The organism is Nostoc sp. UHCC 0302, assembly GCF_038096175.1.
Classification (GTDB): Bacteria; Cyanobacteriota; Cyanobacteriia; order Cyanobacteriales; family Nostocaceae; genus UHCC-0302.
Genome location: NZ_CP151099.1, coordinates 2,501 through 925,246, shown reverse-complemented (window position 1 = coordinate 925,246; position 922,746 = coordinate 2,501). Strand labels below are relative to the sequence as shown.

The 922,746-nt window shown below is 41.1% G+C and carries 714 protein-coding genes, 5 tRNA genes, 2 rRNA genes, 18 pseudogenes and 2 riboswitches (2 of these 741 only partly in view); of the genes and pseudogenes, 367 read left to right on the top strand and 372 right to left on the bottom strand.

All coding sequences use genetic code 11. The features are described 5' to 3' along the window. Positions 1-62, bottom strand: partial view of a sensor histidine kinase gene (locus tag WKK05_RS03700; RefSeq protein WP_341531014.1) — the beginning only. 226 nt of this gene lie to the left of the window's left edge; only the first 62 of its 288 coding nucleotides appear in the window; its start codon is at positions 60-62; its stop codon lies beyond the left edge, outside the window. Positions 63-66: 4 nt separating this feature from the next. On the opposite strand from WKK05_RS03700, the gene WKK05_RS03695 reads away from it, so the two are divergent. Then, positions 67-195, top strand: a complete 129-nt coding sequence (locus WKK05_RS03695) for a hypothetical protein (RefSeq protein ID WP_341528452.1) — start codon at positions 67-69, stop codon at positions 193-195. Between the two features lie 16 nt (positions 196-211). Here the strand turns inward: WKK05_RS03695 and WKK05_RS03690 are convergent, their stop codons facing one another. Beyond that, the gene (locus tag WKK05_RS03690; protein ID WP_341531013.1) at positions 212-1,354 is read right to left on the bottom strand and encodes an IS4 family transposase; all 1,143 of its coding nucleotides are present in this window, start codon (positions 1,352-1,354) and stop codon (positions 212-214) included. Between the two features lie 101 nt (positions 1,355-1,455). After that, positions 1,456-2,133, bottom strand: a complete 678-nt coding sequence (locus WKK05_RS03685; RefSeq protein ID WP_341528451.1) for a response regulator — start codon at positions 2,131-2,133, stop codon at positions 1,456-1,458. A 189-nt stretch (positions 2,134-2,322) separates the two neighbouring features. Here WKK05_RS03685 and WKK05_RS03680 point away from each other — a divergent pair, with 189 nt between their 5' ends. The 3 genes from WKK05_RS03680 (at position 2,323) to WKK05_RS03670 (ending at position 5,643) form a co-directional block, all read left to right on the top strand. Further along, the gene (locus WKK05_RS03680) at positions 2,323-3,594 is read left to right on the top strand and encodes an HhoA/HhoB/HtrA family serine endopeptidase (RefSeq protein ID WP_341528450.1); all 1,272 of its coding nucleotides are present in this window, start codon (positions 2,323-2,325) and stop codon (positions 3,592-3,594) included. A gap of 257 nt (positions 3,595-3,851) precedes the next feature. Continuing rightward, entirely contained in the window at positions 3,852-4,403 is a 552-nt protein-coding gene (locus WKK05_RS03675; RefSeq protein ID WP_341528449.1) for a hypothetical protein, read from the top strand. 241 nt (positions 4,404-4,644) lie between these two features. Then, positions 4,645-5,643: an RpoD/SigA family RNA polymerase sigma factor gene (locus WKK05_RS03670; RefSeq protein WP_341528448.1), complete on the top strand. Its 999-nt coding sequence runs from the start codon at positions 4,645-4,647 to the stop codon at positions 5,641-5,643. 39 nt (positions 5,644-5,682) lie between these two features. On the opposite strand, the pseudogene WKK05_RS03665 reads toward WKK05_RS03670, so the two are convergent. Next, a pseudogene (locus tag WKK05_RS03665) lies at positions 5,683-6,737 on the bottom strand (IS630 family transposase). Positions 6,738-6,858: 121 nt separating this feature from the next. Between WKK05_RS03665 and WKK05_RS03660 the strand changes: the two are divergent. The 5 genes from WKK05_RS03660 (at position 6,859) to WKK05_RS03640 (ending at position 15,492) form a co-directional block, all read left to right on the top strand. Then, positions 6,859-7,236, top strand: a complete 378-nt coding sequence (locus tag WKK05_RS03660; RefSeq protein ID WP_341528447.1) for a TSUP family transporter — start codon at positions 6,859-6,861, stop codon at positions 7,234-7,236. A 202-nt stretch (positions 7,237-7,438) separates the two neighbouring features. Then, positions 7,439-8,275 carry a sulfite exporter TauE/SafE family protein gene (locus WKK05_RS03655; RefSeq protein ID WP_341528446.1) on the top strand — a complete coding sequence of 279 codons (837 nt, stop codon included), beginning with the start codon at positions 7,439-7,441 and terminating at the stop codon, positions 8,273-8,275. 1 nt (position 8,276) lies between these two features. Beyond that, entirely contained in the window at positions 8,277-8,660 is a 384-nt protein-coding gene (locus WKK05_RS03650) for a DUF1634 domain-containing protein (protein ID WP_341528445.1), read from the top strand. An 89-nt stretch (positions 8,661-8,749) separates the two neighbouring features. Then, positions 8,750-12,394 carry an NB-ARC domain-containing protein gene (locus tag WKK05_RS03645; protein WP_341528444.1) on the top strand — a complete coding sequence of 1,215 codons (3,645 nt, stop codon included), beginning with the start codon at positions 8,750-8,752 and terminating at the stop codon, positions 12,392-12,394. Then, the gene (locus WKK05_RS03640) at positions 12,391-15,492 is read left to right on the top strand and encodes an ATP-binding protein (RefSeq protein WP_341528443.1); all 3,102 of its coding nucleotides are present in this window, start codon (positions 12,391-12,393) and stop codon (positions 15,490-15,492) included. Before WKK05_RS03645 ends, WKK05_RS03640 begins: the two co-directional genes overlap by 4 nt. A 1,452-nt stretch (positions 15,493-16,944) precedes the next feature. On the opposite strand, the gene WKK05_RS03635 is transcribed toward WKK05_RS03640, so the two are convergent. From WKK05_RS03635 to WKK05_RS03605, 7 genes are all read right to left on the bottom strand, one after another. After that, the gene (locus WKK05_RS03635; RefSeq protein WP_341528442.1) at positions 16,945-17,517 is read right to left on the bottom strand and encodes a hypothetical protein; all 573 of its coding nucleotides are present in this window, start codon (positions 17,515-17,517) and stop codon (positions 16,945-16,947) included. Positions 17,518-17,737: 220 nt separating this feature from the next. Beyond that, on the bottom strand, positions 17,738-18,724 hold the full coding sequence (locus WKK05_RS03630) for a hypothetical protein (protein ID WP_341528441.1): 987 nt from the start codon (positions 18,722-18,724) through the stop codon (positions 17,738-17,740). Between the two features lie 44 nt (positions 18,725-18,768). Next, on the bottom strand, positions 18,769-20,088 hold the full coding sequence (locus WKK05_RS03625; protein ID WP_341528245.1) for an IS4 family transposase: 1,320 nt from the start codon (positions 20,086-20,088) through the stop codon (positions 18,769-18,771). A 246-nt stretch (positions 20,089-20,334) separates the two neighbouring features. Next, complete coding sequence (locus tag WKK05_RS03620) at positions 20,335-20,595, bottom strand: PEP-CTERM sorting domain-containing protein (RefSeq protein ID WP_341528440.1); 261 nt, start codon at positions 20,593-20,595, stop codon at positions 20,335-20,337. 48 nt (positions 20,596-20,643) lie between these two features. Then, entirely contained in the window at positions 20,644-20,940 is a 297-nt protein-coding gene (locus WKK05_RS03615) for a hypothetical protein (RefSeq protein WP_341528439.1), read from the bottom strand. Positions 20,941-21,188: 248 nt separating this feature from the next. Next, positions 21,189-21,683: an ATP-binding protein gene (locus WKK05_RS03610; protein ID WP_341528438.1), complete on the bottom strand. Its 495-nt coding sequence runs from the start codon at positions 21,681-21,683 to the stop codon at positions 21,189-21,191. A gap of 99 nt (positions 21,684-21,782) precedes the next feature. Beyond that, positions 21,783-23,927, bottom strand: a complete 2,145-nt coding sequence (locus WKK05_RS03605) for a GAF domain-containing protein (protein WP_341528437.1) — start codon at positions 23,925-23,927, stop codon at positions 21,783-21,785. Between the two features lie 1,205 nt (positions 23,928-25,132). On the opposite strand from WKK05_RS03605, the gene WKK05_RS03600 reads away from it, so the two are divergent. Both WKK05_RS03600 and WKK05_RS03595 read left to right on the top strand, forming a co-directional pair. After that, complete coding sequence (locus WKK05_RS03600) at positions 25,133-25,873, top strand: class I SAM-dependent methyltransferase (RefSeq protein ID WP_341528436.1); 741 nt, start codon at positions 25,133-25,135, stop codon at positions 25,871-25,873. A 4-nt stretch (positions 25,874-25,877) separates the two neighbouring features. Beyond that, positions 25,878-26,006, top strand: coding sequence for a hypothetical protein (locus tag WKK05_RS03595; RefSeq protein WP_341528435.1), 129 nt, complete (start codon positions 25,878-25,880; stop codon positions 26,004-26,006). 16 nt (positions 26,007-26,022) lie between these two features. On the opposite strand, the gene WKK05_RS03590 is transcribed toward WKK05_RS03595, so the two are convergent. Continuing rightward, positions 26,023-26,502, bottom strand: coding sequence for a DUF6748 domain-containing protein (locus tag WKK05_RS03590; RefSeq protein ID WP_341531012.1), 480 nt, complete (start codon positions 26,500-26,502; stop codon positions 26,023-26,025). 17 nt (positions 26,503-26,519) lie between these two features. Between WKK05_RS03590 and WKK05_RS03585 the strand changes: the two are divergent. Further along, positions 26,520-27,239 (top strand): annotated as a pseudogene (locus WKK05_RS03585) (IS1 family transposase). Here WKK05_RS03585 and WKK05_RS03580 read toward each other — a convergent pair. The 4 genes from WKK05_RS03580 to WKK05_RS03565 form a co-directional block, all read right to left on the bottom strand. After that, entirely contained in the window at positions 27,179-27,574 is a 396-nt protein-coding gene (locus WKK05_RS03580; protein WP_341528434.1) for a DUF6748 domain-containing protein, read from the bottom strand. The pseudogene WKK05_RS03585 and the gene WKK05_RS03580 overlap by 61 nt on opposite strands. Before the next feature lie 128 nt (positions 27,575-27,702). Beyond that, positions 27,703-27,861, bottom strand: coding sequence for a hypothetical protein (locus WKK05_RS03575; protein WP_341528433.1), 159 nt, complete (start codon positions 27,859-27,861; stop codon positions 27,703-27,705). A 17-nt stretch (positions 27,862-27,878) separates the two neighbouring features. Further along, entirely contained in the window at positions 27,879-28,427 is a 549-nt protein-coding gene (locus WKK05_RS03570; protein ID WP_341528432.1) for a hypothetical protein, read from the bottom strand. 356 nt (positions 28,428-28,783) lie between these two features. Beyond that, entirely contained in the window at positions 28,784-29,185 is a 402-nt protein-coding gene (locus WKK05_RS03565; RefSeq protein WP_341528431.1) for an SAM-dependent methyltransferase, read from the bottom strand. 85 nt (positions 29,186-29,270) lie between these two features. On the opposite strand from WKK05_RS03565, the pseudogene WKK05_RS03560 reads away from it, so the two are divergent. Next, positions 29,271-29,765, top strand: a pseudogene (locus tag WKK05_RS03560) (transposase); the annotation flags it as partial. 70 nt (positions 29,766-29,835) lie between these two features. Here the strand turns inward: WKK05_RS03560 and WKK05_RS03555 are convergent. The 5 genes from WKK05_RS03555 to WKK05_RS03535 are packed head-to-tail and all read right to left on the bottom strand — an operon-like array spanning position 29,836 to position 38,915. Further along, positions 29,836-33,390 (bottom strand): trifunctional glycosyltransferase/class I SAM-dependent methyltransferase/polysaccharide deacetylase, encoded by a 3,555-nt coding sequence (locus tag WKK05_RS03555; RefSeq protein WP_341528430.1) that lies wholly within the window; start codon positions 33,388-33,390, stop codon positions 29,836-29,838. 5 nt (positions 33,391-33,395) lie between these two features. Next, positions 33,396-34,667 (bottom strand): glycosyltransferase, encoded by a 1,272-nt coding sequence (locus WKK05_RS03550; protein WP_341528429.1) that lies wholly within the window; start codon positions 34,665-34,667, stop codon positions 33,396-33,398. After that, entirely contained in the window at positions 34,664-35,893 is a 1,230-nt protein-coding gene (locus WKK05_RS03545) for a glycosyltransferase (protein WP_341528428.1), read from the bottom strand. The genes WKK05_RS03550 and WKK05_RS03545 overlap by 4 nt, the downstream gene beginning before the upstream one ends. 9 nt (positions 35,894-35,902) lie before the next feature. Then, positions 35,903-37,696: an ABC transporter ATP-binding protein gene (locus WKK05_RS03540; protein ID WP_341528427.1), complete on the bottom strand. Its 1,794-nt coding sequence runs from the start codon at positions 37,694-37,696 to the stop codon at positions 35,903-35,905. A gap of 13 nt (positions 37,697-37,709) precedes the next feature. Beyond that, on the bottom strand, positions 37,710-38,915 hold the full coding sequence (locus tag WKK05_RS03535) for a glycosyltransferase family 2 protein (protein WP_341528426.1): 1,206 nt from the start codon (positions 38,913-38,915) through the stop codon (positions 37,710-37,712). Positions 38,916-39,924: 1,009 nt separating this feature from the next. On the opposite strand from WKK05_RS03535, the pseudogene WKK05_RS03530 reads away from it, so the two are divergent. Further along, a pseudogene (locus WKK05_RS03530) lies at positions 39,925-40,565 on the top strand (transposase); the annotation flags it as partial. On the opposite strand, the gene WKK05_RS03525 reads toward WKK05_RS03530, so the two are convergent. After that, positions 40,543-41,058, bottom strand: coding sequence for a DUF1392 family protein (locus WKK05_RS03525; protein ID WP_341528425.1), 516 nt, complete (start codon positions 41,056-41,058; stop codon positions 40,543-40,545). The pseudogene WKK05_RS03530 and the gene WKK05_RS03525 overlap by 23 nt on opposite strands. A gap of 27 nt (positions 41,059-41,085) precedes the next feature. Between WKK05_RS03525 and WKK05_RS03520 the strand changes: the two genes are divergently transcribed. The 33 genes and pseudogenes from WKK05_RS03520 (at position 41,086) to WKK05_RS03360 (ending at position 75,689) form a co-directional block, all read left to right on the top strand. Next, on the top strand, positions 41,086-41,370 hold the full coding sequence (locus WKK05_RS03520; RefSeq protein ID WP_341528424.1) for a hypothetical protein: 285 nt from the start codon (positions 41,086-41,088) through the stop codon (positions 41,368-41,370). A gap of 117 nt (positions 41,371-41,487) precedes the next feature. Further along, positions 41,488-41,949 (top strand): hypothetical protein, encoded by a 462-nt coding sequence (locus WKK05_RS03515; protein WP_341528423.1) that lies wholly within the window; start codon positions 41,488-41,490, stop codon positions 41,947-41,949. Between the two features lie 60 nt (positions 41,950-42,009). Then, positions 42,010-42,360 carry a hypothetical protein gene (locus WKK05_RS03510; protein ID WP_341528422.1) on the top strand — a complete coding sequence of 117 codons (351 nt, stop codon included), beginning with the start codon at positions 42,010-42,012 and terminating at the stop codon, positions 42,358-42,360. Between the two features lie 184 nt (positions 42,361-42,544). Next, a pseudogene (locus tag WKK05_RS03505) lies at positions 42,545-43,741 on the top strand (IS4 family transposase). Between the two features lie 164 nt (positions 43,742-43,905). After that, on the top strand, positions 43,906-49,938 hold the full coding sequence (locus WKK05_RS03500; RefSeq protein WP_341528421.1) for an AAA family ATPase: 6,033 nt from the start codon (positions 43,906-43,908) through the stop codon (positions 49,936-49,938). A gap of 8 nt (positions 49,939-49,946) precedes the next feature. Further along, positions 49,947-50,576: a response regulator transcription factor gene (locus tag WKK05_RS03495; RefSeq protein ID WP_341528420.1), complete on the top strand. Its 630-nt coding sequence runs from the start codon at positions 49,947-49,949 to the stop codon at positions 50,574-50,576. Between the two features lie 387 nt (positions 50,577-50,963). Then, positions 50,964-51,521: a DsbA family protein gene (locus WKK05_RS03490; protein ID WP_341528419.1), complete on the top strand. Its 558-nt coding sequence runs from the start codon at positions 50,964-50,966 to the stop codon at positions 51,519-51,521. A gap of 114 nt (positions 51,522-51,635) precedes the next feature. Next, positions 51,636-52,448: an alpha/beta hydrolase gene (locus WKK05_RS03485; protein WP_341528418.1), complete on the top strand. Its 813-nt coding sequence runs from the start codon at positions 51,636-51,638 to the stop codon at positions 52,446-52,448. A gap of 77 nt (positions 52,449-52,525) precedes the next feature. Next, positions 52,526-53,140, top strand: a pseudogene (locus tag WKK05_RS03480) (DNA starvation/stationary phase protection protein). Further along, the gene (locus tag WKK05_RS03475; protein ID WP_341528417.1) at positions 53,079-53,615 is read left to right on the top strand and encodes a cupin domain-containing protein; all 537 of its coding nucleotides are present in this window, start codon (positions 53,079-53,081) and stop codon (positions 53,613-53,615) included. Before WKK05_RS03480 ends, WKK05_RS03475 begins: the two are co-directional and overlap by 62 nt. Positions 53,616-53,825: 210 nt before the next feature. Continuing rightward, positions 53,826-54,236, top strand: coding sequence for a nuclear transport factor 2 family protein (locus tag WKK05_RS03470; RefSeq protein ID WP_341528416.1), 411 nt, complete (start codon positions 53,826-53,828; stop codon positions 54,234-54,236). A 62-nt stretch (positions 54,237-54,298) separates the two neighbouring features. Then, positions 54,299-55,894: a GMC family oxidoreductase N-terminal domain-containing protein gene (locus WKK05_RS03465; protein ID WP_341528415.1), complete on the top strand. Its 1,596-nt coding sequence runs from the start codon at positions 54,299-54,301 to the stop codon at positions 55,892-55,894. 20 nt (positions 55,895-55,914) lie between these two features. Continuing rightward, entirely contained in the window at positions 55,915-56,349 is a 435-nt protein-coding gene (locus tag WKK05_RS03460) for an SDR family NAD(P)-dependent oxidoreductase (RefSeq protein WP_341528414.1), read from the top strand. A gap of 318 nt (positions 56,350-56,667) precedes the next feature. After that, positions 56,668-57,054: a hypothetical protein gene (locus tag WKK05_RS03455; protein WP_341528413.1), complete on the top strand. Its 387-nt coding sequence runs from the start codon at positions 56,668-56,670 to the stop codon at positions 57,052-57,054. A gap of 229 nt (positions 57,055-57,283) precedes the next feature. Further along, on the top strand, positions 57,284-57,799 hold the full coding sequence (locus tag WKK05_RS03450) for an SgcJ/EcaC family oxidoreductase (RefSeq protein WP_341528412.1): 516 nt from the start codon (positions 57,284-57,286) through the stop codon (positions 57,797-57,799). Between the two features lie 149 nt (positions 57,800-57,948). Further along, positions 57,949-58,698 (top strand): glucose 1-dehydrogenase, encoded by a 750-nt coding sequence (locus tag WKK05_RS03445; protein ID WP_341528411.1) that lies wholly within the window; start codon positions 57,949-57,951, stop codon positions 58,696-58,698. Positions 58,699-58,717: 19 nt separating this feature from the next. Beyond that, entirely contained in the window at positions 58,718-59,368 is a 651-nt protein-coding gene (locus WKK05_RS03440) for an MOSC domain-containing protein (RefSeq protein ID WP_341528410.1), read from the top strand. A 57-nt stretch (positions 59,369-59,425) separates the two neighbouring features. Continuing rightward, complete coding sequence (locus tag WKK05_RS03435) at positions 59,426-60,295, top strand: alpha/beta hydrolase (RefSeq protein WP_341528409.1); 870 nt, start codon at positions 59,426-59,428, stop codon at positions 60,293-60,295. 197 nt (positions 60,296-60,492) lie between these two features. Then, entirely contained in the window at positions 60,493-61,059 is a 567-nt protein-coding gene (locus tag WKK05_RS03430) for a ferric reductase-like transmembrane domain-containing protein (protein ID WP_341528408.1), read from the top strand. A gap of 77 nt (positions 61,060-61,136) precedes the next feature. After that, on the top strand, positions 61,137-62,162 hold the full coding sequence (locus tag WKK05_RS03425) for a WD40 repeat domain-containing protein (RefSeq protein WP_341528407.1): 1,026 nt from the start codon (positions 61,137-61,139) through the stop codon (positions 62,160-62,162). Positions 62,163-62,234: 72 nt separating this feature from the next. Next, positions 62,235-63,122, top strand: a complete 888-nt coding sequence (locus WKK05_RS03420) for an alpha/beta hydrolase (RefSeq protein ID WP_341528406.1) — start codon at positions 62,235-62,237, stop codon at positions 63,120-63,122. Between the two features lie 136 nt (positions 63,123-63,258). Continuing rightward, the gene (locus tag WKK05_RS03415; protein WP_341528405.1) at positions 63,259-64,254 is read left to right on the top strand and encodes an alpha/beta hydrolase; all 996 of its coding nucleotides are present in this window, start codon (positions 63,259-63,261) and stop codon (positions 64,252-64,254) included. Positions 64,255-64,530: 276 nt separating this feature from the next. Then, positions 64,531-64,992 (top strand): DUF6130 family protein, encoded by a 462-nt coding sequence (locus WKK05_RS03410; RefSeq protein ID WP_341528404.1) that lies wholly within the window; start codon positions 64,531-64,533, stop codon positions 64,990-64,992. A 170-nt stretch (positions 64,993-65,162) separates the two neighbouring features. Next, positions 65,163-65,507, top strand: coding sequence for a DUF302 domain-containing protein (locus WKK05_RS03405; RefSeq protein WP_341528403.1), 345 nt, complete (start codon positions 65,163-65,165; stop codon positions 65,505-65,507). A gap of 58 nt (positions 65,508-65,565) precedes the next feature. Further along, positions 65,566-66,207: an MOSC domain-containing protein gene (locus WKK05_RS03400; RefSeq protein ID WP_341528402.1), complete on the top strand. Its 642-nt coding sequence runs from the start codon at positions 65,566-65,568 to the stop codon at positions 66,205-66,207. 209 nt (positions 66,208-66,416) lie between these two features. Then, complete coding sequence (locus tag WKK05_RS03395; protein WP_341528401.1) at positions 66,417-67,133, top strand: dienelactone hydrolase family protein; 717 nt, start codon at positions 66,417-66,419, stop codon at positions 67,131-67,133. A gap of 145 nt (positions 67,134-67,278) precedes the next feature. After that, positions 67,279-67,926 (top strand): cysteine hydrolase, encoded by a 648-nt coding sequence (locus WKK05_RS03390; protein ID WP_341528400.1) that lies wholly within the window; start codon positions 67,279-67,281, stop codon positions 67,924-67,926. Positions 67,927-67,954: 28 nt separating this feature from the next. Beyond that, positions 67,955-68,320, top strand: a complete 366-nt coding sequence (locus tag WKK05_RS03385; protein ID WP_341528399.1) for a hypothetical protein — start codon at positions 67,955-67,957, stop codon at positions 68,318-68,320. 141 nt (positions 68,321-68,461) lie between these two features. Next, a complete protein-coding gene (locus WKK05_RS03380; RefSeq protein WP_341528398.1) occupies positions 68,462-69,856 on the top strand; it encodes a mercuric reductase in 1,395 nt (464 codons plus the stop codon). 75 nt (positions 69,857-69,931) lie between these two features. Continuing rightward, positions 69,932-70,867, top strand: coding sequence for an L-lactate dehydrogenase (locus WKK05_RS03375; RefSeq protein WP_341528397.1), 936 nt, complete (start codon positions 69,932-69,934; stop codon positions 70,865-70,867). A gap of 71 nt (positions 70,868-70,938) precedes the next feature. Continuing rightward, a protein-coding gene (locus WKK05_RS03370; RefSeq protein WP_341525019.1) for an IS630 family transposase occupies positions 70,939-71,993 on the top strand; the annotation gives its coding sequence in 2 pieces (ribosomal slippage) (positions 70,939-71,331 and positions 71,334-71,993; 1,053 coding nt in all). 340 nt (positions 71,994-72,333) lie between these two features. Then, positions 72,334-73,776 carry an alpha-L-fucosidase gene (locus WKK05_RS03365; protein ID WP_341528396.1) on the top strand — a complete coding sequence of 481 codons (1,443 nt, stop codon included), beginning with the start codon at positions 72,334-72,336 and terminating at the stop codon, positions 73,774-73,776. A 435-nt stretch (positions 73,777-74,211) separates the two neighbouring features. Continuing rightward, positions 74,212-75,689: pseudogene (locus tag WKK05_RS03360) on the top strand (IS66 family transposase). 538 nt (positions 75,690-76,227) lie between these two features. Here the strand turns inward: WKK05_RS03360 and WKK05_RS03355 are convergent. The 5 genes and pseudogenes from WKK05_RS03355 to WKK05_RS03335 all read right to left on the bottom strand — a co-directional run. Then, a complete protein-coding gene (locus WKK05_RS03355) occupies positions 76,228-76,602 on the bottom strand; it encodes a hypothetical protein (protein ID WP_341528395.1) in 375 nt (124 codons plus the stop codon). A gap of 502 nt (positions 76,603-77,104) precedes the next feature. Next, a complete protein-coding gene (locus WKK05_RS03350; RefSeq protein WP_341528394.1) occupies positions 77,105-77,488 on the bottom strand; it encodes a response regulator in 384 nt (127 codons plus the stop codon). After that, the gene (locus WKK05_RS03345) at positions 77,460-77,582 is read right to left on the bottom strand and encodes a hypothetical protein (protein ID WP_341528393.1); all 123 of its coding nucleotides are present in this window, start codon (positions 77,580-77,582) and stop codon (positions 77,460-77,462) included. The genes WKK05_RS03350 and WKK05_RS03345 overlap by 29 nt, the downstream gene beginning before the upstream one ends. Positions 77,583-77,600: 18 nt before the next feature. After that, positions 77,601-80,972, bottom strand: a complete 3,372-nt coding sequence (locus tag WKK05_RS03340) for a response regulator (protein ID WP_341528392.1) — start codon at positions 80,970-80,972, stop codon at positions 77,601-77,603. Between the two features lie 624 nt (positions 80,973-81,596). Next, a pseudogene (locus WKK05_RS03335) lies at positions 81,597-82,349 on the bottom strand (extracellular solute-binding protein); the annotation flags it as partial. A gap of 265 nt (positions 82,350-82,614) precedes the next feature. Here WKK05_RS03335 and WKK05_RS03330 point away from each other — a divergent pair. After that, positions 82,615-83,373 (top strand): YebC/PmpR family DNA-binding transcriptional regulator, encoded by a 759-nt coding sequence (locus WKK05_RS03330; protein ID WP_341528391.1) that lies wholly within the window; start codon positions 82,615-82,617, stop codon positions 83,371-83,373. A 137-nt stretch (positions 83,374-83,510) separates the two neighbouring features. Beyond that, on the top strand, positions 83,511-83,789 hold the full coding sequence (locus WKK05_RS03325; RefSeq protein WP_341528390.1) for a hypothetical protein: 279 nt from the start codon (positions 83,511-83,513) through the stop codon (positions 83,787-83,789). Between the two features lie 945 nt (positions 83,790-84,734). Here WKK05_RS03325 and WKK05_RS03320 read toward each other — a convergent pair. After that, positions 84,735-87,395, bottom strand: a complete 2,661-nt coding sequence (locus tag WKK05_RS03320) for a PAS domain S-box protein (protein WP_341528389.1) — start codon at positions 87,393-87,395, stop codon at positions 84,735-84,737. 33 nt (positions 87,396-87,428) lie between these two features. Then, a complete protein-coding gene (locus tag WKK05_RS03315; protein ID WP_341528388.1) occupies positions 87,429-87,806 on the bottom strand; it encodes a DOPA 4,5-dioxygenase family protein in 378 nt (125 codons plus the stop codon). 347 nt (positions 87,807-88,153) lie between these two features. Here WKK05_RS03315 and WKK05_RS03310 point away from each other — a divergent pair, with 347 nt between their 5' ends. Continuing rightward, positions 88,154-88,651 (top strand): GNAT family N-acetyltransferase, encoded by a 498-nt coding sequence (locus tag WKK05_RS03310; protein ID WP_341528387.1) that lies wholly within the window; start codon positions 88,154-88,156, stop codon positions 88,649-88,651. Positions 88,652-88,686: 35 nt separating this feature from the next. Here WKK05_RS03310 and WKK05_RS03305 read toward each other — a convergent pair whose 3' ends face one another. Beyond that, on the bottom strand, positions 88,687-89,196 hold the full coding sequence (locus tag WKK05_RS03305; RefSeq protein ID WP_341528386.1) for a GNAT family N-acetyltransferase: 510 nt from the start codon (positions 89,194-89,196) through the stop codon (positions 88,687-88,689). Positions 89,197-89,749: 553 nt separating this feature from the next. Here WKK05_RS03305 and WKK05_RS03300 point away from each other — a divergent pair. After that, positions 89,750-90,223 carry a sulfur transferase domain-containing protein gene (locus WKK05_RS03300; RefSeq protein ID WP_341528385.1) on the top strand — a complete coding sequence of 158 codons (474 nt, stop codon included), beginning with the start codon at positions 89,750-89,752 and terminating at the stop codon, positions 90,221-90,223. 343 nt (positions 90,224-90,566) lie between these two features. Here the strand turns inward: WKK05_RS03300 and WKK05_RS03295 are convergent, their stop codons facing one another. From WKK05_RS03295 to WKK05_RS03285, 3 genes are all read right to left on the bottom strand, one after another. Next, the gene (locus WKK05_RS03295) at positions 90,567-91,349 is read right to left on the bottom strand and encodes a PEP-CTERM sorting domain-containing protein (protein ID WP_341528384.1); all 783 of its coding nucleotides are present in this window, start codon (positions 91,347-91,349) and stop codon (positions 90,567-90,569) included. A gap of 551 nt (positions 91,350-91,900) precedes the next feature. Continuing rightward, on the bottom strand, positions 91,901-92,716 hold the full coding sequence (locus WKK05_RS03290; protein ID WP_341528383.1) for a class I SAM-dependent methyltransferase: 816 nt from the start codon (positions 92,714-92,716) through the stop codon (positions 91,901-91,903). Between the two features lie 30 nt (positions 92,717-92,746). After that, entirely contained in the window at positions 92,747-93,511 is a 765-nt protein-coding gene (locus WKK05_RS03285) for a methyltransferase domain-containing protein (protein ID WP_341528382.1), read from the bottom strand. Positions 93,512-93,796: 285 nt separating this feature from the next. Between WKK05_RS03285 and hisC the strand changes: the two genes are divergently transcribed. Continuing rightward, positions 93,797-94,858 (top strand): histidinol-phosphate transaminase, encoded by a 1,062-nt coding sequence (hisC, locus tag WKK05_RS03280; RefSeq protein WP_341528381.1) that lies wholly within the window; start codon positions 93,797-93,799, stop codon positions 94,856-94,858. A 97-nt stretch (positions 94,859-94,955) separates the two neighbouring features. On the opposite strand, the gene WKK05_RS03275 is transcribed toward hisC, so the two are convergent. The 14 genes from WKK05_RS03275 to WKK05_RS03210 form a co-directional block, all read right to left on the bottom strand. Then, on the bottom strand, positions 94,956-95,762 hold the full coding sequence (locus WKK05_RS03275; RefSeq protein WP_341528380.1) for a class I SAM-dependent methyltransferase: 807 nt from the start codon (positions 95,760-95,762) through the stop codon (positions 94,956-94,958). Positions 95,763-95,815: 53 nt separating this feature from the next. Beyond that, on the bottom strand, positions 95,816-96,376 hold the full coding sequence (locus tag WKK05_RS03270; RefSeq protein WP_341528379.1) for an NUDIX hydrolase: 561 nt from the start codon (positions 96,374-96,376) through the stop codon (positions 95,816-95,818). A gap of 50 nt (positions 96,377-96,426) precedes the next feature. Continuing rightward, a complete protein-coding gene (locus WKK05_RS03265; protein WP_341528378.1) occupies positions 96,427-97,008 on the bottom strand; it encodes a class I SAM-dependent methyltransferase in 582 nt (193 codons plus the stop codon). A 2-nt stretch (positions 97,009-97,010) separates the two neighbouring features. Continuing rightward, positions 97,011-97,736, bottom strand: a complete 726-nt coding sequence (locus tag WKK05_RS03260) for a hypothetical protein (protein WP_341528377.1) — start codon at positions 97,734-97,736, stop codon at positions 97,011-97,013. 11 nt (positions 97,737-97,747) lie between these two features. Then, positions 97,748-98,134 carry an oxalurate catabolism protein HpxZ gene (gene hpxZ / locus WKK05_RS03255; RefSeq protein ID WP_341528376.1) on the bottom strand — a complete coding sequence of 129 codons (387 nt, stop codon included), beginning with the start codon at positions 98,132-98,134 and terminating at the stop codon, positions 97,748-97,750. A 61-nt stretch (positions 98,135-98,195) separates the two neighbouring features. Beyond that, entirely contained in the window at positions 98,196-98,972 is a 777-nt protein-coding gene (locus WKK05_RS03250; RefSeq protein WP_341528375.1) for a sulfite exporter TauE/SafE family protein, read from the bottom strand. Positions 98,973-99,137: 165 nt separating this feature from the next. Beyond that, positions 99,138-99,659: an HAD hydrolase-like protein gene (locus tag WKK05_RS03245; protein ID WP_341528374.1), complete on the bottom strand. Its 522-nt coding sequence runs from the start codon at positions 99,657-99,659 to the stop codon at positions 99,138-99,140. 144 nt (positions 99,660-99,803) lie between these two features. Further along, a complete protein-coding gene (locus WKK05_RS03240; protein WP_341528373.1) occupies positions 99,804-100,727 on the bottom strand; it encodes a DMT family transporter in 924 nt (307 codons plus the stop codon). A gap of 207 nt (positions 100,728-100,934) precedes the next feature. Further along, positions 100,935-101,531, bottom strand: coding sequence for a glutathione S-transferase N-terminal domain-containing protein (locus WKK05_RS03235; RefSeq protein ID WP_341528372.1), 597 nt, complete (start codon positions 101,529-101,531; stop codon positions 100,935-100,937). A 63-nt stretch (positions 101,532-101,594) separates the two neighbouring features. Beyond that, entirely contained in the window at positions 101,595-102,971 is a 1,377-nt protein-coding gene (locus WKK05_RS03230) for an LLM class flavin-dependent oxidoreductase (protein ID WP_341528371.1), read from the bottom strand. Positions 102,972-103,190: 219 nt separating this feature from the next. After that, positions 103,191-104,105, bottom strand: a complete 915-nt coding sequence (locus tag WKK05_RS03225; RefSeq protein WP_341528370.1) for a TauD/TfdA family dioxygenase — start codon at positions 104,103-104,105, stop codon at positions 103,191-103,193. A gap of 95 nt (positions 104,106-104,200) precedes the next feature. Then, positions 104,201-105,001, bottom strand: coding sequence for an SDR family oxidoreductase (locus WKK05_RS03220; protein ID WP_341528369.1), 801 nt, complete (start codon positions 104,999-105,001; stop codon positions 104,201-104,203). 60 nt (positions 105,002-105,061) lie between these two features. Then, the gene (locus WKK05_RS03215; RefSeq protein WP_341528368.1) at positions 105,062-105,412 is read right to left on the bottom strand and encodes an inorganic diphosphatase; all 351 of its coding nucleotides are present in this window, start codon (positions 105,410-105,412) and stop codon (positions 105,062-105,064) included. Positions 105,413-105,427: 15 nt separating this feature from the next. After that, positions 105,428-106,375 carry a zinc-binding dehydrogenase gene (locus WKK05_RS03210; RefSeq protein WP_341528367.1) on the bottom strand — a complete coding sequence of 316 codons (948 nt, stop codon included), beginning with the start codon at positions 106,373-106,375 and terminating at the stop codon, positions 105,428-105,430. Between the two features lie 487 nt (positions 106,376-106,862). On the opposite strand from WKK05_RS03210, the gene budA reads away from it, so the two are divergent. The 5 genes from budA (at position 106,863) to WKK05_RS03185 (ending at position 110,995) form a co-directional block, all read left to right on the top strand. Further along, complete coding sequence (gene budA / locus WKK05_RS03205; RefSeq protein WP_341528366.1) at positions 106,863-107,654, top strand: acetolactate decarboxylase; 792 nt, start codon at positions 106,863-106,865, stop codon at positions 107,652-107,654. 53 nt (positions 107,655-107,707) lie between these two features. Then, on the top strand, positions 107,708-108,109 hold the full coding sequence (locus WKK05_RS03200) for a VOC family protein (RefSeq protein ID WP_341528365.1): 402 nt from the start codon (positions 107,708-107,710) through the stop codon (positions 108,107-108,109). Positions 108,110-108,413: 304 nt separating this feature from the next. Next, positions 108,414-109,805, top strand: coding sequence for an amidase (locus WKK05_RS03195; protein ID WP_341528364.1), 1,392 nt, complete (start codon positions 108,414-108,416; stop codon positions 109,803-109,805). 79 nt (positions 109,806-109,884) lie between these two features. Continuing rightward, a complete protein-coding gene (locus WKK05_RS03190) occupies positions 109,885-110,208 on the top strand; it encodes a hypothetical protein (RefSeq protein WP_341528363.1) in 324 nt (107 codons plus the stop codon). Between the two features lie 355 nt (positions 110,209-110,563). Further along, a complete protein-coding gene (locus WKK05_RS03185; RefSeq protein WP_341528362.1) occupies positions 110,564-110,995 on the top strand; it encodes a deaminase in 432 nt (143 codons plus the stop codon). Between the two features lie 29 nt (positions 110,996-111,024). On the opposite strand, the gene WKK05_RS03180 is transcribed toward WKK05_RS03185, so the two are convergent. From WKK05_RS03180 to WKK05_RS03145, 8 genes are all read right to left on the bottom strand, one after another. Further along, positions 111,025-112,242 carry a glutathione S-transferase family protein gene (locus WKK05_RS03180; protein ID WP_341528361.1) on the bottom strand — a complete coding sequence of 406 codons (1,218 nt, stop codon included), beginning with the start codon at positions 112,240-112,242 and terminating at the stop codon, positions 111,025-111,027. Positions 112,243-112,374: 132 nt separating this feature from the next. Next, on the bottom strand, positions 112,375-113,574 hold the full coding sequence (gene chrA / locus WKK05_RS03175; protein WP_341528360.1) for a chromate efflux transporter: 1,200 nt from the start codon (positions 113,572-113,574) through the stop codon (positions 112,375-112,377). Between the two features lie 65 nt (positions 113,575-113,639). Beyond that, on the bottom strand, positions 113,640-114,086 hold the full coding sequence (locus WKK05_RS03170) for a protein tyrosine phosphatase family protein (RefSeq protein ID WP_341528359.1): 447 nt from the start codon (positions 114,084-114,086) through the stop codon (positions 113,640-113,642). A 125-nt stretch (positions 114,087-114,211) separates the two neighbouring features. Then, positions 114,212-114,883 carry a glutathione S-transferase family protein gene (locus WKK05_RS03165; protein ID WP_341528358.1) on the bottom strand — a complete coding sequence of 224 codons (672 nt, stop codon included), beginning with the start codon at positions 114,881-114,883 and terminating at the stop codon, positions 114,212-114,214. A gap of 197 nt (positions 114,884-115,080) precedes the next feature. Further along, on the bottom strand, positions 115,081-116,208 hold the full coding sequence (locus WKK05_RS03160) for an aryl-sulfate sulfotransferase (RefSeq protein ID WP_341528357.1): 1,128 nt from the start codon (positions 116,206-116,208) through the stop codon (positions 115,081-115,083). A gap of 116 nt (positions 116,209-116,324) precedes the next feature. Then, positions 116,325-117,503, bottom strand: coding sequence for an aliphatic sulfonate ABC transporter substrate-binding protein (locus WKK05_RS03155; RefSeq protein ID WP_341528356.1), 1,179 nt, complete (start codon positions 117,501-117,503; stop codon positions 116,325-116,327). Between the two features lie 153 nt (positions 117,504-117,656). After that, the gene (locus WKK05_RS03150; protein ID WP_341528355.1) at positions 117,657-118,694 is read right to left on the bottom strand and encodes an NADP(H)-dependent aldo-keto reductase; all 1,038 of its coding nucleotides are present in this window, start codon (positions 118,692-118,694) and stop codon (positions 117,657-117,659) included. Beyond that, positions 118,684-119,361 (bottom strand): MFS transporter, encoded by a 678-nt coding sequence (locus WKK05_RS03145; RefSeq protein WP_341528354.1) that lies wholly within the window; start codon positions 119,359-119,361, stop codon positions 118,684-118,686. Before WKK05_RS03145 ends, WKK05_RS03150 begins: the two co-directional genes overlap by 11 nt. An 816-nt stretch (positions 119,362-120,177) precedes the next feature. On the opposite strand from WKK05_RS03145, the gene WKK05_RS03140 reads away from it, so the two are divergent. From WKK05_RS03140 to WKK05_RS03115, 6 genes are all read left to right on the top strand, one after another. Beyond that, complete coding sequence (locus tag WKK05_RS03140; RefSeq protein WP_341528353.1) at positions 120,178-121,353, top strand: acyl-CoA dehydrogenase family protein; 1,176 nt, start codon at positions 120,178-120,180, stop codon at positions 121,351-121,353. Between the two features lie 427 nt (positions 121,354-121,780). Next, positions 121,781-122,827: an aliphatic sulfonate ABC transporter substrate-binding protein gene (locus tag WKK05_RS03135; protein ID WP_341528352.1), complete on the top strand. Its 1,047-nt coding sequence runs from the start codon at positions 121,781-121,783 to the stop codon at positions 122,825-122,827. Positions 122,828-122,928: 101 nt separating this feature from the next. Beyond that, positions 122,929-124,050, top strand: a complete 1,122-nt coding sequence (locus WKK05_RS03130) for an LLM class flavin-dependent oxidoreductase (protein WP_341528351.1) — start codon at positions 122,929-122,931, stop codon at positions 124,048-124,050. Positions 124,051-124,286: 236 nt separating this feature from the next. Continuing rightward, entirely contained in the window at positions 124,287-124,559 is a 273-nt protein-coding gene (locus WKK05_RS03125; RefSeq protein WP_341528350.1) for an RRXRR domain-containing protein, read from the top strand. Continuing rightward, positions 124,556-125,230 (top strand): hypothetical protein, encoded by a 675-nt coding sequence (locus WKK05_RS03120; protein WP_341528349.1) that lies wholly within the window; start codon positions 124,556-124,558, stop codon positions 125,228-125,230. Before WKK05_RS03125 ends, WKK05_RS03120 begins: the two co-directional genes overlap by 4 nt. Beyond that, positions 125,214-125,975, top strand: coding sequence for a class II aldolase/adducin family protein (locus WKK05_RS03115; RefSeq protein ID WP_341528348.1), 762 nt, complete (start codon positions 125,214-125,216; stop codon positions 125,973-125,975). Before WKK05_RS03120 ends, WKK05_RS03115 begins: the two co-directional genes overlap by 17 nt. Positions 125,976-126,033: 58 nt before the next feature. On the opposite strand, the gene WKK05_RS03110 is transcribed toward WKK05_RS03115, so the two are convergent. Beyond that, a complete protein-coding gene (locus WKK05_RS03110) occupies positions 126,034-126,915 on the bottom strand; it encodes an aminoglycoside phosphotransferase family protein (RefSeq protein ID WP_341528347.1) in 882 nt (293 codons plus the stop codon). A 106-nt stretch (positions 126,916-127,021) separates the two neighbouring features. After that, on the bottom strand, positions 127,022-127,297 hold the full coding sequence (locus WKK05_RS03105) for a hypothetical protein (RefSeq protein ID WP_341531297.1): 276 nt from the start codon (positions 127,295-127,297) through the stop codon (positions 127,022-127,024). Between WKK05_RS03105 and WKK05_RS03100 the strand changes: the two genes are divergently transcribed. The 6 genes from WKK05_RS03100 to WKK05_RS03075 all read left to right on the top strand — a co-directional run bounded on the left by WKK05_RS03100 (position 127,227) and on the right by WKK05_RS03075 (position 137,468). After that, positions 127,227-128,198: a sulfonate ABC transporter substrate-binding protein gene (locus tag WKK05_RS03100; protein WP_341531011.1), complete on the top strand. Its 972-nt coding sequence runs from the start codon at positions 127,227-127,229 to the stop codon at positions 128,196-128,198. The two genes, WKK05_RS03105 and WKK05_RS03100, sit on opposite strands and share 71 nt — an antisense overlap. A gap of 65 nt (positions 128,199-128,263) precedes the next feature. After that, positions 128,264-129,085 (top strand): NADPH-dependent oxidoreductase, encoded by an 822-nt coding sequence (locus WKK05_RS03095; RefSeq protein ID WP_341528346.1) that lies wholly within the window; start codon positions 128,264-128,266, stop codon positions 129,083-129,085. Between the two features lie 18 nt (positions 129,086-129,103). Beyond that, positions 129,104-129,892 (top strand): SDR family oxidoreductase, encoded by a 789-nt coding sequence (locus WKK05_RS03090; protein WP_341528345.1) that lies wholly within the window; start codon positions 129,104-129,106, stop codon positions 129,890-129,892. Between the two features lie 410 nt (positions 129,893-130,302). Further along, complete coding sequence (locus WKK05_RS03085; protein ID WP_341528344.1) at positions 130,303-132,849, top strand: dynamin family protein; 2,547 nt, start codon at positions 130,303-130,305, stop codon at positions 132,847-132,849. Positions 132,850-133,183: 334 nt separating this feature from the next. Further along, positions 133,184-135,139: a dynamin family protein gene (locus WKK05_RS03080; protein ID WP_341528343.1), complete on the top strand. Its 1,956-nt coding sequence runs from the start codon at positions 133,184-133,186 to the stop codon at positions 135,137-135,139. A 283-nt stretch (positions 135,140-135,422) separates the two neighbouring features. Continuing rightward, the gene (locus WKK05_RS03075; RefSeq protein WP_341528342.1) at positions 135,423-137,468 is read left to right on the top strand and encodes a dynamin family protein; all 2,046 of its coding nucleotides are present in this window, start codon (positions 135,423-135,425) and stop codon (positions 137,466-137,468) included. A 265-nt stretch (positions 137,469-137,733) separates the two neighbouring features. Here WKK05_RS03075 and WKK05_RS03070 read toward each other — a convergent pair whose 3' ends face one another. Continuing rightward, complete coding sequence (locus WKK05_RS03070) at positions 137,734-138,744, bottom strand: glycerophosphodiester phosphodiesterase (protein WP_341528341.1); 1,011 nt, start codon at positions 138,742-138,744, stop codon at positions 137,734-137,736. Positions 138,745-139,057: 313 nt separating this feature from the next. Here WKK05_RS03070 and ligA point away from each other — a divergent pair, with 313 nt between their 5' ends. Continuing rightward, positions 139,058-141,094, top strand: coding sequence for an NAD-dependent DNA ligase LigA (ligA, locus tag WKK05_RS03065; protein WP_341528340.1), 2,037 nt, complete (start codon positions 139,058-139,060; stop codon positions 141,092-141,094). A gap of 396 nt (positions 141,095-141,490) precedes the next feature. Further along, positions 141,491-142,669 carry a GNAT family N-acetyltransferase gene (locus WKK05_RS03060; protein ID WP_341528339.1) on the top strand — a complete coding sequence of 393 codons (1,179 nt, stop codon included), beginning with the start codon at positions 141,491-141,493 and terminating at the stop codon, positions 142,667-142,669. A gap of 328 nt (positions 142,670-142,997) precedes the next feature. On the opposite strand, the gene WKK05_RS03055 is transcribed toward WKK05_RS03060, so the two are convergent. Continuing rightward, the gene (locus WKK05_RS03055; RefSeq protein ID WP_341528338.1) at positions 142,998-145,268 is read right to left on the bottom strand and encodes a cytochrome c peroxidase; all 2,271 of its coding nucleotides are present in this window, start codon (positions 145,266-145,268) and stop codon (positions 142,998-143,000) included. A 272-nt stretch (positions 145,269-145,540) separates the two neighbouring features. Between WKK05_RS03055 and WKK05_RS03050 the strand changes: the two genes are divergently transcribed. The 4 genes from WKK05_RS03050 (at position 145,541) to WKK05_RS03035 (ending at position 154,506) form a co-directional block, all read left to right on the top strand. Then, positions 145,541-146,464 carry a DMT family transporter gene (locus WKK05_RS03050; protein ID WP_341528337.1) on the top strand — a complete coding sequence of 308 codons (924 nt, stop codon included), beginning with the start codon at positions 145,541-145,543 and terminating at the stop codon, positions 146,462-146,464. 334 nt (positions 146,465-146,798) lie between these two features. After that, entirely contained in the window at positions 146,799-148,514 is a 1,716-nt protein-coding gene (locus WKK05_RS03045; protein WP_341528336.1) for an alpha/beta hydrolase, read from the top strand. 949 nt (positions 148,515-149,463) lie between these two features. Next, positions 149,464-151,248, top strand: a complete 1,785-nt coding sequence (locus tag WKK05_RS03040; protein WP_341528335.1) for a ShlB/FhaC/HecB family hemolysin secretion/activation protein — start codon at positions 149,464-149,466, stop codon at positions 151,246-151,248. A gap of 624 nt (positions 151,249-151,872) precedes the next feature. Continuing rightward, positions 151,873-154,506 (top strand): EAL domain-containing protein, encoded by a 2,634-nt coding sequence (locus WKK05_RS03035; protein ID WP_341528334.1) that lies wholly within the window; start codon positions 151,873-151,875, stop codon positions 154,504-154,506. Between the two features lie 7 nt (positions 154,507-154,513). On the opposite strand, the gene WKK05_RS03030 is transcribed toward WKK05_RS03035, so the two are convergent. Next, entirely contained in the window at positions 154,514-155,122 is a 609-nt protein-coding gene (locus tag WKK05_RS03030) for a TetR/AcrR family transcriptional regulator (protein ID WP_341528333.1), read from the bottom strand. 111 nt (positions 155,123-155,233) lie between these two features. On the opposite strand from WKK05_RS03030, the gene WKK05_RS03025 reads away from it, so the two are divergent. Both WKK05_RS03025 and WKK05_RS03020 read left to right on the top strand, forming a co-directional pair. Continuing rightward, positions 155,234-155,977, top strand: a complete 744-nt coding sequence (locus WKK05_RS03025) for a 3-oxoacyl-ACP reductase family protein (RefSeq protein ID WP_343224891.1) — start codon at positions 155,234-155,236, stop codon at positions 155,975-155,977. A 53-nt stretch (positions 155,978-156,030) separates the two neighbouring features. Further along, positions 156,031-156,783, top strand: a complete 753-nt coding sequence (locus WKK05_RS03020; protein WP_341528331.1) for an SDR family oxidoreductase — start codon at positions 156,031-156,033, stop codon at positions 156,781-156,783. A gap of 533 nt (positions 156,784-157,316) precedes the next feature. Here the strand turns inward: WKK05_RS03020 and WKK05_RS03015 are convergent. The 3 genes from WKK05_RS03015 to WKK05_RS03005 all read right to left on the bottom strand — a co-directional run bounded on the left by WKK05_RS03015 (position 157,317) and on the right by WKK05_RS03005 (position 165,754). Then, the gene (locus WKK05_RS03015) at positions 157,317-163,838 is read right to left on the bottom strand and encodes an EAL domain-containing protein (protein WP_341528330.1); all 6,522 of its coding nucleotides are present in this window, start codon (positions 163,836-163,838) and stop codon (positions 157,317-157,319) included. 9 nt (positions 163,839-163,847) lie between these two features. Next, positions 163,848-164,144 (bottom strand): EAL domain-containing protein, encoded by a 297-nt coding sequence (locus tag WKK05_RS03010; protein WP_341528329.1) that lies wholly within the window; start codon positions 164,142-164,144, stop codon positions 163,848-163,850. 1,481 nt (positions 164,145-165,625) lie between these two features. Further along, positions 165,626-165,754 carry a hypothetical protein gene (locus WKK05_RS03005; RefSeq protein ID WP_341528328.1) on the bottom strand — a complete coding sequence of 43 codons (129 nt, stop codon included), beginning with the start codon at positions 165,752-165,754 and terminating at the stop codon, positions 165,626-165,628. A gap of 453 nt (positions 165,755-166,207) precedes the next feature. On the opposite strand from WKK05_RS03005, the gene WKK05_RS03000 reads away from it, so the two are divergent. Then, a complete protein-coding gene (locus tag WKK05_RS03000; RefSeq protein ID WP_341528327.1) occupies positions 166,208-166,753 on the top strand; it encodes a hypothetical protein in 546 nt (181 codons plus the stop codon). Beyond that, positions 166,698-168,395 (top strand): bluetail domain-containing putative surface protein, encoded by a 1,698-nt coding sequence (locus tag WKK05_RS02995; RefSeq protein ID WP_341528326.1) that lies wholly within the window; start codon positions 166,698-166,700, stop codon positions 168,393-168,395. The genes WKK05_RS03000 and WKK05_RS02995 overlap by 56 nt, the downstream gene beginning before the upstream one ends. A gap of 82 nt (positions 168,396-168,477) precedes the next feature. Here WKK05_RS02995 and WKK05_RS02990 read toward each other — a convergent pair whose 3' ends face one another. After that, on the bottom strand, positions 168,478-169,497 hold the full coding sequence (locus WKK05_RS02990) for a tRNA-dihydrouridine synthase family protein (protein ID WP_341528325.1): 1,020 nt from the start codon (positions 169,495-169,497) through the stop codon (positions 168,478-168,480). Between the two features lie 103 nt (positions 169,498-169,600). After that, positions 169,601-173,167, bottom strand: a complete 3,567-nt coding sequence (locus WKK05_RS02985) for an AAA-like domain-containing protein (protein WP_341528324.1) — start codon at positions 173,165-173,167, stop codon at positions 169,601-169,603. Between the two features lie 1,431 nt (positions 173,168-174,598). On the opposite strand from WKK05_RS02985, the gene WKK05_RS02980 reads away from it, so the two are divergent. The 12 genes from WKK05_RS02980 to WKK05_RS02925 all read left to right on the top strand — a co-directional run bounded on the left by WKK05_RS02980 (position 174,599) and on the right by WKK05_RS02925 (position 208,432). Further along, the gene (locus tag WKK05_RS02980; protein ID WP_341528323.1) at positions 174,599-176,722 is read left to right on the top strand and encodes a patatin-like phospholipase family protein; all 2,124 of its coding nucleotides are present in this window, start codon (positions 174,599-174,601) and stop codon (positions 176,720-176,722) included. A 56-nt stretch (positions 176,723-176,778) separates the two neighbouring features. Continuing rightward, complete coding sequence (gene leuB, locus WKK05_RS02975; protein WP_341528322.1) at positions 176,779-177,861, top strand: 3-isopropylmalate dehydrogenase; 1,083 nt, start codon at positions 176,779-176,781, stop codon at positions 177,859-177,861. Then, the gene (locus WKK05_RS02970) at positions 177,858-179,567 is read left to right on the top strand and encodes an aconitase/3-isopropylmalate dehydratase large subunit family protein (RefSeq protein WP_341528321.1); all 1,710 of its coding nucleotides are present in this window, start codon (positions 177,858-177,860) and stop codon (positions 179,565-179,567) included. Before leuB ends, WKK05_RS02970 begins: the two co-directional genes overlap by 4 nt. Positions 179,568-179,818: 251 nt before the next feature. Then, positions 179,819-180,211, top strand: coding sequence for a hypothetical protein (locus tag WKK05_RS02965; RefSeq protein WP_341528320.1), 393 nt, complete (start codon positions 179,819-179,821; stop codon positions 180,209-180,211). Between the two features lie 470 nt (positions 180,212-180,681). Continuing rightward, on the top strand, positions 180,682-187,251 hold the full coding sequence (locus WKK05_RS02960; protein WP_341528319.1) for an amino acid adenylation domain-containing protein: 6,570 nt from the start codon (positions 180,682-180,684) through the stop codon (positions 187,249-187,251). A 176-nt stretch (positions 187,252-187,427) separates the two neighbouring features. Beyond that, positions 187,428-190,652, top strand: coding sequence for an amino acid adenylation domain-containing protein (locus WKK05_RS02955; RefSeq protein ID WP_341528318.1), 3,225 nt, complete (start codon positions 187,428-187,430; stop codon positions 190,650-190,652). 93 nt (positions 190,653-190,745) lie between these two features. Then, complete coding sequence (locus WKK05_RS02950) at positions 190,746-198,476, top strand: amino acid adenylation domain-containing protein (RefSeq protein WP_341528317.1); 7,731 nt, start codon at positions 190,746-190,748, stop codon at positions 198,474-198,476. Continuing rightward, on the top strand, positions 198,473-202,738 hold the full coding sequence (locus tag WKK05_RS02945; protein ID WP_341528316.1) for an amino acid adenylation domain-containing protein: 4,266 nt from the start codon (positions 198,473-198,475) through the stop codon (positions 202,736-202,738). The genes WKK05_RS02950 and WKK05_RS02945 overlap by 4 nt, the downstream gene beginning before the upstream one ends. 83 nt (positions 202,739-202,821) lie before the next feature. Then, positions 202,822-204,000, top strand: coding sequence for a 2-benzylmalate synthase HphA (gene hphA / locus WKK05_RS02940; protein WP_341528315.1), 1,179 nt, complete (start codon positions 202,822-202,824; stop codon positions 203,998-204,000). Positions 204,001-204,204: 204 nt separating this feature from the next. Continuing rightward, positions 204,205-206,232, top strand: a complete 2,028-nt coding sequence (locus WKK05_RS02935; RefSeq protein ID WP_341528314.1) for an ATP-binding cassette domain-containing protein — start codon at positions 204,205-204,207, stop codon at positions 206,230-206,232. Positions 206,233-206,262: 30 nt separating this feature from the next. After that, positions 206,263-207,981 (top strand): GUN4 domain-containing protein, encoded by a 1,719-nt coding sequence (locus WKK05_RS02930; RefSeq protein ID WP_341528313.1) that lies wholly within the window; start codon positions 206,263-206,265, stop codon positions 207,979-207,981. 25 nt (positions 207,982-208,006) lie between these two features. Further along, a complete protein-coding gene (locus tag WKK05_RS02925; protein ID WP_341528312.1) occupies positions 208,007-208,432 on the top strand; it encodes a hypothetical protein in 426 nt (141 codons plus the stop codon). A 157-nt stretch (positions 208,433-208,589) separates the two neighbouring features. On the opposite strand, the gene WKK05_RS02920 is transcribed toward WKK05_RS02925, so the two are convergent. Further along, a complete protein-coding gene (locus tag WKK05_RS02920; protein ID WP_341528311.1) occupies positions 208,590-209,435 on the bottom strand; it encodes a lysophospholipid acyltransferase family protein in 846 nt (281 codons plus the stop codon). A 288-nt stretch (positions 209,436-209,723) separates the two neighbouring features. Between WKK05_RS02920 and WKK05_RS02915 the strand changes: the two genes are divergently transcribed. Beyond that, the gene (locus WKK05_RS02915; protein ID WP_341528310.1) at positions 209,724-212,207 is read left to right on the top strand and encodes a response regulator; all 2,484 of its coding nucleotides are present in this window, start codon (positions 209,724-209,726) and stop codon (positions 212,205-212,207) included. A gap of 1,521 nt (positions 212,208-213,728) precedes the next feature. Beyond that, on the top strand, positions 213,729-215,834 hold the full coding sequence (locus WKK05_RS02910; RefSeq protein ID WP_341528309.1) for a glutamine synthetase III: 2,106 nt from the start codon (positions 213,729-213,731) through the stop codon (positions 215,832-215,834). Positions 215,835-215,991: 157 nt separating this feature from the next. Here WKK05_RS02910 and WKK05_RS02905 read toward each other — a convergent pair. Both WKK05_RS02905 and WKK05_RS02900 read right to left on the bottom strand, forming a co-directional pair. Next, a pseudogene (locus WKK05_RS02905) lies at positions 215,992-216,230 on the bottom strand (ATPase); the annotation flags it as partial. 1,861 nt (positions 216,231-218,091) lie between these two features. Beyond that, a complete protein-coding gene (locus WKK05_RS02900; RefSeq protein WP_341528308.1) occupies positions 218,092-218,331 on the bottom strand; it encodes a hypothetical protein in 240 nt (79 codons plus the stop codon). A gap of 772 nt (positions 218,332-219,103) precedes the next feature. Here WKK05_RS02900 and WKK05_RS02895 point away from each other — a divergent pair. Together WKK05_RS02895 and WKK05_RS02890 are read left to right on the top strand one after the other, a co-directional pair. Beyond that, on the top strand, positions 219,104-221,077 hold the full coding sequence (locus WKK05_RS02895; protein WP_341528307.1) for a galactose oxidase-like domain-containing protein: 1,974 nt from the start codon (positions 219,104-219,106) through the stop codon (positions 221,075-221,077). Positions 221,078-221,236: 159 nt separating this feature from the next. Beyond that, positions 221,237-222,175: a hypothetical protein gene (locus WKK05_RS02890; protein WP_341528306.1), complete on the top strand. Its 939-nt coding sequence runs from the start codon at positions 221,237-221,239 to the stop codon at positions 222,173-222,175. 181 nt (positions 222,176-222,356) lie between these two features. Here WKK05_RS02890 and WKK05_RS02885 read toward each other — a convergent pair whose 3' ends face one another. The 3 genes from WKK05_RS02885 to WKK05_RS02875 form a co-directional block, all read right to left on the bottom strand. After that, positions 222,357-222,686, bottom strand: a complete 330-nt coding sequence (locus WKK05_RS02885; protein WP_341528305.1) for a GNAT family N-acetyltransferase — start codon at positions 222,684-222,686, stop codon at positions 222,357-222,359. Between the two features lie 185 nt (positions 222,687-222,871). Next, positions 222,872-224,404, bottom strand: a complete 1,533-nt coding sequence (locus tag WKK05_RS02880; protein WP_341528304.1) for an MlaD family protein — start codon at positions 224,402-224,404, stop codon at positions 222,872-222,874. A gap of 91 nt (positions 224,405-224,495) precedes the next feature. Then, positions 224,496-225,278, bottom strand: coding sequence for an ABC transporter ATP-binding protein (locus WKK05_RS02875; RefSeq protein ID WP_341531010.1), 783 nt, complete (start codon positions 225,276-225,278; stop codon positions 224,496-224,498). A 48-nt stretch (positions 225,279-225,326) separates the two neighbouring features. Between WKK05_RS02875 and WKK05_RS02870 the strand changes: the two genes are divergently transcribed. From WKK05_RS02870 to WKK05_RS02860, 3 genes are all read left to right on the top strand, one after another. Continuing rightward, a complete protein-coding gene (locus tag WKK05_RS02870; protein ID WP_341528303.1) occupies positions 225,327-225,455 on the top strand; it encodes a hypothetical protein in 129 nt (42 codons plus the stop codon). Between the two features lie 35 nt (positions 225,456-225,490). Further along, positions 225,491-227,017, top strand: a complete 1,527-nt coding sequence (locus WKK05_RS02865; protein WP_341528302.1) for an NAD(P)/FAD-dependent oxidoreductase — start codon at positions 225,491-225,493, stop codon at positions 227,015-227,017. 285 nt (positions 227,018-227,302) lie between these two features. Then, positions 227,303-227,572 carry a DUF2171 domain-containing protein gene (locus WKK05_RS02860; protein WP_341528301.1) on the top strand — a complete coding sequence of 90 codons (270 nt, stop codon included), beginning with the start codon at positions 227,303-227,305 and terminating at the stop codon, positions 227,570-227,572. 454 nt (positions 227,573-228,026) lie between these two features. Here the strand turns inward: WKK05_RS02860 and WKK05_RS02855 are convergent, their stop codons facing one another. Next, positions 228,027-229,223, bottom strand: a complete 1,197-nt coding sequence (locus WKK05_RS02855; protein ID WP_341531009.1) for a family 10 glycosylhydrolase — start codon at positions 229,221-229,223, stop codon at positions 228,027-228,029. Between the two features lie 777 nt (positions 229,224-230,000). On the opposite strand from WKK05_RS02855, the gene WKK05_RS02850 reads away from it, so the two are divergent. Further along, entirely contained in the window at positions 230,001-230,960 is a 960-nt protein-coding gene (locus WKK05_RS02850; protein WP_341528300.1) for an orange carotenoid protein N-terminal domain-containing protein, read from the top strand. A 416-nt stretch (positions 230,961-231,376) separates the two neighbouring features. On the opposite strand, the gene infC is transcribed toward WKK05_RS02850, so the two are convergent. After that, a complete protein-coding gene (infC, locus tag WKK05_RS02845; RefSeq protein WP_341531008.1) occupies positions 231,377-231,844 on the bottom strand; it encodes a translation initiation factor IF-3 in 468 nt (155 codons plus the stop codon). Between the two features lie 346 nt (positions 231,845-232,190). Here infC and WKK05_RS02840 point away from each other — a divergent pair, with 346 nt between their 5' ends. Continuing rightward, entirely contained in the window at positions 232,191-232,379 is a 189-nt protein-coding gene (locus tag WKK05_RS02840) for a helix-turn-helix domain-containing protein (protein ID WP_341528299.1), read from the top strand. A 171-nt stretch (positions 232,380-232,550) separates the two neighbouring features. On the opposite strand, the gene WKK05_RS02835 is transcribed toward WKK05_RS02840, so the two are convergent. Together WKK05_RS02835 and WKK05_RS02830 are read right to left on the bottom strand one after the other, a co-directional pair. Beyond that, positions 232,551-232,730 (bottom strand): high light inducible protein, encoded by a 180-nt coding sequence (locus WKK05_RS02835; RefSeq protein WP_341528298.1) that lies wholly within the window; start codon positions 232,728-232,730, stop codon positions 232,551-232,553. A 223-nt stretch (positions 232,731-232,953) separates the two neighbouring features. Next, entirely contained in the window at positions 232,954-233,184 is a 231-nt protein-coding gene (locus tag WKK05_RS02830) for a hypothetical protein (RefSeq protein WP_341528297.1), read from the bottom strand. A gap of 429 nt (positions 233,185-233,613) precedes the next feature. Between WKK05_RS02830 and WKK05_RS02825 the strand changes: the two genes are divergently transcribed. Beyond that, positions 233,614-233,934 (top strand): RNA-binding protein, encoded by a 321-nt coding sequence (locus WKK05_RS02825; protein ID WP_341528296.1) that lies wholly within the window; start codon positions 233,614-233,616, stop codon positions 233,932-233,934. Between the two features lie 114 nt (positions 233,935-234,048). After that, positions 234,049-234,237: a 30S ribosomal protein S21 gene (gene rpsU, locus WKK05_RS02820; protein WP_341528295.1), complete on the top strand. Its 189-nt coding sequence runs from the start codon at positions 234,049-234,051 to the stop codon at positions 234,235-234,237. Between the two features lie 220 nt (positions 234,238-234,457). Here the strand turns inward: rpsU and WKK05_RS02815 are convergent. The 5 genes and pseudogenes from WKK05_RS02815 to WKK05_RS02795 all read right to left on the bottom strand — a co-directional run. Then, positions 234,458-234,757 (bottom strand): annotated as a pseudogene (locus tag WKK05_RS02815) (Uma2 family endonuclease); the annotation flags it as partial. Positions 234,758-235,126: 369 nt separating this feature from the next. Continuing rightward, a complete protein-coding gene (locus WKK05_RS02810) occupies positions 235,127-235,843 on the bottom strand; it encodes a hypothetical protein (protein WP_341528294.1) in 717 nt (238 codons plus the stop codon). Positions 235,844-235,888: 45 nt separating this feature from the next. Next, positions 235,889-236,917 (bottom strand): glucokinase, encoded by a 1,029-nt coding sequence (locus tag WKK05_RS02805; protein ID WP_341528293.1) that lies wholly within the window; start codon positions 236,915-236,917, stop codon positions 235,889-235,891. Positions 236,918-237,131: 214 nt separating this feature from the next. After that, positions 237,132-237,779 carry a histidine phosphatase family protein gene (locus WKK05_RS02800; RefSeq protein ID WP_341528292.1) on the bottom strand — a complete coding sequence of 216 codons (648 nt, stop codon included), beginning with the start codon at positions 237,777-237,779 and terminating at the stop codon, positions 237,132-237,134. A 382-nt stretch (positions 237,780-238,161) separates the two neighbouring features. Then, a complete protein-coding gene (locus WKK05_RS02795) occupies positions 238,162-239,058 on the bottom strand; it encodes a LysR substrate-binding domain-containing protein (protein ID WP_341528291.1) in 897 nt (298 codons plus the stop codon). 201 nt (positions 239,059-239,259) lie between these two features. Between WKK05_RS02795 and WKK05_RS02790 the strand changes: the two genes are divergently transcribed. Further along, positions 239,260-242,595, top strand: a complete 3,336-nt coding sequence (locus WKK05_RS02790) for an efflux RND transporter permease subunit (protein ID WP_341528290.1) — start codon at positions 239,260-239,262, stop codon at positions 242,593-242,595. Between the two features lie 131 nt (positions 242,596-242,726). Here the strand turns inward: WKK05_RS02790 and WKK05_RS02785 are convergent, their stop codons facing one another. Continuing rightward, complete coding sequence (locus WKK05_RS02785; protein ID WP_341528289.1) at positions 242,727-244,217, bottom strand: TonB family protein; 1,491 nt, start codon at positions 244,215-244,217, stop codon at positions 242,727-242,729. 338 nt (positions 244,218-244,555) lie between these two features. Here WKK05_RS02785 and WKK05_RS02780 point away from each other — a divergent pair, with 338 nt between their 5' ends. Together WKK05_RS02780 and WKK05_RS02775 are read left to right on the top strand one after the other, a co-directional pair. After that, on the top strand, positions 244,556-245,209 hold the full coding sequence (locus WKK05_RS02780) for a MotA/TolQ/ExbB proton channel family protein (protein WP_341528288.1): 654 nt from the start codon (positions 244,556-244,558) through the stop codon (positions 245,207-245,209). Continuing rightward, the gene (locus tag WKK05_RS02775; RefSeq protein WP_341528287.1) at positions 245,193-245,597 is read left to right on the top strand and encodes a biopolymer transporter ExbD; all 405 of its coding nucleotides are present in this window, start codon (positions 245,193-245,195) and stop codon (positions 245,595-245,597) included. The genes WKK05_RS02780 and WKK05_RS02775 overlap by 17 nt, the downstream gene beginning before the upstream one ends. A 99-nt stretch (positions 245,598-245,696) precedes the next feature. Here WKK05_RS02775 and WKK05_RS02770 read toward each other — a convergent pair whose 3' ends face one another. Then, positions 245,697-246,467, bottom strand: coding sequence for a thioesterase II family protein (locus tag WKK05_RS02770; RefSeq protein WP_341528286.1), 771 nt, complete (start codon positions 246,465-246,467; stop codon positions 245,697-245,699). 348 nt (positions 246,468-246,815) lie between these two features. On the opposite strand from WKK05_RS02770, the gene WKK05_RS02765 reads away from it, so the two are divergent. Continuing rightward, entirely contained in the window at positions 246,816-248,507 is a 1,692-nt protein-coding gene (locus tag WKK05_RS02765; protein WP_341528285.1) for an NACHT domain-containing protein, read from the top strand. On the opposite strand, the gene WKK05_RS02760 is transcribed toward WKK05_RS02765, so the two are convergent. Beyond that, positions 248,504-248,641, bottom strand: a complete 138-nt coding sequence (locus tag WKK05_RS02760) for a hypothetical protein (RefSeq protein WP_185592387.1) — start codon at positions 248,639-248,641, stop codon at positions 248,504-248,506. The genes WKK05_RS02765 and WKK05_RS02760 overlap by 4 nt on opposite strands. A 49-nt stretch (positions 248,642-248,690) precedes the next feature. Here WKK05_RS02760 and WKK05_RS02755 point away from each other — a divergent pair, with 49 nt between their 5' ends. The 4 genes from WKK05_RS02755 (at position 248,691) to WKK05_RS02740 (ending at position 251,451) form a co-directional block, all read left to right on the top strand. Further along, entirely contained in the window at positions 248,691-249,485 is a 795-nt protein-coding gene (locus WKK05_RS02755) for a hypothetical protein (protein WP_341527844.1), read from the top strand. A 5-nt stretch (positions 249,486-249,490) separates the two neighbouring features. Beyond that, a complete protein-coding gene (locus tag WKK05_RS02750; RefSeq protein ID WP_341527843.1) occupies positions 249,491-250,330 on the top strand; it encodes a hypothetical protein in 840 nt (279 codons plus the stop codon). A gap of 240 nt (positions 250,331-250,570) precedes the next feature. Beyond that, positions 250,571-250,855 carry a hypothetical protein gene (locus WKK05_RS02745; protein WP_341528284.1) on the top strand — a complete coding sequence of 95 codons (285 nt, stop codon included), beginning with the start codon at positions 250,571-250,573 and terminating at the stop codon, positions 250,853-250,855. Between the two features lie 329 nt (positions 250,856-251,184). After that, the gene (locus WKK05_RS02740) at positions 251,185-251,451 is read left to right on the top strand and encodes a hypothetical protein (RefSeq protein WP_341528283.1); all 267 of its coding nucleotides are present in this window, start codon (positions 251,185-251,187) and stop codon (positions 251,449-251,451) included. Between the two features lie 4 nt (positions 251,452-251,455). On the opposite strand, the gene WKK05_RS02735 is transcribed toward WKK05_RS02740, so the two are convergent. The 8 genes from WKK05_RS02735 to WKK05_RS02700 all read right to left on the bottom strand — a co-directional run bounded on the left by WKK05_RS02735 (position 251,456) and on the right by WKK05_RS02700 (position 257,550). Continuing rightward, complete coding sequence (locus WKK05_RS02735) at positions 251,456-251,932, bottom strand: hypothetical protein (protein WP_341528282.1); 477 nt, start codon at positions 251,930-251,932, stop codon at positions 251,456-251,458. Positions 251,933-252,022: 90 nt separating this feature from the next. After that, a complete protein-coding gene (locus tag WKK05_RS02730) occupies positions 252,023-252,316 on the bottom strand; it encodes a hypothetical protein (RefSeq protein ID WP_341528281.1) in 294 nt (97 codons plus the stop codon). Between the two features lie 9 nt (positions 252,317-252,325). Next, a complete protein-coding gene (locus WKK05_RS02725) occupies positions 252,326-252,580 on the bottom strand; it encodes a hypothetical protein (protein WP_341528280.1) in 255 nt (84 codons plus the stop codon). Between the two features lie 21 nt (positions 252,581-252,601). Beyond that, positions 252,602-252,820 carry a type II toxin-antitoxin system HicB family antitoxin gene (locus WKK05_RS02720; RefSeq protein ID WP_341528279.1) on the bottom strand — a complete coding sequence of 73 codons (219 nt, stop codon included), beginning with the start codon at positions 252,818-252,820 and terminating at the stop codon, positions 252,602-252,604. A 3-nt stretch (positions 252,821-252,823) separates the two neighbouring features. Next, positions 252,824-253,084 (bottom strand): type II toxin-antitoxin system RelE/ParE family toxin, encoded by a 261-nt coding sequence (locus WKK05_RS02715; RefSeq protein WP_341528278.1) that lies wholly within the window; start codon positions 253,082-253,084, stop codon positions 252,824-252,826. After that, the gene (locus tag WKK05_RS02710) at positions 253,077-253,307 is read right to left on the bottom strand and encodes a hypothetical protein (protein WP_341528277.1); all 231 of its coding nucleotides are present in this window, start codon (positions 253,305-253,307) and stop codon (positions 253,077-253,079) included. Before WKK05_RS02710 ends, WKK05_RS02715 begins: the two co-directional genes overlap by 8 nt. A 15-nt stretch (positions 253,308-253,322) precedes the next feature. Continuing rightward, entirely contained in the window at positions 253,323-256,724 is a 3,402-nt protein-coding gene (locus tag WKK05_RS02705; protein WP_341528276.1) for a HEAT repeat domain-containing protein, read from the bottom strand. 127 nt (positions 256,725-256,851) lie between these two features. Further along, positions 256,852-257,550, bottom strand: a complete 699-nt coding sequence (locus WKK05_RS02700) for a Uma2 family endonuclease (RefSeq protein WP_341528275.1) — start codon at positions 257,548-257,550, stop codon at positions 256,852-256,854. Between the two features lie 1,224 nt (positions 257,551-258,774). On the opposite strand from WKK05_RS02700, the gene serA reads away from it, so the two are divergent. Both serA and prmA read left to right on the top strand, forming a co-directional pair. After that, complete coding sequence (gene serA, locus WKK05_RS02695; protein ID WP_341528274.1) at positions 258,775-260,355, top strand: phosphoglycerate dehydrogenase; 1,581 nt, start codon at positions 258,775-258,777, stop codon at positions 260,353-260,355. Between the two features lie 160 nt (positions 260,356-260,515). Next, the gene (prmA, locus tag WKK05_RS02690; RefSeq protein ID WP_341528273.1) at positions 260,516-261,436 is read left to right on the top strand and encodes a 50S ribosomal protein L11 methyltransferase; all 921 of its coding nucleotides are present in this window, start codon (positions 260,516-260,518) and stop codon (positions 261,434-261,436) included. 36 nt (positions 261,437-261,472) lie between these two features. Here prmA and WKK05_RS02685 read toward each other — a convergent pair whose 3' ends face one another. From WKK05_RS02685 to trxA, 3 genes are all read right to left on the bottom strand, one after another. Beyond that, positions 261,473-261,649 carry a hypothetical protein gene (locus tag WKK05_RS02685; RefSeq protein WP_341528272.1) on the bottom strand — a complete coding sequence of 59 codons (177 nt, stop codon included), beginning with the start codon at positions 261,647-261,649 and terminating at the stop codon, positions 261,473-261,475. Positions 261,650-261,752: 103 nt separating this feature from the next. Continuing rightward, complete coding sequence (locus WKK05_RS02680) at positions 261,753-261,890, bottom strand: hypothetical protein (RefSeq protein WP_341528271.1); 138 nt, start codon at positions 261,888-261,890, stop codon at positions 261,753-261,755. Positions 261,891-261,930: 40 nt separating this feature from the next. Continuing rightward, positions 261,931-262,248, bottom strand: coding sequence for a thioredoxin (gene trxA / locus WKK05_RS02675; protein ID WP_341528270.1), 318 nt, complete (start codon positions 262,246-262,248; stop codon positions 261,931-261,933). A 399-nt stretch (positions 262,249-262,647) separates the two neighbouring features. On the opposite strand from trxA, the gene fabG reads away from it, so the two are divergent. The 4 genes from fabG (at position 262,648) to WKK05_RS02655 (ending at position 269,791) form a co-directional block, all read left to right on the top strand. After that, positions 262,648-263,415, top strand: a complete 768-nt coding sequence (gene fabG, locus WKK05_RS02670; RefSeq protein ID WP_341528269.1) for a 3-oxoacyl-[acyl-carrier-protein] reductase — start codon at positions 262,648-262,650, stop codon at positions 263,413-263,415. 748 nt (positions 263,416-264,163) lie between these two features. Then, on the top strand, positions 264,164-266,434 hold the full coding sequence (locus WKK05_RS02665) for a family 2 encapsulin nanocompartment cargo protein terpene cyclase (RefSeq protein WP_341528268.1): 2,271 nt from the start codon (positions 264,164-264,166) through the stop codon (positions 266,432-266,434). A 120-nt stretch (positions 266,435-266,554) separates the two neighbouring features. Next, on the top strand, positions 266,555-267,964 hold the full coding sequence (locus WKK05_RS02660; RefSeq protein WP_341528267.1) for a family 2B encapsulin nanocompartment shell protein: 1,410 nt from the start codon (positions 266,555-266,557) through the stop codon (positions 267,962-267,964). Positions 267,965-268,384: 420 nt separating this feature from the next. Then, complete coding sequence (locus WKK05_RS02655) at positions 268,385-269,791, top strand: family 2B encapsulin nanocompartment shell protein (RefSeq protein ID WP_341528266.1); 1,407 nt, start codon at positions 268,385-268,387, stop codon at positions 269,789-269,791. A gap of 85 nt (positions 269,792-269,876) precedes the next feature. Here the strand turns inward: WKK05_RS02655 and WKK05_RS02650 are convergent, their stop codons facing one another. Beyond that, positions 269,877-270,230 (bottom strand): hypothetical protein, encoded by a 354-nt coding sequence (locus WKK05_RS02650; protein WP_341528265.1) that lies wholly within the window; start codon positions 270,228-270,230, stop codon positions 269,877-269,879. A gap of 12 nt (positions 270,231-270,242) precedes the next feature. Between WKK05_RS02650 and WKK05_RS02645 the strand changes: the two genes are divergently transcribed. After that, complete coding sequence (locus WKK05_RS02645) at positions 270,243-270,431, top strand: hypothetical protein (RefSeq protein WP_341528264.1); 189 nt, start codon at positions 270,243-270,245, stop codon at positions 270,429-270,431. Here WKK05_RS02645 and WKK05_RS02640 read toward each other — a convergent pair. Then, positions 270,404-271,843 carry a deoxyribodipyrimidine photo-lyase, 8-HDF type gene (locus tag WKK05_RS02640; RefSeq protein WP_341528263.1) on the bottom strand — a complete coding sequence of 480 codons (1,440 nt, stop codon included), beginning with the start codon at positions 271,841-271,843 and terminating at the stop codon, positions 270,404-270,406. The two genes, WKK05_RS02645 and WKK05_RS02640, sit on opposite strands and share 28 nt — an antisense overlap. Before the next feature lie 233 nt (positions 271,844-272,076). Here WKK05_RS02640 and WKK05_RS02635 point away from each other — a divergent pair, with 233 nt between their 5' ends. Both WKK05_RS02635 and WKK05_RS02630 read left to right on the top strand, forming a co-directional pair. Then, positions 272,077-272,946, top strand: a complete 870-nt coding sequence (locus WKK05_RS02635; protein ID WP_341528262.1) for an exosortase-dependent surface protein XDP2 — start codon at positions 272,077-272,079, stop codon at positions 272,944-272,946. Between the two features lie 253 nt (positions 272,947-273,199). Next, the gene (locus WKK05_RS02630) at positions 273,200-273,754 is read left to right on the top strand and encodes an acireductone dioxygenase (RefSeq protein WP_341528261.1); all 555 of its coding nucleotides are present in this window, start codon (positions 273,200-273,202) and stop codon (positions 273,752-273,754) included. 185 nt (positions 273,755-273,939) lie between these two features. Here WKK05_RS02630 and WKK05_RS02625 read toward each other — a convergent pair whose 3' ends face one another. After that, positions 273,940-274,737 (bottom strand): hypothetical protein, encoded by a 798-nt coding sequence (locus tag WKK05_RS02625; protein WP_341528260.1) that lies wholly within the window; start codon positions 274,735-274,737, stop codon positions 273,940-273,942. A 353-nt stretch (positions 274,738-275,090) separates the two neighbouring features. Here WKK05_RS02625 and WKK05_RS02620 point away from each other — a divergent pair, with 353 nt between their 5' ends. Continuing rightward, on the top strand, positions 275,091-275,216 hold the full coding sequence (locus WKK05_RS02620; RefSeq protein WP_341528259.1) for a hypothetical protein: 126 nt from the start codon (positions 275,091-275,093) through the stop codon (positions 275,214-275,216). A 164-nt stretch (positions 275,217-275,380) separates the two neighbouring features. Here the strand turns inward: WKK05_RS02620 and WKK05_RS02615 are convergent, their stop codons facing one another. Next, positions 275,381-276,559, bottom strand: a complete 1,179-nt coding sequence (locus WKK05_RS02615) for a sulfate ABC transporter substrate-binding protein (protein WP_341528258.1) — start codon at positions 276,557-276,559, stop codon at positions 275,381-275,383. A gap of 911 nt (positions 276,560-277,470) precedes the next feature. On the opposite strand from WKK05_RS02615, the gene WKK05_RS02610 reads away from it, so the two are divergent. Continuing rightward, positions 277,471-278,238: a hypothetical protein gene (locus WKK05_RS02610; protein WP_341528257.1), complete on the top strand. Its 768-nt coding sequence runs from the start codon at positions 277,471-277,473 to the stop codon at positions 278,236-278,238. 325 nt (positions 278,239-278,563) lie between these two features. Here the strand turns inward: WKK05_RS02610 and WKK05_RS02605 are convergent, their stop codons facing one another. The 8 genes from WKK05_RS02605 to WKK05_RS02570 all read right to left on the bottom strand — a co-directional run bounded on the left by WKK05_RS02605 (position 278,564) and on the right by WKK05_RS02570 (position 288,748). After that, positions 278,564-278,959, bottom strand: a complete 396-nt coding sequence (locus tag WKK05_RS02605; RefSeq protein WP_341528256.1) for a hypothetical protein — start codon at positions 278,957-278,959, stop codon at positions 278,564-278,566. A 329-nt stretch (positions 278,960-279,288) separates the two neighbouring features. Then, a complete protein-coding gene (gene gntT / locus WKK05_RS02600) occupies positions 279,289-280,608 on the bottom strand; it encodes a guanitoxin biosynthesis MATE family efflux transporter GntT (RefSeq protein ID WP_341528255.1) in 1,320 nt (439 codons plus the stop codon). 189 nt (positions 280,609-280,797) lie between these two features. Further along, a complete protein-coding gene (locus tag WKK05_RS02595; RefSeq protein ID WP_341528254.1) occupies positions 280,798-281,031 on the bottom strand; it encodes a Nif11-like leader peptide family natural product precursor in 234 nt (77 codons plus the stop codon). A 200-nt stretch (positions 281,032-281,231) separates the two neighbouring features. Next, positions 281,232-281,636 carry a DUF4112 domain-containing protein gene (locus tag WKK05_RS02590; RefSeq protein WP_341531007.1) on the bottom strand — a complete coding sequence of 135 codons (405 nt, stop codon included), beginning with the start codon at positions 281,634-281,636 and terminating at the stop codon, positions 281,232-281,234. Between the two features lie 248 nt (positions 281,637-281,884). Beyond that, positions 281,885-284,281, bottom strand: a complete 2,397-nt coding sequence (locus WKK05_RS02585; RefSeq protein ID WP_341528253.1) for a filamentous hemagglutinin N-terminal domain-containing protein — start codon at positions 284,279-284,281, stop codon at positions 281,885-281,887. Between the two features lie 1,506 nt (positions 284,282-285,787). Further along, entirely contained in the window at positions 285,788-286,120 is a 333-nt protein-coding gene (locus WKK05_RS02580) for a thioredoxin domain-containing protein (protein WP_341528252.1), read from the bottom strand. 199 nt (positions 286,121-286,319) lie between these two features. Continuing rightward, positions 286,320-287,015, bottom strand: a complete 696-nt coding sequence (locus WKK05_RS02575) for a dienelactone hydrolase family protein (RefSeq protein WP_341528251.1) — start codon at positions 287,013-287,015, stop codon at positions 286,320-286,322. Between the two features lie 287 nt (positions 287,016-287,302). Further along, on the bottom strand, positions 287,303-288,748 hold the full coding sequence (locus WKK05_RS02570; protein ID WP_341528250.1) for an MFS transporter: 1,446 nt from the start codon (positions 288,746-288,748) through the stop codon (positions 287,303-287,305). Between the two features lie 77 nt (positions 288,749-288,825). On the opposite strand from WKK05_RS02570, the gene WKK05_RS02565 reads away from it, so the two are divergent. Both WKK05_RS02565 and WKK05_RS02560 read left to right on the top strand, forming a co-directional pair. Continuing rightward, positions 288,826-289,344: a phosphoribosyltransferase gene (locus WKK05_RS02565; protein WP_341528249.1), complete on the top strand. Its 519-nt coding sequence runs from the start codon at positions 288,826-288,828 to the stop codon at positions 289,342-289,344. A 132-nt stretch (positions 289,345-289,476) separates the two neighbouring features. Then, positions 289,477-289,716 (top strand): hypothetical protein, encoded by a 240-nt coding sequence (locus tag WKK05_RS02560; RefSeq protein WP_341528248.1) that lies wholly within the window; start codon positions 289,477-289,479, stop codon positions 289,714-289,716. A 28-nt stretch (positions 289,717-289,744) separates the two neighbouring features. Here the strand turns inward: WKK05_RS02560 and WKK05_RS02555 are convergent, their stop codons facing one another. Further along, positions 289,745-290,662 (bottom strand): AEC family transporter, encoded by a 918-nt coding sequence (locus WKK05_RS02555; RefSeq protein ID WP_341528247.1) that lies wholly within the window; start codon positions 290,660-290,662, stop codon positions 289,745-289,747. Between the two features lie 104 nt (positions 290,663-290,766). On the opposite strand from WKK05_RS02555, the gene WKK05_RS02550 reads away from it, so the two are divergent. Continuing rightward, positions 290,767-291,570, top strand: coding sequence for a M15 family metallopeptidase (locus WKK05_RS02550; protein ID WP_341528246.1), 804 nt, complete (start codon positions 290,767-290,769; stop codon positions 291,568-291,570). Positions 291,571-291,606: 36 nt separating this feature from the next. On the opposite strand, the gene WKK05_RS02545 is transcribed toward WKK05_RS02550, so the two are convergent. Beyond that, positions 291,607-292,926, bottom strand: a complete 1,320-nt coding sequence (locus tag WKK05_RS02545) for an IS4 family transposase (protein ID WP_341528245.1) — start codon at positions 292,924-292,926, stop codon at positions 291,607-291,609. Between the two features lie 130 nt (positions 292,927-293,056). Next, positions 293,057-294,901, bottom strand: a complete 1,845-nt coding sequence (gene mrdA, locus WKK05_RS02540; protein ID WP_341528244.1) for a penicillin-binding protein 2 — start codon at positions 294,899-294,901, stop codon at positions 293,057-293,059. Between the two features lie 208 nt (positions 294,902-295,109). On the opposite strand from mrdA, the gene WKK05_RS02535 reads away from it, so the two are divergent. Beyond that, positions 295,110-296,237 carry an ABC transporter ATP-binding protein gene (locus WKK05_RS02535; RefSeq protein WP_341528243.1) on the top strand — a complete coding sequence of 376 codons (1,128 nt, stop codon included), beginning with the start codon at positions 295,110-295,112 and terminating at the stop codon, positions 296,235-296,237. Here the strand turns inward: WKK05_RS02535 and WKK05_RS02530 are convergent. Then, positions 296,187-296,366 (bottom strand): annotated as a pseudogene (locus WKK05_RS02530) (ATP-binding protein); the annotation flags it as partial. The gene WKK05_RS02535 and the pseudogene WKK05_RS02530 overlap by 51 nt on opposite strands. 80 nt (positions 296,367-296,446) lie before the next feature. On the opposite strand from WKK05_RS02530, the gene WKK05_RS02525 reads away from it, so the two are divergent. Together WKK05_RS02525 and WKK05_RS02520 are read left to right on the top strand one after the other, a co-directional pair. After that, on the top strand, positions 296,447-297,532 hold the full coding sequence (locus WKK05_RS02525; RefSeq protein WP_341528242.1) for a spermidine/putrescine ABC transporter substrate-binding protein: 1,086 nt from the start codon (positions 296,447-296,449) through the stop codon (positions 297,530-297,532). 68 nt (positions 297,533-297,600) lie between these two features. Next, positions 297,601-298,518 carry an ABC transporter permease gene (locus WKK05_RS02520; protein WP_341528241.1) on the top strand — a complete coding sequence of 306 codons (918 nt, stop codon included), beginning with the start codon at positions 297,601-297,603 and terminating at the stop codon, positions 298,516-298,518. A gap of 294 nt (positions 298,519-298,812) precedes the next feature. On the opposite strand, the gene WKK05_RS02515 is transcribed toward WKK05_RS02520, so the two are convergent. The 8 genes from WKK05_RS02515 to WKK05_RS02480 all read right to left on the bottom strand — a co-directional run bounded on the left by WKK05_RS02515 (position 298,813) and on the right by WKK05_RS02480 (position 311,332). Next, the gene (locus WKK05_RS02515) at positions 298,813-302,457 is read right to left on the bottom strand and encodes a hybrid sensor histidine kinase/response regulator (RefSeq protein WP_341528240.1); all 3,645 of its coding nucleotides are present in this window, start codon (positions 302,455-302,457) and stop codon (positions 298,813-298,815) included. Between the two features lie 54 nt (positions 302,458-302,511). After that, positions 302,512-302,901 (bottom strand): four helix bundle protein, encoded by a 390-nt coding sequence (locus WKK05_RS02510; RefSeq protein WP_341528239.1) that lies wholly within the window; start codon positions 302,899-302,901, stop codon positions 302,512-302,514. 42 nt (positions 302,902-302,943) lie between these two features. Further along, positions 302,944-306,252, bottom strand: coding sequence for a GAF domain-containing protein (locus tag WKK05_RS02505; protein ID WP_341528238.1), 3,309 nt, complete (start codon positions 306,250-306,252; stop codon positions 302,944-302,946). Positions 306,253-306,333: 81 nt separating this feature from the next. Beyond that, the gene (locus tag WKK05_RS02500; RefSeq protein WP_341528237.1) at positions 306,334-306,825 is read right to left on the bottom strand and encodes a chemotaxis protein CheW; all 492 of its coding nucleotides are present in this window, start codon (positions 306,823-306,825) and stop codon (positions 306,334-306,336) included. Between the two features lie 219 nt (positions 306,826-307,044). Beyond that, positions 307,045-307,407: a response regulator gene (locus WKK05_RS02495; protein WP_341531006.1), complete on the bottom strand. Its 363-nt coding sequence runs from the start codon at positions 307,405-307,407 to the stop codon at positions 307,045-307,047. A gap of 49 nt (positions 307,408-307,456) precedes the next feature. Next, the gene (locus WKK05_RS02490) at positions 307,457-308,659 is read right to left on the bottom strand and encodes a response regulator (RefSeq protein WP_341528236.1); all 1,203 of its coding nucleotides are present in this window, start codon (positions 308,657-308,659) and stop codon (positions 307,457-307,459) included. Between the two features lie 1,088 nt (positions 308,660-309,747). After that, entirely contained in the window at positions 309,748-310,674 is a 927-nt protein-coding gene (gene murQ, locus WKK05_RS02485; protein ID WP_341531005.1) for an N-acetylmuramic acid 6-phosphate etherase, read from the bottom strand. 229 nt (positions 310,675-310,903) lie between these two features. After that, positions 310,904-311,332, bottom strand: a complete 429-nt coding sequence (locus tag WKK05_RS02480; RefSeq protein ID WP_341528235.1) for a DUF3110 domain-containing protein — start codon at positions 311,330-311,332, stop codon at positions 310,904-310,906. A gap of 262 nt (positions 311,333-311,594) precedes the next feature. Here WKK05_RS02480 and WKK05_RS02475 point away from each other — a divergent pair, with 262 nt between their 5' ends. Together WKK05_RS02475 and WKK05_RS02470 are read left to right on the top strand one after the other, a co-directional pair. Further along, a complete protein-coding gene (locus WKK05_RS02475; protein WP_341528234.1) occupies positions 311,595-317,396 on the top strand; it encodes a translocation/assembly module TamB domain-containing protein in 5,802 nt (1,933 codons plus the stop codon). Between the two features lie 732 nt (positions 317,397-318,128). Then, the gene (locus WKK05_RS02470) at positions 318,129-321,116 is read left to right on the top strand and encodes an EAL domain-containing protein (protein ID WP_341528233.1); all 2,988 of its coding nucleotides are present in this window, start codon (positions 318,129-318,131) and stop codon (positions 321,114-321,116) included. Between the two features lie 42 nt (positions 321,117-321,158). On the opposite strand, the gene WKK05_RS02465 is transcribed toward WKK05_RS02470, so the two are convergent. Further along, a complete protein-coding gene (locus WKK05_RS02465; RefSeq protein WP_341528232.1) occupies positions 321,159-322,088 on the bottom strand; it encodes a sugar ABC transporter permease in 930 nt (309 codons plus the stop codon). 335 nt (positions 322,089-322,423) lie between these two features. Between WKK05_RS02465 and WKK05_RS02460 the strand changes: the two genes are divergently transcribed. The 4 genes from WKK05_RS02460 (at position 322,424) to WKK05_RS02445 (ending at position 325,868) form a co-directional block, all read left to right on the top strand. After that, positions 322,424-323,083: a GIY-YIG nuclease family protein gene (locus WKK05_RS02460; protein WP_341528231.1), complete on the top strand. Its 660-nt coding sequence runs from the start codon at positions 322,424-322,426 to the stop codon at positions 323,081-323,083. Positions 323,084-323,400: 317 nt separating this feature from the next. Continuing rightward, entirely contained in the window at positions 323,401-324,081 is a 681-nt protein-coding gene (locus tag WKK05_RS02455; RefSeq protein WP_341528230.1) for a DUF1003 domain-containing protein, read from the top strand. A 292-nt stretch (positions 324,082-324,373) separates the two neighbouring features. Continuing rightward, the gene (locus WKK05_RS02450; protein ID WP_341528229.1) at positions 324,374-325,090 is read left to right on the top strand and encodes a cadmium resistance transporter; all 717 of its coding nucleotides are present in this window, start codon (positions 324,374-324,376) and stop codon (positions 325,088-325,090) included. A gap of 139 nt (positions 325,091-325,229) precedes the next feature. After that, positions 325,230-325,868 carry a hypothetical protein gene (locus WKK05_RS02445; protein ID WP_341528228.1) on the top strand — a complete coding sequence of 213 codons (639 nt, stop codon included), beginning with the start codon at positions 325,230-325,232 and terminating at the stop codon, positions 325,866-325,868. 270 nt (positions 325,869-326,138) lie between these two features. Here the strand turns inward: WKK05_RS02445 and WKK05_RS02440 are convergent, their stop codons facing one another. From WKK05_RS02440 to WKK05_RS02430, 3 genes are all read right to left on the bottom strand, one after another. Beyond that, positions 326,139-326,915 (bottom strand): ABC transporter ATP-binding protein, encoded by a 777-nt coding sequence (locus WKK05_RS02440; RefSeq protein WP_341528227.1) that lies wholly within the window; start codon positions 326,913-326,915, stop codon positions 326,139-326,141. Positions 326,916-327,079: 164 nt separating this feature from the next. Then, positions 327,080-328,117, bottom strand: coding sequence for an iron ABC transporter permease (locus WKK05_RS02435; RefSeq protein WP_341528226.1), 1,038 nt, complete (start codon positions 328,115-328,117; stop codon positions 327,080-327,082). Positions 328,118-328,224: 107 nt separating this feature from the next. Beyond that, positions 328,225-328,848, bottom strand: coding sequence for a 4Fe-4S single cluster domain-containing protein (locus WKK05_RS02430; RefSeq protein WP_341528225.1), 624 nt, complete (start codon positions 328,846-328,848; stop codon positions 328,225-328,227). Between the two features lie 472 nt (positions 328,849-329,320). Here WKK05_RS02430 and WKK05_RS02425 point away from each other — a divergent pair, with 472 nt between their 5' ends. Then, positions 329,321-335,704, top strand: coding sequence for a PAS domain S-box protein (locus WKK05_RS02425; RefSeq protein ID WP_341528224.1), 6,384 nt, complete (start codon positions 329,321-329,323; stop codon positions 335,702-335,704). Between the two features lie 113 nt (positions 335,705-335,817). Here WKK05_RS02425 and WKK05_RS02420 read toward each other — a convergent pair whose 3' ends face one another. Then, positions 335,818-335,946: a hypothetical protein gene (locus tag WKK05_RS02420; protein ID WP_341528223.1), complete on the bottom strand. Its 129-nt coding sequence runs from the start codon at positions 335,944-335,946 to the stop codon at positions 335,818-335,820. A gap of 570 nt (positions 335,947-336,516) precedes the next feature. Here WKK05_RS02420 and egtC point away from each other — a divergent pair. Together egtC and WKK05_RS02410 are read left to right on the top strand one after the other, a co-directional pair. Continuing rightward, positions 336,517-337,314, top strand: a complete 798-nt coding sequence (gene egtC, locus WKK05_RS02415; RefSeq protein WP_341528222.1) for an ergothioneine biosynthesis protein EgtC — start codon at positions 336,517-336,519, stop codon at positions 337,312-337,314. A 301-nt stretch (positions 337,315-337,615) separates the two neighbouring features. Next, positions 337,616-338,455: a TauD/TfdA family dioxygenase gene (locus WKK05_RS02410; protein WP_341528221.1), complete on the top strand. Its 840-nt coding sequence runs from the start codon at positions 337,616-337,618 to the stop codon at positions 338,453-338,455. A gap of 226 nt (positions 338,456-338,681) precedes the next feature. On the opposite strand, the gene WKK05_RS02405 is transcribed toward WKK05_RS02410, so the two are convergent. The 3 genes from WKK05_RS02405 to WKK05_RS02395 form a co-directional block, all read right to left on the bottom strand. Continuing rightward, positions 338,682-339,257 carry a hypothetical protein gene (locus WKK05_RS02405; protein WP_341528220.1) on the bottom strand — a complete coding sequence of 192 codons (576 nt, stop codon included), beginning with the start codon at positions 339,255-339,257 and terminating at the stop codon, positions 338,682-338,684. A 391-nt stretch (positions 339,258-339,648) separates the two neighbouring features. Continuing rightward, the gene (locus WKK05_RS02400; RefSeq protein ID WP_341528219.1) at positions 339,649-340,104 is read right to left on the bottom strand and encodes a cupin domain-containing protein; all 456 of its coding nucleotides are present in this window, start codon (positions 340,102-340,104) and stop codon (positions 339,649-339,651) included. After that, positions 340,105-340,899 carry an isochorismatase family cysteine hydrolase gene (locus WKK05_RS02395; RefSeq protein ID WP_341531004.1) on the bottom strand — a complete coding sequence of 265 codons (795 nt, stop codon included), beginning with the start codon at positions 340,897-340,899 and terminating at the stop codon, positions 340,105-340,107. A gap of 82 nt (positions 340,900-340,981) precedes the next feature. On the opposite strand from WKK05_RS02395, the gene WKK05_RS02390 reads away from it, so the two are divergent. Both WKK05_RS02390 and WKK05_RS02385 read left to right on the top strand, forming a co-directional pair. Continuing rightward, positions 340,982-342,403: an amidohydrolase gene (locus WKK05_RS02390; protein WP_341528218.1), complete on the top strand. Its 1,422-nt coding sequence runs from the start codon at positions 340,982-340,984 to the stop codon at positions 342,401-342,403. A gap of 92 nt (positions 342,404-342,495) precedes the next feature. Beyond that, a complete protein-coding gene (locus WKK05_RS02385; RefSeq protein ID WP_341528217.1) occupies positions 342,496-342,783 on the top strand; it encodes a hypothetical protein in 288 nt (95 codons plus the stop codon). Between the two features lie 654 nt (positions 342,784-343,437). Here the strand turns inward: WKK05_RS02385 and WKK05_RS02380 are convergent. Beyond that, the gene (locus WKK05_RS02380; protein WP_341528216.1) at positions 343,438-343,701 is read right to left on the bottom strand and encodes a peptidase; all 264 of its coding nucleotides are present in this window, start codon (positions 343,699-343,701) and stop codon (positions 343,438-343,440) included. Between the two features lie 310 nt (positions 343,702-344,011). Between WKK05_RS02380 and WKK05_RS02375 the strand changes: the two are divergent. The 5 genes and pseudogenes from WKK05_RS02375 to WKK05_RS02355 all read left to right on the top strand — a co-directional run bounded on the left by WKK05_RS02375 (position 344,012) and on the right by WKK05_RS02355 (position 352,373). Beyond that, positions 344,012-344,749 (top strand): annotated as a pseudogene (locus WKK05_RS02375) (hypothetical protein). Between the two features lie 198 nt (positions 344,750-344,947). Continuing rightward, on the top strand, positions 344,948-346,159 hold the full coding sequence (locus tag WKK05_RS02370; protein ID WP_341528215.1) for a NupC/NupG family nucleoside CNT transporter: 1,212 nt from the start codon (positions 344,948-344,950) through the stop codon (positions 346,157-346,159). 1,217 nt (positions 346,160-347,376) lie between these two features. Beyond that, the gene (locus WKK05_RS02365) at positions 347,377-347,622 is read left to right on the top strand and encodes a hypothetical protein (protein ID WP_341531003.1); all 246 of its coding nucleotides are present in this window, start codon (positions 347,377-347,379) and stop codon (positions 347,620-347,622) included. A 117-nt stretch (positions 347,623-347,739) separates the two neighbouring features. Beyond that, positions 347,740-349,629, top strand: coding sequence for a choice-of-anchor Q domain-containing protein (locus tag WKK05_RS02360; RefSeq protein ID WP_341528214.1), 1,890 nt, complete (start codon positions 347,740-347,742; stop codon positions 349,627-349,629). Between the two features lie 680 nt (positions 349,630-350,309). Then, positions 350,310-352,373 carry a family 10 glycosylhydrolase gene (locus WKK05_RS02355; protein ID WP_341528213.1) on the top strand — a complete coding sequence of 688 codons (2,064 nt, stop codon included), beginning with the start codon at positions 350,310-350,312 and terminating at the stop codon, positions 352,371-352,373. Between the two features lie 242 nt (positions 352,374-352,615). On the opposite strand, the gene WKK05_RS02350 is transcribed toward WKK05_RS02355, so the two are convergent. Beyond that, positions 352,616-354,037, bottom strand: coding sequence for a WGR domain-containing protein (locus WKK05_RS02350; RefSeq protein ID WP_341528212.1), 1,422 nt, complete (start codon positions 354,035-354,037; stop codon positions 352,616-352,618). Positions 354,038-354,135: 98 nt separating this feature from the next. Further along, the gene (locus WKK05_RS02345) at positions 354,136-354,978 is read right to left on the bottom strand and encodes a PhnD/SsuA/transferrin family substrate-binding protein (RefSeq protein WP_341528211.1); all 843 of its coding nucleotides are present in this window, start codon (positions 354,976-354,978) and stop codon (positions 354,136-354,138) included. A 302-nt stretch (positions 354,979-355,280) separates the two neighbouring features. Here WKK05_RS02345 and WKK05_RS02340 point away from each other — a divergent pair, with 302 nt between their 5' ends. Beyond that, a complete protein-coding gene (locus WKK05_RS02340; RefSeq protein ID WP_341528210.1) occupies positions 355,281-356,180 on the top strand; it encodes a DUF3365 domain-containing protein in 900 nt (299 codons plus the stop codon). Positions 356,181-356,227: 47 nt separating this feature from the next. On the opposite strand, the gene WKK05_RS02335 is transcribed toward WKK05_RS02340, so the two are convergent. After that, a complete protein-coding gene (locus tag WKK05_RS02335) occupies positions 356,228-357,625 on the bottom strand; it encodes a serine/threonine-protein kinase (RefSeq protein WP_341528209.1) in 1,398 nt (465 codons plus the stop codon). Positions 357,626-358,179: 554 nt separating this feature from the next. Here WKK05_RS02335 and WKK05_RS02330 point away from each other — a divergent pair. Continuing rightward, the gene (locus WKK05_RS02330) at positions 358,180-358,434 is read left to right on the top strand and encodes a hypothetical protein (protein WP_341528208.1); all 255 of its coding nucleotides are present in this window, start codon (positions 358,180-358,182) and stop codon (positions 358,432-358,434) included. 3 nt (positions 358,435-358,437) lie between these two features. Next, positions 358,438-359,691 (top strand): murein transglycosylase A, encoded by a 1,254-nt coding sequence (locus tag WKK05_RS02325; RefSeq protein WP_341531002.1) that lies wholly within the window; start codon positions 358,438-358,440, stop codon positions 359,689-359,691. 122 nt (positions 359,692-359,813) lie between these two features. On the opposite strand, the gene WKK05_RS02320 is transcribed toward WKK05_RS02325, so the two are convergent. Further along, entirely contained in the window at positions 359,814-360,683 is an 870-nt protein-coding gene (locus WKK05_RS02320; RefSeq protein WP_341528207.1) for a DUF5895 domain-containing protein, read from the bottom strand. A 317-nt stretch (positions 360,684-361,000) separates the two neighbouring features. On the opposite strand from WKK05_RS02320, the gene WKK05_RS02315 reads away from it, so the two are divergent. Both WKK05_RS02315 and WKK05_RS02310 read left to right on the top strand, forming a co-directional pair. Then, on the top strand, positions 361,001-361,909 hold the full coding sequence (locus WKK05_RS02315; RefSeq protein WP_341528206.1) for a DUF4351 domain-containing protein: 909 nt from the start codon (positions 361,001-361,003) through the stop codon (positions 361,907-361,909). A 167-nt stretch (positions 361,910-362,076) separates the two neighbouring features. Then, positions 362,077-362,721, top strand: coding sequence for a Uma2 family endonuclease (locus WKK05_RS02310; protein ID WP_341528205.1), 645 nt, complete (start codon positions 362,077-362,079; stop codon positions 362,719-362,721). A gap of 80 nt (positions 362,722-362,801) precedes the next feature. Here the strand turns inward: WKK05_RS02310 and WKK05_RS02305 are convergent, their stop codons facing one another. The 7 genes from WKK05_RS02305 to WKK05_RS02275 form a co-directional block, all read right to left on the bottom strand. Further along, positions 362,802-363,488 (bottom strand): PHP domain-containing protein, encoded by a 687-nt coding sequence (locus WKK05_RS02305; protein WP_341528204.1) that lies wholly within the window; start codon positions 363,486-363,488, stop codon positions 362,802-362,804. Positions 363,489-363,963: 475 nt separating this feature from the next. Continuing rightward, complete coding sequence (locus WKK05_RS02300; protein ID WP_341528203.1) at positions 363,964-365,100, bottom strand: AIR synthase related protein; 1,137 nt, start codon at positions 365,098-365,100, stop codon at positions 363,964-363,966. A 90-nt stretch (positions 365,101-365,190) separates the two neighbouring features. Next, the gene (locus WKK05_RS02295; protein WP_341528202.1) at positions 365,191-365,397 is read right to left on the bottom strand and encodes a hypothetical protein; all 207 of its coding nucleotides are present in this window, start codon (positions 365,395-365,397) and stop codon (positions 365,191-365,193) included. Positions 365,398-365,540: 143 nt separating this feature from the next. Next, positions 365,541-367,655 carry a cytochrome c peroxidase gene (locus WKK05_RS02290; protein ID WP_341528201.1) on the bottom strand — a complete coding sequence of 705 codons (2,115 nt, stop codon included), beginning with the start codon at positions 367,653-367,655 and terminating at the stop codon, positions 365,541-365,543. Between the two features lie 747 nt (positions 367,656-368,402). Next, a complete protein-coding gene (locus tag WKK05_RS02285) occupies positions 368,403-369,005 on the bottom strand; it encodes a superoxide dismutase (protein WP_341528200.1) in 603 nt (200 codons plus the stop codon). Between the two features lie 749 nt (positions 369,006-369,754). Next, on the bottom strand, positions 369,755-371,344 hold the full coding sequence (locus WKK05_RS02280; protein WP_341528199.1) for a bifunctional pantoate--beta-alanine ligase/(d)CMP kinase: 1,590 nt from the start codon (positions 371,342-371,344) through the stop codon (positions 369,755-369,757). A 206-nt stretch (positions 371,345-371,550) separates the two neighbouring features. Continuing rightward, complete coding sequence (locus WKK05_RS02275) at positions 371,551-372,660, bottom strand: septal ring lytic transglycosylase RlpA family protein (protein ID WP_341528198.1); 1,110 nt, start codon at positions 372,658-372,660, stop codon at positions 371,551-371,553. Between the two features lie 794 nt (positions 372,661-373,454). Between WKK05_RS02275 and glsA the strand changes: the two genes are divergently transcribed. Further along, complete coding sequence (gene glsA, locus WKK05_RS02270; protein ID WP_341528197.1) at positions 373,455-374,441, top strand: glutaminase A; 987 nt, start codon at positions 373,455-373,457, stop codon at positions 374,439-374,441. A gap of 84 nt (positions 374,442-374,525) precedes the next feature. Here the strand turns inward: glsA and WKK05_RS02265 are convergent, their stop codons facing one another. Further along, positions 374,526-375,908, bottom strand: a complete 1,383-nt coding sequence (locus WKK05_RS02265) for a hypothetical protein (RefSeq protein WP_341528196.1) — start codon at positions 375,906-375,908, stop codon at positions 374,526-374,528. A 137-nt stretch (positions 375,909-376,045) separates the two neighbouring features. Here WKK05_RS02265 and WKK05_RS02260 point away from each other — a divergent pair, with 137 nt between their 5' ends. The 4 genes from WKK05_RS02260 to WKK05_RS02245 all read left to right on the top strand — a co-directional run bounded on the left by WKK05_RS02260 (position 376,046) and on the right by WKK05_RS02245 (position 379,574). Beyond that, the gene (locus tag WKK05_RS02260; protein ID WP_341528195.1) at positions 376,046-376,228 is read left to right on the top strand and encodes a hypothetical protein; all 183 of its coding nucleotides are present in this window, start codon (positions 376,046-376,048) and stop codon (positions 376,226-376,228) included. Positions 376,229-376,732: 504 nt separating this feature from the next. Further along, complete coding sequence (locus tag WKK05_RS02255; RefSeq protein ID WP_341528194.1) at positions 376,733-377,455, top strand: cyclase family protein; 723 nt, start codon at positions 376,733-376,735, stop codon at positions 377,453-377,455. Positions 377,456-377,596: 141 nt separating this feature from the next. Continuing rightward, complete coding sequence (locus tag WKK05_RS02250; protein WP_341528193.1) at positions 377,597-379,093, top strand: aldehyde dehydrogenase family protein; 1,497 nt, start codon at positions 377,597-377,599, stop codon at positions 379,091-379,093. 115 nt (positions 379,094-379,208) lie between these two features. Beyond that, complete coding sequence (locus WKK05_RS02245; RefSeq protein ID WP_341528192.1) at positions 379,209-379,574, top strand: VOC family protein; 366 nt, start codon at positions 379,209-379,211, stop codon at positions 379,572-379,574. Between the two features lie 69 nt (positions 379,575-379,643). Here the strand turns inward: WKK05_RS02245 and WKK05_RS02240 are convergent, their stop codons facing one another. From WKK05_RS02240 to WKK05_RS02230, 3 genes are all read right to left on the bottom strand, one after another. Further along, positions 379,644-384,656 (bottom strand): AAA family ATPase, encoded by a 5,013-nt coding sequence (locus WKK05_RS02240; RefSeq protein WP_341531001.1) that lies wholly within the window; start codon positions 384,654-384,656, stop codon positions 379,644-379,646. Positions 384,657-384,677: 21 nt separating this feature from the next. Further along, positions 384,678-385,559, bottom strand: a complete 882-nt coding sequence (locus tag WKK05_RS02235) for a serine/threonine-protein kinase (RefSeq protein WP_341528191.1) — start codon at positions 385,557-385,559, stop codon at positions 384,678-384,680. Between the two features lie 239 nt (positions 385,560-385,798). Beyond that, positions 385,799-386,533, bottom strand: coding sequence for an MBL fold metallo-hydrolase (locus tag WKK05_RS02230; protein WP_341528190.1), 735 nt, complete (start codon positions 386,531-386,533; stop codon positions 385,799-385,801). A 193-nt stretch (positions 386,534-386,726) separates the two neighbouring features. Here WKK05_RS02230 and WKK05_RS02225 point away from each other — a divergent pair, with 193 nt between their 5' ends. From WKK05_RS02225 to modB, 3 genes are all read left to right on the top strand, one after another. Further along, entirely contained in the window at positions 386,727-388,205 is a 1,479-nt protein-coding gene (locus WKK05_RS02225; RefSeq protein WP_341531000.1) for a site-2 protease family protein, read from the top strand. Positions 388,206-388,668: 463 nt separating this feature from the next. Next, a complete protein-coding gene (gene modA / locus WKK05_RS02220) occupies positions 388,669-389,478 on the top strand; it encodes a molybdate ABC transporter substrate-binding protein (RefSeq protein ID WP_341528189.1) in 810 nt (269 codons plus the stop codon). 144 nt (positions 389,479-389,622) lie between these two features. After that, entirely contained in the window at positions 389,623-391,443 is a 1,821-nt protein-coding gene (gene modB / locus WKK05_RS02215) for a molybdate ABC transporter permease subunit (protein ID WP_341528188.1), read from the top strand. Between the two features lie 173 nt (positions 391,444-391,616). On the opposite strand, the gene rfbB is transcribed toward modB, so the two are convergent. The 3 genes from rfbB to WKK05_RS02200 all read right to left on the bottom strand — a co-directional run bounded on the left by rfbB (position 391,617) and on the right by WKK05_RS02200 (position 394,676). Next, positions 391,617-392,681, bottom strand: a complete 1,065-nt coding sequence (gene rfbB, locus WKK05_RS02210; RefSeq protein ID WP_341528187.1) for a dTDP-glucose 4,6-dehydratase — start codon at positions 392,679-392,681, stop codon at positions 391,617-391,619. A 675-nt stretch (positions 392,682-393,356) separates the two neighbouring features. Continuing rightward, a complete protein-coding gene (locus WKK05_RS02205) occupies positions 393,357-393,920 on the bottom strand; it encodes a phycobiliprotein lyase (protein ID WP_341528186.1) in 564 nt (187 codons plus the stop codon). Positions 393,921-393,995: 75 nt separating this feature from the next. Beyond that, positions 393,996-394,676 (bottom strand): HEAT repeat domain-containing protein, encoded by a 681-nt coding sequence (locus tag WKK05_RS02200; RefSeq protein ID WP_341528185.1) that lies wholly within the window; start codon positions 394,674-394,676, stop codon positions 393,996-393,998. Positions 394,677-394,973: 297 nt separating this feature from the next. Here WKK05_RS02200 and WKK05_RS02195 point away from each other — a divergent pair, with 297 nt between their 5' ends. Continuing rightward, positions 394,974-395,528 (top strand): DUF892 family protein, encoded by a 555-nt coding sequence (locus tag WKK05_RS02195; RefSeq protein ID WP_341528184.1) that lies wholly within the window; start codon positions 394,974-394,976, stop codon positions 395,526-395,528. A 100-nt stretch (positions 395,529-395,628) separates the two neighbouring features. Here WKK05_RS02195 and WKK05_RS02190 read toward each other — a convergent pair whose 3' ends face one another. Continuing rightward, complete coding sequence (locus WKK05_RS02190) at positions 395,629-396,453, bottom strand: class I SAM-dependent methyltransferase (protein ID WP_341528183.1); 825 nt, start codon at positions 396,451-396,453, stop codon at positions 395,629-395,631. Positions 396,454-396,714: 261 nt separating this feature from the next. Further along, positions 396,715-398,043 (bottom strand): erythromycin esterase family protein, encoded by a 1,329-nt coding sequence (locus tag WKK05_RS02185; protein WP_341528182.1) that lies wholly within the window; start codon positions 398,041-398,043, stop codon positions 396,715-396,717. Positions 398,044-398,587: 544 nt separating this feature from the next. Here WKK05_RS02185 and WKK05_RS02180 point away from each other — a divergent pair. Then, positions 398,588-399,859 carry a tetratricopeptide repeat protein gene (locus tag WKK05_RS02180; RefSeq protein WP_341528181.1) on the top strand — a complete coding sequence of 424 codons (1,272 nt, stop codon included), beginning with the start codon at positions 398,588-398,590 and terminating at the stop codon, positions 399,857-399,859. 40 nt (positions 399,860-399,899) lie between these two features. On the opposite strand, the gene WKK05_RS02175 is transcribed toward WKK05_RS02180, so the two are convergent. Beyond that, positions 399,900-400,718 carry a PhnD/SsuA/transferrin family substrate-binding protein gene (locus WKK05_RS02175; protein ID WP_341528180.1) on the bottom strand — a complete coding sequence of 273 codons (819 nt, stop codon included), beginning with the start codon at positions 400,716-400,718 and terminating at the stop codon, positions 399,900-399,902. Beyond that, on the bottom strand, positions 400,715-400,999 hold the full coding sequence (locus WKK05_RS02170; RefSeq protein WP_341528179.1) for a hypothetical protein: 285 nt from the start codon (positions 400,997-400,999) through the stop codon (positions 400,715-400,717). The genes WKK05_RS02175 and WKK05_RS02170 overlap by 4 nt, the downstream gene beginning before the upstream one ends. Positions 401,000-401,198: 199 nt before the next feature. Between WKK05_RS02170 and WKK05_RS02165 the strand changes: the two genes are divergently transcribed. The 3 genes from WKK05_RS02165 to WKK05_RS02155 all read left to right on the top strand — a co-directional run bounded on the left by WKK05_RS02165 (position 401,199) and on the right by WKK05_RS02155 (position 407,241). Continuing rightward, complete coding sequence (locus WKK05_RS02165) at positions 401,199-401,831, top strand: bifunctional 4-hydroxy-2-oxoglutarate aldolase/2-dehydro-3-deoxy-phosphogluconate aldolase (RefSeq protein ID WP_341528178.1); 633 nt, start codon at positions 401,199-401,201, stop codon at positions 401,829-401,831. Positions 401,832-401,938: 107 nt separating this feature from the next. Continuing rightward, entirely contained in the window at positions 401,939-402,451 is a 513-nt protein-coding gene (locus tag WKK05_RS02160) for a L,D-transpeptidase (protein WP_341528177.1), read from the top strand. A 551-nt stretch (positions 402,452-403,002) separates the two neighbouring features. Further along, positions 403,003-407,241: an ATP-binding protein gene (locus WKK05_RS02155; protein ID WP_341528176.1), complete on the top strand. Its 4,239-nt coding sequence runs from the start codon at positions 403,003-403,005 to the stop codon at positions 407,239-407,241. Between the two features lie 151 nt (positions 407,242-407,392). On the opposite strand, the gene WKK05_RS02150 is transcribed toward WKK05_RS02155, so the two are convergent. Next, positions 407,393-407,668, bottom strand: coding sequence for a hypothetical protein (locus tag WKK05_RS02150; RefSeq protein ID WP_341528175.1), 276 nt, complete (start codon positions 407,666-407,668; stop codon positions 407,393-407,395). Between the two features lie 210 nt (positions 407,669-407,878). Between WKK05_RS02150 and WKK05_RS02145 the strand changes: the two genes are divergently transcribed. From WKK05_RS02145 to WKK05_RS02125, 5 genes are all read left to right on the top strand, one after another. Then, a complete protein-coding gene (locus tag WKK05_RS02145) occupies positions 407,879-408,418 on the top strand; it encodes a L,D-transpeptidase (RefSeq protein ID WP_341528174.1) in 540 nt (179 codons plus the stop codon). Positions 408,419-408,538: 120 nt separating this feature from the next. Beyond that, positions 408,539-409,102, top strand: a complete 564-nt coding sequence (locus WKK05_RS02140; protein ID WP_341528173.1) for a Uma2 family endonuclease — start codon at positions 408,539-408,541, stop codon at positions 409,100-409,102. An 85-nt stretch (positions 409,103-409,187) separates the two neighbouring features. Beyond that, positions 409,188-409,778, top strand: a complete 591-nt coding sequence (locus WKK05_RS02135) for a Uma2 family endonuclease (RefSeq protein WP_341528172.1) — start codon at positions 409,188-409,190, stop codon at positions 409,776-409,778. A gap of 89 nt (positions 409,779-409,867) precedes the next feature. After that, on the top strand, positions 409,868-410,158 hold the full coding sequence (locus WKK05_RS02130; protein ID WP_341528171.1) for a type II toxin-antitoxin system prevent-host-death family antitoxin: 291 nt from the start codon (positions 409,868-409,870) through the stop codon (positions 410,156-410,158). After that, a complete protein-coding gene (locus WKK05_RS02125) occupies positions 410,133-410,537 on the top strand; it encodes a type II toxin-antitoxin system VapC family toxin (protein ID WP_341528170.1) in 405 nt (134 codons plus the stop codon). Before WKK05_RS02130 ends, WKK05_RS02125 begins: the two co-directional genes overlap by 26 nt. 20 nt (positions 410,538-410,557) lie before the next feature. Here WKK05_RS02125 and WKK05_RS02120 read toward each other — a convergent pair whose 3' ends face one another. Both WKK05_RS02120 and uvsE read right to left on the bottom strand, forming a co-directional pair. Further along, entirely contained in the window at positions 410,558-412,156 is a 1,599-nt protein-coding gene (locus WKK05_RS02120; protein ID WP_341528169.1) for an Hsp70 family protein, read from the bottom strand. Between the two features lie 50 nt (positions 412,157-412,206). Beyond that, a complete protein-coding gene (uvsE, locus tag WKK05_RS02115) occupies positions 412,207-413,154 on the bottom strand; it encodes a UV DNA damage repair endonuclease UvsE (RefSeq protein WP_341528168.1) in 948 nt (315 codons plus the stop codon). 463 nt (positions 413,155-413,617) lie between these two features. Between uvsE and WKK05_RS02110 the strand changes: the two genes are divergently transcribed. Further along, positions 413,618-413,836, top strand: a complete 219-nt coding sequence (locus tag WKK05_RS02110; RefSeq protein WP_341528167.1) for a hypothetical protein — start codon at positions 413,618-413,620, stop codon at positions 413,834-413,836. Between the two features lie 168 nt (positions 413,837-414,004). Here the strand turns inward: WKK05_RS02110 and WKK05_RS02105 are convergent, their stop codons facing one another. After that, the gene (locus WKK05_RS02105; protein WP_341528166.1) at positions 414,005-415,249 is read right to left on the bottom strand and encodes a hypothetical protein; all 1,245 of its coding nucleotides are present in this window, start codon (positions 415,247-415,249) and stop codon (positions 414,005-414,007) included. A gap of 61 nt (positions 415,250-415,310) precedes the next feature. Further along, entirely contained in the window at positions 415,311-415,460 is a 150-nt protein-coding gene (locus tag WKK05_RS02100; RefSeq protein WP_341528165.1) for a hypothetical protein, read from the bottom strand. Between the two features lie 845 nt (positions 415,461-416,305). Between WKK05_RS02100 and WKK05_RS02095 the strand changes: the two genes are divergently transcribed. The 6 genes from WKK05_RS02095 to WKK05_RS02070 all read left to right on the top strand — a co-directional run bounded on the left by WKK05_RS02095 (position 416,306) and on the right by WKK05_RS02070 (position 425,830). Further along, positions 416,306-418,570 (top strand): glycosyltransferase family 2 protein, encoded by a 2,265-nt coding sequence (locus WKK05_RS02095; protein ID WP_341528164.1) that lies wholly within the window; start codon positions 416,306-416,308, stop codon positions 418,568-418,570. A 41-nt stretch (positions 418,571-418,611) separates the two neighbouring features. After that, positions 418,612-419,418, top strand: a complete 807-nt coding sequence (locus WKK05_RS02090) for an ABC transporter permease (RefSeq protein ID WP_341528163.1) — start codon at positions 418,612-418,614, stop codon at positions 419,416-419,418. Further along, positions 419,419-420,180: an ABC transporter ATP-binding protein gene (locus WKK05_RS02085; protein WP_341528162.1), complete on the top strand. Its 762-nt coding sequence runs from the start codon at positions 419,419-419,421 to the stop codon at positions 420,178-420,180. Positions 420,181-420,218: 38 nt separating this feature from the next. Beyond that, positions 420,219-422,084 (top strand): glycosyltransferase, encoded by a 1,866-nt coding sequence (locus tag WKK05_RS02080; RefSeq protein ID WP_341528161.1) that lies wholly within the window; start codon positions 420,219-420,221, stop codon positions 422,082-422,084. 162 nt (positions 422,085-422,246) lie between these two features. Continuing rightward, positions 422,247-424,031, top strand: a complete 1,785-nt coding sequence (gene glf / locus WKK05_RS02075) for a UDP-galactopyranose mutase (protein WP_341528160.1) — start codon at positions 422,247-422,249, stop codon at positions 424,029-424,031. Positions 424,032-424,978: 947 nt separating this feature from the next. After that, the gene (locus WKK05_RS02070; protein WP_341528159.1) at positions 424,979-425,830 is read left to right on the top strand and encodes a DNA/RNA non-specific endonuclease; all 852 of its coding nucleotides are present in this window, start codon (positions 424,979-424,981) and stop codon (positions 425,828-425,830) included. A 98-nt stretch (positions 425,831-425,928) separates the two neighbouring features. On the opposite strand, the gene WKK05_RS02065 is transcribed toward WKK05_RS02070, so the two are convergent. The 4 genes from WKK05_RS02065 to WKK05_RS02050 all read right to left on the bottom strand — a co-directional run bounded on the left by WKK05_RS02065 (position 425,929) and on the right by WKK05_RS02050 (position 430,082). Next, the gene (locus tag WKK05_RS02065) at positions 425,929-426,339 is read right to left on the bottom strand and encodes a nuclease A inhibitor family protein (protein ID WP_341528158.1); all 411 of its coding nucleotides are present in this window, start codon (positions 426,337-426,339) and stop codon (positions 425,929-425,931) included. A 131-nt stretch (positions 426,340-426,470) separates the two neighbouring features. Further along, positions 426,471-428,312: an ATP-dependent zinc metalloprotease FtsH3 gene (gene ftsH3, locus WKK05_RS02060; RefSeq protein ID WP_341528157.1), complete on the bottom strand. Its 1,842-nt coding sequence runs from the start codon at positions 428,310-428,312 to the stop codon at positions 426,471-426,473. A gap of 111 nt (positions 428,313-428,423) precedes the next feature. Then, the gene (locus WKK05_RS02055; RefSeq protein ID WP_341530999.1) at positions 428,424-429,215 is read right to left on the bottom strand and encodes an aminotransferase class IV; all 792 of its coding nucleotides are present in this window, start codon (positions 429,213-429,215) and stop codon (positions 428,424-428,426) included. A 78-nt stretch (positions 429,216-429,293) separates the two neighbouring features. After that, the gene (locus tag WKK05_RS02050) at positions 429,294-430,082 is read right to left on the bottom strand and encodes a hypothetical protein (RefSeq protein WP_341528156.1); all 789 of its coding nucleotides are present in this window, start codon (positions 430,080-430,082) and stop codon (positions 429,294-429,296) included. Positions 430,083-430,518: 436 nt separating this feature from the next. Here WKK05_RS02050 and WKK05_RS02045 point away from each other — a divergent pair, with 436 nt between their 5' ends. The 3 genes from WKK05_RS02045 (at position 430,519) to WKK05_RS02035 (ending at position 432,876) form a co-directional block, all read left to right on the top strand. Then, positions 430,519-431,019 (top strand): hypothetical protein, encoded by a 501-nt coding sequence (locus WKK05_RS02045; protein WP_341528155.1) that lies wholly within the window; start codon positions 430,519-430,521, stop codon positions 431,017-431,019. Positions 431,020-431,111: 92 nt separating this feature from the next. Then, positions 431,112-431,954: a hypothetical protein gene (locus tag WKK05_RS02040; protein WP_341528154.1), complete on the top strand. Its 843-nt coding sequence runs from the start codon at positions 431,112-431,114 to the stop codon at positions 431,952-431,954. Next, the gene (locus WKK05_RS02035) at positions 431,941-432,876 is read left to right on the top strand and encodes a hypothetical protein (RefSeq protein WP_341528153.1); all 936 of its coding nucleotides are present in this window, start codon (positions 431,941-431,943) and stop codon (positions 432,874-432,876) included. The genes WKK05_RS02040 and WKK05_RS02035 overlap by 14 nt, the downstream gene beginning before the upstream one ends. Before the next feature lie 68 nt (positions 432,877-432,944). On the opposite strand, the gene WKK05_RS02030 is transcribed toward WKK05_RS02035, so the two are convergent. Further along, on the bottom strand, positions 432,945-434,171 hold the full coding sequence (locus tag WKK05_RS02030) for an acetate kinase (RefSeq protein ID WP_341528152.1): 1,227 nt from the start codon (positions 434,169-434,171) through the stop codon (positions 432,945-432,947). Positions 434,172-434,271: 100 nt separating this feature from the next. On the opposite strand from WKK05_RS02030, the gene WKK05_RS02025 reads away from it, so the two are divergent. Continuing rightward, positions 434,272-434,643, top strand: coding sequence for a hypothetical protein (locus tag WKK05_RS02025; RefSeq protein ID WP_341528151.1), 372 nt, complete (start codon positions 434,272-434,274; stop codon positions 434,641-434,643). 83 nt (positions 434,644-434,726) lie between these two features. Here the strand turns inward: WKK05_RS02025 and WKK05_RS02020 are convergent, their stop codons facing one another. Both WKK05_RS02020 and pyk read right to left on the bottom strand, forming a co-directional pair. Continuing rightward, the gene (locus tag WKK05_RS02020) at positions 434,727-435,728 is read right to left on the bottom strand and encodes a transaldolase (protein WP_341528150.1); all 1,002 of its coding nucleotides are present in this window, start codon (positions 435,726-435,728) and stop codon (positions 434,727-434,729) included. A gap of 158 nt (positions 435,729-435,886) precedes the next feature. Then, the gene (gene pyk / locus WKK05_RS02015; protein WP_341528149.1) at positions 435,887-437,317 is read right to left on the bottom strand and encodes a pyruvate kinase; all 1,431 of its coding nucleotides are present in this window, start codon (positions 437,315-437,317) and stop codon (positions 435,887-435,889) included. 51 nt (positions 437,318-437,368) lie between these two features. On the opposite strand from pyk, the gene WKK05_RS02010 reads away from it, so the two are divergent. Then, a complete protein-coding gene (locus WKK05_RS02010) occupies positions 437,369-437,650 on the top strand; it encodes a hypothetical protein (protein ID WP_341528148.1) in 282 nt (93 codons plus the stop codon). A 388-nt stretch (positions 437,651-438,038) separates the two neighbouring features. On the opposite strand, the gene gap is transcribed toward WKK05_RS02010, so the two are convergent. The 6 genes from gap to WKK05_RS01980 all read right to left on the bottom strand — a co-directional run bounded on the left by gap (position 438,039) and on the right by WKK05_RS01980 (position 446,562). Then, positions 438,039-439,082, bottom strand: coding sequence for a type I glyceraldehyde-3-phosphate dehydrogenase (gap, locus tag WKK05_RS02005; RefSeq protein ID WP_341528147.1), 1,044 nt, complete (start codon positions 439,080-439,082; stop codon positions 438,039-438,041). Between the two features lie 880 nt (positions 439,083-439,962). Continuing rightward, positions 439,963-440,715, bottom strand: a complete 753-nt coding sequence (locus WKK05_RS02000; protein ID WP_341528146.1) for an alpha/beta hydrolase — start codon at positions 440,713-440,715, stop codon at positions 439,963-439,965. 125 nt (positions 440,716-440,840) lie between these two features. Then, positions 440,841-441,353, bottom strand: a complete 513-nt coding sequence (fldA, locus tag WKK05_RS01995; protein WP_341528145.1) for a flavodoxin FldA — start codon at positions 441,351-441,353, stop codon at positions 440,841-440,843. Between the two features lie 718 nt (positions 441,354-442,071). After that, entirely contained in the window at positions 442,072-444,453 is a 2,382-nt protein-coding gene (locus WKK05_RS01990) for a phosphoketolase family protein (protein ID WP_341528144.1), read from the bottom strand. 181 nt (positions 444,454-444,634) lie between these two features. Further along, positions 444,635-445,222: a ribosome maturation factor RimM gene (gene rimM, locus WKK05_RS01985; RefSeq protein WP_341528143.1), complete on the bottom strand. Its 588-nt coding sequence runs from the start codon at positions 445,220-445,222 to the stop codon at positions 444,635-444,637. A 56-nt stretch (positions 445,223-445,278) separates the two neighbouring features. Further along, complete coding sequence (locus tag WKK05_RS01980; protein ID WP_341528142.1) at positions 445,279-446,562, bottom strand: valine--pyruvate transaminase; 1,284 nt, start codon at positions 446,560-446,562, stop codon at positions 445,279-445,281. Positions 446,563-447,000: 438 nt separating this feature from the next. Between WKK05_RS01980 and WKK05_RS01975 the strand changes: the two genes are divergently transcribed. From WKK05_RS01975 to fghA, 3 genes are all read left to right on the top strand, one after another. Next, positions 447,001-448,110 carry an S-(hydroxymethyl)glutathione dehydrogenase/class III alcohol dehydrogenase gene (locus WKK05_RS01975; RefSeq protein WP_341528141.1) on the top strand — a complete coding sequence of 370 codons (1,110 nt, stop codon included), beginning with the start codon at positions 447,001-447,003 and terminating at the stop codon, positions 448,108-448,110. 158 nt (positions 448,111-448,268) lie between these two features. Beyond that, positions 448,269-448,412 (top strand): hypothetical protein, encoded by a 144-nt coding sequence (locus WKK05_RS01970; protein ID WP_341528140.1) that lies wholly within the window; start codon positions 448,269-448,271, stop codon positions 448,410-448,412. Beyond that, on the top strand, positions 448,413-449,255 hold the full coding sequence (gene fghA / locus WKK05_RS01965) for an S-formylglutathione hydrolase (RefSeq protein ID WP_341528139.1): 843 nt from the start codon (positions 448,413-448,415) through the stop codon (positions 449,253-449,255). 73 nt (positions 449,256-449,328) lie between these two features. On the opposite strand, the gene WKK05_RS01960 is transcribed toward fghA, so the two are convergent. The 7 genes from WKK05_RS01960 to WKK05_RS01930 all read right to left on the bottom strand — a co-directional run bounded on the left by WKK05_RS01960 (position 449,329) and on the right by WKK05_RS01930 (position 458,252). Further along, positions 449,329-449,652: a hypothetical protein gene (locus WKK05_RS01960; RefSeq protein WP_341528138.1), complete on the bottom strand. Its 324-nt coding sequence runs from the start codon at positions 449,650-449,652 to the stop codon at positions 449,329-449,331. Then, positions 449,633-450,778 (bottom strand): hypothetical protein, encoded by a 1,146-nt coding sequence (locus tag WKK05_RS01955; protein WP_341528137.1) that lies wholly within the window; start codon positions 450,776-450,778, stop codon positions 449,633-449,635. The genes WKK05_RS01960 and WKK05_RS01955 overlap by 20 nt, the downstream gene beginning before the upstream one ends. Positions 450,779-451,420: 642 nt before the next feature. Continuing rightward, positions 451,421-453,178, bottom strand: coding sequence for an iron uptake porin (locus tag WKK05_RS01950; protein WP_341528136.1), 1,758 nt, complete (start codon positions 453,176-453,178; stop codon positions 451,421-451,423). A gap of 307 nt (positions 453,179-453,485) precedes the next feature. After that, complete coding sequence (locus WKK05_RS01945; RefSeq protein WP_341528135.1) at positions 453,486-454,742, bottom strand: lactate racemase domain-containing protein; 1,257 nt, start codon at positions 454,740-454,742, stop codon at positions 453,486-453,488. 2 nt (positions 454,743-454,744) lie between these two features. Then, the gene (locus WKK05_RS01940; RefSeq protein WP_341528134.1) at positions 454,745-455,593 is read right to left on the bottom strand and encodes an SDR family oxidoreductase; all 849 of its coding nucleotides are present in this window, start codon (positions 455,591-455,593) and stop codon (positions 454,745-454,747) included. A 113-nt stretch (positions 455,594-455,706) separates the two neighbouring features. Continuing rightward, a complete protein-coding gene (uxaC, locus tag WKK05_RS01935; RefSeq protein WP_341528133.1) occupies positions 455,707-457,128 on the bottom strand; it encodes a glucuronate isomerase in 1,422 nt (473 codons plus the stop codon). Positions 457,129-457,220: 92 nt separating this feature from the next. Next, complete coding sequence (locus WKK05_RS01930) at positions 457,221-458,252, bottom strand: LacI family DNA-binding transcriptional regulator (RefSeq protein ID WP_341528132.1); 1,032 nt, start codon at positions 458,250-458,252, stop codon at positions 457,221-457,223. 313 nt (positions 458,253-458,565) lie between these two features. Between WKK05_RS01930 and WKK05_RS01925 the strand changes: the two genes are divergently transcribed. From WKK05_RS01925 to WKK05_RS01900, 6 genes are all read left to right on the top strand, one after another. After that, a complete protein-coding gene (locus WKK05_RS01925; RefSeq protein ID WP_341528131.1) occupies positions 458,566-459,462 on the top strand; it encodes an inositol oxygenase family protein in 897 nt (298 codons plus the stop codon). Positions 459,463-460,088: 626 nt separating this feature from the next. Further along, the gene (locus WKK05_RS01920) at positions 460,089-461,132 is read left to right on the top strand and encodes an ABC transporter substrate-binding protein (protein WP_341528130.1); all 1,044 of its coding nucleotides are present in this window, start codon (positions 460,089-460,091) and stop codon (positions 461,130-461,132) included. Between the two features lie 56 nt (positions 461,133-461,188). Next, a complete protein-coding gene (locus WKK05_RS01915; RefSeq protein ID WP_341528129.1) occupies positions 461,189-462,214 on the top strand; it encodes an ABC transporter substrate-binding protein in 1,026 nt (341 codons plus the stop codon). 275 nt (positions 462,215-462,489) lie between these two features. Next, positions 462,490-464,043 (top strand): sugar ABC transporter ATP-binding protein, encoded by a 1,554-nt coding sequence (locus WKK05_RS01910; RefSeq protein WP_341528128.1) that lies wholly within the window; start codon positions 462,490-462,492, stop codon positions 464,041-464,043. Next, on the top strand, positions 464,040-465,038 hold the full coding sequence (locus WKK05_RS01905; protein WP_341528127.1) for a ribose ABC transporter permease: 999 nt from the start codon (positions 464,040-464,042) through the stop codon (positions 465,036-465,038). The genes WKK05_RS01910 and WKK05_RS01905 overlap by 4 nt, the downstream gene beginning before the upstream one ends. 102 nt (positions 465,039-465,140) lie before the next feature. Further along, positions 465,141-466,550: a sugar porter family MFS transporter gene (locus WKK05_RS01900; RefSeq protein ID WP_341530998.1), complete on the top strand. Its 1,410-nt coding sequence runs from the start codon at positions 465,141-465,143 to the stop codon at positions 466,548-466,550. 73 nt (positions 466,551-466,623) lie between these two features. On the opposite strand, the gene WKK05_RS01895 is transcribed toward WKK05_RS01900, so the two are convergent. From WKK05_RS01895 to WKK05_RS01885, 3 genes are all read right to left on the bottom strand, one after another. Further along, on the bottom strand, positions 466,624-472,686 hold the full coding sequence (locus WKK05_RS01895) for an amino acid adenylation domain-containing protein (RefSeq protein ID WP_341528126.1): 6,063 nt from the start codon (positions 472,684-472,686) through the stop codon (positions 466,624-466,626). 200 nt (positions 472,687-472,886) lie between these two features. Further along, positions 472,887-473,603: a DUF6875 domain-containing protein gene (locus WKK05_RS01890; RefSeq protein WP_341528125.1), complete on the bottom strand. Its 717-nt coding sequence runs from the start codon at positions 473,601-473,603 to the stop codon at positions 472,887-472,889. Positions 473,604-474,325: 722 nt separating this feature from the next. After that, the gene (locus WKK05_RS01885; protein ID WP_341528124.1) at positions 474,326-476,554 is read right to left on the bottom strand and encodes an FUSC family protein; all 2,229 of its coding nucleotides are present in this window, start codon (positions 476,552-476,554) and stop codon (positions 474,326-474,328) included. Positions 476,555-477,508: 954 nt separating this feature from the next. Between WKK05_RS01885 and glgP the strand changes: the two genes are divergently transcribed. The 3 genes from glgP to WKK05_RS01870 all read left to right on the top strand — a co-directional run bounded on the left by glgP (position 477,509) and on the right by WKK05_RS01870 (position 481,795). Beyond that, a complete protein-coding gene (gene glgP / locus WKK05_RS01880; protein WP_341528123.1) occupies positions 477,509-479,722 on the top strand; it encodes an alpha-glucan family phosphorylase in 2,214 nt (737 codons plus the stop codon). Between the two features lie 714 nt (positions 479,723-480,436). Beyond that, positions 480,437-480,880, top strand: a complete 444-nt coding sequence (locus WKK05_RS01875; protein WP_341528122.1) for a GNAT family acetyltransferase — start codon at positions 480,437-480,439, stop codon at positions 480,878-480,880. A 120-nt stretch (positions 480,881-481,000) separates the two neighbouring features. Next, positions 481,001-481,795: a Tab2/Atab2 family RNA-binding protein gene (locus tag WKK05_RS01870; RefSeq protein ID WP_341528121.1), complete on the top strand. Its 795-nt coding sequence runs from the start codon at positions 481,001-481,003 to the stop codon at positions 481,793-481,795. Between the two features lie 127 nt (positions 481,796-481,922). Here the strand turns inward: WKK05_RS01870 and WKK05_RS01865 are convergent, their stop codons facing one another. The 8 genes from WKK05_RS01865 to WKK05_RS01830 form a co-directional block, all read right to left on the bottom strand. Next, on the bottom strand, positions 481,923-482,486 hold the full coding sequence (locus tag WKK05_RS01865) for an NADPH-dependent FMN reductase (RefSeq protein ID WP_341528120.1): 564 nt from the start codon (positions 482,484-482,486) through the stop codon (positions 481,923-481,925). A 180-nt stretch (positions 482,487-482,666) separates the two neighbouring features. Then, the gene (gene trmFO / locus WKK05_RS01860; RefSeq protein ID WP_341528119.1) at positions 482,667-483,983 is read right to left on the bottom strand and encodes an FADH(2)-oxidizing methylenetetrahydrofolate--tRNA-(uracil(54)-C(5))-methyltransferase TrmFO; all 1,317 of its coding nucleotides are present in this window, start codon (positions 483,981-483,983) and stop codon (positions 482,667-482,669) included. 322 nt (positions 483,984-484,305) lie between these two features. Beyond that, positions 484,306-484,989 carry a glutathione S-transferase family protein gene (locus WKK05_RS01855; protein ID WP_341528118.1) on the bottom strand — a complete coding sequence of 228 codons (684 nt, stop codon included), beginning with the start codon at positions 484,987-484,989 and terminating at the stop codon, positions 484,306-484,308. 186 nt (positions 484,990-485,175) lie between these two features. Beyond that, a complete protein-coding gene (locus tag WKK05_RS01850) occupies positions 485,176-485,565 on the bottom strand; it encodes a tautomerase family protein (RefSeq protein ID WP_341528117.1) in 390 nt (129 codons plus the stop codon). A gap of 4 nt (positions 485,566-485,569) precedes the next feature. Next, a complete protein-coding gene (locus WKK05_RS01845; protein ID WP_341528116.1) occupies positions 485,570-486,157 on the bottom strand; it encodes a TetR/AcrR family transcriptional regulator in 588 nt (195 codons plus the stop codon). A 147-nt stretch (positions 486,158-486,304) separates the two neighbouring features. Next, the gene (locus WKK05_RS01840) at positions 486,305-487,462 is read right to left on the bottom strand and encodes an iron-containing alcohol dehydrogenase (protein WP_341528115.1); all 1,158 of its coding nucleotides are present in this window, start codon (positions 487,460-487,462) and stop codon (positions 486,305-486,307) included. Between the two features lie 335 nt (positions 487,463-487,797). Next, positions 487,798-488,052: a hypothetical protein gene (locus WKK05_RS01835; protein ID WP_341528114.1), complete on the bottom strand. Its 255-nt coding sequence runs from the start codon at positions 488,050-488,052 to the stop codon at positions 487,798-487,800. 43 nt (positions 488,053-488,095) lie between these two features. Continuing rightward, positions 488,096-488,350, bottom strand: coding sequence for a hypothetical protein (locus tag WKK05_RS01830; RefSeq protein WP_341528113.1), 255 nt, complete (start codon positions 488,348-488,350; stop codon positions 488,096-488,098). Between the two features lie 166 nt (positions 488,351-488,516). Between WKK05_RS01830 and tmk the strand changes: the two genes are divergently transcribed. The 4 genes from tmk (at position 488,517) to WKK05_RS01810 (ending at position 491,492) form a co-directional block, all read left to right on the top strand. After that, positions 488,517-489,176: a dTMP kinase gene (tmk, locus tag WKK05_RS01825; protein ID WP_341528112.1), complete on the top strand. Its 660-nt coding sequence runs from the start codon at positions 488,517-488,519 to the stop codon at positions 489,174-489,176. Between the two features lie 336 nt (positions 489,177-489,512). Continuing rightward, complete coding sequence (locus WKK05_RS01820) at positions 489,513-490,094, top strand: carbonic anhydrase (protein WP_341528111.1); 582 nt, start codon at positions 489,513-489,515, stop codon at positions 490,092-490,094. 63 nt (positions 490,095-490,157) lie between these two features. Further along, positions 490,158-490,517, top strand: a complete 360-nt coding sequence (locus WKK05_RS01815; RefSeq protein ID WP_341528110.1) for a Rieske (2Fe-2S) protein — start codon at positions 490,158-490,160, stop codon at positions 490,515-490,517. Between the two features lie 393 nt (positions 490,518-490,910). Continuing rightward, positions 490,911-491,492, top strand: a complete 582-nt coding sequence (locus WKK05_RS01810; RefSeq protein WP_341528109.1) for a hypothetical protein — start codon at positions 490,911-490,913, stop codon at positions 491,490-491,492. 4 nt (positions 491,493-491,496) lie between these two features. Here WKK05_RS01810 and WKK05_RS01805 read toward each other — a convergent pair whose 3' ends face one another. Then, positions 491,497-491,664, bottom strand: a complete 168-nt coding sequence (locus tag WKK05_RS01805) for a hypothetical protein (RefSeq protein WP_341528108.1) — start codon at positions 491,662-491,664, stop codon at positions 491,497-491,499. A 474-nt stretch (positions 491,665-492,138) separates the two neighbouring features. Next, positions 492,139-494,493: a penicillin-binding protein 1C gene (pbpC, locus tag WKK05_RS01800; RefSeq protein ID WP_341528107.1), complete on the bottom strand. Its 2,355-nt coding sequence runs from the start codon at positions 494,491-494,493 to the stop codon at positions 492,139-492,141. A 317-nt stretch (positions 494,494-494,810) separates the two neighbouring features. Here pbpC and WKK05_RS01795 point away from each other — a divergent pair. Further along, positions 494,811-500,530, top strand: a pseudogene (locus WKK05_RS01795) (alpha-2-macroglobulin). A 142-nt stretch (positions 500,531-500,672) separates the two neighbouring features. Here the strand turns inward: WKK05_RS01795 and WKK05_RS01790 are convergent. Together WKK05_RS01790 and WKK05_RS01785 are read right to left on the bottom strand one after the other, a co-directional pair. Beyond that, on the bottom strand, positions 500,673-501,758 hold the full coding sequence (locus WKK05_RS01790; RefSeq protein ID WP_341528106.1) for a hypothetical protein: 1,086 nt from the start codon (positions 501,756-501,758) through the stop codon (positions 500,673-500,675). 352 nt (positions 501,759-502,110) lie between these two features. Next, a complete protein-coding gene (locus WKK05_RS01785; RefSeq protein WP_341528105.1) occupies positions 502,111-504,246 on the bottom strand; it encodes a cache domain-containing protein in 2,136 nt (711 codons plus the stop codon). 292 nt (positions 504,247-504,538) lie between these two features. Here WKK05_RS01785 and WKK05_RS01780 point away from each other — a divergent pair, with 292 nt between their 5' ends. Continuing rightward, positions 504,539-505,594, top strand: coding sequence for a PstS family phosphate ABC transporter substrate-binding protein (locus tag WKK05_RS01780; RefSeq protein WP_341528104.1), 1,056 nt, complete (start codon positions 504,539-504,541; stop codon positions 505,592-505,594). A 109-nt stretch (positions 505,595-505,703) separates the two neighbouring features. On the opposite strand, the gene WKK05_RS01775 is transcribed toward WKK05_RS01780, so the two are convergent. Both WKK05_RS01775 and WKK05_RS01770 read right to left on the bottom strand, forming a co-directional pair. Next, positions 505,704-507,215, bottom strand: coding sequence for a Rieske 2Fe-2S domain-containing protein (locus WKK05_RS01775; protein ID WP_341528103.1), 1,512 nt, complete (start codon positions 507,213-507,215; stop codon positions 505,704-505,706). A gap of 137 nt (positions 507,216-507,352) precedes the next feature. Continuing rightward, positions 507,353-508,699: a glycoside hydrolase family 10 protein gene (locus tag WKK05_RS01770; protein ID WP_341530997.1), complete on the bottom strand. Its 1,347-nt coding sequence runs from the start codon at positions 508,697-508,699 to the stop codon at positions 507,353-507,355. A 383-nt stretch (positions 508,700-509,082) separates the two neighbouring features. Here WKK05_RS01770 and psbA point away from each other — a divergent pair, with 383 nt between their 5' ends. Continuing rightward, entirely contained in the window at positions 509,083-510,165 is a 1,083-nt protein-coding gene (gene psbA / locus WKK05_RS01765) for a photosystem II q(b) protein (RefSeq protein ID WP_341525488.1), read from the top strand. A gap of 102 nt (positions 510,166-510,267) precedes the next feature. On the opposite strand, the gene WKK05_RS01760 is transcribed toward psbA, so the two are convergent. After that, complete coding sequence (locus WKK05_RS01760; RefSeq protein ID WP_341528102.1) at positions 510,268-510,747, bottom strand: DUF29 domain-containing protein; 480 nt, start codon at positions 510,745-510,747, stop codon at positions 510,268-510,270. 346 nt (positions 510,748-511,093) lie between these two features. Between WKK05_RS01760 and recR the strand changes: the two genes are divergently transcribed. The 3 genes from recR (at position 511,094) to WKK05_RS01745 (ending at position 513,231) form a co-directional block, all read left to right on the top strand. After that, positions 511,094-511,651 carry a recombination mediator RecR gene (recR, locus tag WKK05_RS01755; RefSeq protein WP_341528101.1) on the top strand — a complete coding sequence of 186 codons (558 nt, stop codon included), beginning with the start codon at positions 511,094-511,096 and terminating at the stop codon, positions 511,649-511,651. Positions 511,652-512,321: 670 nt separating this feature from the next. Continuing rightward, entirely contained in the window at positions 512,322-512,537 is a 216-nt protein-coding gene (locus tag WKK05_RS01750) for a hypothetical protein (protein WP_341528100.1), read from the top strand. 208 nt (positions 512,538-512,745) lie between these two features. Continuing rightward, positions 512,746-513,231, top strand: coding sequence for a hypothetical protein (locus WKK05_RS01745; RefSeq protein WP_341528099.1), 486 nt, complete (start codon positions 512,746-512,748; stop codon positions 513,229-513,231). A 158-nt stretch (positions 513,232-513,389) separates the two neighbouring features. On the opposite strand, the gene shc is transcribed toward WKK05_RS01745, so the two are convergent. After that, complete coding sequence (shc, locus tag WKK05_RS01740; RefSeq protein ID WP_341528098.1) at positions 513,390-515,306, bottom strand: squalene--hopene cyclase; 1,917 nt, start codon at positions 515,304-515,306, stop codon at positions 513,390-513,392. 223 nt (positions 515,307-515,529) lie between these two features. On the opposite strand from shc, the gene WKK05_RS01735 reads away from it, so the two are divergent. The 9 genes from WKK05_RS01735 to WKK05_RS01695 all read left to right on the top strand — a co-directional run bounded on the left by WKK05_RS01735 (position 515,530) and on the right by WKK05_RS01695 (position 529,690). Continuing rightward, on the top strand, positions 515,530-516,807 hold the full coding sequence (locus WKK05_RS01735) for a glycosyltransferase (RefSeq protein WP_341528097.1): 1,278 nt from the start codon (positions 515,530-515,532) through the stop codon (positions 516,805-516,807). Between the two features lie 199 nt (positions 516,808-517,006). Next, positions 517,007-518,269: an HhoA/HhoB/HtrA family serine endopeptidase gene (locus tag WKK05_RS01730; RefSeq protein ID WP_341528096.1), complete on the top strand. Its 1,263-nt coding sequence runs from the start codon at positions 517,007-517,009 to the stop codon at positions 518,267-518,269. A 904-nt stretch (positions 518,270-519,173) separates the two neighbouring features. Then, on the top strand, positions 519,174-520,310 hold the full coding sequence (locus WKK05_RS01725) for a BMP family ABC transporter substrate-binding protein (RefSeq protein WP_341530996.1): 1,137 nt from the start codon (positions 519,174-519,176) through the stop codon (positions 520,308-520,310). A 138-nt stretch (positions 520,311-520,448) separates the two neighbouring features. Further along, positions 520,449-521,957 (top strand): ABC transporter ATP-binding protein, encoded by a 1,509-nt coding sequence (locus tag WKK05_RS01720; RefSeq protein ID WP_341528095.1) that lies wholly within the window; start codon positions 520,449-520,451, stop codon positions 521,955-521,957. Between the two features lie 259 nt (positions 521,958-522,216). Beyond that, on the top strand, positions 522,217-523,275 hold the full coding sequence (locus WKK05_RS01715; RefSeq protein ID WP_341528094.1) for an ABC transporter permease: 1,059 nt from the start codon (positions 522,217-522,219) through the stop codon (positions 523,273-523,275). 94 nt (positions 523,276-523,369) lie between these two features. Next, positions 523,370-524,293: a polysaccharide deacetylase family protein gene (locus WKK05_RS01710; RefSeq protein WP_341528093.1), complete on the top strand. Its 924-nt coding sequence runs from the start codon at positions 523,370-523,372 to the stop codon at positions 524,291-524,293. Next, positions 524,259-525,185 carry an ABC transporter permease gene (locus WKK05_RS01705; protein WP_343224890.1) on the top strand — a complete coding sequence of 309 codons (927 nt, stop codon included), beginning with the start codon at positions 524,259-524,261 and terminating at the stop codon, positions 525,183-525,185. Before WKK05_RS01710 ends, WKK05_RS01705 begins: the two co-directional genes overlap by 35 nt. Before the next feature lie 181 nt (positions 525,186-525,366). Beyond that, on the top strand, positions 525,367-526,224 hold the full coding sequence (locus WKK05_RS01700) for a polysaccharide deacetylase family protein (protein WP_341528091.1): 858 nt from the start codon (positions 525,367-525,369) through the stop codon (positions 526,222-526,224). Positions 526,225-526,729: 505 nt separating this feature from the next. After that, the gene (locus WKK05_RS01695) at positions 526,730-529,690 is read left to right on the top strand and encodes an ATP-binding protein (protein WP_341528090.1); all 2,961 of its coding nucleotides are present in this window, start codon (positions 526,730-526,732) and stop codon (positions 529,688-529,690) included. Between the two features lie 23 nt (positions 529,691-529,713). Here WKK05_RS01695 and WKK05_RS01690 read toward each other — a convergent pair. After that, a pseudogene (locus WKK05_RS01690) lies at positions 529,714-531,009 on the bottom strand (IS4 family transposase); the annotation flags it as partial. 292 nt (positions 531,010-531,301) lie between these two features. On the opposite strand from WKK05_RS01690, the gene WKK05_RS01685 reads away from it, so the two are divergent. The 8 genes from WKK05_RS01685 to WKK05_RS01650 all read left to right on the top strand — a co-directional run bounded on the left by WKK05_RS01685 (position 531,302) and on the right by WKK05_RS01650 (position 537,933). Then, on the top strand, positions 531,302-531,475 hold the full coding sequence (locus tag WKK05_RS01685) for a hypothetical protein (protein WP_341528089.1): 174 nt from the start codon (positions 531,302-531,304) through the stop codon (positions 531,473-531,475). A 3-nt stretch (positions 531,476-531,478) separates the two neighbouring features. Then, complete coding sequence (locus WKK05_RS01680; RefSeq protein WP_341528088.1) at positions 531,479-531,841, top strand: hypothetical protein; 363 nt, start codon at positions 531,479-531,481, stop codon at positions 531,839-531,841. Positions 531,842-531,857: 16 nt separating this feature from the next. Further along, the gene (locus WKK05_RS01675; RefSeq protein WP_341528087.1) at positions 531,858-532,436 is read left to right on the top strand and encodes an ureidoglycolate lyase; all 579 of its coding nucleotides are present in this window, start codon (positions 531,858-531,860) and stop codon (positions 532,434-532,436) included. 47 nt (positions 532,437-532,483) lie between these two features. Next, on the top strand, positions 532,484-533,266 hold the full coding sequence (locus WKK05_RS01670) for an FAD binding domain-containing protein (protein ID WP_341528086.1): 783 nt from the start codon (positions 532,484-532,486) through the stop codon (positions 533,264-533,266). A gap of 126 nt (positions 533,267-533,392) precedes the next feature. Beyond that, positions 533,393-536,047 (top strand): molybdopterin cofactor-binding domain-containing protein, encoded by a 2,655-nt coding sequence (locus WKK05_RS01665; protein ID WP_341528085.1) that lies wholly within the window; start codon positions 533,393-533,395, stop codon positions 536,045-536,047. Positions 536,048-536,087: 40 nt separating this feature from the next. Then, on the top strand, positions 536,088-537,059 hold the full coding sequence (locus WKK05_RS01660) for an XdhC/CoxI family protein (RefSeq protein ID WP_341528084.1): 972 nt from the start codon (positions 536,088-536,090) through the stop codon (positions 537,057-537,059). 4 nt (positions 537,060-537,063) lie between these two features. Further along, on the top strand, positions 537,064-537,651 hold the full coding sequence (locus WKK05_RS01655; RefSeq protein ID WP_341528083.1) for a nucleotidyltransferase family protein: 588 nt from the start codon (positions 537,064-537,066) through the stop codon (positions 537,649-537,651). A 123-nt stretch (positions 537,652-537,774) separates the two neighbouring features. Beyond that, a complete protein-coding gene (locus WKK05_RS01650) occupies positions 537,775-537,933 on the top strand; it encodes a hypothetical protein (RefSeq protein WP_341528082.1) in 159 nt (52 codons plus the stop codon). On the opposite strand, the gene WKK05_RS01645 is transcribed toward WKK05_RS01650, so the two are convergent. Continuing rightward, positions 537,920-538,195, bottom strand: a complete 276-nt coding sequence (locus tag WKK05_RS01645; RefSeq protein WP_341528081.1) for a hypothetical protein — start codon at positions 538,193-538,195, stop codon at positions 537,920-537,922. The genes WKK05_RS01650 and WKK05_RS01645 overlap by 14 nt on opposite strands. Positions 538,196-538,736: 541 nt before the next feature. On the opposite strand from WKK05_RS01645, the gene WKK05_RS01640 reads away from it, so the two are divergent. Then, positions 538,737-539,240 (top strand): helix-turn-helix domain-containing protein, encoded by a 504-nt coding sequence (locus tag WKK05_RS01640; protein ID WP_341528080.1) that lies wholly within the window; start codon positions 538,737-538,739, stop codon positions 539,238-539,240. Here WKK05_RS01640 and WKK05_RS01635 read toward each other — a convergent pair. The 5 genes from WKK05_RS01635 to WKK05_RS01615 form a co-directional block, all read right to left on the bottom strand. Next, the gene (locus WKK05_RS01635) at positions 539,206-539,700 is read right to left on the bottom strand and encodes an ureidoglycolate lyase (RefSeq protein WP_341528079.1); all 495 of its coding nucleotides are present in this window, start codon (positions 539,698-539,700) and stop codon (positions 539,206-539,208) included. The genes WKK05_RS01640 and WKK05_RS01635 overlap by 35 nt on opposite strands. 112 nt (positions 539,701-539,812) lie before the next feature. After that, complete coding sequence (locus tag WKK05_RS01630) at positions 539,813-540,832, bottom strand: RNA polymerase sigma factor, RpoD/SigA family (RefSeq protein ID WP_341528078.1); 1,020 nt, start codon at positions 540,830-540,832, stop codon at positions 539,813-539,815. An 858-nt stretch (positions 540,833-541,690) separates the two neighbouring features. Continuing rightward, positions 541,691-541,921, bottom strand: a complete 231-nt coding sequence (locus tag WKK05_RS01625) for a hypothetical protein (protein WP_341528077.1) — start codon at positions 541,919-541,921, stop codon at positions 541,691-541,693. Between the two features lie 216 nt (positions 541,922-542,137). Further along, a complete protein-coding gene (locus WKK05_RS01620; RefSeq protein ID WP_341528076.1) occupies positions 542,138-542,830 on the bottom strand; it encodes a methyltransferase domain-containing protein in 693 nt (230 codons plus the stop codon). A 430-nt stretch (positions 542,831-543,260) separates the two neighbouring features. Beyond that, positions 543,261-543,461, bottom strand: coding sequence for a hypothetical protein (locus tag WKK05_RS01615; RefSeq protein WP_341528075.1), 201 nt, complete (start codon positions 543,459-543,461; stop codon positions 543,261-543,263). Positions 543,462-543,710: 249 nt separating this feature from the next. On the opposite strand from WKK05_RS01615, the gene WKK05_RS01610 reads away from it, so the two are divergent. The 6 genes from WKK05_RS01610 (at position 543,711) to WKK05_RS01585 (ending at position 549,638) form a co-directional block, all read left to right on the top strand. After that, positions 543,711-544,160 carry a hypothetical protein gene (locus WKK05_RS01610; RefSeq protein ID WP_341528074.1) on the top strand — a complete coding sequence of 150 codons (450 nt, stop codon included), beginning with the start codon at positions 543,711-543,713 and terminating at the stop codon, positions 544,158-544,160. Further along, positions 544,157-545,371, top strand: coding sequence for a divalent metal cation transporter (locus tag WKK05_RS01605; protein ID WP_341528073.1), 1,215 nt, complete (start codon positions 544,157-544,159; stop codon positions 545,369-545,371). Before WKK05_RS01610 ends, WKK05_RS01605 begins: the two co-directional genes overlap by 4 nt. Before the next feature lie 327 nt (positions 545,372-545,698). Continuing rightward, a complete protein-coding gene (locus WKK05_RS01600) occupies positions 545,699-546,136 on the top strand; it encodes a response regulator (protein WP_341528072.1) in 438 nt (145 codons plus the stop codon). A gap of 181 nt (positions 546,137-546,317) precedes the next feature. Continuing rightward, complete coding sequence (locus WKK05_RS01595) at positions 546,318-546,674, top strand: hypothetical protein (RefSeq protein ID WP_341528071.1); 357 nt, start codon at positions 546,318-546,320, stop codon at positions 546,672-546,674. Between the two features lie 2 nt (positions 546,675-546,676). Continuing rightward, on the top strand, positions 546,677-547,003 hold the full coding sequence (locus WKK05_RS01590; protein ID WP_341528070.1) for a hypothetical protein: 327 nt from the start codon (positions 546,677-546,679) through the stop codon (positions 547,001-547,003). 256 nt (positions 547,004-547,259) lie between these two features. Continuing rightward, on the top strand, positions 547,260-549,638 hold the full coding sequence (locus tag WKK05_RS01585) for a glycoside hydrolase family 31 protein (protein WP_341528069.1): 2,379 nt from the start codon (positions 547,260-547,262) through the stop codon (positions 549,636-549,638). A gap of 209 nt (positions 549,639-549,847) precedes the next feature. Here the strand turns inward: WKK05_RS01585 and WKK05_RS01580 are convergent, their stop codons facing one another. After that, positions 549,848-550,552, bottom strand: coding sequence for a DUF305 domain-containing protein (locus tag WKK05_RS01580; protein ID WP_341528068.1), 705 nt, complete (start codon positions 550,550-550,552; stop codon positions 549,848-549,850). A gap of 583 nt (positions 550,553-551,135) precedes the next feature. Between WKK05_RS01580 and WKK05_RS01575 the strand changes: the two genes are divergently transcribed. The 3 genes from WKK05_RS01575 (at position 551,136) to WKK05_RS01565 (ending at position 556,796) form a co-directional block, all read left to right on the top strand. Then, a complete protein-coding gene (locus WKK05_RS01575; RefSeq protein WP_341528067.1) occupies positions 551,136-555,173 on the top strand; it encodes a PAS domain S-box protein in 4,038 nt (1,345 codons plus the stop codon). 34 nt (positions 555,174-555,207) lie between these two features. Further along, positions 555,208-555,579: a response regulator gene (locus tag WKK05_RS01570; RefSeq protein WP_341528066.1), complete on the top strand. Its 372-nt coding sequence runs from the start codon at positions 555,208-555,210 to the stop codon at positions 555,577-555,579. Between the two features lie 602 nt (positions 555,580-556,181). After that, positions 556,182-556,796, top strand: a complete 615-nt coding sequence (locus WKK05_RS01565; protein ID WP_341528065.1) for a LuxR C-terminal-related transcriptional regulator — start codon at positions 556,182-556,184, stop codon at positions 556,794-556,796. Between the two features lie 430 nt (positions 556,797-557,226). On the opposite strand, the gene WKK05_RS01560 is transcribed toward WKK05_RS01565, so the two are convergent. Together WKK05_RS01560 and holA are read right to left on the bottom strand one after the other, a co-directional pair. Next, positions 557,227-557,658, bottom strand: coding sequence for a DUF4168 domain-containing protein (locus WKK05_RS01560; protein WP_341530995.1), 432 nt, complete (start codon positions 557,656-557,658; stop codon positions 557,227-557,229). A 282-nt stretch (positions 557,659-557,940) separates the two neighbouring features. After that, a complete protein-coding gene (gene holA / locus WKK05_RS01555; RefSeq protein WP_341528064.1) occupies positions 557,941-558,930 on the bottom strand; it encodes a DNA polymerase III subunit delta in 990 nt (329 codons plus the stop codon). A 153-nt stretch (positions 558,931-559,083) separates the two neighbouring features. On the opposite strand from holA, the gene WKK05_RS01550 reads away from it, so the two are divergent. Together WKK05_RS01550 and WKK05_RS01545 are read left to right on the top strand one after the other, a co-directional pair. Then, on the top strand, positions 559,084-559,455 hold the full coding sequence (locus tag WKK05_RS01550; RefSeq protein WP_341528063.1) for a zinc ribbon domain-containing protein: 372 nt from the start codon (positions 559,084-559,086) through the stop codon (positions 559,453-559,455). Between the two features lie 833 nt (positions 559,456-560,288). Next, positions 560,289-561,956 (top strand): MBL fold metallo-hydrolase, encoded by a 1,668-nt coding sequence (locus tag WKK05_RS01545; protein ID WP_341528062.1) that lies wholly within the window; start codon positions 560,289-560,291, stop codon positions 561,954-561,956. Between the two features lie 68 nt (positions 561,957-562,024). Here WKK05_RS01545 and WKK05_RS01540 read toward each other — a convergent pair whose 3' ends face one another. The 7 genes from WKK05_RS01540 to WKK05_RS01510 all read right to left on the bottom strand — a co-directional run bounded on the left by WKK05_RS01540 (position 562,025) and on the right by WKK05_RS01510 (position 568,571). Then, on the bottom strand, positions 562,025-562,336 hold the full coding sequence (locus tag WKK05_RS01540) for a DUF6679 family protein (RefSeq protein WP_341528061.1): 312 nt from the start codon (positions 562,334-562,336) through the stop codon (positions 562,025-562,027). Positions 562,337-563,045: 709 nt separating this feature from the next. Further along, positions 563,046-563,264 (bottom strand): hypothetical protein, encoded by a 219-nt coding sequence (locus WKK05_RS01535; protein ID WP_341528060.1) that lies wholly within the window; start codon positions 563,262-563,264, stop codon positions 563,046-563,048. Positions 563,265-563,568: 304 nt separating this feature from the next. After that, complete coding sequence (locus tag WKK05_RS01530; protein ID WP_341528059.1) at positions 563,569-564,357, bottom strand: Nif3-like dinuclear metal center hexameric protein; 789 nt, start codon at positions 564,355-564,357, stop codon at positions 563,569-563,571. 84 nt (positions 564,358-564,441) lie between these two features. Then, complete coding sequence (locus WKK05_RS01525) at positions 564,442-565,191, bottom strand: hypothetical protein (protein ID WP_341528058.1); 750 nt, start codon at positions 565,189-565,191, stop codon at positions 564,442-564,444. A 318-nt stretch (positions 565,192-565,509) separates the two neighbouring features. After that, positions 565,510-565,923 (bottom strand): secondary thiamine-phosphate synthase enzyme YjbQ, encoded by a 414-nt coding sequence (locus tag WKK05_RS01520; protein WP_341528057.1) that lies wholly within the window; start codon positions 565,921-565,923, stop codon positions 565,510-565,512. 136 nt (positions 565,924-566,059) lie between these two features. Further along, positions 566,060-567,142 carry a glycosyl transferase gene (locus WKK05_RS01515; protein ID WP_341528056.1) on the bottom strand — a complete coding sequence of 361 codons (1,083 nt, stop codon included), beginning with the start codon at positions 567,140-567,142 and terminating at the stop codon, positions 566,060-566,062. 229 nt (positions 567,143-567,371) lie between these two features. Further along, a complete protein-coding gene (locus tag WKK05_RS01510; protein ID WP_341528055.1) occupies positions 567,372-568,571 on the bottom strand; it encodes an aminotransferase class V-fold PLP-dependent enzyme in 1,200 nt (399 codons plus the stop codon). Positions 568,572-568,709: 138 nt separating this feature from the next. On the opposite strand from WKK05_RS01510, the gene WKK05_RS01505 reads away from it, so the two are divergent. The 11 genes from WKK05_RS01505 (at position 568,710) to WKK05_RS01455 (ending at position 582,571) form a co-directional block, all read left to right on the top strand. Continuing rightward, positions 568,710-570,170 (top strand): TM0106 family RecB-like putative nuclease, encoded by a 1,461-nt coding sequence (locus WKK05_RS01505; RefSeq protein WP_341528054.1) that lies wholly within the window; start codon positions 568,710-568,712, stop codon positions 570,168-570,170. Between the two features lie 178 nt (positions 570,171-570,348). Then, positions 570,349-571,545, top strand: a complete 1,197-nt coding sequence (locus tag WKK05_RS01500; protein ID WP_341528053.1) for an esterase-like activity of phytase family protein — start codon at positions 570,349-570,351, stop codon at positions 571,543-571,545. Between the two features lie 366 nt (positions 571,546-571,911). Further along, complete coding sequence (locus WKK05_RS01495) at positions 571,912-573,531, top strand: serine/threonine-protein kinase (RefSeq protein ID WP_341528052.1); 1,620 nt, start codon at positions 571,912-571,914, stop codon at positions 573,529-573,531. 79 nt (positions 573,532-573,610) lie between these two features. Continuing rightward, a complete protein-coding gene (locus tag WKK05_RS01490) occupies positions 573,611-575,137 on the top strand; it encodes a serine/threonine-protein kinase (protein WP_341528051.1) in 1,527 nt (508 codons plus the stop codon). A 123-nt stretch (positions 575,138-575,260) separates the two neighbouring features. Beyond that, positions 575,261-575,334: transfer RNA gene (locus WKK05_RS01485), tRNA-Asp, on the top strand. 148 nt (positions 575,335-575,482) lie between these two features. Further along, complete coding sequence (gene gltX / locus WKK05_RS01480) at positions 575,483-576,928, top strand: glutamate--tRNA ligase (RefSeq protein ID WP_341528050.1); 1,446 nt, start codon at positions 575,483-575,485, stop codon at positions 576,926-576,928. Positions 576,929-577,111: 183 nt separating this feature from the next. Further along, complete coding sequence (locus tag WKK05_RS01475) at positions 577,112-577,600, top strand: hypothetical protein (protein WP_341528049.1); 489 nt, start codon at positions 577,112-577,114, stop codon at positions 577,598-577,600. A 480-nt stretch (positions 577,601-578,080) separates the two neighbouring features. Beyond that, entirely contained in the window at positions 578,081-579,967 is a 1,887-nt protein-coding gene (gene ftsH2 / locus WKK05_RS01470) for an ATP-dependent zinc metalloprotease FtsH2 (protein WP_341528048.1), read from the top strand. 363 nt (positions 579,968-580,330) lie between these two features. Next, positions 580,331-581,385, top strand: a protein-coding gene (locus tag WKK05_RS01465) for an IS630 family transposase (RefSeq protein WP_341525019.1) whose coding sequence is annotated in 2 segments (ribosomal slippage) — positions 580,331-580,723 and positions 580,726-581,385 — 1,053 coding nt in all. Because the reading frame shifts where the segments join, the coding sequence is not laid out codon by codon here. A 27-nt stretch (positions 581,386-581,412) separates the two neighbouring features. Continuing rightward, a complete protein-coding gene (locus WKK05_RS01460) occupies positions 581,413-581,862 on the top strand; it encodes a hypothetical protein (RefSeq protein WP_341528047.1) in 450 nt (149 codons plus the stop codon). A gap of 97 nt (positions 581,863-581,959) precedes the next feature. Continuing rightward, positions 581,960-582,571 (top strand): hypothetical protein, encoded by a 612-nt coding sequence (locus WKK05_RS01455; protein WP_341528046.1) that lies wholly within the window; start codon positions 581,960-581,962, stop codon positions 582,569-582,571. Positions 582,572-582,603: 32 nt separating this feature from the next. On the opposite strand, the gene WKK05_RS01450 is transcribed toward WKK05_RS01455, so the two are convergent. Beyond that, positions 582,604-583,914: an aminopeptidase P N-terminal domain-containing protein gene (locus WKK05_RS01450; protein WP_341528045.1), complete on the bottom strand. Its 1,311-nt coding sequence runs from the start codon at positions 583,912-583,914 to the stop codon at positions 582,604-582,606. Between the two features lie 178 nt (positions 583,915-584,092). On the opposite strand from WKK05_RS01450, the gene WKK05_RS01445 reads away from it, so the two are divergent. Together WKK05_RS01445 and WKK05_RS01440 are read left to right on the top strand one after the other, a co-directional pair. Next, a complete protein-coding gene (locus WKK05_RS01445) occupies positions 584,093-585,343 on the top strand; it encodes an acyltransferase (RefSeq protein WP_341528044.1) in 1,251 nt (416 codons plus the stop codon). A 1,008-nt stretch (positions 585,344-586,351) separates the two neighbouring features. After that, entirely contained in the window at positions 586,352-587,593 is a 1,242-nt protein-coding gene (locus WKK05_RS01440; RefSeq protein ID WP_341528043.1) for a VCBS repeat-containing protein, read from the top strand. 127 nt (positions 587,594-587,720) lie between these two features. Here WKK05_RS01440 and WKK05_RS01435 read toward each other — a convergent pair whose 3' ends face one another. The 8 genes from WKK05_RS01435 to WKK05_RS01400 all read right to left on the bottom strand — a co-directional run bounded on the left by WKK05_RS01435 (position 587,721) and on the right by WKK05_RS01400 (position 594,401). Further along, positions 587,721-588,488, bottom strand: a complete 768-nt coding sequence (locus tag WKK05_RS01435; RefSeq protein ID WP_341528042.1) for an MBL fold metallo-hydrolase — start codon at positions 588,486-588,488, stop codon at positions 587,721-587,723. A 4-nt stretch (positions 588,489-588,492) separates the two neighbouring features. Beyond that, positions 588,493-589,092 (bottom strand): aminodeoxychorismate/anthranilate synthase component II, encoded by a 600-nt coding sequence (locus WKK05_RS01430; RefSeq protein ID WP_341530994.1) that lies wholly within the window; start codon positions 589,090-589,092, stop codon positions 588,493-588,495. 452 nt (positions 589,093-589,544) lie between these two features. After that, a complete protein-coding gene (locus WKK05_RS01425) occupies positions 589,545-590,000 on the bottom strand; it encodes a diacylglycerol kinase family protein (protein ID WP_341528041.1) in 456 nt (151 codons plus the stop codon). 144 nt (positions 590,001-590,144) lie between these two features. Next, the gene (gene ybeY, locus WKK05_RS01420) at positions 590,145-590,678 is read right to left on the bottom strand and encodes an rRNA maturation RNase YbeY (RefSeq protein WP_341528040.1); all 534 of its coding nucleotides are present in this window, start codon (positions 590,676-590,678) and stop codon (positions 590,145-590,147) included. 34 nt (positions 590,679-590,712) lie between these two features. Next, entirely contained in the window at positions 590,713-590,868 is a 156-nt protein-coding gene (locus WKK05_RS01415) for a DUF3285 domain-containing protein (protein ID WP_341528039.1), read from the bottom strand. A gap of 301 nt (positions 590,869-591,169) precedes the next feature. Then, positions 591,170-592,292 (bottom strand): peptide chain release factor 2 gene (prfB, locus tag WKK05_RS01410; protein ID WP_341528038.1). Its coding sequence is split into 2 segments (ribosomal slippage): positions 591,170-592,219 and positions 592,221-592,292, totalling 1,122 coding nucleotides; the frame shifts between segments, so codons are not numbered across the junction. A 110-nt stretch (positions 592,293-592,402) separates the two neighbouring features. Continuing rightward, positions 592,403-593,537 (bottom strand): PCRF domain-containing protein gene (locus WKK05_RS01405; protein WP_341530993.1). Its coding sequence is split into 2 segments (ribosomal slippage): positions 592,403-593,464 and positions 593,466-593,537, totalling 1,134 coding nucleotides; the frame shifts between segments, so codons are not numbered across the junction. A gap of 135 nt (positions 593,538-593,672) precedes the next feature. Then, positions 593,673-594,401 carry a Bax inhibitor-1 family protein gene (locus tag WKK05_RS01400; protein ID WP_341528037.1) on the bottom strand — a complete coding sequence of 243 codons (729 nt, stop codon included), beginning with the start codon at positions 594,399-594,401 and terminating at the stop codon, positions 593,673-593,675. A gap of 663 nt (positions 594,402-595,064) precedes the next feature. On the opposite strand from WKK05_RS01400, the gene WKK05_RS01395 reads away from it, so the two are divergent. After that, positions 595,065-595,850, top strand: a complete 786-nt coding sequence (locus WKK05_RS01395; protein ID WP_341528036.1) for an RNA polymerase sigma factor SigF — start codon at positions 595,065-595,067, stop codon at positions 595,848-595,850. Positions 595,851-595,925: 75 nt separating this feature from the next. On the opposite strand, the gene bchD is transcribed toward WKK05_RS01395, so the two are convergent. Next, positions 595,926-597,962, bottom strand: coding sequence for a magnesium chelatase ATPase subunit D (bchD, locus tag WKK05_RS01390; RefSeq protein ID WP_341528035.1), 2,037 nt, complete (start codon positions 597,960-597,962; stop codon positions 595,926-595,928). Between the two features lie 107 nt (positions 597,963-598,069). On the opposite strand from bchD, the gene WKK05_RS01385 reads away from it, so the two are divergent. Together WKK05_RS01385 and rnc are read left to right on the top strand one after the other, a co-directional pair. Next, on the top strand, positions 598,070-598,228 hold the full coding sequence (locus WKK05_RS01385) for a hypothetical protein (protein ID WP_341528034.1): 159 nt from the start codon (positions 598,070-598,072) through the stop codon (positions 598,226-598,228). 208 nt (positions 598,229-598,436) lie between these two features. Then, entirely contained in the window at positions 598,437-599,120 is a 684-nt protein-coding gene (gene rnc / locus WKK05_RS01380; RefSeq protein ID WP_341528033.1) for a ribonuclease III, read from the top strand. 58 nt (positions 599,121-599,178) lie between these two features. On the opposite strand, the gene WKK05_RS01375 is transcribed toward rnc, so the two are convergent. After that, a complete protein-coding gene (locus WKK05_RS01375; RefSeq protein WP_341528032.1) occupies positions 599,179-600,477 on the bottom strand; it encodes a HAMP domain-containing sensor histidine kinase in 1,299 nt (432 codons plus the stop codon). Between the two features lie 404 nt (positions 600,478-600,881). After that, positions 600,882-601,076: riboswitch (cyclic di-AMP (ydaO/yuaA leader) on the top strand. 98 nt (positions 601,077-601,174) lie between these two features. Here WKK05_RS01375 and ntrB point away from each other — a divergent pair. The 4 genes from ntrB to WKK05_RS01355 all read left to right on the top strand — a co-directional run bounded on the left by ntrB (position 601,175) and on the right by WKK05_RS01355 (position 605,667). Continuing rightward, positions 601,175-602,026: a nitrate ABC transporter permease gene (gene ntrB, locus WKK05_RS01370; protein ID WP_341528031.1), complete on the top strand. Its 852-nt coding sequence runs from the start codon at positions 601,175-601,177 to the stop codon at positions 602,024-602,026. A gap of 181 nt (positions 602,027-602,207) precedes the next feature. Continuing rightward, positions 602,208-603,659, top strand: coding sequence for an ABC transporter substrate-binding protein (locus WKK05_RS01365; RefSeq protein ID WP_341530992.1), 1,452 nt, complete (start codon positions 602,208-602,210; stop codon positions 603,657-603,659). 51 nt (positions 603,660-603,710) lie between these two features. Beyond that, positions 603,711-604,580 carry an ABC transporter ATP-binding protein gene (locus WKK05_RS01360; RefSeq protein WP_341530991.1) on the top strand — a complete coding sequence of 290 codons (870 nt, stop codon included), beginning with the start codon at positions 603,711-603,713 and terminating at the stop codon, positions 604,578-604,580. Positions 604,581-604,596: 16 nt separating this feature from the next. Then, a riboswitch (cyclic di-AMP (ydaO/yuaA leader) is annotated at positions 604,597-604,808 on the top strand. A 238-nt stretch (positions 604,809-605,046) separates the two neighbouring features. Beyond that, positions 605,047-605,667 carry a universal stress protein gene (locus WKK05_RS01355; protein ID WP_341530990.1) on the top strand — a complete coding sequence of 207 codons (621 nt, stop codon included), beginning with the start codon at positions 605,047-605,049 and terminating at the stop codon, positions 605,665-605,667. A 307-nt stretch (positions 605,668-605,974) separates the two neighbouring features. Here WKK05_RS01355 and WKK05_RS01350 read toward each other — a convergent pair whose 3' ends face one another. The 3 genes from WKK05_RS01350 to WKK05_RS01340 form a co-directional block, all read right to left on the bottom strand. Then, complete coding sequence (locus tag WKK05_RS01350) at positions 605,975-606,178, bottom strand: chlorophyll a/b-binding protein (RefSeq protein ID WP_341528030.1); 204 nt, start codon at positions 606,176-606,178, stop codon at positions 605,975-605,977. 133 nt (positions 606,179-606,311) lie between these two features. Then, on the bottom strand, positions 606,312-606,524 hold the full coding sequence (locus WKK05_RS01345; protein ID WP_341528029.1) for a chlorophyll a/b-binding protein: 213 nt from the start codon (positions 606,522-606,524) through the stop codon (positions 606,312-606,314). 41 nt (positions 606,525-606,565) lie between these two features. Further along, positions 606,566-606,778, bottom strand: a complete 213-nt coding sequence (locus WKK05_RS01340; protein ID WP_341528028.1) for a chlorophyll a/b-binding protein — start codon at positions 606,776-606,778, stop codon at positions 606,566-606,568. Positions 606,779-607,296: 518 nt separating this feature from the next. On the opposite strand from WKK05_RS01340, the gene WKK05_RS01335 reads away from it, so the two are divergent. From WKK05_RS01335 to WKK05_RS01320, 4 genes are all read left to right on the top strand, one after another. Beyond that, on the top strand, positions 607,297-610,419 hold the full coding sequence (locus tag WKK05_RS01335) for an MFS transporter (protein WP_341528027.1): 3,123 nt from the start codon (positions 607,297-607,299) through the stop codon (positions 610,417-610,419). 1,000 nt (positions 610,420-611,419) lie between these two features. After that, complete coding sequence (locus tag WKK05_RS01330; protein WP_341528026.1) at positions 611,420-611,581, top strand: hypothetical protein; 162 nt, start codon at positions 611,420-611,422, stop codon at positions 611,579-611,581. A 169-nt stretch (positions 611,582-611,750) separates the two neighbouring features. Beyond that, entirely contained in the window at positions 611,751-611,897 is a 147-nt protein-coding gene (locus WKK05_RS01325; protein ID WP_341528025.1) for a hypothetical protein, read from the top strand. 342 nt (positions 611,898-612,239) lie between these two features. Continuing rightward, a complete protein-coding gene (locus WKK05_RS01320) occupies positions 612,240-612,545 on the top strand; it encodes a hypothetical protein (protein ID WP_341528024.1) in 306 nt (101 codons plus the stop codon). A 126-nt stretch (positions 612,546-612,671) separates the two neighbouring features. Here WKK05_RS01320 and WKK05_RS01315 read toward each other — a convergent pair whose 3' ends face one another. Next, positions 612,672-614,324, bottom strand: coding sequence for an alpha/beta hydrolase (locus tag WKK05_RS01315; RefSeq protein ID WP_341528023.1), 1,653 nt, complete (start codon positions 614,322-614,324; stop codon positions 612,672-612,674). A 256-nt stretch (positions 614,325-614,580) separates the two neighbouring features. Between WKK05_RS01315 and WKK05_RS01310 the strand changes: the two genes are divergently transcribed. Beyond that, positions 614,581-615,453, top strand: coding sequence for a GNAT family N-acetyltransferase (locus tag WKK05_RS01310; protein WP_341528022.1), 873 nt, complete (start codon positions 614,581-614,583; stop codon positions 615,451-615,453). 140 nt (positions 615,454-615,593) lie between these two features. Here the strand turns inward: WKK05_RS01310 and WKK05_RS01305 are convergent. From WKK05_RS01305 to WKK05_RS01275, 7 genes and pseudogenes are all read right to left on the bottom strand, one after another. Next, positions 615,594-615,740, bottom strand: a pseudogene (locus tag WKK05_RS01305) (WGxxGxxG family protein); the annotation flags it as partial. A gap of 2,478 nt (positions 615,741-618,218) precedes the next feature. Beyond that, the gene (locus tag WKK05_RS01300) at positions 618,219-619,112 is read right to left on the bottom strand and encodes a transposase family protein (RefSeq protein WP_341525207.1); all 894 of its coding nucleotides are present in this window, start codon (positions 619,110-619,112) and stop codon (positions 618,219-618,221) included. Between the two features lie 99 nt (positions 619,113-619,211). Beyond that, on the bottom strand, positions 619,212-619,844 hold the full coding sequence (locus WKK05_RS01295) for a response regulator transcription factor (RefSeq protein WP_341528021.1): 633 nt from the start codon (positions 619,842-619,844) through the stop codon (positions 619,212-619,214). Further along, positions 619,841-620,683, bottom strand: a complete 843-nt coding sequence (locus WKK05_RS01290) for a trypsin-like peptidase domain-containing protein (RefSeq protein WP_341528020.1) — start codon at positions 620,681-620,683, stop codon at positions 619,841-619,843. Before WKK05_RS01290 ends, WKK05_RS01295 begins: the two co-directional genes overlap by 4 nt. Positions 620,684-620,897: 214 nt before the next feature. Next, positions 620,898-621,116 (bottom strand): hypothetical protein, encoded by a 219-nt coding sequence (locus WKK05_RS01285; RefSeq protein ID WP_341528019.1) that lies wholly within the window; start codon positions 621,114-621,116, stop codon positions 620,898-620,900. Between the two features lie 86 nt (positions 621,117-621,202). After that, positions 621,203-622,114 carry a trypsin-like peptidase domain-containing protein gene (locus WKK05_RS01280; protein ID WP_341528018.1) on the bottom strand — a complete coding sequence of 304 codons (912 nt, stop codon included), beginning with the start codon at positions 622,112-622,114 and terminating at the stop codon, positions 621,203-621,205. Positions 622,115-622,352: 238 nt separating this feature from the next. Next, on the bottom strand, positions 622,353-623,060 hold the full coding sequence (locus WKK05_RS01275) for an HAD family phosphatase (protein WP_341528017.1): 708 nt from the start codon (positions 623,058-623,060) through the stop codon (positions 622,353-622,355). A 202-nt stretch (positions 623,061-623,262) separates the two neighbouring features. Here WKK05_RS01275 and WKK05_RS01270 point away from each other — a divergent pair, with 202 nt between their 5' ends. The 3 genes from WKK05_RS01270 (at position 623,263) to WKK05_RS01260 (ending at position 625,076) form a co-directional block, all read left to right on the top strand. Continuing rightward, positions 623,263-624,111 carry a uroporphyrinogen-III synthase gene (locus WKK05_RS01270; protein ID WP_341528016.1) on the top strand — a complete coding sequence of 283 codons (849 nt, stop codon included), beginning with the start codon at positions 623,263-623,265 and terminating at the stop codon, positions 624,109-624,111. Positions 624,112-624,269: 158 nt separating this feature from the next. Next, positions 624,270-624,587 (top strand): SemiSWEET transporter, encoded by a 318-nt coding sequence (locus WKK05_RS01265; RefSeq protein ID WP_341528015.1) that lies wholly within the window; start codon positions 624,270-624,272, stop codon positions 624,585-624,587. A gap of 189 nt (positions 624,588-624,776) precedes the next feature. After that, entirely contained in the window at positions 624,777-625,076 is a 300-nt protein-coding gene (locus WKK05_RS01260; RefSeq protein WP_341528014.1) for a ferredoxin, read from the top strand. Positions 625,077-625,178: 102 nt separating this feature from the next. Here the strand turns inward: WKK05_RS01260 and WKK05_RS01255 are convergent, their stop codons facing one another. The 6 genes from WKK05_RS01255 to WKK05_RS01230 all read right to left on the bottom strand — a co-directional run bounded on the left by WKK05_RS01255 (position 625,179) and on the right by WKK05_RS01230 (position 632,715). Continuing rightward, positions 625,179-625,628 carry an Hsp20/alpha crystallin family protein gene (locus tag WKK05_RS01255; protein ID WP_341528013.1) on the bottom strand — a complete coding sequence of 150 codons (450 nt, stop codon included), beginning with the start codon at positions 625,626-625,628 and terminating at the stop codon, positions 625,179-625,181. Positions 625,629-625,911: 283 nt separating this feature from the next. Continuing rightward, positions 625,912-626,361, bottom strand: a complete 450-nt coding sequence (locus WKK05_RS01250) for an Hsp20/alpha crystallin family protein (protein ID WP_341528012.1) — start codon at positions 626,359-626,361, stop codon at positions 625,912-625,914. A gap of 371 nt (positions 626,362-626,732) precedes the next feature. Continuing rightward, positions 626,733-628,853, bottom strand: coding sequence for an ATP-binding protein (locus WKK05_RS01245; protein WP_341528011.1), 2,121 nt, complete (start codon positions 628,851-628,853; stop codon positions 626,733-626,735). A 91-nt stretch (positions 628,854-628,944) separates the two neighbouring features. Continuing rightward, positions 628,945-630,243, bottom strand: coding sequence for an urea ABC transporter substrate-binding protein (gene urtA / locus WKK05_RS01240; RefSeq protein ID WP_341528010.1), 1,299 nt, complete (start codon positions 630,241-630,243; stop codon positions 628,945-628,947). A gap of 325 nt (positions 630,244-630,568) precedes the next feature. Then, positions 630,569-632,035, bottom strand: a complete 1,467-nt coding sequence (locus WKK05_RS01235; RefSeq protein ID WP_341528009.1) for an ATP-binding protein — start codon at positions 632,033-632,035, stop codon at positions 630,569-630,571. Next, the gene (locus WKK05_RS01230; protein WP_341528008.1) at positions 632,032-632,715 is read right to left on the bottom strand and encodes a response regulator transcription factor; all 684 of its coding nucleotides are present in this window, start codon (positions 632,713-632,715) and stop codon (positions 632,032-632,034) included. The genes WKK05_RS01235 and WKK05_RS01230 overlap by 4 nt, the downstream gene beginning before the upstream one ends. 148 nt (positions 632,716-632,863) lie before the next feature. Between WKK05_RS01230 and WKK05_RS01225 the strand changes: the two genes are divergently transcribed. From WKK05_RS01225 to WKK05_RS01200, 6 genes are all read left to right on the top strand, one after another. Further along, positions 632,864-633,136 (top strand): hypothetical protein, encoded by a 273-nt coding sequence (locus tag WKK05_RS01225; RefSeq protein ID WP_341528007.1) that lies wholly within the window; start codon positions 632,864-632,866, stop codon positions 633,134-633,136. Positions 633,137-633,258: 122 nt separating this feature from the next. Beyond that, positions 633,259-633,876: a hypothetical protein gene (locus tag WKK05_RS01220; protein WP_341528006.1), complete on the top strand. Its 618-nt coding sequence runs from the start codon at positions 633,259-633,261 to the stop codon at positions 633,874-633,876. A 183-nt stretch (positions 633,877-634,059) separates the two neighbouring features. Then, a complete protein-coding gene (locus WKK05_RS01215) occupies positions 634,060-634,839 on the top strand; it encodes an intradiol ring-cleavage dioxygenase (RefSeq protein ID WP_341528005.1) in 780 nt (259 codons plus the stop codon). Between the two features lie 589 nt (positions 634,840-635,428). Further along, positions 635,429-636,562: a substrate-binding domain-containing protein gene (locus tag WKK05_RS01210; RefSeq protein WP_341528004.1), complete on the top strand. Its 1,134-nt coding sequence runs from the start codon at positions 635,429-635,431 to the stop codon at positions 636,560-636,562. 488 nt (positions 636,563-637,050) lie between these two features. After that, positions 637,051-638,028: a nitrogenase iron protein gene (gene nifH, locus WKK05_RS01205; protein WP_341528003.1), complete on the top strand. Its 978-nt coding sequence runs from the start codon at positions 637,051-637,053 to the stop codon at positions 638,026-638,028. A 631-nt stretch (positions 638,029-638,659) separates the two neighbouring features. Then, positions 638,660-642,652: a DUF2157 domain-containing protein gene (locus tag WKK05_RS01200; RefSeq protein ID WP_341528002.1), complete on the top strand. Its 3,993-nt coding sequence runs from the start codon at positions 638,660-638,662 to the stop codon at positions 642,650-642,652. Positions 642,653-642,843: 191 nt separating this feature from the next. Here the strand turns inward: WKK05_RS01200 and WKK05_RS01195 are convergent, their stop codons facing one another. Beyond that, positions 642,844-643,308, bottom strand: coding sequence for a globin domain-containing protein (locus WKK05_RS01195; RefSeq protein WP_341528001.1), 465 nt, complete (start codon positions 643,306-643,308; stop codon positions 642,844-642,846). A 231-nt stretch (positions 643,309-643,539) separates the two neighbouring features. Here WKK05_RS01195 and WKK05_RS01190 point away from each other — a divergent pair, with 231 nt between their 5' ends. Beyond that, a complete protein-coding gene (locus WKK05_RS01190) occupies positions 643,540-644,976 on the top strand; it encodes a carotenoid oxygenase family protein (RefSeq protein WP_341528000.1) in 1,437 nt (478 codons plus the stop codon). Positions 644,977-645,058: 82 nt separating this feature from the next. Here WKK05_RS01190 and WKK05_RS01185 read toward each other — a convergent pair whose 3' ends face one another. After that, positions 645,059-645,670 carry a hypothetical protein gene (locus WKK05_RS01185; RefSeq protein ID WP_341527999.1) on the bottom strand — a complete coding sequence of 204 codons (612 nt, stop codon included), beginning with the start codon at positions 645,668-645,670 and terminating at the stop codon, positions 645,059-645,061. A 709-nt stretch (positions 645,671-646,379) separates the two neighbouring features. After that, a complete protein-coding gene (locus WKK05_RS01180) occupies positions 646,380-646,613 on the bottom strand; it encodes a hypothetical protein (protein WP_341527998.1) in 234 nt (77 codons plus the stop codon). A 95-nt stretch (positions 646,614-646,708) separates the two neighbouring features. Here WKK05_RS01180 and miaB point away from each other — a divergent pair, with 95 nt between their 5' ends. From miaB to WKK05_RS01155, 5 genes are all read left to right on the top strand, one after another. After that, positions 646,709-648,073: a tRNA (N6-isopentenyl adenosine(37)-C2)-methylthiotransferase MiaB gene (miaB, locus tag WKK05_RS01175; protein WP_341527997.1), complete on the top strand. Its 1,365-nt coding sequence runs from the start codon at positions 646,709-646,711 to the stop codon at positions 648,071-648,073. A gap of 99 nt (positions 648,074-648,172) precedes the next feature. Continuing rightward, positions 648,173-648,433 (top strand): hypothetical protein, encoded by a 261-nt coding sequence (locus WKK05_RS01170; protein WP_341527996.1) that lies wholly within the window; start codon positions 648,173-648,175, stop codon positions 648,431-648,433. Continuing rightward, positions 648,399-648,662, top strand: a complete 264-nt coding sequence (locus WKK05_RS01165) for a type II toxin-antitoxin system PemK/MazF family toxin (protein ID WP_341527995.1) — start codon at positions 648,399-648,401, stop codon at positions 648,660-648,662. The genes WKK05_RS01170 and WKK05_RS01165 overlap by 35 nt, the downstream gene beginning before the upstream one ends. A 182-nt stretch (positions 648,663-648,844) precedes the next feature. Then, positions 648,845-649,207, top strand: coding sequence for an S-adenosylmethionine decarboxylase (locus WKK05_RS01160; RefSeq protein ID WP_341527994.1), 363 nt, complete (start codon positions 648,845-648,847; stop codon positions 649,205-649,207). Positions 649,208-649,254: 47 nt separating this feature from the next. Further along, the gene (locus tag WKK05_RS01155) at positions 649,255-649,479 is read left to right on the top strand and encodes a DUF433 domain-containing protein (RefSeq protein WP_341527993.1); all 225 of its coding nucleotides are present in this window, start codon (positions 649,255-649,257) and stop codon (positions 649,477-649,479) included. Between the two features lie 112 nt (positions 649,480-649,591). On the opposite strand, the gene WKK05_RS01150 is transcribed toward WKK05_RS01155, so the two are convergent. Continuing rightward, the gene (locus WKK05_RS01150) at positions 649,592-650,440 is read right to left on the bottom strand and encodes a lysophospholipid acyltransferase family protein (RefSeq protein WP_341527992.1); all 849 of its coding nucleotides are present in this window, start codon (positions 650,438-650,440) and stop codon (positions 649,592-649,594) included. Between the two features lie 502 nt (positions 650,441-650,942). Between WKK05_RS01150 and WKK05_RS01145 the strand changes: the two genes are divergently transcribed. Further along, on the top strand, positions 650,943-651,965 hold the full coding sequence (locus tag WKK05_RS01145; RefSeq protein ID WP_341527991.1) for a tetratricopeptide repeat protein: 1,023 nt from the start codon (positions 650,943-650,945) through the stop codon (positions 651,963-651,965). Between the two features lie 110 nt (positions 651,966-652,075). Here the strand turns inward: WKK05_RS01145 and WKK05_RS01140 are convergent, their stop codons facing one another. Continuing rightward, on the bottom strand, positions 652,076-652,339 hold the full coding sequence (locus WKK05_RS01140; protein ID WP_341527990.1) for a hypothetical protein: 264 nt from the start codon (positions 652,337-652,339) through the stop codon (positions 652,076-652,078). Between the two features lie 1,873 nt (positions 652,340-654,212). Further along, positions 654,213-655,925, bottom strand: coding sequence for an iron uptake porin (locus tag WKK05_RS01135; protein ID WP_341530989.1), 1,713 nt, complete (start codon positions 655,923-655,925; stop codon positions 654,213-654,215). A gap of 272 nt (positions 655,926-656,197) precedes the next feature. On the opposite strand from WKK05_RS01135, the gene WKK05_RS01130 reads away from it, so the two are divergent. Beyond that, on the top strand, positions 656,198-658,570 hold the full coding sequence (locus WKK05_RS01130) for a hypothetical protein (RefSeq protein WP_341527989.1): 2,373 nt from the start codon (positions 656,198-656,200) through the stop codon (positions 658,568-658,570). A gap of 61 nt (positions 658,571-658,631) precedes the next feature. Here WKK05_RS01130 and WKK05_RS01125 read toward each other — a convergent pair whose 3' ends face one another. Continuing rightward, positions 658,632-658,823, bottom strand: a complete 192-nt coding sequence (locus tag WKK05_RS01125; protein ID WP_341527988.1) for a hypothetical protein — start codon at positions 658,821-658,823, stop codon at positions 658,632-658,634. A 337-nt stretch (positions 658,824-659,160) separates the two neighbouring features. Between WKK05_RS01125 and thrC the strand changes: the two genes are divergently transcribed. Next, complete coding sequence (gene thrC, locus WKK05_RS01120; RefSeq protein ID WP_341527987.1) at positions 659,161-660,252, top strand: threonine synthase; 1,092 nt, start codon at positions 659,161-659,163, stop codon at positions 660,250-660,252. 122 nt (positions 660,253-660,374) lie between these two features. On the opposite strand, the gene WKK05_RS01115 is transcribed toward thrC, so the two are convergent. Then, positions 660,375-660,842, bottom strand: coding sequence for a hypothetical protein (locus WKK05_RS01115; RefSeq protein ID WP_341527986.1), 468 nt, complete (start codon positions 660,840-660,842; stop codon positions 660,375-660,377). 262 nt (positions 660,843-661,104) lie between these two features. Here WKK05_RS01115 and WKK05_RS01110 point away from each other — a divergent pair, with 262 nt between their 5' ends. The 3 genes from WKK05_RS01110 (at position 661,105) to WKK05_RS01100 (ending at position 663,549) form a co-directional block, all read left to right on the top strand. Next, the gene (locus WKK05_RS01110) at positions 661,105-662,004 is read left to right on the top strand and encodes a YihY/virulence factor BrkB family protein (RefSeq protein WP_341527985.1); all 900 of its coding nucleotides are present in this window, start codon (positions 661,105-661,107) and stop codon (positions 662,002-662,004) included. Between the two features lie 92 nt (positions 662,005-662,096). Continuing rightward, positions 662,097-662,600, top strand: a complete 504-nt coding sequence (locus tag WKK05_RS01105) for a DUF4112 domain-containing protein (protein ID WP_341527984.1) — start codon at positions 662,097-662,099, stop codon at positions 662,598-662,600. Between the two features lie 19 nt (positions 662,601-662,619). Next, positions 662,620-663,549, top strand: coding sequence for an alpha/beta hydrolase (locus tag WKK05_RS01100; RefSeq protein ID WP_341527983.1), 930 nt, complete (start codon positions 662,620-662,622; stop codon positions 663,547-663,549). Between the two features lie 257 nt (positions 663,550-663,806). Here the strand turns inward: WKK05_RS01100 and WKK05_RS01095 are convergent, their stop codons facing one another. The 4 genes from WKK05_RS01095 to WKK05_RS01080 all read right to left on the bottom strand — a co-directional run bounded on the left by WKK05_RS01095 (position 663,807) and on the right by WKK05_RS01080 (position 669,699). Further along, positions 663,807-665,882, bottom strand: coding sequence for a cation:proton antiporter (locus WKK05_RS01095; RefSeq protein WP_341527982.1), 2,076 nt, complete (start codon positions 665,880-665,882; stop codon positions 663,807-663,809). A 947-nt stretch (positions 665,883-666,829) separates the two neighbouring features. Beyond that, a complete protein-coding gene (locus WKK05_RS01090; RefSeq protein WP_341527981.1) occupies positions 666,830-667,489 on the bottom strand; it encodes a hypothetical protein in 660 nt (219 codons plus the stop codon). 200 nt (positions 667,490-667,689) lie between these two features. Further along, a complete protein-coding gene (locus WKK05_RS01085; protein ID WP_341527980.1) occupies positions 667,690-668,790 on the bottom strand; it encodes a D-alanine--D-alanine ligase family protein in 1,101 nt (366 codons plus the stop codon). A 189-nt stretch (positions 668,791-668,979) separates the two neighbouring features. Further along, complete coding sequence (locus WKK05_RS01080; protein WP_341527979.1) at positions 668,980-669,699, bottom strand: response regulator transcription factor; 720 nt, start codon at positions 669,697-669,699, stop codon at positions 668,980-668,982. Positions 669,700-670,238: 539 nt separating this feature from the next. Here WKK05_RS01080 and WKK05_RS01075 point away from each other — a divergent pair. Beyond that, complete coding sequence (locus WKK05_RS01075) at positions 670,239-671,345, top strand: hybrid sensor histidine kinase/response regulator (protein WP_341527978.1); 1,107 nt, start codon at positions 670,239-670,241, stop codon at positions 671,343-671,345. A gap of 148 nt (positions 671,346-671,493) precedes the next feature. Here the strand turns inward: WKK05_RS01075 and WKK05_RS01070 are convergent, their stop codons facing one another. Further along, on the bottom strand, positions 671,494-671,676 hold the full coding sequence (locus WKK05_RS01070) for a CsbD family protein (protein ID WP_341527977.1): 183 nt from the start codon (positions 671,674-671,676) through the stop codon (positions 671,494-671,496). An 888-nt stretch (positions 671,677-672,564) separates the two neighbouring features. Here WKK05_RS01070 and WKK05_RS01065 point away from each other — a divergent pair. The 3 genes from WKK05_RS01065 to WKK05_RS01055 all read left to right on the top strand — a co-directional run bounded on the left by WKK05_RS01065 (position 672,565) and on the right by WKK05_RS01055 (position 674,381). Further along, positions 672,565-672,843 carry a GlsB/YeaQ/YmgE family stress response membrane protein gene (locus WKK05_RS01065; protein WP_341527976.1) on the top strand — a complete coding sequence of 93 codons (279 nt, stop codon included), beginning with the start codon at positions 672,565-672,567 and terminating at the stop codon, positions 672,841-672,843. A 62-nt stretch (positions 672,844-672,905) separates the two neighbouring features. After that, positions 672,906-673,853, top strand: coding sequence for a hypothetical protein (locus WKK05_RS01060; RefSeq protein WP_341527975.1), 948 nt, complete (start codon positions 672,906-672,908; stop codon positions 673,851-673,853). 54 nt (positions 673,854-673,907) lie between these two features. Further along, on the top strand, positions 673,908-674,381 hold the full coding sequence (locus WKK05_RS01055; RefSeq protein WP_341527974.1) for a BON domain-containing protein: 474 nt from the start codon (positions 673,908-673,910) through the stop codon (positions 674,379-674,381). Between the two features lie 520 nt (positions 674,382-674,901). Here WKK05_RS01055 and WKK05_RS01050 read toward each other — a convergent pair. Further along, positions 674,902-675,135: a hypothetical protein gene (locus WKK05_RS01050; protein ID WP_341527973.1), complete on the bottom strand. Its 234-nt coding sequence runs from the start codon at positions 675,133-675,135 to the stop codon at positions 674,902-674,904. A gap of 470 nt (positions 675,136-675,605) precedes the next feature. Here WKK05_RS01050 and WKK05_RS01045 point away from each other — a divergent pair, with 470 nt between their 5' ends. Next, positions 675,606-679,298 carry a response regulator gene (locus WKK05_RS01045; protein ID WP_341527972.1) on the top strand — a complete coding sequence of 1,231 codons (3,693 nt, stop codon included), beginning with the start codon at positions 675,606-675,608 and terminating at the stop codon, positions 679,296-679,298. 432 nt (positions 679,299-679,730) lie between these two features. On the opposite strand, the gene WKK05_RS01040 is transcribed toward WKK05_RS01045, so the two are convergent. From WKK05_RS01040 to WKK05_RS01025, 4 genes are all read right to left on the bottom strand, one after another. After that, the gene (locus WKK05_RS01040) at positions 679,731-681,956 is read right to left on the bottom strand and encodes a TolC family protein (RefSeq protein WP_341527971.1); all 2,226 of its coding nucleotides are present in this window, start codon (positions 681,954-681,956) and stop codon (positions 679,731-679,733) included. 106 nt (positions 681,957-682,062) lie between these two features. Continuing rightward, positions 682,063-683,625: a circadian clock protein KaiC gene (kaiC, locus tag WKK05_RS01035; RefSeq protein ID WP_341527970.1), complete on the bottom strand. Its 1,563-nt coding sequence runs from the start codon at positions 683,623-683,625 to the stop codon at positions 682,063-682,065. 78 nt (positions 683,626-683,703) lie between these two features. Continuing rightward, on the bottom strand, positions 683,704-684,015 hold the full coding sequence (gene kaiB, locus WKK05_RS01030; RefSeq protein WP_341527969.1) for a circadian clock protein KaiB: 312 nt from the start codon (positions 684,013-684,015) through the stop codon (positions 683,704-683,706). A gap of 235 nt (positions 684,016-684,250) precedes the next feature. Then, positions 684,251-684,832 carry a KaiA family protein gene (locus WKK05_RS01025; protein ID WP_341527968.1) on the bottom strand — a complete coding sequence of 194 codons (582 nt, stop codon included), beginning with the start codon at positions 684,830-684,832 and terminating at the stop codon, positions 684,251-684,253. Positions 684,833-685,488: 656 nt separating this feature from the next. Between WKK05_RS01025 and WKK05_RS01020 the strand changes: the two genes are divergently transcribed. Further along, positions 685,489-688,947 (top strand): ATP-binding protein, encoded by a 3,459-nt coding sequence (locus WKK05_RS01020; RefSeq protein WP_341527967.1) that lies wholly within the window; start codon positions 685,489-685,491, stop codon positions 688,945-688,947. Between the two features lie 219 nt (positions 688,948-689,166). Here the strand turns inward: WKK05_RS01020 and WKK05_RS01015 are convergent, their stop codons facing one another. Beyond that, positions 689,167-691,110 carry a glycosyltransferase family 39 protein gene (locus tag WKK05_RS01015; RefSeq protein ID WP_341527966.1) on the bottom strand — a complete coding sequence of 648 codons (1,944 nt, stop codon included), beginning with the start codon at positions 691,108-691,110 and terminating at the stop codon, positions 689,167-689,169. Between the two features lie 304 nt (positions 691,111-691,414). Next, positions 691,415-692,047: a hypothetical protein gene (locus tag WKK05_RS01010; protein WP_341527965.1), complete on the bottom strand. Its 633-nt coding sequence runs from the start codon at positions 692,045-692,047 to the stop codon at positions 691,415-691,417. Between the two features lie 568 nt (positions 692,048-692,615). Between WKK05_RS01010 and WKK05_RS01005 the strand changes: the two genes are divergently transcribed. Continuing rightward, positions 692,616-692,948, top strand: a complete 333-nt coding sequence (locus tag WKK05_RS01005) for a DUF565 domain-containing protein (protein ID WP_341527964.1) — start codon at positions 692,616-692,618, stop codon at positions 692,946-692,948. 48 nt (positions 692,949-692,996) lie between these two features. Continuing rightward, positions 692,997-694,037, top strand: a complete 1,041-nt coding sequence (locus WKK05_RS01000; protein ID WP_341530988.1) for a glycerate kinase — start codon at positions 692,997-692,999, stop codon at positions 694,035-694,037. A 59-nt stretch (positions 694,038-694,096) separates the two neighbouring features. On the opposite strand, the gene WKK05_RS00995 is transcribed toward WKK05_RS01000, so the two are convergent. Further along, on the bottom strand, positions 694,097-695,026 hold the full coding sequence (locus tag WKK05_RS00995; protein ID WP_341527963.1) for a pentapeptide repeat-containing protein: 930 nt from the start codon (positions 695,024-695,026) through the stop codon (positions 694,097-694,099). Between the two features lie 539 nt (positions 695,027-695,565). Between WKK05_RS00995 and WKK05_RS00990 the strand changes: the two genes are divergently transcribed. Continuing rightward, entirely contained in the window at positions 695,566-695,763 is a 198-nt protein-coding gene (locus WKK05_RS00990; RefSeq protein WP_341527962.1) for a hypothetical protein, read from the top strand. A 400-nt stretch (positions 695,764-696,163) separates the two neighbouring features. After that, the gene (locus WKK05_RS00985) at positions 696,164-696,808 is read left to right on the top strand and encodes a hypothetical protein (RefSeq protein WP_341527961.1); all 645 of its coding nucleotides are present in this window, start codon (positions 696,164-696,166) and stop codon (positions 696,806-696,808) included. 247 nt (positions 696,809-697,055) lie between these two features. On the opposite strand, the gene WKK05_RS00980 is transcribed toward WKK05_RS00985, so the two are convergent. After that, positions 697,056-698,936, bottom strand: a complete 1,881-nt coding sequence (locus tag WKK05_RS00980) for a ShlB/FhaC/HecB family hemolysin secretion/activation protein (RefSeq protein WP_341527960.1) — start codon at positions 698,934-698,936, stop codon at positions 697,056-697,058. 280 nt (positions 698,937-699,216) lie between these two features. Between WKK05_RS00980 and WKK05_RS00975 the strand changes: the two genes are divergently transcribed. Continuing rightward, entirely contained in the window at positions 699,217-704,457 is a 5,241-nt protein-coding gene (locus WKK05_RS00975) for a CHAT domain-containing protein (RefSeq protein ID WP_341527959.1), read from the top strand. 59 nt (positions 704,458-704,516) lie between these two features. Here the strand turns inward: WKK05_RS00975 and WKK05_RS00970 are convergent, their stop codons facing one another. The 4 genes from WKK05_RS00970 to WKK05_RS00955 all read right to left on the bottom strand — a co-directional run bounded on the left by WKK05_RS00970 (position 704,517) and on the right by WKK05_RS00955 (position 708,065). Continuing rightward, positions 704,517-704,783 (bottom strand): NIL domain-containing protein, encoded by a 267-nt coding sequence (locus WKK05_RS00970; protein ID WP_341527958.1) that lies wholly within the window; start codon positions 704,781-704,783, stop codon positions 704,517-704,519. 97 nt (positions 704,784-704,880) lie between these two features. Next, positions 704,881-705,762 carry a sulfate ABC transporter permease subunit CysW gene (gene cysW / locus WKK05_RS00965; RefSeq protein WP_341527957.1) on the bottom strand — a complete coding sequence of 294 codons (882 nt, stop codon included), beginning with the start codon at positions 705,760-705,762 and terminating at the stop codon, positions 704,881-704,883. Further along, a complete protein-coding gene (cysT, locus tag WKK05_RS00960; protein ID WP_341527956.1) occupies positions 705,749-706,618 on the bottom strand; it encodes a sulfate ABC transporter permease subunit CysT in 870 nt (289 codons plus the stop codon). Before cysT ends, cysW begins: the two co-directional genes overlap by 14 nt. 274 nt (positions 706,619-706,892) lie before the next feature. After that, the gene (locus tag WKK05_RS00955) at positions 706,893-708,065 is read right to left on the bottom strand and encodes a sulfate ABC transporter substrate-binding protein (RefSeq protein WP_341527955.1); all 1,173 of its coding nucleotides are present in this window, start codon (positions 708,063-708,065) and stop codon (positions 706,893-706,895) included. An 816-nt stretch (positions 708,066-708,881) separates the two neighbouring features. Here WKK05_RS00955 and WKK05_RS00950 point away from each other — a divergent pair. Next, positions 708,882-709,340, top strand: a complete 459-nt coding sequence (locus tag WKK05_RS00950) for a hypothetical protein (protein WP_341527954.1) — start codon at positions 708,882-708,884, stop codon at positions 709,338-709,340. Positions 709,341-709,512: 172 nt separating this feature from the next. Here the strand turns inward: WKK05_RS00950 and WKK05_RS00945 are convergent, their stop codons facing one another. From WKK05_RS00945 to WKK05_RS00935, 3 genes are all read right to left on the bottom strand, one after another. After that, positions 709,513-710,289, bottom strand: coding sequence for a class II glutamine amidotransferase (locus WKK05_RS00945; protein ID WP_341527953.1), 777 nt, complete (start codon positions 710,287-710,289; stop codon positions 709,513-709,515). Positions 710,290-710,860: 571 nt separating this feature from the next. Continuing rightward, positions 710,861-711,319 carry a response regulator gene (locus WKK05_RS00940; RefSeq protein ID WP_341527952.1) on the bottom strand — a complete coding sequence of 153 codons (459 nt, stop codon included), beginning with the start codon at positions 711,317-711,319 and terminating at the stop codon, positions 710,861-710,863. A gap of 281 nt (positions 711,320-711,600) precedes the next feature. Then, entirely contained in the window at positions 711,601-711,795 is a 195-nt protein-coding gene (locus tag WKK05_RS00935; RefSeq protein WP_341527951.1) for a hypothetical protein, read from the bottom strand. A gap of 761 nt (positions 711,796-712,556) precedes the next feature. On the opposite strand from WKK05_RS00935, the gene WKK05_RS00930 reads away from it, so the two are divergent. Both WKK05_RS00930 and WKK05_RS00925 read left to right on the top strand, forming a co-directional pair. Beyond that, positions 712,557-714,656, top strand: a complete 2,100-nt coding sequence (locus WKK05_RS00930) for a hydantoinase/oxoprolinase family protein (protein ID WP_341527950.1) — start codon at positions 712,557-712,559, stop codon at positions 714,654-714,656. A gap of 87 nt (positions 714,657-714,743) precedes the next feature. Then, the gene (locus WKK05_RS00925; RefSeq protein ID WP_341527949.1) at positions 714,744-716,327 is read left to right on the top strand and encodes a hydantoinase B/oxoprolinase family protein; all 1,584 of its coding nucleotides are present in this window, start codon (positions 714,744-714,746) and stop codon (positions 716,325-716,327) included. Here WKK05_RS00925 and WKK05_RS00920 read toward each other — a convergent pair. From WKK05_RS00920 to modA (WKK05_RS00895), 6 genes are all read right to left on the bottom strand, one after another. Next, on the bottom strand, positions 716,324-716,914 hold the full coding sequence (locus tag WKK05_RS00920) for a Crp/Fnr family transcriptional regulator (RefSeq protein ID WP_341527948.1): 591 nt from the start codon (positions 716,912-716,914) through the stop codon (positions 716,324-716,326). The two genes, WKK05_RS00925 and WKK05_RS00920, sit on opposite strands and share 4 nt — an antisense overlap. A gap of 215 nt (positions 716,915-717,129) precedes the next feature. After that, positions 717,130-717,714: a TIGR00730 family Rossman fold protein gene (locus WKK05_RS00915; RefSeq protein ID WP_341527947.1), complete on the bottom strand. Its 585-nt coding sequence runs from the start codon at positions 717,712-717,714 to the stop codon at positions 717,130-717,132. A 598-nt stretch (positions 717,715-718,312) separates the two neighbouring features. Continuing rightward, on the bottom strand, positions 718,313-720,220 hold the full coding sequence (locus tag WKK05_RS00910; RefSeq protein ID WP_341527946.1) for a choice-of-anchor Q domain-containing protein: 1,908 nt from the start codon (positions 720,218-720,220) through the stop codon (positions 718,313-718,315). A gap of 1,293 nt (positions 720,221-721,513) precedes the next feature. After that, the gene (locus WKK05_RS00905; protein WP_341527945.1) at positions 721,514-721,918 is read right to left on the bottom strand and encodes a VOC family protein; all 405 of its coding nucleotides are present in this window, start codon (positions 721,916-721,918) and stop codon (positions 721,514-721,516) included. 20 nt (positions 721,919-721,938) lie between these two features. Then, complete coding sequence (gene miaE, locus WKK05_RS00900; RefSeq protein ID WP_341527944.1) at positions 721,939-722,538, bottom strand: tRNA isopentenyl-2-thiomethyl-A-37 hydroxylase MiaE; 600 nt, start codon at positions 722,536-722,538, stop codon at positions 721,939-721,941. Between the two features lie 579 nt (positions 722,539-723,117). Further along, a complete protein-coding gene (modA, locus tag WKK05_RS00895; RefSeq protein ID WP_341527943.1) occupies positions 723,118-723,909 on the bottom strand; it encodes a molybdate ABC transporter substrate-binding protein in 792 nt (263 codons plus the stop codon). A gap of 96 nt (positions 723,910-724,005) precedes the next feature. Here modA (WKK05_RS00895) and WKK05_RS00890 point away from each other — a divergent pair, with 96 nt between their 5' ends. Further along, entirely contained in the window at positions 724,006-724,449 is a 444-nt protein-coding gene (locus tag WKK05_RS00890; RefSeq protein WP_341527942.1) for a molybdopterin-binding protein, read from the top strand. Between the two features lie 965 nt (positions 724,450-725,414). Continuing rightward, positions 725,415-725,744, top strand: a complete 330-nt coding sequence (locus WKK05_RS00885; RefSeq protein ID WP_341527941.1) for a hypothetical protein — start codon at positions 725,415-725,417, stop codon at positions 725,742-725,744. Positions 725,745-726,385: 641 nt separating this feature from the next. Here the strand turns inward: WKK05_RS00885 and WKK05_RS00880 are convergent. Further along, on the bottom strand, positions 726,386-727,438 hold the full coding sequence (locus WKK05_RS00880; RefSeq protein WP_341530987.1) for a transposase: 1,053 nt from the start codon (positions 727,436-727,438) through the stop codon (positions 726,386-726,388). 191 nt (positions 727,439-727,629) lie between these two features. Continuing rightward, on the bottom strand, positions 727,630-728,358 hold the full coding sequence (gene cysE, locus WKK05_RS00875) for a serine O-acetyltransferase (protein WP_341527940.1): 729 nt from the start codon (positions 728,356-728,358) through the stop codon (positions 727,630-727,632). A gap of 184 nt (positions 728,359-728,542) precedes the next feature. Here cysE and WKK05_RS00870 point away from each other — a divergent pair, with 184 nt between their 5' ends. Both WKK05_RS00870 and cysK read left to right on the top strand, forming a co-directional pair. Beyond that, the gene (locus WKK05_RS00870; protein WP_341527939.1) at positions 728,543-729,058 is read left to right on the top strand and encodes an Rrf2 family transcriptional regulator; all 516 of its coding nucleotides are present in this window, start codon (positions 728,543-728,545) and stop codon (positions 729,056-729,058) included. A 15-nt stretch (positions 729,059-729,073) separates the two neighbouring features. After that, positions 729,074-730,036, top strand: coding sequence for a cysteine synthase A (gene cysK / locus WKK05_RS00865; RefSeq protein ID WP_341527938.1), 963 nt, complete (start codon positions 729,074-729,076; stop codon positions 730,034-730,036). Positions 730,037-730,085: 49 nt separating this feature from the next. Here the strand turns inward: cysK and WKK05_RS00860 are convergent, their stop codons facing one another. Beyond that, entirely contained in the window at positions 730,086-730,796 is a 711-nt protein-coding gene (locus WKK05_RS00860; protein WP_341527937.1) for a cadmium resistance transporter, read from the bottom strand. Positions 730,797-731,098: 302 nt separating this feature from the next. On the opposite strand from WKK05_RS00860, the gene WKK05_RS00855 reads away from it, so the two are divergent. After that, positions 731,099-731,761, top strand: a complete 663-nt coding sequence (locus WKK05_RS00855) for a cadmium resistance transporter (RefSeq protein WP_341527936.1) — start codon at positions 731,099-731,101, stop codon at positions 731,759-731,761. 178 nt (positions 731,762-731,939) lie between these two features. Here the strand turns inward: WKK05_RS00855 and WKK05_RS00850 are convergent, their stop codons facing one another. Beyond that, entirely contained in the window at positions 731,940-732,737 is a 798-nt protein-coding gene (locus WKK05_RS00850) for a sulfite exporter TauE/SafE family protein (RefSeq protein WP_341527935.1), read from the bottom strand. A 1,062-nt stretch (positions 732,738-733,799) separates the two neighbouring features. Between WKK05_RS00850 and WKK05_RS00845 the strand changes: the two genes are divergently transcribed. Beyond that, positions 733,800-734,570 (top strand): phosphatase PAP2 family protein, encoded by a 771-nt coding sequence (locus WKK05_RS00845; protein ID WP_341527934.1) that lies wholly within the window; start codon positions 733,800-733,802, stop codon positions 734,568-734,570. Between the two features lie 140 nt (positions 734,571-734,710). On the opposite strand, the gene WKK05_RS00840 is transcribed toward WKK05_RS00845, so the two are convergent. The 3 genes from WKK05_RS00840 to WKK05_RS00830 form a co-directional block, all read right to left on the bottom strand. Next, on the bottom strand, positions 734,711-735,364 hold the full coding sequence (locus WKK05_RS00840; RefSeq protein ID WP_341527933.1) for a hypothetical protein: 654 nt from the start codon (positions 735,362-735,364) through the stop codon (positions 734,711-734,713). Between the two features lie 489 nt (positions 735,365-735,853). Further along, the gene (gene galE / locus WKK05_RS00835; RefSeq protein ID WP_341527932.1) at positions 735,854-736,852 is read right to left on the bottom strand and encodes a UDP-glucose 4-epimerase GalE; all 999 of its coding nucleotides are present in this window, start codon (positions 736,850-736,852) and stop codon (positions 735,854-735,856) included. A 560-nt stretch (positions 736,853-737,412) separates the two neighbouring features. Beyond that, positions 737,413-737,688, bottom strand: a complete 276-nt coding sequence (locus WKK05_RS00830; RefSeq protein WP_341527931.1) for a hypothetical protein — start codon at positions 737,686-737,688, stop codon at positions 737,413-737,415. 401 nt (positions 737,689-738,089) lie between these two features. Between WKK05_RS00830 and WKK05_RS00825 the strand changes: the two genes are divergently transcribed. After that, a complete protein-coding gene (locus tag WKK05_RS00825) occupies positions 738,090-738,551 on the top strand; it encodes a hypothetical protein (protein ID WP_341527930.1) in 462 nt (153 codons plus the stop codon). Positions 738,552-738,970: 419 nt separating this feature from the next. Here WKK05_RS00825 and WKK05_RS00820 read toward each other — a convergent pair whose 3' ends face one another. From WKK05_RS00820 to folK, 4 genes and pseudogenes are all read right to left on the bottom strand, one after another. Then, positions 738,971-739,783, bottom strand: a complete 813-nt coding sequence (locus tag WKK05_RS00820; RefSeq protein ID WP_341530986.1) for a prohibitin family protein — start codon at positions 739,781-739,783, stop codon at positions 738,971-738,973. A gap of 737 nt (positions 739,784-740,520) precedes the next feature. Further along, positions 740,521-741,366, bottom strand: a pseudogene (locus tag WKK05_RS00815) (ADP-ribosylglycohydrolase family protein). Positions 741,367-741,531: 165 nt separating this feature from the next. Beyond that, entirely contained in the window at positions 741,532-742,080 is a 549-nt protein-coding gene (locus tag WKK05_RS00810) for an NUDIX hydrolase (RefSeq protein ID WP_341527929.1), read from the bottom strand. An 86-nt stretch (positions 742,081-742,166) separates the two neighbouring features. Further along, entirely contained in the window at positions 742,167-742,703 is a 537-nt protein-coding gene (gene folK, locus WKK05_RS00805; protein WP_341530985.1) for a 2-amino-4-hydroxy-6-hydroxymethyldihydropteridine diphosphokinase, read from the bottom strand. 235 nt (positions 742,704-742,938) lie between these two features. On the opposite strand from folK, the gene WKK05_RS00800 reads away from it, so the two are divergent. Then, positions 742,939-745,392: a penicillin-binding protein 1A gene (locus WKK05_RS00800; RefSeq protein ID WP_341527928.1), complete on the top strand. Its 2,454-nt coding sequence runs from the start codon at positions 742,939-742,941 to the stop codon at positions 745,390-745,392. A 300-nt stretch (positions 745,393-745,692) separates the two neighbouring features. Then, a complete protein-coding gene (locus tag WKK05_RS00795; RefSeq protein ID WP_341527927.1) occupies positions 745,693-745,917 on the top strand; it encodes a hypothetical protein in 225 nt (74 codons plus the stop codon). A gap of 94 nt (positions 745,918-746,011) precedes the next feature. Here the strand turns inward: WKK05_RS00795 and WKK05_RS00790 are convergent, their stop codons facing one another. The 5 genes from WKK05_RS00790 to WKK05_RS00770 all read right to left on the bottom strand — a co-directional run bounded on the left by WKK05_RS00790 (position 746,012) and on the right by WKK05_RS00770 (position 751,370). Next, positions 746,012-746,434: a TerB family tellurite resistance protein gene (locus tag WKK05_RS00790; RefSeq protein ID WP_341527926.1), complete on the bottom strand. Its 423-nt coding sequence runs from the start codon at positions 746,432-746,434 to the stop codon at positions 746,012-746,014. 57 nt (positions 746,435-746,491) lie between these two features. Continuing rightward, a complete protein-coding gene (locus WKK05_RS00785; protein ID WP_341527925.1) occupies positions 746,492-747,847 on the bottom strand; it encodes a 16S rRNA (cytosine(967)-C(5))-methyltransferase in 1,356 nt (451 codons plus the stop codon). A gap of 262 nt (positions 747,848-748,109) precedes the next feature. Beyond that, positions 748,110-749,570, bottom strand: a complete 1,461-nt coding sequence (locus tag WKK05_RS00780) for a glycoside hydrolase 100 family protein (RefSeq protein ID WP_341527924.1) — start codon at positions 749,568-749,570, stop codon at positions 748,110-748,112. Positions 749,571-750,485: 915 nt separating this feature from the next. After that, on the bottom strand, positions 750,486-750,896 hold the full coding sequence (locus WKK05_RS00775) for a hypothetical protein (RefSeq protein WP_341527923.1): 411 nt from the start codon (positions 750,894-750,896) through the stop codon (positions 750,486-750,488). A 300-nt stretch (positions 750,897-751,196) separates the two neighbouring features. After that, the gene (locus WKK05_RS00770) at positions 751,197-751,370 is read right to left on the bottom strand and encodes a hypothetical protein (RefSeq protein WP_341527922.1); all 174 of its coding nucleotides are present in this window, start codon (positions 751,368-751,370) and stop codon (positions 751,197-751,199) included. Positions 751,371-751,696: 326 nt separating this feature from the next. Between WKK05_RS00770 and WKK05_RS00765 the strand changes: the two genes are divergently transcribed. After that, complete coding sequence (locus WKK05_RS00765) at positions 751,697-752,890, top strand: Coenzyme F420 hydrogenase/dehydrogenase, beta subunit C-terminal domain (protein WP_341527921.1); 1,194 nt, start codon at positions 751,697-751,699, stop codon at positions 752,888-752,890. 35 nt (positions 752,891-752,925) lie between these two features. Here WKK05_RS00765 and WKK05_RS00760 read toward each other — a convergent pair whose 3' ends face one another. Together WKK05_RS00760 and WKK05_RS00755 are read right to left on the bottom strand one after the other, a co-directional pair. Continuing rightward, positions 752,926-753,303, bottom strand: coding sequence for a GxxExxY protein (locus WKK05_RS00760; protein ID WP_341527920.1), 378 nt, complete (start codon positions 753,301-753,303; stop codon positions 752,926-752,928). Between the two features lie 60 nt (positions 753,304-753,363). Next, entirely contained in the window at positions 753,364-754,593 is a 1,230-nt protein-coding gene (locus WKK05_RS00755) for a methionine gamma-lyase family protein (protein WP_341527919.1), read from the bottom strand. An 85-nt stretch (positions 754,594-754,678) separates the two neighbouring features. On the opposite strand from WKK05_RS00755, the gene WKK05_RS00750 reads away from it, so the two are divergent. From WKK05_RS00750 to WKK05_RS00740, 3 genes are all read left to right on the top strand, one after another. Further along, positions 754,679-755,497, top strand: coding sequence for an acyl-CoA desaturase (locus tag WKK05_RS00750; protein WP_341527918.1), 819 nt, complete (start codon positions 754,679-754,681; stop codon positions 755,495-755,497). A 252-nt stretch (positions 755,498-755,749) separates the two neighbouring features. Further along, entirely contained in the window at positions 755,750-756,802 is a 1,053-nt protein-coding gene (locus tag WKK05_RS00745; RefSeq protein ID WP_341527917.1) for a fatty acid desaturase, read from the top strand. 413 nt (positions 756,803-757,215) lie between these two features. After that, positions 757,216-758,289, top strand: coding sequence for a fatty acid desaturase (locus WKK05_RS00740; RefSeq protein WP_341527916.1), 1,074 nt, complete (start codon positions 757,216-757,218; stop codon positions 758,287-758,289). Between the two features lie 66 nt (positions 758,290-758,355). On the opposite strand, the gene WKK05_RS00735 is transcribed toward WKK05_RS00740, so the two are convergent. The 6 genes from WKK05_RS00735 to psbZ form a co-directional block, all read right to left on the bottom strand. Next, positions 758,356-759,624 (bottom strand): glutamate-5-semialdehyde dehydrogenase, encoded by a 1,269-nt coding sequence (locus WKK05_RS00735; protein ID WP_341527915.1) that lies wholly within the window; start codon positions 759,622-759,624, stop codon positions 758,356-758,358. 4 nt (positions 759,625-759,628) lie between these two features. Further along, positions 759,629-760,036, bottom strand: a complete 408-nt coding sequence (locus WKK05_RS00730) for a hypothetical protein (protein WP_341527914.1) — start codon at positions 760,034-760,036, stop codon at positions 759,629-759,631. Positions 760,037-760,149: 113 nt separating this feature from the next. Next, complete coding sequence (locus WKK05_RS00725; protein WP_341527913.1) at positions 760,150-760,308, bottom strand: hypothetical protein; 159 nt, start codon at positions 760,306-760,308, stop codon at positions 760,150-760,152. A gap of 413 nt (positions 760,309-760,721) precedes the next feature. Beyond that, positions 760,722-760,793 (bottom strand) — tRNA-Gly (locus WKK05_RS00720). A 218-nt stretch (positions 760,794-761,011) separates the two neighbouring features. Then, entirely contained in the window at positions 761,012-761,590 is a 579-nt protein-coding gene (gene ribH / locus WKK05_RS00715; RefSeq protein ID WP_341527912.1) for a 6,7-dimethyl-8-ribityllumazine synthase, read from the bottom strand. Between the two features lie 163 nt (positions 761,591-761,753). After that, a complete protein-coding gene (psbZ, locus tag WKK05_RS00710) occupies positions 761,754-761,942 on the bottom strand; it encodes a photosystem II reaction center protein PsbZ (RefSeq protein WP_341527911.1) in 189 nt (62 codons plus the stop codon). A 194-nt stretch (positions 761,943-762,136) separates the two neighbouring features. On the opposite strand from psbZ, the gene WKK05_RS00705 reads away from it, so the two are divergent. Further along, a complete protein-coding gene (locus WKK05_RS00705) occupies positions 762,137-764,887 on the top strand; it encodes a CBS domain-containing protein (RefSeq protein ID WP_341527910.1) in 2,751 nt (916 codons plus the stop codon). A 723-nt stretch (positions 764,888-765,610) separates the two neighbouring features. After that, positions 765,611-766,186, top strand: coding sequence for a class I SAM-dependent methyltransferase (locus WKK05_RS00700; protein ID WP_341527909.1), 576 nt, complete (start codon positions 765,611-765,613; stop codon positions 766,184-766,186). Positions 766,187-766,824: 638 nt separating this feature from the next. Here the strand turns inward: WKK05_RS00700 and WKK05_RS00695 are convergent. After that, positions 766,825-767,247: a hypothetical protein gene (locus WKK05_RS00695; RefSeq protein ID WP_341527908.1), complete on the bottom strand. Its 423-nt coding sequence runs from the start codon at positions 767,245-767,247 to the stop codon at positions 766,825-766,827. A 120-nt stretch (positions 767,248-767,367) separates the two neighbouring features. Next, a complete protein-coding gene (locus WKK05_RS00690; protein WP_341527907.1) occupies positions 767,368-769,005 on the bottom strand; it encodes a CTP synthase in 1,638 nt (545 codons plus the stop codon). Between the two features lie 85 nt (positions 769,006-769,090). Between WKK05_RS00690 and WKK05_RS00685 the strand changes: the two genes are divergently transcribed. Both WKK05_RS00685 and WKK05_RS00680 read left to right on the top strand, forming a co-directional pair. After that, positions 769,091-770,926, top strand: a complete 1,836-nt coding sequence (locus tag WKK05_RS00685) for an N-acetylmuramoyl-L-alanine amidase (protein WP_341527906.1) — start codon at positions 769,091-769,093, stop codon at positions 770,924-770,926. A 365-nt stretch (positions 770,927-771,291) separates the two neighbouring features. Beyond that, positions 771,292-772,182, top strand: coding sequence for a pentapeptide repeat-containing protein (locus tag WKK05_RS00680; protein ID WP_341527905.1), 891 nt, complete (start codon positions 771,292-771,294; stop codon positions 772,180-772,182). 56 nt (positions 772,183-772,238) lie between these two features. Here the strand turns inward: WKK05_RS00680 and WKK05_RS00675 are convergent, their stop codons facing one another. Together WKK05_RS00675 and WKK05_RS00670 are read right to left on the bottom strand one after the other, a co-directional pair. Next, positions 772,239-772,751, bottom strand: a complete 513-nt coding sequence (locus WKK05_RS00675) for a DUF2085 domain-containing protein (RefSeq protein WP_341527904.1) — start codon at positions 772,749-772,751, stop codon at positions 772,239-772,241. A 40-nt stretch (positions 772,752-772,791) separates the two neighbouring features. Then, a complete protein-coding gene (locus tag WKK05_RS00670; RefSeq protein ID WP_341527903.1) occupies positions 772,792-774,903 on the bottom strand; it encodes a TIGR00300 family protein in 2,112 nt (703 codons plus the stop codon). A 635-nt stretch (positions 774,904-775,538) separates the two neighbouring features. On the opposite strand from WKK05_RS00670, the gene WKK05_RS00665 reads away from it, so the two are divergent. Genes WKK05_RS00665 through WKK05_RS00655 form a run of 3 tightly spaced genes read left to right on the top strand, consistent with a single transcriptional unit; the run spans position 775,539 to position 777,201 of the window. Next, positions 775,539-776,096 carry a Uma2 family endonuclease gene (locus WKK05_RS00665; RefSeq protein ID WP_341527902.1) on the top strand — a complete coding sequence of 186 codons (558 nt, stop codon included), beginning with the start codon at positions 775,539-775,541 and terminating at the stop codon, positions 776,094-776,096. 40 nt (positions 776,097-776,136) lie between these two features. Next, entirely contained in the window at positions 776,137-777,015 is an 879-nt protein-coding gene (truB, locus tag WKK05_RS00660) for a tRNA pseudouridine(55) synthase TruB (RefSeq protein ID WP_341527901.1), read from the top strand. 51 nt (positions 777,016-777,066) lie between these two features. Then, positions 777,067-777,201, top strand: a complete 135-nt coding sequence (locus WKK05_RS00655; protein ID WP_341527900.1) for a hypothetical protein — start codon at positions 777,067-777,069, stop codon at positions 777,199-777,201. 272 nt (positions 777,202-777,473) lie between these two features. On the opposite strand, the gene WKK05_RS00650 is transcribed toward WKK05_RS00655, so the two are convergent. Both WKK05_RS00650 and WKK05_RS00645 read right to left on the bottom strand, forming a co-directional pair. Further along, entirely contained in the window at positions 777,474-777,770 is a 297-nt protein-coding gene (locus WKK05_RS00650) for a hypothetical protein (RefSeq protein ID WP_341530984.1), read from the bottom strand. Positions 777,771-777,839: 69 nt separating this feature from the next. Then, positions 777,840-779,918: a TonB-dependent receptor gene (locus tag WKK05_RS00645; RefSeq protein ID WP_341527899.1), complete on the bottom strand. Its 2,079-nt coding sequence runs from the start codon at positions 779,916-779,918 to the stop codon at positions 777,840-777,842. Positions 779,919-780,219: 301 nt separating this feature from the next. On the opposite strand from WKK05_RS00645, the gene WKK05_RS00640 reads away from it, so the two are divergent. Then, complete coding sequence (locus tag WKK05_RS00640; RefSeq protein ID WP_341527898.1) at positions 780,220-780,846, top strand: Uma2 family endonuclease; 627 nt, start codon at positions 780,220-780,222, stop codon at positions 780,844-780,846. 54 nt (positions 780,847-780,900) lie between these two features. On the opposite strand, the gene WKK05_RS00635 is transcribed toward WKK05_RS00640, so the two are convergent. From WKK05_RS00635 to WKK05_RS00620, 4 genes are all read right to left on the bottom strand, one after another. Further along, on the bottom strand, positions 780,901-781,824 hold the full coding sequence (locus WKK05_RS00635) for a tetratricopeptide repeat protein (protein WP_341527897.1): 924 nt from the start codon (positions 781,822-781,824) through the stop codon (positions 780,901-780,903). A 359-nt stretch (positions 781,825-782,183) separates the two neighbouring features. Beyond that, positions 782,184-782,519: a c-type cytochrome gene (locus WKK05_RS00630; RefSeq protein WP_341530983.1), complete on the bottom strand. Its 336-nt coding sequence runs from the start codon at positions 782,517-782,519 to the stop codon at positions 782,184-782,186. A gap of 242 nt (positions 782,520-782,761) precedes the next feature. Continuing rightward, a complete protein-coding gene (locus WKK05_RS00625) occupies positions 782,762-783,268 on the bottom strand; it encodes a GNAT family N-acetyltransferase (RefSeq protein ID WP_341527896.1) in 507 nt (168 codons plus the stop codon). A 311-nt stretch (positions 783,269-783,579) separates the two neighbouring features. Further along, positions 783,580-784,731 carry an RpoD/SigA family RNA polymerase sigma factor gene (locus WKK05_RS00620; RefSeq protein ID WP_341527895.1) on the bottom strand — a complete coding sequence of 384 codons (1,152 nt, stop codon included), beginning with the start codon at positions 784,729-784,731 and terminating at the stop codon, positions 783,580-783,582. Between the two features lie 832 nt (positions 784,732-785,563). On the opposite strand from WKK05_RS00620, the gene priA reads away from it, so the two are divergent. Continuing rightward, positions 785,564-788,194: a primosomal protein N' gene (gene priA, locus WKK05_RS00615; RefSeq protein WP_341527894.1), complete on the top strand. Its 2,631-nt coding sequence runs from the start codon at positions 785,564-785,566 to the stop codon at positions 788,192-788,194. Between the two features lie 57 nt (positions 788,195-788,251). After that, positions 788,252-789,565 (top strand): NAD(P)/FAD-dependent oxidoreductase, encoded by a 1,314-nt coding sequence (locus WKK05_RS00610; protein WP_341527893.1) that lies wholly within the window; start codon positions 788,252-788,254, stop codon positions 789,563-789,565. Between the two features lie 341 nt (positions 789,566-789,906). Here the strand turns inward: WKK05_RS00610 and WKK05_RS00605 are convergent, their stop codons facing one another. The 3 genes from WKK05_RS00605 to WKK05_RS00595 all read right to left on the bottom strand — a co-directional run bounded on the left by WKK05_RS00605 (position 789,907) and on the right by WKK05_RS00595 (position 792,919). After that, complete coding sequence (locus WKK05_RS00605; protein ID WP_341527892.1) at positions 789,907-790,830, bottom strand: DUF4349 domain-containing protein; 924 nt, start codon at positions 790,828-790,830, stop codon at positions 789,907-789,909. 171 nt (positions 790,831-791,001) lie between these two features. Further along, the gene (locus tag WKK05_RS00600; RefSeq protein WP_341527891.1) at positions 791,002-791,712 is read right to left on the bottom strand and encodes a response regulator transcription factor; all 711 of its coding nucleotides are present in this window, start codon (positions 791,710-791,712) and stop codon (positions 791,002-791,004) included. Positions 791,713-791,827: 115 nt separating this feature from the next. Continuing rightward, complete coding sequence (locus WKK05_RS00595; RefSeq protein WP_341527890.1) at positions 791,828-792,919, bottom strand: HAMP domain-containing sensor histidine kinase; 1,092 nt, start codon at positions 792,917-792,919, stop codon at positions 791,828-791,830. 931 nt (positions 792,920-793,850) lie between these two features. Between WKK05_RS00595 and kdpA the strand changes: the two genes are divergently transcribed. The 6 genes from kdpA (at position 793,851) to WKK05_RS00565 (ending at position 800,404) form a co-directional block, all read left to right on the top strand. Then, positions 793,851-795,536: a potassium-transporting ATPase subunit KdpA gene (kdpA, locus tag WKK05_RS00590; protein ID WP_341527889.1), complete on the top strand. Its 1,686-nt coding sequence runs from the start codon at positions 793,851-793,853 to the stop codon at positions 795,534-795,536. Between the two features lie 122 nt (positions 795,537-795,658). Beyond that, positions 795,659-797,755, top strand: a complete 2,097-nt coding sequence (gene kdpB, locus WKK05_RS00585; protein WP_341527888.1) for a potassium-transporting ATPase subunit KdpB — start codon at positions 795,659-795,661, stop codon at positions 797,753-797,755. A gap of 188 nt (positions 797,756-797,943) precedes the next feature. Then, complete coding sequence (locus WKK05_RS00580) at positions 797,944-798,117, top strand: hypothetical protein (RefSeq protein ID WP_341527887.1); 174 nt, start codon at positions 797,944-797,946, stop codon at positions 798,115-798,117. 18 nt (positions 798,118-798,135) lie between these two features. After that, positions 798,136-798,216: a potassium-transporting ATPase subunit F gene (locus WKK05_RS00575; RefSeq protein ID WP_341530982.1), complete on the top strand. Its 81-nt coding sequence runs from the start codon at positions 798,136-798,138 to the stop codon at positions 798,214-798,216. 94 nt (positions 798,217-798,310) lie between these two features. Then, positions 798,311-798,913: a K(+)-transporting ATPase subunit C gene (kdpC, locus tag WKK05_RS00570; RefSeq protein WP_341527886.1), complete on the top strand. Its 603-nt coding sequence runs from the start codon at positions 798,311-798,313 to the stop codon at positions 798,911-798,913. A 321-nt stretch (positions 798,914-799,234) separates the two neighbouring features. Continuing rightward, positions 799,235-800,404 (top strand): universal stress protein, encoded by a 1,170-nt coding sequence (locus WKK05_RS00565; protein ID WP_341527885.1) that lies wholly within the window; start codon positions 799,235-799,237, stop codon positions 800,402-800,404. A gap of 177 nt (positions 800,405-800,581) precedes the next feature. Here the strand turns inward: WKK05_RS00565 and WKK05_RS00560 are convergent, their stop codons facing one another. Then, a complete protein-coding gene (locus WKK05_RS00560; RefSeq protein WP_341527884.1) occupies positions 800,582-801,340 on the bottom strand; it encodes a PEP-CTERM sorting domain-containing protein in 759 nt (252 codons plus the stop codon). Between the two features lie 418 nt (positions 801,341-801,758). Between WKK05_RS00560 and WKK05_RS00555 the strand changes: the two genes are divergently transcribed. From WKK05_RS00555 to WKK05_RS00545, 3 genes are all read left to right on the top strand, one after another. Beyond that, a complete protein-coding gene (locus tag WKK05_RS00555; protein ID WP_341527883.1) occupies positions 801,759-802,994 on the top strand; it encodes an anhydro-N-acetylmuramic acid kinase in 1,236 nt (411 codons plus the stop codon). Between the two features lie 231 nt (positions 802,995-803,225). After that, positions 803,226-803,666, top strand: coding sequence for a hypothetical protein (locus WKK05_RS00550; protein ID WP_341527882.1), 441 nt, complete (start codon positions 803,226-803,228; stop codon positions 803,664-803,666). 290 nt (positions 803,667-803,956) lie between these two features. Continuing rightward, complete coding sequence (locus WKK05_RS00545; protein WP_341527881.1) at positions 803,957-805,510, top strand: serine/threonine-protein kinase; 1,554 nt, start codon at positions 803,957-803,959, stop codon at positions 805,508-805,510. A gap of 459 nt (positions 805,511-805,969) precedes the next feature. Here the strand turns inward: WKK05_RS00545 and WKK05_RS00540 are convergent, their stop codons facing one another. The 6 genes from WKK05_RS00540 to WKK05_RS00515 form a co-directional block, all read right to left on the bottom strand. Continuing rightward, complete coding sequence (locus WKK05_RS00540) at positions 805,970-806,167, bottom strand: NblA/ycf18 family protein (protein ID WP_162398757.1); 198 nt, start codon at positions 806,165-806,167, stop codon at positions 805,970-805,972. A gap of 654 nt (positions 806,168-806,821) precedes the next feature. Continuing rightward, complete coding sequence (locus WKK05_RS00535) at positions 806,822-807,556, bottom strand: Stp1/IreP family PP2C-type Ser/Thr phosphatase (RefSeq protein ID WP_341527880.1); 735 nt, start codon at positions 807,554-807,556, stop codon at positions 806,822-806,824. A gap of 17 nt (positions 807,557-807,573) precedes the next feature. Then, complete coding sequence (locus WKK05_RS00530) at positions 807,574-809,259, bottom strand: AarF/ABC1/UbiB kinase family protein (protein WP_341527879.1); 1,686 nt, start codon at positions 809,257-809,259, stop codon at positions 807,574-807,576. Between the two features lie 157 nt (positions 809,260-809,416). Beyond that, positions 809,417-809,743 (bottom strand): DUF6825 family protein, encoded by a 327-nt coding sequence (locus tag WKK05_RS00525; protein ID WP_341527878.1) that lies wholly within the window; start codon positions 809,741-809,743, stop codon positions 809,417-809,419. A 216-nt stretch (positions 809,744-809,959) separates the two neighbouring features. Continuing rightward, positions 809,960-810,238 carry a hypothetical protein gene (locus WKK05_RS00520; RefSeq protein WP_341527877.1) on the bottom strand — a complete coding sequence of 93 codons (279 nt, stop codon included), beginning with the start codon at positions 810,236-810,238 and terminating at the stop codon, positions 809,960-809,962. Between the two features lie 54 nt (positions 810,239-810,292). Next, positions 810,293-810,619 (bottom strand): ATP-binding cassette domain-containing protein, encoded by a 327-nt coding sequence (locus WKK05_RS00515; protein ID WP_341527876.1) that lies wholly within the window; start codon positions 810,617-810,619, stop codon positions 810,293-810,295. A 40-nt stretch (positions 810,620-810,659) separates the two neighbouring features. On the opposite strand from WKK05_RS00515, the gene WKK05_RS00510 reads away from it, so the two are divergent. Next, positions 810,660-811,001: an IS630 transposase-related protein gene (locus tag WKK05_RS00510; protein ID WP_341530981.1), complete on the top strand. Its 342-nt coding sequence runs from the start codon at positions 810,660-810,662 to the stop codon at positions 810,999-811,001. A gap of 28 nt (positions 811,002-811,029) precedes the next feature. Beyond that, positions 811,030-811,590, top strand: a pseudogene (locus WKK05_RS00505) (IS630 family transposase); the annotation flags it as partial. On the opposite strand, the gene WKK05_RS00500 reads toward WKK05_RS00505, so the two are convergent. The 6 genes from WKK05_RS00500 to WKK05_RS00475 all read right to left on the bottom strand — a co-directional run bounded on the left by WKK05_RS00500 (position 811,585) and on the right by WKK05_RS00475 (position 815,097). Next, positions 811,585-811,833, bottom strand: a complete 249-nt coding sequence (locus WKK05_RS00500; RefSeq protein ID WP_341527875.1) for a hypothetical protein — start codon at positions 811,831-811,833, stop codon at positions 811,585-811,587. The pseudogene WKK05_RS00505 and the gene WKK05_RS00500 sit on opposite strands and share 6 nt — an antisense overlap. Positions 811,834-811,965: 132 nt before the next feature. Beyond that, entirely contained in the window at positions 811,966-812,424 is a 459-nt protein-coding gene (locus WKK05_RS00495) for a GNAT family N-acetyltransferase (RefSeq protein ID WP_341527874.1), read from the bottom strand. Between the two features lie 167 nt (positions 812,425-812,591). Continuing rightward, on the bottom strand, positions 812,592-812,780 hold the full coding sequence (locus tag WKK05_RS00490) for a hypothetical protein (protein WP_341527873.1): 189 nt from the start codon (positions 812,778-812,780) through the stop codon (positions 812,592-812,594). A gap of 3 nt (positions 812,781-812,783) precedes the next feature. Next, positions 812,784-813,680 (bottom strand): ROK family protein, encoded by an 897-nt coding sequence (locus WKK05_RS00485; RefSeq protein ID WP_341527872.1) that lies wholly within the window; start codon positions 813,678-813,680, stop codon positions 812,784-812,786. 225 nt (positions 813,681-813,905) lie between these two features. Continuing rightward, positions 813,906-814,127 (bottom strand): hypothetical protein, encoded by a 222-nt coding sequence (locus tag WKK05_RS00480; protein ID WP_341527871.1) that lies wholly within the window; start codon positions 814,125-814,127, stop codon positions 813,906-813,908. A gap of 73 nt (positions 814,128-814,200) precedes the next feature. Further along, positions 814,201-815,097: an ABC transporter permease gene (locus WKK05_RS00475; protein ID WP_341527870.1), complete on the bottom strand. Its 897-nt coding sequence runs from the start codon at positions 815,095-815,097 to the stop codon at positions 814,201-814,203. A gap of 144 nt (positions 815,098-815,241) precedes the next feature. On the opposite strand from WKK05_RS00475, the gene WKK05_RS00470 reads away from it, so the two are divergent. Together WKK05_RS00470 and WKK05_RS00465 are read left to right on the top strand one after the other, a co-directional pair. Continuing rightward, entirely contained in the window at positions 815,242-815,481 is a 240-nt protein-coding gene (locus WKK05_RS00470; RefSeq protein ID WP_341527869.1) for a hypothetical protein, read from the top strand. Further along, the gene (locus tag WKK05_RS00465; protein WP_341527868.1) at positions 815,478-815,891 is read left to right on the top strand and encodes a putative toxin-antitoxin system toxin component, PIN family; all 414 of its coding nucleotides are present in this window, start codon (positions 815,478-815,480) and stop codon (positions 815,889-815,891) included. Before WKK05_RS00470 ends, WKK05_RS00465 begins: the two co-directional genes overlap by 4 nt. A gap of 76 nt (positions 815,892-815,967) precedes the next feature. On the opposite strand, the gene trxB is transcribed toward WKK05_RS00465, so the two are convergent. The 3 genes from trxB to WKK05_RS00450 all read right to left on the bottom strand — a co-directional run bounded on the left by trxB (position 815,968) and on the right by WKK05_RS00450 (position 818,443). Further along, positions 815,968-817,341, bottom strand: a complete 1,374-nt coding sequence (trxB, locus tag WKK05_RS00460) for a thioredoxin-disulfide reductase (protein ID WP_341527867.1) — start codon at positions 817,339-817,341, stop codon at positions 815,968-815,970. 155 nt (positions 817,342-817,496) lie between these two features. Further along, positions 817,497-817,868 carry a DUF2887 domain-containing protein gene (locus WKK05_RS00455; protein ID WP_341530980.1) on the bottom strand — a complete coding sequence of 124 codons (372 nt, stop codon included), beginning with the start codon at positions 817,866-817,868 and terminating at the stop codon, positions 817,497-817,499. 410 nt (positions 817,869-818,278) lie between these two features. Further along, positions 818,279-818,443, bottom strand: coding sequence for a DUF2887 domain-containing protein (locus tag WKK05_RS00450; RefSeq protein WP_341527866.1), 165 nt, complete (start codon positions 818,441-818,443; stop codon positions 818,279-818,281). A gap of 92 nt (positions 818,444-818,535) precedes the next feature. Between WKK05_RS00450 and WKK05_RS00445 the strand changes: the two genes are divergently transcribed. The 5 genes from WKK05_RS00445 (at position 818,536) to WKK05_RS00425 (ending at position 823,602) form a co-directional block, all read left to right on the top strand. Continuing rightward, entirely contained in the window at positions 818,536-819,102 is a 567-nt protein-coding gene (locus WKK05_RS00445; RefSeq protein WP_341530979.1) for a Uma2 family endonuclease, read from the top strand. 206 nt (positions 819,103-819,308) lie between these two features. Beyond that, complete coding sequence (locus WKK05_RS00440) at positions 819,309-819,881, top strand: type IV pilin-like G/H family protein (protein WP_341527865.1); 573 nt, start codon at positions 819,309-819,311, stop codon at positions 819,879-819,881. Positions 819,882-820,198: 317 nt separating this feature from the next. Then, positions 820,199-822,415 (top strand): O-linked N-acetylglucosamine transferase, SPINDLY family protein, encoded by a 2,217-nt coding sequence (locus tag WKK05_RS00435; protein WP_341527864.1) that lies wholly within the window; start codon positions 820,199-820,201, stop codon positions 822,413-822,415. A gap of 444 nt (positions 822,416-822,859) precedes the next feature. Continuing rightward, on the top strand, positions 822,860-823,279 hold the full coding sequence (locus tag WKK05_RS00430; RefSeq protein ID WP_341527863.1) for a XisH family protein: 420 nt from the start codon (positions 822,860-822,862) through the stop codon (positions 823,277-823,279). Next, entirely contained in the window at positions 823,267-823,602 is a 336-nt protein-coding gene (locus WKK05_RS00425) for a XisI protein (protein ID WP_341527862.1), read from the top strand. The genes WKK05_RS00430 and WKK05_RS00425 overlap by 13 nt, the downstream gene beginning before the upstream one ends. A 98-nt stretch (positions 823,603-823,700) precedes the next feature. Here the strand turns inward: WKK05_RS00425 and WKK05_RS00420 are convergent, their stop codons facing one another. Then, complete coding sequence (locus tag WKK05_RS00420) at positions 823,701-825,308, bottom strand: FkbM family methyltransferase (protein ID WP_341527861.1); 1,608 nt, start codon at positions 825,306-825,308, stop codon at positions 823,701-823,703. Positions 825,309-826,289: 981 nt separating this feature from the next. Here WKK05_RS00420 and WKK05_RS00415 point away from each other — a divergent pair. Further along, positions 826,290-826,508 carry a DUF4327 family protein gene (locus WKK05_RS00415; protein ID WP_341527860.1) on the top strand — a complete coding sequence of 73 codons (219 nt, stop codon included), beginning with the start codon at positions 826,290-826,292 and terminating at the stop codon, positions 826,506-826,508. A 66-nt stretch (positions 826,509-826,574) separates the two neighbouring features. On the opposite strand, the gene WKK05_RS00410 is transcribed toward WKK05_RS00415, so the two are convergent. From WKK05_RS00410 to WKK05_RS00390, 5 genes are all read right to left on the bottom strand, one after another. After that, positions 826,575-827,855, bottom strand: coding sequence for an FHA domain-containing serine/threonine-protein kinase (locus WKK05_RS00410; RefSeq protein ID WP_341527859.1), 1,281 nt, complete (start codon positions 827,853-827,855; stop codon positions 826,575-826,577). Positions 827,856-828,106: 251 nt separating this feature from the next. Next, entirely contained in the window at positions 828,107-830,140 is a 2,034-nt protein-coding gene (locus tag WKK05_RS00405; RefSeq protein WP_341527858.1) for a serine/threonine phosphatase, read from the bottom strand. 336 nt (positions 830,141-830,476) lie between these two features. Next, positions 830,477-831,889: a PAS domain-containing sensor histidine kinase gene (locus tag WKK05_RS00400; RefSeq protein ID WP_341527857.1), complete on the bottom strand. Its 1,413-nt coding sequence runs from the start codon at positions 831,887-831,889 to the stop codon at positions 830,477-830,479. A gap of 102 nt (positions 831,890-831,991) precedes the next feature. After that, positions 831,992-832,582: an rRNA large subunit pseudouridine synthase E gene (locus WKK05_RS00395; protein ID WP_341527856.1), complete on the bottom strand. Its 591-nt coding sequence runs from the start codon at positions 832,580-832,582 to the stop codon at positions 831,992-831,994. 210 nt (positions 832,583-832,792) lie between these two features. After that, positions 832,793-834,790 carry a zinc metalloprotease HtpX gene (locus WKK05_RS00390; protein WP_341527855.1) on the bottom strand — a complete coding sequence of 666 codons (1,998 nt, stop codon included), beginning with the start codon at positions 834,788-834,790 and terminating at the stop codon, positions 832,793-832,795. 527 nt (positions 834,791-835,317) lie between these two features. Between WKK05_RS00390 and WKK05_RS00385 the strand changes: the two genes are divergently transcribed. The 5 genes from WKK05_RS00385 to WKK05_RS00365 all read left to right on the top strand — a co-directional run bounded on the left by WKK05_RS00385 (position 835,318) and on the right by WKK05_RS00365 (position 839,107). Next, a complete protein-coding gene (locus tag WKK05_RS00385) occupies positions 835,318-835,620 on the top strand; it encodes a hypothetical protein (protein ID WP_341527854.1) in 303 nt (100 codons plus the stop codon). A 46-nt stretch (positions 835,621-835,666) separates the two neighbouring features. Continuing rightward, entirely contained in the window at positions 835,667-836,167 is a 501-nt protein-coding gene (locus tag WKK05_RS00380; RefSeq protein WP_341524716.1) for a helix-turn-helix domain-containing protein, read from the top strand. A 2-nt stretch (positions 836,168-836,169) separates the two neighbouring features. Then, complete coding sequence (locus WKK05_RS00375; protein WP_341524715.1) at positions 836,170-836,736, top strand: IS630 family transposase; 567 nt, start codon at positions 836,170-836,172, stop codon at positions 836,734-836,736. 4 nt (positions 836,737-836,740) lie between these two features. After that, complete coding sequence (locus WKK05_RS00370; RefSeq protein WP_341527853.1) at positions 836,741-837,649, top strand: ATP-binding protein; 909 nt, start codon at positions 836,741-836,743, stop codon at positions 837,647-837,649. 150 nt (positions 837,650-837,799) lie between these two features. Continuing rightward, positions 837,800-839,107 (top strand): glutamate-5-semialdehyde dehydrogenase, encoded by a 1,308-nt coding sequence (locus tag WKK05_RS00365; protein WP_341527852.1) that lies wholly within the window; start codon positions 837,800-837,802, stop codon positions 839,105-839,107. A 119-nt stretch (positions 839,108-839,226) separates the two neighbouring features. Here WKK05_RS00365 and WKK05_RS00360 read toward each other — a convergent pair whose 3' ends face one another. From WKK05_RS00360 to WKK05_RS00350, 3 genes are all read right to left on the bottom strand, one after another. After that, positions 839,227-839,562, bottom strand: coding sequence for a XisI protein (locus tag WKK05_RS00360; RefSeq protein ID WP_341527851.1), 336 nt, complete (start codon positions 839,560-839,562; stop codon positions 839,227-839,229). A 101-nt stretch (positions 839,563-839,663) separates the two neighbouring features. After that, on the bottom strand, positions 839,664-839,966 hold the full coding sequence (locus WKK05_RS00355; RefSeq protein WP_341527850.1) for a XisH family protein: 303 nt from the start codon (positions 839,964-839,966) through the stop codon (positions 839,664-839,666). A gap of 20 nt (positions 839,967-839,986) precedes the next feature. Then, positions 839,987-841,402: an isochorismate synthase MenF gene (locus WKK05_RS00350; RefSeq protein WP_341527849.1), complete on the bottom strand. Its 1,416-nt coding sequence runs from the start codon at positions 841,400-841,402 to the stop codon at positions 839,987-839,989. A 309-nt stretch (positions 841,403-841,711) separates the two neighbouring features. Between WKK05_RS00350 and menA the strand changes: the two genes are divergently transcribed. The 3 genes from menA (at position 841,712) to WKK05_RS00335 (ending at position 845,174) form a co-directional block, all read left to right on the top strand. Continuing rightward, positions 841,712-842,608, top strand: a complete 897-nt coding sequence (menA, locus tag WKK05_RS00345; RefSeq protein ID WP_341527848.1) for a 2-carboxy-1,4-naphthoquinone phytyltransferase — start codon at positions 841,712-841,714, stop codon at positions 842,606-842,608. 74 nt (positions 842,609-842,682) lie between these two features. After that, the gene (locus tag WKK05_RS00340) at positions 842,683-843,798 is read left to right on the top strand and encodes an o-succinylbenzoate synthase (RefSeq protein ID WP_341527847.1); all 1,116 of its coding nucleotides are present in this window, start codon (positions 842,683-842,685) and stop codon (positions 843,796-843,798) included. Beyond that, positions 843,783-845,174: a 2-succinylbenzoate--CoA ligase gene (locus tag WKK05_RS00335; RefSeq protein ID WP_341527846.1), complete on the top strand. Its 1,392-nt coding sequence runs from the start codon at positions 843,783-843,785 to the stop codon at positions 845,172-845,174. Before WKK05_RS00340 ends, WKK05_RS00335 begins: the two co-directional genes overlap by 16 nt. Here the strand turns inward: WKK05_RS00335 and WKK05_RS00330 are convergent. Both WKK05_RS00330 and WKK05_RS00325 read right to left on the bottom strand, forming a co-directional pair. Beyond that, positions 845,157-845,603, bottom strand: coding sequence for a thioesterase family protein (locus tag WKK05_RS00330; protein ID WP_341527845.1), 447 nt, complete (start codon positions 845,601-845,603; stop codon positions 845,157-845,159). The genes WKK05_RS00335 and WKK05_RS00330 overlap by 18 nt on opposite strands. Before the next feature lie 106 nt (positions 845,604-845,709). Further along, a complete protein-coding gene (locus WKK05_RS00325; protein WP_185592387.1) occupies positions 845,710-845,847 on the bottom strand; it encodes a hypothetical protein in 138 nt (45 codons plus the stop codon). 49 nt (positions 845,848-845,896) lie between these two features. Here WKK05_RS00325 and WKK05_RS00320 point away from each other — a divergent pair, with 49 nt between their 5' ends. Both WKK05_RS00320 and WKK05_RS00315 read left to right on the top strand, forming a co-directional pair. Beyond that, the gene (locus tag WKK05_RS00320) at positions 845,897-846,691 is read left to right on the top strand and encodes a hypothetical protein (protein WP_341527844.1); all 795 of its coding nucleotides are present in this window, start codon (positions 845,897-845,899) and stop codon (positions 846,689-846,691) included. 5 nt (positions 846,692-846,696) lie between these two features. Then, positions 846,697-847,536 (top strand): hypothetical protein, encoded by an 840-nt coding sequence (locus WKK05_RS00315; RefSeq protein ID WP_341527843.1) that lies wholly within the window; start codon positions 846,697-846,699, stop codon positions 847,534-847,536. On the opposite strand, the gene WKK05_RS00310 is transcribed toward WKK05_RS00315, so the two are convergent. From WKK05_RS00310 to WKK05_RS00300, 3 genes are all read right to left on the bottom strand, one after another. Beyond that, complete coding sequence (locus WKK05_RS00310; RefSeq protein WP_341527842.1) at positions 847,525-848,616, bottom strand: T3SS effector HopA1 family protein; 1,092 nt, start codon at positions 848,614-848,616, stop codon at positions 847,525-847,527. The two genes, WKK05_RS00315 and WKK05_RS00310, sit on opposite strands and share 12 nt — an antisense overlap. A gap of 281 nt (positions 848,617-848,897) precedes the next feature. Continuing rightward, on the bottom strand, positions 848,898-850,136 hold the full coding sequence (locus tag WKK05_RS00305) for a phosphotransferase (protein ID WP_341527841.1): 1,239 nt from the start codon (positions 850,134-850,136) through the stop codon (positions 848,898-848,900). Positions 850,137-851,033: 897 nt separating this feature from the next. Then, positions 851,034-851,348: a TMEM14 family protein gene (locus WKK05_RS00300; RefSeq protein WP_341527840.1), complete on the bottom strand. Its 315-nt coding sequence runs from the start codon at positions 851,346-851,348 to the stop codon at positions 851,034-851,036. Positions 851,349-851,435: 87 nt separating this feature from the next. Here WKK05_RS00300 and WKK05_RS00295 point away from each other — a divergent pair, with 87 nt between their 5' ends. The 3 genes from WKK05_RS00295 (at position 851,436) to WKK05_RS00285 (ending at position 855,653) form a co-directional block, all read left to right on the top strand. Then, entirely contained in the window at positions 851,436-852,785 is a 1,350-nt protein-coding gene (locus WKK05_RS00295) for an ATP-binding protein (protein WP_341527839.1), read from the top strand. A gap of 162 nt (positions 852,786-852,947) precedes the next feature. Next, positions 852,948-854,234 carry a tellurite resistance TerB C-terminal domain-containing protein gene (locus WKK05_RS00290; RefSeq protein ID WP_341530978.1) on the top strand — a complete coding sequence of 429 codons (1,287 nt, stop codon included), beginning with the start codon at positions 852,948-852,950 and terminating at the stop codon, positions 854,232-854,234. A gap of 96 nt (positions 854,235-854,330) precedes the next feature. Then, positions 854,331-855,653 (top strand): ATP-binding protein, encoded by a 1,323-nt coding sequence (locus WKK05_RS00285; RefSeq protein ID WP_341527838.1) that lies wholly within the window; start codon positions 854,331-854,333, stop codon positions 855,651-855,653. A gap of 238 nt (positions 855,654-855,891) precedes the next feature. Here WKK05_RS00285 and WKK05_RS00280 read toward each other — a convergent pair whose 3' ends face one another. Beyond that, entirely contained in the window at positions 855,892-857,085 is a 1,194-nt protein-coding gene (locus WKK05_RS00280; RefSeq protein WP_341527837.1) for an NAD(P)/FAD-dependent oxidoreductase, read from the bottom strand. Between the two features lie 227 nt (positions 857,086-857,312). Between WKK05_RS00280 and WKK05_RS00275 the strand changes: the two genes are divergently transcribed. The 4 genes from WKK05_RS00275 to WKK05_RS00260 all read left to right on the top strand — a co-directional run bounded on the left by WKK05_RS00275 (position 857,313) and on the right by WKK05_RS00260 (position 862,608). Beyond that, the gene (locus tag WKK05_RS00275) at positions 857,313-857,861 is read left to right on the top strand and encodes a 2Fe-2S iron-sulfur cluster-binding protein (RefSeq protein WP_341527836.1); all 549 of its coding nucleotides are present in this window, start codon (positions 857,313-857,315) and stop codon (positions 857,859-857,861) included. Further along, positions 857,848-858,849: a xanthine dehydrogenase family protein subunit M gene (locus WKK05_RS00270; protein ID WP_341527835.1), complete on the top strand. Its 1,002-nt coding sequence runs from the start codon at positions 857,848-857,850 to the stop codon at positions 858,847-858,849. Before WKK05_RS00275 ends, WKK05_RS00270 begins: the two co-directional genes overlap by 14 nt. 66 nt (positions 858,850-858,915) lie before the next feature. Further along, the gene (locus tag WKK05_RS00265) at positions 858,916-861,126 is read left to right on the top strand and encodes a xanthine dehydrogenase family protein molybdopterin-binding subunit (RefSeq protein WP_341527834.1); all 2,211 of its coding nucleotides are present in this window, start codon (positions 858,916-858,918) and stop codon (positions 861,124-861,126) included. 309 nt (positions 861,127-861,435) lie between these two features. Further along, the gene (locus WKK05_RS00260) at positions 861,436-862,608 is read left to right on the top strand and encodes a sulfate ABC transporter substrate-binding protein (protein ID WP_341527833.1); all 1,173 of its coding nucleotides are present in this window, start codon (positions 861,436-861,438) and stop codon (positions 862,606-862,608) included. An 8-nt stretch (positions 862,609-862,616) separates the two neighbouring features. Here WKK05_RS00260 and WKK05_RS00255 read toward each other — a convergent pair whose 3' ends face one another. Beyond that, positions 862,617-864,026: a 1-acyl-sn-glycerol-3-phosphate acyltransferase gene (locus WKK05_RS00255; protein ID WP_341527832.1), complete on the bottom strand. Its 1,410-nt coding sequence runs from the start codon at positions 864,024-864,026 to the stop codon at positions 862,617-862,619. Between the two features lie 157 nt (positions 864,027-864,183). After that, positions 864,184-864,636 carry a DUF2127 domain-containing protein gene (locus WKK05_RS00250; RefSeq protein WP_341527831.1) on the bottom strand — a complete coding sequence of 151 codons (453 nt, stop codon included), beginning with the start codon at positions 864,634-864,636 and terminating at the stop codon, positions 864,184-864,186. Between the two features lie 421 nt (positions 864,637-865,057). Between WKK05_RS00250 and WKK05_RS00245 the strand changes: the two genes are divergently transcribed. Both WKK05_RS00245 and WKK05_RS00240 read left to right on the top strand, forming a co-directional pair. Next, positions 865,058-865,459 (top strand): hypothetical protein, encoded by a 402-nt coding sequence (locus WKK05_RS00245; protein WP_341527830.1) that lies wholly within the window; start codon positions 865,058-865,060, stop codon positions 865,457-865,459. A gap of 560 nt (positions 865,460-866,019) precedes the next feature. After that, entirely contained in the window at positions 866,020-866,472 is a 453-nt protein-coding gene (locus WKK05_RS00240; protein WP_341527829.1) for an orange carotenoid protein N-terminal domain-containing protein, read from the top strand. 130 nt (positions 866,473-866,602) lie between these two features. Here the strand turns inward: WKK05_RS00240 and bchB are convergent, their stop codons facing one another. The 4 genes from bchB to WKK05_RS00220 form a co-directional block, all read right to left on the bottom strand. Further along, positions 866,603-868,129: a ferredoxin:protochlorophyllide reductase (ATP-dependent) subunit B gene (bchB, locus tag WKK05_RS00235; protein ID WP_341527828.1), complete on the bottom strand. Its 1,527-nt coding sequence runs from the start codon at positions 868,127-868,129 to the stop codon at positions 866,603-866,605. A gap of 310 nt (positions 868,130-868,439) precedes the next feature. Beyond that, complete coding sequence (locus tag WKK05_RS00230) at positions 868,440-868,691, bottom strand: hypothetical protein (protein WP_341527827.1); 252 nt, start codon at positions 868,689-868,691, stop codon at positions 868,440-868,442. Then, positions 868,688-868,900, bottom strand: coding sequence for a hypothetical protein (locus WKK05_RS00225; protein ID WP_341527826.1), 213 nt, complete (start codon positions 868,898-868,900; stop codon positions 868,688-868,690). The genes WKK05_RS00230 and WKK05_RS00225 overlap by 4 nt, the downstream gene beginning before the upstream one ends. Positions 868,901-869,036: 136 nt before the next feature. Next, the gene (locus WKK05_RS00220; protein WP_341527825.1) at positions 869,037-871,031 is read right to left on the bottom strand and encodes a primary-amine oxidase; all 1,995 of its coding nucleotides are present in this window, start codon (positions 871,029-871,031) and stop codon (positions 869,037-869,039) included. A gap of 124 nt (positions 871,032-871,155) precedes the next feature. On the opposite strand from WKK05_RS00220, the gene WKK05_RS00215 reads away from it, so the two are divergent. Continuing rightward, positions 871,156-871,974, top strand: coding sequence for a hypothetical protein (locus WKK05_RS00215; protein WP_341527824.1), 819 nt, complete (start codon positions 871,156-871,158; stop codon positions 871,972-871,974). 60 nt (positions 871,975-872,034) lie between these two features. Here the strand turns inward: WKK05_RS00215 and WKK05_RS00210 are convergent, their stop codons facing one another. The 6 genes from WKK05_RS00210 to WKK05_RS00185 all read right to left on the bottom strand — a co-directional run bounded on the left by WKK05_RS00210 (position 872,035) and on the right by WKK05_RS00185 (position 877,270). Next, positions 872,035-872,559, bottom strand: a complete 525-nt coding sequence (locus WKK05_RS00210) for a tetratricopeptide repeat protein (protein WP_341527823.1) — start codon at positions 872,557-872,559, stop codon at positions 872,035-872,037. A gap of 122 nt (positions 872,560-872,681) precedes the next feature. After that, positions 872,682-873,497 (bottom strand): transporter substrate-binding domain-containing protein, encoded by an 816-nt coding sequence (locus tag WKK05_RS00205; protein ID WP_341527822.1) that lies wholly within the window; start codon positions 873,495-873,497, stop codon positions 872,682-872,684. A gap of 12 nt (positions 873,498-873,509) precedes the next feature. Continuing rightward, positions 873,510-873,866, bottom strand: a complete 357-nt coding sequence (rplT, locus tag WKK05_RS00200; RefSeq protein ID WP_341527821.1) for a 50S ribosomal protein L20 — start codon at positions 873,864-873,866, stop codon at positions 873,510-873,512. A gap of 22 nt (positions 873,867-873,888) precedes the next feature. Next, on the bottom strand, positions 873,889-874,086 hold the full coding sequence (gene rpmI / locus WKK05_RS00195) for a 50S ribosomal protein L35 (protein ID WP_341527820.1): 198 nt from the start codon (positions 874,084-874,086) through the stop codon (positions 873,889-873,891). A gap of 135 nt (positions 874,087-874,221) precedes the next feature. Continuing rightward, positions 874,222-874,671 (bottom strand): hypothetical protein, encoded by a 450-nt coding sequence (locus tag WKK05_RS00190; protein WP_341527819.1) that lies wholly within the window; start codon positions 874,669-874,671, stop codon positions 874,222-874,224. A gap of 88 nt (positions 874,672-874,759) precedes the next feature. Beyond that, positions 874,760-877,270 carry an ATP-dependent helicase gene (locus WKK05_RS00185; RefSeq protein ID WP_341527818.1) on the bottom strand — a complete coding sequence of 837 codons (2,511 nt, stop codon included), beginning with the start codon at positions 877,268-877,270 and terminating at the stop codon, positions 874,760-874,762. Positions 877,271-877,394: 124 nt separating this feature from the next. On the opposite strand from WKK05_RS00185, the gene WKK05_RS00180 reads away from it, so the two are divergent. Beyond that, complete coding sequence (locus WKK05_RS00180; RefSeq protein WP_341527817.1) at positions 877,395-879,188, top strand: hypothetical protein; 1,794 nt, start codon at positions 877,395-877,397, stop codon at positions 879,186-879,188. 183 nt (positions 879,189-879,371) lie between these two features. On the opposite strand, the gene WKK05_RS00175 is transcribed toward WKK05_RS00180, so the two are convergent. Further along, entirely contained in the window at positions 879,372-880,457 is a 1,086-nt protein-coding gene (locus WKK05_RS00175; RefSeq protein WP_341527816.1) for a RuBisCO accumulation factor 1, read from the bottom strand. Positions 880,458-881,086: 629 nt separating this feature from the next. On the opposite strand from WKK05_RS00175, the gene WKK05_RS00170 reads away from it, so the two are divergent. The 3 genes from WKK05_RS00170 (at position 881,087) to WKK05_RS00160 (ending at position 884,139) form a co-directional block, all read left to right on the top strand. Continuing rightward, positions 881,087-882,040 carry a response regulator gene (locus WKK05_RS00170; RefSeq protein ID WP_341527815.1) on the top strand — a complete coding sequence of 318 codons (954 nt, stop codon included), beginning with the start codon at positions 881,087-881,089 and terminating at the stop codon, positions 882,038-882,040. 69 nt (positions 882,041-882,109) lie between these two features. Further along, complete coding sequence (ubiE, locus tag WKK05_RS00165; RefSeq protein ID WP_341527814.1) at positions 882,110-882,805, top strand: bifunctional demethylmenaquinone methyltransferase/2-methoxy-6-polyprenyl-1,4-benzoquinol methylase UbiE; 696 nt, start codon at positions 882,110-882,112, stop codon at positions 882,803-882,805. 98 nt (positions 882,806-882,903) lie between these two features. Beyond that, positions 882,904-884,139, top strand: a complete 1,236-nt coding sequence (locus tag WKK05_RS00160) for a DUF445 domain-containing protein (RefSeq protein WP_341527813.1) — start codon at positions 882,904-882,906, stop codon at positions 884,137-884,139. A gap of 85 nt (positions 884,140-884,224) precedes the next feature. Here WKK05_RS00160 and WKK05_RS00155 read toward each other — a convergent pair whose 3' ends face one another. After that, entirely contained in the window at positions 884,225-884,800 is a 576-nt protein-coding gene (locus tag WKK05_RS00155) for a Uma2 family endonuclease (RefSeq protein ID WP_341527812.1), read from the bottom strand. 150 nt (positions 884,801-884,950) lie between these two features. After that, entirely contained in the window at positions 884,951-885,904 is a 954-nt protein-coding gene (locus WKK05_RS00150; protein WP_341527811.1) for a Rieske 2Fe-2S domain-containing protein, read from the bottom strand. A gap of 341 nt (positions 885,905-886,245) precedes the next feature. Between WKK05_RS00150 and WKK05_RS00145 the strand changes: the two genes are divergently transcribed. Then, positions 886,246-886,902: a TetR family transcriptional regulator gene (locus WKK05_RS00145; RefSeq protein ID WP_341527810.1), complete on the top strand. Its 657-nt coding sequence runs from the start codon at positions 886,246-886,248 to the stop codon at positions 886,900-886,902. A 226-nt stretch (positions 886,903-887,128) separates the two neighbouring features. Here WKK05_RS00145 and WKK05_RS00140 read toward each other — a convergent pair whose 3' ends face one another. The 5 genes from WKK05_RS00140 to topA all read right to left on the bottom strand — a co-directional run bounded on the left by WKK05_RS00140 (position 887,129) and on the right by topA (position 894,829). Further along, positions 887,129-889,822, bottom strand: a complete 2,694-nt coding sequence (locus WKK05_RS00140; protein ID WP_341530977.1) for an HD family phosphohydrolase — start codon at positions 889,820-889,822, stop codon at positions 887,129-887,131. Between the two features lie 256 nt (positions 889,823-890,078). After that, the gene (locus WKK05_RS00135; RefSeq protein ID WP_341527809.1) at positions 890,079-891,044 is read right to left on the bottom strand and encodes an ADP-ribosylglycohydrolase family protein; all 966 of its coding nucleotides are present in this window, start codon (positions 891,042-891,044) and stop codon (positions 890,079-890,081) included. A gap of 142 nt (positions 891,045-891,186) precedes the next feature. After that, on the bottom strand, positions 891,187-891,651 hold the full coding sequence (gene aroQ, locus WKK05_RS00130) for a type II 3-dehydroquinate dehydratase (protein ID WP_341527808.1): 465 nt from the start codon (positions 891,649-891,651) through the stop codon (positions 891,187-891,189). 10 nt (positions 891,652-891,661) lie between these two features. Continuing rightward, a complete protein-coding gene (locus WKK05_RS00125) occupies positions 891,662-891,799 on the bottom strand; it encodes a hypothetical protein (protein ID WP_341527807.1) in 138 nt (45 codons plus the stop codon). Between the two features lie 351 nt (positions 891,800-892,150). Beyond that, positions 892,151-894,829, bottom strand: coding sequence for a type I DNA topoisomerase (topA, locus tag WKK05_RS00120; RefSeq protein WP_341527806.1), 2,679 nt, complete (start codon positions 894,827-894,829; stop codon positions 892,151-892,153). Positions 894,830-895,428: 599 nt separating this feature from the next. On the opposite strand from topA, the gene WKK05_RS00115 reads away from it, so the two are divergent. The 4 genes and pseudogenes from WKK05_RS00115 to WKK05_RS00100 all read left to right on the top strand — a co-directional run bounded on the left by WKK05_RS00115 (position 895,429) and on the right by WKK05_RS00100 (position 899,039). Then, positions 895,429-895,722: a hypothetical protein gene (locus WKK05_RS00115; RefSeq protein ID WP_341527805.1), complete on the top strand. Its 294-nt coding sequence runs from the start codon at positions 895,429-895,431 to the stop codon at positions 895,720-895,722. A 208-nt stretch (positions 895,723-895,930) separates the two neighbouring features. Continuing rightward, positions 895,931-896,481: pseudogene (locus WKK05_RS00110) on the top strand (DUF6745 domain-containing protein); the annotation flags it as partial. Positions 896,482-896,708: 227 nt separating this feature from the next. Next, positions 896,709-897,023 carry an RNA-binding protein gene (locus tag WKK05_RS00105; protein ID WP_341527804.1) on the top strand — a complete coding sequence of 105 codons (315 nt, stop codon included), beginning with the start codon at positions 896,709-896,711 and terminating at the stop codon, positions 897,021-897,023. Between the two features lie 453 nt (positions 897,024-897,476). Beyond that, positions 897,477-899,039, top strand: a complete 1,563-nt coding sequence (locus WKK05_RS00100; RefSeq protein WP_341527803.1) for an NAD(P)H-quinone oxidoreductase subunit N — start codon at positions 897,477-897,479, stop codon at positions 899,037-899,039. Positions 899,040-899,310: 271 nt separating this feature from the next. On the opposite strand, the gene WKK05_RS00095 is transcribed toward WKK05_RS00100, so the two are convergent. From WKK05_RS00095 to WKK05_RS00085, 3 genes are all read right to left on the bottom strand, one after another. Next, positions 899,311-900,351 carry an ATP-binding protein gene (locus WKK05_RS00095; RefSeq protein WP_341527802.1) on the bottom strand — a complete coding sequence of 347 codons (1,041 nt, stop codon included), beginning with the start codon at positions 900,349-900,351 and terminating at the stop codon, positions 899,311-899,313. Positions 900,352-900,356: 5 nt separating this feature from the next. After that, positions 900,357-901,508 (bottom strand): FIST N-terminal domain-containing protein, encoded by a 1,152-nt coding sequence (locus tag WKK05_RS00090; RefSeq protein ID WP_341527801.1) that lies wholly within the window; start codon positions 901,506-901,508, stop codon positions 900,357-900,359. A gap of 211 nt (positions 901,509-901,719) precedes the next feature. Continuing rightward, positions 901,720-903,018, bottom strand: coding sequence for a response regulator (locus tag WKK05_RS00085; protein WP_341527800.1), 1,299 nt, complete (start codon positions 903,016-903,018; stop codon positions 901,720-901,722). Positions 903,019-904,701: 1,683 nt separating this feature from the next. Between WKK05_RS00085 and WKK05_RS00080 the strand changes: the two genes are divergently transcribed. After that, entirely contained in the window at positions 904,702-905,157 is a 456-nt protein-coding gene (locus WKK05_RS00080; protein WP_341527799.1) for a response regulator, read from the top strand. 120 nt (positions 905,158-905,277) lie between these two features. Here the strand turns inward: WKK05_RS00080 and WKK05_RS00075 are convergent, their stop codons facing one another. After that, positions 905,278-906,402 carry a HAMP domain-containing sensor histidine kinase gene (locus WKK05_RS00075; RefSeq protein ID WP_341527798.1) on the bottom strand — a complete coding sequence of 375 codons (1,125 nt, stop codon included), beginning with the start codon at positions 906,400-906,402 and terminating at the stop codon, positions 905,278-905,280. 36 nt (positions 906,403-906,438) lie between these two features. Then, the gene (locus tag WKK05_RS00070; protein WP_341527797.1) at positions 906,439-907,773 is read right to left on the bottom strand and encodes an ATP-binding protein; all 1,335 of its coding nucleotides are present in this window, start codon (positions 907,771-907,773) and stop codon (positions 906,439-906,441) included. 1,239 nt (positions 907,774-909,012) lie between these two features. Between WKK05_RS00070 and WKK05_RS00065 the strand changes: the two genes are divergently transcribed. After that, complete coding sequence (locus WKK05_RS00065; RefSeq protein ID WP_341527796.1) at positions 909,013-909,735, top strand: response regulator transcription factor; 723 nt, start codon at positions 909,013-909,015, stop codon at positions 909,733-909,735. A gap of 122 nt (positions 909,736-909,857) precedes the next feature. Here the strand turns inward: WKK05_RS00065 and WKK05_RS00060 are convergent, their stop codons facing one another. Beyond that, positions 909,858-911,213, bottom strand: a complete 1,356-nt coding sequence (locus tag WKK05_RS00060; RefSeq protein WP_341527795.1) for a lipid-A-disaccharide synthase-related protein — start codon at positions 911,211-911,213, stop codon at positions 909,858-909,860. Positions 911,214-911,749: 536 nt separating this feature from the next. Between WKK05_RS00060 and WKK05_RS00055 the strand changes: the two genes are divergently transcribed. After that, positions 911,750-913,351, top strand: coding sequence for a protein kinase (locus WKK05_RS00055; protein ID WP_341527794.1), 1,602 nt, complete (start codon positions 911,750-911,752; stop codon positions 913,349-913,351). Positions 913,352-913,371: 20 nt separating this feature from the next. On the opposite strand, the gene WKK05_RS00050 is transcribed toward WKK05_RS00055, so the two are convergent. The 5 genes from WKK05_RS00050 to glyQ all read right to left on the bottom strand — a co-directional run bounded on the left by WKK05_RS00050 (position 913,372) and on the right by glyQ (position 919,794). Continuing rightward, entirely contained in the window at positions 913,372-914,547 is a 1,176-nt protein-coding gene (locus WKK05_RS00050) for a CapA family protein (protein WP_341527793.1), read from the bottom strand. Between the two features lie 357 nt (positions 914,548-914,904). Then, a tRNA-Ser gene (locus WKK05_RS00045) sits at positions 914,905-914,989 on the bottom strand. 602 nt (positions 914,990-915,591) lie between these two features. Beyond that, positions 915,592-917,955: a ComEC/Rec2 family competence protein gene (locus WKK05_RS00040; RefSeq protein ID WP_341527792.1), complete on the bottom strand. Its 2,364-nt coding sequence runs from the start codon at positions 917,953-917,955 to the stop codon at positions 915,592-915,594. Between the two features lie 205 nt (positions 917,956-918,160). Next, positions 918,161-918,646, bottom strand: coding sequence for a DUF4079 domain-containing protein (locus WKK05_RS00035; protein WP_341527791.1), 486 nt, complete (start codon positions 918,644-918,646; stop codon positions 918,161-918,163). Positions 918,647-918,918: 272 nt separating this feature from the next. Next, positions 918,919-919,794: a glycine--tRNA ligase subunit alpha gene (glyQ, locus tag WKK05_RS00030; RefSeq protein ID WP_341527790.1), complete on the bottom strand. Its 876-nt coding sequence runs from the start codon at positions 919,792-919,794 to the stop codon at positions 918,919-918,921. A 316-nt stretch (positions 919,795-920,110) separates the two neighbouring features. Between glyQ and WKK05_RS00025 the strand changes: the two genes are divergently transcribed. The 4 genes from WKK05_RS00025 to WKK05_RS00010 form a co-directional block, all read left to right on the top strand. Then, a 16S ribosomal RNA gene (locus WKK05_RS00025) occupies positions 920,111-921,599 on the top strand. 123 nt (positions 921,600-921,722) lie between these two features. Then, positions 921,723-921,796, top strand: a tRNA-Ile gene (locus tag WKK05_RS00020). Positions 921,797-921,885: 89 nt separating this feature from the next. Further along, positions 921,886-921,958, top strand: a tRNA-Ala gene (locus WKK05_RS00015). Between the two features lie 196 nt (positions 921,959-922,154). Beyond that, positions 922,155-922,746, top strand: a 23S ribosomal RNA gene (locus WKK05_RS00010) (it continues 2,293 nt past the right edge of the window). The 16S and 23S rRNA genes sit together here with 2 tRNA genes alongside, the layout of an rRNA operon.

Genomic DNA, 922,746 nt, shown 5'->3' with positions numbered 1-922,746 from the left:
TCAATAGTATCTGGATAATCAATTTTTAGTGTAATTGTACTGTCTGGGGGAGATGACTGGATTGCATTGGCAATTAGATTATCAAGTAAACGATGGAATAACTCAGCATCAATGGTTAACCAGCGTCCTTGTTTTGGTAATTTACTAATAAGTTGGATTTGTTTAGAATTAGCGATCGCCTGGAAGTTTGCTTGAGGGGGGACAAAAAGGGCTAGAATGCAGATAAAATAAGCCTCATAGCCCTTTCTCCTTGTTGATAATACTTACGCTTATTAGGAGCTAGTGTCATTAACTCAGCCACCAATTCATAAGAATTTTCCATGAAATCGACCCAGTTAGACCCATATAATCCAATATAAAAACTGCTATGACGGCGAACTGTCCGCCCAGATTCTTTAATTCTGCCTACATATTTTTGAACACCCATGCGTTTAATTTTTTGACCAGATATAGTTGCAGCCGTGTATGCAAGTGAGATTAATAATATTAGGGAAATTAGCCTTTGACCTGATACATTAGTATCTTCTAAATTATAACCACCGCTTTTAAAATCTCTAAACATTTCCTCAATATCAAAACGTTGTTTATAAGCCTTAATAGCCGAATCTAAATCATCTAAATTAGTCAGAATAAACCAGCCCTCTTCCGGCGCAACTCCAAAACGTTTCCGTTTCCATTTAGTAGCGAGATTAAAGCTAACAAACCCTTGAGATTTCGTATATTTAATACCTTGGTAAAAGAAGGAAAGACCAGGTGCTAAACCCAAATCTCTTAATTGCAGCCAAATTTCTGGTTCTATTTCTATAAATGCGTCCTTTTTTAAGCGTAAGCAGAAATATACTTTCTGCTCTGTGAGCCAGTTAGCCAACTTTATTGAACAAAATTCTCGGTCTCCTAACACTACAATTTTATAATCCTTGAAAATCGGTAATGCTTTTTTAAATACTGCTTCTTGTTCATCAAAATTACTTGAGCCTAACTTGTCTAATAGCTCAAAATATATTGGGATAGACCTTTTGTCCCAAACCACGCTAATCATTAATAGATTAATGCATCCCCAATTAGTCCGATCTATAACTACATAAATAACTTCATTTAAAGGAAAATTTATTTCTAGCCAGCTTTTGATAATTGGAAACCAAATTTCTTCAACATTGATGTAATTTAAAGATAAAAATCGCTGAAGTTTTTTCCTTCTACTTTCAAATAGTATTGGTATTGGTAAAGCAGTCGCTAGCGCCTCAAGGCTAACAGTTTTAATAGATTGTAATAAACAGATAAGGAGTTTTAGTAATAAGTATTCAGTACGTCCAAGCTCTCGCTTGAGGTGTGTCTCGTAGAATTCTGGTAATATTATCATTAAATAGAGCTTATTGCGAATGAATGCTCTTTTTGTTTTACCACAAATTGCTACACTCGTTGCCCTATATCTATTTCAGGGTATTTCGTATCCCCTCAAGGGAAGTTTGCTACTACTACTTCTACCAATTCATTGAAGTCTACTTCTACCCGATTTAATACCAGTCTGCCAGATTCCATCTTTGCCAATCGCAGCAAACCGCTAATGATGCCATCAATTTCCAATCCGGCGGCGTGTACCATTTCGGCGCGTTCTTTGTCTTTTGGTTCCAAGTGACTTTGCAGTAGTAAGTGGCTCCCTAGTAACAATGTAGACATCGGTTGGCGTAAATCTTCCACCACAAGTTTAGATAAATCTCGTCGCAGGTTAACACTGGCTTGCAGTGCGTCGTATTGTTGCTTAATTCTCAGCATAGAACGAACACGGGCCCGTAACTCCACCCCATTTACGGGTTTGGTGAGAAAATCATCAGCGCCAGCAGCAAGCGATCGCGCTAAGTCTTCTTTGGAGTCCAGTGCTGTCACAATGATGATAGGAATTGGTTTCCAGTTGGAATTTGCCTTGATCCGGCGACAAGTTTCAATACCATCGATTTCTGGCATCATCACATCTAACAGGATGACATCGGGTAGACTCGATTCTAATTGGTTGAGGATTGCTTTACCACTGTTGAAGTAAGTTAGGTGATGACCTTCCCGACGTAGTAGCAACTCAATTACTTCAAAACCATTCGGTTCATCGTCTACCACCCACACAGACTGTTTGCGTTCCATAACAATAATTGTGCAGATTAATAAATAAATGCTGGTAGGGGCGCACAGCTAGCTGTACGTTCCTAATATGCAAATCTATTTCTTAAGTTTTCACTAACTTATCTATCTTCGCCCAAAAGCCTCTGTCAAAAACCGAAACTTGTAACCAAGAGAAACGAAAAACATCAATTCACAGAGGATTTATAGGTTATGAAGATAGTAAACCAGGATTTTGAACATGATCCACATCCATTAGCTGATGTAGATTCAAATTTACCAACATCGCAACTTGACCAATCACAGCAAAATACTTGGAAAAAACCTCTCACTTATTTGGGATTAATATTAGCAGGTGCAGGTATCACAGTTGCAAGCCTGCGATTGCAGCCGCATTTTCAAGTATTGCAACCTTCGCTACCAGCAACAGCAAGTCAACCATCTGTGAACTTAGCGACAGATAGCAATCCTAATTTTATTACCGCAGTAGTTAATCAAGTTGGTTCTGCCGTAGTACGAATTGATTCCACACGCACAATCAAAAATCCCAATGCCGCTATTTTTAACGATCCTTTAATTCAGCAGTTTTTTGGCTATAACTTGCCAAAAGTGCCATCTCAAGAAATCGAACGGGGTATTGGTTCTGGTTTCATCATTGATTCTAATGGAGAAATTCTCACAAATGCCCATGTGGTTAATGGCGCTGATACGGTGAGTGTCACCCTCAAAGATGGACGTAGTTTTAAAGGGAAAGTTATGGGTGCTGATCCAGTGACAGATGTTGCTGTGGTGAGAATCCAGGCCGATAATTTATCGGCAGTAAAGTTAGGTGATTCTAACAAGTTGCAACCAGGAGCATGGGCGATCGCGATCGGTAATCCCCTTGGTTTAGATAATACAGTAACTCATGGCATTATTAGCGCTACAGGCCGCTCTAGTACTCAGGTAGGAATGCCTAATGAACGTGTTGATTACATCCAAACTGATGCGCCAATTAATCCTGGTAACTCAGGTGGGCCATTACTTAATGCTTCTGGCCAAGTAATTGGCATCAACACAGCGATTATTCAGAATAGCCAAGGTTTGGGCTTTGCTATACCTATTAATACCGCCAAGAAAATTACTACACAATTAATCACCACAGGCAAAGTTACTCATCCTTATCTCGGTATTCAGATGTTAACACTAACACCAGAGGTAAAAGAGCAAATTAACAGTGATCCCAATTCACCCATTACTGTTGAAGAATCTCAAGGTGTACTAATAGTTAAAGTTGCACCCAAATCACCAGCGAATACAGGTGGAATCCGTGCAGGTGATGTGATTGTCAAAGCAAATAATCAAACGATTACTAATGCTGAAGAACTACAACAAGCTGTAGAAAATACTTCTGCTGGCAATAACCTGCAATTAAAAATTTTGCGAAATGGAGAAACTCTCAATCTAAATCTCCGTCCCAAAGTATTACCTGCAAACGCCAAATAAAAACAACTGCGTTAACAGTTGCTACCAATTGCCTACATCAGCAGGTATGAAAATATATTTTTTTCATCACTAATGACGCCGCTTGCAACAACTTTGGAAAGTTTGCAACGCCCTATTCCTCAATATCACATTTTCAAGCCAGCTATCAACAACTGTAAATTTATACATTCTTGATTCTGCTTGATTATCATCCTAGCATTGCCTAAATCTTATCTTGCTCAAATGTTCACACATTACTCCATTAAGAGAACAAAGCCATGAATCTTTCTGGAATAAATTACAATATTGCTTCTTTGATTTTTCCGATAGGTCTATTAATTATATTGATAGGAATTAGATATATAGCGACAACCCGTGTAATAGGAAGTCAAAAGGCTAATAAAGAGCTACTTAATACTCTCCCGTGGGTTTTATTTGGATTCATATTTGGATTTTTCATTGCTCGATTTGGAAAGTATAAATGGTTAACTTTTCTGATTTTATATGAAGTGTATTTTATCAGCTATCTGATATATCTATTAACCTGGCACTGGCGTAAAAAACAAGCTGGTTATTTAATAGCAAATCTTGGATGGTTTTTAAGCAATAAGCGCTTAGTCTGGTTGAATTTAGTTAGTGTACTGTTTGCCGCTATATACTCTGCTTTGTTTCTTCATCAAGATTTAACAAAAGGTTCGATTTATAGAATTTTTGATAGCTCTCATTTAGGCGGAATAATAGTTGTCTGGTCTGTAGTAATTATCTCTAGTTCCCGTGAATTAAGTAAATTAGGATACACAGATTATGCTCACAATAATTGTACTATTTGAATTTGTGTTTGTAATTGGATTAATGTTATTTAGTGGATTCATTTTGAGTTCATCAAAATAGAGTTTAGAAGCCAGAGTTTAGTATGAACCCTGTAGTAATATCGGATGTAGCTTGCTTCCCGTAGAAATATAAACGGCATTTTTCATCCTTACTAAATATACAGATTTGGTGTTCTATCCTTCGAGTTCTCCGTTCGCTTCCTTTACCAACCTACAAAAAAATTAAAGAGGACTGAATTTTATGAATATCTTAAAATTTCTCCCAACTGAAATTGACAATAATCAAAAAAAATCTCCAAAACTAAATGATAGCGTGCGTAATTATCTAGAAGAAATAGGGCGAGTAACTTTGTTAACCTATGAACAAGAAATTAATTTTGCTCAGCAAGTGCAGCAGATGATATATTTACTAGCGGCTAAAAAAGAACTAGCTGTGCAATTACAGCGTGAGCCGATATTACAAGAATGGGCTGAATATTTGAATATAGATGTCGTTCTACTGCAACAACAACTAAATTTAGGACAAAAAGCCAAGCAAAAAATGCTTCAAGCTAATCTGCGATTAGTAGTTTCAATAGCGAAGAAATATCAGCAACGGAACCTAGAGTTTTTAGATTTAATTCAAGAGGGAAATTTAGCTTTAGAACGAGGAATTGATAAATTTGATCCGAATCGTGGTTACAAGTTTTCTACTTACGCTTACTGGTGGATTCGTCAAGGAATTACACGAGCGATCGCTCAAAAAAGTCGCACTATTCGTTTACCAATTCACGTATTTGAAAAACTCAATAAAATTAAACGTGTACAGCGAGAATTATCACAAGGATTAGGCCGTATTCCTAATACTAGTGAAATTGCTACAGCTTTATCTTTAACACCTAGTGAAGTTAGAGAATGCTTACACATGACCCGTAAACCTATGTCTTTAGAAATGCGAATTGGATCACATCAAGATTCAGAATTACAAGACATTCTAGAAGATAGTGGACTCTCTCCCGAAGATTACGTTGTTGAAGAATCTCTACAACACGATTTAGAAAAATTGTTAGCAAAGTTATCTCCCCAACAACGTGAAGTATTAAGTTTGCGCTTTGGCTTAAAAGATGGACATGAACTTTCTTTAGCACAAATTGGTCAGCAAATGGGTATAAATCGAGAACGGGTACGGCAAATAGAACAACAGGCTCTCAAAATCCTGAGACAAAATAAAGGATTGGTAAGTATTTATCTTGCTAACTAAGTAAGTCGGGGAGAAAATTTATAAGTATGTAACAAAGAATTAAGCAGAGGAATCAGAGTTAAATCTTACACGTTGCGTACTGTAGTTTCCTTTTTCTCCTCTTGTTTGAATTCCATCGATGACATCATAAGCAAGGTCTAATTCATCCTCAAAAGTTTTCGAGGCTAGTTCATCTTTTTTGAGGTGTTGCCATTCCAATTCAATCGGGTTCATTTCCGAACAGTATTTAGGTAGAAAGAAGATGTACAAACCCATCTCTTCCCACTTTGTCCATAACTCCTGCACTGCTTTACAACGATGTATTGGGCCGTTATCCTGCACTATGACTCTTATGCGTCCCGTTTTTTGTGCTTCTAGTGCTTCAAGCTCCATCATTTAAATATAAGATTTGCATGAAACGCCTCCAATTACCAGACCATAAACGAAACTAATTAACGGTTGAAGAAAGCCAATAATACTTAACCTTCGACCTCGACGCTTGCTCTGCTCTAAACGTTTTTGTTTGCCTCGGAAGTAGTAGCTGTAACTCGGTTCACTCCAAGCACAAAACCCTGATTCATCTAGATACTTTAAATCGATTTCTCCGGCGGCCGCAGACAATTCCAACATTTCCAAATCTGCTTGTTTAACTTGCTGTACTACTGGATCTTGTTTTCCTTTATGGCTTTTCCTCGTTCGTTTCCAAATGATCCCCTTTTTTTTAGTACCTGCCTTAACCAGTCAGGACTCAACGTTATCGAGCGTTCTTGTTCTAATCTTTGGGCTAATTGAACGCTGTTATATGTACGAGGTTCTTTCTCTAAACATTCTTCTAAGAACACCATGTCATCTTCCGTCCACCTTGATTTTCCTCCTCGCCCTGGTTTCTCCCAAAGTCCCTCTAAACCAAGATGCTCCCATCTATGCAAAACTTCTCGCACTGTTTGTGCTGTCCAATTAAAGTGAGCCGCTATCTTCTCTACGTACCAACCATGTGCGCTCAATCTAATAACTTCTGCTCTGTCTTTAACTTTCTGGGGTACATCTGCCGTTCTCAGGTTGAACAAAGTTCTATCTTGCTCACGAGTTAGAAATACCCTTAAACGGCTGCCCATAACCCTGTTACCTTGGTAGATACATTTATGTATTTACTTATCTTTACACAGTTTGTTTTTTTCACATTGTTCTACTTAATTTTAATATTTGTTATGTAATCAATTAAGGAGGATGCTTGCTATGGCTAACATTTTAATTTGTCTCATTTTAGGATTGGTGGCAGGCATTATTAGTGGCATGACAGGAATCGGCGGCGGTATTATTATTTTGCCAGCTTTGATGTTTTTTTTAGGTTTTTCTCAACATTTAGCACAAGGAACTACACTAGCATTACTTGTTTTACCAATAGATTTATTAGCAGCATGGACATATTATAAACAGGGTGATGTAGATATCAAAGTAGCCGCAATATTGTGTTTGGGATTTATTTTTGGGGGATGGCTTGGTGCAAAAATTGGCTTAAGTTTACCTAATGAGATTTTGAACAAAGGTTTTGCATTTTTATTGCTTATCAGCGCAATGAGAATTCTATTGCTATCTCATTCAGAATCACTGTGATAGGCATAAGTATTCCTGGGTAGAAAAGGATTAGTAAGTTATCTCTTGTATAATACAAGCGTTGTCATCAAGCTTCTAAATAATTAAGACCCTTTCCAGAAATATTTGCAAGAGATAAATCATCTGTAGAGGTGTACAAAAGGACACCCCTACTATTTCGTCAAACGGTATAATTTGTCCTTAATAGCGAAGGTGGTATCGCTTGAATATTCTAGAATTTACCTTATTAGTTTGGTTTGGTTCTACCACTGCTGGATTTTTGGGAGCATTAACAGGTTTGGGGGGTGGGGTGGTACTAGTTCCCCTATTAACTTTGGTATTTAACGTTGATATTCGTTACGCAATTGGTGCATCTTTAGTATCTGTAATTGCCACATCTTCCGGCGCGGCTTCTGCTTATGTCAAAGAAGGCTACACGAATATACGCTTGGGGATGTTCTTGGAAGTCGCAACCACATTTGGCGCGATCGCAGGGGCAATCATCGCCGCTTATACTCCTACTAGAATACTAGCTGTGGTGTTTGGCGTTATCTTACTTTGCAGTGCCTACCTCTCACGTCTACCCCACTCAGAACACCAAGATAATAAACCTCTTGACCCTCTAGCAACTCGTTTGCGGTTAAACAGCACTTACCCCACTCCTGAAAGAGAACAAGCTTATAACGTCCATGCTGTAAGAGCGGGTTTTAGTCTCATGTTTGTTGCTGGCATCCTTTCTGGTTTATTGGGTATTGGTTCCGGCGCACTCAAAGTATTAGCAATGGATCAGTTTATGCGGATTCCATTTAAGGTTTCCACTACTACCAGCAATTTTATGATTGGGGTGACAGCTGCCGCTAGTGCAGGAGTTTATTTAAAACGAGGTTACATTGATCCGGGTTTAGCAATGCCTGTAATGTTGGGTGTACTTTTAGGAGCATTATTAGGGGCAAAGGTACTAGTCAGAGCCAAAGTCGGAATTTTAAGAACTATTTTTAGTCTGGTAATTTCACTTTTGGCAATTCAAATGATTTATAACGGTCTGACTGGGAGAATTTAATATGCTATCAAATAGACAAAATGTAAGTGAAAGACAATTTGAAATATTAATTAGCAACCTTTTAAAATATGGGGTAATTCTTGCTACTGCTGTAGTTTTTATTGGGGGAGTTTTGTACTTAATTCGTCATGGTAGCGAGACTCCTAATTATCAAATATTTCGTAGTGAACCTTCTTATTTCCGTAATCCTGAAGCAGTGGCAACAGCAGCTTTTTCAGGTCGCCGTCGTGGAATCATCCAACTTGGATTACTATTATTAATAATTACTCCTGTTGCTAGAGTAGCTTTTTCCTTAGTAGCTTTTATGCGACAGAGAGATAGTACCTATATTGTTGTGACGCTAATTGTTTTGGCAGGCTTACTCATCAGTCTCAGCGGGAATTAATAAATTAAATTAATTTAGAAGCGTACCTACTGTCTTTTGCTAAAAGGCTAGAAGTGGTATATTGCACTTGGATTGACCGAGTAAAAGCAATGGATTTGCCCGCAGGACAGCGAAGTAGAGGTGTAGTGCTTAGTCCTAGAGGACAGGCAAAACTGCAAAATCGGATGCTTCAGCTAGAAATTGAACGCTATGCTGTTCAGGAATTTGTGCGGCGATCGCAATTAGTTGAAGGTCAAGGTTTACATCCAGCAACAATTCGCAAGATTCTGCGATGTCAAGGCGTTGACAAAGATTCCATCGCTCTAGTGTTTAAAGCTGTAGATTTACAACTAGAGCTTGAAGATTATACAGGCGCACGGCGAGTTCTGGAAATAGGAGCAGAGGGGCAGGGGAGCAGGGGAGCAGAGGGGCAAGGGAGTAAAGGGGAATTCACTAGTAATAATCAAAGAGACTGGGGTGAAGCTGTTGATGTTAGTTTGTTTTGTGGGCGTTTAGCAGAAGTTGCTACATTAGAGCAATGGGTGCTTAATGATAAGTGTCGATTAGTAGCACTTTTAGGCAGTGGTGGAATTGGTAAGACGACTTTAGTAACAAAGCTGGCGGAGGAAATCCAAGACCAGTTTGAGTTTTTGGTGTGGCGAAGTTTACGCAATGCTCCTCCTTTAGCAGAGTTACTAGATGATTTACTTAAATTTTTATCTTCACAGCAGACTACTGAGTTACCAAGCATAACAGCAGGTAAGCTTTCCAAATTAATAGAATATCTGCGCCAACATCGCTGCTTGTTAGTGTTGGATAATCTTGAAACTTTGATGCAAGATGGCAGCTATGCAGGCAGTTTCCAGGCAGAGTATGAGGGGTATGGTGAACTGTTGCGACGTGTAGGGGAAGTTTCACACCGTAGTTGTCTGCTGATTACTAGCCGCGAAAAGCCAAATGAAATTGCTGCTTCAGCTGGAGAAACTTTACCTGTGCGATCGCTACAATTAACAGGACTAAATACAGAGGCTCAGGAAATCTTAATAATTAAGGGGCTGTCTGTATCTGAGCAAGAAAGTCAGAAATTAATAGAACTATACAGTGGTAATCCTCTAGCATTGAAAATTGCTGCCACTGCAATTAAAGATTTATTTGGTAGTGACGTTGCAGCATTTCTCGCAGCAGGTATCTCTAGCTTTAATAGCATTCGCACATTGCTAAACCAGCAATTTGAACGCCTGAGTGAAACGGAAAAAAGTGTAATGTACTGGCTAGCGATTAACCGCGAAGGCATATCGCTGTATGAACTAGAAGATGACATTTACCCCAAGCTGCTCAAGCATCAACTTTTAGAAGCGGTAGAATCCATACTTCGGCGTTCATTGATGGAACAAAACATCAGCGGGTTTACGCAACAACCCGTGATCATGGAGTATGTCATTGAGAAATTAGTAGAGCAGGTGTCTGCGGAAATTGTTGTAGGGACACACAGCGGTACTACCCTACTGATAACCCATGCCCTTCTAAAAGCAACGGCAAAAGATTATATTCGAGATTCACAAAATAGATTAATTGTCAAGCCTGTACTTGCTCAATTGCTGCGCCAATTGGGTAGCAAAAAAGCGATCGCCCAACAATTAATGCAAATCCTCTCTTTGAGGCGTGAGCAAGCATCTCTAGAATCAGGATATTTAGCTGGAAATATTCTCAACCTGCTGCATAATTTAGGAACTGATTTGAGTAGCTATGACTTTTCGTACTTCCCAATTTGGCAAGCTAACCTCCAAGGGGTAACGCTACATCACGTCAATTTTAGCCATGCAGATTTCTCCAAATCAATTTTTAGGCAAATATTTGGTAGCGTTTTATCAGCAGCATTTAGCCCAGACGAAGAAATTTTGGCGACAGGGGATGATAATGGCGAGGTGCATCTGTGGCGGATTGCAGGTGGTCAGTTGCACTTGACTTTGAGAGGTCACACACTTGCAGTAAAATCACTATGTTTCAGTCTTAATGGTGAAACCTTAATTACTCATAGTGCAGACCAGACAATCAAGTTTTGGAATGTGAAGACTGGGCAAGCTGTTAGAACTTTACAACGTTATACTAGCCAAGTACTAGCGATCGCTTCTACTGCCACAGGTAGCATTCTTGTAAGTCGTAGTAGAAATCAAAGTGTCAGCATCTGGGACATGACCACAGGGAAATCTCTAGCAACGCTACAAGAAGAAACCAATCAGATTCAGGTTGTAGCACTGAGTCCAGATGGCGGACTTTTAGGTACAGCAGGGGGTGATGACCCTATTAGGTTGTGGAATGCACAAACCGGCGAATGTCTGCAAACTTTATATGGACATCGTGAAAGTATCCAGTGCCTTGCTTTTACCCCAAGCACAGATGAAATCTTAGCCAGTGGTAGCGATGACCATACAGTAAAACTTTGGAATATCAAAACAGGTCAGTGCATTGGCACTTTAGTAGGGCATAGCAACCTAGTTTTATCAGTCAGTTTTAGTTCAGATGGATCAATTATTGCAAGTAGCAGTGCCGATCAAACTATCAGGTTGTGGGATGTTGCTACAGGAAAATGTTTGAGAGTTTTGTCAGGACACGAAAATTGGGTGCGGGCAGTAGTATTTAATGCTGATAGTGCAGTACTAGCTAGTGGTGGAGATGATCAAGTAATTCGGCTGTGGGATACTGCTACAGGTCGGTGTATCAGAACACTACAGGGATATACTAACCAAATATCATCTATTAGTTTTAGTATGACTCAAGTCCTTGCTAGTGGTAGCCATGACCATTTAGTGCGGCTGTGGGACACTACTACAGGACAATGTATTAAAACATTGGCAGGGCATACAAATCATATTTTAGCGATCGCATTTCATCCCCTCCCCCAGCCCCCCTTATTAAGTGGGACTGGGGGGATCTTAGTCAGTAGTAGTGCTGACCAAAATATTAAATTATGGAATATTGAAACTGGAGAATGCCTGAAAACTTTAACAGAACACCAAGCAACCGTTTGGTCAGTGGCTTTTAGTCCTAATGGACATATGCTAGCCAGTGGCGGTGCAGACCAGATTGTGAGAATTTGGGATGCAGAAACAGGAGAGTGTGTTGACGTTCTCCAAGGGCATACCAATGCGGTTTTATCCGTGGCTTTCAGTCCCATTGAGCAAATTCTTGCTACCGTTAGTGCTGACCAAACCGTTAGAATTTGGGACTTGAGAACTGGGCAATGTCTGCAAATTCTCCAAGGGCATACCAATGCGGTTTTATCCGTGGCTTTCAATCCTATTGGACAAATTCTGGCAACCGCTAGTGCAGATCAGACTGTTAGAATTTGGGATGTACAGACAGGAAAATGTCTTAAAATCCTACAAGAACATACTAATCAGGTTTTATCAGTGAGTTTCAGCCCTGACGGGGGGACTCTTGCCAGTAGCAGTGCCGACCAAACCATCAAACTCTGGGCTGTGAATACAGGTAAATGTCTCAAGACATGGCGCGGACATACCAGCCAAGTATTATCTATAGCTTTTAGTCCTGATGAGCAAACCCTTGCAAGTAGCAGTGCCGATGAAACGATTAGGCTGTGGAGTGTCAACACTGCGGAGTGTGTGCAAACATTAAGAGTGAAGCGACCCTACGAAGGGATGAATATTACGGGGACAGTTGGCTTAACAGAGGCGGAACGAGCTACGCTCAAAGCACTAGGAGCAGTCGAAAACAGGGGTGAAGCAAGCAGATGAGCCAAAATTCCTGGCAACGTAGAAGGTTTTCAACCTTAGTGAGAAGCGTACCACTTAGCAATGTTCTAGTAGTACCATTTCTGCTACAAATCTCTTTAGCTGTGGGATTGACAGGGTATTTGTCTTTCCGTAACGGGCAGAGGGCTGTAAATGAAGTAGCCAGCGAGTTACGACAAGGAATTGTCAACCGAGTATCACAAGATTTACAAGGTTTTCTATCTACCCCACATCAGGTACTGGATGGTAACCAAAATGCCTTACAGTTTGGGCTGTTAAATATGCAGGATATCACTGCTTGGGAACCATATTTAATGCAGCAATTGGAAATATTTCCGCCTGCTGTCGCTATTGCTATCAGTAATGAACAGCGAGAACACCTATCGGTAGAAAAATTGAATAATGACGAATTTTTGGTGAAAAAGTCGGGCAGGTTAAGTAATTACAATCTTTACAGCTACAAAATCGATAGAAAAGGTAAACACATTCAACTACCAGAGGTGATCAAAAATTTTGACCCGCGATCGCATCTTTTTTATCAAACGGCTGTCAAGCAACGCAAATTTAGTTTTAGTCAAATCTATTCACCGATCACAGAACAAACGCTACGCATTAGTGCATCTATACCCATCTATAATTCCCAAGGGAAACTTTTGGGTGTTAACAGTACTCTCACACAATTAACTCAAATTGGCAGATATCTGCAAAACGTCAAAGTGGGTAAGTCGGGACAGATTTTTATTATCGAGCGATCAGGACTATTGGTAGCAGCTTCTACAGGTGAACAACCTTTTTTGCTCAAAGCTGGTCAAACCATCAGACTCACCGCATTACAAAGCAGCAATTCCTTAACTCAAGCCACCTCAAAATACTTAGCCAGTGAATTCGGCAACTTAAATCAAATCCACAATTTACAGGAATTGGAATTTTCTTTTGCTGGTAAACGGCAGTTTTTAGAAGTCCAGCCGTTTGCAAGTGAACCAAATGTCAACTGGTTGATTGCGGTGGTTGTCCCGGAAGCAGACTTCATGGAGCAAATCAATCGCCACACACAAATTACAATCTTCCTCTGCTTAGGAGCTTTCGTACTCGCTGCGGCGCTGGGAATTTTCACAACTCGCTGGATTGCCAAACCTGTTCTACGCTTGAGTCGTGCGGCGAAAACTTTAGCACAAACAGCTACCACCGACAGTTTCCCTAATGAGGAAGAATCAACCGTCATCGTCCAAGGTATTACAGAACTGGAAGTGTTGGCACAATCTTTTAACCAGATGTCCCAACAGTTACGGGGAGCTTTTGAAGAATTAGAATTGCGAGTTGAACAGCGGACTCAAGAATTACAGCAGGAAATTCGAGAACGTATCCAAAATGAGCAGCAACTGCGCCAGCACAGTCGCGCATTAGCGGAACTGGCAAAGCATAGGGCGATTTCCGAAGGAGATTTGGAAACGGCATTTCACCTGATTACAGAAAAAGCCGCCAAAGCTTTAGAAGTAGAACGAGTTAGCATTTGGCTCTATAGTAGCGATCGCACCAAATTACAATGTGTAGACCTCTATGAAAATAGCCAAAACAGCCATTCAGCAGGTTTAGAACGTAACCGTGCAGAGTATCCAGTGTATTTTGAATCACTGGCAGTTACTCGTACTATTACTGTGAATGACACTCGCAACGATCCGCGAGTACAGGAATTTTGGCATGAACTTCTAGAACCGACAAACATCGTTTCTTTGATGGATACTCCGATTTGGGTTGGGGGTGAGGTAGCCGGTATGGTGTTTCATGAACAGGTAGGCACTACCCGCCAGTGGAAACTGAGTGAGCAAAATTTTGCTGGGTCGATTACTGACTTCGTAGCATTAACATTAGAAGTATGCGATCGCCAACGGGCAGAAGTTGCTTTACGCCAAGCCAAAGAAGCGGCGGAAGTTGCCAACTTAGCCAAAAGTACTTTCCTGGCAAATATGAGTCACGAATTGCGTACTCCTCTCAATGCTATTTTAGGGATTACAGAAGCACTACAAGATGAAGTATGTGGGCCGCTGACTGAAGAACAGAACAAATCTTTAAGTACTTTAGAACGTAGTGGCAAACATTTACTAGAACTAATCAACGACATCCTCGATCTTGCCAAAATTGAATCAGGCAAAATGGAACTAGAACTATCTCCTACCTCTGTTCGGGGATTGTGTGAATCTAGTCTCACCTTTGTTAAACAGCAGGCATTCAAAAAAAATATCAGACTCAACTCTCGCATCTTTGAAAATATTGGAAAAATTTTAGTTGATGAGCGCCGGATACGACAGTTGCTGATTAATCTGTTGAGTAATGCTGTGAAATTTACTCCAGACAATGGTGAAGTTTGGCTAGAAGTGCAAACCCAAACAGACACAACCAACAATAAAATTAAGACAATTCAATTTAGCGTCGTGGATACTGGCATTGGCATTACACCAGAAAATTTAGCCAATTTATTCCAACCCTTTGTCCAGATAGAAAGCTCTTATACTCGTCGTTATGCTGGTACTGGTTTAGGGCTATCTCTAGTACGACGGATTGCGGAAGTACATGGTGGAAGTGTAGCTGTTGAGAGTGAAGTCGGGGAAGGTAGCCGATTTACAGTAACACTTCCGTGCAAGGAAGTTAAAAGACAAATTCAGGAAGCTGTGGAAGAAGAGATTGAGATCCAAAGTGAAGGATTTGTAGAGGTGGCAAATATCCTTTCTTCTCAGCCATTGATTCTCCTGGCAGAAGATAATGAAGCAAATATCTTAACTATTAGCCAATATTTAGAAGCATACGGCTATCGGATTGTACTGGCAAATAATGGGGAAGAAGCAGTAGAAATTGCGAAATCGCAACGACCAAATTTAATTTTGATGGATGTACAAATGCCTGAAATGGATGGGTTAGAAGCAACTCGCCAAATTCGGGCAGATACAGATATTGCTCATATCCCGATCATTGCTCTGACTTCCTTTGCTATGCGAGCAGATCGAGAACAAATTCTAACTGTTGGCGTTGATAGCTACATGGCAAAACCTGTAAGTTTGAAGGAGCTAGTGGCAGAAATCGCTAAATATCTCTCAAATCCAAGATAGATTATTTAAATTTCAATTCTTAAAAATCTTTTTAATAAATAAATCCCTTTTAGGGACGCACAGCTAGCTATGCGTCTTTACTAAAGCAATAATTGATATTTCTCTTGAGCCAGATTGTAAAGGGGTCGCTAAATCAAGCGATTGGTCAATACTACTAGTAAAGACATGACCACAGTTGAAGCTAATAATAAAGGAAAATTGCCTGTTGCTGTGGCATGAGAAATCGTTGCTCCTAATCCAGAGGTACTAATTACTCGCCCTTTAAATATGACGTATTCACTAACGATACTGGCATTCCAAGCACTATCAACGGCGGTAATTGTGATTTGAAATAAAAAATGAGATTTTTATTCATGATATGCTTCAAAAATGAGTATCCAGTTTATAGTTCACTTTTAGTATTCGAGTTTTTTGCTAATAATGATTATCGTGTAGGGGATAAAAAGACTGATAAAAGCGACGTTTGTATCAATCCTTCGGCTTGATTATCATTATTAGTCAGCTACGAGTTGAGTAGGCGATCGCTCTGTTGTTGGGCGATACCTGCGGCACACTTCGTGAACGCTTGTTCAATGAAATATTTTATTTTTACTCAAATATCTATTAAAACAAAAGTTTTGAACCATAAAATGGGTATTTGAATCATATTTTGGATTGAAAGTTTAAGTTAGAACAATTTTGTCAGGGATTTTTTGTGCAAGTTTTGTTCAATTGTGTTTTTTCAACTCATTCTCTAGTTATGATTCATAATTTCAACTCTCACTCATGATTTGATTCAAAGTTTTAATTTGTGATTAGCGCGAAAGCCTGAATTTTCGTTAACTCTTTGTCACTTAAAGGATAAAGTGGCCGTTTTTAAACCATAAAGTGGCCGCAGAACAGAACCTATGATAAAAGCGGATTTGAGAGACTTGAGTGCGATCGCTTGTAAAGTATGGTGAAAGTGGGGCAACGCAAAAATAAGCATTCCAGGATTTAAAAGCGGCCACTTTATCCTTTAATTCCGGCCACATTATCCCTTAAGTGACACTCTTTTCTAATTTATGGATCAAAATTTTTCTCACATTATGATTCAAAGCATAGTAATAATTCCGGTAATTAAATAGGTAAAATTAGGGTTTGCCAGCGTTGCAATGGAGAAAGTTTATATACCCTAGCGCCTTCAATTGGCTCTTAGGGGATCGATTGCTCCCCAGCAATGACAGTTCTTAACATCATCAGAGTGATCGCTATGATTAATCCCTAACCACAGGCATTGATAATGAAATTATATTTGTGACAATGCTTTACAATCCCTCAATAGATGAGTTTTTTTACGTTTTCACACGTAAATATAAACTACAACAAGTATGTTAGTAGTTTCACATAACAAAAATGCATTTATCTAGAAAAATATTTATGAGCAAGTTACACGATCACTTGCTCTAATCTTCAATTTAAAGATGAAGAATGTCAATTACGGTTAGTTACACGTTGTCCTGTGAAGGTGAATCTAAAGGGTTCACCTTCACCCGCTGGCACATTATTATCCAAAGGATTTGCACTCAAGTTAAAGGTGCGAATTTCAAATGTCCCATCCACTGTCTGACTTACAGGATTAAATGTTGCACGATAATCGGCTCTACCAGTAGTCACAAAGCCTGTGCTTTGTGGAGCCGGGAAATTGAAGTTGAATGCTATTGCAATAATTTCTCCTGATTTATTGCACTTCCAAACACCTTGTCCATCAGTGAAACGATTGTTAGGGAAAGATTGAGCAGCCTTTGGCACGCCTTGAGTTCCACCTTGGTTTGAGTCGATAGAAAAAAAGTTGCCATCAAGGGTCAGCGTAATCACTCTTCGCCCCACAAATTCACCATTTAGGAAAGTAGATAGAATGTATGTCCCACCGACAAATCTGCGGCAAGATACTTGCTTAGAATCAGTCGAGTCTTTTATGGGTTGAGCCTTTACTAGACTTGGGGAAAAGCTGAGTGTTGATAAAGCACAAACCATTAGCATGGTGAAAGTTTTACGGATTACCATAGCTCATCCTTATTTGATGTGATCAGCATTGAGTCAATGGTGAAGTTTTTTGGAACTATACTTTTAATGAAAGCACTTTGATTAGATGCTCACTTATCAAATCAGACTTAGGATTTTACCAAGCAATGTTACAAGTACTAGCCAATTAAAAAAATATGGTTCTTCAATACTTATTACAAGTATTGTTAATAATTTGACATACTTCAAATTAGTTGATCTGCTACTCCTCCGGTTCAACCAACACCCCATCTACAACCGCAACACCCCACTGTGGAAATTTCGCCAACAATTTCTTGATTACAATCTGCAAAGCCGGATCATCCCAGCAGTCCTTCAAGAACTCAAAACCCGGATTCTGTCCCGAAGTGCTTGCCACCTTGAGTTGATGCATACGCTCCGGCCGCATATTTGACCGCGCAACAATTGCCTCATGTGACCATTTATCAGCATTTGGTACAGGTGCGGCGGAAATTTTACCTTCATTACCCGCTTTCACTTCTCCACCTAAAACTGAGTTTTTAGACATCACCTCTTCAGGTTGGTTTGATTCTACTTGACTGGGCGTTTTTTCATTCTCAGCAACGGGTGCGGCGGAATAATCCCTCTCAGAACAGTCTTTTGGTTCATCACCAGAATCCTGGTTTTCTCCTTTCAGTAAAGCAGATTCATCTTGTACAACATCCACAAGCATTAGCAACGTGCAGCCCGTTACCGCAGGTAACTCTTCTTGCCTCTCTGACACGCTCTCGACAATTGAAGGCAATGCGACCCCCAAGGGCGCATTCGCCGTCTCCTCCTCACACAAATTTTCCTTTTTCGTGTCAGAGACACATCTCACAAACTCTACTGAAGAGTTTGTGAGATGTTCTTGAGTAGTTCCTGAAGGTTTTTGAAACCCTTGCTCTGACTGGGTTTTATCTGAAATAGACACTTCGTATAAAGCACGCATTTCTTCAGAGCCAGGATTCATTTCTGAATTTTCAGCATTAGGTTCTTGTTTTTGAGAATTTACTTGTTCATTGCCAGCATCTACTGACTCCCAAAACTCCTTCATCCTGCTGCCATGCAAATTCCGCACCATCCAGCGCACAGTCTCTCGTCCATCCTCTATCGACTTGTCTGGCTTAAAGATGAACAGCCCACTTTCAGTTAGAATTTTCTTTGCAGAGATAAAAGTACTGTAGCTCAAGGCAGTAGTTAACGGCATCCACCGAGAACCGTAGGGGTCAGCCGTCCAACATTGGTGTCAACTTAAGGAGCATCAGCCCAGACTTGAGCCGACCGCGAGTGAATCTGACGATGACGTTTGCGCTCGGCTTTAAGCAAACCAAAAAGCTTGTAATGTGAAACTAAATAGTCAACAACATTATCAGTTTCACGACGCAAAACAGCCACAGCAAAGTAATACAAACTGCGAAAGACCATTTCCACAGAAATACGTTCAAGTGGCTGACCGAGTGCGAACGCGATTTGAGAAGATAAATTGTTGAGAACAGTGTAGAAAATCACAGTCGCAAAGATTTGAATCTGAACCCCGTTACGGTCGCCAACCCAAATATAAGCCAGACCCAGAAGTCGTTTAGTCAGCTTAAAGGCATCTTCAATCCGCCAACGACAACGGTAGAGTTCACACACTTGTTGTGCAGATAATAACTGTGGGTCAAGCACATTGGTCAAATAGTAGTACCAACTATTACCCCAGAGTACAGAAACTAAGCGAACTGGATACTGACAAGGATTGGATCGATATTGTCCCATATCGATGATTTCGTCACGATAGTAAACACCAGTTGATAAACAGCGCACCACAAAGTAAGAAGTTTTTTCGCGCAATCGCGTCACGAAAAACTTCTGCTGCTGTGTAAACTGGTCAAACCAGCCAAACTTGAAAAAACCCAAATCGAAAATCAATAGTCCGCCAGTTGGCAGTTGCTCTAATAGCTCCTGGGCAAAAATTTTGTCATTAGCTTTGCTATCTTCCGTGTACCAGATTTTGGTCGGTACATGAGTAAACGCTTCTACCACCATCATCATTTTTCCTGCCAACACTGTTGTTTGGTCTGATAATGCTTTTAACTTTTTGCGTAATTCTTCTAGTGTTGACCCATCCGCTATCCACACTGCACCAAAAGTCTGATGTAGTTGTTGCCACTGCTGTGGGATTCTATTTGCCTGTGGGGTGGCATGGATTTTTTCGATGACTTGCTCAAACACTTGTGCAAATAATTTTGCTGGTATTTTCTTTAACCTTTGTGAGAGTGCTTGTTTACTCACTAACATCGGTTCTACCCACATTAATCCTTCTGTGGCTAATAATCTGATTGCTTCGCTTAATCCGGCTATTTGTCGATACACCAGACTTACTACCACTGCCATCATCACTGGTAATGTTAATTTTCTTTCTCTTAAGTTTTTGTTGTCTAGTCCTGGTGAATCTCTTAGTGGTTTAAAGTTTGATGGTTCTAGTAGTGCGTATATCTGGGCTTCTATTTCTTCTATTGCTGGTGCTGGCAGTTGTGTTTGTCTTCTTAAGTCTGGATTGCCATCTTTTCTCATCCGGGGAGTAGCCATTTTGACAACTCCTTTTGTCTTTGTCTCTACTCCCCTACTCTACCTCTACTTGTTGACTTTTTCCTTAAGTTGACACTAATGGCCGTCCAACACTCCTGCCACAATTGCGTCACTAAGGGTTTTTGTTGCTCCCTGCCCCCCTTACCCTTAAAAGAGCCAAGTTTACGACAGCGAACTAGTAGTGTATTGTTGTGGTTTAGTAAACTAAGGAGTATTTAATATTCATAAGTTTTGGTTGATATAGTTTTAAGAAACTTTTTTGAACTTGTTGGCAGTGAATTTAAATGACGCATTACATTTAAGTGCTGAAGTTGCGCCGAGAGTGCCGAGGGCAAGCAAGCTAAGGATAGAATTGGGTTCAGGAACACTGACTAGAGTTGCAGAAAAACTAATGGGTAACTCACTATCTTCTGCTCCCAAATTTTCAAACCCTGGTGTCAATGGTGGTGCAGAAAAAACTTCTAAATAACCAGGTGTCGGCAAGAAATTAGCAAAAAAAGGACTCACAAAGTTCCCTCCTGATGTGGAATAACCAAAACCATCCCCTGTTAACTGCTAATTACCAAGACTAATTAAGTTATCAACATTAAAAGGTTCGTTTCCTGGAATTGGAGTCCCTGCGGGCTGTAAACCAGTAATTGTTTCACCATTGCGTATACCACTAATTCCTAAAATCTGGTAAAAACCAAAATCGTCAGCGGTGTCATTAGTGGTCAAAGTACCACTTGCCGCTATGCCAGTACCAGAATAATTCCAGTCCCAACTCAAAGCAGAGGCATCTTGCATTGTCCCAAAAAACAATCCAGATGTGGTAGCGAGGGCTGTAGCGGATAGCAAAGCTAGATTTTTCATGGAGGTTGTTAATGTAATTACATCTGTTGTAGGTTGAGTTGACCTACAGAACAGCACAAAACTGATGCTTGCTTCAAACAGAAGCAACACGACTTTAGAGAAATTTTATCCCTTAAACAAGAAGCTTTTATTTGCTTGCCTTATCTTCTCTAACTTATAAATAAAAAGCAAGGACAGATAAGACACTTAAGAAAAGCGAAAAATTTCTAAACACTAGCAAGATTGAAGAAAAATACATTCGTCAAAATTCAGGCATCATTCTGGCTATATACAGTTGTATATTTATAGCTGCAATCAATGTTATTTATGGTGCTTGGCAGGGTAAACCAGAAAGTACTTCCTTTTCCGGGAGAGCTTTTGACACCAATGGTTCCTCTATGAGCCTCAATAATTTGACGACACAAGTACAAACCAAGCCCACTCTTTCCACGCTGTCCTCGTCCTTGAATAAAGCGGTGAAATAGTTTTTGTTGATTTTGGGGCGCAATTCCTGAACCGTAATCACGCACAGAAACCTTCACTTGACCTTCTCTATAAGAGATTATTTCAAGTAGAATTTCTCCTTGAGGGTTACTTACCCGCACAGCGTTATCAAGTAAGTTTTGTAGAACCCGTTGAATTTCTAAGGAATCGCCGTAGACAGTTAGCAGGGGTTGAGAAATTTTGCAAACAAAGGCTAGTTCACGTGTAGATATTGCTTTGACCTGGTTAATTATTTTAATTAAAATCTTTTGCCAATTCAAGCGCTGGCAGCTTAAATGAGCGCTGCGTGTTTATAACGAGAGATATCTAAAAGGAGTTCCACAAGCTTAAGCAACTCCTCATTAACTCAACTGAAAAATTCATTGCATTGAATCTAATGGCTCCTTCAAAAGGTTTCTAATAACATCTAATAATTCCGAAAAAGTGTAAGGCTTTATTAAAAATACATTAATGCTGAGGTAATCACCATTAGTATTAAGCTGATGGTGATCCAACGTAATACCGCTAAGTCCTATAATCTTGACCTGTGAGTTCATTTGTTGCAGGATACTACTTGCAGTTAAACCATCCATCAACGGCATCATTATATCCATCAATACTAAGCTAATTTTCTCTTGATGCTGAGCATACAATGAGATAGCTTCAATACCATTAATAGCTGTCAGAGTTTTATAGTTGGAGTCTTCTAACAAGGTTTTAGTCATCTCCAAAATGGCAATTTCATCATCTACAATTAGAATCAATTCTCCGTTACCATGAGGCAATTCTACATTCTCTGCTACTCCCCTTATTCCTGGTTTGATAGCTGGGAAATATACCTGAAATTGAGTTCCTTTCCCAAGCTGACTATCTACAGTCACAAAACCACCGTAATTTTTGACAATACCAATTACAGTGGAAAGACCTAGCCCTGTACCTTTACCCAATTCTTTAGTTGTAAAAAAGGGTTCAAAAATACGCTCCCTAATCAATGGAGTCATACCAAAGCCTGTATCATTTATAGTGATAACTACATAGGAACCAACATTAGCATCCGGATTTATCCGAGCCAGGTTTTGCTCAATGGATAAATTTTCCGCACCAATAGATAGAGTGCCGCCTTTGGGCATGGCATCACGAGCATTAACACACAAGTTCATTAGTACTTGATGTATTTGAGTAGGTTTTGCCTTAATAGCCCACAAGGGTTCCTGGGGTAATTTTTTGGTAACTTGAATCGATTTCGGAAATGTGCTTTTGGCAATTTGCTCCATTTCCAACAAAAGGTGTTCTATTTGTAAAGTAATCCCCCTTTCGTCAGAACCGCGTGCAAATGTCAGGATTTGCTTAACTAAATCAGCTGCACGTTTAGAGTTATCTTCTATGATTTTTAGCATTTGCTTATACTGCCCATCAAGATTGGGAAGTTTAAGTGCTAATAGTTGAACTGAAGAGAGAATTGGCGTCAAAATGTTGTTGAGGTCGTGAGCAATTCCACTAGCCAGCGTACCGAGACTCTCTAGCCGCTGGCTACGGAGAAATTGGGCTTGAAGTTGTTTTTTCTCAGTGATGTCAGTATCGACGGTCAGGATAGATTTGCGTTGAAATGCTTCATCAAACATCAGTATCCAACGGCTTTCTACAAGAATTTTTTGACCAAATTTGGTGACTTTTTCTAATTCACCTTGCCACGAACTACACTCTATTACCTGTTTAAAAGCTATTTCCAGTTGAGGTAAATTTTCTTGGCATAAAAGCTTATCAGCATTATCTCCTAGAATCTCGTCAGCTTTCCAACCATATAAACTCTCTGCACCTTGATTCCAGAACGTAATTTGATTATTTAAATCTCGAACTAAAATTGCGTCAGTAGTGATATCTAGTAGAGCTGCTTGTTCTTTTATTTTTTGTTCCGCCTGCTTACGTTCAGCAAGTTCGGATTGTACCTGCTCATACAGTTGAGATTGCTGGATCGCAATGCCTATTTGTGTTGCTAATTGCTTGAGTAAATCAATTTCCCAACTTTGCCACTGCCGTGGTGCTGCACATTGACTGGCAACTAGCAATCCCCACAAATTTTCTCCTTGTAAAATTGGCACTACCAAGTTAGCTCTAACTTGAAACTGAGCGAGTAAATCACGGTGACATTCTGTAAGACCTGCTGTATATATATCTGCTACAGCTTGGATACGTCCTTGTTGATAATGCTCATTACCAGTAGACATGAACCAAGTATCTTGGACTTGGGCATTCAGCACTGATATCCAACCATCACCTACAGATTCCACCACTACAATCCCACTGTAATCTGCTTGAAACTGATAAATCAACACGCGATCACCTTGGAGGAATTGTCGTACTTCATTTACTGTTGTATTCAATACCTCCTCAAGATTCAAACTTTGGCGGATGCGTACTGCCATTGCCATTACCAGCTGCTGCTGCTCAATTTGCTGTTGTAGTTCTTTCTCTTTTTGCTGACAAATACTCAGCAGGCACATTTGATTAGATTTATCACTATTCATTTTTAATATCCCTAAATCTTTTTATTAAGCTATTAATATCTAGTGCTTGCTTCTAGGAGCTACGATTTGATGCTCATAACTCAAACTAGTTTCAAGCCTAGAATTTTTTCAGACTCTTTTAACTTAAATTTAACTTATATTATGAGGAAGTTGTAAGTATAGAATAGTTTTTTGTAAAAATAAGAGTTTCCAAATTAATACTTATTTTTGATTTAGAAATAAACATTATTAGCGTTAAATACATTTAATCAACCTACAGATAGAATTATCGTAAGAATTCAGCACTCAGTCCTTCTAAAGTCAGAATTTGAAAGCAATGAGCGTATAATTCATCTATTGATTGAGAAGAATTTGACTAAAATTTCTAACATCCTGACTCCTGGATTCTGGCTCCTGAATTCTTACGAATTATCAAGGATTGTAAGTAACAACTATTAATCTAACAACTGAGCAGGCTTAACTTCCTTCAATAGCCTGTCGCAACCATCTCTTAGACAATTGCTCCACTTGGGCTGCATCTCAAGACCGCTTTTTCAGGATTTGGCACAAACGCGGCGGAACTTTTACCTTTATTACCCCTACAATAATTGTATAAAAATATGCAGCCGCAGTTTCAACAATAGAAGTGACGTAAATTTATCCAGTAGAGAAGCGATCGCAGTTCCGTATGAGCGATCGCCATGATTAATCCCTAACCACAGGGATTAATAATGAAATTATATTTGTGACAATGCTTTAACGATTGCAGTGCTAGCCCCCTCATGCCAACACTCTAAATCCATAAAAAGTAGGTAATTGCTCTACTTAGTCACAAGTGAACAATCACCTCAATAAATGAGTGTTTTTACGTTTTTACTCGCAAATTCAAACTACAACGAGTATGTTAGCAGTTCCACGTGTCAGAAATGCATTTATGTCAAAAAAACTACTTATTAGCGAAATTATTACTCAATATCAACTTTTCAATAACTCGACTCTTATCTGATGATTAGCCGAAGCTAAAATCACTAAATATAGCTCCCTTGTCTGCCTCAAGAGCGGTACTATCTTCATTAATAACAATATTATCGGTGGAAGCAGATTAATAAATCAGCCTCCTTACCCATTCCAATCAACCAATACCCCATCCATGCAAACAATCTCCCACTGCGGAAATTTCTGCTAATTTACTTTGTAAGCTCAAAGCTGATCAGTGGAGTAAAAAAATGACATCTTATGACTTGATAGCTACTGAGTATAAAAAATCTAAACAGTTGCCGTTTCGCTTGCATATTGAGGTATATACATACTTTCATCTGCTCGGTAATCTAGTTGGAAAATCAATTCTCGATCTGGCTTGTGGAGAAGGATTTTACACTAGACAATTCAAACTCCAAGGTGCAGCACGAGTTGTAGGGGTCGAAATCTCTGAAAAAATGATTTCATTGGCAAGATTGGAACAAACCAGACAACCCCAAAACATTGAATATATTTTCGGTGATGTACTTGAACTTGGTAAAATTGGCAATTTTGATCTGGTGGCAGCTTCCTATCTACTTAATTACGCTTCCTCCAGAGAACAACTACTTAAAATGTGTCAGAACATATTTGCCAATCTCAAACCGGGCGGTCGTTTCGTCACCATCAATAATAATGACTCCCAATCCCCTATTTCCTATCTGACTACTTCTAAGTATGGATTTATTAAAAGCATAGATTCACCATTAGTGGAAGGCACACCGATAAAATACACATTCACAATCTCTGATAGTGATCAGAAATTTAGCTTCGATAACTATTACCTCAGCACAGCTACTTATGAATGGGCATTCCAAAGTGCGGGTTTTAAAGAGGTTAACTGGCACAAACCAATAGTCTCTCCCCAAGGTGTGGAAGAATTTGGTCAAGAGTTTTGGCAAGATTTCCTTAACTGTGTGCCGATCATTGGTATTGAGTGTCTTAAATAGGTAAATGGGTGCTTTTCTACTAGGACTTTTGCGATCGCCTACAGCGGGCGGGTACGCCATCGCCATCGGAAAGTGCGGGTACGCCATCGCTCCCAGCACCGCTTATCTATATTCGGGAATTATATTTATCTGAGCTCACCAAAATTCCTTTACTTTCGTTCCACTCTCAAATAAAATTTTGTAGCCACAAACTTAGTATCTCTCTTGGTTGGATCTGAATTGCCTACTACCTCAGTTTTACCTACAGCAATCAAACCTTGACCAAAAATTTCGCTGGTTGCTGCGTCAAGTTGTTTTTGTGTTGCATCGGTTTTACTCAAATCAATTGACGAAACTTGAGAAATCTTCGGCTTATTTAGAATCAGATTATCTGTGGAGAAGCAAGGAGTTGTGATGCAACGAATGCCATTGTCTTTTAGTGCCACAAAAGTACCTTTTGCTGGGGCATCTGTAGCGGCATAGAAAGCCTCTTTAACTCTCAAATTCCCAAACTCACCAAATGGGGAAAATTCAACTGGAACTATGCTACCTCTGAGAATCACACGGCTACCATAATCATTTTGAATTTTTACCAGTTGGGAAGGTGAGACTTTCAGGGAACTCCAATCGGCGTTGCAGAATAGAAATATGAATTAGGGCGATCGCTATGCAATGTCCAAGGTGTGCATCAACTCACATTCGTAAGAATGGTCAACAAAGAGGTAAACTCTCATTACATCTGTGTTCAATGCAAACGTCAGTTTATTGAGTTTTATGATCAGAAAGGATATACAGAGGATATTAAGCGTGAGTGCTTAGAGATGTACGTTAACGGTTTGGGATTTCGAGCTATAGAAAGAGTTAAAAAAGTACATCATACTACTGTGATAAATTGGGTGAAAGAAGTTGGGATGGCTTTAACAGATACGCCTGATAGAAGTGAAATACCAGAAGTTGCAGAAGTTGATGAACTAGAAACTTTCATCGGTAAAAAAAAACAAAATATGGCTGTGGACAGCCGTAAATCATAGTACTGCGGGAATTATATCTTGGGTTTTAGGCGATAGGAGTTCAGAAACTTTTAAAATATTGTGGCAGATTATAAGATGTTGGCAGTCTTATTTTTATGTTACTGATGGATATACTGTTTATCCTGTTTTTATCAGTAATGAAGACCATATTGTTAGTAAGACTTATATGACGAGAGTAGAGGGAGAAAACAGTCGTCTAAGACATTATCTGGCTCGCTTACATCGTAAAACATGAGTGTTACTCCAAATCAGAAAAAATGCTGAGGTATTCTATTCGATTAGTAATACATTATCTTCAGTACGGTGATGATGCGCTGCGGGCGCATAGCGCCCGCAAGCTTGAGGTGATCGCATAATTCATATTTTGATTCAGCAACGCCCTCCAATCAATTGCAGACACATAACATTCTGAGCGAAAAACACCATCTAAGCAAGGAGTAGCTTTCAAGTTGACAAGCTTTATAAAATATCCACCGCATATTGGAGAAGCACATCTGCGAAAATCTCTTCGTATCGTGTAATATGCCCATTGGGGGAACTCTTGATTTTCGACAGTAGCGGCAACAGAATTAGTAGTGTCTGGAGTAGAAATGCTTTGAGCAGATACTTTGGAGAAAAATCCGTTGCTAACTATTATTGCACCTAATAGGGGAATAATTGAGTATTTGTAGTTAAGTGATATTTTGTTCATGGGAGCTTTAATTTTTATTTAAGGGTTCAAGACTTTTGTTAAAATAAGAGTTGATCAAATTGCTGCCAAATTCAATTTCTGCTTTCTTGCAGGTCGCTCCTAAAGCCTTTCAACCTCGCCTTATGCGACTATTTATCAGCATCATTCACAGGCGCGGCGTCATAACTGCCTTGACAAGAGCCTTTCACCTCAATCCCATAAACTTGATTTTCTCTTGGCAATAGTTCGTGCAGTTTCTTCGCACAGAAACGGGTTGCTTTAATCCCACGAGCTTGTGAAGATAGCACAAGCTCCAATGTTTTAATTACAGAGGAAGAATAACGCTTTCTGCAACCCCCTTTAGTGGTAGGGTTAGATAATTTTGTTCTGCTCCAGCTCGGTTGATGACAAACCCTAAGCCTCTGGACTTAATCGCCACAGTATCAAAGCCTTGTTTTTGCCCATTTTGAAGGTTTACAGTTGGTAGCACCAACGTTAACTCCAACTGACCTTGATCAAAGTTTGGCTCTAAGGTCACAGTAATAAGTAAACCCAGAGGACTTTTTTGTTTCCTAATTTCCTTGCCTCGAAAAGTAAATTCACCTTCTGGGCCTTGATAGGTCAGTTGGGAAGCTCCTCGTGGCTCATCTGTGCGTACTGGCCCTGGCGCTTGTGGATAGAAGACAATCTGTGTAGTCCTAATTGGATCAGTGAAGGTATACTGGTTTGCTTGGTTAAGTTCAACTGCCTGTGCTAATTTTTGGGCTACTTTCAAATCAACTGCGAACGCTCTAACAGAACTTACTGCCCCAAGCGTCCCGAATACTAGAATTGATGTAGTAATTGCAACGAATTGAGAAATCTTACTTCTCATAGTGGTGTAATTGATTATATGGTATACGCAAACATCTTTTTTACTCTCGAAGTTCATGCTGAAAGTTTTCTGAACAAAAATTCATTAACTGACAGCAGAAAATATCTGCTTAGGTGTATTTTACACTACCAGGATTTATACGCAATACCTTTTCTGATTTATTAATCCTGGTGATTTAATCCATCTCCAAGTTCGGAGGGCTTTTTTCAAAGCCAGCGATCTCTGCGACAAGCCGAAGCAGCGCATCCACATACTAGGTACATTTTCTCAACAGCGTTTCACTTGATGTTGAATTTTTGAATTTAATTGAAACTGGTGGGTACAAGCAAGCTCTTAGGTGTAAGTGCAAACTATGATTATTTGTAAACAACGCAACCGTAACTAAAAACTGGTTGTTGAATTTCAAAACTATCGGTTGATACTTCTATTTGCCAATTTTCTACAGGTAAAATTCCATGTTTCGTTAATTGCCACCGTCCTAGCAAAGATAAAAAATTGGTAGGATTTCGCATGAATAAAGGCGCACCTATATCTTGAAGCAATTGTAGTAACTTCGGGTAATCAACTGCGGCCTCACCATCAAAGTCCAGTGCTAAAAAACTTCCTTTGGGAACCCAGTCGTATAAATTATCTAGTGTTTGAGCTAAAGTTTCGTCTGGGATAAAAGCACTAATACCCACTAAAACTATACCCAAAGGACTAGTTGGAGACAAAATTTTGCTGACTGCTGATTGATTCAGAGTCTTAAGATTCGTCACATCGCAAAATACCCCTCTTCTGTCACTTTCCGAGTATTCTTAATAAAAGGATTAAAATAAAAAACTCTGGAAGGTAAGCAGGGCAATGGATGTAGAATTACAAATCCTGAAACATTTGGCAAGAGACGCCCACCCAACAGTTGCGCTCGTAGATGAATATTGTGCAGAGTACAAAGACCTATTTCAAGAAGTAAGAAATTATGAATATTTCAAATATTTGCACTTAGGCATAATATCAACGATAAAAAGAAAATTATTACCAGAAATAGCAAAAGTTGTAAGTATAAATTCAGCGCAGTCGTTACACCATTTTCTAGCAAATTCAGATTGGTCAGTAAATAAATTAAAAAGCCGAAGATTAAATAAACTCAAGAAAGCATTAAATGGAAATGTAATTACAGTAGTAATAGATGAAACAGGAGATAGGAAAAAAGGTAAAAAGACTGATTATGTAGCTATACAATATTTAGGAAGTGTGGGAAAAATAGATAATGGAATAGTTTCAGTCAATGCTTATGGAGTTTATACTAATATAACTTTTCCATTAATTGTCAAAGTATTTAAACCAAAAGGAACATTAACTGTACAAAAAGATTATCGAGCGCGATTTATGTGCAGCAGCTATAAATTTTAATGTCATACATTCCAGCTTAAACATTCAGCTTGGCAATAAACTCAGGTAAACCATCAGTACCAACGATTTCGATGCGAGGTAACGCCAGTAGAGAATCATGGAAATGGCTCAAACCAGACTTGCAGGACAGACCAAATGTATAACCACAAGCACCAATTAAATGTTGCACTACACTATCTGTATCGCCGTAAGGATAGGCAAATGCAGTAGGGGTATGACCCAAGACTTGGTGTAGTAGAGAGCGTGAGCGCACTGCTTCTTGGACGATTTCTGCAACTGATAGAGAAGTAAGATGACGGTGTGTGACTGAATGAGCGCCAAATTGTACACCCTCATCTTGTAGTTGTCGAATTTCTTGCCAGTCAAGTAAAGGTACTTCTTCATCGTAATAGCTATCCCAATGATTAGTACCAGCGATCGCTCCAGCAACTAAAAAGACGTTAGCAGAAAAGCCATACTGCTTGAGTAACGGCCAGGCATAATCACTAAAATCTTGATAGCCATCATCAAAAGTGATTAATACAGCACGACCAGGAATAGGTATTCTAGTGGTCTTGGCTCTGCACCATTGTTCTAAAGTAATGCTGTGAAAACCAGCATCGCGCAAGTAACGCAGTTGTTCAGCAAAAGCCTCTGGTGTAACACGATAGGGCGAAGTAGCAGCACACCCTTTAGGATGAACACGGTGATACATCAAAATTGGTAATTGGTCGGTGACAACTTCCCAGTTGGTATAAATCTCTGGAGAACCACCATGCCAAAGGATATTAGCAGCAGCTAGAGGAGGCGGTGGTGTCGGCTGGGGAATTTCAATGATTTCTGGCTCTTGATTATAGTTACCAGCTTGGAAAAGTTGCACACGGTAGAGGGGGGTGCGTAGTTCTTTGATGAGTTGCAGTGGATGAGTTTTGGCAAACGTCTCTCCAATAACTTTCGCGCCAAAGGGATGACCCCAGTTGTAACCGGGTTTATCTGGCTGATCAACAACTAGATTAGCGTGGGCTGTAATAAAATATCCGTCAGTGTTAAGGGCATCTACAACCTTACGAGCAAAGGCTTGCAGTTGGGGAAAACCACCGACATAATATAAAACTTCGCTACAGATGATTAAATCAAAGCAGTCGGGGATTGGATCTTGAGTTAAGTCGAACAGTTGAAAGGTAACATTTTTGCAATCAGCGCACCGTTGAGCAGCCCTTTCCAGGGCTACTTGAGAAATGTCTACAGCAACTAGGTTATCAACGCGAGGGGCGAGTTGTGCTGTAAAATGCCCTTCCGCACAAGCAACTTCTAAGGCTTTATTGAATTGTTTGGATGGCAAGAGTGCTAGAGTTTGTTCGTATTTCTTCTGTTCGTAGGGGCTTGTATATTGCCAAGGGTCAGCTTGTTTGGTAAACAAAGTCTCGAAATATTCCCGGAGGTTAACAGTTGCTGGTTTAGGTACACGTTCAACTTTTGGTGAAAATTTGGGAACTATTTTGGTTGGAGAAGTAATGAATTCTGGTGCATAAATTAGGCGTTCTGGTAATTTACTATTCCCTGATCTTTTAATTACAGGTTCGCCGACAATTACCCCAGCTTCCATCAAATCATTAAGTACTCTTTTTGGGAACATTGCCCGCCGAGAAACACTAGTGCCGATCGCACTTGGATAACGCGATAAAATTACATCACTACCATATTGAGGATCAACTGACTTGTTGACTAAGCGATCGCGTAAAGTTCCTTCTGCTAACCCCCTACCGAGTAATCCTTCCCGCACGGCTGCAATCATCAATTCCAAACCACTTTCTTTGATGATGGCAGCACGCAACTGCTGAGAGCTAACTTTACCCCCTTCGACCTCTACAGATATGCTGCCTAGTGGTACACCGCCAACTGTGGGTATAACTATCAATTCTTCAGCACTGACCGAGAGATTGGGTAAGTTATCACTCACTTCAACCGTAAATGTATCTTTATCCACACGTTGCTGCAAAGCTACTAAAGTGCCAACTGCTGATTTCCAACTACCTTGAAATAAACTCATCTGGAGTTCTCGAAAGATAGTTTTTTTTCCCAAGCGTGAACTATAAAAATTAGTATCTAGCCAGTGTGGACGTTGCCAAAGTTCTTGTAAAAATACTGTCCAACCGATGTGATCATGTAATACAGCCCAAAGTAACTGCTGATCGCTGGGCAAATTATCTGCCAAACATAAGGAACCTCGCCACACAGACGAGTTTGCTGTACTAGATTTGATAGTGAGTTGGTGGTAAATTGTGCGCTGGAAGAAATGCCCTAAAATTTCCCAAGCGAATTTAGCTGCGATCGCATCTTGTAAAACATAGCTAGCAACAAACCCATCGCAGATAGGTAATATGAGACTACCGAGGCGCTTACCTTCAATGCTGATAGTACAATGTAAGCGTCCTGTAGTTGCTGGCGCAGTAATGTCTGAGATTGGTTCTGTCACTTCTACCGCCACTGCATAGGTAGAGCCGACAGTTACAGGGCGAGGATTTGTAGAGTGGTCTAAAATCAAGTTTTCCAGTCTGATGCAGACACGACGCGTCAAAGCTGGAGCCATTGATTGAGTTTCCAGCGCTGTTAAAAACTTATAAATGTCTGTTTCCAAACGTTGCCATAATTCATAGCTAGCAGATGTAGAGGTGTGACACTGAGGCTGGAACGCAGACGAGAAAATACACAATGCAATTGTATATGGGCAGAGTCCGGGGTCACGCTCCTCTGGTATTACATCTAACAAAGCGATCGCATCTTCACCGCAACTGAGCAAAAACCCTGCTGTCCAGCAGAGAAAGGCTAGTTTCACACCAGGAAGCTCTGCGGCTGACATACCCCTAACATAAGCTGGAGAGGGATTAGGAACTCTAGGATCAGGTGAATGTCCAGTAGTAATTACACGTAGCCCATCGGTAAAAATTTGAAGCCTATTAGTAGATGCAGAATTAGGACGGATGCGGTAACAAGCTGAAGCATCAGGAATCGCACCAAAAACTGAACCAGTTCGAGCAATTTTTTGCCAAAAATCCCAATCTTCACAAGTCAGCAATGTTGTATCAAAACCACCAACTTCTCTAACAATTGTCTTGCGGACAATGCAACAATGGATAGCAAGTACGCAATTTCGTGCTAAGGCAGCAAATAAAGTACTGGGTTGAAAAGAAAATTCCTCATCAACAATCGGCTGTTCATTGGACGCAACCTTTGTCCAACGACTATAAACAGCATCCAGGCTTGGGTTATCTTTTATCGCTTGTATCAACCGTTCTAAATGCTGCGGCAAAATCCAATCATCAGCGTCCAAAAATAATAACCACTCAAACTTAGCCTTATGAATACCTGCATTACGCGCAGCGCATACGCCTGAGTTGACCTGACTCAGCACCTGAATGCGAGAATCTTGTTGTGCAAATTGAGTTGCGATCACCAGCGTATCATCACTCGAACCATCATCAACAACAATCGCCTCCCACTCAGTATAAGTCTGAACCAGCAGAGAAGAGAGCGTTTTTCTAATAGTTTCTCCACAATCATAAGCAGGAATAATCACAGACACTTTCAACATAAAAATTACTTTTTACTAAATTTCTTATACTCTCTTCTCTGCGTGAAATAAAAAATTACCCCCGCCACACAACCAGAAATCTCTCTAAATAAAGTCTGATATCTTCCCCCGAACCCTCTAATTAAACCCCTAATAAATAACTGCAAATACCATTTCGGCAAACTTAACAACAACCGTCGTAAATTACCCCAATGATCGTATTTTTCATACTGAATCAGTAGTGCTGCAACGTGTCCCCGCATATAGCTGTGAACCTGCTGCTTCAAGTTGGTTATATCCTGACGATGGTAATGATATGCAACCGCTTTTGGTTCATAACGACATAGCAAACCTTCTGCTAATAAACGATAACAGAACTCTGAATCTTCACTACATCCAGCCGCCTTCTCTCCTGCGCCTAAGCGTTCATCAAAACCACCCAATAAATCAAAAACTCGACGGCGAACAGCCATGTTCCCGCTACCACCCATCAACCAAACCGGAACACCATAATTCTTATATTGTTGAAAAAATTCTCTATCGAAATCTACTTGATAAAAACCTCGAATAAAACTCCAGTTATCTTCAAAAATCTGCTGAGCTTCTGTTAATAATTCTCCAGGTAAAACTAAACCAGTCACAGCCATTACTTCAGGCTCTTCAAAGCTTTGTTGTATTTGCATTAACCAGTCAGGATGTACCGTCATATCATCATCAATGAATGCCACAATATCGCCTTTAGCATGAAATATACCAGTATTCCTAGCTTTGCTCGCACCTGCTTCTGGCTCTATAAAATATTGAATATTTGGGATTTTAGCTACTAATTCTTGTGTAGTATTAGAATTAGGCGCATTATCTATAACTATGATTTCAGCCGGACTGACAACTAAATTTTTAAGCGAATCTAAACATTTAGCTAACTGCTGTGTTCTGTTTCTTGTGGGAATCACAATAGAAATAGAATTTTTAAGATATACAGGAAAATCCGCACTAGGATTACTCAATTTTCTAGTTGATGTTACTACCGCAGTATTTCTCACACTTTTCTGCTTTAAGACATCTATGCCTTGTTTAGAAAAATAATGACTAACAGTAGGAGTAATTGTTTGAATAGCAACATTTAGTAATTGAGTGGCAGTCATCGGTAATTGCTCAGATGAAATTCGCTGATGCCCAAGAGGAATACTTTGCCACCAAAACACTACATATAAACCTTGATAACCAGGATAAATAGGTAGCGATGATAACCCTTCATCCATAGCTAGATGTAAAATTTTCCAAGGGCTATGGCTCATACAAATTGCCTCCGAATTTTCTCAATACGTTTGCAAGAGCGAGAATATCCGCCCAAAAGCCCAGTAATTCCGCCCAAAAATTCTGCAAAAAAAATGTCAGGTGGTAGAGAATGTTTACCCAATAAACTTTCTAATAATTGGCTAAGTTCATACTTCAACCACCACAGCACTAAGCGGACTAATTTTTTTCTTTGAGGTGGGTCGCTAAGATAACATTTGGTGACATAAGATGTAAAACCTAAACCCCAACTACGGCTGTATTGACGACGCAGTGAGAGATAATCTCGACGATGCTCATGAAATACTAAATATTTCGGCTCATATATGAGCGTGTAATCTGCACGAATGATGCGATAAAACATATCGTGGTCGCCACCACCTGGTAGAGAAGGGCCTGTATCTAAAGCTTCGTCAAACCCACCTAACTCAAGTACAATCTGGCGACGAAATGCCATATTACAGCCAACCCCAAACACTCCAGCACCGCAGGGGTATAAAGTATTTCCTGGCAGGATTTGACCAAAGCGAATTTTTTCAAAGCTTTTGCGAAAACCGCCTCTTTTTTCACACAAGATTTGAGCTTCTGTCTCTAACGCATAGGGCAAAACTTGTCCAGTAAAAGCAGCTGCGTCAGGATTTTCTGTCCAAGCTTCCATCAGCCCGTTGAACCATTGACGGTCTACCACTACGTCATCATCTACAAAAGCGATAATTTCTCCTATTGCTTCGTGTAGGGCGCGGTTACGAGCAAAATCCAATCCTGGTTTCGGTTCTTGAACGTAGCGCACACTTGGTAACACTGTAACGAGTTCTTGAGTGCGTTTATCTGTGGAAGCATTATCTATGACCAAAATTTCAAAGCGAGGGTTAGCTTCTAACTCAGGTTTTTGTAACTTTATTAAAGACTGCAAACATCTAGCTAGATTATCAGGACGGTCTTTAGTACAGACTGCAACTGTCAACGAGGGAAAATCAGCAAGATTAGCAGTAGGATGAGTCAATTGTTCCCGAATGCTTTCTTGAAGTAGTTTATTCCCAACTTCTTTAGCTATCCATTCAGCTATCTCTGCTGAGGTAAGTACTCTGTTAGGGGAGAGTGCTTGCATCAAAAAAGCGATCGCCTGATCTTTATGCCGTACAATTAAGGCGATACCTGCATCATTCTCTGACAGCTTAATAGTAGGTAAAGATTGAGTGACTTCGATTTCGATAATAGGGTAACGCATACAAGTAACTTAATGGTTGGTTTTGCGATGCTGTAAGTTGTAAAGCTGAGCAAATAACCCATCGATTTTGAGTAGATGTTGGAGATTACCTTGCTCCACAACCTTTCCCTCGTTCAGCACAATAATTTGATCGGCTTGTTCGATGGTGGATAGGCGATGGGCAATAATAATAACTGTGCGGTTATGGCTAAGAGTATTGAGAGCTTCTTGAATTAAGTTTTCGGCAATACTATCGAGGGCGTTTGTCGCCTCATCTAAAATCAGAATTTGTGGGTTACGAACAATAGCACGGGCTAAAGCAATTCGCTGTCTTTGCCCTCCAGAAAGCCGCAAACCGCGATCGCCTACCTTAGTATGATAACCTTGGGGTAACTCCTGAATAAACTCATGAGCATTGGCAAGTTTTGCTGCGGTAATAATTTCGTCTTTTGCTGCATCTAAACGACCATAGGCAATATTTTCTAAAATAGTGGCGCTAAACATATAAATATCCTGGCTAACAATAGCAATTTGGCTACGCCAGTCAGTTAGATTTACTTCTCGCAATGAATAATTATCTACATATATTTCTCCAGAATTCACTTCGTAAAAACGGCAGATTAAAGCAATTATGGTGGACTTACCAGCACCGGAAGGCCCTACTATCGCTGTAGTTTTTCTACTAGGAATACAAATTGAAACATCCTCAAGTGCTGGAGTTTCTTCGGGATAGTATTGAAAGCTAACGCTTTCAAAATAAATGCCTTTATTGATACTTTTATAAGGAGTATTACCTGAATGAATATAAGGTTTATCTGAGGGATCTAAAAATGACATCACATCTTCAACTGCTGTTACCAAAGTTATCAACCCAACACGTATCCCATTTAGCTGGATTACTAAAGGTTGTAGGCGGTGTAAAACAAATATAAAAGTGAGTATTTGTGGTAAAAGTCCCCGATTGTATACTAGAGCGCTTACTAAAATACACAGTAATACAAATAAAGATAAAATTTCTGAAACAGGCCCAACTGTGCCAGAGACAATCTCCAATTTTAAAAAAGTTTTGACTACTTGACTAGATGCAGTAGTCAGACGCTTCTGTTCATAATCTTCTCTCCCAAAAGCTCGGATTTCTCTCATCCCAGCTAAACCTTCCCACATACGTTTAGCTAAAACAGAATTTACTTCTACTGCTCTTTTTCCTAGCTTCTTAACCTGCCTAGTCATTATCTGATTTACAAAGGAAATCAGCACCATCAGAACAGTAACTAGTAGAGTTAAGCGCCAAGATATTAACAACAATATACTTACATAAACAGCAATATTACAAATAGTAGTAACTAAACTTAAACTAGTTGCTAAAGCTTCGCTAGTTTGCCAAGTTTCATTACATAATATATTAACTAAATCTCCCGAATCACTATTTTCTATAAAACTGTAGCTAACGCTCAATAGTTGCTGAAAAACTCCTGAACGTAGCTGATGCCCTACCTGTCCGTTAAACCATGCAAATAAAATGCCTTTACCATAAACTAAACAGTTTTTTAGAACAACACTACAAAAAATGCATAAGACGACAATTAGCAGACGTTGATTATTAGAATAGTTATTAAATATTTGATTAAAAAAATTTATAAAATAATTATCATCTATTCCTAAAGATTGAGGCTGAATGAAACTTTGAATTAGTGGAATAAACAAACTAATCCCTAAGCCTTCTAGTAAAGATGAGACAAAGCCTAAAGTAATAATTGCTGCGACTGCACTTGGATAAATTTTTAATATTGGTAGTAATCTGTGAATTACCTTCGCTTCTTGCATGGTTTCTTATTTTTCATTTTGCGAAGGTTGGACAAATAGCCATTGCACCTTTACTGTCTCTGGAAGATTTAAATTCTTGACAAAGTTGTAAAACTTGCAACCATCTTTGCTGATGAATTCTACTGTATCGTTTTTGCGGCTCTGGCTGGAGTTTACCAGCTTCTTTCTGGTATCCAGAAACATTAATCGCATGATTAACTGCTAAATTATTAGATGATTGAAATTTTTTCTTGAGATACTTATACCAATAGTCATGCTCCAACCCCATCAAAGACATTATTGGTTTAGCTGCAATTTTCAAAAGCAATTTAATCAAAAATTGATACTTAAATAAGGTAAGAATTTTGATAAAGTCTAATTTTATACCTTTATATATCAAGATTAAAGTGTTCTGGTAATCTCCACAAGACTGGCTGGCTGCCAATAAGTAAAAGCAAAAATTACTGGCAGACCAATCGTAGATGCAAGTAGGAATTTCTGGGTGTCTTTGTCGGAAATCTGTCATCACCAGATTGTAAGACCTTTCCATCGACTGATAGTTATGGGACATACTTCCCCTTACCTGACGGTAACCAATCAAAAATTCTTGTACTACCCGAAACTTATAATGTTCAGCAATACGCAAAGAAATTTCCCAATCCTCGCAACCTTGAGCATTATTTGATTTAAGTTTGCAGTTGTAACCACCAACTTTTTCAAAACAAGATCGGCGTATTAGGGGTACACTAGCATTGCCTATAAAGTTTGTGTACGCCAAAAGTGGGTAAACAGTTCCTTCTACGCTATTAAAATCCCTATGATATTCAGGATCAGGCGTTCCAAAAATTATATCGTCCTCATCAATGCTGAGTGACCAAGCATAAACTAATCCTACAGACAAATCTGCTTCTAGTATGCACTGCACTTGTTTTTCTATTTTTCGGGGATACCAAATATCATCAGCATCAATCGGTGCAATATATTCACCTCTAGATTTTTCTATTGCTAAATTGCGAGCAGCAGCTACTCCAGCATTAGTTTGTTTTAATAAAATAACTCGACTGTCTTGTTGAGCAAAAGACTTTACAACGGTATATGTTCTATCTTGAGAACCATCATCAACAACTATAACTTCAATATTTTTATATGTCTGAGATAAAATGGAATTTAGAGTTTTTTCAATAAATTTTTCTGCATTATAGGCAGGTACAATCACTGAAATTAAAGGAGCTTCTATCATGAGTCTATCCTGCTTTTTGCAGATGTTTACATGATCTCTGGTGAACCAATTAGCTTTCTGTAATTTTCAACTTATCTAGAAAAAGGAAAAATTTAGAAGTTTACTCAAGTAAATCTCAGTCAATTGCTAAGACCCGAACCTGTAATCAAATGCCCAGATCAATGGGAAAGCCGATTCTCTACGGCGGGAGACCCGCTTACTTTAAGAAGAGTCACCCTATCAATAATATTTTTTTGCTTGCACCAAGGTATTTAAGCAATGAAAACCCCTTTACCTACAGTCCTTCTCAAGAGAGGAGACGCACTCGCGCTCAGGCATCAAGAAGGCAGGCGCTAGCCTCTCACGAGTGGGAGAAGAGGAGACGCCCAAGGGACGCGGCTTTCATCGTTCGCGCTAGCGTTTCCTTTGGAGACGGCTAGGCGTTTTATTCCTTGCATCTCCTAATACAAATATGTCTTCTTCTATAAGAAGATTTAGGAATTTACCTGAGAGATAAAGCAAAGATATTGACAATAAACGTGTGATAACAAATTATTTGCAAACATTAAGTTTAAAATTTCCCTAATTGTGTGCTTGATTAAGTACCTATGTGACTGTAAAGAAAAATTAATATTGCCACAACTATCTTTAGATAGAAGCAGTTTTGTATACACCATCACTTAATTTATTTAAATTTCACCTAATAGATAGATATTAGCAGTTGGCTCTTGACAAAAAGGCAACAAATGTATGTATCAGCGCAGAAAATACAAGTGATTGCTAGTTGCTAAAGGTGCAAATACTAGATGATTTAATTTCCCCCGTATTTGTACAGTGACAAATTAAATGGCGTTGAGACAAATTCCTGTCATCAACAATACCTTAGCCAAAATAAGAGGGTGAAGAGAGAGGGCTGATGTAGTAGAGTTATTGTCTTCCCAAACGACAACTCAAAAGCCACAATCAACCCATGCCCGATATCCTATCACTGTTACAATGCCTGTTGCCGCAGATAAACGCTACGACGATATTGCGTCATGATTCAGTATTATATATTCCTTATGAAAATCCTGACTCTCATAAACGCTCTCGTCGGAAATACGGTGACAAGCTGGACTATGGTAATATACCTGACAAATATTTATCTAAAAGTAGCATTGAGGATGAAATTCAAAGTGATATTTATCAAGCCACTCTCCAACACATTGAATTTGCCCAGCCTCTAAATGTAGTGATTTTGGTCAAAACCAATCTTAAGACTAATATTCGTAGCCATGTAGTTCTATTCTCCAGCGACCTGAAATTATCATTTGAAAAAATTATTGATATTACAAACTCCGCTTTCAAATCGAGTTTAACTTCCGTGATGCAAAGCAGTTTTGGGGGTTGGAAGATTTTATGAATCTGAGGCAAACTGCGGTAACTAACGCTGCTAATTTAGCATTTTTTATGGTTAATTTATCTCATCGTCTTCTCGCTGATTTTCGCTTCCTTAATCCTGGCTCAGGCATTATTGATCTTAAGGCTCATTATCATGGCTTTCGATATATCCATGAAATCTTAAAAATGCTTCCAGAAATTCCTGAGCCTATTTTATTAAACCAGATTTTTGTGAAACTTACTTCTTTAGGACGCATTCATACCGTTTCTACGGGCGTTGAACACTCGTAATTTGGCAGAGGTATTGGGGTACAAAAGCTAGTCGATCATCCAGGCTGGTGACTTCTTTGAGTGCAGGGGGCATCCACTCGACGTAGTAAAACCAAGACCTGTTGAGCAATTGAATCCCCAGAATTAGCCGCTGCTTTGTCCGCTGGTCATCAGAAAGAAGCATGATGCGTTCGTCGAAGACGTTGGCGCAGCTATCGCCTAAAACAAAAGCAGGTTTTTCAAGTGCAGCGAGTTGCATTTCACCCGTGCCGATGATTTCGTGTTCAGTGGTGTAGATAATCTCACCAGCAGAAGCAATTGCATAAATCCATCGGTCTTGTTTCCACTGCACCCCGCAGCAGTAGCCGAATGTTCTCGAAGCTCCGATGTCGACTCGTTCGAGCGGATTGACTTCAACTGGTGGAATGCGATCACCGTCAGGTGTGCCGAAGGTATCGCCCCAAGGTGGGGAGATGTACCAGCACAAATAAAGTGAATTGATTTGGTCAATCATGATGCTCGTCTCCCTAACAAGTAGTTAATGACTAATAAAAGCGTGTTAGCAGTTTGGATGGAAGCATATATTGATATTTCGCAATGGTGGCCCAAAGCTGAAGATGGTAGCCCCTTGTCTGTGTATGCCGTTCATAGGCAGTTTGAGGGTAGCCCTAACGAAGTCACGAGACATACCTTGACTGTCGCCCGTGATGGCAGGCTAAAAAAAGCGGATATCGATAATTTAGTAAAGCTAGCAAGGATTTGCTCTGTACTATCTGGAGAGTTAGTAACTGTCAATGATATTGTGAAAATTCAAGAGGACTCGTGATGATGATAATGCTCAACCAAGGCTAATCCCAGGGCATTATTGCCAAAACTCACCAGCTCCAAATTTATTTGTCATTAGCCGTGAGCAAGTACTATTGAACAGAAGGGTGGAATGACGATGGCTAAACCATCCTCTAAGCGTAAAAAAGCTACTTCTGTTGCACAGATAAATTCAAAATCACCCAATAACTCTGCAAATGAAAATATCTCTATTGAGGAAAACCCAGCCTTAGCAACGATTACTGTTACTGCTGTTGAAGTTCCAGAATTAACCGAGGATGAACAACGCGATCGCTTGCATCTCGAACGCAAAGTGGAGAGAGCAGTTTTTGAGGCAGGGAAGGCGTTGATGGAATTACGCGATCGTAGGTTGTACCGTTCCACGCACAAGACTTTTGAAGAATATTGCCGCGAACGCTTTGGTTTTAGCAGTCGCCAACCTTATCTATTAATAGATGCGGCTGTTGTTTTTGATAATTTGATGGCAAAATGTGATCCATTGGATCACATTTTGCCGACTAGCGAACGTCAAGTTCGACCATTAACTAAACTTGAACCCCCACAACAGCAAGAAGTGTAGCTAAAGGCAGTACAACAAGCAGGTGGTAAAGTCCCAAGTGGTACGATTGTGAAGGATTTTGTGCAGCGCATTATTGAACGCACCAAAGTACCCAATACCTACCAGTTGGGGGAAGTATGCCAAATCTTAGCCAAAGATAATCCTGAACTCAGGGGGAAGGGCGGGTGTTGGGGTATAGTCAGCCAAGTAAACGATTTCAGATGCACCGTCAGAACCTGGGATGGCGAGTACACGGTTGGGCTGCAATACCTGAAATCTTATGATTACCTGCCTGCTGAATGTCAGCAGATGCAGTCTCTAAGCGATCGCATTAGTCTACTGTATTCCAATGCGTTGGAGGAGACAGTCAAGAATCTGTTGCAGTTGTTGGGGAAGCTGAATCGTCCTTATCTTACTGCTATTGCTATTTAATTGCAAAACTCCTCAATCATCTGAGCCTTCATTTCTTCTAAAGGAAAAGTTTCTGGATAGGTAGAAAACATCAGCGTGCTTGAGAGGGTACAAAATACCCTGAAATAGATATAGGGCAACGAGTGTAGCAATTTGTGGTAAAACAAAAAGAGCATTCATTCGCAATAAGCTCTGTTTAATGATAATATTACCTGAATTCTACGAGACACACCTCAAGCGAGAGCTTGGACGTACTGAATACTTATTACTAAAACTCCTCATTTATTTATTACAATCTATTAAAACTGTTAGCCTTGAGGCGCTAGCGACTGCTTTACCAATACCAATACTATTTGAAAGTAGAAGGAAAAGAATCCAGCGGTTTTGATCTTTAAACTACATCAATATTGAAGAGATTTGGTTTCCCATAGTTAGAAGTTGGCTAGAAATTAATTTTCCTTTAACTGAAGTTGTTTATGTAGTTATAGATCGGACTAATTGGGGATGCATTAATTTATTAATGATTAGCGTAGTTTGGGACAAGAGGTCGATTCCAATATATTTTGAGCTATTAAATAAGTTGGTTTCAAGCAATTTTGATGAACAAGAAGCAGTATTTAAGAAAGCATTACCGATTCTCAAGGATTATAAAACTGTAGTGTTAGGAGACCGTGAATTTTGTTCGATAAAGTTGGCTAACTGGCTCACAGAGCAGAAAACCTACTTCTGTTTACGCATAAAAAAAGATGCTTTTATAGAAATAGAACCAGAAATTTGGCTGCAATTAAAAAATTCAGGTTTATCCCCTGGAGCTTCATTCTTTTATCAAGGTGTTAAATATACAAAAACTACAGGATTTATTAGCTTTAATCTTGCGGGTAAATGGAAACGTAAACGTTTTGGAGTTGCGCCGGAGGAGGGCTGGTTTATCCTAACTAATTTAGATAGCTTAGATTCGGCTATTAAGGCTTATAAATAACGTTTTGATATTGAAGAGATGTTTAGAGATTTTAAGAGTGGTGGGTATAACTTAGAAGATACTAATGTATCAGGTCAACGCTTAATTTCTCTAATATTATTAATATCACTTGCATACACGGCTGCAACCATATCTGGTCAAAAAATTAAACGTATGGGTATTCAAAAATATGTTGGTCGAATAAAAGAATTCTTAAGGACAATTCGCCGTCATAGCAGCTTTTATATTGGATTATATGGTGAGACAGCGCTGCGGGAGGGTTTCCCTCCGCAGGCGACTGCGAACCCGAAGGGGTCTAACTGGGTCGATTTCATGGAAAATTCTTATGAATTGGTGGCTGAGTTAATGACACTAGCTCCTAATAAGCGGAAATATTATCAACAAGGAGAAAGGGCTATGAGGCTTATTTTATCTGTATCCTAGACCTTTTTGTCCCCCCGTAAGGTGTTGTGGAGTCTGGAACCATAGTTTAAATATTTTATTTTGTCAAATTTATTCTCGATTACCAAACAATAAGTAATTATTTTCGGAATGAGAATTACTGTATAGTTTGAGGTATTCCAGATCAAACTCTCAAGAGTTGCTCTATGATTGCTCTACCTGGTATTGCTATCCAAAGCAAAATATACGAAAGTTCTAATTCTTTGGTTTATCGGGGCATTAGAGACGATGGAGTAGCGATTGTAGTAAAAATACTAAAGCTTGATTATCCCTCTCCCCAAGAACTGACCCGCTACAGACAGGAATATAAAATTATCCGTTTCCTTAACCTGGAAGGAGTGGTCAAGGCATACAGCCAGCAGGACTATCAAAGGACTCTGGCGATTCTCTTAGAAGACTTTGGGGGAGAGTCCTTAGAGCAATGGATGCACAAGCGCCCAGATATCTTCTGCCCGATGCCTTTATCGACTTTTCTTGATCTTGCGATCGCTATTTGCGATATTCTAGGCAGAATCCATGCAGCCAATGTCATTCATAAAGATATCAACCCTGGAAATATTGTCCTCAATCTGGATACTGGGGTTGTCAAAATTATTGATTTTGGGATTGCCACCCAATTTAACTGCACGAATCCGACTTTCAAGAACCCTCATATTTTAGAAGGGACACTCGCCTACCTTCCTCCAGAGCAAACCGGGCGGATGAACCGTTTACTTGATTACCGCACCGATTTTTACTCGCTTGGTGTGACGTTCTACAAACTGTTAACCGGACATCTGCCGTTTCCAACAACGGACATTCTTGAGCTAGTCCATTGTCATATTGCCAAACAGCCACCTTTACCTCATGAAATAAATATAACGATTCCCAAGCCAGTTTCAGATATCATTCTTAAACTGATGGCAAAAAATGCTGAAAATCGCTATCAAAGTGCCTGGGGCATCAAAGCGGATTTAGAAATCTGTGCTAAACAATTAGAAGAAACCGGTCAAATCTCTAGTATTCAACTGGCGCTTCAAGACGTTTGCGATCGGTTTCAAATTCCCCAAAAACTGTATGGAAGGGACAAGGAAGTTGCAATGTTACTGGCGGCGTTTGTTCGCGTAGCGTGTCCAGAGTCAAATCCCGTTACTGCTTTACCAAACAATTCAGAAGCAACTTCACAAAGGGAACAAACGGGCAACCCAAAATTCCAAGTTGAAATGATGTTGGTATCTGGCTTTGCTGGCATTGGGAAATCTGCGTTAGTGCAGGAAATTTATAAACCAATCACCCAAAAGCGTGGCTATTTTATCTCTGGTAAATTCGATCAATTTCAGCGCAATATTCCTTACAGTGCGATCGCAGATGCCCTGCAAAAATTGGTACGGCAATTACTTAGTGAGCCAGACGAGTATGTGCAACATTGGCGATCGCACCTGTTCACGGCATTAGGCAGCAATGGACAACTCATCATTGATGTGATTCCCGAAGTAGAACTCATTATTGGCAAGCAGCCGCCTGTACCGTCCGTTGGAGCAACTGAAGCTCAAAATCGCTTTCATCGGATTTTTGGGCAATTTGTGCGGGTGTTTTGTTCAAAAAAACATCCCCTGGTGATATTCTTAGATGATTTGCAATGGATAGACTCAGCAACGCTGAATTTAATTGAGTTGATGCTGCTGGATGAGCAAGCACAATCACTATTTTTGATTGGAGCTTATCGAGATAATGAAGTGAAGCCAACGCATCCATTAGCATTAATGCTAGAGAGACTGCGAAAACAAGGGGTAGTACTTCAGGAAATTATTTTAGCACCCTTAACGCTTGAGCCGTTGAATCAGTTGATTGCCGAAACGCTGCATCGGAATGCAGACATCGTTCTTCCCTTAGCTGAGTTAGTTTTGCGTAAAACCCAGGGCAATCCGTTCTTTGTCAATGAATTTTTGAGAATGCTGTATAGCGAGAATCTGCTGACATTTGATGCACAACACTTATGCTGGCAATGGAACATTGCTCAGATTCAAGCCCAGGATATTACCGATAATGTGGTGGAGTTGCTACTGATCCAGTTAAATAAATTACCAGAAAACACACAGCAAATTCTCCAGTTAGCAGCTTGTATCGGTGCTGAATTTAATTTAAATACGTTAGCGATCGTTTGCGAACAATCTCCTAAAGCAATTTCTCTAGATTTACTAATAGCCATTCAAGCTGGATTGATTCAACCTATATCTGAATTAGATGAAAACCTATTAGTTCAAGAATATAAGTTTTTGCACGATCGCGTCCAGCAAGCTGCTTATGTCCTAATCGATGAATCGCACAAACAGGTGGTTCATCTTCAAATTGGTCGCAATTTGCTTAAAGAAGCGTTCGCAGATCGATTATCAAATCGACTGTTTAAAATTGTAGATCATCTCAATCATGGAATTGAACTGATTACTAATCAAGCAGAACGAGATGAAATTGCCAGATTGAACCTGATGGCAGGTCAGAAAGCAAAAGCCGCGATCGCTTATGGTACGGCACAAAACTATTTGGCGATGGGTAGAGCATGGCTGGCAGATTCTACCTGGCAAACTAACTATGACCTGGCTTTAGAGTTATATACCGAAACAACAGAAGTCGCATATTTGTGTGGTGAGTTTGAAAATGTAGAACACTGGGCAGAGGCTGTTTTGCAGGACGCTAAAACAGTTCTCGATAGCGTAAAAGTTTACGAAGTCAAAATTCAAACTGCCATTGCACAGGGTCAGCTATTAGATGCAATCGATACAGCATTACAAGTGTTGCAGCAACTAGGAATCAGGTTTCCCGAAACACCGAACCAATCAGATATAACGCTTGATCTCAATGCCGTTACATCTCGTTTTAATCAGAAACCGATTCATGAGCTATTTCACCTACCAGAAATGGTCGATCCACAGAAGCTTGCAGCAATGCGAATTTTATCAAAAATAACGCTTGTTGCTTATCATTTAACATCCGAGCTAGCCCTTCTACTCGTACTTAAGCAGGTCAACCTGTCGATTCAGTACGGCAATACGTTTGTGTCTCCCTTTGCCTATGCCAACTTGGGATTAATTTTTTGTGGAATGCTGGGAAGAATTGAGGCTGGCTACGAGTTCGGGCAGCTTGCATTAAGGCTATTATCCAATCTGGATATCCGTTCGCTGAAAGCGAGAACATTGTTTATCGTCACTAACTTCATCATCCATTGGCAGGAGCATATTAGAGAAACATCAAAGCCATTTCTGGAGGCATATCAGTGTGGCTTAGAAACTGGAGATTTAGAGTTCGCTGCCTATAGCGCTTTTACTTACTGCCTCCAATCTTTCTTTGTCGGGAAGGAACTATTGGAAGTTGAACGTGAGATGGCGACATATAGTGAAGCAATCCGCCAAATTAACCAGAGAACATCACTTACCTGGATTCAAATATTTCGGCAATCTGTTTTGAATTTAATGGGGCGATCAATCAACCCATTACGTCTGGTTGGGGAATCTTACAATGAGGAAAAAAGATCGGCAAACCACGAAACGGATGGAGTCATACTCTTTCTAGTGCATCTCAATAAACTTATCCTGTGCTACTTATTTTCTGAGTACACTCAAGCATCTGAGAATGCAATTGTAGCGGAACATTATGTAATCCGTGTTGCTGCGACACCCCACGTTCCGTTGTGCTATTTCTACAGCACGTTGGCAAGACTTGCAGTATATTCTGAAAGCGACACTCAAGTACAGCAAGAAATTCTCAAAGAAGTTGCGGTTAGCCAGGAGAAAATGCGGCTATGGGCACATCACGCGCCTATGAATTATTTGCATAAATACCATTTGGTACAAGCAGAGACTGCACGAGTTTTGGGTCAGTTGCTTGAGGCAGAAAAATTATACGAACAAGCGATTCAGGGAGCTAGAGAAAATGAATATATCCAGGAAGAGGCACTAGCATATGAATTAGCTGCCAAGCATTATCTGGCGCGAGGTTTGGAAAAATTTGCCCAGATATATATGAAGGAAGCTCACTACTGCTATGAACGGTGGGGCGCAACCGCAAAAGTCAGGAATTTGGAGGCTGATTATCCTCAGTTTTTTCCTCAATCAACAAGTGTGAGTTCCATGCCAATCCACACTGCTGCTGGAACTACCTCTAATACCTCACATGTTGCTCTTGATTTAGCAGCAATAATGAAAGCATCTCAAGCGATTTCCAGTGAGATTGAACTGGAACAACTGCTCCACGCCTTAATGCAGATCCTCATTGAGAATGCGGGAGCACAAACCGGATGTCTGCTTTTAGAAAACGCAGGAGAATGGACGATCGAAGCGACCTGTGAACTCATTGAGGGTGCACAGACCTGTGCAACCCAAGTGCTGCAATCGACTCCAATCGCAAATCGTTTGCCTGAATCGATCATTCATTATGTGATTCGGGTTCATAAGTCGGTCATTCTCAATGATGCTACTCGTGAAGGTAATTTTATCAATGATCCCTATATTCAACAGCACCAGACTCAATCAGTCTTTTGTTTACCCCTGCTCAATCAAAGCAAGCTCATCGGTGTGTTGTATCTAGAAAATCAGTTGGCAACTGGGGCATTTACACCGGAGCAATCGCAAATTCTCAGCCTACTTTCTACGCAGGCAGCGATCGCAATTGAAAATGCCAAACTCTACTCGAAACTACGCGCTAGCGAAAGTCAGATAAATCAATTTCTAGAGGCGGTTCCAGTGGGAGTTGGGGTTTTGGATGCGACTGGTCGCCCTTACTATGTCAATCAACGAGGCATTCAGCTATTAGGCAAAGGTGTCGACCCTTCCGCAACACTAGAGCATCTTGCAGAGGTTTATCAAGTTTACCTGGCTGGAACGGATCAAAACTGTTCATCTGAGAAGATGCCAATCGTCCGAGCGTTAAAAGGCGAACGCACAAGAACGGATGATTTAGAGATTCACCAAGGCGAGACTATTATTCCCATTGAGACATGGGGAACTCCAGTCTTTGACGAACAGGGCAATGTAGTTTATGCGATCGCAGCCTTTCAAGATATCACTGAGCGCAAACAAGCAGAGAAACTCTTAGCTGACTACAACCAAACGTTAGAACAGCAAATTACTGAGCGGACTTTGCTCCTTTTGCAGGAGATTGGAGAGCGCCAACGAGTGGAGAATGCCTTACGACAGAGTGAAGAGCAACGCAGGCTGACGATGGATTTCACGTACATCGGTAGTTGGAACTGGAATATCACCGAGAACACAGTAGATTGGAACGACAATCATGCTCGATTGCTGGGGTTAGTTCCCGGTGAGGTTGAGAGCAGCTATCAGGCATGGCGCGATCGCGTTTATCCAGAAGACATTCATCGGGTTGAGCAAGCTGTTACAACAGCTCTTGCAACTCATACTGATTTTGAAGCTGAATATCGAGTCATTTATCCAGATGGCAGTATTCATTGGTTGGTAGGTCGAGGTCGAGGCATTTATGACACACATGGACAGCCTGTGCGGATGCTAGGAATCATTCTTGACATTAGCGAACAGCGAAACGCTGCACTGCGCGAACGCGAACGCGCTGAACAAGCCTCCATTCTGGAAGAACGCAACCGGATGGCGCGAGAAATTCATGATACACTAGCTCAATCCTTCACAGGTATTCTGCTTCAGGTTAGAGCAGCAGAACAAGTGTTGGCGGATGACCCGGAAGCAACCGAAGTACATCTGGAAATGATTGAGGAACTAGCACGCGCTGGGCTAGCAGGGGCACGGCGATCCGTATCAGCACTCCGTCCACGGCTACTAGAAGAAGGTAATTTAGAGAGTGCCCTGCATCGTATTGTGGCTCAAATGCGCTCGACGACCGACACGGCTCTGATTTGCGAAACTCAGGGTATAGCCTATTCCTTACCAACCGAAGTGGAGAATAACTTACTCAGAATTGGGCAGGAAGCATTAACCAATGCGATTAAATACGCAAGTGCTGGCGAAATTCGGGTTAAGTTAGTGTACAACGAGACACAGTGTATCCTACAGATTAAAGACAATGGCAGGGGCTTTGGAGTGGGTAGTATTCCTTTGAGTGGTGGGTTTGGCTTATTAGGAATGAGCGAACGGGCAGAGCGCATTGGCGCACAACTAACGATTCAAAGCCAACCGGGTCAAGGAACAGAAATTATTGCCACTATCAATCGAGAGTGAGAATTACAATGAGCCAATCCACTACGATTCGGGTGCTGATTGTTGACGACCATGCCATAGTCAGAAAGGGTCTAGCAACCATCATTAACCGCGATCCAGAAATGACAGTGATTGCTCAAGCTGAAGATGGGCAGCAGGCGATCGCTCTGTTTCGAGAATACCAACCTGATGTCACACTAATGGATTTACGAATGCCCAAAATGGGAGGTGTTGAAGCCATTATGGCGATTTGTGCTGAATTTAAGCAGGCTCGGATCGCGGTACTCACAACCTATGATGGCGATGAAGATATCTATCGTGGTTTACAGGCGGGCGCTCAAGGCTATCTGCTTAAGGATTCTAAACTTGGCGAGCTTTTGAATGCGATTCGCGCCATTCATAATGGTCAGAAATACATTCCGCCAGAAGTGGGCGCAAAATTATTCCAGCGAATGAGCAATCCAGAACTCAGTGAACGAGAGTTGGAAGTGCTGCGTTTGATGGCACAAGGAATGGGTAATCAAGAAATTGGAACTGCTTTGATTATTGGTGAAAGTACCGTCAAATCCCATATAAATCGGATTTTAAGCAAACTGGGCGTGAGCGATCGCACACAAGCCGTGATTACCGCTGTTAAGCGTGGGATTGTTAGTTTGTAAGTGAGGAAAAAGGGAAAGGTGCAGGGGGCAAGGGGAATGTTCCTTCTCAAGAGCCGTGGAATTGCAGGTTGAACATGGGTATGAAGCCCCGCCCTCTTTAGGGCGCTCTTACTGGGGCGGAGTCTGAGCTTCCGTTTCAGTTTTCCCCCTTGCTCCCTGCTCCCCTTCCTCTTATGACCTTTTCCCCAATAGAATTGGCTTTAAACTCCAACTAAAGTTGGAGACAACCTTCCACTGCGAGATGGATAGGTTCATCCATCACTCGATTGTAAAAAAATGCCAACCCAGAGTGGACGACAAGAAAGGGTCAATTGTCTATATTGAATCCATAGCAATATAGATGCAGTTGGTTTGTGAGGCTTAAGTTTGCTTAATACAAACCGAAAGATGACTTACAACCGTGATAATCGTTCTCTATTCGTTCTGCCTTCAACCCAGGATCATATCCAAGGTGTACTGAACGCTGCTGTAGTATTCGTCATGTATGGAGATTATGAATGTTTTCAAAGTGCCAACGTCTATCGATTGATTAAAGTTGCTCAACAGCGATTGAAGGGTTCATTTGGAGAAAACAATTTAGGTTTTATCTTCCGGCATTTTCCTCAGATACAGATTCATCCACATGCTCAACGAGCAGCAGAAGCTGCTGAAGCCGCAGCGGCTCAAGGGCAGTTTTGGCAAATGCATGAAATATTGTTCATTCATCAACAAGAGTTAGAGAATGGCTATCTAGTAGAGTACGCCAATCGTTTAGGACTTGATATTTCTCGATTTTTGCAGGATTTGTCCAGGGGAACGTATGTTGAGCGGATCAATGCGGATATCGAAGGTGGACTGCGAAGTGGAGTGGAGGCTGCACCCGCTTTGTTTATTAATGGAATTCGCTATCTTAATTGCTGGACTGTTGAGCAGATAATGGCAGCCATTGTTGCTGCAAATGATTAAGCTTTTTGATTCTTATTCCAACAAGTATTTCAGCAGGGAGTATTTCATAATTTCTATACGAACGACAATAACCAGAGATTTCAGCAATTTAGCAAGAATACAGAGGTGATCGCAATGATGGTTTTTACGTGGAAAAAAATTCAAAAATTGTTGCTGTGGTTATTTGCATTAAGTGTTGTCGTTGGAATATCAATGCATCCAACACCAGCCTCTTCCAGAGAATTACCTCAAGCGTCCAACTCTAAACCTGCGATCGTTCTCGTTCATGGGGCTTTTGCTGACGGTACATCATGGCAACACGTCATTCCATTGTTAGAGCAGGATGGCTACAGAGTGACTGCTGTGCAGATTCCGCTCACTTCTCTTGCTGATGATGTAGCGACAACGAAGCGGGTGATTAATAATCAAAAAGGTTCCGTTGTTTTGGTCGGACATTCCTATGGTGGAAATGTAATCACGGGTGCGGGGGCTGGCAATCCACAGGTGAAAGCTCTGGTTTATGTTAATGCTTTTGCACCAGATGTCGGTGAAAAGACGAGTGATTTGAATAAAAGGTACGCAGCACCTCCGATTAGTAAGGCAATTGTATCTGATGCTGCAAACTTTCTCTATATTGATCGCGGGAAGTTTCACGAATTTTTTGCCCAAGACGTATCAAAGGCTGAGGCGCGAGTGATGGCAGCAACCCAAAAGCCGATCGCCAGCGCCGCGTTTGAGCAATCAGTGAATGAAATCGCCTGGAAAAAAATTCCTTCTTGGTTTCTGGTGACTCAAAGCGATCGAGCCATCAACCCTGAACTTCAACGATTTATGGCTAAACGGATTAATGCTAAGACAACCGAAGTTAACTCCAGTCATGTTCCTTTTATCTCTCATCCAAAAGAAGTTACCAAAGTGATTGAAGCAGCAAGCACTGCTGTGAAGTAATGGCAATTTTAAGAGAAACAGTTTCTCGGTACATACAAATAAAACAGACCTAATTATTGATTCTAGGAGACCCGATCGTGCCGACTCAAAATACAGGCATCACTGAAGTTGATCGCAGTCAACCCTTACTTCATCAACATGGATATGAAATTCAGCAGTATGGTACTCTTCGTGATTTGCCAATTGTTCTCAAACCCGATACCCGCAGCGAAAGCTGTGTTTTAGTCAATCAAATTTTGGCAGATACGATTATTCTCTATCACCTTTACAAGAAACATCACTGGTTGATGCGCGGACATACGTTTTATCAACTGCATCTGTTGCTCGACAAACACGCCAGCGAACAAATTGAGTTAATTGATGCACTAGGTGAACGGGTACAAACACTCGGAGGCGTGGCGTAGACGCTTTGCGGCTTGTCATCAGACATCGCTGACCCGCGTCATGTAGCAGAAGTCACTAAGATTGAGCGTCCGCCCAACGGTGTTGAGGAAGTACCCGTGATGTTGTCGCGGTTACTGGAAGCCCACGAGTTAATCATTGGGGAATTGAGAGTGGCGATCGATAAAACGGCAGCGAATCAAGATAGCGGCACGAATGATTTGTTGGTGAGTCAAGCATTACGAACGAATGAGATGCAGGTTTGGTTTCTTGCAGAACATTTGGTGGATACCCCGCTGGTACGCAGTTAGTTTCAATCAGTCAGGATTTTTTATTAACAGGAGCAAACTCATGACACAATCTTTCTGGCTTTTGGGCAGTCGTATCACCATCCATGCCGATCACACGACAACTGGTGGTCAGTACGACCTAATTGAGGGTTACAACTCTCCAGGTACACAAACACCCCTCCATCGCCATACACACTATTCCGAACAAATTTATGTGCTGGAAGGAGAGTTAACTGTCTGGGCGGGTAATGACAAGGTGGTGCTAACCCCTGGTGAAAGCTATCTGATTCCTCCTGGCACACCTCATGTGGCCGCCACACTCGGTGATAAACCATCGCGTTCATTAGTCGTTGCTGCACCCAGCGGTTTTGCTGGGCTGATCGAAGCAGTGGGGACGCAAGATGAGACAGAACCAACAGACCTGGCGCTATTTGAACGAATGGCTGCGGAAAACGGTGATGAATTGCTGGGTCCGCCCGGAACCCTACCCTCTTAGGTACATCCCAGAATGGCACTAAGATAACGGCAAACCCACTATATATCAGGCTTTTGGGTGTGGGGTGTCGGGTGTTGGGTGTAGTGAGGAAAAAATTTATTTCTATCCCCACTCATATTTACTTTTCTTGATCTTTCCCTACACCCAGCCCAGGCGAGCTTTCAGCTTTTCTTAGTGCCATTCGGTACATCCCATATGACCAGTAACACTATGATCGATATTCAGAAGAGTTGGACTCAAGCCTTTGCTGATCAGTCAGAAAGCTCATTCGCAGACGCTTTTGCTGATAACGTCGTACTTGAAGCCAGCGTGCTAGTTCGTCCAATCGAGGGGCGAGATTGTGTGAAAAGTATCATGGCTACTGCCAGCAAAGTTTACGAGGCGCTCACCTTCACTCACCAAGTTGAGAGCGATCAGCAAACATATCTGGAGTGGGACGCGAAAGCTTTCGGCGGACAGACTCTTTCTGGCGTAACAATCCTCACCAAGAACCCGGACGGTCTGATTGTCCATATTGCAATTCATCATCGCCCCCTCAGTGCCGTACTCCGTTTCTCTATCGAGCTACGTGACCGTCTGAAGAGCAAGATCAAGCTGGACTATTTCTACGCAGGAAAGTAGGGCTACTTCTGTTCATCCCTAATTCCATCAATCCGTTGCAGGCAGCAAAGGAGAGTTTCGTGATGCAATATGACTACATTGTAATTGGTGCAGGGTCAGCAGGCTGCGTGGTTGCTAACCGTCTGACAGAAAACGGTGACACAACCGTGTTATTACTCGAAGCTGGCAACCCAGATACTAAACCGGAGATTCACATCCCGTCGGAATGCCTCAGCTTACTAGGCTCTGAAGTTGACTGGGCATACTTCTCAGAGCCAGAACCCTACCTGAATAACCGCAAAATCTTTTGTCCCCGTGGCAAAGTCCTGGGCGGCAGCAGTTCGATTAATATCATGATTTATCTGCGAGGCAATTCTCACGATTATGACCACTGGCAGTCATTGGGCAATCCCGGTTGGTCGTACCTTGATGTCTTGCCCTACTTCAAGAAATCAGAACACTTCTCACGAGGCGCGTCTGAATTTCACGGGGTCGATGGAGAGTTGAGCGTCACCGATCTAATTGCACCTGCTGTGGTATCCCAACGTTTTGTAGACGCAGCAGTGGAACTAGGATATGACCACAATCCCGATCCCAATGGAATGCAGCAGTCAGGAGCAGGACTCTATCAGTTGACGATCAAGGATGGTAAGCGCCACAGCGCCGCCGCTGCCTTCCTGCTACCCATTTTCCAGCGTCCCAATTTGACTGTAACCACAGGAGCGTTGGTAACTCGCTTGTTGTTTGAGGGTACTCGCACTATTGGGGTAGAATACCTGCACGAGGACATGCTGCACCAGGTTAGGGTAAACTCCGAAGTGATTTTAAGCGCTGGCGCGTTCGATTCGCCCAAGCTACTGATGCTTTCCGGTATTGGTGATGCAGAACACCTGCAAGCGATGGGAATTCCGGTAGTGGCTGATTTGCCGGGTGTCGGTCAAAACCTCCAAGACCACCCTGTTGTGTCCGTGGCACACGAGGCAACTCAGGATTTACACACGGCAAGCAGCAGTAGTGTCGCTGAAGCTGGCTTGTTTTTGCATACTCCGGGTAATCTGGATGCCGCGCCAGATTTACAGTTTCTCTTCGGCCCGGTTGTGTTGGCACCGCCTGGTTATGCCCACTCTGGTTTAGGATTTACAAGTTTCGTCTGTTTAACTCATCCTCAAAACATTGGTAGTGTCAGTTTGCGTTCCCCCGACCCCAAAGACACACCGATGATTCAAATGAACTTTCTCCAAAGTGAAACTGATGTGCAAAAGTTCGTTGTCGGGATTAAATTACTCCGTAACTTGTTCGGTGCAAGTGCTTTGGATGAGTTTCGCGGTAAGGAAATCGCTCCGGGTGCTGACAAGCAGAGTGATGCAGCACTCGAAGCTTACATTCGGGACACTTGCAGCACTGTGTGGCATCCGGTTGGCACTTGCAAAATGGGCATTGACCCAATGGCAGTGGTCGATCCTGAGTTGCGGGTACATGGGGTTGAGGGATTGCGAGTTGTTGATGCTTCCATCATGCCAACAATCACCACGGGAAATACGAACGCACCGACCATCATGATTGGTGAAAAAGCAGCTGATTTAATTAAAACAAGTTGCACTCGACAAACTCTTCTCGTTAAGCACAAAGTACAAAATTCAGCCAACTCAACTTATCTAGAAGTCAGCGATCGCTCCTAACATCTATAAAGGAACACGCAATGACACGAATTACCACACCATTTGGACGGCACTCTACCGCCTCTGAGGTAGCACAGGGAATCGATCTCTCTGGCAAACAGGCGATCGTCACGGGAGCAGCATCGGGTATCGGTGTAGAAACGGCGCGGGCGTTGGCTCACGCTGGAGCCGAAGTTACGTTGGCTGTGCGTAACGTCGATGCTGGGGCAAAGACGGCGGCTGACATCACTGCTACCACTGGGAATCAAAATATTCACGTTGCCGAACTTGACCTGACCGACCGAGGAGCGATCGCTAAATTCATTGCCGCGTGGAATGAACCACTACATATCCTCGTCAACAACGCAGGGGTAATGGCATTGCCTGAACAGCATACACCCGAAGGCTGGGAGATGCAGTTTGCCACCAACCACCTCGGACACTTCACTCTAACACTCGGACTCGAATGTCACTAAGAAAACGTGAAATCTCGCTAGGGCAGGGTGTTGGGGGCAGGGTGTAGGGTGTGGTGTTTAAGACAATTAAACTTTAGTTGCGTCAAGGAGTTCAACATTTTCTTGATTTCCCACACCCTACACCCCACACCCCACACCCCACACCCAAAAGCCAGTTATATAAGGGGTTTACGCTTAACTTAGTGCCATTCCACTCGGACTCCACGATGCTCTGGCGGCGGACGGTGCTGCGCGCATCGTGTCTGTCAGTTCTAGCGCCCACATGCTCTCGCCGATTGTATTCGATGATATCCACTTCGCGTTCCGTCCCTACGATCCGTGGTTGGCATACGGGCAGTCCAAGACAGCGAACGTACTTTTCGCGGTCGCTGCTACTGGGCGCTGGTTCAGGGATGGCATTACTGCCAATGCTTTGATGCCTGGAGCGATCGCCACCAATCTCCAACGCCACGTTGGTGGTATCCAGACCCCACCGGATCTGCGGAAGACACCGGAACAGGGTGCTGCCACCTCTGTTCTCCTGGCAACCTCCCCCTTAGTGGAAGGCATTGGTGGTCGCTACTTCGAGGACTGCAACGAAGCCACGATCGTTACCCAGCGAACCAAAGACTACAGTGGTGTTGCCCCTTACGCCCTCGACACGAACAACGCCGATCGCCTTTGGGAGGAATCGTTGCGTCTGCTCGCTTGATCTGGTGTTTTTGAACAGGAAAATCGCGATCGCGACAATAAAGCCATTTTCTCAAGCAGGAGTCATTGCACAAGTAAACAATGATTATTGATGTGCTTGTAAACAACGCAGGTTATGCATTGCTGGGTGCTGTTGAGGAAGTGAGCGATCGGCAAATCCGCGACCAAGATGATTTTCAGAGTTCATAACACCCTCTATGCCGCTTGAAAACTGGTCTATTACTTAAAAGGAAAACTCAAAACTATGAATTCACAAACAGCTCAAACCACCACTACTGCTGACGAGTCGGCAATCCGTGCTTTCCCTCACCAGATGATTGATGCTTGGAATCGAGGTAGCGGCGAAGGCTTCGCTGCCCCATTCAGCGAAACTGCCGATTTCATCACGTTCGAGGGCACGCATCTCAAGGGTCGAAAAGAAATCGCTGCATTTCATCAGCAAGCGTTCGACACAGTTGTCAAAGGAACACGCCTGGAGGGTGAGGTGGATTTTGTCCGCTTCGTGAACTCGCAACTCGCGCTCATGCTTGTAGTTATCAGGATAATACTGCCCGGACAAACCGAAACTTCAGCGTCACGAGATTCGCTGCCACTATACGTCGTAACGAAAGGTGACGAAGGTTGGCAGATCGAAGGGTTACTCAATACCCGGAAGTTAACCCTAGAACGTCAATTCTTCTTAGACGACTTTGACTCACTGAGCGCAGAGGCTCAACGTCAAGTTACCGACCTCGTTGCAGGTCTCAAGCAGCGTCATTAAGCAGCTCAATCAAAGGAGATGTAAGAAATGGCACTAAGTTAAGATACAGCCCTTGCCCCAACTGGTTAAGAGCCTCCAGGCCGGGAACGAGTATACAATAAGTCTTTGGGCTTTACAAGCGTGCCATTCGGGGCAAACCAATTTAACCTATGAAAAAACTAGAAGGAAAAATCGCCCTTGTCACGGGTGGCAACAGTGGTATCGGTCTTGCCACAGCCAAACAGTTTGTTGCTGAAGGTGCCTATGTCTACATCACAGGTCGTCGCCAAGTCGAACTGGATGCTGCGGTGGAAGCCATTGGTAAAAATGTTACAGCTGTACAGAGCGATGTTTCTAATCTGGCAGACCTTGATCGTCTGTTTGCCACCATTAAGCAAGAGCAAGGACACCTCGATATCATCTTCGCTAATGCTGGCGGTGGACAAATTGCCCCACTTGGAGCAATCACTGAGGAACACTTTGACAAAACATTCAACATAAACGTCAAAGGTTTGCTGTTCACTGTACAAAAGGCGCTGCCACTGTTACCAGAGGGCGCTTCTATTATCCTGAATGCTTCGACTGCTTCTATAAAAGGTACGCCAGCTTTCAGTGTTTACAGCGCCACCAAAGCCGCCGTGAGATCATTTGCTCGGAATTGGATACTCGACCTCAGAGAACGCAAGATCCGAGTGAATGCCATTAGCCCTGGTGTGGTTCCGACTCCTGGTTACGATCATCTGGGACTGAATGACCAGCAGTTGCAAGAATTCGTGGACAGCCAAGCTAGCACCATCCCACTGGGACGAGTCGGCAGACCCGATGAGATTGCCAAAGCCGTTGTCTTTCTTGCTTCAGATGACAGTAGCTTCGTGAACGGCATTGAGTTGTTTGTCGATGGCGGTATGGCACAGATTTGAAGTCCAAGAAGGGTTAAAGATGAAGCTGATCTCTGTTAATGTCGGCCTGCCGCGTGAAGTGACCTGGAAAGGAAAACCCGTCCGCACTGGAATTTTCAAAGAGCCAATCAATTCGAGAGTGATGGTGCGTGAACTCAATTTAGATGGCGATCGCCAAGCTGATCTCACCGTTCATGGCGGAGTAGATAAAGCCGTCTATGTTTATCCTTTTGAGCATTACGACTACTGGCGAGATGAATTGCCTGACACAGAGTTAACGCCAGGAATCTTTGGTGAAAATTTCACAGTTACAGGATTTCAAGAAGAGGAAATTAACATTGGCGATCGCTTCAAAATTGGCAGTGCTGAATTAATGGTGACTCAACCGCGCTTACCCTGCTACAAACTAGGGATTCGCTTTGGGCGATCGGATATGGTGAAACGATTTCTCGCCAGTCGTCGCACCGGATTTTACTTTCGGGTTTTGCAAGAGGGCGAAGTTGGAGTCGGAGACACTTTAGAGTTGATGAGTCGAGATACCAACAACATTACTGTTGCTAATATCATTCAGCTTTATGTTCGTGAGCGAAACAATCCAGAGTTACTGCATCGTGCTGCTCAACTTGAAGCCTTACCTGAAAGCTGGCGGGACTACTTTCAAGAGCAAATCCGTCGTCAGGATGTGAGATAGATCAACCTGTCGTAAAACGCCATCATGTCACTTTTATCACTTACAAGGAGTAATCCCATGACGACATATCGCACAGTTTCAATCGATGGTTTAGATATCTTCTACCGTGAAGCTGGTTCTCGTAATAATCCGACGATTCTGTTATTGCACGGCTTTCCAACTTCCTCTCATATGTTCCGCAATCTCATACCTGCCCTCGCTGATAAATTCCATCTCATTGCTCCTGACTACCCTGGCTACGGCAACAGTTCGATGCCAACTGTAAATGAATTTGAATACACGTTTGATCGCTTGGCTGAGATTGTGGAAAAATTTATTGCTGCGATCGAGCTCAAAAAGTACAGCCTTTATGTGATGGATTATGGTGCACCGATTGGCTATCGGATTGCTGCTAAATATCCAGAGCGCGTGCAATCTCTGATTGTTCAAAATGGCAATGCTTACGAGGAAGGTCTACGCGAATTCTGGGAGCCGATTAAGGCATACTGGCAAGAGCGATCACCTGAAAATGCCCAAAAGCTCAAATACCTTTTCACTCTAGAAGCAACGAAGTGGCAATATACCAATGGTGTTCATAATTTAGAAGCAATTAGTCCCGATACCTGGACGGTGGATCAACATTTCCTCGACCGTCCCGGAAACGAAGAGATTCAACTGGCGCTGTTTTATAGCTATGGCAGCAATCCACCGCTCTATCCCCAATGGCAGGAGTATTTCCGCCAGTATCAACCTCCTACCCTGATTGTTTGGGGCAAGAACGACTACATCTTTCCTGCTGACGGTGCTTATCCCTACCAGCGTGACTTGAAAGACGTTGAGTTCCATCTATTCGATACCGGACATTTTGCCCTGGAAGAAGATGGGGATGCGATCGCAAACTATATCGATCAATTTCTCACATCACGACTGCAATCCGTTCTCACCTGATCGGTGGAAATGATGGATTATCCCAGTATGGCTCATGCTCAGGTATAAACCTTGGAATAACAATACCTTCGCCAAAAAAAGAGTATGAACAGAGACGATTGATGTAGTAAAGATCGGCTGGAATTGTCAAAAAATGACCAAATAAAAAATACCTACCTTTGTAAGGGCTTTTATTGAAAAATTAAGGAGGATTGGTCATGGCAGCAATCGATACAGCACCGTTAGAAAACAGCCTGGGATTTCTAGCTTTAGGAGCTTATATTCTCACCTTAATGCCCACGAATCTCAGAATCATTTTTCCTCAAACTAAACAAGCGAACCTTCCTAAATGGCTGTTAAAATATCGACGACTTATCGGTATTCTGGCTTTCTGCTTGGCTTTGCTTCACGGTTTCCTCTTAGTGAAAAAGAGAGACCTTGATTTTTTAGATCCCAATACCTATTGGATTTATATCCAAGGTGTATCTACCTTCATAATTTTTACCCTATTGGCAATTACCTCTAATGACTGGAGTGTCAAAAGGCTGAAAAAAAATTGGAAGCGATTACATACCCTGGCTTACTTAGCTATGTTCCTGCTCACTTGGCACGTTTGGGACAAAATGTTAGAGCATTGGAGCTATTTAACCCCGATTGGGCTAGTAGGGATTGTCACGACAACCCTTTTATTTCTGATGCGATGCTGGATTGAACATCGGAATAAACAACAAAAAGCGAAAGGAAAAGTGTTCTCATCTCAAATTCCAGAAAAAATTACTCTATAGTACCGCTAGTCTCCGACACCGTTACGCAGTGGGTGCAAGCCAGATTATTCTCCCACTCGCACAAGGAATGTCCTGTTATGAGATCGAAACAAATTACCTGGAAATCTTCAGCAGCATTAGCAATCAGCACCCTAACGATCTTGCTTGGTAGTAGCAGTTGTGCTAGCCTATTGTCTTCCTTCGGAAACGCTAGTGTTGCTACTATCTCTGTTGCAACCATTCAACCCTTACGTTCTGTCCAAGGAAATTCAACTTGGGTTTACGCGATCGCAATCAGCCCTGATGGACGCTTCCTCGCCAGTGGCAGTTACGATAAAAAAGTTAAAATTTGGGATCTGCCTAGTAACACCTTACTCTATACTTTAAAAGGACACGGCGATGCAGTGGTAAGCCTTGCCATCAGTCCAGATAGCAAGCTGCTCGCTAGTGGCAGTTGGGATAACCGGATTAAACTCTGGAATTTAGAGACGGGACAACTGCTTCGTACCCTAGATGGACATACAGATGATGTAGAAGCTGTTGCCATCAGCCCCAACGGAAAATGGTTAGCCAGTGGTAGTGCTGACACAACCATCCGCATCTGGAACGTGCAGACTGGCGTACAAGTTCATCAGTTATCGGATGGAAAATGGGTAAGAACTGTTGCTTTTAGTCCGGATGGGCAGACCTTAGCTAGTGGCAATGAGGGTGGTACAGTCAAAATTTGGCGGCTCACGGATGATGCTGTTGTAAAAACCTTGAATGCTCATTCACAAGCCGTGCGCTCAGTGACTTTTAGCCCTGATGGACGCACTTTAGCGAGTGGCAGTGCTGATAGGACAGTCAAACTCTGGCAAATGCCCACTGGTAAATTGTTGCACTCCCTAATTGGACATGATGGAGTTGTGTGGTCAGTGGCTTTCAGTCCCGATGGCAAGAGATTAGCTAGTGGTAGCAATGATAGCACTATCAAGTTATGGGGGTTGCCTGAAGGCAAACTCTTGGAGAATTTGATCGGGCATGAGCGAGGCGTGCGGTCAGTAGTTTTCAGTCCGCACGGAAACATAATAGCCAGCAGCAGTGCCGACAAAACTATCAAATTCTGGTCTCTTCCTAAAGAGTGACAAGAAACTTTAATAAACAAGATCAACTATTTCTGATTCTATTGAACGGTTTGAATTCAAAAGAGTAAACGCATGACCACTTATCGCACAGTATCGATCAATGGTTTAGATATCTTTTATCGTGAAGCTGGTTCTCGCGATCATCCGACGATTCTGCTACTGCACGGCTTTCCCACCTCGTCCCATATGTTCCGCAATCTAATCCCGGCATTGGCAGATCAATTCCATCTGATTGCACCTGATTATCCTGGTTTTGGCTATAGTTCCATGCCAACGGTGGATGACTTTGATTACACCTTTGATCGCCTTGCCGAAGTGATGGCAGGCTTTGTCGATGCGATCGGATTGAAACGCTATAGCCTTTATTTAATGGATTATGGCGCTCCGATTGGCTATCGATTGGCAGTACAGAATCCAGAGCAGATTGAGACGCTGATTGTGCAAAATGGCAATGCCTACGAGGAAGGACTTGGTGATTTCTGGAAGCCCATGCGCGCTTTTTGGCAGAATAAGACACCCGAAAATAGCGATCGCGTACGACAGGCTCTGGCAAGCAAGGGCGCAAAATGGTATTACATCACTGGAGCTAGGAATCTAGAAAACATCAGTCCCGATACCTGGACTCTGGATCAGGCACTCCTTGATCGCCCTGGCAATATAGATATTCAATTGGCATTAAAATACGACTACCAGTCCAATGTGCGGTTATATCCACAATGGCAAGCTTACTTGCGCCAATATCAACCACCAACGCTAATTGTATGGGGCAAAAATGACCAGGGCTTTTTAGTCGAGGGAGCTTATGCCTACAAACGCGACTTAAAAAACCTGGAGTTTCATTTGTTTGATACGGGACACTTTGCTCTGGAAGAAGATGGGGATGCGATCGCAGACCATATTCAACGGTTTCTGACCACTCACCTTGTAGAGAACACCAAGCTAACCAGTAATAACAAATAGTTTTGGCTCTTAAACGATGTCAATATAAAGTGATTGTCATTACTACAATTACTACTTATCAAGCAACAGTGTTAAATCAATTAACTTAACAGCGCCATCTCAACAGATTGTTTACAAGTTATTAAAGGAGAATGTCATGGTTGCTCAAGCAAACTCGCAAGCAGCAAAAATTCTGGAAGTTGCCGACGATCCACGTCTTTCCAAAGGAACGAAGGAATTTTTGAAAGTGCTAAATTCAGGGGGTGTGGCGCTGGAGAAACTCACTCCACTCGAAGCACGTCAAGTCCTTGTAGATGCACAGGCTTCTGTTCCAGTAGACCTTTCAGGCATTGAAGAGTCCCAAAAGACGATTACTGCTGAGGGTTATTCAATTACCCTTGATATTGTACGACCATTAGGGGTCAAAGGCACATTGCCTGTTTTCATCTTTATTCATGGTGGTGGTTGGGTGCTGGGTGATTACCCAACACACAAGCGCATGGTTCGCGATCTGGTTGTGCTTTCAGGGTTTGCAGGTGTTTTTGTCAACTACACTCGTACGCCAGATGCTCAATACCCACAGGCAATCAATGAGATTTATGCTGCAACCAAATGGGTTGCCGAGCATGGTGAGGAGATTGGGGTGGATGGCAAGAATTTGGCAGTCGTTGGCAACAGCGTCGGCGGTAACATGACAACTGTCACTGCTTTGAAGGCGAAAGAAAAAGGAGGGCCACACATCAAGCTGCAAATCCTGATGTGGCCCATTGTAGATGCGGATTTTGAAACGAATTCTTATCACGAATTTGGCGATCGGCGTTTTCTGACTATACCAACGATGAAGTGGATGTATGATATGTACATTGCTGACCCAGAAAAGCGCAAAGACATCTATGCTTCTCCCCTACAGGCGACGGTTGAGCAACTCAAAGGCTTGCCTCCGGCGTTAATTGTGGTTGCAGAGAGCGATATCTTGCATGACGAGGGCACAGCCTATGGACGTAAGCTTGATGAAGCTGGGGTCGAGGTAACAACTGTGCAGTACAACGGTATGATTCATGACTTCGGACTACTGAATGGTTTAGCAGAGTTGCCCGAAACCCGTTCTCTGTTTGTTCAAGCTGCTGCCCAATTGAAGAAATATCTGCAATAGGATGCGATCAATCTTTTTCGGGAAAGGAAAAAAGTTATACCAATTCACAATGGACTATGCCCCGCTACGCTGTTTTCATGCTCAAAGGGCTGTACGCAATTAAAAAACTCAGATGCAGCAAAGCTTTCAGGGTTTGCATTTGTATCAGATTTTTCGTGAAATGGTATTAGCGTAGGGGAAAAGAGTAAAGCAACTTGCCCCAGGAAGATCCTAAAGCATTCGCAACTGCGGTCTGGGAACTCGCATCAAAGAAACGTTAATGGCTTCTCTGGAGCGATGACTCTGCGCCGCTTCACCTTCAAATGGATCGTTATAAAAACTACTCTCAGGTACTTACCTGCTATGAACAGCCGCACACCGAGCGCTAGGGACATTATTGGCCCGTCACCGTTGATTGCGATTGAAAACGAAGCACCACCCAAGCTGATTGTCGATCCACCGCTTCCCGAACCACTAGCCCAGGGTCGCGTCTTTATCCAGTACCGGACGGAGAATTTGCGTGTGTTGCCAGTGTTTGGCAAAGGTGCCCTCAAAGTATCTCCGCGCATCGGTCATATCCACATCACCGTTGACGATGCACCGTGGCACTTTGTCGATGCCAGTGGGGAAACGATCATCCTGGTCGGACTGGAACCTGGCGCGCACAAAGTACTGATTGAACTAGCTGACCCTATGCACAAAGTAATCACTAGCGAAACTGTGGAGTTCACCCTGCCCGATCCGAAGAAATCATCATGAAAAAACTAGACGGAAAAATCGCAATTGTGACGGGGGCATCTAACTACTTTTTCCGACCTCAATCTTTGAGAAGCCGAAGCAACGACAATATTACCTAATTTTTATCCTGCAAGGAGTCCACTGCTATGAATGCAAACAACGGCATTATCAACCAGTCCAGCCAGTATTCAGTGCCCGCAACCATTGATCGCTTTGCAGCCATCCTTCAAGCAAAAGGTATCACCATTTTTGCCCGCATCGATCAACAGGCTGAAGCCGAAAAAGTCGGACTTAGCCTATCTCCGACACAATTATTGCTGTTTGGCAACCCGAAAGCCGGAACTCCCCTCATGGTTGCAGAACCAACGATCGCTCTGGATTTACCTCTAAAAGTGCTGGCATGGGAAGCGACTGACGGCAAGGTGTGGGTGAGTTACAACGATCCCAATTACTTAAAACAGCGCTTTTCTCTCTCCGATGAGTTGGTGAAGAACATCGCTATCATTGCACCTTTAATCCATCAAGTACTTCTTTAATTAACTTATTTTTTGATTCAATTTAAATACTTGACTATTGACCTAATTTAAATTTCTTATGAAACTCATCTCTGTAAACGTCGGACTGCCGCATGAAGTGGCCTGGAAAGGGAAAACAGTTAGCACTGGAATTTTTAAAGAACCAGTTAGCGATCGCGTCATGGTGCGATCGCTCAATTTAGATGGTGATAAACAAGCCGATCTCACCGTTCATGGAGGAGCAGACAAAGCAGTTTATGTCTATCCCTTCGAGCATTACGATTACTGGCGAGGTGAATTGCCTGACACAGAGCTACCGCTAGGCATCTTTGGTGAAAATTTTACCACCACTGGACTCAGAGAAGAGGAAGTGAACATTGGCGATCGCTTTTATATCGGCACTGTAAAACTGATGGTCACACAACCTCGCTTACCCTGTTACAAACTGGGGATTCGGTTTGGACGACCTGATATCATTAAACAATTTCTTGCAAGTCGTAGAACCGGATTTTACTTTCGTGTTTTGCAAGAGGGCGAAGTCGGAGCCGGAGACACTTTAGAGTTGGTGAGCCGGGATAGCAACAATATTACTGTTGCTAATATCACTCAGCTTTATACTCGTGAGCAGAACAATCCAGAGTTACTTCAGCAAGCTGCTCAACTTGAAGCCTTACCCGAAAGCTGGCGCGACTACTTTCAGGAGCGAATTGCACTAAGTTAAGATACAGCCTTTGCCGCAACTGGAACAAGCCTCCAGGCTGGGAAAGCATTCTCTGAGGCTCCGCCTCCACTTTTTTGACGAGAGGCAGCAGCCATTCAGAATACGCCCCCAGCCTCCATAAATCTTTGGGCTTTTCTTAATGCCATTCCATTCAGCAACATTGTTTAATTTGGTCAAAGTCTAAATAGCAAATCGTTAAAAAGGACACCATGACAACTCAAAATGTAACCATTCCAGCCTTGTCTGGGGGCAGTTTTAGCGCCTATCTAGCAACACCCAGTACTCAGCCTGATGCAGGGATTGTGCTGATTCAAGAAATTCTTGGGGTCAATACTAATATGCGTCAAATTGCCGATGATTATGCTAAGTCCGGCTATTTGGTGCTTGTACCAGATTTGTATTGGCGGCTGGAACCCGGTGTGCAACTTGATGCTGACGATAAGGATCAGTTGACTAAAGGTTTTGAGTTACTCCAAGCATTTGATGTAAATAGCGGCGTAGAAGACCTAAAAGCAAGCCTGTCTTTTCTGCGGCAGTATCCCAGCAGCACAGGCAAGGTCGGCAGCGTGGGCTTTTGTTTGGGCGGCAAACTGGCATATTTCATGGCAACACGTACTGATGCAGATGCCAATGTTAGTTACTACGGTGTCGACATTGACAAGAATTTAGCAGAGGCGACAAAAATTCAGAAACCTCTGATATTGCATCTGGGTGAAAATGACGAGTTTGTGTCACCAACTGCTCAAGCGTCCATTCAGCAAGGAATGAAAGACAACCCCCTGGTAACAATCTATCGCTATGAAGGAGTGAGTCATGGGTTTAATCGCGTGGGTAGTTCCGCTTATCGCCAAGAAGCCGCAGAATTAGCACGTGATCGCACATTGGCGTTTTTGAAACAGCATTTAGGCAGTGGTGTCAAAGTCTGAAATAGGGCTACTGACCGATAATTTGCCCACCTTGATCGCTCTAGCAACCAAAATATTCTGATTCTGAATCACTGGAAAAATGCTGCATATCGCAGATGGTTTTTAAGAAAGAGAACGGTGAAAATCAATAAGCAAGGAAAAAAGCATGAACATCAACAAGAATGACACCGCAGTAGTCGTCATCGATCCGCAAAACGATGTCTTGAGCGAAAAAGGGGTTTCCTGGGATTTGGTGGGTGAGAGTGTTAAGGATAACAATACAGTCGAGAACATCGAGCGAATCTTCAAAGCCGCAAAGCAGAATGAATTCGAGGTTTTTATCTCCCCTCACTATTACTACCCCACCGATCATAATTGGAAATTTGCCGGCAACCTAGAGCAAATGATGCTTGAGGTTAAGGAGTTTGATCGCCGTGGCGCGTTAAGCCTTGATGGATTCTTGGGATCGGGTGCTGACTGGCTTGATCGCTACAAGCCCTTCATTGAGGATGGTAAGACGATTGTGGCCAGTCCCCACAAAGTCTATGGGCCGCAAACTAACGACCTCGTTTTGCAACTGCGTAAACGCAAGATCAGCAAAGTTATTCTACTTGGAATGTTGGCAAATCTTTGTGTTGAAGCTCACCTACGCGAATTGCTCGAACAGGGATTCCAAGTCGTTGTCGTCAAGGATGCAACAGCTGCTCCTCGACATCCGCAACTGGGTGATGGCTATAAGGCAGCACTGATCAACTTTGGGTATATCGCCAATGCAGTCCTTTCTACAGATGAAGTTCTAGCAGCAATCAAGTAATGTCAAACTCATTAATTTTACAACACTCATGAAAACATCTGCGTTACTTCTTGCTCTGCCAATTAGTATCTTAGCTAATTTTTCCTTAAGAGCTTCTGCTGATTCTACTGCTGGCATCATCCTGAGTACAAAATGCCAGGGTCGGTACAACATCAATATTTGGCAGAATTATACGAACGGTGAACTACTCTATCGCGCGACCAGTCCCAACGGTAATTTAAGTTTGGGCAAAGGAACTAGCCAAGCGACAGAAGGTGTTCGAGTGTATAAGTTTCGGAGTGGAATTTATGAATATTGGGTGTGGGATGGCACGTTAGATAACCCGCAGTCTGGAACTTTAGAGGTGTATAAAAATAACCGTATTTTGATGAAGCAAGCTTGTAGAAAAAGTTGAATCTTCTTGCGGGTGTTAGCACTTTTGGGAAATCCAGCTAAGGCAAATACGTTATCGCTAAAACCCTCTTAGTCAGCCAGTTTTTTCTGAAATTTATAACACCTTCTAGAAATCGTATTCACCCGATCAAACCCAAAGGATATGGAAGTAGACACTCAACACTATGACGACATTATTATCGGCGGTGGCAAGGCGGGTAAAACACTTGCACCAGCGTTAGTCGCTGACGGACGTAAAACCGCTCTGGTTGAACGCAGCTTAAACATGATTGGTGGCGGGTGCATTAATATTGCCTGCATTCCTACTAAAACTATGGTGGCGAGTGCCAATGTGGCAAATACAGTGCGAAACAGTGCCGTTTATGGTGTTAAAGCTAATACACCCAGCGTTAATTTAGCAGAGGTGATCCAACGAAAACGATCGGTTGTGCAAGGGATGCGTGAAATGAACTTGCACAATTTAGAAACTGCTTTGGGTCACGAACTGATCATTGGTACAGCCCGCTTTGCTGCTCCCAAAACGATCGCAGTAACGACAACTGAGGGGAACAATCGCTTACTTACCGCCGAACGCTTATTTATTAATACAGGCACACGACCGTTAATTCCATCCATTCCCGGACTCACAGAAGTTGAGTTTTTAACGAGTGAGTCGATTATGGAGCTAGAATACCTGCCTGAACACCTGATCGTTCTCGGTAGTGGCTATATTGGTTTAGAGTTTGCCCAGATGTTCCGGCGCTTTGGCTCTGGTGTTACTGTCATTGGGCAAAGTGAGCAAATCCTGTCACAGCAAGATCCAGATATAGCGATCGCAGTCCAAACATTGCTGGAACGAGATGGTATTGAATTCTTGTTGAAGGCGAAGGTGTTGAGGGTTAATCGCACTGGTAATGAAACCATTCTTCAAATCCAAGTTGGCGATCGTGAAATCACCCTCCAGGGGTCGCATTTGCTCGTCGCCGTTGGTCGTGCGCCCAATACCGATAGCTTAAATTTAGCTGCTGCTGATGTGGTAACTGATACACGCGGATTTATTCAAGTTAACGATCGCTTAGAGACGAATATTCCGGGGATTTGGGCGTTAGGCGACATCAACGGCGGCCCACAATACACTCATATATCGCTCGATGATTATCGCATTATCAAAGCTAATTTAATTGATGGGGGCAACCGTAGTACACGGGATCGATTGGTTCCATCGTGTCTGTTCATCGATCCAGAATTGGCTCATGTGGGTTTGACTGAAACTGAAGCACAGCAACAAGGATATGCTATCCGCGTGGCGAAGGTGGATGCGTCAGCTGTTCCTAGAGCGAAAACACTCGGTAAAACTGATGGGCTTCTCAAGGCGATCGTGGATGCAGATACAGGTCGTATTCTAGGGTGTTCCCTGTTGTGTCATGAAGCAGGTGAAGTGATTTCAACGGTGCAGATGGTGATGCAAGCTCAGATGCCGTACACCGTTCTACGCGATGGTATTTTGACTCATCCCACGATGACCGAAGGATTAAATATATTGTTTTCCAAGTTGTAAGGAGGCAGCAATTGCAGACCCAAGGAATTAGCAAACAAACGACATTTCACTCTTGAAAAAAGTAGATATAGCATCATGAGTAAAACATCTAAAGTCGGTATTATTGGTGCAGGTAATGTAGGTGCAGACGTTGCAAATGCTTTAGTTCTACTCGGTAGATGTGTAAGGGTTGTCCTTTTTGACCGAACCTTATCAAAAGCTGAAGGGCAAGTATGGGATATCGAAGACAGCATTCCCCTACTTAAAGAGATGGAGATCATACCATCAAATCAGTATGAAGATTTAGCTGATTCAGATATCATTATTGTGACTGCTGGGGTGCAGCCGAAACTTGGACAGACCCGATTAGATACATTGAGCGACAATGCAGAGATTATACGTTCGACAATCAAAGAATTGGATCGAGTTGCACCGAATTCAATCGTAATTATCATTAGCAATCCAGTGGATGTACTCACGCGGATTGCGATCGCTACTTCCACCAGAGCAGAAAACCTAATTTTCGGTTCCGGAACTGTTCTTGATACTGCTAGACTGAGATATCAGCTTGGAAAGCGACTGAATGTTGCAAAACAAGACATTCATGCTTATGTGATTGGAGAGCATGGAGACAGTCAATTTGTCGTTTGGTCTAGTGCATTTATTGGGGGAATTCTGTTAACAGAATTTCCTATACCACAAGGAGCAACGCTAGAACAAATTCAGCAAGAGTACGCACAGTTAGCTCGTAAACGAGGCCATAACATTTTTGAACGCAAAGGAAATACAAGCTATGGTATATCAACAGTAATTTGTCAGTTAGTTGATACCATCCTGCGAGATGAAAAGCAGATATTTCCAGTATCGGCCAGAGCAGATTCTAACTATGGAGTTGGCAGTGAAGTTGTTCTTGGACTTCCATGTATCATTGGCTCAACAGGTATTGAGCGCCAACTGTTGTTATCAAGAAATACTCATGAACAACGCTTATTAGAAGAATCAGCCAACAAACTCAATGAAGCCCATAAGTAGGTAGGTGCCAAAAAAGTCAGCTATGTTAAGATATGTAAAGACTGATAATGCATCTACAAGGTAGTTGGTGTATGGGTGCGCGTTTAAGGGTATTTCTGACTCCTGAGCAAGACCAAACTTTACTAAATCTGAGAAAACAGGATGTACCACAGAAAGTCAAAGACAGGGCGGAAATAATCAGGCTAAATGCACATGGTTGGTATGTAGAGAAGATAGCAGATCACTTTGATTGTCACAAAAAAACAGTCACAAAAGTTTTGCATCAATGGCAAAAACTGGGCACAGAAGGGCTTTGGGAATCTCCTGGGCGAGGGGGGAAACCAAAGTGGCTTGAGGATGACATGATATTTTTAGAAGAATGCCTCAGAAACGAGCCACGCACATACAATAGTTCTCAGTTAGCTTTGAAGTTGAAAACAGAACGCAACGTTGAGATGAGTGCCGACAGATTAAGACGGGTACTCAAAAAAAGGGGGTCGATTGGAAACGGACAAGGAAAAGCCATAAAGGAAAACAAGACCCAGTAGCACGAGCAAACAAGCAAGCAGACCTAGACATGTTGGAATTAGCTGCTGCCACTGGTGAAATAGACCTGAAATACCTAGACGAGTCAGGGTTCTGTATGTGGAGCGAACCTAGTTATACATATTACTTTAGAGGTGAGCAAAAACGGTTAGAACAGACTAAACGCCGTGGTCGCAGATTAAGTATTATCGGGCTTCTCCAACCTTTAATCAGTTTTGTTTACGGTTTAGTTATCGGTGGTGTTGACCGTAAATCTTATATAGAAATGATGGAGAAAGAAGCCAAACAAGCCCAAGAAACTGGACGTATCAGCGTGATTGTGCAAGATAACGGGCCAATACATCGCTGCCAAGAAGTTCAACAATTGTGGAAAAAATGGGAAAGTCAGGGTTTGTACATCTTTTTTCTCCCGAAATATTGCTCAGAAATGAATCCAATTGAATTGGAATGGCAACATCTCAAGAAAGATGAGTTATCCGGGCAAGCATTTGATGATGAGCTAGATCTCGCTTACGCCGTCATCAATGGTGTTCAAGCTAGAGGAAAAAAAAACAATCACAACACACATCGTGTAAAATTTAGCTCTAGATTATCAACTTAAGATTTTGTTACATAGTAGAAAATTTCGGTGCCTACCTACTTAATTTTTTGCATAATTAAAATCAATTGGGTGCGGCTATGGTTGAAAATACAGTATCCTGAACAATGCTTTTGCCAAAATAAGAGCCTACAAAAATTCGGGCAAAAATGCAAAAATGAGCTATACATAAGCGTTTAAGTTGAATATCAGTAGAGATTACTCAGGAAATAAATAGCTTTAGTTTTACTATTTGATAGGCTTAAACTTAATATGCGGTGTTTCTTGATACAAATAGCAACTAATATTGCTAAGTATATTTTCGTTCTAAAGTTTGAGAACTTTGTCAATAAGGAACCTTGTAATGATTAAGTTTTTAGTACGTGCGCTGTTTGCTACATTATCGTTAACTGTATTTTTGAACTTGTTCACTTCTGTTGCTCTTGCACAAAGAACTTATGAGCCAACAACTGAATCACTATCGAAGCATGAAGTTCCAGACTGGTTCAAGGATGCGAAACTCGGAATTTTCATCCATTGGGGGGTATATTCTGTACCTGCCTATGCACCACTAACTGGGGAATTGAACAAGGTTGTTGCAGAGCGTGGTTGGGAGTATTGGTTTGAGAACAACCCTTACTCGGAATGGTATTACAACTCCATGAAACTTGAGGGCAGCCCTACCTATAACTACCATCGTACAACCTATGGTGAAGGCTTCACCTATGATGACTTTATTCCTAGATTCAATGCAGCCATAACAAATTGGAACCCCTCAAAATGGGCAAAATTATTTTCTAAAGTGGGTGCGCGATACGTTGTACTAACAACGAAGCATCATGATGGCTTTTTGTTGTGGCCTAGTAAAACTATAAACCAGCCAGGGCGAGTGGCAACACGCGATATTGTAGGCGAACTAACACAAGCTGTTCGCCAAGAAGGTATGCGTATGGGTGTGTATTACTCTGGTGGTCTTGATTGGTCTTTCAAAGATACAACAATCACAGACTTCAATACGCTAGTGGAAGCAATTATTCAGGAAAAAGCCTATGCAGATTATGCGAATGCTCATTGGCGCGAATTGATTGACCGCTATCAGCCATCTATATTATGGAATGATCTTGGCTACCCTATTGGGCAAGCAAATGAAATTATGGCCTACTTTTACAATCGTGTACCCGATGGTGTGGTGAATGACCGTTTTGATTTAGGTGGTCAGTTAGGGTTGCACTTTGACTTTTCCACACCTGAGTACAGCCAACTCACACAAATAGAACCTCTTAAATGGGAAAGTACAAGGGGTTTAGGTTATTCATTCGGCTATAACCAAAATGATACTGATTTGAACATGATTTCGGTAGATGAACTAGTTGACTTATTTGTAGATATTGTTAGTAAAAATGGGAATTTATTGCTGAACATTGGCCCAAAGGCTGATGGTTCAATATCCGAAGTACAGCTTGAAAGATTAGAAGGCTTGGGTAAATGGCTAGATGTGAATGGTAAAGCAATCTTTGGCTCACGCTATTGGATACGAGCAGAAGATTTAACTCCAGAACGTATTCGACTGCGTTACACCACTAATAAAGGAAAATTATATGCGATATTGCTTGATGAGCCAACGCTTGGGAAGGTTACTATTCCAGGAATAATTTTGCCGAAAAAAGCAAATATTACGATGCTAGGTGTTGGAGGTAAACTGGAGTGGCAGCAGTATGGACAAAATTTATCTATAGTCCTACCCCACAAGTCTTTAGTTAAAAAATCATCAGCTTACACATTAGAGATTAGCTCTATGCCTTTATAATCTGATTCAGAAGTTAAAAACATCTTTGATTAAAGAAGAAACAAGAGACTTGTCCAAAATATTAGCTTAGGAAAAGAAAAATGGTAAAACGTTTAATTGAGTATCTACTATTTTCCAACATTAGTTGTGGTTTTTGATTATATCTAAAAGTATCCACAACGGACAAAACAAATTTTAGGGATTAGTTACAAGCAGTTATAATCACTGTTAAATTGCGCTATAAATCGTTACAAAGAAATTAAAACTAAACAAGAAAGCCAAAAAATTAGAATCAATGCGTCTGGTGGCGGTCGTCCATAAAAGTTATTAATCCAAGAACAGGTATTGACATTGGTATTTTGAATTTTCACAGATAGAGTAATTATACGTTGGAATGTAAGGATTCAGGTAACAGAGTATTGACAAAGGGGACAGTTGAGGTGGAGTATCACAAATATGAACCAAAACCTGCCTCAAGAAGTAGAGAGAGAAAGTTTGGGCCAGTTATCGAAAGAAGAACTGGTAAACATGATCATTGAGCAGAGCAAGGTAATACGTGAATTACAGCAAGAAATAGAGCGTTTAAAAGTCAGTAGAGAAATAGAGCAGTTCTAATTCGTCCAAACCGCCATCAGGGGACATCCACAAGAAGAGTGAAAACAAAAAAGCACCCCCACAAGAGGAATCAAATCAGCCGAAGAAGAAACCGGGTGGGCAACCAGGACATCAAGGCAAAACCCGTAAGGGATTTGGCAGAGTAGCTCGTTATGAAATTTTACGCCCTGGCAACTGTGTCTGTTGTGGTCACAAAGCATTTGCTCCTCTTGCATTAAAAGTAGAAAAACAGTCAGTAGCGCAATTAGTGGAACATCCCATAGAAATAGTTAAGTACCAACGCCAAACCTGCGTGTGTGAGAGTTGTGGCAATGTACAAGCTGCCCAGTGGCCAGAAGATATCATTCCAGGACAAGATTTAGGGGTGAAATTACAGGCGTTTTTAGGATGGGCAAATAACTATGCACATATGCCCTATGAAAAACAGCAGGAAATGTTGTGGGAACTGGGGCAAATCGATATTGGGCTGGGGACGTTAGTTGCAACCAATGAACGAATAACTGGGGCAATTGAACCGAGCATCACTGAGTTAAGTAGTTGGTTAAAACAGACGCAGCCTAACATTCATGTGGATGAAACACCTTGGTCAGTCAAGGGAGTTAAAGAGTGGCTGTGGGTAGTTGCCAATTCTGAATTCTGCCTATTTACTGCGGCTGATACTCGTTCACGATCCGAGTTAGAAACAATTTTAGGCACTAAATATACAGGCGTACTCAGCAGCGATGATTTTAGCGTTTACAACGGCTATCAAGCTGTTGCTCAACAGAAATGTTTAGCACATCTACGCCGTCACTTCAAGAAATTAATTCAACTTCCAGGTCTTCACAACCAAGTTATTGGTAAAGCATTCGTTAATTTAATTGATGAAGCTTTTAGAAATTACGCTCTTCGGGTTTAAAATTCTTAATTCCAGCCTTTACAACGATTGGGTCAATGAATTCAAATTCAAGTTGCAATCCTCTATTGATCAATGGATTAACTTAGCCGGAGCAAAAGCCGGGCAGCTTTTACGTTCTTTGCGCGATAAAGCTCATCAATGGTGGTATTTCTTAGATAACCCTGAAGTGCCTCCTGATAACAATCAGGCTGAACGAGAGTCCTTCGGACACGCTTCGCGAACGCTGCGTTTAGCTGTCACCAAACGTAAAGTTAGTGGTGGTTCCCGTTCGATGGAGCGGTTTCAACATACTGCTAATTTGCTGACAGTGGTGCAGACTTGTCGCCGTCAAGGTAGGTCTGTCATTGATTTTTTTACACAAGCTCTAATTGCTGATTCTAGTAATTCTCTATCTCGCCCTTCTTTACTTCCTCAATATTAGACCTGAATCCTTACCTATTCATAGCCAGCAAAAAGATTGCAAGAGAAAAATTTTTAATTCAGAACTTACCCAAAATTATGGCGTTTAGATTGTGCAGTGGTATATTTAATCTACTTCAATTCTATCGAATAAGTGTAATTTAACTTTAGAACTTTCCTCAACGTCCGAGATTTGCACATGACCCTTACCCACCATCCTGGTTCACTCGTCGGTTGGAACCGCTTTGCAGCTCCGACAGACTTTCCCCTCAGCCCCGAATGGCACTAAGAAAAGCGTAAATCCTTGGTATTACTAGATGAGAGGGTGTGGGGTTGCAGGTTCGGGTGTAGGGAATTAAGAAGATGTTGAACTTTTTGACGCATTCGCATTCAATTGTCTGGAACACTACACCCAACGCCCTACCCCCAACACCCTGCCCTGACGACGTTTCACCTTTTCTTAGTGCCATTCGGCTGTGAGTGGAATTTCCAGGTACACTCTAGCCCAATCCTTTGACGCTGGTGTGAAAATTTCACAGGAGTAATTTCCCGTTTATTTCTCAGGTTGTCGGTGAGTCTCCTTCAGACAAATTTTCATCTATGCTGATTACCCAGGGTGTACCTTTGTCAACTGGAGGACTAATGCTGATTCTGGCTTTATTAGCAAACTGTTTTAACTTTTGAGTAAATTGGGGAAGAGTTTTCATGATATTGCGATAACTTTTCATATCAGGGCAAATCATGATTAAGCTTAGAATGCCACTCTCAATTCTGAAATACCAATGGCAACTCGATAACAAAATACGTGTCATGCGATCGCACGTTAAATAAAAGCTTTTTTTAGTTGCTTCTTCGAGTTGTCTGAGCAATATTTCACTTATCTGTATCATCCGCTTTGAAGGCAAATCATCTGAAGATAAATATGGCTGACTCATAAAATTAGGTACTGGGGAAGGTGGGGCCCCCTTTGGGGATTAGGGGCGAAGAGGTAATGGGGACTGGGTATTAGGAATAAGAACTAAATTCATTCACAGTTTATAGTACTCAAGTCAAGGTTTTTTGGAACACTGCTGGCTTCTACTATTGCTCTTTTTGGCAGTCCAGAACTCATTTAAAGTCTAAGCAGTAATTTTTAGTTGGGTCAAGATTCACTATTAGGCATAATTAGTTGGTATATTACCCAGGGCTGAGAATGCTTGTCTACCAATCATCAAAGCTGACATTTGTTGCCGAAACTGTATCAATTATATCTTTTTACCAAATAAGTTGGTATAATGGTGTGGCTAACAGGGGACTCAATAAACTTTTTACAAAAATCCGTAATAAGACCAAAAGCAAGAATAGATGCACAGAATTTTTCCTCTACACCCAGTCTCAACGAAAAATATTTTTACGTAAGTCCAAAAAAAATAGACATTTTACCGATTTTTGCTGCTATTATTCGAGATCCCAACCTAGCGCCGTAGCTACCTGACCAGCTAACTCTAACGGGTTAAAAGGTTTGGCGATCGCACTAATCATGCCCATTTGGGCATAGCGGCGACGGTCAGAAGCCTGTACTTTCGCAGTTAACAAAATTACTGGAATAGTTTTCGTAATTGAATTTGTTTGTAGCTGCTCAAAGGCTGCAATGCCATCCATATCTGGCATCATCACATCTAACAAAATCGCATCTGGTTGCCAAGCCTCGGCTTTATTAATGCCCTCTTGACCAGAACTTGCTGTCAGGACTTCCCAGCCTGCGACAGTTTCCAAGCAAATCTTGGTAACTTCTTGAATGTACTGCTCGTTATCAACCACTAGAATTCGCTTTGTTTTCATTAGCACGATCCTCTTGTTGGTTTTGAGTAATTCGCTGAAGTAGCTGCATCACTCGGTGTTCAAATTCTTGGGTTGTGACTCGTCCTTTAGTCAAAAATTCTGTATGTTCTAATTAGAGTCCTAGTATTGGCAGCGTAAAGTAAAAATTGCTACCTTTGCCCAAGAGACTTTCCACCCAGATGTGTCCGCCGTGCTGCTGCACAATGCTCTTGCAAATTGCCAAACCTAAACCCGTGCCATCATGGTTGCGCGAATCTGATGAATCAACCTGTTGAAATCGCTCAAAGATACTCTCAAGTTTATCAGTTGGGATGCCACGTCCAGTATCTTGGACTGTGAATAGAACTTGATCTGCTTGTTGTTGCGCCATCAGCCAAACCGTAGATCCAGCAGACGAAAATTTAATCGCGTTACTTAGCAGATTAGTCAGGGTTTGAACAATGCGATCTGGATCTACACATAATTGCATTGATAAGGTGGAAATGGATAGTGTTACTCCCGCTTTGTCGGCAAGGGGCTGCATCACATTGACTGCTTGAGCGATTAAGTCAGCAATATTGCAGATTTCAGGTTGCATCTTCGCCTTACCAGACTCAATCCGCTCAATGTCTAGAATGTCGTTGATTAAGCGTACTAGGCGCTCAGTGCTATCGGTGGCAATTTGTAGCAGCCGTTTTCCCTGCTCCGAGTCTGTCGGTAGCAAACCGCTTGTTAGCATTCCTAGAGAACCGTGAATTGAAGTTAAGGGTGTGCGGAGTTCATGACTAACAACAGAAACAAACTCATCTTTCATGCGTTCGATTAGCTTGCGGTCTGTAATATCTCGTAAGATTACAGTATAAAAAATTTCTTCATTAATCTCTAATTTAGAGATGGAAGCCTCTGCCGGAAATTCACTACCATCCTTACGGCGACCATATATTTCTTGACGTTCTCCCATTCTACGGGCAGGGCTGGGAGATTTGCTAAAGTCAACGACATGGTGACGATGTGCCTCGGCGAAGCGTAGCGGTAAAAGTAAGTCAAGACCTTTTCCAATAACTTCTGGGGCAGAGTAGCCAAAAATCTTCTCTGCGCCTTGGTTAAATAAGGTGATACGTTGCAATCCATCAATGGAAATAATCGCATCATCAGCAATATCTAAAATTCTGGCAAATCGAGCCTGAGAAAACCGTAGTTCTTCTTGTGTGCGCTGACGCTCATCAAGTTCTAACTGTAACTGTTGATTAACGGTAATTAGCTCGGCGGTGCGCTCTGCTACTCTAAGTTCTAGTTGACTATTGGCTCTGTGCAACGCTGCTTCTGTTTGCTTACGTTTAGTGATGTCACGGGCAACAACTTGTACTGCGGGGTTCCCGTGGTAATTGAAAGGAGCTGCAACAATTTCTAAATCAATCACAGTGCCATCTAGCCGCAGGAACTGTTGCTCATTTAAGGGAATTGCTTGATTGGTTTCTCTAATATATTGAAGGCGATCGCTAAATGCTGCTTGCGAGTTGGGATAAACTAAGTCAAGTACTTTTTTGCCTAATAATTGATTAGGGTGAGTTGCCCCCAATAGTTCCACTGCGGTACTGTTTAAAAAGACAAACTTGCCATCACTTGCAATAAAAATTACCTCTGGGCAAAGTTCTACCAGTTGTTGGTAGCTAGCTTTGCTCTCTTTAAGTGCGGTTTCAGCTAATTGGCGATCGCGTTGATTGCGGAATGCTACAATCCCATAAATCTCAAGCATCCGATTTAGCCGACAAATTTCGGCTTCTGCATCCAAAATGGTTCGGCAGTTAGAAGATGAGAGCGCTGAGGGAAAAACTTCTTCAATAATTCCCCCTTGTCCTCCTTGTCCCCCTTGCTCCCTGCCCCCTTGCCCACTGTCCCCCTGCTCTCCTCTCAACCTCTCGCGTGTTTGCGTTATCCGTTGCCGCAATTTTATCCGTTCTAAACGATTAAGGATTCTGGTTACCAGTTCTGGCCCTATGATGGGCTTGCTAACAAAATCATCAGCACCCACGCTAAACACTTGATTGACAATTTCGGCATCACTATGAACGGTGAGAAACAGGATAGGCAACTCACTCCAATGTGAATTGTTGCGTACTAACTTGCAAAGTTCTATACCGTTTGTGTAAGGCAATTCCACATCTAGAATCAGCAGGTCTGGCGTTACAGTCTCTAAGGTTTCCCAAAACTGGCGCGGGTCTTCAAGAGCGATCGCCTTAAATCCCCAAGGCTGGAGTAATATTTGCAACAATGCCTGGATTTTGGGATCATCGTCCACAATTAATATTTTGGCTTCTGCATAAGGGGCATTGGGCAATTCTTCAGCAGTTGGTTGTGCAGATATTGCCGCAACGTTGCTTTCTCCTTCAATTTCCTGACGTAATAGCTTTACCCAACTTTCAAAATTGACAAGATTAGATGGACTCAAAGTTTTATTAGAATTCAGCAGATGCTCGATTTTACGTGCCAATTTCGAAGCAAGCCCAAAGCCAAAAGTACCTAAAGACCCCGCTAATGTATGCGCCTCTTGGGTTGCTTGCAAACGTAATTCGGGATTTAAAGTCTTTTGATTTAAAGCTACAACGGCTTGCTCCAGAACGCTGACTTGATCCCCTACCCGCCCTTTAAATCGTTGCCAAATATCGCTAACTGCTGCTAGTGTTTGCTGCTGCTCTAATTTAAGATTTGGGACTGTAGATTTTAGATCATTTAATTCCTTGCCCCCCTGCCCCTCTGCTCTCCCGGTTGCTGAGCGCAGTCGTTGGCGCAGCCTCTCGTAGAGAAGTATGCTCCCCTGCTCCCCTTCCTCTTCTAATGGTTTTAAGCGATAGCCAATACCATAAACTGTTTCAATTAAATCACTAGAAATTCCGACAGCTTTTAGTTTTTGTCGTAACCCTTTAATATGAGTGCGAACGGCTTCTTCTCCGGGAGTATCATCATAAGACCAAAGATGTTCCAAAATTACGCCGCAGCTAAACACCCGGCGACTATTTCGTAAGAATAGTTCCAACAGTGCATATTCTTTTGGGGTAAGTGATAGCAGATTGCCTGCGTAGGTAACTTCACAGCTACTAGGGTCTAAGCGTAAACCAGCCCACTCCAGCACAGGTTGCGAGGTTACGCCTGGGCGACGCAATAGCGCCCGAACACGCGCAACTAATTCCTCTTCTTCAAAGGGTTTAACTACATAATCATCTGCACCTGCATCTAGCCCGATCGCTTTATCATGACTACTATCACGCCCTGTCAATAAAAGAATTGGTACTTGCAGACCATTAGACCTGATTTTTCGACAAAGACTTATGCCATCTAGCTTTGGCAGGATTACATCCAGGAGTATTAAATCATATGTATAGGTTTGGATTAAATCCCAAGCTGTATCACCATCAGCCGCTATTTCAACTGCATAGTTTTGGTTAGTTAGAACGGCGGTGAGTACATAGGCATTTAACTCGTCATCTTCTACAACTAAAATCTTCATATCAAAAGCTTTCCCAGGGTTAATATTTATAACAGATGTTTAACAAAAAATTTAAATTGCAAAACTAATTAATATTAATTCTCAATTGTAAAACATCTTCCAAAAGATATATTATTGCGGTTTGATTTTATTTAATTAATATCAATATTTATTAATTCAAAAATAGACATTAGCCAAATTAGAATGTTTATGCTTATTTACTACTCGTTCGTACAGATTAAAGGAAATCTTGTCGGTGCTAGCTTTATTTTCCACTTTACATTTTGTAACTGAATAATAAACTTAGAGGTAATAACTTTAACAAGAACTTTTGCTATCAAAAAGCTAAAATTTGCGGTGGTGTGTTAAGAAGGAGTTCGCTAAGAATAAATAAGTGTTTGTATCCTATATTATAACTTTATAGCAATTCTCGTTTGAATGAGATAAACAGGTAGGATAAAACATCTGTGCGTCCTGGATTCATCTGTAGTTAAGGATTTTTGGCGTTGCTGAATCAGAATATGAAATGCCAAAATTAGCTTTCTTTTTCTTTGTACCTTGACGCCTACCCTACGGGTTCCGTCTTAGCGGTCTTAGTACCATTCGGTAATGACTTAATTACGAGCGTTAATTATGCAAAAATAATCATTTAAAAATTACATCTAAACACTGCTGGGTTGATTTGAGTGCGTCTGCTGGCGTCCTTTTACTCAATAACATAGATTCAATAGCTCCACCTAAAGTTACTGAAACGCGATTATAACCTGGAAAGATAGGACGCGATCGCCCATATTTTGCCTGCTCTAAGAATACCTGGACTTGGGGAATTTCCTGAACAAATTCTTGATATTTTGCACTTTGTCGGGACTTCAGATTGACAGGTAAATAGCCAGTTCCCCGCGCTAATTCTGTCTGAAATTCTTGGCTTAAAGCATATTCAGCAAACTTAAATGCTGCTTGTTCCCGTTTCGGTGTGGTTTTAAAAAAGAAGACATTTTCACCACCAATACTAGTAGCAGGTTTTTGCCCAACGGGAATCGGAAAAACATCAAAATCAACACCAGTTGCGCGAAATTCCCCCAAAGTCCAAGGGCCATTTAATTGCATCGCCACTTTACCAGCGAATAAGTCGGCTGTTTCATAACCCCGTTCTGGCCCTGATAAAACAGCAGAACCATTATTAATTAAATCGCGCCAGAATTGTAAAGCTGCGATCGCTCCTTGATTATCTTTCAAATCCACCCCGGCTGAATCCTGTGAGTTTCTACTCACCAAGTCACCACCAGCGCTCTGCATGAACGGTAACCAAGTGAATCCTGTAAATTCTCCCTTCCCCGAAGGTAAAAACATCCCATGTTGATCAATCTGTCCATCGCCATTGGAGCGTAATACTTTTTTTCTTTTTCGCTTGGCGTGACGGGATGACGAAAAAAACTTGGGCATGACGTAAATTAAAATGATTAATAAATTCTCGGAATTTCACCACCACAACTTTGACACCTTGTGTCAGCATTGCACAATTATCTTTAGTCAAGTTTTTGAAGATTGGGAATTGTAGGATAAGGGAAAAGCCGCTCAGTAAGAGCGAAAATATAGGTAGGGATTCTTGCCCTAACCGATTTGACTGTTGACTTCACCAAGGGAATTTTGATAATTTCAGATTATGGCAGGACATAGTAAATGGGCAAATATTAAGCGCCAAAAGGCAGTAGTGGATGCAAAAAAGGGAAAAACCTTTACCCAGCTGTCGCGGGCAATTATTTTGGCAGCGAGAGGCGGTGTCCCAGATCCAGCGCTTAATTTTCAACTCCGCACCGCAGTTGATAAGGCCAAGGCTGCGGGTATTCCAAATGACAATATTGAACGAGCGATCGCTAAAGGTGCAGGTACTTCTGGCGGCGATAACTCTAGCCTAGAAGCTATTCGTTATGAAGGTTACGGCCCTGGTGGTGTCGCAATTTTGATTGAAGCCCTCACCGATAATCGCAATCGCACTGCTGCTGACTTACGTGTAGCTTTTAGTAAAAACGGTGGTAATCTCGGTGAAACAGGTTGCGTTAGCTGGATGTTTGACCAAAAAGGCGTTTGTGTAGTCCAGAATGTGGTTGATGAAGAACAGCTTTTAGAAGCATCCCTTGAGGGTGGTGCTGAGTCTTATGAAATGACTGAAGATGAGACTGCTGAGATATTTACCGAAATAGCAAATTTAGAAACCCTTAGTCAAACATTAAAAGACAAAGGCTTTGAGATAACTGATGCCGAATTACGCTGGATTTCCGGTAATAACGTGGAAGTCACCGATCCAGATCAAGCGCGATCGCTCCTCAAGTTAATTGACACCCTAGAAGGCTTAGATGATGTCCAAAATGTTACATCTAATTTTGAAATGGCAGAGCATCTAATGGCAACAAATATCGTCTAGCAAGGTATTTATCTAAAGTCAAATATTTCAGAATAGAAATTATTAAAAAAACACACGTAAGATTCACACAAATTACAAACCAGTGACATACGGCTATTAGATAGTTAAGCAGTTGCTTCCTTAATAAGGAGTTTTAAATGAATAAATTCGCTAAAGCCTTACTTTTGGCTATCATGTTCACTGTCCCTATAGCCGTTTTTGCGCCTAACGTTCAAGCCAAGACTACTTCTGCAACTCCCACAATGGCTAAAGTAGTTAAATCCAAAACTCTCAAACGGAAGCATCATTTTCGTAAGCACAGACATAGACTTACTAGCAATAAATCCGCAGCTACAAAGACAGCAGTTAAAAAACATATTGCTAGAAAATCTGTAGCTAAAACACCCGCAGCTACAACAATCACTCCACATAATTAGTTAATGTAACCTTTAGCTAGGTTATATCTTAAGCAAATATAATTTTTGCTCCTGTATTTGAAGAAAATTTAATTTCATTCAGCCTTACTATCATTAAATGTAAGGCTTTTTATTTTTAATCGGATAAAAAAAGCTTTATTAACTGATACCAAATTGAGGCAACCTACACCAGTTTTAATTTTTAGCCTTAGCTAAACTATATTACCTTATATAAGGTAACAAATAATACCAGCTCTTTTGTAGAAAAGCAACACATCGTTCTTATTAACGCTTAAACGCGATTCCTTGCTTGATTGAAGCTTCGGCTACCTCCCTACGGGACGCTACGCGAACGGCTGCGCTCAGCTTCAACACTGAGCGCAGCCGAAGTGTTGAATTTATCGTCATTAGTAAAAGTACATTTGTCTAGACTAGTTAGTACCAGTAAAAAAACTGTCATAGTTTGAATGAAGTAAGCAATCACTTAAGAAATATCTTGAAAAGAGCGATGTAATAATTTTTCAGAACAAAAGTATTAAATGCTACTCAAAAGCAAAGTCTGGTACGTTATCAGAAACACCAAAAATGAGAGATACAGCATAATTCAGTATGAATTGGAGTCCGAGTGGCAGATAAATATGCTCTTTTTAGTCCTCCACTAATTGATTCTGAATTCTGCATTCTAGATTCTGTATTCTTTTTTCAGACTTTGCCCTCTTAGTGAGTCACAGTTAATATTTTTAGATTTTATGCTCAAAATAGCAGTAATTTTCTTCGTAGTGTTCTCTATTTTTTATATTCTAGTTTTCAAGGATGCTGAAACATCTATTGTTTATATGCTAGGGGCAATAGTTTGTGCGCTATTATCAATAAATAATAAACTGCCACCTAAAAATTAACTTAGTTTTCATTTTATTTACTGCTTGTTTTGATTACTTGAAGTGGTCATAGTACAATGCTTGATCATCAAATGACAACTTTCCCCCTACACCCATCTAATGGTAAAGTAACTGCACAAGTTGTACCAATTCCTATATCAGAAAAGATATTGATATAACCTTGGTGTAAGTCTACACATTTTTTAACTACAACCAATCCCAATCCTGTACCAGGAATGCTTTTGACATTTTTGCCACGGTGGAACGGCTCGAAAAGCTGCTTTTGATCTGCTAGCGGAATTCCAATACCCTGATCTTGAACCTGGAGAACTACTGTATCTGATTTAAACTCCAGAGACAAATGAACAGTGCCTCCTTGAGGAGAATACTTAATAGCATTTAACAGTAAATTAGATAAAAGAGAACGCAATAATCTTTCATCCATGCAAGCAGGAACAGCTTTTCCCTGGCAAGCAAATGTAAGTGTATGCTTCTCATCTGTACTCAGGCGTATTTCTTCTACACAAGATGCACACAATACTTCTAAATTTAGCAATTTAGGATTAAATTCTAGTTTTCCAGTTTCAGCACGATTGATGGTTAAAATATCATCTAACATTTGAACTAGATTTTTTACAGACAGTTGAATTCGCTGCAAGTTTCTCAGCCGTTTAGAAGAGTTATCCCATTCATCTTGACAGTTTTCTAACAATTGGGCAGCTGCTAAAGCAGTACTAAGAGGAGTACGGAATTCGTGAGATGCCATTGAAAAAAAACGTGTTTTGAGAGCGCTGAGTTCTCTTTCACGCTCTAATGCCATGCGAATTTCATCTAGGCGTTTGCGTTCTGTGATATCGCGACAGTTAACCATAATTCTAGTATCTGCTGCATTATCTAAAAACCTTTGACTAATAGCTTCTAACATACGCCACGAGCCATCTTTATGGCGACAGCGGAACTCTATCGGAGCAGTAACTTCTGAACTTTGAATGGCATGAGTAAAGCTATAGTAAGTATTAGCAAAATCATCTGGATGAATGTAATCTAATAAGTTTTTGCCAATTAATTCTGTTGCAGGATAACCTAAAACTTTTTCTACGGAAGGACTTTCATAACGAATGCAACCATCCACATCTAAAATTTTGACAATATCTAATGCATTTTCAATTAAAGAGCGGAAGCGCTCCTCGCTTTGACGTAATGCCTGTTCAGCTTGCTTGCGCTCTGTAATATCACGTTGTATCGATATCCAGTGAGTATACCAGCCACTTTGATCAGAAACGGGTACAATACTAAATTCATTCCAGAATTCGGAGCCATCTTTGCGGTAATTAATTAGTTGAACAGTGACTGATTCCCAACGAGAAAGCGCAGCCCAGACTTTATTTAATTCAGCCCGACTTGTCTTCGCTCCTTGCAGGATACGAGGCGTTTTACCCAAAACTTCTTCTAAGCTATAACCCGTAATTCGGGTGAATGCCTCATTAACATAAATAATATGTGGGCCTGGCTCGCCAATCGGTTCTGCTTCAGTGATAACTACAGCATCGTTTGTATTTACAACCACAGATTGTAAAAGCCGAACTTGTTCTTCTTGCTTCTTTTGGTGTGTGATGTCAGCAATCACTGCTACCATGCCGTTGATATTATCGTCGCTATCATGCAATGGTGCAGCAGAGAATATGATGTCGATAAAACTGCAATTTTTCTTCCGACATCGTAATTCTATTGTGGTGTATGTTGTTCCTTGCAATATGCTCTGCTGAAGGGTGTTATATTCTTCTAGTTGGTCATCTAAAAAAATCGGATTCGGACGGTCAATTACCTCTGTTTCTAGCCAGCCAAACATCCTTTCAGCAGCAGGATTCCAGATTTTAATATTACCTTCTAAATCAAGTGTGAAAATGGCGCGGGGAGAGGCAGTAATTAGAGCTTGTAGGGCGGCTTGTGTGCGCTGACGTTCAGCAATTTCTGCTCGTAGAGAAACATTGGCTTTAGCTAATTCTTGAGTACGCTGTTGGACACGGATTTCTAATTCAGCGTTGAGTTTTTGTAGTTGTTTATAAAGTTCTGATTGTTGGATAGCGATCGCAACTTGAGTTGCGAGTTGTTTCATCAACTCAACTTCCCAAGATTCCCATTTGCGGGGGTAACTGCACTGATGGGCAATCAATAATCCCCAAAGATAAGGCTCGCAAGGAAGTGTTTCGCTATTTCGTTGCTGATCTGCTTCCCGGTTTTCTTGCAAAATTGGCACTACCAACTTTGCTTTGACACCAAACTGTTTAACGAAGTCTGCCAGACATAGTTCGACATCTGCTTGCTCAACGTTAGCGATCGCACGGGTTTTTCCCAATGAATATGCTTGATGATATTCTTTAGGAAACACTTCTGCTGGAAAAGTTTCTCCTAAAATTTTTGTATACTCAGGTAAAACTGTTTCTGTAATTGCACTACCTGTACCATCCTCCCAGAGGCGATAAATTAGCACCCTGTCTGCCTGGAGAAACTCTCGGACTTCTGCAACAGTGGTAGTCAGAACCTCATCTAAATCCAAAGACTCACGGATATGTTGAGCAATCTGGTTTACCAATCGCTCTCGTTCAGTTTGTTGCCGCAGCACCACTTCTGCCCGTTGCCGTTTAGTCACTTCCTGATGCAGAAGATAGTAAATTGCTACTAGGGTAATAATGCCAAAGCCGACACCGATAGGGACGAGATTGATAATGCTAAAATCTGGCGTGGGCATGGGGATAAGATATGAAAGAAATAAGAATCTGCGTTATGAAACTTCAGAACTTGTTCTAGCTTGCACGTATTTTTTCAAACGCTCAATATTTAAATCTAACTTTTCTCCTAACCACAGGGAATGATCTGTGTGGTCTACGACTTCATCCCCCGTTTCAGGATGAACTAAGACATCCAACCCCCCACGATTGAGCATTAACCATGAAACGACATTAGCAAATTGATTCGGTAAGAAGGCTAATTGATACATAGCTTTAGGGTGTGGGCCAACAGGGTTATCATGCCAACTCCCAAGCTGCACCTCAAATCTAGCGCCTAATTCTTCGCGGACATGGGCTGCCACACCACGACTAGCAGCATCATAGTAAATATGAGCATGAAAACCTTTAATCTCGATATTATTTTCTCTCATTGCACTCAAGTCCACTCGCTTTTAACTCTAATTTAGCTGCTTGCTTAATCCTATTTAATCACTCTCGTTGGAATAAAATAGGAAACGCTTGTCTAAATAGTATTTTACTCATCGACACTCGTTTTTTGTCTCCATCAGTAGCATCGGCTTGCGACGGTATACTACTTCCTAGCGGCTTGCCCCCACTAATAGCGAGTCCGCGTATCGCTAAAGCGAAAGCTCCGCGTTAGCGGAGCTTTTGCAATTTTTAATTTTACATTTTTAATTTTTAATTGATTTGACTCTGTTATTCTTTTAAAAGAAAAGTTCTTTCTTAGAAGTGTTTACCCTACTTAAGTCAAGACTGTATGTATCTCGATGATGTCGTGATTGAACGTGCTAGTCTCTCTGATGTTGACGGAATTCTGAAGTTAAGCGAAGCGAATGACGCTGAACATGGCGGTATGTTATTAGGTCGTCTTGAGCGTGAAGCAGTGGTGATGACTATCTCCGACTTGCCGAGCGTTGTTGCACGCAAAGATAGACAAGTAGTAGGATTCTTGCTGAGTTGGCAAAAGACGGCTGCAAAGCTACCAACTGTGAGGGCAATGTTACAAGTCTATCCAGGGACTAAAGATGCTTATTTATATGGGCCTATATGCGTAGACGAAACTATGCGAGGGCGAGGTATTGCTGGGGCAATGTTTGCAAAGTTGCGGAATCTTTTGCCTGAGCGTGAAGGAATACTATTTATCAAAGCGAACAACGAGCCATCACTTCAGGCCCATCGTAAGATGGGTATGTGCAAGGTAGCAGAGTTCACTGCTCAAGGCACTGACTTCTTGGTGTTTGCGTATAATGGATAAATTATGAATTTTATACGTTCCATATTCATTGAGTATTAAATTGGAATAGATTGGAAGTCTGTAGCTAATGTCTTACTCATTTTAGTAACTGGAACAATAATGCCACTTCTTAAATGATGAGGCGCTCTTTTAATGGCACTAAATCCTAATCGTAAATAAAAACCTTCAGCGTAAAGACTAGCGGTTGTAATCACCTTATCTATACCGCGATCGCTCGCTTCGTTGCAAAAATGTCTTACTAGAGCGCGTCCTATTCCTTTACCTTGATATTTAGGATGGACATATAGCCCAATAAGTTCATCAACAATGTAACTTGTAAATCCTGTGACTACATCACGCTCGACAGCAATCCAGAAACTTTCAAGTTTCATACTCTTCAAGATATTTGAACCATCAGGCTTTTCACGGTAATTACGCCAAGCTAGGAGTTCTTTTTCAGTGTAAAAGGTTGCAGGCAGGGCTTTTATAGCAGCAATATGAATTGCATTTATCACCAACGCATCTGTTGTTTCTGCCGGTCGAAGAGATATTTCGTTAGCGCTCATAGTTTCTGGGCTGGCATTCAAATGATATGCTCATTTGACTTTCTGGTATAAGAATATCAATTTTAGTGGACAGGGTAATAGTTGAATTAACTTGCATCACCGATAACCTCTTTAAAGAGGTTATAAGTAGTTTACAAACTTGATAATAAGCCTCTATCTGAACTATTTTACTTGATACTAGTGGTTTGCAATTGGGTAATTACTTGTTGGACAATCTGCCGCCTTGTTTCCTGAAGCTTTTGGCTAGCAGTTGTCACCCGAGCAAGAGATGTACGTCCTTATCAACAAATGATTATCTGAAATATAAACTACTGTAATCCTATCGAAAAAATGTATAATTTGTTTTAATCACCTAAAAGTCTATCGACAAACCGTATATTATTAGATAAGCAATAAAATAGTGAACCTCCAAAAAAGGCAATTTCAGGATAAATAAATTGAAATATTCTGATTTTTGTCGAATATTGCTTTGTTTATTTAAATAACTTGTCAAAGCTTGCTTACTAGAGCATTTATCAAGTTGGAAGAGATTAGAGAGCCAAAAGGAGTAAATGTGATCAACGCAATTAGGATTAATGAAAACTTGACAACAACAGGACAAGTCATACCACAACAGATTAAGCAAGCTATCCAAGAAGGTTTTAAGTCAGTTCTGAATCTGCGATCGCCAGATGAACTAGGGTTTTCTAAGGATGAGCAACAGGTGGTAGAAACCTTGGGGCTGTACTACGTCAATGCCCCGCTGAAACTAGAAGACTTGAGTGAGGAGTCGATCAGCAACATTCTTATGATACTTGAAGAGATACCTAAACCAGCTATTGTGCATTGTGCAGCAGGTATGCGCTCAACAGGAATTGCCTTGTTGAGTATAGCCATTCAAGAAGGATTAACACCAGAGCAAACCTTAGCAAAGGCTCGGAAACTAGGCTTTGGGTTCTTTGAACACACTGGCGTTAATCCCCGGCTGAGGCAATTATTTGTAGATTACGTTAACAAACACGCAAAGGTAGCTGTGCCTACTCATTGAAACAACTGTAGGCAGCTACTACTGATTTTTTGACTCGAATAACAGAGTGTGCTTTCGCTTTGGACACCATTAGTATCAACTTAAGCCTGGTGAATAAAATTATATTCGCCAGGGCTTGGTAGAAAATCTTATAGATCCTTCAGATGACTAGTACCGCTACGCGAAATTCGTAATTCGTAATTCGTAATTAAGTTTTCACAAAGGTTTCAGGTATTCTCAATGGATGGTTTATTTACGCCGTGCTGTACTAGTAGATAAAAAACGAGTTGGAATCACAATTGTAGTTCCAACCTCAACTTTGAACAAATCTCAGTGGCGGCTAAAAACCTTCGACAGTTCAAAACTATGCAGACTTGCTAGCCTGTTGACGACGTGACATTGCTATTGCTCCAGCTACTAAACCGATACCTACTAAAGTTGTTGGCTCTGGTACTGATGTTGGCCCTCCGTTGGAGATAGTACCCCCTAACAATTTGTCACTTGCACCAGAAAAACCAGGCCCACTCACCTGTTGAAAACGAGCTGCTGCCCGTAGCGTGCCAGACTGAAATCCATTTAGGAATGCGCTTTCAAGATTGGCAGCATTGAGGTTACTACCACTTAGAGTAAAGCTAACATTAGTAAATTGACCTGCTGTTACACCTGTCTGGGGATTACCACCAGTAAAGTTTCCTGTACCTGAAGAGCGAATACCAACGTCAAATGTACCAAAGGGTTCTAGTTTCGCTTCACCCTGTACAGTAGCAGATGTTAAAGATTGATCGCCGTAAAGCTGTGTAAAGGTACTTGATAGTGGACTGTAGGTGAATGAACTGATGTTATTTAGTAGATCAAATCCAAAGCCAACTAAAGTTGCTTGAGTTGCTCCTTTACCAAAAGAAGGAATTTGACCAGTAGTATTTACGAGATTCAGATTAAGCAAAACTTTATTCGGATCAATCTGAGAAAAACTGAAATCTACTTTAGCAGAGGCACCAGTGGCAGGGTTGTTAGAAGACAAACTAGTTGAATCAAAAGAGATACTGAAGGCTTGAGCCGAGCTTGATAACATCACAGAAGATGCAAATGCAACACTTGCAGCAGCTAATAAAGAGGACTTTTGTAAACTAAAAAAATTGTTTTGCATATCGTTAATAAGCTCTATAGATTAGTGAGTCTTTTAAGCAATGAATTCCAAGACTTTATTTCTCACATTTTCAATAATATTTCCCTAATCAGTTGATTAGGGAGTAAAACTCAGTATTTTTATGGAATCTTGTTCTTAAATTTGTAAAGTAGGAAAAACTACCGAACTTATAACTTATCAATATATTTTATTTCAGGATAACTTCATTTAAATACTTAGATTATGAAGTTATAACGAATGAAAAAACGTAGATATGTAAAACTTTAATAATTCCACCAAATTGAAGCGAAAGTACAGCGCAAAGTAAGTCGGCGAGAAAAATTAAATGTCTATAAATTTGATATAGATGTAGTTAAAAATTCTATGTGCGGCGCTTGGCGACAACGTACCCTACAAATGTATATTTTATTCTCTGGAAGTCCCTTACCCAAGTTTCGCTTCATATCCCATTTTTTCACTGTTGTAATCTCAATCAAATAGAGGTAGGTAAAAGCCAATGCATTTGCCTACCACTCAAATTAAGTAGTTAAAGCGTCCTCAACCCAACTGGTTCAAGCCCACTTACGTACTACAACAATCTTGAACTGGCGTTCTTGGGGCAAGATGTAGTCTAGTGAACCGTAGCGTTGCAAAGACCACTCCCGCAAGTCTTTCACAGCACGAGTAAAAATATCATCAGGGATAGCCCAAGCTGCACTTTGGATTTTGTTTTCTTGGTTTTCTAACAATTTGCCTACAGTGTCTTCAACTTGCCATTGGGCAGCAATTTGGATTTCAAAAGTCGCGCCTTGTGCTTGCAACTCTGTTAATACCTCTTCTTCACTCGCGCCGTAGCGTGGTAGAGGATGACCGTAACCATCCAAAATAGCTCTCCAATGCTCAATAAATTCCAACCTTTGTAAATTAAAATCTGAATCAGCACTAGTAGAGTTAGCCTGACCGTGAGTGTAGAGCAGAATACCACCAGGCTTGAGAACCCGCCGAATTTCAGCTAAAGCTTGCTTCCAAGCAGAAATCAAGTGAAACACATGAACTGTCAATGCCACATCGAAAGAATTATCATCAAACGGTAAAGAAGTAGCATCCGCTTTAATTGCTGTCAGCCGATGGGATACACCTTCTAGCTTGCGGTGTAACTCAGCTAGCATCTTTTCAGAAACATCTACACCAGTGTATGAATAGCCTCTTTTAGCAATTGGTACAGCTATTCTGCCAGTACCAATACCCGTTTCATAGAATTTAGTATCTGGTGTAGGTGAAACTAACTTAATGATAAAGTCAGTTACTTGTTCAGAGATACCGGGCGGTAATCCTCGCGTTGCATCGTAAATATCAGAAACTCGGTCAAATGAAATTGTTGTAGTCATAAATCTCTCCTTGAGAGTTAATTGGAAATTTTAAATACGCCCCCACATTAAGATGCGTTTGTAGGGAAAAAAGAACGGACGCTCATCTTCTAGCAAGTCAAACAATTTCTCTCGATACCGTTCTACAAATCGCTCATAGGTTTGGGCATCCAGTTGCGACTCATATGCTGTTAGCAGGGTTCCGCGATACCACTCCACTACGGCTTCTCGTGATGGCAGCACATGACCATAAATTTGCAGCTTTACTTCTTGCTTCACAAAGCCCAATTTATAAAGCAATCTAGCGTAGGCTTCTGGAGAAAGGACTTCTAAACGCCGCACATATCCCCTCAATTCCTGACTAAATTCCTTTGCAGTCTCAACTGCTATCTTATGGACTGGCTCATTGTCCATTGTTGGTACTTGTACAGCAAGCTGCCCTCCAGGTCGTAGTTTTGTCCGTAACTTCTCAAATAACACTTCATGTCCCGTTAACCACTGCAATGCGGCATTAGAAAACACTACATCAAACAGCCCTTCTCCCGGATTCTCCTCAATTTGTCTTTGCTCAAACTTTAGTCCATCACCCTCAAACTCACGAGCCTTTTGCAGCATTTTCTCGGAAGCATCTACTCCCAAGGTCTCTTGTGCTGCTAAGGTTTCATGCAGATACTTCGTTAACTTTCCCGTTCCACATCCTAAATCCAGAACTCTTAAGTTTTCTTGCCGATGTATCATGTTTACCAAGTCGTAGAACGGGCGACTTCTTTCGGCTTGAAATTGTTCATATAGTTCTGGATTCCATTTATCTGGCATTTTGACACCCTATTTTTGATATAGACGAAAAAACGATATCCTCAGAAATTGAAGGTTGGAATTACAGCAAAATTCAGAAGTCAGAATGGGCTGCGCCCCGCTACGCTAACAGAAGTCAGAATTCAGAAGAAAAACAGGCTTTATACCTGACTTTACTTCGACTACGCTCAGTAACCATGAGACTTGTATTGTGTACTTAATCACCTTTAAATCTGCTGTAATTGAAAATCCATTCTTTCCATGCCCTATGCCCCATACTTCGACAAAGCTCAGTACAAGTGCACTATGACCAACTACTTCCGCTCTAATATTGATGCAATGGCTAGCTATGTCCCTGGTGAGCAACCACAACGCGGGACAAAAATCATCAAACTCAACAGCAATGAGAACCCATATCCTCCTTCTCCTGACGCACTTGCTGTGCTGCGAAATATCGATGGAGAGTGGTTACGGCGATATCCCGAACCATTGGGTGGTGAGTTTCGGCAAGCTGTAAGTAAAGTTCTAGGAGTTCCTAGCGATTGGATCATTGTGGGAAATGGCAGTGACGAATTGTTGAGTGTGGTGATTCGAGCCTGTGCAGAACCTGGGCGAAAAGTAGTCTATCCGATGCCAACTTACGTGCTATATCGTACATTAGCTGAGATGCAGGCTGCGGAAATTATTGAGATTCCCTACAGCAATGACTACAGTTTGCCTCTAGAAGAACTAATTGTTACTGATGGATCTGTAACATTTATTGCCTCGCCCAATAGTCCGTCGGGTCATGTAGTACCAATCGATGACCTCCGAAAACTAGCGAGTCAATTATCAGGGGTTTTAGTAATTGATGAAGCATATGTAGATTTTGCCGAAGAAAATGCATTGGCTTTGGTTGAAGAATACGAAAATGTGATCATAATTCGTACACTTTCTAAAGGATATTCCTTAGCGGGATTGCGGTTGGGTTTTGGGGTGGCGAATCCCAAATTGTTGCATGGGTTGTTTAAGGTGAAGGATAGTTATAACATTGATGCGATCGCCTGTGCAGTTGGAACAGCTGCGATTACTGACCAAACCTATAAAAATGCTTGTGTAGCAAAGATTAAGGCATCACGGATTAAGCTAGCAAAAGACTTGAAACAATTAGGTTTTCATCTTTGGGATTCCCAAACTAACTTTTTGCTGGCACAGCCTCCACAAGGAAACGCCGAATATCTCTATCAGAAACTGAAGGAGCAAGGAATTTTAATCCGTTACTTCAAGCAACCAGGACTAGAGGATAAATTACGTATTACTGTTGGTACTGATGAACAAAATCAAACTTTGGTGAAGACGTTGAGTTATTTGCTAAGAACTGGGGAGTAGAGGTAAAGACGCGATTATACTCTTACGAGAAGCCGCTCTTCGAGCGTCTACGCGTCTGTGCAGGGAGTGGGAGATGAAGTTTAACCCATCCAATGCCCTATGCCCAATTACGAACTACAACAATCTTAAATTGAGTTTCACCTGATAAATCGTAATCCAGAGAACCATAGTGTTCTAAAGCCCACTTTTGTAAATCGTTAAATGCATTAGTGAAAACATCATCAGGAAGATGCCAGCTATGACGAGAAACCCTATTCTGATAATATTGCAGCAATTTGTTTACAGTTAGTTCAGATTTCCATTTAGCTGCAATAACTGTTTCTAAAGTTGCACCTTGGGCGCGTAGTTCTGTTAACACCTCTTCTTCTGTTGCACCGTAACGCGGTAAAGGATAACCATAGCCGGCGATGATTTCTTCCCAACGTCGTTGAAAATCAAGTCTACCCTGATTGCTATCTTTATTTGCCTGATTAGATTCAATAGTATAGAGATAACTACTGCTTGGTTTGAGGACGCGCCGAATTTCTGCTAAAGCTTGCTTCCAAGCAGAAACTAGATGAAGCACATGAACTGTTAATGCGACATCGAAAGAGTTATCTTCAAAAGGCAAAGAAGTAGCATCGCCCTTAATAGCTGTGAGTCGGTAAGACACACCCTCTAGCTTGCGGTGCAATTCAGCTAACATCTTTTCTGAGATATCTACACCAGTGTATGAATAGCCTCTTTTGGCAATTGGTATAGCAATTCTGCCTGTACCAATACCTATTTCAAAAAATTTAGTTTCGTCTTTTGGTGAAACAATATTGAGAATAGCGTCAGTTACTTGCTCAGAAATTCCAGGTGGTAGTCCCCGCGTTGCATCGTAAATATCAGAAACTCGGTCGAAGGAAATTGTTGAAGCCATAGTATTTTATCCTTTCTTAATGGTTATTGGTAAAGACAAATATAGTTAACTAACTAATAAAATTGCACTTTACCAAGTTTTTTTAAAGCAAAAAATAATGAGCTAATATGAAATGCCTGTAGAATAATTCCACTATCAATATTTTTAATTAGCTCTTCTAAGGGTAACAATAATACCTCAATTTCTTCTGTAATGTCTAACTTTAAATCAGCTACAAGTTCAACATCTGTTGCTAAAAAACAATGAATTAAATTATTGTGTGTTGCTGAATTAGGTGAGATTATACCTGTCTCAACAAAATTACTGCTAGTGTATCCTGATTCTTCTAATAACTCACGTTTTGCTGCTTCCAGTGGAGAGTTATCCTGTGAATCCATAGAACCACCTGGTAATTCTAAAACTGTTTTTTGTATACCGTGGCGATATTGTTTAACTAAAACAACTTCCTGGTTTTTAGTTATTGCGACGATATTTACCCATGTAGAATATTCCAGAACATAGAAAGGTTCAACTATTAATCCATTTGGCATTTGACAGGTATCAGCGCGTAGTGAAAGCCATCTATCTTGCACCAAATATTTAGAACTTAATAGAGTCCAATTAAATGAATTCACTATATTTCAACCTCTCTTTTCGGTTGCTTGTTGCAGTAATCATTTCTAACTCAATAAATACGCGTTGCTAGAATCACTGCATTTTTTGCTGTCACTCGAATTTCTGTAGCAGCAATACGAGAATCTTTAAGCCAAAATTCTCTTACTGGATCTGTGCGTCCTTGCCATTCTGGAGGCCAGTATTCTTCGGGTGTGAGGTCGTCGAGTACAATCAAGCCCCCAAGTTTGAGAGCATTGATCAATGTTTGAGGTTCTGCGACTTTTGCTTTGCCACCATCGGCAAATATCAAATCAAAGGGAGCATAAATAAGTAGATCGTGCCAGTCGCCTTGAAGTACGCGAACATTAGACTGGTAGCTAAAGAGCTGTTGGACAAGAGTAGCACGATCGCGATTGCTCTCTATAGTGATAAATGTAGTATCTGGATGTAATGCACTTGCAATCCAAGCCGCACCAACTCCGCAGCCAGTACCAATTTCAGCAATCTGACCTTGTATGATATGGCTGGTGAGGACAGATAACAAGCGACCAACTTCCGGGTGCGAGGATTCAGAAAACTCAAGTTGTGTAGCTAGGGTTTGCGCTTGTTGTATTAATGTGGGAATAGAAGCGATCGCTTGATAAATTGTCATATCTAATCCTTGACCAAAACTTCTCGTAGCACAACTGCTAAATCCTGCAATGCCCGTTCACCATCCCCGACAAAGGTTGAACCATGCATAGTAGCCAGTGTACGCGGCTGGAGTGCTGCCAATTCTTGGAGAATGCGATTGCTATGAGTTGTATAAGGTATGTAATTAGGAAAAGGGCTGGCTTCATAACCAACAATTGTTTTACGGAACCGTTCAATCACATCAGACTCAGTTATGGGTTCCACATCTCCAAATTGGTGAAAGAGGTCTGAGCATAAGAGTGTTTTATGGGTTGTTTCAAACAAAAGTCCTGCATCCCAACCGTGAGGAACTTGGGGTGTATGGTGAAAGCTAAAACTATATTTACCACTATTCAACACTTCCCCATGTTGCAGGCTTTTTGGCGGACGAATAGCAAAATCTTCTACACTCACAAAAGCTGCTACAGGACTACAGACTGTCTGAGCATCTGGTGCAATCGATAACCATTCATTTAGCGAACCACATTCATCTGCTTCAAAATGGCTAAAGCTAATCCAGCGAATTTGTGATGGGTCAATAATTTCTGCAACTGCATCACGTACCAGTGGAAAAATTCCCTTCAAACCCGTATGAAATAATAGTGGTTCTTCATCCTTTACTAGAAACTGGATAAATTGAAGGTCTATCTTTGAGTCATAAGTTGAGATGCGATAAATATCCGGAGCAATTTCAGTAATATTAGTCATCGTTTTAAAATTCAGACAGGTAACAATGAAACATGAGCAGAAACCACTTTCCATCCCTCGGCAAATTTGTACCAAGTCTGGCTTTGTCGCCCAAAACGTTCTACACCATTAATGATGCGGCGAAATTCTAAGGTCACAGTTGCAGTATCATTACCAAATGTGACAACTTTAAGATTCGAGATTTCTCGCTCTATTTTTGGGTTCGGTCGGGAGGCGCGAAAGTTACGAATTTCATCGCCGCCGTAGAGATTTTCTGTGATCCCAAAACGCACTACTTCTGGCGCATCCCAAAACAAATTATCCATCACCTCCAAATTGTTGTTACAAAGAGCTTCTTCATACTGGAGGTACAAATCAGTCACTTCAGCTACAACAGCAGGGTCATTTACTGTAGTCATTGTTGTTACCAGTTTTTAGTGATATGGCTGATTATGCATCCTCTGTCCCCCTTTTTTTGCCTTAACCGTGAATAAAAAAGTAGGCGGTCATGCTGAAGGCAACAACTATGACAAATTTACGAATTAATTGAGGTTCAAGTTTACGAGCATAGTGAGCGCTTAAATAACCACCCAAAGAAGCAGCGACTGCCATCAAAATTGCCTGATGCCAAGCAATCACACCCGCAAAAATAAACGGGACGATCGCAATTCCATTGATACAACTTCCCAGAAATGTTTTAAAGGCATTCATGGTGTGAATACTTTTGATGCCTAAAAACGATAAAGTCGCCAGCATTAAAATTCCTAGACCTGCCCCAAAGAAACCGCCATAGATAGCGATCGCAAATTGAGCCAATGCCAGATTAAATAAAGATATAGACTCAGGTGATGACTTTTGATTCTGAAGTTGCAACCAACCTCTAAGAGCATCGCCGAAGGTGAATATTAGTGTTGCCACCAGTAATAAATAGGGAATCAGTTTACTAAATACATCTGATGATGTATGTAATAAAGCTACAGAGCCAATAATTCCACCAACTAAACTGATACCACATAAGAGTACAAAAACCTGCCGCTGGATGCCCAAATCTTTACGGTAAGCTCCAGCACTTGCGAGAGCAGCCACCCAAATCGCAGTATTATTTGTAGCATTAGCTGCGATCGGCGGTACACCTGTGAAGATGAGTGCAGGAAAAGTAATAAAGCTTCCACCACCTGCTACAGCATTCAGTCCACCTGCGATGAAGGCGGTACTCAACAGAATTAAGCTATGGATAAAGGTTAAAGATGGTGGCATTATTTTGAGTTACAAATTATGAATTATTAATTTGGGAATATCATTTGGAGAATGGGCAATAAAATCAGCACCGTGAGCTTTTAATTCCTCTTCAGTTCCATAGCCGTAGGTAACGCCAATTGAAGCAATATGATGATGTTTGGCTCCAATGATGTCGTGTGAGCGTTAGCGAAGCTTAACGAAGTTATCGCCTACCATCACTACAGTAGAGGGTAAAAGTTTTTCTGTTAATAAAATATGCTGAATTAAGTCACCTTTTATGCTCCGTGTTCCGTCAAGTTCACTTCCATAAACACCATCAAAAAGCAAAGATAAACCAAAATATTCAATAATTTGCATAGCATAAATATATGGTTTTGAAGTTGCAACAAAAGTTTTATAACCAGCAAAACGAATGGCTTTTAGAACTGCTGTAATTTGGGGATAAATGGAGTTTTCAAATAATCCTATAGTGGCAAAGCGACGACGATATAGTAAAATTGCCTGTTCAATTACTGTGCCATCTAGGGTCTTTAGTAACTGCGAAAAGCTGTCTTTCAGTGGCGGGCCAATACACCAATGCAATTCATCAGCATCCGGTGGACTGTAGCCAAGTTCAAATAGAGCATACTGTATGCAGCGAGTGATACCAAGCTTAGGATCTGTCAAAGTCCCGTCTAAATCAAAAAGAACAGCAGATAAAGGCATATATTAATTCGTAATTCGTAATTCGTAATTCGTAATGGGCTAAGCTAACATAATTTGTAATTAAAAAAGTAAATTGTAATCTGGATAAGTTGCATTACATAAAGTCTTATAAAATTACGAAATACTCAATGCCAAAACCCAAATTTAACCCCTAATTTTGAGTGATTTAATCAAACTTTCTCCACTCAGTAACGCAATTCCAAATGTGACAATACCAATGCCTAAATTCTGAATCAAGTTTAAAGTTTCGCTAATGGTTACCCATGCAACTAGCGCTGTCATTGCTGGACTGCTAGAGCCGATTATAGAGGCGGTAGTTGCGCCAATCATGCGAATTCCCAGATTGTTCAGAGTGTGACCAATAAAGCTGACTAGACCAGAAAAGATGCTGCCAATCCATAGGGGCGTCCAATCAAGTTGGGCGCTCTTAGGTGAAAAGAACAGTAAGCTCACACCGGAGAGCAGCAAGGTAGAGGCAAAACTGATCCAAGTGAAAGGAACTGGATGGAAATTTTCTAAACATTTTTGGGCGATGACGTTATAAAAGGCGTAAACGATTCCAGCAATCAGGCTAGCGAAAATGCCAATAGCAATAGAATGACTACTGTAGCTGGCAGAAGATTGAGGAATGGTAAGAGCGCCGCCCACGAGAATAATGCCCATAACCAGCCAACGAAAGCGCGTAGGGCGATCGCCAAAAAACTTCCAAGCAAGCAGCGCCGTAAACACAGGATAAGTGAAGAAGAGGGTCAGGGCAATTCCAGTGGGAATCAAGCCAATAGCGATGTAGAGTGAGGCAACATAAACAAACATTAGTACCCCACAGCCTAACGCTTGCAATAGAACATAAGAGCGTTTTTGAGTAAACAATCCTTGGAATTCTTTAAGAGCAGATGGATAAAGCTTGAATGATAAAGCCGCCATGAGGGGAACTACTAGCAGCATTCGCATAAACATCAGCAAGAATGAATTCTCTAAATTCGGTTCAACATATCCACCGAGTAAAAATAAACCCAGCACGAGATGTTCTGAAAATAAGACTCGGACAGTAACGTTGTGAAACGTCAAAAAAAATGAGGATAGAAGAACCGTCAGGATGCCCAACACGCTAAAAAGGTTTCTTAAGACCTGATTGTATTGCCGAAACCACTAGACTGACACACTAAAGGAAGTTTGAGGGGATCAAATTCCTAGCGCCAAGCTGTGACTTTAATTAATAGACCCTTACCCTAAAATTCTAAACGAGTTGATATCAAACTAATTCCCAATCTTCTTTTAAGAGTCTGGTTTCGTCTCTTGCAGAGAGGGACGTGCAGAGAATTCATCATACCACTGTGCAACTTTAGGATAATTCTGCCGCCATTGCAATTCCGGCAAACGAATCTCCAGCCCCAGTGCAGACGCGAGGGTTATATGAGCAAGCTTAGGAGTTTGGTCGAGTTTATCTGAAATTTTCTCGAAGTAGTCCAAGATTCTTAAAGCCCGTGATCGCTCTAACTCGATTATTTTTGGTGATTGCTCGCTTTCTGCACGAAAGATACGCTCTCTTGCCCACGTACTGATACCATCTATAAATGCAGTTGTAAAACCTTCAAGCTGCTGTGAAAATCCGTCGGAATCGTCAGCGACAATTTTGATTTCGGGATTTAAGCGATTGAGATAACTGACGATGATCCGCGTTTCACTCAAGATGAATCCGTCATCAGTCGCTAGGGTGGGAACTTTACCTGTGGGATTGTAATTGAGTAATTCGCTATTGCGATCGCGTACTGTGACTTTTTGCAGTTCGACGCGCTCAGTTAAACTGAGTTCAATGATCGCAACCCGCGCTATGCGTGCATATTGGGATTTATCCGTGTAAAAGAGTTTCATAAAAAAGTGCGATCGCCCCTCTGATAAAGTCTAGCTAAACTACAGCATTCTATCTCAGTGTAATTATGTAGCAGCGCTAACTAGTTCAGGAGATTCTACAATTTTGCTGAATTGGTTTTCTGGACGGAGTAAACCAAGGTTTTCCCGCAGAGTTTGTCCTTCGTACTCCGTACGGAACAGTTCCCGCCGTTGCAATTCGGGAATTACTAAGTCCACGAATTCATCTAAACCTCCAGGTAACCAAGGCGGCATAATGTTGAATCCATCAGCCCCACCATTAACGAACCAGTCTTCTAGTTGATCAGCAATCTGTTGGGGTGTGCCAAGGATTGTTCGATGCCCGCGTGCGCCAGCAATCCACAAATACAGTTGCCTAATCGTTAAATTCTCTCTCCGAGCAAGGTCAGTAATGAGCTGCAAACGGCTTTTGCCAGCATTAGTATCTGGTAAATCCGGCAATGGCCCATCCAAGGGGTATTTCGATAAATCATGTCCGCCAACCAACCCGGAAAGCAGTCCTAATCCAACCGACGGATGAATCAGTTCCTGAAGTTGCTCGTACTTCTCTTTCGCTTCCTCTTCAGTTCTACCAATTACCGGAAATACACCCGGCATAATCTTGAGATGTTCAGGGGAACGTCCGTATTTGGCGAGTCTGCCCTTAACACTAGAATAAAAAGCCTGTGCTTCTGCAAGCGTCTGCTGGGCGGTGAAGATTGCTTCTGCTGTTTGTGCAGCTAGTTCTTGTCCAGCTTCAGAAGATCCAGCTTGAACAATCACTGGGTATCCCTGCGGTGGACGGGCGACATTCAGCGGGCCGCGCACAGAGAAATGTTTGCCCTTGTGATTAGGAATATGCAGTTTCTCTGGAGTAAAGTAAACACCTGATTCCTTATTGCGGATAAATGCATCATCCTCCCAACTGTCCCAAAGCTTGCTAGTAACCTCCAAGAATTCTCTTGCGCGATCGTAGCGCAGTGCGTGTTCCAAATGCTGTTCCCGGCTGAAGTTCTGAGCTGCGGCTTCGGCAGAAGAAGTCACAACGTTCCACCCAGCACGGCCACCGCTGAGATAGTCTAAGGATGCAAATTTGCGGGCGAGGTGAAAAGGTTCCTCATAAGTTGTCGATGCTGTCGCTACCAAGCCAATGCGTTCTGTCACTACAGACAAAGCCGATAACAAAGTTAGAGGCTCAAAATGAACGCTAAATTGTCCCGAACGGCTAAAAGCTTCAGTTCCTTGTCCTCTATCCCAGACGGCTAAACCATCTGCGAGGAAAACCATATCAAACTTGCCGCGTTCGGCAGTCTGTGCCAGCTGCTTATAATGCTGGAAATTTAAACCCCCATCTGCTTGGGCGTTAGGGTGTCGCCATGCTGCGACGTGATGACCACTACCGGGTAAAAATGCTCCGAGTTTAAGTTGTTTTTTCGTACTCATATTTTCTTCTCCAATGCCCCATTCCGAATGGCACTCAGTTAAGCGTAAACCCTTGATGTAACTGGATGATAGGGTGTGGGGTGTGGGGTTGCAGGTTTGGGAAATCAAGAAAATGTTGAACTCCTTGACGCAACTAAAGTTTAATTGTCTTAAACACTAGACCCTGCCAAGCGCGAGGTTTCACGTTTTCAAGCGTGACATTCGCCCCATTCCCAAGTACTACACAGTCACTGCCTCACGTCGGTTGTAGCTAGAAGCATCTCCCTTGATAGCCTCACTTTGTTTACCATTGATTCCAACTGGGAGGTCGCCGACAATTGTGACTCGCTGAACGCGGCGCGGCTGGTCACCGTAATCGGCGATCGCATAATGTTGAGTAGCCCGGTTATCCCAAAAGGCGACGTCACCAACTTGCCAACGCCAGCGGACTGTATTCTCAGGACGTGTTACATAAGCTTGCAACAGCCGAAGAATGTCATCTGATTCAGTTGTTGATAAGCCACGGAACTGGCGCACAAATCCGCCGATGAATAACCCGCGCTCCCCAGATTCGGGATGTATGCGTACAACTGGGTGCAGAGTCTCGTATACAGTTGAGGTGAAGACAGCCCGGTAAGCCTTGACATCTTCAGGTAGGTCAAATCCAGTTGCATAGTCGTAGGCATTGCTGTGTACTGCCCAAAGTTCGTCTGCAAGATTACGCAGATGTGTAGGTAAATCTTGGTACGCAGTCACGGAGTTTGCCCAGATTGTATCGCCTCCGCTTGGGGGAATTTCAAGCGCTCGTAAGATAGAACCGAGAGGAGGACGGTCTACGAATGTTACATCCGTATGCCAGCTATTGGCGCGGGAAGTGGTGCGGCCATAATTCAGGTCTAAGATTTCTGGGTTTTCTGGCAGCGAGGGTACGGTGGGGTGGGCTGTAGTGAGTTCACCGAAACGACGAGCAAAGGCGATCTGTCCATTAGCGTCGAGCTGTTGCTGATCGCGGAAAAAGATCACTTTGTATTTGACTAAAGTTTTGCGAATATCGCTAATGATGTCATCGCTGAGGTTAGAACTCAGATTAACACCAATAATTTCTGCACCAATACGTCCTGCAACTGGTTTGATATCAAAGTATTGAGAACCCATGTTTTTGATCTCCAAAAAGTTTATGTTTTTACAAAATGTAGAGACGCGATTCACCGCGTCTGATTCATCGCGTCTGATTAATAGCGTCTCTACTGCTAAACACCAGGGGTAGAACCGCCATCAACGATAATCTCTGTTCCTGTAATTGATGCAGCTAAATCAGACACCAAAAATAGCGCCAGCGCGGCAATTTCTTCTGGCTGGGCGATTCTTTTTAAAGGAATACTTTGGATATTTTGTGCCTTTACTTGCTCGACGGTGATTCCTTGCGCTTGGGCGTTCTGCCGAGCTAAAGTCTCAGCACGCTCAGTAGCTGTAGCACCAGGAGAGATAGCATTAATGCGAATCTTATACTCGGCTAACTCTTTAGAAATGCCCTTTGTGAAGTTGAGCAAAGCAGCATTGCTTGTACCACCAGCTAGAAAGTTAGGACGAGGTGTACGTCCTGCACCGCCAACTATATTGACAATCCGTCCATCACCGCGACTTTTTTGATGGGGAACGACGGCTCTAACTAGGCGGATATAGCCCAATAATTTTAAGTTCCAAGCATCCAAAAATAAATCATCAGTTGATTCTAGAAAAGACCCAGCACGGGCTGACCCGGCATTGTTAATTAAGATATCAATCTGACCAAACTGTGCCAGTGCTGTTGAAACAACTTTGTCAACATCCTCTGCTTTCGTGAGGTCGGCACTGATGGCAATTACTTTTGCCCCTGGTGTGGGTAGGGACTGGATGTCAGCTACTGCATTATCTAATCGTTCTTGATTACGAGCTGCGATCGCCACACTCACACCTTCACTATAGAGGGCTTTAGCGGTAGCTAATCCAATACCCGTACTTCCTCCTGTAACAATCGCTGTTTTACCTGATAGTTTTAAATCTAAGCTCATAAAAAGTCACGCTCAACTAGGTTTAACTGTGGCAATAACGAAAAGCTAAATATTGACCAACTATTCAGCACGAACCAATAAAATTGCTGATTGAGAGCCTTTGTTATGGATATCGAAGATGTTTCGATTTTCAGCAGATGTACAGCCTAAAAGTATCTTGATTTCTGTATCTCGCTTTTCCAAATCAACACTACAAATGACAGCGGTAACTGTTCTACTAAATAAGGTTCCTATCCAAACATCAATAGGACTACCATCTCCAGCTTGAGTGTCTTCCAAGTATCCATAGTCCAGGGGATAAACAAAGCTTGGATATCGTGGATGCGATGTTCCTTGTGGGCGCTCAATCTTGATATTACTAGTTGCTACAAGCTGATCCACTTTCAGCCAGAAATCGTTATTGTCTTTCATTCCAGATGCTAATGCTCAATTTGATACTTGCAATACAGCCTTGCCAGGAAAGCGCCTGTCGAGTAGTTGTTGCGCTACATCAGCTATTTGTGTCCAAGAAGCTTCTAAATCTATGTGCGGATGCAATTGGCCTGCTTCTACTAGGTTCAAAAGCCTTTTGAGACCAACTGCTGCTGATTCAAATCTCAATTCATCAAACAGACGTAAACCGTACAAGCTCACGCTACCAGTTCCAAAGAATTGGGCAGCGTTAAAGGTCACTTCTGCTCCCCCAGAGACTCCATACAGCACAGTTTTGCCATCTTGTGCCAATAAACCGAGGGCTACTCCCAGTGTTTTGCCGCCCACTGACTCCACAATCAGATGGTAGGGGCCATACTCACTTGCTGCGGAGAGGTCTTCACCAATTACTACCGTTTGCGCTCCTGCTTCTTTAACAAAATTCTCATAGGTAGCTTGGCGAATGTATGCTGTAACCTGCGCTCCTGATAGCCGCGCTAATTGGATAGCGAAGTAACCAACGCCCCCTGATGCACCTGTAATCAGAACAGAGCGACCTAATAGTGAACCGCCTTTAATCAACGCATGATAAGCAGTTAGTCCCGCTACAGGTAGCGTCGCAGCTTGGGCAAAGGATACAGATGCTGGCACTTCTGCTAAAGCATTGCTGGGAACAGCTACCTGTTCTGCCCAAGCACCAGCGCGGAGTAAACCCACTACACGCGCTCCTTGGGGAGGGCCTGAGCCATCGGCAGCTGGGGCTTCGACTACACCGGCTAAATCCCAACCTGATTGCCAACCTGCTTCAGCAGTCGTTGAACGTTTTACCTCTCCCCGATTGAGGGAAATTGCCGCTACTCTGACTAGTGCCTCATCTGGAGCAGGCTTTGGTGCAGCCACCTCACTCAGTGCCAAACGCCCTGGCACATTAGGATCAACAATCACAGCGCGGATTTTGCTCATAAGATTGCCCTGGAAACGAAATTTTTTCTAACTGGCGATGCTTTCTCGGCTGCAATAAACATAACAATAGCTAATTTAACTTCGGCCCCCTCACTAGGTGAATAACAACAGCTACAGTTGAATTTACGGTAAGTCGATAGAAATTAAGTATTTTAGAGCGTGTAGAAAGAAAATTATCACAAGATAACCTGAATAATCAAGCTTTAGATAAAAAGTTTTATTGCACCAATGCTTAGAGATGTAGTTGTGTTGTAAGCTATTCTCTGGTAACTCCTTATCCTTTTGACAGCATTATGCAGTAGGTTGGAGTTCACAATTATTTTAAATTTCAATTGGAGATAATTTTATGGCGCAGTTGGTGCTATAGAGGCTGATGCTAGCTATAGTTGCAAGATATCAGAAGTTCAATTGTTAGTATATCTAACTTTTGACAGTTTATGTAGGCGATCACAAAATTTTAATATAAAAGAGGAAGAACTATTAGCTTATGCAACTCAAGCATTATTTCTGGATTGCTGTTTTACCCATAACTGTATTGAGTGTAGTTCTTCCTGGAAAAACACAGCAAAATAAACCCGCAAATATCTTATTTCAAACATCTACGATTAGCGCTCTTGCAGCAGGTGTTTATGACGGCAAGATTACTTTTAAAGAATTAAAAAAACGTGGTGATTTTGGGATTGGAACAGTCAACACTTTGGATGGTGAAATGATTGGATTAAATGGCACATTTTACCAAATTAAATCTAATGGAGTTGCCTCCGTCATTCCAGATTCTATGACTAGCCCTTTTGCCACAGTTACATTTTTTAAACCTGAGAAATTAATCAATATCCAAGAAAAAATAAATTATCAGCAATTTCAGCAATCTTTAGATAAGGGCTTCCCAACGAAAAATTATATTTATGCTATTCGGATTCAAGGTAATTTTCCTTATCTCAAAGTTAGGAGTGTTCCCAAACAAACCCCGCCCTATCGTCCTTTAGTAGAGGCAGTGAAAGCACAATCAGTTTTTGAATTAAGAAATATTAATGGGACTATAATCGGTTTTCGGACACCATCCTATATGCAAGGAGTAAATGTTAATGGCTATCATCTGCATTTCATAACTACAGATCGTAAGACAGGAGGACATATTTTAGACGGAGAATTACAAAATGCTAAAGTAGAAGTTAGCGCCATATCAAATATCGAGATAAATTTGCCCAAAACGGCTGAATTTGGGCAAGCTGACTTAGGAGATGGTAGAGCTGCTGAAGTCGACAGAATTGAACGCTAAATTGGTAGAAAGTACTGGAAAACTAAGCCAGCGAATAAAGTGGAGTTGAAGATATGCCATTACCAGAAACTATTGCAAAAGAAACTGATATCCGTCCCCCTATAGCGATTGGTCATGTGAGATTAAATGTCAGTCATGTACCAGAAGCTAGCGAATTTTTCGTCAAGCTAGGGCTGCGGCAGATTGTTCAATCAGAACAATTAGCTGTTTTAGAATTACGGGGAGGTACGCACTTAGTTTTGAGAACGACATCTGAAGCGATCACTCCTGGAACAAACGCACCATTTGATTTGATGGTGGACGATGTTTTTGCCACTAGAGATACTTTTAAAGAATGGGGACTGACAGTTTCTGAGATTGAAATAGGCAAAATCCACAGTTCATTTACCTTAACTGGGCCAGATAGCTATCTACTCACTGTGACTTCCTCGCATACTGGGGGAAGAGCTGTTTAAAGGAATTTGGGATTAGGGAGAGACTCTTGTACAGACGCGATTAATCGCGTCTGTACTCTTGACTTTTGACTCAGCACTTTTTCTAGTCACTTGATTTCAACCGAAATTAGTCTCAGTTTGTTGAAAAATATCAGATTTTGCAAATCTGTTTCTTTTTAAGTTAATACGCTAAAAGTTTTATTTAGAAAAACTCAAGTCATTATTAGAAAAGTTAAAGCTGTTATAACAACAACTTAAACTTTTATTATGAATGCTAAAGCTGTTGTTACAAACACTCATTGTGTTGTTATGAATATTCAAGTTTATGTCAGATATCACTAATTTCTCTGCTAGTAACCTTGTATCCCTCTATCAAAATCATAAGCTGTCACCAGTTGAAGTAACTAAAACAGTTTTAGAGCGAATTGCTGCTTACAATAGCCAAGTCAACGCTTTTGTAATTGTTGGCGAAGAAAATGCACTTGCGGAGGCTCGTGCTTCTGAGGAACGTTGGCTCAAAGGTGAACCGCTTGGTTTAGTTGATGGTGTGCCAATAACTGTTAAAGATTTACTCTTAACTAAAGGTTTGCCAACTCTACGAGGGAGTAAGGCAATAACACCTAATCAACCTTGGGAAGAAGATGCGCCAGCGGTGGCGCGTTTGCGTGAACAAGGTGCAGTTTTGTTGGGCAAAACCACAACATCTGAATTTGGCTGGAAGGGTGTGACTGATTCTTCTTTGACGGGTATCACGCGCAATCCTTGGAATCTCGAACTTACACCCGGCGGTAGTAGTGGCGGTGCAGCTGTTGCAGCAGCATTGGGCTTAGGAACACTCCACCTTGGTACTGATGGCGGTGGCTCATCTAGAACTCCTGCTGCATTCACAGGTGTCTTTGGTTTCAAACCTACTTTTGGCCGTGTTGCTGGTTATCCAGCAGCACACACTGGTACTTTGTTTCATCCTGGTGTTTTGGTTCGCACAGTTGCAGATGCAGCATTGACACTAAATGCGATCGCTCGTCCTGATGTGCGCGATTGGTATGCTTTACCTGATGATGGACAAGATTATGTCAAAGAATTAAATCACGGTGTAGCAGGTTTGCGAATTGCTTACAGCTCCACGTTAGGTTATGCCGATGTTGAGCCGGAAGTAGCTGCATTAGTCAAAACCGCAGTTGATGTTTTGGCTAAACTAGGCGCTGTTGTTGAAGAAGTTGATCCGGGTTTTGAGAGTCCTTACAACATATTGCGAACCTTTTGGCGAGCTGGTGCTGCAAAATTGCTGCGCTCATTTACTCCTGAGCAACGAGCTGTAATTGAAGAAGGTTTGCAAGCAACTGCAAAAGAAGGCGATCGCATTAGTTTAGCAGATTACCAGAGTGCCAACGACGCGCGTGAAGCCCTTGGTCGGCATATGCAACGGTTTCACCAGACTTACGATTTGCTGATTACTCCTACTTTACCAATTACAGCTTTTGGGGTTGGTCAAACATCACCACAATCATCTATTTACCCTCAAGGACGCAACTGGAGTCCTTTTACTTATCCTTTCAATCTCACACAGCAACCTGCCGCATCAGTACCTTGTGGCTTTACTAAAGATGGCTTACCTGTAGGAATGCAAATTGTGGGTGCAAAATACAAAGATTTATTAGTTTTGCAAACAGCAAGAGCTTATGAAACCGTCGCGCCTTTTATCATGCCATCTAAGTAACTGCATAACTGCTTTTTTCCGGATAAGGCAAAATTTAAGTGAATAAATACTTTACACTAAATGTCTGAAACTTAAACCTATGGAAATGCCCCAACGCGTATCAATTCGCTACAAAGATGCGTCTTTTAACGTTAACGATATACGCTTGAAAACCTTCCGGCTAGGGTTGCAAATATGGGAAGAACAAACAAAACCCAGAAAAACAGAATTGTATGCATTTATATCATCTTGCTTGAAACAAGTTGAGCGCCAAGAGCGTTTTATGTTTTCTTTGCTGTTTATAGAATTAGCAGATGTTATACGCGATTCTACGCTTGATAGGGGAATGAAAGAGGTTTTGATTAAAACAGCTTTCAGAGAATTTGCGTGTGCATTATCAGACTTTGAAGATACTGCTAAATAATACCAATTAAAGTAATTATCGCAACAAATTCTTTAGTAAAGACGTTGCAATGCAGTGTCTTGAAAATGGGCTATTTGTCGAATTATTGTTTCAAACTGGTATACTAAGATTCCCTAATTATAAAATAATTAGGGAATTTGACGTTTAGACGCACAATTAAAACAGATCGGTAGACATAATTGAAAAATTTATACCAATTTGAAAAAAGAATGTGACAAATAAACCATGCTGTAGAGACGCGATGAATCGCGTCTTCACCCAAAGATGTGTTGCAATCATTAATTGAATTGGTATTAGAATCAATTATGTTCATTTACTTAGAAACAATTGTCCAACAAAAGAATTTAATGAAAAAATGGATGAAATATTTATGTTTGCGGCTTTAGCTCAAAGTAAAAAAGCTTTGCCGGAATGTTTGCCAAATCCACCAGTAGGCTGTGTAATTGTAAATGCCGAAGAGATAGTAGCACAAGGATACACACGCGCACCAGGAAAAAATCATGCTGAAGCTGATGCGCTGAATCAGATTCAAGGCAAAGCTTTCAACTTTTTGAAAATGTACGTCACTCTTGAACCTTGTTCTTTTCAGGGGCGCACACCCTCATGTGCAATAGCGATCGCCAAAGATCCTCGCATAGATGAGATATATGTATCCATACTTGATCCAGATCCCCGCAATAATGGTCGGGGATTAGACATTCTTAGAGATGCAGGCAAGATAGTTCATGTTGGATTATGCGCCAATGAAGTGAATGCCTTCCTCAACCAATATCTATTAAAGAATTAGGGGCATACAACTGTATGCCCTTACAGTACCTAATAAATAGATATCAACACTTTATCTGCTGCTGCCCGGAATGCAGTTGCAGCACCAGCGCTCATATCGCGTGGCGCACAGATGCGATTCCTGACATAAGCGAGTGTGATGGCTCCGACAGCAGAGGCGATCGGATCAGCATTGTCCTTACCACCTACGCGTCCCCACGGTAATGCTGCACCATTGCCATTGATGAGATAGTCAGCTAGCAAGCGGAGATGAAAATCAACTGCTTCTTTCACAGTTGAAATATCACCATCTACCGCTAATGCTTGCACACCAGAGTTTTTCAGAATATCTCCTATAGCAACTTCCCGGTTATCAGTTAGTCTCTCAGCAGCCTCTGCCCGAAATTGGATTTCTTGGCTAAGTGCTGGGTCGGGGGGTAAGGGATTGCCAATCGGTGTTACACCCCATCGGCGACGTAAGAGCAAATTATTGGTTACATCATCAGATTTAACACGGTGATAGGCGGGACGCTGGTTGAGTGCTTCAAACCACGCATTGATGCGAGGATACTTTGGATTTCCTTTGATGTGATAGCCACGATAAACGGGTAAGTTAGCCGCTAATCGGTCTAGATGGGGACTATGCGTAATGTCTACAAGGCTAAAGGTTGATAAAAAGTAAGGCCCAGGATACTTCCCTAAAGTTTGCTCTAATTCGTCTAATTTACCTTCAAAAGCTGCCTGTAAGTTTGCTAATTCATTAGCATCTTCAGGGGGTTGCCGGAGAAATTTGTAGGCAATATCCCTAAAACCATTAGTTTCAGCATCTTCAAGCCACTGCTTCGCTACAGCTTTTTCCTCTAGCTCTTCAGGAAGCAAACTTGCCCCAAATCTTTCTTCTAAAGCTAAGAGAATGTCTTTAGATTCATAAACTAACTCTCCCTCAATTTTCGCAGCGGGGACAAGAGTTGTAGGCACTAAATCGGTATACCATTTAGGTTTGTTACTCAAATCAATAAACTCCGTCGCAAACGGAATTTCCTTTTCTTCGAGGGCAAACCAAACTCTTTCGCAAAAAGGACACCAAGAGTTTGTATCACGATAGAGCAATACTGGCGGTTCTGTATCTGGAGATAGTTTATGCAGACTACTGGGAATAGGAGCAGTTGAAGGAGACTGTCCTGGTCTACGCACCCGTCGAGCAGGGGTATTTTTTTGAGCAATCTCGTAGAGTTCTTCCCAACTAGATACTATGTTTTGAATTGGCATTTTACACCTTGCTATTTTGAAGTAGTAGAAATGAGAAAAACTGAAATATTAATATTTGGGGATGGGGCATTGGAAAGAATATTTTTTATTACCTTGTCAATAGGTTAATTAATATTTTTTAATCTAATTTTATTAGATGTAACCTACTATAGAAGCACTCCATCCAATTAAAGCGCCACCTAAAACTAGCCATGCTGCATTAGCGCGAAAGCTAATTGCTAGAACCGCTGAAGTAATTGCGATCGCAACTGCCAGAAAATCAATATACGGCGCTTTTTGTACTATTAAAGTGGCATATCCCAGTTGCAGGGTAGTAACTACCATTAGCGCTACTGCACTTACATTTACAGCATCGAGAAATGCTTTTGTCCAAGAAGAAGAACGTAAGCGTGGAATCAAGGGATTCAAAGCAGCAACGAATAAAAAAGAAGGTAGGAAAATTCCAATTGTAGAAACAATTGCACCAGGAACTCCAGCAATTATATAGCCAATAAAAGTAGCGGTGGAAAGTACTGGCCCAGGGGTAAATTGACCAATTGCGATCGCATCTAACAATTGTTGTTGTGTAAGCCACCCGTATTCTTGAACTAATTCCCCTTGGAGAAACGCTATTAGCAGATATCCCCCACCAAACAAGACACTACCGACTTTGAGGAAAAACCCGCCCAACTGCCACAAAGGAACAGTAGATGTAGTAGTCACTACTGCACTAGCCGCTGTAGCCTTGAAAGTTGCACTGGTAGTTAAGCTGGCTAGCGCCAAGTTGACTTTTGATTTGTCATCTTTATCACCAGAATGTAACCAAATCATCCCCAATAATCCCCCGATTAAAAGGGCAATTACTTCCTGCTGTTTCCAAAGAAATGCCAATAATGCAACACCTAGAGCAATTACCAACAACTGGCGAGTCTTCACCGCTTTTTTTGCCAACCCCCAGAGGGAATTAAGGATGATAGCTAAAACAGCTGGTTTAATGCCATAAAGTAAGGGAGCGACTTGCGGTAGAGTGCCATAAGTAACATAAACCCAGGCAAACCCACCCGTAATCAAAACCGCAGGTAAAATAAAACAAACACCCGATACAATTAGGCCTAACCATCCCGCATAGACATATCCCACATGAATAGCCATTTCTGTGGAATTCGGGCCAGGAATCAAGTTAGTTGCACCTAGCAGATCCAGAAAATGCTCCCGTGTTAGCCATTGGCGGCGTTTGACTACCTCATCTTCTATCATGGCGATATGTGCAACAGGGCCTCCGAAGCCGATAACGCCTAGTTTAAAGAAGAGTTTGGCAAGTTCTCCCAAACGACTTGGTGCTGAGTTATTCATGAGTTCTAAGCCAGATTATTTCAAGCAACCACGGGAATGACAACTTCCAGACTACTCCTAATAGGTTAAGACTTGGCTGTGGAACTAATATATTTCTCAAGTAAGAATTGCTTGAGGTGCGGTTGTTCTAAGTTCAGACCTAGCTCTTGCGCTTTCTCGGTAATTTGTTCATAAGTTAGACCTTCGCTAATAGCATTAGCAATCAAGGCAATCCCACTAGCCCTTGCGCCAGCAGCACAGTGAATTAAAACTGGCTTGGGTAAATTTGCAATCTCCTGAATTGCCTGCTCTGTTAGCAGTTGATTCGCTTCTGTAGGTTTTAATGGAACGTTTGCGTATTCCAGCCCAGCCGCTTGGGCTTGTTGCTGCTCATCACTCAAGAAACCCGCCTCATCAGGGGAACGCAGATTCAGCACCGACTTAAATCCCTCTTGTGCCGCCTGTTGTAACTCTTCAGGGGTGACTTGCCCTGCGGAGCTTAGATCATCACTAACTTTTTTAATATTGCCCATACAAAATACACTAGTTCGATAGGCTTAACGTAGTATAGTAGCAATTTCGGTGAAAAATCTAGTGCCTTTCTATTGTAGAGACGTTGCAATACAACGTCTCTATCAAAGGTTTGGTTTTTCTCTAGTTAAACTGCAACAGGAGTAGGCGCAGCAAATCTAGCATATCGCTCAATGTAGAATTCCTTAGAATTAGCGATCGCCTTCACCGAGTCACGCTCTTTCAAAGCCCGTTTCCATTGGCGTAGACGGGTAAAATCTTCTGGTATCCCAAAGCCACGATAATGCTTGAGTGCAGCCCAGCGCTCAAACCAGGGGAAGAAGGTAAAATCAACCAAACTGATAGATTCACCAAACCAGTAGGGGCCATTCTGAGAAAGCTTTCCGAGAGCTTCGTTTTCGATGAACTCCAGATGCTTGTATAGTTCTTTTTTAGCTTCTTCTTGTTTTTGCGCGTCTGGGCTTCGCAGCAGGTTAGAAAAAGCTGGAACTAATCTAGTGTTGGCAAAATCAATCCAAATCCGCGCCTGTGCCTTCTCAATGGGATTACTAGGCAATAGTGGTGGATTGGGAAATACCTCATCTAGATACTCGTTGATAACTGCCGACTCCCAAACTCGGTTGTCGCCATGAGTAATTGCAGGTACTTTTCCATAAGGAGAAACCTTAGTAAATCCTTCTGGCTTGTTCTGTAAATCAATTTCAATCAAATCGAAGTCAATGCCCTTCTCTTGCAGTACCAAACGGGTACGGTGAGCATAAGGACAACTAACTGAACTGTAGACTTTGATTTCAGCCATGTTTAAGTTCCTTTATAAATAGGACTTGTGAAACGGCATTGGGAATTGATTTAATTCAAAATCCCAAATCTTAAGTTATTAGTGTCAAGAAATAGGCGTGTAGGAGAGAGAGACACTAACCAAGCTTTTAAAGTGGACTGTATGTAGTAAGCACTAAAGTGCTTAAGAAAGGACTAAAGCTTTCACTTCAAGCCTTATTACAGCCAGGGAATTTCTTCAGGCGCATAACGAAAGGCGCGGAAAACTGAATTTTGCTCCCCACGAGTTACTAACGCCTTCTCACCAGGAACATTGCGGGCTGCAAAGTGGGGATTAACATATTCCCAAACAATTTCCCCTTCAACTGTCACCTCGAATATCCGCCCGTAAGCACCTTCTGTAATCAAGGTATTGCCATTCGCTAGACGCTGCGCTCCTGATATATATGAACTAAAGAAATTTTGAGGTGGGGTATCGGTGTATTGCCAGACTATTTCTTTAGTTTCGCGATTTACCTCAATCACGCGGGAGTAATTGAGTGCAGTGTCACGGCGATGTGCGCCGTTGTCAAAAATCAGGATGTTACCGTTGGGTAATTCGTTAGGAAAGTGCTGCTGTGCCAGTACATCATCTCCGAGTGTCCAAATGATCTCTCCTGTTTGGCGGTCAATAATCGCGACTGTGGAGATGTTGCGAAAGCTTACAATAATGTTGCCACCAGCGAGTTCATCTACAGTATTGCCATGAGTCCATTCTTGCCGATGATCCTGGGGTGTAATCGTAAAAATATTTGGATCGAGATGTTCGTAAGCGTGCCAAGTCCAAACAATCTCTCCACCAGGCGTCACTTCATAAAGTACATCAGCATAAATTTCGCCGTCTGCTTCCGTACCCGGTACGCCGCCTTTGATCTGAGGAACTAAAGACTGGGGTATTTTTTCAATGGCTAGTAGAATCGTGTTGCCATTACGTAGTCGGCGTCCATCGTGATGGTGGTCTGGATGCTTATATTCCCAGATAATATTTCCCTTGGGATCTGCTTCTAAAACAACGCCACTTTTAAATGCAGGCCATAACGGAAAACGTAGTGAATCATCTGGTGGAGTTTTACCGTTATAAAAGAGGTTGCCATTAGGTAAAAGATAACCATATAACCCTGGTGGATATGGCAGATTCCACTGATGTACTACTTCTCCTTCGAGGTTTAAGAGGTAGACTTCACCTTTACCTGTAAGTGGTGCAAAAAGTGTATATCCTTTAAATGCTTTGTCAGGATTGTAAGCTTTTAAACCAGTACCCCGACGACGAATCGTATTTTGGTCAACAGATGTTATTGCAACAGTCATAATCCTACCTAATTAAATATCTAGTTTTGACCGATATTGAGTATTGGTCATTTGTCATTTGTTATTGAGCATGGGACATTGATTATTTTTCTTTGTCCTCTTGTCCTCTTGTCCCCTCATCCCTCAGAACTCGGACAGAGTGCATCACTTACCTCTACTCGTTTCTGTACGATTCCCTGCTGATATATCCAATCAGCAGCACTCTGCAAATCACCTATCACTTTTGGTTCTAACGGAAGCACTCCATCAACAGGACGACGTTCAAATGTACGCTTCACAACCTCGGATGGTAATCCTGATACTTTTTGATATAGTTTTTGGTTCTCTTGGGGATGTTGATTCAACCATTGGGCTTCTTTTGCCAGAATTGCAATCACTTCCTTAATTGCTGGGGATTTTTCTTTGAGTGCATCTCTATGCACCATATAAAGGGAGTAGTGCGGAACAGGTGCAGGTAGAGGAATTTGGCGGGCATTGTATTTGAGTTCGGCACTAGCAACCCAAGGATCCCAAACAGCCCAAGCATCTACATGATGCGAAGCCCAAGCAGCTAAAGCTTCATCAGGCTTCATGTAAACACGGCTGACTTTATCTTTGGGAATATTTTCTTTTTCTAAAAGTTTTAACAGTAGATGCTCGCTAATTCCTCCACGATTAACGATAACTTTTTTACCAATCAAATCATCAAACTTGCGAATAGGTGAATCTGCATGAACCACAATTCCCTCTGAGTTGCGGTTAGCTGGTCGGTAAGCAATGATGCAAGCATTAATCCCACCAGACAAAGCAGATAAACCAGCAATATCACCACCTGCTCCTAAATCGGAACTTTTAGCATTGATTGTTTCTAATACAGGTGCAAAAGATGGAAATGTCCCAACCCACTCAATCTTGATATTTTTAGGGCTTAGTTCACGCTCTAAAGTACCGCGTTCTTTAACTATTGCAGAGAGGCTTCCTTTAATATAACCAATGCGAACTACTGTCTGTTTTTGAGAAGCAGAATTTTGTGCTGTTGTGGTAGTTTGGCTCTGTTCGCTTACAGGTTTAACAGTGGAATTAGCAGAGTTAGTGAGAGTACATCCAGAAACTATTAAACTCAAGTAGAAGATGTCTCGCCATCGCCATAAAATAGGAAGTTTTAAAGTTTCTACTTTATGAAAGCAGGCTAAGGAGAATTTAACCTGCTTTTTTTTAGTGGATAAGTCCTCAACTGCTTTAGCTGAACTCTGTTGACCAATTTGCAGTAACTTTCTTAAAGTACATATTAGAGCAGAATCTGGTAATTTCACCATCTATATTTAGATTTACTCTTAAGTTAATTGATGATTTGATGAACGTGGAGCAAATAAAGTGAAATTCTGTTGCTTTATAGGGTGCATTGCGTGATGCGATCGCCAAAGCACCCTATATTATGAATCAATCCGATTGACTGCTACTTAACACTCTTATGGGGCCGGATTCGGAGATTGAGCATGAACTGCATCTAACTCTGCCAAAATCTCTTTATCAAGAACTACATTTACACTTTCTATATTCTCTTTTAGTTGTTCTAATGTAGTAGCACCGATAATTGTGCTAGCGACGAACCAACGACTCCGCACGAATGCCAAAGCTAGTTGCGCTGGACTCAATTGATGGCGCTTGGCAACTTCCACATAAGCTGTTACAACTTCAGTAACTTTTGGTTTGAAATAACGTTGACCAAAGTTTTCAAACAAACTGACTCTTGTATTCTCTTTTTTGCCGTTGAGGTGTTTACCAGTCAAAAAGCCAAATGCCAAAGGACTATAAGCCAGTAGCCCAATATTTTCGTGATAAACTGCTTCTGCTAAAGCGCCATCAAATACTCGATTAAGCAAGTTATAAGCATTTTGAATGGAAACAACTTTGGGCAATCCTAACTGTTTAGCTACGTTACTAAATTGGGTAACTCCCCAAGGGGTTTCATTACTCAAACCGATGTAACGAATCTTTCCCGATTGAATTATATCGGCAAAAGCTTCTAGTTGTTCAACTATCGGAACTGATGGTTTTATTTGAGTGGGATCGAAAACTGTCTGTCCAAAACGTGGCACGTAGCGATCAGGCCAGTGAATTTGGTATAGGTCGATATAGTCTGTTTGTAGTCGCTTTAGACTCTCATCTACAGCTTGCTTAATATTATCACGCTCAATTGCTTCTGCTCCACCACGTAACCATTTAAAGCCGCGTCCAGGGCCTGCAATTTTAGTAGCAACAATGAGTTTATCTCTTTGTTGATGCTTTAACCATTCTCCAATATAACTTTCGGTTAATCCATAAGTTTCAGCGCTAGGTGGCACTGGATACATTTCAGCTGCATCAATGAAGTTGATTCCTTGAGCAACAGAATAATCTAGTTGCTGGTGCGCTTCTTCAATGGTATTTTGTCGCCCATAGGTCATTGTACCGAGGCAAATTTCAGAAACTTTTAGGTCACTTTCGCCAAGTTGATTATACTGCATCTTCTTGTGTTGTTATTTGGTTAATAAAGTAAAATTTTACTTTGATAAAAGTTGCTAGCTTGTTAACCTTAATTGCTAACAAAGCTGAAATGATAGCAATATAACTAATACCATCAATTAAAAAGCAGTGTCTGGGAGAAAGATTAGCAATTATAATACCTGCGTAGCTTGCCGCCGTAGGCATCGCAGGAGCTATAATCCGTGAACCACTAAGTAAAGAAGAATCGATAGCCGTTGCATTGGTAATATCTTCTTTTTTTTCAATTATGTCCATTATGAAAGCATAACGAGCAGGTGTCTCAACACTACTGAGAAAACCTTGTAATATACTTGCACAAATTATTTGCCATATACTAATTATCCCTTTTAAAGCAATAATTGCTAGAGTTAACGAGATAATCATCATAAAAAATTGCACGGCAATTAAAATATTACGTCGATTAAACTGCTCTATCCGAACACCAGCTAAAGGACTAACTATTAAATTAGGAACTTGGTACAGAAAACCAACTAAACCCAGCAAAGCTACTGACTTTGTTAGATAATAAACTAGCCATGCACAGGTAGTTTCTATCATAAAACTACCAATCATAGATAAACTTTGTCCACTAAAAAATAGACGGTAGTTTCTAGAATTGAAAGACTGCAAAATTTGCGTCACACTCATGTTGAGTAGATGCCCCTGATGTTAGTACTGATTTAAAAATCAGATTTGTATATCTTTGTTATAAGATATTTCTATGTTTGCTCAATATTTTACATTTGATTTCTTACGATTTTAATTACACACTAAAAGGCTTTTGAAAGCATTACTCTATCTGGACAAAAGCCATAAAAGCTTTTCAGCAAAATTTAAATTCGCTATTACTACGGTAAGTCGGTAGAAAAAACGTACTTAATTGTTTTAACTGCTTATTATTACATAGATTAATCAGATAAAGAACTCAATTCGAGTAACTTATATCTTGCATCTAACCCCAACGAATGGAATTCGTGGCTATACAAACAAAGTCCGCCTTGCGGACTGACGGAAAACCAAGGGTTTGGAACCCTCAAAGGCGGGTTTTGCCTGTGTAGCCGCGACTGAAGTCGCTTGGTGCAATTAATTTTTTGTGAAATGCTCCTTTCTGTATAGCTACAAAATACTGTAAATCAATCGATTTACCGTAGTTATAGTAGAATATCCTGAGAATCTTCAGGCTTAAGACTTAAGAAATGTTCACAAAAAGAATGTTTCTCAAATCACATCTTGCATTAGGCAATTAGAAACTGCGATTCATCTTGCACACAAACAAAACTCTGAAATCCTAGCGAGCGTTGCACCTCCAAGGAAGACTCGGAGGAAGCTTTGGGTAAGAAATTCAAAGCAGATTTCGTTTGTGTAGCCCAGAATTTTATTCTGAGGTGTAGATGCAAGGTTTAAGTCAGCTGATGTGCATTTACAAAAGTTTTCAGTTAGTGAGGCTACGTTAAGAGACCCATCATGCTATTAGCTATCAAAGAATCTCAGGATTATATTAAGCTAGCTACTTCTTTATTACCAGTATTTGCCAAGACTGCCTTAGAAAGGGACAAAGAAGGCGGTACTGCAAAGTATGAACGCGATCGCTTACGGCAAAGTGGGTTGCTAAAATTAGTAATTCCCGAAAGATATGGCGGACTGGGAGAAACCTGGATCACAACACTAAAAATTGTGCGTGAGTTCGCCCAAGTAGATAGTTCGATTGCTCATCTCTTTGGTTATCACCATTTGCAGGTAATTACACCTCACTTATATGGCAGCTTAGAACAAAAACAGAATTATTACTCATGGACAGCTAGAAATAACTGGTTTTGGGGAAATGCGCTTAACCCACTCGATCAACGGCTGATTCTCACTCCTGATGGTCAAAACTTTCGGCTTAACGGCATTAAGAGCTTTTGTTCTGGTGCTAAAGATTCTGATATGCTGACAGTCTCAGCACGACCAGCAGGGGAATCTAAACCAGTAGTAGTTGCCATCCCGACTTTCAGTCATGGAATCACAATCCATGATGACTGGGACAATATCGGGCAACGGCAAACAGATAGTGGTAGTGTAAGTTTTTCTAACGTATTAGTTAAAAAATTTGAGATTCTCGCATCTCCAGAGATATTGGGTAGTCCTTTTGCCGCTCTGCGAATTCATATTTCTCATTTAGTCAGGGCGAATATTTTGCTAGGAATTGCTCTAGGTGCATTCGAGCAAGCTAAGAAATACACCACTAGCGAAACCAAACCTTGGCTAACATCAGGTGTTGAAAGTGCAACTGCTGATCCCTATGTTTTGCAGACTTATGGCAACCTCTGGGTTAACCTCAGTGCAGCCAGCGTTTTAACAGATCAAGCTGCCGAGAAGTTCCAAATAGCATGGGAAAGGGACGCTAAACTTACAGCTGATGAGTTTGGTGAAAGTGCGATCGCTATTACCACTGCGACTGCTTTTGTCACACGCATAGGGCTAGAAGTCAGTAGCCAGATATTTGAGGTAATGGGAGCAAGAGCCACAGCAAAAGAATATGGCTTTGACCGTTACTGGCGGAATCTTCGCACACTGACTCTTCATGATCCCCTGGCTTATAAAGTGCGAGAAGTAGGCAAATGGGCGCTGAATCAAGAATTTCCACTTCCGCGTATTTGAAAACTATGGGTGTAGGCAGAATCGAGAGTTAATTCTTTCTCTACACCCCATACGTCAATACCGTTTAGTTAAAGATATTGCCAAAATCCAGAAGACAGCCGACTGGATGCTAGAGCAAAAGATTCTGCCACATAAGGTGGATGTTGCTGCTGCTGTTTGTCCAACGGGTAAGTAGGAATGGGAGAAATGAGGGGGATGAGAAGAATTAAGCAATACCCAATCCCCAGTCCCCAATCCCTAATCCCCACACCCCTTGCTTTTTGTATTTGTCTGTGATAATTTTTGCTTGTATTCTAAAACTACGGTTACTCGACCGAGTTATCGTTGTTTTAGAAGAACTGATGTCACAGCTAAAAAGCGGCCACGACGAGAGTCCTGGAGTTTACCTCTAGACTCTCATCCTTATAGTTTAAGGAGTTATACAAAGTTGTTGAATCAGTTTCAACAGTTCTTATTCTCTTTGTTACAACATTCAGGTCAAAGACTGAGTGCTTTAGTACTTGTTAGTTCCTGGCTAAGCTTGGGAATTTCGGGCTGTACTTCTACTAACTCTGCAAATAGTAATGTCACAAATGTCAGTAACCAGACTCAAGAAAAAAGCAGCGTGATTCGTTTGGGATATCAAAAAGGGGGTCTGGCTCCAATCGCACGTCAACGAGGGGAGTTAGATCGGGAATTGAGTACTCAGAACATCAAAGTTGAATGGACTGGGCCATTTGACCGCTGTGCTTCTTTACTCCAAGCTATCAATGCTAATAAATCTGATATTGGTGGGTGCGGAGATATTCCGGGGATATCAGCGATCGCAGCTGGACAGTCTATCTGTATCGGAGCAGTACAACCACCCAGAACCGATTCATTAGCGAATGCGATTCTAGTGCGTGGTGATTCTTCTATTCGTAAACCTGCTGACCTTGTAGGTAAAAAAGTTGCTGTTAATCAAGGTGGTGCAGGTGAGCAACTTTTATTAAAAGTCTTAGAAAAAGAGAAAATCCCTAAAGAAAAAGTTCAACGTGTTTATTTAGGCCCTATTGATGCTGCACCAGCCCTTTACCAAGGAACTGTAGATGCTTGGGCAGTCTGGGAACCGTATATTTCAATTGCACAACTGGAACATGGTGCGAGGAGAATTACCACAACCCATCCTGCCCCAGGTTACAGCCTCATGCTCGTGCGTAATGAAGCGGCAACGCAAAATCCCGTTGCTGTGAAAGCTGCTCTTAGCGCTCTCAACCAAGAAGCTCAATGGTTGAATGGACATACTGCCGAAGCAGCAGGCTTCCTGTCCAAGGATCTGAAAATTGCTCCTGCTGTAGCCAAGCAAGTAACTCTCAATCAGGGGCCACTGCAAATTGTTATTCCTAGTGCTACCGATATTGTCAATATCCAAAAGTCTGCTGACTGGATGCTAGAGCAAAAAATTATTACCAAAAAAGTAGATATTGCCGCCGCTGTTTGCCCTACAGCTAAGTAGAGGGAGAGGGCAGGGGGAATGGTTGTTAACTGAAATTTAGGGAATTGGTATTAATTGAGTTTTTTTCACTTTGGCAGGTTGTAATTTTTTAGGAGAGTCCTATGCCAGTTGAATTTATTGGGATGATTGGCACACGACAATTATCTGAGTTGGATGGGCCGACAGTCTCTATTACAGGCGGTTCGATAGATTCTGCTTATGTACGCAAGTTTGCTAAAGCCCATGAAGATGGCGGCTTTGACCGGGTACTGGTTGGTTATGGCTCAACTGGCCCAGATGGCTTAACTGTAGCTGCGTTTGCGGCAGCTGCCACAGAGCGGTTGAAGTTTTTAATCGCACATCGCCCTGGTTTTGTGGCTCCGACACTCTTCGCACGCAAAGCAGCAACCTTGGATCATTTTACCAATGGTCGCATTGCTGTACATATTATTACAGGTGGTAGTGATGCTGAACAGCAACGCGACGGTGATTGGCTTGACCACGATACCCGTTATCGCCGCACAGATGAGTACCTCGACATCCTGCGTCGAGTGTGGACTAGTAATATTCCCTTCGACTATGAAGGCGAATTCTACCGTGTGAAAAATGCTTTTTCAGATGTGAAGCCTGTACAACAGCCTCACATACCACTCTACTTTGGCGGAGCTTCTGGTGCAGCAGTACCTGTGGGCGCAAAACATAGCGATGTCTACGCCATGTGGGGAGAACCGATCGCAGCCGTGAAAGAACGGATACGTGAAGTCAAAGCAGCAACACCGCCAGGACGCTTCCCTCGGTTCAGCGTCTCGCTACGACCGATTCTCGGTGATACTGAAGCAAAGGCGTGGGAACGGGCGCACTCAATCCTCTCACGGGTCAAGGAAATTAGAGCTAGCAATACGGGAAATTTACCACCAGGAAGCCCATATTTGAACTCAGCACGACCGCAAGCAGAGGGTTCTCAGCGTTTGCTAGAGTTTGCCAGAGAAAGCGAAATCTACGATAAACGCTTGTGGACACCAATTGCCGCTGCAACTGGTGCTTACGGTAATACTACCGCCTTAGTAGGTACTCCGGAACAAGTAGCAGAATCTTTAGTGGATTATTACGAAGCGGGAGTGACAACTCTATTAATTAGAGGATTTGATCCGCTGCAAGATGCGATCGCTTACGGTCGTGATGTGATTCCGCTAGTTCGTGCAGAAGTACAACGGCGGGAGCGACAAGCAACCGTTGTTGCTTAGTAACTGAATTAGAAGCTGAGTGCTGAGCAATGAGTGAATGCAAATCGGGAAACCCAGATTAGACCTCTTGCATAAATCAAAAATAAAGAACCCCACCCCGCATTTGCTGACGCAAACGCTCCCCTCCCCTTGGTAAGGGGAGGGGTTGGGGTCTTAGGGACTTTTGCAATAGGTCTATTCTGGCTTCTGAGTTCTTTTGATTAAATCTAACTTTCTGAATTAAGAATTATATCATTATGACTAAAGTTCTCATTCTAGATGCTAATCGACAACCTTTATACCCAGTAAGGATCAGTCGTGCTAGGCTGTTGTTGTCACAAGGTAAAGCAAGTGTATTTCAGCGATATCCTTTCACCATCATCCTGAAAGAAGACCTTTCCCACCCAAACCTTGAGGAACTTGGCTTTAAAATTAACCCTAGTGTCAACACAACTAGTAATATTGTCAGCAAAGGCAAAAAAATTGGTATAGATGTCAACCGCTTCCCAAGCGGAGGTGTATATAGATGACAAACCAGACTATCCTGGAACCGCTACCAGAAGACCAATGGTTTATTGAAAGTCAGGAACTGCGCTCTTTTGTAGCTACAGTGCGAGAAATTAGCGTTAGGACTGCTGATGACCGCTCACAAACTCTAGCTAGACTGGAACCATTTTTTCAAGAGTTGCTTGCTCAACAAGAATGGTTACCAGAACAGTTCGCTCAAGTTAATCCAGAAAGCAGAATGGGTGGTGGTATTGGTCAATGGCTGCTTTATCGGGCTAAAGACAGGTCTTTGTCTATCTTCAGCTTGGTGATTCCTCCTGGCTCAACAACACCTGTTCACGACCATCTCGCTTGGGGATTGATTGGCTTATACAGAGGTAATCAAAAGGAAACAGTCTATCGCCGTGTAGATAACGGTTCGTTAGCAGGACACGCACAATTACAAATAACCGAAGTGCGATCGCTGCAACCTGGCGATATTTACAGCCTGTTACCCCCTGATGGTGATATTCACGCCGTCACAACTACATCCCAGAGTGCATCTGTCTCTATCCATCTTTTGGGCAATGATACTGGCTGCGTCTGGCGTCACCAGTTTATCCCAGAAGTTGACAGCGTAAAGTCGTTTCGCTCTGGATATTCTAACGCCCCCTGCAAAGAGGAAGAGGAAAAAGAAAATGCCCAAATTCGATAGACCGCAACCTCCCGTATTCGAGCGAGTTGAGGAAGAACGCCTGCACCGCAAACAACGTCTAGCCGCAGCCTTTCGCCTGTTTGGTCGATTTGGCTTCAATGAAGGAATCGCTGGTCATATTACAGCTCGTGACCCGGAATTCACAGACCATTTTTGGGTGAATCCATTAGGAACTTACTTCGGTCACATCCGAGTTTCTGACCTGATTTTAGTGAATAAAGAAGGCGAAGTGGTAAAAGGGGATGCTCTGGTGAATCGAGCTGCCTTTGCGATCCATTCCCAGATTCATGAAGCTAGACCTGATGTAGTAGCAGCTGCACACGCTCACTCTATTTATGGTAAAGCTTGGTCTAGCTTGGGTCTCCCGCTTGACCCACTCACTCAAGATTCTTGTGCTTTTTACGAAGACCATGCGTTGTTTGATGATTACACAGGTGTCGTTTTAGATACCTCTGAAGGTCAGCGACTGGCTGAAACTTTAGGCCCAAAGAAAGCACTCATTTTGCGTAACCACGGCATTTTGACTGTAGGACATACGGTTGATGAAGCTGCCTTTTGGTACATTACCTTAGAGCGATCGTGTCAAGCGCAACTTTTAGCAGAAGCTGCGGGTAGACCCAAATCAATCCAACACGAAACCGCGCGGTTAACACAAACTCAAGTGGGTTCGCCTATAAGTGGGTGGTTTAGCTTCCAGCCACTTTACGATCGCATTGTCCGCGAAGAACCCGATTTACTTGATTAAGAAAAATAACTTTATACAATCTAACTTTTTTAATTACGAATTACGTTAGCGTAGCCCATTACGAATTACGAATTATGCGATCGCCAAACCAGCTAAGACGTGTTTGAATGCCTTCATCTCTTTCAGGGAGTGGTTGCTGTTGGTTGATAATGATTGCCCAGACTAAAACACAAAAAGCACGAGCCTCAATGCACAAATCTAAATGCTCATCTTTAATAGATGGGTTATAGCCGTTAAATGCTGCTGTGGCTTTATCGATATCTGTCCCAAATATGCGCGAGGACGCAAGGAGGCAAGCTAAGTCCCAACCGATAGGCCCCATAAAAGTATCTTCCCAATCACCCCACAGCAATCCGCGCTTGGTATTGAGTACGTTGCGTAAATGCGCGTCGCCGTGCAATGGTTGCATGGGTAACTGAGATAGTTCGCGTTGCGATCGCTGGCTGACTTGATACAGCATATCAATGTCACTAGTGGGAAGTGCCGCCTCAGCACTTAAACGGGAAAGAATCTGCTCAGCTTCTTCAATACCACCAAGTCTCGGCAAATCTCCCTGAAAATTTTCCAATGCCTCATGGCAAATCCGCAACGCCCGACCTGCTGCATACGGGTCTATCGGTTCGTCCAATTCTTCAACAAATTCCCAGAAGCTCAACACCAGACCAAGGTGCTGATGAGGGCCAGGCTCAATCTCTGGGCTGGGAGCGATCGCTGGTGCGCCGACATCTACCAAATGACGCGCCACTGCGACTTCACGGGCTAGCCATGCCTCACCTTGACGAACAGCACTCGTTGTCGTCGCCACACGTGCAACCACAGAAGTTGGATATAAATGCACAATTGTATTGCTCCGGTGGCGCAAAGCGATCGCCCGATCAAACGAAAGTCTCTGCTCTTCTGCAACCTCGCTAGCAGCACGGATGGCAAGTTGCAAGAGCATATCGTTGCTTATCTCCATATATTAAATCAGTGAACAGTCAATAGGTATCAGATTTGTTGATATTTCACACTCATAGTATGTCAAGACTCTCTGAAAATTTTATATTCTACTGTAAACCCGTAGGTTTATAGTATTTTATAGAGCGCAAAGGCATGATACCGATGATTAGTTTGATTTTTCGCCATCTAATTCCCAAATGGATATCGTTTGTAAAATCTCGGAGTCTTGTATTTAGTAACAAAAAAAAATCTTTATCCTCTTTCTTTTCTATCCCGATAATAGGGGCTTTTTTAACAGGTCTTGGTCTCAGCTTGCTATTTGCTGCCTGTTCATCACCATCAACTGTTAATTCTCCTAATACCAGTGCTACATCTGTTAGCAATTCCGCTCCTAGCAAAGCAAATGTATTACGATTTGGCTATCAAAAATCGAATATTTTATTGAAAACCAAAGGTATATTAGAAAAGCGGTTATCGCCAGAAGGTGTATCTGTGCAATGGATTGAATTCCCCGCAGGGCCTCAACTACTAGAAGCGATGAACGTGGGTAGTATTGATGTTGGACACGTAGGAGAATCACCACCAATATTTGCCCAAGCAGCAGGAGCATCGTTAACTTACATTGCTGGTATTGCGTCTAGTCCTGCTGGTTCGGCGATTCTCGTTCCTCAGAATTCGCAAATTCAAAAACTGGCTGACCTCAAAGGGAAAAAAATTGCTTTTCAAAAAGGTTCTAGCGCTCATTTATTATTAGTTCAAGCTCTAGAAAAAGGGGGAGTCAAATACAGTGAGATTCAACCTATATATTTACCACCTGCTGATGCCCGTGCGGCATTTGTTAAAGGTAGTATAGATGCTTGGGTAATTTGGGATCCTTTCTATGCAGCAGCCCAAGAGGCAACTAAAGCGAGAGTTCTCATCGATGGTACTGGCATTAATAAACAGGGCGGGTATTACTTGGCAACCCGTAAGTTTGCCACTGAAAATCCCCAAACTGTCAAAGCAATGTTAGAAGAAATTCAAAAACTCGAAGAATGGTCTAAACAGCATCGAGAAGAGGTAGCCCAAACTCTATCACCTGTGTTAGGAATTGACATAGAGACAATGAGAAAGGCAACTAATAGACGTACTTTTGGTATTGTGCCAATTGACGAGAATCTGATAGGATTACAACAACAAGTTGCCGATACATACTATCAATTGAAGTTGATACCCAAACAAGTTAATGTGAGGGATGCAGTATTAACCAAAGAACAATACGCAGCATTTTCACCAAAAATTTAAATAATGTAGAGACGCGCTATGGCGCGTCTAGAAAATTTTGAAATTGTAAATATTGGCAACCAATCATGACAAATTCTACAGAATTACTGCGATCGCGCTACGGTGAAATCCCATTCAATCCGGAAATTGCATGGAACGACTCCCTGGAAACACTACTATCTCACCGTTCAGTCCGGTCTTATCTATCCGATCCTCTACCACCAGGAACTCTGGAATTGCTAGTTGCAGCAGCTCAATCAGCATCTACCTCATCTAACCTGCAAACATGGAGTGTGGTAGCAGTTGAAAATCAAGAGCGTAAAGACGAGTTATCAAAGCTGGCGGGTAATCAAGCGCACATTAGACAGGCTCCTTTATTCCTACTTTGGTTAGCAGATTTGGCTCGCATAGCTCATGTAGCTGATAGTCGTGGTATATCTAACGATGCGCTGGAATACTTAGAAATGTTTGTTATGGCGACAATTGATGCTACCTTGGCGGCACAAAATGCAACCGTAGCTGCTGAATCCCTGGGATTGGGAACAGTATATATAGGTGGGATTCGCAACAAGCCGGAAGAAGTAGCAAGAGTCATCAACTTGCCATCCTCTGTGTATGCGGTATTTGGGTTATGTGTGGGTTATCCCAATCCGGAAGTACCGGCTGCGATTAAGCCACGGTTACCTCAGACAGCCATATTGCACCGGGAAACTTATAAATTGGCAGAGCAAGAAGAAGCGATCGCTCACTACAACGAAATCATCAAAGAGTTTTATACTGAACAACAGATGAATATCCCTGGTGATTGGTCAGAACACTCAGCCGGGCGGATTGCAACTGTAGAATCTTTAAGAGGACGCGATCGCTTACGGGAAGCCCTCAACAACCTCGGCTTCCAGTTACGTTAAACAAGCAGACGAAAAATTATGGATTTGCAACTCAAGGGTAAAGTAGCCTTAGTGACAGCTGCTAGCAAAGGTCTGGGCAAAGCTACAGCACGGCAATTTGCCCGTGAGGGTGCAAAAGTTGCCATTTGCGCCCGTAGTGAATTAATTGAGAAAGCTGCGGCGGAGATTGAAACCGAAACAGGTGCAGAAGTCTTAGCTTTGCGTGCAGATGTGACTCGCCAAGAAGACATTGAGCGGATAATTAATGCCACAGTAGAGAAATTCGGCGGCTTGGATATCTTAGTAACCAATGCTGGGGGGCCGCCTGCTGGCACTTTTAATGATACCGATTTGGCAACTTGGGAAACATCATTTAATTTAACTTTGCTAAGTGCGGTTCGCTTGATTAAGTACGCCCAGCCTCATTTACAAAAATCTTCAGCAGCAGCAATTCTAACTATCACCTCAACCACAACCAAACAACCAGCCCAGAATATGGTTTTGTCTAATTCCATTCGCCTAGCGGTAATTGGTTTAACTAAAACTCTCAGTCAAGAACTGGGTAGCGAGCAAATTCGTGTCAACAGTATCTTACCCGGCTGGACATACACAGAACGGGTGGATGAAATAATCACCGCCCGGATTGCTAAAACTGGTAACACCAAAGAAGCCGAAATCGCTAGCGTGAATGCCGCTGTTCCTTTAGGTCGAATGGGTACACCAGAAGAGTTTGCCAATGTCGCGGTCTTTCTCTGTTCACCTGCTGCATCATTTGTAAATGGAGTCATGCTGCAAGTGGATGGAGGAATTACCCAAGGAACATTTTGACCTTTAACTAGAAAGAATTCAGGAGTAGAGACGCGATTATACTCTTACGAGAAGCCGCTCTTCGAGCGTCTACGAGTCTGTACAGGAGTTAGAAAATAGTAATTATTTTCTTAATCTCCCCCTGTCGCCCTTGTCCCCTTGTCTATTTCTTCAATTCTCTCTCATCGTATTTATATTGACGAGTTTATGAAAGCTTTACTGGGTAGGATACACAGAGTTTAGATGCATTTGCTCTAACTAAAGTTCCGCAAAAATATGCAATTCTTGCTAATAATTCCGAAATTGCCTTGATTCTTGATGTAGTTACTTATAGGATTAGCGCCGCTAATGGTTAAGTAATCCGCAAGTATAGTTGTACCAAAAGATACTACCTGATTATCTACATCGCTTGAATCATGGGAGAAATTAGTATGGTTGATAATATTTTTTCAAATTCCTTTGATGAATGGTTTATTGGTGATTCAGAATTAGTTCAAAATGAAAGTGAATTTAACATAGATTTAGCCGCAGAAGAATTTGATTGTTTAGAAAGTGAGTCAGATTTAATCGCGGTTTGGGAATGTGAAGAAACCTCAGATTTGATTAATACAGGCTCCGAAGTTTATAATGAGTTTGATATTGAAACTATAAATGAATCAAAATCAATATTTGAGCAAGAATTGACATATACTCATAGTGAATATTTCTCAGAAAATATTGACGAAAATCTAGTAATAGATGAACAAAAATTAGTAGAAGAATTAGAAATATTTTCCGATTTATATGCTTTACAATCAAGAGACTACGAACCTGTAGAAAAGAATATTGAGAATAAACCAATACAAAAATCTAGTAAAAAAGCAGACCAGCAGATTAATTCCTTAGTGTCAAACACTATTAATACAAATATTGAAAAAGTCATAAATGCTATTGGAGATGGCATTGCTCAGTCTGTAGAAACTGCTGTTTCCAGGTCTATAGATACTGCTAGTAGTAATTTATTCAGCCCTAGAGACCCAAAAGATAATTATAAATCTAGTGAAAAAGTTCCTTCTCCAAAAGTTAAAGAATTGGTTAAAGAGCCAAGGGAAGATAAAACTTCTATTCCTTTGATGCTTCATCAAAACCAAGCTCTTGATGTCTGCAAATATCCTAATGTCTCTGAATCTGTAGAAGCGATAAATGCAACCAAACCGAAATCACCATCAACTCTACTTCTAGAAAATTCTCACGACTTAACTGAGTGGATTAACCCTTGGCTGCATCAAAGTCTGAAACTAGCAGAATTATCTCAATTGGGGAGTATAGTTGATGAACTCCAATCCCTAAAAAATCGTTGGCTCTTACCTGGTTTTCAATTGGCTGTAGTGGGCGAAATTAATCGTGGCAAAAGCACTTTAATTAATCGGTTATTAAAACGATTTGTAGTTAATGTGGATGAACTTTCATCTACAGCCACCTTCACCTCAGTTACTGCTGGTTCGGTCAACCGCATGGAAGTGCGTTTTTCTCCAAAGCGTAGAGAAGCGCGATCCGTGGAAGAGTCTTCATGGAAGGATTTACTAACAGTAGATTCAACAGGTAATGACAGAGAAGTTTTTGCAGATGTACAGATAAGTCTGGACGATGCTTGGTTGCGATCGCTTGATATTAAATTGATTGACACTCCTGGTACGGGCGATCTCAATGGGCATCGTGCATCTCTGATTTGTGATTTACTCAATCGCAGTGATGCGGTGGTAATGGTTGTTAGTGCCATTGCACCTTTGAGCATGACAGAAGCTACTTTTCTTAAAGAATTGGTAATGGGACGGCACATCGACTGCATACTTGTAGTTGTTTCCCATCTTGATGAAATTGCCAAGGAGCAGAGAACTAGGCTACTCGATCATATCCAAGGGCGAGTGGCGGAAGTTTCCGAAACTATCCCTGTTTTACCACTGCACCCAGTTAATGACGAGACAGAAGCTTTTGTTATGGATGCAGTAAAAAATCAAATTGCCACAATGGTATCCAAAGGCGATCGCCGTGCATGGCGCAGTCAACAAGTGGCAAGACAATTAGCGGATCATCTCTGCAATTTGATCAAAATTGGTGAAAATGCGATCGCATCTGCCCGCATAGACCCAGTTGCACGTGAGCAAGCTTTACAAAAAGCACAAGCAGAAGCACAACAAGCAGAAGTTCATTGGCAAAAAATTCGGCATGAACTAGATAATCGCAGCCAGCAATGTTATCTGCAATTGCAGGAGAAAATTCTCAATGCTAAAGACGATTTAATCAAAGTGCTTTGTTCTGAACTCAACCTAACACCCAATCCCAAATTATGGTGGGAGCGGAAATTGCCTTCGCGTGTGCGCCTGGAATTTCCAATACTGAGCCGGAAATCAGAGAACTTTTTATTAAAAGCGATCGCCCGTGATTTCGAGTGGCTACAGTCGGAAGTATCACGTGCTTTTGATATACAAATAAATTGGAAATATGCTCAGCCTTTAGATTCAGTTAGTGAATCTTTAAATATTGACCATGAGCCAGAAGAATTAGAAATTATTGACCTCCAACGCTATCACCTGCTTGCAAGAATTGGTAGCAGTGCTGCGATGATTGGTGGTTATGTTTTTGGCCCTCCTGTTGGTATCATTACTAATCTGGGGGTTGGACTTCTAAGTGAAACTTTTGTCAACAAAACTTTGGACGAACAACGACGAACTATAGAAGAAAAATTGACTGTTATTGTTGACGAAGCATTTGATAAACATTGTCAGCATATATCAGAGTCTCTGCATAATTTATATCGTCAATTAATTGAAGATACAAAACGCCACCAATCTATTTGGGAGTCTGTAAAAAATACAGCAATTCAAGAAAATGCCATTGTGGGAGCTAATGAAACACTATGGCAACAAATGATTGAGTCTGCGTCAATTTTAAAAGCAGACATTATTACAGTAATCCAACAACACTATAAATCAGCTTAAACTCATTTAAATTACACATTAATACAGGGGTATTACCCAAGCTTTTAGCTAAAAAACCTTGTAATAGACTTATCTACTTGTTATTAATTATAGCTGCAAATAACAAGGTAAAGTTTATCAGAATATCAAGTCAGAGTAATTACTTGTAAATGAAATATAAGTTTGTAGTTGCGCTTGAACGCAATAGATAGTAAGAGTGCTAAAGCACAACTACGAGCCTATTTATAAGTGTTTTTCTAAACACGATATAAAAAGCAATTTTGTCAAAAATCAGATGAAATATAAAAATGTCATTTGATAAGCAGATTCAAGGTGCTAACTACAGAGATATTCCATGAAATTACCATCTAATTCATCCTATATCAATTATAGACAAGTAATATTTAACCTGACAACTACTCTCAAAAGATTACAATATTTATCTCAAAAACTAAATTTTACAGATTTAGTTGAATTGAGTAGTGATGTACTAAACCGCATTGAAAGTAATTCTTTCTCAATTGCTGTTGTGGGAGCGTTTAATCGCGGTAAAAGTACCTTTATTAACGCTTTGCTTGGGCAAGAAATATTGCCTTCTGATATTTTGGCTACCACAGCCACTCTCAGCCACATCACTTATAGGGCAACACCAGGAGCTAAAATTTGTTTTAAAGACGGTCGTGAGCAACAAATTGAACTTGATCAATTGAGTGACTATATCACTAAGCTGACTTCAATATCAGAAGATACAGCTAAACAAATTAAAGAAGCTGTGGTTTATTACCCAGTACCTTATTGTCAGAATAATGTCAAAATTATTGACACACCTGGCTTAGATGATCATGCAGATATGACTGCTATCACTTATGAAGTGATCAGTAAATGCGATCTAGTCATTATGGTAATTTCTGCTATCTCACCTTTTAGCATTACTGAAGGAGATTTTTTGATAAATGAATTACTCTCAAAAGGTGTTAGCCGTGTTCTCTTGGTAGTCAACCAAATTGATGCTTTAAGTAACCTGGAAGAAGTAAATCAAATAATCAACTTAATTAAGAATCGTGTTGAAAGCTCCATTCTAGAATGGGCTAAATTACAGCTTGATCCACAAGAATCTCTGAGAAAGATTGGCAAAATTCAAATTTTGGGAATTTCTGCATTACAAGCTTTACAAGCTAAATCAACTAAAAATATTCCATTACTAGCTCAAAGTTGTTTTGTTAATTTTGAATATGCTCTTAAAACACTGCTCAATCAAGAGCGGGGATTAATTCAGCTACCAATATTTACTAATCGAGTAATTAACTGTGCTACGGAAATTCTCAAATCTATTGCCAATCAAGAAACTGAACTAGAACAGTCACAAGTAAAGTTGAAGCAACTTAGCCAAAAGATCAATGAACAAATTTATACACTACGTTATAAAAAAAATGAAAATATTACATCAGTTAGTCACACTTTTTTAACTCTTAAACAGCAAAAAAATACGTTATGTTACCAAATAAAAAATAAAATTAAGCAAGCAGCCATAAACGAGATTGAATCAAATAATATAAATGCTTCCGAGCAGAGCAATTTTGCTAGTCAAATCTTTAAAGTTATACAAAATATAATCAACGATTTTGCAAGAGAAATCCAGACAAAAACGCGGCAAGCATTGAGTATAGCATTAGTGAATATCAGGGATTTTGCTAAATTATTTTACCAAGGTATCCTGCAAATCAAGAAAGAAGTTGTTGATTTAGGAATGGATACAACAATTTTTAATAAAATAATGAATATTGTACCTTCAATTTATCAAAATTGTGAGCAAGTGAGCCAAGAAAACGTTGGTGCTTTGCCTCCATTATTTCCTAGTAGTTCAGATATATTTGTATTTGAAGAAAAAACAAGTGGTGTTATTGGAACTGGCGCTGGTGCTGCACTTGGTTTTTTTGTAGGAGGCCCTTTAGGTGCTGCTATAGGTGCAGCTGTAGGTGCAGGAGTGAGTAATAGTGTGAATACCAATAAGTTCAAAGAAAAATATCAGTCACAAGTGATAGCAGTAATTGAAAATCAACTTCATTCAACGAAGATTGATCAAATTGTTGATGACTATATTTATCATGCTTGTTCTCAAATAGAAAAACTCCAGGCTTCATTCTCTAGAGAAATTAATTTATTGTTAGACGAATCTCAAAATTTGTTAGCAGAATTTTACGGAAATCAAGAATTTAAGCTTGTAGTTAAATATCAAGAAATTAGACAAATGCAGGTAGAAATTCAACAAATTATTAGCTATGCACAAAACATTTCTGAACAACTTAACTAAGTAGTTACATAAAAGCTGGTCTTTTTAGAATTATGAAAAACAAGAATCCATTTTTACATTTTGATTAGTAACTTTTGATTCTGGGGAATTCTGTCGGTAAGTATCTTTACGCAGGCAAATTAATTCTAAATTCCCAATCCAATAGTTCTGCGATCGCTACAGAGCAAACACATATAGAAAAAGCTGACGTTTTTATCAATAAGTAAATTTAAATAGTGCTTATTAATAAGATACGTTTGCTTTGTTATCAATACATACTCACATTTCAAAGGAGAATTGAGCAATGACATTTACAGAAACTAAAACTATCTCTCTTGATTCTGTTATCGAATACAATAAAGTCGAGCGCACACTGGTAGATGACTTAAATAAATTGCGTGATTTTTCTAAAAAGCTCAAGCTCATCAAATCAGTTGAATTAATTGATGAAGTCCTTAAACGAATTGGAGAAAGAGCTTTTTCAATCGCTATTGTTGGTGAGTTCAAACGCGGTAAAAGTACTTTTATCAACGCTTTACTAGGTAAAGAAATTCTGCCTTCTGATATTTTACCTTGTTCTGCTACACTCAACCGCGTCACTTATGGAGTAACTCCCTCTGTAAAAATTGTGTTTAAAAATGGAGAAGAGACACAAGTTCCTATTGATAAGCTAAGTGATTATGTGACAAAACTAACTCCAGAGTCTGAAACAACTGCTGAATCTATTAAAGAAGCTGTTGTCTCTTATCCAATACCTTATTGTCAAAATAATATCGAAGTAATCGATACGCCAGGGCTGAATGATGATCAAAATATGACTGAAGTTACCTTGTCAGTTTTACCCCAGGTTGATGCAGCTATTATGGTTATTTTAGCTCAATCACCGTTTTCTGAATTCGAGCGAGATTTACTAGAAAACAAATTGCTGACAAATGACTTAGGACGCGTTATCTTTGTTGTGAATATTTGGGATAACTATACACCTGAACAGGCAGATCGTGTACTTCAGAGTATTAGATCTCGTATTCAAAAGTATGTATTTGCTCGTGCTGAAGAACAATATGGTATCGATTCTGAGCAATATAAACTTTACAGACAAAAGATTGGTGAACCTAAAGTATTTGGTCTTTATATCAAACAAGCTTTAGAAGCCAAGCAAAAAGGTGATGATGCTACATTAACTAAAAGTGGCTTTCGAGAATTTGAGACGGCATTAGAGAAATTTCTCACACAAGAGCGAGGGGTAATTCTCTTGCAAGTGCCTGCTAATAGAGTAATAGCTTCTGCTAAAGAAATTCTTTCTACTATCAGCATCCAAGAAAGTGCTTTGTTAATGAAGCATGAAGAGTTCCAAGTAGCTTATCAAAAAAGTGTGGATGAGATTGCTGCTATCCGAGAGAGACAAACAAAAGAACTCAAACTTATTGATGGCGCTGCTGCCAATGTCAAGATATTAGTTCGACCTTTAATTTATGAGCTTCCTACTAAATTAATAAAAGCAGTGGAAGAAGCAATTGACTCAACAAAAATTGAGCCAAAAGAACTGGGTAACAAAAAATCTCTAGCTAAAAAGCTAGGCGCTCAAGTCTCTAAGGCTCTACAACGTACCTCAGATAAATTATCTGACGAGATCCAAAGCAAAATTCAAGAAGGAATTGATCAAGAGGTTGAGCGTTTAAAAGATTTTGCTCAATCAGTTGATCAGGCTCTTACAAACATTCAAATGGAATTCGACGGGATTGAAGGCAGTCCAGATCGCAAAAGAAATGGTGCTGGAGAGGCAATATCTGCTGCTCTGTCAACGTTTACAGGATTTGGTGGGATTTGGGCAGGATACCGTGTAGCAGGATTCAAAGGCGCTCTCGTTGGTGCTGGTGCTAGTGTTGGCACGTTTTTCTTGGCTGGAATAATTGCTGGAGCTGTAGGATTAACAGCAGCTGCACTTTGGCCTGTTGTCATCGCTACTGGACTTTTGTCTATTCTCACAGGCGGCGAACTAGCAAAACTGGTATTTAGTGGCGATCGCGTGGCAAACTTCCGCAAGGATTACAAGGAGAAGGTTATACAAGGAATTAAAGACCGAATCAATAATGAAAACTTGGCACAAAAGATAGATCAACAAATCGCAGATCCTTTTGAAATGCTAAAACATACACTGCGTCAAGAGGTAGAGGCATTTCTTGACAATACCCAAAAGACTTTATATGAACTCAACGACAAGCGGGGAAGAAACGAAGCTATGAACGAAGCTGAACACCAAGAACTCAACCATATCCGTACTGAAAGCGAAAAGATTCTTGGTAATGCTCAGCGACTATCTGATCAGCTTGTGCAGATTATGAGCGTCTAATTATTGCAGACATCAACGAAGCTAGTAATTAGTTGTCAAAAAATCCAACTAACTACTAACAATCGCTGCTTCTTCCCTAGTTTATAATCTAGATTAAAGCCTCGACTCCGCTCGGCTTTAACATCGAGCGAAGTCGAGATGTTAAAATTCTATCCTTTCATGAGTGGATAATTCTGTATTATAACCCCTGTTTATTTGTCATTAAGTTGACTTACTTAAATAAAACTCCAAATTATAAAAAAATGTATAAATTAAAATTGTATTCTTAATTTATGCCTTCACGAATTAGCCTATCGCGTACAGCTAGAATAGTATCTGGATAATCGCTAAATACACCATCAATATTTAAATTTAAAAATAATTCATACTCCCCTTGAGGATTGCTTTGAAAGTCCAACGGCAAAAAGAAGTCTTCATTGCGGAAAGTCCAAACGTGAACTAATAAGCCAACTGCATGAGCATCAGTTACTAAAGATGTCGGTGAAAGTAATTTGTTGGTGCTATCTTTGGGAAGCAGCAGATTTTTATGAATTCCTACCGCCTGAGCATATTTAGCAATCTCTTCTAACCCTGATGCTGTTATTAAATCTGTATATGTGCGTTCATCGCCACTAATAAAAAAATCATAGGGTTTACCGCTAGCGTTGAGTAATTGCACCAAAGTTAAATCAGTTTTCGTAGACAAATATTGTAAATTACTCACTTCAAAAGACTGAATAAAAATAGGTGCGTTAGCTCCTTGATAACCGTTTGCTGCCAAAGTTGCTAGTAAGGGTTCTTCTAGAGATAACCCAATAGACTTAAAGTAAGTTGGACATTTAGTCTCTGGATAAATACCAATAATCCGACCGATTTCGGCACTTTTCATCTGGGCTAAATCAATGATTTCTTGCAGTGTAGGAATTGTAAATTTTCCATCATAAATAGTATTTTGTGGACGCAGTTGCGGAATTCGCTCTTTAGCTTTTAATGTTTTTATCTCTGCCAGTGTAAAGTCTTCAGTAAACCAGCCAATTTTAGATTCTCCATCAATTATTTTATTAGTTCGACGGTTAGTAAATTCTGCATGACTAGCAACATCAGTGGTTTCGGAAATTTCGTTTTCATGACGAGCAATTAAAATACCGTCTTTAGTGGAAACTAAATCTGGTTCAATATAGTCAGCCCCTAATGCGATCGCTAATTCATAAGCTGCCAAAGTATGTTCTGGCCGGTAGCCGCTAGCGCCTCGATGTCCAATCACAATTGGGGATGAACCTGTGAAAGTTTTAGCCATGACTTGATGCAATTTTCGATTTTATTTGAAATAAATGCTACACGAAAAATGTTAGGTCTATCGATGGATGCAAAAACTCGTGTTGAACCAAGTAACCTAGAAAAGTATCTCGTATTTGTTGAGAATACTTCTGTTAATCGAAACGGTTGGCAAAACTAGATTTTTATATGAAGTCGAAGACTGCGATCGCTAAACAGTACCTATCTTACACTTTGCTTCGACTTATAGTCGTCGAGGTAACTTAAACAAAGCCTGCTGACGCAGGCTTCATCGTCTGTTAAATTTATTTGCTAGATATTTTATAATAGGTATAATGACACAGATTAAACCAGAATTAAAGCGCATAGAAGAACTGCGCCAGTTGTTACAACAGGCAAGCTATGCATATTATGTCTTAGATGCACCAATTATGGAGGATGCAGTCTACGACCAGCTTTATCGGGAATTGCAACAATTAGAAACTCAGTATCCAGAATTGGTGACAGCTGATAGTCCTACTCAGCGCGTGGGTGAGAGACCGGCAACACAATTTACCTCAGTGCGGCATAATATACCCCTATACAGTTTAGAGAATGCGTTTAACATCGACGAGTTGCAAACCTGGGAACAGCGTTGGCGGCGACAAACACCGAAAACCGAGGCGGTGGAATATGTCTCGGAACTGAAAATTGATGGTTCTGCCTTGGCTCTGACTTACCAAAATGGCATTTTAATTAGGGGTGCAACTAGGGGTGATGGGGTGATGGGTGAAGACATTACCCAAAATGTGCGGACAATTCGCTCAATTCCCTTACGCTTGAATTTTGAAGGCTTAGAAATTCTCGAAAGGGTGGAAGTGCGTGGCGAGGCTTTTTTACCGTTGGAAGTGTTTAAACAAATCAACGAGGAAAGGCAAAAAGCAGGTGAACAATTATTTGCCAATCCCCGCAATGCCGCAGCTGGTACACTCAGGCAACTAGATTCCCGGATTGTCGCTAAGCGGCGGTTAGATTTTTTTGCCTATACACTGCACATTCCTGGTAGAGATGACGCCAGTATTGCCAATACTCAATGGGAAGCATTGGAATTATTGGAAAAGATGGGTTTTCGAGTTAACCCCAACCACAAGCTGTGTAGTTCTCTGGGAGAAGTGGCAGAATATTACAAATACTGGGATACAGAAAGACTGAATTTACCCTATATGACTGATGGGGTAGTAGTAAAGCTGAATTCTTTTAAACTTCAGGAACAGCTAGGATTTACACAGAAATTCCCTCGCTGGGCAGTAGCGTTGAAGTACCCAGCCGAAGAAGCACCTACCCGTGTTGAAAATATTGCGGTGAATGTTGGTAGGACAGGGGCGTTAACGCCGTTAGCAGAGATGCGTCCTGTGCAACTTGCAGGGACAACAGTTTCTCGTGCTACTTTACACAATAGCGATCGCATTGTCCAATTAGACATCCGCATCGGTGATACTGTAATTGTCCGCAAAGCTGGGGAAATCATCCCCGAAGTGGTGCGGGTACTCACAGAACTCCGTCCCGCTGATACTCAACCCTTTGTGATGCCCAGCCATTGCCCAGTCTGCGGACAGCTAGTGGTGCGGGAAACTGGTGAAGCTGTGACTAGGTGCGTCAATGCTTCCTGTGCTGCGATTCTCAAAGGGGCGATTGAACATTGGGTAAGTCGTGATGCCTTGGATATTAAAGGCATGGGCGAAAAACTAGTACATCAACTCGTAGATAAAGGTTTGGTGCATTCCGTTGCCGATTTATATGACTTGACAGAAGAGAAATTATTTGCATTAGAAAGGATGGGGAAAAAGTCAGCAGAGAAATTAGTAGATGCGATCGCCCAATCCAAAAACCAACCTTGGTCAAGGGTATTATATGGTTTAGGCATCCGTCATGTTGGCAGTGTCAATGCTCAATTAATCACTGAGAAGTATTCCACTGTGGAACAGTTGGCACAAGCAAAGCAATCAGATATTGAAGGCATTTACGGTATCGGTGCAGAAATTGCTCAATCTGTATATCAGTGGTTCCGTATTGATGCAAATCAAACTTTGATTTCTCGCTTAGAAGCAGCAGGCTTACAATTAGCTTCCACAGAAGAAAGCAAAACAGTTGGTGATAAGAATCAAAAGTTTGCAGGTAAAACTTTTGTGGTTACAGGGACTTTACCAACATTAAAACGCGATGAAGCAAAAACTTTAATTCAAAAATCTGGCGGGAAAGTAACAGATTCTGTAAGTAAAAAAACAGACTATTTGGTGGTAGGAGAAGATGCCGGTTCTAAGTTAGAAAAAGCCCAGACGTTGGGAATTACACAATTGAGTGAAGACCAGTTATTAGAGATGCTAGAAAATTAACGAACCGTAGTGGATGCAAATAGCTAAGGTACAGCAGTACAGACGCGACGCCAGTCGCTACAACGGGGAGCCACTGCGTTGGACGGGTTACCCGGCTTGTTCGCGCAGCGTCTCCGACAGGAGAAGCAAGTGGCGTGGGAACCCCCCTGACGCTCCTTTGTCGCTAACGCTGCGCTAACGGGTTCACAGTTGCCTGCGGAGGGAAACCCTCCCGCAGCGCTGATTCACCGCAACGCGCTGGCTCATTAATCGCGTCTCTACAAGTACATTTAATCGCGTCTGTACAGGAGTTATTAATTATTTATCCTCCTTGTTCCCTACTCCCCCTGCCTCCTACTGTATTTTCCCCACACTTTGTAATACGATTGTGTTCTAGTGCTAACAATGGCAAGAGCGATGACACCTCAATTTAAATACAGCACTATCAGCCATCCACAGGATATTCAGCAGCTTGCGCGTATCCTGGAACAGTGTTTTATCATGTCATCTGGTGACAGCGAAGTATACATTAAGCGCATTGGTACAGAAAACTTTCGGGTTATCCGTCAAGCTGAGCAAGTCATTGGGGGACTGGCAATTCTGACATTAGGTCAGTGGTGGGGTGGTGAGAGTGTACCAATGTCAGGAATTGCCGCAGTAGGTATTGCTCCAGAGTATCGTGGAACCGGAGCTGCGATCGCTCTCATCCAGAACCTCATCAAGGAACTTTACACTCAAGAAGTTCCTATTTCTGTTCTCTATCCAGCGACTCAACGCTTGTACCGCAAAGCAGGCTATGAGCAAGGCGGTAGCTTTTGTGTTTGGGAAATCCCCACTGACAGCATCCAGGTGCGAAATCAGCCGCTACCATTCCAACCTGTAGATGCGAGTAATTATCAAGTCTTTTATGAAGTCTATCAGCAGCAGGCAAAACTCACTCATGGATATTTAGACCGAAATCCCGGAATCTGGGAAGGATTAATCAAACCAGATAATCAGGAAACTGTCTACGGCTATTTGATTGGTACAAAAGATCAACCCCAAGGTTACATCATCTTCAACCAACTTTCAGCAGAAGAGGACTCAATTTTGCGAGTTAGAGACTGGGTAATCCTTACAGAAGATGCAGCACAGTCCTTTTGGTCTTTTGTAGCCAATCATCGCTCACAAATCAAAAAGGTGCGATGGAAGAGTTCTGTGATTGATTCGCTGACATTGTTATTACCAGAGCAAACTGCCAAAATATTGGTTTGCGATCGCTGGATGCTGCGGATAATAGATTTAGTGAAAGCGTTGGAAATGCGGGGTTATCCAGCAGGAATCGAAGCGGAACTGCACTTAGAAGTTAAAGATGACTTATTAACTGACAATAATGGTAAATTCATCCTCTTCGTTGCCAATGGACGTGGTGAAGTTACAAAAGGCGGCAAAGGTGAGTTAGAGATAGACATTAGAGGATTAGCACCTCTGTATACGAGTTTGTTTACACCCTACCATTTGCAGCTAACGGGAAAACTCCAAGCTACAAAAACAGCGCTTTTAGCTGCTACGCAAATATTTACAGGTGACTCTCCTTGGATGTCTAATTTCTTTTAAGGGACTTCCAAAAAATAAATTATCCAAAATTATTTGTACATTTGTAGGCCTTGCGCCCCTACGATAGGATGTTTTTTCAACTGGAAGTCCCTAACATCACACATTGTAGAGATGTTGCAATGCAAGGTCTCTACTCCAAAAAACAACCCCTGCATTCCTACAGGGGTCGTCCTAGTTTCTTGCCGAAATCATTACTAATTACCGAGTAGGGAACACATCAAGTTATACCAATTTCAAAAAAGAATGTGACAAATAGACCATCTGTAGAGACGCGATGAATCGCGTCTTCATCCAAGGATTCTGTTGCAATCATTAATTGAATTGGTATTTAGTAGTTAGTTGAAGTTGCTAAGAAATTTGGAGTGCCTTTACCACCATCTTTCCCAACAGCAGGGATTTCCAGTAAGCTATCTTTAGCTTTGCCACTACCGTCGTCCTCAACGTAGGTAGAGTCAACCGGATGTCCATTGGGAACGAAAAGTTGTGGATGGTCAAAGGGCGCTTTCTCATAGCGGACTCGCTCATCAGTGAGTGCTTTCAAGAAAGCAACCAGCGCTTGTTTTTGTTTTGATGTCAGGTTCAGCACCGGGAGACCGCCAAAGTCCCCACCCCGACTGTAAAAATCAATCACTTGCTCTAAAGTCGCCTGACCTCCATTGTGGAAGTAGGGAGCTGTAAGTTCAACATTGCGAAGTCCAGGTGCTTTGAAAGCTCCGTCTGCAATCACAGGATCACTAGGACTCAGCGCTGGGTCGAGGGTAGGGGGCTTCTCGCCTAGCAAAGCCTCAAATTTACCCTGCTGGGCTAGCCGTGCCTCCGAGAGCGGATTACCTTGGCCATTACCATCCAAACCGTCATTACCACCCAAACCAGGGTCGTCCGTGGAAGGTCTGACACCGATGTTGAAGAAGCCAGTATCTTCGAGAGGCTTCACTGTTGGAGGGAATGGCGCACGCGCGATTCGTCCTCTTTGAGCTACGCTGCTTACTGAAGCCAACGTCAATTCCGAGCCTCCATGACAAGCAATGCACGCTGCCTTCCTCGTATCCTTGAAAAGCTCCCATCCATCATTTTGCAGGTCAGTCAAGGGGTACAACGTTGGGTTACCTAAGAACTTGTCAAAAGGTGTATCAGCAGACACTAATGTTGACTCATACGCTTGAATTGCTAGTCCAAAGAAGAGCGAGAAGTTGTACTCACTCAGGGTGTATTCGTTGGTCTTCAAGGAGCGCTTTGGCTTGCGGATAAAGGTTCGCTCCCCTGTATCTTGATTGATTCTGACGATGATATTGGATTGCCACCACTCCGGCTTAAAGGCATCTTTGATTAAAGCCTCATAGGACTTCTTCAAACCTTTTTTAGGAGATTTGGCAGACGATCTACTCAAAGGCCCTAACACACTGTCATCATAAGCCACAATCTGTTTAGCAAGAGGCTGTAGCGCAAGTAGCTTCTTACCAAGCTTCCTACCAAACCTTTTCACCGGCTTGATATTTGTGATTATAGGAGCTTTTTTTCCTGGGCTTTTTTGTTTCTCTAGGGTAGGCTGGGTGTCAACTACGCGACCTTGGCGATCAGACACGGTAACCTTATCCTCTGTTTCGGATAGTTCAGCCTTCAATGGTGCGATGATAACGGTGTTTTCAGCCGCTGTCTCGAAAGCATTGGCTGGTGGCCCCAGTGCCTGTGAAGCCAGAGAGGAATTATTTAGCTTGACTTGCACATCTTCCAACTGCCTTGGTTTAGTTGCTTTCAAAACGTAAGCATTAGAGTCTCTCAACCCCAAGGGATTCACCCCGTTGAAGCTGTTCTGAGCCAGTCCATTCCAGAAGTTGCGGTAGTTAAAGACTGCGTTAATTACCGACGGGGAATTGCGAGGTGTTACCCGACGTACATTTGTGCCGTTTACATTGAAGACATCATCTTTCTCAAATGTCACATTCTCTTTGTCACTACCAGGAATAACGTCAATGTATTTTGCTTTGAAGACCCCCTGTGAGCCAGTAACGTCATTAGTGTCAAAGACAACAGTCGATGAGCTGTTATTCGGATCTGCTAACTTATGGAATGGGTAATCCAATGCTGTCAGTTGGTTGTTCGGGCCGCCTCCGTTGGTCAAGGTGGTGAAATTCGTGTCTACCAGACCTGGGCTGATTTGGTTTTTGGATCTGCTGTCTGCTCCGGCATGGAAGTGACAACTAGCACATGACTGAATGCCATCGTAGCCAAGCTGCATATCCCAGAAAAGAGACTTTCCTAATGCGATCGCAGCCTTCTCATCCTTGACAAATTCCGCTAAATTCGTCGGTTTTGGCACATTTATTTGCGAAAGCGGAACCAAACTGCTATTTACCTGCGCTGATACTGTATTTCCAGCAATTACTGCTGCTACAACCACAACAGCAATTGCTGTAGCTCTTGACAATTTCGCTACCAGTCGGTTATTGTTGCTGAAGTTAAATCTCCATCCTGTCCGTTTTGTGTCAGCGGAAGATTTGGACGGAGAAGCTGCTTTATGACTAAACTTTTGATGGTCAAAAAGTGGTGAATTAAGTTCATGAGCTAAGCGCCGGAGCGCCTGCTGAACTCGTACCACCATCGATTTGAGCAAAAATCGACCTCTTGAGGTCAGTAGTAAGCAGATTGGTAAGCTAGCAGAAAGCATTACCAGGCTTACTATGGGTATAATTCCCATGATGTTTGCTTGACAAAAAACGCCTCACTGATTCTACCGCTGTAGAAAAATTTGTAATTTATACAGACACAAAAATTTGTAAATTCTTTAGCGAATAAAAAAAGCTATACCAATACCACTAAAGCTAAATTCAGTAGGATGAGCATCACCAGCCCTGCTTTAGCTACGATATATGAATGTCACTACATCACAGTTCTGGTCGCTGGCGGTTAGGGTTAGCGTTATCGCTGTTAACGGTCTTCTTGTGGGGAATTTTACCTATTGCCTTAACAGTGGCGTTGCAAGCGCTTGATGTCTACACCGTCATTTGGTTTCGCTTTTTTATGTCATTTGCATTGCTTGCTGTGTACTTGGGGATACGCGGTCAATTACCGAAGCTAGAAGAATTGCGTTCTGCTTCTTGGAAGCTGTTAGCGATCGCGACCATCTTCTTAGCAAGTAACTACTTCCTTTTTATGCAAGGTTTAGCACTAACATCGCCTGCTAACGCTGAAGTTCTCATTCAGCTATCCACCCTTTTATTAGGGTTCGGAGGTTTAGTAATTTTTAAAGAACGCTATCGGCTGTATCAATGGATTGGCGTAAGTGTACTGACTTGCGGTTACCTTTTATTTTTTCGCGAACAACTTACAAATTTAATTACAGCGCGTAGCACATATCTTTTGGGTAGTCTTTTGATTGTACTAGCAGCGACAGTATGGGCCATTTATGCTTTGGCACAAAAGCAGTTATTGCAATCTTTATCTTCTGCTAGCATCATGCTGATTATTTACGGAGGATGTGCTTTATTATTCACTCCTCTTGCAAACTTAGAATCAATTTTTATACTTGATAATTTGCATTTAGGTATGTTGCTTTTTTGTGGCTTGAATACTCTAATTGCTTACGGTGCTTTTGCCGAATCATTAGAACATTGGGAAGCTTCGCGGGTAAGTGCAGTAATAGCCTTAGCTCCCATTGTGACTTTAATATCAATTAGTTTTGTATCACTGGTTACACCTGATTTAATTCCTCCGGAACGATTGACATTAATAGGAATATTAGGAGCAGTTTTAGTTGTAGTAGGTTCAGTGGCGATCGCTTTGGGAAAAAATGATTAACCGGAAGATTTTTCAGAAATTCTACTGCTTTTTTTTGCCAACAAATCCATCCTGAATGCAAAGCTACATTATAAATACTGAGGCAGGGTATTTTTTTATTTGTTATGATTTCAACGTGAATAAAAGCTATTGAGTCAATCTGTTCCCAGACGGTTAATTTACTGATATGTGTGACCCTAGTGGAACTAAATTTTGACCTTGTAGCGAAGAGGAAAAAACCTCAAATTAAAATTCATAAGAATGAGGCAAATCATATTAAGTAAACTTACCAGGGTGTTCAAATAACTACCAAAAGCGACGCCTCGCAAAACAACATTACAGAAATAGTTGAGCGATGAATAGTTTGTTTGGTAATTGGGCCAGCACCCTGAGAAAAAATTCCTTATTGCTGGCTCTTTCAATGTTGCTGCCAACATTTGGGATGAGTAGTTCTGTGATGGCAGCAGAACGGATTTATGCATCTTATTCAGCCTTAGAGATTTCCATTTCAGTCAACACATTAGAAAACTACGCCAAAACAGGTTTAATTGACGACGAATTGACAGCGTATCAGCAGTACTTGCCACTACCACAGTTTCAAGAATTGCGGCGGATTTTACTCAGTCGTGTGAAAGTTAGTCCAGTAGTGGTTTCACAATTTCTCTATACACCCCAAGGAGAATTATTACTGCGTCGGTTGGCGCAAGCAATTAAAACCAAATCTCGTCAACCAGAACCAAGATTTAATGCTTTACGTTCGGCGCTAATTCAAGCCTCTGGCGAATCAGGAGGCTTGACGCTTTTGAATCTATTACGTAAATATCCCACTGCCAGTATTCACCTTGATTTAGTACAAAGCCTGGGAATAGCTACGGAACTAGAGAAACTTGTCGCTGAAACTAACCAAGCGATCGCAGCAGTTACTCAAAAGTCAAACATAGAAGCTGAAAAGATTCAACAACCAAATTTATCGCAGTTACCAGATTTACGATTTAAGGGAAAGTTTAAATCGCAAAAATACACGCAAAAGTTTTTCGATATCAGGCGCAATCGGCTGTTATTAACTGATATTTATATTCCCAAGATCAAGAATTCTGCACCCGTAATTGTTATTTCTCATGGTTTGGGTTTAGATAGCAGCAACTTTCAATATTTAGCTGAACACCTAGCTACCTACGGATTTGCTGTTGTTGTTCCCAATCATCCGGGTAGTGACACCAAACAATTACGTTCGCTGCTAAGTGGACGCGCCAATGAAGTCGCAGAAGCTGACGAATTTAAAGACCGACCTTTAGATGTGAAATATATATTGAATGAACTGGAAAAGGTTAACCAGTCTGATTCACGATTTCAAGGCCGATTAAATCTCCAACAAGTTGGAGTCTTTGGTCAATCTCTTGGTGGCTACACAGCCTTAGCTTTGGCAGGCGCTAAAATAAACTTTCAGCAGCTAGAGCAAGACTGCCAACCAGAGGCACTTCAAGATACCTGGAATATGTCTTTACTGCTCCAGTGCCGCGCTTTGGCATTGAGGATTAGCAAGTCCGGCAAGGAGTATAATTTGCGGGATAGCAGAGTTAAAGCTGCGATCGCAGTTAATCCAATTACTAGCTCTATTTTCGGCAAAGCTGGCTTAAGCCAAATTAAAATTCCTGTGATGATCGTTGGCTGTAGTGACGACACCGTAGCACCAGCTTTATACGAACAAATTCTACCTTTCTCCTGGTTCGCTACTCCCCAAAAGTATCTCGTAATGCTTCTAGGTGGCACTCATTTTTCCACCATTGGCAATGGCAATCCGGCAAATCAGCAAGTTGCATTAACTGCTGATATGATTGGTGATGCTTCTCAAGCACAGCTTTACATGAATGTTTTGAGTTTGCCTTTCTTCCAAACTTATGTTGCAGGAAAGCCACAGTACATCTCCTACCTCAATGCTACCTACGCTCAAAGCATTTCTAGTAAGTCTCTTGGTTTGAGTCTCGTCCAATCCATCAATACAACTGAATTAGCTAAACTACTCCATCTCAAAGGAGGTAAACCCCTAAAAAAAAAGTCCCCAACACCATAGTCAGCTTCGGATTTTGGATATTGGATATTGGCGTTGCATTGCTGCACGTAATGATTTTTATTTAACCTTGCAAGAGACGGGATTAATCACGTCTCTTGCAAGGTTAAAGCAGTTTTTATTTCTATGAATCCACAATCCGGGTACAAGCGCATATATATGCGCTTGTACAATGTGGTTTACTCCGTTGCATAAGTAAGATATGCAACATACAGCAAGTCGCATATAAAAATGTTGCATAACTTTCACTATTTGGTATTGTTATTTTGATACACCAAAAACCTAAATTCTCATAGGTTGATAGCAAAGTTAGTTGTTCTCAAGCTCAATGGTGATTTAAAACACTAAAGAGTTTAAGTAAAGTTAAAAATTTGCTTGGATTTGTCCTGCTCATAAACCAGTAAATCAGTGACTTGCTGCATTAAGTTGACTAGTTAAATACTTAAATCAATTGCTGGGTAAGTATCAGATTTTAACAATGGCTAACCGCAACGAATTCAAAAAAATTATTGAAAATGGCTCTTTTATCAAACCAATTTCAGATATTTACCAAAGATTCAACCTTTTAAGCGATCGCCCACAAACTTAGCTAGATTTACAGGAGTTTACCGATAAAAAAATACAAGTTTATGGTATAAACACTGAATGGTCAAAAAAGTTTTTCATATCTACAAAGTACAAGTTTAGAGGTATTTGTAGGACTTACGCAAAATTCTCAACCCTCTTTCTTACCTTGCGGGAACGCCTGCCGTAAGATGCCCGTATCCCTGCGGGGAAGCAAGCTACGCCTTGGTCTCATTTAAGAGAAGTGCTGTAGAGACAACATGGTTTATTTTTCCGTTATGGCTGCATAAGTCATAAGTTATTAACTGATAATAGCGAAGTAATTTTACTACTGAGTTATTTCTCGTACATATAGTTGTTGGCAACACATTGCTCAATGCTCAATATCATGATCGATAAATACCCTAAAAAGCTAGCAATATCATGGTTGCAGCTGAGTATATTTGTGTTGCTTAGCGGCATGATAGACAAACCAATCAACGCACAGGTTGTTGATACTACACAACTACCAAATAACAATTCCAACCCATCACCACAACTCCCACCCCCCCAGGATATCCAACCACCTGCGCCTTCCCCACTCCCCTCACCGCAACTGCCAGAGCCACTCCCTCCACCAGCAGAACTGTTTCCCCCCTCTACGCCAACTCCCACCCCAGAGGAATCTCTCCCTAGCAAAGTTCCTCAAACTATTACTGTTCAAAAGTTTGAAGTTGTTGGTAGCACAGTTTTTAGTGCCGAAGAGTTAGCCAAAGCCACCGCTGAATTCACAAATCGACCTATCTCACTAACTGAAATATTTCAGGCTCGGTCTAAAATTACCGAACTATACGTCAAAAATGGTTACATAACTTCTGGTGCTTATATTCCCCCGCAAACAATTAAGTCCGGTGTCATCAAAATTCAGGTAGTCGAAGGTAAATTAGAAGAAATTCAGGTAACGGGTACTCGGCGGTTAAACTCCAATTATGTACGCAGTCGCCTAGCAATAGCCACATCACCACCGCTGAACCGGCAGCGTCTGTTAGAGGCACTGCAACTTTTGCAACTCAATCCTTTGATTCAAAACCTCTCTGCTGAACTTTCAGCAGGGCCGCGTCTTGGTACAAGTGTGCTGCAAGTCGAGATTAAGGAAGCACAAACCTTCACCGCTCAAATAGGTCTTGATAATGGGCGATCGCCCAGTGTTGGCAGTTTCCGACGCCGAGTCCAAGTCAATGAAGCCAACTTACTGGGGCTAGGGGATGGTTTGGGTTTAGCATACACTAACACCGATGGTAGCAACTCCATAGATGCTAGCTACTCATTACCTCTCAATGCTAGAAACGGCACGCTTACCTTCAACTATGGCACGACATCAAGTGATGTGATTGAACGTCCTTTCAACATCCTAGATATCGAATCTGCTTCTCGTTACTATGAATTAACATACCGCCAGCCAGTATTTCAAACTCCCACACAAGAATTTGTTCTTGGTTTAACAGCCTCCCGACGAGAAAGTGAAGCTTCTTATATTAGTGGCGAGCGAATACCTTTCCCCTCCTTGGGAGCCGATGAAGAGGGACGTACCAGGGTATCTGCGTTGCGATTTTTTCAAGAATGGACTTCTCGTAATAGTCGCGAAGTCATCGCGTTGCGTTCTCAATTCAATTTAGGTATCGGTGCGTTTGATGCCACAATCAACGCAACCGCTCCCGATAGCCGTTTTTTCTCTTGGCAAGGACAAGCGCAGTGGGTGCGCCTTTTGGCTCCTGAAACCTTACTGTTACTTCGTTTAAATACCCAACTGGCATTCACATCGCTTGTGCCTTTAGAGCAGTTTGGTTTAGGCGGTCAAGAAAGCGTTCGCGGCTACCGTCAAGATTTCTTACTAGCTGATAATGGTACTTTTGTTTCAGGAGAAGTGCAAATACCGATACTCCGTTTACCTCAGATAGATAGTAGGTTACAGGTTGTCCCATTTGCTGATTTTGGTGTTGTTTGGAATAGTTCCGGTGCAAATAATCTCGACCCTAATACCTTAGCTTCTGTTGGTCTGGGGTTGCGTTGGACACAGGGCGATCGCTTCACTGCTCGTCTTGACTGGGGCATTCCTTTAATATCTGTAGACTCGACAGGAAGAACTTGGCAAGAAAATGGGTTGTATTTTTCTTTACAGTACAATCCTTTTTGAAATATTAGTACTCCACACACTCAATAAGCAATTGAATATCAACTAAGTTATGAGCCTCATTCGGAGATTCATAACTACAATTGTCCGATTGCAAAATAGTATTTTTAAAGAAGTTTAAAAATTTCTCGACATCACGTACCGCCAAAAATCTTTGGATAGTACAATACTTTCAGTTAACACTTTCTAGTCAACTTAATTGTTATTATATCCCTGACAAAACACTTTAAAATAAGATTGTTAGCATTAAGATCAAATTACGAATATATTTTATATTTTTTGCTTTCACTTACTATTTATAACAGTAATCTTTTATTAAAAATATTATTTTTTTGAGCTAAGGAATTACGCTAAAAACTTCTCAACTTGTTTTAATAATTAATTTAATAGCTTTATATATTTGACATTCTCGTGATTTTCTCCCATTTCAAAACAAAAATCCGCAAATATACTATGTTTGTATTAGATATTTGAATTTATTCTGGGAGTCTAACAAAGGAATAAGATCAAGGACGGTAACCGCAGGGTCAAAGTTTAAAATCTGATTCATGAGTTGAGAAAGCAGCTTTAATGAGAGCAATGTTTTTTGGATGAAGACCCAAAGATATGAGGATTTGAGGAAGGGGTATGTCAGGAAAAGAGCGGGAAAAAATACGCCACCTGTTGGTCGTCCAAGACCTGCAAGGGGAGCGAACTATACCCCTGCAAGAAACTACTTATTCTCTTGGACGACATAGTGGAAACTCTATTGTCCTCCGTTCCCGGTCAGTATCCAAGCAACACGCCATTTTATTGCGGGTAACTCTTCCACAGACCGACCAATATGGCTTTCGGATTATTGATGGCAACTTCAAGGGGAAAGGGAGTACTAATGGCTTATTCGTTAATGGCTGTCAATGCTTCTCTCATGAACTCAGACATGGAGATGTCATATTATTTGGCGATAATCAAGCTCAGGCTAAATATTATGCTATTTCTAACCTTTCTGAAAAAGCATTTTCTGAATCTTGCCAAGTTGAAGACCTGTCTGGCTTCTTATCAGAGCAAGCTAATCCTGCCAATCCTTTTCAAACCGCAATTATCGATCCGAGTTTTGAAGGAGTTAGTGAGACTGCTTTAGCTCGCTTAGCATCCTTCCCTGAACTAATTCCCAATTCAATTATCGAAACGGATTTAGAAGGGACAGTGACTTATCTTAATCCAGCTGCGTTTCTCAAGTTTCCCAAACTTAGAGAAGCTGGGAAGCAACACCCGTTACTAGCAGGTCTTCTAAGTGCTGTTAAGAATCTTAAGACAAATCCTTTTGTTCGAGAGGTAAAAGTTGGCACAGAAGTTTTTGAACAATCCGTTCACTATCTTCCTGAAAGTGATTTAATTAGAACTTTTATTGTCAGAGATATTACAGAACAAAAACAAGCTATAGCCGAACTGCGTCAGCGCGATCGCTTACTACAGGCAGTTGCAGAAGCCGCCAATTACTTACTGGCGGAAATGAACTACGAGACAGCTATTGACAGAGTGCTGGCGGTGCTGGGCGAAGCTGCCGAAGTGGATCGGGTTTACCTCTTCCAGAACCATCTTCATCCCACTACAGGAGAAATAGCGGTAAGCCTGCGGTTTGAATGGACGCGCACCTCTGAACCATCGCGCGACCATTGGCAAAATCAGCCTTATGAAGCTTCTGCCCTCATCCGTTGGTATACTACTCTCTCTAGCGGACAGTCCATTAGTGGACTTACCCAAGAATTTCCTGCCGCTGAACAGCAGCTACTCAGCCGAGATGGCATTCAATCCCTCCTTTTAGTGCCTCTCAGGCTAGAGACAGAGTTTTGGGGTTACCTTGGCTTAGCAGACTGTACTTCAGAACGGCATTGGTCACGGCATGAAGAATCTACACTCCTGACAATGGCTGCCAGTATCATTGGTGCTAGGCAGCGCCAGCAGGTAGAGGAAAAGATTCGCTATCAGGCCCTACACGATTTGCTAACTGGGTTGCCTAATCGCCTCCAATTTAATGCATCACTTGAAATCAGCCTAGCCAACGCGGCGCGGCATGGCGAAAATTTAGCCGTAATGTTCCTCGACCTAGATCGGTTCAAAATCATCAATGACACTCTAGGACACACGCTAGGAGACGAACTATTACAAGGCGTTGCTCAAAGATTGAAAGACTCCCTCACAAGCAAAGACACCCTAGCTCGCTGGGGGGGTGATGAATTCACTATCTTACTTCCTCAAGTGAATCAGCAAGAAGAGTTAGCTCAGCTAGCTCAGAGAATTTTACAAGCCTTAGAAAATCCTTTCTATCTTCAAGAACACGAACTTTACATCAGTGCCAGCCTTGGGATAGCGTTGCTTGATCAACGCAGTCCTGATGCTGAAACCCTAATCCAGCACGCCGATGCTGCTTTGTATCACGCCAAAGATAAAGGAAAGAATAACTACCAATTTTACAGCGTTTCCCTAGATGCTAAGAATCCCGAACTCTTGACTTTAGAGAAAAATCTGCGTTATGCCTTAGAACAAAAAGAATTAACGCTGTACTATCAACCGCGAGTGAACATCGTCACAGGAAAAATTACTGGCATGGAGGCTTTGTTACGCTGGCAGCATCCTGAGATGGGATTGGTTGCGCCTAATGTCTTCATTCCCCTCGCCGAAGAAAGTGGATTAATTGTTCCCATTGGCGAATGGGTATTGCAAACAGCTTGTAGGCAGAATAAAGCTTGGCAAGACGCTGGCTTGCCACCCCTAACTATCGCCGTCAATCTTTCTCTTAAGCAGTTCCGACAGCCCAAATTAGTGGAGACTGTAGCCAGAATTTTAAAACAGACAGGGCTAGAGCCACACTTTTTGGAGTTAGAAATTACAGAATCGACAGCCATAGAGGATCTCAACTTCACCAGAACCTTACTAGAAGCCCTAGAGAGCATGGGCGTTCTTCTCTCTATCGATGACTTTGGTACAGGTCATTCTTCCCTCTCTCGTCTACAGCTGTTGCCACTCCACAATCTGAAAATCGACAGGTCTTTCATCCGAGATTTGACGACAGATGTTAAAGTGGCTCATATTGTCAAGGCTATAGTTAGCTTAGGCCGGAGTCTAGGGTTAAGGCTTACCGCCGAAGGGGTAGAGAACCAAGAGGAATTGGACTTTTTGAAATCTATTCACTGTGAAGATGTACAAGGCTTCCTATTTTATCGACCGCTACCTGCTCAGAAAGCGACAGAAGTTCTCCAAAGTGAACGGAGAAAGTTTTAGCATTTCTTTATAGAGAACAGGCTCGCAACGCCATCTGAACAACCTGTAGAAGTTCAGCGCGGCTGGCTCCACTCGCTGCTTGGACAGATATCCCAAAGTTGACCGTTACGACAAAGCGAGCAAGGGCAGCAGCATCAGTATCAGACGGTAAGTCACCTTCTGATAAGGCACGCTCGAAGCGATGGTGTATTGCGACTTCACCTGATACTCGACGTTCTGCCAGTTCTTGATAGAGCGGATCGTCCGGATCTGCACATGAAAGCATACTCTGGGCAAACAGACATCCTGACGGATTGCATGGATTAGTCACCAAGTCAACAATGCCATGCATCATCCGCTCAATGACTCTACGTGCGGTTGGCTCCTGAAGTGCTTCACGAAGGTAGGCTGTTTGCCTCTCATTATAGCGATCAAGCACCTTGCGGAATAAAGTTTCCTTATTGCCAAAGGTAGCATAGAGGCTCGGACGATTAATACCCATCGCCTCTGTTAGATCCGTAAGGGATGTTCCTAGATAGCCCTTGCGCCAAAACATTTGCAAAGCTTGCTCTAAAGCTTCCTCTATATCGAAAGCACGAGGGCGTCCTTGCGCTCTATGAGACTTTCTTGTTTCCATACCTTTAAGTATAAAACTTTCTTGACACCAAGATTGAATCAAGGGATACTTTTTGTATCGATTGGTAAAAAAACATTAGTTAGCAACTATTATTGCCCAGCGGAGCAAATTATGGCAAAAACACTTGCAGGTAAAGTTGCATTGGTTACGGGCGGTTCACGCGGTCTAGGGGCGGCGATCGCCCTTCGTCTCGCCCAGGATGGTGCAGCAGTTGCTCTCACCTATACCAGTTCACCCCAAAAAGCTGACGAGGTTGTACGCGTCATTGAAGCGGCAGGTGGAAGCTCCTTGGCAATCCGCGCTGACAGTGCCGATGTTGAAGCGATAAAACACGCTGTTACTGAGACAGTAAAAACCTTTAGTCGTCTCGACATCCTCGTCAATAATGCGGGGGTTGCCACTTTAGCTCCAATCGAGCAGTTCTCAATGGATGAGTTTGACCGACTCATTGCGGTGAACGTCAAGGGCGTTTTCGTAGCAACTCAGGAGGCGATTCGCCATATGGGTGAGGGTGGACGGATTATCATGATCGGCAGCGTTAATAGTGATTCTACCCCTTTTGCTGGTCTCTCGGTTTATGCGTTGACGAAAGGGGCAATCGCCAGCTTTACACGCGGTCTTGCCCGCGATCTTGGCCCTCGCGGCATCACAGTCAACAACATTCAACCCGGCCCGATTGACACTGATCTGAACCCAGCAGATGGGCCATTTGCTGATGGATTGAAAAAGATAATTGCCCTCGGTCGCTACGGACAGAGCGATGAAGTTGCTGGCATGGTTTCCTATCTCGCTAGTCCGGAAGCCGCCTTTATCACTGGCGCCAGCCTGAAGATTGATGGTGGCTTTACAGCTTGAACGATATGTAATTAAAACTTGCAATCGCTAAACCTTACTCCAAAAACATCACCATGTCACAGAAGCTTTCAGAAAAAGTCACGCTGATTACAGGTGGCACTAGCGGCATCGGTCTTGCTACTGCAAAGCGATTCGTCGCCGAAGGTGCATATGTCTTCATCACCGGTCGCCGTCAGCATGAACTTGATGCTGCCGTCAAAGAGATCGGCAAAAACGTCACTGGCGTTCAGAGTGATGCCTCGAATCTTACAGACCTTGATAGCCTTTTCGCTACGATTGAGCAAGAAAAAGGTCGCCTTGATGTTATCTTCGCCAATGCTGGAGGTGGGGGAATTGCCCCGCTTGGATCAATCACTGAGGAACACTTTGACAAAACATTCAACACTAATGTTAAAGGTCTGCTTTTCACAGTACAGAAGGCATTGCCTTTGTTGCCAGAAGGGGCTTCGATTGTCCTAAATGCTTCGACTACTTCTATCAAGGGTACTCCAGCATTCAGCGTTTACAGCGCCACCAAAGCTGCCGTGCGCTCGTTTGCACGTAACTGGACACTCGACCTCAAAGAGCGCAAGATTCGTGTCAACGCTATCAGCCCTGGCGTGGTTCCTACTCCTGGCTACAACCTGATGGGACTGAGTGAGGAGCAGGTACAGGGATTTGTGGCAATGCAGGCTAACACCATCCCGCTCGGACGAGTGGGTACGCCAGACGAGATTGCTAAAGCTGTCGTCTTTCTTGCATCTGATGACAGCAGCTTTGTCAACGGCATCGAACTCTTCGTTGATGGGGGCATGGCGCAGATTTAACAACAAAGAAGTCAGGAGTCAGGAGTCAGAATTCAGAATGAATTATGTATGACACTTCGACTGGCGGTAATTGAGCGCACTTGTACTGAGCGTAGCCGAAGTAGTCGAAACTCAGTGCATCGCTGGCGGATGTAGCTTGCTTCTCTGTAGGGGTATAGCCGAGTTTAAGTCCTCCACCAAATTAAAAATTTGGTGGTCTACAATTATTGGCAGGTCTAAATTCCCCACTAATTGATTCTGAATTCTGCATTCTTCTTGAAAGCATCCAGTAACCTTCCAAATAGACTTGATAATTCATGACCGTCGCGGTTATGGCAGGTCAAGCCAGCCCTGGAGCGGCAATGAAATGGATACTTACGCTGAACTTGCTTGTTTCCACTTATAAAATATCGCTGCCCCACTTTAATATTGGTGAATTTATGCCCTAACAAAAAGATAAATTTGGATGCGGTGGTTTGGGCTATTGGCTACGGGATTGCGGTGGTTTGGGCTATTGGCTACGGGATTAGGGATTGAATATTTAGTGGTCAAAGTCACAGCAAGGGACAAGGCTTTGCGATGCTGTACCCTTGAGCGTAATTCACTCCAAGAACTTTAATTTTTTCTAAGATTGCATCATTTTCAACAAACTCTGCAATAGTTTGAATCCCCATAATATGCCCAACATGATTAATAGCTTCAACCATAGCTAAATCAATAGGATTGTCCAAAATCTGCTTAATAAAGCTGCCATCAATTTTGAGAAAATCTACAGGCAGGTTTTTGAGATAAGTGAAAGATGACATTCCACTACCGAAGTCATCTAGCGCAAAGCGACAGCCGAGGCTTCTTAATTCACTGATAAATAAAACAGCTTTACTTAAGTTACTAATGGCAACAGTTTCAGTAATCTCAAAACAGATCATTTGGGGTGGAATTTGATGCAAAGCAAATTGCTCATGTAAAAATTCAATAAATTGCTCATCATTGATACTTGCACCTGAAAGATTAATCGCATAAATACAATTACATTCGTGATTCTTTAATTGGCATTCATTCCAGACATTACGATAGTGTTGCCCTTGAGTAGCAAAAAGGGTACGAATTACCCAGCGATCAATTAAATGCATGAGGTTATAACGTTCTGCGGCAGGAATAAATGCCATAGGTAATACCAAAGAGCCAGTTTCGTCTTGCAAGCGCAAAAGGACTTCATAATGTTGTTCTGTGATCTCAGTTGGCACAACAGGGATAATCGTTTGGTAGTAAAGACAAAATCGATTTTCTTCCAGAGCATGAGCAATACGTGTTACCCATTCCATTTCGCCCTGTTGTTGTAATAGATCAACATCGTCTACTTGATAAACGTGTACCCGATTGCGCCCCCGATTTTTAGCTGCATAACAAGCAGCATCTGCAAGACTTAATACATGAGCAACACTTTCACTATTAGTATGAATCATCACTAATCCAATACTGACGCCAATGGCAAAAAGTTTTTCTTGCCAGACAAATCGAAATTCCTGAACTTTCTGACGTATGGAATTGGAAACCCGTTGTGCCTGTTCTAGTGGGCATTGATTAAGGAGTAAGCCAAATTCATCGCCACCTATGCGAGCTAAAGTGTCCGTCTTACGCACCTGACTTTGAAATAATGCTGTCACCTGACGCAAGAGTTCGTCGCCAGCAAGATGACCACAGGTATCATTGACGATTTTAAATTGGTCTAAATCTAGATAGCAAAGGGCGTGTTGCTCATTGTGCATCTTAGCATCTTTAATAGCCTGCTCTAGGTGATGTTCAAACTCGCGTCGATTTACTAGTCCAGTTAAGGCATCATGACTAGCGTGCCAGGAAAGTTGCCGAGATAGGCTGCGGGTATGGGACACATCATGAAATACCATGACTGCCCCGATGATCTGACCGTTGCTAGCACGAATCGGAGCGGCGGAATCATCAATGGCAAACTCATCCCCATTGCGTGCAATCAAGATTGTATGGTTTGCAAGACCGACAGTATGACCTTCGCGTAGAGCTTTTTCGAGGGGATTTGCCACTGGTTCACGAGTTGTTTCGTTGACAATTTGAAAGACTTCAGACAGCGATAACCCTTGTGCTTCTGATTGGCTCCAGCCTGTCAGTTTTTCGGCGATGGGATTCAGATACTGTACTAGGCCCTGAGCATCCGTAGTGATAACTGCATCTCCAATTGATTGCAATGTCACTTGGGCTAGCTCTTTTTCTTGAAACAGGGCTTCTTGAGCTTGCTTGCGCTCAACTTCTCGGCGCTGGCGATCGCTAATTTCAGCCGCTAGTGATATATTGATTTGACTCAACTGGGCATTTTTGCTCTCTAACTTTTGCGAGTATGTTTGCAATTCTTGGTAAAATCCGGCGTTTTCTAGAGAAATTGCTGCCTGGGAAGCTATTAAACTCAATACTTCTACATGGTTTTGGGTAAACGCACCTTTAGTTAAGTTGTTTTCTAAGTAAAGAATACATTTAAGTTGACTCTGATAAATAATCGGCAAACAAAGCACAGATTTAGGTCGATTTTTTAGAATATAAAGATCATTGGTAAACAATTTTTCTTCAGTTGCGTCATCTAATACCAAAGTAGATTGACTTCTAGCAACATAGTTAATTAATGCTACAGGCAAAATTGGCTTTGTTTCTATTGGCCTAGCTGGCAGTACAATAGCATTGTCTTTGTCTACAAATCCCTCCACTACCAGAACCCATTGATCTTGCTCTTGTAAGAGAAGCATCCCGGCTCTTGCCCCCGCATTTTCAATCATGCTGTTCATTAATTTTTCAAGCAATTTACTCTGAATAATTTCATCAGAAAGTACTTGAGAAGCTTTAATGACAGTAGCTAAATCTAAAGCTGCTAAGCTGATTTTGGTTGTATAGTTGGGTGCAATCCCTATTAGCGTTTGCTCTTTGAGGAAGACTTGGGGATAGCGTTCTCTTAAATCTTGAACTTTTGCCATTGCGCCCCAGCGCAAATAACCGTAGAAAGCATCTGTTAAATAGTCTTTGGTAATCCGTTCTCTACCGCGTATAAAGTAAAATTCTGCCGCTAGTTCCGCAGCTAGCGCTTCTTCTTGGAAATAACCATATTCTCGTGCGTTTTGAATTGCCCGATCATAATACTCCATTGCTCGATCATACTGCCCCAAAACTTTTGCTCTTTCTGCTTCAACTAATTCATACTTATGCAGAAAGTTCATCGGCGCGGTCTTCGCCAATTTTTCCATCTGCTGTTGGCGTAACTCCACTATTTGCAAGTACTCATATTGTTCTTTAATAGTTGCATAGGGATACTGCCCCAGCAAAGCCAGCATATAATAAAAACTATGTTCGGAGACATTTATTGTCCCCATAACACTACCGATATAACGTTCTGCGATCGCTGCATTTTGGATCGCTTGAGCGTACTCTCTATATAAATAGAGTAGATGCGTTTTGGCTAGGTAAAGAGCAGAGAGAGCTGTTTGATTATCAGCTGCAATTAACGTATTTAAAATTTCTGTTTCGTTAAAGCGATCACTAACCAGTTCAAACTTGTGTGTTGAGTCGCCTACCAAATTTGCTACCATCTGTCGCCAAATTTTGGCATAATCAATGCAGACTTGAGTTTTCAAACTGTTTAGTAATTCTAATCGTTGGTCGAGCTTTTTAGCAACGCTTTCTAAGTTCTCACCCGTATAAAACAAAGCAGCGGAATAAAAAGCAGCAATATACGAAGCATATTGGACTTTGCCAACTTCTAAACCACTTTGAATGCCCTCTAACATTGGTTCTAATACAGCAGTAAGAGGGTCTTTAAAATGTCGAACGTGGCCATTAAAAATTTCACAAATTTCGGCTTTAAGGTCTTTAGCATTATATTGATCGAGAAGTCTCAAAGCCAAGAGGCAAGATTGATAAGCAGCATCAATTTCTCCTAGCTGACCTGCCAGAATTGAACCATAGCAGGCATAGCCATACGCTGCCATCGCCGAATTGCCATACTGAATGCAGAGACCCACCATCGTGAAGATAATTGAGGTGAACAACTGAGCATCTGCAAAGTAAGTTGGAGGCCCTGCTGCCACCAGAATTCGCATTGCTGCCAGTTTAAAATCATCAGTCATCGGTGGCAAGCTACTTAAACTTTCAATCGTCAATGAATTTTCATACTGTTGAGTTAAGGCATGAGGAAGCTCTTGACTTAGAGAAATTCCTAGCATTTCTATTACTTGTAAAATAATAGCGATCGCTTCCTTCAATTTGTTCTGAGAAACGCAATATTGAATTTTAATCTCATATACCTTAACTTGATCTAGAATATTTTTTGCATTACTTAAAACAATATCTGCCAGTATTGCGGTTCGCTCAAAATTATTATTTAGAAACTCGGCTGAGGTTACTTCTACAAATAGTGCCAATGTCAAATCATAATTTGTCTGCCAACTCGTTTCTGAAAGTAGTTCCAATCCTACCTTTAAATACTTAAGCGCAGGTTCATAAGCCGTAGCTTTTATCGCTTTCTGTCCGGCCAATAAATTTAGTGCTACTAGTCTATCTTTATCCTGCTGTTGAGTCAGCAACTGACTGCCGATATTTAATTGATTAACAATCTCAAAAATGTTTTCTTCAAGTTCTGCTTCTGGCGTGTGCTCAAGTAACAACTCTCCAATTCTCAAGTGCGTTTGGCTGCGTTCAGCTTGGGGTATAAGCGAATATGCAGCTTGTTGTACGCGGTCATGCAAAAATTTATAGAGGATTACTGGAGAGTGAGAAGAAGCAAAAAGTGAAGTATCTTCGTCATCATATCTCTTCTTAAATTCCTCTAGGTCAATGACTAAGGGAATTTTATAATATTGATTTAATGGCAAAATTAGCCCAAATTGTAGCGCTGGCCATAAATCCAATGCCGTCTCTGATAACGGCTTTTCATTGACAATACTAAGCACTTCTAAAGTAAATTTGTTACCAATGCAAGCGCCTAACTGGAGAACGTTCTGAGTGACTGGCAATAACTTTTGAATTTGGCTGACCATTAGTTCAACGACATTATCAGTGATGTCGATATCTAGCAGCCTTTCAATGTCCCACTGCCAACAAGCTTGATTAAAGTTGAAAAACAGTAAGTTATCTTGATAAAGCGATTTGAGTAGTTGCGATAAAAAGAAGGGATTACCTTGAGTTTTATTAAAGACTAATTCTGCAAGAGAGTGCGTAGACGCGCACTGGCGAAGGGGCCGCAGTCTTCTAGTGCGTCCGCTATGCATAGGCGATTCCTGTCCCAGGCGCAACGCCTTCCCGTAGGGTAGCAAGTCTTGTCTGCGACACGCTACGCGTAGCCTGCTTCCCCGTAGGGGTACGAGCGTCACCCCCGAAGCCGTACTTCTTTGGAGAACCCGCAGGGTAGAGCTTGTCGCCAGGCATTGCTCTTGATTACTTTGAAATGTATCGGCAATTAACTGGCTAACATGAACCAGATGTAACGGTTCAAGGACAATGTTGTTCATAACTGCCTTTGCTTGCTGAAGTTCAGAAAGCGTCAACATTAGTGAATGGGTCGCACTCACCTCATTATCTCGGTATGCACCTATCAGCAATAAATATTTACTATTTGGATCATTTATCAACAATTGAATTAATTTCAATGATGCTGAATCTGCCCATTGCAAATCGTCGAGAAATAATACTAAAGGATGTTCTACTTTGCAAAATACATAAATGAACTGTATAAAAACGCGGTTAAATCGGTTTTGCGATTCTGATGCACCCAGTTGTGGCACTGCGGGTTGGGATTCAATAATGCGCTCGACTTCTGGAATCACATCAATGATTACCTGACCATTATAACCCAACGCTTTTAACAGTTTTGCCCGCCAAAGAATAATCCGCTCGCTACTTTCAGTGAGCAACTGCCGCATCAATTCTTGAAACGCTTGAATCACAGCAGCATAAGGAATATTACGTTTAAACTGGTCAAACTTGCCGAAAATAAAATACCCGCGCTGTCGCACAATTGGCTTATGAACTTCATAGACTAGAGATGACTTACCAACCCCAGAGTAGCCACTTACTAGCATCATTTCTGTTGTGCCTTGACTGATGCGCTTAAAGGCAGCCATCAAAATTTCTACCTCGACTTCACGACCATAAAGTTTTTGCGGAATCGAGAATTGGCTGTACAAATCTAATTGCCCCACTTGGAAGGGTGCAATTTTTCCTGTAGTTTGTAGCAGCTTTAAACACGTTTCCAAATCTGCTTTCAGTCCCAACGCATTTTGATAACGTTCTTCTGCTGTCTTTGCCAAAAGTTTCATTACAATATCAGAAACTGCCTGGGGAATTTCTCTTAAGCCCAGATTTTTGGCAGTTATACAAGGAGAAATTGGGGTTCTAGCAATATGGCAATGAACGAGTTCTAGCGGTTCAGTACTTTGAAAAGGCAATTGTCCTGTCAACATTTCATAGAAAACAATGCCTAAGGAATAAAAGTCGGTGCGGTAATCAACTAAGCGGTTCATCCGCCCGGTTTGCTCAGGCGATATATAAGCGAGGGCATCTTCAAAAAGATTCTGATTACTAATTCTTTGCTTTTCTCCATACAAATAAGTAGCAAGGCTAAAATCATAAATTTTAACTTGTCTGGTTTGCGGATTGAACAGCACATTAACAGTTTTTAAATTCTTGTGAGTAACTTTGTATTCATGCAGTTTCCCCAGTGTTTCAGCAAGCTGAATTCCAATATCTAAAAACTCACTTAAATTGAGTGATCTTTGACTGAGGTATTTTGAAAGAGGCTCTCCTCCAAAATCTTCTAAAATCAGCGTCGAGAACGGATGTCTATCTTCTAATACATAGCATTTAATAACTCCGGCAATATCTAGCGATTGGAGAATTTTATACTCATATTTTAACCCAGCAATATCTTCGAGAGTAGGGTACTCTGTTTTAATGGATTTTATTAGTACAGGTGTTCGATCTAGTTTTTTGATTCCGCGATAAACAACCGTACTATTATCTTCTCGAAGTACTTCTCTATATTGATAAGTTTCCAGTTGTCTAATCATTATTTCTATTCAAAAATTAAATAGAATTTTCCTATAACTAAAGTAAAATTCTGTCCTTTTACTACTAGTAACTATCTGATTGATAAAGGAGCGGTTAATTTTTAATACATTAAGTGGAAAATTATGCAGGTAACTTAAAGACGAGTAGCCAGTACCAAAATTATCTATATGAAATTGCACTTTTATTTCTTTGAGTTGCCAAAGGTTTTCTAATACCTGCGTGTTCTGTTCTGCGGATTCAAAGAAGGGTAAGAAAAAAATAAATTTTTCCTTGGTTTCTGCCTTTATTTGTTCGCTTGTTCGCATAACGTTTCACTTGTTAAATGCCAAACTTGCATTTATGCATCGTTACAATTAGTTAATAAGCTGCTTGTAACACTTTACTAAGTAGTTATTATAATGTTATCACTAAATTTAACACAATCTTATAATTTTACAGTTATTTTTTACACTATTCTTTGTAAGTAGTATTGACTATTAAAGTATGATGTTTTGGTAAAATATCAAAGAAATTATGTAATTATAATCGAGTATATAAATTTTGTTACTTGTACTTATTAAGTAGATTCTTCTACATGATTAAGCGTAGTTGTTTTATGACCTATACCGTACGGGGATTAGTGTAGCCCGGTGTGGGCATTATACGCACTTGTAAGCGTTAAGGGAGCAATGCCACCTATTTACATCTTTCACCTTCTGAGGTTCCATTTGGCGTTGTTTATTTCTAGCCAGTTGCTTTCGTAGTAACTAAATGCTGTATCAGCTACAGTAGATTTCAAGTTGCTGAAGTATACAATATAAGTCTCATGGTTACTGAGCGGCTTGCCTTGAGCGTACCTTTACGGGGAAGCAAGCTACGCCTCCGGTCTGGCAGAGAAGCCGAAAGGAGTCGAAGTAAAGTCGGGTATAAAGTCTGTTTTCCTTCTCAATTATGACGAATGTATTCTGAGTTCTGCTGTATGTAGAGATTTACTACAGCACTCACTGAACAACTGGCATAGCTGAATTATTCACTGCGCTGACTAAGCCCCAGTACCCACCCTTGCCCCTGAGTTCAGGGTTGTGCTTATTGATGGAGAATCTTGGAAATGTAGCTCACCCATACGGGTTGCAGGGATAAAAAAATCCATATCTCAATAGTCATTGTCAGCAACACAAATCCCTTTACATTTAATACCGTTCGTAGCGGTACGCTGACAATGAGAACATAGAACTTTTTCGTTTTCTGTTTCTTGATTTATCTTTATAATAGTAGTTGCCGTAAGAAAGTCTTTTTCGATCTGGTGTTTTACAGTCATAATAATGGAGAAATTTTTTGCGATAATGGAGAAATTTTTTGCGGTTTACATTTTATACAGCAGAATTCAGAATTCAGGAGCGGAGCCAGAGACGTTCGCGGCTTGGCGTCAGAATTCAGAAAGGAAAAAGGCTTTATACCTGACTTTACTTCGACTCCTTTCGGCTTCTCTACGAGACGCTACGCGAACGCTCAAGGCAAGCCGCTCAGCAACCATGAGACCTATATTGTGTACTTTATCAACTTGAAATCTGCTGTAAGTGATAAAAATAAGATTATCGGTAAGGCATGATTTCATAATTCCATTACACACTGAACGTTTTTAGTCTCTTCGTTATATTTATATATTAAGCAATATTGCGATATCTTAGGAAATATAGGAAATTATCGCGGGAATAAATTGGCTCCAATGAGATGGAGTAGATGTTGCAAAAATGATCTTAATTATGGCGTATGCGATCGCCAATGAGATTAGCATATGTTTTAATCCCTAATAACGATGAATACCATCGCCCAGGGTATGACTGTAGGAAAAAATCTCAACACGTCCGATAACTACCACTAATGCCTGCCCAACAAGGGATTCAAGGGCATCGTGACTCGGCCGCTCATCGCTCACATGGACATGATAATCTGGTCAAGAAAGCGTATTATTATCACTTTTATTTGTGGTAGTAGGCATTGCAACAGTGATGAGGGTGTGGGGTGTGGGGTGTGGGGTGTGGGGTGTGGGGTGTAGTGATCAAGAAGTTTATTAATGCTTGCACTTCCATTCTATTTTTCTTATTTTCTGACTACACCCCACACCCTACCCCCAACAAAGAGCCTGATTCATGGATTTTAGCTTTTCAAGCGTGCCATTCACATCAGCCCTCTTTCTTCATTCTCTTGTTTTTGCAAATTATTGATTTTATTACACTTTTAGTTTTGTTTTAATTCAGTTAGTTGCGTAATTATATTACACTTAATTACAATCATCATTTAATTCATTGCAATAGATTAATTGCTACACAAAGTAATTAGCACTCGCTAAAATCAATAATTACATCGGCTACATTAGCTTATTAAAGTCATGGGTTCAAGTACAACTTATACTTACAACGCTTTCGGCGATCTGATCACGGAGAGTATTGACAACAATAGTAATGGCGTAGCAGACTCGGTTATTACTTATGATATCTTGTCCTTCTACTTGGACTTTAATTACATTTATACATACGATGCTAAAGGTAACCTGTTATCGGATAGTGTATTTTACACTGCTACTTACGATAACAAAGGCAACTTGACATCTGTCTATGATGACCTGAATAATGACGGGTCACCATATGATTTTGCTATTTATACTTACGATACTGAAGGCAACCTTGTATCCGAAAAGATTGACTACGAGGACGACGGTAATTTTGTTTCTGTCTCTATATATACTTACGACTTCTTCGGTAACCGGACATCCAAATCCAAAACTATTGACTACGGCAACTATGGCGGTATAGTTAACTTTAATACTATCTATACTTACGATGCCAAGAGCAACTTGATATCCGAAAGTATTGACAACAATGGCGATCGCAAAGCTGACTCTATCACTACCTATACCTATAAATGCCAAGGGTAACTTGACATCCAAAGGAATTGACAGCAATGGCGATGGTAAACCTGACTCTATCACCACCTATACCTACGATATTAGGGGTAACCGCACATCCGAAAGTATTGACGAAAATGGCGATGGTAAGATCGATCAACCAACCATTTACACTTATGATGCTCAAGGCAACTTAATAACCGTAAGCAAAGACTACGATGATGACGGCAAAGTTGAACCCGTAAATAGTTTTACCTACGATGCCAATGCCAACGTTACATCCGCAAACTCTACTTATTATACTTACGATGCCAACAGCAACATCACATCCACAAGCATCGATGTATACTCTACATTTTATACCTACGATGCCAGCGGTAATCAGATTTCTTCGGCATCTTACGTAGATAATCAAGTTGTAGATAGCCACCTCTTTACCTACGATGCTTATGGCAACGAGACATCCCAAAGCATGGACTATGATGGCGATGGGAAAGGGTATCAACTCTTGACTACTTATACTTATGACCCCTACGGCCGTATAACCTCCGCAACTTATGAGGCTCTGGAGGAAAAATTTACTATCACTTACGCCTATGATAGCTACGGTAACCTAGTATTTTATAGTGGTGGCTTGTATGAGCCTTCCTTCAGTGCCACATACGGACGCACAAGCGTAACTAATAACAACAACGACGACACTCAGGCTGATGCAGTCTCCACTGATAGCTATGATGTTGAAGGCAAGTTAATATCAGAAGAGACTGACAATAATAATGATGGCATTATTGATACGCTGACTACTTACAAATACGATAGCTTTGGCAAGCTGATATCAGAAGAGACTGACAATAACAATGATGGCGTTGCTGATAGTATTGTTAGCTATATGTACGATACAGCTCTAGTCAGGACTGTTATTGACCGCTACTCCGTCGTTTATGTTAACACCAGTCAACTCGTAGCAAAAATTGTTAATGATGACAATCCAGTGCCAGATTTACTTCTCAATGGTGGCAGTGGTAATGATGAACTTATTGGTAATGCTGGCAATGACAAAATTTATGGCGGTGACAGTAACGATGAGCTGTTGGGATTAGCTGGTGCTGACTCACTTTATGGTGGGAACGGTAGTGATGATTTAGTAGGTTTTGATGGTAATGACCTACTTTACGGTGGCAATGGTGATGATCAACTCTCAGGATTTGACGGCAATGATAAACTCTCAGGTGAAAGTGGTAATGATACAATCATCGGCGGTGCTGGCGGTGATATTTTAGTTGGCGGTAAGGGTCGTGATACATTTGTTTTTGAGTCATTGAGTGATTCGTTACTGTCTAATTTTGATGTGATTCAAGACTTTAAGATTAGCGTAGATACTATCGATGCACCATTAGCTGTAAGCGCCAGCAATGTAATCCAATTTGGCACGATTAACATCTTAAATGAGGCTAAAATCCAAAGTTTATTGAATACTACTAATTTTGCTGCTAACCAAGCGGCGACATTTACCGTCGGTACAGGTGATAATCAGCAGACGTTCTTGGCTATTAATGATAATGTTAGTGGATTTCTTGCCACCACTGACGCCATTATTGAGATTACTGGTTGGAGTAATAATGCAGATACATTTTATTCACTTAGTAATATAGCAAGCTTATCGATTATTTAACGTGAGTTAAGTGATTAGTACAGGCGGAATTTGGCGAAAGAGGAATGGATTGCTGATGAGCTGAACTAAATATTTGCCATAGTTACACGCCTGAGTAGGGTGCTAGGGCTAAAGTTTTCGTCAAATCAGCAAGAAGAACGCGATCGCACAGGTTAAGCAGTTCTACCTCGGTCTGGGTCTGTCGCATCAGCCGCAGGAAATGACCTTCAGCGTCAACACTCAGAGCAATGTAGTTGAGGAACATTTTGAGGTAGCCTACACGCGATCGCACTGGCATAGTTGCCGCTGTGGGGGTTTGACATAAACGATCAATATAGTTGCGTACCTCTACTAAAGGAACGGGCGTGATCGGCTCTCTTTGCAAAGCCTGCCGAATTTGTTTAAAAAGCCAAGGATTTCCGATTGCCCAACGTCCCACCATCACACCCGCTGCACCTGTTTGAGAAAGCACCGATAGGGCAGCTGTCGCAGAGTGGATATTGCCATTGGCAAGCACTGGACAATGGACTCGTCTGACCGCTTCAGCGATCAAATCATATTTAACTGCCCCGTGGTACATATCTTTCACCGTGCGACCATGCAAACTCAGCAAATCAATGCTGTGGCGATTAATTATATCTAGAATTTCGTAAAATGTATCTGTATTTTCAAAGCCTACGCGCATCTTAACAGTCAAAGGTCGATCATTCACTGCCTGCCGCAGTTCTGCCAAGATCCGATCCACTTTATGTGGTGAGAGCAGCAATCCACCTCCAACATTTTTGCGATAGATTCTAGGTGCTGGACAACCCATATTCAAGTCAACTCCAGCGATATTATAGCCGCAGAGTTCCTGGGCTGTTCTTACTAAGTCTGGAATGCTTTCGCCAATCATTTGAGCAAAAACGGGGCGACCGGTGTCGTTTTCGGTGATTGCTGCCAGAATCTTAGGATTGAGCCGTGAGGTATCATTCACGCGGAAATACTCGGTGAAGAAGTAGTCAGGACTGCCGTACTGGGCAATGACCTTCATAAACCAGAGGTTTGTCACATCCTGCATGGGTGCAAGAGCGGTTAGGGGTAGGTCTTTCTGAAGCGATTGCGGGAGCGATACCTGGGACATAGAGATTCCAGCGATCGACAAAGCATCACTGTATCAAAAAATGGTTACTGAAGTTCCACTTTCCAGGTGCAAGATGTGAGGTAACAATAAGGGGAAACGCATCTTATTTACTAATAAAGGCGTTGTGAAAGTGATTGCAGATATGGTATTCGCCTTTTTTTACAGCTGAATTAGTTTGTAAATAATTCCCTACCCAATCGCAGCCAGATTTCAGGAGATTTAGATTCAGAATCTGCTGCAAATTCCAGAGAATCACAACTTGGTCATCCCCAGCAGAAGCAAGGGTTTTGCCATCGGGGCTAAAAGCAACCGTTTGGACACTTGAGGTATGTCCGCTGAGGGTCGTTAGCAGAGTACCATCAGTTTTCCAAAGTTTGACACTACCATCAGCGCTGGCTGCTGCCAAGATTTTACCATCAGGACTGAAAGTAACTCGTGTTAATCCAGTTGTCTGGCCTTGAATGACACGGACTAATGTCCCATCACTTCGCCAAATACGGAGAGTGTCATCCCGTCCTGTAGAGGCAATTAATTGGCTATCAGGGCTGATGGCAACACCCCAGACATCATTGGCGTGTCCAATTAGTGTTTTATCTGCCTCCAAATTTATATGCCTATTATCAGGTGACCATCTCCAGACTTTGACAGTACCATCAGAACTGGCGGTGGTAATGAAGCGTCCATCTGGGCTATAGTCTACATCCCAGATGCGAGAAGTATGGGCTGGAATACTTTGATAAAGTTGAAATTGCTTTTGCGGGTTCAATTGCCAGAGTTTTAATGTGAAATCATCCCCGACTGTAACTAATTTTTGTCCATCCCGACTGTAACTCACATCCCAAATACCAATATTCTGGCTTTTAAGAGCGTTTCTCTTGTTACCATTTATCTGCCATAATCTAACAATGCCATCCGCTCCTGCGATCGCCAGGGTATCACCATTCGGACTAAAGGTAAGGCTGAGCAATCGTGAATCCTCTATAGTCAAGGTTTTAGCTAAGGAGCCGGAGCGCCGCCAAAGTTTAAGCTCTTGTCCCGCAACAGAAGCAAGTGTTTGACCATCCGGGCTAAAAGCAACTCGCCAAATAAGGGCGTGGTGACCATTGAGGCGTGTGGCTAAGGATGAGTTAATTCGCCAGAGTCTTGTAGTATTATCGTCACTGGCAGAAGCGAGAGTTTGCCCGTCTGGGCTAAATGCAACACCTCGAATTGTCGCGCTGTGTCCCTCAAAGGTTCGGAGCAAAGTACCATCTACTCGCCAAAGTTTAATCGTTTTATCTGCACTAGCGGAGGCAATGGTTTGACCATCCGGACTAAACGCAACGCTAATAACCTCTGCTTTATGACCATCTAAAGTTTTCAACAGCTTGCCAGAAAGATTCCACAAACGTATTTTATTATCAGCACTGCCAGAAACAAGAGTTCGCCCATCACGGCTAAAAGCAATGCTCCAAACGGCTGCCCTTGTGTCCCTAAATTCAGTAATAACCGTTCCATTTAGTCGCCAAAGCAAATGATTACCATCCACAGTACTAGAGGCAATCGTTTGGCCATCTGGGCTAAATGCAACTCCCCATACAGCAATTTTATGCTTAAGCGTTCTGATTAAACTTCCATCCCTACGCCAAAGTTTGACGGTGCGATCGCCACTGGCAGAGGCAACCATTTGACCATCTGGGCTAAATACTACTCGCCAGACTGCTGCTGTATGCCCTTTGATAGTCCTTAGCAGTTTACCGTCTACTGCCCAAAGATAGATATTCCCATCAAGCCCAGCCGCGGCTAAGGAAAGACTATTCGGGCTGAACCGAACACTATGTATTGTTGTAGTCTGCGGCAGTGTTCTAAGTAGAGTACCATCTGGCTGCCAAATTTTGATTGTCCGATCAGTGCCGGAAGTTGCAACCCATTGACCATTAGGACTAAACGCCACACTCACGACGATACCCCGATGCCCCCATAGGCGATTGGCTTCATCAGCCCCATAGACTGCTTGTTCCAATAGCTGGCGGGTTTGTAGTTCCAAAGCATTTTTGTCTGTTGGACTAAGAAGATTCAACCTTTGGAATTTGACTCGTGCTTGTATTGCTTGCACCAGAGCATCTAAATGTTGATGGGAATTAAAGCTGCCAGAGGAGGCGCTAGCTATTGCTCGAATCTCGTTGATTGCTGCTTCTCGGTAGGCATTAAAGGCATAAATTCCTAAAGCGATCGCACTAACTAATGCTAAGCTAACGGCAATTAACAATCGTCTTTGACGAAGAGCGCTCTGGCGTTGGAGAGCTAATCTGGCTTCGACTGCTTTTAACCTTTCGGCTTCTAGTTTTTGTTCGACTTGCTGACGTTCTAGTTGTTGAGATGCTGCCAAAAACTTATAGTCTAAATCACTTAAGCTTTTGCCGACATTCCAGTCTAAGACTTCTTGCAATGCTTTTCCACGCAGTAAACGTGACTCATCTTGAAAAGCTGATGCTACCCAAGCATTAAATGTCTGCGAGTAAGGGCGAAGATTGTCTAACTGTCTGATCACCCATTGGACATTAAAAACACGTCGGTAAATGGGATTTTTAATTCTGAGATAGCCTTTGTACCTCTCAACTAATCCTGTTAATAGTAGTTCTGTCTGTTCTCGACTATCATCAGAGGGTACGGCAAATGCTTCGCTATCAGCTAACTCCTCTGCTTCCAACACCTGCTGATAAAGTCCTAATAGCCTCCCTGCCCGTTGTTGATCGAAAAGTAAGCGATCTCTGATGGTGCGGAGATGTTCCGGTTCATCTTTCGATTCCCAATGTTGGATAATGTGTGTTTGCACCAATTGTTCTAACCAAAATGCTGCGGTTTCTGGAGGTAAATCAATTCTTGATTTTGATGTCTCTAAAGCAGTGTGAACAATTAGCTGACAGAGTTTTTGGGTAAGAAACGGTTGTCCCCCACCCCAGTAAATAATTTCTCGTAGCACTGATTCGGGTTGATTAACTACTTGCTCTAAGCCTTTGAGCAACGGTTTAGCTTCATGCAATTTAAAGCCCTCTAACTCAATCGCTCTACCAATATTGAAGGGAGTGCGACGTTTATCAGCAATCAAGTCTGTTGGACTAGTTACTCCAAATAGTGCAAATCCCAAGCGTTGAAAATTCGCGTCATGCGATCGCTGATTGTAGCAATAACGAATCCAGGCAAAAAAGTCGCTGACAGGAAAACTCAAACTTAGCAGACTATCGATCTCATCAATGAAGATAATTATATGCTGTGCTTCGCCATCTTCTAGAAAGTCACTCTTGACATTTGGCAGCAACACTTGTTCAACAAACTGATGCAGCCGTTGCACTAAGGAAATGCCTGATTGCTTATTCCACCATTCCTTAAAGTTAACCTTTTCTGCCAGCTTGAAGCTGTAAAACAAACTGAGAATAATCCCTTTGTACCATTGTTCTGGTGTAGTATCTTCGCTACCTAATCTAGTCACATCCAAGTATGCACAACTATAGTTTTGTGCCACTAGACGATAACTTGTGCGTTGTAATAAAGATGTTTTACCCATCTGACGAGAATTGAAGACATAACAAAAATCGCCAGCTTTCAAACTGGCATAAAGTTGTTCGTCTGCTTGACGAATAACATAGTTAGGATCATCGCCGCGGAGGCTTCCACCAACTTGATATCTCATATAGCAGGTGATTATAAAACTATTAGATCAACCAATATCGATTCCAAATAAATTTCCTACATTCATTAATATGATACCAAGAATTAGTTTATCTACGTTTGACACTATTAAGAATGCTCAAATTTTATAAGATAAAAGATTCAATTTTGCAAGCACCATTCAAGACTCCTCTTGAGCTAACTTTGGATTGTATCACTTTCTTGAATAAAGATTTTACTTATTATTTACTTAACTGTCTTAACTGTCTTAACTGTCTTTTTCTGCTAACAAAATATTATTTATTTACTTAATTCTTTTATCTGCCTTTGTGCTTTTACTGAATTCTAAAAAGGCACAAGCAAAAAATTACAAATAATAGCAATCTTTAATTATATTTTTACAACGAGATAAAAAAGAGAAGCTTAAGTACAGACAGTATTTCTCAAGATTGTCATAGAATAACTCAACCCAATTCAATTTAAAACCTCTCCTCTTATCTGTTCTTCGGGCAAAGCAGAGGGCAGCTATGCGGAAGGGACAACAATTGCCCCTTTGTCTTGCCCAATTGAGTTTAAGCCACACTCTACGGGTTTCCCACCATAGATGATGCAGAACAAGGGTTACAGGGTTTCATGCCCTTGAGTATTGGGTAGATGGGTCAGGCGATCGCCCACTTTACACAGATCGTCAATTGTACGACTCTCTAAATACAAAAAAGTTACAGTTAGTAATTATTCTTTATTAACTGTTTTAAATATTTTAATTATCTGTTTAACTGTCTTAACTGTCTTAACTGTCTGCTTAACTGTCTTAACTGTCTGTTTAACTGTCTTAACTGTCTGCTTAACTGTCTTAAGTATCCACTTAACTGTTTTAACTGCTATTGCATTTTATTGATAAAGCTGAGATTATTTTAAAGTCTAGGCTCAGCACTTAGTTAAAAAAGCTAGTTTATTTAATCACAAAATCACCTTTAGTTCTCACAAATACATTATAGTTTGCTAAAAATTGCCTATAAAAGTCCTATACTTCCTATTTTATTTCTGAAAAGCATTTGCTATAAAACCTAGGATAAAAATATTGTTCAGTCTGACTATGCTTTTAATAACTAAATCGAAATCCTATATAATAAATTGAATTACATAATACGAAATGCTTACTTAGAAAACAATTAAGTATTAAGCAAAAAAACTGAAGCGAAAATTCTTATTAATCTGAATATAATATATTTATAATTTACAATATATAGACTAAACTAACTTATTTAGAAATGATAATTTATATTTAGGCTTCGTTTGTTAATAAATAATATTTTTTAAAAAATACGTTTAGTAGAGGTAACTAAATATCTTTACCAACAGGGTATAGCTCCTAATCTAATATTTATAAACAATTTATCTATAGTAGTACATTTATTAATTATCACTTATCTTATTTGGAGTTTAAAATATCGTGACAAACCAGGTATATAGCCAATCAGTTCTGACGTTTAATGGTAAAGATGATTACATAGATTTTGGCAAAAACGATTTTGGTGGTGTTTTTGCTCAGGGAAGTTCAGCCTTTACGATTTCCGGATGGGTGAACCCTCGTCAGTTAACAAATCAAGCCACTACATACGGGACGCGCAATGTTTTTTTTGCCCGTTCTTCAGATCGATATAGTGATAATTTTGAGTTCGGCATCAGTGAATCAGGGAACCTGGATGTATACATTGATGAGAATAATGAGAAGGTTATCAAAACTTTTGGCAATGGAGAATTAACTGCCGGACAATGGCACTTCTTTGCCATTGTTTTCAATAAAGGTCAACTAAGCATATATCTAGATGAGCATGAGTATTTTGGCTATTTTACAGGTGACTCTTTAAACAAAGCAACTAGTCCTGTAACTCTGGGCGCGACTTTACACAACAACATCTACTTCACAGGTCAATTAGCTAACATTAGCGTCTGGAATTACCCCTGTCCTCCAGTGGAAATCCAGAGCCATCGCTATCAGCCTCTAGTCGGTAATAAACAAGGATTAGTTGCTTACTGGACATTAAATGAAGGACAAGGGGTAAGCGTAAAAGACCAGACTGGAAATGGTCATGATGGCAAATTGCGTGGCAATCCCAACTGGGACATAGCACAACTTCCATTTGGAATTACACAATCATCAAACGAGGGTGAGGGACAAGATCAGACAGTCAGTAGTTCCGAGGCAGAAAAACCTGTAGAAACTGTGGTGCAAGAGTCAGAAAGCCAGTTAGCTTCAGAGGTTGTCTCCGTTGAAGTAATTGCGCTCCAGCAGGAGTCAGTTGAAGTTCCCCTAATTGTGGAAACTGACATCCCGGCTGAGGCGACAAACGAGCGTCAGCCAAAGGGAAGAAAAGGGACAAAAAGACAGAGCGAAAAATCTGCGAGCATTCCAACTCCCCAACCACAAGAGGGGAAAGCCGAAACAGTTCCAGTCAATATCCAACAGCAACAAGCAGAAACATTCACTCAGGAGCGATCGCCAACAACTATGAATACAAAAGCCAATCCCAAATATAAAATCCTTGCTATTGATGGCGGCGGTATTCGCGGCATTATCCCAGCACTGGTACTAGCAGAAATTGAAAAGCGGACACAAAAGCCAATTTTTAGTTTGTTCGATTTAATTTCTGGCACATCCAGCGGCGGAATTCTGGCACTCGGATTAACTAAACCCCGATTAGATTTAGAGGCAATTGATAGCTCACCCACGGCCCAATATAGCGCTGAGGATCTGCTGCAAATATATATTGAGTATGGGGCCGAGATATTTTACGAACCATTCTGGGAACAAGTACTCGGTCAGTTAGAGGACATATTCGCCCAACCAAAATATTCTTCTGAAGGCAGAGAAGAAATTATTAGGCAATATTTTGGTGATACTCCTCTAGAAAATAATCTCAAAGAAGTTTTTGTAACTAGCTACGACATCGAGCAGCGAATTCCAATATTCTTTACTAACAAACTAGAAAAACAACAGACAGAATCGAAAAAGTTCCGCAAGTTATGCGGAGGTTTTACGCTGACAGATGCAGCATTAGCAACTAGTGCAACACCGACTTATTTCGCTCCCCATCGTGTTGCCAGTTCTCATAATACCAATGGCTTCTATACTTTAGTCGATGGTGGAATAGTCGCTAATAACCCAGCTAATTTAGCTATTTTAGAAGCGCAAATTAGTAGACAAGAAAACAAACAAGTCTTGAATACAGAAGATATCTTATTAGTATCTTTGGGTACTGGTTCCCTAACGAGTATTTACCCTTACGACGAAGTTAAAAAATGGGGACTATTACAATGGGCAAAACCACTGTTAAATATGGTGCTTGACGGTGGGAGCGAAGTAGTAGCTGGAGAATTAGAACGTTTGTTTGAGGCTAACAATAAAGGGAATAAAAACTCTTATTATCGATTCCAAACATTTTTAAAAAGTGAACTAGAGGAAATAGATAATACCAAGCCAGAAAATGTGCGGCAGTTAGAAGTTTTAGGTAATGTACTGATTCAAGAAAAAAGTCAACAAATTGATGAGTTGTGTAGTATTTTGACAAACTAAATCCGAGGTTTTCTGAATAAGTATGTAAAATAACCAGGTCTTGGAGTTCTAGCAAAATGGGGTTTTTAAGTAAGCCATCTTATCGAATCGTCGCTATTCCTGGGGAAGGAATTGGGCCAGAAGTTGTAGAAGCTTCCTTAAAAATTCTGCAACACGTCGCTAAAATTGAAGGATTTACCTTGCAGGTAGACTATGGCTGGCTTGGTGCAACTGCCTTTGAGGAATTTGGTAGTTACTTCCCTCAAGCCACTGCCGAACTGTGCGATGGAGCCGATGGTATTGTATTTGGTGCGGTTAGCCAAGGTGGACTATTAGAACTCCGAAAGCACTTCGACTTTTTTTGCAATCTTCGCCCGATCAGTAGCGTTAAAAGCCTCCTGCATAAATCTAGCCTTCGGTCAGAGAAAATTCAAGGAGTCGACATTCTTGTCGTTCGAGAACTGGTCAGTGGCATCTATTTTGGCCCGTCTGGACGTTCCTCAGATGAACAAGGAAATTACGGCTACCATACGATGCGCTATTACGATGAAGAAATTCGTCGGATAGCTCGTAAGGCCTTAGAGCAAGCCCAATACCGCCGAGGACTACTCACCGTAGCCCACAAAGAAAACGCCTTACCTCATTTGCCTTGGACTCGTCTAGTTCAAGAAGAAGCTACACAGTTTCCAGGGGTTACCGTTGAGCCAATGCTGGTAGATAACTTAGCCATGCAAATGGTTCTGAATCCCCAAAGGTTTGATGTAATTTTGGCGGGTAATCTGTTTGGAGATATTCTCAGCGATATTGGCGGTGCATTAGTTGGCTCAATTGGCTTATTAGGATCGGCGAGTCTTAACGCTAATGGATTTGGTCTGTACGAAGCAATTCACGGTACAGCCCCAGACATTGCTGGCAAGGGAATTGCTAATCCTCTCGGAACCCTTGCAGCCTGTATTTTAATGCTTCAGCAATGGGGAGAAGTGCAGGCTGCTCAACGGATTATTGCAGCGCAGGACAGAATTTTAGCTAAGGGATACCGAACAGCTGATTTGTTTACCCAAGGAGAAGAAATTTTAGTTAACACTGCAACCTTAATTAACCTTTTGCTTGAAGAACTTTCAGTAGTACAACATTCTCAATTAGGAGTGCTTCATGCATGAGTAAGGCAAATAACGTTTTGCACCTTGGAGATGATATCAATACCGATGATATTATTCCTGCCAATCGAGCGACCAATGATCACCCCGATCGCTTAAAACACTATGCTTTAGAACATATTATTGGTGAAGGTGAACTGCTGAAATACGACGTGATTGAAGCAGGAGAAAATTTTGGGTGTGGTTCGAGTCGAGAAGTTGCCCCCATTGCCCTCCAAGCTGCGGGAATTAAAAAGATTCGGGCGCGATCGTTCGCCGAAATTTTTTATCGTAATAGCATCAATATTGGACTATCTCTAGAAATTCTGGGGGAGAAACAGGAAAATCCTGTAGTTGATGCGATCGCAGCAGTCGGTGGTTTAATGTCTTTTAATCAGCTGCGTCGTCAGGGAAAGATTACCACTCCTCGCAGCTTAACCCCGACCCGACCCATGACTTTAGTAGAAAAACTCCTGGCCAAAGCCTCTGGAAATTCCTATGTCCAGCCTGGAGAAGTGGTTTTTGCCCAAGTCGATTTAGCCTTATCTCATGATGCTGTGGCTGGGCCTGTGGCCAAGACATTTTATAAACAGTATGGAGAAGGGGCAAAGTTGTGGGACTCCCAAAAGGTGGTTTTGGTAGCCGATCACTTTATCCAAGTCAACGATATCCGTGCTGATAACGGAGCCAATCTGATGTATGAACAGATGATTGAGTTTGCGAAAGTCCAAGGATGCCACCTATTTGATGTGGTTTCCCCAGGCGAAGCAGCAGGCATCTGTCACGTTTTACTTCCGGAAAAAGGGTTTGTCCGGCCAGGAATGGTGATTGCTGGCACAGATTCTCATACCTGCACATACGGGGCATTGGGAGCCTTTTCCACAGGGGTAGGAACCACGGATATGGCTAATATTTATGCCACAGGAGATATGTGGATTCGTGTTCCTCCAACTCTTGTATTTGAGTTGTCTGGAACCTTGCCTCCTAAAATCAGTGCCAAAGATATTATCCTGTTTATCCTGGGAAAAATCGGCTGTGCTGGTGCTACTAGTAAAGTCATGGAATTTAGAGGGTCAATCCTGGCACAACTGCCCTTTGATGAACGGTTAACTCTAGCCAATATGGCTGTAGAGTGTGGTGCAATATGTGGTTTGATTGTTCCTGATGAGGTGACCCGTGAGTATGTAAAAAACCGTAGCTTACAAGAATTTGAAGAGATTATCGGTGATGCTGATGCTGAGTACGAAAGGGTTTATCAATTTGATCTCAGTAATTTGGAACCACAAGTTGCACGTCCTCCGAAACCAGATCAAGTAGTTGCCATTAGTCAGTTAGAAGACATTGCAATTACCAAAGCTTTTATTGGCTCTTGTACCGGGGGTAAACTCTACGATTTAGCTCAAGCAGCCGAAGTTTTGAAAGGTCGCCAACTGGCAGACGGTGTAAATTTGTTTATTGTACCTGCAACCATTGAAATTAGAGAACAAGCCCAAGAGTTGGGTTATCTCGACATTTTTGAACAAGCAGGGGCGCAGATTCTCAAGACAGGTTGTGGGGCTTGTATCAATTCTGGACTTGGGGTTTTGGTAAAAGAAGAAACAGGGATTTATGCAACCAATCGCAATTTTAAAGGACGTAGTGGCGATCCAACGGGCAAAAATTATTTAGCCTCACCAAGAACAGTAGCTATCTCTGCTGTAAATGGAAAAATTAGCGATCGCTTTGATTGAATTGGGGACTGGGGATTAGGGACTAGGAACTGAGTACTGGGAAGAATTGAACGGCGATTGGAACCCCAACCAAATCGAACTATCAAATGGTGGTGAATTAGAGGTAAAACTCAAAATATTAACCCAATCTGAATGTGAATGGCTCTTATTTAGCTTAGTCTAGTTTTTGAGAGAGGTTTCTTTATTTACAAAGACTCTGTTCTCATACCCTTAGTAATGTTTTAACCAAGAAAGGATTTTAGGTAATTACAATGGACGAAATCGTTAAAAAGCTTGCTGGTCTGGGTCTTCCCGGCATAATTCTCGTGATTTTAACAGTCACATCAGCAGGTAGTAATGCTGCTATTGTTGCTGCCCTCACAGCCTTGGGAGGGCCATTTGGCATTGTTGGAGGTATAGGGTTGCTTGGTCTGATAACGGTTGTAGGGGATACTGTAGCGGGATATGGAATTGAAGCTGTTCTCAAGGCTATCTATAATGAACGTAGTAAAACCGAATCCGTAAGATTCCTCCTCAAAGAAATTAAAGATTTGCCCATTTCAGAAGAGCTAAAACTCAAGCTAAAAAATGAACTTAGCCCAGAGGTTATTATTGATACGGAAGAAGTTCAGGCTCCAAAAACAATTGAAATCGTCGAGGAATAATTTCACTATTACATTCGTTGAAATTCCAGGCAGAATGCTACTAAATTAAGCGTGGTCACGCTTAATTTTTTAACAAATAGAATGGCCTCTGAGTTCTGATCGCACCGGATTAAAACCTCAAAGGCCATTATTAAAGTTAATCAATTATAATGCTCTATAATTAGAAGTAAATATAAAATTTTGCAACAGATTTCAAACCTAAAAACTCAAATTTTATGTGAGTTTTTATAATTACAAAGTGGCTTAAAGCTTTGTCAACATATGAATTTGATAGACTTATGAAAATTGTAAATATGCATTCAGCAAATACTTAGCTTATATTTGAAAAATGTATTCATCAGTTATTCAAAGACTAAGTTGCGCGAACTCTGAAGATAGTAGCTGTGGAATATAGCCAAAATCAACAAAAGTAAAACAAAATAATATTAGGTTGCTTACTATTGAACTATCACAATTTGTATACTAAGTTTATGAGAAAAATTGTAATTAACTCTACTCAATCTATTGATGATTCTTCTGCTTTAACTGAGCAGGAATTACATAAAATATTATTTGAATGGAATGATACAAAGGTAGATTATCCCAAGCATCTATGTATACATCAGCTATTTGAAGCACAAGTAGAAAAAACTCCACACAGTATCGCTGTTGTGTTCAAGGAGGAACAACTAACTTATCAAGAGTTGAACCACCGAGCCAATAAAATAGCACATTATCTACAAAGTTTGGGTGTAAAACCAGAGGTGCTGGTAGGAATTTGCGTTGAGCGATCGCTAGAAATAATTATAGGAATGTTGGGCATCCTCAAGGCGGGTGGAGCTTATGTGCCGCTAGATCCAACCTATCCTAAAGAGCGTCTATCGTTCATGCTCTCAGATTCACAAGTCCAGGTGGTGTTAACCCAAGAAAAATTCGTTGAAGAGTTGACTGCAAGCGGGGCAAAGTTGGTTTGTCTGAATGATAAGGAATCTTTTCACAGAGAGGGCAACGAGAATCTTAGTAGTGGGGTTGCACTAGAAAATCTGGCTTATGTAATTTATACATCAGGGTCAACAGGAACACCCAAAGGCGTGCTGATTCAGCATCAAGGCGTGTGTAATCTAATCCAGGCACAAATAAAACTGTTTGATGTACAGCAAAACAGCCGTGTTCTCCAGTTTGCTTCTTTCAGCTTTGATGCTTCAGTTTGGGAAATTTTCATGGCTCTGTGTTCAGGAGCTAGCCTTTACCTGGGAACTCAAGATTCCTTGCGCCCAGGAACAGATTTAATGCAATTTTTGCGCGAGCAATCAATAACTCAGGTAACACTACCACCCACAGCGCTAGCAGCGTTACCAAAAGAGGAATTGCCCAACTTGCAAAACATTATCGTCGCCGGAGAAGCTTGTAATCCGAAGCTGATAGCTGAATGGGCAAAAGGGCGGCGCTTCTTTAATGCTTACGGCCCAACGGAATCGACAGTCTGTGCCACAGTAGCAGAATATACTGGCGGCACTCAACTGACGATTGGTCGAGCGATCGCCAACACTCAGGTATATATTCTCGATCAAGATCAGCAACTAGTTCCGATTGGTACTGCTGGCGAATTGTATATTGGTGGCGATGGCTTGGCTAGAGGCTACTTGAACCGCCCAGAATTAACCAAAGAAAAATTTATTCCGCATCCCTTTGAGAAAGCAGAAGGGAGTAGATTATACAAAACTGGCGATTTAGCCCGCTTCTTACCAGATGGCAACATTGAATTTTTGGGGCGAATCGATCATCAGGTGAAGATTCGCGGCTTCCGTATTGAACTGGGAGAAGTTGAAGCGCTTTTGAGTCAATACCCTGATGTAGAGCAAGCAGTGGTAATCGCCCGTGAAGACATCCCTGGTGATAAGCGCCTCGTAGCCTATATTGTCCCTAACCAAATTGATGTGAGCGTCACTACCCTCAAACGCTTTCTTCAAGAAAAACTGCCTAACTATATGGTTCCGGCAGTCTTTATAATCCTAGACTCCTTGCCCCTTACTCCTAATGGTAAAGTTGATCGTCAAAATCTTCCAGCGTGCGATCGCTCACGCCCTGAGCTTGAAGAAACCTTTATCGCACCTCGTAACTTTACTGAAGAAACACTCTTCAGCATCTGGGCTGAGTTATTGGGACTTGAGCAGATAGGAATCTATGACAACTTTTTCAATTTGGGCGGTCATTCCTTAATAGCAGTTCAGATGCTTTCCCGCATCCGCGAAGGTTTCCAAGTCGAGTTATTCTTTCACCACATTTTTGCCAATCCTACCATAGCGGGTCTAGCTGGGCTGATTGAACAGCACAGCCACCTCAAACAACAGTTGCAACGTCCTGCTATGCAACCAATTTCACGCACAGGATACTTGCCTGCTTCCTTTGCTCAAGAGCGAGTATATTTCATTCAAGAAGTAGCTCCTGAAAGTACTGCCTATCAAGCTCAAGTAACTCTGCGATTTACCGGAAAACTGAATGTAGCAGCATTAGAGCAGTGCCTGAGCGAGATTGTCCGACGGCATGAAATCTTCCGCACGACTTTTCCGGCAGTAGATGGACGGTTATTTCAGGTAATCCATCCAGCCGAAGCAATCAGCTTAGCAGTGGTAGACCTCCAGACATTTCCTGAGTCTGAGCAAGAAGCAGAAAGTCAGCGCCTATTTGACGCAGAGGTGCAAAAGCCCTTCTACTTAGATAAACTGCCGTTAGTCAGGTGGTTATTGTTGAAGTTGAGCGACCAAGACCATCTTTTGATCCACATCGAACATCACATGGTTCATGATGGCTGGTCTTTCAACAATGTGTTCTTGAATGAGTTCCTGGAACTTTATCAAGCCTTCTGTTTGGGTAATCATTCACCACTACCGGAATTAACATTCCAGTTTGCAGATTATGCCCATTGGCAGCGAGAGTGGGTTAAAAGCCAGGAAGCCAAAGCTCAATTAGCTTATTGGCAGCAACAGTTATCTGGTAGTCCGCCTCTGCTGGAATTACCCTATGACCGCCCGCGCCCAGCAGAACAAACTTACAACGGCGCTCAAGTCAGGGTAGAGTTGCCCATTAGCTTATGCGAATCTTTGAGAGTCCTCAGCCGTCAAGAGGGAATCACCTTATTCATGACGACGCTGGCAACTTTTTTAGTAATGTTGCGCCGCTACACCGGACAGGACGATCTCTGTGTGGGGACAGCTGTTGCCAATCGGCGGATGCGCGAGACAGAAAAATTAATTGGCATGATTGTTAATAATTTGGTTTTACGCACCGATTTGTCTGGGAATCCCACATTTCGCGAGTTACTAGATCGAGTCCGCCAAGTCAGTCTGGAAGCCTTTGCTAACGAGGATTTACCCTTCGATAAGGTCGTAGAGGTTCTCAAGCCAGTACGGAACCTGAGTTATAATCCCCTGTTTCAAGTGATGTTCAGTTTCCATGATTCTCCCCGTCCAGACTTAACTCTCCCAGAGTTGAACATCAAAACAAATGTAGCCCTCAGCAACAAATCAACAAAGTTTGATCTTGATGTAGTTCTGATCCCGCAACATGGTGGGGAAAAAGGAATTAGTGTTATTTGGGAATACAACACCGATTTATTCGACGCTGCTACAATCCAACAGATGGCAGAGCAGTATCAAACTTTACTAGAGGGGATTGTAGCTAACCCAGAGCAACGAGTTTCAGAATTATCACTGCTAACGCAGACTCAGCAGCAATTACTGGTCGAGTGGAATCAGACTCACAGGGAATATCCGTCTCAGGAATGTGTCCATGAGTTATTTGCGGCTCAGGTGGAGTTAACTCCCAATGCTGTAGCTATTCAGCAAGAAGGTCAACAGTTAACTTACCGCGAATTGAGCGATCGCGCCAATCAAGTAGCCCACTATCTGCAAAGTTTGGGAGTCAAATCAGAAACCTTAGTCGGTATCTGCGTTGAGCGTTCTTTGGAGATGATTGTTGGTTTACTCGGAATTCTCAAAGCGGGGGGTGCTTACGTTCCCCTCGATCCAGCTTATCCTCAAGAGCGACTGGCTGATATTCTCGAAGATACGCAACTGAGCATTCTGCTAACTCAAGAAAGATTTGAGGACAAACTACCAGATTATGCTGGAAAAACAATCTGTTTAGATACGGATTGGGAAATAATTGCTCAACACAGTACAGCCAATCCTACTAGTAACGTTCAGCCCCATAACCTCGCCTACATTATTTACACCTCTGGTTCCACAGGTAAACCCAAGGGGGTGATGATTGAACATCAGTCATTGATGAATTTTGTCATCACTGCTATGCATGAATATGGAATTAATGCAAGCGATAAAATTCTGCAATTTGCATCTATCTGTTTTGATACATCTATTGAAGAAATCTTACCTTGTCTTTCGGTCGGCGCAACATTAGTACTGCGAACCGGAGAAATGCTGCACTCCAGCGATGAATTTTGGCGGTGTTGCCGAGAATGGCAGTTAACTGTTTTGGATCTTCCCACAGCTTACTGGCATCAGTTAGTAGCAGAACTTACCTCTGAAGATTCCCGAATTCCCGAAAGTCTCAGAATGGTGATTATTGGCGGAGAAGAAGCTCAACTCGAAAAAGTGAAGCGCTGGCACAGTAGTATTGCTCACTTCTCCCATCCACCCCAATTACTTAATAGTTACGGGCCAACGGAAGCAACGGTTATAACTACCTTAAATCCCTTAACCCCAGCAGCCACCTCTGTTAGCATTGGACGACCCATCAGTAATGTTCAAGTTTATATTCTGGATCAATATCTGCAACCTGTACCTATAGGAGTTCCCGGAGAACTGCACATTGGCGGAGCCGGATTAGCTAGAGGATATTGGCAACGTCCTGAACTTACGGCGGAAAAATTTATCGAGAATTCCGAATCTGATCGCCTTTATAAAACAGGGGATTTAGCACGATTTCGCGCAGATGGCAACCTAGAATATCTTGGTCGAGTTGACAATCAGGTGAAGATTCGTGGCTTCCGCATTGAGTTGGGAGAAATTGAGGCAGTGCTACGTCAACACCCACAAGTGTTGCAAGCTGTGGTTATTGCCCGTGAAGATATCCCCGGACAAAAGCGACTCGTGGCTTATGTTGTTCCACAGCAGATGGAATCGACTGTAGGGACGCAAGGCCTTGCACCTCTACTACGCGATTTCCTCAAACATAAACTACCGAACTACATGATTCCGGCGGCGTTTGTGCTACTGGAAACGCTACCAATGACACCTAACCGCAAGGTAGATTATCGCGCTCTCCCAGCCCCCGACCTCTCCCAAAGCGCAGAAGATAACTTTGTTGCGCCCCAAACCCTTACAGAAGAGAGATTAGCGGCAATTTGGTCGGAAATTTTAAGACTAAAACAAGTCGGCATCCACGATAACTTCTTTGAACTGGGCGGCGACTCTATCCTCAGCATTCAGGTAATTTCCCGTGCCAATCAAGCGGGTATCCAAATTGCCCCTAAACAGCTATTTAAGTACCAAACCATTGCTGAGTTAGCTGCCGTGGCAGGTATCACTCGCCAAGTAAAAGCTGAACAAGGGTTAGTAACTGGCTCTGTGGCGCTGACACCCATCCAACAGTGGTTTTTCGAGCAGAATTTGCCCGAACCTGATTACTTTAACCAATCAGCCCTGCTAGAAGTGCCGCCAGACTTGCAACCAGAGCTATTGCAGCAAGTCGTGCAACAATTGTTAGTGCATCACGATGCTTTGCGTCTGCGGTTTGTTCAAGAAGGCGAAAACTGGCAGCAGTTTAATTACGAATTACGAATTACGTTAGCGAAGCGGGGCGTAGCCCATTACGAATTATTTAGCGTCATCAATTTGTCGCACCTGTCGGTAGAAGAACAACAAACAGCGATGAAAGCGGCCGATGTGGAACTCCAAGCTAGTTTGAATTTATCTACCGGAGCGATCGCACGAGTGGTGTTGTTTAGGTTGGGCAATGATCAACCTGGACGCTTACTGTTCATCATCCATCACTTAGCAGTAGATGGAATCTCCTGGCGGATTTTGCTCGAAGACTTGGCTACGGCTTACCAGCAAATCAGCCGTGGCGAAGCGATTAAACTACCACCTAAGACAACTTCCTTTCAATATTGGAGCGATCGCCTCACAGAATACGCAAAATCAAAGGCGATTAAAGATGAACTAGATTACTGGCTAAGTGAGTCTAGCTTGAAAGTGACCGCCTTGCCAGTAGATTATCACTTCGACTCCGCTCAGTACAAGCCTTCAGGTGAAGAGGACAACACCATAGCCTCAACTGCTTCTGTGTCACTTTCTTTAACTGAAGAACAGACCCGCGCCCTTTTGCAGGATGTACCCTCTGCCTACAACACTCAAATTAATGATGTGCTGTTGACTGCCCTAGCGCAAAGCTTTGCTCAATGGACGGGAGAACGTTCCCTGCTTGTTGATTTAGAGGGACATGGACGGGAAGACTTGTTTGAAGATGTGGATTTGTCGCGGACTGTAGGCTGGTTTACTACTTTATTCCCCGTTCATTTACAGCTAGAAGAAGTTGACCATCCAGGAGAAGTTTTAAAGTTAGTTAAAGAACAACTGCGGCGCATCCCCAACCGGGGTATAGGCTATGGTGTGTTGCGATATTTGCACCCGGATGACACAATCCGCACGAAATTACAGGATTTACCCCAAGCACAAGTAAGTTTTAACTACCTTGGTCAATTCGATCAGGTGCTGAAGGCATCTGCTGTATTGGGTTTGGCTCAAGAATTCAAAGCCCAACAGAGTTTACTTAATCAGCGCAGCCACCTGTTAGGAGTAAGCGGATTCATTCGTGCAGGAAGGCTGGAAATGACCTGGGCTTACAGCGAGAAAATTCATAAACGAGAAACCATTGAGCATTTGGCCTTTAGGTTTATGGAGGCATTGCGATCGCTCATTACCCACTGTCAATCTCCTGATGCGATCGGTCATACACCTTCAGACTTCTCAGCAGCCAGACTCAGCCAAAAACAGCTTGACAAATTCCTGACCAAAATCAAAAAAAATAAAACGAAGTAGTCATTTGTCATTGGTCACTTGTACTGAGCGACCCGTGCTGAGCGGAGCCGAGGTAAGTCGAAGTATTGGTCATTAGTCAAGAATCATTTTTTATTCTCCCCAGTCCCCAGTCCCCATTACCCCTTATCCCCAGAGGGGGCCCCACCTTCCCCAATCCCCAATCCAGAGGTAGTTTCATGAACAATATCGAAGACCTTTATGAACTTTCGCCCATGCAGCAGGGGATGCTGTTTCATACCCTTTATGCACCAGAATCAGAAGTTTATTTTGAGCAGTTGCTTTGCATCCTCTCTGGGAAATTGAATTTTACTGCTTTCCAGAAAGCTTGGGAACAGGTTGTTGCACGACACCCAATTTTACGCAGTTCCTTCTATTGGGAAGAGATAGAAAAGCCCTTGCAAATGGTTAGTAAGCAAGTGAATCTACCGTGGGAAGAACTGGACTGGCGGCATTTTACGCCCGATGAACAACAACAGCATCTAGAGAATTTTTTGTCAGGCGATCGCCAAAAAGGATTTGAACTGGATGTTGCTCCTCTGATGCGCTTCACCATCATCCAACTAGAGGACTATACTTACCAATTTATTTGGAGTCATCATCATATCCTCTTTGATGGTTGGTCGATGCAGATTATCCTCAAAGAAGTTTTAGCTTTCTATGAAGCACATCAGCGAGGCGAACATTTACGCCTCCAACACGTTCGCCCCTATCGAGAGTATATTCAGTGGTTACAGCAACAGGATATTGATCGAGCAAAGAAATTTTGGCAAGAAACTCTCCAGGGATTTGAAGTTCCTACTTCATTGGGAGGGAGCAGGGGACAGGGAACAGGGGACAGGGAACAGGGAACATATAATGAGCAACGTTTTCAATTATCCCAAACGGTAACTGAAAAATTGCAATATGCGGCGCGACAGCACCATTTAACTTTGAATAATTTGGTGCAGGGAGCATGGGCGTTACTAATTTCCCGTTACAGTGGGGAAAGCGATATAGTCTTTGGTGCGACTGTATCCGGCCGTCCACCAACGCTTGAGCAAGTAGACTCAATGGTAGGACTATTTATCAACACTCTCCCCATACGGACAAAAGTCAGTGGAAAAACACAATTATTATCCTGGCTTAAGCAATTACAAATCCAAGCATTAGAACAAGAACAGTATGCTTATTGTTCACTAGCAGAAATTCAACAACTGAGTGATATTCCGACAGGATTGCCACTGTTTGAAAGTATTTTAGTATTTGAAAACTATCCGCTAGATTCTGCTAAACAAGAAACCAAAAAAACTTTAGAAATTAGTCATATTAGTTGTTTTGAACGCACGAATTATCCTCTTACGGTAGTTATTAATCCTGATTCACAATTATCTGGCAGGATTGTTTATGATACTAGCTGCTTCGAGGAGCAGACAATTGCCCGCATGATTGGACATTTCCAAACATTGCTAGCAGGAATTGCAACTAATTTACAACAATATATTTCTCAATTATCTATACTGAGTGCAGATGAAGAAAAACAGTTAATTTTGCTAGAAAATCACCAGCAGATAGACTCTATCAATTACAAATGTATTCATATTTTATTTGAAGAACAGGTAGAAAAAAGTCCCGATGCCATAGCAGTTGTGTATGAAACGCAAGATTTAACTTATCGGGAATTAAATAACCGCGCCAATCAGTTAGCCCATTACTTGAAATCACTGGGAGTTAAACCCGAAGTCCGGGTGGGAATTTGTGTAGAGCGATCGCTAGAAATGGTAATCGGAATACTCGCTATTCTCAAAGCGGGTGGGGCTTACGTTCCACTAGATCCCGCTTATCCTTCCGAAAGACTGGCGTTCATGCTAGAAGATGTACAAACGCCCATCTTGATAACACAAACTCATTTACAAAATAGACTTCCACTCAATAATCAAACTGTAGTTAATCTTGACTCAGATTGGGAAATAATTGCTCAACACAAAGAAGACAATTTGCTCAGTGAAGTTAATCTAGAAAACTTAGCTTATATCATTTATACCTCTGGCTCAACGGGAACACCAAAGGGAACAGAAGTTGCTCATCGTAGCATTATTGGTTTTATGTTTGGGGTTGATTATATTCACCTTGATGCAGAACAGATTTGGCTACAACATTCATCGATTTCCTGGGATGCACTAACCCTAGAACTTTGGCCGCCCTTGCTTTACGGTGGGCATTGTGTGCTTTACCCAGACAAAATTCCTACGCCAGAGGGCTTAAGCCGCATCATCCAAGAACAAGGGATTAACATTCTGTTTCTGACTACCGCTCTATTCAATCTCATGATTGATACAATGCCACAAGGTTTGTCAGGGATAAAACAACTGCTGTTTGGGGGAGAATCCGTTTCTGTATCTCATGTTCGTTGTGCCTTAGAACTATTGCCGGGAACCCAAATTATTCATGCTTATGGCCCTTCGGAATGTACAGTATTTACTTCTTGTTACCCGGTTCCTAAACAACTTGCTGAAAATGTGCATTCAATTCCTATTGGTAAACCCATCGGTGATAGGACAGTTTACATACTAGATGAGAATTTACATAGAGTTCCAATTGGTATTACTGGTGAACTATATGTAGGTGGAGCAAGTGTTGCTAAAGGTTACTTAAATCAAACGAAATTAACCCGCGAAAGATTTATTTCTAATCCTTTTATTGAGGGAGATACCCTTTACAAAACCGGAGATTTAGTCCGCCGTCTCCCTGATGAGAATCTGGAATTTCTCGGTCGAATTGATACACAAGTAAAAATTCGCGGTTTTCGCATTGAATTAGTAGAAATTGAAGCGATTTTAACTCAACATCCTGACATCAAGCAAGTTGTAGTTATTGCGCGGGAAGATGAATCAGGGAAGAAATTCCTAGTAGCTTATATTGTTGCGAAGGATAGTTCACCAAGCAGCTTACGAAATTTCCTCAATAAAAAGCTACCAGATTACATGATTCCTGCTGCTTTCGTATTTCTGGAAGCGTTTCCCCTAACTCCTAACGGTAAAATCAATCGCCGTGCTTTGCCGGCCCCAGATACTTCCCAAAGAAATCTAGAGGTTGATTTTGTTGCTCCTCGCACATCTACCGAACAAGAATTAGCCACGATTTGGGTTGAAGTTCTCAAAGTAAAACAGGTTGGAATTCACGATAACTTTTTTGAGTTAGGGGGACATTCTTTACTAGCTACACAAGTGATTTCTCGATTAAGAGAAGCTTTTTCTCTAGATTTTCCTCTCCGTTATCTGTTTGAAAATCCGACCATTGCTGAACTCGCCCAAAAAGTGAGCGAGCAACAAATTGAGCAAGCAGAAAATGATGCCCTAGCACAGATTTTAAAGGAAGTTAATCAGTTATCAGACCAAGAAGTTACGCAAGAATTGCTTTTGTAAGTATTAATTCAATTACTCGATATTTTTGTGATATCTCTGTGTTCTCTGCGTCTCTGTGGTTCGATAAAAAATTAATTTTAAACAATAAATATTATGAGCGATATACTAAAAAGTCTAGAAGCACTTTCGCCAGAAAAACGAGGATTAGTCCTACAAAAACTGAAGAAGCAACAGCAATCTCCGCAAAATAATCACAGGCTAACTCCACCTCTAACACCCGTATCAAGAGAGCAACACCTTCCCCTTTCCTTTGCTCAACAAAGACTATGGTTTATTGACCAACTAGAAGGTGAAAATTGTGTCTACAATGTCCCGTTTTTCTGGCAAATTAGGGGATGTCTGAAGATCAGTGCTTTAGAAAAAGCGATCGCAGAAATTGTCCAACGTCATGAGGTCTTACGTACTAGTTTTTCTGTTGTTGATGAGTCGCCGATACAGGTGATTCACGCTCATCCTCAATTGAAGATGCAAGTGCTGGACTGGCGAAAATTGACAGAAGCAGACCAGTTAAGCAAGGCACAACAGTTAGCAGCAGAAGAATTACAACAGTCATTTGACTTATCAAATCCTCTTTTACTGCGGGTAAAGTTGTTGCAACTAGCCGATCAATCCCATCTGCTGTTGCTGGTTATCCATCATATTGTTTGTGATGGCTGGTCAATGGACATCTTCCGCCGGGAATTATTCAGCCTTTATACTGCTTTCTGCGCTGGAGAACCTTCTCCTTTAACCGAATTATCTATACAATATGCCGATTTCGCCCACTGGCAAAGACAATGGTTACAGGGAGAGGTACTGCAAACCCAACTTAATTACTGGCAAAAACAATTAGCCGCAGTCCCACCTCTATTAGAATTACCCACAGATCAACCACGCCCATCAGTGCAAAGCTTTAAGGGGCGGAGTGAGTTTTTAGAACTCAATCAAGATTTAACGCAGAAGTTGAAGCGTTTAAGTCAGGAATCAGGAACTACCCTGTTTATGACAATGCTTGCAACATTTACGCTGTTACTGTCGCGCTACAGTAGACAGGAGGATATTGTTGTTGGTTCTGCGATCGCTAATCGCAATCGTCGTGAAACAGAACCATTAATTGGCTTTTTTGTCAATACCCTAGCTTTACGTACCAATCTGCAAGGAAATCCAAGTTTCTTAGAATTACTTGAACGAGTCAAGCAAGTAACTCTGGATGCTTATGACCATCAAGATTTACCCTTTGAGAAACTGGTTGATGAATTGGGATTAGAGCGATCGCTTTCTCATCATCCCCTATTTCAAGTGGCGTTTGGTTTGCAAAGTGGAACTCAAGAGAAACTAGAAATTCCTGGATTAACTCTGACCCGTTTTGAGTGGGAAAACACAACGACGCTGTTTGATTTGTCGCTGATGTTCCGCGAAACTCCTCAAGGTTTGACAGGAGAATGGGAGTACGCAACCGATTTGTTTGAGGCTAAAACAATCCAACGGATGGTGGAACATTTTGAAGTTTTACTTAAGGGAATTATTGATAATCCTCAACAACCCATCAATACCCTACCGTTGATTACAGAAGCTGAACATCAGCAACTCCAAAACTGGAATCAAACTCAAACAGAATATCCCCTCAATCAAACCTTGGTTGATTTGTTTGAAGTTCAATCTGCCAAAAACCCTAATAATCTCGCTTTAGTATTTGAATCCCAAAGCTTAACCTATCAACAGCTTAATCAAAAAGCAAATCAACTAGCTCATTATTTAATTCAAAATTATCAAATTAAGCCAGACACTTTAATTGGTATTTGCGTTGAACGTTCCTTAGAAATGATTATTGGTGTACTCGGTATCCTCAAAGCAGGTGGAGCATATGTACCGATTGACCCCAATTATCCCAAAGAACGGATTGAGTTCATGTTAGAAGATTCTGGGACATCGGTATTGCTGACCCAAAGTCACCTTAAAGAACAATTACCTTTAGCTAAACTCAAACACCAGGTCATTTGTTTGGATGAGAAAACTTTTGCCCAAGAATTAATAGATAATCCCAATTCTCAAAGTACCCCTGATAATTTAGCTTATATAATTTATACCTCTGGTTCAACGGGACAACCTAAAGGGGTGATGATTGAGCATCGCGCAATTGTCAACCTAAGTTTAGCCTGGGCTGAAACTTTTCAAATTAAACACTACAGCCGTTGGCTTCAGTTTGGCTCTTTTAGTTTCGATTTATCTATTGGTGAAATTGCCACTGCTTTATCCGCAGGTGCTTGTTTGTATTTAGCCAAGAAAGAAACTTTGTTACCTAGTCAAACTTTAGTTGACTTGTTGCGCGATCGCAAAATTTCCCATTTAACGCTATCTCCTTCCGCTTTATCTGTATTACCTCAAGACTTATTACCTGATTTGCAAGCCGTAATCGTTGGTGGTGAAGCTTGTGCAGCAGAGTTGGTAACACAGTGGGGAACAAAACGACGTTTCTTTAACTGCTATGGGCCGACGGAATCAACGGTTATCGCCAGTATATCTAGTTGTGAACCGAACGGGAAAAAACCCTCTATCGGTCAACCGTTGTCTAATATCCGCATTTACATTTTAGATGCTCACAATCAACCTTTACCCCCTGGCATTCCTGGAGAATTGTCTATCGCTGGAGTCGGTTTAGCACGAGGCTATCTCAACCGTCCCGATTTAACCACCGAAAAATTTGTTGAAGTTGAATTATTTGGCAAAACTGAGCGAATTTACAAAACTGGCGACTTAGCAAGATGGAGAGATGATGGAAACCTTGAATATCTCGGTCGCATTGATGAGCAAGTTAAACTGCGGGGCTTTAGGATTGAACTCGGTGAAATTGAATCGCTATTATTGCAGCACTCTTTAGTTAAAGAAGCTGTTGTTATTTTATATGAAACTGATAATAATCCCAGATTAGTGGCTTATGTCACGGCAAATAAAAAATCCAACAATTTAGGCAGTCAACTCAAAGACTACCTGAAAAATCGCCTGCCGAATTATATGATTCCTAGCCAGATTATGGTGTTGGATCAGTTGCCCCTTACCCCTAACGGTAAGCTAGATCGTAAAGCATTACCTGCACCAGATGCAGATACTTCCACTAACTTTGAAGCCCTTGTTACCCCGACTGAAGAACTGCTGGCTAGTTTATGGCAAAGTCTTCTGAAAACTAAATCTGTTGGTCGTCGAGACAACTTCTTTGAACTGGGGGGACATTCCCTGTTAGCAACCCAATTGGTTGCCCGAATTCGTGACAGTTTTGGGGTAGAAGTGCCTGTCCGCAAGGTATTTGAGCAGAGTGTTTTGTCTGAGTTGGCATGGGAAATTGACGTTAGGGGCGCAACGCCTTGCGCCCCTACTTCCGCCTTACCAACTATTACACCACAGCCTGAAAATGCTCCCAAAACTCTGTCCTTTTCCCAATCAAGACTCTGGTTTTTAGCCCAACTTGAAGGCACAGGAACCTCGGCGACTTACAATATGTCAACGGCGCTGCAACTTGACGGGAACTTGAATATAGAAGCTTTGCGTGCAAGTTTTGATTATCTCCTCGATCGCCATGCCATTCTACGCACCTATTTTCCTGCACTTGAGGGAGAGGCGCAAGTAGTCGTCAAAAATCCAGAGGATATAGAAGTACTAGCAATCACAGATTTACGGGAACTCGCTCCCCAAACTCAAGCAGAAACCGTACAACGGTTGTCAGATACTCATGCTCAAGAACCCTTTGACTTAAATACCGGCCCCTTATTCAAAGCGAAACTGCTACAACTGGGCGAACAGAAAAATGTGCTGCTCATTAATATGCACCACATTATCAGTGATGGCTGGTCAATGGGTGTATTTAAGCGCGAATGGGAACAGGCTTATTCGGCTTTTGCTGCGGGTGAGACTCCAAATTTGTCACCGTTGCCGATTCAGTATAGTGATTACGCAGCTTGGCAGCGCAATTGGTTACAAGGGGAGATTTTAGAAAGCCAGGAAAATTACTGGAAACAACAACTAGGCGATGCTCCTCGATTGCTAGATTTGCCTACTGACCATCCCCGTCCAGCGCAACAAAGTTACCAGGGTGGGCGTGAAGAATATAGTTTGAGCAATGAACTGACTCAGAAACTCAAAATCATAAGTCAAAAACACGGGGTTAGTTTGTTTATGACCCTGTTAACGGCTTTTAATATTTTACTATCGCGTTATAGCCGTCAAGAGGATTTATGTGTTGGTTCTGCGATCGCTAACCGCACCCATAGCAATACAGAATGGTTAATCGGCTTTTTTGTCAATACCTTAGTATTGCGGAGCAAAGTTAAGCCAGAGCTAGAATTTAGCAAATTACTCCAACAAACCTGCCAAACTTGCCTAGATGCCTATGCTCATCAAGATATTCCCTTTGAGTATTTGGTAGAACAACTGCAACCAGAACGCAGTCTGAGCCATAATCCCTTATTCCAAGTGATGATGGTGTTGCAAAATACTCAAGAAGCAGGGAAAAATATTAATTTACCAGGGCTTGAGATTCAATGGTTAGAGCAAAGTTTCCCATTTGCCAAGTTTGACCTGATATTGGATCTTTGCGAAAGGGAAGACGAATTGCATTGTATGTGGGAATATGCCACAGATTTATTTGAGGCTGAAACGATTCAACGCATGGCGGGACACTTTGAAGTTTTGCTGGAAGCAATTACCCAAAATCCCCAACAGCCGATTCATCAGCTACCCATAATCACCTCAGCAGAAATTCAACAACTGCAAGTTTGGAATCAAACCAACACAGATTACCTCAAAAACCAGACGTTGATAACTCTGTTTGAACAACAGGTAGCAAAAACGCCGGATAACATTGCGGTGGTGTTTGAAGAGCAAAGTCTGAGTTATCAAGAACTCAACCGACAAGCTAATAAGCTAGCGCATTATTTGTTGGAACTCAAAAGGGAGCAACAATTACCTGATAATCCATTGATAGCGATTTGTGTGGATCGTTCTCTGGAAATGCTCATCGGTATATTTGCTATCCTCAAAGCAGGTGGGGCTTATGTGCCGATTGATCCAAATTATCCCCAAGAACGCATTTATTTAATGCTCGAAGATAGTAATGCTTCTGTATTACTAACAACTAAATCTCTTAAAAAGCAACTTCCCTTAGAAAAGCTCATAAATACTGCTCAACTAGTATTTATAGATGAACAAACATGGACTGATCAGCCAACAGATAATCCCAATCTGCAAAGTAGCCCTGATGATTTAGCTTATATAATTTATACTTCGGGTTCCACAGGGCGACCTAAAGGTGTTGCGATCGCACACTCTAGCCCAGTAACTCTAGTAAAATGGGCGCATTCAGTCTACACCGCAGAACAGCTTGCAGGTGTCTTAGCATCAACCTCAATCTGTTTCGATCTATCCATTTTTGAAATTTTTGTTCCACTGACTCAAGGTGGTAGTGTCATTGTGGTGGAAAATGCACTCTACATTGAGCAAGCACATAAGAGTCCTGTACCGATAACTTTGATTAATACTGTACCAAGTGCTGCTGCGGAACTGCTGAATATGAATGCTATTCCGGCAAGTGTGCAAGTTATCAATTTAGCTGGCGAACCATTAAAAAATAGTCTGGTACAGGCTTTATATCAAACCACATCAGTGAAGGAGGTTTATAACCTCTATGGCCCTTCTGAGGACACAACTTACTCTACATTTACGAAAGTTGCTAGAAATGCCCAGCATGAACCAACTATTGGTAAAGCGATCGCTAACACCCACATTTACATTTTAGATAGCTACAACCAACCCCTTCCCCCTGGTATTCCTGGGGAACTCTGCATTGCAGGTGCAGGTTTAGCACAGAGTTATTTGCATCGTCCCGATTTAACCGCCGAAAAATTTCTCAAAGTCGAATTATTCGGTAAAACTGAGCGAATTTATAAAACTGGCGATTTAGCCCGTTGGCTGCCTGATAGTAATTTACAATACTTAGGACGGATTGATCGCCAAGTCAAAATTCGTGGTTTCCGCATTGAATTAGGTGAGATTGAAGCATCTTTACTCAAACACTCAAAAATTCAAGAAGCGGTTGTCCTGGTTCGGGAAGACACTGATTTCGATCAACATCTGGTGGCTTATATTGTCCCAACAGGCAAAGAAGATGAATATCTTCAAGGTGAACAGGTGGAATTATGGCAACAAGTTTTCAATGATGCTTACCATCAGTCACAAGATATAGAAGATGATCCAACCCTCAATTTAGCTAGTTGGAATGATAGCTATACGGGTAAACCTTATGCCAAAGCTGTGATGCAAGAATGGCGGGATAAAACTATTGACCAAATTCTGGAACTTGCACCCAAACGAATCTGGGAAATCGGTTGTGGGACAGGGATGTTATTGTTGAAAATTGCTCCCCATTGTCAAAAGTACCTGGGTACAGATATTGCAGCAGCAGGGTTGCATTATATTGAACAACATCTTCAACAGCAATCTTTCAAAGAAAAAGTTACTTTAAAACAAAGTTCAGCTAACCAGTTTGACGGCATTGAAACAAATAATTATGACCTGGTAATGCTCAATTCTGTTATCCAGTATTTTCCTTCTTTGGATTACTTGTTGTCAGTAATCGAAGGCGCTATTAATACTGTAATAACTCAAGGAAAAATCTTTATCGGGGATGTGCGAAATCTCCGTTTACTAGAAGCTTTCCACACAGCAGTCGAATTTTATCGCGCCTCTGATGAATTATCAATAAAGGACTTGCGTCAACAGATTCAAAAAAGCATCCGCACCGAAGGCGAATTACTGATTGACCCTGATTTCTTTATCGCTTTAAAACAACGATTTCCTCGGATTAGTCATGTACAAATCCAAATGAAACGAGGTTATGGTCAGACGGAAATGAACCGTTTTCGTTATGACGTTGTTTTACATTTGGATCAAACAGATACTCCATTTGCAGAACCTGAATGGTTAGATTGGCAAACTGAGCAACTGAATTTAGAAACAATCGAGAGAATTTTAACAACTCAGCAACCCGATTTTATAGGTATTAAGAATATTCCGAATGCGCGTCTAACTTCAGAAATGGCATTGTTAGAAAAAATTAGTCAATTAAATGGTAATGTTTCAGACTTAAAAGCGGCAGTTGCCCAAGTCAAATCAGGGATAGAACCCGAAGCGTTCCGAACTTTAGTACGAGATTTGCCCTATACGCCTTTTATCCAATATAGCCCCACAAACTTTTCCGATTACGATGTTGTTTTTCAACGGAATATTCCTGGACAGGTGACAATCCCACGATTTAATCAAAGGGAAAATTTACGGCTGAAACCTTGGCAATATTATGCAAATCAACCGTTGCAATATCGCACTAATCAAGTTGATCCAGCCTTATTAGAAGAATGGCGAGATTTTCTGGAAAAAACTCTTCCAGATTATATGATTCCTAGCCATTTTATTGTCTTAGAAAAACTACCATTGACACCAAATGGCAAAGTAGACCGCAAAGCTTTACCTGCACCAAATGCAACTGTTTTATCAACAGACATTGAATTGCCTGTAACCTCGACAGAAAAATCGCTGGCTGAATTGTGGGCGAAGCTGCTTAAATATAATGCAATTTCCCGCCATGATAACTTCTTTAACTTGGGGGGACATTCCCTATTAGCCACCCAACTGTGCTATCGCATCCGCGACACATTTAAAGTAGAACTGCCACTGCGGCAAGTATTTGAGTCTCCTATCCTCAGCGAATTGGCAAATTATATAGATACCTGCATTTGGGTTAATTCCTCTAGCGCAGATATGCAACCTTTAAACTCAGACGAAGAGGAAATTGAACTATGACTATGACACAAAATCAGCAAGTAGTTTCTTTAATGCTTCGTTTGCAGAACATGGGCTGCAAAATTTGGGCTGAAGATGATAAGTTACGGCTTCGTAGTAGTAAAAACGCCTTAACTTCTGAACTAAAGCAAGAAATTCAAGCCAACAAAGCAGATATATTAGCGTTCTTAAATTCTGCCAAAGCCAAAGCTGTCATGGCAGAGGAAATTCCGGCCTTAGCAGATGATGCCCCAAAGCCCCTTTCCTTTGCTCAACAACGCCTCTGGCTGTTAGCGCAACTCCAAGGGTCATCAGCTAGTTATAATATGCCGATCGCTTTACAACTAAAGGGCAATCTCAATATTGATGCTCTGCATTCTAGTTTGGCTTATCTGCTCAATCGGCACGAGAGTCTAAGGATGTATTTTCCTACAGTGGCGGGACAACCCCAAGTTGCGATCGCAAATTTAGAGGACATCGAAGTTTTAACGTACCAGGTACTGGGGACTGGGGACACTTCGACAAGCTCAGTGCATCGCTGGGGATTAGGGACTTGGAATCAAGAAACAAACGTTCAGCGTTTTATCGACGCTCATGTTCAAGAACCGTTTGACTTAAACACTGGCCCTTTGTTTAAAGCAAAACTGCTGCAATTGAAGGTTTATCCTGAGCGAAGCCGAAGGGAGCAGAAATATGTGTTGCTCATCAATATGCATCACATTATCAGTGATGGCTGGTCAATGGGGGTATTTGTGCGTGAGTTACGGCAAGCCTATACCGCCTTTGCCCAAGGTCATACTCCAAACCTTGCACCATTACCTATTCAATACAGTGACTATGCAACTTGGCAACGAAACTGGTTACAAGGGCAAGTATTAGAAACCCAGATTAATTACTGGAAAAATCAACTGGGTGATGCTCCCCCATTACTGGAGTTACCTACAGATTACCCCCGTCCAGCATTGCAAAGCTACCGAGGCGATCGCTATACTTACTCCCTAACGTCAGAATTGACCAATGCTGTTAAAACTTTCAGTCAACAGCAAGGTGCAAGTCTATATATGACCTTGTTGGCGGCTTTGAGTATTCTGCTGGCTCGTTACAGTCGCCAAAACGATCTGTGTATTGGTTCTCCCATTGCTAACCGCACCCATAGCCAAACTGATTCATTAATTGGCTTTTTTGTCAATACCCTGGTGCTGCGTAACCAAATGCAATCTGAGCAAAGTTTTACCGAGTTTCTGCAACAAACTCGCCAAACTTGTTTAGATGCATACTCTCATCAAGACATTCCTTTTGAGGTTCTGGTAGAAAAGCTACAACCAGAACGCAGCATGAGTTATAACCCATTATTTCAGGTGATGTTCGCACTGGAAAATAATGAAAGTCCCGACCTGAGTTTACCAGGATTAGAGATTCAATGGCTGGGAGTGAAGGGTGCGATCGCTAAGTTTGACTTAACACTTATGGTGATGGAATATGACAACCAGTTAAATTGCTCTTGGGAATATGCTACCGACCTTTTTGAAAAGGTTGCTATCCAAGGGATGGCAGAACAGTTTGAAGTTCTGCTGAAGAGAATTATTGATAATCCTCAACAACCTATCAATACTTTGCCTTTGATAACAGCAGCCGAACTGCTACAACTACAACGCTGGAATCAAACTCAAACTGACTATCCCCACGATAAAACTTTAGTTGAACTGTTTGAAGCCCAAGTTGCCAAAAATCCTGATAATCTTGCTTTAGTTTTTGAATCCCAAAGCCTAACTTACCAACAACTGAATCAAAAAGCGAACCAACTCGCTCATTATCTAATTCAAAATCACCAAATTCAGCCAGACGATTTAATTGGTATCTGCGTTGAACGTTCTTTGGAAATGATTATTGGTGTACTCGGTATCCTGAAAGCAGGCGGAGCTTATGTACCGATTGATCCCAATTATCCCCAAGAGCGGATTAAATTCATGTTAGAAGATTCTGGAACATCGGTGTTACTAACTCAAAGTTTCCTCAAGCACCAATTACCCCTGGCTGAGCTGAAACACATTTGTCAAGCCATTTGTTTAGATGAGGAAACTTTTACAGCAGAATTAAGCGATAATCCTAGTTCCCAAAGTACACCTGATAGTTTAGCTTATGTTATCTATACCTCTGGTTCAACAGGACAACCAAAAGGAGCGATGATTGAGCATCGCGCAATTGTCAATTTAAGTTTGGCTTGGGCGAAAACTTTTCAAGTTAAACAAAACAGCCGTTTGCTTCAGTTTGGTTCTTTTAGTTTTGATCTATCTGTTGCTGAAATTGCGACTACCTTCGTCACTGGTGCTTGCTTGTATCTTGCTAAAAAAGAAACCTTGTTACCCAGTCAAACCTTAGTTGATTTCTTAACTCATCACAAAATTTCTCACGGCTTTTTATCTCCTTCAGCCTTATCTATCTTACCTCAAGCAACCTTACCCGATTTGCAATGTCTAACCGTTGGTGGTGAAGCTTGTTCAGCAGAATTGGTGTCACAGTGGGGAACGGGACGGCGTTTATTTAATTGCTACGGGCCTACAGAATCTACAGTTAATGCTGCGATTTCTCTTTGTCATCCTAATGGCAAAAAACCGCCCATTGGTCAACCATTATCTAATATTCGCATTTACATTTTAGATGCTCAAAATCAACCATTACCCCTTGGCATACCTGGAGAATTGTGCATCGCTGGTGTGGGTTTAGCACGAGGGTATCTCAATCGTCCTGATTTAACCGCCGAAAAATTTATTGAAGTGGAATTATTCGGTAAAATTGAGCGAATTTACAAAACTGGCGACTTAGCAAGATGGGGGTTTGATGGAAACCTTGAATATCTCGGTCGCATTGACGATCAGATTAAATTACGGGGTTTTCGGATTGAACTCGGTGAAATTGAATCGATTTTGTTGCAACATTCATCAGTTAAAGAAGCAATTGTCACCTTATATAAAACTGAGAGTAACCAGAGTTTAATTGCTTATGTAACGGGAATTACCAATGATTTGTCTACACAATTAAAAAATCATCTTAAATCCCGTCTACCCGATTACATGATACCTACTCAGATCATTGTATTGGATGAGTTGCCTTTAACTCCCAATGGCAAAATCGACCGGAAAGCTTTACCTGCTCCAAATGGTGTAATTGAGGGCTTGTATGAATCCCCGCGCAACGAAGTTGAACAACAACTAATGCAAGTGTGGTGTGCTGTACTCGAACGTCAAGAGATTGGGATTCATGATAACTTTTTTGACTTGGGCGGTCATTCTTTATTAGCAATCAAACTGCTCAACAATATTCAACAGGTGTTTGAGCAACAGTTTTCTTTAAGTACTTTATTTCAGAATCCTACCATTTCTCAACTTGCAAAACAACTTTGTCATACTGAGGTTCAACAGTTAAATCCTGATTTACTTTCACTCCAACCTCAAGGAGATAAAACCCCTCTATTTTTTCTTCCTGGCGCAAACGGACACGGGTTCTATTTTCGAGATTTAGCAATTAATTTAGGAACTGAACGTCCAGTCTATGGACTGGAAACTCCAGGAAGAGACGAACTTAGCGCACTCCCTGAATCAGTAGCAGCTCATGCGAGTCAACTGATTGAGGCATTACATCAACAGCAAGATAAAGGCCCATACATACTAGCAGGATACTCTTCAGGTTGTGCCGTTGCTTTTGAAATAGCTTCTCAGCTAGAACAGCAAGGTGAAACGGTGAGTTTACTCGCTATTTTGGACGCTGGACTAGTTTCTAAACCAGAGTATTTTACTGATAGAGCAGAACTTGATTGGATCTGGCAATTGATTCGACGAATTGAAGTCTTAAAAGGAGTTTCTTTAGAACTGCAATACAACGATTTAGCCGCTCAACCCAATGACCAAACTAGGTGGGAACTGGCGGCAGAGTATTTGTACCGAAATAATGTTTTACCGGAACACTCCACCCTTTCTTTACTCAAAACCAATATGAAAGTAATGAAAGTGCTAACGCTAAATTACGCGAATTATCAGCCTAATCATCCAATTTCTGCCCCCATTTGTTTATTCCGCGCTCAAGAAAATCATGAAATTGTTTTACAAGAACTCCAAGCTTTTTCTGATTACGATTTACCAGATTGGGGATGGCAGACCCATACTAAAAATCCTGTCAAGGTGATTTCTGTACCTGGAAACCACGGACGAATGCTTTATGAACCCAATGTCAAACTATTAGCCACACAATTACAGAGGGTGATCCTAGAGGAAGCAGAGCAGAAATGAGCAAAAAAGCGTCGCTTACAATCAGTGATTCTTTTAAATTAGTTTGACTTTCTTAATTTTAAATTTTGAATTGGTCTAAAACAATGGAAACCCTTCCTATCATAATTTCTGATGAAACTCTCCGGGATGGAGAACAACAAGCAGGCATTTTCTTCTCTTATTCAACTAAACAAAAACTCGCCCATCTAATTGCCCAAACTGGAATAGATAGACTAGCCATTATGCCCCGTGTTCATGAGCAAGAAGAAGAGCTAGTCAAATCATTAGTATCGGAGGGATTGGATAGTCTGATTGCTGCTGCTACCATGACGGGAAAGCAGTACATTGATCAAGCCAAAATGTACGGAGTTAAGCGCATCATCCTTTTTTACGGTCTTTCCGATCGCCTGCTATTTCTGCGAGATCCTCAGATCCGTTTGTTGAACGAGTTTAAAGGAAAAACCATTGATGATGATATCCCAAAAAAAGTAATCGATAGAATTCGCCAAAACGCCATTGATTTAATTGTCGAAAATTTACACTATGCCACTACAGTTGCTGGACTGACTGTAGACTTTGCCGCCGAGGATGCCTCAAGAGCCGATTTTGACTTTTTAGTGCAATGTATCCGTTCTTTTAGCCCTTATCTCGACCATTTTATGCTCTGTGATACAGTCGGAGTCCTCACTCCAGAAAAGAGCTATATCTGGATTAACTACCTGCTACAACGTACAACTGGGGTTGCTTTCGGGGTACACTACCACAATGACATGGGCTTGGCTCTGGAAAATACTCTCCAGTCTGTCATAGCTGGAGCAACTTTAGTATCGGGTACGTTTTGCGGAATTGGTGAACGAGCCGGAAATGTTGCGAACGAACAAGTATTAAATGGGTTGCGAGTCCGCTTCGGAATTGAAGTCAAAGGGATTAATTATGATGCGATCGCCGCCGTGACTGATTACATTGAGCAATTGGGAATTCGTCCAGCTGCACCTTACTCTCAAACTGCTCAACGCCACGAATCAGGCATCCATGTCAATTCTTTGTTTAGCGACCCTCAAAGCTATGCTGCTTTGCCTTACAACACCATAGAAGTTCTCTTCGGTAAATGGAGTGGAGTCAGTAATTTTCAATATCTATTTGAAAAGCAACTACAAAATCCTCAACCAAGGAAGCAATATGAAAAAATGCGCTCAGTGATTAAATCTCTTGCTGTTGAGCAAGAACGCTATTTTACAGCCAAGGAGGTATTAGAGTTATGGAAAAATGGAGTCTTTAAATAATCCGTTTTCTCGTATAGTAGCGAGCTAGTGTCATGGGATGGGAAAAAATATTCGCGAGCTACATCCTACCGCTAAAATATATAGACTTTGTTTGCAAGTTACTGTAAAAACCTTAAAAGCATTGCAAAACAAAGAATGTAGTCAATATAGTAAAATACCAAAATTATTCAGTCAGCCTCAAGAGCCTCAACTGATTTTTAGAATATGCAAGCCAAAACCGTTCACAATCAACCTATAACAAATACTACTTCAGCTTTTACTCAATTTTGGGAAGATGTCAAAGCGATCGCAGGCCCTTACTGGTATCCTACAGAGGCATGGGGAAGAGCATTTCCAGACGTAATTCGTACATGGGGAATGCTCATTATCCTAATATTATTAATAATAATGCTCGTCGGTGTCACTGCCTTTAATAGCTTTGTTAGCCGATATTTGCTAGATATCATTACTGAAGAAAAAGATTTTAATAAATTTCTTGAGACGTTATTAGTTTATGGTGCTGCCCTTGTCGGCGTAACGCTCTTAGTAGGCTTTTCTAAATTTATTAGAAAACAAATCGCTCTTGATTGGTATCAATGGCTAAATAATCATATTTTAGAAAAATATTTGAGCAATCGTGCCTATTATAAAATCAATTTTAAATCCGATATTGATAATCCAGATCAACGAATATCCCAAGAAATCGAACCGCTGATTAGAAATGCTCTCACTTTTTCGGCTACTTTCCTAGAAAAAGTGCTGGAAATGGCAACTTTTTTAGTAATTCTCTGGTCTCTTTCCCAATTTATTGCAGTTGTATTGGTTGTTTATACGATAATAGGCAATTTAATTGCTGTTTATTTGGCTCAAGAATTAAATAAGATTAAACAAGAGGAACTAGAATTTGATGCAGACTATACTTATGGACTGACTCATGTTCGTAATCATGCTGAATCAATAGCTTTCTTTCAGGGAGAAAAAAAAGAATTAAATATAATCCAGCGAAGATTTAATAATATTATTAAAAGTGCTAAACGCAAGATTAATTGGGAGTTAACTCAGGATATTTTTAACAGAGGATATCAGGCGGCTATCCAAATATTTCCATTTATAGTATTCGGGCCTTTACAGATTAGAGGTGAAATTGAATTTGGAGAAATTGCCCAAGCCAGTTTAGCTTGTAATTTGTTTGCTACTGCTATGGCAGAATTAATTAGAGAATTTGCAACTTCGGGACGATTTTCGAGTTACGTTCAGCGTTTGGGTGAGTTTTCAGATGCGATAGAATTTGTTAACAAAGAGCCAGAGAAAGTAAGTACGATTAAAACAATCGAAGAAAACCATCTTGCTTTTGAGAATGTGACTTTACAAACGCCCAACTATGAGCAGGTGATTGTTGAAGATTTGTCATTGTCTGTTCAGCCAGGAGAAGGTTTATTGATTGTTGGGCCTAGTGGTCGAGGTAAAAGCTCTCTGCTGAGAGCGATCGCTGGTTTGTGGAACGCAGGGACTGGTCGTCTCGTGCGACCTCCCCTAGAAGAAGTGTTGTTTCTACCCCAACGTCCTTATATAATTTTGGGGACTTTACGCGAACAGTTAATATATCCTAATACCAATCGTCAAATGAGCAACGCAGAACTCGAAGAAGTTTTGCAACAAGTTAATCTGCAAAACTTGTTAAGTCGAATCGATGGCTTTGATACCGAAGCTCCTTGGGAAAATATATTATCGCTGGGAGAACAACAACGCCTTGCCTTTGCACGATTGCTAGTTACTCATCCTAGATTCACTATATTAGATGAAGCAACGAGTGCTTTAGATTTGAATAATGAAGAAAATTTATATCAACAGTTACAAGAGACAAAAACAACATTTATCAGTGTTGGACATAGAGAAAGTTTGTTTAATTATCATCAATGGGTTTTGGAACTATCACAAGATTCCAGTTGGGAACTTGTAACAGTCCAGGATTATCGACTTAAAAAAGCAAAAGAAATTGAAGCAAATCTTCCCGAAAAATCTAAACCTACAATAGATGTTTTAGCCAATAATAAACCCCAAATTCAGCCTGAAATATCGATGGGCATAGACACACTTGTAGGGCTTTCTCATAAGGAAATGCAAGCATTAACAGACTCCACCATTAACACTATCAGAAGCAAAGCTAGCCTTGGGAAGTTAATTACTACTAAGGATGGTTTCACCTACCGCTATGACAAAAACCCACAGGTATTGAAATGGGTAAGAGTTTAGCGACTATTCACACTTTTAAAAATCAAGGCTATGCTAACCAAACATCAAAGACAACTAATTACTTACGAAAATATTTCAATTTACGAACGAAGTTATCAATTACCCGTTCTTAAAAGTAGCGGTGTAAAAGCAGTTCAGAAAAAAATTAGAGAACGTCAAAAATTAATTAAAGAAGGTATTCGATATCATCATCAATTTGGCGGAATAATTAAGCGAAAAGAACAAGTTAGCCAGGGAGAAATTTTTGACGAAATCCAATTATTTATTAAGGACTATAGTCATATTATTGATTTTTTAGAAAGATATAAGGATAGTTATCATGCTTTTTTACTAAATCTTACAGACGATTTGAAAAGTTTATTCAAACAAAAATATTTGGAAATAAAAAATTTAGAAGATGAAAGAAGTAAATTAGAACTAAAAAATCATAAAAATCCCAAAATACTTGATGAACTAAGATGGGAAAAACAAGAAAACTTTAAAGCAGTTTTACTTTTGAGCAATGCTTATTTTTTAATGTTAGAAAAAATTAGCTTGCTTGGTGAAGGAATTAAAAACCTTGCAGAAGATACCAAAATTCAAAAAGAAATTGTTCAACAAATAGTTAAAGATTTAGAAATACATCAAGAGATTTACGAATATCAAAGAAAAGCCTATAAGATTCGTCAAGAAATAGCAAAAATTGCCCATACTGCAATCAATTTTGAAAATTCTTTACAAGATTATTTTACTCCCTTTCAATCTTTAATAGATGAAGTCGTAAAAGTAGATGAATATTTTTACGCAACTGTTGGAGATATTAAAAATCTAGGGGATAATATTTTAAAGGATCAGTCAAACTTATTTAATCTTGAAGAAACCGAGGCAATATCTGAAACTTTTCTCGATTTCATGGTGACGAGTTATGAGAAAAAAGCCAGATTAAAAGATGCTTTTACTCAATCTCAATTATTAAATTGGCAAATCAATAATTTTGATCTGAGCGAAAATGGCGTCTTTTTAGACAAGGGGATTGATTTAATATCTGACTATATATCCAAGCAACTCACTGATCAAAGAAAAGTGCTAGACATAACAGAAGTAAGTTATGTCTCTACAGTGCCTCTATCTGCTGTTAAAAAAACAGGATTGATTGGATTGACTAACAACAGTGTTACATTAATAAAAGACTTTCCCAGCAATAAAGATATTGATTATACTCAATTGCAGTACCTCCTCGCGCAGCATAAGTGGAAAGAAGCTGACATTGAAACCACTAAATTAATGCTAAAAGTCATGAAAAAAAGTTATTGGAATGAAGTTTATAAGGAAGATATTGAGAACTTTTCTTGTCAAGAACTCTACACTATTGATCGACTTTGGGAACAACATAGTTATGGTTATTTCGGCTTTAGGATTCAGCAAACTATCTGGAGCCAAATGGGTGGTCAAGTAGATTATGAAACAGAAAAGAGACTTGGCGATCGCCTTGGGTGGCGAAAAGAGGGAAACTGGTTAGACTATGAGCAACTAACTTTTAAATTGTCCCCTATGACACCAATGGGACACTTACCAGCCAAATGGTTACACTATGACGAACAAAACTTTGACTTATCCGCAAAATCATCTACAGAACACCTTTCAATGGGATCTTGGCGGGTCAGGTCTTGGTTAGTTTGGCAGATGCACTTATTCTTTTCTCGTGTAAAAAGTTGTAACGAAAATTTACTATGTGTTAATCGCACATTTGTTAACAATAGGAAAAATTAGAGTTAAAGCTGAGTTAAGGATAAATATGACTAATAGTAAGCATTCTGATGTAGAAATAGAAATTTTACTTTTAGGAAAATGGCGTTTTGATACGTCTTCCGAAAAAATCACTATTGAATTTAAAGATGATATGACTTATGAGCAAACCAAGATTCAAACATTGCTTTTTTCTAAACCTAAAGAACTTCTAACAGGTAATAAATTTACTGGGGTATGGTATGTAAGTCAAAAAAAATTGTATTTAAATGTTAGAACTATGCCAAAATCATTTTTTAATTTAAGAGTACCACTAGCGTTTAAGATTTCTATTGCAGATATGGTAGCTACTTTAGGTTCAGTGTTGAGTGCAGAAAATTATGAAGTTATTAGAATTAATAGTTCTAAATTTCTGATAAAGGATAAAGAAAAGTCAATTATTGGGACAAAAATAAGTATTACTGGGAAGTATTAGAGCTTATAAAATCGCTCTGCTATCACTGCATAGCTTTGACCAGCTTTAATTAAAGATTAAAAACTGGTAGAAATAATAACTTTTAATTAATTTTGGGTACAAACTCCACAGAAATTAAAAATTTAATAAAATCACCTCACTTTTTAATTTTACATTTTTAATTTTTAATTTGATTGACATCCCTGACTAAATTATCTAGTTCTTGCTGCATTTGCCTATGAACTAATTCATAACAAGCATTTACATAATTGCGATCGCTAGCTGCAAGTTTACCATACCTTTCAAAAACAATCGGAGTACAAACACGAGTGTGAATTTGTGCAGGTAGAGGAAAATTTGGTAGAGGGCCAATAGACAAACCCCAAGGCAAACCTAAATATATCGGGAATACCCCTGGATCTACTTGATATAACCACGGTAATCCCCATTCATTTAGTTGTTTTACCAATGGATAGAAATCACCTAAAACAATCAAAGTATCATGAGCGCCTACAGATATTAAAGGAATAATTGGCACTTCTTGTTTTAAAGCCAGCTTGATAAAGCCTTTACGACCAGCAAAACAAATTTGATAGCGTTGGCTGTGAGGACGAAACATATCTTGTTGCCCTCCAGGATAAACTAGAACACTTGCACCGATATCAAAAGCTGCACTGGCGATTTTGGGATGTGCCATAATCGCTCCCATTTTCTCGCCTATTCTAGCTAATTCTGGACTCACCTTCCAAGCATAAGGGTGCATTAAACCATATACTAAACGTTTAGTTCCAAATCGGCGGAACCAATCGTACATCATCATTATGAGGTCAGGCGAAGCCATACCGCCATTATGTGAGCCTACCAGCAATGCCTTACCTATTGGGGGAATGTGATGCCAACCATCGGTGGTTACTCGGAAGTAGTAACGGTAAAACCATTCCAATATAGGCATTAACGACTCTATGAACTGGGGATCTCGCTCTGTTAATGACCAACCTGGCCTAGCCTTCGCTTGATTACTCATACAAACATTTTTCTGTAGTCGCTGTTCATAATAGCGCTTTATGCTTATTCAAGCGTGCAAACCATTTTGCCCACCCGCTGTGCAAGACAGAAACTTTTCAATAATTCCTTTAAGGGCTGAAATGTGTGTATTATCTGCTATAGTACTGCTGCTTAGATTTTACCTTGGTCAAACTTACTAATTATTTGCACTAGTCATCAGTAAGAAGTGCTTAAGCATTTCTGTTAATACCGATCCAGACAATTTTCTTTCCATTTATGATATTAATGCAAGCGGACTTTTAGCCAAATGGTACGCATTCTCCTGATTGATGATAATCCGAATGATCGGCTCCTAGCAATTCGGCAACTGGAGCGGGAGTTTGTTGATCTCCAAGTACAACAGGTTGCCATAGCAGAAGAGCTAGCTCAAGCTTTAGAAAAGGAACAGTTTGACCTAGTAGTCACTGATTATCAATTACGCTGGAGTAATGGTATTGAAGTGCTACGAGCAATTAAAGCTCGTTATCCTAACTGTCCAGTGATTATGTTCACTAACAGCGGTACTCAAGAGATTGCGGTAGAGGCAATGAAGTCTGGATTAGATGACTATGTTGTGAAGTCCCCGCAGCACCAAGTACGCTTAACAGCCGCAGTTCGCTCTGCTTTAGAACGAGCGCAAACTCGCCAGAAAGCAGCAAATTTAGAAGCTCGTTTCCAAACACTGCTCAACCGCTTAAATGTAGGAATTTATCGGGCAACTGTGGAAGGTTCTTTATTAGAGTGTAACCCAGCATTCCTTCGTCTCATTGGGCTGGGAACCTTGCCAGAAGAACAAGCAGGGCGGTTTATTGAACTTTATTTTCAGCCAGAAGACTATACCGAGTTGCTCAGACAACTGCGACAAAATGGTGAAGTGAGCGATCGCGAAGTACAATTGCGACGAGCAGATGGTAGTTTGATTTGGGTACGTGTTAACAAGACTTTTACAAAAATAGATGGTAACACCATCATCGATGGTTTAATCGAGGATATCAGCGATCGCAAACGAGGTGAGTTAGAACGAGAGCAATTACTGCTTCGGGAAAAAGCTGCTCGCATGGAAGCTGAGGCTGAAAAGCAAAACTACAGTTTACTGTCTGAAGCCAGCCGACTGCTAGTTTCTTCCCTCGACTATCGCACGACGCTGACAAACTTAGCGAACTTAGTCATTCCTACTTTAGCTGATTGCTGTTTTATTGATGTTGTCGAAGAAACCAATCCTAAAGTATTTGAAGAACCAGTCATTGCTGCTGCTACTCCAGAAATAGAAGCGCTAGCGATTGTGCTGAGACGGCTTTATTCCACCTCAATTGACGCTGATTTTGGCATACAAAAAGTTCTCCAGACTCTAGAGCCAGAGTTAGTTACTGATGCGCCAAACGCATTTTTACAAGCAACGAAGCAAGATACGGAATCTCTGCGGCTGATGCGTCAACTAAATGTTCAATCTTATATGATAGCGCCGCTAGTTGCTCGTGACCGCAAGCTAGGCGCAATTGCTTTTTTCACCACCGAACCAAACCGACGCTACAGTAAAACAAATTTGGCTATGGCAGAAGCCCTAGCTCACCGAGTAGCTACTGCAATTGATAACGCTCGGCTTTACAAGCAAGCAATAGATGCTAATCGAATTAAAGATGAGTTTCTGGCTGTTCTATCTCACGAAATTAGGACACCACTCAACCCCATTTTGGGTTGGGCAAAACTCCTACGTAGCAACAAACTTGATCCACAAAAAACTGCTTTTGCCCTAGAAACCATTGAACGTAATGCTCAGTTACAAACGAAACTCATTGAAGATTTGCTGGATATTTCCCGCATTTTGCAAGGTAAGCTAAGTCTCAACGTTTGCCCAGTTGATTTAGCAAACAGCATTAGAAATGCTTTGGAAACGGTGCGGCTGTCGGCTGAAGCAAAAGCAATTCAAATTCGTTCTGAACTTGAACCTAGTGTAGGTCAAGTTTTTGGTGATGCAGGACGCTTGCAGCAAGTTGTATGGAATTTGCTCTCCAACGCTATTAAGTTCACTCCAGACGGAGGGCAAGTTGAAGTTTATTTGCAACAAGTTGGTTCTCTAGCTCAAATTTTGGTGCGGGATACAGGAAAAGGAATCAGCCGAGATTTTCTTCCTTATGTATTTGACACCTTCCGTCAAGCTGATAGTTCAATGACAAGAAAATTTGGCGGGCTGGGGTTGGGGCTGGCAATTGTTCGTTATTTAGTAGAAATGCATGGTGGTACTGTCTTAGCAGAAAGTTTAGGAGAGGGAAAGGGGGCAACTTTCATTGTCAAGTTACCTGTGATACTGAGCGAAACACAGGTGAGTAGTGAAGAAACGTATGCTACAACTTCCTGGACTTCAGCTTTTAATGGTATTCAAATCTTAGTTGTCGATGACGATCCTGATTCTCTAGATTTAGTTACCTTCGTGCTAGAAGATTGTGGAGCAAAAGTTAGCGCAGTATCATCAGCAACAGAGGCACTAACAACCCTCGTACAGTTAAAACCAGATTTGCTAGTGAGTGATATTGGAATGCCAGAAATGGATGGTTATATGCTACTGAGGCAAATCAGGTTACTCTCTCTAGAGGAAGGAGGACAAATTCCGGCGATCGCTCTGACGGCTTATGCTGGAGAAGGCAACGAACAGCAAGCTATAAAAGCAGGTTTTCAAGCGCATATTGCCAAGCCGATAGATCCAACTCAGTTAATTGCCACGATTGTTAACTTAATACAAAAAGGACGGCAGTAACTTCGGGGTAGGGAGTAGGGAGTAGAAATGTATCGGCTGACATTAATCTGTAAAATTAATGTACAGCAGTTTTAAATTTGGTGAAGTACACAAACTAGCCATTAGACGTCTTGTATAAATCAAAAATAAAGAACCCCACCCCGCATTTGCTGACGCAAACGCTCCCCTCCCCTTACCAAGGGGAGGCGTTGGGGGTGAGGTGTTAGGAACTTTTGCAAGAGGTCTATTAAAGCTAACCAAACAACCTGTTTTAGGGACTTCCAATTAAAAAAATATCCAACCAATGAGCGTAGGGTGCGTTATGGCGTTAAGCCTAATACCAATTTGAAAAAAGAATGTGACAAATAAACCATGCTGTAGAGACGTGATTCATCGCGTCTTCACCCAAGGATTTGTTGCAATCATTAATTGAATTGGTATAACGCACCGCCTAAGAGATTATAGGTGCTTTACGCTGTCGCGTTAACACACCCTACAACATTGATGAGATTTATTAACATCATAGGAAATATTAGCGTCGACTTACTTATTTGCAGTTACAAATGTCTTCCAAACTTCTTACGAAGAGTATTGATTTTACATAACAAACAAGAGTACGAGTATCAAAAAAAAGTTATTATTGAGTAGATTTAACTGTTATCAAAATAGTTGATATAGCGATTGTCATTTGAATTACGCATACGGCAATCCCCGTGTCCATACGAGTATCTGTGTCCATCTATAGTTAATTATTCTTTTTGTAGATTACCTATGTGCAACTTGCTATAAATAGCTATTAAATTTTAGTTATAAATCTGGTAAATAGACAGCAGAAAGATTAGCTACATATTTAACAAAGCAAATAAGAATTGAATTACAATATCTCAATTTGATAAAGTACACAACATAGGTCTTAAGGTCAGGTATAAAACCTATTTCCCTTCTGAATTATGACTCCTGAATTCTACTATAAGTATTTCTCACTGCTCACACCAAGGTTTTTGCTCACTTGTGAGAAATTCTGATTACGGCTAGCCGCTGTAAGCCATTGAAATTGCGTGGAAGATAGTTATCTGGCTTGGCAATATTTAAAGATTACTAAGCAAAAATACCAAAGTTTTTATAATACCGCAAAAAAGTTTTGCAAGAGTTTTCTTGATTCTAAATTTTTAGAATAATTATTTAATTCTTAGGGAATATTGAGAAAATGTACATTTTTTTAACCTATGACAGATGCTTAGGATATCTTTTAATTATTCGCTCATAAGATGCTGACAGTCTACAAATTTCAGTGTAAGCATTATGAGCTGAGTGGCACGCTTGTAAAGCTATTTATGCTGGGTGAGCAAACAGTAATTGACTGTAACTGTTACTACCTTAATCACCTTAAATACATTTATTTTTTGTCTCCCCCAGCACCCCTGCTTCTCCTACTCAAGAACAACTTGCCCCAAAAAATAACTAAACAAGCGTGCCGTTCCCTTATGAGCTTTCTTACAACAGCCCCCGATTATTAAAACATCATCTAAAGGAAAGGCAACTATGAGGCGCCCCCCACAAGAACTATGGGAAACTGACGTACTTACTTTTCGTAAGATGCGGAACCTTCTGCCCAAATATGTGTTTAAGTCGCTCGAGAACACCATTAAGCAGCGTACAAAGCTAGATGTGTCTTTAGCACCAATCATTGCCACAGCCATGAAAGACTGGGCTATTTCTAAGGGCGCATCGTTTTATGCTCACATTTTTTATCCGTTGACTAACATCACTGCCGAGAAGCATGATGGGTTTCTCTCAGTGGAAAGTGACGGCTCAGCGATCACTGAATTTACTGGCAAAGCGCTGGTGCAAGGGGAGCCAGATGCTTCATCCTTTGCCAATGGTGGTATTCGCTCTACATTTGAAGCACGTGGCTACACTGCATGGGATGTTACCAGCCCTGCTTATGTACTGGAAACGGATAATGGGGTTACTTTGTACATTCCCACAGTGTTCATTTCTTGGACAGGGGAAGCCCTAGACAAGAAAATGCCATTGCTTCGCTCCAATGCGGCGATGAGCAAAGCAGCAACCCGCCTGCTCAAACTGTTGGGGCATTCGGAAGTAGCGACCGTTAACTCTAGCTGTGGCGCAGAGCAAGAATACTTCTTAGTGGATGAGCATCTTGCCCAAATGCGTCCGGATATCTTGCAGACGGGCAGAACTTTGTTTGGACGGCCTGCTGCCAAAGGGCAACAATTTGATGATCACTATTTTGGAGCAATTCCAGAGCGCGTCCAAATCCTCACGCAAGATATAGAAGAACGTATGTATCGGCTGGGGATTTTGCTAAAAACCCGACATAACGAAGTTGCCCCCGGTCAGTTTGAGATTGCCCCTTTTCATGAAGAGGCAAACGTAGCTAGCGACCACCAGCAGATGATAATGACCATTCTCAAGAGTACTGCCAAGAAACATGGCTTCATGTGTCTGCTGCACGAAAAGCCTTTTTCAGGCATTAACGGGTCTGGAAAGCACGTGAACTGGTCAGTGAGCAATGCTACCCAAGGCAACCTGCTTGATCCAGGTGATAATCCTCATCAAAATTTACAGTTTTTACTGTTTTGCGGAGCTGTAATTCGAGGAGTTCACAAATATGGACGATTGCTGCGAGCTGTAGTCGCAACTGCGGGTAACGACCATAGACTCGGTGCTAATGAAGCACCTCCCGCCATCATTTCAGTCTATCTGGGCAAACAGCTAGAAGATGTGTTTAACCAAATTAAGCAGGGAGAGGTCACAAGTTCAGCTCCCGCTGGCGTGATGAGTTGGGATGTACCCACCTTGCCAGAGTTTCCCAAAGATCCAGGCGATCGCAACCGCACTTCGCCCTTTGCCTTTACGGGCAACCGCTTTGAATTCCGGGCAGTCGGGTCTAACCAATCAGTCTCTGGCCCGCTAGTAGCCCTGAACACGATTTTGACCGATTCACTCACATGGGTGGCAGACAAGTTAGAAGCTGATTTGGCAAAAGGCATAGAGCTGGATACTGCTGTATATGCCGTTCTAAGACAAATCATGGATCTTCATGGCAACGTTATTTTTGGCGGCGATGGTTATTCTGAGGAATGGCAGACAATAGCGGTTAAGGAACGAGGGCTGTTGAATCTGACCACCACCGCTGATGCCTTGCCAATCTTGAAAGAGCAGGATATTCAGGAGCTGTTTGAAACAACGGGAGTACTAACTGCCTCAGAACTTAAAAGCCGCTTTCATGCGTATGCAGAGCAGTATATTGAGGTGATTAAGATGGAAGCTGATCTCGTGATCAGTATGGCAAAAACGATGATTTCTCCTGCGGCATCCCGTCATTTGTCAGAGGTTTCTGCAACTATCATGAACCTGAAACAAATCGGGATTGAGTTAGAGCAGGAAAATGCAGAAAGGGTCGCTTCTTTGACAAACCAGATGATGGATACAGTCAAAAATTTAGGCAATGCCCTGAATGAGCATAATTTCACGACGATAGAAGAACATATGCAGTACTGCGCCAAAACGCTCCGCCCGATGATGGATCAAGTTCGCAAATATGCGGATGACATCGAAGGTGAAGTCGCCCATGATCTGTGGCCATTACCCAAGTACCAGGAGATGCTGTTTATCAAATAGCAAATTGCTGCATTAATTTTGTGATTAAGTTGAAACGCAGTTAATTTTTAAGCTAAAAATCTCACAGCAAGGCTTTCAGGCTCCAAATGGATACCCCAAATTGCGATCGCTTCGAAAAGTCATCGCCCCCGTAAATAGGGAGCAACCGCGATTAGCATCAGTTGTTTCTGAACTTGGTAGTACGTAATGACTGATTTTTCGCCGCTTGCACTGGACTTCCTTCGTCAAACGCCAGTAGTACAACTTCAGCGGTGAGGCTTTTCAATTCTGCGCCGGAGAATTTCACGGTGTTTGCTGCGTCGCTTCGAGGTATTCTGACTCTACAGTGATAGCGAATCGCTCCAAATGAATCCTTAGAATTTCTACGCGCTCCGGTTCAGTGGGTAAGCTAACAAAGCTAAACTAAGTCGTTTTGTTACCAAAGCGACTTAGTTTAAAAAAACCGAGTGGTTTTCCATGACCATTTTTTCCAGTGTGGTCTTTACCCACTGGATATTGACGCTATTTCTTCTTGCGCTTTCCCATCATTCATCAATAACAGTATCAAAACGCGCTTTCTCATTTCAAAGCCATCGCTTTATTTTAAAAACTTTTGTAGATGCTGTTTTTGTTCTAAACTTAAAAAAACTTTAACAGGCATAGCAACCTGTGTATTAAGTCTTCTCTCTATTAAACTAATATATTTTTAATCTTTAGCCCAAAATATATTTTTTCTTGGGCTTTTTTTATTGGGTTTTTCTTAACATTTAACATTTCTAGCTTTTTACATAATTACAAGGAACATTTTGTTTATTATTATCGTCTAAGAACTCTTCGCTAATTAGCATCTACTATCCAACACAAAAGAATACCATTGTCAATTCTGAAATGCCAGTATCCTTCCAGCTTTGCATAAAATCAATATGACCGCAGCATAAGTGTTTTAGCTTCCATTGCTTTATGTTTTGTCCAAATAATATTTATTCTTAGATAAGCCATGTTTACTTTTTTTCATAACTTGTTTTCTCCTTCATATTTACATTCAAAAAATCCCATTTCTTAGTCAAAACTTCTTACAGCTAAAACCTCGATACTGATAAATTTAAAACAATCTAATTTGTGTTTCATTTGGCGATTGCTTGATGTCAAGCAATCGCTTTTACTGGTTTGGGAATAACTAGCCATCATAGATAGTCAGCAGATGATTGTATAATACATAAATCGTATTGTTGTCTTAAAGTAAAAATTTATTAAGTTCAGATTGAGCCTGATTCCTTTGATGCAGTTATGCTATGAACTTCGAGGGGATTGCTCCAGTAGCAGTAAGCATCAATGACTTTCTTTACTTAATTAAGTCCTAGCTTTTCAACTTACTCAAGAAAGTCTAATTGCAACCATCAATCAGAAAGTTATATTCATGGTCTTTCTTCGAGAAACCTAATCCTCTTGTAGGTTGAGATGAACATTCGTGCAGATTTTCTTAAGCTTAGGAGCGATCGCGTTGCGGCAGTCAATCCGCCTATTGTGGTCTACCTAGAAATAGGAACTTGAATCACAAGCCGCATCCGCTTGTCGGTGGTGTTGGTGACGTGCTTTGAAAGATTTGTTGTGGTCTTCCTATACTGAACTTCTAATTCAACAAAGTCATACAGTAAGTAGTAAGTGTATATTCTTTGCAAAGATTAATTTGAGACTAAGCTTGTAAGCTAAACAGAATAATCATAAAATCTCCATATGCTTATTCGATTCTTGTTACGGGTATCGCTTATTAAACCGACACCCGTTCTTTTTTACTAGCGAAAGCCCCCGCCTGTCTGAGGGAAAAGCTAGGATGAGGATGCCCAAAGAATTATTCAATCGCTTTGGTCAGACCATCTACAATAATTAGGTTATGACACGCGTACATATAAACGTGCTGTTGAACGCCGTTAATCAATCGTGTTTCTTGACGATTACTCGCTACTCAAATGTTTTCCCATACACCAGTTTAGGTAGTCTGCAAAGCGATCGGTGAACCCTATGCTTTACCGAAAGAGGTCGAAACGAATCTGCTTCGCATTGGGCAAGAAGCGTTAACCAATGTATTGAAGTATTGCCAATGCCAGCGAAATCTGCGTTGAGTTTTGGATGCTGAGGGAAGAAGTGATGTTCTACAGAAAGTCTATTAAGATGTCATTGCTCACCCAACGTTCTTGTTTTAATTCTAAACCTTAGAGCAATGCGGCTGTTAATATCTTCAAAAGTTACTTCAAGGAGACGAGAAGCAGCAATAAAACACCTATCTTGTCTTAATACTGCGATCGCCTGGATCTGCTTCTGCAAAATTTAGCACTTCCCCGCCATAACAGCAATAGAATAATTTGTTGTTTGACTTCACTTTCTTGCAGCAGTCGCCAGCTGTGATCGCTAGCTTTACAATCACCCCTGGCTCTCGCGTGGTGATTACATTTATGGAGTTTTCTTGCTTAACCCTTCTGCCTACCTTTTGCCCTCTACCTTTTGACTGAAAATAGCCCATTTATTGATTCCCAAAAGGTAACAAGACCGCAAATATTATGTTAATAGACAAAAATGGATAAATTCGAGCTGAGTATAAAACGCAAGTACTTTATCAAAAATTTATAAACTATTTGAAGCTGAAAATTGTGTGTAAGCGTTACATAATAGTAATCTTGGGAATTTTAAAATCTCGTAGTAGTCAAACAACTATTGTATTCTTTTTGTTAAAATACTTACATAAGTATATTTTTTAATGGTAGTTTATTACCGTTAGTGTAAATAAACTAAAAAATTTATAAGCAGAATTAATTCCTGATTTAGTACAGTCAAACCCAGACTGAGTACAAAATTTCACAAGTTAGTTACACTATTAAGCTGATCTAAGACTTGGCAGTAACTAACTCAATGGGTCACTAATTTATGAAATGCTGTACTTAGCTTATCGTAGGGTTGTAGTTAAGTATACATCGTTGCTGGAAGGGGCTTCGGATTTTTAGTCAAGCGATCGCAATCATAAAAAGCGCACTGAATGACGCTACTTACTAGTTTTTGGGCTTTCTAACTATGAACTATTTCTCAGGAACTCCTTCCTAATTTGGGAGTTAGCCCTATTAATCGGGCGACCCAGACTCGCTTCTGCCTCAAAGGTTGATTGAAGTGAGTGATTCGTTTGCCGTGGAACTATTGGAATTGAAATCCGAAACCAATAGACTTCACAGTATTTTCTGTAATGCCGAATTCTCGCCTATGAGCAACTAATTTCTTGTACCTAAAGGAGTAACTCAAATCAAATGACTTGGCAATTAGCTTCACAAAACAGTCCAATATTACCTCTACACGCTGCTTTGTTGCGTACAGGAAAAATATTATTTCTTGCTGGTTCAGGCAACGATCCCACGAATCAAAATACCCCGAATGGTAGTGCAGTGTGGGACTATGAAAATGATACGTTTGTTCAACCTACGACTCCCATTAATCCAGAAGGGAGGCCAGTAGACATATTCTGTGCTGGTCATTCCTTCCTATCAGACGGTCGCCTGTTTGTTGCAGGTGGAACATTACAGTATGACCCATTTCACGGTTTGCCAGATGCTCTGATTTTTGACCCCAACACTGAGCAGTGGAACTATAACGTAGAGTGGATGAATTACGGTCGCTGGTACCCGACTCTAATCACACTCGGTGACGGTCGGATCTTTGCTGTATCAGGATTGGATGTCAATGGTAACCTGGCGGTAGTGCCAGAAATATATGACCCGTCCAAGGACACTTGGACAAAATATAAAGCCACTAGCCGTCTTGCGCTCTATGCCCACCTGTTTCTTTTGAGTAGTGGGAAGTTGTTCTATTCAGGTGCTTGCTTTGGGGGTAACAACGGAGTTAGTCCACGCATCCTGACCTTGCCAACAGATATTACCCAAACCATTATAGAAACGCCAGTCAGTGGGTTGCAAGATATAAATTATAGCAACCAATCTGCCAGCGTGCTGCTACCACCAGCCCAAGACCAGAAAGTACTCATCCTTGGCGGTGGGTATAACAAGATAGCCACAAAGCGAGTCAATATTGTTGATTTAAACGCTACTACACCAACTTATACAGCTGCGCCACCACTCAACTTTGCACGGATGCACCACAATGCTGTCATCCTGCCAGATCGCACCGTATTTGTATGTAATGGCTCTGGGGCAGAAGAAAACGGAACTCAAGCAGCACGAACAGCAGAAATTTACAATCCCGCCACAAACACTTGGACAGTTGCACAAACGGCAGAAGTAGTTCGGTTATATCATTCGGTAGCTTTGCTGCTGCCCGATGGGCGAGTGGCTACAGGTGGGGGTAACCCACTACGGGTGAATGAATCAGGCGGATATAATGAACTGCGCTTGGAAATCTACAGTCCAGCTTACACATCACAAACCCGACCAGTGATTCAAAATGCGCCCACAGTTTTGAACTATGGCGGCACATTTACAATTGAGACACCGCAAGCTGAAAACATTAAATGGGTCAGTCTGATCAAACCAATGGCAACTACTCATGGTCTGGATACAGACCAGAGATTAGTGGATGTACCGATTAATTCTCGGACTGCCACTTCCTTGACTGTGCAGCTAACGACTAACCCCAATCTAGCACCACCGTCTTGGTATATGTTGTTTATTACTGATAATGCAGGAATTCCATCAATAGCAACATGGCTGCAAGTTGGTGTTCCCAATCCTCAACCACAAGTAACTGTTTACTTAAATCAAAATTTTGGTGGAATTTCCCAAAGTTTCCCCATCGGGATCTTTAGAGCTAACCGAGGCGACTTAAATATTATCGGTAACGACACTATTAGCTCGATTAAAGTGCCTGCGGGCTTAGTCGCACGCTTTTGTAAAAATGAAACTGGTGGTGATTGCGTTCAGTATGGGGCTGGGAACTACCCAAATATAGGAACGGCTCTCAACGACAAAATATCCTTTATCGAAGTGCGTTCAACGAGCGATCGCCTGCAAGTAACTGCCGCCTCAGACCGGAATTTAACAGGAAATACCCAAAGCTTCCCCATAGGTACATACAGAGCTAATCAAGGTGGCTTAAATATTGTGGGTAACGATAAAATTAGTTCTTTACGCGTACCTGTAGGCTTAATTGCCCGCGTCTGTACCAACGCTGATGGAACTGGGATATGCCGGGAGTTCACGGCTGGTACATACGTTTATGTGGGAGATGACCTCAATGACAAAATATCATTTATTGAGGTTCGGGCAAATTAATTCCGATAAACCCTAGTAGTTGGCAAGGTCAAGCGTTATTGAGGTTGTGAAGTTGCTGAGCGCTTAATTTTATTTACAGCATTCAATCTATTTAGTGTTGCAGATACCTTGCTTCTACTCCTACCTGTCAAAAATACTCAGCTATTCTCGGAGTAAAAAATGAATCGATTATTAACACGTCGCCGTTTTGGTCAAGTTGCGATCGCTGGCACTACATTAGCTGGGCTGGCATACCTGGGTGCAGACAAGACTTTGGCTAAGTCTCCCACTAAAAATCTGTTTGGTGTACTAGCTGATGTCGAAACTGGTACTATCAAAATCCAGTCTGTGAATATACCCGATCTCAAGTCTTTAAATCTACTTGATCTCAGCTCTAAAAATGTACTCAATCTTCAAGTCTTGGATGAAACTAAAAATTTCATTAAGACCATACTCCAGCTAGATAATGATCTTGAGGAATTTACTGGTTTATCTTCATTTAATGGCGAACTCAACCTAAGTAGTAGTTCCATCGGCAAAGAAACTGGAACAGATAAGAAGGGAAGAAAGAAGCAAAAACAAAATAAGCTCAAAACAATTGGCAAGAGCAATTCAAACACACTGACAATCACAGGATTAGGTCAGGATGAAAAAATTAGGAGCGTGGAAGCTCTTGACAAGGACTCACTCGTTGCTATAGTTGCTAAAAGTAGTGTTTTTGGCTCCAGCAGGATAGTCAAGATTAGTCGCTCTAAAGGCAATCTGATTTCCACTGGCTTCCCACTACCACAAACTCATAATTTCTCTACTCTGACTCAATGCCCAGATGGGACTATCTACGCTAGCTCTAACGATCCAACAGGCTACACTAACCTTGTGCAGATAGACTTGGCTGCTCAAAAAGTAACCAAGCTAGTACAATTAAATTTCCAAAATGAAGTTTGGAAGAATGGCTTAGCAGGTCTTGCCTGCTCTCCTACGGGCGAACTTATTGCTCTTGCTGCTCCTAGATATGTAGCAATTAATAATCTCTATAAGGTAGATATCAAAACTGGAGCTTTAACTTTGCTGTTTGAGGGATTTAATGCTAATAAAATAGCGTTTCTGAGTGTGAAGTAGGGGTATTACAGATTGTGTGCCAAGAGCAGTGGCGATCGCTTCATGCATAGCTTAGAGTATCTAGTTATATAGAATGCTTTTAGGCTAGCAGTTGCTCACAGAACAAACCACGCCACTTGCTCCGGGGAGACTCCAAGTGGCTCCCCAAGACCACGCTAACTCACTACGGCACTGGTTCAGGCTAACTTTCAAAGTAAAGAAGTGGGCGTCCCTTAACTACAGAACGCCTCGTTTGCTTCATATCTATTTTTTCAAGCACTTTTACGGATGCAGCGTTTGGTTCATCTACATCTGCTATAACTTTAGGAAATGCAAGCTGTTCTAAAGCGTAGCGCAATACAGCGCCAGCTGCTTCTGTTGCGTAACCGTTCCCCCAAACATCCGGATGAATCCCATAAATCAAACTGGGAACTGCTGACTCTGACGGTAGGAAACCAGCAAAGCCAGCAAGATAGCTAACATCAGCAAAAACTAACCAGAGTCCGTAGCTGTGTTGTTCAAAGTTCGACAAGCTATCCTCGATAAACGAGCGTGCTTCTTCTAAAGAGATTACTCGGTATCGAAGAGGAAATAGCGAACACGCTGATTAGTCCACAATGCGTGAACAGACGGAAGATCCTGTATTTGACAAGGACTTAACTTTAGTCTGGGCGTTTTGAGTAAAATGCTCATCATCCTAATATTAAGCGAATCTTCTTATTTCCCCGTATCCTGCTCCCGTTGCTTTCCGTACTCCCGCAGTTGCTTTAAGAGGTCTTCTTGGGATGAGTTAGCTGTAGATGGAGTGACTATTGGTTGTTCTTTTGTGCCAGCACTATTAAAAGTAGTAGATGCTGGATTTGTTGTGAACGTCTGTTGAGTTGGAGTTACGGTAGGAATTACAGCATTTGATTTGTTCACAGGAGCTTTTACCGAATCTAAAGTAGTAGCAACCTGCACTTGCTGCTGTATAATTGCTCGTTGATTTGGTGTTGGTCTGGTAATTATAGTATTGGGTTTGCTCACAGCAACTTTTACCGAGTCTAAAGTAGTAGCAACTTGCGTTTGCTGCTGCATTTCCTGCGTAGAAGACACCAAAGTACTTAAACCATTCACGAGTTGTCGAAGATTTTGTCGGAAAGCTGGGTCACCAGTCAACTCATCCAAATCCGATGTGAGTTTTTGGGTGTTTTCAAATGTTACCCGTGCTGAGTCCAAGGTTTGTTGCAGTAGCACAATGTTTTTTGGATCATTTAAAGTTTTAGAAGCATCGCGTAAATTAGCTGATGCTTGCGCTGCATTTGTCGAAAGGGTTTCTAAGTTTTGCAGTAGTTGTCCTTGGTTCAATCGATTGACAGTGGGAGATAGACTGTTGACTGTAACGCGGAGTTGATTACTAGTTTCGGTGATATTATTCAAAGCGCCCACCAGCGAAGAACGATTTGTTGTTAACAGGTTATCTATGTTGCCCAATAAACGTCTTGCTTGATTTGCAGTTAAACTAAATTCTTTTGCTGTGACACCAAATTGTTCGACAGTTTGAGCCGAAGATGCACTGAGTTTATTTGTTGATCGTTGTACTGTATTGGCAGTAGCTGAAAACGTGTTTAGTTGTTGGCGTAAGCTTTTGGTCAAACCTTGGATATCTTGACTTAACTCAGTAAAACTAGATGCCGCCCCTGTAGTGGTTTCTAGAACTCTGTTGACATTGTTATAAAATTTTGGGTTAGTGTATGTGGTGGCTAAGTCAGTTGAGCTGCGAATCAGGTCATCAACGCTGATGCCAATTTGACCTTTTAACCGTGACCCATTACAAACAATGAGATTAGAGTCGCAATTTCTCTCTAGCGGTTTAGCAACAGTAACCCCTGGAGGTATCGTCCCTTTTGGTGTGATGTCGATAATGCTTTCGCTAATCAATCCGCTTTGATTAGCCTCCACCACCACATTACGGGGGATAATTAGGTCAGCTTGGGCAATTTCAATTTGCACTTCCACGGCGTTTGGCCCTGGTTCAACCTTGGAAATACTGCCGACTTTAACGCCACGATAACGAACTGGCGCTCCCCTTTGCATTCCGCCAGCGTTGGCAAATTCTACAATAGCTTTATATGAACTACGACCAGTAGTGTATCTATTAAGCCATAGAAAGATTAATCCAAATACTCCAAGTCCTAGAAGGAGTAGCAACCCCACAGACCCTTCTCTAAATGTTCGCGCAGATGCGAAGCGGCTTGTAATTTCTCGCATTTTTGTTCCTTCACCAACAATTAGTCCTGAGTCCTGAGTCTTGATTCCTGAGTATAAATCTTTTTACTCAGCACTCGACACTCAAAACTGATTAGCCAACTACCTGAATTGGGCCGTGTACACTCCCACTAACAAATTGTCTGATCAACGGATGCTCTGTGCTATCCATCTCACTAACTGTACCCTGCCACTGCACTTTACCTTCATAGAGAAAGATAAGCCTGTCTGATGTACGCCGTATCGTACTTTCTTGGTGGGTAACGATCACATAAGTACCACAAACTCCTTGTGTGCATTGCAAATAGCGGATTAAATCTTCTATCACAGTTGAGGCAATTGGATCAAGTCCAGCTGTTGGTTCATCGTATAGTAAAATTTCCGGGGTGTCTTTGGGATTATCAGGATTAGACATAATCGCACGAGCAAAACTTACCCGTTTTCGCATTCCTCCAGAAAGTTCCGCTGGGTAGAGATTGTCTGTTCCTGGCAAACCTACCATATCCAGTTTTTCTTTTACCAAATCTCGAATGCGCGATCGCATTAGTTTAGAGTTTTGATAAAGTAAAAACCCTACATTCTCCTCCACTGTTAACGAATCAAATAATGCCGCTTGTTGAAATACCATACCAATGCCAATCGGGTCGCTACCATCCTCAATCAAACCGTTGCGCCGTACTCCTTGCACATAAATTTCTCCTTCATCGGGAGCCATTAACCCCGCGATTAACCGTAAAATAGTCGATTTCCCAGTCCCTGAAGGCCCAATAATCCCTAGCGCTTCTCCTCGGTAAATTGTCAAATCAACATTATCTAAAACTTTATGGCTACCAAAGGACTTAGAAACACCTTTCAGTTCAATTAATGGTTCAGTCATTGATCGTAAGTCATTAGTCATTAGTCGGTGGTCAGTGGTCATTGGTCATTGGTTATTGGTTATTGGTTATTGGTCATTGGTCATTGGTCACTTGTACTGAGCGTTCGCGTAGCGTCTCGTAGAGAAGTCGAAGTATTAGTCATTGGTCATTGGTTATTAGTAGACAATCAAGAATAAATATTAGTTGAAGCTATACAAAGGACAAAGGACAAATGACAAATGACAAAAAAGATATTGATGTCATAGTTATTGGGAGTGGTATCGGCGGACTATGTACAGCTGGGTTACTTGCTCGTTATGGAAAGCGAGTTATTGTGTATGAAAGTCACACAATTCCTGGAGGTGCTGCCCATAGTTTTAGACGGCGAGGATTTGAATTTGATTCTGGCCCCTCCTTTTATTGTGGACTGAGTGATCCCCAGAGTTTGAATCCTCTAAAACAAATTCTGGATATTTTGGGCGAATCCATTCAAGTTATACCTTATGATCCGTTAGGACACTACCACTTTCCTGAAGGTACTTTTGCAGTTTATAGCAATGCTGAGCGTTATCATCATGAGGTGCATAAAATTACGCCCAAAGGTGCTAGAGAACTCCAGCAGTTTGAAGAACGCTTGTTAGGGTTATACGAGGTAATGAGAGACATTCCTACCCTAGCACTGAGGGCAGATTGGCAAGTGATTTTGATTTTGTTAAGACGTTATCTACCCACTTTAGCAAAAATACTACCTTACTTGCCGCTTGTCCAGGCTTCTGTTGGTAATGTAATGGATGCAACAGTGCAAGACCCTTGGGTACGAAGGCTCATCGATTTGGAATGCTTTCTACTTTCTGGTTTAAAGGCACATGGCACGATCGCTCCAGAGGTTGCTTTTATGTTAGGCGAACGCTCTCGCGCTGGAGTCGAATATCCTTTAGGAGGCAGTGCGGCAATAGTTAAGGCTTTAGTACGAGGATTAGAACGCTGGGGTGGTCAGTTACGATTAGGATGTCATGTCGAGCAAATTCTGGTGGAATCGGGTAAAGCTGTTGGTGTGAAATTGCAAAAGGGTGAAGTTGTCCAAGCGCCTGTAGTGATTTCTAATGCGACAATTTGGGACACTTACAATCACTTATTACGTGCAGAAGATTTACCTGCATTTGACCGTCAAGTTGCCTTAGAGACACCAGCAGTTGAAAGCTTTATGCATTTACACTTAGGTATTCGGGCAGATGATTTGGAAAATTTGACGGGACATCATGTGGTAATTCATGATTCTAGTCAAGATATCACTGCACCAGGTAATACTTGCATGATATCGATTCCCAGTGTGTGGGATGCGACTTTAGCGCCAGAGGGTAATCATGTAGTTCATGCTTACACACTCGAACCTTATACTGGCTGGGGACGGAATGATCGATATGAAGAGAAGAAACAGCAAAAGGCAAAATCTTTATATCGGGCTTTAGAAAAGATTATCCCTAATATTCGCGATCGCGTCGTTTTAGAACTTATCGGTACACCGCTAACTCATGCCCATTATCTGCGGCGTTATCAAGGAACTTATGGCCCTGCAATCGCAGCGGGAAAGGGTATGTTTCCTAGCACACACACACCAATTAAGGGTTTGTATCGCGTCGGTGACAGCACCATGCCAGGAATTGGTGTGCCTGCCGTAGCGGCATCTGGCATTTTGTGTGCTAATACTTTAGTACATCCACAGCAGACAGCAAAATTGTTGGAAAATTTCAGGTATTAATTCCATCCTTTCCTTTGCTTATAGCTGATAAACCACTCTAGTTTTCGGGGTTGGTATCATCTCAGATCAAGTTCAACCATTCAACATTCCCTTAAGCATTAATCCCTAAGAGGTTTTTATAAAGTACTGATTTCGGTACAATACCATCTGTCTGTAGAATGAAGCACATGATCAAGAATGCAGCGTATTCTCTAGTGTAATTGAATAAAATCTACCTGCTTACAAACAAAACGACTTTGTAGGACTTAGGTCAGACTTTTTACCAATTCAATCAAGAGGTACAAAATGGACGTATCACAGATTAAAGAACATTTGCCAGTCTATGCAGAAGGCCCAGGTGGTTTAGAAGGGGCATCTGACACACATATTGGGAATATTGACTCCGTGGAGGGAGGCAAGTACGTCAAGTTGACGAAGAATAATGCTCCTGATGGTCAACACCACTGGTTTCCTGTTGACTGGGTAAGGGCAGTAGATGAACGAGCCGTTTACCTCACAAAAACGGTGGACGAGGTGGCAGAAGAATTGCTTAATGAACAACCTGCTGGTGTTTAAGTTTATCATTTTTTGAACAGATACTGCTGTATCTTCTCATATATCCCGACCTGACTTTTCCAGCGCATATACGACATCCTTCTACATCGCAATCACAATTATCTGCTCACTAACGCAGTCAAACCAAGCGCTCAAAAGCATCAACACATTGGCTTTTTCCCTGTTATTTGTTGCGTTAGCAGTTATCTTGCTTCAGTCATCGACCTGTGCCTTACCTGGTAAATATCGTGCAATTTTGCATGAGCATTGCGAAGAATCTGATATATTACCACATATCTGCTCAAAGCCGCAGATATGCGGTAACTCGCAAAAATAAAAAATGTAGTTGCTAGTGATGAAGTTTGGAGTGCGATCGCTCAGGGGTCAGTGCTAAAAGCGATCGCATAAATTATACGTGTTTTTATTATGCTTTCTTGATTATTCTTTGTCTCCCAACCAAATTATTTGCAGAGCATCACATCGAGTTTTTTAAGTTAGAAACTGTTTTTTCTGGGTTTCCTGAAAACGGAAAAACTAAGATACTTTTGATTTTTGGGTTCTCAACTAATTCTTTTAAACGACCCAATTGCCGATCTGTAATTGCAACTCCAGCATATTGTTGAGCGTAATTTAATTCCTCAACAAAATTACCATCATTATAAGCTTGAATAAATACGCGATCCACACCCCATCTCTCCCAGTCAGCCGCAAAATATTTTTTAGCCCAATAGGGGTTATGATGACAAATATCAAAACTTACCGAAGAATTAGCTTTTTTCATAGAGGTTGACATTTGTCGCACAAAATTAGTTAAATTTGCGGTGCGGTCAACTTTCCCAGGTAATTCAGCATAATAACCTAGATAATCATCCCATTGAACTGCGTCAATATTAGGATATTTTTTGACAAACTCTACTAAGACATTTTTAAAAAAATTAGCAACTTCAGGTATCTCTACATCAAGTACATAATGATCGATTCCAGCGTAGGTTTTATCCACTCCTGGGACAATCCATTTTCGGGCGATCGCCAAATCAAAAATCGGACTATTTTTATCTATTTTAATACCCTTCTCAAAATAAGCGTGAACTTGCATCCCTTGTTTATGCGCTTCATCAATCAACCAATCTAACCATCGCTCTTGAAACTGGTTTGGGCAACTTTTATACCCTAGCGTTTGCTGCATAACATCGCTATTGTACATCGTACATCCGTTCCCCCAAACTCCATGAATAATTGTATTAATTCCTTGAGAGTGATAATAACGAACTCTTTCACGAATCGTTTTTTCATCAGCATTATTGGTTACTTGGTAGCGGCTTAAATAAATTCCTCTAATTACTTTCTTCTCCCAAGGAGTTTGAGCTAATGGTGCTTTTTGAGGTGTTATTGTTTTAATTAAAGCTTGCTTATTATAGGGAGCAGAATTTGGAGTACTTGATAAAGAGGGAGTAGGAGTTAAAGAAGTAGTCTGAGTTGGGGTTGAAGAAGTAGTTGGAGTTGGATTTAAAATCGGAATGCTTATTTGTTGATTCTTCGGTAAAAGCTTGCTGATATCTAGATTTCCTTTATGACTAAACCACCAATAACCACCTCCTAATATCAGTATGATTAGAGAAAACGGAATATTAGAGCATCCACATCCATTTGGCTTTTTATTTTGGCGTGACATAATAATGTGATGATTATTTGGCAATTTAGAGCAATATATAGATTAATACAATTCCATATCTATATTTTCCTAATACAATCTATAGAAAACAGCACTGCTAAATAAACGCACCTATTATCTGTTAGGCGTGCGTTACGCTAAACACACAACGAAAACCAGTCGCTTGGCTGTTGGTAAATCTGCTCACAGCGCTGGTTTATTAATAAATCTGATGGAGAAACTTCTGCTTTAAATTGAAATTTTCTATTTTAATAGACTTTTAAAACTAAAGGTTATTTTCTCTATTAAGAGTATGAAATTCTCCTTTACCAGAAGATTAACCAATGATTTCAACTAGGTTAAACAACTGGAGAGAAAACGGGTGCAACAAATATGGCAGTTGGAAAAAAGAAATTTAGCAATTGCTAAATTTCTTTTTTATTGCTTAATAAAGCCCCAGACTTAGATATATCTATATACGCAGATAGATGCCATAGAGCTATTTATCTCCTAGAGGAAGGTAAATTATTAAAAATTACTTTTGTTAGAATATGAAATTTAAAACTAAATAGTTAATATACATTTTATTCAATGATATCCATCAGATAAATATTATAAATCTTAGTCTTTTATTAATGTTTACCAACTATGATACGAGAGTAGTGAATAGCAATGATTCGAGCTTGAATATCTAGGGATGGTTGTGTCATCCCGGAAAAATTCTCTAGATTTATTCCTCAAGCTACAAAATGTAGCTAAAAACGACGGCTTAGTAGGTAAATACTTAAGGTAAGAAACATGAATTATACTATTGAGTCCGCACGCAATATTTTCTCTAACACTCAAGTGGCAGATGCTGTTCCAGCCACCACAGCAATGTTTGCTGAACTCAACATTGACGATCAACTAGCATTTCTCTGGTATGCCTATACTGAACTAGGTCGTACAATTACTCCAGCTGCTCCTGGCAAAGCAAACCTCCAATTGATGGAAGGAATATTCAACGAAATTAAGCAGATGTCTCATGAAGAGCAAACGCAATTAATGAGGGATCTAGCGAGTAATGCTGACACTCCCATCAGCCGTTCCTATGCATATTTTGGTGTCAACGCGAAGCTAGGATTCTGGTGGCAGTTAGGAGAGTGGATGAAACAGGGTATCGTCGCTCCTATGCCAGTTGGCTATCAAATGTCAACTCAAGTTAAAGCAGTGCTAGAAGCAGTTCAAAAAATCGATCAGAGTCAGCAAATTACTGTACTACGGAATACTGTAGTAAATATGGGTTTTGATCCGGCTCTGGCTGACAACAAACAGGCACAAGTCATAAACTTTAAGTTTCCACGTACATCTTTAAGCCCCCAATTCACCATTGAGGGAGTCACAGAACCGACAGTGTTGAAATACATTGAAGCGATGAATGCAGATAATGTTGAAGCTGCTGTTGCTTTATTTGCTAACAACGGTGCGCTGCAACCGCCCTTCCAGAAACCGATTGTCGGACGAGAAGCGATCGCTGCATATCTACGGGATGAAGGGCAGGGATTAGTGATGAAGCCAACCAAAGGCGTCTCAGAAAGTATAGAAGACGGTTATACACAGCATAAAATTACTGGTACGGTCGAAACTCCTTGGTTTGGAGGTAATGTTGGGATGAACATTGCTTGGCGATTTTTACTTGATCCTCAAGGTCAAATTTACTTCGTGGCTATTGACTTACTAGCCTCCCCCAAAGAACTGCTTAACCTAACTCGCAGGTAAAACTTGTTTGCTTTGGATTTGGAGTACTTCCTCTTAATACAAAGGAAATCGCGCTTGTCTAAGCGCGATTTTTAGTATCACATCGGCTCTCAATCAATACTCGGTTCACTTAGAAGTGAGTTGAGCTAAATGTAGGCAAAGCACCGTAAATCAAATGTAATTTAAATACTTAATCTAGCTGGTAGCAGCTGCATTGAGTTGCTACTTCCATCGAATCTGCAACACGAAAATATAGGTTACCAAAACACCGAAATCTGGAATTTATTTTGTGCTTGAGCGCTGACACTAAGAGAAATCAGCAGTGGTGATTTCTGCTTCCTGTTACAGCACTCAGCAATATCTGAAGTAGTGACTGCATTTTCGCGCACTTATTCTCGCTACTTCAGGTTACTAACGATATCCCTAACAATATTAATTTAGGCAGGAACAACTTGAACAATCAGTGAGCGTTTATCCAAGGATTGGACTTTCCCTGCTTGACTAAGAGCAGCTACAATGCGGTCTAACATTTCTCCAGCTTGCTCGCGATATTGATTTTCTCGACCTCGCAAACGAATAGCAAACTTCACTGAATCGCCTTGACTCAACCACTGAATCGCTTGCTCAATCCGTAAGTTGTAATCAGCCACACCCACGTTTGGACGAAATCGAACTTCTTTTACAGTCGGTCTAGCACTTTGTCCCTGACGTTTTTTCTTTTGATACTGAAGCTTGCCATAGTTAAGAATCTTGGCTATTGGAGCGTCTTTACCTTCAGAGACTACAACTAGATCAAGTTCTAGACTTTCGGCTAACTGTAGAGCTTCATCAGTATCCATTAGACCACGATTATTATTTTCATGGTCAATCAAGAAGACTTGATGGGACTTAATTTGCGAGTTAATTAGTTGCTTTTGGATTGCGATAATGATTTCCTCTCAATTTTTTAGAACTTTGTATCACTGACATTCCCAAGGTAACACAATGCTATATATCTCTCTTTTCTCAAAAAGAGACGAAATATTGGCTTTTTGAAATGATGCGCTCTACCCAGCAACCAGTACTGAAGCAGTGTTTGACCACAATTACTTTTAACTGAAGGAGGCAATAGACAAAAGCTAAAGCTAATAAAGAATACTTATTATATGCATTAGTACTACTAATATTACATTTGTTAATATTTTTTAATACTCTGTTAGGATTTACTTAGATAGCAATCTAAATTAAGATTGCAAGGAAAGTAACTCCCATATGCAAAAGCAAGGTATTTCACTGGCAGAGGCAGCAAAGCGTCTAGGTATGAGTCAGAGCGATTTGTATGTGGCTGTGCAAAAAGGACAAATCCCTACTTTTAGAAGAGATAGAAGAACTGTCGTTCCTCCAGGAGCTTTAAAAGATTATCAAATTAGGCTGCGTTTTAACTCTGATTACAGACTCTAAAATTTCAAGTCAATACAGCCTTAGCAATAGTAGCGTCAGAGAAACAGCAGTTTCCATTTTCTCAACTGCGCTTTGGTTGGAAAGCTGTGTAAATATGCACTCAGTATGAGCAATGCTCGGTTCCCACGAACCGAGCATAATTAATTGTGAAGTACAAAAGCCTAAATCAATTTAAAGCAGTCCCCAGAAATGAAGAAAGCCTTGACCAGAAAAAGCTTCAATCAACACGACAGATAAAAAACCAATCATGGCAAGGCGACCGTTCCAATTTTCACTTTGAGGAGTGAATCCAGGACGGGCAGCATTCCGATCATCTAAAACAGGAGGTTTAGGATTGTTGAAACCTGTCATGAGTGAAACTCCAATGTATTGTGTTGTAACACTTATTAGTGTCTGTAACAGAATGTAACAGATATTTACGATAATGTAACATTAACTAAAGACACAAATTTAACGTAAATGCTGGGTCAGAGTCTACTGTAGGTAGTAATCGCCGTCTTTAACATCCACAGTTTAATACTCATGCCTTGCCTTTCTTCACAGCAGTATGCCAAGCAGCCAACCAACGCATAGCTTAGGGTGTTTGAGGTGGCTTAGGAGGAAGGCAACTACCAATTGCACCCTCCTTGCCCTCTTTACATCCCCCACCCAATTGAAAAAAAGCGTGCAAAGCAACTAGTGTTGGCTCTAAATCCCCCACACTTAAGATTGCTAAATTCTGGATTCTGACTTTTTTCAGATGTGCCAGTAAATTAATGTTTTCGATAACACAACTATTTTCTCCCTTTTGCGCTCTAATACTCACTTTTGAAGGATAAAATTTTTAGTATATTTGCTTGTTAAAATTGTATTAAATTATACTTAAAATAATATAAAGCTTTTTATCAAACTATTTTCAGAAGGAAATAACGGACGAAACGGCAATTGCCTTCGGCACTGCACCGAAGTGTAATTGTTCTTTTGTTCTGATGGAAGAGAGAAAATAAGATAATTATTACCTCCAGGGCTGTACTGGAGTGCAATCGCACTTAGTCTTACATAATTAGTTAAGTATCTACTGGATGCAGACAATTGACAACTGGATGCAGAGAATTGACAATTATGTCATCCTAGAAAAAGAGATTTAATTCGGTGATAGTCTTTGTTTCAGTACTGACAGGTTTTTTCCTTTTGGTATTGAAAAGTTCTCTCCAGAATTTAAATCTTTACACAGTGATGATGAGCGAGAAAATTAATGTCAATTTATGTAGGTAACCTTTCTTACCAAGTTACAGAAGAGGATATCAAGGGTGTTTTTGGTGAATACGGTACTGTAAAGCGGGTTCAAGTACCTACAGACCGTGAAACAGGTCGTCCACGAGGCTTTGCTTTTGTGGAAATGGGAACAGACGCTGAAGAAACAGCTGCTATTGAAGCTCTTGATGGTGCTGAGTGGATGGGTCGTGACCTGAAAGTAAATAAGGCGAAGCCCAAGGAAGATAGAGGAGACAGAGGTTCGTTTGGCGGTAACCGAGGAGGAGGATACGGTGGGGGCGGTGGACGTAACCGCTACTAAGCTGTAAAACAAACATTTTACAAGCTAGTCTTAAGGTCAGACAAGGAGTCTGTCTTTTTTTTGTACTGTTACCCCAAAACTGCCATTGTTTAAGTCAATTTAGTAGGAGAGATAATGACCCAAGTAATAGTAGGCGACAATGAACACATTGAGTCTGCCTTACGTCGATTTAAGCGAGAAGTTTCCAAAGCTGGAATTTTTCAAGATATGAGGAAGCACCGTCACTTTGAAACGCCTATTGAAAAACGCAAACGCAAAGAAATTGCCTTGCATAAGCAGAGTAAAAGGCGTTTCCGCACTTAAGCCGTGATGGCGTAGTACCCCTCGGTTTGAGTACGCGAAAGGGTTAAGCGATCGCTAGCAAACTTTAGTCTGCTAACACAACTCCGTGGGAAACTTTTGTTGGGGAGGGTAAGGGCGATATTGCTTTGAGAGCTAGTTTCCAATTATCCACCCTGTACCCGAACCATTAACCCTTGGAGCAAGATCAATTGCAGGGTTGCGAGGAACGTGGTTTAAGAGAAAGCAAGTAGTTGCTATCTGCTTCTCCTCCTTTTTCTAAGTCATCTCGTGTTAAGGTTAATGAGCCTGTACTTTTAACTTCTAAGCCAAATTCCTCACAAAGCACGAGAATATAGCCCTCAACGAGGTGATTAGAATTCTCATTCAGCATTAGTGAGGTCATAATTTCTACTATTCCCTTGTCATAGGCAAATCGAGAGTTGCGCTCGACTCCCATCTCAGCCAACATAGTTTTGAACGTCTGCTAACTGATGTTCTTAAGCAAAGTTCTTGTTTCTGTAAGTGGGGAAGTTGCGACCATTTTCAATTCCTGCTAGGTAATTGTGAGGTATTTCACGTTATCGTCCCGCCTCAACCATTTTGGCAATTGCCTCTTAATGTATCAATCATGTCGCACCCTTATCTTATTTAATTCGCGTTCAGCCACATAGCCTTTGATAAAACTAAGCAAAACATCTTTCATGTTATTTACTTCTCTAGCTACGACTGACTTGAACTGATTTATTTTTATTAGCTTATTAAGTATTTTTACTCAAATAGCAACAAGTTTGCTTTCATCCATATAGCAATTCTAAGCCTGTAGTCTCTATATTTTTCTACTTCAGGCTTTAATACTGCTATTAGATAAAGTGAGTTGATCCTGGATTTTAGTCCAAGGCGCGTAGTTATTTCACTTTTTCAAAACTACATTGAAAGAATTTAAATAGCCTGTAATAGTTTTAGCTAAAGTACTCCGTTGTTTTTTACTAGTTATTACCATTACTTGATATAAGCGTCCCTCAGCAACATACATCCTACTTCTAGTAATTTTACCCCCAGCATTGACATACTCAATTTCTTTGCCAGGATGATTATTTGAGCTACGAATGTTTCTTTGACTAATTAAATTACTTTTAGTAGTTTTTAAGGCCATATCCCGTGCATCATTAAGTATTGCTTGGGGGTCAGCCATTTGACCATAACTATAAGGAAAGTCGTTGTAAGTAACTATATATGCTACTTCTTGCTTAGGTGGTTCAGCTACAAATATTTCTAAGTTAATTTCCCCCATGTAAGTTTTTTGATATTGGGTATTTCTGTTAGGTCTTCCTGGCATCAAAATAGAAAAACGCCCATCTGGAGCCGTGAATAACTTCCATTGTGGCTGGACTGGTTTAACAACTGTTGGTTTAGGTTTAGGTTTCTGTTGCGATACAGTTGGTTTGGTAACAGTAACAGATTGTGGCTGGACTGGTTTAACAGCTGTTGGTTTAGGTTTGGGTTTCTGTTGCGATAGGGTTGGTTTGGGAACAGAAACAGGACGTTTGGGTTGACGTGCCTCAACTAAGATAGATCCACTCCAGACAAAAGTGGCGGCGATTAATGGCAACAAACCTTTGATTGTCATAGATTTTGCTTTTCAAGCTGCTGATATTACTGATGATGCTAGATGTTATAACCTAGCAGCACACAAAGCAGCACCTATTAGTCCAACTTGTTGATTGAGGACAATATATACAGGTATTTCTTCGAGGAGCGATCGCATCCGACCTTTTTGAGTGAAATTCAATAGGAAACTGCTGTTTTGGATTATAGGGAGAATTTTGGGTGCAATCCCGCCTGCAACGTATAATCCACCATAAGGTAAAAGTTTGATGGCAAGATTTCCGGCTTCTGCACCGTAAGCTTCTACAAATAATTGCATAGTCTGTTCACAAAGGCGATCGCTTTTTTGCAGTGCAGCTTTACCAATAGCCGCACCAGGATCGACGCTTTTTTCTTGCTGTCCGGCTTCTTCTTCCCAGGTTCTGATTATTTTGGCAATGTCTGGTGATTCCGGGGCGATTTTGCGATCGCGTAAAAATTGGTAAATTGAAACAATTCCCTGACCAGAAACCACACGTTCTACAGAAACGCGCTGGATATCATGTTTATCTAGCAGATATTTCAATAGCTGAAATTCTAACTCGTGACGCGGGGCAAAGTCGGCGTGTCCACCTTCAGAAGGAAAGACTTGATAGTACTTTCCTTGCTTAATTAAAAATCCTTGCCCTAAACCAGTACCAGCACCAATAATTGCAATCGGGGCTTCGGGTTGCAGTTTACCAGCTTGCAAAGTCAGTAAGTCTTGTTTTTGTAAACCTAAAATGCCATAGCCAACAGCAGCAAAGTCGTTGATTAGAGAAATGTGCGGGATGCCTAATTCTTTTTCTAATCGTTCGGTTTCTAGGAACCACGCTAAATTGGTCAGTTTGGCAGTATTTTTTACTATTGGCCCTGCGATCGCAAAACAAGCTTTTTCTGGCGTTGGTGACTCAGCTTTGAGCAAAAACCCCTGTACCATCGGTACTAAATCGGGAAAGTCTCCACTCTGGTAACTTTCCTGATAAATAGTATGTAACTCCGACTGTGACTCTGATAGTTCAACCAGTTGCAAAATAGTTTTTGTACCGCCAATATCTCCGGCTAATAGTAATGTCATAAAATTTATCAGTAAGGTAGTTATTGTTTTTGTATAGTAGACTTCCTACAAAAATCAATTTTTCTTGAAAATAGAAGTCAGAAGACAGAATATTCTATTTCTTACCTTCTGCCTTCTGCCTCCTGTCTTATTTTAAAGATAAGTTTAGTATCTCTAGGTAGGGTAAATAAGAATTTAAAATCACTATCAGGAATTGAAATGAAAAGAGACGAAATTAAGCAAATCGAATCACTTCCTCTACTTGAGTTAAATGGGAGGTATCTCCCTTTAGTTCTAAAAACCATTCTGGATATTGACGCACGACTTTTACTAGGGAACATAACGAAGCTTTAACTTCTGTTTTGGCAATTTCCCCTACTAGTCCTATTGTCCCCCCGACAACAGATATACCGTGACCTACCAAAAGGATATTTTCAGGGAAAAATTCACTTGATAAGCATCTGGCTGTTTGTCCAGAACGTTCCCATACTTTTTCACGAGTTTCGGGGTAGTTAGCAGCAATGCATGGTGTATAACTGATGTCGATTCTAGGAAATAACTCTGCTAATGCTGAAATTGAGAGTCTTTCTGGATCTTCTGTCATCCAAGCAGGATTTAGCCATTCGCTCAAGCCTGTTTCTAACTTGATAGGTAAATCCAGGATTTCTGCCACTGCATTTGCTGTTTGTACGGTTCGCAGAAAGGGAGAAGCAAAAATGTGGGCGATTTTTTCTCTTTTCAAGCGGTTGGCTAACTGCTGTGCCTGCACCATACCATCATCAGATAAGGGTGGATCATAGCGTCGTTCTGCGGTGAGAAACCAATCAGGGTTTACGAAATCAAGGCGGTTAGCGTGTCTTGCAATCCAGACTATCTGACTCATGGTTTAAAATATTCAGGCAAAAAGAATTTCGCATTTACATAAACAAGCCCACCTGCGCGAGCTTTCAATTTAATATACACTGATGATGCAGGGCGATATTGCAATGCATAAATAATAATCACATACAACCGTAAATGACGTAGTGATTTTTGTCATTACCATTACTAACACTTCTTTTACCGCCACATCCGCTGATGGAAAGCCCAGCTTAACCATATACTTCTCCAGCACCAGCAATTATGCAGTATTTTCAATTAGTGATCCAGTTGTACAAGTAATACCAATTTGAAAAAAGAATGTGACAAATAGGCCATCTGTAGAGACGTGATTCATCGCGTCTTCATCGAAAGATGTGTTGCAATCATTAATTGAATTGGTATAATTAGCCCTCAGATTTGCTCACCTCAAGGCAAGCTTGCACGAAGTCTTGAACTATGATGTTAGAAGAATCTCTGCGCCATGCCACAGCCAGCACACTGGGGCTAACATCCTTAACTGGGCGAAAAGTCTGTCCTGACCGGGTATAAACTTTTGTCGTACTTTCCGAAACTAGAGCTACCCCTTGACCATTAATCACGGCTTCCAAAGCTTCACTAGTATTGTTGACTTCTGTACCAATAACGACTGGATGCCCACCCCGCTCATCTATCGCTAGCCAATGGTCTCGCCATATCCCAGATTCAGCAGGTACTGTAATAAAAGGTTCATTAACCAAATCTGACATCTGCAAAACTTCGCGCTGCGCCAAAGGATGGTCAGAAGATAAAGCCACCCATCTCGGTTCAACCAGCAAGATTTCTGTAGATAGTTTATCTTGCTTAGGTACTGGCAAACGCAATAAAGCAACGTCAGTATTCCCAGAGAGTAGTCCGGCGGTTGGGTCTGACAACTCAAAGAAACGTATCGTCACCTTCCAACCCGGTCTTAGGGCTTGAAAACGTGCCAGAATAGATTTCGTAAATTCGCTGCCAATGCTGGCAATGAAACCAACGCGCAATGTCTGCATTTCGCTTGCTGCGACTTCCCGCACTGCCAATAAGGTAAATTGCCAGTCTTGTAGAAGCTGTTGAGCTAGAGGTAAGAGAGCTGCACCAGCGGCGGTGAGTTTGACATCGCGGCTACTGCGCTTTAATAATTCAATGCCTAATTCACGTTCTAACTGGCGAATCTGCTTAGACAACGCTGGTTGGGAAATATACAACCGTTCGGCAGCACGAGTGAAGTTTAAGTCTTCAGCCACGGCAACAAAGTATCGGAGCAAGCGCAAATCAGCATCCATGCTGTTTAATTCTTTTTATTTATTCTATTTGGTTATAGCAGTAGGTCTTGGACTTTTTGGTTACTCTACGATACAAACTGAAAATGAGCAATAAAGGGTACTGGGGATTGGGGACTGGATATTGGGTCTTGGGCATTAAATTATTCTTCTCCATCTCCTCCGCTCCCTGTTCCCCAGTCCCTAGTTCCCAATCCCTAACTTATGTTTGTCAATACCTTCATCAAGCGGCCAGTTCTGACGACCGTCTGTACATTCATCATTTTGCTGCTGGGAAGCATCTGTATTCCGATTCTTCCCATTTCTCAGCTACCAGACCTCGCCCCGGTGCAAATTAACGTTACTTCCAATAATGTTGGTGCAGATGCCCAAACAACAGAAAGCACTGTAACTAACATTATTGAAAGACAAATTAACGGAGTTAAAGGTGTATCTTATATATCTTCTAACACGGGCAATGATGGAGCCAGCAATATAACTGTTTCTTTTCCAACGAGTACCAACGCAGATATTGCTCAAGTCAACGTCCAAAATAAAGAAACCCTGGCTGAACCGCAATTGCCAGACATTATTCAACGAACGGGTGTGACTGTTGAAACAGCATCAAGCAGTCTGCTTCTCGCTTTTGGGTTCTATGCAGATAATAGTGAGTATGACAACACTTTTATCAGTAACTATGTTGATTTGTATATTCTCGATCAAATAAAACGGATTCCTGGTGTAGGAAGTGTCAGGATTTTTGGGGAACGCAAATATGCGATGCGTCTCTGGCTCGATCCCAATAAGCTTGCTCAACAAAAACTGACTCCGCAAGATGTGGCAACTGCCCTGCAAGAACAGAATATTCAAGTGGGTGCAGGGTCAATTGGTAAGGAACCAGCACCAGATGGGCAGAGCTTTGAATTTGCTTTAAGAGCAAGTAGTCGGTTTAAAGAAGCGGCTGAATTTGAAGATATGGTGCTGAAGGTTAGCCCAAGTGATGGTAGCAGTACCACTACTAGCACCAATGCCACCAGTAGCACCCTAGTTAAAGTCAGAGATGTCGGTCGGGTTGAACTAGGAGCAGAGAGCTATCTCTCTGATGCTAAATTTGCCCTATCAGGCAGCAATCCCAAGCCAGCCGTGGGTTTGGGAATATATCAACTTCCGGGTAGTAATGCTCTACAAGTTGCCCATGCTATTGAAGAGAAGATAAAAGAGCTAGAGAAGAGTTTTCCACCTGGATTAAAAGCGCAAATCGCATTTGACACTACTCCATTTGTGGAAATTTCCTTAGAAGAGGTATTACACACCCTGGCTGAGGCCATTGTCCTAGTTGTCTTGGTCATTTTTGTCTTCTTGCAAGACTGGCGCACCACCATCATTCCCACTGTTGCTATCCCCGTTTCGCTAATTGGGACTTGTGCAGCTTTGTTAGTTTTAGGTTTTCAGATCAACACACTGACCTTGTTTGGATTTGTGTTAGCGATCGGGATTGTCGTTGATGATGCCATCATTGTAGTGGAGGCAGTTACAGTCAAGCTAGAGCAGGGTATGAGACCCTATGAAGCAGCTGTTGAGGCAATGAAAGAGTTAACTGGGGCAATCATTGCTACGTCACTTGTACTCATGGCAGTATTCATTCCCGTCGCATTCGTTCCTGGTACTACTGGTATTGTCTACAAACAATTTGCTTTAACCGTTGCTGTCTCTATTGCCATCTCAACTTTCAACGCCTTAACCTTTTCTCCGAGTATGGCAGCTATTCTTATGCGGCCATCTCAAATAGGAAGAGGCCCTTTAGGCTGGTTCTTTAACCTGTTTAATCGCGGATTTACTTGGTTCACGCGTCGGTATGTCGGGCTTGTTAGCTTCCTCACCCATGTTAAGCCAATGGTGGTTGGGGTCTTCATTGCTGGTTTAGTAGCAACGGTTTTAATGTACAGAGCAGTACCTACTGGGTTTATACCAGAGGAAGATCAGGGTTACTTCTTCGTGATTGCCCAAGCACCTGACGGGGTTTCTTTGAAGTATACCGAATCAGTTTTGGAACGGGTTGCTAAGGAAGCCATAGCCATGCCAGAAGTGAGAGCTGCTTTTGCAATCAGTGGTTTTGGTTTCGATGGAAATGCTTCTAATTTGGGGCTGGCATTTGTTAACCTGAAATCTTGGAAAGAGAGGCCTGAAGAATCTCAGTCTGTTTATGGAATACTTCAAAGGTTAAACAAAAAACTTTCCACGATTACAGAAGCGAGAGTGATTGCTGCCAATGCTCCACCAGTGCGAGGGTTGAGTACTACAGGTGGTTTTGAATTTATCATTCAAGACCGAACTGGCAATGCTCCGATTGAAAGCCTAGTTGGGACAGCAGAAAAATTTATTGCAGCGGCGAATAAAAAGCCTGTTCTCCAACGAGTATTCACTCAATTCACTGCCAATACTCCCCAATTTCAAATCCAGGTAAACCGCAACCAAGCCAAAGCTCTCAACGTAGAGATTAACCAAATATTTCAAGCGTTGCAGACTTACTTGGGATCGCAATATGTCAATGACTTTGTTCAAGGACAGCGACAGTATCGAGTATATGTCCAAGCAGATGGGGTGTTTCGGTCTAATCCTGATGATATTGGCAAGCTCTACGTTCGCTCTAATAGTGGGGCAATGATTCCGTTGAGTAATCTGGTGCAAATTACTCCGTTTGTCGGGCCGAAAATTATCTCGCATTACAACTTGTACAGGTCAATCAAAATCCAAGGGTCTCCTGCGCCAGGCGCTAGTTCTGGACAAGCGATTAAAGCAATGGAGGAAGTAGCAGCAGAGATATTGCCCCAAGGGTTTGGTTATGAGTGGACAGGGACTTATCTTCAAGAAAAGACTTCTGGAGGAGCTACAGGCTTAATTTTTGGTTTAGCTATTGTTATGGTCTTTCTGGTATTGGCGGCGCAGTATGAAAGCTACGTTGACCCAATTATTATTTTGCTGACAGTTCCCTTGGCAATCCTGGGAGCGATGACAGCGCTTTGGCTACGCTCAAATGTTTTTATGGTGGGTAGCTTGTTTCCGAAAGTGGTGGATGATATCTATTGCCAAGTGGGACTGGTGACTTTGATTGGTCTGGCGGCAAAGAACGCGATTTTAGTCGTGGAATTTGCCAATCAGTTGCATGAGCAAGGTATGAGCTACACGCGGGCGGCAGTGAAAGCAGGAGAAGAACGTCTGCGACCGATTCTGATGACTGCTTTTGCGGCGTTATTAGGATTTTTACCCTTGGTTATATCTGAGGGTGCTGGAGCTAGCAGCCGTTGGTCTCTGGGAACAGCACTTTTTGGAGGACTGCTGCTGGCAACCTTCTTGAGTCTATTCTTAGTACCAATTCTGTACATTTTGGTGAAGAGCCTAGCTCAAGCTCTATTGTTTCGTAAGGGTGGTGGAGGCTCAAATCCTCCAGATTCGCCAAATTCTGCCAATGGAACTTCAGGCTCTGGACGTGGAGCTTTGCCAGCAGGCTCAAGTCAGCCAGAGGCACAACTCAGGTCACAGCAAGATGGCAGAACTGCTTGATAAAAGTTAGGGTATGAGGTATGGAGCATGGGGCATTGGTTATTTGTCATTGAGGATTGAGAAGTGCTGAGTCAGGAGTTAGAAGTTATTCTTTCTTTGCTCCCCTGCTCCCTGCTCCCTGCTCTCCTGCCTCACTCCTGGCTAGCAGGTGCTGATGGTGCAGCAGGCTGGGATTGAGGTTGTTGGCGCAATTGGCGTAGAGATTGCCGCAACTGGCTTTGGCTAGCATTTTCTCTTCGCCGCCGCCGATTTGTAGTTGTTGCTGGCTTTGGTGATGAGTCGTTAGACACTTGCTGACGCTGGATGCGAGGTTGAGAATCTCTTGTACTTCCCTGGTTACGAGATGATCTGGCAGCAGTGCTTTCGACTTGCTGACGCCTTGCTGTAGATTCATTCGAGGATGGTGTAGACTCTCGTCTTTGCCTGTTTCTATTTACGGTAGTAGTTTCCGCAGGAACATCCACAATAGTAGATGTCCTCAGTCGCCTACGTCTTGGTGTTTCATCTGTGGAGTTGGAGTTTGATGCTGCTGTCTGCTGCTGGTTTGTCTGTTCTGCTTGTCGGCGTTTTTTCTCTTCTTGAACTTGGCGATATCGCCGTGAACCCCTTAAGGCATATTCGGTGGCAATAGACACTCCTTGTCTGCCACCTGCTGCCGATTTTAATTTCCACTCACGCGCTTGTCTCAAGGTTTCTTCATCTAAGTAACGGTTTCCACTGGAGCGAGCAACACGCACATTCGTGACATTACCTTTCTCATCGGTATCAACAGCTACCTCTACTCTGCCTTCGATGCCTCGTCGTCTGGCTGCCTCTGGATACTTCGCCCCACACTCTTGACAAGCTGCTCGACCATTTCCTGAATTATTAGTTCTTCTCGGTGTTGATGTTGTTGCTACTGTAGAAATGTTTCCTGGTTTTGTGCCTGTGCCTGTACCTGTGCCTGTGCCTGTACCTGTACCTGTGCCTGTACCCGTGCCTGTGCCTGTGCCTGTACCTGTACCTGTACCTGTACCTGTACCGCCAATTATACCTGTGCCTGTGCCTATAGGGATACCTGAGCCTGTACCTAAAGCAACACCGGAGCCAGAGCCACCTGGATTATTTGAAGGTACTGTACTATCGCCTCCACCACCGCCTGGACTTGTTCTAGAACTTCTAAGTTCACTCAACTGCTGCTTTAAACTTTCGCTATTTTGAGTTGCTGGCTGTGAATTAGAAGGAGATTTCACAGGGATTTCTGGCTTACTGGCAATTTCCCTTGGTGGGGTATTGGTTAACTGTGACGTTTGAGTAGGTTGTTCTGGTTGTTGTACTATGGCCTGCTTTTGTACAATTTCTGGTTCTTTTATTATGGATTGCTTTTGTACTTCTGGTTCTTTTAGTGTTTGTTTAGGAGTTTCTTCAATTAGTTTTTCTGGTTCCGCAGTCGGAGAATCAACGATCGCTACTTCTATGGGTTGGTCTTCTTCTTCAGGTACTCTTGTTAAAAAATTACCTAATCCGGAGGATAGTGCGCCGATATGCAACGCTAGCGAACCAATCAGACTGTAAGCCAGAAAAGACTTAAGAGCCTCAACTTCTTTAGAACGTTGCTCGACATTGATACCAGAAAAGCTCATAGCCTATTGCTACCTATTCTCACTAACTTAGCCATCTTAGGATGCAAAGGTACAAATATCAAGTAAAGAATTAAAATTTTTTGGCTGCTGTTAGATAGCTATGATATGAGTCAAAATGTCTTGTTAGACTATAAATTTCAGGATTTTTAGATAAAATTAACTTTTGTATTGTTTAAATTAAACTATTTTATCTGAAGTCAACAGACAAGTAATTAAAAGTAATGATTGTAGTATTTGAAAAATTTATTATTTTACTTTAAACTTTATTGAGAAAAAGTTTCAGCTTTACTCCAGATTCTGGTAGTCTGACTGTGTATTCTTGAGAACGTTTAGAGAACATGGGAATTCAAAAACTGTTTGAAGCAGGCGGCGTAGTCATGTGGCCTCTGCTAGCGTTTTCGGTGTTGGGTGTGGCATTAATAATTGAGCGTATTAGGTTTTGGGTAAGAATTAACAACCGTCAAAGTCGCGTGGTACGAGATGTATTAAATCTCTATCGCCTTGATAATGTTGTCGGTGCAATGGACAAACTTCAGAAAAATGCAGATTTGCCACTGGCTCGGATTTTTCTTGCCGCTTTAGAGTTGGACGAGCCAAACCCAGAAGAATTTCGTTTGGCATTAGAAAGCGAAGCACAAGCTGAGATACCTGTACTCAAACGCTTTCAAAATATTTTTGAGACAATCATCAGTCTTGCTCCACTATTGGGTCTTCTCGGCACAGTCTTAGGATTAATAGCTTCCTTTGCCTCTTTAAATCTCGGTGATGTGGGAGGTAGCAAAACAACAAATGTGACCGCCGGGATCAGTGAAGCTTTGGTATCGACAGCATCAGGATTGATAGTTGCTATATTTATACTTCTATTTGCTAACACCTTCCGGGGATTGTACCAGCGCCAGATAGCACAGATTCAAGAGTATGGGGGGCAGTTGGAGTTACTTTACCGCCATCGCTATGAACGAGGAGAGAAAACTTATGCGTCTACAAGATGAACCGGAACTCCCAATACAGATCAACATCGTACCGATGATTGATGTGATATTTGCAATTTTGACGTTTTTTATCATGTCAACTCTGTTTTTAACACGCTCAGAAGGATTGCCAGTCAATTTACCAAAAGCAGCAACGGCAAAACAACAGCAAGTTCCGACGAGGATTACGATCACAGTAGATGACAAAAAGCAGATAAGCTTGAATCGCAAACCTGTGGCAATTAATGATTTAACACAGCAAGTAAAGGCTTTAGTTGGCTCTGACTCAGAAGCTTTAGTGGTTATTAATGCTGATGAAAAAGTTGGTTATGGTGATGTAGTGGCAGTAATGGATCGAGTCCGTCAGGTTGAAGGGGCAAAGTTAGCGATCGCCACCCAAAAACCATAAGTAAAATTAGCGTAATACAACAGATAATTTTTGGGCGATATTGAATGCGTTTGGCTTTACCAGTACCGCAGGCGATCGCCCATATTTTTTAGATGTTGCTTACACTAGTGAAGCTAATCCCATTTGCAATTCTTGAGCTATATTTTCCAATAATACTGCTTGCTCTGAGTTGATAAAAAAGTGTCCACCATTAAGCATCTGTAATGAGAAAGAAGCGGTAGTTTGCTCTAGCCATGCTTGCAAATCATTGTGAGTAGCTTCCTGGTCTTGCAAACCACCAAAAACGCTAATAGGACAATCAAGCGGTGGCTCGTGATTATAAACATAAGTGTCTACAACTGCAAAGTCTGCCCGCAGAATAGGAAGGAACAACTGTAACAGTTCTGGATCTTCTAAAACTGCGTTGGGAGTCCCATCAAAACGGCGTAGTTTCGCTAGTAACTCATGTTCTGGTAGGGCGTAGATGGGTGGTTTAGTTGACGGGAGCTGCGGGGCGCGGCGACCAGATATAAAGAGGTGAAATGGAGCTAAACCGTACTCAGAGCGGAGTAGACGAGTCAATTCAAAGCTAATTAGTCCACCCATACTGTGACCGAAGAAGGCGAATGGTTTGTCTAAGTATGGTATGAGAATGGAAGCGATCGCACTTACCAGCGGTTTTAACTGCGTGAACAGAACTGACTTGATTTGTCTTCCCCGTCCTGGTAGTTCCACAGGACAGACTTCAACAGTGTCAGGTAAGCTATTAGACCAAGTGCGAAAAGCTGAAGCCCCACCACCAGCATAAGGAAAGCAGAATAAACGTACCTTTGCTTGAGGATTAGGCTTGGGACAAGTAACCCAGGAATTAAAAGTTGGTGTAGTTGTCATGATAAAACTTGGAGTTGAATAACAATTATTAAATACATAAAAGACATGATTTACCCTTCCCTTTTATGGGTTTAAGCTGTTTACAACTTTTTTAGATTTTAAATTTAATATCTGCAATAACCTTGCAAATTATTGCAAATAATTCTTACTGTGTAAAGTCTGATTAAATTGAGTTCAAGTTTTTGCAGCTTTGATTATACTGTCGGCAATACTTTCAACTTTAGCTTAAATGCTTTTGCCATCTGCTTTTTCGCAGCGTGCGTCATCGCGAAAACTCACGTACAAATTTCATTAACTTTAACGTTATATTTATAAGAACAGATTTTAGAAAAAATCCTTGTTACTCCTATGACAGGAATTGACGCTTGGGCGATATCAGTCGTTAGCGGTGTCGCAACTCCCATTTTTCAGTCCCTTTTGACAAGTGGCGGAAAGGTTCTAGGAAATGTTGGCAGAAGTTTAGATGAAACAACTAAAAAGATAATTTTTACTGCTTCCAAACAATATGAAAAGAAGTATGAAGAGCGTCATGGCATTCTCAAAGTGTTGGGAATGCGTGAACCTGTTAAGTTGGAATCTGTCTACACAGCAGTACAGTTTTTAGATGATGATGCTATCCGGAGCTTTGAATCTATCGAAAATTTAGAAAATTTCTATCGCCAAGCCAAAAATCGCAGATTTCAATCTCAAAATAGTCGCAAACAAGCAGGAATTAAAGTTGCTAATGATAAGCAATATCTGATGGTACTTGGTGGCCCGGGTGCGGGTAAGTCTACATTTCTCAGGAAAATGGGACAAGAAGCGCTCAAAGGGAAAAAAGGACAATTTATAAACTCCTGTATTCCAGTTTTTATCGAATTGAAAAAGTTTACATCGAGTGATATCAATATTGAAAAAATTATTGCTGAGGAGTTTGAACTTTGTGGTTTTCCAGACCCTGATAAATTTACAGCTAAAGCCTTAGAAGATGGTAAATTACTGATACTGCTAGATGGATTAGATGAAGTACCAACAAAGAAATTGACAGAGGCTATTAGCGAAATTCAAAACTTTGTTGACAAGTACGATAATAATCGTTTCATTACTTCCTGTCGTACAGCGGCTTATCGCACTGGGTTTCGCCGCTTTAGTGATGTGGTAATGGCAGATTTTGATGATGAACAAATTCAACAATTTATATATAACTGGTTTAATTCAGAAGCAGATAAACAGGTAAAAACAGGTGATAAATGCTGGGAATTACTACAAAAAGCAGAAAATGTTGCTGCTAAAGAGCTAGCCCATACTCCTTTGTTACTGACATTTCTTTGTTTGGTTTATGACCGTTCCCAAAGCTTTCCAGGTAATCGCAGTGTTCTTTACCGGAAAGCACTGCGGATACTTTTAGAAGAATGGGCGTCAGAAAAGCGAATTCTCCAAGATGAAATTTATCAAGGACTGCATACAGAATTAGAAGAGATATTACTATCCGAAATTGCTTATACAGGTTTCAAGTCTGATAGGTTTTTCTTTCCTGGACGCGATATTGTTCAGCAAATCAAAACATTCTTAGCAAGTAATCTTAATGCACCTCAACATTTAGATGGTGAAGCAGTTCTAAATGCTATTACTGTGCAACAAGGAATTTTGGTAGAACGAGCAGAAGATGTGTTTTCTTTCTCTCATCTGACGCTACAGGAATATTTAACAGCACAGTATATTGATGACTATCGCAAAGTTGACCAATTAGTTACTGAACACCTAATAGATAAACGCTGGAAAGAGGTGTTTTTGCTAGTAGCTGGGTTAATGCGGGGCGGTGCAGATGAGTTGTTATTGTCGATGGAAAAAGAAGCGCAAAAGTATATTAATACATCGAAACTGCAAGCATTATTAACTTGGGCAGAACAGGTAACAGCTGGAGCTGAAGGTGATTTTAAACCTGTGGGTAAACGTGCAGTTGCGATCGCGATCGCTATTGCCAACACTAACGTCATCACCATGACTTACGCTATTTGCCATACCAATGCTATTGTTAAGGCCAAAGCCCTAGCTATCTAATTGGTATACAAAGCAGGTAAACTGAGGAAAGCACCTAGCAGCAGTAAAAAATTAGTGATAGTAAAGTTGCCTCGCCATCGCCCAGAACGAAAATTCAGTAATATCAAACGAATAGTATTAGAATGTTCACTCATTGAGTGCGTGCATTGTGGGGCAGAATTAGCGCTACGCAGACCAAGACACATGCGTAAAACCATTCAAACAATGGATGGTGCAGTATTTGTGGCAGGCAAGAGTAAAGAATGTACCAATCATAGTTGCACACATTTTGGTAAACATTACTACGCGACTGGCGTGTTAAAATACAGTCTGCCTTACAGTACTTATGGGCTAGACGTGCTGGCATTTATTGGTTGGCAACATGAAAATGAGCATCAACAGTTGGCAGAAATTCGGCGCTTATTAAACCAGCGTGGTGTTGAAATTAACGAAAGCAATGTAGGTAAGCTATACCGTCAATTTCTGGCACTATTGGGTGGAACGATTGCACATACACAGGAGAAATTAGCTGCCACAGCAGTCCATCATGGTGGCTTGATTTGGGCAATAGATGCCTTACAGCCCGAAGGCCACGGAACCTTACTGTATGTATTGTACGAGGTATTAAGCGGTACACCAGTAAGTGGAATTCAGTTACCACAGGCACAGGCACAAAGGTTAATTGAGTGGCTGCAACCATATAAAGAGTTACCGTATAAAGTGCTAGCAACATTGTCAGATGGGGAAAAATCAATCATTGCGGCAATGAATTCAAGTTGGCCAGATGCACCCCATCAACGTTGTCAAGCCCACTTTCTCAGTAATTTAAGTGAAGTGGTGCTGCCATTAGACACAAAGCTCAGACAGCAATTAAAAGCAGATTTAGATGATCTGCCAAAAGTCCCTGAGTACTCAGAAAGAGCCCAACACCCAGGCTCCGAACAGCAGCAAGACAGTCTCCCTTTTTTTCAGGAATCCCCTATTTGTCACGAGACATAGAGTTAATGGCAATCGAATCCCAGATTCGGGCTGCGGTTCGGGATTGTGTCAATCGCACCAGTCGCAAACCTTTTCGCTGGGGCGGTTTAAGCGGCTACCAGCAATTAGAAACTATTGGACAGATACTACGTAGTTTACCATGTCGAGAACTTGATACAGATTATTTGTCTCTCTTGTCAGTATGGATTGACCAAGCCTTAAGTAGCAATCGTTCATTAGCCTCCGACTTAGAAGAAACACACAATTGGTTGCAACGAATTGCAGAATGTTTGCACTATCCTGAACAAACCAGTCCACGCATTGATTGCGCGACCGATGTTACACAAACTGTAAAATTACCTTTAACAAGTTTTCAAGTTCGGCGCGAAATGGAAGAGTTATTACAGCAATTTCAGCCCGACCCTCAACAAAATCCCGCACAGTTTGCCTTGAAGAAAAAGCTACAAAAACTATGGCATAAATACGGTACTGATTTATTGCACTGCTATGACATTCCTGGCTTACCGCCAGATAACTTGAAAATGGAAGCTATGTTTAGCCTTTTGCGTCGCAATCAACGGCGAATTAGTGGGCGCAAATCAACTGCCGAATTACGTGATTTTGGGCAATATCAAGTTCTTTTCTTCGCCGAAAGTGAACAAATGTTGCTGACACAAATTCGGGAAGTGCCTGTAGCGGAATACAACACTCAACGTCGCAGATTAGCAATGGATGAAGCACCCCGTCAACAAAAACATCGCCTTCATCGTCATCCAGTTACCACAATACAAGCTTTAGTCGATCAACATACGGAACTTCTGACTGTGCTTGAGTCTCAAGCCCTGAAATACCAATTAGATAGCTAGGGGGCCAAAGCCAATGTTATCACTATTGACAAAGCCATTGCTAGCGCCATTGCCATCACCAACGCCAGTGCAGACGCCCTAACTATCGCTATCACTATTGCCATTGCCTACACCAAAACCTACGCAAATGCCTACGCTATCGCTAACGCCTACGCCAACGCTAGTGCCAACGCCATCGTAATCGCTATCGATTACACTTATGAACTTGAAAAATTAAAAATCTTCAATAACGTCAACTTGATGGCGCTAATTGCCCAACTTCAAGCACTAAAAGCTCAAGTTCCTACTGATAAACAGCCGCGGGAAGTGCTTCAGGCATTTACTCAGCGCCTCCAACAAACGTTACTCAATGCTTTCTATCTCACTCAAGAAATGCTAAATCTATCTGAGGCAGAAGCAAAGGCACTGAACAATTATATTTATGCCAATGAGCTGATTATCCAGTGCAAACAAGCAGCAGTGCGAGTGTCGCCGCAAACCTGGGAAGCAATTGAGGGGCGAATGTTATTGGTTCCATATAGTTGATTAACAATAGGTAAGTAATACCAATTTGAAAAAAGAATGTGACAAATAGACCATTTGTAGAGACGCGATGAATCGCGTCTTCACCCAAAGATGTGTTGCAATCATTAATTGAATTGGTCTAAGTCGGCGCTAATATTTCCAATTATGTTGAGAAATCTCAATGTTGTAGCGACTGTCTTAAAAGTCAAGCCATCGTTACCCAAAAAAAATCACCAGGGAAAAATACAGCAGCAAAAAGTAAGCCAACTATGTAATGGCAACACAGAAAGAATAAAAAGCATAACAAAGGACTAGCAACTTTATCGAACTAACTCCTAAACTCATCTCTTGTGAACAGAGTTCTGAAAGAGATGAACGGAGTTCTGAAGGAGATGAACGGAGTTCCAAGAGAGATGAACGGAGTTCTGAAGGAGATGAACGGAGTTCCGAGAGAGATGAACGGAGTTCCAAGAGAGATGAACGGAGTTCCAAGAGAGATGAACGGAGTTCCAAGAGAGATGAACGGAGTTCCAAGAGAGATGAACGGAGTTCCGAGACTCGCCGACGAGTATTTGAAGGGGATGAACGGAGTTCTAAAACTCGCCGACGAGTATTAACTTATTAAGAGCCAGAAGTTTTTGCAGATTTGGCTTTGCTAATAGCTTTAAAGCGTTCACCCAACTGTTCGGCAATAGTTTTTAAGCCTGGAGTCTTTTTTGCAGCAGTCTTGACATAATCATAAACTGTCAAACTGCTAGTCATAGCTTCACTACCGACAGCCAGTAAGGTATCATCAACTTGTTCGGTGAGTTGCCGCATTGAAATTAAAAGTTCGGTAAGCGTAGTGGCTAACTGATAATCTCTGACAAATTCGTCAACGTCAAAGCTGGCTGGAAGAATCTCACGGTTAGACTGAGCAGCAGTGACGCTATTATTTACAAAGGCTAGGCTTTTATCGCCCATTTTGACTAACTTGCGCCGTTCTTCTGTGCTTAAAGTAACTAAAAAGGGTAGCTTTTTTTGCACTATCTGTAAGGCTGCTTTAATTTCTTGGATATCTGCTGGCGTAATGGAGCCTGTAATATTTTGATAAGGCATCGTATTTACCTTGGGGTATTCTAAGGGTGAAGTAGCAGTGTTTGCTGAGTATAGAATTCCCATTGACAAATGCGATCGCACACAATTACTCTATTTATTTATTCGTTTTAGTGCTGATGCTGATGGATATTGGCCAGATGCTATCAAAGCTTGGCGTTCTATAGTTCTTTCATCACCATTAAAATCTAAAATGCGTGCTGTTAGGGACTTGCGTGAAAATAAAGTACCAGTAAACCGAGTTTCGACTGCGCTCAACTCTCGACGGCTGAGGGTTGAGCGCAGCCGAAACCCGTCTGCTTCTGGAATTAAGCAATACTCACATAGATAATCAGAGCGTGATGCAACTAACCGCCGCAGTTCTACATTAATGTAAGGACTAGACACTTTAAAGACTTACTCCGCGCGGATGTACTGGTAAGCTTTTGCTTTTGCTAATCTCATAATATGTTCCAGCGTGAGAAAATGATCTAACTCCTTTTTCTCCTCTGGTGTTAGCTCCCCTGTTTTATGTTGGTAAACCAGATACTCTAAGCGTTCTTTTGCTGTATCTGAGAGTTGAAACTTGACAACGCTTTGGGGAGTGGTTCCAGCAGCAATAAACTCGATAATTTCGTCGTAAACTTTGGTTGTATTTACAGATATAGTCATAAGTTTACCTCTTTAATTTAATTATGCTACTTTCAATGACTGTCCTAGCGTTTGAGGCTCTGGGAGAGGTTGACCATCTTCTAAAGATGACTCAATCAGCATTTCTAAAACTTCTTGAGCATTTTTGAGAACTTCTTCATAGGTGTAGCCGTGAGTGTGACAAAACTCTCCCCATTCAGGAAGACTGACAACAAAACATTCATCTTCGTCAGACCATTGAATAATTATTGTGTATTTCATAATTTACTCATACACCTCTCGTCGATGAGCAATAGTGTTTACAACAACTTGACTTATGTCATCATCAATTTGGTAAATCACGCGATAGTCACCTATGCGATAACGGTAGTAGCCTGCTAAGTCACCTTTGAGAGGTTTAATATTGGGGTGGAAACGAGGAGTTTGTTCGAGTTGCTCAAAGCATCTAGCAATTTTTTTGGCTAAAGCTTGGTCTGCTGAACTATAAATCTTTTCTGCTTCAGCAGATAAAACAACGCTATACATCAGACCGTATTGTTCTCCAACTTTTTACGCGACCCTCTGCAATATCTTTTTTACTCCTCTCAAAGGATTCAATAAATCCAGGAATATCAAGTAATTCTTGGGTAGCATCTTCACTCTCTTTATCAGCCAGATAAGCTAAAAAATCAGCAACCAGTTGTAAGCGTTCTGAAGATAATACATCTAAATATTGGTTGATTTGCTGACGAACTTCTGTGTTGTTCATGTTTTTGCAACTCTTTTACTTCTCTAATTGTGCCAACTTCTTCTGAGCAAATTCTCGCACTTGCTCATCTGGGTCATTCTCTGCTCTGTCGTGCAACAGTGGTAAAGTCTGGGGATGCTGAGGAAATTGCTTGATAATTATCTCCAATGCAATGTACCGAGGATTGGGATTAAACAGGAGCTCATGGGTATCCTTAAAGGGGTCATTGACAGCGCAGTTGTAGTATATTTCAAACAACTCAGCCTGATATTTAAAGTGTTTAGCTAATTCTTGGACTGCTGCACTTCGCACACTCGCACTATTATCCTGGGTAGCGCATTCTTTGAGCCAGGTTTTAGTGTCCGAGTCATCTTTAAAGTTATTAGCTAATTCTCGGACTGCTGCACCTCGCACACTCGCACTATTATCCTGGGTAGCGCGTTCTTTAAGGATTATTTTGGTGTCGAGGTTATCTTTGAAGTTCCTGGCTAATTCTCGGACTGCTGTACCTCGCACATCCCAGTAATTATCATGGGTAGCACGTTCTTTGAGGATGATTTTGGTGTCAGGGTCATCTTTGAAGTTCTTGGCTAATTCTTGGACTGCTGCACCTCGCACATAGTAGTTATCATCCTGAGTAGCGCGTTCTTTAAGCCAGGTTCTAGTGTCGGGGTCATCTTTGAAGTTCTTGGCTAATTCTTGGACTGCTGCACCTCGCACATCGTAGTCATCATCCTGGGTAGCGCATTCTTTGAGAATAAATTTAGTGTCGGGATCATCTTTGAAGTTCTTGGCTAATTCTCGGACTGCCGCACCTCGCACATCGTAGTTATCATCCTGGGTAGCACGTTCTCTAAGCCAGGTTTTAGTGTCGGGGTCATCTTTGAAGTTCTGGGCTAATTCTCGGACTGCTACAAGTCTCACATCGCCGTCATCATCCTGGGCAGCGCATTGTTTGAGGATGGATTTGGTATCGGGGTCATCTTTAAAGTTCTGGGCTAATTCTCGGACTGCTACAAGTCTCAAATCACCATCATAATCCTCAGTAGCGCATTGTTTGAGGATGGATTTGGTATCGGGGTCATCTTTAAAGTTGTGAACTAATTCTCGGACTGCTACAAGTCTCAAATCACCATCATAATCCTCAGTAGCGCATTGTTTGAGGATGGATTTGGTGTCGGGGTCATCTTTGAAGTTCTGGGCTAATTCTTGGACTGCTGCAACTCGCACATCACCATCATAATCATCATAATACTCAGTAGCGCATTCTTTGAGCCGGTTAAGTAATTCGGTAGCTGTTGACGCAATTACTGAGCGATTTCTCACCTCTACAAGACACTTGGCCGCTAAAAAGAGATTAACAAACTTTTCCTCTTCGCCATCTTGCGCCATTAAATAATCAAGAATCTCCCCAACAAATCTTGGCTCAATCATTCCCGCAATTAGTAGCAAGACTTCATGCCAACTTTCATCTTGCCAGTGTTTGCCAAAAACTTCATTCTTAAGTTCCTCAATAGTCAGCGTTTGCGTTTCTTTAAACTGCCAGACAAACTCCCAAGCACAGAAATATTCTAAAAATGTCCGATGCACAAAAGCATAATAATCTGCACCCAGGAAACATAACATAAAGTTGCGAGTCCGCAGCTGATTAATCATCACCCGCGCCACTTCTCTGGGTTTATCAAATTCTATGGTTTTGAGATAATTAGTCAGAACTTTGACTAAATCATTTTCATTAATCAAATTACCTGCCAAACCTTTATCACCAGTTTGCATAAGATAAGCAACCTGACGCAGCATCGCTTGCTTATCTTTATAATCAATCGTTTTGGGATCTAACCTCTTATCTTCTGTCAAAGCGCGTTCCACATCCCATTGATGCAGCAACACCCGTGATGCTTGATTATAAAGCTCCGCCCTATCTCTTGGTAGCTCTTGATTTCGATTTAGAATTGCCATCATCGTCAACAGCAGAGGATTTCCCGCCAATTCTGCAATAGATTTGGAAGCTGCAATTCCTCTTTTTAGCCGTTCCCGTTTTCTTACTTTATCTACTGCATCGGTAAAAGTTAACTCATGCCAACGGTTGATAAAACCCTGAATTTGTTCTGAGTCTAAATCTTGTAATATAAAGTGGCGAAACTCAGCATTAAGCAATCGTTGCGGTTTATAGCCAATAATCCGAGAAGTGACAATTACCTGCACTTCAGGATAGTCATTAGTAAAGCGATGAATATCAGTAATTACATCCTCGCGCTTACCAGGGTCAAATACTTCATCCAAACCATCAAACATCACCAAGGCATTACCAGCTTTTAATTGTTTATCTACTTCAAGCTGATTGAGATGATGAATTGCACCACTACATTGATGAAAGAATTCGAGAAAATTATTGCACTCTTTATCTTCCCGTCGCCGCATATAAGTGCGTAATTCAATTAGCAAGGGAATTGGTAAAGATATAACATTATCCAGTGGAGACTCAGCCCAATTCAAAGCCAGAAATTGCAACAATGTAGACTTACCTGAACCAGGATCGCCCAAAATCACAAGATATTTATAATCTTGCTTTTTATTGACAATATCTAAAACTGAACGGATCGGCTGTTCAAAATAAACCCGTTTGTGGCGTTCTAATTCTTCTAATTCCACTTCTGCTTCTACTTGGTCGCTTTCTCGCAGCCGTCTAAGATGTTCTTTAGGCAGTTCGTGAACTTGTGGCAAAACTTGATGAGTTTCCCGGACATTTTGAGCAGTAAAAATCCGCCATAATTTAAGTTCGTTATAGGCATAGCCGCTAGTATCTAAGCTATCTAATTTGAGATTGCCATAGCACTCACGGATTCCTTCTTGATAGCGTTTCAAATCAAATGCAGGAATAATCCCGGCTATCTCTGTTGTGTTTTCCCTAATTTTTTCTAGATTCCAGGAATCAAGAATCTCTCGCAGTTCAGGAACTTCTCTAATAATCTCTTTAACCTTTTGCAGATATTTCTTGCCAACTCGTTTCCAGTTAAAATCTTCCAGTAACGAGCATGAGGGATTAAGTTGATACCAAATTTCTTCTAATCTTTTGGTGTTTATCACCTGACAGTCATGTTTAAAAGCAGTTCCCAAAATTTCTTTTACTTCTTGATGCTTCAGAAATTGCTTTATTGGCTGCGTGGACTCTTTGATTTCATCTTCAGAACGATCGCCGTCTTTTAAATCCTGCTGCATCAGTTGCAAAAATTCTGTTACAGCCATGACAACAGCTTTATCGAGCGGTTCTCGCTTAAAGGACGCGGTTACAGCATTATTAAAGATACTTTTGAAAAAATCTTTAGCGTAGTCCTTGACTAAATCCTTAACAAACTCTTCGCTGATAATAGTCTTGACAAGAAATCCAAATGCTTTTCCCGCTACCCAGGTAGTGAACCACTCAAATACCAATATCATACACACGCCTGCTAAGTGCTTGACTACGAGTATATACAGCAGTTTCAGCAAGCGTTTCAGAATTTGCGATAATTTAAAGTCAGGGAAATACGAGATAATGCGTAGACATAATGCCCAGTCTCAGACTCTAGCCCAGATTATCAGGATCTATGCCCAGCGCTCTTAATCGTTCTGCCAATTGTTGAGCGCGTTGTTCTGCAAGTTGCGCCCGTTGTGTTTCTTGTTTAATTTGTTCTGCTGGCGTGAGATAGCGTTGTCCTTGCTCATCGTACCAATACATCCATTCCCGCGTTACCCCAGAATAGTTACCTCTTTCGCAACCAATTCCTAAACCAATTTCTGGCAACCAAACGGGGTTTCCCTCTTGCAATTGATACCTACCATTAACTAACTTATGTACTTCTAAACGCGGTTTGCGACGACGACGCGAAGAATAAATTACATAGTAAAGTACACCCAAGCTCGCATATTCTTCTAACTTAGTACTGTATTCCTTGCGATAATTTTGCGAAACTACTTCTAATACCAAAATTGGTAAAATGTTTTCTTCCCACAGTACATAACTTGGGCGCAGTTCCTCATCATAAAATCGCTCTACCCCTAAGCTCAAAAACCCATCTGGTACTATCGGCGGTTTGTCGGGATCATAATAAATCCCCATATCTACCCCAAAGAACCAGTCCATACGTTCTGCCCAAAGTATCAGCAGTATCGTCTTCAGCAAACCTGGTATTAATTCTTGCAGTTCGTTATCCACAGGCGTTTCATCTGAGTCGGGCAGTTCTTCGGCTGAGGGCAAGTACTTTGGTAAGTTGTACTCTAACATGACTGGTTTCCCCAAAACTCAAAGGATACTTAACTTTTGCCAATGCCTGTATACTCATGAGAATTATAGCGATTTTCTAAATGTCCTTGACTGCGGTTAGGGATTCTTGCTGTCAAGCGTAGACACTTCGTGTCTTGCGGCAAGACACGAAGTGTCTATACTAAATATTGAGTTGATACCGTTACTTTGTGAAGTTGCATATATTTTTACCCCACCCTAACCCTCACGCCAGTCGCTCATGGGGGAAACCCCCAAGACCGCGCTGGCTCCCCTTTCCAAGGGGAGGGAATTAGATTTATTGTCTCCCCCCTTTATAAGCTACGGTGTACACACAAGTCTTCTAAAGTTGTGTCACAGGCTTTTGATCCCCCTAAATCCTCCTTTTTAAGGGGGCTAGGGGGGATCAAGGTTTCAGGCTTCAGTGCGTAAGTCTTATTAATATCATTCGTTACTTCGGCGTTCGCATTTGTTACTTCGGCGTGTCCATAACGCACGCTACGAAACTACTAAAAGAGTTGAAACCTATGCTGGTCATACTTGTGTGTACACTGTAGCCCTTTATAAGGGGGGTAATTCGACTTGCCGAGGGAAGACTACAGTAGGGTCTTTTTATATTGCATCTTCATACATAATTGGTATGAGCATCATACTGACACTAAATAACAGCTTTTAACTACTCAGCAATTTTAAATCTGCGTTCATCTTATGTAAAAAAGTTTATCTACTACTTAAATTCTCACTGTTACAATCTCTATCATCCTAACGATGTACAGTTCTGTCTAGACTCAATAATCCTACTTGTGGTCATGATAAACAGTTCAGATTTAGCAGATATAAAAGTTACTTTCTTGTTTACTGGTTATGTAGAGCAATGCCGTAGCTCAAGTAGCCGCTCAGTAAAGAATACAGACAGTTACGTTCAATAAAAGAAGCTGTTTAACTATACCAAATCTTGGTAACTCTTAACTATTAATAAATATGAGGTGTTTGCTGCTATTCATGCTTTATATTTAGCGACAGGGCGGCGCAAACAGCCAATCTTCTTCAGACACTAGGAGGCAGCACCATACTATCCCTTGAACTCATACTCTGATACCATCACCATAAGGAGTGAGCAGAGGTTAAGTGGATATTAAAACGAATAATCTTTACTAAATTGCAACTAATAAAGACTAAACTAAAAATTCTTGTGCAGCCAAACCTGTAGCTTAAAATGAAGTAATCATGTCTAAGGTTCTTGTCTCCGATTCTATTGACCAAGCTGGAATTGACATTCTTTCTCAAGTCGCCACTGTAGATGTCAAAATAGGTCTAAAACCAGACCAACTGGTGGCAATTATTGGTGATTACGACGCGTTGATGATTCGTTCAGGAACGCGCGTCACCCAAGAAATTATTGATGCTGGTACGCAGCTAAAAATTATTGGGCGTGCTGGTGTGGGTGTTGATAATGTGGATGTTCCCGCAGCTACACGCCGAGGAATTGTAGTAGTAAATTCTCCAGAAGGAAACACGATCGCCGCCGCCGAACACGCGCTGGCAATGATTTTGGCTTTGTCTCGTCACATCCCCGATGCTAACGCTTCGGTAAAACGTGGTGCATGGGATCGCAATAGCTTTATCGGCGCGGAAGTTTACAAAAAAACTCTCGGTATTGTCGGCTTGGGTAAAATTGGTTCTCATGTTGCCGCTGTAGCTAAGGCAATGGGAATGAAACTGCTAGCTTATGATCCTTTTATCTCCACAGAGCGAGCCGAGCAAATTGGCTGTCAGTTGGTAGAACTAGATTTGCTATTCCAGCAAGCAGATTATATTACACTACACATACCCAAAACCCCCGAAACCACACACTTAATCAACGCCGTCACTCTGGGGAAGATGAAACCCAATGCTCGGATTGTGAACTGCGCTCGTGGTGGGATAATTGAGGAAAAAGCTTTAGCAGAAGCTCTCAAAGCAGGTAAAATTGCAGGTGCAGCTTTGGATGTGTTCGAGTCAGAACCGCTGGGTGAGTCTGAGTTGCGATCGCTAGGCAAAGAAGTTATCCTCACGCCCCATTTGGGAGCCTCCACCACAGAAGCCCAAGTAAACGTAGCAATTGACGTTGCTGAACAAATCCGTGATGTCCTTTTAGGACTCCCAGCGCGTTCAGCAGTGAATATTCCCGGACTCGGTCCCGATGTCTTGGAAGAACTCAAACCCTATATGCAGCTAGCAGAAACTCTCGGTAATCTCGTCGGACAACTAGCTGGCGGACGGGTGGAAACGCTGAATGTCCGAATGCAAGGCGAACTCGCAACTAACAAAAGTCAGCCTTTGGTTGTAGCATCCCTCAAAGGACTACTTTACCAAGCTCTCCGGGAACGGGTAAATTACGTTAATGCCAGCATAGAAGCTAAAGAAAGGGGAATTCGCGTAATTGAAACCCGCGATGCCTCAGTTAGAGACTATGCAGGCTCGCTGCATCTAGAAGCCACAGGTACATTAGGTACACATTCTGTCACAGGTGCTTTGTTGGGTGAACGAGAAATCCATCTCACCGACGTTGATGGTTTCCCAATTAACGTTCCTCCCAGCAAATATATGCTGTTTACCCTACACCGCGATATGCCAGGCATTATCGGCAAACTCGGTTCGCTACTCGGCAGTTTTAATGTCAATATAGCCAGTATGCAGGTAGGGCGCAAAATCGTCCGTGGTGACGCGGTGATGGCTCTTAGCATTGATGATCCCTTACCCGATGGCATTTTGGCTGAGATTATCAAAGTACCGGGAATCCGGGATGCGTACACAGTAACTCTATGAGTGCTGAGTGCTGAGTAGTGAGTGCTGAGTGAAGAAAAGTTAAGAGTGAGTAGTGAGGAGTTAGAAGTTAAACATGAAAACTCTTAACTCTTAACTCTTAACTCTTTTAAACTCAGCACTCAGCACTCAGCACTCAGCACTCAGCACTCAGCACTGAAAGATGACAAACACTTGGTGGGAACTCAAGATTTTATGTGAGCCAGACCTAGAAGATTCTATCTTTTGGCGACTGGAAAATTTTGGCTGTCGTGGCACAGCTAGCGAAAGCAAAGGAAATTCTGCTCAGGTGAAGGCTTACCTGCCACAATTTCAAGCGCAGTTATTAGATTTAGCAGCGCTATCTCTGTGGTTGCGACAAGATGCTCTGTGTGTAGGACTCTCAGCCCCTACACTGCACTGGGATTTGATTGATGAAGAAGATTGGGCGACTAGCTGGAAGCAATATTGGCATCCCCAGGAAATAGGCGATCGCTTTTTGATCAACCCCGCGTGGTTACCGTTACCAGAAGCATCAGATCGGTTAGTCATCCGTCTCGACCCTGGTGTAGCTTTTGGTACTGGAACTCATGCCACCACTCAGCTATGTTTAGAATCCTTGGAAATGCGCTTGAATGGACTACCCCCACTTTTTGGGGATAAGAGCGAGAAACAAGAACGTCTAGTAATCGCGGATATTGGCTGTGGCTCTGGTATTCTTTCGATTGGTGCGGTGCTACTAGGAGCCGAGAAAGTCTATGCAGTGGATAATGATCCTTTGGCAGTGCAATCAACTATCAGCAATCGCACACTCAACGACATTAGCGCCGAACGTTTAGAACCAGCCCTGGGAAGTGTAGATGTTTTGACAAAACTTCTTGAGAACCCAGTAGACGGCATCGTTTGCAATATTTTAGCTCATGTGATTATTGAATTGATTCCAGAAATCACTGCGATCGCCAAACCAACTACTTGGGCTATATTTAGCGGAATTTTACTTGATCAATCCAAAGCTGTGGCTGATGCTTTAGAAAAACATGATTGGGTCGTTGCTACTCTGTGGAAAAGAAAAGAATGGTGTTGTTTAAATGTCAGGCGTTCTTGAACAAAAAAAATGAGGAGCGATCGCCCCACAAGTAGCTTAATTTTTTCTTTTATCTGAGCTACCAGATTCATTGGGAACCTTGTACTTTTTTATAACCCTCTCAATCTGGCTAGTCACTTCATTTATTCTATTTTTAACTTTATTAAAGTCAATCTGTGTCCAAATGACATCTCTGTCAGGCGTTTTCTGCTTTTTTTGCATAGCTTGCCCCACTAGTCAAGATAATTTATGATATCTATACAATGCCACTATTATCAATTTATAAGCTACTTTCTTAAGACGTATAAATATATATACTTAAGATTAGTTTAATATTTTATTTGCCAACACTTGTACCTAAGTGAACTTGTGAGAGCCGGATATAGCTACGCTTCTCGTAGAGGAAGAAAGCCGAAGTTGGAGTAGTTTCTACCTCTCCAACTTCTGTTTGTAGCACTAAACTCAAATTTCGCATCTCTTGGAAGCAAAATCCAAGTTCTATATGTAGATGTAGGTTAAATTTTCGTTTGTAGATATTCCACCAACTGCGCTGCTTGCCTCACACCCTCAATTTTATCCACAGGTTTACCCTGCTTAAACAGCATCAACGTTGGCAAGGCATTAATTTGATATTGAGTTGCCAATGTCCCGTACTTTTCAGTATCAATTTTAACTATACGGAGACGATCTTTAAGTTGGGCATTGACTTGCTCTAAAATTGGCACCATCATTTGACAAGGGCCACACCAGTCAGCGTAAAAATCTACTAATACAGGTACATCAGAAGCAGATAGCATCTCTTCAAAGCTGTCAAATTGCTTTTTAGTTGCCATATAACACACACCGATTTTCTATTGTTTGATTTCAATAGTAATGCTTGCTATCTAGAATCGGTGTAACATCATTTTATTTTTATTGTTTGTCATTCTTGCCTCCAATCCAAAAGTTATAGATGGCTTATTTAGAGTTCTATGATTATTGCTGAGGATTTAAATTAAAAAAACGAGTTTCTTTAACAGTAGGGGTATATTACAACTTCTGCCGAGCCTGTTTCAGAGGAGCTATGCGGGAAGCGTAGCTATGCAAGGGAGGACTTGACGTTAACAAAACTTCAGTGAACCAAGACTTCCAACTCAGCACTACTGAAAACTTTCTGCAAAATCCTATAAGTTGTAGATCCGAATCACCATAAGATAATTAGCGCGGTGATTCAAAATGTTGAGGAATATTTCATGGAAGTCTTGAGTGAAAATTTGCAACGCTTGCAGGGAAAAGTAGCAATTGTCACGGGTGCTTCGCGAGGAATTGGGAGAGCGATCGCACTTGAATTAGCTACACAAGGAGCCAATGTAATTGTCAATTATGCTAGTTCTAGTGCCGCAGCAGAGACGTTAGTTTCAGAAATTACAGCAGGAGGAGGTCAAGCGATCGCCTTACAAGCAGACGTTTCTAAAATCGATCAAGTAGACTCACTCATTAACACAGTCATAGACAAGTTCAAACGCATCGATATTTTGGTAAACAACGCAGGTATTACCCGCGACACACTGTTATTGCGGATGAAACCAGAAGAGTGGCAAGCTGTAATTGACCTCAATCTCACTGGCGTTTTCTTGTGTACACGTGGGGCTAGTAAAATCATGCTCAAGCAGCGTTCGGGGCGAATTATCAATATTGCCTCCGTCGCTGGGCAAATGGGCAATCCAGGTCAGGCAAACTACAGTGCCGCCAAAGCAGGTGTAATTGGTTTTACTAAATCTGTAGCAAAAGAACTTGCTTCTCGTGGAATTACCGTAAACGCCGTCGCCCCTGGTTTCATCGCCACTGACATGACAAGCGACCTCAACAACACCGAAGATATTTTGAAATACATCCCTTTAAATCGCTTTGGTCAGCCAGAAGAAGTCGCTGGTATGGTAAGATTTCTTGCCGCAGATCCTGCCGCCGCCTACATCACCGGACAGGTCTTTAATGTTGATGGCGGTATGGTAATGGCCTAAGCAATACTAAGCGTACACAGCAAAACCCCGAAGTTCTGAGCAGAGGAAACCTCTGCTCAGACTTCTCTCCACCTCCAAAGCTTCTCTCTGCTTGCATTTCATCCTCGACTAGCGTGCGGTCAAATACCATAGCACCCAACGCCATTACTTAGGGTATAGAAAAATACTCGTATCTATCTGAATGATCTCGTATTTATGCAATGCGTAACTTATTAACGACAACAAGTTTCCTTTTAATCGATATTAGTTGCAAAAAATAATAATTAGTAATTAATGTTTAATAACCATCTTAAATCTTTTAACTATTTGTTTAACTGTCTTAACTGTCTTAACTGTCTTCAATTTTTGATTTAACTCTCTGCTTAACTGTCTTAAATGTCTTAATTGTCTACTAATTACTTAATTAGTTATTCGATTGTTTGCTTATCTGCTTTAGTCTATGGATTGCTTTTTTTCTATAACTATGAAAAGTTAGGAGAACACGATAGTAAATCCATAAAAATTCATCTGCCAATAGTTAGAAATTAAGTCCTGACTTATCTTTCAGTATAAGGAACTTCAAATAAAACATACATAGCTGTTATTTGGATTAGAAGCATCTTCTATTATCGTCTTGACACCAGCCACCACGAGCAAACCAGATGTAGGTAACTAGCAAGGGTGGCAAGGATCTCATGAACTGGAATGGTGCTTAGCTCAGCTATGAAATAAAGACAGCAAAAAGCACAGAGGAGGTTACGCGCAGCTCATGCAACCCTTTGAACTGCCGGAATTTTATATGCCTTGGCCAGCACGGCTGAACCCCAATCTAGAAACGGCGCGATCGCATTCCAAAGCATGGGCTTATCAGATGGGGATACTTGGCTCAGAAGAGGAAGCGGAAAGCTCGATTATCTGGGACGAACGCACATTCGATGCCCACGATTACGCTTTGCTTTGTTCGTATACCCATCCAGATGCACCAGGGACGGAGCTTGACCTAGTGACTGACTGGTATGTTTGGGTGTTCTTCTTCGACGATCACTTCCTTGAAATCTATAAGCGCACCCAAGACATGGCTGGGGCAAAGGAGTACCTCAACCGACTGCCGGCATTCATGCCAATCCACCCCGCTAGCACTCCCCTTGTACCGACCAATCCAGTAGAGCGCGGCTTGGCTGATTTGTGGTCTCGCACTGCGTTCACCAAGTCTGCGGACTGGCGGCTTCGGTTCTTCGAGAGTACCAAGAACCTCCTGGAAGAATCTCTTTGGGAACTCGCCAATATTAACCAAAATCGGATCGCTAACCCCATTGAGTATATCGAGATGCGCCGTAAGGTTGGTGGCGCACCGTGGTCAGCCAATCTCGTCGAACATGCCGCGTTTGTTGAGATCCCAGCTGAAATCGCCGCCACTCGGCCAATGCGTGTACTCAAAGACACATTTTCTGACGGAGTACATCTTCGTAACGACTTGTTCTCCTACCAGAGAGAAGTGGAGGATGAAGGCGAGAATGCCAACTGTGTGTTGGTCTTTGAGCGATTCCTAAATGTGAGTACCCAGGAGGCAGCCAACCTCACCAACGAACTGCTGACTTCGCGGCTACAGCAGTTTGACAACACCGCCATCACCGAACTGCCCCCACTTTTTGAAGAGCATGGGCTAGACCCAGTGGCTCGCATAAACGTTCTGTTATACATCAAAGGACTTCAAGACTGGCAGTCAGGCGGTCATGAGTGGCACATGAGGTCGAGCCGCTACATGAACAAAGGAGGAGATAATTCTTCAACACCAACGCAACTTCTGGGCGGCCCCACTGGGTTGGGTACATCGGCTGCACGTATTGGATCGTTATACGCCGCCTTCGGTTTGGGAAGGTTTAAAAGTTTCACCCACGTTCCATACAAGCCTGTGGGGGCAGTGACACTGCCGAAGTTCTATATGCCGTTCACTACAAGCTTGAATCCCCATCTAAATACGGCGCGGCAGCATTCCAAGGAATGGGCGCGTCAGATGGGGATGCTAGACTCACTACCTGGCATTCCTGATGCCGTCATCTGGGATGACCACAAGTTTGATGTTGCTGACGTGGCTTTATGTGGTGCGTTGATCCATCCGAATGCGTCCAGTTCGGAGCTAAATATAACGGCGTGCTGGCTTGTCTGGGGAACCTATGCCGACGATTACTTCCCAGCGCTCTACGGACACAGCCGCAACATGGCGGGTGCGAAAGTGTTCAACGCCCGACTGTTGGCGTTCATGCCTCTTGATTCCAGCCCCATCCCAGACCCGACCAACCCAGTGGAACGCGGCTTGGCTGATCTGTGGTCTCGCACAGCTGGCCCCATGTCTGCAAACGCGCGGCGTCAGTTCCGCGGTGCGATCGCGGATATGACCGAAAGCTGGTTATGGGAACTCGCCAACCAGATCCAAAATCGGATTCCAGACCCAATAGATTATGTTGAGATGCGCCGTAAGACATTTGGTTCGGATTTGACGATGAGCCTGTCTCGACTAGCTCAGGGCGACGAGATCCCACAGGATATCTACCGCACCCGATCAATGCGCCAACTGGACAATTCAGCCGCCGACTTCGCCTGTTTAACTAACGACATCTTCTCTTACCAGAAAGAAATAGAATTCGAGGGCGAACTTAATAACGGTGTGCTGGTCGTTCAGCAATTCCTCAACTGCGATTTGCCGCAGGCTGTTGAGGTTGTCAACAATTTGATGACCTGTCGGGCGCTTCAGTTTCAACACATCGTGGCCACCGAACTGCCAGCCCTTTTCGATGATTTTGACCTGGATGCAAGTACTCGCGACAAATTGTACGGATACGTCGAAAAACTACAGCAGTGGATGTGCGGTGTCCTCAAGTGGCATATAGCGGTGGATCGCTATAAGGAATTTGAATTGCGTAATAGTTCGGCAGAAGGGCGGCTGCTGAGGGGCCCCACAGGACTAGGCACATCAGCTGCACGTATTAGATCGTTGGTCAGTACATCGGGTCTAAGTTCGGTACTCGATCAAAAGTACTGAGTCACGACTGACGCCAATATCGCTGTTTTGATAAATTTTGCGGCTTTGAGTTCCTTGCTGAGGAGTCATCAGGTAAGGTTTGATTTTTTTTCTAGTAACTAAAAAGTGGAGGATTAAGTTGTGACGTATTCTAACGACCCCAATTTGAATGTTGAAGATCGGCAGCCACAACTAAGTTTGAGTACAGCAGCGGCGCGTAATTTGGCGACAACGGCCAAATCTGCACCGCAGACGCAGGAAATTACGTCCCGATGGTTGTTGAAGCTGTTGCCGTGGGTGCAGACAAAGGGTGGCGCCTTTCGAGTCAACCGTCGGTTAAGTTATACCGTGGGTGATGGGCGGGTGACTTTCACCAACACCGGAGCGACGGTGCAGGTAATTCCCCAAGAACTTACTGAATTGCCATTGCTGCGGGGGTTTGAGGACGTTGGCGTGTTGACCGACTTGGCAAACCAGTTTGAGCAGCAGGAGTACGCCCCAGACGATGTGATTGTTGAGATTGGTCAGCCAGCTGATCGCGTGATTCTAATTGCTCGTGGGAAGGTGAACAAGATTGGTCTTGGCAAGTATGGCGAGCAGATCGTCTACGATGTACTAGCCGACGGCGACCATTTCGGCGATGAAACTGTGGTGCGATCCGAGGACACCTGGCAGTACACCCTGAAGGCGATTACCAGAACCATAGTTTTGTCGCTCCCTCAACAGGCGTTTGAGAGGCGGATCGCTCAGTCCGACGCATTGCAAGCTCATGTCGATCGGTTCCGCGATCGCCTCAACCGACCAAAGAATGCCGAGGGTGAAGCCGCCATTGAGCTAACAGCCGATCATCCCCAAGAAACGACCTTAGCGGGAACCTTCGCCGATTACGAACTTAGACCCCGTGAATATGAGTTGAGCATCGCCCAAACGGTATTGCGAGTAAGTACCCGTGTCGCCGACCTATACAATGAACCGTACAACCAGACAGAAGAACAACTGCGGCTGACTATCGAGTCATTACGGGAACGTCAAGAACACGAATTACTCAACAACCGCGAATTCGGCTTACTGCACAATGCTGATCTCAAACAGCGCATCTATAGCCGCACTGGCGCACCCACACCTGACGACCTCGACGAGTTGTTGGCTACAGTATGGAAGGAGCCAACATTCTTCCTAGCCCACCCCCGGACGATCGCTGCTTTCGGTCGGGAGGCCAACCGCCTAGGTGTCTATCCAAATAGTATAGATATAAACGGCGTTCAGGTTACAGCTTGGCGCGGCGTACCCATCTTTCCTTCCAGCAAAATCCCCATCACCAATAACCGCACCAGTTCTATCCTTTTGCTCCGTACAGGTCTGGAAAAACAAGGGGTGATCGGCTTACATCAAACCGGTATCCCCGATGAATACCAACCCAGTCTATCTGTCCGCTTTATGGGCATCGACGAAAAGGCGATCATCTCTTACCTCGTTACCGCCTACTATTCCACAGCCGTCCTCGTCCCTGATGCACTCGGCATCCTCGAAGATGTCGAAATCGGGCGCTAAATATTTGTGACAGAACTTACGCAACTGGCATCTAAGACTGATAAATCAGAGCTTACAAGCAAGCAACTTTCAGTTAATTGAACCACAGATATTGGTAAGGGTACAGCAATGAATGTCACGCTTGAAAACGTGAAACCTCGCGCTTGGCAGGGTGTTGGGGGTAGGGGGTAGGGTGTAGTGTTTAAGACAATTAAACTTTAGTTGCGTCAAGGAGTTCAACATTTTCTTCATTTCCCAAACCTGCAACCCCACACCCTCTCATCCAGTTATATAAAGGGTTTACGCTTAACTTAGTGCCATTCGGTACAGCAATGCTGTACCCCTACTGCGTGGTCTATTTACCTGCAAAAGGCTGTCAGTTGCAATTGAAGTATATGTGCCAGTTGACACATTTTTACTTAGTAACTAGAGGATGAGGTGATGACGGATTTTATTGAATCGAACTTAAATGTTGAGGGTGGGCAACCTCAACTGAGTTTGAGTAAAGATGCTGCGCGTAATTTGTCCAAAACAACTAAATCTGCACCGCAGACGCAGGAAATTACCTCGCGGTGGTTGTTGAAGATGTTGCCGTGGGTGCAGACAAAGGGTGGCACCTATAGAGTCAACCGTCGGTTGACCTATACCGTGGGTGATGGGCGGTTGAGTTTCTCTAACGTTGGAGCTGAGGTGCAGGTAATTCCCCAGGAACTTGGTGAGTTGCCATTGTTGCGAGGCTTTGACGACACCGAGGTATTGACTGCGTTAGCGGGTAGGTTTGTTCAGCAGGAGTTCGCACCTGGTGAAATTATAGTGCAGTCAGGTCAGCCAGCCAATCAGCTTTTTTTAATCGCACATGGCAAGGTAAACAAGATTGGTGTTGGCAAGTATGACGAGCAGCCTCTGTTGGATATGCTGGCTGACGGTGATTATTTTGGCGAGCAGGTGTTGGTGCAGTCAGAAAGTACTTGGAAGTTCACAATCCAAGCTGTGACCCAATGCACAGTATTGGCGCTACCACAACAGGCATTTGGGGAACTCCTCAATCAGTCGCAGGCGTTACAGTCGCAGGTTGAGCAGTTTCGGAATCGCGCAGAACTTCCACAAAATAAGTATGGAGAAGCTGCGATCGCCCTGTCAGTCGGTCATAGCACAGAGACAGTGTTACCGGGAACATTTGTTGACTACGAACTCTCACCCCGCGAATATCAATTAAGCATTGCTCAGACTGTGTTGCGTGTAAATAATCGCGTTGCGGATCTATACAATGAACCGTTCGACCAGACACAAGAACAACTGCGGCTGACTATCGAGGCGTTGCGGGAACGTCAAGAGTACGAGTTGATCAACAATCGCGAATTTGGCTTGCTACACAACGCCGATCTCAAACAGCGCATCTACACCCGTAGCGGCCCCCCTACTCCTGATGACCTTGATGAACTGGTCACCCGTCGGCGGAAGTCGAAGTTTTTCCTGGCTCACCCCCGTACTATTGCAGCCTTTGGTCGGGAGTGCAACCGTCGGGGCATCTATCCATCAACTATTGATATGGATGGGAGTAAGATAATCACATGGCGCAATGTACCAATTTTTCCTTGTAACAAGATCCCAATTACCAAGAACCAGACTAGTTCTATCTTGATACTCCGCACTGGTGAGGAAGACCAAGGCGTGATCGGTCTACATCAAACGGGTATCCCCGATGAATACCAACCGAGTCTGTCCGTTCGCTTCATGGGTATCAGCGAAAAGGCAATCATGTCTTACCTTGTCACCGCCTACTACTCCGCAGCCGTTCTCATCCCCGACGCACTCGGCATCCTCGAAGATGTCGAAATCGGGCGCTAATACCATTTCACTTTAAAGTTACGTGAGTTCGACGATTAGAAAACGGCAGGAAGTAATGCAGGCAAATCTTTTGGGTAAATATCAATCAGTCGTTTATTGAATTCGGGCAGTCGTTTATTGAATTTAGGCAGTCGTTTATTGAATTCGGGCAGTCGTTTATTGAATTCGGGCAGTCATTTATTGAATTCGGGCAGTCGTTTATTGAATTCGGGCAGTTGTTTATTGAATTCGGGCAGTCGTTTATTGAATTCGGGCAGTCGTTTATTGAATTCGGGCAGTCGTTTATTGAATTCGGGCAGTCGTTTATTGAATTCGGGCAGTTGTTTAACATGAATTCGACAAGGCTAAAAAATGGCAGGAGGTAGTACAGGTAAAACTTTTGGGAAATATCAATTGAAAGTTTTTTAGGCAAATAAGTATAAGCACGATTACCAGCCATCAAATTAATTTTGTGACTTTTTTACCGATTCTCACTCAATCAAGTGCGATCGCCTTTGTGATGCCCAGTTGTGCCAATCCCTACATAGCAAGCTTTTTACCTTTTTCTAACCGTCAAACTCACGTTAAAGTTAATGCAAATAAGCGGCAGTGGGCAAGGGAAGACCACCTCTTTTATGCCATTGCCCCTTTTTGCTGTTGATAACGCAATTTAAACTGCTGTTGCTGTACTTTATGATCCACAATTGGGTCAGGATAGCCAACAGCGTGGCGTTCTAAAGGTGAAATTTTACCAGTAACTAAATATTCTGTATCCATAGACCGCAATTCTGATACCCATTGCCGAATATATTCCCCATCTGGATCAAACTTTTGCGCTTGACTGGCTGGGTTGAAAATTCGTACAGGTTTGGGATCCATGCCGCTAGAAGCACTCCATTGCCAGCCGCCATTATTGGCAGATAAATCGCCATCAATCAGCTTCTGCATAAAGTATTTTTCTCCCAATTGGGGATTAATCAGCAAATCTTTAGTCAGGAAACTGGCGACAATCATTCGGCAGCGATTATGCATCCAGCCGATTTCATTCATTTGCCGCATTGCAGCATCTACGATGGGATAGCCAGTTCTACCTTCACACCAAGCTTGGAAATGTTCTTCGTTGGTTTGCCAAGGGAAGCTTTTGAATATCTCGCGGTAAGCACCATCAGCTAATTCGGGAAAATTATACATGGCGTGTTGATAAAATTCTCGCCAAGCCAGTTCTTGCTGCCATGTGCGAATATTAGTTTTGACTTCTTCACTGCGGCTGTTTTCTAATGCTTCTATTGTGGCTTGCCAAGCAGTGCGAATCCCAATTACACCAAATTTAAAAGCTGCACTCAGTTGCGATGTTCCGTCAACAGCTGGGAAATTACGCTGTTCTTGGTATTCGGTGATTGCTCTACTAGTAAATTCCTCTAGCCTTGCTTGCGCCGCCGCTTCTCCTGGTGGAATAACCAGTCCACCATCCCAAATAAATCCTAAATCTTTAGCTGATGGTAGTGTCTTTGCGCCTGCTTGCTTGGCAATTTCCTGTTCAGTTTCTGTTAATCCTTCAGCATTTTGCAGAGTTTCTACTGGACTAGCCTTTGGTTTACTACTCCAATTTTTCCAGAAGGGCGTGTAAACAGTGTAGGGCTGATTTGAACCTGTGCGGATTTCCTCTGGTGAGTGAAGAATTTGATCCCAATTTTGGGGAAGAAATTGAATGCCTTTTTCTTTGAGAGAATTGATAATATTGCGATCGCGTTCTTGCGAATACGGTTCTACATCCCAGTTCCAAAAAACAGCTTTGGCTTTCAAAGCCTCTGCTAAAGCTGGTATCGCTTGCACAGGATTAGCGTGGAGTATTAACAGTTGGCTACCAGCTTGGGCATATCGCTCTTGTAGTTTCTGCAAACAGCCAATCATGTAAGTCACTCTCACTGGCGCAATATCATCCCGTTCAAGTAGATTTGGATCAAGGCAAAACACACCCACGACTCTGGGACTCTGCCGTCTTGCCGCAGCCAGCCCTGTATTGTCAGAAACACGTAAATCACGACGATGCCAAAACAGAATTAAGTCAGACATTCTCTGCTGAAGTTAGTTCACCCGTACTAGCTTAAACGCTAGCGGTACTATTGAGCATCATTCTGCCGACAAATTTCTCTTACTGAATTCAGAATTCAGAAGTCAGAATTCAGAATTCTTTTTCAATGAATATGTGCCAGTTTAAAGAGCGGAATGTGGGGTATTAGATTTACTCCAAGTATGTGGGATATTTACTGTGTATTTGATTATCAGGTGCTTTTTAGGTAAAAATTATGAGATTACAACTTGCATCTTGTATTGTCTTTACATTTTTTGCTATTGGCACAAATTTATCTATCTCACCATCTGCCAAAGCCGCGAATTTCAAGACAAATTTTACTCAAGATGAAGATACGTCAAAAGGGGATATTTGGTTAGATTCTATTACTCAGAATCAAGTCACATTTGATAATTTCTCTTTGGTGAACTCAGCCGAGATATTATCCAATACACCGATTATCGGTGTTAAACCTGGAAATACCAGCACTCCTGGCCCACGTAATAATAATACTGGAGCTGGCAGTACAGATAAAGGAGATAATGCCACAGCTCCTGTGCCTGTTTCTGGGCTAAATAATCCAACTAATAGCCAAATTACTGCTTTATTAGGTAACCGTAATTTAAATAATCTTATCGATACAGAAGATGATGGTGCTTCTAAAATTAACCTATTTTTCGATAGCGATATTCAAAAAGATGATACTGGGTTAGACAACTTGTTCTTTTGGGAACGCGGCAAGAATAGTGACTTAGGTGTTCAAGCGATTGATAGCAGTGGAAAATTAGTTGGCAAATTCTTAAAACTGTCCAGATTTCAACAAATTGATGCAGGCTACTCAATTGACACCACAGAAATTTCTAGTTCTCAAGATGTTGGCTCTTGGGGAGTTAACCTTAGTCAATTGGGTGTTGATTCTCTCAGTGGGATTCAAATTATAGCCAAGAGCCAAGCTAACAAAGACTCAGAAAATTACGATGGCCCTGATTATAAGGTAGTGGCTAGAAAGAAAGTCAGAGTACCAGAGCCTGGAACTATTTTAGGTTTAGGAATGATTGCAGGAATCAGCGCCCTACTACGTCGTCGTGTGATTAAACTCCAATAAATAAACCTCACTAGAAAATGGGTATAGGGTAAATAGTCCTTTCCAGGTGAGTCAAAAATCTGCTTTTATCCCTGTCATTGGTAAATGATTCTACTTAGTGTCTTAGTGTCTTAGTGGTAACACAAATTAATTCATTAACCACAAGAGATCAAAGACACTAAATAAACAGAATCACCAGTTTGTCTATCGGATAAAGTGGCTTATTAAGGTAAAGTTAAGTATACTCTTCTTAAGAGTTAATTAGTCTTTTGTCATGGCGACCCTACTACTTGACGACGGTACAATCGAGAGTGATTTAGACGAGATAGTTCGTGAACTTGCCCTTCTAGGCATACAACTCAGACACTACGATCCAGGAACATCCCTCCTTTTCCCAAACTTGATAGACCAAGACGTTGTAACATCCTCTGAGAAGCTCTATATTTTAGAACTTCATAACAGCGTCTTCGAATTTATCCTGCAAGAAAATGGCTCTCTCTGGTGTGATTTGCTGAATGTGCATCCAGGTTCGCCTAATCTCCAGGCATTGATAGCAACCTATAGCCGTTACCATACTCACACTACCGCTGAACCTATTTACGTCTTGGCCGGAGAGATGATTTATGGTTTTGTGCGAGCTGATGGCAGCCAGATACAGCTTTTAGTTCACGCACAAGACTATCTCTACATCCCCGCTGGAGTAGAGCATTGGTGTAGCCCTTCCGTATCGTTGCACTTCAAAGCAGTACGTTATTTCGCTACTGTAGAAGGTTGGGTTCCCAATTATACAGGAACTCAGTTAAGCGATGCGCTTCAAAAGCCGCGTTAATAGCTAAATTATATTGACGTAGATTGTAACTTTTACTCTATTAAAAGAATTGAGCCAGGGACTACTAAAATTTATCTACAAGTGTAGACTTGACAGAACTATCAATAGTTGCAGTAGTTACATTTGAACTTTGAGAGAAGTCTGAGCAGTTCGCTTTGGTCTTTGCAAGAGAAGGGGTGATCATTTTACTCAACATCCTCGCAGCGAATTAAAAGCGTCTCCATTGCTTCTGCTAGAGAAATCAACTCTGTCCAAGAGGAACCACTAACTAAATTTTGGGCGTGAGCTAATCGGTTTCGTAACTGTTCAGCAGATTTGAGGAAGCGCTCGCCAAACCGCTTCGACTTTAGTCCCAGTTGCTGAAGGAGTTCTGGTTGATTTAAAACTAACTCTCGTTTATCGCAGAATTGCAGATAATCTAACAAATCCGTGGCTTCGTTTCTTTCCTGGCTTTCTCGCCATAGCCTTTGAGCGACTACTAAACGCTCTCTTTTGAGGACTTGCTGCCAGGAATCTTGGGGATAGTAAAGCCGCACTAGTCGCAACAGATTCATTTCTAGCAGCGTCACCAAGCCAAACAGTAACATTCGGGCAGGTGCTTTCTGCAAATCTCCACAAGTAACAATCCCAGTTACTTGATTGCAGTCTAGGACAAATAATCGGGGAGTTTGTTGCAAAATCGGGAGTAATTTTATTAATGGGGTGGAAATGGCAATCAGTTCTTTAGGATGAAACGCCCGTTGATAGTCGCTACATTTGCCAGATTTTGCTTGCATCAAACTGGAGCGTTCTACGTAACCACTAATGGAATCTCCCGCCTCAATGCCAATAACATCAAAATCCTGTGCCACCATCCAATCTAGCACCTCTGTTACCTGTGCTTCATCTGGCACAGCTTTTAGGGGTTCTGCCACATATTCAATTGTGATGTTGTTCTCAAACAAACTCCGTAGGTCTTGGGAACGGGATTTTAGGTGTTTCATCGGCTCTTAGCCATAAGACATTAGCAAGTTTCACTATTTCATTAAACTTGGTTTTTTCCAAGCTGTGAGAGGTATGTAAATAATTGAACATCTAAAAAAAGTGAAGTGCCAAGAGTTCAAAAACTTGCTACAGCAGTACAACAAAATACAGAAAATCGAGCGATCGCTTTTAGTTATCTGTCAAATTAGACCGAGTAAACTACAAAGATGTAGCCAACTTTAATTTGTTACTTTTTCTCTTCAGGTAACAGGCAATACTTCAACTAGCTAATTAGCAACCTAAAAAATACACGTTGTAACTAAATTTAAAAAATGCAGATTTACTGAAGTATCCATATTTTTATAGATAAACGATGCTAGTTTTGAGAAAAACGCCAATATCCCTTAATGCAAGATTAATAGTAGAGCGATCGCTAGAAATTCATAGCTCCCCGACTTATCACAAAATTCGAGGAGCTAGTTTATTACAAAGGATTTAGGATTGCTATAGATACCTTTTACCTTGCTGGCTATAATATCGGCAATGACTACTTTGTGTTTACTGTCTACTATAGTTGCACCACCAAAGCCGATAATGAGTTTTGTTGTATAGAATCAAAAATTACATCTTACTTTAATATTCATTGGGTTGTGCAACTATACTTTAAGACTTAGTAGCTCGAATTTTATCGAAGATAGCACCTTCATCAAAAAACTTCTTCTGAATCTCGTTCCATCCTCCTAAATCTTGAGCATTGAAAAGAGTTTTAATTTTAGGGAAATTGCTTTTTAGTTCTTCTGCGATCGCCTTGTCAACAGGACGAAATCCTAATTTGGCAAACTCTCTTTGTGACTCTGGGGTGTAAAGAAATTTGATAAATTCTTCTGCAATAGGACGAGTACCATGTTTATCAACATTTTTGTCTACAACAGCAACAGGATTGTCGATGGAGATATTTACATCAGGTACAATATATGGAACTTTTTTTCCATTTTGTTGTGCCAATGAAATCATCTCGTTTTCATAGTTAAGCAGAACATCACCTTGATTGTCTTTGAAAAATAATTCGCTAGCATTTCGAGCAGTTTTAGGCAACAATGGTACATTTTTATAGACTTTGGAGATAAAATCTATTGCTTGATTATCATTACCGCCAGTTTTTGTCACAGAACCCCAAAGACTGAGAAAATTCCAGCGCGCACCACCAGATGTTCTCGGATCAGCAGTTACTACTTTTATGCCATCTCGTGCCAAGTCTGCCCAAGTTTTGATGTTTTTGGGATTACCCTCACGTACAGCGATCGCATCTATAGATGTGGTAACAATTGCATCATTAGGCGCTTCTTTTTCCCAACCCGGTTGAATAAAACCTGTCTCAACAAGTTTATCAATATCAAGGGCAAGCGACAGGTGTACTACATCAGCTTCTTTACCTTCAATCACGGCTAATGTCTGAGAACCAGAACCGTCATAACTCTGATTGAATGTAATGTTTTGGTTATGTTCTTTCTTCCACTTCTCTATAAATTTCGGAATGATCTGCTCGTATGCTGCGTTAGTAACCGAGTAGGAAACAAACGTCAGGGTTACATCACTTTTAGAAGTTGCACTAGTATTACGAGTGTTATCAGTATTAGGTGAAGAACAGGCAGCCAGTACCACACTCAAGCTAACTCCAACCAAAAATAGGGACACAAAGCCCCATAAATAATACCTATCTAACCAACTTCGTATTGCTTGTAAACACCACTGTCTTATAGGCTGCGAAGCTTTAATAATGTAACTCTCAACTAACTCAGTTAAATATCTCCTTGATTTAGGAGTACGTTGCCACTTGGTCATCAAATTTCTCCCACTAATCTGCGGTATCTTGGGCAAGATACTGTAGTCAATGGGAATTATAAAGCAGTAATGAAGAATACATAATCTTTTATTAACCTAAATTTACACCGTTTTTAACTTAATTGAACCAGACTCCTACCGCAGCTTTAGTTTGTTACCTGGTAGCTTATCTAGGGCAAGAATTCCTAAATAGTTTGTGCTAGTCTCATTTCCATGCATTATGATTATTGTCTAATCTTTTAAAGACTAGGAATAAGATTAAGTATCTAATTGAGATTATCTTAGTAATACTAGAGAGTTACTACATATAAAAAAGTCCGCATCTGCGGACTTAAGTAAGTGAGATATAAATTCTATAGCTTATATGGACAATAACTTGGTAATTGCATAATACGTTTATTTTTAAGGATTTTCTTTGAAAAATCAAGCTTTTTTATTAAAATATCTGACAAAATTAATTGAATTATATCTTTGATTTTGTCTTATGTAAAAACACCTAATTGTAAAACTTACGCTTTAAATATTATGTTAAAATAAGCAAATTTTATTATTTTATATAATAAAACAAAACTAGCATTTATATAACTTTTTCTGTTCAAGGTAGCTAGCTTCTATCGTCCGAATCTTCTCTTCTAGTCTATTCGTAGACAACAGCAAATCTAACTAGCTACTTTTAGTAAAATTATTGTCTAAGCCTTGCTAATATCTCAAACACACTTGGATCTAATCATATACTTAAGCTTTTTTATCCATTATTACTAACAAGTAGCTTTAAAAGCCAAAGCAGCCTCTATCAAAGGAGTTATCTATTCACTAATTTAATATTAGCTCTTGAGAATGAGGGAACTACAGTATTAGCTTTATAAACTGATACTTGTACTTTTACAAAGTTACCGTAACAAAATTACACTATGGCTAGCCAACCAAAAACCAAGGGTCAGCAAAGTTCTACCCATGAAGAAGATACAAGTAAGAAAGCATCTGATAACAATGGTGATAATGGCGAATTGAGCCAGAAGCTAGAGTCATTGAAGTCTGCGCTAGAGGGTGATTTGACGGTAGTACCAAGTGATGCTGCTTTGAGCTTAGTTGAAGAATGGTACGAATTGCTGCATAAGGCTAAAGAGCCGGAACTAAAAGAAGTTGCTACTCACCTTAGACAACTCAAGCAACTTATCAAAAGCAATAAAGCTACAGGTCATGAAATTAGCGAAGTGCTAACAGAAATTGGGGAGCAAACAGCTAACTTTGCTGCTGATGCTAATAAGGAGATTAAAACTCCAATTCGGCAATTGGGTAAGCAGTTAACTAAAGCTGGTAATTCTTTAGGCAAAGCTGAAGACCAAGAACAAATTGAAGAAATTGATTCTTTAATAGAAATTCTTGAAGAAGACTTAACACAGGTTGATAACGAGACAACACTGGGTGGTGTTGATAAATGGTACAATTTGCTGCACAAATCCGAAGATGAAAATCTACAGCAAATTGCTAATGGGATTAAAGAACTCAAGCAGCTTTTAAAGCGCAGTAACCCTAAACCTGCTGACATTAGTAATGTATTAGGAAGACTGGGTGAACAAACTACGGCTGTAGGTCAAGAAGCAAAAAGAGGCTTCAAAGGCCCAATTCAAAGATTAGGAAAGCTGCTAACGAAAACTGCCAAATCTTTAGAAGAATAAAATCTTCTAGACAATATATGGATGTATGATGTATAGGGATAATGTTAGGTTAGAGGTTACCAATTTGCAACTCTTAAAGTGGTAAATTGCTTAGTAATCCTAGCTCTAATAATATCCCTATTTATATTATTATGAATAAACTAAAATAGGGTGGCATTGTAATGCCCACCCTACTTTAAGCTTCGCGCAGCGGCTAAAGTTTGTATTTCACCTAGTTTTATACCCAACACTGAGATTAAGGTATTTATGCAAGTACTAATAAATGTATATGCAAATGCAAATGACAAATATCAGTACTTTCTCTCAATGCAGTATGACAAAGCGTTTAGCGTCCAACTTGTCTAGAGATATCTTTACCTGCTTCTGCTGCACTTTCCCCTACGTCACTAGCTGTGTTTTTAGCACCTTCTACGTATCCGGAACCAAATTCTTTGAAGGCTTCTGCTGACTGTTGTCCAATTTTCTTAACTCGTTCACCAGGAGCGTCATTGGTTTGGCGAGCATCTTTATACCATTGTCCTACTGTTTTTGGTCTTTGGGCATCATTTTGCTCTATGTCTTCTCTAACTTTTTCCTTCAAGCCTTTGTTATTGTCCGCAGAAGCAACATTCGTTGTCAGCATTATCAAACCAACTAGGACAACACTCAATAAACTTTTTACTTGAAATTCCTTAAGTAAGGAATTGACGGAAGCGATCGCCCTAGAAATCAAATTTGTCATGCCATTACTCCATTGTCAGTGCTTTTCACAGTTTCGAGACATAATTGGCTTACTCCAAATCTAGCTATTTTTATAGAAACTAAATTTAGTTTCTATGTGTAATTAACTCAGCGAATGGAGTTATAGTTTCGTGAGCATATCTGATAAAATCTCACCTAACTTTCAAGCCAATTAGCTCTTTTGATTATAAATAAACACTAACTATAAAAAGGGAATTATCCTTCTAACAAAAGACATATCTCAGTTAGGAAAAAGATAGATTTTTTAAACCCTGCGGCAGAATTGTCTTAATGAAGGGCCAGTTTTGAGAAGAGTTAGCCTATTTTGGTTTATTTCCTCAATGTTTTTGGGAGCTGCAATGCTAAAGTCATTGTTCTCGCTGCCATAAACAAAGACATTGATAACCAAAGTAGATGGCTATTATGAAAATACCAAGCTGCGATCGCTAACGGCATAAAGCCGATCAAAGTAGATTTTAGCATCGACTCGCGAAGTGTATGACCTTGAGTCAGCCCCAGGAAGTAACCATCTAACGCATAAGCAACAGAACCAAACCCTAAAACTGGTAGTAACCAAGGGACATAAAGACGTAAATGCTCAATAATCTCAGTATGATTCGTTAATAATTGAAAAAGCGGTTCTGGACTGAGAATAAAGGCGGTAGCAAACATAAGTCCTACACCCAAGCTGCTTACCGTAGAAACTTGTAGCAGCGGTATTAGAGCATCAGTATTTTCTCTGCCTCGAAAAATTCCTGCCAAACTCTCTGTAGCGAATGCCAACCCATCAATGAAGTATGCAGCTAAGGCTACAACTTGCATTAGTACTGTATTCGTTGTCAAAACCACAGTCCCCAACATGGAACTTAGGTTAGTAAATATTGCAAACGTGGAGATTAACGCAAAGGTGCGAATTATAATCTCGCCATTGAGCATAAAAGCAACTTTTAAAGTAGAAAAGTCAAATAATTCTCTACTTAACGCTTGCACCTGCTTAAACGCAATTTCTCGCCAAAATAATAAAATACCTACCAATAACATTAGATACTGACTAATCGCTGTTGCTATTCCAGCACCTTTACTTTCCCATCCCCAAAGAACAATAAACAGGTAATCAAGCAGTACATTTACACCACTATTTACTATTGATAGTATCAATACTCTGTTACTCTGTTCTCGCCCTAAAAACCAACCAATTAATACGAAGTTGATGAGAGTTGCTGGCGCACCCCAAACTAAAGCATTGTAGAAAGCAACTCCAGAGGATTTAATTTCTGGTGTTGCACTCAAGAGGGCAAAACCTAATATTTGTATGGGTTGTTGTAACACCAGAATTGCTAGCCCTAGTAATAGTGCTAAAACTCCATGCTGTAACCCAATTAGTAGTACTGATCTGTGATCTTCACGCCCCATTGCTTGGGCAACCATTCCAGTTGTACCCATGCGAAGAAAACCAAATGTCCAGTAAATATAGTTAAATAAAATTGTTGCTACTGCCACACCTGCTAAATGGCGTATTTCTGTTAAGTGTCCCAAAAACGCCATATCCATTAATCCTGCGATGGGAACCATCAGGTTTGAAAGGATGTTAACGGATGCTAATTTGAAGAAATGGCGTAAGAAGGCTAGTCGTTGAGAAATTAAGAACAAAGTGAGAAAATTCCATCAAGGCTGTTTAAAGATTATAAATTAGGTTATTCACTCAGCCCTGTCAAAATTAGTGTAATTATTAAATACAGTAAGAGTTTAAAACTCTATGTTTACCTTCTTTTAAAGTAATACGTTAGATCACCTCGCTACGAGACGTTGCACTGCAACGCCTCTACTTGCAAACAGTAATTATCTGGGATTAATATGGCGTCTAGGCCCCCACCCTGGATTTACAATAGCTGCCAAATCTTCTTCAGATAATTTGTCTAGTTCAGCTTCCAATTCGTCAACTGTAAAGTCGTACCCACGTTCTTTAGCAATTGTGATAAAGGTTTCTGGATCAGATGTTGCTCTCAGCCTTTCTTTTAATGCTTGATCTTGTTTTATAGCTTTCAAAAGTTCGGCAGCAGTTTGCTGTGACATGATAGTACATCTCCTGTTTTAAATATCAGATTTGAATGTTGTAAGCTGTTAGGTATTTAATTTGCATACCTATTCGTGAAAGTTGTCATTTGCATTTAAAAATGACTAATGACAATCTTCACCTAAAAATGCAATATGTAAGGGCATTAATTTAGCTTGACTCCTGTAGTTCTGCCCGTAGAATCTTGAAGTTCTAAATCTTAAACTCGGCTAACTTCACTTTTGTAAATTTCATTAAATACTTCTTCGATTTTTGGTTCAACTACCGACAGATGTTGCTCTAAAATTGCCAAATTGCGAATGTTGGATTTATAGACAGCATCAAACAAATCACCTACTAAAGGCACAGTGCCAACAATCGCTTCCAAGCCGACGTTGAAAATCATTTTGGCTAAGTCTTGGCGTGGTATACCAAAGCGCGTAGCTAAAAATATGATGTAAGCTGAAAACCCTGTACTGATCAAATCACCAGCACCTGGAACTAGACCGATGATTGGATCTAGTCCAATATGAAAACCTATCAGAGGGATACGTATAGATGTATCCATCAGACGGCTGAGTTTGCGGATGTGATTAAGAGTAGCAAGGCGTTTAGCAGCGTCCATAATTTGCGATGTTTGCACTACTCTTAACTTGCACTAAATTATATTTATTCGTCTTGTACCGGAAGAAGGAACAAGTATGAGGAAAAATTCTGCTAAAAATCCTAATTACTACCCCTTTTTGAGCCAGAGTGTAAACTACACTGACTAATTAAGTGATCGCTACAAGCCACATTGGGCTATTTCCAATCAACTCTAACTCTACAGCAAGAATTACTAACCGCAGATACTTGACAATTAAATATTTAATATTAATTAAATACAAAGTCATCATTCCTACGCACTTCCTGAACCACAGCGCAAGATGTGAAATTGAGTGCTTGCCGATGGGGGGTCACAGTCGGTGCTTGAGCAACCAAAACTACATTACCATTGGCATCCATAACCCACCCTTGAGCTTCTACAATTTGAGTTGCTTTGTTGACAGCATTAACTTTCTGTGACGCTACTTGTGTATTCGACTCTTGAATAATCACTCTGTTTTGGCTACTGTTAGCACGATTCTCATCCTCTGGCTCTAGCGTTATCCAATCTGCTAGCACCGTATCAGCCGTCAAAAGTTCTACAGGATTAGATGCAATTCCACCACGGCCAGTAATAATAAATGAAGCCCTAGTCATTTTTCCCTCAGCATTACAAGCAGTAACTATTTGCTGCGAAGCATCTACCACATTTACAGGCAGTTCCACTAATCCTTTACTGGGGTCAACATCTGGTGAGTTGATTTGAATTGTGCCACTTAACGAAGGGTTTTGCTGCGAAAACGCCGTGATATCACTTGTAAGTAAATTACTTGGATTAAGGTTTTTTGGGTCTTGAGTTTGTAACACCCTCACTAAGTCTGTACGTGTACGCGGTACAAATCCAAAGATACTTTTAGCATTGATTGTGATTTTTCCCCCAGAACCAGAGAATGCATTGGCGGTGATATCGCTATTTTCTAAGGGAGCTGCAACGATGAAGCCATTAGCAGCATTGATGAAAATATTACCTCCACTACCAGCAAGCCCATTCGTGACTGCATTGGTGGATATTTGGCTTTGGTGGCGCATTAGTAATAAATCCTGCACATTTAGCGTAATGTTTCCACCTCGTCCTGAATCACTATCAGATTTCAGTTTTCCTTGGTTGTCCAGAAGTATAAAACGAGCGCTGACATTTAGATCCCCTGCTTTTCCTAGATTGCTTGTATCCTCTGTATAAGTAAAACCCGGGATAAATTTACTACTGACACTCACCCCAGCATGATCTTGAACAAGTAACTCTTTTGTATCGATTATTACTTTGCCTGCATCTCCAGAACCATTAGTAGCAGCAAATAAGCCGCTAGCAGAACCTGTTACTGATGTTCCAATTAATTCTACAGATTCAGAAGCTTTCACAGTCAAATCCCCTCCTGCACCTGTAGCCGGTATTAACTTTGAATTAATTTCCGTGCCATTAGACTCTGTTGTAATCCTTGCTCCATCTTCAACACGCAACCTTCCAGTGTTGATAGTCAGGTCACCTGCCTTTCCACTTAAGCCAGTTGTACTAAATAATGCACTTCTTTGAAAAAAATTACTATTTGGTATAGGAACACCACCAACAACCTCAACGGACTCAGAGGCATTCACAGTCAAATTTCCTCCATTACCTTTCCCTAGAGTAGAAGTAAATACTTGCGCGCCATCTCGAACAATTAATTTCTTAGCGTTAATTGTTAAGTCTCCGCCTTTTCCCTCACCTCTAGTCTGAGTTGTTAAAGACACAAGATAGCCAATTAGTTCCACTGTCCTACCTTGAACCTGAATGTTACCACCACTTTCACCACTGGCATCTACAATAGAGGGGATATTAGAACCATTTACCATTCGTTCTATGAGTTGGATATTCTGAAAATTTTGTACCCGTTCATATCCTGTTGTCCAACCTTGGTTCGTTGAGTTCAAAGTGACTAAACTATTAGCACCAACACTACCTAGCTCGATTCGTCCCCCACTTGCTGTGATATTTCCGCCTTGTAGTGTTATGTCACCACCAATAAGTGCTAAAGTTTTGCCTGGCAGTACCTGTAGACCAACAGATTGACCAAAACTATTAGTCGCGCCATTGACTTTTGTTTGGGATTGATTGCGGATGGGAGCCGCACTCGCTCCGAATTGTAAACCTATAGGAACACTTACTTTCAGCGAAGGTATGGTTTGGGGATTTGTAGCACTAAACTTGATACCATCGGCAAAATTTACACTACTAGCTGTACTCGCCACAAATGAACCGCGGATATCTAAAAAAGCATTGTGGCCAAAAATTATCCCATTAGGATTAATTAAAAAGAGGTTTGCTGTGCCATTAACTTTAAGGATACCGTCAATATTAGAAATAGACTTACCTGTTACGCGGTTAATAATGTTGTCAATATTGCCAACATATTGAAATTCAGTTGTACTTCCATTATGTACAGAAAACTCTTTAAAACTGTGGAATAGATTGTTTCCAGATTCGGTTCCATCTTTAATAATTGTGATATTGCCTTGTTTTGTTACTAAAGAATTAACAGGTAAAGTACCATCTTGAGTAATTTGGGCAATAGCAGAGTTTGTAGAAAAAGTTATAGCACTACCTATTGTAACTCCCAAGCTTTTAAACAAGACCCAAAAATTAATCATTTATGATTTTGCATCCTTTTCAAGAAATACAATTTGCTGATTTACGGTAATACAGCGCTTAAATTCAAGTAGATTACATCGAAACCCTTTGCCTATATTTACCTCTCTGTTTACCAAATTTAGTCGTTTTTTTACTTTGTAAACAAACAATACATAAAAGGGGTGCAACAATGTTGCACCCCTAGAAAACCTATATTCGATTCAATTCTATAAATCTGTAGTTAGGGATGGTATTGTTAATTTAACTTCTCTCCATTCCTAATATCTTTATTCTCAATTAACTAGGGATGAAGACAAAGTTAAAATACCATTAAAACTTACCAACATTTCAAACCTAGTGGGGTTGTAATACAACCCACTCTCTCAATATTATTAGGTGGAGCTACTTCTATAATATATTTAGAAAATTCTTTAAAAGAGTACAATGGATTATGTCCAGATTGAAATTCACCTTTACTAACTGTGATATTATCTTCTGTGATGTTCAGAAAATTAGTCAGTAGAGTACCATTATGAAAGACTTGAGTAACAGCAGAGTTTGCAGACAAAATTATAGCACTACTTACTATGAAACTTAAGGTTTTAAAGCAGACCAAAAAATTACTCATTTTTGAATATTGCATCCTTCTATAAATTACTAATTACTGAATAACTGTAAGCGTGATTTTTACGAGAAGTCTATTTTTGATTACAATGTTGACTTCAGAGTTATTTGTACTTTCACTCAATTTGTTTTCAATACCATTTGTTCACTACTGTAATGTTTTAACAGCAGTAGTTTTGCGTTACTTAAAGATTAGCAGATGTATGATTTTATGCTGTAATACACTAACCTAAAGTGAATTCGATTAGTACAATCTGGTAGCGAAATAATAAAGAATACAGGGTAAGTAGGAGTACTAAAGTATTAGGTTGTTTAAGCTTTATCAACTCCCATATTTAATATTCAGTTTGACTGATGAAAATTATGTAGCTGTAATATTACTTAATATTTTTCTGCGGACTTACTTAACTATTCATTGCCGTAACAATACTGAGTAATTTCTATTGCAATGCAGATATCCAACTACCTTTATTTGTTGTCAGCGCTACCTAATAAACTTAGCTTTCTTTCTACACCTATTTTTAAGACAGCTTTATTGGTTAACAAGGTTAAATAAAAATCATGTATTGCAAAACACATATTTTTGTAATATTTTTTATACCTTTTGGTAGTCGTGCAGGTGTAACACTAACTATTAACTTCGTGAAGGGTGTTAAGCTGAACTTGCGAGGATTCTCAGGCATTTTAAGGGATAGTTCTTTTACTTGTACTATCTGAGTCTGTGAATTCTCACGGGTTTCCTTCAATCATCTGAGATTTATAGTGGTGATAGTTACGCTCACGCTAGGTGTAAGCATCATAGAACTAATTAATATTTTGTGAAAACATTGCGAATGCGAGTATGCAAATACTGACTCATAATATACGCGATCGCTCAGATTTGCTACTACTAAATTCTACTACTAAATTAAGGATTGCAAGCGTTGGATGAGGCGTTCTACTGGAATTAAATTCTCGGCTCGTTCTTCTTCAATTCGCTCTACAAGTTGTCTATTTTTGAATAATAACAATGTTGGTAAGGGATGAACTTGATATTGATTAGCTAAATCAGGATAGGCTTCACTATCAACTTTCACAACCCTTAGCTCTTGTTTCATCTGTTTAGTTACTTCTGGAAGAACTGAGTTGATCAAATGAGAAGGCCCGCATACATGAGAGTAAAAAACTACCAACAGCGGTAACTCTGAGCTTGATAGTAGCTCTTTAAAGTTTTGAAATTGATGTTTAACTATCATATCTGCTACTGTTATTACTCGAAATTGGTACTAATTTTTCTGAGAAATTAAGCAGTTTTTTCATAAAATTTTGCGCTTTTCATACAATTTTAAATTAGTTAAAGCAAACTAAGTTGAGAAATGGGATCAGACTAAATCTGTTCATTATATTTACAGTTTATTAAGCGCTAAAACGCTACTAAAAACATTTTATCTTGTACTAATTTAGCATTGCCACATCAGTAGAAGGATTTAGCTGTTGAACAATCCAATTCCGAACTAATTGGTAAACTTCGTCAGCCACCTCATCTAATCCATGAGTAGCATCTGGATACAGAATTATCTGCTTAGGTTCCAAGGCCTGCTGATAAACGTGTTGCGAACACAAAGGTGGCAATACTTCGTCAGCCATACCATGTATTAGCAGCAGTGAGCATTGTGTTGCAAGTTCGTGAACCGGATCTGTACCGTAAGCTTGAGTAGCAAGAGTAACAACAGTGCTGACATCTGGATCTTGGACAGCAGCTTGAATTGCTACTGCACCTCCAAAAGAGTGACCAACCAGAGCAAAATATTTGATACCTTCATCTCGCAAATAAAGAAGGCCAGCGAGAACATCTAGGACAGATTCCTCCAACTCTGTTGGGTAACGGTAACGTACTCTTAAAGAAGCGATCGCCTCTTTTCTGAGATCCTCGCACAGCAAAGGATAAAGCTTACGAGCAGGTGTATCCCAGTCACCACCAACACCTCCCACCCAAATTACTGCTTTTTCAGCATCCTTTACCGGATAGTAGCGACAATAAATTAAACCTCGGCTCGTTATCAGTTTGACTGGATAATATTCTTCCTGCTGGGGTTTAACTTCAACGTCCTGAACCATCATTTCAAATGATTCATCATAGATAGGCTGCACAAGATCCTCCAAAAAGTTATTAAGTTAGAGGAGAAAAACTAACAAGCTCTAGATGTGCAAAACCGTAGTATTTAATTAAAAACTGTTAGGTTATTATCCTTGAACCTGTTAACTTAGCTTCAGTTTCTACCTAGTTTCAATCAGTAACCTCTATCCAAGGATTGGTCATTTGGATTAGAAGTCAAGAGCCAGTGATACGCGATTAATTGCGTCCGTATAAGAGTCAGTGGAGACGCGATTAATCGCGTCTGTAGAAGAATCAGGAGTTATTATTTTTCCTTGTCTTGTTATCTCTCTTTCCGTTCTTTGAGTTTCAGAAGTATTTCTGCGTGCATCTCGCGGGTAATAGGGTAAAAATACGTTAAAACTAAGCCACAAATTAAAAAGACTGTAGGTACAGGGCCTACAGCAATGCGGATAGCTAGTAGTGCCTGCTCAGGTTGTATGGGTAGTGTAGCTTGTCCTGCTACAGACTCTTTAAAGCCTGATGCTTGCAAAGCATTTCCTACCACAAATAACCCAAAAGCTAAACCAAATTTTTGCAGCAAAACCATGAAGCCATAAAAAATCCCTTCCCGACGTTGGCCGGTTTGGAGTTCATCTAATTCAATTACATCTGGGATCATTGACCAGGGAATTAGATAAGCTGTAGAAATACCAACACCTGCCATCACAGCCATTACATACATTAAACCTATTTGACCAGGCTGCAAGAAAAACATTCCCGCTGCTGCTATTATCCATAAACTCATTCCCAGGCAATAAACAAGTTTTTTGCCAATTTTTTTACTCAAAGCACTCCAGACAGACAGCATAATCAGAGCAGTTACTTGCACTGCAATTAGGACTGAGGGTATATCTGACTCTTCGAGACCCATGTAGTTGACCACAAAGTAGGGAATAATACTCGCTGTGACTTGCACGCCTAACCAGGAAAACAGATATATACCGATTACAAATAGAAAAGGTCGATTACTAAAAACAATCTTTAACTGTTCACCAAAAGGTATAGATGGGGCTTCCTCAGCTTGGATGCGTTTTGCTTCAAAAGCCATAACGCGATCGCGCACTCCAAAAACACACCAATATAATGTTAAGACCGAAATTACTGTACAGACTGCTGCTAAAACTAAATATCGTTGTTGGCGATCGGCGATTTGAGAAAAAATAATTTTTGATAAAATCAACGACAGAATGCTACCAGAAATAGAAAATGTAAAGCGAATGCTGTTAAGACTAGTGCGTTCGTCGTAATCCTGAGTTAGTTCTGGAGTCATCGCCGTATAAGGCAAATTCACAACGGTGTAAAACGCTTGAGATATTATCCCAATCGCAACGTAGTACCAGAATAACGGCCAAATATTATTGCTCTGCTGTGTACTAAATGGCGGTACAATCCACTGCAAGAAAAAGAAAATTCCAAAGGGAACTGCCCCATAAAACAACCAAGGAAGACGACGCCCCCAACGACGAGATTTTGTTTTATCAGTCAGTAATCCAATAATCGGATCATTTATTCCATCCCAGATTTTACCAATCATCAAAATGCTGCCAGCTAAACCCGCCGGAATACCAGCGACATTGGTAAAAAAAAGTAGCAGGTAAAAAATGGAGATATTTGCAGTAATCGCTGGGCCCAAATCTCCTGCACCGTAAGCCAGCTTTGTTTTTAAATCCAGTTTTGTATTTGCAGGATCTCGTTGAGCATCGCTATTAGCAGCAGAATCATTCATAATATCTTGCGCTCATACTAAAATAAAAAGTTTGTGTTTGCCTACAGTACTAGCTATCTACCACTTCCTTTAGTGTTATGCCAGACCTTTATGTTTCTTGGTCAGATTATCACCATAAAATTGAACAACTGGCTATTGAGATTTATCAATCGGGTTGGAAGTTCAACCAAATTATTTGTCTTGCCAGAGGTGGACTGCGAGTTGGAGACATTCTCTCTCGTATATACCAGCAGCCGCTAGCTATATTAGCAACATCATCTTACAGTGGCCCTGGTAAACAAGAAAGAAGTAATCTAGTTTTCTCGCGCCACCTGACAATGACTGCCGAAAACTTGGGTTCGCGTATTCTCTTGGTCGATGACTTAGTAGACTCTGGGGTTACACTGCAACAAACTATACCTTGGCTTAAGCAAAATAATGATTTCCCCATTGAAGAAATTCGCACTGCTGTACTGTGGTACAAAGCTTGTTCAGTTATAGCACCCGATTATTATGTCGATTACCTACCTGACAACCCTTGGATTCACCAACCTTTTGAACATTACGAGCAGATGAACCCCGGAGAACTGGCGGCTAAAGCGACGAGCAACAGATAGATTCTTGTAAAGACGCGTTGTTTAAAACGTCTCTAACTTATTTGCGTTGTTGTGCCATTTGAATGCAATTTCCTGCGTTGTCATACCAATTCAATTAATGATTGCAACAAATTTTTTGGTAGAAACGTTGCATTGCAACGTTTCTACAATGGTTTATCTGTCGCATTCCATCGGTCTGCCAAAACATCAATCGGTTATGTCAAAACATCAGTTGGTTATGCCAAAACATCAGTTGGTTATGCCAAAACATCAGTTGGTTATGCCAAAACATCAGTTGGTTATGCCAAAACATCAGTTGGTTATGCCAAAACATCGACCTGTATTGTTAATGCATCGGGTTGCAAAAATTCAAGCGCCCTTTGTTTAATCTAGCTTTCCTTGTGTCCTTTGCACTCTTAGCTCAAAACAACCACAGCCAAAGTGGAAGAGTAATCAACAAGACTATAGCCCCAGCTGCCAAGGTAGTAACAGCTAAATTGCGATCAAGATTGAATGTTTCGGCTATTACCAATGTGCCAAAAGCTGGAGGCATCGCCATTTGTAGGACAATTACTTGTGCTGTCGGGCCAGTTAAACCAAATAGTGGCAGGATGCTACTTAAAATTAAGGGAACTATCAGCATTTTGATGACTAAGCTTATTCCTGCTTTTGGTAAGCTGTGCCAAGAATTCAGTTTCCCTAATCGCATCCCAATTAACACCAAAGACAAAGTAATCACACTCCAAGCAAATTTTTCTAAAGAGAATTCTACTAGTGTGGGTATTTTCACTTCTCGAAAGAGTAAGCCAAATCCAAAACTCCAAAGTGCAGGATTAATCAAGATTGCCTTAAGAAACTGCTGATAATTCTGCTTATCGCTACTAAAACGAGCTGCAAGCAACACACCTAAGCCATAAGTACCAGGGAACGACCCCAGCAAATCATAAAATAGCGCCCAAGCAAAGTATTCCTTGCCTACCATTGCTAGGATGATGGGAAATCCAAGATAACCTGTGTTGCCCAACATAGCCGCCAAGATAAAACTACCCTGAGTTTGCTGTTGGGGGACTGTATTTTTAAAATAGGCTTGTCCTTTAATCCATAGCCAAGCCAAAAACGCTCCTAGTAAAATTGCTAGGTAAGCGATGGCAGGTGCAACCCAAATCTGCCTCGACAAGTTAGCTTGTCGCAAAAAAGATACGATACTTATAGGTACTCCCACCCAGAATATAAACTGACCTAAACGGATGGGAACTGTGGCAGGTAGTTTGCGTCCCAAAATAAGTCCTACTAGGACTAATCCACCTAGCTTGACGTATAGTTCTAGAAGGTTTGTCAAAATCTACGCCTAGAAACCACAGATGTAAAATGTTACCTGTAACGTCTATATTTGTCCAGTCTAAAATCTGTTATGGCTATTCAACATTAAGCAGGAGTTGACCCTTGAATAAGGCTGGCTTTTCTGGAAAACCGCAAAACCCATCGAATGACCCTGGTGATGATATTCCAGTGGCTCTACGCGTCACTCCTGATGTAGCACCCAAAATCAATTTGCGACTCCAAGTATTGCTGATTGGGGGAGTCGTGGGATTTATTCTGCTGGCTTTGATTAGCGGCTTTTTGTTTTTTGTCACTGCACCTAAAAAAACTGCTGATTCTCAACCTTCAACTAGCACAGAATCTGGTAGCTCTGTCAACAGCCAAAGTAACAATAACGATGCTGTGTTGGGGCATTTGGTATATCCAGAAGCACCTCAGTCAGAATTAGTACCGATTACTGCTGACAGGCGGATCAGAATGCGAAAAACTGCTGCTGAAAAGTTTCGAGCGATGACACAAGCAGCGCGGAGTGCAGGTGTAATTTTAGTGCCAATTTCTGGTTTTCGCTCGGTGAAAGAGCAAGAGCAGTTGTTTTTTAACGTGGGCGCTCAACGAAATCAGACACCAGCAGAACGAGCAGCTTTGAGCGCTCCCCCTGGGCATAGCGAACATCACACTGGTTACGCTGTGGATGTTGGAGACGGGGCAGTACCAGTAACTAATCTCCAAGCGAATTTTGACAATACCAAAGCTTATAAGTGGCTGCAAGCAAATGCAGCACGTTTTGGCTTTGAAATGTCCTTTCCCAAAAATAATATTCAAGGCGTAAGTTATGAACCTTGGCACTGGCGTTTTGTAGGCGATCGCGACAGCTTAGAAATGTTCTACAAAGCCAGAAACTTAAAACCCGCTAGAAGTGGCCAGTAAAAGAAGAGGGGGGGCAGGGGGAGCATTGGTGTCAACTTAAGGAGCATCAGCCCAGACTTGAGCCGACCGCGAGTGAATCTGACGATGACGTTTGCGCTCGGCTTTAAGCAAACCAAAAAGCTTGTAATGTGAAACTAAATAGTCAACAACATTATCAGTTTCACGACGCAAAACAGCCACAGCAAAGTAATACAAACTGCGAAAGACCATTTCCACAGAAATACGTTCAAGTGGCTGACCGAGTGCGAACGCGATTTGAGAAGATAAATTGTTGAGAACAGTGTAGAAAATCACAGTCGCAAAGATTTGAATCTGAACCCCGTTACGGTCGCCAACCCAAATATAAGCCAGACCCAGAAGTCGTTTAGTCAGCTTAAAGGCATCTTCAATCCGCCAACGACAACGGTAGAGTTCACACACTTGTTGTGCAGATAATAACTGTGGGTCAAGCACATTGGTCAAATAGTAGTACCAACTATTACCCCAGAGTACAGAAACTAAGCGAACTGGATACTGACAAGGATTGGATCGATATTGTCCCATATCGATGATTTCGTCACGATAGTAAACACCAGTTGATAAACAGCGCACCACAAAGTAAGAAGTTTTTTCGCGCAATCGCGTCACGAAAAACTTCTGCTGCTGTGTAAACTGGTCAAACCAGCCAAACTTGAAAAAACCCAAATCGAAAATCAATAGTCCGCCAGTTGGCAGTTGCTCTAATAGCTCCTGGGCAAAAATTTTGTCATTAGCTTTGCTATCTTCCGTGTACCAGATTTTGGTCGGTACATGAGTAAACGCTTCTACCACCATCATCATTTTTCCTGCCAACACTGTTGTTTGGTCTGATAATGCTTTTAACTTTTTGCGTAATTCTTCTAGTGTTGACCCATCCGCTATCCACACTGCACCAAAAGTCTGATGTAGTTGTTGCCACTGCTGTGGGATTCTATTTGCCTGTGGGGTGGCATGGATTTTTTCGATGACTTGCTCAAACACTTGTGCAAATAATTTTGCTGGTATTTTCTTTAACCTTTGTGAGAGTGCTTGTTTACTCACTAACATCGGTTCTACCCACATTAATCCTTCTGTGGCTAATAATCTGATTGCTTCGCTTAATCCGGCTATTTGTCGATACACCAGACTTACTACCACTGCCATCATCACTGGTAATGTTAATTTTCTTTCTCTTAAGTTTTTGTTGTCTAGTCCTGGTGAATCTCTTAGTGGTTTAAAGTTTGATGGTTCTAGTAGTGCGTATATCTGGGCTTCTATTTCTTCTATTGCTGGTGCTGGCAGTTGTGTTTGTCTTCTTAAGTCTGGATTGCCATCTTTTCTCATCCGGGGAGTAGCCATTTTGACAACTCCTTTTGTCTTTGTCTCTACTCCCCTACTCTACCTCTACTTGTTGACTTTTTCCTTAAGTTGACACTAATGCAGGGGGAGAAATAAAATAACTAATACCCCAATCCCCAATCCCTAATCCCTAATCCCCAGCCACACGTCCTGAGTTTTGAGGCTTAGCTTCTGTTTGAGGTTTTTCATATTTGCCGGGATACTTATGTTGAAAATAAGCTTCTAACACTTGTAAAACCATCGGGCCACAAACAGTACCGCCATGATCACCAGAGTTTTCGCCAAATGCCACAACGACAATTTCTGGCTGAACGCTAGGGGCATAAGCACCAAACCAAGTATGATTCGGACGACCAACACCAGCTTCAGCCGTACCACTCTTTCCTGATGCTGGGGCAATTGTTCGCACATCCAAACGCTTACCTGTACCCTCACTTATTACTTTCCGCAATCCATCGCGCAGAACTTTAATAGTTGACGGTTTCATATTTAACGATTCTCGCCAGCTTTTTGCCTCTTCATGGTCTTTAAGCAGATGTGGCTTAACTCGATAGCCACCATTAGCAGGCACAGAAAACATAATTGCCGATTGCAAGGGTGTTACTTGTAGAGCGCCTTGACCAATTGACATATTAATAGTGTCGCCTACAGTCCAAGGTATCTTAAAAACTTTTTGTTTCCATGTTTCATCGGGAACCAAGCCTTTTGATTCTTCATTGGGAAACTCGATGCCAGTTTTTTTACCAAAGCCATATTTGCGACTCCATTCGATTAAAGTTGGGCCACCGACTTTTCTACCAACTTGATAAAAGAAGGTATCACTACTCATAGCGATCGCTCTGGGAAATCCCAACGGCCCAAATCCGGCGTGGTTCCATTCACCAAAAGTTACTCCGCCAACGGTGAGTGAGCCAAATGTCTGTAATACTGTGTCAGGAGAAAATTCACCTGATTCCAGTCCAGCTGTCGTGGTGACAATTTTAAAAGTACTAGCGGGTGGAAAGGCACTCAAGGCGCGATTGACCAACGGATGGTCTTTACCTTGCACACTTTCCCAGTCTTTCTGAGAGAGTTTTTGTTTGGAGAAGATATTCGGGTCAAAAGTAGGGTAAGACACCATTGCTAAAATAGCACCGTTTTTTGGATCAAGTGCCACGATCGCACCATTGCGATTTCCCAAAGCTTTTTCTGCTGCTTTCTGCACATCCAAATCTATGGTTAAGTGTAAGTCGTTACCAGCTTTTGCCTGTTTCTCTCCCAAAACGCGGATTGGCCGACCAGCACCATCTACTTCTACCCGCTGACCACCCCATTCACCGCGCAGTAATTGCTCATAAGCTTTTTCTATCCCCATCTGACCAATCACATCTCCCAGGCGGTAACCTTCGTTCTTCTTGTCTTTTAACTGTTCAGGGGTCAATTCGCGCGTGTAACCTAGTATATGTGCTAATTCTTTGCCGTGGGGATAATAGCGCACAGCATCTGTATTAATCTCTACCTCTGGGAGTTCATTTTGATACTCCTTCAATGCTGTGACTTGTGCTTCGTTCAAATCGCGTGCCACCCTAATCAGTGAAGAAGAATTAGCACCTGCCTGTTCTAATTTCTTTTCCATCTCTTCTTGCGAGATATTCAGAATTTCTGCTAGACGTGGGCCGACCACTGACCATGAAGGTTTAGTATGTGCCATCGGCCACAAATATACAGAACGCGGATAGCGAGTACTGGCTAAAAGTTTACCATTACGGTCAAAAATGTTCCCCCGTTCCGGTTGTTTAGAAATCATCCGAATTCGGTTGGCTTCTGCTCTTTGTCGAAGTTTTGGCCCTTCAACAATTTGCAAATATGCCAAACGCGCTCCAATACCAGCCGTCATTAATAGCGTAAATACGATTAAAAATATTGATTGGAAACCACGTCCAACTGTACGTGTATATTTTTTGTTCCCAAATGGCGATGAGCGTAATGAACCCATAATACTAAGAGTGATTGTGAGAATGAAATTATTTGTATGCAATTACTCTAAAGTTATACCCGGTACTGAGCGCAAAATAATCGGGCGTATCTTTCGTAGGGAGCAAGGAAGAGGTTGAATAACTAATGACAAATGACAAATGACAAATGACAATAGACTACATAAATATGACAAAATCTCGTAATATTACGGCATTCTACTAAGGATTATGGCTCAAACTGTCATGCACAATCAGAGGGGGATAATAAATTTTCAACCACTAGATGTTGAACTGCGAAATGTATTTAAGTTTTTTAACCAAGAACCAGCAGTACATGGAGTAGACTTGGATGTCAGACAGGGGGAATTTTTTAGTATTTTAGGCCCCTCTGGTTGTGGCAAGACAACGACATTGCGCTTAATTGCTGGGTTTGAAAGGGCTGATGCTGGTAAGGTATTGATTCAAGGTCAGCCTATGACTGATGTCCCTGCTTATCGCCGCCCAGTCAATACTGTATTTCAAAGTTACGCGTTATTTAGCCACCTGAATGTGTGGAATAACATCGCCTTTGGACTGCGGCTAAAAAAATTACGCAAATCGGAAATTGAAATTAGAGTCCAAGAAGCTTTAAAGCTGGTGAAAATGGAAAGTTTGCGATCGCGTTTTCCCAGTCAACTTTCTGGTGGTCAACAGCAACGGGTTGCTTTGGCAAGGGCTTTAGTCAATCGTCCCGCTGTTGTACTACTAGATGAACCTTTAGGGGCGCTAGATTTAAAACTGCGTAAGGAAATGCAGGTTGAGTTATCAAATTTACACAAAGACTTAGGTTTGACCTTTGTGATGGTGACACATGACCAAGAAGAGGCGCTTTCGTTGAGCGATCGCATTGCGGTGATGAATCAAGGCAAAATTGAACAAGTTGGTACTCCCAGCCAAATTTACGAACGTCCCCAGACATCCTTTGTTGCTGATTTTATTGGCGACACTAATTTATTTAGCGGTGAAATCGTTGCAGTAGACGCTTCTAACGTGCAAATTTTGACGAAAACGGGACTTTCAATTGTCATTAGCCGCGCTGAAGATACACCAACTGAAATATCACAAACGGTAATAGTAAGTGTACGTCCAGAAAAAATACAGCTTTCGCTTTATCAACCCAATCTGCCAACTAATTGTTTTGAAGGACAGCTTGTGAATGTGATGTATTTGGGTACTCACGTTAATTATGTTGTGGAATTAACAAATGGTATTAGGCTCAATGTTTTACAACCTAATACTTTAGGCAATTTGCCAGACCGCGACACATCAATATACGCTTGGTGGGCAGAAACTGATTGTATCGCTATTATTCAATAGATAATACTTATTAAAATCTGCCTTAATAGGTAAAAGGATAACAAATTCAGTTCCCTCACCAGGTGTGGATTTCATTTGAATCGAACCACCATGCTTATCAACTACAATTTGTTGAGCGATCGCTAGTCCTAATCCTGTTCCCTACTGCTTGTTGATCAGCTTGGCGAATTGCTCGATACACAATTGTTAAAGTATTAAACATTAACTTAATGACTCACAGACGCCAATTCTTAAAAGGGATGGCAGCACTTTCTAGCTTTTCCTTGGCTGGTTGTGGCTGGAGACTAGCTGAAGTGCGTGCTAATTCTACTACTTCTGAGCAACGTGATCAACTCTATATTTACACCTGGACGCAATATACCGATAGACAATTACTGCAAACTTTTAGCGCTCAAACTGGCATGAAAGTGCTTGCGGATTTATATGATTCTAACGATGTGATGCTGGCTAAGTTGCAAGCTGGGGGCGGTAGTAGTTATAGCATTATCTACCCATCCGATTATATGGTAAAGAAGATGGTCGACAAAGATTTATTAACAGAAATAGATCACGATCGCCTCATCGGTTTAGAGAATTTATTCCCCCGCTTTGTTAATCCTAGTTATGACCCCAATAACCGTTACAGTATCCCTTTTAATTGGGGAACGACAGGGTTGCTTTATAATTCTGAGAAACTCCAAGATGCACCAGAAGATTGGGAATATCTTTGGCGAAACCAAGATAAGCTTAATAAACGGATGACGTTACTTAATGATGTCCGTGAGGTGATGGGTGCAACGTTGCGAATGTTGGGTTACTCTTACAACTCACAAAACGAACAAGAAATCCAACAAGCTTATGATAAGTTGAAGGTGCTAAAATCTGCGATCGCCGCTTTTGATACTGATGCTTGGCAAAATCAAATTTTGGCAGGAGATTTACTACTAGCAATGTGTTATTCAGCCGATGCGGTGAGAATTTCTAAAGAAAATCCTAAACTAAAATATGTCATTCCTCGCAGTGGTTCCTCACTATGGACTGACACTATTGTAGTTCCTAAAACAGCCCCGAACTTAGCTGGAGCCTACGCTTGGATTAATATGATTTTGCAACCAGAAGTAGCCGCTCAAATCAGTCAACGCCTGAACGTTTCTACACCTAATAGCGCTGGATTTGAACAATTACCAAAAAGAATACAAAACAATACCAATTTGTTTCCCTCAGAGGAACTTTTAAAAAATTGTGAACGTATTACTCCTTTAGGAAAATTTGAAGAAATTTACGAACGCTATTGGACTCAATTAACTAGTAGTTAAAAATCTAGAGAGACGCGATTAATCGCATCTATACAAGAGTCAAAATTCAAAAATTATAAATTAGGATTGTGTCTAATCAAATTCATCATTCACAAATAGATTCTGCGGGCAATATTGCTGAAGTGCAAAAATCGCATCGCCCACAAATAAATTGGCTCCAGCCATTAGTATTGCTTGCACCATCTGGGATTTGGTTACTACTTTTGTTGGTGTTGCCAACGTTGATAATTTTTCAGTTAAGCTTAGTAGCAGATATCCGACCAGGGGATTTAGTTAACCCTAATGGATTCAAAAACTACATCCGCATACTTGACCCTCTTTACTTGCAAGTAATTGGGCGATCGCTTTTTTTAGCCTTTGGTACTACTATTATTTGCTTAATCTTGGGTTTTCCCGTCGCTTATTGGATTGCTCAAATGGCTCCGCAGCGTTGGCGCAATTTGCTACTACTAGCTTTTGTCTTACCTTTGTGGACTTCTTCCTTACTTCGCTCTTACGCTTGGATTACAATTCTTCGTCCGACTGGTTTATTGAATACTTTACTTACTACTTTCGGCTTGCCAACTTTGGAATTACTTAACCGAATTCCAGCTGTATTAATTGGCATGAGTTACAGCTTACTGCCTTATATGGTTTTGATTTTATATGCCTCTTTGGAGAAACTAGATAAGCGGTTACTAGAAGCAGCTGCTGATTTAGGCGCAAATCCTGTACAAACTTTTTGGCAAGTGACAGTACCGCAAATTTTACCGGGAATTGCTGCTAGTTCCATGCTTGTTTTCATCACAGGCTTAGGCGATTTTGTTGACCCAGAGTTACTTGGTGGTGCTTCTAGTATGACGGCGGCACGGTTAGTTTATAATCAGTTTCTGGGAGCAACTCAAAATTGGGGATTTGGTTCAGCTTTGAGTATGTCGTTAATTTTAATGGTCAGTATTGCGATCGCACTTTTAATTAAATTTGGCGAGGCTCCACCCAAAGTATAGAAATTTTTAGATAAAATCCAACTAATTTCAGCAAAGCTATCTACTGGCTACACAATTTATATACTGCTATTTTAAAGTACAGATGTAGTAGCATGACCGAGCTAATTTAGTGCATAAAACATCAAGACAATTTTCTTTTCTGTCTCTGTGTCGCGCCAGTTGCTACAACGGGGGGAACCCCCGCAACGCACTGGCTTCTCTGTGCCTCTGCGGTTTATTAATGCACTATTTTAATCCGGTCACGCCACTATATTTAAATTTATTAATTGCTGAATTTTTTGTTATTAAATATAGTTAACTTTCATGATTTGCAACTATGGTCAAATTGCTTATTTCATCTATAGTGCTATTAATTAAACTTTTAATTATAGATAAAAACTCATGTTCTAAATAAGGTTTGCTTAAATAAGCTTTTGCACCTAATTCTTGAGCAAGTTGACGATGTTTTTCAGCGCTGCGAGAAGTGAGAATCACTACAGGTATTTTTGCTAAAATTGGATATTGACGAAGATGGTTCAAAAACTCAAAACCATTCATCCGTGGCATTTCTAAATCGGAGACGATAACTTTAATTTCAGGATGTAAGTGTAACTTTTCTAAAGCTTCGACACCATTTTGTGCTTGTATAACTTGATAGCCAGATTTTTGTAGAGTCAGAGTGAGGGTTTGCCTAAGACTGATTGCGTCATCTACCACTAATACTGTTTTTGGGGTTTGATGATTTACTAAAAACTGACTTGGCTGAGTTTCTACAAAAGTTTTAGCAGTAGATGCAGCAAGTAACGGTGTAGATATAAAAGTATCTTCCGACATCGGTAATGCTTTTTTCTTTGAGGAATAAGCCGCTGGTAATGTCATAATATCAAGTGTTGCTTGCATCTCAGTAGGCTCACTTAGTAAAGCAGCATCAATTACTAAGATGAGATTACCATTGGCTAAACTACTACAACCATAAATATATTTTGGGGGAGCGATCGCATTTCCTAAAGGTCTAATTACCAACTCTTGTTCACCAATTATTTGGTCAACTTCTAAAGCAAAAATTCCTTGATTTCGCCGTAGCAAAAGCACTGGGTTCTTTGTTGCCTCTGTGTCACGAGTATTTGATATATTATTTAAATTCGTATTATTAATAAATAAACTGTTATAATCCATCAACTCTGAAAGTTGACGGAGGCTGACTATAGTTTCATCTCTACCTGTGTTGTAATGTAAAACTTTTTTACCTTCAAATTCCTTGGTTTGCTGCTCCGAAGGAATCAATATTTTTTCGATAGTGTCCAAAAGCAAGCCATAAACAACACCTCCCGCTTGAATTAGCATTAATTTATCTGTAGTCATAGAAAAAGGAATTTTAAGTATGAATGTTGTTCCTTGGTTGGGTAATGATTTAACTGAGATCGAGCCGTTGAGTACTTGCAACTGAGAACGTACAATATCTAAACCCATACCACGTCCAGAAATTTCACTGACTTTACTAGCAGTGGAAAAGCCAGGTAAAAATATCATATCTAAAAGTTCAGATTCAAGCGGTTGATAATAATAGCCTCTAGCTTCATCATCAGCCGATATGAGTTTAAGTTCAATAGCTTTTCTACGAACCATTTCTAGATTCAAACCTTGGCCATCATCCCGAACTTCAATAATAGTTTGACCACCCTGATGATAAGCGCAGATTTCAATTAAACCTTGTTCTGATTTGCCAAGCTGCTGGCGAACCTGTGGAGGTTCAATACCGTGGTCAAAAGCATTACGTACTAAGTGCAATAAGGGATCGTAGAGCTTTTCAGCGATCGCTTTATCTACCAGCACTTCTGTACCTGTAAGTTTCAACTCTACAAGCTTGGCATAAACGTTCCCCAACTTTTTCACCATCTGAGGAAAGCGATTCAGGATATTTTCTAAAGGTAACATCCGCGCTTCTACTAAATTATCAATGATGTTAAGTGTTAGGTTCTGTTTTTTATCACTAATTTGAGTAGCCTGTGTAAACAGTAAATCAAGGGATTCTGTGGTTTCTTGTAGTTGAAATGTTTCTTCTATTGCTTCGTGCAGCGTTAGATTAAATTCTGAATATACATCCATTTCCAAAGAGTCAAATTTCACACTCGTAAAATTTTGCGTGTTTTGTGATGTGAAATTTTGCATCTGTAGTGGCAAATCACGTAATTGATTTAAAGTTGCTTGGTGTCTACTAAGTTGTTGCAATAATTGTTCAAATATTTCTTGAAACTGTTCATCATACAAATTCCGCCGCTTTTGATAAATTAGTAACTCTCCTGCTAGGTAATTCAGACGTTGTAGTCCTTCTGTATCTACTCTAACAAATGAATGTTGGCGGCTGTTTTGAGTTTGAAAAGTCTGCGAGTTATCTTCTAATTTTTTATTGATTTGTATAACTGAATTAGGAACGGCTTGAATAACTGTTTCTGAAATATCTAAAGCGTCTTGCTCATCTTTCGATAACGATATTGCTGAAGAAACATCACTTGTAATTTGTTTATCAGACTGAATTATTGAAGCTTCCTCAGTAATATTTGCGCTAACATCTCCTCCCCAAATAGTATCTAGCAGACTATCAACAGTTAAAAGAGATTCAGTATTAGATATTTCTTTAATAACTAGTAGTGGTTGTAAATTTTGACTGTTAAACCAATTTTTTTCTTGAGCAGTAACAGGAGGATAGTTTTTATATTCTTTTGCTAATGTACGAATTTGCGTCTGTAATGTTTGGATTACTAAGATATAGCTATTATTTTTATTAATTGAGTACTGAAATTTAGCAACTGCAACCAAAATAATTAAAATAATACCTTGGCGATAAAGACGAAGGCTTTGGCTATCTTTTTCGTTTTGAATAAAATCAGTAAATTTTTTCAGCCAATCTTCAATATAATTAAGTATAATATTTTCTTCTAATATAGGAATTAGTAAATCTAAGCTAAGTTTCTCCTTAGATGTTCCCATTTGATGGTTAAACCAACCAAAAATATAGTTAAGTATTTTCAAATAAAACTTAGCATTGGTTGGTTTTACAGGCTCATTGTTAGCATCGCCAGATGTGGTTAAAAAGTAGTAAAATTTTTCTTTATTGCTACTAAATGTAGCAGCTAATGAATTATTTTGTATTTCTTCAGATAAACCATTACTTGACAAGTTAGCGAGTTTTTTTAAAGCAGGAGAAACTTCTCCACCACAAGTGCGATCGCCTGCTAGCACTCTTTTTTGCGCTTGCTTTAAATTAGCAAAAGCAATTTCTGCAATCTGTTGCACTTCAGTAGAGTTGACTTGCAATGCTGCTATAATTGCTTGGGCAATTTCTCCCAATCCAGGTAAATTTAAAGACTCTGCTAAACCCAAAAATACCTCAGCCTGATCCCTTAAAAAATTAACAAACTCAGTATTATCTATGATATTATTAATAGCTTCGACGAGATTTTCTAAGCGTTGCTGGACTCCCATTTCAAAGATAGACTGCACAATATCAAACCCCAATTCCGCAGAAGAGGGAATGTGAGTTTCATTTCCAAAAGCATCACCCAGTTTTTCTTGTAATTGTGCAAAAACTGAAGTTGCTCGCTGGAGAAGTTCTTCATGATTAACAGTACTTCCAATCAATTCGGTGTTTAGCGCTAGGCTAAGACACTCATAAGCTTGTAGTAAAATTGTTTGCAATTCACTATCAATTACGACATCTGGATTATATAAAGCCTTGAACGCATCTTCTAGTGAATGAGCTATCTTTTTAATTATCTCTAGCCCAACGTTAGCTGCTGAACCTTTAATTGTATGGGTAGCCCGCATTAAGTTATGCACTTTATTAATGCTATAACCTTCCAACAAACTAAACAGTTCTTGTTCAATAGTTTGCATTAGTTCTGGTACTTCCGCCAGAAAATAAATGTAGCCTTGCTCGCGAATTGTAGTATCTGTGATCATAATTAATAAGTGAGTGGGGATTGGGGAGTAGGGAGTGGGGAATATTGAAATTATTTATTCTCTACTCGCCTTATTCTGTAGAGAAAGAATCAGACCACGAAGTAGTCTTCGGACAGATTCACATTGCCTCAAAATTGGATTGACTGCTAGAGTGTCTGTAAGTCCAACTTTGCTTCTAGCTGATAGTAACAAGTGAGTTTCTAGCTCTTTGAGAGAGCCTTGTAAGATTAGAAGAAATTTTATATATTCTCCACGATACTCTCGTCCATAACCCTCCGCAATATTTGCTGGAATTGATACAGCTGCGCGACGAATCGGTGAAGTCATTCCGTAAAGTTCTTCTTTTGGGAATGCAATCGTTAACTGATAACAAGATTCGGCTAAATTCATACTTTCTTGCCAAACTTTTAAATCTTGATAAGAACGAATCTCACAATTTGTCATTCCCTACTCCCTATTCCCTACTTCCCACTCCCTATTTTTTACCTAATTGACTTTGAATTTACTCGCAGTTGTTAATAGCTCCTGCGCCATCCCTGATAATTCTTGGAAGACAATGGAAATTTCTTGAGATTCAGCAAAAGTTTTGTCAGCAATTTCTGCTACACCTTCCATTGAATTAGTTACTGTTACTGATTGGATCATTTGTTTTTGAGTTGCTTCAGTAATTCGCTCGATTAGCTGACTAATTTCAGCCGTTGCAGAAACGATCGCATTCAAGTTTTGACGGGTTTCACTAACAAGATTTGTCCCTTCTACCACCTGCTGAATGCCAGTTTCCATCGCCACTGCAACTTCTCCAGTTTCTGCTTGAATCTCTTGGACTAATTTTTCAATTTCGATGGTTGCGGCGGCTGACTGACGTGATAAAGAACGAACTTCGTCAGCTACAACTGCAAAGCCTTTACCATATTCACCTGCACGGGTAGCTTCAATAGCTGCATTCAGTGCCAGCACATTTGTCTGTGTGGCAAAGTTGCTGATCAAATTCACTACTTTAGAAATTTTTTGCGAGGATTCGCTGAGGCGTTTAATCTTTTTGCTGGTTTGAGCGACGGTTTCGCGAATCGCTTGAATTGCCTTAACAGTCAAGTTCATCGCGGTATTGCCAGATTCTACAGTTTGGTTCGCTTGTTGTACTGCTACTCGCACCAACTCGGCGTTAGCTACTACAGCTTGAGTAGAGTCCACCATCTGTTGAATATCGCCCAAGGCTGCGGTAATTTCATCAGACTGCTGTTTTGCCAGATTGGTTAATCCCGCCAGTGAAGCGTCACTATTACTAGAGGTTTGAGCAACTTGTTGAGCAGCTGTTTGTACTTGGATAACAATTTGCCGCAGCGCTTGCAGGGTATTGTTATAAGCGTCAGCGATCGTGCCTAGCTCGTCTTCTGTAATTGGTGCGCGTACTGTCAAGTTACCGTTGAGTGCAGGTCTGAGTGCTGTTAAAAGTTCAATAGACCGTTGTTGTAGTAATTCCTTGGCTGCTTTTTCTCGTGTTGCTGCTTCTGCTAATTTGGCTGACTGCGACTGGAGTTGCTGTAAATATTCTGTCTGTTGTAATGCTATTCCTAACTGGCTGCCAATACGTGTTAACAAGCTGACTTGCGATTCTTGCCAATCACGGGAGCTGGAATTTTGATAAGCTGCCAGTAAGCCCCACAATTTTTCTCCAGAGAATACAGGAACGATCGCATAAGCTTTGGCTTCAAACTGCTCTAACATCTCGATGTAACAGGGGGAATGGCCCACCTGATAGATGTCATTAGCTACAAAGCTTTCACCTTTGGCATATCGACCGCCCTCAGTTTCTTGTAAGTGGGTATCTTCGCAGACAGTTTTAAGATCAGAATTTACCAATCTTACCCAGCTATGTCCCACTGATTCAGCTACAAATTCACCACTCCAGTTAGGTCGGAAACGAAAGATAGCGACCCGATCGCATTGCAGTAATTGCCGGACTTCTTGAGTAGTTGTTTTGAAGATATCTTGTGCATCTAAGGATTGTCGGATACGGTTAACTATCTTGGTTACAGCTTTTTCTTGTTCCGCTAACTGAACTAGTTGCTGAGATTTCACCCGTACTTGTTCAACATATTCTGCCTGTGATATTGCTACGCCAAATTGCAAGCCAATCTGAGTCAAAAAGTTTGCTTCCCAAGGTTGCCAATCACGAGAGCCGGAATTTTGATAAGCTGCCAGCAAGCCCCACAATTTGTCCCCAGAAAATACAGGTACAATTACATAGGCTCTAACTTCAAACTGCTCTAACATCTCAATATGGCAGGGAGAATGGCCTACTTTATAGATGTCATTAGTGATAAAGCTTTCACCTTTGGCATAACGTCCTCCCTCATTTTCTTGCATATAGGTATCTGCCCAGACAGTTTTAATATCAGGGCCTACCAGTTTTACCCAACCATTACCCACTGACTCTGCAACAAATTCACCACTCCAGTCGGAGTTGAAGCGAAAGACTACCATGCGATCGCATCGTAATAATTGCCGGACTTCTTGAGTGGTTGTTTTGAAGACGCTTTCTATATCTAAAGATTGGCGGATGCGGTTAACTACCTTGGTTACAGCTTTTTCTTGTTCAACTATCTGAGTTAATTGCTCAGATTTGGTATGCACTTGTTCGAGATATTCCCTTTGTGAGATAGCCACACCAAATTGCAAGCCAATCTGAGTCAAAAAAATTTCTTCCCAAGGTTGCCAATCACGAGGCCCAGAATTTTGGTAAGCTGCCAGCAAGCCCCATAATTTCTCACCAGTAAATATCGGGGCAATGATGTAAGCCTTCATCTCATACTGCTCTAAAACATCAATGTGGCATTGAGCATGACCAGCTTGATAAATGTCTTTGACGACAAAACTTTCGCCCTTGGCATAACGTCCCCCTTGAGTTTCTTGGAGGTGACTATCTTCCCAGACCATGTAAAAATCTGGCCCGACCATTTTTATCCAACCATTACCTACTGACTCAGCCACAAATTCGCCACTCCAGTCAGGTTTGAAGCGATATACTCCTACGCGATCACATCGTAGTAAATGGCGTACTTCTTGAGTCGTCGTTTGGAAAATCTTATCAAGATTTGATACGTGCAGAATTTTATCAATAACTTTAGCAACTGATTTTTTTGCTTGTGTCCGCTTTTGTAGTTCTTTTTGATATTCAAAACTCTGCAATTTGTAAATCAGTTCAGTTGTAATTTGAGATAGTAAGCTGATTTCTACTTCTCGCCATTGCCGCGCTGAAGCACAATTATTTACTACTAATAAACCCCATACTTTGCCTTCTACTACAATTGGTAAACTCAAACTGGCTTTAATTTGAAATTTCTCTAGTAGCTGCTTTTGATAAGGTGTAAGTTGGATCTGATTAATATCGTCAATAGCTACTGGTTCTAAATAATCTTGATTAGTATATAAACCAAAAATAATTCCGGGAATATTTTCACCGATAGCAGGTGTCCAAGCTAGGGTTCTAGATTCTGCTAAAACACTACCAGAGTCAAGGCTAGTAAACTGATAAATCAAGGCGCGATCGCAAGTAAGTTTCTCTCTAATTTGCGCTACAGTAACTTTGAATAGCGTATCCATATCTGAGGTTTGACGGATATGAGTTGCAATGTCTTGCAATTGTTGCCGCCTAATTTTAAATTCCTGTGCAATCGCATTTAATAAAGTTATTTCATCGCTAGCAATATTTGCTATGTTATCGTTACCATTTTGATTTTCTATTTTTGTCAGCAGATGCTCATTTTCCTGGTTGTTATGATATACAGATGTCATTTTAAAAACCTCAAAAATTATGAATTTAATATGTAAGCAATGATGAAAAATGCTGGTAAAAAATCACTAATTGTAAAGATATCAGCCATGACTAAACTGTTTATTGTGAGTTTCCCATACGGGCGATCGCATAATTGTTAACGCATCCAAGCTTAAAATCATCTCATCAGAATTATTAATAAAGTATCCTTGCAAAAAAGGTGATATTGATTGGTAAAATAATTCAGCAGATGGAGCTTTCATGTGCTGAGTATCCAGCCACTCAATATCTATAAGCTGTCGCACTAATAATCCTAAATATTTACCCTCACTTTCCAGCACAATCGCCATCATTTTAGAAAGTAAATTTGCACCTTGCAAAAGTGGAGGATAACCTAGCATAGCCTCTAAATCAACTAACCAAAGCATCTCACCACGCCAGTTGTATATACCCAAAATGCAATTAGGCATTTGAGGAACACCACATATTTCCGCTAATGGTACTTGCAAAACTTCTGTAATATGTTGTAGCGAAATTACGGCTATATCCCCTACTCCCAAATTAAAACTTAGAAATTTTTGCTTAGTTTCCAAAGTTGTTTATCCTTTGCAGTTATTTAGTTTTAGCCACTTTTTAAATTAGTATCTAAAAATTTGTAGAGATTGAGAAATTAAAAATAGTGATGCAATAATTCGTAGCTATTACTTAATTTTTTATTTATACTTTTCAAAATTTTCGTTCTCCCAAATTTATATTTTAGGTAATAATTACGAATTGTTTAAACTACTTTTTGTAATTTATCCGCTAGATTTCTACTTGAGTAATCGCTTCAGCGTTACTATCAATTCTTCTTTATCAATTGGTTTTGATAGATAAGCTTCTGCACCGAGCATATTACCCCAAATTTTATCTACATCACTATTTTTTGTAGAACAGAAAACCACAGGTATTTGGCTAGTATTAGGGTTATTTTTTAATTCTCGGCAAATTTCAAAGCCGCTTTTACCTGGTAAAATCACATCGAGAAATATCAGATCGGGCTTAGTACTATCTATTTTGTCTTGAGCCTCTTCACTACTTGTAGCGCTAATCACGGAGTAGCCAGCCTGTTGCAAGTAACGACTAATAATTTTCATATCAGTTAAGCCATCTTCAACAACTAAAATAGTATTCATCATAATTACCTGTTAAATTGTTATGAAAAGTGAAAAAATGAACTAAGTTTTAATTACAAACTTCTACATTAGACGCACTTTTCACAGGAGATGAAGTCTGTCGAGCTAGATACTTTCGTACTATGCCCATCACCCTATCAGCTACTACAGGTTTGGCGAGAAAATCTGTAGAACCCGCCACCTTAGCGCGAACTCTATCTAAAAGACCATCATTACCTGTTAAAATGATCACTGGCGTGTTGGCAAAAGCTGAAATTCGTCGCAACTGAGTGCAGATTTCGTAACCACTAGCGACTGGCATGATCAAATCTAAGAAAATTAGGTCTGGTTTATGCTCAATAAGAGTTGGTAAAGCTTGCACAGCATCTTGAATTTTGATAAATCTCAGTCCATTAGAAGTAATAATTTCCTCCAACATTTTGCAGACTTGAGGGCTATCGTCCACGCAGGCTATTAGTGGAGCAATTGACTTTTTTGGTTGTGTGGGGTTTAAGTTGTTGTTAGCTTCAGTAATTAGTAAAGGTAAATCAGCTACTTCCATTAACTCAATGATTCCTTTTAAAATATAGGGAAGCAAAGAACGGGAAAGTGGTAACACACTCTGCTTCATTTTTGTTGCTAAGTCTCGTAGGGTGTGTTTACCGTTGATTAAATTCACAAAGTTTTTGTAGACAGATGGATTTACCAGTTGCTGAAGTTGTTCTGGTCTTCGTAAAACTGGTGCTAAGTCAGGAGAAAAATTTGCTAACCCAGCTTCTGACCAAATTTTCCATAAGTCTTGTGTGTGCTTCATAGACATATCTGCGCTAGTGAAGCTCATTGGCGTTTCTAAAATAACTTCTTGGCTGCGATTACAACTTAAAGAAGTAAAATTTCCCTGCTGAGATATATCAAACAACAGTTCTGATATCGTATTTTCTGCAATAGTCTGAATTTGTTCCCGCTGGATCTTTTGTTTTTTATATAAAATTTCTAGAAGCCGATAGTCCCAGTAATCGATTGATATATCTTGCATCCGTAACTGCAATTTATCGACATCAATTTGAGGACAATTTTGAGCAAGATGTCTACGCCAGCGCCGGAAGGGATGAGTTCCTCCGGTAGCCCAAACTATGCGTCCGAGGCGATAGTAGAACGTCCATTGGTGTCCTTTCAAACTTTTAATGTTTAACTTCCCATTGTATTGTAGTTCAGTGCAAGTTTTAAATTCATTAAATAAGTTATTTGAGACTGTAAGTTCTGAGTGGGCCATAATTTATTCCTCTTATTAACGCTTTTAAAAAACCCACACTAGCCATATTGCAGTCAGCTATGACTTTGATTTGTATTACATCTAAATCTAGATTGATAATATCAATGGAGATGGGGGAACAACAAAAATATTTAAAATTCATGAGTTATTAGCATAGAATTTTGCCTTAGCAGACTCTATGCTTGCGCCTATATTTTGCCTTTAAAGTGGCATTGCTATAGTTCAATATTAAAACGTATTTAATATTGCTATTTGATATTAAAGATTTTGAGACTAAATTATATCCGTGTAAATCCTGATTTTTTTATTAAAAAGATTAGTGGCTTCAAAATACCTGAGATTCAGAATATTGAGGTCAGCCTTGGCTGTAGACTATCGATACAAAAATTTTTATTTCTTAATTTATCAAGACAGAATCAAGATGTCAGCCGTCAGAATTCAGTGTGAATACTGTCAGATTGGCGAATGAATCAAGGGTTTTAAAAACCTACTATAGGACTCATATTTTATTTTTGAAATATACCTAGGGGAGGCACTGCGTTGCGGTGAATCAGCGCTGCAAAAGGGTTTACCTCCGCAGGCGACTGTGTTAGCGCAGCGTAAAGCCTTCTCTACGAGAGGCTGCGCCAACGGCATAGCTTCTCTACGAGACCGAAGGCGAACGCTTAGAGCGACGCAGGAGCGTCACCCGAAGGGAGGTTCCCTCCGTTGTAGCAACTGTCATTGCTTTATGCCTCTGCCTAACACATTGCCCAAAGTATTTAGTGCTGTACTCTTGGCGATAATACACACTTGTAGCTTAGATTTTTCCACAAATTAAATCAGATTGCTATAGTTGATTCTGGATTCTTCTTTAAAAGATTTATGGGTGAGATTTTCTATTTAGATTTTCCTTCTATTCAAAGGAAAATTCATTGATTTTTTGGTATTTTGGAAAATTAAATTATATGGTTGATTCATCTTTAATTTTTTCAATATCCAGCGACATTAAATATATACAGAGCAGCTTTCCATCTGCTAAAAGCATTAATTATTGAATGCTAGCTTAGCCTGCATAAGCAGGCTAAATACATGAATTCGAGAATTTTTCAGGGTTGCTTGTCGTTTTTGTAGCTGACAACAGCCGCCCGGAGATTGCCTTGGTGTTCTGACAACAGCCGATCGCCTTCTGCTTTTTCCAAACCAGTCCAATGCATCAATAGGGCTAACTTAACCCACTTGCCACTACGTTCTAGTAAGAAACCAGCAGCTTCTCGACTTAAACCTGTGAGGTCTTGCAAAATTCGCAAAGCGCGATCGCGTAACTTTTGATTTGTAACGGCTACATCCACCATACGATTGCCGTAAACCTTGCCTAACTTGACCATCACCCCTGTAGAAAGGATATTTAAAGCTAGCTTTGTGACTGTACCAGCTTTCAGGCGAGTCGAACCAGCTAGTATTTCTGGGCCTGTCAACAGGCGAATGTCAATATCGGCGTCAAAGCTAACTTGTTCAGCAGGAACACAGGCGATAAAAATCGTAATCGCTCCCCGTTGACGAGCAGCATTGATAGCACCGTGGACAAATGGCGTTGTACCGCCTGCGGTAATGCCGACTACAACATCTAATTGTGTAATGTGCCGTTGAGCGATCGCAGCTTCACCATCTTCAGCACGGTCTTCTAAATCTTCAGAACTGCGTACCAACGCCCCAGCACCACCAGCAATAATTCCCTGTACCAGCTCTGGGGATGTACAAAAAGTGGGTGGACACTCAGCAGCATCTAAAACTCCTAGCCTGCCACTTGTCCCCGCACCCACATAAAATAGGTGTCCACCATGACGTAAACGTTCTGCGGTGCGATCAATCGCTTCTGCCAACTGAACTTTCGCTGCTGCAACTGCTGCGATCGCCTTTTGGTCTTCGCTATTAAATAGCTCAACTAATTCCAGAGAACTAAGCTGATCTAAGTTAAGACTATTAGGATTTACCTGCTCGGTTAAAAGATGCCCACGTTCCTGGAAATTTGTCATTTGTTCTTTGTCATTTGTCATTTGTTCTTTGTCAGCCAGTGCGCTGAGATTATACGTATGGTCTTAGGCTCTCCCACGTAGAATAACTGGCGTAAAATCCTCTCTTATATAGCTGCGCTTACTATCTTGGTACGCTTTGCACTCATTTAATAGGGTCATTTGTCAGTTACCAATGACCAAGGACTAATGACCAATGACCAATGACTAATGACTAATGACCAATGACTCATTACAACAATCCTTCCAAGTTACGACGAATTTTGTCTAATTCTGAATCAGACAATTCTGGTTCTTCCAGGGCTTCTTGGTTGGGACGGAAGTTGTCGTCACTAGTATCCTCCTTCTCGGCGTCTAGTTGCCAGTCAGTTTCTTCCACATTCAGCTCTGGGGGAGTGACAACTAAATTGCTGTCTTTTGGGATGATTTCCCAATCATACCCAGCACTTTCGCAAAATTCCTTGATTTCCTCAGCCTCGATCACTTCTGCTGTAGGCGTGGGAAAATCTTGAGCTTCTAGCATCAGCGCAAAGCGCGTGGCGTCGTCTTCTGACTCAAACATCAGAATTTTATTGCGATCGCCCACCCGAATCGTATGAATTCCCTCATTTTCCGTTCGAGCATTAAAAATTAACACAAAAACCCGCATAGGAGTAATCATTTGTCCTTTTTAAAGTCTATTCATATTAAAGTTCTAGGTTGTGCATTAAGGAAAGCTCTAACAACAATTTTCACTTTATTCAGATTTCCCTGAGAGCGCCAATACTATCAAGCACAAATATCGAGTCAGGCAAATGCCATAACTCAACCAGTGGGGTCTTGGGTTCAGTTGGCGTATCCTGGAAATGGCATATTGAATCAATGTGCTAGTTAATGCTTATAGTGTGCCAGCTAACATCCGGCAATTAATACAGTAAACGCAAATGAGCAAATCTCCCAATCAAGATAATCACTTCCTCTCTCCCGCCCGCAAACGTTCGTGGTTGCTAGTGTTGAGTTGTGGTGGCATTGCCTTGGGCGGAATTTTGCTCATTGGAATTGTCGGTGGTGTTTGGCGGTTGCGGACTTTCGTCCAAAAAGAGTTAACCCCGCTGGCAGAAAAAAGTCTCACGACTATACTCAACCGTCCGTTAAAGCTGGGAAAAGTCACAGAATTTTCTTTGATGGGAGTGGAGTTTGGGGCTTCAACCATTCCAGCAACAGCTACAGATCCAGATCGGGCGACAGTCGAAGCTGTAGAGGTTGGTTTTGACTTGTGGCAATTAATTTTTAACCGCAAATTAAAGCTAGATGTCACCTTAGTCAACGCGAATGTTTACCTGGAACAAGATAACCAAGGACGTTGGATTTCCACGAAAATAACGTCGCCAGGTAAAGGCGGAGCCATTAAAACCGAATTGGACAAACTACGGTTTCGCAATGGCAAGCTGATGTTATTACCGCAGAAGAGAGGAGCAGGGGAGCAGGGGAGCAGGGGAGCAGGGGAGCAGAGAGCAGTAACATTTTCCTCATCCCCCTCGTCTATCTTATACTCTTCTCCTGTAGGATTTTCCCAAGTAAACGGCACTGCTCAACTCTTGGCAAACTACAAATTGATTGGGTTTGATTTGGTAGGGCAAGCAGACAGCGGTGGAAGTGTTTCCCTTCAAGGGGAGACGCGTTCTAGGGTACTAGCAGGCAAATTCCAAGTGCAAGGACAAGGCTTGCTGGCAGCAGACGTTACTCGCCTAGTCAAGTTACCCTTCAACTTACAAGCGGGTCGAGTCAATGGTGACTTGCAGATTCAACTATCACCGCCACAGCGTCCTTTATTGTTTGGCAGCGCTACTGCACAAGGGGTAACACTTCAAATACCCCGTGTACCACAACTTTTGACTAATTCCCAAGGAAACCTGCGTTTTCAGGGAACGGAAGTGCAGTTAGACAATGTTACTTCTAACTACGGCAAAATTCCCGTAGTAGCTTCAGGTATTATTGATACTAAAACAGGCTTTAAGTTGGCTGGGCGTGTGAATGCGGTGAGTTTGCCCAATGCCCAAGAAACTCTCAAGGTGAAACTGCCTTTCCCTATAGCTGGAGAAGTAAAAGCAGACTTGCAGATTGTTGGTTCAACAACTCTACCAATTCTCTCAGGCACAGTTACTACAATCAAAACTGCCAAGATTGACAAAGTTGATTTTAAGAGCATTACTAGCAATTTTGAGTTTTCTACTAGTTCCTCACGCGTTACCCTCAAAGATATTCAAGGCAAAGTAACAGCTGGTGGTGAAATAACGGGTGCTGGGACAATCCAACTAGGACAAACTCCGCAAGTAAATTTAAATTTCGCAGCGAAGAATACTCCAGGGGATGCGATCGCTAAAATTTACGAGATCACACCAAACTTCCAAATCGGCACTCTCTCAGGTACAGCCCAAGTAACTGGCACTCCTACCAATGTGCAGACTGTGGTACAATTCCAAGCTCCTGGTGGAACTTACCCAGGAACTGGTGAAGTTGTCGTTGCCTCTGATCGCACTGTCTCCTTCCGCAATGTGGCGCTGAATGTTGGTGGTGGTATGGTGCGAACAACTGGCACTTACGCCAATCAACGCTGGCAAGCTGTTGCCCAAGCCTCTGGCGTGCAGTTAGAACCCTTTGTAGACAAAAATCAACTGCAAAATGTCTCATTGGCAGGGGCGCAATTCAACGGTCGTCTGATCCTTTCAGGAACCACAGCACCATTTCAACTTGCAACGATTCGCGCTGAAGATGCAGGAGTTCAAATTGCTGGTGGTACAGTTGCAGTTTCTAACGTCAAGCTGCAAGGCCGAAGCTTTTCTGCTCAATTGGTAGCCAATAATCTGCGGTTGGCACGTATATTAAAAAATTCTCTCCCAGCTTTAGCTAACCCGTTGGCGGGTACATTCCAAATAGTAGGCAATAGAGATAATTTCAGCCTTAAAAGTTTGCGCGGTACTGGTGAAGCCCGCCTCGCTGTTGGTGATGGTACAGTTACAGCTAAAAATATTCAACTTGCGGATGGTATCTATCAAACGCAACTGCTGGCTAATAATGTTGCTGTGCAGGAATTGGCACGCACACCAGAGCAATTTAAAGGCAGGTTAACTGGTGAGTTTAACGTAGCGGGGTCTGTGGACTCCTTCCAACCGAAAAATATTCAAGCTAGTGGTCAAGCACGAGTAAATGTTGCAGGTGGCACTATTACAGCCAAGAATATTCAACTAGCTAATGGTGTATATAAAGCGCAAATTCAAGCTAAGAATGTACCTGTACAGCAGTTGGCAGCACTACCGCCGCAGTTTCAGGGTGGATTAACAGGCCAGTTAAACGTCGCTGGTTCTGCGGAGTCTTTCCAACCGCAGAATATCCAAGCCAGCGGTCAAGCACAAGTGAATCTAGCAGGTGGAACAATTACAGCCTCTAATATTCAATTGGCGAATGGTCGCTATCAAGCTGTAGTCGATGCTGCTGGTGTGCAATTAAATCACTTGAATCAGCAATTACGGGGTCAGTTTAGTGGCAAAGTGCAAGTGGGTGGTGCATTAGGATCGGCTAAATTAGCTGATGTGCGTGCCACTGGTCAGGTGCAACTGTCCCAAGTTATTCCTGGTATGCAAGAACCCTTTAGAGCAGCGATCGCCTGGAATGGTGAAAAGCTTAACATTGAACGAGGAACAGCTCCAGGTTTAAATGTCAGTGGTGACATACTAGCCAATGGGCAGCAAGCAGGCATACCCGAAATTACTGCCTTAAATCTCAACGTCCAAGCTCAGAATTTCAATCTCAAACAGTTACCGATTAATCTTCCTAATCAGGTGGCTGTGGCGGGAAGCACAGATTTTAACGGAAAAATCACTGGCAAGTTGCCGTTACCAAATATCATCGGGCAAATCAGATTACGCAACTTGGTAGTACAAAATATTGCTTTTGAGCCGATATTATCTGGAAATATCCAGTCAGCACAAGGGCGTGGGTTGAATTTAGACTTGAGAGGTAATAGCGATCGCCTCGCGGTAAATTTAGATAAGAATAATCGCCCCAACTCCTTCTTAGTACAGTGGCAGCAAGCATTTGCATCAGGTCAAGCTCAAGGAGATAATTTAGCTGTTAAAGTCGAAAACTTTCCCTTACAAATATTGAATTTGACTGCACCACCAAGCCTGCGTTTGGGTGCTGCTAAGGTTGCTGGCTTGTTAACTGGAGATATATTCCTGAATCAGCGAACATTGCTAATAAATCCGCAGACATTGGCAGCAACAGGGAATTTAGCAATTACTCAACCGCAAATTGGAGTTATTAAAGGCGATCGCTTAGCTGCTCAGTTCCGTTACAGTAACGGTAAAGGTGCGATTACTAATAGCGAATTTATTAAAGGTAATAGTCGTTATGCTTTTGCAGGAAATTTTTCTCAAAGCCCGAAGCCGCAGTTACAAGGTAAACTGAACGTCAACCAAGGTGAGATTCAAGATGTTTTGGCAATAGCGCAGCTATTTGACTTACAAAATTTACAAGGCGGTTCGGCAGCAACAACCTACGGTAAAGCCGCAGATTTGACCACCAATCCCCAAGGGTTACCAAATCAGCCCTTGATAACCCAACTAGAGCGTTTTTCGGAAATTGATACTCTGCTAGCAGAACAGGAACAACAGCGGCTTGATGCCACTCCCGTACCAGATTTAGCAGATTTAAAGGGGACTTTCGATGCAGAAATTGCCGTAGATACTGCTACAGCCAATGGATTTTCAGCACAATTTAATTTGAATGGTCAAAACTTTGCTTGGGGTAAAAAGGAAGAACCAACTCGTTTTTACAGTGCCGACAAAGTAATTGCCCAAGGTAATTTTGACAACGGCGTTTTGCGGCTACAACCTTTACGGATTGAGTCTGAAAATAGGCTGATTGCTTTCACAGGTGACATTGGCGGTAATGAACAGTCAGGCCAGTTGCGGGTAAATAATTTTCCATTAAGATTACTGAATAATTTTGCCAAACTTCCAGTTCCGATCACAGGCAATCTTAACGGTACAGCAGCTTTAGCAGGCAGCATTGCTAATCCTAAAGCTATAGGCGAATTACAAGTAACAGAAGCAACACTTAATCAACAACCAATAAAGTCAGCGACGGCGAGTTTTAGTTATGCTGATGGACGTTTGAACTTTGGCAGCCAAGTATCAGTAGAACCTGAGAAAGTTAATAACAGCAGTAACGTATCAGTTGCTGAGACAGAACCTGAAAATGTAACTGATATTACTGGCAGCATACCCTATCAGTTACCTTTTGCTTCCGTGGCTCCAGACAATGAGCAAATCAGTCTGGCTCTGAAAGTAAAAAATGAAGGATTAGCATTATTAAACCGATTGAATAGCCAAGTAGCTTTTGAGAAAGGTGAAGGAGAAGTAAACCTTACAGTGTCTGGAACGCTACAACAGCCGAAGCTAGAAGGAATAGCTACTGTAAATAATGCTACTTTTATCGCTCAAGCTTTACCAGGCAAACTCAGACATGTCACAGGCAGATTACAGTTTAATTTAGACCGCATTTTAGTAGAAAATCTTCAGGGTAGGTTTAGCCGAGGTAAGGTAGAAGCCGCTGGAGAAATTCCGATCTTCAATGAGAAAGTAACTATCAACAATCCTCTCACCGTTAATCTCGAACAGTTAACTTTGAATCTCAAAGGATTGTATCAAGGAGGCGCAAGCGGTAATTTGCAGATTACTGGCTCCGCTCTTAGCCCGATGGTTGGCGGTAGAGTAGATTTATTTAATGGGCGGGTGTTGCTGGCAGCATCCACTAACACCACACAAGCTGGAAATAATAGCCTTGGTTTGCCAGTCACTAAAGCCAGTAAGCAAAGCCAACCTGAGAATGAAAATGCGATCGCTTCCAGTAGCGCTGCGATCGCAAAATTTAATAATCTAGAACTTGAACTAGGTAAAAACGTCGAAGTTACCCGTCCACCTATTCTCAGCTTTCAGGCAACTGGTAACCTCATAGTTAACGGCACATTTAGTCAGCCAATTCCCGATGGGACTATCCGTCTCAAGCAAGGTGGGGTAAACTTATTTACCACCCAATTTAATCTCGCTCGTGGCTATGAGCATACGGCAACTTTTAGCCCCAATCAACCCCGTGACCCCGATTTAGATATTCAGCTATATGCTAAAGTATTGGACTTAGTTCAGAGTAGTGACTTCAGTCGGTCAAATACTACAGGATTAGCAGCTTTAGAAAGTGTTCGAGTTGAAGCCAGTATCAAAGGCCCTGCCAGTAAACTGAACGAAAATCTCGAACTAACAAGCAGTCCATCACGCAGCCAAACAGAAATTGTCGCCCTATTAGGCGGTGGTTTTGAAGATAGTGAGGGACGTGGCGATAGTACTTTAGGTTTAATTAATATAGCTGGCTCGGCTGTGTTCAATAATTTTCAGGCAGCTTTTAGCCAAGTTGGTAATGCTTTGGGCTTAAGTGAACTTAGAATATTTCCTACTATTGTCTCTGATAATCCTGAAGCGGGAAGAAGCAATTCAACTTTAGAATTGGCGGCAGAGGCTGGTGTTGATATTTCTTCCCAATTCTCCGTTTCTACCATCAAGATTTTGACCACAAATGACCCATTTCAATGGGGTATCAATTACCGAATTAATGATGAATTTCGTGTGCGTGCTTCTACTAATTTAGATGATGACAGTCGTGCAGTAATTGAGTATCAAAGGCGATTTTAAATAAAATTGCTCAGGCGATGGGCAATGTTAATCCTAATATCAAGTCTAAATGAGTCTCCAATTTTAATTTTGGCTGGCAATATATTATACTAAGATTATAGAATCTGGCAACAGATTCAAAGTCTGAAATCCCCACGAAATCTGACTTTCTTAACGGGACTTAAACCCCATATAGGGTGAGGGTAATATACCAAAAGGTAAAAATAGCTCAAACTCAGATATGTCAACAAACTAAGTGGAACAATATTCAAGTCTTTCTGTGTATAGATTTGAGGCTCTTTTTGGTGTGCTTTTTGTCTAAGTAATATTCATGACTAATTACGAATTAGTATAAATTAGGCTAAAAAAGTTAACCCAAATCTAGCGAAGTATTGGTTGCTTAAACTAGTTCCTTTGGTCAGTACATAGAATAATTCTTAACAAATAGTATTGTGGTTTCAGGAATTATACTGAGTAGAGAAAAATTTTAAGCTGGTAAAGTATATAAATTGTTCCTTCAGGGAATTCAAAATTACCGAAGTTATCACCAGCGGTTTCTGCCGTTTCAAGTTTTCAAAGTTCAAAATTCTCAATTTCCACGGATGAAACTGGAAACTTGGATTTGCACCGCTATTTATTAGTTTTTAATAAGCGATTGTTTTTACTTTTTATATATATTTATATATTAGATCTATTTAGTTATAAACTTTTAAATTTGGTTGATTATGTTTTTGGAGGTTAAAACAGAAAAAAATGGTAGCACAGCAAAGATTGGCAAAGTTAGATAATGATGAAAATAATGTTCTTTTGAATGAGACGTTAAATGCATTATCTGCTGCTTTCACTTATATTGATAAACTTATTACTTCGATAAAAGACGCTTTGTTAGTCACAACAGAGACTGGAAGTATCATAACAATAAATCAGGCAGCACTTGAGTTGTTTGAGTATAGCCACGAAGATTTAATTTTACAACCAATTTCAACTATTATTACTGACAAACAATTTTTACAATCTCAAAATGATTGTTTGAAGGATTGCGAAGTTATTTGTCAAACCAAAACTGGAAGAAAGCTTGTTCTTACCTTTACCGTTGTTCTAACTGAAATAGAGAATTTACAACAATTTGTTTACATCGGTCGAGACATTACTCAGCGCAAGCGAAATGAACAGCTTCAAAATCTAGAACATACTATAACTAGCATCCTGGCATCTTCAGATACGCTTTCTCAAGCCACAACGAAAATATTATCTACTATCTGCTCTAATTTGGAATGGGAATGGAGTGAATTTTGGAGCTTAGATCGAGAAGTTAACGTATTGCAACTAAGTTTAACTTGGCACAAAGCGAGTGTAAATTCCCCAAAGCTTGAGTTAATTTACCAACAGAATACCTTTGCTGCAACTGTTGAACTACGCGATCGCATCTGGGCTAACGGTGAATCAGTTTGGATTAATAATGTTATTGAAGATATCACCTTTCTGGACAAAGCCAGTGCAACCTCAGCAAATCTGCATACAGCTTTTGGTTTTCCGATCAAGTGTGGCAGTGAAATCATAGGCGTTATGACCTTCTTTAGCAGCAAGATTCATCAGGAACAGCCGGATTTGCTAACGATGATGGCTGCGGTTGGTAGCCAGATTGGACAATTTATTTTGCGCTGCCAAGCAGAGACGGCTCTACGCGAAAGTGAAGAGCGCTTTCAGACCTTCATGAACAATAGTCCTGTTGTAGCTTTTATGAAGGACTCTAATGGTTGTTATGTTTATGTAAATAAGACCTGCGAGCGTGTATTCAACATTAAACAAAGTGATTTAACGTGTAAGACAGATTTTGATTGGTTGCCAGAACAAACCGCAAAACAGGTGCGTGAAAATGACATCTTAGTCCTCTCCACAGGTGAAGCAGCACAGATTCTCGAAACTATTCCCACACCAGATGGATGTCTTCGTTACTGGATAGTTTTAAAGTTTCCCTTTGAAGATAGTCAACAACGACAGTTTGTTGGTGGCGTGGCGCTTGATATCACCCAGCGGAAACTCCTGGAACAAGAACTTCATGAAGAAAAAGAACTAGCTCAGGTGACTTTGCAATCCATCGGGGATGCAGTAATTACCACCAATGCTTTTGGACAGATAAAATATCTCAATCCTGTTGCTGAACAAATAACTGGCTGGAGTCTTGTAGATGCAGAGGGAAAGTTGCTACCAGACGTATTTCAGGTTGTCAATGAAACCACTAGAGAAACCGTAGAAAATCCCTTAGAAAAAGCCTTACATTCTGGCTGTATTGTCAATCTTGCTAAAGATAGTGTCCTAATTGCCCGCAATGGTAATGATGTTGCTATTGAAGATTCTGCCGCACCTATTCGCAATAAAGATGGGCAAATTGTTGGTGCGGTAATGGTATTTCAAAACGTTACCCAAAAGCGTAGCATGGCACGTCAGTTATCCTGGCAGGCTACCCACGATGCCTTAACCGGACTATTCAACCGCTGCGAATTTGAGTACCGTTTGGAACTGGCTCTAGACGACGCCAAGATTCAAAATCAACAACACGCGCTGTGTTATTTAGATTTAGACCGCTTCAAGATTGTTAACGATACCTGTGGTCATGCTGCTGGTGATGAACTGTTGCGTCAAGTTAGCACTCTGTTACAAGGTTTAGTCCGCTTCTCTGATACTCTAGCTCGTTTGGGCGGAGATGAATTTGCCATATTGTTGGAATATTGTCCTCTAGAGCCAGCATTGCGGATTGCCAATGCGATTGTCCAACGTATCCAAGAGTTTCGTTTTGTGTGGCAGGACAAAACTTTCAATATTGGAGCCAGCATTGGGTTGCTTGTGATCAATCCAGACAGTCAAAGTCTCAATAGTGTATTAAGTGCTGCTGATGCTGCTTGTTACGTAGCTAAAAACAATGGACGCAATCGTGTGCATATCTATCAAGCCGACGATCGCGAATTGACTCAAGCTACAAACCAAATACAGTGGGTGATGCGAATTACTCAAGCTCTTGAGGAAAATCGTTTCTGCCTTTATTATCAAACAATTGTCCCTATCAATTCAGCAAAGCTTGGTGGTGAGCATTACGAAATTCTCCTACGCTTAATTGATGAACAAGGTAACGTTGTGTTGCCAATGGCATTTATACCTGCGGCTGAACGCTACAATCTCATGCAAGCGATCGACCGTTGGGTAATCCGGACGCTGTTTGCTAGTCTTAGACAACATAAAACAGAAAAATCTACACAATCCACCACGCAGGACTGTACATATACCATCAACCTTTCTGGTATTAGTATCAACGATGACCAATTCATCAACTTTGTGCGTGAACAGTTGGCAATATACCAAATTCCACCACAGACAATCTGCTTTGAAATTACCGAAACTGTTGCCATTTCCAACTTGGCAAAAGCTGCAAGCTTCATGCGATCGCTTAAAGAACTTGGTTGTCGCTTCGCCTTAGACGATTTTGGCAGCGGTATGTCTTCCTTTAGTTATCTGAAAAACTTACCAGTGGATTATCTCAAAATAGATGGAAGTTTTGTCAAACATATTGTGGAGGAGCCGATTGATTTGGCAATGGTAGAAGCCATTAATCAAATCGGTCACGTCATGGGTATTCAAACCATTGCCGAATTTGTCGAAAATAAACACATCCTAGAAAAAATTCAGGCGATCGGGGTGGATTATGCACAGGGTTATGGTATCGCTGAACCACGCCCTTTTTACTAGAGTGCATAATCTGTATCTTTATAAAGATGAGCTATGATCACATCAGATTGTGATACCATCGCTTCCCTGTTGGTTAATAACTAATCGCAAAACCGATAAGCCCAAAATTATCAAAAATAGCACTAACCCAATTGTGCAAGCATAGCTAATTTCTAAATTGTTAAAAGCTTGCTCATATAAATAGTAAACAATTGTTTTCGAGCTACTAAGTGGGCCTCCTTGGGTCATAATATATACTTCTTCAAATACTTTGGTGGCAGAAATAGCCGAAATTACTGCTACTAACGCTAAATACGGCTTCATCAACGGTATAGTGATATCCCAGTGTTTGCGGATTCCATCAGAGCCATCAATTGCTGCGGCTTCATACACATCAGCAGGAATTGATTGTAATCCCGCTAAATAAATCACCATGTAATAGCCAAGCCCTTTCCATATAGTAACAGCCATCACGCTGGCAAGAGAAATCGGTACAATGCCTAAAAGCTTTGCTGGGCTGGTTAGCCAGGGAATTCCTTCTGGAAAAATACCCAACGTTTTGAGTAACTGATTGAGTAAGCCGTTTTCTGCATACAACCATTTCCAAGCTATGCCCGCCACAACCATTGAAATTACTACAGGAGTGTAGTATGCAGCTCTAAACCAATTCATTCCTCGCAGTTTTTGATTGACTAAAATTGCCAATCCCAAGGGAGCAATCACCAAAATTGGTACTACACCCACAAGATATAGAAAAGTATTTTCTAGTGCTTTCCAAAAAACGGCATCTTTCCAAAGCTGGAAAAAGTTAGCAAAACCTATCCATTGTGGCGGTTGGGCAATATCTTCGTAACTGGTAAAACTTAGGTAAAAAGCTTGTAATGCAGGCCAAAAGACAGTTAAACCTAAAAGAACCAAGGCAGGCAGTAAAAATAAATAAGGAGTCAGCCGCTGTTTGATAAACAGCCAATCTTTGGGCGTAAGTTTATTCATCAGAGCGTTTTTTGGTGGTATTAGCAAATAAATTTTTTGTCCACAATTAATTTAACTGAAAAAGTTAATTAATATTACAAAATAGATGTAAGATATCAAAGCCTAGCTATTAAGTCAAGTTTGAAGAACTCAATAAAGCCATAGCTAAGAATATCAATAAATCTGTTTCCTTTAGTTTTTGACTGTGAAAATGTTATTTATTAACACCCTTTTGGCTATTTACTCCATAAAAATTGTTAAAAACAAGCAAATTGGAGATATAGCTAAATTTAAGCTTCAATGTTTGAAAGGCATATATTTACATTTGCTAATTAGTAGCTCGGAGATTAACTGCAATGGAAACTCAAAACAGTTCCCCAATTGAACATCAGAATGTACCCATAAATCATCGTGGACTGCATGAATTCTTATATAGTTCCGATGACGAACACACCGCCGAGGTGAGTGTAACTCCTGAATTAGCAAATAAGGAAACTGAAATCATGCCCCTGGCGGCTTGGTGTGCAGCTGCTGAGAATGTAAAAGTTGCAGGTGTTTACGCGGTGTTGGATACAAATCGCCACACGCAATACATCGGCTATTCTCGGAATGTATTGCTGTCTCTGAATGGTCATGTTGCCCAAAATGGGGAGCAAAAGTGTGCTTTCGTGCGCGTGCAGGCATTCAAGTTTCCAAAGCGCCAAGAAATGGAAGATTTACGCGAGGCGTGGATAGCAGAACTTGAAATTACACCACTTGGTAATACTTCCGAAAGCGGAATGTGGGCTAGCACGGTTGGCGAAGTTGCCAAGGCAGTGATGTCAGAGGCGGAACGTTTAGCCTACGAAGAAAAAAAGCTGAAATTGCGAAAAGCAATGGCTGACACAACCCTCTCTAAAGAATCAGAAACAACAGATGCGAGTGAAGCCGAACGTCAACGCCAACTTGAAGCTGCTGTAGAAAATGATGACTGGAGTGCAATTATCAACGCACAGACACAGCAAGTCAAGCCTTAGCTTGTGTGTTCAACCTTCTTGTGATTTTTCGTGTTTTGATAGCAGGGCTATTTCATTCGTGGTTTTAAAGAAGGGGAGGCAATGAAAAATTCTTCATTGCCTCCCCTTCTCTTATTCGTTGAGTATGCGGGAAATAATCTAAATGAATCTTGTTAGTAAATCGTTGACTTTGAAATCTGTTTGGGGCTAGCTTTTTATTATTCATCATTTTTATTTATCGTTTTAAAAAGAAACAATATTTGCTTCTATCGGTTATGGAGCGTACATTAAGACACATAAGGATAAACACATACCGAAACGACGCAAAGAGGTGCGACATGAATTCTGTAAAAAAAGTATTATCAAACACTGTTGATGCAAAAGTAGTTCAAAAACCGAATCTTATAGAAACACAGCAATCAGTAGCCGCAAACACCTCTACCGATAAATTGACTCGTGGGCAGTACCTTGCCGATAAACTAGCAAATCAAGTGGGTTCTTGGAAATTTCTCATTTGCCAAAGTACCGTTTTGGCAGGGTGGGTTGGTATGAACTTAATGCCTGGAGTTCCCCACTGGGATGAGTCACCCTTCATAATGCTTAACTTAGTGTTTTCATTTGCTTCAGCTTATACAGCTCCCATCGTCTTAATGAGCCAGAATCGCCAGTCTGATACTGACCGGAGAAACGCTGAAATTGACCACCAAGTAAATCTCAGGGCTGGACAAAATATTGAACTGCTCCATGCCAAATTGGATGAATTACACGCTCAACAATTAAACGAGTTAACTCAAATAGTTAAAGAGCAGCAACGAGTTATTAATGAGATTAGAGTAACTTTAGTACCTGAATCCAAAGGGATTAAAGAGATTAAAGAGGTTAAAATAAGTCGGTTACCAGGACTTCATGTCCAAACTAACACTAAATTTACTAAGGAAGCTTCCAGTAATAAACCTTTTACTATTGACCAAGCAATTGGAGACAATAACAAAGTTTTGGATAAGTTAACGAGTAAGTAAAAGTGAGCTACCAACACTTTTTCTTGATCATGACGGTGAAAGAGACTAAATTTTACTTCTATACATTTCTAATTGAAACTTTTAACTCTTTCGCTCTTAATTGGAACCGTCATTCAGCATTTTATTAAAAAAGAATATTTGTTTTGTTTCAGCGATTCTAATGCACAGCCTACCAGTTCAATTTGGAATGCTACATCTCCACAGTTGATTAAGTAGCAGTTTCTAAAGTATTTGCAGACATAAACCAATCATTAGCTTAGACAGCATCAACGAGAAGATTGAGGAGATAGAAATGAACGAACTAATCACGGCAATTCCTACCGGAATCACAGCTTTTACAGCTACAAATCTAGATGATTTGGTTATCTTAACGCTGTTATTTTCACAGGCGAATGCAAGTTTCCGGCGTCGGCACATCGTGATTGGTCAGTACTTGGGCTTTTGTACTCTGGTCGTCGCTAGTCTGGCTGGTTTTCTTGGGGGCTTGATATTGCCATCTCATTGGATTGGTCTTTTGGGTTTAGTACCCATCACCATTGGACTAAATCGTCTATTTAACCCAGAAAACGATTCGTCGGCGGATACAGAGTCAGAACCTCAGTTTTCTCATGCCTCTACCTTCGCTAGTTTTTTGTCTCCCCAAGCTTATAGTGTGGCAGCTATTACCATCGCCAATGGTAGTGATAATATAGGTATTTATATGCCATTGTTCGCCAACACTAACTTCTCCAGTTTGTTAGTGATTATCGCAGTCTTCCTTGTACTGGTAGGGGTTTGGTGCTACGCAACATACAAGCTGACCTGTCAGCCTGCAATCTCTAATTTGCTAACCCGCTATGGTAACAGTTTTGTTCCCTTTGTGTTGATTGGCTTAGGCGTGTTTATTATCCTAGACAGTGCTTCACTAACCCCAATTGCCTTGGTGGCTACCTGCTTGTGTTTAATAGGATTAGTTAAACTATATAGCATGGGACAAACAACATCCTCAGACGTTGACTTTCCAGGGTAATTATAACTGAAGGCTTATGAGACGTTTGTCAAAAACTTTATAAAACCCATCAATACAAACTGTCTCAGATATATAAAGTAGAAAATTTCTAAACTTTTTAAATTAAAAAGATTTAGTCATACTCAAAAGGAGAAAGATCATGAAACTCTTCAAAATTGCTCTCGTTGCTTTAGTTCTTCTGGTGAATTTGGTAGTTGCTCAACCTTCTTGGGCAGGTAGGCCAAATCTGACTCAAGGTTCTGACTACACAGAGGTAAATCAAGCAATCAATAAGCTCTTAAATATTAAAGATGAACCTGGTGATTCACAATACACACCAGACGAAATTGAACAACAACTGGGTGATTTGAAACTGCAAAAGTACATTTTAGAAACAGCACAAGATTGGGCGCAGTGCCGCAATGAGACGGGTAAGACTTTAGCTGTGTATGCTCATAAACCCAAAAAAGCATTGCAAGGTAATACCCTTTACTTCTTAGGTACTGGTCAGATTACAGATGATGACTGGGATTGTGATGGCGTTTACCTACCAAGTGGTACTAAAGTTGCTGGTTTAACTCCTGGGGATACCCAAGGTCAAGAACTGGTGGAACCCTTGGCGATAAAGATTGTGGATGGAACTCAATTAGTAGCTAAAACTAATCCAGAGACGGGTGCTGTAGAATTCAATGTTGCCCCCGCCAAAGTGTTAAAAGCTGGCGACGTGAACTGGTCAGTTCCTAATTTATCGCAAGCCGAAATTGATGCAGCAAAACCCAATGCACCGATTAATGATTAACATTAAGTTTGTTTGAAATCCGGTAATATAGGCACTCTTTTCTACTATAGGGAAGGGTGCTTTTATTATGGTTATTTTAATTTTTAGTATAAAGTCTAATCTTTATACACTATTAATACCGTTTCATGATTAAAGATTCAATCAGGCAAGTAATTGCGCTTAAGCGCTACTATAAACGATGTATTGCTTTCCTAGAAGATAATTGGTATAAAATACCAATACACAAAGAAGAAGAATAGACAATTTTACAGTAGAGAGAGAGTAGTGAATTTACACAGCAGAAATGGCACAAACTTGTAAGCCCACGGGTGTATGAATAATCACAGATTCTACACCAAATACTTGCTCTATAGTGTTTGGTGTAAGAACTTCTTCTGGTGTGCCAACTTCCCAAAGATGACCTTGTTTTAATAAAGCAATGCGGGAACTGTACCGCGCTGCTAAATTTAGTTCATGTAAAACTGTGACAATAGTTAGTTCTTGCTGCTGATTTAGATTCTTTAGTAGTTCTAAGAGTTGCAGTTGATAGTTTATATCTAAATAAGTTGTAGGTTCATCTAATAGTAATACTTTTGGTTCTTGTGCTAATGCCAAAGCTAAAAAAGCCCGTTGCCTTTCACCACCTGAGAGATGTTCTACTAGGCGATCGCTCAATTTTTCTAGTTGCGTCTTTTGAATTGCTGCTTCAACTTTTTGCCAATCTTGAGCATTTAATTCCCATTGCCACCAAGGTTGATGTGGTGTGCGTCCTAAACTTACTAATTGTCGCACTGTTAAACCCACAGGAACCGTTTGCTGTTGTGGTAACAACGCTAGTTTCTGGGCAACTAAATTTGGCGGTTCAGAGTGAATTGCCTTGCCATCAAGTAGCACTGTTCCCTGTTGCGGTGAAAGAATACGACTCAGCAATTTGAGTAATGTAGATTTTCCGGAACCATTTGCACCGACTAAACTCAACCATTCTCCTGTTTGCAGAGTTAGATTAATGTCTTGGACAATTGGCGCTGCGGTATAACCGCCTGTGAGATTTTGCAGTTCGAGTGGCATTTTTAACGGGGATTGGGAACTGGGGATTGGGAACTGGGGATTGGGGGCTGGGGACTGGGGACTGGGGATTGGGGGATTGGGGATTGGGATATTAGTTATTTATTTATCTCCCTGCACCCCTGCCCCCTGCTCTCCCGCTCCTCTGCCCCTCTACTTCCATCTAACTAGAATTTACTAAATCCAGTAGAACGACGATAAAGTAACCAGATAAACAAAGGCGAACCCAGCAAGGCGGTGACGGAACCTACTGGTAGTTCTACTGCTCCTAATCTAGAAAGTAAATCTGCAAAGGTGAGCAACCACGCACCTGCAAGCGCGGAAAGTGGTAAAACAAAGCGGTGATCTGTACCGACGACGAGGCGGACACCATGAGGAATGACAAGACCGACAAAGCCAATTAAGCCGCTGATGCTAACTGCACCTGCTGCTAATAAAGTGGCTACACCACCAATTAAAAGACGCGATCGCGTTAAGGATACTCCCAAACCCACAGCCAAATCATCTCCCAAAGCCAGCACGTTTACTGATCGCGCCAGTAAACATCCAGCCAGCAGTGCCACGATGATGTAAGGCCCAGCAGTGGAAATTTCTTGCCAACCCCGTCCGTTAAGGCTACCAACTAGCCAACTCAGCGCAGTTTGAATTTGACCGTCTTCAGTTAGCAAAAGCAATGTACTTTGCACAGCGCCAAATAAAGAACTCACTGCCACTCCACCTAAAATCAACCGCTCAACCGAAATTCCTGACCCAGCTCGACCCAACAAAATTACAATTAGAGAAGTTAAAATTGCTCCCAACCATGCTGCTAAAGGAATCGCCATTGGAAATATTTGTAACACTATCATTACAATGACAATTAGTCCTGCACCGGCTGAAATGCCGAGAATAAATGGATCAGCAAGACTGTTACGTAACATTCCTTGCAGTAGCGCTCCTGACATTCCCAATGCTGCGCCGACGATGAGAGCAGCAATGATGCGTGGAAGCCGCAAATCCCAGAGAATGGTCTGTTTAATGGGATCGCCTTTGTGGAGAATTGCTTGCCAAAATTCTGGCAAACTCAAAGGTACTGCTCCTTGAGAAAGAGACAACGCTAATGTTACTACCAGTGCGGCACTGAGAAGTAAAACAGCCCAGAGTACGCGGTGTTTTGTCAAAATTGTCTGCAAAGGTCTAGTTAAATTCCGATTCAAGATTTTCATTAACTGTAATCTTTTCCAAACAAAGTTAACTTGGTGAAATACCATTAGGGGCGTACAGCTGTACGCCCTTAATGATTCATTTATTGCCAAGATTTTTGAAAGTGGTATTACATAAGTTCCAATCCACCTTGGTAACCAGTAACAATGCGGCTACCATCCTTGAGGATGTGGACTTCTATCTGGTCACTTGCCCAAGTAATTTGGTCTGCAAAAGCGGGGTTAAGTACATTAACTCGCTGGTTGCTAGAAGAAACTGGGGAGTTAGGAGAATTAATTGCTAATGATTCTACAAAAGGCCCATCAATCAGAATATCAAGTTGTTCTAACAATGCTTGGGAATTTGGCGGGGCAGATTCAGACTGTAGTTGCTTAAGGGTGAAACCTGTAAACGACATCACATTTAACCCAGCAGCTTTTACCTTCTGAGCTAAAGATGCCAATGCAGATGCTTGCCAAAATGGTTCTCCCCCAGAGAACGTTACACCTGTGTTTTGGGGGTTGCGGAGAATATTTTCAGCAAGGGTATCAACTGCAATTAGTTGGTTAATCTCAAATGGCCAAGAGTCAGGATTGAAGCAGCCAGGACACTCACGGGGGCAACCTTGCACCCAAACAACAGCACGACAACCAGGGCCGTTGACTTCTGACTGATCGATGTAACCCATGATGTTAAGATGCCCAGGAGGAATATCTTTGAGTGCTAGTGATGGGTTGGTTGGCTTAATTTCCATCTCTTTAACTCCTTTTAAGCGTTGCCTGTTAACCGTTAATATAGCGAAGCCATTAGGGTGCAGCGCACTGGAATTTAAATGGCAGCATGAATTGTGTCAGCTAGATACCTCTGATTTTCCTGTCAGGATAACTTGTATATTAATTGTTGCTAGAGGTTGGTTAACTCGCCGTAGTTGATTTGACGAAATGGCATCTATACTTTGACAGCTTGTCAAAGTTCTGGGTACTATACGCTAGGCGATCGCCTAGCAATAGACTATTGAACGAAACTTTAAATATTTTGTAAGTTTTTTAACACCAGCCTAGCTTTCAAGGCTAAATTAAATATAAGTTTAGAAGTTAAAATAACTTAATAAATGTATTACTACACAGGATTTTCTAAGCAGAAACCTTAAACTTCATATAGCAAACTAATTAATAATTTTTATTAAAAACTTTGTGTTTGAATTTAAAAAAAAAACAAATTATTTTATGTTAACAATTAATTCAAAAGAAAAAATTTTATTGTTTAATAATCAGAAAGATGTAAATTTTTTGTCAGATATCTTACATCACCGAGGCTATTATATTCAAACAGCAATCCCTGGAAAGTTAGGAATTAATAGACTACTTAATTTTCATCCTGATTTGATTATAGTAGATATTGCCATGCTAAATAGGGAAGAATATGAAGCTTATAAATATTTAATTTCTAATAGTAGTAAAGATATTTCAATAATTTTTTTGGGAGATTTCCAAGAAATAAATCAAAGCTTGAAAGGATTAAATATTAATAAATATGACTATATCAATAAACCATTACAAGCTCAAGAAGTTTTATTGCGTGTAGAAAATCAACTTACTATTCAAAGACTACAAAAACAACTTAATAGCAGTAATTTACTGAAAGAAATTACTGCCTTGAGAGCGAGTCAAAGTAGATATCGTCAACTAGTTGAGTTATCCCAAGACTTAATCTGGTCAGTGGATGCTGATGGACTGATTACCTTTGTGAACCAAGCCGTTAAACAGAGTTCTGGTTACGAACCTCAAGAGTTAATTGGACGTGCTTTTACTGATTTCATATCGCCCACACAAATTTCTCAAATTAGGGCTGTATTCCGGCGCGTTCTCCAAGGAGAACCGATTTTTCAGTACGAAATAACCTGTATCAGTAAAGATGGTATCCCTATATATCTGATATTTAATGCGATCGCTTTACGAAATGAGGACGATTTGATTGTAGGAGTGATAGGCACAGCTAGCAATATTACACAGCGTCAACAGGTAGAGAAAGTACTAGAAGAAAGCGCTATCAAGCTTCGCAATCATAATTTAGTGCTTGTACAACTAGCACAAAATCAAGCACTTTATCAAGGGGACTTGAAACTAGCTTTAAAGGAAATCACGCAAGCAGGTGCTAAAAATATTGGAGTGGAACGAGCCAGCGTCTGGCTGTATGACGAAACAGGCATGGATATCCACTGCCTTGACCTATTTGAGCAGAGCCGAAATCAACATAGTGAAGGATTTTTCTTATCATCGGCTGACTATCCAGTTTATTTTCAAGCATTGCAGCAAGACCAAATAATCGCCGCAGACGATGCCCATACTGATCCTAGAACTAAGGAATTTTTGGAGTCTTACTTGACCCCATTAGGCATTACTTCGCTGCTCGATACACCCATTAGATTAGAGGGAAAGACTGTTGGAGTTGTATGTCTGGAAGCAGTAGGAATTGCTCATAATTGGACACTGGAAGACCAGAATTTCGCTCGTTCCTTGGGGAATTTAGTATCTTTAATGCTGGAAGCACGTTTTCGCCAACGTGCAGAAGCAGCACGACTCGTTTCGGAAGAAAAGTTAGCATCTGCTTTTAGGTCATCTCCTGACCCAATCGCTTTAATTACCGTACCAGAAACACGCTATATCGAAGTTAACGATAGCTTTTGTCAGTTTTTTGGTTATTCTCGTTCTCAGGTGATAGATCGTACCAATCAAGAATTGAATATTTGGGTGAATCCAGCAGAATATAATTTACTTGCCCAGGTTCTGCAACAGACAAAAGCGATACGCAACCATGAAGTAGATTTCCGTACCTCAACTGGGGAAGTCAAGACGACGCTGTTTAGTGCAGAAATGATCAAGATTGATGGGCAACAATACATACTAGGCACAGCCAAAGACATTACTGAGCGTAAGCAGGCTGAAAATGAAATCCGTTTATTGCTATTAACAACCCAAGCCATCACTCGTGCCGTTGACGTAAATATTGCTTTAGCACTCGTCTTGCGGTTGATTTGCCATACCATTGGTTGGGATTTTGGCGAAGCATGGACACCGAGTGAAGATGGCAGTGTTTTAGAACATAGTCTGGGTTGGCATGGCAACCAAAACTGTTTAGAAGAATTCTGCCGTAAAAGCCAAACTCTGCAATTTGCGCCAGGGATGGGGCTTCCTGGACGAGTTTGGCAGAGCAAAGGGCCAGAATGGATAGAAGATGTTTCTAAAGTTAGAAAACCACTGTTTATGCGATCGCCACAAGCAGCAAAAGTGGGATTAAAAGCTGGTTTTGGCGTCCCGATACTAGCTGGTAACCAAGTTCTGGCTGTTTTGGTGTTTTTTAAACGTAGCTCAGTGCCAGTAGATAAACGTTTACTCTTACTAGTAGGTGCTGTTGCTGGTCAGTTAGGTGGATTGATTGAGCGCAAACAGGTAGAAGCCGCTCACAGAAAGAGCGAAGAACGATTACAGCTGGCTCTAGAAGCTAGTGATTTGGGGTTGTGGGATTGGAATATTAGCAGCGATAAAATCTATCGCGATTGGCGGTGGCTGAAGATGCTGGGTTATACAGAAGACGAAATTGGCGAAAGGATGGAAGCCTTTGAGCAACTAGTGCATCCAGAAGATTGGCCCACAGTCATTACAGCCCTAAATTCCCATCTCCAAGGTGCAACTCCCGTTTATGAAGTCGAATTTCGGATGTGCTGCTCCTCTGGTGAGTGGAAGTGGATTCAGTCCCGCGGTCAGATTTTTGAGCGCGATGAACGTGGTAAACCTTTACGGATGACAGGTACACACAAAGACATTACTGAGCGCAAAACCCTAGAACGAGAACTTGCACTTAGAGAAGCTCGCCTCAATGCCTTTTTCAGCAGTGCGCCTGTGGGCATGAATATTTTAGATAACCAACTACGGTTTGTCCAAGTCAACGAACTGTTGGCAGAGATGCATGGAATCTCCCAAGAAAAACATATTGGTAAGACAATTCAAGAAGTCTTACCTCACATCGCCTCCTTGGTGGAACCAATTTATCAACAGGTTCTCTTGACTGGTAAATCTATTATCAACCAGGAATTAACCAGCGCATCACCCCAGCAACCAGATATTATCCGCCACTTCCTAGTTTCTTACTTTCCGATTCCTGGTGAGGACAACCGCCCCTCTGGTGTAGGCACAGTTCTGGTAGAAATTAGTGATCGTAAACGTGCCGAACAAGAACTGCGCCTAGCCAACGAACGTCTACAATATTTGCTTACCTCTAGTCCTGTCGTTATTTATAGCAGCAAAACATCAGGCGAACTTGGCCCTACTTTTATCAGTGAGAACGTTAAGGCAATGGCTGGTTATGAAGCACAGGAATTTCTGGAAAATTCTCATTTATGGCTAGACCATATTCACCCAGAAGATGTCAACCTTGTATTGGGAAAATTTTTGCAGATTTTCGAGCAAGAGTACACTGCCTACGAATATCGTTGGTTGCACGCTGACGGGACTTATCACTGGTTCTACGACAAGGTGAGATTAATCCGCAACGAAGCAGGTAATGCTATGGAGTGTATTGGTTATTGGGCAGATATTAGCGATCGCAAATCCACAGAACTAGCTTTGCAAGAAGGTAGGCAACGATATCAACTTTTAGCAGAAACCTCACCAGCTTGTATCTTTCATGCCGATGTCGAAGGCAAAGTCTTATATTTTAATCAGCGTTGGACGGAAATAACGGGACGCAGTGTAGAAGAGTCTCTGGGATTTGCTTGGCTCGATGCTGTACATCCAGATGACCGCGCCCAGTTATTAGTAGCATGGGAGAAAGCCACAGCTACTAAGCAACTATATAAGTATGAACATCGTTTTCTGCGTCAAGATGACACGATAATCTGGGTAATTTGTCAGGCTATGCCCGAAATCGGGGATAATGGAGAAATAAAAGGCTATATCGGAACTGTAACAGACATTACCGAAAGGAAATTGGCTGAAGTTGCCTTGTCTGAGAGTGCAGAAAGAGAAAGAGCGATCGCGCAAGTGATTCAAAGAATGCGCCAGTCACTTGATTTAGAAACGATATTTGCTGCTACCACCCAAGAATTACGACAAGTGCTTAACTGCGATCGTGTCGTTGTTTATCGTTTCAATCCCCAATGGAGTGGCGAATTTGTCTCTGAGTCGGTGGCTGATGGTTGGATTTCTCTGATTGAAGAACACAACAATGACCCTCATCTTACAGAAGGTATTCTAGAAAATGGGCATTGCCTAGCGAAAATTTTGGAGAATCAGCATAAACAAGTGCCAGAAACTTATCTAGAAGCAACTCAAGGCAGTGTGTATAAAGACGCAAGTTTTCGCTGTATCCCAGACATCTACAAAGCTGGGTTTCATCCTCGTTATCTCAAACTTCTGGAGCGCTTTCAGGTAAAAGCCTATATTATTGTCCCTATTTTATGTGGTACTGAGCTTTGGGGGTTACTAGCGAGTTATCAAAATTCCGATTCCCGCCAATGGAAACCTGGAGAAATTAACATTGTAGTTCAAATTGGCAATCAGTTGGGAGTTGCTTTGCAGCAGGCACAATTACTCGCACAAACCCAAAGACAGTCACAAGCATTGCAAGAAGCTTTGATCACTGCTGATGCTGCCAATCGGGCTAAGAGCGAATTCCTCGCCAACATGAGCCATGAACTGCGTACTCCACTCAACGCCATTCTTGGTTTTACCCAATTGATGAGTCATGATCATTCTCTATCCACCGAACATCAGCAAAACCTAACAATCATTAATCGTGCTGGCGAACATCTCCTCAACTTAATCAATGACATTTTAGAAATGTCTAAAATCGAAGCTGGCAGAACAACAATAAATATCAACAGTTTCGACCTAATTCGCCTCTTAGAAAACCTCGAAGAAATGTTGCGCTTCCGCGCCACCTCTAAAGGATTACAATTGGCATTTGAATATACATCTCACCTTCCCCAGTACATCCAAGCTGACGAAAGTAAACTGCGCCAAGTCTTGCTCAACCTAGTGGGAAATGCTATCAAATTTACTACTACTGGGAGGGTGACGCTGCGCGTGGGGTTGGGGACACTTCCCTGTGGGACGCTTTGCGTAGCTTGCTTCCCCGGAGGGGTACGACAAGCTCAGTGTATCGCTGGTGATTGGGGACACTTAAGAGCGGGACGCTTTGCGAACGACAAGCTCAGTACATCGCTGGAGATTGGGAAAGATTCTTCCCAATCATGCCAGTCCGCTCAACAGGAGGAACCCTCAGAAGTTCTAATGCCTGCGGCAATCCCTGTGGGGAACGGAGGAAGCCTCCGCTCAGACTTCTCTTTGCACGCGGCTGGCTGCCCAATCCCTAATCCTCAATCCCTAACCTTCGAGGTTATAGACACTGGCCCCGGTATTGCCTCTGAAGAAATTAACTTGTTATTTGAAGCTTTTAGACAAACTGAAACCGGAAGGAAATCGCAACAAGGAACGGGATTAGGTTTAGCAATTAGCCGTAAATACGTGCAATTAATGGGTGGTGAAATTAGCGTTACCAGCACTGTTGGTGAAGGAAGTAAATTTACGTTTGATATTCAGATCGGTCTCACAGCGGCCAGCGAAATTCAAAGCAACCTAACTAAAAGCCAAGTTATTGGTTTAGCACCCACTCAAACCGAATACCGGATTTTGGTAGTTGATGACGTTAGAGAAAGCCGTTTAGTGCTGGAGAAAATTCTGACATCTATAGGCTTTGCAGTACAGGAAGCTGCAAATGGTCAAGAAGCGATCGCCCTTTGGCAAGAATGGCAACCACACCTAATTTTAATGGATATGCGGATGCCTGTTATGGACGGTTATGAAGCCACTAGAGTGATTAAAGAAAGGGAGCAGAGGCACATCAGGACAGAGGAGTATCAGGGCAAAAACAAAACCTCAATCCCAAGTCACACCAATTACTATAAGTCGAGAAACCTGTCCAAGGCAATTCAAAATTCTGTTAGCAAAAAGCCGTTCTCTCAAGAGAGACCCTGCACTTACCGCGTTCGCGTAACGTGCGCTTTGCGCTCAGGATCTTTGTCAGCAGAAGCTCCTCTTTTGGATGCTCGCCCCAAGCCACTGTGCCCTGCCAAAAGCCGCAGAAGCATCTACCTTTCCGCAAAACCACAAAATTGGAAAACCATTATTATTGCCTTGACAGCCAATGCTTTTGAAGAACAACGTGAGGCAATGATCAAAGCCGGTTGTGATGATTTTATTAACAAGCCCTTCCGTGAAGAACAATTACTAGAAAAATTGAGCGAACATTTAGGAGTTGGATATCTTTATCAAGAAGAAAAAATTCAATTAGCAAATGATCAGCAACATGGAACAGAACTCGTTTGCCAGCCTAGTGAATTAGTTAGTCTTTTATCTCAAATGTCGTCTGAATGGGTAACACTACTATACAATGCCGCAGCTCAATGTAGCGACGACCTAATTTTACAATTAATTGAGCAAATATCCTTAGAAAAAGCTAAACTCCGAAATTGTTTAATAGATTTAGCTCAGAATTTTCAGTTTGAGAAAATTATGGAGTTGGCAAGTAAAATTATTCAAAACTCACATTAGATGCTGCATAAATAAGCAGCAAATATACTTGTAGACTTGGTTAATATACAACTAATTGACCTATCTATAGGATCTGCGATCGCCAACTGAAAACTCAGCTCGACAACCATTTTTTACCCAAATCCGATTTCTTCTATAGCCCCAATTTCCTCTACAACTGGCGCTAGATAATTGCCTGACAAACCTGACTTTGCCTCTACGCGGTATTGAACAAGTGTTCCTGTGATTATTCTGGCTTTCACAAGTTATTACCTCGCGAGCTGAAGCTGGTGTAGCAACGCCCAAAAGAGTACCCACACTTAGGCTAGTAACTATCAGGGTGGTAACGATTAGTGGAAAGCGAATTACCATATAAAATATTTCACCTCTTCAAAATTCAGAAACAGAAAACTCTAGTAATTGTACCCAACTGCTTTAAAAGCTAATTTATAAATACAAATAAACATGATAAATAAAACAATAATTTATCTGTATACACTAGTTCATAATATTAAACTTTATATTTACCTTGATTAAAAACAAAATTTGTCATTATTGTAATATTTTTTGTAATTAACGAGATATAAAAAATAATGTCTATTCTTTGTGGGCTTATATATTATCTAAAATTATTAAACCTCTTTACCTCAAGAAATTACTCTAACAAAAGTAATGAATACATCCATGACTTTAGTCACGATTCAAAAATACACAAAATTAATAAATTATTGTTAAGTTAGTAATACTTTCTAGTAGTTACAAAGTAAAAAGGTGCGAATACCTGAATAACTTGTAGCTGAATTCCATTACTCTTTGGCAACGCCGCTTTTTTTATGTGTAGATTAATTAGCTACCTTGGTAATCCTATTCGATTAGATGAGTTGCTCTATAAACAAAAGCATTCGCTTTATAACCAAAGTTACAATCCTCTAGAATTAAAGTCAGGAGTAGTTTGTGCAGACGGCGTTGGTGTAGGCTGGTACGACGAAGCAGGTAAATCATTTATTTACCGAAACACCATCCCTCTATGGAATGATCCGAACCTGGAAGAGTTGAGCAACTACATACAATCTACTTGTGCTGTCGGTTATGCCCGACTAGCAGGGACGGGCGAATCGCTTGACATCAGTAACTGTCAGCCATTCCGTAGTGGCAAGCTGTTGTTTGTGCATAATGGCGAGATTGCCAACTTTCAACAGACACTCTATAGACCGATACGTGAGAGCCTTTCTGATTCTACATACAACCTGATTAAGGGCATGACCGACTCTGAACACATCTTCGCCCTGCTGGTGGAAATGTGGTACTCGTCTCCAGACAGCACCTTGGTGTCAGCCTTACGGGCGACGCTACAAAAATTGACTGACTTGGCTAAAGAACAAGACACTAGCTTTAGTGCCAATTTAATAGTCAGTGATGGCCAGGCACTCGCAGCAATTCGCTACGCCTACGGCACACAAGCTCCTACTCTTTATTGGTCTTGTGATGATGTGAATCACCCAACCCAAGTTATCGTTGCTTCCGAGCCTTTGTCTGAGCAAAATTGGACAGCCTTTCCTGAGCAAAGTACATTGTTTGTTCAAGCTCAGTCATTAAAGCCAACAATTAGCTTATTGGAGAGATTGGCCTAATTGCTATAGTAAAAGCTAATGTACTTTTAACTTGTAAAATTAGGGTGGGCAAGATGCCTATCTACAAAATTTTTATCTAAAAACAATATGCAAATTATTGTAGAGACACGCCGTAGCGCGTCTCTGCATCTATTTAAACCTATATTTAAGATAATCTCTAATGTGCAATGCTGTACCAAGAGCGATCGCCTTCGGTTAAACCTTCTTGGGTTAGGTTTTATGGACAAGAACTGCAATTATAATTACTACAGTTAGCTAGCAACAGCAACACCAAAAACTTTATAAAAAATATCATAGATAAATGCAGTATCAGTCAAGGCTGGGAGTTGAAGTACTGCAAGGGTGCAGTCTCACTAACCTCAAAGACGAGCAAAGGCACGAATTTAAACAATCTCTTTGGGAACACGGGGTTGTTGTAGTCAGACAGCAAAGCATTACTGCGTCACAGTTAGAAGAATTTGCCAGACTAACATTTGGTGAATTAATGTTTGGCGGTTCCAGGTCATTAGATCCCGATATCAGCCCAGAACTACAAAGCCGATTTGTCAATATTTTGGGTAATCCAAAGGGAGAAACCGAACCTTCAGAAAAGTTTGCTTGGAAATGGCATCAGGATAAAGATGGACTTCCACGGACTGAAGGGCTGGATATGAATGCGCTGTATGTGGTAATGCTTTATGGAGTGGAAGTACCACCTTTAGATATAGATAGACAGCCCCATAGTACTCAGTTTCTTGATCTGATTGAAGCCTACAACAATTTAGATGATCAACAAAAACAGCAACTAGAAAGTTTGTCACTTTATCATAAAGCCCCCATTTTTTCAAAAGAAGCCATTGATATTCCGACAAAAGTACATCCTATTGTATCGACTCATAAAGTTACGGGTAAAAAAGGATTATATCTAGGCATAGACACGGCAGTTCCTGTTGGGATGGAAGATAAATCAGAAGAAGCGAAAATTTTCACTAAATCTCTGTTTGAATCTGTTTTAAAAAGCACACCAATCTACTACCATATTTGGCAAAAAGGAGATGTTGTCTTTTGGGACAACTCACAAGTAATGCATAGAGGTATCCCTTATGATGCAACTAAGTATAAGCGTATCGCTCTGCGTTTAGGAGTGGTAAATACCTACTAGCTATGAGATTTATGATCATGGGTTTCTTACCTTAACCAATCTTAGAGAAAGATTGGTTAAGGTAAGAAAACGATTATTTTGAGTATCCTCCCCATTTAAAGTTCCAAATACTTCCTATCTTTTCAATAAAATTTACCTGTTTTTTGCCACCTCTTAAGAAAATTTACTTTCTTATGCTAAAGCTGAGATCCGAGTAGTGAAACTATTTAGAAGATATTCAATTTAGTCATTTGCTAACTAGTTGAATATCGATAAACGGAGTTAGTACCTCTCCAGCCCAAATATTCTGTAATATTGTTGGTATCATGGACTCTGAATAGACCTTTATACTTTCAGAAAGTTCTTTATACTTGATCCGAAATTTATATTTACCTGGATACAGTGGGCAAAAACTGTAAACATCTTGAGATGGAAAAGGGATATTCAAAGCCAAGTTTCGGTCACGCTTTTTCTTGGGATTTTGGCTCCAAAACAGAAAAGCATCATGAGAAAACGTTACTCTTTCTCCTGGTATTACCAACACATAGTCAGATTCATTTGGTAGGCTGAGTCTTTCACAATAGATACCTGTTCGCATAATTTGACCATCTGGTGCTACCAGTTCTGGAAATAAGGAGTAGAAATAGCAGGAAAAGTGATAAAAGCTTTGCGTATTATTAGTAATACTAATACCAAGCTGTATAGAAATATATACACTGCGCTTGGCTTCAGGAATAATCAATAGCTTTTCCGACACCACAGTTTCAAAACAAACACCATTTACTTCAATAGCATTGATATTATTTGGTTCTAAATATTTCATTAGTAGGATGCGTTAAGGCTTTAGCTTAATTTAGCTCTACATAAGCTAGTGCATTAGTAACTTTGATGCTTTTTGTGACAAACTATATGGAAATATATGCCTAACATACCCGACAGTAATTTGATTTTTACTTTATAAATAACCTCTAATATTGCGTTGATAAATAGCATCTAAGGCTGATACCAAGTATTAAGTCCAATTAATTACTTATAAATAAAATGTATGTTTGTAGTTGCGCTTTAGCGCCATACCATATATGATTATTGCGCTCAAGCGCAACTACGAGCCTAATTATAAGTGTTTTACCGGACACAATATAATTTCAAAAATGTTTGCAACTAATGAATCAGTAGGGGAAACAGCTATACACCTCTACTGATTTCAAATATTTCTAACAGGGCATCAAAGCATCTAATCTTCCCAGTACTGCCATATCTTCTGCATCTAACTCGACTGGAGTCCCACTGCGAATTAATTCTGAAAAGTCTTCATTGGGAACCATCACAGTCAACGTATACAAGCGAGTAGAACCTGTATTTTTAATTAAGTGTGTACCAGTAGGAGGCACTAATAAACTATCTCCGGCTTTGATCTGGACACTCTTGCCGTCACACATAGCCATCGCTTCACCTTTGAGGACAAAAAACATTTCCACCGCCCACTGATGACGATTTGGTGGTGTTTGTCCACCAACATCAAAAATTTCTATGCAGCAAGTTAAGGAAGTATTAGCATTTGTAGAATCAAAGATAATCGCTAACCGATTACTATCCTGGGGACTAATACGGTATGTTTGATACTCTTTGGGAGATTTAATAACAGGAATTACACAACGAGTAGCGTACATTTATTTATCTCCTCCTGTTTGTTCAGGATTTTTTAGCGCTGTTAAAATCGCTGGTGAATCAGTAACAAAACCAAAACATTGTTTAACGTTGTATAATGTAGCCAGCCAACAATATTCGGGAGAAGTTGTGGCGGTGCAGTCTTTAACTAATACGCAGTCATATCCTAAGAAGTTGGCATCACACAGCGTAGTCAGCACACATTGATCAGCGTTGACACCAGCAAAAAATAGTGTCGTCCTGCCGAGGTTTCGCAAGATACTATCTAATGGAGTATCCCAAAAGCCACTCATGCGGTATTTGTCTATCTGAATATCTTCTGGTGACTGTTCTAGTTCATCGACTACCGCAGCCGCCCAACTACCTGCCATGAGTACCTTAGCACCGTTGCTGGGTAGCGGATCGCCCAATCCTACGCCCTCACCTGTGGGGTTGTAAACGTGATGCGAACCAGCACTAATATTGAGTAAGTCGGGGCGATTTCCCCAATTTATCCAAATTACGGGAACACCTGCTGCACGGAGTTGAGGAAGTAAGTTGTTCAAAGGTTTGATAGGCTGACGCGCTGGAGTGACATCGACGCCAATATGCGCTAACCAGCCGTCAGGGTGACAGAAGTCGTTTTGCATATCGATGACGAGGATGGCAGTTTTTGCCAAATCTAGGCGCAGGGTTTTAGTTTCTGTTGATAAGATAACGGGTTGTGGGGTTGTTTGCGGACGAGTGATATCTGCGATCGCATGATTCACTGTCCAAGCATTTGGTGAAACTCCCAATGTCCGAAAAGGCAAATTCATAAATTGCAGCATCCAACACCATCTCCTAATTTGTAACTTGAAATCCTGCTTTGCGTTCAATTACTTAATCAAGGTTAAAATCGTGAATTTTACTATCCAGAATGTTTTGATTGCCACCGATGACGATTACGCTACCGTAGATGTACAGGTTGTAGAGGGTAAAATCGCTGCTATTGCCCCCAATCTAGATGCGATCGCCCTTGAGCCTGTCGCAGGTATCGCCTCAGTAATTGATGGTAAAAATAAGCTGTTGCTTCCTGGTTTCGTCAACGCGCACACCCATTCATCAGAAATGTGGCAGCGCGGGATTATGTCTGTCTTTCCTCTAGAATTATGGCTAGCGGAATTGTATGATTTTGCACCTCTCGACCCGGAAAAGGTTTATCTCAGCGCCTTGGGTACGGCGGTGGAAACTTTACTTTCCGGCGGCACGAGTGTAGTAGATCACTTGGTATTAATTCCTGGACAAGAATTAGAAACTATTGCCGTTGCAGTTCGCGCTTACAGAGAAGTTGGCATTCGCGCCTTTATCGCCCCGTTAATTCAAGATGAATCCATCACCGCAGGTCTTCCATCTGGGGAATCAGCACAGATTCATGAACCGTATTATCGCTCAACTGCGGCAACCCTAGAAATTATTGAAGAGGCGGTGAGACAGTTTCATCGCCCGGAAGAGGGTGTGAATATTTTAGTTGCACCAACGGGGATTCAGTTGTGTACTGATGCTTTATTTACGGGGTGTATTGAGTTAAGCTCACGCTACAATCTTTGTCGTCACGCCCATTTATTGGAAACCAAAGCGCAGGAAAAACTTGCTCAAGAAAAATATGGTTGTACTGCCGTTGAACATTTGAAAAGAATCGAATTTTTGAGCGATCGCACAACTCTAGCTCATTGTGTTTGGTTAAATGATGCTGATATTGCTATTTTGGCAGAAACTCAATCTACAGTTGTTCATAATCCTTTAAGTAATCTACGTTTAGGTAGTGGTATCGCTCCTATTTTAAAATATCGACAAGCTGGGGTCAACGTCACTTTTGGTTGCGATGGTGCTTCTAGTAATGACTCTCAAGATTTGCTAGAAGCGATTAAAATTGGTTCTATTTTGCACAACGTTACAGGCTCAGATTATCAACACTGGATTACACCTCGGCAAGCAGTAGAAATGGCATCTTTGGGCGGTGCAAAAGGATTGAACCTTGCAGATAAACTTGGTTCTCTTACTGTAGGTAAACAAGCCGATTTAGTACTTTATGACCTCACCAATTTATCATTACTTCCTCGGACAGATCCCATTGGTTTATTAGTTTTAGGGCGTCCTACAAATGTTGTTGATAGTGCTTGGGTGAATGGTAAACAAATTATTACTGATGGAAAAGTTACTACAATTAATGTTGATGAATTGCGGCAAGAATTATTTAATCGCAGTCAGTGGGAACCAAAGCGTAAATCTCAAACAGTGGCGCAAATCGAGGCTCATTATCGCACAGTCATGGGGTTGTAAAACATAAAACTAAAGTTAGCGTGAGATTCTTAGTGGCATTATACTTGAGACTGCTAGTCAGACAATCATATTAATAAGTGCTATAAAGCAATATGGGTGCAGAACCTTATTGGTATTACATAGATTATCAATCTGATATTAGTGCAGCTTTGAACACACTGCGACAACGTGAATTTGAGGCAGGACGATATAATCCTATAATTCCGTTTCTTGAATTTCCTATTACAGAAAATTCTCCTAAACCAGGAAAGCAGCATCAATCTATCAAAGCAATTATGGAAGATTTGATAGAAAGAGGTAATGTTGATGTACTCGCTCAATTCTCGATATTTGTTACGTCTCAGACACTCCATTTCCTCATAAAAATTGGGAATTACTAGTAGAAAATGCTCATTTAGAAAGCATAATGTACCATTTCACAACTTATCGTTATCTAGCAATGACTTATTTTCACGCTTTGGCACAGATCAGCCAACTTATAAACTAATAGAGTCAGTGCTATTAAGTGGTAATAAACGTTCGGACACTGCACAAAAGTTTTGGAGGGATATAGAACGAGGAACAAGTAGGCATATAATCGTCTATTGTGAAAACAAACCTATTGAAATTTTCTTTGCAGGATATTCGTTTGATTGAGCAAAACGTAGGTTGGATAAAGCGAAGCTTAACCCAACAAAGAACTTAATTTTAGGTTGCGTTGAGTGGTGAAACCCAACGCATACAAAATTTGAAAATCTTGAGTTTTTACCTATTTGCTGTTGAAAATTTCAAAAGAATCGGGTATTTGAACGATCGCCCAAGTAAAATTGGTAAAGCCGATCGCATTTACTTCTAGTATCTGATATTACTTAGCAACAACCCGTGTTTGAGCTTGTAAGCGAGATTTAGGCTTGTTTTCACTACAATTTCCACATCTTGTCAATCGCACTGCGTTGCTCAATTGCAGCAAGAATTATTTAACCACAGTCATTAAGTCGGGGAAACTGCAATGGCGCACTGTCTCGCTTTTGCGTGGTATTACTATTATTAGATGATTAGACTTTTTGACGAAATAAGCCTGTCATACTCACACCAGTAATTAATAAGCCGACTAATCCCAAACCATTTAAAAGAGGGTAAATTTTTTCTAAATGCAAAATTTCGAGCGTGTGCAGTCCGAGTAGAAATTCGCCTAACTCGTCTTGGTGAAGCCATTCATGTGCAATAGTAAAGCTCATGCCAGTTAGCACAGTCAGAAACAACGGCAGACATAAAGCGATCGCAATCTGACGATGGTAACGCCGAAACATCCGATTCATAAACAATTTCTCTTGGAGTGACTTTTAGGTTATCAGGTTTGCAGTGCGTTTAAATCAGAATTTGAATTGCAAACTCTCAACCTTCTCCTCTAGAGTATCACTATCTTTTTACATAAGAATTATACGGGCGATCGCTAATCCCTCCCCTACCCGTTTACCTACAGTTCTAGTTGTGAATAAATTTTCAAAAATACTTTGTTTAACTTTTAGCGAGATTCCCACACTATTATCTAAGGCATTATGTAAAAATAACTTGGACGAATTACTCAGAGGCTGAATAATGAGAAGATAACTGGTGTTGCAGGGTGATATGGCTGGGAACGAGGTGGTGAAAAGCATTCAAGACAAGTATGAGCGGTTGAGTCCTTACTTGAATGAGAAAACACGACGTATTTGGGCAGCGATTGAAGCTCAAAGCCTGGGTTGGGGAGGTATCAGTCAGGTCTCAATAGCAACAGGACTTTCCCGTACTACAATTAATTCCGGGATAGGTTTGTTGTCAGAAACGGATGGGTCAAAAACTACAGATGATAGTATCAGAATCCGTGAAGTGGGTGGTGGGCGTAAACTACTTGAAGAACAAGATCCAATGCTGCTAACAGATTTGGAATCGCTGGTTGAACCAATGACTTTAGGAGAAGAGTGAATCTCCTCTCAAATGGACTTCTAAAAGCGTAGTAAAACTGGCTGTTATCGTTCAAGACTATGGAAGTTAAAACTACAAGATTTTGTGGATGAAATTAATCAAACGATTCATGTATGCCATTTTCCTCCCGGCACAAGTAAATAGAATAAGATTGAGCATCGCTTGTTTTGTCACATTACTCAAAATTGGCGTGGTAGACCTTTAACTAGCTTGTAAGTTGTGATTAATTTAATTCGCAATACTACCACCCAACAAGGATTAGAAGTAGAAGCTAGGTTAGATGAAAATCGCTACGAAACAGGAATCAAAGTTACAGACCAAGAATTTAATGCTATTGCTATTGAGCGCAACTCTTTTCGTAGTGAATGGAACTATATAATTAAGCCCAGAATTCCTACTTAACTGTTCAACTTAATTTTTACATAATTCCTGAAATCCGAATCAAAATCTGATGTTTATTTACACTTAAGCTAGTTTAAGCCTCAACTTGATTAGGATTAGCATTAATATCATGAAAGTTCTGCCCAGTATTAGTTTATCCTAAAACATTAACGGCAAACTATGTTTGCATTTATTTTTAGGAATAAACTGAGAGTAAATATGGAACGCGCTATTTCTGCCTTGGGAATATTAGTTTTCATCGGCATATCGTATGCCTTTTCTATTCAGCGTAATGCAGTGCGTTGGCGAACAGTAGTGTGGGGCTTAGGATTGGAATTTGTCTTGGCACTGATTATCCTAAAAACTCCTTGGGGTTTGAATGTGTTTAAGTCTCTAGGAGATATTGTTAGCAACTTTTTGGCATTCTCTGATGTTGGTGCAAAATTTGTTTTTGGAGAAAATTTTAAAGATCATTTTTTTGCTTTCCAAGTGCTGCCCACAATTATCTTTTTCTCTGCTTTCATTAACGTCATGTACTACTATGGCATTTTACAGCGAGTGGTGAATGTTCTGGCATGGGTGATGATCAAGACAATGAAAACATCAGGTTCAGAGTCTTTATCTTGTGCAGGTAACATTTTTTTGGGGCCAACAGAGTCTGCACTGATAGTTAAACCTTATGTAGCAAAAATGACTTTATCAGAACTCCATGCCGTGATGACAGGAGGCTTTGCCACAATTGCCGGTGGAGTGTTAGGGGCGTATCTCTCCTTTGGTATCCCAGCAGAACATTTAATTGCTGCTTTCTTTATGACTGCTCCCACATCGTTGGTGGTATCAAAATTACTGTATCCAGAAACAGAAGTATCACAGACATCCGGCAAAGCAAGTATGGATGTAGAAACTAGCAATTATGTGAATGTGATTGATGCCGCAACTACAGGAGCAATTGATGGTGTCAAGCTAGCAGTTAACGTCGGGGTAATGATTATAGCCTTTTTGGGGTTGCTAGCTGCCCTAAACGCACTTCTGGGATGGTTGGGAGTGCGTGTTGGTTTAGCACAGCTATCATTGCAGTGGATATTGTCTTTTATCATGGCTCCTGTAGCGTGGCTGATGGGTGTGCCTTGGGCTGATTGTCGACAAGTAGGGGCATTACTGGGTACAAAAACAATTCTCAATGAGTTTATCGCTTTCTTAGATTTGAAGCAGCTAATCGAGAGCGGCAAAATTTCTCAACGTGCAGTAATTATTGCCACTTATGCATTATGCAATTTTGCAAACATAGGTTCAATTGGGATTACCATTGGTGGCATTGCAGGGATGGCCCCGCAACGCCAGCATGACTTAGCTCGCTTAGGTGTACGCTCAATGATTGGTGGATTGCTTGCAGGTTTTATCACTGCTTGTATTGCTGGGCTACTCATATAGCAAGCTTTAGTGAGTTGTGATCTGGTTGATGTCGCTGGTAGTTATCTACTGAACTGTGTTATACCCTTTGGGTATCTGTTTCTTTTGTTGGAGATCGGAGGCAAACGGCAGCATCTCAGAGGGCTTAGAAGATACTGAAAGGCTTCAGCTAATACCCCCTACACTTTATATTTTTTATGTTGAATTACTTACAGTTTCAGCGTTGACAAAATTCATAAATACTTTATAAGCCTTGGAGTATTGCTTCATCAATAAAGGGCTACTAATTATTACCTCAAAAGCAGTAATTACAAGCTTTATGTTGCTGTAAATTCTAAACATCATAATCAAATTTACATCATTTGTATGTCATGTAAGCTAAAAACTACTGCGGGTGCTTTCTCCTAAAAACCAGAAACTGCACAAAGCAATGCTGATAATCTCTTTGCTACGGGGATCACTAATCGCTAAACATCAATCTAAGCACTAATCCAATAAATATGCAACCCCTTACCGTTACTAAAAATACTCTCCATGTCTTGACAACAGGCTTGGCACAGAGTTAAAAAAAAAGATTGTTTCAATCATTATCCTGACTCTACAGCATCTTTCAACTCCATTCTTTTACAGTTATATAAAGAAGTATTTGTATTCACTCTGATGGCGTTAATGCAACAGAGCTTGAGAGTGATTTAGCCTTTGAACTAATGTAATTGAGACCTCAAAAACCTTGCTATTTCCAGCGTAGTCTGATTCTTATCGTTCTTATCCAGTCTGCTGAATCGGATGAAAAAACTTGAGTAGATAGCACGTTGAAATAGTGGCGTTAACTTATTTATGGCTAATATCCATTATTTATTTTGTCCGTTACGGAAACTTTTGGATGTAGTAATCCTGTTGTCAGTTGTGAATAAAGATTATATCCTGTATAGTGCTTAAAGCTCTGAACCTGTTTATGTCCTATTCAGAGACGGTCTTTAACCTGAAATAAAATTTATTTATATATAAGTGATGGACGGTTAATTTGACCTGATTAAGATTTTTTTTGACGAATTTATATCTTGGGCAGGTATTATAATGACGTAGATTTTTACTGTCCGAAATGAAGAGCAGCCCAATTAGTGTCATGAGGAAACACTTTGGTATAGACTGAACCTAAAGTTTTTTGCAGTTTTATTCATAGAACTGCATTGCTGTAAAATAAAAAGCCGTTAGCACAAGCTAACGTCGGCTTCGCCATTGTTATTTCTACAATTGATAGAGCAGCCAAGTTCGATCAGATTACAGAAAGCTGGAGAAGCAGACTAATGAATGGTAGAAAGGTAGTGATTCATTTAATTGGTAACACTACTACTTACAAAAGACTGACAATTAAAGCTCAAGAAGATGAAAACAAGTATCAGACGGGCAACAAAGTCACTAATAAAGAACTGTCAAACATCTACCGTAATAAGTCTGATTTTCACGGGGACTATAACTACTAGATTCTGCCTCGATATGGTTTGAATCTTGCTTCCCCTTTAGCACACAGATAGTTATTTCTGTGCGATGTCTTAGTAGCAAGAAACGATTAAGCAAGCACAAATTAGAGGAATTTTTCAATGTCTATTATTACCGTCAACAACACCAACGATAATGGTGCTGGTTCGTTGCGCGATGCTCTTGTAGAGGCTGAATCAGGTGACACGATCGCATTTGCATCGAAGCTAGCAGGTAAAAAGATTACTCTGACTTCTGGTGAATTAATTATCAAAAAAGATTTGACAATCGACGGAGCTGGGGCGCCAAACCTGACTCTCAGTGGTAACAACAGCAGCCGAGTATTCTCTACAGCAGTGTGGATTGATGTTACCCTAAAAAACTTGACGATTAGGGATGGCAAAAACGAAGGCAAAGGTGGTGGAGTTAGAATTGGTTCCAACAGTAATTTAACTGTGGATAATGTCAAGTTTTATGAGAATGAGGCAGGTCAAGGTGGAGGAATTCATGTAGGCTTTAAAAGTGATTTAACAGTCCTTAATAGCACCTTTGAGAAGAACGACGGTACTTTAACGGGTAATGGCTTTAGTGCAGGTGCGATCGCAACTGATAACGGTGGCTCGGTAGTTGTTAAGAATAGCAAATTCACCGAAAACAAAGGTGTTGCAGGTGGAGCAATGTACGTCTCGTTAAGTTCACTCATTGTTGAAAATTCAATTTTTCTCAACAACAAGGCAAAAGGTGGAGGCGGAGCGATTTTCACAGATGGTGCAAATATCTCCGGCCCTCGGGTTAACGACAGCACAGTGGGCGGCATAATTAGAATTAGTGATAGCTGGTTTGAAGGCAATTCTGGCTCTGGGGTAGGCGGAGGGCTTTATCTCTATATCTACAATCCAGATAAGGCAATTGTCGAAAACAGCACTATTATTGACAATACTGTCTACGCCGACCACAGAGGTATTGCTCAAGGAGGGGGATTAAGAGGCAATGGTAATCTGACAATCCGCAATGTGACGATCGCTAATAACGTCGCCGAGGGACAAGGTGGTGGTTTGTGGCTAGATGGTGACACAACCTCTAACAATGCGACGATCAATATCGAAAACACTACCTTATCTGGGAACAAAGCAACTACCGACAAAGGGCTTGGTGGAGCTATAGCCGTGAATCCTCCAGCAGATGCCGAAATCAACATTCGCAACTCTACTATTGCTGATAACTACGCCGAAAAAAGTGCTGGAGGCTTTTGGGCTGTGGGTAAGCAAAAACCAACACTTACTAATTCAATCATCGTTAACAATTCAGATCCGGCAAACACTGGACAGCAAGTTGCGTACCAGTTAAAGGATGGCGGCGGTAACATTGAGTATCCGGGGCCGTTAACCACAAAGGCTGTCAAAGTAACTGCTAACTCTCTAGTTGCCGATCCGAAACTAGGCAAGCTACAAAACATTGACGGTGTACTAGTGCGTCCACTATTAGCAGGTAGTCCTGCGATTAATGCTGGTGTTGGAGGGGCAACAAAAGTTGATGCGCGTAGTATTGCTCGTGACAGCGAACCTGATGTTGGAGCGTTTGAATATGCTGCCAAGAAGAGCAGTGTTGTCGCAATTAATGGCTCCGCAGAGGCTGATACCTTAACCGGCAGCTCCAAAAACGATCGCATCACCGGCTCCCAAGGTGCAGATAAACTCACAGGTGGTGCTGGTAGCGACTTATTTGTCTACACCAGCATTCGCGATGCGGGTGACACAATAACTGACTTCGATATTGGCCAAGACAAAATAGTCTTAACTCAGTTGCTCGATAACCTATTCGAGAAAGATTACACTGGTACGAATGCAATAGCCGATGGCTATGTAAAAGTTGTGCAAGGTGCTAGTGATAATAATTTTAAGGTACAAATTGATGCCGATGGCCCGAATGACGAAGGCAGCTTCAGAAATTTCATAACGGTAAATACAATAGGTACAGGCACCCTAAATAAAGCTGACAACTTCGTTTTTTAAAGCTTGATGCCCCTAAAAGTTATGCTGTTGAGCAAGTCATCTTAATTTTCAAATATTCCTCGGCTCCTACTATGCCAGTTCAGTGAACGGGGGTAATTGTCCAAAGTTCTGAGCGCCATCTTCTGGCGCTTAGACTTCTCTCTGCACACGGCTAACTCTTCTTTTGAAAAGTAGAGGGGATAAATTATTATTTGAATAGCAAAGAAGCGCGACTGCATATATCATTGCTGTAGCGATCGCTGGGATATTGTTGAGTTTCAGTAACAAAATTTGTGATTATTATTACTTTGCAAGGCGCTACCTCCTCGTAGCAGATATGATCATGATTGCCTTCGGCAATGCCCTAAAGCAGAATCGCTTTTTGCCTTGGCAAAGCCAATATTGACTATAATTAAAATCTAAAATATTACTAGCTGGATTGTAGAAGATACTCAGAATACAGCAGATTTCAAGTTGATGAAGTACACAATATAGGCTTCAAAGTCAGGTATAAAGCCTGTTTTCTTCGTGAATTCTGCTGTAATTTAGGCATTAACCACAATTAGAGGTTAACAGACCTACGCATAAAAGCAGCAAAGCTTCAATAGTGAAAGTTTAAAGAACATTGCAGCAGCAACTGCTCTGGTATTGCTAAATTAGCAGAGGAAATCAAAATCAAGGCCAGCTAGCTGCAATCAACAATGGTATCTATTTCTACTCCCTTCTCGGATATTCAAAACCATTGGGCAAGCTTATTTATTAACGCCTTAGCCCAACGTAGTATTGTCAGTGGGTTGCCTAATGGCACATATCGCCCTGATCACTCACTCACCCGTGCTGAGTTTGCTGCCATCATTGCCAAAGCATTTCCGAAAGTTCCCAAGAAGCGGCAGTATGTTGCCTTTGTTGATGTACCGACGAATTATTGGGCAGCAACAGCCATTCAAACAGCTTACGAAAGAGGATTTGTTAGCGGGTTTCCTGATAAAACCTTCCGTCCCGCTAATCGTATTACTAGGGTGGAAGTTTTAGTTTCCTTGGTAGCGGGTTTGGAAATTGATACGAAGATAAAACCTGACCTCCTGACAACATTGCCACAAATCTATCAAGATGCTACTCAGATTCCTGCGTATGGTAAAAATCAAGTAGCTATTGCTACTACTGCTGGATTAGTAGCTAGTTTCCCAAATATTAAATTACTCAATCCTAATCTCGCCGCTACCCGTGGCGATGTGGCAGTTTTTATCTATCAAGCTTTAGTGTATTTGGGTGAAGCACAAAAGATTAGTTCTGCTTACCTTGTAGTTCCGTCAATACCCACACCCACATCAACGCCAACGCCAACACCGATACCATTACCTTTACCCCTACCACAGGGTAGTGTGAGAGTAAATCATAGTCGTGAGTTTCGGGGGGCATGGGTAGCAGCTGTGTGGAATAGTGATTGGCCTTCTAAAGCGGGACTTTCCGTTACCCAACAAAAAGCTGAACTCACTCAGATTATCAATCAATTACAAAAGCTAAACTTCAATGCCCTAATCTTTCAGGTGCGACCAGAGGGTGATGCTTTATATGCCTCTCAACTAGAACCTTGGAGTGCTTGGCTGACGGGAACACAAGGTAAAGCACCAGAACCATTTTATGATCCATTAGAGTTTGCGATCGCTGAATGTCACAAGCACAATATTGAACTTCATGCTTGGTTTAACCCCTACCGCGCCAAGACCAGTATTAAAGGTTCGCCTAATGTCCGTCCTCACCTAGCTGTAACTAATCCCGAAGTTGTCTACCAATGGGGTAATCAACTATGGATGGAACCAGGGGCAAAAATTGTTCAGGATAGGGCTTACAACGTAATTATTGATGTTGTACGTCGTTATGACGTAGATGGTATTCATTTAGATGACTATTTTTATCCCTATCCTATTGAGGGTCAATCTTTTCCCGATGGCAAAACTTACGCAGCCTACAAAGAAACTGGGGGTAACCTCAGCTTGGGTGACTGGCGACGAGAAAACGTTAATCAAATGGTACTACGTCTATCTCAGGGAATTAAAGCCACAAAGCCCTACGTTAAATTTGGGATTAGTCCCTTTGGCATTTACCGCCCCGGACAACCACCGGGAATTACTGGCTTAGATGCTTATAGTGTGCTGTATGCTGATTCCAAAAAGTGGTTAGAACAAGGTTGGATTGATTATTTAGCCCCCCAACTGTACTGGCGTACTGACCAAGCACAACAAAGTTATTCTGCGTTGCTAAGGTGGTGGACACAAGTAAACACAAAGCAAAAACACATTTATGCTGGTAACAATCTCACAGAACCAAGTAATAAAAGTAGGGAGAGTGATGAGATTGAAAAACAGGTGAAAATTAGTCGTAGCCAAGCTGGACAGTTTTCACTGGGCAATATTTTCTTTAATCTAGGAGTTTTGACAGAAAATAGTCAGGGCATTGCTGATAAATTCCAGAGTCTGCTGTATAACAAACCTGCGTTACCTCCAACTTTGTCTTGGCTGAATGAAACACCACCACCTCCGCCCACTGGACTACAAGTCAACAACCGCAAACTAAGTTGGCAACCTGGAGATAATCAGCCAGTTCGTTCTTGGACTCTTTATCGGCAGAGTGGTAGTACTTGGACACTTCAGAGAATTTTATCGGCTGGCACAACTTTTGCTACTGTGGAACCAGGAACCTATGTTGTATGTGCAGTAAGTAGGTTAGCACATGAGAGTGCGGGTGTAGTAATTTCCGTGAGTTGAGCATTTAGTCTTCTTTGTGTCTTTGTAATTAATATTTATTTTTTAACCACAAAGGCACAAAGACGCTAAGTAAAATCACTAACAAATTTGTTCACGAATCAACTAGTGTTAATAATATTTTTAGCCAATAAGGTACTGCTTCTGCCATTTCCCTGCAAATTTAATTTGAGTATCTGATGTTCTGTCGATTTGAATCAGGACTTACGTAAAAATCGCCAAAGAGCTTTACTAATAGAACCGCGCTAAATCAATTTTTTGATTTCACCATAGGCGCGGTAGAAACCACCACTAGCTGACTCCCGCACCTCTTGCACAAGATAGCGCTGACCTTCTTGGCGGATATCCTTGGGAAACTGTACTTTCCATTTGGAGTCATATCCTGGTGAGACAACGCGAACTCGCAATTTACTGCCCTCGCGAAAGCACTCAATAATCACACCTTGGCTGATATCTGTGGTGGTTTCCAGAACTGTCGAGGGTGCTGCTCCTTCTCCTTTCGGTGCTTTAATAATAGTCGCGTCGGGAACTGTTCCCGCTTGAGCGGCAGTAATAGCAGCTTCACTAGCATCGATGCAGGCTAAAGAACCATCGGTAGTAACAATATAAACGCGATGATCGAAAAACTGCATGGATAAAGCTGAGCCGCATCCAGTACCAAGCTTCCAGAGGCGTTCTCCTGCCTGATTAAAGCAGTAAATTGAAGAACTATTGTCAGCAGCAAACACATATTTACCATCAAGTGCTGCTGCACAAGAGTAAACTGCATCATCGCACTTGTAGACTGAGGCAACCTCACCCTTTTTACTAAAACAGTAAACCTTATGGTCGCTTGTACCTGCGTAGACAGCAGATGCTTCCTGCCAACCAAATAGCACGCTACCGCCAGTCTTTTGATGCCAGAGCATCCGACCTTCTTTGCTATCATACATAGTCACGCCCTGGCTATGGCCGTGATAGACGCCAACCTCGTCACAACGTACCATCCAACCAGCTTGACCTTGGCTCAAACGAGTCCACTGCGATTCATCATCGTGGTCTATTGTGGTTACACCACCGTTGGCATCAGATACTCCCAGTAAGCCATCTTTGATATCTAGCCAGAAGATATCAACATTTTCATCAATCTTGTAAGTAATCCGTGGTAACTTGCCAGTTAAGTCATAAACGTTACCATCATCGCAGCCAGCGTAAATCCAAACATCATCGGCAACTAGACATTTGACACCATCAGGGAGTTTAAACTGATTGAGAACTTTACCCTGATGGTCAAGAGCAAAAACTTGACCAGTTTGGTTACCCACCCAGCAACGTTTTGCATCAATGAAAATCCCAAAGGCGGCTGATTTGGAGGTAAATTTCCAGAGAATTGGCGCTGGTTTTGCTGTCGAAACAGTGCTGGTGACTTGGCGTCGTGTAACAGCACGTTTCTGGCGTACACCTATAACGGCGTGTTCGTAACCTTTTTTCAGCTTTTCGTTAATCTTTTTAGTGGCGTCTGCTTTAGCTTTATCAGGGGAGGGATAAGTTTTAGTTTGAGTCTGCCCTGAGTCACCGATACGACCATAGCGAATGGTGACTTGGGTATCTTTTATGACAACTTCATAGAATTTGTGTGAGCCGCCATCAGCTTCTGAAAGTTCCAGATATGTCTTTTCTTCAGCCATGATATTTTGTTGTTAAAAGGAATCTAAATTCGTTTTTAACTATTTTTTTAGCAAAGTGTCGACGATTTACTTGGCGATCGCTTTTGGTACTGTGCTTCCTAAAATAAAGGCGCTGGCTTATTCTGTAACTTGCCAGCAAACAATTTCACTCGCTCAACCACAGTCATCATGTATTTGTAATCTGGGACTTGCCCATTAGGTACATACCCGATTTCTTCAGCTAAAACTGAGGGAAACTCACTCATGACTTGGCGAATATACTCTTGGCGATTGCGTTCGATAGTAGGGCCAATCAAAACCACCCCAGGCGGAACATAATGAGGATCTGTGTAGAGTATGCGTAAATCGGGTTGGGGTGTCTCATTAAATTCAGCTATGGAAACAGCACCAGCGGTTGCCTTGCCTTGAGTCACCAATTCTAGAACTGTTTTAGGTACGGGTGCAAACAATACTTCTTTTAATGTCAAACCATAAAGATTAAAAAGGGGCAAATAATATCCTGTTGCTGAACCTGGTTGACTTAAAGCAACTGTTTGACCCTGTAGCTGTTTTAAATCGGTAATTGGGTTGTCTTTACGAACAACCAAGATTGAGCGTAAATTACTTACACCTAATAGAGGAAAAATCGGAACATATTGGTAACGTGCGATCGCGATCGCAGCTAAACCTGGAGGAGCAAATACCAGTGACCAAGCACGAGCCTCAAGACGCTCAATCGCCCTAGTTTCATTAAAAACTGGCTCTAGCTGAATATATGCCTTAGTTTTTTCACCCAAGTAACGATTGAATTTAGCATATTGATTAATAATCTCTCCGCTTCCACCATAGTTGATTGCACCAATGGTTATCTCGCCCTCAAACTTCGGTGTTGATTGACATCCAGTAACTGTTAAACCTAGCAGTTGTAAAAGAAAAAATCGGCGTGAAAATCGCACAAACATCACTTATTATGGTTAAGAAAATAATTTTGCTATTACACCTAATCTAGATACAGTAGAATTCATGAGTCAAAAGTCAGAAATGGGAAGTCAAACAGTCTTTATACTTGGATTTGAGACCTAGTTTATGTACTTGACTAACTTGAAATCCTCTGTGTGCTTCACTGCTGCTTAAACTGGTCATATTTTCTTCAAAAATTAATATTTTTTATTTAATTGTTGATTTGCTGCTTTTGAACAGGTATAAACTATATTGAACAATCTCAGATACTAGCTTCATTTGTAAAGCTGTATTCTACAACAATATGTTAGAAAACTTAAAAATAGGTACTAAGTTCAACTTACTTTTAATACTAGTTTTCTTAATTAGTATTTTTGGCAGTGGCGCAGCCTTATCGAGGGTACTTCAACAGAGAGCGCAAAATGAAGTGACTTCTCAAGCCTTGATTCTGATGGAAATGGTAAATTCGGTAAGAAACTATACACAAGACCGGATTAATCCTTTACTATCACCTAGAGTAGAAACCGATTCAACGTTCATCCCTGAGACAATACCAAGTTTTTCTGCCATAGAGGTATTTAATAACTTCCGCAAAAAACCAGAGTATAAAAATTTTCGTTATAAAGATGCATTCCTTAATCCAACTAATTTGCGAGATAAAGCTGATAATTTTGAAGCCGAACTAGTACAAAACTTTCGTAAAGATTCTAAAACTAAAGAAATTTCTGATTTTCGCAACTTACCTGAAGGACAAGTATTTTACATTGCACGGCCACTTATAATTACACAACAAAGCTGTCTCAGATGCCATTCCACACCAGAGCAGGCTCCTAAGAGTCAGTTGGCAACTTATGGTTCACAAAATGGTTTTGGCTGGAAACTAAACGAACCTCTTGGCGCTCAAATAATATCTGTTCCTTCTGAAGAAGTATTTGCCAATGCCAAAAGCACTTGGTCTTTGATAATGGGGCTTTTAATTGCTATCTTTGCCATCGTAATTTTCTTAATCAACTTCTTAATTAAAAAAGCTGTAATTCAGCGAATTAAAAATATAGAAAAAATCGCCCAAAAAGTTAGCACTGGCGACATGAGCGCTGATTTTGATGAAACTTCTAATGACGAAATTGGTGGTTTGGCAGCGGCATTTAATCGGATGAAATCTAGCTTAAAAATAGCTATGGATATGCTTAATCAACAAGGTTAATAAAAATTTTGTGAATCCCGAATTAGTATTACACCCCATACCCTTTTTTAAGAAAGTAAACGCTGCTGGAATTGCAAAGATTTTTGACGTTCGGGAATTTGTTCTGCTAAAATTTTTACAAGTTCAACGCGAGAAATTTGTGGAGAAGATTTTATAGCTTTTCGCACTAAGAAAGTAGCAATTGGCCCAATTAAATTAACTAACTCTTGCTCACATTGATGCACAAAACTGTCACTAACTAGTTGAGTTTCTTGACTTAATAAATTATCTGAGTTTAGTTCATGTTTAACAGTCAGTTCCTGTAATAAAGTAGATTTTTCCATTAGGAAAATTGTTTTCTTTTTAAACTCAATTTGTTGATTTTCTGTTAGATGCAATGCCAACTTATTGATTAATTCTTCGCAGTTGGAAACTGATGCTACAACTTGTCGTAGTAGTCTCGGCGCTACTGGCCCGATAAATTCCAAAAGAATCTTTTCTAAGCGGTTGTAACTTTCTGGAGAAAGGATAAAAGCAGTTGCATCGCCAATTATGGTTTCTGGTGGCAAAGGCGATTGAGCCAAGCCCAGTACTGCTTGAGGTAGCTGTATAGAAGATGGTGGCTGAGTTAAATCTTCTTCTTGAGCATCAATCTGCCCAAGCGCCTGTAAAGCCTCTGCCGCAGACTGGAAGCGCTGTCTAAAGTGGTGTAGCACCATCCTAGATAGCACATACGCCAACTTAGGACTGACTATAGCTTGATGCTGCCAGGAAATTTCTCCTGTATCTGGGTCTTCCTCAAATTCATTAGGATGCACCCCTGTTAGCGCTTGGATAGCAATAATACCCAGAGAATAAATATCGCTATTGGGGCGGGGTCTACCTTGCCCCTGTTCTGTAGACATATATCCTGGTGTGCCAATGATGATAGTAGACTCTATCTGTCCTAAAACTGTCAGCAGTTGTGTTTGGACTAATTTGACCGCACCGAAGTCTATCAGCACTAACTTGCCGTCTTCTTGTCTTCTAATAATATTGTCTGGCTTGATATCTCTGTGGATAACTTTGTGGCTGTGAATAAAGTTCAGAATACTCAAAACTTGTTGCAAAAGTTGAATAACTTGGTCTTCTGTCCAACGTTGACCGCGTATTAGTTCTGCTTTGATAGTATGCCCTTCAATAAATTCTTGCACCAAAAAGAATTCTTCATCTTCTTCAAAGTAAGCTAGCAGCCGAGGAATCTGGTCGTGATTACCCAGTTTTTCTAGTGTTTCTGCCTCACTATTAAACAGCCGTCTAGCAGTTTCCAGAAATTCTGGGTTGTTAGTGGCTAGCTTGAGGTGCTTGACTACGCACTTTGGAAAGCCTGGTCTGCGGGTATCCTGAGCAATATAAGTTTGACCGAATCCGCCTCCACCTAAGATTTGGAGGACTTGGTAACGCCCGTCTAGTAACTTTCCTAACATATTATGACTTGCCTAAGTCCTCACCTTCATGTTGACATAACCGCCAGCTTTGATTGAATAATTCGTAATCCGTAACGATGCTCCGCCCCGCTACGCTAACCTAATTCGTAATTAATTCATTTAGTTCTCAGAGTAACCAAATTTATTTATGGAGAAAGAAAAAAATGCGTAGCACCTTCAGAGCAGGCAGATTCATTTGTGGGGTAATAATTATGAATTACAGCGAAGCTCCTTGACAGCAGAATTATAGTGGTTCTCAATCGTCTGCAATACACTCATACTTAGTTAATCAGGAGATAGTATATAGATAACTCTTGGTTCCTTTCTACTTTATGCGATGGAAATTTTTTCCTGAATGAATGGTTGGGAACTGTTTCTGGCTTGGTAACCGTCATAAGCGAAAGTAAAAGTTGAGAGTTAGGAGTTATGGGTTACTAATTTTAAACTCTCTCACTTATGGCGAAAAGGTTCTGTTGCTCCCGTATGCTTACTCTTTTCATTCTGCCGTTACGTGGTTAACAATGGGTTGAATGTGTTTCAAATGATTCAACCTTATGCCTAGAACTCCAAATGAATACGCCGTACACCTCTTATTAGATAGTGGCCACCGGGAAGAAGTCCGTTTTCCTACTATTCAAGATTTTCAAAAGTGGTATAGTGGCGAACTTGTGCCAAAATCTGCTTCTCATGACTTTATTAGCGTGCCGATCAAAAATATTCAAGGGGAGTATATGGTGGTACGCCCATCTCGGATTATAGCCATCCGAGTAGAACCCGTTTTTAGTTCTAGTGTTGAAAGATTCAACTAAATGATGAGAAAAACCCTTGCTTTGCTTTCCTTGAGTCTGGGAATTGCCGTTGTAAATCCTCTCTGGTCAGCTGTTGCTCAGGTTCCAAATTTACTGCCGTTACCAGTACTACCTGCGCCTGAGATACCGCTGCCAGTACCAACTATCCCCGAAGTAACGCCGCCCCTAACACCTGTTGAGATGGGAGCTTGTACGCCCCGCTCCACTTGTTTGGGTTGGGATGACCAAATTTGGGGTCGAAAGGGTAAAGGAGGCGATCGCAAAGCGTTGTTAGCTTCGATAGATAATAGTTTGCGTTACCTAGCCAAGGATGAAGCGATCGCAGCGTATCAAAATTATCCAGTCCAGGGTATTACACTTGATCGTGTCCGTCGCAGTTTGGCAAGATTCCGCCAACTCGTTGTCTATTCTAAGTCACCAGCACAATTACAAGCCGCTGTCCGCCGGGAGTTTGTCTTGTACAAGTCTGTGGGCAATGATGGCAAGGGTACTGTAAAATTTACTGCTTATTACGAGCCTGTTTATACCGCTAGCCGTGTAAAAACTTCAGTATATAAATATCCCCTTTATCGCTTACCACCAGACTTTCAACAATGGGCTAAACCGCACCCAAAACGAATTGATTTGGAAGGAAAGGATGGTTTACTAGGGGATAAAAGCCAATTGCACGGTTTAGAAATGCTTTGGTTCCGCGATCGCCTCGATGCGTACATGGTACACATCCAAGGTTCTGCCCAGATTAAGTTAACTAATGGCAAAACAACGTCCATTGGCTATGCAGGTGGCACGGATTACCCTTGGACAAGTATCGGCAAAGAACTAGCGAAAGATGGCAAACTTCCTTTAGCAGGAATGACCCTACCACGTATGGTCAGTTACTTCCGCCAACAACCGCAGGAGTTGAATAATTACTTACCACGTTGGGAGCGATTTATCTTTTTTCAAGAAACAGGGGGGAGAGCAGCCACGGGTAGTATTCATGTTCCAGTTACAGCAGAACGTTCCATAGCCACAGATAAAGCTGTCATGCCTCCTGGCGCACTGGCATTGGTTTATACTTCAATTCCTTATCCCGTCAGTGCTGGCAAGCTAGAGTATCGCACTGTTAGCCGCTTTGTACTCGATCAAGATACAGGAAGTGCCATTAAAGGGCCAGGAAGAGTGGATTACTTTATGGGTTCTGGTAAATTAGCAGGCGATCGCGCCGGCGTTACAGGCGGCAATGGTTCACTATATTATTTACTGTTGAAAAAATAGGATTGGGCATGGGGCATGGGGCATTGGGAATGCTGAGTTAGAAGTGCTGAGTGCTGAGTCAAGAGTAAGTTATTTCTCCCCTGCTCCCCAGTCCCCAGTACCCAGTCCTCAGCCCTCAGTCCCTAATACGGCGGATAACCAAAATCGTCTTCATCAGCATAAACATAAGAGTTAGAAACGCCCGCCATTGCCATTTTGGGTGTTTCTACTTTTACAGGTTCCTTACCAAAATCTTTGTATTCTTCAAAAGCCTTGCAGATAGTTGCTGACTCAAGAGAATCTGAAGCAATCATATATTGTGTTAATGTCCCAACTGTGGGATGTTTGTAATCCACAGTTGAGGCTACTAAAACTGTATTTGGTTCAATGCCTCTTTCTTCAGATTCAATTATGGGGCAAAAAATTCCGTGAGCATGGAATAAAGGGCCTTTTGGTGACAAGGGTTGCTTACGGTATGCAGCATAAGCCTTCTCTAGTTCAGCGACGAATCCACTAACTACTTTACCTTGTTGAAACTCACAGTATGTTTTGCTAAAACTCGCTCCAGCTGCACCATTGAGAGTTAATTGTAATGGCAATTGATGTAAAAACTTTTTGTTTTTTCCTACTAAAAAAATTAGATAGCGAGTAAAGGTTTTAAATTTAAGTTTGTCTGCTAAAAAAGCATCATAATTATCTTTAAGTGTACCCAGTTTCATACCACTTTCTCGGTCTTTTACAGACAACGGCCCCCGACGCACTATAACTATTTGTGGAGTTGTGGAGATGAAGACTGTTTCACTTCCAGAGCTAAATTCATGCTCCACCTGTTGCCAATTGTCATCTGGTGTGAAACCAACAGCTTGGGCATTATCCAACTTAATCGCCAATCCATAGGATTGAATACCATCTGTGCCATACCGAGGATTAATCATCTGACACCAGGGAATGACTTGAGAAGGCGGGGCATTAAATTTCTCGTCCTCAAAGTCGAAATTAGCAGATGCTTTCATCGTTTTAGGCTATCAAAGTGTTTTACTTAACAAGTTTAGCGGCAAGGCGCGATCGCTTCAGAACCAGCTACGTACAGGGATTTACCCCACTAAGCAAACTGGCGTACTAGTTTTTCCAGAGTAAAGCAGAATCAATCTATGTTGCAATCCCTGTTTTGTTTTTTAACAACAAATTCTCATCCCAGCATTGCCAGCAAATTAAGTGATGTTTTTTACTAAGCAAGTAACACTTAGAACTCAGCACTCCTAAATTATGGTCTCTCTATCCACCCTAATTTTCTTGCTGTTTTCTGGAGAGAATCCGATAAAATCACTCAATGATTGATCATGACCGCCTGTTCAAAGAACTCCTCAGCAACTTTTTCCCAGAGTTCATCGAACTCTTTTTCCCTGATGTCAGTGCCTATTGGAAACCTGACTCTGTGGAGTTTTTACCGCAAGAGATGTTCACGGATGTCACCGAAGGAGAGCGTAAAATTGTTGATTTAATCGTGCGAGCCTCATTTCAAAGCCAGGATGCTCTTTTTATCATCCACTTAGAACACCAATCTTATTCTCAAGCTGGCTTCAATAAGCGAATGTTCACTTATTTTGCACGTTTACATGAAAAATTTGCCCTGCCAGTTTATCCAGTGGTAATTTATTCTCATGATTCTCCTCAAACCCCAGAACCAAACACCTATCGCATCGAGTTTCCCGGTTGGACTGTACTAGAATTCAACTACCGAGTCATCCAGCTAAATCGTTTACATTGGCAAGATTTTGTAAATCAGCTAAATCCTGTAGCCAGCGCTTTGATGTCCAAAATGCGGATGCAGACTCAAGAACGTCCTACTGTAAAGCTGCTATCCCTACAATTGTTAGCTAGTTTGGGATTAAACTCCGCACAAGTGCAGTTAATTTCTGGTTTTATTGATACTTATCTTGATTTGAATTCTGAAGAAGAGGCAGTGTTTCAAGAACAGCTTGCTAGGATTGAACCAAGCCAGGAGGAAGAAGTTATGGAAATTGTCACTAGTTGGATGAGAGAAGGTATTCAAAGGGGACAGCAGCAGGAGGCTATAACGCTGATTATGCGTCAACTTACCCGTCGGTTCGGTTCCTTGACTCCTCAATTGCAGGAACAGATTCAGAGTTTACCTGTTGTAGAGTTAGAAAATTTGGGTGAAGCGCTGTTAGATTTTTCTACTATTGCTGATTTAGAGTCTTGGTTAGAGGCTAAGTAAACAATTGCTTTTTGAGTGGGAAACTAGAGAGCGATCGCTATCGTGCATCATAATTCAAGATTACCTCAATTCCATTTTGCATTTGTCTCAGTTCTAGATACTGCTGGTCAATCCAAGCTTTTTCAGCTTGACGCTGTTCTGGTGTTTCTTGTTAGTACTGTTTATCTATGAGTGAACTAAAAACAAAACTACCCGCTGATACTTGGATAACAGCTACTTGGGATGAATACATTCAAGTAGTTGAAAATCCCGCCTATGGAAAAGCCAAGGGGTATTACTACAACGGCAAAATGAGGATTGAAATGCTACCAGTAGGTAATGACCACGCTAGCGACCACACGATTGTTATCCTTGCTGCTAGTAATTACGCAGCTATCAAAGGCATTCCCATGAATGGGAAAGATAATTGTACTTATCGCAAAACTGGCTTTAATGAAGCTCAACCTGATGTGTCTTATTATATTGGCGAAAATGCTGATGTAATTCCTTGGGGAACTTCTATCATTAACCTCGATAACTATCCACCGCCAAATTTGGTTATTGAGGTTGCCAATACTTCTCTAGCAGATGATAAAGGTGAAAAACGTCTACTCTATGAAGAATTAGGAGTAAGTGAATATTGGATTATAGATGTACAAAATCTCCAAGTGATTGCTTTTGCTATTGAAAATGGTGGCAGTAGGAGAATTACTCAGTCTCAGGTATTACCAGGATTAAAATTTTCTCTTTTAGAAGAGGCTTTCAGACAGACTCGTCAAATGAATCAAAGCCGAGTTGTCGCTTGGTTATTATCGCAATTTCAACAGCTGTAAATAATCAGGTTTTTCCCATTCAAAATAAAATAAACCCCCTGGCTGCTTGAACCAGGAGTGTTCAAAAAATTTATTCATATTTACAAACGTTGTAGCAGGTTTAAACCGTGGGTATCAGTACCACAGGTATTAAAAAGACAGTATTCACTAGCCAATTTTTGTACTTGTTGTGATTCTAAAGCACTGGGTTGCCAGGGACTAGGATTGTTATAGGCGTAAAAAGTTTCAACGCCATCAATACCAAGTTCAGCAGCGGCTGGAATTAAATCAAAATGCGATCGCTTATAACGAGCAGGATGAGCAAGTACTGCTAATCCCCCAGCATCATGAATAGCAGCAATCACGTTTGCTATTTGATATTCTTGACCTGTATTTACCTTTCTTTGCAGATAGGGTTTTATACTAGAGTGTTCTGGTTCAAAGCTATAAGCCAAAATATGAACATCTGTATCTAAAAGATTGGCATTGATTTCTGCACCACTCCACAGATAAGGAGTGCTTGCACCAGGATTATTCCACTTCCAGTCTTCTAGCCAAGATTGTGCTTCTTGATACCCAGCAACACTATGGTGGTCAGTAATGGCAAATCCTTTTAAGTTAATAGCGATCGCCTGCTCCATCAATCCACTTGGTTGCAACCTCCCATCTGAGTAGACTGTGTGCATATGAAAGTTGAATAGTCTTGGACAACTATTTGCATCAATGCTCTGGAATATTTGTTTCAAAAGTTGTGTCGAAGCAGCAGTCTTAGTAAAATTGACAACCATAAACCTCCTGGAAATAAAAATTATCTATTCTTAACAGACCTACACCTACAGAGCAGAAATCACCAGCACAAAATTTAGTGTTAGTGGTTACTTTCTCAGATTACTCAGCAAATTTTTTCAATATATTAAGACTACCTTAGCAAATCTCAACTTTAGTGGTGATGAGTATTTTTGATTGCTTATATAAGAACTAGTAAAAAATATTGCATAAAATATCCTACGTAAGCATAGTGGGCGAAATACACCAATAACAAGTAAGCTTGCTAGAGAAAAGCACTCTAACAAGCCCTAAGCACATCGCAGTTGATATCTTTAAATTATTTTTGAAATTAGTATTTACACTTATATATTTGAACGCTTAATGAGTTAAGCGATCGCATAAGTGGAAATATCCTGTGATTACCCTGTGATTACAAAGTGGATAATTGCCTACTTTACCTACTAGGTAATAATAGCAATACGTAATCTAAGCTCACTATGCCCCTCGCGCAATGCCAAAAGACTCTCCCTTCAACGTGACACCCAGTGGCACTACTACTACCTCGCGGTTAGGAGACGCTTCAACCCTGCCAGCAATCACCGCTGTGAGCTCATGTTCTCTTGCCAACATGACAATCTTCTCTGCATCTTGCTCAGACTCTGTATAGAACGCAAATCCTGCCCCATAGTTGAACACAGAAAGCATCATTGCTGCCCCGCCCTCAAGATGATCCTCGGCAAAGGTAAATAGTTCAGGTACTGGCAGCATAGTCTCAACCACATACCGCAACGGCTTCGCCGACCGCATCAACTTCTGCCAACCATGCCCAGTAATATTTTCCATCGCAGTGGGACGAATTCCTTCGCGAAGTACCGCCTGTACAAGGGGTGTGTAAAGATTCGAGGCGGCGTTCATCGCCTCCCACAACTCCTGCCCGCTTGGAAGTTTTGTTCTGTAGCCATCAGGGAGCGATTCGGCGAGCTTTCGCAACGGGGTAAAACCGTTTTCATGGGGGCCTGTGCTTTCGACAAGAACGATTGTATTTCCAGCATCCAGACGTGAACCGTCGATAGGAGCAACACCCGGTGGCATGACGCCAAAGACTGAGCCAGCAATGTCAAGCCTGCCCGCAATCATCTTAGTTTTTAATTGAGGAGTTTCGCCTGAAAGGTAAACGCATCCGACTCGTTTGCACCCTTCAACTACTCCATCGAGAAACCCGTCAAGGAAGGCGGGGGTAAACACCGTTTCAGGAGTACTCGACGGCAGATAAAGACCAAGCAGCACCGTTTGCATACCAGAGGATGCAGCGTCGTTTGTCAGACATGAGATGATCTTGATACCGATGTTCCACCAGAACCGCCGCAACTCTGCTTCCGAAAGATCCTCTGGCCGGGTATCATCTGCTGTTCCGAGTCCTTCAGGAACAAGCGTCAAGGAAAGTTCTTGATTCCCTGCCTCAAGAAACGAAGCTAAGTTGAAACTGAAAGCGTTAGCGCTTCCTCCGAACCCAGAGACGGGAACTGTTCCATAAGCGCTTGCAAAACCAAGCGTACGTTTTGCAGCATCGATGAAGCGCCGCTTTGCGGCATCGAGAGTATCGTAATCGACTTGATCGAGAGCTTGAGCCATCAGATTGCGTTTGAAGTTAGTAGTTAGGAGTTAAAAGTTAGCAGTTAGGAAAACTCATAACTTATAACTCATAACCCATAACTCATAACTTTAAAATACCTCATCTTCAATACCACGCCACCATTCCCCTAAATTCATCAAGTCTTGGAAAATATCTTCTAATTCTTCAGCATAAGCATCATCTGAAAGTGCGGCTCGACGCTCTTGCAGTTTTTTAAGGCGCAGTTGTACCAATAACCAAGGTTTGGCAATACCATTCGTTGCCTCAATATATTGCGCTAGTTCTTTACTATCCATGTATTTTATATTTTGATTTTAATGTCACTACTTTTTAAGATACAAGAAGCAGTTCAAAGCGGCGAAAGGAGATGAGGAAAAGTAATCCTTAATTAAGAGGATGTTGTAAACATCCTCTTAAAGATAGAAGTCACTCTGACTGTTTAGGGAGTTTCAAGGAAGTTGAGAGGGGGGCTGCTGCGACCATTACGACCAACAACTGGGATTTCCGTCAGGGCATCGGTGGCTTTCTCTGTGCCGTCATCGGCAACAGAGGTGGCAACAGAGGTTTCGTCTCCTGGATGTCCATCAGGAACGAACAGTTGCGGATGGTCAAAGGGTGCTTTTTCGTAACGTACTCGCTCATCAGTCAGCGATTTTAAGAAAGCTATTAATGCCTGCTTGTTATCTTCACTCAGATTAAGTACAGGAAGGCGAGGTTTATTTGGATTGTCGTCCCCTGCGCCCCGACTGTAGAAATCTACTACTTGCCGCAGAGTCAACATTCCACCATTGTGCATATAGGGAGCAGTCAGCTCGACATTGCGGAGTCCAGGAGCCTTAAACGCTCCTTGATCTGCAACATCATTGGGGTCTGGGCCAGGTGTAATATTGGGTGCTTCACCAAAGACCTCTTGGAACTTTCCTTGTTGAGCTAGCCGCGCCTCTGAAAGCGATCGCGACTCAGGTTTTAAACCGTCATTACCGCCTACACCTGGATCGTCAAGCTCTGGTCTCACTCCAATTGTGAAAAAGCCAGTGTCTTCAATGGGGTTTCCAGGTGCTGGTGAGCGTGTTAGTCGCCCAGTCGTCTGCACGTTTCTTACTGAAGCAGCAGTTAATTCTGCTCCGCCGTGGCAAAAGATGCAACCACTGTTCTCAAAAATAGTGCGACCCGCCTTCGCTTGGGCAGTTAGGGCGCTAGTTGTTCCTTTCAAGAACTGGTCAATAGGCGCATCATCGGATACTAATGTAGATTCGTACATTTGAATTGCTAGCCCAAAGAACAGTGACCAGTTGTACTCCAATTGTGTGTATTCCTCGGTGGTGCTTGAGAGATCCGGCAGAAGGACTACTTTTCGACTATTACCGTCCGTTTTATCAATTTGGATTAACTGAGTAGATTGCCACCACTCTGGCTTGAAGGCGGCTTTAATCATCTGCTCATAACTTAGCGTTTTCAGACCTTTTTGAGGCGCTCTGCTGTATTCACCTAAAACACTGTCATCAGCAGCCACAATCTGTTTGCTAAGTGGTCTGAGTGGAAGTAACTTGTGGCCAAGCTCTCTAGGGAGCAGGAGCTTCTTATTCTTGACAAGATCGAATATGTCGAGCAACCCAAAACTAAATTTGTCACCAACCTCTTGGAATGTCCGACCGTCTGCGGACATCTCTATAGCACTGAGCGGTGGCGCAACTGCTTGGGAAGCTAGAGATGAATTTTTGAGTTTGACACTGACTTCTTTCAGCAGACTTAAGATAGTGTCTGCTTTGTAAAGTTTCGCATTGGGGTTTCTTGTCCCAAACGGATCTACGCCGTTGAAAACGTTCTCGGCTCGTCCGTCCCAAAAGTTACGGAAGTTGAACACGGCATTGATGACGCTTGGTGTATTGCGTGGCTCTACCCGTCGAACTTCCGTGCCTCCGACATTAAAGACTGGATCATCAAGTTGAGTCACTATATCCTGAGTGCTACCAGGATTATCATTAACGTATTTTGAATTGAAGACACCTTGAGAGGCGCTGACATCATTACTATCAGACTGAATTTCTGACAAACGGTTATTTGGATCTGCCAGTTTGTGGAATGGGTAATCTCCGGGTTTGAGTGTGTAGTTGGGCTTGCCTATGCTAAAAGTAGTATCTGGATTCGGACTACCATCAATATTGACGCGCAAAATTTCCGGATTGATCTGATTTTTAATTCTGTTGTCTGCTCCTGCATGAAAGTGGCAAGTAGCACACGACATAATGCCATCGCTGCCAACCTGCATATCCCAAAACAGGGCTTTTCCCAAGGCGATCGCTTTTTTCTTATCTTTAACGAAGGTGTAGAGATTATCAGGCTCTGGAATCGGCACACTGTCTAGCGGAGCTAAAGCGAAATTTGGCGGTATCGTTATTTGCGCTGATACAGTATGTCCGGCCAGTATGGCGATCGCAACTATCGCAGCAATTATCACACTACTTTTGATTCTCTTCGAGAATGTTGATGCTAGATTAGTCACCTTATCTAACACAGCAACCACAAACATGGCGCTAATTTTGATTTTTCTCATGTTCACATATCACATTTAATCGTTGAAGCATTACTACTACTCCAGACGATGCACGTAAAATTTTTATCTCATACCATATTTGACCTGAGCCAGTTATCAAGGGCATTATTCTACCTTTCGCGATGCATTAGTTCGCGAAAAGCTGTGTCTTTGATAATCTGAGCAAGTCAAATCTTTTGTAGAGCAGCGATGCTGATATTAATTGGCTTAGATAGGAGTTTTAAATTCTTTTTCTAAACCACTGTGTAATTATAAAGTTTTTTTAAGTCAGTAGATTCTTTTTTTACAAATTTTTTATCAAATTACTCAGTGTAACTTCGGTCAAACCCTTGCGGTAATTAAGAATTAAAAATTAAAATTAACATCCCCATAAATAAATTTAGGGGCTTGAAGCAAGGACACCGTATTTCTCTCGCCCCTTTGGTGACGCTTCTAACGTCGCTACCGCTGCGCTAACGCGAGTTCTCTACGGAGTGAAACCCTCCTTCTCCTGACGGTGACCGAGGCGAACAGGACTGGACTCACTGCGCGTCTTAAAATATATTTTTCCTTCTTTTCCATACAAGAATTCAGGGGCTTGTATTCTTTTTTGATTTTGAATTTTTCATTTTTAATTGGAGCGAAGCGACGGTTATACCCAACCGAGCAAAAACAGTCACAACATTAGTCGTGACTGCTGGCAATATTGATAAATTAACTGATTGTCTCTACTTTAGATAACTGGCAAAAGCCATTCTTTTAAAGCGATTAAGCTTTGGTCAAATTTTCGGTAGCGAAATCCCAGTTAACCAATTGGTCTAGGTAATTCTTGATGAACGCAGGACGGGCATTTCTGTAGTCAATGTAGTAGGCGTGTTCCCAAACATCCAATGTGAGGAGTGCCTTTTGTCCATAAGCTACAGGGTTCTCTGCATTTGGTGTTTTAATTACTTTCAACGTGCCACCATCATCAATCAGCCAAGCCCATCCACTGCCAAACTGAGTTGCAGCAGCATTAGAGAACTCTTCTTTGAATTTGTCGAAGCTGCCAAAATCTTTTTCGATTTTCGAGGCCAGTTCACCTGTTGGTGTACCGCCACCACCTGGTTTTTGGGAGTTCCAGAAGAAGGTGTGGTTCCAAACTTGGGCAGCATTGTTGAAAATTCCTACTTTAGAGGGATCTTTATAGGAAATCTTGATCACCTCTTCTAGCGGCTTATCAGCTAGTTCTGTACCGTCAGTTAGCTTATTTAGGTTGTCTACATAAGCTTTGTGATGCTTGCCATAGTGATACTCAAAAGTTTCGCCTGATATACCAAAAGGCTCTAAAGCATTAAAGTCGTAAGGTAGCGGAGACTGTGTAAATGCCATCTTGTGAAATCCTCTCTTTACCGTTTTCCAGTTTTAAGCTATTGCAGAAGCTTAGGAAATTGCAGTTTGTTTAGTGTTTAGTAGTTTTATATCCTTAAATGCTGGAACATAAAACTTAACATCGTCATTCTACTACCAAAGTGAAGATTAAGACAAAGTACTTTTTTAATAAGTCTAATGACTAGGGATTAAAGATTTTAAATAAAAACAACTAATACTTGATCAGCGGTAGAGGTAAAGTTTAATCAGTAATAAGTATTTACCTATTTAATGCATATCACTCTCAGACTTTGATGGCTTATATAAGCTAACATATATACCTCCCTGAAATCGCCCATTGTTAAGGAAGGGTTAAAGAGGCTAATTTGTGGAGTTAGACTTTGGTTTGTAGAGCCAAAGGAGGTTTCCCAGCTTAATAGACGCCCGGAGAATACTAACTATATCAAATACTATACAATTTGTAATTGACAAAAGATTCGGATGTAGCCATCCATTTTTCTAACTAATTCTCTAATTTTATAACTTCTATCTTAAGAAGTATTAAGTAGTTTAAATATATCTGCCTTTAGCCAGATGTATTTAGTCTCCAAAGATTTAAAACTTACACTACTGTGCTTGATTTAAATTAAAGATAGCTAATTAGAAAGTTATCTGAATTCTTGCTTGTAAGATAGTGTTTTGGAAATAGTGAGTGAATATTCACTCACTATTTAAATATATGGAAAACCACCAGTAAATTGTACTGATTACTAGTGAGAGAAACGTTGCTGATAGTAGTTAACAATTTGTGCGGTGACTTCAGACGCGTTCAAACCATCGGTTTGAATTTCCATAGCATCCGCTGCTTTCCTTAAGGGGGAAACGTTGCGAGTACTATCTTTCCAGTCACGTTCAGCAATGTCCTGTTCCAGCTGCTCTAAACTCACTTCGGGTTGACCTTGTTTGTTAAAGTCTTGCTGGCGACGACGTGCACGTTCACTAACAGAAGCAGTTAAAAAGACTTTTACCTCAGCATCGGGGAATACATGAGTACCAATGTCTCGTCCTTCAGCTACTAAACCGCCCCTTTTACCCCAGCTTTGCTGTTGTTTAACAAGTGCTTGACGCACAGCAGCTTGTGCAGCGATCGCTGATACCTTAGATGTTACTTCAATCGTGCGAATTGACTGAGTAACATCAGTACCGTTAATCCAAACCCGCACCGGAGATTGTAGCTCCTGACTGTGTGTCAGTTCAATTTTACACTGGCTAGCTAACTCGGCGATCGCACAATCATCGTCAATGGCAATACCTGTTTGTAATACCAACCAAGTGACAGCGCGGTACATAGCCCCTGTATCTAAATACACTAAACCCAGGTTTGCTGCCACTTGACGAGCCACTGTGGATTTCCCAGCGCCGGCTGGGCCATCAATGGCGATGATGGGTTGGCGATCGCGCAAGATGGTATTATCAATCAAACGTGTAGAACCAAGACGAGCAGCGATCGCAAGCATTCCTTCCTCCTCAACTTTTTCTAAAGACATCAACGTAGTCGGTTCAACCAATTCAATATATTCCACTAAGACATTACTGACCATTGCCACTTCTTGCTGTACCGCTGCTATCAGCTTGCTGCTATCGCGTTCCCCAGCGTGAAACGCACTTTCAGCTCGTTGTAAGCAGCGACATAATACAGATGCTTGTTCTTTCTCCGTTGCAGTCAAATATTGATTACGGGAACTCAAGGCAAGACCTGATGCTTCCCGTACAGTTGGACAAGCAACAATTTCTACTGGCAAATCCAAATCAGTCACCAGCCGTCTAATAACAGCCAGTTGCTGACCATCTTTTTGACCGAAGTAAGCTCGGTCAGGCTGTACCAAGTTGAAAAGCTTGGTCACAATCGTAGCCACACCTTGGAAGTGACCTAGCCGAGAACGACCACACAAGCCAGTTATCATAGCAGATGGAGGGATAACTTGTGTAACCATCGATTCTTGTATACTCTTCTGAGGAACCGCTATTTCTTCCGGAGTTGGCGCAAAAATTGCATCTACCCCAGCTTGTTCACAAAGTTGTCGGTCTTGCTCTAAAGTACGGGGGTAGCGTTGATAATCCTCATTTGGAGCAAATTGCAGGGGATTGACGAAAATACTGACAATCACCGTAGAATTTTCTTGCCTTGCCCGTCGAATCAAGCTTAAATGACCTTGATGTAACCCTCCCATCGTCGGCACTAGACCGACTGCTGTCTGGAACCAGCTGCTCGTCTCATCTGGAAGCGTAATTAGCTTGTTTTCTGAGCGGCGTTTAGTTAAATAGCAGCGTAAAGCTGCAACTGTTGTCAGCAGGCGCACAAAATACCCCTAGTTCTTCTTTAGCCTCTCCCCCGTTAGTTTATATCTGAAACAGGGCAAAGAGAGTAAGAACTAGGGGAATTGAGTGATAGGGAATCGCGGGGGGGATTTGGGATTAGTTACTGGGGATTGGGTACTGGGAATTAGGTAATAGGAAAACTGCTATCTTACCTAGTCCCCAGTCCCTAATCCCTAGTCCCTAATAATTATTTGCCCAAGACTTCAATATGCACTGGTGCTACACCACTACCCATCATTCCTATAATCCGCGCTGCACCGGCTGACAGGTCAATAATTCGACCCCGAATGTATGGTCCCCGGTCATTAATTCTCACCACTACAGAGCGGCCATTGCGGGTGTTAGTAACACGGACTTTAGTGCCAAGGGGCAAGCTGCGATGGGCAGCTGTCATTCCTTCTGGATTGAATCTCTCACCGCTGGCGGTTTGGCTGCCAGAACCATCATAGCCATAAAAGGAAGCTACACCTCTGAAAGAGAGCCGGACTCCACCAACAGCAATCTCTTTGGGGAACTTGACTATTGAGGCTGCTGAACGCACTGGTAAGTTAGTAATCGCAGTTAAGGGTGATGCATTGCCTAGAAGTCTTCGCATCCGATTGGTTGCTTGCAATGCGTCTTGTGCAAGGTTCTTGGTAGTATCTGGTAGTCGCGTATCTTCACTGATTTCTACCAATTCATCGCTATTGATTTTGATAGCATAGCGATCGCTTGGCTGTTGTTGGCTAGAGACAGTTTTATTTTGGGCTTGGTTTGGAGCTGTAGATTCGCCCCCAGCTTTCCAACTTACAGTGATCTTATCGGCGTTAACATTTTCTCGGATTAGCTCGTTGATCTTAGCTGCTATGACACTAGCTCTTTGAACTGGGTCATCGTCAACAGCACTAATCTGGTTACTCACACCTATTACATTCCCAGTCATCGCCAGCTTTGGTGAGCTGCTAGCAAGAAGGGCGTACGATTGTACGCCCTTACCATCTCCAACTTCACCAACTTTCTTAGTTTCCGTACTTGCTTCCGGTACGGAACTCAAAAAGGTGAGAACGGGAATATTCCGGATAAAAAGGGTTGCCGCCTTACGTCCTCCAACGTTGTGAGGATGAATTGCTGTAATCACAGCGTCAGAGGAAGGTGTGCCTGCTGTTGATTGGTACTCTCCCACCTTAACCACATCATTAGTAGGTGGTTTTTGGGATGCTTGCGCGGTTCCCTTGGTGGTTTGAGTGCAACCGATTGAGGGTATCCCCAATACAGTCATAAACAGGGCGACAATAGTCCACAAATGTCTTTGATTCATGCGTCAGATTTTAAAGCGACTGTAGAACTTAAGTTTTATAATTCTTGGGATTTCTCACCAGTGAGAGTGATTTCCCCCCGGAAAACTCGAACTCGTTCCGCTTTCACTTTTTATTTATAACTGCAACAGACTAGCATGAACCTTTTAGCTTGGGGATCAGGGTTTTAGCGTAAATCTTAGTAAACTTATCAAATTTAAATTGCGATCGCAAGGTCAAAACCTTTCTCAACTGCGGATTCTAGCTATGTAACGTTTTTTTCGGTAAGTCAAAAAAATCTTTACAAAAGTTCATATTTACGACAGCCCAAACTAACACAGCTTTAACCAGGACTATCTAGAAAGGTCACAGCTACATATGTATAAAAAAGTACATTAGTTTTTAGGCATCACTTTCCAAAGCTAATATCCATTTTCTGAAAAGGCATGAGAATAAATACCTAAAATCAATTATTTTACCAAATCTTCATATTGGCTAAGAATAAGTTATTGCAAAGCTTATATATGAGATAATCACGGGAATAATCTAAAATTCATTATCTTTTTTTAAAGTTTTAGCTAGCTATTTTAGGTATAACTTGCGTACAAAATACTTAGATTAAAACTAGTTGTATATGTAACTTGCTTTTTAAGTAGTACTGTGTATAAAAAATAGGTGTTGTACTTTTCTTACATGGGAAGAAAAGTATGATGAGAAAATCCGGAAAGTTTCCCAAACGGTTAGAGAAAACTTTTTGTTGTGATTTTATATACAACGGTATAAATTTACCGAAGTAACGATAGATAAAGTATGATTTTTGAGAGTAAGCTGTCAGCTTCATGTAAACCAAGGAGATTTAGAAATCGTTCTACCAGATATTCTTAAAGAGTTGCATTCCAAGTACAAGTCAATGCAAGAGGGAGCAGTAGCGAACTACATTCCCGAACTAGCAAAGGTAAACCCCGACTTGTTCAGCATTTGCATTGTGACAGTAGATGGTCAAGTTTACGAAGTTGGGGACTATGAGCAGCTTTTTACAATTCAGTCAATTTCCAAAGTATTTGCCTACGGACTCGCCTTAGAAGATCATGGGCTAGATTATGTGTTGACTAGAGTTGGCGTGGAACCCACAGGGGATGCATTTAACGCGATTGTCCTAGATGAGCAATCGAAGCGACCTTATAATCCAATGGTAAACGCTGGGGCGATCGCAACCACTAGCTTAATCAAGGGTTCTGGCCCAACGGAACGTCTTAATCGGATGTTGGATATGTTCCGGCGGTATATTGGTCGAGATCGGGATGTGTTTGTTGATATCTCAGCTTTTACCTCAGAACGGAGTACAGGACATCGCAACCGCGCAATGGCATACCTGATGCTCAACTTTGGCATGATTGACCGAAATATAGAAGAAGCTTTGGATCTCTATTTCCAACAGTGTGCTGTGATCGTCAATTGTCAAGACTTAGCATTGATGGCAGCTACCCTTGCTAACAGAGGTATTAACCCAATCACAAAAGAACAAGCGGTAGATAGCCGTTACATCAAAGATATTCTCAGCGTTATGTACACCTGTGGGATGTATAACTTTGCTGGTGAGTGGGCTTATAAAGTTGGTATTCCTGCTAAAAGCGGTGTTTGTGGTGGAATTCTAGCTGTTGTACCGCACAAGATGGGAATAGGAGTGTTTTCACCGCGGCTCGATGCACGTGGTAACAGTGTACGGGGAGTGAAGGTATGTGAAGAACTTTCCCAGCAGTTGGGTTTACATTTATTTGAATGTTCAGGACAAAGCCGCTTCTAAATGTATGGACAGAACTACCCAAACCTAGATATTTTGTCCATACCTCACTCCACGGTGTAAGTGCAAAACATTCTTTCTTAGTGCTTACGCTTCCTCGTTTTCGAGGTTGACCAAGAAACTCCAGTCAGGAAGAGTAAAATAGTCGTGTCTGCGATTTATCTTACTCGAACGTTTGATTCTTTTATTTAGTTGTGACCAATTGTGCCATACGTGCTTGTCTGAGTTCACCTCAAAATAGGCGGTTATGGCACAAGGTATTTTTTCTGATAGTCTCATCCCTCGTCTAGCTATTACTAACGCCGCAGCGCAGTCGCTAGATAATCCATACATTTTTATATATTTTACTAATCCAATAAGGCTGGAGTAGGCTGGGTTAGCCGTTATAAGTTCAACACCACGATTCGATAGAATTGAGTTTAATTGTTTATAAAATTCGCTATATGCCCAGTTAGAAAGCATTCTAGAATACTTTCTACCTTGCTCACCTAAACGTTCTTTCTTGTCTGAAAAGTCTAATTCTTCACAGACAACTGGACAAGCATAACGAATTGCAAGGTTAGCCAAAATCAAGCAAGCATCAACAATCTGAGCTTGCTGCTTACCAGACGGTAATCCCATTTCTAGCGGGATTTGACCATGAGATTTTAAATTACCTTCGGTATCAACATAACTCCAACCAATAGAGCCAGGATTCATGTCAATCCCAATTGCACCATAAGCACGATCCTTTGATTGGCGCTTTACATCAGAAGGTGTAAACTGTACCGCCGCATTCCACTTACAATCTTTTTTGAAAAAGTGCCAAGTCTTGGCTCCTGTTTCAGGCAATCGGTTGATGTTGCGTTCAAAATTCCCAATATTGGAAATGATATACTTTCCAAACCGAGCTTCTAGGCAAGCAGGAACGCGAAATTTAATTGTTTTTCCGTCCCACTGTGCAACTTGATTCCCAAAATTTTCATCTTTAGAACCAACAATAAAAACTTGTTCATGAAGGACGGATACCTTAATAGGCTTACATCCTAAAGATTTTATTTTAGATTTTATTAGATAAAGTTTGCGTTTTTTATTATGAATTTGAAACTTTAAATTATGCCAGTTAGTTTCTTTGTGTTTTACTGAACAGGATAGTGGGAAATTGCAACCTGTTTTTGAGTTCTGCCAATTCTTTTTAGCGTAAAATTTTTGAGCAAGTTTTAATTTGCGTTCTGCTTTTTTGATCCAGGATTCAATTGATTTTGTCTTCCCTTCTAACGTTTTAATATGCAAAGTACGATGCTCTTTTGCACCGTCTACCCTGCCTTTTGCATAAGCGATTACACTATTAGCATGACGCTTACTCATTTGGTAAGTCTTTTGCAAATAAGTGTTCCACATTGATTTATTAAACTCAGCACCCGACAGTAAATGATTAATGGTTTCAATTGCAGCACATCGAAAGATGGGTGCAAACGCTTCTAGGAACATCTCAAAATCAGTGAAGCCTAAAGCGTTTAGCTCATTTGCTGGTGTAGGCAGACCTTTAACGTAGGTGAGCGAAGGCATTGATTCGACCTCTCAATGTATGTTAAACATTAGTATATCAATATTTACGGGATTTGTGTATGCCGTTTCAGAAAAATCATAAATTAGGTTTTACCAGTGACACGCCACTGGACAAAGATCCAATTTGCTTCAAGGTAAAACCAGGGGTTAAAGACAAATTAAGATCCGTCCCTAACTGGCAAGAACTCCTTAGAGAGTATGTAGATCAGTTGATAATTGGACAAAAAGGCAGTGATGGGTAGTTCTGTCCAGAAATTAGCGAACAGTTGCTCACCCCTTCGGTGCAGGGTTTAAAGGGATTGGTGTGTAAGTCAAGAATTAATTTTTTATACCCTACACCCTTACCCCACCCTGAAAGTGCTTTTTCAACACAAGAATCAATTTTTACAAAATGAATTTATGTAAATGTTACGAAAGCATCTTACTGCAAGTATTTGGAGCTGTGAATTGTGGGTGTTTAGTGTAATAAATGATGCTATTAACATTAGTTATTAACCTAAACTTAATTTTTCATTAAACAAAAATTAACCTATTGGTTGTTAACTTAAGACTAATTCACTTTTTGCTGCAACATTTGAACCCCCCAAAAAACCTATAATTTATAGGTTTTTTGGGGGATTATTTATCTTAAATATCAAGTTCTACGGTAACTAACCGCTATTTTTTCTTGCCAAAGCTTTGGGATTACCTCTGTAGAAACTTGCTAGCTGTTTTTTGTTAACCCTGCTATTGAATACAAGGCTGGGATGATACAACCCCAAGCACAAAACAGGATCACTTACTCAAAGGTTATACACCTGAGCCATATAATTGATACGGCTATTCCCCAATGGCCTGGTGACCCTTCAGTAGAATTCACAACTTTCGCAGAAATATCACAGGATGGCTATTATCTGCGGCGTTTCTCTTTGGGTGAACATAGCGCTACCCACATCAATGCCCCTAACAGTTTTCACGATTCCGGTGTAGGAATTGATCAATACTCCGCCCAGTCGTTAATTGTACCTGCGGTAGTTATAGATATTCGCCAAGCTGCGGCAAGTAATCCTGACTATACCCTCCCGATTACCGATGTTCTGAGTTGGGAGGAACAATATGGTCAAATTCCTGTTGGCAGCTTAGTCATACTCAACACTGGTTGGGAAAAAAAGTGGTCAGATAAAAATGCCTTCTTCAACCAGGATGCCGAAGGAATTATGCATTTTCCAGGGTTTGGCAGCGATGCCACCCAGTTTTTACTTAATGAACGGCAAATTGCGGGGATAGGGATTGATACTCATGGTGTAGACCCTGGACAAGATAATAGTTTTGCCAGTAATTGCTTAGTTTTAGAACAACCCCGCATTGTGTTGGAAAACCTTACCAATTTAGATCAGCTGCCACCTCAAGGTACTACCCTGATTATTGGTGTCCTTAGACTAAGGGACGGTTCCGGTTCTCCTGCTGCTGTGTTGGCGCTAGTGCCTTGATTTTATTTATAGCGGTTATTATTTAGGTAAGATAAAACGCAACCTACTGGAACAGTGCATACTCTAAATCAATACCTATCAGGGTATTGCCTCATAAGATAGCAGTAGCTATGCACTCAATACTTAATTAGCGATTTAAATATGACAACTATATTATCTTGCCGCAATTATATCGACGGTCAATGGTTAACTGCTGTAGACGAAGCAACTTTAGAAAGTCGCAACCCTGCTGATAAGACCGAAGTCGTTGCCACTTTTCCCCGTTCTCAAATTAGTGATGTAGATATAGCTGTAGCCGCCGCCCGCAAAGCCTACCACAGTTGGCGAAAAGTCCCAGCCCCAGCTAGGGCAGAATACATCTTTCGCGTTGGTGAACTATTACTTGAACATAAAGAAGAACTTGCCCAGTTAATTAGTCGAGAAATGGGTAAACCCCTGACAGAGGCGAGAGGAGATGTCCAAGAAGGTGTAGACTGCGCTTTTTATAGTGCTGGCGAAGGACGGCGACTATTTGGTCAAACTACACCCTCGGAAATGCCCAACAAATTCGCCATGACAGTGCGAATGCCTATAGGAGTATGCGCCTTAATTACTCCCTGGAATTTTCCCGTGGCAATTCCTTGCTGGAAAGCTATGCCAGCCTTGGTGTGTGGCAATACAGTTATCCTTAAACCTGCTGAAGATACTCCCGCCTGTGCAACTAAGTTGATTGAGATTTTCGCAGCCGCAGGTTTACCACCAGGAGTAATTAACTTAGTGCATGGGGTAGGTGAAGAGGTAGGTAAGGCTTTAGTTGAACATCCTAATATTGATTTAGTATCGTTTACAGGTTCTTCAGAAACGGGTGCTTTTGTTGGCGCTACTTGTGGACGCACTCACAAACGTGTCTGTTTAGAAATGGGCGGTAAAAATGCCCAAGTGGTGATGGAAGATGCTGACTTAGAACTAGCACTAGATGGTGCGGTTTGGGGCGCTTTTGGCACAACCGGTCAACGGTGTACAGCTACTAGTCGCTTGATTTTACATCGCGACATCAAAGAAAAATTTACTGCGATGCTTTATGAGCGTACCAGCAAGTTACGCTTGGGTGCTGGCACTGACCCCGATACAGATATCGGGCCGATAATTAATGAAAGGCAACTCCAAAGGGTGAGTGAATATTTGAATATTGCCCGTGAGGAAGGAGCAAAGGTGCTAATTGGTGGGGAAATTGTTAACGAAGACCATCTCAAAAACGGTCATTTCTTTCAACCAACCATCCTAGATGGTGTAACTCCCAATATGCGCGTCGCCCGTGAAGAGATATTCGGGCCAGTGGTGGCATTGATTGAGGTTAACTCTTTTGAAGAAGCGATCGCAATTCTCAACGATAGCAATTACGGTCTTTCTTCATCAGTTTACACCCGCGATATCAACAGAGCTTTTACTGCCATGCGTGACATTGAAGCAGGTATTACCTATATTAACGGCCCCACTATCGGCGCAGAGGTACACTTACCCTTTGGTGGTGTCAAACAAACTGGCAACGGACACCGAGAGGCCGGGACTACCGCTTTAGATGTTTTTACAGAATGGAAGAGTGTTTATATAGACTTTTCTGGAAGTTTACAACGCGCCCAAATTGATAACCGGAGTTAAGCTCAAAAGATAAAATAGAAGAAAACTCACTAACGCTAATAAAAGAACGTTGTTTTCATCAATCTTAATAGTGACTTGATTTAATAACTGCCCAAATAAAGGGCGGAGGTCTCATATGACGATTACTCTAAATCACACGATAGTACCTGCACAAGATAAAGAAGCAGCAGCACGCTTCTTTGCAAAAGTCTTTGGGCTAAAAGTTGAGTCTCCCGTTGGTCACTTTGCTGCGGTGCGTGTCAATGACTCACTGACACTCGACTTTGATGACAGAGAAGAATTCGAGTCGCACCATTATGCATTCCATGTCACTGATGAGGAATTTGATGCTATTTTTGCACGGATAAGAGAGGCAAACTTGGAATATAGTAGCGACCCCATGCATCACAATAAAGGTCAGATAAATTATCGAAATGGAGGTCGTGGTTTCTATTTCTACGACATTGATGGTCATAATTTAGAATTGTTGACTCGTGCTTAGAACAGCAATTTAGTGTTCCTGCAAATACCTAACATTTCAACTCTTTGGCTTATAGGGTTGGGTATTTGCTTACTGAATCGATGCTTTAGCTAAACTTTCAATCTCTGCTTGAATAGGTAAAGTGATAATAAATTCCGTTCCTTGATTGGGGATGGAATTGACAATAATTGCTCCATTGTGCTTTTCTACTACAATTTGACGAGCGATCGCTAGCCCTAATCCTGTTCCTTTGCCAACCATTTTAGTGGTAAACAAATGTTCAAAAATCTTTTGCTTCACCTGTTCTGACATCCCAATCCCATTGTCTCGAATGTGAATCTCAACGCGTTTGCGCTCATTAATTAGTTGAGTTTCAATTGTGATCTGGTTGGGATGGGCTTGGATGTCTGCAAAATCACGTTGGTGATTGAACTCTTCTAAAGCATCAATTGCATTCGCCAAAATGTTCATGAACACCTGATTTAGTTGTCCAGGGAAACATTCAATTTGTGGAATATTACCAAACTTTTTAACTACCTCTATATCTGGGCGAGTTTCATTTGCTTTCAGGCGATGCTTAAGAATCAAAATAGTACTATCAATACCCTCATGGATATTGAACGGAACTTTATAATCTTTATCGGCTCTAGAGAAAGTTCTCAGGCTGGTGCTAATATCGCGAATGCGTTGAACTCCCAGTTTCATTGAATCAATTAATTTGGGCAAGTCTTCACGGATATAATCTAAGTCGATCGCTTCCATCTCATCTTGAATTATTGCACTAGGATTTGGATATTCTTGTTGAAACAAATCAATTAACCCAAAGGTATCTTTGACATAATCAAGAGCAGGTTGTAAATTCCCAGCAATAAAACCCACGGGGTTATTGATTTCATGAGCTACCCCTGCGACTAAATTGCCCAATGCGGACATCTTTTCACTTTGCACAATTTGTAATTGCGCGTTTTGCAAATCATTTAACGCCTGTTCTAATTCTTGTGATTTTTGTTGCAAGGCTTGCTCGGCTTGTTTGCGCTCAGTGATATCCAACAATACTCCATCCCAAATTACAGAACCATCAGCCTGTTGTTGAATTCGAGCTTCTCCGTGAATCCACTTCACGATTCCAGATATTGTCACAATTCGACCTTCCCATCGCCAGGGAGTCAGCGTTTGCATCGAGTCAACAATCGATTGCTGATTACTTGCAGCATCTTCGGGATGCACTCGGTCAACAATGGTTTGTACATTGGCGATCGCTTGCTCTGCCGTAACTTCGTACAAATTGTAACAGTCAGCACTGATGTAGGTCAGAGATATTGCTCCATCACTAGACGTTTGGTATTGGTAAACAACGCCAGGAACGTTGTCTACTAGATTATGGAAGCGAGACTGAGCGGCATTAAATTCGGCGTATGACTGTTCTAGTTGTTGGTTATACTCCAGCAATTGCTGATAGAGTCGGGCATTTTCTAGGGAAATTGCGGCTTGAGTGCAAACTAAGTTGAGTAATTCAACGCGATCGCTAGTAAATGCTCCAGTCACCAAGTTATTTTCTAGATACAAAATGCCGAGCAACTTACCTTGATGTAAAATCGGGCTGCACAGGACGCTCTTAGGCTGCTGTTGCTGAATATAGGGGTCACGGAGCAGTTGCGGATGCACGCTGGCATCAATAATTACTGCTGGTTTTAAGCTACGTCTGACAGTATTAATTAAACTGATTGGTACATCCTGCTGACTATCTTCGAGAGGTTGTGGCTTCAGCAGGATGGGGTAAAAATCGGCATAGGTAACAGCTTGAACCATCAAGTGATCCTGCTGAGATAGGAGCAATACACACTTATCCGCTCCCGCATTGACAATCACAACTTGCAGCAGAGTAGAAAAAAGTTTGTCTAATTCGATTTCGCTAGAAAGGGTTTGAGAGACTTTGAGAATAGTGGCTAAATCGAGTGCCTCTGATACGCTGCTGGTAGAAGAACTAACAGTACTCAATGCGAAAATGGTTTCGTTCGTTGACAAAGGAGAGTAACTTTGTTGGAGAATGGGGGCGAGGAGTTTGGGATAGCGAGTTTCCAAGTCGGCAAGTTTGGCTTTAGCTCCCCAACGGGCATAGCCGTAGTAAGCTTCAATTAAATACTCCTGAGCAATGCGCTCTTTGCTCCAGTTGAGGTAAAACTTGGCAGCAAGTTCGTTAGCAAGGCTCTCTTCTTGTAGGTATTCGTTGGCTTTGGCTGCGGCAATGGCGCGATCATAAAAGTTTGCTGCCTCCATACATTTACCAGAAATTTGTGCCATTTCCGCAGAGAGTAACAGATATCGATGCAGAAAGTTTTCTGGGCAATTATCCGCCCATTTTTCTACAATTTGCTGATGCTGTTCTAGAATATCCCAATACTGCTTTTTCTCTTCTGGTGTTGCAGTCGAATAGAGTGCTGCCAAACTGAGTGGATAATAGAAATGGTACTGAATAATAGGGAAGAATCCAGCGTTGGCAGCCAGCGTTTTTTCGGCTTCTACTGCTGCTGCAACGGCATCCACGTAGTGACCATAAAAGTACGAAAGTTGTAGTTTGAGAAAGCAGTACCAGTTAATTCCATGTTCAAAGTTCTTTTTTTGTCGCCAAACATCTATATATGGAATTTCCTGGTGATTCTCATCATTCAAAAAATCAGTGTTTTTAGAAATATCTTGTAGGCTCAGTAAGAACTGTCTTTGTAATTTAAACGCATACAGCATATTGACATCGTTCACCTGCTGCACATAACTCAGATATTTCTCTGTTTCTGCATAGACATCAGATAAGCGATCGCCTTTGATTAACATTGCCCAAATCAGAAACGAAACCGCCCAAACACCAAACACTACATCTCCAGCTTCTCGGCTGGTTTGAAACGATTGCCGAGACAGCGCTAAATTCGTTTTTAAATGCTGATTATAGGGATTAATAGTGTGTGCAAAAATATTATTGGTTTTATAAATAAATTTGGTGCTATTAAAATGGCGATCAAGTTTTATAGCTAATGTTCCAAACTCATAAGCTGTTTGATAATCTCCTTGGTTGGCCAGACTCATTCCATAAAGGCAGTAAGCAAAACCAGAGCCTTCGGCATTGCCATATTTTAACGAGGTATTAATCATTAATAGCGGACTCAAATATGAGAGGTACTGATCTCCTCCCATATATGTCACCGCCCACAGGTCAGCGAAAAGACTCATACAGACCTTTTTAATTGGGTCTGACATTTCAGGTAAATCAAATAAATCTGCTGGACGAGTTATTGCAAGTTGATTGTTTAATTCTTCCAGTTGAGCTTTGATAGCGGCTTGCTGTTCTGCAACCGTCAGTGGCAGATTCATCCCCATGACACTCAACCCTTTGAGCCCAGCTTCAAAACCAGCTTGGATATTCTCGCCTTGAGTCATTTTCAAATACATTTGCACAGCATAAATATCTGCCTGATCAAACTTATCTTGAGCATGATTCAATGCCAAATCAAACAGTTTCTCTGCCTGATGTAATTCGCCAGTTAAATATTCGCACTCTGCACGTTCTCGATATAATCCAAATGTCAGATGATAGTGGCTGTTCCAACTATTTTCTGGTAGAAATTCTATACCAAAGGCAAAGTATTTAACTGCTGCTTTATAAGCAGTAGAAGCTTTGGCTTTTCTCCCAGCTATCAGATTGAGTTGAGCTATTTTATATTTTTCTGATTGCTGAGTAATAATGTCAATTCCCTCGTTTAATTGATTGACAATATCAAAAATGCTAGTTTCAATCGCTTCAGGTGAAGTATTTTGCAGTAGCAATTGTCCAATTTTTAGGTGAGCCGCTTTTTTCTGAGATTCAGGGATGAGGGAATAGGCAGCTTGTTGAACGCGATCGTGTAGGAATCGGTAGCTGGACAATTGAGAAGTATCTGTAAGGGATGGGATAACCTCTGCTGGATTGCTGATTATAGAAATTTCATCAGTGTCCTGCTGATAAAACTTATAAACTTCATTGGTCGGAATGATAAATCCTTCTTGCAGTGCTTTCCACAAATCTGTTGCGGTTTCCGTTTGAGACTTTTGATAGACAATTCCCAGCGTTGCCAAATCAAACTGATTACCAATGCACGCCGCTAATTTCAAAACTTCCTGAGTTTTGGGCGGCAACTTTTGCAGTTGAATTGCCATAAATTCAACTACATCATCAGTGAGAGCAAGCGATCGCACTTGTGCAACATCACACTGCCAAAAGCCAGCATCAAAATCAAAGCTAATTAATCCATCCTCGTAAAGCGCCTTGACAAACTGAGTTGTAAAAAAGGGATTGCCCTGTGCTTTTTGATAAACTAACTCAGTCAACGGCAAAGTGCGTTCTAGGGGACAACTCAAGGTGTCAGCAATCAGATGATTCACATCCGCCGGACTTACCGGAGCCAGTGTTAGGGTGTTAACAGTTGCCTCTGTCTTGGCAATTTCCTCTAAAGTCAGCATTAACGGATGAGCAACAGAAACTTCGTTATCACGGTAAGCGCCAATCATTAGCAGATAGCCTGTCTCTTCACCCATCAACAGTTTCATCAAATTCAACGACGCTGAATCTGCCCACTGCAAATCATCTAGGAAAATCACCAGGGGATGTTCTCTGGTGGAGAATACCTGAATGAATTTCACAAACAGTAGATTGAAGCGATTCTGGGCTGCACTTCCTGATAGTTCCACGACTGCTGGCTGTTTGCCAATGATGCGTTCAAGTTCGGGAATTACCTCAATTAATACTTGCCCATTCTCTCCCACTGCTGCCAAAATGTTGATCTGCCATTGCTCCAGTTGAGTATCAGTTTCACAGAGTAATTGTGCTATCAAATCCTGCAATGCGTGTACAAAAGCACTCAAGGGAATATTCCGTTGAAACTGGTCGTATTTCCCTTTAATGAAGTAGCCCCGTTGACGGACAATCGGTTTATGCACTTCATTGACTACGGCAGTTTTGCCGATACCGGAGAAGCCTGCTACCAGCATCAATTCTGATGCACCATTGGCAACATGAGCAAATGCCTCCAGTAGCATTTCAACTTCCTGTTCTCGTCCATAAAGCTTTTCTGGGATGAGGAAGCGATCGCTAATATCTCATTGTCCCAGGTTGAAGCTGGCAATTTTCCCAAAAAACTGATGTTGCATCAGGCATTGCTCTAAGTCGTATTTGAGTCCAAGGGCGCTCTGATAGCGGTCTTCAGCGTTCTTTGCCATGAGTTTACTGACTACAGCAGATAAAACTGGTGGCACATCGGGATTAAGATGGTCAACAAATACAGGTTCCTTGGCAATATGGCAATGCACTAACTCTATAGGGTCTTGAGACTCAAAGGGGAGTTGTCCAGTCAGTAACTCAAAGAAACTGACTCCCAGCGAATAGAAATCACTACGGTAGTCAATACCTCGGTTCATCCGCCCGGTTTGCTCTGGAGAGAGGTATGCTAAGGTTCCCTCTAAGGTGTTAAGGCTTTGAATCTGTTGGATTTCTCTGGGTAAAAGTGTTGATATGGAAAAATCAATCAGCTTGATGTGGTTTGTGTCTGGATGAATCAGGATATTGGTGGGTTTAATGTCTTTATGAATGACTCGCTGTTGGTGTAATTGGTACAAAGTATCTGCAAGTTGAATCGCAATTGGCAGAAACTGGTCTAACTTCAGTGGCTGTCCTTGGGTAAATTGCCGTAGAGAAATACCTCCACAGTCTTCCATTACTAAGGTGTAGCCATTGCCGTAAGGTTCTAAACTGTGAGGTTTAATGATACCAGGAATCTCTAAGTTTTTGGCGATCGCATACTGGTTGCGGAATTGTACTAGTTCGCTAAAGGTGGGATATTGCCGTTTTAAGAGCTTGATGACAACTGGTTGGCGATCGGATTCTCTGACTGCTCGATACACTTCGGTGCGAGAACCTGAATAAAGTTGCTCTATTATTTCGTAGCCAACAAGGTCTACAGTGCCATCAACTTTTGCGCTCATAACTTTTTGCTCTAATTCCTCTAATAAGTTAGAATTCCCTGCATGGTATTTTAATTAACAAATATTGGGAATTTTTCACGGATATGAAAATAAAATTATGTAATATTTTGTAAAGCTTACAGGTCGCTTTATGAGATATGCACAGTAGTAGTGTGTCAAAGAAAAATTGAGGAGTATATATACGCTGTCTGTAGTTGGCGTTTTATGATTCAAGCGCCAACTACAAACCTGTCACAAGTCTAAAGTAGCGGCTGTATCCGCAGCAAAACTGATAAATCTAGAGATGCAAGGTGTTGGTAGGCTTGACCTATAAAACGTTTACCTCGAAGAAAACCTGTATTCGCACTGGGACAAATGTATTGGAGAGTTTCCGGTGTAAAACGTTCCAGCAGAGACTGGATGCTCTTGATTTGCCTTGGCCAGTGAAAGGTTTTTGCTGTTCGCAATGGTACTGGTTCACCTTGCTGATTGGGAAGTAAATGGCGTCCAGAAAACAACACACCTCCATGATGGCTGTAGTACAGACAAGATGAGCCGGGAGAATGACCTGGTGTCCAAATCACTTGTGCTGTTGAGTTGAGAGTGAATTCCTGAGTAAAGGTAGTCACCGTTAAACCTGGTAGTAAATAGGCTTCTTGCTCTTGAATCAAAACCTCGCAGTTAAAGCTTTGCTGAATTTCAGGTGTCTTGCCAATAGCACCTCGATGAGTGATAAATAGCCAACGTACACCGCCATGCGATCGCAAAAAATCTTGATTTGTTTGGTCTAAGGCAGGGCAATCTATCAGGATATTGCCTTCATTTCTTACAATGAAGTAAGAGGTTCCCCCCAATGTGTCCCGATTTGGTGGAAAAGCAAAAATACTGTTTGAGTCGAAGTTCTCATTGGAGGCTATCTCCTGTTGATCTTCGTAGGAGAAAACGGGTCGTGGTGGCTTAGTTATCTGGCTTGGCTGTTGCGGTGAAGGACACATAAAAAAACCGAAACTGAAGAGTTATGGATAATTAAGTTAAAGTGTGGAAATTCTTAAGAATTGAAACAACTTGAGATTTAACTAGTACTGTTAACCGTCAGAGAAAAAATTGGGGTTTAAAGTCCTTCTTGTAGTTAGTACCGTGGTACTCGTACTACAAGAAGGACATCCTGTCAAAAATAGTGAAGATAACATGGCATTTTGGTTTCTCCTCCTACTGGGGCTAGCTACGTATCTTATGGTGCAGCGTAGTGTTGCTAGCATCACCCGAACACCTGTGTGGCTGTTATGGTTGGTGTTGATGACACCTGCACTTATATTGAGTGGATGGACGTTAATGTACGGGGTGAAACAACCGCCGCCGCCAACATTAATTATTTGGCCGTCAGTTATTTGTCTGCTTTTATACTGGTTACTGTTTCAGTGGGGTCGTCAAACACCAACACAGACAGAGGCTAGACTTCAAGCTAAAGAATCATCGGCTACACGTCCTCCCGCAGAACCCGCACCAGTGCGCCCGATTGAACCAGCAGAAGAAACCCAACTGCGAAATTGTTTTCCTTGGGCTACATACTATGTGCAGAACATAGAGTATCGACCTCAAGCTGTAGTTTGTCGGGGTCAGTTGCGAACTGCACCTAGTCAAGCTTACCAGCAGATTAAAGCAAATATCGAATCACAATTTGGCGATCGCTTCTTGCTGATTTTTCAAGAAGGTTTTAATGGCAAACCCTTCTTTGTGCTGGTTCCTAACTCACAAGCAGTCAAGGAAGTCAATACACCACATAAGCAAGAAAAGTTAACTCGACCAGGATTAGCAATCTTATTGCTGGCTGCTACTTTGGTTACAACCACTTTAGTTGGGGCAAAAATTGCTGGTGTCAATCCGACAACACTAGAATCTAACCCCAGTGTGCTACTCAAGGGATTGCCCTATGCTTTGGGACTAATGACTATTTTGGGTATCCACGAACTTGGTCACTATTTAACAGCTAGGTTCTACAAAATTCGCTCAACGCTACCTTACTTTATTCCCATGCCTTTTTTCTTGGGAACTTTTGGCGCATTTATTCAGATGCGTAGTCCGATTCCCAACCGCAAAGCTTTATTTGATGTTAGTATTGCTGGCCCAATTGCAGGCTTTGTTGCCACTTTACCATTACTCATTTGGGGTTTGGCCCATTCAGAATTAGTGCCGATGACCGAAAAAACAGGTTTGTTGAACCCTGATGCTCTCAATCCCAAATATTCAATTTTACTAGCACTGCTTGCGAAGCTAACTTTAGGCAGCGAGTTAACATCAAAATTAGCTATTGACCTGCATCCAGTAGCAGTAGCTGGTTTTCTAGGATTAATTGTCACGGCATTGAATTTGATGCCGGTGGGACAATTAGATGGGGGACACATTGTTCATGCAATGTTTGGGCAACGAGTTGCAATGACAATTGGTCAAATTTCTCGCTTGTTGTTACTACTACTTTCTTTAATCCAAGATGAATTTTTGTTCTGGGCAATTATCTTATTATTTATTCCGTTGATTGATGAACCTGCGCTAAATGATGTTACTGAATTGGATAATGGGCGTGACATTTTAGGATTGTTAGCGATGGTTTTGTTAATTGTTATTGTGTTACCGTTACCGCAGGCGATCGCCAACTTATTACAAATTTAAATCATACAAATTTTCACGCATCAATTTCTGCATTTGATGTGTCTCTACGTCCCGACGTTGGGAAATAGCAAAAAATAAATTAGTAGTTCGCTTCATCAAACGGTGCGTTAGGCAAAAAGTTGTAATGCATCCTCATGGCTATTTTCAAAAATCTTTACAAAAAATGAATTAGGGGCGTACATCTGTACGTCCCTACCCATGTTGTATATGTTGCAGGAATTTTGTGAAATAATATGACTTCTGCAAAAAAATTATTGTAGTAATTGTTACTATTTACCAAACAACTTGGTAATATTTTGTCTGAGATTTAGACGCCAAGAAGCTTATCAAATCAAAGTTTTAGCCTCAAGTATTGGATTTGACATTTCCCTATTATTCAAGCATTTAGGATAATTTACCAACTTTTTGCTTTGTAAGTTGGTAAATTATGTATTGATAGATAAAAATGCTTGAAATACTACCAATGCATAATAAACGCATTCTTGCCTTTTTGAGTTGGGTATTTGTCTCTCTAATACTAGTTGTCGGCTGTAACCAAACGAAAACACCTAATCTGTCTTCTAGCCCTGCCAGCCAAACCACCAATTTGACTATATCAGCAGCGGCTAGCCTCAAAGATGCAATGGACGAAATTAAACCTCTTTACAGTAAAGAAAAGCCAAACGTTAACCTAACCTACAATTTTGGCTCATCGGGCACTTTACAACAACAGATTGAGCAAGGTGCTGGTATTGACATTTTTATCTCGGCTGCAACTAAACAAATTAAAGCTTTACAGCAAAAAGGTCTATTACTCGACGGAACAACTAAGGATTTGCTGACAAATCAAATGGTGTTAATCGCACCTCAAAATTCCACAGTTGTAACTGATTTCAAAGACTTAATTTCATCACGTGTTAAGAAAATTGCTTTAGGCGAACCTAAAAGTGTTCCGGCTGGACAATATGCTGAGCAAGTTCTCACTTCTCTAAAAATTGCTGACAAAATCAAGAGCAAAGTTGTTTACGCCAAAGATGTTAGACAAGCTCTCAATTACGTGGAATCGGGCAACGCCGATGCCGGAATTGTCTACCTTTCAGACGCTAAAAGTACTCAGAAAGTAAAGATTGTCACAACTGCACCGGAAAAAACTCATTCACCTGTGGTCTATCCGATCGCAATTCTCAAAAGTAGTAAGAATGTCGATGCTGCTAAGGGTTTTGTGCAATTTTTATCTGGCAATCAAGCCAAAAATATATTTGAAAAACAAGGTTTTACGCTAGCTGGAAGTTAATACAACAGAATTCAGAAAAAAGAATGTGACAAATAGACCATTTGTAGAGACGCGATGAATCGCGTCTTCTTTACCCAAGGATATGTTGTTGGAAAGCCTTCATCATCAATTTTTTGAATTTTCATTTTCTGTATTAAAAAAACTATGCCAGTAGATTTATCACCTCTTTGGATATCACTCAAAACTTCACTACTTGCCACATTTATCACCTTCTTCTTGGGCATTGCTGCTGCTTACTGGATGGTGGGATATCGTGGCAAAGGCAAATCACTGATTGAGTCGATATTCGTAGCGCCTCTGATTTTACCTCCCACAGTTGTCGGCTTCTTGTTGCTGCTCTTTTTTGGCAAAAATGGCCCATTGGGTAAACTGATGGAGCCTTTTAACTTCAGCATCGTTTTTACTTGGTATGGTGCAGCGATCGCAGCTACAGTAGTCTCTTTTCCTTTAATGTATAAAACTGCACTAGGAGCTTTCGAACAAATAGATGGCAATCTCCTCCGGGTAGCCAGAACCCTTGGTGCATCTGAATCAACAATATTTTGGCGGATCAGTTTACCCCTAGCAGTGCCGGGAATTTTAGCAGCAACGACTCTCGCTTTTGCTCGTGCTTTGGGCGAATTCGGCGCTACATTAATGCTGGCTGGTAATATTCCTGGACAAACGCAGACAATTCCAATGGCAATTTATTTTGCTGTGGAAGCGGGAGCAATGGAAGAAGCTTGGTTTTGGGCGATCGCAATCATGGCGATTTCTTTATCTGGAATCATTGCAGTCAATTTTTGGCAAGAAGTTAGGGATAAGAGGGGACAGGGGACAGGGGAGCAGAGGGGCGGAGGGGGAGAAAGAGAACTTTTCACTCAGCACTCGTTACTCAGCACTCATAACTCTTTGGCAGTTGGACTATTTGTGGACATTGAAAAACGACTGCGAAGTTTTCATTTAAAGGTGTCTTTTGATACTAATAAAGAACCCTTGGGATTACTGGGTGGTTCTGGAGCTGGTAAAAGCATAATTCTGCGTTGCCTTGCGGGGATAGAAACGCCAACAAAAGGACGCATAGTTTTAAATGGCAGAGTACTGTTTGATTCAGAACAAGGGATTAATGTGCCAAGCCGCGATCGCCGCATTGGTTTTTTAGTGCAGAATTACGCTCTTTTTCCGCATATGAGTGTGGCGCAAAATATCGCTTTTGGTTTACCCAAGGGACTATCTGCTGGGAGTATCCGAGTGCAAGTAGAAGACCAACTAATCGCGATGCAGTTACAGGGATTAGGCGATCGTTATCCGCACCAACTTTCAGGGGGTCAGCAACAGCGAGTAGCTTTGGCAAGAGCATTAGCAAGTCAACCAGAAGCATTGCTTTTGGATGAGCCTTTTTCTGCACTTGATACTCATTTGCGTAATCAATTAGAGCAGCAAATGACAGCAACTCTAACTGACTACCAAGGTGTGGCTCTATTTGTCACCCATAACATGGAAGAGGCTTATCGGATTTGTCCGAATCTGTTGGTCTTGGAGCATGGTAAAGCAATTCATTATGGTTCTAAATATGATATTTTTGAGCATCCTGCTACTGTAGGTGTTGCCCAATTAACAGGATGCAAAAACTTTTCCCGTGCTACTCTTGTGTCCTCACAACAGTTGGAAGCGATTGATTGGGGTTGTAGGCTGCAAGTTATTGAACCAAATACTGATAAATTATCCCACGTTGGCATTCGCGCCCATCAAATTGTATTTACCAACGACCCCAGCCAGATAAATACCTTTCCCTGCTGGCTAGTAAGCACAAGCGAAACGCCCCACCGGATGACATTATTTTTAAAATTACATTCTGCTGCGAATAATCTTCAAGATTATCATTTGCAAGCAGAAGTTTTTAAGGAAAAATGGGCAACCATAAAAGATAAATCTTTTCCTTGGTATGTGCGTTTAGATCCTCTGCGTTTGATTGTAATGGAGTGAACTTTTACTAAAGCAAAAAATGTTTACTACGACTGAGAAAAGATAGTATATGATTGATTTTTTATAAACATACATTAGTTATTTACTAATAACAGATGTTAAAATATAAAGACTGTAACAGAGCCATGTGTTAGAATTATGCACTTCATTTTAACATGCTCGTATCGCAGTAATTACCGCTTCTCATAGTTTTGTTTAATCCAGTTTTGGTAGCTACTTGTTTGTACAGACTCTACCCAAGCGGAGTTATTAAGATACCACTGAACTGTCTTCAGTAAACCGCTATCAAAGTTCTCCTTGGGTTGCCAGCCTAGATTATTGCTAATTTTACTAGAGTCAATCGCATATCTCCAGTCATGACCAGGACGATCTTTAACAAATGAAATCAAAGAAGAATGCCTAAAATCTGATTTAGGCACTAACTCATCAAGAATGGTACAAATTTTTTCAACAACTGATAAATTAGTTTGTTCGTTTAGTCCACCAATATTGTATGCTTCACCAATAATCCCTTCTTTTAAAACAAGATATATAGCATCGCAGTGTTCCTTTACATAAAGCCAATCTCGGACATTTTGACCATTACCGTATATAGGTAAAGGTTTACCATTTAAAGCATTAATAATAGTCAAAGGAATCAATTTTTCAGGAAATTGGAAAGGGCCATAGTTATTTGAACAATTAGTTGTTAAAGTAGGAAAACCATAGGTATGGTGGTAGGCACGCACTAGATGGTCAGAACTTGCTTTAGAGGCAGCATAGGGGCTATTGGGTAAGTAAGGATTATCTTCTTTAAAAGGTGGGTCATTGGGATTGAGGGAACCGTATACTTCATCCGTAGATATATGCAAAAAACGGAACTGCTCTTGTTTTGGTGATGTTAATTTTTGCCAATAAGCTTTACTGGCTTCTAGTAAGTGAAATGTTCCTACTATGTTAGTTTGTATAAAATTTTGAGGGCTAAGAATTGAACGGTCTACATGACTTTCAGCAGCAAAATTTATCACTGCATTTGGCTGATACTGATCTAAGAGATAACGTACTAGCTCTAAGTTACCAATATCTCCTTGAATAAAATAATAGTTAGGATCTTCTTGCAAGTCTACTAAACTTTGTAAGTTACTTGCGTAAGTTAATTTATCTAAGTTAACTATATTAGCCCATTGTGCTTTTCTGGCTTTTAAAATAAAATTTGCGCCAATAAAGCCTGCTCCACCAGTTACTAATATAGTTTGCATATATTCTCCTTTAAAATTTGGACTGAAATATAGAAATTGTATCCATAGCAATCCTATCTGAGTTTTGAAAATGAACAAACCGCCTTCTGGTGCGTTGGCGGAAGGCAACGCCTAGCATCTCGCAGATAAGCCGCCAATAGCGCCTTTCCTTCCCTACGGGACGCTGTGCGTTAGCGGAGCTTTCGCTTTAGCGATACGCGTAGCGTCTCGAAGAAAAGAAAAAGAACTTTCCACATTTGATCTAGGACTGTTATAACTTGACTTATTTACTAAAGTAATATTTCAAATAAACTATAGCAGTTCTAAATTATTCGTAAACAACAATAACCCCGGTTTCTTTAAGAGAAAGCGGGGTTATTAGACTTTCAATATTCACCAATGAAATAGCATTGCTATATAATAATTACGCAAAAATATAGGACTTATCCAAAATAATGGAAAAATGAACCAGAATGGCTCAAATAATTAAGAAACCCAGAGAGCTTTTGCGTAAGTTATTAGCTCGACTTTTTCCAAATCAAAGAAAGTACACCTTGTTATCTAGCGAAAGTTTCAGCTTTGTGGCAATAACTTTTCCATAGATGACTAATTTTAATTAAATTGAAAAATTCAAAGCCAATGCTAAATAAAGGTTTTGGGAGCAGTTATATTTCGGCAAAATGGATAAATCGAGTCTTAACTCGATGCTGCATTAGCCGTATTTGCAGCCTTTGCAGGCGGTGGAGAGCCACCCATGCGAATCTCAGAAGTAAAGGAAGCAATACTAAAGCCGTCGGGGTTCTTAATGATACTCACCCGCATTCGCAAATTGGGACTGGCAAACCACAGACGTTCCTCAGACGACATGGTTTCATATTCTGTAGTCAGGATCAACGCCTCATCACTACCTAATTTATAGCGTCCGGTAACTGCGGTTTTATCTCCGTAGCTTTGCCGCAGTAACTTGCCCTCAGCTGGATTATCTGCATCAGGTACTGAAACTAGCACAGTAGAAGTGCTGTGTTTTTCTTTATCCCGTTCTGTTGTGCTATTTCGGGTAACTCTAACGCTAGAAGAGACAGAATTAGGTGCAATTTTGTGCTGTTGGCACAGTTTAACCACTTCTGGATGATCTGCTGGTAGCGTCTCAATGATAATATCTGCTTTGCCTTCTTCAGATTTCTTAACAGGTAAATTTTGACTAGTACGATGGGAAAACCATTTACCAGCACTCAACTCAAAAAACTCTTCAATATTCATGAATGAAATCATCCTGCATCAAAATGCTAAAAATCCCACTTAATTATTATTAAAAGGTAGCAGGAAGTTTTTATATTAAGCTTGATTGTCTATTTCTTCAAGCCTTTTGAGACTAATCCTCGCTGCTTCAGAAACATTGGGATGGCTATCTTTTTCTAAGTATTTCAAAGCTGAGACACTCTTGGGAGTGGGAAGATTGCCCAAAGCTTCTGCAAGGCGTTGCCGCACTAACCAATCTTCTGATTGAGCAAAGCGTAGGATCTTATCTACCGACTCAATATCTTTGATTTCTCCCAAAGCAGAAATTGCAGCTTCTTGTAATACTAGTTCCTTGCTATCCAACGCTTTAATGAGAATATCATGGGCGCGGGGATCTTTAATATTACCCAAAGAAACGGCTGCACTAAAACGTACTAACCAATCAGTATCTTCATAAAATGCCCGTGATAGTACCTCAAAGGCTCTGACATCACCCAAATATCCTAAAGCACCAGCTGCATCAGCGCGAATCCCATAATCTGGGTCATTTTCCAGAATTCTCACTAAAATTGAGTAACATTCTGGTGTCGGCTTGACTCCCAAGGCAAATATTGCCATCGATCGCAGTTGTAAAGACTCGTCATCCAGTACCTTTTTAATCAAAGGTACAGCATCTTCAGCCGGAGCATGGCGCAGATGAGCAAGAGCCAACATGCGATCGCGCAAACTCGGACTTTCTAACTGAACAGAGATTTCCTGTAAGTTTAGAGTAGTCATTTAGTGCAAAACATTTTCTTTACTAATCTTAATCTACCTGATCTGCTCATTACCCTGTATCTATACCAAGGTAGCAGTTTGGCGACTTTACAAAATGGCTTGATTATGTATCAAGGGAGTCAGAAGTTGTTAGTCTCGCACTCCCTCATTCCCCTACTTCCCTTAACATTGTGTATTTGATTTAGCAGCCAAATTTAACATTTAGCTGTGTCTGAGGTGTGACGAGAGACTTGGTTACCAAGCGTAGGTTAAGGGTATGACTGTCAACTAGAGAGTCAAACACTTAGGAAAAGAACAATGGTTCAACTCAGCGAACGTCCAGGTACGAAAAAAATCACCAACTTGCAGGATAAGTTTCTTTACGAGCTTGGTGGTATTTTTGATGCTGAAAATCGTTTCTTGGAAGCACAGCAGTTGATGTGGCAATATAGCCAACATCCAGAGTTAAAGTCGTTAATTGAGGCTCATATTCGGGAAACTGAGCAGCAAATTAGGAATATTGAACAAGTATTCAGCACCTTAAAACAGCAACCACAGCGAGTCACCTGTGATGCTGCGGCTGGTCTTGTTAGTGATGGTCAAAAACTAGTACTACTGAGTAGCGATAATCCTAAAATTGTGGACTTGGTACTGGCAGGGGAACAGGCTAAGGTTGAACAATTAGAGATTATCACCTATCGTGGCTTGATTAAAGGTGCTGAGCAGTTGGGACAGAATGAAATTGTGCAACTGCTACAGCAAAACTTGCAGCAGGAAGAGCAGACAGCTCAAAAGATTGAGCAGCTAAAGCCACGGCTACTTGAGGAGGCAAGGTCGACTGGCGGGAAATCGGGTGCTAATAGGTCTCGCTAATCAACGACTAGGCGTTTAATGTTTTTTGATGGCTGTGAGGAACTCTATAAATCTATACTCTATCCCCTACATCTAGAGACGTTGTAATGCAACGTCTCTACTATTTTTTTTGGGCAATGTGAAAAGCTGAGATATATGAAAGCTGAAGACTACCTCCAAATTCCTCTTCTATTCGATGTTTTAATCCCGCAAATAAAGCCTCTTTGCTGTATGAATCTAACTTTAAGTACGGTGAGTAAGTATTCAAGAGCATTAAATACTCATCGCTAGTGTAGGTCACTTCAGATGTAACTTGTCCAGCTATTAAATTTTTAAACTGCCCTGAATCAATCGCTATATTTCCTAATTGTCTCAAGATATCTTCTTGAGTTTCTCTGTCTTCATATCGGTCAAGAGTGGGAGCATATAATTGATAGACTTCAGATAAGCGTTGATAAACTTCGTAAGCAGGTTGAAGCTCTTTGTTCCACAATAAAATCAAATTGCCATTCTCTTTTAAAGCATTTGCTGCTTTGGGATATCCTACTTCTGGTGATATCCAATGAAAAGAACTTGCTGCTAAAACAGCATCAAATTCAAGAGGTAGGAGTGTCCACTCTTCAAAAGATGTATTCTGAATCTCTACATTGGGATACGCTTGACAATTCTGTTGCGCTAACTTATAAAAATCTGGGTTCGGTTCTAAGCAGATTATAGAACAACCCAATTGAGCGATCGCTACTGTTGCAGTTGCCGGGCCACATCCTACCTCCAGAATTTTTGAATCAGTGGAGAGCTGAGCAACATTTATAACTTGCTCAATCAAATCTTGTGGATATTGGGGTCTTGCTTTGTTGTAAGCCTCTGCTGCTGGAGAGTACCAATTTTTTCGCTGTTCTAGGTCTCGGCTGGAGTAGCTGATTATTCTTTTTTTGAAATCTTCCATAATCTACTCTTGCTGTGCGCCTATTGAACAACAGCATACCAATTTTTAATTCGTAATTCGTAATTAAGACAGATTCAAAAAGACTTGATATAGCTATAGCAATCCTAAACCATTCGTGAAAATCTGAGGTTGTTACAACATCCCTGCAAAAAATGTGTATTTCACCCTATTGAGAACTGCTATAGTCTGTTGCTGTTGGTATACCTGATCTTTTATTCAAGAATCCAAAATTTAAAATTCACAACTCCCCGATCCCTTTTTTCAGACGGCAAAGGGGAAAGTCTCTGGTAGCTCATGCGTCTCTTCTTGGACAGTGCGATCTAAAGGCTGGACTCCTTTTGTATCATCTATATGAATCACTGCATCAAATTGGTCAGGAAGACAAGCATAAAAGTAGTGACTGATGCGCTCAGTTTCAGGTAAATAAATGACGCCGATCGCTCTTTCTAATCGTCGTTCTCTGAGTCCGGCAACTGCGGCATTCTGATTGCGTAATAATAGCAAAAACTGAGATAATCCAGTCTGGTGAAATAGCGCTTCATAACTTTCTGATAAAGCAGGACGAACTACCTTGAGTTCAGGAGTTCCTCCCCAATTTGAAGCAGCCGTGACTGTACCTGTATAAGTAGTAAAGCCTATCAGTACTGCATCATCACCATAGCGATCGCGTATTAATTGCCCAACATTCAGTTCACCTGCCGCCCCCATATCAGTTGCACGTGCATCTCCTAGATGTGAGTTGTGTTCCCAGACAACAATTTTGGCTGGTTTGTGCTGTTGCTCTAAATAGCCAACCAACCAATCTAAAGTTTCTGCCATGTAGCGATCGCGAATATTCCATGATGACACCCGCTGTTGAAACATCGAGCGATAGTAAGCTTCTGCATTCTTCACCAGTCGGGCGTTTTGCTTGGCATAGAAGAACTCTTCTGGCATTACTTCTCCATCTTTCCAGCGTTTCAATTCCCGTAGTTGATTTACTACTTCTTCCTCACAGGATTTAGTCAGTCCAAAGCTGGTAGCATATCCATATGTTTGGGCATCTTCACCAAAATGCTCAAAACACGAGTAGCGACTACGCGCACGCTGGGCAGCTTCCAGATCAACTTTATCAAGGTAGTCGAGAACTGCTTCTATAGAAGCGTACATACTGTAAAGGTCTACTCCGTAGAAGCCAACTTTGTTGACATTTTTGGGTAGCGCGTCATTATATTCGCGTAACCAGGTGATAAAATTTAATACATCTGTATTGCGCCACATCCAGGCAGGAAAGCGTTGAAAATTTGCGAGTGCTTCTGCTGGAGTTGGATCATCAATCATACCGCGCACGTAACGATTAACACGGTAGGCATCGGGCCAGTCTGCTTCTACTGCTACTGCTGTAAAGCCTTTTTCTTGAATCAGCCGTTTGGTAATTTCAGCCCGTTGTTCGTAAAACTCATGGGTTCCATGAGAGGCTTCGCCAATCAAGACAAAACGGGCATCGCCGATTAAATTCATTAATAGGTCGTAGTCTGCGGCTGTACCCGTTAGCCGAGAAGCAGATTTACGTACTGCATCAACTAGGTTAGTGATAATTGCATCCACCATAAAAACGAATTATTTTAAAACACTGTCAGGTTCTTAATTCGACGTTGCTGAATTTCAGTATGAAAGGTCAAAAATTCACTCCTCAAACTCTTATTCTCTGTGTCTCTGCGCGACGCCACTTGCTACAACGCGGGAAACCCGCGCAATGCAGTGGCTCCTCTGCGTGATACAAATTCATACTTTTACTCAGCAAAGCCCTTAATTCCATATCACCATGCGAATCATAGTCAATATGGTTTTGCACTAGTTTGATAAATTTGTAGCTTGTTAAACTCAGCTTAAAAATCTCACACATCTCTTCCATCTGGCTAATGACACATCAGTCCTGATGTATCAATCTCCCTATGGGAAGAATCAATACCCGTCCTTGAAATCCCTATTTGGTTGAGATTAGTCTTGCTATTTTGACATTGGCTGTGACATACTCAGAAAAGTAAATACGATATTCCGACCGAATTAGCGTAGTTTAAGAAAGAGACTCAAAAATTTGGCGGTTTGACAGGCATTTGACCTGAACTGCTAACCGTAAAGCCAGGAATTAACAATGCTAGAAGACGCTAAAGGACTTGAAATTACCACAGATTCACCAGAGGCGATCGCAGCCATTAACCGCTTCACAGATCAAGCCCTTAGTTACGGCAAAGATGCAGAAGCTGTAATTCTCGAAGCTGTTGCGGCAGATCCAACCTGTACAATGGTTAATGCCTATGCAGCTGCCCATTTCCTCACTCAAGAAAACGCTGTTGCTTGGAAGCAAGCCAAACCATATCTGCAAACAGCACAACAGCATTTAGCCCAGATATCAGAACGAGAGCAGTTGTATGTACAGGCGATCGCAGCTTGGGCAGAGGGAGCAATTGATCAGGCGATCGCACTACATGAAGAAATAGCCTTAAAATATCCCCGTGACTTGATTTCAGTACAGCAGGGACAGTATCACTACTTTTACTTGGGTGACAAAGAGAACTTACTTAAAATAGCTCAAAAGGTTTTGCCTGCTAATCAGGAAAATCATTATATATATGGCATGGTGGCCTTTGGTTTAGAACAGTGTCATCAATTTGAACAAGCAGAAGCAATGGGGCGAATGGCAACAACCATGAATCGTCATGATCCTTGGGTGCATCATGCGATCGCCCATGTCATGGAAACTCAGAGACGATTCGATGAGGGTATTGCTTGGATGGAAAGCTTCGCAGATACCTGGGAAAACTGCAATTCCATGCTGTACACACATAATTGGTGGCATATAGCACTCTATTATCTAGAGCAAGGTAACGCAGAGAAGGTTTTAGCGCTTTATGATAAACACGTCTGGGGCCGCGCTGATCAAGAATCTCCGAAAGATCAGGTAGGGGCGATCGCACTTTTGATCAGGTTGGAGTTGCGCGGATTTGATGTTGGCAACCGCTGGCAAGATTTAAGTACTTATCTTTTGCCGCGTCTGCATGAACACGCATTACCCTTTCAAGACTTGCATTACATCTATGCACTAGCGAGAGCTGAACGAAGTGACTGGTTGAACCAGATGCAACAGAGTATGCACAAACACGCTCTTTGTGTGAACTCCTTTCTCCGTCGAAATTGGCTTGAGGTAGCCATTCCAGCTGCTAGAGGTATGGTTTTTCATGCTAACGGTGAGTATTTAAGAGCGATCGCTCAACTCAAACCGATTTTGCCGCGAATGCATCAGATAGGTGGTAGTAATGCTCAGCGAGTTTTGTTTGAGGAGATTTACCTCAATGCTATGTGGCAAAGTGAAAAGCAAAGTCAGATTTATTTCCCAATTACTACAAAAGGAAAGTTGGCTTCATGATAGTTAAGAGACAGGAGTAATAAACATTCCCTGTTCTTAATTACGAATTACCAATTACTTCATATCCGGCTTCAACAGCAGTATTGTAGATTTGCGCGATCGCGTCATACTCAACTAACTCTACAGCCGCAAAACGCAAAACTCCTGCTTGTTTCATCGCGGTTTGCAATTCCACATCTGGTTGAAGTAACGCCAACTGAAGTTGCTGAATTAGAGATTTACCAAGATGCTGCGCTGCTACTAAGGGGGGCATAGGACACGGCCCGATCACCTCTACCACTCGCAGATGATCAGACAGTTCTGGGAAGTGCCGCAGTTCTTGTTCCAAAACAACACTATCAATTCCTGCACAGTCCACCAACCCATCAACCACCCAGCGAATCGAACGCTGGTGAGAGCCTGATTGTATAACTTTGCCAAAAAAGTCTTTGGGATGTCCCCCTTGATGCAAGCGATGCCGTAAGAGATTGTAACCGCTGTTAGATCCAGGATCGTTGTAGCACAGTTTTTTGCCCGCTAAATCCTCAAACTTTGACAAGCTACTGGCAGCATTGACAATCACATCTGTAAAGTAAACAGGGCGGTTTTGATAACGTGGTGCTTCGATAACTAGGGCAACTACAGGCATTAACTGATTCGGTATACTTTGGCAATACTTAATCAGTGGTAATCCGCAGATGAATGCTAGGTCTAGTTGATCTTGTAATAGTATGGGGTCTTCTAATGGATCAAATTCACCAGGATGAAGCTGGGTTTCAACTCCTAACACGCGACTTATATAAGTCGATACTGCTTCATAGAACCAGAACCAATTGGGAGCTAGGTAAGAGACAACCCGTAGCTTTCTTGGTTGCGTCACTTACTACCCCTGATATTCCATTGATTACTGCTCAAAACTCGATGTGTGAGAACTGGTAACAGTTTGCCCAAAGACCAATTAATTCCCAAGTAAGTCAAACTTGTCAAAGTCAGCAGTATTATACTCAGAATCGTTCCATACGCCTTACTATGCCACCAAAACCGCTGCAATTGTTCTGCACCTAGTTGCATAAGCTGCCTTAAGCCGCCTAAATTAAGGCTCTTGGGATTATCATTAGGAATTACTAAAGATGCTGCTGAGTTTTGCCGTGCAATCGTCATTTTAACTACTCCTTTAGAACCCAACTCTGAGTCATTTAATAACTTAAAATTTAATCTACGGCAATCCGATAGATTTACTGATATTAATATGTACTATCGCATAGCTTGATAGAAGTTTCAAGGGGGTTGGGCATAGGACATCGGGTATTAGTATTGAAAATTAGGTATTAGAAAAACTATTCCCCAGTCCCCAACCCCCATGCCAAATCAACTTTGGTTATCACAGTTGCAAAAACACCGAGCGATCGCAGTTATTCGCGCCCCAGACTTTGAACTGGGACAGCAAATGGCGAAGGCTGTAGCAGCTGAAGGAATGCAGCTAATTGAGATTACTTGGAATAGCGATCGCGCTGGGGAATTAATCAGTCAACTGCGTTGGGAATTACCCGACTGTATTATTGGCACTGGTACGCTGTTTAATGTACAGCAGCTGCATGAGGCGATCGCATTTGGAGCGCAATTTCTTTTTACACCCCATGTTGATCCAGCAATGATTAAAGCAGCAGTAGCAAAAGATATCCCCATTATCCCCGGAGCGCTGACTCCCACAGAAATTGTTACCGCTTGGAATCAGGGTGCTAGTTGTGTGAAAGTGTTTCCCGTGCAAGCTGTGGGAGGGGCTGACTATATCAAAAGTTTGCAAGGGCCGCTAGGGGAAATTCCTTTAATTCCAACTGGCGGCGTCACCTTAGAAAATGCCAAAGAATTTTTACAAGCAGGGGCGATCGCTGTTGGTTTGAGTGGTGAATTATTTCCCAAAAAGCTGGTCATAGACAGAAACTGGGGGGCGATCGCACAACAAGCAAAAAATCTGATACAACAGTTAGGCTAGTTTAGGATCTAATTAGTAAAAACGTACGTCTATTAAAGTAGCAGACATAGAAATAAAGCTGAAAATCAATAATTTTCTCAAGAGTATATTATGGGAATGTATTTACTATGAAAAAACTAAATTATCCTAACTGGGTACAGTGCTTAAAAGTACTTATTGCTGGCACTGCGCTGTCGTTAGCTGTAGTTAGTCCTGGGGCGAATGAAGTTTGGGCGAGTTCCCAAAATCAAGTGATAGCACAAACAATCCAGACACTACAAAATTCAGAACAGCGCTGGATTCAAATTGATCTTTCAAAACAACGATTAATCGCTTGGCAAGGTGACAGAGTTGTTTATGGAGCCAAAATTTCTTCTGGCAAAAAATCTACCCCTACACGTATTGGGACTTTTAAAATTCAATCCAAGTTTAAGTCTACGCGAATGCGCGGAGAAACCTACGATGTTCCCAACGTTCCTTATGCAATGTTTTACCAAGGTAACTACGGTATTCACGGTGCTTACTGGCATAAGAGCTTTGGCACTCCAGTCAGCCACGGCTGTGTAAACCTTGCACCTCAACACGCTAAATGGCTGTTCAATTGGGCAACAGTAGGGACACCAGTAGTAATTCAGAAATAGAGACGCGATTAATCGCGTCTCTACAGGAGTTTTGAATTATTATTTCTTGTCCCCCTTGCCCCCTGCTCCTCGGTCAATGAGCGGCTTGCCTTGAGCGTACCCCTACGGGGAAGCAAGCTATGCCTCCGGTCTAGTAGAGAAGCCGAAGTGCTATCCCCTGCCCATTTTTGTCAATGCTGAGATTTAGAGAAAAGGGCTAGTTCGTTCGGGAAAACAATCTTACCATAAATATATAATTATGATGCTGATTAATTAGCAATCAGAAAGATATGCGATGTCAAAATATAAAGCATCCATTAAAAAATCTCAAAATAGCTAACCTGTCCATAAAAGACAATTGCCCAAAGAGTAGTGGCAAAGCCAATCGCAATGCTTTTCAACTTGCGGCATAATCACCATTCCACACCTTATATTTCCTAGAATTATATTTCCTAGAAGATTCTCAAAAATGACTGTTTAGGCGGATAAGCGTATTATCTAGAAAGGATTTTGACGAAAGTTGACCACGGCTGTAGCTCTGTGACAGAAGCATGACCAATCGGGAGGAACGAATGAAGAATGAGCCTAAGTCAGCAAGCAACAGTGGCGTCAATTTCCTTGTGGGAGGGGGTGAAATGGGTGCTAGGATGCGAGAGATGGACTGGTCGAAAACGCCCCTTGGCCCAACACAGCAGTGGCCGCAGAGCTTAAAGACTGCCGTGCGAATTATGCTAACCTCTCGTCAACCGATGTTTGTCTGGTGGGGCGAGGAACTGATTAACCTCTACAATGACGCTTATAAGGCTATTGTTGGCGGTAAACATCCAGAAGTACTTGGGCAACCAGCTTCCTATGTGTGGCGGGAGATATGGGATCAGGTTGGGCCTAGGGCAGAATCAGCGATGCTCAACAATGAGGGTACTTATGACGAAGCGCTGTTGCTGATTATGGAGCGCTTTGGCTACCCAGAAGAAACTTATTACACATTTTCATATAGCCCAGTTCCTAACGACCAGGGCGACACCGGGGGGATTATCTGCGCCAACACAGATGACACTCAGCGCATTATCGGGGAGCGTCAGTTGACACTATTGCGGGAACTAGCAGCCAGAACAGCAGACGCGCGAACATTTGATGAAGCCTGCAATCTGAGTGTAAGTTGTCTAGAAACCAACCCTTATGATCTACCCTTCGCGATGATTTATCTGGTTGAACCAGATAAGCAGCAAGTTTTTTTGGCTGGAACGTGCGGCATTGAACGAAACCACTCAGCAGTTACAGAAAAAACCGCTCTCGATAATACAGTTTGGCCCTTTGCGGAAGTTATAAGAACGCATAAGCCCAGCTTGATTTCCGATTTAGCGGCATCTTTTAGCAGTTTACCTTGTGGTGTTTGGCAGCGATCGCCACATCAGGCAGTGGCTGTGCCAATTGCAGCATCCGGTCAAACAGGAAAAGCTGGGATATTAATTGCTGGCTTGAATCCGTTTAGAGTTTTTGACGATAATTATCGAGGATTTATTGAACTGGTTGCAGCCCAGATAGCAGCTAGCATTGCCAATGCCCAGGCTTACGAGGAAGAACGCAAACGCGCCGAAGCGTTGGCAGAAATTGATCGTGCTAAAACCGTCTTCTTCAGCAACGTCAGCCACGAGTTTCGGACACCACTAACCCTGATGTTAGGGCCACTAGAGGAAACTTTAACTAATTGTGCCTCCCTGCTGCCAGCTAACGAACGAGAGCAGTTAGAAATGGTGCAGCGCAACGGACTGCGCCTGCTAAAACTAGTTAACAGTTTGCTAGACTTTTCGCGTATTGAAGCCGGAAGGGTTCAAGCTTCATACGAACCCACCGACCTTGCTACTTTCACCGCAGAACTAGCTAGCGTATTTCGTTCAGCAGTAGAACGCGCAGGGATGCAGTTATCAGTCAATTGTCTTCCTCTCGTAGCACCAGTATATGTGGATCGGGAGATGTGGGAAAAGATTGTCCTGAATCTGCTCTCTAATTCCTTCAAGTTCACCTTTGACGGAGAAATTGCAGTCAGCTTGCAGTGGTTAGATGATCATGTTGAGTTGGCAGTAAAAGACACAGGAATTGGTATCCCAGCAGCAGAAATTCCTCACCTGTTTGAGCGATTTCATCGTGTAAAAGGAGTGCAAGGACGAACTTTTGAAGGGTCAGGAATTGGATTGTCACTAGTGCAAGAACTAGTGCTGATGCATGGCGGAACAGTCCAAGTAACTAGTGTTCTGGGAGAAGGCAGTTGTTTTACCGTGTCCATTCCCACAGGCTCGGCTCATTTGCCTCAAGACCGGATTAGTGCTACTCGCAGCTTATCTTCAACCGCATTAAGCGCCACCGCATACTTGGAAGAAGCCCAGCGTTGGCTACCGGAAGAGGATGGGGAGATAACAATTCAAAATTCAAAATTCTCCCACTCCCCCACTCCTCCACTCCTCCACTCTCCCATTCCCCCACTCCCCCGCATTCTCTTGGCTGATGACAATGCTGATATGCGTGATTATGTCAAGCGGTTATTAAATCAGCAGTATGAAGTGGAAGCAGTACCAGACGGTTTAACTGCTTTGTATTCTGCACGTCAGCATCTCCCAGACTTGGTACTGACTGATGTAATGATGCCTGGATTAGATGGCTTTGGACTGTTACAAGAATTACGAGCTGATCCGCAGACGAGAAAAGTGCCAATTATTCTGCTGTCGGCACGGGCAGGGGAAGAAGCACGGGTGGAAGGGTTAGAAGCGGGAGCTGATGATTACTTGATTAAACCGTTTTCTGCCCGTGAATTGTTAGCGCGGGTGGAGGCAGCTTTAAAAATGGCTCGTCTGCGCGAAGAGGCAATGGAACGGGAACAAGGGCTGCGGATTGAAGCTGAGGTCGCGAAAGCACACTTAGAGACTGTTTTAGCTGGTATCCAAGACCAGTTCTTTGTGTTAGATCAAGAGTGGCGTTATACCTTTGTTAATGACCGGGTAGCAGAAGTTGTTGGCTTTTCAAAGGAAGAGTTGCTAGGAAAGAGCGTTTGGGAAATGTTTCCAGATACGGTCAACAGTGAGTTTGATACTCAGGTGCATCGGGCGATCGCTCAACAGACGGCTGTGCGATTTGAGTATTATTATTCCACTTGGCAACGCTGGTTTGAGAATCGCGTCTACCCCTTTGCTGAAGGAGTAAGCGTCTTTGTTACAGACATCAGCGATCGCAAACAAGTAGAGAATGCACTGCGTGAAAACGAGGAGCGGTTCCGCAACATGGCTGACAATGCCCCCTTCATGGTCTGGGTTACTGATACTAATGGTCACTGTACCTTCCTCAGCAAAAGTTGGTATGAGTTTACAGGTCAGACTCAGGGAACAGGTTTAGAATTTGGGTGGTTGCATGTCGTACATCCAGAGGACTGCAATTACGCTACGAATACCTTCTTGGTAGCTAACGAACACTATGAGGCATTCCGTCTAGAGTACCGTTTGCGGTGCAAAGATGGCGAGTATCGCTCTTGCATTGATGCTGGTAGCCCCTGGTTTGGAGTGGATGGTCAGTTCAAAGGTTACATCGGTTCAGTGATTGACATTTCTGAACGCAAAGCAGCGGAAGCCGAACGCGATCGCCTTCTGGAACTTGAGCAAGCTGCTAGAGGCGAAGCTGAAAGAGCTAACCGGATTAAGGATGAGTTTTTGGCGGTGCTATCTCATGAATTGCGATCGCCTCTCAATCCCATTCTCGGTTGGGCAAGACTCCTGCAAACTCGTGAGTTCGACTCAGCCGGCATTCAAAAAGCTATTGCCACGATTGAGCGTAATGCTAAATTACAAGCTCAACTAATTGAAGATTTACTGGATGTTTCACGAATTTTACAAGGCAAGCTCAGCCTCAATATGACTCCTGTCAGTCTAATATTCGTGATTGAAGCATCAATGGAGACAGTGCGTTTAGCAGCAGAGGCCAAAGATATTCAAATTCACAAGATGCTAGATGCTTCTGTTGGGAAAGTTTTGGGCGATTCTGGTCGTTTACAACAAGTAATTTGGAATCTCTTGTCGAATGCCGTCAAGTTTACTCCTGAAGGCGGAAAAATTGATATTCAGCTAGAGTGCATCGACAATCAAGCTCAGATTACCGTCAGCGATACAGGCAAAGGGATCAGCCCTGAGTTTCTTCCTCATGTGTTTGAATATTTCCGTCAGGCAGATAGCACAACAACCCGCAGATTTGGTGGTTTGGGGTTAGGGTTAGCAATTGTCCGTCATCTGGTAGAACTACATGGTGGAACGATTTGGGCAGAAAGTTCAGGTGAAGGGCAAGGAGCTATTTTCATGCTCAGGCTACCGTTGGTAAAGAAAGAGTCACGCCCTACAAAAGATATAAACATTGCTGCCTTAAACGCTTCTGTTTCAACTTTAATCCTAGCAAACATCCGAATCCTACTCGTAGACGATGATGTAGATACTCGTGACTTCTACTCATTTGTCCTAGAGCAGTCTGGGGCTAGCGTGACTGCTGTGGAATCAGCAGCAGAAGTACTGCAAGCATTGGCAGAGTCAGAACCAGATATTTTGCTCAGTGATATTGGAATGCCACAGACAGACGGTTATATGCTGATGCGCCAAGTAAGAGCATTGCAGACACAAGGTAAAGATATTCCAGCGATCGCTTTAACTGCTTATGCAGGAGAAATCAATCAGCAACAAGCCTTAGAAGCTGGGTTTCAGAAGCATTTGTCCAAACCCGTTGAACCAGAAGAGTTAGTTAGGACAATTGCAACCCTGGTTGGCAGGAGTGAAAATGACTAAGCGATCAAACTTGAAGAAAACGAGGAGACGTAAAGAGTTTTTCATCATCAGTAATTACCCAAACTAGAGCTTGTTGGACAAAATTAAGAATTCCTTATAACTAGAAATCAAGACAATTGAGCGATTATCAGTGATATTTTCTGCTATCAATCTACGGAATCGCAATAACTGAATTTGGAATAAAATATAGAAGAGAGCATTCATCTGGTTGCTCTAAATAAATCAGCGTAAATCCTGACAATTCCTGGGTGAAATTACAAGTGCAAATATTAAGTTGGGGAAAGTTTGCATTTGCATAAAGGTTGTTTGGAAAGCCATAAAATTGAGTGCAAAAGTTTTCTCCTACAAAGAGGAGCCACTGCGTTGCAGCAAATGTTGTTAGCTCTGCCGACAGCCAAGCAAGTACCGTCGGTTTTTTCGCATTCAAGCAAGTGGTGTCAGAGATTTTGAATACCAATTCTTTACAAGAAAGTTACTGATTCAAATTTGGAAATTTAGATAAAATCTGACTTTCTTAATTATCAATTGGTATAGCAGCAGTTTATGAATCACCAGGAAACTGCAAGCCCCTTGGGAAATTTGTAGTATTTCAAAAAATTACTTGCTCATTTTTGTGTAGTTTAGAAGGTGATGCATAATGCCAACCTGGAATCGTGGTAATGGGATTCGTGGCTCAGGAGCTTTTTGTACAAGCATAGCGCTGACAGTAGCTACTTTTTTTTCCTGGTTGCCACCGTTGACGGGTGATCCCAACTCTGCCGTTGCTAGAGCCGCTTCAGTAGAAGAAAACAGCATCACTGCATATAACATCAGACAAACATCTCAATCTCGCTGGATTGAAATTGACCTGTCAGAGCAAAGGTTACGTGCATGGGAAGGTAAAAAACTTGTTTATTCATACCGCATTTCTGGAGGGAAGCGATCGACGCCCACACCCATAGGCAGATTTCGGATTAATTCTAAGTATCGCACTCACCGGATGCGAGGCAGGGGCTACAATATTCCTGATGTTCCTTACACAATGTATTTTTATAGGGGTTATGCCATCCACGGTGCTTACTGGCATAACCGCTTTGGAACTCCAGTCAGCCACGGTTGCGTGAATTTGCCAGTCAAGCAGGCTCGCAATCTTTACAGCTGGGCTTCAACGGGAACTTTAGTTGTGGTGCATAGATAATGTATTGATTATTGCTGCAATTTTTGCCTTTATATATGGACAGGTGCGTTGTACTCCGTCAACGCACCTGTCCATATATACTGCTAGACTTAAAACACATTCCATTAGGATTTAGGAGCTATGAGCGCCACAACTACTCAATCTCTAACCCTGGAGGAATTTCTGAAGCTCCCAGAAACAAAACCTGCAAATGAATATATCAACGGTGAGATTATTCCTAAACCAATGCCAAAAGGGAAGCATAGTCGTTTGCAGCTAAGACTCTGTAATAGCATTAACGAAGTAGCAGAAAGCCAAAAAATTGCTTATGCATTTCCCGAATTACGGTGTAGCTTTGGTATCCGCTCAATTGTACCTAATGTATCGGTCTTTAACTGGTCACGAATTCCATTTGATGCTGATGGGGAAGTTCCCAACGATTTTTTGTTGTGGCCAGATTGGACAATTGAAATCCTCTCTCCAGAACATAGTTCAAACCGAGTAATTGGCAACATCCTTTATTGCTTACAGCATGGTTGCCGGCTAGGATGGTTAATTGATCCAACGGATCGCTCAATTTTGGTTTTCCGTCCAGGCCAACAACCAGAGTTGTTGCAAAAGAGCGATCGCCTAGAAGTTTTAGAGGAAATTAAGCTAGAACTAACAGTAGAGCAGGTTTTTAGTTGGCTGAAGATGGAAATATAGTTAGCAAAAGAATTAGTTTTGTCTGCGGCTATGAAAGCGATCATTTTGCTAAAGTGAGAACACATTCCATTAGGATTTAGGAGTTATGAGCGCCACAACTACTCAACCTCTAACCCTGGAGGAATTTCTGAAGCTCCCAGAAACAAAGCCTGCGAATGAATATATCAACGGTGAGATTATTCCTAAACCAATGCCGAAAGGGAGACACAGCCGCTTGCAAGGCAAACTCGGTGCTGTTGTGAATGAAGTCACGGAAAATCAGAAAATTGCCTATGCATTTCCCGAATTACGGTGTAGTTTTGGCAATCGCTCAATTGTATCTGATGTAGCTGTATTTCAGTGGGGACGCATACCATTCACCATTGATAATGAAGTACCTGATAATTTTGACCTTCCACCAGACTGGGCGATTGAGATTCTTTCCCCAGAACAAAAACCCAACAAAGTAATTGGGAACATTCTCCACTGTCTAAAGTATGGTAGCCGCCTTGGATGGTTTCTTGACCCTGATGACCTCAGTATTTTGGTATTTCTACCAGAGCAACAGCCAGTACTATTCCAGGGAGAAGATTTTTTGCCTGTCTTACCAGAAATTGAACTTGCACTAACCGTCAATCAAGTTTTTGGATGGTTAAAGGTTAAAGATGGATGGTTAGAAATAACTCGCCTGAAATGAGAAGGAGCGTAGGCGGAGCATCATTGTAGACATCGCTCTCTGAGGAAAACCAAATTATAGACATGATTATCAATAAAAGAGGTAGGAGAATGAACTGGAGAATTGCAGAAGCGAAACAGAGGTTCTCCGAACTAATTCATGCTGTAACTAAAGAACCTCAACTCATCTACAACCGAAATCAACTGGTAGCTGTTGTTGTTGAAGCTGAGATATTTGAGGAATTCTTGACATGGCGCAAGCAGCGCGAAAAGATTTCTCTAGCTGATGCCTTTAAAGAACTACGTCAGATAGCTGCTGAGGAAGACTATATCCTCGAAGTACCCTCCCGCCAAGACCGTCCTAACCCTTTCGCTGATGCCATTGATGACTTTTCTCTGTGACACTAACATTATTAGCGAATTAGTAAGACTCCAACCTAACTCTGGTGTAATGAAATGGGCAGAAAGAGTTTCCTCAATAGTTCTGAGTGCGGTTACCGTTGAAGAAATATTTTATGGGCTGACATTCAAGCCCAACCCTAGAATTCAAATATGTTTTGAGAGCTTTTTGGAAAATAACTGTCAAGTATTGCCGATCACCATTGAAATTGCCAAACGCTGCGGTGAATTGCGAGGTCAACTAAGATCAAGTGGGAAAACACACATCCAAGCAGATATGATGATTGCTGCTACTGCTCAAATTCATCAATTGACCTTAGTAACGCGCAACATCTGTGATTTTGATGGCTGCGGTGTCCCACTTTTAAACCCTTTTACTTAAATAGTTAAACGCGCAGTAGTCTAACTCAACTGTGCCACAAGCTGATTCTCCAAAAGTGTGTCATTTGTCAGCAAGTCCTCAACAGTGATTCGCAAAAAACGCTGTTCATCTACTTGAAACAGAATTTTAATCCGATCGCTTCCTGGATATCCTGGTGGTGTTAGCTTGGCAATTGTTCTAGCACCTTCAGAATCGTTGAGGGGTTTGACGCTGGTTTCATTACCCTCAAAACGGCGAGTAATTAAGCGATCGCCATCAAAATATACTTCAGTACCACCTGTTTCCGCTCCCAATTCTCCCATAATTAATTCAATACTGGGTTGGCTCTCCATAGATGCACCCAAGACTAACTCTACCGCTTGGCTCATTGGGTATGCCTGTCCAGCTTTAATAATCGGATGCCATTTGTGGCGTTGATTGCGCCGATCCCAATAGCGGACACCGTAGCTATGGTAGAGGAAATCTTTGATTTCTACGCCTTGAGCTAGCTGCAATGCACCTTGAGCGATCGCTTCAAAAGGACGTTCGCAACGAATTTTTCCTGGCTCAAAATACTGTTTTACCCATGTCTGCACTGCTGGTAGCTGCACAGTTCCACCAACTAATAAAACTGCGTTAATATCTGTAAGTTCTATTCCTTGGCGTCTGGCTTGTTGTAAAAGTGTCGTCATCGACTCATCTAATAGTTGAAAAAATGAGTGTTCTTTGAGGATATCTTCTAAGGTGTCGCGGTTTAGTTCTAGTTCATAGCTTTCAAATGTCTCGTCATCAAAATAAACTTCACTGGCTTGGTTTTGGCTAGATAGTTGAATTTTTACCCTTTCTGCCAGTCGTGTTGTCAAAGGACTTACCGCTAACCCTTGAGTTTTACTAAAGTAATCTACTAACCAATTATCAATATCAGTACCACCCAAATTCTGCCCAGCTTTTGCTAATACGCGGGCAGTTTTTACTTTTTGCTTTGAATCTTCAGCAAGGGATTTATTACCCCACTTAAGAAGAAATCCCAAGGGTTTTGCCGTTGCTTGCACGCCTTGATCCAACCGCACGAGGGATAAATCCAAAGTACCGCCGCCAAAGTCAATCACTAAGAGAATTTCTTGGTCTGCTAAGCCATAACCCAAAGCGGCGGCTGTAGGTTCATCCAACATCCGCACTTGTTCCACGGGGAGTGCTTGACAAACTTTTCCCAACCAGTGACGATAAGCTTCAAAGCTGTCTACAGGTACTGTTAAAACTAGAGAATCTAATCCACCTTCTAGAGGTGCTAGTTGCTCAATCACTTGGGTGAGAAACCATTGTCCTACTTGCTCGAAGGTGACGAGTTGCCCATCGAGTTCTGGTAAAAATCCTTGAATATCTGCACCAATACCGCGTTTAAAACTGCGGAAAAATCGGGTATCGCCTTTAAGGTCAAGACCGCGATCGCGTACTTGTTGCCCTACTAAAACTTGACCCTGTGTTGCTTGTTCAACATAAACTAAGCTGGGAATTAGCGGCGGATTGAGACTTTGCTGAATTGATAAACCTGGAAGATTCAAGGTTTCTGGCTGCTGGGTTACCGGGTTCCAGCGAGCAATGACTGTGTTGCTTGTACCAAAATCGATTGCGATCGCCATACTCTTTTATTTATCTCACGCCAAGACACAAAGTGCTGTTTTATGTGAGATTATTGTCCCATAAGCCACCAAGACCGCAAATGCGCGATCGCTTGTTCTTTTTGTTTAGCTTCGACTTCGATCCACGGTGCTTGGTGGTAAACAGTAGGCATATCGGTAATCAAGTCACTGTGTTTTCTATCTTTGAAAGCTTGCTCACCGTTGGAAATATGTACTAATTGCCAATCTGGGTTTACCCAAGTCTCTCGCGCTGCGTAAAACATGGAAGCTACACTTGGTTGATCATAGCTATCTAAATTTTCGTGGCAAATATGGTGATGGGCATCGAATACCATTGGTACGCCAGCTTGTTGACATACTGCGAAAATTTCATCGGCGCTATAGGCGTATTCATCATTTTCTAGTGTCAAGCGGCTTTTGATGTTGTCTGGTAATTCGGAAATTACTTTTATCAGTTGTTCGGCACGTCCAGATTTGCCGCCATGAATATTCATTAATGACCAAGGCGACTTAGGTAACCCCAGTAAGTCAAGGGTGCGGGCGTGTCCTGCCAAATTGTTGATGCTTGCTTGTACCACTTCCGCCGAATCAGAACTCAACACTACATATTGATCTGGGTGTAGCACCATTCTGATGTTCAATGCGTTTGCCCGTTCACCGATTTTTGCTAAATCAGCGCTCATTTCCTCTAATATATTTGCGCCGATTTCGTCTTCTAAGTCACTTAAGGGAAATAAAGCAGAAGACATCCGATAAAGCTGAATTTTGTTCTGCTGGCAAAAGGAGAGGGCATCATGCAAGCGTCGTAAGTTATGCCGATACAGTTCACTTAAGGTGCTTTGGCGATCGCTCAAGGAGAGTTTTAAATATCGTGTGCGCGTCATTGTCCGAAAGCGCACTTGTTTGTCAGAAGTGATGCAAACTAGCCCTAAGTGGGGCAGTGTACTTTTTTGGCACTGCTGTGCATCAGGTAGATTTTGGAACTGGATTACGGTCATTAACTAATTTTACTAACTGTTGCCTGTTTTAAGCCATTCTTTTATTTAAACAATTTCTACCAGCGAGTTACGAGAACCTAAAGAATGAAGTCTGAAGTCTCAAGGGTGTAAGTGCTTGGTGCTTGGTATTTTTTACATCTTTAAATAGCCAGCAGATACATCCTTAATGGTATATATGTACTATAAATAGGATATACTTTAGATAAATGTTTATATAGTTTTTTAAAGATTTAGTAATAAAAGTACTTAAGCCGCAAGCTGAGAAGTTTGTAGCATCAAGGATTACATGGCGATCGCCGATAACCTAACCAAAAGAAGAATGTCAAGATTAGTAGATGTACCTTTGGGTAGGTAAGTCAATAGCCTGAAATATTTATTAATATAAAATAAATGTAGCGTTAGGAATCAGAAAAACTTCTTGGCTAATCAATCACCAGATTCTTCACCAACGGAGCAGAAGATCATGAACGACCAACAACCATCAGAATCTAAAGAATTTATCGGAAATCTCAAGAATGGAATTTGGCTGTTTGGCCTGTCTTCTTGGGTATTTGGCATTACCGATCGCAGTATCGCTTCATTTGCCGATGGCTATCTATCTGCTTTAGATTTGACGCAAATATTTACAGCGGCTACATTTTTTGTCGCATGGTTATTTTTGAAACCTGCATCTAGAGCTTAAGCAATTCAAGATTGAAGAGGGAAAACTGAGTTGCATTAAGCATTCTGGATAATAATTATGTAAACATTCGGTAAGCTATGTGAGGGAGAACACTTTGTATTGCAATGGCACGTATGCCAAAGAGTACATCTAGGGTGTTGATTTTGTGGGAGAAATGCTCAAAATTTTTCATGCAGTTTCTGTGTCGTCAGTTGCGGCAGAAAACAAAATTTTTCTTTTCGAGAGCATGGATTGGCCAAAAACTTGAGCTGCCCAATCTTCAACATCCAAAAAACGTACTGTCTCTAATGCTTCTTTCACAAGAGTAGTTGTCAAATTCATGGTAGATAAACAAATACTCAAAAATAATTGACTTATTTGTTTAAGAGGAGAGCGAGAAGAAATGTACTTGTATTTACCAAATAGTGATTCTAAAACGTCAGAAGTAGCTAATAATGTCTGACCTGATTGGCTTTGAGAAATTTCTTGTATGAGATAGCTGATAATTTTTTGTGCAAAAGTCTCTAGAGAACCCATTTTCAATGTTAAGTGTTGTTGAATAATGCTCTTAACCTCTTGATTTAATCCACAAATTTTAATCTGAGTCTCTACAAAACGGGTCATTTGAACCATTTGGTTCCAATTATTTAGCGAGTCTTGATAGTCAGCTAACCACCCTAACTTCTGTTTCAATTTATTCAGAAGAATTTCTGGTTCAATATTTGGTACTAAATCCGTTAAAACATCTAATGGTGAATTCAGCAGATATAAAGCCCAATTTATGAGTTTTTCTAAGTTAAAGTAACGGCATTGTGAGCGTTGAGAGGGCGGAGCTAGGAAAGATAGTTCAGTTTGTTGCAGTTGTTTTCGACATTGGCTACACTGCTGTATAAAAGATTGGTATTTGTCAGAACCATGTAATTCATGCTTGAGTAATAAAGCCATTGCATGAGTTACATCATACGTATAAATTACATCAGGATGATTTTGTTGATACAGTTTAATTCCTTTTTGGATATCACTTCCATGGTCAGCAATTATTTGCCGAGGACAACCATATTTGAGGCTAACTTCCGTTAATTTCTCTTGTATGAGTTCACCTCTGGTTGAACGCATAATTTCTAATGCCAGAATTTGAACATCCTGATGCTGTAATCCTCTTCTTAACGGCAAGATTTCTTCTTCTAGCTTTTGTTGTGAAACTCCTAAAACTACCAGTCCTTTTTCTGTTCCTAGTTCTACAGTTAAATCAACAATAAAAATCCAGTCATTTCTCGTTTCTTTCTCTCTGGTTAGTTCAAAAAAACCAATTCGCCCTAACCATTTCCTAATACTACTAAAGCTGGGAGTCTCCTGTGAAAACAATTCTTTGTACAAATCGAAAGTCTTCTCGGCTCCTCTATAACTATTGCCACACTCTATGACCTGCTGCACTGAAAGAAGGATAATTTCGGCTGAATAATGATGCCCCTTGGCGACTAATTCTTCTTTTGAGTCAATCTCTTTTTTTTTCCGCCTCTGTTTCTATATTCGCTTTGTGTAGTTTTTCTTCGGCAATTTTAGCTCGATTTTTCCAATAATCTCTTGATGCGGATAAATCTCTCACTTTTATTTCTAATGCTCTGAGTTTTTTTTGTTTTTCCAAGGCTCTCTGCTTCCAATTGTCTCGACCCTTGTGAAATAACCTTGCCAACCGACTGCTTGGACTTTTAAACTCTTGCATTTACATTCACACGCTACATACGAATTGCATGAGAAACTACCACCTCAAGCCCTCAAAGTCAACACCAAAGAGTACATCTGGATTTATTATTTCGTCGAAAAATTGGGGTAGTTCTAGAAATTTCTAGAACTACCCCAATTTTTAATTTGGGAATAATTAATGTAGATTATGCATCTCTTTTCATTTTCAAAAAATATTGATGCATAAAGGAAAAATAGTTTTCATCAGTCCTAATATACGCTGTTCATGGTAGTTACTGAAGAGTTGCAAGTTATTTTAAATACTACAATTTGGCTTTTTTGTTTAAGTAAATAATAAATAGCCAATACTTAATAATTTATATTTAATATCCAAACACTTTTTTCAATTTAATAACATTCTTTAGATATTTTCTACTCAGATGGTAGAAATCAAGCAGTTATACAACTGTACTTTTAACTACCAAAAATTTCAACTTTGTCACAGATACCTGGGTTAATTTTAACTCTATCTTTCAGCAGCTACTTAGATGTATTTTAAATTACCTCTATAAGGTTTATATCTAAAAATAATCACTCTAGAGGAAGACGAGTTCAAAAATCGAACAAGTTACATTTTTGAACTAGGTGCAAATTTATTTTCCGGATAGATAATTTATATTTAGAAAATAGGTAGAGAATAGATTTTTTACTCAATCAAGCTCATGTTTAGGTGTTTATCAAGCTGAGGAATTAATTTAATTAATGAATAGATATTAATTAGCAAATATACACAGCTATATCAATTATATGGTAAGCCTCAAAGTTGCTACTGTTATTGTTACTTGGAACAAATTACAGGATATTCGTTTGCTTATAAAAGACCTTTTAAAACTGATATTATCAAACATTGAAGTTGATATTTATGTTGTAGATAATGCTTCAACAGATGGTACTCAAGCTTACCTTGAAAAACAATATCCTGGCAAAGTACAGGTTTTACAGACAGGTAATAACTTAGGTGGTTCTGGAGGCTTTTCTTATGGTTTACAAACCGTTAGTGAGCTTGAATATGATTATATTTGGCTACTTGATAATGATGTTCGTCTAGATCCATTAGCTTTAACTTCACTCGTTCAAACTTTACAAAAATACGATGAAGTAGGTTTAGTAGGTTCTCAAATTCGTAAACTACAGCAACCTGACACAATTCAAGAAGCTGGGAGTTTTATTAACTATGAAAAAGCACATTTAAAAATTAATTTTGGCAACGAAAGTAATATATCTAATGAAGAACTCCTAAAGGGTAAACCTTATATTAGTGTAGATGTCTGTGCAGCAGCATCATTGCTATTACGGCGTGAAATTATTCAAAAAATTGGAGTGTTTGAAAATTACTTTTTGCATTTTGATGATGTGGAATGGTGCTTACGAGCTAAACAATCAGGTTGGATTATTGCTGTAAATCCAGCTTCAATTATTTGGCATAATTCACCTGATTTTAAATGTAGACCTTGGATTAATTATTATGATGAACGGAATCTCTGTTATTGTTGGCAAAAACATCACCCAAACCTTTTACTGAAAAGGGTTGTTGTAAGTCTACCACGGCTAGTTTATTACGCTGCTACAGGAAGGTACTTTTTAGCTGAAATTTCTATTGCAGGTTTTCAAGACTTTATCAAAGGTATTCAGGGAAAAATGCCAAGAGAACTAAATTACCCTGAATATACTTTAGAAGATGTTGTTAATAAAAAAGCTCAGGTTTGGGTGCAGTCTACTATCTATCAAAACGATTCACAAAACCAGGTATTAAGAAAGATAGAGTCTGAACAAGAAGTTAGTTTTTGGAATCCGGCTAATAAATTAACAAATCAAATTTATTTCTGGTTAATTGCCTTGATTTGGAAACCAATTGATATTGCTCTTGTGAGCTATCAAAATCCTGATCTTTACATTCTAAATCTGGCTAAACAGGTTTACTACTTTACAGGTAATGGTTATGTACCTGTTTCCATCAATCCTTTAGTTTTAACTAAAGCGGTTATTAAAACTATTAATCAGGTGTGGCAGATATACTGGCAAATTTACAAGCTCAAGTTATCACAAATGCCCAAAGTAAAACCTACTCCATTATTTCCTTTAGTTTCTATCATAATTTGTACAAGCGATCGCCCCAATGCACTAAAGAAATCTCTGCAATCACTTGAACTAATTCAGTACCAAAATTTTGAAGTAATTGTTATTGATGCTTCATCGACAACTGAGACTAGTGAAATCGTCTTTGAGGCATTTAGTAAGAATAGCTTTAAACTCAGTTTTCACCAAGTTGAGCCGAAAAACATTAGTTACTCTCGAAATGTTGGAATTAAGTTAGCAACAGGCTCAATTGTTGCTTTTGTTGATGATGATGCAGTTCCACCATCTGAATGGATAGAACAATTGTTACTCATTTATGCACAACATGGAGACAAATGTGCAGCCGTTGGTGGCGCAGTTCGAGACTTAACTCGTCCTGGTTACCCCTTACAGTTTCATCATGGTGTCACAAATCTTTTCAGCGAAACTATTGCAGTCCGTTCTGCTGATGCTGCTAGCTATAACAAAGCAAACGGTTTTTGGTTCAATGGATTAATGGGTACTAATTCATCTTTTCGTAAAGAATTACTAGAAAAAATTAACGGCTATGATGAATTTTTTGATTATTTTCTTGATGAAACAGATGTTTGCTTGCGCTTAATTAAAGCAGGTTATGAAGTTCATTATGCTGATGTATCTGTAGATCATTTTCCCCAACCTAGTCATAATCGGATTGACCAAAAACACCTAACTTGCTGGTACTCTTTAGCAAAAAATACAACTTATTTTGCAGTCAAGCATGGATTCAATAAAGTTTCACTTCCTATATTAATTGCTCGTTTAACATTTCTATTAACCTATCGCTGCTTATTAAGAATAATCCGTCTAAAATTCACTCATCATCTTCCAAATGCAATTTTGCTTAAGTATATTCAACAAGCTTTTTATGGTATTCAAGTTGGCTGGAGAAGTGGAGTTAATCTTCATAAAGCTTAGGAGAAAAAATTGTTGCATCTTTTAATTGTAGGTATTTCAAAATGAGCCTTGCATGGAAAATAGATTTGAAAAGTTCAAAAGTACAGCAATATTGGGAATTACTACAGGTTTTAGTAGCCCGTAATTTGAAAGTACGTTACCGAGGCTCATTTTTGGGTGTATATTGGTCGCTAATTAATCCGTTACTAATGACAGGAGTATATACTGCAATCTTTGGAACTGCTTTTGCATCTTATTATGGCAACTCTATTATCAATTATGTGCTAGCAGTATTTACAGGATTAGTAGTAATTAATTTTTTTTCTGCATCTACAACACAAGCATTATGGAGTGTAGTTAATAATGGAATACTATTAAATAAAATTAGCTTGCCAGTCAGTATTTTTCCTATCTCGCTGATAGCAGCAAATGTATTTCAGTTTGTAATTGGCGTGTTGCCATTATTGGCAATAATGACATTTATCAACTCTAAAAGTTTTGTGAACGTACTAGCTTTACTATTACCTTTACTAGCTTTGATTTTAGTTTGTGCTGGTATTAGCTTATTGGTGAGTACTTTGTTTGTATTTTTTAGGGATTTACCTTACTTTTATGAATTACTTGTCTTTATGCTTTGGTTGAGTAGTCCAGTTTTTTACCCAACTGCAATTGTTCCAGCATCAGTCAAGTCATTTCTAATATTGAATCCCTTATTACCAGTAATTGAAAGTATCCGCCAAATTTCTTTGTCAGGAACGCTGCCAAATTTTTATTTAATCACACAATCATTATTGAGTGGAGTGATTTTTTTAGGGCTAGGGCTTAGTTGCTTTTGCTGGTGGCGACGTTCATTCATGGATTTGTTATAAATGGAAGCTATTCGACTCAATCAAGTTTGTTTATGGAGACGAACACAGGAAGAGTTTTCTTATGATTTAAAGAAGACAATCTTGTCAATTTTAGAAGGTAAATATCGTCAACCTGCGAAAAAATTGGTACTGGATCATATTGATTTAGTGGTAAATGTAGGCGAAAAAATTGGTATTATTGGCGCGAATGGTGCAGGTAAATCCACACTATTGAAAGTAATTTGTGGAATTTTAGAGCCAACATCAGGAGTAGTACGGGTAGCGGGAAGAATTGCCCCGTTGATTGAATTAGGTGCAGGTTTTGAACCTGAAATTTCAGTAATTGATAACATCATATTTTATGGAGTGATGTTAGGTTTTTCGCGGCAAGAAATGATTGCTAGAGTTCCATCAGTTTTAGAATTTGCAGAACTACAAGATTATTCTGAAGCACCAGTGAAGGTTTTGTCGTCTGGGATGGCGGCACGATTGGGATTTGCGATCGCTACTGATATACAACCAGATATTTTAATCTTAGATGAAGTACTTTCAGTTGGGGATGAAAGTTTTAAAAATAAGTGTAAGCAACGAATTCAAAATTTTTGGGCTGCGGATGCAACAGTTTTAGTAGTTTCTCATGATTTGGAATTTATTAAACATTCATGCGAATGGGTAATTTGGTTAGAAAAAGGAAAAGTAAAGCTAATTGGAGATGCTAAGCAAGTTGTTCAAGAGTACCTAAAAAGTACATTGACTACTGAATCTGTTCGTACTCGTTTCTAAAAGTAGTACTCAAAATTTATAACAGGGGTAAAAGCCAAATGTCAGATGTTTTGATAAATCCAAATATTGATAATCAAGCTACTCAGACTTATACTAAACTACAAAATATTATTTTGCCCAACTTAGATATTTGTTCTGAAGAAGAGCTTTTCTTAAGAGTGAATTCTAAGTGTATGTTGAACTATCAACAAAATATTGTGGAACTTAGAAAAGGTGGAACTATCAAATTTGATACTTACTTTAATGCTTTGTCAGTTCAAAAATGGAAAAATTATACAGATGTAAAAAATATAAGTATAAATTTACATTTAAAAGGAGCATTTCAAGTTAAGCTCTGGAATATAAATTACTTTTCTGAATCTGCAACATTAGTTAGTCAAAATATTATTGATGCCGACGCTTTATCTGAAGCAAGCGCATTTAAAAATATTGATATACATCAATACAAAGGTTTGTTATATCTTGAAATTGAGGCTTTAGAAAATAATTCTTTTTTTAAAGATGGTTATATTCATACTGGTATAAATAATTTTCAAAAATCAGATTTAAAAATAGCAGTTGTTATGTGTACATACAAGAGAGAAACTTATGTACATAAAAATGTTAAACTTTTAGAAAACCATTTTATAAAGCAAAGAAATTTTATTAATAAATTTGAGTTTTTTATTATTGACAATGGGAGAACTTTAACAAGCTTCAATAATCCTAAAATACATTTAGTATCCAATAAAAATGCTGGTGGCAGTGGTGGATACACTAGAGGAATTTTAGAAGTTCTGAAAAGAAAAAATGAGTTCTCTCACATTATCTTTATGGATGATGATGTTGTTATAGCACCAGAAGTTTTTGAAAGAATTTATAACTTTCAAATGGTTGCTAATGATAATAGGTTATGCATTGGTGGAAGTATGCTAAAGCTAGATACCAAGCATATTCAGCACGAAAATGGCGCTATATGGGATGATGCCATTGTCAGATTAAAACCTGATCTTGATCTCAGAACTGTAAAAAATATTTTGTTTAACGAGATTGAAGAACATATCAGTTACAATGGCTGGTGGTTATTTTGCTTCCCTACAAAAAATATAAATGATTTTAGCTTACCATATCCATTTTTTATCAGAGGCGATGATATAGAATGGCCTATTAGATTAAAACTAAAAATTGTCACTCTCAATGGTATATGCGTGTGGCATGAATCATTTGAAAATAAGTTTTCTCCTATACCCAACTATTATTCCAAAAAGAACGAAATAATTTTAAGTTTACTGTATTCTGACAACTTCAGCAAAATAGATGTAATCAAGCAAATTCTGAGATTTAGTCTTAAAGAGGCATTTTGTTATAGATACAAAAATGCAGAACTTATTTTAAAAGCTTTTAATGATCTCTTACTGGGGCCTGAACATCTTAAATCTATAAATCCTGAAGAGAAAAACTTGGAAATTAGAAATATGGGAGAAAAACTAATGAAAGATTATGAATTACCTTTTTTGAATGATAAGTATGAAAAAAGTCTTACTCAGGTGGAAAATACAATTCATCGAGGGATAAGATTTATTACATTAAATGGGCATCTCTTACCTTCTTTCTTATTCCATAAAGATAATAAGCCAACTGACAACGGATACAAAGTAGTTTCTATGCAGACATACAGGCCTGTTAATGTTTTTAGAGCTAGAAAAGTTTTGTATTATAACCTCGTAAATCAGGAAGGGTTTGCTGTTAAGTTCTCTAGAATAGAATTTTTTAAAGTTTTTGTTAAAACAATACTACTATCTTTAAAGATGTTTTTTAAATTTTCTAATTTAAGAAAAAGCTATAGAGAGACGTTACCAGAACTAACTAATAGAACTTTCTGGGAGAATTATTTAGAAATTAATAAATACTCAGAATTGCAGTAAAAGTACTAAAAAAAGAAGTTCCCCGCATGGGTTTCCTCCGTTGAGCAAACTTATCCTATCGGAGACTAAGGTGTAGCTTGCTTCACCGTAGGGATACGGTAGGCGCAGGGGCAAAGACCAAGGAGAAAGAAAGTTTTATATAACAATTATTTTTAGAAAAAGATGGGACTTAATTGCAGTTTTACTACTTTCACTCCAGATATAGTTTGTTTTTCTAATTGGCGTTGGGATTCTGTTTATCAAAGACTGCAACCTCTTTTAGTCAGCTGTACTCAAGAAAGGCGGGTATTCTTTATCGAGGAACCAATTTTTACCCATGAACAGTTGGGACGGTTAGATGTCAGCGAAGATAAAAATGGAGTTGTGGTTGTTGTACCCTATCTACCACAAAATCTAATTGAGGAGGCTGTAAATGCAGATTTACAAATACTTATCGATGCTTTTTTTACAGAAAATAATATTTCTAAGTATATTTGTTGGTACTGTACACCAGTTGCAATACCTTTTACACGCAACTTGCAACCGCAAGCTATTGTATACGATCGCATGGATGAGTTACCTACTTTCAATAGTTACGAAGAAGAACTTTTCCGCATTGCAGACTTGATATTTATCGGTGAACAAAGCTTTTACAAAAATCATTTACAACAGCACCCGAATATCTATGCGTTTCCGAATAATGTCGATAGCGATCGCATTTGGGCTTCAATGATGAAGTTGATCAACTCTGCTATTGCTGCTCGCAATGATAGAGATAATATTAATTCAAAAGGTGCGATCGCTGCTCAACAAGCACCAAACATCATTATTAGAGATGTTGTATTTGATTACCTAATTGTTGGTGCAGGATTTTCTGGTAGTGTCATTGCTGAACGCTTGGCAAGTCAATCTGGCAAGAGAGTACTGGTAGTTGACAAGCGTAATCACATCGGCGGTAATGCTTACGACCATTATGACGATCATGGCATTCTTGTACATAAATATGGCCCCCACATCTTTCACACAAATTCCCGCGAAATCTTTGAATACCTCTCCCACTTCACTCAATGGCGGGCTTACGAACATCGCGTCCTTACCAGTGTAGATGGGCAACTTGTTCCGATTCCCATCAACCTTGACACCATCAACACACTCTATGGAATGAACCTGAATTCATTTGAGGTGGAAGAGTTTTTCAAATCGCTGGCTGAACCAAAAGAATATATCCGCACCTCAGAAGATGTAGTGGTGAGCAAAGTTGGCCGAAATTTGTATGAAAAGTTCTTCCAAGGTTACACCAAAAAGCAATGGGGACTTGACCCTTCGGAACTGGATAAATCAGTCATCGCTAGGGTTCCTACTCGTACCAACCGTGACAATCGATATTTTACTGATAGTTACCAAGCGATGCCACGGTACGGTTTTACGCGGATGTTCGAGAATATGTTAAATCACCCTAACATTAAGGTAATGCTCAACACTGATTACAGAGAAATTGAGCAGATGATACCTTGCCGCGAGATGGTTTACACCGGGCCGATTGATGAGTTTTTTGATTATCGCTATGGCAAGCTACCTTACCGTTCTATCAATTTCCAGCATGAGACGCACAATATTCCTGTGTTTCAACCAGCGCCAGTCATCAACTATCCCAATGAACATTTATACACCCGTGTCACAGAGTTTAAGTATTTAACTGGACAAGAACACGCCAAAACTAGCATTGTGTATGAGTTTCCCCAAGCAGAGGGCGACCCCTATTACCCTATACCACGTCCTGAAAATAACGAAATTTACCAGAAATACAAAGCGTTGACTGACGCCATGCTAGGAGTGTATTTTGTTGGACGGCTAGCGACTTATAAGTATTACAACATGGATCAATGTGTTGCTCAGGCGCTTTCTACATACCAAAAAATTGCGGTTGGCACTGGACGTAGCGCGATCGCATCTTCAGCATCCCATTGAGATTTATAATTTTGATATTAAAAAACTTCCGTATTGATTAGCCTGAGAGAACTACAGCTAATTTCTAATGGCTTTTGCCAAACAACGATAGTTGTTATGACTGCGTGAACTACTGAAATGAGTAAGCAAACCCCAGTTTAAGAAAGCAATATCTGTAATTGCTTGCTGAATCTACTGAAATAAGTAAGCAAACTCCAGTTTGAGAAAGCAATATCTGTAAATGCTTGCTGAATCTACTGAAATGAGTAAGCAATATCTGTAAATGCTTGCTGAATCTACTGAAATGAGTAAGCAATATCTGTAAATGCTTACTAAATCTTGTGAAATGAGAAAGCAAACCCCAGTTTGAGAAAGCAATATCTGTAATTGGTTATTAAATGAGAGTTTATTGAAATTCCTAATGAAGGAACTTAGTGAAAGTAAGTAAGTCTATGCTAATGTTTCTAGCTATATTAATAAATTTTATGTAGGGTGTGTTGAGACCAATACGGTTCCGATAAGACCAAAAAACTTGTAGAGACGGCGATTTATCGCGTCTTGAAAACCCAAAATTTTGTACGAGTAGCCCTTAACTGAACCGTATTGGTGTTGAGACCCAAAAGCCTTTGTCTGAGAGTTTTAGCTATAAATCCAGCACGCAGACTTTATCAGCGTGAGGGTTTTATTATTCAAGCGCAAACGGAGGAAAGAATCTACATGGAGCATAAAGGATAGAGTGAGAAAAAGTTTTTTGTTGACAGAGTATTAATAATGTTATCTATGATTTTTTATAGGACTTCTTAGATGAGCTATTAACACAAACTCTAGCTTTGACATAAGGTTAACACTTGATTAAAGGATATAAGCGCAGATTTTCCTCAGCAAATTTTCTTTTTGTATTCAGGAATACTTGATATTAATGTGATGAAAATTCAATACTAAGTGCGTAACAAAAACATAATTACGCCATGAAGAAAATCAAATTTTTCAATTTTCTTCTGCCTTTTGCAGCTGTCTTTTTGTTTATACTTCTGCTTGAACATTGGCAAAAACCAGCCCCTGCCCAATCATCTAGCGTTCATTTAACATTGGGGAACCCCAGTGGCGCAACACAAAACACCTCATACCCCAATAATTATTTGTTGAATAAATCTCAGTATGCAGTTTCATACAACAATAGTACTAGAATTCCCAATTGGGTATCCTGGCAATTAAATGGTTACTGGCTAGGAAGCGCACCACGCCAAGATGATTTTCGTCCTGATACCTCACTACCTGCTGCGTGGTATAGAGTAACTAGCTCGGACTATTCTGGTAGCGGATTTGACAGGGGACATATGACAGCTTCCGCTGACAGAACAAGGACAGTTACAGATAACTCTGCAACCTTCCTAATGACAAATATAATTCCACAAGCCCCTGATAATAATCAAGGGCCATGGGCGTCACTAGAAAACTACTGTAGAGACTTAGTAAGTCAAGGAAAAGAACTGTATATTATTTCTGGTGGATACGGCGTTGGTGGGAGCGGCTCGAACGGCTCAGCCAGTACAATTGCTAGTGGGAAAATTCAAGTACCAGCGAGAACTTGGAAAGTCATAGTGGTCTTAGATACACCAGGAACTGGAGTAAATGGTGTAAATACTAGTACACGAGTTATTGCAGTTAATATGCCTAATTCCCAAGGGATTAGAAACAATAGCTGGAGAACATACAGAGTTAGTGTTGATTCAATTGAAGCTAATACAGGTTACAACTTCTTATCTAATGTTTCTTTAAGTACTCAATCTGTAGTTGAGGCTAGAGTTGATAATCAATAAGATTATTTTGACCCCTCCCAACCTCCCCTTGCTAAGGGGAGGAGCCGTTGGCGGTGGGGTTGTTACTATGGATCTTTATACAGAATTGGTATTAATTCTTAGGTTTCAACTACTTTGGTTTCTAATCCAGCTAAGTTACCTTCTTCAGTTTTACCTACAATGTATACATCAATATTTATTGAGCCAATCCGATAAACTTTTATATCAGTGAGATGGCTTTTAATGGTCTCTACAAGTTCTCGATACTTTACCACATTTCGTTTCTGCTGTTCATCATGCCAGTCTTTCTCTTGAATGCAGTTACGAAATAGATAATCTAGTTCAATTGTTTCTATTTGCAAATCTTGAGGATGATTTGTTAATTCTAATATTTTTTTAAAATTTAAATCTTCCTGGGCTGGAATTGACCATATAAAAGGTATGAAGGGATGCTCTGACTCACTTAGCATGAATAAACCGTGAGCAGCTTTTTTGAAAATTATCAGAAGTTCTGAATCTGAATTACTCATTTTTTCAATCCTCCATTGCTTTAGTGATGCAACCATTGCTTAATAATAAGATGACCACGAAAAAAATTAGGGTAATTCTGACAAGTCTCAGAATTACCCTAAATCTAGATTTTAAATTTTAACCAAGTTGGTTAGGCAAACGCGGCGGTTGTTACATCGTTATTTGCCAGAATTTCTTGCAATTCTTCAGCATCTACTGTTTCTTTATCAACCAGCATTTGCGCTAGTTGATCTAGAATGTGGCGGTTTTTAACTAACACTTCTTTAGCGCGTGTATAGGCGATATCCACAAGTTTGCGGACTTCTTCATCAATGGCAGCGGCGGTTTCTTCAGAGAAGTCACGCTCTGACATGATATCGCGACCAAGGAACATATTCCCTTGCTGACGACCGAGGGCAACTGGCCCTAAGCGATCGCTCATGCCAAATCGGGTAATCATTTGTCGTGCCACCCGCGCTACCTGTTGTAGGTCGTTAGAAGCACCAGTAGTAACTTCTTCTTCACCAAAGATAATTTCTTCAGCAAGGCGACCACCCAAAGCTACTGCCATCTGATTTTCTAGATAAGCACGGCTGTACAAACCAGTATCCATCCGGTCTTCACTGGGGGTAAACCAAGTTAAACCACCTGCACGACCGCGAGGAATGATACTAATCTTCTGCACAGGGTCATAGTCGGGCATTAAAGCACCAACTAGGGCGTGACCAGCTTCATGATATGCAACCAAGGTTTTGCGCTTTTCGCTCATTACCCGGTCTTTCTTCTCTGGCCCAGCTAATACGCGATCGATGGCGTCGTTGATTTCATCCATCGAAATTTCGGTTAAATTTCGGCGTGCTGCCAAAATCGCGGCTTCATTTAGTAGGTTGGATAAATCTGCGCCAGTAAATCCAGGGGTACGACGAGCAATTTTATCCAAGTCCACATCTTTGGCTAAAGTCTTGCCACGGGCATGAACTTTCAGGATTTCGCTACGTCCAGCATAGTCGGGACGGTCTACGACAACTTGACGGTCAAAGCGACCAGGACGCAACAATGCTGCGTCTAAAACATCGGGACGGTTGGTAGCGGCAATAATGATGATGCCAGTGTTACCTTCAAAACCGTCCATTTCTGTGAGTAACTGGTTGAGGGTTTGTTCCCGTTCATCGTTACCACCGCCTAAACCTGCACCCCGTTGACGACCTACGGCGTCAATTTCATCGATGAAGACGATACAGGGAGCATTAGATTTAGCTTGCTCAAATAAATCGCGGACGCGGGATGCACCTACACCTACGAACATTTCTACAAATTCTGAGCCAGAGATGGAGAAGAACGGTACGCCTGCTTCACCGGCTACAGCACGTGCTAAGAGGGTTTTACCTGTACCAGGAGGGCCTACTAGCAATACACCTTTAGGAATTTTTGCACCAACAGCGGTAAAGCGATCGGCATTTTTCAAAAAGTCTACGACTTCATTTAATTCCAACTTGGCTTGGTCAATGCCAGCAACATCACCAAATGTCACCTGAGTTTGTGGTTCCATTTGTACCCTGGCTTTGGACTTACCAAAGTTCATGGCTTGGCTACCTGGGCCACTTTGCGCGCGGCGTAGCAAGAAAAATAAGCCAACCAAAAGTAATACAGGGAAAAATAAGCTGCTGAGTGCCTTAAACCAAAATCCTTCGTCGGTTTGAGGCAATACATTAATATCAATACCTTTGGCAGACAGAGTATTGATTAAATCTGGGTCGTTGACTAAGGTTACCAGCTTTTTATTAGGGTCATATTTAGGTGTGACCAGCGCTGTAGACCGATCTGCACTCAAACTGACTTTTTCAACTCTGTCTTTTTCAACTTCTTGAATAAACTGACTGTACCGCCATGTTTCTCTGCTTTGAGGTTGTTTATCAAAGAATGCTGTTCCAAGTGCAATGACAACAATAAACAGCAATGCGTACAGCCCCGCGTTTCTCCATCGTTTATTCACCGAGGTCTATCCTCCTGTATTTTTTTTCCGTTCTCGTAGCGTCTCTTATAGGAGAGGGCATTATTAGAATTATGTTAACTTATCTTAAGGTATAACAAAATGGCGTTCCTGTCATGCTAGAAATAGTTCCCTAAGTTGCTGAAAACTGGGATGGTAAGGATTATATTGTAACGACCCAGAGGGCTGGCAAACAGTATGAATGGGGATAATCTCTACCACACTATTAGTGTAGGCGATCGCTTCAAAGCCCTGAACTAACTCCGCAGTCCAAGGTTGCTCTCGTACCGCCTGCTGCTGGTGTTGTAGCCAATTTATAAGTTGGAATCGCAAAATTCCTGGCAAAATTCCCGCGCTCAAAGGTGGTGTCCACCAACTGCCATCACACCATCCCCAGAGGTTACCTGTACTAGTTTCCAGCCAATTACCTGCAATATCCACTAAAATCGCTTCTTGGGCATCTAAAGGTTGGATATTTGTTTTTGCCAACCAAGCGCTCAAGTAGTTTCCAGTTTTATGAGCGGGAAGAGAGCGGTAAAATTCTGGTTGGGCGATAGCGCAAGCTACACCATTTTTTTGTCTTTCTGTTAAATCCTGCGGTAAAAATCTGCCAGTTATCCATTCTCGCCCATCAGGAAAAAGAGTGATTCTGAGAACCGGGAAGTTTAGCAGGATGATTTCTGCACCTTGACGCACACGGTTCCAGTTTGGTTGCTGCCAGCCAAAAGTTTGTAGTGAAAAAAGTAGGCGATCGCAATGAACCTGCCAGTTAGTTAACCTACTATCGAGCGAGTTATCATAAACCCGCAGTGTTGTAAAAACAGTAGCTCCATAAAGTAACCCCGGATCGTTAATGTCTAACTCTAGGGTTTGAGACTCAACTAATGTGCCGTTATACCAATAAATAACACTAACCTCAATGGAAGTAGGGGGTAAAAAGGAGAATAACTCTTGACTCTTGACTTTTGACTTTTGACTAATTTCTCAATCTTTAGGCGGAAATATAATTTTTTGGTTACCTTCAGGAGTTGTAACTACCTTACCTCCCAAAGATTCGATTTTAGCAATTACCCTTTTCCGAGTTTTATCATCAATTGGATTATTTAATACTATTGACCAAGTAGCAATTTGAGCGTACTTACTCTGAGGATTCCGACTGAGAAATTCAACTGTTTTTTGAGAAGTGAAAGCTATATTCCTACTCTCTTCATCTGGAAAGATACTAGCCCAGTTTGCCGCCATTCCAAAAGATTGCTCAGCAGCTTGAGAATCGCCTAAAAATAATAACTCATCAACGCCTTTATAACGCCATGCATAATATGATTTTTCTGGGACTAAGGGAGATAGAAATTTTAACCCTTTGTTCATCATTGCAATAGACCTTTCTGGCATGGCAGCATATAACGAAGTACTTGTAGAAAGGCTCAGATAAGCCGCTAAAAATCGCGGGTCGCGTTCTAAAATAACTTCAAAATATTCTGGACTTAAACTATAACCTGTTTTGTCACGTACTTCATCATCACCGAAATATTGTAAAAAGCTAAGATATACCCAATCTCCGATTAAATTATCATAACCAAAGCTGGGTATTTTTTTCAAGAAATTAAGACGAATATTTTCTGATTTGATATCTTTTTCTAAAGTCTCTAAGGAAGCAGCTTGTTTGCTATTTAGCAGTTTTTGTAGTCGGGGAAATTGAATTAAGCCAACTCCTAAGATGCACACACAGACTACAAAAGGTGTAGCAATGGCTTTTCGAGATATCAACAACATATTTTTTTCGAGCTATCTAAGCAGAGCCAACTATTTGTATATATAGTGGCATAGAAAAAGCAAATTACTGAGGCTATCATCTATATTAAAAGCACTTATGTAGTTGACTGTCTAGAAGTGCTGTAAAGGGCGCACAGCAAGCTAAGCTACGCGATCGCAAACTTTCATCTAAGCATTATTAATTTTAAAAAGTAATAAAATATACAAAGAAAACAATGACTCAGGAAAAAGCAAAGTATTTCTTGGTTGCCAATGCCTTAATAGTGAGATAAGTTTAGCTTTTAGAAATCGTAATTTTATTTTTTCTACAAGGAAATTATCAAATGATTAAGTTCTTTTGACTTTAGTTACTTTTATTAAGTAAAAGCATTGAACCTTTCAAGATGATATAAAATTAGATTTTGTTTGGCTTTAAACCTGTCACAACCGCAAGATCATGGTAAATAATACTGTTAACGACAATACAGAAACTTATACTCAAGCCAGCGAAAACAATGGGCAAATTAGCAAGCCAAGTGTTGAGTTTAAAATAAAAGTCAAGAAGTTGAGTGCTAAAAAAGACGACTTTAGCATTGACGATATTATTGATACTATTCAAACAGCGATCGCTGAAGTTGTCGAGTTAGAAATTACTACTTGGGTTCCAGAGTCATCTACTCTGTTAGAAAACCCAGGACAAAGACAAATTGCTCAACCAGGAAATAGAATACATACCGTAATCAATCTGATCGATGGCGACATTATAAATGAAGTTGGTAATCAATTTGTTGGTAGTGGCCCTTATGCAGAACTGCGCGAATTTCATTTAACTCAAGTTAAAGACAGTCGCGAGATTATGCAAAAGAATATAGAAAGCTTACAGAAGTTGTATGCATTTTTTATAGAAATTCTTAAATCTCGTAAAACGTCACAACAATCGACTTCTCGGATACTTTAAGTATTTATAAATCGTCAAATTAAAAACACCTACAGCAACACCTCTAGACCTGTAGGTTAATTAACTTTAGATAAATTAAGGGAATTATTACTATGGCTAATAATATTCAACAGCAAGCCAGAGATTTGCTAGAGAAACTAGTCTCATCTGTAAATGGATTAGTTGATGATATTACAGCTTTAGAAGTGAACACGATGGTTGTTGAGCAAATTACTGGCGCAAAGTTTAATGCTTGGCAAGCATATCAAGAGATTTATTCAATAAATGACAAAGACTACTTTAATGCCAAAGGAATTCCAAATCCAGAGGATTTAACAGAACCAGAAAAAACTCAAGCTCAAGAATTACGCAAGCGTTATACAAGTTTATTTACACAGCTAGAAAGAGAATATTTTTACATTCTACTTGAGCAAAGTGCTGAAACTGGTGAGCCAGACCCCAGGGTAATACAATATCAAGAGCGTCTTAAATATGAAGCAGAACATAGAGCAAATATTGTTGAAACTGATGGTGTTTATATAAAGTTAGCTCGACCAATACTGCCTGCTCCTACTCCTGTTCCAGATGAAGAAGATAATAGCAATCTCAAAAACATGAGGGATAAATGGCGAGAAATTGATAATCTTTTGAATAATGATAAATTTATTCGTACTCTGCGAAAAATGTCTGAACTTAAAGCTGCGCTTGATGGTGGAAACATTAAAAGCGTAGATATTGATATTATTTATGCTCAAACTGTTTTGCAGTTAGATGGAGATATTATCAGTCGTTACCATAAAAATTTATTTCAATTATCTGAAGGCGATAGAGATTTAATCTTAAAAATACACAACGAAGGAATAGTTGCTGGAGAGAAACAGTGGCGCGGAACACTAGATTTTCTGATTGGTATTGTACAAAGTATCGCAAGATTATCCAAAAATGGAAGCTTATAAAACACAAACAGATAATCAATCTGAAGTTCAACTATCTTTGTTTCTGCAAATACCTCAAAACACTCCTGTTCAACTCGAATTTAAAGTTGAGCCTGCACAGTATAGTTTTTATCTAAATAAGGCACTTTTACAACAAATTGAGCAAGGGCGAGAAATAGACTGCTCTCTATACATTCCGCCAAAACTACTAGCTTACCTTTGGTACTACACTTGCTTCAGCGATAATACTGTACCATCGAAAAAATTGGTAATTTCTAAAAAAAGTTTTAATATATTTGACGATACTTTTATAGTAAATTTTATTAATTTATTGTGGAGTAAATTATTACAAAACAAATCAAAAAATAAATCGAGATTGCAGTATGGACTCACCTTTAATTTTTATTATAAAGAGAATGCATCACCTTTATATTTTTGGAAAGATCAAGATATTGTTTTACAAAGCAATATCTTATTTTATGGTGATATAATTCATAAAATTAGGAGTGATTTTATCCAAAATCCTGATTGTTTGAATATTGTTTCCGTACATTATTGGCTAGTTGAACAAATACTAAACTCTCTTCGGACTAAATTAAACCTATTAGCTTGGGAGCTAGCCTCACTATTGCCTGGTACTTTTTTAGCTTTGAAATTACATTTTACAATTTCATTATCAATAATTGCTGGGCTATTGATATCTTTTATATTTGCTACTATCCGCTATTTGCTTGTTAATCAAATTTCTAGATGGACTACTATAAGTTCTCAATATCGAAATTGGCTGGCGTGGGGAGTCACTTGTCTCACCTCTAGTATTTTTAGTCCCAGAAATTTATTAATTTTACTATTTTTGTCATTAGTTGGGCCACTATTGCAATGGTTTTTTAGGTTTGTACTAGGGCGAATTGGTAAAGCTTTTATACGTTGGTTACTGTCTTGATAAAAAATATAGACGTTGCAATGCAACGTCTATACAGTGTGAATTGTATGAGATTAAATCTGATATTCTTAATTCCTAATTGCTTTTAATAAATGCCAACATTGTTGAGCGATCGCCCAATCTTCTTGAGTATGTATAACTAACACTCGCACTGTTGACTCAGACGTGGCAATATCCTGATCAACAGGCTGCTGCTGATTTTTCTGGGGGTCAATTTTCAACCCCAAAAATCCAAAGTTATCACAGGCTGCTTGGCGAATCCCCGCAGAGTGTTCGCCTACGCCTGCGGTGAACACCAAAACATCTAATCCCCCTAGACTAGCAAGCATTGCACCAATCCCAGACCGCAAGCGATGTATGTACATATCCCAAGCGAGTTGAGCGCGGTAATTGCCTTGAGCGATCGCTTCGGTTACTTGGGGTAAATCGCTGGATATTCCCGAAATTCCTCGTAAGCCAGAAGCTTTATTTAGTACGTAATCTAATCTTTCGGCTGAGTAATTGGATTGCCGCAACAGGTAAATCAAAATTCCTGGATCAACTGAACCAGAACGACTACCCATCATCAATCCATCCAGGGGAGTAAATCCCATCGTGGTATCAATACTGCGACCGTTTTTAATTGCTGTCAAAGAGCAACCGTTACCCAAATGGCAGTTAATTATCCGCAGCGATGCTAAATCTCGATCTAGGATTTGGGCAGCACGTTGAGAACAATATTGGTGACTGATGCCATGAAATCCATAACGACGGATACCTTGCTCTACCCACTCATAAGGGCCAGGATAGATTGCCGCTGCATCGGGTAAAGTGGCATGAAATCCAGTATCAAATACTGCTACCTGTCTGACATCTCCCAAGCTTTTCTCAATCGCTTCTATGCCTTCTAATGCAGCTGGATTATGTGCTGGAGCTAAATTAGAAATACGAGCGATCGCCTTTTTTACATCCTCATTAATTACCACACTCTCTCGGTAATCTTGCCCACCATGTACTACACGATGCCCGACTACATCGATTTCTGACAATTGACCAATTACCTTCGTAGCACCGCGACTGAGAGTATAGAGCATATAGGCGACGTGTGCTTGTCGGGAATCGCCATAAATTTCTTCTTGCAGCGTTTCGCCTGTAGCTGTTTTTACTTGAATTTCTGCTACACCGCGGTCTTGAGTCCAGTTAACTTTCCCTTCCCAAAGAGGTTGAGGTGCTTGATTAGGAAAAGCCTCATCTTTTATCTCATATAAACAACTTTTTTGGCTGCTTGAGCCAGCATTTAATACGAGTATTTTCATGACTTTAGTCACTTTTAAATTTTTTCAATTTATGGGTTCTATCGTTATCTAAATGAAAAGTGTTTAATAAATTTAGCGAATATCCAGTGTAGGTAGAAAAATGAAAAGTTTCAAGAAACTATCCTCAATAGTGGTATTGCTATTTGCTTTCGCTTATCCGCCCTTGTTAGCTGAAGCAAAGGCTAGTTCTGTGAGTAGCACTCTCAATGAACAAAATGTTGCCACAGAAACAAACTTAGTTGAAGGTCAAACCGGAGAGCTATTGATTGCTCAAAGGCGTTATAGATCCCGTGGTTATTATGGACGCCCACGCTATAGATCACGTGGTTACTATGGACGCCCACGTTATAGATCACGTGGTTATTATGGACGCCCACGCTATAGATCACGTGGCTATTATGGACGCCCACGCTATAGACCGGATGGCTATTATAGACGACCATATAGATCAGGAATCTATATCCGACTGTAGTGAAAACCTCTAAAGCAACTTCAAGATATTTGCAACGAATAAATTGGCTGTAGGGGCATACATTTGTATACCCCTACCCAATCTTAATGACTAGCTACTACTCCTTCAAGGCGAGTCAGTCTCTCTGCAAGAAGTTTTTCTAAGTCTTCTAGCGCTTTGGTAAACCCTTTAATACCTTCATCTAGTTTGTCAAATGCCATGCGGTCAGCGGCGTGCAACTGAGCAAAGATATCTTTGTCAATAGATATCTTTTCAATTTCTAAATTTGCTACCTTAGCGGGGTCAAGTTTGCGTGGCAATTCCCCAACTGTTGCTTGTAATTCTCCCAAAAGCGAGGGAGAAATTGTCAACAAATCACTACCTGCAAGTTCGGTAATTTCGCCAAGGTTACGGAAACTAGCTCCCATAACTTCGGTTTTGTAGCCGAATTTTTTGTAGTAGTTGTAGATTTTGGTAACAGATACAACTCCTGGATCTTCATTTGCTGGGTAGCTATCGCGTCCGGTATCTTTCTTGTACCAGTCGAGAATCCGGCCGACGAAGGGAGAAATTAGGGTAACGCCAGCTTCAGCGCAGGCGATCGCTTGATGCAAACCAAACAATAAAGTCAGGTTACAGTGGATACCTTCTTTTTCGAGAATTTCCGCAGCGCGAATCCCTTCCCAAGTGGAGGCAATTTTGATTAGGACACGATTGCGATCAACTCCAGCCGCTTTATACTGGGCAATCAATTCTCTAGCTTTGGTAACAGTAGCTTCTGTATCGTAGGATAAGCGAGCATCAACTTCTGTAGATACGCGACCGGGGATGATTTGCAGAATCTTGAGTCCAAAGGCAACAGCCAGACGGTCAAAAGCCAAAGAAACTATCTGTGCTTGACTTGCTCCTGCTCCCGCATCTTTCTTGGCTTGGAGTAAAGTCTGATCGACAATTTCCTGATATTCTGGCATTTGCGCCGCGGCAGTAATCAGGGAGGGATTGGTGGTAGCGTCTTGGGGTTTGAACTTTTCAATCGCCTGGATATCCCCTGTATCCGCGACCACAACAGTCATTTTTCTCAGTTGTTCCAGTAAACTCTTAGGCATAAAATACTCCGTGATGGATGTTTGTTTAGGACTTACTTACTTAAATTCCCTTGTTCTTTACACTTTCTACTGTTCTTTCAATTCTGATTCTGGCAATTTTTCTTCATGATTGCCTAATTCTGTTTAATATCCATAGCCACAGACCTATTTTATGTGGCTTATGCCGAAATTGGCTGTCCAATGGAATGCACTTTGATTAAACTAGTTGTTCCTGATTTACCAATTGGAACACCAGAGGTAATCACTACCTTATCACCCTTACTCGCCAAACCCTTGTCTACAACTGTGTTCACTACATTTGTAAACATTTCTTCAGCATTATGAACTGGTGGAATCAGTAAAGGTTCCACACCCCAGGAAAGGGCTAGTTGACGGTAAGCAGTGGGGTCAGGGGTCAGTGCAATAATTGGGGTAGTGGGTCGATATTTAGACACCAGTTGTGCGGTACTGCCGGAGGACGTGTTACAAAGAATTGCCCGTGAGCCTGTTTCGTAGGCAATACGACATACTGCTTCTGCGACAGATTCTGTCACGCTCAACGAGCCTGCCTCATGACACCAAGAATGTCTACTACCCTCTTGCAACACCTGTTCTGTTCGGAGGGCGATATTGTGCATCATCTGCACTGCTGCGATCGGATATTGTCCCACAGCTGTCTCGCCAGAGAGCATCACCGCGTCTGTACCATCCAAGATGGAGTTAGCAACATCGGTAGCCTCAGCACGGGTGGGATCAGGAGCGCTAATCATCGATTCCAGCATTTGCGTAGCTGTAATCACTGGCTTACCAGCATGGTTGCAACGGCGAATAATGTCTTTTTGAATCAGAGGGACTTCGTGAATCGGTACTTCCACTCCCAAATCGCCACGGGCAATCATAATTCCATCAGCAACTTTCAGGATGGAATCAAGCTGTTCTAATGCTTCGGCTCTTTCGATTTTGGCAATCAAGCGAATTGAAGCCCCCGCAGATTCAATCATCCGCCGCGCAGGTTCTAAATCTTGTGCCGATCGCACAAAGGAAATAGCCACCCAATCGACGCCCAACTGAATCCCAAAGCGCAAATCTAGTAAATCTTTTTCGGTGATGGAACTCACGGGTAAAGGAGTTTCTGGAAGGTTTACCCCTTTGTGTGTCGAAATTAACCCGCCAATTTTTACGTGGGCGCGGATGTGATCGGCATCGCGATCGGTAACGATTAACTTGACGCGACCATCATTAATCAAAATCGGTTCGCCTGGACGCACCATTGCAAACAAAGTTGGCAATGGTAAAGGTAGTTCATCGAGACTATTGCCTTCTTCTTGTAAGACAAAGGTAACTTCACTCCCTGCTTCTGCATTTAGCCCTTCTGGTGGTAAAGTACCTAAGCGAATCTTCGGCCCACACAGGTCTTGCATAATTGCAATCGGCTTTTGTTGCTCAGTACTAATCTGTCTGAGATACTGAGCTGTTTGGGCATGGAATTCATAAGCCCCGTGGGAAAAGTTCAGTCGAGCTACATTCATACCAGCCTCTACTAAGGCTTGTAGCCTTGAGGGTGCAGATGTAGCAGGGCCAACAGTACAAATAATTTTAGTTCGACGCATAGGGATTAAGGGTTGAGGAATAGCCTGGGGTTTTAGCCAAGTTTTGTCAAAATGGTCATGGATAATCTTGCAAGTTGTATTCTTTTGAGCTTGGAACTCGGAGTTTTGAGCTTGGAACTCAGAACTTTGAGTTTGGAACTCGGAATTTCAAGTTTGGAACTCGGAACTTCGAGATTGGAACTCGGAACTTCGAGTTTAGAACTCGGAATTTCAAGTTTGGAACTCGGAACTTCGAGATTGGAACTCGGAACTTCAAGTTTGGAACTCGAAATTTCGAGATTGGAACTCGGAACTTCGAGTTTAGAACTTAAAATTTTTAAAATTCCTCTATAAAAGAAGAGTTAGATTTAACTCTTTCACTTAATACAACTTCGCTTTTATCGAGCTACAGATGCGTCGTAAGGACATAATGTAGTCAAATTTGAGAGAATTGGTATAACTCACTTTGACAAGACGAGTTTTAACCCCATTACCTGCGACTAAGACACCTAAAACGATTATGCAGGTGTCCAAATTCGCACGTGTTTAATATCACTCCTGCGCTGTCTAAAAGTACTTTTTATTAAGTCACATTGGGTACGTAATATTTACCCTAAATCCCAAAATTGCCTAGTCAAGAGTAGAGACGCGATTAATGAGCCAGCGCGTTGTGGGGGTTCCCCCCGTTGTAGCGACTGGCGTCGCGTCTGTACAGGAGTCAAAAGTCAATGACTAATTATCATCAAACCACAGCAGCTGGTGAAGCGAGTTGTTCCTTTTGTGCCATCGACAACATTAGGTCTATCACACGGTTAGAGTAGCCCCACTCGTTGTCATACCAAGCAACCACTTTGAAAAAGTTAGAATTCAACTCAATACCAGCACCTGCATCGAAGATACTGGAGTGAGTATCGCCCTGAAAATCTGTAGATACTACTTCTTCATCTGTGTAGCCCAGGATTCCTGCAAGTGAACCTTCAGCAGCTTCCTTCATCGCAGCACAAATTTCTTGATAACTGGTGGCTTTGGCTGTTTTGAAGGTTAAATCAACCACGGAGACATCAGGAGTTGGAACTCGGAATGCCATCCCAGTTAACTTGCCTTTCAATTCTGGTAAAACCAGCGCTACGGCTTTAGCTGCGCCTGTAGAGGAAGGAATAATATTTTGGGCCGCACCCCGACCGCCCCGCCAATCTTTCTTGCTAGGGCCATCTACAGTTGGTTGAGTAGCAGTCATAGCGTGAACTGTAGTCATTAACCCTTCGGTTAACCCAAAGTTATCATTAATAACTTTAGCTATGGGAGCTAGACAGTTTGTTGTACAGCTAGCATTAGAAACAATCGTATCTTTGCTAGGGTCAAATAAGTGATGATTGACACCAATCAGCAAAGTAGGAACTTTATCTGGATCTTTGGTAGGAGCGGAAATTACAACTCTCTTTGCACCAGCCTTGAGGTGATTTGTTGCCCCTTCCTGCCCTGTGAACAGTCCCGTAGATTCAACTACATAATCTACACCCAATTGTCCCCAAGGCAGTTCTGCCGGATTCCTTACTGATACGCAAGGAATGAAATGCCCATCAATAACGATACCGTCTTCCTTGGCTTCAACCTTGCTTTTCAATTGACCGTGGGTTGAATCATATTTAAATAAATAAGCAAGGTTATCTGGTGGTACTAGGTCATTAATACCCACGAATTCAATATTGGGGTTATCGATGCCAGCCCGTAATACAAGTCGCCCGATCCGACCGAAACCATTGATAGCAACTTTCAATTTAGCCAAGATTAAACCTCCTGTTGTGAGAAGTTGAACAAAAGGAGAAAGTCCCAAGTCAAAAGAAATCGCCTTTTACTCTTTACTTTCTGATCCTGACAGCCTCAGCTAGCTAAAGCATATTTACTTGGCATATTTTAAGGTTTGAGTCATAACTGATGGTTGACTCATTTTTCCAATGGTTCATCAAGGAAAGAAACCTGAATGTTTTGCTTCCTACGGCTTCGTAGATGTGACAGACTATGAGTATTCATGCTGTATAAGTTGCTTAACAGTTAGTAGTTTCTGGTTTTCAGCAAAATTGTATGACTACTGGCACTTCTATGATTAAGCTATACTGTTCAAGCCTTAAATTAAAGATTAGCAACAGATATATTACTAATTCTGTAGCCAAGTTATCAATTAGTAACAAATATAGCGATTATTATACCAATTAGAAAAAAGAATGCCGAGTAATACGCAGTAAGGAGATGTAGTTGTATATTGTATGGGTGGGTAATACCCGAATTGCAAATTGAGCTAAAAGCCTGCGAGTATAAATAATTTTACTATCACTAACCAAAATGCATAATGCATTGTGCTGTGTCTACAGCGCTTCCGGCTATTATGCAATATAGTTTTCTCCTTGCCCCTCTCCTATCATCGCTTTCAGCTTTTAGGATGTACCTCATAGCTGCCGGAAGTGCTGTAACTACAAAGTAAGAATAAAATTATTACAGGGTATATTAGGCATATATTTTGATATGATTTTTTACAAGAAATATGGCATGAGCGCCCAACCCCATTTTATCTAGCGGTGCGTTAGGCTAAAGCCGTAACACACCCTACTTAACTACTTGTCACGCTACTACTTAAGATTTACTTGATAAATACTATCAAAATACGATTACTAAACAATAGAAGTATTGGAAGAAAGCACAGATACTGTCTGCAACTGCGGATGTTGGCGTTGCCAAAAATTCAAAATTTGTTCACCCACATCTTGAGGGTAAAAATAGTGAAAAAAATGATATCCTTTTGCACATTCCCAAAGACTATCTTCTGGCTTAAACCAATTCAGCCAATCATTTAATGCACATTGGTCAACTATCGGATCATTCTTACTACCACATACCATCATTGGCATAGAAACCCCACCCTTGGGTAAATGAACCAACTTGAACAGAGAGTGTTGTGAGGGAGATTGTTCTAAATCTTTATCTAAGGCAGCTACTAACTTCTTAGCAGTGTGAGGTGGTTGATTTCCAAAGAGACTGCGAACGCTATTTGCTAAAACTTGTTCACGGCTGAGGCTAAAAAGTTGCCGTTGAAAGTAATAGTGAGCGTCCCAAGTATTTGCAGGTTGAGCTGCCACAGCCAGTAAAGTTAGCGATCGCACTTTTTGAGGATATTTACGGGCAAATGTTAGGGCGATCGTCCCACCCATGCCATGACCAGCTAAATGTACTGAGTCAGGATAAGTTTCTAAAAATTCATGCAGTAACTCCACAGCTTGATCTATACAGCTAGCTTCATCTTTGGTTTGGTAATATTCCCACTCAGCAACTCTTATCTGCCCAGATAAATATTCAAGTAATGGTTTATTAAAACGCTTTAAACTTGGGCTGGCATTTAACCAAAGAACATCAAATGATTCATTCATAAATAGTTATCATACCTCTAAATTTTGTTTATCAATTTTAGATTAAGAGTTATAAATTGAACAGGTTCTTGTCAATTCAATTTCACTTAATAAAGGCATGGTAGTATCATGCCCTGATAAACTCTTTACAAGCCAAATTCTTTCTTTAACTGAGTAACCCACGCTTTAATTCGCTTGTCTGTTAGATCAGATTGGCTACCTTCATCAAGTGCTAGACCGACAAACTTTCCATTTTTTAAAGCTCTAGATTGCTCAAATTCATAGCCATCTGTTGGCCAATACCCAACAGTTTTACCACCTCGTTGGGAAATTTTTTCTTCCAAAATTCCTATTGCATCCTGGAAGTTATCACTATAGCCATATTGATCACCATCACCAAAATAGGCTACTAGCTTACCGTTAAAATCTATTTCATCTAGATCGGGGTAAAAGTTTTCCCAATCGCTCTGAAGTTGACCAATGTCCCAAGTGGGAGACCCAACAATCAGTAATTCATACTCATCAAAATCGGTAGTTTCCGCTTCGTAAATGGGATGTAATGTCACAACATCACCACCAAATTCATCTCGAATTTTTTCAGCAATAGTTTCAGTTTTGCCAGTTTGAGTTCCATAGAATAAACCAATTTTTTTTGACATTTTGACACCTGGTAAATAGTTTGCGATTAGTAAAACTTATGCAAAAATGGCTATTTTTCTGGCGTTGCTGAATTTGAGTATGAAAGTCAAAAATTCAATCTCTCAAACTCTTATTCTCTGTGCCTCTGCGTGATATAAATTCATACCTTTACTCAGCAATGCCATTTTTCTGGATATAACCTTGGCGCAAGTACCCACAATTGAGAAAAGTTATATTGATATTTAAACAAATTAAGCAATGTTGTCGCAGATGTCTACGCAACAACTAAACTGCATGAGCAACGTGAATACGCAAAGTTAGCCTTTAAAGGTCAGTTAACTGGGTGTTTTTTGACCATTAAGCAAGTGATACCAGAGTCTAAACAGCCATGCTTGCATGATATTAACCGAGAATATTTTTGAAAAGCTTAAAGTATATTAGCAGCTTAATGAGGATTTATGTCAATAAGCTTTGAAAAATACTATCAGGATTATTAGAGCTTCTCAGGAATTTTCTCTGTGTTTTTGTGTGCTGGCTTATTTTAGTACAGTGTTTTTCGCATTCGTAGTGTTTTTAAACACAAAGGCGCAGAAAAAAGGGGCTGGGTATGGGGTATCGGGGAGATTTTGATTTTAGTAAGGAATTGAACCCGCCACTAAAATCCTAAATCCGGGAAAAGCTCACTATGCTTGCATATTCCCATTCCCCAATCCCCAGTCTCCAGTTCCTAGCCCTGCTTTAATACGGCCACTTCCAATCACGGATTTCTGGCATATCCTCGCCGTACTCCTCAATGTAGTGCTTGTGTTCAATCAGCTTATCTTGGAGGTGCTGCTTGACATAAGCTGCTCTATACCCTAATTTCGGTACACGATCAATTACGTCCATGACAAGGTGGAAACGATCCAGATCGTTGAGGACAACCATATCAAAGGGGGTGGTAGTGGTTCCTTCCTCTTTGTAACCGCGGACATGGAGGTTATCGTGGTTGGTGTGGCGATAAGTTAGACGATGAATTAGCCAGGGATAGCCATGAAAAGCGAAGATGATCGGTTTATCAGTAGTGAAAATCGTGTCGAAGTCTTTCGTGCTTAAACCGTGGGGATGCTCGCTTTTTGGCTGTAATGTCATCAAATCGACTACATTAACTACCCGCACCTTTAATTCTGGAAAGTTTTGGCGCAGAATGTCGACAGCAGCTAAGGTTTCTAAAGTTGGAACATCCCCAGCACAAGCCATTACCACATCTGGTTCGCTATCTTGGTCATTGCTTGCCCATTCCCAAATACCAACACCTTTGGTGCAATGCTTAATAGCAGCATCTATATCTAAGTATTGCAATGCTGGTTGCTTGCCTGCAACGATGACGTTGACATAGTTGCGACTTCTCAGGCAATGATCAGTCACCGATAGCAGAGTGTTGGCATCGGGAGGCAGATATACTCGAATAATCTCAGCTTTCTTGTTGATTACATGGTCGATAAAACCAGGGTCTTGGTGAGAGAAACCGTTATGGTCTTGTCGCCAAACGTGCGAAGTAAGCAAGTAATTAAGGGAAGCAATTGGTCTACGCCAGGGAATGTGTCGGGTAGTTTTCAACCATTTGGCGTGCTGGTTCAACATGGAGTCTATTATGTGGATGAAGGCTTCATAACATGAAAAGAAACCATGACGACCTGTGAGAAGATAGCCTTCCAACCATCCTTGGCAAGAAGTTTCGCTAAGGATTTCCATCACCCGACCATTGGGGGATAAGTGTTCGTCTTCTGGGAGAATCTCGGCAACCCAAGTCCGGTCTGTGACTTCAAAGATGGCATCCAAACGATTTGATTGGGTTTCGTCGGGGCCGAAGACGCGGAAGTTGCGGCTTTCTAGGTTCAGTTTCATCACATCCCGCAGAAATTTACCTGTCACCCTAGTAGCTTCGGCTTCAACTTTTCCAGGTTGGGATACGTCTACGGCATACTCTCTAAAGTCGGGTATTCTCAGGTCGCGCAACAAAATACCGCCGTTGGCGTGGGGATTGTCACCCATGCGTCGATATCCCTTGGGAGCGAGTTCTGCTAGTTCAGGAATCAGCTTACCGTTGGTATCGAAGAGTTCTTCTGGTTTGTAACTCTTCATCCACTCTTCTAAGAGTTTTATATGTTCTGGCTTTTTAGAGAGTTCGCCAAAAGGAACTTGATGCGATCGCCAATAACCTTCAGTTTTTTTCCCATCCACTTCTTTGGGGCCTGTCCAACCTTTGGGGGTTCTTAGGACAATCATTGGCCACTGGGGACGTTTACTGAAGCCATGCACACGAGCTTCTCTCTGGATATTTTGAATTTCGGAAATAATTGTGTCTAAAGTTGCCGCCATCTGCTGGTGGACATCTGTGGGTTCAGAGCCTTCAACAAAGTAAGGTTTGTAACCATAACCCACAAATAAGCTTTCTAATTCATCTTGGCTTAAGCGTGACAGTAATGTTGGATTGGCAATTTTATAACCATTGAGGTGCAAAATCGGAAGTACCGCACCATCACGTTCTGGGTTGAGAAACTTATTGGAGTGCCAACTGGCAGCTAAAGCGCCTGTTTCAGCTTCGCCATCACCGACAACAGCAGCCACAATCAAATCAGGGTTATCGAAAGCAGCACCGTAAGCATGGACGAGAGCATAACCCAGTTCACCACCTTCATGGATAGAACCGGGGGTTTCTGGTGCAGCGTGGCTGGGAATACCACCAGGGAAAGAGAACTGTTTGAAGAGTCTCTGAATTCCCTCTTCATCTTGGGAGATATTGGGGTAGTACTCGCTATATGTGCCTTCGAGATATGTGTTGGCTACTAATCCAGGGCCGCCATGACCAGGCCCGGCAATGTAGATGGTATTCAGGTCATACTTTTTGATCACCCGATTCAGGTGAACGTAGATAAAGTTCAAACCTGGTGTTGTTCCCCAGTGACCCAAGAGCCTGGGTTTGACGTGTTCCAGCTTTAGCGGTTCTTTTAGCAGTGGGTTGTCGAGGAGATATATTTGCCCAACTGAAAGATAATTAGCTGCACGCCAGTAGGCGTTGATCTTGTACAAATCCTCATCTGTTAAAGGCTTTATTTGTGGAGGACTGGCTAAAGTCATGTCAAACTCCGTTACAAAAGGATTTTGATGAGTTCATCAGTATGCCAGTTTACTATTTTGGGCCATGAGAGTCATCTTACTCTTGACAAGTTTTTGCAGTTCAAAATTCAAAATAAAAATCCCCAAAAATATTTTGAATTTTTCTTACACCTGCCGATTTTGAGCGACTGTTAACTAATCATTAAATTTCTAATAACCCAGGTGGCGGAGTAATTTCAATGCGACCAGATTGTAAGTCTACTACTGGCGCGATCGCTTTCACAAAAGGAATCAAAACAGTCTTTTTTGGCTTTTCCTTTGTCGTTTGTGTTTGTTCCTTGTCAGTAGCAAACAAGGGGTCAAACTCCACTTCTAATAAATCATTCCCTGCGGCGATGACATCTACCACCGTGCCAACTAGTTCGCCAGATGTTTGCATGAAAACTGATAAACCAACCAAATCGAGTACATGATATTCATCTTCGCCTAATTCGGGGCGATCGCTAGCTGGAACCATTAATTTACAACCGCGCAACGCCTCAGCTTGCTCGCGAGTTTCTACACCAGCTAATTTCAGGATATACAAGTTTTTCCCATCCATGTAACGTCCTGAAAGTAATTCTATTGGCTGCGGTTGTGTTTCACCAGCACGCAATAACCAGCGTTTTCCTGGAACCTCAAATCGTTCAGGGAAGTCCGAGTCAGGATAAACTCGCACCTCCCCAGATAAGCCTTGAGGGGAAACAATTTTACCAATTTCTAGCCATTCATCTAATTTGTCATTTGTCATTGGTCAGTAGTATATTCTCTTTCTGCTCCCCTGCTCCCTGCTCCCCTGCCCTCTAACTAGGCACTCACAGCCGCACGTTGATAAGCTTGTTCAGCTACTTTTGCTAAGCGCTGCATCCCTGTGGCAATTTCTTCATCGCTACCTGTGAGGCTGATGCGGAAGCATTGGTGTTTGTGTGGCCACTCTTCCTCTAAACCAGGAAAGAAAGTACTTCCAGGTACGATAATCACACCCACTTGCTTGAGTTCCTGATAAAATTCCCAGTCAGTGATGGGTAGATCCTCTAACCATAACCAAGCAAAAATAGCTCCTTCACCGCGATGGAGGAACCAAGGTAGATTCTTCGGCATTGCTTGTTCTAAGCTGGTTTCTAAAACAGTAAACTTATTTTGGTAGAAGGGACGGATGACTGTTTCAGAAATATCTACTAATCTACCAGAATTGATTGCATGGGCTGCGATCGCTTGTCCATAACGTGAAGAATGCAGACTCGCGTTTGCTTGGAAACACTCTAGTACTTCAATCCACTTTTCATCCCCAATCGCAATCCCAATCCTTTCTCCTGGTAATCCTGCTTTCGATAAACTCATGCAGTGCAGGATATTACTGCCAAACACTGGTGTCATTTCAGTAAAGTTCAATGCCGGGAAAGGAGGTGCGTAAGCTGAGTCAATTAATACTGGCACATCATAAGATGCAGCAAGGGCGGTAATTTTTTTGACTTCATCGTCGCTAAGGACGTTGCCTGTGGGGTTACAAGGGCGAGAAAAGATGACGCAACCAGTATTTTCGGAAATCGACAACTGACTGAAGTCAGGACGATATTTAAAGCGGTGGGCAGCTGCATCAATATCTAGAGTTGGTTTGTAGGCGATTAAAGCTTTTGGAACTAAGCAAATGCCACCGTAACCTGTGTAATCAGGACTTAGAGGTAAAACGATTTGTTTTAAATCGCCGTTGGGAGTGTAACCACCGAATGTATTGGCAGCGTAAAAGTAGAGAGTTTGACTGCCGGGGGTAATAAATATATTACGCTCAGTTAAATTTAACCCGTAGCGTTTGTTAAAGTCGTTAGCGATCGCTTCAATTAATGGCGCATAACCTTGACTTGAACCGTAGCGACAAACTACCTCTCCATATTCTGAGCTAGCCAAAAGTTGAGCAGTACAATCTCGCCACAACTGCTCGACTTCTGGCAAAATCAATGGGTTACCAGCACTCAAATTAATAAACTGCTGCCCCGTACCAGCTCGTAATGTTTCAATAATGTCCTTCATAATCGCTCTTACACCAGTCAGGTTGGACATTTGAGCGCCAATTTGAGTCAGGGCAGGGTTCATAGGCTGTAACAAATTGTATTAATAAAGAAATAGACAAACTATTTGGGGTTGCTGCTGGCAAATTGTTTACGTACTTGCCAAAAAGCTGTTGCCGCCTTTAATCAATCTAACTAGAGAATGTCATTTTAACAAAGCAAGACTATCGTTAGAGCGGTTCTTATACTGAGAAAATTTGTGAAGATGAAAGGAGGTAGGGGAGCAAGGGGCAGGGGAACGGAGTTCTGAGCTTGATTTACGAGGTTCAAAAGCTCATTAATGGAGTTCCGAGCTTGATTCACGAGGTTCAAAAGCTCAATAATGGAGTTCCGGGCTTGATTTACGAGGCTCAAACACCAATTGTTGCATTCCAAAATATATCTCCTCTGCTCCTTTGCCCCCTGCCCCCTATTCCCCATTTCATGCTATTTCTAAAGCAACTGTATTACAGGAGGGCTGACGTTGGAAGTTAAAGCAGCAGTAGCTTACGGCGCGGGTAAGCCGTTGACGATTGAAACTGTTCACCTATCGGAACCACAAGCCGGAGAAGTGTTGGTAGAAATTAAAGCTAGCGGCGTTTGCCATACCGATGCTTATACTCTTTCTGGTAACGATCCCGAAGGTTTGTTTCCGGCAATTTTGGGACATGAAGGCGCTGGTGTTGTGGTGGAGGTGGGCGCTGGTGTCACCAGTGTTAAACCAGGGGATCATGTAATTCCTCTATATACTCCAGAATGCCGCCAATGCGAATATTGTCTGAGCTTCAAAACTAATCTCTGTCAAGCCATTCGTCAGACTCAAGGACGCGGTGTTATGCCTGATGGCACTAGTCGCTTTAGTATTGATGGGCAGATGATTCATCACTATATGGGTACATCTACCTTTTCTAACTATACGGTGCTGCCAGAAATCGCCGTGGCCAAAATTCGGGAAGATGCCCCGTTTGATAAGGTTTGTTACATTGGCTGTGGCGTAACCACAGGTATTGGTGCAGTCATCCACACAGCTAAGGTGGAACCAGGAGCAAATGTTGTGGTTTTCGGCTTAGGCGGTATTGGCTTGAATGTCATCCAAGGAGCGCGGATGGTGGGAGCCAATATGATTGTGGGAGTGGATCTTAATCCCAGCAAACGTGCTTTGGCAGAAAAGTTTGGCATGACGCATTTTGTCAATCCCCAAGAAGTAGAGGGCGATTTAGTCTCTTATTTGGTTGATTTAACTAAAGGCGGTGCTGATTACAGTTTTGAATGTATTGGTAATGTCAAAGTTATGCGTCAAGCATTAGAATGCTGCCATAAAGGTTGGGGCGTCAGCGTGATTATTGGTGTTGCTGGTGCTGGGCAAGAAATCAGTACTCGTCCTTTTCAACTAGTGACTGGGCGCGTTTGGAAAGGTTCGGCTTTTGGTGGCGCTAGGGGGCGTACAGATGTGCCGAAAATAGTCGATTGGTATATGGAAGGTAAGATAAATATCGACGATTTGATTACTCATGTAATGCCGCTTGAGCAAATTAATGATGCTTTTGAATTGATGCACAAAGGCGAATCAATTCGGAGTGTGGTGACTTTTTAATTGTTAGATTCTAATTAGGGTGGGTAATACCCACCTTGATGAAAAATCAGCCCGCTGCAAAAGCCTTGTTAGGCTTTGTATATATTTTATTTCTAATCCAGTTAAATTTCTGCTTTGACCGCTTTATCTAAACGATTAGTTTCACCACAAGGCGGAGTTTGCAACATAACCGACTTTGGTCTTCGTCCCATGTACAAGCCCTTGTTAGACTTCACAGCAACAACGAATGTTTTACCCTAGAAGAAATTATGAGCGATCGCTTTTATCCAAGTGAAGCAGCAACAGATGATTTAATAGAATAAATGAATAATCCTAAACTAATTTCAGAATTTAAAAGCTTTGGTGGCAAACTCGGCTTTTACTCTCATCCCTCCTCAACTTGCAATGGAGAAATGCGCTTTGCTGTCTATCAACCTCCACAAGCTACTCAAAAACCTGTACCAGTGCTTTATTTTCTCTCCGGTTTAACTTGCACCGAAGAGAATTTTATGGCGAAAGCAGGAGCGCAACGCTATGCGGCTGAGTACGGTTTGATGTTAGTTGCACCAGATACTAGCCCGCGTCATACTGGGATTTCAGGTGAAGATGATGATTGGGATTTTGGCACAGGTGCGGGCTTTTATGTTGATGCAATAGAAGAACCGTGGCGTCAACACTACCAAATGTATAGTTATGTCGTCGATGAATTACCCACTTTAATGACTGCACACTTCCCAGCGCTAGCTGATAAACAAGGTATTTTTGGTCATTCAATGGGGGGACATGGGGCGCTAGTATGTGCAATGAAAAATCCCAACTTATATAAATCAGTTTCAGCTTTTGCACCTATCACTGCACCTATACGTTGTCCTTGGGGTGAAAAGGCTTTCAGCCGTTATCTTGGTAGCAACAAAGAAACTTGGCGTGCTTATGATGCTAGCGAATTGGTTAGGCAAGTAGGATATCACAGTCCAATTCTGATTGATCAAGGCACTGCTGATAAATTTTTAGCCGAACAATTGTTACCAGAAGTATTTGAGCAGGCTTGTGCAGCAGTGAACCAGCCCCTAAACTTGCGTTACCAAGAAGGCTATGACCACAGTTATTATTTTATCGCCAGTTTTATAGAAGACCACATTCGGCATCATGCGATCGCTCTAAGATGAACCAAAAAAGCAGCCATAAGTTAGAGGCGATTAAAGTACATCTGGTAGATAAGTAAATGCTTAGTTTTATCAGTCAAACAGCTAATCCAATAATGATATCTAGAATGGCTACCACATTGGTTATATCTTCAACAGTCTCAGAAAATTTATTGAGAGATTCTTGCTTATCTTGTAGTCGTTGATTAATCGATTTTAGTTTAGTATTTGCTTCAATAACTTTAGAGTCAGCGGCTTGAGAAATCTCCTTGCTAATCAGGTTCTTTAAGCATTCTCGTAGTTTGACTCCTTGATAAAGCCACTTATCACGCTGCTCAAGAGTAAATGTGGCATTATCACGAGAATGAGCAAAACATATCTCAACATTGTCTGCTAAGGATTTAATTTCCAGTTTTGTCATTTCCATTTCCTCTTTGAATTTGTGCTAATTGAATAACTGCTTCTTTAAGTTCTTCGGCATCATCTTGAAATTTTTCTAACCAAGCCCTTAGTTCTGACAAGTCTTTCAGAGATCCATCTGATTTAGCTAATTTAACAAGTGAAGCGTGTGCATTTTTAAGACCGTTGGGAATCTCAGACGGTTTATTAATAACAGCCAAATCATAAGCTTGTTTGGAATCGAAGATTTTTTCGAGAATATCTTCACGTTCATTTTGGCTAAACTCTAGCCGATTCCGATTGTAGTAATTTATGAGAATGGAGTAGCGTTCATTCGCTCCTGTTGTCACTATTGGCAAAGCATAGGCATCGAGATCCTCAGCAACTGCGGTTAAGACTGTCTCAACAGGCTTTTCAGCTTCTATGATTGACTTGCGAATTTCACTCCATTGAGCTTCTTGTATAGCTATTTTCCCTAGAACACCGATGATAGAACCAATTGGGCCAAGATATCTCTTTGAGATAGTTGAGTCTGGTATATTATCAGCTTTTCCTTGAAGTGCTACAAATTTCTTTTCCAGAGCAACAAGACGAAATTGAAGTGTTTTTATACTTCCTTGAAATCTTTCGGCAGGATTATCTCCAGCAAGAGCTGAGAGAGACTCACTGTAATCTGCCAGTTCTTTCAACAGACTAACTCTTGCTTGTATGCTTTCTGTAGGGATTGGGAGTTGTTTAAGAGGTGAAACAAAGAAATCTTTTCGATCGCCTGGAGGTTTAAAGTCAGGATCTAAACACTTATAGTTGATAAAGTCACCAACTTCGCAATTGGGATTCAGTTCAATAATCAGCGAGTAGAGTTGAAGTTCCTGCTCATTGAGGCTAGTGTAGTAAGCAGCGATCGCTTCTGTTCCTACTTGAACAGAATCATCAAATTCAGTAATTTCTTTCAACAAGGCTTCGCGGTTGCCACAACCTGTTGATAAAATTAGCAGTGTAAAAACTGCTCCACCCATTCTAATGATACTAGGCAATCGGATTCCTCGTTGCTTACGATTTATGCTTCGAGCAAAATCCTTTTCTTTGCAAGTTCTCAATGATTTAAGTGCTTGCAGTCCCAGCATTGTTTCTGATTCAGGTGTCTTCATTTTGCCTCTATTCACCAAAAGTTAATGTTGAACCCCAACACTGTTAACTGCGGCTGTGCAGTCAACAGTGTTGTCAGTTTCAACGAGTGTTATTATGGCTAGCAAATATTTTAGTTCTATCACTAGCCAGAACAACTATTTATTAGACAGAATTTTTTTGGCTATTCACTTTAGGAGTGAGGCTAAATCAGAGTTGTAAGCTTTGAGTTTTATAATAGACATAATTTTTTTAGATAATATCCATCTCTGGTTAATATACAGAGAAATTCTATATATTTATGCAAGACTTACGCAACTGGCACACATATCTTCTGGCATGAGAGTCAACAGTCAAGGTTTTTTGGACTAGCTCTTTCAAGGTGATACCATTTCACTTTAATAATGATAGAAATACGTTGGTAGGGACACGGTAATGCCGTGTCCCTACGAGAAATCTATATGTATCAGGATTTTTGTGAATTGGTATGACTCGTAAAATAAGATTGTTTTTTCTCAGCGCTCTCTGTGCCTCTGCGGTTTAAAAGTCATTTATTTAACCACAGAAGCGCAGAAAACACAGAGGCAAGAAATTAAAAGGGGATTTTTTGAGCCGTATTTTTACCCACCTTTAATTTCACTCCACTTTTGACAAAGTTGCACTAACTAAAATCTGAAGACACTTCTGACTACACCAGTAACAATGTCATCGTTGTTTTCATCATGATTTGGAGCAGTTAGCCAGATTACGCCAGGAGTAATCTGAATATTGTCTGTTAGCTGATATCTGTAGAAAGCCTCCAGATGCAGTGAGGTGTATTGATCTGCTCTACCACCATTCACACTACTAGAAATGTTCGTTACCTTGGGTTCCATTCCCACCAAGATGCCTCCTAAATTTCCTTCTTTACCCAAATCAGGAAAAGCTAGTGTAACTGCCCAGTTCCAAACATCAGCATCTCCCCTACTGATATAACGCTGATTAGCATATCCCACCCAGCCACCTATGGCAAAATTGGGGCTGAGTTGGAAGGTTCCTGATAAACCGTAAGCATTTATAGCAACTGGTCTGCCAAAGTTGGTATTTGACAGATTACTGCCGGAGCTAGTCCCAAAGGGTATGAAGTCAGGATTTAAAGCAGGGTCTAAACCTTCTCCACTGGTGAAGTAAGAAGGACTATAGCTATTGATGTAAGTTAGACCAATTTTGCTGTTATCAGTAGGACTAATAATTACTTGAGCCATAGCTGCATAAACACCATCAAATAAACCATTCTTAGAGCTAGGTTTACCCGCATTGCTACCAGGAGTCAAATAGCCCAAATTTAGTTCGAGTTTGTCACTAAATAAATGTCTCAATCCCACTCCTGAACCACCACTGTAGTTATAGATTGGGTTGCGTAAAGCGAATAGCGATACTGCTCCGCCATCAAAGTAAGGGTTTAATTGAGCCGAAGCATCCAAGTCAACAAAACCATTACCTGTTCCAGCAAGGTAAAAATTTGTGTTGGGGCCAACAGGAAAGCGATACCGCAGTAGTCCAATTCCCAAGTTGTTACCGCTATCGCCGTCATATTCTAGCCGACCTTCATTAGTCAGCGTTGAGCCACTGTTTGTACTACCAAGGGGTGTGACGTTGCTAGCTTGTAAGCGGGTTGTTAAGAGGTCTTTGCCAGTGAAACTAGTATCTAAATTCAGCCGTGCGCGGTAAGCCAAGGTAGGAATTCTGTCAAATGCCTGACTGTTGGCGTTTTCTCCAGCTAGGACACTTGCTAAACCAACTACTATCTCAGCATTAAGTTTGGTAGTGGTAGAAAATTGGTTGGCTTCTAGTTTAGCTGTATTAACTTCTAGGGTATCCACACGACTACGTAACATAGCAAGTTCTTGGGCAAACTGCGATCGCAATTTTTGCACTGTAGCCAAATCTTCTTTTCTGACTAAATCAACAGTACCCGCTGCAATCAATTCATTGAGCCGATCTAAAGCAGCATTCAAACCAGCCGCAAATTCATAGCGAGTCAGCGCCCGATTACCTCGAAAGGTACTATCAGGATAACCAGCTATAACTCCATAACGCTCTACTAAAGACTGCAATGCTTGGAATGCCCAATCAGTAGGTTGCACATCTGATAAATTAGAAACGGAATTAACTTGGCTCATTCCCTGATTATTGACTGTGTTCTCTGACGCATCAGGGAAATTAGAAGAATTATCAGTTTGTGCTAAAAGCTGTTTAGTTAAAAGCCTTTGAGTGTTTGCATCAATTGCAGATTTAGAATCAACTAGTTGGGATGATTTAACTAATTCTGCATTTGTTTCATTAGTTCCATCAGCTTCTTGAGCTAATAACGTGTTAATCCCAATTAAATTGAATGTCAAGGTTAGCGTAATTAATTGGATTGTTCTATTTAAGTTTTTCATTTTATTAACCTTCTTGTATAAATATTTTTTTACCTCACGCAGAGACGTAGCGGAAAGTCTGAGCGGAGGTTTCCTCCGAACAGAACTTTCCAAGACAGAGGCGCAGAGAGAAAGTCTAAAATTAAGGCTTTTGTAAGAGTTATAAAAAGTAGCTAACAGTAACGAAAGTATGTAGTTTTTGTAATAGTTTTAGACTGCTAGCAATTTATTAAGTTAAGTGCAACTATTAGCTAAAATTTGAAGCACCATTAACAATAAAGTTTATTTAATTTGTCAAGGGGATGAAATCTGAAAGTAAACTTTATAACTATTTGAGACGGTATAATATCTCGCCAGCTTTTGGTACAAGCAAGATACCTTCATCTTCGCGGTTCGCCCATTCTGTTGGTTGAATGGTAGCTGGATCGCGATAATTCAAGTTATGAGCCGCACAGAGATCGCGGGAAATACCAGTAGCTAAAGTGACACGAATTCGCGCTTTTTCCCCATTTAAAAAATCAAAAGTACCCATACCTTTCAAGTGAGTACTATGGGCTAGCACTCCAGCTGGATAAGTTTGAAATCTGTCCCACTGTTTGAGGAAGTAATCCCGCACATGATAGCCAATTTGGGCTAAGATTTCGCCATGTGTATAGCTAAACTCAGTAATGTGAGGAGCATAGATAATTACCTCACCTCCATCAGCTACTACTGGCTCTAGCTTATACATCCCTTTAGCCGCCGTCCAAATGTCATCATACATTTGGGGCATTATGGAAAGCACTTGTTTAAAAGGCTGATTTACATATTTAATATGCAGTTTTGCCGATAATTTTGCAGCAGATTCCCAAGCTGAATCTGGTTGATCTATGTAAAGTCCAGCTAACTGATTTGTTCCCGGTGCAACTACCATTGCTAGGCAAAGCTTCGGGGTAGTAATTAGGCTAGCGGCTCGGTTTATTAAGCGCCGAACTGATGTTATTCCTAGTGTACCAATAATTTCGTAACAGGTGATCAAAGCGCCTAACCAATGTGATAAATTAATTACTTCTTGACCACTAATGCCGGGAAAAAAATATTTATTTCCACCAGAAAAACCTACAACTTCGTGGGGAAAAACTGGGCCGCAAACAATTATCAAGTCATATTCCGTTACAAGTTTATTAACACGCACTTCAACAGCTTGACGCAGCATTCCACTGCTGATATCTGCTATTTCATCTGCCGAAATCACTCCACAATAAATAAAGGTATCTGGTACATTCCAAAGGTGGTTAAAAATCCGAACATTTTTAAAAATTGTCTCTCGTTCCTCTGGTTTTACATCTACCAAATGATTGATTTGTTCCTCACTCATGGGATTGTGTGTACCCAAAGCGATTAAAAAATCCAATGCGGCAACTCTTTTGCCTAACTCGTGATGGAGCAATCGAAACATTTGAGGTATGGGAGCAGTGCGGGTTCCATCTGGAATTAACACTAGGATGCTCTGTCCATCTAATTTAGAGTCTGCCAAAGCTTCATGAACTAGTTCAGAAACTTGTTCATCTAAGAGTGTGCCGTTAGTTACAGCTAGTGAATACATGATTAAACTCCGCTGTAGATACTAAACCCACCGTCTACTGGCACAACTACGCCGTTGACGAAACTAGAACCAGAACTGCATAGCCAAATTAAAGTGCTGAGTAATTCTTCGGGTTCTCCGAAACGTCCGGCGGGGGTATGCTCAATAATTTTCTGGCCGCGATCGCTTAAATTTCCATCTCCATTTAGGAGTAAATCTCGATTTTGCTCGCCAATAAAAAAACCCGGTGCGATCGCATTTACTCGTAACCCAGTTCCATACTTTTGAGCAAGTTCTACAGCTAGCCAGCGAGTAAAGTTATCTATCCCGGCTTTCGCAGCCGAATAACCAACCACTCGACTAATGACACGGATAGCAGACATAGAAGAAATATTCACAATACAACCATGAGGCGGAGTATCCATTCCGGCCCTTTCTACCATCGCTTGACCAAAAACTTGGCAAGGTAATAGAGTACCCACCAGGTTTAGATTCACCACTTGCTCAAATGCCTCGTGTGGCAGATCAAAAATAGTTGCATCAGTAGTAATTGTGGCAGATGCAACATTTCCACCAGCGGCATTCACTAAAATATCTATCTGACCCCAACACTTTAAAATAGTACTTCTGGCTATTTCTAATTGGGTGCGATCGCTGACATCTGCCAATACAGCTATACTTTCTCCACCATTAGCAGTAATAGCAGTTACTACAGCGATCGCCCGGGCCTCATTGCGACCAAGAACAGCTACTCGCGCTCCAGCAAGGCCTAAACCTCGCGCCATTACCCCACCAAGCACACCAGACCCGCCTGTGACTATTGCTACCTGCCCTTCTAGGCTAAAAAGTTTATTTAAAATTGAGTCTGGCATCAAAGATTCCTTTGCTTATAGGATTTACTCTTATTCCTCTGTGTTCTCTGAGCCTCTGCGGTTTTATTCTTCATCTATTGTGATGATTTTTCAAATTGGTCTGACTTTCTAAATTACGAATTAAGTTTATAAGCCCTCTTAGCCAAGTCGTAAGCTAAAGCGCGAGCCATGCCGTAGCCCTCCTCTTCCTCAACTAACCCACGTAGAACCAATCCAGCTAACCAGTTACAAGCTACACGCCGCCAGACAGCGTGACGGGCGGGAATGGAAATGAAAGCACGGGTATCATCATTAAAGCCAGCAGTGTTATAAAGTCCGGCAGTTTCCATTACCTGATTGAAGTAACGTTCCATACCATTAACGCTATCGTTAAACCACCAGGGCGGCCCAAGCAGCACAGCAGGATAATGACCAGCTAGTGGAGCCAGTTCCCGGCTGTAAGTGCTTTCATCTAATCCAAAAAGAATTAAGTGGAAGTGTTTATTATTACCGTAGGCTGATAGCAACGGACGCAGATTTTGAGTCCACTCGATTTGCAGGGGAATATCAGCACCTTTATCAGATCCAAATTGCTCAAACAAAGTTGAATTGTGGTTACGCATAATACCACAATGCATTTGCATAACCAAACCATCTTCCACGCTCATCCGAGCCATTTCCATAAACAGATGACCAGTAAATTGCTCTGCATCACCTGGATTTAGCTTGGCAACTAATGCCCTTGCAAAAATAGCTTCTGCTTCCTGGTCAGAAAGAAGCATAGTATAAGGTGTAGCTGCACTCTGGTCGGTAGCTGTCGCACCCATTTTTTTAAAGAAAGCTCGACGTTCTGCCAAAACTTGCACAAAAGTAGCGTAACTGCTGATTTCTTGACCTACAGTACTTTCTAACTTGGCAAGATTTTCGCGCCAACCAGGAGTATCCAAATTAATTACGGCATCTGGTCGAAAAGTAGGTTTTATTTGAGTAAAACCTTCTTGATGAAGCGATTTATGGTTCTCAAGGTTATCACTAGCCGCATCGGTAGTACAAAGAACTTCAATATTAAAGCGTTTGAATAAAGCGCGAGGTGAGAATTCAGGTAAAGCCAATTGCTCTTCTAGGTAATCATATATATATCCAGCATTCGCAGAATTTAAAGACTCATCTACCCCAAAGACATTACTTAGTTCATCTTTCAGCCACAACCCGGAGGGAGTACCGCGAAATAGATAAAAATGCTCGGCGAAAAGCTGCCAGATTTTGCGGTGGTCAGTTTCGACAGGCGAACCATTGTTGGTAGGTATGCCCAAGGTTTGCAGAGATATGCCCCGACTATAGAGCATCCGCAAAATGTAGTGGTCAGGGATAATAAATAATTCTGTCGGAGAACCAAAACGGGCTGCTGGATTAGCTAATAATCCTGGGTCTACGTGACCGTGTGGACAAATTAGCGGTAGTGCAGATATGCTTTCAAAAAATTCATGGGCTAGTTGTCTTTGAACTGGTTCTGGGGAAAAGCAGCGATAAGATAAACTCCTTTTTTTAGTCAACATATTTTTGTCCAGTTAAAAATAGCGAAAATAAAAATGCTTTTTATCTTTGTGGTTAAAAAACTTTAAACTACCAATGCACAAAGGCACTAAGTTTATACTTGAGTCTTTGATAGCGCACTACTACCACGCTTGACTAGAAAAGGAGATAAAACCCGGTTTTCTACAGTTTTTTCTTCTAATAAATCGAGTAACATTTGCATGGCAGAGCCGCCAATTTCTAACATTGGCTGAGAAACTGTTGTCAGTGGCGGTGTAATGTAACGGCTTAAAGCTATACCATCAAATCCAACAATGCTTAAATCTCGCGGTACTGAAATACCTTGTTCTTGACAGGCTAACAAAGCGCCAACAGCTACCATATCGTTATAACAAAAGATGCCAGTTACCCCAGCAGTTGCTAGTTTAGCTAGCAGCTTTTGTCCGGTAGTAACATCGCTGATTCTTACATAGTCATCACTAATTGCAACCCAATCATCAATCAGTGGTAAACCAGCTTCAGTAAGAGCTGTTTGATATCCTTCTAAACGCTGCTGATTTGATCTACTTTTATCGCCTACACCAAGGTATCCGATAGAAGTATGCCCTAAACTTACTAGATGCTCTACAGCTATTCTCCCACCTAAGCGATCGTCTATTGCGACTGAGTAAAATATTTCAGATGCATCTTCGGTCTGGCTATTAATTAGAACTGTTGGTACAGCAATTTGCGATAGTTGCTTTGTATGCTGTTTACTAATTCGTGAATCAGCTATCAAAATTCCATCTACCCTGCGGCGATGAAAATTATCAATTGCAGCTATTTCCTGCTCTATGTCTCGATGTGAAGTACTTAAGACAACGCTCAAGCCTGCTGGTTTAGCTACCTGTTCGATTCCCTCTACTACCTCAGCAAAAAAGGGATCTGCTATTGAAGTTACTACTACCCCAATAGTATTAGTACGTTGATTTTGCAAGCTTTGAGCAATAGCATTGGGTACATAGTTCATTTCTTGTGCTATTCGCTTAATTTCCTCTCGTACCTGGAGGCTGATGAGAGGATTATCTCGCAAAGCACGTGAAACTGTAGAATGAGAAACGCCTGCCCTTCGAGCAATATCTTCGATTGAAGTTCTTCGTCTACTCATTTGCGATCTAGACTTTTAATTGCACACGTGTGCATTATATCTATATTATTAGGAGTTATTAGCTATTTGTTAATAGATTTTAATAAAAGTGTTTGAAATCTACGGCTCGAATTTATGTGGAAATTGGTGCTGTCCAGATTCCTGGCTTTTTTAAGAAGTTGAGGTATGCGAAGTGTCTAAATAGAAAAGAAACTTAACACACGTTTTTGCACACGTGTGCAAAAATTAAAAATGAGCCTGAAATAGTTTCCGCACACCTGTGCATAAAATAAAAACTACCATTCAACAAATTCATATCGAGAACTAGAAAGATATGTCTCAAACTCTCAATAGTTCTACTGTTCAAGACCCGGAGAATCCTTTGAATTCGCTAGAAGAATGGGAAGAAGATTTGCTTCATCGCTATCCTAATCCAGACAGCATAGTTAAAGAAGGCAAAACAACCGAAGAGTATAGGAATTATGAAACACCTACTAGAGACACGGTGAAAGAGTTCTATCGTTTAAATCATAGTAATCAAACATATCAATTTGTAGTAGATAAAAAAGAAGACTTTCTGAAGTTAGATAAAAGAGAAATGTCTGTTTGGGACGCGTTTGAGTTTTTGAATCAGTTGGTCGATGATTCAGATCCAGATACAAGCTTAGATCAGTTTCAGCATCTATTGCAGACCTCAGAAGCCATTCGCGCCGATGGTCATCCTGATTGGATGGTACTTACTGGCTTGTTTCACGATATGGGGAAGGTGCTTTGTTTATTTGGTGAACCTCAATGGTCTACCGTAGGCGATACATATCCTGTGGGTTGTGCATTTTCAGATAAAATTGTTTTCTCTGAATTTTTTAGGAAAAATCCTGATTACAATAACCCGAAATATAACGGCAAATATGGTGTTTACGAGCCAAATTGCGGGTTGAGTAATGTGCAGATGTCGTGGGGACATGATGAATACATATATTACATCATGAAAAACTATTTGCCGGAACCAGCATTATATATTCTCCGCTATCACTCATTTTATCCTCAACACCGCGAAAATGCATACGAGCATTTAATGGATAAATGCGATCGCGAAATGTTTAAATGGGTGAATTTATTTAATCCCTACGATTTGTATTCCAAAAATCCTATTCCTCCTGATTGGCAAAAACTCAGACCATACTATGAGGATTTAGTGGCTAAATATTTGCCAGCAACGTTAAAATTTTAAATTTAAAATAGTTGGAAATACATGAATGTAAAGAACTCTATCTGCTTATGGACTGCTCAGAGACTTTTCAAACTTTCTCTAAGATGATTAAGAGGCATAATAAGTAAGTATATATGAAAGGCATATTTGAGCGAGTTTGAAAACTTACTTTAAGGATATTTTTATCTATCAATGTATAAAATTTAATTTTTTGAAATAAAGACTTTAAATATCCTTAAAATTTAATAGCTTTGGATGTTTTGTAAAGATAGTTAAACGGGGATCATTTTTGTAACAGTGCAAGATAAACTAAGAGAACGTCAAACTGAATACAAATTCGGATGTTTGATGAAAAATGCTCTAAAATCTTTAAAAAAATCTGTTTTCTACACTAATACTTCCACAAGTATTTTTACATAACTATTGTAGCTTTTGGAAGTAGAGTAGTACTCATGTTTTTGCTTTAATACCCAAAACATCTAATTCAGGAAACTAACAGCATAAACTCGCATCTCGTTACATTATAAAACGTTGAGAAGAGTTTTTGTTGCAATAACTAGGAGTATTACTAGGTTAGGTTTGAAAACTTCAGACCTAGTTGAGGTTGTGCTAATCTTTTTCAAATTCAAATACGTTTTAAGATATAGATGAATATGAAAAAAATTCCGATTACCTCTGGTGCGCTTCAGGCGATCGCAGCCAGCATATTAACCCTCCTCAGTACCACTTTTATTGGTTGCACAAATAATTCTCAAAATAGCAATACTGCGACTAATCCTGATACTAATACTGCTATTAACACTAGTTTAGAAAGTCAGAGTAGTACTGCAAAGGGAAAATTACAAACAATCGGCGTTGTGCTTAACGACTTGGGTAATCCCTTTTATGTTGCAGTGCAGAAGGGAGCTGAGACACAAGCAAAGCAAATCGGGGGTAATATCAGAGTTAATGCAGTTTCTAGTGCTTTTGATTTAAACCAACAAACCAACCAAATCGAAAATTTTACTGCTGCAAATACTGATTTAATCATTCTTAGTGCTGTTGACAAAAAAGGAATTAAACCAGCAATTGATCAAGCCAAGCTTGCAGGTAAAGTTGTCATTGCTATAGATTCAGCTGTTGATGCCGATGTGGATGCGATGATTAGCTCTAACAATACGCAAGCTGGAGAGATTGCTTGCCAATATATTGCCGATCGCCTCAAAGGAAAAGGTAGTGTAGTCATCCTTAACGGTACTCCGATGGACTCAATAATTCAGCGAGTTAGTGGCTGTAAGAATTCATTTTCTAAATACCCTGATATAAAAATAGTTTCCGACCAAAACGCCGAAGGGACTAGGGATGGAGGACTTAGAGTCATGAGCGATTTACTCACCACCTTTCCTAAAATTGATGCTGTTTTTGCCACTAATGACCAAAGCGGTGTTGGCGCAGATTTAGCAGCTACGCAAGCCAGACGCAAGGAATTTTTTATTGTTGGGGTTGACGGTTCGCCAGATGCAACCAAAGCAATGGAAGACAAAGATGGTTTATTTGCAGCAACTGCGGCTCAAAATCCAGCAGGGATGGCTCAAAAAGCAGTTCAGGTTGGTAATGATGTCATCCAGGGAAAAAAACCTGAGTCAACTGAAATTATGATTCCAGTCAAGTTGGTCACTCGTGAAAATCTTAGTAGTTACAAAGGCTGGTAGTACTAATTCGTAATTCGTAATTCGTAATTCGTAATTGAATAACTTTTTGGAGAGAGATGAATGTGAAAAGGATTGCGGTTGTAGCTAGCATTTTATGTATTGTTGGTGGTACTGTTGGAGGCTGTACAAATGCTGCTTCTGATAATAAGAGTGCTACTAAAACTGATACATATACTGCCACTAACACAGGTTCACAAAGTCAAGATAGTAATCAGAATGTAAAATTGCGATCGGTTGGCGTTACTGTTGGCGATTTAAGTAATCCATTCTTCGTAGTGATGGGAAAGGGAGCTGAGGCAGAAGCCAAGAAAATTGGCGGTAATAATGTCAAAGTTGCTATAGTTTCCAGTGGTTATGACCTAAACCAACAAACTAATCAAATTGAAAATTTCGTGGCTGCGGATACTGACCTAATTATACTGAATGCTTCTGATAGTAAAGGAATTAGACCAGCAATAGATAAAGCAAGGCAAGCAGGAAAGATTGTAATTGCAGTAGATACGGGCGTTGATGCAGAGGTAGATGCCACAGTTACTACCAATAATTTGCAAGCTGGAGAAGTGGCTTGCAAATATATTGCCGATCGCCTCAAAGCTAAAGGTAATGTCGTAATAGTTAACGGGCCTCCGGTGACCTCGGTAATTCAACGAGTCGAGGGCTGTCAGAAAGTCTTGGCTAAATATCCCAATATCAAAATACTCTCTAAAGACCAGAACGCTGAAGGCAGCCGTGATGGAGGATTGAGAGTAATGAGTGATTTGCTCACAACCTTTCCGAAAATAGATGCTGTCTTTGCCATCAATGATCCGAGTGGTGTGGGAGTAGACCTCGCAGCTAACCAAGCAAAACGCAAGGAATTTTTCATTGTTGGGGTTGATGGTGCGCCAGAAGCAATCCAAGCGATCGCATCTAACGATAGTCTATATGCTGCAACTGCTACTCAAAATCCCAGAGGGATGACTCAAAAAGCAGTTCAAGTTGGTAACGACATCCTGCATGGCAAAAAACCCGCTAACCCCACCATTCTGATTCCAGTCAAGCTGATCACCAAAGAAAACGTCAGCACCTCTGAAGGTTGGTAAGGGAAATGGTGACTAGTACCGCTACGCAGAATTCGTAATTCGTAATTCCTAATTCGTAATTCGTAATTCCTAATTCGTAATTACGTTGCTGCAAGGGTGACAGGCATTTTCAATAGGTGGTTTATTTCCGTCGTGCTGTACTAGGAAAGAGGTTTATAATACCAATTCTCTAAAATTCCCAAGAAATTTAAAACTGTAAATGCAGAAGAAATCTAACACCTCTTAATTACGAATTACGAACTACGAATTACGAATTACTTTTGTAGGAGTTGCTTATGACAACAAATATTGAAACTTCATTTCCTGATGCATCAACCATCATCCCTGTATTAGAAATGCAAGGGATTGTCAAACAATTTCATGGTGTACCTGCTCTCCAAAATGTCAATCTGACAATTTATCCAGGAGAGGTTCATGCTCTCATGGGTGAGAATGGAGCAGGTAAAAGTACATTGATGAAAATTCTTGCTGGGGCTTACATTGCCGATGAAGGCGAGATTCGCATCAATGGTAACCCTGTGAAAATTACCGATCCGGCTACAGCACGTAAGGCGGGTATTAATCTTATTTATCAAGAACTGAATGTTGCACCCAATTTAACCGTTACCGAAAATATTTTTATGGGTAGCGAGTTGCGGCGGGGTCAGTTTTTAGACCGTAAAGCAATGCAACATGAAGCAGAGCAAGTACTGTCAAGTCTGGGAGCTAACTTTACACCAAATACTGTAGTTGGTACGTTGTCTATCGCTGAACAGCAGCAGGTAGAAATTGCCAGGGCGCTGAAAGACAATAGCCGCGTTTTGGTAATGGATGAGCCAACAGCAGCATTGTCTGACCGCGAGACTGAGCGTTTGTTTGAGGTAATTCGCAAACTACGGAATGACGGCATTGCAATTATCTACATTAGTCACCGCATGGAAGAAATATATGCATTGGCTGATCGAATTAGTGTACTGCGCGATGGTCAATATATTGGCAGTCTCACACGAGAAGAAATTTCTCCACAGCGATTGGTGCAGATGATGGTTGGTCGCTCTATGCAAGACTTTTATGAACATCAACGGCAAACCAATCCTGGGCCAGTAGTGCTGGAAGTGAGAAACATCAGCGACGGACGCAAGATTTCGCCAGCTAGTTTTAAAATTCATGCTGGAGAAATTGTTGGTTTGGCGGGGTTGGTTGGTGCGGGACGCACAGAAGTATCCCGGCTGATTTTTGGTGCAGACCGCAAAGCGAGTGGCGAAGTATTCCTCAATGGCTCGAAGCTGAATATTAATTCGCCCAGTGATGCGATCGCTGCGGGTATTGGCTATGTCCCAGAAGACCGCAAAGACCAGGGTTTATTTCTGGAAATGAGTTCCCGCAAGAATATAGCGATTAACACACTTAAACAGGATGCAAAAGCTGGCATCGTTAATTGGGGTTCTGTCAATCTGTTGGCTACACAAGCAGTTGAAGACTTCAATATCCGGCTGGCGAATTTAGAAATCAGAGCCGTGGATCTTTCTGGTGGTAATCAGCAGAAACTACTACTAGCGCGTTGGTTAGCCATTAAGCCGAGAGTAATCATGCTAGATGAACCGACACGCGGCGTAGATATTGGCGCTAAAAGCGAAATTTACCGAATTATCAGCGAGTTAGCAGCCCAAGGCGTTGCTGTTCTCATGGTTTCCAGCGAACTACCGGAGATTGTGGGAATGAGCGATCGCGTCCTCGTGATGCGAGAAGGAAAGCTTGTAGGCGAACTAGACAGCAGTCCTGGTAAAGAAATTACCCAAGAAAAAATTATGCATTACGCCACTGGAGCATCGGAGGTATTAGCATCATGAGTCAGACAGTCAGACCAGTCAACAATAGAGCAGACAAAAATTTAACATCGGGCGGTCGTAAATCAATCAGCACTTTACTTGAAGTTGCCGGTATACTGCCAATCTTAGTACTTATTTGCATCTTATTTACATTCCTTTCTCCCAATTTCCTCACAGGTGGTAACGTCGTTAATATCTTGCGGCAAGCATCAATCAACATTGTGCTGGCAACAGGAATGACGTTTGTGATTCTGACTGGAGGTATAGACCTTTCAGTTGGATCGATATTGGCTGTTTCTGCCGTAGTTGCGCTTTTGGTATCGCTAATTCCGGTTTTAGGCTGGGCAGCTGTGCCTGCTGGGTTGCTGACAGGTTTGCTTTTAGGCTTAGTCAACGGCGCTCTGATTACATTTTTAGATGTGCCGCCGTTTATTGTCACCCTGGGTTCATTGACAGCCTTGCGGGGCGCTGCCTTTTTGGTTGCCAATGGTACAACAGTCATCAACCGCAATATCAATTTTGCCTGGATAGGTAATAGTTATATAGGCCCCATTCCTTGGCTAGTGATAATTGCCCTACTCGCTGTCGCAATTAGTTGGTTTGTTCTGCGACAGACGGTTTTAGGAGTGCAAATCTATGCAGTTGGTGGCAACGAGCGAGCAGCACGATTAACAGGTATCAAAGTAAACCGCGTCTTACTATTTGTCTATGGCGTCAGTGGATTACTTGCAGGTTTAGCAGGAATCATGAGTGCCAGCCGTCTTTATAGTGCTACTGGCATATTAGGACAGGGTTACGAATTAGATGCGATCGCAGCCGTCATCCTTGGTGGAACCAGCTTTACAGGTGGTATTGGTACTATCGGCGGAACTCTGCTTGGTGCATTAATCATTGCGATTCTCAACAATGGTTTGACCTTGTTGAATATGTCTTACTTCTGGCAACTAGTCGTCAAAGGATTAGTAATCATTGTCGCAGTAATGATTGATAGACTTCGCAGACGTTCTAGACGGTGAAAAATTAGCGTTGCTGAATCACAAAACTTTCTTCCTTTGCGACTTTGCGTGAGCAAAACTCATACTTCTACTCAGCAACGTCAGAAAACATGCTTACTAGATATACAACATATAACCATGACTACTACTATTCGGAAAGCCAACACATATTATGTCATCTTGATTGCTGGTGCTGCTGCCCTCGGCGGCTTTCTGTTCGGTTTTGACACAGCAGTGATTAATGGTGCGGTTGTAGCTTTATCAAAAGCCTTTAACACCAGTAGTTGGGTGACTGGTTTTGCAGTGTCCTTAGCATTACTAGGCTCGGCAATCGGAGCCTTCTTTGCCGGACAGATTGCAGACCGTTATGGTCGCGTCAAGGCAATGGTCGTCGCTTCGGCGTTGTTTACTCTGAGCGCCATTGGCTCCGGGATTGCCTTCACTATCTGGGATTTTATCTTTTGGCGATTATTGGGTGGGATTGCAGTCGGGGCTGCCAGTGTAATTGCCCCAGCTTACATTGCCGAGTGTTCTCCCTCCCAGTTGCGCGGAAGACTAGGTTCTCTACAACAACTAGCGATTGTAGTGGGAATTTTCATTGCCTTACTGAGCGATTACTTTATCGCTGTGTCAGCAGGCTCAGCAGAATCGCCGTTTTTGTTTGGAATAGCTGCTTGGCGCTGGATGTTTTGGACAGCAGTCCCTCCAGCTGTTTTTTACGGGATGGCTGCTTTAACGATTCCTGAATCCCCTCGTTATTTGGTAGCCCAAGGACGGGAACCAGAAGCTGCTAGCGTTCTGACCAAGATTTTGGGGGGGAATGTGCTGGCCAAAATCGAAGAAATTCGGCAAACAGTGATGCGAGAACGTGAGCCTAGATTCTCCGACCTCTTAAGCAGAAGTGGTGGACTATTGCCCATTGTTTGGATAGGAATCGGCTTATCTGTACTTCAGCAATTTGTTGGTATTAATGTAATTTTCTACTACAGCAGTGTTTTGTGGCGAGCAGTCGGATTTTCCGAAAAAGATTCCCTAACAATTACAGTGATCACAGGAGCTGTAAACATTATTACTACCCTGATTGCGATCGCCTTTGTAGACAGATTTGGTCGCAAGCCTTTGTTAATTCTAGGGTCAATCGGCATGATTGTGACCTTGGGAACGTTGGCTTCTCTTTTTGGAACTGCTCCAGTGGATGCTGCTGGCAACCCTACTCTCAACGGTTCCGCGGGTATTATGGCTCTTTTAGCAGCCAACCTCTATGTATTTTGCTTTGGTTTCTCCTGGGGGCCAGTCACCTGGGTGCTGTTAGGAGAAATGTTTAATAACAGAATTCGAGCAGCGGCACTTTCAGTTGCTGCTGCAATGCAATGGATTGCGAATTTCGCCGTTTCTACAACATTTCCTCCCATACTGCAATATTTCGGGTTAGGTGCTGCCTATGGACTTTATACAACGGCAGCGGCTATCTCATTGTTTTTCGTTCTCTTCTTTATTAAAGAAACCAAAGGAATCGAGTTAGAAGATATGTAAGTTGACTTTGTGTCTTAGTGTCTTCGTGATTAAAATAAATTTATTTAACCACGAAGACACAAAGAGAAGAATTTCACCCTTGAGAAGCAGCTTGGTTTAAGCAATTTCTTAATTTCTCAGCTAACACTTGTACATGAGGTTCATAGAGTAGGGAAATATGAGATCCGGGAATGTAATGGACATCTAATCCTCCAGTGACTACATCACCCCAGCCAAATTGCAAATCGTATTCCACGCCTACATCTGCGCCTCGATTCTGATCCTCAGTTCGTAAGAGCGTAACTCGACCAGGGTAAACTGGAAAAAGATATTTAGAAATAGCCTGGCCGTTAGCGTCAATAATCTCTAGATGCTTGTCAGTTTCAGGCAAACCAATTGCCATATCCAAATATTGTTTATATCTATCTTGGAGATGGGATTTATTTCGCTGACTCCAACCGACAGCTTTTTGCCAAAGGTAGGTAGGCCCTTTTTGAATAAAATTATTTAAATGCTGGGAAATTCGCTTGAGAAGTGGTGCTGGCCAGCTATACCCTGAACGACAACTGTCAAGGATAACTAGAATACCAACTTGCTCACCTTGCTCATGAAGTTGTCGAGCCATCTCAAAAGCTACTACACCACCAAAAGAGTACCCTCCAAGAAAATAAGGCCCATTGGGCTGAAGGGTCTTGATTTCTTGAATGTAATGTGATGCCATGTCTTCAAGTCGGGTATGAGGAGGCTGTTTTTTATCTAGTCCTTGTGGTTGCAGTCCATAAAATGGTTGCTCTGAACCCAGATACTTTGCTAATTCACGGAAGCAGAGAACTTCTCCACCTAGTCCGTGGACACAGAAGAAAGGAGGTTTAGAACCATTGGGTTGAATTTCTACGAGGCTTGACCAACTTGCTTTTAATTTGTCCTGTTGCTCAAAAGTATTTGCTAACGCGTTGTTTGTTGCTAATTCTTTCGCTAAGGCTTCTACAGTACCCGATTGAAAAAGAATGGCTAGCGGCAGATTTTTGTTGAATGTCTTCTCAATTTGCCAAAACAGTTTTATTGCCAGCAAGGAATGTCCTCCTAGCTCAAAAAAGTTATCTTTGACGCCAATGGATGGGACACCTAAAATTTGTTCCCAAATCTGTGTTAGCTGGCGTTCGACTTCATTCCGTGGAGCCACAAAGGTGGTTTCTGGTTGTTGCCTGGAGAAGTCGGGTGCAGGTAAAGCGCGACGATCTACTTTACCATTAGCTGTCAGGGGTAGGTTGTCCAGTAAGACAAAAGCTGAAGGCATCATATACTGCGGCAGCCTTGTGGAAAGGAATTGCCGAATGTCACTAATGGTAGATGCTGCCTCTTGTTTTGGGATAATGTAAGCTAGTAAGCGGCGATCGCTATCAGCATCTTCACGAGCAATCACTACATTCTGGTCTACATTTGGGTGTTGGGCTAACACCGTCTCAATTTCCCCTGGCTCAATACGTATGCCACGAATCTTGACTTGATGGTCAAGGCGACCGAGAATTTCTAAACAGCCATCTGGACGATAGCGTCCGCGATCGCCTGTGTAATAAAGTAAATCTTGTTCGTTATTTGTAAAGGGATTTTTGACAAATCGAGCCAGTTTTTCTACTGGGGCGTTGATGTAGCCTAAACTGCAAAATGGTGTCCGCAAAACAATCTCACCTGGTTCACCGATGCCACATAGTTGATGATTTGGTGTCAAAACTAATGCTTGAGTTTCAGGAAGCGGCAATCCTATTGGCTGTATTCCTGGTGTAGGTTCCGCAGGTATTTGGTAATAACATTTGGCTAAAGTCGTCTCTGTAGGGCCATAGAGATTGACAATTTCACCAGTTTCTGGAAAAGCATCCCGCCATCGACGTACAAGTCTATCTCTGAGAGGTTCTCCAGCCAAAAATAACCAGCGTAGGCAACGCAGAGTTACTCCTGGTGGCACATTAGCTAACCAAGATTGCGCCAGTGAAGGAACTGTATGTAGCACAGAAATCTGCTCACGTTCCAAGTAACGCAGAATTGTTGTCGGCTTTAAGTTATCTCCCTCTGGCGGCAGGCATAAGGTTGCACCACTAGTTAAAGGTAAGAAGATATCTCTGAGAACGACATCAAAAGAAAGTCCTGTTAATTGAGCAACACGGTCTTGTGGCGTAATACCAAAGGTCTGTCGCTGCCAATTTAAAAAATGCGAAATCCCTTTATGACACCCCAAAACTCCTTTAGGAACGCCAGTAGTCCCAGAAGTAAAGAAAATATAAGCGGCATCGTCACCAACGATTTCTGGTAAGTCTATTTTTTCACTACTCTTTTGGAGAGAATTTATTACTTCTCCTGTGTCTGAATCTACGCAGATGATTGGTAAAGAATCCCATGTTTCCTTATCTTCTGGGCGCGGAGTATCTACGTATAATATGTATTTAGCTTGAGCCTCTTTTAACATCAACTGCTGGCGCTGGCTGGGAAGTTTCGGATCAATAGTCAGTAGCACACCTCCACTGAAAAACACGCTAAGTATACTAGCAATAAGTCCAAAACTCCGGGTTCCAAATACAGCTATGACATCTCCCCGCTCGACTCCGTGGGCTAACAACACCCGTGCTAAACCTTGAGATATCTTACGTAATTCTTTGTAGTTCCAAATGCGATCGCCTTGATGAAGTGCTGACTTATCTGGTGTATTGTTTACCCAAGCGGTAAACATTTTTGTTACCAATTCATAATCTGGCTGTGGTAAAACTGTGCTTGCTTCTGGCAGTAAATACCGAGATTCTGGCGTTACCAGGGAATATAAACTAATTTGGCTCTCAGGAGCAATCACAATTTGATTCAGCAAATAATGGAACTGTTGCAACATTTCCACCATACGTTCTGAGGCAAACAAATCAGCGTTGTAAACCAATTCTAGTTGGATTCCCTGTGTTTGTTCTACTACATACAGGGTTAAGTCGAACTTAGAAGCAACTTCTGGGATGACAACAGGTTCTACAGTAAGTCCAGACAGTTCTAGTTGAAAATCTCCCAAGTTGAGCATATTAAACCACACTTGAAACAGTGGGTTACGGCTGGTATCTCGCTCTGGTTGCAGTTCTTCTATCAGTTTTTCAAAGGGCATATCTTGATGAGCATAAGCACCCAATGCCATTTGCCGAACTCGATTTAGTAGTGAACGAAAACTGGGGTTGTAAGACAAATCAGTGCGTAAAACGACAGTGTTGATAAAAAATCCAATCAACCCTTCAATCTCTGAGCGGTTGCGGCCTGCAATCGGAGAACCAATGAGAATGTCTTCTTGCCCAGTGTAGCGGTGCAGTATTGTTGCAAATGCTGCCAGCAACGTCATAAATAGGGTGACACCTTCTTGACGCGAAAGTGCTGTGAGTGATGCACTCAAAGTCTGGGGTAGCATCAATGATTGAGCCGCCCCCCGGTAGGTTTGCACTGGTGGACGCGGGTAATCAGTGGGCAATTCCAGTACAGTATTAGCACCTGCTAACTGAGTTTTCCAGTAGTCTCTTTGACTGGTAAGTACCTCACCAGATAGCCATTGGTGTTGCCAAATGGCAAAATCAGCATATTGAATAGGCAGTTTTGCTAAAGGGAAGGGATTCTCATTTAAAAAGCTTTCATAGACGGCGGCTAATTGCTGCCAGAGAATGCCCATCGACCAGCCATCAGAGGCGATATGATGCATCACCAACAACAATATATGCTCCTGTTCATCTATCTGGAGCAAAGTAGCACGCAACATCAAATCTGATTCTAGGTTGAAGGGGCGTTGTGTTTCGTGGTTTAAGAGGCTGGGCATCCCTTCGGCTTCGCTCAGGGCAAGTGGGCATTGGACATGAGGCATTGTTGTATCCTTTTCATCTCCCTTGTCCCCAGTCTCCAGCGATGCACTGAGCTTGTCGTTCGCAAAGCGTCCCGCAGGGAAGTGTCCCCAGTCTCCAGTCCCCAGTACCTTGAGTTCAACTGAGCGAGGTTCGCCAATTACCTGTATCGGGCTACCATCTGGTGATGAGATAAAATTTGTTCGTAGTGCTTCATGATGAGATGCGATCGCATCTAATGACTTTTGTAATACACTCACGTTTAGCTTACCTGTTAAGCGATGCGCTTTCGCAATGATGTAAGCTGGGTTGTTTGGTTCCAACTGCTGCAAAAACCAGACTCTTTGCTGAGCAAAAGATAAAGGGGCCCAATTGCGGTTTGCTTGTTGTAAAATAATCTGGTTCTGGGGATGATCTGCTTGATTCTGTTGGGAAATAGTTTGAGCTAAACTAGCGATCGTTGGATTCTCAAACAGAACTTGTAACGAAATTTCCACAGAGAAAGCTTGCCGTACCCGTGAGATAATTTGAGTAGCCAGTAACGAATGACCTCCCAATTCAAAAAAATTGTCGTGGATGCCTAGCTGTTCTAAGCGCAAAACTGTTGCCCAGATAGCAGCCAAAATTTCTTCATTAGAGTTCCGGGGCGAGACAAAGTTAGTTGACTGACTGAAACTGGAAATATCCGGTGCAGGCAAAGCACGGCGGTCTATTTTGCCGTTAGAATTTAATGGCAAAGTGTCCAAAAACACAAAAGCAGCAGGAACCATATACTCAGGCAACTTCTCCTGCAAAAAGCGGCGTAATTCGCTCTGTGTTGGAATTTGCTTGGCGTTAGCAACTACATAAGCCACGAGCCGCTTTTCTCCAGTAATATCTTCTCTGGCTATAACTATGTTCTGTTTCAGTGTGGGATATTGACTTAAGGTAGTTTCAATTTCTCCCAATTCAATACGGAAGCCACGAATTTTAACTTGGTGGTCGATGCGACCAAGGAATTCGATATTACCGTCTGGTAAATAACGTGCCAAGTCCCCAGTTTTGTAGACACGCGCCTCAACTTCAGAACTAAAAGGATGAGGAATAAACTTCTCTGCGGTCAATTCGGGACGGTTGAGATAGCCTCGTGCTAAACCAATACCGCCAATATGCAGTTCACCCGATTCACCAACAGGTACAGGCTGCAAATCTTCATCTAAGATATAAATTTGTGTATTGGTAATAGGGCAACCAATCGGAGCAACAGCATAATTAGTATCGCGCTGGCAAGTCCAAAAGGACGCATCAATAGATGCTTCTGTCGGGCCATAGCAATTATGCAGAACATTGTCTAAATTCAACTGGGTAAAAAAGCGCTCTATAAGTTCGACTGATAAAGCTTCACCACCACAGGTAAAGTGTCTCAGATACTTGCATTTCTCAATGCCATCCTCCTCTAAGAAAGCACGCAGCAACGAAGGTACTAAGCCGATAATAGTAATCTGCTGCTCAGCAATCACCTTGACAAGGTAAGCAGTATCCTGATGTCCGCCTGGACGAGCCATAATCAACTGTCCCCCAAAGCACAATGGCCAGAATATCTGCCATACTGAGGGGTCGAAGCTAAAAGGAATGGTTTGTAAAACTTTGTCTGTTTGAGTTAATCCAAAGGTTGTCTGCTTCCAGTAGAGTTGATTGCAGATACCGCGGTGGGGAATCATTACACCCTTGGGCTTTCCTGTGGAACCAGATGTGTAGATTACATAGATTAGGTTATTATTTGTTACTTTACAAACCGGATTTTCTTGATGATGTTGAGCAATTATTTCCCAATCTGAGTCCAGACAAACTACTTGTGCCTCATGATTAGGTAAGCTTTTTTGTAATCGCTCTGTGGTCAAAATCACAGGTGTCTGTGTATCTTCCAAAATAAAAGTTAGGCGTTCTGAGGGGTATGCCGGGTCTAAAGGCACGTAAGCGCCTCCAGCTTTGAGAATTCCCAGCATTCCCACTACCATCTCTAAAGAACGCTCTAGATAAATCCCAACAAGTACCTCAGTACCGACACCCAAGCTACGCAGGTGGTGTGCTAGCTGATTTGCCCGGTGGTTTAGCTGCCGATAGCTGAGTTGTGTATTTTCAAACACCAAAGCAATGGCTTCAGGCGATTTTTCTACCTGCTGCTCAAATATTTGATGTACGCACAGATGCCTAACATATTGTGTATCACTCTCAATCAATTCCGTTGGCATCTGACTTTTTTTGGTTTCATCTAAAAGATTTATCGAAAAATGTTGCGCCCCATATAAGCTATTATTTTCTGTCTGCATATTCTATTATTAATACAATTATTTTCTAACCCAATCAGATTACACAAACTTTTCTAAATCTGTGTAATCTGATTTACAACAGTTTGCAAGTCAATGAAGTACAGAAAATCGTAGCGTTTTAAAACACAGAACTTTTAAAGATAATTCGCTACGAATTAATGAAATGCTGTACTAAGTTCAATAGCTATACAAAGCCTCTTTTACTTTTGGGTACTAACTCCTAGTTCTTGAATACTGCTGTATATAGCAATTTCTGCTCTTGTTGATGCCAGCAATTCACTAGCTTGAATCAATTTGCTTTCATCTCTAATTTTCTGTTCAAACTCTTGGACATATGCAAATTTCATATGTTTTAAATAAGCTTCGAGATACTTAATGCGTAAATATGGGTTTTCATCTATCAGAAAAGTTAGATCAGCTTCAGTCATTGGACGGATAACTAGCATGGGTATAGGACTACGAAGCGGTCGAAAATTGGGATTATGTAGTCCAGGACTTTCAGTGCGGTTATGAAATTCTCCTAGCATTAGTCCTGACTCAACAAAGAAAGGCTTAAGTTGTTTCTGGACACTATCAATTAATCTAGGAGCATCATCAGGACTGATATTAGGAAAGATAAACAATATAGCTTTACTTAGAGCCGCATCTCCCTCTGTTGGTTCTAACTCTTGGAAAGTATTTAGGTAAGGTAGTACTATCTCTGCAATTTGTTGCTGAACCAAATTTTGATCACGAATAACTTTCAGCCGAATGTAGTTTAACTTTAATCCTCTTGGCACAAAAGGACAAACAGTGCCAGGCCGACCTACATCAGGATGAGGTCTAGCTACAAAACTTTTTAACCATTGCCGAATTTCAACCAAGTAAGGAAGCTCTTGCTGGAGTTGGTCAATTTCACTAGGCGTATAGAGTTTCATGATGTAGAGTTCAATGTGTAATTTTGGATTTTTTCTTCAGGATTAATCTCATAGAGATGTTGTTATGAAACTAATCATTCCCAATTACCCAAAATGCCTGAAATTCTAATGCTTTATTCTTGTAACACAGCAGAAATCACAAGGAAGCAACGCGGTGAGACTAGCTCTGCTAGAAGGTTTACCAGTCAGAATTCAGATGTATATATAGTAGTATTTACACCTGGCTTTGCGATTTGAGTTGTGTGCTTTACCAACTTGAAATACGTGATGTATATATCTACAAAACAAAAAGGCCTCTGCTATTTCCTTATGTTGAGCAGAGTACTAACAATAGATATATAAGTTTAAGATTTTACTTTTACCTAATCAATCTAGTTTAGTTTGTTTCCAAAAGTGTGAATATAGATATCACCATGTTTTCTTTAGCTGATTAAAACAGGGAAAGTTTTTAGCCATAATTTACTACTGCTTCATCTGACTGAAATCATAGTAAGTTAATTTTACGAATAAATTATGAAGATAATATTGAACTAATCATTTATATTATGAGCTTTTGATATAGAACTAATTTAAGTTTTAACTCATTGTATAAAATATTTTTTTTATTTAAGGTAAATCTAAATACATCAATTTAATTTTTTAGAAACTAAAAAATTAGTAGTATTTTAAATACGTAGGTCGAGTTTAGTAATTAAACCCTACTCCAAAAATCACTTCTGCTACTATGCGATCGCCTTAGTATTTAACATACTTAGTCGTACTATAGCTGAGTGCATAGCAGTTACTCGGCGAACAATCTCGTCAATTTCTATATCTAATATACTGTAATCAATTACCGCTTGACGTACAGGAGTATGTCCTTGATTTACAGTTAGCTCTTGGATGCGGGCTGTACGCAATGCTTCTAGTTGGGGTTGAATTTTTTGCAGCGTTTGATCTAAGTCTGGTAAGGGTGGTGGGGCAATTTCTTGCTGGACTGCATCAGCTAACTGCTCTAGTAGCAGCGCAATTTGGCGGACAAAGCTTTCTAATTCTGGTAGTGGCTGAGTTCCTTGAAAATGTTCGAGATGTACTGCTAATACTGTGACTGCATTGATAAAACGTCCCATGTACGCCAGCAGCGTCATCATAGGTTCTACTAATTCTATTTGTACTTGAGGTTCGCGTAACAACCCTTGAAATGTAGCTTGAGCATTACCAATTGCTAGCCCAGTTTGTCGCCGTTGGGCGATGATGGTATCACGCTCTTTTGTACCTTGGTAGACAGCCATCACGTCGATAAAGTAATTGCGGCATTGTTGTAAAGCAGTGGCAAGTTGATTGGGTAAGTGCTGACGTTCCCAGTTGGGCCACATCAAATAATGGCTTCCAAAAGCTAGTCCTGCGCCAATTAGTGTATTCAAGACTCGCAAGCCAGAAAATTGCCAACCAATTGGATGAGCAATATCAGTTATTAATAAAACAAATATTGACAAAAAAACCACCGCATACCCATAGTTGATGCTGATTAGGGAAATCCCAAAAAATACCGTCAGCACAATGATAATTTCTAATACAGATTTACTCGTGATAGTTGCAGCTAAAACAGCTGCTAACACTACTCCGAAGATAGTGCCGCCGACACGTTGAAAAAACCGTTGGAAAGTTGCACCAAAGTTTGGCTTGAGGACGAGCAAAATTGTTAGCGTCACCCAATACCCCATTGGTAATTTAGTAATGCTGTATATTGTTACGCCTAAAGCTAGAGTTACACCAATGCGTAATGCATGGCGAAAAATTGCTGAGTCTGAGGTGAGGTTATCTTGGAGTAAACTTAAAAGCGATCGCTGCTGTTCTACAACTACAAGAATTGGCTCTACATCTCGATTTCTGATTTTACTATCTGTTTCTAAAGATTTTGCTATCTCTGCTGTATGCTGCAACTGCTTCAACAGCTTTTCGAGCATTAACACGAGATTAGTTAAAGCAACTAGAGTTGTGTAGTCTGTTTCACTACCAGAAATGGCTTGTCGTTGCAGATTTTCTTGTTCTTTGAGTGCCTCATGGATGCGGTGAAGATTTCCGAAGTCGATGCTAGCAGCCTTGCCAGATATGACTTTTGCTATGGCTTGAAGACTGAGTGATAGTTGTGCGAGTGCATCGTCCACTAATCGTTGGACTGCGCGATATTGCTGATATTCTAAGTTAACTTCTAGTAACTCTATTAAAGCAATAACTGAACCGAGCAAGCAATCGCCATGCTCAATCAATACTAATAACTGCTCATCCATCCAACTGCGAGCTTGTTGCCCAAGGCGTGCTGTACCCAAAGCAGTCCGCGCTGTCTCTAGTGCCTCTCTAATTTTGAGAATATTCTCAGTTCCAGTCGTTTTAGCTGGAAATGCTTGAATGTAATTTGCAATCGCACTGAAGCATTCAGCCACAGCTGTCCGCAAGGGTTTATAAGGTGTAAAAGGCCACATTACTAAAGAAAGTAGCATTGCCCATCCACCTGCAATCAGGCAAAATAGCGATCGCATGAGTGCGAGATTCAAGTCTCCCGATTGCGCGATCGTGGAAATAAATGATATTCCGATTACCAAACCTACATTCGCACCACCATTAGCGTACAGGGAAGCAAAACCTGAACCAAGTCCCCAGAGAAATGTTAGCACCACAGCCAGTGCTGGGACTCCACCCACTAGAGTACCCACAAACGCTGAAACAGCTATGCCCAAGGTAGCAGCAGCCATTACCGTAGCTTTTATCCAGTAAGGGCCGCCGATATTTGTCATGTTTACAGAGAAAGCCATTAAAGCGATAAATAATCCGCTTTGCCTTTGCTCAGTAAATTGTCCAATCAGCATGGGAACTCCCAATGCTAAGGCGGCTCGCAAGCCATTGGCAATAGCTAGCTCCCCTGGCTCAGACTGGAGAAGAAACCGCAGGAAATGGGTTCGATGCGATCGCATGGTTTTGTTAATAAAACAAAATTTGTATTAGTAATTTCTTAATATTAAATTAACTCTAATTTACAAATGCAATATTAGAAATTTATCATAATAGCTGCTTTTAGCTAGTAATTGATTATTTTCTAGAAATTGGATGTTAGTATGCACATTTCGTTAATTTTGATTTTATCCTTAGTTATTCATTAACAAATATGATTTTTATCGTGATTAACAATTGCTACTATAAGCGTAGAAAAGGCATTATCTTTTTGCAACGGCAACTCTAGCTAGAACTGACTTATCAGTAGATAGACATAAATAAATTCAAGTTTGTAGTTTGCGCTTTAGCGAAGACAGCACAAACTACTAGCCATAAAGTATTAGGACTTACGCAAAATATCTCTCAAACTCTTATTCCTCTGTGTCGCGCCAGTCGCTTCTCCTGTCGGAGACGCTGTGCGTAGCTAGGGGTACAAGTCGGGGAACCCGCCCAACGCACTGGCTTCTCTGCGCCTCTGCGGTTTGATTCTTCCGTGACAGTTCGTAAGTCCTAAGTATCTTCAGTTTTGTTATGACAACTTATTTATTAAGTCACATGCGTCATATTGCATCTAGTTGTTAATTTGAAATAAAAATTAACAATAAAACAAGATATTTAAAAAAATGTGAATGAAGTTGATATAAAAAAAGATGAAATTGCTCCAAAAACATGGATAATTCTTAGAATACAAAAACGAAAAAAATCCATCACTAGGATAAGTTTGATGTCAATAAACTCCTCCAACTTCAGGGGAGAATTCAATCATGAAAACTCCGGTGTGATCAACCTGAAGGGATTAGGAACTGGGAATTAGTGATTGGGGATCATGAATTAGAGATTAGGAACTGGGAATGAGCTAATATCAAGCAAATTTTTCCTAGTCCCCAGTCCTCAACACGTAGAGAAAAAGTTAGGCGAGAGGACATAGATTTAGTATGGCTAACAGCACTGCAATCAGCCCAGCAAGACGTTTAAGCGAAAAGTTACCTTTTCCGCTCAAGCGGTTGGCAGATTTAGCTTATAACTATTGGTGGAGTTGGAGTGGCGATCGCATTTCGCTGTTTCAAAATATTGATCCCCAAGAGTGGGAACGCTGCGGACATAACCCAGTAGCAATTTTAGAGTCGACAAGTTACGAACGTCTCTCCCAATTAGCGGAAGATCCATTTTACCTAAAGCAGATTTCTGCCCTAGCGCGTGAGTTTGACCAATACATTGCACAGAAAGATACTTGGGTGAGTAAGGTTGCACCGCAAGTTTCCCAAGACCGCCCCATAGCTTATTTTTGCGCTGAATTTGGCATCCATGAATCCCTACCTGTTTACTCTGGCGGCTTAGGCATTCTGGCTGGGGATCACCTAAAATCATCATCAGATTTAGGCGTACCATTGGTTGGTGTTGGTTTACTGTATCGCCAAGGTTACTTTCGGCAGCGTTTGAACCGCCAAGGCTGGCAAGAAGATTACTACATTGATAATCCCTTCCAACGGATGCCCCTAGAGTTAATTAAAGATGACCAAGGGGAAGCAATTACCATCCAGCTACAAGTTCGCCAGCGAAATGTGAAAGTGCAAATTTGGCGAGTGCAAGTTGGGCGAGTAACTCTATATTTACTAGATAGCGATCGCCATGACAACGATCCCATCGACCGCTGGCTAACAGGACACCTGTACGGCGGTAACTTAGAAACTCGTATTGCCCAAGAAGTCGTCTTAGGAATTGGTGGCGTCCGAGCATTAAATGCTTTGGGAATTCAACCTTCTGTCTATCACCTCAACGAAGGACACGCCGCCTTCTGTACTCTAGAAATTGCCCGCTTACAAATTGAACAGACTGGCAAATCCTTCTACGATATCGAAGCTACGGTGCGGAACAGCTGTGTATTCACCACCCATACCCCCGTTCCCGCCGGTCATGATGTCTTTTCTCCTGATTTAATTGACTCTTTCTTTGCTAGCTACTGGCCACAATTGCGGCTTTCCCGTGAGCAATTTTTGGCATTAGGTGCAAGACGACTCGGTGACCCCTGGGAACCATTTGGTATGACCGTTCTCGCACTGCGAATGTGCCGTACTTGTAACGGCGTGAGTGAATTGCACGGTCAAGTTTCCCGCAAAATGTGGACAGTTCTCTTTCCCCAACAGTCAGAAGACAAAGTACCAATTGGTTACATTACCAATGGCGTTCATGCACCCACTTGGACAGCACCCTTGTTAGGTGACTTATACAATCAGTATTTGGGAGAAGACTGGAAAACTCGTGCCGTTGATCCCAAGATGTGGGCGAAAGTTGAAGAGATTCCCGATGAGGAACTGTGGTCGCGACATCTGATTCTCAAAGAACGGCTGATTGCCTACACCCGATATAAAATCAAAAAATCGCGGGAGTTGCGTGGCGAAAATTACGAATTAATTCAAGCTACTGATAACTTGCTTGATCCCAATGTACTAACTATTGGTTTTGCCAGACGATTCAGCCCTTACAAGCGCGGGGATCTGATTTTGCGCGATGCACAACGCGCCTTGAAAATTTTTGGCAATGCTCAACGTCCAGTACAAATTATCTTTGCAGGTAAAGCCCACCCAGCTGATGAAGAAGGCAAGCGGATCATTCAGCGTTTAATGGAGTGGTGTCAGAATTCAGGAATTCTCAACCGAGTCGCCTTTATTGAAGATTACGACATTTACACTGGTCAAAAACTGGTGCAAGGTGTCGATGTTTGGTTGAATAATCCCCGTCGTCCACTGGAAGCATCTGGTACAAGTGGACAAAAAGTCTGCTTCAACGGCGGCATTAATTGCAGCGTGCTAGATGGCTGGTGGTGCGAAGGCTACCAAGCTGGAAGCGATGGCAAAGGAATTAACGGCTGGGCAATTGGTGAAGATGCTAATACTAGCGATCAAGAATTGCAGGATCGGATTGATTCGCAGTCTCTGTATAAGCTCTTAGAAGAGGAAATCGTTCCTCTATACTATGACCAAGATGCTGAAGGTGTTCCTCATCGTTGGGTACAGATGATGAAAGCATCAATTAGGACAAATGCGCCACTGTTTAATACAGATAGAATGATTGCTGACTACGTGTCACAAGTATATGTCCCAGAGATTTCTAAGAGTGTAGAACCGATTTTGGCTAAAGTTCTGCTGTAGAACATTTTAGTTTCCTGGTCAATAGAGGGGTGGGTTTACCTACCCCTTTTTTTGTCATTTGTCATTGGTCACTTGTACTGAGCGTTCGCGTAGCGTCTCGTAGAGAAGTCGTTGGCGCAGCCTCTCGTAGAGAAGTATTGGTCATTTGTTATTACTCGTGTGGAATCGCGTAGATTCAGCTATCTGTAATTTAGCAAACACTGCTTATTGCACAGATACAGCGCTTTGCATTTAAATTTAAATAAACGTGAGTTCGATGAACCTCTCCCTCCCAACCTCCCTCTCCGAAGCGGAAAGGGAAGAGCAACGAAAAAATCATCGTTTTACTCCCCTCTCCTCGTAGGAGAGGGGCTGGGGGAGAGGTCAACATAGTACTTGTCGAACTCACGTTAAATAAGTACACTCCTCTCCAATCCTCCCCTTGGCAAGCTAAAGTGTCTTGAGCTAATGCATCGACTTGTTATGCCAATACATCGACTCGTTATGCCAATACATCAACTCGTTATGCCAATACATCAACTCGTTATGCTAATGCATCGACTTGTAAAAATTAACAAACCACTGCATTTCCTCTGACGAAAGAGTTGGGTTTACCACTTGGAATTGCTTTTTCATTTGCTTGGCTTTCTCATAAGCCTGCCAAAGGCTCTCATCAGTGTGCGTTACCAACCCTGCATCAGAGAAACCTAGAAAAAATGTAAAAAATAAAAATTTATGGAATGCAATTTCAAAGATATAGAAATTACAGAACTTAACGTAAGACTCTATAAGTTAGATGATCAACAGCAGGTTATCAAGTTGTGGAATCGCTGCAATTTGGTTGTACCTTGGAACGACCCAAAACGCGACATTGAGTTAAAGTTGCAATTTCAGCCAGATTTATTTTTAGTATCAGCCTTAAATAACTTAATTATTGGTTCAGTTATGGCTGGCTACGAAGGGCATCGCGGTTGGATAAATTACCTAGCAGTATTGCCAGAATATCAGCGCAAAGGTATCGGTCAACTGATAATGAAAGCTGCTGAAGCTGAATTAAAAAAGCTTGGCTGTCTAAAAGTGAATCTACAAGTGCGATCGCCCAATAAATCCGTTATAGCTTTCTACGAAAGACTTGGCTTTTCAGATAGTAATGTTATTGGTATGGGCAAGTGGTTGTAAAGTCTTTCACATTTACACCATACTTTTGCGTTCTTCTTTGCGACTTTGCGCGACGCCAGTTGCTTTAAGTCGGCAGAGCCGCCCAACGCACTGGCTCCTCTGCATGAGGCAAAAAAAAATATGAAAATTTGGCAAGCTGATTTTTATCGTAGTCCGCAGCGGAACGCCGCAGGGCAAATTTTATGGGATTTATTAATTTGTGACCCAACTCGTAGCTTTGAATACAAAGCCACTTGTCTACAATCAGAAGCAAATTCGAGTTGGGTTGCAACTCAACTCGAACTAGCCGCTGGTGGAAAACTACCGAATATAATTCAAGTGTTTCGTCCTCAGTCCTTAAGTTTAATTGAAGCGGCTGGACGGAACTTAGGCATTAACGTCGAACCCACCCGCCGCACTTTTGCATTGAAGCAGTGGTTGCAGGAACAGCAATATCCTTTAGCAATAGATAAACCACCTCCTGCACCATTGCCAGAAAACCTCTTGGGAGAACAATGGCGGTTCGCAAGTTTGGCTGCTAGTGAAGTGGAAACAAGTTTTAGCAATCGCCCCATTCCCATTTTGCATCTGCCAGAATTTCTTAAACCGATAAATCTGGGTTTAGCCTCAACAGTCGCAGTTCCCGGCGTCATTATCTATGGTGGACGGCAATCGATGCGTTTAGCACGATGGTTGCATCAAGCCCGTCCCGTAGCCTTGAATTATATTTCTGGTGAACCGGATGGCTTAATTTTAGAAGCTGGTTTAGTCGATAGGTGGATAGTTGCGACATTTGAAGATTCAGAAGTTGCCACAGCAGCCCAAGCCTACGAACAGCGTAAACAGGCAAGTCTGGGATTGCACTTTTTGTTAGTACAGCCAGATGATTCTGGGATGACTTACAGTGGCTTTTGGTTGTTACGGACAGAAGCTTGAGCAAGCGATCGCTACTCATACCAATTTAATTAATTGATTGCAACACATCCTTGGGTGAAGACGCGATGAATCGCGTCTCTACAAATGGGCTATTTGTTAAATTATTTTTTCAAATTGGTATTACATCTTAATATTTCACTTCGGCTTGTCGGCGCTCAATTTCGCTCACAAAGGCAACGATAGCTGCTTGTAGCGCCCTAGAAATCTCTGGATGAGAAGCTATTCCAACTGCATCAAGATTTTTACCGAGGAGTGGTACAGTGATTGATGCTTCAGGAACAATTCGCCCTGACATCACCGTGACGATTTCGATTAACGAGGCTTGTGCGTGCGTTGACCGCGGCGACGCATTAAGCAATGCAACAGGCTTGTCTACGAACTCTTCTCCACTCACCAACCAATCCAGCGCGTTCTTCAATACACCTGGTACGCCATGTGCATACTCTGGACTTGAGATCAGCAAACCGTCAGACCACCGTAGCTGCATCCGCAAATCTGTTACTGAAGGCGGTTCATTTGCTTCCAAATCAGGATTGAAGTGTGGCAAATTACCGAGTCCAGCATACAATTTAATCTCAACATTTTCTGGTGCTAAAGCGATCGCAGCTTGAAGCAGGGCAGTATTTGATGAAATCTTGCGGAGGCTTCCTGAAATAGCCAGAATTCGTATTGTTCGGGTTATGCTTTTCATGTTTGCTTGGCCGCGCAAACTTCGTACCACATATTTTTCGCATGAATTAGCTGCATGATTTGGTATATGTTGGCGGTAAAGCTGGCTACATCATAAGATGGGGCAGTTTATTTGGTATCCCACAAATTGAGACTAGGATTTACAGCAGGGGTTGGAAGTTAGGAGTAAAATTTGCTCTATTTAATTACTATTGACTTTCCAGGTTGTTAAGTCAGCTAAAGAGCGATCGCGATAACGTCCGTAACGTTCCTGTTTACTTTTGATTTTCGCACCAAGTTCTGGAAAAATCCCAAAGTTGGGCGGCATTGGTTGGAAATGCTTAGGCGAAGCAGAACTGATAAACTCAAACAACGCTCCCATCATTGTGCTTGTTGGTAGAGTCAATGCTTCTTTACCCAAAGCTAACCGCGCTGCATTAGTTCCCGCCAACCAACCGCCGGCAGATGCTGCCGTGTAGCCTTCAGTACCAATCAACTGCCCCGCTGCTAACAATGTGGGACGCTGCTTAAATTGCAAACTAGCAGACATTAATTGAGGAGCATTAATAAACGTGTTGCGGTGCATCACTCCCAAACGCACAAATTCAGCTTTTTCTAACCCTGGAATTAGCTGAAATACTCGCTTTTGCTCACCCCAACGCAGGTTAGTTTGAAATCCTACCATATTCCACAGTTGACCGGCTTTATCTTCTTGCCGCAACTGCACCACAGCATAAGGCCGCTCACCTGTGCGGGTATCCGATAACCCTACTGGCTTGAGGGGGCCGTAGCGCATTGTATCTTCGCCGCGTTGTGCTAGTTCTTCGATGGGTAGACAAGCTTCAAAAAATTTCGCCGTTTCCCGTTCAAAATCTTTGAGTTCCGTTTGTTCGGCTTTACATAATTCTTCGCGAAACCGCAAATACTGCTCTTTATTCATCGGGCAGTTAAGATAGGCGGCTTCACCTTTGTCATAGCGCGATGCCATAAAAGCAATATCGCGGTTAATCGATTCGCCGACAATAATCGGGCTAGCCGCATCGAAAAAGCTGAGGTATTCCATCCCTGTAAAGCGACGCAAGTCTTCCGCTAAGTCAGGGCTGGTTAAAGGGCCAGTTGCCAAAACCACAATTCCTTCAGGAATGGTTTGCACTTCCCCTCGACGAAATTCAATTAAAGGATGACTAGATAAAGTTTGAGTCAAGTCTTGCCCAAATTGTCCCCTATCTACAGCTAGCGCCCCACCAGCAGGGACGGCGTGTTCATCCGCTTTAGAAATCACTATGGAACCGAGTTGGCGTAACTCTTCGTGCAACAATCCGGCGGCGCGATCGCTTGCCATTGCCCCAAAGGAATTACTACACACCAACTCCGCCAAATGTTCTGTATGATGCGCTGGGCTAAAGCGTTTTGGGCGCATTTCATGTAAAATAACTGGCACTCCAGCTTGAGCTATTTGCCACGCTGCTTCTGTTCCAGCTAGCCCACCTCCAATTACTTGTATCGGTTGTTTATCCATAGTCAATTTTTTTATTTTTGATTTAGTTAAAGATAATTTGCTGAAGGTATAGATATATCATTAGTTATAATAGCAACTATTATCATACGAATAGTTTAACAGCAAATAATTTAGAAGACAGTCACCAGAATTATCCAATTGAATTCTGTACGACTGTGTGGATAAATAAGTGGGTTTAAGTCTCCCACTTTCTTATTCTGAATTCTGCATTCTTCTTCAAATAATTATTACTTTTCTTTTCCATTAAAAATTATAGCAATACACACCTTGAGCAAATACACCTTTAAAACTGCCTGATGCACAGATCATATCTAAAAACTTATTATTTGTTAACATTTGCTTTATTTCCTCTGACAATCTCACGCCTACGCAACTTCACTAAAACTCTGACTCGCCGCTTAAATGCTTCAAACTCTTCAGCGCTTAGTTGAGTTTTTTGCCATGCTGGGCGTTGCATTAAACGTTCAGACCATTCATTTAGCTTAGGGTAATCATTAAGATTGATACCCAAAGGAGGTAATGAAAGTACACCTATCCCAGCAACTATATCTGCTAGGGTTAACTGTTTGCTCCCAAAATAAGGAGAGTTACTTAATAAATCTGTGAAAAGTTTTAGTACTTTATCAATATGCTGCTTTGCTTGCAAAATTTTTGGTGAGTCTTCATTTTCAGAAATTAGTGAAATCACTTGCGAAAATAATTCATTAGCAGTTACCGTTTGCACCATCCGCACAGTTGCTAATGCTTGAGGTTCGGAAGGTAACATTACAGGCATTGGATATTTGGTTTCTAAGTAGTCCATAATTGCCAAAGATTCAACTACTCGAAAACCGTCATCTACCACAACCGGAATATGATGAAATGGGTTGATTTTTATAAATTCTGGTTGGAGTTGATCCCCATCCAATTTAATTAAGACTGGCTCAAAGGAAATCTCTTTTTCCAATAAGGTGAGCCATACACGACGAGCATTAGGCGAGAGGGGATTGTAGTAAAATTTCAGCATAAGGAATTGCATCTTAAGTTGCTAAAGGTCTCTCTAAGTTATTGGTTATTAGCATAAGTTCTACTAAAGATTGCTTTTAAGACCGTACGGTCTGTTTATCAAATAAACTTATCTAAATTCCTAGTTTTTTCAGCAGGATTAATTTTTAATTAACTGCTAAATTATTGCTTATTTTCACCAACAATTTTAAACTTCTACTTTGTAGTTTAGGGTTAATTCATCGCCTGGAAACCCTCTAATACCCCAGTTGGATTTAGGCGTTTCAAAAATTGTAATTTCAATATCATTAACAGAAATATTCAAGTTTTGATTTATATCTTTAATTAACTTATGTATTAGCTCTTTTTTTGTTTCTTTTGAACGTCCCTCGAATATACTAATCTCGATAATTAAGTAGTTTTCTGTTCTGTCATTGGGATAATAAAAGTCCGTTTTATCCAAAGGGAAAAAACGATGAAATCGTTTTTCAGGTGGAAGTTGTAACACCTCACTAACAGAAGTATGGATAATATGCGATAGGTCTACTTTGATAGGGTTAAGTTTTTCTGCTAGACCATATACTTTGATTTGTGCCATAAATTTAAAGATGACTTTCTAGGTATTGATTCAGGTGGTTAACTGCTCTTTGCATATAAATAGAATCTCCGTATAGCTTGCTCATCATAATCGCTCCTTCTAGAGTTGCAGTTATGATAGTGGCGATTTCATCAGCATTCACATCAGAGTTAATTTCACCCTTTTCAATTCCTGTTTCAATAATTCGGCGAATCAAATGTAACCACGAGTTCATCGCCTGTTGAGTCCGATCGCGCAACGCCGGATGAGCATCATCACTCTCAACAGCAGTATTTAGCAATGGACATCCTCCTTGAATTGGTGGGTTGTCTGTAAAACTGCTAAATACTGTAATAATTGCTTGCAAGCGTTCTATTGCATGACGTTTACTTCGCAATGCAGTTATAAAATACTGCCGAGTGCGGGCGATCGCAAAGTCAAAAGCCTGTAATGCTAGCTCATCTTTGTTTTGGAAGTGATTGTAAATTCCTCCTTTCTGCAATCCAGTCACACGCATAATGTCTGAAATAGACGAACCAGCATAACCCTGTTGGTTAAACAGTTCCGCCGCTTGTTCAAGAATTCTGCTTTTTGTTTCTTCGCCTTTGGTCATTTAATTAAAGAATTACCGACCAATTGGTCTGTTTGAGATTACCACGACAAGTCTTTGATAGTCAAGAATAGGGAATAGGGGATGGGGCATTGGGTATTATTGTGCATGGATTATTCTTCCAAGTCCCTAGTCCCCAGTCCCCAACCCTTATGCAGACAGAGTTAAAATCTGCTCAACAACTTGAGGGTTAACATCTTTATGTTCGCCTAAAGCGACAAAACCACGTTTTTCAAAGCGCTCAATAATTACGGGAATGGTGTCTTCTAGTCCGACACCATAGTCAGACAGGCGAGTGCGTACACCGACGGACTCGAAGAATTTGCGAGTTTTAGCGATCGCTTCCGTGACTCGTTCTTCCTCAGTTCCCTCAACAATGTTCCAAACTCGCTCAGCATACTGTAAGAGTTTCTGCCATTTGCGATCGCGTCTAATTGAGAGAGTACTGGGTAGGACAATCGCTAAAGTTTGAGCATGATCAAGACCATGTATTGCTGTGAGTTCGTGACCAATCATGTGGGTTGCCCAATCGTGGGGTACTCCTGCACCGATTAGCCCATTTAGTGCTAATGTCGCAGACCACATCACATTAGCCCGTGCATCGTAGTCTTGGAGATTAGCTAGAGTTTTTGGCCCTTCCTCAATTAGCGTTTTGAGGATTGACTCAGCAATCTGGTCTTGCAATGGCGCATTTACTGGATAAGTCAAATACTGTTCCATCACATGGGTATAAGCATCAACTATTCCATTGCTAATTTGCCGCACAGGTAACGAGAAAGTCGTTTCTGGATCGAGAACAGAGAAGCGCGGAAACACCAAGGGGCTACTAAAATGCAGTTTTTCCTGAGTTTCCCACTTTGTGACGACCGAGTTAGTATTCATTTCTGAGCCGGTTGCTGGAAGCGTCAACACAGCACCTAAAGGTACAGCAGCAGTTATAGGTGCGTTCTTTGCTAAGATATCCCAAGGGTCGCCGACAAAGGGAACCGCAGCTGCAATAAATTTAGTGCCATCGAGAACAGAACCGCCACCTACTGCTAGTAGAAAGTTGATGCCTTCATTCCGTACCAGTTCAACAGCTTTCAAGAGGGTTTCTAGGTGAGGATTTGGTTCGATACCGCCAAACTCAATCACATTATGTCCAGCTAACGCAGACTTTACCTGGTCGTATACACCATTGCTTTTAATACTGCCTCCGCCGTAAGTTATGAGAATTTTGGCATCAGCAGGAATTTCAGCAGTAATATTGGCTATTTGACCTTTGCCAAATAGGATTTTAACTGGGTTGTAAAAAATAAAGTTTTCCATGAGTGCTTAGAGTAGGGAATCGAACTTGAGCTTGACTATTTAGTTTAGGAAGTATAACGACATTTTAATAATCTCCTACATCGAGCGTGTGGGATTAGTCAAAGCAATTCGTAATTGCAATCATAAGAATCTGTTAGTCAAGACATTGACGAGTCAAAATACTCAGTTCAATCTCGGTAATATTCAACTAAATACGATGCTTAAGGGTATAGTTAAACTCTCATTGATCAGTAATGATATCTTCCAAATAGCACTGATTCATCCTGAGCAAATTTTGATGAAAATTTCAACTTTCAAAGATTAAAAATAATTCCTATAAATTACACATTATTTCGTCAAACGTCCCTTTTTATTGAACGGTGCAGCAGACGACAGGGCCAGAAGAATGCTCCACATATACTTACCGAGGCGATCGCAGCGAAAACTCGCCATCTGGAGTTAGGTGAAGTAGCAGATTTTTGCGCCTGGTCTTGTGTGCTGTTAGTTAGCTCAGGTAATGAATGAGATAACTGACTGGCTGCACTCACCCCTTCAATCGCCGCTCCAATTAGATAAGCTACCAGGGCTATGCCTAGCCAGTGATTCATCATATTGAACTGTTTTAACTCTCCTAAAATGCTTATTAGCAAAAAATCATACGTCTTGTTCTTGGTAAGAATTATCTTGCCCGAAGGTTAACCGCCCTTCAGCCGTGTCACGAATTAGCGGTAATTTAGATTTGATATAATTATTCAAATTGCTATCTGTCTGCTCGTCAATTCCCTGGTTGATTTTTAACTGCTGAAGCAGCAATTTTACTAAAGCCGCATCGTCAAACTGGAGCAGAGTGCTGACGTGTGTAGACTCGATTACAGCCCATAGGTGTTGCATCATTTTGGCAGTTATCATGAGTCTCTCACTTCTTAAGCTTTTCTTTATCTTTACACAATTTGGTGATTTCTGCCTAATCTTTGTCCCAAGCTTAATTTATCAACCATAGAGCTAGGTTTTACACTTCGCGCTATTCTTGATAAAACGTGAGTGAACGAGTCTATTGCAGCGAAGTTAAAAAAGCATGGGTGGCAAATTAATTGTATTTGAAGGGGTAGAAGGTTGCGGTAAAACCAGTCAAATGCTGCTTTGTGGGGAATGGCTGCAAAGTTTGGGTGTTTCTGTGGTTGCAACTCGTGAACCAGGGGGAACAGAGTTAGGTTTGCATCTTCGCCGCCTGTTGCTAGAGAAAGTAGAGAATAAACCCTTCGGCCCCGCTCAGGGCAAGCCAGTTGCTGAAGTTACAGAACTTTTGTTGTATGCTGCTGACCGATCGCAACACGTTGAACAAGAGCTGAAGCCAAATCTGGCAGCAGGTAAATATATTTTATGCGATCGCTACACCGACTCTACTATTGCCTACCAAGGCTATGGTCGGGGTTTAAATATGAGTTTAATCAATCAACTCAATAATATTGCTACTGGTGGACTAGAAAGTGACTTAACTATCTGGCTAGATGTTGATGTAGAGATAGGACTTACCCGCAAACGAGGAAGCGAACCAACATTAGACCGCATTGAACAAGAGACAATCGCTTTTCATCGGCGTGTGCAACAAGGATATACAGAGTTAGCTGCATCCTATCCAGAGCGAATTGTACGAGTAGATGGCAGCTTGAGTAAAGAGGCTGTGCAACAGGCGATTCAGGAAATTTTACGCGGACATCTCAAAGGTCTACCGTAGGTATCGCTCTAAGATGAGAAGCAATATATAAAATAACGTGAGTTCGACAAGTGCAATATTGACCTCTCCCCCAGCCCCTCTCCTACGAGGAGAGGGGAGTAAAACGATGATTTTTTCGTTGCTCCTCCCTCTCCGCTTCGGAGAGGGAGGTTGGGAGGGAGAGGTTCATCGAACTCACGTTAAAATAATACTTGCTTTTTAAATGAACTCGTGGGAGAGTACTTTTACAAAGTACTTTAACTCTATCAATTTATCGTAGTTTAAATCAGCAACATTAGGTTAATGCCTTTAAGTTGCTGGTTAAACTTTCGTCTGCAAAGACATAAAGTCAAAATTATGGGTCAAATATTAACAGAAGTCTTATCAGCTAACCAAGCTTACGTTGAAAATTTTGGTAATAAAGGCAACCTGACGATTCCTCCGGCTCGTAAATTTGCAATTCTGACTTGCATGGATGCGCGACTTGACCCAGCAAAGTTTGCTGGATTAGCTGAAGGGGACGCCCATGTGATTAGAAATGCAGGTGGACGTGCTAGTGACGATGCTATTCGCTCGTTAGTCATTTCTTACAAACTATTGGGTACTCGTGAATGGTTTGTGATTCACCACACGAATTGTGGTATGGAAACCTTCACAGACAAAGTTATGAGAAATCTACTGGCTAATAGTTTAAAAACTGCCAAGATAGACGCGACGGGTTGGCATGATGTTGGCTCTGGAGAAGGTTCGGGTGAAGCTGAATTCATTGATTGGTTAACTATTGGTGAGCAAGCAGAAAGTGTGTATGCTGATGTGAAACGGATTCGCAATCACCCATTAGTACCGCGGGAAATTCCGATTTATGGCTATCTCTACGATGTTCAAATTGGGAAATTAATTGAAATTCCTGAAGCTATAGAAATTGGTAAAGCTAGTTAAAGCGATCGCACGAGTCACAATTGCGGGAAACTGAAAGCAGGTCTATTAGGAGAGGAGAACCTAATGAGCTGGACTAAAGTTCTTGCAGTTGATGCACTTGCACCCGGTGGGCGACAGGTGGTAAAAGTTGGTAAGCAGAATATCCTGCTTTTGAATCATGAAAATGAGCTATATGCCGTAAACAACGCCTGTCCTCATTTAAAATTGCCTTTGAAAAATGGCAAAATTACTGAAGATGGAGCAATTGTTTGTCCTACACATCGCAGTGCTTTTGACCTGCGTACTGGTGAGGTAAAAGAGTGGTGTCCTTGGCCGCCCGGTATCAGCAAGGTATTTTCATTGATTTCCAAACAAAAATTACTGTCGGTGTTTCCGATTCGCGTCGATGAAGGGAGTATCTGGATTGATGTGCAAGAAGAATAGCAGATGATTCTGGGAGGCTGACAAATCCTTTGGTAGAGGCCTGCTAGAGAGCATCTCTACCAAAGGATTTGTTACATTCTTTTTTCAACAAGTTTATTATTGAGAGATAATAGAGATATAGCAAACCAAGGCTAGATAAAAAGTAGCCTCTCTTTACATGGTTTGCTCAACGGCTCAGATAACTCCACAAGATTTGCAAATGGAGGTGTAAAATGATTGACATTTTTCCCTTATCTGATATTACCACCTACTTATTCGTCAAAATCAGTCTGCTAATTTTATTACTGTTAATGTTGTTAGCAGTGTCTGCGGCTCCAGTTATTTAGAGATTAACTGATTCCAATCTCAAATCTCCTAAAAAAGCCAGCCTTGCCAAGAGTTGGAGGTGAGATTATGCAGATTAGAAGCAATTTCTTGTTGCTGAGTCTAGTCTTTACAGCACTGTTAACAGATTCGCTAATTTCTTACAGCCAAGTTAAAGACAAACAGAGTCTATCTCTACCACTCCAAAACCTTTGGGTTACAGCTCAAACAGTCAACATTGCAAGTTTAGCAAATGGTAATTACCAGTTGTGTAGTCAACCCGATCCTCAAGACTGGCGAGATGGAGCAGGAGTTTGTTTAAATTTTAGTAAAGTCGAAAATCGTGTTGATGGATATTATGGCTATCCTCACTCAGATCACTTTATCTGTATTCGAGGTATTGTCAACGGCAACCATATCATAGGTGAAGCTTTAGCGATATCATGGGGTGTAAATCTGTTGAAAAACACGCCTGAATCTGCATTTACGTGGGATTCTGAAGGGCGCTTGACAGTTAGTCAAGGACGTGTAGTTAGTACCACAAATGATAGCGAGGATGCTGCTAAGTGGATTCTATACCGCAATGCTTCACTGGATATTCAGGGATTTTATCAATATAGTTTCCCTCGGATGTCACCTACGTCTCAGCTATGTGATTGGGAATTAAAGTAGCAAATTAACTTGCGTGTTCCCAATCACTGAGTAACTCATGCTGTTGCTTGGGCTGGTTGCGTTTGCGGAGTGGTACTTTAGGAGTACCAATATCCATGCTAGGAAAAGACTGGTGTTTCTTCTTAGCGGATTTATGTTCTTTTGTCTTGGGAGCAGTCTGTGTAGTTGTCATTAGTAGATGAATCTATTATTCTAACTTGAGCATCAATAATGTATAACATCAACTTCCAAACGGCAAATTTCTCAAGGAAGAGATTAATTTTTCCGCGATCGCACGGATATACCAATGGTTTATTCTAAAAGAAATACGACAGATGCCTAGGTTGAGTTAACTTAGCAAATCCAAGTACAGCCACTGCCTAAGCGATCGCCCATTTACCATATTGGGTAATAATAAACTTGAGCTAAAGCAAGCTCACAAGTAGACATGATAATTAGCGGGTTAACATTTGTTACCACAACAGATGCTATTGCTAGGAAAATTAAAGCTGTTGTTAAAAATATTGATTGAGTTATAAGTAACGCTTAAGGTGTGGTTAGAAACGCTTAAAGTGTTCTTATGGATGCTCAAGTTGCTGTTAGAAACATTCATTAGGTTGTAACAGCAGCTTTTGCTGTCTTAATTACAAATTACAAATTGGTATGATTATGGGCGATCGCTTTTGAAGTCAGAATTACCCACAGAAAAACCTCGGCGTGTGGGTTTTATCCTGGCTAACTCGACTTGAAAACTTACCTTATCGCTCATTGCATCACTTTTAGCTTCTAAAGTCCAGTTACCAGGACGCAGATACCAAAATACAGAATTAGCTGACTGTGTATCTAGCTTTTCACCATTCAACCACCACTCTACAGATGCAGATTTGGTTCCTGCTAGCTTAAACTCCAGCTTTTGCTTATCCTCTTCACCGGGATACAACACAAATAAATCACCATCGTGAGGAGATACAATTCTCAAATTACCAGCAAAATTAGATTGCTGCTGTCTTGCCAGCCATTCATTATACTCTGGCGGCAAATTGAAATTGTTGTTGCGATCGTAAGCAATTTTGTCTTCAGGATAGAAATATTCCTGTACTACTGAGGTACAATCTGGTGTTGGACGTAACCCAGAAATTGCACAGACTGGTAATTGTACTAAACCTTCTGGAGGCGGAAAATCACTTGGTTCTTGATGTTCGTGCAAGTGTAACATAATCCGATTCCACAAAGGCGCTGCCCCTGTAACTCCTGAAACCTGTCGCATAGGTTCACCGTTGAAATTCCCTACCCAAGTAGCAACGGTGTAATCGGTAGTAAAGCCAACCGTCCAAGTATCGCGAAAATTAGATGATGTGCCAGTTTTAACAGCAGCAGGAAAGGGTAAATTTAACACAGAGTCTACACCGAAAGCTGTTGCACGAGCATGGCTGTCACTTAATATATTGGTGATGAGTTGCCATGTTGTGGGATTGGGTACTGGGTACTGGGTAGTGGGGACTGGGTACTGGGGAATTGTGGTTACTAAGGGAGTGGCTTGTCCTTGTTGTGCCAAAGTTAGGTAAGCGTGGGCTAATTCCCAGAGACTGACTTCACCACTACCGAGAGTCAAGCCTAAACCGTAATATTCAGCGGTTTGATTGAGGTGTGCAAATCCCAATTCATGTAAACGTTCTAAAAAAGTCTGCACACCTACTTTCTCTAATACTCTGACTGCTGGTACATTTAATGAATTCGCCAAAGCCACACGTACGCGCACAGGGCCGAGAAACTTTTCAGTGTAATCTGTTGGGCTATAAAGTTTCGCGCCGGGAATAGCGTAGTGAGCAGGTACGTCTGCCAAAATGGTGTTTGGGCGAATCGCAGCTTTTTCTAAAGCTAATTCATAAACAAAAGGTTTCAAGGTAGAACCCGGTTGACGCAGTGCTTGTACTCCATCATTGCGTCCTAGTTGTACTTCATTAAAGTAATCAGGTGAACCAACATAAGCCAAAACTTCACCAGTATGATTGTCAATTACCAAAGCAGCTGCATCATGGACATTGTTAGCAGCTAGGGTAGAAATTACTTGCTGCACCTGTGCTTCTACAAACTGTTGCAAGGGACGATTTATAGTGGTGCGGATAAGAAATTGATCCCCCCTAACCCCCCTTAAAAAGCAGGGAACGTAACCCTCTTTTTTTAGGGAGGTTGCGGGTATCTGACTAGCTAGCCAAAATAAAAAATGTGGGGCGGCAACAATTCCCGGCTGGCGGTACTGAAACACAACTTTTTCGGCGGATGTGCGTTCTGCAATCAGGGTAGTAATGTACCTTTCTTGTACCATCCGATTCAGGACGTATTTTTGCCGTTGCTTTAACCGTTCCCAATGTTCATAAGGATTAAAGTATGTGGGATTATTGGGAATTGCAGCCAAAAGACTAGCTTGGGCAAGATTTAAATCACTAGCTGGTATGGAAAAATAAGTACGGGCTGCTGCTTCTACACCATATATATTCCCGCCCATTGGCAGCCGATTAATATAAGCAGAGAGAATTTCATCTTTATTCATCCCAGCAGTTAACCGCCAAGATAACCAAATCTCATTCACTTTACCTGATAAAGTGCGGGGAACAGGATCTAACATCCGCGCCAACTGCATAGTAATTGTCGAAGCACCAGAAACAATTCTTTTCGCGTGAATAGCTTCTTTGATGGCGCGGGCCACTGCTTTCATATCCAATGCGCCATGATGATAAAAGCTAGCATCTTCAGCAGCTAAAATTGCATGGATAAACTGGGGAGAAACCTGATTTAATGGCACTACAGCTGTATGCTCTTGATCACGAGTGAGCAATGTTCCTAATGGTAGCCCATTGCGATCGCTAAACTGCATTGCCAGTTGATTTTGGGCGATGTCTGCGGTACGAATCGGCGCAAAATAAGGAAGTAAGCGTACTACCAAACATATTAGCAGTACAGCCAAGATAACTTTACTAGTTTTGCGATGCAACAAACGCCGAAGTTGGTGCTTAATTTTCATCAAGGAATCCCTTACCCAGGAAAACTTATCTTAATTTTGACGCGGTAATTATAGCTACATCAGTAAATTTGTTAAATACTTAACAATTTATATGAAGCTCAAGATACCCGACTTCTTTAATCAATTGGGGTTCCAAGCTTTTGGAGTTAAGAATTGTAGTGATTTTTCGGAACAAGCCTACTGGATTGGTTATCTATGTAAATAATGCTGCGTGCAGCCTAACTCTTGGTATAAATAACTAATAATTTTGGTATTGCCTTCTTAAGAGGGGACTACCAAATTTTGTTGGCTATAAATTTTTATTTAATTACTTAAAGATGATTATTAGACTTTGGAAAGAATTCTTACTTTTTATTGTAGTTTTATTGGCGATCGCAGGCTGTAATTTTTTTAATATTGCCCCAGGTAAAGAACAACTTCCAGAAGTTTCTGCACTTACACCGCCAACTTTACCAGACTGGATAGAACAAATTAGTCCTATTGGGGATACTAAACCTCTAAACCAAATTCGCATCCGGTTTAGAGAGGCTTTAATACCAGTTGAGAGTCTTGATAGCCCAGAACAGCAAAAACTCTTACAAAAATTTACTCTTTGGCCACCTTTACCCGGTCAATTTCGTTTTTTGACGCCACGTATGGTAGGGTTTCAAGGTGAAAAAGCTTTACCAATAGCAACAAGAGTTCAAGTCACTCTTAAAGCAGGATTAACAGATTTAAAAAATCATCGTTTAGATAAAGATTTAGCTTGGACTTTTAACACAGAACCTATCAAACTGACTAACTTACCTGGAGTGAATCTAATTGAAAAAGCTGACGCAGAACCAATAGATTTACAGCAGAAATTGGAGTTCACCTCAAATGTAGAACTAGATTTAGCTTCTGTGCAAGAACATTTACAGCTAACTCCAGAAGATAAAGATAAAGGTGTGGGATTTAAGGTTGAATTAGCTAAAGAAGAGAAACCATCAGAAAATGAAGATTCTTTAGAAAAATTTGACGCTTCAGCACGCAATTGGATTTATAATCTTATTCCTCTACAAACCCTCGAAAAAGCAACCCGTTACCGCTTAGCATTTGCTTCTGGAATACGTCCAGCTTACGGTAATCTATCTACAGCAAAAGAGTTTGCCAGTAAATTAACAACTTATTCACCTCTGACATTTCAAGGAATTAACTTTTATGGACAGCCAGATGCAGCGGGAACCTATGGCAGATTTATTAAAGGTAGTCCGCAGTTGGAATTTAATAATATCTTAGTAACAGATTCCGTAAAAGAAAATATTAAAATTAATCCAGCACCTAAAGATATTCCACGAATTCTGCAAGTAAATGAAGAAGATAGAATTGTTGCAATCAATCCTTATGCTTTAGAACCAGCTAAGACTTATACAATTACTATCGGCGGAAATCTTAAAGATAAATTTGGGCAAACTTTGAGTAAGCCAGTCACAGTTAAATATGACACTGGAGATTTAGCTGGTGATATCTGGACACCATCAAATTTGAATATCTTCCCAGCAGGTAAAGACTTACGGTTAAATATTAGTACAGTAAATTTGCCAGAAGCAAAATATCAAGCTGCTTATCAAGTAGTTCAACCGACAGATTTAGTTTATTCTAATAATAGTAATAACTTATTACCAAAACCTTCGGAATGGGAAAGCTTCAAGGTAGCAAGCAAAAACAATCAATCAGTTGAAGTTACTGTTCCTTTGCAAGAAAAAATTAAGTCTGCTACAGGAATGTTAGCTTATGGAGTACAAGCCCGTACTAATAAGTATCAAGAGAATGGTAAGGAATTGTGGCGAGAACCGATAACTTATGGCATGGTTGAATTGACGAATTTGGGTGTATTTACACAGTGGTTTCCTGAGTCAGGCTTAATTCGCGTCAATCATCTGAGTGATGGTTCAGCAGTTAAAGATGCTGCTATTGAAATTTATCAATCAAAATTAGATACGGAATCGCGTCCTGAACCAGTACCTTGTGCAACAGGGAAAACTGATATAAATGGAACTTTCAGAATTAATATTCAAGGTTTGCAGCAATGTTATCCTGATAAAAAAAGTTCTGTTAAATCACCACAATTGTTAGTTATTGCCCGTGAAAATCAAGATTGGGCATTTGCCAGAACTGAAGAATATAGTGGTGTTTATGGTTACGGTATTGATGCAGGCTGGCAAGAAGATAGTAAGCCAGAATCACGCGGGGTAATTTTCTCTGATAGACAGTTATACCAACCCGGAGAAAAGGCTTGGTTAACTGGTTTTGCAGATTACTTACAAAATGGCACAATTCAGCAAGATAAAAATGCTGTATATCAATTAACTCTGATAAATCCTGATGGACAAAAGACAAACTTAGGGACGCAAACTACAAATCAATTTGGGACGTTTTCTTTAGAATTGCCAATCAATACCAATCAGCGTTTGGGTTATTATACAATCCAAGCTAAGGGTAAAAACGGGCAAGAAATTTCTGGTGAATTTCGTGTCGCTGAGTTTAAACCGCCTAATTTTAAAGTCGAACTCAACTTAGATAAAGAATTTGCTCTCATTGATGAAAAGGTTGAGGCTAAAGCTACAAGTACTTATCTGTTTGGTGCGCCTGTAGAAGGTGGAGAAGCAAAATATTTTATTACTCGTCAGCAGACTAATTTTATCCCTAAAGGTTGGGAAGGATTTACTTTTGGTAAGCAATGGTTTTGGCCAGAAGAAGCCCCTACTATATCTAGTGATGTAGTGCAAACGAATACCAAGCTAGATGCTAGCGGTAAAAGTAGCCAAATTATAACTGTAGCGAAAGATTTGCCATACCCAATGACTTATCAAGTAGATGTACAGGTTGCTGATGTTTCTAATCTATCTGTAGCAAATTCTCAAACTTTTACAGCTTTACCAAGTAATCGCTTGATTGGGTTAAAAAGTAATTTTGTCGCTGATGCTGGTAAGGCTTTTCCTATTGAAGTAATTGTTAGTGAACCTACAGGAAAACCAATTACAGACCAACGGGTGCGTCTAGAATTGCAACAGATGAAATATAGTAGTGTCACCCAATTAGTGGAAGGTAGCCGAACACCAAAAAATCAAGTGGAATATCAGACAGTAGGACAAGTAGAAATTACATCTGCCAATAATCCGCAATCGGTAACACTAACACCAACTGAGTCAGGTTCATACCGTATTAGAGCTAATTTTAGCAATACTAGAGATGAATCAAGCGCCACAGATTTACAGATTTGGGCAACTGGAGAAAATCAAGTATTTTGGGGTTCTAGAGAACAAGATATCTTAGAGGTTAAACTAGATAAAACAGACTTTAAACCGGGAGAAACTGCTACTGCATTAATTCAATCTCCCTATCCAGATGCCGAATTATACTTTGCTGTTATTAAAGATAAACCCCTTTATCAGCAGATTACCAAAGTCAAGGGAAGCGCCCCACAAATTCAGTTTCAAGTCACGCCGGAAATGTTGCCAAATGCAGCTGTGGAAGCTGTGTTAGTGAGACAAGGTAAACCGCTTAATCAAGTAGAAGCTGGAAGTTTAGATAAATTGGTAAAAATTGGCTTTACACCTTTTAAAGTCAACTTAGAAGATAAGTATTTAAAACTGCAAGTTAAACCAGTGCAAGCATCCTTAGAACCTGGTGCAGAGGAGACAGTACAACTAGAACTTCAAGATAATCAAGGTAAGCCCACCCAAGGACAGTTTACAGTCATGGTGGTGAATGAAGCGGTGTTACAACTTTCTGGCTATCGCCCACCGAATTTAGTGGATACTGTTTATGCAGAACAGCCAATCTCTACCCGCTTTAGCGATAATCGCCCAGATGTGATAATTCAACCACAAGATATAGCTAAACCCAAAGGTTGGGGTTATGGCGGTGGTTTCTCAACTAGTGCAGCAAATACGCGTGTCCGCACCGATTTTCAACCCTTGGCTTACTACAACGGTTCTGTTCTCACCGATGTTAATGGTAATGCACAGATAAGCTTTAAACTGCCGGATAACTTAACAACATGGCGAGTGATGGCTGTCGCTACTGATGGAAATCTACGGTTCGGCAATGGTGATGCAACGTTTATCACTACAAAGCCACTGCTAACTAATGCCATCTTGCCACAATTTGCCCGTCCAGGCGATCGCATTCTCGCTGGCTTATCCGTCACTAACAATACTGGCAATACAGGAACACTAGCAATTAATAGTGAACTTAACGGTACAGTCAAGTTTGCTGAAAATAATCCCAAAGCCGCATCCCTGCAAACCAAAGCTGAATCTGCTACTCATGCTTATCGTTTTCCCATGCTTGCAGAAAGTGTAGGAGTCGGTAAAGTTCGCTTTACTACTCAGCTAAATAATTCAGCAGATGCGTTTGAAGTGCCTTTAGAAATTAAGCCACTGGAAATTACAGAACAAGTCGTTGAGACTGGTGTCACAGAAAAACAGATAAAGATTCCCCTGAATGTTGATAAAAATATCTTTCCTAATGCGGGAGGTTTAGATATTCAGTTAGCCAGTACATTAATACCAGAAATTAAAACACCAGCTAAACAAGTTTTAGAAGATGATGATTTACCATTCGCAGAACCAGCCGCGAGTCAGTTAATAATTGCTGCTAATCTGAAAACTCTTACACAAAAATGGGGAATAGAGAATCTGTCTTCTCCCACTCCCTACTCCCTACTCCTTACTTAGATAAATTACAAAAACTCCAACTCGCTGACGGTGGTTTTGCTGCTTTCCCTGGACAAGAAAAATCTGACCCTTGGGTTTCATCTTATACAGCAGAATCTTTAGCTAAAACAAGTCAAGCATTCCCCAGTTTAGTAGATGCTAAAATGGTGTCTCGCCTTAAGGTTTATTTGCAAAAAGTTTTAGCAAACCCCGGACAATATGACTTTTGCAAACAGCAATTATGTAAAAGTCAACTGCAACTCAATGCCTTAATCGCTTTAGCAGAACTAGGAGACAAACGTAATAGTTTCCTTACAGATATTTATCAACAGCGGAATAACTTTGATTTAGTAACTCAAATTAAACTAGCGCGATATTTATCTCAATTTCCCGAATGGCAAGATGAATCTCAACAAATGGTGAACAAACTCCAACAAAATATATATGAAACTGGACGCACAGCAGTTGTGAGTTTACCCCAAAGTTGGGAATGGATGAGTTCACCCACCACAGCGCAAGCGCAAGCTTTACGTCTGTTTATTGTTAAACAAAGTAAACCGGAAGTTATAGATAAGTTATTGCAAAGTCTTCTTGCATTGCGTCGCGATGGTACATGGCAAACTAACTATAATAATGCTCAAGCACTAACAGCTTTAGTAGAATATAGCCAACTGCAACCCACGCCACCTAATTTTATCGCTTCAGTGCAATTAGCTGGTAAAAAACTGGGAGAAAATCGCTTTAATGGCTACCAAAATCCTAGCTTACAGCTAAATGTACCGATGAATAATTTACCTCGTGGGCGTCACGATTTAACACTGCAAAAATCAGGTAATGGCACTCTGCACTATCTAGTTAACTATAGTTATCGTTTGCAGGGAAATCAATCAGGGAGGTTTAACGGTTTACGAGTAACTAGGGAAATTCGCAAAGTAAATGAAGAGAAAGTCTTGCAAAAGTTAGGTCTTTATGCATTCGATAAAGCATTGACTTTAGCACCTGGACAAGTGTTTGATATTGGTTTAGAAATCATCGCTGATCATCCCATAGATCATGTAGTCATTAAAGATCCCCTACCCGCAGGGTTTGAAGCTGTGGATGCGAGTTTTCAAACTACTACAGCTGCATTACAAGCTAAAGCAGATAGTTGGCAACTTGGTTTTAGAAATATATATCGCGATCGCATTATCGCCTACACTGACCACTTAGAACCAGGAGTTTATAGCCTGCATTACTTAGTCCGTTCTGTGACTCCTGGTACATATCTGTGGCCTGGTGCTGAAGTTCACTTGCAATATGCACCAGAAGAATTTGGGCGCGCTGCTGATTCTACATTAATACTGGAGGAAAGTAAGTAACAAATATTGAGTTATGCCAATCCTAACTTATTCGTCAACAACAATAACCTCCAATACGGTTCGGTTAAGAGAAGAGATGCGATAAATCGCCGTCTCTCCAAAGGACATTATTTTTAATTAAATTAGGATAAAAACTCCATATTTACTTTCTAGTTGCTAACGTAATTGACAATCTTTTATAGATGCGATCGTCTAATGTTAGCCAGCACATCAAGCCGATGGTAGCTAGGCTTAGTAAAATATTTACTGGATGAACAAAATTAATAGAAACAATATAGCCCACTATTGGAAACAATAAAAATTGTATCCATAAACATTTCATTGTCCTCTCACCTATTTTTTCTAAGAAAATTAGAACTGAAGAAAGTCGCTTCTGTATAAAACGTGATTTCATACTACTATCAACAATAAATAAAAAGAGAAGTGAAACGATAGTACTAATTAGCAAATAGCTTAATTCTCCACTTTTTTTCCAGATTCTACCGTTATACATTTGGTGCTGATATTGCCAATCAGCCGCAATAATAAGTATACAAAAGCTGAGCGTGATTAATACCAATATGTGTGGTTTAAATTCTGGCATTTTGGCTTTTTTCTGGAGAAACAGACCCAGACAAATACCTGTAATAAATATCGGTATACTTTGAAGACAGCGAAACCCTTGGCTGTAAAAATCCCGAAAAATTGAATTAGGAGCTATCTGAGCCAAAACATAGCCTGAAATATAAGAAAGGAAAGAAATTCCTAAAGCTGTAAACAGCATGAGGCGGTTGAAATCTCGAAAGAAAGATTGAACACCTAGAAAAACGGCAAAGGCTACAATGAAAGGTACAAGAAAATCAGCAAAAGGTAGTCTATGTTGTAATGTTACTGCATTAATTAGTTGGTCACGGGCAATAGTGAAAACCATACTCCAACTCTCTTCTTTATTCTTCAACAGATAACTAACTACTGCACTTGGTAATCCACCAATCAGATAGACAAGTAAGAGTTTGCCTAAGACTCCGGGTTTTTTGAAACGGCGTGACAAGCCATTTCCGATACCAAAACATAGTAGGAAAGTAGAAAATATATACGGGTCAAATAAATCTGATGGTATTTGTAATAAGTTCGTAGAAAAGAAAAAAGCGCAATGGCGAGTCGCCATAACAATCATCACGAATCCTTTTGTAACATCTAACGCTCTAAGGCGTAATTTGAACGGAATGTCCTCTTTAGCAGCTTTCATAATTGCTAACTTTTATACAAATGTATTCACTGAATATATCTGTAATAAGCTATTTCGAGGTCAATTGACCACTATAAGGATTTGTTAGGTACATTTATCTGGTCTGGTGCTGAAGTTCACCTGCAATATGCACCAGAAGAATTTTGGTATGCTGCTGATTCGACATTGGTGCTTGGCGATAAATTGTGATAATTGTACAGGAGAGGATGGATAATCAATATATAGCATTTGGCTTGCAATTCCTCGCTGGAGTTAAATAATTTATTGCTTTACATTATTTTTAATTCCTATCCTACCGAACATTGTTCTTATAATTTCAGCAAGAATAAATAGACTGCTCTAGCAAATCACTTTAGAAAAATATAAAAATTGTAATTAACAGTAATAGCTTCAGAAGAGAAGGCCAGTAAAAAATCTTAGCTATCAAGTTATCTTGATACTGTAATACCTTTAATTCTGGTTTAACGAGCATTAAAACAGCGTTAATAGTGATTACAAAAATGTATAAATAAATAACTAAGTAGAAAAACTCGAAATAAACAAGTCCTTTGGCAAGGACTTGTTCCCTAAGCGAAATTTGGTCAAGAATGACAATAAAAATAAAACCAGCACAAGCTGCCAAAACCTCCATAGCTTTATCTCTATCGGCAATTACTAACATCGCAAACAGCATGACAACGACTACAAACAGCGGCCCGATTCTGGAGATAAAAATACTGATAACTTGGCGCTTAGTAGTAATATTGAAATTCAGTTCAGGAACATTTGTTTTAAAAATAGTATTTGGTATCCCAAAATTGCTATCATATGTTGCATAAAGATATTCAAAAAAACTATCTTCAATCTGCCAGCCATCCAAAACTAGCCTCTTATCCAAACCAGGATGAGCGCTAGGATTAATAATTTTATAACTCTCAAAATCTGGCGTGAGAAACACTTGGCGGTTTAAATGACTTTGAGTATTAAAATCACTGTGCCATAGCCGAATTTGAATATCTTTGTAGTCAAAGGGATAGTGAGAGTAATCCAAATTTTGCAATATTGTAGCTTCCACATACCAGCCAATAACTTCTACATTTCCTTGGTTATAGTGGTAAGCTTCCTTGATTTCTACATCGTTGGCACTGACAGCATCCGGCATAATAAAACCGCGAGTCAACCCATCGTGAATACCTTTAGTATACTTCTGCCAAATGTAACCCGTCATAAAAACTTTCTTAGCACTTTCAAATTCTAAGGATTGAATAAAAATCCCAGTAGGCACATATAGCGGTGGCTTTCGGTTTAAGTTTTTATTTAACTTGACTTGGGGAGCCAATAATTTATCAACTTGTGCTTGATTAAGCAGGACGTTGTGATTGGTTATATAATTGCGATCGCCCAAAGCTAATTTCCAAATCATTCCGATATTTGCGGCAAACAAGATACTAGAGATTGACGACACTATCCAGACTCGGCTAGTACGAAACTCATAAGCTCGCAACATGAGAATTGATAAACAAATGAAAAACCAAACCAAAGCTAAACAACTCAAGATTAGTGTTTGCCGCTTAGTTTGGTCATCTAGTAAAACTTCTTGTTCGAGAAAGACTACTCCTACCACCCAGCCATTCAACTTCGTTGGTTGCAGGAAAAACCACGAATTTTGACCTGTAGTTTCATCGAACAACTCCGCTTCACTTTCCTTACCCTGAAGCGCCTTTTGCACTAATGCTTGAAGCTGTTTATTATTCTGCTTGGCAGCAATTTCAACCAAGTTATTTTGCTGTTTGACATTATCAGTAATTGTATGATATACAAAAGTTCCATCTTTAGAAAGAACAAAGGCATAGCCCGTTTTTCCTAGTTCCAGTTGTAAGGAATCAATCAGCTGTTGTATTTGACTTAAGGAATATTCACTAAAAAGAACTCCTTGCGGCAATTTTTCTTTGCCCTGTAAGCGATAGAACGGAGCATAAAATCCCACTATGGGTTCAGTCAAGAGAGACTGCTGTGACCTGCGGTAGGGTTCTCCCCAAGATGCTCCATCTTGCAACGTCTTGCGATACCAGGGATATTTTGTGTTGTCATCATTCTTCTCTTGTTGCCCCAATTGCACACTATTATTTACCCTTAGATAGACAGGCGGATCTAACTTTGAGGATTTGCTCCTACTAACACCAGCTTCATAGGCAACACCGAAGGTAGCAAGATAAGGGTTTTTTTCGATTTTTTGTTGGAGTTGCGCTGATAGTTGCTCATCGTTGATTTCACCCGTCGTGAGGGAGTTAGCAAGAGCAAGGGAGTTATCTTGAGTGTTACGCAGTTCGTTCTCGATTTCCAGAGTCGTTAGCACAGCTTCTCGCTGAGCTTGGTTTTTAGCTTTTTGAAGTCTCTGCTGTGCAGTGTGCCAATAGGTATAAAACCCAAATAGAGCTAATGCAAGGGTGATGCCACAAAAGCTTAATAAGGCAAAGAATACTATTTTTTGCTTTGTATGTTTTTTCATAAATGCCAGTTATCTGAAGCGTAATTGAAGAAAGGGACAAAAAAAGAAGCCTGAGCGCTGGAAACCAGCGAACAGAACTTCGGAGGACAAATCAGATAGGGAATTCAAATCCCACCTGATTTAAATCCACCAAAAAGTGATAGAAGTATTAAACCTTTGGGCGTTGTCGCCTTAAAAGGAAATGGGGAGACAATTCCCCTTGTCTCCTTCGATAAATTTTCTAGTAAAGTATTCTGACACTTTTCCATATAATCTACATATAAATTGGCTGTATCTATTTATAGTTAAAATAATGCATCATATTAAGTGTTTTTTAGCAACTATCTTATTGGTGAGCTTGAGTGCTTGTAACAGTGAGCAAAGGCAAGTTTATACTTCACCAGACAGCAGAGTAAATGGCAACAATGACTTAGGTACAAGTAAAAATGTGCTGATTGACGGTTCTGGTACGGTTTCTGTCATTAGCGAAGCAATGAAAGAACAATTTAGAAAAATAAACCCCAATGTAAGAATAGCTATTGGGAAGAGCGGTACTGGAGACGGCTTTACAAGGTTTTGCCTTGGCGTAACTGATATCTCAATGGCAGCCCGTCCGATTAAAAAGTCCGAGATTGAAGCCTGTCAAAAAAATAATATTGAATTCGTTGAATTACCTCTCGCCCTCGATGGCATCTCGCTTGTAGTCAATCGCACCAACACTTGGGCTACTTGCCTCAAACCTCAAGAACTGAGCAAAATATGGGAGTCTGCTGCGTCAGGCAAAATCGTTAACTGGAACCAAGTTCATAATGATTACCCAGATCAATATCCGCTGATACTGGCTGGCCCTGCTGTAGGCACTGGTACTGTAGACTATTTCACCGAGGTAATAATTGGCAAAAGCGGGAAAATCCGCAACGATTACAAAACTAGTGAAGAGGAAAGCGTAACTGTTCAGACAGTCGCATCTGAACCTGGTGGTCTTGGCTTTACAGCTTTTTCCCGCTACCTAAAAAATCAGAACATTCTCAAGGCTCTTGCTATTGAGAACAAAGAAGGTAAATGTGTACAGCCAAGCCCAGAAACGATCGCCAACAGCAGCTATAATCCCCTTTCCCGCCCCCTATTTATATACGTCAGCAAAACAGCTCTTAAAGAAAATCCTGCCGTGAAAGCTTTTGCAGATTACCACCTAAATCCTGCTAACCACTTCTTAATCTCAGAAAGTGGCTACGTTCCTTTGCCAGATAATTTGTTAGCAAAGGTGCGATCGCGTTTAGATCATGCGATCGCTGGCTCGATTTTTGAGGAAGGGTCGCCAGGCAATATCAAACTTGCAGATAAACTAGCAAGTTCCCAACAGAGGTAGAAAACACATACTAGGGTGACAAGTCTAATATGGTACTGGGTTTATTTAAACCAATCAATGATTCATATTTAACTGCTACGTAGCTATGTTTTGAATATTGAATCGCTAATCAATCATTGTGAGCGTGTTCAAACTCGTAAACATAGAAAAGTCGGCTTAATTTCTTCAGCAAATACCCCACCACTGCAAATATGATTGTTCCAGCAAGCGCCCACCAAAAGCCTGCTGGAGGAACAACAGTTAACAGGGAAGTGGTTGTTTGGCCTAACATCGCACCTTTCAAGGCCACAGCCCTGGCATCGACAATTAAACCCAAACAAAAACACACAGCAGCAGCTACATAAGCTAACACAGTCAGGCGATTAATCCTTTTCAGTGCTTTTTGGCAAACCATGCATTGCTGAGTATGTGTTGTCCACACATCCAGAAGTTTTTGCTTGTCTTTCTCTGCTGGGGGTAAGTCAGCGCCATGCCCTGAGTTCCAAGGTATACCACCACCCGCCCGCTTCTCCAGCCATTGGCGAAACGCAATTACCATCTTATCTTGAGGATTTGGCGTATATACTGCATCTAGCCATTTGCCTTTACTGCGTTGCGCTACAATTTTCTCTTCATAATGGAGAAACACCATATCTTGGTGCAGAAACAAAGAAGACAACACATGACCTAACCAAGTTGGTAACGGTAAGCCAAATATTCCCAAACCTTGCGGAAGCTTCCCTTCCTCATTCTTCACAAAAACTTGGCAACCGATATGACGACACCATCCAGGACGCGTAGGAATAGCATATAAAGCTAGGATTAGCTTACCGCCATCATGAGACTTTGAAACGATTCTCATGTGGCAGGGCGGTTGAAAGTCGTGAACTGCTTGCTCAATTGTCGCAGCCACAGGAGTGATTTCATAGGAGAATCCTTCTTGTGTAGAAATCTCCCGGACTGGAATCATATCGTAGTATTTAGCATCCTTATATCTATTGCCGACAATTCCGTGGTGGGAAACTGGCACATGAGCAGGATCTGCCACATTTTCCATGAAAAAGTCCCATCCATAAGGAAGGTCGCGGATATTCCAAAACCCCTGGACAACTCTTTGTGAGTCTTCCTCTAGTTCTGGAACAATGCGCGGTGTCTGCGATTGACTTTCAAGTTGAGCCTGAGAACCTGCCTCTGCCCATACCCACAATAAACCCTGGCGCTCCTGTGTCGGATAGGCGACAGCGCATGACTTAGGATTTGAGCAGTTCTTAGCTTCTGTCTGCTGATCTTTTGATTGAGGAATACTAATGCAGTTACCTTGATAATCAAAGCGCCAAGCATGATAAGCACATAACAACGTACCGTCAGGCTCAACACGCCCTTCCGAAAGAGGGGCTAGTCGATGGGGACAAAAATCTTCAAAGCAACGCCATTTACTGGAGCCATCCCGCCACAAGACGATATCCTTTCCCAGTAATTGCATGGCATGGGGACGAGAAGGATCGAGGAAATCTACAACGGCTACTGGATACCACTGCTTTGTCCATTGGAATGTTTCTTTGTCAGAAAATTGTTCTTGGGCGAAGTTGTCCCCAAGATTACCCTGGCGCATATTTCCTTGCAGACTGGTTTCAGTAGCCATAAGTGACTTGATTATTATTTTTTATTACATCAGCTTGCTTGATAAATTTTAATCTATTTGTTATTTCAAGTGATGATTGTTGGAAAGTAAATGCTTGAACAATATCTATATATGATATGTGAGGAGAAATTAATCAGCTATTCCAGCCTAGCGCGGAACATAGGATTAGGGAAAAGATTTTGAAATGCAGCTTGCCGCTCTGTCACAGATTCTGGAGCATTATTCCAAAGGCTTTCATAATAAAAGAAGGCTACACCCAAACCACGTTCTTTAGCTGCCTGTACTTGGGAATAAATTTGTTGTATTGGAACTGGGTTATTTCGTAAACCTGCCATAATTCCAACTCCAGTTGGTATAGTTTGTTGCGCTTCTTGAATTTCTGCGCGGGAAAGATTAGCGATAAAACTTTGCAGATTAGGACGATAAATTTGCACAATTAGCTCATCCAAAATATTCAGCCGCAGCCAAGTTAGCCAGTCTTGCAGTTGAAACTTGTAAGCATAGTCATAATAGTTGGGCGAAACAGAGAAAATTGCTCTGGGTTTTCTCGCTTTGACAGCTTGATTGAGTTGTACCATGAAAGCTGTGATCTTATCGGCTCGCCAACGCATCCATGCTTGATCTTGGGGATTAGCTGGGGGATTTTTCTTTGTTTCCTGAGCATACAAAGCAAGCGTGTATTTATCGTAGCCAAATTCGTAGGGTAAACTCATGTGATCGTCAAACTGAATACCATCAGCGTCATATTGAGTCATCACTTCAAGAACGAGATTGGTAATAAACTGCTGCACTTGAGGATGAAATGGATTGAGCCACATCACCTCACCAGCAGCACTGATTGAAGTTTGACTACCATCCCGCTTTTGTGTAAACCAATTTGGATAATTTAATACCAGTTCCGACGTTGGGGGAGCCATGAAACCAAACTCAAACCAGGGAATCACGAGTAAGCCTTGGCGATGGGCTTGGGTAATCAGGTCTTGGAGAATATCATGCCCATCTGAGCCTCGCAAAACAAAAGGTTGGATCTCTGCACGTCGTGCTACAGCGCTAGGATACATTACATAACCAGAATTCCACACCACAGGATAAATTGTATTAAAGTTCATCTCCCGCAATTGGCTTACGGCTTCTTTAACTTTGGGGCGATCCTTGAGAGTGTCGAAATCATTACTGGTCATCCAAACCCCGCGAATTTCCTGACGAGGCGGCTGCGCGATTGTAGGTGCCTGCTCGATCGCGGGTAACTGCTCGATTGAAGGTAACTGTGCGATCGCGCTGAAGTGCCCGTTTCCGATGATTGCTGGCGTGAAACTGTCCAGCAGCAACACCATAACAAACGATATCAAAACGAGGATTGGGAAAGTCGCTACACCTCTGTGCCACCAACCTTGAGGAATGAAACTTAATTGCATAGGCTTGAATGATCTGTTAGCCACCCACTTATGCAATCGCATACTTGTGTCATGGAATCTACTATTCATATGGTCTATAAACATTTCTTCTTGCTAAAGAATTTGTAAATTAGTGGTCATTTATTCCATGCGCTTTAAATTGCTGCACCAAAGAAACTGATGCAGGCTTAACACAATAGAATAGTTGACGCAGCTAGCAGCTTAGTAGTGCCAAGTTTCTCTTTTGCGGGAAGGGCGATCGCTTCGGTTCTATTGCCCAACCTTACGAAAGGAAATACTTAGCTAATATGGGAAATTGCTAACTCTGGTTCTTAAATAAGTAAAACTGATACTAGTCATCAGCTTTACAAAAGTTAAAAACTTGCTGAAAAAATGTAAAGTAATGTAAAGTAATCACATAGGCGAAAACAAACTGCCTAAATACATACATAACTAACCGCAATCATAAAGACATGACAGCAACCTTACAAAGACGCGAAAGCGCCAACGTATGGGAACGGTTCTGCAACTGGATAACCAGCACCAACAACCGCCTATACATCGGTTGGTTCGGCGTACTGATGATTCCCACCTTGCTAGCTGCAACCACCTGCTTCATCATCGCCTTCATCGCTGCACCTCCAGTAGACATCGACGGCATCCGCGAACCAGTAGCAGGTTCCTTAATATACGGCAACAACATCATCTCCGGTGCAGTTGTGCCTTCTTCTAACGCCATCGGCTTACACTTCTACCCAATTTGGGAAGCAGCATCCTTAGACGAATGGTTGTACAACGGTGGCCCTTACCAATTGGTAGTATTCCACTTCTTGATTGGTGTATTCTGCTACATGGGACGTGAGTGGGAACTATCCTACCGCTTAGGAATGCGTCCTTGGATTGCAATTGCATATTCTGCACCAGTTGCAGCAGCAACCGCAGTATTCCTCGTATACCCAATCGGACAAGGTTCCTTCTCAGACGGTATGCCCTTGGGTATCTCCGGAACCTTCAACTTCATGATTGTCTTCCAAGCGGAACACAACATCCTCATGCACCCCTTCCACCAGTTAGGTGTAGCAGGTGTATTCGGCGGAAGTTTATTCAGTGCAATGCACGGTTCTTTGGTAACCTCTTCCTTAGTTCGTGAAACAACCGAATCAGAATCACAGAACTACGGTTACAAGTTTGGACAAGAAGAAGAAACCTACAACATCGTTGCAGCCCACGGCTACTTCGGTCGTCTCATCTTCCAATACGCTTCATTCAACAACAGCCGTTCCTTGCACTTCTTCTTGGCAGCATGGCCAGTAATCGGCATCTGGTTCACCGCTTTGGGTGTCAGCACAATGGCTTTCAACCTCAACGGTTTCAACTTCAACCAGTCGATTATTGACTCACAAGGTCGTGTAATCAACACTTGGGCAGACATCATCAACCGCGCCAACCTGGGTATGGAAGTCATGCACGAGCGTAACGCTCACAACTTCCCTCTGGATTTGGCTTCTGCTGAAGCTGCTCCTGTAGCCCTAACTGCTCCTGCTATCAACGGTTAATTCTCAAGATTAACTAAATCAAAGACGCCTCCCAGAAATGGGGGGCGTTTTTGTTTTTGAAATTTATAGTTTCTCAAACTATCTGTTTGGTACAGTGCGATGTTAAGCTTCACTCTCATCCTGTGCTGGTAAGTAGTTAGAATTGAGAATTTCTTTAGGATTAAAGGGAGTTTCAATTGGAAAAGTATCAATTGTTAGTCCTGTTTCAGCAGCAGCTAATTCTTTTGCATCCTGGTAGCACTCATTAAAGATATCAGTAAAATAAGCTTGCAAGCTAGGGCTTTCGTGGAATGCTTTTTTTAGCCTTTGCCGATGCTCAACAATAGTCGCAACCCAACTATTTGAGCGTTTCTCTGGCTGATATTTATACTTGAGGAAATGCATCAATAGAATCTTCAGGTTGCTGTAAACTGCCCGTTTCTCGCTCCTGCCCATATCTTCAATTTCTTCTAGCAAATTAACGGCATCAAGCGCTGACAGTTTTCCTTCTCGCAAAAGTTTAGCAGTTATCTCCAACCAGAGGTAATAGTCTTGTTCATATAGAACAGAAAGATTGTTAGCAGTTGGTAGGGAAGATGTCATACGAGGGACTCTAACAGGGTTGTTCTACTTTTTGATATGCCGCAACTCAACAATTTCGCTTGCTAGCAACCGCTGCTTCAATCATGCCATGATAATTATCTACAGACAATTTGGCTAACGTCTTCATGGCAGGAGCGCTAACATTATCTTTGCAAGTCTGATTCAATTTTACAGTGTCTGATTGCTTCTCACAGTGTTTACGACATTTGGAATTTAATCTTGTTCTATATAAGCGCCATCCTAAAAAGATGGGATTACCAGAAAAATGTCATCATAGTGATGGTAAAGACATTAGGGAGACAAGACAACGGTTTACGCACGTCCTTTAGCACGGTTAATTGAGCAATTGCAACGCCTACCAGGAGTGGGCCCTAAATCTGCCCAGCGACTGGCTTTGCATATTTTGAAGCGACCAGAAGCAGAAGTGGAAGCTTTGGCACAAGCTCTAATTGAGGCAAAAAAACAGATCGGCTTGTGTTCTGTCTGCTTTCACCTATCTGCCGAGCCGGTTTGTGAAATCTGCCGCAGTTCTAACCGTGATAACAACACTATCTGCGTCGTCGCAGATTCCCGTGATGTGATTGCGCTAGAAAAAACCCGCGAGTATAGAGGTAAGTATCATGTATTAGGTGGAGTGATTTCCCCAATAGATGGCATTGGCCCAGAACAACTGACTATTCAAGCTTTAGTACGGCGGGTGAGTAAGCAACAACCTCAAGAAGTGATTTTGGCAATTAGTCCGAGTGTGGAAGGGGAGACAACAACACTATACCTTGGTCAACTACTAAAACCATTTACCAAAGTAACGCGGATTGCCTTTGGTTTACCTGTTGGTGGTGATTTGGAGTACGCCGACGAGGTAACGCTAGCTAGAGCCTTAGAAGGACGGCGGGAGTTGGATTAGCTTTAAGTCATTAGTTAGGAATCAATTTTTTGGTATTGCTAATTAATGGTATGAATTTTGTTTCACGCAAAAGCGATGGTAATTGTGTGAGACAAAAGATGCCGTTCATTTATCCAAAAATATTTGTAATATCTGAATTGCAAAACATACTTAATAATTGCAATCAATCCTTCGGTAGAGACGTTGTATTACAACGTCTCTACGATGGCCTATCTGTGACATTATTTATTCAAATTGGTATTAGCCTCAACTCGCGATCGCAGAAAATCAAAAATAACTGCATTGTGAGGTAGTGTATGGCTTAATTTCGTTGGGAACTATCTGTTTCTGTCCTGCAAATTCTCTCCCATAATAACCGTCATCGATATTCAATTTGCCTAATTTCTTCTACAGCTAATTTCATCATTCAATACTTATCAAACTGAGAAGATAACCCAAACTCAACCAAATTTGGCAACGAAGTGGGCTGTAGAATACAAGGAAGAGCGTCGGTACTTGGTTGCTAAGCGGCTAGTTGTGGATTAATACCATTTAGAATTTGGGATTGCGAAACTCTCACTAGTAACAAGTAGTCTAATCATTAGATTTAAGCCTTCTGGTAGTGTATTCCTCACAACAAACGAGTTTAGGTTAAAGGTATGTTCACCTTTCTACTGTTGAGGAAATAGCTATGCCCAGCGGTCATGCAAATCATAAAGGTACTTCTGATAAACCTAACGTCAATGCATCCGGTCAGATAAATGCGTCTGCTGCTGACAAATCAGTAGATTCTGAAGACGTTTTGCTGGAAGGCGCTACAACAAATACAACAAGAACCCAAGAATTCGTTGATCATCCTCCCGCCACTGAACGCCCTAGCGAAAAACCAAACACTGACAAAGAATAGTGAAGAGGTAGAGACGCGCCATGACGCGTCTCTAGCAAACGATTTGTTGTGATCATTAATTGAATTGGTATCAGATTTTTTGTCTGGCTGAGATTGCTCTCGAATATGCCTGATTGCTTGAGAACGGTGTCTTTGTGGAAAAAATTTTGCGGATTGACTCGTGAAGAGATAGTCTAACCTAGTTAGGGTAGCTGGCTGTAGAGGGTTGATGTTGCTGCAACCCATGCAAGTAAATTTTGCAGAAGCAATATTTACAGGAGACAAAACCGTGAGTAGTCTGGGCAAAAAAAGATTAGAAGTTGGTTTGGCGATCGCTACCTACGCTGTTGGTAGTGGTACTGCCTCAGCAGTGCCTACCTCTGGAATAGAAGTTCCCAAACAGATTGTGTTAACTGCGTCTGATATCGCTATGTACACCACTATTTGGAAAATCTATTTTCAGGAAGATTTATCCAGTAAGGGAATTGTAGATGTGTTAGTAGAGTTGGGTGTAGTAACCCTTGCTGCTACAGGCACAGCTTATCTTGTTACCAAAACCACTACTGCCCTTCTAAGTGAGATTACAGACTGGTTGGGGCCAGTGGGTTGGGGTATAACAGCTATGATCGCAGGTTCTTTAAGTGGTTTATTTGGAGTTACTTGGGCGCTTTATTGCGATCACCTTTATTCTCGAAGTGAACCTCAAACAGTTTAAGTTGGGGATTGGGGAATTGGGCATGGGGCATTGGGGATAGAGTTTAGCTCCCTGTTGCCCGGTTACTGAGCGCAGTCGTAAAGCCTGCGGCATAGCTGCGCTTAGGGCGCAGCCTCTCGTAGAGAAGTATGCTCCCCTGCTCCTCCTGCCTCCTGCCCTCATTTCCCCTTAATAACTGCTTGATAGCGACCTAAAGCTATTAAAGGAAAGTATTGTTGATAGAGGTGGTACTTGATATAAAAATGTCCTGGGAAGCCAGTACCTGTAAAGTCTGCCTCGTACCAAGTACCATCTGGCTGTTGTGTTGCAAAAAGGTAGCTAATTCCTCGCTCAATGGCATCAAGAGCTAATTTACCCGTCGCTTCACCAGCTGCCAAAAGCCCAATTAAAGCCCAAGCTGTTTGGGATGCAGTAGAGCTTCCTTGGCCTTTAAGACTGGGGTTGTTGTAACTGTGGCAAGTTTCACCCCAACCACCATCTGAGTTTTGACATCCAACTAACCAAGCTGTCCCCCGTTCTATAGCTGTTCGATGCTTTTGAGGAGTAATCAAAGCAAGGGCTGACAATACTCCACTAGTACCGTAAATATAATTTACTCCCCAACGACCAAACCAACAGCCTTCAGTTTCTTGCTCACGCAGAAGATAGGCGATCGCCCTATCCAAATTATGAGCATCAATTGACAGGTTACAAGCACCCAGCATTTCTACTACTCTCGCGGTAACATCTGCCGTATTTGGGTCGATCATGGCTTTTAAATCTCCATAGGGAATGGAGTTGAGCCAATCCTGATCGTTGTCTATATCAAAAGCTGCCCAACCGTCACCTTTACACTGCATAGATGCAATCCAATTTAGGGCGCGAGCGATCGCATTCTGCTTTAATTTTTCATTAGGCAGTTTTACCTGATGTAGAGCCATCACCACTACAGCAGAGTCATCCACATCTGGATAAAAGTTATTGTCAAACTCAAACGCCCAAGCTCCTGGTTTTCCCTGACGATTTTTTACAGCCCAATCTCCGTAGCTCAGAATTTGCTTTTGCAGTAACCACTCTCCAGCCTGCACGACAGCAGGATGATCTGGTGCAAAGCCAGAATCTACTAAGGCACGTATTACCCAAGCTGTATCCCAAATTGGTGAAATACAAGCCTGTACCCGGTAGGTATCTTCTGTTTCAATTGCAAAGTTATCAATCGCTTGCAAGCCTCGTTCCACAATTGGGTCGCTTGAGTCATAACCCAAACAGCGTAAAGCTAGCATTGAATTTAGCATGGCAGGAATAATGCCACCCCAGTCACCTGTAACTTCTTGCCGCTCTAAAATCCATTTTTCGGCGGCTTTGATACCTTCTTCACGAAAAGGTACTAAATTGAGGCTTTCTGCCAACTTGAACCCTTTGTCAAGGGTGAGGAATAAATCCGTCCAATCACCACTCTGGGGTAATTCCCACTGGACTCGATCAATACCTTCAACATATAGCTCATCTAAGTTTATAGTTTGAGCTGTGAGAAAGATCGGTTTACTGTCACAGACTATCAGCAGGGGTACAGTGCTGGAACGCGCCCAGCTAGACATCTCATAAATATTGAAGGGGAAAAATGTTGGCAAGAGCATTACCCAAGGTGGCAATGAGGGAATGCCGCGCCAATTGTAGCAGCCAATTAAGGCTAGGTGAAGCTTGGTAAAAATCCGAGTTTTACTGATTCCACCCTGCTTGAGAATAAAGGCTCGCGCTTGGAGCATCGTCGGATCGTTTGCCGATACACCCAGTAACCTCAGTGCCATGTAGGCTTCAACTGAGGTACTAAGGTCTCCGCCATCTCCATAAAACAGTTCCCAGCCCCCATGCTGCCGTTGCTGTTGACGTAAGTAGGCTTCAACTTTGTGCAAAGGTCTTGCTTGGTCTGTTCCCCAAATTTTATGCAGGAGAACAACCTCAGCAGTGATAGTGACATTGGATTCTAACTCTGCCCACCAGTAACCTGCTGGATTTTGAATTGAAAGAAGATAGTTCTGGCTAGCTGTGATCGCATCTGCGACTTGATTGACTGTTACCCTGTCTTGTGTTTGCATCAAATACTATTCAACCTCAACACTCAACATCTAGTTATGAACACGGCAGTATGGAGAAAAAATTTTTCCTCTATTAGTAGACATAGTATTCTGTCTGAGACACAGAGAATTTGCAAGAGGAGAATAAAAGGAGTGGGGGAGGGGGAGCAAGAGGGAAATAAAATAATTTTCACTTCCCAGTCCCCAATCCCTTTAAATTTTGAATTGGAGTGTAGTAACAGTCATGGTTGCAATTGTATTAGGATTGATGCTCTTATCCTTGACCATTTGGTTAGGATTACTGAGTTTTTGGGGGCAGTTTTGGCGGGCAGATCAACTATTAGAGGTAGAGGTTGCAGAAACTCAGCTAGAATCGTTACCTGTGGTTTGTGCAGTGGTTCCTGCTCGTAACGAAGCTGATGTGTTACCAACTACTTTGCGATCGCTCTTACTTCAAGATTATCCTGGTACTTTTAATGTGTTTTTGGTAGACGACCGCAGCACAGACGGCACAGCCAATTTTGCCGAAGGGGTTGCCCACGCTGTGAATAAAAGCCAGCAATTGCATATTATCTCTGGTGAATCATTACCTCCAGGTTGGTCAGGTAAACTCTGGGCTGTTGAGCAAGGTATTCAAAAATCTGTAGAGACGTTGTATGCAACGTCTCTACAAACACCTGATTATTTCTTCCTGACCGATGCAGATATTGAACATGACATTGGTAATCTCCGTCGCTTAGTCGCCAAAGCCATACAAGAAGATTTAGACTTGGTTTCTGTAATGGTACGACTCAGATGTAAAAGCTTTTGGGAAAAACTGTTAATTCCGGCTTTTGTCTTTTTCTTCCAAAAACTCTATCCCTTTCGTTGGGTAAATGATCCAAATAATCAAACTGCCGCAGCCGCTGGAGGCTGTATTTTAATACGCAAAGATGCCTTAGAACGAATTGGCGGCATTCAAGTGATTCGCCAAACTTTAATCGACGATTGCGCCCTGGCTGAGGCGGTTAAGAAGAGTGGGAGAGTGGGAGAGTGGGAGAGTGGGGGACAAAGTAATTCTTTTCCCACTGTCTCCTCGAAAGGACATATCTGGCTTGGTTTGAGTACTTTAACTCGTAGCTTGCGTCCTTATCCTTCCTTGGGAACGGTTTGGGATATGGTTGCTCGTACTGCCTATACGCAACTGAATTATTCTCCATTGCTGCTGTTAGGAACTCTGTTAGGAATGACTCTAATTTATTTGCTTCCACCTGTGGGTGTAATTTTGGGTGCGATTTTAGGGAATTGGGCGATCGCACTTACGGGTTTATTAACATGGTTGTTAATGTCGCTGGCTTACTATCCTACAATCCGCTTTTATCAAATTTCGCTCTGGTTTATCTTCAGCTTACCTGCGATCGCATTTCTCTATACCCTGATGACTCTAGACTCAGCAATACGTCACTGGCAAGGGCGTGGCGGTGCTTGGAAAGGACGAGTTTATCCTGGGAAAGCCAGAGGAGAAGGTGGTCGCCGAGCGTAGCCGAGGTGGGGCAGAGGGGACAATTGTACAGACGCGATTAATCGCGTCTCAGCACTCTCAATGCCGTATGCCCGTTAAAATTTACTCAAAGTGATGTACAATACTTAACTTTTCACACCAGCGCAATACCCCTGCAACAAAAGCGTCAAAAACAATATCTACAATTATTAGTAAGTCTAGATATCCATCCAAACAGCAAATGCAAAACCAATCTCGCGATGGAGAAAACCCATCAAATAGCATTTTACATAACGCTTCTAATGCCAAATACCAAAATCATGCACCCTGGAAAAAGGCAACTGCGTCTCTATCACTCGTACTGCTGGGATCGGGGATGACATTGGCAGGAGGCTATCTGGCTGGGCATTCTCGGCAAATTTCTGAGAGTGCTTCTAACTTGGCAGGGAGTCGAGTAAATGCTGCTCCTCCAATAGCAGCAGGTACAGATCCTAACTTTGTAATCGGGGTTGTACAAAGGGTTGGCCCTGCTGTAGTGCGAATTAACTCTTCTCGAACCGTAAAAGCTCAGATACCAGAGGAATTTAACGACCCGTTGTTACGCCGCTTCTTTGGTTCGCAATTGCCAGAATCTCAAGATAGGGTAGAACGGGGTACTGGATCAGGTTTTATCATTAGCGCTGATGGACGCATTCTGACTAATGCTCATGTAGTCGATGGTGCTGATACGGTAACAGTAACACTCAAGGATGGGCGCACCTTACAAGGTAAGGTGTTAGGGAAAGACGAATTAACAGATGTTGCTGTTGTAAAAATTCAGGCCAATAATCTGCCAACAGTGGCATTGGGTAACTCAGATCAACTGCAACCCGGAGAATGGGCGATTGCGATCGGCAACCCTCTTGGTTTAGATAATACTGTTACTACAGGAATTATTAGTGCTACTGGACGTACTAGCAATCAAATAGGCGCACCTGATAAGCGAGTCGAATTTATTCAAACAGATGCGGCGATTAATCCTGGTAACTCCGGCGGCCCCTTGCTAAATTCCCGTGGCGAGGTGATTGGGATGAATACAGCTATTATCCAAGGGGCGCAAGGAATCGGCTTCGCCATTCCTATCAACACCGCACAACGTATTTCTACTCAATTAATAGCTACAGGTAAGGTGCAACATCCATATCTGGGAATTCAGATGATAGGGTTAACACCTCAGTTAAAACAAAATATCAACTCAGATCCCAATAGCGGTTTGAGTGTAGAGGAAGATAAAGGCGTATTAGTTGTAAAAGTAGTGCCTAATTCCCCAGCAGCTAAAGCAGGAGTACGTGCTGGTGATGTTATCCAAAAGCTCAACGGTGAACTAGTCACAGATGCTAGCGGTGTGCAAAAAGCTGTGGAAAATAGTCAAGTAGGAGGAAATTTGCGCTTAGAATTGCGTCGCAATGGGCAAAGTCTTAACTTAGCTGTGCAACCTGGTGCTTTCCCCACTCAAGTGCAATAAGGCTTTGTGATCAACAAGACTTACGCATGAAAGCAAAAAACCTTTTTGCATAAGTCCTAATCAATTGAGTAAAAGTAGATTTTCTGGGACGAGTATCTTGCCCGTCCCTTTTTTCTAGGTAGTGAAGTTGTCCCTAAAGCCTTCTCCTGTAATAGGAATTTGTAACTCTGAATTAAGAGATTCGTAAATATATAGTGGACATAGTTTCAAGCAAATATCTATGCACTAGGCAAATCAACTAATGGAAATATTTTGATATGTCTGTTCATGAAAATGTTTGTATTGCTTGGCTTATTCCCTTATTCGCAGGCGGCAATTATCGGTATTTAGTTTTACGAGAGAGAGTTTCAGAACATACTTAAGCCAACTACTGTTTATACAAGCTCTGTAGCTGGGATTTATTCAGCCTTAGCGGATGGCTTAAAAATTGAGGTTTTAGGCGAAACCAAGTTTGTAAAAATTATAAATCAGTGGCAAAGCTTGCTCTAAACCCTAGTAGTCAAGCAAAGCATCTAAATCAGTCACAGTAAAGATAAAATTTATGGAAGTTGTGCGACGTTGCATAATAATCTGCATGGTAGATGTGGATAGTCTTGTGAGTAGTTGGTTATAGTTATTAAGCGATCGCACACACTCTAAACATCCTACAATTAATCAACTACCCATCGTTCATGCAGATAATCAATTCAGCAATGCTTTACTGCCAACCTCTATGAGGGCAATACTGTCATCGCCTCCAGAATGATTACTAATTTTGTATAATATTCAGCACTATCTTCTTTCTTTTCTCAGTTACTGAGCTACAAGAATAAAAAGCTAAAATCAAGCAACTACTTGATGTTAAACTGTGCCTGTCGCTACTAGCCAGCAGAAAAATCTTTAAGCCCGTAAAAAATCGATGAATATGGAGCGCCGGAATTTTCTCAAGTATGCCACTTTAGCAGGATATAGTTTTGCTTTAACTAGTTGTATTCAGGGTAGAAATTCTAATTCCTCTGGTACAGAATCGCCCTTAGCGTCCCCTTTAGTGATGACTGAACCTCTAAAAGTGGGATTTGTTTATGTTGGCCCTGTAGGCGATTTTGGCTGGACTTATTCTCATGATTTAGGTCGCAGAGAAATGGAAGCCAATCTTCAGGATAAGGTAAAAACTACCTTTGTCGAAAATGTCAACGAAGGTGCTGATGCAGAGAGGGTAATTCGCCAATTAACATTAGATGGCAACAAGTTGATTTTCACAACTTCCTTTGGTTACATGAACCCGACAATTAAAGTGGCTAAGGATTTTCCTAAAATTGTTTTTGAACACTGTACCGGATATAAACGTGCTATCAATGTCGGCACTTATCTAGGGCGGTTTGAAGAACCCCGCTATTTGACTGGTATGATTGCGGGCAAGATGACAAAATCGAATATAGTTGGTTTTATTGGTGCGTATCCCATTCCTGAAGTAATTCGGGGTATAAGTGCATTTACCCAAGGACTGCGGGCAACAAATCCCCAAGCAAAAGTTAGGGTGCTTTGGGTGCAAAGTTGGTATGATCCAGCTAAAGAAAGAGAAGCAGCTCAAGCCTTGGTAAATTTAGGCGTGGATGTCCTAACGCAGCATACTGACTCTACTGCTGTGGTGCAACTCGCTGAAGAAAAAGGCATTTACGCTTTTGGCTATAACAGTGATATGAGTAAGTTTGGTCAAAAAGCGCACTTGACATCAGCAATTAATAAGTGGGGCAAATTTTATACAGATACGACCTTGACTGTGATTAATGGTACATGGAAATCACAAGAGGTTTGGGATGGTATTGGTGCAGGCATGGTAGATATTTCTCCAATGAATCAGGCGATTCCGGCTGATGTGCAGCAATTAGTGAATGCAAAGCGCGATGAGTTTATTCAGGGTACAGCCCATCCTTTTGATGGCCCTGTGAAAGACCAAAAAGGGGTAGTCCGAGTACCAAAGGGTAAGAATTTAGATGATAAGGGACAACTAGCAATGGATTGGTATGTTGAAGGAATTGAAGGGTCAACAAAAGGGAATTAAAATTTTTTGCTGAGTAGAGACGCGATTCTACTCTTACGAGAAGCCGCACTCCCTGCGTCTACGCGTCTGTACAAGAGTGCTGATAAGAGAGGCGATTCATCGCATCTGTACAAAAAATATTCGTAATCCCTAGCCTAAATGAATGAGTTGCTTTCTCGGTTACAGGTAAAGAATATTAGCAAGTCGTATCCGGGTTGTGTGGCGAATAATCAGGTTAACTTGACGATTCAACCAGGAGAGATTCATGCACTGCTGGGGGAAAATGGGGCGGGTAAAAGTACCCTGATGAAGATTATTTATGGATTAGTGCGTCCTGATGCTGGAGATATTTTTTGGGAAGGGCGAGAAGTTAAGATTAACAGTCCCGCCCAAGCAATATCCTTGGGGATTGGGATGGTATTTCAGCACTTTAATTTATTTGAAACTCTAACTGTTACAGAAAATATAGCCCTAGCACTTCCTGCGAACGAAAAGTGGAATTTATCACGAATTGCTAAAAGAATTCTCACTTTATCGGCAGCATATGGTCTAAGTATAGATTGCGATCGCCCAGTCTACACTCTTTCAGTTGGTGAAAAACAGCGCTTAGAAATTATCCGCTGTCTATACAAACGTCCAAAGCTGCTAATTTTAGATGAACCGACAGCAGTTCTCACTCCCCAAGAAACAGAAAAACTTTTGGCTGCTTTGCGGCAAATTGCCTCTGATGGTTGCAGTATTTTATTCAGCACTCATAAGTTACCAGAAGTGCAATCTCTATGCAGTCATGCTACTGTAATGCGTCAAGGTGCAGTAGTTGCCCACTGTAACCCGCAAGTGGAAACGCCAGCTAGTATTGCAAGGTTGATGATTGGTTCTGATGTGCCAGCTAGCAAACCACGGCGAAATCAACCACCGGGGCCAGTCTGCTTGTTGGTAAATGATTTGTGTCTCAAACCCCAAAATTTTTACGGCACAACGTTGCAGCACATCAATTTGCAAGTTTGCACAGGCGAAATTATCGGTATTGCTGGAGTTGCTGGTAATGGACAAACAGAATTATTATCAGCTTTGAGTGGTGAAATAATCTGTTCTCCAGCAGAAATGATTATGTTGGGTGAAATGCCAATTGGTGATTGTGATGTTGCCAAGCGTCGCCGCTTAGGATTGGCATATGTCCCAGAAGAACGCCTAGAAAAGGGTGTAGTACCAAGTTTAAGTTTACTAGAAAATGCCTTATTGACAGCCCACGGGCAAGGGCTGGTGCGTCGGGGTGTGATTCGCTTTGGCAAATTAAAAGCTTGGACTGAGAGAATTTGTAATGCCTTCAATGTCAATCAAACAGTGGTAGATTCTGCTGCTAGTTTATCGGGAGGCAACTTGCAAAAGTTTATTATGGGGCGGGAAATATCCCAAAATCCAGCAGTATTAATTGCTGCCCATCCTACTTGGGGTGTAGATGTTAACGCCGCTGCAAGTATTCATCAAGCGCTGATTGAGATGCGGGATGCTGGTGCAGCAGTGCTGGTAATTTCGGAAGATTTAGATGAATTATTTGCATTGTGCGATCGCATTGGTGCAATCTATAAAGGACAACTTTCTGCCTTCAAGCCAGTTATAGATACTAGCCGTGATGAAATTGGCCGCTGGATGGGAGGTTTGATATGAAGAAGCATAAATTAAAAGAGAAGTCAGAATTCAGAATTCCGAATGCAAGTAGCGGGTGATAAATCAATTCAAAATTCAAAATTCACTTAGGGAGAATTCATTCTGACTCTTGTACAGACGCGTAGACGCAGGGAGTGCGGCTTCTCGTAAGAGTATAATCGCGTCTCTACTCTTAAATTCTTTGTTATTAAACAATAATCCTCCCTAATTTAGGTAAATGAGGGAAAATTGGCTTTGAAAGCGCTTTTTTAAACATCTTATGCTAATTTATCTCGAATCCCGCAGTATCCCCTCAAAAACATGGCAAGTGTTATCACCCCTAGCTGCACTGTTGGGAACGTTGATTTTAGGAGTTGTGCTATTTGGTTTATTGGGTAAACCTCCGATAGTTACTTTACAAACCTTATTTATTTCTCCTTTAAGTAGCTTTTATGGAGTAACAGAATTAGCTGTGAAAGCAGCACCTATCTTATTAATTGCTGTTGGTTTAGCTGTGTGTTTTCAAGCCAAAGTATGGAATATTGGTGCAGAAGGACAGTTTACCGTTGGGGCAATTTGTGGCGGTGCTGTAGCTTTAACATTTCCAAATATTAATAACTATATTTTACTGCCAATTAGTTTAATAACTGGTGTGTTGGGCGGTGTGGCTTGGGCAAGCATTACTGCTTTTTTGAAAATGCGATTTAATACAAATGAAATTCTTACGAGTTTGATGTTAAATTATGTAGCCGCTTCTCTCTTAAACTACTTGGTACATGAACCATTAAAAGACCCCAAAGGATTTAACTTTCCTGAATCTGCACCTTTTTCAGAATTTGCTAGCTTAGCGCCATTAATTGCTGGTACACGGTTGCATTTGGGTATAATTTTGGCGGTTTTGGTAGCGGTGTTAATTTGGGGAGTGCTGCGACAAACGTTTTTTGGCTTTAGTGTAAAAGTTGTGGGTTCTAGTTCCAAGGCAGCAGTATATGCTGGGATAAAGAGCGATCGCATAATTTGGCTAACTCTACTAATCAGCGGTGGATTAGCAGGTTTAGCTGGTGTGTGCGAAGTTCTAGGCCCTATTGGTCAACTACGTCCTAGCATTTCTCCTGGTTACGGTTATACTGCCATCATTGCCGCCTTTCTTGGTCGCCTAAATCCACTCGCTACTATTTTTTCTAGTCTGCTGATGGCACTTTTGTACGTAGGCGGCGAATTAGTCCAGATTAAATTGGGACTCTCCCTAGCCTTAGCTGGAATGTTCCAAGGTATTTTATTCTTTTTTCTTCTAGCGGCAGATATATTAATTTACAACCGAGTGCGAGTAAGGCTATGAGGGAGTGGGGGAGCGGAGAAAAGGGGGACAAGGGAGAATAATAACTGTTGACTGTTGACTCTTGTCCATTGACTAATATTTGAGGAGATTTAATGTGTCTACCCGTAAATTATTTATGGTTTTGAAATTAGTAACTATTACATTGATTACTGCTGCTATTACTACAGGTATCAGTCTGCTTTTCAGTAGTAGTGGATTTGAGCATCTATTAGGAATACCAAAGTTAAAAAACGAAAGCACTAAAGCAATTCATGACAAAGTGATGAGTTCATCCGCACAGGCGATGACTCTCGCAGACCAAACAAATCAAATACCAAAAGCATTTCAGGGAACAGTTGTTTATCAAGCAAAACTGAAAGCAAATGAGAAAGTAATCGCCCTATCTTTTGATGATGGCCCTGGCCCGAAAAACACGGCACAGATTTTAGAAATATTGAAGAAAAATAATATTAAAGCGACATTTTTTATGGTTGGGCAAATGGTGAAATATTTTCCCCAGGTTGCCAAGGAAGTAGCTGCTGATGGTCATGTAATTGGTAACCACACATGGCATCATTGGTATCGTCATATGGATGTAGCTACTGCGGCTAGTGAAATTGAGCGCACAGCAGACATCATCTACAAGATTACAGGAGAAAAAACTACTCTATTTCGTCCCCCTGGTGGATTCCTGAATAATGGATTAGCCCAATATGCCGAAAATCATAAGTATGCTGTCATGATGTGGTCAGAAGAGTCGGGTGATGCTCAACGTCGTTCCCCACAAGTGCCAATGCTAGTCAAAAATGTGCTGAAGTATGCAAAACCTGGTGCAATTGTGTTGATGCATGATGGAGGCGGCAACCGTAGCAAATCTGTTGAAGCTTTACCAGAAATTATCACTGGTCTAAAGGCTAAAGGCTATCGATTTGTGACAATTCCTCAACTGCTGGCAATGCAATCTGAAGAGCAATATGCGGCAGTTTCACCAACAGTTCCACAGGATGAACATCCAAACTATCAGCTTGGTCATCAGTGATATTTTACGGGCAGCTACACCTCTAATTTTGGCGGCACTAGGAGAATTAGTCACCGAAAAAGCAGGCGTGTTAAACCTGGGCGTTGAAGGAATGATGCTAGTTGGGGCTGTGGCTGGTTTTATCACCGCTTCAGTCACAGGTAATATTTACTTAGGGTTGTTGATAGCACTGTTATCAGGAATAGCGATCGCTTTGATTCATGCCCTGTTAGTAATTACTATAACTGCCAATCAAGTGGCAACAGGTTTAGCCCTTAGTATCTTTGGTTCAGGACTCAGTGCTTTTGTGGGTGCAGGTTATATTGGCAAGACAATTACCAGATTGCAACCTATTAATATTCCGGTTTTGAAATCAATTCCTGTGATCGGGGAAGCTGTATTTAAGCAAGATTTTGTGGTGTATATCTCAGTTGTCTTAGTAATACTAGTATGGTGGTTTTTGCGAAAGACACGGGCAGGTTTGGTATTGCAAAGTATCGGTGAATCACCAGAAGCTGCTGATGCTTTAGGTTTACCTGTTAGCAGAGTGCGTTATTTAGCAGTGATGTTTGGTGGGGCTATGGCAGGGTTAGCGGGGGGTTATTTATCTCTTGCGTATACGCCATTATGGGCGGAAAATATGACAGCAGGACGAGGATGGATTGCGATCGCACTTGTTGTTTTTGCAACTTGGAAACCTGAAAGAATTCTCCTTGGTGCATATTTATTTGGTGGCGTTAGTGCCTTACAGCTAATTCTTCAAGGACTAGGAGTGAATATTTCTCCCTATCTGTTGTCTTCCTTACCTTACTTGGCTACCATCCTAGTATTGGTGTTCATTTCACGGAATGGTAAACCCATGCAATTAGGCGCACCTGCATCATTAGGAGAACCCTTTCGTCCTACTCATTGACAATGCTGAGGGCTGAATACAGCAGAATTCAGAATTAAGGAGTCAGAATTGGGAATTAAAACAGGCTTTATACCTGACTTTGATATCTATCTATATATTGTGTACTTCATTCACTTGAAATCCGCTGTATTTAAACTAACATTCGATTACGAATTACGAATTACGAATTACGAATTAAATAATGTATCCTCCATCTTTTCAACCGATTACACAACGTCCGGTGTTCAAGCTGCCAAATGATGCCAGAGTCGCTGTATGGGTGGTAATGAATGTAGAACATTTCACATTTGGTAAACTAGGAACAGCTATTCAACCACATTTAAATAGTTATCCAGAAATTGCTAATTACAGTTGGCGAGATTACGGTAATCGTGTTGGAGTTTGGCGGCTATTTGAACTATTTGCAGAGTTAGAAATTCCAGTAACAGCAGCAGTTAACGGCGAAATTTGTACACTTTATCCCGAAATTATGACGGCCATACAGCAATATGGTTGGGAAGTAATGGCGCATGGAATTAATAATTCCACTGGTCATAGTGGGATGGATCAAGAAACAGAAATCAAAATAATTGCTCAAACTTTAAATTTACTACGGGAAGCCACTGGTAAAACACCTAAAGGCTGGCTCACGCCAGGGTTTTCAATTACAGAATCCACTTTTGAATTATTGCATTCAGCCGGGATTGTTTATACTGCTGATTGGGTAAATGATGACCAACCTTACTGGTATCCAGTATCCAATGGACGCTTGTTAGCGATTCCTTATACTATTGAAGCAAATGATATTAGCTTGTGCTTAAGTAACCGTTTTTCTGGTGCGGAATTTGCTCAAGCAATAACAGACCAATTTGACCAACTTTGGCAAGATGGAGAATCGCAAGGGCGAGTAATGGCGATTGGTTTACATCCGTTTATTGTTGGTCAACCGCTGAGATTAAAATATCTAAAACAATGTTTACTACATATTAAACAACAACCTGATACTTGGTTAACCACAGGTGAAAGTATTTATGAATGGTCAACAAGCAACTTAAGCTAGTCAAGAGATACTATTAATTCTTAATACTATTACCTTTTTATAATTAAGTTTTGTTAACTAATTCTCATTAATGCTTATTTAAGGACTGCTAGCTTTGAACTAGGCATCGATAGCGAAGCGATGGCGTAACCGCCCGCCGCAGTCAGAAGGATTAGTTTCTGCACCAGTCTCATCCATCTTTAGTTAGTTAGTTAAGTTTTCCATAACAGATAAAATATTTTGAGAAAATGAGCTTTTTATATTTACTAGCTCTTACTAAAAGTGAAAATGGCTTCTACTTTATAGCTCTTTTAATTAGTTAGGCGATAGCCGAGATTATTATCATGCGTATCTTAAAGCAATTGAGGAATTTCAAAAGTTATTGCTGGTAGCTTAAGCTGGACATTAGCTGGATATTAAATTTATCTACTCTTAGCTAGATGCAGCATTCAACCTGTTATAAGTCTAATAATTAATTACTTAGCGTTTTGATTTGAGTTAAAGGCAGTCGAGTTGCGTATATCTAATGTGTTTACCCCAAAAAATTACTCAGGCATTCATGGAAGCGGATGTCTTGATCACAGAAGCACTGGCTAGTCGTCCAGCGAGACAGCCAGATTTAGCGGCTGAAAACCAAGCTCTCCACACTCTCGCCCAACAACTCATCAATGATCCGCAATCCACACTCAAAACCCTTGTTAGGATTGCAGTCGATTTATGTCGAGCCGATAGCGCTGGGGTGAGCTTGCTGGAAACAGCGCCCAATGGCGAATCGGCGTTTCGCAGGGTTGCGATCGCAGGCGCATTAAAGTTTTTAGAGCAAAGCACTACCCCAGGTAATTTTAGTCCCTGTAGCACCACAGTTCAATCTGGGCAACCGCAACTTTATGCTCATCCAGAACGCTATTTCACCTATCTGCACCATCCGCAGTTCCCTATTGTTGAGGGATTGCTGATTCCGCTGTTTATAAACAATCAACCATTAGGCACTCTTTGGATTCTGTCGCATAATGAGGCGCGACAGTTTGATGCTGAAGATCAGCGGGTAATTAGCAATTTGGCAGGCTTTACAGCCTCTGCTTTACAAAGTATCCATCTGCATCAAACGGCTCTTGAAGCTCGAAGCCACGAGCAAGCGACTCGTGCAGCACTCCACCACAGCCAAACTCAGTTTGAGGCACTGGTTGCAAATGTACCAGGTATGGTTTATCGTTACTTACCCAGCACGGATAGCCCCCATCGGTTTACCTTTGTGAATTCTGCTTCCCGTGAACTGCTGGAATTAGAGCCTGAAACAATTCTCCAGGATGCTGATTCCTTTATAAAATTAGTTCATCCAGAAGATTTACCATCATTTAAAACGTCCATGACTCATGCTATCCAGAACTTCCTACCTTGGCGGTGGAAGGGTCGGATAATCACGCCATCGGGTAAACTCAAATGGATTCATGGCAGTTCCCGTGCTGTGCGAACGGCAGAAAGAAACGTGTGGGATGGGTTACTGATTGACATTACGAATCACAAACGAGCAGAAGCAGCGTTGAGCCAAAGTCAGGATTTCAATCGGCAGATCCTTGACAGTAGCGACGACTGCATAAAAGTGTTGGATTTGTCAGGGAAAATCCTGTACATGAGTCCTGGAGGTCAGGCGTTGCTTGGCATCCATGACATTAGGCCATTCCTCAGCCGTTCATGGGTCGAGTTTTGGCAAGGAGCCGATGGGCAAGCCGCATTGAAGGCAATCGATAATGCCAAAGCAGGTAAAGTCTGCACTTTTCAAGGCTATCGTCCAACTCTAACAGGCGAGCCGAAGTGGTGGGATAACAAAGTTAGTCCGATTAAGGGAACTGATGGGCAAGTTGAACGGTTGTTATGCATCTCTCGTGATATCACCGCCCGCAGGCAAGCCGAACTGGAGCGTGAATATCTCCTTGCCCGTGAACGCCACTATGCCAACCAATTGCAGGGATTGACAACAGCTGCGCTGGCAATTAATTCTGCCCTTTCTGTTGAACAAGTCTTGCAAGTAATTAACGAGCAGGCAGCATCAATCATTGGCGTTCACCAGTGCGTCACCAGTATGAGCATTGACCAAAACTGGGGACAGGCAATTAACACCATACACCTATCTGATAAGTACGCCCAGTGGCGAGACTACGATGAAAAGCCAGATGGGTCGGGAATCTACGCCTATGTGTGTGGTCTGAATCGCCCGATGCGGATGACACAAGCCGAACTAGAACTTCATCCCCGTTGGCAAGGTTTTGGCAAGGAAGCAAAGAATCACCCTCCTTTGAGGGGCTGGCTGGCAGCGCCCCTAAGAGGGCGAAACGGACAGAACATTGGTTTGATCCAGCTTTCAGATAAATACGAAGGTGAGTTTACGGCAGCAGATGAAGCCATCCTCGTGCAGTTAGCACAAATGGCATCGATCGCAGTTGAAAATGCCCAGTTATATGAAGCAGAACAGCAAGCACGCTCAGCAGCAGAAGCATTGCGAGAAGAAGCTGAAGCTGCAAACCGCGTTAAAGATGAGTTTTTAGCAGTACTGTCACACGAATTGCGATCGCCTCTGAATCCAATTCTGGGTTGGTCTAGTCTACTTCTGAGTAACAAGCTAGATGAAGCAAAGAAAGCAAAAGCTCTAGCTACTATTCAACGCAATGCCCAGTTGCAATCGGAACTGATTGACGATCTTTTAGATGTTTCCCGAATTCTTCGGGGTAAACTCAGCCTGAATGTCGCTCCGGTCAATCTTGCAGCCACAATACAAGGAGCGATGGAAACAGTGCGGCTGGCAGCCAATGCCAAGTCAATCAAGTTGCAGGCAGCCCTGAAAGCCAAGGATGGTAAGGTTGCGGGTGATGTAACTCGTTTGCAACAAGTGATTTGGAATCTGCTCTCGAACGCTGTGAAGTTCACGCCTGAAGGGGGACAGGTGAACATTTCTTTAGAGCAACTTGGCTCTCATGCTCAAATTACTGTCAGCGATACGGGCAAAGGTATTACTCCTGATTTTCTTCCCTACGTATTTGATTACTTCCGCCAAGCTGATGGGGCAACCACAAGAAATTTCGGGGGACTGGGACTAGGGTTGGCGATCGCGCGTCACTTGGTCGAGTTGCATGGTGGCACAATTGAAGCAGAAAGTCTAGGTGTTGGGCAAGGAGCAACTTTTACAATTCGGCTACCGTTAATGTCCACTCAGTCACCAGAAAATCAAGGCAACAAAGCGATTGATTCGGCTTTAGATTTAAGTAATGTAACAATTTTAGTAGTAGATGATGATACCGATACACGAGAATTGACTACTTTTGTACTAGAGCAGTCTGGGGCAATTGTCACAGCCGTGTCTTCAGCTTCTGAAGCACTCGGCGTTCTTACTCAGTCTCAACCCGATGTGCTGCTCAGTGATATTGGAATGCCAGATGTAGATGGCTATATGTTGATACAGCAGGTCAGAGCCATCAGTGAGAGGTTAGAGTGATTGCACTTTTGTCAAGAGGGTGCGGGAAAAGGCGATAAATCCAGCTTGGAGACTGGTTTTCGCAGGGCTTTAACTACTCCTAAATCTTGATTTTCTTTGGCAGCGAAGTACTTAATTGGGTCATCCGCCTTACCTTTATCATAGGCGACACTAAAATGATATAAACCACGAAAAATCATCTCTAAAGAAATGCGGTCAAATGGCAAAGATAATTCGTCTGCAACCGCATCTCCCAAGTCAACCAATACTGCATAAAAGAGCCAAGTTGCCCACACTTGTAACTTCACACCATTAATAGAACCAGTCCATAAATATGACAGTCCCAATAAACGCTTGACCACGTAAAAAGCTTCTTCAACTCTCCATCTTCGGCGATATAAATCTGCGACAACGTAAGGAGGTAAGATTTGTGGGTCGAGGACAGAAGTAATATAAGAATAGCTAGTTTTACCAACCTTAATTTCTATTAAACGTAAAGTAAGCACTGGTGCACCACGACGAACAGTTCCAAGTTGAATCAATCGGTCTTTAACTGAATGGTCATAGCTGAAAATTTTTAAGTACTTAATAGATGCTTTGGCTTTTAAACGAGTAATAAAATGAACTTCTTGGTTAATGAGTTGTTGTAAAAAGTGGAAATGATAAAAACCTCTATCAAGTAAGATCAGAGTTTTAGCAGGTAGTAGTTTCAGCAATGGAGCTTCAAAGTTAGTTTCTGATGCAGCAGGATTAGTGTGAAACCAAACTTCAATAGGTAAGCGATTGACTAAATCAATAACTGTACAAATCTTTCCTGCTAATTGACCTGTTTTCAAGTCTTCTAGGCTTTTTAGCTTTCGGAATAAGGCTTCTAATGTAGACCCGTCAGCTATCCAAATTCGTTCAAAATTAAGAAGTGCAAATTTAACACTATCAGGAAGTGGTCGCTTCAGCCGTCGTTGCCAATTAAGTTGTAACTGAGGTAGTAAATCTTTAAATACTCGCTCAAATAATTCAGATGGGAATACTAAAAATCTTTCAGAAAGAGATTGTTGAGCAATTATTCTAGAACGACACCACAATAAATCTTCTCTTGCTAAAAGCCTTGTTAATTCTTGAACTCCAGGAACTTGTCGCCACAATAAAGTTAATACTGCTGCTACCATGAAGGATAGGTTGATAATTCTATCTCGTAAACCTAACTGCTTATAGTATTTTTGTTGAGCAAAGATAGCTGGAGTTAGTAACTCTTCTAAATGCGACGCAATCGCTTCATTATCTATGGTAGGAGTATTATGCTTTTGCGCGTGGTCGGAGTTTCGTTTTGCAGCTTTGGGCATAGTAGTCAACAAGCACTTTTCATTACCGCATTTGATTACTGAATTTACAATAATAATGAAACTCACTTTTGAAAAATTTATTCTCTCGTTACAATACTTTTTTGCCTCACATTTTAGCCGTTAAAAACTTATAGATAATGATAATCAAATAGAGAGGAAGGAGGCGAGTGTCGCTCGCCTCCTTCCCCTCCCCCACGCACGATTATCATTTTCATTAAAGTTTTTTTGAGTATTTTAACTGATTGACAAAATTTACTTTATTCTAACCTCTCACCGATGGGTCAGAGCCTTGTTGCCGTACGGTAAGCAGATAAAAGCGATCGCTTTAACTGCCTATGCTGGTGAGATGAATCAGCAACAGGCAATAAAAGCAGGGTTTCAGCAACACGTCTCTAAGCCAATAGAGCCAAGCATTTTAGTGCAAGCAATTCATAGTTTGGTTGGGTCTGCTGATAGCAATTCGTAGGCATTGTTCAGTCGTTACGTTGGCATTGTCCAGGGTAGAGACGCGATGAATCGCGTCTGTACAGGTTACATTGGCATTGTCAGCCAATACATTGGCATTGTCAGTCGTTACATTGGCATTGTTAGCCGTTACATTGGCATTGTTAGCCGTTACATTGGCATTGTTAGCCGTTACATTGGCATTGTTAGTTGTCACATTGGCATTGTCAGTCGTTACATTGACATTGTTAGCCGTTACATTAGCATTGTCAGTCGTTACATTAGCATTGTTAGCCGTTACATTAATAATGCTCAGAGTAGAGACGCGATTAATCGTGTCTGTACAGATTACATTGGCATTGTTAGCCGATACATTAGTAATGTATGACGGCTATGTTTAAACTATGAAAAATTCACAAACCCAAATTTTAAAAATCCCTGTAATTGATGCCGACTCAGAAAACATCAAACCTTATGGATATTTATTAGGCGATGATGTCAGCAAACCAGGATTAGGAATTCCTTTTTATCAAGGAAGAGTCATAGAAGGCGAAAATATTGACTTTACCTACCGGGGAACGGCAACTTTTAGAACAGCAAAAATTATGCCAGGATATCCGCCGATTCTTTGGTTAGAACGCCATATGCACATGACTCAAATGTTTATCGGCTTAGGACAAGCACCATTTATTATGGTGATGGCTCCGCCAAATCATGAACATAACGAAAACTTGCCAGATTTAAATCAAGTTAAAGCGCTGCGGTTTCCGGCTGGTTATGGATTGTTGCTGCATCTTGGCTCTTGGCATGATTTTCCCATAGCGTGCGATCGCCCGGTTGTAATCTTGACAGCTAATTCTGATGAAGTCGTCGCTGCTTTAAGTCAAATGAAAACTCCAGATGAAATGAATCAAGGCGATGTTTATAAGATTTCGTTACCTAAACGTTTAGGTTATGAAATTCAATTAGATGTAGCTAATTAACTTAGTTTAATCTAAATTTATAGGCTAAAAACTATTTCAATTAATCAATGGATTTGCCAAACATTGAAACTTATTTACGTCTTGATGATATTCAAACTCTGACTAATTGGAGTGCAGACTATGCTTGGTTAGCAGGTGGAACATGGCTATTTTCGGAACCACAAACACATCTAAAAACACTGATAGATATCCAAACTTTAGGATGGTCAGAGATTGAGGTTAACGAAGATTATTTAATTATTGGAGCGACTTGTCCGTTAGTTAAGTTATTAGAATATCCCTGGTTACCAGAATGGACAGCCGCTGAGGGATTAAAAAGTGCAGTCACAGCGCTAGCAGCATCATTAAAAGTAATTAATGTCGCGACGGTAGGAGGTAATATTTGTCTAGCTTTATCTGTGGGAACTTTAGCGCCAGTAATGGTCGCATTAGGTGCAATTTATGAAATTTGGAATATTAAAGGAGAATCACATCAAGTTGCAGCGAAAGATTTTCAAATTGGTTCTCGCCAGACAATTTTACAACCAGGAGAAATATTAAGGCGGGTTTTAATCCCGTTGTCGCATCTACAATGGAAAGTTAATTATCAACGCTTTAGTATAGCGGCGACAGATCCTGCTTTGGTAATTGTAGTAACTGCTAGGAATGAACAACAGATAAATTGTGTGATTTCTGCTAGTATTGCTGCACCTTTACTGTGGAGATTTGACAATGTAGAAGCGCCAAATTTTGCATTTTTACAAAAGCTCAATTTTATTACAGATGCTAAAGCTAGTTCAGATTATCGGCGAGAAGTGACGGTAGTTTTAATCAAGCGCACACTACAATAATTCGTAATTCGTAATTCGTAATTCGTAATTAAGATATATGAAAAAAGCTTGATATAGCTACGCTCAATGAATTTATGATTTTGGAAAATAATTCTTACTAAAGGAATTTAGTATTAGATATTAAAAATGCTGGAAGACTTAAAATTTATAGTTAATTCTCAATCTTATCGAGAAACTTGTCATCCTGGAACCAGCCTTTTAAGTTTATTACGTCAGCTTGGTTGGTTTGGTGTTCATCGTGTTTGTGATTCTGGTGATTGTGGTGCTTGTACAGTTTGGGTAAATGATACACCTATTCATAGTTGTATTTATCCAGCAATGCGTGTTGCTAATCAATCGGTAACTACTATTGAAGGACTTGCTCAGAACGGTGAACTTGCAACTATACAGCAAGCTTTTTTAGCAGCACAAGGCTTTCAATGTGGTTTTTGCACTCCGGGGATGATTATGAGTGCAGCCAAATTGCCAGAATTATCAGAAGATGAACTGCGTTTAGCTTTAAAAGGAAATCTCTGTCGCTGCACTGGATATCAAGCGATTATTGAAAGTATTAAAAGACAGGTGGTCACTGAGCGTACTTGTACTGAGCGTAGTCGAAGTAGTCGAAGTGAGGCAGGGAGCAGGGTAGAGACGCGACATGGCGCATCTGTAGGAGAAAGCATTCCTAAACAAGATGGTGCGGCAATTGTGACTGGTAAAGCATCTTACACGGCAGATATTTCACCACCTGGATTACTACATCTTAAGTTACTGCGATCGCCTCATCCTCACGCCCTGATTCGCAAAATTGACACGCAAAAAGCCAAAGCACTTCCTGGTGTGGTTGCCATTTTCACTCACGAAGATGTACCCAGGATACCTTACACCACCGCCGGACACGCAGAACCAGTACCCGATCCATTAGATCATTATTTATTAGATAATAAAGTAAGATTTGTAGGCGATCGCGTTGCTGCTGTAGTTGCAGAAACACCTCATATTGCCGAAAAAGCTTGTGAATTAATTGTTGTCGATTACGAAATCTTACCCCACGTTATCGACCCTATACAAGCAATGAATAATAGCGGGGTTGTAATTCATGATGAACCAGAATCATTACAAATCCCTGATAGAAATCGCAACATTGCCGGGGAAATATTTCTTGAATCTGGTGATTTAGAACAAGGATTTAACCAAGCAGATTTAATTGTTGAAAACACATACCAATTACCAGCAGTACAACACGTCCACCTCGAACCTCATGTAACTATTAGTTGGTTAGAAGCAGATGGGAATCTAGTTGTACGTTCTAGTACCCAAGTACCATTTCACTGCCAACGTTTACTTTCACAACTTTTCAATTTACCGCAAGATAAAATCCGGGTTTACAAAGCACAAATTGGTGGTGGATTTGGTAATAAACAAGAAATCTTATCAGAAGACTTATGTGTTTTAGCAACCTTGCGAACAGGTAAACCCGTGCAGTGGGAATTTACTAGAAAAGAGGAATTTACTGCTACTAACAGCCGCCATGCGATGACAATTCGGGTAAAAACTGGTGTGAAAACAGATGGTACACTTGTTGCCCAAGAAATGGAAGTAATTGGTAATACTGGTGCTTATGGAAATCATGGACAGACGGTGGTATTTTTATCAGGTTATATTCCTTTAGGTTTGTATCGTTGTTCAAATAAAAGATTACAAGGTTTTGCAGTTTACACAAATACAATGCCAGCGGGTGCATTTCGCGGTTATGGTGCAACACAAGGCACTTTTGCAATGGAATGCCAAATTGATGAAATTGCCCAAAAGCTCAATATTGACCCTTTAGAAATCCATTTAAAAAACTTGATACGTCCAGGGGATTTAATTACTTTAGGTAGGACAGAAAGCCACTTTAACTTAATTGGTAGCTACGCTGTTACTGAATGCTGGGAAAAAGTTACGCAATCACTTGGATATATTCCTGGTACACCACCGAGAGTAGAAGGTTCTCGCCGTCGTGGTGTAGGATTTGCCGTTTCGATGCAAGGAAGTGGCTTATCTAAAATCCACGTTGCTAAAGTCAAATTATCACTTTTACCTGATGGTAAATATGAATTGAAAACTGGTTCTGTAGATGTTGGTACTGGTTCAGATACTACTTTGCGGCAAATAGCAGCAGAAGTTTTAGGTGTAGAAGTTGTTGATATTAATATTATTGCTGGCGATACTCAACAAACACCTTTTGACGCGGGTTCTTATGCTTCAGCTACAATTTATATTTCTGGGCAAGCTGTGAAATTAGCCGCAGAAAAACTCGTCGACAATAGAGAAACCAGCGTTGAAGTTTCTTATGCAGCAGATGAATCTACATTAACTTTTGCTGTTCAAGGAGTAGAGGTAGAAGTTGATATAGAAACTGGTAAAGTTCAAGTTTTAAGATGTGTACAAGCGATTGATTTAGGTAAAGCAATTAATCCCCGAATTTGCCACGGACAAGCAACTGGTGGTATAGCGATGGGAATTGGTTATGCTTTAAGTGAAGAACTATTATTTAATGAACAAGGATGTATTATTAATCCCACATTGCGAGAATATCGCATCCCCACAGCGGCAGATATACCTCCAATAGAAGTAATTTTAATAGAACAAGCCGACCCTTACGGCCCCTTTGGTGCTAAAGGTGTAGGAGAAATCACTACTAATTGTACAGCGCCTGCCATTGCCAATGCGATCGCCCACGCTACAGGTTGTAGACTGCGCCAACTTCCCATGACACCCGAAAGAGTTTGGCAACAACTCAACGACTCTCCTACTTAAAATCTTTCCTCTGCGTTCTCTGCGCCTCTGCGGTTTGTTTATGCTTGACTTCTACCAACAACTAGCAGCCGCCTTAAAACAAAATGCTGTAGTTCTAGCCACCGTCACCAACACCAAAGGTTCCGTACCCAGAGAAGTCGGCGCGAAAATGTTCATCAGCGCTGATGGTAAAACCTATGGAACAATTGGCGGTGGTGCTGGGGAAGCAAAAGTTTGTCAGCAGGCTTTACAAGTTTTGCAAACAGGTGAAAAACAATTTGTAGAAATTGATTTATCTGGCGTACCGCAACGAGAAACTCAAGGCGTTTGTGGTGGCACAATGCTGGTATTGTTAGAGTTATGGAAAGGCTCTGAAAGCTTAAATTTAGTCAATCAAATTATAGATACTTTAACATCTGGGGGAATGGGTGCGATCGCCACACCTTTTACTCCAAATGAAAAACCTTATTTACTGACAGAACCTTACTTAATAACATCTCTAAAAACCACAGAATTAATTGAACCTTTACTACCACCGCCAACACTGTTAATTATTGGTGCAGGACATATTGCAGTTTCTCTAGCACAGATTGCTAAAATAGCAGGTTTTCAAGTTATTGTACAAGACGATCGCCCAGATTTTGCCACAGAAGAAAGATTTCCCGAAGCATCGCTATTGCTAGCAGAACCCATCACCTCAATTCAGAAAATATTAGAGAAAATTTCTAATTTATATGTGGCTTTAGTTACTAGAGGTTATCTGCATGATTTAGCAGCATTACGAACTTTATGTAACTATCAAGTGCAATATATCGGTATGGTTGGTAGCAAAAAACGAGTCACCACTGTGTACAAAACACTGCAAAATGAAGGTTTTACAACTGAATTTTTACATCAGATATATGCACCAATTGGTTTAGATATTGGTGCTTTAACACCAGAAGAAATTGCGGTTAGCATCTGTGCTGAATTAATTAAAGTCCGACGTGGTGGTAGTGGAATTTCATTATCTGAGAAAATCTCACGTGAGTAAAAGATTGACACAGTTTGCTATCATTCTCGCCGCGGGTGCATCAACTCGCATGGGTACTTGTAAAACTTCACTACCTTGGGGTGAAGGTAAAACCTTATTAACTTATCAAATAGAACAGTGGTTAAGCGTCGATTTTACACCTTTAGTAGTACTTGGTTCACACAATAGCTATAGACAAAAAGATTGTCCTATCGGCAGTTTGACTGTAATTAATCCTCATTCTAAAGTCGGAAAAACAACTTCTCTGCTGACAGGGTTGCAAAATATTCCAGCAGATTTTGAAGTCTTAGCGATTTCAGCAGTTGATCAACCTAGAAAAGCAGAGATTTATCAAACATTACTGCAAGCACACAAAGATAATTCAGCCTTGATTACTGCACCAACCTATGAAGGTAAAATGGGGCATCCATTATTGTTTGGAAATGATATGCGATCGCACTTACAAAATATTCGCGAGGAAACTTTTGGTTTACGCCAAATTATCAAAGAGTTTTACTCAGTAATTCATCAAGTAGAATTTAATAATCCATCTGTGCTTATAGATATCAATACACAGGAAACTTATAAATATCAATTGCGTATTTTTGAGTAATGAAAAATTGTAAGCTGGGCTGAACATATATCTATCAGAAAAAATACCTCTCCCTGTTAACTATTTTCTTGCATGAACGCTACAAGATGAATAGAATAAGAAAGAGGCCATTGGAGAAATACTATGCCTACTGTTTATTTAAAAGGTGGAGACAGTGTACAGGTAAGTCTAGAAAATCTAGAAGATTACCTTAATGAAAACCAAGAGCGCATCGAAATTCGCCGTAAAAAACTGCGGAGACCACCAATCGATAATGCTACAGTCTCTACTAGCAGTAAATAATTACTGTTATGTTAGGCAAATCTTCCGCTTCAAACTCTCCACTAGCTAGTTGCTCTCTAGTTCTAGCAAAGTAGACATCGCAACCATTGAAAATCCTATATTCTGTCATCAGATTATCATTTGGTGACTGTATGTATTCTTGTTCCCTACCCAACTCGGCGTAAACATAAAGACCCTCTTTACCTCTTATCTCTCCATAGACGCAGCCATTAGCACAAGCCGCCTCAAATTCTTCGCGAGTGGCTCTTATTCTCAGTGGCATTGTTTCTCCTCACAAACAACCATAGGAGACATCTGCTTGAGTTAAAAGCCGCAGGGTTCCCGGTATGTTCGGTATTGGGTTATAATTGTTGTACAACAAAGTGACCATCAGTTAATTTTTTCTCCTTGTGTGGAAAATTACTTGAAATGGTTAAACTGCTTTGGAAAATAGCTTTGCCTGTGCAGCAGGTATTGCAAACTTATTTGAACACTGGAGGTTCTCGTTGGCGCGAGAGCCTCTTTTGCATTAACAAATTCACTTTTATGCCGCCTTGAGCAGGCATTATCGGAAATTATTTATACAAAGGTGTTCAAAGTTGAGGTTATTTTCATCTTAGCATGAGCTAACCGAACATTTGCAAGGAGTGTCCGGCAAGTTTGATAACAAATTTAGCTATGGAAATCTCTTGAATCATGAAAACCTAAATACTCGATGCATTATTAGCTTAAAAGTTATAACTTATTAAGATATAACAGAACTATGGCACGTAGTGCATGGGTATCCGTATTATAAAAATAAATGCACTATGTAGGAGATTTATATGCCAACGCAAGAAAGCTCTCAAGCAGGGGGAGAAAATCTTCCAAAAACCAACAGCCAGCCAGATTCAGTCATGTTCGTTCACAACCTGCTTGACGAATATGGCTTAGACCCTTATGAGTTTCGGATCTATGCTCATGCAGTTCGCAGAACAGGGGGAAAACTTGATGGTAAGTATTTTGCTAGCTTGAATAAGACAGCAGAAATCTGCAAGATGAGTGTTCGCAAAGCCCAGTATGCACTCAAGTTTCTTTGTGAAGCAGGTTTTTTAAATCAGGAAAAGCGGAAAGGACGCACAGATCAGTACAGAGTCACTCACAGCCGTCAGTGGGCCAAACCAGAAGACTTAGAGGTAATCCGAGAAAAAGTTACAGGTGTTAAAAGAAAACAGCCTAAGAATAATAGTAAATCAGCTAAATTAAAATCTTCTGCAACTGAACAATCCAATGAAATAGACGTAATAAGTTCACTTACACCATCTCAAACTCTACCTGATTACTCTTGAGAAAATCATGAGTAAAATGATCCACAACATTCGTATCAGCAAGCTCTAAATTATAAAAATCTACAGCCTCATGCTCAAAATATGGCCCAGCGTGCCAAGTTCCCTCATTTAACTTGATAAAACAATTCCCTGGAATTCGGAAAGCTGCAATCTCCTTTAACGCTGGTTCATTCACATCGTTACAAGGAGGACAAACTGCAATTAACCAATCTTTCCCCTCCAAAGAACCCAAGCACTGAGTGCATTGCATATGGCGAGTAATTTTATGAAATTTCCGCCCTCGCTTTTCTAAGCGCATAATATAAAAGCGGGGAATGCCATGTTGCAGATTTAAGTTGGCATCTTCTGCATCGTAAGCCTTACCATCTTGACTAGCAAAAATTACCTGTCCATAACGCCGAAAGTTTTCTGGCGTCACCCATTGCGCTTGCAATTGTTGCACTGTCTGAGATGTAGTCATATCAAACTTTTGTGAAAATAGCTATGTTGATTTACCCTTAAATAACTATATTAATACAGTTATTAAGGGTGTCTTCTTGAATTTGGCTGCCTTAAATTAATAAAAAACAACCTTAGCTAGCTAGATAACTACGCACTTGTTCCTTTTGGCGTCTTAGTAAACTGAGTGCTTTTTGCTCAATCTGTCGCACCCGTTCTCGACTAATACCCATGCGATCGCCAATTTGTGCTAAAGAAAGTTCATGCCCATCAATAAGGCCGAAACGCAAGGTTAATATTTCTCGCTGCTGGGGAGTTAACTTTGACAACAGGTTATGTAAGTCTTGGTGCAGAGATTCTTCTGTAGCGTAGTCTTCTGGAGAAAGTCCGTCATCCTCCAATATGTCCTGCAATTCTGTATCCTGTTGTTCTCCAACTCGCGCCTCTAGGGAGAAGGGTTGACGCGCTAGGTACAAACACTCTCTAACTTGGCTGGGTGTTAAAGATAATGTGTCAGCTATTTCAGCAGTAGTAGGAACGCGTCCCAATTGCTGAGATAATTCTCGCTGTGCGCGTTTAATTTTGTTTAATTTTTCAAAAACGTGAATGGGTAACCGAATTGTACGTCCTTGTTGAGCGATCGCACGTGTAATTCCTTGACGAATCCACCAATAGGCGTAAGTAGAAAATTTATATCCAAGAGTCGGATCAAATTTATCAACACCTCGCTCCAAGCCTAAAGTACCCTCTTGGATTAAATCCAGAAACTCCAAGTTGCGCCGCTGGTATTTCTTAGCAACTGCTACCACTAACCGGAGATTAGCCTGAATCATTTTCTGCTTAGCTCGATGTCCTTGTCTTAAGCCTTGTTGCAGCTCCTCGACAGTTAAATTCATCCTATCACTCCATTCTTGCAGTGTAGGTTCGCGCTCTAATTTCACAGCCAATTCTTCTTGAGCAGCTAGTAAATTCATCATCTGCTGCACTTGTTGAGCAAAAATAATCTCTTCCTCATGAGTCAACAAATCTACACGCCCTATCTCTTGTAGATAAGCACGTACAATATCATCTGTATTCCGAGGTTTTTGAGCTAAAGCTAGATTTTTTTTCTTGGTTTTTTCAACTTCGGTCTGTAGAGATGTCAAGTTGCTCATGGTTATTTACTTCTCCTTAACCTGATTAATTTTATAGTGTCAAGCAAGTATAGATATCCAGTTTCATAGCATTTTCATCCTGCTGACCAGTTTATTACTCAGCCTGATAATTACTATTGTATAACATAGTACAAAGGAAAAATGTAGATAAGAAATACACAATCAATGTACCACAGAGTATTGAACTCATCACTACGATAAATTAACTAATAAAAGTATCATCAGCATACTTTTTCAACAAAATGTTCTTACTCAAGATTGATTTCTGTATATCTTAAAACATAAGTAGGTTAGGTTAGTTCTCCAATATGGTTTAGGGAGAAGAAGCGAAAATTTCCCTAATTCGTCATCTTATTACGGGGAACAAATAACCAATAGGAATAGTCAATGTTATTCTTTAGGATTATCTTTTCGTCTACTTTATGTTTAAGATAATTTATTCTTAAGATCAGCTTGTTAATATAAACTACTTTAATTTTTCGGCTACATTATCAATATATAAATCAATACTTTTTTCACTTAATCTATTGTAAATTTCTACTAATTGTTGTGTGTTTTAGATATTTATTAGCTAACCATAAAATAAATATTAAATTCTATAAATTGTGATAATTGAAAGTAGCGCACCATCCACTAATTTTAGGCGGTGCGTGATGCATAAACATTTGCCATAGCCAAAGCGCCTTGGCTCAAAGCTGAACCAAGGCGCTTTTGACGCTACACCTGTAAAGTTTGTCATGTACAAGGCACTAATATTAATCCCCCAAGATAAAGCTAGAGATGCACGTTTGGAAATGTAGATAGAATCTAAGTAAGGGTGTACTGCAATATACCTCTACGAATTCCCTTGGAGAATTCTTATGCTAAACGCGCCTCCGCCAAATCGCGTATTAGGGAAGTTTTAGAGCAAATATAAGCTTTTAGAGTAGTAGTCTCTTCACTGTCGAGAGCTTTAGTACTCTCAACCTGTCCCAACAACTGCTTGACCAAATCTGTATCGTTGAGTCCAAGAAGTGTGCTGGCCTGGGTTTCTTCAACTATAGACCAAAGATAACGTAATGTTTTTGAGTTTACGAGACATATTTTCATTCAACCGCTCCTTGCTTGGGCCAGACTTTGACAGTGTTGGTAAGAATCTCAAAAGTAATTCTAGATGAGTAAATCTAAAGAAAACCTTAAATTTTACAGAAGTTCACTAATTAGATGCAAATCTAAACAAAACATAAATTCTAGTAATCATAACAGTGTTAGCTATTGCGGAACGCCTGTCATAGCCGAAAGTGCAGATAGGCAACGATTGAGTAGTTAACGCTCTAACTGGATTTGCACGAAAAGGTCAGTTGCATCTGGATAGATATTGTAAGGTTCCACTTTACAGTCGTAGCAGCCAAGATTATCCATGATCGAGTAAAAAGTTTCAGCACTAAGAACTGTAGAGTGTCCAACGCCATTTATATCTGAGTAATTGGGAGAGGATGGCTCAATATAAGAAATAACATTAAACAGGACATACTTTTTAGCATTCTTAAGCATTTTCTTCAAAAAATACTCAAAAAACAAGTCATAGTACCTTACTCTTGTTACTAAAACTCCCAAAGATAACACAATATCGAATTTAGTTTCTGGGGAAAATGAGGGGTCAATAAAATTAACTAACTGGAACTCTCTTAAAGGGAATTTCTGCTTTGCTTCTGATACAAATCCAGGGACAATATCGATACCAAAATAGTTGTAATTATTGAAGTTTGGGAAGCGCGATGACAAGTAGTAAAGAAGTTCTCCTTTACCACAACCAACATCTAAAACTGAAAAACCTGGCTCAATAGTAACTCTTTCAAAGAGCTTATCAAAAAAGTGAAAATTTCTCTGTTCGTTTCTTTCTCCAATACTTTTAGCTGATACTAATCCTTCCTTTAAAATGAGTTGGGAATAGTATTCTCCTATACGCTGTCCATCCTCTAACCAGTTATGTATTAGTTCATCACAGAATTTTGTCACTTTTATATTTTATAGAGATTATTAATAATAGGATAATAACTCATGCAAATAACTTTGCCTATTTAAATGTTAAATAGGCAAAGTTGTTTTACCGAATAACCTTTGAGTAATCAGGTTTTAAGCCGATAGTACATAACCTGAAATATGTTTCAATTCTTGCGGTAGTCGTTCGCGCTAGCCTCTCCCTTTAGGAGAAGGAGAAGGCTTAAGCTTCTCTTGTCTACGAGAGGCTGCGCCAACGAGACGCTTCGCGAACGCTTATCGTTTAATTCATACTTGGATTCAGCCTTCTGGCTACCATGCAGATATCAATTAGATGGAAGCCTATTTATCGAACTATTGTTTAGCAAAACGCTCTTATTGATACTGCTATGTAGTCCAAGATGAATAATAGCAAGAACGAACTTTACCGTTCCATATAATGTTCTGTTTATCTAAGTAGCCTTGTTACCCTAACATCATATTCAGTGCCTTTAGGATGATCGCTCCTAGCCTGGACTAGTGCTATACCATCAGCCTTTTGTTTTGACTCTGCGTTGATTTCGTACCGTGTTGTCCCGCATTGACAATTATTATTCGTTTGACCAAGAAATTCTTTAATATCAACCAATACTTCGTAAGTGTGAACCATTGTGGAACCTCCGAAGGTGCAAATTGCAAACTATGGTAATACAACCCAGTATATGGAGCTAACAAGTGCTTATTCTCAAATAAATACAATTCTTTATCAGTTATCTTGATAAATTAATGCTCAAGGAAGAAGACAAGAGAAAAAATTTGATTAATTTAACCTATCGAAATATTTTGTTAGATAGATATACACAGTGATCAACAGAATGACAAAAATATATTATATTCGTAGGTTATGAAGAGCCAGAAAATGCCAGAATCTAAAAAATTAATATTTCTAATTAATCATTTACTAGTGTTGACGTTAGTAACTTCTTGTGGTGGCAAAACACCCACAGAAAATATGCTAAATGAAGCACAAAATGTAACTTCATGGGCTGCCACAGCCAATATGGTTGGTGATGCCTGGGTACGCCAAGCTGTACCAAGTACTTATGCTCAACAAACATTAAAAAAAGCTCAAGAAGAACTAATAAAAGAATCAGGCAACATAGTCCAAATCAAGCCATCTTCAGATACAACTGAGCGTTATAAATCAGTGCTGCTGGCTGATACTTTGCAGTTAGCGAATACAACCAAGCAAATATCTATAGCAGTGACACAAAAAAATCGTACACTAGTGCAACGACAACTCAGAGAGTTAGCGACAGAAGCGCGATCGCTAAATCAGGTTAAGAACAATATTAAGGCAAACGAATGAAAAAAATTTTTGAAATCGCCCTTGGTATTGTAACCAGTATCGGCGGCTTTCTCGATGTAGGTGCGATCGCCACAGCTGCAGAAGCAGGATCTGAATTCAGCTTTCAACTAATTTGGGCGATTATTCTTGGTACAATTTGCGTAATCTTCTTAGTAGAAATGTCTGGCCGCTTGGCAGCAGTAAGCAAGCATACATTAGCTGCCGCAGTCCGGGAACGCTTTGGGTTCAACTTTTATGTTATACCCTTATTCGCAGAAATTGCCGTAGATTTTTTGGTTCTAGCTGCCGAAATTGGGGGTGTGTGTATTGCCTTACAACTTTTAACAGGTATCAGTTTTCAATGGTATGCTCTACCCGTTGCCTTTGCAATTTGGTTGCTACTTTGGAAAGGTACATTTGGCATTATTGAAAACGGTATTTCTTTACTAGGACTAATTACACTCGTTTTCGTCGTTGCTACCTTCAAACTGCATCCATCGTTAACCCAAATTGGCGCGGGTTTATTACCAACCTTGCCACAACAAGATACCCCACATTATTTATACCTTGCCGTTGGAATCTTAGGTGCATTGATTAGCCCCTACTTATTTTATTTCTATTCATCTGGTGCAGTAGAAGATAAGTGGGATGAAAGCCATGTCGGTGTGAATCGTGCCGTAGCTGGTTTAGGCATGAGTTTTGGCAGTATTGTATCGCTGGGAGTGCTGATTGTGGCTGCACTGGTACTCAAACCTAAAGGTATTCAGGTTGATAGCTACGAACAGGCGGCGTTGATGTTAACAGAACCTTTTGGGTACTGGGGCTTTGTACTATTTGCAGCTTCCTTGGGCATTGCTTGCTTTGGTGCTGCACTAGAAGTAAGCCTGGATACTGCCTATATTGTTGCTCAAGCCTTTGGTTGGAATTGGGGCGAAAATCTTAAACCAAAAGATGCTGCACGCTTTAGCCTAGTCTACACAGTGTTTGTTTTTCTTGCCTCATTGTTAATGGTATTTGGTATCGACCCATTGCAATTAACATTGTTTTCAATGGCAATTACAGCAGTGATTTTGCCGCCTGTTATCATACCATTTTTAGTTTTGATGAACGATGAATTATATGTTGGCAAGTATCGTAATGGTTGGATTAGTAACAGCGTTGTTATCTTTACAATTGTGCTGACCTTTGTGCTAGCTATTGTTGCTATTCCTCTAGAAATTATTGGAGGTTAAATCGATTTTAGATTTTGTAGCAAATCTGAGTATAGGCTTACTCCGATCATAACTTTTCAAGACAGATTTTAAATTATAAATTCGGTGCTGCTGATTGAAAACTACAATTAGTAAAAATGTGATATAACTACGAGCTTTTTCTTTTACTGCTACATAAGCCGTGAGCGCATAACTCACCTGATAGCATGGTAAATATTGAAAAGTGAATTAACTTCTTCATATTGATAATGCTTTTTTCCCCAAATTTGTTTAATTAGACTGAAGGCTGATTCCACTCTCTACGTTGCAATAGAAGAGGTAAGCTACATCAAAAAATAAAAACACGACATGACAATGAACCAAACGAGTAATCAAGAAAGCGAGTTAAATTCGTGCCAGCACCTTGTTGGTATCCGCATCTTGCTAGTAGAGGATGAGCCAGATATTGCAGATTTGCTCATCTTCATACTGGAAACAGCAGGTGCAGAGGTAATTGCTTTGCTCGACGCAGAAGCAGCCCTCGCCACTCTCGAATCGTTTCATCCCGATATTCTGCTATCCAATGTAAAATTGCCTCATCATGATGGAAATTGGTTAATTAAGCAAATTCGGTTGCATTCAAGCTTATTGCTACGACAGTTACCAGCAATTGCCATTACTTCTTATACAAGAGAAGTTTCATGTCACAAAGCTTTGAATGCCGGCTTTGATCGATTTCTAGTCAAGCTTGAGAGTCCACAAGAAATCGTGAGTGAGATCGTTCACCTACTATCCAAACATTCTTAATAGCTACTTATTCCTCTCGCCCGAATTTTTGTAGACTGGCGTATGGACATTGCATAATAAAATGCAACGCCAATTAATATCCTAAATTCAGCAATGCCAAGATTTCTTTTTTTTCTCTACGCCTTCTCGACGAGAAAGCGGTTCGCTAAATCCATCAACAATTAACCAGAAGTAACAAAAAATGAATGTTATTAGAGATGTTTTAGATAACCAATTAGTTGACCGCAATCAGTGCAAAATGGGTAAAGTCGATGGCATTGTGATGGAGTTGCGAGACGGGGAACCACCAAGACTTGCTTATATCGAAGTAGGAGTCACAACCCTAGCTAGACGGCTAAATCCGCGCTTGGCTAGTTGGGTAGCAGCAATTACAAGTAAATGGGGCGCGAAGCAAAGTCAACCGTTTCGGATTCCGTGGTCAAAAGTGCGGGATATTGGTATTGATGTCGAAGTTGATGTCGAAGCCCAAGCAACACCAGCCTTAGCCTATGAAAAATGGTTGCGCGATCGCATTATCACAAAAATTCCAGGTGGATAATAATGACAACTCGTGAAATCCATTTAGAACTACTGCTAGGTAAACCAGTATTAGACTCAACAGGTACAACAGTAGGACGCATTGAAGAAGTACGCGCCCAACAACAAGGTCAAGAATGGATTGTTAAAGAATATCTTATCGGATATACTGCTGCCCTAGAACGCTTATCCGCTTGGACAGTTGGCTTAAGAATTTTACATTTACTTGGGGCGCATAAAATCCACGGTGGTTATACAGTACCTTGGGATAAGCTAGATTTGACTGACCCTAACAAACCGCGTCTGCGTTGCAGTTTAGATGAATTGAAGTCATTAGACAAACAGCCATAGTAGTTTTCACTCTGAATCTAGAAGCTGTCATTACTAAAATCACGAGTTCTATCAAAAAAATCACATATCTATAGGGTTTTTAATTTTTAATTTTTAATTCCCTAAAGGAGCTTTGCTTAGCTAGAACAACTACAAATTAACTTGCTAAAAAATATCTGCTAAATTTTTATACAATTTCTAGCGAAAGAAAGAGTGAGAGAGGGCATATGTCTGTAATCATAAATGCGAAAAAGATTTAACTTACTTAAGTAGTCATATGCCGCAATATTTCGGGAAACTACCCACAACCAATCAACCTTGGACAACTATTGGTAATGTGCAAGCTGTAAATTGGAGTGATAATACCATCAATTTTGACTGCGGCAACTCACGCCTCACCATCAGTGTACTTGCCCCTAATTTAATCCGTGTGCGTTTAGCACCAACTGGCGAATTTATGCCGCGCCGTTCTTGGGCAGTGGCATTGGATGATTCAGAATGGGAAGTAACACCTTTTACAGTGCAAGAAACTGAAACAACAGTAGAAATCAAAACAGAACAAATTCGCGTGTGTGTGCAACGGGAAAATTGCCGTATTGCTTGCTTCGACAAAGCTAACCGCCCATTTGCCCAAGATGCAGAGATAGGGATGGGGTGGCGTCTGGGTGCAGTTGCAGGGTGGAAGCAAATTGCAGCTGATGAACATTTCTACAGCTTTGGTGAACGTACAGGTTTTCTCGATAAACTCAGCGAGGTAAAAACCAACTGGACGGTTGATGCCTTAGATTACGATGCCATTACTGATGAAATGTACCAGGCAATTCCGTTTTTTATAGCTTTGCGTCCAGAACTTAGCTATGGCATCTTTTTCAATACCACATTTTGGAGCCAGTTCGATATCGGCGCTGAACAACCGGGTGTCTGGAAAATGGAAACTCGCGGCGGCGAGTTAGATTATTACATTATTTATGGCCCTGAACCTGCCCAAATCCTCTACACCTACACTCAGCTAACTGGGAGAATGCAGTTACCGCCAAAATGGGCGCTTGGCTATCATCAATGTCGTTGGAGTTACGAATCAGAATCTGTTGTGCGAGAACTAGCGCAAGAATTTCGCCAGCGCCGCATTCCTTGCGATGTCATCCATCTCGATATCGACTATATGCGGGGTTATCGAGTGTTTACTTGGAGTCCCCAACGCTTTCCCAACCCGGCAAAACTCATCAATGACTTGGCACAGGATGGTTTTAAAACAGTTACAATCATCGATCCTGGTGTGAAGTATGAACCAGAAGCCAATTATCACGTTTTTGACGAAGGAATCAAAAACGACTACTTTGTGCGTAAAGCCAATGGCGAGTTGTTCCACGGCTACGTTTGGCCTGAGAAAGCTGTTTTTCCTGACTTTTTGCGTTCTGATGTGCGTGACTGGTGGAGTGATTTACACAAAAGCCTCACTGACGTAGGTGTAGCAGGAATCTGGAATGATATGAACGAACCTGCCATAGATAATCGACCCTTTGGCGATGGTGGGGAAAAAATTTGGTTTCCTCTGGATGCACCGCAGGGGAACGAGGAGGCGGGGATCAAGGGGCAGGTGGCAGGGGAGAATGTCTCCGTGTCTACTTCTACTCATCTAGAAGTACATAATTTGTATGGGTTGATGATGGCTAAAGCGTCTTATGAAGGGCTACAACGGCTGCGGGGTACAGAGCGATCATTTGTGTTGACGCGATCGGGATATGCGGGTGTGCAGCGCTGGTCTTCTGTTTGGATGGGGGATAATCAATCGTTGTGGGAGCATTTGGAAATGTCTCTGCCTATGCTGTGCAACATGGGGCTTTCGGGCGTGGGATTTGTGGGTTGCGATATTGGCGGGTTTGCTGGTAATGCCACAGGAGAATTATTTGCCCGTTGGATGCAGGTAGGAATGCTCTACCCACTGATGCGGGGTCATTCGGCAATGACTACCGCTCGTCATGAGCCTTGGGTATTTGGCGATCGCGTTGAAAATATCTGTAGAGAATACATTAACTTACGTTACCAACTACTGCCCTACATTTACAATCTTTTTTGGGAAGCAGCAACAACAGGCGCACCGATTTTAAGACCCTTACTCTACCATTTTCCCAACGATTCTAAAACCTACACCCTCTATGATCAGATATTGCTAGGTGCATCGCTGATGGCTGCACCAATTTACCGCCCTGGAGTTGAGTATCGCTCTGTCTACTTGCCCGCAGGCACTTGGTATGATTGGTGGAGTGGCGAATCTTATGAAGGGCCTATTCACATTCTTGCTCATGCGCCACTAGAAAGAATGCCACTATATGTCCGTGGCGGTGCGATTATTCCTATGCAACCCGTCCAGCAATATGTTGATGAACACCCACTCGACCAGCTAAGGTTGAGAGTTTGGTCTGGTAATAATCAATATAAGTTTTTTGAGGATGATGGGCAAACAAGCAACTATCACAATAATAATTACTCACTGATCAATATAAATGTATCTACTGTTAACAATCAAACAGTAGTGGAAATTGGAGCCAGAGACGGGGAATGGACACCTCCACGTCGGGAAGTGATTGTAGAACTCGTTGGTGTTGGAGAGCAGCGCTTTCAAGATGATGGAAAGCCACATAGCCTGAAATTCTGAAAAGCGACTATTAGTCCACCACATCAACATTGCAGGGTAAAGAAAGTTTGAGAATCTTTCTCTCATCCTCACGGTTCAGTTAAGGTTAAAGCTCTTTGCCAAAGTTAATTTTTTTAACAAACCGCATTCGCGCAGCGTCTTGCAGAGAAGGACGCAAAGGGCGCAAAGAGAAGGAAGAAATGCTTAACTGAACTGTATTCGGCCATAACTTACTGGTTATACCAAGCTTTTCGCCACTGTTTCATTTGCTTAATCTCGGTTTCTTGCGCTTTGATAATAGCCTGAGCCAAGTTTTTTATTTCTGGACGCTGAGACTTTTGCAAAGCATCTTTAGCCATAGTCACAGCTGCTTCATGATGAGGAATCATCGCATTTATAAAGCGCAGGTCAAATTCTTTATCAGCAACACCCAAGTCCATATTCATCATCATGCTTTGCATATTCTCTGATGACATTCTTACTGTTTTTTTCTGTTGGGCATCATAAGCCATTGGTTGATCTCCTGCTTTGGGATACCAGGCTGTGCGCCACTGTTTCATCTGTGTAATTTCTTGATTTTGTCCTTTGATAATGTCTGCTGCTAGCTTTTTGATTTCAGGGCGTTGGGATTTTTTTTGTGCTTCCTTTGCCATTTCCACAGCGCCTTGATGATGGGGAATCATTGAATCAATAAATCGCAGATTATAGTTAGCATCAGCTGGGCCTAGAGACATTCCCATGCTGTGGTTCATGCCACTGTGATGGTTCATTGATTGCTTGTCAGCACTATCAATGCCAGTGATAGCAACGTTTGGTTCTTGGCTTTGGTTTTCGGAACTGGTTGTAGAACAGGCTGTCAGTAGGCTAGAAGAAAAAGAAGCACTCGCTACTAAAATAAATGTCAAAAAGCTCTTTCTTAGACTCGAAAGTTGCATAGGAATTATTTGGATGGTTTGTTGATACTATTCTAAAATCTCTAGTTAGCTGGAGAGTCAAGCCAATTAAAAATTAAAAATGTCAAATTAAAAATTGCAAGACGCTCTCTACGAGATGCTCCGCGTTAGCGATACGGAGACTCAGCTTAGCTGCGCTATCAGTCGGGGCTTGAATCCACCACTGCTTATAGACCACTGAATCCTTGATGCACTGGGCGCTTGTACCCAAAACCAAAATAAATCAATTAAAAATTATTCTTCTGAATTTTTAATCTTTAATTTTTAATTAAAACTGGTCAAGCAGATCAAAATCTAATGTCGTTTGAAGATTTTGGCATCTCGCACTTGATACTCACGTAACCCAACCAATTCTTTACTATTGTTTCCCATCCCCCAGCCTCAGTCCTCAGTCCCCAATCCCCAGCCCCCAGTCCCCAACTCTTAACATTGCAACAATAAATATGCTTCTAGGTAGATGAAAATCTAGTCAAGGGGTAACATACAATACAGGGGGTATAAACCATCAAACCGTAAGAAATACCCGATTTTATAGCTTTAGTTAGATGCGGTTACAATACCTTGAATGCTAAACGTCAACCGCTTGCAGCTGCAAAAGCTGCGTCAAATCCCTACACATTTATTGGTGGCACAAGTTGCGAGTGCGCTCCTCTTTTTAATTGGCAGCTTAGTACTAGTTGGCTGGTGGCTTGATATTGAAATTCTCAAAAACGGCTTTCCTAATAGTCCCAGCACTATGAAAGCTAATACGGCGCTGTGTTTTGTGCTGTCTGGTATATCGCTATGGCTGTCTTTCAAAGGAGGGGGAGATAAGAATAATTATTCACTTAGCTCTCCCACAGCCCCCACTCTTCTCATATCCAGGGTATGTGCAATAACGGTCACCATAATTGCTTCCTTCACACTCAGCCAATATCTATTCGGTTGGAATCTAGGTATTGATCAACTGTTGTTCCGTGACTCGCCAATTTCTGTGACGACATCCCATCCGGGGCGAATGGGGTTGAACACTGCACTGAACTTTATCTTAATTGGTAGAGCTTTAGAGCTTTTAGTTGATCAAAAAACTGACCGGAGCTATTGGTATGCCCAGATTCTGGCTCTGATAACTACTTTGATTTCCTTACAAGTGCTGATTGGTTATGTGTACCAAGTGAAATTTCTCTACGAAATGGTATGGAATACAACATCAATGGCGTTACACACAGCACTATTGTTCATAGTGCTGGGTGTGGGGATTCTTTGGGCGCGGGCAGAACAGGGGTTAATGAGGATAGTCATAAGTGATACTTTTGGGGGCTTACTTGCACGTCGTTTGTTAGTTGCCGCGATCGCAGTACCTTTTGGAGTAGGATGGTTAATCGTTGAAGGTCTACGGGTAGGAAAATACGATCCAGCGTTTGCAATATCGGTATTTGCGATCGTTTTAATTGTGGTTTTTGCCGTGTTGGTTTGGCAGAGTGCGGCGGTTATTGAACACCTGAGTAGCCAACGCGATCTTGCTCAGGAAGCACTCAGAGCCTACGAAGATAAACTGGGAAGTTTCGTAGATGCTAACGTTATCGGTATTCTGTTCGGCGATGTTCATGGAGGTATCCAGCAGGCGAACGACGAATTTCTGCGGATGATTGGATACACACGCGAGGATTTGCTAGCAGGCAATATTAGCTGGAAGGACATCACCCCCGCCGAGTATTTATACTTGGATGAGCAAAAAATCTTAGAAGCAAAAGCAAATACTACAGGTGCTTGTACGCCTTATGAAAAAGAATATATACGTAAAGATGGTAACCGCATCCCAGTTTTAGTTGGTTACGTACTGTTGGGAGAAAATAAAGAAGAGTCAGTCGCCTTTATCCTCGACTTAAGCCATCGCCAGCAAGCAGAAGTTGAGCAACTAAAATTAGTATCCCTGGTAGAAAATAGCTCTGATTTTATTGGCATCGCCACCCTTGAGGGGGAATTACTCTATATAAATGATGCAGGTCAAAAATTAGTAGGGCTTACCAGTCAAGAAGATATACGGCAAAAAGTAATATTAGATTACGTAATGCCCGAAGACAAAGCCTATATTCAAGAACATATTCTGCCGACTGTATTGACACAAGGTCGCTGGCAAGGAGAATTCCGCTTTCGGCATCTCCAGACTGGTGAAGGAATACCAGTTGAATACAATATTTTTACTGTCAACGATCATAAGACAGGTCTGCCAATTGGCTTGGCAACAGTAACTCGCAACATTAGAGAACAAAAGCAGGCTGAGGAACGAATACTACAACTAAACAAGGATTTACAGCGACGCGTAATTGAGTTACAAACTTTACTAGAAGTGATTCCAGTTGGCATTGGGATTGCTGAAGATCCAGAATGTCACACCATTAAGATTAACCCTGCCTTTGCCAAGCAGTTGGGGATACCGCCGGATATCAATGCTTCCCTCAGCGCCCCTAGTGAAGAAAGACCGACAAGCTATAAAGTTTACCGTGAAGGCAAGGAATTGTTAGCAGAAGAACTCCCCATGCAGTACTCTGCTGCTCATGGTGTGGAAGTTCTAGACTCTGAAATTGATATAGTTCGTGAAAATAAAGAAATCGTTAGCTTGTTAGTGCGTGTTGCACCATTGTTTGACGAGGAAGGTAAGACTAGAGGAAGTGTAGGTGCATTTTTAGATATTACAGAGCGTAAGCAAGTAGAAGAAGCACTCCACAATCAGCAGAAATGGTTGGAAGATGTACTAAACCTGATGCCTAGACCACTGCTATTTATTGAACCAGGAACAGCACGGGTAACTTTCGCCAATCGAGCAGCTGACGAATTAGCAGGAGGCAAATTTCCTACAGGTGTACCAGGTACAGAGTATCACACTGCTTACTATTACACAGATGCAGCAGGAAATCGCATTTCTAATGACCAAATGCCAGGAGTGCGGGTAGCCCGTGGGGAGCGTCTAGATGGATTGGAGATTGACTGGCACACTAGTGGGGGTATGCGCTCCTTACTGATATTTGCTGATACCCTGCCAGCAATGCACGGACATTCGGCTACTTGTGTCTTAGTGTTCCAGGACATTAGCAACCTAAAACGGGTAGAAAAAGCCCTCTCGTTAGGTTACAAAAGGCTGCAACTACTATTTGATACAGCTAGCGATTTACTTTCCAGCCAGCAACCGATGGCACTAATTGACAGTGTTTTCCAAAAACTCGCAGAGCAAATTGGCTTGGATATTTACTTCAACTATTTGGTTGAAGGCAACTCTCAGGTAATGCAGCTAGCGTCCTACAGTGGCATTTCTGGGGAAAGAGCAAAGGAAATAGAATCGCTGACATTTGGGCAAGCGATTTGCGGTACTGTAGCGCAAAATCGCCATCCAATTGCTGTAGAGAATGTCCAAAAATCGACTGACCCGAAAACCGAGTTGATTCGCTCTTTAGGCATTAAAGCTTACTATGCTTACCCTTTACTAGTCCAGGGACGGCTTTTAGGTACTCTTTCCTTTGGTAGCCGGACTCGGCTGAGCTTCACCGACAATCAAAAAGGGATGATGCAAGCAGCGTGCGACCAAATAGCGATCGCAATGGAACGTGCTAGTTTAATTGCTTCTTTGCAGCAACAAACTGAGCAGTTGCGAGAGGCAAACCGCATGAAGGACGAATTTCTGGCTATATTGTCTCATGAATTGCGATCGCCTCTCAATGCTATCCTTGGCTGGGCGCAGTTACTAAATTCCCGCAAGCTCAGCGAAACCCAAATAGCAAGAGCTGTGGAGACAATTGAACGCAATGCTAGGGCACAAACTCAGCTAATTGGAGACTTACTAGATATTTCGCGCGTGATTAGAGGCAAATTGCGTCTTGATGTTCAGACTTGCGCTTTAGTTCCAATTATCGAGTCAGCAATTGAGACTGTCAGCCTAGCTGCTCAAGCAAAGGAAATAGATTTAAGATTTTTCGTAGAAGTTAATGACGAAGATCAAGAATGTCTAAGTTTATATACTGAGGAAAGCTTTCTCAGCCATGCCAAGGATCTCAATACTCAATTCTTAGTTTCTGGTGATGCCGAGCGTTTACAACAGATAATTTGGAATCTACTATCTAATGCCATTAAATTTACCCTAAACGGCGGTGTGGTAGAAATCAAGCTTTCAACAACTATCGTTAATAGTGAAGAGCTAGTGGGTAATAAGAAGGAACAACTACCTTTTGGGAGTGAACGCAAAACGCACGCTACAACAACATCTGTCGCTGATCTGGGAAACCAAAAAGCTCGCCCTGACTCACTAATTACCAGCTATGCTCAGATCCAAGTAAGTGATACAGGCATTGGCATCAGTCCTGATTTTCTCCCTTATGTTTTTGATCGCTTTCGTCAAGCAGATAGTTCCAGCACTAGACCCTATGGTGGATTAGGATTAGGATTAGCAATCGTGCGTCATTTAGTAGAATTGCACGGTGGTACTATTTACGCAGATAGTTTAGGCGAGGAGCAAGGCGCGACATTTACAGTTAATCTGCCACTATTGAAAAGTCAACACTCTGCTCCTCTGCCCCCTTCCTCCCCTGCCCCCCCGGTTACTGAGCACAGGCGTTGGCGCAGCCTCTCGTAGAGAAGTATGCCCATCCTCTCCCTGCTAGGTAGGTGTGCGAGTACTGGTTGTAGACGATGAAGTCGATTCCCGTGAATTTATCGCTACAGTACTCCAACAGTACCAAGCCGAAGTTCAGGCAGTCGCATCAGTCCCAGAGGCATTGCAGCTAATTCCTCAGTGGAAACCAGATGTTTTAGTCAGTGACATTGGTATGCCCACAGAAGATGGTTATTCTTTAATCCGCAAATTGCGATCGCAACCACCACAACAAGGAGGTAATATTCCAGCAGCAGCTTTGACAGCCTATGCTAGGGCAGAGGATCGAATGCGAGCTATACAAGAAGGTTATCAGATGCATTTACCTAAGCCAATTGAGCCGGCTGAATTAGCTACAGTAGTTGCCAGCCTTGTTAAACGCACCTGAACCTGATACTGAATTGATAAATTTTAGTGATTATAGTTTTCATTTTTGATGCTCGTTGGGCGTATATCTGTGCGTCTTAACGAAGTACTTATGAGTTTTATATGAGTTTTCCTACTTCCTCAATATGAAATTAAAGCTAATATTTTAGTTAAATAAATTTATAAATGCACCATTTTTGCACGACAGCTTTTTTTCATCAAATTATGCGTAGTAAGAAAAATTTATTCATTCAAAGTTTGGTTATTTTTTAGACAAGTTATAGCAAAAATATATTTAACTGGATCTATTTCACATAGTATAAATGTTTACTAATTATTTAAGCGATCACTATTTAATAAAAGCAAAATCCGAAATAGCCAATTTTAGATTTGTATTTAGATGACGTAGCCTTATCTAGTTCAAAGAGGTTATGGAAACTGTTAACTTACACGACTTGTAAAAGTTGATGTTGTAAGTCATACGAGCATCTACCTTTGTTAGCATGATTAATCTGTAATATTTACTAAATCTAGCCAGATAATCATACAGAAAAGTGAGTGTGCTGATTTAAATTCTGATGAATCTAACAAATAAGCCTTATTTTGGACGTTGCAGTATCTCATATGATTACCATAACAAAGACACTGGTAAAAACAGTAGCTAAACCACAACAGCCAGATAATATTAACTTATATGACTCGAAACGAGCTTATTTTTTGCAAGAAGTAATTGAAGGCTTAGAAGATGCTATCTTGATTTTAACTGAGGCTGGTGAACTTCTTCATGCTAATGCATCTGCTTTTCGCTTTTGTTGCCAATTCAATCAAAGTAATTCCCAGCAGACTTTTGTTCCATCACCTATCTGGCATCTTTGCCAATCATTACTTGACAGTTGCAAGCATTTTCCTGAGCAACTTGTTATTCTCTCGGACGAAATAGTGTTTGACAAGACAAATGTTTTTCGTATTCGGGTAAGATTGTTAGATTTAAATTGGTTTGAAGTACCTTGCTTACTAGTGACAATAGAAAATAGATACGAGTCTCTTAAGAATTTAGTACTAACTGAAGTCAAAAAATTTGAATTGACACCGCGAGAATCCGAAATTTGGTTTCTTTATAGAGGTAACTACAGCTATAAAGAAATCGCTGCCAAGCTTTACATTACCCTCAATACGGTAAAGAAGCATATGAAAAATATTCATAGCAAGCGACAAAACTTCATGACACTTAATGAGTAGTACTACAATCAGAATTGATTTGTGAAATACGCTAATTAATTATTCGTTAACTGCTGGCAAAATAATAATTATTTAACTATTTCATGAATCAATTAAGATTACTATATACAGGAGAGTTACGAAAGATCATTGATTAGCTTTCAGGCATTACGCACTACAAAAAATTTTTAGATGATGCAGTATTTTTAGCTAACAGAACCTACAGAATTTAATATTAATTTCATGTAACGTAATCATATAAAATTAAACTAAATGGTTAGGTAGCAAAAATAGTTATTTAGCTATTTCTCCTCCGTTTTATTGGATCAAGCTTCACTAAATACAATTTTACAAAAAAACATTTATTACTAAGACTGATGAAAACAGTTATTACTTTATTTCATGTAATTGATTTTTATCATACGGCTCAAATTTTTTATGTTTATTAGCTCTACCGAGAATCGGGAGTTTGTTGCAAGCGTAATAATGTGTTGTAAACTTGTTGTTTTAAACTATTGTTATTTTGTATTTCCATAGTAATTTGGTTAAAACGGTCGCTCTTTAGACCATTATCTTGAACTATTTTTTGGGAAAGAACACAGTAATTTACTGCTATATCTTGAGCCTTTTGGGGAAGCCGATTTATGCTGTTAGGATCATTGCAAATAATTTGGGGAATTTCTCCAGTACCAATCATTTTTTTTATTTCTTCAAAAGCGTGTTGACGAGCAGGCTCCATTGCTAGCACAGCTTGGGCATAGCTGTTAATTTCAGTATTATTAACTGGTGGTGTTTGAGGGTAAACTTTTGAATTCTCAGAAAAAGAGTTAGAAAACAAACCGACAGCCGTTATCACGCCCAAAAGCAGAGACTGGGAAAGCATAGACGCGTAACGGTGGGAGGGTCGCAGCCTTCTGGTGCGTCCGTTACACAGAGGCGGCTCCCGTAGCTCTTGGTGTTCCTGTTCACCTCCGGTCTCTGACAGAAGAAGGGTAGAGCTTGTCGTCAGACATCGCTCTCGGCTATGGCCGGCAAAGAAAGATGAAATGTTTTTCATATTGTGTGTGAGGCTTAACTGTAATAGGGATTTAATAACTATTTTGAATTATTTGAGGAGGAGGAAGTTCCGGGCAACATTCAATCCAACAAACTTTTATATTTATTGTCAACGACCTCCACATACTTGACAAAGTTCAATTACTTTAGTCTGGAGTACTGAGGTTTCTGAACCTCCTTGCTTGAGACTCACTTCTAACTCTAGTATCAAAGGTAAGCAAGAAATTAACTGCTGTACAGATAGCAACTTGACTTCTTGCTGTAAAAAATAAATACGTTTAGGGTTAGCTACATCAGCGGCTGAAGCGATCGCTTGTTGATTTTGCTCTCCACTCTCCATCATGACCTTCACCCATAGCCAAGTGCGAAATTGACCAATTAGTGTAGCCACTATCCGCAACCCAGGCTCGGAAGCATTGATCAGGTCTGCTAATGTTCCCAAAGCTTTAGTTGTATCTCCAGTTCTGATTGCTGCTGCCAATTGTAAGCTGTTTTGAGTAGTATTCCTTACTAGTTGAGTAACAGTATCTACATCTATAGGCTTATTACTGCCCTCAACGTATAACCGTAATTTCTCTATTTCATTGTAAAGGAGTCGTGTATCGTTACCTACAGATTCTGCTAACCATTCCGCAGCCCTGGAAGTCAATTTGACACCCACAGTTTGAGCCGCTTGATTTGCAGATTGCACCAGTAATTCCGTCTTCCAAGGCGGGATGAGCGGAAATTCTCGAAACTCGGCGGCAAATTGTTTTAATAATTTTGTAGATTTGAGGCGTTCATCAGGTTTGTTACGGCTGGTGAGCAATAAAAATGCATTTTCGGGAATTACTGGCAGCGTTCGCACTAGTTCTGCCAATATATTGTCTGGGCATTGCTGGCAGAGAGTCGTATTGATCAGCCACACCAAGCGCCCACCAGCTCCGAAAGTTGGTGTCATCACTTGATTTAACGCCCCAATCGTAGCATCAGGTTGATCTGGAAGGAATGAAGTGTAGTTAAAGCTTGCCCATTGAGGATCGACAACGCGATCGCGCAACAGAGCAATTGCTTTTTCTCTAGTAAAATCATCTTCACCCCAGTAAACGTAGATTGGCATAACAAACCTCGCAGATGATTAGGAGAGCAGGGAGAAGGGGGCAGGGAGCATGGGGAGAACAACTAATCAATTTTCAATCCCCAATCCCCAGTCCCCAATCCCCGTAAATGGCTAAAATCAAGATGTTTACTTACCCAATTTTTACTTAAGGTTTTGGATACTGTATCCTGTCCCCGCTGTCATCAACTTATTGATAGTCAAGCGATTAATTGTCCCTATTGTCGTACAACGCTCAAAGCTTACGGTCATCCCGGTATTCCTCTGTACCGTGCTACTGGGGATGCGTATCTGTGTGATACCTGCACTTACCATATTGACGATACCTGTAACTTTCCTAAACGTCCCTATGCTAAAGACTGTACCCTCTACCAAAATAGTGAAGAGATGAAATTAGAGTTAGAAAAGCAGCGTAATGCCAACAGCTTTGCGGTAACTGTGAAAAACTGGATAAAACGCAATCAGGCTTTAATGTTATTGGTGGGTTTATTATTGGTCTGTTTGCTAATAGTTCTATCTACCTCTTGATTTATGACGGTTCTTGTCTAAATGCTAAACGCTGTAACAGCACACAGATATTGTCTGTATCAACCTTTAATTTAAATTAATCATAGTTAAACCGCAAAATTTAAGTAAAAGTTATATATAAACTAGGGCTGATGTATGAGGAATTGTTAGCTGGGTATGACTTTCCAATTTTTAATTCCCCGTCAGCGATCGCTTAGCAAGCATTACTTGGATAGATAGACAGGTTAACCGAAAGGTTCTACAATCTGACTGATTGTGGTAAATTTACCTATTGCTCAATCAACATATGCATAGTAAAGATTTTCTAGTGATTCTGCTTTGTTGCAGAAGCACTAAATTATTATAAGAAAGTCTTTAGTAGAGGGCAGCAAACACATGGATGTAAAACTGATTTTAGTTGGGTTAACAGTAATATTTAGTATTTCGTGTTTGTTTTTTGGCACGAAAAATGGATTTTATGATTCAGATAACTATCATGGCAATGGCTCTGCACATTGAAGAAAGCTTTTAGACGCAAAGAGAAGTTTGAGCTAAGGCTTCCTTGGCTTGAAACTTCGGGAGTAGCTTACTGTAAAAGTGGGTAGCCTCCCTGCGCTCAAAACTTTACAAGGCAAAAACGCAAAGTCCCTTAGCAAGTAGATTGAAAGCTTCTCGTTATCCAACTTTTCCGAATCAGTGCGGGTTCGGTGCAGGTGTCCTCCCCAATCAAAAATCCACATTTTCAGGGTGTAGGGGCGCACGGCGAAACTTACCCCTAATTTACAAAACCAAAATCCGTCTAATTCTTGGCTTTTGGGATATTTATATAGCGACGAGGTTTGAGGGGAAGAGACATGAGGGATAATCTGTCGACATCCTCTCGCGTTGATGCTGGGGAAGTGGGTAGCGAATTAGAATGTTTGCCCTATAGTGTTCAGCATCACGATGAGGGCGTGTGCTTATTAGTAAAGATGGGGCCACACCGCATCCTGTTAGACTGCGGTTTGGATGATATTTCATTGCTGGGGAAGGGGCTAAGTATACCCCCACATGGAGTGAATTCCCCTCTACCGGCAGATTTAGTTTTGATTACTCATGCACATCCAGATCACTCTAAAGGCTTACTGTCGCTGCATCAGGCTTTTCCAGTGTTACCTATCTATGCAAGCGAGGTAACCAGCAAATTACTGCCACTGAATTGGCAAGACCAAGACACTCAAGAAATTTCCCAATTTTGTCAAGCGTTGCCATTGCGATCGCCTGTAGAGTTTCAAGACGGTTTAGTAGCAGAATTATTTCCTGCCGGACATCTTCCAGGCGCAGTGGCGATTCTGCTCACATATACTACTGGGCAACGCTCTTACAAGTTACTGTATACAGGTGACTTTTTCTTATCAAACTCCCGGCTGGTAGAAGGTTTGCGTTTAGAAGAACTGCGGGGACTAGACTTAGATGTCTTAATCATTGAAGGTAGTTATGGTACATCTCGCCATCCTCACCGCCGCAACCAAGAAAATCAACTAGCAGAGCGAATTAATCGCGCGATCGCTGACCGTTGTTCTGTACTACTTCCGACACCGGCTTTAGGATTAGGACAAGAACTGCTGATGCTCTTACGCTCTCATCACCACTTCACAGGCCGGGATTTAGATATCTGGGTAGACGGTGCTGTCGCTGCTGGCTGCGATGCTTACTTGGAACTGCTACCCCATCTACCCCCATCAGTACAGAACTTCGCCCGCCATCAGCCCTTGTTTTGGGATGAACGGGTGCGTCCTCGCGTGCGTCGTTTACAACCAGAAGATCGTGCTACTGTCGGTAAATCACCTTGTATTGTTCTTACCGACTCCATAACTGATTTAGGTGATTATTGCCAACCCAACACTGGCCCTTGGCTTATTCTCCTACCAGAAAAAATTGATATAAAAATTAACAAAAAATACTTAGCACCCACCACTGTCGAAAGCTATCTCCTTGCTCAACATAGTGATGGCCCTGGTACTACCCAGCTAATTCATAATTTACGACCCCAACACGTGATTTTCGTTCACGGTTCTCCTGCTTATTTGGCAGACCTAACAAGTTTAGAGGAGTTACAAAACCGCTATCACGTACATTCTCCTGCTGCTCAAACCTTAGTGGATTTGCCTATTGGGGACACGTTTTTACAGCCAGCAGCCCCAGAGACTAACTATGAAGGCGAGCTGACAGAGTTGGGAACAGTAATCACAATTACTTTACCCGAAGCGATGACAGCCGATTCCCGCTGGCAGCAGTTTGCCGATACTGGTTTAATTGAAGCCCGTTGGCAGGGAGAAGAATTAGTTTTACGGGGATTGTCCCAACGAGAGCTGCTCAACCAAAGTAGCGATCGCTATACTTGGTCTGATCTAGACTGCTGCGGCACTTGCCGGCATCAAAGAGGACAGCGCTGTTGGAACCCTGCTTCCCCGTTGTATAACTTCAAAGTAACCCTTGAAGGTTACTGTCCTGCCTTTGAGGGTTTGAATGATAGTCAATAGTCTAGGGTTTTTTAACTATTGACCGGAGGCGGAGCGTCTCCGGCTCCGCTCTTGACTTTTTGATTGAATTATTCTGGATTCGAGTCAGTATAATGGTTGCGGATGCGCTCAGCTTCAGGACAATCCTCTGTTAGGAGAGGTTCTACGTTACCGCGTGGCACTGAAGCTAATTTTTGTGTTACAGCCCCAATGCTTTCGAGACGAACCATTTCCTCCCAAGAACAAGTTTCGTCCTCTTCTTCTGTTTCATAACGTAGGGTCACTAAATCACCCTCTATGTCGAGGATGCGGGCGCGTTCTATCCAGCGTTGCTGGTCCCGCAAGAAAACACATACCTCCCGCCCATCGCAACACAGTTGATAAATCTTGCGGTGTAGCATGTACTGCTTCTGCCTTTTTAAACAACGTAGTTAAACTTGTCAAAAATTGGGTCTTACCCCAGTAGATTTCACCCTTAATCAGGTTACTTTCACGGTTTATAACCAGTGTGTTTGGTAACCCAATCCAAAGACTTACTTTTAATTGTCGGAATCTCAGGAAATTTTGGGTCATAAACCAATGGTTACTGCACCAGTTGAACTCAATCTCTTCCAGGGTCATTCTAGAGAATGTTTACTTCTATAGAAGTCCAACAATTCGGGATTTGTGTTACCCAAGTTAATACCTGTTGATGAGTCCTTACTACCATTATGTAATAATAAATACTCCAAAACTAGCGTTGATTGCGGTTGTTTAAGTTGCCTGTTTGTAGTCATTGGCATTGGTGGGAAGTCCGGGGACTCGGCTTTACTTTTTTCCCTATGTATTTGATCTTAACTCATTCTCTCGCTGACCTTAACGGTTTTCGACAACAACACCCGAAGAGTTTTAAATTTAAGGTTGTTGGCCGATGTGACACCTCCAATGCTAATCCACAATACAGTAATACAGCGCCATAGTCTCTAATTGCGGAAATCTCAGCAGAATTTAGGAGTAGAGACGCGATTAATTACGTCTGTCATTAAAAGTTAGGAACCTATAAGAGAATAGGTTACAGAGGACAAGAAAACTATCCACTATCCCCTGTAACCTGTACCTTTAAAGACTGTATCAGAAAGATTTAGGTGTTGTGGGAAATTCTTTGAGCAAATTCGACGAAGATGCTTCTCGTTTAATTTTACCTGCGCGAACAGCATCGTATAAAGCTGCAAGGGCAGACAAATCCTCTGGTTGATAGCATTTGGTGGCCAGCACTTGTTGGAGTAGTCCCTCAGATTCAACACTAAGATATCCAGTTTGAAAAGCAGATTCAACGAGTGTACGAATCATCGTGATTAGGGCAGAGTGAGAACTTGTTATTTCAAGTGTGTAACATTTCTCTCTTTTGCTAATTGATGCAGAACAGCAGACTCCAGTGATTACAATTACATAATTTATGTGATAGAAATCACAGCGCTAAATCATAATATAGGGTTTACAGAGTTAAAATACTTTCAACTAATGAATCAATTAACACAAGCTTTTGATGATTATTACATTTGGAAATTATATTCATACAGTAATTATTTATACATAAAAATGTGGATAATATTTTTGCATAATTAAAACTTAATAAATCATAATTTACAGTTACTTAGGTAAAAAAGTGGCGAAAATCCTCATCCTTTTGACTCAATTGCACCCAGTCTATATTTAAGTCCTGGAATTTTTGCACCAAGCGATCGCAAGCAGGGCGCTCAGTAGCATAATGTCCAGCATCTATTAAAATCAGATTGCGATCGCGGCTTTCTTGAAACTGATGAAATTTGCAGTCAGAAGTTAGATAAGCTTGAGCGCCAGTTTTGACTACCTCAGAAATAAAACTAGCTCCCGAACCTCCCAAAACAGCAACTCGTGAAATTGTCTGCTGTAAATCAGCACTTGGAGAAAAAATCAAATTTGGGGTAGCAAGTCGGGTTTGAATTGCTGCGAGTAACTCTTGTAACGTCAGAAATGGCTCAAGCACACCAACACGTCCATATCCTAATCCTGCTTGCTTGGGTACTATGGGAGTAACTTCCTTAAGTTCTAAAATCTGAGCCAACACGTCAGCAGTACCATCTTGTACTTGGTCAAAATTTGTGTGGGCGCTATAGATACCAATATTGTGAGTAAAAGCTAACCGAGCCATTTGGGCGATTGGTTCCCCAGTGCGTAAAGACTTGGGAGGATTAAAAATTAAAGGATGATGGGCAAAGATTAGATTAGCATTCAGGGCGATCGCTTCTTGCATCACCGCCAAAGTCGGTGTTAAACATACTAATACCCGTGCCTTTTCTTGCAACACTCCTGGTTCAACTTGCCAACCACAATTATCCCAACTGTCACACCATGCAGGATTGGCCCATTCTTCAAACCAAGTGATTAAATCAATAATTTTCATACTAATATTTTTCAGCAATTATTTTGTATACAGCAATTTACTAAATACTTGCCGCAATTAAGTTCTAGAATTTTGAATTTCTTCTCAGTGTTTTTGTGGTTGAATATTTAATTTTAATGCTAGTTGCTGGCGCATTTCCTGGAAAGGTTTATTCCATACAGGGCTAGCATTCCAGTTCCACACTGCTACCGGGATGAGTTGTTCCTGTGCTAAATAAGTTAGTAGACGGTATTCATCTTCTGGTTCACGGGAAAAACTGAACGGATTGCGATAACCTGTATCACACAGTTTATAACACGTTATCTGACCGTGACTGATACGTTGTAAAAGTTCCTTACCTTTAGCAAGTAAATAATCTAAAAAAATTAGACTGAATGGCTCTATGTGTGCGCGATTATGTGGCTCTTTTTGTACCCATCTTGCCCACTCAAATCCATACATAAAATCGTGAACGTAGCGGAAACGGATTTCTGTTTTGATTCCGAACATCTCTGTCAGAGACACCATTTTTTCACCAAAATCTTTTAAAAAAGTAATAGTACCTTCTTCTGCAACTAAAGCCTGCCTCAGCATACTGTTTACCATAAAATCAAAATCCCAGAATATGTTTTCTGGAAAGTTTTGCAACTGAGTATAGACTATAGATTCTAATGTTTCCTGAATAGTTGCGATAATTTGAATATCACTATTTTTCTCGGCAATCACACTTCCCAGTTCTGCAAAGCTGGTAATTAAAGTTTTTTGAGGATTCAGTGATAACAGGTTAACAGACTGCTGGGCAAGAATTTCGTCAATAAATTGGAAAGTGTCAGATGGTTTAATATTTGGCTTCATAGTAATTTAAATTGCCCAAGCAAATTACAATAAATGTTATTTTATAATAAAACAAATGAATTATTAAAGTTGTATAAATAAACTTAACTTTTAAATTTACAAACATACATAAAATGCTCAATGTATGTTTAGTTAATTGTCTATAAAGAAATTACGTCATCCCTAATACTGCAAAAGTGGCTTGTCCAGGGTTTAACGTATATCACTAGAATATTTACAAGTTATCTTCAGAGGATACTCAGAAACAATAAGGTGTTTAAAGTTCATACTGTAACACCTTAAATATGTTTAACTACATCTCCAAAATTTAATAAATTGCTATCCAGAAATATGAACAACTAGCTCTCTAGAATGACTGCGTTGACGATGTTCCCAAATATAAATTCCCTGCCAAGTTCCCAATACCAAATGACCGCGATTGATGGGGATATGTTCAGAAGTATGTGTGAGTGCAGTACGAATGTGCGCTGGCATATCATCGGAACCTTCAGCATCATGAATGTATTTGCCTGACTCTGGCACAAGTTTTGCCATAAAGTTAGCTAAATCCACAAGTACATCAGGATCAGCGTTTTCTTGGATTACTAAACTAGCTGAAGTGTGACGCAAAAATAGAGTACAAAGACCAGTTTCTACCCCTGACTCTGCAACTATAGCTTCAATTTTTGAGGTGATATTTTGAAAAGATTTCCCAGTAGTAGAAATTCTTAGTAGCTTTTGGTAGTGAGCCATACTAATTGATTAGTAATTCGTAATTATAATATACCACTTCAAAACGCTTGCTAGAAGTTGTTTACTACCCCTTATTGTGCTGCTATTGAATCAGCATATGTTTTAGCCATTTAGTATAATTGGTAAAGATTAAGGTTTAATTGCTACGAAAATAGTTGATCACAGATTGAGCGATCGCTTCATTACCATCCTTAGAAATTGCTTGAGGTTGCTTTGGTGGTTGGGGTAATTCATGGAGAAAATCCCAAGTTCCTTGAAAAAACTCAGATGGGGTGAGAATTTGGTGTTGGTTGTAATTAGTTAAGCCTTCTAATAGAAAAGTTGCTTCGGCAAAATCCTCACGCGGTATGGTAATGAGAGGTACTCCTAGTAATGTGGCTTCAGAAAAAGTACTGTAACCAGGTTTAGAAATCACTCGCCCACAAATAGGCATAAAATCTACAGGGCGGTATTCACGGCTAGTAATTTTCACTAAATTCGGTAGATTAGGGACAGATTGATCAAAGACAATAAATTGCCAACCTGGAAATCGCCGCAGGTTATCGTAGGGAATTTGTTGTAAACCCAAGCCGCCAAAGGTTAGCAAAATAGTTTTTTCGACTGGGGTAGTTATTCCCCAAACAGAACGTAAATCTTCCACAGAGTAACGAGGCGAACCACCAGTTAAGCCGACATCTGTGATATTTGCAAAAGCCTGCATTGGTTCATGAAATGGGAAACGAAATAAGCGATCGCACTTTGAATACCAATCACTAATCCAATCAGCAACACCTGTAAATTCATTTCCCCAATCTCGGTAGATCAAATCCCAGCCAAAATTGCTCATCATCCAGCAGGGAATATTTGTAGCCTTAGCAAAACCAGAAGCGAGGAAAGGAATATCTGCCAAGATAAGATTAACGCGATTTTGGCGGATGAAATTGACTTCTGAGGCAATTAACGAATTCTGATTTTTCTTAATATCCAGCAGCTTTTCTAAAGTCGCTACTTTATCCATTGTCAAACTATCCGTTTGCACCACACCCAAATCAAAAGCGCGGGGACGATGGATAAAATCACCTTCTATGTAACACTCTAACAACCAGCGTGGAGCAGTAGTCACCAAAATTAGTAAGACTTCTGGACACAACTTTTGAATTGTTGCAGCTATGGATGCTGTGCGAGTAGCATGACCAAAGCCGTGATTTGTGATAGCTATGTATAAAATTGGGCGTTCCATTTAGGAGTGGGGGAGTGGGAGAATATCTTAATTAACAAGCCCTTCGGGTAGGGGAGAGGGAAGAGGGAACAGGAAAAAACCTGCCCAAAATATTGGGTCTAAAGTCTCTAAATTTATTTATGAAAAGAGATAAAAATATTTTTTTCGAGACGCACAGCGCAAGAAAAAATACGTCCGCTTCAAATCCCCTAATTTTAATTATGGGGATTTACCTGTTCTCTCTTAAGAATTACTGATCTTGTTTTTTACAAAAACTTTGAATCGTCTCAACTAATAAGTCAATTTCCGATTCTAAAGTAAAGTAATGGACGCTAGCGCGTATACAGTCGGGGTTAGCAATTGTCCGAGTTAGTAACTTTTGTGACTCTAAAAATTGTACTAATTTGAAACTAGCTTGCGGCTGATTATTGGCGAGTTGGAAAGAGACTATACCACTTTCGGGTGGAGAAGTTCGCAAACATTTGACATTACCTAGCACCGCTAACTTTCGCCAGAGGTATTCGCTATTGTGGCAAATTTGCTCATAACGTTCTTGGGAAGTTCCCAATTGCTGATGGATTGCGATCGCTTCCCGCAACCCCACATATAAAGAACAAGCTAATGTAGACACTTCATATCGTCGCCCATCGGGAAGCCAATTCACAGGTTGGGCTTGACTATCTACAATTAAGCCACGCAAGCCAATAAATGTTGGTTTCAAATTTTCTCGCGCTTCTGGTCGAACATACAAACCACCTACGCCCGCAGGGCCACATAACCATTTGTGACCGGTGAAAGCATAAAAATCTACCCCTAATTCAGTTAAATTTAAAGGTAATGCACCAACAGATTGGGCAGCATCTATCAGCAGTGCAGAATTATTATCCCTGCATACTTGAGAGATTTTATCAAGAGGTAAAACTTGACCTGTATTCCATAAAACATGACTTAAGACCACTAGGCGAGTACTGGGACGTAAGTGTTGAGCAACAACTGTCACCGGATCGCCTTCATTTAAAGTAGCCTTTAGAGGACAGGTACTAACTTCTACAGCGAATCTCCGACAGATTTCTTGTGCTGTGGCAATCACGCCTGGGTGTTCGCAGTCCGAAAGCAAGATATGGTCGCCAGCACGCCATTCAATACCCCACATAGCGATATTACAACCAACAGTCACATTCTCCGTGAGAGTGATTGTATCAGTTGGTATGTTTAACTCCGAAGCGATCGCTCCTCTGGTAGCTTCAATCTGGGGTGCTATCCAGCGATATGCTTCATTACCAAAGGGGCCTATATGCTGAATGTGAGCTTGGGTTTGGGTAATGGCATCCATTGCCCCTTGGGGCATCGGCCCCTGGCCTCCATAATTAAAATAAGTTTTATTTGCTAAAGCGGGAAATTGCTCTCGATGGCGATGCAACCTGGTTAAGGCAACAGAAATACTAGTCATAGTCAAGGGTCAAGGGTCAAGGGTTGAGACGCGCCATGACGCGTCTGTCTGTACAAGGGTGAATAATTATCTCCCTCATCTCATCACAATTTATCTGGTTTACTGCCAGATAGTGCTAATTCTTGTTAACTTAAAGGAATGTTAATTAATGCTGAACTTCTACTGCAATATCAACGCTGTAAGCGCCGAACTTTTCTAGATATCCACGGTGACAGAACTCAGCGCGATGCTCCCAATGAGTTGCTAGCGAAACTGCAACAGGATAAAATTGCCCATCAGCTGAGTGCTTTGGCACAGATCACTTATCACCGACCAGATTATGCTTACGGAAAGTGGGAAACAGCAGAAGCGGCGACTTTAGAATTGATGCAGCAAGGGGTTGAGTACATCCATCAAGGAGTGCTGTTAGCAAATTACTCTGAAGGATACACTCTGCTAAGTCGTCCAAATTTACTAATAAAACAGCCAGGACAGTCTCGCTTTGGAGAGTGGCTGTACGTCCCGGCTAATATTGAACTAGGTAAGCGCCCGAAGCAAGAATATCAAGTTACCGCTGCATTTCATGCCAAAGTCTTGGGAATAGTACAAGAAGTTGCGCCAGAAACTGCTTCCCTAATATTGCGAACCAAAGAAAAAAGTTATGCGGTGGATCTGCTTAAATGGACACCACAAATGCAGCAGATTTTAGAGGAGTTTATTGAAGTTTTAGAGTCACCAGATGCGCCAGAGGTATTTATTTCCCGGCAAAAGTGCAGTCTTTGCCATTGGTATAGTCATTGTTATGTGATCGCCCAATCTGAAAAACATCTCTCGTTGTTACCGGGAGTAACACCAATTCGCTACACTCAACTCCAAGCCCTCGACATCACCACATTAGAATCTTTGTCCAACACCAGTCCCACCGTTTTAGAAAACCTCCTCGGTTTCGACAGCGATATAGCGCCCAAGCTAGTAGTACAGGCTAAATCTGCGCTTGAAAAACGACCCTTTATCTTACCTTATCCGCTACCTACGGAAGATATTACATACACGGCTCCCATCGAGATTTATTTTGATATTGAGGCACAACCAGACTTAGATTTAGATTATCTTTTGGGAGTTTTAATTGTTAACAGGCAAACTAATACAGAACAGTTTCATTCATTTTTGGCAGAAAAACCAGAAGATGAAGAATTAATTTGGCAGCAATTTCTCGATTTAGTTTGGCAATATCCCGAAGCGCCAATTTATCATTTTTGTGTGTACGAATTTGATACAGTCAAACGTTTAGCAAAGCTTTATCGTACCCCACATTCCTCTGTACGCCCGGTTTTGAGTCGGTTTGTGGATGTGTATGAACAATTAACCCAAAGTGTAGCATTACCAGTAGAAAGCTATGCCCTCAAAGCGATCGCCCGCTGGTTAGGATTTGAGTGGCGTGATAAAGAAGCTAGTGGCGCTAAGTGTATTTATTGGTATGATCAGTGGTTACAAACAGGCGATCATAGTTTAATAGAAATGATCCAACGCTACAACGAAGACGACTGTCGTGCCACTTTAAAAGTAAAAGAGTGGTTCGTCAACTTTGTTCAAAATGAGTATAAATTGCGACTTGCATAAATAGAACACGAATTATTGGTAAGGGCGCAATAGCTGAGCGCTTCTAGCAAGTATTACACAAACAATAATCTCCATATACCCTTAATTCAGTTGGTCAGGGGTATAACATATTAATTATTATTTCTGACTTTATTATGATATCTTATTAATGATTTTTCTACTTTAATAATAGCTCTTTATGCAGCTAATCAAAAAAACCTTCACTTTTAGGCGAATTTTTTACTTTTTTATTTTAATTCTAATTCTAATTATCAGTCTCTTATTTGCATTTATAAATCTTGCTACTAATGCTGTTGAAGTTAGTGAGATAAAGTTTATTGGAGAAGCAACTTTTCCGACAGGATTATCTTTCCAAAAGACTGAAGTTGGAGGATTATCTGGAATTACGTATGACGAGAAAAATGACCTTTACTATGCTATATCTGACGACCGGGGACAAAAAGCTAATACCCGTTTCTATACCCTAAAAATTAACCTAAGTAAGGGTTCGCTTCAAAATAATGGAGTTGCTCCTGTTAGTGTAACTAAATTATTAAATGAGAGGGGTCAATCATTTCCTGCTGGTGAGACAGATACAGAAGGTATTGCTTTTAGCAACCAAGCAACTGTATTCATTTCTTCAGAAGGTGATGCTGGGAAATTGATTAATCCTTTTATTAAAAAGTTTTCAGTAACTTCGGGTCAGGAAATTACAACACTTCCTATACCAAACAAATTTTTACCAGATAAAACTGGTGAACAGGGTATCCGCAACAATTTAGCGTTTGAAAGCCTCACCATCACACCTAACAAAAAGCATTTGTTTACAGCTACAGAAAATGCTCTAATTCAGGATGGCCCAGCGGCTAAACCCAACTTGGGTACTCCTTCCCGGATTTTGCAATATAACTTACTCACTAATCAACCAGAAAAAGAATTCCTTTACAAAACTGAACCAGTTGCACCGTTTTTTAATCTTACAGGTAAGTTTGCTAGTGGATTACCTGATTTACTTGCTCTCGACGATCAAGGTCACTTTTTGAGTTTAGAACGCTCTTTTACGGGCTTAGGATTCGCTATTTTTCTATTTAAAGTTTCTTTAGAAGGAGCTGATAATATTCATACTATCGATAGCCTTTTGGCAGTTAACGCTAAGAATATCAAACCAGTTCATAAAAAACTACTACTGGATTTGAGAACCATAGATGTGCTGCTAGATAATATCGAAGGTTTAACCCTTGGGCCTAAGCTACCTGATGGACAGCGTGCATTAATTCTTGTCAGTGACAACAATTTTAATTCACTACAACGCACCCAGATATTAGCCTTTAAACTTAAAATCGAAACACCACTAATCAGGTTATTACGTCAGTTTTTACCATATATAAGCTTCTAGCTGTACTAAGGTAAAGGCGTGATCTTCCTGCGGAGTCACTTCGGAAACGCGTCTTGACCCTGTTCATATATTTTTATTTTTGCTTATTATCAGTGGTTTTACGGCTGAAACTAGGTAAATTAACCCACTCTACTTGTGGTTTCAGTGTAATTTCTCAACCACGAACATTAATCAATATGTTACTAATATTTAAGAGCTTTTTCAGAAAGTTAATCACTACCTAAAATAATACTCAACTTTTTTGTAAAAATTATCATTTTAGTTGATTACTTTTATAAAATTGTTGATGTTTTTTCTAAATAAAGTTAATGATTAACGAGAACTTTTTCAATATTTGGCTTGCAATATTTGTAATGAATTATTTTAATGCTACAAAATAAAATCGATAATATAGTAGGGCAAAAAACCGAATCAGATATTTATCTGGGTAAATTTTTAAACAATCGGTATTTAATTAAAGATTTAATTGGTATAGGAGGAATGGGCAGAGTTTATTTAGCAGAAGATACTGCTAAAGGTGGTATGCAAATCGCCGTCAAAATTTTATCACTCAGTTTGGCGAATCAGCATATGTCACAACGCTTTGCTAGAGAAATTTTTATTGGCGCTCAATTGGGTCGTAAAAGTAAAAATATTGTTCGTGTATTAAATTATGGTGTTACTGATGACAAAACTCCATTTTATGTAATGGAATATCTTTCAGGTAAGAATCTAAAACAAATTTTGAAGATTCAGACATTAACACTATCAAGATTTTTGGAAATTTGTTATCAAATTTGTTTAGGCTTACAATGCGCTCATCAAGGTATTAGCCTTAAAGGAGAGATTTATCCGATTGTTCATAGAGATATTAAACCAGAAAATATATTTATTAGTAAAGATGATAAACAAGGTGAAATTATCAAAATATTAGATTTTGGTATTGCCAAGTTTTTGACAGAAAGAAGTGGAATGACACTTACTGATTCTTTTATTGGCAGTTTACCTTACTGTTCTCCAGAACATATGGAAGGACGCAAACTATTAGATGTACGTTCTGATATTTATAGTTTTGGTGTACTGATGTTTGAAATGCTAACAGGTAAACATCCATTTCACACAAAAAGTAACTCTTTTGGTACTTGGTATCAAGCACATCGCTTTCAAGCACCACCAACAGTTGAAGAAGTAAACCCGCAAGTAAAAATACCACAAGATTTACAAAATTTATTGATGAGTTGTTTAGCTAAAGAAGTAGGTGATCGCCCGCAAAATATCAGTGAAATATTAGACTGTTTAGAAAACGTTCAAGGACAGCTTGAGAGTAATATTTTTATTACAAGCGATAGCATTAAACCCTCCTCTCCAGTGCAATTAGTACCGATAACTTCATTATCTGAGAAAGAGTGTTTGCAAAAGAATTGGCCTAAAAATAAACCAGTTGCACCAATTGGTTTTCCTTATCTATTAACTACTACACAAGGCACGATACCAACCTTTTGGGCTATGTTGCCTAAACAAGAAATTACCAAGTTTTTAGATAAAAAGCACAGTACTGAGTTTGTAACTAAAATGAATATTTACCCCATGCTTCTATGGGTTACTGTACTGTATGATAGTCAGCTTTCTCTAACAAGGTGGCTATCTTATTTTTTAGATATGAAAGATAATAAAGGACAAAGAATAGTACAAACTTTAGCTGAAGTAGGTTATTATCATCTGCTATTGTTCTCCTTAGAAGAGCCGAACCGTTGTTCTCATGTTATGACTTTAAGCATTACAGCTAACCAACGTCAACAACTCACAGATTGGCTAGCCCTGAGTCAAAAATCAAATAATTCGCTTTTACCTAAACAAGCTAAAAACATCTTGAAATTAGAATACGAAAAGTTAAAATCTGAAACACTCCAAAAATTAGCAACACAACACAAAAAAGAAGATATAGGATTAAAAGTTTTGCTAGCTAAATTATTTGAAGTTTTTTTCAAATTACTCTCACGCCAATAAAATTTTGACAAACCATATTTTGTATTCTATAAAAACTTATAAATAATTTTAATTTACGTAGACAGCAGAGGTTATAAAAGTGAATCAAAGTCCATTGGTGTCTCCGAGCAGTAGGGACTTGATTGCCAATCGTTATCAACTTAAGCAGTTAATTGGCAGCGGTGGTATGGGTGAAGTTTTTTTAGCAGATGATATTTTGTTAGGGGGAATACCAGTTGCTATCAAGTTTTTGCTGCGGACTGTTGCCAATTCAAAAATGCAAGAAGACTTTGCCCGTGAAGCTTTAATGAGTGCTGGTTTAAGCCAAAAAAGCATACATATTGTGCGAGCATATGATTATGGCGTAAGTGAAAAGGGAAAACCTTTTTACGTCATGGAATATCTATGCGGTAAAAGTTTAAAAGATTTAATTCCATTGCAATTACCCATGTTCGTGACTATCTCACGTCAAATTTGTTTGGGGTTGCAGTGCGCTCATCAAGGTATAAAAATTGATGGCAAAGTTCATCCATTAGTTCATAGAGATATCAAGCCTGCTAACATATTAGTTGTCCCCGATCCAATATTGGGTCAGTTAGTTAAAATTCTTGATTTTGGTATTGCTAAATTTTTAAACAATGCATCTACAGGTAGTACAAGTGGAGAGTTTCATGGCACTTTACCCTACTGTTCTCCAGAACAACTGGATGGGGAAAAATTAGATAGTCGCTCTGATATTTATAGCCTGGGTGTGATGATGTTTGAGATGCTTACAGGTAAAAAACCCTGGCAACCAGAAACTGACTATTTTGGTGCTTGGTATAAAGCACATAACTTTGAACCACCACAGGCGATCGCAAATGTTAATCCAGCTCTGAGACTACCTCAAAAACTCAATGATTTAATCATGGCTTGTCTTGCTAAAAAAGCAAGCGATCGCCCACAAAATATCGCCGAAATTCTGCAAGTCTTAGAAACACTAGAACAGCCCAAATATTCCAGCTTACCCCCAACTATAGCCTCCAAACCTATCCCGAATATTTCTTTAAGTTCTGGGTTGCCTTTAGCAGTAGAACAAACCTGTTTACAACTTGCATGGCCTCAAGATAAACCAATTCAAGAAATAGTTTTTCCCCTGCTTTTAGATACCCCTCAAGGTTCTGTGGCAGCACTATGGCTGATGTTACCTCAACAAGAGATCAAAAAACGCGCCCTTTCCATCCGTTACAACCAATTTATCTTTGCCACCTCTCCTCACCCGATGCTGCTGTGGGTGACTGTTCTCTACAATCGGGAAATAACTCCTAAGTGGCTACCTTGCTACCTAGATATGCAAAATTCTAAAAATCGTCGGCTAGTGCAAGCTTTAGCTGAAAACGAACGCTACCCTTTAATTTTTTTTAGTATGGAAGCACCTTATTCTTGTACTAAAGTTCTCAGTAGTTGTATTGATCCAACTCAGCGGCGAATGTTAAAAAATTGGCTAGATCAGAGTCAGAACTTACCCCGGTCTAATCAATCCCAGCTAAGCAAACAACTGTTAAAGCAGCAGTATCAACAAATGCAGCCCCGGATATTGGAGCATTTAGAATCAAAGTCTAAGGCCGTTGTATCAAGCTTAATCTGAGATGCTAAGATATTGTGACAACCAAAGCTAGAGAGATCAAGGAAACAAAAATTCCTGACTTTGAACTCAAAAATGCTTGACAAGTAGAAAAAAAATTGCCATAATAGCAAAGTTGCCAAACAAGGGACTGTAGTTCAATTGGTTAGAGCACCGCCCTGTCACGGCGGAAGTTGCGGGTTCGAGCCCCGTCAGTCCCGTTCTAAAGCCAGAATTAATGAGTGTCAAATCCTAATGTTATTTAGGACAAAATATTAGGTAATTTGGTAAATGATATTTCCTAGACTCAGAATTTAAGGCTTGAATATAAGCTAAATTTATTATTCTTTGCGAAAGAGAGAATCAACTGTGACTGTTAGAGTCCGTATTGCTCCAAGTCCAACTGGGAATTTACATATTGGTACAGCTAGAACCGCTGTATTTAACTGGCTATTTGCCCGTCACCACGGCGGAGAGTTCATCCTTCGAATTGAAGACACAGACCTAGAGCGATCGCGTCCCGAATATACTGAAAATATTTTAGAAGGACTGCGTTGGCTAGGACTGAATTGGGATGAAGGGCCATTTTTTCAATCCCAACGCCTGGATCTTTATAAAGAAGCAGTGGAAAAACTCCTAGATCAAGGATTAGCTTATCGCTGCTACACCACCTCTGAAGAATTAGACGCTCTACGAGAAGCCCAAAAAGCCAGAGGCGAAGCTCCCCGCTACGACAACCGTCACCGTAACCTCACCCCAGAACAACGCGCCGCTTTTGAAGCAGAAGGACGTTCTTCTGTAATTCGCTTCAAAATTGAAGATGGGCGAGAAATTGTTTGGAATGACTTAGTACGAGGAAAAATGTCTTGGCGAGGCAGTGATTTAGGTGGCGATATGGTCATCGCTCGTGCTTCCGAAGAGGGTACAGGGCAACCACTCTACAATTTTGTAGTTGTAGTAGATGACATTGATATGAAAATCACCCATGTCATCCGGGGAGAAGACCACATAGCTAATACTGCTAAGCAAATTCTGCTGTATGAAGCTTTGGGAGCAAAGATACCAGAGTTTGCTCACTCGCCACTGATTTTAAACAAGGAAGGGCGCAAACTTTCTAAGCGGGATGGAGTCACTTCCATTTCTGACTTTAAGCAAATGGGCTTTACTGCTGAAGGCTTGGTGAATTACATGACGTTACTGGGTTGGTCTCCTCCAGATTCGACTCAAGAAATATTTACCTTAGAAATAGCAGCCAAAGAATTTAGCTTTGAGCGTGTGAATAAAGCAGGTGCAAAGTTTGACTGGGACAAGCTGGATTGGTTGAACAGTCAGTATATCCACAATACGCCAGTAGATAAACTCACAGATTTACTCATACCTTATTGGGAAGCAGCTGGGTATAAAATTGATGGTGGACGTACTCGCCCTTGGTTGGAGCAGTTAGTAACTTTAATTAGTGCTAGTTTGACTCGTCTGGCGGATGCCGTTTCTCAGAGCCAACTGTTTTTTAGCGATACAGTGGAATTTAGCGACGAAGCTAGTCAACAACTAAAGCAAGAAGGTTCTGCTGCTGTTCTCAAAGAGATTGTCACAGCATTAGAAAATCAACAGCCACTGTCAGAAACTGCCGCTCAGGAGATTATAAAACAAGTAGTCAAAGAGCAAAAGGTCAAAAAAGGTTTAGTAATGCGATCGCTCCGCGCAGCTTTAACTGGAGACGTTCATGGGCCAGACTTAATCCAATCTTGGTTACTACTTAATCAGATTGGTTTAGATAAGCTCCGCTTGACTAAAGCAGTAGCAGAAGCCAGTTAGAGATTAAGCTCAATTTTGGAAATATTTTAGTTTCTGAGGCGTGCATTTGTACGCCTTTATTTATAAGAGTTTTAATCCCCAATCCCCAGTCCCCAATCCCCAGCTAGTCAATTCTGCTCATGTTAGGAACTTCGTGTGTAAAATTCATGTCATGAAAAACACTTAGAAACTAATATATTGACAATGCCGACAAAAGCCATTTATAGAGGGATTAGATTGTCGTTTGTGATAGTTACGCTGTTTGCAGTTCATGCCTTAGCTAATGCTGAAGAAGCGCCAACAATATTTGGAGATGTTACTCTCGATCAGGAATTTTCCCCAGACCCTATGACAGTTCGAGGTATGAGTGGTGGCTCAGTATCTGGGAACCAAGTCGCTGGAAGACGCGAAACGGCCACTGGCCCTTGTACCGGATTTGTTGATGAAGCACCAGATCACACTTTGGTACTAACAAGTAAATTTGACTACTTGAGATTGCAAGTGCAGAGTCCAGAGGATACTACTATGATTGTCAAAGGCCCTGGTGGTACTTGGTGCAATGACGATTTTGATGGCAAAAATGCTGGTATGGTTGGTGAATGGCTTCATGGTAGTTACCAAATTTGGGTTGGTTCCTACAACCAAGGTAAATATCTGCCTTACACTCTACAAATTACGACAAAAGCTAAATAAGTGAAGCGGTAATCGAAAGAATAAATACAAAATTTTCTGTTTTTTCCGTATTATTACTGTAACATTTTGATTTTACATAATTAATTTAGCCCATTTGATTACTAGGATTCTTCTGCTACTTAGAGCAGAGGATGAGAAACACTGTTCTTATGAGCAAGATCAAGATTTAAAAGTTACACAGCACCAGAAAATTAACTAGCTATAAGCGATCGCTACTACAGTCACCAATATCGCAGGTTTTTGCTGTCCACTGGGAATCGCACTTTAATCCAAGCTGTATTAAAATTAAGTTAACTTTAATTAAGATTCTTGTTGGCATCGCCGTCATGCCAAAATTGGCTCTATGGCAATCCACGTCAGAGATCAGATTAAACAAAATGGATTTATAAACATCCGTTTCGCAGCTATATAGTGACAGAGTGATGCACCATTCGATCGCTAAAGCTGAAAATTTGTATTGGCATCTAGAGGTAAATTAAGATGAAATTCTCTTGGAGAGTCCTATTACTCTGGACATTGCCGGCTTTGGTAATTGGCTTTTTCTTTTGGCAAGGCGCATTTGCTAATGCTCCTGCTGATATGACTAAGAATGCAGCCAACACCCGCATGACCTATGGTCGCTTTCTAGAATACTTGGATGCCGATCGCGTTACTAACGTGGATCTGTACGAAGGTGGTAGAACAGCAATTGTTGAAGCCCTCGATCAAGACATCGAAAATCGCGTCCAACGGTGGCGGGTAGATTTGCCAGCTAGCGCACCTGAGTTAATTAACAAGCTCAAAGAAAAAAAAGTTAATTTTGATGCTCACCCAATGCGGAATGATGGAGCTATCTGGGGACTTTTAGGCAATCTCGTATTCCCAATTTTATTGATTACTGGGTTGTTCTTTTTGTTCCGCCGTTCTAGCAATCTTCCCGGCGGGCCTGGGCAAGCAATGAACTTTGGCAAATCCCGCGCCCGCTTCCAAATGGAAGCTAAAACCGGAGTCAAATTTGACGACGTAGCAGGCATCGAAGAAGCTAAAGAAGAATTGCAAGAAGTCGTTACCTTCCTCAAACAGCCAGAAAGATTTACCGCTGTAGGCGCACGCATTCCTAAAGGAGTGCTGTTAGTTGGGCCTCCAGGAACAGGTAAAACTCTCCTGGCAAAAGCGATCGCTGGGGAAGCAGGTGTACCTTTCTTCAGTATCTCCGGTTCAGAATTCGTGGAAATGTTCGTGGGTGTGGGTGCATCCCGTGTCCGCGACCTCTTCAAGAAAGCTAAAGACAATGCCCCCTGTATCATCTTCATTGATGAAATTGACGCCGTAGGACGGCAACGGGGTGCTGGTATCGGTGGCGGTAACGATGAAAGAGAGCAAACTCTCAACCAGTTGCTGACTGAGATGGATGGGTTTGAAGGCAATACAGGCATCATTATTATTGCTGCCACCAACCGCCCAGACGTACTAGACTCAGCATTGTTACGTCCCGGACGGTTTGACCGTCAAGTAACAGTCGATGCACCAGACATCAAAGGACGTTTGGAAATCTTGCAAGTCCATTCCCGGAACAAGAAACTAGACCCCAGCGTTTCCTTAGATGCGATCGCTCGTCGGACTCCTGGTTTTACTGGTGCTGACTTAGCAAACTTACTCAACGAAGCTGCTATTCTCACCGCCAGAAGACGGAAAGAAGCAATCACCCTCCGCGAAATTGATGATGCTGTGGATCGGGTAGTCGCTGGGATGGAAGGCACTCCCTTGGTGGACAGCAAGAGCAAGCGCTTAATTGCCTACCACGAAATTGGACACGCCTTGGTTGGGACTTTGTTAAAAGACCATGACCCAGTGCAGAAAGTCACCCTGATCCCACGAGGACAAGCGCAAGGTTTGACTTGGTTTACTCCTAATGAAGAACAGGGATTAATTTCTCGTTCCCAACTCAAAGCCCGGATTACTGGCGCTTTGGGTGGACGTGCTGCTGAAGAAGTGATTTTTGGCCCTGCTGAAGTCACAACTGGCGCTGGTGGAGACTTACAACAGTTGTCGGGAATGGCGCGCCAGATGGTAACACGTTTCGGTATGTCTGACTTAGGGCCGCTTTCTCTAGAAAGCCAACAGGGTGAAGTGTTCTTGGGTCGTGACTGGACAACGCGATCAGAGTATTCTGAATCGATCGCCTCTCGCATCGATTCTCAAGTCCGGGCTATCGTCGAAGATTGCTACGAAACAGCTAAGAAGATTATGCGTGATCATCGCACCGTCTGCGATCGCTTAGTCGATTTGCTCATCGAAAAAGAAACCATTGACGGCGACGAATTCCGTCAAATTGTAGCTGAGTACGCTGACGTACCTGACAAACAGCAGTACGTACCGCAGCTGTAATAGTCTCTGTAGGCTTGGTAATGCCAGCCTGATATCTTCTAAAAAATGGGGATGGTAATACTATCCCCATTTTTATATGAAGTGATAACCGAAACACACCCACACTATATGAAATATCGAAATTGCCAGAATGGCTATTGTAGATATAAATCTAACCATTTTTGATTTTATAAAAAATGAACAGTAAAGTTAAATTATTGTCTTTTGCTACTCTAACGCTTACCCTTTCTTCTCTAACTGTCGGGACAGTTTTAGCCCAAGCTAAACTGACAAACCAATCGAAATTAAGTAGGTAGGTGCCAAAAAAGTCAGCTATGTTAAGATATGTAAAGACTGATAATGCATCTACAAGGTAGTTGGTGTATGGGTGCGCGTTTAAGGGTATTTCTGACTCCTGAGCAAGACCAAACTTTACTAAATCTGAGAAAACAGGATGTACCACAGAAAGTCAAAGACAGGGCGGAAATAATCAGGCTAAATGCACATGGTTGGTATGTAGAGAAGATAGCAGATCACTTTGATTGTCACAAAAAAACAGTCACAAAAGTTTTGCATCAATGGCAAAAACTGGGCACAGAAGGGCTTTGGGAATCTCCTGGGCGAGGGGGGAAACCAAAGTGGCTTGAGGATGACATGATATTTTTAGAAGAATGCCTCAGAAACGAGCCACGCACATACAATAGTTCTCAGTTAGCTTTGAAGTTGAAAACAGAACGCAACGTTGAGATGAGTGCCGACAGATTAAGACGGGTACTCAAAAAAAGGGGGTCGATTGGAAACGGACAAGGAAAAGCCATAAAGGAAAACAAGACCCAGTAGCACGAGCAAACAAGCAAGCAGACCTAGACATGTTGGAATTAGCTGCTGCCACTGGTGAAATAGACCTGAAATACCTAGACGAGTCAGGGTTCTGTATGTGGAGCGAACCTAGTTATACATATTACTTTAGAGGTGAGCAAAAACGGTTAGAACAGACTAAACGCCGTGGTCGCAGATTAAGTATTATCGGGCTTCTCCAACCTTTAATCAGTTTTGTTTACGGTTTAGTTATCGGTGGTGTTGACCGTAAATCTTATATAGAAATGATGGAGAAAGAAGCCAAACAAGCCCAAGAAACTGGACGTATCAGCGTGATTGTGCAAGATAACGGGCCAATACATCGCTGCCAAGAAGTTCAACAATTGTGGAAAAAATGGGAAAGTCAGGGTTTGTACATCTTTTTTCTCCCGAAATATTGCTCAGAAATGAATCCAATTGAATTGGAATGGCAACATCTCAAGAAAGATGAGTTATCCGGGCAAGCATTTGATGATGAGCTAGATCTCGCTTACGCCGTCATCAATGGTGTTCAAGCTAGAGGAAAAAAAAACAATCACAACACACATCGTGTAAAATTTAGCTCTAGATTATCAACTTAAGATTTTGTTACATAGTAGAAAATTTCGGTGCCTACCTACTTATTCCTTAATGGTGTTGGACAGGTTCGAGTTGGGATGACAGTCGCAGAAGCGGCAAAAGCTTCTGGTACGCGGTTAGCTGGTGATCCGCCCAATAACAGTTGCTACTACGTGAAGCCGGAAAAGGAACCAAAGCAGGTTGGATTCATGGTGACAGAAGGTCGCATATCCAGGGTAGATGTGTGGAGAAAAGGCAAAATTACTACCCTCAAAGGTGCAAAAATTGGCAATACTGAAGCACGAATCAAGTCACTTTACCCAGGGCAAATTAAGGTGACGCCGCATAAATATGTCAAAGGCGGACATTACTTAACATTCGTACCAAATGACCGTGCAGACCGCAACTATCGCTTGATATTCGAGACTGATGGCAAGCGTGTTACTCAGTTTCGCTCAGGTAAACTGCCAGAAGTTGAATTTGTTGAAGGATGTTCTTAATTCAAGAGATTATCAGACTCAGTTCCTTCGCTTCTGCAACTTGCGATCGCAGCAAGATGATACGATGCAATTAAGAGCATGATTCTGGATTGTTATAATGCTGTACAGCGCTTTTAACCTTAGTAAGGTCAAAGCTGACTTTAATTTAATCTTTGTGGAAAATCAAGATTTATTTGTGGATGTGCAACCAGTATCTCCTAGTGAATATCTAAATTTGATTTTCCCTGAGCATCTACCATTGGTAACAGCAATAAATACAGAAAAAGCTCGTTCTGAACTGATTATTATGCCTGTTTTAATAGAAGTTAAACGCTATTTTAAACACCAAATTAGTCTATTTTCTGGTTCAGAGTTTAATGTAGATGCTGCTCAGGGATTAGAAGGACGTTGTGATTTTATTCTCAGTTGTTCACCAGAGCAATATGATATTACCAGCCCTGTCGTGACTATTGTAGAAGCTAAGAATGAGAGTATTAAATCTGGTTTAGGGCAATGCATTGCGACAATGATTGCATCTCAATTATTTAACCAGCAACAAGGAAATATTATAAATGAAATTTATGGTGTAGTCACAACAGGCACAGATTGGAAATTTCTCAAACTTTGTGACAAAACTATTTTTATAGATAAAAACGATTACTTTATTAAAGAAATAGATAAAATCTTAGGAATTTTGACAACTACTTTGATGGCTTGTCCACAATTTTAGCTTGGGGATGGTGTGTGCCATCCCCATTTTTTTTATCTTTCAACTTCATCCACTGCTTTGGGAACCCCCGCAGTTAATACTTCATGTCCGCCAGAAGTAACTAACACATCGTCTTCGATGCGAATGCCAATGCCAACCCAACGAGAATCTGTCTCTGGTTGGTCTTCTGCTAGTTTGGTATCAGGCACAATATAAAGCCCTGGTTCCACTGTTAGAATTTGACCCGGTTGTAAAATTTGTGGTTTATCATCACCGTGCTGGTAAACACCCACATCATGGACATCCAAGCCTAACCAATGACTGGTGCGGTGCATATAATATGGCTTGTATTTCTCTTCCTCAATCAACTTGTCAATTTCGCCTTTGAGGATACCAAGTTCAAGTAAGCCTTCAGTGATAACACGTACCGCGGCATCATGAACGGATTTAAAGGTATTGCCTGGTTGCACTTGAGCGATCGCTTGTTTTTGCGCTTCCAGTACAATCTCATACAGTGTCTTTTGTTCTGGTGTAAATTTACCGCCTACCGGAAATGTCCGAGTAATATCAGAGTTGTAATAACCATAAGCACAGCCAGCATCAATTAGCAGCAATTCCCCATTCTGCATTTGGCGATTATTCTCAATGTAGTGAAGTACGCAGGCATTAGCGCCAGAAGCCACAATAGAGGGATAAGCTGGCCCCATTCCACCCCGCAACCGGAAAATGTGTTCTATTTCCGCCTGAATCTCGTACTCATAACGTCCAGGTGCGGTAAATTCCATTGCATGATTGTGAGCTTCAACTGCGATCGCCGCAGCTTGACGCATCAATTCCAACTCGGCTTCACTTTTAATTAGTCTCATGCTACCAAGGATGGGGCCAGTATCTTCGATAGCAATTGGCCCTGTGCCGCGCTTGGGATAAGTCCGCAGTAAACTTTGGTAATGTCCCAATATTGTGTCATTAAAAGCGTGATCGCGTCCTAAGTGGTAGTAAATGCGATCAGCTTTTTCTAAATACTGCGGTAACTTTTCATCCAGTTCTGCGATCGGGTAAGCTTCATCTGCACCATAAATTTCCTTTGCTGCTTCTACCCCACAGCGATAACCAGTCCAAACTTCCTTTTCCCTATCTTTGGGTTGGACAAACAGCACAAATCGATGTTCTTGATGATGGGGTGCTAACACTGCTACCGCTTGCGCTTCGTTAAAGCCTGTTAGGTAGAAAAAATCACTGTCTTGACGATAAACATACTCAACATCGTTGTGCATAACTGCCATTGGCGCACTGCGAAAAATAGCTGTGCCATTACCAATTTTTGCCATTAATTGCTCGCGACGCTGCCGATATTCTGCTTCCATAGTTGGTCTATTTTTTAACGTGCTGACTTATTTTACACTTTTGTCAACTACCCGTGGCTCTATAGATTATCCCTCTCAATAGTTGCTAATTTAGGTTATTCTAGCCAATGTTTATTTCAACTCCAGCGGTAAATCATTAAACAATAATTACTTATCTAAATAACAGGAAATATTATTTATGAATCAAAATAACCATTTAGATGCACTGCTTGCTCTGCGAGGTTTTGCTTGTTTAATGGTTGTTATTCATCATTGTACTCCTCCCAGAAATTCGATAATCTATCATGGTTATGATTTTAGCTGGTTGATATTTAGTTATGGCTGGGTAGCAGTTTGGATTTTTTTCGTACTATCTGGCTACTTAATGGGAAAAGCCTTTTATCTTGAAAGATATACTGCTGATGTTCCAGGAGCTATCAATTTTTGGCGTAACCGGATTTTCAGAATTGTTCCTCTTTATTATTTTGCTGTATTAATTTTGACTTTATTTGTTTACCCCAATTGGTTGAAAATCGAAAACTGGGGTTATTTATTGAGAGTATTTGCATTTAGTTATGATTTTTCTATTAACTATCAAACAGGAATGAATTTTAATGGTGTTTTTTGGTCGCTTTCTACAGAAGTTCAATTTTATCTTCTTGTTCCCTTTATTTTCAGCTATTTTCAACAGCGAAATACATCACGAAAAGAAATTTATTTTGTAGGTTTATTGATAATTTTTATTACTTTTATAATTCGATGTGTATTCTGGTTCGCTTTTAGAAAAGAAATTGGTGAGCAAATTACTTATGTAGTTAAATATTGGTATACACCACTAATTACAAATTTAGACCTTTTTCTGGGAGGATTTATAGTCAATATTTGGTTTAAGCATCAAGATTTTAAATCCAAGTTTACACTTTATCATCTAGTTTATAAAAACTTGCATCTTTATAAATTAAATAAAAAGTATATTGCAACTAGCCTAATCATACTCATGTATTTATTTACAGCACATCATGCATACTATCAAGAATTATTCAATTTGCCAGAACAAGCGGGGAAAGGAATTAGGACGATGACAACTTTTTTTATTTTGCCACCCCTAACTGCACTGATTACATCTTTCTTTATTTGGGCATTTGAGTCAGACATCTATTATTCTACTAATAAAAATCAGAAGCTATCATTTAGTACTATCTTAAAAAATCCGTTGAGAATTCTGGAAGTATTCGGAAATCTCTCTTATGGTGTGTATATATGGCACGTGCCAATAATAGAAAAAATTACTCCAGTATTTACAGCAAATATCCCGATTGAAGCCTTTTATTCTAAGCTCACAGCAACAGTTATTTTATCTACTGTACTGGCAACTGTTACTTATTACTTAGTTGAACTGCCATTTGCTAAATGGAAGCTATATCAACAAACTAATAAGTTAGAAAATTAATTTGTATAGCTTAATACTATTGATTTCAGAAAAATTATATAGCGGTTCTCGCTTGGGTGCAGTACAGTTTTGACCTCTCTCCAAACCTCTCTCCTTTTAGGAGAGAGGCTTTGAATCTTACTCCCCTTCCCTTGAAGGGAAGGGGCTGGGGGTTAGGTCTGTATTCCATGCAATTGGGAACCGCTATATGTTGGGTAGGCGCTTACTTGAGCTTACTTGAGCGTTAATATCATTTCATGAAGTCAACTTAACGCGAAATGGGCGGTTAGAAACCGCGTCTACACAAACAAAACCCACCTCCGTGGGTTTCAAACCCTTAATTTTCCATTAGTCAGCGTAGGTGGTGAGGGGGTCGCAGTCTTCTCCCAAAGGGAGAGGCTAGCGCCAAGGCGGTTTCCGTCGTTAGCGAAGCGGTAGCGAGTCTTCGAGCGTCTTGCGATAGCGTAGCGTTAGCGACGTTAGGAGCGTCACCCCCGAACCCGAAGGGACTTGGTTTGTATAGCCGCGAATTCCATTCGCCAGGGCTTAAGTTGACACCAATGAGCAATGTCGTATCCTTTCCAACGTATTTGTATAATTCTTAAAGTGAAATAGTATTAGCTATGCGCTGTTACAGGTGATTAATATGTTGCCAAAGTGTTGGGAAATTATATGACACAAAAATAACAAAAACAACTTTTATGTTGAAGCTATCACATCTGCTGCTTGCTACTTGTAAGTTGTAGAGCAGCTTAATATTTTAAATATCAAAAAGCTAGATAAAAATAACAGCTATATATATTTAAACCTTGACATATATCAATCAAAAAATATTTTAAAATTGCTCATATAGCACTTGTAAAAATATGACTAATCATTTATAACGAACAAATACCTATTTATAAATTCTGGCATCTAGAAAAAATAGTTATAAAGACAAAGGCAAATTTAAGTAAATGTTATTCAAGGACAGAAATATGTTTTGGGCAGCAGTTAAAAACATATAAGAGCTAGTCATTAAAACACACCATGTTTGAAAGTAAAAGTTCCTCAAATTTGTCTTTGGATACATCTCGATGGGCATTAGACTCTTTTGGTAAATCAGAAAGTTTAACAACTCCTATTGATAATTTAAATTCTGATTCGCTTTTCACCAGTAGAAGTTCTTCACAAGCCCTACAAAATGAAACTTCAACTCAACCTATAACAGCGGCAGCCAGCCCCAATCCTAATCCCTACATCACGAGTGCAGCGATTAATCCTGATTTCAACGGCGATGGCAAAACCGATAAACTTTGGGTCAATACTCAAACAGGTGAGATTATAGTTCGCTTGATGGATGGTACACAAGTTCTCCAACAAGGTTCTCTTGGTACGTATGACATCTCTTCCTGGACTTACAACATTGCCGATTTCAACGGTGATAACAAGACAGATTTCTTGTTGCGTAATCAGACAACAGGTGAGAATGTCGTAGCGCTAATGGATGGCGTTAACGTTGCTAGTGCGGTTTCTCTAGATAAAGTAGATTCAGGTTGGACTTCTAAAATTGGCGATTTCGACGGCGATCGCAAAACCGATATCTTCTGGCATAATAACAGCACAGGTGAGAACGCCATTTGGCAAATGGATGGCACAACAGTCGTCAGTGCAACTGTTCTAGACACTACAGACGCAGCGTTAACTCCCAACATTGTTGATTTTGACGGCAATGGTAAGAGTGACATCTTCTGGCGGAATGAAACAACCGGTGAAAACTCGGTTTGGTTTATGGACGGTACGCAAGCGAGTAAGTATTCACTGCAATCACAGGATGCAGGCTGGACTTATACCCTTGGCGATTTCAACGGCGACTATCAGACTGATATTCTCTGGCGCAATCAGACAACAGGTGAGAACAAGGTTTGGCAAGTTAATAGCATCTTAGTTACCGAAGGTTCTTTAGGAACACTTGACTCAAACTGGACTTCTGAAATTGGCGATTTCAACGGCGATGGCAAGACCGATGTCTTATGGCATAATCAGGCAACCGGTGAGAACACTGCTTGGTTGATGGATGGTACAACAGTTAGTTCTGAAGCTTTTCTACCAAGTAATGGTGCATCCTTAACACCATCGCTTGGCGATTTCAATGGTGATGGCAAAACCGACGTTTACTGGCGTGATCAGACAGGAAGCGCGGACACCATCTGGACTATGGATGGCACAAGAGCAACTGAGACTGCTGTTAGCGATGCAGATAAGCTGACCCCAGAGTGGTACACTGCTTAAGACCGAGTTCAACAATAATTCGTAATTCGTAATTGTTACCTCACGGATGAACAGGGGCTTGAAACAATGAAATAATTTCTTGTTTTCCATTAATTACGAATTACGAATTACGAATTAGTAATTATCCTTAAAACTTGTAACTCAAAACCTGAATTGTCCCGTTCTCCGGCAATTTGCCAGGGCTAATTGAAATAGTATCTCCGTCGCTACGACGGACTGTTACACCTTGCATCAAGGTGAGAAAATCATCCAGTGACGAAATATTGCAAGCCGCACCATCAGCTGCCTGTGTTCGGTAATGGGTGGGAATAATTAGCTTGGGATTTAATACCTGAACTGCCTGCTTTGCTTCCTGAGCATTGTAGGCTTTTGCACTGCCTCCCACAGGAATGAATGCCACATCAGGACGTCCCATAAGAATTTTTTGCTCAATAGAAATGGGTGCAGCAGCACCACCTAAGTGCAGGATATTAATTCCTGCTTGCTTCCAACTCCAAGCAGTATTTGAGCCAAACTGCTTGCCACCTTTGCGATCGTGATCTATGGCAATGCCCTGGAACTTAATACCTCGGAACTCATAAACTCCCGGTTCGTAAATTAACTTTGGATTTCCCGGTAGTCCATCCACTGCGCCTTCATCCAACAATTGACTGCTAATTAATACCAAATCAGCTGCAACTTTTGGTGGACGGTACTTTGCAGTACAGCCAACCGCCCGGAAGGGATTGACAAGAACTTTTGCACCGCCACCAGTAAATAGAAAGCAAGTATGACCCAACCACTGAACTGATAAACCGCCAGATTGCGCGTCAGCTTGAGATTCAGAACTTAAAGTAGTAAGGAAAGCTGTGGCCAAACTCGCCCCAGCATAGCCCATCAATTGTCGTCGTTTCATTCAATTACTCTCTCAACTGTAATTGTTCCAGAAAGTTTCGCAGCAACTGTTTTCCTGAAGATGTCAGGACACTCTCCGGGTGAAACTGGACACCCTGAATATGAGGATAGTTCCGATGTTGCACTCCCATGATAGTGCCATCCTCAACCCAAGCGGTGATTTCCAACACATCGGGGCAAGTCTCGCGATCAATCACTAGACTATGATACCTAGTGGCGGTGATCGGATTTTCTAATCCCTGGAAAACGCCCACTCCAGTGTGAGACACCTGAGAAGTTTTGCCATGCATTAACTCTGGAGCAGAGATTATTTTACCACCGAACACTTGACCAATACTTTGATGTCCCAAACACACACCCAATATTGGTAAGCTAGGCCCTAGCTGTTCAATCAACTTGAGAGAAATTCCAGCATCTTCAGGACGTCCAGGGCCAGGAGAAATAACTATAACCTCCGGATTTAATGCCCGAATTTCATCTATAGTTATCTTGTCATTGCGAAAAACTTTAATATTATCTGCAACTGGGAACTCTGCTGCTAATTCTCCCAGATACTGTACCAGATTATATGTAAAACTGTCGTAATTATCAATTACTATAATCACAGCCAATAACTCCTGATTTTTTCCACTCATTATTCCAACAAAGCATAGATAAACATCTCATGCTATTTGTTGGTCTGGTATCAGAATAACGCTAACGCAGAAGCATAGACGCTCGCAGAATAGCTTCTCCGAGAGTAGTCGCTTACCCAAAAATATTAAGCTGCTTTTGCTTAATTTATATCCTGGTTATTAACTTGATACTTGCTATGAGCGCATTTTGAATATTGAATTTTTAGTGAAGCTCTCTATGTTCCACTATCTTGGCTGATTTTCATCAGATTAAAATGGTAATGGATGCCATCTTCATTTAAATAAAATTAATTTCATCTGGTCAATCAAAAACTACCAGACAACTGGTTATAGCAAACATTCTCTAAATCAGGCATCTACAAAATGCATCCTCCAAAACCTCAAAAGAGTATTGAGCAGGGCGGCGGCATAATAAACCAGATTTAGAAAGCTGACATAATTAAAGTTACCAAAGGCGGGAGCAAGAGTACAGCGGCTACCAGCACGGCTACCAAAGCTGAGACCAGCACAGCGCCAGCAGCACAGTCTTTAGCGATTTTTGCCAATTCATGGTATGTCTGCTTAACTGTTAAGTCTACAAGAGACTCGATCGCTGTATTCAGTAACTCTAATGCCAAAACTAAACCACTAGTTATACCAATAACTGCTATTTCTACTGCTTGCAGATGCAAAAAAATGCTTAAGGCAATCACCAAAGCGCAAACACTTACGTGGATGCGGAAATTGCGTTGAGTTTGAAAACTGTAGCTGATTCCAGCCCAGGCGTACTTAAAACTAACTAATAAATTAGAGGCGACCTGCCACGAGAATTCCCGTTCGTTGGTCACAAGTGTTTTTAAGGGGGTAGGCGTTGGTGGGGGAGAAACTTGTTGGGACATAGGCTTAAAAATACAAGAATACAGCGCGTACAGTGGGAATATTCGCCGATTTTAATAGATAATCAATTTTTTAGAGGCAATTTTCCACAAAAGTTTTATAAAAGTATCACCTCAGATTAACACTTGCAGACACGCAAATTACTGTTATTCTAGGTCAATAACAATACCTATTGCGTACAGCAATCTTACTTGCTGCTCTAACATTCGCCTCAAACTTTCTTCATCAGGATGATCCCAACCCAACAGATGCAATAAACCGTGAGCTGCTAACCAAGCTAGCTCTGTTGGTAAACTATGTCCCTGTTGTTGAGCTTGACGTTGTGCTGTATCTACTGACACAATAATATCACCTAGATATAAAGATGCTGCGGTAAGCATTTCTTCACTTTGAGGACAGTCTACTTCTAAAGCAGCAAAGGCTAAAACGTCTGTCGGTTTATCTTGATCACGATATTGGGCATTCAACTCCTTAATTTGCGAATCATCTGTCAAGCGTAGCCCAATTTCATAACTTGGTACTGGCGGAAGCTCAGGGTGAAGGATTTCCAACCAGATATCAAACCAGTTTTTCCAAGTTTCGCCAGTAATTAGCGTATGAGTATCCCCAATATTCACAGATACGGTTGGGGACAACTCACTAAAATGATCCTCTACATATAGTTCAACTTTTTGGGACACATGGTCTCCTCTTCTGGGCTGAGGTAATTTGTGATTAGCGAGTTAAGTAAGCAAGACCAACAAGGAGAGCTAAAAGCCCTACAGTAGTTAGTGCAAAATGTTTTAGGGACGTGCCACCCTTCCGCACCATGTTTCGCATGGCGAGTTTTACGTAGCTGGGTTGAGGTTCTGTTGAAGGGGAGTTGCTCATAATTAATTTGATGACAGACTCTTTAATATAAATGTAACAGTTGGTCTGGGGTAGAGTTGCGATCGCCTTCTACTAACCAAGAAAGGGTATAAGGGAAAGGCAGTTAACCCTGTAAACTACTGGCGTCAAGCCCTTCGAAGTTTATCCGGTGGGTTTCCCTCTTAGTAAATCATGCATTTGCATGGCATCTCCACAGAACTCAACCTAGTGGCAAAGGCGATCGCTCTTCTCTCAACACTCTAAAATAAAAAAGTACTAAGTAATAGTAAAAAAATACCTAGTACTTATTACTAATCTCTAATTATCCAGGAGTGCTTTCTACTAGTTGGTTTTCTTGCCGCAGATAAGCTTGGATGAATGTATCAAGTTCTCCATCCATGACATCCGTAATCGCAGTTGTTTCAATGTTTGTACGTAAATCCTTCACCATTTGGTAAGGATGAAATACATAATTACGGATTTGGTTGCCCCAAGAGGCTTCCACCATATCACCACGAATTTCGGCAATTTCTTGCGCCCGTTGCTCTTGGGCGATGACCAGCAGTTTAGCTTTTAGACGAGCAAGGGCTTTCTCTTTGTTTTGCAGTTGGGAGCGTTCTTCACTACAACGCACCGCAATACCAGTAGGAATGTGAACAACCCGTACTGCGGTTTCTACTTTATTAACGTTCTGCCCACCTTTACCACCAGAGCGAGTTGTGGTAATTTCCAAATCCTTATCTGGAATTTCCAAATGCACAGAGTTATCTATTTGCGGCATTACTTCCACCCCAGCAAAACTGGTTTGTCGCTTGCCATTAGCATTAAATGGTGAAATTCGCACTAAGCGATGTGTGCCTGTTTCAGACCGCAAATAACCATAAGCATGACGACCAGTAATTTCCAGGGTTGCTGACTTAATGCCCGCTTCATCTCCCTCTGACTCTTCTGCTAGAGTTACTTTGTAGCCGTGGTCTTCAGCCCAACGGGTATACATCCGCATCAGCATAAATGCCCAGTCTTGAGCATCTGTACCACCAGCACCAGCATTAATTGTCAGTACTGCCCCTTTGTCATCATAAGGGCCGGAAAGTAACTGTTGTAACTCCCACTGGTCTAGGTCGTGATTTAGCTTGGTGATGGTAGATTCCGCTTCTTGCAATAGTGCTTCGTCGGTTTCTAACTCCAGAAGCTCAACAACTGCCCTTGTATCTTCTAGATTGGCTTGCCAGCGATGATATTGCTGAAGATGGGCTTTAAGCTCGTTGAGTTCTTGCAGTGTTTCTTGAGCTTGGGTTTGGTCGTTCCAAAATTCTGGCTGAGCCGATATTTGTTCTAGGTCTTGAATTTTGGCTGTCAGTGCAGGTATGTCAAAGATAGTCCTGGGTCTTACCCAGGCGACTAGACAACGTTTCGATTTCGCGTTTAAGTTCTAAAACTTCCATAGTGCTTGCTAAACGAAAGATAGAGTGCTTTAGATTTGGAGATTGCTGTTTATTTGTATTTTTGATTTTAGCTGGAGTTGGACAAATTTTCTCCTCATGACTTATATAAATTACTGAGAATTATTGAAAACTTCTTTACTCACTCCTACGGTTTGATTTTGCTGTTGCAGATAGGCTTTGATAAACAAATCAATTTCACCGTTCAAAACCTCTGCGACAGAAGTTGTTGCAACTTCTGTACGAAAATCCTTCACATTTTTGTCAGGATGTAAAATATATTCTTGGATCGGCTTATTAGATAAAGTGTTTATTGGCTGAGGTTGAATTGCGGCAAGTTGCTGGACACTTTGGGCTTGCATTAATGCCCACAGCTTAATTTTAAGAATGACTAAAGCTTTCTGTTTGTTTTCCATCCGGCTGCGCTGCTGGTCACAAAACACAGTTATCCCAGTAGAAATGTGAACCAAGCGCACCCATATTTCGGAGCTATTAATATTTTGACCATTCCAGCACCACTTAGTTATCTGCAAATCCTTCTCTGGAATTTCCAACTCAACTGATTCTTCCGAAATTGGAATCACTTCCACCTTAGCTAAACTCGGATGTAATTTGCTGTTGACATCAAAGGGCGATATTCGCTGTAGTTGATGCGTGCCTGTTTCTGATTTCAGGTATCCATATGCATAACGCCCTGTAAATTCCAAAGTAGCAGACTTAATGCCAGCCACATCACCGCAAGACTCTTCCACTACATATAGTAGGTAATTGTGGCGCTCTGCCCAACGATAGTACATCCGCAGTAATATATACGCCCAATCTTGAGCATTTGCATCACTAACTTCAGCAGTAATAGTGACTAATGAACCTTTTCGGTCGTTGGGGTCAGTAAGTAATTGTCGTATTTCTGCCGTTTCGAGTTCTTGCTGAAGTTGATTAAGATTTGTTTGCGTTTCTTGCAACAATTGCTCGTCGGCTGATGCTTCCAGTAGTTCCACAGCAGCTTTGATATCTTCTAGAATCGAATACCAGCGCTGATATTTCTGATGCTTGTAAAATATGGAGTATTCAATTTCTTGAAGTATTTGATAGCCAAGGGCTGGATTCTTCCAAAAATTTGCTTGACCAATTACTTGATCTAAATATTGAATTCTTGCACTCAATTCTCTAATGTCAAAGACAGCCTTCAGCCTTCCCCAAGATATTAGACAACCTTTCTACTTCGCGCTTGATATTTAAGGGTTTCAGCATAATTATGCTCACTTGAGGCTGAACTTATCTATGATATCCTACTATTAATAGGATGAAAAAACCGTGGTTACTGAAAATTTACCCACGGTTTTAACTTTATAATAATTTACTTTTGTTAGCGTCTACAGACAATTAATCGCGACCATTGAGGGCAATGAGTAGACGCAAGATAAACACGAATAGGTTGATGTAGGTGAGATACATCGACAAAGCCACAGGCAGATACTGGTCATCGTGGTAAGCACGCGGCAAGATGTAGAAATCGACGACTGATGCTCCAACAAACAGGAACACTCCTAAACCGGAAATAGCGATTTCTAACCAATTTGGCGTGTAAACACCAAATATGGCAAACCCGAATTGGGCGAAGCACACAGCCACCAAAGCGATAACGCCAAGATTGATGGTTTTTGTCAAAGCCATGCCGTCTTGTTCAGATAGATTTGAACCTATTTGACGGGCGGCAATAAATGTGATGCCACAACTGAGTGCAGCCAAACCAATGCCTTGAATGCCAACACCTTTTTGTCCTAAAGCGACAAACACCAAGCCACTGAGGGTATACCCAGATAAGAGGCTGTAGGTTGCCAACAAGGGCAATGCGAGCCCCTTGTTACCTTTTTCGGCAACATTTTGGGCAACAAAGAACAAAATTAACTCGACAATCACCGCACCTATGAAGGTAGGGAAGAACACTTGGGGATTAGTACGGATAACTCCCAGACCGCCGTATGTCCCTAATGCTGTTAGCACAAGACCGCCACCGACGTAAGGCAGGGCGTTAGCAATTACATTTGGGCCGATAAGGGCTTGAGTTTTAGCTTCACGGAAAGCTTCACGAAAGTTGCTGGTATTGCTCATATCTCGATAGTAGCTTTATTCAGGTAAAGATCCTATTTCTTCCCATTTTTACCAAGATTTGTGATTAATAGCCAAGGATTTACCGCTGTTTAATTACTATTAGCGGAGTAATTATTTCCTAAACAAGGTTCTGCTTACTAGGCTGCGTTCCCGCTTCGGGTTGCCGAAGGCATCGCTAATTCCCTTCTAAAACTAAGCTTCATCATTTGATTTCTTAATTTTCTCACCAGAGTAATGGAATAGTGCTACAGCAATTTTTTGATCAGTAGATTAAATTAACTAAACTTCAGTGAAAGCATCGTCAGTATTTACTGTTGTTCAATTACTCGAAAATTCCTGTAATGCAACACTGGTTTATGTTTCACTGAGCAGACACATAACTGTTGGACAGTTAAGCATTTTTTAGCAGAAATAGCTAGTTTTTGTTGCAAAAGCTAAACATCATATGACGTTCAATTATTATCTGGAAAAGAGAAATAACGGCAACAAGTAATAGGACAAAATCATGCGTAGAAACACTGAATTGTGGAGTGAGACCCCTCATTAAGTTCAGTGGAACGACGATGGCTTATTCAAGCTCGTCTAGGGAAAATAATGACAGCTTTGAAGAAGATATACGCAACTCCAATTCCTCAAGAAAAGGAGTATACAAAAGGAATTTATATGGCAACTAGTGAATCCTCTTTGCGAACTGAAGGTATAGAATTATTACATTTATACCACCAGAACCCCTCTATTAAACTTCGTAATCGACTTGTACAGTTACATACTGGTTTAGTACGGAAGATGGCTCATAAATTCAGCCATCAGTGTAATGAACCTTATGAAGATTTGGAACAAATCGGTTATTTTGGTTTGATTAGAGCAATTGAGCGCTTCGACCCAAGCCAAGGATATGCTTTTAGCTCCTTTGCTGTGCCATATATTCGAGGTGAGATGCTGCACTTTTTGCGCGATCGCAGTACTCTATTAAAGATTCCCCGTCGTTGGCAAGAACTATACAATGAAGGACAAAAAGTTCGCAAAGAATTAGCAATTTCTTTGGGTCGTCCTCCCAAGGATTCTGAAATTGCTCATGAACTCAAAGTATCTGTCTACGAATGGCAAGAAACTAAGTTAGCTGCTCAAAACCGTTTGCCTTTGAGTTTAGATGCTACAGCCGTCAACTATGTTGATTGCCAAATAACGCTAGGTGAAGCACTTCCTTGCCCTCGTTCTACTGCACAGCAACAACAAGACGAAGAACGGCAACAACTGCAAGGGGCTATAAATATGTTAGAAGAAAAGCCCCGCATGGCAGTTGAAATGGTATTTTTAAAGGAACTTTCTCGCAAAGACGCTGCTAAAAATATTGGCACTAGCCCAATGACGGTTACCCGCTATCTACAAAAAGGTATTCAGGATTTGGTTTGCTATTTACAACCACAAGCGGTGGCTAGTGGTTCTTAGTCATTAGTCAAGAGTCAGTGGTTAGTAGAAAAGCATAGTAAAGCAACTGACAAAGGACAAATGACTAATGACTCATTACCTTGATTTTAAATCAGCGATCGCACCTTTGGTCATAGCAGCAATAGCTTGATCTGTGGCTTTCGGTAAATGATAATACTTTCCTGCTGCTGTTTGTGCTAGTTCTTTAGCAAAACCAGTGGAAACAAATTTACTCTCCGTATCAATAACTAATAATTGCATCCCCAAAGCCCGAACTCTGGCCGCAATTTCTAACAATTCCGCTTTAATATCTGGCTTTTCTCCTGGTTCTAGCTGTTCACCTAAAGAACGTGCCAAGGGAATATTACCCCGCCCGTCGGTGATTGCCACAATCACAACTTGTCCAATATCTCCACTCATTTGAGCATTTAAACCAACGCGCACAGCTTGAGTTAAACCATGTGCTAAGGGCGAACCCCCACCACAAGGTAACCTTTCCAAACGGTTTCGTGCTAAAGCAATAGAACGTGTTGGCGGTAATAAAACCTCTGCCTGTTCTCCTCGGAAGGGAATCAAAGCTACTTGGTCGCGGTTTTGATAAGCTTCTGTTAAAAGTTGCATTACCGCACCCTTAGCTGACTGCATCCGATTTAAGGCCATTGAGCCAGAAGCATCTACGACAAACACCACTAACGCCCCAGCTTTACGTACCAAGCGCTTTGAGCGAATATCACCCTGCTCAACAATAACTTTTCTCTCTGGCTGCCGCTCTCGTCGTGCTTTTTGATACGGGGCTGCTGCCCTGAGGGTGGCATCTACTGCAATCCGTCGCGCTTTCCCCTTGGGCAACATTGGCTTAATATAACGTCCCCGGTCTTCAGAAAAGATAATGCTACGACTGCCAGATTTACCCTGCCGCTTCGCCATTTGAGTAAAATAAAGCACGCTGTCATCCAAAATTACCCCTTCAGGATCAAAGATGAACTCTTCCGGGATGCTGGGGGGTTCTTGCTCTTGATTTTCTTCCTGTTCTTCTTGTTCTTCCTCTTCCTCTTCTTGTTCTGATTCGTCTGAGGGTTCTTCTTGATTTTGAGGTGGGGGTGGCGGAGGTGGCGGTGCTTGTTCAGGTGGCGGTGTCTGCACGATTGTTGCTCGTGGTACAATCACTAATTCAACAGCACGGCGCAAATCTTCAGCATTGACTGCTGTCCTTCCCTCCAATGCCGCTGCGGCTTTGGCAACCCGCACAGCAAATAACTCGGCGCGATGTCCTTGGACTCCGCCGCGAATTGCTTCATCTACTAGATAAGCAATTTGTTCCTGGGTAATGCAGACATCCTTTAGCCATTCCCTAGCCAAGATAATTTGGGTTTTGAGACCGTCTAAGTCTTCGTTGTACTGCTGGAGAAACGCTTGGGGTGACTGAGAATAGGCGATCGCTTGTTCAACTGCTGCTACTCTTTGATCTAAGCCGAGTACACCGTCAGCAGAAAGAGCGATCGCAATTCTATCTAGTAAATGTTCCCGTAATCCTCCTTCTTCTGGATTGTAGGTAGCAATAAACAGGGATTTACACGGATGCTGAAAACTAATGCCTTCTCGCTCAACTTGGTTGCGTCCCTCAGATAACACTGTTAAGAGCTGATTTGATATTTGGTCATCTAATAAATTGATTTCATCTACATATAAGACGCCTCGGTTTGCTGTAGCGAGTAACCCAGGCTGAAAAATGGTATCACCTTGCTTTACCGATTTTTCAACATCCACAGAACCCAACAGTCTGTCTTCTGTGATTCCTAAAGGAATTTGTAAAAAAGGTGCAGGGATAATCTCAGTAGGGATATCTTCAGTGTCTTTTCCGGCATATTCTGCCAACAGATAATCATCCCATTCTTCTGGATGGTTGGGATCACAGTTGCTTATTGAGCCTTTGACAACTTCAATTGGTGGTAATAGAGCATGGATAGCACGCGCCATCACAGATTTTGCCGTACCGCGACGACCTGCGATCGCAACTCCCCCCAAACCTGGATCGACCGCTGCTAACAGCAAGGCTAATTTAATCGCTTCTTGACCGACTACGGCTGTCAAGGGAAACGCTGTGATAGTAGGGTTTATAGTGGGCGCAGGCATGGTTTGAATAATAGTTAGTCTAGGCCTTTAGCATATCAATTTCTGACACATTTAGAATAAGTGTGATGGGAATGAAGGTGATCGTCTTTTATTTAGGAGCAAGATTTATGAGTATTATTCAGGCTAAACGCTTCACACCAGCGGAATATCACAGACTCATAGAATTAAACTTTTTCCAGGAGGATGACCATAAGGATACTCATCTATTTCTACGGCTGATGGCAAGAAATTTAAAAGCTTTGGTTAGTTTGTTGATGCTGCTGTAAAGGATGGGAAAGTTCAAAAGCAAGGTCAGGAATTATTTTTAATCGATTTAGGCAAACTGGCTGCCTAAAATAGCTTTTAAAAACCCAGTTTCAGAAAAGATGGGTTTTTAAAACCTAACCGCTATTTGCGGTTTTTTCATGTTTGAAAATAGTTAAATCCTGTATAGTATCTCAACAATCTATTTCTGCAACAAGACAAAATCTAAAAATGCATAAACTTCTAACATTTAATGAAGAAAAATTGTTACGTCGTGCGCTTACCCACCGTTCCTATGTCCATGAAAATCCTGGTGAAGGCAAACACAATGAACGTTTAGAATTTCTCGGTGATGCTTTGCTGAACTTTTTAAGTGGCGAGTATCTTTATCGTCGTCACCCAGAAAGAGGAGAAGATGAATTAACGCGGCGGCGTTCTGCATTGGTAGATGAGAAGCAACTAGCAAAGTTCGCTATTGAGGTAGGTTTAGATTTTAGGATGCGGCTAGGAAAAGGTGCAATTCGAGATGGAGGCTACCAAAATCCCAATTTACTTAGCAGTACCTTTGAAGCAGTAATTGGCGCTTATTATTTGGATAATAATAGAGATGTTGAGGCAATTCGTGCTGTTATAGAACCACTGTTTGATTCTGTATCTGAGCAAATTGTTGTATCTCGTTCTAACGTAGACTCAAAAAATCGCTTTCAGGAATGGGTACAACGTAATATTACGCCAACTCCCCCTAAATATTTCACAGAACAAATAGGCGGTTTGTCTCATGCACCAGAGTTCATCGCTAAAGTATTAGTTGATGGAAAAAGTTATGGAGAAGGTAAGGGACGCAACAAAAAAGATGCAGAGAAAGCTGCTGCTGAAGATGCGCTAGCTAAGTTGAAAAAACAAGGATTGTTGTAAAAATGATGTTTAATTTAACGCCAAGATGCAGATTTATCATGGCGCGAAATAAACTCTGTTATATTTCTAATTTTAAGGGTAAAATCACGGTGAAAGTTGAACCAACCCCTAACTGAGAAAACAGGTGAATTTGACCTTGCAGTAACTGCACTAAGCGAGAAACGATCGCCAAACCTAACCCTGTACTATCAGGAAGGTAAGATTTATTAGTACTCACGCGAAAGTAGGGTTCAAATATCTGGGTTTGGTTTTCTGGTGCAATCCCGATTCCAGTATCAGAAACTGCGATCGCAAGGTAAGCTTTATTATCCGACAGTTTTTCTGGAAATGTTGTCTTGTTCTCTCCAAGCACAGGGAAAGAATTTTCTAAAAGAACATTTCTTGGCAAAATAGGCATGATCGCCTTTGTATCACTATCCAGCAAGTGACACACTATACTAATACTTCCCTTTTCTGTATAGCGAATAGCATTACTAACAAGGTTTGTAAGAATCTGTTGCAATAAAAACGAATCTGTGAATATCTCTTCAGGAGCGCGATCGCAATCCACCATGATTTGTAAATTTTTACCAATAGCTAAAGGTGCTAACATTTCCCGAACACTATTGATTATTTCAGGTACATTGGTGGGTGCTAGTTGGAACTTTATTTGTCCTGCATTATACCGCGAGAGTTCTAGTACATTATTGATCAGGTGAAGTAATTGTCTGCCATTGCGTAACACACGCTCAATATGTTCTAGATTGGCATAGTTATCTTTTGTCTCAGTCTTTCGTCGTTCTTGGCGTAAAAACAGATCCGAGTAACCAATAATGGAAGTTAGAGGATGTTTTAATTCGTGGGCTAGTTGCGAAACATACTCTTGATTAGCGTTAATTAAACGAGTAAGTTCTTCATTATGAAGCGTTAATGATTCATGTAGATACTGTAGTTCTCGTAAGCGCTCTTCAACATAACTCTTAAAACACCGAGTAATCGCTTCGTCTACAATAGCGTCAATCAAACGCATAGAACGGATTATTTCTAACGGTGTTCCTACGAGTAAGTCTGCTTGAATGGTGTCAAAAATTACCATTCTTAGCAAGTGATATTCTCTGGCAATTTCTGCTGGATCATAGCCTTGTTCGGCTCTAATAGCCCCGTGCTGAAAACTGGCAGTAACTATCGACTGAATATCATTATCCTGCGATTTTGAAAGCACTGTCACCATTGCTTTCAAAACATCAGGGATATGATTTCGGATTGCTGAGTATGATAGATCATCTGCACTCTCGATTCGTCTATCTAGGCGAACTGCTGCAATCCATTTATTAAGGATAGTATCCGTTTTTTCAGCCAGTGTTTGACTAAAATCCATTATCTTAAATTCAGCAATGAGATAGATGAGTAAACTCCATATGCAATTAGTTTAACCAGCGTTGGGAGTTTTTACCAAAATAAATGATATGTATCACCTACCAAAAGAAATAGATATTACTTATTCTTCATTTTAGATACATTAATTAACCGTAACACGGAAAAACCTTGTATAATATTTGTCTGATATCGAGCCTAAAAAACAAGCAAGTAACAGTTTTGACGCTTAACTTAAGTGGATTGTTTAGCTTGCTGTGTAGCGAGTTCAGTAATAACCGAAACAAAATACAAACTTAGTTATTCCTGAAATCTAAAGAGAATATTAAGAATGTGGTGTTTAAAATTATCAGAAGACAGATGTTTTTACTGAGTAATAATGTTATAGTCCATATAATTAATCCATTTTGAGTAAGTCAGCCTAATCCAGCAAATAACATTGCAGAACAGCTGGAGCGGAGGAACCACATCGTGGGGCGTATCTCATAGAAAGTTGATAGTGTAATAGAGTTGTTAGTAACTCATTGCTCTTGACTTTCTTGAGAGGGGCATCTCTCAGCCCTAGCCCGTCAGCTAACTTCGTAGGCATTGAGAGGAGACTGAAGAGAAAGCATTATTTATGATGTTGTGATCTCATCGGTGTCCAAGGCTGGTACTGCTCGGATTTTTTGTACCTGCACTGAACTCTGTTGAGGTGGGAAATGATATTTCAACTAAATCTAGCTGCAATTGTTGCGGTAGCTGGACAAGCTGCTTGGCAAAAAACAAAACCTGCGATCGCCAGAGATGTCGTCTTACTACCCATATTAGGTTTCTTGGGAATAATCGTGTTGTGGTGGATTGTGGCACTTGCTAACCATGAATTAATGCCCACGCCACCAGAGGCGCTAATCGCTAATTTAGACTACATTTTAAATCCCTTCTACGAAAGAGGCCCAGGGAACTTAGGAATTGGTTGGTTGCTGATTGCCAGTCTACGGCGGGTGTTGCTGGGTTTTCTATTAGGTGCAGTAGTAGCGATTCCTTTGGGATTTTTAATTGGGATGTCCAAACCGGCAATGCTGGCGCTCAATCCCATTATTCAAATTTTTAAACCAGTATCGCCCTTAGCTTGGCTACCTATTGCCTTAGCAATTTTCAATTTGGCAGATCCTTCAGCTATCTTTGTAATTTTTATTACCTCCTTATGGCCGACAATTATTAACACTGCCTTGGGAGTTTCTAGCGTTCCTAAAGATTATTTAGATGTAGCACGAGTACTAGAAATGCCTCGTTGGAGACGGATAACAAAAATTATTTGGCCTGCTAGCTTGCCCTATATTTTTACAGGTTTACGAATCAGTTTAGGGATTGCGTGGCTAGTAATTGTTGCCGTAGAAATGCTTACAGGCGGGATTGGTATAGGCTTTTTTGTTTGGGATGAATGGAGTCGCTTAAACTTAAGTTCAGTTTTCCTAGCTGTGTTAGTAATTGGCTTAACGGGGCTAATCCTGGATTTCGCCGTCAGCAAAATTCAAGAATTAGTTACTCACCGCCCGACAACTTCTAACTAACAAAATTTTGGCTAATGCCGCAACTGCTAAGACGTAATAAAACTTTGCTACCCCAGTTGCTTCTCCTGTCGGAGACCAAGGCGAACAAGTCGGGAAACCCGCCCACGGCGATGTCTCCCCAACGCACTGGCTCGCCTTTGCACCTTTGCGTGAGCAATTAATCACCGTTGGAGCTACAGAAATGGGTGATATTAATCAGAATACCTGGAATCGACGAGACTTTATTAAAGGAATAGGAGCAACAACAGCAGGAATAGCACTATCTTCGTGTGCAGTTTCAGGCGATCGCTCAGCTAAAGGGCTGACTGAAGAAGCTTTAGCTGTTGAACCAGTAGTGAAACCTGGAGACTTAGAGAAATCTGATATTACCGTTGGTTATGTTCCTGTTAATGACTGTGCGCCATTTGCGATCGCTTGGAAAAAAGGCTTCTTCCGCAAATATGGTTTAAACGTCAAACTCAACCGGGAAGCAAGTTGGGCAACCTCCCGCGACGGCTTAATTTTTGGTCGCCTGGATGCTTCACCCGTGGTATCTGGTGCTGTTACCAACGCCAGAATTGGCGCTGAAGGCGCACGTCATGCCCCCTTGTGTGCAGCCATGACTATTCACCGCCACGGTAACGCCATGACGATGGACAAAGCCATGTGGGATTTCGGGCTGCGTCCGTGGTACGAGTACAAACAACAATATGGCGATGGTGCGCTAGAAGCCTTTGGCAAAGATTTTCGCGGTTACTTTGACAAACAGCCTCCAGAAGGCAAAGTCTGGGCAGTAGTACTAAGTTCTGCGATTTATGAATATTTTGTCCGCTACTTATCCGCTGCCGCAGGTGTTGATCCCCTCAAGGAATTTCGGATCATCATTGTTCCACCTCCTCAGATGGTGACAAATGTGCGGATTGGCGCTATGCAAGCTTACATGGTGGCAGAACCCTGGAACACAAGAGCAATTACAGGTAACGAAGGTGTCGGCTTTACCTTTGCACAAGGCAAAGAAATCTGGCTAGGGCATCCAGATCGACTTTTGGGAGTGATGGAATCTTTCATCGAAAAGTATCCCAAAACCTACCGTTCTCTGGTCAAGGCAATGATTGAAGCCTGCCAGTATTGCAGCAAACCAGAAAATCACCAAGAAGTGGCTGAATTGATTACAGACCGATCCTTTACAGGTGCAAGGCCTAAAAAGAAGGATGCCCTAATTACGAAGTTGACAGGGCCGGGAATTATCGGCAATTACAACTATGGTGGGTTCGATGGCAAAGACCGCACCATTAAAGCCGCTGACACCACAATTTTCTTTGATATACCTGACAACCTTCCTAAACAGCCAGGAGAACATTCAACATTTTTGTGGAGATCCCGAAGTATCTGGTTGATGACACAAGCAGCTAGATGGGGGCAAATTAAGGAATTCCCCAAAAATGCTAATAAATTAGCTGAACAAGGCTGGAGAACTGATTTATATCGTGAGATAGCAACTGAAATGGGTATTCAGTGTCCCAAGGATGATTACAAAGTGGAACCTCCAGGAGTATTTATAGATAATAAAGGCTTTGATCCTAGTGATCCAGCGGGATATTTAAATAGTTTTGCTATTAGGGCTAACGCTCCTACTCGTTTTTTCATGTCTTAAATTCGCGAATTTACATGACTAATGACTAAATTATTTTCGGAGCCTTTTATGATGGAATATACCACATCACCTATCAATACTCAGGGTGAAGTTACACCCCGCACTGGATTTCTAGAAATTGAAAATTTAGTCAAGTCTTATCCAACACCTGGGAAAGACAATTTTGTCGTTTTAAATGGTGTGAATCTTACGATACGTGAAGATGAATTTGTTTCTGTAATTGGTCACTCAGGCTGTGGTAAATCAACCCTACTAAAGATTATTGCTGGTTTAGAAAAAGCTACTTCTGGCTCAGTACGGCTAGATGGAAAAGAAATTCGTAAACCAGGCGCAGAAAGAATGATGGTGTTTCAGAACTATTCATTACTGCCTTGGTTAACTGTGCGAGAAAATATCCGATTAGCTGTAGACGAAGTGCTAAAAAATGCTAATCGTGCTGACAAAATTAGCATTGTTAACGAACACTTGGCAATGGTAAACTTAACGGCGGCGGCTGATAAGTATCCTGATGAACTTTCTGGAGGTATGAAACAGCGGGTGGGGATTGCTAGAGCCTTAGCAATTCGCCCAAAAATGTTGTTGATGGATGAACCTTTTGGGGCTTTAGATGCACTAACTCGGAGCAAATTGCAGCGGCAAGTATTAGATATTTGGGAAAACAAACGCCAAGCAGTAATGATGATTACCCATGATGTAGATGAGGCAATTTATATGTCAGATCGCATCGTATTGATGACAAATGGCCCAGCTGCTACCATAGGAGAGATATTAGAAGTTCCTTTTGAGCATCCACGCGTTAACCCTCGCTCAGCGTCTCCTTCAGAAGATCCTCGCGTTGCCATGCGAAACTCAAAAGAATATTTTGAACTCCGTAACCACGCTCTCAATTTTCTGGATCGATATTTTACTCAAGACGAATGAGCTAGATTATGATTTTTTTAGTGGGTAGCCTAATTCAAATTTATGAAAGCAGGATTTGAAGCGGAGGAACCATAACGTGGGGCGTATCTTAATATAGAGTGGCAATTTAAGAGTAAAAAGTGAAAAGGTATTAATCTTTAGCTCAGAACTCGATACTTACAACTCTTGAGAGAGAGACACCTTCCAGTCTTAGCCCGTCAGCTAACTCCGTAGGCAATGGAAGGAACCCCCAAAACTTTGGCTGTAATACCAGTTGTTATTGGGGTTCCTTAACCGAATTTTAATTAGGTTTTAGTCATTAGTTATTACTCATTAGTTAAGAATAATGGGGGAATGACAAAGAGAGAAGTATGAACTAAGGCTTCTTTAGATCAGAACTTCAAAGACAAAATCTAAAATCGGTTGCCCTGCTTCTCGTTAGTAATTCATTTCAATGGAGAGAAGTAAAGCTGTGAAAATTAAGCCAATGTTAGCACGCCTACAAAGCGCGATCGGTCGAGACGACTTAGTTGAGCAAATGGTGTTGCTGCCAGAACCAAAAAAACCTTTTGCTAAAAAAGCTTCAAATGCAAATTCAGTCAATTTAATTGTTGCTTATGACGCTTCTCCTAACAGTCATGCAGCTTTAGATATTGCCTTCTGGATTGCTCACCAAACACGTTTAGCTACTAACGCGCAAGTCACAGTTCAAGCCGTTTACATAGTAGAAGATAATCAAAGCAGTCAGTATCCAAATATCTTGACTTTTCCAGTCCACGAACGTCCATTAGAGTGTCAAGTTAGCGGAGTCTCACAGTCTCTCACACTAGTATTAACTCAACCACAACTCGAAACATCGGTAACTCCTCTCAAGCAAGCAGACACAATTCTTTGGCAAGCACGAAGTTTGGCTGAAGAATGGCAGGGTTCATTCAAATCCCATCTCAGGTTTGGTTCGATTAGTACAGAACTTAAGAAAGTTGTTGCATTAGAAGCAGCCGATATACTATTTTTAGGCTGTAAATCTGTAAATCACCCTATGATTGAAGCATTAGGTTCTAATTTTCCATGTGCTGTCTTGGGTATTCCTAGTTGTATTGATGAGTAAACACTGCTGAGAATTTCTGTAATTTTCATCATATAAGCACAATATAAGCACAAAAAAGCCTCCTATATTTTAGGAGGCTTTTTCGCTACTATAGTAGTTTTTGTTTGTATGCAGTATAGAGCTTTTTTATAAAGCAACGTCAAATCTTAGCTTTTGTTCAACGCGAAGATACGCAGAGCATTTTAAAGGTAATCCGGCTATGTCCTAAAATAGTTAATTAGAGGAATTAGGAATTATTAGTCTTGAATTAACAGTTAATTTTTAACTACTAACTCCTAACTCTTAACTCCTAACTCCTAACTTATGGCTAATATCCAATTAGCTTTAGTACGTCGCGTAGGACACTATAACCAGCTAAATCCCAAAGTAGATAGGCAAGAAAGCCAATCATTGCAAATCGACCATTCCAGATTTCGGCTTGAGGAGTCCAGCCGAAGAGGAAGTCATTGCGATCTACGCCATTGTATTCTGATGCAACAGGTGGTGGATTAGTAGATGGACGAGTTTCCATTGTTTTTTCCTCTTAAATTTGGTAACCTTTCAGTCTTTAATAGACAAGTTTTGAAAGGGGTGTAGGGAAAAGACATTTTCAACCCCTGACAATGACATTGAAAATTATTTAAATTTTGCAAGAAGTCTAGTTTCTAGTAGCCAACTAGCCTCAGTACGTCACGAACAACGCTATAACCAGCTAAATCCCAAAGTAGATAGGCAAGAAAGCCAATCATTGCAAATCGTCCATTCCAAATTTCGGCTTGAGGAGTCCAGCCAAAAAGAAATGCATTACGGTCTACACCATTGTATTCTGGTGCAATTGGTGGGATATCTATAGACGAACGAGTTTCACGATTTACCATTGTTTTTTCCTCCTAAATTAAACTCTTTTATGTTTAATCTTTTAGTATCCAACTATATGTAAAACGTCACGAACAACGCTGTAGCCGCCTAAATCCCAAAGTAAATAGGCAAGAAAGCCAATCATGGCAAAACGACCATTCCAGATTTCGGCTTGAGGAGTCCAGCCAAAAAGAAATTCATTGCGATCGCGACCATTGTAAGTTACAGCAACTGGTGGTGGATTTGTAGACGGACGAGTTTCACGAGTTTCCATTTTTTTGTCCTAAATAATTTATTTGTTTGCTTTAACTTTAATGTAGCTGTCTATTACTAAGCTGCTTTCCGCCTAGAGGCACAAACCATAGGCACTTCTTGGGGACGATTATCAGAAATATATTGGTGTAGGCAAATCCACCTTCAGGGGGTGATAAAAAATAGAATTGTAAATAAATGTAAACTAGCCCAAACTCAACTATAATTTAAACAAAATAAATTACTCTAAATTAAGTAATTAAAAATTAAAAACTGACAGCATTGAAGCAGTGAGTTATTTTACTTTGTAATAGTGCTGGGAATTTAATCAAGATCAAGATATTTAACAGCAGATAACAAAAGTTCTATCTTCCGCTGGATACAGTTTTCAAACTTTGGAGAGATGCTTTAAAAGCCCAAATTCCAGGATTCTGAAAGCTACATGAGTTAGGTATTGCCATAGATACAGACTAAATACTAAAACTTGCTTCTCACGAAATCCTTAATCCCCCAAATTTAATCTTAGAAGAAGGAAATACAATGTTCCAAAGTACGGAAATCATGTTGGGACTCTACAAGCCATTATTATGGCTAGCGCAGGCTACTACAGTAGATCCCACAAGCATTACACCAACACAAGCATCAGGTCTTGTTTCAGGGCCACGCTTTTTTGTTGCTTTAATCTCTGGTGTGATCCTAGCTTTTGCTTTCCAATTAGTTTTAACCAATCTCTCCCTTGCAGCTGGTATTTCCTACCTGGGGCGTCCGTCTGACTCGGATTCTGATGGGGAGGTCGGAAGTTTGGGCGGTACGATTCGCAAAATTGGTACGGCTGTGGGGATTTGGACATTAGTTACTGTAACGATCGCCCTGTTAATCGCCAGCTTCTTGGCAGTAAAATTGAGTCTTGTGATTTTAGACCCAACCCTGGGAGCAATTCTCGGATTGGTGATTTGGGGTGCATACTTCTTGTTACTGTTCTTGATCAGTTCCACAACTGTGGGTTCCTTAATTGGCTCAGTTGTTAACACAGCAACTTCCGGTTTTCAGGCGATTCTGGGGACTGCTACTGCTGCACTGGGAGCAAAGGCTGTCAACGACCAAGTTGTCGCAACAGCTGAAGCCGCCGCCGCCGCTGTGCGTCGAGAATTAGGGAGTGCCATCGACCCGACAAGTATCCGAGAAAATATTGAAGATTACTTAGAGAGGCTACGTCCGGCAGAGCTAGATTTATCAAAGATTCGCGGTGACTTTGAAAATTTACTCAACGACCCGCAATTGAAAGCGATCGCAGGTTCTCCAGACCTCCGCAACATCGACCGCCAGAAGTTTATTGAATTAGTCAGCAGTCGCACTGACCTTTCTAAGCGAGACGTTAGCCGGATCGCTGATACTTTGTATAAAGTTTGGCAGCAGGTGGTGAGTCAGCAACAACCTGGTCAAGACCGTTTGGGTGAATTAGTTGACTATCTCAAATCGCTTCCACCCGGACAAAGCAAGACAGATGAACTCAACGCCAAGCTGGAACGGTTAATAGCCGAAACACAAGGCTCCAAACAAGCCGACCAAAAGTCTACCCCAGGCCCAATTCAGCAGTCAATCCAGCAAGGAATATCCGCCCTAACTGGTATAGCGTTAGGACGGACTGATTTGTCAGATTTGGATGTGGAAAAGATATTGCGATCGCTCACCACCGCCAAAGACAAAGTTACGCAACAAGCTGATAAGCTAGGCTTACCCACGGCATCACAACCCTATAGTCCAATTCGGGCTGACATAGAAAACTACCTGTCCAACACTTATGCTTGGCAACTCAGCCAAGAAAGAATTGCTCAGGAATTTCGTGATGTTATTTACGACCCAGCAGCTGATCCTGGCACAGTTCGCAGGGAACTAGAGCGGCTTTCTCGCAATGATTTTGTCAACATCTTGCAACAACGGGGATTGCTTACCCAAGCCCAAATTCAGCGTATTGCAGATCAGCTAGAAGCTGTGCGCCAATCAGTGTTAGTGACAGTCACTGCTGAGGAAGAAAGAGAGATAGTACAAGACTTGCAACGTCGAGTAGAAAGTTATCTCCTCGTTACCCCAAAAGCAGAGTTAGCAGCTGAAGGAATTGAGCAGAACTTCAGACCACTCCTGGTAGACCAAGAGGCAGATTATGAAACCCTATCGCGGCGACTAGCACTAGTTAACCGCCAAGAACTGCGGGAGATACTAGTACAGCGCAATGATATACAGCCAGGAGAAGTAGACAGTATTCTGGACGAGTTAGAAAAACAGCGCGATCGCGTTTTAATCGAATCCAAAGGACTGGCAGAACAGGCACAATATCAAGCAGAAACTCTGTGGTTGAATGTAGAATCATATCTGCGTAACACCGGAAAAGATGAATTAAATCCTGATGCCATCCGCGCCGACCTCAAAAGGCTGTTGGAAGATCCCCAAGCTGGAGTTTCGGCAATTCGGGCGCGGTTGTCGCGCTTTGACCGTGATACCTTAGTGCAACTGTTAAGCCAGCGGCAAGATTTGAGCGAAGACCAAGTTCATCAAATCATCAATTCTGTAGAACAGTCGTGGCATGGTGTCCGCCACGCACCTCAAGCTGTAGTAGATAAAGCTAAGGAGCAATACGACTCTGTAACCACCACACTTGCAGATTATTTGCGAAACACTGGCAAATCAGAACTTAATCCTGAAGGTATTCAACGGGACTTTAGCAGACTGTTTGAAAACCCCAAAGAAGGAGCCGTAGCATTGCGTCGGCGGTTGTCGCAATTAGACCGCGATACCTTAGTCAAGTTGCTGAGTCAACGTCAAGACTTGAGTGAAGAACAAGTCAATGAAGTTATTGATTCCGTGCAAACTTCGATTCGCAATGTTGTGCGTGCGCCACGCCGTTTAGCTAGCCGGACACAGCAACAAGTACAAGATTTCAAAGCTTATCTGGAAGAGTATTTGCGGCAAACTGGCAAAGAAGAACTCAACCCAGAGGGTATCAAACGCGATTTGCAATTATTGTTGCACGATCCACGAGTTGGAGTGGAAAGTTTTAGCGATCGCCTAGCTCATTTTGACCGTTCGACAATTATTGCGCTGTTGAAAATTCGCGAAGATATTTCTGATGAAGAAGCAGCAAGAATCGCGGATAATATCGTATCAGTGCGGGATCAGTTTGTCGAACAGGTACGAAACATCCAACGGCGCATTCAAGATACCATTGAGGGAGTTTTTGCCCGCATCCGCCACTATCTCAACTCCTTGGATCGTCCAGAACTCAATTATGATGGGGTGAAGCGGGATGTTCGCACCTTATTTGAAGATCCACAGGCAGGATTTGATGCCTTACGCGATCGCTTATCTTCTTTCAACCGCGATACTCTAGTGGCAATTATGAGTTCTCGCGAAGATATCTCTGAAGAAGATGCCAATCGCGTCATCGACCAAATTGAACGCGCACGCAACACAGTATTGCAACGTGCAGAACGCCTACAGCATGAAGCACAACGCCGCCTAGAAGAAGTGAAGCATCAAGCACAGCGGCAAGCGGAAGAAACCCGCAAAGCCGCAGCTTCAGCAGCTTGGTGGTTGTTTGCTACAGCATTCGTTTCAGCTATTTTCTCTGCATTAGGAGGAGCGCTTGCTGTAGTTCGCGTCGTGTAGGTTAACAAGTTGTCTCCGCTAACTTTTTCTAGCCTCCCACGATGGGAGGCTTTTTTATTAGGACTTAGGCATTAACAAAGTAAACAAGCATTGCGAGTGTAGGTAGTTCACAAGTTTCACCTCAGCATTTTGGAGGGACACGTAATAACCCTGTTCTGTCACTTCCGGAAAACAATAATCATAGCGAAACGCTGGAACTTTTATCTAATCAAGCTTTGAGCTTTTCTTTTCTAATAGAAACTAAAATTTGTAGCCAAAAAACCAAAAGTAAAGCTCCGAAAGGCTTTCAGGCACTGGTTTCTCCCAAAGTGACACAACAGGGATAAGCTGGTGTCAAGAGAACAGATATAGTTTCAACCTCTATAGTGATTACAACGACTCTGCGTATATTTAGCTTTTGATACTAGCTATCGCTCGCTTAATCCTCACAATTTTCTAGATAAAAAATCTCCAGACGCCTTTACTTGAAAGCATCTGGAGAATTAAACAGGGTTTAGCATATAATTCATTGTTACCGTATTTTTACTGAAACTAACACAAATGCAACTTAGTTTTGTAGGGGATGTTATTGCGTCAGCGTAACGCACCGCCATATTTTCAGTGCGTTAGGGCTAAAGTCCAAACACAACGCTAGTTCCTCATGTCGGGAGAGCCTTGACGCTTCTACTCCTACGGGGAAGCAAGCTACGCTTTGGTCTTTGTTAGTAAATGACTCGCTACGGCTACGCTAACACCACGCGACTGGCTCCCCTATTAGGTTTAAATCAATGAAACTTCTTATAGTTACAGCAGATTTCAAGCTGATGAAGTACATAATATAGGTCATGGTTACTGAGCGTAGTCTAAGTAAAGTTAGGTAGAAAGCCTGTTTTCCTTCTGACTCCTGAATTCTGCTGTAATAAAACCTGAGTTCGGGATAGGGAAAAGGACAGGTAGTAAGCTGAAAATAACATCAAATCCAGATATCCAGCTTGCGGTAGTTAATAGTCCATCCTCTTATATGGTTTCTGGTGATGCTGAGGCGATCGCAATACTCCAAAACCAATTATCCTCTAAAGGTGTTGAATTAAAGCTGTTGCATACATCTCATGCTTTTCATTCTTTGATAATGCAACCAATATTGCAAGAGTCTGTCAAAGCTGTAAGTCAAGTTCAACTTTAACCACATCGGATTCGGTTCAGGTTATGATTTGTTGATGAATTTGGTATAGGCTCTCAGTTAGTTAACTAACTTACCTTTTGAAAAACTTGTAGAAGAATTACAACCAGAGCGAGACTTAAGCCGAAATCCGCTATTTTAGGTTATGTTTGTTCATTCAAAACACGCCTAAATGTATGCAGCAATTTTCTGGTTTAAATATGTAGATCACTATGACGAACAAGTAAAAATTAGAGTTTTTCGAGTAGAACTAGGAGAAATTTCTGTGGTGATCGCAAAACATCCAGATGTGCGAGAATCTGTTGTTATATCCCGTTAACAGCGCTTAATTGCTTATGTAATCACAGACAACCAAAAGGTAATTATATGCTGACGATTGACGCCTTTATTCTGTTTTGATAACAGATAAAAATATAATATATTGTAACTTTAAAAATATTTACACATTACATAGTCTAAAAAAGTAAATAAAGTTTTTATTTAGTTAACTATCTAGTTGCATCATACTTTCAAGTAACTCATTAAAGTCGTAAATAACTTAAACACGTCATAATTATCAATAGGTAAGTAAATATATGCTGGATTATCTTACTCAAAAAGTTAATATGCTCGTATTTAAGCTATGCTATTCAGGTAACAGGTTTTACTAAAAAATATTTTTATGAAAAAATTTCTTTCATGTTGCTTGTTAGGGATTGTGCTAAGTTCAAGTGTTTTAGCACAGCAGCCAACATCTGCTCAAATCCGAATAATTGTTGGAGACGATAACCGATATGAGGGGCGTGAATGGCAGCGTAGACGATATGACCGAGATGAGCGACGTGAATGGCGGCGTAGACAGTATGAGGCACGTGAGCGGCGTGAATGGTTGCGTAGGCGGGAAAACCGAGATGATCGGCGTGAATGGCAACGCAGACGTGAGGATGAACAAAGAGTACGTAGATGGGGTAACTATCGAGATCGCTAGTACTTGACTAAGCCAAAATTGACGACTACGGACGGAGGCGATCGCTATTTCATCAAACTTCTGAGTAGATTAAAGCGATCGCCTTCCTCATATGTAAAAAATCTACTAAAAACCTAGTCTGTACTGCTATTTCTTTCCAATAAATTCTTTTACCACAGCCATAGCATCAGGAGGAATCTGCGTAATTAGAAGCAATGGAAATACTTTGGTTGATGCAAACTGGGCATATTGCGGCGTCAGAAAAATACTATATTTCTCAGCTTCTGGAGTCATCTGTGCAGCAAACGCTAAAGTTATACCTTTAATGAACTTGCGAACATCTGCTGCTTGTTCACCGACAATTTCACCACCACTAAAAGGTGTATTTGGTCGCCCGGCTTGATTTAAGTTGGTACTGGAGTCTCTAACACTTAGATGAGTACTGCCTATTACACCCGCTAGCCATTTTGGTGACGGGATTTTCTCAAACGCGACAATCTGTTCAGTTAAAGCTGGGGTAGTTTTATCTGCCGAACTTGCCAACAATAAAGTAGGTACTCGCACTTTAGTTAAACCAGTTTCGCCAAACATCAGAGAAGTTGTAGGACTAAGAGCGATCGCCCGTTTGATTCTGGCGTCTCCTAGTTGATAATTATTTTCTGGTAGTCCTTGGGCAACACACTGGATAGCTTCTCCCAAACTCAATACAGTCAAGTTATCCTTGCAACGTTTTTTGAGGGTTTCCAGTTGTAACTCACCTCCAGCAGCTGTTAAAGCTGTACCACCGCCAAAAGAATAGCCAAGTACCAAAACGTTATTAGTTGCAAGTTTTCCTTGAAGTGGGTTGTTAGCTGTTTGATTGAGCTTTGCGAGTTCATCCAGGACAAAACTAATATCTTTAGGACGATCCAAAAACTCCTGAGACTTCAATAGTCCTGTTTTACCTTCTATTGCTGAGCTAATATTTACCCCATTGCTCCCAGGATGTTCTAAAGCGGCGAACACATAACCGTGAGATGCCAAATGTTCTGCCAAATAGCGCAAGTCTGTGCGGACTGATCCAAAACCATGAGTATAGATAATTACAGGTTTGTTGAGAGTTGCAGCTGTTGACCAGTAAACATCAACAGGAATTTTGCGCTGGCGCTTTTGGTCATTTAAATTCAAGTTTAGTACTTGTACTTGAGCGCTTCCAGGTAGGGTAGGGTCAAAGGGGAAAGAAACCTCTGATTGGGTAGCGTTGAGTCGGGAAGCAATCGCCAGCATAAACTGTTGGGTGCGCCAAAAACCTATATTCAAACTCCTTGCAACTCTCAGTGCTTGTGGCAAATTAATTTCTAGGCGTTGGCTAGGATAAGCGGCGATGAAACTCAATACAGAAAGACCTTTTGGAGCAACAGAGCCTAATACCAATCCGGCTCTGAGTGCTTGAACTCCAGCTTTATCTTTTCGGACTAATGCCGTAGCAAAGTCGTTGAGAATCGTAGTCGCAATTTGGGTATTAAGTAATCTATTAATACTGACAACATTGAGCGGTAGCCCCATTCTCAAGGCTCCCAAAATGTAGTTGCGTTGTTGCTTTGAGAATCTTTTGGTATAAGGCTTCAAACTCCCAGGAAATTCACCAGTTTCCGCAGCTTTTTGCAACTCGGCAAGGGAGACGGATTCTGTTGCTATACCATAACGTACTACAACTGTGTCAGCTGCGATCGCAGAAGTATTTGCTCCAAAAAACTGTGTCAAAGCAGTCGCGCAAAGCAAACCTGCAAGTATCTTGAAACCTCTCCAGCTTCTTCCCATGAATTTCTTCCAGTGCTACACTTACGGGAATATAGCGGATATTTGTGTATTTGACTACTCTATTGAGAGAAAATAAAGAACTTTCCTTACCAGGGTGGAAGTTGTTCTTATCAGCCAATTATATCTTGAAAATTTGCGTTTTCGCCGCTTTGCAACATTTTAAAAAAGTAAAGATGTGCCGTGGCGCATCTCTTCTAAAGGATTTATTGTAATTATTCACTGAATTGATATTACCAATTATAACTAGGAGCTTTTTGTGTCTACCTTGAGAATTTTGCAACCTGGAGACGAAGTATCGCTAGAAGCCTTCCTTTTACAACATACTGATACTTCTATGTTTTTGCGATCTAATTGGCGAACTGCGGGATTGTTTGACCAAGGCGCAATTTTTCAGGGAACATATATAGCTGCGATGGAAAATGAAACTATCGTGGCAGTCGCAGCTCATTATTGGAATGGAATGGTCACAGTCCAAGCCCCTGTCCATCTCTCAGAAGTGGTGCAAGCAGTTGTTGCACAGTCCGGGCGTGCCATCTCTGGAATTAGTGGCCCAGCAGTACAAGTAGAGGCGACAAAGAGGGCGTTGGGAATTGCCAACCGACCAACTCAAATTGATGAGTCCGAAATATTATTTTCCCTGATACTACGAGACTTGCAAATACCTCCAGCTTTAGCATCAAAAGAGGTACAGTGCCGTTTGCCACATCCAGAAGAGTTGGATTTACTGAGCAAATGGTGCGTTGCCTATAGTATAGAAACTTTGGGACAAATAGAAACTCCTGATTTACAGCCTGCTTGCCATCGTGTAATTGAAGCACGCCACGCTACAGCTACACATTGGATACTGCTAGCAGGTGATACTCCAGTCTCCTACTCTGCCTTTAATGCCAGCCTAACTGACATTGTACAAATTGGTGGAGTTTGGACACCGCCAGAGGTGCGCGGTAAAGGTTATGCCAAAAGTGTAGTAGCAGGCTCTTTGCTAGAAGCGCGATCGCAAGGAGTAGAACGCGCTATCCTATTTACGAATCGAGCAAATAAAGCAGCACAAGCAGCTTACCAGGGAATTGGCTTTAAGCCCACTGGCGAAGAGTATGGCTTGGTGTTATTTACAGATGCTCAAGGATAAAAATATCCTAATCAGCATTCCCTCTTCAAAATGAGTATGGGGGAAAAACATTATCATCCCCTCGTTATGGACTATTGTCCGTAAATGTCAGTTGTTTGTAAGGGCGTACACATCATATACGCCCCAGCCTACATTGAATTCTAGTACTTAGTAGAGCTAGAACTTCTTACTTCCTCAGCAGGATCGCGATAAGCTCTGGGTTCTTCTCGCTTAGGAATCAGACCTGCTAAACCTGCTAAACCTAGCAAACCTAGCCAACCCCAATCAAAACCACGATCTTCCCTGACATCGTTAGTTCCTTGATAGGATGTGGTTCCTGTGTTAGTTTCATTTCCAGTAGTACCAGAGCCTGTGGTGCTTGTACCTGGATTTGTCGTCGTACCAGTGCCTGTAGTGCCTGTACCTGGAGCAGTATTTGTTGTACTACTACCAGATGTATCAGTCCCAAATGAAGAGCTACTGCCTGGATTTGTCGTCGTACCAGTGCCTGTAGTGCCTGTACCTGGAGCGGTATTTGTTGTACTACCACCACCAGATGTATCAGTCCCAAACGAAGAACCGCTACCAGTGCCTGTAGTGCCTGTACCAGATGTATCAGTCCCAAACGAAGAGCCACTACCTGGATTTGTCGTCGTACCAGTACCTGATGTGCCAGTTCCAAACGAAGAACCGCTACCTGGATTTGTCGTCGTACCAGTGCCTGTAGTGCCAGTACCTGATGTGCCAGTCCCAAACGAAGAGCCACTACCTGGATTTGTCGTCGTACCAGTGCCTGTAGTGCCAGTGCCTGTAGTGCCAGTACCTGATGTACCAGTACCTGATGTGCCAGTACCTGATGTACCAGTACCTGATGTACCAGTGCCTGATGTACCAGAACCAGAGCTAGAGCCAGAGCCAGAGCCGCTACTTTGGGCAGAAACAGACATAGATAAGGGTACAGCGGCAAAACTTAGAGCAAAGATACTAGCCAAAACAGATTTCGATAAAGGAGAATATCTCATGATTATGGTTCCTTAGATGTTCTAGATTCCTGTGCTTACCTGATTTTCAAAGACGATACTGCCAAATAAATCTGTTGTTGAATTAAGTAGATTTGATCAAGACAGACTAACAAGCATTTAATCTAACCTTGGAAGATATGAAAATAACTAGTACCGCTAGACGTAATTCAAAATCACCATAAAGCCTTGCGAGCGTGGCTGCGCGTTAAGCGCAGCATCTCTTCTAGATAGGAGAAGTTCTAATCTAAGGAAGCCTTAGCTTCTGACTTCTGCGGAAGCGGAGTATCTCCGGCTCCGCTCAAAATCCAAAAAACCAATTAAGCGAGAAGCTTAAAAGCGATTTTGAATTGTTGGTTAATTTACGCTGTGTTGTACTAGATAAATGAGCCTCTAAGAGAATCATTATTTTGAAACAGGCAAACTCCCAAGATAGTTATTCATGGCAGTTGATACAAATAAAATAACTTCTAAACACTTTGATAAACTTCTATCATAAGAACCAAATCATTTCTATCAAAAGAATTACTTTTTTCTTAATTAGTAAAATTATTTTATGGCTAAAAAATACGATGGTTTAATAACTTGAATACTCAAGTGTTTATTTGTTGACTTTCCTTATACCATTTCTTTGTGAGACTGCACCAAATTTTCTTGGCTTCTTCTTTCTTTGTGTCCTTCTCTACAAGACCAAGGCGGATACGCTTATCTACGAGGGGCTATACCAACACTAACGCGTCTATGTGGTTTATTCCTCATATACTTTGGTAAATTTTAAAACAGAATTGATATTACAGCGATTTTTAAATAAATACAGCGCAGTAAATATTGCAATGCAACGCCCAAGCCCCTTTATAGTAGTTGTTCCTACGGGAACGACAGTAACGCAGTGGTTCGCCTAAAAGCAATTAACTATACTCTATTAAAAATAGTTGGAAGTAGACTATCAAAATTAAATACTGCTGAATAAAACCATTATTCTGTAAGAATTTATTAGTTTAAGGAGGTTTCCTATTTTGCAGGGAATTATTTGCTAAAAAATTTAATTGTGTAATGTTTCTAATATCTTTCTTTATAAAATAGATGAGTGCAACGAAACTGAATCAACTTATATGTTAGGTAAGGGTTTCAAGTGGAAGTGTCTTACATCTAATTTCAGTAATCGGTTTAATTGAGTAGTAACACTAAAATTCATCAGATAGTATTTTTCTAATCCAGTTATATTAAAAAATTCAAAATAATTTAGTAGTAGTAAAGGCAAATAGTAAAGACATATATTCCTTCATCTTAAGAAGATAAGTTACTCTTCAATGGTCTATGAAAGCTTGCCTACACATATTTAGCTCATAACCTTTGAAAATTGCTTCTGTCAAACGACCTATATATAGCGAAGAAAAAATGTAGGAGAAGCCAGCAGCATAATGAGGTAGTCCGCAGAAAAGGGGTTTTCCACGCCAGTTGCTACCCTACGGGAAGTAGAGTCTTTGCATTGCAATATCTCTATAGACGTGAATTCTGACTTCAATTCATAATCCAAAATTTCCAAGCTGTTGTAGAGTTTAAAATAATTGGTTTTTGTATCAATGGTCAGTAGCATAAACAACTAGACTTGTCCGAAAATTCCAAAGCCAGACTGTTCAAAGCTTTGGGGCAAAACTTTGATATCTTCGTAAATACGTAATTATAAGGCTTTGAGATAGTTAGTGATAATTTAGAGGCATAAAAATTAACTCCTAATTTCTAAAAATTTATGATTTTTGCTACTAGCTAAGTTGGCAGAACTAAGCTACCAATTCTTAACCTAACTAATCCGCAAACTGTTAAAATAATCTGCTCATACGTCTCAAGCTTTAAGCGAAATCTTTGTGAGGCTATGCGGAATATTTTAAGTAATCGAATCAAATGTTCAATGAATATCCGATTACTAGATAAAGCCTTATTTTCATCTTTTTGCTGTTGAGTTAATTCTCGTTTTGGTTTCTTTTTATGAGGAGTAGTGATATTCTCACCTCCTTGAAAGCCTTTATCACCTGAAAAGGGTTGAGATTTATCAAATTTATTTTGAGATTGACGAAACAATTTTATATCTGCTGTTGGCCCAGGAACACCTACTTCTACCTCTACAATATCTTTGCCTTCTGGTATGCCAATTATCAGACTTTTTAATGTATGTTGTCTCTTCTTTCCAGAAAAATATTTCTGTTGCTCTTTTTGGTCAGAATCCCTATATATTGGCTGTTCTAAGCTATCGACTAATAGCCTAAAATTTGTTAATACTTCTTGAACAAATAGTAAATCACTTTCATTATTTGATACTTGTTCTAATAAACTAGCAGGTAATATATCACGAAGAATTGGTATCCAGTCGTGAAATGTATCATTAGCTTCGGTTTTGGAAACACCAAATAGCATTCCTAATACTTGGAATGTTGGCATCTGTCTTAGATAAAATAGACATAAACATACTTGTTCTTCGGTTGATAACTTTTCGGGACGACCACCACCAGCCGCATTAATTCTAATTTTATGACTCTCTTGTTTAGCTTTGATGTATCGATTTCGTTTTAAGGCGCAATTTAGCAGTGATTGCAATTGTTCGTAACTAATCCCTAAAATCTGTTTTGTTCGTAGTGGATACTTTTGTATATAATCTAAAATCATAACTAATTGTGGAAAATGGTAGACGCCCAATCTAACGTTTTACCATTTTTCTTTTCCTAAGTTAATATTTCGGACAAGTTTACTGATCATTGATACAAATCACAGCATAATCAAACCCGATCGCACACCAACTGTAACTGCTTCAGTGCGGGTGGAGACGCCAAGCTTTTGAAAAATAGATGAGAGATGAAATTTAACGGTATGCTCTGAGATGTGCAAGCGTTTGGCGATCGCTTTATTTCCCAATCCAGAACCTAGCATACCCAAAACCTCTATCTCTCGTGGTGTCAAGGTTTGTACAGGATTTCCCACCACTTTTTCCCGTAATGGCAGTAACTCTATTGCATCTGGGTGCAGCACCACTAAACCAAAAGCGATCGCTTCTACAGCCGCAACAATTTCCAACTCAGTGCTGGTGCTGGGCAATATACCCCGAACACCAGAACGGAACACCGCTTCTAAATCAATGCTGTCGAGTTCCTCAACAATGATGATAATTGCCAATGGATACCGCTCCTCTTGGATGAGCAGCAATTTCTCCCATACCAATTGTTGAGGATTCCCACTCAAATCTAGCAGCACCACATCGGGTTGCAATTGCCCAACTTCCTCTGCCAGCACATCCAAATCGGATGCACTCCCCACAACACTCAGCTGAGGATTACTAGTCACAACAGCTGATAACCCTGCCCGCACTACAGAAGAAGTGGCAACTACCATCACCCGAATCATGTCGCCTCCACAGGAGTTTTCTCACTCTGCACCGCAACATAAACAACGAATTGTTGCCCACCACGCACGATTTGTAAGGGAAGTGATTTGTTAGCGTTGCTTTGATGTAGATATTTAGCTAAATCGTTGGGGCTAGTGAATAATCGCCCCGAAACTCCAACTAAAACATCACCAATTTGCAAACCAGCAGTTTCCGCCAGGCTACCGGGTAGAATTGACAACACTAATAACCCTAAGCTACGTCTGCTTAAAAGCACAGGTTGCAGTGTAACTCCCAATTGCGGACGGCTATTACCACGCAAAAAGCGGTCTACAGTGCTGCTGGGAACTGCCACAGCCAAACCATTGGCAATCATAGTGTTAATTCCTACAACTCGGCCGAGACAATCGGCAAGCGGCCCCCCAGAATTACCAGGATACAACTGCAAATCAGCTAGAACTGCCCGCTGATTATTTGCATAGATAATCCCAGTTGTGACAGCACCACTGTCAGAAAACGGATTACCGACTGCTAAAACTAATTCACCGACTCGCAGCACTTCAGAATTACCAATTGTTGCAGCAGTTAAGTCAGTGGCGGCAATTTTAAGGGCGGCTAAATCCTGCTGTGGATCAAATTGTGTACGCACTGCTTCAAATACCCGTCCATTTGATAATTCCACAGTTGCTTTGTTGCTGGTTGCCACATGAGCATTAGTGATAATTAATCCGTCAGTTTGCCAAATTACACCAGAACCAACTCCCAAAGAGCCGCTTTTCACTTTGACAGTGTTATTGCGTAGCTTAGCAGCGACTGCTGTTAATTCAGCAGCAATGTCAGTCAATGTTGCGTTTGCCATTTTATCTCAATTTTCTGAATGTCAAAGTAAAGTCAGTGAGTTGAAAATAGTTTTAAGACAATTAAAATTGTGGCTACCCCAAAAAAGCCAGTGTAAACAGGCTAGTAAACCCTTAATTTTTTCTAGTCCACCTACGTGGACTTGGTTTTTGTAGCCGCTACTTTCAATTACTAAGGTTGTAAATTGGTTTTACACTCTTTCAACCCAACTGTTGTTAGTGAATTCTGCAAATTCCGAGTTCCAATCTTGAAGTTCCGAGTTCTAATCTCGAAGTTCCGAGTTCTAATCTCGAAGTTCCAAGTTCCAATCTTGAAATTCCGAGTTCCAATCTTGAAGTTCCGAGTTCCAATCTCGAAGTTCCGAGTTCTAATCTTGAAGTTCCGAGTTCTAATCTTGAAATTCCGAGTTCTAATCTTGAAATTCCGAGTTCCAATCTCGAAATTCCGAGTTCCAATCTCGAAGTTCTGAGTTCTAACCTCGAAGTTCCGAGTTCTAATCTTGAAGTAAGCTAAAGCAATATCAATCTTCTTTGCTAGAACGTTCGCCAAGGACAATATCTAACTCAACTAACACCCCACCGCGGATAACTTGTGTTTTAACAAGTTTACCAATGCGATCGCTACCATTAAGCAACGCCAACACATCACCTGTGTCACTGACATTTGCGCCATCTAAGGTTACTAATACATCCCCAAGTAGCACACCTGCATTGTCAGCGGGGCCGGAAGGTTCGACATTGACAACAATTACTCCAGTTGCAGAACTTAAATTGAGGGCAGTTTTCAGATTATTAGGTAAGCGTACAGGTTGCATTCCGACACCCAAGTAGCCTTTTGAAATGTGTCCTTTTGCTACCAATTGGTTAACAATGCGATCGACTGTAGTAGTTGGGATAGTCAAAGCAGTACCACGTCGCCCTGATGTATTCATGCCTACCACATTACCAGCCGCATCTACAAGCGGGCCGCCTGCAAAACCAGAGTAAAGCGTGATATCTGGACGGATAAACTGGTCGATATTACCACCATTCATGCTTCGCCAAGCACCACTAACTACACTCACTGCACCCATAGCTGCGCGTAAATCACCTTCGCTACTTCTCGCCAGTCCTAGTACCAAATGGCCAACTTTGAGCGTTTTGACATCGCCAATTTTCGCCACAGGTAATTCTACATTTTCTACTTTAAAAACAGCAATATCGGTGCTAGGGTCGTGACCAATGAGTGTTACTGGTGCAGTGCGATTATTAGATAAGGTGATAGTGATGTCGTCATAGCGTTGGAGCGACTCATCAGAGGTAACAATAATCCCATTACGCCAGTGAATGCCACTTGGAGAAACACGCGTCCCTGCATTTACCGCAACTACAGAACTTCCAGCTTGCTCTACTGTGTCAGCTAAACTGTTAGACAGAGCTAATAATGAAGACATAAGATTTCTCCGCAAACGTTCCTAGATGTTAATATCGTGCCGTTTTCTCCGCACAGATGACATCAGAAAAATGGGGAGAATTCACCCTAGAAAAATGGCTAGTGTTAAGGAAGTAACAGATAGGCGATAAGAGTTGCGCCATAACCTAGATGTAGCTTGCTTCCCCAGAGGTGTAACAAGCTACATCAGCCAGTCGTAAAGAATTCATTCTGAATTCTGTTCGGTAAAGTTGTATTCCCTATCTCCTATCTCCTATCTCCTGTCTTCTATTGATAATTTCCCCAAATAACTCTTCTAATAATAATTCGCTTACTTCTTCTAGAGAATTTAAAACTCGGTAAGCCAAACGTCTGATTTCAGGAGATGGCCGTTCTATATCGGGAACCATAATTGTACACATCTCAGCCGTAAAAGCTGCTTCAACACCCACACATGAATCTTCAAAAACCACACACTGTAAAGGTGCAACATTAATCCTGCGACTAACTTCTAAAAAAATATCTGGAGCTGGCTTGCCCTCGGCAACATCTTCACTCGTTACAATGGTTGTAAAATATTGCTGAATACCTGCCTTAGTTAAACGTCGGATTGTTCTACTTCGTGATGTCCCAGTTCCCAATCCAATAATTACTCCCAGGTTATTCAGCCTGTTGAGTAAATCTAGCACGCCTGCTTTTACTGGCAAACCTTCTCGTAATTCTCGCTCATCACCAATTTCAATGCGTTGTGCTGTCACAGACTCAAAAGGAAAGCTTTCACCATATCTTTTTTTGAGGATTTTTTTCCGCCATGACAAGTCACGACCAACAAACTCGTTGTAGAAATCATTACTCATCACATAGCCATGATTTTTAAGGGCATTTTTCCAAGCCCATCGAGCAATGCTTTCTGTATCAAAAAGCAAACCATCCATATCAAAAATTGCGGCTTGGATATTTGGTAACACATTCAGTCCTTTGATTCACGTTTAACAACACCTCACTATGTAATTATGCCGCTCATCTGTCTTAATACTAATTATCTTCATAATTTTCAATTGTCGTATATATATCATCCTTGACAACACTACTTTAGCCTTTGCATAACTGTATGGCCCAAAGGTTAAACATAGGCATAATAGAAATAAAATAGAAAAATTTAATTGATCAATGCATATCATCACAGGAGAAATTAATCCACTCACTCCATCTGCTAAATTACCTTTATATGGTAAGCGAATTGTAGTAACAGCGCCGATAAATTACGCTTCTCGGTTATCTGAACAAATCATCAGAAAAGGTGGTCTACCTATTCTTATGCCTACTATTGAAACTTGCTATTTATCTAACTATGCTGAGTTAGATCAAGCTTTAAATAGAATAGATGCATTTAACTGGATTATCTTCACAAGTAGAAACGGTATCACTGCATTTTTTCAACGTTTGGAAAATTTAGATATCCCTATATCTGTGCTGCAAAATTGTCAATTATGTGCTTTAGGCAAAGACTCAGAAAGCTTATTATCTTTTTGCGGTAGGGTGGATTTAATACCAGCAGAATCTAGTCCAGCAGGAATTATCACAGAATTAAGGAAAATTCCCCATATTCAGGAGAAAACAGTATTTTTACCTGCTCCGGAGGTTGTTGGTTTACCTGAGCCTGATGTCATCCCCAACTTATTTTCAGACTTGCAGCAGTTGGGCATGAAAGTAACTCGCGTACCAACTTATATTACGCAAGGCTTAGACAAAAATATCTACAGTGTTGAATTAAGTTTAATTCGTCAAGGAATAATAGATGTAATCGCTTTTAGTAGCACAGCAGAAGTAGAAAGTTTTTTGACAATGGTAAACTCACACAGCGATTATGAACATTGTGCTGTTGCTTGTTTTGGCCCTTATACAGATGCTAATGCTAAAAAGTTGGGTGTAAATGTCTCAATTTTATCAAAAGATTATAGTTCGTTTGAGGGATTTGCTGAAGCGATCGCAGAATTTTTCACTCAGGCTTCAAAATAAAAAATTCTATTTCGGTCTCATGTCAATAGGCTATCAGAACGAGTGAAAAAACGCCTTTAGAGAGAATCGGCGGACAACAAAAGTATGGTAGTCTCCACTTTAATATTTATTTGTTCGCATGGTATCACTTATCTGAAAAACTTGAGGTAGGGAACAGAATGGAAATTGATTTTACGACTACTTTAGGTCTAGTAGCAGGGGTACTGACTACAATCGCTTATCTGCCTCAACTTATTAAAACTTGGCAGTCAAAATCAGCCAATGACCTTTCTTGGAGTATGTTAATCATTCTCTGTATCGGTATTATTTTATGGTTGGTTTATGGTTTTTCTGTTCATGATATTCCTTTGATTGCTGCTAACATCGTTACCTTACTTATCGCATCTGTGATTCTGGTGTTGAAGATTAAGTACAACTCAGGTACAGATGAAGAAGCCAAGAAACAGCAAGCAGAAGGAAGAACCGAAACTACATAGATAATTTTAAGACAGAAGTGCTGAGTGCTGAATTAAAAGTCATTACTCAGTATTTATTTTTCTTTTCTCCTCTGCTCTCCTACTTCCTGTGCCAACTCTCTACTTAAAACTATTTTGGTTAACCCTAGACCAACTGCACGTAAACCCGTAGTATCGAATATGGAGTTTATGTTCGCTAGGGATTGTAACATGGCAACTTATAAAGTCACATTAAAGACCCCAGATGGGGAGGAAGTAATTGATGTTCCTGATAATAAGTTCATCTTAGAAGTCGCAAACGATGAATATGATTTAGACTTGCCTGTCTCGTGTAACTCTGGTTCTTGCTCTACTTGCACTGGAAAGCTGATTTCAGGCACAGTTGACCAATCAGACCAGAATTTCTTAGACGACGATCAAATTGAACAAGGATTTGTCCTTACCTGTGTTGCATATCCAACTTCTGATTGCACCATCCAAACCGAGCAAGAGGATGCGCTTCGAAGCTAAGAGACTTGTAATAGACACAGCACTTAAGTAAAAAGCGCTCCTCTTTTGAGGAGCGCTTTTTACTTAAGTTTTAGAAGATGGCTTGCAAATATCAAGCAAAAATTAATTAGCCGATGCTAGATTAACTTTAACAACTTTGTTCTTTTCTTCTTCAGCTTTGGGTAGTGTCAGATTTAAGATGCCATCTTTGTAATCTGCTGTGACGTTGGTATTTTGAATGCGAGTAGGTAAAGGTATGACGCGCTGGAATTTACCGTAGTGAAATTCACTCTTGATAACACCTTTATCTTCTGTTTTAGCTTCAGATTTCCGTTCACCGCTAAGGTATACGGAATTTTCTGTGACTTGTAAATCCAGGTCTTTAGCTTCAATTCCAGGAAGTTCTACTTTTAGATGAATTGCATCTTCAGTCTCTTTTAACTCAGCAGCGGGAACTCTGGAAAAGCTTCTATCTGAAAATGTAGAAGGCAGCGTATCTTCATCAAATAGACTATTGATTTGACGCTGTATCGCATTAAATTCTTGCCAAGGGTTCCAACGTACTAGTGTCATAATCTCTACCTCGAATGTAGTATGATGAATATTTTTTCAACTCAGGTTTAATTACCTGCTTTGTTTTTATATTATTCAACAATAGGAGTAGTGTAAATTCGGTTTTTGTTACTTAGCTAATAATGATTACCGAACCACATAAAAAATGCAGATTTTTTAATTTTTAGTATTTATAGCCGAACTTAATTATCTATAAGAAAAAGCCCGGCTACTTTCATAACCGGGCTTTTAATTAGCTATCTCAATCTATTGGAGGAGACTGAGTATTTTGATTACAAACCCATTAGACACTAGATTTAGTCAAATTGACTTTAACAACTTTATTCTTTTCTGTCTCAGCTTTTGGCAGTGTCAAATTCAAAATACCGTTTTTGTATTCTGCGGTAACATCAGTATTTCTAATCCGAGCAGATAAAGGAATTATACGTTGGAACCTACCGTAGCTGAGTTCGGTTTTAGTAACACTTTTGTCTTCCGTCTTAGTTTCCGATTTACGCTCACCGCTAATAGAAACAGCCTTTTCTGTAACTTGAATATCCAAGTCTTTCTCTTCTATTCCTGGCAGTTCTAGCTTGAGATAAATAGTATCTTCGCTCTCTTGTAACTCAACAGCAGGCACTCTTGCCCTGCCTTTTTGCAATAATGTAGATGGTACTCTAGTATCCTCAAATAAGCGATTGATTTGACGTTCTAAAGCATTCAGGTCTTGCCAGGGGTTGTAACGAACTAGCATATTAATTTCTCCCTTGTACTAAGCTACCTAACTCTTGGGATTGGTGTTTTGCTTTGATGTTTTCATATTATTGCTGAGCTTATCCTATGTAAATTCGGTTATCTTCACCAAAGATATGAAGATAACCATACAAAAGGTAAGTACGGAAAACTGTAATTATATAAGTTCGGTAAACCCTAAAAAATAAATTAAATTTATTTGCTATCTATTTATAAAAGCTGCTATTAGACTCATATTTAATTTTTGAAATATACGTAGTGTTATGCCTCTGGCTAACGCACCGTTCAAAGACTTTGGCGCGTTACGCTACGCGATAACACAGCCTACATATACTTAAATTTTTTAAAAAATAGAATCAGATTGCTATTAGCTTAGGTATGTTGATATAAAGGAATCGTAATTATAAATTCTGTACCATTACCAGGCGAGGAAATACACTCCAATTTTCCTTGATGTTTTTCAGTAATAATTTTATAACTAATGGATAAACCTAAACCTGTACCTTTGCCTGCGGGTTTAGTAGTAAAAAAAGGATCAAACAATCGTTTTTGTAAATGCTCTGGAATGCCAAGAGCATCATCAGCGATGCGAATAATTACCAATTCATCAGCAGTAAGTTCAGTATGAATGCGAATTTGTCCCCGTTTGCCTTCGGTCTTCGATGGGAGAATTTCTGAGGTGGGTAGGCTGTGCATGTTATCTATCTCTTTATTTTTTACTAATGAGGTAGACTTATTAGAAGCTTCCAGCACGGGAGCATTAACATTTAATGATTCTTCTATGGCATCAATTGCATTAGCCAAGATATTCATAAAAACCTGATTCAGTTGTCCAACGTAACACTCAACTAGTGGTATGTCACCATATGTTTTGACAACTTCAATTGCTGAACGCTTAGATGTAGCTTTAAGACGAGTTCCCAAAATCATCAGTGTGCTATCGATACCTTCATGGATATTTACTGCTTTCATTTCTGCCTCATCCAAACGAGAAAAATTTCGCAGAGATAGCACAATTTCTGTAATTCTTGTAGCACCAATTTTCATCGAAGCTAATAGTTTAGGGAGGTCTGCAACTAAGAAATCTACATCTATTGCGTTTGCCACATTTTGAATTTCTGGATCTGGATTGGGATAATGCTCCTGGTAAAGTTGTAACAGCCTAAGTAAATCTTGAATATATTCATTGGCAGGATTGATATTGGCATAAATAAAGTTAACAGGGTTGTTAATTTCGTGTGCTACACCAGCTACTAACTGACCCAAGGTAGACATTTTTTCACTCTGCACTAGTTGACCAGCTAGTTGTTGTGCCTCTTGTAACAATTGTGCTAAAACTACTTCTAGTTGTCCTTTAGCAGTAGCTAATTCCTGCTCTCGTAGTTTGATAGTTTTAAAAGATTCTTCGAGTTGTGCTGCCATAGAGTTAAATGACTGTGCCAATTGACCGATTTCATCACGAGTCAGAACTGGTGCTTGTTTATTCAAATTTCCTTTAGCAAATTCTTGAACAACTTGAGTAAGTTCAACAACTGGCTTAGAAATGGATTTGGCAACTACAATAGCTGCAAATATAACAAGTAAAAGTGTAATTAGTAATAGAAAAATAACAATACTTTTTAGAGTTTCTAAAGAAGCAAAAACTTCTGCCATATCCATTTTTACTAAAAGACCCCCATTTAAGGAAGGTAAATATCTCCAGGCAGCAATAGTTTTTTGACCGCGATAATCAATAGTAATACCAATTCCTTTAATACCATGAGCCGCTTGATTAAGTGGGTCTAATTTCTGCTTGCCAATGTTGACATATCTTTGAAAGGCAGCTTTTGGGTCATGACGTGTTGGAGACGTAAAGACTATGCGTTCCTTAACTATGGAGCCTACAATCGTTTCACCATTTTTTCCCAAACCAGTATAATCGTTGACTACTTTATTAAACTCTTGATTATTTAGTTGCAAAACTACAACACCGACAATTAGATTATTTTTGAAAATGGGAGATGCGATAAAAGCGGCAGGTTCATTTGTCGCTGGATAATAGCTAAAACTAGATATTTCAACTTGCATCAATGTTTTAGCTCTATCAAATACTTTTGCCAATTCAGAATGTTTATAAGTTCCTTTATAATAATTTGAACCAATTTTTTGATCGCGTTTTACAGAAAAAACAACATCGCCGGATTCAGATATTAAAAAGATATTAGAATAGCCAAACGTTTCTAAACAATTAGTTAAAAATGGTCTATATTTATCATCTATTTTTTGATAAGCAAATGATTTAATCCCATACTTTTTAAAAGTTTCTTGGTACTGTTCTAAAGCATCAGATATATTAGGTATTTTGGCAATAACTACCGCGTTTTTTTGCTTTTCTTTTAGATAAACTTCAAGTTGATTTGCTTTGCTCTCGGCAATAGAAATTAGATTATTATTAACTTCTTTTTTTAGAGAATTAACTGCAATATAATACTCTAGAGAGGTAACCGTAGTCATGGGAACCAAGGCTATTAACAAAAACCATAATAGTAGTTTGTTAACGATTTTCTTACTTTTCAATTACCTTATCTCCAAACTTAAGGATTTATTAACCAGGATTAGCCCAGTTTTTATTCCAACTTTTATAGAGAGTGTTGAGGAATATCTCCCAATCAGCTTTGGAACGGGAGATAGGATATGGTATAGGACGAATTGGTTTATCCGAGTTCCAAACAATTGCAAATTGACCATTTGCTTTTATCTTTCCAATTCTTACTGTTTTCCAGGTATGTTGATTCTCAGAATCTACATATACAACGCCTTCTGGTGCTTTAAAACTTTGGTCTTTGATATATTCGCGAATAATATTTACTTTATCTGTACCTGCATCTGCAACTGCTTGCGCCCATAGATAAACTCCGAAGTAGCCTGCTTCAATCGGATCAGACGTGACGCGATTTTTACCATATTTATTTTTAAAAGCTTTAAGAAAATCATAATTGTTTACCTCGTCAATACTCTGGAAGTAATTCCATACTGCATAATCGCCTTCTACATCTTTTTTTGGTAAATGGTCTAATTCTTCTTCAGCAATACTGAATGAAATAGTGGGGATTTTATCAGAAGTAATTCCTGCTTTTCTTAAAGCTTTGAAAAAAGCAATATTACTATCGCCATTAATTGTATTTAAAATAACATCTGGTTTAGCATCTAAAATTTTTCTGACAATTTCTTCTACTTTAGTACTACCTAAAAGTATATATTCTTCATCTAAAATTTCTCCTTGCAACGCAGTTACTTGGTCTTTAATGATAGCATTAGCTGTCCGGGGGAAAATATAATCAGATCCTACTAAGAAAAACCGTTTACCTAAGTTATCAAAAGACCATTTAACGGCAGGAATAATCTGTTGATTTGGTGCAGCACCTGTGTAAACAATATTGGGAGATTCCTCAAGACCTTCATACTGAACGGGATAAATCAATAGATGGTTGTATTTTTCAAATACAGGTTTGACAGTTTTTCGACTGGCAGAAGTCCAGCAACCAAAGACTACAGCAACTTTTTCTTGAGTAATGAGTTGTTCAGCTTTTTTAGCAAATGTAACCCAATCAGATTTACCATCAACGACAATTGGCTGAATTTTTTTGCCAATAATACCGCCTTTTTTATTAATTTCTTCAATAGCAAGCAAAGTAGCATCAACAACAGATTTTTCACTAATAGCCATTGTGCCACTCAGGGAATGAAGAATGCCAACTTTTATAGTTGCGTTCGAGAATTGTATTTGCAAAGAAGTAAATAAACATATTATTAGTCCCAATCCAAAGGCTAGTATTAATAAAAATAATTTTTTACTTGCAAGTTTTTTAAGCTGGGAATTAGCTACAATTATTCGCTGACACATCTTATTAAAAAATAGCAAAACTAAGGACTAAAGAAATTAAACTTTTACAGTCTTCCCTTGATCCGACTGTTGAGTGATAGCAAGTACTGTACTGTTACGCTGAAATGTAAATATAAAAACTGATATGTCAGCATTATATTTAACTCTGCTCACAATTTAATGCTTTATAGCCTAAATTTTGACAATTTTGTAATTAAGTATACTAATCAATATAAATATTATTACTTAAATATTTAATTTAGGAGAATTGAAAGCGGTAAATACCCAATTTCTTTGAGAAGTCAAGGCTTTTCTTGTTACAAATGATTTAGGATTCTTATATTACTTAATTGTTTGACGTAATTGGCAAGGTCAGGGTAAACGCTGTTTGACCAGAAGATGTTGAGCCAAGAGTGAGGTCACCAGAATGTGCTTTGGCAATTTCACGAGCGAGGCTAAGTCCAAGTCCGATGCCTTCTATCTTGCGGGTTCGAGCAGGATCACCGCGATGGAAGCGGTCAAAAATTCGCTCGCGATCGCCTATTAAAATATCTTTAGATGCATTGCTAATCGTGACGTAGAAAGTTGTTTGAGTTTGATGAGCGTGAATTTTTATCCAGCCGTTATCCAGATTGTATTTGATGGCATTACTCAACAGGTTTTGCAGAACTTGAATCAGCAAATCGCGATCGCCCTGTACCCGTAAACCATGATTGATATCGATTTGTACAGTTAGGTGAGGAGCTAGTAGTTCCACATCTTCTACCATCTCCATCAGCAACTCAGACATATCCACCTCAACCAGATACAAACTCATTTTTCCTGCATCTGCTAAAGACAGCAGCAAGAGTTTCCGCATAATTCCACTTAAGCGGCGTACCTCATCCAACAGATTGCTTAAACGCTGTTGCACTTCACTTCCACTCTTCACCTGTTGGAGCGATCGCTCCAGTTCGCCTTGCAGAATGGTGAGTGGGGTTTTCAGTTCGTGAGCCGCATCAGCACTGAAGCGGGAAGCTTGGGTAAAACTGCGCTCCAAGCGTTCCAACATTTGGTTAAATACTCGAATTAGTTCGATAAATTCAACATCCGTTGTTCCAATTGGAATCCGCTGGTCTAAGCCTTGGACGGTCACCTTTTGAATAGCACCTGTTAATTGCCGAATCGGACGCAAAGCCCCACCTGAAACCAGCCATGCCCCAACTGCAACCAGTAGGAGAGTTCCCGGAATTGAAACCAAAAAGATATTGCGAATAATAGCCATCTCTTGATCCACCGCTTGCAAGTTAACAGCAATGGCAACCCCAACATTAGGAAATTTCGCTACTCCAATCCTCCATGCTCCTGTTGTCGTCTGCTCAGTGATAAATTGAGGTGGGCGTGGGGGAATCAAAGGTGGTGCAAGGGGAGATGGATTTTGACTCTCAAGTTTTGGCGGTGGTTGTCTAGGAGGAGGCGATCGCAGAGGTGTTAACCTAAGACGTTCAAGCAGCAGACGATTCACGTCGAGGTCGTCTGGCACATCGTTGGATTGATAAAGCGTGTTGCCGTTGGCGTCAAGTATTAGCAGTGCGATTGGGGTTTTTGTATTTGTTCCAAAAGCATAAGATAATGAGTCTGCGTAGCGCTGCCATCGCTCCTGCTCAGGTGGACGAGTTCCCCGCATCAACTGATTTAACATTTCTGCATCAAGGCGGCTAATCTTAGCTTCATAAATTTGTAACCAGGAGATAGCGCCAAAACCGACTAATGCGCTTCCAGCCAAAGCCGCAGATAATAGGCCAATTCGCAGTCGAAACGAGGGTAGTTTCATACTTGAGAGTCTGGCTTACGAAACCGATATCCCACCCCGCGAATGCTTTCAATCGGGTTTGCTTCATCAATGGGGTCAATTTTTTTCCGAATTCGCTGGATACAAACATCCACGACGTTGGTGTTGGGGTTAAAGTCGTAACCCCAAACGTGTTCTAGGATTTGGGTACGGGTGAAGACTCGTCCGGGAGAACGCATGAGATACTCTAGGAGATTAAATTCGCGGCTGGTAAGTTCTATCGCTTTTTGATTGCAGGTAACTTCTCGCGTGATGCGATCAAGTTTGAGCAACCCAACCGAAAGCTGATTTTGGCGTTCCCCCACACTCCGGCGCACAACAGCATGAATTCGAGCCGCTAACTCTTCCACAAAAAACGGTTTAGCAATGTAGTCATCGGCTCCTAAATTTAGCCCTGCTAGGCGATCGTCCAGTTCATTGCGAGCTGTCAACAAAATCACCGGGGCATTACGGCCTTCCCGCCGCAGTTGTTTGAGAATCGATAGCCCATCTTTTCCAGGAACCATAATATCAAGCACGATCGCATCGTATTCATTATCTAATGCCCGCAGATAACCTTCATCACCATTGTCGCAGTAGTCTACGACAAATCCTTGCTCCTTCAGTCCAGCTCGGACGAAGTTAGCAATTTTTGCTTCATCTTCAACAAACAGAATGTTCACAAGTATTCATTACTTTACTTATTGCTCCATTCTAAATTCATTACCCTTTGGCTCAATTACAAAAATGTAATTTAGAAAACAGGCAAGCTGTCATTTTCAGGTGGCTTAATCAGAAATATCAACACCTTACTTTTAGAAATTGATTGTTATGAATATTCGTCGAGTCTTAGCCGTAGTAGCGATTCCTTTTGTAATTGGCACATTCAATTTTGTTGCACCTAGCCAAGCAAATGCCGCTAATCCATTGAATCGGAACACACAGATTTCACAACAGCCCAATAGACCCCACGAGCAAGTGCAAAGACATGATGAAAAACCACAGTTTAGGCGTCAAAAACCCCGCCCACATCAAAAAAAGCTTTCTTCCAAGCCTCATAATCAGGGCGTGGTTCAAAACCGTGTAGAACACAATAACCGTTGATTTCACTTCGCCTTCAGTAAAGTTTCCAAAAATTACAAAATTGTAATTCACAATCACAGCGAAGTGTAATTTTTGTTGAGTTGAATTAGAAATGTAAACAATCTATCTTTTGGAGCATGATCATGAATTTTCGTAGAGTACTAGCTATCACAACAATTCCTGTTTTGGTTGGCACATTTGGTTTTATTTCACTCAATCAAGTAAATGCTGCTAATCCATCCCAGGAAATTGCACAGGCTGAACCACCTAACCAACCACCGAACGAACAGCGACGACCACCCCGAATTGATTTTGCTGCGGCTGCGACCAAGCTAGGAGTTACAGAAGCACAATTAAAGAATGCGCTGGGAGTACCTGCCAATCCTCCAAGTGGGTCTGAAAGAGGGCGTCCGCCTCGTCCTGATTTTGCTGCGGCTGCGACCAAGCTAGGAGTTACAGAAGCACAATTAAAGAATGCGCTGGGAGTACCTGCCAATCCTCCAAATAGGCCTGGTAGAAATGGGCGTCCACCTCGACCTGATTTTGCTGCGGCTGCGACCAAGTTAGGAGTTACAGAAGTACAATTAAAGAATGCGCTAGAAGTGCCTGCCAATCCTCCAAGTGGGTCTGAAAGAGGGCGTCCGCCTCGACCTGATTTTAAAGCTGCGGCTGCAAAGCTGGGTGTAACTGAGCAACAGTTGATAGACGCATTAGGCATTCCACCTCATCCTCCTGGCGATCGCGGAGGCTCTGCAAAATAGCTCAATATTTATGTGAATTCAACAACATTTAACTTGTAGTGGCGCTTTAGCGCTAAAGCGCAAACTACAAACTTCAATTTCTTCATGTCTACTTACATCTTTGGTTCCAGAAGTTAAAACAACTGTGTTAGTGGCGAAAACTCCTCAGCAAGTATTTAATAACACTTTTGCAGTAGAAATAGTATGGAAAAAGATAATCGTCAAATAGGTCGAATTCTGAGTCGAAGACAAGCACTTGCTTTATTTAGAGCAACTGGAACTGCAATGCTTGTTGTCTGTATACCTAGAATTAACAGCACTGCAAAGACAACAGAATTTAGTGAATCTGTGCCAGCATCATCTACAGCAAATAATGCAACATTGCCTGCGTGTGTAGTGAAACCGGAGCAGACTGAAGGCCCGTATTTTGTAGATGAGAAGTTGAAGCGCTCTGATATTCGCTCCGATCCTGCGGATGGTTTAGTAAAAGAGGGCATACCACTCAATTTGACGCTTCGCGTTTCTCAGATCAATAGTACTGGTTGCAAGCCATTTGCAGGTGCGATCGTCGATATTTGGCATTGTGACGCGCTGGGAGTATATTCTGATGTCAATGACCCCAGTTTCAATACCGTCGGGAAAAAGTTTCTGCGCGGGTATCAAGTAACAGACGCGAATGGAACTGTCCAGTTCACAACCATTTATCCTGGTTGGTATCAAGGCAGAACAGTTCATATCCACTTTAAGGTACGCACAGCTGCAACATCAGGTCAGCATTATGAGTTTACGTCACAACTGTACTTTGATGACTCGATTACAGATCAGGTGCATACACAAAAACCGTATGCCGACAAGGGAAAGCGCACCTTGAGGAATGCTGACGATGGGATTTTTAAAGATGGTGGAGACAAATTGTTGCTCACACTCAGCAAAACAAGCCAAGGTTATGCCACAACATTCGATATTGGAGTTGAGACAACTTGAGCAGTCTCACACCAATTCTCTTCTAGGAAAGCAACAGATTGTTCTTAGTAGCGCTTAAGCGCAATTCCTAGCTTGATTGAAGCTTCGGCTACTTCCCTACGGGACGCTACGCCCTAAGCGTAGCTATGCCGCAGCCTCTCGTAGAGAAGTATTACGAATTCCGCGTAGCGATACTAGTCCTCCTGAATTAAGTGGTGGCGTCAAATACGTTGAGAATTCAAAATGTCTTGCGGCTTGTATTCCTCGCCTATCAGGAATCAAACCTGAGATAAATTTCTAAAACTGTATTGAGGACTACTTTTTATCAAATTAATTGGTAAAGTCAAAATATTAGATAAATCCTTTGTTGACGATTTTTGGGGGCTTTTGAATGATAATCAGCAGGTCAAAAATAGCCTTTAGCAAGAAAAATTGCAACTCGCAAGTAAATTTGCAAAATCTATGATATTCTTTGAATAGAGGGAATCAAGACAACGAAAGCACAGTAAGTAGTCTACGAGAAATATTATCAACTCAAAGACCATGCTTTCGTCTTGGCAAATGCAAGTTAAATCCGCTACGGCTTTTAAAAACTAAGAGATTAAAGCCAATGAAGCAGGATAGCGATCTTTGTAACAACTTGAAGTCAATCAGAACCCGCTTGGGCATGAGCCAACAAGATTTGGCAAACTTAGCTGGTGTTACCCGTCAGACTATTAGTGGTGTAGAGTCGGGACAATACGCCCCCTCAGTGACTATTACACTTCGCTTAGCAAAAGCGCTTGGCTGTCAAGTCGAGGATCTATTCTGGTTAGAGCGAGATTTACCTAAAGTTGAAGCAGTGCTTGCCAAACCTATCGCTGCTGGTCAGCAAACACGAGTCAGCCTGGCTTACGTGGGAGGAGAATGGATAGCTTATCCATTGATTGGTAAAGATGCTTTTCGCCAAGACATGATTCCTGCTGATGGTGAGAGTGAGAGTCAGATAGGTACAGATAAAGTTCGAGTCCGGCTCTTAGACGATAATCTAGACACACTTCACAACACCGTTGTGATTGCTGGCTGTGCGCCTGTTATTTCACTATGGGCGAGAGCCACCGAACGCTGGCATCCTCAATTGCGAGTACACTTTAGCTTTGCCAACAGTATGTCTGCATTGCACAGTTTATGCCGAGGTGAAGCTCATATCGCTGGGATGCATCTGTATGATTCCGAGACTGGTGAGTATAATACTCCATTTGTTCGAGATGTTTTGGCTGGAAGGGAAGCAGTTCTGATTACCCTTGGTGTCTGGGAGGAGGGACTTTTGATAAAGTCTGGTAACCCAATGGAAATTAGGACAGTTAGTGATTTGGTCTCACAGAGAGCTACTATTGTCAACCGTGAAATAGGTGCTGGTAGTCGTTTACTTCTGGAACAAAAACTTGAACAGCAACATATACCGTTTCATGATGTCCAAGGTTTTGACCATATTGTAACAACTCACCAAGATGTTGCCCAAGCTGTAGCATTAGGAATTGTTGATGCAGGTATCAGCACAGCATCTGTAGCTGCCGCTTTTGGGTTAGGATTTATCCCCCTACATCAATCAAGATATGACTTAGTGATTCTTAAGGAATATCTAGAAGAAGCACCAGTACAGCAGTTGCTCAGTACTTTGGGACATCGGATGGTTCATTCACAATTTGAAATTCTCGGTGGCTACGATATCAGCAGAATCGGGGAAGTTGTAGCAACTGTTTAGAGTGGATTGCAATGCAAGGTTGGTGGTTTAGGGAAGAACTTTGCGTAAATTTGAATTTCTGCTGCAACCATTCTTAGGTATGAGCAACCTGAAGGAACTTTGTTACAACAACTCACAGCATTGCTGAATCGGGAGAACCTGGTAATACTTGCAATATTCCTTGAGCAATATTTCATGACAAGTATATCCGGCTTGATGCATTCACAGCAAATGTAATGGAAGTCAGAAAGGTACGGTGACGCATCATTTAAAACCGTACATCTCAAGCAATTTTGTCATTAGTTCTGACTAATGACAGCCAAAAATCTCGCAACAAATCATATGTATTCAATACTAAATGTTTTTGTTGTAGAGCGTAGGCTCTTGCAGAGAAGCCCGCCATATGCATCGCCTTTAATGACGTTCTATAACCCATCACATTTGTAATTCTACAGTGTGAATACGTAATCAACCGACAGACCTAGCAAACAGTTGTAGGAAAAATTATCATGTCCGACGACAAAATTAGACAGATTGCTTTCTACGGTAAAGGCGGTATTGGTAAATCTACCACCTCTCAAAATACTCTAGCTGCGATGGCAGAAGTGGGTAAACGCATCTTGATTGTCGGATGTGACCCCAAAGCTGACTCCACTCGTCTGATTCTGCACTGTAAAGCCCAAACCACTGTGTTGCACCTCGCCGCTGAACGGGGCGCTGTAGAAGATATCGAACTTGAAGAAGTGGTAATCACTGGTTTTCGGAATATCAGATGCGTAGAATCAGGTGGGCCAGAACCTGGTGTAGGTTGCGCTGGTCGGGGTATTATCACCGCCATTAACTTCCTTGAAGAAAACGGCGCTTATTCAGATGTAGATTTTGTATCTTACGACGTGTTGGGCGACGTTGTATGTGGTGGTTTTGCTATGCCAATTCGTGAGGGTAAAGCCCAAGAAATCTACATCGTTACTTCTGGTGAAATGATGGCGATGTTTGCAGCTAATAATATTGCTCGTGGCGTTCTCAAATATGCTCACACTGGCGGGGTACGTTTGGGTGGACTGATTTGTAACAGCCGCAAAACTGACCGGGAAGACGAACTGATTAGTACCCTAGCAGCCAGATTAAGTACTCAGATGATTCACTTTGTCCCCCGTGACAATATCGTGCAACACGCCGAGTTGCGCCGGATGACGGTGAATGAGTACGCGCCTGACAGCGGACAAGCTCATGAATACCGGACATTAGCAGACAAGATTATCAACAATACAAATCTTGCTGTTCCTACCCCTATTGAGATGGACGAGCTAGAAGATTTGTTGATTGAGTTTGGTATTCTTGAAAGTGAAGAAAATGCTGCAAAAATGATTGCCGCAGCTAATGCTCAAGAAGAAGCTGTCAAGAAGCAAGAAGATGCCCAAGGCGAAGCCCTAGAAGCATTGAAAAAAGGAAATGTAGAAATAGTTGCTGGTAGCGAGAAGAAGTAACACCTTTACTCTTCTTCTTAGGCAAGCATTTAGGTGGGCTGTTTGCCCACCTGATCCTAATCTTTGAAAAAATGTGGAGGCGATCGCAACTGCAAAACGAATAGTTTAATTTTTTCCTTCCCTACTTGGTTGGTTTTCTATTGATTCGGGCATGGGAAATTTATCTTCCCATTCCCTTTTATTTAAGAGACTTGTCAGAAATATTAGCTTAGGAAAATAAAAATGGTAAAACGGTTAATTAAGTGTCTACCATTTTTCAAAGTTAGTTATAGCCTTTGATTATACACGTTTACCGAGTGGTACACCGCCCAAGATAGACATAGTGCGATGGTCGAAGACCCGCCTTCGGCGATCGCATTTCCCTAGTGCAGATTCTTCTCGTCTGTTTGTGGAAGCTTTCTGAGAAAATTATCACTAGGTAATTTAGCATTACACACTTAATCACAACCCTGGCTTCTTAAAGAAACCAGGGTTTTCTAACTTGAAATATTACAAAAAAAGTAGTGCCAGTAAAGTATTGAAAACTTACGTTAACAATTAAGATTAGTCAGCCCAATAAGTGGCACAGCTAGCGCATAACTATACTTTAATCAAATGACGATTTACGTATATATTAATATGGCTGCGGCTTATGTCATCGCCCCCTAACCGCCCGCTGAAAATTGAAGTTAAGCTGCCATCCTCCCATCCTCAGTTATTACAGGGGCTGGATATATGGCTACGCTTAGGTTTGATATCCGATACTCAAGTCAGGGAGCTATGCCGTGAGTTCCTCGTCTGTGCGATAGTACTGCAACCCCAGGCTGAAGCACAGGTAGCATTAAAAACTTCTGACCCCGTGCAGCCGTTACCCGCAACAGCTTTACAATCTAATCGCCGCAGAGAACAGCCAGCACAACCAGCTAAACCCAACTTTATCAACACAATGTTGCAGTCGTTGGCAGCAGAATTGAGTGTCCGCTGGCTACTGTTTTTAGGGGTATTTCTGGTAGTAGTATCCTCTGGAGTGCTGGCTGCTAGCCAGTGGGAGAGGTTTCCCGCCTCTGGACAGTATGGAGTTTTATTTGCATATACTTTAAGTTTTTGGGGTTTAAGCTTTTGGGCAACTAGGCAAAACAACCTGACATTGACGGCTCAGACATTGCTCATTGTCACCATGCTGTTAGTGCCAGTAAATTTTTGGGCAATGGATAGCTTCAGATTGTGGCAAAGTCCCTTAGATTGGCTTGTAGTTGCGATCGCTTGGCCAGTTCTCACGGCTATTACTGTTTTACTCTGCAACAATCGCCGCCTTTTTCCGCATATACATACTTCTAAATTACCTCTAGTAAATATTCTGGGGCTGAGTTATCTGCATTGGGGTTGGAAATTTCCTGGATTTCCTTTGATAGCTGTTTATTTGGGAATGATCGGCACAACCATCATTACCGTTTATCAAAATTACCGGAAGCAAAGCCAGCCAAACAGCACAGAAGATAGCAGCACCCAGCGTAAAGCAAGTAGCAATTTGACTCTTGGTGTAATTATTTATGCCTTGCTGGTGCTGCTAGTGCGGGCGATTTTTGTTACTGGAGTAGATATTACGCAGTTAGGTTTAGCCATTGGTATTTGTGGCTGGTTAGTAACTTGGTTAGCGCAGCAGGGAGGCAGGGAGCAGAGGGCAGGGGGGCAGGGAGCAGGGGGAGTAAAGAAAGCTTCCTCATTCCTCTCATCTTCCCTACTCTGGGAGACACTCGGCGGAATTTTACTCTTTCTGGGTTGGCTAGTTTCAGTAATAAATTATCCTTGGCAAGCAATAGCTGTGAGTGGGTTGAGTTTGTGGTTTGTAAACCAACGCTTGCAGCGGGATAGTTTAAAGCTTGACTTAGCTGCAATTTTCGTCATCGGCTTACAGACTATTTGGCTAGGTTGGCGGTTAGTGCCTTCTGGTTTACAGCAATGGGCGATCGCAACTAGCGCCCAACTCACTAATGCTCAAAATGAACCTTGGGCATTGCTAGGTGTAGCTTTATTTCCCTATGTAATTTTGATGGTGGCGTTCACCCAGAACCTGTATCGTCCCGAAAAGCGAGAATTAGCCAAGTTTGGCGAACTGCTGACACTTTTCTTTGGAGTTTTCTTAACAATGATCGCTCTGATAAATCCCGCATTGCGATCGCTAAATCTGCTATTTTCCACAATCACTCTCGCCTTCGTCACCAAACAACGCTCTCCTTCAGGCAGGAGGCAGGGAGTAGGGGACAGGGGACAGGGGACAGGAGAAAATACTAGCTCATCCCCTCCATCTCCTTTAATTTACCTAACTCATATCATCGGGCTATTGACACTTTGCTCTATCATTGACTGGTTCTTGCCAACCCTGAGTCAACGAGTCTGGGCAAGCATTTTATTGTCTCTAATGGTTGCAGAATGGGGATTTAGTCTCGGCGATGGACTCTGGCGACGTAGCGCCTGGTACATCGGTTTAGGATTAGCAGCCCTGAGTTTTATCTTATTGTGGGTAAATGCTGAATCTTCTTGGTATGGCGTCGCTGATACCCAAGACCATTGGGGAATGATTTGGCTTTCAACACCTTTAGCTCTCACGGGTGTTGCCAATCGTACAACTGGAGAGCGTCGTACTACAACTAGTTATTTGAGCGTTCTGGCTGTGGGCGTCGCTCAGTTACTTACTTTACAGCTACCAGGAACCAGATTAATCGGTTTAGCTGTGGGTGCGGTGCTGATGTTCACAAATACGCGCTATTTACGAAACGAGATATCTGCGGTGATTACTCTAGGCTTCGGTCTGAGTTTCATTGCGGCGCTGCTGTGGACAGGTTTACCTGGGTTACCTAGACTCGCAGTAGTCGGTTGGTTTGTCGTCGGGGCGATCGCTATCTTCAGTTTATGCCTAGCGCGGACAGTACTAAGGCAGCGAGGTAATGAATTAGCAACTATATATGCAATTGCCAGTGATAAGTGGGGAATCGCTTTGTGTGGTGTTGAGTTGTTAATGCTGACGCTGCACTCGGTGCTGGTTTACCAAGGAGTTGTTTCTCCAGGATTTTTGTACCTCACTGCCATTGGTATAACTTTAGGAGCGATCGCCTTTCGTAACTGGCAGGAACCCACAGATTGGGCATTTTATGGCATCGGTTGGTGTTTGGAATTGTTAACTGCTGAGGTATTGGGCTTTGGGGAACGCTCAATTATTAGAATAGCGATCGCAAACATCGCTTTGGGTTTAATCACTCAACTTGTGGGAGAGTGGTGGCGGCGACGATACCAATTAGAAAGACTTCCCAGCAGTTTCCATGTTCTGCCATTAATTTATGGCGTATTCAGCCTAGTGCTGCGTTTGGACACATTCACCGAATGGACTGGTTTATGTTCTTTAGGTGTAGCTTTAATTGTGATTGGTGTAGGGCGACGCCGGGAAGCATTCAAGCCCTTGCTGTATTTGGGAATTATTGGCGTATCAATTGCTGCTTATGAACTTTTGTTTTATCAAATGTCACAAGCCAAAGGAGGCGCATTAGGCGATGGATTAATTGCCATGTCAGCCCTTGGTGCAAGCATCATGTATGCTTATCGTATTCTTTCTCCTTGGCTTGTAGGTTACTTACGCCTAAGTCGTGAAGAAATAAAAGGCATCGCTGATATTCACTGGGCTTGGAGTAGTAGTTTATTAATCGCTGCCATTGCTCTTCCCATCGCAGTTAATCGCCTAGTAGGATTGGCAACTGGTGTATTTTTGATTCGCTATGCCATCTTTCAAGGACGGAATTCGCCTGCTTTACCCCGTATCTTGGGGAACATAACAATAGCCGAAATGTGGGTTTACCTTGGTTTATTACAGGTAGCCTTCATGAGGATATATTGGCGGGAGACAGCAGTAGGACAGTGGATAACTGGGCCGTTAGTGCCTTGGAATGCTGCGATCGCTTGTGTGATAGCCTACTTTTTGTACATCCTTCCTTGGGAAAATTGGGGTTGGTCTAAAAGACCTTGGCAACAAGCCGCATACATTTTGCCACTGGTAATTTTATGGGAAACCAAACTGCAAGTTTACCCAATCACCCTGCTACTCGCAGCTGGATTTTACATCTTCCTCGCCAAGGTAAGCGAAAACATTCGTTTTACCTATATTAGTGTGGCGTTGATTGATTGGGCGCTTTCTCGTTGGTTTTATGACTTACCCCTGAGTGATGATTTGTGGTACGTGATACTAATTGGGTTTTCACTACTGTATGTTGCTCAAGTAGATCCTCATTTGAAGCTACCAGAATATAAAGCAGCCCGTCATACCCTTCGGTTACTAGGCAGTGGTTTAATTTCTGGGTGGGCAATTTTATTTCATCAAGACACACCTCTAATACCAGGGATTTTTAGCCTGATTGCCATTTTTGCCGGGTTAGCATTGCGAGTGCGGGCTTTTCTTTATATTGGTACAGCAACTTTTTTCATTACTAGTATTTATCAGTTAGTAATTTTCAGCTTGCGCTACCCCTTTTTAAAATGGGTTGTTGGTTTGCTAGTTGGAATTGTACTAATTTACATCGCCGCCAACTTTGAAACTCGCCGCACTCAAATTAGTTCTCTGCTTCGCAACACCACTGATGAATTTCAAACTTGGGAATAAACACTCGTAAACCCCTGTTTATACCATTTTACTTTAAGAATGATACAAATACTTTGGTAGGGACACGGCAATGCCGTGTCCCTAAGAGAAATTTATATGTATCAAGATTTTCGTAAATTGGTATTACTTCGAAGCTACTGTGTACACACAAATGACCTATTGAACCGAAGTGAGAAATGTCAGAAGTCACCCTATCTACAAAGTGGAGCTTTTTTGTTTAACAAGTCTGCCTCATATATATGATGTTCTCTATTGATGAAGACTTCAGACAATGCTTGATAAGCTTCAGTCCAAGCTGCCATAACTTCTTCTGTAGCTGCTTCTCCCAAAACATCTTTCATTGCTTGCAGTAAACTCTCTCCGACAATGGGATATTGTTCTGGTGAAACATGAGTCTGCACATGGCGATGGGCAATCGTTTCTACCATTGACTTTAAAGCAGGTAAATTCTCAATTTGGCTAGCATAGCCATAAACTGCTGTAGCTAATTTTGCAGGCTGAGAACCATTTGCTTGAGCGGACATATCAAACTGTTTTCTAATCTCTGGATGGTTCTCAAACATAATTTCATACATTCGAGTTGTGATTTGCTGACCGTGTTTTTTCAGGTGGGGCGCTGTAGCTTTGACTATATTTATTGTTTGTTGGCTAATCATACTTTCTTTACTCACTTGGAATATTGATTAACTTCAATTTAGTGAGTATTTACATGAGTTACTATGAGCTAGCTCATACAAACAAAAATACTAGTCGGGGTGTGGGGAAGATGAGAATAATTGCCGCTTCCCTATCTTTCCCTGGTTAAAAACGTTGTTAACTCATCGCCACAAATATAACAATAGTAGTGAGGCTGCCATACGTCCATAATTTAGAATCCCTGTATTTTTATGCATACAATTGATAAAAAGTCAATAAAAAGAGCTTGGGCAGATGCGATCGCTCAACCTGCAACAGAGTTTCCACTTACGCAACTACCAATTCTTTCTGGCAAAATTCCAGATGGTTTACGCGGTACACTTTACCGCAATGGCCCGGCACGGCTAGAACGCGGTGGCAATCGTGTAGGACACTGGTTTGATGGAGATGGGGCAATTCTTGGTGTACATTTCACTGATGCAGGAGCCACGGGAGTCTATCGTTATGTGCAAACAGCAGAATACCAAGCTGAAAGCAAAGCAGATAGTTTTCTTTATGGCGTCTATGGAATGCACAGACCAGGGCCAATCTGGAAGCGCTGGAATCAGCCAATGAAGAATGCAGCCAATACATCGGTGTTGGCACTACCAGATAAATTATTGGCTTTGTGGGAAGCAACAAATCCCTATGCTTTGGATCTGCAAACGTTAGAAACAATAGGATTGGATAATTTAGGTGCGTTAGATAATGGATTACCTTATTCTGCTCATTACAAACGCGATCCACAGACAGGGGAAATTTTTAACTTTGGAGTCAGTGTCGGAAGTTCTGTACAACTGAATCTCTACAAAAGCGATTCCACTGGCAAGATTATTCAAAAAACTGCCTTCAAGTTAGACCGCTACTCAATCATTCATGATTTTGTGCTGACGCAAAAATATCTAGTGTTTTTTACGCCTCCAATGGCGATGAAAACACTATCAGTTTTGCTAGGTCTGGCTACCTTCAGTGAATCTCTGTTGTGGGAACCTCAGTTAGGAACCCAAGTATTAATATTTGACCGCGAAAACCTATCTTTAGTTAGTCGTGGTGAAACTGAGCCTTGGTTTAATTGGCATTTTGGCAACGCTTATGAAGATAAAGACGGTTCAGTAATTTTGGATGTGGTGCGATATTCTGACTTTCAACAGACTAACGAAAATCTCAGAGAAGTTGCGACTGGTGAAACGCACACAGTTGCTAAGGGAACATTGTGGCAAGTGCATCTCAATCCTCAAACTGGTAAAGTTACGACAACGCAAGAAGTTGTCAACCGCAAGTGTGAGTTTCCCGTAGTGCAACACTCGCAAGTTGGGCAACCTTGGCGTTATACATATATATCATTACTCTCGAAAAATGGAGATATAGAGAAAGATTTGTTTAGCGCGATCGCTCGTTTTGACCATAAAACCGAAACTCTCACTGAAGCAGACTTAGGAGCAAATCGCTATGTCTCAGAACCTATCCATGCTCAAGATAAACAAAATCCTGAGCAAGGCTGGCTTATAACCGTTGTTTACGACGGTAATTCTGATAGCAGTGAAGTTTGGATTTTTGATAGCGATCGCTTAGACGATGAACCTGTTTGCAAACTAGAATTACCTAGCGTGATTCCCCATAGCTTCCACGGCACTTGGAAACCAGCTTAATATTCGTCAAAAGACGAAAGACGGCATCGTTGCTACTTTTGAGCAACGATGCCGTCTTTTTAATTCAAGTACAGTTTAGTATCTAGTTACGTTTATAAACTGTCAGTGAACCATCATTAGAAGAACTGAGAAAACCATAGCTGGGCAAGTTGGCAATGATGTTAGTACCGTCTATAGTAATGCTGCCAGTAACCTGTGCCTCACTAGATGTACTTTTAGTGCGGTAATTTGATATGTAGCCTGGCCTTTGATAGTGACTATGTGAGTTCCCACGGTAAGTGTTGCCCGTACTAGTCCAAGTTAAATCTACTACCGCAGTTTTAGAAGTTCCTGAGTAATAATCAAAAACTGTGTAAGTGCCATTTAAAGTGGCAGATTGTAATGAATTAGCAATTGTGAATGTCGGGGTGTCACTAAAGCCAGAACCATACGAGTATGCTCCAGTGCAGTAGTTGTAGCTATCATACGAGAGATAAGATCCTTGCTGAGAAGTTGGAGCGCTTGGTGTGCTTTTGGTAATGTTGTTAAAAGCAGAAACATAAACATTGGTATAGCTGCAATTATCATCATATTGATAAAAAGAGGCAGAGGCGTTCTCTCCCTTAACTGTGTACTTCTGAGCGGCTGCTAGGGCTGGAACAGTCGTCAAGCTGAGTACTGCTAAAGCGGCTCCAATTGCTGTTGCTGTTTTCATGGCTTTTCTCTATTAGTGTTTGCAAACTTAGGACTAATGCACAGCACAAATTGACCATCCTGTGAGTGATGGAATGTGATTGTTCAGACTAATGGAGCGCTTTTAGGCACTCAATTTATCGCTCGTTAGAGTAAATAAACTAACTCTCATGCCTAAAAAATCTCCACTAGGCTTAAGTATTACTATCAATGTATAAGCCTTGGATATGTTTTATTTCAAACCAAATTTGTTTGATACGAGTTATGTCAGCTTACTATTAAAGTTCACAGCACAACGCCGAAACACAAAGTGTCTCGCATAGTTTTAGAGCAATAAAAGATGGTGAAGTTTTAAAACTGTAACTTAGCATTAGGTATGAAACATAACGATACCTTTTTAGCTTGATACATGATGACTGTATAGTAACATAGTGGTACTGTTACTGAGTATGCAACATACATAATTTGTAATCAGATAATTCTTTGCCAATTCGACTGCACACAATAAGCCAAGCAATGATGTCAGCTGCTTGAACTATAAAAGCGATCGCCTGAGTGCATAACCCATCTGTAAAGTAGAATTACCCAGCGTCATACCCGACAGTTTCCATAGCATCTGGAAATCTGCCTAAATTTTTACAGAAACTTATGTGCGCCCTTGTGCGTTTAAAATTAAGTTTATTAATTCGGCAATTGGTCAGGGTCAATTCCCAAAGCTTTTAATTGTGCCGCTAGTTATTCGGCACGTTGTTCAGCAGTTTGTGCGCGTAGACTCCGACATTCGCAGCCGCGATAAATGTCTCAGAACCTGTGGGAGGTAGCCAATAACTATACAAAACTTCCGTTAACAGCCGCTGTTGTTTTTCCGAGCGAAAGTTATCCACTGGTGTATCATCTTCAATAACTAGCTGGCTGATATCTGGGGCGGGAGCGATGTCATCTGATGATAAAGCTTCTTTAACCATAAAAGCGATCGCCTCTGCATCGGGTAGCCTTTTCTATACTCTAATAGAATAGAAATAAAGCAGATATACATTACACAAGTTAAGCATAATTGCCCATGACCACTTCCAACCGCCGCTACCACATTACTACCTTCGGTTGCCAGATGAATAAAGCCGACTCAGAGCGCATGGCTGGCGTTTTAGAAGACATGGGCTTTGAATGGTCGGAAGACCCAAATAATGCAAATGTAATTCTCTACAATACCTGCACCATTCGCGATAATGCCGAGCAAAAGGTCTACTCTTACCTTGGTAGACAAGCTAAGCGCAAGCATGAGCAGCCAGATTTAACACTAATTGTCGCTGGTTGCGTTGCCCAGCAAGAAGGCGAAGCACTGTTGCGACGCGTGCCAGAATTAGACTTAGTAATGGGGCCACAACACGCCAACCGTCTCAAAGATTTGCTGGAGTCTGTGTTTGACGGGAATCAAGTTGTAGCAACTGAGGCAGTTCACATTATTGAAGATATCACCCAACCGCGTCGGGATAGTAAAGTGAGCGCTTGGGTGAATGTGATTTACGGCTGTAACGAACGCTGTACTTACTGCGTTGTTCCAAACGTGCGTGGTGTAGAACAATCTCGGACACCGGAAGCCATTCGCGCTGAAATCGAAGAACTAGGACGACAAGGTTATAAAGAAATTACGCTCCTTGGTCAAAATATTGATGCTTACGGCAGAGATTTGCCTGGAGTCACCCCAGAAGGCAGGCATTTGCACACTTTCACAGATTTGCTGTATTACGTGCATGACGTCCCAGGAATTGAGCGGATAAGATTTGCTACCAGTCATCCGCGTTATTTCACTGAGCGGCTAATTCGGGCTTGTGCTGAGTTACCCAAGGTGTGCGAACACTTTCACGTTCCTTTTCAATCTGGGGATAACGAGCTTTTAAAAGCAATGTCACGAGGTTATACCCAGGAAAAATATCGCCGAATTGTCTCGATGATTCGGCGGTATATGCCAGATGCGTCGATTAGTGCTGATGCGATTGTGGGTTTCCCAGGAGAAACAGAACAACAGTTTGAAAACACCTTGAAACTGGTGGAAGATATTGGCTTTGATATGCTGAACACAGCAGCATATTCGCCCCGTCCTGGCACACCCGCAGCCTTGTGGCAAAATCAACTGAGTGAAGAAGTAAAAAGCGATCGCCTACAACGGCTCAATCATTTGGTAAATATAAAAGTAGCCGAGCGATCGCAACGTTACTTTGGACGGATTGAAGAAGTATTAGTAGAAGACCAAAACCCCAAAGATAAAACTCAGGTGATGGGACGCACAGGTGGTAATCGTTTAACGTTCTTCACTGGCGATATTAACGAACTCAAAGGGCAATTAGTGAAGGTAAAAATCACCGAAGTTCGTCCTTTCAGCTTGACTGGTGAACCAGTAGAGGTGCGTGAAGCAATGCCAGTCTAATGCTTAGACTTAGCAAGTGTGTTTTATTAGGGAAAAAAAATTAATATACCCTTGCTAAGTTGAAAGCAGTTGAATCATTCACAAGCAGTGAGGTGACAAGTGTCCAGTAGTGTTGAAGGGATTTATCGTAATGGTCGGGTGGAACTTACTGAACAACTCACAGATGTAGAAGAAGGAATACGAGTAATTGTCACTTTCATGAAAACAAATGAAATTAACCTGGCCTCCCAAGAAATTAACCAAGCGCAGGCTGAGATTTTACGAGGTAATTTAGCAACCTTTGCAGATGATTGGGATAGTCCAGAAATGAGTATCTATGACAACTATGACGCAGCCAAAACAAACCTTGAAGCGGGGTGATGTTGTTCTAGTGCTATTTCCCAATTCTAATCTGACTACTGCTAAAACACGACCTGCTGTGATTGTGCAAGCTGATAATTTGCAGACAGGTTTGTCCCAAATGATCGTTGCTATGATTACTAGCCAGATGTTTCGGGCAGCAAATCCTAGTCGTGTGACTATTTTAAATTTCAGACAGATCAATTGGTACAGGTTTATAAAAGGCGATCGCAATATTCAAAACGGCTAATCAATTCCTTCGCGTAAGTTTCTGCTCGACTGCTCATTTCGCCCCAGCAACAAGCACCTTTAAGCGTAGCAGACGGTGTTGCTGCTGTTGCTCAATTCATGCGGTAATTGGGACGGGCAGAATGATTATTGATTACGTTGAGCAAATCCTAATAAAGTGAAATTAAATTAATCCAAATGTATATGAAAAATCTTGCACCAAGCATTTTTCGGCAGAGGCTGCTCATTGAAGGTTTTTACACTATTGATTTAGACAAGCAGATATTGGAAAAATATCTTCTCAATCTGGCAGCACATCTAAATCTTCGCACTTATGGTGAGCCTATCGTTTTTGTGCCGGCTTCAGGTATGGGTAAGGAAGAAAACTCTGGATATGATGCCTTTGTACCTCTGATTGATTCTGGTATTTCAGCATATATTTGGAGTAATGCCAAATTTTTCTCGATAGTAATTTATACCTGTAAAGGTTTTGATCAGCAAGAAGCTATTGAATTTACACGTAAATATTTTGCTGTGTCTGATGAGATAGCCAGTGCTTCATTCTAAATTATGCAGATTACACTGCCTATTATAAGCAAAATCGCCCCTGACTCATGAACTACGACAACATCATCACGCTCGAACCAGGTAAACGCAGTGGTAAACCTTGTATTCGCGGAATGCGAATCACAGTGTACGACATTTTAGAGTATCTTGCAGGTGGCATGACGGAAGCAGAAATTCTGGAAGATTTTTCTGAACTTACCTCCGAAGACATCAAAGCTTGTCTTGCTTTTGCTGCTGACCGCGAGAAAAAGTTATTCGTGGTAACTTTGTGAAACTGCTTCTGGATGAAAGTGAATAGATAGTGGTAAAGCCTACGGCTAAGTCTACTAACTCGTTTGCCATTCAGTGAGTTTAGCCGTTAGTCCTCAAAATCTTGTTGCTTGCCTATGACTTGGCACTTAGTTTTACCAAATTGTCTAACTCGTGCTGCATCTTACTCACAACTAACTCATAACATTCATTAACATAATGGCGATCGCTTGCGGCTTCCCGACCGTAACGTTCAAATACGATCGGGGGACAAACCCGTGTGTAGATAGGCACAGGTAATGGAATATTAGGCAGTGGGCCGAGAGCTAATCCCCAAGGTAGCCCCAGATAAATAGGAAAGACTTCTGGATCAATTCCTAATAGCCAAGGCATCCCCCACTCATGAAGTCGGCGCACAACTTTGTAGAAATCAGCTAGTACAATTAGCGTATCGTGAGCGCCGCTAGAAATCATAGGTACAATTGGCACATTTTCGCGTAGTGCTAACTTGATAAATCCTTGTCGTCCCGCAAAATAGATTTTGTTACGTAAATGATGTGGTCGAAACACATCTTCTGCTCCACCTGGATAAACTAACACGCTAGCTCCAGAGCGCAAAGCAGCGTAAGCCATTTTCGGATGAGCTACGATTGCTCCAGCCTTGGCAACTTGTTGCGCTATTTCGGGGCTAACCTGCCAAACTTTAGGATGCATCAGTCCGTAGACAGGGCGCTCAACACCAAATCTTTGAAACCAATCGTACATCATCATCAGCATATCAGGAGCCGCCAGCCCGCCATTGTGAGAACCGACAAATAAGACTTTTTCCTGAGCTGGAATGTTATCCCAGCCACTAGTTTGAACTCGAAAGTAGTAGTGATAGAAAAAGCCTAATAGAGGCATCAGAGATTCGATGAATCTTGGATCTCGCTCATCTAAAGACCAACCGGATTTCTTGTTTAATGTATGTTGCTTTTTTAACATCGAAGCATTTTAACAGGATTAGGAAAGCTCAAGCCATCCCTTTTGTCTCGGTTCCAAAACAGAATAGAAATTCTGCTAAGTAATAATTTAAATCAATTTAAATTATTTGGATTGAGTTTGCTCTTAAGTGCAACTAGCTCAATGTTGAATCTATTAGAAAAATATATGGAGTCGATAACCGAATCTTGGGTAGTTTGAGCAATAGGATTAATAATCCTTTACCTAAGTTAATGAAACGTTAACATTATCTTGCCTCTTCTGGTTCTACCTTACTGCCCCTCTAATGCTGAATTTAGGCTATGCAGCGCGGATTTCAGCTGATGAATTTTGTAGTAATCGCTTCGTAAGTATGGAAAGATACTACACTTCTCTGTTTACGTCTTGTATCTAAAGGTAGAGAATAATGGTTAATCCAATTTGGGTAACCTAAGAGGGTTAATCCCTAAGAGGGATTCGCCCAATCAGAATCGAGCTACTTATCAAAGAGTGCAACCGAGGTGAGATGACGCAACCTTTTAATCAAGTCAAAGAGTGGGAAAAACGTCGTGATGAAGCTAGCCTCTACTACAAGCAGGGGAAATTTCAAGAATATCTTGATTTCGCCAGTGAGAATCTAGAGTTAGCTAGAGCGATCGCAGACCGAGCCAGAGAAGGCTACACATTGAACGACATTGGTTTAGCTCACCTTGGTTGCTCGCAACCTCAAAAAGCATTAGAGTGCTTTCATCAGGCGCTTTTGGTTGCTCAAGAACTAGGTAACCAGCGAGGAGAAGCAATTGCACTCAGCAATTTGGGTTCTACCTACGCCCGTCTAGGGCAGTTTTTGCAAGCATTAGACTACTTTGAGCAAGCGCTGCCAATCTTGAGAAAATTGCAAGATACTCAAGGGGAAATTTCGACTCTCAATGATGTAGCACTGATTTATACCCGGTTGGGAGAACCGAAACGGGCGCTGCTACTACAACACCAAATTTTGTCAATACGTCGATTTATAGGAGACTTTTCTGGTGAGGCGACAACGCTCAACGGGATTGGCTTTGCCTATAGTACCTTGGGCAAGTTTGAAGAAGCTCTCAAATATTTTCAAGAAGCACTGCCAATTCAAAGGGCGGTAAAAAATATAGTTGGCGAAGCCACTACCTTGAACAACATCGCCTCGATGTACAGTGATTTAGGACAACCGAAACAAGCGCTGTTGCTCTACCATCAAGTTCTTTTGACACGTCGCGCATTAAGCGATCGCTCTGGTGAAGCAACAACGCTTCACAACATTGGTTTTACATACAGTATTCTTACAGATCACCGCCTCGCCTTGAAATACTACAAACAAGCGATCGCAATTTATCAACAACTGAGCGACTCTCCCGGAGAAATTTCAACTTTGTTAAATATGGGCAGCCTTTACGCCATCAGGAAACGCAAGAAATTGGCGCGATCTTGCTACCAAAATGCCCATCAATTAGCCAAGCAAATCGAATATCAACCACTCCAAGAAAAAGTAGAGCAGTTTATAGACTCACTGTAGTTTGCATGAAGTACCTCACCCTTTATGGCTGAGGGTTCCTGCATTCAATAAATAGCTCTCTTGGTGTGAATTGAGGAGAAATGTAGGGTAATACAGCTAGCTGTATTACCCTACTGTATTTTAGCCAGTTGAAACTTGCTGGTAATATTTTTGTTTTGGGATGTAATAAAAGCGATCGCTGAGCCAGAACTTGATATATTTATGCTAATAACGCTGCTAATCAGCAGGCTCAACTGGATGTCTGTAGCAAGATTAGTCAGAGCAAACTTTTTACCAGTTTTTGATATGTGTGCGGGACGCTTGGCGTAGCTTGCTTCCCCGGAGGGGTAAAGCAAACGGTAGTTGAATCTCGACTTCGCTCGATTTCCGCGCACTTGTGCTGAGCCTGTCCTGAGCGTAGCCGTTCGCGGAGCGTCCCGCAGGCAAGGGCGCACTTGTGCTGAGCGTAGTCGAAGTAGCCGAAGTAGTCGAAACTCAGTGCATCGCTGGCGGATGTAGCTTGCTTCCCCGTAGGAGTATAAACGGGTTTAAGTCCCCCACCAAATTTTCTTGTTTTGTGGTGCAACAATTCAGTGGCGGGTATGAATCCCCCACTGATGGTTACTAAGCGTAGTCGAAGTATTGATTTTGACCGGAGGCGGAGCGTCTCCGGCTCCGCTCCTGTTAGCGTAGCGGGGCGCAGCCCATTCTGACCCTTCGACAGGCTCAGGGCATCGCTTCTGAATTCTTTTTCAATAAGATTTTCATTTAAAATGTTTTTTTGCAATTTATAAGTTGATATTTTTAGTAGCAATTAGTTTTTTATCGTGTAAATTTTACTACTTCTATTTTTATCTTTATAGAGAAAAATTAATCTATATCTTTTATCTGTAATGATTAGGCATTTTGGCAAGTTGTTATTTTGGTAGTTTGATATATTGTAGAAATTACCAAGATGTTTTTACTTGTTATACCAAGGGCGGGTTCAATCCCGTCTTTTTTGTGTTTAAGTATTTGGCATTTTGGCATAATATTGCAAGGCTTATATGATATGTTAAAAATAATTACAGGTATGAACTATAGTTAAAATATTTAGCACGGAATAAATTACCGTTCTTTTATTACTTTAATGGCCAATATGGCAATCTATTAAATTTTATTTGCGCTATTTTTTTAGAGTCTAAGATGTATTAATACTTTCAAGCTATCTAGACGGGATAAAACCCGTCTTTTTTTTTGCTCGCTACACATAAAAATGCTTGAATTAAAATTTTAGATGTAACAATATTTATAGTTATATGACCAAATTGAAAGGTCATTTATCAAGTAAAAATAAAATTATTCTAGGGAAGCCAACGCGTTGCAAACTTTCCGCAAGTAGTAGTAGCTGGCGTTCTGCTAACCGAGTTTAACGTATTTTACAGATTTCAAATGCAGATAATCAATCAACTCTCAGGCTTTCAGATTGCTGACATAGCCTGAAAATAAGCTATGCAGAAGAATGAAACTTTCTAAGCATTCTTGTATACCAGGATGATGCTTTATCAGGTTTCACGCTATTTGGACACATCCTATAGGAAGATGACCTATGAAAATAATAATGAGTAAATTAATTCGGGATGTTGTTATGCACTGGATTTATGTTGAGGTTTGGTGATGAGCCAAACCTTTTTTTTATCTCTTACTGCGCCGTTAATTTTTGCTTTTAGACTTCGGCAAAGAGTTTAATATATAGATATTAGTAGTTTGAGCGATCGCTTCCATAAACTCAGCAGATTTTATTTATAGATTTGTTAACTTATTTAGTCAAATACATACTTTCTTATAATGTCAATATTTAAGTCCGATAAAAAACACATTATAAAGGTTAACTATATTTATATTTCATAATGTATTATTTTTGTATTCTGTGTATTTATTTTAATTAATTTGGGGTACAAGCCCCCACTAAATCTTTGATTTATTGGTCTACTCAGTGGTAGATTCAAGCCCCTACTGATAGCGCAGCGTAAAGCCTTCTCTACGAGAGGCTGCGCCCTAAGCGGAGCTATGCCGCAGGCTTTACGGCATAGCTTCTCTACGAGACGCTAACGCGAACGCTTAGAGCGAGTCTGCGTATCGCTAAAGCGAAAGCTCCGCTAACGCGGAGCGTCTTGCAATTTTTAATTTTACATTTTTAATTTTTAATTGGGTTGACTTCTGACGACTAATGCCTTTATTCTGTTGTAAGTAACATTTTTACAGATATTTAAGTATTATCTAACAGTATTAAAAGGTAAAAGTACTCCGTACTATCCCGATAGTAACTGGGTCACTATCTGGTGTGTGTCCAGGTTCCCAAAATTGAATTATACCTGGTGTAATGCTGATGTTATCTGTTAACTGAAAACGATAAAATGCTTCAAGTTGAGTAGTCGTTCCTGGTTGTCCTCCGGCTCGTCCTAAACCTGTATTAATAAAATCAGGTACATTATTCCCTACAGGAAGATTACTACTAGTGATTTTAGGCGGTTGACCAACATAAATTCCGCCCAAATTGCCCTTGGCAAATAAATCAGGAAAATTCAGAAACACCATATAATTAGTTGTCTCTACACTTCCTGAGCGTCCAGGAATGTAAGAGCTAGTGTAACCACCCCACCCACCCAAAGTAATACGGGGTGAAAGTTGCCAACTTACAGTCGCACCAACAGCGTTGGTTTGAAGGGGTGCTGATTTTCCGGTAGCTGAATTAACCGCAGTCAAGCAATCATCACCCACAAAAGTGAGTAAACAACCATTAGAAGAGTAATTGTTCACGTAATACAAGCTGAGATCAACAGCATCAGTTGGTGTTAGCAGCAATTGCACACCTGTAGTCGTGTTTCCGTCAAATAAACCGCTGCGTATACCAGGATTTCCTGGTTGATAACTAGAATAAATTGCCTGCAAGCTGGCACGTTTAGCAAATTGCCAATCAATAGCTATACCACCATGACCGTACCCCATATTTAAAATCGGGTTTCTCTGGGCAAAATAAGACAGTGGGCCTGATGCAGCGCTTTCTACCCTGTTGGGGCCTCGGAAAGCAGTTGTCATACTTACGCCTTCTGTTCCTACCATTACTGCTAACTTATCAGTCACCAGCCAGTGATAGTTGAGGTCACTTACAATCAAGCCATCGGTGGGAAATTCGTAGCCAAGTAGAACATCATAACGAGAAACACTATTGTTAAATCTAGGCGTACTCCTACCTTCACCTGATAAAAGACCTGTAAATAAGTAACTACGGGGGGTAATTTGACTAGTTAAATACAGCTGCGCTAGAGACATGACATTAATGTTTGTACCAGCATCGCGTGTATCTTTTTCCCCGTCTCTGGGATTCACATCTCCACGATTACTAGTCCGTCCTTGAGCAGCAACTATTAGTAGTCCGCTGAGTTTAGTCGTGGTTGAGAATTGATTGGCTGCGATTTCGGCGGAGCGGGCTTCTAAAGTGTCGACACGACCCCGCAGAGTTGCTAGTTCAGGTGCAAACTCTGACTGTAATTTTTGCAGAGTTGCTAAATCTTCGCGGGTGAGCAAATCATTGGTGGCTGTAGTAATTAACTCATTGACTCTATCTAAACAAGCATTCACACCAGCAGCAAATTCATACCGAGTTAAAGCGCGATTACCACGATAGCTGCTATCTGGATAACCTGCTATGCAACCATAGCGTTCTACCAAAGACTGCAATGCTTGAAATGCCCAATCTGTAGGTTGTACGTCCTTGAGTTGAGAAACCGATGTAACTTGCGCCATCGGATCTTTTGGGGGAAAGGGAGCAGGGGGTAAAGGGGCAAGGGGAGATGAAGGAAAAATAACTGACTCCTGACTTCTGACTTCCGACTCCTGTACAGACGGGATTAATCGCGTCTCTACTCCTGACTCAGTAGGATTAGCGATCGCTTTTTCTACAATTCCGTTTATTCCCGTAATTAGTAAACAAACGAGCATCCAGGCTTGATGTTGACTGCCGCGAATAAGTCTACTTTTCAAAGTTTTATACTCTGCTCACACACTTACGTGAAGAGTGTATTCTTGATTATCTGGCGTCTACATGGGGAAATGTACGGATTTTGTGCAAAATTAGACTTATTCTTTCTAGGCAACTTCTTAAAGCGAGAGTATAACAGGGTATTAGGGATTGGGGGCTGGATACTAGGTACTGGGTACTGGGAACTAAATTCTTTCCAATGCCCAATGCCCAATAAGATTTGAGAACTAATATGGTAAAACGTTCGCGCAAGCTGACATCAAAGGCTTCTAAACTAAATAAACCTCATGCAGGTGCGACCAAACGCGCTGTCAAAAAACCCCAACAAAAGACGAAGCGGGGAAGTTTGATATTGTCAACGATCGCGATCGCAATTTTGCTGAGTAGTGCTGGTTTAATTATGGCCTTTGCCTGGATTAGCATTCTCTTTTTCTTCAATCCAGATCAGGTAATCTGGCTAAATAACGTTTTACCAGAATGGGCGCAAATTCCTCTCGGTCAAGGCGAACATCCCCTAACTCTCAATGAAATTCAAGCTAGTCTGAGTCAACAAAAACAAATAGCTGGAAAATCTCTGGCTTTGGATGAAGATGTAGAAAAATCCTTTTTACTACCAGTTTTTCGGCAACGTGCTAATTGTCAGTCTGATTGCCAAGACCTTGTTGAACTTAGGGTTTATCGACACTCACAAGAATTGAAGTTTCAATCCCAGCCGGAAAAGTACTATTATCTAGCAAATCAACTGTCTATAACTGGTATAGAAGAATCTTTTGTAGCTAATGCTATATCAGAACAGCAGGATAGCAGTACGCTTCTACCTTTAAATGAAATCAAACGTTTTGAGGGAACTACCCCATCATCAGGGATTTGGTTTTATTTGCAGGGTCAGCGCCAAGAAGGAACTAGTGCGTTCGTCGCAGACGTTGGCGCAGCTATCGCCTACGGTTACATCGTATACTACAATCCAGAACGCACTAACTTGCAGCAGATGTTGGCTTGGAGAAGCCCTAATGGACAATTGCCCAAATGGCAACAGGTAACTGGTGATAGTAGAAAAGAGTTAGTTGTTGATCAAACAGTCGGTTTAGAACCGCACTTACAGGTTTACCAAGTTAAACCTCTAAAATTATTTCTCAAACCCATTCAATTAGAAGAAATTACTCTCAAATCCCCAGCCATCAAAGATTCTGCATACCTTAATGCCCTATTAATTGCCCGCAGCGGACTGTGGACACCAGCATTTGAGTGGTTGAAATTCATCCAGAAACAGAGAAAAGGGATTTTGACAGAGGCGGCGCAAGCGCAAATGGATGTAATTCGCTTACATTCCCAACTTACCAAAACTCAAGCTGATAAAAGTTGGGTAAGTCCAGGACAAGAAGTACTCGCAGATTTGATTGATGGCCGTTGGGAAAAAGCTTTACAGGTGTTAGCAGCATCACCACATAATACCCAAGAAATTGCCAGCTTACTTAAAGCCGATGATGGACGCTTGTGGAATCGCACAACAACAGCGTTGCGAGTCAACCCAAATAGACCAGAGGTGCAAACTTGGACAGCCTTGATTTTAGCAGTTCAGCGAGGAGAAGAACGTGCTAATTCTTGGTTGATAGCACAACCACAAATCACAAAAGCGACTCTTGCCGATATTCAAAGTTTGTTAGAAAGATTTAATAGTGAAATAGCAAAGTCACAAATCACTCCTACTCACCCCAGTCAGATTGTTGGTTCGGTACAAGCAATTACTCAAGTTACCAGTAGCGACTGGCTGCAACCAGATTCTACAGCAGAACTGAAACTTACAGATAACCAGGTTTGGTATCAGGTGGAAGTGAATGCATTTAACGACGGTAAACGCTGGCTAAATTTTCCCTTTGAGAATTTGAAGCTACCCAAAACTTCCCCAGTTACATTTTTCTGGGAAACTTTGGGTATTAGTTCTGACCCAACAATTCAAATAATTGTCTGGCTAGCAAACGGAGAACAACAAATAACCACGGCTACTATCAAAGCGGTGCAACTGCAAAGCGGAGTTTTACGCCTATTAGCTGCTGGTGATAAAATTCCAGACCAGCAAAATAATACTCTTCAACCCAGACCTTTGGCGCTAACAGATGCAGCCCTAGAATGGGTGCTACCATCTCCGATCGCGCTAGAAGAATTATATAAACAAAATCCTCAAGGGCTACAGAAAATTTTACTAACTGTGTGGCGTTCATTACAAGAATCTGGTGACATTTCGGCTGGCCCTATTCCTAGCTTTGAGGAGATGCAGGAAAAATTGGGTTATTGGCCTGTGCAAGTGATTGATTTAACAAGTAATGCCAAACCAGAAACCGTACTGAGTATCTCGGCAGCAGCTATCGCATCCTTGAATCAAAATGAACCTGGAATTTTGGAAGACAAAAAAAATCAATTCCGTCCCCGTACCCTAATTTTTTCTGATAGTGGTAATATAATTTACACAGATTTTGAAAAAAATCACCAACAAACATTAACAGCGATCGCCAAGCTAAGAGATACGCAATCTCTAGCTTTATTAGTAGAGAGTGCCGATAAATATAGTTTGAGGCGCTGGTCAGACAAAAATCAGCGCTTTGAATAGTTATCCCTTACTAGAATTCTCAAGTAAAGAAATGCTGGCGATCGTTGTTTGAAAAACAGACCTATTCTCCTTGGTTACAATTTTCTACACGTTGACGCTTCAGGTTTTGCAATTGCTGCAATAAAGAGTCTACCTCCTCCTGCAAGTTCATGAATTTGGCTTGTTGATCGTCTTGGTAACAGGATTTTGTTAACTTACTAGCCAATAGAGTATTGGACTCGCGGGTAGAAACACTAGATGAAAGAGTAGGCATAACTTATTAAATCCACAACTTAAACTCACACCATTAGAGATAATATAATAATGTAATTTTAACCTTTGTTAAAAAATTGTATACTTTCAATCATTTACTCTAATGGGTTTTAGGTTTCATCATAAGAGACTACGATTGTAATAGTAGTGTTCCAGTGAAGATACTGGGGACTGGGAACTGGGGACTGGTGACTGGGAAGAGAAACAAAAATAACTACTGAACACTTATCAATACTGCATATCAAATCCCCAATCCCCAGTACCCAATCCCTAGTACCCAATCCCCAATCCCCAGTACCCAATCCCTAGTACCCAATCCCCAATCCCTAGTAAATACCGTGACTTTGAGCCTGTCTACTGCTAAATCTTATCGCCAACCTTGGCCTGGACTGATAGAAGCCTATCGCCAATACTTGCCTGTCAGCGAAACAACGCCTGTTGTCACCTTATTAGAGGGTAATACTCCCTTAATCCCAGTGCCGGCGATCGCAGAACGCATTGGTAGAAAAGTACGTGTATTTGTGAAATACGACGGTCTTAATCCCACCGGCAGCTTCAAAGACCGGGGGATGACAATGGCAATTTCCAAGGCTAAGGAAGAAGGGGCAAAAGCAGTAATTTGTGCCAGTACGGGTAACACTTCAGCAGCCGCAGCCGCTTATGCTCGACGTGGAGGTATGAGTGCGTTTGTACTGATTCCCGATGGCTATGTCGCATTAGGCAAATTAGCACAAGCATTGCTATATGGGGCAGAAGTACTGGCAATTAAAGGTAATTTTGACCAAGCGCTAGAAATTGTCCGCGAGATGGCAGAGAGCTATCCAGTAACTTTGGTGAATTCGGTGAATCCCTATCGCTTGGAGGGACAGAAAACAGGCGCTTTTGAAGTTGTCGATGCGCTAGGCGATGCTCCAGATTGGTTGTGCATTCCCGTAGGCAACGCGGGAAACATCACAGCATATTGGATGGGATTTTGTCAATATCATCAAGATGGAAAGTGCGATCGCCTACCTCGGATGATGGGATTCCAAGCCGCAGGTGCAGCTCCTTTAGTGAACGGTCAACCAGTGGAGAATCCCGAAACCTTAGCAACAGCAATTCGCATTGGTAACCCAGCCAGTTGGGAAAAAGCGATCGCGGCACAATCAGCGAGTATGGGAAGTTTCCACGCCGTTACCGATGCAGAAATTCTTGATGCCTATCGACTTTTAGCAGCATCTGAAGGTATCTTCTGCGAACCTGCCAGCGCTGCTTCTGTAGCTGGGTTGTTGCAAGTTAAAGACCAAGTTCCTACAGGGGCGACAGTCGTTTGCGTCCTCACCGGCAATGGTCTCAAAGACCCAGATACAGCCATCAAACACAATAAAAGTCAATTTAAACAAGGCATCGTAGCTGAACTAGGGGCAGTGGCTGAAGCGATGGGATTTTAGGAAGAAGGCAGAAGTAGAGACGCGATTAATCGCGTCTCTACGACTCCTGTACAGACACGATTAATCGCGTCTGTACAAGAGTTAGTTATTTTTCCTTCATCTCCCCCTACCCCTTTGCCCCTCTATCCCCTGCTCCCCGCCTCTTTACTGGCTCGTTCTCGTGTCAAGCTATCAATGGCATCGCCCAAGGCGGTGGTGAGGCTTTTGCGGGTTTGGGCGTGATTTTCTTGCTCAGTTTTCAAAGCTTGTTGTAAGCGATCGCGTTCTTTAATAACGGCGATGAGTTTGGCTTGCCAGTCTTCTACAGATTTTAGTTGTTTTATTTCTTGCTGAATGGCTGTGACTGCTGCACCTTCAGCGAGTGTTCCGTCCTCAATGCCTTGGAGTTGCTGAAGCTTTGCCTTGAGAGATGCGATCGCCTGCTGAGATAGATGAGAATCTGTGCGGCGTTGTTCTGCTTCAGTATTGTAAAGTTTACGCCATTTTTGGGCGCTTTCCCAAGCAACATCGCGCTCGCGTTGAAGTTCAGCCAGCTGCTCTCTAAGCGCTTGAATTTCCGTCAGCCATTGTTGTGTAAAATCTTGATTCATAAGTCATTGGTCATTTGTCATTTGTCATTTGTCAGTAGTATATTCTTCTCCTTCTGCCCCCTGCTCCACCTCGGCTACGCTCGGTGGTCGCCGAGCGGAGTCGAGGTGCGACCACCTGCTCCCTGCTCCCTGCGCCCTGCCCCTCTGCTACTATCATCAGTATTTTTGCGGTAAAGAGAAGTAAAAGTAAAAAGATAGATGCGATCGCGACACAATATTTGGGAGAGTATTTGAGAAACTCAACCAGTTTTAACTCGAAATTATGGCAAATCCTCGTTTTGTCCGTTTTTTTCGCCATCTAAACTGGCGCACGCTCAAGAAAACTTTCGCGAGGACAGCCGAAAGACGACTTTTGGGACTTGCCTCGGAAATTGCCTACAATGCAATGTTATCCTTGTTTCCAGCAATTCTTGCTCTAATCACGGCTATTGGCTTGTTGGCAGAATCTTTACAAAACACATTTAAACAACTGGCGGTGCAACTGAGTCAAGTTCTACCAGAAGAAGCTCTGGTTCTAATTCGCGACTTTGCCACCACAGAGATTACTAACTCCAAAAACAGTGGTTTGTTTTCTCTCAGCTTTGCGATCGCTATTTGGACTGCTTCTGGGGCGGTGAATACTGCAATGACAGCCTTCGACCAAATTCATCAAATTCCTTCAGAAAAGATCCGCCCCTTTTGGAAAGCCAAACTAGTCTCTCTAGGATTAACAATGGGGACTATCGTGCTGTTGGTGTTGGCTTCTTTTCTAGTGTTTCTCAGCGACTTACTGTTGGGGATGGTGGTGCGTGAAAATATTTCTTTGATATTTTTATTGCATCTTTGGCAACTGTTGCGCTGGCCTTTAGTTTTAAGTATTGTTGCAGTGGCCTTTAGCTTTATCTATCGCTACGGCCCTAGTCGGTGGAACCCAGGTACACCAATGATGCCGGGAGCAATTTTAGCAGCTGTTTTTTGGGCAATATTATCTGCCTTATTTCGGCTGTATGTGGCGAATTTCGGTAACTATAATAAAGTATATGGTGCAGTAGGGGCTGTGATAGTTTTAATGCTCTGGTTGTGGTTAAGCGCTGTTGTTCTATTGGTAGGCGACCAGTTGAATGTAACGGTCGGTGAAGATATGCGCCCAAAAACGCAGTCCCAGTCTACAGAAATAATCTAGCTATAGATTCCGTGAGTAAACTGTTGCAAAATCACAGTATGAGAGTAAAATCTCTAACTATTCAATACAAATAGAAATAAGCGATCGCCTCAATGTCTGAATCTCCTCGGTATTCGATGATTGAACCTGATGCCAAAGCGCCTACTTTGAAGCGTCTGCGCCAGATGAGTCGGCTGTTGGATAATCTCGTTACCATTCCTGGAACTCAGGTTGGTATTGGTTTAGATCCAATTATTGGACTTATACCTATTGGTGGTGATTTTTTGGGAGTAATGCTTTCTAGCTATATTATTCTAGAAGCCGCACGGCTAGGTGCATCTAGAGCCACTTTAGGCAGAATGGTTTTAAATATCATCGTCGATGGGTTAGTAGGCTCTATCCCACTGCTGGGAGACTTTTTTGATTTTGCTTGGACAGCTAACACTCACAATATTAAGCTTTTGGAAGAACACCTCAAGTTTCCGACGCAGCAGAGGAGTGCAGACAGGTGGTTTATCTTTGCCCTTTTTGCGGGACTTTTGTTGCTTGCAATTGTCTTAGTAGCATTGCCCGTGATAATAATTAGAATACTGTTGAACTTCTTCACTGGCGCTTAAGTTAGTTATTAATAAAGTAATGAAAGATTGGTGGCAAGCCACTTTTCCTCAAGGGCGGCAAAGTTTAGTTATTACTGATGCTAATGGGTATCCTACACAAATTGCTTATGGTGAAAAAGGTATAGGTAGACCGTTAATTTTGTTACATGGTATGGGCAGTTGGAGCTATAATTGGCGTTACAGTATTGCACCATTATCTAAATATTTTCGGGTAATTTGTTTTGATGCTAAAGGCTTTGGTTTTTCAGAAAAACCCTCGTCTCGTAGAGAACATAACGGGCATCAAATCATTGAGTTTGAAAGGATTATTCGGGCATTATGTGATGAGCCTGTAGTGATTGTGGCAGAATCTTTAGGAGCATTAGTAGCCCTGGCGCTTGCTGAAAAAAATCCCGAATTAATCAAGCAGTTGGTAATAGTCAATGCTCCTATTTTTACCGAACGTTTACCCCATTGGGCTATGTGGATGCTTGCCCAAATACCTTTAGAAATAGTGCAAACAGTTGACAGCTTGCGTCTAGCATATTTTTTTGCTCCTCTCGTAAGAGAAATTATGGCAATAGAAAGGCGTGCGGTACTGTTCGATCCATCAATACTTACACAAGAAGATGTCTATTGGATAACTTATCCATTTATTGAATTGCCTGGTACTCTTGTGAAAGTCGCTGAAGATTTGCAAATAGCAGCGCGAGAAATTGAGCATTGTCAAACTAATAAGCCAAATATGCTCACGCAGATTCAAAATAATCTTAGTGCTATTGAGTGTCCTACACTAATTTTATGGGGTGAGCAAGATAGCTGGTTTCCGGCTAGTCATGGTGAAAAATTGCATCAACGCTTACCCAATTCTCAGTTAAAAATTTTGCCGAACTGCTGTCATGATGCTTCAACTGGTGCTTATAAAGTATTAAATGCAGCAATTATTAAGTTTTTGCAAGATTATAAGTAGAAGGCAGCAGAAACAGTTTTGATAGTTGCGTGGCAAGGCTGAATTTGTTATCCCTCTTTTGTTACTCTGGGGAAATAAAAATTGGGGCTAAATAATGAAACGTAGATTTAGCGGGAAGATTAGCGATCGCAAGCTAATAGAAACCTTCCAGGAAAGCTCTACAGTTAAAATCCTATCTGGGCAAGGGTTACAAATTATTCTCTACCAAAAGTGACAAAAGAGGGATAACTTTTTAATTACGAATTACGAATTACGAATTACGAATTACTATGAGGCTCTCCTAACAACACAATTGAGCATTTTAATTCTTTAATCACCTGTGTTGTTACTTCACTGAAGGCTAATCCCCCTGCTGTGCGATAACGTACAGAACGTAAGACTGCTAAATCAAATGTCTGAGCTTCTCGAATAATTAATCTAGCAATATCATCGCCCCTGACTGTTTGAATCGTCGTATTCACCTGTAATTGAGTTTTAGAAACAATATCAGACAATTGGGATGTAAATTTTTCCAGTAGGGTTGGTGGTGTTTTGCGATCGCTCACGTGTAACAATACCACTTGTGCTTGATTAGTATCAGCCAAAATTTGAGCAAATCTCACAGCGCCTATAGTTTGACGGGTTAAGTCTCCGACTGGTACAAGAATTTTTTTGATTGTTGTGGGACTGTTTAAAAGCCGTGTTACTGCTACCGGACAATGAGAAGACCAGAAAACGCTATCAATTACACTACCAAATAAGCGCGCACGCAACCCTGTTGTCTGCGACCAACCCATGACTACTAAACTGGCGTTTTGTTCGCGACTAGTACGGCTAATTGCCAAAGCTATATCATCATCAATCCGAATTGTAGGTGAAACTTCTACCTCAAATTCTTGACTGATTTCTTTAGCTGAATTCAATCTTTGTTGACTTTGTTCAAGTGCTGTGATTAATTGAGGATTGTCCATCTGAATATGCGCTCTGGTAATCGCTAATGGCACAATCCGTCCAGATTCATAACGAGCCAGCAGCGCTGCCATTTCTATCAAATACCGCTGGGTTTGAGGGTTGTATATCGGTACTACTACAGTAAATGGATAGGGATTTTGCTCTAGGAGTTCACCCTTATCACTTTCCCACCAAGTTGAAAGACTATCTGTTGCAAAATCTGTCTGACCAACCTGTAACGCAGTTGCAGAGCGTGCTGTGATTACTGGGCCTAAAATTGCAGTTACCAGCATCAGAACAATTACACTGTTTAAAACACCCTCATTAATCAGCCGCTCACCCGCAGGATTTACAGTTTGATAAGCAACCAATGTTGCTGCTAGCGTGGCTGCTACCTGTGGCAATGACAAAGACCACATCGTCATTAGTTCTGCTGTGTTGTAGCGGTACAATAATTTGGCTAAGAATGCCGCAATAAATTTGCTGCCAATTAAAGCCACTACAATTACTAAAGCCAGCCAAATTGAACTGAGAGTTTTGATAAATGCCGGAATATTAATTAACAATCCCATGTCCACAAAGAAACAAGGGATAAACAAAACACTACCAATAAATTCGATTTTTTCTTTGACTGGGCTACGTCCTAGAACATCATTGACTGCTAAACCTGCTAAAAACGCACCGACAATTTTTTCAACGCCAATTACTTGCGCTCCTACAGAAGCCAAAAACAATGCTAGTAATATAAACAAAAACTGATTACTTTGTTCTTCTCCAGTACGTCGAAAAAACTCTTTTCCTGCCCAGTCAAACCCAAACAGGACAACAACAGAGTAAATTGCAAGTCCACCTAACAAAGTAACTAAACTTAAGGCTGTGAACTCTCCTCCGTGAATGCCCACACAAATCGCTAGTACGAGCAAAGCACCTGTGTCAGTAAAAATCGTGGCTCCAATTGTCACCGTCACTGCTTCATTAGTTACAACTCCCAGTCGACTCACAATTGGATATGCCAAGAGAGTGTGGGAAGCAAGTAAAGAACCAATTAAGATAGAAGAATTCCAACTAAAATTAAATAAACGTCCGACCGCAATACCAGCAATTAATGGTACTAAAAATGTGAGGATGCCAAATCCAATTGAACGATTTCTAGTTTTACGAAATTGCTCTAAGTCAATTTCTAAACCTGCCACAAACATCAAATAGACTTTACCGATATCTGAAAGGAGTTTAATAGTATCAGATTCAGAGTCTAGTAGCTTTAAGCCATTTTGACCTAGTATTACACCAGCTACCAGTAAACCCACCAGTCCGGGTAGTCGTAGTTTCTCAAAAACCGGAGGTACAATAAAGATTACTGCCAGGAGAATTGTAAATGCAATAATAGGACTATTTAATAACAAGTTCAGTACCTTTTATTAGAAACAAAACTAAAAATTTCTAGAAAATGTTGAAAAATCACTTTTAAGAAGTATACATATATCTTTCACCTGTTGTATTGAGTTAAGTTTTGTGATTTTCCCAAATTAGCCCTAACAGCATAAATGCTGCGATCGCATTCACGGTTCTACCTTAAGAAAAGAGTTCTTTACGTCTACAGGAATAAATAATTTCTGACTTTTCTGTACAACGCGTTGCTTCAACTACACATATGCACTCTCCAGACGGCTTATATTACTGCATAATGTCTCTGTCAGGAGAAGGGTAGCGCAATAGCCGATATGTATTTAATATCTCCATAAAAATAGAGTGGGAGGAAGCATATCAGTTAGCTTTCAAACTCCCACTCTGCCATTTGCTGCTGTAGTGAACAGGTAATTTGTACAGACGTTGCCCGTTATTTAGGGGGCTGACACGTACTTCAAAAACAACGTCCACACACAAATAATATTCCTGTTGCAGCAAATGTAAAATCTAATTATTGAGATTTTTTTGCCTAGACAAATAGTCTGCAAAATATTGCTATGAATAATTTTTCTTCGTCTATCAATCCTTTGATAGATAGAATTGATAAAGAAGAATTAACTGATGTGGTAGTCCCTGATAACAACACCCTTGAAGTCGTTTATCTACTATAATTTAACTCTGTTAATCAAAATTAAGTTGCCATTTTGGCAGCTTTTTAAATTTTTTAATTGTTCCCGTCTAACTTTTTTAAAAGCATTAAGCTGCTTTACCCGTGTACTAATCCCAATAGTCTAAAAGTTCTGTAGCTATTCATGTGGCTGGTGCATTCACTGATTGCGTATTTTAATGATAATCCTCGACTTGATATAAGTAAGGACACAGTATAACTGTGTCCTGATTTGCAAAAAGTATTAATTTGACAGGTTTTTATTTTACAGGGCTATTAATACTTCTGTAAAATTGTAGACAATGAACTTTGTTTCCGAATATCCAATAAATCTGCTAAAGATTCTTTTTGTGTATCCAGGTGGTGTCTGTGTTCTGGTGGCAGAACCGTTACTAAATGTTTTGTTTTAGGTGAAATCGGCATTACAGACGTCATCAGTTGTTGCTGTGGCACAAAAACTGGTTGATTTTGGGGAAGGCGTGGTTCCAATCTTGGGCTTTGGTAGCGGTTTTCTGCCAAACGTGCCTGACGACGGTTAATCTGTTTTTGGACTTTTTGTAGTGGCTTGGGACGGTTGAGTATTCGGTAAATAATCAAGCAACCACTACCACAGCTGAGGGCGATCGCAGCTATCATCCACAAAGGTGTAGGATTGATATTCTCAGAAGGCGTTTTGATAGGTTCTTCAACGACTGCTGGGATTTTTTCTGATTCTACCTGTGCCACACGCCCGACATGACTTAGGCTGTACAACGCAAAGGTAGCACCTCCTAAACACATAGCGAACAACCCAGTCAACAATAGCCAAGGATGATGTGCAACCAGATTTATCAGAATCTTCGAGCTTGCTATTGCTTTCGATTTACTGTTTGTCAGCTCTGGAGTAGCCCCTATTAGTTGGGTTTGCTCGTACTGTACACTCTGACTTTTTTCCATGATTACTTTCAGATTTGTACCCCTCTAGTCCAGATTGTAATAGAGGAGCTAAGCATCAGGTATCCGTAGCGAGATTTCAGGTTAAAGTAGCTTTTTTATAGAAGAAAACCTACTAAAACTCACCAGTTTTTCTTAAAAATCTGTATTTATTACTACTTTTTGCTGTAATCCTTAGAAATCAGTTGCCTTATTTTTTTTACTTATTTAGCAGAATGTCTTTCTAGAGCAAGTTGAATTAATCGATCCACTAATTCTGGAAACGAGATGCCACTCTGAGACCAGAGTTGAGGATACATACTCGTTGCGGTGAAGCCTGGTAAAGTATTGATTTCATTAATTAAAACTTCTCCTGTAGCTTCTACATAGAAAAAGTCTACTCTTGCTAACCCAGCCGCATCAACAGCTGCAAAAGCTTGCAGAGCCATGTCTTGAATTTGACAGCTAATTGCATCTGGTAGCGGTGCTGGTATCAGTAAATCTGCTTTACCTTCTGTATATTTAGTTTCATAATCGTAAAAATCACTATCATAAGTAATTTCGCCTATGACAGAAGCTTGAGGTTGATCGTTGCCTAAAACTGCACACTCTACTTCTCTCGCCACGACACCAGCTTCGACGATTAGCCGTCGGTCAAAACCGGCAGCATTGTCTAACGCTGTTTCTAATTCTTGGCGCGATCGCACTTTGGCAATACCCACTGAGGAACCTAAATTCGCAGGTTTGACGAAGCAAGGATAGCCTAGTGCAGCCTCAATTTCATCACACAGCTTAGGAAACACACAAGGATTAGACCAAACTTGCGCTCTAGTTAACGCCTTATATTTTACCTGTGCCAGTCCTGCTTGCTCAAACGCCATTTTCATGGCAATTTTATCCATACCCATCGCAGAACCTAGCACCCCAGAACCGACAAAGGGGACTTGCATCAAGGTGAGTAACCCTTGAATTGTACCGTCTTCACCGTTGGGGCCGTGCAGAACGGGAAACCAAACATCTACTTCAGCGACTTGGGAGGGAGATTGCCACTGGTTCAGGGTTTGGGCTTGAGGATTAGATGTTAGTTGTCCTTCTGATGTTGATTGTGGGGATTCTGGTAACGGTATACCAGTGCCGAGAACTTTTTGGGGTGCTTCTCCCGCTAACCAACGTCCATCTTTTTGGATGTAGAAAGGCAGTAGATCGTACTTACTAGCATTTTGCTCTGCACTTAAGGCTTTAGCGATCGCTCGTGCTGAATTTATGGAAACTTCATGCTCTCCCGAACGACCGCCAAACAGCAACCCCACGCGCAGCTTAGTCATTTTAGTACCTCTACATTCCTCAAGCAGATAGCGTATCATACTAATTCGTAATTCGTAATGACGCTCGATGACTCGCTACCGCTACGCTAACGTAATTCGTAATTAAGACACACTACAAAAAGCTTGACACAGGCTGATTCTAATCCGTTACCTATCTCCTGCCCACTGTCAACTGTCAACTGCTTTAACTTACTGAACCAACCCAGCACGCAAAGCCAAGACAGCAGCTTGTGTACGGTCAGCAACACAGAGTTTATTTAGAATACCTCGAACATGAGTTTTGACAGTCCCGACAGTTAGATAAAGCCTTTTAGCAATTTCTGCATTGTCACATCCAGCGACAATCAATTCCAAAACATCCATTTCCCGGTGAGTTAGGGGATAGCTTTCGATAGTTTTCTCAATTTCTGGGTCAATACCCCCAATCATGACTCTTTTCCCACTTGTTCCACTGTTGGCGTCAGAGAAATCCTGACGTATTTGTCGTAGGATAAGGTCTGCGATCGCTGGATCAATCCACGAGCTACCTGCGTAGGTTGTTCGCACAGCCTCTACTAGTCTCTCACTTTCGATATCCTTCATGCAATAAGAATCAGCACCTGCTGCAAAAGCTGCTAAAACTGCTTGTTCGCTATTCTGCATCGTTAAAATTAGCAGCTTTGTCGTATAGTCTTCCGTTTCAGCTTGATATTGCCTAAATGTGCGTGTCAGGTCGATACCATCCATATCAGGCAAACCGATATCAATAGTTGCAACATCTGGCTTGAGAGTTTTCAGCAGTTCTATTCCCTCTGCTGCATTAGCTGCTTCACCTACAATTTTCATGTCTGCTTGAGTTTGTAAAGCCGCCCGCAAACCGATTCTAGTCAGGGTGTGATCTTCAATCACAAGGATTTTGATTTCACTCATAGGTGCTTATGTTTACTATTATCTATATACAGATGAAAAGATGAAAATATCTCTGTTGTTCTATTCGGGATTTTATCCGAAAAGAAACGCATTTGGTATTGTTCACAAAACTTCATCTATCATTAGTTACAAATTACCCTAAATTATCCGTTTTTACACAGCACATTTTTCGATAAAAACATATAATTTACTCAAAAATTATTTTTATACATTCTCTGAAAGTAAGTGCTTAATAGTAAAAAACTCATTTTGAAAATTAGGCAGCAGGCGAGAATCTTTGATTATTTAAGGTAAAACTTCAGTTATATATATCGATTAGCGATATAATATAAATAATCCACTTAAAAAACAATATACTTATTTTTATAAATTAATACTTAATTGTAGAGAAAAATTGTAGTGTAATTACTGATAAAAATAATATACTCAATTGAGGAAACTTGAAACTGAAATCTGATTCCTTAATTATCTTAGCGCTAGTGAAGTAAGCTATTACTAGATTTGCTAGGAATAGCCAAGCACTTCGGTTTTTATTAGCTATGTCTCTAACTAAAACTGCCAAAAAAGATAAGATTCTCATTGTAGATGACGTTTTTGACAATTTACTGGTATTAGAAGCAGTCCTAGAAGATAATAATTATGAAATTATCTTGGTGGAAGATAGCAAGATCGCTTTAAATATGGTAGAGGAGTCGCTGCCAGACATAATACTGTTAGATGTGATGATGCCGGAAATAGATGGCTATGAATTCACTCGTCGCATCCGACAAAATCAAGCGCTGCCATTTATCCCCATCCTGTTAATTACAGCTCACTATGAGTCTAGTGTTGTCGAAGGACTCGATGCCGGTGCAGATGACTTCATTCGTAAACCATTCGATCCAGATGAACTACACGCGCGAGTGCGATCGCTTCTCCGCCTCAAGCATAGTATTGACGAACGAGACCAGATGGCTAACTTGCGGGCAGATTTTGTCTCACGTTTTACTCACGATTTACGCATACCTTTAGTAGCCTCCAATAGGGTATTAAAATTATTGTTAGAAGGCAGGTTTTGCGACGTTTCGCCACAGTTGCAAGAAATCATCGACACGATGATTGGCAGTAACCAAGACCTGCTAGAAATGGTGAACACTTTGTTAGAAGTTTATCGTCATGAAGCTGGTTGTAAAACCTTAAAAATTGTTCCTTGTGATATTCAAGAATTAGTCAGTGAAGTTGCTCAAGAATTAACTCATTTAGCTGAAGAAAAAGGATTAGCCCTAAACCTTGAACTGGCAGAAAAAACAACTGAAACTGGAAGCATAGTAATGGGCGATCGCGTAGAGATGCGGCGAGTTCTCACAAATATCGTGGGTAATGCCATTAAATTTACAGACAAAGGTTCTGTAGAGATTCGCTGCCATCTGACTCCGACTACTATAACTATTGATATCCAAGATACAGGGCCAGGAATTTCCAAACAAGACCAAGCAATATTATTTGAGCGATTTCGCCAAGGTAAACATCAGCGTTCTGGTAGTGGTTTGGGGCTATATTTATCTCGTTGTATTGTCGAAGCACATCAAGGCAGAATCGATGTCACATCTGAGCCAGGACAAGGTAGTACATTTACCATACATCTACCTGTAGCTACTGATAGCTAATTTTTGGTGTTTTAGGGGTTGATTAGCCAGTACGAAAACCCAGTATAGACATTGCATTGCAACGTCTGTACTGGTATACGCATTCAAAAAACAGAAAAGGTGTGGTAAGCAGATTGCTTACCACACCTCTTTACTAGATGTCTTCAGCCTAGTCTAAAGCTTTTTTAACTTCATCTTTGACATTTTCAACAGTGTGGCGAACTTGAGATTCTGCTTGTTTAGCTTGACCTTCAGCTTCATCATTGGGATTACCAGTTATTTTACCCAATGCTTCTTGAGCTTTTCCTTCAATGTTTTTAGCAACAGCTTTTGCTCTATCTTCAATACTCATATTGACTCCTAATTTTTGTTAATTATTGAATTTATTATTAGTGCTTGTTTAGCAAGCGATTCAACATTTATATATTAGCTTTAAATAATTTTTAACTCTTCTGCCGGAAGATGTTATTTTAATCAAAAACTTTTTTCCTTATACATATTTTTTTAAATTTTTGATTCATCTTCTAGAATTTAAATAATCACCGCAAGAAATACCAAAATAACTCCTTATCTATTTCTTTAGATGAATAAGCTTATGTCTAAAGATAGAGAATCGATAATTAACCTTACTGAGAAATTGTCTACCATCGCGAGAAGGCATTACATAGCAAGTATGGCAGTTCAAGCATTTGGTGTACTTATTAAGATATAGCAAATATACCGCGTTGAGTCAGAATAACTAGAATCCCGGCAAATTAAGATAAACTTGGCGATCGCCTACCGGGTGCTAGCAAAGCCAACAGCAATTAAACTGTTAGTTAAACAAGGAAGTGATTTACTATTGAATACAGTTTAAATCAAGCATAATTCTAAAGAAATTCTTACGATTCGCATCTCTATGACATCAAAACAAGTAGTGTTATAAACCTGAATTTTGAGAGTGAACCATATATATCACGACCTAATTGCAGAGCTAAACTAGGTTGCTTACATTTTGTGTCTAACTTAATTCACATGGCAGATATATATAAACTACAGCCAGTAAATATGCATCTGATAGCGATGTTTATATTAGTAGTATTCCTAGTCATCCTCAGAGATGAAATTTTGAATATTCAGATAATATCTAAAGATTTTCGATATTAGTTCGCTAGGTAGAGCAGAAAATTGGCAGCTAAATTTTAATATGAACGTAGTCCAAAGCGAAACAAAACGCATTTTCAAGGAAGGATAAACAGATATGACTAACATAATTGCTTGGTTGGTTTTAGGTTTGATTGCAGGTGCATTAGCTAAATTCTTTTATCCTGGACACCAAGGCGGCGGGATTTTATCCACAATTATATTAGGGATTTTGGGAGCTGTACTTGGAGGTTATTTAGGACAAGTCTTGTTAGGGAGTGGTTCGGCAGCCGCAGCATCCGTAGGAGCTTTATCACTAGGAAGTATTTTGTTTGCTGTTCTAGGTGCTATGTTGCTGATTTTCCTGTGGGGATTGCTGACCCGCAGAGCCGTATAATTTACTACGTTAGCTCAGCTAAGATCCTGGCAGAGCATTTATAGTCGCAAGAAACAGATAAAATGACGTTAGAAAAAGAGCGAAGATCAGTAGGCGTTTTTGCTAAACGTTTGGATGCAGAATTGGCACTTCAGGAACTAAAAGCTGCAAATTTTTCGATGCATCATGTTTCTGTAATTGCGCAAAACACAGAAGAGCAAGCTGATATTGCTGGTGTGGAAGTTAAAAAGCATACTGGCAATATATCTGATGAAGGCGCTGCTGCTGGAGCAGTAAGTGGCGGTGCATTAGGTGGTGTAACTGGCTTACTAGTAGGTTTAGGCCTTTTGGCAATTCCAGGGATAGGGCCAATTATGCTAGCTGGTGCAGAAGCAACTGCGATCGCCACTGCCTTAGCTGGTAGCGCCATAGGTGCAGCCGCAGGTAGTTTAGCTGGTGCGTTGCTGGGTTTCGGAATTCCTGAAGAACAAGCACGAGTTTACAGCGATTTAGTATCTAAAGGTTACTATTTAGTGATAGTAACAGGCGCAGAAGAAGAAATTCATCTTGCCAAAATGATATTGCACAATCGTGACATTCAACAATGGGGAACTTATGAGCTATCCCCATCTCTGAATAAGCGCTACAAATCTGCGGTTGGCGTTTTTTCTACACGCCAACACCTAGAAAGAGCGTTTAGTGAATTGAGAACAGCTGGCTTTCCGATGAGCCACGTTTCCGTGGTTGCTGAAGAAACCAATTCACTTGATGATCTTGGTGAGGTAAAAATCAGCAGTTCCCAATATAACTACGCCAACTTAGGAATTCCTGACGACCTAACCAGATATTATGAACATCGAGTTTCTCTTGGGGATTACCTAGTAATCTTAAATGGTACTGATATCCACATAGCAGCAGCAAGAACCATTTTAGAGAGTAACAAAATTCAACATTTTCATACCTATAGCCGAGCAGCAGTTAATTCGGCTAAGAGTAATTACCAAATTCTTAGTGCAAATCGTTACTTCTAGGTAAGTGACAAAGTACTAAACTTATACAGCGATTTGAACACAGGACAGCAAAGCATGAAGAAATCAATAACCTTGTTAGTCAGTGGCATTTTGTTGTTGAGCGTAGCTGCTTGTAATAATGCTCAAACTACTGGAGAAGCTCCAGATTCCACTAAAGACGAGATAAAAATTCCCACTGCGAAAGACGCTAGCGAAGCCAAAGAAGATGCAACCAGCGAAACTCGCAGAAATCAACTCAATGCTGATATTAAAGCACGGGAAGAACGTAACAACGCATTAAACGATGGCACAGCAAAAGACAGAGATGATAGTGATGTAGCCAGTGAAGTTCGCAGTAAATTAGAAGCTAATCTCCCTGCTAGTGCGTTGGTAGTTGATGCCAAAGATGGCTCTGTTATCATCTCAGGAACTGTTCCTACTCAGGAACAATACGACAAGATTGCTAACTTAGCGAAAGAAATTAAAGGTGTGCAATCTGTAGATATCAAGGCAGCTGTTGCTCCAGCTAAACCTGGAAAGAATAACTAGTACCGCTACGCGTAATTCGTAATTAAGCTCTCGCAAAGGTTTCAAGCATACCTATAAAAAGTAGATTTTTAAAACCTGCTGTGTAAATCCTGAATAAAATATGAAGTGATTCTTTGCACAGTTGCCCAGTTACTTATGCAATAAATCCCTTTGCAGGGTGTAAACTATGCTTTTTGATTATTTTCAAATAGAGGTTATTTTTTAATAAAATAAACCCAAAGTTTGTAAACATAAAAAGCATAGGTTTGCAGATATATTTGCATTAGCTTAAAATTAGCAACTAGCTTTGCCAAGAATTACTGAAAAACCGCTTGATATCAATCCATAATTAAAAGGTATTGTATTAAATTTAGGATTTACAAGCTTCTTAAAGCTATTACCAAAGTTTATAGAATTGGTATAGCTGTTAGATGAGTTGTTCGGCTGATTTAGCGGCTTTTCTACCCAATTAATCAGCCTAAAATCGCTATGAGTTGTACTACTATAAAGTTGCGTCGTTAAGGTAATACCAGACCAATATCTAAGCTGCAACAAGGTAGTCTTCCGGTAAGAAAATGTCTGTTTCAAATAAAGAAACAGTAGTTTCATAGCCAATTCTACCCATTTCTGGCTCTGAACCCATTTCCATTTCTACAAGATACGACCAGTTTCTAGAACTAAGACTACAACTGACTATTGTTCCAAATCCGCCAATAAATTCTACCTTTTGCCCTTTGCAAAATTTAGGTCTTGTTAGTTGAATTACTGCACTCATACAAACCACTATGTTTAAATAAAGGTGAGATACTAAACTTATAATCTAAACATCAGTATTTATTGTTCCACCAATAGATTTAATTAAAAGATTAATTTGCTGCTTCTTTTGAAATAATTGCTAATATCTAAGGGATTAGTATTAGACGTTTGATATTGACATACACTTGTTAACAAAGTAACGATATTTGTAAAGAAGTATGGTTAAAATAGTTATACAGCAGTTCACAGGTAAATGAAGCACAGTGTCTAACTTTAAAAGCTATATATAAAGCTAGATTTACTTCTGACTTCTTGGGGGCGGAACGTCTCCGGCTCCGCTCGGCGACCACCTGAATTCTGCTGTATGTGGCTTATAAAAATAATTACGTCAATCACAACTTAGCGAAGTAATCTACATCTTTGTAGTTGTAAAAATAATTCCAATAAATACCAAAGCAATAAAAATAGCGGAAACAAACGCCTGAGATAATGTTGAACCGTTTGAAGATTGGAACCAAGATTGGAGCAAGTTTTGCCTTAAGTCTGGCAATTCTGAGTACTATTGGTCTAATCTCTTACCAAAACACCAATGAACTCATTCAAACCTCGCACAAAGAAAAACATACCTATCAAGTACTAAGTCAGCTTGAAGACCTCAATGCACAATTGACAAATGCCGAGACTGGGCAACGGGGTTACTTAATTACTGGAGAACAACGCTATCTAGAACCTTATAAAGCTGCTATTGATGTAGTAGATCAAAAAGTTAAAGGAATTGAGAAATTAACGGCAGATAACCCTAACCAACAGCGTCAACTTGGTATTTTACAGCCATTAGTTGCTAAGAAATTAGCTGAGCTGAAACAAACGATCGCCTTACGCCAGAACCAAGGCTTGGAAGCAGCCCAGAAGGTTGTGATGACAGACGAAGGCAACCAACTGATGACTGAAATTCGCCAAATCATCCAGAGGATGGAAAATGAGGAGAATGCACTGCTCAAGCAGCGTAGCCAAAAGGCACAAATAGTTAGCCAACAAACGCTTGCCACTATTATTTATAGTATTCCGCTCTATGCTTTACTCTTAGCTTTAATTGGATTTGCCTTATCTAGACATATATCAGCACCGCTGAAGCAAGTTTCTGATTTAGCAGAAAAAGTTGCGGATGGAGATTTAACAGTAAGTTTACCAAATAGCGATCGCCAAGACGAAATTGGTGTGCTGAGGCGAACTTTCAATCAGATGACTGTAAATCTGCAAAATACGACTGAGAAAAATGAAGAGCAAAATTGGCTCAAGTCTAATTTAGCTGAATTTACCCAGATGCTACAAGGGCAACGCCATCTACAAAGCGTGGCTCGCCTAATTTTGTCAAATTTAGCACCACTAGTTGGAGCATCTCAGGGCGTTTTTTATCTAATGGACTCAATAGACAACGAGCCTGTACTAAAGCTTTTAAGTAGCTATGCTTACACAGAGCGCAAACATTTAGCAAGCCAGTTTCGTTTGGGTGAGGGACTAGTGGGACAGTGCGCCTTAGAAAAGCAAAGAATTCTCCTTACTGAAGTTCCTGGCAACTATATCCGCATCAGTTCCGGCTTGGGAGAAGCTTCACCGCTGAATCTTATTGTGTTGCCCATAATGTTTGAGAGTGAGGTGAAAGCCGTAATTGAACTAGCCACTTTTGGACGCTTTCGCAAACTCCATCTTACATTCTTAGAGCAATTCTCTGAAAACATCGGTGTATTTTTGAATAATATCGCCGCACAATCGCAAACTCAGCAGCTACTCGAACAGTCTCAAGCTTTAACAGATGAACTGCAAATTCAGCAACAAGAACTTAGGCAAAGCAACCAACGTTTAGAAGAACAAGCAAAACAGTTAGAGGAATCAGAATTTCTCCTGAAGCAACAACAGGAAGAGTTAAAGCAATCTAACGAGGAATTACAGCAGCTCAATGAAGAACTTGAAGAAAAAGCGGAACTCTTAGAGGAGCAAAACCGCGCAGTTGCCCGTAAAAATCAAGAAGTTGAGCTAGCAAAACAGTCTTTAGAAGAACAAACCGAGCAATTGCAATTATCTTCAAAATATAAATCGGAATTTCTAGCGAACATGTCCCACGAGTTACGGACACCGCTCAATAGTTTACTGATATTAGCACGGCTCTTGGCGGATAACGTTGCAGGCAATTTAACAGACAAGCAAGTAGAGTACAGCCGGACAATTTACTCTGCTGGCACAGAACTATTAGAGTTAATTAATGATATTTTAGATTTAGCAAAAATCGAGTCAGGAACTTTGTCGGTAAAGAGTGAGCAAATTACCTTTGCAGATTTACGGCAATCTCTAGAAGGAACTTTCCGTCAAGTGGCTCTGAGTAAAGGACTCGACTTTACGATTGAACTGGATGACAATTTACCAGATGTAATTTATCACGACCCAAAACGCCTGCAACAAGTGCTGAAAAACTTACTGGCTAACGCCTTAAAGTTTACCCAGCAGGGTGGAGTGAAATTACAAATTAGCATCCCCGAGGCAGCACAACTCGACAGCAGCAGTAGCAATCCGATGATCGCATTTGCTGTCAGCGATACAGGTATTGGTATTCCCGCCGATAAGCAAAAGATTATTTTTGAAGCATTTCAGCAAGCAGACGGCACAACCAGCCGCAAGTACGGAGGAACTGGCTTAGGCTTATCAATCAGCCGCGAACTAGCGCAACTCTTAGGAGGAAGAATTGAACTAGACAGTCAACCAGCACAGGGAAGCACCTTCACCCTCTACCTACCGCAAACTTATTCAGGGACTAAGCAATCACCTATTCAAGAACAGACCAAAACAAAAGAAATTCTTCCCCCAGTACCCATTACCCAGCCCTTACCCTTAGTCCCCAGCGATGCACTGAGCTTGTCGTACCCCTCCGGGGAAGCAAGCTATGTGGAGCGTCCCCAGTACCCGATACCCAGCCCCATTGAAATCCCAGATGATCGAGAGACAATTCAACCAGGCGATCGCATCTTACTAGTAATCGAAGATGACGAGAAATTCGCCGCCATCTTACTAGATATGGCACGTCAACAGGGCTTTAAAGTGCTTGTGGCTTTACACAGTAAACAAGGATTAGCACTAGCACAGCAGTTTAAGCCCGATGCAATTACGCTCGATATCCGGATGCCAGAAATGGACGGTTGGACATTGTTGGATCGTTTGAAACGTAACTCAAAGACTAGGCATATACCAGTACACATTCTTTCTGGTGATGAAAGACAACAATGGGGTTTACAGCTAGGAGCAATCACCTACCTGCAAAAACCGATTTCTTCAGAAGCACTCACTCAGGTATTAACCGAGATTAAAGGCTACGTTGAGCGGAAAGTAAAAAATCTCCTAGTCATAGAAGATGACCCCATACAAGCCCAAAGTATTATCGAACTAATTGGTAATGGCGATGTTCAAAGTACAGCAGTCGGTACGGGAGCAGAAGCCTTGGCAATTTTGCAATCAAATCACTTTGATTGTATTGTGCTGGATTTAGGTCTACCTGATATGAGCGGGTTTGAACTGATAGAGCAAATCAAGCAAGAATCGAGTCTTTTGAAACTGCCGATTATTGTCTATACAGGCAAAGAACTAACCCAACAAGAAGAAACCCAACTTAGGGGATTGGCAGAGACAATTATTATTAAAAATGTGCGATCGCCAGAACGGTTGTTAGATGAAACTGCCCTGTTTCTGCATCGGGTACAAGCAGACTTGCCACTACCCAAGCGTGAAATGCTAGAGCAACTACACCAAACTGACCCAGTGCTAGCTAATCGCAAAGTTTTAATTGTCGATGATGACTTGAGAAATATCTTCGCCCTCACCAGCTTGTTAGAAAGCTATCAAATGCAAGTTCTGTTTGCTGAAAATGGTAGAGATGGCATTGAGATGTTGCAAGCCAATGCCGACATTAATATAGTTTTAATGGACGTGATGATGCCAGAAATGGATGGTTATGAAACTACTCGTGCCATTCGCCAGCAACAGCTATTCCGCTCACTGCCAATCATTGCATTAACAGCCAAAGCCATGCCAGGCGATAAGGAAAAGTGCATTGAAGCCGGAGCCTCTGATTACATTACTAAACCTGTAGATACTGAGCAGTTGCTTTCGCTGTTGCGGGTTTGGCTATATCGTTAACGTGAGTTCGCTGAATACTGTTTTGATCAAGCCCACAACGGGAGCGGGTGCAGGGGTTGCATGGTGGTGGAGATGTAATACCAATTAGAAAAAAGAATGCGACAAATAGTCCATCTGTAGAGACGCAATGAATCGCGTCTTCACCCAAGGATGTGTTACAACCATTAATTGAATTGGTATAAATTAAGACAAACTAGAAAGAAGATTGAGTACAAACCCCTTTTTTTAAATATGGAAAAAGAAAAAGATGTATTTCAAGTCACGTAGTGCGTTCGCCCTACAGCCCTTCTCCAAAAGGAGACCAAGGCGAATGGGCATACTACGGCGGGCGTCTCGTAGAGAGAAATACGGCGTCAAATTTTCAATAAAACTCAATTTATTGATGGGGTCTCCTACACCCCTATACCCCCACACCCCAACACCTTTTTTCTACTAGCGTAATGCCCTAGAAGTAACGGCTCGTTGTAGTTGAGCTAAAGCACGGTTGTAATCCAAAATCGCTTGGACTCGATTACCTTCAGCTCTTGTCAGGTCGTTTTCTGAGTTAATTACATCAGTTTGAGTACCCACACCAGCTTGGAATCGTAGACGCGCTAAACGTAGAGCTTCCCTAGCTTGTTCTAAAGCAGTATTGGCAGTTTGAACATTGTTTAAATTAGCTTGCTGGGTAGAAAAGGCTTGTTCAACCTGAAACCGGATTTGGTTACGCTGTTCACCAAATTGAGTTTCTGCGATCGCAATGTTAGCTCTTGCTTGAGCTGCTCTTGCTCTTGCTGCTCCCCCGTCGAATAAATTCAGGCTCGCTTGAACTCCCACTGAATAACCATCAGTCACACTGACTTGATCATCGAATTGATCTAGCAGGTTATAGCTAGCAACTACACTAAACTGAGGCCCCAGTTCTGCAAGTGCCTGCCGTCGCTGTTGCTCACTAATATTGCGTTGCGCCAACTGCTGCTGCAATTCGGGACGGTTCTGAAAAGCGAGGATAATACTTTGTTCTAACGTCTGGTTCCAAAGTCCAGCTAGCTGTACAGGGTCAGCGGCACTGATATTAACCGACTGCGTTAAATTTATCCTAGTAGCCAACTGACGACGAGCAGTTTGCTGCTGCGAGATCGCATTAGTCAAATCTTGTTGAGAATTTGCTAAATTGACTTGAGAACGCAGCACATCGAAGCGGGTACCTACTCCAGCTCGTTCTAGAGCTTCTGCATCTCGCAAGCTAGCCTGAGCATTAGTTACAGCCGACTGGGCAATACGTACTTGTTCATCTGCTTGTTGCAGATTGTAGTAGTCAGTAGCAACATTCAGACGGATTGTCTCATCCTGAGTTTCTACCGCCAATTCATCAGCACGTTCTTGTTCTTCAGCTTGTCTAATAGCAGCTTGCCGCCTCCCAGAAGTATAGAGGTCATATCTCAGTTCTGCTTGACCAGAAAAATTTGTATTTGCCGGATCTCCATTTGGCGATGATATACCTGTCTGTCGTTCCTGTTGTTCCACCCGAAGCTGATTTGATGCATCCTGGCTCCGAGCAATATTTGCACTAACACTAAGGTTAGGAAATAAAGCAGCTTGCTGTTCACGTACAGCAGCTCGACTACGCTGTAGCTGCAATATTGACACCTGTAAATCTCGATTGTTACGCCGTGCTAACTCTAGAGCCTGTGCCAAAGTAATTGGCTGATTTCCCTGAAGTGTCACTTCCTCTGGTTTAGTAGGATATTGCAGAGGATTTGGGCTGGGATTGAGGTTCTCTGGAATTTGCACAGCACCAGGTGTCGAAGGAGCCACAACTGTTGGTGCAGTTTGAGTAGGTAGTGAACTCGGCGATACTGGAGTTACAGGTGTCGGTCTAGCGGGAGTTGGCACTGTTGGCGACGCTGGAGTCACAGTTCCTGGTGCAGCTGGGATATTACTCTGAGCTACGCGTTCTCCAGGAGCATTTTGTTGCGAACAGGTACTTGAGGTCAAAAGCAAAGCAGCCGAGGGAGAAGTTTTAGTTTTCCTCGATTCTTGTTGGCAATTCTGCGCTACCAACAACTTGGCTGTTCCTGCTCCTACTGCCGAAGTTTGTAAAAATGTCTGTAAATTAGTATCAGCATTTTTCTTCTGCACCGCTGGCTGCTGTGAAGAAGACATCGGCAAAATCCGTTCCGGCACAGAAGGTGCTTTCGAAGTAGTATTAGTAGTATTAAAAGCTACTATATTTTCTAATTTCTGCCCAAAAGAGCCTGAGTTATTCTGTTGTTGATCACTTGGAACAGAACGATTTACATCTGGTTTTTGGGAAGAATTGAAGGTAGGTGTCAAACTCAAAAATCTACCTTCGTATTTTGTAGGTACTTGTTCTATAGTCATGCCAGTACCTCCAGCGATGATTGCTGGAAGACTGTGATTACTTAAAGGCTTCACACTGAGTTTAGTCCAACTAGAAGTAGGTACTAAAGCAGGAAAACTAATGCCCGCACTATTAGGCAGTTGGGTACTCATGATATCCGCAACCAATGTTTGACTGTAGATAGAAGTCAAAACACTAGGAGAAGACACTTGTACTCGACTTACTTTTACAGTACCAGCCCAGGCTGGTTGGGTTGTTAAGACCGCTGCTGTCACACCAGGTAAGAAGCTATAAAATAATTGCTGTCCTTTCACCGCATCCCCTCACACGAAAATCATAATCTAGCGGCAGAAAACCTGTCTTCACCACAGAATATAGCACGATAATAAATTTGGGAAAGGATATACCACGATACCAAATTTAAGAATCAGAACTCTGCTTGTCTTCAAAACGTCTAACAATGCGAGAAAGTTCCGCCTTTTCATCAACATTAACGCGAGTCGGAGCGCCACTAACAATCCGTTCATAATTTCGGAAAGAATCTTTAATATCCGGGCCGTCAGCGGTTATATTGTACTCACGGATACCCTTATCGTGCCATGATCCCCGCATTTTAAATACGTTAATTGCCCGTGACATTTCTCCTCGAATTTCTACGTACTGCAACATCAAAATAGTGTCTGTAATCGTGGAAATATGGGAATCTGTAATTGAATGCGAACCCATAAATTGCTCAGTTGTATTGGTAAAAAAACCAGTTATTTCTTCTTGCTTAGCGTAACCAGTTACACCAATTACAAATTGCCGGAATGCATTATTACTTACTCCTCTTGCTAGTGCTGATAGAGAGTCAATTGCAATACGAGATGGTTTAAATACAGCAATTTCTGACTTAATAATTTGCAAGTGATCTTCTAAACCAGTAGATTCAGGATACGTGCAAATTATTTTGAGTAACCCTTGATGCTCTAACTCTTCAAAATCAATTCCCCAAGAGGAAGCATTGCGAGATAGTTGGGCGCGTGATTCTTCATAAGCAAATAGTATCGCCCGCTCGCCGCTAACACAGCCGTTTTGGATAAATTTACTAACTAACAGTGTCTTACCTGTACCAGTAGCTCCTGTTGCCAAAATAATTGAATCTTTAAAAAATCCACCACCACACATCTCATCCAGGGTTTTGACCCCAGAAGAAACTCTGACATTAGAAGACCTTTGCGTCAAACGCATTGCCCCTAATGGAAAAATGTTGACTCCTTGATTGCTAATTGTGAAAGGATACTCGCCTTTCATATGAGTTGTACCGCGCAACTTGAGAATTTCAGTCGTGCGCCGGCGACGTTCTCCTTCTAAAACGTTGCGAACAATTACCACATTATCAGAAACAAATTCTTCTACTCCAAAAGAAGCAACTGGGCCATATTCTTCACTACGTTCAGTAGTAATAATAGTGGTGACATAGAGCTGTTTGAGACGTGCTACAAGGCGAAAAATCTCACGTCGTACTACTCCTGGAGCTTCATACTGTTGAAATAAAGCTGTGATTGAATCAATTGAAACTCGTGTGGCTTTATATTTACGAATGTTGTATTGCAGGCGTTCAATGAGTGCAGAAAGGTCAAAATTTCCAACGACATCTTGACCTTCAGGATCGGGGGATGCATCGAGAATAAACAATTTGCCTTCATCGATTAGCTGTTGTAAATTCCATCCGAAAACATAAGCATTTTTAATAATATCGCTGGGTGATTCTTCAAAAGTAACAAATACTCCTGCTTCATCAAAGTAGGTAATACCGTTATAAAGAAACTGAAGAGAGAACAAAGTTTTACCTGTACCAGAAGTGCCACTTACTAAGGTTGTTCTACCTACAGGTAAACCGCCATGACTTATATCGTCAAAGCCCTCTATCATCGTGCGAATTTTTTCTACACCCGCAATTAGTGGTGCTTTATTTTGCTCTGTTTGCTCGTTTTCACTCATTGCTTAATTAATAAATGGGTTTTAAACCCGTTTTTCTATTACTAAAGTTTAGACTCAATTTCTTTATAATTAAATATTTCAGTCTTCAAATTCTTCACTTAGTTCTTCATAAAGCAAATCTAATCCAATTAACACTCTTTCTCGATCTGAGAGATCCCCGATAATTTTGCGAACCGGTGGAGGCAAAATTTTAGATAATGTAGGAGTCGCTAATATCTTATCTTCTTCTGCTAGTTGGGGGCTTTTCAATACGTCAATTACCTTCAAAGCATAAACACCTTGAAACTCCTGTTCTAAAATGTTTTTGAGTGTGTTTAATGCCCGTACTGAGTTGGGCGTGTTCCCTGCTACATAAAGCTTGAGAACGTAGGTCTTTTTGGCTTTATTCATATTAGGTACAGGCTAGAAGTGAGAATAGAAATACAAGATGTGCTTGGGATTTGGCAGTCAAGTTACAGCAGCAAATTGTAGCAAGTCAAACATGAGATAAATTTATAGCAGTTTGCAAGTAAATAAAGTACAGTATCTAAGTTAAAAAGCTAGATATCAAACCGGATTTTCTTCTGACTCACCTCTGCTGCGCTCGGCGACTACCTGAATTCTGAATTCTGAATTCTGCTGCAATTTATTTATAAGTTGAACACCTATAGACTTCGCATAGGTTTGCCAATATATCTATCAGTGTCAAGCGGTAATCAAGTAATGTTTCATCACTTCTTCCTTCTAATTTTAGCTGTTTGGAAAATTCATCAATTAGCTCCATATGAATTTCTATGATTTGCGGCACAGGAATATTAGCATAAAATACGGTGTTGATAAATTTATCAATTTTTTCTTTTAGTGTTTTATCTGTGGTAAAATAATCAAGTATAATTTTGCTATAATCTAGTTTCAACTGTTGCAACAAGGCCTGCTGAGCGCCTGGAGTCATTTCTTGGAACGGTTGCTGATTCTTTGGCTTGTAGCAAGCAAATACATAGCAATATTGATCGGAAAATTGTTTAAATAGGTTTTGTTGTAGTTGCTTTGGTAAATAATGGATCTGAACGGGAGCAGTTGCAGATACAGGTAAGTAGTGCACTTGTGTAGTATTAGGGTAAATAAATTTCCACACCCATCCACTTAAACCATGTTGTTTAGTTAAGCGAGATAGATTATTTAAGAATTTTTTAACATGAGGTTGCAGAATTAATATAGGTATTAACATTTATTGTGTCTATATATATCTCCTTGATCGCTTTGACCAAGAGGGGTGAGTTAATAATTATGACAAATGCTTCTTGCCTAGTAAGACTGGCTCTGCTGTAAATTTTTCAGTTAAGCCCAAGAAAACGCTCTATGTCAGCTTATTGCTGGTCATTCAACAACCCGATGCAGCGACTGAGTAGGTTGTTGATGAAGGTTTTGCCTTAAAGAGGAAAGTAGCTATTTGATGATTCGCATATCCATAATCTATCTTGATGCAGATTCTTATGTTTAACTCCTTGATAAGATACTTAAACGAACTTAAAGGATTATCGCATTCTAAATCATTATAATTCCTCAAGGTTCTAAAGCGAATCTTTGGAGCCATAATTGTTTTATGCTGTCGCAATCGATGAGGAGTTTCAATATAAGTAGGACGATACTGAGGCTAATCGCCAAAAGTTAAGAACGCAAATAAACGCCGCTCAGAAAATTATGTAGACGCGATCAAGCGTCGGTAAGTGCAAAACCTATGATTTCAATGGCGTTGAAATTGTAACCAGAATAGCTTATACGACGAGTCTTCTTGAAGGATATTACTTTAGGCTTGAAGATCATCGGCAGTTAGCAAATGGTTGTGCCAGAGGTTTCGACAGGAAGAATGACCCCTAAAGCCTTATGTTAATGTTACAGTACCCGCTTTATGACTTTCTGGCAACCGTACCTAGCTGTCCAGAAACAAGCACTCTGGCAGTGGTGCTGGAGATTTTAGAGAAAGAGCAGTGCGATCGCTTAGTAGTAGTAAACCAACAGCAATGCCCAATCGGGTTGCTGTATTCTGCCCATTTAACCCAAAAAATGTTGGCAGATGGTGGTGAAGCATATTTAAATTTGCAGCAGTCACTCTCCACCTTGGGTGAAGCTTTAATTGACCCAATACAGACAATACTGGCTTCGGAGCAAGTAGAAAAATTGAGTTTGTGGCTGCGTTACGAACAAAACCCACAAAACCGGAGCTTAGATTGGGCGCTGATTGATGCCAATGGCAAATATTTGGGACTACTCGATAACTTACGCCTATTGAAATTATTGGCTAAGGAAAAAGTCGCAATTGGCTCATTCTCCCTCAGTTCAGCCACTCAAATGTTGTCTTCAGGGACTCCCCACGAATATAGCAGTCAAGCAAAATCTCACTCACAGACGTGGACAAAGAATGAACGCACGCCAGTAGGACAAAAACCACTGGTACAGTTATTGGAAAGACTGCCTTGGCCTTTGATGTTGCAAACTGGTACTGGGGAGGTAGTGGCGCAAAACCCAGCATGGTGGCAGCAATTAGGAGTTTTGAAAGATCCAGAAGGAGTCAGGCAGCAAGTTGAGGCAATACTTGCTCCCTTGGGAACCAAAAAACCCGAATATGCCACCCAAAACGCAGTTAAGGTTCATTCCGGCAGGGGAAGCGATCGCGATGCGGAAGAACAACCACTTCTGCTTAAACATGATCAAGAAGATAATACCCGATCGCACAGAAGTGAAACAATACCCCAGCAAGGGTTACCAGCCAGATCACAATCAGCTTCATTTAATAGCCTTAACGAGCAAGAAGTAGTCGTAGAGGCTTCAGGTAGTCGCTGCTTTTTAGATAGTCAGATGGGTACTTGCACCTGTGTTGTGGAAGTGCAAAATGGTCAGGAGCGAATCTGGCAATTTGCCAAAATCGCATTAGATAGTCCGGAATTAAAATTCGCGAATACAGGCTCAGAAGTTACACTCGGTCTTCAAGATTCAGAACTGGGTACTGATTTGTGGTTAGTATTAGCGACTGATGTCACCGAACAGCAGCAGTTGTGCAAAGAGTTAGCAGCAAAGAATGCTGATCTAATTCAACTAAATCGCTTGAAAGATGAGTTTTTAGCTTGTATTAGCCATGAACTCAAGACTCCCCTAACAGCCGTTTTAGGTTTATCACGGTTGCTTGTCGATCAGCAGTTGGGAGAACTTAACGAGCGTCAAGCTCGTTATGCCGGACTAATTCATCAAAGTGGACGCCACTTGATGAGCGTAGTTAATGACATCTTGGATTTGACCCGCATGGAGACGGGACAGATGGAGTTGACACCGACTCCAGTCAAAATCCAGGCTGTGTGCGATCGCGCTTTATCAGAGGTGAAAGCAATCCACGCTCAAACCACCAGCAAAACAGTTGCCTCCCAAGCTCAAGAAACACGTTTATCTGCTCCAGAATTCAGCCTCTCTATTGAACTTGGCTTAGACCAAATCGTAGCAGACGAATTGCGCTTGCGGCAGATGCTAGTACACCTACTTTCAAACGCCTTTAAATTCACCGAACTATCAGGCGAAATTGGGCTGCGGGTAAGTCGTTGGGAAGGTTGGATTGCCTTTACAATCTGGGATACAGGCATCGGCATTCCCGAACACCAGCAACATTTAATATTCCAAAAATTCCAACAATTAGAAAATCCCCTCACCCGCCAATTTGAAGGCACAGGTTTGGGATTGGTATTAACTAGGGCTTTGGCTCGACTCCACGGCGGAGATGTCAGCTTTTTATCTCGTGAGGGAAAAGGCAGCCAATTTACACTGCTGCTGCCACCCAGCCCCCCGAAAACAGGATTCTCGGAACCAGAGATGGGAAGCAGAGAAGACAAAGAAACCCAAGGAATCACCACAGCAGCGCGTCAGATAGTCACTACGCCCTCACAGCATCATCCCACCTCTTCACAAAGGTTGGTCTTGGTAGTCGAGGCAGTAGCCCGGTACATTGAAGATTTAACCGAACAACTCAAAGGTTTAGGTTATCGCGTAGTCATTGCGCGATCTGGGACAGAGGCAGTAGAAAAAGCCCGACGCTTGCAACCAATAGCAATATTTTTGAATCCTTTATTACCCCTGCTGTCAGGTTGGGATGTCCTGACCTTGCTAAAATCTGATAGTGCAACCCGCCACATCTCTGTAATTGTGACAGCGACGGGTGCAGAAAAAGAACAAGCATTTGCTAACCGTTGTGATGGTTTTTTAAGTTTGCCAGTCGAGAATCAACTCTTGACACCACTTTTAGAAAAATTATGTGCTACACCAGAAGTTCCGCAGTCAGGATTAGATAATAGGGAAGAAATCCAGAATAAAACTCCACTACGAATTCTCAGGTTGGTGAATCCTACTCAGTTGGAATCGGTTAATCCTCACCCTTCACTCCGAGAACATCGAGTGATTGAAGTAGATGACTTAGATCAGGCAGAACTTTTGGCGCGGGTGTGGCAATTCGATGTAATTTTACTAGATGTCCAAACCCCAGTTGCCAAAACTTACCTGCAACAACTGACTCAGCACCCACGTTTGGCGGCTCTACCATTGGTAACTTGTGATGTCACAACAACTCTAGAGGCTTCTCAGATACCGGGACTATCTGTGTTTCCTTACTTAACCCCAATTGGCAAAGACAACAGCGATATTCCCAAAGGAAGTCGCACAAAAGACGATGGCGCAGAGCGCCCGCTTCGCGATCGCACTGGTAAAACAGATCCCCTATTGTCGGTACTGCAAATTGCCTCTGGTATCTGCTGTCCTCCTAACATCTTAGTGGTGGATTTAGCAACGCTGCGGGATTTACCACAAGGAAGACGCAAGCAGGGAAGAAGCGCTCAAACCGAAAAAAATTGCTCAATTAGTAGTGAAACTGCTGAACGTGGCTCTGAGTGGTTCCAAGCTTTAATTCAGTATCTTCAAACAGCAGGGTTGAAAGCGGCAATGGCTCGCTGCTGGGCAGAAGTACTACAACAAATCCGCCATCAAAGTGTTGATTTGTTACTGATTTGCTTAGGAGAATCTGCCATTCACAAAGATATGCTAAAAGCATTGAAAGCTTTAAGTGACATGCCTTTAAAGCTACCACCAATTTTAGTACTCAATCAGCGATTAAATAGCTTGGAGGATAGTTTCCACTCCCAGATAGCTTTAGAGGGCATTGAAAAGCAGAAAAAAAGTGGACTTGAATCTGTAGAAACAGTTGTAAATGCGATCGCTACTCAAATATTACCGCGAGCAATATCAATGGAAGACCTATTGAGTCAGATAAATCAAGCTTTATCTGTCAGCGGTCACAATGATAAATGTTAATGGGCATGGGGGAGGCAGTGCGGTCTTGGGGTTTCCCCAAGTGTAGCAACTGCCGTCATGGGGCATGGATAAGGAAAAACTTATCTGTATTAAGTGTTTATGATGTAATTTACGAAGAGGTCTAATAACTAACAAAAATTAATTATCAATCCCCAATACCCAATACCCAATACCCAATCCCCAATCCCCAATACTCAATACCCAATACCCAATCCCCAATTACGATACTTCTAGTTTTTCAGTTTTCCTAGGCTTAAAAGGCACTCGCACTAGAGTATAAGCACCCTTAGTGGCTAAATTTTTGTAAGCATCTGGCTGTAAGTCCATTCGCAGAAACTTTTTTTGCTCTGCCAGAAGTAGTAAAGAAGCTGGCTGTAGTCCCTTAGCTGCTTGATCTTGAATATGCTCTAAAGTCTCTTTGGGAAATCTTAAATAATTGACATGGGTTTGACTATAAAATGCTACGCTAGGTTTCTTAAAACCCATCATCACCAATTCTTCATTCGGTTGTTTTGCTTGGAATGCAAGCGTAGACAACTCCCTCAAGGGTAATTGACGTTCCCGATCCATCAAAAACAAAGCAGGTGTCAAAACAACAATTAAAAACGCTGCAAACCCCAGCACATTCATGCTGATGATATAGTTCCAACGGCGTCTGAGTAAAAAACCCGCAACCAAGACAGCACAAGCAAGCCAAACTACACCCCCAATCACTGGTAAACCGGACTGTTGAAGTAGTAAGTTGAAGTTAGGCACAGCCGGATCTCTACCTATTAATTGGGTGAGATTAAACATTCCAGTTGCTATAACTGCTAAAAAAAATACATTCACCCAACCACTCCAGAGGAGAAAGGAGGAGTGGGAAAGTGGGGAAAGGGAAGAGGGGGATGAGGATAAAAATTTACCCTTCTGCTCCTCTGACCTCTTATTTGGGAAAAGGTCACTCCACAATAGTGCTACTAAAATGGCTGATGCTGGCATTAACGGCAACACGTAGCTAGGGAGTTTGGTAACAGCAATACTGAAAAAGCCAAAGACACCAGCAAACCAGAACCAGGCAAATAAACCCAATTGCCCAGAACGTTCTTGAGAACGCCAGTGCGATCGCTGCCAAAATTTCAGCTTGGTGATAGCGATCGGCAGATAAATTGAGTATGGCACAAAGCCAAGTAGCACTACCAAAAAGTAAAAATACCAAGGTGCTGAGTGATGATTTACAACTTCTGTAAAGCGTTCTAGATTGTGATAACCAAAAAAGGCATTAATATAACTCCAGCCATTGCGCCAAATCACTAGCGCATACCAGGGTACAGATAAACCTAAAATAATCAAGATACCCAAAAGAGGACGCATTTCCCGCAACACCTCTCGTACCTTCCCCAAATAGAGCAAAAACGCGACGATAATTAACCCTGGCAAGACAATTCCTACAGGCCCCTTGGTCAAAATTGCGGCAGCAATTAGCACATAACAAGCTAAGTACCACTTATTAGGGAATTGGGCATTGGGCATGGAGGAAAATTTTTCTCCTCTGCTCCTCTGCTCCCCTGCTCCCCTGCCCTCTGCCCCCTGCCCCCTGCTCCCTTCCTTCCCTGCATAGCCCAGAAAGAAGCATAATAAAGCTGATGCTATACATCCGGTGAGCAGCATATCGGAGACACCTGTTCTCCCCCAAATAATCATTTCGGGATTCAATGCCATCATCGCTGCTGCCACAAAGGCTGTTAAGTAGCGGCGAGTAGGACGTGAAACTCCCTCCAATTCATCTTGTTTAGCCAAACACCACTGTACGGTGTAGTAGCTCAAACTAATTGTGCCTATCGCCGCCAGTGCTGAAGGCATACGTACTGCCCATTCATTCACTCCAATAACAGCATAAGCGATCGCTTGACACCAATAAATTAAAGCAGGTTTATCAAAACGAGTTTCACCATTGAAAAAAGGAGTGATCCAATCACCTGTAACTAACATCTGACGGGAAGCTTCTGCAAACAATGGCTCTGTTTCATCAATCAAGCCAATGCTGCCCAAATTCCACCCAAAAGCTAAAGTGCAAATCAAAATCAACCACAAGCTTGAGACAGTCACAGCTAGGGCTGGATATTTTCCTAGATTGTTGAACCACTGCTCAACAGCGCACTTAACACTTAATTTCATGCTCATTAGTCAATAGTCAATATTCTACCAGCGCTGTGGTGAGTCCATTGAGCAGCTCTGCCAACTTGGAGGAACTGCCCTACATGGTTTCTCGACTTGTACTCCTACGGGGAAGCAAGCTACGCCTTGGTCTCCGACAGGAGAAGCAACTGGCGTTCACTAATCAATAGTCGTTAGTTATTAGTATTTTGTTCTCACTCATTCAAACCACAGTGAGTGCTAAGTAGAAGAAAATGGTTGAAATTAAAACTCCTGTACAGACGCTATTAATCGCGTCTCTACTCTTAACTCCTAACTCAACACTACTAAATCATGGATTCAGTACTAGTTGCCATTCTTTGTTCTGGGAATTCCACTTAGGTGAAGGAGTTTCTCCAACAACATAAGGCCCCCAGTACTGTCGAGAACCATCTTGTGCAAAGGCAACTAAAATATCTCCCTTCTCTAACTTTAAGTCACCTTGAGGCAATGATAGAATCAGCCCCTTCTCAGTACCTTCTTGAGGAGCAAAATCCCAATGTGCGGGGACATCATAGTTACTCTGTTTAGATGCAGAACTTTTAGCTCCCGACTGCCGCGCTAGTAGAGCCAGCCGCACAGGCTGATTTGTTTGATTACTCATTCGCAAACTCCCTTGGATTTTGCCTTTGTCTGCTGAGTTATTACGAGCCAAGAGAGAATCAGTATTATTTCTATTGGTTTGTTCTACTTGACTGGGTGAGCTCGTAGCTGGAGTGGATAAGCTTGCGGGAATAGCTTTTTCAGATGAAACAGATGTGGACTGATTCGTCTCCAACTGGGAAGTCTCGGTTGACACTTGTGAAGATTTGTCTGGACTGATGGTTTCAAAAGATATGCTCATGTCAAAGCACGCCACCAGCAATCCCAGCAGTCCTAAGCAACAGCCTGTAACACCAACGTTACGATAAACTGAAGGTTTCATAATTGATAGTTTTTAGAAATAAGTATTTTGTCTAGACTTGACCAAATAGTAGCCTATTATTCCAAAAGGCAATTAAGGAAAGTAGCCTACCTAATAGATTCTGCTGAAATTAAGTCCAGCAATGTATCATATATTTCATTTAGCTCAGGAAACATTTAGAGGAAATAATTCCTGTAATACTTGACCACAGAGAGTTGTAGACACCCAGTCTTTTGTACGTTAAACGTATACTTTGATAAAAAAAATAAGATTAAATACAGACCCAGCGAATTCATTTGTAGAAAAACAATAAAAATAACAGTGAGACCGTTTAGCGATCCCCGCAAGGCGCACTTTGGCCAACCCTTAGATAATTTCTAAGGACTATACTTCAACCGTCAAAATTACACTACTGGAATATTTCTTCCGAGCAACATAATTTCCTGAAGATTATTTGTTATCTAAATTTTAATTAACACTGAAGCCTAGCAGATACTTACAATAGTATCAGAAAAGCTTATGCTAAAACCAATATCCTCAAAAGAGAAATATTTCAAGGTTTCTTGACTTTTCCCGACAAGTCCAACCAATGCAAAACACTCGTCTCAACAACCTGTTGGATACCATCGCTAGGCGGTTCGGACAATGGTTTTTAAACCCTTGGCGGCGGCTATCGTTACTAATAATTAGTTTTTTGTTCGGTTTTTTTCTGGGAAACGTAATTTCCACTACAGCTGGCCAACGAGCTGAATTGGACGTTTTGGTAGCTGCGATTTTAGTACTGTTGACGGAAATTACCAGCAAGATATTTTATAGTCGGGGCTTTTTCTCTAAGCGATCGCTCCTTTTAGAATCACTAAACTTTCTTAAAGTTGGCTTAATGTACAGCCTGTTTGTTGAAGCCTTTAAGCTGGGATCATGAGCAGAGGAGGGGCAGGGAGCAGGGGGAACAGGGGGATAGATAAATATGATGCAGTTGTGGTTGAGTGAAATTTTGGAAACGGATCTAGCAGAGTCAAGTTGGCAGCAGCAAGTACGAGAAGCAGTATTAGTAGATAGGCTGAGAGCAAAAGCTTTTGGGATCACACCTGAAAATGTCGATGAAGTTATACAGGTGCGATCGCATTTATTAAAATCCGTCATGCCAGCTTTTAGCGACTTTTGCCAAACTACTCTCCAAGTACAACCCCAAGAAAAGTTACAGGTGTTGTGGGATTTGTGGCTACCGCTGGGAATCAAACTAGCATCACATCGCCAAAAGTTGGGACGACCCGTAATCCAGGGGATTTTGGGAGGGCAGGGTACAGGTAAAACTACAATGTGTAAGGTTCTTACCTTGATTCTTCAGGAATTGGGATACACTAGCCTGAGTTTATCTTTGGATGATTTATATAAAACTTATAGCGATCGCCTCGCCTTAACGGCGCAAGATCCTCGCTTAATTTGGCGGGGGCCACCAGGAACTCACGATATAGACTTAGGTATAAATGTACTAAATCAAGTACGCCAGTTGCAAAGTCCAGTTATGGTTCCCCGCTTTGATAAATCTGCTTTTGGGGGCGCTGGCGATCGCACTACGCCGGAAATTATTACAGGTGTGGATATTGTTTTGTTTGAAGGTTGGTTTGTGGGTGTACGACCAATTGACCAAAATGTATTTGATACTGCACCACCCCCAATTATCACAGATGAGGATAGGGCATTTGCCCGTGATATCAATGGTCAACTTAAAAATTATTTACCATTGTGGGAGCAATTAGACAGCTTAATTGTCTTGCATCCAACTGATTACCGCTATTCTTTGGAGTGGCGTAAACAGGCAGAACACCAGATGATTGCTGCTGGTAAGACTGGGATGAGTGATTCAGAGATAGAGCAATTTGTCAATTATTTTTGGCGATCGCTGCACCCAGAATTATTTATCCAGCCGTTGGTAAAAGACCAAACAGCAGTTGATTTAGTGATTGAGATTCATGGCGATCATAGTTTTGGAAGAGTTTATGGGTTATAGCGATCGCAACTCTGATGCTCGTGATTGATATCTGTTCTAGAGATATAGCTCAGACTCTATTAGCATTGGCTTGGATTATCTGGAGGTAAGCCTAGTTGTTTGCGAACTTCTGAGTCGTAGCAGGCTTTATCCCAATTTTTAGCTGATTTTAGCTGTTGAATACTTAAGTTTTGAGTACCTTGAAAGTCTGCACCTTTAAGCTCAGCACCTTCAAGCTTGGCATCTTCAAGGTTGGAGCTGTGAAGCTCGGCATCTTCAAGGTTAGTATGTTCAAATTTGGCGTGTTTAAGGTTAGCACGTTCAAGCTTGATACCTTCGAGATCAGCACGTCCAAGGTTAGCATATTCGAGTTTAGCACTGGAAAGGTCGGCGTGTTCTAGCCTCGCACCTTGAAGGTTGGCATCTTGAAGATTGGCACTAGAAAGGTCAGCACTAGAAAGATCAGCACTTTCTAAGTCGGTATTGGAAAGCTTAGCGCTAAAGAGGTTGGCGCCGGAAAGCTTGGCATTGGAGAGGTTGGCGCTAAAGAGGTTGGCACTGGAGAGGTTAGCACTAGAGAGATTGGCGCTAGGGAGCTTAGCACTAAACAGATCGGCACTAAAAAGATCAGCACTTTCAAGATCAGCGTGTTCTAGCTTGGCCCCAAAGAGGTCGGCATAAGAGAGCTTGGCACTGGAGAGATCGGCACTGGAAAGGTTTGCATCTTCCAGGTTAGCACTGGAGAGATTGGCATCTTCGAGGTTGGCGCTGGAGAGGTTGGCATCCTTGAGCGGAATATTATTCAGAGGAGCGCCATCCTTAACTAGTTTTTCTAGCGCGTCGATTCTTGCTGTACTGTCTTTTTGTCCTTGAGCAGTTTCCACACTATCCCAAAGTCCTTTGATTTGTGTATCTCTCTGTGCAACAGTTACTGAATATATTGATAAAGCTACGAGGGGAATAAAACTAAAACTAACCAGCTTAAAGCGATTATTTTGTATTATCTGCATGATACTTTGCTCAATAAACTGACAAGCTCAAGTCGACAGCGCTAGGTTTGCACTTTCCACCTTCGGAAACTTTTAGCTTGATTTAGTTTTTTCCGAGATGAAATGAATATTCGTGCAAAAATGACGTTAAGGCATTTACTAAGAAAAAATCAGCCTAGCCTTATTAGTTACTGACAATGACATTACCTTAATTGAACGTGAGTTCGATAAACATCTCACTGCCTTGAACTAAAGTTTAACTTTGTCCCTCTCCAACTCGGGGAGGGGCAGGTTTTGCCTAGTAAAACCTCTAAGAGGTCTTTTTATTCGACTAATGTGGATACTATGAGAACTTTCGAACTCACGTTATATTAAATGGAACAGTTACAAGCAATAAAAAAAGAATACTTTTTTAGACTAAAATAAACCAAGAAATTACTTACAAAATACTTGTTAAATATGGCATTTTTGTGACAAGCATATGTCGTATTTGTGACATTTATAAACTAGTTGTACTTTTCTAATGTGCTTAAGTACATCCTAAGATTTGGTAAAAATAAATGCCTATTAAAAATAAAATTATTGTAAGGGAGCTAGTGCGTTGCTTGGTTCCCAAACTTGTAGCAAGTGGCATTGTATTAAGCGCAGATTTCGATATTGTCCCCTCATTTAAGGTGCTGTTAGCGATCGTAGAACTACGATCTTTCCTCAAGATTTCGTCTATAACAGGCATTAGCGTAGGGGGACGTTCGCGGTAGCGTCTCGTAGAGAAGTACGGTTGTAAACCAGCATTCAGAATCCAATCCTACAGAATCATTCTGACTTCTGAATTCTTGATTATCAAAAAATAATTAACCACAGATGAACATACATACTAGTAGAGACAGGTATTACCGTGTCACTACGCGTGTAACTCATTCAAATGAGAATCGTTATAAGTAAGTAGATATTATTAAACTACAAACTTTAATTGATTTATATCTACTTACATATCACAAAATTTTTCTATAAAAAATTTAAAAAATAAAAATTTGATGAAGTTCTCGTGCAAGACGTAAAAATACTTGAAAATTCAACAAACTGCTGTATATTTAGTTTTGAATCATAGTTCCTGAACTTTATCAATTGTTATATTCTCCATTTTTTAGGCAAAACAAGATGAACAAGTTTTATATTCCAGGAATAACTTTTGGAGTACTGTTTGTTGGGATTGCCGGTCAAGCTTCAGCAGTTACAATAAATTTTGACGACCAAGGATTTACTGGGCCATCGATTTTTGCCGATGCTGGCGTCGCTCAGACGCTGAATATTCCAACAACTGCTGGGAATGTTAAGTTTGAAGGTGGTGTCATTCTAAAGAACACCACAACCTTACCAGCAAACCAGACCTCACTCTATGGAACGGCAAGCTTTGGAGAACCAAGCTTGACTAACCTATTAATGATTACATTTGATAATCCGATCAATAATTTTTCCCTTAATGTATTCAACGGTAGCAGTGAAGATACGAGCTATACTGTGGCTGACAATGCTGGTAATTCCTCAACGTTTACTCTGCCACCTAATGTTGATAGCGGTCGGCAACAATTTGGTTTTGCTACAACTGGCACTGAAGTGACAATTAAGAGCGTAACTGATTCACTCGACAGATTCGATTTTTTCATTGACGACATCAGTTTCAATAAACCTTTACCACCTGGAAAACCTGTACCAGAACCCATATTTTCCCCTGTTGTACCATTGGTGCTGGCTGCTGGACTTGGGACATGGAGGTGGAAGAAACGGAAAACTACACTAATATAAATTACTCCTCTAAAACCCGCAGCAGGTAGCGCTAAGTTTTAGTAGTGCTATCTGCTGCGACTTGAACACAGAAATGCTCTGAGGATTATAGGTTTGCTTATTCTCACTTTTGTAACTAAATACGGTAGATATAGCAAAGTACTGAGTGCTGAGTGAAAACCTAGTTAATTCAAGGCTTTGAGCAATAAACACTGTCCTAACCTATATGACTACGGCTATAGGTGACCTAAAATTTTCTTCATCTAAATTAGGGTTGATAGCGAAGGCTAAAGTAGAAGCCATCATCTTGGGCATTATTACCCCGATCGCTCAAATCGATAAATGGAATGCCATAATCGAGCCGCAGACTTAGATTATCAATCCCCATAGCTTGGTTCCACAATAGTCCTAAGCCTGCACCCACAAGAAACGTTTGATTGGGTAAGTTGTTGGGATTGTCAGAATTATTCCAGACTGCTCCCATATCTAAAAACGGTGCTAGCTGAACTGTGGACAATCCCGATTCATTGCGTACCACTGTCACCCGATCTTCAATCGCCAACCGAAATCCATTATCCCCAGAGCGGGCGTTTTGTCGATATCCGCGTACAGATTGTCCACCGCCAATAACGAATTGCTGAGAAGGTAATAAGCTGTCTGGTGTCAGTTGCAAGTCTGCTTGGATAAGCAATAATTGATTATCACTTAGTTGCTGTACACGCTGTACTCGGCCTAGCCAACTGAAAAATTGTCCATCAGGAATTGGATCATTGTTAATAGTGGCATCAAATAAATCTATTCCAAAATTAAATTGTGATTGTAAAAACCAAGCCCCTTGAGGGTCACGCTTAACATAGTCCTGACCAAACTGAATGACGCTGGTACGGCTAACTCCATCTTTATCAGGGCCGATACCGAAGGAAAACGGCTGATTATTGAAGATAAAAGTTTGACCATTTTGATAGGTAAATCCCAAAGACAACGCAAATTCTTCTCTGGGCGATCGCACTAATGGTTGACGATAATTAATTTCATATAGATCCTGATCTGCTTGAATACCCAACTGCTTAAACTCTGGCTCAGTAATTTCGTTGCGATTACCTGCATATCTAATCTGTACTTTCCCGTTCATAGCGTTAACGGGAATCTGATAGCTAACATCAAAGATATTGGAACCACCTGAAAAAGAACGGTAATAAGAACCAGCTAGTTCATCTCCATTTCCAGTTAAGTTGCGATCGCGCAATTCAAAACCAAATCTTTCTGCGCCAATGCTGGGAGGCGAATAGTTATCTACACCGATGCTACCAATTAAAGAGTTGGCTTCTTGAACTCTGACAATCAGAGTACTTTGACCAATCTTACCAGTGGGACGGAGGCTGGCTTCCACGTTTGTAAACAGTGGATCGAGTCGTAATAGCCTCAGTTGTTCTTCCAACTTCACGCTATTCAAAGGTATACCAGCACCAAGTTTGACCCGACTACGAATATAAGCTGGGTTTAATCGCCGCGTCCCTTCGATTTCAATATTTGTCAAACGCCCTTCAATTACCCGAATTACCACAATCCCATCTGTGCTATTCGGCTGTTGCATCTCTGCAATTGCTCTGGAATTAATGTAGCGCTGATTCAAATAAAGCTGGGTGACAGCATCTGCGGCTTTTCTGATTTCCTCTATAGTCAATTCCCGTCCTGCAAACGGTTGTAAAACTCGATTAAAGTCGCTTTCACTAAAGACAGTGCTACCTATAACCTGGAATTTACGAACACGAATACGTTCGCTAGATTCTGAGGGCGTTTCTGTTTGAGGGCTTGCTTCGGATTGATTGGGGTCATTTCCCGATGAAGGTTCTTGTTGAGAAAGTTTCGGTTGTGCTGTTTGTACTATCAGAAACTCTGAGTCATTAATATTGCGATCCAATTTCTGGATAAAAATATCACGCCCGTTAGCTAAACTCGGTAGTACATCTGCTGTTACAATCAAAACACTGGATAGCATTAACAAGCCGCACTTGCAACTTAAATTGTAATTGTTATTTTGTTTATTATTTGCCAACTTTTGCCTAGTCTTTAATTGATCAGATAAATAGACAGTTATTTGCTGAATCTGGGCTTCAGATTTAACACCAATTTCTGTAATTTTGCTCATTTAACCTCTATTAGGTGCCTTATCTGACGACTTGTGAACCATCGCTATAGGCGGGTTCCCCCGCTTGCGAGCATCACCCGGAGAGTGAACCCGAATGCCTGTGAGATTTTATAAGTATGCTATAGATGCATGAATATCTGAATATCATATTTTTGACATTCATTTGATATTCAAACTTAAAAAATTTTGTAACTAAAAAATAATTAATAGTGATTATTACTCAGTAAAAGCCCTGAGCAGGATATTCTAAATAAGAGGTTAAGAACTTACGAGTACTTCCATGTCACCACTGATCTCTATTGTTATTGCCAATTACAATCGGAAATCTTACCTTGAGGCTGCGATCGCCAGTGTGCTAGAGCAGACATGGCAAGACTTTGAGTTACTAATTTGGGATGATGGCTCTAGTGATGGCTCAGTGGCGATCGCGCGTAAGTATGCACGACAAGATCAGCGAGTGCGGCTAGTAGAGGCATCTCATCAGGGAATCGCGGCGGCGCTACAAGCTGCGATCGCCCAGACTACAGGGGCTTACATCGGTTGGGTAGACAGTGACGATTTGTTAGCCCCGACTGCGTTGGCAGAAACTGCTGCTGTACTCAACCGCCACCCAGAAATGGGTTTTGTTTACACTGACTATCTCGATATAAACGAAACAGGAAACGTCACTAACTATGGTCATCGCTGCCATATTCCCTATTCCAAAGAGGGATTGCTGGTGAACTTTATGACTTTCCATTTTCGCCTGATTCGTCGTTCAGTTTATGACCAAGTTAATGGAGTTAATGGTTCACCCGATCATGTTGAAGACTACCATTTATGCTTGCGGCTTTCAGAAGTTGCTCAGGTAGGGCGCGTTAGACAGCCACTTTATTACTACCGCAACCATCCAAATAATGCTTCCCAACAGCGTCGCTTAGAAATGCTCTTGTCTTGCCAGCAAGTAATCGCCCAAGCACTACAACGGCGAGGACTTGCCGACTTTTGTCAAATCGATGTAGAACTGCCCACAGGTCGCTTCATATTGCGACGTAAAAAACCATTACTGAATTTGCTTGCTGACGGTCTTCAAGGGACGGTTACACAAACGAAAGCAGCCTTCAAATCCTTTGAAAAACTAGGTTTTAGGGGTCTACGAGTAGCGACAGTTTTTCAACTTGGCTTAGGTATACTTCCCCTAATTACAACCCTCAGCGCTGGATTAGCCCAAGCACAGCAGATTGTTCCCGCGAATGATGGTACAGGTACAATTGTTACTCCTAATGGGAATAGACTTGATATCACTGGCGGTAAGACTTCTGGTGATGGGGCTAACCTGTTCCACAGTTTTGAACAGTTTGGGATTAAGTTAGACCAAATCGCCAACTTTCAAGCTAATCCTGCTCTGCAAAATATCCTTGGTCGGATTACAGGCGGTAATGCTTCCATAATTAATGGCTTAATTCAGGTTACAGGTGGCAGCGCTAATCTCTACTTGATGAATCCTGCCGGATTTATTTTTGGCCCCAACGCCAGCTTAAACGTCCCTAGTGCTTTCACGGCGACAACCGCTAATGGCATCGGTTTCGAGAAAGGTTGGTTCAATGCCATAGGTGCTAATGACTATACCGCCTTAGTGGGAAACCCTAACGGATTCTCATTTACTATGAGCCAGCCAGGAGCGATTATTAATGCTGGGGATTTGGCAGTGGGTACTGAGCAGAGCTTGAATTTATTGGGTGGTACTGTAGTAAACACTGGGCAACTAAAAGCACCAGCAGGACAGATTGTTCTGACATCTGTACCAGGGCAAAATTGGGTGCGTCTTAGCCAGCCAGGAAATCTGTTGAGTCTGGAAATTCAACCCGTAGTTTCTAGTAGTAACCAACCTCACAATTGGACAATTCCAATCGCCTCTCTACCCGAATTGTTAACGGTTGGTAACATTAGTAACAGTGGCTTGAGTGCCAACTCTGATGGTAGTGTGCAACTAACAGATTCCCATGTGACAATACCCACAATTCCCGGTACAACTATTGTTGCAGGCAAAGTTGATGTATCTGGCCAAACAGGCGGCACAGCCAATATTTTGGGACAACAGGTGGCATTGGTTGGTGCTGATGTTAATGCCTCTGGTACGAATGGCGGTGGTATTGTCAGGATTGGCGGTGATTACCAAGGTAAGGGAACTCTACCCAATAGCGATCGCACTTTCATTAGTAGTGATTCTCTAATTTCGGCAGATAGCTTAGTCAATGGTAATGGTGGTCAGGTAATTGTTTGGGCTGACAAGACAACGGCATTTTATGGCAATATTACAGCTCGTGGTGGCACTAACTCCGGCAATGGCGGTCTTGTAGAAGTGTCGGGGAAGGAAAACCTGATTTACCGTGGTAATACTGTCCTAAGTGCTAAAAATGGTATTTTTGGGAACTTACTATTAGACCCAACTGATATCAATATTGTAGATGCCAGTCCCCAACCACAGGATGGCTCTCTGCCAACAATTCTACAAGATGCTTCCCCTGCAACTTTTACAATTTCCAAAAGTGCTTTGGAAAGTCAGAACGCTGCTATTACTCTGCAAGCGACTAACAATATTACTATCGCTGATGGAGTATCTTTAAATTTTAGTAACGGAGGATCACCTGGAGACGCAATTACATTTACAGCAGATGCAGATAGTGATGGTATAGGCGCTTTCAGGATGGGGACAGGTAATATCATCAACACTGCTCAAAGGAATATCACTATTTCGGGAGCTAGTCTAATACTGGGAGATATTGATACAACTGGTGGCTCTAGCAGCAATAGCGGCAATGTAACGTTATCTGCGCGTGATAGCATTACTGGAGGCAACATCATTGCCAGTGGAGATGGCTATGGTGGCTCTGGTAGTATCAACGTTACCAGCACTAATAGCGCTATTACTCTGGGGAATATTGATACAAGTGGTAACTTTGGTAGCAATGTAACGTTATCTGCACGTGACAACATTACTGGAGGCAATATCATTGCCAGTGGAGATGGCTATGGGTCTGGCAATATTAGTGTTACTAGCACTAATGGGGGTATTACCCTGGGAAATCTTGACACCAGAGAGATTCCCATTTTTGATGATCCAACAGATGGATCGGTAAATATGAATGCGGTAGGTAATATCCAAAGTGGTACTATTAATAGCTCTGTGAATAGTGGTTTTAGTTCAAGCAGCACAGCGGGTAATGTAAACTTAACAACTACCCAGGGCAGTATTACCACCCAAGCAATTAACTCGTCTGTAGCCAACGATGGAAGTGGCAATTTTACAGCGACGGCTGGCTCAGTCAGCTTAAATGCGAGAAATACTATCACGGTTAACGGTGCTATTGATGCCTCAGCAACTGCCACAGGAGTAGATGGTACTGCAACTGTAACAGGTGGTAACGTCACGTTACAGACTACTAATACTGTTGGCAGCACAATTACTTTTAGCAGCATCAACACTCAGGCAACGACAGAATCTGGTAGCACTGTCAAAGGTGGCAACGTACAAGTGCTGACAAATGGACTAATTCGAGGAATAGGGACGGGTGATACAATCTCTAGTGGCGGAGTTTTAATTACTAATGAGGGAGAGGGAAGTAGTACTAGAACTAGCCTTGCACCTCCTGACGGAGGTACGATCACCATTCAACATGATGGTGGGCCAGATAATGTTCCATTCACTGTAGGTGATGTCAGTGTCAACGGTACAAGGGGGACAATTAACGCAGGGGGAAGTTCCAGTATCTCTTCAGATAGCTTTCCCGTCTTGCCTAATGGTGGAAATGCCCTTAATACTCCCAGCGGCATTACTATTACTTCCGTCAACACCCCGCCGACACTGACAACAAACTCACCATTGTCGGCTGCTCAACCCAATCAAGCATTTGACTTTACTTTTAATGCCAATGTTAACGATATTAATCTTGACAACACAACTGTCGTGATTGATAGCATTTTGGCAGGAACCCTGAGACGAGGCAATACTGTTTTAAATCCTGGAGACACTGTAACGACAGGTGAAACGCTCAACTATACACCACCAAACGGTGTTACAGGCTTATTCAATGCTTTCAGAGTTGTAGGGAGCGATCGCGTTTCATCTTCAGCACCTGCAACTATACAAGTACAAGTACAAGAACAACAAATACCACAAAAACCAAATATTCCGCCCTGCTCATTCCAGTGCAATCCAGTTATAATAACCGAGCCTCCTGGCCCCAATATTAACGTCAGCATTCTTGATTCTGACCCCACTCCTGAAGGTAAATTCACTAGTAGGTTTGCAGATTATTTAGGTATACCCAATCCTAAAGTCAAATCAGTGGATGATGCTAAAGACATTGCTAGCAAAATTGAAAAAGCTACTGGTGTTAAACCTGCATTTATCTATATAAGTTTTGTACCTGTAGAGATTCCGCCAACAGCAAAACGATTGACTAAACAATTGAATACTATAGTCGAGCAGGATACTGATCAACTAGAACTAGTAGTGGTAACTAGCAAGGGTAACCCCATACGCCAGCGTATCCCAGCAGCGACAAAAGCCAAAGTTTTACAAGTAGCTCAAGAATTTCGTGACCAAATCGTTAGTCCACAAAACCGTCGTCGTAACGGTTACTTACGTCCATCTCAGCAACTCTATCGTTGGATTATTGCACCACTAGAGGCAGATTTACAAGCACGAGGAATCAACAATCTCGTTTTCTTGCCAGACGTTGGGTTACGTTCAACCCCAATAGCAGCACTTCACGATGGTCAGAAATTTCTGATAGAAAAATACAGTATTGGTTTGATGCCCAGTCTTAGCTTGACTAATACTCTCTACACTGATATCAAAAAGTCACAAGTTTTAGCTTTGGGCGTATCCCAGAGTACTCAGGGGCAAGAGCCTTTGCCAGCAGTTCCCATTGAGTTATCTACCCTGGTTTCAAAACTTTGGCAGGGCAAATTGTTGTTAAACAAGCAAGCCACTTTAGAGAATCTCAAAGCTATCCGCCGCCAACAACCTTTTGGGATTATTCACATGGCAACCCATGCTGATTTTACCACTGGCACTTTGAGTAACTCCTATATTCAGTTGTGGGAAGACAAGTTACGCTTGAACCAACTACGGCAGCTACGTTTAAATGAACCCCAAGTCGAGATGTTGGTGCTGAGCGCTTGTAGAACTGCTTTAGGAAACGAAGAGGCGGAAATTGGATTTGCAGGTTTAGCAGTGCTAGCAGGTGTGAAAACGAGTGTTGCTAGTCTCTGGACAGTTAACGATGCTGGTACAGCAGCGTTGATGACCAAATTTTATGAGAATTTAAGAACATCTCCCATCCGGGCAGAAGCTCTAAGACAAGCTCAAGTAGCTATGGCCAAAGGACAGATTTTTTTAAGGAATGGTCAGGTGCGAGGTTTCGGACAAGTTGAGAGTTTACCTTTGCCTGCTGACAGTGTTGATGAATCTGAGCAATCGCTATCTCATCCTTATTATTGGGCAGCATTTACAATGGTTGGCAATCCTTGGTAAAGGGGCATAGGGCATAGGGCATTAGTTATTCTTCCTCATCTCCCTTACTCCCTACCTGCTTACCAATCATCTTTCTTAGTGTCGTCCCAAACTTCCAGTTCTAAGTTTTGGAGATAGGTGAGTCCACTCTGAATTTGTGAATCTGTGCCTTTTAACTCAAGGTCAAACCAACCATCTCCAACAGCGTTGGCTCCTAAAATTGCCGCAGTGATGTTCACTATTAGACCGTAGTCAGACACCAGACGGGAAATTACAGGTTCCTGATGATAGTCTTTGGGAATCCTGAGTCGAATCCGTTTATGGTTAAGTGTATTGTCATCAGCCATATTTTTACTAGGGTCTGGGGACTGGGGACTGGGGATTGGGGATTGGGGATTGGGGGACAAGAACTAATGCCCTATTCCCTATTCCCTATTCCCTTATTTATTCAACCTCTTTAATGCGGGTTTTCCTTTCTAAAATCTCCTTTAGCACCAAAGTGACTACTGCTAGCAGCCCTAACAGTACAGCAGCAGAAAATGCAGCCTCAGTTTCATACTGTTTATAGGCATCTTCTACAAATAGTGGTAAGCTCTGGGTTTGGTCAGCAATGTTGCCAGATACTACTGAAACTGCTCCGAATTCACCCATTGCTCTAGCATTGGTCAAAATTAAGCCGTAAAGTAAACCCCAACGGATACTAGGCAGAGTAACCCGCCAAAATACCTGCCAATCGTTTGCTCCCAAAATTCTCGCAGCCTCTTCTTGATCCTTGCCAAACTCTTCTAAGACTGGGATAACTTCGCGAGCCACAAACGGCATACTTACAAAAGCCGTAGCAAGTATCATGCCAGGAAAGGCAAAGATAATCTTAATATCATGTGCTTGTAGCCAAGGGCCAAACCATCCATTCCGCCCGTAGAGTAACACAATCATCAATCCAGCGACTATGGGTGAGATGGAAAAGGGCAGGTCAATAATGCTGAGAACTATAGCACGACCGGGAAACTTATGACGAGCGATCGCCCAAGCTGCACACAACCCAAACACTGCATTCACAGGCACAGCAATTACAGCCAGTATGAATGTTAACCAAGCTGCATGGAGAAAGGCTGGCCGCGTCAGGTTAGATAAAAACGGCCCAACTCCCTTACTGAAAGCCTGGATAAAGACGTTGAGTGCAGGCAAATATTGAACTAGAACTAAATAGGCAATTGCTATGCCAATTAAAAGTGTCGGAACCCAACTTTTGGGCTGTTTTTTTGGCTGGACTGTATTTGTCTCAGACCCAGATGATGAGTGAAAACTTGGCTTATCTACTGTCATATCGTCTCGCCCACGCTTGTAAGAAATTAATTGCCAGTAGCAGTATCAAAGAAATTCCCAGTAGAACTACGCCAATTACTGTTGCACCAGAATAGTCATACTGCTCCAAGCGTTGGAAAATCAACACGGGTGCGATTAAATCTTTGAAGGGCGTATTCGACGAGATAATTACAGTCGAACCATACTCCCCCACTGCACGGGAGAAGCCCAAGGCAATACCAGTCAAAATCGTGGGAAATAACGGCGGTAAAATTACTTTCCAGAAGGTTTGCCATTGAGTAGCACCCAGACACCAAGCCGCTTCTTCAATTTCATGTTCCATTTCCTGAAGCACCGGCTGCACAGTTCTCACTATAAAAGGTAGTGAGATAAATATCATTGCTACCGCTACTCCTGTACGGGTAAAAGATACTTTAATTCCCAGAGGTGCTAATAGTGAACCAATCCAGCCATTATCACTGTAAACTGTTGCCAGTGTTAGCCCTGCTACCGAAGTTGGTAGGGCAAAAGGTAAATCTACTGTGGCATCAATTAGCCGTTTCAAGGGAAAGTCGTAGCGAACTAAAACCCAAGCAATCAGAGTTCCAAAGACACCATTCAGGAGAGCTGCGAATATAGATGTAACAAAAGTTACGTTATATGTTGCCAGAGCCACTGGACTAGTAGCGATCGCCCAAAACCTATCAGGTGGTTCGGTACTCGCTTTCAAGAACATAGCGCTTATGGGAAGGAACAACATTACCGTCAGGTAGAGCAGGGTAATTCGCCATGTCCAAGGAAGCCGCAACAACTGACTGAAGAAGTTCTTCCAAACCGGAGTTTTACGTTCACCTTCCACAGGAGAAGATAGAGTCATAGTCCACAATTAAAAATTTAAAATTCGATAGCAAGTTTTTGTCAGTTGTCAATTGTTTCTGTTTCTACTAGCCACTAACTATTGACCAAGAAAAAGTCAGGAGCTAGCAATCGGGAGCCAAAATAGAGAGTGTGCGAGTGACGGATGAGTCGAAGTTACAAGCCTCTTTAGGTATGGAACATATAGAGAAGCAAAGAATTTTTGCTGAAAAATAGGGATTCATCCGTGCGTGATTCAGAAGTCAGAATTTTGACCTCTGAATTCTTTTTATCTATTAACGTTTGATTTTGGCTTGAATTTGGTCAAAAATTCCACCATCTGCAAAGAACTTCTTGTCAACTACTTCCCATCCACCGAAGTCCTTAACTGTAGCCAAATTTTTCACTTTAGGATACTTGTCTGTAACTTCCTTAGATTGAGCTAAAGTCTCATCTACAGGTCGGAATCCGAGCTTAACAAACTCCTGCTGGGCTTCTGGCGTGTAAAGGTATTTGACAAAACCTTCAGCAACTTCACGAGTACCATGCTTATCGACATTCTTGTCTACCACTGCGATTGGATTGTCAATAGATATGTTCACGTCAGGAACTACATACTCAATCTTCTCGCCTTTTTGTTGCGCCAAAATAACTTCGTTTTCGTAGTTGATTAAGGCATCTCCCTGACCTTGCTTAGCAAATGTGTCAGTCGCTTCCCGTGCATCTTTAGTCAAGATTGGCACATTGGTGAAAACCTTAGTTAAGAACTCAGTTGCTTTAGCCTCATCTCCACCAGTTTTAATTACGGAGTTCCAAAGTGCTAAGAAATTCCAACGAGCAATGCCTGATGTTTTAGGGTCAGCGGTAATCAGTTTTGTACCAGGTTTCGCCAAATCTTGCCAAGTCTTGAGACCTTTAGGGTTGCCTGTGCGAGTGATTAGCGCTGCTACAGTTTTGGAGACAATCCCATTGTTGGGGACTTCTTTTTCCCATCCTGGCTGAATCAGCCCAGCCTTCTCAATCTTTTGAGTGTCTCCAGCTAATGCCAAGTGGACAACATCTGCTTCCAAACCATCAATGACGGCGCGAGTTTGAGAACCGGAGCCGCCGTAGCTTTGTTTGAAGGTGACAGTTTGGTTATGGTCTTGCTTCCATTTTTCTACAAACTTGGGAATGATGGCTTCGTGAGCTGCTTTGGTAACCGCGAAGGAAACCAGTGTGAGTTCAACATTTGGCTTGTTAGCAGCAACAGGGCTAGCCGCAGGTGTTTCACTGGCAGAATTACCTGCATTTCCTCCAGAGCAGGCGGCAATCGCCACACTCAAAAAGGCTCCTACCAAAAATAACGATACAAAGCCTTTGAGCGAATTTAGTCTGAACAGATGTATTCTTTGTTCAGCGTAGATGCTAAGCAGCTTGTCGTAAGACATCGCTTGTAATCTTTCTAGTGTGCGTTGCCACGAACTCATCCCAATATCCTCCCCTAAAACTACAGTTACTTGATGGAAATACAGTTATATATTACTTGATAGCAATATATAATTGCAGATATCTGGTCATAAACACAAGAGAAGAACAGCACATTCTCTATCGAGAATATGGTGATTCTACCAGTTCTACAGGCATTTGAAACTACTGTGGATTTCAAGTATCAAATTGTCATGATAAAGCTAATAGGTTTCTCTGAAAATGCAGCAAGCAAATAGCTGGTTATTTTAAATATCTCTGACCATTGGATGCAGCACATACAGGGAAAATTAGCACTGAAGTGGGTCGTGCGCCTTAAGAATATATACCTGTATATTTTCAAACATGGAGAACAAAAAAGATTTGTTACGCTACTTTTCCAATAGAAATAGCAGCCAAGGAGAACCACTCCAGCAGTTGTCTAAGAGAAGCAACTACCGAACGCATAGTGTATACCTTAATCCTAAAATAGTATTTTTTTATACTTACTTTTTAAGCTTATCTCTTGTTTTCAAGCAATAAATGCGCTCGAATAGCTTTTTAATTAAAAATTTAAAATCTATCTAATTACTTTTCCGAAAAAGCTCTGCCTCGATTTGAAGAATAAAGTACTGAGCAATCAAACATAGCAATAGCATATTAAATGATTGAATATTATTGATACAGTCTATAAAGCCGTCAGTCGTTACTTAATTGGTTATTAAAAATAAATATTCTACGGCTGTATCAACGAAAAACTCACAACTCATTTAGAAGTGCTATAGCTCATATTTTTAAAAGTAAACACAATTGTTTTTTCTCACAAGGCAGGCGAAATTATGGTATTCGGAAATAAACTCAATAGCAAAAACTTATTCAAATTTTCCTTAGCAACAATAGGGACACTTTTATTATTAAATCCTTCAGTTCAAGCTACAGAAATCAACCAAAACAGTGTCAAGGCAGAAACGCAGACTACTTCGTTGAGTGTATCCAGTAGTCGCTCTGTCGTAGTAGCTCAGAACTCTATCTGTCCAGAAAATAGTGGTGGTAGCCAGTTTGTAACTGCTGAAACAAAAAACTTTTTAGTATACATTTGTGGAGGTGACCTCCCTAATACTTATGTAGGTTATGCAAAAAATGGTACTACAGGAGGTGTCATTCTTCCCCTGCGAAACTACAGTAACAACCGATTTGTAGCAGTTAATGGAAATGTTCGTTACGTCCTCACCCGCAAAGAGCTAACCGTTACTAAAAATGGGCGAGTAATTGTCTGCGAAAAGGCAATATGGAGATAATACTAATTCGTAATTCGTAATTCGTAATTCGTAATTAAGTCCCTCGGAAAAAGGCTTGATTTAGGAGCTAAAATAGCTGCTGACTTAAGGGAGCAGGTATAGGTTATCGGGTTTAGTTCTCTTTACTATTCTCTGTAACCTGTAACCTGTTCCCTTCTTGGTTTGTGTCAATTTAATATGCTAATTTCAAGGGTAAACCGTCCTGAAATACTAGCAGTTCTCCTAGTGGGATTGGTGTCCAAACTTCGTTGTCAGTAAGGGGGGTAGTAGCGATGACAGCAACGCGATCACTAGGAGTCGTCAACTCCCGAAAATCTACCGTCATATCTTGGTCAATCAAGTGAGCTGCTGCAAAAGGCGCTTGCCGTACAATATAACTGAGTCGGGTTGAGCAGTAAGCGAAAAAGTGTTCTCCATCTGACAATAAATAATTAAAAATACCCGACAATGCAATTTTACTAGTTATATTCCGTAATACAGGGTACAGCTCCTTTATAGAAGGTTTACCTTCAGGAAAACTTGCTCGCAAGGTTTCTAGCATCATGCAGAATGCTTTTTCACTGTCTGTGTTACCCACAGCTTGGTAGAAACCGAGATTTTCTGGATGAAAGTCTGGTAAGTTGCCGTTATGGGCAAACACCCAATATTTTCCCCACAGTTCCCGACGGAAAGGATGACAGTTGTGTAGGGCAACTTCACCCTGAGTTGCTTTACGGATATGGGCTATGACATGGGTTGAGTGAATAGGATAGCTTCGTACCAACTCCGCTATCGGAGAAGCAACAGAAGCTTGGTCATCTAAAAACATCCGGCATCCTTTCCCTTCAAAGAAAGCAATGCCCCAACCATCACTATGATGATCGGTTTTTCCTCCCCGTGCAGAAAACCCTTCAAAAGAAAAGCAAATATCCGTAGGAACATTGCAATTCATTCCCAGCAATTGACACATGGATGTTGCATCTCTGAATTTTGATTAATATCTGAGAATCAAGATACTTCAGAATGCTGCATTATTCTGGTGCGATCGCTTCAATCTTAAGTTTTAAGATTGAAGTAAGTAGTTATGCAAAATTAAATATACATTGTCATGGCGAGTGTAGCGTCTTCCTTCTCCTACGGAAACGCTAGCGCGATCGCAATGACATAAATATTTTTACCTGTGCCAATGAGAGTTAACGTAAATTTTTTAGAAAAATAGGTATAGTTTAAAACTAGTGTAGAGATTGCGATCGCCAACCAGTTGCTGTAAAAACTAGCTCCATAAGGAAAAGATACAAGACAAAACCGCCCTAGAGCTAGTCTAGGGCGGTTTTGCGAGAGTTATTTTGCTTCGGGAGAACATCAAGAAGTGATGCTCTGCTTAAGGTATAGACGATTCAGCATATATTTCTAATTCAACTGATTTCTGGCAGTTCAGGATTATTTTTATGGAAAATTGAGCGTCTCAAAAACCTCATTGATTGAAAAAGCCAAGTTTATTGCTGTTCACGAATGATTGAGAACTGTTAAGTAAGTCAGTGCTAATCTTTACTATTTTTGAATGCATAACTTTTGATAAGTTTTGTAATTTCTATTACTAAGGCAGTAGGATCTATAGGCTTATTTACGTAACTTTGAAAAGCAGATATGAGAGTAAAGTTCCAGCTTTCTTCAGATCCTAAAGCAGTTAAAGCAATAGCAGGAACCTCCTGGTTTTCTGAAAATGGACTCTCTCTAACTTTGTTAATTAACGAATATCCATCTATTTCTGGCATAGCGATATCAAAAATAAAAATATCAAATTTGAATTGCTTGATTGCCTCAATAGCTTCTACAGCAGATGTAGCTGTTGTTACTTTAGCGCCGTAACCTTCAAGAATATAGGTAGTTAAAACAAGACTGTCGGCATTATCATCTACGACAAGAATCTGTAAACCACCTAGAGAGAGGAAATTTTCTGTAACATCTAGAGGATTCGGATCATCAGGGTTGTTTGTCATGATAATATTGCCTCCTTAGTTGCCGTAATCAATTACGGAGGAACCCTGCTAGGTAGCCAGTAACGAGCTAGCTACCTAGCGAACTTTTATAACTAAGCTACCATGACCCTAGTCTTATCTCCTAAGTAATATTTAATAGTTACTAAAATACTGATTTTTTAGTTTTATCGACTTTTGAGAAGAAGATAACAGTATTGTTGGGGTAATACTAAACTTTTACCCTAAAAGTCATAAAACCCCGTAGAGCAAAGCTTACGGGGTTTTAATATTTAAGTAATCAGTTAATATAAGTCAGCCTTTATCTTAATTTTTCCTACAGCCCTGCCAACTTTCTCCCATGCTCTAGCAGTGTCAGGGTCTTCCCAATTGGTTCTAAGATGTTCAGCTTTCTCGTAACAGACTTGAGAAAGTATCTCTAACACACCAGATAAACTCATGCCATCAATCATTGTCTTTATATCATCTTTATCGTACATTTTTAAAACTCCAGAGTAAGAATCTGTCAAACCGGTTGGAGATCAAGCCATCGTCCACGATGCTGGTTGTGATAATACCTGGGATCATGGCATTTACACAAGTTACAATGGAATGACAAAAAACAAATCCACAAAAACTAGAGATATATTTAGCAGTTAACTAGTATCTCCATTGACGGATTTGGGAAACCAGAGATATGTAAAAATGAATAGTTATCCACCAGTTGTGCTTAGTCCTTTCTGAGTTTTGATTATTTAGTACTTATTTGTCAAAATTTGTTAAAAACCAAATATTTGCTTGATAATCTGTTTATGTAGCTACTCCAATTAATTGTATTAATACAAAAGTTAAGATTCCCCCGTTTAAACAATAGCAGATTCACAGCAAGGTAACAAAGCTGTAATTTTAAATATCTTGGTTAAACCTTTTAAGTGACTTTGAGTAATTTTTGCTCTCTTTTTAGGCTAGTCCTTTGGTAAGGTTTTACGACTTGAATGAGGCAATACTTTGAGCAGGTTTCTTCCGTTGTCAGAGCTAGCATTGAGCAATATCAGACTTGTAGATTCCCTAAGTGGGGGCTAAGACAGGGTAGCAAATAGCATTCGAATGACATGAGTTACATAGGAGAGCCTAAATATTTGATACTTCAATATAAATCTTCTCATAATTCATATCTGTCGTTAAAATATTCTACACCTGGAGTAGAAATCTTCTTAATTCTATTGTTACTCTACTTGTAGACCATTAGGGAAACAAAGCAATGCTAAAAGTTTTTGCTGACAGGGGCGGTACATTTACAGATATTGTTGCTGTTACGAATAATCAAACAATCATAGATAAACTTTTACAACATCCTGAACGTTTTTTAATTGTCCCTCTTCCTCAAAAACAATGGATTATAGTCTATAAACTACTTTCAGAAAGCCCTGAACAGTATCAAGATGCAGCCATTCAAGGTATTCGAGATATTTTAGGGCTTTCAAGCAATGAACCTCTTTCTAGAGAAACAATAGAAGTAGTTAAAATGGGAACAACAGTTGCTACAAATGCACTGTTAGAACGAAATGGCGATCGCTTAGTACTTGTGATTACTAAAGGCTTTAAAGATGCCTTACAAATTGGCTACCAAAACCGCCCTAATATTTTTGCTCGGCAGATAATTTTACCATCTATCCTTTATGAACAAGTAATTGAAGTAGATGAACGTTATGATGCTCAGGGGAATGAATTAACTCCAGTAAATATTCAAAAAGTTAAAAATGACTTGCAAGCAGTTTACGATATAGGAATTCAAAGTTGTGCTATTGTTTTCATGCACAGCGATCGCTATCCCAATCATGAAAAACAAGTCGCCCAAATAGCGCAAGAAATTGGCTTTAACCAAATCTCCATCTCCCATAAAGTTAGTCCTTTAATGAAGTTGGTTAGCCGAGGAGATACAACAGTCGTAGATGCTTATTTAACTCCGATTCTGCGTCGCTATGTTAACCAAGTAGCCAGTCAGTTACCTGGAGTTAAGTTAATGTTTATGAAGTCTGACGGTGGGTTAGTTGCAGCCGAACAGTTTCAAGGCAAAGATAGTATTTTAAGTGGCCCGGCTGGGGGTATTGTTGGTGCGGTTCAAACTAGTAAAAGGGCAGGTTTTGAGTTTATTATTACCTTTGATATGGGAGGAACAAGTACAGATGTCGCCCATTTTAAAGGAGAGTATGAACGACAACTAGATTCAGAAATTGCTGGGGCGCGGATGCGAGTTCCCGTATTAGCAATTAATACAATTGCTGCCGGCGGCGGATCAATTCTATTTTTTGATGGTTCTAGTTATCGTGTTGGCCCAGAGTCTGCTGGTTCAAATCCTGGGCCTGCTTGTTATCGACGTGGCGGCCCGTTAGCAGTGACTGATGCTAATGTCATGTTAGGCAAAATCTATCCACAATATTTTCCTGCGGTATTTGGATTTGAGGGGAATTTGCCTTTAGATAAAGATATTGTTATTCAGAAATTTACACGCTTAGCTCAAGACATTGCAACTGCTACAGGAAATACTTGTACCCCCGAACAAGTAGCGGCTGGATTTATAGCGATCGCAGTAGAAAATATGGCGAATGCGATAAAAAAAATCAGTTTGCAACGAGGTTACGATGTCACCCAATATGTACTTTGTTGTTTTGGCGGTGCTGGCGGACAAGTTGCTTGTTTAATTGCCGATACTTTGGGTATGAAAAAGATATTTCTTCATCCTTATGCTGGGGTTCTCTCTGCTTATGGAATGGGATTAGCTGATATCCGGGCTATTAGAGAAGGAGGAGTAGAGAAGCCTTTAACTCAAGCCTTAATCCCGCAACTATTACAGTTAATGCAGTCTTTAGAAATCCAAGCAAGGATTGAATTAAGCGAGAATGAAGCTAGTAGTGAAGAGGAAGTAGTCCGAAAAGTTAACTTAAAATATGAAGGAACTAACTCTACCTTAACTGTTAATTTTGCCGATGATGTGGCAATGATGCGACAAGAATTTGAGGTTGAGCATAAATCTCGCTATGGTTTCATTCAAGTAGAAAAAACTTTAATTGTCGAATCCGCTTCAATAGAAGTTATCCAAAGAATGGATACTCCTGAAGAACCCCTAATTACTCGTACTCGTCCTCTAGATGAACCACCGACGCCTGTGGAAGTAGTGCAGATATTTACTGGTGAACAATGGCATGATACACCCGTTTATCGACGAGAAAATTTACAACCAGAAGATACTATTAATGGCTCGGCAATTATTGTAGAGAAAATTAGCACAATTGTAGTTGAACCTAACTGGATAGCAAAATTAACTGACCGAAATCATTTAATCTTACAGCATAAAGATTAACCAACAAAACAAGCAATTTTAAAAGTAGAGAATGTGCTGCCACAATATTAGTTTTGTTAGTGATTTAAATAAAATTGACAAACAAAAATGAACACAATATCTCAACCTGACCCTGTTCGCTTAGAAATATTCAAAAACCTCTTTCAATTTATTGCTGAACAAATGGGTATTGTTCTCCAAAATACAGCAGCATCAGTGAATATCAAAGAAAGGCTAGATTTTTCATGTGCTATTTTTGACACTTCTGGATTATTAGTGGCGAATGCTCCCCACATTCCTGTACATTTAGGCTCAATGAGTGAAAGTGTCCGCAGTTTAATTAACGATAAAGACGACACTATAAAACCGGGAAATGTCTATTTATCTAATAATCCTTATAACGGTGGAACTCATCTTCCTGATGTAACCGCAATTACCCCTGTTTTTCTAGAGAGTGGTGAAAATAACGTACCCCCTACTCCCAACTCCCTATTCGCAACTCCCCTGTTTTACGTTGCTTCTCGTGGACATCAAGCCGACATCGGTGGCATTACTCCCGGTTCAATGCCTCCTCACAGTACTACAGTAGAAGAAGAAGGAATTCTGTTTGATAATTTTCTCTTGGTTGAACAGGGAGATTTTCAAGAAATTCCAGTAAGAAAGATATTATCAAATCATCGCTATCCTGCTCGTAATCCAGACCAAAATATAGCCGATTTCAAGGCACAAATTGCAGCTAATGAACGCGGAGTTCAAGAACTGCGTAGAATGGTTGATCAATATGGACTAGAGACAGTTAAAGCTTACATGAAGTTTGTGCAAGACAATGCTGAAGAGTCAGTCAGAAAAGCTATTGATATTCTCAAAGATGGCTCATTTATTTATGAAATGGATAGTGGAGCAAGAATTCAAGTTAAAGTGACAATTCACCAAGAAAATCGCAGTGCTACTATTGATTTTACTGGCACTTCTCGCCAACTAAATACTAATTTCAATGCTCCTAAAGCTGTGACTCAAGCAGCAGTTTTATATGTCTTCCGTACTCTAGTCGATGATAATATTCCCTTGAATGCCGGGTGTCTTAACCCTCTAAAAATTATTGTTCCCGAAGGCTGTATGCTTAACCCAACCTATCCGGCAGCAGTGGTAGCGGGTAATGTAGAGACTTCTCAAACCATTGTCGATGCTTTATATGGCGCTTTGGGTGTGATGGCTGCTTCTCAGGGAACGATGAATAATTTTACTTTTGGTAATCAGCGCTATCAATATTATGAAACTATCTGCGGCGGTTCTGGTGCAGGGATGGATTTTGACGGAACTGATGGTGTTCATACCCACATGACTAACTCCCGCTTGACAGATCCAGAAGTTTTAGAAACCCGTTATCCTGTTCTTTTAGAAAGCTTTGGTATTCGTCCTGATAGTGGTGGCAAAGGAAAACATTCAGGTGGTAATGGTGTTATCCGCCGCATCCGTTTTCTAGAACCCATGACAGCGAATATTCTTTCTGGTCATCGGTTTATTCCTCCCTTTGGGTTAAATGGTGGGGAAGCAGGACAAGTAGGACGCAACTGGATACAACGTCAAAATGGAACCGAAGAGAATTTAGACAGTACTGCAACAGTAGAGATGAAACCTGGGGATATTTTTGTGATAGAAACCCCTGGAGGAGGAGGATTTGGCCAAGTCTAAATTTCGTAGTACCAAATGTCTTCTTCTCGTAGCACAATTCGATGCAGGGAAAGGCGGTCTATCATGCCCTCTTGCTCAAAATGCCCCAAAACACGAGTAATTGTGACGCGAGTCGAACCGAGCATTTCTGCAAGGTCTTCATGAGTTAGACGCATATCTATTAAACGCCCTTTCTCAACTTCTGAACCAAACTTTTTGGATAACCATGCTAAAAGCTTAATAAGCATGGTGTCCACTTTTTTATAACTGCGAATCACCATCAACTCTTCAGCTTGTTGGATGTGGGCTAGTAAAGTTTCTGTGAGTCGAGGACATTCCTCTAAGGGTAAGATAGTGGCCTCTACTTTAGTTAGGCATTCCATCTGATGAGGTTCTAATTTTGACAAAACTCTCCCAACAATATCTCCAGGCCCCCATAATCCCAGCGCAACGGTCGTACCGTCTTCTAGATAGGTGAAAGTCCTAACAAATCCCGCTTCAATCTTCCAAAGACCATTTTCGTAATCTGGTAGAAATGACCGTCGTGTAAATGTCTGCCTAGTATTTTTACTAGGAGAGGTAGCCAAGCTTGAATATAAAGATACCATAACAAAATATACTACTTTCCGATCAATTAACCGTAGTATATATATATTAGGTTATAAGAACCTATGAGTATTACAATTAACAATGTTTTTAGATAATCCAAAACAAAATTAAGCACCTAGTAAAACAACTTATGGTGGAGTAACACACAGCTATCGTGTGGAGGGCGATCGCTACCTGCCGAAATGATAGTCTATTGATAATAAATCTATGTGGATTAGGGTTTTACTTCTCCCTCAATCCATTTATCAACTACAATCGGCTGGTAAGTAGCAAATAAATCCAGCAAATGTTCCGAAGTAGACGCTTCCAACACAAGAGAACGAAGAGCTGGCTTGACAAATTCTTCTTTCACCGCATTGTCGAATAATTTCAGTAATGGGTCAAAGTATCCTTCTACATTCAATAGACCACAAGGTTTTTGGTGTAGTCTTAGCTGCGCCCAGGTGAGTATTTCACAAAACTCCTCTAGAGTCCCGTATCCACCAGGAAGTGCGATAAAAGCATCAGCCAAATCCGCCATTTTGGTTTTGCGATCGTGCATAGATCCGACAACGTAAAGCTGGGTAAGGCCATTGTGGGCAATTTCATGAGCAGCTAAGAATTCTGGAATCACTCCAATTACCTTACCACCTGCGGCCATAGCTGCATCTGCCACAACCCCCATGAGTCCTATATTCCCTCCACCATAAACTAGCGCTAATTCTCTACTGGCTAGAATTTTACCAAGTGTCTCTGCTGCTTCCTTGTAAGCAGGTCGAATACCCATACTAGAACCACAAAACACACAGATTGATTTCACCGAACCTCCTCGTGGTTTTCTCCTACTACATTCTATGCCTGGGAAGGAAGCCATAGGGGAATTTATTCTCGTCCAATTCTCTTAAAATGTATACGAGTAAACATCCTTTTTGTGAATTGGTGTACAAAACTTGTGTTTGATGCCTGCGACCTGACCCGATTTATTAGCTCTTACGGGTTCGGCACTTTTTTCAAGTCTCTTAACCCCCCAACCAGAGGCTTAAAATACAACAGTTTCAAGCCTTCCGACATAATACACGACCCACATACTACCCTATTTTCTTTTCAGAGGTGACAACAACTTTGACAATATCGCCAGTTCTAAAACCAAAATGAACTGATGAGCGTTCTCGGTGTCTACTGAGGAAACCATATCGGTCTGTGCCACACATTTGATAATTTGCCCCATCCAGTAACCTTAGTCATGAGTAGTTGTTTAGTTAAAAGATAAGGCTTTTCTTCAAGTATTACAGGTTCTTATATCTAAGAATCCTGTGAGAGACAAACTGATTAAACTTGGTACACTCAATTCTTTTACCTTTACCTTCTAATTCTTTCTTAGGTAAAGTGCCATTTGCTTAGCTTGTCACGAATGAGCCTTAAAACACGAAGTTGCTGGGGTTGTTTAAGCTGTCTGCACTTGTGACGTTGACTGCGAGAAACGATTTGAAGATGTCCTGACCAATAGAACCATCAGCATCAATTTGGACATTGAAGTTGTTGGAATTACTACCTTGGACAATTTTGACAAAACCATCGGCGATCGCATTGCTACCCTTGTAACCGTTCGTCACGAGGCTATCGAGCAACTGTGTAAGAACTATTTTATCCTTGCCAACCTCGAAATCACTAATAACATCGCCTTTATCATTAATGTTGGTGTAGACAAATTTATCATTACCGACACCGCCTGTGAGCAAATCCGCACCTTGTAAACCGATCAGGCGATCGTTATTGGATGTGCCACTGAGAACATCACGCCCTGAAGTACCTGTGAATGTAAATGGTGCAGAGACTCTGGTGCTATTACCTTTCTTAGCACCATATTCAAACGCACCGACATCAGCTTGGCTATCACGAGTAAAACCACGAGCATCAACTGTTGCCCCCCCTGCAACACCAGAATTAATCGCAGGACTACCTGCTAGTAGTGGACGCACTAGTACACCATCAATGTTTTGTAGCTTGCCTAGTTTCGGATCAGCAACTAGAGAATTAGCAGTTACTTTAACAGCCTTTGTGGTTAACGGCCCCGGATATTCAATGTTACCGCCACCATCCTTTAACTGGTACGCAACTTGCTGACCAGTATTTGCCGGATCTGAATTGTTAACGATGATTGAATTAGTAAGTGTTGGTTTTTGCTTACCTACAGCCCAAAAGCCTCCAGCACTTTTTTCGGCGTAGTTATCAGCAATAGTAGAGTTAATAATATTCACTGTGGCATGGGCTGGAGGATTCATCGCTATTGCTCCACCAAGCCCTTTGTCGGTAGTTGCCTTGTTCCCAGATAAGGTAGTGTTTTCGATATTGATCGTCGCATTGTTAGAGGTTGTGTCACCATCTAGCCACAAACCACCACCTTGTCCCTCGACGACGTTATTAGCAATCGTCACATTGCGGATTGTCAGATTACCATTGCCTCTTAGTCCCCCTCCTTGAGCAATACCTCTGTAGTCGGCATAAGCAGTATTACCAATAATTGTGCTGTTTTCGACAATTGCCTGATCTGGATTGTAGATATAGAGATAAAGCCCTCCGCCTACCCCATAGCCAGAATTGCCTTCAAACCAGCTATCACTAATCCTAATTGTGCCACCCACCGTGCTGTCGTTAACCCTAGGCCCGGAGATATTTGCACCATCTGTGAAAATCGCTCCACCTCCACCCTGTGACTTGTTGTTAAGGAAGACTGAATTTTCAACAGTGAGTGAACTTAACGAGATGTAAATTGCTCCACCTGCGTAACCAAGATTGTTAGTGAATTGGCTATTTTTAACAGTTACAGAGCCACCATTGTCAGTGGCGATCGCACCTGCACTAAAGCCATTCTTCTTGATGGTACCGTCGTTGCCATCAAAGGAGCTATTGAGAACTGTGAGATGGCTTTTAAAGCCAACATGAATTCCTCCACCTTGTCCAGCCACATTATTATAAAACTTCACATTGTCCACAGTTAATTTACTGTTGGAACCGACTCTAACTCCACCACCTTTGCCTTCGCTGTATCCATCAGTAATCGTCAAATTTTTCAGGGTAACATCAATCCACACTGCTGTAGAGAATACTTGGCTGCTTTTGTTGCCACTAATAGTTAAATTAGGCGCTCCAGCTCCATCAATTGTTAAATTCTTTTTAACGATCAAGTCTCCGCTGGTAAGAGTAATCTTTTGATCTGCCAGATTCGATACAAATGCGATCGTGTCACCTTTTTGAGCTAGGTTGATTGCATCTCTTAAAGAACCAGCACCGTTATCATTAGTGTTGTTTACGGTAATAATAGACATGGGAAAATTCCTCTTGATATTATGCTTGGTTAATCGTTTCTTGCTATTAAGGGGTTGAGCAAGTTATATCTGCAAAGGTGCTAAGACCTCACGCAGACATCACGTAGGATGTTTGCTCTGGAGTGAGAAAATTTCTAATTGATTGCTGCACAGCAGCTCAAAGTTACAGCAACGTAACATTCGTTGAGTAAGCATTCTCCTTTAAAGGAGCAATGCTTACTTTGTTGCGTAAAACTCATTCAGCAATACTGCGCCAATAAAGCTTTCCCCTGATGGCTTGATTTATTGTTTACTTCATAGCAGCTTCATAGCCATCAATGACAGCGTTGTGCATCTGTGACTACGGTAGACTATGCAACGGTGGAGTTTACGGTTGAGCTTAACAATTGGTAGTTGGATAATTATCAAGTTATTTGATAATTATCTAGCTCACAACCCACTGTCTGTCTTGGGATTGGTGTTCATACGCCCTATCATAAAAACTTCATGAACTAATTGCCGTCAGAGCAAATACAGAAATTAATTACTATTTTTTCGCAAGTTATAATCCACAGGTTCCCTAGTTTTCCCGGAGGTCTTTAAATATCAAACTTTCCGGGACAATACATAAAATGATTCAAATAGTTTTGCCCCCTTTACTCCGTAATTCTGCTCATCTTTACTGTGAAATTCATATATTAGACATTAACAATTTATCTCTGCGTTGGGCTGATTTTCAACTTGTAGATGCGTAGCAAAAAACTCTAGATAGATTACAGGGCAACAACTGTATACGATTGTTTAATGTATAAAATATGGTTGATAAGCTGTTTTCTCTAGCTAAAAACCCCAAAATAGTGTTCTATTCGTGCTATTTATACGTAGTCGTGATGTGGTTAATTGCTAGAAAAAATGTAATTATTTTTAGTAATTTTTTATACTAACTTTTAACACACTACGTAATTTATATTTACTGCTTTTGAATGTGCTAGGCATTAGCACGCTCTATAAAGCGCACGCTAATGCCTAGCACGTCAGAAAAGGCTTATACCATTTCACTTTAAGAATGATACAAATACTTTGGTAGGGACACGGCAATGCCATGCCCCTACGAGAAATCTATATGTATCAAGATTTTCGTGAATTGGTATTACACCACAGGAGCTTCAGAACTTTATCAGACGGATTTTAGATTGACCCCACTAATGAATTCGCAGGCTTGGTATATATCACCAGAGGTGTGAAAACAATTTATAGATGTGGGGTCTAGCTAAGCTTTAGTTCAAACATCAGGTAGTTTATGGCAGCAAAACTCTAACTTAAGATGCCTAGATTGTTGTAAATTTCGATCAGATTACCATCAGGATCGCGAAAATGAGCTGTGCGGATTCCCCAATCTGGCCTATCTTGAGGTGGAGTCACAACTGTTACGTTATTATTTTTAACTTGCTGGTATACTTCATCTACGTTATCTACCGCAAAAATCAAGGCTATTTTGTCTTGATTGATAACGGATGTAGGCTGTGCATGACTTGGGAGTACTTCAGCCATTAATTCTTTTTTAAACAAACCTAGCTTGATGTATCCAGTATTAAATTCAGCGTACCCACTATTTTCATCGCCCCAATCAACATCAAACCTCAGCAGATCCCGGTAAAACAGAAAAGAATCTTTGTAATGGGAGACAAGCAGTCTCAGGTGTGTTAACTGAAGCTTCATATCTCTGTTCCCTTAGTCTACTAACTATGAATTCTCGGTTCTGAGTGCAAAGTTGCTAGCAACTCACTTTCTACAACTGCTAATTCATCAAGCCGTTGCATGACAATCTCACGGTTAAAGTAAGTAGCAGCTAAAACCCAGTATATACCGTAGTGCCGCGCTTCTGATGCCATTAAGCCATGATAAAATTTTGCTAGTTCTGGCTCAGGACAGTGAGCAGCTAATAGTCCTAGACGTTCGTGACTGCGAGCTTCAATTAACCCAGTCATTAGTAAGGAATCTAAAAATCTTTCAGGTTCTTTAGGGCGAACAGTGGCTCTGAAACGCGCACCGTAGGGAGGCGGTGAAAGGGGTGCAAGGGGAATATTCCGGCGTTCTAGCCATTGATTAACTAGTTCAAAATGTTCTAGTTCTTCGCGGGCGATCGCTGTTAGCTCCCGTACCATTTTAGTATTGGAAGGGTAGCGAAACATAAAGTTTAATGCCACGCCTGCTGCTTTGCGTTCACAGTGGGAGTGGTCGAGTAAAATTATGTCTAAGTTAGCGATCGCTTGTTCTACCCAAGCAGAACTGGTGGGTTGTTTAAGGGCGTTGATAGTCGGTAACACAGAACTAAGCACAAAATGATCGAACTCCATAAAATCAATTTAGCTAAGTACCCCAGCAAATTGATTTTAATCGTGGATAAGGATGTTTAGACATTCCCTATAGATATAACTCTAAATTTTTTTACCAGTCTTTACCTAAGAATAGATAGACAATAGTTAAATATTTCCGGCTTTTATTACTGGGTTTTATACATTACTACAGTTCCAAACTGCTGTAAGTGCGAACGGTACGAATGGGATTTGATAAATGTGAATTAATAAATAACCAGGGCGTAGGAAATCACTTATGCTGTTTCACAATTATTACGTTTGATGGGCATCAATCGCATTTGATTACAGGTTATTCCCTATCGCTCTGGTGTCTTTTTGGCGGTAATGTTTCGCCAAAAGTGTAAAAGTAAAGGGCTTTGCTAGCCTATAACAAGTATCATCGTTTTACTGTATCACCGCACACAATTCTGCTATCCAATTATTATGTTTTTTATTATGCTTCAACAGTCACAATTACTAAGTTTATTTCTTCACTATAGTATTTTAGATATAGCAATTAAGTGAAAATTTCCCCCTGTGGGGAAATATCCAAACTAACTACTAAGGCACAATAAACCCGTATTTTTTGAGTACAGCCTTAGCTTGACCACCAGATAAAAACTGTACAAATTCCTTGGCTGCATCGGCATTTTTACTACTTTTGAGTACTGCCAATGGATAAACAATTGGAGAGTGATATTTGTCATCAGCCGTGACTACGACTTTTACCTTGTTGGAAATTCTGGCATCAGTAGCGTAAACTAAGCCTGCATCAGCGTTACCACTTTCTACTGCTGCCAATACTTGACGCACATTATTAGCTAAGACTAATTTGGGCTTGACTTTATCAAAGATGCCCAATTTCTTTAAAACTTGTTCCCCATATTCTCCGGCGGGAACACTTCTAGGTTCTCCGATCGCGATTTTCTTAATCTTGGTATCTGTGAGATTATAAAAGCTGGTGATGCCAACAATATTCTTTGGCACAATCAAAACTAGACGGTTATTTGCTAGGTTGGCACGAGTACCTGGAACTAAGAGTCCTTTTTGCTCCAAGGCATCTACTTGCTTTTTACCAGCAGAAATAAAGATATCTGCTGGTGCACCCTGCTCAATCTGTTGCTGTAAAGCACCAGAAGCCCCAAAGTTATAATTAATGTTGATATTTGGTTTACTTTGTTGATATAGAGGTTTAATTTCTTCCAGTGCTTCTTTCAAGCTAGCAGCAGCTGACACGAGTAGGCTGGTATTTGACTGTGCTACTACAGGTGAGGGAGTAACCCACTGTAAACCAGTTACTAGAAGCAAGCTAGCAACTGCTATGCTAATAAATGCAAAAATTCTTCTTTTCATAAAAAACTGCGCTGACAGAGATTCCTTTTCTAAAATTGACGCTTGGTAGAATCATACCAAGAATACCAACTATTTCCCAACCTAATTGGTAATATTATGCCCAGAAAAGAACAAGGGTGGGTCACATTTCAAACCTCAGATGAGGAGCGGAAGATTCTAGAAGAATTCTGTGAACAGTCTCAGCGAACCAAAACAGAAATTCTCCGGGAACTGGTACGTGGTCTTAATCAGCACTCATCACAGCCCCCATTGATAACAACCAAGCAAAAAGAAAAGGAAAATGCTTACACTCAAAAGCCAGAGATAGAAATTAGTATTCAAAAAAAACCACTAAAAGTTAGCTCCCGCAATATTCTTAAGGGCGTTGTCAAACGAGTTGTGACTGGATCTGTTAATAGCGAGGTCACACTGGAGATTGTTCACAGAGTTGAGCTAACCTCGATTATTACCAAAGTATCAGCAGAAGAGTTGGAGCTGTTCGAAGGACAAGATGCCTATGCAGTCATAAAGTCCAACGATATTGTTATTGCTAGGGAATAAATTCGGTTGAGAGCAAGCAGCAAGGCGTAAAGATATAAAAGTATGAGGGTGTAAAAGAAACTCGCTTGCATAGTGGAAAGGGAAATAGGAAATGCCTCTTTCCCATTTCCTAAGCTATAAACAACCAACCAATAGTTTGCTCCCCCAACCCCTTTAAAAACGCAGGGGTAAAAACCTCTTAAGGTCACCGTGTTCTGCGGACTGCTTCATCAGTAGCCTGCTCTGGGAAACCTTCCTCGAAGTTCAGAGCTTCGCGAGTAATGACCGCTCCAACTTCTCATTGCAGCGCTGAACTTAGTTATTCACTTGCCAGAGGTAAAAATTTTTGCGTTTATGGCGATCGCCTCCCCAAAAAAGTGAAAAATTAATTGGCGATCGCATTTGATCCATTCGGCAAATGTACATTACCAAGTATCAAATTTTACTAAACTTAAATAATAAAGCTGCTATTTATCTATTTATAGCCAGCTAAGTATGATCTTAAAAATAAATTAATTTAAATAAGTTGTTAATCAAAAAGGTAAATTTTTAACCCCGCTTGCCGAAGCGTGAGGCAAATTGAATGCATTTACCTTGAAATTTTCAAAATATGGGTGTAAAGTCTTTTATGTCTACAACCACTGTGCAAAATATACAGCAGTGTACAACTCTTGATATAACTGAGCCTGTATGCATTTGATTTTGAGATACTTGAGATTTTCTACTATATCAAAAGCAGACTAACTGAAAATAATGAGTATAATTGCTAGCAATTTTACGGTTATTTCAAATTGGGTGTAAGTACTGATTTCCGTGTTTTTAGAGCTGGATTAATATTTGTGTAATTGAGAAGTTTCTTGTTAACTTCGAAGCTATTAAATATAAAATTCACCTTTCATCAGATAAATTTATCCTGAGCTAATTATGTAAGAATTTTGTCCGAATAATGTATTAGTAAATCTCAGAAGACTTAAGGAGTAATGACAGTGAATCAGATACAACTAGCTTTAATTATTAGCTATTTATTCATTACAGCCTATTTTTTCAGCAATTGGTTAATATATTCTCTGCGACATCCTACTTCTACTCCGGAAGAAAAATTTTTATCATTTGTGATGTTTTTAATCACAACTATTTTTTGGCCTGTAATGATTCCGATTTCTTGTTTAGAAATTGTAAAAAAAAAGAAGTTGGAATTTAGTACCGTGATTCCTGTTATCTTAGCGATATTTGCTTTTAGTATTTCATACTATTTGACTTATCTACAAGAACATGGATTGTGCTACACAGACTTGCTCTGTCCCTATGCCTCATGATTGAGTTAATTGAAATTTTTGCCTATCTTTTAATTTTCTTGAACCGTACAGGGCTTTTGTTTAGGAACTGATCAACTAATTTATTGCCCTTTTTGAGATTGCATTTATTACAACTTAGGCAGAGATTAAAAACGCGATCGCTTCCCCTTTTTAATTTAGGATAAATATATTCATCCTGAACGCGCATTTATAATCCCGCTTTTCTAAAAGGTATTCGCGCACTGTTTACCCAGCAAGTGTTCCCTACTGAAATCCACCTCCAGTAATTTCTGCATTCTGCATTAACCGAGTGTCAAAGCTAAGTAGGCATCCTTATTTACGTCTGCGGTTATTAAATCAAGGTGCTCCATATTATGTTGCAAGATTACGGTGATTCCTACGCAAATAAGTTCTTGCCAGAAGAGGATGAATCAACAAGTTGAAGTCCCTCACTAAAAGATTGTTGAATTCTGTATTATGAATTCTGCATTCTTCTTCAATTTGTAGTTGAAGAAATAAAGGTGTAAGTGTGTATGGAAAACCCATTGAGAATAGCGACGGGTAAAGACCAGACATTATCAATCTTGGGCTATGGCGATTGATTAATACATTTAATTTTGATTCATTAATCATAGAACCTACGCATTGACACAGAACTGATACTATGCAGACAAGGTTAATTCTTGCGTTAGGTGTGACAAGATAAAGTCACGAGCCACTTGAAGAGATAAATTTCTTTGGATTTCATACCAATTTTCAATTAACTCTTCTGCCCGCATTAATTCTAATTGTGTAAAAGCTCTGATAGCACTAAAAAAATGAGTTTTAATTGCCTCAGTTGTTCTCACCATAAAATGACCGATACCACATACTTGTTTAATAGCTCTGTGGTAACACTCAATTCCCCAATGTATCGAATGTAATTCCTTAAATTCTTTTATAGAGATTGAAAAGAGTGCGTCCTTTTCAGAAAGGTACATAATGTAATATCTGTAAGCTTCTCTTCGAGACGCTACGCGAACGTTTTTGAAACTTCTCCGAAATACCTTCACCTGACCAAAATTTTTCAGATATACTATTAAACCCGATTCGGGGATTTCTAGATTTTGAACTTGAGCGAAATTCTTACCATCAACTGAACATGAACGATTTTTTGCTATGCCAGTTAAAAACCCCAATCCCTTGTCTCTAAAGAACTTTAGGTTTTTCTGGCTCGAATACCAACTGTCAGTAGTTACTGTTTTTGGACTTAATCCCCAAGTCATAACCTCCGCAATCATCTCTCGTAAATAATCATTTTTAGTCTTGTTCTCCTGTTTGTTATAAATGCGATAATTTATCGGTACAGACTTACCTGATAAATCCGTGTAATATAAGGTAATTAACTGAATTCCTTTGACGGCGCGATGATGCCTTCCTGAATAATAGTAACCAATTAATTCTGTTATTTTTGGATCACTATGAGGCTTATCAATTACTGTATCATCTCCGCTTAAAGTACCTCCAATTAAATTGATATTTGCCTTAATTTCTTCAAATAAGTCCTTGGGTTCGTACTGCTCACGTAGCAAAAATCTATTGACGCTATCATGAGACAAATCTTTCATTATTTCTGCCAGACGTGTGCAACCTGGATACTTTGATTCTGCTAGTAGAAACAGAGTATAAGTATTCAGGTCACATTTAGCGGTTGATGGTTTAGTAATTGCTCTGATTGTCCGAACCCTAAACACAGACAGGTAAATTATCTGTTTTTCATGCCTCTATCAGCTAGCGATCGCTGATATTTTTCTACATTCTCTTTATGCACTTTTCGTTCTGTTTGTCAATGCGTAAGTTCTAAATCAATTAAATTAATCTGTAATTTCTTCGCGGCTTATCCTCCCGTACATCCTTACACCCTCGCCTAAATTCCTGAACCATCAAGAAAATCTTCAATCATCCCGTCAGAACTATTATTCTTGCTGTTGTTGGTTTGTTTGCCTTCAACTTCAGCTGGCAATAAACTGGGCTTAGCTCCTAACTGCTCAAACTGTTTCTCTAACGACTTTACCCGTTCAAATAAAGCTCGAATTACTTCTGCTTCCACGTCCCGCAATTTATCATGATCTAGAACATCGGTAGTCAAATTGTTCTGACGCGTTATGCGCCCTGGTATCCCAACTACAGTTGTATTACTTGGCGCATTTCGCAGCACTACCGAACCTGCTCCAATGCGGACGCGATCGCCAATTTGAATATTACCCAAAACTTTCGCACCTGCTCCTACAACTACATGGCTGCCTAAAGTCGGATGGCGCTTGCCGCTTTCTTTACCAGTACCGCCAAGGGTGACACCTTGATAAATCAAGGCGTAATCGCCTACGATTGCTGTCTCACCAATCACTACACCCATACCGTGGTCAATAAAAACTCCCTTACCAATTAATGCTCCAGGATGAATTTCAATCCCAGTTAAAAACCTACTAATATGGGAAATGAAACGCGGTATAAAAGGAATTCCCTTTTTATACAGCCAGTGTGCTAGTCGATGGAAAAGTAAGGCTTGAAATCCTGGATAGCAGAACAATACCTCCAGCCAATTACGGGCAGCTGGATCGCGGTCATAAATGGTTTGTAAATCAGTTAGTAGCATAATTCAGTATTTGCAGGGTAAGGGGAGTTTAATTTGGGCAAGGCTCTGAATACAAAAAAATGATAATTCTCGCAAATGATGAAGTATTCATGAGAATTATGTAAGATAATCTACGGTAAATCGATAGACTTGTAGTGTTTCGTGGTAATAAATGGGATGCTATCACATTCACCACTTTGAAAAAATGAATTTCGCAGAAAACACTATAAATCAATCAATTCACCGTAGTATATTGAGTACAGACTTGAATAGCCAAAACTACGCTCTCCTGGATCTGTCTTCTAAAGTCGAATACGCGCTGCTGGCACTTTTAGAACTGGCAACCCACCACGGGAAAAAAGTTCCTCTGACCATGAGCGAAATTACTGCCAAACAACCCATACCAGAGCGTTATCTGGAACAAATTTTAACCAACCTCAGACGTGCTGGTGTGGTACAGAGTCAACGCGGCTCTAAAGGAGGTTTCGTTTTAGTTCGTGAACCTTGGCAGATTACGTTGCTGGAGATTGTTACATTGGTCGAAGGTGAGCGGAAAGAGAAAGACACCTCTGAACCTCCGACTTTAGAAAGAATTCTGGTTCATGAAATCTGGGAGCAAGCCAATGCTGCCTCAATTGAGGTTTTAAGCCGCTATACACTCCAAGACTTGTGCCAGGAAAGAGAGACTCGCGCCCAGCAGAGTCCGATGTATTACATTTAGTCAAGGAGTACTCATATGGGAATAGCGAAAGATATTACAGAGTTAGTCGGCAAGACTCCCTTAGTTCAATTAAATAAGATTCCCCAAGCATCGGGAGCGGTGGCTCAAATTGTTGTGAAGCTAGAAAGCATGAACCCAGCCGCTTCTGTCAAAGACCGAATTGGCGTAAGCATGGTGGAAGCAGCAGAGCAAGCAGGCTTGATTCATCCCGGAAAAACCGTTTTAGTAGAGCCGACTTCTGGCAATACGGGAATTGCTTTGGCAATGGTGGCAGCCGCGAAGGGTTACCATCTCATTCTAACCATGCCTGATACGATGAGCCAGGAACGACGAGCTATGCTCAGAGCTTATGGCGCTCAACTAGAGTTAACACCAGGAGTAGAAGGGATGCGAGGGGCGATTGGTCGTGCAGAGCAGATTTTAGCTCAAACGCCTAACGCTTATATGTTGCAGCAGTTTCGTAACCCCGCTAACCCCAGAGTTCATGCCCTGACGACGGCAGAAGAAATTTGGCAAGATACCGATGGACGAGTGGATATCCTTGTGGCGGGTGTCGGTACTGGTGGAACGATTACTGGGGTTGCAGAAGTTATTAAACAACGTAAGCCTAGTTTTCAAGCGATCGCAGTTGAACCAAGCAGCAGCCCAGTATTAGCAGGTGGTAAATCAGGGCCTCACAAAATACAGGGTATAGGTGCAGGGTTTATCCCAGCAATTTACCGTGGAGAACTAATAGATGAAGTGATTCAGGTAGACGATGAGGTTGCGATCGCCTACAGCCGTCGTCTAGCAAAAGAAGAAGGATTACTATCGGGCATTTCTGCGGGAGCAGCTTTATATGCTGCTATTCAAGTAGCAAAACGCGAAGAAAATGCAGGTCGTTTGATTGTCATGGTGCAGCCTAGCTACGGCGAACGCTATCTTAGTACCTCACTCTTCAAAGACCAAGAGGAAAGTGAGTGGTTGAGCAAAGTTTGAGTCAAGGGGCAAGGGGCAGGGGAGATAAGGGAAATACCTAACAACTTCCTCACTCCTCACTCCTCGCTCCAATTTCACCCGTGGGTTGATTGTTTTTGACCAAAATCGCTAAACAAAAACAACTAGCCACAAGTTTTATGAGGGTTAAAGCTTCACTTTTTAAAACAATAAAAGCACCTAATCCTATTAGAATAAAAGGTACAAAACTATTACCGTAGCGAGTTAAGAGATCAGCGATCGCTTTTTGATGACTTAGTTTATATGCTACGTAACACCAAACTCCTATGAGGATAAAAAATAAGCCTATAATAATCAAAAAACTTCCTAAGTTACTGCTAGCAAATAATGGTACATAGACACTAATATTGTCGCTACCATTAGCAATAGTTACTGCTGCCACACTATAAGTTTGGGGAGAAAAAAAACTAGCAATATTTGATATTTCAGATTGTTCGGTTCCGGAAACAACTTCTTCGGATGAATCTTCTTCCCAATTCACTAAGCTGTTAATACCTATAATAATTGGGATTATACCAAGTAATCCAATCCAATTTTTTGGTAAGATGAAGCCACCAAATAAACCCGGAAGACTGAGAATTAGCAGGATTGTAAAACCTAAATACTGGCCAGCAACTATGTGCCGGGGGCGAAAGGTAGCATTTATTTGAGAAAAAAATACTAATAAAATGACAATATCATCAATGTTGGTGGCACTGAAAGCAACTACCCCTGTACTAATTGCAGTGATTAAACCGTTCATAGTTTAAAACAAATGTAGACGCACAACGGCTTGTCACAGTCTACCGCATACACGCGAAGTTCTTACCGCCATTCCTCAACAATAAGTAGAGACGCGCCATGACGCGTCTCTACATAAATTCTCGGTTGTGCAAATTCTCTTATCCTAAACGCATTGACCGGGATAAACCCTTTTTGATTACGAATTACGTTAGCGTAGCGTTAGCGAGTCTTGTCTGCGACACGCTATGCGAACGAGCGTCATTACAAATTACTGGAAGTTAATTTGGTATGGTGAGAAATTGTATGTCTTAACTATCCAGTATGAGTAAGCTAGGAACAGCTTTCACGGAAGGAATAATTGCCTTTACCGCTACTAATATTGATGACATTATTATTCTGCTGTTCTTTTTCTCGCAAATTGATGCTAATTTTCGGCGGCGACATATTTTAGTTGGTCAGTACCTGGGTTTCGCGGCTATCATTATTGCTAGCTTACCAGGATTTTTTGGTGGCTTAGTTGTGCAGCGAGAATGGATAGGACTGTTAGGAATATTACCAATAGTCATTGGTATTAAGCAATTAGTAAATCGGGAAGAAGAAACGACAGTAGTTCAGACAGTATCTACTGATTTCAGGGAGCCTTCACCTAAAAACCTGATATTGTCTTTTGTTTTAAGTATTCTGCATCCGCAAACTTATAAAGTTGCAGCGGTAACTATTGCCAATGGTGGGGACAATATCAGTATATACATTCCTTTATTTGCTGGCCATGACCTCGCCAGCTTGGGAGTAATTCTGACTGTATTTTCATTTATGGTAGGAGTTTGGTGTGCGATCGCATATTTCTTAAGCCGCCAACCTACCATTGCTTCTATTTTCAGTCGCTACGGTAAAGCTATTGTACCTTTTGTATTAATCGGCTTGGGTCTGTTTATTATCTATGAAAGAGGTACATTTAGCCTACTGCCTTGGTTCCGAGGCTAACAAATTTTGGGTTTTGCAAAAAGTTGTAAAGAGGAAATGCCATAAAGTAGCGTTGGTTTCCCTCCATAGCAAACTTTTCAAGACGAATTTGGGTTAAAGGATGTTGAATTGCCAATTACCAATCGGTTTACACCGGATATGAAGAGGAAGGGATGTGAATTGCTGCTTACCAATTGGCTTACACTTGATGAACTAATTTCCAGCTCACCATCATTAAAATGGCATAGATAATAAACCGCAGTGGGCGTTGAGGAGCTATTTGGCAGACTTTAGCACCTACTAGTACCCCTGGAACTGAGCCTAACCATATCGGTAGTACCAGACTCCAATCAACTGTTCCTAAACTGAGGTGTCCAAGGGAGGTAAATAGCAATAAAATTGCTGCCTGTGAAATATCTGTACCTACTAACTTACGCGCATCTAGGCGAAAGAAAGCAATAAGCACTAGAGCAAACATTGAACCGGAAGAGACGCTGGTTAGACCAACTAAACAGCCTAAAACAGCCGCTAAAGTAACTGCCAAAAACCGACCGAAATTAGTTGTTAAGTCTAACTTTGGCAGTTCGGGTAAATTAAATTTGGGGAGGAAAGTCAATAGTAATAATTGTACCAGCGCCAACACTGTGACAAGCAGAATCATCGCTCCAATTAAGCGAAGCAAGATGTTATCCAGATTATACTGCCCAGTACGTTTGATAAAGTGCAAAACCCCCACTCCGAATAATGACCCCGGAACACTCCCCAGTACCAGCCACTTAACCACTTCTGTGTCAAGAGTTTTCTGTTGCCAGTGCTTGACGCTGCCAACAACCTTCATCAATGTGGCAGCAACAACATCAGAACTTACTGCAATAGAAGGTGGAACCTGAAAGACAAAAATCAACATTGGGGTAATGAGAGATGCTCCGCCAATTCCCGTCAAACCAACTATAATTCCAACAAAAAAGCTTAGGAGCGGTAGTAATAAATAGTGCATACTCACTATCCAGAAACAGGGTTTTTAAGTACAATCAATTCAAACTGAAACTGGGCGCCAATTCTACTGCTAAAACACAGCAAAGCAGGCTAACTATAGCCCAGTGGTAGACAGAACTAGTGGTGGTCAGTTATTGTGCTTCTTATAAGCATGAAGGCACAAATGTTATTCAGCTAAAAGCTGAGTTAGATAGTTCTTGAACAACAAAAAAATTTTTTCAGGAGTTTGTGAAAGCATAGCTACTAGCATCCAGCCTCAGCAGACTTAGATAACTGCTTATGGGTTATTTGTTCTGCTAAACTCGAATCCTGATAGATTTTTTGTTGTTTGAGATAAAAAGGCGGTAATCCGATGCACTTACCGTATTTTACCTGTAATGATGGTCAAACGTCTAGCGTACTCGTGTTCGATATTACTAAATTATTTGGATGATACAGCTTAGAAGCTTAGACGTATTTAGTCTAACTGCTGTAAAAACTACCTAAATGACTGCAAAAATTACAGGTAGTGTCAACAATTAATTCCAACTTTTGCAATGGCGATCGCTCTACGCTATCTGTATCTAGCTCTTACTCTACAAGAATCCAGCGAGTTTAATGGCAGCTGCAACTTCAGACAAAGCTAGGAATTTTAGCAGATGATAGAGATGTTAACCAATTTTTGGCGACGTAGGATAACCTAGAGAATATACTGTACTATTCTTGGAATAGTCTGCTACCGATATTTGCATCTCACAGTAGTTTAACTAAGTACTTGTAACTAGACTTGATATTTTGCCTAAAAATTATTTCTGCTCAAGAAAAAATTAAGAGAGTTTTGAAGAGCAAACTCTAACTTGTCTTGTGAATAGGTAGACATCAATAAATTAAAGCTTGTAGTTTACGCTGTTTTTAAAGGCAGCACAAATTACAGTGCAATCGTGCTTTACACCTGTAAGATATTTGATGAGCAATCCGCAATTAATTATACTAAAAACTTATTGAAAACTTTTGGTAAAGACGTTCATTAGTCTTTTTAACTCAAACGAATACGCTATATGTCAATGTAACTGGAGGCATAAATATGGACAAGCTAACAGAAGTAAATAATCAGCGTCAGTCACCTATTTCTTTTATTGAAAAACTGCTGATTGCCCATTGGCGATCGCTGCTTCTCCTCTTAATAGGAGTCTATTTACCATTACAGGTATTTGAAATTTTGGCAGTGAAAATATGGCAAAATGAAGCTGGCTTTCCGTGGGATCTGCCTATTTTATGGACAGTTCACTCTACAGCGAACCCACAACTGGATATTTTGGCGGTGACGCTGGCAAAATTTGGCTCGTTCTGGACTGCGTTACCGATTTTGAGTGCGATCGCATTAATATTACTATTTCAAAAACGTTGGCGATCACTAGCTTATCTACTTACCACCTCAGTGGGAAGCTCGATTATCAACCGCACAGCAAAAGCTTTAATGCATCGAGTGCGTCCAGATTTGTGGCAGTCTAACGCCCCTGAGTTTGATTTTGCCTTTCCTAGTGGTCATGCGATGACGAGTGTCACTTTAGTAGCAATTTTGCTAATTTTAGCTTGGGCTAATCCTTGGCGTTGGTTGTTGTTCGTATTTGGTAGCTTGTATGTAATAGCTATAGGGTGGTGTCGCCTTTATCTAGGAGTTCACTTTCCTAGTGACATTCTCGCCGGCTGGATGGTTGCATTAGCTTGGGCAATTGGGGTGAGTCTAATTATTAAACCACATTTGGCTAAAGTTACTCCTGTAGATGATAGCGATCGTGCTGTGAATGAAACTTCTTTACTTCCCGAAGAAAAACAGTTAGTAACAGAAGATTAAACCGTTTTCAAAATCGGTGTAAGAGTATAGGGGAAATACAATTTCATCATTAATTACAAGGTTAGGGGCGCACAGCTAACTGTGCGCCCTTATTATAATTTGTATGCTTTTGTCTGTACAGATGAATCAATTACTAAGTCTCAAGCCTTGTTTGTAGGTGCATTAGTTACGCGTGCATCTACAACTGCTTGCGAGACATTCGGGACGAACCAATCTACTTCTCCAGGTTTAACAATTTGAGTGCCAGCTTGATTAAATACAATTCCTCCAGCATCTGTATTTGTCTTCAAGACTAAATTTGTTCCATTAGGAACTTTGATTACAACGCCACCTGATAATTCTTGTCCTTGTCCATCTTTATCTACAGCAACAGCTACTACATCACTTGGTAGATAAACTCCTTTACAATTCCATTGATCTTGTGTCGTCTGGCCATCAGCCAAAAAGTACAGTGCAGTAGCGTTAGACTCTTCATCGTCATCTTCAACCACAGGTGGGCCGTAAACAGCTAAAGTCTTCCCTGTTTGATTACTACATTGTCCCCAATTGATTCCTGACTCGAAGGCATATTTTTGAAACTCTAACTCATTAATTTTCTGTTCAATTTGCTCTGATGTGTAACCCTCTAATTGACCTTGTGTTTTCTTGGCAGCTTGTAAGCTCTTCAGTTCTTTAGTCAGAGTAATGTAGTCGGGGTTTTCTGTATATTCTGGGCGGTCTGCTAGTGAAGGTTGAGCGAATACAAGACTTGTTAATAATACCGCCACCATCAAAATGTATTTTAATCCTTTCATATTGTTGTCCAAATTTTTACAAATTGCAGCTTATGTCTATCTAAGCAGTACTGTCAATATCATAATTAATACAAAAGTTCAATATTTGTAAATACTACTTTAGTAATACTATAGTATTTGATAATACAAAATACACACTAATCTATAATTTCTACTTCTACTTAACAATATTAAATATCTTCCTTTCAAAAAGCTTATTGGGATTAGTTTCTGGTTATTAAATTATGTCCTAGCCCCATAATGTAACCAAGTAATCTGAATATTTTCTAGTGAGTTAACCGATATTTTTTAATATAGTTAAAATTTAGATATAGTTTGGTAGATGCGTTAAAGTGAAAAGTAGTTCGGTAAGAGAAATTGGTAATTTACCAAGAGAATATTACATCTAAAAATAATTCTCCATCTCCCTAATATCAAGAAGTAAAACAGGCAAACAAAGGGGCAGTAGTTATTTCTCCCCCTTCCTTGTCTCCCTCATCTTAGCCACTGCTACTTATGTCGCTGTTGATGCCACTCCCAAGCATGAGCGACAATATCTTGGATGGATGGGTACTGAGGCTGCCAGTTGAGAATAGTTCTAGCTTTTTCGCTACTGCCAATCAGAATTGGGGGATCACCAGGACGGCGATCGCTTTCTTGGACTGGTATTACAGTTCCTGTAACGTGTTCGGCAGCTGCGATTACCTCTCGAACAGAGAAGCCGCTGCCATTACCCAAATTAAAAATTTCGCTATCGCCACCTTTTAATAGATATTCCAAGCCCAAAACATGGGCATCTGCCAAGTCGTTTACGTGAATATAATCGCGAATACAAGTACCATCAGGTGTCGGATAATCAGTGCCGAAAACTGAGATAGATTTTCGTTTTCCTAAAGCTGTTAGCAACACCAAGGGAATTAAATGAGTTTCTGGGTTGTGATCTTCACCCAATAAGCCCTTCGGATTTGCACCAGCAGCATTAAAGTAGCGGAACCGCACCGATTTTAAACCATAAGCTGCATCAAAATCGGAGAGAATCCGCTCTACCATTAATTTTGTAGCACCATAAGGATTGATTGGATTTTGAGGATGGCTTTCTGGAATCGGCACGAATTCTGGCACACCATAGGTAGCGCAAGTGGAAGAAAAGACAAATTTCTTCACAGACGCAGCCAGCATCGCTTCTAGCAGAGTTAGAGTCCCAACGACGTTGTTACGGTAGTATTTAGCAGGGTCAGTAACCGATTCTCCTACGTATGCATAGGCAGAAAAGTGCATGACAGCGGCAATATCGCGGGTTTTAAATAGGTTATCTAGCAGAGGGCGATCGCCTGTATCACCGACTATAAGTTCTACTTGTAAAACCTTTTCTACTAAGTCGCGATGTCCATAGACTAAATTGTCAAGAATAACGACATCATAACCGGCTTGCTTGAGAGCCAGCACTGTATGCGAACCAATATATCCAGCTCCCCCCGTGACAAGAATGGTAGGTTTCCCAGATGACATAGTTTTTCCTTTTGAGTTCTACTCAATAAATTTAATTTACTAGATACAACCTTTCGTCTTCAATAATTGGCTCCAATTTAGGGCAACTTATCAAATACAGCAAAATTTCAGCAAGAACTCTACGTGGACTTAATAAAATAACCCGCCTGCGCGGGTTTTATCTCTGTAAGCCGCGATTTATAATCATCAGGGCTGAATAAAATTTTACTTTCTCACGATTCAATTCGGATTGCTATACTGACTTATTTTAACCAGATTTTCTTATTCCCTATATTTTGATGGGATTAGGTGCTTTGAGCATCTGAGATAGTGACACCTTGATTCTGCTGTATTTATTTAATCTTAAGTTTCTATTCTGTGGCGTAAATATCATCAAATTTCAGCTTGTTGGTACTCCTACAATAATAAAATGGTAAATATTAACTAGTAGACTGACACATCTAAAGTGGTGTAATAGCTAAAGACTCATAGTTGGGCTTTAGCCCCAAGAAACATAAATTTAATGCTCAAAATTAGCTGTGCTACGCCACTACAATTTATCTTTTTGTATTTTAAACTATTTAAGATCGCTGTAAAATATTGTTAATCAAGTCGAGATTCTGTTGAATTTGATTGGCAATATTAGTTTTGAATGAGTCAATATTTTCTGCTGACACAGTATTGAATAATCCAAAAGCATATAACAAGCTAAAAGCACCAATAAACAAAGCTAAAAATCTGCCAAACAACCCTGGATTAATTTCAATAAAAGCTAATTTAGAATTACCTATAACAGCAATTACTGTAAAAACAATCCCTGCTATTAAGAATGGATTTGTTGAAGATAAATCTGTCATTTTTTTTTATGATAATCACTCTTTATTTTTATTGTAACTATTATTAGCTTTAATTTCTTTAATAGCTCTTTGTAAAAACTCTAATTTTAATAATTTTAAATAAAAAGCTAAAGATTTTGTGAGTATAAATACTCAGTAAACGTATTTAGCTATTCTAGTAAAGATGTTGCAGCACATCAAGTGCTATCATTTAGAAAGATATATTTACATTTCTCAATCTATTGAGTCAAAACGTTGCATTACAACCTCTCTAGTGGAAGTTTGGGACTTAATTTTTTGGCAAAACTACACATTGGCGAGACTTGCAACATTAAAAATTCGCAATGGTATCAGTATGATACTAGACTTTTGCCTAGTTTAGAGTTTAAACTACACTAAGCCGATAGGTATAATGGGTTTTTATGGAAAGCGTCCAAAAAGCAAGTCCAAAGTTGAGTTTAGTAGAACAAACAATTAATGAGCAGTTAGAACCAACTGTTCCAGAAGAGTTCAAAAAAGACGTTTTCAAAAAACTCAGAGGTGGATTCTTCCTAGTACTGGGATATTTGTTGTCACCACTCTGTTGGTGGAATGATTTATTATTCAATCTCCCCATTGCTTATGGTTTTGGGTATGTATGTAGTCTACTCTCTCCCAAACTACTTGTACCTTGTTCAGTAATAGGATATTGGCTCACTAACATAGTGGGCATTCTCTTAATGCAACTTGGCTCTACTGATGTTTTTCAAAAGGAATCTCAAGAGCGTAACCTGAAAAAAGAATTACTCACAGGTGTAATTTCTTCAACCGTTTTTACCCTTGTAGTTATAGTATTAATCCAGTTCAAGATTCTGGATGCTCCTGTTTTATTCTCCAATAATTAATGGAGATAAATAACTGTTTCCCAATAGCAATTAGCTTTGCTTGCACGCTTGGTGCGATCGCCATTGGGAAATGCAAATATAATTAAACGTAAAATATCTCTAGTTTGTAGTGGCTGGGCGTAAAGCCCACCCCATTTTCTATCTAGTTACGTCTTTCTAATTACAGGGGATTTCAAGAAAAGCTAAGTACACAAACTAGGTCTCAAAACCAAATAAAAAGCTTGTTATACTTCTTAATTCAATAATTATGAACACCAGCTTATACCAATTAACGAAAATCTTGATACATATAGATTTCTCGTAGAGGCATGGCAATGCCATGCTCCTACCAGCGTATTTGTATCATTATTAAAATCAAATGGTATTACAGGTGCAAAAGTAATTTATGCATGCAACTTACTCCTGTTAAAATCTACTTGTCAATTCTTACTAGCTTTTAGTAATTCCGTTAAATTCAATAATTTTGGAACGCCTTCATTACCAACAATTAATGGTAAATTGCCATTCCATTTTTCTATTGCTTGCCTTTGCAATATTTCTGGAGTTAACCCATCACGTAGTAAACTATTTGCCTCTGCTTCTCCTTTTGCGAGATTCACCTTTGCTTCTGCTTCTTTGGATGCCTTCAGTGCCAAAAACTCTGCCCGTTTTGCTTCCTGTTCAGCAATCTGTTTTGCTTCTACTGCTTCACTAAATTGTTCTGAGAAGTGGACATGGACTAAAGAAATATCATCTACTGCAAGATGATAGCTACGCAATCTAGTAGTCAATGCTTGGTCTACTGCACTTTTTACTTCTCCTCGTTTAGTGACAATTTCTTCAGCAGTATATTTAGCCATTACTGCTTTGAGAACTTCTTCAATTGCTGGGTTAATAATTCGCTGTATAACGTTGTTTTCGTTGCCAATTTCTTGAAAAATAGCATTAGCTTCTTCAGGGAGAATATGCCAATTGAGTGCTACATCAGTAAAAACATCTTGCAAATCCTTAGAAGAAGCTTCGGCAGAAATTTCCTGATTTTGTACACGGACGCTCAGTTTTTCAACAGTATTTACTACAGGGATAATTATGTGAATTCCTTCTCCTAATATTATGTTTTGCACTTTTCCGAACTCCATCAATACACCGCGTTCTCCAGCATTTACAATCACAAAAGGTGTGAGAAAGAGAGTTATCAAGCACAAAAGTGCAGTCAGTTTCCCAGCACCGTTAAGAGTTTGATTTTTTGTCATCGCTGTCTTGAAATTCCACCAGTCCTGAGTAGAGGTAGAAGCACTCTTCATATTCATGCTTTTGTTCTGCCTTACAAGCAGGTTGTCTGATTTTATAATCGCAATTTTATAACTTTAATTACAAATTAATTTCTATCTAGCTTAAATTAGAAGAAATAATCCAGTGTCTGTCATTAGAATAAAAAACAAGCCAATCAATTCAATGTCTGCTGATAAGTATTGCGCGTCTACTTAGACAATTAGGAATATCTGACAAATCATCCCTCAATCAGAACGCAACTTGTTTAGCAAGATAGATTTTTCACTTATTGTGTGAAATTGTATAAATACAGTAAATTTATAGAGGTACAAAATTCAAAATAACGAACTTAAAGTACGTTATGACCGTGCCTTACGACCAAGCTTGTTTATGGCACGTCTAAGATAGATGTTTGAAAAGTCTTTTTGGTAACATCAAAGCTTCCCAAACCTAACTCCCCTAGCCCCCCTTCCCTACGAGAGAATGGGGGTTTTAAAGCCTCTCTCCGATTCGAGGAGAGGTTTGGAGAGCGGTTTATAGTATACTTTGCGATTTTTCAAACAACCTCTAAGATAGATGTCAAGAAAAGCTACTGATCACCAGTTCACTAGCCAAATTAGGGAAAGTAAAAGCGTTATTAGTTTTATGTATTTTTAAACTACTATAAATCTATCAAATAATGGTAGTAAAAAGTTAAGATTTGTTTTTAAGAGAACATTTATTTATTCTTTTTTTCCACTAAACTCATCAACTGCTTATCTAGTTCGATGAGATATTCTCTACCGTAAGCTCCATTCTCTAAGCCTGCGACTAAATGGCTGGGAATGTCTTGCGTAATTTCTTCACTAGATGAAGCAGCTGCTAGTGCGATCGCTGCTACTGTATCTACATCTCCAGTAAAAGCTATACAATCTTGTAAAAGTGCGCTCATACTGTCGTTTCGCATCACAGCAGTAATTGCTGCTTTAACACTCATCCAACCTTTGGACTTGACTTGACCTTCCCAAGGTCGAGACCAGTCTCCAGATACATAACTTTCTAGAAACTGGCCTAATTTGCGTTTTTCTCCTAATCGATAGATAAAATAATGCGACATTAGGGCAGCTGCAACAGCAGCGTTAATCCCATCGGGTGTATTGTGGGTAATCGCCGCTTGAATTGTTGTTGCCTCAATAACTTTTTCCGGTGTAGGATAGATACCAATCGGCGCTGCACGCATTGCTGCCCCGCTTTTGTCGCTATCTGGGCGAATTTTGGCTAAAAACTCAACTTAATCCCGAATTTCTACCAAAAAATCATAAAATCTGCCAGCGTAACCTTCTCTAGGGTCGCGTTTGAAGGCTGTAACAAAGCTATTGGCTAAAACTTCTGGTGTCCACGGTGCTTGGGAAACTATAACTTCGGCAATGGCAATGCTCATTTGCGTGTCGTCGGTATAGTTACCCGGTATGAGTCGATGACGGGGATGCACGACGTATTGACTCAAATCGTTGTTAGCGCTCATTTCGTTAGCGTATTCAAAACCTGCACCGTAAGCATCAGCGATCGCCAACTCTAGCAGCATAATATGTGGTAATGATAATTCAGAAGTCAGAATGCAATTACTGGGTGATTGAAAGAAGCAGTCAGAATTCAGAACACAGATTCATGCTAACTCCTCTAGAGACGCGATTAATCGCGTCTCTACTCTTAACTGCTGTACAGACACGATTAATCGCGCCTCTACTTTTTAAACTATCAAATGACGTGCCAGAAAAAAGCTAGAAATTGATTTAGCATCTACTGGCTCTCCCTCAAGAATGGCTTTCTCCAACTCGTCGGGAGTCAAAAACACCGTCTCGATATCCTCATCCCCATCTTGTGCTGGCGGTGTCTCCAGCTTTTCCAAATCTCTTGCCAGAAAAGCATAGAGAATTTCATCAGAATAACCAGGAGCTAGGAAAAACTCACCTATTTTGTCCCACTTTTGGGCGCTATGACCAATTTCTTCTTGAATTTCCCGCTGCACTGTCTCTAAAGGATCTTCACCGGGTTCTACAGTTCCGGCGGGAAACTCTAATATCCGTCCCTGAACTGCAAAACGATACTGGCGCACGAGTATAAGTTTCCCCTCTGCCGTCACAGGTACAGCTAAGGCTCCACCAGGGTGGCGAATACACTCCCATTCTCCTTCCGCTTTATTAGGTAAACGCAAGCGATTAACTTCAAAATCAAACTTGCGTCCCTTATAAAACAAGCGTTGTTTTAGCAGTTGTGGTAATTCTCTACCTAATGGCATAGTAAAATCTGATTAGCTGTAAATACAGAGTTATACGCTGGTATTATTGTTAAATCAGCATTTTTATGCATTTAATGGTGGTAATTTTAATTGCCTACCAATAAATGTACCTCAGAACAGTCTACCTGTTTGAGCAGTTCTTTAATAGCACACCCAGATACTGGTTCTACCCAATCTGGGGCAATTTCTGCTAGTGGCACTAATACAAAAGCCCGATCCCGCATTCGAGGATGAGGAATTTGAAGATTTGGTGTATTTAAAATTAAGTCATCAAATAATAACAAATCCAAATCTAGAGTTCGTGGCCCCCAACGTTCTTGTCGAACACGCCCAAATTTTTGTTCAATTGCCAACAAAGTTTCTAATAATAGCTGCGGTACAATTTCTACTTGCAATATGGCACAACCATTCAAGTAATCTGGCTGAGGTGGCCCTACGGCTTTGGTTAGATAAAAATTAGATACAGCTTCTAAGCTGATACCTGGTGTTTCGGCTAAAGTCTCTAAAGCTGCTGCGAGAATTGCTTGCGATTCGCCGATATTACTACCCAAAGCGATCGCACTACGCGCACACTGCTTAGAATCAACAGATTTCAGCAATCTACTTACAGGATGATTTTGCAGATACTTCCTCAGATATATTGCAGAAAATTTCAATAGTTTTTATCTTCTGAACAGGTTTAAAAATTGCAGTATTTTTATTTACATAACTAAATTCCCGAAACTGAAAAAACATTATTTAATAATGAATTTAGTTGGTTATTTATAGGATAGTATACTAACACAAACGTAGTGCGCTAACCCCAAACTTATCTCTTTGATGAGGTTAGCTCGTTACTACTTTGATTGAGGGACTGACGTGGGGAAGCTTACCTCCTGGTTCAAGCGAAGACCAGCTAATTTGAGTGAATCCGACCAGGAGCAACCGTCATTGCAGCCTGGGAATCATCGTATACAAGGGGAATCCAGTAATGAGAGCTTACCATCAACACATCTGGTGCAGGCAAGGCGGTTACTGAACCAAATGAAAAGCTTATCATCTGGGACAAAGGACAGAACGACAGTTGCCGATAAACCGATTTATCGTCGCATTTGGTTTTGGGCAGGTTTGGGTTTAGGTGGTGGGATAGTTGCAATAATCTATGGTATTGGCTCAATAGACCGCACTCTGCCTGATAAAGCGGAACTGAATGTTATAAGTCGAGAGCTAACACTGACTATTAAAGCTGCCGACGGTACTATATTACAGCAACAAGGAGAAGCGACCAGAGAACAGCTCAAGCTGGAGCAAATACCAGATAACCTGAAAAAAGCCTTTATCGCTTCCGAAGATAGAAGATTTCAGGAACACAACGGAGTTGATCCGCAAGGTATTATCAGAGCGGTTTTGAATAATTTGCGATCGCAGGGCGTGGTAGAAGGTGGCAGCACCATCACCCAGCAACTGGCACGGATTCTCTTTTTAAAACAAGAAAAGACAATTTGGCGCAAACTCAAAGAAGTCCGGCTGGCGCAAAAAATGGAGCAAGAATTGACCAAAGACCAGATTTTAGAGCGTTACCTAAATCTGGTTTATTTGGGTTCTGGAGCTTACGGCGTGGCAGATGCGGCATGGGTGTACTTTAGTAAAACGCCAGATCAACTTTCTTTAGCCGAAATGGCAACAATTGCGGGATTAGCTCCCGCCCCAAGCTTGTACGCCCCTGACAAGAATCCAGAAGCTGCCAAACAGCGGCGAAATCTGGTATTGCAGCGGATGCAGGAAGATGGAGTGATTACAGCAGCCCAAAGGCAGGCAGCTGTTAATGAACCGCTAAGCCTAAAAAGTAGTTTGCCTAAGCGATTGCAAGTAGAATCGCCCTACTTTACCTCATACATCCAAAAAGAATTACCAAAGTATGTTAAACCTGAACTGCTGGCAAGTGGCGGTCTAATAGTAGAAACTAGCCTAAACCCAACTTGGCAAAAAGCAGCAGAAGAGGCAGTTGCCAAAACACTACGCAATCAAGGTAGCTGGGAGAACTTTAAGCAAGCAGCTTTGGTAGCCATTGACCCCCGGAATGGTGAGGTTCAGGCAATGGTTGGAGGAAGCGATTTTGGTAAGAACCAATTTAATCGTGTTACCCAGGCACAGCGTCAGCCAGGCTCGACATTCAAAGGATTTGTATATGCAACAGCTATAGCTAGCGGTAAAAGCCCTTACGACACTTATGAGGATCAACCCTTTGTAGTAGATGGCTATGAACCCAAAAACTATGGTGAAACCTTCCACGGTTCGATGAGTCTACGAGATGCCCTTACCCGTTCCATCAATATAATTGCGGTGAAGGTCTTAATTGATGTGGGATTTGCGCCAACTATTAAACTTGCTCATGACATGGGCATTCAATCTGAACTCAAACCCACATATTCCTTAGCTCTCGGCTCAAATGAAGTGAATCTCTTAGAATTGACCAGTGCTTACGGCAGTTTTGCCACTCAAGGATTACATACAGACCCTCATGGAATTCGCCGCATCCTCAATCGTCAAGGTAAGGTAATCTGGTCAGCTGATTTCAAGCCCAAGCGAGCCATTGATGCCGATAGTGCCGCGATTATGACCTGGATGCTACGCAACGTTGTGGAAGCGGGGACTGGTGGTGCTGCCCAATTAGATAATAGACCTGTTGCCGGAAAGACCGGTACTTCCGATGAAGCCCGCGATTTGTGGTTTATTGGTTACATTCCCCAAATGGTCACAGGGGTTTGGTTAGGCAATGATAATAACCGTCCCACATATGGCAGCAGTGGTAGCGCCGCCTATACGTGGCACGAATTCATGGAAAAAGCGGTAGAGGGGATGCCTGTAGAAAAGTTTCCTCAAAGACCCAAGTTAGAAGGTCGTAAAGGCACTATCAAAGCGCAGCGCATCAAGCCTAACCAAGTGCTTAATCGCTCTCTATCTTCTGATGACGATGAATCAGATGAGGAAAATTCTGGCAATTCTAGGAGGCGGCGAAATCAACAAGTTAGTTCTGATGATAGCGGCTCCTATAGAAGCCGTAGAAGTAGGAGGAGCGATTCTCAAGAAGTGCAGCAATCTAACGATGATGATACACCAAGACGGAGACGACGGCGTTATAGAAGCGAAGAAGCAAGTTCTAGTAATTCTTCCTCAGAGTCCTCTTCAAAACGGCAGTCTAGACGAGGAGAATCTGACTCTTCGCCACCTCGGCGGTTGCGGCGATCGCCTTCTGCTGAAAATAGTTCTGGCTCCTCTGGTTCTTCATCGTCATCTTCTTGGCGCGATCGCCTCAGACCTTCTGGACAATGAGGAGTGGGGGAGTGGGGGAGTGGGGGAGATATATTTTGGAATGCAACAATTGGTGTTTGATTACTTGTTCATCCACCTCAGAACTCGGTTGACGAGCCTTTGATACTCGTGAATAAGTATAAAAACTCAACTTTCCTGCTCCCTGCTCCCCTGCCCCCTGCCCCTCTGCCCCTCTGCCTGTTCATTTCCTCCTTTTTATCCAATCTCAAGTTGCTCAAACTCAACTTGGGGAGGATGTTAAGTGATACTCTCGTTTTATAGTGTCTTAACAAGTGTTACTTAACTTAGGAGAATATACTCATGCATTTATTTATGCAAGCAGCAGCTGACGCCGCTGCAAATGCTCCTCATTTTCCTTTTGCTTTCACATTGGTCTATGTTGTTGGTTTTATTGCTGCTGTAACCATTGGTTCTATCGCTTGGTATAACTCAAAACGTCCCGCTGGCTGGGAAAGCAAAGAGCGTCCTGACTTCGTACCTAAAGTTGATAAAGAAGAAACTCCGGGTCTGGGTGAACCGAAGTAGTAGGCAGTCAAAAGTCAAGGGTCAAGTGTCAATAAATGCTAGACTTTCCTAGACTTTTTACTCTTGACTTTGCACTTTTGACTGTTAACTATAATTAATTTTGAACTTCAACCCAACGGCGGTAAAGCTTTTGAATTTGTTTGAGAAGCGCAGTATGAGCTGGTTTTGTTGGCTCATGCGGTTTTGCTATGTCTTGCAATTCTGTTAAAAGTCTTGCTTCTTCAATAGCTACTTCACCATCGCTGTAAATTAAACCACTGATGGCTTCAATCAAGTTTTCGCACTCTTTAAGGCTGGGGCGATCACCTAGATACTCCCGCAACCAGTCATGGCACTCTTTCGGCTGTACAGGAACTAATTCGTACAGCCAAGGCTTAATTTCTGGGTCGCTAGCTAAACCTTTTGCTTGAGCAATTTCGCGCAGATACTGCCGTTCTTCTGGTTGGATTCTGCCATCAAGCCAGGCGGCTCCAATTAGGATTTTAACTAAGTTTTTTACATTGGAATGGGTAACCATTGCTGCCTCCTCTGGTAGATTCAGGCCTCAATCAAATCGTACAATCCTAAACAGTATTCACTCGGAATCATTGGTTTTTCTTAAGCGCACCATAAAAAAGCCATCCATGTCCTGCTGATGAGGCCAAACTTTAAGCCAGCCTTCTGGCGTGGTATAAGCTGAGTCAATCAAATCAATGCTGCGGGGAGACTCAATTTGCCAATGAGGATGGTTAGCTAAAAATGCCAAAATCACTTCTTCATTTTCTGCTGGATGCAATGTACAGGTGGCATAAACTAATACACCGTTTTTCTTGACGAAATTAGAAGTATGTGATAGCAATTCTTGTTGTAGCAAGGAAAGTTCCTGTACAGATTCTGGTGTCTGACGCCAACGAGCATCAGCGTGACGGTGCATGGTTCCTAAACCAGAACAGGGAGCATCAAGTAATACACGGTCTGCGGTATTTTGAAATTGAGTGAAGTCGCGGCTGTCGCCAGTGTAGATTTGAATAGAGTGCAAATTTAGCCGTTGAGAATTTTGTTGGAGTTTGCGAAGACGAGAGGGAGTGCGATCGCAAGCCAAAATCTTCCCTTTATCCTGCATCAACTCAGCAATGTGGGTTGTTTTACCTCCTGGTGCAGCACAGGCATCAATTATCACTTCACCTGGTTGAGGGTCGAGCAAATGACTTACCAGTTGAGCGCTACTGTCTTGAATAGTCCACCAACCTTCATTAAAACCAGGTAGATTTTGAATTGGGCCAGTGCTACCAATCAATCGTAAAGCTTGAGGCAAGTGGTCAACACGCTTCACTAAAATACCAGTAGATTGGAACGCCGCCTCAACTGACTCTATTGAAGTACGAAGCGGGTTGATTCGCAGGTCAATTGTTGGTGATTGGTTCATCCATTCACACAGTTGTTCTGTCTGGGCAAAACCCAGTTGTTCTAACCATACTTGAATAATCCAGTCAGGGAAGCTGTGTACAATGCCCAGCCGTTCCACGGGGTTTTCTGGAAGTTGTAACGGATCTCCCCCCCTCTCTTCTGCAAGACGGATGTACTGCCGTAACAGACCATTAACAAATCCCGTGAGTCCAGCAAAGCCGTTTTCTTTAGCTAATTGAACGGCGGTATTGACAGCAGCCGATGCAGGAATACGCTCTTGGTAGCGCAGTTGATATAAACCTAGATGTAAGACAGTACGAAGGTCTTTCGGTTGTTGATGAGATTTTTTTTGGGCGAGTTGGTCAATGAGGGTATCTAGGGTGCGCTGCCTTCTGACACTGCCATAAATTAATTCTGTCACCAAACGGCGATTATTATCTGGTAAATTAACTTTTTGCAACACTCTGTCTAGGGCAACATCAGCATAAGCCCCCTTATGAACATCTCGTAGGGCAATAAAAGCTAGTTGACGGGGGTTTATCATGGAAAGATTAAGTTTTGGATTTTAGCTACCCTTTGGTCGGGAAAATGAGCTATTAAATTTTTAATTGTGATTAGAATTTACCTCTATTTTGACAATCTTTTGCACTCATTGGCTAACAACAATTTTCACAATTATAAAAGCCCCCTGTAACTACAAGGGGCTTAAAAATCAGCCTAATTTCTGTAAGCAAGCTAAATCTCAGAAAAGATTAAGCTTAGGTATATTCTTGACTATTGTAATTAATTATTACTAGTAACAAAGCCTATCGAGGCATAGACGGGTCTACACTAGCAATTTCAAACTCACAAGCTCTAGAAACTGATTCTGGTGGTAACTCCTCAAAAGTCACTAATGGTAAATAACTGGGGTTTGCCATCAGTTCTTTTGCTAATAAGAAGCCTGTAATTGTCCAAGTTTGATATTTTCTGGCTTGTTTACCAATCAGTCGCCCCTTTTTACCGTCGTAATACTCTGGCCATTCATCTTCACAGATACGTGGTTGAGCAATTTCAATAGCTTTTTGAGCCAGACTTGCTTTGTTTGTTTTTAAAGCCGCCGCTGCCAACATCCACATTAAGACTGGCCAACTACCAGCGTTATGATACGACCAGGGTATATTTTTGGGGTCACACCCAGTAACAATTCTATATTCCTCATCTTCCAAAGCCGGGAAACAGATTTTCATGGGCATATCTCCCACTAAATCTTCCCATCGTTTTTCAATGAGAGTCATGATTGCTTGTGACTGCTGTTCGGTAGCAAGATCGGAGACGATCGCCATCAAGTTCCCCAGTGCAAAAAAGCGAGTATCTAGCTGGGATGGCCCAACATTACCTGCTAGATAACCACCTTTTCGTGGTAGCCATTTGTCTAATTCATAATAGGGAAGAGAATCTACATATATATTGAATAAATTGACAGCAGCCTTGCCATATTCTTCGCTTTTGAAGCGATAAATTGCATTTAAGCGATTAATATCTATCCAATAATGCTGGCGAATATGACCGCATAAAAGAGGTAACCGATTATCAATGGCTACAACAACATCTTGATTTCCTTGACAAATTAGTAGTTCACGAGCTGCACGCAAGGCCATATAAAATAGAACTTGAAGCTCTAGAGGATGCCCATATATACCCATCCGACGGTCAATCATACAAGCACCATCTGGAACCAAAAGCGTTGGGTACATATCGAAGCGATTGGCCAAGCAGATTTCCATGATTAACCTGATACCATGTTGGAATTCAGGTTGATAGGCAAGAGAATAATCTTTTGTGGCAACGACATAAGCACGCAACAAAATAATCCACCAAAGACAGGAATCAACTGGTGTTACTCTGGCGATCGCGTGTTCACCAAAGTCTGCCTCTAAATATTCTTCCCCATTTGTAGATATAACTTTGAAGCTAGCTGGTATTAACCCTCGTCCCGGCTTATATGCGTCTAATGCTCTTTCTTTCGGCTGTAACTTTAACGTTTCTACTAGGAAATTGCGAACAATATCTGTTCTACCTTTGATCAGAAAAATTAAAGCTGAAGAGACAAAATCTCGAACAAAGCACTGATCATAATTGAGCGCCTCTACTGATAAATCATAGGCAGCTACCGTACCAACGGGGCGTCCTTGATAATAAATAATTGTCTTTTCTAGGGCTTGCCACGCTTCTTGTACTTCTATTTCTTCTATTTCTTTACTGGTTTTTATTCCGTTTAGTTGCATTGCTAGAATAACTCCGTTAGGGGTAAGGATTTTAGGGTAGTAGATGCGCTTTTCTTATTGCTGCCACTCTGATCATAACAATGACCATTTTTGGTAATAGCAAATATTATTCTGTCAAAAGTTAGTCCAATTACAACAGTTAAATTATTTATTTTTATGCAGCTTAACTTACTGTTTATTAGGTTTTAATCAGTTACCCTATGAGTGAATTACAGTTATTACTGTTCACTTCAAGCAATAACATGGTTACTAAAAACAGTTACACAAAATAAATTTTGAGATTATTTCTTGTTCCGTTTTTATCTCCGGCATCTTTGCTTTATTAAACAAAGACTAATAACCGATACTGTTTAAAGTTTGTGTGAAGCTGAAACTGCACGCAGTATATCTACTTAAATAGGATTTAGTTTTTGAGACTAGAATTCTCATTTTTCCCCTATAACTTAATAATTTATAACCTTTTTTCAGAATATGCAATAAGCAACTTGAGTAATTTAAGATGTCAATACTTCTAAAGAGCTATATATTTTACACCAGAGATAGATTATATGAGGGTATATGTTAGGAATTCGCCAAAAATTAGCCTTGAAATGTAAATAACTGTAACTATCTACACTAATGTCTGCATTACAAGAATATAGAAAGGATTGGGTAATGATGAGCGATCGCATTTTAACGTTTTCTCCACATTTCCCGATGGAAACTTGAAGAGAAACGAACCGCCTTGTCTACGAGAGGCTTCCGCCAACGCATAGCGTCTCGCAGAGAAGATACGGAGGAGGCAAAAAAAGGTGCAAGGTGAGTTTTAAAACAGTGAAAGCCCTTTGCTAAGCTCAGCGAAGGGCTAAAAATAATATTTGTTATGGAGAGCTTGTGCAAAGTTGAGATTTAATTTTGCACAACTGTTGCAATCAATTAAATCGAAGATTTTGGCTGACTGTTATGATGGGCGTTCCACAAGCGATATCCACCATAGCCAACAGCTGCTGTTACCGCTAATGGAACTACTACGGGAGCCGCTACTATTGCTGGTGCTGCTAATGGAGCTGCTGCTGTTATAGCTGCGTGTCCAATTGTAGTTGCAACCGCTGCTGCTATGCTTCCACCACTTCCTGTAGCAACAAGCGTTACTGCACTACCCGAAGCTACCCCCGCAGCAAATGCCGTCATATTGCCACATTCTGACTCACACTTAAAAATTTCTACATTTACATCTCCTACTGCATGAGCTGGAGCAGGTGAAATTGTCAGAGCGCCAGTCATTATAACCAGCGTAATTAAACAAATTGAAATTAGTCTTTTAGCATTCTGAAATATACGTTGCATGGCAGTTTGTCTCTTAATCTAATATTGATAAGTCACTGAAGCTAGTTACCTAAGCTTAAGAAACAAAAGTTACAACGCCATCCGAAATCCCCGCAAAGCAGAAAAAAGCCGAAATCCTCAAATCTACCAAGTTGTTTATCAAAAATTTAAATCACTATCAGCAATTTTTAAGTGTTTAAACTCATCACCTTCAAGAAACCATATGAGAGCATGAGTATCAATCACATATTTCATATTTACTTATGACCAGTCTAAGCCGTCTTCGCTATCTCCATGAAATTCAGTAACTTGGAAATCTTTTTATGTTGATTGTTTATTTCCAGAAAACATACCAAACTGCATTATTTGCTTTGAATGTTTATCTTTTTTATGCTCTAAAAAAGTTACAATAACCCGGCTTTCTGATATATTAGATGGTAATTCTGAAAGTTGTATATTACCGTTCTTATACACACCTTCAATAGATTGCAACATTAGTATTTCCGAATTTTGTACTTAATATAAATTATAAAGTTAATACCAATTAAGATGCCGATTTGCTAAAAAATATCAAACTTACTAGTGTTAGCTGCTTGCGTTACTTCCCCATATTCAAGCTTATTTGCTATACACGCAAGGCTAATGCTTGAACTCTAGCCACTGCTTCTTTTCTCGTCTGCCCATAAGTCGATACGCCAGGAAAATTAATCACTTCAGCCAAAAAGCGCTTATCCTCACATCTTGTTCAATTTTTCTCGTAAAGTTCATAACGTCTGAAGGTATTGTAATAAAAGCGATTCTGAATAAAACAAAAAATTTATATGACTTCTGTTTCTCCTCACAAAAAAGCTAAAGCTTTAAAACCTACTAGCCGCCGCCCTGCGAAAGAACTCTGTAGTGAGTGCGGGCTGTGCGATACATACTATATTCACTATGTCAAGGAAGCCTGCGCTTTTATCAATCAGCAAATAGGCGAACTAGAAGAAGAAGCGCACACGCGATCGCGTCATCTCGACAACCCCGATGAACTGTACTTTGGTGTTCATCAAGATATGATGGCGGCGCGAAAACAGCAGCCCATAGAAGGCGCACAATGGACTGGTATTGTTAGCAGTATTGCTATTGAAATGCTCAATCGTGGCTTAGTTGAAGGTGTTGTGTGCGTGCAGAACACCAAAGAAGACCGCTTTCAGCCCATGCCTATCATTGCTCGTACTCCAGAAGAAATACTAGCAGCGCGGGTAAATAAACCAACACTTTCGCCTAACCTTTCTGTATTGGAACAGATAGAACAATCGGGAATGAAGCGGCTATTGGTAATTGGTGTTGGTTGCCAAATCCAAGCACTACGATCTGTAGAAAAACAACTGGGTTTAGAAAAGCTGTATGTTTTGGGTACGCCGTGTGTAGATAATGTCAACCGCGCTGGGCTGCAAAAATTCTTAGAAACTACCAGCCGATCGCCTGATACAGTTGTACATTACGAATTCATGCAAGACTTCCGGGTTCACTTCAAACATGAGGATGGTTCAACAGAAACCGTGCCTTTCTTTGGCTTGAAGACAAATCAACTCAAAGATGTCTTTGCTCCTTCTTGTATGAGTTGCTTTGATTACGTCAACTCTCTAGCAGATTTAGTTGTCGGCTACATGGGCGCACCCTTCGGCTGGCAGTGGATTGTAGTCAGAAATGATACAGGCAAGGAAATGCTGGACTTGGTAAAAGACCAATTAGACACTCAACCAGTGATGTCTAAGGGAAATAGGAAGGAAGCAGTACAGCAAAGCATTCCTGCTTATGATAAAGGCGTTACTCTGCCGATGTGGGCAGCAAAACTGATGGGTGTGGTGATTGAAAGAGTTGGGCCGAAGGGTTTGGAATATGCCCGTTTTTCGATTGATTCTCACTTTACCCGTAATTATTTGTATGTGAAGCGGAATCATCCAGAGAAGTTGGAGGCGCACGTACCGGAGTATGCTAAGCGGATTGTGGGGCAGTATAAGTTACCTAAGTGATTGCTCACGCAGAGGCGCAGAGGCGCAGAGAGTTTTTAGAGATTGTTGACTACGCGAGAGATACCGTCTTTGATTAATGAGACGTTAAAGTTGATCAGTAATCCAACTCGTTTATCAGCAAGGCGCAGGTAGGTTAATAGCTGTTTTTTGTGTACTGGATGAACAGCTTCGACTGATTTAAGTTCGACAATTACCTGATCTTCGACTATCAAATCAGCCCGAAAGCCTTCATCCAAATTTACACCTTCATAAACCACCGGAATTATTACCTGTCTTCTAACTCTTAACTTTTGCCTCCGTAACTCAAAATCCATAACTGTTTCATAAACTGATTCCAATAAACCAGGCCCTAAAGTCGTGTGAATCTTGTAAGCAACATCCACAACTACACCCGAAACCTCATTCTCAATCATCTCTCTGCGCCTCTGCGTCTCTGCGTGAGACAATCCTAACTCATGTAACTTGTATAACCCCTAAGCTGGGCCTACTGCTTTGATCGCTGCCTCCAAAGCGATCGCCACATGAGTCCAATGAGTTCCCCCTTGGCAATAAACTACATAAGGCTCACGCAAAGGCCCATCTGCCGAAAATTCCAAAGTACTACCTTCAATAAATGTCCCCCCAGCCATGACTACTTGGCTCTCATACCCCGGCATTTCATCTGGAATAGGGTCAAGATAAGAACCGATGGGAGAATTCTGTTGTATCGCTTTACAGAACGCAAGTAATTTCTTAGCAGAACCGAGTTTAATTGCCTGAATCACATCCCCACGAGGAGCTAGGGGTGGAGGATTGACTGGATAACCAAGCTTGTCAAATACATAACCAGTAAGATAAGTCCCCTTCATCGCCTCTCCTACCATCTGTGGAGCCAAAAATAAACCTTGGAATAAGAGGCGATTTTGGTCAAAAGTAGCACCACCATAGCTACCAATACCGGGAGCAGTCAGGCGACAGGCGGCAGCTTCTACTAAATCAGCACGACCAGCGACATAACCACCAGCATTGACAATCGTACCACCAGGATTTTTAATCAATGACCCCGCTATCAAGTCAGCGCCTACATTAGAAGGTTCTCTGGTTTCGATAAATTCACCGTAGCAGTTATCTACAAAACAAATCGTGTTGGGGTTTTGCTGTTTAACTAGATGAACAATCTTTTGAATATCGGCAATTGATAAACTGGGACGCCAAGAATAGCCACAAGAACGTTGAATTAAAACTAAACGAGTTTTGTCAAGCACTGCATCGCTTAAAGTTTTCCAATTTACGCTTCCTTCTGGGGTTAGCTCTAATTGACGGTAATTTATGCCAAACTCTATAAGGGAGCCTTGACCTTTTCCCCGTAAACCAATGACTTCTTCGAGCGTATCGTAGGGAGAACCGACCACTGCTAACATCTCATCTCCAGGACGGAGTACACCAAATAAAGCACAAGCGATCGCATGAGTTCCCGAAACAAACTGCACCCGCACAGCCGCAGCTTCAGCACCCATCACTTCGGCAAAAACTTTATCTAAAGTTTCTCGTCCTAAATCATCATGTCCGTAACCAGATACACCAGCAAAATGGTGTGCGCCTACACGGTGATTACGAAAAGCATCCAACACTCGTTTCAGATTATGCTTGACCTGAGTGTCAATTTTAGAAAAAATTTCTAATAGTGCCTGCTCTGCTTGCCGCAGCTGTTCCAAGCTGTTCATTACTTCCTCGTTCACAAAAAATTATAGATATGCGGATTTTAAAATCGCGCAGACTAGGCTGGAAAATTCAACTTCAGGTTTCTGCATGACAATTGCTACCTCAACTAAACCTCAAATTAACTGGGTTAATACCCTGTTTTTCATTGGACTGCACATCGGCGCTTTATTTGCCTTTGTTCCTGGTAACTTTAGCTGGACAGCAGTTGGTGTGGGTTTATTGCTGTATTGGGTGACCGGTGGTTTAGGCGTTACTCTGGGATTTCATCGCCTTGTCACCCACCGCAGTTTTCAAACTCCCAAGTGGCTAGAGTATCTCCTGGTTTTCTTTGGGACACTCTCCTGTCAAGGAGGCCCAATTGAGTGGATAGGAACACATCGCATTCATCATTTACATTCTGATACTGATCCCGATCCCCATGATTCTAATAAAGGCTTCTGGTGGAGCCACATGGGTTGGCTGATTCATTATTGCCCCGCTCACGCTGACGTTCCTCGTTTCACCAAAGATATTGCCGAAGACCCAGTTTATCAGTTTTTAGAAAAATATTTCATTTTGATTCAGGTTGCTCTGGGTGTATTACTTCTGCTATTGGGTGGCTGGCCTTTCGTTATTTGGGGAATTTTTGTTCGGATTGTCTGGGTTTACCACTGCACTTGGTTGGTAAACAGCGCTACTCATAAGTTTGGCTATCAAAGCCATGATTCTGGTGATAGATCGACTAATTGCTGGTGGGTAGCCGTACTAGTATTCGGCGAAGGCTGGCATAATAACCACCATGCTTTTCAATACTCAGCTCGTCATGGGCTGCAATGGTGGGAAATCGATTTTACCTGGATGACTATTCAGTTGCTGCAAGTACTTGGTCTAGCTACTAATGTGAAACTAGCGCCAATAAAGCAGTAAGTTATTTATGGTTTGTCCTTTGTTATTTGTCTTTTGTCCTGAGTAGAGGACAAAAAATTGATGATGAAGGACTTTCTATGTAACTGTCCATTCGCCAACTCTACAAATGGCCTTTAAAAGCTACTTACGGGTGCGCTGGGATCAATTAGCTTGCTATAATCCGAGACGCTGACGTTCGTTAATGTTAAGAAATTTTACGGCAAGCCACTTTTTAGTGACTTGGTGGAGGAGTTTTTTGTTTTTCAGGTGTTCATGACTACATCAATAATTAACAGCCAGAAACTAAGTGATGACCTTGGTGATTCCGATCTAAGGCTAAAAGATATTATCAAAAGTTTGCCACGGGAATGTTTTCAGCAGAACCGCCGCAAAGCTTGGACACAAGCGCTGCTCAGTGTTTTTATGGTTGGGTTGGGTTACTATAGCTTGACAATTACACCCTGGTTTCTCTTGCCCCTGGCTTGGATTTTTACAGGTACTGCTTTAACAGGTTTTTTTGTCATTGCTCATGATTGTGGTCATCGTTCATTTGCCAAACGGCGTTGGGTAAATGATTTAGTGGGGCATTTCTTCATGATGCCGTTAATTTACCCATTTCACAGTTGGCGGATTAAGCATAATTATCACCATACTCATACCAATAAGCTGGATGAGGACAATGCTTGGCATCCAATCACACCAGAAGTTTTTGAAAGTTGGAATAAAACTCGCCAGTCCGCTTTTGAGTTATTCATGCGTAAACGCTTTTGGTGGGTGGGTTCAATTGGACATTGGGCAGTTGTGCATTTTGATTGGCGGAATTTCAAAACTAAAGACCAGTCAAGCATCAAGCTTTCTGTGGCTGTGGTAGTGTTGTTTGCAGCGATCGCATTCCCGATCCTCATCGCTACAACAGGTATCTGGGGATTTGTCAAGTTTTGGCTAGTACCCTGGTTGGTTTACCATTTCTGGATGAGTACTTTTACTATTGTTCACCATACTGCTTCAGATGTTCCTTTTGTAGCAGCGAACAAGTGGAATGAGGCTCTAGCTCAGCTATCTGGCACAATTCATTGCGATTATCCGCGTTGGGTAGAAGTCCTTTGCCACGATATCAATGTCCACGTTCCGCATCACATTTCTACTGCCATCCCCTCTTATAATTTGCGGCTAGCTTACAGTAGCATCAAAGAAAATTGGGAGCCTTATCTGCATAATGAATGTCAGTTCTCTTGGCCTTTAATGAAGCAAATTGTAGACCAATGTCAACTGTATACAACTGATGTTGGCTATAAGACTTTCAACGAATATTACACAAATCGATAAATAGCACTGCAATTAGTTTTGCTAGCAGCAAACCCACGCTCCTTTTGCTTAGGAGCGTTTATTATGCTGAAAATTAAATAGATTCTGGCAATTTTTTACTCATTTAAATTGTTAAATAAATTGCCATGTATCATCCTTGTGTGTTAACAATAACAAAGCTAATATACATAACATAATTAATTGCACTTCTTTTCGTGAAGGCTGTCATTTGTCTTTGAAGTTCTTATCTAAGGAAGCCTTAGCTCAGACTTCTCTCTTTGTAAAGACAAATAGCTAATGGCTAACAATAAAAACAACCTTCACGAGTTAGTCTGCAAAATTATTTGCGTAAAAGCTGAGTGCCGTAAGCATCGCAGAGGTAAGATTATTTTGCCTCAAAGAAAGTTCCGATTTATATCCAATCAAAGAATTCAGTGCAATCAAATACCATAAATTTCAACAATCCTCATGGCTGTGAACCGTCTGAGGAAGCAACCAAGCTGCCTTTTACACTTCAGGATTTAAAAGCTGCAATCCCCGCTGAATGCTTTCAGCCTGATGTGAGCAAATCACTGTTTTACTTCTTTCGTGATATCCTGATCATTGGTCTGCTTTACTTAGTCGCTTATCATCTGGATTCTTGGGCTTTCTTTCCGATTTTCTGGTTAATGCAAGGAACAATGTTTTGGGCTTTGTTTGTAGTTGGACATGACTGCGGACACCAATCTTTTTCTAAGCATAAATGGCTCAATGATTTGATTGGTCATTTATCTCATACACCGATACTTGTGCCTTATCACGGTTGGCGTATTAGTCACAGAACCCACCACAAAAATACTGGCAATATCGATAATGATGAAAGCTGGTATCCTGTGACAAAATCACAGTATCAGGAAATGGATTTAGCACAAAAGATAGGTCGATATTATGTTTTCTTATTGGCTTATCCAGTGTATTTGTTTAAGCGTTCTCCTAATAAGGAAGGTTCGCATTTTTTACCTAGCAGCTCGCTTTTTAAACCCTCAGAAAAATGGGATGTCATTACCAGCACTGTACTCTGTACTTGTATGGTAGGTTTACTGGGTTTCCTCACCTATGAATGGGGTTGGATGTGGTTGCTGAAGTACTACGCTGCACCCTACATTGTGTTCATTATTTGGTTAGATTTGGTGACATTTCTGCATCACACTGAGGAAGATATTCCTTGGTATCGTGGAGAAGATTGGACTTTCTTAAAAGGTGCAATTTCTAGTATTGACCGCGACTATGGTTTGATCAATCATATCCATCACGATATCGGTACTCATGTTGCTCACCACATATTCCTCAACATTCCTCATTACAATTTGCTGAAGGCGACTAAGGCAATTAAACCTGTGATGGGTGAATACTTCCGCAAATCTGAAGAACCAATTTGGAAGTCGTTATGGCGTTCTGCCATCAGTTGTCATTTCGTCCCGGATACAGGGAGTAAGGTTTACTATACATCTAACAAAATCAAAAGTTAGGAGTTAGGAGTTAGGAGTTAGGAGTTAATTCAAAATTTATAACTCTTAATTTCTAACTCGCAACTTTTAAAACCTTCCATTTCCCTGGACAATGTGTTTAACTGTCGTCAGAGTTTCCAAACTAATAAATCCTCGGCGATGACCTTTTTGGTTAGACATTCCTAAAAATACCGAATCTCCCCGCGAGGGGTTACGGGAAAAACGCGGAGAACAATTGATGTAGGTAGAGGCGCTGTTAACTCCTAGAGCAAACTGCCGACTTTCCTGATAAGATTCAGTCATAATGCAGTCAGCATGACCACTACTGTATTGATTAATCCAAGCGATCGCTCCCTCTAAGCTATCCACCAGTTTAAAAGCAACTGTCCTAGTTAAATATGGGTTTCCCCACTCTCCGTCCTTGGCTAGATGTAACTGGGGAAAAGCTTCTACTAGTTCGGCATCGCCTTTAATTTCAAAGCCTTTTTCTTTTAAGCTGTTCCACAAAACCGCCAAGGATGATGGCAAAGCTTGGCGATGAATTAGTACCTTTTCAATCGCATTCACCGGATCTGGTTCGCTTTGATGGCTATCAATAATCATCCCGCGCACCATTTCTAAGCTGGCATTCAGTGACCAGTAGAGGTAACAGTTGCCCATAGCTGATTTTAAAACTGGGCAAGTTGACTGCCGTACTACTTGCTGTATGAGGCTGGTACGCCCATAAGGAATCACTAAATTCACATATTGGTCTTGGGTGACTAAATCCCGAATGGAAGCGCCATGTTCTGCTGTTACCAGCTCTAGACAGGCTGGCGGTAGACCGACTTCTGCAATAGCATTTTGCAGTACCTCTGCAAGCACCGCGTTAGAATGGCTGGCTTCGGTACTACCTTTGAGAATTATACAATTGCCTGTTTTGATACAAAAACCCGCAGCGATCGCGCCTAAATCAGGGAATGCTTCATAAATAAATCCAATCACTCCCAAGGGCATTAACTGAGAATAACTCTGAGAGTCTTCTAGTTGGTAGTCTGCGTTTCTGACTCGCCGTAGCGGATCTGATAATTCCCCCAACCGCTGGAGAATGTCTACCGTTGTCTCTAGCCTTGTAGGAGTCAGCTTAAGCCAGTCTAAGATCAACTCTGGCACTGCCATTTCCCTACTGGCTTCTAGATCCAACGTATTGGCTTCTAAAATGTCATCAAATGAACGTTCCAATGCCTGTGCCATCGCCAACACAGCACGACTCCGATCTGCGCCTTTTGTGATCCCTAACTTCAGGGAAGCTTGATACGCGCGTTGAGCAATAGTAATTGGTTCAGGGCAATCATTAAAAACTACTTCAACAGTCATTGAGTTAACGTCTGTAGGTAAGCCAGACCATTAGTGCTGGCAGAATTGCCAACAGCACCGCCACCATTGCCCAAGCAATAATGCTCGAACCATTTGCCAATCGCAGTGCTAATGGCAGCCATATAATCACTAGCACGAAAATAATGCCCAGCGCTATCGGTAGATAGCTTTCTCCTAATTTAGGATGAACAACGTGCCAACTATTTCCCGTCCAGCGCCAGGCCCGCTTGTATGGGTAAGTTGTCGAAAGTTGTTCCAGGACATAACCATTATCTTCGAGTACAAATATTTGCTGACAGCGATCGCAACCAAATGCTTCTGTCAACGTAATCGGAATTAACCGTCCTTTGCGACGGCAAGGACAAGGATATTCCGTATTAAAGTCTATTTTTTCAGGTTTTTGAGATTGCACAAGCGTTCTAATAACTTGAGCGGGTTTTTCACAAACTTCGAGAATTATGATCTGCTAGGAAATGCCTTAAGAGCTAGTTTCCCTTTTATCAAAACTTTTAATATAGATAGTTGTCAGGCGAGGCAAACACTGCCATGATGCCGAAAGGCAGATGAAGCCAACTCAGGCTGTTGCGATTCCCATCTGGGGATGAGGTTATCTGACCAGAGAATATCTATCTGTTGTCCTTTGCTGTAGCTGGCAGTCTTGTTTAAGAATTTACTTCTTTTCATCTGTGGCTTCAAAAGTAATGCATTTGCTTTTAACAGGTCTTTACTGTGTTGACATATCTGATACGATTTTAAGTTTACGTGGCGGCAACTCCTAAAACAACCTGTTTGGAAAACCTATATCTACAAGCAACAGGAGTGTTTTCGAGCATTTCTACTTGTTGTTTTTTACTAATCACAGGCGTATGTTAAGAGCGAGGAGAGTCCAAACCTCAGCCAATGTGTAAATCTTTCCTCTAAATCAATTTAGGCTAACTTCACCGCCAAAAGACGTGTTGCACCTTACAATACTCCTAATTTAACCAGACGCCTTTCATCCAGTGTAGTACACCACACACCAAACGTCTGGACTGCGCCTAATAAGTCTTTTGGTAAAGATAACCTTTACTTTAAAGGCATTACTTAACATTTTTTAAAGCGGGTAACGCGATTCGAACGCGCGACATTCACCTTGGCAAGGTGACGCTCTACCACTGAGCTATACCCGCAATTTCCACGTAAATATTATATTCTCAAATTTCTCTCTGTTTGTCAACCCTTTTTTGTTAGTGCTGAGTAGGTGAGTGGGGAGTGGAGAATAACTTTTGACCCTTGACTCTTGTAGAGACGCGCTGTTTGAAACGTCTCTACTCTTGACACTCAGCACTCAGCACTCATAACTCTTTTATCCTAACTCAGCACTCAGCACTCAGCACTCATAACTCTTTTATCCTAGTTCTTCTGGCTCCTGAACTAGGTTGCCTATACTGGCACTGTGAAAAGATGCTGGTAGAGACTGGGTATTACGAGAATATGGCTCTGCCAAGTTAGAACGCAATTGCCGCATGAGGCTTGCCATTTCTAGAGCGCTCATGGCATAATCCCAGCCATGATTGCTTTTAATGCCTGCCCGTTCTAAGGCTTGTTGCATGGTGTCCGCTGTCAAAATGCCAAAAATCACGGGTACACCTGTCTGAAAACCAGCAGCAGCAACGCCCTTAGCTACTTCAGAAGAGACGACATCAAAATGAGGTGTTTGCCCTCTAATGACTGCACCCAGGCAAATTACAGCATCATAGCGATGAGAAAGTGCCAACTGGTGAGCCACCACAGGAACTTCAAAGCTTCCCGGAACCCAAACATAGTCCACTTGAGAACCATTAGGGTTAGTATCTACGCCGTGACGTTTTAAGCAATCTTGACACCCCTCTAGGAGCTTAACGCTAACTAGGTCATTGAAGCGACCAATCACCACTGCAAACCGCAAAGGTTCTGTTTGAGTAAAACTTCCCTCGAAAACTGCCATGAATGCCTCTTAAACAAGTTTACTTCTTGCCAATATACATTTCTTCTTTAAATTTAGAAGGGCAGGAAAGCATATTCAGGAAAAAGGAACGAGCCTTTAACCTTAGCTCTTCTGCCCATCTAGAGTTTTATATTATGTGCTTGCGCTAGGGCGAAGCCGTCGTCTAGACGACAAAAAAGTTTAACAGACCAACTAAAAATACTAAACCAATCCAGACGCCAGAACCAACCCAGAGCAGTTTTTTAGATTCACCCCAATTTTGGGGAGTAGCGTAAGCAACAGGGACGCCGACAACTAGAACAAAAGACAGCAGAACTAGAGCTAATAAAGCGAATTGGAATATTATGGTCATTTTTGCTTCTCCCAAAACAGCGAAATACTAAAGATAGAATATCCTAAAGGGTCGACACCGACTGTTTTTCCTTATTTTTACGCTAGCAGAAATTGCTACATTTTAGTCAAAAGTCTAAAGTCTAAAGTCAACAGTCTAAAGTGCGAATCTTGACAGACGCAACTAATTGCGTCTCTACTCTTGGCTCTTAAATTATGGACTTAATTCTTTGCCACACGACAGCTGATTTTGATGCTCTAGGAGCAGCGGTAGGGCTAACGCGGCTACTACCGGGAAGCAAGATTGTCCTAACTGGTGGATCTCATCCTCCTGTACGGGATTTTTTGGCATTGCATCGGGATGAATATCCGCTGATTGAACGGCGTTCGGTCAATCCTGAGTCAATTCGTTCCCTAACTGTGGTGGATACGCAACAGCGCGATCGCTTGGGTAAAGCTGCGGAGTGGTTAGATTTACCCCAGATAAAAGAAATCATAGTTTATGACCATCACATCGGGCAAGCACAGGATATTCCGGCTACGCGATCGCATATTTCCTCAGTGGGAGCAGCTACAACTCTAATCGTAGAGCAGTTGCAACAACAGCAAATTTCCCTCACTTCTGCCGAAGCAACAGTGATGGCTTTGGGTATCCATGTTGACACTGGCTCGCTGACGTATGACCAAGCTACACCACGAGATGCTTTAGCATTGGCTTGGTTGATGCAGCAAGGAGCCAGTTTAACGGTAATTTCCACATACCGCGATCCCGGTTTGTCTCCGCAATTGCAGCAGCTATTAACTCAAGCTTTGGAAAGCTTAGAATATGTTTGTCTACGTGGATATACTATTGCTTGGGTTAATTTAGAAACAGATAGTTTTGTCCCAGGGTTATCCAGTCTAGCTTCGCAACTTGTGGAATTAACCGAAATTGATGCGATACTGTTGGCTAATGAGTATCCCTTGGGTGAAGGTGACTCACGCTTAACAATAATTGGGCGATCGCAAATTCCCAGGACAAATCTTAACTTGTTATTCCAACCGCTGGGTGGTGGTGGTCATTCGCAAGCAGCATCGTTGAATCTCCGTAAAGTAGACTCAGCAGCAATCTTACAACAACTCCTAGACGGCTTAAAAGCCACTGTTCCTCATCCTCCTACAGCTAGGGATTTGATGTCCTCTCCTGTCCGTACTATTCTTCCTGAAACCACCATTGAGGAAGCACAACGCATTTTATTGCGCTATGGACACTCTGGTTTATCTGTAGTCGATACCCAAAGGCAACTAGTAGGGATTATTTCGCGTCGGGATATTGATATCGCTTTGCACCACGGGTTTAGTCATGCACCAGTGAAAGGCTACATGACAATGAATCTAAAAACGATTACACCAGATACGACGCTGCCACAAATTGAGGCGTTGATGGTGACATACGATATTGGGCGCTTACCAGTATTGGAGAACGAGCAGTTAGTCGGCATTGTTACGCGCACCGATGTATTGCGGGAATTACATCAAGAAAGGGATGAAGAGGAAAGAGGGGAAGAGAGCGAGAGGGGAAGAGGGGGAGAAAGTAATATTAATCTTTCCCAATTAGAAAATAAACTTGCTCCTCAACTGTGGCAATTGCTTATCAAAGCATCCCAAGAGGCTGAAAAACGAGGTTGGCATCTTTATCTTGTTGGAGGTGCGGTGAGAGACTTACTGTTAGCTGACAAAGCAGCAACCAGCTTGATGATTAAAGATATTGATCTCGTAGTTGATGGCTTTCACAAAGCAGCAGATGTTGGTGCTGGTGTGGAACTGGCAAAAGCACTACAGCAACTTTACCCTACTGCTCGTTTAGAAATTCATGGGGCTTTTCAAACTGCTGCTTTGCTGTGGCACAAAGACCCAGAATTGGATTCTTTATGGGTGGATATTGCCACGGCTAGAACAGAATTTTATCCTTATCCAGCAGCGAATCCAGAAGTTGAGGCGAGTTCGATTCGTCAAGACTTGTATCGTCGAGATTTTACCATTAATGCAATGGCGTTGCGGCTTACTTCCCCTCGTGCTGGTATTAGGGTTCCCCTACTCGATTTTTTCGGCGGCTTACTAGATTTACAAGCTCAACAAATTCGGGTTTTACACGCTAACAGCTTTATCGAAGATCCCACCCGCATTTATCGTGGCGTGCGCTTTGCGGTGCGCTTTGGATTTCAAATTGAACCGCGAACAGAAGAGTATATTCGTTATGCCATTAACAGCGGCGTTTACGATCGCACTATTCAAGAAAATAGCAAAACTCCTGCCCTGCAAACTAGGCTAAAAACAGAATTGAAACATATTCTAGAAGCTCCCTACTGGAAACAAGCTTTGCAGTTACTCGACAACTTGGGAGCTTTGCAATGTATTCATCCTAGTCTGAAGTTAGATGAGGAACTTTTGCGGCAATTACGTTTGCTAGAACGCTGCTTGCGGCGATTTGACTCCCAGCAAACTCTTATCCACTGGCAAATGCGCTTAGAAGCGTTAATCGCCCATTTAGCACCAACATATCGGGCAAAAGTAGCAAAGAACCTCCAATTGCAGGAGGATAGCATTGACAGATTGATGAACTTGGCTGAAGTACAAACTGAGGTTATGACGTTATTACCTACTTTTAAACGTCCGAGTCAGGTAGTACAGTTGCTGCGAAAATATGATTTACATACGCTGATTTTAATTGCTGTGCAAATTCCGCGATGTCTAACAGCAAGCGGTTACGCGTCTACGCTGAGGCGGCAGATTTGGCAATATTTAACTGTGTGGGCGAATGTGCAACCCCTATTGAATGGTAATGATTTAAAGAAACTGGGTTACAAACCTGGGCCGCAGTATCGAGAAATACTAAATAATTTACTTGCTGCTACTTTGGATGGAGTAATTAAAGATAAGGCTGAGGCTGAAGAATTTTTAGCACAAAATTATCCTACATTTGGATAGATTTATTATTACAGCAAGCGCCTCCTGAAGGCGATCGGGGAAGCAGCACATCATAATTACTGATCATTGCACGGTATCACAAACGTTCCAGCCACTATAACTAAATAAGCATTATTAAACGCTCAACCTACTGGTGACGACAAATTATGGTTTGAGGCGGTTACGCGCTCAAATTGACAAAATATCACCCCAGATATACATTGCTGAAACTATTACTGTAATCCAATTACAGCCTTAATGAACAATTTCCCCACTTCGGCGATCACTAAGGTTTTCGGGGTTTGTCATAGTGTGCGTTTTGGCGATTACTCCAGGAGGGTGGTTCAATGTCTAAGACAGTAGACAAAGGAATATGTATGTGATTAAATATACTTGTAATTAAATAATAACTAGATGTTAAAAAATATTGACTGGGATGATATCCGTGCAAATATTGCAATAGGGATAGGAATAGCAGCTTTCTCTGGTATTAGCTATTTCTTTACAGGATTTGGGCTTTTGCTCCCCATACGATCCTATAAAAGCTGAAATGGTTTCAAAGTTTAAGCATGACAAGAAATATACAAACTTATTGGTTCCTTTTTACTTAGTTATAAATCCGTAGTAACTTTTGTAATGTTTGTGACTGTGGTTGTGTTTGTAGTTTTAGGCAGAATGACAATGTGTTAAAAACTCAATACTAGATAGCATAGAGGCATCACAGTAGGGAGGCGATTAACACTGATGAGCATTGTAGACAGTATATTCATGCAGATGTTTGGTAGCCCGAAGGGTATGCTAGGTAGGTTGGGTGGCATAATTATGGCATCCATGAACCAAGCGTTTACCTATTCGGTGATCGACCTACTCGATATTCAGCCGAATGACCAAGTGTTGGAAGTTGGATTCGGCTCAGGAGTGGGTATTCAGCGTTTATCCTCTTTAGCATCAACAGGATATATCGCAGGCATCGATTACTCTCAAGAAATGGTTGAGCAAGCTACAGCTAGAAACATGGCGGAGATTGAGATGGGTCTGGTTGATTTACGGCGAGGTTCGGTGGAAAGTTTGCCCTTTGAAGACAACAAATTCGATAAAGTGCTGGCGGTTAACTCTATGCAAGTCTGGCCAGATGCCGTAGTTGGGCTGCGGGAAGTGCGGCGAGTTATGAAGGTTGGTAGTCGAATAGCACTTGGTTTTACTTCTTACTCAGGGCAATCAAGTACTGGATTGACTCAGATACTTACGACTGCTGGTTTCACTCAAGCGTGCATAGTGGAGACGGATCGCGATTTTTGTGCATTGGCGATCGCTTCATGAACAACTGTCAGAACAGTGTTTTGATGGTTTTTGCGGCTATTGTCAGCATAAATGGGAGAAAATAATGGATGAGTAAGGTTAGTGGGATGTAGTTAAAAGAATAGTTACAGAGTTTTCGCCAACCACACGGGCATGAGGCGATCGCACTTCTTAGAAGATATTTGAAAAGTTGGTTGTGATAACCATCGAGGGTTAACTTGACCCTCGATGCTTTTTTGGCAGCAGTGGCGACAATATCCCTAATTTGGCATTGGGCCAAGATGGACGTATTTAGCAATTGATAACTCTTCACAATAACTCTTGAGTGGCGCGACTATCAACGTCAGAATGGGGTTTGTAGCGTAGTAGACTGTCCAAAATAGAACGTGTACACCGGACACTGTAGCAATCCTAAATCATTTGTAAACAACAAGATACCCGACTTCTCTAATAAGCCAGGAATATGAGCTTGGCGATTTTCATTTATACCAAAGAAAAGTATGTTCGGAGTCAACTCCTGAGATTGCTATTCTCTTCCCTATATTTTCCAAATTGGGATGCTCGCTATTTATAAGATTGCTATATAAATATATTTATCTTTGCAGAATATTCTGTTATCAACTATGTCTCCTGCTATACATTCATAATAAATAGGAATTTCATGATAAGGAATATCCTGTTGCTTTCTCAACGAATTGCACAACTTTCTGATATGATTCGGGATTACTCACAGGATTGATGATGATGGGAATAGTACCATCTGGCAACCAAAATGTTATTCTGCCATTTGGTTCCTGACAAAAAGAATTGATGCAGGTGAGATTGATTAAATATTCATTTTTCTCATAAACTATTTTCACCCAATAAGCATGATCTAATTCCAAGCCTGTAACGCATCCTAGATAGTCAAGAACTTTCTGGTAGTCTTCTAAGTTACTTTGCGGATTAATAACTATTGGGATAGCACTATCGGGCAACCAAAAAGTTACCCTGCCGTTCCCTTCATAACAAAAAGCATGAACGCGCTCCAAATTTACTACATATTCTTTCCTCTCGTAAAGGATTTTCACCCAGTACGTCACAACATCTCCTCAAGTCCAAAATTTATGAATGATGTCACCCTGTATGTCAAAATCTGCTCAAGTCCTAAGTCAATGTTGCTGCACGTCTATTCAAAATTCAAAAAAACTAATTTTGAATTTTTATGATACTTCTAATGGTGTTGGTGTACTAGAGGTCGTCAAAAAAAGTGAGATGGCGGCTTGAATAAACCCTTTAAATAAAGGATGAGGGTTACTCGGACGCGATTGAAATTCTGGGTGAAATTGGCAAGCAATAAAGAATGGGTGCTTGGGTAATTCCACAATTTCGACTAAGCGTCCATCAGGAGAAGTTCCACTAATCACATAACCAGACTTCAACAATAAATCGCGGTAAGCATTGTTGAACTCATACCGATGCCGATGCCGTTCATAAATCACATCTTCTTGGTAGAGTTTGAAAGCTAGAGTATCGGGGAGAATACGACAGGGGTATAGCCCTAAGCGCATTGTACCGCCTAAATCAACGACATCTTGCTGTTCTGGCAACAAGTTAATTACCGGATCGGTTGTATGGGGGTCAAATTCGGCACTGTTGGCATTTCTTAGTCCCCCTATATGCCTAGCCCATTCGATGACAGAACATTGCATTCCTAAGCATAAGCCTAAGAAGGGAATTTGGCGATCACGGGCATATTTAATTGCAGCTATTTTGCCATCTACTCCCCGGAGTCCAAAACCTCCTGGTACTACAATGCCATCCACACCCTGAAGATGAATTTCAGCTGGTTCAGTTTCCAACAGTTCGGAGTTCACCCAACGCAACCGCAGCTTGCCATAAGTGGAAATTGCTGCATGGTTTAGCGCTTCCACTACAGATAGATATGCATCACTTAACTGCACATATTTACCGACAATGGCAATTTCTACCTCATGCTGAGGACTATGTAACCGTTTTACTAAGGTTTGCCACTGGGTTAAATCTGGTTGGCGTTGTTCCATTTGCAGCAAGTTCAGGACTTGTTCTGCCATTCCTTCCCGTTCTAGATTCAGCGGTACTTCATAGATACTTTTGGCATCTTGAGAAGTGATGACGCATTCTTCCGGGACATCGCAAAATCCTGATAATTTCTGCTTTAATCCCTTGGGTAGCGGGCGATCGCTCCGACAAACTAAAATATCTGGTTGAATGCCAATGGATCTCAGTTCCTTAACTGAATGCTGTGTTGGCTTAGTTTTCATCTCACCGGCAGAAGCAATCCACGGAACTAGCGTGACGTGCATATACAAGACATTCTGCCGTCCCACTTCTTTACGAAACTGGCGAATTGCTTCCAAAAACGGTAGTGACTCAATATCTCCCACTGTACCGCCGATTTCTGTAATCACTACAGATGGATTGGTGCTTTTGGCAACTCGCAGAATGCGGTCTTTAATTTCGTTGGTGATGTGGGGAATGACTTGCACTGTGCCGCCGTTATAGTCACCACGTCGTTCTTTGTTAATTACTGCTTGATAAATTGAACCAGTAGTAACACTATTTAAGCGCGACATTGAGGTATCAGTGAAGCGTTCGTAATGTCCCAAGTCCAAATCTGTCTCCGCACCATCCTGGGTTACGAATACTTCCCCATGCTGAAAGGGACTCATCGTACCAGGATCGATGTTGATATAAGGGTCGAGTTTAAGAATCGACACCGAATAATTTCGCGACTTGAGCAAACGCCCTAGACTTGCTGCTACAATGCCTTTGCCAATACTGGAAACTACACCTCCAGTTACAAAGATAAACTTAGTCATAGTACTTTGAATTTCTAGCAACTTCTAAAAATACATCCCGTCATTGTGCCACAGTAACTGTGGTGAAATCTTCTGTGATTCTGCTGTGAAAAACCTTTTAGGATTAGTAATATTAGGCTGTATTGTCACTTCCTCCGTAGCATTGGCAAAGCCATCTCTTTTAGTAGTTTTTCCCGGAACTAATTACCAAACCAGTGCGGAAAACATCTTCTTTCTTGGTACTGCACCACCCGATGGGCAAGTTTTAATCAATGGTAAGCCAATTAACCGCAGCAAGGCTGGTCATTTTGCTCCAAGCTTCCCTTTACAGTTGGGAGAGAATGTTTTTAGTGTGCGTAACCGCAATCAAGAACTTCAGATTAAGGTAACAAGGCTTGCCACCCAGCCTGAACTACCCCAGGGGTTAGCCTTTGCCAAAGATTCTCTCACTCCCGCTGCTGACATTGCCAGACTACCGGGGGAACTAATTTGCTTTAGCGCGTTAGCACCCCCTAACGCCAGTGTTTCCGTCACCCTGGCTAATCAAACTGTTGTCCTTTCGGCTCAACCCCAACAGGCGCAACTGCCAAGTAATTTGGCAGCTCTCACAGGACGAAATCAGCCTACTACTGCCCAGTCTATCGCAGTCAAGTACGAAGGTTGCACTACAATTCAACAGCTTGGTTCCCCAATTGAGAGTTCTCTAATTTACGGTAACAATATCATTTCCGGTGCTGTTGTTCCGAATTCCGGTAAAACTGTAGATTTGGGTAAACCAGAATTTCAACTAACACTCAACGGCAAGAATATAACTCAATTAGGATCTGGTAAAATAGAAATCCTCTCGCCCGCACAGTTGCCAGTTGCTGAGGTGATAGCAGAGTCAGGTGTGGCTCGCACTGGCGCAAGTACCGATAATTCTCGACTGACACCACTACCTCAAGGAACACGCGCCACAGTTACAGGTAGGGAAGGTGAGTGGTTGCGCCTAGACTATGGCGCTTGGATTAATAGCAAGGAGACTCGCATTCTTCCAGGTGCGATTCCACCACAGACTGTAATTCGTAGTGTTGGATATCGTCAAGTTCCTGGTGCAACGGAGATAGTTTTTCCTTTGCAGGTTCCCGTACCTGTAAGTGTGCAACAAGGCAGTAACAATTTTATCCTGACTCTCTACAATACTACTGCCCAAACAGACATTATTCGTCTAGATGATAACCCCCTAATTTCTCGCCTAGATTGGCAGCAAGTAGCCCCTGGTCAGGTGCAATACACCTTTAACCTCAAAAAAGCTCAACAGTGGGGATATAAGCTGAGATACAACGGTACGTCCCTGGTTTTAGCTTTGCGTCATCCGCCGACAATTAGCCACAACAAACACAAGCCTTTAGCTGGTATCAAGATTTTACTTGATCCAGGGCATGGCGGTAAAGAATCTGGTGCTAGCGGCCCAACTGGATACTTAGAAAAAGATGTGAATTTGGTAGTATCTAAGTCACTGCGTGACGAGTTGGTGAAGCGAGGCGCAACTGTGGTGATGACGAGAGAGGATGATAAAGAGGTTTCTTTAGTAGAACGTCAAAAAATTATTAGTAGAGAACAACCTGCGATCGCTCTTTCGATTCATCATAACTCTTTACCTGATGATGGTGATGCTGAAAAAACCAAGGGATTTGCTGCTTTTTGGTATCAGCCCCAAGCACATGGTTTAGCGGTGTTTTTACAGAACTATGTCGTTAAAAAAATCGGCAGACCTTCTTATGGTGTATTTTGGGATAATTTAGCGCTGACACGTCCAGCAGATGCGCCATCGGTGTTGCTGGAATTAGGTTTTATGAGCAATCCTGATGAATTTGAACAGGTAGTTAACCCCGAAGAACAAAAGAAAATTGCAAAAGCGATCGCTCAGGGTATTACTGAATGGTTTAAAAGTGTAAAATAGAATACTTTAAAGCATTTTCTATGACTTGATTTACCTAGCCGCTAAAAGTTGGTCTGAATAGTAAAATATTCAGTTCATATAGCAATCCTATTTTATTTCTGAAAAGATAAAAACAAGATTCCCAACTTATTTAAATAAGCCGGGAATCTTGTTTTTCACGAATGTTTTAGTATTACTGTATACTACAAAATAAACTTTTAAATTAAAAGCCTTCTCAGTAAAATCATTTAAAGGTCAAGGCTAACTCAAGAACATCAAGCTCACTAGTTTTGACGGTTAAGTATCGGGAAAACCGATACTCAGCCTTGTAACTAAAGCTGATTACTCTTAGATTGTCAAACTGTAACTAAAGGCAATAACATAACATGGCCCAAAACAAAAAGAAGTTTAATTTTACTAAATGGGGTTTTGTTTTAGGAACTCCAATTGCTATTGCTGGAGCTATCGCTACTGTAGTAACAGTTCCAGAATTTAGGTGTTCTGTCGGGCTAAAAGCAGAAACTTGTGTAGTTCCAAAAGCAGTGGTTCAACTTATTACACTAAAAGAAACAGGAGAACCTTTAGACGGAGTAAGAATTCAGTTCATTTCTCAAGGTGCGCCTGAAATTCAATGGACTAATAATGCTGGTTATGCTAAAGTTCAAATTCCTAGTAAAGGTGATGTTGACCTTATTCTAAGTAAAGAAAATTACCCGACTCAAAACTTCACAATTAACTTAGAAAATGAACAAACCACAACTAGACAAATAAGATTTAAAGCATCAGGTGTGCCAGAGGTTAAACCAATTGCCTCTTCACCTGCAACTTCATCTGTTGCAAAGCAACCTGAAAGAACTTCTGCACCATTAGTTTCTACAAATACAACTAATAGTTCACCTGATGATGCTAGTAAGAATCTTGAAACTTTAACAAAAACGAAGAAATGCTCAAAATGTTATCTAGTTGGCGTTGACTTGGGTTCAGCAAACTTAGAACGGGGTGATTTGACAGGTGCTAATCTGAGAGGCGCTCGTGGTTGTCCTCGTCTCAACGGTGCCAATCTCAGCGGTGCAGACCTGCGTGGTTTTAGTACTAGTTGTGGAGGATTCGACTTGCAAGGAGCTAACTTGCGTGGTGCTAACCTCAAAGGCGCAAATTTAAAATCTGCTAACCTGCGTGGTGCTGATTTGACTGGTACTAACTTATCTGATGCCAACATAGATTATGCAGACTTGGCAGGGGCTATTTTGCCAGATGATGCCAAATCTCCTAAATAAAATTCTCAAAATTGAATTTATGGGGTGCATTTGCTTGGTCTAATGCACCAAACTCTTTATGAATTGGTTCTTCGCTGCCAATCGTGCAAAATTGGCATCGTAAATAATCCCCATGCCAAACCCGTAATCAACCCAAACGGCGTAACTACGTAATTATTAAAATTCCACCAACCAAAAACCTGTGCTGCCAATTCTAAAGGATAAGCCATCATTAGCACACTAGTCAGGGCTGCACCACCTAAACCATACTGGTTCAACCAGTAAAAACCTTTACCACCAGTTACGCCATACAGTAGACGAGTAATCAGTAAACCCGTAACAGTGCCGTAGCAGCGCATACACACAGCCATAACAAACGGCGGAGCTAAATCTAATCCCAAAGTAGGTTGCGGACATACATGATTACCCATGAAATAAATAATGTCCGCAATACCGCCAAGCAAAGACACACCAGACGCAGCCAGAAAAGGAGCAATAGGCGGGCCAAAAACCATTCCCACCAGCAGAAAATCAGCAATCCAACTGACCCAATTAACTTGCAACTCTTTTCTAATAGCAACTCCCGTCATTCTCTTCCTCTGCGCCTTTGCGCCTTTGCGCGAAACTTTCTTAACCTACCTTAGCAACATAAGGACTCGTCAACTTATCCAACTGCTGTATTAGTAGACTCAAAAACAATCCGACATCTGTAACCACACCTACCGATTCTATCGAACCGCGATCGCTTAATTTAGTCACCACAGCTGGATTAATATCCACACAGACCATTTTTACACCCGCAGGAGTCATATTCCCCACCCCAATCGAGTGCAGCATTGATGACAGCATCAAAATCATCTCCGCACCTTCGAGGTGTTTAGCATATTCTTCTTGTGCCTTAATCAAATCCATTTGGGTATCAGGTAAAGGCCCATCATCGCGAATCGAGCCAGCCAGCACGAAAGGCACATGATTATGGACGCACTCATACATGACGCCACTCTTAATTATCCCCGCCTCAACTGCTTTAGCAATGCTGCCATGACGACGAATTGTATTAATCACCTTCAGGTGATGGCGATGTCCTCCATGAACAGCAACGCCGCGTTTCATGTCCACACCGAGGGAAGTCCCCATCATATTTTGCTCGATGTCGTGGACAGCGATCGCATTCCCACCCAACAGCGCTTGCACGTAATCTTCCCGAATCAGCCGCGCCAAGTGTTCGCCGCCACCAGTGTGAATAACTACAGGCCCAGCTGTGACAACAACTTTACCGCCTGCATCTCGAATTTTACGCAATTCCCAAGCTACTTGTTCGACAATTAATTCTACCCGTCGTTCGCTGGAAACTCCTGCCGACATAAAGCTGAATTCTTGGGTATTGCGAAGTTCCCGTGATTCAGTTTTGCGGATAGTGCGGATACCCAGTACGTCTACAACTACTTGGTCGCCTACTTTGACTTCGCGTAAGATTTTACACCTAGCTACTATACCATTAGGTGTTTGGGTAATGGCGATCGCACCATCCATCCGTTGATTTTCTACCTTTACCCACTGACCCTTAATCCGCACTTCTGTGGGATAAATAGTACTGACGTAGAAATCATCAGGAGCTACACCATCTTGGATAACTGGCTCTAGTTTGGCATCCCGCTCATCTTGCGGTAAATCAACTGCACCTAAATCAATCAACCGGGAGATGATTTCTTCCATCACTTCATGGGATGGTGCTGATACCTTCACCTCGGCGGCTGAGGTACTTTGGCGCTGTTCTCCCAAGTTGAAATTCAGAACTTGGAAACTTCCGCCAGCATCCACAATCAAATCCAAGGCGCGGTTAATTAAACCTGCATCTAGCAAATGCCCTTCCATACGAATGACGCGGCTTTCTACCGAGACATTGGCATGAATTTCATCTCTAACTGGTTCCGTCACCCGCAAGGTTAAGCATTTAGCCGCACCACCAGCTTTGAGAAATTCTGTAAGCTGTGTTTCCAGTACTTGAAAACCTGCATCTGCAAGGCGTGCTTTCAAAGCATCACTCGCCTTGTTCATAATGACGATGCTATCCACATTCACCGCATTACAAGCGAAGTTAACTGCATCAGCTTCTTCAATTGCAATTCGCTTTTCTGCTGCAACGCGCATTTCAATTAAGCGGTTGGAGTAGGAATCAAAAGCACCAGGATAGTACAGTAAATAGCCATTTGCTAGCGGACAGAAGCAAGTATCCAAGTGATAGAAACGCTCATCTATCAGTCGCAAAGACAGCACTTCTATATCCAGCCATTTCGCTAGATAGGGGTGAGAATCTAATTCTGAGCGGAAACCGTATCCCGCCCATAACCAACGTCCTTCTCGGTCTAGCAGTGCGTCCCCTGCTCCCTCAAAAGGCAAGTCTTTAGGAAGTTTATGTACTGTATAACCATTAGCCTCAAACCATTCGTCAAAGTAAGGTTCTTCTCCTTGACGCTCTTTGTGTAAAAAGCGACTGAGAACGACATTATCCCCCAGTACTAACCCGGCGTTAGCTGTAAAAACTAAGTCAGGCCAACCTTTTTGGGGTGTTACTAAATCTACAATGGCGTGTTGTTTGAGAATATGGTATAGTCCTTGCCATTGTTCCACGGCGCGATCGCGCGATGACTTGTGAATATTTCCTTCCATCCAGGGATTAATCACATAGTCTACATCGTAGTGGTCAGGCGGACACATCAAAAAACGAATCAGGGAAGTCATAAAAATTTTATAGACGTTTCAATGCTACGGTTACAGATTTTTGTCTTTCCAATTATTATGTCAAATCTGCTACTAAAGCTCTACCTTTGGATAGTTGCAGGCGTTACAAATGCTTCGCGTTTCTTTTTATTACTCGAATAGACAAGTCGAGGAATATATAATACCACACTACGAACCTCAAAGCCTTTTATATTTAATGAGGTTAAAAACTCCTCTCCAAACTTCTAAGAGGATGTTTTAAAAGTATTACTGCTAACACAAAATCTCCTAAACCTAACCCCCCTAGCCCCCCTTCCCTACAAGGAAATGGGAGTTTCAAAGCCTCTCTTCGTTTCGGGAAGAGGTTTGGTTCAGTAACAAGTCTAGGATTAAAGTGATGAGAATTTAATGTTTCAAAGCCTTTCCCCCTTTCGGGGAGAGGTTTGAAAAGGGGTTTTTAGTATACTTTTCCGATAGGAGAAGGGTGCGTTACGCTGACGCAATAACAGACCATAGGAAACTATAGCTGTGACTTATAGTCGTTTGATGCAAGATTTGCTCAATCTCCTATATCTTTAAGGACAAAACAGTTATGCAAAAATTATTGTGAGGCAAGATGAATGCAATACAGTTCAGTTAGTAAGTGACAATATTTTATGGTTTCAGTCAAATCTCAACTTACACTACAAGAATTCCTCGCACTACCAGAGGAAGATATTACCTACGAGTTAGTAGATGGTGAAGCAAAACCAAAAATGGCTCCAAAAAGATATCATTCCAGGCTCACAGGTACAATTTACACACTTCTAAGCCAAGGATTGCAAAATCGCGGTGAAGTTGGTATTGAATGGGCAGTTACTTTAAAGCGTAACGGTAGAGATTGGGTTCCAGTACCAGATTTACTTTATGTTTCCTACTCTCGTCTTCCTAGTGAGGTAATAGAAAATGAAGCTTGTCCTGTACCCCCGGACTTGGTGATTGAAATTATCTCTCCTGACCAAACTTTTGGACAAATGAGTGCAAAAGCAACAGATTATTTAGATGCAGGTGTACTTAGGGTTTGGGTTGTGGATGCAAAAGCTAAAACAGTAACTATTTTCTATCCTGATGCGCGTCCTCAGACAAAATTTAGTGCAGATATTTTAGAAGATTCTTTGTTGGAAGGGTTGCAAATTACAGCCGAACAAATTTTTCAACAAGCAGGAATTCCCTAAAGGTTTTAAACTTTGAATCTTACCTCTATGAAATTCTACTGTGCAAGGTTTTCTTAACTTAAACAAACCATTTGGCTGGACTTCCCACGACTGTGTAGCGCGGGTGCGAAAATTATTACGCTTCAAACGTGTGGGACACGCGGGAACTTTAGACCCCGCAGCTACTGGAGTGTTACCCATCGCACTTGGTAAAGCCACAAGACTATTACAATATTTACCAGGGGAAAAAGCTTATAAAGCCACTATCCGTCTTGGTGTGCGGACTACAACCGATGATTTACAAGGTGAGATTATCTCTTCACAACCTTGTACTCATTTAACTTTGGCAGAGGTTAAAACAGCACTGGCACAATTTGAAGGGAAGATTGAGCAAATTCCACCAATTTACAGTGCAATTCAAGTGGACGGAAAGCGTCTTTATGATTTAGCACGCAAAGGTGAAGCAGTGGAAGTTCCAGTGCGGACAGTAGAAATTTTTAATATAGAAATTTTAGATTGGCGGGAAGGAGATTTTCCCGAATTAGATGTGGCGATCGCCTGCGGATCTGGTACATATATAAGAGCGATCGCTCGTGACTTAGGTACGGTTTTAGGAACTAGTGGCACACTCGCCGCTTTGATACGTACTGAAAGTAGCGGTTTCCATTTAGCAAACAGTCTCACCTTGACTGACTTAGAAACACAAACGCAAGCTGGAACATTTCAACCTGTTGCACCTGACGCCGCCTTGCAACATTTGCCATCTGTCACTTTATCAGCAACACCTGCACAAAAATGGTGTCAAGGTCAGCGAGTTTCTCTAAATCTCAATATCTCTGGAATAGTGCGAGTTTATGAAGAAGAGACTCGCTTTTTAGGTATTGGACAATTACAAGACGAAGTATTGATTCCTCAAATGGTGTTTGAACCAATTTCGTGAAATAACATAAGTTCGACGAATGATTGCAACATATCCTTGGATGAAGACGCGATGAATCGCGTCTCTACAGATGGTCTATTTGTGACATTCTTTTTTCAAACTGGTATTGCGTTAAAACTGTCGTGGTTTACTACAATGGATGAAATTATCAGCCAAACAAAAACTGCGTTTCTAACAACAGCTTAAGTTGTTTTAACAACAGCTTTTGTTTTTCTTATAACAACACAAGCTGTTCTAACAACAGCTTCAACATTTATAACTACGATTAATATCAAATCTGTTTCTATCGGAATTATTTCTCTTCCTCTTCCTCTGCGCCCTCAGCGTCTCTGCGGTTTTTTAATCATTCAGATGCTACCTGATTTGATACAGTACCAATTTTCCTCTCATCAAGCGACAGATGCAAAGCCGGAAACCCAGGTAAAATTTAAAGCTTCTTAATTGCGAATTGGTAGAACTTATTCCCAAGTAGATGCATTTCGCAGCGCTTCAGGAATTTGTTCTTGAGATTGAGGAAATTCCAGCAAGGTTTCTCGATAACCCAAATATCCAGACTCAGCAAACGACAAAAGCATCCGCGAAAGTGCTGGCCAAACTTCCGGCTCATATTCCCAATCACGATAACGCGAAGCTCGACCAGCAATTGAACGCAGCGCCCAGAAATAAGAATTTCTGACCACAGAACCACCCTTTTTAAACTCTGGTAAATCCTCGTGGCACAGAAATAGTACTTGATTTTCAATTCTGGCTCTCATATCAGCCATTTTAATTGATTCGGGCATGGATTGTAGAGACGTTGCCGTGCAACGTCTCTATCACAATGGTTACAAAGTTGCGCTTAAACCCAGACGGAAGGTAAATCCTGGGCTATAAATCCGATTAACTCGTTCGTATTGCTCGTCTAGTAAATTCTCTAAGTAAACCGTCAGTCCTATATTGCTGGTCACAGGTATCCGACCGCTGAAATCTAAATTTACGAAAGATGGAGAAAAATCTGTAGTCTTATCACCAGGATTATTAAAGAACGCTCTGCGGGAACCACTGTTATAGGTAACATACAAATTAGCCTGCCATCCTGAATTTTCATAACCTACCCCAGTTTGAAGTACAGAGTAAGGAATCAAACCTAACTGTAAACCTTCCTCCGAACCTGTTTTTATTTGGGCATCTGTATAAGTATAGTTAAGGAAAGTTGACCAGCCAGAAGCAATTTTAAATTGCAATGCGGCTTCTAAACCATTGGTATCTACTAATCCAATGTTTTCCCATCTTCCTGCGATTACTCCCAGGCGGTCATCGATACTACTGCCGAAGTAAGTAAACTGTCCAATCAAATTATCAGTAAAATTGATATCTACTCCCGCAGTCCAAGTTGAGCCATTTTCTGGTTTTAAATCAGGGTTTGGTTCCCAACCATGAACCGTATCATAAACATACAATTGATCCAACCCAGGATTGCGTTGTCCCCCCGCCCAACTTCCACGCACAGCAACTTTTGGTGTGACGGCATAACGAAATCCAACACTTGGGTTAAAATAACTGCCAAACTGACCATCAAAGCTTTGTCTTAACCCTAAATCTACAAGAAAATTATCAGTAATATTCCAAGTATTGACAGCGAATAAAGCTGTATTTAATACACTCTTATTTTCAGTTTCGTTTTCAGCAATCCTTTCTGGATTGGTACTCAAAACATCACCGTTGATATCGCTGTTTTTTAAATCTAATCCCCAACGTAATTTATTATTAGCAGTAACTTGCCATTCATTATCAACTCTAGCTGTCAGTTGTTCTGAATCTAAAGAACCTGTACGGTAAAAATTTCCTGTAGGGTCATAGGTGCTGAAATAATCTCGGTTATAACCAAGTGAGGTTGTCAAATTGGAACTTTCTCCATTACCCAGGCGAGTTTTCCAAGATAAACCAATGTTCAAACCATCGTGGTCTAATCGGTCTTGCTGGAGAGGAAACCCAAAATAAATTAAACCACGACGACTACTAAGCGCAGTAACATCTAAATTTAAAGAGTTTTTATTATCTAAATCCGCGGCAATACTTCCAAAGTAAGTGCTTGTAGCTGTGTCTGCATTCGACAAAAACCCTTCAGAATCGCGATTTGCCGCACCTACAGGCACACGATAACGGTTATCTGTAAAGAACCTTTCAAAGCTAAAGTTATACTTAACAGCACCCGATGAACCTCCATAGGTAACTTGTTGATTATTTAAATTCAACGAGCCAAATTCCACACTACCAGTTAATTGAGGTTTTCCATAACCTTGCTTGGTAATAATATTAACAACTCCTCCAAAGGCTGAAGAACCATATAAAGCGGAGGCTGTACCGCTATATAATTCCACTCGTTCAATAGCCTCTATAGGAATGCTATTTAAATCAGTTCCACCATGATAAGTATTGACATTATTATTAATTGGTCTGCCATTAATCAGAAATACAGACTGATTAATTGAAGCTCCCCTGTAATATGTACCTGTGTGAATATCTGCACCATGACCTGCATCATTAATAGCAAACCCAGGCATTTTTTTTAAAATATCAGCTAGGCTATTAGCACCCTGTTTTTGAATTTCTTCTTTTTCAATTACATAAGTCGGTGTAGACTGAGGGAGACTATCTTTTTCTCCGATCGCTTCTATAGAAATATCTACATCATCGCTAGAAGTTGGCTCTGCTTCTGGCTGTTCATCAGGTGCAGATTTTTGAGTTAATAATTCAGCATTAGTAGTAGGTAACTGAATTTCACTAAGACTAGGAATATTTAAAGTTGCTGTGGTTGAGTTATCAATGTTTTTCTGCTTAATTTCAATATCATCAGCAAAAGCAGGAAATGCTATTAGTAAAGTTGGTAAAGCAATTGGCAGCAATAAAAAATACTTTTTCACGATTTCACTCACACCCGGTCAAAACAGTCACTAGGTGGTATTGTTGCTGCAATTATAAAATTGTGTCAAAAGACAAGCTGTCATATTTCCATAGATTCAGATGAGACTCTTACTCATGTAAAGCAGATAACTGCTCTGTGAAAATTAATTTGGTTGCGGTTTAGGCTTCTTTCCAAATCTTAAAAAAGATGAATAAAGTAGAATACTTAATTATCAAATTGGCTGGCTACGGAGAAATTACGAATTACGTTATTATTGAGAAAAATAAACGCTTCCCAAACAGAATAGAAAGCAATAAGTTATGATTCAAAGCTTACGTAAACTATTTACATTCGATGAATTCATTGCTAAATATCCTGACAACACAGGAAAACATTATGAATTGCATGATGGAGTAATAGTCGAGATGCCGCAACCCACAGGCGACCATGAACAGATTATCGTATTTTTAGTCCAGAAATTTATTCTAGAATATAATCGCATCAGCCTACCCTATGGCATTCCGAAAACAGTACTAGTAAAACCACTTGAAAGTGAATCGGCTTACTCACCAGATGTGTTGATATTAAATCTGCCTAATTTGGTAAATGAACCTCTGTGGAAAAAAGAATCTACTGTAAGCCAAGCGGAATCAATACCCTTAGTAATTGAGGTAGTGAGTAGCAATTGGCGTGATGATTATTTAAAAAAAGCTGCTGATTATGAGGCTGTAGGCATCCCAGAATACTGGATTGTAGACTATGCTGCTTTAGGCGGTAGGCGATTTATTGGCAACCCCAAACAGCCAACTATCTCGATTTACACCTTAATTGACGGAGAATATCAAGTCAGCCAGTTTCGAGGTAGCACTCACATCGTCTCGTCTACTTTCCCAGAGTTAAATTTAACCGCCGAACAGATTTTTCAAGCTGGTGGATACCCTGCATAGTCGCAATCGGTGTAATCAAGCTAAACAGTATTAGCTGTTACAACCCTCACGGTGTTATAAAAGAGCAATTTCCATTGCTAAAGAAATTTGTCGTCGTAAAGCCTTAAGTAAATCCAAAGTTTTTTCGTAAGCTATCTTTTTTCCTTCATATTCAAAGTACTCAGATGCCTTTTTAAGATCCGCGATCGCACCTTGATGATACCCTAAGTTATAGTGAGCAATGCCGCGATTAAAATAAGCTAGGGCATTACTGGGGTTAAGTCTTATGACTTCAGAAAAATCATTTACAGCGCCAAAGTTGTCCCCGTTTCGTCCGTAAGCACAACCACGATTAAAGTAAACTCGATAATCTTGAGCATTGAAACGAATTGCCAGATTAAAGTCGAGCATAGCTGTTTGGTTATCTTGTAATAACAACCGCGCTAAACCTCGGTCATTATAGATATCTGCCAGCAATAAATTGCTTGCTTGGGGAATTTGAGTTAATGCCCTGTTGTAATCAACAATAGCTTCTAAATAATTTCCTTGCTCAGTTAGGGCTACTCCTCGGTTGTAGTAAGTGCGGAAATCATAGGGTTTAAGTGTAAGGGCTTGATTATAATCAGCAATGGCAGCTGAATAATTCCCTTTTCTGTAGTGTGCTAGTCCGCGATTTAAATATGCCTCAAAGTGAGCTGGTGCAAAATTTATTGCTTGAGTACAGTCTGCGATCGCTTGGTGGTAATCTTGTAATTGGAGATAAGCAAGACAGCGATCGCTGTAAGCCATAGCAAAATCTTTTTGCAGTTGAATGGTTTGGTTAAAGTTCTCTATTGCTTCCTGGTAATCACCACGCTGCATTTTATCTACACCCAACTTGAAGAAATCACCCGCTGTTATTGGTGTGATGAACATGGGAGATGAGTGTGCAGAAGTTGGCAAAAAAGTCAAAGGAAAAGCAATAATTAAACTGAGAAAAAATCGCCACAAATCAGCCATAATACCAAACCTGAATTGTTAGTGTTGTTTGATATTCCTAGAACAGTCTTTTGCTAAAGACTTTTAATCCAACATTCCAAATCAAAAGTTGGTATCAGCATCCTATTTGACAATTTTGGCAGCAATAAAATTAGCGGGACAAAAAGCCCCGCAAATTATTAATTGTTGAAGTTATACCAATTCTTTCAAAGAAGGCTACAGATTTAAAAAGGGAAACCCAGATAAAATCTGACGCCTCTTAATTACCCTCCGGGTGACGCTCCTGCGTCGCTAACGCTACGCTAACGGCAGTTACTCCACTTGGGGAGACCCCAAGACCGTACTACCTCACGAATTACGAATTGGTATTGGACGTTAGTTTACTTCCAATCCTTGTCTGCTTGTTCAAGGACATAAGCAGCTACATCTTCAATCTGGTTAGGTTTTAAGCGACCACCAAAGGCAGGCATGGCATTTTTACCTTTTGTCACTTGAGAGATAATTGCCTCCGCTGAATACAAACCATACTTTTCCAAAGCTTCCTTCTTCAGGTTCTTTGGCGCTTGAACCAGATTTTTACCACCTGCATGACAGGAAGCACAATTTGCACTAAATACTTTGGCTCCACTAGCAGTATCTGCTGCGAAAGCCGGAGTACTGAAGGCAAAAGTGAAGATTGCTATGCCTAACAGTATTACTGAAATAATCTTTTTCATTTCGTGTTTCCTCTGCAACCAAGGCTCATTCGGTGCAATTTCCTCCACAATTGTCAATTGAGGAATAGTCTTCGTCAAAAGACAAGCTGTCAAACTTCGCTCTAAGAATTTGGAGTTTTAAGTTTCCAGGTTTTTAGATGGAAAATTCTTAGTACAGAGCGATCATCTATGATTGGAAAGTAAATTTATGTAGATTAGGCTACTTTTTAATCAAGAAGAGATGAATCGTAAAATACAAAATCTCACACTTGCTTTACATCTCTAGCCGCTAATTTAGGCAGAATCTTTTCTGTTACGCGACAGATTCGCCAATCATCTAATATGGATGCTCCCATACTACGGTAGAATTCTTGAGCTGATTCATTCCAGTCCAATACGCTCCACTCTAAGCGTCCGCAATTCTTCTCTACAGCTATTTGGGCCACTTTGGTAAGGAGAGCTTTACCTATACCTTTTCGTCGATATTCTGGTAAGACAAATAAATCTTCTAGATAAATTCCTGGCTTTGTCAAAAATGTTGAATAATTATAAAAATATAGTGCGAAGCCAACAGCTTGACCTGCATATTCGGCTAATATTGCTTCTACATATTTAGGTGTGCCAAATAAATGCTCCTTAAGTTCTAGAGCATTGCCAGTGACAGCATGAGATAATTTTTCGTACTCTGCAAGTCCTTGAATTAATTCAAATAGTGCGCTGCAATCAGCTGGTTCAGCAAAACGTAAAATCAAATTGCTAGGCGAAGTCATTAGTCCATATTCCATCTTCTATAGTGGATAGTCTATAGGCAACGGTGCAATGTTTTTTGACTAAATGACTCAAGGGAGTGAAAAAAAGGTAAAAAACACCCTGTTTTTGGAGATTCGCAGAGGCCATCCGATTTAGGATTTTGGATTGATTCTACAGATAAACCCTGGGGCTTGTACCATCAAGAAATTGTCGGTCAGGATAAAAAAATATCTATATACAAGCTCTCTAAGTTAATCAGTGGAGCCAATTAAACCAAGTGTGGCATTTCTATCTCAAGCTAAGTTCATCACTTCAAGCTTGATAAATGTGATTAAATTAACCAACCTTTTAAGCGTTTGGCTATGTGTGGACGCCGCAATTTCCGCATAGCTTTGCTTTGAATTTGTCGTACTCGCTCACGGGAAAGATTGAACATATTGCCAACTTCTTCTAATGTACAGGGTTCGCTGGTTGTCAATCCATAACGCAGAGAAATCACATCTTTCTCTCGTGGAGTCAACACGTCACCTAGTACTTCCCAAATCTCCTGACGCATCATATTTTCGTTCATTTTTGCTTCAGGAGACAGGTTATCCTCATCTTCTAGCAAATCCATTAATTCCGTGTCTTCTTCTTTACCGACACGGTGATTTAGAGAAAGTGCTTGACGCCGTAGTTGTTGTAGTTGGCGTAACTGTTGGACATTAATTTCTAAAACTTCTGCCATTTCAGCTTCAGAAGGATTACGGCAGAGTTTCTGCTTGAGTTCGCGTTGCGCTTTTTTAAGTTTGTTGAGTTTTTCAACAATATGAATTGGCAAGCGAATAGTTCTGGCATCATTAGCGATCGCTCTGGTAATCGCTTGTCGAATCCACCAATAGGCGTAGGTAGAAAACTTATATCCTTTATCTGGATCAAATTTTTCTGTAGCGCGGTTTAAACCCATTGCTCCTTCCTGAATTAAATCCAGAAAAGGCACTCCTCTATTGAGATATCGCTTGGCAATGGATACTACTAACCTCAAGTTTGAGCGAATCATTTTACGTTTCGCTACCCGACCTTGATACAAGCGACTTTCTAATTGTTTTTCGGTCATTTCTAGCTGGGAAGCTACTTGTAGCTTGCTAGCTTGTTGTCCCAACTCTAACTCTAATGCAGCTTGGATTTCCCTTACTTCTTCTAGAAACCTGACTCGTCTCGCTAACTCTACCTCTTCATCAGGCTTTAAGAGCGGATAACGCGCCATTTCTTTAAAAAAAGCACCTACAGCATCATCATGCTCGGTTTTATTATATCCCGATGGACGGGCGGCAGCCATCGCATCGCCATCCCGTTCCTCTGATTCGACATTCTCTGCAATCTCTATAATCTCTACAATGGGGGGTTCTTCATCTGCCACTATATCTAAATTATCAAGTAATTCTTCTTCATTATCAGCAGCATTCTCCAGTATTTCCATTTTTCCCAATTCAGCAATGTTCATAATTTCCTTGAGGATGGTTGCTTTGTTTGGTACATAATTTAGTGACAGATGCTCGTTTAAAGCTTGGTAGTTTTCCCTGAAGGATAAATGCACCTACTTTATATAGCAAAATACAAGCTTCTGCTAATTTATATTTAGGAATGAAAATCAGTATTTACCTACCTGTTGTGAGTTGTGGTTCGATACAACCCATAACTAATACTGATTATCTACCTAATAAAACTTTATTCTCAGGCTCCCAACAACATATATATCCCTCATTTTTTTCTTAATTACCAAATATGTCAAATCCCCTCAAACTTTCTCAACCTTAACAAATATAAAAATTTAAGTAAAAAATACCGATATTCTAAACTTTCCTATACTTTTCCAAAAATTTTTAATGTTTAGGCGATATTTTTCATCGGATAAATCGAAACTTTGATACTGGGGTTATGTCTTTTAGAGCGAGTTGCTTAAATACAACAAATTACAAATTTGGTAGCTTAAATTCCGGATCTTCTTATTTGTATAAGAGCATCTCATATATATCAGGGGTTAAATATCTATCGATAGGCGGAAAAGGACTACTCCCTATTTAGTAAATAGAGAACTGCGGAAATAGCCAAGGTGATTTTATTTGTAGGGGTACACCAAATATTTATTGCACGTAGGGTTGAGATGAATTTGTCTAGTAGATTACATAAGAAGAAACTTATCAAGTATTATGGGGGATAAAAGTATTGCGAAATACAGTTTACGTTAATGAAAGCAAAAAGTTATATTTGAGGAAATATCAGCTAATTTCGAGTAAATTCGGTAAGAAAAATATCTATCGATCAAGTCAGAAACTATGTATATTAATGACGTAAATTTATCTCCTTTATTCGTAGCTGAGCCAGGGGAATCGTATCAGTCAGAGAAAACATTAAATCGATGGATTGAAGTTCTGGTAGACTGTCCAGGAATCACAGGATTATTTACTTACCGATTACCAGACCAGTTAGAAATAAAACCTGGGGATATTTTGAGCGTGCCATTTGGGACGCAAAAAATAGGAGCGATCGCCATTCGTTTGCTAGCACAACCAAATGTCGATTTACCACCGGAAAAAATCCGAGAAGTAGAAGATATCGTCAGCGTTGGGTTTTTTCCAAGTACTTATTGGGAATTACTCAATCGCGTAGCCGCATATTACTATACACCCTTAATTCAGGTGATCCGGGTTGCTTTGCCACCTGGTTTGCTGGGGCGATCGCAGCGTCGTATCCGCCTTGTGAGAAGAGGAGGGGGGAAAAGGGAAAGGGGGGGAAAGGGAGAGGATGAAATAAACAATTCAAAATTGAAAAATACTCTTGCTACCTCACTCCCCCACTCCCCCACTCCCCTACTCCCCCACTCCTTCCTCTCTCCAACTGCGCGGCAAATTTTGGAGCTTTTACAAGCGCAGCCAGCAGGCGACTACAGTTACGTTTATATACAACAAAAAATTAAATCTGCTTATCGGGGAGTTCGAGAGTTATTGCGGTTTGGTTTAGTAGAAAGCTACTTAGAACCACCGAGATTAACTCGGCCAAAGCTGCAAAAAGCAGTCACATTGATAGATGCAACTAACAGTGACTTAACTACTCGTCAAAGAGAGATTTTAGAAGTACTAAGACGACACGGGGGGGAGTTATGGCAAAGTGAATTATTGCAAATTTGTAGCGCCAGCTCCTCTACCCTAAAGACGATGGCACAAAAGGGTTATATTGTCATTGAAGAACGAGAAGTATTACGAACAGAACAAGGGCCAGCAGTAGCAGGCGATGGTGCTAAATCGTTAACAAATGACCAAGCGACTGCTTTAGCAAAAATACAGAAATTAGATAGATTTACTCAAGTATTGTTGCATGGAGTCACAGGATCAGGAAAAACAGAAGTATATTTGCAAGCGATCGCACCTTTACTCGCTCAAGGTAAATCTGCCCTCGTTTTAGTACCAGAAATTGGACTCACGCCCCAGCTAACAGACCGTTTCCGCGCCCGATTTGGCGACAACAAAATTAGCGTCTATCACAGCGCCCTCTCAGACGGTGAACGTTACGACACTTGGCGACAAATGCTTACAGGAGAACCCCAAGTTGTCATCGGTACGCGTAGCGCCGTTTTCGCTCCTTTGCCCAAGTTGGGTTTGATTATCTTAGATGAAGAACACGACAGCAGCTTTAAGCAAGATTCCCCCACTCCCACCTACCACGCCCGCACCGTCGCCCAGTGGCGAGCAGAACTAGAAGACTGTCCCTTAGTCTTGGGTTCTGCTACACCTTCGTTGGAAAGTTGGGTAAGCGTTAAGGAGGCAGGAGAACAGGGAGCAGTAAGAAGTCAGGAATACCAATCTTCTCCCCCTCCCCCCCTCTCCTATTACCTGTCATTACCACAACGCATCCACTCCCGGCCGTTACCGCCAGTGGAAATAGTCGATATGCGGCAAGAGTTGCAGCAAGGAAATCGTTCTATATTTAGTAGGTCGTTGCAAGAGGCTTTGCAACAGCTACAAGAAAGACGACAACAGGGAATCTTATTTATCCATCGGCGGGGACATAGCAGTTTTGTATCTTGCCGCAGTTGTGGATATGTGCTGGAATGCCCGCAGTGTGATGTGTCGCTGGCATATCACCATACCGAAGAGGGAGCGCCGCAACTATTGCGTTGTCATTACTGTAACTATACGCGATCGCACCCGAAATTCTGCCCTGACTGTTGTTCTCCTTATTTGAAATTCTTCGGGAGTGGTACTCAACGTGTCACCCAAGAACTAGCACGAGAGTTTCCGCAGCTACGCTTGATTCGTTTTGATAGCGATACCACTCGTAACAAAGGCGCACACCGGACTCTACTCACTCAGTTTGCCAACGGCGAAGCAGATTTATTAGTAGGTACGCAAATGCTTACCAAAGGTTTGGATTTGCCGCAGGTAACGCTTGTGGGTGTTGTGGCCGCTGATGGATTGCTGCATTTATCAGATTATCGTGCCAGTGAACGAGCATTTCAAACCCTGACTCAGGTAGCTGGACGCGCAGGCAGAGGTGATGATCCCGGCCGGGTGATTGTGCAAACTTACACCACAGAACATCCAGTAATTGAAGCGGTGCAAACTCACAATTATCAATCTTTCTCTAATACGGAACTAGAACAAAGGCAAGCATTAAATTATCCTCCCTACGGACGATTAATATTGTTGCGCTTGAGTAGTCTTGATCCCATTCAAGTGCAGAATGTAGCCCAAATAATTGCTACAACTTTGAGCGCAGACGAAGGATTTGAGATATTAGGGCCAGCACCAGCTAGCATTTTACGGGTAGCTAATCGTTATCGCTGGCAGATATTAATTAAATTTGCTTCCGATACATTGCCACAATTGCCAGATTGGGAAGAAGTGCGATCGCTTTGTCCCCAGTCTGTTAGCCTGACGATTGACGTAGACCCGTTAAACATTATGTAACCATAAGTTAAAAGCAAGTAAAAAGTTCATTAATTACGAATTACGAATTATCCAGTCATGGTTAAAAAAGTTGCGATCGTTGGTGCAGGCCCTAGCGGCGTTCTGCTTGCTCACTATCTTTTACATCGTGGCGACAAATACCAAATTGATATTTATGAGCGCCGCAGCGATCCCCGGACTGTTTCATTCTCGAAATCCCGAACCTTTCCCATTTCCCTCAGCGAAAGGGGAATGAGTGCTTTACGACAGATTTCTGGACTTGAGGAAGCAATTAAAGATATTAGTTTAGAGATTACAGGAGCGATTTTTCACCAAAAAAATGGTAAGACGCGGCTAACATCTAGAAAACAACCTCTGTTTACTCTTGACCGCACTAAATTAGTAATTGTGCTGTTAGAAAAACTAACAGAAAAATCCAATAATCAAAGACTTAACATTCACTTTAATTGCCAATGCACAGAAGTAGATTTTGTAGCGAGAAAGGCGAAATTTCAAAAAGTTGGGGAAGCAATACCCACAGAATCAACGGCAGATTTTTCTATTGATTATGACTTATTAATTGGTGCTGATGGAGCGCGTTCTGTAGTTAGAAAGTATTTTCTTTCTACAGAACAATTTGAGTGTGAGCAGAAATATATCCCCTCTGACTACAAATCGATTTTTCTACCCCGTCCTGATACTAAATCAGAAATAAGTCTGAAACCTGATAAAGTCCACACTTGGACACTAGATGATGGCAAGGTGTTTTTGCTATTGCATCAACGCGACGGGACTATTAGTGGTGTGATTTACTTCCCCCACGAGAATAACCAAGTCGTAGGGCTTTCCAGCACAGAAGAAGTACTCAACTTCTTTGGCGAGAATTTCCCGGAAGTTGGTCAATTGATGCCAGAATCAGAAGCCGAAGCTTTTCTGAATCGAGCGATCGCTCAAATTCCTACAATTCGCTGTAACCGCTATCATCAAAATGACAGCGTGTTATTAATTGGAGATGCTGCCCATGCTGTATCATCCTCTATTGGTCAAGGTTGCAATGCAGCACTTGAAGATGTAGTTTTGTTTAACAAGCTTTTGGATGAATATTCTGATAATTTAGCTGTAGTTTTAGAACAATTTACAGTTCGCCGCTTACCAGATGCTCACGCCTTAGTTGAACTGGGCGATTATGCTTTTCCGGCATCTAAGGGATTATTAATTGAGTTTCTCTTGAGAAATCTATTTGCCAAAACGCTGCATAACTTATTTCCTCAACGCTTTTCACCATCGTTATTTGATTTAATATCTGAAAGCACAGTCCCTTATAGTGAAATTTTGAGTTTATATAAAGGGTGGATATCTAAAGTAAAAAAGTCGAATAATACTAATTCCTAATTACTTACTTTCTAACAAAAGAATACCGGATTTTTGAACGTAAACGCGTAGCGGTGAAACAGTCCTGTAGGAGGATTTCACGCTGTAGGGAACTGTTGAACCCGGAGGGCAAGCCGCAGGCTACCTCAGAGGCGCAGAGAACTCAGAGTAATATCAATTTGAAAAAAGAATGTAAAAAATAGACCATATTGTAGAGACGCGATTCATCGCGTCTTAAACCAGGGATGTATTGCAATCATTAATTGAATTGGTATAAGAGAAACGAAAGCCGTAATGGATTGCGTATATCATCACGCAATTAAATCTATCTTTTCCATTCCCAATGCCCCATTCCTCATTCTCTATTCCCCAGAATTAACTGATTCTGATGTTTGTGTTAAACGTGGTGAATGAGTTTGTCGCCAACGGATAAAGCCATAAACACCAGCAGCTAAAATCAACCAATATGGGGTGTAAACGATTAACCAAATACCTAATTTGAGTAAGCCAACAGTAAATGTACCAAAGGAGTAAGTGGAATTATTCCAGGTTTCTTGAATTTGCTCCCCTAAACCACGCTGTGGACTAGTACTAGATACTGCTGCTTCTAAATTCAATGTGATAGTAGAATAAGCAACTTGATTTTGTAAGTTTTTCAATTGAGCATTAATTTGCTCTATGGATTCCCGGACATTACTAAGTTCTTGGGCAACACTTAGTACATCTCTAACAGAACCCGCTCGATCCATAATTTTTTGTAAATTCGCTTCAGTTTTCTGTAGGTTAGTTAATCTGGCTTGAAAATCTACCAAGCGATCGCCTACATCTTCCGCAGTGATATTACGTCCCTTTAAAGTACCTAATTTATCGAGCTCATTCAATGTAGGTTCTAGCAAATTCTGGGGTACTCGAATTTGTATAGATGCAGTATGACGTGCGTTTTCCTTTGTAGGCTGTTGTTCTTTTAATCCAATTAAGTCCCCTTGCTGTTTATTGATAATTTGAGAGACAGCATTGATACTCTGATCTACAGAGTTCACAATCAGAGATATAGCTGCTTTTTTGATTAATTGGGGACGCGCACGAGGTACTGGTGCAGCTTCAGCCTTTTGTGAGACATTGCCAACAGTTGATGCTGTTTCATTCGCAGCTTGATCAGCTTGTCTTAAAGGTAAAGCCTGATTTGACGGTTGAGGAACAGAAGCACAACTAGTAAAAATTACCCCGCCCAATAACGCACTTAATAATAAAGTTAATTTACGTGATGATGGAGTCGCGGCGTACATAAATCTATCCTCAGCTAGATGAAGTTAACCCCAGTATCGCTGAGAGAAAAACTTAAAGTTGGCATTGTTGCAATTTATGTAACAAGAGTGATATCTGATAATTCGTAATTTGTAATGGACTTCGTCCCGCTTCTCTACGAGAGGCTGCGCCAACGCTAACGTAATTCGTAATTAAATGCCTAATGCCCTTGAATTAATCAATAATTCCGGTGCTACCAATCCTTTTTGGATAGCTAAAACTGCGGCTTGAGTGCGATCGCGTACCTCTAACTTTTGTAAAATGGCATGGACGTGAACCCGCACTGTGCCAGGCGCAATGTAGAGAATCTCAGCAATTTCTTGATTGCTTTTGCCAGCCGCCACCAGTGCCAAAATTTCTTGCTCCCGCTTCGTTAAGGGATTTTCTGTAGGTTCGTTAGTTTTTGCAGGTAACACTGTCGGGGAATTGCCCTCAAAAGCCGCCCTAATTTCCGTTGTTGCAGTTTGATCCCACCAAGAAGCGCCTGCTGCTACTGAACGCACTGCCAAAATTAGGGATTCAGCTGGAATCCCTTTGAGGCAATAACCTTGGGCCCCAGCAGCAATTAAGCGTGAAACCACGGGTTTTTCAGAACGAGACGTTAAAACTAGAATCGGTAAAGTTGGATGTTGCTGCTTAATTTGACGACAAGCCTCAATCCCACCAATCCCTGGTAAACCTATATCCAGCAAAACCAAATCTAGAGGATAGCGATTGGCTAACTCTACAGCTTGTTCCCCATCTTCTGCCTCTGCCACAATCTCCAAGCTTGTTTCTTGTTGCAACCGCATCCGCAAACCAAGACGAAACAATTCATCATCTTCAACAAGTAAGATTCTCAGTACAGCACCTTGTTTAGTCATTGGTTCTTGTCATTAGTCATTGGTCATTTGTCATTGGTCATTTGTCATTAGTTATTTTCTTTGTCTTCCCTGCCCCCTGCCCCCTGCTCCCTGCTCCCCTGCCCCTCTGCCCCCATCACCCCGGAGGTGGACAAGCTGGTAGCCTAAAACCAAACAGTGCGCCTCGTGGTGAGCGATTCTCTGCCCAAATTGTACCCCCATGAGCAGTAATAATTTGCCTAGTTAAATAAAGCCCAAGTCCAGAGCCTGAAACATGGCGATCGCTATGTCCTTGATAAAATCGCTCAAATAAGTGGGGTAACTCTTCTTCGGTAATACCGGAACCAGTATCGAGTATTTTTACAACTTGATCGCTAGAATAACCTTCAAATACTACTTCCACTTTACCGCCACGGGGTGAGTGCTTGATACCGTTGCTCAAGAGATTAGTGAAGACTCGCTCTAGCTGCAAAGGATCGCCATTTACCCAGAAAAAGCTGCGAAAATCTGATTCGCCATAGTGAAGAGAAATATAAATCTGACGTGTTTTCGCTAGTTCAGTTAGAGTGGCAATTACTTCTTCTGCCACAGTTACCAAATTAATCGGTGATATCTGTAGTTTTAATCCTTCGGCATCATTACGGTAAACATCTAAAAGGGTTTGCACTAATTGCAATGTACTACGATGGCTACGTGTCATTGTTTGCAAGACTTTTGCTTGCATTGATGTGATTTCTCCAAATTGCCCATTTTGAAAATATTTCAGCGTTTCAATTGCTCCTAAAAGCGGTGTTTTCAAGTCATGAGTTAGGGTAGAAACAAAATCTTCACGCATCGTCGCTAGTTGTTCTTGAGAGCGTAGTTGTGCCTGCGTATAAGCGATCGCTTCTTCATTGCGGCGGTTGCGGTCGCTTAACCACCCTGTTACTATTAGTGCCAACACTGCAATTAACCTATTTGCCACTGTTGCGGAATTAATATTTTTTTCTCCCGGAACAAGTATATTTAAGACTGTAAATGCTGTAGCTGCAAGAGTAATTGCTAATACTGCTTTACTATTTAATCGGGATGCTAATAAAATTGTGCCTGTGTAAAGGTAGCCAAATACATACTCAGGTGGTGTTGAGTATTCTAAAGCTATTACTACAGCAAAAGCGATCACTATCAACCAATATGTTTCCTTACGCTTATCTAAAGCCTCTTCAATAGCCAATAATCTAGTTAACATTTTTATTTCTAAAAAGTTACAATTGCTTTCACTTATATTTATATATGTATGATTTAATTTTGGTAACCTCTTTATTTTATATATAGCGTTTCCAACTCCAGTGAGTTACAAATATAGCGTTTCCAACTCCAGTGAGTTACAAAATAATCCCTCCCAATCCTCCCCTTGGTAAGGGGAGGGTGCACGACAGCGCGGGTGGGGTGTATTTCATATGCCTGGCAATTGCTATATAATGTTCTTGTAAAAACGATATTTTATGTCTAATTCAATAACTGCCTTTTTAAACTAAAAGGAGAATTTAATTTTTTCCAAAAAGAATATTTAGTTATTACATTAGGTTTTAAGTAATTTTTAACCTGTTGGATAAAAACTTAAATAAACTTAAGTGAATTTTGTAAATTAGGAGTATAGTAACCCTTAGTTGGATTCTAATAAATATTATTAATTAGATTAACTATTTATTAGCTAAATGAATTATATATCTAAATTTTACAGCTCTTTTTTAGAATCAGTTTTTCTTAAGAGAAAGGTTAAATATGTAGGATAGTTTGTTAGCGCAGTTATATTTAATTTAGTTACTCATACAAGTGTAATTTTATACTTATTATTTATATAATTCATCATAAAATCAGCTTTAGATATTTATATGTTTGTGAGTAGCATAGTTTAAAAATGTATTGTATAAAAAAAATAATATTAACTGGCAAAATAAAGGAATTAAACTAAAATTTAAATATTCTTAACAGAAACTTTAATCAGCATCTGACAAATATTTAAAAGCTGAAAATACTAAAACCAGATTGAATAGAAGAATTGAGGTGATATGAGATATCCCCTAATTGCTCTAAATGCAATTACCCTACAGATAATCTGTTAGTTGTAATAATTTGGCTTAGTAGCACATAAATTTATTTAATAGAGCGCGAAATACATGGGACAAGGTTTTTTGCAAATTGGCTTAACGCTGTGTATCGTTGTAGCAATAACTCCGGTATTAGGAAGATACATGGCGCGTGTCTTCTTGGGAGAAAGAACACTGCTTGATTTCTTAATGAACCCAATAGAGCGAAGTATCTACGTATTAGCTTGGGTTCGTAGAAAAGACGATATGACCGGTTGGCAGTATGCCAGGGCGGTACTGTACAGCAACCTAGTCATGGGCGTTTCAGTGTATTTGCTGCTGTATTTTCAGAGACGCCTACCTTGGAATCCCAATAGCTTTGGTGCTACTACTTGGGATATTTTGCTACACACCACTATTTCCTTTCTGACCAATACCGACCAGCAACACTACTCTGGTGAGACAACTTTCAGCTATTTTAGCCAGGTAGCAGCTTTAGGTTTTTTGATGTTCACCTCAGCCGCTACTGGCTTATCGGTAGGGATTGCCTTTATTCGTGGGTTGACAGGTAGAGGACTAGGAAACTTTTACGTTGACTTGACTCGTGCGGTGACGCGAATATTGCTGCCAATATCGATTATTGGAGCGATCGCCTTAGTTGTAGTAGGCGTACCACAAACATTAGCCAAAACTTTGGTTGTGAGAACTCTAGAAGGAGGAACGCAGTATCTTGCCAGAGGGCCAGTAGCATCCTTTGAGATGATTAAAATGTTAGGCGACAACGGTGGCGGTTTTTTTGATGTTAACTCAGCCCATCCTTTTGAAAATCCCAACGGTGCTTCTAACTTAATAGAAACCATCGCCATGATTGCAATTCCCGCAGCATTGATTTACACCTACGGTTTGTTTGCCAACAACATCAAACAAGCTTGGCTGCTTTTCTGGATGGTGTTTGTGATTTTTGTAATTCTGGTTGGGGTAACAGCGATCGCAGAACTGCAAGGTAACCCCATTGTCAATGCCGCCTTTGGATTAGAACAGCCCAATTTAGAAGGTAAAGAAGTCAGATTTGGCTGGGCGCAAACAGCATTATGGGCAGTTATGACCACCGCTACCATGTGTGGCGCAGTTAACGGGATGCACGATTCCTTAATGCCACAAGGAATATTCTCGACATTATTTAACTTGTTTGTCCAGATTGTTTGGGGAGGACAGGGAACTGGGACAGCTTATCTGTTCATTTATCTAATTATCACCGTGTTCTTAACTGGGCTAATGGTAGGACGCACCCCAGAGTTTTTAGGACGCAAAATTGAAAAGCGGGAAATTATCCTTGCCAGCGTAGTGTTGTTAATTCACCCAATTCTGATTTTGGTTCCAAGTGCGATCGCATTAGCTTACCCCATCTCTCTGTCTGGAATTAGCAACATTGGCTATCACGGTATTTCCCAAGTAGTTTATGAATATGCTTCAGCCGCAGCAAATAATGGCTCAGGTTTAGAGGGATTGAGGGATAACACCCTGTGGTGGAACTTGAGTACTCTAGTTAGCTTACTAGGAGGACGCTACATACCGATTATTGCCATCCTACTGTTAGCTGACAGTATGTCTCGTAAACAACCAGTCCCTGAAACCCCTGGTACTCTGAAAACGGATTCAGTGCTATTTACTGGTATCACAGCTGGAGTGACTTTAATTTTAGGCGTACTGACTTTCTTTCCTGTTCTAGCTTTAGGCCCCATAGCCGAAGGTTTTAAATTAGCATCTGGCAATTAGAAGAAGAGGGGGAGATAGGGAGATAGGGAGAGGGGGGAATAAGAATGATTATTTAATTTACCTCCCCCACTCCCCCACTCCCCCACTCCCCCACTCCCCCACTCCCCCACTCCCTAAATCAAGTGGCAAGTACCTCCAAAAATAGACCTTCACGTTCTCGTCCTAGCGATCGCCGTCAAGCACGCAAAAAGGCCAGAGTAAATAATAAAAGACTGTATCTGAGAGCAACCAGGGATGCTTTTGTCAAGCTCAATCCCAAACACACTATCAAAAACCCAGTTATGTTTTTGGTTTGGGTGGGGACAATCATCACCCTAGCGGTAACGATTGATCCCGATTTATTTGGGCAAGTTCCGCAGAAAAACCCGCAACTATTCAACGGCTTGTTGACAGGGATTTTGTTCTTTACTGTATGGTTTGCCAACTTTGCCGAAGCAGTAGCCGAAGGACGAGGTAAAGCCCAAGCCGATGCTTTGCGGTCAACTCAATCAGAAACGATCGCGAAAAAGCTCGCTCCTGATGGTGCAATTACAGAAATCTCGTCCACCAACCTCAGACAGGGTGATACTGTGTACGTTGTTGCTGGTGATATCATTCCCGCTGATGGGGAAGTAATTATGGGTGTCGCCTCAGTAGATGAATCAGCAATTACTGGGGAATCCGCACCAGTATTGAAGGAATCAGGCTCAGACGTCGCCAGTTCTGTTACTGGCGGTACGCGCATTATCTCAGATGAACTGATTATCCGTGTCAACGTTGACCCAGGCAGAGGATTTATTGACCGGATGATTGCCTTGCTGGAAGGTGCAGAACGCAGCAAAACACCGAATGAAATTGATCTGACGGTGTTGCTGACAGTTCTCAGCTTAGTCTTTTTGTTTGTCGTAGCAACTCTTCCTGCACTTGCCTACTATGTCAACAGTCCAGTCAGTATGCCAATTTTGATAGCTTTATTAGTAGCGCTGATTCCTACAACCATTAGTGGGTTACTAAGTGCCATTAAAATTGCTGGTATGGATCGAGTTGCCCAATATAACGTGATTGCTAAATCAGGACGAGCAGTAGAAATCTGTGGAGATATCAACATTCTAGTTCTTGATAAGACAGGTACGATTACCCTGGGTAACCGCTTGGCAGAAGAGTTTATTCCCATAAATGGTCATTCAATAGCAGAAATTGCTAATGTAGCTTGGGCTGCTAGTGTGTTCGATGATACACCAGAAGGTAAATCAATTGTCCGACTGGCAGAAAAATTAGGCGCAAAGTTCGATTTTGATGCTAATCAGGCAGAAGCAGTACAGTTTTCCGACAAAATACGCATGAGTGGTACAAATTTACCTGGTGGACATGAGGTGCGGAAAGGATCAGTAGGAGCTATTGAAGCGTTTGTTCGTTCTCGTAATGGACGTGAAACTCCGGAACTCAATACTGCTTACGAACGCGTATCCCGATTGGGAGGTACACCCCTAGCAGTGTCTTTAGATAATGAAATTTACGGCGTCATTTATCTCAAAGATATTGTAAAACCAGGTATCCGCGATCGCTTTGATCAACTGCGGCGGATGGGGGTACGTACAATCATGCTAACTGGGGACAATCGGATTACAGCTTCTGTAATTGCCAAAGAAGCTGGGGTGGATGACTTCATTGCCGAAGCCACACCAGAAGACAAAATCACAGTCATTCAAAAAGAACAAAAAGCAGGCAAACTGGTTGCCATGACAGGAGACGGAACTAATGATGCTCCAGCATTAGCCCAAGCTAACGTCGCCGTAGCCATGAATACAGGTACACAAGCTGCCAAAGAAGCTGCCAACATAGTGGATTTAGACTCAGATCCGACAAAACTGATCGATATTGTTAGCATCAGCAAACAATTGCTGATTACTCGTGGGGCATTGACTACATTTTCCATTGCTAATGATATTGCTAAATACTTTGCGATTATCCCAGTAATCTTTGCGGCTGCTAATCTGCAAAACCTGAATATTATGAGTTTAACTAGCCCTAATTCTGCTGTATTATCAGCACTGATTTATAATGCTTTGATTATTCCTGCTTTGATTCCCTTAGCGTTAAAGGGTGTGCGATTTAGACCCCTGACAGCTAATCAGCTGCTACAACGGAATATCTTAATTTATGGCTTCGGTGGAGTAATAGCACCATTTATCGCCATTAAGTTAATAGATATGTTAATTACATATGTGGGGTTAGCTTAAGGAAGGCAGAAGGCAGAGGCAAGTGCTTTCTTGAGCTTTGACAAGTGGAAAAACTTCAAAGAGGCAGAAGGTAAGAAAATTAAGAATATTAGCCTTTGCGTTACTTTTTACTCCATAGTTATTTGTAGTATACTGCTCTAGTTTTATTTTTAATTTTACCTGTTAAGAGAACGATTAAGAAGAAGAATATGAACAAAAAAGTCAATGTTTGGGAGAAGTTTTTCACGATGGATGTCATGCAGGCGATTTCCTTTATTTGGTCACAATGGCGTAAACAACACCTGCCACTCGCTATTTTTATAATGCTGTGCTTGAATGTGGTAATTACTCCAGTTTTTTATGCTGCTAACAGCACGCTATAACCTCGTTATACTTGGAAAATTGGAATCTTAGGGTTTATAACTATAACAATTGTAATTTACTTGTTTGCTGTCATTTTTAAACCTGAACGCTTCTTATAAAATTAAGAATTCGTCTTGGAAAGTTCTGATTAGAGGTTTACTCTCCTCAGAGTTTCCGCAAAATTCAAAACTGGGAGAGAGTGGAAAATTTATTATGGCTTTTATTCGAGAAACTATCAGAGCAATTTTCATACCTCTAATGCTTTGGTTGCTTACTGCAATCATCTATCCTCTGATAATCCTTGTAGTAGGTCAAGTTTTCTTTCCGTTTCAAGCTAACGGCAGTGTCACACTAAATTTAAAAAATGAACCAATTGGTTCAGCTTTGATTGGTCAAGTATTTACATCCGACCAATATTTTCATAGTCGTCCTAGTACTGTCAGATACAGCCAAGGAAAAAAAGCTAAGCCAACTGGGATATCTGGTGCTAGCAATCTCGCTGCTAGTAATCCAGAGTTACTCAAGCGGATTGTTGAGCAGGGCAATCAATTACGAGACGAAAATATTCAGCCGATCGCTGATTTAATTTATACTTCTGGCTCTGGCTTAGATCCCCATATTTCTTTAAAAGCAGCATTTGAACAACGGATACGAGTTGCCCGCGCCCGTGGAGTCCAAGATGATGAGATATTACGTTTAATTAATAAGTATACTGATAGTAGATTTTTATGGATTTTTGGTGAACCAGGAGTCAATATTCTCCGATTAAATTACGCTCTTGACCTCCAAGAATTCAATCGCAAGCAAAATAAGTAACTATAGCCTTGATCCTCCCAGTAGCCTTTAACAGGCAACAATTTACTAACTAGTGTTATCTGAGTTACACACTTGCTTTGCTTGTAGCCCTATTTAATTGGGGATGCTAAGCGTATAGGTGCGTGATCATTAGCTGATAATGCTTGTCTGTTCTTTTGAAGCTATGAAAGTTTGGGGATGCAGAGCAGAATATCCCAGGTTTGGTATTTGGGGTAAAGAAAAGTCTACTTAAGTGTTATTGAAAAAAACTTCTCAGATGTGCGTATATTTAACTACACCTAGTCAATCAAACTTAAAATATAAATAATTAGTAAAACTGTAATGTTAAATGATATTAATACTGGTTTGTTTAGTACTAAACCTGCGATATCTGCAAATTCCTCCCTTTATCCGACACGGCGAGGGAAACACAAAATTTTTATTGGCATGGCTCCTGGTGTAGGCAAAACGTACCGGATGCTAGAAGAAGGACACGCACTTAAACACGAAGGAATTGATGTAGTCATTGGGCTTTTGGAAACCCACGGACGTAAAGAGACAGCAGAAAAGGCAAATGGTCTGGAGATTATACCGCGCCAGGAATTTCCTCGCGATGGGTTAACACTTACAGATATGGATACGGGTGCAATTATCAAGCGATCGCCTCAATTAGTCTTAATTGACGAACTCGCCCATACTAATGTCCCTGATTCTCCACGCGAAAAACGCTACAAAGATGTAGAAGTAGTTTTGGCAGCAGGCATTGATGTCTACTCCACAATGAATGTGCAACATTTGGAAAGTCTCAATGATTTGGTAGCCCGGATTACTGGCGTAGTAGTACGTGAGCGTGTTCCTGACCGCATCCTGGAAGAAGCAGATGAAGTAGTGCTAGTAGATGTTACACCAGAGACGCTACAAGAACGGTTATTAGAAGGCAAGATTTACGCATCGGAAAAAATTCAACAATCCCTCGATAACTTTTTTCAACGCCGAAACTTGATTGCTTTGCGAGAGTTGGCTTTGCGAGAAGTAGCAGACAACGTAGAAGAAAATGCGATTGCCACTACCCCCAACGGGCAATTTTGTAATATTCACGAACGCGTTTTGGTGTGCGTATCTACTTATCCCAACTCAATACAATTGTTACGCCGAGCTGCCAGACTTGCTAACTACATGAATGCTCCGCTGTATACTTTATTTGTCGCCGATCCAGAACGCTTTCTCACTAAAGAGGAAAGCTTACATATCCACACTTGTGAGAAATTGTGCAAAGAATTTGAAGGAACTTTTCTTCGTGTTACTAGCAATAACGTAGCCAATGCGATCGCCCAAGTTGCAGAGAAATATCGCATTACTCAGATTGTCATCGGTGAAAGTCAGCGATCTCGCTGGCAAATCCTGTTAAAGGGTTCGTTAACTCAAAAATTAGTCCGCTTGCTCAAAAATATTGATTTACATATTATTGCCAGCGAAAAAATAGCTTCTTCCAAACGCTCAACATTATCTTAAGGGAAGCCGTCGTTAGGAGACCAGAACAGAAAGTTATTTATATAAACGCAATATAGCTTAAAGGCACACAGCTAGCTGTGCGCCCTTAAAAAAACCTGTATTCCATCCAGAATATACATCAATGAATAAGGCGCGAGTTTATCTAAGTACCCACGCCAAGACTCGTGTTTGATAAGATTACTTTGCGTCTTGCAACTTCTGGTTCTTGCGCTTAGCCAGAAACATACCACCTACAGCCAGCATACCCAAGGTAACACTAGGTTCAGGAACAGACTTAGGATCAAAACCTGTAAATCTGCCAGTTCCTTGATGGAAAGAATGGTTGTCGCTTTCAAATCCACCACCGTCTGTGCTGCTTTGGGAGATAACAATCTTGTTGAAGATATCGTTGCTGCTATCTGAGTAGAAGTGAAGGAAGCCATTGCCTTGTCCGCCATGTTGGGAGGCTTTAATCGGAGCAACCGGATCTACATCCGCAGTCGTAAATGTTTTGATCAGAGTATCGCCATTATAGAAGGAGAATGTGTTATTAGCACTGATAGCCCCCCAGTCAATACCAAAATAATTTAGGGAACTCTCAAGGTTAATAGTGACTTTATCGCCATTGAAAACTGCTAAATAGTTAGTGTTATTGACTTCGCCTTTTGCACCAGCAGGCGCCCATACATCTGACCTAACGCTACTTGTACCACTGTTATTCTCAAATGAGTACTGAGCAAATCCAGTGGTTGGGACTTTACCGTCATTGAAGTTAACAGTGGTTGTACCAGGCAACTGAGTAAACTCAGAATAAGCACCTTCGTCAGTTGCACCGTTGGGGGCTGCTACTCCTGTGGTCACTTTGAAGGAAATAGCATGAGCAGAACCTGCATAAGTAAATGAGGCGATCGCAGATACAGATAGAGCAGCAATGCAAGTAATTTTCTTAAGAAACATAATTTTTTAAAAGCTCTAGTTTTGTGTGTTGATAGATGAGTAACGGGCTTTGAATGTATTATGTAATTAACTTACTAATAAAGAACACGATGAAATTACTGGATTTCTACCTGAACACTAATCGATGTATGGAGTAATTAATTGGATAAAATTTCAAAGTCAAAACAAGTAATTTTACTTTAAACAAACGGATAAAATATCTATACCTTACATATAAATTAAATATTACTGAGATAATATTCATGAGATTAAGAATCTGTATTTTAGAGTTCTGTCTCTGTTAAAAACTAATGAAGATAACAGACAAAATTTTTTAGTCAGCCGTTTCCTTTTCTAGTCAACTTTGCTATTTGAGCTTTTTTGACTTAGACAGCAGCATGACTTAAACTACCCAATGCAATCAAAAAAACCTCTATCCATGCAACTGACTGAACAAACTACAGTTTGTCAACGCGTTATTGGTTTAATTAGTGGCACGTCCGTAGATGGTATAGACGCTGCCTTGGTCGAGATTTCCGGCAGAGAATTGGATCTAAAAATAGAGTTGTTAGCTGGGGCCACATATCCCTACCCCACAGACCTCAGAGAAAGAATATTAGCAGTTTGTGCTGGAGAAGCCATCTCAATGGCAGAACTGGCAGAAATAGATGATGCGATCGCCCTTGCATTTGCCCAAGCCGCCCAAAATATTCAAATCGGTCATCAACCAGCTAATTTGATTGGCTCCCACGGTCAAACTGTTTATCATCGGCCACCAGGAGTTCGGGGGCTGGGAACTGGGAACTTGGGACTGGAAAAAATTCTTCCTAGTACCGAATCCCCAATCCCTAGTACCCAGTCTTTAGGCTACACTCTGCAACTAGGGCGTGGTGCTTTAATTGCCTATCTCACGGGTATTACAACTGTGAGTAACTTCCGTGTTGCTGATATGGCAGTTGGTGGACATGGAGCGCCTCTTGTATCCAGAGTAGATGCCTATTTGCTCAGTCATTCCCAGGAAAGGCGCTGTATTCAAAATATAGGGGGAATTGGTAATGTTACGTATCTTCCACCCCAGTATGAGAACTGGCTTGAAAAGATTCGCGGTTGGGATACAGGGCCAGGAAATAGCCTCCTTGATCTGGCAGTGCAACATTTAAGCGCTGGCACTAAAACTTATGACGAAAATGGCAATTGGGCAGCGAGTGGCACTCCTTGCTATCCATTGGTAGAACAATGGTTAAGTCAAGATTACTTTCATCTGCCGCCCCCTAAATCCACTGGTCGAGAATTATTTGGGGTTACTTACCTACATCAGTGTTTAAAAGATGCCCAAGCATACCAACTTAGCCCCGCAGACATACTAGCAACTCTCACTGAACTCACAGTAGCTTCAATTGTCCATAGTTATCGCACTTTTCTACCGGAAATGCCACAACGGGTATTAGTATGTGGCGGCGGTGGTCGCAATCTTTATTTAAAACAAAGATTACAGCTATTGTTAGCACCCGTGCCAGTCTTAACTACAGATGAAGTTGGCTTAAGTGCAGATTTTAAAGAAGCGATCGCTTTTGCAGTTTTGGCATACTGGCGACATTTGAATATTCCAGGTAACCTACCTGCTGTAACTGGCGCACCGCGAGAAATGCTTTTAGGAGAAATTCACCAAAGTTAGGAGATAGGAGGTAGAAGGCAAAAGGCAGGAGCCAGAAGTAAAACAGGTTTTTTGCTTGTGTTTGAGCGCTAGTTTGTGTACTGTACCAAATTGAAATCTGCTGTGAATTAATTTTACAGGTCGATGCATTAACAATGAAATTCCTACTCCCCTGCTCCTTGACCCACTCAATACTCTGCACTGCTATAACTGTAGTTTTGGTATTACTGGATCAAAGCAGGGAATTAGAAGGTGGCTCATACTTTTTTACTGGAACCAGGACGCTGGGCTATGCAAGGTAGTTGGCTGGAACGCAATGGGATGCCAATCAGCGTCAAGGGTATGACTTTGGTGGCTTGGAATCGAGATAATTGGTTCACTATGGCTACAAAGCTGATATTTCCAGGTAGCGATCGCTCAGAAATATCTTTGCAATACAAAGGGCGTCTACACGATGGAGAGCGTCAGTATACTTTTTTACTCCAGCACAATCTTTTGGGGCAAATTGAAGGTGAGGGCTGGATTGGTCTAGATACCATTGTGCAGCGTTACTGGGTACTGGGCGATCGTCAGCGTCGTAGTGGCTTTGAAACCCTACACCAAATTTCAGGTGATACATACTACCTTAGCAGTGGCATCTTAGCAGGCCATTTTTTGACGAATACAATGGAAGCCAGTCTGGAGCGTCAGTAAAAATAACAGTCATTTATCCAGGATGATTACTAATTCTAATTACCCTTACGGGTTTACTAGTAGCTCATGGGGAAATCCCAGACGTCGCTGGCTCACTAATGACTATTGACTTATAACTAATTCATAAAAATTGGGCAAACTAAAATTAAATCAAAAACAAAGTTGGGAATGGGATAAAACATTTGGCTAAATCTACCCGTTCCATTTTTTTGATCAAACTTTCCCACCTAAACACTCTAAAGCTGTCTAGTGGGCAGATAGAATTGTTGAACATTAAAGTCGAATTTTCTATGTCAGACCCCAACATTGGCCGCCTACTTAGCAAACGCTACCAGCTTCAAGAGTTAATTGGTACTGGAGCAATGGGTCGAGTTTATCGTGCTAAGGATCTTTTGTTGGGAGGCGTACCTGTCGCTGTTAAGTTTCTCGCTCTGTCAATCCAAAACGAAAAGATGCGATTGCAAGACCGCTTTGAGCGAGAAGCGAAAACCTGTGCTTTATTAGGACAAAAAAGCATTCACATTGTCCGTGTCATGGATTATGGGGTAGATGACAAGAACACCCCTTTCTATGTCATGGAATATCTACAAGGGCAAAGCCTGAACAATGTTATCCGCAACCAAAAACTGCCTTTAGCTAGATTCCTCAGTATGATCCGACAAGTCAGCTTGGGGTTGCAATGCGCTCACAATGGCATCCCAGTTGACAACACAATCTGCCCAATTATCCACCGCGATATTAAGCCTAGTAATATCCTGGTGATTCAAGACCCCAGTTTTGGAGAATTAGTCAAGGTTTTAGACTTTGGTATTGCTAAATTAATTCAGTCAGATGGCGATCATACGAAATTTTATTTGGGGACGCTGGCTTATTCTTCTCCCGAACAGATGGAGGGGAAAGAACTAGATAACCGCTCGGATATTTACAGTTTGGGCGTCATGATGTTTGAGATGCTCACAGGACAGATGCCACTAGTGGTGTCTGCTCATTCTTTTGGTGCATGGTATAAGACACATCATTATCAAAAACCACGTTCTTTTACTGAGGTCGCACCTGGATTGGGATTGCCAAAGGATGTAGAAAATTTGGTGATGAGTTGTTTAGCTAAAGTACCAAGCGATCGCCCTCAAAGCATCAGTGAAATCTTAAAAGTTTTAGCATCTCTAGAACAGCATGACTACACACCTAAAATTAAACAAGGTATTCATGCATTAGCTATTGCTACTACAGTTGAGCCTGTCCTTGAAAAAAAGGCTAAAGCTGATTTGCGGGTATCCTTATCAAATGATGAAATTGGTCGTGCGATTTCCTGGCCCCAAAATAAACCACTTGCTGATATTGTGTTTTCTCAGCCTGTTCAAACGAAGGAGGAGGTTTTGCCAGCGCTGTGGGTGATGTTACAGCAACAAGAAATTCAAAAGCGTTTACTTTGTACACGCTACAATCAATTTCTGTTCATCTCTATTCCCCACCCGATGCTGCTGTGGATAACCGTTATCTACAATCGCAAAAATGGTGCAAAATGGTTACCTTACTACCTTGATCTTAAAACTAGTCTTGGTCAAGACATCGCCTGCTTACTACAGCACACAGGTTACTATCGTCTCTTGTTCTTTGCCAGAGAAACACCAAGTCACTGTAGCCATATCCTAGTTTCTAGTATTGCCCCTGCCCAACGCCTACGATTGCAACAATGGATCACAACGAGCAAAACCTTGGTATCTTCTGCTGACCCTCAAATTAGTAAAAACTTACTTAAAAAAGAGTACGAAAAGATTAAGCCTCAAATTTTGGCAAAGCTAGAAGGTATTGATACAGATTCTTTACACGACCTTTCCGGCTAAGAATAATTATTTTATATTACATATACTACATTTAGCAAAAGAAATAATAAATCAGATAATGTAAAGTTTTATAAACAAAAATATATACAGTTGTAAGTTTTAGTTATAAAAAGTATGGATATCGTAAATTTTAGCTGTAGAAGCTAGCCTGCGTAAATCTTCCTGTGGAGATAATCCAAGGAGTATAAAACGTGAATGGGTAAAGTTTTCATGGCGTTAGTCGTGTGAATTATTTTAATTGACCCAAACAATTTACTTGAGCTTAAGCTTGCAGGAAATGGAGATTCCAAAAAATATACTATTGCAAAGCTTGCTAGTTTTGGTTTAGATTCTGAATGAAAATTTTACGCTACGCTTTTGGAACTACTGATTGGAGTTGACGCCCCGGCATCCCCAGCTCTTTTCCTCCTTGGAACTAAGCAAGAGAAGGAGGTCGCCCACTGCGACATCAGAAAAGGTCTATGCCATAGTGGAACCGGAATCTAAGCCCCACTGATGCTTCAAAAGCTCTTGGTAAGTTGCTTCACGCACAACCATTTGCTCATAAAGCTTGACTAAAAAGTCTTTAGCTTGATCATGGCTCATGTGCTGTACTTGAGTAGCAAATGAGCGGATGCTGAATTGCTGTTCCAAAGATAATTCGATGGGTTGGCTCATAGTTAACTCCGAAAAGACAAGGTGTAAAGGTGATATCGTTCACAGAAGCCCAAATTGGGATAATATTTGGACTTTTTTCTGCCCCACATTTGTACCTCCGTATTACGAAAGATAACAAGTGTTTGACAATCTGCCCATATCTTAAGTAAGGACTTTTTTTTAACTGAGATACTGCACCTGATTCTACTGATATATATCCCAAGTCCGCTGAGGCAGATTTCGGGAAAGTTTGGCAGTTGGAAAGCTAGACAGGTAAGAATTTTCGTCTTTTCCCTTCCAATACTCGAAACTTCTCCAGCTAGGGTGCATTTGTCTAACATTTCCCTGATAAAAAAGGGGAAGGAAAGGTATTAAGCGTGCATTGTAGTCGCCATACCTTATCAGGTGCAAGAAGTCAATTACTTAATTTATGTAATTTTAACCTCTTTAGCTAATTAAAGAGGTTAAAAATATTTGTATCAAGTTGTAAATAGGAAAAATGCTCAGGCTGAACAAATTGATGAGTATATTTACCGGATTTGTCATTTTTGAGCCAACGGAGTGGCTCTTCATGAGCAATCGGCGTGCCTTCTGCGGAGGAGATTGCCAAGATAGAGTAGCGGGTGCTGTACGCTCACGCAAAGGGTCATTTATCCTTTTTTGAATCACCAATGACTATTGACTATTTTCTAGTGCGACGATAACAACAGTGATGTTATCGTGTCCACCTTCCTCTTTTGCAGCTTCAATTAGAGCAAGGGCTGCTTTGTCAAGCCAGGGGGTGTCTTGGAGGTAGCGAGCAATTTTGTGATCAATAAGTTCTTCCGTTAAACCATCACTGCATAACAGCAAGCGATCGCCAATTTTCACATCCAAAGGTTGTACATCTACCTGATGTAAGTCTTCACGTCCTAAACAGCGTGATAACACATGGCGAAAAGGATGAACTCGTGCTTCATCTGAGGTGATGTCACCAATTTTGATTGCCCGTGCAACCCAAGTATGATCTTCTGTTACCTGCTCTAATTCTGATTCGCGGAAGCGATATAGCCGCGAGTCACCAACATGAGCGCACCAAGCCGACTCTGGGTAGCGAAAAATTACCGCTACAACTGTTGTACCCATGTCAGCGCGTTCCGGATGATTTTGCTGATCCTGCAAAATTGCATCATTGGCTCTCCACAAGGCTTGTTCTAGTAATTCTTGGGAAGATTTAGAAGATTGCCAATGTTCCACTAAATACGCTTGAATTTCATGAGTGGCAATGCGGCTTGCTTCCTCTCCTCCCGCATGACCACCCATACCGTCAGCAACTATGAAAAATCGCCCTTCAGGGTCGACATAGTAAGCATCCTGATTATTAGAACGAATAAGTCCCGGATCGCTAAAACCCGTGAAATTAAGTTTCATAAATTTTTCTTCAACAATTAATACATACGGTCATAACGGTCGAGGCGTAGAAGTAATCGAATCAAAAGCACTGATATACCTGCTGCAATTAAACCAGGCAGCAGAGCCAACCATACATAATGGTTAACTACTAAGATCGTAGCTGAAAGCGTGAAACCACTGATTAACAGAGCATAGCTTATTGATAGCTGAATACTGCTCTGCCGACGCAGCAGGCGTTCTGTTTCTATAGAACGAACCCGCAGGCGCATATCTCCCCGCTCTAGTTTCTCTAGTGTATCTTCTAATCTACGTGGTAGACCAAAAGCGGTAGTGCTTACCTGAACTGCTTGGCGACTTAATTCGTTGAGAAAACTATTCCCCTCAGAACCATTCATATCGGTTATAAGCTGCATTGCATAAGGTTGGGCAACTTCCATAAAGTTAAATTCTGGATCTAGACCTTTGCCTACCCCCTCTAGAGTAGAAAAGGCTCGCATCACAAAAGTGAAAGTTGCTGGAAATCTAAATGGCTGATTATAAGCTATTTCGTAAAGGTCGTCGCTGATTGCTGCGACTGATTGATTTTCAAAGGGCTTATCCATAAAATGATCCAGCATATACTGGACAGAACGCCGCACTGGCCCCATATCATCCGTTGGGGCGATCGCGCCTAATTCGATGAGCGACTGAACAACGCGATCGCCATCTTTTTGGGCTATGCCAAATAGCGTTTGCATCAGTCCTTCCCGGACGTTTGACTTAATTCGCCCCATCATACCGAAATCATAGAATATGAGAGCGCCATCTGGATTAATGGCAATATTACCTGGATGAGGATCGGCGTGGAAAAAGCCACTATTGAGCAACTGATGTAAATAGGCTTGAGCGCCTTGACGAGCGATCGCCTTTCGATCTAAGCCGGCTGCTTCTAAAGCTTCGTATTGGCTAATTTTGATGCCAGGAAGATATTCTAAAGTCAGCACACGCGAGGTGGTGTAACGCCAATAAATTCTTGGGACTTTCACCCAGTCATAGCCACGAAAGTTACGACGAAAAGTATCGGCGTTACGTCCTTCATTGAGATAATCGATTTCTTCCCAAAGAATGCGGCAACACTCTTCGTAGATACCTATCCAATCTCGTCCACGTCCCCATTTGGGATGGTTTTGAAAGTAACGGGTAATTCCTTTTAGAATTTGTAAATCTATTTCAAATAACTTCTTTAATCCAGGACGCTGTACCTTGATAACAACTGCTTCTCCCGTATGCAGCACGGCTTTGTGTACTTGCCCTAAGCTAGCAGCAGCTAGGGGAATAGGTTCAAAAGATTGGAAAAGTTCAGGAATTTTCTTACCAAGCTCTCGCTCAATTATTGCTTCTACTTGCTCATAGCTAAATGCTGGTACTTTATCTTGTAACTTTGCTAACTCTTCTACATATTCAATAGGGAATATATCAGCACGAGTAGAAAACAATTGCCCGACTTTAATAAAAGTTGGGCCTAAATCTAACAAGGTATTGCGAATCCACACTGCTTGATTTTTACGTCTTGCAGCTTGCTTTGCCTCAGTTACACCACCTGTGTAACTCCAAGATTTGTTGTACAGCCAAAGCTTAAACATTAAGGTCAAGACAAAAGACCAAATGTCTACAAATCGCCGTCTGCTAGAGTAGTTTTCACGATTCCAACGGTATGCCTTATCTGAATAACCTTGTTCCATATGCTTTGCGTACCGTTGGTTTGTAACCGAATCACCTGGAAGAAAAGACACTTCAGTTCCTAAACTGTTTTTAATAAAGTGTCATTTGTCATTTGCCAATAATTTTTGACTAATGACTAATGACCAATGACTATTGACTAATAACCAATGAATAAATTTATGCAGAAGTTCGGCGATAATGTTGCAATTCTGTTCGCAACAAGGCAATTTCTGCTCGTAATTCATCAATATCTGTTTGCAAGTCAACTGAACCGGAACTGGGTTTTCCACTAGGTGTAGTAGTTTGACCAGTATTAGCAGCTTCTGCTGCCCGATTTGCTCGCTCTAGGACTTCTTCTGTAAACTGGCGTAGTTCCTCTCTAGCTTCCGCATCAAATTTGCCCAGTTCACTCAAAGCATCGGTCAAGGCGACCTCTAAACGCTCATTAATTACTTCAGCTACAGCTCTACCTACGAAAAAGGCTTGCACAAGGGGGTTACTCATAAATTTTTGTTACGCTCGTCCGCAAAAGAATTATAACTTGCCCGTATGCATTGCGGCTTCTGCTTTAGTGATAGGCTTTTGCCAAAGTGATAATCTAACAAGGAATGCAGCATTACTAACTCTAGGTGCGCTAAGCCCTGTGATAGATAATTACTGCGCTTGGAGCAAGTTTTGTCAAACTAACCGTCGCCAAGAATAACAGTTTCAGATTATGGTTTAAACAATGGTCGCATTTAAACAAACTCTGTCTAGTAGTTCTTGATATAATTCTTCAGGTTCACTGGGCAGATGTGTAGTAATTTGTAGAGCTTGCTCTTTCAATTTGAAACTTTGGGTAATATTAATCCGGCTGAGAAAGTCTAGGTCATGGGAAATTACCCACAGCGCACCTTGAAACTTATTAATACCTTCAACCATTTGCTCAACGGTTTCAATATCTAAGTTATTAGTCGATTCATCAAGAATCAGCAGGTCAATTTCTGAGATGCTGACCATAGCGATGCCTGCGGCGGGCTACGCCTACGCTAATCTTGCTAACTCACCCCCACTTCACACAGATGCACTATTGTGAACCTCATCATATTTAAACAAAAAGTGTCCCAATTGTTGACGTAAAAGTTGATAGCTGAGACTGGGATTAGCAGCTTGCATATTTTCCAAAATTGTGTATTGGCAATTCACTAGTTTATAGGTTTGATCAAGATATACAGCTTTCATGGCTAGTGCAAGCAACACATCACCGGATTTCAAAATTGCTGTTTGCTTCTCCATTCCCAGAATTGCTTTTGCTAAAGTCGATTTACCTGAACCATTCGCGCCGACAATTGCAATGCGATCGCCAGAAGATACAGCAGATTGCGGGTAATTGTAGTACATTAAAATCAGTGCATCAATACTAAAAATGAAAGCTTAGTCCATTGATTTTCGAGAAAAAATAGTCCAAGCCTATGAACAAGGAAGCACCTCAATCAGACAAGTAGCCTATCGATTTGATGTGAGCAAAGCTTTTATACAAAAACTACTCAAACAGAAGAAAATTAAAGGTCATCTGGAGCCAGGCAAGCAGGGTGGGAGTATGAAGAGTGAGTTAGATAAGTATAAAACTCAACTGGTCGAAATGGTGGAAAAATATCCAGATGCAACCTTGAATGAATACTGCCAGTATTGGGGGGAAACTTATAATCAATGGGTAAGTACAAATAGTATGTGCCGTGCGTTACAAAGACTGCAACTAACTCGAAAAAAAAACATTATGTAGTAGCCAAGGTGCAAGCGACCGAGTTCAAAAACTCAGGAACGATTATTGGCAGCAAGTCAAACACATAGAACCTGAAAATCTGGTGTTTTTGGATGAGATGGGGGTGTTGTTAGGGTTTACACGCTCTCATGCTAGAAGCCCATTAGGACAACGGGTATATGACAAAAAACCCTTTTACCGTGGGTCAAAAGTAACGGTTATTGGTGCAATCAGCCTCCAAAAAGTCTTGGCGGTAATGACATTAAATGGGTCGATGGCTGGCAATGCTTTTGAGGTGTTCATCGAAAAGTGTTTACTTCCCCAGTTGTGGCCAGGCGCAGTTGTTGTGATGGATAATCTTCCTGCTCATAAACTAGCTTCTATTGAAGCTTTGATTCAATCCATTGGTGCAAGAGTTCAATATCTTTCACCATATTCACCCGATTTTAACCCTATTGAAAATTGGTGGTCGCAACTCAAGGCTTTTTTACGCTCCTTTTCTCCCAACACTACAAAAATGGTCGATCAATTAATTGCTACTGCACTTAATTTAGTCAATCCCAAACATCTAAAAAACTGGTTTATTCACTGCTGTTACTGTACTTCATAAACCTGCAATCTGCTGTATATGCAGTTGAATGTTCTCAAGTAACAAATTTTCTGATACCCAAAGATTTGCACCCTGAATATCAATCAGATTCCTGCGCTTTTGCCCTTTTTCTCCTATCTCGATACTTGTCGTCTTCGTTGTTTTTACTTTCGTAACTGTGACCTTTTGAGTAGCCTTTGCTACTGCTGCCTCATGTTTCTTTTTCGCAGTTCCGGCTGACGCTTCTGCTTTGGTTTTAATCAATCCTGCGGCTGTTCTGTCAATACTGCCATTGAGAAATATTACTACCCGGAATTAAAAATTAAAAAAGCTGATGAAGTAAGCGTCAATAGACCTATCCATGTTCTACAAAAATCTTCGATGGATGCTAAATTATCATGTAAGCCGCTTCTCATAGCACAGGCTGAGTGGATCGTCAGTATAGGGAGCAAACGGGGGAATGCGGTAAAAGCCAAGTCGCTCGTAAAGCCCAATTGCTTCTCGTTGGTAAACTCCAGTTTCTAAGCGCAGCAACGTGATGTTGTGAGCATGAGCATAGTCTGCCAAATGATTGAGCATCAACTTCGCGAACCCTAATCCACGGAATTGTGGACGCACATACATCCGCTTGATCTCACCATATTCATGGCCTACCAATTTAATGCCGCCACAACACGCTGGCGTCTTGTTTGTATACAGCAGGAAAAATGCTACATCCTCGGCAAGCAACTTGTCGATACTGAACCCGTGACGACTTTCAGGAGGATAAAGGGGTTCCAGAAGGGCTTCCAACTCTGTAATCAAGCTGATGGCATCGAACGTATCTGGGCGTTCCCTTGTAATAATGGCTGACATTGGATGCGCGTAATCTTTTAACAAGTTTTGGAGCTAATTTATCGGAGTGCGATGCGATAAGCGAAGCTTAAGCCTTCTCCTATGGAGACGCTAGCGCGAACGGCTATCGCTTATGGTAGGCAGATAGCTATGGCTGGCTCGGCTGTTCCTTTCTTACTATAAGCGGCTCAGTCTGGAAAAATGAAGTTTAAATAGTTGCTTTTGACTCGCTCAAGTCCTTGCTTTTCTTCATCAGTCAGAGTTAGTAAATTCTCTGTCCATTCTGGAAATAAGTTGTTGTCTGTAGCAACTTGCAAACCGAATTTTTCTTCTAATTCGTAAAGACTAATCTCTCTGGCTGCGATTATTTGAACCATAATCTAAAATCCCGAATGATGTTGCCACGCTAATTTTGCTGCACCCACTATCCCAGCAAAATTACCTAACTCCGCTGGCAAGATTTGTAAACCTGCGCGTGATGTCGGCATGACTCGCTTTTCAATTTCTGCCTTCACCGCTGGTAAGAAAAACTCAAAGCTGCCACTGATACCACCACCAATCACGATCGCTTCTGGGGTCAGCACATAAAGCAAACTCGTCAAACCAATACCCAAATGCTCACCATAGTTATGCCAAAAAGTCAAGGCTTCAGTATCTCCCGCTTGGGCAAGTGCGCCTAATTCAGCGGGTTCCTTGAGAGTACGACGGCGAATTGCAGTAACTGAGGCATACTGTTCCAAAGAGCCATGATTGCCACTATTACATATTGGGCCTTCATGGTTAAAGGTAATTAAACCCAATTCTCCAGCTGCTCCTTGATGTCCAACAAATAATTTGCCATCAAGGATAATTGCACCACCAACCCCAGTCCCTAAAGTCAGCAGAATCAGATTTTGAAAGGAACGACCTGCACCTAACCAAGCTTCTCCCAACCCGGCGCAGTTAGCATCATTACCGATGACAGTAGGCTTGCCAGTTTTGGCTTCTAACCAATCTGCCAAAGGCACATCAAGCCATCCTGGTAAATTAATGGCGATTTTCGCAACCCGTCCTATGGCATCAGCAGGGCCTGGAGTTCCAACACCAATGGCCACAGCTTGATCATTTGGATCTATTTGGGCGATCGCATCTACCATTACTGCTAGCACCGCCTCTGGTGTAGCTGGTTGGGGAGTTGCTACACTCAAAGACTGCAAGCAAGTACCATCTTGATAGAATCGCCCCAGCTTAATCGCTGTTCCCCCGACATCAATACCAATTACTTGGGAATTCACCAATATTAAATCCTCACACCAAGCCACAAAAGTGCATTTTTAAGCTTTAAAAAATATTTTAGTAAAGCTTTGTACAAGTCATATATTGAATTCGCCAGAATTTTACACAGGAGCATTTCTTAGCAATGGATAGCTTGCTCAACGGGGGAAACTCTTTGTACCCTACGGGGAAGCAAGCTACGCCTTGGTCTCCTTTAGGAGAAGTTTAGAGCGGAAGCTTCCTCACTTCTAACTTCTCTTTGCAGCATCCTGCTTTGCCTTTGCGCGAAAAAATTCTTGATTTTCCGTCTTATTATTGGGTGCGAGTCGAAAATTAGCAACAGTCGTGTTACGAAAACTTGATTGCTCTTGCCAAGCTGTAATTGGCGCACCACGTAAAATACCAGCAAGCGCCACGGAAAGTATAAATCCGCCAGTAGCGGCAGCAATTAACGTCAGGTTATCTTTCACTCAAATCTCTCTATTGTCATTTGTTATTTTTCATTAGTCATTGGTTTTTTTGTTATTAACCACTAACTACTGACTATTTTCGAATACTATTTTCTCGCCGTAATCGGGGATTGACAAATTCGTTTAACCCCTCACCCAGTAATGATAACCCTACAACCATTAATGTCATCGCTAAACCAGGGAAAAGCGTAGTCCACCAAATGCCCGTGGGTAGCGCTTCTAGAGCCTGTCTTAAATCGTGTCCCCATTCTGGCACTTCTTCTGGAAGTCCTAACCCTAAAAAACCTAAACCGCCCAACACTAGAATTGCATCGGCGGCGTTAAGGGTAAATAGTACAGGTACGCTTTGAATAACGTTGAAAAATAGATATCGAGAAAGCACAATCCAAGTAGAAGCGCCCATTGCTTGAGCCGCTTCGATGAATACTTCAGTTTTGACACTAATAGTGTGGTTGCGGACAACGCGGTAGTATTGGGGGATGTAAGCAATGCTGATAGCGATCGCAGCATTTAATATTCCACGTCCTACCACAAACGCCAGTGTCACAGACAACAGCAGCCCTGGTAAGGTGTAGATGCTATCCATAATAAATAGCAAAACCTTATCTAACTTACCGCCGAGATAGCCACTCACCATGCCCAAAGGCACACCAATAAACATACTCAGCGCTGTTGCTAAAACCACTACTAGCAAAGCAGCTTGAGCGCCGAACACTGTGCGCGAAAACACGTCATAACCCAGTCGGCTAGTACCAAACCAATGTTTAGCTGAAGGTGAGTTTTGAATTGGGTTAGATAAGAAATCTTCAGGGTTTTGGAGCCATCCTAAAGCCTGAAATACAGGAGCAAAGAATGCAATGAAGATGAAAAATAGGGTCATGGCTAACCCTATAAGCATAAGTTGCTGCGAAAGATTTAAATTTTGGGAAAAACGTAAAAATGTTGGCAGTTGCCGTTTTGTGATGGTCATGTGCGATCGCCTGCATTAAGCAAGATACGCTGACCATTTTACATATCAGAGTAGGGATTGGGGACTGGACATGATAAAAGTCTGACTGGTTCCTAGCGATGACAGAGGTACACTAGGGAGAAAGTTCAGGTTAATAGAGAAATTATGAACGCTTACAAAAAATACATCACTATTACAGATCCAAAGCAAGTGATATTATCTGATCTGCCTTTTCAAGCAGGACAGCGGGTAGAAATAATTATCTTGGCTGAAGATAACCAAAAAGCAGAAATCAGTAAAAAATTGAAAGATTTATTTGACAAAACACAGTCACTACCAGAAGTACAAGAGATTACAGAAGCAGAAATAGCAACAGAAATTGAAGCTTACCGACGTGGCGAATGAAAGTTGTTATTGACACAAATGTTTTAGTTTCTGCTGTCCTTAAGGGTAGAGTAACAAGAGCAGTTATTCAGTTTATTGTTGATCATCCCGATTGGGAATGGATAGCTTCTGAAGCAATTGTTATGGAATATAAGGCTGTGTTAAGTCGCAGTAAGTTTAAATTGACAGATCAAGTTAAAACGGAATGGTTTGAAATTATTGATACATTGATAACGCTAATTGATGTTAATTTGGAAATTGACTTTCCTAGAGACAGACAAGATGCTAAGTTTTTAGCCTGTGCTATGGCTTCAGAGGCAGATTTTTTGATTACGGGTGATTCTGATTTTAATCAGGCACAAAGTTTAGTGAATACCACAATTATTTCTGTGTCTCTATTTAACAGGTTAGTTTGTGATCTAGGGGAGTAAGTAATTGGGCTAGAGTCAAAATTGATTTTCTAGCATCCACTCCCTACTCCCCAACGCAACGGATCTTCCCCAATCGTTAGAGATTACTTTCAATCAATTGGCGATATTCACTCTTTTGCTTCACGCCTTTAACTTCCTTCACCAGTTCCTTATTCTTGAAAAGTTGAATTGTCGGTGTTCCTGTGACATTAGCATTCTCAGCAATATCTCGGTCTTTATCGATGTCGATTTCCACAAAGTGAATTTTGCCGTCAAATTCATCGACTACCTTATTTAATATTGGCTTGAGGGTATGGCAAGGGCCGCAACCAGGAGAGACGTATTTAACAAGGAGCGGGCGATCGCTTTCGTGGAATAATTTCCGTAAAGCATAACCTCCCTCATGGCGAGTTGCATTCAAATTAAACCCAGCTTCTTCCTCGGCTTCAGTTTTCTTTGCGGCTTGCTGATGTTCTAATTCATTATCTGCTGTCTCTGGTTTTTGATGGAATTCTTGAATCAAACCCGTGGAGGACAACCAACGTTCTGCTAACATCGCTGACATACAGCCAGTACCAGCAGCTGTAATGGCTTGGCGAAACTCATGATCTTGCACGTCGCCAGCGGCGAAAACACCCTCTACACTCGTTTCTACAGTACCGTTTTTGGTGACAACGTAACCTACTTCATCGAGTTCTAGTTGCCCTTTAAATAAAGAGGTGTTAGGAGTGTGACCAACGGCGTAGAATAAACCCTTGACGTGCAGTTGGCTTTCTTCACCAGTTTTAGTATTGCGGACTTTCACGCCTTCCATATGACCGTTACCGTAAATATCCACGGCTTCTGTGTTCCAATGCACCTGGATTTTGGGGTTGCTTAAAACTCGGTCTTGCATAGCTTTAGAAGCCCGCATTTTATCGGTGCGTACTAGCATATTTACCTTAGAACCGTACTTGGTGAGGTAAATTGACTCTTCCGCTGCTGAGTCGCCAGCACCAATCACAGCTAATTCTGCACCGTGAAAAATTGGTGTAGCACCATCGCAAATCGCACAAGCGGAAATACCGCGACTCCAAAATTCATGTTCGTTGGGTAAGCCCAAACGCTTTGCTGTTGCACCTGTGGCAATGATAATACTGTTGGTTTTTACTTCTCTCTCTTCTGAGCGCACGGTAAAAGGGCGCTGGCTCAAGTCAACTGAGATCACATCCTCAGTATATAACTCAGCCCCCCAACGCTCTGCTTGAGCCTTCATCTTGTCCATAAGTTCCGGCCCGGTAATACCTTGGGGAAACCCAGGAAAGTTTTCTACTTCCGTCGTTGTCATAAGTTGTCCACCAGGTAACCCCCCGGCTTGGAAACCTTCAAATACAACGGGTTTCAAGTTAGCACGTCCGGCATAGATGGCAGCTGTATACCCTGCTGGCCCAGAACCAATAATTACTAAGTTTTCTACTGTAGGGTTAGTCATGACAACTACACGAACTCATAACGACTACGCTTAGTATAGCATAGCAAAATGTGATCTGCTATGTCAGATAGTAAGCGATGTCTGCGACGGGCTACGCCTACGCAAAACGCCTACAACACTATGCGCTCAAAACTTTTAAAACATCCTCTTAACTGCTAAGACTCTTCTTGCAGATATTTTCTGATAATTTCAGTATCTAGTTCTAGCAGTTCTGCTATTTCTTGAATACTCATACTTTTCTGAGTAAGTTTTGGGACTAATTTCAATTTTGTTTCTAGTTCTGTTTCCGGCTTTGTCTTTGCTAAGATACTCTCGTACAACCGAGTATTTTTGAATGCATCTAAATCAAGCATGGCTTCAATTTCCTCTAAAGCAAGATTGGGAAACTTATAAAATACAATGGCTTGGATAAATGCTATCACTTTCTTTTGAAGATTTTCATCGGTGAAGTTTTCTCTTGCCTGAGTGATTAGCTGTTGGGCTAAGGAAGTAGCTTTTGTAGGTGTTTCTATAAATAGTTTAGCAATTCATATCGCTAAGAAATCCTCAGCCCTAGTAGAAAGTTAATTCAGATAAATGTAGCGTATATGCTGTTCCATTAAAACCCAAAAGTGCGGGTGAGGTGGGGTTTCATGAATGCGTTTATCGTATATAACAATTGCATAAGTAGAAGGGCTAAATTAAACCTAACTTTAAATTGCCGGGTTTCAACTGCGCTCAACCCTCTTCTAGTCAGGCTAACGAGCATTGAGCGAAGTCGAAATGCGTCTTCTAAATAATTGTACCCACTTACTTACCAGTCTGAGTTTGCTGGTTTATATTGACGGAAGTAAACAAAAATCTACCCAAAAAGTCGCTCGTAAAATTCTTCATCTTTATAGGTTTACAATTCTACAAAGTATAAGGGTTCATTTTCAAATCCCTTAATAGGAGAAAATCAACCGTCAAAATGAAATGATTGTTGTTTGATTTCAGGTGCAATAAATGTGTAGATGTTGGGATTAGTATCAGGTTGATCAATTATTTCAAAAAATATCTGTGGTAGTTCCTTAATAAGTTCATAAAAAATCACATCTGTTTTCATTGATGCTATTAATGGCAAACTCTATAGCCGTTTTTTTTTGGACACAACATATTGTAGCTCTGATAAGTTAAGGTACGTATGATAGATATAGAAGCATTATTTGGTGTATTATATCCCTCACCATTACAGACTTAGAGCAACTACAAACTGAGTATCCTGAATGGCAGATGGAACTGGTAGAGGGAAAAATTATAGTTTCAAGCCCATCAGATTACGAGGCGGCTGAGATTGGCTCTCGCTTGGTAGCATTTTTGAATATCTGGGTAATGTCGCGTAAGCTAGGACGAGTGACTGGCTTTAGTGCAGGTTTCATCCTACCTAATATAGAAGAGGACGACCCTGAAAAAAGAAATTTGCGATCGCCTGATGTGTCTTTTATAAAAGCTGATCGGCTTAAGAAAACTAAGCGCGACTTTGTGGAATTAGTTCCAGAACTGATGGTTGAGATTAAATCTAAAAGCGACAGGATTAAACCGCTAGAAGAGAAAATTCAGCTATTCTTGCAACTTGGTTCTGTAGTCGGCATACTGATTGACCCTGACAAATTGACAGTAACGGTTTACCGACTAAACCAAGCTCCAGTGATGTTGCAGAATGGAAACACGCTTACACTACCGGATTTGCTACCAAGTTGGGAACTGGCAGTATCAGAACTGTGGCCACCTGAGTTTGAATAAGGCACTCTCACAATCGAAATTGAAAATTTAGCCCTTAGGAAATAGCAGGGGCTTATTTATGTTTGTATTTATTGAGACGTAAGGATTCTGGATTGTGTAATCGGAATCTCAGCAAACTTTTTTTCCCAAGGTGATAGGAAACTGATCGCAAGTGGGTAAGTTACATCTAGAACAGAGAAACAACTTCTACCCCTGGGAAAACACGTATGAAAACCGAATTAAAAGCTAAGTTCCTCCAACACATCCTCGGCAAAAAGAAAGAAAACGAAGGTTTTACACTTATTGAACTATTAGTTGTAATTATCATCATTGGTATTTTGTCTGCCATCGCTCTACCTTCTTTCCTTAACCAAGCTAACAAAGCCAAACAAGTTGAAGCAAAAACAACTGTTGGTGCAATGAACAGAGCGCAGCAAGCTTACTATCTGGAAAATAATAGTTTTGCTGGAAAGGATGATTTCGGTAAGTTAGGACTAGGGGTCAAAACACAAACTGAAAATTATACATATGGCATTAGGGATGCTAGCACAACTATGGTGACCAATTATGCACAACTTAAAGTCGACAAAAGTCCCCTCAAAGTCTATCTTGGTGGCGTAGGGGTATCAACTGTTAAAGCTACAAGTGAAGCAACGACTGTAGCTTTATTATGTGAATCAGACCTGCCTGGAAATAATGCAGATGCCAAAAAAGCTGATGAATCATTTGATGCTACTAATATCCCAGCAGATGGTACTGCCACAAAATGTCACAATGGATATACTTCTTTGGCTAAGTAAATAGTTTATGCACTCTTCAAGTAACTACTCAACACCTTAATCAAATCCTTAAGCTGATTTAGGTATTGTACATCAGTGGATAGAGAAATCTATCCACTTTAATTTATTTAGATAATCGTCAAATACTCCCTGAACTTCATAATATTACCCATCTTATTACTTCGCTTAATAGATGGATATTATTAACTTATATACGGAGTATTTTCTTTTTGTAGCCAGTGGCTTTAGCCCTTAAAATCTCAACCTTAGTGCCTCACAAATTCCTATAAACCTTAAAGCCCATTCATATTTATCTATACCCACTTACTTAATTACTGATGATTAGTAATATCATGAGTTTTCAGCCAGAAGGTTATCAAAAGTTAATTGCAGGTGAATATGCTCAAGCAGTATCTCTATATGAACAAGCAATTGCTGATGAACCTGAAGTAATTTCCCATTACTGGTATCTAGGACTAAGCCTACTATTACAAGGGAAAGAAGCAGAAGCACAAATGACTTGGATGCTAGCAATAGCAGAAGTTGAAGAAGAAAAAATCCAATTTCACACAACAGAATTAATTAAAATTCTACAAATAGAGGCAGAACGACAAGAGCATATCGAAGAATTTTCTATATCCTGGCTAATCCATCAGCACATCAGAGAAATTAATCCTTCTGATATCAACAACCTATTAAATACTATTCAATTGTCCATCCAATTAAATAATTTTGATGGCGCACATTTAAATGATTTGGGTATTATCCAATTATTAAACTCCAAAGAAATTGCAAATTTAAATTTAGATTTATTAAATCAAGTTTTACAACAAGTTCTTGACACTCAGCCTTTACATCTATCATATCTAGACTTAGTAGAAGCTTGTTTACCTTACTTTGCAAATCCACATCAAGGCTTCTGCATACTTTTACCTGCGGCAATTAAAATTGGTCATACATTCAAGCAGCCTAAACTAGCAGCGCAAATTTTAGAATTGTATTTGCGCTTAGACCCAGAAGAACTAGAAACTTTACGACATTTAGCTATTTTTTATCAAGATTCTCAAAACTATACACTGGGAATCGAAAAGGCTAAATTGTGTTATTCTCTCTCACAAAAATTAGCTGATAAAATATTTGCCCTTCATTTAGTTCTACGTGGATTAATGTCTGCTGGCGGATATTGGGAAGAAATATGCTCAATCAGCCAAGAGTTAGAATGTGTGCTACAAGAATTTATCAAAGCGCAGCCACTTGTAGTAGATGAAGTTAGGACTCTACGTTTACTTACGCCATCCTTTGCATTACCACATATTAAAGACAGTCCAGCAGATTTTAGAAAAATTCATAATCAAGTAGCGCAAATATTCCAGAATAATATTCAAGCTATAGCTCATGAGGAGACAGAGCGTTACTCGCGGCGGATTATAAATAATCAAAGTTCAGGAATTTCCACCAAACCCTTAAAAATTGGATATATATCTTATGCCTTAAGAAGGCATTCTGTAGGCTGGCTAGCTCGCTGGCTAATACAGCATCATAATCGAGATAAATTTGAAATTTATAACTATTCAGTTAGCTATAAACTAGTAGATGATTTTTTGCAAGAATGGTATGTAAATCAATCATCTAAGGCTCGAAAATTAGGAATTAATGCTTTTGAAATTGCTGAACAAATATATGAAGATGAAATCGATATTTTAGTAGACCTAGATAGTATAACCCTAGATATTAGCAGTGAAGTGATGGCACTCAAGCCAGCACCAATTCAAGTTACTTGGCTCGGTTGGGATGCTTCAGGTATACCTGCAATTGATTACTTTATTGCTGATCCTTATGTATTACCAAATTCAGCACAAGATTATTATACAGAGAAAATTTGGCGATTACCCCATACTTATATAGCCGTTGATGGTTTTGAAGTGGATGTACCTACACTACGTCGAGATAAGTTAAATATTCCTAGTGATGCTGTAATCTATCTCAGCGCTCAACGTGGATATAAACGTCACCCTGAAACGACAAGATGGCAAATGAAAATAATCAAAGAAGTCCCAAATAGCTACTTCTTGATTAAAGGTGACGCTGAAGAAGAAGCGATTAAACAGTTTTTCTACAAAATAGCTGAAGAAGAGGGTGTGGAGTGTTCCAGGCTGCGATTTTTGCCTCAAGATCCCTCTGAAGCTATCCACAGAGCGAATTTAACAATTGCTGATGTTGTATTAGATACATATCCCTATAATGGAGCTACTACAACCCTAGAAACCCTTTGGATGGGTATCCCGTTAGTAACCAGAGTTGGACAGCAATTTGCAGCTCGTAATAGTTACACCATGATGATGAATGCGGGTATTACAGAAGGTATTGCTTGGACTGATGAAGAATATATAGAGTGGGGTGTGCGCTTAGGGAAAGATGAAGCTTTACGCCAGCAGGTGGTTTTGAAGCTGAAAGCATCTCGACAAACAGCACCCCTGTGGAATGGTAAGCAGTTTACCCATGATATGGAAAAGGCTTACGAACAGATGTGGCAAAAGTATATTGAGGGAAAATAAGCTCGTAGTGAGCGGCTCCAGCGCTCAAAATAACCTCTTACAGCAATTTCCAGGTAAACGAGCCACAGATTATCCTAACTTTAAGGAAACCTATAAGTAAGTGGGTACTAATATCTCCAGCTATGTTAAAAAATTTTAATGTAGGTGCGGCACAGCGCAACGCACCGTCAACAATACAAGGTGTGTTATGCCGTAGGCTAACGCACCCTACTGGCGTGGCACAGCTAAAATGATGCAATAAATAATTGCGGAAAACCCTATTTATAATGCGAAATACGAGTTTTCTAATGCACTGTTCTAGCTATGTCGCGCCACTACTAATTTGTATTTCTTCATATACACTGAATTTTGCTCACCGACTTACTGATCTATAAAGTGTTTTCTTATCTTGTATGGTGGGCTTAAGAGGTAATATAAAAATAAGAAATATAATTGTGGATAAATATGTCTGCTAAAGATGTCTTTCATGAAGTTGTAAAAAAAGCTTTGCAGAAGGATGGTTGGCAGATTACTCATGACCCTCTCTCAATTAGCGTGGGTGGTGTAAATTTATCTATTGATTTAGCTGCTGAAAAACTCATTGCAGCAGAACGGGAAGGAGAAAAAATTGCTGTTGAAGTTAAAAGTTTTTTAGAGAAATCATCTGCAATCTCAGAATTTCATACAGCATTGGGACAGTTCATCAACTATAGAGGCGCATTAAGGCGACGACAGCCAGAGCGTGTTTTGTATTTAGCAGTACCTTTGACAACTTATAAAACATTTTTTCAACTTGATTTTCCCCAAGCCATGATTGAAGAGAATCAAGTCAAAATGATTATTTATGATGTAGAACAAGAGGTTATTTTCAAATGGATAAACTAGCCAAATATCGCAAGATTGTACAGCAGATATTACAGGAGTATAGTGAGCAAAAACCTGCTGGCGGCAATATAGATATTGAGAATATTTTTGATATAGAACGTGACCATTACCAAGTAGTCCATGTAGGCTGGGAGGGGCAAGATTGGGTACATAGTTGCATCATTCATATTGATATTAAGGGTGAAAAAATTTGGCTTCAGTGGAATGGTACAGAAGATGATATAGCAGCAAATTTGGTAACTATGGGAGTTCCTAAAGAGGATATTGTGTTAGGGTTTCAGTCTCCTTTCATGAGGAAGTTTACAGAATATGCAGTGGGTTAGGGCATTTCTTGAAAAGCACCTTTAAAATTTCCTTCTAAGAGCTAGATCCACTTACTACTGAGGCAATAAAGTGCTTATTACGAACTTTTTGTTGGTAGTCAGGACTTTAATCCTGTTGCTTTATGGGGCGGAAAAGCAATGAGATTTAGCTGTTCTTGAAAATCTTTAACTGAATCTACTTCTATCAGTTTTTGTGTATAAGGTTGATAGTGAAATAGTTCATATCCTTTATCAGCTAAATACTGTGCAACCTCGACATTACTGCCTTGGCTACCTGCAATATTTTCATATAAAATGACTGGGGCAAACTGAGTAAGTAATTTTTGACTACCAGTAAGAACCGCCATTTCATGACCTTCTGCATCTATTTTGAGAAAATCCACCCTCTCAATGTTTTCTTGCTCAATCAGACTATCTAAAGTAAAACAGGTGGCTTCCTCAAAAGACTCTGAAGACATATTTTCTGCTGCATCACTAGAAATCACCTGGTTAAGTTCGTTAGCAGAATGTAGTAATAATTTTACAATGCCATTGCGATCGCTCGCTGCTCCGGCACAAACTTTAACCCATGACAATTGATTAATTCTACAGGTTTCTTGTAAACAACGTACACAACCTGAGAAAGGCTCAACTGCTAACACTCGCCCCTCAGACCCAACTTTTAAAGCAGCGCTAAAAGTATAAACTCCAACATTAGCACCGACATCAATCACTGTCATCCCAGGTTTAATACTGTTGCGCCAAAACTCCATTTCTTTCTCAAACCAGTCTTGTTCAGCAATTAACACGCTGGTAGCAATACTATGCAAGCTTGGCTCAACTGCCATTGTTAAATTACTTTCAAAAGGCACATAAGTAAACAGGCTATCCACTGCTAATTGTGTCCATTGCCACTCTAGAGATGGGGAATTTGATTGATAAAATTGACTCGCCACTTCTTGCCAGTAATGTGCAACTTCTATCTGGTCTAAATCTCGGTAAGCTAGGTGCAGCGCCTGAAGAATAGGTGCGTCATTCGGCGCTATCTTCCTGGATTTATGTAAATATAAAATTCCTTCCAGTTCTCCAGACATTAAACTAGATATTCCCAGCTTTAACCCAACATCAACTGAAGTTGGGGAAAGTTGAGAAGCTAGATGTAAAAAACGACGGTTCACAGCAGTATAAAAAGCTATCTGTGAATCGCATATTATCTGGATTAATAAAAAAAGAGCTTTATCATAATTATTACTCAAGAAAATCCTTTCAAATGAGTTTAAATCATGGTCAGATAATTTTGTATTACAAGAAGATATATATATTAAGCAAGAAGAATTTTTTTCAGAAGCTGTATAAGCTGGCTGAAGAGTATTTATAAAAGTTTCGATTGCTATCTCTATTGCTTTTTGCTTTTCTCCAATAATGTTATAAATTAAAGCAATATGAGCAGTACAAAGCTGATGACTATCTATGCTAAAACCCTGATTAAATGCCTCAAAAGCCATTTCCAGGTAGACTGTTCGCAAAACTAAATTATCAATACATTTATCTGCCTCCCACAACGCTACTACTCCTAAGTTATTCCAATCATCTGAAGAGCTAGGATTATCCCAAGGAATATGTGCCAAAATTAAAGTTATTTTTAATAAAACCTTAGCGTTAATAGCTGGAAAGCACTTATTAATGTGTTTTAGATAGTCATCAGCAGAGACAGGATTAAAGTTCATATTTTAAATATCGTAATAATTTTACCAGAACTATCCTTGATAAAATAAGAACATAAATATAGACACAAACAGGATTTTCTCTAAATTAGTAATTTATGCAGTTTAATCTTTGATAGTAAATTAATCATGAGAAAATCAAGCTACTGAATAATACTGAAAAAGTTGCAGTAATCCTCCTGCAAAGCATCCATGTATTAATTTTTTTGCGGTAATTACTTAGGTAACAGCAAACCTCCCGTTATGAGGATACCCACCTGCATAACGCAAACTATCATCTTAGCTGCAAATTTTTTACACAAAATTTAAAGACTGGCTTGAATGCAAAGCAGAACTTTATGGTAAGGAATCTCTACCAATAAAGTAGGTGCGATCGCCTCTATTCATTTCCTTATTGAAAAATGCGATTGCGCTTCGCGCACGCTTTGCGATCGCTACCACCTCACAAAACATAAAATCCTACTTAGGTGTTTCCTTTAGCCCCTATTCTTGATAAAAAATTAAAATTATATAAAGATTTGCTAGAAATTGAGTTAACAATGGATGTTTGCGTTATCCTGAATAACGTCAAAACAAGTATAAACACCATAATATTTGCAAAACAACTGCAAATATTGCTGTGAGTCAAAAAACCAAAATAGCTGGGATTATATGGCTTTTGCGACAAGCACACATATTCCGATGACTACGGTAAATAACGTTTAACAGGTCATGCTCATCCGTGCTATTAACGCAACTCCCCCAGGATGAAAAATTTTTAGACTCAGCATCCGCACTTACAGCTTGACTAAATTGGTGTTATTTGGTGTGATTACCGTACAAAACGGAATTTATCCGCAACTTAGTAGAGTTTGTTATGGTATAGTTAAAAAGTTAAGACTAGCTTTACCAAAATATAGCACTCTACGGGCCGGCAACAATTGCGAAACGGAAAGCAGTTTTGATTAAGCATTTACCAAACAAAATCTGAACTCAATCGAGGTTATGACTCAGCAAGTAATTCACCCAATGGTGAAATTGCAGCGTAACGTGCAATCACTCGTGGAATCGAATATTATCAAGCCATCTGATAGTATCTGGAAAATTGCCTTACTCTACGGCAATGAATGGCAGTACTGGAAACAGGAACTGCTGGACTTTGGTTTTAGTATGCAAGACCCAATTAGCGAATTGCTAACTGTAGAAGCTTGGGATGAAGAGTAGGTATTGGGTACTAAGTACTGGGTACTGGGTAATTTCCCAGTCCCTAATCACCAGTCCCCAATCACTTCATTGACAAGCCGCTAATGCAGTAGCTAGTTCCTTCGCAGTTTGATAGCGATCGCGTGGCAGTGGTTCTGTAACACGGTCAATAATATGTCTTAACTGGGAAGAAATAGTGGGAACCTTTGCCACATCAAACCGGAAGTTTCGCCCCCGTTGGCGGTAAAACTTGAAAGGGTTTTCGCCTGTGAGCAAAAAAATCAACGTTGGCCCAATTGCATACAAATCTGATTGAGTCAAAGGTTGTCCCCGTTCTTGTTCAGGAGCGCAATAACCTTCTGCACCAATCCGCGTGCCAGGCGTTGTACCAATTTCCTTAACAGCCCCAAAATCCAACACCACTATGCGATTATTGGAATTCCGCACCATTAAATTAGCGGGTTTGATGTCGCGGTGAATTAGTGGCGGGTCTTGGCTATGAATATAGTTTAAGATATCGCACGTTTGGATCATCCAGGCGATCGCTTGGTTTGGCGTCACTGGCCCAGTGGTGTAAATACGTTTTTCTAAATCTTGTCCGTGGATTAATTCCATTGCCAAGTATTTTTTTCCGCCTTCAACGAAGAAGTCGTAATACTTAGGAACTCCCGGATGGTTCAGGGATTTAAGAGTATACGCTTCTCGTTCAAATAATTCTTGAGCTTTGGCAATTCTCGCCATATCAGCATTCATCTGCTTCAGCACTAGTAGTTGCGGCATACCCGCAATCAAACCTGCTGCATCCCAAGCGAGATAAGTAGTACCCATACCTCCTTGTCCCAAGGTTCGCAAAACTTGATAGTGGCGAATTCTCTGTTCGACTGAGAGAGGCTGACCGCAATGGATGCAAAACAGATTGTTTGCGGAGTTCCCCTCGTGGGTACAATTCGAGGACAAACTTGCAGCATTGTTAGCTGCGGCGACTGTAGCGGCGGCGTTTTCTACCGTCTCTGTAATCTCTTGCCAGCCGATCAAAGTTTCCGCTACTGTTACCTCCTCAAGCTGGAATTGCAGTATTGGCCCTCCCTGCGCTAGTTGCAAAAGGGAATTATCTGGCAGCGGACTCTGAGTTATCAGAACACCGTTTAAGAAAGTCCCATTTGTTCCTTGACTAATTACTTTCCACGAACTGCCATCCTTGGCAGAATTAACTTCCCTTAGTTCTAGATGATGCCGAGAAACCAAACTATCATTTAAAACAACGTGATTATCCGTTGCTCGACCAATCCGAATCACGGAGGAGTTTTCAAAGCACCACTGTTTAAGTGGTGTTTTTTGTTGCGGTTCCAACAGCGTCAGCGTAACCACAGTACAACCTAAAAGGTAAAGGATTAGGGATTAAGGATTGGGAATTGGGGAACTCGGGGCCCCCTCTGGGGATAAGGGGCAATGGGGATTGGGGATTGGGGAACTCGGGGCCCCCTCTGGGGATAAGGGGCAATGGGAATTGGGGATTGGTATTAAGTTTTTTGCCTAGTCACTAGTCTCTATTACCCCCTTATCCCCAGGCTAGGCCCCGAATTCCCTACCTAGTCCCCAGCCCCTAGTCCCCAGTCCCTTCATTTTGGACTTTCCAGATTTGGGCGCACTTTTGCCCGAACAAGTATACCAGTAATATTGTCATGACCATTGTGTTGGTTCGCCAGATCAATTAATTCTGTAACACCTCGTTCTAGGTTGTTGCCAGAACTAAGCAAGGGTTCCAAGTGAGCCTGCCAATTGATTTCTAGTAAATTATTATCTGATAGACCATCCGATGCCAGCAGCAGAACAGTATCTTCATTTATCTCAAAAAAATCTACATCGGGATTAATTGAGTGTTCGTCACGCGGCCCCAAGGCTTGGGTGAGTTGATAAGCATCTGGACGCCCGTAAGCGATGCTGGCTTCTACTCCCCTGGCTATTTCTCGTTGACCTACTTCATGATCTACAGTGATTTGTTCTAGTCCACGCTTGCGAGTCAGGCGGTAGAGGCGGCTATCTCCCACATGAGCAACTGCTGCTTGTGTGTCTTGAATTAAGAGCATCACCAAAGTTGTACCCATGCGCCCAACACCAGAACGGGCATCTTGTTGATTGAGTTCGTAAATTGCCTGATTAGCTAGATATACTGCCTCACGGATACTGTCTTCTGTTGGTAGTTGCTTACCAATCCAGCGTTCTTGAAAGTATTTCTGTAGGGTGTTGACTGCAAGCTCACTGGCTATCTCGCCGCCAGCGTGTCCGCCCATCCCATCACAAAGAATATACAATCCACGGGCTTGTAAAGCTCTGCTTTTGGGCAACTCCAGCTTGTCAATTTTGGTTTCAATGCCAAAATAGTCTTCGTTATGATCGCGTTGACGCCCCACATCTGTGCGTCCTGCGTCTTCCAAGCTGCTTAACTGCATCGCCAGCACGACTGTAGGCATCTCATCAGCTTTGGAAATGATATCCTCTCCAGTCTCATCAAATTGCATGATAGTAGGTGCAGTAGTAAATTTATCCTCTGTTGGGGGTAAAGTTGCAGTTGGTGCTTCCAATTCTGAAGAAATTGCCTCCAGACGCGATCGCAACTGTGCGATCGTCTCAATTTTACCTATCTCTAAATCACCCAACATTTGAACTACAGAGCCAAATTGAGTGCGTTGCGACTGTCTAAATAACGCCTGCCAAACCCGTCCTAACGCTTGAATAGTTATCGGCTGTTCTTGGGTCGGTAATGTTTGGGCTTCTGAATATTCTGGTGACTCAGTTGCAGGTTGAAAATTGAATGGTTCCAAATATAACTGTCGTAACGCCAGCGTTTGGTCTTCATCCAATCGCAAATTAGACAAATCCAAGAGACTTTGACGACAACCTACTGGTTCGAGTACTGCCCAGAGTTGGGTCATCTGATAACACCAGTGTAAAAGTTGTAACGAGCTAGTGGTTTCTTCTTGCCACAGATCAAGTAAAGACTGCCAATCTGAACGGTCTTCAATTATTACTACCTGTACATCACCCTGCTGCCATGCATCATGAATCAATGGTATTCCTGGGTGAGCTTGGGATTGTAAGCCAATATAAAGTTTAGCAAGGTTAGGAATTTCACTAGATCCAACTGTTGATGTTATCAGCCCCTGCTGCTGATTTCCTAGCACTGCATCAATGAGTGAGATTTGATATGGTTGACAGTCTAAGACTCGCACACTCACTTCAGTATTATTGCTAATTTCCTTTGGGTTCGGTAGCGGATCTAACAGCTGATAACGTCGTTGAGAGTCTAAATAATAGCCTGTTGTCAACTCAGAGTTAGGTAACGCTGAATCAGGTAAATCGTGGGGAGGAGAGCTAGCTGAAATATCTACCTCACCTATTTCCAAAGCTTCCTCTGCTGCTTCTTCTCCCGAAGCTTCCCCAACCGCCAGTCGCCAGTCGTCGGTTGCTTTCTTGGCAATAATTGCCCACCAGACTGTTCCGCAATCTGCACCGCAGTGATGACAACATTGTGCATTCAAGGGGACACTAGTACTGCATTCAGGACAAACCTTGTGAGTCAAGGACGTACCACAATTTTGACAGAATTTGTTGTTATTCGCGTTTTCAAATTTACACTGAGGGCAAATCAGCATAGTGGAAGTTCCTTAATTCCCGTTCCAAGGTGCTTCTAGCCACTAATATCCAAAGTGCCACAATTGGCTGCACCTGCCTACAGTAGACTTACAAGAGATTGTGGTTTTACCAGTGAATTTTGGTGGCAGTATTAATTGTGACGCATATTAGCTCACTATTTCAGATATTGGCAGCCAATTCTTCTAAATGGATGAGTAGGAGGAGGAGAGGGAGGAATTAAAAATCATTATTTACTTATCTCCCTACTCCCTGCACAGACGCGTAGACACTCGAAGAGCGGCTTCTCGTAAGAGTATAATCGCGTCTCTACCCCCATTGATTCCCTCACTCCTCTTTCACACCTCGCCATTAATTGCTAATTGAATAGTAAAACAGGTGAGTTGTGACCCACTTTCTACTTCAATTGTTCCTCCTAAATGTTTGACAAGTTTTTGTACCAGAGCCAGTCCTAATCCCGTGCCACCCTGCTTCGAAGGGTCATTGCTGGGAATGCGGTAAAATTTATCGAAAATATATGCTAATTCAACCGCAGGAATTTCTACACCAGAATTGATCACCTGAAATTGGATATTCTCAGATTTTAATTCGGCGGTAACAGTGATTTCTCCATCTGGGGGGCTGAATTTACAAGCATTCGTCAGCAGTTCTCTTAAGATACGTTCTAGATTAAATGGATCACATACAAAGGGAGGAAGATTAGGAGCTATCTTAACGTGTATATTTTGCTGACAAGAGTTGCGATCGCCTGCTTTGAATAGCTCTACTACGCGCCAAAGCCAGTGCTGTACTTGAATTGTCTCCAGCACCCAAGGTTTAGCCTTTGTATCAAGCTTTTGCAAATCTAGGAAGTTGTTAATTAGATTGATTTCTCGTTCACATTCGTTACCTAAAATTTCAAAATAGCGAGATGCTTTCGAGCGTTCTGCTTCTGGTTTTGTCGTTTCTGATAAAAAGTTTTGCTCTTGATGCAGTGCAATTCCTAGCATTTGAATCGCCATTTTCATATTAGTTAGCGGCGTGCGAAGTTCGTGAGAGACAGTACTAAGAAATTCATCTTTTAGGCGGTTGAGGCTTTCCATTTCCTCTAACTTACGTACCGCTTGTTGATTCTGTTTCAAGCTTACTTCTCTGAATTTGCTTTCTGTGATATTGCTAGTATTAGCCGGATTATCAAAGCATTGCTCAATTTCTTGAAAAGCCTCTTGTGCCTGCTTTTGAGCAGTGATATCCTCACAAACCATGAGAATCACTGGATTTTTTTGATGGTTATCCCCTTGAATAAAATGTCTATCTCCAACAGGCAATAACCGTGCTATGACTTTGACCCAAACTATCATATTGGCAGGGCAATTCAAGCGAAATTCCCAGTTAGTAATTTCGCTTTGAGGTGAAGCCGTTATTAACCTCAAAAATGCATCAGATAGCCTAGCTTGGTCTGACTGTTCAAACAAGTTAAAAATAGGCTTGTTGACCAATTGTTCAGTAGTGTAACCAAGACAAGTTGCACCGAAATGGTTAACAGACAAAATTGTCCCTATTGCATCTAAACTGAAATACACAGTGGGGATATTTTCGTAAAGCCTACGATACCATTCAAGTTCCTCTTGAGTACGACGCAGAATTTCTGCTGTGCAAAGTTCTAAATCGGATACTCGGTCAGACACAAGTTCTAGACGCGCAGGCGTTGTAGACAAGATAGCTTGTGGTTGGCGATTATCCTGCCAGATTGATGGCTGATTACGGATCATAAGACTTAAACTTGCACACAAGCGCTGATTTTAACTGGGAAGGAATAAAAGAAACTCATTATACTGCCTTTGGCTTGAGTTTCGTCAAAAGCAAATAAAAACTTATGTAACAGAGAAATTATGTAACAATTTCAGTTCAGATGGAGTTAGTTCACGCCATTGACCCGGTTGTAGCCCATCTAATTGCAGGTTGGCTATACTCACTCTAAGCAATCGTAAAGTCGGATAACCAACAGCCGCAGTCATTCGTCGTACTTGGCGATTTTTTCCTTCTGTTAAAGTTATTTCTAGCCAAGCTGTTGGTATATTTTTGCGAAATCTAATCGGCGGAGTGCGATCGCACACGGGTGGTTCTTCTGGCAAAAGCTTAACCTCTGCTGGTCGAGTGCGGTAATCTTGAATTTCCACACCTGTTTGCAACTTGTTTATAGCATCTGCATCAGGAATGCGCTCTACCTGTACCCAATAAGTTCGTTTATGTCCAAACCGCGGATGGGCAAGGCGATGTTGCAACCGTCCATCGTTCGTTAATAACAATAAGCCTTCACTATCCCAATCCAAGCGCCCCACAGGATATACATCTGGCACATCGATATAGTCTTTAAGAGTGCTGTGTTTGGGAGTTTCTTGTGTAAACTGGCTGAGAACTCCGTAGGGCTTGTGAAAAATAATATATCGATAGTCAAAAGTCATTTGTCACTTGTACTAAGCGTTCGCCTTGGTCTCGTAGAGAAGTCGTAAAGCCTGCGGCATAGCTACGCTAAGGGCGCAGCCTCTCGTAGAGAAGTATTTTTCATTGGTCAGTCACAAAAACAAAGAAACGGAGGCAGTTGTTAGCCGCCCCCTGATAAATTAAAGCTTGGATGTATTGAGAAATGCTCTGACAGCAGATGGTTAACTTAGTTATCTACTGGTCAAAAACATAATCAAGACCACTCCCAGGATAATCGATCCACCACCAAGGATGAATGACCAGAAGCGATGGTAACTGTTGACAATCGTGCCATTTTCACTCTGAAGTTGGATCAAATCCATCCAAGGTGCAACACCCCGGCGGAACCAACCCACAGTCCCAACCTGTTCACCAATCAAGCTTTGCACTCGTTTCATCCCAAACAGGAAATTGCCGATGGGGCCAAAGCGTGAGGCGTAGTGTAGATAAAGCATCCCGCTACGGTCTTGGATTTTTAAATCTGAACCAAACTTATAACCAGCATCGCCACGACCAATTAGTTGACCTTGGAGTTTTGCAGGTTGTCCACGCAAAGGGCTGGCGTAGGGATCTGACATCAAGGTGAGAATGTCAGTTTCTGGTGCTTGCTTATAGTCGGGGAACATTACCAAAGCTTTGACTAGAATTCCTATGCCTAAGCCAATTATTGGCACACCAAATGCTAAACCTGAGTTAGCTGAACTTGACCACAGCAGTACCCCCATAATTAAGCCAGCTAAGAAACCGATGGTTTCAGCACCATACAACACAACATCTAAGAAAAAGTTACCGTAAAGTTTACTCTTACTCAGGCTTTTACCTTCGCCGATAACTCGCCCCATATCAAACTCAGTTGGTAAACCCAACTGTTCGGCATAGGTGCTAAGGGCGCGGACACGTTTACCAGTCAGAGGGTGAGTAGAATTTAACTCCATCCACCAGCCCCAGGGGTTAAACATATCCCACAAAAAGACGCGACCAATTTTTTCGGGGTCAGATGCGATACGGTAGGCGGTTCCTGTGGAAGCAGCGGCTTTATGGTCGTAGATACCCAAAGCGCGAGTACCTTCTATCAAGCGGCTGGGTTCTTTTGTCCGGGAACCTTCTTCTAAAATACCGTAGGCGATTTTCACTAAGGCGCGGGATAGCCCATTGGGGTTACCTGTACTTTCGGCTGCAAAGTGGTCTGCAAAGTATTCTCTAGTACGGGAGAGGTACAGCAGTAAGTAAGTACCGATGATGTAAAATACGTAAGCAACTAAGGCTGCTGTTTGCAGAGCATCTTTGATTTTGTTGTCCCCACCGCCACGTCCAAATCTTCTGGCTGTGCTGTAAATTAGATAGCAAATTTGCACTAGGGTAGAAGCTACTGTCATCACGGCAAAGTCCCAATGGACAATATGTCCTAATTCGTGGGCGTAGACAGTAGCAACTTCATCATCATCGAGATAAGTGAAAAGTCCTTGGCTGACGACTAAGCGGGCGCTGTTAGGCAATGAACCATAAGTAAAAGCTGTGGGGTTTTGGTCGTTAATGATGCCTAATCGCGGAGTTTTGAGGTTTTTTTGCTGACAAACTTGGCGAATAACGTTAGCTGTCTCTGGACTGAGGTTTTCAACTTCTGATAACTCTACCCAACGAGTTTGGTAAAGCCAGCTTTGAGTTAAGTCCATGAGGAACGGAGACAGGAAAAAAGCGAGGATATTAAAAATTAGGGCAATACCAATAGCGATCGCTAACCCTTGAAGTGGGTCGCTGCTACTCAAAATTAATACTAAGCTCAAACCTAAAACAAACACCATGCCAAATAGCAAGGTCATGGTGACACCAGAAGCTAAAACTAAGCTACCACCCACACCCCCCATTGTTAATTTCGTGCCTACAGTAGCAGCGCGACTGGCTTTTTGGATAGCACTAGACTGGATGGCTGGTGGTTGCGAAAAAGATTGACGGGCTTGTTCTGCCCAGTTGCGAACCTGTGGGTTATCACTTATCAGTAGCTTTTGACACATGATTGTGGCTTTGTCGATTTCGCCTGCACCTTGATAGGCTTTCATCAACCACATCTGCGCTGAAAGATAATCTGAGGAATTGCGGTCAACAGCATTCCGGCAGAACTGTTCTAGTATTTGAACCGCTTCTTGATAACGTCCTTGTTGAAAGGCATCTAATCCAGATTGCAATGACATAGAATCTCCCTGAAGGAGTGATATTTGATCCATGAATACTCAATAGATTCAAAGTTTGTCATTGTAATTTCGTAAAAGTTTAAATACTGGTTATATAAACTACGTTTAAAGCAAAAGACTAGAGAAACACGACTCACTGAGTTTCTCTAGTCTATAGAACGCATAAATCATATTTTAGATGATGACTGTGTTAATACTTAAGCTTTTTATATTGCTGCGATATTGTTACCTCCGCTCTGTCTGTGTTCGACAATTACAGAATAATTGTTTTGAACTTAATTAGGCTTCACCTGATTAGGTAGGTTTTTATTACCCGGATGGATCACCCGATTGGGGGAGAATGCATCGTAAGAGTAGCGCAGAAATGAAAAATTACTAATATTTGTTATTCAGAACGCCGTACAGGGAATTCTAATTTCAGTATCGGTATTTGATGGTTGGTTAGAAAAGTTAGTCGGCTCAGGTCAACTGGCTATTTGTTAACGCTTCCTAATTAAACCGCAATTTATTGATTAGAGTTTGTTTTTATGTCCCTTGCTAATTATCTCTCAGCTTCTCCTCAGCGGCGATCGCTCCGTATAGTTTTAGTTGTGCCATTTGTTCTGCAAATTTTTGCAGCAGTGGGATTAGTTGGCTATCTCTCATTCCGTAATGGTCAGCAGGCGGTGAATGACTTAGCCCATAAGTTGATTAGAGAAGCCAGCTTACGAGTCGATCAACATTTAGATACCTACTTAGAAACCCCCTACCAAATTGCGCGAAGTAACGCTGAATTAGTCGAGTCAGGATTGCTGAACTTTCCCATGCCTTATACCAATTCTCTGAAATAAGGCTACAGATGAGATAATAAGATGAAACTAGATACAAAGATGAACAATGTCAGGGGTATATCAACTAGAAATTAAAGAGACTGTCGCAGAACTCAAAGATTTACTGGCAATACAAAAAACTGCGACGGCTAAAGAAAGAGTGCAGCTACTATATTTACTCAAAACAGGGCATGGTCAAACAATTTCTCAAACCGCAGAAATTATTGGTCGAAATCGAGTGACCCTACACAAGTGGATTCGACAGTACAAAGCAGGCGGTATTGAAGGACTATTAAAACAAAAATCTTCGCCAGGAAGACCAAGAACCATCCCAAACTGGGCAGAAAAAGCATTAGAGAAAAGATTGCAAGAACCACTTGGATTTAATGGTTATCAAGAAATTGTAGAGTGGCTAGAACAAAACTTGGGAGTCAATTCTTGCTACAAGACAGTTCACAAACTGGTTTATTACCGTTTGGAGTCATCGCCAAAAGTACCACGCCCCAAAAGCGTTGAACAAAAACAACCACAAGTAGAGGCATTTAAAAAAACCTTGCACACAACTTAGCAATGCTGTCTTGGTTTTGCTTAACAGTTTTATGCACAACGAAAACGATTCGTTTTTGGTGCGAGGACGAAACTCGAATTGGATTGAAAACAATCACAGGACGGAAAATCACAGGCAAGGGTGTCAAACCCGTTGGTGTACACCAGTGGCAGTTCAAAGCAACATATTTATATGGAATCATCGAACCACTGACTGGCGAAAGCTTTTTTTGGGAATTTTCACATCTTAATACTGACTGTTTTCAGATATTCCTCAATCTAATTTCTCAACATTTTACTGATTCAGTACTAATTATTCAACTGGATAATGGTGCCTTTCATAAAGCCAAACGTCTTCAAGTACCAGATAACATCATTTTATTATTTCAGCCTGCACATTCTCCCGAGTTAAACCCAATTGAGCAGGTTTGGCAATATATTAAGCGCCGACTGCGTTGGTTATTACCTAAAAAACTTGATGATTTACGTACTGCTCTCTACGCTGAAATTGGGAAATTAACCAAACAAATTATTGTATCTATTGCCCGAAGACAATATATTTTAGAGGCACTATCTGTAGCTAGCTTTTAGAGAATTGGTATTACAAAATCTTCAGCAAACACAACTTCAATTGTTGCAGCATGAGAAGATGTCTGCCTTGGGCAATCTTGTAGCTGGTGTAGCTCATGAAATCAACAATCCTCTTGGCTTCATTGCCAGCAATTTGCAGCCTGCGATTGATTACGTTAATGATTTGTTTAAGCTAATTGACTTATATCAAACTAAGATTCCTGAAACAGAACTAGACATTGCAGACGAAATAGCTGCCATTGACTTGGACTATGTGCGAGAAGATTTGCCTAAGTTAATTAACTCAATGAAACTCGGAGTTGAACGCATCAGCTATATCAGTACGAGTTTACGTACTTTTTCTCGCTCTGACAAAGACTATAAAGTGCCTTTTGATATTCATGAGGGTATCGACAGCACTATTCTGATTCTCAAACATCGGTTGAAAGCCAGTGAAGACCGCCCAGAAATCAAAATTATCAAGGAGTATGGCAATTTACCTCAAATTGAATGCTTTCCAGGACAACTAAATCAAGTATTCATGAATATTTTGGCGAATGCGATCGATGCTTTGGAAGACTCCAATCAAGGACGCAGTTTTGCTGAGATTAGCGCCCAGCTAAACCAAATTACGGTAAAAACAGAATCCTCAGAAGATGGGCAATCCGTGCTGATTCGCATTCGAGATAATGGCATTGGTATGACAGATCAGTTAAAACAAAAGATTTTTGAGCATTTCTTCACAACCAAAGGTGTAGGAAAAGGCACTGGATTAGGATTAGCGATCGCTCATCAAATTGTGATAGAAGAACACGAAGGAGCGCTCACAGTCAACTCAACCTTAAGTAAGGGAACTGAGTTTGTAATTACACTCCCAGTCAAAGTTACTGCAAGCAAATCTGTACAAAAGATAATGGTTAAGAGTGGGGAGTAGAGACGCGATTATACTCTTACGAGAAGTCGCTCTTCGAGTGTCTACGCGTCTGTGCAGGAGAGGGGGTGATGAGGGAGCAAGGGAACAATAACTAATCACCAATGACAAATGATGACTGATAGGATGGGGAAAAGCTAAAGATTTGTACTTATGACTATTCTTGATATTGCTTCTCCCCTAATTACGAGCGCTCAAAAAACTCGCCAAGCTGCTAGTAAACTAGTACTTCTTTCTACTGAGGCGAAAAATCAAGCTATTGAAGTGATCGCCCAAGCTTTAGAATCGGCTAGAGATGAAATATTACAAGCAAATATTGCTGATTGTGAAGCCGCTGCTGCTGAAGGTATTTCTAAACCACTTTATAAGCGTTTGCAATTGGATGAACATGAGTTAAGAGATGCGATCGCTGGGGTGCGAGATGTCGGAAAGTTAGCTGATCCTGTGGGTAAAGTGCAGATTCATCGCGAACTTGATTCTGGTTTAGTTCTCAAGCGCATTACTTGTCCTCTGGGTGTTTTGGGAATTATTTTTGAAGCACGTCCAGAAGCGGCGATTCAAATTGTTTCTTTGGCTATCAAATCGGGTAATGGCGTCATCCTTAAAGCTGGAAAGGAAGCTGTTCGTTCTTGTGAAGCCATAGTGAAAGCAATTAAGCAGGGATTATCTCAAACTAGTGTTAACCCTGATGCAGTACAGTTGCTAACAACTAGAGAAGAAACTTTAGAACTTTTGAAGTTAGACAAATATGTGGATTTAATTATTCCTAGAGGTTCTAACTCTTTTGTGAGGTTTGTGCAGGATAATACTCGAATTCCTGTACTAGGTCATGCTGATGGAATTTGTCATCTTTATATAGATAAAGCTGCTGATATTGATCAGGCAGTCACGGTTACTGTTGATGCTAAAGCACAATATCCGGCTGTCTGTAATGCTATTGAAACTTTGCTAGTTCATCAGTCAATTGCCAAAGATTTCTTACCAAAAGTTGCTGAGGCTTTGCAAGAACGTAAAGTAGAATTAAGAGGGGATAAGCGTACTTTAGGAATTTTACCAAATATCGCAACTGCAACAGCAATAGACTGGCAAACAGAATACAGTGATTTTATCTTGTCCATTAAAGTTGTGGATTCTATAGAAGATGCGATCGCTCATATTAATGAATATGGTTCTCGCCATACTGATGCGATTATCACTGAAGATTCTGCGGCTGTTGAAAGTTTCTTTGGACTGGTAAATTCAGCCAATATATTTCACAACTGTTCTACTCGCTTTGCTGACGGTTTCCGCTACGGTTTTGGTGCAGAAGTCGGGATTAGTACTCAACAAATGCCACCCCGCGGCCCTGTTGGTTTAGAAGGATTGGTAACATATAAATATCAAATGACTGGTGATGGTCATATTGTGGCCAGTTACACTGGGGCTAATGCTAAAGCTTTTACTCATCAAGATTTTGTTTAAAACATCTTCCTTGCGTCTTTGTGGTTAAACAATTATTTTTTACCACAAAGACACGAAGACATTAAGAAAAATCGATTTTTGCTAATAGTACTTCTGTAAAGTCTAGGGAAATACCACATTTATTTAACAGCAAATTCAGTATATTTTCTTAGTTCAGCAAGTTGAAAAGCTAGAACTATTTTAGTTTTAGGGATGCCAGCACTAACCAGTTCATTTGCAATACCAATTTCAGTTCCGTCTCTTTGAATCCAGATTTTATCGTTGATAATATCAATGTGGATTAAGCATCCATGTACCCGTTGTTTATTTTCCCAACCAAGTGTTAGTAACAAATAGTGGTTTTCATTTTTGTCAATAATAAACTGTCTTTCTAGTTGTCCGTAAGCGTAGGGAAGTTGGGAGTATTCGCTTAATATTTTTTGAATGATTTGGCGGTAATTATCTAAGGTATCCATTCTAAAATTACCTCTCGTTCTGAATCAAAGACAAGTAAACTAAGACGCTGATTTTCTATCAATATTTTACCAATTGGTTCTTGAAACAGTTCTGAGTAGGTTTATTGACGAACAGCAAGATACAATCGGCGGCTTGGTTCTAAGCGACTGAGAATATCGTAGTATAAAATATATTGCCCCAAAGCGTTTTCAAGATCGGCTACTGGAGAAGCACCAATAAAGCTTTTAATTTCTACTGCTATTTTTTGTCCGCTTTTTTCTGCGGCTATAAGTTTTTCTGCTCCTAAATCAATATATAAATCTCTTGTACCCCATTTTAAGATAAATGGATCGTTGGTAATATACCAACTCTCTTTTTCAAGAGAGTTTCTCACAGCATTATGATAAATATCTTTGGCTGGCATAGTATATTAGTAATTAGCTTTTAAACTAATGCTTTTAGTAACGCCTGAAGTTTAAGTTGCACTTCTGCAAATTCTTTCTCAGGATCAGACCCGGCGACAATACCAGCACCTGCGTAAAGCCTGGCGCGATCGCCATCGATTAATGCTGAACGAATGCCAACAATAAATTCACAATTACCTTGAGAGTCTATCCAACCTAATGGTGCAGCATATAAGCCTCTCTCAAAGTTCTCATAACGACGAATTTCAGCACAAGCAACATCTCTAGCTGCGCCTGCAACGGCTGGTGTAGGATGCAGTTGAGAAACAATCTGTAAGGGGTGTACACTAGCAGGAACTATGGCACTAATTGGCGTCCACAAATGCTGAATATTAGATAATTGTCGTAGGCGTGGTGCTAATACTTGAGGCAATAAACCTAGCTGCGATAGGCGTTGAGTTATAAAATCAAGTACTAATAAATGTTCGTGTTTTTCTTTTTCGCTATTTAGTAAGCGATTGGCACTAGCAGCATCTTCAGCAGGTGTTTTACCTCGTGGTGCAGAACCTGCCAAAGCATCAGTGATTAACTGCTGATTATTAATACTAATTAATCTTTCTGGGCTTGCACCTATAAAGTTTTGCCCTTTACCATTACTTGTTGAAAATATATAACAATTAGGATGCACTTGTCTGAGATTATTTAACGATTTAAATAAATCAAAATGATTGCTTGACCTTACATCCAAGGTATCAGCTAATACTATTTTACTTAAATGACTAGAACGAATTTTTTCTAAAGCAGAAGATACAGAACGCTTAAATCTAGCCGCATCTACTTCAGATTTTTTGCAGAAGCTTGAAGAGAATAAATCAATTTTAGGCGAATAATAATTTAAAGATTGAATATGCTCAATTTTGCTTTGTACAGTTTGCAAAATTTTTTTAATATTGACACTAGCATTGATAATTGTATTAGTTACTAATGTACAACGCTGATTTTTAACAGCTACTTGCCAACGTGGTAAAAACACTGTAGCAGATGGAAATGGATAATCTGCTTGGATATTTTTATCAAAAAAACTAAAGTAACAAAAAAAGTGAGGCCCAGAAAAAGGTTGGTTAACATTAGCAAAATTAACTATATTTTTTAGACATGATTTGATAAAATTTTCGGCTTTGGCAAATCTGTCTGTACCGTCAATTTGTAATTTTGCTACAGCATCAATTGCTGCGATCGCTTCTCCTTTGCCTCTATCCTCAAAGTAAAAATTTATTTCATTTGCTTGTGTAAGCTGATCTAATACAACTAGGGGGTCAACCAAATCAATCGCTTGCGAGATACTGACAATTTGCCTGCAATTATTTTTGACGCACTTTTCTTGCACTCTTAAAAGAAATTGATATAAATCTTTGTGTTCTACAAAGAACTTGCTCCGACATGGTGAAACTGTCATGGATTTAAGGATAGTAAATTTTTTTTAAGTTATCTTCCTAAAGTGTAATTAATCATGGTCGTATTTCTACAGGTAACATATTAAGTCGCCATTTTACCAGCGTAGGCTTTGCCTTGTTTGTGGTGTTACAATACCCGGACAAGCTAAGCTTAGTTTTGGGTTGCAATTTAACGGTGAGTGTTAGCTAAGTATGCCTAAAAAGCCAGAGTAAAAGCATAAATTTTCACACTTCATTAGCATTTTGTGTCTCTTTAAATAATAAAATCTAACGTGTACGTAGTATTCTCAGAATATAATTAATCACGACTGATGACTACCAAGCAAATTTTATATCCCAACACTAAGTTATGGATGGCGGCTATTAAACCGCCAATGTACAGCGTTGCCATCATACCGATTTGGGTAGGAACAGCTGTAGCATTTGCAGAAACCAAAGTTTTTAATAGTGCAATATTTTCTACTTTTGTTGCTGCGGCAATTTTAATTCTGGCGTGGGAAAACCTGAGTAATGATGTTTTTGATTCGGAAACGGGTATTGATAAGAATAAACACCATTCTTTAGTAAACTTAACTGGCAATAAGTCACTAATATTTTGGATAGGAAATTTCTGTTTAGGTTTGGGTTTGTTGAGTATAGTAGCGATCGCCCTTTGGCAACAAGACCCAACTGTCATCGGGATAATTTTGCTTTGCTGTGCATTGGGCTACACTTACCAAGGCCCACCCTTTCGCTTAGGATACCAGGGTTTAGGCGAGATTATTTGCTTTTTTGCCTTTGGGCCATTGGCAGTAGCGGCAGCATATTATAGCCAAACCCGAACTTGGTCAATGACGAGTTTAGCAGCCTCAGTAATTGTTGGTATCGCCACAAGTTTAATTTTGTTTTGCTCACACTTTCACCAAGTTAAGGATGATATAGCTGCTGGGAAGCGCTCGCCTATCGTCCGCCTGGGAACCGAAAAAGCTGCCCAAGTCTTAATTTGGTTTACTATCAGTATTTATCCCCTCAGCTTAATATTTGTGCTATTGGGAGTTTTCCCGGTTTGGACGTTGCTAAGTTGGCTGAGTTTACCCTTTGCTGTCAAATTATGCCGCCATGTGCAAGAAAATCATAATCAGCCGGAAAAAGTCAGTAACTGCAAATTCATTGCTGTAGCTGTGCATTTCTGGAGTTGCTTGCTGTTGGGCGTGGGATTTATGCTCTAATGGTCATTTGTCCTTTGTCATTTGTATGAAAAAAGACACAGAACGATGTTGATAATTAGCTTGATTTGACCATAGTGGCTTACAAATTTGATTTTCGTCCTTATCGACGACGATTTGTGCGATCGCTTACCACAAGTCATGGTAATTGGGATATGCGTGATGGCATTATTCTCCGCCTGACCGATGAAACAGGCAGAGTTGGCTGGGGAGAAATTGCTCCCATCAGTTGGTTTGGTTCCGAAACCATAGAACAAGCCTTAGAATTTTGTCACCAACTACCAGCAGAAATCACAGACAAGATAATTTTCTCCATCCCAGATGAGTTACCTGCTTGTCAATTTGGTTTTGAGTCAGCGTTTGAGGGATTAGGGATTAGTGACTGGGGACTGGGGACTGGGGAAGATGAGGAAGATGAAAAAAATAATCTTATAACTCCTAACTCCTGTACAGATGCGATTAATGAGCCAGCGCGTTGCGGTGAATCATCGCTGCGGGAGGGTTTCCCCCGTTGTAGCGACTGGCGTCGCGTCTCTACTTCCTCACTTTCCTACAGCGGTTTATTATCGGCTGGAGAAGCGGCTTTAAATCAATGGGAAACTTTATGGCAGCAAGGATATCGCACGTTTAAATGGAAAATTGGTGTAGATGCGATCGCTAATGAACTAAAAATTTTTGAGTCCCTGACGCAGGCGTTACCAGCATCAGCAAAATTGCGATTAGATGCCAACGGTGGACTCAGCTATGAAGAAGCAAATTTATGGCTGTGGAATTGCGATAATATCCAGGCAAATCAAGCATTACCATTAGAAATTGAATTTATTGAACAACCCCTACCTGTGGGGCAATTGCAGGGGATGTTGGAATTGAGTATGTGCTACAGAACTGCGATCGCTTTAGATGAGTCTGTTGCCACACTCAAGCAACTTGAACGCTGTTATCAACAAGGTTGGCGAGGGATTTTTGTAATTAAACCTGGGATAGTCGGTTCACCATCTCGTTTAAGACAATTTTGTCAACATCATAAAATTGATGCTGTATTTTCATCAGTATTTGAAACTGCGATCGCAAGACTTGCAGCACTCCAATTAGCAGCAGAATTATCTCTACATAATAGGGCGGTTGGTTTTGGTGTTAACCATTTTTTTGAACCAGAAGAAACTTGGCTTCATAACATATGGAACGAGCTTTAGCATACTTCAAAAATTTTGCTCAACGTGACTTGCTGATTGGTTTTAATAGCCTTCAGTTTCAGCAAACATTTGAAAAATTATATTTAGAACTCACACATTTGTCAGCTTGTGGAATTCCACCAAAAATCGTTTTAGCTGAACGCGAACCAGTGCAATTTTTGGCAAGTTTTATCGCCGCTTGTGCAGCTAATTGTCCAGTTTTTCTTTGTAACCCAGACTGGGGAAAGCAAGAATGGCAACAAGTATTCGATTTAGTACAGCCAGATATTATTTGGGGCATGGCGCATGGGGCATGGTGCATAGAAAAAAAGAATAATCCCCAATGCCCAATGCCCAATTGCATAATGATTCCTACGGGTGGTTCATCAGGACAGATTAAATTTGCTATGCACACTTGGGAAACTCTCACGGCGTCCGTGCAAGGTTTTAAAGCATACTTTCAGTTACAACAAATCAATTCTTTTTGTGTATTGCCGCTATATCATGTCAGCGGCTTAATGCAGTTTATGCGTTCTTTCACTACCAGAGGTAAACTAGCTATATTGCCATTCAAAGCAATAGAATCTGGTCAAATATTAAATCTTCAACAATCAGAATTTTTTATATCTTTAGTACCAACACAGTTACAACGGATTCTACAAAATCCAGAGTTAACAGAGTGGCTCTCTCAATTTAAAACTGTACTTTTAGGAGGTGCGCCAGCATGGAATGAACTCCTAGAAAAAGCAAGATTCCATCATATAAGTCTAGCACTTACTTATGGCATGACAGAAACTGCTTCTCAAATTGCCACCCTTAAACCCCATGATTTTCTCAAAGGTAAAGTTAGTAGTGGCAAGATTCTTCCCCACGTTCAAATAACAATTCGTAATCAACAAGACGAAGTTTTAAAATCAAATCAAATCGGAACTATTAACATTAATGCTCAATCTTTAGCCCTTGGTTACTATCCTCAAACCTGGGACAATCATAATTATTTCCAAGTAGATGATTTAGGTTATTTAGACGAGCAAGGTTATTTAAATATTGTTGGGCGTAACAGCGATAAAATAATTACAGGCGGTGAAAATATTTATCCAGCAGAAATCGAATCAGCTATCCGAGCTACTAAAATGGTTATGGATGTTTCTGTCATCGGCATACCAGATCAACACTGGGGGCAAGCATTAACAGCCATTTATATTCCTAATGACTCAAATACCCACACCTCAGAAATTCAAACCCTACTCAAAGACAAACTTAGCAAATTTAAAATCCCTAAACATTGGATTCCTCTGCCAACTTTACCCCATAACGCCCAAGGTAAAATTAATCGTCAACAGCTACAGCAAATAGCTCAAGAATTCTTAAATAAATCATCACATAACCTCTCTTGACTTTCTTCTCTCTGCGCCCTCTGCGTCTCTGCGGTTCGTTTCCAACCACTGTATTATTTCATCAGGTAATTCTTGCTTACTTCTACTATTTGCATCAATACAAACGTGTCTAGTTACAGCCTTAGCAATTATTACATCAGTCCCTGTAATATCGTAAGCAATTTCAAACTTCTCAACACTTATTTTTTGGGGCATTAAGCTAATTACCAACTTATCGCCGCAGAATATGGGGCGCAAAAAATCAACATTCGCATGAACAATCGGATAAGCCACAGAAGGATTAGTAAAAAAATCTTTGAGATTAATGCCTGATGCTCTTAAAGATTCTTCATAAGCTTCATGACAGATACTCAAAATATTTGCAAAATAAACTACCCCAGCAGCATCAGTGTCTTGAAAATGAACCGTGCGGTTGTATGTGAAAGACATTTTTCAAAATGAAAACATAAAAATAGTAGGCTGTAAGCCTACTTTACTAATTAATTTTACTCTAGGTACAACAGTTATCAATTTAACGGGTAATATCCCTAGCTATCTAATTGGTATACAAAGCAGGTAAACTGAGGAAAGCACCTAGCAGCAGTAAAAAATTAGTGATAGTAAAGTTGCCTCGCCATCGCCCAGAACGAAAATTCAGTAATATCAAACGAATAGTATTAGAATGTTCACTCATTGAGTGCGTGCATTGTGGGGCAGAATTAGCGCTACGCAGACCAAGACACATGCGTAAAACCATTCAAACAATGGATGGTGCAGTATTTGTGGCAGGCAAGAGTAAAGAATGTACCAATCATAGTTGCACACATTTTGGTAAACATTACTACGCGACTGGCGTGTTAAAATACAGTCTGCCTTACAGTACTTATGGGCTAGACGTGCTGGCATTTATTGGTTGGCAACATGAAAATGAGCATCAACAGTTGGCAGAAATTCGGCGCTTATTAAACCAGCGTGGTGTTGAAATTAACGAAAGCAATGTAGGTAAGCTATACCGTCAATTTCTGGCACTATTGGGTGGAACGATTGCACATACACAGGAGAAATTAGCTGCCACAGCAGTCCATCATGGTGGCTTGATTTGGGCAATAGATGCCTTACAGCCCGAAGGCCACGGAACCTTACTGTATGTATTGTACGAGGTATTAAGCGGTACACCAGTAAGTGGAATTCAGTTACCACAGGCACAGGCACAAAGGTTAATTGAGTGGCTGCAACCATATAAAGAGTTACCGTATAAAGTGCTAGCAACATTGTCAGATGGGGAAAAATCAATCATTGCGGCAATGAATTCAAGTTGGCCAGATGCACCCCATCAACGTTGTCAAGCCCACTTTCTCAGTAATTTAAGTGAAGTGGTGCTGCCATTAGACACAAAGCTCAGACAGCAATTAAAAGCAGATTTAGATGATCTGCCAAAAGTCCCTGAGTACTCAGAAAGAGCCCAACACCCAGGCTCCGAACAGCAGCAAGACAGTCTCCCTTTTTTTCAGGAATCCCCTATTTGTCACGAGACATAGAGTTAATGGCAATCGAATCCCAGATTCGGGCTGCGGTTCGGGATTGTGTCAATCGCACCAGTCGCAAACCTTTTCGCTGGGGCGGTTTAAGCGGCTACCAGCAATTAGAAACTATTGGACAGATACTACGTAGTTTACCATGTCGAGAACTTGATACAGATTATTTGTCTCTCTTGTCAGTATGGATTGACCAAGCCTTAAGTAGCAATCGTTCATTAGCCTCCGACTTAGAAGAAACACACAATTGGTTGCAACGAATTGCAGAATGTTTGCACTATCCTGAACAAACCAGTCCACGCATTGATTGCGCGACCGATGTTACACAAACTGTAAAATTACCTTTAACAAGTTTTCAAGTTCGGCGCGAAATGGAAGAGTTATTACAGCAATTTCAGCCCGACCCTCAACAAAATCCCGCACAGTTTGCCTTGAAGAAAAAGCTACAAAAACTATGGCATAAATACGGTACTGATTTATTGCACTGCTATGACATTCCTGGCTTACCGCCAGATAACTTGAAAATGGAAGCTATGTTTAGCCTTTTGCGTCGCAATCAACGGCGAATTAGTGGGCGCAAATCAACTGCCGAATTACGTGATTTTGGGCAATATCAAGTTCTTTTCTTCGCCGAAAGTGAACAAATGTTGCTGACACAAATTCGGGAAGTGCCTGTAGCGGAATACAACACTCAACGTCGCAGATTAGCAATGGATGAAGCACCCCGTCAACAAAAACATCGCCTTCATCGTCATCCAGTTACCACAATACAAGCTTTAGTCGATCAACATACGGAACTTCTGACTGTGCTTGAGTCTCAAGCCCTGAAATACCAATTAGATAGCTAGGGGGTAATATATATCTTCAGAAGTAGGGTTGAGGTAGGGACGCTGCACATCAATTGAATGTTGTGCAAAGTGTTGATCAATCTCTCTCATTCTTTCTTCCATCGCATTTTTACCTTTTTGCCAAGCTTCCAGCAAAGCATTCGCTAAAATTTGGCAACGGTTCATCCCAAAACTTTCCTGTGCAGCGAATTTTTCGGTTGGTTCTTCAGCTAAACCTAGTCCTGGGGCTAAAAACTTCGTGAATAGAGGTATTTCTGGCTGGAAATAAGATTGATGTTGTGTATAAATAACCTGAAGGATGCTACGGATTGCTGGATAATCGTCGAGTTCAAAGTACAGCACGCCGGAATCATAGCGTTCGTATGCAGCAGGATTGTAGAGAACCTGAAAGTTAAAGGGAATCGCGGCTGCATTGAGTTGCTGCGTCAGGCTTTCCATGAGGGCGATCGCACCACCTGGAGTAAAATTAAAATAGATTCTTCCTGATCCAAAATCCACATCTGGATTACTCTGCTGTTCCTGCCCAACATTACTAACTGCTACATAACAACCGTTGTGCAGTCGATTTTTCGGCATCCAGATAGCTACCATCTCACCCGCTTTAGCAGATTTCATACTGGGTTTGAGATGGCAATCTGGCTCAATATGTAGCGTTAAACCACCTTTAATCACCGCCATACTACCATCAGGCTCTTGCCGCAACACCTGCCAGCTAGGATCAAAGTAACCTATTCCGTGATTGCTTGAGTGCAATTGCTCATAAAATTCCCAATCAATCCCAAAGATGCAATCGTTTTCTAAATTATGATAAAGCGTGTAATTACAGCTATCAGAATTAACTGCCAAAGTGGTTTGTAAGGAACCATTGTAATAGATTCCGTAAAGGAAATTCCGCAGTAGTAAGGTGAGATATTTACGTTGTAGAGCCACCGAAGTTTGCTGAAATCTTTGAGCTACTTTAGTCGGTAGAGCAAAGGGTTGATAGTTGGGATGATGAATACAAAAGTTTGGCTCAATCTCGATATTACTGGCAATGTCGAATAAGGAAGTTAACAGTTGATTGGTAGAAGAATTTGGCATTATCAATTTAGAACTCAAAACTCATAATCACCGTTTACACAGCATTAACAATAGGAAAAATTTTTATCAGATAAAGCCTTTATTCAGACTTCTCTCTGTGCCTTTGTGGTTCACTCAAAGCGTTTTTCAGAAATTACATAATATTGTTAGATGAATCTATTTTTTTCATCACCTTTATGCTATATACCTTAAATTTATAACAATGAAAATAGGCTCTAAAAAAATTTAATATGTCAACCTTTAATTTTTAGTTACATCTTGTATTTTACTCTTTCCTACCCTTAACAACCCCGTAGCCGAGTCTTTTCGTAATAAATGCGAAGCAATTGCTGTTCCTTTTCTGGTTGAGGAAGTTTATGGAGGTTTGCCACAGGTTTTAGAATTGTAGACTCAGAGATACCAAAAATTGTTAACACAGATTGTTCAGGCATAGTGAGTAAGTTTTTAGCAACTTGCAGCATACAGATATCACTGTTGTTAAAATATTTGCGGCTAGTAATCATATCTTGAATCTGATGAATCAGTGCTAACCCTGCAAACTGGATAACACGCAGAATAAAATCATGCTGGTACTCCAAAATCATGGGGAAAGCATTTAGATAAGACCTAATTAGAGCAACTATTGAAGGTTGTAGAACTTCTAGCGGCGTCATTGCCAGATGGAGTGATTCTTCTAATTCAATGGTAGGATCTACTACAAGGCTCGAAAGCCAAATTTGTAAATAGCTGGCGAGTAAAGTTCCTAAATCAAAGGCTGGATCTCCCCAAGAGCAAGCTTCCCAATCAATTAGTCGCACTAAGCAATTATCTAGCTGTTCCCATCTAGAATGAACCAAAATATTGTTTAAAGTTAAGTCGTTGTGCGTTAAACAGCAAGGTTGCCAGTTATATGCTAAATCAGCAATTGCTGATTCTAAACTTTCATAGCGCTGATAAAGAACATAGAATTTTAGCGCATCTGTAGGAACCACACCAAAAATATCCGGTCCAATTGAGTTTATTCCTTGTGCTGGATTGTAAAAGCCATAACGAAATTGCCCTTCGGGAGCAGTGGACATAAAATCCTTATACTCTCGACGATTGAAGGTTGCACGATGCAGTCCTGCCAACGTAGTGCCAATGGCAGAAGCAATTTCTGGTAGAAAAATATCATTTTTCTGGTAATACTGCCCGAGCTCTAAATATTCGCTGAGATAATTACGGACAAGTATAGAATTTTCCTGATCAAAATGTAGCACTGATGGAGCGATCGCAGAAATATTTCCCAAAACTGGAAACTGCCCAAGCAATTGCCCAAACAGCCATTCATTAAAAAACTCATGCGGCGTTTCATCATTATTAGTGATGCTTTCTTGTTTAACCAGCAGATTACGATTGTCTGCTAAAGTCACCAATAAATTGAAATTCTTCTTGCTATTTTTTGGCAACTCAGATTTATCTGATGCGCCATCTTCTGAGCTACACAGACCTGCATCTCGCAGATACTGGATAACGTTTTGAGAAGACAGTGATAATACCATGTATTATTTCCTAGTTCCTAAAATTGCGGAGAGAATCACCTATGTCGGGATTGGCTTAGTATTAGCAGTTAGCAGTAGATAGCAACTATGTATGAATAACAATAATGATAGTACTATCTACTAATATCCTATCTGTTAGACAAAAACTTGCCAAAATGGCATTAAACACTTTATTTTTTCTTCAAATTTTACTCTTATACACTATTCCAACTTTATAGCTTTCAGCATATTTGCTTAAATGCATTTAGAGTAAAATTGGCGGGAGATCAAGATTAACAGCAAAACAATAATTGGTAGCAGATGTTGCTTGCTGCTTAACAGCTATTAATTAATGAGAATGGCTACTTATCCTAAATCAGCGTGTAAAAAGTAGTATGAATAACAATTATGTCATTCTCTAAGTAGCAAAGAATATAGGAAAACCTTCGCGCCTAAAAGTATGACATTCGACACTATTATTTTTATTTATCATGGCAAAGCCAAGATAACCGGACACTTTAGACAGGTAATAATTAATTTTTTGTATTGGTTTGATAATTGCTTCCTAACCGCCTAAGTAGAATTTCACTTTTGACTTTTGTCAGTGCTAACCTGTTAACAACAGCAGACACAGGTCTGACAAAACGCATAAAATTAATGTTTTGTCAAGTTAAATAGGGTCTAGTCATAGTTACTAAACCGCTTGCAAAAGTTATTAATTTAGCGAATTAAACTCAAAAATCAAAAAATTTGTTGGCTATCGCCTTTATTGTGACTTTTCTTTTTACAAAAATTGATTTTTATCCCAAGTCTGCTATTTAGCTCAAAGAAAAATTAGTACCTATTGACTTCGCGACATAGATAGGGTGGCAAGGCCAAGTCTAGTGTAATATATATGTACTAATACAACATTGTAAATTATGCAAAAATTTGATTCACCATTAACGTTAATGCCAGCATACCCAAAATTGTCATTAGTCCTGCTGGCATAAATTTGCGTGTTTTAGCTAATCTAAATGCAAAAAATACTACTAAAATGGCAGTAATAAACACTGCTAAAAATAGTCCCAGGATTTGTCCTTGTAGTTGAAGATAAGCTGTGAAAATTAGTAATAAACCGCTAATGCCCCCACTGAAAAGCGAAACTTGGCTGTTAGCCTGAATGTAGCCAATAATGCCACCAATAATCGCTAATACACCGTAGGAAAAGGCAGCAATTATACTTAAATTCATTGTTAAAACCTATGTAGATTTTGACTTTACTACCAGGGTCAGCAGACAATTTACCATAGCTGTTTAGCGATATCACCCAGTTGATTGATGGATAATCAAGCGATGCCAATGGCAAGTACTTACTCCTATGCACAGGTTCAATATCTCCAGCGCCAAGCAGCCTCACTTTTACTGTACCAATCTGTCCTCCAATGCGAAGTGGGGATAGCATTTCTTGACCTGTTGCAAGCTATACGTTACACTGATGCCGATGCACGAGGTTGTCTTCAAGCCTATGGTAGCTACTTCCATGCCTTGGCTGCGAGAAATCAAAATTGGGAAGACTACCTAATTAGTCAAATTCTCATCTGTGAAAATCCCTTTACAAAACTGGCACAACAGCGGGAATTTAAAGATTTACCTCCTGCTTTAATAGCGGCAGTTCGGCATGATTTACAAGTATTACAAAGTCTCTATGAATGTAGTACCGCTTGTTTAAGTGAGTGGGTGCAAACAGTAGCCCATATGCTTGTCTCACCTGTAGTGTGGTATCAAGAACCAGCAGCGGTAGAAGTAGAGGCAGGGTTGATTACGTCTCTACAACAGTTGGAACATTGGAGTGATGCTGTAGAAGATTTAGCAGCTTATTATCGGCAATTTGGCTCTGGTATATTCGCACAATACCATGCTTTCCGCTGGCAATCTGGGCAGTTTATCGGTATTCAGTATCCCGATTCAGTAAAGCTGAGTACGCTTATAGGTTACGAGTCTCAGCGAGATGCTTTGCTTAAAAATACAGAGTTTTTATTATCAGGGGAGACAGCGCTGCACGTATTACTGTACGGGAGCCGCGGTTCTGGAAAATCTTCTTTGGTGAAATCTTTATTAAATGAATATAGCAACCGCAATCTTCGCTTGTTAGAAGTGACAAAATCAGAATTGCAAGACTTACCAGAAATTGTAGAAAAGTTGCAGGGAGCGTCACAAAAATTTATCATTTTTGTTGATGACCTTTCTTTTGAAGAAGATGACGATGCCTTTAAATCGTTGAAAGTGGTATTAGAAGGCAATTTAACCGCTAGACCTCAAAATGTAGTTGTGTATGCCACTTCCAATCGTCGCCACTTGATTCGGGAGTTTTTTGTTGATAGACCTGCTCCCAAAGATAACGATGAAATTCATGCATGGGATACGATGCAAGAGAAACTTTCGTTTAGCGATCGCTTTGGACTCACCTTAACTTTTGAGCCAGCCAATCAGAAGACTTATTTAAAAATTGTCCGGCATTTAGCAGCACAAGCCAGTATTAATATTAACGAAGAAGACTTAGAATATCAAGCATTACAATGGGCAACTCGCCATAATGGTCGTTCTGGGCGTACAGCCCGGCAATTTATTGATTTCTTAAAAGCAGATATAGCAGTTTTTGGTGTGAATAACAAGACATTAGATATGTGATTTAAAAATAATTATTTAGTAATTTTATTTTTTGTAACTTACTCGCTATGTTTTATGCACAAATACCTACAGCAACCGGAGATTTTAGAATTACTATGTGAAAGTTAATGTCTTTAAACACTATCTATTCTAACTACTTAAACCATGCTAAAAATTAGCAATATGCAATCGGTAATGGTAAGCAATAGATTCATCTTAGGCATAGTTGCCTTTAGTGTGAGTTTTGGGCTTAGTCTTGTTCCCAATTGGGATTTGAGTAAAGCCTTTTTTACAGGTGTAATTACTGTAATTGCTACCTATATAGCAGCATTGTTTGTGGATAAACGACGCAGAAATTATGAAATGCTTATTTTAGGTTCTCTCCGTAAGAAAATTCAAGAGAGAGAAGGATTAAAGTCACGTATTGTTAGAGAAATAAACCAAATTGAAGAACAGCGACATTTAATCTACACAGACTCCATACAGCTACAAAATCAAGTAGCAGAATGCCGCAGTCAAAGAGACAGCCTTAATAGAGAGTTAAGCACTTTTTCCGCTCAAAAAAAGCAGCTACAAGCTGAAATAAGCAGCTTAACAACTAAACTAGATAATTTGGATAAAAGTCAAGCAGAGCTGAATAATTCATGTTCTACCCTGACAGCAGAGAAACGTCGTTTAGAGTTGAATTGTAATGTATTTCGCGCTGAAGCTACTCAGTTACAAAATCACATTTCTGAATTACAGCAGCAAAAACAAGAACTTGAAAGTAATTTAACCCTATTAGACAGACTCAAACCCCAGCTTGAAGAGAAACTACATGAACTACGAATTAAAATTCAAGAGCTTGAAAGTGAGGTAAATAAAGAGAATCAATTACTTATAGCTACAATAAATGAAAGAAAAAATATAGAAGCTAGTCTGAATTCTTATCAAACTCAAATAGGCGCGCAACAAACTGAGCTTACAAATCTGCAAGGGCAAATTTCATTACTGCAAGAAGAACGAGATGGATTGCAAAGCCAAGTTTGGGAATTGTTTCAACAAATAGAAACAATCAGTTTAGAGCCTTTATCTAGTCAAGTAGAAGAAAATAATGGTGAATCGTTTCCTTTTTCAGAATTAATTGAACCTATAGAATCAATAGGTAATAGATTAGATATATCGGATAATTTACCCATAGAATGGACTAATTTATTGCAAAAGCTACCATCACACGAAATTCAGGTTTTAAAAGCCATAATTGAGCAAGAAAACCCCAAGGCGATGATTAAGCAGATTGCCGAAGCCAATATTACTATGCCCAATCTCTTAATTGATTCTATAAATGAACAAGCAAATGATATTATTGGTGAATTAATAATTGAGCCTACTTCGGAAATACCAGAAGTTTATGAAGAGCATATGATTAATGTCAGAAAAATGATCGCGACTTATGAAAACCTTATGGCTAGGCACACTTCATCCAATTAAATAATTCTTGGTGTCGTCAGATTATTAGTAAGGTGAGTATAAGCCTTACTTAGTGGCTGCGTGCCTCTGCGCTTAAAATAAAGTGAAGTTAACTACATGGCAAAGCTCAAAATCTCGAAAAAAATATCTACTGCTTTAATAAATTCTCTGAGTGCAGGAGTAGTACCAAGAGTAGGAGTTGAACATATAGCAGTGGGGCGAGAAAAAGAACTAAACAGCCTATTACAAAATCTCAACGATATTGCAGAAGGTGTTGCAGCATTTCGTTTTATAATTGGCAATTATGGTTCAGGAAAAAGCTTTATGCTACAACTTGTTCGTAACCGTGCTATGGAGCAAGGTTTTGTAGTAGCTGATGCTGATTTATCCGCCGAACGCCGATTAGCAGGAAGCAACAATGAAGGTGTAGCAACTTATCGAGAATTAATGAGCCGTCTAGCGACAAAAACTCGTCCTGATGGCGGTGCTTTAGTCTCAATTTTGGAAGGATGGATTAATAAAATCCAGCAAGAAGTAGTTAAAGAAACCGGGATGCGTCCTACTGAAGATGGTTTTGATGACAAAGTTGAATCCAAAATTAGAGAAGTGGTTCAGTATATTGAAGATTTAGTTCACGGTTTTGATTTTGGTAACGTTATTATTGCTTATTGGCGCGGTTACCGATTAGATGATGATGAATTAAAAAACTCGGCAATGCGCTGGTTGCGGGGAGAATTCACTACCAAAATTGAAGCAAAAGCTGCTTTGGGAGTGCGGGTGATTATTGATGATAATAGTTGGTATGATTACATCAAGCTTTTCGCAAAATTTATAGCTGAAATTGGTTATAAAGGACTTTTAGTGCTGCTTGATGAAGCTGTGCATATATACCAAATATCAACTACGGTTACTAGAGAAAAAAACTATAACAGACTTCTCGCAATGTTTAATGATACTATGCAATGTAAAGCAGAACATCTTGGCATTGTTATCGGTGGTACAACCAAATTTTTAGAAGATCCAAACCGAGGACTTTTTGCAGATCAAGCTTGGCGAAGACGTACAAAAGAAAGTCGTTTTGTCACGCAAGCTGGTGTTCAGGAGTATTCTGGGCCTGTAATTCGGTTAAATCCGTTAAGTGAAGAAGAAATCTTAACGCTTTTGCAGCGCCTAAATGAAATTCATGCTGTTAATTTTGGCTATGAACAGGCTTTGACAAATCGTGAGTTAAAAGAGTTTGTGCAAGAAATTGTCAACCGCTTAGGTGCAGAAGCGTTGTTAACACCTGGGGAAATTGTGCGGGATTTTATGAGTGCGGTGAATATTCTTCACCAAAATCCAGAGCTTTCGTTTGGTGAACTAATTCATGGCTCTAAATTTAAACCCACTGCTGCGGGGAAATTTGTAGATGAAGGTGATGCAGCAGAATTTAGTTTGTGATTAATTAACAAAAAATTTAATAACAAAGAATTTAGGAGTCAGAATTGAGAATTTAATTCTGTGCAACTTTAGACTTATGCTCAGGCTTATACCAATTCACGAAAATTCTGATATATATAGATTTATCGTAGAGGCATGGAATTGCCATGCCTCTACCAGGGTATTTGTATCATTATTAAAATGAAATGGTATTACCGCTGAATTTCCTACTTTCTTGTTCTGAATTCTGCATTCTTTTTCAATTGATTACAGATGGCTTGTAGCTATATAGCCAGTTGTGAAATTCATTTATAGGCCTCATTTTTGGCTGTTGTTGTGTCTGCTCAACAGAGTTTTCTGTTTCGTAGTAGCGCATTTCACCCAAAGCACTCTGCTTTTGGATGATTTGAGTGCGATCGCTCCGCCGCTGTTCGTAGCTAGTAAGAGCTGCTTCTAGAGTAGATGACTCAGATAAGCAGGCTTGCAATTCGTATGCATCTTCAAAGGTGCTATTTGCTCCTTGTCCGATCGCAGGAGCCATTGGATGAGCTGCATCACCTAAAAGAGTTACTCGGCCATGGCTCCAGTGAGATAAAGGTGGGCGATCGCAAATCGGGCCTTCCCAAATTTCTTGGGCTGGTGTTGCTTCTACTACTTCACGAAAGGATTCATCCCAACCAGCTAATTCATTCAAAATACGAGATTTGACCTCATCAGCATTTCTAGAAAGGGAGCAATCAGGCGATAATTTACGACTAATCCAACTGGTATATCCTTCGCCTACGTTAAGAATATACATGAACTGTTTATTGCCTTTAATAAAAACTGTTTCATGGGAATCAAATAACTCGTGATGATACTTGAGGACAGAACGCCAACACATACTCCCCAAAAAATTAGCCTTGCCTTCTTTAAATAAAGTTTCTCTAATCACCGAGTTAACGCCATCAGCCCCAATCAGCAAATCGGCATATACTGTTTTCCCATTATCAAAATTTATTTCCACAGTGTTTTCATTTTGTTCAAACCCGATGCAGCGATGATTGAGGTGAATTATGTCCGCTGGCAATCTGGATGCCAATGTTTGCTGCAAACGCCACCACCAAACAGTTAACAATGGCCGTCCGTATAGTTCTATGTTGCGGCTTGGTATTTCTCGGATGGTTTCTCCGGTACTGCTCTTGATAAGTATGTGGCGAACCGGACAACCAGAAATTGTTAGAGTCTCGACTATTCCTGGTGCGATCGCATCTAGACAATTTAATCCGTTAGGAGTTAGTCCTAAGCCAGTGCCTGCGGGACGAAAATCTTGTGCTTTTTCGTACACTTGAACGTCGAACCCAAGGGTTCGCAGTGCTATGGCAGTAGCTAAACCGCCTGGGCCAGCACCGATGATGGCAACTTTCTCTACTATCGGTTTGGACAATTTATGAGTTATATCTGTTTTTGGCATATTCCTTATAAATGTTAATTCAATCAGGTCAAAATTACAGCATGTAAATATCGTGCTTGTTAAGTACTAATTTATATAATTTATTTGGTATTGTAAAAATGTAATGATAAACTTTTTTCTAACAATAGATAGACAATATTTTATTACTAGTGAGATAAGTAATTTAAAGCTTTTTATGCTAAACAAAAATTAAATAGATAATAAATGTAATTATTTGTAGTAAAATCATGCAAGAAAATTCCTTAAATTCACTTACTTCAAACTCTATTAACCAAGAAATGGAAATAGCCACACCGGAGGAAGTAAACTTATCGTTGAATATCAATAATATATCCTATTCGCTGAAACTGGAACCTCGCGTCACCTTATTAGATGCACTGCGGGAAAAACTCGGTCTTATGGGTACTAAAAAAGTTTGCGATCGCGGAGAATGCGGTGCTTGTACCGTATTGGTTAATGGTCGGCGAATTAACTCTTGTATGACCTTAGCAGTTATGCAAGTTGGTACAGAAATTACGACTATCGAAGGATTATCAAAAGATGGTGAACTTCATCCAATGCAAACAGCATTTATAAATCATGATGCTTTTCAATGTGGATACTGCACATCTGGTCAAATTGTCTCTGCCGTAGGGATGGTATTAGAAGAAACCCCAAAATCTGAAGCAGAAATTCAAGAAAAAATGAGTGGAAACCTTTGCCGTTGTGGAGCTTATCCAAACATTGTAGCGGCGATTTGGGATGTGCTAGAAGGAAATAAAGATGCAGCCATTTAGTTATGCTAAAGCTGTCTCAAAAGAGGCAGCGATCGCTACTGTTGAGCAAGATAAAAATGCGACGTTTATTGCTGGTGGCACAGATTTACTCGGATTAATGAAAGATGGAGTAAAAACACCTAGTAAATTAGTTGATATTAATAGTTTGCCTTTAGCAAATATTGAATTCCAAGATTCTGGAATCCGTATTGGTGCAGTATGTAAATTGAGTGATGTAGCTTTTCACCCCAAAGTTCAAGAGTTCTATCCAGTAATTGCTCAAGCTTTGCAACAAAGTGCTTCACCTCAATTACGAAACATGGCAACAGTAGGCGGTAATTTGTTGCAACGAGTCCGCTGTGGCTACTTTCGCGATCCAGTTTTTCCTTGTAATAAACGCACCCCAGATATAGGTTGTTCGGCGATTCCAGGCTACAACCGAATGCACGCTATTTTCGGGGCGAGTGAACATTGTATTGCTGTTAATCCCTCCGATTTAGCCGTTGCTCTTATGGTATTAGATGCAGTCATTTGTATTCAAGGCGTGGAGCAAGAACATCGAATTGCAATTGATGATTTTTATTTATTGCCAGATGAAACACCAGAAAAAGAAACTTTATTACAGCCTGGAGAACTAATTGTTGCTGTTGAAGTGCCATACCTACCCAAAAGACGATCATATTATTTAAAAATTAGAGACAGGGCTGCTTATGAATTTGCTCTCGTTTCGGTTGCTGTTGCTTTAGAAGTAGAACAAGAAATTATTAAATCAGCACGAATCGCTTTTGGGGGAGTAGCGCCCAAACCTTGGCGTGCTTGGGAAGTTGAAGAATTTCTGCAAGAAAAACCAATCAACACAGCGACGTTTACAGCCGCTGCTGAAGTTGCTGTCAAAGATGCAAAACCGCAAGCACACAATGAATTCAAAATTGAATTACTTAAACGCGCTTTGATACGTGCGCTCTCAATTGTCGGAGTAGAAGAGGCAGGGGGCAGGGGAGACAAATAACTGACTTTTAACTCTTAATGCCCAATGACCAATAACAAATAACAAATGACAAATGCCCAATGACAAATGACAAATAACAAAATTATCGGTAAACCATTGGATCGCGTTGATGGCAAGCTTAAAGTTACCGGAGCAGCGCCATATACAGCCGATGTATCAATAGAAAATCTGACTTATGGCGTGATTTTTCAAAGTGTGATCGCTAAAGGCAAAGTTATTGAAATAGACACATCTACAGCAGCATTGGCTCCTGGTGTAATAGATATTATTACTTATAATCAAACCCCAAGTTTAGTTAAAATACCCTTTTTTGGTAATAAAGAAACTCTGCCAACCGAGAAAGATGACAACATTTATTACAATGGTCAACACTTGGGAGTAGTAGTTGCAGAAACCTTAGAGCAGGCTGAATCTGCCGCATCTTTAATAAAAATAATCTCCGAAGAAGAACAGCCTACAATCACAATGGCACAAGCACTATCAGAAGTGTTTGAGCCAGAATCAATCTTTTTTGGGATTATGCCTGGGAAAATTACTAGAGGAGATGTTGAATCTGGGAAAGCTCAGGCAGATGTAACTATAGAGCAGGTTTATACAACACCAATAGAACATCATAATCCCCTCGAACCTTCTGCGACTATAGCAATGTGGTCGGGGGATAATTTGACACTGTATGAAACCACTCAAGGCATTTCTTCAACACAACGGGGTATCGCCGCCGTTTTGAATATTCCGCCAGAAAACGTTCGTATCATCTGCAAGTATTTAGGCGGAGGATTTGGTTGTAAAGCACTGTTACGGTCTCATACTATTTTGGCAGCGATCGCAGCTCGGCAAGTCAAGCGCCCTGTAAAAATAGTGTTAACGCGATCGCAAATGTACACTGCTTGCGGCTACAGATCCCAAACCCAGCAACAACTTACCTTGGGTGCAACTAAGGAGGGTAAGTTAACCGTTATTACACACACAGGCACATCCTTAACATCTATCTTTGATGACTTTGTGGAACCTGTGGGTGCAGCAACTACGATGCTCTACGCTTGTCCTAATTTACAAGTGAAATACCGTCTGGCTCGTATCAATGCCGGCACACCAACCTTTATGCGTGCGCCGGGAGAAGCGTCTGGAATGTTTGCCCTAGAATCCGCAATGGATGAACTAGCATCCGCTTTAAATATTGATCCAATTGAATTGCGACTGCGAAATCATGCAGATATTGATCCGCACACAGAACTACCTTGGTCAAGTAAATCCCTAAAACAATGTTACCAACAGGGAGCAGAAATTTTTAGTTGGTCACAACGCAACCCAATTGAGCGTTCGATGCGGGATGGGCATTTTCTAATTGGTTGGGGAATGGCAAGTGCGACATTTCCCACCAACTCAGGAACCACATCAGTAAAAGTAGAAATTTTTGCCAATGGAGAGGTAAAAGTAAAGAGTGGAACCCAAGATATTGGCACAGGTACTTATACAGTGATGACTCAGGTTGCTGCTGAGGCATTAGGCTTACCCAGCCAACAGGTGCAGTTTGAATTAGGTGATAGCAATCTCCCGAAAGCTCCAATTACAGGGAACTCAATTACTGTTGCGAGTGTTTCTCCTGCTGTACATAAAGCAGCCACTGCTGCCAGAATAAAAATGGTTGAAATGGCAACAGCAGATGCGAATTCTCCGCTTTATGGATTTCAAGCAGAAGATATAACCGTCGAATCAGGGCAAATATTCTTAAAACAAGACCTCGCAAAGCGGGACAGCTATACCGAGATTCTCCACCGTCAGGGGTTAGATAGTTTAGAAGTCACAGAAGAAACCTCACCTAGCCCAGAGAGTAAACAGTACTCAAAACACTCCTTTGGAGCCATCTTTGTCGAAGTCGCTGTTGATGAATTGCTGGGAGAGATTAAGGTAAGACGTTGCGTAGGCGTTTATAGTGCAGGGCGAATACTCAACTTCAAAACAGCGCGGAGTCAGGTGATAGGTGGGATTACTTGGGGAATCGGTATGGCGCTGATGGAGAAGACGGTAATGGATGCTCATCATGGCAGAGTGGTTGGTGCGAATCTTTCGGATTACCTAATTCCCGTTCATGCCGATATACCACAAATGCAAGTGCAATTCGTTGAAGAACACGATGCTTATGTCAATGCTTTAGGAACAAAAAGCCTGGGAGAACTTCCCATCGTTGGGGTAGCTGCTGCTATTTCTAATGCTGTTTATCATGCCACAGGCAAGCGGATTCGCGACCTGCCAATTACACCAGACAAGTTGCTGTGAAATTGAAAGCTAGAGAAGGATCTGACTTTTGACGTAAACTGGAAAACCTCTCCTCGAATAGGGAAAAGGTTTGGAACTTTCCCCCTTCCCTAGCAAAAAAGGTGCTTAGGAGGTTAGGTTTCGGGTTGTTTTTTTCACATTCAAAATTTGCAACCCATAACTTTCTGAAAATAGTTGTCTTAATTGTTAATTTAATAACTTGTTTAAATTTAAGAGAATCAAAAATAAAATTATTTATCTTTACCCAGTGTTTTATAATACCTCTTTAACCATGTTGTTTAACATACTACAGATTTAAGGAAAAGTTTGATGAATCAGTGGCAATCTACTCGTCAATTAAGGAGATATTTGACTGAATTAGCTGGCGCTTATATTGTTAAACCTTGGCAGTCTATAAGGCAGTGGTATATACAACCAATACGAAGTTATAGGTATTCTTTGTGGAGCGTTGTGTCCTTAATTTTGGTCGGAGTTAGTTTTAGCATCCTAATTGCTGCTTGTTCTTCACGTAATATCAATAACACTGAGAATGCTGGTACAACTTCCCAGCGTGATGCAACCTTAACCTTTGTTTCCTACTCAGTTACCAGTGCAGCATACCAGCAGATTATTCCCAAATTTACCGAACAGTGGAAGAAAGAACACAACCAAAACGTTACTTTTAATCAAAGCTATGATGCATCAGGTTCTCAAACTCTTGCTGCCGTGATTGAGGGTAAAGAAGCTGATGTCGTACACCTATCACTTGCTCTTGATATTAATAAACTTGTTGAAGCAGGTTATATTCAACCGGGTTGGGAAAAAGAAGCACCTAATAATGCAATTGTTACCAAATCTTTAGATGCGATCGCCATCCGTCAAGGTAATCCCAAAAATATCAAAACTTGGGCAGATTTGGCACAAGATGGCGTCAAGGTAGTTACAGCTAACCCTAAAACCTCTGGTGCTGCTCGTTGGAATTTTCTAAATCTCTGGGGTTCTGTGACAAGAACTGGGGGAAATGAAAATCAGGCAGTAGACTTTATCTCCAAAGTCTATAAGAATGCGCCTTTGTTACCTAAAAATGCTCGTAATGCCAGCGATCTGTTCTTCAAAGATGGTCAAGGTGATGTTCTACTCAACTATGAAAAGGAGATGATTTTATCAGCACAAGATGGCGATAAAATCTCATATATTGTGCCTGATCTAAATATTTCCATAGACAATCCTGTTGCGGTTGTAGATAAAAATGTCGATAAACATGGGACTCGACTTATTGCAGAAGCATTTATCAAATTTCTTTACACCCCAGACTCACAAAGAGAGTTTGCCAAATTGGGATTTCGTCCTGTTGACCAGATGATCGCGAAAGAAACGGAAAACAATTTTTCCCAAATTAAAACTGTTTTCAAAGCTGAAGATTTAGGAGAATGGGACGAGATTCAGCAGAAATTCTTTGATGAAGGTGCAGTGGTTGACAAAATTATGGCTAAAGAATCTTAGAAGTTGCGTTATCCAATCATCTTCTCTAAAACAACCTGCAAATCCTTCGTCAACTCGCTCACAGCTTGCCTGATTGCGCGGCGATCGCCTTGAGAATTATCATAGCGTTCAGTAACTGAAATTGGTTCACCCACAGTGATTTGTGCTTGTCGCAAACCTAACCGAGGTCGCCCTGGAAGTGTTGAGTCTTGAATTCTAGAAAGCATATCAAACATCAGCAAAGCCGTTTCTGCTAATCGTTCAACGGTCGGTTGTTCCTGGATATAACTAGCAGTTACCGCGACAAAACTTTCCACTAATCTCATGTGTCGCATTCGTAAATCTGCTTCTTCAGCAATCCAGTCTGCTAGCCCACGCTTGAAAGGTGGTAAAGCTTCAATGTTTGGTAAATCTTCCCGATAAATATAAGTCCAACCTGCATCTTCTAAACGGCGACAGCGGTCAATAAAATTTCCCTGTGCTTGAAGTCCAAAATATTGCTCGGAAACTTGTAAAGCTTTATCGAGTAAACGATGGATTCGGACAGTTAGCACGTCACTGCAACTGCCAGATTCATTATCTAAAATAGTTTTTGGGATGTCTTGATGATAAAAACGACGATAAAATTCTTCCATCTCAGAAATGAGATATTCACCAAGACGGCGGATGCGTTGAAGATAAATCTCTTCTGGCTTCTCAGTAGGTGCGATTTCCTCGATTGGCAAACCACTATCAGCTTCTAATTTACTCAACAACAAATCGAGTTTTGACCAAGGTGGCTCAACATAACGATACTGAATAGCGATTGGTACAATCACAACAGTCTCAGGACGGTTGGCTTTTTGCAAGTCTTCTACACACCAGAACCCCATTTGGGCAACACCGGGTTCTAATGGGCTAACAACGCCGCTAAGACCATTAGTACCGCCTTCGGGTGCGACTGCGATCGGTAAGTTCCCATTGGCGAACAACTTTCGTGCTGCTTGAAGCGCCTGCCGATCTGGTCGTCTACCGCGACGAACTGGTACACCGCCTATGTAAGAAAACAATTTACCCAACCAATTCCCAGCCCATAGCGTCATACCTCGGTCATAAACAAAGTAGCTGTGAACCGGGTATTGCAGCAAAATACCTTGTTGATGAGCAACCTTTGGCACAATACGGGAAAGCAAATAGAGCATACAGAAGGGATCTTCCACTTCTGGATGGCGAAACGCTAACAAAAACCTTACTTTACCAGCTTGAAATTGTTCATAGAGTTCTGCTAAGACTTCAGCATTCTTAGCTTCAATACGGACAATACCCGCTGGTAGCCAAGGGCGAGTCCGAAATCGGAGTGCGATCGGCAGCAACCACTGGGTAATCTGGAGTACGAATAGGTTAAAACGTAGGGGAATAAATTTTAGTGGTGGTTGAGTAGACTGAATTGATCTTGCCAAGTCGCTCTCCAGATTGTGTTGTTAGCGATTGTATAATACATATCTTAATTCTTAAACAACTATGATTTTCTTCAAATTAACAATCAGTATCTTAAAAAGGAAGTGGACATAAACAACCAGAAGTTAGTAGTTGTGGTTTAGCACTAAAGTACAACTACTAACTTCTAGTTTGATGTTTAGGGAAATTTATTAATAAATATAAGAATACCGCTACATTAACTAAAAAGATGCTTAATTTTATAAGAGATATTCCCTGTATTATCTCATAAATTTCTAATGGAATGCTAATACCAACAAGACACAATACTAAAATATGCGCCCAACGCTGTTCATACCATAAACCAATAGCTTCAATTGCGGTAACAATAGCATATATAGCTGCTGCAAACCCACTGAATGCTAACGTTTTTGGATTAAGATTAACAAATTTATCTAAAAGTAAATCAATAATTATCGCTTTACCTTCTAAAACATAATTGTCCGAAAATTCTTTGAGAAATTGATAGTTTTTTAATGCTAATAATAACGCTATGGCAGTAACCATTAGCAGCAAAGCTGTGAATGATTTGTAAACAACGATCGCAACTAAACCAAATGGACGCTTTTTCAATCCGGCTCCTCAGTAGATATAGCTAAAAATTGTAACTAACTGCTTCTCTATTATGGTAACTGAGATGCTGATTCTCACAGTACTTTATCGTAACAACTGTGCGATCATCTATGTCGAAAGTTAGGGAACAAGACAAACATCGCCTTTTCTCTTTCCCCGACTGCAACATAGTCACTCTTTTTACTTAGGTAATTAATGCATAAATATAGATATTAGCTGTGAATATTAATATATCTAGGCTTCCTCAAGGCTTTTCGCAAGAATAGCTATTATCTGGGTTATCTAGTAGACTCACCCAAATGGGTGACTAATAATTCAACCTATCGGGTGAACTGACTGTAGGAGGTTGAAGTTTATAAAGAATAAGAAGCTATTACTACAAAGAATTATTCAAAATTTACTTGCTTTAAGGATAGATACCATGAAATTTGCCACTTTGATAGATTCTACAGTTATTGTTGCTGTTATTGCCTTTACCTCTGGAATTGCTAGCGCTCAACCACTTCCGACCAACAACGATTTTAATGCTGGTGCAACTACAACAGTTAGCTCTAAAACTTTACCAACTAATTCCTCAAATGACAGCTATCTCAAACCTTTTAATCTAGTTTCTCTTGCTTATCAAGGTGGCCTTAAGCAGCAAGGTATTCCCAGCGGAGGAACTCTAATTTTTGAACGCCAGAATAAAAATATTACTGCGGAAGATTTAGTTAAGGCTGCTGTCAAAGCTAACAAATTGCCCACAGGGATTTTGGATGACCAAAGTTATATCAGTTCTGTCAAGTCAGAACTGACATCATTATCCAGAAACTTTACTTATTAAGCAAAGCTTTTGACATAGTGGTTTGCCATTGAATGCAAAATAAATTGAACTTTGCCTTACCAAATTACAACAGAAAATAACCTCCTTTTGCTCATTGAAAAGGAGGTTTTGTTTTATTTGTAATAAAACGATTTATACCAATTCTGTATAAAGATACATATAACAATATCCTCTGTAGCCCTAGGGCTGTTTTATTCCTTCAAGTGATTTAATCACCTCAAATATCTGGCGGTGCGTTACGAAGACAGCGATAACCTACAGGTATGGTAAGTTTTTTAGGACTTGTGTGTACACCGTAGCCTTGTAGGGGAGAGGGTTTTTTAAAAGCGCCGAACGCACTGAAATTATGCAGTATTAATTATCTCTAAGGGTCATTAATCTTTTTTCTTCATTATACTCAGGTTAGAAATTATACTTTTTTAAAAATTATACATCTACACCTACAGTTAGACGTATACATATCAATATGATTGTTAAGTTAAGTAACAAGTCTTTAAGGAGCTTTTGTTTCATTTTTTACCACCTTAAAGATTAGAAGCTTTGAATTTGGAAGAGTAATTATGCCGCAATATACTCAATCATCACCAGCGCAGTTTGCTGAACTGTTCAGAAACATATCTATAGATAACCAACTTGCCCTCTTGTGGTATCTCTATATCAAAATGGGTGGTTCAGCAAGACCTGAAAACCCCGAAGGAACAGCTCCAGATACTTCTGAGGGACTTTTTAATAAAGTAAAAGAAAAGTCCCATGAAGAACAACTTCAAATCATGCGAGATTTGTTGAAACCTTCTAGCACAGATATCAGACGGGAATATGACTCGTTGAGCAACAATACTAAACTGGCTTTTTGGTATCGGTTAGCTCAAGGTATGGAAAATACCACCATTGTTCCAGTGCCATCTGACTATCAACTTTCTGCTCAAGCAAAAGAGTTGTTGTCTATGCTTGAGTCGATTGATTTTGAATTACAATATACCTTTCTCCGTGATGCATTGTTAGCAGGTTACTAAGAGTAAAGATTACTCCCTGAAACTAACGTTGTCAGGTTCTAGTGTAGGGTACATTAGTTTTGTCGCCACAGGTATTGCTGATTAATTTAGTGCGTTACGCGATCGCTAATGTACCCTACCAGGGTATTATTTATGCTCCAACCGCTTCCTTGGCAGCGTATAAAACCTCAGCATTGATTTCTTTGAAGCCGCGATCGCGAGCAAATTTCTCAGTATTCCGCTTCACTTTCCCACGAACAAAGCCAGGAATCTTGTTCAATTCTGCTTGACCATCTTTTGTCCAGCTAAGGTCAGAATCAGCAGAAATTCCTTTGGTAATTACTTCCTTAGTATCGTGACCACCGAAGATTTCTAAGAGGTGGTCTTCCATTCCCAAGGTGAAGGAATTATAGATCAAATCTGTAATTTGATTTGTACCTTCGTAACCTAAAAATGGTTTGTAACCAATAGGGAAGTTTTGTACGTGGATAGGTGCAGCAATTACACCGCAAGGGATATCCAAGCGCTTACCAACGTGGCGTTCCATTTGAGTGCCGAAAATAGCCGAAGGTTCGACACGAGCGATCGCATCGCCAATTGCGCCATGATCTTCGGAGATTAACACTTCATCGCAATACTCACTCACCTGTTCGCGGAACCAGTCTGCATCATATTTACAGTAAGTACCAGCCCAAACAACGTGAATCCCCATTTCTCGCGCCAGAATTTTGGTAATGGCGGCGGCGTGGGTGTTGTCACCAAAGACTACAGCTTTTTTGCCAGTCAAGTTTTGACAGTCAATAGAACGGGAGAACCAAGCAGCCTGAGATACATACAGGGTTTGCTCATTGATAAAGTCTTCGTAGTCAACTTCTGCGCCTTGAGCGTTGATTACCTGTTGAATCTTGCGAATACAACGGGCAGTTTCAACTACACCCATTGGAGTAATGTCTATATAAGGTGTGCCGAATTGTTCTTCCAGGTAACGAGCTGTGGTCAAACCGAGCTCACGGTAAGGCACTAAGTTAAACCAAGCTTGGGGCATCTTCTTCAAGTCGTTCACTGAAGCGCCTTCAGGAATTAAGGTGTTTACCTCAATTCCTAAGTCAGCCATCAACCGTTTGAGTTCGGTGCAGTCATGATTATTGTGGAAACCGAGGGTGGTAGTACCAATAATGTTAACTGAGGGCTTTGCAGTTTTGCCCTCTGCTAATTCGCCCCGCTTCCGGGCTTTTTCAATGTAGTATTGGACGATTTGATCGAGAGTGCGATCGGCTGCTTGTAGTTCGTTGTAGCGGTAGTGGTTCACATCCGCCAGCATTACGTCTCCTTTCGCTTCTAGCTGCGCCCGTTCGACAAAGTTATGCAAGTCTTCTTGCAGAATGCTGGAGGTGCAGGTGGGAGTTAACACAATCAAATCTGGGTGTTCTTCAGCGTCTTTGCGGATGATATTGTCTACCACTTTCTCCTGGGAGCCGCGTGCCAAAACGTTGCGGTCAACGACACTGGTTGTTACCGGGGTAAAGTCTCTCTCCCGCGATAGCATGGAGCGCATGACGTTAAAGTAGTCATCACCGAGTGGCGCGTGCATAATCGCATGAACGTTTTTAAATGAACTGGCGACTCGTAGAGTACCAATGTGGGCAGGGCCTGCATACATCCAGTAAGCTAATTTCATTAACGTCTTCTCCCTTTTAAATTGAAATAACACGAAGTCCGATAAGAGTTGGACTATAAGTAAGTGCTTAATATGAAATCGTTTCTGATTGTCTCAAAACTTGTAGCCCTGATGAAGTAAAGAGTTGTAAGGATTTTAGCTGGAGGTCGTAGGCATAGCCCAACCTAGGCATCGCTTGAACCTGGCTAGGGATTGCGAGCTAGCTGCTGACTTTAACAATATTATTATTGTTGTTTAAGTTAAATAATTCTTAATTTTTTAGCAAATTTGTGTCAATTTTAACTTTGATTTGTTATGGTTCTGACCGCAATTACGCTATTTTTTTGATGCGGTTTATACCTGCACTTAACCATTGACCTAGCAACCACTGACTAGCTGGTTTATCCAATACTGGCAGAACACGAAAATTAAAAACTTCTTGCCAAACTTCCTCACCGTGTTGGGAGACAAAAGTGCTTTCTAATTCCAAGAACCTGGAATAGTCCCGATTTCCGATCGCAGTAAGCATACTTATTAGATCATTAACAGGTATTTGAGTCGCTGTTAATTGTGCTTCTGTCATTGCTTTTTCTCCCTAAAAATACAAATAAATCTGAGAGTTCCGCGTTTGGTGTCAATTATCTCCACTAAATCTTTGTTTTTCATCCTTGCTAGGGCAAAGCAAACAAGTTCTGTTGCAGCTGCTGACCACTCTCTTGTCTCTGTTTGCCAATCCCAGTTTTCATCCTCTGACCTTTCAAAGTCGTCGTTTGGCTGGTTTTCCTCTGTCATGCATTTCCTAAGTCATCAGCTTATATGTAAGATACCGCAAGTCACTTACTGAAATTATTTTATAATTTTTCAAATTTTGCGTTTCTGGACGCGATCGCTTTCTATCAGCGTCCAGAATATAGCCTCTACACCAAAGCTACTTTACAGGTGTTGGCTCAGGTAAATTTATCGCTGGATTACGGCTAAAAAATCCTCTAGGGACAAGTTTAAACCCAACTTGGTGAACAGGCATTACAGGCCAATCCTCTGAGCGGGGTACATGAGTTACTCCCATTGTGTACCACAGCACAATATCTTCACCCATCAAAGGCTCGTCGTCAGCAATATATTTAGGTAAACCTTGCCCAGGCTGACTTTGGTTAGGATAATCGCCGCCAGCGTATAGTTCACCAGCTTTATATTTAGTTGCCCAAAGGTGATGCGTGGCAAATTCTGCTTTTTGACGGATGTTTGAGCCTTCAACAGGGAAAAATGTGGAATTTCCTTCTGGCATCAGTATATATCCTGGCGCACCACCTAAAGCATTTTTCTTATCTGCACTGACAATCATCCATTCCCGGCTGTGCTTCATGTCCATGTCGCGCACAGCCGCCGTTTCTTTTCCTAGCGTAGTTTCTTCTACTGCGATCGCATTTCCTAACGGGTTATTCTTATCCATAGGTAACGCTTTCACATTCATTTCCATTACAGAATTAGCCTGGCCATCTACATCAAAATCTAAGCGGTAGTTGAAAAAGTGCTGGTGATTCACTCCGACAATATTTTTTGCTATCAATCGACCGTACGATTCATCCGCAGATTGTTTTTCAGCAGCTGTTCCTTGCACCAGTACAATACCCGTTAATTCATTTTGTACTTCTAACGTTCCATCCTGGTGGAAGATCCAATTCATGCTGTAATCATAGTTATCAACAGCTGCCGTCATTGTCATGACTAGTTCGTGATTTCGACGAACATCATTACGCTGAGTGTTGTAGTCATAGTGCTTCCAGAGCATTCCGTTATCGCGTTCGTAGATGCCGATTATCCCTGGTATCTTGTAAGGTTCTCCATTACCATCAGCCAGCACAGCATCCAATAACATACCGTTTTCAGGAATTTCTTTACCTAACTCCATTGTGTTAGCTAGGGAACCAAAGTTATATTCGCCAACATCAAAAGCATTTCTGAATGACCAAGTAGGATCAGGATCGCCATAGGGTACAACCATCTCTGATAAACCTGCGCGGTATAATACAGGTCGAATATTTTCTCCATCTTTGTAACTTACAAGGTACAGCATTAATCCACTGCGGGGATGCATTTGATAACGAAACTTCCAACCTTGCCAGCTAATTTCGTTACCATTAATCTGAAAATTTCTCCCATTAGGTTGGAGAATTTTCAATGCCTTAGATGGTGATAGTAATTTACCCAAAGACTGCAAATCATAGTTCCAGTTATCTGTAGAGAAAGGAACTATCCCGTTATCAACAAAACTAGCAATTTTACCTGTGTTTAAATTAACGGTAGCCAGCACACCCTCAATTGGACTACCGTAATAGTTCCAATGTTCTCCCTGATAGTAAGATAAAGCCCGACAAAGGCGACTACCTGCTGTTTCTTCTTGTTTACTCAAGATTCCTGGGGCCCAGCAACTGATTTTGACTTGGGCTAAATTTTTAATTCCCCGCCGCTGCATCGCTTTTTGCCAACGGGTGTCAGCTTTAACTACTTGGCTTGCTAGTTCATACTCTGGATTGAGAATTGCAGGTTGGACATTTGGTATTTCTTTCCAAGAACTGATGGATTGTGTTTTTAGATCAACAACACCCTCATAAGTTTTGTTTTGCGATCGCTCGTATATTACCAAAAATGCTTTTCGCTCAAAGGGTTTACCAGGAGTAAATTTTAGTACTTCGTTTTTGTCTGGTTCTTGTAAGGCAATAAGTGGAAAAGCTGCCATTTCGGTCAAAGTTTTTTCTTTTTTGATCACCGAAACAGCTGTTTTAATTTCTACCTCTGTTAACGCAGCTAGAGGATGAGAAATCGCAGGCTGTTGAGCAGATAGTATGCCCATCAATCCAAGCAAGATAAAAATAAATACAATGCTGGCAATAGGTATCCAAAAAAACCGTAGCCTCTTAATCATCGTTTAATTGTTTGCAACAATAGTTATTTATTTCCAGGCTAAAGCTGGGAAACCGATAAATTAAGAGGCTAACATCAAATTAATTTGCCAACAATACTTATGCACTTTTGTGAAGCACAGTATTATGGACGAGCAATTCAAAGATGAAGTAACAAAACGCTTTACGCGTGCTTGGACTGAGAGGCGAGGTATTGAATCAATTGATCGCAATGCTCAAGTTGTACTTGTAAAAGTACCATTAAATCAACTATCTGATGCCCTTGCCGCAAAAGCGATCGCATCTCAACGCAATGTGATGGGAATAGAAATCGAAGTGTCCAGCGCTTTCGTTTTCGCATATCAACTAGTCGGACACTCTTGGTCAATTATGATTCCTGGCGTAGGCTATCCACCCATTTTGCAATCAAGCGAATTAAGTCAGCTTTCCAAACAGTTAAAACAGCCAATTATCGACTTGTTTGTAAGCGACACTGGAGGCACAATCGGTTATAACTTGTTCGAGGGTGGTGAATTGGTTGAGTATTTTCGGGGGTCAGATGGTGAGTCAACCGACGATGCTAATGAATATGAAATACAGCCTCAGCGATATGTATTGTCTCCCTATCCAGATGAAGACTTTCTAGATGATGATCTCGAAGAAGATAAAGAACCTGAACCCCAACAAACAGCATACTTCTGGTCACTTCATCGCCAATTAACGGCTGAAGAGATTGGCAATATTTGGGATTTTACAAATCAGTTTCTAGTTGAGTATGATGCATTTGACCCTGCTATTGACTCTAGCTATCTACTGGGAGAGTACTCTTTAAAGCGTGGGAATCGCTATCGAATTCAGAACCCAGGGTTCACTTTAGTTTTTGGCTACGGAACAGATGGACGTAGGCAGGAAATCACTTCTGTACCTGATTTAGCTAGAGTCGATTACTTCAAATTTGAAAATTGATCTGGCAGTTATCTCAAAGTCCAATATAATTTTGAGCCAACTGCCATAACACTTCTACAATTAAGCAGAAACCAAACGACGTAAAGATTCAGCCCGGCGCTTAGCTGTGACGTTGTTGGGAGCGATTTTCAGTGCTTCTTCGTAAGTTTCTAAAGCCTGAGAATTTAATTTTTTCTTTTCGTAAGCGTGACCAAGATTATTCATGGCTGTCACGTAATCAGACTTATATTTGAGAGCTTCTTTGTACTGACGAATCGCTAAATCATATTGCTCTTGAGCAAAGTAAGTATAGCCTAGTCCATTGTAAATGGGAGCAATATTTTCTTCTGATTCTTCTTCAGCAGCTTTTAGGGCTTTTTGAAATAACGCGATCGCCTGAGTATACAATTTTTTTTCTGAATAAATACTGGCTAACTCATAATATTCTTGAGTCGTACCTTTTTCTTTCTCTAACTTCTTTCGCAATCGTGAGAATGAGCTTTCAACCTTGCGAGTTTTGAAAATCTGGCGGAAAACACTCACACCTGCTAAAGCGAGCAAACCTACCAAAATTGAAAGGTAAATAACGGCGAGATTATTATCCATTGCCTGCAAATACAAATATTAAAAGTTGCTTCTATATCTATTATCAACCTATTCGGTAAGGAAGAGATGAGCCAGACAAGGAGAATAAATACTAATTGTACAGACACGATTCATCGCGTCTCTTACGGCAAACCCCAGTATTGAGAACGTTGCTGGAGCCAACCTTCAGCTAAATAACCTGCGATCGCTTCATTCACTTTTCGCCTTAACTCATCGTACTGTAATCCCTTGGGCATCACTACAGATAAGGGTTCAGTTGATAGTTTGGTTGCTATTAGCCGATATTGAGGATATTGTTGCACCCAACCAGTAAGAACGCTAGCATCAGCAGCAAAAGCTACGGCGGCATTACTTTCTATTTGCTCTCGCGCTTCCTCATAGGAATTTACTCCTATTAACTCCGCATTTGGCACATAATACCGCACTTGAGCAATGGTGCTAGAGTTCTTAAGTACAGCAATCTTCCGTTTTCCCAAATCTCTCAATTCTTGGATTGAAGCATCTTTTGTAACTAGTACAGTACTATCAAAGTAGTAGGGAACACTGAAACTAACTAAGCGTGCGCGTGACTCAGTTGCTGTTACTCTGGCGATTGCTAAATCAACTTTCTTGTCTAAAACAACAGAAAGGCGATCGCGATTCATCACAGGTTTGAACTTAACAGTGTTTGCTTTCCCAAGCAAGTCAGCGGCTAAACGCTGTGCCAAATCAATTTCTAAGCCTTGTAAATTGCCGCTAGCGTCTCTAAATCCCAAGGGACGCAAATTATCTTTAACAGCAATATTTAAATACCCTCGTTGTTGAATCTCTGACAATTGGGCGGCAGATGCAAGCAATCCTGTCCCCAATAGAGAAAAGCAGAGAATACAAATAAGAGTAGCGGATAATACCAGATGTAACGGATTAATTATTAGCCATCTGTTACATCGGTTATTCATCCGTTACCACCTTTATCCTTTAGCTTGAATTGCTAACTCGGCAACTTTGCCAAAGCTAGCTGGGTCGAGAACTGCTAATTGTGCCAACATCTTGCGATTTAATTGGACATCGGCTTTTTTCAGGTTGCCGATTAATTGGCTGTAACTCAAACCGTGTTGCCTAGAAGCAGCGTTAATCCGGGCGATCCAGAGGCGGCGAAAATCGCGCTTTTTCTTTTTGCGATCGCGATAAGCACTCCGTAGCGCCTTCATCACTTGTTGGTTAGCGGTTCTAAATAAAGTTGAGTGGGAACCGCGAAAACCTTTAGCTAGCTTGAGAATTTTATTGCGGCGTTTACGAGCTACGTTACCGCGTTTTACCCGTGTCATAACTTACGTATTCCTAAAAAATTTACAAATATGGGAGCATCAACCGCACGTTGTCTTCATCGCGTTCATGCACAAGTGTAGTCTTGGACAGGCTGCGCTTCTTATTAGAACTTTTATGCTCTAGTAAGTGGTTTTTGAAGGCCTTACGGCGCACGATTTTACCTGTGCCGGTGGCACGAAATCGCTTCGCCGCTGCTTTACGGGTCTTTAGTTTAGGCATGGTTTGGCTTTAATTCGACACAATCCATCATTATATACTAATCAAAACGATGTTTAGCCGTTTTAAAAAAACACTAGGAGTGAGTTGGTCGCAAGGCTGAGACTCAGGTCAACAGAAGTATATCAAAGACGTGGCTTATATCCTGGCTTTGGGATCTAAAACGATTTGAGAGCCGGATTTATTTACATGGTAAGTCCAAGATTGTTCCTTCACCTCAACAATCACTTCCCACCCTTCAACGGGGTTGTATTCTCTTGTACAAATTTCCCCAAAATTAAATTCGCAGGGATTACCAAAAGTCTTAGAAGCGAATTGAGTAATTTTCAAATCAGAAATTCTTACACCAGAACGCTTGGAAGCATCTCGTAGTACTCTTCTGGCTACGGCTCTCGGTAGGTTTCTTCGATTTTGGAGGTTTTGGGATAATTGTATCTGTTCTGCCCCAGGAACAGCCTCAGCTACTTGATTAGTGGCGAATCCGAGTCCAAAAGATAGCAGGTTTGCCAAAGCGAAGGTCAATACTAAGCCTATCGGCAACTTACTGTCACTATTGATTTTAAGAGATGGCTTAATTATGGATTTCATATTGAACAGAAAATTTAGCTACTAGTGGCAATAGCTAATTTGACGCTGCACTCTAAATGCAGTTTCCATTTAATGGTGTTTCATTAAGCTATTTGGACATCATCCCCCAATTCACCACAAATTCAGAAAACTGGCGCTTTAATGCTCCAAACACCGGGCAAGGTGCTTGTTCTTGTAAATTTTCCGGCTTACTCCAAGTAAAAGGCGCTTTCTGTGCCGCAGACATCCACAGTAGGCGCTTTGCTCGTGTCATTGCAACATAAAGTAAACGGTATTCTTCCGCAGTTTTCAGGTGTTTTGCCTGTTCCCAAGCTTGAGTCACATCCTGGATGCCAGATTCTTCGTGGAGAACTGCACGAATTTGGGCGCGAGCCACTTCTGATAAGGTAAAGTCACCTAAAAACTGGCTTTGAGGTGGAACCCAAAATCTACCAGGAATCAAGTTTTCGTGCAGAAAGGGCAGAAAAACATAGTCCCAGTCTAGCCCTTTGGCTTTATGCATGGTAATAATCGTCAACTGACCAGTACGTGTGTACCGTGCCTCCATATCGTCAGTTTCTACTGGTTCAAAACGTTCGGAACTAACGATTTCACTTAAAGCTGACAGCATTGCTCCCATTGAGCTATTACTAGCTATTTGCTGGTTGACTCGTTCTGCAAGTTTGTCAGCAGTTGCCAATTCTGCTTGGTCATAGTTCAATGTCAAAGCGAGAAAAGAAATTAGTTGATAGAGAGGCAGTTCCAAACGAGCGCGGAGTAAGTTGCGACACAAACGCGAGGCTTTTTGTACTGGCTCTGATTGAGGTGCAGCTAAGGGGCCTGGGTACAAAAATTCCTCTGGCAGACTAGCGAGGGCGTTGAGGTCTTGGGTAGGAATCAATTGACGCTGTACTAGGGCTTCTAGGGCAGCTTTCAGGTAATCAGGGGAATGAGGGCGATCGCAAAATTGTAATAGTGCCAAAATTTCTTGTGGAACATGGGAGCGGCGATCGCGTTCTCCCACATCATAAAGCGTAATTTTATGCTCTTTGCACACAGGTGCAAGCATTTCTGCCAGCCATCTTCCCTGACGATTTTCTCGTACTAAAATCGCAGCGCTGATTTTACTTGGGTCTTCGGAAAATAATTCAATCACCCTTTGCGAAAGCAATTCGGCTGTGTGATGAATATCACGGGGAGTGTATAGCTCCAATCCTCGTCCTAGCGGTGCTGGATTAGCATTTTTTTGAGGATCACCAATATCAACAGAGCGAATTTTTTGCGGACGGAAGGGGAGCGAATTTATGGCGTTATTGGGTGAATTTTGATTTTTTGCTCCATAAAAGCCATTTACCCATTCCAAAGCAAAGTTAGCGGCGGCGATGATAATTTGTGTACTGCGACCAGCTTGATCCATTGTTGCCAATCGTTCGATGCGATCGCACTCTTCGCAAAATTGCCGAAAATAAATCGGATCAGCTGGTGTGAAGGTAGAGTTAATCGCTTGATTAGGGTCACCAACACGCACCAAATTGAGTCTTGAGTTAGGAGCCAAGAGGTAGGAGTCAGTATTTATTTCTCTCCCTGCTCCCTGCTCCTCGGTCACTGAGCGTCTTGTGCCGAGCGAAGTCGAGGTAAGCCGAAGTGCTGCTCCCTCACTCCCTCCCTCTTCCAAGGAACCACTCGCCAAAATCTCCAGTAACCGCGTCTGAAGAGGGCTGGAGTCTTGAGCTTCGTCTTCAAAGACGGCAAAAACTTGATTTTGCTCGATTCGCCGGGCGCTGTCGTTTTCGAGAACGCGTAAGGCAGCTAAAATCATATCGTCGTAGTCGATGAAGTCGCGCGATCGCATTAAGTTTTGATATTGCTCATACAAACCCGCCGCTACGCTCAAAATTCCATATCTATCTGTAGCTTGTTGACTCCACTCCCGCAATTTTTCTGGTGGTATGCCAGAACTTTTGGCTTCATGAATTACTGTGGTAGCCAAGTCTGGTAAGACTTCTGTCCGCAGTACCGATTGACGACGCAACCTTTCTGTTTCTTCTCCATCAAATTGATGTCCTTCCAACAACCGTAAATAATGTCCTGGATTGTTAGCAATCCATTGTTCTACGGCTGTGCGGATGAAGCGGTGGCTTTGGCTTGGTGTGATTAATGTGACATTTTCTAGCTGTAAACCTGATAAGTCAGGGTGACGGCTGGCAATGTTTAATGCCAAACCGTGTAGGGTATAGACAGCAAAGCCTGTCTGAGGTAGAGATAAATCATCTCGTAAGTATTTGCGGATTTTAGCTTTAATATTGGCAGCAGCAGAGCGGGTAAAAGTAACAACTACAATTTGACGCCGGGAGGACGGACGTGACTGCGCCGAACTCTCATATTGTCGCGCGATCGCGATCGCCGCCGCTGCTGCCATACCTGTAGATTTTCCTGCACCTGGAACGGCAGAAACGGCTAATGGCCCAGATTGCCAATCAGCCATTTGCTGTTGTCCTTGGCGCAAGCTGTTGCGGATTGCTAAAGTCTTTTGCCGCAAAGAAAGTACAGCCGATGGCTGAGATAATTGTGGACGGACAGATTCTTGAGGCACAGTAGCGGTAAAATTAGCGTCTGACATATAAAGTTTTAGATTTGAATGTAATTACCAAACCACAGACAAGAGTGATCATCAAAACCTATCTTTGTCTACCTGTGGTTAAAAATCTTCAATCCCAAATCGATAGTTTGCTAATAGCTAAATAATGACAAATCGCAGACTTAATTTACATTATCTGGGTTTAGCTGGAGCGATCGCACTTGGTACTATTTTGCGCTGTTGGCATTTAGGCTTAAAACCCCTGTGGATGGATGAGGTGATTACTGCCATTTTCAGTTTAGGTAAAAATTACGATGATTTGCCTTTGAATGTGCTGTTTCCTCTTAATCATTTGCATGAAATTTTTACTTTTCAGCCTGGAGTTAGTTGCAATCAAATTGCCGAAAACGTTGCTACCCAGTCTACGCATCCGCCGTTATTTTTTTGTGGAATGCACATCTGGTTGGGGTGGATGCTGCCTTTGGGAGAAGAGTGGGTAGAAAAATTGCGATCGCTACCGACTTTGTTGGGTGTATGTGCGATCGCTGCAATTTATGGAGTTAATCGTATTTCTTTTTCCAAAGCATCTGGAACTTTAGCAGCAGCAATTATGGCTGTTTCTCCCTTTGCTGTTTACCTTTCCCAAGAAGCACGGCACTATACCATGCCTATGCTGCTCATAACTTTAGCGTTATTGGGATTAATGCAAATTCAGCGAGATATTTTTGAGCAAGAGTCCGAAGGACTCGCTTCGCGAACGCGGCTAAGATTTTGGGTTTGGTTATTATGGGCAATTATTAATATTATCGGTCTTTATGTTCACTACTTTTTTGCTTTAGCATTCATTGCAGAAATTTTTACATTACTTGTGGTGATATATTTGCTAAGAGCAAACATCCAAATCAAACGTCAAATTTTACTCGCCCTAATTGTCTTTACAAGTAGTGTTGTAATTAGCTTCACTCCTTGGCTATTGGTGATATCAAATCACGTTCAGCGTTCTGAAACTAATTGGCTACCCTCTCCCAATTACATTGCACCCTTGTACCAAACTTTGATTAGCTGGGTATTAATGGTGATTGCTCTACCTGTAGAAAATCAACCTCTACCAATTGCAGTTATTTACGGTCTGTCAATGGTGAGTTTTGCTACTTTGTTAGGGTGGCACGTCTTTAATGGTTTAAAGCTGTTGTGGTTAAAAGATACAACTTATTTGGCGACATTAACACTTTTAAGTTTTACTTTTTTTGTTCTGGTGCAATTCTTTTTTATTGTTTATTTTTTAAAAAAAGATATTACTATTGTGCCACGTTATAGCTTTGTTTACTATCCCAGTTTTTGCGCCCTTTTAGCAGCTAGCTTAGGTAATATACAAAATTACCATTCACACAGTGTTTTAAATAGGAAAAGTTCAGATAGGCAAAAGCCGCCACTCCAACTTTCCTCAAAATACATCCTTTTAGTTGTAGGAATTATTAGCTGTATTTTTGTTGTTTCTAACTTGGTATTTCAAAAACCATTCCAGCCTAATATAGTTGCTCAAAAGATGAACTTAGAACCTTCTGTACCACTGATGTTAGTAGTAAAATACAGTAACTATCAGGATGTGGCATTAGGATTAAGTTTTGGCTTGGCATTAGAAAAACTCAGAAGTCAATCTCTTTCAAGAGAGTTCAAAATTGATCAATCCAACAGAATGAATTCTCTTATTAACTCTGATAGCGTTGTTTTTTTACAGCAAAGCTCAAATTTAACTACTATCTGGAATAAACTTTCGCAACTGCCTTCACTAGGACTATCTAGGCTAAATTTATGGATAGTAGCGTCAGGACTAAAAAGACGGGACTATCCACAGCATCTACAACTATCACAGCAAACTACCTGCAACATAGATACTAACCAGTACTACCGTATAGGTGTTCCTTATCAACTTTATCGATGCAGTAAGTTTGGATCTTAGAATTATGAATTATTTTGATTAAGTGTAGTATTGATTCTTGGCTTGTTATTACAAACCCTGCGTTTATGGATAGAACAATATCCTCACTCCATCACATATAAAAGAAGGTAGAATTTTCCTAACTCTTGTACAGACGCGATTAATCGCGTCTCTCCTGTACAGACACGATTAATCGCGTCTGTACTATTCGTCAATTTGCCAAGAATCCTTAGTTAGTTCTTCATCGAGAATTCTCTTAGGACGCACGATGATAATAATTTTTCCTAGTAGTGGCACTTCTGGTTCAGTTTCAAACCACTGAAAACTTAATTCACCAGAATTTTCAACAACAAAGTAGCTGGAGACATCCCATTCTCGTTTAGAACGGTCTATAACTACTAAAACCGATTGTGGCTGGCTGTATGTCTGGTTGGGTAAGCGATCGCTATTTGCTAAAATCACTACTGGATCTTCTGCACCCAACAAAACTTGCCAACCCGGTAATGGGGCCCAAGCTTGATCTCCTGAGAACTTAACGATGCGAAATGGTTCAATTTCTGTCACTATAGGCACAGATTTCAAGTCTTGTGCCGTCAACGGCAACTCGCCTACTACAGGTACTATTCGGGGTAACTGTTCTTCAGATTCCAGGCGGTAAAAAGGTAAAATTGGCGCTGGACGCTTAGGAACAACAGTAAAATCTGTCAGCAATTGTTCGATTTGTGTTCTAGCACCTGGCGTGTGAGCAAACCGCAAGCCTTTAGCGATGAGGCGCGATCGCTCCTGCAAATCTGTATTCTGACGTGCTAATTTCCAAACTTGGTGAGCGACAGCATCACCAGGATGGTTAGAAAATCCTTCTGGTAAAATCCGAAAATAAGAAAACTCTTTAATTGCTTTTGCTACTTCCCGCGCTTCATCGGCGTCGAGTTTGTGCTGAAATGCAAGTTCTGCCGCCGCCGCTCGTTCTTCTTGAGTCAGTAGACGCAGCTCGTACAAAACATCGCTGCCACGTGTGGTGTAGTGCGATTGCACCGCCTCCGATGCACCATACTTTTCTAAAGAATTGTAAACTTGAGAGCCAACAACCACTTGATTTTGTTGAATTGGCTCAAATCCCGTTGCCTCAAAAATTTCTTGGGGATTGTAACTGGCTTTTTGCAGGTAAGCGATCGCTACTCCCCATTCCACCCAGTTGCCTTGCTTTTGTCTGAGCTTTCGTAAGTAATCTTGTGCTACATCATCAGCAGCATTTTCAGGATTTTGAGCATTGGGTGGTAGGTCAGTCATAATCTAGAGCGCCGGAACTTTTACTTGAGAGGGTAATTAATACCTCATCAGCAAGTCTTATTCTAATCTTTAACCGTCTACACTGAAATACTATACCGCCAAATTAAATTATGAGTTATGAATGATACTAACAACTAAGTAAGCATAAATACCAGTCGTAGCTATGTCTAGTCAATTGTCTGTCTTCATCAAGACTGATTATAGACATTTCTCCCTTGACAAGTTGCATATTTATATTTATTTAAGCTTAATTACTTATTTGTGTGAATTCTAATTGTTAGGTTCTTTCTAAGAAAAGTGTTTGAGTTAGTAAATTTAATTTGTGGCGTTCATTACAAGTAAGTTTAATACAAATTCATCAAACTTCTGAGCTTCGCTTCACAAGAAGCTAGTTCTAACGTCGCAAGTCGGCGTTTATGCTTCTCTGTAAAAGAACGGTACAGAAAAAGCCTGGAAGCCCAGATTAAATCTGACTGTTTTAATTATCAATTACTAATCAGTACCTATGAATATGTATAAGCTACTTAAAAATACATCCGCAAATCCACCCAAAGATTTCCGACTATTCTCAACTAAGCTTGGTATGGAATATAACAAAGTTGTAAATATTTAATTAAAGGAATTATCTTATGGACACTCCCAGTCTGGAAGTTGATAAAATTCGTCCTCAATTAATGACTCTAGAACGACCAAAAAAACTCAAAATCCTGGTAGTTGACGATGAGCCAGATAATCTCGATCTACTTTATCGCACCTTCCGACGCGACTTTAATGTTTTAAAAGCTGATAGTGGGATGAACGCCCTACAAGTGCTGGCAGCAGAGGGAGAAGTAGCAGTAATCATCTCTGATCAACGAATGCCAGAAATGAAAGGAACTGAGTTTCTAAGTAAAACTGTACCTCAGTTTCCCGATACAGTCAGAATAATTCTCACCGGATTTACTGATATTGAAGACTTGGTAGAGGCGATTAACGCAGGACAGGTCTACAAATACATCACTAAGCCCTGGGATCCAGGGGAACTGAAAGCAGTGGTGCAAAGAGCAGCAGAAACCTATGACCTGCTCAAGCAGCGTACAGAAGAACTACGCCGTGCTAATGCTGAAATGGCGTTGTTGACCGTTTTAGTTGAAGTAGCGCAAGCAGCTTCAAGTTTAGAAGAAACTCTCACCCCAATCGCTAGAGCTGTTAGTGAGACTTTTACAACAGATGGCTGCATTTTGCAACTCATAGAAGGAAATACTCTAGTCGCAACTCAGGGAACTTACAGCGAGACAGGTGCAATAGAAAATTGGCTAGCACAAGATCCCCTTGCGAGTGAAGCGATCGCCACTGGGAAAATGCAAGTTTCCCTAAATGTACTTAAAGATCCCAAGCTAGATGGTGTTGAACACTATCAAACTACGGGAGTACAAGCACATTTAATTATCCCAATTAGTTACCGAAATCAACTCCTAGCAGTATTGTCATTACAGTGGAAACTGCCCTCCACTTTGCGAGAAGATGAGTTAAAGCTGATTCAGTTATCAGCTCAACTAGTGGCGATCGCTCTTACTAGTAGTCGCTGCCAAACTAGTGTCTAATTATCTTTAGTCATTTGTCTTTTGTTTTTAGCAAATGACAAATGACCAATGACAAATGACAAATGACCAATGACTAACGAAATTCAAGCCATTTTTAACCGCATCGCTCCAGTTTATGACCAGTTGAACGACTGGTTAAGTTTAGGGCAGCACCGAATATGGAAGGAAATGGCAGTTAAATGGAGTGCCGCGAAACCAGGAGATACTTGCCTGGATTTGTGTTGCGGTAGTGGCGATTTAGCCTTACGTTTGGCGCGGCGCGTAGGAACAACCGGACAGGTGTACGGAGTAGACTTCTCCCCAAATCTGTTAGAAACCGCCAAAGAACGCTCAAAAAAGCAGTACCCTCAACCTGCGATCGTTTGGGTAGAAGCAGATGCCCTAAATTTACCCTTTGAAGATAACCAATTTGATGCTGCAACAATGGGCTATGGTTTAAGAAATGTTACAGATATTAGCCGTAGTCTTCAGGAGTTATATCGTGTGCTTAAGCCAGGAGCTAAAGCCGCTATTTTAGATTTTCATCGACCTAGCAATCCTCAGCTACGCACTTTTCAACAATGGTATCTGAATAATTTTGTTGTGCCAGTTGCCAATCATTTGGGTTTAAAGGAAGAATATGCTTACATCAGTCCCAGCTTGGATCGTTTTCCTGTTGGGAAAGAGCAAGTAGAGTTAGCTCATCAGGTTGGTTTTGCAGTTGTCACACACTACCCCATCGCGAACGGTATGATGGGAGTGCTGGTAGTCGAGAAAAATGAGTGATGAGTTAGGAATTAAGAGTGATGAATTCTTAATTTATTGTTCATAATTCATGATTCTTCATTCCTAGCTCTTAACTTCCTAACTTTCTTATTTTTCCCTTGGATTGGTCACATTTTTGGCTCTATGTATCTCCCCCAGTGCTGGGTGGAATTATTGGCTATTTCACAAACGATATAGCCATAAAAATGTTATTTCGTCCGTACCGAGCAATTTATATCGGTGGGAAAAGAGTACCGTTTACCCCTGGATTAATTCCACGCAACCAGGAACGCCTGGCTGAGAAAATTTCTAGTACAATTATGGGGTCGTTGCTGACGCCAGAAGAATTGCAGAATTTGGCACGCCGCTTGTTGCAAACAGAACGGGTACAAGCAGCGATTCTCTGGCTGTTGCAGCTAGCAATTGAACAAATCAAAACAGATAACAATCAAAAAAGTGCCAAAATTGTGGCGGGAATTTTGCGGGATTTATTAGGGGAATCTTTGCCACGGTTGCTCAAAGTTTTGGCGCGGCGCGAAGACTTTTTAGAAGTACAAATAAATCAAATTTTTGACCAGGTGTTGCTAGAGTTTCAACTGAGTGAAGAACAATCTATACGGCTGGCTGATTGGTTATTGCAGGTAGTTCTCCCCCCAGATACACTGCGACAGACAATAGTTGATTTTTTAACTGATCGCACAATTCAGATTGTTGATGAAAGCTTTCGAGAAAAAACTAGTGGTACTTATTGGGTAGTAGCAAATTTGTTCGGCTTACGTAATACTCTTACGAGATTGCGAACTTTTTGCTTAGATGAGAAAGAGGTTACTAACAATCGCTTGCAGGAATTAATTCAAGAGTTGCAAATACGCGATCGCCTCAAGAAGTTGCTGCAAAATTTATCATTACAAAATTTGCCAATGGGAACAGTACGCCAACTGCGAAAAACCACACGTGAAAGTGTTCGCCATTACTTACAAACAAGTGGTAGCGATTTTCTGCAAGGATTAACTGATTCTATTGACTGGGAAAATATTGCTGTAGTGCTGTTGGATCGTCTTAGTAGTTCACCTGTTGTAAGTACTTCTTTAGAAGTTGTAAGTGAAGAGTTGGCTCTAATTTTAGATCGGTATTTAGAAAAAGATTTAGAAGCGATTATGGCACAAGCGATTCCGATTTTGTCAATAGATCAAGTGATAGTTGACCGTGTAAAATCGACTTCACCTGCTGATTTAGAAGCAGCAATTGAAGGAATCGTGCAAAGTGAATTGCAGGCTATTGTAACTCTAGGCGGTATTTTGGGTTGTATCGTAGGTTTATTCCAGACAGCGTTTCTGATATTTAGTCAGCGGTAATTTTTTTACTACCTACATATATATTAATTATCAAGTTATAGTTGAAAATTATCCAGATTTTGGACTAAGTTAAATTAACCAATATTTAACTCAAAATATGTGCTAAATCCAACACAAACCCTGGTAGTACGTTCTCTCCTAATAGACTAGTAGGCGATTGTAGAACCTCGACCTCCTGCCCAGGGCGGTAAATTTCTACTCTTTGATTTTGAGGATCAATCAGCCAGCCTAAACGTACACCGTTAACAATATATTCCTGCATTTTTTGTTGCACAGTCTTTAAGCTGTCTGAAGCAGAGCGTAATTCTACCGCAAAATCTGGAGCCATTGGTAAGAATCTAGCAGGATCTGGGTTTAGGGCTTCTAATCGTTCCCGGCTTACCCAAGACGCATCAGGAGAACGATTTGCACCATTGGGAAGCTTGAAACCCGTTGAAGAGTCAAAAGCCAAACCTGTGCCATCCGCGTCAGCCCAATTACCTAAGCGCTGTGTCAGTCTACTATTGCGATTTCCGCTTTCCCATCCAGTTGGTGGCATGATAATTAATTCTCCCTCTGCCGTGCGCTCAAGTCGCAAATCTCGATTATTCTGACAGAGTTGAAAGAATTGCTCATCTGTTAATTCAATGGTGGGGCTGAGGGTTAGAATAAGGGCAGTCATAGTTGCCTCTCAAGCTTGCTAACTGTAGCGTAACACTGAGTTAACATACTAGGTCAACCATCTAATAATTTTTGTGCTTACTATAGAGCTATTTACTAAACAGTTATCAGAAAATATTTCAAAACCCTGTAGTATTATAAAAGTACAAATTTACCAATTGCGATAAAGTTTTTCCGCATAAAACATAATCTCTTCATTTGGCAATCTAATTTTTGGTTTTTGCCGAGGATACAAACTTTCAACTGCACTAGTATCTTGTTCTACAATGGTAGCTGCCGCTTGTAAAAAGGAGTTTCTAAAGATAATTTTCATTAAAGGATTGATGACTTTGGCATAAAACAGAATAAATGTCTTCGTCACTTTTTCTGTTTCCGGGTAGAGAATATGAATTTGAACAATACTGCCGATAGGAGATTTTGCAAACAGAGCTGTAGTTGAAGGAAAAGCGTATTCAAGTGTGTTATCGAGAGTCTTAGGAATAATTCCTAAAGCAGGATTTTTGATAAGTTCCCCTAGAGTATTGTTAGCTCTTTTAACCTCTTGCTTTACTTTGGCGTAGTATCCTTTTTCTTCAAAAGACCTGACACTACAAGATGTGATTTGAAATAGTTCTTTATGAGTACCATTTTGGTGATTATAGTCGTAGTTAACCATCAAGTTACTCAGAAAATCACCTCGAATACTTTTTTCTCCAGTAACACCTATAAATTCGTATTCATCTACAATTCTCTGATGTAAATCTGGAATGGGTAATCTTGGCTCCAAGCCTGCATACGTCCAGATACAATCATTATTAACAATTAGCTCTAATGGCTTGGTAATTGGTTGGTTTTCTGCTTTTTTATCTTGGTATAGTCTACCTTGCCCATCAAACTCTAAAGCATGAAAAGGGCAGATAATAGTATTTTTCTGTTGACAAACCCAGCCATTAGATAAGGGCGCTTGCATATGTGGACAGATGTTATCAAGCGCAAACACTTCACCTTTTTGGTTTTGCCAAATAACATAATCTATCCCATTTAAAGTAATTTTATTGGGTCTATTTATTCCTAACATTGACTTGTGAGCAATTAACCAAGGTGCACCAGGTAAAATTGGTTCCATTTTTCCTCCAAGTTATTTTTGAAAGTGTTTCTTTAAAGGTTGATATATTGCGTTAGTAAAACTTCACGCAATATTCCCATATAAAATTTTTTGCTAGTAAGCTCGTGTTGCTTGCCGAAGATAACCAGTTGATTTCAAATTGGAATAACTAAAGTATTATCTGCAATGAACGAACTAAAACTACCGAGTATTTTCTCAGCTAGCTTCGGCTACTAAATGGCTAAATTATTAGATAACTAACTAAAAAATTAGTTAGTTATCAATTTAATCAATTTTATTCTCTATGTCAACTACTAATCAATTTTTTAGTTAAGATGTTCTCGTTAGTTTGATGGATAACCGTGGGCCGTTCAACACAGTCAAAACTTTCATCTAAAAAACTGCGTCAGGTGCGCGATGCAGAGGCGACAAAAACGCAGATTCTAGATGCGGCAGAAGCAGAATTCGCCAGATATGGACTCAGCGGGGCGCGGACAGAGGCGATCGCTAAAGGTGCAGGTGTCACTACAGCGATGATTTACTACTACTTTGACAACAAAGAAGGACTATATCAAGCTGTTCTGCAACGCCCTGTAGTAGAGATGCACGAAGGGTTTCAACAGCTAAATTTGGATCAGTTCCCACCAGAGGAAGCTTTGAAGATATTGGTGAAGGAGGCGATCGCCTACGAAGCTGCTCACCCGCAACGGGGAATGCTTTGGTTTCAAGAAGCAAACCAAAATCAGGGAAAATATTTCAAACAGGGGAATTGGCAAGAAAATTTTGCGTATCTGATCAAGATTTTAGAACGGGGAATGGCAGAGGGTTGCTTCCGCCAACTTGACCCATTTCTCACTACTCTCCATATTATTGGAGTTTGTAATTTATACTTCAACGCTTACGAAAACATCAAACATACTAGACCTGATTTGCAATTGCTGAGTCCAGAAATGATTGATCTGCATACTCAAGCAGCAGTTAATTTTATTTTGGCTGGAGTACGATGTATTGGGGATTAGGAATTGAATATCGAAAAACTTTATCGTGGTAACAAAGGGCAAATAATGCCCTTACTGAATCCTCAGTATTGGTTTATTTGGACACTCTAAACATAATATCTAGGGAAATTCTGGTCGCACCTCAAAAAAAACTCTTAACAAGATTATTACCAACTAAGCGATCGCACGCATAATCAGCTTAGGTAAAGCAACTATTCTAAATCAACGAAATACTTGCTATATAAAATTACGAATTCCGTGCAGTATTACTAGCCTGTAACTTAGGATAAGCAATACGTTTGTGATGGAATTGTTGCCAAACTTCTACGAAGATTTGGGCTATTTTTGTCATCTCTTCGCGTGTTATCCCCGAATCTACCATTTGATTGTCTTGCCATCTAGCTCGGAGAATGTTGTTAAGCATTGTTAAGGCTTGTTCTGGGGAGACGTCTTTAAGTGATCGCAGCGCCGCCTCGCAGGAATCTGCCAACATAACAATTGCTGTTTCTCGTGACTGCGGAATTGGGCCATCGTAGCGAAAATCTGCCTCGTCTAATGTAAGGCTGGGGTCTGCCTGCACCATTTGCTGGGCTTGGTGATAGAAATATGCAATCAGCATCGTTCCTTGATGCTCAGGAATAAAGGCTTGAATAGCTGTAGGCAAAAGGTGCTTTCGCGCCATTACTAACCCTTCAATAACGTGCTTTTTAATAATTTCCGCACTTTTCCAAGGGTCGTTAATTTCTGTATCATGCTTATTCGGCCCGCCCATTTGATTTTCAATAAAGCCCAAAGGGTCGTGCATTTTACCAATATCGTGATACAGCGTACCAGCTCTTACCAGTTCGACATTGCATCCTAGTTGTTTGGCAGCGGCTTCGGCAAGGGTGGACACAAACAAAGTATGTTGAAACGTTCCGGGAGTTTCTGTAGCGAGTCTTTTTAATAAGGGGCGGTTAGGGTTCGCCAGTTCTGCTAGACGGATTGGGGTAACTAAATCAAAAAGTTTTTCCAAATAAGGACTTAAACCTAGTGCAACAACACTCCAGGCTAAGCCGGATAAAGCATATAATGCCGCTTCTTGTAAGACAATGTACCAATTTGAACCAAATGCTTCACCGATTAAAAGATTAACAATTAGATAAATGCCTCCTTGGGTTAAAGCAATGGCAATCCCTAATAATGCTAATTCTTCGCGCGATCGCAATCGTTGTGCCATGCAGCTACCTAATATTCCTCCAGCTGCACCAGCTAAAAGCCCAATTGGATTGATTTCTAAGCTAATTCCGACTAAAACCAACAATAAGCTGACAACTGTCACGCCCGAAGCCGCGCCGTAGAAGCTACCCAACAAGATACCAATGGCGCTCCAAGTACTGTATGGCACTCCCATGATTACCATTCCTGGGGTACTTAGGGTAAGCAGCAACACCAAAAAGCGATCGCGTTGTCGTAATTGAGTATTAACCCTGTGTTCTACCCAGACAAAAATACCAACTGCGACTGTAACAATTCCCCCTAACTTCGCTAAACCCAGCCAGTTAACTTCCCGGCGAATCAGGTGATAATACTCCAACACCTCAAAGTTCCAGGCAGTAATTTGCTCTCCTTGATTGACAATCGCCTCACCATACCGCACCTTCCGCATCACAGGTGTCACCCCATCAGCCGCCTTTTGAGCCTGTTGTTCAGTCTGTTCTTGATCATTCTTTAGATTCGGTTGAAGTACAGCCGATAAGACTTTGATTGCTAAGGGTTCAGCGTCTTTTGGTACAAACCACTGTACTTGTAGGCTAACGGCATCTTGTAAAACATTTTTTGGTAGTCCAAGTGGGATGCCTTGGGTAAGAATTCGCTCCGCAGTTTCATGGATTCCCGTTTGTGTTTTTGCCCACTCCTCATCTGACAAGTCCAAAAGCATAGTTCCTTCAAATACGGTTTCTGGTCTAGCAGTCTCCATCTGCAAAAGTTTTGTATTGGCTTGGGTATATTTTTGGCGTACTTGAGAGATTCGAGTAATTAGTGAGGACAAGTTTTTCTCAGAAGTCGTATTACGGTATGCTGCTAGTTCCGCGACTGCTGAAGTAAAGTTAGCATTTTGGGGAAAATCTATTGGTTTTGGCTCATCTGGAGCTACTTTAGTACTTTGAGAATCAGATTTGAGTAGGCTAGGAATTGTTAATGGCGGAGGAAACAAAGGGTAAGCAGATGGAACTAAAATACGCTGTCCTGCTGCTTTTCTTTGCTGGTTTCTAGTGTTTTCTACAGCTACTAAAAGTGCTTGCCATTCTGGCTCTGAGCAAGAGCGGAGGTAACGCTGGATAGAGATGGGCAAAACTAAAGTGTCAAAGAAAGGAAAAGATCCGGCTACAGTACGAATTTCATCACCATCATCCAGAAGTTTTTGCAAATTTTGGTCGATTTTTTCGTTGATTTGAGTATCAATCATTAAAACCGGGATGGATCTTCCACTAACAGCTTTGCGTTGGGCTTCTGTTTTTTTCTTATCTTCGATGCTGGCTGTATAGGGTGCTTTAATTGTTTGTGGCGCTGGAGTTCCTACTTTGAGCTGAGGCTGGTTATATAATTTATGTCCAAGAATGCCTGTAAGAGCTATTATGGCGATCGCTAAAATGGCAGAGGAACGTTTTTCATGTAACCAGCCTAAACCGATTGCATAAATGCCACTATTAGTTTTGACTGATTTCGCCATTGATGCTATGGCTGTTCCTTGTTTTCGATGCTTGCCATTTTCACTGGGTTTTAATAAATACAGGAATATTTGCTTAATTACAGCCCTTAATATTTCACCTCTTAACCTTTTGCCTTTTGGTCTTTTTGCTCTCCCAAGCAACTTTCCTTTACGGCGTAATGCTTTGTACTGTCGCCGCCAGTAAGTTAATTGCTGGATCAAAGACTGCAAAAATTGCTGCATTTTTATCACCTTTGCCTGCGGTTGCTGACTTTGATAGCTCAAAACAAGACAATCCCCAAAAATGTCCGCTCTCTGGCTGCCTTTCTCACAACTCTGGGGGCGGGAACTGATTGAAGCCTGTTTGCCACAATAGCTATCTACAGACTCAGGTCAAGGATTTGCTGAAAAATTGTAGTATATGAAACTGTAAATTTTGTAGTTGCTAGATAAATTGGTGGTATTGAGCTTTTTGCCCCCGCACTATTTTTTATTAAAAATAGTATTAACGCGACCGGATAACGCGTGGAGCTGCGTAGACTGAAAGCGGAGCTATTTCAGAATTCATGGCAGATGCCTCTTTTAATTCATCTGGATCTACAGTGGTACTATACACTCCTGACCACACAGTCACAAGTGCATCAGCTAATTTTAGCATCTGAGAAAAGTCCGTCAGTCCCCATACTGTAGAATTTGCTTGTGAGAGTAAGACACGCAAATTTACAGGAATACCCTGTGTGGTGTTATATGCTCCTGATAAAGCGCCAGTGATTGTACCTGTAGCTTGTAAACTTAAATATTTTGACGCCCGAATAGCATCATCTTCGACTTTGGAATCGCCATTAAGAGTAGCCCGTAAAACTGCAAGGCGAAAGTCTTCTAAAGTACTGAGAAAGCAATAAAATGCTATAGCAATATTGTTACTTAGCTTTTCTTCCTTATTCAACTCAGCTTGCGCCTTTTCCAATCCAGCCCCTTGATTTACCAATTTATGCACTTTTAACAATTGTTTTGGTATTGATGTTGGGGTTTCTCCAAGAAAAGAAATTATTTGAGGGATAAGGGTTAGAGGATCAAGTTTTTCAGTTAGGGATTGAGTGATTGCATAACCTATAGCTAGTGTTCCATCTCGAACAATTGGGTCATTTCCCCAGATTTGCACCACAGCTAGCAAATTTTGTCGCAGTTTGATGGGATTTTCGTGAAAAAAAAGTGCCACTGGTAATGTGGCAAGAATTACTTTTATTGAAACAGCGTCATCTGCTTCTAAATGAAGAGATTCTTGAGGCTGACGCGCTATCCAATCATTTAAATCTAATCTGCCAAGCTTTATCAAACTTTCAGTAACCAGAACAGCCATGTTACCTAAATCTGGGCAATGAGACTTAGTTTGATTAGTTGAGGCTAAACTTTCCCCTACGAATGCCCCTAGTAAAGTGCCTCTAAACCGACTTATAAGAGAGTAACGCATGAATTATAAAGTTAAGGGTGACAAGTTAGGAGTGATAAGTTAATTAAAAACAACTTATTACTATTTTGAATCCTAACTCCTGCCTGTCTAAAGTTCTGAGCAGAGACTTCCTCCGCTCAGACTTCTCTGTATCTCCTAACTTCTAATTCGTAACTCTTAAATAATCCACTAAGGCTTGTAAGCCCAATAAGTAACTTTGGACGCCAAAACCACTTATTTGCCCAATAGCAACTGGAGCGATGTACGAATGATGACGAAAATCTTCTCTGCGGTAAATGTTACTCAGATGTACTTCTACTGTAGGCAAGTTAACAGCAGCGATCGCATCACGCAATGCCACACTTGTGTGTGTATAAGCGCCTGCATTAATCAGAATTCCCTGATGTTTTCCTAAAGCTCCATGAATAGTATCTACCAAAACCCCTTCATGATTTGACTGCACAGGAAATAGTTTCGCCTGTAACTTTACCCCTTCTTCTTCTAACAGGCGGTTAATTTCCGGTAAAGTCAAAGAACCATAAATTCCGGGTTCTCTCTGTCCTAGCAAATTTAAGTTTGGCCCATGTAGTGCTAGGATGCTTAGGGTTTGCGAATTAGAGTTCAGCACGTTTGGGCTACTAGCGACGGCGCGATCGCTCGTTTACAGGAATCGGAATCAGTTCCGGTTCCGGCTCCGCCTCTGGCCCTAAAAGGCTGTCAATTAGCTTACGTGCTAATTCTTTAAGCTTTTCCAGTACCTTTTCTATATAGTCCATTGAACTGATCGCTCCTGAGATACTACCTCAATTTTTGATTCACACTTACGCAGAAAATAGCGTCTTTTCGCACCTTTTGCTTCCGAACGGGCTGATACACATCTAAATTTCGACGGCATATGCCATTTTAAAATTTGGTTTTGTGTTTTCCCTTACTCTTTAGAGTATCACACTAGTAACCTATCAAGCTGCATCCTACCAAGGATGGGTATGTAGGTTTAAGAGTCAAGGGTCAGCCACTACAGACGCGATTATACTCTTACGATAAGCCGCTCTTTGAGCGTCTACGCGTCTGTACAAGAGACAAAATCATATACTTGGACTTTGGACTTTGGAGTCTGTAAAGCAGTACTAGTCTTCTGCGTCATTTTTTTTCGCTACAGATTTTGATGACTTAGCGGTTGATTTGGTTGTTGACCTTGTGGTTGACTTGGTTCTTGAACTCGTTGATTTACTTGTTGTTTTGCGAGTAGATTTCGTTGTTGATGCTTTAGCTGCCAGCAATGTCAGTGCCGCCGATAGTGTTATATCTTCCACTGATTGTCCTTCTGGGATACTTACATTAGTTTTACTATGCTTGATGTAAGGGCCATAAGGGCCATCGTAGATATTAACTGGTTCGTCATCGTCTGGGTGCTTACCCAATTCGCGTAACGCTGCTTTCGACTTGCTGTTAGTTGAGCTGCGTCCCTTTTTCGGCTCAGACAACAACTCTAATGCACGTTCTAGAGAAATTGTCAATACATTATCAGCAGCTTTAAGCGATCGATAGTCTTTCCCTTCTTTCCCTTGGTCATGAACGACATAAGGGCCGAAGCGTCCTAGACTTGCTTGGATTTTGCCACCAGTGCCTGGATGGGTTCCCAGCGTCCGGGGCAATGCTAATAAACCGACAGCCATATCCAGAGTTACAGTTTCTGGGGTGACGCCTTTGAGTAAAGAAGCTTGTTTGGGTTTGGGGTTTTCATCAGACTTGTCACCCAACTGAACGTATGGGCCATAAGTGCCGATTTTTACGTAAATCGGTTCACCTGTTTCGGGATGGCGACCAAGTTGGTCAGGGCCAGTGGTTTTTTGTCGTAGTAGAGTTTCTACTTGTTTCGGGTCAAGGTCAGCTGGTGTTAGGTCTTTGGGAATAGAAGCGGTAACAACACCCTCACCATTTTCAACTTCGATGTAAGGGCCATATTTACCAATACGAACTTTGGCATTTAAATTTTCCAGTTCTACTGTTCTAGCTTTGTTGGCATCAATTAGATTTTCCCGTTCCTTAACTAAGGTTTCCAAACCTTTGTCACCCAAATAAAATTCCCGTAAGTACGGTAGCCAAGCAGCTTCGCCGTCAGCAATGTCATCGAGAGTTTGCTCCATTTTGGAGGTAAAGCTGGGATCAACAATGTCCGGGAAGTGTTTTTCTAATAAATCGGTAACGGCAAAGGCTGTGAAGGTGGGAATCAGAGCATTACTCACCAATTGGGCATAACCCTTGTCGATAATTGTGCCGATGATGCTGGCGTAGGTACTAGGACGACCAATGCCTTCGCTTTCCAAAGTTTTCACTAGGGTAGCTTCAGTGTACCGGGCTGGTGGTTGGGTTTCATGACCAACTGCTTCTAGATTGGTACAATTTGGATGATCGCCTACTTTAAGTGCAGGTAAAATGACTTCCTGGTCTTCGAGTGCTGCTTCTGGATCGTCTGAACCTTCAACGTAGGCGCGTAGATATCCTGGAAAGTCGATGCGCTTACCAGAGGAACGAAATCCGGCGTCTTCGACTTGCAATTGTACAGTAACTTGAGTTTGTCGAGAATCAGCCATTTGGCTGGCGACAGTACGCTTCCAAATCAAATCATAAACGGCAAGTTCCCGACCGCTTAAGCCAGTTTCTTGGGGTGTACGAAAGGTGCTACCTGCTGGTCGAATTGCTTCGTGTGCCTCTTGTGCGCCTTTAGATTTAGTAGTGTATTGTCTAGGTTGAGGGCTAAGGTATTGTTGACCGTAAAGCTTTTCTACACAACTACGGGCAGCTGCGATCGCCTGCTCTGATAAATGCACTGAATCTGTACGCATATAGGTAATGTAGCCCTGCTCGTACAAATTTTGGGCAATCCGCATTGTGTCTCGTGCAGAAAGACGCAGTTTTCGGTTAGATTCTTGTTGCAGTGTCGAAGTTGTAAAGGGTGGTGCAGGCTTGCGCGTCACTGGACGTTCCTCCACATCTGTGACATTCCAAGGTTTACCATTGAGGCGTTCCTTGAGGGCTACTGCATCCTCTTCTGAGAGCAACACGACATTGCGACCAGCGACAATTTGTCCAGTTGCAGGGTCGAAATCGCTACCAGTTGCGACTTTTGTCTTTGCTAGGGTTACTAACTGCGAATTAAAGGGGCTTTTTTGCTGCTCTAAATTAGCTTTCAAGTCCCAATAAGTACCTTCGTGGAAAGCGCGGCGCTGACGTTCTTTCGTGACCAAAAGCCGCACGGCTACAGATTGCACCCGTCCAGCAGACAATCCCCAGGCAATTTTTTTCCACAGCAGGGGAGACAGGGTATAGCCAACCAGTCTATCTAAAATCCGTCGTGTTTCTTGGGCGCGAACCAACTGCTCATCAATATTGCGGCAGTTTTTTAAAGCTTTTTTAATAGCCTCTTGGGTAATTTCATGAAATACCATCCGCTTGGTCGGAACTTTGGGCTTCAGCAACTGGTATAAATGCCAGCTGATGCTTTCACCTTCTCGGTCTTCGTCCGTTGCCAGGATTAGTTCATCTACATCTTTTAGTGCATCTTTCAGTTGGGTGACAATTTTCTTTTTGTCTTTTGGGACGACATACACCGGTTCAAAGTCGGCTTCTACATTTACCCCAAGCTGCGCCCATGCTTCCCCTTTAATATTAGCGGGAATTTCACTGGCTGACTGGGGAAGGTCACGGACATGACCCATAGAGGCTTCCACCCGATAGTCTTTTGGCAGGTAGTTGCGAATGGTACGAGCTTTGGTTGGAGATTCGACGATGACGAGAGTTGACATGGAAATTTTAAGAAAAAAATAGCTGCTAAGCTAAAGAGCCAAATTGAGTTAATTTCAGCGAAATGTCAAGATAAACGTCACGCTAAGGGCTGTGATTTCATCCTCACACAAAATACCCTGTAGGGCAAAACTCCGCTCACTTTGGGCAAAGTCCTTCCCAGACAATCGGGTGGCGGAACGCTGGGTATGAATTTCCAGCTATTTCAATCTTTAACTTATCTAACGCATAATTGGCGACTACAGTTTTCAAAATATCCCTGAAGTGTAATACAACCATAACTTTTGTAATTGACAAGAGGGCATGAGTGGAGATGTGCAAACAAGAATAATTCTGTTGCCATAAGCTAATCGTCATTCATTTTTTCAGGATGATGGCTCGTAGAAAGGGCTACCTTACGGGTTTTGCGAAGCAGTACAGCCCTGATTTCGATGCAATTTGAATGCTCATTAGCTGATGACTTTCTCTACTCTCTGCTTGTCTACTCCTCCATCTCCTCACTTTCTCACTCTTTCACTCTCAAAGAGGTTGTGCCAAAATTAAACCAAACTTGAGAGTAAAAGCGAAGTGGGGTTTGTACCTATTCGCTTGAGGCAAAACTATGCAAGCAATTCGTCAAGGTGATGTTATCTTACTACCTGTGCAGGAAGTTAAAGGACAAAAAATACCTCATCTAATTTTGGCAAAAGGCGAAGTTACGGGGCATAAACATCAGATTACTGAGGGAAAAGCTGAATTATACGAAAAAGATAGCACACTCTATCTGCGTGTGTTTTCAGAAATAGCGTTGCTTGCCCATGAAGGACATCAGGCTATTCCTATTCCCCAAGGTAACTGGTTAGTGAAAATTCAGCGGGAATATGAGCCTGAAGGTTGGCGATATGTTGCTGATTGACAAGCTAACGTCTGAGCAGGAGGCTTTGATTCCAGTTTATCGCCAGAAGTGGAGAGCGATCGCGCTTTCAACTGAGCGGATTGAAAAGCGATTAAGGGCTTCTCTAAAAACACGTTTAGAATCTTATATAACGGACGTTTATGATAAATGCTGGCAATCAGATAGAAAGGCTACATCAAGTAGTGTATTAGATTTTTCTTTTAGAGTATTAAATTTTAATTATGATGTGAAAAAATTCCAGCATTATCAATCATTGATTATAGAATATGCTGGATTTTTGCTTTTGAAAAAGTAGCAATTATCTGCGATTGTCCGCTTCACCTCCGCTTTGATAATCAAAATCGCCTCCATGCTGAAGGCGAACCTGCAATAGAGTACGTCGATGGATTTAGTCTCTACTCCTATCACGGTGTAACCCTGCCTGAAAAATATGGTAAAGTCCACCCTGAGAAATGGCAACCTCAATGGCTTTTAATAGAAGAAAATGCCGAGCTACGGCGAGTACTAATTCAAGGCATTGGTTACGCCAGAATTTGCGAATAATTGTAAGTTATTTAATTAAATGCTTGGGCTGAATATACTCTATTAAAAATAGATGCGGATGTTGATGAAGAGCCAATTTATTTATTAAAAATGACTTGCCCTAGCACAAAATTTATTCACGCCCTGCGAGTTTCACCAAATACAAACTCAGCGCGTGAAGCTATTCGTTGGGTAAATTGGGGAATCGATTCAGAGGACTTTGCAGTCCAAACCTAATTCTTTAACTATGACGATAAGCTAAAAAGAATACTAACTATAGAAAAAAATTATGCATTGTACCATACATCAAGACAAATACAAGAATGCAGGCTTGGCCAAATAAGAAGTTATGGTAGGATAAATCTGGAGAAGTTGAGTTCGGCGATGCGAATCTTGTTATTAGTAATAATTGCAAGCAGCTCTCTGGATAAACATCTCTGCATCAATGGATTCTGGAGAGTTTCATGTCAATCTACGTAGGGAATCTATCCTACAGCGTCACACAAGACGACCTAACTAATGTATTTTCCGAGTACGGTACTGTCAAACGCGTTCAATTACCTACAGATAGGGAAACAGGACGCGCAAGAGGCTTTGGTTTCGTAGAAATGGAATCATCAGCCGCAGAAGATGCCGCTATTGAGGCTTTAGATGGTGCTGAATGGATGGGACGTGTATTAAAAGTGAATAAGGCTAGACCACGGGAGGAGAAAGGTACTCGCTCTGGCGGTGGTAGTAGTTGGGGAAAAAATAGCGGTGAATACTCGCGCCGTTATTAAATCTTAATGTATTGAAAATGGCAAAGGCATAATCAGCTTTTGCTAAGTAAAAATTATCTCAAAATGAGCAGTTCAGTAAACAACTGATCTGCTTATTTCTCGTAAAAATACTGTGGGGTTTATGAAAATTACCGGGTTCATGCAGTAGATGTCAAAACTCGGTTTATTTATAAATATTTAGTCACTAAAAAGACTATTTATTGTAGCAAGAGTGTTTTTCGCGTAAGCCCTATTATTAATTGAGAACTACAAACCCCATACTTCAAGATCATTTAATTTAATCTGTGGATATTAGCTTAGTGTGGGAATGAGCCACTATTGTTTCTTGAATCCGCTTACACTAGAAGCGACTTTCAGTTTAAGACATAAAGATTAATGCAACTTTGGTAAAGAACAATAGATAGAATGAACAAAGTTAGCCTTAATGTCTAATCGCCAAAACCTATACATCTCATGGATTTTGCTAATCTTGCATCCCAGTTAAATGCTGGAACGATTTTGCCAGAGGGGATTGTTATTCTCACCCTCTTAGGGGTTTTGATTGTTGATTTGATTTTGGGGCGTTCATCTGCACGCTGGATTGGATATCTAGCGATCGCAGGTTTGCTTGCTTCCATTGTCGCCCTAGTTTTTCAATGGGATTCTTCTAATCCCATCTCTTTTACTGGTAGCTTTAACAGTGACGACCTCAGTATTATCTTTCGCGGTATCATTGCTTTATCTGCCGTTGTAACTATATTGATGTCAATTCGCTACGTTGAGCAGAGCGGCACAGCTTTAGCCGAATTCATCGCTATTTTGATGACTGCTACCCTGGGAGGAATGTTTTTATCCGGGGCTAGTGAGTTGGTGATGATTTTCATCTCCCTAGAAACCCTGAGTATTTCTTCTTACTTACTCACAGGTTATACCAAGCGTGACCCCCGCTCAAACGAAGCGGCACTGAAATACTTGTTGATTGGAGCTTCAAGTACAGCAGTATTTTTATATGGGGTATCACTGCTGTATGGGTTATCGGGTGGACAAACCGAACTGAGTGCGATCGCTAATGGTATAGCCACAGCTAAGCTCGGTCAATCTTTAGGTTTGGTAATTGCCCTTGTGTTTGCGATCGCAGGTATTGGCTTCAAAATTTCTGCTGCACCCTTCCACCAATGGACACCAGACGTTTACGAAGGCGCTCCTACCCCGGTAATTGCCTTTTTGTCTGTCGGTTCCAAAGCCGCCGGATTTGCCCTAGCCATTCGCTTGCTGACAACAGCTTTCCCCCTTGTTGTTGATGAGTGGAGGTTTGTCTTTACAGCTCTTGCCGTTCTTAGTTTGATATTGGGTAACGTAGTTGCCTTGGCACAAACTAGTATGAAACGGATGCTAGCTTATTCATCCATTGCCCAAGCTGGGTTTGTGATGATTGGCTTAATTGCTGGTACGCAGGCAGGGTATGCCAGTATGCTATTTTACCTACTGGTTTACTTGTTCATGAACTTATGCGGCTTCACCTGCATAATTCTATTCTCCCTGCGAACGGGAACTGATCAGATTGCTGAATACTCCGGCTTGTATCAAAAAGACCCGCTCCTGACACTAGGATTAAGTGTTTCTTTGCTTTCTCTAGGTGGTATTCCACCACTAGCTGGATTTTTTGGCAAGATTTACTTATTCTGGGCAGGTTGGCAGGCAGGCCTTTACTGGTTAGTTTTGCTAGGTTTAGTTACCACCGTTGTCTCCATCTACTACTACATTCGCGTAGTTAAGATGATGGTAGTAAAAGAACCCCAAGAAATGTCTGACGTAGTGAAAAATTATCCCGAAGTGCGTTGGAATTTGCCTGGATTAAGACCTTTGCAGGTCGGATTAGTGGTAACTTTAATTGCTACTTCCATAGCTGGAATTTTGTCAAATCCGCTGTTTACATTGGTTAACAACTCCGTCTCCCATACGCCAATTTTACAAGCGATAATTCTTGACAAAAATCAGGTAAGTACGATTAATACCAAGCAACCAGAAGAGCTGTAGTTACAACTTTCTTAATGAGAGCTAATAGCTATTTATCAAATAGCTATTAGCTCTATTAACAGAGATAGAGCGGGTATTAATTAAGTTAAAAACTTGCTAAAAATCTTGATACAGCAGTTTTAAATGCATAGTTATAGAGCTTAATTAAATTATTTTCAAGTAATTACTTATATATCTTGCTACTGAGAATTTAATGCTGGATTTTATCCTAAGTGAAAATCTTCGTTAAAATCAACTGAGTTACTATTTATTATTAAATATAATATAATTCTTAAATTGGAAGTTTGATAATAAACTCAGAACCTTGTCCTAGTACTGAATTTACCTCCAGAGTTCCTCCATGTTTATTGACAATAATTTGACGAGCAATAGATAATCCCAATCCTGTACCTTGTCCTACAGATTTAGTGGTGAATAAATGGTCAAATATTTTTGCTTTAACGTCTGCGGACATTCCCCCTCCGTTATCTTTAATCCGAATTAAGATATAATTTTTATCTTCACTGAGCTTGGTTTGAATTAAAAGCTGATTAGGATTAGCCTGAATTTCAATATAGCTACGTTCTACATTAGACTCCTCTAAAGCATCAATTGCATTAGCTAATAAATTCATAAATACTTGATTTAATTGTCCACTAAAGCATTCTATTAAAGGAAATTCTCCATAATCTTTAATCATCTGAATAGCTGGACGAGTTTTATTTGCTTTCAAACGATGCTTAAGAATGACGAGAGTACTGTTAATACCTTCATGAACGTTAAATAAAACTTTTTTTTCTGTATCTCCTCTAGAGAAAATTCGCAAGCTGCTGCTGATATTAGAAATACGGTCTGTGCCTTCTTTCATTGAGGAAATGAGTTTGGGTAGATCATCATGTATATACTCCAAATCAATCACTTTGATTTTTTCTTGAATTTTTTGTGACGCTTCGGGGTAACTCTGTTGATAAAGGTCAACCAGAGACAACAATTCATGAATATACTCTTGAGCTGGAGTCAGATTACACGCTATAAAACCAATTGGATTATGAATTTCATGAGCAACATCTGCAACAACACTTCCTAAAGCAGACATTTTATCCTGCATTAGTTCTAGATTAATCAACGTCTTTTCTAGTTCATCACTTCTTTGCTCTAGCTTACTCTGTGATTCTTTTAGCTCATCAATTACTGCTCTGAGTAAGTATTCTTTTTTTTGATTTGTCTCTTCTAACTTTTCTCTATCTGCCTCCGAACGTTGCAATTGCTTTTGGAGAATTCTATTAGCTTTTTTGAGTTCTTTAATTTCTTTTTCACAATCTATAATTTCCATAATTATCAGCTAGTTCCCAAAATTAGAGTTACGAAAGTTTCGTTGTGAAATTGGGTCTGGCCAACTAAATCTATAGGAGAAATTTCTCCATAGGAGTAGAATCCACACATAGGTAGAGAACTAGCAAGAGATTGTTTAGCATTCTGATATTCTTCTTGTGTCTTTGTACCTAGTAGTTGCCGACGAGCTACACATGAAAAAAATATTGCAGCCTCTGGCTTGACACCTGGATAATTATTAAGAGCTGTAATAGATGATGCTTGAGAAGCTGCCAAAATATCTTCCACAGCTGCTTCTGAAATTTGAATAGTTGCTTGCTCAGTAATATCTGTAAAAAATGTAACGCTTCCTGTTTCCTGATTGTAAGCAATTGGCGCTCTCATATAAAAATTCTCTGAGTCTTGAGTAAAAACTGCTAGAGGATATTCTATAGAAGGCGGCAGCAAACCTAAATAATGATGATAGAAATCTAAAGCAGGTTTACTATCTATTTCATAAACTATGTTTTTGTCTACCTTGGTCACTTTGCTTTTTTGACCAGTCGGGTACCAACCGCTTGCTACACCATAGGAAAATAGTAAGTTTCCTGAAAAAAGCAAAATTGGTACAGAATCACTTAAAACTTCTGTTTGAAAAAACTGATATGTATTTTGATATCTTGATTGATCAGCTGCTAAACCGCCGAAGATTGGTACATTTTGCCCCAAAGCTAACTTTAAACCCTCTAAAATAGCTACACCGCTAGTTGTAAGGCTTTCTGGATGAGTTAAGCATAGCTGAGGATCTGCTGTGCTTTTTACTTTGGCTTCTTCCACAGCTTGTTTAGTCGCGGTAAGTGGATTGCATGAAACTTTGCGTCCAACCCCTGCATAAATTTCCACTTCATCAGAGCAAAACAACATTAAGGTGATTGAATCTTGCTGAAACTCTAAAACGGAAGAAATTTCCCCATCTGTTGTTCCACCAATCAATTGAATGCCAGGAAAAGCCTGATGGATTTGTTGCAATATAAGGGAATGGTCAAAGTCAATTGCAGCAAAAAGAATCCCAGCTTGTGGAATATCTCCTGCAAGAGAACTAATGCATTGTTGAAGCACTTCCTCAATTGCTGCTAGAGATTCAGGATCATTACTGTGGGCTACGACCGCTTTAAACATAAATTTATCTATCTAGAGAATTATGCCCCTACTGTTATATAGTTCCCTAAATCTGATAATAAATTTACTTATGTACTAACTTCATATCAAAACTCACTAAATATTTAAAAATGATATAGGAATATATACTAAGTACACGTAATGTTTGATTGATAAAATTTAAAACATTAGCTTTAACAAATAGTATTTAGTTTTAAAAAAGCCGTGATGTTTATGAAACGGGTAGCTTGATAATAAACTCTGAACCTTCTCCAGGTAGCGAATTTACCTCTAGAGTTCCTCCATGTTTATCGACAACAATTTGACGAGCAATAGATAATCCTAAACCTGTACCTTGACCTACAGGTTTAGTAGTAAATAAATAGTCAAATATTTTTGCTTGGACATCTGCTGACATTCCCACTCCATTATCTTTAATGCGAATTACAACATAATTTTTATCTTCATTGAGCTTGGTTTGAATTAAAAGTTGATTGGGACTAAATTCAATTTCAAAATAACTACGTCCGATGTTAGACTCTTCTAAAGCATCAATTGCATTAGCTAACAAATTCATAAATACTTGGTTTAGTTGTCCACTAAAGCATTCTATTTCTGGTAAGTTATCGTAATCTTTAAATATTTGAATTTCAGGTCGATTCTCTGATGCTTTAATGCGGTGTTTGAGAATCATAATTGTACTATCAATCCCATCATGTATATTACAGTAAACTTTGCGATCGCTATCTCCCCTTGAAAAAATTCGCAAACTAGTACTGATATGATGAATACGCTGAACACCCTCTCGCATTGAAGAAATTAAGTTAGGCAAATCGTAACGTATATACCCTAAATTAACTGCGCTAATTTCTTCTTGAATTTCTGAAACTGTTTCAGGATAATACTTTTGATATAGATCAACTAAGTTAATTAAGTCTTGAAAATATCCTGAAGCATGATTTAGATTTCCACGAATGAAACCAACTGGATTATTAATTTCATGAGCAACTCCTGTCACTAATTGACCGAGAACAGACATTTTTTCTTTTTGTACAAGTTGTAGTTGAGACTCCTGTAGTTCTTTCAATGCTTGAGAAAGAGCTGCTGTTCTTTCTGCTACTCTTTTTTCTAAAGTTTTTGTTAAGTTTCTTAGTTGAAGATGGGTATTAATCCTAGCTAACAATTCTTCTTTTTGAAAGGGTTTTGTGATGTAATCAACTGCTCCTAGACTTAGACCTTTTACCTTACTATCTGTGTCAGAATTGGCAGTCATGAAAATTACTGGAATATCACGAGTTGCTAAATCCTCTTTTAAGATTTTACAGGTTGTAAATCCATCTAGTATCGGCATCATTACATCCAATAAAATCAAATCAGGTAGTCTATCTTGAACCTGCTGGAGAGCTTTTTCGCCATTCAGTGCAGTAACTATTGCAAAGCCAGCATCTGTTAATTCTTGAGAAATATATTCTAAATTTGTATTAGTGTCATCTACAACTAATATTAAATTATTTTCTTGTATACTATGCATATTTATTCCTTGGAATCATACTTCTAAATTAATTTTTTACTGTTGTTAGCTGAAAAATTTTTCTTGAGTTATACGAATTTTCGTTAAAATATCCTATAGAAATACTTTTAGTAAACACGGACTAGAAAATCAAGGGTGTAATATAAACGATTTTGATATTACTCTTACAAAAGAGCTTAGAAGATGACTAAGAAGTTTCATCTAATTCATGCTAGGCGATTATCAAGATACTCCTGGTAAGTTTGTAAGGGGTTTAACCCCTCACATTAAAACTTTGATTTTGCAGGTAAAGTGAGTGAGAAACTCAAGTTTGACAAACCTATAGTTCCCAAAAACTATACAACAGCAACAGTTTCACCCTAAATTGCAGAAAAAATAATATATAAACTCATAAATTAGCTTAAGAGTTAATAAAATCACCTATTTTGGCAATTAGCTGCTGCTTACTTGTTCTACTTTATGTCGGTTTAAGAAGCTTAGTTAAGGTGTTGCCACCTTAACTAAGTTGAATATAATGGAGTTCAGTTCCATCCTTACAGAGCAGATAGCGATCGCTAATCAACTTTAAGCGATCTACCTATTTCTGGATGCGTTTTCTCAATCACTGGTTACACAACAACGCCTTCCATAATACAATTGTGACTGACTAGACTATTGGCATTATTGAATTGAGACACTGCGTCCCAGTGTAAGCATCAACATAAAGCACCGATATCTCGGTAAATCATATTCCTCGCAAAAGCCGCAAAATTCCTAGAATTGGGAAAATAGCTGCCGGGACGCATAGCCAATATAGCAATTCCAATCTTGTCATTATTCAAGCTATATTTGATATCTTGTACACCGTAATATCGGTTTCTGTAAAAGGACAACTTCTTCACCTGCAAACCTTTAGCAATATTAACTAGGTTAAAAGAAGTTTTAAGCTATTATTATGTCCTCGTTAAAACTGCGTTTTTATTGAGAATAAATAACCAATGAATCATGGTTATAAAAACATGAGTCAATACTCTCACAAATAGTTAAGAAAGATCCGGCAATGGGTAGCCTTACCAAGGGGAGGGTGTGCGACAGCGTGGATGGAGTTTATTTTATGTGCCTGGCAATTGCTATACGTTATACTGAAAAAGTGCTTTGTAAGTAAAGACTATGTTTTTGCTCATTAGCATACGCTTAAGAAAGTAATAACTTATTATAAAACGCTTCTCTTTAATCCTATTTTCCAAGCTGTACATGAGTTTTATGAGTTCTAAAAACGCATTTAATCGCTTTTACTCAACTCATTAATATTACTTGGATAGCTGAGTTACTACTCAACAGAAATTGGTATGCAATCTAACAGTATTTAGTTTACAACACTTACTACTTTGTATCTTTAACTCCTATAAAGATACACTTTACTATAAGCATTACAATAAATAAACATTTCATTATTATAGATAAAGTTATTATAAAGTTCTTGATAAAATATTCTGTAATTTTGCATATAATCAAAAAGTACCTGCTAAACCCATCATTCAAAGATTTTCTTGCCTTAGCCCTGTTAGTATGGGCAAGAATTATTAATTGAACAAAAGCCAAACACGAGTTAATTTTGCATGAGGGCTATTTAATTCGTTACAGGATGCCTTATTTGTTCTGTAAGAATGGCTATGAATTTCAATAAAATCTTCTGGAGAAGAGATGTATCTGGCACATTCATTCATGAGTGACGAGAAGAAGCAAAGCTTTCAGCAGCCTTTAATTATGGCTGTAGAAGATCATGATGATAGTCTCCTGCTGATTAGCTATGCTTTGGAGTCACTTGGCTGTCGATTCATTTGTCAAATAGACTGTTCCACAACTGTACTGGTAGCTAAAGAGTATCAGCCAGACTTGATTATGTTAGATATTTTATTACCAGGTCTCAGTGGTATCGATGTTGTCCGTCATTTAAAGCAAGAACCCCTAACTTGCAAAATCCCAGTGATTGCAGTTACAGCTTTAGCTAGCAGGGAGGATAGAAATCGTATTCTTCAGGCGGGGTTTGATGATTATATTAGCAAACCATACATGATTGAGGATTTAGAGGCTATTATTCGACGTGCGCTTTGTGGTAAATTCGAGCTTAAATCAACCGTTGAGTTATGTCAGGAATAACTCGATTCCGGTTAAACAATTTAAAACTCAAAAATCCAAATACATACTCATCCAAGCATCCTAAACTATTGACTGAATGCAAATATAAATAAAGGCAAGCTTACTTGGAAAAGGATTAACTTAAATATTTTTAGGTAGTTTTACAGTAAAAATACTACCTTTACCTTGTTCAGAAACAACCTCGATTTTTCCCTCGTGTGCTTCGACAATTCGACTAGATAGATGTAGCCCTAAGCCACTACCTGAGCGTTTATTTCTACCTTGGCGAAAGCGCTCAAAAATTGTTGCTTGGTCTTCTGGTGCAATCCCATATCCTGTATCTTCTACCTCAATTGTTACCCAATCTTGAAGCTCAGGAGTAGTTGATGTTTCAAAAATGCGGATTGTTATGCTTCCTGTATCTGTAAATTTAATAGCATTTGCAATCAAGTTGTTTAGTACTCGCCGCAGTTCTAAGCTATCACCCATGACTATCCCAGCGTTCTTACTCGATGGATCTAGTTCATGAGTGTCTAATTTCAAAATCAAACCTTTTTCAGTAGCAAGAAGATTAAGTTCGCTGACGACTTCTTGGGCTATTTCTTGCAGATTACAACTTTCATAATTCAAGGTTTTTTTGCCTGCTTCAAAGCGATAAACTTCTAGCAGAGTATTAACCATTTGCATCAAATTTTGGTTACTGCGAATCATGACTGCGATCGCCTGTTTCATTTCTGGCGAAATCTTGCAGTAGATTTCCATATCAAACAAATTCAGCATTCGATCAGCAGCAACTAGGGGAGTTCGCAAATCATGAGTCAGACGCGAAACAAAGTCTTCCCTTTGGCGTGCCATTTTTCGCTGTTCGTCAAGACTGTGCTTGAGGCGTAATAGCGATCGGACTCTTGCTAGTAATTCATCAGTATCAAACGGTTTGCGAATGAAATCATCAGCACCAGCATCTAAGCCTTCCACAACACTAGATTCGTGAAAAGCAGTAATCAGCAAAATTGGAATATAAGAAAGCGCACGGTTACTTCGAATGCGACGTGTTACTTCATAACCGTCCATTCCTGGCATCATTACATCTAGCAAAATCAGATCGGGTGGAGATTGTTCAACGTGCTGCAAGGCAGTTATTCCATCTGCAACTAAATCAATTTCATATCCTTCACTCTCTAAAATTGCTTGAACCAAAATGAGATTATCGCGAGTGTCATCAACTGCGAGTATGCGATCAATTTTAGGATTTTCAAGAACAGACATGATTTATTAACTTTTAACAACTCTTTCGAAAGTAATTTATAGTTTGAGATTCGGATATCCCATTGATGCTTTGCTGAATTGAGAAGGCGACTGATGAGGGTTTTGAGCTGAATAAAGAATCTCATTGCTATCCAAGTTTAAAGCCGGAGATGCTCCGGCTGCATTCGGTAATGTAACTTGACGTGGCAACTCAATTTTAAATATTGAACCAGCCCCCAATTGACTTTCAAGAAATATTTTACCCTGCATCATTCGTACCAGCGAATCTATAATTGCTAAACCCAAACCTGTGCCAGGATATTTACGAGTGATACTCTGATCGGCTTGCCGGAACGCTTCAAAAATGCGTGTAAAATCTTTAGGAGATATACCAATCCCTGTATCTCGAACTGCAATTGCAACTCGATTTGTAGGGAGTTCTCTAATCTCAACCCAAATACTACCAGATTCTGTGAACTTAATTGCATTGGATAGCAAATTAACTAAAATCTGTTTGACACGAACTGGGTCATTAAATACTAAAGGGTTTTGCAAGTCAGTTTGAACTAGCAATGCTAAATTTTTTGCCTCAGCTAAAGAACGCATTTCGGCAACAGTAGCATTTATCACCTTTAATACATCAAATATTTCTGCTTTTAATTCTAATCTTCCTGCCTCCAGTTTGGAAAAATCGAGTACTTCATTCAACAGCATCAGCAAATGCTTCCCATTGTTGAAAATCCGCTCTATCATATCTTTTTGCTGATGTGTCAATTGACCGAACTTAGGACGCAATAAAATTTGCGAAAAACCAATTATCGCATTCATCGGAGTTCTCAGTTCGTGGGACATGGTTGCCAGAAACTGTGATTTTAACCGCGATGCTTCTAAGAGTTTTAAGTTTTGCAATTGAATTTGTTGGCGTTGACTTTCTAGTTCTTGGTTTTTACGAATGATTTTTTCGTGGCTTTCTCTCAGCTGTTGTTTTGCTAAAGCTACTTGCATTTGAGCGCTATGAACCCGAATCGCACTTCGCAAAACCAGCGCTAATGTTTCTGAGGATACTTTGGATTTGGAAAGATGTTCTGTAGCGCCAGCTTTTATCAACTCGACAGCAATATGTTCATCTGCTTGATCCGTCAGGACTACTATAGGCACTTTAATATCCGAAGAACATAGCTGTTGAATCAGGGTTAGTCCATCCCAATCTGGTAAGCGATAGTCGAGTAAAACGCAGTCATAGGAAGTATTTTTAAAGGCAAATATTGCATCATTACCATTAATTACCTCAGACAGTTGCATCTGAACGCCTGCATTAGTCAGCATCTGACGCACAGTCATGCGGTCTACTTCGTCATCGTCTACAACCAAAATTCTCAGCGTTTCTTCCATCGGTTTTTATTTTCGCTGCCAAACATAGGTTGATGTATAACATTTGTCTTTTTAAATTATCCAATTAAATAATTTAATATTTTTTGGTATCTAAAATCTGTTACTTGTTTGACTAAGGTATTTCACGCTAGAGCCAATCCTTGTTCAGGGTTACCAGTATTTAGGCAAAGTTGTGAGAGTCATAGGCTTTATAAATGTATTTAGCAACATTGAAGTTGTAGACTTCCACCGCCTCACAAGAATATAGCCACTATTTCCAGTATTGATTGAGTAGAATCTAGTCAATTTTATTTTCAGCCTAGTTAATTAACTAGAGCATAGACACTAAAAGCCTTGTTAGTACCTAACTGCCATAGTGAATCATCGGTGGCTCAAAAAAAATAAACAATAACAAACTAAAAATGTTTTATCCGTTAAAGCAGACGAATCTGATATAAAGTAAAATAAAACACTTCATTGAGCTTCAAAACAATTGTAAATGAGTGAGTAAGCGCCCGTCCTCAGTCATTAGTGAGAGTTGCATACTAACATCATGTACCATAAGCTTGAGCAGTTTTACTCATTAGATTGATAGGTCAAGTAAATCAAAAGGACTACGTCTGTTTACTTGTGAATCTAAAGTGATGTACCTCCATGTCTGAACAGTTTTCTTGGCGATCGCTAAATTAATCACCTCATTTTTGTTGTGAACGGGAGTTCCCAGGGTTGTAAGATGACAAATACTTTGATGATTACCAGCAGTCAGTCAATATTTGTCCTTGGAAACAGTAGCTTTGCCGTATAGCTCTAAATCTGCTTCTTTTTTACGTATGTCAGTTGACTTCATGAATCCGATAAATTTAAGGTCAACTTAAAACTTGCTTGAAAGTGCTAATTACTTTCTTGCCAAGTAAATTCACCTTGTGCTAATTTGTCCATTTTCGTTAGTTTTTTTCAAAGCTTCGTATGAGATAATGGGAAATAACAAATGAAACATGGCAGTTAATCGCTAAATTCTTTACAAAATCCGGTAATTTAGCATTCGTCTCAATATTTCATACTTTTTGTACAACTATCCATATATCTCCGGCTAGATTTATGCCTATATCTAAATAGTAAAAGAGGGTAGGGTGATTATTTCTAGCGATGGATGCAAGCTGGTAGAGATATCATCTATCTTTGGTTTGGGAAAATATACAGATAGCGCTTACAAAGGGTCATACTTTGGTAGATGCAAACAGCGTAAGAGTGAGTGTAGCAATGAATGAGATTAGCATTCTTTTAATTGAAGATCATGACTTAACAAGAATGGGACTACGAGCTGCATTACAGTCTCACAGTGGATTAAGGGTGATTGGTGAAGCAGCAAATGCCACCCAAGGACTAAAACTTTTGGAAACAGCTAAGCCGGATGTAGCTGTTGTAGATATTGGCTTACCTGATATGGATGGCATTGAACTCACCCGGAAGTTTAAGCGTTATCAAGCTGAAAATAATCAATCAACGACCAAGATTCTGATCTTGACGATGGATCATACAGAGGATGCAGTACTTGCTGCCTTTGCAGCAGGCGCAGACTCTTATTACATGAAAGAAACAAGCATCAGTAAATTAACCGAGGCAATACAAGCAACTCACGGTGGAAATTCCTGGATCGATCCAGCAATTGCTAATGTAGTTTTACAGAAAATGCGGCAAGGTTTGCCAGGAGACAGTCAACCGTCTGATAAGCCAAAAACTGTAAAAATTGAAGCGCTAGCAACTGAATACGAGCAAGTTCTAGAAACTTATCCTTTAACTCAAAGAGAACTAGAAATTCTGGAGTTGATTGTAGCGGGATGTAGCAACGGGCAAATTGCCGAGAAACTTTATATTACTGTTGGTACTGTTAAGACCCATGTTCGCAACATTCTAAATAAACTCTGCGCGGATGACCGCACCCAAGCGGCTGTTCGGGCGCTGCGCTCAGGGTTAGTAGCTTAATAAAACGAAGGAGTTTATTAACTTCATAGATAATTCTAGGAATTAATTATCCAACAAGAAAATTTTAGCGCTTGGTACTAACAATCCCACTGTTGCTCACAGTGGGAGTATAAAAACTATGTTCACCCAAATTGTTTTCGCAAACAATTGGCAATGCGTTGTGCTGCTCCCGATTTTCCCATCCGCCGTATCCCATTCTCGGCAATGAGTTGTAAGCTGTCGGGATTTCTGAGTAAGGATTGTACAATTTTGGCAGCTTTTTCTGGTTGGTCAATTAAAATTAATGATGTTCCCAAAAGACGACTTTGAGCTTCAGCAAAGGTAGCGTTATATTGGGGCCCATTACCGACAATAGCGATCGCAGGTTTACCCAAACCAACGAATTGTTCTGTGGCTGTGCCAGCCATTGCGATCGCTAAGTCTCCCAAATGCAAGCAATCGTTATAGGCTTTTTGTGTAATTAGTAAGTAAGCATTTTTTTGTTGAAATGTCAATATATTTGGATCGGCAAGTTGGATAGGAACTGCCGATTTTGGTTGCCAGCCATGAAACTGTAGACTTTGAGATAAAATGTTGTAGTCTAAAGCAGATGCGATCGCACCTAGAAACACTACATTACCAGAAGTATAAAAAACTAAATCTTGCTCGTCCAAACTAGTTATCAACGCAGATACCGCAATCATAATTTTCTCCCAGTTAGCATATGCTTCTGGCGAACGAGAACCAGGTAGAAGAGTTACTACTAAAGGTCGAACTTTCTCTTGCTGTTGTATATCAGGACTATAAAATTTTGCTGATGAAATCGATGGTTCTAAACCATCCATCATCGGATTACCTAAATCAAAAGCAGGGATTGACCATTGTTTTAATATTTCGGTCGTCAGGGTATCTCTAGGAAACACCGCCCGACAACGGCGACAACTCATCAACCAACGTTCCCAAGGATGATAAACTGAGCCAGAAAAGTTTTCCCAACGAGCAGCTTTTGATTTCCGTGGTAATAATCCTACTTCATCGCGTACGTAATATTCGGATTTGGCAGTACCGACAAAAGCATAATTAGCACCGCTAAAAGTTGCAAACAACAGCGGCACAATATCTCCTACAGCTAAAACCGCTTTCTTGTTACCTAATTTTTTTTGAGAGCTCACCCAACGGCGTACAGCTTGAATTTGGGTGAGCGTGAGTTGTAGCAATCCACCGCGCACATCTCGCATCAGTTGGCGTCCATCCATATAGATAAAGCCACCTGAAGGCATAGCCTGTACTGAACCGATGAGTGGAATATTTAACTTTTGGTAAGCACGTCCTTCACCGACTAGAGGCAAAGCAAAGATATCTGGGGGATTTGCTTGTTGCAGAAGTTCCTGCAAAATCCGAACTGCAATTTCATCTTCCCCATGACCATTGCTTAAAACAAGTAACTGCAAACGAGCACTTGTAGTTTGCATCTGAGAATTTGAGGATAAATCATTCATAGAAACTCACACTAGGTATTACAAGTATCAAGTAATGCTGATCATAATGCTGTAAAAGTAATTTTTCTGATTGAGATTTTGCTTAGCCGAGTGTTGTTTAGGTTTTAGCTAACGCTCAAGGTTCGAGCAGATGAAACAAAACATCACAATTAACTGTCAGTTTGAGCAAGTAATTAATGAATAAATTAGCAATGAAGCTAAAACTTACTAATCAACGCTTTATTGGGCAAGTTATCCTTTATTTCCCCCGCTAATTATTGAAGTGGAAGACAAGTTTGGCCTATCTTTCACTCCAGGTTGTTGCAGTACCGCGCTATTCTATGAAAAAGACAAGACTGTTGCGAGAATAAGGAGGTTTTATCCACATAGACAGATTCAATAACCGAATCATCCTGTAGGATAAGCAAACAAGCTTAGTTTGCGGCAGGGAAAGTCTCTGCTCTGCAAAAATAAGGGAAGACCTTTTTGGAAATTATTTAAGGCTCAGGACTTAGTATCTATCTGCTCACTCAGGACTTAGAACTCAGAACTTTCTTATGTTAGCAGGCACAATTTTGCAGGGTGGAAAATATACCCTAATTCAAGAAATAGGGCGAGGTGGCTTTGGCATTACGTTCAAGGCTACGCATCACTACTTAGGTCATGAAGTAGTGATGAAAACCATCAATGAACGGCTGCGACAACATCCCGATTTTGCTAAGTTCGAGCGTCAATTCCAAGATGAAGCTAGACGATTAGCTACTTGTGTCCACCCAAATATTGTCCGAGTCAGCGACTTTTTTGTGGAAGCTGGATTGCCTTATATGGTGATGGAATACATTCCAGGGGATACTTTGGGAGACGCCTTTGTTTTACCAGGAATACCTTTGCCAGAAGGGACAGCAATTCATTATATCCGTCAAATTGGGGCGGCATTACAGGTAGTACACAACAATGGTTTGCTTCACCGGGATGTTAAACCAGATAATATTATCCTCCGGCAAGGAACTCAGGAAGTAGTCCTAATTGATTTTGGCATTGCCCGCGAATTTAATGGTGGTATGAGGCAAACTCATACTGGTTTGGTCTCTGAGGGTTATTCTCCAATTGAGCAGTATCTCTCGCAAGCGCCGCGCACACCTGCAACGGATGTTTACGGTTTGGCAGCAACCTTGTATGCGCTGTTGACGGCACAGGTTCCGATGCCAGCGTTGCTACGCGATCGCGAGAAAATGCCTTCACCTCGTGAACTCCAACCTCACCTGAGTGCTGCTGTGAATCAAGCGGTAATGCGTGGTATGGCTGTTGAATCTCGCTTTCGTCCAGCAACAGTTGCTGAATGGTTGCAATTGCTACCTGGAAATCAGATGAATTCAACACCGCAAGCTCTACACACATACGCAGTACCTACTGTCAATTTATCTGTGCAGGAGTCAGAAAATTTATTTAAGAAAAAAGCTAAAAATCCCAATAAGCTGTCAGCGAGGAAGCTTCCTGTACTACCTAAAAAAATGGATTCTTCTAAATTACTTATTGGTGCAAGTGTAGTCTTTGTTGCTGCTACAACAGGTTTTGCCATCACTAGCATTTTTCCCAAATTTCAACCGCAGGAGACTTCAAAGCCAACTTTTGAGCAGCCACTTCAAGCGCCTACGAAAAAAGTACCTAACACTAATAGTTCATCTTCACCTGCGGATAGAGAAAGTAATACTATCTCTCCGTCCGAATCTCCATCAGTTTCTACATCCAAGCGGCGTCAGCGCAATCGCCGTGCTTCTCAGGAAGCATCTAGCAATAGTGGCAAAAATCCTACAGGAGAATCGCAACGCGGCGACCTTAATCAACCCGCTGCTTCGCCTAACGTTTCTGCTTCACCCTCGCTAGTAGAGAAGTTACGGGCGGTGCGATCGTCTCGGAATGATTCTCCCACACCATCAATATATAAATATAACCCTTTACCCACTTTGAATAAGGATTCTGCTTTGCCTGGAACAGTTAGGCAATCGAATCCTGCGGTCATACCAACAGCACCACCCAAACAGTCAGATCCATCTGCTGTGGTAGTACCAACACTAGAGGAAAAGCAAAATTCTTCTGCTGAGAGTCAACCACGTAAGGATGAAAAGTCTCAGGAACAGCTGGAAGATGATAACAATTAAGAGGATTCTTTTAGGAAGGTTTACTTTTTGCTATTTAGTACTAAAATTTTTCCATTCTTATTAATTTTCAATGGATTTTTAGGGAAATCGTAATTGTTCAAATAACGCAAAAGTGCTACCGTCTGAAAACGCTGATCAATTTGGGGGATACCCTGGCGATTCATCCGAATAGGGATAATTTTGCCTGATACTAAATCTCCTGTCTGGTTGAGTTTGACTTCTAAAATCATTGAGTAACCTGTCTGGGCTTCTGTAGATAAAGTTTGATATCCTAAAAAGTTCCCTAAAGAATAGGCTATGATTTTTCCTTTATACATTTCCATTGCTCTTGGAACGTGTGGGCCATGCCCCAGCACTAAGTCTGCCCCCGCATCAATCATCGCCCGCGCAAATTTAATAGAATTCCCTCTGTTTTCTCCATAAAAAAACTCTGTTTGATTCTTAACGTGTAGTGCTTGTGTGCCTTCTGCTCCGGCGTGCATTGATACGATGACAATGTTGGCGTTATTTTTGGCTTCTATTACAAGTGCTTTAGCTGCCGCTAGATCGTGAATAGAGTTATACATTTCATACGGTGAAAACCCGATCATGGCAATTGGAATATTCTTAGCTTCTAAATAGAGAATTTGATTTTTATGACCTAATGTTGCAATGCCTACAGCCTCAAGATTGTTCTTTGTATCTTGGAAGCCTGCCTTACCAAAGTCCATTGCATGGTTATTCGCCATATTAAACACATCAAAACCAGCCTCAGCGAATACCTGAGCGTATCCTGGTGGCGAGCGAAACGCAAACACTTGTCCTTGACTAATATCTTTAGTTGTGTAGGGATAGTTTGTTAAACTACTTTCAAAATTACCAAACAAAATATCAGATTCTTGCAAGTTAGCTCTCACTGACTTTGGTAGTAACTGATTGCGGAAGCGTGGCAATCTATAGTTGGGGAAATTAGTACCAGGAATAATATCTCCAACGGCTTTGATAGTAATAGTGTCGGAAAAGGATTGTTCTTTCCCAGGTAGTGGCGTAGGTTCTGGTAAAGCAAATGGGAATTGTTCTGGTTTGGTAGATGACGTAGCGGCATCTGATGGTTGCAATTGCCCAAACCGGATGATCACACCTATACCAATACCTACACAAAAACAGAAACTGATAAAACCAAATGATAGTAATCGTCCCAGGCTCTGATTTGCCATCGTTCACTTCTCACACAATGGCACTAGTTTAGCCCAAAAATCCGTATTGACGATGTATATTTTGGTTTTGTCAAGTAAAGAAAATGACATGATTAGAAAGTATTACTGCAATATCAATTATTCTTTACCTATTTTGCAAACTTACTTAAAAGCAAGTAGGAACTTTCTATGCCTCTGCGGAGTAACTTATGCTAGCACGTAACATTACCTACAGTAAAATAATTGATTTTGCTAAGATATCTTAGGCGATCGCACCTTTATTCAAAATAGACCCTACTCTTGAGCCTAAATCTCTTCTATGTAACTTTGTACAAGAGTATTGTATTTGATTTGACAGCCCTTAGTTATACTTTTAAACGGAGAGGGGGGGATTCGAACCCCCGTTGAGTTGCCCCAAAACGCATTTCGAGTGCGTCGCATTCAACCGCTCTGCCACCTCTCCAGCTATTTATTCACGGATTTTAGTGCTTATCAAGCATCTAAATGTTGTGATTTGACGCTAATTATTCCACATCAGTTTTACAATTATATCATCCTGAGCAATAAAGCGATCGCTCTATTGAAAACTTGGGAGCTATTACAGCTAAAAAAAGAAAAATAATTTCTTCTTCCTATTGGCTTTTAGAAATATTTCAAATTGTTCATACTTGTGTCATCCAGTTGCAATAGTTTCGTCAAATCAGTGTGCAATAGTTAATTGAGGTTCAAAAACACCTCTGTAATAAGGTAAAACTTACTACCTTTTACTAGTTTCTCTGAGTTGATCGAGACTCACCAACTAACAAACTCGCAGCTAGCTAATAGCGAATAATTAAACCCCAGTTTCCCAGGGGTTTTTATTTATGAAAAAATATCAGTAATCCGAAAAAATTCAAAGTTTTATAAATCACTGAAATCAAAAGTCTTCAATTATTAATAAGTTTGTCACAAATTCTTCATAACTTTGTCAAAGTAATGTGTGAAACTTAATTTGGCTACAGACCTATTCATCTGGTCGATTATCAAGGCAGGATTTCCTGCCTTTTATTTATATTTGTGCATTTTTTATAACACAGAGGATTTGCTTTCTGTTGCTTGGATAAACGTTTCAAACTGACCGTTAGGTGTCCATTGAATTGCCCCATCTCTTCCTGTAAAAAACAGTTGCGTTTGGCTTTTTCCTAGTTCAGACAAAGTTTTTGTATCAAGATTGGCAGAAGAAGCGATCGCTATTTGTGGTTGTAGTGCCAAAACTAAATCTTTCAAAGACTCAGGAGAACACCAAATCACTTGTGGACGAGGTAAAGTTCCAGATTTAACTAACTGTTGTACCTCTTTAGACTTAATATTACCCACTAATAACCAGTTTTGTCCTTGAATTTGCAATTGCAAAATCGGTAATTGGTCATTAATTAATTGTGTTACTGTCGAACCAGTATTCACAGCTTGACCAAGTGCTAAAGCTTGGTATATACCTTGATGCTTTTGTAATTGCTGTTGTATTGCTTGCAGTGCAATGGTATTTTCTGGCTTTGGTGAATATTCATAAAAATTTTTAATCGGTAAATATTGCAGTAGTTCTAACCAAGCATTACTTTCATTACCTTGAAAATCAGTTGCGATCGCCCAATTAATTTGATTTACACCCTGCTGTTGCAGAAACGGTAAAATCGTAAAGCGTCCTGTACCCTCATCGCCACTATTAATTACAGTGACTGTTCCCCGGTCTTGAATAACCAAAATAGGTTCTGCATCTGCTGCCAATATAGTTATCCGAAACAACGTGTTTGCAGAATGCCAAATTGGAATAATTACCAAACCAACCGCAATTAAACTAGCAAACCACCACCGTATCTGCCACCAACGCACCCACCAAACCAACATAATTAGTGCATAAATAGCCAATATTTGCCAAGTTGATATGCTACCTACAGCAACAGAGTTTCCTGGTAGCTTGCTAAAAAATTCTACTAATTCAATTAACCAATCAGTAGGATAATGTAATATTCCTGCTAAAAAGCTTCCTGCTGTCGGCCAAATTAACGCCGCTATGGCGCTAACTATTCCACCGATACTAATGATAGAAATTAATGGAGTGCTAAAGATATTTAGTAGTAAGCTATAAGATGGCATCACCCCGAAAACAAAAAGCTGCAAAGGTAAAGTCCAAATTGTCGCAGCTAAGGGAACAGCAATCAAAGACGCGATCGCAGGTGGTAGCCAACCCAAGCGTTCAATTATTGCGGGTACTGTAACAATTAATCCCAGCGTCGCTAAAAAACTTAGTTGAAAGCCTAAATCCCAAATCCATAAAGGATTAAACAGTAATAAAAGTGTCGCTGCCAATAGCAGTGAGCCTAATTGTTTTACCTTTCTTTTTAATAACAGACCAACTAAAGCTGCAAAACCCATAATCACGGCTCTAAGTACCGCAGCCTGAAACCCTGTTAAACTCAGAAAAATAATTAAAGCTAAAAAGCCAAGAGTAAATTGCGTTCCCTTTTTGAAACGCCTTGTTAACTGTAATATCACACCTAAAATCAAGGAAGTTTGAAACCCGGAAGCTGCCAAAGCATGAGCTAATCCCGCCTGTACAAATAAATCGCGGATGTCGTAGGGTAAATCAACTGCTTTGCTTCCCAGAACCATTGCGCTGACAAGTGGCCCTTCTGGGACACCTAACCAACGAACTTGGGATTGTACAATTCGCTCCCGGATTTGCCACCATCTCCATTTATTAGGCTCATCATCTAAAATATTTACCTGCCGTCCAATCAATCCTGCAAATGTTCCTTCTTGTTGAAGATATTTCTGAAAGTCAAAAGCGCCTGGATTTAATGCTGCTTTTGGCTTGTACAAAATCCCAGTCACAGTAATTTGTTGACTAGGATATAATCCAGTCACCTGAAGTAAAGGTACAGTCACGTACAGTTTGCCTGTCACGCCTTTCGGCACAGATGCTGAACCTTTTTCATTTTTTACGTCATCTAATTGCGTCGCTTCTAACCAAAATTGTCCACGTTGACTGCGAGTCAAGCGGGGAGCACTTGCCACTTCCCCACGAACAATCACAAGTTGTTCTTGATTACTACTATTTCCTGGTGGAACAAACTGACTGATATCTTTTGCTCCTGGTTGTGGCACACGCAATTGAAAATACAAGGTTGCCAACAACCCTACCAAGGCAGCAGCTAACCATACTCTAGGATGAAGAGTTGTCTGCCAAGTATTAGGTACTGTCTTGGTTTTGCTTCCAGTTGTAGCTTCTGGTTTCTGAGCAACTTGTCGTGAAGTCGTGTAGAGTCTTCTAGATACAACTGCTCCCACTACCCCCAAAACCAAAATCCACGCACCACCCCAGGGAACTGCTGTAAATAACAATCCAAAAATATAACCAAGACAAATAATTACACCACTCGTCTGAATCATAAGATTTCTTCGTAGAAGCACCTAACGAATAAAATTTGCGACTCACTTAAAAATAACTAGGCAAGCAACAAAGAACTATTCTCATGCTTGTAGTGAACTATAGTTTATTCGGTTTATACAAACAAAGCCCGCATCAGCAGGCTTTGTTCTTTTAGCTTTACTTTATTAAGGTAATAATCTTACAGCATTAGCTAATAGCTGCTGATCATAAGGATATGCCCAATTGCAATCCCAAAACGGCATGGACAAATAAAATACAAACTGCTACGCTGCCCAAATAGGCATGAATAGCACGTAACGCTTTTTTATTTCCCGCAAATCCGCTTAGAGAAATCACACCATTTATTAGAAGCAGTAACAGCACTAGCGAACCAGTCCAAAAATGAGGACTTTCAAAAATTGGTTGACGCTGCATTACTAAAGACAATACCCCACCTGTGTAACCACTTGCGAGAAATAAAAACAGCCACGGTGCTAATTGCCGATGGGCAATCCGATTTTTAAGAGCAGCATCTTTATCTTTGCTTTCAAGTAGTTTTCCCCGCCAACCTGCCAATGCGACAAAACTACCCATCACAAAAACAACGATCGCCATCATTAACGGATGCCCCCAATGTACAATCGGCTCAGGGATGCCTAGAGAACGAAACCAAGCTGCGATCGGTTCTAAAAGTTCACTCCAATTCACCATCTTTCACACACCGTAATTTTTTACACTTCATTCTCTACCTTTTTTGCGTCTTTATGGCTCATTGAATTTATTAGACTTATTGCATGATTTTAAGCTCTCCCTCTGCGTCTCTGCATCCATCGCAGTTATAAACGGAGGCTTCCTCCGCGCAGACTTCTCTCTGCATTAGACAACAATAAATCTATGCAATAGGAATGATGGAATCTACCTTCTAAAGGTGAAACAGGTTGCAGTATAACTTGCTGTGAAAACGATTGCGGTGCAGCTGGTTGTCAAATCGGCTTATTGAGTAATGGAAAACCTAGCTTTTCCCTTTGCTCAACATACAAATGAGCCACCTTTCGGGCCAAATGACGAATCCTAGCAATATAGCGAGTTCTCTCCGTTACCGAAATTACGCCTCTTGCATCTAGCAAATTGAATGTATGCGAACACTTCATCACATAATCCAGGCTGGGTAAGACCAATCCACGCTCCGTCAATTGAGTAGCTTCCTGCTCGTATAGATTAAATAGTGTCAGCAACAACTCAGGATTTGATGCTTCAAAGTTGTAAGTACTCTGCTCAATCTCATTTTGCAGGAAAACATCTCCATAAGTAATGTTATCCGTCCAATGGATTTTAGTGATTGCTTCTACCTGCTGGAGATACATTGCCAGCCGCTCTAATCCATATGTAATCTCAATCGATACTGGACGGCAGTCGATTCCCCCACATTGTTGGAAGTAGGTAAACTGGGTGATTTCCATTCCGTCCAACCATACTTCCCAACCAGTACCCCAAGCTCCTACTGTTGCATCTTCCCAGTTGTCTTCCACAAAACGGATATCGTGGTCTTCAGGACGAATGCCTAAAGCTCTTAAAGAATCAAGATAAATCTCTTGAATATTGTCTGGCGAAGGCTTAATCAGAACTTGGTACTGATAATAGTGTTGAAAACGATTAGGATTTTCGCCGTAGCGTCCATCTGTTGGACGACGACATGGTTCAACATAAGCAACAGCCCAAGGTTCCGGCCCCAGCGCTCTTAAAAAAGTATGCGGGTTCTTAGTGCCTGCCCCTTTTTCAATGTCATAGGGCTGGGCAATAAGGCAACCGCGATCACTCCAGAATTGATGCAGTGTTGCTATTACCGACTGAAAATTCACGCTTTACCCTCCTTAGTCAGCACAGTGCCTACACCATTGTTGCTTACAACCTAGCACTGTGGGGAGTTTTAGGGGGGTGCAAAATTTGTTCCAAAAATAGATGGAAAAACAGTTGACAGTTAGAGTTGTGTTAGTTATATTGAATAAGTGCCTGAGAGACGGACGCGACAGAGCGACGCCAGCAAGGCGACCGAACCTTGAAAATATTATAGTTTGAAAGTCATAATACCACAAGTAGCCTGCGTCAATTAAATTAAAACACTAGGCTGAGGTGGAAAAAAAGTCAGCCAGAAAGAGCTAATAAAGCAAACACTTCAAAACGGAGAGTTTGATCCTGGCTCAGGATGAACGCTGGCGGTATGCTTAACACATGCAAGTCGAACGGTGTCTTCGGACACAGTGGCGGACGGGTGAGTAACGCGTGAGAATCTGGCTTCAGGTCTGGGACAACCACTGGAAACGGTGGCTAATACCGGATGTGCCGAGAGGTGAAAGGCTTGCTGCCTGAAGATGAGCTCGCGTCTGATTAGCTAGTAGGTGGGGTAAAAGCCTACCTAGGCGACGATCAGTAGCTGGTCTGAGAGGATGATCAGCCACACTGGGACTGAGACACGGCCCAGACTCCTACGGGAGGCAGCAGTGGGGAATTTTCCGCAATGGGCGAAAGCCTGACGGAGCAATACCGCGTGAGGGAGGAAGGCTCTTGGGTCGTAAACCTCTTTTCTCAGGGAAGAACACAATGACGGTACCTGAGGAATCAGCATCGGCTAACTCCGTGCCAGCAGCCGCGGTAATACGGAGGATGCAAGCGTTATCCGGAATGATTGGGCGTAAAGCGTCCGCAGGTGGCTATGTAAGTCTGCTGTTAAAGAGTGAGGCTCAACCTCATAAGAGCAGTGGAAACTACATGGCTAGAGTGCGTTCGGGGCAGAGGGAATTCCTGGTGTAGCGGTGAAATGCGTAGAGATCAGGAAGAACACCGGTGGCGAAAGCGCTCTGCTAGGCCGCAACTGACACTCATGGACGAAAGCTAGGGGAGCGAATGGGATTAGATACCCCAGTAGTCCTAGCCGTAAACGATGGATACTAGGCGTGGCTTGTATCGACCCGAGCCGTGCCGTAGCTAACGCGTTAAGTATCCCGCCTGGGGAGTACGCAGGCAACTGTGAAACTCAAAGGAATTGACGGGGGCCCGCACAAGCGGTGGAGTATGTGGTTTAATTCGATGCAACGCGAAGAACCTTACCAAGACTTGACATGTCGCGAACCTTTGTGAAAGCAGAGGGTGCCTTCGGGAGCGCGAACACAGGTGGTGCATGGCTGTCGTCAGCTCGTGTCGTGAGATGTTGGGTTAAGTCCCGCAACGAGCGCAACCCTCGTTTTTAGTTGCCAGCATTAAGTTGGGCACTCTAGAGAGACTGCCGGTGACAAACCGGAGGAAGGTGGGGATGACGTCAAGTCAGCATGCCCCTTACGTCTTGGGCTACACACGTACTACAATGCTACGGACAGAGGGCAGCAAGCATGCGAATGCAAGCAAATCCCGTAAACCGTAGCTCAGTTCAGATCGCAGGCTGCAACTCGCCTGCGTGAAGGAGGAATCGCTAGTAATTGCAGGTCAGCATACTGCAGTGAATTCGTTCCCGGGCCTTGTACACACCGCCCGTCACACCATGGAAGCTGGCAACGCCCGAAGTCATTACCCCAACTTTTCGGAGAGGGGGATGCCTAAGGCAGTGCTGGTGACTGGGGTGAAGTCGTAACAAGGTAGCCGTACCGGAAGGTGTGGCTGGATCACCTCCTTTTTAGGGAGACCTAATCCACTCAGAACTCGAAAGCATTCAGCAAATAGAGAATTGAGATGGTCATTCCTAGGTCGGTCGCAGATATTTGTGATGAACTTTCAAACTATGATTTGGTTCGGAATTGGGCTATTAGCTCAGGTGGTTAGAGCGCACCCCTGATAAGGGTGAGGTCCCTGGTTCGAGTCCAGGATGGCCCACCTGAAGCAATTAAAAATGTAAAATGTAAAATTAAAAATGAAGAAAATTCAATTTTTAATTTTTAATTTTTAATTTTTAATTCTTGAGCGGGGGTTTAGCTCAGTTGGTAGAGCGCCTGCTTTGCAAGCAGGATGTCAGCGGTTCGAGTCCGCTAACCTCCACCTGTGGCGATTGCCATTAAAAAAATCGGATAAAGTTCAGCAACATGACATTTATATCTATATATATATGATGTCAGACTGCTGGGAAATGAATCCAGCCAGAACCTTGAAAACTGCATAGTAACGCGAAAAAAGCAGGCAGACACAGACATTCAAAAGATGAACGTGTTTGCAAATGTGAAAACCAATTGTTTGTGGTCAAGCTAATAAGGGCTGACGGTGGATACCTAGGCACACAGAGGCGATGAAGGACGTGGTTACCGACGATATGCTCCGGGGAGTTGGAAGCAAACTTTGAGCCGGAGATTTCCGAATGGGGCAACCCTATATACTACCTGCTGAATATATAGGCAGGAGAGAGCCAACCCAGCGAACTGAAACATCTTAGTAGCTGGAGGAAGAGAAATCAAAAGAGATTCCCTAAGTAGTGGTGAGCGAACGGGGAAGAGCCTAAACCAGTCGGTTTACTGACTGGGGTTGTGGGACAGCAATATCGAATCTAGCGGTTAAACGAAGCAGCTAAATACTGCACCAGAGAAGGTGAAAGTCCTGTAGTTGAAAACTCAAGGATAGTAGCTGTATCCCGAGTAGCATGGGGCACGAGGAATCCCATGTGAATCCGCGAGGACCATCTCGTAAGGCTAAATACTACTGTGTGACCGATAGTGAACCAGTACCGCGAGGGAAAGGTGAAAAGAACCCCGGAAGGGGAGTGAAATAGAACATGAAACCGTCAGCTTACAAGCAGTGGGAGGACGATTTAACGTCTGACCGCGTGCCTGTTGAAG

What these genes read in the sequence shown, in the direction of transcription:
- WKK05_RS01525 (WP_341528058.1), bottom strand. Translation starts at nt 565,191, where the DNA reads ATGAAGCCAAATATTAAACCATCTGACACTTTCCAATTTATTGACGAA.
- WKK05_RS03165 (WP_341528358.1), bottom strand. Translation starts at nt 114,883, where the DNA reads ATGGCTGAAATCAAAGTCTACAGTTCAGTTAGTTGTCCTTATGCTCAC.
- WKK05_RS03500 (WP_341528421.1), top strand. Translation starts at nt 43,906, where the DNA reads ATGATTGCTCTACCTGGTATTGCTATCCAAAGCAAAATATACGAAAGT.
- WKK05_RS02680 (WP_341528271.1), bottom strand. Translation starts at nt 261,890, where the DNA reads ATGCGAAATTTGAGTTTAGTGCTACAAACAGAAGTTGGAGAGGTAGAA.
- WKK05_RS00475 (WP_341527870.1), bottom strand. Translation starts at nt 815,097, where the DNA reads ATGACCATCACAAAACGGCAACTGCCAACATTTTTACGTTTTTCCCAA.
- WKK05_RS01180 (WP_341527998.1), bottom strand. Translation starts at nt 646,613, where the DNA reads ATGGTTAAAGAAGCTTTATCATCAGATGACATCGCTCCCGCCCCAGAT.
- WKK05_RS02785 (WP_341528289.1), bottom strand. Translation starts at nt 244,217, where the DNA reads ATGAGCTTTTCTGGTATCAATGTCGAGCAACGTTCTAAAGAAGTTGAG.
- uvsE (WP_341528168.1), bottom strand. Translation starts at nt 413,154, where the DNA reads ATGACCGTAATCCAGTTCCAAAATCTACCTGATGCACAGCAGTGCCAA.
- WKK05_RS02865 (WP_341528302.1), top strand. Translation starts at nt 225,491, where the DNA reads ATGACAAATGACAAAAAAGATATTGATGTCATAGTTATTGGGAGTGGT.
- WKK05_RS02605 (WP_341528256.1), bottom strand. Translation starts at nt 278,959, where the DNA reads ATGACAAATTTGATTTCTAGGGCGATCGCTTCCGTCAATTCCTTACTT.
- WKK05_RS01840 (WP_341528115.1), bottom strand. Translation starts at nt 487,462, where the DNA reads ATGGAAAACTTTATTTTTTACAACCCAGTTAAAATCCTATTTGGCAAA.
- psbA (WP_341525488.1), top strand. Translation starts at nt 509,083, where the DNA reads ATGACAGCAACCTTACAAAGACGCGAAAGCGCCAACGTATGGGAACGG.
- WKK05_RS00220 (WP_341527825.1), bottom strand. Translation starts at nt 871,031, where the DNA reads ATGATTAAGAGGCTACGGTTTTTTTGGATACCTATTGCCAGCATTGTA.
- rfbB (WP_341528187.1), bottom strand. Translation starts at nt 392,681, where the DNA reads ATGCAAACTATATTAGTAACTGGTGGAGCAGGCTTTATTGGCGCAAAT.
- WKK05_RS01440 (WP_341528043.1), top strand. Translation starts at nt 586,352, where the DNA reads ATGTTTGAAAGTAAAAGTTCCTCAAATTTGTCTTTGGATACATCTCGA.
- WKK05_RS00495 (WP_341527874.1), bottom strand. Translation starts at nt 812,424, where the DNA reads ATGTCAGCCATTATTACAAGGGAACGCCCAGATACGTTCGATGCCATC.
- WKK05_RS02705 (WP_341528276.1), bottom strand. Translation starts at nt 256,724, where the DNA reads ATGATATTGGTATTTGAGTGGTTCACTACCTGGGTAGCGGGAAAAGCA.
- WKK05_RS00175 (WP_341527816.1), bottom strand. Translation starts at nt 880,457, where the DNA reads ATGACTGACCTACCACCCAATGCTCAAAATCCTGAAAATGCTGCTGAT.
- WKK05_RS00135 (WP_341527809.1), bottom strand. Translation starts at nt 891,044, where the DNA reads ATGCGTTACTCTCTTATAAGTCGGTTTAGAGGCACTTTACTAGGGGCA.
- WKK05_RS02460 (WP_341528231.1), top strand. Translation starts at nt 322,424, where the DNA reads ATGGAAACTCAAAACAGTTCCCCAATTGAACATCAGAATGTACCCATA.
- WKK05_RS02400 (WP_341528219.1), bottom strand. Translation starts at nt 340,104, where the DNA reads ATGTACGCTACTCGTTGTGTAATTCCTGTTATTAAATCTCCCAAAGAG.
- WKK05_RS00795 (WP_341527927.1), top strand. Translation starts at nt 745,693, where the DNA reads ATGCATTTATTTATGCAAGCAGCAGCTGACGCCGCTGCAAATGCTCCT.
- WKK05_RS02525 (WP_341528242.1), top strand. Translation starts at nt 296,447, where the DNA reads ATGACTCACAGACGCCAATTCTTAAAAGGGATGGCAGCACTTTCTAGC.
- WKK05_RS00825 (WP_341527930.1), top strand. Translation starts at nt 738,090, where the DNA reads ATGGAAAGCGTCCAAAAAGCAAGTCCAAAGTTGAGTTTAGTAGAACAA.
- WKK05_RS02340 (WP_341528210.1), top strand. Translation starts at nt 355,281, where the DNA reads ATGTTAGAAAACTTAAAAATAGGTACTAAGTTCAACTTACTTTTAATA.
- rplT (WP_341527821.1), bottom strand. Translation starts at nt 873,866, where the DNA reads ATGACACGGGTAAAACGCGGTAACGTAGCTCGTAAACGCCGCAATAAA.
- WKK05_RS02935 (WP_341528314.1), top strand. Translation starts at nt 204,205, where the DNA reads ATGCAAGCCAAAACCGTTCACAATCAACCTATAACAAATACTACTTCA.
- WKK05_RS02290 (WP_341528201.1), bottom strand. Translation starts at nt 367,655, where the DNA reads ATGAGAAAAATCAAAATTAGCGCCATGTTTGTGGTTGCTGTGTTAGAT.
- WKK05_RS00785 (WP_341527925.1), bottom strand. Translation starts at nt 747,847, where the DNA reads ATGATAAACCCCCGTCAACTAGCTTTTATTGCCCTACGAGATGTTCAT.
- WKK05_RS02665 (WP_341528268.1), top strand. Translation starts at nt 264,164, where the DNA reads ATGCAACCCTTTGAACTGCCGGAATTTTATATGCCTTGGCCAGCACGG.
- WKK05_RS01540 (WP_341528061.1), bottom strand. Translation starts at nt 562,336, where the DNA reads ATGCTACACCGCAAGATTTATCAACTGTGTTGCGATGGGCGGGAGGTA.
- WKK05_RS02045 (WP_341528155.1), top strand. Translation starts at nt 430,519, where the DNA reads ATGGTAAATAATACTGTTAACGACAATACAGAAACTTATACTCAAGCC.
- WKK05_RS00945 (WP_341527953.1), bottom strand. Translation starts at nt 710,289, where the DNA reads ATGTGTCAATTGCTGGGAATGAATTGCAATGTTCCTACGGATATTTGC.
- WKK05_RS00820 (WP_341530986.1), bottom strand. Translation starts at nt 739,783, where the DNA reads ATGACAAAAAATCAAACTCTTAACGGTGCTGGGAAACTGACTGCACTT.
- rimM (WP_341528143.1), bottom strand. Translation starts at nt 445,222, where the DNA reads ATGACAAATGACAAATTAGATGAATGGCTAGAAATTGGTAAAATTGTT.
- WKK05_RS00105 (WP_341527804.1), top strand. Translation starts at nt 896,709, where the DNA reads ATGTCAATCTACGTAGGGAATCTATCCTACAGCGTCACACAAGACGAC.
- WKK05_RS01905 (WP_341528127.1), top strand. Translation starts at nt 464,040, where the DNA reads ATGAGTCAGACAGTCAGACCAGTCAACAATAGAGCAGACAAAAATTTA.
- WKK05_RS01625 (WP_341528077.1), bottom strand. Translation starts at nt 541,921, where the DNA reads ATGAAAATATGTCTCGTAAACTCAAAAACATTACGTTATCTTTGGTCT.
- WKK05_RS02610 (WP_341528257.1), top strand. Translation starts at nt 277,471, where the DNA reads ATGGCTAGCCAACCAAAAACCAAGGGTCAGCAAAGTTCTACCCATGAA.
- WKK05_RS00115 (WP_341527805.1), top strand. Translation starts at nt 895,429, where the DNA reads ATGCAAGCAATTCGTCAAGGTGATGTTATCTTACTACCTGTGCAGGAA.
- WKK05_RS00325 (WP_185592387.1), bottom strand. Translation starts at nt 845,847, where the DNA reads ATGAGTGAACATTCTAATACTATTCGTTTGATATTACTGAATTTTCGT.
- WKK05_RS01885 (WP_341528124.1), bottom strand. Translation starts at nt 476,554, where the DNA reads ATGCGATCGCATCGAACCCATTTCCTGCGGTTTCTTCTCCAGTCTGAG.
- WKK05_RS02970 (WP_341528321.1), top strand. Translation starts at nt 177,858, where the DNA reads ATGAGTAAGGCAAATAACGTTTTGCACCTTGGAGATGATATCAATACC.
- WKK05_RS03415 (WP_341528405.1), top strand. Translation starts at nt 63,259, where the DNA reads ATGGTTGCTCAAGCAAACTCGCAAGCAGCAAAAATTCTGGAAGTTGCC.
- WKK05_RS01115 (WP_341527986.1), bottom strand. Translation starts at nt 660,842, where the DNA reads ATGAATCAAGATTTTACACAACAATGGCTGACGGAAATTCAAGCGCTT.
- ntrB (WP_341528031.1), top strand. Translation starts at nt 601,175, where the DNA reads ATGATATTTCAACTAAATCTAGCTGCAATTGTTGCGGTAGCTGGACAA.
- WKK05_RS02255 (WP_341528194.1), top strand. Translation starts at nt 376,733, where the DNA reads ATGATACAACCCCAAGCACAAAACAGGATCACTTACTCAAAGGTTATA.
- WKK05_RS00990 (WP_341527962.1), top strand. Translation starts at nt 695,566, where the DNA reads ATGCCTATTAAAAATAAAATTATTGTAAGGGAGCTAGTGCGTTGCTTG.
- WKK05_RS02570 (WP_341528250.1), bottom strand. Translation starts at nt 288,748, where the DNA reads ATGAATGATTCTGCTGCTAATAGCGATGCTCAACGAGATCCTGCAAAT.
- WKK05_RS01660 (WP_341528084.1), top strand. Translation starts at nt 536,088, where the DNA reads ATGCTTGACTTCTACCAACAACTAGCAGCCGCCTTAAAACAAAATGCT.
- cysT (WP_341527956.1), bottom strand. Translation starts at nt 706,618, where the DNA reads ATGACTCTATCTTCTCCTGTGGAAGGTGAACGTAAAACTCCGGTTTGG.
- WKK05_RS01545 (WP_341528062.1), top strand. Translation starts at nt 560,289, where the DNA reads ATGAGGGATAATCTGTCGACATCCTCTCGCGTTGATGCTGGGGAAGTG.
- WKK05_RS02345 (WP_341528211.1), bottom strand. Translation starts at nt 354,978, where the DNA reads ATGTTTGTGCGATTTTCACGCCGATTTTTTCTTTTACAACTGCTAGGT.
- WKK05_RS00755 (WP_341527919.1), bottom strand. Translation starts at nt 754,593, where the DNA reads ATGAACAGCTTGGAACAGCTGCGGCAAGCAGAGCAGGCACTATTAGAA.
- fabG (WP_341528269.1), top strand. Translation starts at nt 262,648, where the DNA reads ATGGAAGTCTTGAGTGAAAATTTGCAACGCTTGCAGGGAAAAGTAGCA.
- WKK05_RS00075 (WP_341527798.1), bottom strand. Translation starts at nt 906,402, where the DNA reads ATGTCTGTTCTTGAAAATCCTAAAATTGATCGCATACTCGCAGTTGAT.
- WKK05_RS03555 (WP_341528430.1), bottom strand. Translation starts at nt 33,390, where the DNA reads ATGTTGAAAGTGTCTGTGATTATTCCTGCTTATGATTGTGGAGAAACT.
- WKK05_RS00385 (WP_341527854.1), top strand. Translation starts at nt 835,318, where the DNA reads ATGTCCCTTGCTAATTATCTCTCAGCTTCTCCTCAGCGGCGATCGCTC.
- WKK05_RS02445 (WP_341528228.1), top strand. Translation starts at nt 325,230, where the DNA reads ATGAAACTCTTCAAAATTGCTCTCGTTGCTTTAGTTCTTCTGGTGAAT.
- WKK05_RS03470 (WP_341528416.1), top strand. Translation starts at nt 53,826, where the DNA reads ATGATCGATATTCAGAAGAGTTGGACTCAAGCCTTTGCTGATCAGTCA.
- WKK05_RS00405 (WP_341527858.1), bottom strand. Translation starts at nt 830,140, where the DNA reads ATGCTGATTTGCCCTCAGTGTAAATTTGAAAACGCGAATAACAACAAA.
- WKK05_RS02310 (WP_341528205.1), top strand. Translation starts at nt 362,077, where the DNA reads ATGAGTGAACTAAAAACAAAACTACCCGCTGATACTTGGATAACAGCT.
- WKK05_RS03615 (WP_341528439.1), bottom strand. Translation starts at nt 20,940, where the DNA reads ATGAAAAATCTAGCTTTGCTATCCGCTACAGCCCTCGCTACCACATCT.
- WKK05_RS00295 (WP_341527839.1), top strand. Translation starts at nt 851,436, where the DNA reads ATGGATAATCAAGCGATGCCAATGGCAAGTACTTACTCCTATGCACAG.
- WKK05_RS00390 (WP_341527855.1), bottom strand. Translation starts at nt 834,790, where the DNA reads ATGTCATTGCAATCTGGATTAGATGCCTTTCAACAAGGACGTTATCAA.
- WKK05_RS02810 (WP_341528294.1), bottom strand. Translation starts at nt 235,843, where the DNA reads ATGACAATCAAAGGTTTGTTGCCATTAATCGCCGCCACTTTTGTCTGG.
- WKK05_RS01845 (WP_341528116.1), bottom strand. Translation starts at nt 486,157, where the DNA reads ATGACCAAAGGCGAAGAAACAAAAAGCAGAATTCTTGAACAAGCGGCG.
- WKK05_RS01595 (WP_341528071.1), top strand. Translation starts at nt 546,318, where the DNA reads ATGAATGTTATTAGAGATGTTTTAGATAACCAATTAGTTGACCGCAAT.
- WKK05_RS01265 (WP_341528015.1), top strand. Translation starts at nt 624,270, where the DNA reads ATGGAAATTGATTTTACGACTACTTTAGGTCTAGTAGCAGGGGTACTG.
- WKK05_RS01325 (WP_341528025.1), top strand. Translation starts at nt 611,751, where the DNA reads ATGTATGCAGCAATTTTCTGGTTTAAATATGTAGATCACTATGACGAA.
- WKK05_RS00635 (WP_341527897.1), bottom strand. Translation starts at nt 781,824, where the DNA reads ATGGCTGATTTGTGGCGATTTTTTCTCAGTTTAATTATTGCTTTTCCT.
- WKK05_RS02850 (WP_341528300.1), top strand. Translation starts at nt 230,001, where the DNA reads ATGAATTATACTATTGAGTCCGCACGCAATATTTTCTCTAACACTCAA.
- WKK05_RS02085 (WP_341528162.1), top strand. Translation starts at nt 419,419, where the DNA reads ATGGAAGCTATTCGACTCAATCAAGTTTGTTTATGGAGACGAACACAG.
- WKK05_RS03110 (WP_341528347.1), bottom strand. Translation starts at nt 126,915, where the DNA reads ATGCTCTTGCAACTTGCCATCCGTGCTGCTAGCGAGGTTGCAGAAGAG.
- WKK05_RS01290 (WP_341528020.1), bottom strand. Translation starts at nt 620,683, where the DNA reads ATGGCAAACGCAACATTGACTGACATTGCTGCTGAATTAACAGCAGTC.
- WKK05_RS00225 (WP_341527826.1), bottom strand. Translation starts at nt 868,900, where the DNA reads ATGACAGAGGAAAACCAGCCAAACGACGACTTTGAAAGGTCAGAGGAT.
- WKK05_RS01280 (WP_341528018.1), bottom strand. Translation starts at nt 622,114, where the DNA reads ATGTCTTCATTATTAGCTCTGTCTAACAGTTTAGCTGACACAGTAGAG.
- WKK05_RS02735 (WP_341528282.1), bottom strand. Translation starts at nt 251,932, where the DNA reads ATGCCTTATCAAAATATTACAGGCTCCATTACGCCAGCAGATATCCAA.
- WKK05_RS02750 (WP_341527843.1), top strand. Translation starts at nt 249,491, where the DNA reads ATGGCAATCGAATCCCAGATTCGGGCTGCGGTTCGGGATTGTGTCAAT.
- WKK05_RS02425 (WP_341528224.1), top strand. Translation starts at nt 329,321, where the DNA reads ATGTTAACAATTAATTCAAAAGAAAAAATTTTATTGTTTAATAATCAG.
- WKK05_RS00180 (WP_341527817.1), top strand. Translation starts at nt 877,395, where the DNA reads ATGACAAATCGCAGACTTAATTTACATTATCTGGGTTTAGCTGGAGCG.
- WKK05_RS03495 (WP_341528420.1), top strand. Translation starts at nt 49,947, where the DNA reads ATGAGCCAATCCACTACGATTCGGGTGCTGATTGTTGACGACCATGCC.
- WKK05_RS02945 (WP_341528316.1), top strand. Translation starts at nt 198,473, where the DNA reads ATGACTATGACACAAAATCAGCAAGTAGTTTCTTTAATGCTTCGTTTG.
- WKK05_RS00770 (WP_341527922.1), bottom strand. Translation starts at nt 751,370, where the DNA reads ATGTTGCAATCTATTGAAGGTGTGTATAAGAACGGTAATATACAACTT.
- WKK05_RS01600 (WP_341528072.1), top strand. Translation starts at nt 545,699, where the DNA reads ATGACAATGAACCAAACGAGTAATCAAGAAAGCGAGTTAAATTCGTGC.
- WKK05_RS03275 (WP_341528380.1), bottom strand. Translation starts at nt 95,762, where the DNA reads ATGGCTTCAACAATTTCCTTCGACCGAGTTTCTGATATTTACGATGCA.
- WKK05_RS01445 (WP_341528044.1), top strand. Translation starts at nt 584,093, where the DNA reads ATGAATCAAAATAACCATTTAGATGCACTGCTTGCTCTGCGAGGTTTT.
- nifH (WP_341528003.1), top strand. Translation starts at nt 637,051, where the DNA reads ATGTCCGACGACAAAATTAGACAGATTGCTTTCTACGGTAAAGGCGGT.
- WKK05_RS01320 (WP_341528024.1), top strand. Translation starts at nt 612,240, where the DNA reads ATGAAAAAATTTCTTTCATGTTGCTTGTTAGGGATTGTGCTAAGTTCA.
- WKK05_RS01790 (WP_341528106.1), bottom strand. Translation starts at nt 501,758, where the DNA reads ATGAAAGCTGCTAAAGAGGACATTCCGTTCAAATTACGCCTTAGAGCG.
- WKK05_RS00565 (WP_341527885.1), top strand. Translation starts at nt 799,235, where the DNA reads ATGTTAAATGATATTAATACTGGTTTGTTTAGTACTAAACCTGCGATA.
- WKK05_RS01080 (WP_341527979.1), bottom strand. Translation starts at nt 669,699, where the DNA reads ATGAGTGAAATCAAAATCCTTGTGATTGAAGATCACACCCTGACTAGA.
- WKK05_RS00230 (WP_341527827.1), bottom strand. Translation starts at nt 868,691, where the DNA reads ATGACAGAAGCACAATTAACAGCGACTCAAATACCTGTTAATGATCTA.
- WKK05_RS00600 (WP_341527891.1), bottom strand. Translation starts at nt 791,712, where the DNA reads ATGACTAAACAAGGTGCTGTACTGAGAATCTTACTTGTTGAAGATGAT.
- WKK05_RS00535 (WP_341527880.1), bottom strand. Translation starts at nt 807,556, where the DNA reads ATGAAACTTAATTTCACGGGTTTTAGCGATCCGGGACTTATTCGTTCT.
- WKK05_RS03340 (WP_341528392.1), bottom strand. Translation starts at nt 80,972, where the DNA reads ATGAAGATTTTAGTTGTAGAAGATGACGAGTTAAATGCCTATGTACTC.
- WKK05_RS01505 (WP_341528054.1), top strand. Translation starts at nt 568,710, where the DNA reads ATGTTAATTAATGCTGAACTTCTACTGCAATATCAACGCTGTAAGCGC.
- WKK05_RS01130 (WP_341527989.1), top strand. Translation starts at nt 656,198, where the DNA reads ATGGTAAAACGTTCGCGCAAGCTGACATCAAAGGCTTCTAAACTAAAT.
- WKK05_RS01355 (WP_341530990.1), top strand. Translation starts at nt 605,047, where the DNA reads ATGTTAGCACGCCTACAAAGCGCGATCGGTCGAGACGACTTAGTTGAG.
- WKK05_RS01775 (WP_341528103.1), bottom strand. Translation starts at nt 507,215, where the DNA reads ATGGCTACTGAAACCAGTCTGCAAGGAAATATGCGCCAGGGTAATCTT.
- WKK05_RS01450 (WP_341528045.1), bottom strand. Translation starts at nt 583,914, where the DNA reads ATGGAAGCAGAATATCGGCAGCGTCGCGAGCAATTAATGGCAAAAATT.
- WKK05_RS03430 (WP_341528408.1), top strand. Translation starts at nt 60,493, where the DNA reads ATGGCAGCAATCGATACAGCACCGTTAGAAAACAGCCTGGGATTTCTA.
- WKK05_RS03540 (WP_341528427.1), bottom strand. Translation starts at nt 37,696, where the DNA reads ATGCAAGAAGCGAAGGTAATTCACAGATTACTACCAATATTAAAAATT.
- WKK05_RS01150 (WP_341527992.1), bottom strand. Translation starts at nt 650,440, where the DNA reads ATGTTAAAAAAGCAACATACATTAAACAAGAAATCCGGTTGGTCTTTA.
- WKK05_RS01890 (WP_341528125.1), bottom strand. Translation starts at nt 473,603, where the DNA reads ATGAAACTCTATACGCCTAGTGAAATTGACCAACTCCAGCAAGAGCTT.
- WKK05_RS00490 (WP_341527873.1), bottom strand. Translation starts at nt 812,780, where the DNA reads ATGGTTCAAATAATCGCAGCCAGAGAGATTAGTCTTTACGAATTAGAA.
- WKK05_RS03420 (WP_341528406.1), top strand. Translation starts at nt 62,235, where the DNA reads ATGACCACTTATCGCACAGTATCGATCAATGGTTTAGATATCTTTTAT.
- WKK05_RS01335 (WP_341528027.1), top strand. Translation starts at nt 607,297, where the DNA reads ATGTTCCAAAGTACGGAAATCATGTTGGGACTCTACAAGCCATTATTA.
- WKK05_RS00305 (WP_341527841.1), bottom strand. Translation starts at nt 850,136, where the DNA reads ATGGTATTATCACTGTCTTCTCAAAACGTTATCCAGTATCTGCGAGAT.
- WKK05_RS00350 (WP_341527849.1), bottom strand. Translation starts at nt 841,402, where the DNA reads ATGACAGTTTCACCATGTCGGAGCAAGTTCTTTGTAGAACACAAAGAT.
- WKK05_RS03660 (WP_341528447.1), top strand. Translation starts at nt 6,859, where the DNA reads ATGGCTAACATTTTAATTTGTCTCATTTTAGGATTGGTGGCAGGCATT.
- WKK05_RS00240 (WP_341527829.1), top strand. Translation starts at nt 866,020, where the DNA reads ATGCCGCAATATACTCAATCATCACCAGCGCAGTTTGCTGAACTGTTC.
- WKK05_RS00440 (WP_341527865.1), top strand. Translation starts at nt 819,309, where the DNA reads ATGAAAACCGAATTAAAAGCTAAGTTCCTCCAACACATCCTCGGCAAA.
- WKK05_RS01520 (WP_341528057.1), bottom strand. Translation starts at nt 565,923, where the DNA reads ATGGCTCACTACCAAAAGCTACTAAGAATTTCTACTACTGGGAAATCT.
- WKK05_RS03025 (WP_343224891.1), top strand. Translation starts at nt 155,234, where the DNA reads ATGGCAAAAACACTTGCAGGTAAAGTTGCATTGGTTACGGGCGGTTCA.
- WKK05_RS03285 (WP_341528382.1), bottom strand. Translation starts at nt 93,511, where the DNA reads ATGCCAGATAAATGGAATCCAGAACTATATGAACAATTTCAAGCCGAA.
- WKK05_RS02780 (WP_341528288.1), top strand. Translation starts at nt 244,556, where the DNA reads ATGGGAATTCAAAAACTGTTTGAAGCAGGCGGCGTAGTCATGTGGCCT.
- WKK05_RS03180 (WP_341528361.1), bottom strand. Translation starts at nt 112,242, where the DNA reads ATGCCAATTCAAAACATAGTATCTAGTTGGGAAGAACTCTACGAGATT.
- rpsU (WP_341528295.1), top strand. Translation starts at nt 234,049, where the DNA reads ATGACCCAAGTAATAGTAGGCGACAATGAACACATTGAGTCTGCCTTA.
- WKK05_RS01060 (WP_341527975.1), top strand. Translation starts at nt 672,906, where the DNA reads ATGACGTTAGAAAAAGAGCGAAGATCAGTAGGCGTTTTTGCTAAACGT.
- WKK05_RS03445 (WP_341528411.1), top strand. Translation starts at nt 57,949, where the DNA reads ATGAAAAAACTAGAAGGAAAAATCGCCCTTGTCACGGGTGGCAACAGT.
- WKK05_RS02000 (WP_341528146.1), bottom strand. Translation starts at nt 440,715, where the DNA reads ATGAATGAATCATTTGATGTTCTTTGGTTAAATGCCAGCCCAAGTTTA.
- WKK05_RS01415 (WP_341528039.1), bottom strand. Translation starts at nt 590,868, where the DNA reads ATGAGCAACTCCCCTTCAACAGAACCTCAACCCAGCTACGTAAAACTC.
- WKK05_RS00690 (WP_341527907.1), bottom strand. Translation starts at nt 769,005, where the DNA reads ATGACTAAGTTTATCTTTGTAACTGGAGGTGTAGTTTCCAGTATTGGC.
- uxaC (WP_341528133.1), bottom strand. Translation starts at nt 457,128, where the DNA reads ATGTTGACTAAAAAAAGGAGTTTATCTTATCGCTGCTTTTCCCCAGAA.
- WKK05_RS01920 (WP_341528130.1), top strand. Translation starts at nt 460,089, where the DNA reads ATGAATATGAAAAAAATTCCGATTACCTCTGGTGCGCTTCAGGCGATC.
- WKK05_RS01950 (WP_341528136.1), bottom strand. Translation starts at nt 453,178, where the DNA reads ATGAAAAACTTAAATAGAACAATCCAATTAATTACGCTAACCTTGACA.
- WKK05_RS01010 (WP_341527965.1), bottom strand. Translation starts at nt 692,047, where the DNA reads ATGAAACCTTCAGTTTATCGTAACGTTGGTGTTACAGGCTGTTGCTTA.
- WKK05_RS02125 (WP_341528170.1), top strand. Translation starts at nt 410,133, where the DNA reads ATGCCATTGATGACTTTTCTCTGTGACACTAACATTATTAGCGAATTA.
- WKK05_RS00040 (WP_341527792.1), bottom strand. Translation starts at nt 917,955, where the DNA reads ATGATTCAGACGAGTGGTGTAATTATTTGTCTTGGTTATATTTTTGGA.
- glf (WP_341528160.1), top strand. Translation starts at nt 422,247, where the DNA reads ATGGGACTTAATTGCAGTTTTACTACTTTCACTCCAGATATAGTTTGT.
- glgP (WP_341528123.1), top strand. Translation starts at nt 477,509, where the DNA reads ATGGCTAACAGCACTGCAATCAGCCCAGCAAGACGTTTAAGCGAAAAG.
- WKK05_RS01865 (WP_341528120.1), bottom strand. Translation starts at nt 482,486, where the DNA reads ATGAAAAGCATAACCCGAACAATACGAATTCTGGCTATTTCAGGAAGC.
- modA (WP_341527943.1), bottom strand. Translation starts at nt 723,909, where the DNA reads ATGAAAAGAAGAATTTTTGCATTTATTAGCATAGCAGTTGCTAGCTTG.
- WKK05_RS03650 (WP_341528445.1), top strand. Translation starts at nt 8,277, where the DNA reads ATGCTATCAAATAGACAAAATGTAAGTGAAAGACAATTTGAAATATTA.
- WKK05_RS00745 (WP_341527917.1), top strand. Translation starts at nt 755,750, where the DNA reads ATGACTACATCAATAATTAACAGCCAGAAACTAAGTGATGACCTTGGT.
- WKK05_RS03630 (WP_341528441.1), bottom strand. Translation starts at nt 18,724, where the DNA reads ATGCCGTTAACTACTGCCTTGAGCTACAGTACTTTTATCTCTGCAAAG.
- WKK05_RS02565 (WP_341528249.1), top strand. Translation starts at nt 288,826, where the DNA reads ATGCCAGACCTTTATGTTTCTTGGTCAGATTATCACCATAAAATTGAA.
- WKK05_RS03170 (WP_341528359.1), bottom strand. Translation starts at nt 114,086, where the DNA reads ATGGGCAATATTAAAAAAGTTAGTGATGATCTAAGCTCCGCAGGGCAA.
- topA (WP_341527806.1), bottom strand. Translation starts at nt 894,829, where the DNA reads ATGTCAACTCTCGTCATCGTCGAATCTCCAACCAAAGCTCGTACCATT.
- WKK05_RS01745 (WP_341528099.1), top strand. Translation starts at nt 512,746, where the DNA reads ATGTTGCTGCAACCCATGCAAGTAAATTTTGCAGAAGCAATATTTACA.
- WKK05_RS01785 (WP_341528105.1), bottom strand. Translation starts at nt 504,246, where the DNA reads ATGAAAAAACATACAAAGCAAAAAATAGTATTCTTTGCCTTATTAAGC.
- WKK05_RS01185 (WP_341527999.1), bottom strand. Translation starts at nt 645,670, where the DNA reads ATGAAAACAGCAACAGCAATTGGAGCCGCTTTAGCAGTACTCAGCTTG.
- WKK05_RS00260 (WP_341527833.1), top strand. Translation starts at nt 861,436, where the DNA reads ATGAATCAGTGGCAATCTACTCGTCAATTAAGGAGATATTTGACTGAA.
- urtA (WP_341528010.1), bottom strand. Translation starts at nt 630,243, where the DNA reads ATGTGTCAGCGAATAATTGTAGCTAATTCCCAGCTTAAAAAACTTGCA.
- WKK05_RS02805 (WP_341528293.1), bottom strand. Translation starts at nt 236,917, where the DNA reads ATGACATTACTATTAGCCGGAGATATTGGCGGTACAAAAACTATTTTG.
- WKK05_RS02585 (WP_341528253.1), bottom strand. Translation starts at nt 284,281, where the DNA reads ATGATTAATTTTTGGGTCTTGTTTAAAAGCTTGGGAGTTACAATAGGT.
- WKK05_RS03325 (WP_341528390.1), top strand. Translation starts at nt 83,511, where the DNA reads ATGAATAAATTCGCTAAAGCCTTACTTTTGGCTATCATGTTCACTGTC.
- cysK (WP_341527938.1), top strand. Translation starts at nt 729,074, where the DNA reads ATGGGAATAGCGAAAGATATTACAGAGTTAGTCGGCAAGACTCCCTTA.
- WKK05_RS02925 (WP_341528312.1), top strand. Translation starts at nt 208,007, where the DNA reads ATGACTAATAGTAAGCATTCTGATGTAGAAATAGAAATTTTACTTTTA.
- WKK05_RS00970 (WP_341527958.1), bottom strand. Translation starts at nt 704,783, where the DNA reads ATGGCTGATGACAATACACTTAACCATAAACGGATTCGACTCAGGATT.
- WKK05_RS02180 (WP_341528181.1), top strand. Translation starts at nt 398,588, where the DNA reads ATGCTAGAAGACGCTAAAGGACTTGAAATTACCACAGATTCACCAGAG.
- WKK05_RS03315 (WP_341528388.1), bottom strand. Translation starts at nt 87,806, where the DNA reads ATGAGAGAAAATAATATCGAGATTAAAGGTTTTCATGCTCATATTTAC.
- leuB (WP_341528322.1), top strand. Translation starts at nt 176,779, where the DNA reads ATGGGGTTTTTAAGTAAGCCATCTTATCGAATCGTCGCTATTCCTGGG.
- WKK05_RS03390 (WP_341528400.1), top strand. Translation starts at nt 67,279, where the DNA reads ATGAACATCAACAAGAATGACACCGCAGTAGTCGTCATCGATCCGCAA.
- WKK05_RS01160 (WP_341527994.1), top strand. Translation starts at nt 648,845, where the DNA reads ATGAAAAATCTTGCACCAAGCATTTTTCGGCAGAGGCTGCTCATTGAA.
- WKK05_RS02435 (WP_341528226.1), bottom strand. Translation starts at nt 328,117, where the DNA reads ATGAAAATCTTGAATCGGAATTTAACTAGACCTTTGCAGACAATTTTG.
- WKK05_RS01565 (WP_341528065.1), top strand. Translation starts at nt 556,182, where the DNA reads ATGATTACCATAACAAAGACACTGGTAAAAACAGTAGCTAAACCACAA.
- WKK05_RS01425 (WP_341528041.1), bottom strand. Translation starts at nt 590,000, where the DNA reads ATGTCCCAACAAGTTTCTCCCCCACCAACGCCTACCCCCTTAAAAACA.
- WKK05_RS01045 (WP_341527972.1), top strand. Translation starts at nt 675,606, where the DNA reads ATGTTGAACCGTTTGAAGATTGGAACCAAGATTGGAGCAAGTTTTGCC.
- WKK05_RS01270 (WP_341528016.1), top strand. Translation starts at nt 623,263, where the DNA reads ATGCATATCATCACAGGAGAAATTAATCCACTCACTCCATCTGCTAAA.
- WKK05_RS02410 (WP_341528221.1), top strand. Translation starts at nt 337,616, where the DNA reads ATGCAGTATCAGTCAAGGCTGGGAGTTGAAGTACTGCAAGGGTGCAGT.
- WKK05_RS02965 (WP_341528320.1), top strand. Translation starts at nt 179,819, where the DNA reads ATGGACGAAATCGTTAAAAAGCTTGCTGGTCTGGGTCTTCCCGGCATA.
- galE (WP_341527932.1), bottom strand. Translation starts at nt 736,852, where the DNA reads ATGTCATCTGGGAAACCTACCATTCTTGTCACGGGGGGAGCTGGATAT.
- WKK05_RS03605 (WP_341528437.1), bottom strand. Translation starts at nt 23,927, where the DNA reads ATGAATAGTGATAAATCTAATCAAATGTGCCTGCTGAGTATTTGTCAG.
- WKK05_RS03450 (WP_341528412.1), top strand. Translation starts at nt 57,284, where the DNA reads ATGAATTCACAAACAGCTCAAACCACCACTACTGCTGACGAGTCGGCA.
- WKK05_RS01395 (WP_341528036.1), top strand. Translation starts at nt 595,065, where the DNA reads ATGGCAACTAGTGAATCCTCTTTGCGAACTGAAGGTATAGAATTATTA.
- WKK05_RS02370 (WP_341528215.1), top strand. Translation starts at nt 344,948, where the DNA reads ATGGAACGCGCTATTTCTGCCTTGGGAATATTAGTTTTCATCGGCATA.
- WKK05_RS00330 (WP_341527845.1), bottom strand. Translation starts at nt 845,603, where the DNA reads ATGTCTTTCACATACAACCGCACGGTTCATTTTCAAGACACTGATGCT.
- WKK05_RS01665 (WP_341528085.1), top strand. Translation starts at nt 533,393, where the DNA reads ATGCTGGAAGACTTAAAATTTATAGTTAATTCTCAATCTTATCGAGAA.
- WKK05_RS01220 (WP_341528006.1), top strand. Translation starts at nt 633,259, where the DNA reads ATGAATTTTCGTAGAGTACTAGCTATCACAACAATTCCTGTTTTGGTT.
- WKK05_RS03595 (WP_341528435.1), top strand. Translation starts at nt 25,878, where the DNA reads ATGGGTGCTTTTCTACTAGGACTTTTGCGATCGCCTACAGCGGGCGGG.
- WKK05_RS02490 (WP_341528236.1), bottom strand. Translation starts at nt 308,659, where the DNA reads ATGGCCCACTCAGAACTTACAGTCTCAAATAACTTATTTAATGAATTT.
- WKK05_RS03155 (WP_341528356.1), bottom strand. Translation starts at nt 117,503, where the DNA reads ATGGTGAAATTACCAGATTCTGCTCTAATATGTACTTTAAGAAAGTTA.
- budA (WP_341528366.1), top strand. Translation starts at nt 106,863, where the DNA reads ATGCAACTCAAGCATTATTTCTGGATTGCTGTTTTACCCATAACTGTA.
- WKK05_RS01475 (WP_341528049.1), top strand. Translation starts at nt 577,112, where the DNA reads ATGCCGACAAAAGCCATTTATAGAGGGATTAGATTGTCGTTTGTGATA.
- WKK05_RS03320 (WP_341528389.1), bottom strand. Translation starts at nt 87,395, where the DNA reads ATGCCCACGCCAGATTTTAGCATTATCAATCTCGTCCCTATCGGTGTC.
- WKK05_RS02330 (WP_341528208.1), top strand. Translation starts at nt 358,180, where the DNA reads ATGCCTAGAACTCCAAATGAATACGCCGTACACCTCTTATTAGATAGT.
- WKK05_RS00580 (WP_341527887.1), top strand. Translation starts at nt 797,944, where the DNA reads ATGAACAAAAAAGTCAATGTTTGGGAGAAGTTTTTCACGATGGATGTC.
- WKK05_RS00085 (WP_341527800.1), bottom strand. Translation starts at nt 903,018, where the DNA reads ATGCATAGTATACAAGAAAATAATTTAATATTAGTTGTAGATGACACT.
- WKK05_RS03395 (WP_341528401.1), top strand. Translation starts at nt 66,417, where the DNA reads ATGACAACTCAAAATGTAACCATTCCAGCCTTGTCTGGGGGCAGTTTT.
- WKK05_RS02465 (WP_341528232.1), bottom strand. Translation starts at nt 322,088, where the DNA reads ATGAATAAACTTACGCCCAAAGATTGGCTGTTTATCAAACAGCGGCTG.
- WKK05_RS03120 (WP_341528349.1), top strand. Translation starts at nt 124,556, where the DNA reads ATGACAAACCAGACTATCCTGGAACCGCTACCAGAAGACCAATGGTTT.
- WKK05_RS02655 (WP_341528266.1), top strand. Translation starts at nt 268,385, where the DNA reads ATGACGGATTTTATTGAATCGAACTTAAATGTTGAGGGTGGGCAACCT.
- WKK05_RS00050 (WP_341527793.1), bottom strand. Translation starts at nt 914,547, where the DNA reads ATGGCAAATCAGAGCCTGGGACGATTACTATCATTTGGTTTTATCAGT.
- psbZ (WP_341527911.1), bottom strand. Translation starts at nt 761,942, where the DNA reads ATGACCATAATATTCCAATTCGCTTTATTAGCTCTAGTTCTGCTGTCT.
- WKK05_RS02800 (WP_341528292.1), bottom strand. Translation starts at nt 237,779, where the DNA reads ATGAGTCAGATAGTCTGGATTGCAAGACACGCTAACCGCCTTGATTTC.
- WKK05_RS02950 (WP_341528317.1), top strand. Translation starts at nt 190,746, where the DNA reads ATGAGCGATATACTAAAAAGTCTAGAAGCACTTTCGCCAGAAAAACGA.
- WKK05_RS02760 (WP_185592387.1), bottom strand. Translation starts at nt 248,641, where the DNA reads ATGAGTGAACATTCTAATACTATTCGTTTGATATTACTGAATTTTCGT.
- WKK05_RS02825 (WP_341528296.1), top strand. Translation starts at nt 233,614, where the DNA reads ATGTCAATTTATGTAGGTAACCTTTCTTACCAAGTTACAGAAGAGGAT.
- WKK05_RS01000 (WP_341530988.1), top strand. Translation starts at nt 692,997, where the DNA reads ATGCAGTTGTGGTTGAGTGAAATTTTGGAAACGGATCTAGCAGAGTCA.
- WKK05_RS03245 (WP_341528374.1), bottom strand. Translation starts at nt 99,659, where the DNA reads ATGCCTTTATCTGCTGTTCTTTTTGATTTAGACGGGACTTTGACAGAT.
- WKK05_RS03640 (WP_341528443.1), top strand. Translation starts at nt 12,391, where the DNA reads ATGAGCCAAAATTCCTGGCAACGTAGAAGGTTTTCAACCTTAGTGAGA.
- WKK05_RS02495 (WP_341531006.1), bottom strand. Translation starts at nt 307,407, where the DNA reads ATGAATACTATTTTAGTTGTTGAAGATGGCTTAACTGATATGAAAATT.
- egtC (WP_341528222.1), top strand. Translation starts at nt 336,517, where the DNA reads ATGTGTAGATTAATTAGCTACCTTGGTAATCCTATTCGATTAGATGAG.
- WKK05_RS00995 (WP_341527963.1), bottom strand. Translation starts at nt 695,026, where the DNA reads ATGCAGATAATACAAAATAATCGCTTTAAGCTGGTTAGTTTTAGTTTT.
- WKK05_RS00125 (WP_341527807.1), bottom strand. Translation starts at nt 891,799, where the DNA reads ATGGACTATATAGAAAAGGTACTGGAAAAGCTTAAAGAATTAGCACGT.
- ubiE (WP_341527814.1), top strand. Translation starts at nt 882,110, where the DNA reads ATGACTAACGAAATTCAAGCCATTTTTAACCGCATCGCTCCAGTTTAT.
- WKK05_RS03015 (WP_341528330.1), bottom strand. Translation starts at nt 163,838, where the DNA reads ATGATTAGACAACTGGAAACTTATCAATATAGAGAAGTACTTCGAGAA.
- WKK05_RS00245 (WP_341527830.1), top strand. Translation starts at nt 865,058, where the DNA reads ATGAAATTTGCCACTTTGATAGATTCTACAGTTATTGTTGCTGTTATT.
- WKK05_RS01830 (WP_341528113.1), bottom strand. Translation starts at nt 488,350, where the DNA reads ATGATAACTGCCAAAATGATGCAACACCTATGGGCTGTAATCGAGTCT.
- WKK05_RS02620 (WP_341528259.1), top strand. Translation starts at nt 275,091, where the DNA reads ATGCTAGTTTTGAGAAAAACGCCAATATCCCTTAATGCAAGATTAATA.
- WKK05_RS03035 (WP_341528334.1), top strand. Translation starts at nt 151,873, where the DNA reads ATGTCAGGAAAAGAGCGGGAAAAAATACGCCACCTGTTGGTCGTCCAA.
- WKK05_RS02235 (WP_341528191.1), bottom strand. Translation starts at nt 385,559, where the DNA reads ATGAGCGCAAAAGTTGATGGCACTGTAGACCTTGTTGGCTACGAAATA.
- WKK05_RS01365 (WP_341530992.1), top strand. Translation starts at nt 602,208, where the DNA reads ATGGGTGATATTAATCAGAATACCTGGAATCGACGAGACTTTATTAAA.
- WKK05_RS03220 (WP_341528369.1), bottom strand. Translation starts at nt 105,001, where the DNA reads ATGAGCTTAGATTTAAAACTATCAGGTAAAACAGCGATTGTTACAGGA.
- WKK05_RS00640 (WP_341527898.1), top strand. Translation starts at nt 780,220, where the DNA reads ATGATTCAAAGCTTACGTAAACTATTTACATTCGATGAATTCATTGCT.
- WKK05_RS01635 (WP_341528079.1), bottom strand. Translation starts at nt 539,700, where the DNA reads ATGACTACATCTCAGACAGTGCAACAATTGCAAGCGCAATGGGTGACG.
- WKK05_RS03085 (WP_341528344.1), top strand. Translation starts at nt 130,303, where the DNA reads ATGGTTGATAATATTTTTTCAAATTCCTTTGATGAATGGTTTATTGGT.
- WKK05_RS00810 (WP_341527929.1), bottom strand. Translation starts at nt 742,080, where the DNA reads ATGCCATTAGGTAGAGAATTACCACAACTGCTAAAACAACGCTTGTTT.
- WKK05_RS03130 (WP_341528351.1), top strand. Translation starts at nt 122,929, where the DNA reads ATGCCAGTTGAATTTATTGGGATGATTGGCACACGACAATTATCTGAG.
- WKK05_RS02145 (WP_341528174.1), top strand. Translation starts at nt 407,879, where the DNA reads ATGCCAACCTGGAATCGTGGTAATGGGATTCGTGGCTCAGGAGCTTTT.
- WKK05_RS01675 (WP_341528087.1), top strand. Translation starts at nt 531,858, where the DNA reads ATGAAAAATTCACAAACCCAAATTTTAAAAATCCCTGTAATTGATGCC.
- WKK05_RS01315 (WP_341528023.1), bottom strand. Translation starts at nt 614,324, where the DNA reads ATGGGAAGAAGCTGGAGAGGTTTCAAGATACTTGCAGGTTTGCTTTGC.
- modB (WP_341528188.1), top strand. Translation starts at nt 389,623, where the DNA reads ATGCCAGTAGATTTATCACCTCTTTGGATATCACTCAAAACTTCACTA.
- WKK05_RS01165 (WP_341527995.1), top strand. Translation starts at nt 648,399, where the DNA reads ATGACGCAGCCAAAACAAACCTTGAAGCGGGGTGATGTTGTTCTAGTG.
- WKK05_RS03215 (WP_341528368.1), bottom strand. Translation starts at nt 105,412, where the DNA reads ATGAAAGACAATAACGATTTCTGGCTGAAAGTGGATCAGCTTGTAGCA.
- WKK05_RS00675 (WP_341527904.1), bottom strand. Translation starts at nt 772,751, where the DNA reads ATGACGGGAGTTGCTATTAGAAAAGAGTTGCAAGTTAATTGGGTCAGT.
- WKK05_RS02360 (WP_341528214.1), top strand. Translation starts at nt 347,740, where the DNA reads ATGTCTATTATTACCGTCAACAACACCAACGATAATGGTGCTGGTTCG.
- WKK05_RS02895 (WP_341528307.1), top strand. Translation starts at nt 219,104, where the DNA reads ATGACTTGGCAATTAGCTTCACAAAACAGTCCAATATTACCTCTACAC.
- WKK05_RS03195 (WP_341528364.1), top strand. Translation starts at nt 108,414, where the DNA reads ATGTCAGATATCACTAATTTCTCTGCTAGTAACCTTGTATCCCTCTAT.
- WKK05_RS02305 (WP_341528204.1), bottom strand. Translation starts at nt 363,488, where the DNA reads ATGGTTGTCAATTTTACTAAGACTGCTGCTTCGACACAACTTTTGAAA.
- WKK05_RS02135 (WP_341528172.1), top strand. Translation starts at nt 409,188, where the DNA reads ATGAGCGCCACAACTACTCAACCTCTAACCCTGGAGGAATTTCTGAAG.
- WKK05_RS01915 (WP_341528129.1), top strand. Translation starts at nt 461,189, where the DNA reads ATGAATGTGAAAAGGATTGCGGTTGTAGCTAGCATTTTATGTATTGTT.
- WKK05_RS02320 (WP_341528207.1), bottom strand. Translation starts at nt 360,683, where the DNA reads ATGAAAGCATCTGCTAATTTCGACTTTGAGGACGAGAAATTTAATGCC.
- WKK05_RS00555 (WP_341527883.1), top strand. Translation starts at nt 801,759, where the DNA reads ATGCAACTGACTGAACAAACTACAGTTTGTCAACGCGTTATTGGTTTA.
- WKK05_RS01515 (WP_341528056.1), bottom strand. Translation starts at nt 567,142, where the DNA reads ATGGAACGCCCAATTTTATACATAGCTATCACAAATCACGGCTTTGGT.
- WKK05_RS00415 (WP_341527860.1), top strand. Translation starts at nt 826,290, where the DNA reads ATGACTCAGCAAGTAATTCACCCAATGGTGAAATTGCAGCGTAACGTG.
- WKK05_RS02095 (WP_341528164.1), top strand. Translation starts at nt 416,306, where the DNA reads ATGGTAAGCCTCAAAGTTGCTACTGTTATTGTTACTTGGAACAAATTA.
- WKK05_RS01350 (WP_341528030.1), bottom strand. Translation starts at nt 606,178, where the DNA reads ATGGAAACTCGTCCATCTACTAATCCACCACCTGTTGCATCAGAATAC.
- murQ (WP_341531005.1), bottom strand. Translation starts at nt 310,674, where the DNA reads ATGACAAATTTCCAGGAACGTGGGCATCTTTTAACCGAGCAGGTAAAT.
- WKK05_RS03485 (WP_341528418.1), top strand. Translation starts at nt 51,636, where the DNA reads ATGATGGTTTTTACGTGGAAAAAAATTCAAAAATTGTTGCTGTGGTTA.
- WKK05_RS01815 (WP_341528110.1), top strand. Translation starts at nt 490,158, where the DNA reads ATGAGCTGGACTAAAGTTCTTGCAGTTGATGCACTTGCACCCGGTGGG.
- WKK05_RS02875 (WP_341531010.1), bottom strand. Translation starts at nt 225,278, where the DNA reads ATGACTGAACCATTAATTGAACTGAAAGGTGTTTCTAAGTCCTTTGGT.
- tmk (WP_341528112.1), top strand. Translation starts at nt 488,517, where the DNA reads ATGGGTGGCAAATTAATTGTATTTGAAGGGGTAGAAGGTTGCGGTAAA.
- WKK05_RS01820 (WP_341528111.1), top strand. Translation starts at nt 489,513, where the DNA reads ATGGGTCAAATATTAACAGAAGTCTTATCAGCTAACCAAGCTTACGTT.
- WKK05_RS01630 (WP_341528078.1), bottom strand. Translation starts at nt 540,832, where the DNA reads ATGAGCAACTTGACATCTCTACAGACCGAAGTTGAAAAAACCAAGAAA.
- WKK05_RS01585 (WP_341528069.1), top strand. Translation starts at nt 547,260, where the DNA reads ATGCCGCAATATTTCGGGAAACTACCCACAACCAATCAACCTTGGACA.
- WKK05_RS02275 (WP_341528198.1), bottom strand. Translation starts at nt 372,660, where the DNA reads ATGAATCAAAGACATTTGTGGACTATTGTCGCCCTGTTTATGACTGTA.
- WKK05_RS01605 (WP_341528073.1), top strand. Translation starts at nt 544,157, where the DNA reads ATGAAAAAAATTTTTGAAATCGCCCTTGGTATTGTAACCAGTATCGGC.
- WKK05_RS03295 (WP_341528384.1), bottom strand. Translation starts at nt 91,349, where the DNA reads ATGCAAAACAATTTTTTTAGTTTACAAAAGTCCTCTTTATTAGCTGCT.
- WKK05_RS03465 (WP_341528415.1), top strand. Translation starts at nt 54,299, where the DNA reads ATGCAATATGACTACATTGTAATTGGTGCAGGGTCAGCAGGCTGCGTG.
- WKK05_RS00855 (WP_341527936.1), top strand. Translation starts at nt 731,099, where the DNA reads ATGAGTAAGCTAGGAACAGCTTTCACGGAAGGAATAATTGCCTTTACC.
- WKK05_RS01495 (WP_341528052.1), top strand. Translation starts at nt 571,912, where the DNA reads ATGCTACAAAATAAAATCGATAATATAGTAGGGCAAAAAACCGAATCA.
- WKK05_RS00975 (WP_341527959.1), top strand. Translation starts at nt 699,217, where the DNA reads ATGTCACCACTGATCTCTATTGTTATTGCCAATTACAATCGGAAATCT.
- WKK05_RS02470 (WP_341528233.1), top strand. Translation starts at nt 318,129, where the DNA reads ATGGTAGCACAGCAAAGATTGGCAAAGTTAGATAATGATGAAAATAAT.
- WKK05_RS01100 (WP_341527983.1), top strand. Translation starts at nt 662,620, where the DNA reads ATGAAAGATTGGTGGCAAGCCACTTTTCCTCAAGGGCGGCAAAGTTTA.
- WKK05_RS03030 (WP_341528333.1), bottom strand. Translation starts at nt 155,122, where the DNA reads ATGGAAACAAGAAAGTCTCATAGAGCGCAAGGACGCCCTCGTGCTTTC.
- WKK05_RS00170 (WP_341527815.1), top strand. Translation starts at nt 881,087, where the DNA reads ATGGACACTCCCAGTCTGGAAGTTGATAAAATTCGTCCTCAATTAATG.
- trxB (WP_341527867.1), bottom strand. Translation starts at nt 817,341, where the DNA reads ATGACTAACCCTACAGTAGAAAACTTAGTAATTATTGGTTCTGGGCCA.
- WKK05_RS02170 (WP_341528179.1), bottom strand. Translation starts at nt 400,999, where the DNA reads ATGACGATTGCACGGCAAAACTCAGCAGCATCTTTAGTAATTCCTAAT.
- WKK05_RS01725 (WP_341530996.1), top strand. Translation starts at nt 519,174, where the DNA reads ATGGAGCGCCGGAATTTTCTCAAGTATGCCACTTTAGCAGGATATAGT.
- fldA (WP_341528145.1), bottom strand. Translation starts at nt 441,353, where the DNA reads ATGTCAAAAAAAATTGGTTTATTCTATGGAACTCAAACTGGCAAAACT.
- WKK05_RS00525 (WP_341527878.1), bottom strand. Translation starts at nt 809,743, where the DNA reads ATGAGTAACCCCCTTGTGCAAGCCTTTTTCGTAGGTAGAGCTGTAGCT.
- WKK05_RS02955 (WP_341528318.1), top strand. Translation starts at nt 187,428, where the DNA reads ATGAACAATATCGAAGACCTTTATGAACTTTCGCCCATGCAGCAGGGG.
- WKK05_RS03580 (WP_341528434.1), bottom strand. Translation starts at nt 27,574, where the DNA reads ATGAACAAAATATCACTTAACTACAAATACTCAATTATTCCCCTATTA.
- WKK05_RS03380 (WP_341528398.1), top strand. Translation starts at nt 68,462, where the DNA reads ATGGAAGTAGACACTCAACACTATGACGACATTATTATCGGCGGTGGC.
- WKK05_RS01300 (WP_341525207.1), bottom strand. Translation starts at nt 619,112, where the DNA reads ATGATTTTAGATTATATACAAAAGTATCCACTACGAACAAAACAGATT.
- WKK05_RS01455 (WP_341528046.1), top strand. Translation starts at nt 581,960, where the DNA reads ATGCTGTACAGCGCTTTTAACCTTAGTAAGGTCAAAGCTGACTTTAAT.
- WKK05_RS00850 (WP_341527935.1), bottom strand. Translation starts at nt 732,737, where the DNA reads ATGCACTATTTATTACTACCGCTCCTAAGCTTTTTTGTTGGAATTATA.
- WKK05_RS03625 (WP_341528245.1), bottom strand. Translation starts at nt 20,088, where the DNA reads ATGGCTACTCCCCGGATGAGAAAAGATGGCAATCCAGACTTAAGAAGA.
- WKK05_RS02070 (WP_341528159.1), top strand. Translation starts at nt 424,979, where the DNA reads ATGAAGAAAATCAAATTTTTCAATTTTCTTCTGCCTTTTGCAGCTGTC.
- WKK05_RS02700 (WP_341528275.1), bottom strand. Translation starts at nt 257,550, where the DNA reads ATGTTAGAGTACAACTTACCAAAGTACTTGCCCTCAGCCGAAGAACTG.
- WKK05_RS02590 (WP_341531007.1), bottom strand. Translation starts at nt 281,636, where the DNA reads ATGGACGCTGCTAAACGCCTTGCTACTCTTAATCACATCCGCAAACTC.
- WKK05_RS00315 (WP_341527843.1), top strand. Translation starts at nt 846,697, where the DNA reads ATGGCAATCGAATCCCAGATTCGGGCTGCGGTTCGGGATTGTGTCAAT.
- WKK05_RS03185 (WP_341528362.1), top strand. Translation starts at nt 110,564, where the DNA reads ATGGATGAAATATTTATGTTTGCGGCTTTAGCTCAAAGTAAAAAAGCT.
- pbpC (WP_341528107.1), bottom strand. Translation starts at nt 494,493, where the DNA reads ATGAAAATTAAGCACCAACTTCGGCGTTTGTTGCATCGCAAAACTAGT.
- WKK05_RS03525 (WP_341528425.1), bottom strand. Translation starts at nt 41,058, where the DNA reads ATGATTGACCAAATCAATTCACTTTATTTGTGCTGGTACATCTCCCCA.
- WKK05_RS03210 (WP_341528367.1), bottom strand. Translation starts at nt 106,375, where the DNA reads ATGAGCAAAATCCGCGCTGTGATTGTTGATCCTAATGTGCCAGGGCGT.
- WKK05_RS01195 (WP_341528001.1), bottom strand. Translation starts at nt 643,308, where the DNA reads ATGATTAGCCAACAAACAATAAATATAGTCAAAGCTACAGCGCCCCAC.
- WKK05_RS00750 (WP_341527918.1), top strand. Translation starts at nt 754,679, where the DNA reads ATGACAATTGCTACCTCAACTAAACCTCAAATTAACTGGGTTAATACC.
- WKK05_RS02475 (WP_341528234.1), top strand. Translation starts at nt 311,595, where the DNA reads ATGAGCAAATCTCCCAATCAAGATAATCACTTCCTCTCTCCCGCCCGC.
- WKK05_RS00360 (WP_341527851.1), bottom strand. Translation starts at nt 839,562, where the DNA reads ATGGATACCTTAGATAATTACCGCCAAATCATTCAAAAAATATTAAGC.
- WKK05_RS01025 (WP_341527968.1), bottom strand. Translation starts at nt 684,832, where the DNA reads ATGTTAATACCTATATTAATTCTGCAACCTCATGTTAAAAAATTCTTA.
- WKK05_RS01705 (WP_343224890.1), top strand. Translation starts at nt 524,259, where the DNA reads ATGAACATCCAAACTATCAGCTTGGTCATCAGTGATATTTTACGGGCA.
- WKK05_RS00100 (WP_341527803.1), top strand. Translation starts at nt 897,477, where the DNA reads ATGGATTTTGCTAATCTTGCATCCCAGTTAAATGCTGGAACGATTTTG.
- WKK05_RS01670 (WP_341528086.1), top strand. Translation starts at nt 532,484, where the DNA reads ATGGATTTGCCAAACATTGAAACTTATTTACGTCTTGATGATATTCAA.
- WKK05_RS01940 (WP_341528134.1), bottom strand. Translation starts at nt 455,593, where the DNA reads ATGCCAGACTCAATTTTAAATAAACTTTTTAGCCTAGAAGGGCAGGTA.
- WKK05_RS03385 (WP_341528399.1), top strand. Translation starts at nt 67,955, where the DNA reads ATGAAAACATCTGCGTTACTTCTTGCTCTGCCAATTAGTATCTTAGCT.
- WKK05_RS01715 (WP_341528094.1), top strand. Translation starts at nt 522,217, where the DNA reads ATGCTAATTTATCTCGAATCCCGCAGTATCCCCTCAAAAACATGGCAA.
- WKK05_RS02010 (WP_341528148.1), top strand. Translation starts at nt 437,369, where the DNA reads ATGGTCATGGATAATCTTGCAAGTTGTATTCTTTTGAGCTTGGAACTC.
- WKK05_RS03680 (WP_341528450.1), top strand. Translation starts at nt 2,323, where the DNA reads ATGAAGATAGTAAACCAGGATTTTGAACATGATCCACATCCATTAGCT.
- WKK05_RS01930 (WP_341528132.1), bottom strand. Translation starts at nt 458,252, where the DNA reads ATGAGTAGACGAAGAACTTCAATCGAAGATATTGCTCGAAGGGCAGGC.
- WKK05_RS01155 (WP_341527993.1), top strand. Translation starts at nt 649,255, where the DNA reads ATGAACTACGACAACATCATCACGCTCGAACCAGGTAAACGCAGTGGT.
- WKK05_RS02325 (WP_341531002.1), top strand. Translation starts at nt 358,438, where the DNA reads ATGAGAAAAACCCTTGCTTTGCTTTCCTTGAGTCTGGGAATTGCCGTT.
- WKK05_RS02295 (WP_341528202.1), bottom strand. Translation starts at nt 365,397, where the DNA reads ATGGATAGTAAAGAACTAGCGCAATATATTGAGGCAACGAATGGTATT.
- WKK05_RS01700 (WP_341528091.1), top strand. Translation starts at nt 525,367, where the DNA reads ATGTATCCTCCATCTTTTCAACCGATTACACAACGTCCGGTGTTCAAG.
- WKK05_RS00790 (WP_341527926.1), bottom strand. Translation starts at nt 746,434, where the DNA reads ATGGTTACCCATTCCAATGTAAAAAACTTAGTTAAAATCCTAATTGGA.
- WKK05_RS00700 (WP_341527909.1), top strand. Translation starts at nt 765,611, where the DNA reads ATGAGCATTGTAGACAGTATATTCATGCAGATGTTTGGTAGCCCGAAG.
- WKK05_RS00065 (WP_341527796.1), top strand. Translation starts at nt 909,013, where the DNA reads ATGAATGAGATTAGCATTCTTTTAATTGAAGATCATGACTTAACAAGA.
- WKK05_RS01855 (WP_341528118.1), bottom strand. Translation starts at nt 484,989, where the DNA reads ATGCTGAAATTTTACTACAATCCCCTCTCGCCTAATGCTCGTCGTGTA.
- hpxZ (WP_341528376.1), bottom strand. Translation starts at nt 98,134, where the DNA reads ATGACTACAGTAAATGACCCTGCTGTTGTAGCTGAAGTGACTGATTTG.
- WKK05_RS01360 (WP_341530991.1), top strand. Translation starts at nt 603,711, where the DNA reads ATGGAATATACCACATCACCTATCAATACTCAGGGTGAAGTTACACCC.
- WKK05_RS03040 (WP_341528335.1), top strand. Translation starts at nt 149,464, where the DNA reads ATGATCGATAAATACCCTAAAAAGCTAGCAATATCATGGTTGCAGCTG.
- WKK05_RS02405 (WP_341528220.1), bottom strand. Translation starts at nt 339,257, where the DNA reads ATGAAATATTTAGAACCAAATAATATCAATGCTATTGAAGTAAATGGT.
- WKK05_RS03475 (WP_341528417.1), top strand. Translation starts at nt 53,079, where the DNA reads ATGAGATGCAGGTTTGGTTTCTTGCAGAACATTTGGTGGATACCCCGC.
- WKK05_RS02110 (WP_341528167.1), top strand. Translation starts at nt 413,618, where the DNA reads ATGAACGACCAACAACCATCAGAATCTAAAGAATTTATCGGAAATCTC.
- WKK05_RS01895 (WP_341528126.1), bottom strand. Translation starts at nt 472,686, where the DNA reads ATGCAGACAGAAAATAATAGCTTATATGGGGCGCAACATTTTTCGATA.
- WKK05_RS00285 (WP_341527838.1), top strand. Translation starts at nt 854,331, where the DNA reads ATGGCAAAGCTCAAAATCTCGAAAAAAATATCTACTGCTTTAATAAAT.
- WKK05_RS01020 (WP_341527967.1), top strand. Translation starts at nt 685,489, where the DNA reads ATGTTAATGTTACAGTACCCGCTTTATGACTTTCTGGCAACCGTACCT.
- WKK05_RS03350 (WP_341528394.1), bottom strand. Translation starts at nt 77,488, where the DNA reads ATGAAAACAAAGCGAATTCTAGTGGTTGATAACGAGCAGTACATTCAA.
- WKK05_RS01770 (WP_341530997.1), bottom strand. Translation starts at nt 508,699, where the DNA reads ATGAATAGTAGATTCCATGACACAAGTATGCGATTGCATAAGTGGGTG.
- WKK05_RS03545 (WP_341528428.1), bottom strand. Translation starts at nt 35,893, where the DNA reads ATGCGTTACCCTATTATCGAAATCGAAGTCACTCAATCTTTACCTACT.
- WKK05_RS02065 (WP_341528158.1), bottom strand. Translation starts at nt 426,339, where the DNA reads ATGAGTAATTCAGATTCAGAACTTCTGATAATTTTCAAAAAAGCTGCT.
- WKK05_RS01055 (WP_341527974.1), top strand. Translation starts at nt 673,908, where the DNA reads ATGAAGAAATCAATAACCTTGTTAGTCAGTGGCATTTTGTTGTTGAGC.
- WKK05_RS03490 (WP_341528419.1), top strand. Translation starts at nt 50,964, where the DNA reads ATGACTTACAACCGTGATAATCGTTCTCTATTCGTTCTGCCTTCAACC.
- WKK05_RS03200 (WP_341528365.1), top strand. Translation starts at nt 107,708, where the DNA reads ATGCCATTACCAGAAACTATTGCAAAAGAAACTGATATCCGTCCCCCT.
- WKK05_RS00830 (WP_341527931.1), bottom strand. Translation starts at nt 737,688, where the DNA reads ATGACAGATTTATCTTCAACAAATCCATTCTTAATAGCAGGGATTGTT.
- WKK05_RS01925 (WP_341528131.1), top strand. Translation starts at nt 458,566, where the DNA reads ATGTCTCAAACTCTCAATAGTTCTACTGTTCAAGACCCGGAGAATCCT.
- WKK05_RS03515 (WP_341528423.1), top strand. Translation starts at nt 41,488, where the DNA reads ATGGCTAAACCATCCTCTAAGCGTAAAAAAGCTACTTCTGTTGCACAG.
- WKK05_RS02130 (WP_341528171.1), top strand. Translation starts at nt 409,868, where the DNA reads ATGAACTGGAGAATTGCAGAAGCGAAACAGAGGTTCTCCGAACTAATT.
- WKK05_RS00210 (WP_341527823.1), bottom strand. Translation starts at nt 872,559, where the DNA reads ATGGATAATAATCTCGCCGTTATTTACCTTTCAATTTTGGTAGGTTTG.
- WKK05_RS03670 (WP_341528448.1), top strand. Translation starts at nt 4,645, where the DNA reads ATGAATATCTTAAAATTTCTCCCAACTGAAATTGACAATAATCAAAAA.
- WKK05_RS00425 (WP_341527862.1), top strand. Translation starts at nt 823,267, where the DNA reads ATGGATAAACTAGCCAAATATCGCAAGATTGTACAGCAGATATTACAG.
- WKK05_RS03675 (WP_341528449.1), top strand. Translation starts at nt 3,852, where the DNA reads ATGAATCTTTCTGGAATAAATTACAATATTGCTTCTTTGATTTTTCCG.
- WKK05_RS00395 (WP_341527856.1), bottom strand. Translation starts at nt 832,582, where the DNA reads ATGACTTTTGACTATCGATATATTATTTTTCACAAGCCCTACGGAGTT.
- WKK05_RS00955 (WP_341527955.1), bottom strand. Translation starts at nt 708,065, where the DNA reads ATGAGTTCGTGGCAACGCACACTAGAAAGATTACAAGCGATGTCTTAC.
- WKK05_RS03045 (WP_341528336.1), top strand. Translation starts at nt 146,799, where the DNA reads ATGAATAGTTTGTTTGGTAATTGGGCCAGCACCCTGAGAAAAAATTCC.
- WKK05_RS01650 (WP_341528082.1), top strand. Translation starts at nt 537,775, where the DNA reads ATGCCTACTGTTTATTTAAAAGGTGGAGACAGTGTACAGGTAAGTCTA.
- WKK05_RS01215 (WP_341528005.1), top strand. Translation starts at nt 634,060, where the DNA reads ATGGAAAAAGATAATCGTCAAATAGGTCGAATTCTGAGTCGAAGACAA.
- WKK05_RS01015 (WP_341527966.1), bottom strand. Translation starts at nt 691,110, where the DNA reads ATGAGCATGAAATTAAGTGTTAAGTGCGCTGTTGAGCAGTGGTTCAAC.
- WKK05_RS03400 (WP_341528402.1), top strand. Translation starts at nt 65,566, where the DNA reads ATGAAACTCATCTCTGTAAACGTCGGACTGCCGCATGAAGTGGCCTGG.
- WKK05_RS01330 (WP_341528026.1), top strand. Translation starts at nt 611,420, where the DNA reads ATGGTTTCTGGTGATGCTGAGGCGATCGCAATACTCCAAAACCAATTA.
- WKK05_RS01535 (WP_341528060.1), bottom strand. Translation starts at nt 563,264, where the DNA reads ATGATTCGTACACTCGTTGAATCTGCTTTTCAAACTGGATATCTTAGT.
- cysW (WP_341527957.1), bottom strand. Translation starts at nt 705,762, where the DNA reads ATGACAGTAGATAAGCCAAGTTTTCACTCATCATCTGGGTCTGAGACA.
- WKK05_RS02040 (WP_341528154.1), top strand. Translation starts at nt 431,112, where the DNA reads ATGGCTAATAATATTCAACAGCAAGCCAGAGATTTGCTAGAGAAACTA.
- WKK05_RS02860 (WP_341528301.1), top strand. Translation starts at nt 227,303, where the DNA reads ATGGACGTATCACAGATTAAAGAACATTTGCCAGTCTATGCAGAAGGC.
- WKK05_RS00610 (WP_341527893.1), top strand. Translation starts at nt 788,252, where the DNA reads ATGGTTAAAAAAGTTGCGATCGTTGGTGCAGGCCCTAGCGGCGTTCTG.
- WKK05_RS00605 (WP_341527892.1), bottom strand. Translation starts at nt 790,830, where the DNA reads ATGTACGCCGCGACTCCATCATCACGTAAATTAACTTTATTATTAAGT.
- WKK05_RS02510 (WP_341528239.1), bottom strand. Translation starts at nt 302,901, where the DNA reads ATGACAAATTGTGAGATTCGTTCTTATCAAGATTTAAAAGTTTGGCAA.
- WKK05_RS00520 (WP_341527877.1), bottom strand. Translation starts at nt 810,238, where the DNA reads ATGGTCAGCATCTCAGAAATTGACCTGCTGATTCTTGATGAATCGACT.
- WKK05_RS03440 (WP_341528410.1), top strand. Translation starts at nt 58,718, where the DNA reads ATGAAGCTGATCTCTGTTAATGTCGGCCTGCCGCGTGAAGTGACCTGG.
- WKK05_RS03020 (WP_341528331.1), top strand. Translation starts at nt 156,031, where the DNA reads ATGTCACAGAAGCTTTCAGAAAAAGTCACGCTGATTACAGGTGGCACT.
- WKK05_RS03050 (WP_341528337.1), top strand. Translation starts at nt 145,541, where the DNA reads ATGTCACTACATCACAGTTCTGGTCGCTGGCGGTTAGGGTTAGCGTTA.
- WKK05_RS01960 (WP_341528138.1), bottom strand. Translation starts at nt 449,652, where the DNA reads ATGACAAAACTGGAAATTAAATCCTTAGCAGACAATGTTGAGATATGT.
- WKK05_RS02960 (WP_341528319.1), top strand. Translation starts at nt 180,682, where the DNA reads ATGAGAAAAATTGTAATTAACTCTACTCAATCTATTGATGATTCTTCT.
- WKK05_RS03070 (WP_341528341.1), bottom strand. Translation starts at nt 138,744, where the DNA reads ATGGCTAAAACTTTCACAGGTTCATCCCCAATTGTGATTGGACATCGA.
- WKK05_RS02160 (WP_341528177.1), top strand. Translation starts at nt 401,939, where the DNA reads ATGAAAAAACTAAATTATCCTAACTGGGTACAGTGCTTAAAAGTACTT.
- WKK05_RS01250 (WP_341528012.1), bottom strand. Translation starts at nt 626,361, where the DNA reads ATGCTAGTTCGTTACAACCCCTGGCAAGACCTGAATGCTTTAGAACGT.
- mrdA (WP_341528244.1), bottom strand. Translation starts at nt 294,901, where the DNA reads ATGGGTTCATTACGCTCATCGCCATTTGGGAACAAAAAATATACACGT.
- WKK05_RS00275 (WP_341527836.1), top strand. Translation starts at nt 857,313, where the DNA reads ATGCAAGAAAATTCCTTAAATTCACTTACTTCAAACTCTATTAACCAA.
- WKK05_RS02355 (WP_341528213.1), top strand. Translation starts at nt 350,310, where the DNA reads ATGGTATCTATTTCTACTCCCTTCTCGGATATTCAAAACCATTGGGCA.
- WKK05_RS02155 (WP_341528176.1), top strand. Translation starts at nt 403,003, where the DNA reads ATGAAGAATGAGCCTAAGTCAGCAAGCAACAGTGGCGTCAATTTCCTT.
- priA (WP_341527894.1), top strand. Translation starts at nt 785,564, where the DNA reads ATGTATATTAATGACGTAAATTTATCTCCTTTATTCGTAGCTGAGCCA.
- WKK05_RS02315 (WP_341528206.1), top strand. Translation starts at nt 361,001, where the DNA reads ATGATTGATCATGACCGCCTGTTCAAAGAACTCCTCAGCAACTTTTTC.
- WKK05_RS02615 (WP_341528258.1), bottom strand. Translation starts at nt 276,559, where the DNA reads ATGACCAAGTGGCAACGTACTCCTAAATCAAGGAGATATTTAACTGAG.
- pyk (WP_341528149.1), bottom strand. Translation starts at nt 437,317, where the DNA reads ATGCGTCGAACTAAAATTATTTGTACTGTTGGCCCTGCTACATCTGCA.
- WKK05_RS01610 (WP_341528074.1), top strand. Translation starts at nt 543,711, where the DNA reads ATGCCAGAATCTAAAAAATTAATATTTCTAATTAATCATTTACTAGTG.
- WKK05_RS01750 (WP_341528100.1), top strand. Translation starts at nt 512,322, where the DNA reads ATGCCCAGCGGTCATGCAAATCATAAAGGTACTTCTGATAAACCTAAC.
- WKK05_RS03230 (WP_341528371.1), bottom strand. Translation starts at nt 102,971, where the DNA reads ATGAGTACGAAAAAACAACTTAAACTCGGAGCATTTTTACCCGGTAGT.
- WKK05_RS02880 (WP_341528304.1), bottom strand. Translation starts at nt 224,404, where the DNA reads ATGCGAGAAATTACAAGCCGCTTCGCATCTGCGCGAACATTTAGAGAA.
- WKK05_RS03425 (WP_341528407.1), top strand. Translation starts at nt 61,137, where the DNA reads ATGAGATCGAAACAAATTACCTGGAAATCTTCAGCAGCATTAGCAATC.
- WKK05_RS00055 (WP_341527794.1), top strand. Translation starts at nt 911,750, where the DNA reads ATGTTAGCAGGCACAATTTTGCAGGGTGGAAAATATACCCTAATTCAA.
- WKK05_RS00650 (WP_341530984.1), bottom strand. Translation starts at nt 777,770, where the DNA reads ATGAGAGCCAGAATTGAAAATCAAGTACTATTTCTGTGCCACGAGGAT.
- WKK05_RS02900 (WP_341528308.1), bottom strand. Translation starts at nt 218,331, where the DNA reads ATGGGCTATTTTCAGTCAAAAGGTAGAGGGCAAAAGGTAGGCAGAAGG.
- WKK05_RS01945 (WP_341528135.1), bottom strand. Translation starts at nt 454,742, where the DNA reads ATGTATTCACTAGCTGTAACTAACGGCACACTCTTAGATGAACAAGTT.
- WKK05_RS03125 (WP_341528350.1), top strand. Translation starts at nt 124,287, where the DNA reads ATGACTAAAGTTCTCATTCTAGATGCTAATCGACAACCTTTATACCCA.
- WKK05_RS03535 (WP_341528426.1), bottom strand. Translation starts at nt 38,915, where the DNA reads ATGATAGAAGCTCCTTTAATTTCAGTGATTGTACCTGCCTATAATGCA.
- WKK05_RS01730 (WP_341528096.1), top strand. Translation starts at nt 517,007, where the DNA reads ATGCAAAACCAATCTCGCGATGGAGAAAACCCATCAAATAGCATTTTA.
- WKK05_RS02650 (WP_341528265.1), bottom strand. Translation starts at nt 270,230, where the DNA reads ATGGCTGGTAATCGTGCTTATACTTATTTGCCTAAAAAACTTTCAATT.
- WKK05_RS00665 (WP_341527902.1), top strand. Translation starts at nt 775,539, where the DNA reads ATGGTTTCAGTCAAATCTCAACTTACACTACAAGAATTCCTCGCACTA.
- WKK05_RS02395 (WP_341531004.1), bottom strand. Translation starts at nt 340,899, where the DNA reads ATGAATTTGCCTTTTCGGACATTGGGAGTTTCACCAAATGCTTGGACA.
- WKK05_RS00530 (WP_341527879.1), bottom strand. Translation starts at nt 809,259, where the DNA reads ATGGAACAAGGTTATTCAGATAAGGCATACCGTTGGAATCGTGAAAAC.
- WKK05_RS02195 (WP_341528184.1), top strand. Translation starts at nt 394,974, where the DNA reads ATGGTTCAACTCAGCGAACGTCCAGGTACGAAAAAAATCACCAACTTG.
- WKK05_RS02890 (WP_341528306.1), top strand. Translation starts at nt 221,237, where the DNA reads ATGAATCGATTATTAACACGTCGCCGTTTTGGTCAAGTTGCGATCGCT.
- WKK05_RS00080 (WP_341527799.1), top strand. Translation starts at nt 904,702, where the DNA reads ATGTATCTGGCACATTCATTCATGAGTGACGAGAAGAAGCAAAGCTTT.
- WKK05_RS01810 (WP_341528109.1), top strand. Translation starts at nt 490,911, where the DNA reads ATGCAGATTAGAAGCAATTTCTTGTTGCTGAGTCTAGTCTTTACAGCA.
- WKK05_RS02205 (WP_341528186.1), bottom strand. Translation starts at nt 393,920, where the DNA reads ATGAATATTGAAGAGTTTTTTGAGTTGAGTGCTGGTAAATGGTTTTCC.
- WKK05_RS03225 (WP_341528370.1), bottom strand. Translation starts at nt 104,105, where the DNA reads ATGGGTTCTCAATACTTTGATATCAAACCAGTTGCAGGACGTATTGGT.
- WKK05_RS02625 (WP_341528260.1), bottom strand. Translation starts at nt 274,737, where the DNA reads ATGAAACACCTAAAATCCCGTTCCCAAGACCTACGGAGTTTGTTTGAG.
- WKK05_RS00190 (WP_341527819.1), bottom strand. Translation starts at nt 874,671, where the DNA reads ATGAAATCCATAATTAAGCCATCTCTTAAAATCAATAGTGACAGTAAG.
- WKK05_RS00300 (WP_341527840.1), bottom strand. Translation starts at nt 851,348, where the DNA reads ATGAATTTAAGTATAATTGCTGCCTTTTCCTACGGTGTATTAGCGATT.
- WKK05_RS00930 (WP_341527950.1), top strand. Translation starts at nt 712,557, where the DNA reads ATGCTAAAAGTTTTTGCTGACAGGGGCGGTACATTTACAGATATTGTT.
- WKK05_RS00430 (WP_341527863.1), top strand. Translation starts at nt 822,860, where the DNA reads ATGTCTGCTAAAGATGTCTTTCATGAAGTTGTAAAAAAAGCTTTGCAG.
- WKK05_RS01645 (WP_341528081.1), bottom strand. Translation starts at nt 538,195, where the DNA reads ATGCCACTGAGAATAAGAGCCACTCGCGAAGAATTTGAGGCGGCTTGT.
- WKK05_RS01560 (WP_341530995.1), bottom strand. Translation starts at nt 557,658, where the DNA reads ATGCTTTCCCAGTCTCTGCTTTTGGGCGTGATAACGGCTGTCGGTTTG.
- WKK05_RS00470 (WP_341527869.1), top strand. Translation starts at nt 815,242, where the DNA reads ATGAACGCTTACAAAAAATACATCACTATTACAGATCCAAAGCAAGTG.
- WKK05_RS01190 (WP_341528000.1), top strand. Translation starts at nt 643,540, where the DNA reads ATGCATACAATTGATAAAAAGTCAATAAAAAGAGCTTGGGCAGATGCG.
- WKK05_RS01070 (WP_341527977.1), bottom strand. Translation starts at nt 671,676, where the DNA reads ATGAGTATTGAAGATAGAGCAAAAGCTGTTGCTAAAAACATTGAAGGA.
- WKK05_RS02535 (WP_341528243.1), top strand. Translation starts at nt 295,110, where the DNA reads ATGGCTCAAACTGTCATGCACAATCAGAGGGGGATAATAAATTTTCAA.
- WKK05_RS03600 (WP_341528436.1), top strand. Translation starts at nt 25,133, where the DNA reads ATGACATCTTATGACTTGATAGCTACTGAGTATAAAAAATCTAAACAG.
- WKK05_RS00630 (WP_341530983.1), bottom strand. Translation starts at nt 782,519, where the DNA reads ATGAAAAAGATTATTTCAGTAATACTGTTAGGCATAGCAATCTTCACT.
- WKK05_RS02580 (WP_341528252.1), bottom strand. Translation starts at nt 286,120, where the DNA reads ATGATAGTTAAACATCAATTTCAAAACTTTAAAGAGCTACTATCAAGC.
- ligA (WP_341528340.1), top strand. Translation starts at nt 139,058, where the DNA reads ATGACACAGATTAAACCAGAATTAAAGCGCATAGAAGAACTGCGCCAG.
- WKK05_RS01375 (WP_341528032.1), bottom strand. Translation starts at nt 600,477, where the DNA reads ATGGATTTTAGTCAAACACTGGCTGAAAAAACGGATACTATCCTTAAT.
- WKK05_RS03090 (WP_341528345.1), top strand. Translation starts at nt 129,104, where the DNA reads ATGGATTTGCAACTCAAGGGTAAAGTAGCCTTAGTGACAGCTGCTAGC.
- WKK05_RS01760 (WP_341528102.1), bottom strand. Translation starts at nt 510,747, where the DNA reads ATGACATCTTCCCTACCAACTGCTAACAATCTTTCTGTTCTATATGAA.
- WKK05_RS02755 (WP_341527844.1), top strand. Translation starts at nt 248,691, where the DNA reads ATGCGTAAAACCATTCAAACAATGGATGGTGCAGTATTTGTGGCAGGC.
- WKK05_RS01295 (WP_341528021.1), bottom strand. Translation starts at nt 619,844, where the DNA reads ATGATTCGGGTGATGGTAGTTGCCACTTCTTCTGTAGTGCGGGCAGGG.
- WKK05_RS00545 (WP_341527881.1), top strand. Translation starts at nt 803,957, where the DNA reads ATGTCAGACCCCAACATTGGCCGCCTACTTAGCAAACGCTACCAGCTT.
- fghA (WP_341528139.1), top strand. Translation starts at nt 448,413, where the DNA reads ATGAATAATCCTAAACTAATTTCAGAATTTAAAAGCTTTGGTGGCAAA.
- WKK05_RS02440 (WP_341528227.1), bottom strand. Translation starts at nt 326,915, where the DNA reads ATGCCACTCGAACTGCAAAATCTCACAGGCGGTTATACCGCAGCGCCA.
- cysE (WP_341527940.1), bottom strand. Translation starts at nt 728,358, where the DNA reads ATGCTACTAACTGATTTACAAACCATTTATGACCGCGATCCAGCTGCC.
- WKK05_RS01735 (WP_341528097.1), top strand. Translation starts at nt 515,530, where the DNA reads ATGGTTGCAATTGTATTAGGATTGATGCTCTTATCCTTGACCATTTGG.
- WKK05_RS01075 (WP_341527978.1), top strand. Translation starts at nt 670,239, where the DNA reads ATGTCTCTAACTAAAACTGCCAAAAAAGATAAGATTCTCATTGTAGAT.
- WKK05_RS00060 (WP_341527795.1), bottom strand. Translation starts at nt 911,213, where the DNA reads ATGAATGATTTATCCTCAAATTCTCAGATGCAAACTACAAGTGCTCGT.
- WKK05_RS03260 (WP_341528377.1), bottom strand. Translation starts at nt 97,736, where the DNA reads ATGACTAATATTACTGAAATTGCTCCGGATATTTATCGCATCTCAACT.
- holA (WP_341528064.1), bottom strand. Translation starts at nt 558,930, where the DNA reads ATGCCAATCTACGTTTACTGGGGTGAAGATGATTTTACTAGAGAAAAA.
- WKK05_RS02245 (WP_341528192.1), top strand. Translation starts at nt 379,209, where the DNA reads ATGACGATTACTCTAAATCACACGATAGTACCTGCACAAGATAAAGAA.
- shc (WP_341528098.1), bottom strand. Translation starts at nt 515,306, where the DNA reads ATGCAAACACAAGACAGGGTAACAGTCAATCAAGTCGCAGATGCGATC.
- WKK05_RS01850 (WP_341528117.1), bottom strand. Translation starts at nt 485,565, where the DNA reads ATGGCACAAATCAAAGTATATGGTCTAGCAGAAAAACTTAACCCTATC.
- WKK05_RS02930 (WP_341528313.1), top strand. Translation starts at nt 206,263, where the DNA reads ATGCTAACCAAACATCAAAGACAACTAATTACTTACGAAAATATTTCA.
- WKK05_RS00515 (WP_341527876.1), bottom strand. Translation starts at nt 810,619, where the DNA reads ATGTACTACAATTACCCGCAATCTGCTGTATCTTCTGGCGATCGCATT.
- WKK05_RS00860 (WP_341527937.1), bottom strand. Translation starts at nt 730,796, where the DNA reads ATGAACGGTTTAATCACTGCAATTAGTACAGGGGTAGTTGCTTTCAGT.
- WKK05_RS01720 (WP_341528095.1), top strand. Translation starts at nt 520,449, where the DNA reads ATGAATGAGTTGCTTTCTCGGTTACAGGTAAAGAATATTAGCAAGTCG.
- WKK05_RS03635 (WP_341528442.1), bottom strand. Translation starts at nt 17,517, where the DNA reads ATGGTAATCCGTAAAACTTTCACCATGCTAATGGTTTGTGCTTTATCA.
- WKK05_RS02710 (WP_341528277.1), bottom strand. Translation starts at nt 253,307, where the DNA reads ATGAACAACACAGAAGTTCGTCAGCAAATCAACCAATATTTAGATGTA.
- WKK05_RS01805 (WP_341528108.1), bottom strand. Translation starts at nt 491,664, where the DNA reads ATGACAACTACACAGACTGCTCCCAAGACAAAAGAACATAAATCCGCT.
- WKK05_RS02090 (WP_341528163.1), top strand. Translation starts at nt 418,612, where the DNA reads ATGAGCCTTGCATGGAAAATAGATTTGAAAAGTTCAAAAGTACAGCAA.
- WKK05_RS02190 (WP_341528183.1), bottom strand. Translation starts at nt 396,453, where the DNA reads ATGGAAGATTTCAAAAAAAGAATAATCAGCTACTCCAGCCGAGACCTA.
- ribH (WP_341527912.1), bottom strand. Translation starts at nt 761,590, where the DNA reads ATGGCAGTTTTCGAGGGAAGTTTTACTCAAACAGAACCTTTGCGGTTT.
- WKK05_RS02595 (WP_341528254.1), bottom strand. Translation starts at nt 281,031, where the DNA reads ATGTCACAGCAAACTGCTGCCGAACTTTTGAAAGCTATAAAACAAGAT.
- WKK05_RS02840 (WP_341528299.1), top strand. Translation starts at nt 232,191, where the DNA reads ATGCAAAAGCAAGGTATTTCACTGGCAGAGGCAGCAAAGCGTCTAGGT.
- WKK05_RS01590 (WP_341528070.1), top strand. Translation starts at nt 546,677, where the DNA reads ATGACAACTCGTGAAATCCATTTAGAACTACTGCTAGGTAAACCAGTA.
- WKK05_RS02505 (WP_341528238.1), bottom strand. Translation starts at nt 306,252, where the DNA reads ATGACATCTGTATATCATAACAACCAGGAAAATGAGCATCTGCTGACA.
- rpmI (WP_341527820.1), bottom strand. Translation starts at nt 874,086, where the DNA reads ATGCCTAAACTAAAGACCCGTAAAGCAGCGGCGAAGCGATTTCGTGCC.
- WKK05_RS00095 (WP_341527802.1), bottom strand. Translation starts at nt 900,351, where the DNA reads ATGGAAATTATAGATTGTGAAAAAGAAATTAAAGAACTCAAAAAAGCT.
- WKK05_RS01105 (WP_341527984.1), top strand. Translation starts at nt 662,097, where the DNA reads ATGTCTGAATCTCCTCGGTATTCGATGATTGAACCTGATGCCAAAGCG.
- WKK05_RS01255 (WP_341528013.1), bottom strand. Translation starts at nt 625,628, where the DNA reads ATGACACTAGTACGTTGGAACCCTTGGCAAGAATTTAATGCGATACAG.
- WKK05_RS02350 (WP_341528212.1), bottom strand. Translation starts at nt 354,037, where the DNA reads ATGGCTGAAGAAAAGACATATCTGGAACTTTCAGAAGCTGATGGCGGC.
- WKK05_RS00560 (WP_341527884.1), bottom strand. Translation starts at nt 801,340, where the DNA reads ATGTTTCTTAAGAAAATTACTTGCATTGCTGCTCTATCTGTATCTGCG.
- WKK05_RS03140 (WP_341528353.1), top strand. Translation starts at nt 120,178, where the DNA reads ATGCTATTAGCTATCAAAGAATCTCAGGATTATATTAAGCTAGCTACT.
- WKK05_RS01780 (WP_341528104.1), top strand. Translation starts at nt 504,539, where the DNA reads ATGCATCATATTAAGTGTTTTTTAGCAACTATCTTATTGGTGAGCTTG.
- WKK05_RS02515 (WP_341528240.1), bottom strand. Translation starts at nt 302,457, where the DNA reads ATGATCACAGATACTACAATTCGCGAGCAAGGCTACATTTATTTTCTG.
- WKK05_RS00670 (WP_341527903.1), bottom strand. Translation starts at nt 774,903, where the DNA reads ATGACTTCCCTGATTCGTTTTTTGATGTGTCCGCCTGACCACTACGAT.
- WKK05_RS02165 (WP_341528178.1), top strand. Translation starts at nt 401,199, where the DNA reads ATGCCAAATCAACTTTGGTTATCACAGTTGCAAAAACACCGAGCGATC.
- WKK05_RS02775 (WP_341528287.1), top strand. Translation starts at nt 245,193, where the DNA reads ATGCGTCTACAAGATGAACCGGAACTCCCAATACAGATCAACATCGTA.
- WKK05_RS03520 (WP_341528424.1), top strand. Translation starts at nt 41,086, where the DNA reads ATGACTAATAAAAGCGTGTTAGCAGTTTGGATGGAAGCATATATTGAT.
- WKK05_RS02260 (WP_341528195.1), top strand. Translation starts at nt 376,046, where the DNA reads ATGCCGTTTCAGAAAAATCATAAATTAGGTTTTACCAGTGACACGCCA.
- WKK05_RS01575 (WP_341528067.1), top strand. Translation starts at nt 551,136, where the DNA reads ATGCTAAACGTCAACCGCTTGCAGCTGCAAAAGCTGCGTCAAATCCCT.
- WKK05_RS02230 (WP_341528190.1), bottom strand. Translation starts at nt 386,533, where the DNA reads ATGTGTCCTTCACCGCAACAGCCAAGCCAGATAACTAAGCCACCACGA.
- WKK05_RS00775 (WP_341527923.1), bottom strand. Translation starts at nt 750,896, where the DNA reads ATGCAACGTATATTTCAGAATGCTAAAAGACTAATTTCAATTTGTTTA.
- WKK05_RS02990 (WP_341528325.1), bottom strand. Translation starts at nt 169,497, where the DNA reads ATGTCCCAGGTATCGCTCCCGCAATCGCTTCAGAAAGACCTACCCCTA.
- WKK05_RS01245 (WP_341528011.1), bottom strand. Translation starts at nt 628,853, where the DNA reads ATGACTACGGTTACCTCTCTAGAGTATTATATTGCAGTTAATTCTCTA.
- WKK05_RS00355 (WP_341527850.1), bottom strand. Translation starts at nt 839,966, where the DNA reads ATGCCAGCCAAAGATATTTATCATAATGCTGTGAGAAACTCTCTTGAA.
- WKK05_RS03435 (WP_341528409.1), top strand. Translation starts at nt 59,426, where the DNA reads ATGACGACATATCGCACAGTTTCAATCGATGGTTTAGATATCTTCTAC.
- WKK05_RS03570 (WP_341528432.1), bottom strand. Translation starts at nt 28,427, where the DNA reads ATGAGAAGTAAGATTTCTCAATTCGTTGCAATTACTACATCAATTCTA.
- WKK05_RS02265 (WP_341528196.1), bottom strand. Translation starts at nt 375,908, where the DNA reads ATGTTCCTAGAAGCGTTTGCACCCATCTTTCGATGTGCTGCAATTGAA.
- WKK05_RS02120 (WP_341528169.1), bottom strand. Translation starts at nt 412,156, where the DNA reads ATGGCGATCGCAATCGATTTTGGTACAAGCAACACAGTCATTGCTCGC.
- WKK05_RS02915 (WP_341528310.1), top strand. Translation starts at nt 209,724, where the DNA reads ATGGTACGCATTCTCCTGATTGATGATAATCCGAATGATCGGCTCCTA.
- WKK05_RS02745 (WP_341528284.1), top strand. Translation starts at nt 250,571, where the DNA reads ATGGCGCTAATTGCCCAACTTCAAGCACTAAAAGCTCAAGTTCCTACT.
- WKK05_RS01875 (WP_341528122.1), top strand. Translation starts at nt 480,437, where the DNA reads ATGGAATGCAATTTCAAAGATATAGAAATTACAGAACTTAACGTAAGA.
- WKK05_RS02200 (WP_341528185.1), bottom strand. Translation starts at nt 394,676, where the DNA reads ATGACTACTCTAAACTTACAGGAAATCTCTGTTCAGTTAGAAAGTCCG.
- WKK05_RS02790 (WP_341528290.1), top strand. Translation starts at nt 239,260, where the DNA reads ATGTTTGTCAATACCTTCATCAAGCGGCCAGTTCTGACGACCGTCTGT.
- WKK05_RS00420 (WP_341527861.1), bottom strand. Translation starts at nt 825,308, where the DNA reads ATGAACTTTAATCCTGTCTCTGCTGATGACTATCTAAAACACATTAAT.
- WKK05_RS01200 (WP_341528002.1), top strand. Translation starts at nt 638,660, where the DNA reads ATGTCATCGCCCCCTAACCGCCCGCTGAAAATTGAAGTTAAGCTGCCA.
- WKK05_RS00150 (WP_341527811.1), bottom strand. Translation starts at nt 885,904, where the DNA reads ATGGAACCAATTTTACCTGGTGCACCTTGGTTAATTGCTCACAAGTCA.
- WKK05_RS02285 (WP_341528200.1), bottom strand. Translation starts at nt 369,005, where the DNA reads ATGGCATTTACACAGTCTCCGCTACCTTACGACTTTAATGCTTTAGAG.
- WKK05_RS03080 (WP_341528343.1), top strand. Translation starts at nt 133,184, where the DNA reads ATGAAATTACCATCTAATTCATCCTATATCAATTATAGACAAGTAATA.
- WKK05_RS01260 (WP_341528014.1), top strand. Translation starts at nt 624,777, where the DNA reads ATGGCAACTTATAAAGTCACATTAAAGACCCCAGATGGGGAGGAAGTA.
- WKK05_RS01835 (WP_341528114.1), bottom strand. Translation starts at nt 488,052, where the DNA reads ATGATGAATCACTGGCTAGGCATAGCCCTGGTAGCTTATCTAATTGGA.
- WKK05_RS01345 (WP_341528029.1), bottom strand. Translation starts at nt 606,524, where the DNA reads ATGGTAAATCGTGAAACTCGTTCGTCTATAGATATCCCACCAATTGCA.
- WKK05_RS01125 (WP_341527988.1), bottom strand. Translation starts at nt 658,823, where the DNA reads ATGCCTACTCTTTCATCTAGTGTTTCTACCCGCGAGTCCAATACTCTA.
- WKK05_RS02250 (WP_341528193.1), top strand. Translation starts at nt 377,597, where the DNA reads ATGACAACTATATTATCTTGCCGCAATTATATCGACGGTCAATGGTTA.
- WKK05_RS02225 (WP_341531000.1), top strand. Translation starts at nt 386,727, where the DNA reads ATGGCATTTTGGTTTCTCCTCCTACTGGGGCTAGCTACGTATCTTATG.
- WKK05_RS00980 (WP_341527960.1), bottom strand. Translation starts at nt 698,936, where the DNA reads ATGAGCAAAATTACAGAAATTGGTGTTAAATCTGAAGCCCAGATTCAG.
- hphA (WP_341528315.1), top strand. Translation starts at nt 202,822, where the DNA reads ATGGAAACCCTTCCTATCATAATTTCTGATGAAACTCTCCGGGATGGA.
- WKK05_RS01640 (WP_341528080.1), top strand. Translation starts at nt 538,737, where the DNA reads ATGCCAACGCAAGAAAGCTCTCAAGCAGGGGGAGAAAATCTTCCAAAA.
- WKK05_RS03145 (WP_341528354.1), bottom strand. Translation starts at nt 119,361, where the DNA reads ATGAGTGTGACGCAAATTTTGCAGTCTTTCAATTCTAGAAACTACCGT.
- WKK05_RS02855 (WP_341531009.1), bottom strand. Translation starts at nt 229,223, where the DNA reads ATGTCACGCCAAAATAAAAAGCCAAATGGATGTGGATGCTCTAATATT.
- WKK05_RS03365 (WP_341528396.1), top strand. Translation starts at nt 72,334, where the DNA reads ATGATTAAGTTTTTAGTACGTGCGCTGTTTGCTACATTATCGTTAACT.
- WKK05_RS00265 (WP_341527834.1), top strand. Translation starts at nt 858,916, where the DNA reads ATGACAAATAACAAAATTATCGGTAAACCATTGGATCGCGTTGATGGC.
- WKK05_RS02020 (WP_341528150.1), bottom strand. Translation starts at nt 435,728, where the DNA reads ATGCCTAAGAGTTTACTGGAACAACTGAGAAAAATGACTGTTGTGGTC.
- WKK05_RS01225 (WP_341528007.1), top strand. Translation starts at nt 632,864, where the DNA reads ATGAATATTCGTCGAGTCTTAGCCGTAGTAGCGATTCCTTTTGTAATT.
- WKK05_RS02630 (WP_341528261.1), top strand. Translation starts at nt 273,200, where the DNA reads ATGGCGACCCTACTACTTGACGACGGTACAATCGAGAGTGATTTAGAC.
- WKK05_RS00625 (WP_341527896.1), bottom strand. Translation starts at nt 783,268, where the DNA reads ATGACTTCGCCTAGCAATTTGATTTTACGTTTTGCTGAACCAGCTGAT.
- rnc (WP_341528033.1), top strand. Translation starts at nt 598,437, where the DNA reads ATGCATAAACTTCTAACATTTAATGAAGAAAAATTGTTACGTCGTGCG.
- WKK05_RS03150 (WP_341528355.1), bottom strand. Translation starts at nt 118,694, where the DNA reads ATGCAGTATAATCAACTTGGCGAAAGTGACCTAAAAGTTTCTGAAATT.
- WKK05_RS03010 (WP_341528329.1), bottom strand. Translation starts at nt 164,144, where the DNA reads ATGCGAACAAGCGAACAAATAAAGGCAGAAACCAAGGAAAAATTTATT.
- WKK05_RS02795 (WP_341528291.1), bottom strand. Translation starts at nt 239,058, where the DNA reads ATGGATGCTGATTTGCGCTTGCTCCGATACTTTGTTGCCGTGGCTGAA.
- ftsH2 (WP_341528048.1), top strand. Translation starts at nt 578,081, where the DNA reads ATGAAATTCTCTTGGAGAGTCCTATTACTCTGGACATTGCCGGCTTTG.
- bchD (WP_341528035.1), bottom strand. Translation starts at nt 597,962, where the DNA reads ATGCCTGCGCCCACTATAAACCCTACTATCACAGCGTTTCCCTTGACA.
- WKK05_RS03410 (WP_341528404.1), top strand. Translation starts at nt 64,531, where the DNA reads ATGACTCTGCGCCGCTTCACCTTCAAATGGATCGTTATAAAAACTACT.
- WKK05_RS03235 (WP_341528372.1), bottom strand. Translation starts at nt 101,531, where the DNA reads ATGAAACTCTTTTACACGGATAAATCCCAATATGCACGCATAGCGCGG.
- WKK05_RS02835 (WP_341528298.1), bottom strand. Translation starts at nt 232,730, where the DNA reads ATGACAGGTTTCAACAATCCTAAACCTCCTGTTTTAGATGATCGGAAT.
- WKK05_RS02430 (WP_341528225.1), bottom strand. Translation starts at nt 328,848, where the DNA reads ATGGAAATTAAGCCAACCAACCCATCACTAGCACTCAAAGATATTCCT.
- WKK05_RS00035 (WP_341527791.1), bottom strand. Translation starts at nt 918,646, where the DNA reads ATGGTGAATTGGAGTGAACTTTTAGAACCGATCGCAGCTTGGTTTCGT.
- WKK05_RS02995 (WP_341528326.1), top strand. Translation starts at nt 166,698, where the DNA reads ATGGCGATCGCAAAGCTGACTCTATCACTACCTATACCTATAAATGCC.
- WKK05_RS01340 (WP_341528028.1), bottom strand. Translation starts at nt 606,778, where the DNA reads ATGGAAACTCGTGAAACTCGTCCGTCTACAAATCCACCACCAGTTGCT.
- WKK05_RS03250 (WP_341528375.1), bottom strand. Translation starts at nt 98,972, where the DNA reads ATGCCACCATCTTTAACCTTTATCCATAGCTTAATTCTGTTGAGTACC.
- WKK05_RS01580 (WP_341528068.1), bottom strand. Translation starts at nt 550,552, where the DNA reads ATGCAACTTTCGAGTCTAAGAAAGAGCTTTTTGACATTTATTTTAGTA.
- kaiC (WP_341527970.1), bottom strand. Translation starts at nt 683,625, where the DNA reads ATGAGTGAAAACGAGCAAACAGAGCAAAATAAAGCACCACTAATTGCG.
- WKK05_RS03355 (WP_341528395.1), bottom strand. Translation starts at nt 76,602, where the DNA reads ATGAGTCAGCCATATTTATCTTCAGATGATTTGCCTTCAAAGCGGATG.
- WKK05_RS03375 (WP_341528397.1), top strand. Translation starts at nt 69,932, where the DNA reads ATGAGTAAAACATCTAAAGTCGGTATTATTGGTGCAGGTAATGTAGGT.
- WKK05_RS00205 (WP_341527822.1), bottom strand. Translation starts at nt 873,497, where the DNA reads ATGAATAACCGATGTAACAGATGGCTAATAATTAATCCGTTACATCTG.
- modA (WP_341528189.1), top strand. Translation starts at nt 388,669, where the DNA reads ATGCATAATAAACGCATTCTTGCCTTTTTGAGTTGGGTATTTGTCTCT.
- WKK05_RS00540 (WP_162398757.1), bottom strand. Translation starts at nt 806,167, where the DNA reads ATGAGCCAACCCATCGAATTATCTTTGGAACAGCAATTCAGCATCCGC.
- WKK05_RS01510 (WP_341528055.1), bottom strand. Translation starts at nt 568,571, where the DNA reads ATGACTAGTATTTCTGTTGCCTTAACCAGGTTGCATCGCCATCGAGAG.
- WKK05_RS03115 (WP_341528348.1), top strand. Translation starts at nt 125,214, where the DNA reads ATGCCCAAATTCGATAGACCGCAACCTCCCGTATTCGAGCGAGTTGAG.
- WKK05_RS00935 (WP_341527951.1), bottom strand. Translation starts at nt 711,795, where the DNA reads ATGTACGATAAAGATGATATAAAGACAATGATTGATGGCATGAGTTTA.
- miaB (WP_341527997.1), top strand. Translation starts at nt 646,709, where the DNA reads ATGACCACTTCCAACCGCCGCTACCACATTACTACCTTCGGTTGCCAG.
- WKK05_RS00925 (WP_341527949.1), top strand. Translation starts at nt 714,744, where the DNA reads ATGAACACAATATCTCAACCTGACCCTGTTCGCTTAGAAATATTCAAA.
- WKK05_RS00655 (WP_341527900.1), top strand. Translation starts at nt 777,067, where the DNA reads ATGAATCGCGTCTCTACAGATGGTCTATTTGTGACATTCTTTTTTCAA.
- WKK05_RS03460 (WP_341528414.1), top strand. Translation starts at nt 55,915, where the DNA reads ATGACACGAATTACCACACCATTTGGACGGCACTCTACCGCCTCTGAG.
- WKK05_RS02765 (WP_341528285.1), top strand. Translation starts at nt 246,816, where the DNA reads ATGACAGGAATTGACGCTTGGGCGATATCAGTCGTTAGCGGTGTCGCA.
- WKK05_RS02335 (WP_341528209.1), bottom strand. Translation starts at nt 357,625, where the DNA reads ATGTTAGGAAAGTTACTAGACGGGCGTTACCAAGTCCTCCAAATCTTA.
- WKK05_RS02050 (WP_341528156.1), bottom strand. Translation starts at nt 430,082, where the DNA reads ATGTTGTTGATATCTCGAAAAGCCATTGCTACACCTTTTGTAGTCTGT.
- bchB (WP_341527828.1), bottom strand. Translation starts at nt 868,129, where the DNA reads ATGAAATTAGCTTACTGGATGTATGCAGGCCCTGCCCACATTGGTACT.
- WKK05_RS01615 (WP_341528075.1), bottom strand. Translation starts at nt 543,461, where the DNA reads ATGGTTCACACTTACGAAGTATTGGTTGATATTAAAGAATTTCTTGGT.
- WKK05_RS03075 (WP_341528342.1), top strand. Translation starts at nt 135,423, where the DNA reads ATGACATTTACAGAAACTAAAACTATCTCTCTTGATTCTGTTATCGAA.
- WKK05_RS03000 (WP_341528327.1), top strand. Translation starts at nt 166,208, where the DNA reads ATGGGTTCAAGTACAACTTATACTTACAACGCTTTCGGCGATCTGATC.
- WKK05_RS01235 (WP_341528009.1), bottom strand. Translation starts at nt 632,035, where the DNA reads ATGAAACTACCCTCGTTTCGACTGCGAATTGGCCTATTATCTGCGGCT.
- WKK05_RS01980 (WP_341528142.1), bottom strand. Translation starts at nt 446,562, where the DNA reads ATGAACCCTGCCCTGACTCAAATTGGCGCTCAAATGTCCAACCTGACT.
- WKK05_RS00890 (WP_341527942.1), top strand. Translation starts at nt 724,006, where the DNA reads ATGCCCAGAAAAGAACAAGGGTGGGTCACATTTCAAACCTCAGATGAG.
- WKK05_RS02720 (WP_341528279.1), bottom strand. Translation starts at nt 252,820, where the DNA reads ATGAAATACACAATAATTATTCAATGGTCTGACGAAGATGAATGTTTT.
- WKK05_RS02140 (WP_341528173.1), top strand. Translation starts at nt 408,539, where the DNA reads ATGAGCGCCACAACTACTCAATCTCTAACCCTGGAGGAATTTCTGAAG.
- WKK05_RS00870 (WP_341527939.1), top strand. Translation starts at nt 728,543, where the DNA reads ATGAATTTCGCAGAAAACACTATAAATCAATCAATTCACCGTAGTATA.
- WKK05_RS02455 (WP_341528230.1), top strand. Translation starts at nt 323,401, where the DNA reads ATGAATTCTGTAAAAAAAGTATTATCAAACACTGTTGATGCAAAAGTA.
- WKK05_RS00090 (WP_341527801.1), bottom strand. Translation starts at nt 901,508, where the DNA reads ATGTTTAAAGCGGTCGTAGCCCACAGTAATGATCCTGAATCTCTAGCA.
- WKK05_RS00950 (WP_341527954.1), top strand. Translation starts at nt 708,882, where the DNA reads ATGGTATTCGGAAATAAACTCAATAGCAAAAACTTATTCAAATTTTCC.
- WKK05_RS01990 (WP_341528144.1), bottom strand. Translation starts at nt 444,453, where the DNA reads ATGACTTTAGCCAGTCCTCCACAAATAAAGCCTTTAACAGATGAGGAT.
- WKK05_RS00940 (WP_341527952.1), bottom strand. Translation starts at nt 711,319, where the DNA reads ATGACAAACAACCCTGATGATCCGAATCCTCTAGATGTTACAGAAAAT.
- WKK05_RS00375 (WP_341524715.1), top strand. Translation starts at nt 836,170, where the DNA reads ATGCTGTCTTGGTTTTGCTTAACAGTTTTATGCACAACGAAAACGATT.
- trxA (WP_341528270.1), bottom strand. Translation starts at nt 262,248, where the DNA reads ATGGCAACTAAAAAGCAATTTGACAGCTTTGAAGAGATGCTATCTGCT.
- WKK05_RS01435 (WP_341528042.1), bottom strand. Translation starts at nt 588,488, where the DNA reads ATGAAACGACGACAATTGATGGGCTATGCTGGGGCGAGTTTGGCCACA.
- WKK05_RS00270 (WP_341527835.1), top strand. Translation starts at nt 857,848, where the DNA reads ATGCAGCCATTTAGTTATGCTAAAGCTGTCTCAAAAGAGGCAGCGATC.
- WKK05_RS00215 (WP_341527824.1), top strand. Translation starts at nt 871,156, where the DNA reads ATGGACGAGCAATTCAAAGATGAAGTAACAAAACGCTTTACGCGTGCT.
- WKK05_RS02080 (WP_341528161.1), top strand. Translation starts at nt 420,219, where the DNA reads ATGTCAGATGTTTTGATAAATCCAAATATTGATAATCAAGCTACTCAG.
- WKK05_RS00335 (WP_341527846.1), top strand. Translation starts at nt 843,783, where the DNA reads ATGGAACGAGCTTTAGCATACTTCAAAAATTTTGCTCAACGTGACTTG.
- WKK05_RS03265 (WP_341528378.1), bottom strand. Translation starts at nt 97,008, where the DNA reads ATGACAATTTATCAAGCGATCGCTTCTATTCCCACATTAATACAACAA.
- WKK05_RS00725 (WP_341527913.1), bottom strand. Translation starts at nt 760,308, where the DNA reads ATGAAAAGAAGTAAATTCTTAAACAAGACTGCCAGCTACAGCAAAGGA.
- WKK05_RS03160 (WP_341528357.1), bottom strand. Translation starts at nt 116,208, where the DNA reads ATGACTGTTGCAATAACATCTGTTGACCAAAATACGATTCGTCGTCGG.
- WKK05_RS03685 (WP_341528451.1), bottom strand. Translation starts at nt 2,133, where the DNA reads ATGGAACGCAAACAGTCTGTGTGGGTGGTAGACGATGAACCGAATGGT.
- WKK05_RS00905 (WP_341527945.1), bottom strand. Translation starts at nt 721,918, where the DNA reads ATGAAGCTTCAGTTAACACACCTGAGACTGCTTGTCTCCCATTACAAA.
- WKK05_RS00155 (WP_341527812.1), bottom strand. Translation starts at nt 884,800, where the DNA reads ATGACTGCCCTTATTCTAACCCTCAGCCCCACCATTGAATTAACAGAT.
- WKK05_RS01005 (WP_341527964.1), top strand. Translation starts at nt 692,616, where the DNA reads ATGCAAAACACTCGTCTCAACAACCTGTTGGATACCATCGCTAGGCGG.
- WKK05_RS02185 (WP_341528182.1), bottom strand. Translation starts at nt 398,043, where the DNA reads ATGGTGGATGCAATTATCACTAACCTAGTTGATGCAGTACGTAAATCT.
- WKK05_RS00280 (WP_341527837.1), bottom strand. Translation starts at nt 857,085, where the DNA reads ATGCCAAAAACAGATATAACTCATAAATTGTCCAAACCGATAGTAGAG.
- WKK05_RS00070 (WP_341527797.1), bottom strand. Translation starts at nt 907,773, where the DNA reads ATGGAAGAAACGCTGAGAATTTTGGTTGTAGACGATGACGAAGTAGAC.
- WKK05_RS03550 (WP_341528429.1), bottom strand. Translation starts at nt 34,667, where the DNA reads ATGAGCCATAGCCCTTGGAAAATTTTACATCTAGCTATGGATGAAGGG.
- WKK05_RS02450 (WP_341528229.1), top strand. Translation starts at nt 324,374, where the DNA reads ATGAACGAACTAATCACGGCAATTCCTACCGGAATCACAGCTTTTACA.
- WKK05_RS00840 (WP_341527933.1), bottom strand. Translation starts at nt 735,364, where the DNA reads ATGAAAGGATTAAAATACATTTTGATGGTGGCGGTATTATTAACAAGT.
- kaiB (WP_341527969.1), bottom strand. Translation starts at nt 684,015, where the DNA reads ATGAATAAAGCCAAAAAGACCTACGTTCTCAAGCTTTATGTAGCAGGG.
- WKK05_RS01050 (WP_341527973.1), bottom strand. Translation starts at nt 675,135, where the DNA reads ATGAGTGCAGTAATTCAACTAACAAGACCTAAATTTTGCAAAGGGCAA.
- WKK05_RS01955 (WP_341528137.1), bottom strand. Translation starts at nt 450,778, where the DNA reads ATGAAGACACCTGAATCAGAAACAATGCTGGGACTGCAAGCACTTAAA.
- WKK05_RS01695 (WP_341528090.1), top strand. Translation starts at nt 526,730, where the DNA reads ATGTGTTTACCCCAAAAAATTACTCAGGCATTCATGGAAGCGGATGTC.
- WKK05_RS00735 (WP_341527915.1), bottom strand. Translation starts at nt 759,624, where the DNA reads ATGACTGTTGAAGTAGTTTTTAATGATTGCCCTGAACCAATTACTATT.
- trmFO (WP_341528119.1), bottom strand. Translation starts at nt 483,983, where the DNA reads ATGGATAAACAACCGATACAAGTAATTGGAGGTGGGCTAGCTGGAACA.
- WKK05_RS02635 (WP_341528262.1), top strand. Translation starts at nt 272,077, where the DNA reads ATGAGATTACAACTTGCATCTTGTATTGTCTTTACATTTTTTGCTATT.
- WKK05_RS03305 (WP_341528386.1), bottom strand. Translation starts at nt 89,196, where the DNA reads ATGAGCGCTAACGAAATATCTCTTCGACCGGCAGAAACAACAGATGCG.
- WKK05_RS01145 (WP_341527991.1), top strand. Translation starts at nt 650,943, where the DNA reads ATGACGCAACCTTTTAATCAAGTCAAAGAGTGGGAAAAACGTCGTGAT.
- WKK05_RS02025 (WP_341528151.1), top strand. Translation starts at nt 434,272, where the DNA reads ATGAAAAGTTTCAAGAAACTATCCTCAATAGTGGTATTGCTATTTGCT.
- kdpA (WP_341527889.1), top strand. Translation starts at nt 793,851, where the DNA reads ATGGGACAAGGTTTTTTGCAAATTGGCTTAACGCTGTGTATCGTTGTA.
- WKK05_RS03645 (WP_341528444.1), top strand. Translation starts at nt 8,750, where the DNA reads ATGGATTTGCCCGCAGGACAGCGAAGTAGAGGTGTAGTGCTTAGTCCT.
- chrA (WP_341528360.1), bottom strand. Translation starts at nt 113,574, where the DNA reads ATGAATAACTCAGCACCAAGTCGTTTGGGAGAACTTGCCAAACTCTTC.
- WKK05_RS02545 (WP_341528245.1), bottom strand. Translation starts at nt 292,926, where the DNA reads ATGGCTACTCCCCGGATGAGAAAAGATGGCAATCCAGACTTAAGAAGA.
- menA (WP_341527848.1), top strand. Translation starts at nt 841,712, where the DNA reads ATGACTACCAAGCAAATTTTATATCCCAACACTAAGTTATGGATGGCG.
- WKK05_RS00765 (WP_341527921.1), top strand. Translation starts at nt 751,697, where the DNA reads ATGACTTCTGTTTCTCCTCACAAAAAAGCTAAAGCTTTAAAACCTACT.
- WKK05_RS00780 (WP_341527924.1), bottom strand. Translation starts at nt 749,570, where the DNA reads ATGCAACTAAACGGAATAAAAACCAGTAAAGAAATAGAAGAAATAGAA.
- WKK05_RS03330 (WP_341528391.1), top strand. Translation starts at nt 82,615, where the DNA reads ATGGCAGGACATAGTAAATGGGCAAATATTAAGCGCCAAAAGGCAGTA.
- WKK05_RS00910 (WP_341527946.1), bottom strand. Translation starts at nt 720,220, where the DNA reads ATGTCTATTATTACCGTAAACAACACTAATGATAACGGTGCTGGTTCT.
- WKK05_RS00705 (WP_341527910.1), top strand. Translation starts at nt 762,137, where the DNA reads ATGGACTTAATTCTTTGCCACACGACAGCTGATTTTGATGCTCTAGGA.
- WKK05_RS02985 (WP_341528324.1), bottom strand. Translation starts at nt 173,167, where the DNA reads ATGAGATATCAAGTTGGTGGAAGCCTCCGCGGCGATGATCCTAACTAT.
- WKK05_RS00380 (WP_341524716.1), top strand. Translation starts at nt 835,667, where the DNA reads ATGTCAGGGGTATATCAACTAGAAATTAAAGAGACTGTCGCAGAACTC.
- serA (WP_341528274.1), top strand. Translation starts at nt 258,775, where the DNA reads ATGTCTAAGGTTCTTGTCTCCGATTCTATTGACCAAGCTGGAATTGAC.
- WKK05_RS01090 (WP_341527981.1), bottom strand. Translation starts at nt 667,489, where the DNA reads ATGGAAAAAAGTCAGAGTGTACAGTACGAGCAAACCCAACTAATAGGG.
- WKK05_RS03190 (WP_341528363.1), top strand. Translation starts at nt 109,885, where the DNA reads ATGGAAATGCCCCAACGCGTATCAATTCGCTACAAAGATGCGTCTTTT.
- prmA (WP_341528273.1), top strand. Translation starts at nt 260,516, where the DNA reads ATGACAAACACTTGGTGGGAACTCAAGATTTTATGTGAGCCAGACCTA.
- WKK05_RS00595 (WP_341527890.1), bottom strand. Translation starts at nt 792,919, where the DNA reads ATGTTAACTAGATTATTGGCTATTGAAGAGGCTTTAGATAAGCGTAAG.
- WKK05_RS00310 (WP_341527842.1), bottom strand. Translation starts at nt 848,616, where the DNA reads ATGCCAAATTCTTCTACCAATCAACTGTTAACTTCCTTATTCGACATT.
- WKK05_RS01870 (WP_341528121.1), top strand. Translation starts at nt 481,001, where the DNA reads ATGAAAATTTGGCAAGCTGATTTTTATCGTAGTCCGCAGCGGAACGCC.
- WKK05_RS02480 (WP_341528235.1), bottom strand. Translation starts at nt 311,332, where the DNA reads ATGATTACTCCTATGCGGGTTTTTGTGTTAATTTTTAATGCTCGAACG.
- WKK05_RS00920 (WP_341527948.1), bottom strand. Translation starts at nt 716,914, where the DNA reads ATGGTATCTTTATATTCAAGCTTGGCTACCTCTCCTAGTAAAAATACT.
- WKK05_RS00435 (WP_341527864.1), top strand. Translation starts at nt 820,199, where the DNA reads ATGATTAGTAATATCATGAGTTTTCAGCCAGAAGGTTATCAAAAGTTA.
- WKK05_RS02715 (WP_341528278.1), bottom strand. Translation starts at nt 253,084, where the DNA reads ATGTATAGCGTTGTTTTATCTGCTGAAGCAGAAAAGATTTATAGTTCA.
- WKK05_RS00365 (WP_341527852.1), top strand. Translation starts at nt 837,800, where the DNA reads ATGACTATTCTTGATATTGCTTCTCCCCTAATTACGAGCGCTCAAAAA.
- WKK05_RS00465 (WP_341527868.1), top strand. Translation starts at nt 815,478, where the DNA reads ATGAAAGTTGTTATTGACACAAATGTTTTAGTTTCTGCTGTCCTTAAG.
- WKK05_RS02770 (WP_341528286.1), bottom strand. Translation starts at nt 246,467, where the DNA reads ATGACAACTACACCAACTTTTAATTCCTGGGTTACTTGTCCCAAGCCT.
- WKK05_RS02300 (WP_341528203.1), bottom strand. Translation starts at nt 365,100, where the DNA reads ATGGCTCAAGCTCTCGATCAAGTCGATTACGATACTCTCGATGCCGCA.
- WKK05_RS01530 (WP_341528059.1), bottom strand. Translation starts at nt 564,357, where the DNA reads ATGAAAATTATTGATTTAATCACTTGGTTTGAAGAATGGGCCAATCCT.
- WKK05_RS03095 (WP_341528346.1), top strand. Translation starts at nt 128,264, where the DNA reads ATGACAAATTCTACAGAATTACTGCGATCGCGCTACGGTGAAATCCCA.
- WKK05_RS00320 (WP_341527844.1), top strand. Translation starts at nt 845,897, where the DNA reads ATGCGTAAAACCATTCAAACAATGGATGGTGCAGTATTTGTGGCAGGC.
- WKK05_RS03055 (WP_341528338.1), bottom strand. Translation starts at nt 145,268, where the DNA reads ATGGTGGTACGAGTTCAGCAGGCGCTCCGGCGCTTAGCTCATGAACTT.
- kdpC (WP_341527886.1), top strand. Translation starts at nt 798,311, where the DNA reads ATGGCTTTTATTCGAGAAACTATCAGAGCAATTTTCATACCTCTAATG.
- WKK05_RS00680 (WP_341527905.1), top strand. Translation starts at nt 771,292, where the DNA reads ATGGCCCAAAACAAAAAGAAGTTTAATTTTACTAAATGGGGTTTTGTT.
- WKK05_RS03310 (WP_341528387.1), top strand. Translation starts at nt 88,154, where the DNA reads ATGTATCTCGATGATGTCGTGATTGAACGTGCTAGTCTCTCTGATGTT.
- WKK05_RS01910 (WP_341528128.1), top strand. Translation starts at nt 462,490, where the DNA reads ATGACAACAAATATTGAAACTTCATTTCCTGATGCATCAACCATCATC.
- WKK05_RS01135 (WP_341530989.1), bottom strand. Translation starts at nt 655,925, where the DNA reads ATGCTCGTTTGTTTACTAATTACGGGAATAAACGGAATTGTAGAAAAA.
- WKK05_RS00400 (WP_341527857.1), bottom strand. Translation starts at nt 831,889, where the DNA reads ATGATCCGTAATCAGCCATCAATCTGGCAGGATAATCGCCAACCACAA.
- WKK05_RS00845 (WP_341527934.1), top strand. Translation starts at nt 733,800, where the DNA reads ATGGACAAGCTAACAGAAGTAAATAATCAGCGTCAGTCACCTATTTCT.
- WKK05_RS00290 (WP_341530978.1), top strand. Translation starts at nt 852,948, where the DNA reads ATGCAATCGGTAATGGTAAGCAATAGATTCATCTTAGGCATAGTTGCC.
- WKK05_RS01210 (WP_341528004.1), top strand. Translation starts at nt 635,429, where the DNA reads ATGAAGCAGGATAGCGATCTTTGTAACAACTTGAAGTCAATCAGAACC.
- WKK05_RS01110 (WP_341527985.1), top strand. Translation starts at nt 661,105, where the DNA reads ATGGCAAATCCTCGTTTTGTCCGTTTTTTTCGCCATCTAAACTGGCGC.
- WKK05_RS01500 (WP_341528053.1), top strand. Translation starts at nt 570,349, where the DNA reads ATGCAGCTAATCAAAAAAACCTTCACTTTTAGGCGAATTTTTTACTTT.
- WKK05_RS01400 (WP_341528037.1), bottom strand. Translation starts at nt 594,401, where the DNA reads ATGAGCAATACCAGCAACTTTCGTGAAGCTTTCCGTGAAGCTAAAACT.
- WKK05_RS00620 (WP_341527895.1), bottom strand. Translation starts at nt 784,731, where the DNA reads ATGAACATTGCTGAATTGGGAAAAATGGAAATACTGGAGAATGCTGCT.
- WKK05_RS02725 (WP_341528280.1), bottom strand. Translation starts at nt 252,580, where the DNA reads ATGACTATATCTGTAAATACAACCAAAGTTTACGACGAAATTATCGAG.
- WKK05_RS02640 (WP_341528263.1), bottom strand. Translation starts at nt 271,843, where the DNA reads ATGTCTGACTTAATTCTGTTTTGGCATCGTCGTGATTTACGTGTTTCT.
- WKK05_RS02380 (WP_341528216.1), bottom strand. Translation starts at nt 343,701, where the DNA reads ATGAATCGGATGTTTCGGCGTTACCATCGTCAGATTGCGATCGCTTTA.
- WKK05_RS02035 (WP_341528153.1), top strand. Translation starts at nt 431,941, where the DNA reads ATGGAAGCTTATAAAACACAAACAGATAATCAATCTGAAGTTCAACTA.
- WKK05_RS01085 (WP_341527980.1), bottom strand. Translation starts at nt 668,790, where the DNA reads ATGACTAAGCTGCGCGTGGGGTTGCTGTTTGGCGGTCGTTCGGGAGAG.
- WKK05_RS00985 (WP_341527961.1), top strand. Translation starts at nt 696,164, where the DNA reads ATGAACAAGTTTTATATTCCAGGAATAACTTTTGGAGTACTGTTTGTT.
- WKK05_RS01065 (WP_341527976.1), top strand. Translation starts at nt 672,565, where the DNA reads ATGACTAACATAATTGCTTGGTTGGTTTTAGGTTTGATTGCAGGTGCA.
- WKK05_RS01385 (WP_341528034.1), top strand. Translation starts at nt 598,070, where the DNA reads ATGAGTATTATTCAGGCTAAACGCTTCACACCAGCGGAATATCACAGA.
- WKK05_RS03060 (WP_341528339.1), top strand. Translation starts at nt 141,491, where the DNA reads ATGACACCTCAATTTAAATACAGCACTATCAGCCATCCACAGGATATT.
- hisC (WP_341528381.1), top strand. Translation starts at nt 93,797, where the DNA reads ATGACCAACTACTTCCGCTCTAATATTGATGCAATGGCTAGCTATGTC.
- WKK05_RS03290 (WP_341528383.1), bottom strand. Translation starts at nt 92,716, where the DNA reads ATGACTACAACAATTTCATTTGACCGAGTTTCTGATATTTACGATGCA.
- WKK05_RS02030 (WP_341528152.1), bottom strand. Translation starts at nt 434,171, where the DNA reads ATGAAAATACTCGTATTAAATGCTGGCTCAAGCAGCCAAAAAAGTTGT.
- WKK05_RS00185 (WP_341527818.1), bottom strand. Translation starts at nt 877,270, where the DNA reads ATGTCAGACGCTAATTTTACCGCTACTGTGCCTCAAGAATCTGTCCGT.
- WKK05_RS02910 (WP_341528309.1), top strand. Translation starts at nt 213,729, where the DNA reads ATGAGGCGCCCCCCACAAGAACTATGGGAAACTGACGTACTTACTTTT.
- WKK05_RS02920 (WP_341528311.1), bottom strand. Translation starts at nt 209,435, where the DNA reads ATGAGTAATCAAGCGAAGGCTAGGCCAGGTTGGTCATTAACAGAGCGA.
- WKK05_RS00760 (WP_341527920.1), bottom strand. Translation starts at nt 753,303, where the DNA reads ATGATTGAGAATGAGGTTTCGGGTGTAGTTGTGGATGTTGCTTACAAG.
- WKK05_RS02385 (WP_341528217.1), top strand. Translation starts at nt 342,496, where the DNA reads ATGGGTGCAGAACCTTATTGGTATTACATAGATTATCAATCTGATATT.